We start from the raw sequence: 922,746 nt of genomic DNA on the forward strand, positions 1-922,746 counted from the left end.
TGCAGGCGTGGGTGCGGTTGCCGACGGTTTTGTCGTGACCTCGGGTCAGGGCCGCTGCCGCTTCTACGACTGCCGCCAGCCCGAACTGGTGGCTAAACCTCTGGATCTGCCGTCCGGGCTCTGGGATAACCACTTGCATCTGGTGTGATGTGTACGCCCATCACTAATCCGGTCATACAGCCATAAATAAAGAAATGTCCTACACCCTGCCGGTTTGCAATATCCGGCGCTGGAGCTAGCCTGCTTCTCAGGTTAAATATCTCCAAAGGAAGTGCAGTATGGTGCGTCGGCGCATGCTGATCATGCTGGGCTTTGTTCTGCTTGTAGTGCTTTTGCTCGCGGGCTACAAGGCCCTCTCCATTTATCGGCAGATTCAGCAATTCAGCGCCCCAAAACCACCGGTCAGCGTGGCTGTGGCCACTGCCAGCGAACAACCGTGGCAAAACCTTCTACCCGCCATCGGCACCCTCAAGGCCTTGCAGGGCGTCGACCTGAGCCTGGAAATCGCCGGCACGGTAAAGGCCGTGCAATTCGAGTCAGGACAAAAGGTCAGGGTGGGTCAGCCCTTGCTGCAACTGGACAGCGATGTCGAAAAGGGCCTGCTGGGCACTGCCGAAGCAGACTTGGGGCTGGCGCAGGTTGAACACGGTCGCGGCAGCAGGCTGGTGGGTGATCAGGCGATTTCCAGAGGGGACTTCGACAAGCTCGCCGCCCAACTGAAAAAAGCCGGCGCGACCGTCGCCCAGCTCAAGGCCTCTCTGGCCAAGAAGCAGATCCTCGCGCCGTTCAGCGGCACCATCGGCATTCGTCAGGTGGATGTGGGCGACTATCTGGCCAGCGGAACGGTCATCGCCACCCTGCAGGACCTGAGCAGTCTTTATGTCGACTTCTACGTGCCGGAGCAGGCGCTACCTAAGATCGCCATCGACCAGATTGTCCGGCTCAGTGTCGCGGCCTATCCGGACCAGTCATTTGAAGCTCGGGTCAGCGCCATCAACCCCAAGGTCGATGACACCACCCGCAACGTGCTGATTCGCGCCACCCTGCCCAACCCTGAAAGCAGACTGCTGCCCGGGATGTTCGCCAATCTGCAGGTTGTGCTGCCCAGCGCCCCAAGCCAGATCGTGGTGCCGGAAAGTGCGATTACCTACACCCTTTATGGCAACTCGGTATTTGTCGTCGTGCCGAAGAAAGACGACAAGGGCGAGCCGGAAAAAGACGCCAAAGGCCAGCAACAACTGGCGGTGGAACGGCATTTCGTCGAAACCGGTGAGCGCCGTGCCGGGAAGGTCATCATCACCAAGGGGCTCAAGGCGGGCGAGCAGGTTGTCAGTGGCGGACAGCTCAAGCTCGATAACGGAACCCATGTGGCCATCAGCGCCGACAAGACCTTGTCGGCCGATCCGAACAGCCAGCCACGCGCTGACTGATCAAGGAATTTCTCATGGCATTTACAGATCCGTTCATTCGTCGCCCGGTACTGGCGACTGTGGTCAGCCTGCTGATCGTGCTGCTGGGTTTCCAGGCGTTCAGCAAGCTGACCATCCGCCAGTATCCGCAGATGGAAAACGCCATGATCACCGTGACCACGGCGTATCCCGGCGCCAATGCCGAAACCATTCAGGGCTACATTACCCAGCCGCTGCAACAGAGCCTGGCCAGCGCCGAAGGCATCGATTACATGACCTCGGTCAGCCGCCAGAATTTTTCGGTGATCACGATCTATGCCCGTATCGGCGCCGACAGCGATCGCCTGTTCACCGAGTTGCTGGCCAAGGCCAATGAGGTCAAGAACAAGCTGCCCCAGGATGCAGAAGACCCGGTATTGAGCAAGGAAGCCGCCAACGCCTCGGCGCTGATGTACATCAGCTTCTACAGCTCGGAACTGAGCAACCCGCAGATCACCGATTACCTGTCACGGGTCATTCAGCCCAAGCTGGCCACCTTGCCCGGCATGGCCGAAGCGGAAATCCTCGGCAATCAGGTCTTCGCCATGCGCCTGTGGCTTGACCCGGTAAAACTGGCCGGATTCGGCCTGACCGCAGCCGATGTCACCAATGCTGTGCGCCGCTATAACTTCCTGTCGGCAGCCGGTGAGGTCAAGGGCGAATACGTGGTCACCAGCATCAACGCCACCACCGACCTCAAGTCCGCCGAAGCCTTTGCCGCAATTCCACTGAAGACCGATGGCGACAGCCGGGTGCTGCTAGGGGATGTGGCGCGGGTGGAAATGGGTGCAGAGAGCTACAACGCCGTCAGTTCGTTCGATGGCATACCTTCGGTCTATATCGGCATCAAAGGCACACCAAGCTCCAACCCGCTGGATGTGATCAAGGAAGTGCGGCGCATCATGCCGGAGCTGGAAAGCCAGTTACCGCCCAGCCTGAAGGTGTCCATCGCCTATGACGCGACGCTGTTCATCCAGGCCTCGATTCACGAAGTCGTGAAAACCCTGATCGAAGCTGTCCTGATCGTCGTGGTGATTGTGTTCCTGTTCCTGGGCGCACTGCGTTCGGTACTGATTCCGGTTATCACCATTCCGCTGTCGATGATCGGCGTGCTGTTCTTCATGCAACTGATGGGCTACTCGATCAACCTGCTGACCTTGCTGGCAATGGTGCTGGCCATCGGGCTGGTGGTGGACGATGCGATTGTGGTGGTGGAAAACATTCATCGCCATATCGAAGAAGGCAAGACGCCGTTCGACGCATCCATCGAAGGCGCCCGGGAAATCGCCATGCCGGTGGTATCGATGACCATCACTCTGGCGGCGGTCTATGCACCCATCGGCTTTCTGGAAGGGCTGACCGGTGCGTTGTTCAAGGAGTTTGCCCTGACCCTGGCCGGCGCGGTCGTGATTTCGGGCATTGTGGCCCTGACCCTGTCGCCCATGATGTGTGCCTTGCTGCTGCGCCACGATGAAAACGCCAGCGGTCTGGCCCACAGGCTCGACCAGCTTTTCGAGCGTCTGAAAGTACGCTACCGGCGTCTGTTGCACGGCACCCTCGACACTCGCCCGGTGGTGCTGGTATTCGCCTTGATTGTACTGTGCCTGATTCCGGTGCTGCTCAAGTTCACCCAGTCGAACCTGGCACCGGACGAAGATCAGGGCATCATTTTCATGATGGCGACCTCACCCCAGCCCACCAACCTGGATTACATCAACGCCTATACCGATGAGTTCGTGGAGATATTCCGGGAGTTTCCCGAGTACTACTCCTCGTTCCAGATCAACGGCTTCAATGGCGTGCAGACCGGCGTAGGCGGATTCCTGCTCAAGCCATGGGACGAGCGCAGCCGTACCCAGATGGAAATCCTGCCGGATGTTCAGGCACGACTTGCGCAGATTCCGGGCCTGCAGATTTTCGGTTTCAACCTGCCATCGCTGCCGGGGACCGGTGAAGGTCTGCCGTTCCAGTTCGTCATCAACACCCCGAACGATTATGCCGCGCTGCTGGAAGTCGCCGAGCGGGTAAAGAAACGCGCCGTGGAGTCCGGAAAGTTCGCATTCATGGATATCGATCTGGCGTTCGACAAGCCTGAAGTTGTCGTCGATATCGACCGGGCCAAGGCTGCCCAGATGGGCGTGTCCATGCAGGATCTGGGCGGCACACTGGCGACCTTGCTGGCCGAGGCGGAAATCAACCGTTTCACCATCGAAGGCCGCAGTTACAAGGTCATAGCCCAGGTCGAACGTGCGTATCGGGATAATCCGGGCTGGCTGAACAACTATTACGTGAAGAACAGCGAAGGCAAGCTGCTGGCACTGTCCACGCTGATCACGGTCAGCGACCGGGCCAGACCTCGTCAGCTCAACCAGTTCCAGCAGCTCAACTCTGCAATCATCCAGGGTTTTCCCATTGTCAGCATGGGTGAGGCCATCGAGACGGTTCGCCAGATCGCCAACGAGGAAGCGCCTGTCGGGTTCGCTTATGACTATGCAGGCGCTTCACGCCAATACGTTCAGGAAGGCAGCGCCCTGTGGGTAACCTTTGCCCTGGCACTGGCGATCATCTTCCTGGTGCTGGCAGCCCAGTTCGAGAGCTTCCGTGACCCGCTGGTGATTCTGGTCACGGTGCCGCTGTCGATCTGCGGGGCGCTGATCCCGCTGTTTCTCGGGCTGTCGAGCATGAATATCTACACTCAGGTCGGGCTGGTGACGCTGATCGGCCTGATCAGCAAGCACGGCATCCTGATCGTCGAGTTCGCCAATCAGCTACGCCACGATAAAGGACTGTCGGCACGGGAAGCGGTGGAGGAAGCTGCTGCGATTCGTCTGCGCCCGGTACTGATGACCACGGCAGCCATGGTATTCGGCATGGTGCCCTTGATACTCGCGACAGGCGCAGGAGCCGTCAGCCGTTTCGATATAGGCGTCGTGATTGCCACGGGCATGTCGGTGGGAACCCTGTTTACCCTGTTCGTGCTGCCCTGCGTGTATACGGTGCTGGCGGCCAAGGACAAACCGGTTGGTGCTGCACGCTCACTGCCTGCAAATTAAAGGCTGAAACGCGGAAAGCCCCGTAAAGGGGCTCTGGGGAGTTGAAATTCATTTCAACCTTTTGGACCGGCCCCCTGGGCCAGGCTGTACATCAATAGCAATAAATCATGATCCGGCTTTACGGCTGCCACGCTTTTCAATGCGCGCGGCAACGGGCAGTGCCCTTCACCGCTCTGGACACTGAGAATCTTGGTCGAAGGCTGCTCCCAGGCTGCCACGGCGACAGTTGCCGTTGCCAGCGCACCTACGACAAACAAACCTCTAGCCATTTCAAGTTTCATCACTCCAAACCCTTGATAGTGCTGCCAAACACCGAATGGTAAAAATAGACGAGCTTTTGCCAGTCTGCTGTCTCGAATGACGAATGGCGTCGAAACTGTTTCATATCATGCTGGGCAGCACCATGGGCGGTGAAACGACGGCGGGCTTTTTCCAGGTCCAGCAGCGCAACTTCCACTTCGGCCTGCTGGCCATCGCCGCTCACACGCACGAATACATGCTTGCTGTAGAGGCAACTGTGTTGCCAGCGCGCCCTGTGCATCCGGGCCAGGGTCGTGCCTATTTCCTTGAGCAGTCGCTCATGCAGCAACTCGCCGCAACGCTCGCGACCACCATTGGCATACCACTGGTCGAGATCCTCGAAACCGTCCAGCGCGGCCGTGACCAGCAAGGCACGCCACTCATTGTTCTGATCACGCTCTGCGCCGCAGAACACTATTTCAGGTACACCAACGTTGACCTGCCGCAGGCCTTCGATTGCATCACGCTCACGCAGGACTGTCGGACGACCCAACGGATACAGCAAACTGCGGTAGGTATGGCCTGTCTGGCGTTTGCTGTAAAGCATCGGGCCTTCGCCAGCATAAATCCGCTGAACACCGCTTTCACCACCACGACGAACATTGGGCTCTTCCACCCATTCACCGCGCAGGTTCCAGAAGTGGCCGAAGCGGCTCTCTTTTTTGGAGACTCGCATCGCTTTACCTAAAGTCTGAACATTCATCCCGGACTACCTTTTACGCAGTAAATAGACTCGCCACATGGCGTAAAACGGTAAGAAATCCATGCGTTCCTGAATCCGGAAACCCGCCGTCTCAAACTCGGCTTCGACAGTTTCAACCGGTAACACGAAACGATTCTGGTAACTTTCAGCCCCACTTTTGCGCTGTCGATGCAGCTCAAGGCGCTTGCGTTTCCAGGCTTTAAAATTGCCATCAACCCACAAGGAAACAATCACACTGTCACGAGTGACACGCTGAAACTCCCGCAATAGAGACATTCTATGCTCGGCCTGCCCAACATGGTGCAGCAGCCGCATGCAGAAGATGCTGTCCACGGCGTTTTCGGGCAGATCGATTGCAAAGGCAGAGGTCTGCAAAGGTTGTACCCTTTTCACGACATTCTCAGGCTGAGACTCCAGAGCGGTATTGAGCATGTCGGCAGAATTGTCGGCCCCGATGATCGAGCGGTTGGTCTTTTCGGCCAGCAAAGGCCAGAAACGACCGGCGCCACAAGGCAGGTCAAGCACAAGCCCAGGGTCTCCCGCCAGATGCAGGGCCTTTCTGGCCAGTTGCTCATCGCGATAATGAGACAGCCTGCGTGACAGTCCGTGCTGATGTTTTTCCAGATACTCCCGTGCATGATCCTTGTTGTACTTGCGCGAGAACTTGAGCTCGATGCGCTTGTTCATGGGGAGGCATCTCATGATTCTTGTTGGGGCCAGCCTAATGAGTAGCCTGTCATCATCAAGTCATGCCGATGTGAAAAAAATGTTCTCTGGGGCCAGAGAACATTTCAAGATATTACAACCAGCATTTATCAATCAGGATTTGGTCACCAGGCTCACCTTGAACCGGCAGCCATTGGGCTCCATGGGCGTAAGCCCCACACTCCAACCCTGATTCGCACAGATCCGCTGCACCAGAGAAAGCCCCAGGCCAAGACCTTCGCCGCGCTGTTCATTGCCCCGCACAAAAGGCTCGAACATGGCTTCGCGTTTTTCTTCGGGGATACCGACACCGCTGTCCTCCACGATGAAACCGTCTGCCAACAGAGTCAGGGTAATAAAGCCATGATCGGTGTAATGCAGCGCATTGCGCAGCAGATTGCCCATCACCGCATGCAGGAAGGTGGCGTTGTAGCGCACATCGGTGGTCTGGTCGGTTTCTGGCGGGTTGTAGATCAGTTGCAGGCCTTTGCCTTCGATCGGTCCACGCCACAAGGCGACCAGTTGCTCGGCAACAGCACCAAGAGTGGCACGTGGCGTCATGGCCGGGTCTTCGCGCTGGGTGCGAGCCAGCATCAGGAAGGTCTGCACCAGGTCGCGCATTTCTTCACAGGCTCTGGCAATACGCTCCACCTGTCTTCTGGCCCGCTGGTCGAGGGCCGGGTTTTCCAGCAGCAGTTCACAGGAGCTGGCAAGCACCATCAAGGGCGTGCGCAGTTCATGGCTGACATCGCTGGTAAACATCCGCTCCCGTATCAGCGCCTGCCTGAGACGACCGAGGGTCGCATCGAAAGCCACGGCCAGCTCACCGACTTCGTCGGCGGCATAGTCGGGAGCCAATGGCGGTGCCAGACCCAATAGCTGGTCACGATGGCGAACCTGACGGGCCAGACGCACCACAGGGGCCATGACGCGACGGGCCAGCACCCAGCCCAGAAATACGGCCAGCGCCAGAGCCATGACGAACCCCACCAGCACGACGGCAAACAGGATACGCTCGCGCTCTTCAAAGTCGCTCTGGTCCTGCAGCAAGGCGTAATGCCTGCCATCTACCACTTCGATCATGGCGTGGTAGGACAAGGGACCGCGAAACACCTCATGAAAACCAGGCTCGAGATGGCGCAGGTCCTTGGGCAGGTCGAAATCCCCAGGGCCATTGCTGAAGTAGAACAGTTGGTCCGGCTTGGGGCGATGGCTCCAGTCGCTGACGCTGTCCATCAGCATCAGACGATTGAGATCCCCTCCAAGACCTGCGGAAATCAGTTTTTCCTCAACCAGGTGAACCGTGGAAATGATCCCCACGGCGAAGGATCCAGCGACCAGGGCACTCATCAGGGCAAATGCGATGATGATCCGCTGGGCAAGGCTTTGTTTAAACTCCATCCTTGCCCTCGGCCAGACGATAGCCGACACCATGTACGGTTTGCAGCAGCGGTTTGGGGAAAGGTTTGTCGATCACCTGACGCAACTGATGCACATGGCTGCGCAAGCTGTCGCTGTCCGGGCAGTCGTCGCCCCACAGGGCTTCTTCAAGTACCTCGCGGCGCAGCACATGAGGGCTCTTCTGCATCAGGACCGCCAGAAGTTTCAGGCCTACCGGGTTGAGCTTGAGCATGCGGCCATCACGGGTCACTTCCAGCGTATCGAGGTCATAGACCAGATCCGCGACCTGCAGGGTGCGCCGCCCTCCTCCCTGGGCACGGCGCAGCACCGCTTCGATACGCGCCGCCAGTTCGGAAAGCGCGAAAGGTTTGAGCAGGTAGTCGTCGGCACCTGAGCGGAAGCCCTGCAAGCGGTCATCCAGCTGATCCCGCGCAGTGAGCATGATCACAGGGGTGTCACGCCGCGCATCTTCGCGCAGGCGTTTGCACAGGGTATAGCCATCGATGCCGGGCAGCATGATGTCGAGCACGATCAGGTCATAGTGCTCGGTCGCGGCCAGATGCAATCCAGAGAGGCCATCCTGCGCGCAGTCGACGGTATAGCCTTTCATACCCAGATAATCGGCAAGGTTCGCCAGGATGTCGCGGTTATCTTCGACCAGAAGAATTCGCATGGTAGGCACTCTCATATGCAATTTGGGCTGGCGCAGCTTAAGGCGAAGTCAGCCTCAGGGCCAGTACCACATGGCTTTACGTTTTTTTCACTTTATGTGGCAGAAACTGCCGCGTCCCCCGTTACAGCCGTCGGGGCCTTTGCAATTGAACTGGATTCGCCATGTCGACACCCGCAACCCTTCCACACTCTCGCCCGCTCAATCTCTGGATCTATCTGGGCATTCCCTTTGCAACTGCCCTGGTTCTCATGCTGCTGGAACTGACCACCCTGGACATGAGCCTCGCTCGTCTGGTTTATGACCCACAGGCGGGCGACTTCATCGGCAGGCACAGCCATTTTCTCGAAGACATTCTGCACGACCGCGCCAAGCAGGTCGTCATTGGCCTGGCGGTCGTCTCAATGCTTATTTTCGCGGCCTCGTTCAAGGTCGGACGCTTGATGCCATGGCGCCGAGAGCTGGGTTGTCTGGTGCTTTCCATGGCGCTTTCGACCGGCTTCGTGACACCGGTAAAGGTCATCACTTCAGTGCAATGCCCCTGGAGCCTCACGGAATTTGGCGGCAAGGAAACCTACAGCGAACTGCTCGCTTCACGCCCTGAAACGGACAAGCCGGGCCGCTGCTGGCCGGGCGGTCATGCAGCGACAGGATTTACGCTGTTCGCTCTGTTCTTCATATTCCGTGATCGCAAGCCACGCCTGGCGAAAGCCGGACTGGTCCTGGCTTTGAGCCTGGGATCGATCTTTTCCATCGGCCGCATGCTGCAAGGCGCGCACTTCTTCTCGCACAACGTCTGGACGGCGGTGTTCTGCTGGCTGATCTGCCTGGGCGCGTATTACTTCATTCTGTACAGACCGGATAAAAGCGGGCAGACAGAGCACAGCCTGCTCGCGAAACCCTAAACCATGAACTCGTGGTAGTAATCCAGCGTGGCCACATTCTTGTGCTTGGACTCGAACATGACGTCGAAGCGGTCAAGAAAAAGGGTCACGTATTCGTTGGTCCAGCGATTCCACATCATGTCGCTGTGGCCATAGAGGTCACGTTTGGAGAGGACTTGCATCAGCGAGTCCATTTCCAGCTTCTGCTCAGCGCTGAATCCCAGCTCCTGCAGACGCTCCTGAGGCTGAGAGTAATGCATGGTCGGGCGCACGCCACGCCAGCTTTCGATGATGCGCTCGACGCGAGGCGACTGCGCAGATATGTAGTCATCCTCATGGATCCAGCAATGGTGAACATCCAGAACCACTGGCGCCAGATCGGCTAACCCGATGCAGTCGTCCACGCCGTAAGTCTTTTCGTCGTTCTCGAACGTGATGCAGTTATGCGCTTCTTTCGACAGACGCGACCAGATCGAGCGAATCCCCTCGGCACCCAGTCGACCTGCAATGTGGATGTTGCATTTGAAATCCTGGAACTGCCGCCCGTATCCCATCATGCGGATCATGTCGGCGTGATACTCGAATTCGGCCAGGCTGTTCTCGACCACTTCAGGCTTGTCGGACCCCAGCACACAATATTGGCCCGGGTGCATGGACAACCGGATTCCGGCAGCACGCGCCGCAGCGCCAATGGCAGCAAAGCCTTTAATCAGGATCGACTGAATGTCCGGCTGGCGGTAGAACGCGCAGACTTTCGGATGGCTGTAGAACGGCAGCAGATCACTGCTCAGCCGCAACATTTTCAGGGCGTCAGGCAAGGTCGCCACATAAGCCAGCAAGCGCAACTGGGCTTCGAGGTTGTGGTCGATGATTTCTATCAGCTTGGCGTGAGCAACCTCGGTGGAAACGCTCTCCATCCAGCGCAACGTGGTAGTGCGCGGGTTCAAGGCCGACTCAATGGTTTTCAGCTCACCAGCCGACAGATTGCGTTGAGGGTGGCGATACTGGCATGCAAAACCGATCCGGGCAGTGGACATGGCAATCCTGAAATCCGAATGAATGGTGCTCAGACTATCAGGCAGGTAAAAGCGTTCGCTATCCATACTGGCTTTTTAGATGTATCGAGTCGCGTGACAGAAACCCGAAAACAAAGAACCCTGCACTAGGCAGGGTTCTTCGTGGTGTCGCTTGGGGTGAGGCTCGCTTACATCATGCCGCCCATGCCACCCATGCCGCCCATGTCTGGCATGCCGCCAGCCGCTGGCTTGTCTTCAGCCACGTCAGCGATCATCGCTTCGGTGGTGATCATCAAGCTGGCGATGGAGGACGCTGCCTGCAGAGCAGAGCGAGTCACTTTGGCCGGGTCCAGGATGCCCAGGTCGATCATGTCGCCGTATTCGCCGGTAGCAGCGTTGTAACCGAAGTTACCCGAACCCTGCTTGACCTTGTCGACAACAACGCTTGGCTCGTCACCGGAGTTGGCAACGATCTGGCGCAGTGGAGCTTCTACAGCGCGACGCAGCAGAGCGATACCGACGTTCTGATCGGCGTTGTCGCCTTTCAGGTCAGCGATTGCCTGCAGGGAACGAACCAGAGCAACGCCACCGCCAGGTACCACGCCTTCTTCAACGGCTGCACGGGTAGCGTGCAGGGCGTCTTCAACGCGGGCTTTCTTCTCTTTCATTTCAACTTCGGAACCGGCGCCGACCTTGATCACTGCAACGCCGCCAGACAGCTTGGCCAGACGCTCTTGCAGTTTTTCCTTGTCGTAGTCGGAGCTGGTGTCACCGATTTGCTGGCGGATCTGAGCGATGCGCGAGTCGATATCGGTCTTGACGCCGGAGCCGTCGATGATGGTGGTGTTTTCTTTGTTCAGAACAACGCGCTTGGCATTACCCAGGTGTTCCAGGGTAGTGCTTTCCAGGCTCAGGCCGATCTCTTCGGAGATGACGGTACCGCCAGTCAGGACAGCGATGTCCTGCAGCATTGCCTTGCGACGGTCGCCGAAACCTGGAGCCTTGACGGCTGCAACTTTCACGATACCGCGCATGTTGTTCACAACCAGAGTCGCCAGGGCTTCGCCTTCAACGTCTTCGGCAACGATCAGCAGAGGACGGCCAGCTTTTGCGACTGCTTCCAGAACCGGCAGCATTTCGCGAATGTTGGAGATCTTCTTGTCGACCAGCAGGATCAGCGGGCTGTCCAGCTCGGCAACCATGGTGTCCGGCTTGTTGATGAAGTACGGGGACAGGTAGCCACGGTCGAACTGCATGCCTTCTACGACCGACAGTTCGTTTTCCAGACCCGAACCTTCTTCAACGGTGATAACGCCGTCTTTGGTCACTTTTTCCATGGCTTCGGCAATGATGTCGCCGATGGAGTTATCGGAGTTGGCGGAGATGGTGCCAACCTGAGCGATAGCCTTGGTGTCGGTGCATGGCTTGGACAGCTTCTTCAGCTCGGCAACGATGGCGATGGTCGCCTTGTCGATACCGCGCTTGAGGTCCATCGGGTTCATGCCGGCAGCGACGGCTTTCAGGCCTTCGTTGACGATAGCCTGAGCCAGAACGGTAGCGGTGGTAGTACCGTCACCAGCGTCGTCGTTGGCACGGGAAGCAACGTCTTTGACCAGTTGCGCGCCCATGTTTTCAAAACGGTCTTTCAGTTCGATTTCCTTGGCAACCGAAACACCGTCTTTAGTGATCAGAGGAGCACCGAAGCTCTTCTCGATGATGACGTTACGGCCTTTCGGGCCCAGGGTCGCTTTTACTGCGTCAGCCAGGACGTTTACACCAGCGAGCATTTTCTTACGGCCAGCGTCGCCGAATTTAACTTCTTTAGCAGCCATGATCTTTATTCCTTCGATACTTTGTAGTGACGGAAATCAGCGGTTTTCTCAGCCTTCGATGACAGCGAGGATTTCGTTCTCGCTCATCACCAGCAGGTCTTCGCCGTCTACTTTCACAGTGTTGCTACCGGAGTAAGGGCCAAACACTACTTTGTCACCCACTTTCACGGCCAGCGCACGTACTTCACCGTTATCCAGCACACGGCCGGTACCTACAGCGACGATCTCGCCACGGTTAGGCTTTTCAGCAGCCGAACCTGGCAGCACGATACCGCCGGCAGTTTTCGTTTCTTCTTCGCTGCGACGGATTACGACGCGGTCATGCAGAGGACGAAGCTTCATTGTCGATCTCCTGATTATGGTTTTAGAGCGCCCGGTGAACACACCGGCGGGGGTTAAAAATCCGGTCTTGCCGGTTACGGTTCGGCGAGCGAACCGCAGAATACGGTCTGGCAAATGGGCCAGAAACCTTGCGGTGACCCATACATAAGGGCGAGCAAGGTGATTACAAGTCTTGGCCAGGATTTTTTTTCGCACAGACAGGCACTTGAAACGAACACGGCACCCGAAGGTGCCGTGCAGACGAGTCATGCCGATTACTTGTCGCGATGCTCGAATTCACCTTCGATGACATCGGGTTCGCGGGTAGGCTGATGAATCGCGCCAGGACGGCTGCTTGCCGGCCCCTGACTGGCCTGGTGAAGATCCTCGGAGAACGCACGCTGCCGCGTGGCCTGAGCTTCGGCACGCTGGCGAAGCTTGCCGGCCAGCAGGCGGCGAGTGAACGGCAGAAGGCAGATCACACCCAGGATGTCGCTGATGAAACCGGGCAGCAGAAGCAGCCCGCCACCGACCGCAATCGTCAACCCTTCCAGCATCTGCTGCGCGGGAAGCTCGCCACGCGACAGGCTTTCACGGGCACGCAACGCGGTGGCCAGACCGGCCACACGCATCACGAACAGGCCGAGCACCGAAGTACTCAGCACAAGAAGGAAGGTCCACAGGAAGCCGATGGACATACCGACCCGAACCAGAACGAACAGCTCCAGCACCGGAAAAAGCAAAAAGAGCAGCAGAAAAACGCGCATCAAATCAGTTCCTCTAAGGAAGAATGCCTTCCAAGTAGACCGTATGTGATGTCAGAAGATCGTTAATTCAAGCTTTTTGCTCTTCAGATGAAGGCCATTTTTGCACGCGAGCCAAATGAACCAAGGCTTCGCGCACTTGTGTCGGCGTATTGCAAGGCTCACCGAATGCCAGCCAGTGGATGCCACGGCCGATCCTCAGGTGCATGCCTTCACTGTCGAGACCGACCATCTGCGCAGGCTCGGTCTGCGGCAGGCCGGACAGTGCCACGTAATGCGCAATGGCATTGGCGTGGTCGTCATTCATGTGCTCGACCATGCGGGTTTCGACTTCCCCGGCGAACGGGTTGGCCAGAGCAACGTCATCGAGCCAGTGAATGGCGCCAAAACCGCCAATGTAGCGATAGCGCACCGGAGTCAGCACCCAGAAATCGAAATCATGGGCGCTGTGATAACTCTGCGACTCTGGGAAATAGCGGTAATAACGCTGGGCGGCCGCTTCGATGGCTTGCGGGTCGCTCAACTTCACGGCCTCAGCCAGCACCGTGATACGCCCGACGGCCTGCACGTCATCGGCTTCGCGCTCGCCCACCAGCAAGGAACACTTGGGGTCCAGGGTCAGGTTGTGGGTGTGCTGGGTAATCCGGCTTATCAGAATCAACGGCCTGCCCTGCTCATCGAGGCAGTAAGGCACCGCCGAACCGAACGGAAAGCCGGGCATGGACCTGGAATGCGTGGATAGCACAGAGCGATACTCTTTGAGCAATAACTCCCGGGCATTTTTAGAGGCTTTCGCGCTCATCGTGTGGCTCCTTATAACGTTTTCGCCGAGTTAAAGACGAACGCTCTGAAACAGCTTATAACTTGTTGCGAATGGCATCAGCGATCACCGGTGCCACGGCATTGGCTTACAGATTGGGCACGCACATGGAATTGAAAAACAAGTTAATTATTATTACGGGTGGCGGCCAGGGGCTGGGTCGTGCAATGGCCGAGTATCTGGCGACCAAGGGCGTCAATCTGGCGCTGGTGGACCTGAACCAGGAAAAGCTCGACCAGACCGTCGCAGCCTGCAAGGCACTGGGCGTAGAAGCACATGCCTATCTGGCCAACGTTGCCAGTGAAGAACAGGTCACGGACACGATTGCAAAAATAGCCGAAGACTTCGGCGCTATTCACGGCCTGATCAATAATGCCGGCATCCTGCGCGATGGTTTGTTGCTCAAGGTCAAGGATGGTGAAATCACCAAACTGAGCCTCGCGCAATGGCAGGCCGTCATTGACGTCAACCTGACCGGCGTCTTTCTCTGCACCCGCGAAGTGGCCGCCAAGATGGTCGAGCAGAAGAGCCAGGGCGTAATCATCAATATTTCTTCGATATCCCGCGCTGGCAATATCGGGCAAACCAACTATTCAGCCGCAAAAGCTGGCGTGGCTGCAGCAACCGTGACCTGGGCCAAGGAACTGGCGCGTTACGGCATCAGGGTCGCAGGCATTGCACCGGGCTTTATCGAGACCGAAATGACCGCCAGCATGAAACCCGAAGCGCTGGAGAAAATGACTTCGGCCATCCCGCTCAAACGCATGGGCACGCCCGCCGAAATTGCGCATTCGGTGGCTTACATTCTGGAGAACGATTACTACAGCGGCAGGATTCTGGAGCTTGACGGGGCAATGCGGATCTAGTCTGGACTCCCCACGGCATCGCTGGACGATTGCCGTGGGGAAGCCTTTCGGTTTTTACCAGCTCACACCAAAGCCTGCGGTGTAGCGAGTCTTGTCGACATCGCCATTATCTGAACCGCTGATGATGTTTTTCTCGGCCTTGAGGTTCAACGATGCCCAGTCAGTGACCTTGTAGCGCAGCCCTGCTTCGACATCCATCGAGTAGTCGGCCACGCCGCTCAGAGGCTTGCCCACTTCACCGTTTGTGAAGAACTCGAATTTCTTGCCGACCAGATAACGGTTGTAGTCCCAGGTACCGGCAACCGCGTAGAAGTTCTCCTTGTCACCGTTGGAGAACTCGAAGTCGGTGCGGTTGAGCAGAGCCCCGACCTTGAATGCACCCAGTTCGTCATCCCAGAACTGATAACCAGGACCGGTACCGACCGTGCGCTGACGGGACAGGTCTTCGATCTTGTCGCGCTTGTAGGTGATGCGCGCATCCCAGAACAGCTTGTCGGTCAGGAAGCGGTCCAGGGAGTATTCGGCACTCCAGTTATCGGTGCCGACGGCATCGTCCGTCGTCTCGCGGTTGTAGTCGCCCTTGGCGTTATGACGCCACTGACCATGGCGCGCCGAGGTCTTGAACGCCACGTTGTAGTCGTTGGTATCGTTCTCGGCCTGCTGGAAATCCAGGGCTGCATCGATATTGCCCTTCCAGACCATGTCGGTGATGACCGGTTTGGGCTTGATGAGCTGCTGAATGCTGGCCAGTTCCACTGTCTTCGGAGTCTCGCCATTGACCAGCACGACCTTGCCGTCATCGGCAGCCTTCAAGGATTTGGCAACCTCGCCGGTGAACTGATCCTGCTTGACCAGCAATGGCTGGTCACTTTCAAGGGTCTTGACCTGCTTCCAGTCCAGAGGCACAGAACCACCATATGGCGTCTCAATGAGCAATTTACCGCCATCGAACAGCTTGATCGTGCCGCTCAACCGGTCACCGTTCTTCAACCAGACGGTATCGGCAAGCAGTGGAGTGGAGGCAGTGGTTATTGCAAGGCACAACAGGGTTCTGGACAACATAAGCGACTACTAGGCTCTGTTAAGCGGAAAATCGGGCATTATCCTGCCAGCCTGCTGGATAACGTCAGGTATCAATGACAGTAGGATCTTTCCGTAGTTCCGGTAACAAAACACATACATGCCTTTAAACAGGAATAAAACCGTGACCCACCCCGCGTCAGAACATGACGATCCTGGCGGGCTTTCCCCCGCAGAGGCCCGACGCACAGCGCTCTACCTCACACTTGAGCAGATACCGGAAGGCAAAGTTGTCAGCTATGGGCAATTGGCCGATCTGGCAGGGCTTGGAAGAGCCGCGCGCTGGGTCGGGCGAACCTTGAGCCAGTTGCCCGAAGGCACTTCGCTGCCCTGGCATCGGGTATTGGGGGCCGGCGGCAGGCTCAGTCTGCCGGCAGGAAGCATTTCAGGTGACGAACAGCGTGCCCGCTTGCGTGCAGAAGGCCTTACCATCCGTAACAATCGGGTCGATATGCAGCGCCATGGCTGGCGTCCCATGTAGCACAGCGGTTAGAGTGCGCCCTTTGTTTTCGCAACCTGAGGCAGTTTCCAGCCCATGCCCCGTAAAACCTGGCGCGCCGCGCTCGCCGCTTATGCCAGCCCCTCGACATTAGTACTGTTGCTGCTTGGATTCGCCGCGGGCATGCCTTACATGCTGGTCTTCTCAACGCTGTCGGTCTGGTTGCGTGAAGCCGGTGTCGCTCGCGAGACCATTGGTTATGCCAGCCTCATTGGCCTGGCCTACGCCTTCAAATGGGTCTGGTCGCCCCTGCTCGACCAATGGCGTCTGCCACTGCTCGGAAAACTGGGGCGTAGACGCTCCTGGCTGGTCCTCTCACAGGCACTGGTGATGCTCGGCCTGATCGGCATGGGCTTTTGCGACCCGCAGCAGCATCTATCGTGGTTGATCGCCATTGCGGTAGTGGTGGCCTTTTCCTCTGCGACGCAGGATATCGCCATCGATGCCTACCGCCTGGAAATTGCCCAGGACACCCAGCAGGCGGCCCTTGCTGCCAGCTACATGTCCGGTTATCGGGTCGCGGCGCTGCTGTCCACAGCCGGGGCGTTGTATTTCGCCGAAGGTTTTGGCTCGACGGGCTTCTCTTACAAGCACTCGGCATGGACCGGCACGTATGTGCTGTTCGGGCTGTTGATGCTGCCAGCGCTGGTTACCACGTTCATCATGCGTGAACCGCCAGTACCGTTACGCACCCAGTTGTCAGCGGCTCGCTATGGTTTTGTGCACCAACTGGCCTCCGTATTCGTACTCATTGTGCTGCTGGTTTCAGTGCCAGCGATGTTCACCCAGCTCTACAACACAGACTTCGCGAGTGTTCTGTTCGAGGGCAGCAGCTGGATGAGCCTGCTGCTGGAAGACCGGGCCTTCCTGCGCTCCATTCTGTATATCGTGCTCACCATAGCCTGCCTGTCCTCCATGGGGCGACGCGGCCTCGCTCCCGTGCTGACGCCCGTCAACGACTTCATCATGCGCTACCGCTGGCAGGCCTTTATCCTGCTGGGCCTGATCGCGACCTATCGCATGTCAGACACGGTGATGGGCGTGATGGCCAACGTGTTCTACATCGATCAGGGCTTTACCAAGGACCAGATTGCCAGTGTCAGCAAGATCTTTGGCCTGATCATGACGCTGCTGGGCGCGGGCGTTGGCGGTCTGTTGATCGTACGCTTCGGCATCATGCCGATCCTGTTCATCGGCGGCATGAGCTCGGCAGCGACCAATATCCTGTTCCTGCTGCTGGCCGACATGGGGCCGAACCTGAAGATGCTGGTGCTGACCATTTCCCTGGATAACCTGAGTTCCGGGCTGGCCACATCCGCCTTCGTCGCCTATCTGTCGAGCCTGACCAACCTCAAGTTCTCTGCCACCCAATACGCCCTGCTCAGCTCGATCATGCTGCTGTTGCCACGCTTGATCGGCGGTTATTCAGGGGTCATGGTGGAGAAATTCGGCTACCACAACTTCTTCCTCATTACCGCGCTGCTGGGCGTGCCGACCTTGCTGATGATCATTTTGCAGTGGAGCAAGGAAATTCGTACCGCAGACAAACAGGATGAGCCCGACAAGACCGTGGCTGACAAAGCGCATTAATCAAAATGCCCGGTGCATCAAGCACCGGGCTTTTTACCACTCCCAGTCTTTCTCCATGAACTCGGCCGTGGGTGGCAGGACCGAGTGCAGGAGTTGCAGGTACTGCTCGAACAGGTCCTTGTTGGGGAAGCGGGCGACAAACCCTGTAGTGATGTCGGTGCAATGAATAACGATGATGGAGCGCTTTCGATCAATCGTGACGAAGTTGTGGGTATCCCATGGACGAGTTTCCCGATGATGGATCGGGTTCTTCCAATTCAGCAAAGAGCGTGCTGCCCCGAGTGAAATGGCGGCTGGGCCAAGCAGAAATAGCAGAGAGCCTGTGACAAGGGCGACACCGAGAAATAGCAGGATGGTAAAGATGGCGATGCCCTTGAAGAAGGGACCTGCAAAATTTGGATAGTAGTCGTAGTACTCGACAGAGCCTGCCTGGATATCTATATGGTAATTGAATATGGTCTTTTTTCTGGCGACAAGCATAATCATATAAGTCGCGGACACCACTGCCGCACAACCGAACCCTATAAGTAACTCCACATCCTCAGGGAGCGTATCCCACATCATCCATAGGCAATAAAGAAAAAGCGCAAGGCTTGAGCCTATAATGATAAGCTGAAATTTAATTAATTCCTTTGGAGGGCAATCAATTGTTTTTATACTCCACGCCATTACAGTCGAATCGCTGCTGAAAATTTTGTTCTGCGCTGTACTGCAGGCTGCTATGTTATTCATAATAATCTCTTATTCCAGAAGAGCGCTTCATGACCTGTAAACAGCGCGAAGTGAACGAGCGCGCCCTGTAAGGCTGATGCCGAACAGTTAAGGTCATAACTCAATGTGTGGGAGGCAGCCTGGCGACTTCAGCGTACAGACACAGAATATCTGTCAGTTTTCAGGCCTTTTTCGCCAGCAAGCTGCCTCCTGCAAGTAGCTCATTGCATCAAGCACCGGGCTTTTACCACTCCCAGTCTTTCTCCATGAACTCGGCCGTGGGTGGCAGGACCGAGTGCAGGAACTGCAGGAATTGCTCGAATAACTCTTTGTTGGGAAAGCGAAATTCAAACCCCACCGTGATATCAGTTCGGTGAGTGATGATCATGGAGCGTTTGCGATCCACCGTGACAAAGTTGTACTCGTTCCAGGGCAAGCTTTGTTCATTATTGATTTTATTCTCCCAGTTCAGTAAAGAGCGTGCTGCCCCAAGTGAAATGGCGGCTGGGCCAAGCAGAAATAGCAGAGAGCCTGTGACAAGGGCAACACCGAGAAATAGCAGGATGGTAAAGATGGCGATGCCCTTGAAGAAGGGACCTGCAAAATTTGGATAGTAGTCGTAGTACTCGACAGAGCCTGCCTGGATATCTATATGGTAATTGAATATGGTCTTTTTTCTGGCGACAAGCATAATCATATAAGTCGCGGACACCACTGCCGCACAACCGAACCCTATAAGTAACTCCACATCCTCAGGGAGCGTATCCCACATCATCCATAGGCAATAAAGAAAAAGCGCAAGGCTTGAGCCTATAATGATAAGCTGAAATTTAATTAATTCCTTTGGAGGGCAATCAATTGTTTTTATACTCCACGCCATTACAGTCGAATCGCTGCTGAAAATTTTGTTCTGCGCTGTACTGCAGGCTGCTATGTTATTCATAATAATCTCTTATTCCAGAAGAGTGCTTCATGACCTGTAAACAGCACGAAGTGAACGAGCGCGCCCTGTAAGGCTGATGCCGAACAGTTAAGGTCATAACTCAATGTGTGGGAGGCAGCCTGGCAACTTCAGCGTAGAGACACAGAATATCTGTCGGTTTTCAGGCCTTTTTCGCCAGCAAGCTGCCTCCTGCAAGTAGCTCGTTGCATCAAGCACCGGGTTTTTCACCACTCCCAGTCTTTCTCCATGAACTCGGCCGTGGGTGGCAGGACCGAGTGCAGGAACTGCAGGTATTGCTCGAACAGGTCTTTGTTGGGGAAGCGGGCGACAAACCCTGTAGTGATGTCGGTGCAATGAATAACGATGATGGAGCGCTTTCGATCAATCGTGACGAAGTTGTGGGTATCCCATGGACGAGTTTCCCGATGATGGATTTTATTCTCCCAATTCAGCAAAGAGCGTGCGGCCCCGATTGAAATGGCGGCGGGGCCGACCAGAAAGAGCAGGGAGCCTGTGACGAGGGCGACGCCGAGAAATAGCAGGATGGTGAAAATGGCGATGCCTTTGAAGAAGGGGCCTGCAAAATTTGGATAGTAGTCGTAGTACTCGACAGAGCCTCCATGGAGTGTGATGTGGTAGTTGAACATAGCCTTCTGCCTGACTGCGAACACAATCAAATAAGTCCCGAATACTACAGGTGCGCAGCCGAACGCTATAAGCATGCCCAGAGCTTCCGGCAAATCATCCCACAACAACCATAGACAATAAAGAAAAGGGAGAAGACAGGCCGTTACTACAGCAAGATAAGCTTTTTTTAGCTCCTTTGGAGAACACTCGATTGTTTTTATGCTCCATATCATTACAGCTGTATCGTTGCTGAAAGTTTCGTTCTGCTTTGTGCTGCTGGCTGCTATATGAGTCATAGAATTTTATTCCGGAAGCACAAGGATCAGTGCGTTGGCGCGGCTTTTCTTATTGACTTCTAGCAGTGTGAGGCTTGAGCCATCTACTGCCATATCGCCCTCCTGACTTAGCTCTATCTGATAAAGGTAGCTTTGAGCTTTCTGCCCTGAAGCACTCACCGAGTTCGGATACCAGATTTGCAACTCAATGTAGGTAGCACCTTCCTTGAGCGGAACCCAGGTTTGCCAGACGACATCCTCGCCCGCAGGAAAAATCGGGAAATACAGATCCGATGGTGAATAGGGAGGCCGTTCATTACCGATCTTTCCAAACTCCTTGAGAGGAGTGAACTTGCCACGCTCTTCAAACTTGTCTGCAATGGGCGTATCCGTTTGCTCCGTTGGCAGAAAACCGAAAGGTCGCGTACTGCTGATAACATTAAGCTGAACCAGTTGCCCGCGTAATGCCTCAGGCAAACGCATTTGTATCCAGGCACCGTTTTGTACTGGCACATCTACATACCCAGCTACACCCATGTATTTTTGCCTATACTCAACCGTGCTTTTAATAAGGATTTGCGGACTCAGCTGGATTTCCAGCAAAGAACGCTTTTCTTCAACTTCTCCTTCCGGGGTATCCGTATGTCGATGTTCAGACGAACGCGACCAGCAGCACCTCCTCAACCACCAACCGACACTGTCCTGCTTGAAATAGTTCAGGACCATAGTGGCAATTAAATAAACGACACCTGCTATTAGAAGACCGATGGTAAACCACGTACCCATTACAAAAATCGCGATTCTGCTGGATAGTGTTAATCCCGTAACCAATTGAGCCAGACCACCAACACCCATCACAAAAACAGCGATACCTTTTACAAGTAATGCGGCTCTTTCCTCCTCGGTTTTGGCATTCTGATAATCGCCTCGAATATCCCAAAGCTCCAACACCGCCGCCGCCACCGCAAACGCTCCCAAAGCCACCACCGTGCTCCTGAACCCGCGAATCGCATCCCCCCAAGCGTTGTTTCCCTGCGCTTTCCAGTAGGCGGAAGAGCGATCCAGGATGCCTATGCTTTTGCCGTCGATCAGCACCGGCGTCGCATTCTTGATCACCGCCCACGGCGCTTCGACAAACACCGCCATCAACAAATTGAAGCTGTAACCCAGGCTGTAACCGACCTTGACGATATCCTTGCCGCTGAAGTCGCCATCGCGGGTCAGGTCCCCATAGAGGAATGCAGTGTTGATGAAGTTGAGCAGGATGACGCCCCAGGTGATCCCGGCACCCAGGCCACCCAAGCGTTCGCTCCAGGCCTTGGCGCGGGTGTGCCAGTCCTTGGCGACGTCCAGGCCGGATTTGAAGAAGGCGCGTATTTCCTCTTGCAGCAACTGGGCGTACTGGTTGTTCTGGAAGTCCAGCAACCCCGGGATTTTCAGTTCGTGCAGGCGCAGGGCATCCAGTTGTGATTGCAGCTGGCGCGCCAGGTGTCGGCGTTCCCGAGGATCGAGGGGATAGAGCCAGTTAAAGCGGGTGTCGTCGATCTGTTTGGTGAGCAGCCACCATTCGCGCTTCCACTGTTTCAGCCGGGAGGCGAGTTGTTCGTTGATGCGGATCATTTCCGGCGTATTGGCCAGAATCTGGCCGATCATGAAGTTGCGGATCAAGGCGACGAGGTTCTGGCTTTTGCCTAGCGCCAGACGGCTGTCCACCGGCACCCAGGCCAGCAGCATGTTTTCGGCAATCGTTTTGCCTGCTCCACTCGCCAGTTCGCGCAGGGCCTTGAAGGTGTTCTGCACCGGCTGTTTCAGCGTTTTCATCCAGGCCGCGTCGGCGAAACCCTGATGGTTGAGCACGGCGTTGAGTTCGCCCGCGCGGGTGGCGAGGTTGGTAAAGTCGCCAATGCCGCCAAGCAGGGCGTTGGCTTCCTGATCCAGGGCGTCCTTGAGGCCGGGAGAAAAGCCATAGCGCAGGGTCCCGAACAGGCTCCCGCCCCTGGCTTCCTGATCCGCCAGCCAGGCACTGGCCTGTTGGTCCTGGCCATAGACCATCAGTAAATCGGTCATGACGGTTTGCAGGTACAGCAGGGTTTTCGGGTTGGCGGTGTCGATGAACAGCTTGAGCGGGTCGTTGCCCAGGTACTCGGCCCATGTCTGGAAATCGGCCTGGGTGTCGCGGACCTGTTGCAGCAGGGCTTCGCTGAGGGGCAAATGATGGTGCAGATGGGCACGCGCGCCCTTGAGGTCGACTTCGCGACGCCATTTCTCGCGATCCTTCCAGGCCTGCCGGTCGTCCTCGGACGGGTAGCGCCCATAACGTGAACGCAGCGCATCGCGCATGTCCGCGCTCTTGTACATGTCCATCGTGCCCAGAGAGCCGCCCGGCGAGTTGCCGTGCATGGTCAGCATCTCCTCCAGGTCCATCTGATCGAAATACTCCTCCATCTCGTTCAGGTAGTGCTGGGTCCTGGCGCTGTCGCCACGTACCGAAGCGGGCAGTTTTTGCACATCGCCATTGGCCCCGCAAAGTGCAGTGACGGTCTGGGCAATCTGCAACGTGTGTTCGTGTTCGTGCTGCCAGGTTTGAAACGCGGCCTGATCACCCGCCAGTTGCATGCCCAGGTCATTGAACACACCCAGCGGGTCGTCCAGTGCAACCAGCAGCGAGTTGCATCTGTCCGGGACGTTGCCCAGCCAGTACACATCGGCCCCGAGCGGGTTAAAGACTGATTGCTCCGCTTGATCGGGCTGCGACTCGGGCCCGGCAGTCGGAATGGACGAGTCAGCGAAGCGCTTGTCTTCAACCACGTAATTCTTGTCGATGTCGGCGACGGCCGTGGCAAGCGCCATCAGCGGCAGCGCGCCCGGCTCGTTCCGGGTGGCGCAGAAGTTGGACAGGTCCAGAGGCTTCATCCACAGGGCACGGCTGTCGGCGTGTGAGCGCATGTGTTCACAGATACGCCAGGTCCATTGCACCGGGGAAAAAGCCAGGTGCAGACGGTTCTTGCGGGGGTAAAGCAGGTAAGGGTGGCCCTCTCCATCGCCGCGGCGAACGTCCTGCCCCAGATGGGCCTGCGTCCAGACGATGCGCGTCAGGCAGGCATCGGACGCCGAAATGCTGTACTCATGAAAAGTCCCCGCCGTTTCGTCGACCACATAGACATACCCGTCGTAGAGCTGGCGCAGGGTGTAGCTGCGGGTCTTGAGGCGTGGCAGTGGGCTCCACTGGCCCCGGGCGGGCAAGGGCTTGAGTTGTGTGGGTTCGACATCGTAGCGCGAACGGTCCAGGGCATAGCGCACCGGGACAATGGCGATGTCCGCCGTCTTGTACAGACAGGCACAGGTGGCAGAAGACGGAGACTTGTCGAAGCGTGCTGCACGCCGCTCTTGCAGGGTGCCGTACTTTTTAGTCATGGGACGCGCCGTTGGGTGCGTCTTCAGCGGGTACTTGGAGGTGAAGCGTGATGAGGCGGTTGACCTGATAAACGAGCATGAACATCCCTTGTTCCCTGAGGGTTGCCGAGCGGCATCGCCCGGACGTGGGAACGGTCAGTATCAAGAGTCATGCCTGTTAATTTTTCTACATATAAATCAACAGCTTGAATTTAAATCTCATAAAAACAGGTTGTTTTTCATACCAAAACCCCGAAAAAGTGCGCAAGCCTGTGCGCACCTGCGCAACATCGTGCGCAGACGGTCGAGAAGCCCTGTTCATAAGGGTTGTCGAGGGTTTCAGGGGTGTTTTATCAAGGATGGGGTGCGCAGGTATTTGCGCATCAAGGCCTAATGCCTTCGCTCATCAAAAAGCCCGGTGCCTGGAGCACCGGGCTTTTTGATCGAGCTGACGCTTACTCCTGAACCACACGCACCATACGTTGTGGCGAAGGGATATCGATACCAGCAGCTTTCAGGCGATCACGGGCCTCGATATTGAAGAGCGAACTCACATCGCCCATATCGCCGGTCTTGGTCCATACCCTCAACGACAGGGTAATCGCGTTTTCGCCCAGCGCCGCGACGACAGCCTGCGGTGCCGGATCCTGAAGGACACGCGGGTCCTGAGCCATCTCCAGCAGAACCTCGAGCGCTTTACGCAGGTCGGCATCGGGGCTCACACCGATATCGAACACAATCTTGCGGGTCGGCTGACGGTTGGTATTGGTGATGATGCCGTTGGACAGATTGCCGTTGGGCATGATCACCGTGCGGTTGTCGCCAGTGCGCAGCACGGTATGGAAAATCTGGATACTGTCGACAGTACCCGCCACACCCTGAGCTTCGATCCAGTCACCGATACGGAACGGGCGAAACAGCAGAATCAACACGCCACCCGCGAAATTCGCCAGACTGCCCTGCAAGGCCAGACCAATGGCCAGACCCGCTGCACCGATGGCTGCGACGAACGATGTGGTTTCCACACCTATCATCGACGCAACGCTCACCACCAGCAGAATCTTGAGGATGATGTTCGCCAGGCTGCTGACAAAACCCTGCAATGCCAGGTCGGCATTACGCAGTGCCAGCAATGCACCCAGCTTGCCGGTCAATCGGTTGATCAACCACCAGCCAATACACAGTGTTACCAGCGCAAGCAGCACACGGCTGCCGTATTGCATGATCATCGGAATCCAGCTTTGTGAAACCTTCCACAGCTGATCGACTTCTGCGCTCAAATCCATCTTGTTTCTCCTGCCTGTCACTAACCAATCTTGAAAGGACTGCCGGAAACAATCATTTCAGCGTCTACTACAGGGGTGTTCGGACATGTCCGGGAATAAAGGGTTCCCGGACAACCAGAATCACCTAGTCACGGAAGTTGTTGAATTGCAGCGGCATCCCCGAGTCGTAGGTACGCAGTAAAGCAATGGCTTCTTGCAGGTCATCGCGCTTTTTACCCGTGACGCGCACTTGTTCACCCTGAATGGCGGCCTGCACTTTCAGTTTAGCGTCCTTGATATGGGCGACAATTTTCTTGGCCAGCTCCTTGTCGATACCTTCCCTGAGTACCGCTTCCTGCTTCATCACCTTGCCCGAAGCATACGCCTCCTTGACCTCAAGGCATTTCACGTCGATCTTGCGCTTGACCAGGGCAAGCTTGAGGATTTCGATCATCGCTTCAAGCTGGAACTCTGCCTCGGCGGTGAGCGTGACGGTCAGCTCCTTGAACTCGAAAGTGCCTTTGCCTTTGAGGTCATAGCGACGGTCCAGCTCTTTGATGGCGTTATCGACGGCATTAGTGACTTCGTGTTTATCCAATTCGGACACTACGTCGAACGATGGCATGTAATTTCTCCAGATAAACGGCGCGCCCGAAAAAAGCGAACGCGCGTGACTTGACGGTATGAAAGAACGCTCATTATAACGAGACTTTCCAGGCGTTCACTGCGAGCCTTTCATGTCGACTTTCGATTTCATCGCTGCAAGGCCGTTCAATCTTGCGGACATGCACCTCTGATGGCCGCCCTCTGGCACATACTCGGCGCAGGCAGCCTTGGCAGTCTGTGGGCAGCACGGCTGGCCCGTGCAGGCGTGCCGGTGCGCCTGGTCCTGCGCAATAAAGCGCGGCTGCAAGCCTATCAGGCCAATGGCGGCTGTCTGACGCTGGTGGAAAACGGCGTTGCCAAGCCGGTCTTCATTCAGGCCCAGAACCTCGACAGCAACGAGCCCATCGAACGTCTGCTGGTAGCCTGCAAGGCCTATGATGCCGAACAGGCCGTGGCGCAGGTAGCTGCGCGCCTGCATCCAGACGCAGACGTCGTCCTGCTGCAGAACGGCCTGGGCAGCCAGGATGCGGTGGCGGCACGCATTCCACATGCCCGGTGCATTTTTGCATCGAGCACCGAAGGCGCCTTTCGCGAATCGGACTGGCGCGTGGTATTCGCGGGCCACGGTTACACATGGCTGGGCGATGCCCGTGAACCGACGCCGCCTGCCCTTCTGCAAGACTTGCATGACAGCGGTATTGCCCACGAATGGACACCCGATATCCTGACGCGCCTGTGGCGCAAGCTGGCCTTGAATTGCGCGATCAATCCTCTGACCGTTCTCCATGATTGTCGCAATGGCGGCCTGCTGGAGCATCACTGCGAAGTGGCGACGCTGTGCGTCGAACTCACGGACCTGCTGGAGCGTTGTGGCCAGCCCGTGGCGGCCCAGGACCTGCACACTGAAGTGCAACGGGTGATCAAGGCCACGGCGGCCAATTACTCGTCGATGTATCAGGACGTGGCCAATGGCCGACGTACAGAAATCAGCTACCTGCTCGGCTACGCTTGCGCAACGGCCCTTCGTCATCAATGTGCCGTGCCTCACCTGCAGCAACTACAGACGCGACTGACCACTCATCTCGCAAGCAAGGGTTTGCGTACCGACTAGCGCACGCTACCCTGCTGGTTCATCCTTCGCGTGTGATTCGCCCCATGCCATTGCGCCAGCGCCTAGAAAACCTGCCTGTGGGCCAGAAACTGCTGGCAGCCCTGCTGGTCCTGCTGACCACAGTGCTGCTGGTCGCCAACCTGACCTTTATCAGCGCCGCTTACTACATCTCTCAGGAAGCCATGGCACCGCAGGCCCTGCAGACCATCGGACGCCTGATCAGCAGCCCCAATCTCAACGAACAGGCCTTGAACTCACCGATCAATGCCAACGCCTTGCTCAAGGAACTCAAGAGCTACGGGCCATTGCGTGCCGCAGCGCTCTACGACAACGACGGCAATCGTCTGGCGCAGATGCAACAGGGCGAAGGGCTTCACCTTCCCGCCCATTACGGCGATATCGAAGGCTGGCGTCTGACCGAGTTTCGCAATACGCAAATCATCACAGTGCCCAAAGGTGATCAGGCTCCGGGGCATTTGCTGCTGGTCGCCAGCAGCGAACTGCCGACGGCGTTCTATACCGGCACGCTGACTGCAAGCCTGGGTATTCTGATATTCAGCGTTCTGCTGTGGCTGGTCGTGGCCAGACAGATCCGGCGCCTGATTACCGAGCCCATCTATCAGCTCGAAGAGCTGTCGCGCCAGGTCACCCGCGAAGAAAACTATGCCCTGCGCGCTGGCCCCGGCAACGAAGACGAAATCGGTAATCTGGCCGAAGCCTTCAACACCATGTTGTCGCGCATCGAGGCACGTGAGCAGCAACTCAAACGGGCACGTGACGACTCGCAGGAAGCCTACGCCCAGGCTCAGGGCCTTGCCGAAGAAACCCGTCACACCAACCGCAAGCTGGAACTGGAAGTGAAAGTTCGCAGCAAGATCGAGAAAAAACTCACCGGCTTTCAGAACTACCTCAACAGCATTATCGACTCGATGCCTTCGGCGATGATCGCTCTGGACGAGCAGCTGTATGTCACCCAATGGAATCAGGAAGCGACCGCCCTTTCCGGCACGACACTGGACGAAGCCCTCAACCAGCCGATTTTCATTGCCTTCGAGCCCATGAGAGCGTTTCTGCCCGAGATCAAGCAGACGGTTGAGCAACACAGCGTCACCAAGATCGAACGTGTGACGTGGATCAAGAACGACGAACCTCGCAGCTATGCGCTGACCTTCTACCCGCTGACAGGCGATGCAGGCCGTGGCGTGGTGATACGTATCGATGACATCACCCAGCGCATTTCCCTGGAAGAAATGATGGTGCAGTCGGAAAAGATGCTCTCCGTTGGCGGACTGGCAGCCGGCATGGCCCACGAGATCAATAACCCGCTGGGCGCGATCCTGCATAACGTGCAGAACATCCGCCGTCGCCTCTCGCCGGAACTGCCGAAGAACATTGAGCAGGCCGAGTCGGACGGCATCGATCTCAATACCGTCAATCACTACCTGACCAGCCGCGGCGTCCCGCAACTGCTGGACGGCATTCAGCAGGCAGGCGCACGGGCAGCAAAGATCGTCAGCCACATGCTCAACTTCAGCCGCCTGAGCAACCGTCAGCTGACACCTTGCGAACTGCCTGCGCTGATCGATCAAGCGCTGGAAATCGCTGGCAACGACTTTGATCTGGCCATCGGTTTCGACTTCAAGGGCCAGCACATCATCCGGCAGTTCGACCCGGAACTGGGGCCTGTGCCTTGTATCCCCAACGAGCTGGAACAGGTGCTGCTCAACCTGCTGAAAAACGCCGCGCAGGCCATTCACCAGCGAGCGGAAAACGAAGCAGAACCGGGGCGCATCACCTTGCGCACCCGGCTCAATCCGCCATGGGCCGAGATTCAGGTCGAAGACAACGGCATCGGCATGGCGGAGAGCGTGCGCAAGCGTACCTTCGAGCCTTTTTTCACCACCAAGGAAATCGGCCAGGGCACTGGCTTGGGTCTGTCGGTGTCGTACTTCATCATCACCAGCAACCACAAAGGCCAGATGGAAGTGCAATCGGCCATCGGCATGGGAACCTGCTTTACCCTGCGCCTGCCGCTGGTGGGCAATCAGGTGAATGTGCAGCAACAGGTCATTTCAAAGTTGTAATCAGGAGCCATACAGATGGGCTTTCGTTTGTCGAAGATTTACACACGCACCGGCGATGCCGGGGAAACCGGGCTGGGCGACGGTCGTCGAGTGTCCAAGGATCATCCGCGTGTCGAGGCCATCGGTGAAGTCGATACCCTCAACAGTCAGTTGGGGCTGCTACTGGCTGGGCTGAACGAGCAAGCGCAGCACACTGCTGCGCTCAGAGAAGTGATCGAGGTGCTGGGCCCTTGCCAGCATCGTCTGTTCGATCTGGGCGGTGAACTGGCCATGCCGGCCTATCAGGCGCTGAACGCGGCTGAGGTCGAGCGACTGGAAGCCGCAATCGATGTGTGGAACGAGGAAGTCGGCCCGCTGGAAAACTTCATACTGCCTGGTGGCTCGGCACTGATCGCCCAGGCCCACGTCTGCCGCAGCCTCGCTCGCAGCGCCGAGCGACGCTGCCAGCACCTCAATGCACAGGAACCGTTGGCGGGTGTCGGGTTGGCGTATATCAATCGGCTGTCGGACTTACTGTTCGTTGCCGCCCGCATCATTGCCAAACGGCAAGGGATCTCGGAAATCCTCTGGCAACCTGCGCCCAAGCCCAATACCCCGTAGGAGCAATCGGCCGGCGTTCCGCTTATTCGCGGCCCCCCATCCAACGGGGGAGTCCGTTACGCGCCTGGCCAGAAGGCGCGGATTCCGGCTACGCCTTGTGCGCCGCTTTCCCAGGCGCGCTGGCGCTCGTCCGGACCAACACCGCCCAGCAGGAATACCGGTTTGGTGAAGCCAGCGATGAGGCGGGAGGCTTCTTCCCAGCCAAGCGGCTGAGCGTCTGGATGCGTCTGGGTCTGCTGGACCGGTGACAGGGTGACGAAATCCACGCCCATCTGCTCGGCCAGTGCCAGCTCTTCCGCGTTATGGCAGGAAGCTGCCAGCCAGCGATCTTCGGGGAATGGACGACCACGGCTGGCGTACTTGCGCAGCTGTTCTGCCGTCAGGTGCCATCCGGCGGACGGGAAGTCACCCAGCCATTCCAGAGGTCCCTTGAGCATCAGTTGAGCCTTGCCGGCGCACAGGCCCACGGCATCCACGGCCAGGTCGCGATATTGCGGGTCATAGCCACTCGGCGCACGCAACTGGACCAGCTTGATGCCGCCCGCGATGGCTTTCTGCATACCGCGCAGCAGCTCGGGGGTTTCCAGGCCGTCGGGGGTAATCAGGTAATCACTGGGCAAACGAGCCGCCGCGACAATCGGTTTGTTGGCTGCCGGAAATTCGTAACCGGCCAGTTCGCGCTGGCTGGCCCAGACCAGTGGCTGGCCTTCGGCACCATGGGGCTCGCCGGTAAAGGCCGAGACTTCCCAGACATCCAGCAAGACCTGTTTGTCCGGGTAATCGTGCTGGATCTTGATCAGCGGACGCGCCGCTGTAACACCAATGCCCAACTCTTCTTGCAGCTCACGGCTCAATGCGGCCTGGACAGCCTCCCCCGCTTCAACCTTGCCGCCGGGAAACTCCCACAAACCGCCCTGATGCTGGTTATCTGCACGCTTGGCGATAAGAATCCTGCCGTCAGCGCCACGAATGACAGCGGCGGCCACATGAACACGTTTCACTCATCGGTCTCCTGCAAGGCAGCCTGTTGCCAGCTCTGGAAGGCAGGCCACTGGTAAAGGGTTTCAATATAGGCCAGCGCTTCGGCAGGCAAGGCTACGCGGTAGCCACGCAGGCGGATGGCCACTGGCGCAAAGAAGGCATCGGCAATGCTCGGCTGGCCGAACAGGAACGGACCGCTCTCGGCCGACGCTGCACGGCACTCGCTCCACAGGGCAACGATGCGGTCGATGTCCTGCTGCGTATCGACCGGAATGACTTCCAGCGCCTGATCGCGATGCAGGTCCATCGGCATGTTGGAGCGCAGGCTCAAAAAGGCGCTGTGCATTTGCGCACAGGCCGAACGGGCCTGGGCACGGGCGGCGGTATCACGTGGCCAGAGGTTGGCTTCGGGAAAACGTTCGTGCAGGTATTCGCAGATGGCCAGGGAATCGATGATGGTCCCGTGCTCGCATTGCAACGCAGGAACCTTGCCGGTTGGCGAGTACTGGAGAATCTGCTCGCGGGTGTCCGGCTTGTTCAGGCGAATCACCTGATCGGTGTAAGGCGCGCCGGTCATTGCCAGCACCAGCCAGGGGCGCAGCGACCAGGAGGAATAACGTTTGTCGCCGATGATGAGGTGCAGAGACATGTCCTTGGCTCCAGAGTCAGACAATGTAATGCCGATCAGTTAAGGCACAAACAAAACGTGTGGGAGGCAGCTTGCTGGCGAAAAGGCCTGAAAACCGGCAGATATTCTGCGTCTGTACGCTACAGTCGCCAGCAAGCGGCCTCCCACAAAGTGATTGATGACCTGAACTGATTGGGGATCAGGTGCGGTATTCAGCGTTGATCTTCACGTACTCGTGGGACAGGTCGGTGGTCCAGATCGTTTCGCTGCAATCGCCGCGGCCCAGCTCGATACGGATGGTGATTTCTTCCTGAGCCATGACTGCCGAACCCTGTTCCTCAGTGTAGGTCGTGGCGCGGCAGCCTTTACTGGCGATGCACACGTTGCCCAGGAACACATCGATCTTGCTCACGTCCAGATCCGGTACGCCTGCACGACCCACTGCCGCCAGGATACGGCCCCAGTTAGGGTCGGAAGCGAACAGCGCGGTCTTGATCAGAGGCGAGTGAGCCACGGCATAGCCGACATCCAGGCATTCCTGGTGGTTACCGCCGCCATTGACTTCAACAGTCACGAACTTGGTCGCGCCTTCGCCGTCACGCACGATGGCCTGGGCCACTTCCATGCAGACGTCAAAGACCGCCTTCTTCAAGGCTTCAAACAGCGGGCCCTTGGCTTCAGTCACTGCCGGTACGTCAGCCTGACCGGTGGCGATCAGCATGCAGCAGTCGTTGGTCGAAGTATCGCCATCGATGGTGATGCGGTTGAACGACTTGTTCGCGCCGTCGCGGATCAGGTCCTGCAATACGCTCTGGGACACCTTGGCGTCGGTCGCAATGTAACCGAGCATGGTCGCCATGTTCGGACGGATCATGCCCGCGCCCTTGCTGATGCCGGTCACGGTGACGGTGACGCCCTCGTACTGGAACTGACGGCTCGCGCCTTTTGGCAAGGTGTCGGTGGTCATGATGCCAGTCGCGGCAGCAGCCCAGTTATCCACAGACAAATCATCAAGAGCGGCCTGCAAGGCGCCTTCGATCTTTTCAACAGGCAACGGCTCGCCGATGACGCCGGTGGAATAAGGCAGCACAGCGCTGGCATCGACGCCTGTCAGTTCTGCAAGACGGGCACAGGTGCGGGTCGCAGCCGCCAGGCCTGGCTCACCGGTACCGGCGTTGGCGTTTCCGGTGTTGGTCAGCAGGTAACGCACAGGGCCTTGTACACGCTGTTTGGCCAGGATGACTGGCGCGGCGCAGAACGCGTTCAGGGTGAACACGCCGGCAACACTGGAACCTTCGGCACATCGCATGACTACAACGTCCTTGCGACCCGGGCGTTTGATGCCGGCAGATGCAATACCCAGTTCAAAACCGGGAACCGGGTGCAATGTAGGCAAAGGACCAAGACCAACAGCCATGAGTGCGCTCCTTGAGCAGTATCTGCGCCGTCCGCATCGGTACGGCAATCTAATGAAAAAACGCCGCGACGGGTAAGCCGGTCGCGGCGCGGGTATTACAGCGTCAGAGCCTTAACCGATCTGGCCGTGACAGTGCTTGAACTTCTTGCCTGAACCACACCAGCACAGCTCGTTGCGACCCAGTTTCATGTCGTTGCGAACCGGCGCGGTAGCAGCGGCAACAGCTACATCACCACCCTCTTCAGCCAGTGCAGGCTGATCGAGACCTGGCGCTTCGGCATGCTCGAACTGCATGCGCTTGGCGAGTTCTTCGGATTCGCGACGCAGACGCGCCTCTTCTTCCTCTGGGTCTTCACGACGCACCTGGACATGGGACAGCACGCGAATGGTGTCGCGCTTGATGGAATCCAGCAGCTCCTGGAACAGGGTGAAGGACTCGCGCTTGTATTCCTGTTTCGGGTTCTTCTGGGCGTATCCGCGCAGGTGAATACCGTGACGCAGGTGGTCCATGGTCGACAGGTGGTCTTTCCACAGGTCGTCCAGCACGCGCAGCAGAATCTGTTTCTCGAAAGTGCGCAGGGCATCGGCACTGGCCTGATCTTCTTTCTCGGTGTAGGCCACCATCAGCTCTGCCAGAATCTTCTCGCGCAGGGTTTCTTCGTGCAGGTTATCGTCTTCGTCGAGCCACTGCTGGATCGGCAGTTTCACGGCGAAATCGCTGTTCAGCGAAGCTTCCAGACCGGCCACATCCCACTGCTCTGGCAGCGATTGTGGCGGAATGTGCTGGCTGATCAGACCACTGAGCACCTCTTCACGGAAGTCGCTGATGGTGTCACCGATATTGGTGGCCGCCAGCAGGCTGTTACGCATGTGGTAGATCACTTTACGCTGCTCGTTGGCAACGTCGTCGAACTCGAGCAATTGCTTGCGGATATCGAAGTTGCGACCTTCTACCTTGCGCTGGGCCTTTTCGATAGCGTTGGTCACCATGCGGTGCTCGATCGCTTCGCCGGACTGCATGCCCAGGGCTTTCATGAAGTTCTTCACCCGGTCAGAGGCAAAGATGCGCATCAGGCTGTCTTCAAGCGACAGATAGAAACGGCTGGAACCGGTATCGCCCTGACGACCGGCACGACCGCGCAACTGGTTGTCGATACGACGCGACTCATGGCGCTCGGAGGCGATGACGTGCAAGCCACCCGCCTCGATCACCTGCTGATGGCGTTTCTGCCAGTCGGCCTTGATCTGGGCGATCTGCTCGGGGGTCGGGTTCTCAAGGTTGGCAACTTCGACTTCCCAGTTACCGCCCAACAGGATGTCGGTACCGCGACCGGCCATGTTGGTGGCGATGGTCAGCGCGCCCGGACGACCGGCCTGGGCGATGATTTCCGCTTCCTTCTCGTGGAACTTGGCGTTCAGGACCTTGTGGTCAATACCTTCCTTCTTGAGCAGGTTGGACATGTGCTCGGAGGTTTCGATGGTCGCTGTACCCACCAGTACCGGACGGTTCTCGGCCAGACAGGCCTTGATGTCGGTGACGATTGCCGCGTACTTCTCTTCCGCCGTCAGGTAGACGAGGTCGTTGAAGTCCTTGCGCGCCAGGGCCTTGTTCGGCGGGATGACCGTCACCGACAGGTTGTAGATCTGATGGAACTCGAACGCTTCGGTGTCGGCTGTACCGGTCATGCCGGACAGTTTGTTGTACAGACGGAAGTAGTTCTGGAACGTGGTCGACGCCAGGGTCTGGCTTTCGGCCTGAATGTTCAGGTTTTCCTTGGCTTCGATGGCCTGATGCAGGCCTTCGGACAGACGACGACCCGGCATGGTACGACCGGTGTGCTCGTCGACCAGCAGGATCTGACCGTCCTGAACGATGTATTCGACGTTGCGGTTGAACAGCGTGTGAGCGCGCAGGCCGGCATAGACGTGGGTCAGCAGGCCCAGGTTATGAGCCGAGTACAGGCTCTCGCCTTCAGCCAGCAGACCGACTTCGGTCAACAACTCTTCGATGAACTGGTGACCGGCTTCGTTCAGCTCGACCTGACGGCTCTTCTCGTCAATGGTGTAGTGGCCCGGCTTGGTAACCTCGCCTTCCACTTCTTCGATGTGACGCTCAAGACGCGGAATCAGGCGGTTGATTTCGGTGTACAGACGGGAGCTGTCTTCAGCCTGACCGGAAATGATCAGCGGCGTACGGGCTTCGTCGATGAGAATCGAGTCGACTTCGTCGATCACACAGAAGTTGAGTTCGCGCTGGAACTTGTCTTCCATGCTGAACGCCATGTTGTCGCGCAGGTAATCGAAACCGAATTCGTTGTTGGTGCCGTAAGTGATGTCGGCAGCGTAGGCGGCGCGCTTCTCTTCCGGTGGCTGGAAGGGCGTGACGATCCCGACGCTCAGGCCGAGGAATTCGTACAACGGACGCATCCAGTTGGCGTCACGACGAGCCAGGTAGTCGTTCACGGTAACAACGTGTACGCCCTTGCCGGCCAATGCGTTCAGGTAAACCGCCAGCGTACCTACCAGGGTTTTACCTTCACCGGTACGCATTTCAGCGATCTGACCTTCGTGCAGGGTCATGCCGCCGATCAACTGGACGTCGAAGTGGCGCATGCCCATGACACGCTTGCCCGCTTCACGCGCAACCGCGAAAGCTTCTGGAAGGAGCTTATCGAGGGTCTCGCCTTTGGCTATGCGGGCCTTGAACTCTTCGGTCTTGGCACGCAGTTGCTCGTCCGAAAGGGCCACCATTTGCTCTTCGAAGGCATTGACGACTTGTACCGTCTTGAGCATGCGCTTGACTTCACGCTCGTTCTTGCTTCCAAAAAGTTTTTTTAACAAAGGCGCAAACATATCGACAGGATCTTCCACACATAGGAATGGAGGGCGGCCCCGTGAGTCGCCCGTGCAGCCTAATGGCCGCATGCGAACGAGCATTCTACCCGGAAACGGTGGTGAGGAAAGTGGCGTTATTCCACGATGCTGGCACAGCGCTGTTACGGGGCAGTCTTACAATGGGGCCATTATTCAGCACTTCAACCCGTCAAGGGCCGAAGTTACTCGTTGATTTGCATATAAAAGCACGGAAAGCCCTCTGAACGAAGCTGCAAGAACGCTTTCTGTTAACATGAAGACTTTGTCATACCCGGCAACGCACCCATGGCCTTTCGTCCCCTCACTGCCAGAGCCCCCGCCGTCCTGCTGCGCGACGCCAAGCCGCTCAAGGCAATTTTTCGCCATGCCGAGCGTCTGAGCCACCTTCAGCGCCTGCTCGAAAGCCAGTTGCAGCCTGCCGCACGGGAACACTGCCATGTAGCTTCGTGGCGCGAAGGTACCCTGTTGCTGATCGTGACTGACGGTCACTGGGCCACGCGCCTGCGCTATCAGCAAAAGCGTCTGCAGCGGCAATTGGTCGCTTTCGACGAGTTCGCCAGCCTGATGCGGATTATCTTCAAGGTACAGCCTCCCACCGTGGCCAGGGGTGCCGTCGGTCACACCATCGACCTGTCGCCTGCCGCAGCGGAAAGTATCCAGGCCACCGCCGAAGGCATCAGCGACCCGAAATTGCGCGCCGCGCTGGAGCGTCTGGCCAGTCACGCCAAGGACAAGAAGTAAACGTCAGCGCTTGCCCAAAACCGTTTCAAATTGCGACGAGCCCGCCTTGAGCATCCCGGCCTGAATCAGCAGCGGTGTCACCATCGCCGTCGGTTCGACCTGACCGCTCACCCTCATCCGACGGGTTACAGGTTCCAGACCGATCTCGAAACGATGCTCCCCCTCGCGCCGGATATCGGCCAACAGTTTCAATCCATCCCGACACTCAAGCCTGAGATGAGCGTTGCCCAGCACCACCATCCAGGGCGACAGCACGGCAAGATTCTGCCCCTCAAGACTCCCTTCACCAGACGTACATTTCGCGCCACGGCCCTGCATCAGCAAACGCCCTTGCCAGCGACCATCCACGACGTAGGCCATGGCCGGGGTAACAAGACTGCCAGCGGGCGCAAGCTCGGCAGTCCACGCCCAAGGCCAGCCTTGCAACTTGAGTTCCCAGACTTGCTGCTGAAATCCGGCGCTCACCAGGCCTTGTCCCATCCAGGGCCGAAGGTTCCAGCTCACAGGCCCGACGCTCCCCAGTCGCTCGGCTCGTCCGTACCACAGGGTCCCGGCAACGCCCTGCGGCTGCCAGCCAGGCGTCCACTGGACGAAACGGACCAGAAAGGCGGCGGGCATATTCAGCACAAGCGTCAGGACAAACACCAGAGCGCCGAGCATCCATAACGTACGGCTCATGGAAGCCTCCCCGCACGCCCGACATCCAGGCTGAACACCAGACTCTGATGACCTTGTTCGAGGCTCCAGCGCAGCGGTCGCCCGCCTTGCTCCTGAATGCTGCGCATCAGTTGCGCCAGAGGTTCGGCGCGGCTCAACTCACCTTGCAACTGCCAGATATCGCCTCGCTGCTCGACCCGTGTCAGTACCAGCCCTCGGGCACCGGCCAGCGCCTGCCAGTATTCGGCGGTAAACGCCGGGCCGGGGCTCAGCGCCTGGGCCTGCTGCGCCAGAAGCGGCCACTGACGCAGGTCCTTGCCCCAGGCCAGCAAGGGACGACCGATCAGCACCAGCAATAACGTCAGCACAACGACCCAACCCGCCAACAGAGCGTAACGCCGGGCAGGCGGCAAGGCGGCGAAAGCGTTTGAAGCACTCAGAATCAATGCATTCATGGCTGCCCATCCAGATTGAAATTGAGCGTCAGCAGGGAAGTTTTTTCATTTGCTTCAACGCTGACCTTCGCACCCGCCGCCTTGGCCATGGCCTGCCAATGAGTCGTGTCTGGAGGTGAAGCATTGCCGCTCAGCACCAGTCGCAGGGTTCGCCCATCGAAGTAAGTGCCGGACACGCCCCAGTCCTTTTGGCTGTCGAGCCACAGCGTCATGGCCTGTTCCAGCTCGACGATCTGCTGCTGGCGGCTTTGCCAGTCGGTCTGCTCGGACTGCAGACGAGACAACACCCGCGCTGCCTGTTGAGCGCTGCCGACCGGCCCGGTCAAGGCTTCGACCTGAGACTTCCAGACCGGCACCTGCTGCCAGAACTGCCCAAGAGTCAGCACGCCCCAACAGAGCGCCAGCACGCCACAGACACCCGCCAGACGAGGCAGACTTCTGCCAAATGGCGACGCCCGACGCCGAGCTTTTGGACGACGAGTGCCTGAGCGCACCAACAGATTGGGCAAACGACTCAACGCGGCCCAACGGGAAGGCCATGGCCCGGTCATTTCCTCGCTCGGCTGTCGCCAGTTCTCGGGCGGCTCACCCAGCACATCCGGCCACACCAGCCAGTGCTGCAAATCGTTGTCAGCGCCGCGGATCAGGCAACGGCCTTCGGGACGCGACCAGTTCAGAGTCTGACCAGCAGCCTGCGTCGGCAGCAATTGCAACTCGGCCCACAGATAATCGGGTGATACGCCCAGTGCTTCGCACTCGCTCAACCAGCGCTGAAGCTGTGTGCGCTCGACTACCAGCAATTCCAGATGCCCGGCGAGCCGCGACAGGCAACTGACCTGCACCGCTTCGGCAGGCTGTTGCAACAGGTCCTCCAGCAACATCGGCCATTCATGAGGCTTGAGCCCCGGTGGCGCGGGCACCTGAAAATGGCTGCACTGCGCGGCGGGCATGATCAACGCGAGGGTGTCCTGCAGAAAGTGCGCAGGCGGCGGCCAGTCGCCCTGCTCGTCTCCCGGCAGGCGACGCCATTGCCATGCACCCGTGGCGGCAGGACGCAGCAGCAACCAATGACGCTGCGCACGGCGTTTGAGACTCCAGCGTTCAAAGATCATGGGCGGCTATCGGGCAAGCTGAAGGTGCAGACATAAGGCGCTCCATGACGCTCGAATTCGAGTCGCACACCCCGGTCGGGCTGAATTGCGACAGTGGAAGGGAACGCCAGCCAGCGGGTCCCCTGATAAAAACTGAAACTGACCTTGTCGACCTCATCCAGATGTTCACGACGATCCCAACGAGGCGCGCCGACCGCATAGAGATCAGCCGAAGTCCACAGGCTCAAACGCCGCTCCCGCGAGTTGAACTCCAGCCGTTGTCGCTGCGATCTCGACTGGCCTTCAGCTTCGGGAAAGGCGGTCAAGGCGACCCAACCCAGTTGATTCGTGGCCGGGTCCCAGTCGAGCCAGTTCACCGGCAACGGCAGGCGCTTTTCATACAAACGGCGCAGCACCAGAGAATCCAGACGACGCTCCAGCGCCAGACAGAACTCCAGCACCACCGGCTCATTGCCCGGCTCGGACAGGCGCTCGCGAACCTTGATCCAGCCATTCACCAGCGCAGCCAGCACCACACCGACCACCGCCGTCAGCGCCAGCGCCACCAGCAATTCGATCAGGGTCAGCCCGCGCTGGCCACGACTCACGGCCGCACCAGAAAGACGGTGTAATTGCCCAGCGGCTCGCGCTCGTCACGGGCGGCGAACAGCGCCAGTTCACCACGGCGCAAATGCTGAACACCGGTCATGCCCAGGCTCATGCGCCAGTAACAAATCCTGTCGCCCTGCTGCAACTCGCCACTGACCTTGTTGATCTGCGGCCAGTAGCGCTCGACACCGAAACGCGCCTCCAGCTCACGGGCACACAGGGCACCGAGTCGATGCTGCTGAACGGCCTGATGCACGGTGATGCGCTGGCGCAGCATCTGGCTGACCATCATGGTCATGACCGCCGCGATACCCAGCGCCACCATCACTTCCAACAGGGTGAAACCGCGCTGGCGCTTCATGGCAGCTTTACCTGCGTCAGGCTGTTATCGGTGCGCCACTCCCAGCGTTGCTGCCCTCCGGGCCATCGCCAGTTAAGGTTCACCGCCGCACTTACACCCGATGGCGTGAATATCACGCGAGGCTCGTCAGACACCGGCCAGTCCGCCTGCAACCCTTCAGGCCAGGACTTCATGGGCGACGTATCCACGACCCAGCGGGTCTGGTCCTTGCGGACGAACTCCGGCTGACGACCATTCCAGCGCATTCCCGACACCTGCCCGCTGTGCCTGGCCTGGGCCGCTTGAGTGCGGGCCTCGGCTGCCAGTTTTTCCAGGGCCTGCTGCATCGGTGCATGACCTGAATCCAGCCAGGCCACGCTCAGGGCACTGAACAACCCGATGATCAGCAACACCACCAGAATCTCCAGCAGTGAAAAGCCCCGTGAAACCTTCACGCCTAGAGGTTCCAGTTCCCGATATCGCCATCGGTGCCTTCCCCGCCCAGTGCTCCATCGGCCCCTAGCGAGTAGATATCGATGCGTCCATGTTCGCCGGGCGCACGATAGTGATACGGGTTGCCCCACGGGTCCGCCGGCAGGCGACGGATATAGCCGTCGGCTCGCCATGAGCGAGCCAGTGGCTCCACCGAGGGCGCGCTGGTCAAGGCCGCAAGACCTTGCTCGGTGCTGGGATAGCGCAGATTGTCGAGGCGATACATGTCCAGCGCCTGCTCAAGCGTGGACAGGTCGGCCAGGACTTTCTGCCGCATGGCCTTGTCCTGGTTGCCCAGGACGCTGGGGGCAACCACGGCGATCAACAGGCCGATGATGAAAATCACCACCATGATCTCCATCAGCGTGAAGCCACGCTGACGACGTGAGGCAGGCTTGGACATAAGACGGTTCTCCATGAGTCAGAAAGTGAGTCCCTGGTTGAGCTGCATGATCGGCAACAGCACGGCCAGGACGATGAACAGCACCACACCGCCCATCACCAGAATCATCAGGGGCTCGAACAAGGCCATGAGCATGTCAACATGACGGGTGAAGCTGCGCTCCTGGTTGTCCGCCACCCGTTCGAGCATGTCCGGCAAGGTCCCGCTGGCCTCGCCGCTGGCGACCATGTTGAGCAGCAGCGGCGGAAAATGACCTGCAGCGTTGAGAGCACGATGCAGGCTGACGCCGCCCTCGACCTGTTCACGAACGGTTTCCAGCGCCCGATGCACTTCGCGGTTGCTCACGGTGGCAGTGGCCACGTGCAGGGCTTCGAGCAGCGGCACGCCGCTGCCCACCAGAATCGCCAGACTGCGAGCCAGCCGTGCGCTTTCCAGCACGGTCAGCAACGGACCGACCTTGGGCAAACGCAGCAAACTGCGGTCCAGGCGCAATCGCCAATGGGCCTTGCGCAGCAGGAAACCCGCACCAATGGAGGCCAGCAGCCCCAGTACCAGCAACCACGGGCCGACATGCACCAGCCCTTCGCTGATGCCGATCAGCAATTGAGTAATCAGCGGCAGGCTCTGCCCGGTATGGCTGAATTGCTCGGTGAGCTTGGGGACCACGAAAGTCATCAGGCCAACGACCACGGCCAGAGAAACCAGCATCAGCACCGCCGGATAGATCATGGCGGTACGGGCCTTGTGGCGCTGACGCTGGACCTGCTCAAGGTGCTCGGCCAGACGCTCCAGCACCGGTGCCAGCTTGCCGGAACGCTCGCCCGCCTCCACCAGCGCGCAATACAGCCCCGTGAACAGGCCACCTTGTCGGCGCAGGCTTTGCGCCAGGCTGTGCCCTTCCCCGAGCGCACCGCGTACGGCCACCAACAGGTTGCGAATCGCAGGTTCGGCAAGTTGCCGTTCGAGTGTCGCCAGGGCATCCACCAACGCAATTCCGGCACTGAGCAGCGTCGCCAACTGGCGTGTCAGTTCACATAACTGGGTGTGATTGAGGCGCTGGCCGCGAGGGCTGCGCGAGGCTGAATCCTGAATCTGCAAGTCCCGGGCGAACAGTCCTTGTTCACGCAAAAGCTGCCGGGCGTGACGCTCGCTTTCTGCCTGAAGGCTGGCTTTGCGCGTACGGCCTGCCGGGTCGAGGGCCTGATAGCGATAAGTCGGCATCGGTCAGCCCCGCACGGCGCGCAAGACCTGCGCAAGACTGGTTTCGCCACGCCGCAGGCATTCGGTGGCCATGGCCACAAGACTCTGTCGCTTGTCGGCCAGATAATCATGCATCGCGACTTCGCTGGCCCCGTCGTACAGCAAGGCAATCAGGCCGGCGTCCAGCTCGATGAATTCATACAAGCCCATACGTCCGTCATAGCCGCTGCCCTGGCAAGAGTCGCAGCCTTGAGGGTGAAAGCTTTCGGTGAGCCCGGCCAGTTCCGGCCACAGCATCCGCTCGGCGTCCTGCAAGGGTTGCGCAACGGCGCAATGACACAAGCGGCGTACCAGTCGCTGGGCCAGCACGCCCTTGAGGGTCGAAGCGATGAGGAAGGGTTCGATGCCCATGTCACGCAGGCGGGTCACCGCGCCCACCGCGCTGTTGGTGTGCAGGGTAGAAAGCACCAGATGCCCGGTCAGACTGGCCTGCACAGCGATCTGCGCCGTTTCGCGGTCACGGATTTCGCCGAGCATGATGACGTCCGGGTCCTGACGCAGAATGGCCCGCAAGCCATTGGCAAAGGTCATGCCGGCCTTGGGATTGATCGCGGTCTGGCCGATGCCGGTAATGGCGTATTCGACCGGGTCTTCGACGGTAAGAATGTTGCAGGAACCATCGTTGAGGCTATTCAGGCTGGCGTAGAGCGTGGTGGTCTTGCCCGAGCCGGTCGGGCCGGTGCTGAGCACAATGCCGTTGGGACGTTGCAGACAGGCTCGCAGCCCCTGCTCCACTTCAAACGGCATGCCGAGGTTACCCAGGTCCAGCAGGCTCGCCTGCTTGTCCAGCACCCGCATCACCACGCGCTCACCGTGAATGCCTGGCAAGGTCGAGACGCGAATATCCACTTCACGCCCGGCAGAACGCAAGGTAATCCGGCCATCCTGAGGCTGGCGTTTTTCGGCGATATCCAGCCGGGCCATGACCTTGATCCGCGACACCAGCATCGTCGACAACGCACGCGGCGGACGCAGCACTTCACGCATGTGCCCGTCGATGCGCAGGCGAATCACCAGACTCGCTTCGAAGGTTTCCACATGAATGTCCGAGGCCCGCAAACGCAACGCTTCGCCGAACAGGCCGTTGATCAGGCGAATCACCGGCGCGTCGTTATCGTTCTCCAGCAGGTCTTCGATCTTGGGCAGTTCGCTCATCAGGCTGTCGAGGTCGACCTGCTCGCCAATCCCGTCGATCAGCGCAGCGGTGGCCGACTCGCCGGCCTGGTACAGTTCCCCGAGCCGGGCTTCATAATCCTGGGTCGAAAGGTGCTCCACCACGTTTGGCAAACCATGCACCCGCATCACTTCCTGCAAGGTGTCGGTGTCACTGCCGACGCGCAGCCATAGCAGCCAGCCCGCATCGGTCGGCACCCTGGCGACGCCGCTCTGGCGTGCTATGCGATAAGGCAGCAACGCGTTCACCATGCGCCCTGATCCAGACGTTCGCGGCTCGCCGGGAACAATTGCAGCAGCGGATCGCCCTCGCTTGCACCCGGCAGCGCCAACGAAGTGCTTGCCTTGAGGTTGCGGTATTTCTCGCTGCTGAGCTGAGCCAGCGTCTCACCGTCGCGCACGATGCGCGGGCGAATGAAGACCATCAGGTTCTGTTTGACCCGCTGGGTCGCATCGGAACGAAACAGTCGGCCCAGCACCGGAATGTCACCCAGCAACGGCACCCGTTGATCGCTGGTGGTGGACTCGTCACCGATCAGGCCGCCCAGCACCACAAGGCCGTTATCTTCGACCATGACCTTGGTCTTGATCTCGCGCTTGTTGGTGATGACATCGCTGGCGCTGGTGCTGTCGGCAATCGACGAAACTTCCTGCACGATATCAAGGCGCACAGTGTTGTCGATGTTGATCTGCGGCTTGATGCGCAGCTTCACACCCACTTCCTTGCGCTCGATGGTCTGGTAGGGGTTGGTGTTGTCCTGGGTCACCGAGCCGGTCACGAAAGGCACTTCCTGTCCCACCAGAATCGACGCTTCGGCGTTATCCAGCGTAAGCAAGGTCGGCGTCGACAAAAGGTTGAAACCGCTCTGGCTTTTCAGGGCATTGAGCAAGGCCAGAAAATTCAGCCCGCCACCGCTCAGGTTGCCGACCCCGGCTGTCACACCCTGAACCCCGGCCAGCAATTGCCCCAGGCCGGCCGTGTCCCCGGACTGTGCCAACGCGCCCACGCTGGTGACGCTCGGCGCATTATTGCCACTGAAATTGATTGCGCCGCCCCCGAAATTGTTGCCCTGAAACAGCCATTGCACGCCCAGTTCCTGAGCGCGGGTGTCCGAGACTTCGGCGATGATGGCCTCGACCACCACCTGAGCACGGCGGATATCCAGTTGCTCGACAATGCTGCGATAGGCCGTCAGTTCGCTGTCCGGCCCGACCATCACCACGGCATTGGTGCCTTCCTCGTATTCCATACGAATGCCCGAAGTGCTTACCGGCACGGATTTCTCGCTGCCCTGAGCGGAGGATGTCGGCGCTGCGATGTCCTGACTGAGGCCGCGCAGGACCTTGACCACTTCTGCCGCATTGGCATGGCGCAGGTAGATCACCACGGTGTTGGCGTTATGCAGCGGGTCGTAAGGCTTATCCAGTTGCTTGAGCAAGGCCCGCACACGGGCGCGGCTGTCGGTGCTCCCGCGCACCAGCAGGGCATTGCTGCGCGGGTCGGCCACCACTTGCGCGCTGTCGGCGCCCTGCTCGCGAGCCAGCAGGCGCGTGACCAGTTGCGCGGTGTCGTTGGCATTGGCATTTTTCAGCGGCAGCACTTCCAGGGGTTCCTGGCTGACCTGATCGAGCTGCACCAGGAGGCTGTCGATACGATCCAGGTTGCTGCGCCAGTCGGTAATCACCAACAGGTTGGCCGAAGGGTACGGCGTGATAACCCCCACTCGCGGGTCGATCAGCGGCTTGAGGATATTGAGCATCTGTTCGCTGGCAGCGTTGCGCACATTGAACACGCGGGTCGCCATGCCATCGTTGGCCTGCGCTGCATTGCGCCCCGACTCCACCGGCACGGGCTCCAGGCGAGCGGCCTGATCCGGGACAATCTTCACACTGCCGTTTGGCAGGTCAACCGCCGCGAAACCCTGGGCGCGCAATTGAGCCAGGAAAATATCGTAGATCTCTTCACTGCCCAGCATCTCGCTGCTGCGCACCGTGACCTTGCCCTTGACCCGTGGATCAATGATGAACGTGGTGTGGGTGATGCGCGAAACGCTGTCGATGAACTCGCTGAGTTCGGTATCGACAAAGTTGACCTCATACAGCGGCTCTTCTTCGGCACTCACACCGGTCAGGGTCAGAGCGCACAGCAGAAGGGCAAGACGCAGCGGTTGCTTGAGACGAATGAAGGTCATTGCTTATCCCTGTTGCTTGAAGCCGAAGAAGGGCCGTTGCGCAGGCCATGGCAAACGTTCGAGCTTGCCGTTGTTGTCGAACACCATGCCCAGCTCATCGATGTCCTGCAGAGAAACGCCGGGGGCCAGTTTCTGGCCGCGAGCAAGGGTGCGTTGGCGTTGCTCGAAACGCAGCACCACCACCGTGGCGCTCAGGGGAATGGCCTTGAAGCTGCCCAGGTATTCGATACCCAGCGTGGTCAGGGGCAATTCATTGCTGAGGACGGGACCGGCTCGCCAGTGACTGCTCAACAGACCGGCCACTGGAGCCGGGGCCACGCTACCGGTGACGGGTCGCGCCAGACCATGCCAGGCCTGTAACACACACTGTGCCGCCAGCCAGCCGACCAGCATCACCAGAAGCACATGGCTCGTCCAGACCAGACGAGTCATGCGGCAGACTCTCGTGGATGCCAGCCGGGATGACCTTGGACGTAACGCATTCCGGGCAATTGCAAAGGTGCGATGCGCCAGTCGGCAGGACGCTCACGCAGCCAGGCTTCAAGGTGCTGCCAAAGCGGCTGACCGGCCTGGGCGTCGAAACCCAGGCCAAAGGTGCGGCACTGCCCGGCGGGTTCGCCCACGCCATTGATCCGCTTGCCACCCGCGCTGTAAGTGACCTCCCATGACTGGCTCATCCAGCGCGGCAGGTCCTGGCTGTTGTCCAGCAGCAACATATCGCCAAACATTTGCTCGGCGACGTTTTCCAGCACTCTGGGGACCTGCTTCGCGGGCACATTCACCACCGGAGCCGGATAGCTGCCGGTCAGGCTGATCAGGTGTTCGCGGGTAATCATCTGCCCTTGCGCCAGCGGACTGTCGTAACGCAGGCCAGGCAGCAGCACGGAACTGTCAGGACGCTCGGCCAACGCCTCATGCAGCAAGCGGTCCCAACTGCCGCCGCGCACATCCCGACGCCATAGATTTTCCGGCGCACGGGCCAACGGTTCGTCAAGCCAGCCAGCGTGGGCGGCGCGCTGCTGTTGGGTGAGCTGTCGAATGCGCTGGGCCTGGACCTGATCAGCCGCAGTCAGGGTGCTTTCCAGCGCCGGTTGAAAGCGCGCCGTGAACTGCCATTGCCCAGCGGCCTGCTGACAACGAATACGAAAGGCTCCGCTGGCACGGGTCCCGCCCAATATCACAGGCACCCGCTTGCCTGAGGCTTGCATAATTTCTAGCGGCTGCGGCCAGAGATCCTGACCACGAGCGCACAACACCATGTCGATATGAGACAGACGTTCAGCAAGCCAGATCCCCGGCCCGGTGCCGACATCCGCCAGAGCGATCACCAGATCGGCATCGGCACGGGCACGCTCAAGTGCCGGTTGCAGGCTGTCGTGCCATTGTTTGAGGGACAGTTTCTGATCCCGTGCGTAGGGGTCGGTAATGCCGACGACCGCAATGCGAACTCCGCCGCGACGAAAGAACGCCACGGCTTCGGTGCCCAGGCGCTGGCCGGCATCCGCAGCCAGGTCTGCGCCCAGAACCGGATGTCCGAACTGGCGATACAGACCGGCACATTGTTGCGGCCAGAGCAGACGCTCATCGCTGCTGACCCGCACTTCAGTGCCCAGCAATGCGCTGCCTTGAACCCCGGACTTGCCCTGAGTCAGATAAGCCAGGCCACTGCCATTCCAGCATTGGCCGTTCTCCAGCGTAAGGCTGTTGCCATCACCCGCTTCGCTGCGAAAACGCTGCAGCAACGCGCCCAGCACCGGGTAACCACCGGTTTCGACGTGCTGGCTCAGGCTGGCGTCGAGCAGGCTGTTGATCTGGAGTTGATCGGGGACATGGACACGGGCATTGGCCCCCGTGATCCAGGGTGCCTGGCCGATACGGGTCGCAGGCCCCAGATGCGTGGCGGGAACCACCGGCTTGCCAGGCTGGCGAGCATCCAGGGTGTCGGCCACATACAGCAGATCGACGTAGCTGCCGCTGGCCACAGAACCTCTGTACTGAAGGCTTGAGCAGGCCGACAGCAACGGCGCCATGGCACCTGCCGTCATCCATCCCAACACATCGCGCCGTGCCATTGAAGCCATCGTTCTTATGTCCTGAGGCGAACCCTTCACAGGGGCGGCATATTGGCGATGGAAAATGACAGTTTGATGGCATTTTTTTAACCCGGACCTTCACGGCCCTCTCTGTAACAAAATGAAATAACTACGACGGCTTTCAGACGCTTTCTTAATAAAACTGCCAATGAATCATCACACTCGGCTTCTACAGTCCCGGTTCCTTTTCCAAACCTATTTCATAAAAAGGACCTGATGAATGAGTCGTAATACCGGCGATAACCAGAACCGCAACCTGAGTACCAACGAACCGCTGTCATCCGTGCTGGACACCTATCTGAGCCGTCGCAGCGTGGTACGTGGCGGGCTGGGTGCTGCCATTGCCATGATTGCGGGCGCCGGGCTGACCGGTTGCTTCGACAGTGGCAGCGATTCAAATGACGACCCGGCACCGACACCCGCGACACCTGCGGGCCTGAAACTGGGTTTCACCTCGATCCCCGGCTCGCGCACCGACGCCGTTACCGTGGCCGCCGGTTATACCGCTCATGTTCTCGCCCCATGGGGCACGCCGCTCAGCAATCTGGCCAACCCCTGGAAAAGCGACGGCAGCAACACCTCTACCGATCAGGCCAACGCCATGGGCATGCACCATGACGGCATGCATTACTTCCCTATCAACGGCAGCTCCACTGATGGCCTGCTGGCGATCAACTTTGAATACATCGACCAGAACGCCCTGCACCCGTCCGGCCCAACCCTGGTGGGCGGCGTTCGCCCGGCTGAAGAAGTGCGCAAGGAAATCAACGCCCATGGCGCTGGCGTCGTGCGCATCAGCAAGGTCGGCAGCCGCTGGCAGGTAGTGGAAAACGACCCGTTGAACCGCCGCTTCACCACGGCCTCGGTGATGAACCTGTCCGGCCCGCTCAAAGGCACCGATCACGTCAAGACCGTGTTCTCCACCGACGGCAGCCAGACTCGCGGCACCAACAACAACTGCGGTAACGGCTACACGCCATGGGGCACTTACCTGACCTGTGAAGAGAACTGGCCGGGGATTTTCGTCAACCGAGGCACCCGCCCAGCCGACCAGGTGCGTATCGGCATCGCCACCTCGAACGGCAACTATCGCTGGGAAACTGCCGCTGGCGATGCTTCCGAGGTCAACGGCGAATTCACCCGTTTCAACATCACCCCATCCGGTGCCACGGCCACGGACGATTACCGCAACGAAGCCAGCACCTATGGCTATATCGTTGAAATCGATCCGTACAGCGCAAGCACCCTGCCAGTGAAACGCACCGCACTCGGCCGCTTCCGTCACGAAGGCTGCTGGCCGGGCCTGACCACTCCCGGCAAGCCGGTGGTGTTCTACATGGGCGACGACTCGCAGAACGAATACCTCTACAAGTTCGTCTCCACCGCCTTGTGGGATGCGGCGGATGCCAACCCGAGCGATCGCCTGGCCACCGGCGCCAAGTACATGGACAGTGGCAAACTGTATGTCGCCCGCTTCAACGCTGACGGCAGTGGCAACTGGCTGTTGCTCGACGTAGCCACAGCGACGACCGATAGCAGCACCCTGGGTGCCAAGTTCACCGACCTGCCAGGCATCATCCTCAACACCCGTGGTGCTGCGGATGCCGTGGGCGCAACCCCGATGGACCGCCCGGAATGGACGGCCGTCAACCCGCTCAATGGCGACGTCTATCTGACCCTGACCAACAACACCAGCCGCACCACGGCGAACGCCGCCAACCCGCGGGTCAATAACAGACACGGGCACATCATCCGCTGGCATGATGCTGACGATCTGGTGTCGTTCACCTGGGACATCTTCGTCTTTGGAGCCAACGCTTCCGGCACAGCAGACATCAACCGCTCCGGCCTGACCGAACTTAACCAGTTCGCTAGCCCGGACGGCATGAGCTTCGATAGCCGTGGCGTGTTGTGGGTCCAGACCGACAACGGCGAATCCACCATTACCAGCTACACCAACGACCAGATGCTGGCGGTGATCCCGACCAATATGCTCGATGCACAAGGCAAGCAGATTCCGGTCAATGCCCAGAACCAGGGTGACCTGCGTCGTTTCTTCGTTGGCCCCAATGGCAGCGAAGTCACCGGCCTGGCCTTTACGCCGGACAACAAGACCATGTTCGTCAACATCCAGCATCCCGATAACTGGCCATCGACCGATGTGGCAACCGACGTGACCGTCGGCACCGTGCGACCACGCGCTTCAACGGTAGTGATCCAGCGGGCTGATGGTGGGGATCTGGCGGTGTAGTTGGGAAACGAGCGGCAGCGTCAAGTTAGAAGCTGCAAGTGCAAGTCTGGCTTGCAGCTTGCGGCTTGTAGCTAACGACCTACTTTTCGTTCACGAATCACCATGTCCTGGGCTGGCACACGGCTGTGCCATTTCACGATGCCCAGGGCTTCGGCGCGGTATTGGCTGTGAAACTTCTGGCCATCCAGTTCCACTTCGATCTGCACCAGGAAGTGATCGCCGTTGAGCTGCAAGCCTTCGCTCAATCGGGCGAAGGCTTCATCGTCCATGGCGCCCATGGCCTGGCGCAAGGCGCTAGCATCCAGATAACCTCCAGCCGGTCTGCCGCTGATCAGGCGGGTCAGTTGCGAGCGTTCGACTTTCCCCTCGTACAAAGCTTCCAGCAAAGGCAATTCATTGAGGTTGAGGGCATTGGCATTCAACCGCCAGCCCGTGGTTTCCGGTAAGGCGCACAGTTGTGGATAACGTTGTTCGCGCTGGCTGTCGGCGGGTAGCAGCAGGTTCAATTCGCTGATATCGACCATCGACTGATTGGCCGCCAGATGCGGTGGCGACGAGCGCAGGTATTCGTTGTTTTCGGCACCGTGCAGGCTGCTTTGATGATCGGCGTCGATCCAGTCGGTCAGGCTTTGGGCCAGACGTTCAGCCTGCATATCCGCACCCAACAGATAGACCAGTTGCTTTTGCGCACGCTCGGCCTCAGGCCCGATCAGGCTGTTGACGTTGAAGCAGCGATGCAAATCGAAAATCCGGATACTCGCCTTGCCACCCTTGAAGTCATAACTCAAAGGCTGTCCGCGCAAGGCCTGCCAGAACAAAGGGCTGGCGCGCCACACCGGGTCCTTGAGCGCCTGCCCGGCAAACGCCAGCGCCGCCTTTTCAATGGATCGCGCCTGCACTCGCTGCTGAAGCAAGCGCACGCTGTCCACCTCCTGCCGCCCCTGCTCAACCATCCAGGCCAGCCCGGCGGCCAGCATGGCGAGGGCAACCAGCACCATCAGCAGTGCCGCGCCTTGTTGTCGGTTTTTGGTCATCGTCCAACCTTGGGTTTCGTGGGCAGCCCTCTAGTCAACAGCGGCAATGTTTCAGGCCGGTGGCAGATTTATGAAAAGGTCTTGATCGCGATTTCCTACAAGCGCCTGTGAATTCCCCGCTCCCTGTTTAAGTACAAATGGCGCAGTCGCTTTATTCTGTCTGCCACCGCGTTATGGCAAGTGGCAAAAGCAATTGATGGCCAGCGAGTCAGGCAGCCACGTATTATTCCTCACCCGACCAATACCAGAACGTATCGCCCCATTTCGAGTCGCTGAAGCTCGGCATTATTTCGCCTTGCTGGAAGTGGCGTCTTGAGTTGGCTTGAGCCGGGGTGAACCAGTAGCCTGTTTTGCTGCAATGTTGTCCGGCATCAAGGCGGGCGACTTGAGGTCCATTGGCGGATTGAGAGCTTCTTGCGTACTCGACCAAATGCTTTGGATAAACCATGTGATTTATTTTGCTGTCGTCGATACCATATAAAAAAGCAATGGCTCCGGCCTCGAAAGCCCAATATCCGACGTAACTTCCTTCATCTCCATCCAAATGCGAATCGTGCCAAGGCGCTTGCTTGAATGCGGGATACCACTGCTTGCAATACGTATCAAGCAGGTGCGATGCCTCCTCTTTTTCATCGGCATATATAGCGTGAATCAAAGGCGTATAAACATCATGATACCACTCATCTATATCTTCACGCCCCGGCAAGAGCTTGCGGAGTAAATCTTCATAAAGAGTGTCTTCCCCATTATAGCCTGCATCATCCAATAGCTTGACAAATCTTTTTAGAAGATCCGTTCTGTGAAGCAATATGCAGAGACTGAAAACCTGAACGCACTCTTCAAATTGATGAGGCCAATCATCAATGGCAAGTGGAGAAATATTGTTAACTCCTTCAAGCGTTGAAAGCTTACTTTGACGTTCTTCATACTTTGACACAAGCTCTTCAAGCAAAGGTATTAGCGTAGAGATATCTACCCCTGCTGTGTAAGATATCAACAGCTTCTTTAGCGCCAGATCTTGAAAGTGGCTAGCCCTCAGTGACTCTTCTTGTTCGGGAGAATCAGACTCAAATTTGTTATGCTCAAAAAAGACCTTAGTCTCTTCTACATACTCAAAGAATTCTGCATACATATTATCACTAAGAAATTTCTGTCTCTTATTCATGTCTATTGCTCAATAGTCAGCGAAGTCGATTCTTTATATTTCAATGCAAGACGTCTTTTTCGCTTATTGACAAACTGCTTGACTTCATCGTCAGGATAGTGAAAGGCAGAATGATTAGCATGAGTTGCCTCATCACCATTATTTAGTCGAGCGTCTGCATGCTCTTTCGGGCTTTTTTTAGGATGATACAACGGAGCGTAAAACAAATGCCGACTGTACGATCCTAAAATCTGATAGACCATTTTCTTAGGGACTGCACTTTCAATATTAGCCCTAATCCACTCCTTGCTCATTTGAACAAGAATATCCTTTGGCTGCTTTGCCGGTTTGTCTTTTTTATCAGCCGCAGTTGGAGAGCTTTTTGAGCGAGAGAGTTTGCCTTTTTTCTTCCCGGCAGGCGCACCTTGGTCAAGGTCTAACGGCTCAAGTAACTCGCTTGGATCCGTAAGTCCCGAAACGCCCAGTGTTGACGCGACACTGGGCTTGCGGGTGTTATTGGGTTTTCGCATAAACTTCGGTCCGTCTTCATCGCGACTCGCTTTAGCCTCAACAATCGCGAATTTTTTTCCGTTGTTTGTAGCTGGATCGGCGCGCCAAACAGAATCGATACCGGTTCCATTCGCTCCATCTGTCAGCCTATATAGAACATGACGAGACTTAGGACTACCACCTTTTGAGAGCTTCCCCAACTTACTCGCACTCGGCACCCCCTCCAGCCACTTCCCATCAGCGCCCTTGTCATGCCCGTCCCAATCCTTGCCCCAACCGAACTCCACCGCGCAGATGTAGTCAGCAATATGTTCTCCACTGACTCCCAATCCTTCATTGCTAATGTCATAGAGTGAGCTGCGACCTAACGTTGTTTGATCACTTTTCTGCGACGCAGTACCGCTTGCCCCGTCTTTGCCTTGAATGGCCACGGTAGAATCTTTTGCCGCAGGCTTTTTACCCTGCGCGGGTTGACGGGTGCCTGATGCCATCCCAGAACTATTGCGCTGCCCCCCCTTCCACTTCACCAGCCGCTTTTCAACAATCCCCACCATCGCTGGCATGTTGTCGCGAGATGCCGCCAGGACGGTCACGACTGCGGTTTTTGCCCAGTTGGGCAGGCTCTGGAATGCCGAGGAGCCTTTTACGCCGGTGATGATGTCGTCGAGTTCGGTGCGCAGTTTGCCTGCATCGAAAACCTGTTTGAGCAGTTCTTCTGGGCTGGTTTTGATGCCGCACTCTTGCAGCACGAAGCGCAGCAGGTCGAACAGCACGGGGGCGTAGCGTTGTGGGTCTTTGTTGACGATTCGCAGGCTTTTCTTCAGGCCGTCGCCCGGCCCTGGAATCCAGCCGATGACCGCCATCAACAGATCGAATTGCGCGTCTTCCTTGCCGTCGGTTGTCTCTGCGTTGTAGAGGACGATGGAAGATTCGATGGTGTCGTAGGCATCGATGGCCTGTCCCAGAAACGGCACTGCGCCGAGTGCGATGCCTTTGGCCAGTTCAACGGCGGCTTCCTGATACGCGGCGCTACGGTCTTCGCCACCTTTGTTTGCGCCTGCGGCGACTTTCTGACTCATGCCAGCCTCCCTGCGGCTTTTTCCACCAATGCCTGTAAATCAACCTGATCCGGGTCCAGGCCGAGTTTGCGTAAATCTTCGTTCACCTTTTCATCCGTGCTCTGAACGACCGCTACGCTTTCGCGACTGAACGGTCGGGGATCTTCACCGTAATACACCTTGGCAGGGCCTTTGGGGACATCCTCCAGCCGGGCAAAACCATCGTCGTCCAGTACGCCTTCGCGGGTCGAGCCATCGGCAAACTCAACGCGATAGGAGGCGCCGGGCACGGGCTCAAGGTTGTCGTAATGCAGGTTCAGTTCCAGCCAGGTCGGGTTGGCCTTGGCAGTCCTCATCAAGTGACCGGCCCTGCCGGCAGCCGCAAGGCCTGGAACCAGCGGCGCAAGAATCCCGATCCCCGTCCCGGCCCCCGGCGCACCACCCGAGTTGGTCCTCACCTGCGCCCCGCTGATGGTCACGCCGCCAGCATCGATCTTGATAAAACTCCCGCCAGCCTTGGCGGTGAACTCCATGCCGCCTTCCAGCACCACCTTGTCGCCCGCGTAGTAGTGAATCTCCCTCCCGGCCTCAACAAACTGCGCCGTTCCGACTTTTACATGCTGGGTCGCGCCAACGGTCAGGTGGTCGTCGGCACGGGCTTCGGTCCTGCGGTCCAGATGGGTGATGCGGTGTTCTTCGGCCTTGAACTCGCTGAAAGTATTGGCTTCAACGGTGTCGTGCCGCTCGTTGCCCACGCGGATCTTCTGGTCGTGTTCGATGTTTTCATCCCAGTCGCGCTGGGCATGCAGGTAGATCTGTTCTGCACCTTTCTTGTCTTCGATGCGAAACTCGTTATAGCCCTGGCCGCCCGGCGAGCTGAGGGTCTTGAAGGTGCTGCGGGTCTTGTGGGCTGGCAGGTCGTAAGGAACGACATTTTCCTTGTGGAACAGGCAGCCGGTGATCAGCGGTTGGTCAGGGTCGTTTTCGAGAAAGGTGACCAGCACTTCCATGCCGACTCGCGGGATGGCAATGCCGCCATAAGCGCTGCCCGCCCAACCGGTGGCGACGCGCAGCCAGCAGGTGGTTTTATCATTACCCCGGCCCTCGCGGTCCCAGAAAAACTGCACCTTGACCCGACCGTATTCATCACAGTGAATCTCTTCGCCTTTTGGCCCGGTGACGATAGCGGTCTGGCTACCGATGGTCAGGGGTTTGAGGTGGGCCAATGGCGGGCGGTAATGGGCATCCCACGGGGTTGCGAGGAAGCGATTGCGGTAGCCCTGATGGAAGTCGTCCTTGTTGTCGGTGACGTCGCTGGTGATGTTTTCGCCCAGCACTTGCGGCTGTTTGCCTTCGTGGATGACCTCCAGCAACAGCCACAGGTCGTTCCATTCGGCTCGCGGGTGTTCGCTCAGGGTCATGAAATGGCCGGTGACCAGGGTTGGCTCGTCGCCTTGGCCTTCGGCAAGTTGGTAATCGCTGCGATGGCGTTCAAGGGCGCGGGTCGTCAGTTGCTTGCCCCGTCTGCGGTCGGTGAAACGGCCGGGGTAATCGTAGTCTTCAAGGTCAGGCAAGAAAGGGCTCTTGGCGGTGCTTTCAGGCAGGAGGCCCGGCTTTTCAAAGTCGTAATCGCGGCGGCTGACGCGAGTAGTGCGGGTTTCCAGTCGCAGGTTGAAACGCTTGATCACCGGTTTCTCGGCCGCCATGCCGGAATCCTGCTGATAGCTCACGGGGACGAGTTTGCGGAACACCGTCTGGTCGTCGCCAAACACCAGTTTGTGGCCACTGGCAGAGTGCTGAAAGTGGAAGTGAATACCTTCTTCTTCGCACAGACGCTGGATGAAATGCAGGTCCGATTCGTCGTACTGCACGCAGTAAACGCGCTCGGGGTAGGTCGCACCGAGTTGAAAACTGTAGGCATCGGCCAGAATGCCCCGTGCTTCCAGGACCTGAGCAATGATCTCTGGCACCGTCAGTTGCTGGAAAATCTGCTGGTCATGGTTGTGCCGCAAGTAGGCAAGTTGCGGCACCAGCGTGATGCTGTAGCGGGTCAGTGTCTTGCCTGAATCGCCCTGCTCGATGCCGTAGACCAGGCCATGGATGATGCCTTTGCCCGTGGCACCGAAGGTCAGGTGGGCGCGCGTGTGCAGTAGCTCCTTGAGATTCAGATTGGGACGGCTGCTGACCAGCTCGACGTCGAAACGGTAGGGCTGGTTAAGGGCTTCGCGACCGATGAAGCTGAGGACTTGCAGGTCTGTGGAAACGCCTTCGAGCGTGAGGGAGATATGGGTAGCATTTGCGTCCAGCATGCTTTGAATTTCATCCAATGAAATGACCGAGGGTCGAGATGTTGCTCGAATAAATGCGCTATCTCAGTGCAGAAATTACCATCACAAAAATTCAAGAATCCTTAGAACGCTTTCAGGCTCGAAAATTCCCCTTCCAGCTACCCAAATGCCACTAATTAGCTACCATTACCCCGCCATCACGGCACACCGACTCTTGTTGTCCCTTTGGGATCATGTGTAATCAGGGAGATTTATATGGCCAGACTGGAAGAGTCTTGTATCAAAGGCACGGCCCCGGCAATGAAACGCTACCATCTGCACGCCGCAGTTGCCGCATTGATAGCGGGATGTACGGCATTGCCCGCAATGGCCGAAGAGTCATCACGGCAGTTCATCAATCCGCCCGATCTGCAACAGCAGGCTCCGAGCCAGGCGGTTAGTGGCCAGACTACTTTGCTGATGCGTTCGGGCGTCGAAAAAGCTGCGACCAAGCCGCTTCCCGCGCCGACACCTCGCGCAGGCAAGGAACGGCAATTGGTGCTGAATATCGGCTATACCGTCAGTAGCATCTATAACCCGACAACCAAGAACGACGATGTGGTCAGACTGCGCAGCTACAAAGGCACGGACGTCGATCCGCGCAGGCCTTTTGTTGCCCCTACGATCAATGCCACGCCGGGCGATACCATTCGGGTCACGCTGAACAACAACCTGCCGAAAGACCCAAGCTGCACCGATCCCCATGCGACAACAGACAAACCTCACTGCTTCAATGGCACCAACCTGCACTCCCACGGCCTGTGGGTCAGCCCGACGGGTAACAGCGACAACGTCTTGCTGTCGATCAACCCCGGCGTCAGCTTCCAGTACGAATACAACATCCCCGAAGACCATCCGGCCGGGACTTTCTGGTATCACCCTCATCGTCACGGCTCTACCGCCCTGCAAGTGGGTAGCGGCATGGCGGGCGCTCTGGTGATCCATGGCGATCGCAAACCGACGCATGAAAGCAATGGCGATATCGATACCTTGCTCAAAGGCTCTGATGGCAAGCCATTCACCGAACGCTTGCTGGTCCTGCAACAGATTCCCTATGCCTGCACGGACGATGGCGGCAAGACCTACAACTGGAATTGCGCGAAAGGTCAGATAGGGGTCGTGGAAAGTTATGAGGACCAGTTTGGTCCCAGCGACTGGCAGAACTCGGGGCGTTACACCACGATCAACGGCCAGGTCCAACCGATCTTTTTCGCAAACAGCGGCACTATCGAACGCTGGAGGCTGGTACATGCGGGCATTCGCGACACCATCGTGCCGCAATTTCGCAAAATGGCCGAAACAGGACGCCAGCGTAGCCAGGACGGGATCAGCGCCGCCGACTCTGAAAGCTTCATCGCCAACCAGTGCTTCGGGGAGCCGGTGCCGTTCCAGGTCATCGCTTCAGACGGCCTGACCATGGACAAGGCTCAGCAACTCAGCCAGGTCACCTTGCAGCCAGGTTATCGCAATGACCTGCTGGTGATGTTTCCGGAACCTGGTCGCTATTGCGTAGTAGACAAGCCTGAAACCGAATCAGGAAGCGTCAACCAGACCACTGGCAGCACGCAACTGCTCGGTTTCGTTGAAGTCGGCGCTGGCCCTAAAATCAAAGACATCAAGGCCGCAGTCACCACCGAACTGGTCGCGGCTGCCAAGCGCAACATGCCAGCGGAGGTTCAGAGGCTGGTGGTCAGCGACCTTCAGAAGGACCTCAAACTGACCAAGTTCATTCCACATGCAAGCATCTCCGATGAGGAACTGAAGAAGAGCGGCAATCTTGAGCAGAACCTGGTGTTCATGCTCAACGCTACCGATCCGAACAACGTCAAGTTTGCTGTCGGCACCACCGCAGCGAACGCAGAGCCCTACAAGCCCGATGTCATCAATCGTCAGCTGACACTGGGGACAGCGGAAACCTGGACCCTGCAATCGGCTTACGTCAGCCATCCGTTCCATATCCACGTCAACCCGTTCCAGATCGAGAAGATCATCGGCCCGGATGGCACTGACCTCAGTGAGCCGGGAGCTGTGGATAAAACCGACAACAACGATGCTCAGTATGCAGGCCTCAAAGGCGTCTGGAAGGACACGCTGTTTGTCAAAGGCCCTACCGGAAAGACACCGGGCTTTGATCCGGTGACGAACACCAAAGGCCTCTACAAGATCTACGTCCGCACTCGCTACCAACGCTACATCGGTGAGTTCGTGTTGCACTGCCACATCCTCGATCATGAAGATCAGGGCATGATGCAGAACGTCAACATCAGCATTCCGGATGGCAATGGCGGCAATCTGGGCAGCAGCAGTCATCATTGATGGTTTTCAGCTGAAAAGAGCGGCTCACACTGAGCCGCTTTTTTATCTCTCGAAAAGCCATAAAAAAAGGCCGCCCGAAGGCAGCCTTTAAAGAACAAAAGGAAAGAGAGTAAAGCTTGCTTACACGGCCGCGACAGGACGCATGTAAGAAATAGGTGCCGTACTGGCATCCTCGAAGGTCACGACTTCCCAGGCGTCCGGCTGCTCGATCAACGTGCGCAGCAGACGATTGTTCAGTGCATGCCCCGACTTGAAGCCTCGGAACTCACCAATCAGGCTATTGCCCAGCAGGTAGAGGTCGCCGATGGCATCCAGGATTTTATGTTTGACGAATTCGTCCTCGTAACGCAGGCCGTCTTCGTTCAAGACGCCTTCCTTGTCGACCACGATGGCGTTTTCCACGCTGCCGCCGAGTGCGAGGTTGTGCTTGCGCAGGTACTCGATATCACTCATGAACCCGAAGGTCCGTGCACGGCTGACTTCCTTCACGAAGGAAGTACTGGAAAAGTCCACGCTTGCACTCTGGGTGCGGTCACGGAAGACAGGGTGATCGAAATCGATCTCGAAACTGACCTTGAACCCTTCGAAAGGCACGAAAGTAGCGCGTTTACCGCCCTCTTCCACTGTCACCTCACGCAGGATACGGATGAACTGCTTCGGCTCGTCCTGTTCCTCTAGACCAGCCGATTGAATCAGGAATACGAAAGGGCCTGCGCTGCCGTCCATGATTGGAACTTCGGAGGCAGAGAGCTCGACGTAGGCGTTATCGATGCCAAGGCCAGCCATGGCCGAAAGCAAATGTTCTACCGTGTCTACCTTGACGTCACCGCTGACCAGAGTGGTCGACAGTGTGGTGTCTCCGACATTTTCCGCTCGTGCAGGAATATGCACGACAGGATCCAGGTCGGCTCGGCAAAACACGATGCCGGTATTCACAGGCGCAGGCTTGAGGGTCAGGTAAACCTTTTCCCCGGAATGCAAGCCAACACCTGTGGCACGGATAATATTTTTCAGGGTGCGTTGTTTAATCATGGCATGGCCGCTTCAGCGCAAGTTGCGAACTGGTATCAACAAAGGCTGGCGATGATAGCAGACCATGCCTTTGCTGAACACCAATCACCCTAATACCCCTGATACATTTCATCAATCGGCCTGACGACGCAGGAAAGCCGGGATGTCCAGGTAGTCAAGGTCATCGTTAGGGTTCATCTTGGCCGCTGCAGTGGCGCTTGCATGAGCCTGGTTACGCATTACGGTCGGACGGTCCAGATCACGGTAGTTAACCGATGGAGCTTCCTGACGAGCTGCTGCCGGTTGAGCAGCGGCCTGCTGGACGGTTTGCAGGGTGTTGTCGATAACCTTCACAGGCTTCTCGATTTTCGCACCCAGACCAGTGGCAACCACAGTCACGTGCAACTCGTCACGCATGTCCGGATCGATAACAGTACCGACCTTGACCATTGCGTGCTCGGAAGCGAACGCTTCGATGATGCTACCCACGTCGGAGTACTCACCCAGAGACAGGTCAGGACCGGCGGTGATGTTGACCAGGATGCCACGCGCACCTTGCAGGTTGACGTCTTCGAGCAACGGGTTGCGAATGGCCGCTTCGGTCGCTTCACGCGCACGATTCGGACCGCTGGCGCAGCCGGTACCCATCATTGCCATACCCATTTCGCTCATCACGGTACGGACGTCGGCGAAGTCGACGTTGATCATGCCCGGACGTTTGATGATGTCGGAGATACCGCGAACGGCACCGGCCAGAACATCGTCAGCCTTGGCGAAAGCCGACAGCAGGCTGGCGTCTTTACCCAGGATGGTCAGCAGCTTCTCGTTGGGGATAGTAATCAACGAGTCGACGCTTTCAGACAGCATACGGATGCCTTCATCGGCGATCTGCATGCGCTTGCGGCCTTCAAACGGGAACGGACGAGTCACGACCGCAACAGTGAGAATGCCCAGTTCCTTTGCCACTTCGGCAATGATCGGAGCTGCACCGGTACCGGTACCGCCGCCCATGCCAGTGGTGATGAAGACCATGTTGGTGCCTTGCAGGACTTCTGCAATGCGCTCACGGTCTTCCAGTGCCGCCTGACGACCGACTTCAGGGTTGGCGCCAGCGCCAAGACCTTTGGTTACGCCAGTACCCAATTGCAGGATGGTGCGTGCACCGATGTTTTTCAGTGCCTGAGCATCAGTGTTGGCGCAGATGAATTCCACGCCTTCGATGTTGCTCTTGACCATGTGATTGACAGCGTTGCCACCACCACCACCCACACCGATAACCTTGATTACCGGGCTCTGCGGGACGTTGTCTACGAGTTCGAACATTTTCCCTCTCCTTCAGTTCTCTAGTTTTGTTTCTGCCTACTACCTGCCGCTACCACTTTTGAAGCCTTGAAACTCAGAAATTGCCCTGGAACCAGCGCTTGACGCGCTCAAGCACTGGGGCCTTGGGTTCGTCGCCGTAACTGCTGCTGTTGCCCAGACCGGACAGCGAGATGCCATCCGACTGTTTTTGCAGCCCGTACAACAACAGGCCTACGCCTGTGGAGTAGATCGGGTTGCGCACAACATCAGCGAGCCCTTTGACGCTATGCGGCACGCCGAGGCGTACCGGCATGTGGAAGATTTCTTCGGCCAGTTCGACCGCACCTTCCATTTTCGAGGTACCACCGGTCAGCACGATGCCTGCCGGGATAAGATCTTCATAACCGCTGCGGCGCAGTTCGGCCTGGATCAGGGTGAACAGCTCGTCGTAACGAGGTTCGACCACTTCAGCCAGGGCCTGACGCGACAGCTCGCGAGGTGGACGGTCGCCCACGCTCGGGACCTTGATGGTTTCACCGGCACCGGCCAGTTTGGCCAGGGCGCAGGCGTAGCGAATCTTGATTTCTTCGGCATACTGGGTCGGTGTACGCAGCGCCATGGCGATGTCGTTGGTGACCTGATCGCCGGCAATCGGGATCACGGCGGTGTGACGAATGGCGCCTTCGGTAAAGATCGCGATATCCGTGGTGCCACCACCGATGTCCACCAGGCACACGCCCAGCTCTTTCTCGTCATCGGTCAATACCGAATAGGCCGAAGCCAGTTGCTCGAGAATGATGTCGTCGACTTCCAGGCCACAGCGGCGCACGCACTTCTCGATGTTCTGGGCGGCGTTCACTGCGCAGGTCACCACATGCACCTTGGCTTCCAGGCGCACGCCGGACATGCCCAGCGGCTCGCGCACGCCTTCCTGGTTATCGATCACGTAATCCTGAGGCAAGGTGTGCAGAACGCGCTGGTCGGCAGGAATGGCAACAGCCTGTGCGGCATCGAGCACACGCTCCAGATCCGCAGAACTGACTTCGCGATCACGAATAGCCACGATGCCGTGGGAGTTCAGACTGCGAATATGGTTGCCCGCCACGCCGACGAACGCCGAGTGGATACGGCAGCCCGCCATCAGTTGCGCTTCTTCGACGGCGCGCTGAATCGATTGCACGGTCGATTCGATATTCACCACCACGCCCTTTTTCAGGCCACGGGATGGATGGGTACCGATACCCACGATTTCCAGCGAGCCATCGGCCGCGACTTCGCCTACCAGTGCCACCACCTTGGAGGTACCGATATCCAGCCCGACGATCATTTTGCCGCTTTGCACATTTGCCATGGTCCAGCCTCTTATCAATTCTTCGCGACAGCGGGCTTGTCCGCTGTGGGCGCTACCTGTTCACGCCAACCAACCGCAAGGCCGTTGGAGTAACGCAGGTCGATGCGCGCAATATTCGTGATTTGTTCTTTAAGCGTTTTTTCGTAAATCGCGATGAAGCGGCGCATTTTTTCCACAAGATGATCGCGTCCCAGCAACAACTCGATACCCGGACCGGCATTGCCGGCACCGGTGGTCAGGAACCAACTGCCACGCTCACGTAACTCCAGGCGTGCGATGGAGAACCCCATGGGGCGCAACATCTGACTCAACACCTGGTACTGCTGCATCACCTGTTGCTGAGCCCGCTGCGGGCCGAACAACTGGGGAAGGTGTTCATAGTTGGACAGTTCACGCGGCGTGAAAGCCTGTCCCTGGTTGTTCAACAGCGCTTCGTCTCCCCAACGGGCGACGGGCAGTTGCTCTTCCAGTCGAACCACGACCTGATCCGGCCATACGCGCCGTACTTCGGCATGGGCGATCCAGGGCATCTGCTCCAGTTCGGTACGCATACCGGCCAGATCGATGGTGAAGAAGCTCGCCGCCACATAAGGCGCGATTCGTTGCTGCACCGCCTGCTGACTGATGTAGCTCAGGTCACCCTGCACGTTGATGCGGGTGATCGGACGGTCTACATACGGCAACAGACGCTGCGCACCTTCGTACGTACCGAAACCCAGAACCACCAGCAGCACCGGCCAGAACAGTCCTTTCAGGAAACCGAAGCCCGGCTTGGGCAGTCGCGCCGACAATGGCTCCTTGGCCACCATCCGACTGGCGCCACGCGGCACTGGCTTGCGGCCAGGAGCAGGTGGCTGATGACGTGCCGACGCGCCGTACATGCTTAACCTCTCACCTGAACGCTGTCGGCCAGAATCGCCAACACCAGTTGCTGGAAGTCCAGCCCGGCAGCACGAGCCGCCATGGGGACCAGACTGTGATCGGTCATGCCTGGCACGGTGTTGACTTCCAGCAGCCAGAACTTGCCTTGCGCATCCTGCATGACATCCGTGCGCGCCCAGCCTGCAATGCCGATGGCTTCGCAAGCACGTGCTGTCAGTTGTTTGAGTTCCTGTTCCTTGTCATCACTGAGCCCGCACGGAATCCGGTACTGGGTATCGGAAGCCAGGTACTTGGCGTCGTAATCGTAGAAACTGTGAGGAGTGCCCAGGCCGATGGGCGGCAATATTTCGCCACGCAGGCAGGCGATCGTGAACTCAGGACCCTGAATCCATTGTTCGACCAAAACTTGTGAATCGTAGGTACTGGCGGCTTTCCATGCGGCGATCAATTCGTCGACGCCGGTCACCTTCGCCATACCGATACTTGAACCTTCATGGGCCGGTTTGACGATCAAAGGGAAGCCCAGTTCCGTCGCGGCAGAAATACAGTCGGCCTCACTGCCCAGAACCGCATGCAGCGGAGTGGCCAGCCCAAGACTTTGCCAGACCTGCTTGGTGCGCAACTTGTCCATGGCCAGTGCAGAAGCCAGTACACCGCTACCGGTATAAGGGATTTGCAGGCACTCCAGCAGGCCCTGCATCGTGCCGTCTTCACCGCCACGACCATGCAGGACGATAAAGGCACGGTCGATCCTTTCGCTGACCAGCCGTTGCAGGAAGTCATCGCCCACGTCGATGCCGAACGCATCCACGCCAGCGCTGAGCAATGCATCCAGCACCGCTCGCCCCGACTTCAACGAAACCTCCCGCTCAGCACTCTTGCCACCGAAGAGCACGGCAACGCGGCCGAAGCTTTTCGGTTCAAGGGTCGAGCGCAGGGAAGATTGCGAAGTCACTGTCATTTGAGCTTCCCTTCGGTTGAAGCAATGACGGCACCGGCGAACAGCGGGCTCTTGAGCAATTGCGGAGCCAGGCCACCGATATCACCGGCCCCCTGGCACAGCAGGATGTCACCGGCGCGCAGCAGCGGCTTGACCAGCGGCGCCAGTTCGACACCACGTTCGATGTAGATCGGGTCCAGTTGCCCGCGCTGCCGGATGCTGTGGCACAGGTTGCGGCTGTCGGCACCGGGGATCGGCTCTTCGCCTGCCGGATAGACTTCCATCAGCAACAGCACATTGGCATCGGCCAGCACCTGCACGAAATCGTCGTACAGGTCACGGGTACGGCTGAAACGGTGCGGCTGATAGACCATGACCAGACGACGATCCGGCCAGCCGCCACGCACGGCATTGATGACCGCAGCCACTTCACGCGGGTGGTGACCGTAGTCGTCCACCAGCATCACGTTGCCGCCTTCGACGGGCAGTTCGCCATAGACCTGGAAGCGGCGACCAACGCCCTGGAAGCCCGACAGGCCCTGGACGATGGCTTCGTCGCTGACGCCTTCGTCAGTGGCGATGGCGATGGTTGCCAGGGAGTTGAGCACGTTATGGTTGCCCGGCATGTTCACCGATACGTCCAGCGGCTCACGGTCGCGACGCAGCACGGTGAAGAACGTCAGCATGCCGTCCTGGCGCACGTTGATAGCACGCACATCGGCTTTTTCGCTGAAGCCGTAGGTCAGGGTCGGACGCTTGACCAGCGGCAGGATTTCACGCACCACCGGATCATCGATGCACATCACCGCCAGACCGTAGAACGGCAGGTTGTGCAGGAACTCGACAAAGGTCTTCTTCAGTTTGTTGAAGTCGCCTTCGTAAGTGGCCATGTGATCGGCGTCGATATTGGTAACGACTGCGACCAGCGGCTGCAGATGCAGGAAGCTGGCGTCGCTTTCATCGGCCTCGGCGATCAGGTAACGGCTGGTGCCCAACTGTGCGTTGGTACCGGCAGCGTTGAGACGGCCACCGATCACGAAAGTCGGGTCCAGGCCACCGGCAGCAAACACCGAAGCGATCAGGCTGGTGGTGGTGGTCTTGCCATGAGTACCGGCAACCGCGATGCCATGGCGATAGCGCATCAGCTCGGCCAGCATCTCGGCACGGGGCACCACAGGAATACGACGCTCAAGGGCTGTCGCGACTTCCGGGTTGGAGGTGTTCACGGCGCTGGAAACCACCAGCACGTCGGCACCGACAGCGTTCTCGGCAAGGTGACCGATGAAAATGTGTGCACCGAAGGATTTCAGACGTTCGGTAACGGCCGAGTTCTTCAGGTCAGAGCCCGATACTTCATAGCCGAGGTTCAGCAGTACTTCGGCGATACCGCACATACCCACACCGCCGATACCGACGAAGTGGATGCGGCGAATACGGCGCATTTCCGGCTGAGGCATGGCGCGTTGACTCTCAACCATTGACCACCTCCACACAGACGTCGACAACGGTGTTGGTTGCGTCTGGCCGGGCCAGCCTGCGGGCGGTACGGGCCATGTTGTTCAATTGTTCGGGTTGCATCAAAACCTCTTTCAGGCGCGCAGCCATCTCGGCGGCGCCAGTTGTCGCTTGCGGCATGACAAAGGCTGCGCCTTCGCGAGCCAGATAGTCAGCGTTACGAGACTGGTGGTCGTCGATCGCGTAAGGCAGCGGTATCAGGAACGAAGGCAAGCCTGCGGCTGCCAGTTCACTGATGGTCAACGCACCTGCGCGACAGACGACCAGATCGGCCCAGGCATAGGCCTGTGCCATGTTCTGGATAAACGGCGCGACCTGCGCCTCGACGCCAGCGCTGCGATAGCGCTCGGCGGTGACTTCATCGTGTTTCTTGCCGGCCTGATGGAAGACCTCGGGCCTTATGTCTTCAGACACCAGAGCCAGGGCTTCGGGCAGTAACTTGTTCAGGGGCTCCGCGCCCAGGCTGCCGCCCAGGACCAGCAGACGCGCCTTGCGGCCGGCCAGTGCCTGGCGTGGTGTTTCAAGAAACAGCTCGACCCGTACAGGATTGCCGGTCGTGCGGCGCTTGGCCGTTGCACTGAAGGTGTCCGGGAACGCCTCGCAGATTCGGCTGGCGAAGGACGACAGGCTGCGGTTGGCGGTACCGGCCACAGCGTTCTGCTCATGAATGATCAACGGCACGCCCGCCAGCTTCGCAGCCAGGCCACCAGGACCGGTGACATAACCACCGAAACCCACGACACAGACCGGCTTCAACTCGCGCACGACCTTGCGTGCCTGACCCAATGCCTTGAGCAGCATGAAAGGTGCCTTGAGCAGCGACAGCTTGCCCTTGCCACGCAACCCGGTGGCATCGATCAGATGCAGGGGCAGCCCGGCCTGTGGCACCAGCTCGTTTTCGATACCACGCGGCGTACCCAGCCAGTGGACCTTGTAGCCACGCGACTGGAATTCGCGGGCACAGGCCAGCGCCGGGAATACATGCCCGCCGGTGCCACCGGCCATGATCAGCACGTTAGCGTCCATGGGGCGGCTCCTCGGCGAAGTCGCTCTCTTTGAATTCGGTTTCTTCGCTGCCCATGTTGTTGCGCGACTCCCACTCGATGCGCAGCAGCAGACCGAGGCTCGCACAGCAGATCACAAGCGAACTGCCGCCGTAGCTGAGGAATGGCAAGGTCAGGCCTTTGGTCGGCAGCAGGCCGACGTTTACCCCGATGTTGATCAGGAACTGACCGATCCACAGGAAAGAAAGACCATAAGCAACGTAAGCACCGAAGAACTGTTTGGCCCTTTCTGCCCACATACCTATGTACATGCCACGAATACTGACGAACAGGAACAAGGCGACTGTGAGCAAAGACCCTATGACACCCAGCTCTTCGGCAAGCACCGAGAACACGAAGTCGGTATGAGCTTCCGGCAGATAGAACTGTTTCTGGACACTGTTGCCCAGACCGACGCCGAACCATTCGCCGCGACCGAATGCGATCAGCGCCTGGGTCAACTGGTAGCCGGAACCGAACTGGTCCGCCCACGGGTCGGTGAAGTTGGTCAGACGCGCCATCCGGTAAGGTTGGGCCTGTACCAGCACCACCACGGAAACCACAGCCAGCACCACCATCAGGGAGAAACGGAACAGCCCGACACCACCGAGAAACAGCATGGCGGCAGCCGAGCCCATCATCACGACCGTGGCCCCGAAGTCAGGCTCCATCAGCAACAGGCCCGCCATCGGCAGCAACACGATGAACGGCTTGAAGAAGCCCATCCAGCTTTCACGGACTTCCTGCTGACGACGAATCAGGTAACCGGCCAGGAAGATCACCACAAAGACCTTGGCGATTTCGGAAGGCTGCACGTTGAACGCGCCGAAGCCAATCCAGCGCATCGAGCCGTTTACCTCGCGGCCGATACCCGGCACCAGCACCAGCAACAGCAGACCGAAGGCACCGATCAGCATCAGCCAGCCCATGCGCTGCCACGTGGCGACAGGCACCATCATGGTTGCGCAGCAGGCCCCCAGGCCGATCAACAGATAGATCAGATGGCGGGTCATCATGTACAGCGTATTGCCCGACTGCACGGCGGCCACTTCCGACGACGCGGAAGTGATCATCACCAGACCAAGACCCAGCAATGCCAGGCAGCCAGCCAGCATCGGGAAGTCGAGGTCTATGCCACGGCCACTGATCAGCGGCGACGGATAAGGCTTGATCACGCCAAAGATCATGACAAGCCCTCCACTGCCTGGGCGAACAGGCGTCCGCGCTCTTCGTAATTCTTGAACATGTCGAGGCTCGCGCAGGCAGGCGACAGCAATACCGCATCGCCCTCTTGAGCCAGTTCGGCACTGCGTTGCACGGACTCTTCCAGCGTGGTGACACGCACCAGCGGTACAGCATCGCCCAGCGCCTGAGCGATCAGTTCGGCATCGCGGCCCAGCAGGACGACTGCACGGCAATGAGCTGCAACGGCAGCATGCAGGGCGCTGAAGTCAGCACCCTTGCCATCGCCACCAGCGATCAGCACCAGCTTGCCAGTGATGTCAGCACCCAGGCCTTCGATAGCAGCCAGTGCGGCGCCAACGTTGGTGGCCTTGGAGTCGTTGTAATAGTGAACGCCCTTCAGCTCGCGCACCCACTGGCAGCGATGCTCAAGACCGGTGAAGGTCCGCAGGCTGCTCAGCATGGCATCGAACGGCAGGCCCACGGCATGCCCCAGCGCCAGTGCGGCCAGGGCATTGGCCTGATTGTGCGCGCCACGGACTTTCAGTTCGCGAACCGGCATCAGGTTGTCGAACTGGAAAGCCAGGTATTTTTCGCCGTTCTCTTCACGCAGGCCGAAACCGTTGAAATCCGGCTTGGTCAGGCCGAAGGTCCAGCAAGGCAGGCCTTCACCGATCAGTGGCCGGGACAGTGCGTCCTGGCGATTGACGACCACTTGCCGTGCGCCACGGAAAATCCGGTGCTTGGCCAGGTGATAGGCCGGCAGGCCGCTGTAGCGGTCCATGTGGTCTTCGCTGACGTTCAGCACGGTCGCGACTTCGGCATTGAGTTCATGGGTGGTTTCGAGCTGAAAGCTGGACAGCTCCAGCACGTACAGCTCGACATCGTCACTGAGCAGATCCAGTGCCGGCATGCCGAGGTTGCCGCCGACTGCAACGCGCTTGCCTGCAGCCTGGGCCATCTCGCCCACCAGAGTGGTCACGGTGCTTTTCGCATTGGATCCGGTGATTGCAATGACCGGCGCTTTCGCGTAACGCGCGAACAGGTCGATGTCACCGGACATCTTGACGCCACGGGCATGAGCCTCTTGCAAGGCTGGAGTCGCAAGGGCCAGACCGGGGCTGACATACAGCTCGTCGGCACGGCAGAGAAACTCTACGTCCAGCTCGCCACAACGCACTTCCACCTGCGGGTAATCGCGACGCAAGGTCGCAAGCTCCGGAGGATTCTCCCGAGTATCAGCCACGGCAAAGGCGACGCCCCGGTTCGCCAGGAAGCGAACCAGGGACATGCCACTCTTGCCTAGACCGACAACGATACGGAAGCGGTCGGAAACGATCAAAGACACTCGTTCTACCTCAGTTTCAGCGTTGCAAGGCCAACCAGCACGAGAATCACGGTGATGATCCAGAAACGGACGATCACACGCGGCTCAGGCCAGCCCTTGAGTTCAAAGTGGTGGTGGATGGGCGCCATGCGGAATACGCGGCGACCGGTCAGTTTGAATGACGCAACCTGAATGACCACTGAAAGGGTTTCCATCACGAACACGCCGCCCATGATGAACAGGACGAACTCCTGACGGACGATCACCGCCATGGTGCCCAGTGCAGCGCCCAGCGCCAGAGCACCGACGTCGCCCATGAACACCTGGGCCGGATAAGTGTTGAACCAGAGGAATCCGAGCCCCGCGCCAATCAGCGCGCCGGAGAACACAATCAACTCACCCGCGCCCGGTACATAGGGAATCAGCAGGTATTCGGCGAACTTCACGTTACCCGACAGGTAGCAGAAGATACCCAGCGCACCACCGACCATCACGGTCGGCATGATTGCCAGGCCGTCCAGGCCGTCAGTCAGGTTCACTGCGTTGCTGGAGCCGACGATGACGAAGTAGGTCAATACGATGAAACCGACCATGCCCAACTGGATGCGTACATCCTTGAGCATCGGCACGATCAGGGTTGTCTCGGTTGCCGACGGCGCAGTCGTGTAAAGGAAGATCGCTGCGCACAGGCCGAATACCGACTGCCAGAAATACTTCCAGCGGCTTGGCAAGCCGCGAGAGTTCTTCTCGATCACCTTGCGATAGTCATCGACCCAGCCGATGCCACCGAACAGCAGCGTGACGAGCAGGACCACCCATACATAACGGTTGCTCAAGTCAGCCCACAGCAAAGTGCTGATAGCGATGGACGACAGGATCAAGGCACCGCCCATGGTCGGGGTGCCGGACTTGGAAAGATGCGATTGCGGACCATCGTTACGCACGGCCTGGCCGATCTGGCGCATTTGCAGGGTACGAATCATCCACGGCCCCAGCCACAGCGACAGAGTCAAGGCTGTGAGCACGCCGAGAATCCCACGCAAGGTCAGGTATTGGAAGACCGCAAAGCCTTTATGGAACTGTTGTAAAAACTCGGCCAACAGCAGCAGCATCAATGTTTCTCCAGGCTAGAACCGCATAAGGCAGCCACGATGTTTTCCATCGCGGCACTACGCGAACCCTTGATCAGTAAAGTGGTATTGGGGTCTTGCTCGGCGCCCAGCGCCGCAATCAGGTCGGCCTGACTGGCAAAATGTCGCCCATGCTCGCCAAAGGCGTTCACGGCATGAGCCATCAACGGACCCACGGCATAAAGTGCCGAGACCTTGCCGGCGGCATAGGCCCCCACATCGCGGTGACCCTGCTCTGCCCAGTCACCCAGCTCACCGATATCGCCCAGTACCAGGACAGTTCGGCCAGGGAAGTCGCAAAGCAGATCGACGGCGGCGTTTATAGAAGAAGGATTGGCGTTGTAAGAGTCATCGATCACCCGCACGCCATTGCTGGCGATTTGTGCAACGGTGCGACCCTTGACCGGTTGAACGTTGTTCAGGCCAGTGACGATGCCGTCCAGGGTAACGCCCAGCGCAAAGGCGCCAGCCGCTGCCGCCAGGGCATTGGCCACGTTATGTTTGCCCAGCAGGTTCAATTGCACCTGCGCAGTCCCAAGCGGGCTGTGCAGCAGAAAGCTCGGGCAGCCACGTGCATCGCGCCCCAGATCGCTGGCGTACAGATCGGCCTGGCTGTTGCTCAGGGCAAAGCTGACGATCTTTCGTTCGCCGACGCGCAGACGCCAGGTCGGGAAAGCCTTGTCATCCAGGTTCAGGACCGCAATGCCGCTGGCATCGAGCCCTTCGAGGATTTCGCCTTTGGCTTCCACGATACGGTCCGGCCCACCGAACTCACCGACATGGGCAGTCCCGGCATTGGTAATCAAAGCGACATGAGGTTTTGTCAGGCTGACGGTGAAAGCAATTTCGCCGACACGCGAGGCACCCAGCTCGATGACCGCCGAAGAATATTCCGGGGCCAGTTCAAGCAGAGTCAGAGGCACGCCCAGTTCGTTATTCAAGTTGCCACGGGTCGCCAGGACCGGACCGCGAGTGCGCATGATACTGGCCAGCATTTCCTTGACCGTGGTCTTGCCACTGGAACCGGTAATGGCCGCCACAGGCCTGTCCACAAAGGCATTGCGATTGATCGCGCCCAGTTGCGCCAGTGCCTTGCGGGTATCGAGCACGACCAGTTGCGGCAAGGTGGAGCCTTCCACTTCCCGCTCGACCAGAGCACCTACGGCGCCCTTGGCGGCAACCTGATCCAGATACTCGTGGCCATCGAAGCGCGGGCCGGTCAGAGCCACGAACAATTGGCCCGGCTGAATGGCGCGACTGTCGGTGCTGACACCGGTAAAACTGCAGTCGCCAACACGACGAGCGTCGAGTGGCGCGACCAGTTCGCTGAAGGTCAATGCTTTAAGCATGCGCAAGCTCCCATGCGGCCAGAGCCTTGGCGGCCTCTTCCAGGTCAGAGAACGCGTGGCGTTGACCGCCTATTTCCTGATAGTCCTCATGCCCCTTGCCGGCCAGAACCACAACATCTGCCGCATCGGCACTGGCAATCAGCTCGGCAATCGCCTGGCCACGGCCTTCAACGAAATGCACCGCAGCGGCGTTCACGAAACCCGGGCGGATATCGTCGAAGATCCGGCCTGGCGCTTCTGTGCGCGGATTGTCATCGGTCACCCAGACGCCATCGGCAAGACGCTCGACCACTTCAGCCATCAGCGGACGCTTGCCGCTGTCACGATCGCCACCGCAACCGAACAGGCACAACAGGCGACCCTTGGCATGCGGACGCAAGGCGTTTAGCACCTGCTCCAGAGCATCGGGGGTGTGGGCGTAATCGACCACGACCAAAGGCTTGTTGCCACCGCCAAGACGCTGCATGCGTCCGACCGGGCCTTCGAGCTTTGGCAGGACCTTGAGAATTTCGTCCAGCGCATATTCCAGCCCCAGCAAGGCGCCGATAGCCGCCAGCACATTGCTCAGGTTGAAACGGCCCAGCAGACGGCTGCGCAGAAAGTGCTCGCCGTGCGCAGTGACGAGTGTGGCGCGTACGCCATCGTCATCGAACTTCGCATCGCGGCAATAAAGGGATGCGCTCTTGTCCTGGAGGCTGTAGGTGATGAGTCGGGACTCATGCTCCACCTCGGCCAGTTCACGCCCGAACCCGTCATCCAGATTGATCACCCGGCAACGCAGATCCGTCCATGCAAACAGCTTGGCCTTGGCAGCACCATAGGCCTCCATCGTGCCGTGATAATCCAGATGATCACGGGACAGATTGGTCAGCACGGCAACGTCGAAATCCAGGGCCGTTGCACGTCCCTGATCGAGGCCGTGGGACGACACTTCCATCGCAACGGCGCGAGCGCCGGCCTTTTTCAGGTCAGCGATGGTGGCCTGCACGGAAATCGGATCGGGGGTCGTGTGGCGACCGCTTTGCAGCGCGCCATAGAAACCGGTCCCCAGTGTGCCAACGATGCCGCAGTGCTGGCCGAGCAGATCAAGGGCCTGGGCAACCAGTTGCGTAACGCTGGTCTTGCCATTGGTGCCGGTCACGCCCACCAGATTCAGTCCGCGACTCGGCTCGCCATAGAAGCGACCGGCAATGGCCGACAACTGCGCAGCCAGGCCCTTGACCGGAATCAACGGCACATCGGTGATAGGCAATACGGTCGAACCTTCGACCTCATAAGCCACCGCCGCCGCACCGCGCTGCAAGGCATCGGCAATGTGGGCGCGGCCATCAAGCTTGATGCCGGGAACTGCCAGGAACAGATCTCCAGGCCGGACATTACGGCTGTCGAGGGTCAACTCACGAATCAGGGGATCGCGGTCGGTTTGAGCGAAAATCTTGCTCAGATTGAAAGCCATCAGCCACGCCCTCCTTTCACTACAGGGGCAACATTGACCTGCTCTTGGGGTGCGGCGAGGTTGTCGGGGGTCACGTTCATCAGACGCAACGTGCCAGACATGACCTTGCTGAATACCGGGGCAGAAACCAGACCACCGAAATAGCCACCCTTGCTCGGCTCATCGATCACAACGACGATCGCGTAGCGCGGGTTGCTCATCGGGCCAAAACCGGCGAACAGGGAACGGTAGGAGTTTTCCGCGTAACCCTTGGTGCCGATGGACGTCTTGCGCGCCGTACCGCTCTTGCCGCCCACGTGATAGGACGGCACACGGGCGCGATAGACGCCACGCGGATCTTCGATCACTTGCTGCAACATGCCCTGCAAGGTCTTGGCGGTGTTTTCGGGGATGGCCTGCACGGCCGTCGGCGGCGTATCGCTTTTCAGAATGGTCAGCGGCACGATCCGGCCATTGTTGGCCAGTGCGCCATAGGCATGCACCAGTTGCAAGGCGGTGACCGACAGACCGTAGCCGTAGGACAGGGTCGCGGTTTCAGCCTTGCGCCACTCGCGGTAGTTCGGCAGGTTGCCCACGCGCTCTCCCGGGAAGCCGAGGCCGGTGTACTGGCCGAAACCGACGCGCTGCATGGTGCGGAAAATGGCTTCACCGCCCACGTCGAAGGCGATCTTGCTCATGCCCACGTTACTGGAGTTGATGAGGATGCCGGTCAGGTCGAGGATCGGGCCTTCGGTCTTGGTCACGTCACGAATGGTGTACTTGCCGATCTGCAAGGTACCCGGATAAACCTCGACCTTGTCGGTCGGCTTCCAGCGCCCGCTGTCCAGGGCGGTGGTCATGGAGATCGGCTTCATGGTCGAGCCCGGCTCGAACACGTCGATGATTGCCCGGTTGCGCATTGCAGCAGGCACCATGGTGCGGCGATTGTTCGGGTTGTAGGTCGGCTGGTTGACCATGGCCAGGACTTCGCCGGTCTTGACGTCCATGATTACCAGGCTACCGGCCTTGGCTTCGTTCTCTACTATGGCGTTACGCAGTTCGCGGGTGGCCAGATATTGCAGGCGCAGATCAATAGACAAAGCCAAGGTCTTGCCGGCCTTGGCGTTCTTGGTTACCTGGACGTCCTTGATAAGTCGTCCCCTGCGGTCCTTGATGACCTGTCGCTTGCCAGGCACCCCGGCGAGCCAGTCGTCATAGGCCAGTTCGACCCCCTCTCGACCATGATCGTCGAGGTCGGTGAAGCCGACCATGTGTGCGGTCACGTCACCGGCCGGATAGAAACGCCGGAATTCCTCGATGCCATAGACACCGGGGATTTTGAGGTCCAGCACAGACTGCCCTTGCTCAGGCGTCAGGCCGCGAACCAGATAGATGAACTCCTTGGTGGCCTGAGAATCCAGGCGCTCGGTCATGGCCTTGAGGTCCTGCCCCAGAGCAGTCGCCAGAACCGGCCATTTGGATTTGTCCTGCTGCATTTCACGCGGGTTTGCCCAGAGCGTGGTCACAGGCGTACTGACAGCCAGAGGCTCGCCGTTACGGTCGGTGATCAGACCACGGTGAGCGGGGATTGGAATATGACGGACGCTGCGAGCATCACCTTGCTCCTTGAGGAAGGTGTGATCGATGACCTGCAGATCGATAATGCGCCAACAGATGGCGAGCACCAGGATGACGAGCAGCCCCACCACCACACGGAACCGCCACGGATACAGGGCACCCTCAAGTTTCATCATGGCGCCACCATCCGTACTTCGGCAGCGTTGGGGATGCGCATCTTCAACTGATCGGTGGCCAGGTTCTCGATACGGCTATGGGCCGTCCAGGTGCTCTGCTCGAGAATCAGGCGTCCCCACTCGGCCTGCGCCTTGTCGCGCACGCTCATTTCCGAGTACAGGGAGTTAAGCAACTGCCGGTTCCAGTGGGCGCTGTAGGACACGCCGATTGCCGAAACGAGGACGGCAAGAAACAGCAGCAGCATGATGAAGCTGCCGCCGGGCAATGGCTTGAGGAACAGACGGCTCACCTGAGCTTCTCCGCCACACGCATGACAGCGCTGCGCGAGCGTGGATTGGCTCTGGTTTCTTCGTCCGAAGCGAACTGCGCCTTGCCGATGAGTTTGATCTTCGGCTCGAAGGCCTTGAACTGGATCGGCAGGTTGCGAGGCATGTTGTCAGCTTCACCCTTGACGAGCTTGCGCATGAACAGCTTGACGATGCGGTCTTCAAGAGAGTGGAAGCTGATGACCACCAGACGACCGCCGACCTCAAGGGCGTCCAGCGCCGCTTCAAGACCGGCTTCCAGATCGCCCAGCTCGTTGTTGACGTGAATACGCAGGCCCTGAAAGGCACGCGTGGCCGGATTCTTGCCCTTTTCCCAGGCAGGGTTGGCAACCTTGAGGACTTCTGCCAGATCGGCAGTGCGCTCGAAAGGCTGGATTTCGCGACGCTGAACCACGGCATTGGCCATGCGCTTGGCGAAACGCTCTTCACCGTATTCCTTGAAGACCCGGGCGATCTCTTCTGCAGGTGCAGTGGCGATGAACTCGGCAGCGCTGATGCCACGAGTCGGGTCCATGCGCATGTCCAACGGGCCGTCGTTCATGAAACTGAAGCCGCGCTCAGGATCGTCCAGTTGCGGTGAGGAGACGCCAAGGTCCAGCAGAATGCCGCTGACCTTGCCTGCCAACCCGCGTTCCTGAGCCTCGGAGCCCAGTTCGGCAAAGCTTCTCTGCACAATGACAAAGCGGCCGTCTTCGGCCGCCAGCGCTTGCCCTGTGGCAATCGCTTGAGGATCCTTGTCGAACCCCAGCAGCCGGCCATCAGGCCCAAGATGCTGAAGTATCAGGCGACTATGTCCGCCACGACCGAATGTGCCGTCCAGATAGCAGCCATCGGCGCGCACAGCGAGAGCCTCGACGGCTTCTTCGAGCAGTACGGTGATGTGGGTAAAACTGCTGTTCATAGTCACAGGATCAGGTCACGTAATTCATCAGGCATCGCGCCAGGTTTTTGAATGGCTGCAAGGTCTGCATCGGCAACAGCATTCCAGGCATCCTCGCCCCACAGTTGAAACTTATTAAGCTGTCCAACCAACATCACACGCTTATCCAACCTGGCGTATTCACGAAGACGCGGCGGGACCAGAAAACGCCCACTGCCGTCGAGCTCCAGATCCACTGCGTTACCAATCAAAAGCCTCTGCAACCGGCGGTTTTCTTCGCGAAAGGTAGCCAGCTCACGAAGTTTCGCCTCAATCAGTTCCCACTCGGACAGCGGATAAAGACACAAGCAGGGGTCAACGGCATCAATGGTCACGATAAGTTGCCCGGAGCTACGCGAATCCAACTCGTCACGGTACCGGCTCGGCATGGCGAGACGACCCTTGGCATCGAGATTGATTGCGTTGGCACCACGAAACACAGGCGCACTCTCCGATTTTTAACTTTTCGCGCTAAAAAAACCCACTTCGTGCCACTTTCTGCCACTTGCGCACACTATAGGAATGCGCCCACCACACCGTCAAGGCACGGTCTTAAGGAAACCCCTTACATTTCGGAGATTTAGGAGCGGTATTGGAGGGGGAGAGGTAAATTTTCGCGGGTTTTGACAGGCAAATACGAAGCCGCCCAAATGATTGCGGCTCAAAGTTAAAGTAATTTATTAAGTGTAAGAATTTTTTGGCATTACGGATAAGAAAAACCGCTGCTTTAACAGCAGTCGAGAGAAGAAGGTGGAGAGTCGATCTGTAAGCCGGGTTCTGTCGAGGACAGTCATTCCTCTACGACGGCCATCACTGGACGTCTTTAGCAACCTACCCGGTTCCAGCGCGGGCCACGCCTTGGAACCCTATTTGGTCTTGCTCCGAGTGGGGTTTACCTTGCCACGAACTGTTGCCAGACGTGCGGTGCGCTCTTACCGCACCTTTTCACCCTTACCGGCACCGAAGTGCTTAGGCGGTTATTTTCTGTGGCACTTTCCGTAGGCTCGCGCCTCCCAGGCGTTACCTGGCACTCCGCCCTATGGAGCCCGGACTTTCCTCCCCCCCTTGACTGCAAAGCAGCAAGAGGCAGCGACTGTCCAATCGACTCTCCGCCGCCAAGGGTATCGGGACGAGGCGTCAAGAACAAGCATTAAAAGCCAGAATGACGCGCATTTGTCGCACGAGACGGAACTTATTGATCCTTCTGTTTGTCCAGTGCGACCTGGTAAAGCAGATTCTTGCGTACCCCGGTGATTTCCGCTGCCAGTGCGGCCGCGCGCTTGAGCGGCATCTCTTCGAGCAACAGATCCAGAACCCGGCGCGCCTCGGCACCTACCACATCTTCATCCTCGGGCGGCGTCCAGCCCGCCACCAGCACCACGCATTCACCACGCTGCTGATTGCTGTCGCCCTCGACAAAGGCACGCAGTTGCGCCAGCGGCAGCCCCTTGAGGGTTTCAAACGTCTTGGTCAGCTCCCGCGCCAGCAATGCGGGACGGTCAGGGCCGAACACCTGCTCCATGTCCTGAAGACATTCGAGAATCCGGTGCGGGGCCTCATAGAAGATCAAGGTGCGAGGCTCTTCGCGAAGCACTTCAAGCCGGCTCTTGCGACCCACGGCCTTGGCTGGCAGAAAACCTTCAAAGATAAAACGGTCCGAAGGCAGGCCGGCTGCCGACAAGGCCGCAATCAGGGCGCAGGCACCCGGCACCGGAACCACCTGAACACCCGCCGCCCGCGCCTGCCGGACAAGGTGATAACCAGGATCGGAAATCAGCGGCGTCCCGGCATCGGAGATCAATGCAACATCGTCACCGGCCAGCAGACGGGTAATGAAACGACTACCCTCGTCACGCTCGTTATGTTCATGACAGGCAGCCAGAGGCGTGGATATTCCAAAATGCTGCATCAGCCTTGAGGAGTGGCGAGTATCCTCTGCTGCTATCAATGCCACTTCACGCAGCACTTTCAAGGCCCGCACGCTCATGTCGTCCAGATTGCCGATAGGGGTCGCCACTACATAAAGCGAACCCAGGGTGGAATTTGAAACAACCGGAGCAGTCAAAGCGCAGACCTCATTTTTGGTGGTTGAAAAAACCACATTGTACAGGCTACGACCCTGACCCATGGTGCAACACATTCAGGGATGGGCATAAAAAAGGAAGGAAAACCATGATTCTGCCCCGTCGCAAGATGCTGAAACACTCTCGAATCAAGTGTATTGGCCGATAGAGCACTACGACACGACCAATATCACCGCTTTCGACACCTTCGAAGTCGCACCCCGGCCAGTGCTTGGGTACAATTCCCCGCTAACTTGCTTGAGTATCAGGAACACATCAATGATCGCCTGCCTGCGGCTGTTCTCTGCCCTCTGCCTCGCTGCCCTTCTTGCAGCCTGCGCCAGCTCGCCCTCATCCAGTCTTGGTGAGTTGCCTCGCACCCCCGACGCCAGCATCGAGCAATTGCTTGAACAGGCTGCGGCTGCCAAGACGCCGGATCAGGCCGCCCCGTTGCGCTTGAGCGCCGCAGATCTGGCGAATCGCCAGAACAATCCTGGCCGCGCCGCCCAGATTCTGGCCCAGGTCCCTCTGGATCAGTTGAAGCCCGGCCTGCAGGTATTCGCCAGCACCCTGACTGCAGAACTGGCCATGGGTCGCAACCAGCCAAAGGCTGCACTGACCGCACTGGATCACCCTAGCCTGCAACGTCTGGGCGAACTGTCGGTTGAACAGCAAATCCGCACTCACGCTGTCCGGGCTCGCGCACTCGAAGCCGATGGCCAGACCCTGGCCGCAGCTCGCGAGCGTGTGTTCGCAGGCCCGCTGCTGCAAGGCAACGACGCCAGCGCCAACAACGATGCCATCTGGGCACTGGTTGCAGCACTGCCTGCCGACCAACTGCAAAGCACTGCCACCGACGACATGGGCGGCTGGCTGAGCCTGGCCCGCTCGGTCAAGGGCGCCGGCACGCTGGAGCAGCAACAGGCCGCCATCGACAGCTGGAAAGCACAGAACCCGCAACATCCGGCCGCCTTGAAACTGCCGACCACCCTCGCCCAGCTCCGCGCCCTGACCAGCGAGCCGCTGACCAAGATCGCTCTGCTGCTGCCACAGGATGGTCAACTGGCCTCTGTTGCCAAGGCGCTGCGTGAAGGCTTCATGGCTGCGCACTATCAGGCCCAGCAAGCTGGTCAGAACCCGCCAGCCATTCAGGTCTTCGACAGCTCGCGCGTCACATCGATGGATGACTTCTATCGTCAGGCCAAGGCTGCCGGCGCGCAACTGGTCGTCGGCCCGCTGGAAAAGAATCTGGTCAAACAACTGAACAGCCGCCAGCAACTGCCTATCACCACATTGGCCCTGAACTACAGCGACTCCAACACCGAAGGCCCGGCACAACTGTTCCAGTTCGGCCTTGCCGCCGAAGACGAAGCACGGGAAGTGGCACGCCGCGCCTGGGCAGACGGCAAACGCAGCGCCGTCGCCATGGTGCCTAAAGGCGAATGGGGCGATCGCGTACTGGATGCCTTCCGCAAAAGCTGGCAAGCCAAGGGCGGCACTCTGATCGCAGCCGAACACGTCGACCAGCCTGTCGCGCTTGCCCAGCAAGTCGCAGACCTGTTCCAGTTGCGCAACAGCGAAGGCCGCGCCCAGCGCCTGCAAAGCACCGTAGGCACTCAGGTTGCCGCCCAGCCTACACGCCGCCAGGACATCGACTTCATGTTCCTGGCTGCAACTCCACAGCAGGCTCAGCAGATCAAGCCGACCATGGTGTTCCAGTACGCTGGCGACGTTCCGGTCTATGCCACCTCTCACCTGTTCACCAACAGCAACGATCAGGCTCAGTATCTGGACCTGAACGGCGTACGCTTCTGCGAAACCCCATGGTTGCTCAATGCCAACGACCCTCTGCGCCAGCAAGTGACCGCTCAATGGCCACAAGCATCGGGCAGCCTGGGCCGCCTCTACGCCATGGGCATCGACGCCTATCGCCTGGCTCCGCGTCTTGGCCAGCTCAAGACACTGCCTGAAAGCCGCATCGACGGCCTGTCGGGCAGCTTGAGCCTGAGCCCGAGCCGCCGCGTCGAGCGTCAACTGCCTTGGGCAGAGTTTGTCGATGGCAAGGTCCAGCGCCTGCCGGACACCGCTCCTTGATGCCAGGCAACACCCGGCAACAGGCAGGGCGCGAGGCAGAAGCCTGCGCCCTGCTGTATCTACAACAACAAGGCCTGCGCCCGATTACCCAAAACTGGTCATGCAAACGCGGCGAGCTTGATCTAGTCATGCTCGACGGCGATACAGTAGTATTCGTCGAAGTTCGCTACCGACGCCACTCAGGCTGGGGTGGAGCCATGGAAAGCGTCGATTTTCGCAAACAGGAAAAACTGATTACCGCTGCACAACTGTTCCTGCAACAAGAGTCACAGTGGGCCGATTATCCATGCCGTTTCGACGTGATCGCTATCGATGGAGATCCAGGCAAGGCCGCTCCCCTGACGTGGCTCAAGAGTGCATTCGACAGTTGATGTAACAAGCGGACAATCGCAAACCTGACGCGCAGCAACACCCTTTACCACCCATTTTGCTATTTGATTTGCGGGCTGCACATTCAGTGTGTGGTGAGCCGCCGGGGATCCCCGCAGCGCACCCGACCAGCCGCCGTACGCTCTCATTAAGGTCACATTGATGGACATGCAATCCCGAATTCGCCGGCTGTTCCAGGCCAGCATTGACACCAAGCAACAGGCGATGGACGTCCTTGCACCCTTTATCGAGCAAGCCAGCCAGGTAATGGTCAACGCCCTGCTCAACGAAGGCAAAATGCTTGCCTGCGGTAACGGCGGCTCTGCCGGCGATGCCCAGCACTTTTCCTCCGAACTGCTCAACCGTTTCGAGCGTGAAAGGCCTAGCCTGCCTGCGATAGCGCTGACCACGGACAGCTCGACGATCACCTCGATCGCCAACGATTACAGCTACAACGAAATCTTTTCCAAACAGATTCGCGCCCTGGGTCAACCGGGCGATGTGCTGCTGGCCATTTCCACCAGCGGCAACTCGGCGAACATTATTCAAGCCATCCAGGCCGCACATGATCGCGAAATGATTGTCGTAGCATTGACGGGACGCGACGGTGGCGGCATGGCATCGCTATTATTGCCGGAAGACGTAGAAATCCGCGTCCCCGCCAATGTCACGGCACGCATACAAGAAGTCCATCTGCTGGCGATCCATTGCCTTTGCGATCTGATCGACAGCCAACTGTTCGGGAGTGAAGAATGACCCCTAATCGCCTCAGCCTACTGGTCCTGACCCTGTGCCTCGGCATCAGCGGATGCAGCTCGGTTCTGACAGCAGCACGCGACAAACCGATCGAGGACGACCGGGGAACCAGGACTTTCGGCAGCAAGATCGATGACTCCCTCATCGAAACCAAAGCCGCAGTGAACATCTCCAAGGCCAGCCCTGATCTGGCCGAAGGCTCGCACATTGTCGTCACCAGCTTCAACGGCATCGTCCTGCTGGCTGGCCAGACGCCTCGCGCAGACCTCAAGGCCCTGGCCGAACAGGCTGCCAGCTCTGTGCAGCGAGTCAAGAAGGTCAACAACGAACTTCAAGTCATGGCGCCATCGTCCCTGCTGGCACGCAATAACGATGCGTGGCTGACGACCAAGATCAAGACCCAGATGCTGGCGGACAACTCGATCCCCGGCTCTCGGATCAAGGTCGTGACCGAAAACGGGATCGTTTTCATGCTCGGCCTGCTCACTCAGGATGAAGCCAATCGCGCCACCAATCTGGTGCAGGGCGTATCCGGTGTGCAGAAAATCGTCAGGCTGTTCGAGTACATCGACTGATAACCTGGCGGCATTAAAAAAGGCGATCCGGATGGATCGCCTTTTTTTATTTCACAACTTTCAGACTCGGCCTGCCGCTAGGACGCGGAGGCTCGCTGTCCGGTGGTGGTGGCGCATCCTCTTCCAGCTCGATCTCGTCTTCTTCCTCCATCGGAGGCTCCAGATCGAAGACCATGCCTTGGCCGTTTTCCCGGGCATAAATACCCAGAATGGCGCCAATGGGAACATACAAGGCATGCGGCACACCGCCGAAGCGGCCTTCAAAACTGACCGCTTCGTTGTCCATGTGCAAATGACGCACAGCACTGGGTGAAACGTTCAGGACAATCTGCCCATCGTTGGCAAAACCCTGAGGGATCTGCACCGACGGGTACTCCGCATTGACCAATATATGTGGTGTGCAATCGTTATCGACGATCCACTCATAGAGAGCACGAATCAGATAAGGGCGACTGGAGTTCATCAACGGCTCCTTAAGCCTTAGCGCATCTCACGTTCGGCTACAGACAGGCTTGCCTGAAATGCCTCGCGCGCAAATTGGCGCTCCATGTAATCAAGCAACGGCTTGGCAGGCCGTGGCAATTCGATACCCAAGACTGGCAAACGCCAGAGTATGGGCAGTAGACAGCAATCGACAAGGCTTTGCTCGTCACTGAGGAAAAAAGGTTTTTCCGCAAACAACGGCGAAACACCGGTCAGACTTTCGCGCAATTCCTTGCGCGCTTGTACGCGGGCAGACTCTTTGCTGCGCGAATCCAGAATAAGATCCACCAGTCCACACCAGTCGCGCTGAATCCGATGAATCAGCAGGCGACTATTTGCACGCGCCACAGGGTAAACCGGCAGCAAGGGCGGATGCGGGTAACGCTCATCAAGATATTCCATCACCACCGTAGACTCGTACAACGCCAGGTCACGATCAACCAGGGTTGGCACGCTGCCATACGGATTCACTTCGATGAGCTGGGGCGGATGACGACCCGCAACCACATCAATGATCTCGGCGCTGACACCCTTCTCAGCGAGCACGATGCGCACGCGATGGGAATAGTGGTCGGCGGGGTCGGAGTAACAGGCCAACCGATTGGTCACGCCCATGGCGATCCTCCTCGCTTGTTAAATTTATAAGGCAGACAAACGAACGCGCCCCAGTGGGCCCCCGATTATGACCGCGCAAAGACAGGTCGTCGTCGCGGGCGACAAGATAGCTCATTTACGCGAAGTAAATTCTGCAATCTTGCGCCGCTACTATACCCGCCTCGCAATCACTATCCGAATGGAGACTCCACTGGAGCGCTTGTGTCAGTGCGAAGCTACAACTGCTCGATCAGTGAACATCTTTCCAGTATTCGCGCTTGAGCAGATACGCGAAAACAAAGAAGAAGGCCAGATAAAGCAGCACATAAGTGCCTATACGCTGATGCTGCAGTTTAACCGGATTGGCTGAATAGGCCAGAAAGGTCACCAGATTCTTGATCTTCTCGTCGAACTGCTCTGCAGTCAGGCTACCGGTTTTCGGCACGATGGTCAGTTGATCGCAAGCCTCGTGAGTCAGCGGCGCACCGGTAAGGGGGTCATATTGCTTCTTGCCCTCTTCAACCACCTGGACCTGCTTGCAACCCACCACCTGCCGACCTTGAAGGCTCGCCAGCACGTTAGGCATGCCGACGTTGGGGAACACTCGGTTATTCACACCCAATGGTCGAGCCGGGTCCTCGTAGAACGAGCGCAGATAGCCATAGAGCCAGTCCGTGCCACGCACACGCGCCACCAGCGTCAGGTCAGGCGGCGCAGCACCGAACCAGGTCTTGGCATCGTTCGACTGCATGCCGGTGTTCATGTGGTCGCCGATCTTGGCACCGGTGAACACCAGCTTTTCCAGCATCAGCTCATGGGGAATCCCCAGATCATCGGCCACACGCTCGTAGCGCTGGTATTTGGCGCTGTGACAGCCCATGCAGTAGTTGACGAACGTCCGTGCACCGTCCTGCATCGCAGCCTTGTCGGAGACATCGATATCGACCTTTTCCAGTTCCGGACCGCCATGTTCAGCGGCGAATGAAAAGACAGGCAGAATCGCGAGAATCAATACAGCCAATAGCTTTTTCATCAGCCAGTCACCCTTTCTGGAACCGGTTTGGTCTTCTCTAGCCGGGTATAGAACGGCATCAGAATGAAGTAGGCGAAGTACAGAAAGGTGCAGATCTGCGACAGCAGCGTGCGCTCGGGAGTCGGCGACAGAACGCCCAGCACGCCGAGGATCACGAAAGAGACACAGAACAACAGCAGCCAGAGCTTGCTCATCCACCCCTTGTATCGCATGGACTTGACCGGGCTTCGGTCCAGCCAAGGCAGCACGAACAGCACCGCAATGGCCGCTCCCATGGCGATAACCCCCATCAGCTTGTCCGGAATCGCCCGCAAGATCGCGTAGAACGGCGTGAAGTACCAGACAGGCGCAATGTGTTCCGGCGTTTTGAAAGGATTGGCCGCTTCGAAGTTGGGTTTTTCGAGGAAGTAGCCACCCATTTCAGGGAAGAAGAACACGATGGAGCAAAAGACGAAGAGGAATACCACTACGCCGACAATGTCTTTCACGGTGTAGTAAGGATGGAAAGGAATGCCATCCAGAGGGATACCGTTCTCGTCCTTGAGCTTTTTGATATCCACACCATCCGGGTTGTTGGAGCCCACTTCATGCAACGCCAGAATGTGTAACACCACGAGGCCCAGCACCACGATCGGCAGAGCGACCACGTGTAAAGCAAAGAAACGGTTCAAGGTGATACCGGAAATCAGGTAATCGCCACGAATCCATTGGGTCAGGTCGTCACCGATGACCGGAATGGCGCCGAACAGCGAAATGATCACCTGGGCACCCCAGTACGACATTTGTCCCCAGGGCAGCAGGTAGCCCATGAAAGCCTCAGCCATCAGCGCCAGGTAAATCAGCATGCCGAACACCCAGACCAGTTCACGCGGCTTTTGATACGAGCCGTAGAGCAAGCCACGGAACATATGCAGGTAGACCACGATGAAGAAGGCGGAGGCCCCCGTGGAGTGCAGCAGACGCAGAATCGCGCCGTACTCGACGTCACGCATGATGTATTCGACGGAAGCGAACGCCTCTTCAGCCGAAGGCGTATAGCTCATAGTCAGCCAGACTCCGGTGAGGATCTGATTGACCAAAACCAGAAGCGCCAGAGAGCCGAAGAAGTAGAAGAAGTTGAAATTCTTTGGAGCGTAATACTTGCTGAGATGGTCTTCCCACATCTTTGTCGCCGGGAAGCGAGCATCGACCCAATCCATGAACTTGCTCATCACGCACCCTCCTTATCGACGCCAATGACAATCACACTGTCCGACTCATAGGAATGCGGAGGCACTGGCAGATTCAGTGGCGCGGGTTGAGACTTGTAGACCCGACCGGCCAGATCGTAATGAGAGCCGTGACAAGGACAGAAATAGCCTCCCACCCAGTCCTTGCCAAGATCGACAGGCGCGACTTCAGGACGGAAGGTCGGCGAACAACCCAGGTGCGTACAAAGGCCGACCAGAAGCAGGATTTCCGGCTTGATCGAACGAACCACGGGGTCAACATACGAAGGCTGAACAGAAGCCTTGGACTCGGGATCGGATAACTGACCGGTGATCTTGCCGAGGTTATCCAGGATCTCTTTGGTGCGACGAACAATGAATACCGGTTGACCGCGCCACTCAGCAATCATCTGCTGCCCTGCTTCAATCTTGCTGATATTCACCTTGACCGGTGCCCCCGCGGCTTTCGCCTTGGCACTGGGGAACCATGACCCCACGAACGGGACCGCAGCCCCCACCGCTCCTGCTGCACCAACCACGGATGTGGCTGCCACGAGGAAGCGACGCCGGCCTGCATTCACGCCGTCATTGCTCATTCCGTCCTCTCCCATCAGCTATGTGGCCTGTTTGAGCAGGCGTCTACTTAAACTCAATCTAGCTGCTTATAGATTTGGCCGGATGGTAAATAAAAACCCTTCATTTAACAAGGTAATAAGACCGTACAAAAAGTAGGAAATCTTGTAAATCAAGGGTTACAGCCATGTGGCACGTTGTCACACATATTTGACAGGCATAAAAAAACGCCCAGCTCCGAAGAGGCTGGGCGTTCTTTTTGAACGAAGTGCGAATTAACGCTTCGAGTACTGCGGACGCTTACGCGCTTTACGCAGACCAACTTTCTTACGTTCAACTTCACGAGCGTCACGAGTAACGTAACCGGCTTTACGCAGGGCGCTACGCAGAGTTTCGTCGTATTGCATCAGAGCGCGAGTGATACCGTGGCGGATTGCGCCAGCTTGACCACTTACACCGCCACCGATAACGGTGACGTAGATGTCGAACTTCTCAACAGTTTCGGTCAGTTCCAGCGGCTGACGAACTACCATGCGGGCAGTTTCGCGGCCGAAGAACACGTCCAGAGAACGGTTGTTGATCGAGATGTTACCAGTGCCCGGACGCAGGAAAACGCGTGCGGTTGCGGTCTTGCGACGGCCAGTGCCGTAATTTTGAGTCGCCGACATAATGAACTATTCCGTTAAAACTTCAGTTCTTGGGGCTGCTGAGCAGTATGAGGGTGTACAGCGCCCGCATAGACTTTCAGCTTACGATACATGTCGCGACCCAGCGGGTTCTTAGGCAGCATGCCTTTGACCGCGGTCTCGATCACGCGCTCAGGAGCTTTATCGATCAGCTTTTCAAAGTTGATCGATTTGATCCCGCCCGGAAAACCGGAGTGAGAGTAGTAAATCTTGTCGGAAGCTTTAGCACCGGTAACGCGGATTTGCTCAGCGTTGATAACGACGATGTAATCACCGGTATCGACGTGCGGAGTGTATTCCGGTTTGTGCTTGCCACGCAGACGGCTCGCGATTTCGGTGGCCAGACGACCCAGGGTCTGACCAGCAGCGTCGACGACGAACCAGTCGCGCTTAACTGTTTCCGGTTTAGCAGTAAAAGTTTTCATTCTTTATAGCCTCAGGGGCCGCCTGAAAATGAGACGGCGGATCTTACTGAATAGTGCGTACTTTGACAAGTCAAAGGCAGCCGGAAACAGACGCTATCGGGGGCTCGGGTCAGCGCGTCCGTTATACGGCAAGATTCTTCGGCAGACGGCGCATCACTTCCACTGCAAAGAGCTGGCGGATTATACAGGCTGAAAAAATAACCTCAACCTGATTTTCAACCCACGACCTGTTTAGTGCTCTGACAGGCAAGCCATGAGGCTGGCCGGCCTGGAAGTCACGGTTATTGAGGCTAGACACACTCGCGAAAAAATAAGACGATTCAGCCGTTGTTTGACCACTATTCCATATAAGAACAAAAGATCATGCCGATTCAACACACCGCCCCGCTGCGGCGCGTAAGCATTCTTGCCACTGACAAAGTGTTCGCTTCCACCCTGATGCAGGCCAAGGACTTCTTCCATCTGGCCAGCCTGCGGTACAGCAAGCAACTGGGACACGGCCTCAAGCCCGCCTTTGAAATTCGCCTGGTGAGCCCGGACGGCATGCCCGTCGGCAGCTTCAGCGACGTCACCCTGCCTGTAGACGGCCCACTGTGCGAAAGCGACATCATCGTCATCCCGGCATTCTGGGACGATTTCGACAGCCAGTTGCAGCAATACCCGCAGATTCTGCCATGGCTGCGCGAACAGCACGCCAGCGGCGCCGTGCTGTGCGGTGAGGCCACCGGGGTTTTCTGGCTGGCCGAAGCCGGCCTGCTGGACGGCAAGGAAGCCACGACTTACTGGCGCTTCTTCAATACGTTCAGCGAGAGGTTTCCCAAAGTCCTGCTCAATCAGGAAAAGCACCTGACAGACGCCGACAACCTGTATTGCGCAGGCGGCACCACGTCAGCATGTGATCTGTATATCTATCTGATCGAGCGCTTCTGCGGCTCGAACGTCGCCCAGGCCGTGGCCCGCGACATTCTCTACGAGGTGCGGCGCAGTTATTCACCGGGAAGGATAGGTTTTGGCGGCCAGAAGCTGCATCAGGACGTCATCATCCTGCAGATCCAGCACTGGCTTGAAGAGCACTTTGCAGACAAGTTCCGCTTTGAAGACGTGGCCCGCAACCACGGCATGAGCATCCGCAACTTCATGCGCCGCTTCCAGGCCGCTACCGGCGACAAGCCACTGCATTACCTGCAACGCCTGCGCATCGAAACAGCCAAGGGCCTGTTATCGGGCACGCGCAAAAGCATCAAGACCATCAGCTACGAAATTGGCTACGACGATGCGAGCTTCTTCGCGCGCCTGTTCCGCCAACACACCGAACTGTCGCCGAATCAGTACAGGCAGCAGTTTCAGCAGGCCGCCTGAGGGCGGCATGCTGAAAAGCTGCAAGCCGCAAGTTACAAGCAGCAAGAAAAAGCAGAAGCAAAGCAGTACGCAACCTGCCTTTACTTGCAGCTTCCAACTTGAAGCTTGCAACTGCCCCTAAGGCTTATGCGCCCGCGACAGAAACTCGTGGGACTGCATTTCCAGCAAGCGGCTCAGGGTACGTGCGAATTCAAACGTCAGACGACCGCCTGTGTACAGGTCCTTCAACTCAACCTCGGCCGAGATGATCAGCTTGACGTTGCGGTCGTAGAATTCGTCGACCATGTTGATGAAGCGGCGGGCAATGTCGTCGGTGGTGACGCTCATCTGCTCGACACCGCTCAGCAGCACAGCGTGGAAGATCTTGCCCAACTCGATGTAGTCGTTCTGGCTGCGAGGCCCGTCGCACAGTTCACGGAAATCGAACCACGCTACGTCATCACAAGTGCGCAAGGCGCGAATCTCGCGATTCTCGATGATCAGCACATCGTTTTCGATGGTCTGCGCGCAGTCGGGCGTCAGCGCCTTGAAGCTTTTGCGCAGGCTTTCCTCGGCGACGTCATTGAGCGGGAAGTGGAACAGTTCGGCCTGCTCCAGATGGCGCAGGCGATAGTCGACGCCGCTGTCGACGTTGACGATATCGGTGTTCTGCTTGATCAAGGCAATGGCTGGCAGGAAGCGGGCACGCTGCAGGCCGTCCTTATACAGGCCATCGGGCACGATGTTGGACGTCGCGACCAGGGTCACGCCATTCTTGAACAGCTCTTCCATCAAGGTGCCAAGGATCATGGCATCGGTAATGTCGGAGACGAAGAATTCGTCGAAGCAAATCACCCGCGCCTCATCGGAAAAGCGCTTGGCGATGAGGACAAGCGGGTTTTTCTCGCCCTTGAGGGTTCTCATCTCTTCGTGCACACGCTTCATGAAGCGGTGGAAGTGAGTCCGCACCTTCTGCTCGAACGGCAGGGCGTCGAAGAACGTATCAACCAGATAGGTCTTGCCCCGGCCCACGCCGCCCCAGAAGTACAACCCCTTGACCAGGGTCGGTTCTTTCTTGCCGAACAGCTTGCCGAACATGCCCGGTTTGCTGTTATTCGCAGCAACCAGATCCTCGTACAGACGCTGCAAGTGACGCACAGCGTTTTCCTGCGCGGCATCGTGGAAGAAGTCAGGGCGTTTCAGATCTGCTTGATATCGTTCTAGAGGCGTCATATTCGCTAACAAGGCAACAAAAAAGCGGGCCGACACTGTAGCGACGGCCCGGGGGAATGGCAATCAATCCTGCAAGGCTTTGAGCTCAGCCAGCAAGCGCTCTATACCGGCCTGTACCGCTTGGGCACTTTCAAACTGAGGGCTTTCAGCCTTGGCATTGCCAAAAGCCACCTCAAAGTGGAGATCGCCGGCAATGATGATTGGCTCGGTTGGCCCAAGCAGACTTTTACTGGCAGCACCTGCCGTCTTGCCATCAGCGAACTTGTCCGACAGCAGCAACTGCTCACCATCGGCAGCCAGCAGGCGGAAACGGAAACTGCCGTCTTCCTCACGGAAACTCACAACCCGTGCGCCCTTGGCGGCTTTTTTCTTGCCGGTTTCGACATTCTGCGCAACCGTGCGGAAAGAGCGCAGGCCCACCGCTTCACGCAGCTCTTCGAGGAACGGCGTCGCGGCACGACGGGCTTTCCGGGCACCGGCGAGCAGGATGTCTTCCAGGTCGGCAGGCCGCTCGATCAGGCTCAGATACTTCTCGCGGGCTTCGCTCAGCTCGCCATCCAGCAGTTTGAACAGACGACTCTTGGCCTCGCCCCAACCCAGCCCCTGCAGCAACTCGGAACGGAACTCGGCCGATTGCTCAGCACTGGAGAACGCCTGATAGAGCGTGAACAGATGGGAGTTGTCCGGATCCTTCGCTTCGCCCGGGGCACGGGAGTCGGTGACGATGCGCGAGATAGCGTCCTTCATGTCCTTGGCGCTGCTGAACAACGGAATGGTGTTGTCGTAGCTCTTCGACATCTTGCGCCCATCCAGACCTGGCAGCGTCGCAACGCTTTCCTCGATCAGGGCTTCAGGCATGACGAAGAACTCCTTGCCCTTGCCAAACAGGTGGTTGAAGCGCTGGCCGATATCACGGGCCATTTCAACGTGCTGAATCTGGTCACGACCGACCGGCACTTTATGGGCGTTGAACATCAGAATGTCGGCAGCCATCAGCACCGGATAGCTGAACAGGCCCATGGAGATGCCGGCATCCGGGTCTTCACCGGCCTCGACGTTCTTGTCCACGGAAGCCTTATAGGCATGAGCCCGGTTGAGCAGGCCCTTGCCAGCCACACAGGTCAGCAACCAGGTCAGTTCCGGGATCTCGGGGATATCGGACTGGCGGTAGAAGGTCACACGATCGACATCCAGACCGGCAGCCAGCCAGGTCGCGGCGATTTCCAGACGCGAGCGCTGAATGCGCTGCGGGTCGTCGCACTTGATCAAGGCGTGGTAATCCGCCAGGAAGTAAAAAGAATCGGCATCCTTCTGGCGACTGGCGACGATGGCCGGGCGAATCGCGCCCGCATAATTGCCCAGATGGGGAGTGCCGGTGGTGGTGATACCGGTCAGGATACGAGTAGTCATGGCAGGTCGCTTATTCTATGGCTGCAATCAATTCGAGAGACGCGGCAGGACCAGATCTTTCAGGTCGGTCAGCTTGCCGTGGAAAAAGTGTCCGCATTCTGCCACTTTCAGCAGCTCATGGGGACGTTGCAGAAGCGCAGACCATGCATAGACCATTTCAGGGTCCACGACTTCGTCGGTTTCCGGCTGAATGACGGTCAGCGGGCAGTTCTGCGGCAGCACGCTCTGATCTTTCAGACGCGATGCGGCAGCGGCCACCAGAAACAGATGCTTCAGTTGCTCTCCCTGCGCTTCAAGACGCCCGCCGAGTGTCGCCGCCACGTAACCGCCAAAGGAAAACCCCAGCAGCGTGATGGGCAGATCCGGCTGTTGTTCACGCAGCCACTGCGCGACGGCAACCGCATCCTCCACCTCTTCCGGCCCGGCAACCGAAGTGCCTGCACTGGCACCGACGCCACGATAATTGAAACGTAACGTAACCAGACCGGCATCGCGTGCAGTACGCTGCAGCGTCGAAACCACTTTATTGAGCATCGTCCCGCCCTGGATCGGGTTAGGATGACAAATCAGCGCCAGGCCCACAGCATCGGGCAGATCCTGATAAAGCGCCTCAAGCTGACCTTCGGGGCCATCAATGAATACGGGGGTTTCACGCATGGACAAAATAAACTCCGTGACCTCGAAATGGATCGACTCGTCTAGCTGATTGTCTGTGGCTGACATATAAGCGACGCGTCGCGGGTATACAGCGCAGGTTAGAGCCGTTAACGTAAAGCAAAGCCGTTTATAGAGGAAGGACTCGTGGAACACTCGCTCTTAGTTTGGTTGTTGCCGACTCTTGCCCTGGTTGCCGGTGTCGTCATTGGTTTCCTGGTCGCACGTCTGCTGCCCAATACCGTTCCGAATAACACCCAGCGCCAGCTGGACAGCATTCAGGAGCGCTTCGATACCTATCAGAACGAGGTGGTCACTCACTTCAACAGCACGGCTACCCTGGTACAGAAACTTTCGCAAAGCTATCAGGAAGTACAGGAACATCTCGCCGAGGGCGCCAACCGTCTGGCCCTTGACGAACTGACCCGCCAACGCCTGCTGGCGGCCTTGCACCCCGAGGCCAATCAAACGCCTCGCGACCGTCTTACACCGCCACGTGACAGCGAAGCACCAAAGGACTACGCGCCCAAGGCACCCAACACGCCGGGCATGCTGGATGAGCATTACGGTCTGAAAAAGCCGTAAGCGACCGATAAACAAAAAGCCCGCCATTCAGATCGAATGGCGGGCTTTTTTGTTGGGGCCCTTTTCGCGAATAAATTCGCGAAGAACTTAGATCGCGCCGCGGGTGCGCAACAAGTCCAGTACCAGCTTGACGCTCTCTTCCACGCTCAACGACTGGGTATCGATCACCAGATCGGCATCCAGCGGTACGTCGTACGGGAAGGACTCACCTGGAATGTTGTCGCCTTCGGCGGCATACAGGCCTTGCGGATCACGTTCACGACAGACGGTTGGCGAAGCCTGGACGTAGACCGTCAGCAGACGCTCCTTGCCAACCAGCGCCTTGGCGCGCTCGCGGCCTTCGGCATCCGGCGCAACGAAGGCTGCCAGGGTCAGCAGACCGGCTTCATTGAACTGACGAGCCACGTGAGCAGCACGACTCCAGTTCTCGGTACGACCGGCACGGTCCTGTGGCAGGCCTTTGTTCAGGTCGTGACGCAGGTTCTGGCCATCGAGGACATAAACCGCACGCCCCATGTCGAACAGCTTGCGCTCGACCGCATAGGCCAGCGTGCTTTTTCCTGCGCCCGACAGGCCGCTGAACAGCACGGTAGCCGGTTGCTGGCCGAAACGCTGAGCACGCTCCTGAGTCGATACGTGAGCCAGTTCGCCATGGTGATTTGCGCCGCCAGCACTGACTGGTTTGGCGATAATCATGCCTGCCGCAACGGTGCCGTTGGTCAAGCGATCAATAACGATGAATGCACCGGTGGTGCGGTTGCTTTCGTAACCGTCCAGCGCGATAGGCGCATCGAGGCTGATCTTGACCCGACCAATCTCGTTCAGTTGCAAGGCACTGGCAGGATCTTCGACCAGCGTGTTCACATCAACGCGGTGCGTGATGCTGGCAATAGAGCCCGGCACATAGCTGGTAGCGCGCTTGATGTCATATTTCTTGCCCGGCAGCATCGGCTCTTCAGCCATCCACACCAGCATGGCATCGAACGCATCGCTGACTTGCGGAACGTTGTCGGCATGCACCAGCAGGTCGCCACGGGAGATATCGATTTCGTCTTCCATGGTCAGGGTGATGGCCTGACCCGGACCGGCCTGTTCAAGCTCACCTTCGAAGGTGACGATGGACTTGACGCGACTGCTCTTGCCCGATGGCAACACGACGATCTCATCGCCCTTGTGCACGATGCCACTGGCCAGGGTACCGGCGAAACCTCGGAAGTTCAGGTTCGGGCGGTTGACGTACTGCACCGGGAAACGCAGGTCCGAGTAGTTGCGGTCGTTGGAAATTTCGACGGTTTCGAGAATTTCCATCAGTGACTGGCCGGTGTACCAGGGCGAACGCTCGCTCTTGTTCACCACGTTATCGCCCTTGAGGGCCGACATCGGCACGAACGCCATGGTGGTCGGCTTGAAGGCCAGACCTTCGGCAAACTTCAGGTAATCGGCCTTGATCGACTCGAAGACGCCCTCATCGAAGCCCTTGAGGTCCATCTTGTTGATGGCCACGACAATGTGCTTGATGCCCAGCAACGAGGCGATGTAGCTGTGACGACGGGTCTGGGTCTGCACGCCATAACGAGCGTCGACCAGAATGATCGCCAGATCGCAGGTCGATGCACCGGTCGCCATGTTGCGGGTGTACTGCTCGTGGCCCGGCGTATCGGCAATGATGAACTTGCGCTTGGCGGTCGAGAAATAGCGATAAGCGACATCGATGGTGATGCCCTGCTCACGCTCGGCCTGCAGGCCATCCACCAGCAGCGCCAGATCCACGTCATCGCCAGTGGTACCAGACTTCTTCGAGTCGCGGGTAATGGCTTCCAGGTGATCTTCATAGATCATCTTGGAATCATGCAGCAGACGCCCGATCAGCGTGCTCTTGCCGTCATCGACGTTGCCACAGGTAAGAAAGCGCAGCATTTCCTTGCGTTCGTGCTGGCCCAGATAGGCGAGGATGTCCTCGCTGATCAATTCGGATTGATGGCTCATAGGGTTCAAGCTCCAAGCTGTAAGCTTCAAGCGGCAAGCTTGTCGGCGTACAACTAGTCAGAAATTTTGTTATAGGCGCACAAATGCGCCACACAAAGGGCGGCAACCTGAAAGCCTCTGAAGCGACGTAATGTGCTTCCAACTTGCAGCTTGCCGCTTGTAACTTGAAGCTTAGAAATAACCCTGACGTTTCTTTTCTTCCATCGAACCTGCGCCGTCGTGGTCGATGACCCGGCCCTGGCGTTCGGAAGTTCGTGTCAGGAGCATTTCCTGGATGATGTCGGTCAGGCTGGTGGCTTCGGATTCGACGGCGCCGGTCAGCGGGTAGCAGCCGAGGGTGCGGAAGCGCACTTTCTTTTTGACGATCCGGGCCTTTTCCTCGTCGGTAAGGTGCTCGAGGATGCGATCGTCGTCGATCATGATCAGGGTGCCGTTCTTCTCGATGACGTCGCGCTCGGCGGCAAAGTACAGCGGCACAATCGGGATGCCTTCGAGGTAGATGTACTGCCAGATGTCCAGTTCGGTCCAGTTCGACAGCGGGAAGACGCGGATCGACTCACCCTTGTTGACGTTGCCGTTATAGACGTTCCACAGCTCGGGACGCTGGTTCTTCGGGTCCCAGCGGTGCTTGCTGTCGCGGAACGAGTAGACACGTTCCTTGGCACGGGATTTTTCCTCGTCACGCCGCGCGCCGCCGAAAGCTGCGTCGAAACCATGCTTGTCCAGTGCCTGCTTCAGGCCCTCGGTCTTCATGATATCGGTGTGCTTGGCACTGCCGTGGGTGAACGGGTTGATACCCTGCGCAACACCATCCGGGTTGACGTGGGTGATCAGGTCCAGGCCCATTTCCTCGACCATCTTGTCGCGGAAGCGATACATTTCCTGGAATTTCCAGCGGGTATCGACGTGCATGACCGGGAACGGCAGCTTGCCTGGGAAGAAGGCCTTGCGCGCCAGATGCAGCATCACGGCAGAGTCTTTGCCGATCGAGTACAACATGACCGGGTTGTCGAACTCGGCGGCGACCTCGCGGATGATGTGGATGCTTTCCGCCTCCAGCTGTTTCAGATGCGTCAGTTTGTCAACCATGGTTACTCACGGAGTGCAATCGTTGTGGGCCGGGAAAAATCCCCCCGGGCGGCCAGCGGGCCGTATTCGAGCCGCGCACTTTATCATGAGGCATACCGCAGGATCAGCGCGCTTGATAGATCGAAACGATCTATACATATAGCCCCATGTTTGGATCTCTCAGATCGGGTTAGGGCAATCGATGAATATATGTTCAAGGGCAAAACGTCGCGCCAGATAGTCACCCAGGGCCTGAACCCCATAGCGCTCGGTGGCGTGGTGCCCGGCAGCGATAAAGCTGATGTCGTTCTCACGGGCGCTGTGAAAGGTTTGTTCCGAGGCTTCGCCACTGAGAAACAGATCCACACCTTCTAGCACCGCCTGATCGATGTAGCCTTGGCCACCACCGCTGCACCAGCCGACACGCCGGATCATCTGGCTGCCTTCGATCAACAGGGGTTCACGCCCCAGAGCGTCCTGCACGCGACGGGCAAAATCACGAGGCGTCATCGGCTCGGAAAGAGAGCCGACCAGACCGACCACCTTGGGATTCTCCGGGTCCAGCGGCCCTTCGACCGTGATATCCAGTTGGCGAGCCAGTTGCACGTTATTGCCTACATCCGGATGCACATCCAGCGGCAAGTGATAGGCCAGCAGGCTGATGTCGTGCTTGAGCAAGGTCTTCAGGCGGCGCTGCTTCATGCCCACGACACAAGGGTTTTCGCCCTTCCAGAAATAGCCATGGTGAACCAGGATCAGGTCGGCCTGGGCTTCGACAGCGGCGTCCAGCAAAGCCTGGCTGGCCGTCACGCCGCTGACGATGCGCATGATTTGCGGCCGGCCTTCGACCTGCAGACCGTTGGGGCAATAATCCTGAATGCGGGCACTGTTGAGATAGCGGTCGGCCTCTTCGACCAGGGTACTCAGGGCAACAGCCATAAAAGACTCCTAAATATGCAGTTCAGAGCTGCTTTGTGCTCGTATAATGCCCGCCATTATGGCGCACTCGTGGAAAATTCTTTGCGCCTGTCACTATCAGGACTTGCTCAATGTTAAAGGCACTGCGCTTTTTCGGCTGGCCATTGCTGGCTGGCGTGCTCATCGCCATGTTGATTATCCAGCGTTACCCGCAATGGGTCGGGCTGCCCAGCCGTGATGTAAACCTGCAACAGGCTCCCAAGACCACCGTGGTGATGCAGGGGCCGTCGTCGTATGCCGATGCAGTGAGTGCCGCTGCGCCAGCAGTGGTCAATCTCTACACCACCAAGATGGTGAACAAGGGCAACAACCCCACCATGTTCGAGGACCCTCAGTTCAGAAGGTTCTTCGGCGATAACGCTCCCAAGCAGAAGCGCATGGAATCGAGCCTCGGTTCAGGCGTGATCATGAGCCCCGAAGGCTACCTGCTGACCAACAACCACGTCACCACTGGTGCCGACCAGATCGTGGTCGCCCTCAAGGACGGCCGCGAAACCATCGCCCGGGTCATCGGCAACGACCCTGAAACCGATCTGGCGGTGCTGAAGATCGACCTGAAAAACCTGCCATCCATCACCATTGCACGCTCCGACGGCATCCGGATCGGCGATGTGGCGCTAGCCATCGGCAACCCGTTCGGTGTCGGCCAGACCGTCACCATGGGCATCATCAGTGCGACCGGCCGCAACCAGCTGGGCCTCAACACCTACGAAGACTTCATCCAGACCGACGCGGCCATCAACCCCGGCAACTCGGGTGGCGCGCTGGTGGATGCCTCCGGCAACCTGACCGGCATCAATACAGCGATCTTCTCCAAGTCAGGGGGCTCCCAGGGCATCGGCTTTGCGATCCCGACCAAACTGGCGATGGATGTCATGAAATCGATCATCGAACACGGTCAGGTCATTCGTGGCTGGCTGGGCATCGAAGTTCAACCCCTGACACAGGAGCTGGCTGACTCCTTCGGCCTGAAGGATCGCCCAGGGATTGTAGTTGCCGGAATCTTTCGCGATGGCCCGGCACAGAAAGCCGGCCTGCAACTGGGGGATGTGATCCTGAGCATCAATGGCGAACCAGCAGGTGATGGTCGGCGTTCGATGAATCAGGTGGCGCGCACCAAGCCCAAGGACAAGATTGCGATTGATGTCATGCGCAATGGCAAGGAGTTGCGCCTGAGCGCCGAAGTTGGCCTGCGGCCGCCACCGGCACCAACGCCGGCAGTGAAGGAACAGTAAAACCAGTCTTCGCGAATGAATTCGCTCCCACACAGTAGGAGCGAATTTATTCGCGAAAGACCTAAATCCCGCTCAACCCGTCCAGCAACGCCTGATTCTGCTCAGCCGTACCGATGCTGATCCGCAGGAACTGGGCAATCCGCTCCTGCTTGAAGTGACGCACGATAACGCCCTGCTCGCGCAGCTTGGCTGCCAGGCCTGCAGCATCATGTTTCGGGTGACGGGCAAAGATGAAGTTGGCCGCAGAAGGCAACACTTCAAAACCAAGACCTTCCAGCTTCTCGACCAATGCCTCACGGCTGGCGATTACCGCATTGCGAGTGGTATCGAAGTGCTCACGGTCTTCAAAGGCTGCCGTCGCACCGACAATCGCCAGGCGATCCAGCGGGTAAGAGTTGAAACTGTTCTTGACCCGCTCCAGCGCTTCGATCAGATCCGGATGCCCTACCGCGAACCCGACCCGCAAACCGGCCAGTGAACGGGACTTGGACAACGTCTGTGTCACCAGCAGGTTAGGATAACGGTCAACCAGCGCTATCGCCGTCTCGCCACCAAAATCGACATACGCCTCATCGACCACTACCACCGAATCCGGACTGGCCTTGACGATCTGCTCGACCGCTTCCAGCGGCAGCAGGCAGCCGGTGGGTGCGTTCGGGTTCGGGAAGATGATCCCCGCATTCGGCTTGGCATAATCAGACACGCGAATCTGGAACTGTTCGTCCAGCGCGACAGCGTCATAGTCAATGCCGTACAGACCACAGTAGACCGGATAGAAGCTGTAGCTGATATCCGGGAACAACAGAGGCTTGTCGTGCTGGAACAGCGCATGAAAGATGTGCGCCAGCACTTCGTCTGAGCCATTGCCCAGGAACACCTGACTGGCCTGCACACCGTAATAACCGGCCACGGCCTGCTTGAGCAGGTCACTGTTGGGGTCCGGATACAGACGCAGATCATCGGTCAATGCAGCCCGCATCGCCTCAAGCGCCTTGGGCGAAGGGCCGTAAGGGTTTTCATTGGTATTGAGCTTGACCAGCTTGGTCAGCTTCGGCTGCTCACCCGGCACATAAGGCACCAGACTGCTGACGAAAGGACTCCAGAATTTACTCATTACTTGCCTTCCTCTGTGCTGCCCGCACTCCAGTGGGTATCCGTGATCCGGTACTCGGCACTGCGAGCGTGGCCGGTCAACGATTCGCCACGAGCCAGAACCGAAGCGGTCTTGCCCAGTTCGGAGGCACCTTGCGGCGAGCAGTAGATGATCGATGAGCGCTTCTGGAAGTCATAGACGCCCAGCGGCGAAGAGAAACGTGCAGTGCCGGAAGTCGGCAGCACATGGTTCGGACCGGCGCAGTAGTCACCCAATGCCTCGGACGTGTGACGCCCCATGAAAATCGCACCGGCGTGGCGAATCTGCGGCAACCAGGCTTCAGGGTCGGCGACCGACAGCTCAAGGTGCTCCGGCGCGATGCGGTTGGCGACATCGATGGCTTGCTGCATATCGGCTACTTTGATCAGGGCACCACGGCCATTGATCGAGGTTTCGACGATGGCCGCACGCTCCATGGTCGGCAGCAGCTTCGTAATACTGGCGGCCACCTTGTCGAGAAACTCTGCATCGGGGCTGACCAGAATCGCCTGGGCATCTTCGTCATGCTCGGCCTGGGAGAACAGGTCCATGGCAATCCAGTCCGGATCGGTCTGGCCATCGCACACTACGAGAATTTCCGAAGGCCCGGCGATCATGTCGATGCCGACCTGACCGAACACATGACGCTTGGCAGTGGCGACATAAATGTTGCCAGGGCCGACGACTTTATCCACCTGAGGCACGCTTTCAGTGCCGTATGCCAGCGCGGCAACGGCCTGTGCGCCACCAATGGTGAAAACGCGATCGACACCCGCGATGCAGGCAGCAGCCAGCACCAGTTCGTTGATCTCGCCACGCGGCGTCGGCACGACCATGACCACTTCAGTCACACCGGCCACTTTCGCCGGAATGGCATTCATCAGGACCGACGAAGGATAAGAAGCCTTGCCACCCGGCACGTACAGACCGGCACGGTCCAGCGGCGTGACTTTCTGGCCAAGCACCGTGCCGTCGGCTTCGGTGTAGCTCCAGGAGTCCTGCTTCTGTTTTTCGTGGTAGCTGCGCACGCGGGCAGCAGCCGTTTCCAGCGCCTGACGCTGTGCAGGTGAAATGCGTGTCAGCGCCAGTTCCAGGCGCTCGCGAGGCAGGATCAGGTCAGCCATCGACGCCACTTGCAGGCCATCGAAACGCTGGGTGAACTCGACCAGGGCCGCGTCACCACGCTCACGCACCGCCTTGATGATGTCGAGCACACGCTGGTTGACCGAATCGTCAGACACACTTTCCCAGCTCAGCAGATGATCCAGATGTCGTGCGAAATCCGGGTCGGCAGCATCGAGTCGGCGTATTGCAGTGGGAGTGGTCATAGCGATATCTCAATAAGTGGCGGATGCTCAGGTGCCATAAGCTACCAAGCTATCCGCGCAGGCACCTGAGAAATTTGGCTATGACACGGATAGCTGGACGCGACTCGAAGGCCGCGCAATCGATCAGCCGCGGTGTCGCGACTCTACTGCCTTGCGCAGAGTGTCGATGAGCGCCTGGATGCGCGCATGCTGCATTTTCATGGAAGCCTTGTTCACCACCAGACGCGAACTGATGGTAGCGATCAGTTCCTGAGGCTCAAGACCGTTGGCACGCAAGGTGTTGCCGGTGTCGACCACGTCGATGATCTTGTCGGCCAGACCAATCAGCGGTGCCAGCTCCATCGAGCCATACAGCTTGATGATATCGACCTGACGACCCTGCTCGGCGTAATAACGCTTGGCAACATTCACGAACTTGGTCGCCACACGCAGGCGGCCTTTGGGCTCGGCAGCACCAATGGCTCCAGCGGTCATGAGCTTGCACTGGGCAATCTGCAGATCCAGCGGCTCATACAGCCCCTGGCCGCTGTACTCCATCAACACATCCTTGCCCGCAACACCCAGGTCGGCAGCGCCATGCTCGACATAGGTCGGCACATCGGTAGCGCGCACGATCAACAGGCGTACGTCGTCTTGAGTCGTGGGGATGATCAGCTTGCGGCTCTTGTCCGGATTCTCGGTCGGCACAATGCCCGCTTCGGCAAGAAGCGGCAGTGTATCGTCGAGGATACGGCCCTTGGACAGTGCGATGGTCAACATGGAAAACGTAAGTCCTTATCAGGAAACTTTTGCTCCGGGCAGACGGCCCGAAACAACACTTGAGCCCGACATGACGGGCTCAAGGTGAAACGAATCAGAAAATCACACTGCAGATTCCACTGCCCGAAAGGCAGTGGAACCCCATGCTGCTAGCCCGGAACGCGACGGATCTTGGCACCCAGCATTTGCAGCTTCTCTTCGATGCACTCATAACCACGGTCGATGTGGTAGATGCGATCGATCAGGGTATCGCCCTGGGCAACCAGCGCCGAAATCACCAGACTGGCCGATGCACGCAGGTCGGTCGCCATCACTGGCGCGCCCTTGAGCACTTCGGTACCGGTCACGATTGCCGTATTACCTTCCACCTGAATGTGTGCGCCCATGCGATGCATTTCATAGACATGCATGAAGCGGTTTTCAAAGATGGTTTCGATCACTGCGCCAGTGCCTTCCGCGATTGCGTTGAGCGAGATGAACTGCGCCTGCATGTCGGTCGGGAACGCCGGGTAAGGCGCGGTACGCACGTTGACCGCCTTGGGACGCTTGCCGTGCATGTTCAGCTCGATCCAGTCTTCGCCGCTGGTGATTTCTGCACCGGCTTCCTGGAGCTTGAGCAATACCGCTTCGAGGATGGTCGGATCGGTGTCCTTGACCTTGACGCGGCCACCGGTAGCAGCAGCGGCAACCAGGTAAGTACCGGTTTCGATACGGTCCGGCATGACTTTATAAGTCGCGGACCCCAGGCGCTTCACGCCATCGATGGTGATGGTGTCGGTACCGGCGCCCTGGATTTTCGCACCCATGGCAATCAGGAAGTTCGCCAGATCGACGACTTCAGGCTCACGGGCGGCATTCTGCAGAACGCTGCGGCCGTTTGCCAGGCTGGCAGCCATCATGATGTTCTCGGTACCGGTCACGCTCACGGTATCAAAGAAGAAGTTGGCACCACGCAGGCCGCCTTCAGGGGCCTTGGCCTTGATGTAGCCGCCTTCGACATCGATGATTGCGCCCATGGCTTCAAGGCCACGGATGTGCAGGTCGACCGGACGCGAACCGATGGCGCAACCGCCAGGCAATGCGACTTCGGCCTCACCGAAACGGGCAACCATCGGGCCCAGAACCAGAATCGACGCACGCATGGTTTTAACCAGTTCGTACGGCGCGACCAGGGTCTTGATGGTGCGCGGGTCGATCTCGACGCTGAGTTTCTCGTCGATTACAGGCTCGATGCCCATACGACCGAACAGCTCGATCATGGTGGTGATGTCGTGCAGGTGCGGCAGGTTCTGAACGACTACCGGGCCATCGGCCAGCAGCGTAGCCGAGAGAATCGGCAGGGCAGAGTTCTTTGCCCCGGAAATGCGAATTTCGCCATCAAGACGAACGCCGCCGGTAATAATCAATTTATCCATTAGAATCTCGACACCAATTGGCTCAGGTGCGCTCGGCCCAGGCAGCGCGGCTGAAAAATTTCATAGTGACCGCGTGGATGCTGCCATCGGCAATCCAAGGGTTCAAATGGGCATAGATGTTTTGCTGACGCTTGACGGGGCTCAGGCTGGCCATCTCGTCACTGATGATATTCAGCTGGAAATTGCAGCCTTGGCCTTCAACTTCCACCTGGATTTCGGGCAGCTTTCCTTCAAGGAAGCTCTTAACTTCTACAGCCTGCATGCTTAACCTCGATCGGCGCCCTACGCGCGCGGGTCGGCCATCATACAAAAAAGCCCATGCTATGCGAACCCCAACGAAGGGGTGCCAGACAAAGGGCTTTCCCGATAACCGCTATTAATGAATATCCAAAAGCTCGCTCAAGCCGGATACACGGGCAATTTCCCGCATATCCTCGGGCAATGACTGCACGCTGACCGACTTCCCCGCATCACTGGCGTCACGCATGAACGCCAGCAACAGGGCCAGCCCTACGCTGCTGGACTTCACCACGCCGGAGCAGTCCAGAATCAGGTTCGGTGCATCGCTGGACTTGATGAGGGCCGCGCCCTGCTTGCGCAGTTGCGGCCCGCTACGGTAATCCAGCACGCCCGTCAGCTGCAATTGCCCCGGCGAACCAAAGCGTACGGCAGACTCACTCATTGCGCAGACTTCTGCGCAGCTTCGGTCGTCACTTCCTTGGCCTTGGCGACTTCACCCGCCCAGCCATCGATGGTCTTGTCCAGGTCGTTGCCATTACGCTGCATGGCATCGGCGAACTGGTCACGGAACAGCTTGCCGATGTTGATGCCATTGATGATCACGTTACGTACTTTCCACTCACCGTTGATTTTCTCAAGGGTGTAGGAAACCGGATAAACCGCGCCGTTGTTGCCTTTGACCTGCATATCGACGCTGGTGCGATCAGCACCCTCATCCTTGGCAGGAGAAACGATGATGCCCTGGTTGTTGTATTCCAGCAGCGCATTGCCATAGAACTGCATCAGGCTGCGCTTGAAGTTTTCCTGGAAACGCTGCATCTGCTCAGGTGTAGCCTTGCGCGAGTACTTGACGGTCATGATGCTTCTGGAAATGCCGTCAGCATCCACTACCGGGCCAACGATACGGTTCAAGGCATCGTAGAACGCGCTCGGATTGGATTTGTACTGCTCTTTGTTGCTGGCCAGATCGCTCAGCAACTCCTTGGTGGTGCGATCTACCAGGTCATGAGCGGACGGAGTTGCCGCCGCATTTGCCATCATCGGCAGCACGGCCAGCAACACCAGCAGACCACGGCGCAGGATAGAGATCATTTAAAGCTCCTCATTTGGCTTCTTTACTCACGGTATTGAGCAGGAATTTCCCGATCAGGTCTTCCAGCACAAGCGATGACTGCGTGTCATGGATCGTGCTGCCGTCCTTGAGCAGGGACTGGTCACCGCCCACGCTGATACCAATGTATTTTTCACCGAGCAAGCCGGAAGTCAGGATCGAAGCGGTGGAGTCAGAAGGCAGGTTATCCACCTTTTTCTGGATCTCCAGCGTTACACGACCGGTAAAGGTGTCACGATCCAGATCGATTGCCGTTACCCGGCCGATCGGCACACCCGCCATGCTCACCTTGGCTCTGACAGTCAAACCGGCGATATTGTCGAAGTATGCGTAAAGTTTATAACTGTCATTGGTCGCACTGGCGCTCAAGCCGCTGACACGCAGGGCGAGCAATAGCAAAGCCAGTATCCCGGCCAGCAGGAACAGGCCGACACCGGTTTCGATTGCACGGTTTTGCATCAGAAATCTCCAAACATCAAGGCGGTCAGAATAAAGTCGAGGCCCAACACTGCCAGTGAGGCATATACAACCGTTTTGGTCGTGGCGCGGCTGATCCCTTCGGAAGTAGGTTCACAGTCATAGCCCTGGAAAACAGCGATCCAGGTCACCACGAAGGCAAAGACGACACTTTTGATAACACCATTGAGCACATCACTGGTGAAGGAAACGCTACTCTGCATGTTCGACCAGAAGGAGCCTTCATAGACACCCAGCCAGTCGATTGCGACCCACGAGCCGCCCCAGATTCCGACCACACTGAAAATGATCGCCAGCAGCGGCAGGGAAATGAACCCGGCCCACAGGCGTGGTGCAATGATGTACTTGAGAGGGTCGACACCGATCATTTCAAGGCTGGACAACTGCTCGGTGGACTTCATGTTGCCGATTTCCGCCGTCAGTGCGGAACCGGCACGCCCGGCAAACAGCAGCGCTGTCACCACGGGGCCCAACTCGCGCAGCAGGGTCAATGCGACCATCTGGCCCACGGCCTGCTCCGAACCGTATCTGGCCAGGATACTGAAACCCTGAAGGGCCAGTACCATGCCGATGAAAATGCCCGACACGACGATGATGACCAGAGACATCACGCCCACCGAGTACAACTGCTTGATCAACAGCGAAAAACCGCCGCCGATCCCGCCACGCCCCAGCAAGGCATGGCCCAGAAAGATGCCGGATCGCCCCAGCACTGCAACGGTATCAATGGCCGAACGCCCGAACAGGCGAATACGGTCCAGCAATGACTTATTGCGCATCAGCGCTTCCCCAAAAGATCTTCACGAAAATCCGGTGCCGGATAGTGAAACGGAACGGGGCCATCCGGCTCGCCGGTCATGAACTGACGAATGCGCGGATTATCCGAGGACATCAGTTCCTGCGGCGTACCCTGCCCCAACACCTGTCCGTCTCCGACGACGTAAAGGTAGTCCGCGATACTTGCTGTCTCGGAAAGATCATGAGACACCACGATACTGGTGATCCCTAGCGCATCGTTGAGCAAGCGGATCAGACGCACCAGAACCCCCATGGCTATCGGGTCCTGCCCGACAAAGGGTTCGTCGTACATGAGAATCTGCGGATCGAGAGCGATAGCACGGGCAAGCGCCACACGACGCTTCATGCCACCGGACAACTCGTCGGGCATCAGCTCGAGCGCGCCGCGCAAGCCCACTGCCTGCAACTTGAGCAGGACAATGTCGCGGATCATCTCTTCCGGCAACTGGGTGTGAACGCGCAAGGGAAAGGCGACGTTCTCGAAAACATCGAGATCGGTGAACAAGGCGCCGCTCTGGAACAGGACCCCCATGTTCTTGCGCGCATCGAACAGGTCGCTGCGTGACAGCTCGGGCAGGTTCTGGCCATTGACCCAGACCTCGCCCGAACTTGGCCGCAATTGCGCTCCCATGAGCCGAAGCAAGGTCGTCTTGCCACAGCCGGACGGCCCCATGATCCCGGTGACCTTCCCCTTGGGAATACGAATATCGACATCAGTGAATATGCTGCGCGTGCCGCGTTTGAAGGACACTCCTTTCAAATCGACCGCGTAGGCGTCATCGGCGCTCATCTAAACTCCTTGCGATACAGCTTCTCCCTTCTCCTGCCTGGCTCTCGCGAGACACAGACAGCACGGGCCAGCCGAACAAGCCGCGCACTATATCACCGCAGCAGCACGCCACCCAAGAAGAGAACCTGTTTGTTAGATACCCCACAGCACCTTGCAGACACCCTGTGCATGCTGAAATAAACCTGAGAACAGCCCTTGCAATAACCCCGAAAGGCTGAACAAGCCACTCCAGATACAACTCCATGACGATCAGACGTGAGGGAATCGTACATTACCGCTATAATCGCCGCCTTTCAGCAAGCCGACTAATTCAAGATATGACCCGATCCAGCGACCTGACTCAATCCGCGCAACGAACCATCCGCCTCGAAATGGAAGCCATACAAGGCTTGCTCGGCCATCTCGATGCCGATTTCGTGCGCGCGTGCGAAATGATTCTGGCCAGCAAGGGACGCGTCGTAGTGGTCGGCATGGGCAAGTCCGGACACATCGGCAGAAAGATCGCCGCGACCCTGGCCAGCACCGGCACGACCTCTTATTTCGTGCATCCCGCCGAAGCCAGCCATGGCGACATGGGCATGATTACCCGCGACGACATCATTCTGGCCCTGTCCAACTCCGGCACGACCAATGAAATCGTTACCCTGCTGCCACTGATCAAGCGTCTGGGCATCAAGATGATCAGCCTGACGGGCAACCCGGCCTCAGTCATGGCCAAGGCGGCCGACGTCAACCTCAACGTCCAGGTGGAACACGAAGCCTGCCCGCTGAACCTGGCACCCACGTCTTCGACTACCGCCGCCCTGGTCATGGGCGACGCCCTGGCTGTTGCCTTGCTCGAGGCGCGCGGCTTTACCGCAGAAGATTTCGCGTTCTCGCACCCCGGCGGCGCACTGGGCCGACGCCTGCTGCTCAAAGTCGAGAACATCATGCACACTGGCGACGCCCTGCCCAAGGTTCAGCGCGGCACCCCGCTACGCGATGCACTGCTGGAAATGACCCGCAAGGGCCTGGGCATGACCGCAATCGTCGACGCCGACGGCAAGCTGGCCGGGATCTTCACCGATGGCGACCTGCGCCGCACCCTGGATCGCCCGATCGACATTCGCGAAACCACTATAGATGAAGTCATGACCCTTCATGGCAAGACGGCCCGCGCAGAGATGCTCGCCGCCGAAGCCCTGAAAATCATGGAAGATCACAAGATCGGCGCGCTGATCGTCGTCGACGCCGATGACCGCCCGACCGGCGCCTTCAACCTGCAGGACCTGCTGCGAGCGGGTGTCATGTAATGGCGACTCTTCTGCTCTTTATGAATCAGGAACAAATCACCTGCCGGGGCAACGATCTGCCAGACTTGTCGCCTGCGCGCCAGGCAACATTGAAGCAGCCCGCCATGCGCCCTTATGGAAGCCTTTTCTATGTTCAGTAAGAAAATACGCACGATTCTGACTTTCGGGGTGCTGGCACTGCTGCTTGCTGCAGTCGGCTACTGGAACATCAGCCCGGAAAGCTTCATGGATCAGCCTGTCGCCGCCACCGACGACACCGCCATCGACTATTACGCCATCAATGCCCATAGCGTGCAGTACCTGCCCGACGGCAAGATGCAATACGACATGACTGCCGACAAGGTCGAACACGTCAAGGCAACGGACATCACCCTGCTGACCAAACCCGACCTGCACATGTACCGCGGCACCCTGTTCCCGTGGCACGTACAGAGCGAGCGTGGCGAAGTTTCGCCGGGCGGCACCGAAGTTGAACTGATCGACTCCGTACGTGTTGCACGTACCGATGAAAAGCAGCGTACGACTATCATTACCAGCAGTCGTATGACCGTATTCCCACAGAAGCAATATGCGCAGACCGAGCAAGTGGTTAGAATCGACGCCGCTGGCGGTGTAACGACAGCCAAGGGAATGAAAGCGTATTTGAACGACGGCAGGATGGACCTGCTGTCCAACGTAAGAGGACAGTATGAGTCTCGTTAAAACTCTTCCTTTTTTGCTCGGCCTGGGCGCAGCACTGGGAAGCGCGAGCGCCTGGTCCCTGCCAACCGACCGCGATCAGCCGATTCACATCCAGTCTGACGATGCGCAGCTCGATGACAAGAAAGGCGTTGCCACCTACAAGGGCAACGTGATCATCACTCAGGGTTCGATGAAGATCACCGGTAATACCGTGACCATCACTCGTAACGCACAGGGCGAAGTCGACGTATTCACCTCCGTCGGCAACCTGGCCTATTACGAGCAGAAACCCTCGGTAGACAAGCCGATCGTGCAGGCCTATGGCGTCACCATCCAGTATTACGCGGCACAGGATCGCATCGTACTGATCGACAAGGCCAAGGTCATCAACGATGGCAACACCTCCGAAGGCGAGAAGATCGTCTATGACACCGTGAAGCAGGTCGTCACCGCAGGCCGAGCCAATGGCGGCGCCAAAGTGACTGCACCGCGCCCACGGATCGACATGGTCATCCAGCCTAAAAAGAAAACCGAACAGCAGAAGGCCCAGTAAATGGCGACGCTTAAAGCCCAGCACCTGGCTAAAAGCTACAAGAGTCGTCAGGTCGTACGCGACGTAAGCCTGTCCATCGACAGCGGTCAGATCGTAGGCTTGCTCGGCCCCAACGGCGCCGGCAAGACGACCTGCTTCTACATGATCGTCGGTCTGGTACAGGCCGATCAGGGCCGCGTCCTGATTGATGACCTCGATGTCAGCCACCAGCCGATGCACGGCCGCGCCCGCGCAGGTATTGGCTATCTGCCTCAGGAAGCCTCGATCTTCCGCAAGCTGTCCGTAGCCGACAACATCATGGCCATCCTCGAAACCCGCAAGGAACTCGACTCAGCCGCTCGTCGCAAGGAGCTGGAAAGCCTGCTTCAGGAATTCCACATTACCCACATCCGCGACAACCTGGGCATGAGCCTTTCGGGTGGTGAGCGCCGCCGCGTGGAAATTGCCCGGGCACTGGCCACCGCACCCAAGTTCATCCTGCTCGACGAGCCTTTCGCAGGCGTAGACCCCATCTCGGTGGGCGATATCAAACAAATCATTCATCACCTCAAAGCCAAGGGCATCGGCGTGCTGATCACCGATCACAACGTGCGCGAAACCCTGGATATCTGCGAAACCGCCTACATCGTGAACGACGGGCAATTGATTGCCGAAGGCGACTCGGAAACCATTCTGGCCAACCAACTGGTGAAAGAGGTCTACCTCGGCCACGAGTTCCGCCTGTAGTCGATCCTGTGTGAGCTCTCTTGATGCGAGCTTTGCCTAAGCATCCTGTTGACAATGCATTTTTTGTCATGATGCTCTAGGCAAACACTTCAGATTCAGGCATATAACTTGCTTAAGCTGGCGCTTCGGCGCCCTGTAGTGGATGGCGCATGTGCGCCGGCGAATAAGGTGTTTAGCCCCTGCCATGAAACCATCGCTAGTCTTGAGAATGGGCCAGCAGCTGACGATGACACCGCAGCTGCAACAGGCTATCCGCTTGCTCCAGTTATCGACCCTGGACCTCCAGCAAGAGATTCAGGAAGCACTGGAATCCAATCCTATGCTGGAACGCCAGGAGGAAGGCGAGGACTTCGACAACTCCGACCCTCTGGCCGACAACATTGAGCAAAAGCCCAATACCGAGATCCAGGAGCCCAGCTATCAGGAATCCGCACCCACTGTGGACAACCTGGAAGAGGGCGAATGGAACGAGCGCATTCCAAACGAATTGCCCGTCGATACCGCCTGGGAAGATGTCTACCAGACCAGCGCCAGCAGCCTGCCCAGCAACGATGACGACGAATGGGACTTCACCACCCGCACGTCCGCGGGCGAAAGCCTGCAGAGCCATCTGCTGTGGCAATTGAACGTGGCGCCGATGTCCGACAAGGACCGGCTGATTGCCGTCACCCTGATCGACTGCATCAATAACCAGGGCTATCTCGACGAAACCCTCGAAGAAATCGTCGAAGCCTTCGATCCCGAACTGGATATCGAACTCGACGAGATCGAAGCCGTTCTGCACCGTATCCAGCAATTCGAGCCTGCCGGTATCGGCGCCCGCAACCTGAGCGAATGCCTGCTGCTGCAATTGCGCCAGCTACCGGCCAAGACCCGCTGGCTGAGCGAAGCCCAGCGCCTGGTCACCGACTATATCGACCTGCTGGGCAGTCGCGACTACACCCAGCTCATGCGGCGCATGAAGCTCAAGGAAGACGAACTGCGCCAGGTCATCGAACTGGTCCAGAGCCTCAACCCGCGCCCCGGCTCGCAGATCGAATCCACCGAAGCCGAATATGTCGTGCCCGATGTGATCGTGCGCAAGGACAACGAACGCTGGCTGGTGGAGCTGAATCAGGAATCCGTGCCACGCCTGCGGGTCAACCCGCAATATGCCGGTTTTGTGCGCCGGGCCGACACCAGCGCTGACAACACCTTCATGCGCAATCAGTTGCAGGAGGCCCGCTGGTTCATCAAGAGCCTGCAGAGCCGCAACGAAACCCTGATGAAGGTTGCCACCCAGATCGTCGAACATCAGCGCGGTTTTCTCGAGTATGGCGACGAAGCCATGAAGCCGCTCGTCCTGCACGACATCGCCGAAGCGGTGGGCATGCACGAGTCTACGATTTCCCGCGTGACCACCCAGAAGTTCATGCATACCCCAAGGGGTATTTACGAGCTGAAATACTTCTTTTCCAGCCACGTCAGCACCTCCGAAGGTGGGGAATGCTCTTCGACGGCCATCCGCGCAATCATCAAGAAACTGGTTGCAGCGGAAAATCAGAAAAAGCCGTTGAGTGATAGCAAGATCGCTGGTTTACTGGAGGCACAAGGCATTCAAGTAGCCCGTCGCACAGTAGCCAAGTACCGCGAGTCGCTCGGAATTGCACCTTCGAGTGAACGCAAGCGACTGATGTGATGCAGGCAGAGCCACAGCGTTCCAGCGGCAGGAATGAACTCCTGCTTCTTTATGCACTGGCAAAGGAGAAAGCTGTATGCAAGTCAATATCAGTGGACACCAACTGGAAGTGACCAAGCCCCTTCGCGAATACGTTGAGCTCAAGCTCAAGAAGCTCGAAGGGCATTTTGACAAGATTACTAACGTGCAGGTCACCCTGGCGGTCGAGAAGCTCAAGCAGAAGATCGAAGCCACACTGCACATCCATGGTGGAGAGGTCGTAGCCAACGCCGAACATGACGACATGTACGCGGCCATCGACCTTCTCACTGATAAGCTCGACAGACAATTGCTCAAGCATAAGGAGAAGCAGCAGAACATCCTTAAAGGTGCGACAGCTCGCTGACACTCATCCCAATGATCCGACTTGAAAACATCCTGACCCCCGGCCGTTCATGCGTGAACGTGTCGGGCGGCAGTAAAAAACGTGTACTCGAACAAATTGCCAACCTGATCGGTCGAGAAGTACCGAGCATGGACCAGCAAAGTGTGTTTGAAAGCCTTGTTGCCCGCGAAAAACTGGGATCTACCGGTTTTGGCAACGGCATTGCCATCCCCCATTGCCGCCTTGCAGGCTGTGAAACACCTGTGAGCGCAGTCATGCGCCTGGAATCGCCTATCGATTTCGACGCCATCGATGGTGCCCCGGTCGACCTGCTATTTGTCCTGCTCGTCCCGGAAGCGGCCACCGATGAACACCTGGAGCTGCTGCGCCAGATAGCCAGCATGCTTGACCGCACTGAAGTGCGTGACCGCCTACGCAGTGCCGAAAGCGGTGAAACGCTTTATCAAGTGGTACTGGACGTACAGAACGGACATTGAGCATGCGCCTGATCGTCGTGAGTGGTCGTTCGGGTTCTGGCAAGAGCACAGCGCTGAATGTGCTGGAAGACAACGGTTTCTATTGCGTAGACAACGTTCCTGCCGGCCTCCTTCCGGAACTGGCAGAGCGTGCGCTGATGAACAGCGAGCTGGCAGAGCCTCTGCTGGCAGTGTCCATCGATGCACGCAATCTCCCGAGCCACCTGACGCGTTTCCCGCAGATCCTCGCCGAACTTCGTGCACTCAATATCCAGTGCGACGTGCTCTACCTGGACGCCGACGAAGCGACGCTGCTCAAACGCTTCTCCGAAACCCGTCGTCGTCATCCGCTGAGCACGGCGAATCGTTCGCTGGCAGAAGCCATACACGACGAAACGACTCTGCTGGGGCCAATCATCGATCTGGCAGATCTCAAGATCAACACCACGCACCTGAACCTCTATCAACTACGCGACACCCTCAAGCTTCGCCTGCTGAACAGGCCTGAAGCCGGTACCGCCTTCCTGATCGAGTCGTTCGGTTTCAAGCGCGGCATGCCTGTGGACGCCGACGTCGTATTCGATGTGCGCTGCCTGCCCAATCCGTACTGGAAGCCTGAACTGCGCGATCATTCGGGCCTCGATGCTCCCGTTGTCGAATACCTGGCAGCCCAGCCTGATGTCGAAGAGATGTTCCAGGACATTTTTTCCTACCTCAACAAATGGCTGCCTCGCTTTGCTGCCAGCAACCGCTCGTACGTCACCATTGCCATTGGCTGCACAGGCGGGCATCACCGCTCCGTCTACCTGACAGAGCGCCTGGGTCAGGTCCTGCAACAATCACTCAAGAACGTTCAGGTCCGCCACCGCGACCTCAGCTGAAGGATTTTCACTGCGATGCCCGCTCGTCAAATCACCATTATCAACAAACTGGGCCTGCACGCCCGCGCAGCCGCCAAGTTCGTTGGCGTCGCAGGCAAGTTTCCTTGCCAGATCAGGGTTGGCCGCTCACCGGAGAGCATGGTCGACGGCAAAAGCATCATGGCCGTAATGATGCTGGCTGCCGGCAAAGGCACGGATATTCACCTGCTGACCGAAGGCGAAGGCGAGCAGGATGCCCTGGACGGACTGGTCGAACTGATCAATAACAAGTTCGATGAAGGCGAGTAAGGCGATTGGCTAATGCCTGGCAGTTAAGAGGCAGGGGCAAAATTCGTGGTGGGGCCTTGGCCGCGACAGTCATTTTCAGATGCTAAAAATGTGTTGCCTGTATACAGGCCGTCGCGGCCAAGGCCCCTCCACCTCGATAACATGTACGCACTGACTGAGGAGTCACCCCTCAAACCAGCGCCGTATCCATCACCATCATCAAACAAAAACCTGCAATCAATCCCAAACTGGCAATCTTGTTATGCCCGTTCAGGCGGGACTCAGGGATGATTTCATGGGTCACCACCAGCAGCATTGCGCCAGCCGCCAAGGCCAGGCCGAATGGTAGCAGTTGCTCGGCAATGCCCACCAGCCAGGCACCGAGCAGGGCAAAGAGCGGTTCGACGAGGCCAGAAGCCGCGCCAATCAGGAACGCCTTGCCGCGCGACATTCCAGCACCTGCCAGCACCATGGCGATCACCAGCCCTTCAGGCACGTCCTGCAAGGCAATGCCGATGGCCAGGCTATCAGCCTCCGACAGGCCACCACCCGCCGAAACGCCAATCGCCATGCCTTCCGGGATGTTGTGAGCCACGATGGCAATCACGAACAGCCAGATTCGCGGAGCAATCGCCGGATGTCCGGGCGTACCACCCAGCGGCGAACCTCTGGAGACGCTGTAATCCACCATGAACAGGCACAAGGCTCCCAGCACGATGCCTGCGCTGATCAGGCCACCCGCGCCCCAGGCAGAAAAACCAAGACCTTCGGCAGCTTCAAGCCCCGGCACAATCAGGGAAAACGCCGTCGCTGCCAGCATGACACCAGCACCGAAGCCGAGCAGCCCATCGGACACCATGATCGGCATGTTACGGATCACCAGTACCGGAACCGCCCCTAATGCCGTGCCCAGAGCACAGATCGCGCCGCCTTCCAGCGCCCGCATCAGGCGCGGCTCAAGGTCGAGCCAGGCCAGCCCTTGTGCGCCCAGCAATGCCATGCCGGCCAACAGCAGAACTGTCCCGATCGCCAGACGAAACAACCGCACGCTGCTGACTGTAAGTATTTCCGAACGCATAAACTGCCTTAGGTCTTTATTGGAGAATCAGGCCAAAGCGGCCTGGTAGCGCCGGGATACCTCATCCCAGTTGACCACGTTGTAGAACGCGTTGATGTATTCGGGGCGACGGTTCTGGTAGAGCAGGTAGTAAGCGTGTTCCCAGACGTCCAGGCCAAGGATCGGTGTGTTGCCGTTCATCAACGGGCTGTCCTGGTTACCACTGCTTTCCACCACGAGTTTTTTCTCGGGCGTCACGCTCAGCCAGGCCCAGCCACTGCCGAAACGGGTCAGGGCCGCTTTGGTGAAAGCGTCCTTGAAGCTGTCGAAACCGCCCAGTTGCTCATCGATAGCCTTGGCAACCTCGCCTTGAGGAAGACCACCGCCGCCAGGAACCATGACGGTCCAGAACAGGGAGTGGTTGGCATGGCCGCCACCTTGATTGATCACCGCCGGGCGCAGTTTTTCAGGCAATTGCTGGACGCTGGCCACCAGTTTCTCGATTGGCCACTCAGCGAACTCGGTGCCCTCGACAGCGGCGTTGAGGTTGTTGATGTAGGTCTGATGGTGTTTGGTGTAATGGATTTCCATGGTTTGCGCATCGATGTGCGGTTCCAGGGCATCGTAGGCGTAAGGCAGTGCAGGCAAGGTGTAAGGCATTTCAATGTGCTCCGTAGAAAAGGCCAGGAGTGGCGGCGGAATCTCGCTGCAACGATGAGCGCGTATGCTCGTTGTTGCTGTTCAGCAACCGATGCGTTCTTGGGTATTCGCCGTGCTCGCCGATGAAGCCCAACAGTTCGGCATAGGTCTTGTTGCTGTGGCGCAACGCGGCTTCGCGCAGGGCCTTGGGCAGACGCGGTTCCTGCATGGTTTGCAGCAGGTGTTGATGGATCGCGCACAAGTACTCGGCGCTCTCCTCAGGCTGACCCAGGCTCAGGTGCAGATCGGCCAGGTTGTGATGGGAAATGACACAGGCCGCCACCGCTTCATCGGCATCCGGCCAGCGTTCAAACAGCACTTGAGCCAGTGCCAGCGCCTGAAGGTAAAGCTCGCGGGCCTCGACCCACTCACCCTGATTGAAACAGCGATTGGCCAGTTCGATGGTGCGTTTCCAATGCTGCATGACATACCTCCAGGCGGGCTTGAATCAGATGCCGCCAGCAGTGAGTTTTTCGGGATTGAGCAGCACTTCCAACTGATTACGCTGCAAATCGGTGTGCTCAAGGGCTACATCGATGATCGGACGTCCTTGCTGGTACGCCTTCTTGGCGATTTCGGCGGCCTTCTGGTAGCCGATGATCGGATTGAGCGCCGTCACCAGGATCGGATTACGCGACAACGCTTCCTGGAGCTTAGCTTCGTTGACCTTGAAGCTGGCTATCGCCTTATCAGCCAACAGACGACTGGAGTTGGCCAGTAATTCGATACTACTGAGCAGGTTCTGGGCGATGATCGGCAGCATCACATTCAACTCGAAGTTGCCGGACTGCCCCGCCACGGTAATGGCCGCATCATTGCCGATAACCTGCGCAGCAACCATTGCGGTCGCTTCCGGGATCACCGGATTGACCTTGCCCGGCATGATCGACGAGCCAGGCTGCAAGGCTTGCAGCTCGATCTCACCCAGGCCGGCCAGCGGGCCGGAGTTCATCCAGCGCAAGTCGTTGGCGATTTTCATCAGGGAAACCGCTGTTGCCTTGAGCTGCCCGGACACCGCCACGGCGGTGTCCTGGGAACCGATCAGGGCAAAAAGATCCTTGCCGGGCTCGAACTGCACGCCACTCAAAGCGCTCAGGTGCGTGCTGAAACGCTTTGCAAACTCAGGATGCGCGTTGATGCCGGTGCCGACCGCTGTGCCACCTTGAGCCAGCGCCTGCAAGCTTGGCTGCAACCCTTGCAGGTGTTCGACATTGGCGCGAATCTGCTGCGCCCAGCCGTTCAGGACCTGGCTCAAGCGAACCGGCATGGCATCCATCAAGTGGGTACGGCCGGTCTTGACGAAAGCGTGCACCTGCACAGCCTTGTGCTCGGTGACCTGAACCAGATGATTCAGGGCCGGCAACAGTTGTTCGTGCAAGGCCAGGGCAGCGCTGACGTGGATAGTCGTCGGAATGATGTCGTTGCTGCTCTGGCCACAGTTGACGTGATCGTTCGCGTTAACCGTCTCACCCAGCACGCGGGTCGCCAGGGTGGCAATCACCTCGTTGGCGTTCATGTTGGTGCTGGTGCCGGAACCCGTCTGGTAGATATCCACCGGGAAGTGAGTCATGAAATCACCGGCCAGCAGCTCCTTTACAGCGCTGACGATGGCTTTGCTCTGCCCTTCGCTGATCTGCTCCAGCTCAAGGTTGGCTTGAGCCGCTGCCGCCTTGGCCAGCAACAGCGCACGAATGAACTGCCTGGGCATGCGCTGCTGGCTGATCGGAAAGTTATCCACCGCACGCTGAGTCTGTGCGCCATACAAGGCCTCGGCCGGGACTTGCAGCTCGCCCATGCTGTCGCGTTCGATACGGGTATTACTCATCGGAATGTCCTTGCACCAGTTCAGTGAGAGAAATCGAAGGCTGCAAAACGCAGGACGCCAGTTGATGCGCACAGGCTGCCCAGCGTTGCTGTCGTGCGGGTGTGGAGGCCAGCGCCTTTACGTCGCGCAACGGCCGCCAGGCCTGATCCAGACACAGGCAGCGCCAATGCCACGGCAAGACCGTGTCGCGTGCGGTGTCCATCAACAGGCGGAATGTGGTTTCGGCGATAAGCGTCTGGGGTGTAGCCGTGAAACGCGCCAGATAGCGCCCTTCAGCCAGGTAATGATCGATGAGGCGCGGTTCATCAGGCTCAAGGGCACAACGAATCCGCAGACTCAGACCGCGCCAGTTTTCCAGGTAAGGCAGCTCGTGTAACACAGACCCCATGACCGCATCTCATTTCGGAAATGATATTCATTATTGAATGAGATTAAGAATCAAAACAAGTGTGGAGTTTTTGCGAACCGAAAGAGGAGGATATGAAAGGGGAATTGAGGGATGGTTTTTCGCGAATGAATTCGCTCCCACTGCAGGAGCGAATTCATTCGCGAAGAGGAGATTTAGCTACCCGCGACAGTCATGCGCTCAATCAGCACCGAGCCTGTGCGAATGTTGCTGCGCAATTCAAGATCGCTGCCAATCGCGACAATCTGTTTGAACATGTCGCGCATATTGCCGGCAATGGTCACTTCCTGAACCGGGAACTGGATCTCGCCATTCTCGACCCAGAAACCCGCCGCGCCACGGGAGTAATCACCGGTCACGATGTTCAGGCCACTGCCCATCAATTCGGTGACCAACAGGCCGCGCCCCATGCGGCGGATCAGTGCAGCCTGATCTTCGCTGCCATGAGTGACGAACAGGTTATGCACGCCACCGGCGTTCGCCGTGCTGGGCAAGCCCAGTTTTCGGCCCGAATAAGTGCTCAGGACATAAGAAACCAGCGTACCGTTTTCCACGAACGGCTTGGCATAAGTCGCCAGACCATCACCATCAAAAGCAGAGCTGCCCATGGCGCGCATCAGGTGCGGACGCTCATCGATGGTCAGCCACTCAGGGAACAGCCGCTCCCCCAGAGTACCTTCAAGGAAGGAAGACTTGCGGTACAGGTTGCCACCGGCAATGGCTGACAACAGGCTGCCGAACAGTCCGCCCGCCATCTCGGCCGAGAACAGCACCGGAACCTCGCAGGTCGGAACAGGACGCGCGCCCAGACGACTGGCAGCACGTTGTGCAGCCTTGCGACCAATGCTCTGGGGATCAGCAAGCAGAGTGCCGATACGGTTGACGTCGTACCAGTAATCACGCTGCATCTGGCCTTCACCTTCGGCGATCATCACGCAACTGAGGCTGTGACGTGTCGAAGCGTAACCACCGATGAAACCATTGCTGTTGCCATAGACCCGGCAACCTTGATGGGCGTTGAGCGTGGTGCCATCGGCGTTCTTGATCCGGCTGTCAGCGTCAAACGCTGCGGCTTCACAGATCAAGGCCTGCTCGATGGCTTGCTCCGGGGTGATGTCCCAGGCATGGAACAGATCGAAATCCTTGTTCTCCCTGGCCATCAACGCAGCATCGGCAAGGCCGGAGCTTTCGTCCTCGGAAGTATGTTTGGCGATGGCCAAGGCTGCTGCCACGGTTTCGCGAATGGCGTCTGCGCCACTGGCCGAGGTGCTGGCCGAGCCTTTGCGCTGACCCAGGTACAAGGTGATACCAAACCCTTGGTCGCGGTTGAACTCTACGGTTTCCACTTCGCGCTGACGAACGGATGTCGACAGCCCCTGCTCCAGCGACACGGCAACTTCACAGGCACTGGCGCCCTGGCGCCTGGCTTCGGCAATGATCTGCTCGACCTGTTCCTGCAGTTCGGGCAAGGCCTGAGGGCCGACGCTTTGGGTTGCACTCATGATTTTCTCCATCAAATTCTGCTTTCGGCACACGCCGAATACCGACCGGACCGGACAAGCGGCCCTCGACTGGTTATCATGGCGGCGTTTATTTGCGGACGGCCCCCATGGTTGATTCTTACGACGACTCCCTCGACGGGGAGAAAAGCAAAAGCCAGGTAAAACGCGAGCTGCATGCTCTGGTTGATCTTGGCGAGCGACTGACGACATTCAAACCCGATGTACTGGCCAAGCTGCCTCTGACCGACGCCTTGCGCAAGGCTCTGGCGGATGCGCCGAAGCACACCGCGCACATTGCCCGCAAGCGCCACATCCAGTTCATCGGCAAGCTGATGCGCGATCAGGACCAGGAAGCCATTCTGGAATTGCTGGACCAACTCGATGCCTCCACTCGCCAGTACAACGAACGCTTCCACGCTCTGGAGCGCTGGCGTGATCGCCTGATCTCGGGCAACGACGACGACCTGGAAAAGTTCGTCATCGACTACCCGGACGCTGACCGCCAGCAACTGCGTTCATTGATCCGTCAGGCTCAACACGAAGTTGCACGCAACAAACCGCCGGCCACCAGCCGCAAAATCTTCAAATACATCCGTGATCTGGACGAGATTCAACGCGGTCTGCGTTGATCACGACCCTGGGGCTGATCGCAAGGATCAGCCCCGTCACACCCTCACCCGCCAGTGCCTCCGACCGTGATCGCATCAATCTTCAGGGTCGGCTGGCCAACACCCACCGGTACTGACTGGCCATCCTTGCCACACACGCCCACGCCGCTGTCGAGGGACATGTCGTTGCCGACCATCGACACTCGGCTCATGGCTTCCGGCCCGTTGCCGATCAGGGTCGCGCCCTTGACCGGAGCGGTGATCTTGCCGTCCTCGATCAGGTAGGCTTCGCTGGTGGAAAACACGAACTTGCCGCTGGTGATGTCGACCTGACCACCGCCCAGGTTGGCGCAATAAATACCTTTCTTCACCGAAGCGATGATTTCCTGTGGATCACTCTCGCCGCCCAGCATGTAGGTGTTGGTCATGCGTGGCATCGGCAGGTGTGCATAGGATTCGCGACGACCGTTGCCTGTGCGGGCGACGCCCATCAGGCGCGCATTGAGCTTGTCCTGCATGTAGCCCTTGAGAATGCCATTCTCGATCAGGGTTGTGCATTCGGTCGGCGTGCCTTCGTCGTCCACGCTCAGCGAGCCACGACGCCCGGCCAGCGTTCCGTCATCGACGATGGTGCAAAGGCTGGAAGCAACCTTTTCGCCAATCCTGCCGCTATAGGCCGAACTGCCCTTGCGGTTGAAGTCGCCCTCAAGGCCATGCCCGACCGCTTCGTGCAGCAGTACACCGGACCAGCCGGAACCCAGCACCACAGGCAAGGTGCCCGCCGGTGCCGGAATCGCTTCAAGGTTGACCAGTGCCTGACGCAGCGCCTCGCGGGCGTAGCCCATGGCTCGGTCTTCAGCGAGAAAATAACGGTAGTCGGTACGTCCGCCGCCGCCATGACCGCCGCGCTCGCGACGACCGTTCTGCTCGACGATGACGCTGACATTGAAACGCACCAGCGGCCGCACATCGGAGGCGAGCGTGCCATCGGCGGCAGCCACCAGAACCTGCTCCCAGACGCCGGACATGCTCACCGACACCTTCTGGATACGCGGGTCCAGAGCGCGGGTGGCAACATCGACGCTCTTGAGCAGTTCGACCTTCTCGGCACGGGTCAGCACTTCCAGCGGGTTATCCGGTGCATACAACCGGGCCACATCCTGAGAAGTGAATGCCTGGACCCGGCCATTCTGGCCTGCACGGGAAATCGAGCGAGCGGCACGGGCCGCCGTGTTCAAGGCTTCCAGAGTGATCGCGTTGCTGTAGGCGAAACCGGTTTTCTCACCCGACTGCGCACGCACGCCGACACCCTGGTCAAGGTTGAAGCTGCCTTCCTTGACGATGCCGTCCTCAAGAGACCAGGACTCCGAGATCATCCCCTGAAAGTAGAGGTCAGCCGCATCGATTCCCGGGCCGGCCAGCTCGCCCAGAACCGATTGCAGGCTATCCAGAGTCAAGCCACCGGGCGCCAGAAGATGTTCGCTGACAGAGGACAAGCCACTCATATTCACTCCGAAGCAGGCCGCACGGCGTCCTGCGAAAAAAAGCGCCGGTGACTGGACACCGGCATCCGCGCCCGTATGGACGCCTGTTCTTCATTGTCCCGTTCAGCCAGCAGCACAGCTTCACCCTGTTCCTGCCGACTCAGCACGCGACCCCATGGATCGACAATTGCCGCGTGCCCGTAGGTTTCCCGAGGCCCCGGATGAGTCCCACCCTGGGCGGCCGCCAGCAGATAACACTGGGTTTCGATGGCGCGTGCCCTGATCAGGACTTCCCAATGCGCCGCGCCGGTCACTGCCGTGAAGGCCGACGGCGCGGTAATCAATTCAGCCCCGGCTTCGCGCAGGGCGGTGTAAAGCTCCGGGAAGCGCAGGTCGTAACAGACACTCAGGCCCAAACGGCCCACAGGGGTGTCGGCAACCACCACGTTGTTCCCATGAGCATAGTCATCGGACTCACGATAGCGACCGCGATTGTCCGCGACGTCGGCATCGAACAGGTGCAGCTTGTCGTAGCGGGCCACCTGCTCGCCCTGCTCGTCCACCAGCAATGAGCAGGCCGTGACCTTGCCCTCCGGCTGGTCATCGGGCGGCAGTGGCAATGTTCCGGCGACAATCCATAACTTGAGGTCACGGGCAGCCAGTTTCAACCATGGCAGGATCGGGCCTTGTCCACGGGCCTCGGCGCGGCCGATATCGGCAACGTCACGACGCCCCATGGCGGCAAAGTTCTCGGGCAACACCGCAAGGCGCGCACCGCTTTCGGCTGCTTGCTCCAACAGCCTGCGGGCCTGGGCAAGATTGCCCTGCACGTCGCTCTGGCTGACCATCTGAATCACGGCAAAAGACATGACGCTTCCCTTAAATGGCCTGCCGCCACTGTACTCCATGACGCGCTATTGAGGTTTTTCAAAAGGCTTGTCGAACGTGATTTTCGGTTCTTTCCATGGCCCTTCGACCTTGTACTGCACGCTGGCAAAACGCGCAACGCGATCGCCCAGCAACTTGTCCACCAGAAACAGCGCACCACCGATGGCCGGAGCACCGACAATCAGCGCGGCAATCGGCAGGTTGTTGGTCACCGGCAAGGTCACCAGCAGCTTGGCATCGACCCGGTCACGCACCATGTCCAGCGTGCCGTTGAGTTCAAGATTGCTCGACGGCCCTGTCAGGGTAATGGGCTTGCGCGTGACGTAAACGCCGTCACTGGCCACCAGCAAACCTTTGACCCGATCGTAACTCAGGCCTTTGCCCAGCAGGTCGGAGAAGTCCAGGCGCAGACGACGGCCAATGGAGTTGAAGTTCAGCAAGCCGAACACCCGCAAAGCCTGAGCGCCGCCTTCCACTTCAACGAACTGGCCCTGACGCAATGTGGCGTCCAGGCTACCGGAGAAACGCTTGAGCCCAACCCAGGCAGGCGAACCCGGCCAGCGTCCATCGGCGTCCATCTCGAAGCTTTCGCTGGTGACCGTGGGCGCAAAGCCCCAGGCCTTGAGGACGTCAGCCAGATTGTTGCCGCTGATCTGCCCCTTGAACCAACTGCTGCTCGTGCCGGGCGCGCCTTCCCAACTGCCTTCGCCCTTGAGCAGCATGCCCTTGAGTTCAAGGTTCATATCGGACAGGCGAATACCGGTCGCCGAAGGCCTGATCTTCAAGGCCCAGCTCCCCAGCAATTGATCACCCTGGAACAACTGGGCAACCCTGATATCCGTCGCGGGAATCTTGCCCGGATCAACATCGGCCAGTGGGTCAGGCGGATTTTCGACCACGGCAGCGTTTGGATCGGGAGCTGGCAAGCGCACATAAAGCAGATCGATGCCAATGGGTACGGATTTGCTGTCGGGCAACGTGGCCGAGCCCTTGACCAGCGCGCTGTCCAGAGACAACGCCCAGGCAGCGGCATTGCGCTGCAACTGCACCCGGACCTGATCCAGAGTCGTGCCCATTGCCGTCAGCTTGCCGACCTGCAGGTCCACACCACTGAGCAACTGCTTGGCACTGCCGCCAGGATCGTTACCCGAATAGCGCTGTGCAATGGCCTGCCAGGGCGCTACGTCCAGCTCCGACAGGTTGCCGCGTATGCGCAAGCCCTTGGCATCGGGAACCACAGCGCTACCCTGGCCCAGAAACAGCTCTCCGCGCCCTTCGGCCAGCTTGCCAGCCGGCGTGGCAAAAGCCAGATTCGCCAACCCGCCATAAGCTGCATCAAAGCGCCGCTCGGCGCCCTGCAGCGTCATGTGAAACTCACTGTCACGCTCTTCTTCGGCGGCCTTGCCGAACGGTGCTGGCAGATCGACCGTCACGCCTTTGAGCCCGGAATTGATGAGCAACGAGCTGTCGCCCTCGTTGAGGGTCAGTTGCAGTTGATAAGGCAAGTCGCCTGAAACCGGCAACGGCTGAGTAATGCCCAGCCATTCGGTGAGCTTTTTCAGTGCTACCTGCCCGCTGCCAGCAACACGAGTCACGTTGGCGCCAGGCTTGCCTTCGGCAAAGACCTCGGCCGTCACCGGGCGATCAAACACTTGGGCACGAATCCCCTTGCCGCTTACACCCTTGGCACTGTCGAAGCGGAAATCGCCTTTGAGCTGAGTCAGCTCCAGCACCGGATCGGCGATCTTCAAACGTGCGCCTTCAGTACTGAAATCCACCGCGACCTTGGGTTCAACTCCCTTGGCCAGCGGGATATCCAGCTTCAGCTTGCCCTTGAGCGGCCCTTCGCCCTGCCAGCCCGCAAAGGTGCTGCCAGTGCCGATGGGCGCTTCCTGGAGAATCTTCATGCCGTCGGCCACAGTGCCGGCAAACTCGCCATCCACCAGCAGATGACTCGGCTGCCCGGCCGGAGCGTGGGGAATGTTCACCACGACTTTACTGACCTGGGTATTGAGCAATTGCCCTTTACTGGCCTTGACCCTCACGCCGCTGTTTTCCACATAGACCTGACCATCGACGCCCTTGAGCGATGGCCAGCCCGGCTGGAAGTCCAGAGTGGCGTCATGCACATCGAAAAACAGGCTGATGACGCGGGCCGTATCCGGCGAACCATGGTTAAGCGAACCCTGATACTGGAAATAGCCCTGGTTGACCGCACCGCCCACTACCGCCGTGCGTAACCACTTGTCCAGTTCCGGGCTCAGCACGGCTGGCAGGTACTTGCCGGTATAGCGGCCATCGCCATCGACCATGCCGACCCGCAGGTCCATGTAGTCTTCCTGATCGTGGTTGAAATGCAGACGGATCAGGAAGTCGGCGGCAATCTTGCCCTCCTCCCCCAGCACCTTGATGTACGGTGCGATGAGGGTGAAGCCCTGATCATCCAGCTTCCAGGTCAGGCGTGCGTTGGCTTTCAGGTAATGCCAGGGATTCTTGAAGATCGGGTCCAGATGCAGCATGAAGTCATCGGTGGCCAGACGCAGTTCGCCCTGCCCCAGATCGCCGCTGATGGCGCCACTGACGTTTCCGGCTGCCGGAGCGCCGTGATAGGCATTGAAACCCACCTTGTCCAGATTGGCAGCAAAGCTCAGACGCTTGTCGCCCACCGCCTGAGGCCGGTAATCGAGCAGCACATTGCGCAGCCCACCGGTAGCCTTGAGATTGTTGAGCGCCGTGCGAAAACCTTCCGGCAGCGGCGCGACGGAATCGAGCAGCGGCGTGACCGGTGTCAGATCCAGCCTGTCGGCCTGCACATGCCAGAGTTCTTCCTGACCATCGGTGGCAACCGTCTGGGTCAGCTTCAAACGGCTTTCCCAGCGATCCTTGCCCAGACTCATGGCCAGCGAATCCAGAGTCAGGTCAAAACCTGTATCGCTGCGCTGGAACCAGGCATTGAGGGCCAGATTGTCGATGACTGCGGGCTTTCGCTCGGCATAACCCGTCTTGATCTGTGGTGCATTGAGACGCGTGACACCACGTTGAACAGTCCCCTTGCCCCAGCTCAGCCAGAACTCGCCACCGGCCTTGAGCGTGGAAACCTTCCATTCACGGGTCAGGGCCTTGGGCAGCCACTTGGCCCAGTCGCTCTGAGGCAGGCTCAGATACAGATCGGCTTCGCCGTCCTTCCACTGGCTGGCCTGGATTCGCGAGCGCAGATTCAGGCTCAGCGGCTGGCCGTCCGGAAGGGTCATGCGCGCATCGAGGCGCTGATGATAGCTGCCAGTGAGCAGAGTGAAGTTGACATAGGTAAGGGTCAGCGGCGATTCGTCGAAAGGCTGCAGTGTCACCTGGCTGTCGAGCAGCGACAGGCGCGACACAACCTGCATCTGGTTGAGCAGCTTCTCGGGGTCGAGGGAGGCGTTGTCCTGAACAGGCAGCCCCTGGACTGCCCAGGCCCCGTCCTTGTCCTGCGTGAGAATGACCTGCAGGCCGCCGACCTCAAGATGAGCGATACGCACATCCCGGGCTTTCAGGCTGCCCAGAATATCGGGCAACACCGTGACCTGATCAAGACGCAAGGCACTGGAGCCCTCGCCCACCATCACATCATGGGCAACCAGCACCGGAGAAAACCCGCTCCAGCGTCCTTCCAGACTGCCAATGCTCAACGGCATGCCAAGGGCTGCACTGGCACGAGTCTCCACATCGACCCGGTACTCGGCGACCATGGGCATCAACTGACGCCCGAGGCTTACATACAAGGCAGCCAGAATCAGCGCCAGCGCGCAAAGACCCAGCCCCCAGCGAGTCAGGGCAGAAAAGAAACGGGACAGACGCTCCATTCAGAGAGCCCTCCGCAATAAAGCCCGGCAGTCAGCGTTGCTGAAATGAACCCGGTTTAGTACTGCAGGTGCGGCCCGGTACAGGTTTTGCTCATTTACCACGCATCATTCTCGTTATAAGGGCGTACGGCTCGTCGTCGTGGGCATCACGCTTTCACGATACGAGCAACTTCAGAGCAGCACCACGTCATATTGTTCCTGTGAATACATGGTTTCTACCTGAAAACGAATGGTGCGTCCGATAAAGCTCTCCAGCTCCGCCACATTGCCCGACTCTTCATCAAGCAGTCGGTCAACCACGCGCTGGTTGGCCAGTACCCGATAACCCACCGCCTGATAGGCCCGGGCCTCGCGCAGGATTTCGCGGAAAATCTCGTAACAGATGGTTTCCGGCGTCTTGAGCTTGCCGCGTCCCTGACAGCAGTGGCAAGGCTCACAAAGCACTTGCTCCAGACTTTCACGGGTGCGCTTACGGGTCATCTGCACCAGGCCAAGCTCGGTGATGCCAATGATGTTGGTCTTGGCGTGATCACGCTCCAGCTGTTTTTCCAGGGTGCGCAGGACCTGACGCTGGTGCTCGCCATCTTCCATATCGATAAAGTCGATGATGATGATGCCACCCAGATTGCGCAGACGCAGTTGCCGCGCAATGGCCGTCGCGGCCTCCAGGTTGGTCTTGAAAATGGTTTCTTCCAGATTGCGATGGCCGACGAACGCGCCGGTGTTGACGTCAATGGTGCTCATGGCCTCGGCAGGGTCGACCACCAGATAGCCACCCGACTTGAGCGGCACCTTGCGCTCCAGCGCCTTCTGGATTTCGTCTTCCACGCCGTACAGATCAAAGATCGGACGCTCACCGGGGTAATGTTCCAGACGGTCGGCGATTTCCGGCATCAGCTCGGCCACGAACTGCGTGGTTTTCTGGAAGGTTTCCCGGGAGTCGATACGGATCTTCTCGATACGCGGGCTGACCAGATCGCGCAGTGTGCGCAGCGCCAGGCCAAGATCCTCGTAGATCACGTTGGGCGGACTGATGGTCTTGATCTGCTCGCCGATCTGGTCCCACAGCCTGCGCAGATAACGGATGTCCATAAGGATTTCGTCGGCGCCCGCACCTTCGGCGGCGGTACGCAGGATAAAGCCGCCTGCTTCCTTGATGCCTTCCAGTGCCACGCAATCGCTGACGACTTTCTTGAGTCGCTCGCGCTCACCTTCATCCTCGATCTTCAGGGAAATACCCACGTGAGCCGTGCGCGGCATGTACACCAGATAGCGCGACGGAATCGACAATTGCGTGGTCAGGCGTGCGCCCTTGCTGCCAATCGGGTCCTTGGTGACCTGCACGACCAGACTCTGGCCTTCATGGACCAGGGAGCTGATGGTTTCCACTGCCGGGCCTTCACGCATGGAGATTTCCGACGCATGAATGAAGGCTGCACGATCCAGACCGATATCGATGAACGCGGCCTGCATGCCGGGCAGCACCCGCACCACCTTGCCTTTGTAGATATTGCCGACGATGCCGCGACGCTGGGTCCGCTCGACATGGACCTCCTGCAGGACACCGTTTTCCACCACTGCCACCCGCGACTCCATCGGGGTGATATTGATCAGAATCTCTTCACTCATGGCTTTTCACCTTCCAGGCATTGCCAACAGGGTATGCCGAAACTGCCCAGCAGTTCTGCGGTTTCGCACAGAGGTAGCCCAACGACTCCAGAATAGCTGCCATGCAGCTCTTCGACGAAAATCGCTGCAAGGCCTTGGACAGCATAACTGCCCGCCTTGTCCTGAGGCTCGCCGCTGGCCCAGTAGGTCCGGGCTTCATGGGGTTCGACAGGGCGAAAGCGCACGCGACTGGTCACGATGCGAGCCTCGCTGCGCTGGCGATCGACCAGCGCAATGGCGGTCAGTACCTGATGTTCACGCCCGGAAAGAGCAGCCAGCATTGCCAGCGCATCGGACTGATCCACCGGTTTGCCCAGAATGCGACCATCAAGCACCACAGCGGTATCGGCACCCAGCACGCAAGCGTCTTCATCGCCCAGCAAGGCCAGACCGGCCGCGGCCTTGCCACGCGCCAGACGCTCGACATAGGCCGTCGGGGCTTCATCGTTCAGAGGGGTTTCGTCGATTTGCGCACTGAGCGCAGTGAAAGGCACACCGATCTGAGTGAGCAGTTCACGCCGGCGCGGTGAGCCAGAGGCCAGATAGAGCAAGGGCATAAGGACATCTCCGTGTCTGTGACGATAAGCGCAGCACGACGCAGTCCTGCGCTCACGCTGCGCTTAGTTGATTTTCAAACGCTTGCTCAACCCACGCAGACCATAACTCACCCATGGCCACAACAAGGCGCTGACCAGTGCGGGCAGCACGAGCGCCAGGGTTGGCTGTCGATTGCCGTTCAAGGCGCTGATCCACAGCTGCACGAGCTGCGCCAGACCAAAGACCACCAGCAGCACCAGGCATTGCTGCCACATGGGGAACATGCGCAGACGTTGCTGCAAAGACATGACCAGAAACGCGATCAACGTCAGGATCAAGGCGTTCTGACCCAGATAATTGCCGTATAGCACGTCTTCCATCAAGCCCAGCAGCCAGGCAGTGGTCATGCCGACCTTTTGCGGCAGAGCAAGGACCCAGAAACTCAAAAGCAACGCCAGCCACAGCGGACGAAAAATTTCCATGAACTGCGGCAGTGGCGAAATACTCAGCAACAGGCCGATGGCGAAGGTGAACCAGACCACCCAGCCATTGCGCCCGGAAACATGACTAACCATCGATTCGCTCCCGAGAGTTGGAAGGTGCAGACGCAGGAGGCTGTGACGTGGCAGGTCTTGCAGCAGGCCGCGCCGGGGCTTGCTGGGTTGCCGGAGCCGGGGTTGCAGCCGGAGCCGAAGCACCCTGGGCAGCCGGCCTGGCGTGAGTGGTGCTGGTCGGGAACGATGGAACCGTTGGCATCGGCACCATCGGGAAAGCCGGTGACAGCGGTGGAATCGTTGGCGCGACGGTCGGCTCAAGGCCTTTATCGATGGACTCCTGGGCCTGCGCCGCATCAGCCGCGCGCTCTTCCGGAGAGCGGCCATCGGAGAACACCAGCAGCAGATAGCGACTGCGGTTCAAGGCAGCAGTGGGAACGGCGCGCACAATGGCAAACGGCTGCCCGGAGTCATGAATGACTTCCTTGACGGTTGCTACCGGATAACCCGCCGGGAAGCGCTGACCGAGGCCGGAACTGACCAGCAGATCGCCTTCCTTGATGTCAGCGGTATCCGCCACATGCCGCAACTCCAGGCGTTCCGGGTTACCGGTGCCGCTGGCAATGGCGCGCAGGCCATTGCGGTTGACCTGCACGGGAATGCTGTGGGTGGTGTCCGTCAGCAACAGGACACGCGAGGTGTAGGGCATCAGTTCGACCACCTGCCCCATCAGGCCACGGGCATCGAGCACCGGCTGGCCCAGGACAACGCCATCGCGCTCGCCCTTGTTGATGATGATGCGGTGGGTGAAGGGGTTCGGGTCCATGCCGATCAACTCGGCGACTTCGACCTTCTCGTTGACCAGCGCCGAAGAGTTGAGCAACTCGCGCAGGCGAACGTTCTGCTCGGTCAGTGCCGCCAGCTTTTGCAGGCGACCTTGCAGGAGCAGGGTTTCGGTCTTGAGTTTCTCATTTTCGGCGATCAGCTCGGTACGGCTGCCGAACTGGCTGGCAACGCCCTGAAACATGCGCTGCGGCAGATCGACGATCCAGTAGGTCTGCATCAATACCAGCGACATCTGGCTGCGCACGGGCTTGAGGATCGTGAAGCGTGCGTCCACCACCATCAACGCGACCGACAGCACGACCAGTACCAGAAGACGTACGCCCAGCGAAGGGCCTTTTGCGAAAAGCGGTTTAATAGGCCGCTCCTCCCGGGCATGCGATCAAAGGATCGAGCTTCAATTGGCTGTTATTCATGGGGTATGAACCGGCCTGGACAGATGAAAAAAATAGGCACCTTGTTTCGGCGTCAGCCTGACGCATACAGGTAGCACAAGCGCTACCTGCATACAAAAGACCCTATGAACAGCACCCCGGCGAATTACTCGCTGGAGAGCAGATCCATGGTGTGCTTATCCATCATTTCCAGCGCACGGCCACCACCACGCGCCACACAGGTCAGCGGGTCTTCGGCAACGATGACCGGCAGACCGGTTTCCTGGGCCAGCAGCTTGTCCAGATCGCGCAGCAATGCGCCACCACCGGTCAGCACCAGACCACGCTCGGCGATATCGGAAGCCAGTTCTGGCGGAGATTGCTCCAGGGCGCTCTTGACGGCCTGAACGATAGTCGCCAGAGACTCCTGAAGGGCTTCGAGCACTTCATTGGAGTTGAGGGTGAAGGCACGTGGAACGCCTTCGGCCAGGTTACGGCCGCGCACGTCGACTTCACGAACTTCGCCACCTGGATAGGCTGTGCCGATTTCCTGCTTGATGCGCTCTGCGGTGGATTCACCGATCAGGCTGCCGTAGTTGCGACGCACATAAGTGATGATCGCTTCGTCGAAGCGGTCGCCGCCGACACGTACGGATTCGGCATAGACCACGCCGTTGAGCGAGATCAGAGCGATTTCAGTGGTACCACCACCGATATCGACGACCATCGAACCACGGGCTTCTTCAACCGGCAGACCGGCACCGATGGCAGCGGCCATTGGCTCTTCGATCAGGAATACTTCACGGGCACCGGCGCCCAGAGCCGATTCGCGAATGGCGCGACGCTCGACCTGAGTGGATTTGCACGGCACGCAGATCAGCACGCGAGGGCTGGGCTGCAGAAAGCTGTTTTCGTGAACTTTGTTGATGAAATACTGCAGCATCTTTTCGCACACGCTGAAGTCGGCGATGACGCCGTCTTTCATTGGACGAATGGCTGCGATGTTGCCTGGAGTACGGCCCAGCATACGCTTGGCTTCTGTACCGACAGCCACGACACTCTTCTGGTTGCCATGAGTACGAATTGCAACTACAGAAGGTTCATTCAGAACGATACCGCGCTCACGCACGTAAATAAGGGTGTTGGCAGTGCCCAGGTCGATGGAAAGATCACTGGAAAACATGCCACGCAGTTTCTTGAACATGGGATATGGGACCCTAGGGAACGCGTGGGTAAAAAAGTGCGGCAAACTCTAACAACGACAGGGATTTTGGGCAAGGAGCCAATATGTTAAATTGGCGGTTTTCTGAACACACCCCGCGACATTAGCGGCTTTAAGACCGCATAAATGCGGTGGTGTTCCGCAATTTGCTGGCAGACCGATTCGCCGGCATTCCACTGGAGATACCCCATGGCGCTTGAACGCTCCGACGTGGAAAAGATCGCCCATCTGGCCCGACTGGGCCTGGATGACGCCGATATCCCGCGTACTACCGAAGCACTTAACAGCATTCTTGGGCTGGTCGATCAGATGCAAGCGGTCGATACCACAGGCATCGAACCTCTGGCTCACCCGCTGGAAGCTTCCCAGCGCCTGCGCGAAGACGCCGTTACAGAGCACAATCGTCGCGACACTTACCAAGCCATCGCACCAGCGGTCCAGGACGGGCTTTATCTGGTTCCGAAAGTCATCGAGTAAGGGAAAGAGCCTGCATGCATCAAATGACTCTGGCCGAGATCGCCCGCGGACTCGCCGATAAAAAGTTTTCCTCCGAAGAACTGACCCGTGTCCTGCTGGCGCGCATCGCGCAGCTCGACCCTCAGCTCAACAGCTTCATTACTCTCACCGAAGACCTGGCGATCACTCAGGCCCAGGCTGCCGACGCACGTCGCGCTGGCGGTGAGAACGGCGCCCTGCTGGGCGCGCCTCTGGCGCACAAGGACCTGTTCTGCACCCAGGGCATCCGCACCAGTTGCGCCTCGCGCATGCTCGACAACTTCAAGGCACCGTACGACGCCACCGTAGTTGCCCGACTGGCGGCCGCGGGCACCGTGACACTTGGCAAGACCAACATGGACGAATTCGCCATGGGTTCGGCCAACGAGTCCAGCTACTACGGCGCGGTGAAAAACCCCTGGGCTCTGGAGCACGTTCCCGGCGGTTCGTCCGGCGGTTCGGCGGCTGCCGTTGCGGCACGCCTGCTGCCTGCGGCCACCGGCACCGACACCGGCGGCTCGATTCGCCAGCCAGCCGCACTGACCAACCTGACCGGCCTGAAACCGACCTACGGTCGCGTTTCCCGCTGGGGCATGATCGCCTACGCGTCCAGCCTCGATCAGGCTGGCCCCATGGCCCGCACTGCCGAAGACTGTGCCCTGCTGCTGCAAGGCATGGCCGGCTTCGATCCGCAGGACTCCACCAGCATCGATGAGCCTGTGCCGGATTACTCCGCCAGCCTCAATACCTCGCTCAAGGGCCTGCGCGTCGGCCTTCCGAAAGAGTACTTCAGCGCAGGTCTGGACCCTCGCATCGCACAGCGGGTACACGAAACCGTCAAGGAGCTGGAAAAGCTCGGCGCGATCGTCAAGGAAATCAGCCTGCCGAACAACCAGCACGCGATTCCTGCGTACTACGTCATCGCTCCGGCAGAAGCCTCGTCCAACCTGTCGCGCTTCGACGGCGTACGCTTCGGCTATCGCTGCGAAGAGCCAAAAGACCTGACCGACCTGTACAAGCGCTCCCGCGCCGAAGGCTTCGGCCCTGAAGTACAGCGTCGCATCATGGTCGGTGCCTACGCCCTGTCGGCTGGCTACTACGACGCCTATTACCTGCAAGCGCAGAAGATTCGCCGCCTGATCAAGAACGACTTCATGAACGCCTTCGCCGAAGTCGACGTGATTCTCGGCCCGACCACGCCAAACCCGGCCTGGAAAATCGGCGCCAAGAACAACGATCCGGTTTCTGCGTATCTGGAAGACTTCTACACCATCACCGCCAACCTCGCGGGTCTGCCGGGCCTGTCCATGCCTGCCGGCTTCGTCGACGGCCTGCCGGTGGGTGTGCAACTGCTTGCGCCGTATTTCCAGGAAGGCCGTCTGTTGAATGTGGCCCATCAGTATCAGCAAGTCACTGACTGGCACACACGCACACCTGAAGGCTTCTGAGGAGCAACTTACTATGCAATGGGAAGTCGTCATCGGGCTGGAGATTCACACCCAGCTTTCGACCCAATCGAAGATTTTCTCCGGCAGCGCCACCACGTTCGGCTCCGAGCCCAACACTCAGGCCAGCCTTGTGGATCTGGGCATGCCGGGCGTGTTGCCGGTGCTCAACAAGGAAGCGGTACGCATGGCCGTCAAGTTCGGCCTGGCGGTCAATGCCGAAATCGGTCAGCACAACGTGTTCGCCCGCAAGAACTACTTCTACCCGGACCTGCCCAAGGGTTACCAGATCAGCCAGATGGAATTGCCGATCGTCGGCAAGGGCTATATGGACATCACCCTTGAAGACGGCACGGTCAAGCGCATCGGCATCACCCGCGCTCACCTGGAAGAAGATGCGGGCAAGAGCCTGCACGAAGACTACAGCGGCATGACCGGCATCGACCTGAACCGCGCCGGTACGCCGCTGCTGGAAATCGTTTCGGAACCGGACATGCGCAGCGCCAAGGAAGCCGTGGCTTACGTCAAGGCCATCCACGCGCTGGTTCGTTATCTGGGCATCTGCGACGGCAACATGGCCGAAGGTTCGCTGCGCTGCGACTGCAACGTATCGATTCGCCCAAAAGGCCAGGTCGAGTTCGGTACCCGCTGCGAGATCAAGAACGTCAACTCGTTCCGCTTCATCGAGAAAGCGATCAACAGCGAGATCCAGCGCCAGATCGACCTGATCGAAGACGGTGGCAAGGTCATCCAGCAGACTCGCCTGTACGACCCGAACACCAACGAAACCCGCGCCATGCGCAGCAAGGAGGAAGCCAACGACTACCGTTACTTCCCCGATCCGGACCTGTTGCCGGTCATCATCGAAGACTCGTTCCTCGACGAAACCCGCGCCACCCTGCCGGAATTGCCGCCACAGAAACGCGAGCGCTTCCAGAGCCAGTTCGGCCTGTCGGCCTACGACGCCAGCGTGCTGGCTTCCAGCCGCGAGCAAGCCGATTACTTCGAGCAGGTCGTGAGCATTGGCGGCGACGCCAAGCTGGCGGCCAACTGGGTCATGGTCGAGCTGGGCAGCCTGCTGAACAAGCAAGGCCTGGAAATCGACGAATCGCCAGTCAGTGCCGAGCAACTGGGCGGCATGCTCAAGCGCATTCTGGACAACACCATTTCCGGCAAGATCGCCAAGATGGTGTTTGAAGCCATGGCCAATGGTGAAGGCAGCGCCGACGAAGTCATCGAGAAGCGTGGCCTGAAGCAGGTCACCGACAGCGGTGCCATCGAATCGATGCTCGACGAAATGCTCGCCGCCAATGCCGAACAGGTCGAACAGTACCGCGCCGCAGACGAAGCCAAGCGCGGCAAGATGTTCGGTTTCTTCGTCGGTCAGGCAATGAAAGCCTCCAAAGGCAAGGCCAATCCGCAGCAAGTGAACGAACTGCTGAAGGCCAAGCTCGAAGGCTGACCCAAGCCGTAGGAGCGCATTTATTCGCGAAAGTCTTATTCCGGGCTTTTCGCGGATGAATCCGCTCCCACATAAACAGGCATCACAGGATTAGACCCATGCGCCGACTTGCCACTGCCTGTTCCCTGTTCACCCTTCTGGCCGGTTGCGCCAGTCATGACATCGATCCCCACGGCTACGACGAAACCGGTCGCGCTTCGTATTACGGTGCCCGACATCACGGCAAGCGTACCGCCAGTGGCGAACCCTTCAATCAGAATGCATTGACCGCTGCCCATCGCGAGCTGCCTTTCGGTACCCGCGTCAAGGTCACCAACCTCGACAACGACAAGACTGTTGTCGTGCGCATCAACGATCGCGGTCCTCATGTACGAGGCAGACTGATCGACGTATCCCGCGAAGCCGCCGAACAACTGGGCATGCTGCGCAGCGGAACCGCGCCAGTGCGCGTCCAGAGCCTCGACTGAGGACACCCGGAATTATCCAGCTATCGAACCTTCCCGCCCCCGCGCTCATCCAGTTGGTGAGTGGTCTTCTGCTGTTGCTGATCGGCGCCGAGCTGTCAGTACGCGCCGCCGTACGCATGGCCTCCATCCTCAATATTCGTCCGCTGATCATCGGCCTGACGGTCGTCGCACTGGGCAGCAGCGCGCCGCAGATGGCGGTCAGCCTGCAAGCCGCGTTTTCCGACAGCACCGACATTGGCGTAGGCAGTGTCATAGGCAGCAATATCTTCAATGTGCTGGTGACGTTGGGACTGTGCGCCCTGATCATTCCGCTGCGGGTCGCCCGCCAGGTCTTGCGCATCGATATCCCGCTGATGATCGGGGCCAGCCTTTTGGTCATCGGTCTGTCCTGGAATGGTGAATTCAGCAAGCTCGACGGGGTGCTGCTACTGGGCACGATGCTGGGCTGCCTGTTCATCGTCCTGCGCCAGGCCAGTCATGGCGCACGTCACGGGCACACCCACAGCACTGAAAAACCACGCTCACTGACCTGCATCGCCCTGCTGACCAGCGGCCTGCTGTTGCTGGCGTTCGGTGGTCATCTGCTGGTGGATGCGGCGGTGGTGGTCGCAATCAATCTGGGGCTTTCAGAGAGGATAATCGGCCTGACGCTGATGGCCATCGTCACATCCCTGCCCGCTCTGATGACGTCCCTGATCGCAGCCCTGCGCGGCGAGCGGGATATCGCGGTGGGCAACGTGATCGGCAGCAACCTGTTCAATCTGCTGGGCGTGCTGGGCGCGACCGCGCTGATCTCGCCCGTGCCGTTGTCGATATCTCCCAACGCGCTGGTGTTCGACCTGCCGATCATGCTCGGCGTCGCCGTGCTCTGCCTGCCGCTGTTTTACGCCGGTTATCGCATCACCCGCTTCGAAGGGCTGTTGCTGTTGGCGTTATATCTGACTTACGGGCTGCATATCGTGTCGTTCAGTACTGGCATGCTGTTGGCCGAAAAGCTTGAGCACCTGATGCTCCAGTTCATCTTGCCGCTGCTGGGGATCGCAGTAGCCTTTGGCATCGTGAAGGCCTGGCGGCGTCAACATTGACGGACGACTAGATCCAGCCGCCCCACTGCAACAGGAAGATCCCGATATTGGTTGTCACAGCCGCCGCCAGCGTGGTGATGACGATGATCGCGGCGGCCAGCTCGTAATTGCCGTTGGCCGTGCGAGCCATGATGTAACTGGCTGCCGCCGTCGGGCTGCCGAAGTACAGGAACAGAATCCCAAGCTCCGCACCGCGAAAGCCCACCAGCCACGCAGCAAAGGTGCAGATCAGTGGCAGCCAGACCATTTTCACCATGCTCGCACTGATCGCCAACGCGCCACTTTTGCGCAAGGACGCCAGCGACAGCGTGCCGCCGATACAGATCAGCGCCAGCGGCAGGGTCATCTGCGCCAGATAGCTGCCGGAGGTTTCCAGCCATTTGGGCAGGCCGATGCCGAAATAGGCGAAAGGCGAGGCAACGATGACACTGATGATCAGCGGATTGGCCAGCACACTCTTGAAGATGCTCCACGGATCGGACTTGATCACTGGGCTGTAGACCGCCAGCACAATGGTCGAAAGCGCGTTGTAGAACACAATCACCAATGCCGCGAGAATCGCCCCCAGGGAAATACCGTACGCGCCATACATACTGGCAGCCAGCGCCAGGCCCACTACGCCATTGTTGCCACGAAACGCGCCCTGGACGTACACACCCCGATCTTCAGGTGGGCAACGCCAGATCGCCCAGCCCCAGGTGGCCGCGAAACTCAGCAGGGTCGCAACGCTGAAGAAAATCAGCAGCTTGGGTTGCAACGCTTCATTCAGGTTGGCGTGAATGATCCCCAGAAACAGAAGAGCCGGCATGGTGACGTTGAACACCAGACCCGAAGCCACGACGATAAAGCCATCATTGATCGCATGGATGCGCTTGAGGATCACACCCAGGAACAGCATGGCAAATACAGGCGCGGTGATGTTCAGGGTTTCAAGAAAAATAGCCAGCATGCCGCAGACCTGGTCCTGTCGTTAGGTCCCTCATCATAAGCCAGCAGGGAGTGAAGGTGTTGCAAGGAATTTCAGTTCGTCACACCGCTGTCGCCAGCAAGCTGCCTCCCACAGGGGTATGAAGCGCCCACAAGAAGCTGGGCATTGATCCCAATCTGTGGGAGGCAGCTTGCTGGCGACGGGCTGCTAAGTCACTGGCTGCAACTTACGCTCAAACACTGACACTCCATCCAGATCCCGCAGGGTTACGGTCATTTCTGCAGTCTGGCCATCGATGTTCACTTCCCCGAAGAACTGGAAGCCTGCAAAGGGCGAGGTGTTTTGGGCGGGCGGGGCTTTCTGGAAGACCAGTTCAGGGCCGAAGGTCTTGTCCAGTGCGTTGGGACCGAAGCTGCCCGCGTTGAGCGGCCCGGCCACGAACTCCCAGAACGGGTCGAAATCCTGGAATACCGCACGATCCGGTTGATAGTGATGAGCAGCGCAATAGTGCACATCAGCCGTCAGCCAGACGCAATCGCGGATCTTTTGCGCACGAAGAAAACCGAGCAGCTCGGCCACTTCCAGTTCGCGCCCCAGGGCCGGGCCATCGTTGCCGTTGGCTATGGCTTCCCAGCGCGCCACACCAGGACTGACTTCGCCGTCCGGGACACCAAGACCAATGGGCATGTCTGCCGCGATGACTTTCCATTGCGCCTTTGAGGCCTTGAGCTCGCCCTTGAGCCAGTCCAGTTGCTCACGGCCCAGAAAGGCCGTGGTCGGCCCCGGCTTGTCTGCCAGGTTGGCGTCATTGCCATCGCGATAACTGCGCATGTCCAGCACGAACACATCGAGCATCGGGCCATAAGGGATTTTGCGGTAGATGCGCCCGCCGTTATCCGCCTGCTGCAAACGCATGGGTGCGTATTCCAGAAAGGCTTGCCGCCCGCGAGCCGACAGCAACTGGATGTCCTTGACCTTGTAGCGATCATCCAGCTGCTTGCTGGGCGACCAGTTGTTGGTGACCTCGTGGTCGTCCCACTGCCAGATCTGCGGCACCTCGGCATTGAAGCGGCGCAGGTTTTCATCCATCAGGTTGTAGCGGTAGTTGCCGCGATACTCGTCCAGGGTCTCGGCAACCTTGCTTTTCGCTTCGCTGGTGATGTTGCGCCAGATACGACCACCTTCAGTGGTGATCTGCGCCGGGACCGGACCGTCGGCGTAAATGGTGTCGCCGCTGTGGATAAAGAAGTCAGGCAAACGCAGGCGCATGGCTTCGTAGATGCGCATGCCGCCAATGTCCGGGTTGATGCCGAAGCCCTGGCCGACGGTGTCGCCACTCCACACAAAACGGATGTCACGGCGCTGTTGCGGCATGCTGCGCAAATGGCCGAACCAGGGCTCGCTGGCGACACCCGACTGGGCATCCTCGAAATGAACGCGGTAGAAAATCGCCTGATCCACAGGCAGGCCGCTCAGTTCGACCCGGGCCGTGAAGTCGGTGCGCTGATCGGCCAGCGCCGACACCAGCCGACGCGGATTGGGGAACATGCTGCGGGTGTCCCATTCGACCACCATGCGCGATGGCCGGTCGCTGCGACTCCAGACCATTGCCCGATCACCCAGCAGATCACCGGACTGCACACCGTCGGTCATCTTCGGGCGATCCTGCACCGAAGCAATGACTGCCGGTGCCAGGCCCGGCAGCAGAAAACCGGCTCCGACAGCCTGAATCACACGACGACGCTTGAGATCGAACTGGCTCATGGTTAACCCCTTTCAAGATACGAAAGGGGAAACCTAGCAGGCCAATGTTGGAGGGATATGACAGCCAGCGCCCACGTATCAGGCGGTGGCTTTGGCCAGCTCCATCTCTACCGCTTCAGGCCGTTTGAGCACTGCGTAGATCACGCCGGTCGCCACGCTGCCCACGACAATGGCCAGCAGATACAGCAAGGCATGGTTGATGGCGTTGGGGATCAGCATCACGAACAGACCGCCATGGGGCGCCATCAGTTTGCAGCCGAAGTACATCGACAGTGCGCCAGTCAGCGCCCCGCCGATCACGCTGGCAGGAATCACCCGCAGCGGGTCCTTGGCGGCAAAAGGAATCGCGCCTTCGGAAATGAAACACAGCCCCAGCACGAACGCGGCCTTGCCAGCCTCACGCTCGCTCTGCGCGAACTTGCGGCGCGCCAGGATCGTAGCGATGCCCATGCCGATCGGCGGCACCATACCGGCTGCCATCGCAGCCGCCATGGGCGCATAACTCTGGGATGCAAGCAGGCCTACGGAAAACGCATAGGAAGCCTTGTTGATCGGTCCGCCCAGGTCCACGCACATCATCGCGCCCAGCAGCACACCCAACAGAATCGCGTTGGTGGTGCCCATGCTGTCCAGGAAGGTGGTCAGGCTGGCGAGCATGCCCGCAACCGGCTGACCCACCACATAGATCATGACCAGGCCGGTGAACAGGCTCGACAGCAACGGAATGATGAGAATCGGCTTGAGTGCTTCAACGCTGGCTGGCAAGCGTGCGTAACGATTGATCAACCACGCGCTATAGCCCGCCAGGAAACCGGCCACAATACCGCCGATGAAGCCCGCGCCCAACGTACTGGCCAGCAAGCCGCCGATCATGCCTGGCGCCAGGCCTGGACGGTCGGCGATGGAGTATGCGATGTAACCTGCGAGCAGCGGCACCATCAGTTTGAATGCCGACTCACCGCCGATCTTCATCAAGGCTGCCGCCAGAGTTCCCTCTTGCTCATAAGCCTTGATGCCGAACACGAACGACAGCGCAATCAGCAGACCACCCGCCACCACCATCGGCAGCATGAACGACACGCCGGTCAGCAAGTGCTTGTAGACGCCGGTCCCTTCTTTTCTGGACGGTGACTGGGTCACTTCATCCGCCGACTCGACCTGCCCCTCAGCCAAGGCTTTTTTCAGGGTTGCATCGGATTGCTTGAGGGCAATGCCGGTGCCGCAGCGATATATTTTCTTGCCCGCAAAACGATCGGTATTGACCTCGATGTCCGTTGCCAGCAACACCACGTCCGCATCGGCAATGGCTTGCGGGCTGAGCGGGTTTCGCGCCCCGACCGAACCCTGGGTTTCCACGTGCAGGTCGTAGTTCAGACGCTTGGCAGCCTGCTGAATCGCCTCGGCTGCCATGAAGGTGTGCGCAACGCCGGTCGGGCAAGCAGTAATGGCGACAATGCGCGGCTGACTGCCGGAGCTGCCGATAGCGATAGCCTCATCGGCCGCGGGCGCAGCATAGACGTGGGCCTCATCGGCGGCACGCTTCAGGAAACCGTCCACATCCTGCAAGGCATGAGCGGGCGTGTCCTGGAACAGGCGCTTGCCGACAAAACGGCTCAGGTCCAGCGGGCCGGTGTTGACCACCAGCACCAGATCGGCCGCTTCGATATCCAGCGCCGAAAGGTGTTGTTCGGGCTTGTTCGGGTCCACGACTTCGACGCTGGTTTCCCAACCCTGACGCTGGGCTGCCGCATCGAGCAAGCGTGCGCTGAGGACGCTGCTGACCTTGCCGTTCGGGCAGGCCGTTACAATGGCTAACTTCATCACGATCCTCTCTTATTGTTCTGTCAGGCTGCGTACAGTGACGCCGCTTTCAAGTCGTTTGAGTTGGGCGGCATCGGTAATGCCGAAACCGATCTGGGTCACTGCCATGGCGGCAATCGCGGTCGCCGTGCGCAAGGTTTTCTGTGGTTCATGGCCGCCGAGCAAACCGTGAACCATGCCTGCCAACAGAGAATCCCCGGCGCCTACGGTGCTGGCGACGGTGACTTTCGGGGGCAGCGAATGCAGCGCGGTGCTGGAACTGAACCAGTGAACACCTTCGGAACCCTGGGAAATCACCACATGCTCGATGCCCTGGGCACGCAGGCGAGTCGCCGCTTCGGCCTGGGCAGCAATGGAGATGATCGGTGCATCGAGCGCATCGGCCAGTTCTTCAGTATTGGGTTTGATCAGCCAAGGGCCTGCCGCAAGACCGGCACGCAGAGCCAGGCCGCTGCTGTCCAGCGCTACTTTGAGGCCGAGACTCTTGAGCATGAGCAAGAGCTTTTGCAGCCACTCGGGCGTTACGCCACGAGGCAGGCTGCCAGCGACCACCACGGCATCGAAACCGGTGGCAATCTGCTCGACCCTGGTGAACAGGGCTTGCTGGGCCGCTTCGCTGACCTGCGGGCCAGGACCGTTCAAATCCGTGATGCGACCACTGCCTTCGGCCAGTTTGATGTTGCTGCGGGTTTCGCCCGGCACGCGCACGAACTCGTCGACAAAACCACGCCGGGTGAACAGGGACTCGAACGGCTGTTGATTATCGATGCCGAGAAACCCGGCCACGGTCAGCTCATGCCCCAGATCGGCCAACACTTGAGCCACGTTCAGGCCCTTGCCGGCCGCATGGCTGAGCATGGCGTCGCTGCGATTGACCTGCCCGAGCTCCAACTGGCCCAACTGCACGGTCAAGTCCAGCGCCGGGTTCATGGTCAGGGTAAGAATCTTCGCCATTACAAAGCCTCCACCAGCGCACGCACTTCGGCTGCGCTGCCTGCGGTCAGCGCCTGTTGCGCCAGTTTTTGAGCGGTGCTCAGTTCCAGTTCACGTACGCACGCCTTGACCTCGCCAATGCTGCGCGCCGAAACACTCAACTCATCCACACCCAACCCGACCAGTACCGGCACCGCCAGCGGGTCCGCCGCCAGTTCGCCGCACACGCCCACCCACTTGCCATTGGCATGGGCGGCGCGCACGGTCATGTCGATCAGTTGCAGCACGCTTGGGTGCAAACCGTCCGCCTGAGCGGAAAGGGTCGGATGGCCACGGTCGATGGCCATGGTGTATTGGGTCAGGTCATTGGTGCCGACGCTGAAGAAGTCCACTTCCCTGGCCAGTACCGGTGCCAGCAACGCCGCTGACGGAACCTCGATCATGATCCCCAGTTGCAGATCGCTGACCGGGATTTCTTCACGCAGGCGCTGAGTCATGTCACGGGCCTGACGCCACTCTTCAACGGTGCCGATCATGGGAAACATGATGCGCAGCGGGCCACTGTCGGCTGAGCGCAGCAAGGCGCGCAACTGGCTTTCCATCACGTCCGGGCGTTGCAGGGTCAGGCGAATGCCGCGCACACCGAGGAACGGATTTTCTTCCTTGTCGATGGGCCAGTACGGCAACGGTTTGTCACCGCCGACGTCAAGAGTACGGACCACCAGAGGTCGACCGCCCAGATCGGTGAGCACGCGACGGTATTCGGCTTCCTGAGTCGCCTCGTCCGGTGCCTGGGAATGAGCCATGAACAGCAATTCGGTACGCAGCAGGCCGATGCCTTCGGCGCCCTGCTCTACCGCTGCCGGAGTGCCGGTGCTGTCGCCGATGTTGGCGAAGACTTCGACGGCATGACCATCGCGAGTCACTGCAGGCTCCATGCGCGAGGCGGCTGCAGCCTTGAGACGCTGTTCACGGGCATCGCGGTCCTGTACGGCACGCTGCAGGACCGACTCATCCGGCGCGACAGTCAGACGACCCCGCTGGCAATCGAGCAGCAGAACGGTGCCCGGCTTGAGTTGCAATACGTCATCACCAGCGCCCACCAGCGCCGGAATACCCAGGGCACGGGCCACGATAGCGCTGTGCGCCGTTGCGCCACCCCGAGCGGTGAGGATGCCCGCGACATGCGCCGGGTCCAGTCGCGCCACGTCAGACGGGCCGACTTCATCCATCACCAGAATGTAAGGTTCGTCGGGAGCGGCAACGGTTTCGACGCCACATATTTGCGCCAGCACACGGCGCCCGACATCCCGCAGATCCGCAGCACGCTCGGCCAGCAGCACATCATTCAACTGCTCTTGCTGGGAAGCGGCGGCATCGATCACTCCGGCCCAGGCGGCAGCGGCGCTTTCGCCCTTGTTCAGGCGCAGTTCGGTCTCGCTGCCCAGCTCCGGGTCATCGAGCATTTCCTGGTGGGTGATGAAAATTTCGCGAATGGCCTTGGCCTTGCTGCGCTGGATCAGGTTTTCGATATCCCGGCGCACTTCGGCAAGGGCCTGTTGCAGGCGCTCACGCTCGGCAGCTACAGACTCGCCCTGCTCTGGATAATCGAAGGCTTGCAGCACCTGAACATGAGCAGGCCCGATGGCAATGCCCGGCGAGGCCGAGACGGCTTGCAGCACGGCACCATCGAGGGGTGCCGCAACGGCCTTGGCCAGGGCAGCTTTTTGGGGAGCAGGTTGCGGCTCGGTCGCGACCGGCAATGGCTCGACGTCCTCACCAAGGCCTTGCTCAACAGCCGCCAGCAAGGCAGGCAAAGCGTCTTGCGCAATGCTCGGCTCAGCAATGAATTCCAGCGTCTGCCCGCGACGGGCACCGAGGCTGAGCAGCTTGCTCAGGCTCTTGGCCGACACTGCGGTTTCGCCGGTTTCCACCACGCGCACACGAATCTCGCCTTCAAACTCCTTGGCCAGTTGCGCCAGCACCTTGGCTGGACGGGCATGCAGGCCGTGGGCGTTGGCCAGGCCAATCTGCAGGGTCGGCCACTCGGCGGGCAACTCACCGCCCAGGGCTTGCAGGATGACGCGGCTGTTGGTGGCATGGCCCAGTTCGTGACCACGCCCTTCGATCAACAGCGAGCACAGGCGCTCAAGCAGTGTCTGGTGAGCTTCCCCGAGGCTGGCCAGGCAGAACAGCCCTGTCAGGGGTTGGCCCAGATAGCGCAGAGGTTTGTCCGGTGTCACGAAGGCCAGACCAGGACGCTTGACCGTCTGCTCGCTGTGCAGCCACCACAGGCCATCACCCAACGACAAGGCTTCTACTTGCTGGAGAATCGCGGCAAAGCCATTGTTGACGCAATCGGCACGGCGCAACAGACGCGCACCGCGCCAGACCAGCTCTTCAAAATCGTCGGCCGATACGCCGAGGCTTATCATCTGTGCGTCGAGGGCCAGTTCCTGAGGTGCGCCCTGCAAGAGCCGCAGCAGATCTTCCGGGGTTTTCGCCTCGCGCAGGGCCTGGCCCAGATCCGCTTCGCCCAATGCACGGGTCAGCAGTTGCAGCAGCCGCAAGTGCTCGTCTGACTTGGCAGCAATACCGATGGCCAGGTAAACGATTTGCCCGTCGCCCCAATCCACGCCTTCAGGGAATTGCATCAGGCGCACGCCGGTACTGAACACCAGGTCGCGGGTTTCAGGGGTGCCATGGGGGATTGCGATGCCTTGGCCAAGAAAGGTAGAGCCTTGCTGCTCGCGATTCATCAGCCCGTTGAGGTAACCCTCGGCAACCAGACCGTCAGCGACCAGATGATCGGCGATCAGTTGCAACGCGCCCGACTTATCCACAGCCGTGCGGCCCATGGATATTTGCTCCAGAGAAAGTTCGAGCATGTCCTGACTCCTGTGCAGCGCCAGAGCGCTACCTGATTCTTGTTTTAATGACGACCATTGAGTGATCGACAGCTTGGGAGATGAAAGTACTGCCTGTCGGATTGCAATTTCATCCTGATTTGCAGCAAATATCAGCTTGCTGAATCGTTTAACCTACAATTGCACGGCACGTTACTCGATTATGGCCTCTCGTTGAAGCCCAGTCGGTCCGATAGCTGTAGGAGACGTCTCAAAATACACCGAGCACTTGGGCATCCCCTATGGTCTGGTGTAAAGATGCTCCGCGATCAGCGAAACTCCTCGTTGATAAGAGACAACCACGAAAAGGAACTTTTCGCGTGAAACTCAGCGATATTGCGCGTCTGGCAGGTGTTTCCGTCACCACCGCCAGTTACGTGATCAATGGCAAGGCCGAACAGCAACGCATCAGCCCCGCGACCGTCGAGCGTGTGAAGGCGGTTGTCGAACAACATGACTTCCGCCCCAACCCTCAAGCCGCCGGCTTGCGTACTCGTCACAGCCGTACCCTGGGCTTCATACTGCCGGACCTGGAAAACCCCAGTTACGCCCGTATCGCCAAGCTGCTGGAGCAAGGCGCCCGCGCCCGCGGCTATCAGTTGCTGATCGCAAGCTCCGACGACGATCCCGCCAGCGAACTGCAACTGCTGCAGGTCTTTCGTGCCCGACGCTGCGATGCGTTGCTGGTCGCCAGTTGCCTGCCCGCCAGTAACGACAGTTACCGCGAACTGCAGAACAAAGGCCTGCCGATCATCGCCATTGACCGGGAAATGAACGCCGAGTTCTTCTGCTCGGTGGTCAGCGATGACCACGACGCCAGCCTGCAACTCACCCGCAGCCTGTTACAGACGAATCCCGAACACATCGCCTTGCTGGGTGCGCGCCCTGAACTAAGCGTCAGCCAGTCGCGTGCCGACGGTTTCCGGCATGCGCTCGGTGGCTTTACCGGCACGACCACGATCGAACATGGCGAAGCGTTCAGCCGCGAGTGCGGCCAGCGTCTGATGAGTGACATGCTGCAACGCCTGGGGCACTTGCCCGATGCGCTGATCACAACGTCCTACGTGCTGCTGCAAGGTGTTTTCGATGTGCTGCAAAGCCAGTCACTCAACCCGGCGCAATTACACCTGGGCACTTTCGGTGACACCCAGTTGCTGGACTTCCTGCCGCTGCCGGTCAATGCAATGGCCCAGCAACATCAGTTGATTGCCGAAAAGGCCCTGCAACTGGCACTGGCCGCCATCGAAAACGATCAGTACGAACCCGGCGTGCATGCCATCGTGCGGACCTTCAAGCAGCGGATTCACGAGGGCTGACCGGCAATGCTGATCGACACCCACACTCACCTGGATTTCCCGGACTTCGACGATGATCGTCAACAGGTGCTCGACAAGTGCCGCACCCTGGGCGTGGAGCGCATGGTGGTGCTAGGGGTTTATCAGCGGAACTGGAAGCGGCTATGGGACCTGACACTGGAGCATCCGGCGCTGTATGCGGCGTTCGGCCTGCATCCGGTCTACATCGACGAGCATCGCACCGAGCATCTGACTGAACTCGGCGACTGGTTGAGCCGCCTCAAAGGCCACCCTCAACTGTGCGCTGTGGGGGAGATCGGGCTGGATTACTACGTCGAAAACCCGGACCGCCAGAACCAGCAGCAGGTCTTCGAGGCGCAACTGCAACTGGCGGCTGACTTCAATCTACCGGCGCTGTTGCATGTACGGCGCAGCCACGCGGATGTGATCGCGACGCTCAAGCGTCACAAGCTCAAACGCAGCGGGATCATCCATGCGTTTGCCGGCAGTCGAGAAGAGGCTCGGGAATATATCAGGCTGGGGTTCAAGCTCGGCCTTGGCGGTGCCGCGACCTGGCCGCAGGCGCTACGCATGCACCGGGTCATCGCCGAGCTGCCACTGGAAAGCATTGTGCTGGAAACCGACTCGCCGGACATGGCTCCGGCGATGTATCCGAATCAGCGCAATAGTCCAGAGCATTTGCCGGAAATATCCCGGGCGCTGGCCGGGCTGTTGAACGTCAGCCCGGAGCAGTTAGCGCAAGTGAGTACGCGCAATGCCTGTGAGTTGTTCGGGTGGCCTGTTCGCGAATGAATTCGCGCCTACAGATCAGATCAACAATGTCCACAGCGCAAAACCCGCATACCAGACGACTGCGGCGCGCACCAGCAACTCCCAGAGCATATCGAGGCTGGTCACGCCATCGGCGCCCATGACAGGTGCCGGGACTTCGCTGGCAACACGGCCGATGCGGGCAATCAGTTGCGCGGCGCTGATATTCCAGTTGAGCAACTCATGCAGCATCACCCGGCTGACCGCCACGAAGTTGCCCACCAGTGCGAAGCTGGCCGCCAGCAACCTGACCGGCACCCAGTCGAAGGCATGACGCAATTGCGTCGCCCGCTCCACCAGCGCCGGAGTCTTGCCGTGTTCGGCCGCCAGGGCCAGCAAGCGATAAGCCAGCGCCGCGACAGGCCCCAGCAGGAAGTACCAGAAGATCACCACGAAGAAGCTCTGATAAGCCTGCCAGAGCATGTAGCCCTGAACGCCCTCAAGCAGTTGCTCGCCGTTGTCTGCCTGCACGCCCATGTCTCTTTCGGCCACATGCACGGCAGCCTGTTCATCACCACGTCGGCAGGCATCGCGAAACGGGCCGAGCGCGGCCAGCAGATCACCACGGCCAAGGCTGTAGATCAGCACCAGAAGATGGACAGGCAGAGCCAGCCAGCCGTAAGCCACCGAACCGACGATGGTCAGCGCCAGGTGCAGTATCAGAAGCGGCAGCAGGACCAACAGAGCCAGCATTATCCGGGGGCGAGAAGCGGTTCGCGGACTTGACTCGAGCCTGGCCAGTTCCTTCAGCCATGGCCCGTCACGTTGTACACGCTGGCGCAGCGCCGAAAACTTTTCGACCCACACTGCCAGCAGCAACACCAGAAAACTCATCGCTTGATCCTCACTTCAGTCCTGCAAGGCGGCTTGAAAACGAGCCCAGTCGAAACACGGCCCCGGATCGGTCTTGCGTCCGGGTGCGATATCGCTGTGCCCACAAATGCGATCGGGCGTGATCGCCACAAATGCCTGGCGCAACTGGCGCGTCAGAGCGATCAAGGCGGCATATTGCGCATCGGTAAAGGGCTGGTCATCCGTGCCTTCCAGCTCGATACCGATGGAGAAGTCATTACAGGCTTCGCGCTCCTGGAAACAGGAAACGCCAGCATGCCAGGCCCGGTCAAGACATGAGACGAATTGAGTCACCTCGCCATCACGTTCGATCAGAAAATGCGCCGAAACACGCAGATCGGCAATACCCTCGAAATAGGGATGCTCGGTGATATCCAAACGGTTCTGGAAAAACTCCTGGACCTTGCCTGTCTTGAACTGAGCAGGCGGCAGGCTGATGTTGTGGATCACCAGCAGCGAGATTTCACCTTCGGGTCGCGCATTGAAATTGGGTGACGGGCAATGCTGCACGCCGTCACACCAACCGCTTGCGGGGTCCAACTGCATGAAAGCTCCTTGAAGATGGGTTTCGATAGGCGCAAGTATGCCCAAACAGCACCTGCGGTAGGAGCGAATTCATTCGCGAAGGTATTTCAGGCGATGGATCTTCGTGGGCCGCTTGCAGGGCGGCCCTCTCCCCGATCAGGTGTTATGCGCCCTTGAGCTTGCGCAGGCTGCTGATCACCGACTCAAGCGCACGGTCGAACAGCAAGGCATCGTCAAGGATGCGGATGGTGCCGCGACGCAATTCGATGGCCAGCCCCATGCGGGACTTCTCCAGAACCTTCATGCCGGTACGATTGACGAACACGTAACGCCCGGAAGGCTCGACGATAGCCGTGAGCTTGCAGCGCAGCTTGTTCTCCTCGTCTTCCTGGATCTCGACCCAATTGCCAACGCGCAGCTTGTCGACCATCTGCAGGCCTGCATCGTCATTGGGCAATTGCAGGACACTTTCATTGCTCAAAGGCTCGTCAGGCGCAGTCAGAACGATCTCCTCCATCACGACCATCATTGCCGGGCCTTCAGCAGGCTCGGCTTCAGCCAGTGCTACAGAGCTTTGAAGCTCCTCACCCTGAACATCCTGAAGGCGTGAGAAATGCTGGAAAGCCTGGACATGCAGAACTTCCAGCTGACTGAAGAATTCACTGGTGGCGAACGGGTCAAAAGCGGCGCTGGTCAGACCCTCGCGCAGTGACTTGAGCAGCCCCGGCACCAGTTCGAGCAGCTTCTGCCGTGATTCCGGGTCTTCGTGCAGTTCGACACTCCAGACCAGATCGTCCATGGCCTGCAAACCGGCCAGCCACTCGCTCGAACCTTCGCCATGCTTGAGGCAGGTCAGCAGCAGCACCTTGCTCCAGGCCTGCTCCAGCAGACGCACCACAGCTTCGGGCAGAGTTTTACCCAGCAAGCGCTGGTTCAATTCATGCTGAACCAACTGACGCGCCAGCTCGGCACGGGTGCGGCCCTCTTCGGCATCCCGAGTACGCTGCTCAAGCAGTTCGCTACGACGGCGCTCGTCGCTGGTGAAAGCCAGGAAGTCAGCCAGCAGTTCGGAGAAAATCGCCGGGTCATCGACAAAATCGTTGAGCAGACGCTGCACGATCTGGTCGACACGCATGTACAGCGAGTCGCGCTGATAATCATCGCGCCCGCCCCAGCCCAGTGCAGCAGTGGCAATTTCGTTGAGCAGACGACGGGCAGGATGGCTGCCACGACTGAAGAAACTCTTGTCGATCACTGCAACCTTGAGCATCGGAATCTGCAAGCGCCCGATCAACGCCCGCAGCGAGTGCGGCAGGTTGCGGTCATCGAGGATGAACTCGAACAGCATGGCAATCAGGTTGATAACGTCCTCATCACCTGCGCCGACGCTGCGAGACTTGCCGCTCTTGACGCTGACACGTGTCAGCAGTTGCTCAAGCTGGTTGCGCAAGTCGAAATCTTCAGGGGCATCCGAAGTCGGCACGTATTGCTGCAAGTGCGAAAGCAGACGCAGCAGGTCCTTGCTGGAGATGGGGCGAACCTCAGAGCTCGGGCCATGACGCGGCGTCAGGTTGCCGCGCACTTGCAGCAAGAGTTCCTGCAGCGCCGAAAACACTTCGAGCACGCCCTTGTCGAGCTTGTCCGCCGCCTGCGCCAGTGCCGGACTGGACAGTTCGCTGACCCGAGCCCTGGGAACAGGCCTGTCGGAAGAACGACGGGCAGGCAAGGCTTTCATTTCAGGCAGGATGCCGGTAGCGATCAGCAACTGATTGGCTTCGCCATACAGGTGATCGATGTTGGTCAGGATGTATTTCTCGAACAGCTTGAGAACGATCAGCTTGACCTTGATCTCGACCCCCAGGCTGCGCTTGGCCTGAAGAAAGAAATTGCACAGCATTGCCGGCCCCATGGGGTTGGCATCGACTGTAATGGATTGGGGAAGCAGCTCGTTCAAGCGCGCGGTCAACTGGCTCAAGGCAACGCCATCGCGGCTCATGACCTTGGCGACCATCGAATCGACGGCCACGGTTTTTTCCAGCTCGTCGTTGGGCACCAGTGACAGCTTGTCGAAAGCGACCGCTGCAGGAAGCACAGGCTCGGTAATCTGGTATTGGCCCAGCGCCAGGAAAGACTCGTAGAACTTGTCGAGAAACGCCCGCTCGATGCTTTTGCGCTTGAGGCGCAAATCGCGCATGGCCTCGAAAAACAGGTTCTGCTCAGTGTTGCTGACAGCGCGGTCGGCCATCTCGAAGAGGGTGTCGTCAGCGTTGTCGAACAACGCCTGCAAAGCATCCTTGAGCTGCTGTGCGGCTTTATCGCGCACCTGCAACAACACGACGGGCAGCCGGGCCAGAGGCGTACTTGTACCCTGGGCAGGAATTCCCTTGCTCAACGGCACAACGTTTTCGTCGTTTTGCATCAAACCCCCTGACAGGAAACGGCTTTAATCCCATCACAAACGCGGCTTGCAACCTTCGCCTGTGAAGCGATCCCCATGGTCTTTGCGCTACGTCAAAGCTATGACGTCAAATACAAGTCGGATTATCTTTCAAAACTTGTATCGAACGCCAGCGAAGTATTGCGCCTTGTAACAAGCGCATTACAGATCAGGGGACGTGCAGCGATAGACAACGCTAATAGACATATATCGCAAAGGAATTTACAAAACCGACCAACAGCACGCTTTGCGAGCGTGACCAGCCTTACAGGTGGGTTACAAAGGTGCCGTGCCTTATACTCCTGCGACTTTGTTAGTGGAGCCCGATATGCCGAATTTACGACTCGCCGACCTGACAGCCGAAATAGAAGCCAATGTGCGGCGCGCATTGCTCGAAGACGTCGGCAGTGGCGACATCACCGCTCAACTGATCCCCGAAGAGCGGCTGGCCAAGGCCACCATCATTTCTCGCGACGAAGCCGTGATCGCAGGTGTGGCATGGGTCGACACGGTTTTTCGTCAGCTCGACCCTCGGGTTGCCGTGCACTGGCAAGTGACCGATGGCGACCGGGTCAGCCCCAATCAGGCGCTGTTCCATCTGGAAGGTCCGGCCCGCTCGCTGCTGACCGGCGAGCGCAGTGCGCTCAACTTTCTGCAACTGCTGTCTGGCGTTGCCACCCGTGCGCAGCACTATGCCGACATGGTGAGCGACACTCAGGTCAAGCTGCTCGATACCCGCAAGACCCTGCCCGGCCTGCGCCTGGCGCAGAAATATGCCGTGACCTGTGGCGGTTGCCACAACCATCGCATCGGCCTGCATGATGCCTTCCTGATCAAGGAAAACCACATTGCTGCCTGTGGCGGCATTGCCCAGGCCGTTGCCGCCGCGCACAAGATCGCCCCCGGCAAACCTGTGGAAGTCGAAGTGGAAAGCCTGAGCGAACTCAAGCAGGCGCTCGAAGCCGGTGCCGACATCATCATGCTCGACGAATTGAGCCTGGATGACATGCGTGAGGCCGTGCGCCTGACCGCTGGACGCGCCAAGCTCGAAGCCAGCGGCGGTATCAATGACGACACCTTGCGGGTGATTGCCGAAACCGGCGTGGACTATATCTCCATTGGCGCGATGACCAAGGATGTGAAAGCGGTGGACCTGTCCATGCGCTTGAGCATCTGACCTGTCCACAGCTCAAAAGAGAGGAGCCGTCATCTTGGAACAATGGTTTGTAGTGAATGCGGGCAAGCAGCTCGGCCCCATGGACGCAGCGGCGGCTCGCCTCATTGCGCGTGAAGCGCCGGGCGCATGGTGCTGGAAGCAAGGCATGCCGGACTGGCAGCCGATCTACCAGGTGCAGGAAGTGCGGGCCATGAAGAAGGATGGCATCACGCCGTTTCCAGACCCGTCGCCCGACATGATCCAGCCACGGCCATCGGCCCTGCCCGCGCACGCAGCTCCAGCTCCAGCTCCAGCTCCAGCTCCAGCTCCAGCTCCAGCTCCAGCTATTAGACGACCTTCGTTTACGCCCGATCCAAACAGCTCAAGCGGTTTTGGCTCCGGGCAAGCCACCGATGGCGTGGACTTCAAGCTGTACGGCACCGAAACGCAGTTCGTCGAGCTTGAGCTGGACCGTGGCGAAAGCGCCGTGGCCGAGGCCGGCTCGATGATGTACAAGACCTGCGACGTGCAGATGGAAACCATCTTTGGGGACGGCAGCAACCAGTCTTCAGGGCTGCTGGGTTCGCTCTTCGGCGCGGGCAAACGCATGCTCACAGGCGAAAGCCTGTTCACGACCGTGTTCTCGCAACAAGGCTCCGGCAAGGGTCGCGTCGCATTTGCAGCACCTTACCCTGGCACCATCCTGCCACTGCGCCTGCGCGACTTCGGCGGCAAACTGATCTGCCAGAAGGACAGCTTTCTGGCAGGTGCCAAAGGTGTGTCCATCGGCATTCAATTCCAGAAGAAAATCCTCACCGGCCTGTTTGGCGGCGAAGGCTTTGTGCTGCAAAAGCTCGAAGGCGACGGCTGGGTGTTCGTTCACATGGGCGGCACCGTTCGCAAGATCGAACTGGCGGCGGGTGAATCCCTGGATGTAGACACCGGCTGCCTCGCAGCCATGACTCAGGGCGTCGATTACGACATCCGCATGGTGGGCGGCATCAAATCCATGCTGTTCGGCGGCGAAGGTGTGTTCTTCGCCAGACTGACCGGCCCTGGCACGGTATGGCTGCAAAGCCTGCCCTTCTCGCGCCTGGCCGGGCGCATGCTGGCGGCCAGCCCGGCGGGAGTGGCACGAAGCGAGCGCTGAACAATCCCGGGGCCGCCACTGGCCCCGAATGCACAAGGAAGAGACATGCTAATCACTCAAGGCCAGCGAATCCCGCTTTCCAGCCTGATTCAAGGCTCGGACCTCACCCTGTCCATCGACATCAAGTCCGCCCATGTGATCGATTACGTCTGCTTCGGCGTTGATGCTCAGGGCAAGCTGTCGGATGACCGCTACATGATTTTCTTCAACCAGCCCGCCAGCCCTTGCAACAGCGTCAGGCAAGTCAACGGCGGCGACTTTCAGATTGCCCTCGCCGGACTGCCTGCTTCCATAGACCGGCTGGTGTTCACGGCGTCCATCGATGGCGCCGGGGCAATGAGCGACATCCAGGCCAGCCACTTCAGCATCAAGGATGCCGGGCGCGAAGTCGCTCGCGGCGAGTTCTCTGGCGCAACCTTCGCTGCCGAAAAAGCCATCATGGTCGCCGACCTCTATCGCAAGAACGGTGAATGGCGCATTGCATCCAACCTGCAGGGTTACAACGCTGGCCTGGATGCTCTGGTGGTGCACTTCGGTGGCGAAGTCGCCGAAGCTCCCGCACCAGCGCCAGCCAGAGTGTCGCTGGAGAAGAAAATCGCCGAAGCAGCGCCTCAGCTGGTCAGCCTGGCGAAAAAGGCTCAGGTCAGTCTGGAGAAAGCCAGACTGACCGACACCAAGGCTCGTGTCGGTCTGGTCTTGGATGCTTCCGGCTCCATGAACGCGCAATACAGCCGCGGCCATGTGCAGGAAGTGGTCAACCGCCTCATTCCTCTGGCGGTGCATTTCGATGATGACGGCGCACTGGACTGCTGGGCTTTCGGCGCCCGGCCTTGCCAGTTATCGTCGGTGTCGCTGAGCAACTTCAAGGACTTCATCCAGACCGACAACGGCGGCTGGAAGAACTGGGAGCTGGGCGCAAGGGTCAATGATGAGCCCAAGGCCATGCGCATGGTCATTGATTACTACAAGCAATCAGGCGACCGGACACCGATCTACATCCTGTTCATCAGCGATGGCGGTGTTCATCAGGACAGGGAAATCACCCGGCTGATGACCGAAGCGGCGAAACTGCCGATCTTCTGGCAATTCGTCGGCCTGGGCGGACGCGGCTATGGAATCCTGGAAAAGCTCGACGACATGACCGGACGGGTTGTGGATAACTGCAATTTCTTTGCTCTGGACCGACTGGATGAGGTTCCGGAAGAGAAGCTGTACGACTTGTTGATGGAAGAGTTCCCGGACTGGCTCAAGGCAGCCAAGGGTGCCGGGATTCTATAAACTTTCAGACAGCTCGTTGGAGCGAATTCATTCGCGAAGATGGCCTTTTCGCGAATGAATTCCCACACCAATAAAAAAACCCTGCCATCGCTGGCAGGGTTTTTCATGACGCTGACCGGGTTTAGCCGATCGATACGCCGTGTGCTTCTGCCAGAGGCTTCAAGCCGCCTGCGAAGCCTTGGCCGATGGCCTTGAACTTGAACTCGTCGCCATGACGATACAGCTCGCCGAAGATCATCGCGGTTTCAGTCGATGCGTCTTCCGACAGGTCGTAACGAGCGATTTCCTTGCCATCCGCCTTGTTCAGAACGCGGATGTAGGCGTTGGCCACTTGACCGAAGCTTTGCTTGCGCTCATCAGCCGAGTGGATGGTGACGCCGAAAACCAGCTTCTTCACAGCAGCGTTCAGGGTTGGCAGCTTGACCAGAACAGACTCGTCGTCGCCGTCGCCAGCGCCGGAGCGGTTGTCGCCCAGGTGCTCGACCGAACCGTCAGCCGACTTCTTGTTGTTGTAGAAAATGAAGCCGCTGTCATCCAGCACCTTGCCATTCTCGCCCACAACGAAAACGGAAGCGTCCAGATCGAATTCGGTGCCGTCGGTCACACGTGGGTCCCAGCCCAGGCCTACGGTGATTTCGGTCAGGCCTGGAGCCTCTTTGGACAGGGAAACGTTACCGCCTTTACTCAGACTTACAGCCATGTGCGTAATCCTTTTCTAAAGAAGTAATAAGGGTATGAATCAGAAATTCATACCGTGAGCGTTGGCTACAGCCTTCAGGCCACCGGCATAACCCTGGCCTACGGCGCGGAATTTCCACTCACCGTTATTGCGATACAGCTCAGCGAAGATCATCGCGGTTTCGGTCGAAGCATCTTCGGCCAGATCGTAGCGAACGACTTCAGCGCCAGACTTCTCGTTCAGTACGCGGATGAAAGAACCGCCCACCTGACCGAAGTTCTGCTTGCGGCTGTCAGCGTCGTGAATGGTCACGACGAATACGATCTTATCAACATCGGCAGGCACGCGAGTCAGGTCGACCTTCACGACTTCATCATCACCATCGCCAGCGCCGGTACGGTTGTCACCGGCATGCTCCACGGAGCCATCGGCGCTCTTGAGCTGGTTGTAGAAAATGAAGTCGGCTTCGCTGCGGACTTTACCGTTGGCACCGAGCAGGAATGCGCTGGCGTCCAGGTCAAATTCCTGGCCGTCAGTGGCGCGCGGGTCCCAGCCCAGGCCGATCAATACATTGGTCAAGGTCGGGTCGGTTTTGGACAGCGAAAGGTTGCCACCTTTTTGCAGAGTCAAAGCCATGATTCGTTTATCTCCTTTTTCCAGTGTTTACGCTTTTTCTTCAGCCGACTCGTCTTTTCCCGGGAAGAGCAGGCTAGCGACAATACCGATTACCAACACCACCATCACAACCAGCAGACTGGTGTTGGCGCTGATGCTGTATCCATGATGGAACAAGTGGTCAGTTGCGTTCAGGCCCAGCTTGATTGCGATGAAGAACAGCAGTGCGATAACCGCTTTCTCCAGGTGAACCAGGTAGCGCTTCAGGGCTTCAAGTACGAAGTACAGGGTACGCAGGCCCAGGATCGCGAACAGCATGGCCGAGAATACGATCAGCGGCTCACGGCTCACGGCGATGATGGCCGGCACGGAGTCGAAGGCGAACAGTACGTCGGAGATTTCAGCCACGACCAGACACAGGAACAGTGGGGTCGCAAAGATCGCGCCTTTGGCAGCCAGGGTGATGCCGCTGTTCTCAGGCTTCTTGATTTCTTCTTCCAGGACAGCGCGGCGTACGAAGAAGTTGTTGCCGTGCAGTTTTGGCCACACCGGGAACAGTTTCTTGGCGAAGCGATAGGCCATGTGCTGGGAGTAGTCGATTTCTTCGTCGTCGTTATCGCCAGCTCTGAGCATCATGATGGCAGTCCAGGCAACGATTACCGCAAACACCACTTCGACCCACGGGCCCAGAGCCAGAAGGCCTGTACCGATGGCGACGAAAATGCCGCGGAATACGATTGCGCCGATGATGCCCCAGTACAGAACGCGATGGCGCAGGCCATCAGGGATCTTGAACCAGGCGAACAAGGCCATGAACACGAAGAGGTTATCGACGCTCAGGACTTTTTCCAGTGCATAACCGGTTACGAACAGCGTGGCGACTTCAGAGCCGTGCTGAACGTACAGGAAACCGGCGAATGCCAGAGAGATTGCCACCCAGAAGATCGACCAGGCCGATGCCTGGGTCAATGTGATCGGCTTGTTTCCCCGGTGGGAAAACATGTCGACGGCCAGGGCCGAGATGGCCAGGCCAACGAAAACGGCCATGGTGAGTGGAGGGAAGCCAAGAGCGGTGCTTTCCATTTAACTGCGTTCCTCAAAAGGGTCAAAAATTACAGGTCAAAGTCGGAAGGATTCAGGCCGAGTTCATTACAGATGGAGCGGCAGACAGCACGTTCCTTCTCGTCGAAGCTGCCATCTGCGCCACCGATGGCACAGCAGACGCGCACCAGAAGGCGGGCAGCATCTTCTTTTTTCTTGATCTTGCCGATGGTTTTCAGCGCTTCGGCGCGACCGATTTCGACATCGAAGTCGAATTTGGCGCATGCATCCTGAAAAGCCTGGATGACGTCTTTCATGTCAAAAACTTTCAGTTCCTGAGAGTTCTGAATGAAGCCGGCCATTTTCTGTTTTTCACTGGAGCTGATTTCGCCATCGGCTGCAGATACCAGGGCACAACCTGAAACCACTGCATCCATGAACTCACGGTTCTTGAACTTCGAGACTTCGGAAGCAAGCTTGTCGCGAGCTGCTGTTGCGTTTGTTTTCAACCAGTCCAGCATTTCAATCCCCTACGAGGCAGCCAGGCCACCTCAGAAAAATCAATCGTGTTGTTTACTTGGAACCTGCGGCCCAGCGCATGCCCCAGCCATAGGCCTTGTCCATGTTGCTATGACCGTTGTGGAAATCCACACGACGGGTCACCTTGACGGCCCCGTTGTCGTTTTCCAGCAGAGCGATCGCACACATGCCCTGACGACCGCCTTCCTCGTTGAGGCGAACCTCGATAGGTGGCTGGCCCGGGGCGTGGATGGTGACAACACCGTCGGTTTCTTTCCAGTTCGGTGCGCCTTCATAAATGAATGCGTAAACCAGAATGCGGCGGATCTTGCCCCAGTGCGCGCCGTTGATATGCAACCACTCGCCGTCGCTGATGGAGCCGGTACGGTCATCGCCCATCAATTTGATGAAAGGCTCGGTGTTGAGCGATCCAAACGAATTGCCCAATGCCTGGACCGCGCCTTTGTAACCGTCCTGTAACTCGAACAGGCAGCCTACATCAAGGTCGATCGCATTGCTCTTCTTCATCGAGAAGAAGCCGCTGCTTTTGCTCTCACTGCGGCGGTTCCAGTTCAGGTTGACCCTGATTTCACCGAAACCGGCACTGGTTTTCTCCAGGCTGACGGAAGCTCGTGTCTTGTCCAGCGTGATCTTGCTGAGACTGACAGTGGGCTTGGGCGCGGCGACTGGTGCAGGTGCAGGTGCAGGTGCAGGTGCAGGAGGCTGGGCCTCTGGCGCTGCGACTTCAACACCGAAGTTCTTCGCCAGAGGCTCAAGGCCACCGGCAAAGCCCTGGGCGACACAACGGAATTTCCAGGCGCCCTGACGCAGGTAGAACTCGCCCAGAATCAGCGCGGTTTCCTTCATGCCACTGGTAGGAATGGCCGCTTCGATTCCGCCGGTGACGGTCAGGGCAAGGTGCGACACGCTGTCGAAGCTGGCCTTGTTTTCATAGATGGTTGCCGTGAGCGCGACCTTCTCGATAGCGGCATCCAGACGACCCGGATCAAGACTGAAGACAGCGCGGCCCGCTGACGCTTCCGTCAACTGCACCGCACCGCCACTCACACTCTTCTGACCGAAGAAACACATGTCGTGATCGCCACGGACCTTGCCTGCACTGGTCAGCAGAAACGCGGAGACATCGATGTCCGCGCCCGCTATAGGGGAATAGCTGACGTCGACCGTCAATGGGCCAGCAGCTACTGGCGCATTGGCGCCTGGGACAAGTTGAGTCATGCGCGTACTGCTCCGATGGCCAGGTCGACCAGATCGTCAGCGGTACGGCCATTGGTGGCCTGACCTACAGCGGTGAAATCCCAGCCGCTGGAGGTGCGCGACAGATAGGACATGACTACGCCTGTGTGCTGACCTTTTTCGGACAGATCGAAGCGACCCAGTTCGTTACGGGTGCCCAGATCGACGATACGGCAGTAGGCATTGGCGACTTTTTCGAAGTTCTGGCCGGTGAACGAGTTGACCGTGAACACCAGATATTTCACGGTTGCCGGCAGTTTTTCCAGATCGACGCTGATGTTTTCGTCATCGCCTGCGCCTTCACCGGTACGGTTGTCGCCGGAGTGATGAATGGCACCGTCACGCGATTGCAACTGGCGGAACCAGACCAGGTCGAGAGGCTTCTTGTCGGCATCGAGCATGATGCAGGAGGCGTCCAGGTCGATATCCCCGCCACCGCCGCCCAGCAGCTTGCCGAAGAAACCGCTCGGCTTTTCAGGGTCCCATCCCAGCCCCATGCTGACTTTCTTAAGGCCTGTACCAGCGGTTTTCTCAAGCGAGATTGTCTGGTTTTTTGCCAAAGTGAGTGCCATTTTTCGCTCCATGTGAACTACGGAATTCGGATAAAAGTGTTACAGCCTTACCGCGATGGGCCATCAATGCCATCCCGATTATGTAACTTGGCGTTAACGGGGCCTTTATAGCGGCCTCGACGCCACGCCGGATGGAACAAACGCCAGTGCGCATCCTGTGCTGCCGCGAGCAATTCATGGTCGCCACGCGTGTCCCCCCAGGCGCGTACCCGGAACTGCGAAAGTGGCCCGTAAACACCCTCAAGGCGCATCACCTTGGAGTCGCAGCGGCAGTTGCTGCCCTCGATCAGGCCGGTGAGCTTGCCGTCGATCACTTCCAGATTGGTGCCGATCAGTTCAACTTTCAGGCGATCTGCGAAAGGTTGCAGGACCATAGCAGGCGATGCTGAACATAGCGTGACAATGGCGCCCTTTTCGATTTCCGCCGCCACGGACTCCAGCGCCGCCGGACGCATCAGGCGCGCCCAGTACAGCTGGCAGAAGGCTTCGGCCTTCTGTTGCAGCCAGTCCACCTCAACGCCGGTCAGAAAGGCCTTGATCAGACGGCCCTTGAGCTCATCGCGGGTCACGCGCTTGGCAAGGTAGCCCAGGCTCGGCAGTACCAGCCGGGCCATACGAACGGAAAAAGCACGCTGCCCAAAAGCGAATTTTAGAAATGGGACAAAGCTGTCATGGCGGGTCAATGTCCCGTCAAAATCGAACACCGCCAGCAGGCGCTGCTCCACTTCCACTTCAAGATCAGGCTCTATCATTTAACTAACTGCCTCAGCGAGTCGAATGCTGGCATCCACGATCGAAGCGGGGGTCGGCAGGACTCCATGCCATTTGGCGCGCTCCATGATGTGGGTTGCCCATTTGTAATGAGTGGCCGGTTCACACATCGCATCGTTGTACTTGAACACCGCCGGAGCGACAGAGTTCAAAATCATCCGTGCGCAATTCAGGTCTTCCAGGCTCACACGAAACGCATTCTGAATGATATTGACCTGCGAGGGGTGGATTGCTGTCTTGCCCACCATACCGTTGGAGATATCCAGCGCCAGTTCCTGCTCCATGATGTCGGGAGTCGCCAATTGCTCAAAAACCGGTGCGGTCAGGGCAAACCCCTGGGAACCCATCACACCGGACAGCATCGGAATCACATAGCCCATGGGCGTGCCATACAGCGTCATGGCCGGATTGCGGCGCAGCCCCAGGCAGCCCATCAGATCGTTACCGCCAATGCGCAAGGCAATGATCCGCTCGCCCAGATTCACCTTGAGTGCCTGCCCCAGTTCGACCATGGCCGTCGGGTTGAACACCTCAGGCGTCTCCAGTGTAGGCATCAGGGCCAGCTCTGGATTGGTAACGGCATCCTCCCAGCTTGCAAGGCTTTGCAGCGAAAGCTTGGGGACAACGAACCCATCGACGTGGGCCATCAGCGGCCAGTCATTGAGAATTTTCGCCATTGCCGCATCGCGAGGACGAACAAACAACAACGGGCCATTGACCGGCCGTCCGCCACGGTCCTGAATGCGTGTCAGCACATTGCGCAGGTTGACCAGCGCCGTCTCGACATCGATCAGCGCCACGGCGTCTTCCAGGCACACGACCAGAGAGCGCAGTTCGGGGATCTTTTCTGCGAATACCACATCGAGAATGTCGTCGCGGGTGGCAGGCATATAGAGCGTTGCACCCAAAGCATAAGGCGAAGGTATGGCCATTAGCTGAGACTCCGAATGATGGTTACCGCCCTATAAGGCCCCAGGGCATTTGCAGATTCTTCGACAGGGATGCCCGCTTTTTCAGTCAGGTGCATGAGCAGTTGCACATCGCTGTCAGTGGTATTGCGTACCAGCACATGATCGGGCACACGGCGCATGACGGCACGGGTAGCCTCGGCAATCCCCGGCTTCACCCGGTTGAGATTGTTGATCCCGAACCGCCCGGCCAGAGTGTCGATCACTTCCCGGGCTGAACGTTTGAGCTCGATGCGCTGCTGCGGCGTCCAGGGTTGGGCTGCAACAACGCCCTGCAGATTGCGGCGCTGACTTTCGATTCGCTCGATGAACGAGCGAGTCACGTCGTGCCCTTGCAGGTGATCGTAAACGACACACCCGTGTAATCCGCCATCAGCAGGCCATATGGAACGCGACACCAGACCTGACACCGTGGCCCCCAGAATACCGGACGGGATGACCCAGTCCTCGGAGGACGCCGCCAGCCACGCACTGCCGCACGGGTCGGCCAGCACCACCAGACGCGGCTCTTCGGGAAACCGCGCATCGCCCGCCAGACTGCGTTTGATCTCCCCGGAAATCGCGCCCTTGCCGGTCCAGCCATCCACGAAAACAATGTTCTGCGCACCATGGGCCTGAATGATGGCCTCAAGCGCTACAGAGTCGATGCCACGGTCACGAATAATGCTGATGCCATAGTGATGCGCTTCGCGGCCCAGTCCGATCAAGGACCGACGCAACAAGACACCCAATGGCAAACCGGCACGCACGAATGACACCAGAACGATCTCGCGCCCCTGGCACGCCTGATCGAGGGCCAGCGCCAAAGCCTGCACGTCGGTCGCCATGCGCAGACCATTCTGCATCAGCGCACGTTCGAACAAAGCGCCATGCGCATCGCCCGGAGCTGACTCCAGGCTGATCATTTCTGAATAATGCTTTTGCTTCGTCTGGATCAGACGCTCTTTTTCCTCGACATCGGTGGTGTCCATCTCGACGCCGCGCAGCAGAAAATGCACGTCATCCGCGAGATAGCTACCGCTGCCCACTGTATCGAGCCCGTGAACGGGATTACTCATGCGCAGCACCGGCGAACATCTTCGCTAACTGGCTGCGGGCAGGCGTTGCCCACCAATGGCACTCGTCCATGAAGCCCAGATCAGTGATGCTGTCACCAAAGCCCAGCACCGGACGCTCGCCGTTGACGGCTCGGTCACGGCGCAGCCATTCCTGCACGGCATAGCGCTTGGCCAACCCGTTGGGCAGGAACGCCAGATTATTGCCGTTGCCATGCACGTGCATGTCGTCGAGCAGGCCACGTGCCTGCACTTCGGCCAGAACGCGAGTCAGGATGCTGTCATCGCTTTCGTTGTGCTTGGTGACCACATAATGGAAAAGTTTCGCCTCCTCCACTACCCAGCCACGCAACGAAACGCCCATTTCCTGACCAATGGCCAAAGTTGCGGCGCTCAGCTCATGCAAACGTCCCTGATAAGCGGCCAGGGTCTGTTTCATCTGTGCATTCCAGTCGCTGTCCAGGCGACCGGCAGCATCGAGCATCACGCCACCATGGGAGCAGATTGCGCCCGAGCTGAACGGCAACTTCACCCGGCTGTAAGCCTCGACGCTACGCGCCGTGACCGGCACCACATCGGAATGGGCCAGCAGCCAGTTCACGAAGGATTTCTGCACATTGGTCATGTAGCCATTGGCATTGCCGGTGAGGTCGACGGTTGCCACATGCTTTTCGATACCGGGAGCCGTCTTGCGGGCGGTCTGGAACAGGGTGTCGTCCAGATCCACGAATATCAGCGGGCGTTCGTTACTCATCACAGATGACCTCGGCATTCAGCGCTTCGACCAGCTCGGCGGGCACAGCCTGCTGAGGGGTTTCGGTGCAGATCAGTACGCGATCGAACTGACCGGGCCGTACGTTGTAAAGAAAATTGGGAATCCCCAGGCCGTAGTTGTCGGAGAACGACAAGGCATGATCGATGGCATGCCCCAGGGCAATCGGTGAACGGCTGGTGGAACTGAAATGCACGTCGGCACCGGCCTTTTCCAGACGCTCGGCCAACAGGAACGGGCGCCAGACGAATTCGCTGGTGCCCACCACCAGAACACGCTCGCCCTTGGCGACCTGAATGTCGGGGGCCAGGGTGTCGAGTACCGAGCGAACACCCAGACGTCCCCAGTCATTAGCGGTGACCAAAGGCCAGTCACCCATGGCGACGGTGCCGACTTCCGGCATGTCCGGCAGTGGCGCGGCCAGATCCTCGGCAAAGGAATAGGAACCCTGCAGCAAGGAAACCTGCTCGGCCACATCGCCCATGGTGGTGCTGACCGCACCGGCCGACCAGTCGGTCAGGACGCAGGTCACGACACGCTCGACCTTGCTCAGCCCGGCCTCGACCAGCGCCCGATAGAGGTTGATAAATGTCTTGCCGGTTGAGGCTTCGTCATCCACCAGCACCAGCGAACGAGCGCCCAGCATCATCTCGCGCAGCGCAGGGTCGGTGGGCAAGTGAATCAGGTGAGCACTGGCGTGGCTGTGTTCTTCCTCGAAACGGGCGAACAGCTCGGTGCCCGTCGGGTGGCGAGTACTGACCAGATACAGCGAATCCGGACGCGACTCGCTGTAGGCGCGATGCACACCGGCACCCAGCCCTACAGCCGTCTCGGCCATGCCGATGACCAGCACCGGGCCAGGAAGATCGGCCGGGATCTTGTAGGCAAGGTCCCGGAAGCTCTTGAGCATCACGCCCGGACGCACCGGGATATGTCGCCCCAACACGCGGGAAACGAAGAGAAACGCCCGCTTGGGATTGCGTCGCTCGGCAAAGCCGAACAGGGAGTCCGGCGCGATGGTGGACGAGTCGACCATCACATCGAGACGACCACGAAGCAGATCAGCGCGAAGCCTTGTAGGGGTTGAAAGAGCTGAACTGCTGTCCATCGATAGATTCCTGGTTAACGGGGCCAATGCCCCTTGCGCCTGCCCGTTTCCCGGAGGAAAGCGGTCGTTACGTGCGCGAGGCCTCAAGGAGCCAGAGCGCCGACTGGGCAGAGCGTGTAATTTCAGTTGTGGTGTACGTCCTCTCAGGACGGGCATGGGATGCCGTTACGCGGCAGGCTTCCAGAAAAGACAGAAGCAATGCCGACTTCACCGCGAAATTCATGTTCTGTGCATCCGGCACACTTGAGGTCACCATCCCGATAACCGCGCCACCGTTGTCGAACAGTGGACTGCCACTGGAGCCCGGCTGAATGGGCGCCGTGAACTGAAACAGGCTGGCATCGCTGTGCAAGCCGAACAGGCCGGATATCCCGCCCTGAGTCACTTGCAGGCTGCCGCCAGAAATAGAAGCCAGTGGATAACCCAGCGCTACCACCGTATCGCCAGGCTCCGCGCCCGTGCCTTCACGGAACGTGACCGGTTTGAGCGGCGAAGCGCCTTGTACCCGCAGCAACGCGATGTCGTTTCGACGATCGACCACCACTGGCTCGACCTTGAAGCGCCCTTCCAGCGAACTGATATACAGCACGCTCATGTCTTCAATGACATGGGCACACGTCATCACATGGGAAGGCCCGACCACAAACGCAGTGCCTGTCGCCGACTGATGATGACCGCCCGGAGAGTTGATGGAACTGCGCCGAGGGTGATGATCATTGACCTCAAGGCCGATCTTGCGTCCAAACGCTGCCAGTCCGTAGGCAGAACCTTCATGCAGCGCTCGAAACTTCCATTGATCGTTGCGCTGGTAAAACTCACCGATGATGATCGAAGCCTCACCGTTGTCCCGCAGATCTGCCTGGACTTCGATTTCCTTGTCGATCACCAGTCGCAAGCTGGAAATATCGCGAATTGGCCCGGTGGCGGCATAGACGTAAACCATCACCAGAACACGATCACTGCCAGCGGGCAGGCGATCCAGCTTGAGGGAACAACCGACACGCTCCGGCCCGTCGCTCCACTCCATCCAGTCCTGCTCGCGATGCAGCAAGGCAGGATTGCCCTTGGGCTGACGTTTTTCGTCGACCGGCAGCAACGCTACCGCCACGTATTCGCCAAATACCGACGCCTTGCCGCTTTCCAGCAGCCACGTGCAATGTGCATTCGCAATAGCTGTATTTGCGCCCGGTGCCAGCAATTTCATGCCCAATCCTCCCTGATAAGAGCAAGGCAATAGCAAAAAACTATTATCCCGATCAAACCGTAGCCAGTACAGCCACGGTGATGGCCTTGACCCGAATATTATCCCGCCAATGTGTTTCCGGTTCTTTCAGCCCAAGCCGCCGGGTCGCGAAAATGCCCGGCAGATTGATACCTGTTTCCCGCGTGTAACCAATACCGCCCGAGTAGCGCGGGTTGATTTCCAGCAAGTGCGGCTTGCCATCGGCGTCGTCACGGGTCTGCACGTTGATCAGGCCGTCACAGCCAAAGTGCTCGGCGGCCTCCACGGCCAGCCGGACAGCCTCGCTGTCGCGCTCGAACGTCTGGTTCATGCCCTGCTTGCGGCGCCCGACGAAGGCCACCGCCTTGCCATGTTCACAGACCATATCCACCGAACACTCGCTGCCCGGCATATACGGCATGAGTAACATGGGCGGCCTGTCATCGGACTGGCGATAAGCGTTCAGGTACGCCTCGAAGCTGGTTTCCCGGGCATCGGGGTTGGCGAAGCAACGGAAGTCATCGACGCCTGCCTTGAAGCGCCAGAATCCATGCCCGAAAATCCCCACCGTCGGCTTGATACACACCTCTCCCGTGCGGGACAGGGTTTCGTAGGCGGCCTGCAACTCTTCGGTATTACTTGCGCTGATCCCCGGTATGCACGCCAGACCAGCCTGTTCGGCAGCGGCAGTGAAAAGGCTTTTGTCGTCTACATTGATAAAGGTCTGCATGCTGGTGCCGCCGGTGACCAGATCAAAACCCTCCGCCACGAAACGCTCACGATGCGCTTCATAAAAACTGCCGACACGCCCGGCAATAATGACTTTGACGCCCAGCTCGCGGGCCGTTTCGAGGACCCAGTCAATGCGCTCTGCGTTATTGCGCGGCTCCTGCAAGGCAACGTCGGCCTGCCCGGTAATTTCCGAGCGATCCTGACGATGGGACGCGATAATCCGCACCGAGGCCGGCAACGCCTCACGCGCGCCCATGATGACTTCGCGCTGGCTGGACTGGCCTTCAAGGAACCAAATCATGTGACTCTCCAGAAAACAAAGCAGCGTTCTAAGCAGCTTTGACGAATTTTGTAATAACTGTTTTGCTTCAAAATGTTCGGATTAAGGCAAAGTCACGCCATTTTTCACTAGGGGACAATGACATGAAGTGGCTCAAGCGGTCGATTTGGCTTTTGGTTTTCGTTGCATTCGGGCTCGGCGCACTCAGCCTCTACTACGTATTGCCGCGCCATGATGTCGTGATGGTCACGGGCGTGGAAGTAAAAAGAATGGACGCAGACGGCGTAATCAACGCCGACAACGTGGCCGACGGCCCGACCCGCGATGTCTACTTCATCAACACCGAAGACCCGGACACCAAGAAAGTCGTGGTCTACCGCAACGAAGACACCGGCTGGAGCTTCCCGTGGTACTTCAAGTTCGACTCGGCAGACATCCAGGCAAAAGCCCAGGGTTATTCTCGTGATTCACAACAACTGGCACTGATCCGCTACTACGGCTGGCGCATCCAGATCCTGTCGATGTTCCCCAACATCACTCAGGTCGAACTCACCAACAGTCGCGAGCAACCCTTTCCGATCTTCAACGCGATCTTCTTCGGCGTGCTGATTCTGTTGGTGCTGGTCGTGGTGATTGTGGTCAAGCGCCGGTTTCGCAAGCAGCCGCGGGTGGATGGGGTGGTGAGGGGGTAGGCGGATTTATTCGGGGGGATGCGCAATGCTCCCCCGCAGCCAGAAACGAGGCAGAGAAGGACCTCCAAAACCCTGCCCAGACTGCTGCTGAAGATTCTCCAGGTCGGGAAAGTCGCGAATGATCGTATAGAAAATCAGGCCTGCTCCCAGAACAAGACAGGCCATCCATAAGCGATCAAGAATCAGGTTGCGCGAAACCGGTGTGACCTGCCACTCATGCAAGGCCAATAACCAACCAATAACTATTGCCAGCCATAACTGCGAATACGGCATGACAATAACGCCATCGACCATAGCCTGTGTCAGCGCACCAACCAGACTTGCGAAAAGGCAAAGCCGTAGCAGATCGACAGGTTCTAGAGAGTAAGCTCTCTTGCGTAACAAGAGGCCGGTCACCACAAGTCCATAAAGAGCCAGTCCGGCCACGCACAATGTGGAGGGTATTCCCCACTCGCTTGCCCACTGCAGAATCGCCTGATGCGGATGCGCGCCATACGGGTTCCAGATATCGGCAAAATGCATCGGCCCAAAACCCAGCAGCGGACGCTCCTTGATCATGGTCCATGCCTGCTGCCACAACAGCTCACGGGCAGACAGCGAAGTATTCAGCCGCTCACCGGCAAAGTTGACGACGTCAATGCCCAGCCAGGCGGGTAAAAGACTGAAAAGAAGAAGAAACAGCAATACCCCCACTGAGGCTGCCGCCAGTTGCCAGCCTACCCAGTGGCGTCCGGCACGTCCGAAACAGGAAGCCACGACCACAGCAGCGCCCATCCCCAGCCATGTACCTCGCGTACCACCTGTCACGGCGATCATCCACCAGAGACTCAACAGGATAAAGATCGATACCTTGATAGAACGCCGCGCAGAAACCAGCAGCAGCGGCAAGGCGAGTAACGGCAACGTAAACGTCTGAAACTGGCCATAGAAACGCTTGTTGGAAAAACCTTCCAACAGCAGATCTGTATCCAGAGCAGGAGGAAAACTCAGGAAGGCTGCGGCAGTTGCAGAAAGAAACTGAAGTATTTTGATAGAGCAGATGAAGACAACGAAGCCAATGAAAAGCCGGTCAAGCTGAGCGCCGTGATTTTGTCGCTGTTGGGCAAATGCACTGGCGATGGCACAACACAGCAACAAGACCGATAACTCGATCAATGCCCAAAGAGGCTGATGGGCTGTCAGGCTGGAAATGATTCCGCCCAGCAATACACATGAAAAAACAGCCTTGATGCCCGGTTGAAACACACTGACATTCAGGCCCTTGATCGAATATAGACAGAGGGTCAATACGGATAAGGAGCCAATAAGAAACTGTGCCAGTCTCTGGAAGTTGTGGCCGGAAAACTCAAAGGTGCCAGCGCAGATAAAAAGCGTGATGCAACAGAAGAAGAAAAAAATATGGTTTTTTGCTGTAGATAACACTTGGAGACTCCAGACCTCCGATATCAAAAAAGGCGCCGAAGCGCCTTTCTTTCAAGCTATTACGAGCCAGCGCACCCGTTAGGAGCGGCGTTTGCTGGTGTGACAGTACATGTCCAAGAAACAACACCACCTACAGCTGTAGTTGCCGGAAACCCTGCTTGAAGGCGGACTGTAACCGTAGGGTTTGAACGAGTAGCCGTCAACAAACCTCCGGCACTACATCCGCTAATCGCACTTGCACCAGTACCGCAAACATCAGCAGCTGCAATTCCATTAGACCAGTTCTCCGCCACCGCCAATTTAGCGGAGTCAAGGCTTGCGAGCGCAGCGGAGGCCTGCGCTCGCAAGGTATAATTTTGATAGGACGGAATGGCTACCGCAGCCAGAATACCGATGATCGCAACCACGATCATCAGTTCGATCAACGTAAAACCTTTTTGTGTTTGCATGGATACATCTCCAAGGCGTCAATGAGGTGGTGCCTTGCAGAAGTAAAAGCACAGCCCATGCCAAATTCGATACCGCGCAGTTGATTGACCAAAATCAACCATAAGTGCTCTTCGCGCCAACTGAAATCATCAGAAACTGACAATTTTCGTCACATCCCACACTGCCATTTGGCAGCAAAGCCCGACTGCGCTATAAACCTCACACTGTCTGTGTCTGGTGGTTTTATGTCTGATGTCGTCCTCACCGGTCTGGCCAAGCAATTGGTCGAAGCCGAGCTTCTCACTGAAAAAACTGCGCAGCAGGCTTACCAACAGGCACGGCGCGACAAGATTTCGCTGGTCAGTTATCTGGTACAGAACAAACTGGTCAAAAGTCTGGTACTGGCAGAGCTGGCATCCGATCAGTTCGGCGTGCCCTTCCTTGACCTCAATTGCCTTGATAAAGAAAGCCAGCCCAAAGGGCTGGTCAGTGAAAAGCTGGTACGCCAGCATCATGCCCTGCCTTTATGGCGGCGCGGCAACAAGTTGTTCGTAGGAGTATCGGACCCCACCAACCATCAAGCCGTCACCGATATCCAGTTCAGTACAGGCCTCAATACCGAAGCGATTCTGGTTGAGGACGACAAGCTCACCGATGCCATCGAAAAGCTGTTCGATACGGGCATGGGCCTCGGAGACATGGCAGATGTCGATCTGGGCCTGGATATCGAGCAGGCCGATAACGCCAAAGAAACTTCGATATCCGGAAAAGACGATGCCGACGACGCCCCCGTAGTGCGCTTCGTCAACAAGATGCTGATGGATGCCATTCGTATGGGCTCCTCGGACTTGCACTTCGAGCCTTATGAAAAGGTCTTTCGCGTGCGCTTTCGTACCGATGGCATCTTGCATGAAGCCGCCAAGCCCCCTATCCATCTGGCCAGCCGGATTGCCGCACGCCTGAAAGTCATGGCCAGTCTGGATATCTCGGAGCGGCGCAAGCCTCAGGATGGCCGAGTCAAACTACGGGTATCCAAAAGCAAGGCCATCGATTTTCGTATGAACACCCTGCCAACGCTATGGGGTGAAAAGATTGTGATGCGGATCCTGGACCCCACCAGCGCCCAGATGGGTATCGATGCGCTGGGGTATGAGCCGGATCAGAAAGCACTTTATCTTGAAGCACTCAAACAGCCACAAGGGATGATCCTGGTCACCGGCCCAACCGGGTCGGGTAAAACCGTTTCGCTCTATACCGGGCTGAATATCCTCAATACCGTGGACATCAATATTTCTACCGCCGAAGACCCGGTGGAGATCAACCTGGAAGGCATCAACCAGGTCAACGTCAACCCGCGCCAGGGCATGGACTTCTCCCAGGCGTTGCGAGCCTTTCTGCGTCAGGACCCGGACGTAATCATGGTGGGCGAGATCCGCGACCTGGAAACCGCAGAAATCGCGATCAAGGCCTCCCAGACCGGCCATATGGTGCTTTCCACCCTGCACACCAATAGCGCGGCAGAAACCCTGACACGCCTGCATCATATGGGCGTCGCGGCTTTTAACATTGCCACAGCCATCAACCTGATCATTGCCCAGCGTCTGGCTCGCAAACTCTGCCCTCACTGCAAGAAAGAAATCGAGGTGCCACGGGAAACCCTGCTCAAGGAAGGTTTCCCGGAGTCGGAAATAGGCAAGTTCAAAATCTACGGTCCTGTCGGTTGCGACCACTGCAATGGCGGCTACAGGGGCCGGGTCGGTATTTACGAAGTGGTCAAGAAAACCCCGGAGCTGGAACGCATCATCATGGAAGAAGGCAACTCACTGGAAATTTCAAAACAGATGCGCAAGGACGGCTTCAATGACTTGCGCACTTCAGGCTTGCATAAAGCCATGCAGGGCATCACCAGTCTTGAAGAAGTCAACCGCGTGACCAAGGATTAAACATGGCTAGCAAAGCAGTCAAAGTCACTGTTTACACCTGGGAAGGCCTGGACAAGAAAGGCTCGAAGATGACAGGTGAGTTGAGCGGCCATAACCCGGCACTCATCAAGGCACAGTTGCGCAAGCAGGGCATCAATCCCACAAAAGTGCGTAAAAAGTCCGTCTCCATATTCGGCAACGGCAAGAAGATCAAGCCGCTGGATATCGCCTTTTTCTCAAGACAAATGGCGACGATGATGAAAGCAGGCGTTCCACTGCTGCAATCTTTCGACATCATCAGCGAGGGTGCCGAAAACCCGAACATGCGGGCGCTGGTGGACTTCCTGAAGCAGGAGGTATCGGCGGGCAACAGCCTGGCAACGGCCCTGCGACAAAAGCCTGAGTACTTTGACGACCTGTATTGCAACCTGGTGGATGCCGGCGAGCAGGCGGGTGCCCTTGAAAGCCTGCTGGATCGGGTTGCCACCTATAAGGAAAAGACCGAGGCACTCAAGTCCAAGATCAAGAAGGCCATGACCTACCCGATTGCTGTCATGGTTGTAGCGGTGATTGTTTCGGGTATTTTGCTGATCAAGGTCGTGCCGCAATTTCAGTCGGTATTTGCAGGTTTTAATGCTCAATTACCCGCCTTTACCTTGATGGTCATCGGCCTATCAGAAATCGTGCAGAATTGGTGGCTGGCCATCGTCGGTCTTTTTATTGTCGGCTTTTTCATGTTCAAACGAGCCTACAAGCAATCCCAGAACTTTCGTGACCGTATCGACAGACTCCTGTTGAAAGTCCCGATCATTGGGCCGTTGATTTTCAAATCATCTGTAGCTCGTTATGCACGAACCCTTGCAACAACCTTCGCAGCAGGCGTTCCGCTGGTGGAGGCACTTGACTCGGTAGCAGGTGCAACCGGGAATGTGGTGTTCAAGAATGCGGTCAACAAGATCAAGCAAGACGTTTCAACCGGTATGCAACTGAACTTCTCAATGCGTTCAGTGAATGTATTCCCGAGCCTGGCCATTCAAATGACTGCGATTGGTGAAGAGTCCGGTGCACTGGACTCCATGCTCGACAAGGTTGCGACTTACTACGAGGACGAAGTCGATAATATGGTCGACAGCCTTACCAGCCTGATGGAGCCCATGATCATGGCGGTACTCGGCGTTATCGTGGGAGGCCTGGTGCTGGCCATGTACTTGCCTATCTTCAAACTCGGAAACGTCGTCTGATATGCCCCTTCTCGATTTCCTGGCCAGCTCCATGCTGGCCTTCGTCATTTTCACCTCTGTTCTAGGCCTGCTGGTTGGCAGCTTTCTCAATGTGGTGGTTTATCGCCTGCCCAAAATGATGGATCGCGACTGGAAGATTCAGGCACGGGAAATACTGGGACTGCCCGCCGAGCCCAAGCCGGATACTTTCAACCTGATCCTTCCGCATTCCAGTTGCCCGCAATGCAACCACCGGATTCGCGCCTGGGAAAACATTCCGGTCATCAGTTATCTGGCCCTCGGCGGTAAATGCTCGAACTGCAAGACAGCGATCAGCAAACGCTACCCGCTGGTCGAACTGACCTGCGGGATAGTGTCAGGCTACATTGCCTGGCATTTCGGTTTTGGCTGGCAGGCTGCGGCGATGCTGGTGCTGAGCTGGGGCTTGTTGGCCATGAGCCTGATCGATGCCGATCACCAACTACTGCCGGACTCCCTGGTCCTTCCCCTGTTATGGCTGGGGCTTATCGTCAATGCCTTTGGCCTGTTCACATCCCTCAATGATGCCATCTGGGGAGCCGTGGCCGGCTATCTGGCGCTGTGGTCGGTGTTCTGGCTATTCAAGTTGCTAACCGGCAAGGAAGGCATGGGTTACGGTGACTTCAAGTTGCTCGGCATGCTCGGGGCCTGGGGCGGCTGGCAGATCCTGCCGTTGACGATCTTTTTATCGTCGCTGGTGGGCGCTGTGCTGGGCGTGATCCTGATGCGCATTCGCCAGGTCGAGGCGGGAACGCCGATTCCCTTCGGTCCTTATCTGGCCATCGCGGGGTGGATCGCTTTGCTCTGGGGTGGTCAAATAACCGACTCCTATTTGCAGTTTGCCGGTTTCAAATGACCAACCCTGCTTTCAAACCCTGGATTCTTGGCCTGACCGGCGGCATCGGTAGCGGTAAAAGTGCGGCAGCACAGTGCTTTATCGACCTGGGCATCCATACCGTAGACGCTGACCATGTCGCCCGCTGGGTGGTCGAGCCCGGACGTCCGGCACTGGCACAGATTGCCGAACACTTCGGCAGCGATGTGCTTCAAGCCAGCGGCGAACTGGATCGCGGCGCTCTGCGCTCACGGATTTTCCAGCACCCTGAAGAACGACGCTGGCTGGAAGCCCTGCTGCACCCGCTGATCAATCAGGAAATCGTCAGCTATCTGGCCCAGGCGCAATCGCCTTACGCGATTCTGGTTTCGCCGCTGCTGATCGAGTCCGGGCAATACAAGATGGTGCAACGGGTTCTGGTGATCGATGCTCCCGAAAACCTGCAAATAGAACGCACCATGCAGCGCGACGGCTCCAGCCAGGAGCAGGTCCAGGCCATTCTCAAGGCTCAGGCGCAACGTGAAGAGCGACTGCGTCACGCCGACAATGTGCTGACCAACGATCGCGACCCGGCGTGGCTGAAAAGCGAAGTCGAGCGCCTGCATCACTTTTTTCTTACTTTGCGTGGAGGCCAATCGTGAGCCAACCAACAATCGTCCAATGCCCGACCTGTGGCGCCCCGGTGGAATGGAGCGCCGCCAGCCCTGCTCGTCCGTTCTGCTCCGACCGCTGCAAGCTGATCGACCTGGGCGCCTGGGCGTCCGAAGAACATGCGATTCCGGTCAGCCCGGATGCCGAGGACGAACTGTTCTCCGGTGATCTTGAACGTCCGCTACGCGATCACTGACCTTGCCGTTCAAGCGCGGCCAGTAACTGCTCGGCACTGCTGAACTGTTGCTGGCTCACCAGTTGCCCGTCGCGCAACTGCAACCACAGCACCTTGTCTTCATCCCCCGCATACTGCGGCACGATGCGCGCATCGCGGTCGAGGATCACGCGATAGGAGTAATCGCGCATCTTGGGGATCGCGAACAGACTGGCAATCACGCTGGGCATCTTCTGGATATCGGCCACAAACACCGTTTGCCGCGACTCCAGAAAACCCTTGGGCTTGTCCTTGAGCGCGACATTGACCAGCTTGGCCGCGTCCATGCTGCGGGCGACCAGAAGTGTCTGAGTCTGGCTGTTCAGGGTGTAGGGCTGATCGTACTGGTCCAGCAGGGTCCAGGGCGTGAGCCGATCACCGACCTGCAAAGCCTGGGCGGTCAGCGGCAGTAAAGCCAGAAGCAGAATGGGCAAGAGTTTCAATGTGCGAGTCCTTGAGCATGAATGACAATGGGCATGAATGCTTTCACAGACATGCCCACCCAAGTCAACGGTCCAGCGTGTTTAAGGTGATCCCAGCCACCCGAACAAGCTTAAAACTCAGACATTGAAACGTCTCAGCAAACGATCCTGCTGATCCACCTGCTCCACCATCAAAGCACACTGACGCACCTGAACTTCAGCACTGGCCGCAACTTCATGACTGATATCACGGATATTAGTGGTGTTGAGGTTGATCTCTTCAGTGGTCGCGCTCTGCTGTTCAGCCGCCGTCGCAATCTGCATGTTCATGTCATTGATACGGATGATTGCCCGACGGATATCCGTCAGCATCTCATTGGCCGCGCCCGCCTCTTCAGCCGTCTTGCTGGCACTGTCGCGGTTCAGCTGCATACGCGACTCGGCTTGCTTAACACCGGTCTGCAACTGATCGATCATCTGACGAATTTCCTGAGTCGATTTCTGGGTACGCGAGGCCAGGGAACGAACCTCATCGGCCACCACCGCAAAACCACGCCCGGACTCACCCGCCCGCGCCGCTTCGATAGCCGCGTTCAAGGCCAACAGGTTGGTCTGCTCGGCAATGCTGTTGATCACCGACAGAATCGATTCGATATTCTGGCTGAGCCTGGCCAGTTCTGTAATCGCCTGACTGGCCTCATCCATCTCCACAGCCAGCGTCTTGATCGCCTCGGTCGAACGCGACACCACACGCACACCGCTGTCGACCTCGTCATTGGCCGAGAGCGCCGCCTGAGCTGCGGCCTGAGCGTTGCGCGCCACCTCTTCGGCCGTGGAAGCCATTTCCTGCATGGCCGTGGCCAGTTGATCAAGCTCCTGCAATTGTCGTTGCAGACGGCCATCGGCCTGGTTGGCTTCGCCGGAAGTGCGGTTGGTGCTTTCATGAACCTGCTTCGAGCTGCCCATGACCTGAACGATCAAGGTCTGCAGGCTTTCCATGAACCGATTGAATTCACGGGACAACAGGGCAATTTCATCGGTGCCGGAATCGGGCAAACGTCGGGTCAGGTCGCCTTCACCGCTGTTGATTTCCCGCAAGGAGGTATGGAGCAGATCAAGGGGTTTGAGCAGCCGCTTCATCAGCGCGCCCAGCACCAGCAAGCTGATAAGCACACCCAGCAGCGTGGCAATAGCCGCTCGCCAGCTCAGGCTATTGGCCTCGGCCATGACGATACTGTTATCCAGTACGACGCCGATGTACCAGTTCATGCCCTTGAGGTTGGACAGCGGAGTAAAAGACACCAGCAGGTCCTTGCCAGAGGCACTGACTGGCTGCAGCCTGTTCTCCAGGGCCGGGTTCTTGCCCTCGAACAACTCACTGTAGCTCTTGCCGTTCAAAGCACTGTTCGGGTGAGAGATGATGTTGCCACTGCTGCTCATCAGAAAAGCATAACCGGCACCATTGAAGTCCATGGTGTTGATCGTGTCGGACACGCTTTTCAAGCGGACATCACCGCCCATCACGCCGAGAAACGCGCCGGCGCCACGCAACGGCGTCACGGCAGAAATCAGCGTTTCTCCGGTTGTGGAGTCGACATAGGGTTCAGTGAGCACAGCCTGGCTGGCCGCCTTGCCGACTGCATACCAGGGACGTGTACGTCCATCCCAGTCAGGTTTCGGCTTCCAGGACTCCAGATTCTTGATGGGCTTGCCATCGCTCTGCAAGGCACCAAAAACCAGAATGAATTCATCCTTGAGCAGAGGACTGCCAATCAGGTGCTGAAGGTTCTCGGTGCTGTAGTTGCTGTCGATATTCTGGCTCAACAGATCCATGAGCTTGAGCTTGGAGTTCAGCCAGTTCTCAATCTGTCTGGCCAGCGTATTGCTCGATTCGGCAATGCTTGCCGAAACCTGACTATGAAGAGTGTCACGAACCTTTGCGACCTGCGTCACCGACAATAAACTGGTGGTACAGAACAGTACGAAAGCTGCGGCAAGGCCAGCCTTGTGGACAATCTTCATCAAGTCGCTCCATGCGTTTTAAAAGAAGATTTATCGTAAACAGGATAATGGCTATGTGCAATCAAGCGTTTGATTGAATAGAGCTTTTGTACTACGCCTATTTGTGACCATCCGTTTCGTGAGAGCGATAAAGAATGCTCATGAACGACAAAACATATTCATTCGCGACATATTTCAGCTATCAGGCATGACTTTCACGCTGATAATCTTTTTTGCATCACGCCCGGCACCGTCCCGGAATTCCCCCGCTTACAAAGGCGAAATGGTGCCCAGCAGACCAATGCCGATGGTCAGGATCAGAAAACCAATCAGGAAAAATGCAAGCTTAGCCATCTCAAGCCTCCTACAGGGACAGAGTTGCGATACAGCGCGTGGCAGATGACTCGGGGAGCGCTGCGGTGTGTGTATTGTGGGATGAGTGTGGGTTGCGGTACAGATTCAGGTGATGGAGAAAAATGCGGATCAGATGGACAAATGATCGTAGCTTTGTTGTAAAGCATGCAGGTCTTTCAGAAAAGGCCCATTTATTCCAATAGTGCTTTTCTCACGAGAAAATTGCGGGCAAGCTGCGCCTTGCCTTATGGCCCCCACAGCCATCGACACGAGAAATGTTGAAATTTCCAAGATCACAGGGAGGCAAATTGATAAAATACACAGCAACACTGATCGCCTTAATATTATTATCAAACAGCGCACTTGCCTCACTGGAGGAAGGTGTCGACGCACTAAAAATACAAGACTATGCATCAGCCATAAAATACTTAAAACCAGAATCAGAAAATGGTTCTATAGCGGCCACTCGCTACATGGCAATACTCTACGAAAGTGGAAAGGGTATACCACAAAACCTCACTGAGGCTATAAAACTCTACGAAATAGCTGCCAACAAAGGGGACGCTGTTTCACAAACCAGCCTTGCTGCACTTTATCAACATGGCAAAGGTGTCAATAAAAACTATAAAAAAGCTTTTGATCTCTATCAAAAAGCAGCTGACCAAGGCTTCACTGATGCAATGGTGGCCTTGGCAGACCTGTACAGTGATGGATTAGGCACAGAGAAACATCCCGAAAGAGCAGCAAGCCTCCTGCAAACGGCATCACAAAATGGAAGTCCAGCGGCACAAAACAACTTAGCGGCTATGTACATGAATGGAGTAGGTGTAGAAAAAAACCTGCCCAAAGCTTTTGAGCTTTTTCAATCAGCCGCCAAGCAAGGGTATGTTGTGGCACAACGTAATCTGGGAACTGTATATGATCGAGGCCTGGGAGTAACCAAAAACTCTGTCGAGGCTCTCAAGTGGTATCGCGCAAGCTCTGCGCAAGGAGATGCCATCGCGCAGTTTGCACTTGCACAGATGTATCAATATGGGTCAGGTACAGACGTAGATTACTCATCTGCACTAAAATTCTACAAATTGGCCGCAGACCAAGGCGTAGGAGCAGCTGAATATCAGATTGGGTATATTTACTGGAAAGGAGTCGGAGTAAGCAAAAATCCTTCCGAGGCAGTAAAGTGGTTCCAGCAAGCTGCAGCGAGAAATTTCCCGCAAGCACAAACCAACCTGGGTGAGATGTACGAAAGCGGAAGGGGGGTTACAAAAAATGAAGCCAAAGCGGTTCAACTTTACATGCAAGCTGCCAAATCCAACTATCCTCAAGCAGAGTATAAGCTTGCAAAAATGCTGAAAGACGGGCGAGGTTTACCAAAAAACTACTCCACAGCATTCATGTATTTCAATAAACTGGCTGAAAAGGGAATGAGCGAAGCTCAAAGCGAGCTTGGAGTTATGTATGAAAATGGCTTGGGCGTTGATAAGAACTATGAAAAATCCGCCACCCTTTTCCGACAAGCGTCTACTGACAAATCGGCATCCGGCCTCAAGAACTTGGGACGGTCATATGCAAAGGGCCATGGCGTACCTAAAAACCTTGTCATCAGTTACGCATTAATAAACTGCGCGCATAACATAGAAGTCAATGACATTGATATACATAACGAGCTAGATTCAACTCAAAAGGCAATCAATGAGCATGAGTTGCAAAAGGCGCTCACACTTTCACTGGCTATTGACAGGGAAGGCCTAACTGCAATCGAAAGCTTTCTTGCAACTCAATAAGAAAACAAAAAAACCCAATCATTACGAGCAAGTTCAAATATACGGAGCGCCATATTAATATGACGCTTCGTATACTCTGACATTCAGAAGTGCACCGCTACCGGCACACCTCTTCCTCAAACTTACTGCCAGTTAGCAGCCAGCACTGCCTCCAGTTGCGTTTGTTGCGCAGCTGTCAGGTTTCTCTCTGCACCGGCATCCACCCCGAATGACGCCATGCTGTCGACCAGGTTTTGTACCTGGCTGTCGAGCAAGGTTTTGCCATCGGCCGTTTTGAACTGATCCACCTGGTAGTCGTTGGCTGCATACCAATTGTTTACCAACACCTTGTCGTTGGTGTCGATGACACTGACTTCCAGATCGTTGCCACTGCGGCGGAACCACAGGTCCTCCAGGCTGACATCGGCACCGAACTGCAACACATCCGTACTGCTTCCGGTGTCGTAGTTGCTGATGGTGTCTCTGCCCGAACCGATGCCGAACTCGTAGGTGTCACTGCCATCACCACCGTTAAGGTAGTCATTGCCAGTGCCGCCATTGAGCACGTCATTGCCCGTCCCACCATAGAGCGTGTCGTTGCCGGCATCACCGAACAGGCTATCGTTGCCTGTGTCGCCATACAGCGTATCGGTGCCCGCACCGCCGAACAGGTTGTCATTCCCGGCATCACCAAAGAGACTGTCATCGCCGTCGCCAGCGCTGATGACATCGTCACTGGTGTAGCCACGCAGGGTCTGATCGGATGCATTGCCGAGCAATACGTGCGACTTGATGAGCGACTGGTTCCAGATCGTGCCATCGGCAAATTGCAGTTGGTCGATCTGATAGCCGCCCGCGGCGTCCTCGGAGAAGTGACTCATCACTCGCAGACTGTCAGTCGTACCGTTCACACGAATGATCAGATCATTGCTCTCACGAACGATGCTGACATCGTTCGCATTGAGATCAGCAAGCTTCACGGTATCGAGTTTGCCGGTACGGCCTTCGTGGGCGTAGTAGATGGTGTCCTGGCCTGCGCCTTTACCGAACAGGTAGGTATCGTCGCCGTTACCGCCGTTCAGTTGGTCATTGCCTGCACCGCCGTCCAGGACGTCGTTGCCGTCTCCGCCATAGAGCGTGTCATTTCCGACACCACCTTGCAGCCAGTCGTCGCCCGCATCGCCATTAAGCGCGTCAGCGCCAGCACCGCCGTACAAGGTGTCATTGCCACTGCCACCATTGACCGTGTCGTCGCCAGCACCTGCGTCGATCACGTCATTGCTGGACGTTCCCGAGAGGGTTTCATCGATGCCCGAGCCTTGCAGTACCTGGAACTTGATCTGGTTCTGATCCCAGAAACTGCCATCGGCAAACTGGATACGGTCGATTTGATAACCGCCAGCGGCGTCGCCCTGGAAGTGGTAGACCACTCGCAGACTGTCGGTGCTGCCCAGCACCCGGATGATCAGGTCGTTACCATCACGGCGCACGCTGACATCAGAGGCATTGAGGTCGGTGAGCTTGATGGTGTCGAGCTTGCCCTCACGACTTTCATAGGCATAGTAAATCGTGTCTTGACCCGCCCCCTTGCCGAACAGATACGTATCGTTGCCCTCGCCACCGTCGAGTTGATCGTTGCCCAAGCCGCCATCAAGGATGTCATCGCCGGTGCCGCCATTGAGCGTGTCGTTGCCTGAACCGCCCTGCAGCAGGTCATTGCCTTCGTTGCCGTTCAGGGTATCGGCACCCGCATTGCCGGCCAGAGTATCGTTACCGGCTGCGCCATTGATGATGTCATCACCCGCTCCCGCATCGATGACATCGTCACCACTGGTACCCGACAGGGTTTCTTCAGCTTCGCTGCCCTGCAGGACCTGGTTCTTGATAGCTGCCTGATCCCAGAAGCTTCCATCGGCGAACTGGATACGGTCGATTTGATAACCACCCGTGGCGTCACTCTGGAAGTGATAAACCACACGCAGGCTATCAGTACTGCCCAGCACACGAATGAGCAGGTCGCTACCATCACGCCGCACGCTGACATCCGCTGCATTCAGGTCAACCAACTTGACGGTATCGAGCTTGCCCGCACGACTTTCATAGGCGTAGTAAATGGTGTCCTGACCGGCCCCTTTGGCAAAGAGATAGGTATCGTCGCCATCTCCGCCATCGAGACGATCGTTACCCGCACCGCCATCAAGGATATCGTTACCAAGACCGCCATTAAGGGTGTCGTTACCCAGACCGCCCAGCAACAGATCATCTCCGGCTTCACCATTGAGCGTATCTGCGCCCTTGCTGCCTGACAGCGTATCGTTGCCACTGCCACCGTTGACGGTGTCGTCCCCGGCACCCGCATCGATGCTGTCGTCACTGGCGGTACCTGCCAGCGTCTCGTCGGCATCGGTGCCTTGCAGAACGGCGGACTTGATCGCTGCCTGATCCCAGAAGCTTCCATCGGCAAACTGGATACGGTCGATTTGATAGCCATAGGTTGCATCACTGGTGAAGTGGCCGACCACGCGCAGACTATCCGTGCTGCCCAACACACGAATGAGCAAGTCGTTGCCTTCACGGCGCACGCTGACATCCGCCGTGTTCAGGTCGGTCAACTTCACGGTATCGAGCTTGTCGGTACGGCTTTCATAGGCGTAGTAGATGCTGTCCTGACCCGAGCCCTTGCCGAACAGGTAAGTGTCGTCGCCATTACCACCGTCCAGCAGATCATTGCCTGCACCGCCATCCAGTGCATCGTTACCGTTGCCGCCGTAGAGAGTGTCCTTGCCGTCGCCCCCATTCAGCACATCGTTGCCATCCTCGCCATTCAAGGTGTCGGCACCGCTACCGCCCGAAAGGGTATCGTTGCCGCTGCCACCGTTGACGACATCATCACCCGCTGAGGCGTTGATGGTGTCATCGCTGCCAGTACCAGCCAGGGTTTCATCCGCTTCAGTGCCTTGCAGCACTTGCGCCTTGATCGCGGTTTGATCCCAGAAACTGCCATCAGCGAACGCAATCCGATCAATCTGATAACCGGCTGTGGCATCGCTCATGAAGTGATACACGACACGCAGGGTATCGGTCGTGCCGTTGATGCGAATCAGCAGGTCATAACCATCACGCGCTACGCTGACATCGGCAGCATTGAGATCAACCAGTTTGACCTGATCGAGCTTGTCTACGCGGCTTTCATTGGCGTAGTAGATGGTGTCCTGGCCCGAGCCTTTACCGAACAGGTAGGTATCGTCACCGGCACCGCCATCCAGACGGTCATTGCCAGCACCGCCATCGAGAATGTCATTGCCGCTGCCGCCGTAGAGGATGTCGTTACCCGATCCGCCTTGCAGCAGATCGTTACCCTCGTCACCGTTCAGGGTATCGGCACCATCACCACCCGCGAGGTTGTCGTTGCCAGCACCGCTACTGAGTGTGTCGTCGCCTGCACCGCCATCGATCAGGTCATCGCTGGCAAAGCCGGTGAGGGTCTGATCGGCTGGAGTGCTGGTCAGCACTTGAGCCTTGATTGCGCTCTGATCCCAGAAGCTGCCGTCGGCAAATTCGATGCGATCGATCTGATAACCAGCCGTGGCGTCGCTCATGAAGTGATAGACAACGCGCAAGCTGTCGGTTGTGTTGTTGATACGAACAACCAGGTCATAACCATCGCGTGCAACGCTGACATCGGCTGCATTCAGGTCAACCAGTTTGATGGTATCGACCTTGCCTGCACGGCTTTCATTGGCGTAGTAGATGGTGTCCTGGCCCGAGCCTTTGCCGAACAGGTAAGTGTCGTCACCGGCACCACCGTCAAGACGGTCATTGCCAGCGCCGCCATCCAGGATGTCATTGCCGTTGCCGCCGTAGAGGATGTCGTTGCCCGCTCCACCTTGCAGCAGATCGTTACCTTCATCGCCGTTCAGGGTGTCGGCACCTGAGCCACCGGACAGGCTGTCGTTGCCTGCTCCGCCACTGAGGGTGTCGTCACCGGCACCAGCCTCGATCAGGTCATCGGTGGCGTACCCCGTCAGAGACTGATCAGCCTCGTTGCCTTGCAATACCTGGGTCTTGATCGCGTCCTGATCCCAAGCGCTGCCATCGGCAAACTGGATGCGGTCGATCTGATAACCGGAGGTCGCATCACCCATGAAGTGATAAACCACGCGCAAGGTATCGGTCGTGCCGTTGATACGAATCACCAGGTCATAACCATCACGCGACACGCTGACATCGGCGGCATTGAGATCAACCAGTTTGACCTGATCGAGCTTGCCTGCACGGCTTTCATTGGCGTAGTAGATCGTGTCCTGACCCGCTCCTTTACCGAACAGGTAGGTATCGTCACCGGCACCGCCATCCAGACGGTCATTGCCTGCACCGCCATCAAGCACATCGTTGCCAGCACCGCCATTGAGGGTGTCGCTGCCCGATCCGCCTTGCAGCAGGTCGTTGCCCTCATCGCCGTTCAGGGTATCGGCACCGGAGCCACCGGACAGGCTGTCGTTGCCGGCGCCGCCATTGAGGCTGTCATCACCGGCACCGCCCTCGATCAGATCATCGGTGGCGTAGCCCCACAGAGACTGGTCGGCGTCACGCCCTTCCAGTACCTGAGTCTTGATGGTCTGCTGATCCCAGATGCTGCCATCGGCAAACTGGATCTGGTTGATCTGATAGCCGTAGGTCGCATCGTTGATGAAGTGATTGCTAACCCGGATGCTGTCAGTGGTACCGATCACCCTGATCACAAGGTCACTGCTTTCACGGGAGACGGTCACATCGCTGCTGTTCAGCCCGACCAGTTGGACGGTATCGACCTTGTTCTGCGCTGAATCATAAGCCGAGACAATATCCTGGCCCGAGCCCTTGCCGAACAGGTAGGTATCGTCACCGGCACCGCCATCCAGACGATCATTGCCCGCACCACCATCAAGTACATCGTTACCGGCGCCACCGTTGAGGGTGTCATTACCGGCACCGCCTTGCAGCAGATCGTTACCCTCTTCACCATTCAGGGTATCGGCACCGGCACCACCTTCGATCAGATCATCGCTGGCGTAGCCCCACATAGACTGATCGGCATCACGCCCCTTCAGCACCTGGGTCTTGATGGCCTGCTGATCCCAGACAGTGCCATCTGCGAACTGGATCTGGCTGATCTGATAACCATAGGTCGCATCGCTCACGAAGTGGCTGCTGACTCGAATGCTGTCCGTGGTACCGATCACCCTGATCACCAGGTCATTGCTTTCCCGGGAAACAATCACATCGCTGCTGTTCAGCCCGACCAGCCTGACGGTATCGACCTTGTTCTGCGTTGAATCATAAGCCGAGACAATGTCCTGGCCCGAGCCCTTGCCGAACAGGTAGGTGTCATCACCGGCACCGCCATCCAGACGGTCATTGCCCGCACCGCCATCAAGCACATCGTTGCCGACACCACCGTTGAGGGTGTCATTACCGGCACCACCTTGCAGCAGATCATTACCCTCTTCACCGTTCAGGGTATCGGCACCGGAACCACCGACCAGACTGTCGTTGCCAGCACCACCGCTGAGGGTATCGTCACCAGCACCACCATCGATCTGGTCATCACTGGCGTAGCCCCACAGAGACTGGTCGACATCACTGCCCTGTAGCACCTGGGTCTTGATGGCCTGCTGATCCCAGATGCTGCCATCTGCAAACTGGATCTGGCTGATCTGATAACCATAAGTCGCATCGCTGACAAAGTGGCTGCTGACTCGGAGGATGTCCGTGGTACCGATTACCTTGATCACCAGGTCATTACTTTCGCGAGTCACAGTGACATCGCTGCTGTTGAGCCCGACCAGCCTGACGGTATCGACCTTGTTCTGCGCTGGATCATAAGCCGAGACAGTATCCTGGCCTGAACCTGCGCCAAACAGATAGGTGTCATTGCCAGAACCACCGTCCAGACGGTCATTACCGGCACCACCGTCTAGCACATCGTCGCCACCATAACCGTAGAGCGTATCGTTACCGGCACCACCGGTGAGGGTTTCGCTTCCTTCCGTGCCGGAGACAGTCAATGCACTGACCACTGCAGGTGTGAACAGATTGGCGCTGATGTCTTCCTTGTTCCAGATCACCCCATCGGCAAATTGCACCTGATCAATGTTATAGCCGTAGAGAACGCTGGTGCTGAAGTGCGAGCTGACCCGCAAGGTTTCACCGCTGTCCTTGATCTGGATAATCAGATCATCGGACTCACGGCGCAGTACCACATCGTCGGCATTCAGGCCTTCCAGGCGAATCACGTCCAGTTTGTTGGCCGTGGTGTCGTTGTAGGCGTAGTTGTTGATGGTGTCCTGGCCCGAGCCCTTGCGGAATACGTAGGTATCGGAGCCGTAGTCACCACTCAACGAGTCATTGCCACTGCCTCCATCCAGAGTGTCGTTGCCATCTCCACCATTGAGGGTGTCACGGCCATCGCCACCGTTGAGGATGTCATCACCGGCACGGCCATTCAGGGTGTCGTTGCCCGACAGGCCAAACAGACTGTCTGCCGACTCGTACCCTGTCAGGGTCTCATCGACTTCCGTACCGGTCAGCAGCGCTGTACGAATCTGCTCATTGCTCAGCACCGTACCATCGGCAAACTGCACCTGATCAATGTTATAGCCGTAGAGAGCGCTGGTGCTGAAATGCGAGCTGACCCGCAGGGTTTCACCGCTGTCCTTGATCTGGATGATCAGGTCATCGGACTCACGGCGCAGCACCACATCGGCAGCGTTCAGGCCCTCCAGACGGATCACGTCCAGTTTGTTGGCGGTGGTGTCGTTGTAGGCGTAGTTGCTGATGGTGTCCTGGCCCGAGCCCTTGCGGAATACGTAGGTGTCGGAGCCGTAGTCACCACTCAACAAGTCATTGCCACTGCCTCCATCCAGAGTGTCGTTGCCATCTCCACCATTGAGGGTGTCATTGCCATCGCCGCCGTCGAGGATATCGTCACCGGCACGACCATTCAGGGTGTCGTTGCCCGACAGGCCGAACAGATTGTCTGCCGACTCGTAACCTGTAACGGTCTCATCAACTTCGGTACCGGTCAGCAGAGCCGTACGAATCTGTTCGTTGCTCAGCGTCGTGCCATCGGAAAACTGAATCTGGTCAATGTTATAGCCGTAGAGAACGCTGGTGCTGAAGTGCGAGCTGACCCGCAGGGTTTCACCGCCGTCCTTGATCTGGATGATCAGGTCATCGGACTCACGGCGCATCACCACATCGGCAGCATTCAGGCCTTCCAGACGAATCACGTCCAGTTTGTTGGCCGTGGTGTCGTTGTAGGCGTAGTTGCTGATGGTGTCCTGGCCCGAGCCCTTGCGGAACACGTAAGTGTCGGAGCCGTAGCCACCGTCCAGCGAGTCGTTACCGATACCGCCGTCCAAGGTGTCGTTGCCATAACCGCCAGTCAGCGTGTCATTGCCTGCACCACCCAGTAACGTGTCGTTACCGTCTTCACCGTTAAGGGTGTCGCGGCCGTCACCACCGTCGAGAATGTCATCACCGGCACGACCATTCAGGGTGTCGTTGCCCGACAGGCCGAACAGACTGTCGGCAGACTCGTAACCTGTAAGGGTTTCATCGACTTCGGTACCGGTCAGCAACGCCGTACGAATCTGCTCATTCGTCAGTACCGTGCCATCGGCAAACTGCACCTGATCGATGCCATAGCCATAGATCGCACTGCTGTAGAAGTGCGAGCTGACCCGCAAGGTTTCACCGCTGTCCTTGATCTGGATGATCAGGTCATCGGACTCACGACGCATCACTACATCACCAGCGTTCAGACCTTCCAGACGGATCACGTCCTGCTTGTTGGCCGTGGTGTCGTTGTAGGAATAGTTATTGATGGTGTCCTGGCCCGCCCCCTTGCGGAACACATAAGTGTCGGAGCCATAGCCGCCATCCAGTGAGTCATTACCACTGCCGCCGTCCAGGGTGTCGTTGCCATAACCACCGTTCAGCGTGTCATTGCCTGCGCCACCCAGCAGCGTGTCGTTGCCATCCTCACCGTTGAGGGTGTCACGGCCATCGCCACCGTCGAGGATATCGTCACCGGCACGACCATTCAGGGTGTCGTTGCCCGACAGGCCGAAGAGGCTGTCGGCAGACTCGTAACCTGTAAGGGTCTCATCGACTTCCGAACCGGCCAGCAACGCCGTACGAATCTGCTCATTGCTCAGCACCGTACCATCGGCAAACTGCACCTGGTCAATGTTATAGCCATAGAGAACGCTGGTGCTGAAATGCGAGCTGACCCGCAGGGTTTCACCGCTGTCCTTGATCTGAATGATCAGGTCATCGGACTCACGGCGCATCACCACATCGGCAGCGTTCAGGCCCTCCAGACGGATCACGTCCAGTTTGTTGACCGTGGTGTCGTTGTAGGCATAGTTGCTGATGGTGTCCTGGCCCGAGCCCTTGCGGAACACATAGGTGTCGGAGCCATAGCCGCCATCCAGCGAGTCATTACCAGCGCCGCCGTCCAGGGTGTCATTGCCATAGCCACCGGTGAGGGTGTCATTGCCTGCCTCGCCCAGCAGCGTATCGTTGCCATCTTCACCGTAGAGCGTGTCCTTGCCGTCACCACCTTCCAGGGTGTCGTTACCGGCACGGCCGTAGAGAATGTCGTTGCCCTGGGCGCCGGACAAACGGTCATCGCTCGCGTAACCGGTAATGCTGTCGTCGGTTTCTGTGCCAATCAGCAAGGCTGCTGTGATCTGAGCCTGATCCCAGACGACACCGTCAGCGAACTGCAACTGGTTGATCGCATAGCCATAGCTTGGATCGCTGTAGAAATGCGAGCTGACCCGCAGGGTTTCGCCCGTCTGACGAATCTGGATCACCAGGTCATCAGACTCGCGGCGGATGCTGACATCTTCCGTGGTCAGCCCCTCCAGACGCACAATATCCAGCTTGTCCGGCGTGGTGTCGTTGTAGGCATAATTGTTGATAGTGTCGCGGCCATACCCCTTGCCGAATACATAGGTGTCAGAGCCTTTACCGCCGTCCAGGGTGTCGTTACCGGCACCACCGTCAAGCAGGTCGTTACCCGTTCCACCGCTCAGAGCATCGTTACCTGCGCCACCCAGCAGCGTATCGTTACCTTCCTCGCCGGAGAGTGTGTCCTTACCGTCCCCACCGTCGAGCAGGTCATCGCCAGCACGGCCACTCAGGGTGTCATTGCCCGACTGACCGATGAGGTTATCGTCGCTGGCATAGCCAGTAACACTGTCATCGCCCTCGGTACCCACCAGCAAGGCTGCCGTGATCTGCGCCTCGTCCCAGACAGTGCCATCGGCAAACTGCAACTGGTTGATCGCATAGCCATAGCTTTGATCAGTGTTGAAGTGATAGCTGACCCGCAGAGTTTCGCCCGTCTGGCGAATCTGGATCAGCAGGTCGTCGGAGTCTCGGCGGATACTGACATCGCCGGTATTCAAGCCCTCCAGACGAACGACATCCAGCTTGTTGGCCGTGGTGTCGTTGTAGACATAGTTGCTGATGGTGTCCTGCCCGGCCCCCTTGCGGAAAATATAAGTATCCGAGCCTTTTCCGCCCTCAAGCGAATCGTTGCCCGCACCGCCGTCCAGAATATCGTTGCCGTTGCCACCGCTCAGGCTGTCGTTGCCGATACCGCCCAGAAGAGTGTCATTGCCCTCTTCGCCGTAGAGGGTATCGCGACCATCACCACCGCTCAGCAGATCGTCACCAGCACGACCATAGAGTACGTCGTCGCCTTCCAGACCGACCAGTTCATCAGCCGTCGCATAACCGGTAATGTTGTCGTTGCCCTCCGTGCCAATCAAAAGCGCTGAAGTGATTTTGGCCTGGTCCCAGACCGTGCCATCAGCGAACTGCAACTGATCGATCGCATAGCCGTAGCTTTGATCGCTGTAGAAATGCGATCCGACCCGCAGGGTTTCGCCGGTCTGACGGATCTGGATCAGCAGATCGTCGGACTCGCGGCGGATACTCACATCATCGGCGTTCAAGCCTTCCAGACGCACAACATCGAGCTTGTTCGGCGTCGTGTCGTTGTAGGCATAGTTGCTGATGGTGTCCTGGCCCGAGCCTTTGCGGAACACATAGGTATCGGAGCCAAAGCCACCGTCCAGCGAGTCATTGCCGCTGCCGCCGTCCAGAATGTCGTTGCCGGAACCACCGGTCAGCGTGTCATTGCCTGCACCACCCAGCAGAGTGTCATCGCCTGCTTCGCCGTAGAGGATGTCTCTGCCATCACCGCCATCGAGCACATCATTGCCATTGCGGCCATAGAGGGTGTCATTGCCTGCCAGCCCGGACAGCGTATCGGCCGTGTCATAACCCGTGAGGGTATCGTTGCTTTCAGTGCCATCGAGAAGGGCTGCGGTGATCTGCGCACGATCCCAGACGGTGCCATCGGCGAACTGCAGTTGGTCGATGGCATAACTCCAGTTGCTGGATTCAGCACTGAAATGCGAACGGATGCGCAGGGTCTCACCGGTCTGGCGAATCTGCACAATCAGATCATCGGACTCGCGACGCAGACTGACGTCTTCGCCATTCAAGCCATCGAGACGCACTACATCGAGTTTGTTGACGGTCGTATCGTTGTAAGTCGAGTTATCGATTGCATCGGAGCCAGCCCCTTTGGCGAAGATATAGGTGTCCGATCCCTTGCCGCCTTCAAGCGTGTCATTACCCGCACCGCCATCCAGAACATCGTTACCGTTTCCGCCACTCAGACTGTCGTTGTCGGCACCGCCGAGCAGCGTGTCATCACCGTCGTCGCCATATAACGTATCGCGCCCGGCACCTCCCAGCAGAGTGTCGTTGCCAAGGGCACCATACAGCGTGTCATTACCTGCCAGACCTTGAAGGGTATCGTCTGTTTCGTAACCGGTAAGCGTGTCGTTGAACTCGCCGCCCGTCAGCAGCGACGCCTTGATTTGCTCCACGCCCCAGACCGTACCGTCAGCGAATTGCAGTTGATCGATGGCGTAGTTGTAGTAAGTGCTGGCAGGAGAGAAGTGTGAGGAAACACGGAGGGTATCGCCGGTTTCCTTGATCTGGATAACAAGATCACTGGACTCGCGACGCAAGCTGATGTCGCCCAGGTTAAGCCCTTCCAGACGGATCACATCCTGCTTGCCCACCGCAGTTTCGTTGTAGACACCGTTGGAAATGCTGTCCTGGCCAGAGCCCTTGCGGAAGATATAGGTATCGGAGCCATAGCCGCCATCCAGCGAGTCGTTACCGCTACCGCCATCCAGCACGTCATTGCCATAGCCGCCGCTGAGCGAGTCATTACCTGCACCACCCAGCAAGGTGTCGTTACCTTCGTCACCATTCAAGGTGTCCGCACCGTTGCCACCGTCAAGCACGTCATCGCCTGCACGGCCACTGAGCGTGTCATTTCCGTCCAGCCCGGAGAGGTTGTCTGCTGTGGCATAACCTGTGAAGGTATCAGCACCTTCCGAAGCCTGAACAACAACAGACTTGATCTGCGCGCCATCCCATACGGAACCATCGGCAAACTTCAGTTGATCGATGGCATTGGTCGAGGTGCCTTCCTGGCTGAAATGCGAGCGTACGGTCAGGGTATCGCCTGTCGCCTTGATCTGAATGACAAGGTCGTCGCTCGAACGAGAGAACCGCAGATCGGCCGGATTGAGGCCGTCGAACTGGATGGCATCGATCTTGTCTGCCGCCGTTTCGCCGTAGGTTCCGTTATTGATAACGTCCTGACCATAGCCCTTGGCAAACCGGTAAGTGTCGGAGCCACGACCACCGTCAAGGGTATCGTTGCCGGTGCCGCCATCAAGGATGTCGTTACCGTCTTCGCCATTCAGGTAATCCGAGCCGGCACCACCATTCAAGGTGTCCTGGCCAATGCCACCGTTTAAGGTGTCGTTACCGCCATCGCCATTCAGAACATCGTCACCGGCAAGGCCATTGAGGGTGTCGCCTCCCAGGCCACCACTGACACGGTCATCAGAGGCGTACCCCGTAAGAACATCACTACCGTCGGTACTGGTAAAGGCAGCCATGATCTTGACTTGCTTGACGTTCCACTGCGTACCGTCAGCGAAGCGGATCTGCTCTATAGCGTATGGAGTATCGCCGTCATTCTGGAAGTAGCTGGAAACAGTAACTTTGTCAGTGGCATTTTTCAGCGAAAGAACCAGATCATTGCCTGACCGGGTGATGATGATATCGCTCGGCAGAATATCGGCTGCGAACTCGATAGCATCGGTCTTGCCCGTACTCGAATCGTAGTTGTTGATCGAGTCCTGGCCCCAGCCACGGCTGAAGCGGTAGGTATCGGAGCCATCCCCCCCTATCAGATAATCGTTGCCGATACCGCCATCCAGTTGATCGTTACCCGAATCGCCATACAGCGTGTCGTTGCCTTCATCGCCTGCCAGAGTGTCATTACCATCGCCGCCAGTCAGGTAGTCCGAGCCCTCGCCACCAGACAACTGGTCGGTACCAGTTCCACCGTACAGATAGTCATTTCCGGCTTCACCGAGCAGAGTATCGTCACCGGCTTCGCCCGAGAGACTGTCCGTACCGGCACCACCTTGAAGGGTGTCATTGCCTGCCTGACCATACAGGCTGTCATCACCCAGACCGCCGCTCAGGGTGTCATCAGTAGCGTAGCCCCAGAGATTGTCATTGCCGTCTGTAGCACTGACAGCAAAAGCCTTGATCTGATCAATACTCCAGGTGGTGCTGTCAGCAAAACGGATCTGTTCCAGTACATAGGGGGTAACACCATCATTCTGGAAGTAGCTGGAAATCGTGATCCTGTCAGTGGCGTTTTTCAGCGACAGCACCAGATCATTGCCTGAACGGGTGATGATGATATCTGTCGGGAGAATATCTGCTGCAAACTCGATAGCATCGACCTTGCCGGTGCTTGAGTCGTAGTTGTTGATCGAGTCCTGGCCCCAGCCACGGCTGAAGCGGTAGGTATCGGAGCCATCCCCCCCTATCAGATAATCGTTGCCGATACCGCCATCCAGTTGATCGTTACCCGAATCGCCATACAGCGTGTCGTTGCCTGCATCGCCTGCCAGGGTGTCATTGCCATCGCCGCCAGTCAGGTAGTCCGAGCCCTCGCCACCAGACAACTGGTCGGTACCAGTTCCACCGTACAGATAGTCATTTCCGGCTTCACCGAGCAGAGTATCGTCACCGGCTTCGCCCGAGAGACTGTCCGTACCGGCACCACCTTGAAGGGTGTCATTGCCTGCCTGACCATACAGGCTGTCATCACCCAGACCGCCGCTCAGGGTGTCATCAGTGGCGTAGCCCCAGAGATTGTCATTGCCGTCTGTAGCAATGACAGCAAAAGCCTTGATCTGATCAATACTCCAGGTGGTGCCGTCAGCAAAACGGATCTGTTCCAGTACATAGGGGGTAACACCATCATTCTGGAAGTAGCTGGAAACCGTGATCCTGTCCGTAGAGTTTTTCAGCGATAGGAGCAGATCATTGCCTGAGCGGGTGATGATGATATCTGTCGGGAGAATATCGGCTGCAAACTCGATAGCATCGACCTTGCCGGTGCTTGAGTCGTAGTTGTTGATCGAGTCCTGGCCCCAGCCACGGCTGAAAAGGTAAGTGTCGGAGCTTTCTCCTCCATAGAGGTAATCGTTACCCAGGCCACCATCCAGTTGGTCATTGCCCAGGTCGCCATAAAGGTAGTCCGAACCCTCACCACCCGATAACCGGTCGTTACCAGTACCACCGTACAGATAGTCATTTCCGGCTTCGCCGTGCAGGGTATCGTCACCGGCTTCGCCCGAGAGACTGTCCGTACCGGCACCCCCTTGAAGGGTATCGTTGCCTGACTGACCATACAGATTGTCATCACCCAGACCGCCGCTCAGGGTGTCATCAGTGGCGTAGCCCCAGAGACTGTCATTGCCGTCTGTAGCAATGACGGCAAAAGCCTTGATCTGATCAAGACTCCAGGTCGTGCCATCAGCAAAACGGATCTGTTCCAGTACATAGGGGGAAACACCATCATTCTGGAAGTAGCTGGAAACCGTGATCCTGTCCGTGGCGTTTTTCAGCGACAGCACCAGATCACTGCCTGAGCGGGTGACAACGATATCTGTCGGAAGAATATCGGCTGCGAACTCGATAGCATCGACCTTGCCGGTGCTTGAGTCGTAGTCGTTGATCGAGTCCTGGCCCCAGCCGCGGCTGAAGCGGTAAGTGTCGGAACCTTCTCCGCCAGACAGGTAATCGTTACCCAGGCCACCATCCAGTTGGTCATTGCCCAGGTCGCCATAAAGGTAGTCCGAGCCCTCACCACCCGATAACTGGTCGTTACCAGTACCTCCGTACAGATAGTCATTTCCGGTTTCACCGAGCAGAGTATCGTCACCGGCTTCGCCCAAGAGACTATCAGTACCGGCCCCCCCTTGAAGGGTGTCGTTACCTGACTGACCATACAGGGTGTCATCACCCAGACCGCCACTTAAAACGTCGTTCGAGGAGTAACCCCATATCACGTCATTTCCAGACGTAGGTACCGAAACGAAAGCTTTTATTTGCTCCAATTCCCACATGACACCATTGGCGAAATGAATGGCTTCAAGCTGGTAACTGCTAACCCCATCATTTGAAAAATAGCCATAAACCGTAATCTTGTCGGCACTCCCCCTAAGCGAGAGAACCAGATCTAAGTAGCTACGTGAAACCTCAATATCGGCAGGCGAAATATCAGCAGAAAATTCGATTACGTCACGTTTGCCAGTACTGAGATCATAATTCCTGACGGCATCTTGCCCCCACCCGCGGCTAAAATAATACTTATCTGAACCCGCACCACCGGACAGGTCATCATTACCTGCCCCACCATTTAGCAGGTCATTGCCTTCATCACCCGAAAGTCTATCGGCACCCACACCGCCAACAAGAATATCGTCTCCTACACCACCGTAAATTGCGTCATTACCTTCACCCCCCACCAAAACATCATTACCCTCATTACCGACAAGATTGTCTTCCCCCGCCCCACCGTGAAGATAATCCTCGACAACAGATCCTAGTTGCGAGTCATTGCTTGAATCCCCTATGAAAACTTTATTTACACCTGAATACAATTCTCTCAGCTGCAACTTCTGGGCATCTGTCAGTTCAGCCAACCAGATACTCAGTTGCTCACCCCACTCTCCATTCTCCATACCAATAGAAAGCTCTGACGCATCAACAATGCCCTGAACGGGGTCAGCGGCATGAGTCTCAATGAGTTTCTGGGTTATACGAGATGTATCAACACCTAATCCCTCGGCGCTGAGAGTAAAGCGCAGCTGCGACACATAATCACTTAACCGTGTCTGAAGCACCAGACTTGAATAAACCGAAGACGTCAGAGTATCGTAAGCCTTGTTGATCTGAGTGATCTGCTGTGCCTGAAATGTAAACATCTCCTCCGTGACATAGACAGTTCCAATTGGATAAGAAACAGAGCGAACCCCACCCGTTCTACGATCACCTGTGGAAGATGAAACAAATACCTGTTTCTTTTCCTCTTCACCTGACTCCTCTTTGGCGAACCTGAAATACTCAATACCCGTAAAGGCCTCAAGAATTTTGATCTTTTCGATCACAGCCTTAATTTCTAGCTGGCTGGCAGTCGGTTCACGAGATGGGATGGGCTGACCACCTGCACCGCCATTGTTACTGGCGATAAATTCATTATTGGGCTTTTCCCAAGAATAGGAGAAGCGAACCTGATAACCCATGGTAGAGAGGTCTTCTACCCGTTCGTCAAAACTCTTGAGCGTACTGGTGTCGGCCCAGGCAGCCACCAGGCTATCTATTAATGCAATCTGTCCCTGACGGCTGGTTGTCGACTTGTAAACGGCCAGCACATCCTGAAGATCGCTATTAATCATCGCTGCCTGCCGCAGATCGCGCACAGCACCGGAGCCAGTCATTTCAGGCAACGCGGCTACTTCAGAGCTGATCTCAATCGTGTCAGAAAACTCTCGATAAAAGGTATTCTTTACAAAATTAATGCTACCTACCGCACTATTCACAGACTCCCCGCTCTGAACGTCGGTATGCGTGTAGGAGCCTGTCGCGGTAATAATATTACCGTTATTTCCATAGCCGCTTTCAACGCTCTGTAACCCGATACCGGTAATTCCCAGCTCGTCTAGCGTCTTGAGCTCTGACGTCTGAGAAATACCGTCTTGGTTAGCATCACGCCAAACCTTGACCACGTTAAAGTTCTCATCCGCTACGTCAAAGATGCCGTCGGCGTTACTGTCCAGATCAGCCAGAGCTTCAAAACCGTTAGTGGCCTTGACACCATTGGACATCACCCGGTCCACACCAAACAACTCAGTACCATTATTGATAATGTTGTCGCCATTGAGGTCCATGACCAGCAAACCGTCATCAGAGCCAACCCACCCAGTACCGGTCTTATGACCGTCGCCATCATGATCGAAAACAATTCCGATATTGCTGGATACCGTTTCGATTCCGTCACCGTCAAGATCAAGAATCAAAGGGTCGACAAACTGAAGCGCAGCACTTAACTGGGAATACGTACCAAAACCGACTCCAGGATGTCCAAGTTTCTGTTTTAGCCACTCAGCGTGAGACAAGTCTGACTGCGATTCAATCCATTCGCCACGCGTTTTCATGAGTTGGCCGGTCCACGACCCCTCTACCAAGTTATAGAAAGTCTCCGCAATATCAGTGAGACTCTGACCTACAATTTTTGCACCTTGTTCAGTTTCCAGGGTCCAGCCGCCCTCAGGGGTATAGGTCGCTTTCGGTTGCCCTGTCAGTTCTATCGCACCATAGGGACTTTTTATGCCGATTTCGGGGCCGGATATCTCTGCCTTGGTCAGAGTGGCACCGCCACCGTTCACCTGCCCAGACAGCTCTACCGAAGCGCCGCCAGGCAGGCCAACAGAGATACCAACCTCCCCGTTCCCATTACCTTTTACCGTTGTATTACCTGCCCCCCAAGTATAGGAAAGTTCTCCACCAGAATATCCGACTTCATTACCATTTTTGTCTGAAACCTTGATAGCTCCGCCGGTACCAATATTCAGAGTATTTCCCGCTGAATCTTTGACCGTAATGCCGTCAGCCCCAATCGACACGCTCATAACCAAACCCCTTTCAATATAGAGAGTAAATCTGTTAACCAGCACCGGCATCACGATCCCAAGATCGCAGAAGCACACCAAACACAACTAAACGCTTAGTTAAAAAACAACCACTAGAAGCGAAACATTAAACTACCGCTCCCTCAAACTCTCCGACGCATGCTGCTGCAACGGACTCAGGAAATACTCAATAACCCGCCGCTTGTTAGTCTTAACTTCCGCCGTCACCGCCATACCCGGCGACAACTTGATATCCACGCCATTGATATTCAGCGTGTCGCTGTTAAGGCGGATCTTGCTGCTGTAGATCAAGCCGCGTTTTTCGTCTTCGATGGCGTCACTGGAGACGCTGATGACTTCGCCTTCGATGGTGCCGTACTTGGTGAAGGTGAAGGTTTCGACTTTGACGGTAACGGGCTGGCCGGCGCGGACGAAGCCGACGTCCTTGTTTTCCAGCATGGCTTCCACTTCCACGGGCTGGCCATCGGGGACGAGGACCATCAGGGGTTGTGCGGGGGTGACGACGCCGCCGACGGTGTGGACGTTCAGTTGCTGAACAGTGCCATCCACCGGCGCTTCGAGGGTGGTGAGGTCTTCCTGGTAACGGGCCTTGGTCAGGTCCTGGCTGAAGGTGGCGATTTTCTGGTCGGCCTGCTGCAGCAGGTCGAGCATGGCGCGACGGGTTTGGGCGACCACGCCTTCGCGACGGCGTTCGGCTTCCTGGCGGGCGGCGGTGGATTGCAGGACGCTGGCCTGTTGCACACTGAGTTGTCGCTCAAGATCGAGACGAGCCTGTTCCTTTTCCAGGTAGGCGTGGCGAGCGATGTATTGTTTTTTCAGCAGGTTTTCGTAGTCGTTGGCCAGTTTGGTGGCGATCGGCAGGGTTTTCTGCAGGCTCGCGACCTGGATGCGTGCCGCCTGGATATCGGCCTGGCGTTGCTGGATTTCGGCTTCGGCCAGGTCGAGGCTGCTGCGGTACTCCTGATACTGGCCTTGCAGCCAGCGCTCGGCAGCAAGGACATGTTCGGGATCGGCATCGCGAATGATACCGGTCAGGTCCCGCGGTGGTTTGCGCTGGTTGATGGCATCGAGCATGGCGGCGGCACGGGCGTTGTCGATACGTGCTGCCAGCAGGTCGCTGCGTACCCTCCCGACATCGGCATCGGCGGCTGTGGAGTCCAGTTCCAGCAGCAACTGGCCAGCCTTGACCGACTGTCCGTCACGCACATGAATCGCCTTGACCACCGCCGTCTCGCTGGACTGGATGGTTTTGGTCTTGCCGCTGGGGATGACCTTGCCGCTGGCGGTGGCCACTACATCTATCCTGCCCAGGCAGGCCCAGAGCAAGGCCAGCGCAGCAAAAACCATGATCGCCCACATGAAGATTCTTGGTGCGGGGTGGCTGGGTTTGTCCTGCAACTCCAGGGCTGCGGGCAGGAATTGCACTTCATGGGCCAGACGCTTGGGCGCATCCATTTCATGGCGGCGACGCCAGGACTGACGCCATACCCGGCGATAACGTTGCAGCAGTCCGTTTGATTCGGCGTTAGACATGACCGCCTCCTTGCTGCAGGCGATGCAGACGTGAGTAATGGCCAGCCTGATGCGTCAGCAGTTCGGCGTGGGTACCTTGTTCGACGATCTGCCCGCGATCGACGACCACGATACGGTTGGCATCGCGCACCGCCGACAACCGGTGAGCAATGATGATGACGGTGCGGCCCTTGCAGATGGCCTGCATGTTCTGCTGGACGATGCGTTCGGATTCATAGTCCAGCGCACTGGTGGCTTCGTCGAAGATCAGGATGCGCGGGTTGCCCATCAGGGCACGGGCAATAGCGATACGTTGGCGCTGACCACCCGAGAGCGAGGCACCATGCTCACCGACCATGGTGTCGTAACCTTCCGGCAACTCCAGAATGAAGTCGTGAGCACCGGCCAGCTTGGCCATTTGCATCACGGTTTCCAGCGGCGCGCCGGCATCGCTCAGGGCAATGTTTTCGCGGATGCTGCGGTTGAACAGCATGTTGTCTTGCAGCACCACACCGATTTGTCGACGCAGCGAGGACACGTCAGCCAGAGCGAGGTCCATGCCATCCACCAGCACGCGACCACGTTCGGGGACATAAAGCCGCTGCAACAGGCGTGTCAGGGTGCTTTTGCCCGACCCCGAGCGCCCCACGACACCAATCACCTGGCCCGGCATGATGGTGAGGTTGATGCCGCGCAGGATCTCAGAACCGTCCGGGCGATAGCGGAAATGCACCTGATCGAACTCGATACGCCCCTTGATGGGCGGCAAGGCGCTGCGGGTGGCCTGGGAAAGTTCGTTACGGGTATTGAGGATGTCGCCCAGACGCTGAACAGAGACACCGGTCTGCTGGAAGTTGGTCCACAGTTGCGCCAGGCGCATGATCGGCTGGGCCACACGCCCGGCCAGCATATTGAAGGCAATCAACTGGCCCACCGAAAGCTGGCCGTCGATCACCAATCGGGCGCCGAACCACAAGGTCGCGACGGTGACCAGCTTGCCGATCAAGGAGACGCTTTCGTTGGCAATGGTCGACAGGTTCTGGGTCTTGAAACCGGCAGCGACATACCCCGCGAGCTGGTTGTCCCACTTGCGGATGGCCTGGGGTTCCACGGCCATGGACTTGAGGGTGTCGATGCCGTTGACGGTTTCCACCAGGAAGGCCTGGTTCTCGGCACCACGGGCAAAGCTGTCGTTGAGGCGTTTGCGCAGCACCGGGGTAATCAGCACCGACACCAGCACGTAAAGCGGCAGCGATAGCAAAACGATCAAAGTCAGCCAGCCGCTGTAGTAGAACATCACTGCAATGAAGACCACGGAGAACAGCACATCCAGCAGCAGGGTGATGGCGTTGCCAGTCAGGAAGTTGCGGATGTTTTCCAGCTCCCGAACCCGCGCCACCGAATCCCCCACGCGACGCGCCTGAAAGTACGACAGCGGCAAGGTAATCAGGTGACGGAACAATTTCGAGCCGAGTTCGACATCGATGCGGCTGGCGGTGTGGGCAAATACATAGGTGCGCAAGCCCGACAGCGCCGACTCGAACAGCATGACGCCAGCCAGGCCGATGGCGATCACGTCCAGCGTCGTCAGGCCGTGGTGGACCAACACCTTGTCCATGACCACCTGAAAGAACAGCGGCGTGATCAGGGAGAATATCTGCAGCACAAAGGACACCAGCATCACTTCGCCCAGCAGCTTGCGGTATTTGACGATGGCCGGGATGAACCAGGTGAAATCGAAACGGGAGGACTCACCCGGCGTACCGGCTTCAGAGCGGATCAGCACCAACTGGCCGGTCCAACGCTCTTGCAAGGCCTCGAAGGTAATGACTTCCGGACGCTGGGCGAGAGGGTCATGGATCAACGCCTTGCCTTGGTCCAGACGCGCAATGATAAAGAAGCCGCCGTTGTTATCCGCCGCGATGGCAGGCAATGGCGTACGGTCCAGACGTTCTGTGCTGGTTTTGGCTACCTTGGCCTTGAGACCGAGCTTGCGGGCGGCCAGCAGCAGGCTTTCCAGGGACAGGTTCTGGTCAGGGCTGCCGAACTCATGGGCGAGTTGGTCGGGGGACGCCGCCACCTGATGAAAGCGGGCAAGCATGACCAGCGAGGCCAGGCCAGTGTCGAGGCGCGGGGCGCTTTCGGGCACCGCAGTGCCCATTCCTGAATCGTTCATAGCGCTTCCCTGCCGACATGCCACCTGGATGGGCAAATCTGATCAAGTTGTTAAATAGTAGCAATAAGCCACTGTGACGAATATCACATTTTTGGAAACTAATGTATCGACATCGTTACTTTTGAGCTACACAACCTCAAAAACCTCGCTCAAAGCCCTGGCGGCAGAAAATCCCGGGCCGGGTCATAGTCCTGTTTCAGGTATAACGCGAGCGCCTTGAGGTCATCGGGGCCGAGGGTGCCAGCCGCCTGTTTAAGCCTGAGATTGTCGAGAATGTAGTCATAACGGGCATCGTTGTAGTCGCGAACGGCCGCGTACAACTGGCGTTGGGCATTGAGCACGTCAGCAATATTGCGCGAACCGACATCCACCCCCACCTGGTTGGCTTCCACGGACTTCTGACCAGACACAATGCTTTGCCGGCGAGCCGTAATCTGCTCTATCCCGGCGTTGATACCGCGAAAGGCATTGCGCGTGTTCAACACCACTTCCCGACGACGGTCTTCCTGTTCGTCCTGGCTCTGATAAAGGCGCTCGGTGGACTCCTTGATCTGGGAGTTGGTCATCCCGCCCGAATAAAGAGGAATGCTCAGCTCGATACCGATGCTGCTTTGCGCAACCTTTTCGCGATAGCCGTTACTGCCGAAGTCGGTAGGGTTGCTGTAGCCAAAACTGTCGTTGTCGCCCTTGCGGTAGGAGGCTACGGCGTCGATGGTCGGCGCATGCCCGGCCTTGCGCTGGTTGAGCGTCTGTTCGGCGGCACTGACCGCATGCTCGCTGGCCTGCAACTCCAGATTCTGCCGCACGGCGGTATCCACCCAGGCGCGGGCATCATTAGGAACAGGTGCTTCGACCGGCAGTTGATGGCCCATGCCGGCAATCGAGGTGTACGTGTGTTTGGTCAGACGCTCCAGCGCCTCATAGGCATCGTCCACCCTTCGCTGTACCTGCTGACGGTTGGCGCGGGCATTGTCATAGGCAGCCTGCGCGTCATACACGTCGGTGATACTCGAAGCGCCATCTTCCAGACGCCCCTGGGCCTGGTCGCGCTGGCGCAGCAGTGCGGTTTCTTCAGCCTGGGCAGCAGCAAAACCGTCCAGTTGGCGCAGGGTTTCAAAGTAGGCCTGGGCGGCCGTGAGCACCAGGGTCTGCTCCCTGGCGGAAAGCTCCAGCTCGGCCTGGCTCACGCTGGATTGGGCAGCCTTCAATTGAAACCAGCGATCGATACGGAACAATGGCTGGTTGAGGTTGGCACGAAAGGTTGTGCCGCTGCGCTCGCGGCTCAACGCAGGTTCGTCACGCTCAAGACGAGTCACTTCGGAAGTCGCACCGGCAGTCAGATTAGGCAAAAGACCGGCCCGCGCCTGCGGCACCGCTTCGCGCTGGGCCTGATAGGCGTGACGTGCAGCCGACAATTGCGCATCGTTGAGCGCAGCCGACTGATAAACGCCTAACAGATCGGCATGTTGCCCAGGCAAATCACGGGATAAAGCCGACCCGCTGTATGCGCTGGCGCAACACAGGATGACCAGACCAAGGGAGAAATAGGGATTCATCTACGTTCCATGCGAGAAAGGAATTCCTGAGCGTCATTTAATTGGCTCGCCATGGGTTCGGCGCAAAGAACAAAAGCTTTAGGCAACAAAACCGGTATTTTTTGCAACAGGCCTGCGCCGCCTGAAATCGGTACAAAAAACTCTCGAAACAGCCAAGTCTTTGTTTTTCACGTTCACATTTGGACGCTAAGCTTGGGCCATGGATGACTCAGACTATTTACGCCTGCTCACGAGCCAGGCCGAACAAGCCAACGCCTTCCTTTCCAATGCGCGAAAGTGGGAGCGCGAGCGCTGGGTTTGTGAACGCCTGCTGCAAGGCTTGAACATCCCTCATCGCCATGAAGACTTTCTGCCTGCGGGTCAGGAGCCTCCCGATGTGCTGTTTCGCGACGCCTGTTTCGAGGTGTTCTTTGTGCTGGATGAAGGCCGGCGCCTAAATGATGAGTGGCGCGAGGAACTGGAGCGACGACGTAGCGCGTTCTCGCTGAGCCAGTTGGTGCGACGGGAGGCCAAACCCAAACGCATCCCGGCGTCCGAGCTGCTGCGCAGGCTGGCTCCCACGCTAAGCAAGAAGGCCAGCAATTACCGTGAGCGCGGCCTGAACCTGGGCGAGCTGGATATCATTGCGTTTGCCAGCCTCAAGCGTGAAGTGCTGGATCTCAACAGTCACTTTCCACCACCGACTGAATACCTGCGCCAGGGCTGGCGCTCGTTGTCGCTGGTCGGCCCGACCTTTGCGCGGGTATTGTTTGCTCATCCGGACGCTCCGGATTTTCTGCGGACCAACTTGGGACGCAGTGTCGTCTTTGATGTTGGAATCAGTTTATGAGCCCCTTGCAAGAACTGCTGGCCGATGTGCCTCAACAAGGCCTGGTGCGCTGGATCGGCGTGCGCCCGCAATCACGTCTCGACATGATCGAGCTGGATGCCGTGGAGGCGCGGCGCGAAGCTGGACTGACCGGCGACCACTCACGCCCCGGCCCGCGCAATGCCCGGCAGGTGACGCTGATTCAGTGGGAGCATCTGGCGGTGGTCAGTTCGCTATTGGGCAGGCCTATGGATAACCCTATCGTGCCCCAGGACCTGCGCCGCAATCTGGTCATCAGCGGCATCAACCTGTTCAGCCTCAAAGGCCGACGATTCAAGGTCGGTCAGGCAATCCTGGAAACCACCGGCTGGTGCCAGCCCTGCGCGCGGCTCGAACAACGCCTGGGCCACGGGACCTTCCAGGCCGTACGCGGCCATGGCGGAATCACCGCCCGAGTGATACAAAGTGGAATCATTCGACTGGATGACATGCTGCGAGTCGAACCATTGGAGCCACCAGCGATATAACGCACTGACAGCAGGCAACGTCTGCAAGAGGCAAAAATGAGCAGCCGTCTGAACCCGGACGACCAAAGCCGTGTCCAACACTACCTCAACGCCCCCCAGCATCAGGTTGAGCGCAGGCCTTTTCGGCCATGGCTGCTCCTTGTTCTGGTAATTGCCGTGGTCATCGGCCTGGGCTTGCTGAGCCGTTTACTGAGCTATCTGACGCTATGAGCTGCCTTGCGCTCGCGAAGATCGAGCTCCTGCCCCCGAATTCCTTAAACCTTCCGAGTAATCCTTATGACTCATCGTATTGTCATCGTTGGCGGAGGCGCTGGCGGTCTGGAGCTGGCAACCCGTCTGGGTAAAACCCTGGGCAAGAAAGGCACCGCCAGCGTGACGCTGGTGGACGCCAATCTGACGCACATCTGGAAACCCCTGCTGCATGAAGTGGCCGCCGGTTCACTCAACTCGTATGAAGACGAACTGAACTACGTGGCCCAGTCCAAGTGGAACAACTTCCAGTTTCAACTCGGGCGCATGACCGGTCTGGACCGTGAAAGCCGCCAGATTCACCTGGCCGCCACACTGGACGAAAACGGCGCAGAACTGGTGCCGGCACGCAGCCTGGGTTACGACTCGCTGGTGCTGGCCGTGGGCAGTACCACCAATGATTTCGGCACCAAGGGCGCAGCTGAGCACTGCCTGTTCCTGGACAGTCGCAAACAGGCAGAACGCTTCCACCAGCAACTGCTCAACCACTACTTGCGCGCTCACGCCGGACAAGCCGACAGCGCTCAGGAAATCACCGTGGCCATCGTCGGCGCTGGCGCAACCGGCGTGGAACTGGCCGCCGAACTGCACAACGCCGCCCATGAACTGGCGTCTTACGGACTGGGCCAGATCAAACCGGAAAACCTGCGCATCACCGTGATCGAAGCCGGGCCACGGGTGCTGCCTGCCTTGCCTGAACGCATTGGCGCACCGGTGCATAAAACCCTGGAGAAACTGGGCGTGACCGTGCTGACCAACTCGTCAGTCAGCGAAGTGACGGCCGAAGGCCTGGTCACGGCCAGCGGCCAGGTCATACCGGCGGTCCTGAAAGTCTGGGCGGCAGGCATTCGGGCCCCGGCCTTCCTGCATGAACTCGACGGGCTGGAAAGCAACCGCATCAACCAGTTGCAAGTGCTGCCGACTCTGCAGACCACCCGGGATGAAAACATCTTCGCCTTTGGCGACTGCGCCGCCTGCCCACAGAAAGGCACCGACCGCAACGTTCCGCCTCGCGCCCAGGCCGCTCACCAGCAGGCTTCGTTGCTGGTCAAATCACTGCGCCTGCGGATCGAAGGCAAGGAACTGCCGGAATACACCTACAAGGATTACGGCTCCCTGATTTCCCTGTCGAGTTTCTCGGCGGTGGGTAACCTGATGGGGAATCTGATGGGCAGCGTAATGCTTGAAGGCTGGCTGGCGCGGATGTTCTATATCTCGCTGTACCGTATGCACCAGATGGCGCTATATGGCACTTTCCGTACCTTGATGTTGATGCTCGGGAGCAAGATTGGTAAAGGGACCGAGCCACGGATGAAGTTGCATTAAGCTGTAAGCGTCAAGTTTCAATAAGCGCCTGGGGTCAGGCGCTTATTTGGTATTTTTTCATTTTTGAATACAGTGTCGGGCGACTTATTCCCAGCGCCAGAGCGGCTTTGGAGACATTGAAGTTCATGGCTTTCAGTGCAAGAAAGATGGCTTGTTTTTCGGCATCGTGCATCAAAGGCTGATCGAAATCAGGGCTTATGGCTTGATGGGAAACAGCGGACTGCCTGATAAGATCATTGATCTCATTGGTGTATTCATCCTCGGACTTGAAGCGTCGGGGAGCATTGGCCAACTGCCGAACGACCCGTTTCAATTGTGAAATATTTTCCTTCCAGTCCTGCTTTTTCAGAAGTTTGCAAAGGCGGACGGGAATGGCTGATCTTTTACCCTGCGCATGTTCTTCACGCCAGAAAAAGCTCGTATAAAGCTCCACATCTTTTGGCCTTTTTCGCAAAGGTGGAAGCTCAAGGTTATGACGACTCAATACTCCGAGCAGTTTGGGATGCAGTCTCTGCTCATGGAGTACGACGCCCATTGCATCGGTTGTTGCCATAAGAATCTTGAGCCCTGATGTGTGTTGATGCTCTTTCAAGGCCTGAAAAAGATACACCTGTATGGAGATGGGCAAAACATCAACACCGTCTATAAACAAAGTCCGGTTCTGGAAAATATCAGGATGAAACTCCCACCTGCCGACTTGATCGTCCGTCATGACGTAACACAGGATTTTTTCCTTGAAATCTGCGACAGACAATCGGGAACAGTCGATGACCCGCATTTCTTTATGAGTGCTTTCATCTACACCATGAAGCGCTTGTGCAAAAGTGCTCTTTCCGGTGCCGGGTTCTCCAGAGATCAACAGAGCCTCGTTCAAACCGACATACTGCTTTGCAGTCTCTATGGCATTCTGAAAGAGAGTGGACACTCCCAATAATTTATCGAACCCGATGCCTGACTCTTCCCTCAGACCTTGATCGGGAAGCGTGGACGCTGTAGAAAACCTTCTGAATATATTTACAACAGAAACGATTCTACCGTCGTCATCAGCAATGGGAATGGCCGTATCCACCAAGGGAATTTCGTCTTCACCTCGTAGAATGACAACCTTCTTGTTTACGTAGCCACGCTTTTGCGTAAAGACATCTCCGATGATCGGCTCAAACCCAAGCAAATCGCGAAACTGGCGTTTCGCATCGTCTATCTTGAGCATTTTCTTTCCGGCTTCATTTATATACTTCAGGAAACCTGACTGGTCGAGAACGAGCAAACCATCTTCAATCAGCCCACTGACGGCATCTCTTTCCCGGATGGATTGCCGGAGGAATATTGAGAATTTGTTGAGCAGGATATTCTGCCCAACCACGTGGACACCGATACGACCGACCGCTGACAGAATGTGTTTATCAACCTCGGCATGACCGTCTTTCTTTATTGAGACGACAAAAAACATATCGACCTGATCGGGAAGGATCTTCCAATAAAACAAATGCGTATGACTTTCGGATGAGGACAACACCCCTGAGTTTTCTTTCAGGTTTTCTGGCAGCACACCGGGAATGTAAACCAGACCGCGAGACACAACCATATTACTGTTGTGATCATAAAGGGCGAGCGAGAAATTATACTCGCCCCAAACAAGGCTAAGTACGTCCCCTATCAGGTTCAGCTCATCATCAAAATCACAAGACTCGCCGTGGTGTGATGCCTTCATTCCATTGATGCCCACTTCATAGCCTGCCATGTAGATTATCGCTCTCTTTCTACCATAAAATAATACCTACCTGCTGACTCGCTCAAAAGCGGCTAATATTTCACCGCTCCCGCCCAGCGAAGATATGACTGCACCTGCACAAATGTAAAGTTTTTTTACAACAATTCAAAAACACCCTTATTCCATTCTCTAAGAATAGATTTTTTTGTTCTTTGCCAAGTACTTGAGCGACTGATAGTTTACCGAACCAATTGTGAAGTCTCCATACGCTGAACGTACCCAGCAGTATCAAGGGATATCTCGCTTCCCACCATGGAGTCACTCAATGCTTGAAGCCAAAGAATTATATAAATTTTTTGGAGACAGAGCCGTATTGGACGGTGTATCCCTTTCTCTTGAAAAAGGAAAGGTACTGGCACTTTGCGGTCCCAGTGGTTGTGGAAAAAGCACTTTGCTACGGATCCTGAGCGGGCTTGAACCGTCCACTCGGGGCTCGGTGTTTCTTGGGGATATTCCCATCAATCGTGAAGCCTTGCGCAAGCCTGAAGTGCGGGGACGTATTGGCTTTGTTTTCCAGCGCCCGGCGCTCTACCCCACTATGCGAGTGATGGAAAACATCACGCTGGCCTTGCGCAAAGTCAGGCAGCTTTCTCATCAGGATGCAGAAGAAAAAGCCTATGAAGCGCTGGGTAAGGTTCGCCTTACCGACAAAAGTACAGCCTGGCCCGCTACGCTGTCCGGTGGCCAGGCCCAGCGCGCGTCAATCGCCCGCGCACTCGCACTTGAGCCTGACGTGTTGCTACTGGATGAACCCACTTCTGCCCTGGACCCGGAACTTGTCCACGAAGTGCTCGACGTCATGCGCGGCCTGGCTCGCGGCGGCACAACGATGGCCGTGGCCACTCATGAACTCGCCTTTGCCAGGGAAGTGGCGCATGAAGTTGCCTTTTTCGACCACGGGAAAAACCTGGAGACACAACCTGCCGAGGACTTTTTCAAACGTCCGCAAACGGATCGGGCCGCTCGCTTTATCGAAAGCATCTTACATCGCTAGCTGGGCTTCACAGTCCGTGACATGCATGCCTTAGCTGATCGGCATTAATCCGCTGGAATGACTTTATTCCGAGACAACTTACTAGATATTTATATGGAGCAAGCCTATGAAAAGAAAATTGTTGTGGGCAGGAATTCTCGCGATCTCTTCTTTTCTTTCTTTGCCCGCCATCGCAGCCGAAACGGTATCGGTGCTGGATCAAGTCAAGCAGCGCGGCAAACTGGTCATTGGCGTAGATCCCAGCGCACCGCCCATGGCGCAGATCGGCGCGGACGGTAAAAGTGTCGGTTTCGCTCCGGACCTTGCCAGGGCCGTGGCCAAAGAGCTGAATGTGAGTGTCGAGTTCAAGCCCATTTCCGGAGCCGTTCAGATTCCCTCCATCAAGAACGGCGACATCGATGCGATGTTCGGATCAACCACACCCACCGTAAAACGTGAGCAGGTCCTGGATTTCACCATCGTTTATAACTGGGACTATGTGGTGCCGCTGGTCCGGGCCGGTGAAAGTGGCGATATCAAGACCTACACACCACCCAGACGTGTTTCAACCTCAAAGAACAATTACGCCGCCCAACTCTTCAAAGACCTTGTGCCCACCGGCCAGGTAACGTTTTTTGATAACTACAGCGATGCCGTTGAAGCCCTGCGCTCCAACCAGACAGATGCCGTGCTGCTCAACAGTTTTTCAGCCAAGGCCTACGCCAAACGTTATGGCGACAGCCTCAAGATTGGCGAAGCGTTCTTTACTGACCCACAGGCAATCATCGTGCGGCAGAACGACTCGCTCTGGCGTAATTACCTGAACCACACCATTCAGAAAATCTGGGCCCGTGGTGAGTTTGCCGAACTGTACGAAAAGCACTTTGGCTACACGCCTGAATTCACTATCTGGTCCCAATACAGACTGCAGCCAGGTATCGAGAATTGACACCGTTCTGGGATGAGGCGAGCACTCTATTCGCCTCGGCGTTTACCACAACTCTGCTTTTGGCCGTCACGAGCCTGGTTATAACTGCACTCCTCAGCGCCCCTGTCGCCCTGGCGCTACACGCCAGGTCTGCATGGGCTCGGGGGTATGTAGACCTGGCGATGAAAATCCCTCTGATCGTCAAACTTTTCGTGTGCTTTTATCTTCTGCAACTCAACCCGCTGGCATGCGGGGTGATCGCGCTTGTATTGCATCAAGTGGGGTATTGCGCCGAAATCCTGTCGGGAGGGCTTAGAGCGGTTCCCGCCGAGTATGAAGACGCCGCCCTGAGTTCCGGCTTGTCATGGTCGCGAACCGCTTTTTCAATCCGCTTACCCGAAGCCTTGCGCCTGGTCGCACCTTCGCTGGTGCTACAAACCGCGGAAATCATTAAAAACACCTCGATCGTCTCACTCATTGGCGTTGTTGAACTCACCGGCGCATCGGAAACATTGCAGTCGCAAACCTTTGAATACTTGCGCGGCTTCCTCGCCGCAGCAGCCTCATATGCCGTGTTGACGCTACCGATAATGGCCGCTGGCTATTTCATGGAAAAAAGATTACGGAGCAGGATATGAAAATCATCCTGTCCATTATTGGCCGATACCGGCTGCTGATCATTCTTGGCCTTTTTGGTGTATGGGCACTGATCGACCCGGTCTGGAAAGAACTGGCTTCGTCCTGGCCGTTTTTCCTGGAGGGGCTTTATACGACAGCTATTTATTCCATGACGGGTGTCGTGCTGGGTCTGGTCTTTGGCGGGTTATTGGCGAGTCTGCGGCTCGCCGGTGGCCCGCTGGGTTTTATCGGGGGCTTCATTGTTGTGGCCACGCAAGCAGTGCCGCCGCTTTTCATTATCAGCGCCGCCTATCTGGTATCACCCGAGGTATTACCCTTCAGGGTGACACCGGCAACGGCCGCAGTCGTGGCGCTGACTCTGATCGGGGGAAGCTATTATTGCGAAGCCCTGCGCAGTGCAATTGCGGGAGTCGAACGGCTACAGATCGAAGCCGCAGAAATCACCGGCCTTTCACGCAGAACAATATTGCTGCGCATCATATTGCCTCAGGCACTGATCTCCTGCGTCCCGGCACTGGGCGCGATATCCATTGTGGTTTTCAAACTGTCCACACTGCTTTATCCACTCGGCATTACCGACTTCTTCAGAACAACCGTACTGGTGAATAACCGGGTGGTTGCCCCGTGGCAGTGCTACGCCCTTATCGCTGGTTTTTACTATGTCATGAGCGATGTTCTGCAGTGGGTCATCAACCGGATATCCGCACGTATTGCCGGCAATTCACCCCTGGAGCACGAGAACCAGAGCGCCAAAGTTGCCGTTAGTTGAAACCCCATACAAGGAGTAAACCATGACCACTCAACGCCAACTGCACCTGGCTGCATTCGGCGCTCTTGGGGGTAACCATATTGCCTCCTGGCGTCATCCGAAAGCCGACACTGCTCAGGTGCTCAGCGCCGCCTACTACAAAGACTTCGCCCGACTGGCCGAGCGAGGTCTTTTCGACCTGATCTTCTTTCCGGACATTCTGGCGGTGGCACAGGACCGGGATAAAGACGGCTTTAAAAACATAGCCAAGGGTATTCCCTTTCGAGCAGAGCCCATCAGCACGCTCGCATTGATTGCCGGGGTAACTGAGCATATTGGTCTGGTAGGCACAGTATCGACAGCCCATACACAACCGTTCAATGTTGCCCGCACGTTTGCCTGGCTGGATCATCTCAGCGGCGGGCGCGTTGGCTGGAATATCGTGACGACAGCCAGCGAGGCGGAATCGCGCAACTTTGGCTCAGGCCTGCCACCTCATGATGAGCGATACGCCCGCGCTGAAGAGTTTGTCGCCGTAGTACGCAAGCTTTGGGATAGCTGGAAGGACAACGCCATTCTCGGTGACAAGGAAAACGCCCGGTTCGCCGATCCTGCACGGGTGACACCTATCAACCATGAAAGCCGGTTCTACAAGGTTGAAGGTCCGCTCAATGTCCCTCGCTCACCTCAAGGCCATCCGGTGCTGTTCCAGGCTGGCGCTTCGGATGTCGGCAGAAGCTTCGCTGCCCAGACTGCCGATGCCGTGTTCTTTGCGGCGCAGACCCGTGAGGACGCGCAACGAATCGTCTCGGATATCCGTCGACTGGCACAGCTCCACGGGCGCTCGGCCGAAGGGGTACGCCTGTTGCTGGGTGTTCTGGTTATTGTCGGTGAGACCGAAGAACAGGCCCGCGAGAAACAGGCCGAGCTGGGGCGTTTGCTGGAACCCGAGGTGGGTAGAGCCCTGTTATTTGAACTCATTGGTGTCGACCTGTCTGACTGGCCGCTGGACGGCCCGTTTCCAGAACTCGATCCCGCGGCCGTTCCCGGTATTAAAAGCCGATATGAATTACTTCGGGACATGGCGAAACGTGAGCAGATGACACTCAGACAAGTCATCGAGCGCGTAGCCAGCGCGGCAGGACATCGAGTCGTGGTGGGCAACCCGCAGCAAGTGGCCGACCAATTACTGGACTGGTTCGATGCAGGGCTCGTGGATGGCTATGCAGTCATGTGGCCACATCTGCTAGGCGGCATGCAGGACTTCGTCGACCTGGTCATACCTGAACTGCAACGACGCAATGCTTACCGCACCGCTTACACGGGCAATACACTGCGCTCGCACCTGGAATTACCGAACCTCGACCTGCCGGCGTAAAGCCGACACGCTAGCCCCATCTCACGGCAGGTGGGGCTCATGCTGCATTGAATCAGGCAAGGGTGATGCGGTTGGCAGATTTAATTATGTAATGGGGAAGAGCACCACCTTCAAGCAGAGTACTTACGCAATGAACTCCGGATAATTAATCGACAGCGGAATCTCTTTGTGCGGGTTGAAAGAGTCGTACGGGTTGGAAATATGCCCTTTCTTGGTCGGGTGCCGTGTAAAGAAAATCAGCATGTCTCGCGTGGCTCGTGAATCACTCACGGCCGCATGAACAGGTGAAAGACTGTGCTTTCTCTTGTGATCGACGATCAGCAATGTATCCAGAAATTTTTTGTGCTGCGCCTGCCCCAGGCGATATTCGGGGTTGGCCTCATTCCATCGGGTTCCATTCTTTTCTCTGTTGTCATGGATAAACGTGATGGCGCTATTATCCGTAATATTCTCTTTGCCCAACAGCGTCGTCATCGTATGGTCGACCCCATCGGCATGTACACCTTCCAGAGCCGGCTCCCCGAGCAATTGCGGTGTCGTGATGGTTCTCAAATTGAACACCGTGGACACCAGGCTGGTGGAATCATAATCAAGGCTTGGCCGCGGGCTTATAGAAGTGTACTTGATCATGTAGGCCTTGAAAAGCAGCAGCGCTTGAAACGCACGGTTCAATTGCAGGTCATCACCAATCCCCCTGAACTCTCTGACCTTCCCCGAGTCATGGCGAACAAAGTCTTCCTGGGCAGAAAGAACAAAAGGTTGAAACTCGATCCTGTTGATCTTTGAGTTGGCGAAGTCCAGCTCAAAACGCCCGTTCCTTGATTCGCGAAAAGGCAGGGTTGGATCAGGAGGCAGGTTATCGCTGACACTCTTGAGCGCTTCAAGATCCTCGTCCGTGGCCCCCAAGCCTTTTACGATTCTCGTTACATCATCCCCGTCCAAAGAAATGAAGCTTTCCCTGACATACGCGGATTTTACTTCAGACAAAAAACTGACCAGATTAAAACTACCCATTTTAAACCTCATTTAAATGATTGCTGCCATGCACTGATGAGTTCGATATTAATGAGACGTTTGGCCACGTGGATACGTGGACCACTTACTTAATAGGCTTCATCCCTCCTACGCCATTGACAATCCCGAAAAGCAAACTCAAAATCCTTTATCACTTTATGTCTTCAGGGAAGAACATGTTAAAAGCCAGGTTTCACAACAATGCTGTCCTGCTTATTTCCTGCCTGTTCGTTGTACTGTGGTCCACCGGCTTTATCGTTGGAAGAATGATCGTTGGCTCCGCGTCTCCCAACATCTTTCTTGCCAGTCGTTTTTTTCTTTCCTTTTTACTGTTCACTTTCACAGCGGCCTTGCTGAAAAAAATATGGCCTCCCCTTAATGAGTGGCACAAGCACATATTCGCGGGCCTGCTCATTAACGGTCTTTATCTGGGCGGAAGCTACTGGGCCATTTCAAAAGGATTGCCCGCCGCCCTGATGGCTCTGCTGGGTGCCCTGCAACCGCTGCTGACGGTCGTGATTTCGATAGCCTTTATGAAGGGAAGAATCGCGCCCCTTCAAGCGCTGGGCATCTTCATTGGACTGTCCGGCGTAACCCTTGTCCTTTCCCCGTCATTTCAAACAGGCAGCCACATTGATTACTCGCTTTCAGTCTTGCTGATTGCCATACTTTCCGTTTTCTCGATAACGTTTGGCACCATCCTGCAAAAGACTTCACTCGGAAAATCTGAACTTTTGCCCTCCATGGCCATACAGAACCTGTTTTCATCGGTTGCCGCACTGATATTTATCGTGCTCCTTGACGAGTCACACCTGATCGTCAATGCAAACTTTATATTTTCTCTTGCCTGGGCCGTATTGGTCTTATCAGGATTGGGAACGCTGTCCCTGGTCTGGCTGATCCGAAACGGGGACATGACCAAGACAACATCCCTGTTACTACTCGCCCCGCCGTTGGCGGCATTAGAGGCTTGGGCCTTTTTTGGAGATAAGCTCGTGCCGATACAGATTGCCGGGTTTATCCTTTCATTACTGGGCGTCTGGTTTTGCAGGGTAAAAGTTGCTCCCCCTATTACCCAATAGCTCTGTGAATCACTTCTGTTTGCCGATAATTCCTCAGCGAAACCGCTGAGGAATTATCGCAACCCTCACCCGGACTTGTGGCCCCGTGAGAAACTCCAGATCTTGTGGACCTCCATTATTGAAAATGGTGAGTTTTAACTCCATCTGATTGTGTCGTCAGGCGTGTTTTATTTCTTGTGAAAATGTAGAGCAGATAATAAGCACGGGCTAATATTTGGCAACTATCATTTTTCAACATGATTATTCCAGCCTGGAATATACTTCGACTTACACGTGGTTCTGTAAAGAAACATTACACTGGCGTGTAATTTTTCAGAGTTTATTTTCCACGCAAATAACCTTATAACTTCTTTTTATAAGAATACTTCGGGTAGTTTTTATCTGGGGGCCGGACTCTTCGCGAATGAATTCGCTCCTACGCCGTTTTCAACGCATAACTGCACGTCCGTGTAGGAGCGAAACTGCTTATTGTGCGGCGAGCACAGCAGGAGGCGTGTTCTTTTTCATCGCCAATATCAGGCCAGCCATGATGCACAGCGCACCGATTGTCCCTGCAAGCCCCAACGATTCCCCAAAGAAAGAGAATGCAAACAGGGTGGCAAAAAGAGGATCACTGGTTTCAATGATCTGCACCTTGCTCGCCTCGCCCTGATCTACAGCCTTGGTCGTGAAGTAAAAACCGCCAATAGTGGGCAGCAGTACCAGTGCAGCGATAGCCAGCAGAGCAATGCCACCTGGAAATACAAAGCCCTCTCTGAGCAAAGGCACCAGCAGATAAAGGCTGCCAAAACCAAAGAGCCAGACCAGTTGTGGCAATCCACTCCCCACGTTCATCAATTTGGAAGTGAAGATGAACAAGGCATAACCCAGGCCACCCAGCAGCGCGAGGGTGATGCCAAGGTAGCTGCCGCTGATCTCGCCTTCGTAGCTCAGAATCAGGTAGACCCCCGCAAGGATGGATGTAAAAGCGATGACTTTGTACAGCCCGATTCGCTCACCCAGGAAAATGGCAGACAGAACGATGGTCATTGCGCCCGCGGCGTAAAGCAGAAACGCTACCAGCGGTATGGAAGCCTCTTCAAAGGCCCATGTCTCAAAAAAGTAGAGGCAGAATATTCCCAGAAAGGCGAGCACGGCGAATTGAGGCCACTTGTTGGCCAGCGCGAGGGTTTCTCGCCTGCGTACCTGGCTGGTAGCGCAATAGAGGGCAATGACCAGAAAGGCTACGAAGCATTTCCAGAATGCGATCTGATTGGAGGTTGCCCCGTGAGCAAAGCCCACGCGGGTGAAGGCACCGATAGTACCGTTCAGAATCGCGGCAATCAGTGCATAAAACTCGGGGCGTTTGAATAAGCTGGTACTCATGGATATTCCTTACCTGGAAATGAAGTAGCCGCCTCTTGCATGAGCTGCGGCGATGCTTCCTTGCACAGTGCGCTGATTTTTATAGCGCACAAAAGAAAAATGCCCAGCTTCAGCAACTACGCTAAGGCCAGGCACTTTTCAATTCGCATCAGAAGTAAAAACTCTACTTCTGCGCTGATGTATGGTCGGGGTAAGGGGATTCGAACTCCTGACATCCTGCTCCCAAAGCAGGCGCGCTACCGGACTGCGCTATACCCCGTTGAAATCAAGACACCTCAACAAGCTGCCTGCGATCTGATGCGAATGGCATCAGATCTTTAAGATTCGGCTTCAAAGATCACTTTGAAGCCAAAAATGGTGGGTCGTGTGGGATTCGAACCTACGACCAATTGGTTAAAAGCCAACTGCTCTACCAACTGAGCTAACGACCCAAATTATGGTCGGGGTAAGGGGATTCGAACTCCTGACATCCTGCTCCCAAAGCAGGCGCGCTACCGGACTGCGCTATACCCCGACTGAAACTGCATTGAACCTTGTGAAATCTGGCTCCACGACCTGGACTCGAACCAGGGACCCAGTGATTAACAGTCACTTGCTCTACCAACTGAGCTATCGCGGAACTTCGGACTTCAGATTCAACTTACTGCCTTGAATCAACTCGCTGTTAACTCGTTAATTCAACCTCTTTGACTTTGCCCGCTTCGTTTGCAACGTTGCGTTCACGTCTCTGAGGCGCGCTATTCTACATTTTCAAAAACACCTGTCAACCCTCTAAATTGCTTTTAAGACAATGATTTGCGATTTTTTTTCAGATCGCCTGTGCACTCCCTGCAAACCCGATTCCTGCACCGCCAGTCGCCACGATGAAAAAGGGCCCTCGCCAGGAGAGCCCTTCCGTTCAGCTATATATAGAAGCGATCAGCCAAACACGATCTCGTCATCCACCACCTTGCCGGTGATGCTGGAGCCAGGCACGAGGCTGCCCGACAGAATCAACTGAGCCAGCGGGTTTTCGATCCAGCGCTGGATCGCACGCTTGAGAGGCCGTGCGCCATACACCGGGTCGTAACCAATGGCGATCAGCTTGTCGAGGGCTTCCGGACTCAAGGTCAGGGAAAGCTCGCGCTCGGCAAGACGGCTGCGCAGACGTCCCAGCTGGATTTCCGTGATGCCCGCGATCTGATCCCGGGCCAGCGGCTCGAAAATCACCACTTCATCGATCCGGTTGATGAACTCCGGACGGAAATGCGTGCTGACCGCATCCATCACCGCAGCGCGCTGGGCTTCACGATCACCCACCAGTTCCTGGATCTGCGCCGAGCCCAGGTTGGAGGTCATGACGATCACGGTATTACGGAAATCCACCGTACGACCATGGCTGTCTGTCAGGCGACCATCTTCCAGCACTTGCAGCAGGATGTTGAAGACATCGGTGTGGGCCTTTTCGACCTCATCGAGCAGGATCACCGAATACGGCTTGCGACGCACCGCCTCGGTCAGATAACCGCCCTCTTCATAGCCGACATAACCCGGTGGCGCACCGATCAGGCGAGCGACGGAGTGTTTCTCCATGAACTCGGACATGTCGATCCGCACCATGGCCTCTTCGGTATCGAACAGGAATTCCGCCAGCGCCTTGCACAGCTCGGTCTTGCCGACACCGGTCGGGCCCAGGAACATGAACGAACCGCTCGGACGATTGGGATCGGACAGCCCGGCACGAGAACGACGCACGGCACTGGCCACCGCCACAACGGCTTCGCTCTGGCCGATGACGCGCTTGTGCAGCAGGCTTTCCATCTTAAGCAGCTTCTCACGCTCGCCTTCGAGCATTTTCGAGACAGGAATGCCGGTCCACTTGGAAACGACTTCGGCAATTTCCTCCTCGGTCACACGGCTGCGCAGCAACTGGTTTTCCGGCTTGCCGTGCTGATCGACCATTTGCAGGCTGCGTTCCAGATCAGGAATGATGCCGTACTGCAATTCAGCCATGCGATTCAGGTCACCGCGACGGCGTGCCGCCTCCAGCTCCTGGCGCGACTGCTCGATTTTCTGCTGGATCTGAGCCGAGCCCGTCACTTCGGCCTTCTCCGAAGCCCAGACTTCTTCGAGGTCAGCGTATTCACGCTCCATGCGCTCGATATCGAGCTGCAATTTCTCCAGACGCTTGATCGCGGCTTCGTCCTTTTCCTTCTTGAGGGCCTGGGATTCGACCTTCAACTGGATCAGGCGACGCTCAAGACGATCCAGCACCTCAGGCTTGGAGTCGATTTCCATGCGAATACGGCTGGCGGCTTCGTCGATCAGGTCGATGGCCTTGTCCGGCAACTGGCGGTCGGTGATATACCGATGGCTCAGCTTGGCAGCGGCGATGATCGCACCGTCGGTAATCCCGACTTTATGGTGAACCTCATAACGCTCTTTCAAGCCACGCAGAATGGCGATGGTGTCTTCTTCGCTGGGCTCTTCCACCAGCACTTTCTGGAAGCGACGCTCAAGGGCAGCGTCCTTCTCTATATATTGGCGATACTCGTTGAGCGTGGTCGCACCGACGCAATGCAGCTCGCCACGGGCCAGAGCGGGCTTGAGCATATTGCCCGCATCCATCGAACCCTCGCCTTTACCGGCGCCGACCATGGTGTGCAGTTCGTCGATAAACAGGATGATCTGGCCTTCCTGTTTGCTCAGTTCATTGAGCAGCGACTTCAGGCGCTCCTCGAACTCCCCACGGTATTTGGCACCGGCAATCAATGCGCCCATGTCCAGGGACAGCAGACGCTTGCCTTTGAGGCCGTCCGGCACTTCGCCGTTGATGATGCGCTGCGCCAGACCTTCGGCGATGGCGGTCTTGCCCACGCCGGGTTCGCCGATCAGCACCGGGTTGTTCTTGGTACGCCGTTGCAGGACCTGAATGGTCCGGCGAATCTCGTCGTCTCGCCCGATCACCGGGTCAAGCTTGCCTTCTTCGGCGCGCTTGGTCAGGTCAACGGTGTACTTGTCCAGAGCCTGACGCGACTCCTCGACGTTGGGGTCATTGATCGCGCCGTCACCGCGCAGGTTATTGATGGCGTTCTCGAGAGCCTTCTTGCTCACGCCCTGACCGAGCAACAACTTGCCCAGCTTGCTGTTCTCGTCCATGGCTGCGAGCAGCACCAGCTCACTGGAAATGAACTGGTCGCCCTTCTGTTGCGCCAGACGATCAGCCTGATTGAGCAGGCGCGCCAGGTCCTGGGACATGTTGACGTCGCCGGTAGGGTTCTGGATCTTCGGCAGATGGTCGAGCTCTTTACTCAACTCCTTGCGCAGGCTGTTGATGTCAAAACCTACCTGCAGCAACAGAGGCTTGATGGAGCCGCCTTGCTGTTCGAGCAGGGCATGCATCAAGTGCGCGGGCTCAATGGCAGGATGATCCATGCCAACGGCCAGCGATTGGGAATCTGATAAGGCCAGTTGCAATTTGCTGGTCAATCTATCGATACGCATTAGTCACCTTCCTTCAGAGCAGGCCGGAGCAATGAACACACCTATAACAAAAACCTGCTGGATAGTCAGTTAGATGCGGACGATTCTGCGGGTTTCAAGTTTGACTTGATTGATGCATGTCAGCCTGACGCTCAAGCGGACTGCAATCAGGCTTGATCGATCCAGATCAGCGAGGCGAAACGGCCAGTGGTGGCGCTGCGGCGGTAGGAAAAGAAACGCGCGTCAGTGAAGGTATCCAGCCCGCCACCATGGACTGATAAAACACCATAGGCGGCAAGGCGCAAACGCGCAAGGGCGTAGATATCGGCCATGAAACGCCCGGCGTTGAAGCTTGGGATAAAGGCATCGGCCGTTTGCGGATGGGTCACCATGAAGGTTTCCCGGACTTCCGGGCCGACCTCGAAAGAAGGCTGCCCGATGGCCGGGCCGAGCCAGACCATGATGTCTTCGGGGGCAACACGCAAACTGTCGGCCGTTGCCTCGAGTACACCTGCTGCAAGCCCCCGCCAGCCGGCATGAGCCGCGGCGACACGAGTGCCCTCGCGATTGCAGAACAACGCGGGAAGGCAATCGGCGGTCATGATGGTGCAGGCAACACCCGGCGTGTCAGTCCAGCTTGCGTCGGCTTCGGCCACCGAAGAAGGATCGGCATGCGCCACAGCGACACCGTGCACCTGACGCAACCAGGCAGGCTGCACCTTCAGTTGCGACGACAGGTATTGGCGGTTGCTGGCGACCGCTTGCGGGTTGTCACCCACGTGATCGCCCAGGTTGAAGCTGTCGAACGGCGCCTGGCTGGCCCCGCCCGAACGGGTGGTGATGCAGGATCTGACGTGCGCAGGCGCAGGCCAGTCTGGAATCAGCCAGTCACTCACCCGACAAACGCCTCACGGTCCTGCTTGAGCAGCGACAGCAGCCAGACGAAATCGTCAGGCAGCGGCGACTCCCAGCTCATGCGCTGACCTGTGACCGGGTGATCCAGCTCGAGGAAACGGGCATGCAGCGCCTGACGCGGGAACGTCTTCAGCGACTCGACCATGGTCTGGCTGGCCGCTGGCGGGATACGGAAGCGACCGCCATAGGCAGGATCGCCCACCAACGGGTAGTTGATGTGCGCCATGTGTACGCGGATCTGGTGAGTACGACCGGTTTCCAGCTTGACCCGCACGTGAGTGTGGGAGCGGAAGCGCTCAAGTACACGGTAGTGACTGACCGCCTGCTTGCCGCCTTCCATCACTGCCATTCGCTGACGCTGCTGGCCGTGACGCCCGATCGGCGCATCGATCTTGCCGCCAGCGGTGACGACACCGATGACAATGCATTCATAGATGCGGCTGACACTGCGGCTTTGCAGCTGCGTCACCAGTTGGGTCTGGGCCTGGAGCGTCTTGGCGACCACCATCAGGCCTGTGGTGTCCTTGTCCAGACGATGCACGATGCCAGCACGCGGCACGTTGATAATGTCGGGAACATGATGCAGCAAGGCATTGAGCAAGGTGCCGTCGGCATGACCCGCGGCAGGATGCACCACGAGGCCGGCAGGTTTGTTGATCACCAGGATCTGGTCGTCTTCGTAGACGATATCCAGCTCGATATCCTGGGCAACCCACTCGCCCTGAGCTTCCTGCTCGGCGATCAGTTGCAGGACAGAGCCACCGTGAACGATGTCACGCGGGCGCAGGACAGCGCCGTCCACAGTCAGACGGCCGTCCTTGATCCAGGCGGAAAGGCGCGAGCGCGAGTGCTCTGCGAATAATTGTGCGGCGACTTGATCGAGGCGTTGACCGCCCAATTCGGACGGCACCTCTGCGCGAAGTTCTATATTTTCGGACATGGCCAGACTAGAAGGCGGCTAGCCTTTGGTTTCGGCAGCGCGCTTGTGGTTAAATACGGCGTCTTTTGCCCCGCGGGTCTTGCGGGGCGCTCATCATAACAGGACGGCCCCGCCCAAGACAGCAGGCCGTTATAGGGACGCAAGCCGCCATGCAAGTGAAACACCTGCTGCTGATCGCCATCCTCGCACTGACTGCGGCCTGTTCGTCGAAGGAAGTCATCGACGAGAACCTCAGTGAAGTGGAGCTGTACCAGCAGGCGCAGGCCGACCTGGACAACAACAGCTACAACAGCGCCACCGAAAAACTCAAGGCGCTGGAGTCACGCTATCCGTTCGGTCGCTATGCCGATCAGGCACAACTCGAACTGATCTACTCGAACTACAAGAACAGTGAGCCCGAAGCAGCCAAATCCGCTGCCGAGCGCTTCATTCGCCTGCACCCGCAGCACCCCAACGTCGATTACGCGTACTACATGAAGGGCCTGACCTCCTTCGACCAGGACGTCGGCCTGCTGGCGCGCTTCCTGCCGCTGGACCAGACCAAGCGTGACCCGGGCGCTGCACGTGACTCGTTCAACGAGTTCGCCCAACTGACCAGCCGCTACCCGAACAGCCGCTATTCGCCTGACGCCAAGCAGCGCATGATCTACCTGCGCAACCTGCTGGCGGCCTACGAAATTCACGTAGCCGACTACTACCTGACCCGTCAGGCTTATGTCGCCGCCGCCAACCGTGGCCGTTACGTGGTGGAAAACTTCCAGGAGACGCCTTCGGTCGGCGATGGTCTGGCAGTGATGGTCGAGTCCTATCAGCGCCTGCACCTCGACGAGCTGGCAGCCACCAGCCTCGAAGTCCTGAAGACCAACTACCCGAACCACCCGCAACTGGCTGACGGCCAGTTCACGCCTCGTCAGGCCGAAGCCGACAACCGTTCGTGGCTGTCGAAAGCGACGCTGGGCCTGATCAACGGCAGCGCCCCGCTGCCACCGGGCGAAACCCGCGCCAACCAGGACATCCAGAAGCAGTATCAGGATGCCAAGGACGCCATCCCGAAAGAACTGTTGCCGGAAAACCAGGCAGAACTGGATGAGCAGGCCAGAGAAGCTGAAGAAGCGAAAGGCACCAAAAGCCGCTCCTGGTTCAGCTACATGACATTCGGCATGTTCGACTGAAACCGGTGATGACAACGAAGAGGCCTGCGGGCCTCTTTTTTATTTCTTGCGACCGAATTGCCTTGTCTGTCGGAGGCGGCTTGCCGGCGCCCTTCATTTGCCAGAGCCAATTAATTCGCGAAAGACCATTACACTCTGTCCGCCCGCCTGCTCCTTGGCTACACTGCGAACTCTTCAATCATTAAGCCTGGTAGTCATGATTCGCATAATTATGTGGGTCGCGTTGATCGCGGCAGCGGTGTGGTTCGTCAAGCGCCTGCTCAACCCACCTGCTCCGAAAAAACGTGCCGAGCCGCCAGAAGCGGTGGCATCGCCCATGGTGCGTTGCGCCCATTGCGGCGTTCATCTTCCTCGTGATCGTGCATTGAGCCAGGAACAACAATGGTTTTGCAGCGAAGCGCACAGGCTAGAAGGCCCAGCGACTCGTGACCGCTGAGACGCTTTCACTCGGCAGCCCCCAAGCGCAACGGATCCTGCGGCTGTATCACCTTTATCGACTGACCATTGGCATCGTGCTGGTGCTGTTGATCTCCAGCGACCTGGACACCGAACTGTTGCAACTGGCCAACCTGAATCTGTTTCGGGCTGGCTGCTGGCTGTATCTGGTATTCAACATTCTGGTTGTGGTGCTGCTTGAGCGCCCCAGCCATAAAGTACAGCTCTTCAGCCTGGCAGTGACCGATACGGTGATGCTGTCAGGGCTGTTCTATGCAGCGGGCGGCACTTCAAGTGGTATCGGCAATCTGCTGATTGCCTCGGTCGCCATCAGTAATGTCCTGTTGCGCGGCCGCCTTGGTCTGTTGATTGCTGCTGTTTCCGCCATCGGCATCATTTACCTGACTTTCTTCATCAGCTTCATCAGCCCGCTGGCCTCAAATGATTATGTGCAGGCCAGTACGCTGGGCGCCTTGTGCTTTGCCGCCGCCATGCTGGTACAGGCACTGACCGCCCGCATGCAGGTGAGCGAAGTACTGGCCGAACAGCGTGCCGCCGATGTCGACCAGCTCGAAGAACTCAATGGCCTGATCCTGCAACGCATGCGCACCGGCATTCTGGTGCTCGACTCGCGCCGCCAGGTGCTGCTGGCCAATCAGGGCGCCTTGAGCCTGCTGGGCCATGAGCAACTGGTCGGCCAGGTCATCGATCAATACTCGCCACAACTGGTGGATCGCCTCCGGCAATGGCTGATCAACCCCATCATGGCACCGCGCAGCATATCGACCTCAGCCATCGGCCCGATCCTGCAACCGAGCTTTGCCGCACTCAACCGTGGCGACCAGCGCCAGACGCTGATCTTTCTGGAAGACCTCTCGCAGGTTGCCCATCAGGCCCAGCAACTGAAGCTTGCAGCATTGGGTCGTCTGACAGCCGGTATCGCCCATGAGATCCGCAACCCGCTGGGCGCTGTCAGCCACGCGGCGCAACTGCTCAATGAATCGGAAGAGCTGTCAGCACCGGACCGACGACTCGGGCAGATCATTCATGATCAGTCGCGACGCATCAATGTGGTGATCGAGAACGTCCTGCAACTGTCCAGGCGCCGCGAAACCGAACCCGAACTGCTTGACCTGCGAACCTGGCTGGAGAGTTTCGTCGCGGACTTTCGCAGTTCCGCACCAGCCAACCAAAATGTGCATACCGAGATCGGCCAGGGCATGCTCACCACGCGCATGGACCCGGAGCAATTGAATCAGGTGCTGACCAACCTGCTGCACAACGGCTTACGGTACAGCGGCAAGAACCATGACATAGCGCAGGTCTGGCTGAAACTGTTCCACAATCCGGAAAACGACCTACCGACCCTGGAAGTTCTCGATGACGGCCCTGGCGTATCCGAGCAGCATCTGGCCAAACTCTTCGAGCCCTTTTTCACCACAGAAAGCAAAGGTACCGGCCTTGGCCTCTACCTTTCCCGGGAACTGTGCGAAAGCAATCAGGCGCATCTGGATTACTCCCTTCGCCACGAAGGCGGTAGCTGCATGCGTATCACTTTCGCTCACCCGTTCAAGTTGAGCTGAGCATGACCCAACGGCAAAAGATCCTGATAGTCGATGATGAGCCGGACATTCGTGAACTCCTGGAGATCACCCTCGGCCGCATGAAACTCGATACCCACAGCGCCCGCAATGTGACCGAGGCCCGCGAGTGGCTGGCCCGCGAGCCATTCGACATGTGCCTGACCGACATGCGCCTGCCTGACGGCAATGGCCTGGAGCTGGTGCAGCATATTCAGCAGGTTTACCCACAGACACCCGTGGCAATGATCACCGCCCATGGCAGCCTGGATATGGCCATCCATGCACTGAAGGCCGGGGCATTCGACTTCCTGACCAAACCGGTGGACCTGACCCGGCTTCGTGAACTGGTCAGCAGCGCCTTGCGTCTGAAGCCCGGCGCCCCGGCAGAACGCAGCATCGACAGTCGTCTGCTGGGCAACTCCCCACCGATGCGTGCCTTGCGCAAGCAAATCGACAAACTGGCTCGCAGCCAGGCGCCGATCTATATCAGTGGCGAATCGGGGAGCGGCAAGGAACTGGTCGCGCGGCTGATTCATGAGCAAGGGCCACGCATCGACAAGCCTTTCGTGCCAGTCAACTGCGGGGCGATACCGTCGGAATTGATGGAAAGCGAGTTCTTCGGCCATCGCAAAGGCAGCTTTACCGGCGCCCATGAAGACAAGCCGGGGCTGTTTCAGGCGGCCAATAACGGCACGCTGTTTCTGGATGAAGTCGCTGACTTGCCGCTGGCCATGCAGGTAAAGCTACTGCGGGCCATACAGGAAAAATCCATCCGCAGCGTCGGTGGTCAGCAAGAGCAAGTGGTGGATGTGCGCATTCTCTGCGCCACCCACAAGGACTTGAACGCCGAGGTCGCTGCCGGGCGCTTCCGGCAGGATTTGTATTACCGCCTGAACGTCATCGAACTGCGAGTGCCGCCCTTGCGTGAGCGGCGTGAAGATATCGACCAACTGGTCGGCAGTGTCCTGCTGCGTCTGGCGGCCAACTGCGGCCAGGCCTCGGCACGCCTGCACCCTCAGGCGCTGGAAACCCTGAAAAGCTACCGCTTCCCCGGCAATGTCCGCGAGCTGGAAAACATGCTGGAGCGTGCTTACACCCTTTGCGAAAACGATGAAATCCACGCCTCGGACCTTCGCCTGGCCGAGTCCGGTACGCCTCAGGAGCACGACGGCCACAATCTGGCCGATATCGATAACCTGGAAGATTACCTGGAAAGCATCGAACGCAAACTGATCCTGCAAGCCCTGGAGGAAACCCGCTGGAACCGGACTGCGGCAGCGCAGCGCCTGAGCCTGTCATTCAGATCGATGCGTTACCGGTTGAAGAAGCTGGGGCTGGATTGAACCCGGTTCGCGAATGAATTGGCTCTTATAGTGGCGAATTCATTCGCGAAAAAACCGGTATATAAGGAGCCGGATCGATAATCGGCTCATGCCCCAGCAGCAGATCCGTCAACAACTGGCAAGATGCAGGCGCCAGCACCAGACCGTTGCGGTAGTGCCCACAGTTCAGCCACAGCCCCTCGAAATCCTCCAGCGGGCCGATAAAGGGAATGCCTTCGGGCGAACCGGGACGCAGCCCTGCCCACTGGGCAACGGGCTCGGCATTGGCCAGTTCGGGAATCAATTCGATGGCCGAAGCCTTGAGGCTTTCCAGCGCAGCCGTGGTCGGCGTCTTGTCGAAGCCTTCGTGCTCCAGCGTGCTACCGATCAAGATATGACCATCACGACGCGGGATGGCGTAACGTCCCTTGGCCAGCACCATGCTCGACAGGAAGTCGGACGCGCACTTGTAGAGAATCATCTGGCCCTTGACCGGCTCGACGGGTAATTCCAGGCCCAGGGTCTTGAGCAACTCACCGCTCCACGCTCCCGCCGCCAGCACGACACGGTCGCCCAGAATATCGCCCGTTGGCGTGCAGACACCCCGAACAATATTGCCCTCGCGAACAAACCCGCTGACTTCGCACTGCTCGCGAATCTCGACATTGGGCAAAGCCAGCAACGCCGCCTTGAGGGATTTCACCAGACGAGGATTACGCACATTGGCCACATCGGCCATGTAAATGGCCCTTGAGTAACCCTGCCCCAACGCCGGCACCGCATCGTGAACAGCCGACACATCGACACTGCTCAGCGGTCGTTGCTCGCGGGCCGCCCAATTCAGGGCTTGCTGCTCATCGTCCAGGTCCAGCCAGTACAGACCTGTCTTGTGAACTTCAGGATCAACGCCCGTACGAGCAAACAGGCGTTCGGCCAGATGCGGGTAGAAGTCCTGGGACCAGTGAGCCAGGGCGGTAACTGCCGGGCTGTAGCGCCATGGATAGAGTGGCGACACGATCCCGCCACCCGCCCATGAAGACTCCTGACCGACGCCGGAGCGATCAAGCAACACGACACTGGCCACTTCGGCGGCAAGGTTGAAGGCAGTCAACAACCCGATAACACCACCACCGACGATCACTACATGTTGCTTGTGCATTTTGGTCTCTAGGCAAAGAAAAAAGGAGTTAACGCCCCCAGCAGTCCTTGGTTGTCACGCCGCTGGTGGCGCCTGTATTGCTGATTGCCCCGGTGTTCGTGATGACAAAACTGCCGCATTTGTCACCACTCATGAGCGAGCCGGTTGGGGTAGCGGTCAAGGTGAAGCCTGTGGCGGTGAGGACCGGGCCAATGTTGTAATAACTATTGCCGCCACTCAAACCTTGCGCTCCGACGTAGGTGCCATTTCTTGAAAAGAAACGCTCAAGGGCCTGGGTCTGCTCCGAAAGCAGGCTGGCAATGGCCGAACGCTGAGTACGCTTCGTGTATTCGACATAACTGGGGTAAGCAACGGCCGCCAGAATACCGACAATCGCCACGACGATCATGAGTTCGATCAAGGTAAAGCCTCTGGATACTGCTCGCATGAATCACCTTCCCTACTGGATTTGTCGCCACATGATGCGCTGGAAGACGTTGGCACTCCCGCCCTTTTCCAGCAGCTTGACTGGCGTTCCGCCACTGGAGTCGATCAGGTATTTGTTGTCGTTGTTGCCGTTGGTGCCTGCCACGATGGAAGCGACCACCGGAATCCCCGTACCGATCCCAAGGCCGGCAACGAGGGTGTCGGCAGCGGTAATGTCATTGTCGCCGTTGGTATCGAGCACCTGATAATTGAGCATGCTGCCGGTGGCGGCATCCAGCTCGAACAGACGCCCGGTACCGGTACTTTCACACGGGTCGGTGGAGTTCACCGAGGCCGTGGTGAAAATGATACGGCCACGAGAGGTCTGTGCAGGATAGATAATCCTTTCGCCCAAGTAAGGCGCAGCGGTTGCCAGTGGCATGTACCAGCCCTTCTTGGTGGCCCAGTCCACATCGTTGGTAGTGGAAGTGAAGTAAGTATTGCCATTGCCGGTCACCGAACCATTGACCGCCTGGGCCTGCAGGTTGGCTTCAACAATATTGCCTGACCCGGCGTCACCATCCCAGATGGCGTAAAAGTCCTGCAAGGCGCTGGTCTGCTTGTCAGTGGTTTCACTGAATTTACCGGTACCGAAATACACAAGCTTGCCGTTGAGCGGGTGATCGATTAACAGCGGCTGTACAGTAATCGGCTGGTTGGCTCCCCTTGGCGCAGTGAACAACGGCGAACCATTGAAAGCGACCCTCCAGCTGGAAGCCGCCGCACCACTCATGTCGAACTTCCACATACGCCCCTTGAGGTCCCCGGCATAAGCAGCCTGAACGACGTTCTGCGAATTGACCCGCAGCTTGACCGAGGACAGGCCGTTATCAGTCTCACCACTGACGACAAGCGGTGTCTGGATTTCCGCAATGAATGCGCCTGTATTGGCATTCAGCACGAACAGCGACGCCCGGCCTGTAAAACTGCCATAGCCATTGCCCACCACCATGATGCCGGTCCCGTCGGCCATACGCGCTACATCAGGCTTGGAGTAGGTATAACCCAGGTTATTGAACCTGTTATTGGTGTCGGAGGTGTCCGGTGCCTTGACCTCCCACATTGCCTCGGGGGTATTGCTGGTCCCTTCAAACAGTTTGATCGCAAAGAACGCCTTGCCCCCCGCCCCCAGACCGGAGAAAGCGACTGTACGCCATGCCGAGCCAGCGGATAATTGAGTATCGAAAACCGCAATCTGCCCATCAACCGTGAACTTGTGCACCCCGGAACCGTAGTTGGTTGAAGAGATGGTCGCCAGAGACGCCAGCGACGTGGAAGGCATATAGGCGTATCGCCGCACCCCGTTACTAGCATTGATGACATTGAAGAAGCCATCGTTAGCATTGGCCAGAAGGCTGTAGGTCATGTTGCTGTTCTTGTTGGCCAGGTAGGTGGTGTAACTGGTATCGCCAACCAGATCGGCAGCTGTCTTTTCAGTGGGCAACCCCGCGCCCAGCGTAGAGTTGATGATATCGCCGAGCAGCCTGGTGCGCGTGCGCAACTTGGCGTTCGCAGTGCCCTTGGCCCAGGCAATCACCTCTGGCCCCGTCACGCCTGTAGGCAGTGTGGTCGTGAATGCAAGCTGCTGTGCCGGACTGAAATTGAGGAAGTCCAGTGTAATTCTCGCGGATGCAGTCCCTGTAGTCCCCGTGTTCCATGACTCGAAAACAGGTGCAGTAGAACTGCTGACAATCGTGCTGTCCGTCGTCCAGACCGGAGCACTCAAGGCTCCGGTCGTGGCATTCAGATTGAAGGCCCTGACGGTACCGTGCCAGTCGGTCGGGTCGTAGAGCGTCTGGTAAAACTGTGTTCCGGCCTGGAGGGTCGATGAACTTGATACGCCACCACCGCCGGAGCCTGCCTTGGCGTAGATGTCAGTAAGCGCAAGGTTCAATGCGGTATTCAGACCGGCACTGTCGTTGGCCTGGAAGTATTTGGCACGTCCATGATTATCGTCTGCGGCATCGATAAGCATCTGGTTATCGAGCGTGAAGCCGATCGTGTATGTGCTCAGGTTCTGCCTCGGGAAACCGGCATTGTCCCAACTTCTACCCGTCAGATCGCCGCCCGGGGAAGTGGAGTCTTTGCGCATGTCAATGTCATAGGCGAACTTGGCAATATCGTCCAGATAGAGCGTATCCCCTTCATTGGCCTCATTGGTATTCGGGCCATCATTGTTGACACGATCCCAATTGGGCAAGTAACGATTGGGATCATCTACATCATTGGTGGGAAAGTTCTTGTCGTACGTAGGTAGACCATCCGTCAATACAACACCGTAGTTCTTCTGGCAACGATATTGAATGGGGCTTGTAAAGGTTGTCGGGGAATTGGTGTATGCCGGAAAAGGAGTAAGCCCGCGAAAATAACGAGTCACCTGATAATAGGTTTCAGCAAGGGGCGTGTTGGCCTCTGCAGTCAACGCCGAAATCGCAGCTCGCAGATTCCTGTAGTTTGTATCGGCAGTCGCCTGAGTAACGCCTGCCTGATAAGTCGTGGCCGGAACAGGCGATAAGTCACTCACCGCCTGCTTGATATTACCACCCGGTCCTCTGTCGTTATTGTTGGGGGGATTATAAGTCGCCAACCCGATACGCAATGACCGGTTGGCATCGACCAGTCCCAATGCAACAGAAATGGCAGAGGTCAAACGGCTTTCGGTCGGTATATTCGCCACACTGCGGCCAGCATTGACTTCGGAAACCAGATAAGACAGATAAGCACCGGGATAACGTGTATTACCGGACCTTGCAGGGTCAGGCAATGAGATACAGGTCACCGAAGAAGCATTCCTGTAAAAACCATAACCACTGTTACACCCATCAGTACTCAGGCTACCCACAGTTACATAATCGGAATCCCCCGTATTGATTTGTGCCCCCCTTGAATAAGAACCACAAATAAATAAAAAACAATTGGATTGAGACTCATAAATAACAGGCCACGACGCCGACGCATTGAACCCCGAGGCAAAAATGATCGTATCCATACTGCCGGAGTTATCCACCTGCAACATGACATTGGGCGTAACGGCAGAAGCACTCAGCAACGGTACTTGTGAAGGTGTGAACGCATAAACCGGCGCAGACAGATAAAGCGCTGCCAAGGCACCATACGCATACTTCAACCCGCGCCGAAGTGTCTTAGCAATTGGCATAAATACTCTCCAGCACCGTTCTCGATGTGCCCAGGATGGCGACTGACGTGACACGGTAAAGCGTAACGGTGCCTGCACAGGTAGGCGGGCGTTTTATGGGTGTTGCCGTGGTGCCAAGATTCTGGATGCCATAAAAACCACCTCCCGCTGCTGCAACCCAGCTCACCCCGGATGTGCCATTTGTACCGGCAGCAGTAAGCGTGGTGGATTCGGCAGGCGGGGCGCAGGTTGTGTTATTGGTGCATTTGGCCATGGTGAAACCCACAACCCGGATGGACGACTCGCCCAGTCGCAATGCAGCTTCGGCTCTCTGAAAGGACTGATTGCGCAAGCCCACACTGCCCGCCATCTTCTCCTGCAAGGTGGCATTCTGCATGGAGGAAATCCCCAACAATGTCAGCAGCAACAGAAATACCAGGCTGACCAGCAATACCATTCCGGATTGTCGGGCCGGGAATGCCGGCATGATGCAAAACCGCTTTGTATTCATTGCATACGGCCCTTTCAAAAGCGATTACGCAGGTAGGCAACCACATTGTATTGCTGGTTTCTGACACGACCATCCGGATCTTGCAGGGTCAGACTGATACGAACGCTGCGTATATCGGGCGCATTGGCAGCCGAGATCGTCGAGGTATAGGTCATGGGGTTACCCGCTATACCAAAGGAAACATCGAAGGCACTGACGTTTTGCAGCAACGGCTGCGCAGTCCCGCCTGTGCCGTATTTGATGGTCAGGTTCTGGCCGGTAAGGGTGTAGACCAACTGACGCATCGGGAACGCGGTTTGCCCTGCCGCAGGCGCTCTTGCCCCGGCATAAAGCTGGGTAGAGGTCTGGCAGTCGGAGACTATCGTCCAGGTCGGTGAGCTGCCGGTGGTGCCGATATCGGAGGTCACCAGAGTCAGGGTTTTATTGGCGTTATCCCACAGGATGGGGTTATCCAGCGCAGCAGGCCATGCAATGGCAGGTGCAGTCGGCACATAGTTGCTGAACCCCAGACAGCCATACATCCCGGTCATTCGGATTTCCTGCATCAGTTTGCTCAGCACGAAACGCGCATCTTCCTGCATGCGGGCCGAGGCATTCTGGGTCAGGAAGGTGCCTCGGGAGGCGCTGAATATCTGGATGATGCCCATGCTGACCACCAGCCCCAACACCAGCGCCACCATGATTTCGATCAGGCCAAAGCCTCTGGATGACTTCTTCATAGGTTCACCCCGATACGCGAGGTCAGGGTAAAGGTCTGCAGGGTGCTATCGGCCGCAGTACCACCGGATGCAACGGTGCTGGCCCCCGCCGCCCGCGTATCGTCCCAGGTAATGGTGATGGTGACGGCCGGCGCGCCGCTGACATCGATGCTGGCTGTGGCCGTGGAGCCGGCAAAAGTGGCGATGTTGGTCTTGAAATCGTAAAGGTCCTGATCCCGGGCCCGGGTCGGATTCCCTGTCGGCGGAGCCGAGGCCAGATTGGCCAGGGCATACGTCGCCAGTACGTTGGTGGTGCCGTTGGCGACCGCATTGCCATCCACATTCGCACGAATACGATCCATCATGTCGTAGGCAATGAAGCTTGCCTGGCTGGTCATGGTGGAACTGTCGGTGTACTTGAGAGCGTTGAGCTGAATCGCGGCGGCACCCAGCAGGCCGATGGCAAGTATCAGGACCGAAACCAGCACCTCGATCAGCGTCATGCCCGTCTGGCGACGTCGCACTTCATTTAGCATCAGCAACTTCCACCCAGAATGATCCGGCCCGTCAGACAAATATTCATGGTCCTGGCAATCGAGCCTCGCGTGTAGTTCATCACCACCGCAGTGGTGGGCGTAGACAAGGCGCCCAGATTATTGAATTCGATCCCGGTGACGTCAGTCGCCGTCAGGGTTGCTCCGCTGCTCAGGCGCGCAACCTTGCGCAACGCAGTCGGGGTGGCCGATGTATCGGAAGCCAGAAAAACCTGTAGCTCGGTCTTCCAGTCCGCCCCGCTGGTTGGTGCGATACGTACCGTCACCCCCCGGTTTATCGCCTCAAGACGTGCATAGTTGAGCGCCCGCTGCAAATCATTGAGCTCGGCATCCGCCTTGTTGTTCTGGATCGTGCTGGTAAAGCTCGGAACGGCAAGCGCAGCCACGATCGCCACCACAGACACAGTGACTAACAATTCAATGAGGCTGAAGCCCTTGGACATATAACGCATTGGGTGTCTCCTAGACGTTACGACTATAAGGCAGCAGCGATGCCTGAAAATCTCTAGCAGGATATACGGTTGTTTTGCGATGACGAATGCCCGGATGGCATTTGGAACACGGTTTTCCAGGGAGGAAAAGCAATGAAGCATGCAGGATTCACATTAATCGAGCTACTGATCGTGGTTGCCCTCGTGGCCATTCTTGCCAATGTTGCCAGCACACCGTTTACAGACTTTATCGATGCCAATCGCAGGCAGGTAGCGGCACAGGAACTGGCCGGCGGCATACGCTCGGCACGGGTTGCAGCCATTACCCGCAATCAGGTGGTGACCCTGTATGCCATTGAGGGAGACTGGAGCAACGGTTGGCGAATCATTACCGACACCAAAGGCAACGGACCGGATGATGACGATACCGTGCTGGTCGAACGGGCCATCGACGGAAAAACGCGCATTATCGGCAACAGCAAGATTGCGCAGTACATCAGCTTCAACGGCCTGGGAGGCCTCAGGAAAGCTGCCAACGGCACCTTTCACGTCTGCGTCCGTGATGAGGCCGTGAGCCACTATCGCGTGATAGTGGCCATTACCGGCAGAGTCAGAGTCGAGAACGACAAGATACCGACAGATCTCTGCGCCTGACCTTACGGCAGAGACTTGACCCGCAGTTCCTTGGGAACGGAGAACGTGATGTTCTCTTCGCGGCCAGACAGTTCATCGGCACCGGTCGCACCCCAGGCCTGCAATTGCTGGATCACGCCGCGCACCAGCACTTCCGGCGCAGAAGCACCCGCAGTGATACCGATACGCTCGATACCGTCGAACCAGCTGCGCTGCATATCTTCGGCACCGTCGATCAGGTATGCCGGCGTCGACATGCGCTCGGCCAGTTCACGCAGACGATTGGAGTTGGAGCTGTTGGGACTGCCCACCACCAGTACCACATCGCACTCATCGGCCAGTTGCTTGACCGCATCCTGACGGTTTTGCGTGGCATAGCAGATATCGTCCTTGCGCGGCCCGCCAATGGCAGGGAAGCGCGAACGCAGCGCATCGATGACACGACTGGTATCGTCCATGGACAAGGTTGTCTGGGTCACGAAAGCCAGGGCATCGGGGTTGCGCACCTGGAGGTTGGCAACGTCTTCCTCGTCTTCCACCAGGTAAATCGCACCGCCATTGCTGGCGTCGTACTGGCCCATGGTGCCTTCGACTTCCGGATGACCTTCATGGCCAATCAGGATGCACTCACGGCCATCACGGCTGTAACGGGCCACTTCGATATGCACCTTGGTCACCAGCGGACAGGTCGCATCGAAGACCTTCAGGCCACGGCCTGCTGCCTCGGCGCGTACCGCCTGGGAAACACCGTGGGCGCTGAAGATGACGATGACATCGTCCGGCACCTGTTCAAGCTCTTCAACGAAGATCGCGCCACGAGCGCGCAGGTCTTCGACGACGAATTTGTTGTGAACGACTTCATGACGCACATAAATCGGCGGGCCAAACACTTCCAGAGCGCGATTGACGATTTCGATCGCACGGTCCACACCAGCGCAGAAGCCGCGGGGGTTGGCGAGTTTGATTTGCATGCTGTGCCTCGTATTTACGTGCGGAGCAGCCCGGCCGAAGCCGGGCTTGATATCCGGCTCAGGAAGCCAGAATCGCCTTGACCTCGAAGATTTGCACTTCAAAGTTTAGTGTCTTGCCAGCCAGGGGATGGTTGAAATCGACGGTGACCAGCTCATCGTCGAATTTCTTCACCACACCCGGCAGCTCAGTATTGGCCGCATCGTTGAAGATCACCAGCAATCCTTCAGACAGCTCCATGCCCTGGAACTGCGAACGCGGGATGATCTGCACGTTTTGCGGGTTGGGCTGACCAAAGGCATTCTCTGGCGGCACCTGGACGGTTCTTCTGTCGCCGGCCTTGAAGCCGAAGATGGCTGCTTCAAAACCAGGCAACAGATTACCATCACCCACTTTGAACGTAGCCGGTGCCTTGTCGAAAGTGCTGTCTACCGTGTCGCCGTTTTCAAGATGCAGGGCGAAGTGCAAGGTGACTTGCGTGTTCTGGCCGATGCGCAGCTCGCCTTGAGTCGATGACTGTTCAGCCATGAGCAGGCTCCTCTTCTTTCTTGCTCTTGAACATATCCACAGCCAGCATGACGGCGCCGACGCTGATTGCGCTGTCGGCTACGTTGAAGGCCGGGAAGTACCAACGGTTTTGCCAGTGCACCAGAATGAAGTCGATGACATGGCCAAGCACGACACGGTCATAGAGATTGCCGATAGCGCCCCCCAGGACCAATGCCAGGGCAATTGCCAGCCAGGTGTCATCACGGCCAAGACGCTTGAGCCACACGACCAGCACTGCACTCACGACAATCGCAATCAGGGCAAACAACCAGCGCTGCCAACCGGCACCATCGGCCAGAAAACTGAAGGCAGCCCCGGTGTTATAGGCCAGGGTCCAACTGAAGTAATCGGGGATGATAACGATCTGGTCGTACATCTCCAGCCGGTTCTCGAAGTAATACTTGCTGGCCTGATCGACGATCAGGACCAGCAGGCTCAACCATAACCAGCTCAAACGGCCAAAACGGCCTGCAGCGCCTGGATTAGGCATAGTGACGCACCTCGCCAGCGCCGCTGATGTTATCCACACAGCGACCGCAGATTTCAGGATGCTCAGGGTTCACGCCAACGTCTTCACGGTGGTGCCAGCAACGGGCGCACTTCGCGTGACCGGACTTGACCACTTTCAGCTTCAGGCCAGCAACCTCGGTCACCACCGCATCGGCCGGTGCCGACAGCAAAGGCGCGACAGTCGCGGTGGATGTGATCAGGACGAAACGCAGTTCGTTGCTGAGCTTCGACAGGTCGGCAACCAGCGAATCTTCAGCGTACAGGGTCACTTCAGCCTGCAGGTTGCCGCCGATGGCCTTGGCAGCGCGCAGGTTTTCCATTTCCTTGTTGACCGAAGCCTTCACCGCCATGATCCGCTCCCAGTAGGCGCGGTCCAGCTCGAAACCTTCAGGCATTTCGCTCAGGCCTTCGTACCAGGTGTTGAGCATCACGGATTCGTTACGCTCGCCCGGCAGGAACTGCCACAGCTCGTCGGCAGTGAACGCCAGGATCGGTGCGATCCAGCGTACCAGTGCTTCGGAGATATGGAACAACGCGGTCTGGCAAGAGCGACGCGCCTTGCTGTCAGGGGCCGTGGTGTACTGACGGTCCTTGATGATGTCCAGATAGAAGCCACCCAGCTCCTGCACGCAGAAGTTGTGGACCTTCGAGTAGACGTTCCAGAAGCGGTATTCGCTGTAGTTCTCTTGCAGCTCGCGTTGCAGCAGCAGAGTACGGTCCACGGCCCAGCGGTCCAGCGCCAGCATTTCTTCAGTTGGCAGCAGGTCGGTGGCCGGATTGAAACCGGACAGGTTCGAGAGCAGGAAGCGTGCAGTGTTGCGGATCCGCCGGTAGGCGTCTGCGCTGCGCTGCAGGATCTGATCGGAAACCGCCATTTCACCGGAATAGTCAGTGGCCGAAACCCACAGACGCATGATGTCTGCACCCAACGTATCGTTGACCTTCTGCGGCGCGATGACATTGCCCAGCGACTTGGACATCTTGCGGCCGTTTTCGTCAACGGTGAAACCGTGGGTCAACAGCTCACGGTACGGAGCGTGATCGTCGATGGCACAGCCAGTCAGCAGCGAGGAATGGAACCAGCCACGATGCTGGTCGGAACCTTCCAGATACAGGTCCGCACGCGGGCCTGTTTCGTGGCCCATGGAGTGCGAGCCGCGCAATACGTGCCAGTGAGTGGTGCCGGAATCGAACCAGACGTCCAGTGTGTCGGAGATCTTGTCGTATTTGGGCGCTTCATCACCCAGCAACTCGGCAGCGTCCAGCTTGAACCAGGCTTCGATGCCCTCTTTCTCGACGCGCTGAGCGACTTCTTCCATCAGCTCGACGGTGCGCGGATGCAGCTCGCCGCTTTCCTTGTGCAGGAAGAACGGGATCGGCACGCCCCAGTTGCGCTGACGGGAGATGCACCAGTCAGGACGGTTGGCGATCATGGAGTGCAGACGCGCCTGCCCCCAGGCCGGAACGAATTGGGTGTCTTCGATGGCTTTGACCGCACGCTTGCGCAGGGTCTCGCCCGTCTCAGGCTGCTTGTCCATGCCTACGAACCACTGGGCGGTGGCGCGGTAGATCAGCGGCGACTTGTGACGCCAGCAGTGCATGTAACTGTGGCTGATGGTTTCGGTGTGCAACAAGCTACCGACCTCAGCCAGCTTGTCGATGATGTTCTGGTTGGCCTTGAAGATGAACTGGCCACCGAAGAACTCCAGGGACTCGACATACACGCCGTTGCTCTGCACCGGGCTGATGATGTCATCGTTGGTCACGCCGTAGCTTTTGCTGATGACAAAGTCGTCGACGCCGTAAGCAGGCGAGCAATGCACAACACCGGTGCCAGCGCTCAGCTCGACATACTCGGCCAGATAGACGGGCGACAAGCGGTCATAGAACGGGTGACGGAAGTTGATCAGCTCAAGCGCGGTGCCCGTCGTAGTAGCAATAACGGTGCCTTGCAGGTTGTAGCGGGTCAGGCAGCTTTCAACCAGCTCCGAGGCCAGAACCAGCAGTCTGTCACCGACATCAACCAGCGCATACTCGAACTCTGGATGAACGTTCAGCGCCTGGTTGGCAGGAATGGTCCACGATGTCGTGGTCCAGATCACGATGGCAGCAGGTTTGCTCAGCGAATCGAGGCCAAATGCCGCAGCCAGTTTCGCGTCATCGGCAACAGGGAATGCCACGTCGAGGGTAGTGGATTTCTTGTCCTGATATTCGACTTCCGCCTCAGCCAGGGCCGAACCGCAATCGAAGCACCAGTTCACGGGCTTGAGGCCCTTGAACACGAAACCGCCCTTGACCATTTCGGCCAGCGCACGGATTTCACCGGCTTCGTTAGCGAAGTTCATGGTGAGGTACGGATTGTCCCAGTCGCCCAGCACGCCCAGGCGAATGAACTCGGCCTTCTGGCCTTCGACCTGCTCGGCAGCATAGGCGCGGCACAGCTCACGGGTCTTGTCGGCGGACAGGTTCTTGCCGTGGGTGACTTCGACTTTGTGCTCGATCGGCAAGCCATGGCAGTCCCAGCCCGGCACATAAGGCGCATCGAAGCCCGACAGGGTCTTGGAGCGCACGATCATGTCCTTGAGGATCTTGTTGACGGCGTGACCGATGTGAATATTGCCGTTGGCGTAGGGAGGACCGTCGTGCAGGACGAACTTTGGACGATCCTTGCCAATCTCGCGCAGCTTCTGGTACAGGCCAATGCTGTCCCAGCGCTGCAGAGTTTGCGGCTCGCGCTGGGGCAGGCCGGCCTTCATCGGGAAGGCGGTGTCCGGAAGGTTTAGCGTGGCTTTATAATCGGTCATTTCAGGCTCTTGGTTAGCGGTTGGCCATGCCAATGGGCACGGGCGGCGGCGACGTCCGCATTGATCGCCGTCTTGAGCGCCTCCAGTGAGGCGAAACGCTGCTCATCGCGCAGCTTGTGGTGGAAAGCCACCGTCAAACGCCGGCCATAGATATCACCGGCAAAATCCAGAAGATGAACCTCAAGGTGGGCACTGCCATCACCTGCCACGGTCGGACGCACGCCGATATTGGCGACTCCCGGCCAGGCCTTGCCATCGATGTTCGTGCTGACCAGGTAAACCCCGCTCAACGGCACACGACGACGCTTGAGTTGCACATTGGCCGTGGGCGTACCCAACTGGCGTGCTAGCTTCTGGCCATGCAGAACCCGTCCGGTAATCTGGAACGGGCGACCGAGCAAATGCTCGGCCAGGGCAAAATCCGCGACAGCCAGGGCATTACGCACCTTGGTACTGCTGACCCGGACACCATCGATCTCAACGGTCTGCGCCGCCTCTACGGTAAAACCATGAGTATTACCTGCTTGTTGCAGGAAGTCGAAGTCGCCGATGCGGTCGCAACCGAATCGGAAATCGTCGCCTACCTCAAGATGCTGCACGCCCAGCCCGTCGACCAGAATGGTCTCGACGAAGCTGGCGGCACTGAGTTTGCTCAGACGCTGGTTGAAAGACAGGCACAAGACCCGGTCAACACCCTCGGCGCTCAGCAGTTCAAGCTTGTCACGCAGCCGGGCCAGACGTGCTGGCGCGGTGTCAGGAGCGAAGAATTCCCGTGGCTGCGGCTCGAAAATGACCACGCAAGTGGGCACGCCCAACTCGACAGCGCGCTCGCGCAGACGCATCAGGATCGCCTGATGACCGCGGTGGACACCGTCAAAGTTGCCAATCGTGGCGACGCAGCCCCGATGCGAGGGGTGCAGGTTGTGGAGGCCTCTAACCAGCTGCATAACGCACTTCTTGCTCATAAAGTGGCCGATTATAACCACACACGGCCCCGGGCGACAGGCAACACGCCCAGACCAGACAACAGCGGTCGGACCGCAACGCAAAAATCCGACAGCCACCCCGTCAAACTACGTTTACATGATTGCCTTGCGAGCGAAATGCCGCAGGCGAAAACCCAACAGCAGCAGCATACCGAAATAAACCACCACACCCGCCGCGACCAGCGCCCCCAGGCGTACGAACCGCTCAAGCATCTGCCCTTCGCTCCAGGCCGGCATCACATGCATCAGCCCCAGCAGCACTGCCGACATGACCGAAACAGCCAGAATCAGCTTGAACAGAAACTTCGCCCAGCCAGGCTGCGGCTGAAACAGACCCTGCTTGCGCAACTGCCAGAACAGCAGACCGGCATTGATACACGCCCCCACACTGATGGCCAGGGCCAGACCCGCATGCTGCAACGGCACGATAAACGCCAGATTGAGCAACTGGGTAACGATAAGGGTAAAGATCGCGATTTTAACCGGCGTACGGATATTCTGCTGGGCATAAAAGCCGGGAGCCAGCACCTTGATCAGGATGATTCCCAGCAACCCCACCGAATAAGCTATCAGCGCACGCTGGGTCATGACTGCATCCACCGCATCGAACTTGCCGTACTGGAACAGGGAAACAGTCAACGGCTCAGCCAGCAGGCCCAGCGCCAGCGTGCAAGGCAGAACCAGCAAAAAGCAAAGGCGCAAGCCCCAGTCGAGAATCCGCGAATACTCCTGACGATCCTTGTTGGCATAGGTCTTGGACAGGATCGGCAACAGAATCGTCCCCAACGCTACACCCAGCACCCCGGAAGGCAGCTCCATCAGGCGGTCGGCATAGTACATCCACGAGACGGAACCTGCGACGAGGAACGAGGCAAATATCGTGTTGATAATCAGAGATATCTGACTGACGGAAACGCCAAGGATGGCAGGCAACATCTGCTTCATCACACGCCATACACCCGTGTCCCGCAGATTCAGACGCGGCAGGACCAGCATGCCGATTTTTTTCAGGTGCGGCAGTTGATAGAGCAACTGCAGCAAACCACCCGCCAGCACCGCCCACCCGAGCGCCATGACCGGCGGATCGAAATAAGGCGTCAGGAACAGGGCGAAGAAAATCATGCTGACGTTGAGCAGCGTCGGCACGAAGGCTGGCACGGAAAAACGGTTCCAGGTATTGAGGATCGCACCGGCCATGGATGACAGGGAAATCAGCAATATATAAGGAAAGGTCACCCGCAGCAGGTCCGCGGTCAGGGCGAACTTTTCAGGCGAGTCGACAAAACCCGGCGCCGTGGCCCAGATTACCCAGGGCGCGAAGATGACGCCCAGCAAGGTGACCAGCGCCAGCGCCAGCGTGAGCAGCCCCGTGACATACGCCACGAAGGTGCGGGTCGCCTCCTCGCCCTGCTGGCTTTTATATTCGGCAAGGATCGGCACGAAGGCCTGGGAAAAGGCCCCTTCGGCAAAGATCCTGCGCAGCAGGTTCGGCAGCTTGAAGGCAATGAAGAAGGCATCCGTCGCCATCCCGGCCCCGAACGTACGGGCAATGATGGTATCGCGAATGAAGCCCAGCACCCGGGAAAGCATGGTGATAGAGCTGACGGCAGCTAATGACTTGAGTAGATTCATTGAAAGAGTGTTATGCCCTGGCTAAAGGATAGGCGCTCAGGCCTTCATTTATGCGATACTTCGCGCCGCAAAAAGCCCGGAGCGAAAGTCCGCGAGTTTACAGGTCGTACGCCGGAAATAAATATCCGGGTTCAGATAGCGACCACTCAGCGGAACACCTCAACTGCCCTTGACAAGTGACAAACTCATCGGCATGATTCGCGGCCTATTTTGTTAGCTATTTCATAAAAGTCTTTCGAGGAGCTCGACGGTGGCCAACACACCTTCCGCCAAAAAACGTGCAAAACAGGCTGAGAAGCGTCGCAGCCACAACGCCAGCCTGCGTTCCATGGTTCGTACCTACATCAAGAATGTGGTCAAAGCCATCGACGCAAAAGACGCAGAAAAAGCGCAAGCCGCTTACGTTCTGGCTGTTCCTGTTATCGACCGTATGGCCGATAAAGGCATCATCCACAAGAACAAAGCTGCTCGCCATAAAGGCCGCCTGAACGGTCACATCAAGGCTCTGAACCTTGCTGCTGCCGCCTAAGCGATCTGCTTGTTGAAAAACCGACCCAAGGGTCGGTTTTTTATTGCCTGCAATATTGCACAGGACATGGGAGCGAATCGGACAACCCCCATTCACCCCCACAGAATCATCAAATCATGGCGTAGCTGCATGCGGCCACGGCAGGATTGGAATCGCGGTCACCGCATTCTGCGGGCTACCCTCGATAATCCGGTCGCTGTAGACCAGATAAACCAGGGTATTACGCTTCTCATCCAGGAAGCGCACCACCTGCATGGTCTTGAAAACCAGCGAAGTACGCTCCTTGAATACTTCCTCACCGTCCTTGAGCGGCGGCTGGAAACGAATCGGCCCGACCTGGCGACAAGCAATCGAAGCCTCGGCACGATCCTCGGCCAAGCCAAGACCACCCTTCACCCCGCCCGTCTTGGCGCGGGACAGATAGCAGGTCACACCCTCTACCTTGGGATCATCAAAAGCCTCGACCACGATCCGGTCATTGGGGCCGACAAACTTGAATACCGTCGACACCTGACCAATCTCTTCAGCCGCCGCCAAGGCAGGCACGACCAGCAATGCCGCAAAAACCGCTTTCATGACTCGCATCGAACCTTCCTTTGTGATGGCCCGCATCAAACGAGAATCAGGTTATCCCGATGAATCAGCTCAGGCTCGGCCATGTAACCCAGCTCGCGCACGATGGCATCGGATGACTGACCGATAATCTTCTGCGCTTCGACAGCACTGTAGTTACTCAGGCCGCGAGCGATTTCCCGACCATCAGGCGCAACGCACACAACCATCTCACCACGACGGAAGCTGCCCTGCACCACCTTCACACCCACAGGCAACAGACTCTTGTGATCCTTGACCAGAGCAGCCACCGCACCACCATCCAGCACCAGCGTGCCACGAGTCTGCAGATGACCGGCCAGCCACTGCTTGCGGGCCGCGAGCATTTCACGCTCAGGCGACAGCAATGTACCCAACTGCTCACCCGCCTTGAGGCGCGCCAGCACGCGATCGATACGACCACCCACAATCACCGTATGCGCCCCGGAACGAGCCGCCAGACGCGCCGCACGCAGCTTGGTCTGCATGCCACCACGCCCAAGCGCACCTCCCGTGCCGCCAGCCACCGCATCCAGCGCCGGATCGTCGGCACGCGCCTCATAAATAAGCTGAGCCTCGGGATTGTTGCGCGGATCGGCATCGAACATGCCATCGCGATCCGTCAGGATCACCAGCAGATCAGCCTCGACCAGGTTGGCCACCAGAGCGGCCAGCGTGTCGTTGTCACCAAAACGGATTTCGTCAGTCACAACCGTGTCGTTTTCGTTGATGACCGGCACAACACCCAGCTCGACCAGCGTGCGCAGGGTGCTGCGAGCGTTCAGATAGCGCTTGCGATCGGACAGATCGTCGTGAGTCAGAAGAATCTGCGCGGTATGCCGGTCATGCTCGGCAAAGCTCGACTCCCAGGCCTGCACCAACCCCATCTGACCGATGGCAGCAGCCGCCTGAAGCTCATGCATGGCACTGGGTCGCACAGACCAGCCCAGGCGACTCATGCCGGCAGCAACAGCCCCGGAAGAAACCAGCACCAGCTCGACGCCCGCTTCATGCAGCGCCACCATCTGCTCAACCCACACCCCCATGGCCGAACGATCCAGGCCTTTGCCATCCGCCGTCAGCAGGGCACTGCCGATCTTCACGACCCAGCGCTGGGCACCCGTCACTTTGCTGCGCATCATCTTCCAACCTTAGCCAGAGAATTTTCTTAATACGGATTCGAGATACAAAAACGCCGCTATCAGTCAGTAGCGGCGTTCAAGTTTACTGCAAGCGATCAGTCTCGGACGTAAATGATTTCCGGACCATCTTCATCGTCCACATCTTCTTCATCCCAGTCATCTTCGCCAATGTCATGCACGCTCTTCACGCCGCTACGACGCAAGGCACGCTGATCATCCAGCGCCTGCAACTGAGCACGCGCCTCGTCTTCGATACGCTGATCCAGCTCGGCCAGCTCTTCAGCATAACCAGGCTCCTCGACCAGACGCAGGCTACGCTCTTCAAGATAGCGCATGATGTCACGAGACAACTGCTCAGTGCCTTCCTTCGCAATCGCGGAGATCACATAGACCGGCCCCGTCCACTCCAGACGCTCGACAATTTCCTGCTTACGAGCCTCCTGCTCTTCCTCAAGCAATTGGTCGCACTTGTTCAGCACCAGCCAGCGATCACGCTCAGCCAGGGAAGGGCTGAACTTGACCAGCTCATTGACGATGACCTCGGCAGCATCGGCAGCACTGGTTTCATCCAGTGGTGCCATATCGACGAGATGCAGCAGCAGGCGCGTACGCGCCAGGTGCTTGAGGAAGCGAATCCCCAGGCCCGCTCCATCGGAGGCACCTTCGATCAAGCCAGGAATATCGGCAATGACGAAGCTCTTCCAGCGATCGACACTGACCACACCCAGGTTTGGCACCAGAGTCGTGAACGGGTAATCCGCGACTTTGGGCTTGGCTGCAGACACAGAGCGAATGAAGGTGCTTTTGCCCGCATTCGGCAAGCCCAACAGGCCGACGTCAGCCAGCACTTTCAATTCCAGCTTGAGATCACGCTGATCGCCCGGCTTGCCCGGCGTCGTCTGACGCGGAGCGCGGTTGGTACTGGATTTGAAACGGGTGTTACCCAGACCGTGCCAGCCACCCTGGGCAACGAGCAGGCGCTGGCCGTCCTTGGTCAGGTCGCCGATGATTTCCTGGGTTGTCGCATCGATCACGGTCGTGCCGACCGGCACGCGCAACACCAGCTCTTCACCCTTGCGCCCCGTGCAATCGGCGCTGCCGCCATTCGAGCCGCGCTCGGCGTCGAAATGACGGGTATAGCGATAGTCGACCAGCGTATTGAGGTTGACGTCGGCGATCATATAGACCGAACCGCCATCACCACCGTCACCGCCGTTAGGACCACCGTTTTCGATAAATTTTTCACGACGGAAGCTCATGCAACCGTTGCCGCCGTCACCAGCCTTTACTCGAATTGAAACTTCATCTACAAACTTCATAACGCACGCCTCCCGCCACAGGGACGAGCAGAACCACATAAATACATAAGACTCTTGCAAAAATGAGCGTTGCGATACCGATCAGAAACCAGCGACCCGTAAGGTCCACATCACAACAGCCCGCACAAACAGCTTTGCAAGAGACTCACCAACCTCAACTACAAACAAAAAAGCCCCGTCGCGAGACAGGGCTTTTCAAGCTACTGCGCAATTACGCTGCGGAGACTTCAGTCTTCGGAACGATGCTCACGTAGCGACGACCGAAGGCGCCCTTGACTTGAAACTTGATCACGCCTTCCACTTTCGCGAACAGGGTGTGATCTTTACCCATACCAACGCCATAGCCAGCGTGGAATTGGGTGCCGCGCTGACGCACGATGATGTTGCCTGGAACGATAGCCTGGCCGCCATACATCTTCACGCCAAGGCGTTTGGCTTCTGAGTCGCGACCGTTACGGGTACTACCACCAGCTTTTTTGTGTGCCATGAGTCAATTCTCCAAATGAGGATTAGGCTGAATTAAGCCTGAATACCTGTGATTTTGATCTCGGTGTACCACTGGCGGTGGCCCATACGCTTCATGTGGTGCTTACGACGACGGAACTTGATGATGCGAACCTTGTCGTGACGACCTTGCGAAACCACTTCAGCCACGACGGTAGCGCCAGCAACAACCGGAGCACCGATATTGACGTCGTCGCCATTGCCAACCAGCAGGACGCGGTCAAAAGTGACGGATTCGCCAGTAGCGATTTCCAGTTTTTCAATTTTCAGGTATTCACCTGGGGCGACTTTGTACTGCTTGCCACCGGTAACAATTACTGCGTACATGGTATTTCTCCGAAAATCCTGCTCACCCAGCTCTTTATAAGAAGAGTATCGGCTGGCATGGCTGCATCAGGCTGGAACGGCCTGGTTGCAATTGCGTAAGGCAGGTGCTGCCCAGGAAAGTTAGGGTGCGCGATTGTACGCAAGGCAAGGATGGGTTGCAAGGCCCCGGACGGCATACCTTGACAGGCCCTACCCTGCAACCTAGCATGCGGCGCAACCTATCTGGAGCACTTGTCGCAGATGCAACCCCAAGCCTTCTATCGCGCGGTGGCGGACGACTTTAGTGCCGTTGACCTTATCATCAAGAAGCAACTGACGTCTCGTGTGCCGCTGGTCTCGAAAATCGGCGATTACATCACGTCAGCCGGCGGAAAGCGCCTGCGCCCGCTGCTGGTGCTTCTGTGTGGCAAAGCCCTGGGACGCGAAGGCGACGACCTGCGCCTGCTGGCCGCCACTATCGAGTTCCTGCACACCGCCACCCTGCTACATGACGACGTCGTCGACATGTCGGGCATGCGTCGCGGCCGGTCCACGGCCAACGCACTGTGGGGCAACGCGCCCAGCGTCCTGGTCGGTGACTTCCTTTATTCCCGCTCGTTCGAAATGATGGTCGAGCTGGGCTCGATGCCGGTCATGCAGATCCTGTCCAAGGCCACGCGGATCATCGCCGAAGGCGAAGTCCTGCAGTTGTCCAAGATTCGCGATGCCAGCACCACCGAAGAAACCTACATGGAAGTGATTCGCGGCAAGACAGCCATGCTGTTCGAAGCCTCGACCCACAGCGCCGCCGCCCTGTGCAATGCCAACACCGAACAGAGCGAAGCCCTGCGTACTTTCGGCGACCATCTGGGCGTGGCATTCCAACTGGTCGACGATCTGCTGGACTACCGTGGCGATGCCGAGACACTGGGCAAGAACGTCGGTGACGATCTGGCCGAAGGCAAGCCTACCCTGCCGCTGATCTACACCATGCGCGAAGGTTCGCCGGAACAGGCTGCCCTGGTCCGCAAGGCCATTCAGAAAGGCGGCCTGGAAGATCTGGAAAGCATTCGTGACGCCGTCGAAAAGGCCGGCGCCCTGGATTACACCGCGCAACTGGCCCGCGACTATGCTGCCCGCTCCATTGCCTGCCTGGACGCCCTGCCGCCAAGCGAATACCGCGACGCACTGGTAGAGCTGAGTGAATTCGCGGTAGCCCGCACTCACTGACAGTCATCGGCTGCACAAGAGCCCGTCCACAGTGACGGGCTTTTTCATGGACACAGATCAACCATCCGGCAGAAAATGCGAACCAATCTCAAATAGAAGCTTGCTATTATCGTAATAGGAATTATTCTCATCAAATCAAAAGCAGGAGATGGAATATGACTTATTTGATCGATGCATGGCTGGACCGGCCACAGCCCTACCTGAGAATCCTTCACCGCGAGACAGGCGAAGTCTGTGCCGTGCTTGAAGAGGAAGCGCTGGAAGAGTTACGCGATCAGGGCGATCTGGATGTCCACAGCCTCAGCTCCAGCGAGCCCGTGGTGCTGAAAGAACTGGTGCGAAATCTGTTTCTGTTCTGTTATGCGCGGGCCTTGCGCCCAGCAGGAGAGCTGCACTGAACATGATCCATTCACGTACTGCTGCTGAACGAATCAACGCGATTCGTTCAGCAGCCATCTGCATCAGCCAATAACCGATTACAGAACAGCCAGCAGCTCTACGTCGAATACCAGGACGCTGTGCGGCGCGATGCTGCCAACGCCTTGAGCGCCGTAAGCCAGCTCGCTCGGCACGTACAGGCGCCATTTGCTGCCGGTATTCATCAGTTGCAGAGCTTCGGTCCAGCCCGCGATAACGCCGCTGACCGGGAATTCTGCAGGCTCGCCACGATCGTAGGAGCTGTCGAAGACAGTGCCGTCGATCAGGGTGCCGTGGTAGTGAGTGCGAACCTGATCTTCACGGGTAGGCTTTGGGCCATCGCCAGCGGTCAGCACTTCGAATTGCAGACCCGAAGCCAGAGTGGTCACGCCTTCACGCTTGCCGTTTTCAGCCAGGTAAGCCAGACCAGCACCAGCAGCCTTTTCAGCCTTGGCAGCCGCTTCGGCCTGCATGATTTCACGGATGACCTTGAAGCTGGCGGACATTTCTTCCTGACCAACACGGCTTGGCTGACCGGCGAATGCATCGCTCAAGCCGGCCAGGATGGCTTCCAGGTTGACGCCCGGTGGCGGGTTGTCACGCAGTTGGTCGCCCAGCTGACGGCCAATGCCGTAGCTGACGCGGGTTTCGTCGGTGGACAGATTGACTTCGGACATGACGCTGCTCCGTTGAGGGACACCCAGACAGCAAACGGCGAGAGAATCGCCCTTTACCCTGATGTGACCCGAACCAAAAGGGCAAGCAGCCTAGCACAATTGGCTGTGGTGCCCTATCGCAGTCAGGACCAGGATGAATGAAAGGAGATCGGCAGGCGCATCACCGAGCGGTCATTGACCGGCATGCCGCACAGTTCGTCATGAACCACTGAATGGACCAGGTAGAACGGCACCACCGGCAAGGTCTTGAGCAAGTCCCGTGCATGCTCGACCGAGCGCAGATGCAGGGTCTTGCCTTCGGCGCTCTTCAACATGCGCGAGCCACCTTCCATGCACACCTCAAGCAGGTAGATACCGCCTTCGATGGAAATCAGATTCAGCTCATCGACCTTTCCGGCCTGGGCATGATCGGTAAATTCCTGAACATTCATGATCGAACCTCGCAGTGGATTAGAGGAATCAGAACAGGTTTTCTACCTTATCTCGCCAAAACACACCAGAAACGAAACCGCCCGCCCCTTGTTCATCGCTGAACACAGAAGGCGGGCGGCAGGAATGGAGCAGACCTCAGTTCTTGGTCAGCTTGTCCAGATAGCCCATGGCAAATGCCGATATCACAAACGTCATGTGGATGATCACGTACCACATCAGGTATTGCGTCTCGATGTTCTTGGCATCCATGAAAACGCGCAGCAGGTGGATGGACGAAATCGCCACGATGGAGGCCGCAACCTTCATTTTCAGGGACGAGGAGTCCATGGTGCCCAGCCAGTTGAGCTTTTCCTTGTCCTCATCGATATCCAGTTGAGAGACGAAGTTCTCATAGCCGGAAATCATCACCATGACCAGAAGGCCGCCTACCAGCGCCATGTCGATCAGCGACAGCAGGACCAGAATCAGGTCGGATTCGGCCAGGGAAAAAATGTTGGGGAGAACATGAAAGATTTCCTGGAAAAACTTCAGGCCAAGCGCCAGCAGCCCGAGGGACAACCCGAAATAAATGGGTGCCAGCAGCCAACGCGATGCGTACATCGCATTCTCGAAAAAACGTTCCATTGAGACTCGCCAGTGATTTGGAATGACGGGCGAGTATATTCAGGGAGAGCCCATAGCTCTAGAGGCGTGACAAAATGACACAGAAAAAGCTTCGCCACTTGTCTCCATCAACCTCTAGAAGGGAAACGAGCGCTGACAGCGGGCAATGTCACTGTCGATGCGGCGCAGCTCGCTCTGCATGTGCAGCCTCCAGATCGGCACATCTGCCACACTTTCATAACCATGCAGAAGAAGGCTTTCAGTGATGGCGAGCAATACCGACTCAGCGGCCATCAAACCGTTGAACGGCCCTTGAGACTTGATGGCTGAAGGCTGTTCGCCGGACATCCCGGCGGCGAAGAGCAACATCCACATGCCCCCATCACCAGGAAGAGGCCGGATGACACATTCAATGCGGGTCATCAGCCCCAGGCATTGACGGGTAAGACAGAGGCTACGCGACATGGCGAGTTCCTCGTGAGCGACAGTATTCGCCTCTCCCGTTCAAGGGAGTGACGCGCCAGTCCATTTGGCCACTGTGGTAATCACACAGGATAGAAGAAAAGCCGCAGAACAAAAGCAGGCCGGATGAACGGGCATCCGGCCTGCTTACATCCACAAGACATGCATTGTCTCCAATGCCGCCTCGCGAATAAGCTCACTCCCCCTTGAGTGTTTTCAGGCTTTCAGCTCGGGCTCCTTCTCCAGTTCTTCCTTGAGCTCCTCATCGCTGAGCATTTCTGCGATATCGCGCAGGCGCTCCACCACTCGGGCATTGACGCTGCCTTCGGGGAATTCGCCATTCTCGTCAGGCGTACCGGCAGGCTCGCCCACCAGCAGGCTCAAAGCTTCGTCAGCCTGACGCACCGCATACACATGGAACTGCCCGGCGCGCACAGCTTGCAGCACGCGCTCATCGAGCATCAGGGTTGCGACGTTGGCCTGCGGGATGATCGCGCCCTGCTCGCCCGTCAGGCCACGGGCCTCACAGAGACGGAAGAAACCTTCGATCTTTTCGTTGACCCCGCCCACTGCCTGCACTTCACCAAACTGGTTGATCGAGCCGGTAATCGCGAAACATTGCTTGAGCGGCGTGCGGGAAAGCGCCGAAATCAGCGTGCAGGCCTCACCCAGCGAAGCGCTGTCGCCATCCACATAACCGTAGGATTGCTCCAGAGCGATACTGGCCGAAATCGCCAGAGGGAATTCCTGGGCATAACGACTGCCCAGATACCCGGTGAGAATCATCACGCCCTTGGAGTGGATCGGCTGGCCAAGGTTGACCTCACGCTCGATGTCGACAATGCCGCTGCCGCCGGGATAGACCGTCGCCGAGATGCGCGCCGGTACACCGAACGCCGAATCGCCGACCTCCAGCACCGTCAGCCCGTTACACTTGCCGACCGCAGCGCCATCGGTGTCGATCAGGATGATCCCAGCCAGCATGTCGTCGAGAATCCGTGCCGAGACGCGCCCGGTGCGGGTGGCCTTGGCCTTGAGCGCTCGCTCGATGTGCCCGGCGTCGGTCTGTTCTTCGTTGGCCAGTTGGCGAATGAAATCCGCCTCGCTGACCAACTGGAACAGATCACCGATCCGCGCCGACAAACGCCCCTGATGCTCGGCCAGACGCGCGCTGTAGGTCGCCAGACGCGCCACGGCATCGGCGGTCAGAGGCGCCATGCCTTCTTCCGAAGTACGGGTTTTCAGCAGTTGGGCGAACTGTTCCAGGGTTTCGTCGACCAGCGGGATTTCCTCGTCGAAATCCACCAGCACCCGGAACATCTCCTGGAAGTCCGGATCGAGGTCCTGCAGGGTGTAATACAGCGAACGCGCACCAATGATGATGATCTTGACGTTCCACGGGATCACTTGCGGCGTCAGGGTGACAGTCGCCAGACGTCCCATTTCCCCCAGCGGCGACTCCATTTTCAGCTTGCGAGATTGCAGGGTGCGCTTGAGTGCATCCCAGACATACGGCTCGCTGAGCATCTTTTCCGCTTCCAGGATCAGGAAGCCGCCATTGGCGCGATGCAGCGCACCGGGCCGCAACTGGCGATACGTGGTGTAGAGCGCACCCTGGTCGGTGCTGTATTCGATACGACCGAACAGGTTGTCGTAAGTAGGATGCGGCTCGAAGACCACGGGTGCACCACCGCTGTGGGTGTGGCCGACAACCAGGCTCGGGCAGTATTGCTCTTCCAGCAGCTTGCGCGCCTGGGCGTCGGTCTTGCTGTCATCCACCAGTTGCTCGACAACGGTCTTGAGCAGATAGACCTGCATCGCCTGCAGGTAAGCGCAGACGGCGGCATTCTCGGCATACTTTTCGGACAGCGGAGCCAGCAGCGGCTGCAAGGTCAGGGTGATGGTTTCTTCGTTCAACTGGCGCAGTTGATTACTGGATTCACGCTTCCATTGCGGCAGGCTGGCCAGCTCTTCGTTCAGGCGCTCTTCGAGACCGGAGATATCTTCGTGGAAGCGCTCCCGCTCGGCTTCCGGCAACTGGGAGAACTCGGCCTCGTCCAGCGCCTTGCCGTCGGCCATGGGTGTAAAGGCGATATTGGTACTGTCGCGGTACAGCGCAATGTCCTTCTCCAGCGCCAGACGCTCGATCACGTCCAGGGCGCGGTCATAACGCTGGTTGAAGGCGCGGTCGATGGCGCTCTTCTTCTGCTGATACGACGGATGCTCGAAGACCGCCGGAAAGGTCGCCAGCAGGTTATCGATCAAGACACCGATATCGGCCATGAACGCCTGAGCACTGCCTGGCGCAAGTTCCAGGGCCTTGGGTTCACGGGGCTCATCGAAATTGTTGACGTAGACCCAGTCCGAGGGCGTCTGCATGCGCTTGCCCTCGGCCTTGAGGTAGCGCTTTACAAACGAAAACCGACCTGTGCCGGGCTCACCCATGACAAACACGTTGTAGCCGGGACGCGGCATCGCGACCCCGAACTGCAAGGCTTCTACGGCTCGTTCCTGGCCGAGTACTCCCCGAAAGGGCTCCAGATCATTGGTCGTCGAAAAGCTGAACTGTTCAGCGGAAAACGGGCGTGTCAGCGCTTGTGGCGCTAGACGAAGGCTGGCTGCGACAGAATCGGGCATCAGTGTTCCTTACATCAGGCGGGGCAGATGTCAGCATTCTGGCGCTCGCCGGACAAGACTTGCAAGACGGGAAAGCCCGGAATGTCCGTTCCCCCAACGAACAGGGCTGCGCAAGCACAAAATTAACCCTGTAACGCGAATAAATCTGCAATTGGCCACGGAACCCTTGGAACCAACCTAAACTCCAAATTGCGCATATGGTTACAAATAGCCATTTGCCTTGATGTATCGGTGGGTGCGAGAAGTCAGCGGACGCAGGATTTTTCGCGCCGAACCGGTTCAAGAACCCCGACACTGGTTGAACATAAAGAGAAAAAAGCTATGAAACGGATTCTTCTTGGAACGCTCTTCACCGCAGTCTCTATCAACGCAATGGCACAAGCGCCGGGCGGCCCTGATTGTGGCTGGGGCAACATGTTGTTTGAAGGCCAGCGTGGCACTCCTGCGCACTTCCTGGCATCAACCACTAACGGCACTTCCGGCAACGCCACCTTTGGCATGACTTCCGGCACCAACGGCTGCTCTACCAATGGCGCACTGACCTACGGCGGCAAATCCTGGCTGGCCATGAATGGCATGATGGATGAGCTCTCCAAGGACATGGCCATGGGCCAAGGTGAAGCACTGACAACCTACGCGGTCGTACTGGGCGTTGCACCAGAAGATCGTGCGCATTTCGCCGCAGTCACCCACGAACATTTCTCGCAGATCTTCAGCAAGGCCGACACCACCGCTGAAGACGTACACAGCAACACAATCAATGTCCTGAAAAACGATCCGACCCTGGCCAAATACGCAACCCAGGCCTAAAGTCGTTTGCCCGCCCCTCGGTTCCGATGGGCGGGTCCCCATCTCCTGACAAGTTGCTTTCTATGCTCAAACGTCTTGCGTATCTGGCGCTGTTTATCTGTGTCCCGTTATCTGCCGCCCCCCATCTGAGCGCAGACCGTTTGCAGCAATTGGCCAATGAGCCCTTCTGGCTTTCTCTGGGTCATTACGAAGCCGGCAAGCTGGGCGGCTGGCGCAGTTACGTCGACGACCCGAAATTCTTTCTCGCTGCCGACGGGGCCCATTATCCGAAGGCAGAGCTGAGCGCAACACTTGCAGCCCTTTACGCACCTGTCGGCAATGAACAGGCACATGCCCAATGCGTCTATCCGTCCCGCACCCGCTGGCTGCGCGACCAGTTGCAACTCACCGATCTGCCTGCCGTGGACTGCAAGGATTTCAAGGCGTGGTTCAAGGATGTGGCACCGGACAGCACAGTGCTGATTTTCCCGGCGGCCTACCTCAACAGCCCGTCCTCCATGTTCGGCCACACATTACTGCGCATCGACCCGGCCAGCGCCAAGACCAGCGGCACAACGCTGCTCAGCTATGCCATCAACTTCGGTGCCTATATCGAAGGCATGGACAACAGCATTCTCTACGCCTGGAAAGGCCTGATGGGAGGTTATCCCGGCCTGTTTGCACTGGTGCCCTATCAGGAAAAACTCTCGGAATACCGCAGCCTGGAAAACCGCGACCTGTGGGAATACCGGCTGAACCTGACCAGCGAAGAAACGCAGCGCATGGTCGAGCATGTCTGGGAACTGAAGCAGATCCGTTTCAGCTACTTCTTCTTCGATGAAAACTGCTCTTACCGCTTGCTGGAGTTGTTGGAAGTGGCCCGACCGGGCCTGAAGCTGACCCCTCAATTCGGGCTGACAGCCATTCCCACCGATACCGTCAAGGCCATCAAGGCTGCGGGCCTGGTAGAGAAAATCGAATACCGCCCTTCCCGCGAGCGTGAATTACTGAGCCGGGCCGAGCCACTGAGCCCGGATGAACAACAGTGGGTATTGCAAGTCAGCGCCGACCAGACGCAGCTCAAAGACAGCCAGTACCTGGCTCTGCCCAAGGAACGTCGAGCCCTGATCCAGGACGCGGCCTATCGGCTTGAACGCTATCGTGCAAACGGCCTGGAACGGGATGCCACCCGCTCGCAACGCAGCTTTGAGCTTTTGCAGGCCATCAACCAGAACCCGCCTGCGCAACTGGATATCCAGCGCCCCGGCCTGCCGGAAGAAGGACATGAGTCGCGAACCTGGCAACTGGGCGTGGGCAGCCGCAACGACCGGGCTTTCGCCGAATACGGCCTGCGCATGGCCTATCACGACCTGAACGACAACGCCTATGGCTTCCCGCTGGGCGCGCAGATCGAAATTCTTCAGCTCAAGCTGCGCCAGTACGAGGGCAATGACTGGCAGGTTCAACAACTGGATCTGGCGACTATCCGCTCCCTGACACCTCGCAATACCCTGCTCAAGCCATGGTCATGGCAAGTGACAGGCGGACTGGAGCGCGTGCCGGGCAAACATGGCGATGAAAACCTCGTCAGCCATGTGAATGGCGGTGCCGGCGGTACCTGGAAACTGGGCGAAGAAGTGCTGGGCTTTGCCTTGAGCACCGTGCGGGTCGAGCACAACAATGACTTCTCGGAGTTCATCTCGCCGGCAGCCGGCTTCAATACCGGCCTGCTCTGGCGCAACCCACTGGGTAACCTGAGCCTGGAGGCCAAGGGCGATTACTTCACCAATGGTGAAGTACGGCGCAGCATCAGCCTCAACCAGCAATGGGAACTGTCCCGCAACCTGGGCCTGCGCCTGAGCGCCCAGCGCGAGTTCAGCCAGTTGGCCACACCACAGAATGAAGTGATGCTTGAGGTGAAGTGGTATCACTATTGAGCACGCACTCATCCAAAAAACACACATGGCGGTAGGCGCGAATAAATTCGCTCCTACACAGCCGGCAGGGCACTCCATAGAGTTTATCGACACATCTTTGACAAATAACTCACAAGTGGACAACTACACTGAAGTCACTTGTAGAGGAAAACAGAAATGAACCTGCGCTGGGTGCTGTTGTGGCTGGTTGTCGTGCTGACAGGCTGTCAGTCCGCCCACGAGTATTTGCTGGCCGAAGGTTATCCACCGGCATTCGCCGATGGCTTCCAGGATGGCTGCGGCAGTGGCAAGGAAGCGGCCGGGGCGTTTACCGGGCAGTTCAAGAAGAACGTCCCCCGCTATCTCAAAGACCCACTCTACGCTGAAGGCTGGAACGACGGATTCCGTCAATGCCAGACCATGGCAGACCGACGGGACCGGCTCGACCCCGGACAAGTCTGGAATGACCGCGACCGTGACTGGGAGCGGGAGAAAACCAGAAGCGCCGCCAAGGCCTATCGTCCAAATTAAAGACGCTTCGGGAAATCAGACGAAACCAATCCGCTGCAACCATGGACCAACTCTCAAAGAGGAGGACAAACCATGAGTCGCGCTTTCGTCAATGAAGACAACGCCGCCGCAGAGGCCAGTCAACCGGTTGAACGTCTGATCAGCACACACCCCAATTACGTTACCGCACACGGGCTCCTGCTGCTGCAACAGCAAGTCAATGAACTGCAGACACAGCACAGCGCCCAGACGGCTTTGGGAGATAGCGCCGACAAACAGCGCCTGGCCGATCTTGAGCGGGATCTTCGCTATTTCACCCAGCGCCTGCAGAGTGCGCAGGTGGTTACGCCGGCCATCTCAACCGAGCAGGTACAGATCGGCAGTCGGGTGACGTTCGCGGATGAAAGGGACAACCGTCAGCGGGTGCAACTGGTCGGTGAGGATCAGGCCGATGCCGCCAGGGGGCTGATCAACTGGAGTTCGCCACTGGGGCGTGCATTGCTGGGGACGCAACTGGGAGACGAGGTGCTATGGAAGCGCCCGGCCGGGGATCAGATCATCGAGATCGTATTGATCGAACCTGATGATGGAGCGGCCGGGGCGTAGCCATTCATCGCAATGCCGCACAAGGCGGCATTGCGACGAGAGGCCTTATCAGGCCAGCTTCTTGTGGCGAACACGATGCGGCTGTGCCGCTGCATCACCCAGACGCTTTTTACGATCGGCTTCGTATTCGGTGTAGTTGCCTTCAAAGAAGACCGCTTGCGAATCGTCTTCGTACGCCAGGATGTGGGTTGCCACACGGTCCAGGAACCACCGATCGTGAGAGATCACAATGGCGGCGCCCGGGAAGTCCAGCAGGGCTTCTTCCAGGGAACGCAGGGTTTCAACGTCCAGGTCGTTGGACGGTTCATCGAGCAGCAACACGTTGCCGCCTTCCTTCAAGGTCAGTGCCAGGTGCAAGCGACCGCGCTCACCACCGGAAAGGTCCTTGACGAACTTCTGCTGGTCGCCGCCCTTGAAGTTGAAGCGCCCCACGTAGGTGCGCGACGGGATTTCGTAGTTGCCGATGCGGATCTGATCCGAACCGTCGGAAATCTGCTGGAACACGGTCTTGCTGCCGTCCAGGTCGTCACGGCTCTGATCGACACAGGCCAGTTGCACGGTTTCACCGATTTCGATACTGCCCGAGTCCGGTGTTTCCTTGCCCATCAGCATGCGGAACAGAGTCGACTTACCGGCACCGTTACCACCGATCACGCCGACAATGGCGCCTTTAGGCATGGCAAACGACAGGTTGTCGATCAGCACGCGGTCGCCATAGCCTTTGGAGACGTTCTTGAACTCGATAACCTTGTCACCCAGACGCGGACCGGCGGGAATGTAGATCTCGTTGGTTTCGCTGCGCTTCTGGAATTCCTGCGATTGCATTTCTTCAAAGCGTTGCAGGCGGGCCTTGGACTTGGACTGACGCGCCTTGGCACCTTTGCGAACCCACTCCAGCTCGTCTTTCATGGCTTTTTCATGAGCCGACTGCTGCTTGGATTCCTGGGCCAGACGATCGGACTTGGCTTCCAGCCAGCCCGAATAGTTACCTTCATATGGAATGCCCGCACCGCGGTCGAGCTCCAGAATCCAGCCGGCGACGTTATCCAGGAAGTAACGGTCGTGCGTGATCGCGACCACAGTGCCCGGGAAGTCGTGCAGGAAGTGCTCAAGCCAGGCGACGGAATCGGCATCCAGGTGGTTGGTCGGTTCGTCGAGCAACAGCATGTCCGGTGCGGACAGCAGCAGGCGGCACAAGGCAACACGGCGCTTTTCACCACCGGACAACACGGAAACCTTGGCATCCCAGGCGGGCAGACGCAGCGCATCGGCGGCGACTTCCAGTTGGCGCTCCAGGTTATGGCCATCGCCAGCCTGCAGGATCGCTTCCAGCTTGGCCTGTTCGGCAGCCAGTTTGTCGAAGTCGGCATCCGGCTCGGCGTATTCGGCGTAGACCTGATCCAGGCGGGCCTGAGCGTCTTTGATGACGCTGACCGCTTCCTCGACCACTTCACGAACGGTCTTGTTCGGGTCAAGTTGTGGCTCTTGCGGCAGATAACCCACGTTCAGCTCGGGCATCGGACGTGCTTCGCCGTCGAACTCGGTATCGACGCCAGCCATGATTTTCAACAGCGTGGATTTACCCGAACCGTTGAGACCCAGCACGCCGATCTTGGCGCCCGGGAAGAAGGAAAGGGAGATGTTCTTCAGGATTTCCCGCTTCGGCGGCACAACTTTGCTCAGCCGATGCATGGTAAAGACGTATTGAGCCATGGAATGAAAACCTAGCGTCTGTGAGGGTGACTGATTAAAGCGCGAGCTTTTATTTGTCTCTGCTACTTGCCGCAGTGCCATTCAAAGCCTTGAATGAAACAGACAGAGAACGGACTTCTGCATCCGGGCAAATATAAAGCTGGATCGATGTTTGCAAGCAGTGGATTCACTCTTGCAGGAGTCGGGTTACAACGCGCATCGGGCAAAGCTACCCGAATGCGGCCTGTAGGGCAAACGATCCGGCCCCACAGGGCTGGCACTTCGCTACAACTCAGGGCATGCTAGCCGCCCTTTGGGCGTCGGGCTTTAATTGCATAACGCACTCGCTGCTTCAGTCCAGTAGTCAGGAACAACGATTTGCCTACACCAACGCCCTCCACGCCATCAGAAACAGCCAAAAGCACAACCGTTGTGCCTTTGCGTAGTTCCTTGAAAGGGCTACTGGCAGCGCTGGTTCTACTGATGCTTGCACTGCTGTTGTGGCAACTGCTCGAGCAGTTTCACCAGACACAGGAGCGCCAGCGTCAGCGCAGTCTCGACTACAGTACGCAACTCGCAGACCGCTTGAGCCTCAACATGGCCCTGAGCGCGCAGATCACCATGAACCTGCTGGATGAAGGAACGCCATCCAGAAGCGAAATCGCTCCTCAGAAACATCCCCTGCAAAGGCTGCGAGAAACCGTACCGTCCTTGCGCAGCGTGGCATGGCTCAGTCCTCAGGGTGATGTGATCCGCGACAGCGCCGAAACCACACTGGACGGTGCATTTCTCAAGAGCGCGCTCCAGCAGGCAGTGGGTCGGCCTTATTACTACACCAGTTCCGAAGATGGCCTGCAGATCTACATGTTCGTGCATCAGGCCGACGGCCTCGGCGGCGCCTACTGGGCCGTACGCATGGCGCCGGATGCCCTCAAGGCACTGATACAGCAACCCAGCCAGGACTTTCAGCATCTGTGGCGGCTCGAAAGCCGCCTGACCCAGCGGGTCATCCTGCGCGACGCATCGATGCAGACCGATTCCGGGCAGGCAGAAAGCGTGCTGCTGCAACCCTTGAGCAACAGCGACTGGCAACTGCACGGCCTGTTCGATGCCCACAAGGCACGTCAGGAACTGATTGCGCCCCTGATCGTGAAATGCGTGGTCGGCCTGCTGTTTTCACTCCTGCCCCTGGCCGCCATTCTCAGCATGCGTCGCCGCCAGCGCCAACTGCTGAAAAGTCGCCGCCGTTATCAGGACATTTTCGAAGGCGCAGGCGTTGCCATCTGCGTACTGGACATGTCCGACCTGCCTGAGCAGCTCGAAACCTTCCAGATCCGAACCACAGAAGACTTCGATCACTTTATCGAGACACAACCGGTGCTGCTGAAGCGACTGCTGCAGCAGATACGCATCACAGAGGTCAATCAGGTTGCCCTGAGCCTGTTGAATATCAAGTGCGGCGATGAAGCCTGGCAGCAACTGATAGAAGGCGAATCGCGCAAGCGGCCCGGCATCGGCACCCAGGTGATTCAGGCGGTTCTGAACCGACAGCAACGACTCGAACTGGAAATCCGCCTCACCCGTGAGTCCGGCCAGGACCAGCATCTATGGCTGGTATTGCGCTTGCCTGAAACCCGGTCCGACCATGACGCTGTCATCCTGAGCATCGGCGACATCACCAGCCGCAAGCAGATCGAACTGTCATTGCAGGAGCGCGAGCGCTTCTGGTCGGATGTGGTCCGCACCGTGCCCGATCACCTGTATGTCCAGGACGTGCTCAGCCAGCGCATGATCTACAGCAACCACCATCTGGGGCAGACGCTGGGCTACAGCAAGAGCGAACTGCACGCCATGGGCGAGTTTTTCTGGGAAATCCTGCTGCACCCCGAGGATGCCCAGAGCTATCAGGACATGCGCCTGCGCCAACGCCATCACGGGCACAACGAACTGCTGCAATGTGCCCTGCGCTTTCGTCACAAGGACACTACCTGGCGTTGCTTCGATATCCGCGAACAAGCCCTGACCCGGGACAAGGAAGATCTGGTCACCCGCATCATCGGCGTCGCCAAGGACATCACACGCCAGGTCGAGGCCAGTCAGTCCTTGCGCGACAGCGAGCAGCGCTACCGGATGCTCGCCGAAAGCATCAGTGATGTGATCTTCTCTACCGACAGGCTGCTGGAAGTCAACTATGTCAGCCCCTCGGTGCAAAGCGTTCTGGGCTACGAAGCCGACTGGGTTATCCAGAACGGCTGGGGCTCCACCGTTGCCAACCCGCAGCAGCTATCAGGCTTCTACAACCTGATAGCGCGCATCAAGCGGGTGCTCGACAACCCTCAGGAACTGGCGAAGCTGCGCAGCGCTGTTCCCACCCAGCTGTACCTGTTCGATTGCCTGCGTGCCGATGGCCGCAAGATCCCGGTAGAGCTGCGACTGGTTCTGGTCTGGGATGAGCACGGAACATTCGAAGGCATACTGGGCGTGGGCCGCGATATCAGCACCCAGCGTCGCGCCGAAAAAGACCTGCGAATGGCAGCTACGGTTTTCGAGCACTCGACGTCCGCGATCCTGATTACCGACCCGGCGGGTTATATCGTCCAGGCCAACGACGCCTTCACTCGGGTCAGCGGCTATGACGTGTCACAAGTGCTCGATCAATTACCGAACATGCTTACCGTGGATCGAGAGCAGGAAGCCCACCTGCGCTACATCCTCAAACAACTGAACCAGCGCGGCACCTGGGAAGGCGAAGTCTGGCTCAAGCGTCGCAATGGCGAGCATTACCCGGCCTGGGTCGGCATCACGGCCGTGGTGGATGATGAAGGCGACCTGGCCAGCTATGTGTGCTTCTTCAGCGATATCAGCGAGCGCAAGGCCAGCGAACAGCGCATTTACCGCCTGGCCTATTACGACGCCCTGACCCACCTGCCCAACCGCACACTGTTCCAGGACCGCCTGCATTCGGCCCTGCAACATGCAGAAAGACAGCAGGCCTGGGTGGTTCTCATGTTCCTGGACCTGGATCGCTTCAAGCCGATCAACGACTCCCTGGGCCACGCCGCCGGCGACCGCATGCTCAAGGAAATGGCCACCCGGCTGCTGGCCTGTGTCGCCGACGATGACACGGTCGCGCGCATGGGCGGCGATGAGTTCACCCTGCTGCTGCAACCGGGAGCCACCCGCGAGATCGCGCTCAATCGTGCGATCCACGTGGCCGAGCAGATCCTCAACAGCCTGATCACGCCTTTCGTGCTGGAAGGCCGTGAGTTCTTCGTGACCGCCAGTATCGGCATCGCCCTGAGCCCGCAGGACGGCAACGAACTGAGCCAGTTGATGAAGAACGCCGACACCGCGATGTACCACGCCAAGGAGCGCGGCAAGAACAACTTCCAGTTCTACCAGACCGACATGAACGCCACCGCCCTGGAACGTCTGGAGCTGGAAAGCGACCTGCGCCATGCCCTGGAGCAGCAAGAGTTCACGATCTACTACCAGCCTCAGTTCAGCGGCGACGGCAAACGCCTGACCGGCGCCGAAGCCCTGCTGCGCTGGCGGCATCCACGCCGCGGCCTGGTGCCGCCCAGCGAGTTCATCCCGGTTCTGGAAGAACTCGGTCTGGTGGTGGAAGTCGGGGACTGGGTACTGGCCGAAGCCTGTCGTCAGCTCAAGAGCTGGCATCAGGCAAAAGTGCGGGTCCCCAAGGTATCGGTGAATATTTCCGCAAGACAGTTTTCGGACGGCCAGCTCGGCAAGCGTATCGCCCGGATGCTGGGCGAAACCGGTCTGCCACCGGCTTGCCTGGAGCTGGAACTGACCGAAAGTATCCTGATGCGCGAAGTCAGCGAAGCCATGCAAATGCTCGACGGCCTGAAGAATCTTGGCCTGAGCATCGCGGTCGATGACTTCGGCACCGGCTATTCATCGTTGAACTACCTCAAGCAGTTCCCGATTGACGTACTGAAAATCGACCGCACCTTCGTCGATGGCCTGCCATCGGGCGAACAGGACGCACAGATTGCCCGCGCCATCATCGCCATGGCTCACAGCCTGAACCTTGCGGTCATCGCCGAAGGCGTCGAAACCCACGAACAGCTGGAGTTCCTACGCGAACACGGCTGCGACGAAGTCCAGGGCTACCTCTTCGGCCGCCCGATGCCGGCTTCGCAGTTCGAGGCGCAGTTCAGCAATGATGCGTTGTTCATGTTCGACTAGGTCGAACAGAAACAAAGCGGCAAGCTGCAAGTTGGGAGTTTCAAGCAAAAGCAGATTTTTTCCGAACGCTACGACCCCGCTCTTGCTTGTAGCTTGCCGCTTGTAACTTGCAGCTTCCCCTCCTACTTGCCTTCTGCTCATCCACCAAATGAGCCCCTTTCATATGCCAGATAAAACGCGATGGGGTAGAATGCTCCCCTTTTCCGCTCCAACCCCTCGAGGACTGCCATGTTCAGCCGTGATTTGACTCTCGCGAAGTACGACTCCGATCTTTTTGCCGCCATGGAGCAAGAAGCCCTGCGCCAGGAAGAGCACATCGAACTGATTGCCTCGGAAAACTACACCAGCCCGGCTGTCATGGAGGCTCAGGGCTCGGTCCTGACCAACAAGTACGCCGAAGGCTATCCGGGCAAGCGCTACTACGGTGGCTGCGAGTACGTCGACGTCGTTGAACAACTGGCCATCGACCGCGCCAAGGAACTGTTCGGCGCTGATTACGCCAACGTACAGCCACACGCCGGTTCCCAGGCAAACTCCGCTGTTTACCTGGCTCTGCTGCAAGGCGGCGACACCATTCTGGGCATGAGCCTGGCTCATGGCGGTCACCTGACCCACGGCGCCAGCGTCAGCTCCTCGGGCAAACTGTACAACGCTGTTCAATACGGCATCGACGCCAATGGCATGATCGACTACGACGAAGTCGAGCGTCTGACCGTCGAGCACAAGCCAAAAATGATCGTGGCCGGTTTCTCTGCCTACTCGCAGGTTCTGGACTTCGCCCGTTTCCGCGAAATCGCTGACAAGGTCGGTGCTTACCTGTTCGTCGACATGGCCCACGTAGCCGGTCTGGTTGCCGCGGGTGTCTACCCGAACCCGGTTCCATTCGCTGACGTGGTCACCACCACGACCCACAAGACCCTGCGCGGTCCACGTGGCGGCCTGATCCTGGCTCGCGCCAATGCCGACATCGAGAAGAAGCTGAACTCGGCAGTATTCCCTGGCGCACAGGGCGGCCCGCTGGAGCACGTCATCGCGGCCAAGGCTGTCTGCTTCAAGGAAGCACTGCAACCGGAGTTCAAGGCCTACCAGCAACAAGTGGTCAAGAACGCCAAGGCCATGGCTGGCGTGTTCATCGAGCGCGGTTTCGACGTGGTTTCCGGCGGTACTGAAAACCACCTGTTCCTGCTGTCCCTGATCAAACAGGACATCTCCGGTAAAGACGCAGACGCTGCCCTGGGCCGCGCCTTCATCACCGTGAACAAGAACTCCGTCCCGAACGACCCACGCTCCCCGTTCGTCACCTCCGGCCTGCGCTTCGGCACCCCGGCAGTGACAACTCGCGGCTTCAAGGAAGCAGAGTGCAAGGAACTGGCTGGCTGGATCTGCGACATCCTGGCTGACCTGAACAACGAAGCGGTGATCGACGCCGTTCGCGAGAAGGTCAAAGCCATCTGCGCCAAGCTGCCGGTTTACGGCGCTTGATAGCGTAGTTGCTGACTGTATGAAAGAGCCCGGCTTTTGAGCCGGGCTTTTTATTTATGAGGAGACCTTCACGCGACCCTGCGTGTAAATACCCCATGCCAGAATTGCAAGCACGATACAGACAAGCGTGAATGGCCCTGGCTGGCCCGAGGGTAAAACACTGGCTATCAACCCACAGCAGGCAGCCATCGCCTGATGGATAAAACCGGTCAATGCCATGGCATAGGGACCGCTGACGGATGCGCTCTGATTGGCAAGGGATTGGCACAGCGGATAAACGATGCCCTGACCGACAAGCAGCAAACAGTAAGGTAGCCATAAAGAAGAAGCAGCCGCCGGAAACAAGAACTGCCCCGCCCCCATAAGCAAAGCCCCCGATGCCAGAAGCTTCAACCCAAACATCAGGCTCTGATCCTCGCTGCGCTTTGAAAGCAGCCAACTGACCGACAAAGCGCCAAGCATATAGGCACCGCTGACTGGCCACCCAATCCAGCCATACTCCATGGAAGTCCAGTTGAAGTGAAGCTGAAAGAGCGCTGGGGCACTGGCTCCAAAAAGAATAATCACGCCATAGCCCAAGCCACCCGCCAATACTGGCCGCATGAATTGAACATCTCGAATGAGGGTGCCGTATATTTTTCGACCTGGGCTTGAGGCCCGACGATCAGGCATTCCACTCGGGGCGTATCGCATAACAGGAAAAATCAATAAAAAGCCCAAAGCTGCACTTGTGAAAAAAACGGCCCGCCAGCCCCAGGCTGTATGTATCAACGCACCTGCAACTTGCGCCAAACCCAGCGATATCACAAAGCAGATCGACAGCCAGCTCAGAGCCTTTGCCAAATGCTGCGCACTGAAATTATCGCGTAACAACACACGAGCCATGACCGAAATACCTCCGGCAGCCGCTCCTTGAACAGTGCGACAGATAATGAACATGGCAGTGTCGGCCGATAGCGCAACCCCCAGGCTGCTGATAGAAAACAGCAAAAGCGCCCAGATCATCGTTGCCCTGCCCCCCAGCAAGGCCGCCACTCTGCCCCACAGCAACATCGGCAACCCCATCCCCGCCAGAAATGCCGAAAGTGTCAGCGCCGAAAAACCGGGGCTGGCATGAAAACTTTCGGCAATTGAGGGCAAGGACGGAAGATAGAGCGTTATACCTGACTGTGCCGTCAACACGGCCATACATGAGATAACGATATGGCTGTCGATTTTCATGGTTTAAGGTAGTTGATACTGGGCTGTGTGGGAGGCGAGTTCTGTTGTGCCAAGAAAACGTTTCACCCGTGCGCAAAACTCATCAATAAGGCCAGCGGACATATCTGCTCTGAACGTGATTCTTATCGCAGGCTTATTTTGTGCTACTACTGGAAAAAACACAGCAGAAGTAAAAAATCCATTATTGGAGAGTTCGGCAGCAATATGATTTGCAACATTGGCACCAGGGCAACGTATCAGCCTGATCGGCGAATAGCTTCCTATTTGATCTGTAACAATCAGTGAATCAAAGCGTTGGATATTGCGCTGCAGCTTTTTTTGCAACTCATCAATCTCACCTGTGCGATGCAAGGCTATCGAAGCTCTTCCTGCACCGATAGCGGCAGCATTAAGACTCTGAGACCAGTTGCTGGGGCCGCCGTACCGGTAGATCAGTTTTTTCTGCTGCTCACTACCCAGCATGGCCATTCCACCTCCAGCGCCAAAAGCCTTTCCGAGAGACGCCACGACAATAGTGCTGTCATCCTGGCAGGGTAGCCATGATCTCACATGGCCCATTCCATTTGCTCCCAAAGCCGTGATGGCATGAGAGTCGTCGAGATACAGAAACATCCCATATTTCTCTTTCAGATAGATGAGGCTTTCCATATCCGCAACACCTCCCATGCTGTAGACACCATCAGCAACATAAGCAATCTTTTTGTGAGATTTACATAATGTCTCGAGTTGATCCATGTCGTTGTGATTCAGTGTCATGACATCCGTTTCGTCTGCGCATGCTGCCTTTATATGGTTCATTGAGTAATGCGCATGCTTGTCGAAAATCATGGTGGGAGCCATCCCATTCGTAAAAACTCCAGAGGCTAACAAAGGCAATATTCCAGCGCTGGCGGCACTGCACGACAGGGTGACATGACAATACGCACTAAAGCCATAGAGTTTTTGGTGATGGGTAGCACCAAAAGAAACGAAAGCCTGAAATCGTACTTTCGGTGATTGAACGGTCATTTTTGCAACGCTGCTTATTAATGTATGTAGGAGACTTCTGAGCAAAAGCAGTGTCGCAGTGTTTTTCCTGTAAGAAAGCTCTTTATTGAATTCGCAGGGGATCAGCTACGCACCAAACGAATTGGCCTCCACTACCTGGCTTTTTAAGCCTAATCCTTATCCTTTCAAAAAAACCTACAGGAGATATAACTCTCAGCCATTTCTCATAACCTTCACAGAAACGCCCTGCATAAACACCAAGGTCATATGCGCAAGGATGCATGCCTCGCATTCTTGAGGCTGACCATGACTCCCGTTTCTATCACAGGCCAACAGTGCCCCTGCAACGTCAACATGGAGTCGACTTTAAACACCCGAGAAACCACTCAACTTATGGCACTACCTAGCGCATGAAAAAACACCTCCTGACACTCATACGGCTCTTAACCGCTTGGGTATCGAAACCCGGCTTGAGGCGGAAGAGAAATTCAATTCCTGTTGGAATGAGTGATATCTACTCTCACAAAACGAAACGCAATATCATGATTTAAATAAAATTCCCGCAGGAGCAATCAGAGGGTGCTCCGCTTATTCGCGAGAAGTCCGTACATCCGAAGAAAATGTATCCCCTTCAATGACTTCTCGCGGATAAATCCGCTCCTACGAAATCAGGTCGCTGGCTCACACATTAGTGTTACCCCCCACCATCTCGCCAAACGCCGCCCGAATCTTCTCTTCCGGCAATTCATCGGCAATGAACACGATCACGCTTTCGCGTTTTTCGTCTTCTGCCCATTCGGTATCCCAGTCAAAGCCATAGAGCTTCAGCACGCCCTGGAACACCATGCGCCGTGGCTCGCCTGCGATATTGAGTACGCCTTTGTAGCGCAGCAGTTGTTTGCCGTGGTCTTCGAGCAGTTCGTTCATGAACTCGCTGAGCTTGTCGATATCCAGCGGTTTTTCACTGCGCAGCACCAGGCTTGAGATGCGGTCGGCGGATGCGCCAGCCGGGGCAAGCGGGCGCAGGGTGACGCCGCCACCGAGGTCGGCGTTGAGGTTGAAGCCTCTGACATCCAGCAATTCGGCCAAATCGATCTTGCCGTGCTCAACGATACGAATCGGCGCGCGCCGGTTGATACGGGTCAGGCGGGACGAGAGAGCCTGGAAGGCTTCTTCGTCCACCAGATCGCGCTTGCTCACCAGCAAACGGTCGGCAAAGCCGATTTGTGCCTGGGCGATGGTCTGGGCCAGGTGGGTGTCGGCATGGGCAGCATCCACCAGCGTGATGATGCCGTCGAGGATGTAGCGCTCGCGCAGCTCTTCATCGATGAAGAAGGTTTGCGCAACGGGAGCCGGATCGGCAAGGCCGGTGCATTCGATCACCAGTCGGTCAAAGGCGATTTCACCGCTGTCCAGTCGCTCCAGCAGCAGGTACAGGGCTTTGGTCAGGTCGGTGTGGATGGTGCAGCAGACGCAGCCGTTGGACAGCGTCATGATTTGCACGGGGTCTGTGCCAAGCAACTGGCTATCAATGCCGGCATCACTGAATTCGTTTTCGATGACCGCGATTTTCAGGCCGTGTTCGGCCTTGAGCAAATGACGCAGCAGAGTGGTCTTGCCTGCTCCCAGAAAGCCGGTCAATACGGTGACGGGGATGGGTTGCGCAACAGTCATGTGTACTCCAGCAGTTCAATATGTACAGATGCTCTATAAAAACGACAACGCCACAGGTGTTGGCCTGTGGCGCGTCGATTCAAACGATAACGCAGATCAGAGGATCAGCAACACTTGGGACCACCCTTGCCGCCGTAACGAGCTTCCTGGCGTTCGCGAAAGAACTCCTCGTAGCTCATCAACGGCTTGTCCGGGTGCTTGGTCTGCATGTGCTCGACATAGGTGTCGTAGTCCGGCATGCCCACCATCAGGCGTGCGGCCTGACCGAGGTATTTCCCGAGGCGACTCAGGTCATTGAACATGGGCTGATCCTCTCTTCATGACCGTTATCACACCTGCGATCCCGGAGGCATGGCCTGGTAGGGCATTTCCTTGTCGCTGCGCTCTTTCTTGATCCACGCCGCACGGCCGACTTTCAGCGCGTAGAACAGGATGCTGGACACGACGAACAGGAACAGGATGGTCAGACCGGCGTTGGTGTAAGCGTTGAAGATCACGTGCTGCATCTGGTCCATGTTCTTGGCCGGAGCCAGGATCTGGCCAGCATCCGCTGCGGTGCTGTACTTCTTGGCCAGGGCCAGGAAACCAACGGCAGGGTTGGAGTCGAACAGCTTGATCAGGCTCGCGGTCACGGTGCAGATCAGCAGCCAGGACGCAGGCAGCAAGGTCACCCAGACGTAGCGCTGACGCTTCATCTTGATCAGCACCACACTGGCAAGCATCAGGGCGATACCGGCGAGCATCTGGTTGGAGATACCGAACAGCGGCCACAAGGTATTGATGCCACCCAGTGGGTCGATCACGCCTTGATACAGCAGGTATCCCCAAAGCGCGACGCAACCACCGGTACCGATGGCGTTTGCAACCCAGGACTCGGTGCGCTTAAGAGCAGGTACGAAGCTGCCCAGCAGGTCTTGAAGCATGAAGCGACCGGCACGGGTACCGGCGTCGACAGCGGTCAGGATGAACAGGGCTTCAAACAGAATCGCGAAGTGGTACCAGAACGCCATGGTGTTTTCACCCGGCAGGACCTGGTGCAGGATCTGCGCGATACCGACTGCCAGGGTTGGAGCACCACCGGCACGGGCCAGGATGGTGTGCTCGCCGATGTCATTGGCCACGGCAGTCAGTTGCTCGGGCGTAATGGTAAAGCCCCAGTTGCTGACGGTTTGCGCCACAGTCACCACATCACTGCCCACAATCGCAGGCGGGCTGTTCATGGCGAAGTACACACCCGGCTCGATCACCGAAGCGGCGACCATGGCCATGATGGCGACGAAGGACTCCATGAGCATGCCACCGTAACCGATGTAGCGGGCGTTCTTTTCGTTATCCAGCAGTTTGGGCGTGGTACCCGAGGAAATCAGTGCATGGAAGCCCGACACCGCACCACACGCAATGGTGATGAACAGGAACGGGAACAGCGCGCCTTTCCAGACCGGACCCGTACCGTCGGTGAACTGGGTCAGGGCCGGCATTTTCAGTTCGGGAGCCAGAATCAGAATGCCGATGGCCAGCGCAACGATGGTGCCGATTTTCAGGAAGGTAGAGAGATAGTCACGCGGTGCGAGCAGCAGCCATACCGGCAGCATTGCCGCAACGAAGCCATAGCCCACCAGCATCCAGGTGATCTGCACACCAGTGAAGGTAAACATCGGGCCCCAGACCGGATCCGCAGCCACCGCGCCGCCTACCCAGATGGAAAGCAGCAGCAGAACCACACCGATGATGGAGATTTCACCGATGCGACCCGGGCGGATGTAGCGCATGTAAACGCCCATGAACATCGCGATCGGGATGGTCGCCATGACGGTGAACATACCCCACGGGCTTTCAGCCAGGGCCTTGACCACGATCAGCGCCAGCACCGCAAGGATGATGATCATGATCAGGAAGCAGCCGAACAAGGCAATGGTGCCGGGGATACGGCCCATTTCTTCGCGGACGATGTCGCCCAGGGAGCGACCGTTACGGCGCGTGGACAGGAACAGGATCATGAAATCCTGTACCGCGCCCGCCAGAACCACACCGGCGATCAGCCAGAGCGTACCGGGCAGATAACCCATCTGCGCGGCCAGTACCGGGCCGACCAGCGGGCCTGCACCTGCGATGGCTGCGAAGTGGTGACCGAACAGAATGTGCTTGTTGGTCGGCACATAGTCCAGACCATCGTTGTTGACCACCGCCGGGGTTGCCCGCAGCGGGTCGAGCTGCATGACATGGTTGGCGATGAAAAGACTGTAGTAACGATAAGCAACCAGATAAATAGCTACAGCAGCGACCACGATCCACAAGGCATTGATTGCCTCGCCACGACGCAGTGCTACCACCCCCAGGGCACAAGCCCCAATAATTGCGAGAAGCAGCCAAGGCACGTGGCGCATTAGGCTATTGTTATTTTTCATTTTCTTATTCCAGCAGAGTTGACTAGAAGGCAAGCACTCCGAGTTTAGCCCTGTCGGAGCGAAAGGCCACCCCCAACGATGGTCTAGAGCGCTTTAATAGCCTGTCAAAACGTAAATAACGCCTCCCCTTCCTGCAAACGAATCTACAGAAGCAATAAAAGTTATCCACAGAACTGTTCGGCAACTCCGTTCAGGTCTATCGTGCCTAAACAAGGGTGCCATTATCCATGGCATGTCCGCTGACCCAGCGTCAGTCGATACCACGAGAGCTCACCTGATGACCGACTCCCCCTCAGATCGCCGTCGTTTCAAGCGCATCGCTTTCGATGCCAGGACCGACCTCAGCCAGGGCAACCACAACTGGAAAGTGCAGTTGCTCGATCTCTCTCTGAAAGGACTGCTCATCGAACGGCCGGAACCCTGGACGGGTAATCCGGACGAGCACTTTCTGGTGGACATTCATCTCAGCGACGATGCCTACGTGAAGATGGATGTGAAGCTGACACATGACGACAACCAGCATCTCGGGTTTGTCTGCCTGCACATCGGGCTGGAATCGATCAGTCATTTGAAGCGGCTGGTGGAGCTGAACCTGGGAGATCCGGCTGAGCTGGACAGGGAACTGGCGGCGCTGATCGAGATTTGAGCCTTCGCGCATGCATTCGCGAAGAGGCACGCAACTCTATTCAAACAACGCATCCAGCGCCTGCTCCAGCCGAGTAACCGCAATGATCTGCAAACCGGCCGGCGCTTCCTTGGGGGCATTGCCCTTGGGCACGATGGCTCGCTTGAAGCCATGCTTGGCAGCCTCTTTCAGACGTTCCTGACCGCTGGGCACCGGCCTGACCTCGCCGGAAAGCCCCACTTCCCCGAACACCAGCAGATCATGAGGCAATGGCCGGTTGCGCAGGCTCGACATGACCGCCGCCATCAACGCCAGGTCAGACGCGGTTTCCAGCACTTTCACACCACCCACCACATTGAGGAACACGTCCTGATCGTGGGTCGGGATTCCGCCATGGCGATGCAAGACCGCCAGCAGCATCGCCAGACGATTCTGATCCAGCCCCAGCGTTACCCGACGCGGATTGGACATGTGGCTGTCATCCACCAGCGCCTGAACTTCCACCAGCATCGGGCGCGTGCCTTCCCAGGTCGCCATGACCACGCTGCCGGGCACTTCTTCCTGAGCACGGGTCAGAAAAATCGCTGACGGGTTGGAAACCTCCTTGAGCCCCTTGTCCGTCATGCCGAACACGCCCAGTTCGTTGACGGCGCCGAAACGGTTTTTCACCGCCCGCAGCAGACGCAGCCGTCCATCCGACTCGCCCTCGAAATAGAGAACGGTATCGACCATATGCTCCAGGACCCGAGGCCCGGCCAGCGCACCTTCCTTGGTCACATGGCCAACCAGGAAAATCGCCGTGCCGCTCTGCTTGGCGTAACGCACCAGCAAGGCGGCGCTTTCCCGCACTTGCGCCACGCCGCCGGGAGCGGATTGCAGTTGTTCGGTGAAGATCGTCTGGATGGAGTCGATCACCATGACCTTGGGGTGCTCGACACGCGCCGTGGCGATGATGGTCTCGATGCAGGTTTCGGTCATCACCCGCAATTTATCCTGAGGCAGGCCAAGGCGACGGGCGCGCATGGCCACCTGTTGCTGGGATTCTTCGCCCGTCACATACAGGGCTGGCATGCGCTCGGCGATATTGCACAGGGTTTGCAGCAGAATCGTGGATTTACCGATCCCCGGATCACCACCGATCAAGACGACAGAGCCATCCACAAGGCCGCCGCCCAGGACCCGATCCAGTTCGTTGGAGTTGGTTGAGAAGCGCGGAATCTCTTCGACACTGACTTCGGCCAGGGTCTTGATCTGGGCCTGCGAGCCCGTCCAGCCGGTGCGTCCGCTGGGAGGGGCGGCTGCGCCGCTTTCCAGCATGGTTTCAACCAGCGTGTTCCAGGCGCCGCAATCACTGCACTGGCCAGCCCATTTGGGAAAAGTCGCACCGCACTCCGTGCAGCCGTACAAGCGTTTGGCCTTGGCCATGACAACCCCAGTCGTAAAAATCAGCATGATAACGCAGCAAATGCCGCGCCGCCGGAACTCGGTTTTTGCCGATCCGGATAAAACTTACCGCACCCACCCTGGTCGATTGCACATGTACACAGCAGGATACACATTGCTCCATTACACTGAATCCGGTCATCTCCCTCTGTAACAAGGAATCACCCATGAGCGTACTAAGCGAATTCAAGGCCTTCGCCGTCAAAGGTAACGTGGTCGATATGGCCGTGGGTATCATCATTGGTGCAGCATTCGGCAAGATCGTTTCATCATTCGTCGGTGACGTGATCATGCCCCCGCTGGGCCTGTTGATCGGCGGTGTGGACTTCAGTGACCTGGCCATTACCCTGCGAGCGGCCGAAGGCACAACGCCTGCCGTGCTGCTGGCCTACGGCAAGTTCATCCAGACCGTACTCGACTTCGTCATCGTGGCGTTCGCCATCTTCATGGGCGTCAAGGCCATCAACCGCCTCAAGCGCGAAGAAGCCAAGGCCCCGACCCTGCCACCGACACCGTCCAAGGAAGAAGTCCTGCTGGGCGAGATTCGTGATTTGCTCAAAGAGCAGAACAAGCCAGCGGCACCGATTACGGTGGACCCTGGTCGTCCGGTTTGAAGCAAGACTGTGGCAGGCAGCTTGCTGGCGACAGCTTCAGAAGTCGCCAGCAAGTCCTCCCACAGATTCGCGAAAACGCCTACCAGTAATTCTCAACCACAACCTGCCCTGGCCGACGGGTCAGGTTGAGTTGCATGTTGCGCTGTTTGAGCACGGCCCGCGTATCGTCGATCATTTGCGGATTGCCGCAGATCATCACCCGCGAATGCTCGGGCGTCAGCTCGACACCTGCGGCACGTTCCAGCGCGCCATTTTCGATCAGGCTTGTGATACGCCCATGCAAGGCGCCGGGATGCTGTTCGCGGGTTACGGTGGGCAGGAACAGGAACTTGTCGGCGTACTCGGCCAGATAATCGCGCTGCATCAACTCGGCAATCAACTGCTGATAAGCCAGCTCCTTGGCCTCACGGGCGCTGTAGACCAGGATGATCCGCTCGAATTTATCCCATATCTCAAAGTCCTGAAGGATCGAGAGAAAAGGCGCGACGCCCGTGCCTGTGGATAACAGCCACAAGTCTCGCCCGTCGACAAAACGGTCCGGCGTCAGATAACCGGTCGCCAGCTTCTCCACCAGCAAGGTGTCGCCTTCGCGCAGACGGCTCAGTTCACTGGTGAACTCCCCGCCCGGCACCACGATGGAGAAGAACTCCAGAAACTCGTCATGGGGCGCAGAAACCATCGAGTAGGGGCGCCATACCGTACTGCCATCGGCTCTGGTCACGCCAAGGCGAGCGAACTGCCCGGCACGAAAACGAAAACCGGGGTCGCGCGTGGTGCGCAGAGTAAACAGATTGTCGGTCAATGGCGTCACACGCTGCAGTGTCTGGCGGGTGAACTTGTCTTCGCTGGCGGTCATGGGAGGCTTCTGGCTCCAGAGCTGGAAAAGGTTTCCAGTGTCCTCCAAAGCGCGCTCGATAAACACCGGCTGTTTGTAGTGATTTGAGCGACATCAAGCAGCGGCAATTTAGAGTATTTGGTTCTTGAGGCCATCTTTCGTTAGTTGAAAGCCTGTATGCCCTGAAAAGCCACAACCCAGCACGCGCCAGTGTTTCAGCCCAAAAACATCTTTTTGAATACACAAAAGCCATCACGCCACTCGTCTAGATAGGCTCACACACAAACTGAACACGGTGGTTCTTTTCTAGACTACTTAGACAATACAGAAACAACTCGCCATCAAAGGCATGGAGGCGATCATGGGATCCATGGAATTCAACTCACCATCCCCATCTCACGCAAAAAACCTTACCCATCGAGAAATCGAGATCCTCAAATGGTCCGCGGAAGGCAAGACAGCGGGCGACATCGCAATCATTCTGAGCCTGAAAGAGCGCACCATTCATTTTCATATCGCCAGCGCGATACAGAAAATGGGGGTTTGCAACAAAACGGCTGCGGCCGTACAGGCAGCCTTGAGCGGAATGTTCTGAGGGCAACAGCAACCGGCTACCAACATGGAGGGTGCCAAACAGCAAAAAGCACGTAAACTTGCCGATCTCAGCGAGCCCATCAGATGCCGGGCTCGCATGACATACGTCGATTCCCAGAGTTTTCCTGCCCATGCCCGTGCTGACCAGTCCTTTCGCTCAACTTGATCTCATTCGCCAACCCGAACAACAAGATGAGCCGTTGCAGGCATTTGATGCGGCGGATGAATACCTGCTGAACCATGTGGCAGAAACCGGCCTGACCCTGCAGAGCAAGGTACTGGTACTCAACGACAGCTTTGGCGCATTGGCCGCAAGCCTCGCACAGCATGCAACGGTGGTCAGCAGCACCGACTCGTATCTGGCGGCACAAGGCCTGGAAAAGAACCTTGCCCGCAACGGCATGCCCTATGACGCCGTCCCCGTGATCCCGGCCAGCGAGCCGTTGAACGGCCCTTTCGACTGGGTACTGATCCGGGTTCCCAAGACCATGGCGCTGCTGGAAGAACAGCTCATTCGCCTGCAAGGCCAGTTGGCGCCGGGCGCCCAAGTGATCGCGGCAGCTATGGTCAAGCACCTGCCACGCTCGGCCGGTGACCTGCTGGAAGAATATGTAGGGCCGGTACAGGCATCGCTGGCCGTGAAAAAGGCACGCCTGCTGTTCTGCACACCAGAATCAAGGCCGGTCCTGAGCTCGCCCTACCCGACCCGTTACAAACTCGATCAACCCGCCATCGAACTGGTCAACCACGCCAACGTATTCTGTCGCGACGGCCTGGATATTGGCACCCGGGCCTTCCTGCCTTATCTACCCGGGAACCTCGGCTCGGCCAGGGTCGCCGATCTGGGCTGCGGCAATGGTGTGCTGGCCATTGCCAGTGCTCTGGACAACCCGGAGGCTCATTACACGCTGGTGGATGAGTCTTTCATGGCCGTGCAATCGGCCACCGAGAACTGGCAGGCAACGCTGGGAGCGCGCGAGGTAGTGATTCGTGCCGGCGATGGCCTGGCCGGCCAGGAGCCGGATTCTCTGGATGTGGTGCTCTGCAACCCGCCCTTCCACCAGCAGCAGGTGGTCGGTGATTTCCTGGCCTGGCGCATGTTCCTTCAGGCGCGGGCTTCACTGGTGGTCGGTGGCGCGCTGTATATCGTCGGCAATCGCCATCTGGGCTATCACAGCAAACTGGCACGACTGTTTCGCGGCGTGGAACAGGTCGCCGCAACGCCCAAGTTCGTGATTCTCAAAGCCCGTAAATAAACCTCAAAAAAAACCCTCCGCAAGGAGGGTCATGAAGCCGTGTCCACAAAACACGGGATGGGAATCAAACGCTGGGTGATCAGTGGGTGGTCAAGCCCGCTGCATTCATGAACATGCGCATCAGGCTGGCCACGATGAACAGCGCAAAGACGCTGCCTGCCCAGATGCCGACCAGCCAGGCCAGCCGCTGCCAGAGCGGCTTGCTCAGCGCCGGGTCCTTGTCGTGCATGGAGTTCTTGCCAGACATCGCCAATCTCCTCTAGTGATAACCGTCTTCAGCAGTCACCTTCCCGCGAAACACGTAATAGCTCCAGAAGGTGTACCCCAGAATGAACGGGATGATGAACAGCGTGCCCACCAGCATGAAGCCCTGACTCTGAGGCGGAGCAGCAGCCTGCCAGATGGAAACCGACGGCGGAATGATATTGGGCCACAAGCTGATCCCAAGGCCGCTGTAGCCCAGAAAGATCAGCAGCAGCGTCAGCAGGAACGGCGTGTAATGGGCATTGCGGGCCACTGCCTTGAACAGACCGTACAGGGTGACCAGCACCAGAATCGGCACGGGCATGAACCAGAACAGGTTTGGCAGGCTGAACCAGCGCTGAGCGATGTCCGGGTGAGCCAGCGGCGTCCAGAGACTGACAATACCGATGACCGCCAGCGTCGCCAGCGCCAGGGGACGTGCCAGATCGTGCATCGCCGTCTGCAACGGCCCTTCGGTCTTCATGATCAGCCAGGTGCAGCCCAGCAACGCATAAGCGACGATCAGGGCCAGGCCACAGAACATCGGGAACGGCGCCAGCCAGTCCAGCGAACCACCGGCGAACTCGCGGTTGACCACCGGAATGCCTTCGATGAAAGCCCCCAGCGCCACGCCCTGGAAGAAGGTCGCAACCAGTGAGCCGCCAATGAACGCCTTGTCCCACAGGTGACGCTTCTCTTCCGTGGCCTTGAAGCGGAACTCGAAAGCCACGCCGCGAAAGATCAGCCCCATCAGCATGAAGATCAGCGGCAGATAGAGTGCCGACAGCACCACCGCATAGGCCATGGGGAAAGCACCGAACAACGCTGCACCGCCCAGAACCAGCCAGGTTTCATTGCCGTCCCAGACTGGAGCGACGGTGTTCATCATCACGTCGCGGTCGGAGCTGTCTTTCATGAACGGGAAGAGAATCCCGATGCCCAGGTCAAAACCGTCCATCACCACATACATCATGATGCCGAAGATGATGATGACCGCCCAGATCAGTGGAAGATCGATGCCCATGACTCAGTTCCCCTTGCTCAGGCTGTCGAGGTTGTCGCCGTCTTCGGAGCCTTCTTCGGCAGCGGAGAGCGGACGGGCTGGTGTGCGTTTCTGGCCGGGACCGCCGGTCGGTGTATGTTCGACGTGTTTCTTCGGTCCTTTGCGCACCAGACGCAACATGTAACTGAGGCCGGCGCCAAACAGCAGGAAGTAGACGACCACGAACAGCACCAGGGTGATGCTCATTTGTGTGACGCTGTGGCCGGACGAAGCATCCGCCGTGCGCATCAGGCCGTAGACGACCCAGGGCTGACGACCGATTTCCGTGGTGAACCAGCCCGCCAGGATCGCGATCAGACCCGAGGGCCCCATCCACAACGCCAGATAGAGGAAAGCACGGTTGCTATAAAGCGCATCACGCTTGCGCAGCCAGAGGCTCCACAACCCGGTAAAGATCATCAGGAAACCCAGGCCGACCATGATCCGGAACGACCAGAACACAATGGTCGAATTAGGCCGGTCTTCAGGCTTGAACTCCTTGAGCGCCGGGACTTGCTTGTCCAGGCTGTGGGTCAGGATCAGACTGCCCAGATAGGGGATTTCCACAGCATATTTAGTCCGTTCTTCCTTCATGTCGGGCCAGCCGAACAGGATCAGAGGCGTCGGCTCGTCACCGATGTTTTCCCAGTGACCTTCAATGGCGGCGATTTTTGCCGGCTGATGCTTGAGCGTGTTCAAACCATGGAAGTCACCGACAACGGCCTGCAGTGGCGCGACCAGCAACGCCATCCACATGGCCATCGACAGCATCGTGCGGATCTGCGGTGTATCGCGGCCACGCAACAAGTGCCAGGCCGCCGAAGAACCGACGAAGAAAGCGGTCGCCACAAAGGCGGCAATCGACATGTGCGCCAGGCGATACGGGAAGGACGGGTTGAAGACCACTGCGAACCAGTCGGTGGGGATCACGCGACCGTCGATGATTTCAAAACCTTGCGGCGTCTGCATCCAGCTATTGGACGACAGGATCCAGAAGGTGGAGATCAGGGTGCCGATGGCGACCATGACCGTCGAGAAGAAGTGCAGCTTGCGGCCAACACGGTTCCAGCCGAACAGCATTACACCCAGGAAGCCTGCTTCAAGGAAGAATGCCGTCAGGACCTCATAGGTCAGCAACGGCCCGGTAACCGCGCCGGCAAAGTCGGAAAAGCGGCTCCAGTTGGTGCCGAACTGATAGGCCATGACCAGCCCGGAAACCACGCCCATGCCGAAGTTGACGGCAAATATCTTCGACCAGAAATGGTAGAGGTCGCGGTATACGTCGTTGCTGGTTTTCAGCCACAAGCCTTCGAGCACAGCCAGGTAACTCGCCAGACCGATGGTGATGGCAGGAAACAGGATATGGAACGAAATCGTGAATGCGAACTGGATGCGGGCAAGATCTAGTGCCTCCAAACCGAACATGATTCTTCCTCTCTATCAGGTGATACCAGCCTTTGGCAGAAAGCCATCAGCGATTGCCCCACGGTCAGGGAGTCGGTGCATCGGAAGTCTTCTGATGAGTATCTCGATGCTGGTTTCATGCTTTCGGTTCACACCGAATGCGTGAGTGCAATGATGCAGATCAACCGACCATGAAAGAGTAGTCCCATTCAGCCCTTGAGGTTGTGTGGTCTATTGCCGCGTGGCGAGTTGCCTCATGCTGCAGAACGGTCTTTGTGTTCAGCCGATAAGGAGCACTTCACAAAGCAGCCACAGCCTCAACCTGCTGGTATGATGCGCGGCTTTTTCCGACTCGCAGAAACGGCGGGCTGCTGCGTCAGCCTGTGCTTTGCTTCTGGAGTCAAACATTTACGACGCAGGCCGCGTTACGGAGAGCCAGACATGCTGGAAAGGCTGTTTCAACTCAAGGCACACAACACCAACGTGAGGACCGAGATACTGGCGGGCGTCACGACCTTCCTGGCCATGGCATACATCCTGTTCGTCAACCCGAGCATCCTGGGCGAAACCGGCATGGACAAGGGCGCGCTATTCGTCGCGACCTGCCTGGCCGCCGCCATCGGCTCGGCCGTAATGGGCCTGATCGCCAACTACCCGATAGCCCTCGCACCGGGCATGGGCCTGAACGCCTTCTTCACCTACACCGTGGTCCTGCACATGGGCCATACCTGGCAGGTGGCGCTGGGTGCGGTCTTCATTTCGGCGGTGATGTTTTTCCTGCTGTCACTGTTCAAGATCCGCGAGTGGATCATCAACAGCATTCCCCTGCCCCTGCGCTCGGCCATTGCAGCAGGCATCGGCCTGTTCCTGGCGCTGATCGCCCTGCATAACGCCGGCATCGTGGTCAGTAACCCGGCGACCATGATCGGCATGGGCGACCTGAAACAACCGGCGCCGATACTGGCGACCCTGGGCTTCTTCCTGATCGTGGCGCTGGACCAGCTCAAGGTCCGCGGCGCAGTCCTGATCGGCATTCTGGTTACCACCCTTGCCTCCATCCTGCTGGGCTTCACGCCGTTCGGCGGCGTGGTGTCGATGCCACCTTCCCTGGCTCCGACCTTCCTGCAACTGGACATCATGGGCGCGCTGGACGTTGGACTGGTCAGCATCATCTTCGCCTTCCTGTTCGTGGATATCTTCGATAACTCCGGCACCCTCATCGGCGTCGCCAAGCGTGCGGGCCTGATGGGCAAGGACGGCCACATGCCGAAAATGGGCCGTGCGCTGATCGCCGACAGTACTGCGGCCATGGCTGGCTCGCTGCTGGGCACCTCGACCACCACCAGCTACATCGAATCCGCAGCCGGCGTCAGTGCCGGTGGCCGCACCGGCCTGACCGCCATCGTGGTCAGCGTGCTGTTCCTGATGGCACTGTTCTTCGCACCCTTGGCCAGCAGCGTGCCCGCTTTCGCCACGGCACCGGCATTGCTGTTCGTTGCCGTGCTGATGGCTTCCGGCATGGCTGAAATCGACTGGGAAGACCTCACAGTCGCGGCACCGGTGGTGATTACCGCCCTGGCCATGCCTTTCACTTACTCCATCGCCAACGGCATCGCCTTTGGTTTCATTTCCTGGACAGCAATCAAGCTGCTTTCGGGACGCGGGCGCGAGCTGAATTCGGCGCTGGTGATCCTGTCGATTCTGTTCGTGATCAAGCTGGGCTGGTTCAACGCATGAGTGTTCCTTTCGATCCCGCGAGCTACGATCGTCAGCTCGAAGAAAAAGCCGTCCGGTTGCGTGAGCTGCTGGCCCCTTTCGACGCACCCGAACCGCAGGTATTCGACTCGCCACGCGAGCATTACCGCCTGCGTGCGGAATTTCGCCTGTGGCGCGAAGACCAGAAGCGTTACTACGCCATGTTCGCGCCGGGCGACAACAAGACGCCGATCCTGCTCGAAGGCCTGCCGATTGCCAGCGAGCGTATCAATGCGCTGATGCCTGTGCTACGAGAGCGCTGGGAAGCCAGCCCGACGCTGAACCACAAGCTGTTCCAGGTGGACTTCCTGACCACCCTCGCGGGCGATGCCATGATCACCATGTGCTATCACCGCCCGCTGGACGAAGAATGGCAAGCCGAAGCGCAGTCATTGGCGAGCGAGCTGAATGTCAGCCTGATCGGCCGCTCCAAAGGCCAGCGCCTGGTGATCGGCCTGGATTACGTGACAGAAAAGCTGGAAGTCGCCGGTCGCACGTTCAGCTATCGCCAGCCTGAAGGCGCGTTCACCCAGCCAAACGGCACCGTGAACCAGAAAATGCTCAACTGGGCCTATGACGCGCTGGGCGAGCGTACTGACGATTTGCTGGAGCTGTATTGCGGCAACGGCAACTTCACCCTGCCGCTGGCCACCCGCGTGCGCAAAGTGCTGGCGACAGAAATCAGCAAGACATCGGTGAATGCTGCGCTGAGCAACCTGGATGACAACGCAGTGGATAACGTCACGCTGGTGCGTCTGTCTGCCGAAGAGCTGACCCAGGCGCTGAGCGATGTACGTCCTTTCCGCCGCCTGCAAGGCGTGGACTTGAAGAGCTATGAGTTCGCCAGTGTGTTCGTCGACCCGCCACGGGCCGGCATGGACCCGGACACCTGCGAGCTGACCCGCCGCTTCGATCGCATCCTGTACATTTCCTGCAACCCGGAAACCCTGGCCGCCAACATCGCCCAACTGCACGATACCCACCGGATCGAGCGCTGCGCACTGTTTGACCAGTTTCCCTATACACACCACATGGAATCAGGGGTTCTGCTGGTCAGGCGTTGATAGCCTTCGCGAATGAATTCGCTCCTAAGCAGACCCTGCAACCTTTCGCGAATGAATTCCTACACCTAATCCGTAGGAGGCGAATTCATTCGCGAACAACACCACACAAAACAATTTAGTTACTTCATGTGTAGCGCTCCATGGGCTAAGGTATAACGCCACCCGCGTATTCCCCCGCTTCGATGGATAACTGTCTTGAGTTCTGAATCCCCCGCCTCATCAGTCAAACTGTCCCGCGCACCAGGTTTCGTCAATTTCATCTTCGCACGGCTGCTGGCGGTCTTCGCCATGCAGATCCAGGCCATAGTCGTGGCCTGGCAGGTGTATGACATGACCCGCGAGCCGATGGCGCTGGCCTATGTGGGTCTTGCCCAGTTCATCCCCATGTTGCTGCTGCTCATGCCGGCCGGGGATCTGATCGATCGCTACAACCGCAAGCTGATCCTGAGCATCAGTTGGGCAGTGCAAGCACTGTGCGGGCTGATCCTGTTGCTGTTTTCCGCTCTCAAGCTGCAAGACCTGCGTCTGATCTACGGGGCTCTCGTGCTCTATGGCTGCGCCCGTGCATTCACAGGGCCTGCGCTGCAAAGCCTGCTGCCGCAGATTGTGCCCCGGGAACAACTCGCATCGGCCATCGCCACCAACAGCGTCATCATGCGCTGCTCCACCGTGGCCGGGCCGTTGATCGGGGGCGGTCTGTATGCGCTGGGTGGCGCAGAGCTGACGTATTCGACCTGTGTGCTTTCATTCCTGGTGGGCATTCTGTGTCTGAGCCAGGTCGCAACGCCTTTTGCAGGCAAGCCTGTGGACCTGGGTGACGGGGCCTGGCAGCGCTTTACCGCTGGCATCGCCTTCATTCGCTCCCGGCCAATCATTCTGGGCACCATTTCTCTGGACCTGTTCGCCGTATTGCTCGGTGGCGTGGTGGCCCTGTTGCCGATCTATGCCCATGAGGTCCTGCATCTTGGGCCACAAGGGTTGGGAGCACTGCGCGCCGCCATGAGCCTGGGCGAACTGGCGACCGGGGTTTACCTGAGCATGCGGCCTCTGGATCGCAATGTCGGCATGACCATGTTTCTGGCCGTCGGTGTGTTCGGCGTGGCGAATCTGGTGTTTGCCCTGTCCACCCTCTTCTGGCTGTCCTGCTTTGCCTTGTTGATCGCAGGCGCAGCGGACATGGTCAGCGTCTATATTCGCTCGGCCCTTGTGCAGTTCTCGACACCGGATGCCATGCGTGGCCGGGTCAATGCGGTCAACATGCTGTTTATCGGTTCATCCAACGAACTCGGCGAGTTCCGTGCCGGCACCAGCGCATCCCTGACCGGCCCGGTTCCTGCGGCAATCATGGGCGGTCTGTGCACCCTGGGCGTCGTGGGCGCCTGGATGATCGGGTTCAAGAGCCTGCGCCGGGTCAATCACTTTGCCGATGCAGCGCCCCCCGTAGAGAACGAGCACCGGGCAAAACCGGTCTGATGCTGGCCAGATAGACCGCCGGACTGGCGCAATGACGTATCACCGGCAACACTCCCTAGAGTTCAGCGGAGGGCTTCAGAATGTTGTGGAAAAAAGGCCGACGCAGCGACAACGTAGTCGATGCTCGCGATGGCAGTAGCGGCGGTGGCGGCATGCGCATCGGTGGCAAGGGACTGAGCCTGGGCGGCATAGTGATTATCGTCGCCTTCGGCCTGCTGACCGGCCAGGATCCGATGCAGATTCTCGGGCAGCTCACCGGTGAAATGACCCAGCAAACCTCTCAAGTCCCCCCCCAGACACGCCAGGCTCCGCCCGCCAACGATCAGCAGGCCGAGTTCGTGCGCAGCGTGCTGGGCGATACCGAAGATACCTGGCGGGCCGTGTTTGCCCAGAGTGGCCGACAGTACAAGGACCCGGTTCTGGTGCTGTTTCGCGGTCAAGTGAACTCCGCGTGCGGTTTCGCGACTTCGGCCACAGGCCCCTTCTATTGCCCGGCCGACCAGCAGATTTATCTGGACCTGGATTTCTTCCGGGAAATGTCCCAACGCTTTTCGGCTGCCGGGGATTTCGCCCAGGCTTACGTCATCGCCCATGAAGTGGGCCATCACGTGCAGACCCTGCTGGGTATTTCAGCCAAGGTCCAGACGGCTCGCCAACAAGGCCAGCGCATGGAAGGCAATAACGGTCTGCTGGTCCGCCAGGAATTGCAGGCCGACTGTCTTGCGGGTGTTTGGGCCTACAACGCACAAAAGCGTTTGAACTGGCTTGAGCCGGGTGATATTGAAGAGGCACTGAATGCGGCAAACGCCATTGGCGATGATCGCTTGCAGCAGCAAGGCCGTGGCCGGGTCGTACCGGACTCCTTCACCCATGGAACGTCAGCCCAGCGCGTGCGCTGGTTCAAGACCGGCTTTGCACAAGGTCAAATCAACCAATGCGATACGTTCGCCGCCAAGAGTCTCTGAGCACATGATTAAACCGCTTATGGTCCTGTTGTTAAGCACTGCCTTCGCGAGCCTCGGCGCTCATGCCGAGGATCAAGCGGTAAAATCGATCAGCCCGGATCGCCTTATCATCAATGGCAGCCAGGCAACGCTGGGCCTGAGCCAGGAATGGGTGCATCCAAAACCACGAATCGAGCGCGTCGTGATCGTGCTGCACGGGCGCCTGCGCAATGCGCAAACCTATCTACGCAGCATCGAGCGGGCGGCCAACCAGTCCAAGGAGCGCAGCAAGACCCTGCTGATTGCCCCACAGTTTCTGGACGAAAAAGATATCGTTGCCCACCACTTGTCCGACTCGATCCTGCGCTGGCGCCAGAACAGCTGGATGGAAGGCGCCACGGCTGTGGACCCCAAGCCGATCAGCTCGTTTATCGTCATTGACCATATCCTCAAGCGCCTGAGCGACAGCAAGCTGTTCCCCAACCTCAAGGAAATTGTCATCGCTGGCCATTCCGGCGGCGCCCAGGTAGTACAGCGTTACGCAATGATTGGCGGCAAGGAAGATGCGTTGCTCAACCGTGAAGGCGTGAAACTGCGCTACGTGATCGCCAACCCGTCCTCCTATGCCTACTTCGACGCAGAGCGCCCTGAAACCGTATCGTCGCAAAGCTGCCCCAACTTCGACGACTGGAAGTACGGCCTGAAGAAAATGCCGTTCTACTCAGGCAAGGAAAAGCCTGCGGATATCGAAAAAGCCTATGTGAAGCGCGATATCACTTACCTGCTGGGCGAACTGGACACCGACATCAACCACCCTGCACTGGACAAGACCTGCGCCGCCGAGGCACAGGGCCCGAACAGGCTGACTCGCGGGCAGAACTACTTCAAGTACCTGCAAAAACGTCACCCGGAAGGGCTGAGCCAGCATCTGGTCATCGTGCCGAAAGTCGGGCACAGCGGTGACGGGATCTTTACGTCGCCTGAAGGGCAGGCAGTCTTGTTCAAGCCGTTTTGATTGCGCACAGTTCGCGAATGAATTCGCTCCCGCAGGAGCGAATTCATTCGCGAAAATCACAGATCCAGCATCCCCCGCAATGCCACACAATCGGCGACATGCCAGTCGGTCAGCTCTGGCCAGGGATTCTCGGGCAGGTTGACCAGCACGGTTTTTGCCCCCGCTGCACGGCCACAATCCAGGTCATGGCGGTAGTCGCCAATCATGACCATCTGCCCGGGCGACACATCCCACGCACCCGCCAGCTTCAGCAGGCCAGCCGGATCCGGCTTGGGTGTCGCTTCGTCACGGCCCAACACATCCTCGATCGCAAAACAGTCCGCAACACCAATCGCCTCAAGGGTGATATGAGCCAGCTCGCGGGCATTGCGGGTCAGGATACCCAGGCGATAACCGCGCCCGGCCAGCTCGCGCACCAGTTCGACAGCACCTTCGGCCGGTCGCGAGGCCAGCGCCAGTTCGCGCTCGTGCTCCAGCAACCAGGCATGCTTGGCCGCAGAGACATCAGCAGGCAAAGCCGCCAGGTGTCCGAGAATATCGTCCTCCAGCGCAATACCCAGTGCCCGCTTGATGGCCGGGAAATCATGCACGGCGATGGTCAGGGTGCCGTCCATGTCGAATACCCAGTTCGGGATATCCCTGAGGCTCATGACCAGTCCTTGCGATGGCGGATCAGGCCTTCCTGACTGACCGAGGCGACCAGTTGCCCGGCGCGGTTGAAAATGCTGCCGCGTGAGAAACCGCGAGAGTTGCCGGCCCATGGACTGTCCATGGCGTACAAAAGCCAGTCATCAGCGCGCAGATCGCTGTGGAACCATAGCGAATGGTCCAGACTGGCGACCTGCATGTCGCGTTGCCAGACGGTCTTGCCGTGGGGCAGCAAAGAGGTGGTCAGCAGGTTGAAGTCCGAGGCGTAGGCCAGCAAGTATTTATGCAGCGCCGGAACGTCCTTCAAGGTGCCATCGGCACGGAACCAGACATACTTCACCGGTTCCCCCGGCTTCGGGTTGTAAGGGTCTTCAGCGGTGACCGGGCGAAACTGAATGGGCTTGGGGCACAGAAACTTGTCGCGCATCGCTTCGGGGATCAGGTGCGCCCGCTGGGTCAGCAGTTCCAGCTCCGAAGGCAGGTTTTCCGGGCCTGCGATCTGTGGCATGGTGGTCTGATGCTCGAAACCCTCTTCGTCATACTGGAACGATGCGCTGCAGGTGAAGATCGGCTTGCCCTTCTGGATCGCCGTTACCCGGCGCGTGCTGAAGCTACCGCCATCACGCACACGGTCGACCTGATAGACCACAGGCAAGGCGGCATCGCCAGGGCGTAGAAAGTAGCCGTGCAGGGAATGAACATGGCGATCTTCTTCTACAGTCTGGCTGGCGGCCGACAGCGACTGCCCCAATACCTGTCCGCCAAACAGCTGGCGAAAGCCAAGGTCCTGGCTGCGACCGCGAAAAAGATTTTCCTCGATCGGTTCCAGCGTCAGCAGCTCGACCAGATCATCCAACACTTGGCTCATTCATCACTCCTCGCACAAAACATACCCGCGCGCGCAAGGCCTGCGCGGCAGGGTTGAAATGATACAGAATTTAATGCGGCTGGCTGAATCAGGGTTTGAGCGTGTTGAGCCACTGTTCACGGTTTATTCGATACAAGACATGGGGTTTGAGCGGATGCCCATCCTCGATGCCGGGATGATCGAAGTCATCGGCCACATCGTGCTGCATGCCAATGGCTTGCATCACCTTCTGCGATGGCTCGTTGCTGACCGCCGTGAACGACACGATTTCTTCCAGCCCCAGACGCTCGAAGCCACAGCCCAGAACAGTCCAGGCCGCCTCGCTGGCAAAACCCAGGCCCCAATGCTCACGCGCCAGGCGCCAGCCGATTTCCACCGCAGGCGTGAAATGCTCATCGAAACCCACGACCCCAAGACCGGTAAAGCCGATAAAAGCCCCATTGTCCTTACGCTCAAGAGCCCACAAGCCAAAGCCCAGCTCAGCGAAATGCCCCCGTACACGCCCGATCATGGCAGCACTTTCCAGGCGGCTCATGGGCTCGGGAAAGTAGCGCATGACCTGAGGATCCGCACACATGGCGGCAAACGTGGGCAGGTCATCGTCCCGCCATTGCCGCATCAACAGCCGAGCGCTGTCGAGTTTGAGTATCGGCTCCATCGATTCCTCCCGGGTACCACGCAAATGATTGCGCCAGTGTAGCCTGTCGACGCCCAAGGTTGCTGTGCGACGGCCTGCATTACTGGCACTATCCGGCTTCGACCCCAGACCGGACGAAAAATGTCCCTGCCGCTTATCTATCATGATGATTACAGCCCGCACTTCCCGGCTGGCCATCGTTTCCCCATGGACAAGTTCCGCCTGCTGCGCGATCACCTGGTCGACAGCGGCCTGGTTCGGGACACCCAGCTTCTGCGCCCGGAACTGTGCCCGGCCGATATTCTGGCATTGGCCCATGACCCTTCTTATATTCAGCGCTACCTGAGCGGCGACCTGTCACGCGAGGACCAACGCCGACTGGGCCTGCCCTGGAGCGAAGACCTGGCGCGACGCACCATTCGAGCAGTGGGCGGTTCATTGCTGACCGCCGAACAGGCGCTCAAGCATGGTCTGGCCTGCCATCTGGCTGGCGGCACTCATCATGCGCACTACGACTACCCGGCCGGGTTCTGCATCTTCAACGATCTGGCCGTCATCAGCCATTACCTGCTGGCCAGCGGCCGCGTGGGCAAGGTGCTGATCTTCGACTGCGACGTGCATCAGGGCGACGGCACGGCACGCATCCTCGCCGACACCGACGACGCCATTACCGTGTCGCTGCACTGCGAAAAGAACTTCCCGGCCCGCAAGGCCCAAAGCGACTGGGACATACCGCTGCCCATGGGTATGGGCGATGTGGACTACCTGAAAGTCGTCGACGACCTGCTCAACTACCTCCTGCCGATCTACCAGCCGGATCTGGTGCTCTATGACGCGGGAGTGGATGTGCACAAGGACGACGCCCTCGGTTACCTGCAACTGACCGATGAAGGCCTGGCATCACGGGACGAAACCGTCATACGCCATTGCCTGGGCCGTGATATCCCCGTGATGGGCGTTATCGGCGGCGGCTACAGCAAAGACCGCGAAGCCCTGGCCAGGCGACACGGCATACTGCATCACAGCGCGCAGCGGGTCTGGGTGGAGATGGGGTTGGGTTAGATCCGCAGCAATATGGATGCCTCAAGGCCAGGACTTGAATCTCGGGTAGAATGCCCAGCCTCTTATCACTGACTCCCCGCTCACCATGACCAACTCAAAATCCCCAACGCCTTCATCCGTTGCCATCATTGGAGGCGGGCCTGCGGGGTTGATGGCGGCTGAGGTGTTGAGCCAGGCCGGGATCAAGGTCGATCTGTATGACGCCATGCCATCGGTGGGACGCAAGTTTCTGCTGGCGGGTGTGGGCGGGATGAATATCACGCATTCGGAGCCGTACCCGGCGTTTCTGTCGCGCTATGCCGAGCGTGCGCCGATGATCGCGCCCTTGTTGCGCCGTTTTGATGCCGATGCACTGTGCAAGTGGATTCATGGGTTGGGGATTCAAACGTTCGTGGGCAGTTCGGGCCGTGTGTTCCCGACCGACATGAAAGCCGCCCCGCTGCTGCGGGCCTGGCTCAAGCGCTTGCGCGAAGCGGGCGTGGTGATTCATAACCGCCATCGCTGGTTGGGCTGGAATGCCGACGGCAGCCTGCGTATTGCCTCTGTGGACGGCGAACTGGCACTCAAACCCGATGCAACCTTGCTCGCTCTGGGCGGCGCCAGTTGGGCGCGCCTGGGTTCCGATGGCGCCTGGCTGCCCTGGCTGCAAGAGCGCGGCATTGAGGTTGCGCCGCTGCAGGCCGCCAACTGCGGCTTTGAGGTTGCAGTCTGGAGCGAGTTGCTGCGCAGCAAGTTCGCGGGCGCGCCGCTGAAGAATATCGCCATCGGCCTGCCAGACGACACGCCCAGGCTTGGCGAATGCGTGCTGACTGAAACAGGTGTGGAAGGCAGCCTGATTTATGCACTTTCGGCGAGGATTCGCGAGCAGATCAACCTTGCAGGCTCGGCGACGGTGCAGATCGATCTGTTGCCCGGCAAGACGCTCAGCGATGTGCAAAAAGCCCTGAGCAAACCTCGCGGCTCGCGCTCGATGTCCAAACACCTGCAAAGCCAGTTGGGACTGGAAGGTGCCAAGGCCGCACTACTGCGTGAGCTGGCGACCAAGGAAGCCTTTGCCGATCCCGCCTTGCTGAGCCAGGCCATCAAGGCACTGCCTCTGACCCTGATCAAACCGCGTCCGCTCGATGAGGCGATCAGCACCGCTGGCGGTGTGACCTTCGAGGGGCTGGACGAGGCGTTGATGCTCAAGCAACTGCCGGGCGTGTTCTGCGCTGGCGAGATGCTTGACTGGGAAGCCCCGACCGGCGGCTACCTGCTGACCGCCTGCTTTGCCAGCGGTCGGGCTGCGGGGCTTGGAATCATTGAGTGGTGCAGCAGCTCCCACAACCTTCGCGGGAGGGAGCTTGCTCGCGACGAGGCCAGTGAAAGCTGAAGAAGTGCACCGTCTTCATGCTGCCTTCGCGACTGAAGTCGCTCCTTCATTGGGCGCGAAAGATCAGGGCTTTTTCTTGCGCGGTCCGGTGTTGAACACTGGCACCTTGCGCACGGCCTTGACCACTGGCGCGGGCTCGCTATCGCCGCTGTCGACCCACTTGCCCAGATTGCGCTTGCTGCCTGAAACCTTGGGCTTTTTCGGTTTCTTGGGTTTCTTGAGTATCTGCCCGCTGGCGTCGGTGGTCGGCACACGATGCTCGGGCTCGAAATCCTGCTCTTCCTTGCGCACCAGCGTCTGGCGGGTCAGCACTTCAATCGCCGACAGCAGTTCGACTTCATCGGCGCAGACCAGCGAAATCGCTTCCCCGGTAAGACCGGCACGCCCGGTACGCCCGATGCGGTGAACGTAATCCTCGGCCACGATAGGCAAGTCCAGGTTGACCACGGTCGGCAGGTCATCGATATCCAGACCACGGGCTGCCACGTCGGTAGCCACCAGAATCTGTACTTCGCTGGCCTTGAAGCGATCCAGAGCACGCTGGCGAGTCGCCTGGGGCTTGTCGCCATGGATGCCGTCAGCATTGATGCCCAGCCCTTGCAGACGCTCGACCAGTTGATCGACGCCGACACGGGTCTTGGCGAACACCAGCACCTGGCTCCAGCGCTGCTTTTTCAGCAGATGGATGAACAGCTCGCTCTTGCGCTTCTTGTCTACCGGTACTACCCACTGCTTGACCGAAGACGCCGCCACATTGCGCGGGCTGACTTCAATGCTCAGAGGATCGTCGAGCATCTGCGAGGCCAGCAGGCGGATTTCGTCCGAGAAGGTGGCGGAGAACAGCAAAGTCTGACGACGCTTGGGCAGCGCGGCATAAATCCCGCGCAGTTCTTCGGCAAAGCCCAGATCCAGCATGCGATCGGCTTCATCGAGGATCAGGGTTTGCAGTTGCGAAAACTTGACCGCGTTCTGACGGTGCAGGTCCAGCAGACGGCCTGGCGTGGCGACCAGAACATCCACGCCCTTGCGCAGCTTCATCATTTGCGGGTTGATGCTGACGCCGCCATACACCGCATAAGTGCTCAACGGCAGATGTTCGGCGTATTGGCGAATGCTTTCATGCACCTGCTCGGCCAGCTCACGGGTCGGGGCCAATACCAGAGCGCGCACCGAATTGGGGGCAACTTTCGGGCCTTCCATGGTCAGGCGCTGCAACAGCGGCAAGGCAAAACCGGCAGTCTTGCCAGTGCCGGTCTGGGCGGCGGCCATCAGGTCACGGCCAGCCAGCACCGGAGGAATCGCCTGTGCCTGAACAGGCGTCGGGGTCTGGTAGCCAAGTGCATCGAGGGCACGCAGCAAGGGTTCGATCAGGCCGAGAGAGGCGAATGTCATGGGGGTACCGTAGGGAAATTCACTGCAAGGCGCGCAGTTTACCCTGTCCGGCCCTCGCAGGTTAGCTCGCGCGTGCCGATAACGATCGACAGATAAGAAGCAGCAACGGAAATCTAAAACCCACGCTGACGCTTGAGCGCTTCACTGATTTTTGCAGCGGGGACTTTCTGCAGCGAGCACAGCAACTGATGGGAAACCCCGGCGATACCGTGGGTCTGGCGCAGTTCGTTGGTCAGGTAAGCCGTCAGGTTGGCGGCCATCTCGGCATCGGCCATAGCCCGGTGAGCCTTGCCGGTGTTGGGCAGGCGGGCATAGCTCGTGAGGGTGCCGAGCTTGTGGTTGGGTGCTCCCGGCATCAGGCGGCGCGCCAGCAACATCGAACAGGCAAAGCTTTGCTCGCGGGTGCGCTGGATGCGCGAGAGTTCATAATCCCAGAACTTCTGGTCGAATGAAGCGTTGTGCGCCACCAGCGGCGTTGCACCAACAAAATCACAGACATCATTCATTACCCGATCGGCCGAGGGTGCCGTGCGGATCATGTTGTTGCTGATTCCGGTCAGGCCTTCGATAAAGGCTGGAATACGCACCCCGGCGTTCATCAGGCTCTGATAGCGATCGACGATACGCCCCTGCTCCATGATCACCACGGCAATCTCGGTAGCCCGGCAGTTATGGCCGGGAGAGATACCGGTGGTTTCAAAGTCAATGACAGCGATACGTTCCAACACGGGGTGCAATCCTTAAAAAATGACCATCATTTGAGCAACAACGCGCCTTCGATGGGAATGTAGCGGCTGGCGGCACGAATCAGTGAGTTGGCCGTCAACCCCGGAACCCCGTAGGCCACAGCCTCGACGCCGTGCTTGGCGATGATGCGTTCGAGCAGCAGATCGAAATCGCCGTCACCGGACGCCAGCACCACCTCATCCACCTGCGGCGCGACGTCCATGATATCGATGGTGATCCCCACATCCCAGTCGCCTTTGGCCGAACCATCACTGCGCTGGATATATGGTTTGAGTTTGACGGTGAATCCCAGGTTGCGAAGGATCTGCTGGAATTGTTGCTGTTTGCTGTCACCGCGATCGATGGCGTAGGCAAACGCCTCGACTATCTGCCCGCGCGAGCTGATGTCCGCCCACAACGCGGCGTAATTGAAGTGACAACCATGCGCCTGGCGCACGGTGTAATAGAGGTTCTGTACATCAGCAAACACCGCGATCTTCTTCACCGCAATTCCTCATGACGCGGACAAAATTCGTCAGCCGGTGCAGCAGTATGCCATGAGATGAAAAAGACCGCGGCTCAAGCAGCGACGGGCAAACCACCTCTACACGTCATGGAAGCAGGTTGCCCGCGACACCATTGCGACTCAGACGAAGGAATCATCGTCCGAAAACATGCCACCGCCATCGTCATAGTTGTCATCAGCCATGTATTGCTGATCCTGCTGCCCCCAATTGCCCGAATCATTACTTTGCATGGGCTGATCGTGAATGACTTCAACTATTTCCTCAGGCTGGCTGTGGTGCCCAAACAGGCTACTGATACCTTGCGCCAGCATCACCCCGCCCGCCACACCGGCTGCGGTCTGCAGAGCACCGCCCAGAAAACCTGTGCCTCTGGGCGCAGCAGGGGGTGGTGCATAGCCACTTTGCTGCGCAGGTGGCGGGTTGAAACCGGCACCATCACGCCAGCCACCGCCGCTGGAAGCCGGGGCAGGCTGGGACTGCGGAGCACGTGACGAGCTGCCACCGAAAATGCTCGACAGAAAACCACCACTGGCCGGGGCAGACGAAGCCTGACCCCTGGCCTGCTGGAGTTCGGCCTGAAGCTGCTGGATCTGCTCGTCGCGTTGCCTGAGCTGCTGATTCAACTGGTTGACTGCCGCTTCCTGAACCAGAATCGCCTGCGCCATGTAATAAGGAGCGCCGGGCTGGTGGGCAAGGTGCTCCTTGATCCGCGCTTCGGCCCCTGGGTCACGGGGAGTCGAGGCTGTTTCGGCACTTTTCAGCTTGGAGAAAAGTTCGTCGATCAGGGTTTGCTCTTCGCTGTTCATGGCGACCTCGCTGGATTGCCGTTGGAAATCTTCGTCCAGTCGAATGAGTGGACTTCACTCAGGTAATGGGGCTGGACAAGCGCGCTTCAACCGGATGAACAAAAAGTTAAGAAAGCCACCATCCCTGTCATTGCCACTCTTGGTTCGACAAAAGGCATGGGCTACAGTGTCGCCTGCTTTTTTGCCTGCGACTTATCCACATGAACCCGCTGAACGTTATCCAGGACTCGCTGTACTTCTTCCGGCAAAACCTGGGAAGCATCCTGATGCTGTGCCTGCCGCTGGTGGTACTCGAAGCCCTGGCCAAGCAGGCCCTTGGCAATGAGGCCCCCTTCGCTTACGAGCTGTTGATCGGCCTGCTGTTCTATCCGCTCTACACGGGCGCCCTGATCCTGTTTCTCGATGCCCGCACGCGAGGCGAGGCTCCTGCGACCCGAGACCTGCTGGCAATGACCCTACGCCTGTGGCCGACCTTCGCCGTGCTGTCGGCCATCAGCACTCTGCTGATTCTGTTCGGGCTGTCGCTGTTCGTCATTCCCGGCCTGTGGGTGATGGTCAAGCTGGCTTTCAGCGAGTACCTGCTGGTGATGCGCAAGCTGACGCCCTTCATGGCGATGCGCGAAAGCATGCTGATGACCACCGGCCATTTCATGCGCATTCTGGCCTGTGTGCTGGGAGTCTACATTCCCCTGTCATTGCTCGAAGGCCTGGGGCTTTACCTGTTCCCAGAGCCCCAGAGCCCTGCGGCATCCCTGGTACTCGACAGCATCGGCAGCTTCCTGCAACTGTTCATTACTGTCGTGATATTCCGTCTGTTCATGCTGATCAGCGAACCTTCGAACAAGGCTTGAGCCACGAAACGGCTGCCAGGGACTGGCAGCTCGGCTATGCTCGTTCGCGAACCCGACACCGAGCGCCATGCGCTCCAAGCCGAGCCGATGCCCCGTTTACTCTTACGCCTGACACTCATTGCCCTGACCCTGACCGGCCTTGTGCTGGCAATGATCCATAGCCTGACCTGGCGTCCGGAAGACCGGGAGCCGGTCACGGCCATCTGCACCTCCCAGGCACCACCGCTGATGCCGGGCCAGGCACTCAAAATCATGACCTGGAACATCCAGTATCTGGCGGGCAAGCGTTACGTCTTCTGGTACGACATGGCCGATGGCAGCGGCGAGGACGAACGCCCGACCCACGAAGATATCGCCTACGACCTTGATGAAGTGGCACGCGTCATCCGGGACGAACAGCCCGATGTCGTATTGCTGCAGGAAGTCAGCGACGGTGCCAAGAATGCCGATTATCAGAACCAGCTGGCCCTGCTTCAGGAGCGAGTCACGGACCTGTATCCGTGCAGCACCGAGGCGTTCTACTGGAAGGCCGACTTCATCCCGGACCTGCACATCCGCGGCAGCGTCGGCATGAAACTGGCGACCCTAAGCCGCTATCGCATCGATCATGCCGAGCGGCTGCAACTGCCGCTGCCTGAAACCAATATCATCAGCCGACAGTTCAAGCCGCGCCCCGCCTTGCTGGTGAGCTACCTGCCCTTGCGCGATGGTGAACGGCTTGCAGTCATCAACACCCATCTGAGCAGGCCAACCCGTGACGACGACACGCTGCAACGCCAGATCCAGGTCACCGGCAAATTGCTGGACACCCTTGAAAGCAGCGGCACGCCCTGGCTGATCGGCGGTGACTTCAACCTGCTGCCGCTGGGCCAGTACCGGCGCCTGCCCGCCGAGCAACAGGCCCCCTATAACCCCGACAGCGAATTGCATGCGCTCTGGGACAAATACCCGATGATCCCCAGCAACAGCGAAGCCAGCGGTATCGACCGTGGCCAGTGGCTGACCTTCTTTCCCAACGACACGCGAGTCAACGGGCCGGACAGAACCGTCGACTACCTGTTCCACAGCCCGAAACTGAAGCGTATCGGGGCCAGGGTCCGCCGGGATGACACGCTGCTGATTTCGGATCACCTGCCGGTCATCGGGCGGTTCCTGTTGCCCGTGCTGGAAGAGAAGCCCAACGCCTCTGATCTTGTGCCCGAGCGCTAGCCCGAACGATCAGGGTCGGGATCAGAACTCCGTTACAACGGTTACGCCTGTCGTCTCGAACCGGTCCATGTTCACCAGTGCATCGATGGACTGCTCCAGGCTGATGGTTTTGCCGACGAGTTTCTCCGGAGCCAGTTTGCCGGAGCTGATCATCTCGATCATCGCGTCATAACGATGCGCCTGCATGCCGTGGCTACCGCAGATTTCCAGCTCATAGGCGATGACCTTGCTCATCGGAATCGCCGGTTTCGCATGGTCTGCGAGCATCAAACCAACCTGGACGTGCCTGCCACGACGACGCAGATTATTGATGGAGTTGAAGCAGGTGGTCGGATGGCCCAGAGCATCCAGCGAAACATGAGCGCCACCCTTGGTGATTTCCAGAACGGCCTCGGTGACATCCGCAACGCGGCTGGCATTGACCGTCGCAACAGCACCGAGCGAGCGGGCCAGTTCAAGCTTGTCATCCGAGATATCGATGGCAATGACGTTAGCCCCGATGGCTTGAGCAATCATGACTGCCGACAGCCCCACACCTCCACAGCCATGAACAGCAACCCACTGACCCGCCGTAACCCTTCCCTGATCAACGACCGCCCGGAACGAAGTAACGAAGCGGCAACCCAGGCTGGCCGCCGTCGCGAAATCCATGCGCTCGGGAAGCGCGACCAGGTTCAGGTCAGCCTTGTGGATACCGACGTATTCGGCAAATGAACCCCAGTGAGTGAAACCCGGCTGAAACTGAGTGTGGCAGACCTGCTGATTGCCGCTGCTGCACTCAGGACAAGCACCGCAACCACCCACGAACGGCACAGTCACACGATCACCGACCTTCCATTTAGTGACGTCCCTGCCCACCTCGGCCACAACCCCTGCGAGTTCGTGTCCCGGAACATGCGGCAGTTGAATGTCCGGATCATGCCCCTTCCAGCCGTGCCAATCGCTGCGACAAACACCCGTCCCCTGCACCTTAATGACAACGCCATGGCGCTTTGGAGTCGGGTCTTCGACGGTCATGAGACGCGGCGGCAGGGAAAAGGCTTCGTAGACTACAGCTTTCATGAAAAACACCTCTGCTGGGACAGGCACGACAACGAAAAAACACCGACTGAATAGCGCCTCCAGTATGAATGAACCCGGTGAAATTACCTTTCAAGCTGCAATTGACGCCGCACAACAACTGAAATTAAATTTCATTTAAATATTCAAAATGAAAGATTCCGCCATGATTGAACAGCTGGATAAGGTAGATATTGCAATCTCGGATCGACTGCAGCGCAACGGCAGGCTGTCGAATGTCAAACTGGCGGAGCAACTTTCCCTCAGCGAAGCCTCTTGCTGGCGAAAGCAGAAACGCCTTGAAGAAGACGGAGTGATCGAGGGCTATCAAGCAATCCTGAACCGCAAGAAACTGGGGCTTGGGGTGATGGCATTCGTGCAGATTTCCTGCACGGACCATAGCGAGGAAGCTACAGCCAGGTTTGAAAAGATCATTGAATCGGCACCGCAAGTGCTCAGTTGCCACAACACAACCGGCGAGGCGGACTTCCTGCTTCAGGTGGTTGCCAAAGACCTGGACAGCTACAGCCGGTTCGTTGAAAAAGTCCTGAGAAAACTGCCGGGCGTGTCGAGCATTCGCTCGAATCTTTCATTGCGCGAGTTGAAGACGACCAATCGGTTGCCGGTGACGGAGTTGTTGAGTATTTAGAGGCCTGACCCAACTGGGGTGGATACCGCCAATCGGTGTGATAACCGCCGCTGTTCCACAAGCGCCTGCCTCCTTGTAATCGCCCAGGTTATCGATGTAGACATCCTCTTCCACAGCATTCAGCCCCAAGCGGCTCTGGGCCAGCTTGATCAACGATGCGCGAGTGATGCCAGGCAGTACCAAAACAGCAGCCCTTTCAAGGCATTCAACGAGGCAACTCCTCAAGCACCCGGCGCGCATAGTGCGAAGTCGGGAAATTGAAGCGTGTCTGTGAACTCTGCGGAGCGCCCAAATGCTTGTGGACATAATCTCTGGCGCCGGCCAGATAGGCTTCGTCGTCCAGACGCTCCAAGACTTCGATATCGGCAAGCACCGTCGATATATGTTCGCCAAGACGCTCGGCATCGAACTGGAGACGACCGGATTCATCCTCGACCAACGCCTTGGTATTCATCAATATCTCTAACAGTAGAATCCCTGTCCCGACATCGAACGTCATGTGCTGCTCCGAGCCTTTCGGGTAACGAAATATACACTCCAGCAGAATGAACTCGGAGATCTCCTGTCAGAAACGAGCGCTGGCCGGGACAGGCTCTGTACGAAATGTTTTCGAGCGAAGGTGAGCCTGTTTAACGCAGAACACCGAGAGCAGATACATCTTGTACAAAGCCTGGAAGCCGACCCGAAAGCCGGCACCGGGCTGCTATCGCACCATGTTCAGCATCGCTTCAATGATCAGAAGAAATACCTGACCGACGCGCCTAAGGTCGTGGAGGGTTGAGGAACAATCACTAGCCCGGTGCTTGTGCCATAGGCGACTTCAGTGCCGTAACGATGGGGCTGAAAGGTGCCGTAAACACTGAATTGGTACTGATCATAGTCGTAGGACGCACGAAGGTCATACCGGGTATAGAGCGGCATTTCCTTTTTCTCGGTGCCAACGTAGTAAGGGATGCCGGCAAGATGGTATGCATCGGCGTTGAGCGTCAGTTGTCCAGCCATGAAGGTGTCGCGGTGCTGAACGCCCGCCTTGTAGGTGTGCTCAGGCACTGCCAACTGCTCGCCGGTGCCAGGTGAAGGATTGTTGATCGATGCATCGATGATTCGGCCATAGCTGGCGTAAGTGCTGATTGTAGAGGTGACCTGGTAGTTGAAACTGGTCTCCACGCCCTTGCGCGTGGTGTCGCTGACCTGTTCAAAGACACCGGGCGAGGTTTGCAGCGTTTCGCTGTCGTTCTGGATGTAATAGAACTCGGTGGTACTGGAGAGGCGCTCGGTAGGACGCACAGTGAAGCCGATGTCATAGGACGTGACTTTGCTTGGTCGAACGCTGCTGTTGATCCGGCCTCCAGTCTCGCTCAGTGGCAATGCGCTGCTGCTTCCTGAACTGATGTACTCCGCCGCTGGTGACCGGAAGCCTTGAGCCGCGTTGGTGAACAGCTCGAACTGCTCGGTCGGCGTCCACACCAGGCCAAGCTTCGGCGTAGTGACTGAACTGTTGTAACCGGTATCAGCATCGCGGAACTTCAGATTCTTGATGTCGTAATCAAAGCGGTCGTAGCGAATGCCAGCCAGCAATTTCAACGAATCGACCGGCTTGTACTGCCCTTGGGCGAACACGCCGTAAGTGATCAGATCCTGATCGAAGTCAAAGTAGTAGTTCTGCGTCGGTTCGAAGTTACGGTACTGCTGGCGGAAAGCGTCTCCCTTGTCGCGGCGCACATCGGCACCGACCATCAGCGCCGCCGAGTCTTTGTAAACGAAGTTGTAGGCGACGCGGCCGCCGTAGATATCGCGGTCATCCTTGCCATAGTTGTGGGTGTTGGTGCCATTGGAGATGCCGCGCACGCGCTTGAAATCTTCAAAGTACGCAGTGTAAGACAGGCCTTCCTCTCCTTCTGCGGGGGTCCGGTTAAAGACGTAGGTGTTTCGGTTGGCGTTGCCGAAGCCATACAAATTATCAGTGTCGCGACGGCTGATCGTGCCCGCCTTGAGAGCAGGGAGGTTCAAATAGCCGTCGTTCTTGAAGTCCGACTCATAGTGGCTGAAGCGGGCCGAGTACTTGGCATCACCGATGACCTTGGAGAGCTTCCAGAAGTAGTTGTCGCGGTTGGTCTCGGCGGCCTTTCGATAGCCGTTGGTCTTGTAGGCGTCTGCGATGAACAGCGATTCAAGGCCGTCATGCTCTCCACCCAGCACCAGGTTCGCACGGCGGCCATCAAAGCTGGCGATGTCCATGCCGATGCTTGAAGCCACATCACCGCCATCGAGCGTCTCGATGTTCACCGAGCCTGCGCGGTTCTGATCTCCAGACAGCGCTGATACAGGCCCCTTGATAACGTCGACACGCTTGATCATCTGCGGCGTCAGCCATTCCAGGAAAACCGGGCCGTGACCGGCCCCACCCTGGCTCGATGGAATGTTCTGCGGTACGCCGTCGACAGTGACCGCCACGTCAGCACCGTGAGTGCCATTGGTGGTGAAGCCGCGCATACGAAAACCATTACCAGTGTCACCCTGGTCAATATTGTTGGCCACCACGCCCGGCACACGACGATAGATGTTGGAGATATCACGGTCGACGTTGAGCGTGCGAATGTCTTCCTGGGTAATCGTGGACACTGCCGTCGGCAGGCTTTCCGGTGCGTTGCTCACCTTACTGCGTGTAAGCGGCTTGATAGGCCCGGAACTGCTTCCTTCACCTACGACTTCAATCGCATCCAGCTCAGTGCGACTCTCCGCCCCTGATTCCGCTGCCGCAACCGATACACACGAGAACATGCCGGTCAGCGCTGCACTTGTAAAAACCCCAACCCTGGCGCGATGTGCAGATCTGTACATGAAGCTATCTTCCTTAAAGATGTTATGTAGTAACATGCTACCACCAACATGTTACATTATAACAAATAGCAATTTAGACACGTTTTCAAACCAAGGCGTGGGCACAGGTCTGAGCAGGCATGTTTTTGCTTCCCTGGCGTTTGAAAAGCTTCACTCATGACATCAGGAAGACCTATGAGATTTGCACTTTCACTGGCTGTAGCAATGGGCGCTCTAAGCACTGGATCAGCCTTTGCCCATGGCATCTGGACGGAAACACGCTATGGCCATCTTGAGGTCGTTTATGGGCATGGCGCAGAGGATGAAGCCTACGCACCGGAGAAGATCAAAGGCGTATGGGCCTACGATCAGAACGGTAAGGGGGTGCCCGTCACCGTTGAGCGACTGGGCGATCACGCTCGCCTGGTGCCTATAGCAAGCCCGGCAGTCGTGACCGTCGCACTCGACAACGGCATATGGAGCAAGGGCAAGGATGGGAAGTCCGTCAATGCTCCGATGGCGGAAGTACCGGGCGCGGTCAGTGCCAGCCACAGCTACAAATACAGCCTGGCAATTCTGGAACCGCACGCCCGTATACCCGATAACTTGAAGCTAGCGATGGTCATTCGCCCATTGAAAGACCCAATGGAGGTCGGTGTTGGTAACCCACTACCTGTTGAAGTGACTATTGATGGCAAGCCAGCCGCCAACATTGCCCTTCTCGATGACTATCGTGGAATGTCGGATGCCAGTAGCACGAAGACCGATGCGCAGGGGCGTGCCAATATCGTCATTCGTAACAACGGGCTGAACATTATTGCCGCCCAAGCCAGAGTGCCGGCAGTTGACGAAAAAGATATCTCGGAACGCAGCCTGTTTACATCCCTGACTTTTGTTGGTGAAAGCCACCGGCACTAATAAAGGCGAGGGAATTACAAACGTCGGGACGACGTCATGAGGGGCTGGCTCCTGAAAGAGTTCGGGAGACCAGCATCGGGGTTCAGTGCAGGGTTTTGAAGGTGGGGTTCGTGAGGCGGTGACATAGGACAGATCTGGGACAACTTTCGCTATCAGCGGTGAACAGGGGATTGGGGATATCGCCGCTGCATTTAAGCGAAGGGTTGTGGACGGAACGCTACGACCTGGGGAGCCGTAACGTTTCGTCCAGCGCGGGTCAAATGACCCGCGCTACAAGGCTTTACGGCTTTAGAAAAAGCCGAATGAGATGCTGGCCTTAAGTTGAGAGACATCTGCAATAACAGTCGTCGACAAATATCCTTCTTGTGACTCATCGGACGCAGCAACCGGTAAGTCAAAATGAATCTCGGAAAACTCTGGTTGGATCTGACTTTGTATCTGGAAAAGATGATTGATTCCCCCAAGATGCGTGAGTAACGCAGGGAGCATCTCGCATAACTCGTAGTCATTTAAGAAGTCCAACGAGAAAATTGCGTAAGATCGAGTTAATCGTGTTTTGACACCAGGTTTTACTGGCTCACCACGATTTCCGAGTCTTGATGCAGCCACACCTACAAGAGCAACAACTTCCTCAGCAGTGAGATCAAAGCCTCTGAATGTCAACGAAACTGATTTCGTTCTAACGGACAATGAACTCATAACTGTTCTTTCCCTGAGTCATTCTTACCATCCCATATCCACTTTTGCCCCGTTGTCTTATCGTTATAGATATTCACTCGACCATCACCTCGCCCCTTATTTGCATCGTGAGCATCGTTATATCCGGCGTCCTGAGCCGCAGCATCTGCGGCTTTGTTTCCTTTGATCTTGTCTAAGTTATTCTCGTCCGGCTCTGCTGGATTGTTTGCCGCATCCGAAGCCTAAGCTATAAGCTCAAGGCTGAAACTCTTGGCTAAAATTATTATCGTCGCCCCATAAACTGGCTCAATTTCCAAAAGACTCAATTTACCGTCACGAACATAAGATAATTTTTCTGTAGAACGCCCCATTCAAGTTCAGATAAACTTGAAGCCTTACCTCTCATCAGAAAAAATAGACGCTTTGATGTATCTGAATTGCTCCTATCAAGATCGTCGCCATCAAATCTATTTACTCGATCAATAATATTAGAAATTCGCATTTCATTCGCAACGAAATCATCGACGCCAGTTGCGATAATCTATTGTCTACCTTTGCCATCGCATGCACATGCAACATTAGTTCTTATTTCTTTGTTCAATGCATTGACGTGTACGCTATCAATAGTTGACTCGACCAAAACTCCCCAACTGTTCATATCAGCTCCTTCTTATTGCACGGTGAGTAGTTACGACGGAGATGCTCTCCACCCCCGTTTTCCCACTCATGAACGTGCGGCGTTTCATGACCTTTGTGTGGCTGGTCATAATCCCTTTTGGGCTTACCCTCATTATGGATATGCAGATAAAAACTTACCTTACCCACATCACCAAGCGAAAAGAGCTTCCGTGTAGCTCCCCCCTCTAACGTCTAACAATATCCTTTTAAAGAGATTGCTTTTTTAAATGAATATTAAAACAACTTGTGTTGAAAAAATCAAAAAACGAGAAAACATATACTATCATTTATCCAACTCCACTGGGCGAGTACTCCAATTGGGACCGGGAATACCTCCCATGAGACCGCCCCAACCGCATACTGTTCCGTCCGGATTTAACTGAGCTCCTGCCAAGACTCCTGCGCGCCCTGGGACCCCTGATACAACTCCACCACTTGGAATATTCTGCCTCCAGTCCTCTTCACAGCTAGTATCTAGAGGCGGTGGCAAAAGACATATAGCGAAGGAAACACCGGCAAAAAGCCGGTGCCAGAGAAATCCCTCTCTGTAAAATTTATAAAAACTATAACTTACTTATAAATCCAGCTTCCACTTTTATGTAATCTCCCGATTGCATTTCAACAATTAGAGCATGCTCCCCCCCCTCATTAACAAGGTAAATTGCCTCGTTAATTGAAACACTTTCACCCCAAGGATTCCTTCTTGGTATGGTTACACTCTTTAGCTCGTTGATCTCGATAAATCTAACCATGGACATCGAGTCCTTAAGTTCGATTTTTGCCACTCCACGAGCCCAATCAACGTGAATCGACTGTAGGGTCCAATCATGCATTTTCTTCACCAAACAAAAAGCTTTTCTTTCAGCCTACACCTCGGAGAGGAATAGAAATCTTTCGTCAGGAATATCAACATTGATAAGAAAATCAAAAATATAATCAGCCTCATCCCGAACAAACAAGAAGAGGTATTGATTACTTGGCGATATTGCCGCTTGTTTCCCCAAAAGTTTGTTCAGAAATATTCGCGGCTTCCACAGTACTATTTCACCATCGGGGTGTAGACGATAGACAACCCCTTTCCGCCCACCTTCTTTAATAGCCGGTTTAACAGGCACAACATCCCAATCAACTCTATTATCTCCGGCAGACACAACCAAATGCCATCCATTATTAAAACTTAAAACTAAAGAATCACCACCTAACTCATAAGCGACTACAAAACCACCCCCAATCAAATCACATTTTTCTTTACGCTCCTTCGTCACCCTAGAAAGAGCAACTGCGTTAGGCAGCGAGTCATATGCATGGGGAGTAATACCTCGGACAACACTTACAACATGCTCCACACAAACCTCCGCACCTTAAACCGAACGCTTAACTACCAGTACCTTTTACCCTAGGTGATTCATGACCACCAGCACACTTTCCAGCTTGAATTCAGCGACAAGCCCGATGCTGCACCCGACACAAAAACACCAACCCTATACAAACTTTTTATTCGACTACCACTCCAGAATATTCAGCCGTTTAACAACCCCACTTATTCAAAATAAGACACTTGGATTTGGGGCTGCGACTATGCCCAAATTATAGGCATGCAGGTAAAAACTTACTTTACCCACATCACCAAGCGAAAAGAGCTTCCGTGTAGTTTTCTCTCCCCTAACGCCTAACAACATCCTTTCAAAGAGATTGCTTTTTTAAATGGATATTAAAACAACTCGTGTTGAAAAAATCAAAAAAACAGGAAGATAGATTATCATCATCTACAGAGATCACACCAAACCCTGTGTCGTCGTGTGGATACACAATTACGGATGCAGCCTTTGAAAATATAAATAAATGACCGCACACACCGCCCAACGCCATAATTATGTAGCAAGCACTAGCAAGACCAGACTGTCTAAAGTCATTGCTTTTCAATGGCAAGACTCTAAAACTGCATGACTCATCATATTCATCACTAATGAAGCCAGATGCAGACTCTATAAAACTCTCAAAATCAGCACCTTCATATCCATAGATTTTTTTTAGCTCACTCCCACTCCCCTTGAAAGCCATTGTAGTAAATAAGACAACCTCGCCCCCAACCGAGCTAAGAAAACTTTCAAAAATATCGAGCGCATAATCCGCTCCCGACCTGGCATCATCCCCGGCATGATCAATATACCCTAGAAACCCCTTAGAAGATGAGTAACTATGCAAATCTATACATTTAGAAATATCCATCACTCACTTATCAATATTAATAATTGCTCCGCCATCAGATACAGTAATTTTACTTCCTTTCTTAGTAGAAACACTAGGCTTCGGCCCGCTCCATGCTGCAGCTACCGAAAGATAGGTGGGGCATGGGGCCGATACGTTTCATCAGTAATCAGGTGAACAGGAAAAACCAATCTGATTGACGAATGAAGGTCTTGAGCGAAGGCGACAGATAACCGACCAATTGGTTAGGTAGAAATTCAAGTGGGGCATCGATCTGATTCAGAAATTTGATTTCCTATCGTGGGTACAAGACAACATATCACTTACATATAAGCTTCATAAAGATGAGAGCCTACTTACTAAAAACACTGAAACCTAGCACTAAAAATACACCATCCGCCTAAAATAGTATCACCTCAAACAACTTCCATCTGGATTTACAGCATCCTCATCCACTCTATTCGGATAGTAAACTTTCTTTTCATCCAACTCATAAAAAACAATTCCATGAATCCCCTGCGAATGTAATTTTCGCACAGGGCGACTCCATATACTATTGAACACCCTATCAAGTTCCGACTCGCTTTCTCTCGAATAAACCTCATCAATAAAAGCGATATTTGTTCCCTGAGGAAATATTTTATCAAACTCTTCCTCTGTGGCTGAAAAGATATCGTAAACACAATTTTTTGCGCCATCTATTATCTGGATATTTTTCATATTATTGCCTTGCAATTGACGAGATCGAACATTTCTATTTCCATCTCCGAGTGCTTTCACATCCTCCATGCACTCTTTACAGGCAACAGATTTAGGGAAAAATCGATCTGATGGGATAATTTTCGCCATTCCTACCTGTGAAGAGGTACTTCAGAGCCACAAAGCGCGCTCAAACGCAGGAGTGTGTGAATGCTACGGCCTGGATGGAGGTCATAGCATTCTTTTCCGCTCGGGCCAAATAACTCACACTACAAGGATAAAAGCTGATCTGCGAACTTCTCCGTATGGGGCCTATCTCCACTCAGTCCCATTGCAATAGTCTCTACTGACCATAGATATTCGATGACTACTTCTCTATCAGCCTTATTTTCTATAAGCTTACATAGTTCAGGAATGTATCCATCGTACTCACCCATTTCATCCGAATAGACTGAAACACCGATAGGATCCCATTGCTTATGAATGGCCACCCGTACCTGATCATATAGTGCAGACTGTATACTAGTATTCATTTCACCTAACTCCAGGTATTACTGTAATTACGGTTCCGTTCTGAGAGTTTACAACCACATTGACCTTATTCGAATTATCAGTATAAACCGTGGTGTTTGGCTTATTCCCCGGAGCGCTAGTACCATTTTTTATGGTGCTCTCTATTACCGATGGCGTGTAGCCACGCTCCTGCATTCTATCAAATGCATGACCACTGTAATTTCTGCCATCGATAGTACCTGGAGGGTTTCGCGAACCAGGAGCATTAAGGTTAACGAAATTAGAGCTTTGTCCAGATCGGCCTACTGGTGTACGAGCGGATAACCCGGAAGGAAGAGGGCAATACGCCGTTTCACCTTTTGGGGTTAGACCGCCCTTGAGTCCCCCAATTGGCCCAACACCGCCAACTGGACTACAGGTCAAACCCTCAAAGCCAGGCGTACACACATTTCCACCTAGCCCATCATCCACTACCAGTCCAGACGGATCTGAATAGCTCAGCGGGTTACCCAGCACATACCCGTAAGTATTCAATCCCCCCTCAAGCCCAATCGGATCACTCTGCACATACCGCCCGGTATCCGGATTGTAATCACGATAGTAGTTATAGTTCAGTTGTGTCTGCGCATCGTAAATCTGCCCTGGAAACCGTAGCGCTACGATCGTCGCCTTGCCATCACCGTCCACATCTTCTTCAGGCGCTCCTACGCCATACGCATCGCTGTTCCAGCGCCATAGCAACGCTTGTGTGCTATCAGTTGCCAATCTTGGTGTATTCAGATGGTCAGAATGCAGGTAGACCAGCTTGCTGTTGCTAATCTCTCCTAGCGACGAAAAATTGACCGTCAGTTGGGCAAGGGGCATGTCATCCAGCCAGAACCAATATTGGCCGCTGGTTTTCAGGCCGTTAGCATCGTAAAACGTCTGGCCAATGAGCTTGCCGCTCAGGTCATACAAATACGCTGTAGTGCCTATAAGCGCCTGGCTACCCATTTCGTAAGTACGCTTGGTAATGCGTTGCCCCAAGGCGTTGTATTTGTACTCGGCGACTTGGTAAATGCTGGCTTGATGAACCTGGCTCAGCCGCCCCTGGCTGTCATAGGTATAGCGTCGCCCGTTGAGTTGAGTGTGATTACCGATCAGATCCGTTGCTAATGTCGAACCATTGAGGCTGACCAGTCGATTGCTGTCGTCGGCGTAAGCCAGGGACTGGGTTTCACTGCTATCGCTGCTGTTCAGGTTGCTGGTAATGCGCTGAGTCCGGTTACCGGTGGCGTCGAAGCTATAACCTTTCCTGGTGGTGTTGGTCTGCTCCTGAGTCAAACGTCCCAACGCATCATATTCGTACTGCACCGCCCCCCAGAGGCTATTGGTCGTAGCACTGATATTGCTGTCAGCGTCATAGCGATAAGTCGTTTGCCAGTTACCGACTTGTTGCTGTGTCAGTAGATAGTCCTGATCGTATGTTTTCGACAGCAGGATGCCGTTGCCCCAGGTCAGGGACTTCAGCGGGCCAAAAGGCAGATACGCGATACTACTGGCCAGAGTGACTGTTCTACCACCGAGTGTTAGTTTGATACCGGTCACTTGGGCTGCGCTGTTGCGGGTGTACGTTAAAGCTATATTCGACGGGTATCCGATCTGAACAAGATTATTGGCTGCATCATAGCCATAACTTATATTTTCGTAATAATCCCCAGCATTGACACCTACCGAACGGTGTTGGTTGGTCAGATTGCCTTTGGCATCATATGTGTACGTCAATACACCTGCACTGTCCTGAATGCCGGTACGGCGGCCGATACCGTAATTTCCATTAGAGGTCTGGTCATAGAGAAATTTGATATTAAACGCAGGAGTAGCTGGATAGTTTTTGCTGACCAAACGGTTCAGCGCGTCATACTTATAGTCGGTCACAACACCACGGGCATCGGTACTGCGAATAAGATTATTGGCTTCATCATAAGCGAAAGTACTGGTGCCGGAATCTGCACTTATACTGCTGGTCTGATTGCCTTGGCTGTCATAGGTGTATCGTGTCGTTACGCCACGCGGATCGACAACTTGTGTGACCTTATCATCAGGGTTGTAACTCAAGGCAGTAACGCCCTGCAGGGGATCAACAATCTTACTGAGACGATTCAGGGCATCGAAAGCCTGCTGCGTTTTGTGATCACGCGCAGTGGTAGAGCCAGCCTGATTGTCATTCAGGTCGTAATCATAACGCCGGGTCTGGTTATCAGCACCCACCGCCTTGATCAAACGTCCCAACTCGTCGAACACTCGCCGCTGGAGGTGAACAATGGCTCCATTGCTGTCTTTTATAGTGTCCGAAGTGCGGTTACCCATCGAGTCAAGCGTGTAGTCAATGCTTTCACCGAGCAGGTTCGTCACCCCAATAAGGCGTCGCGCGTCGTCATAGCGGTACTTTATCCAATTACCATCAGCCATGGTGATTTGCAGAATATCGCCGACTTCATTATAGCTATACTGCGTGGTCGATGAGTCAACTGTTCGGCTGGCAAGCCATCCTTGCGGGGTATAACCAAGTGTTGTGGCTACTCCATTAGGATCGGTGACAATCTGTGGATTGCCATAACTGTCGAAATTACCAAGGGTATAAACATGGCCAAGCGCATTGGTGACAGTCGTAAGATTGCCTTGAGCATCATATGCATACAAAGTAATGTCACTTACATCCGTTCGGGCACCGTCGACACTTGCGACCTGACCCAAAGATGTATAAGTGTGATTGATAGTGCTGGCATGAGCAGAACATGCAAGCCATGCGCAGGCGAGGCCTGCGATCAGCTGACGCGAAGAAAAAGCAAACATACTCAGGTCCTTCAGACAATAATTACTCATCGGGAAGTGACCTGCCGAGTGAGTTCCCGTCCTTGATTGTCGTAGCTATATGCAGTAATACGATTGGGTTCAATAACTTTAACTGGTAATGATCGTTCAGGATCCCACTCAGTTGACGTAGTTCGAGCCACAGCAGTCCCAGCTGCTTCAGTACGACTAGCCTCCAGGCCACGAGCATTGTAGGAGTAGGTTGTAATCAGTCCCTTGGCGTCAGTTTTGGTCAATATCTGGCCTTGGGAATTATAGGTGTAGGTCGAGTTACTGGCTGGGCAATTTGGAGTTGGCTCACCTTCGATTGCAATGATTCTCTTAACACCATCAATCTGCTTATAACGGTACACCGTAGTTTTGCCTAGCTCATTGGTTACCGAGCTGGAACCATCTGCATTGTAAGCAATCTGGGTCAGCCCTGCTCCACCGCTGTGCTGGCTACTAATGGCTCTGCCTCTTTCATCATAGGACCATGTAGCAAAGCGAACACCGCGCTCATCGGTAATCCCCGTCAGCAATCCAGCGTTGCGCGTATCTTCATAATGATAGCTTCGGGTTGAAACCACCCCATTTACATTTTTTGAAAGACTGGTTAAGCGCTGAGCTTGATATAGATACTGTATCTTCGTCCCGCCAGATTCAAGCGTTTTTATCTGACCGAGAATATCTTCAGAAAATTTTACTGACTGGCCTGCTTCATTAGTGACGGTGACATTATATTTATCACGCGAAACGTTGTGCACTAAACCTTGCTGATTGACGATCTTGGTCAGCTGCCCACCTTCAGAAAAGCTCATGATCGAGCCATCCAGGGATTTGAAAGTCCACCCTGCATCAGTAACAACCAGTGAACCCAGATCAGTAGAAGAGGAGTACTTACCATCAGCCAATTTAAACAAAGACTCTCGCCCATCCGAACGGACTAGAACCACAAAATCCGTACCAACATTCAGAGTACTTGAATAGCTATGCCTCCAAAGCCCATCCATACTATTATAATAGCGCCCGACAACTACAGGACTAGCAGCTCCAACCCTAAAATCCTCTTCATACTGAAACTTGTTACCGGTCGCGGCATTAATTGGATTACCGACTTGCATAGAGGGGCTTTTGCAGGACAACTCATCGTCCTCTGCACCTTTTTGCCCATTAAAACTGCACTGCGCTGTTGTATAATTTAAAGTAGCACCTCCTTCACAAGAAATTGTTTTTTTAAAAATAGTCCCCCAATGATTACCCCACCCTCCAACAGTCAAATAAAAGCACTCATACCCCCACGGAGTATCCCTATTAAGATGCGGCGCATATGAATTACTCCCAGCGGGCGCATACTCATAAAATAGATACTCACATCCTTGCCACGGCTTTGAAAATACAGTAATACTCCCATTCGGCCCCGAATCCCAGTAAGTAAACTCTTCCGCCTTCAAGCCCGAGCAGCTAATAGCAAAAAATAAAAACAACGCCATCCCAAAACACTTCATATACCTGTTCCATCCAGTGAACACACTATAAAAGCCTATCAAACTTTCAAAAACCACTTTAATTCACGAAGCCCTCCCCATGCTAAAGCCAATACATTCCGCTACACACTGAGCAAGAAAAACCCCAAACAACTTATTAAAAACCACAGCACCACTGCCCCTGCCAAGCTCTGCCAAAATAGTATTTATGATACGCACGCGGCAGTCAACAACCGCCGAGACAACATTAACTCTAAGTGTAAGTGAGTCATCCTCTTTAAATAATGCAGCCACTCTCCAGCTGTAAAAACTCACCGTACATTCAAAGAAATTTACCGCCTTCAATCACGTCTCGCGGATAAATCCGCTCCTACTCAGCACGGTAGTTGATATTTCCGCTAACTCTTCCTCGGCTTAACCCGCGCAGTAGCCTCCGCCACCAACGGATCATCCGGCCAGTAATGCTTCGGATACCGCCCTTTCAAATCCTTCTTCACTTCCGCATAAGTACTGCGCCAGAAGTTGGCGAGGTCTTGCGTCACTTGCACAGGGCGGCGGGCCGGGGACAGGAGGTGTAGTTTGACGATTTGCCGTCCATTGGCGATTCGCGGGGTGTCGGACAGGCCGAACAGTTCTTGCAGGCGGACGGCGAGGATCGGGGGGTATTCGCTGTAATCCAGGCGCACCGATGAACCGGAGGGCACGCTCAGGTGATGAGGGGCCTGTTCGTCCAGGCGCTGGGGCAGCGGCCATGGCAGGAGGTTGTGCAAGATCGACGAGAGATCCAGATTGCCGAAGTGGCTGAGTCGGGTGACTTTGCCCAGATATGGCAGCAGCCAGGACTCCAGGGTTTCGAGCAAGACGGCATCGCGAACGTCCGGCCACTCGCTGGCGTCCTGCTTCTCCAGATCCAGTTGGCGCAGCAAAGTCACGCGGGCTTGCCATTGGCGAAGCTCCGGCGTCCACGGCAACAGTTCCAGCCCTTTGCGTCGAACCAATCCCAGCAAGGCCTGGCCTCGGGCGGACTCATCAAGGCCGGTCAGTGGCTCGCGGCTGAGGATCAGTTCGCCGACCTTGCGCTGACGCTCGGCGCGCAATACGCCTTCGCGCTCATCCCAATCCAGTTGATCGAACTCGGCCACTTGTTCAGAGAGCACGGAATCGAACAGCGCGGGATCGAATTCCGCCGCCAGATAGATCCGCTCTTCGCGCTGGCCCTGACGACTGCCAAGGTCGGCGATCACCAGCCAGGGTTGTTTCATCAGCGCATCGACTTCGGCAAACAAGGCTGCGCGACCGTTGGCTAATCGATATTCGGCACCACCCGCACGGCGTTGCTGCGCAACCCGATCCGGGTAAGCCAGCGCCAGCAGGCAACCCAGCCAGCGTGAATGATCGGGATCGCTGACTGGCGTTGTGGCAGCGCCCCTCAAATAACCACGATATTGACGCGCCAGTTGTCTGGCCCGCTGCACACCGCCTTGAGCACCACGGGCGGCACGTTCGCTTCCGGCCAGCAAGGTCAGGCGGCTGTGCAAGTCGGCTCCGGCACCGCGCAGGATATCCCGCTCGCCCAGCAATGCCGCGACATCACAGGCCAGTTCACCCAACCCAAGTGCATGGCCGCGCAACAGCAGATGAGCGATTCGAGGATGCGCAGGGACTTGCGCCATCGCCTGACCATGAGTCGTCAACTTGCGCTCCTGGCCCTGCGGGTCGCTCAAGGCACCCAGCCTGACCAGCAGATCCTGGGCCTGTGCATAAGCCGCCGCTGGAGGTGCATCGAGCCAGACCAGTTGAGCGGGCATCACGCCCCAGCGCGCCAGTTGCAGTGCGAGCCCGGCCAGATCCGCCTGGAGGATTTCCGCCGAGCCATAGGCGGCGAGCTGGTCATGCTGGGCTTCGGACCAGAGTCGATAACAGACGCCAGGCTCCAGACGCCCTGCCCGACCGGCTCGCTGGGTCGCGCTGGCGCGAGAGATGCGCTGTGTGTCCAGGCGTGTCATGCCGCTGCCCGGATCGAAACGCGGCACCCGCGCCAGACCGGCATCGATCACGACCCGAACGCCATCGATGGTCAGGCTGGTTTCCGCGATATTGGTCGCCAGCACAACCTTGCGCGAGCCCTTGGGCGCAGGTTCGATGGCTGCACGCTGAGCGGCAAGGTCCAACTCCCCATGCAGCGGGCAGAGCAGGATATCGGCACGCTCGCCCAGGGCCTCGGCCAGTTGCTGATTGACGCGCCGGATCTCGGCCTGCCCCGGCAGAAACACCAGCAGACTGCCGGGCTCATTACCCAGAGCATCGAGAACGGCCTGCACCACACGAGGCTCAATGAATTCGCCAGGCTGAAAGGGTCGCCCCCACTGCATCGCTACCGGAAACATGCGTCCTTCGCTGCGCACCACTGGCGCATCGTCCAGGAGCGCGGACAGGCGCTCGCCTTCCAGAGTGGCCGACATCAACAGAATCTTCAGCGGCTGCTCGTCGCGAAACAGGTCGCGACCGTTGAGGCTCAGGGCAAGCGCCAGATCGGCATCCAGACTACGCTCGTGAAACTCATCGAAAATCAGCAGCCCCACGCCTTCCAGCGCCGGATCATCCTGCAGACGCCGGGTCAGAATCCCTTCGGTGACCACTTCGATGCGAGTCTTCGGGCCGACCTTGCTGTCCAGCCGGATCCGGTAGCCAACAGTTTCCCCCACCTTCTCCCCCAGCTCACTGGCCAGCCGCTCGGCCGCAGCTCTGGCGGCCAGACGACGAGGCTCCAGCATGAGGATCGTCTGCCCGGCCAGCCACGGCTCATCGAGCATCGCCAGCGGCACTCGTGTGGTCTTGCCCGCGCCGGGCGGTGCTTCGAGGATGGCTTCGTGGCGGGAGGTCAGCGCCTGGCGCAGGGCCGGCAGGACAGCATCGATGGGCAAGGAAATCATGGCGGCTCCAGAACAGGCGACCGATTATAAGCTGCACAGGCGTTTGCAGAAGGTCAGCAACAGCGGATTTACCCGGGGAAGCGTTATTTCTGGCGGCCTCTTCGCGGATGAATCCGCTCCCACACAGCAATCGCCCCATTTCCGCGGCGAAAGCTAACGTGATGAATATATGTTTACTCGAAGAACCAGCAGAACACGCAATAGTCTTAGCGACGTAGCCTTTGCCTTGTATAGTTGCCACCTCACTTCAGGAGTTCTCCATGCGCATTCCATCCCGTTTTATCGGCGGCGTTCTGGTCGCCACGCTTTTGACTCAGATTTCTGCGTGCGGCAGCATTTTCTATCCTGATCGTCGCGGACAGATCGAAGGCAAGATCGACCCAGCCATTCTTGCTCTGGATGCCGTCGGCCTGTTGTTCTATGTGATTCCGGGCGTTATTGCTCTGGCTGTGGACTTCACCACGGGCGCGATCTACTACACGCCGACCGGGCATGCGCAGGTCGATCCGCAGAAGCTGCAACCGGCGATCAATGCTGACGGCAGTGTCGACAACAGCAAGCTGCAAGCCATTCTGGAAAGCGAGCTGGGCCAATCCCTGCCGCTCAACGACCCTCGCCTGATCCAGTACAAGGGCAGCGTCGAGCAACTGGCCACACTGGGCCTGAAACCTGCGGCTTGAGGCCCTTCGACAAGGACGCGTCATGAACACCAGCACCGAACACGCCCGCCTGCTGCGCCTTGCAACGCGGGCATCGCTGCTGGTGGCCAGCACGCTCATCATCGCCAAGGGCGTGGCCTGGTGGTTCAGCGGGTCGGTGAGCCTCCTGGCCGGCCTGACCGATTCGCTGCTGGATGGCGCGGCCTCGTTCCTCAATCTGCTGGCGGTGCATTACGCGCTGCGCCCGGCAGATGAGGATCATCGTTATGGTCACGGCAAGGCTGAAGCGCTGTCGGGCATGGCTCAGGCGCTGTTCATTGCCGTGAGTGCCGGGCTGATCGCCTTTCAGGCCATCGAGCGTATCCAGCATCCCGAGCCCTTGGGCGCGGCAGGACTCGGGATCGCGGTCATGGTGCTGTCACTGATTCTGACCATGGCCTTGCTCTGGCTGCAACACAGGGTCATCAAGGAAACCGGCTCGGCGGCCATCCGCGCCGACTCGCTGCACTACCGCTCCGATCTGCTGCTCAATTTCAGCATTCTGCTGGCTCTGACGCTGACGTTATTCGGCTGGCAACAGCTGGATGCCTACTTCGGACTGGGAATTGCCGTCTACATTCTTTGGAGTGCGTTTCAAATTGCTCGCGAGACGGTATCGGTGCTGATGGACGAAGAGCTGCCGGCCGATGTCAGCCAGCACATGCTGGAACTGGCGTGCGGCGTGCCGGGGGTTCTGGGCGCACATGACCTGCGTACGAGGATTTCCGGCAATCGCTGGTTCGTGCAGTTGCATCTGGAGTTACCGGGGAGTCTGACGCTCAGCGTCGCCCATGGGCTGTGCGATCAGGTGGAAAACGCCATACACCAGCAGTATCCAAAAGCGGAAGTGCTGGTGCATGCCGATCCACAAGAAGTGGTGAAGCAGGCTTCGGCCCGATCAACCTAGTTGACGCTGTAGCCTCGCCCCGCAAGGCAGGCGCCCATCGAGCGACGATAAAGATCCACCACCTCGGCCTGTGGCTGGGAGGTAATGTTCGCCGGATCGAAGCCGCTTTGTTCTACGGCCCAGCGGTAGCATTGGTAACGATCCAGCTCGACCTGCTCAGGGCTTTGGCCATTGAGCGGGTAGGAAACCGGGTCATAACCGTTCTGCGCAGGTGCCTGACTGTAGGTCGGCTGATTCTGCGGCGGGTTGACCACCACATAATCCTGACTGTCGGACTGGTAGGCGTAGTAAGTGCCAGCCGCCAGGAACAGCAGCGAGCTGCCAATCCAGATTTCCTGCGAGTAGGACGGCAGGCTGCGCACGCGCAGGCCATAAGGCGGCGTTACCACCACATAACGCGGGCCTTGCGGGCGATACCAGTAGCCTTGTGAATAGAAATAATCCTGCCCGCGATACGGGATGCGCGAGTAACCGCCGGGAACCCGGTCTATCGTATAACCGGGTCGATACTGCGGGCCTGGGCCCCAGCCATTGCCGCGCCCGTCGGGCCGACCTTCCCAGCGATCATTGGGACGGCCATTACCGGCCGACCAGTTGCGATTGCCACGCGGGTTGTCCTGGTAATAACCCTGACGTGGTTGCTGGGTTTGCCAGGATTCCCGAGGTGCGGTCTGAATCGGCAGATTGTTCTGGTGCTGTTGAAACTGCTGGCGTTCGATCTGCCGTTGCTGGTTTTGCTGGTCCTGGATCTGGCGCTGCTGATTCTGTTGTTGCTGGTAGATTTGCTGTTGCTGCTGGCGCTCGACGTTACGCTGCTGTTGCAACTGATCCTGGATCTGGCGTTGTTGATTCTGTTGCTGCTGGTAGATCTGCTGCTGTTGCTGGCGCTCGACCTGACGCTGCTGATTCTGTTGTTGCTGAATCTGCTGCTGTTGCTGCCGCTCGACCTGAAACTGCTGGTTCTGCTGCTGTTGCTGGATTCTGCGCTGTTGCCCATTGTCCCCGGAACTGCCGCGATACTGGTCCTTGAAGGAGTCATCATCGGCCACAGCATGGGCACTGATGCTCAGACACAGCAGACTTAACCCCGTCAGCTTCCAGATGCCAGATTTCATGCTTTCCTCACTAGGACGCGGGTAGACGTAAATAAGACTGTAAGAGTGGCGCGCCGTTCTGCGTACTTTATCAGGACGCAAAGAAAAGGGGGCCTGATTGGCCCCCTTGAGATACTTCGTCCTGGCGCGACACTTTTGACGTCGGCTCACCTCATACGTCTTCTGGACTGTATGTAGCCCGGGGGCCTGGCCGACCCTGTCGGGTGGGAGGCCGCGACTGCCTGATTGGGCGAGTCGCGCTGGACGCTGTGTCCGGGCAGTGATTCTGTTGAAAAGAATAGACCTGCCGGACCAGCAAAAGATTGCGAAGATTGCTCATAAAAACATTACTTGCGCAATTTTTTACTTCATACCAATAATTCAGCGCAATTCAACTCACAAAGGGGAACATCGTGAGCAAGCTCGACAGATATGACCTGAGCATTTTGGCCGAACTGCAACGCGACGCACGCATTTCCAACCAGGAACTGGCAGAGCGTATCGGGCTGTCGCCATCGCCCTGCTCACGCCGCGTGAAACAACTCGAAGACGACGGCTATATCGTGCGTCAGGTTGCCTTGCTGGATCGCAAGAAGCTCAGCCTGAACCTGACGGCCTATGTGCTGATCGGCATGGATCGCCATACGCCGGAACGATTCGAGCATTTCGAACAACAGATCCGCAACCTGCCTCAGGTGCAGGAATGCAGCCTGGTAACCGGAATGGACGCCGATTATCAATTGAAAGTGGTGGTTCCTGACATGGATCATTACCAGAAACTGCTGCTGGGCCATCTTACCCGTATCGAAGGCGTCACCAGCGTCAAGTCGAGCTTCGTGCTCAATCAGGTGCTGGCCAGCACTGAGTTGCCCTTGACTCATCTGCGCAGTTAGACGGAGTAAACGATGGACCCCGTGCTTTTTGAAGAATGGATGATGACCATTCTGGTCACCATCCTGATTGGTTTCATGGGTTTTATCGTCTGGGATCTGGCGAAAAAGTCCAAGGCTGGCAAATTCGGCACCTTGATTCTGTTCTTCGTGCTGGGCCTGGGCATCATGGCATTCGTGATCAAAAGCCTGGTGATTGCCTATATCGAGAATGGCTCCTGAGAACCTCGATCAATCAAGGCACACACAAACTTGCAGGAGGCAGCTTACTGGCGAAAAAGGCCTGAAAACCGGCAGATATTCTGCGTCTTCTGCGCTGAAGTCGCCAGCAAGCTGCCTCCCACAAAGTGATTTATGACCTTATCAGTCAGGGCTTTATTTCCCGGTACTGCCCCTGATCCAGTCCCTCCAGGGTCCAGTCGCCAATCCTGACCCGCACCAGCCGCAGGGTTGGCAGGCCCACCGCTGCAGTCATGCGCCGCACCTGTCGGTTACGGCCTTCCTTGATGATCAGCTCGAGCCAACGGGTCGGTACGCTCTTGCGAAAGCGTACCGGTGGGTTGCGCGGCCAGAGTTGCGGTTCGTCCAGTTGACGAGCCTCGGCAGGCAAGGTCGGGCCATCGTTGAGTTCGACGCCGTTGCGCAGTTGTTGCAGTTGCTCCTCGGTCGGCTCGCCTTCAACCTGCACCCAATACGTCTTGGGCAGTTTGTGTTTGGGGTCGGCAATCCGCGCCTGAAGCTGGCCGTCATTGGTCAGCAGCAGCAAGCCTTCACTGTCGAGGTCCAGACGCCCGGCCGGGTAAACGCCGGGAATGTCGATAAAGTCCTTGAGCGTTGCCCGGCCTTCGCCATCGCTGAATTGCGTCAGCACATCGAAAGGCTTGTTGAACAGGATGAGTTTGGGTTCGGCTGGCGGCGCCTTGGCGACGCGACGGGCAGCGCCGGGACTTTTGGGAGCTGGACGGCGAGACACTGGACGTTGGGTGCGGGACATGTGGGCTTCAGTGACTTGGACAAACAGAAAGGGCCACTTTAGTGGCCCTTTGCATAAATACCAACACTTAACGGAACGGCGGCTCGTCGAAACTGCGCAGTTTGCGTGAGTGCAACGAGTGCAGCTCGGTGCGCAGCAGGTCCAGGGCCGCGATGCCGATCTTCAAATGCTGGCTGACGGCACGCTCGTAGAAAGCGTTGGCCGAACCCGGCAATTTGATTTCACTGTGCAAAGGCTTGTCCGATACGCAAAGCAATGTGCCGTAAGGTACGCGTAGACGGTAGCCTTGAGCTGCGATGGTGCCACTTTCCATATCCACGGCCACAGCACGGGACAGGTTGATGAGCGGACGTTCCTGAGCCCAGCGCAGTTCCCAGTTACGGTCATCGTAGGTCAGGACCGTGCCTGTGCGCAGACGCTTCTTGAGATCATCGCCACGTTCGCCGGTGATCTGCGCCGCCGATTCCTGCAACGCCAGTTGCACTTCGGCCAGGGCCGGGATCGGAATGTGCGGAGGCAGTACGCGATCCAGAATGCCATCGCGACGCATGTAGGCGTGGGCAAGCACATAGTCACCAATGGTCTGGGACTGACGCAGGCCGCCGCAGTGGCCGATCATCAGCCAGCAATGCGGACGCAGCACCGCCAGGTGATCGGTGATGTTCTTGGCATTGGACGGGCCGACGCCGATATTGACCAGCGTGACACCATGACCATCTTCCGCGATCAGGTGATAGGCCGGCATCTGGTAACGGTGCCAGACCACACTGGCAACAATGGCCTGGGCCTCTTCGACGCCCATGCTCTTGTCGACCACCACATTGCCGGGCAACACCATGCGCACGAAACGCGGGTCGTCGCGCAGTTTTTCCAGGCCATGCAGGATGAACTGGTCAACGTAGCGATGGTAGTTGGTCAGCAGAATCCAGGGCTGCACATGACGCCAGTCACTGCCGGTGTAATGCACCAGACGCCGCAGCGAGAAGTCCACCCGCGCCGCGTCGAACAGTGCCAGCGGCAGCGGATCGGTATTGGCCCAGTCATAAAGGCCATCAGCGATGCCGTCGGTCGCGGCGGACAAGTCGGTGCTGGGGAAAACACGGGCCAGCGCAGCGGCGGTCACGCCGGAGCCTGCCAGTTCATCGCCCTGCTCGACCACGTACGGGTAAGGAATGTTCTGCTCGCTCACGCCCACTTCGATAGTGACGGTGAAATCACTCATCAACGGCCGCAGTTGCTCAAGCAGGTATTTGCGGAATGCCTTGGGGTGGGTCACGGTGACGCTATAGGTGCCGGGCAACTGCACCTTTGCGTAGGCGCGGGTGGTCAGCGGCACATCGCCCTGATAGGCGTAGGTCAGGCGCAATTCCGGGTAGCGGAACAGCGCTCGTTGCTCGGCGTCGGGTTCGACGCGGTCTTTCAGGTAGCGCTTGAGCGCCTGGCTCAATGCACTGGTTGCACGTTCATGCAGTTCTGCGAGCCGCTCCACAGCTTGCTCGGCGCTTTCTACAACAACAAAGGCTTGCGTCACGGTTTAGGTCCTGTCTGATCTTGCAGACCCTCATCCTAACGGGTTCGCGTGCTTATGCCACCTGCGGCGAAGAGCGAGCCAGTAAAGTTTCTGCATCGACACCTACCGGCAAAGCGCCATAAACCCGTCCGGATGACAGCAGTCGACCGGCAATGAAACCATCACTGACAGACGCATTGCCCGCTTCAAGCAGCAGTCTGGCCTGCAAGCCCACCGCGATATCTTCGGTCAGCTGTCGGGCGCGGTACTGGATATCGCGGGTGTCCGTGAATGCGGCTTTCAGTTTTTCGATATGCGCCTTCAGGTGCCGGTCACCATGCCCGTCGCCCAGTTCAGCGAACAGCGCATCCAGCACGCCTGACTCCTTCGACAGCGCCCGCAACACGTCCAGACACTGCACATTGCCGGATCCTTCCCAGATCGAGTTGACCGGCGCTTCGCGATACAGGCGCGGCAGAATGCTGTCTTCGACATAACCGGCGCCGCCCATGCATTCGGCGGCTTCGTTGATCATGGCCGGCGCACGCTTGCAGATCCAGTACTTGCCCACCGCCGTGACCAGCCGCACAAAGCGCGCCTCATGATCGTCATCCAGATGGTCCAGCGCGCGCCCCATGCGCAGGGTCAGCGCCAGCGCGGCTTCGCTTTCCAGTGCCAGGTCGGCCAGCACGTTCTGCATCAACGGCTGCTCGCTGAGCAGTCGCCCACCGACCTTGCGATGGGCGCAGTGGTGCGTGGCCTGGGTCACGGCCTGACGCATCAGGGCGCTGGAACCGATCATGCAGTCGAAACGGGTCATGGCGACCATTTCAATGATGGTCGGCACACCCCGGCCCTCTTCACCAACCATCCAGGCCAGTGCGCCGCGCAGTTCGATTTCGCTGGAGGCGTTGGACCAGTTGCCCAGTTTGTCTTTCAGACGCTGGATATAGAACTCGTTGCGGGTGTCATCCGGCCGATGACGTGGCAGCAGGAAACAGCTCAGGCCCTTGTCGGTCTGCGCCAGGGTCAGGAACGCATCGCACATGGGGGCGGAGCAGAACCACTTGTGGCCCACCAGTTCATAAGCCTGTCCCGGCCCGCCTGCCCCGACCGGATAAGCCCGCGTGGTGTTGGCGCGCACATCGGTGCCGCCCTGTTTCTCGGTCATGGCCATGCCGATGGTTGCACCGGTTTTATGGGCGATACCGACATTACGCGGGTCGTATCGGGTGGACAGGATTTTCGGCAACCATATCTGCGCCAGTTCAGGCTGCAGCCTGAGGGCCGGGACGCTGGCAAAGGTCATGGTCAGTGGGCATCCGCTGCCGGGGTCGGCCTGGGTGTGCAGATAACTCATCGCAGCCCGCGCTACATGGGCACCGGGTTGCGGATCGGTCCATGGCAAAGAGGGAATGCCATGGTCGATGGCAGTGCTCATCAACTGGTGATAAGCCGGGTGAAACTCGACCAGATCGATGCGATTGCCATATCTGTCATGACTGGCGAAGGTCGGCTTGTTCTGATTGGCGAGGAAACCGGCCTCCATGAGAGGTCCGCCCGCCAGGGCACCATAAGCATCGATACGGGGCTCGGCCCAAGCCGCGCCAAAACGTTTTACCCAGGTTTGCAGTGGCAGGTCGATGCGGTAGAGGTTGACGCCGTTCAGTGACGGCGGCTGGTTGGTCACCTGATGGGTTTCGGCGAATTGATGCAGGTTCATGAGTGGCCTCCTGTCTGCGTTTGCAGCAGTGAACCACGCAACAAGAGCTTTAAACAGTGCCGTTCATGACCAATGATCGGGCTTTTTTCCGCCCCTCAGATTCCCCATTGAGCCTTGGCGGCTGGAGCCCTGCGCACGGCGCCCGGTATGCCCATCAACAAAGGCAGGCTCAAGGTGAAGCAACTGCCCTTCCCCGGCTCGGAGCGATGGCTGAGGCTTCCGCCCTGCAATTCGACCAGTTGCCGGCAGATCGCCAGGCCGATTCCCAGTCCGCCATACTCGCGGGTCATGGAGCCATCGACCTGGAAGAAGCGCTGATACAACGTCGCTTCATCCAGTTGGCTGAAGCCTATACCGGTGTCCATCACCTCGACCCGCAGCAGCAGGACATCGTTGTCATGCTGCTGAGACATGGCGCGTACCTTGACCGCGCCTCGCTTGGTGAACTTGATCGCATTGTCCAGCAGGCACTCAAGGCACTGGTACAGCTTGTGAACATCGCCGCGTACGCTTTCCGGCATCTGCTCGTCCAGTTCAAAGCTCAACTCCAGCCCCTTGGCCTGGGCTGCGCCGCGAAAACGGTCACGCAACTGTTCAAACAGGCCGCACGTATCGAAGGCATCGCTTTCGGCATACAGCACACCGGCCTGAAGCTCGGTCAGGGTCAGGATGCCGTTGATCATGCTCATCATGTCCTGAGCGGAGGCAGAGGCCGTTTGCTGATACATCTCCAGCTCGCCGTCCATCGGTACTGTCTGCATCAGCTCCAGTGAACCGATGACCCCATTCATCGGGGTTCGAAGCTCATGGGTCAACGTGGCCAGAAACTCGTCCTTGAGCCGGTTGCTGGTGGCCAGCTGGCGGTTCAGGCGTTCCATGTCCTTGCCGGCTTCCAGCAGGGTCTGCGCCTGTTGCTCGCGGATATGGTTGACTCGGTCAGCCAGCGCCAGCGACAGCAGCGCCATTTCCAGCACTGAACTGATCTGGCTGGCGTACAGGCTAAGAAAGGTATTGGGGATATAACCGAACAGCATCACGGCGTTGACCAGTCCGCCCATCAGAAACACAACCCAGGCCGCCAGGAAGTAGCGAGCGATTCGTACGCCTTTGAGCACCGCTGTGATCCCGGCTGTCAGCATCGCCAGGAAACACGCCAGCACCAGCATCGTCACGCTGCGCAATGCCAGGCCGTAATTGGCAAACAGGGCCAGCAGCACTGCCACCACGGCACCGCCCATCACTGCAATCAACAGAAAATCCAGCCAGCGCGCCAGGGCTCTGGTCTGCAGAAAGCTGCGTGAAAACTGGCTGACGAAAAACACCGAGATCGCCATCAGCAAAGGCGTAGCGGTGTTGGCCCACACCGGGCTGTTCGGCCAGAGATACTCAATAGCGACGCCATTGATAGAGAGCTGATACAGGCCGAACGAGGCGATATAGAGGATGTAATACAGATAACCGGGGTCGCGCACGCTGATATAGATGAACAGGTTGTAGACCAGCATGCCCGTCAACACGCCATAGATCAGCCCCAGGATATAGACCTTGGCGGGCTGTTCTTCCATGTAGGCGTGGCTGGCCCACAGATTGAGCGGTGCCTGGATCGGCCCCTTGCTGGCGATGCGCATATAAACCGTAGTCTGCTTGCCCGGCTGCAGGTCTACCCCGAACACGAAGTTGCCCTGCTTAACGTCGCGGCTTGAAAACGGCAGCATGTCGCCGGTCTTCCAGGCCAGTTGATAGCGCCCGTTGCCGTCCGGTAGATAGACATCCACATGGTCCATCGGTGGATAGGCCAGTTCCAGCAGCCAGTCGGAATGCGGTGCACGGGGATTGGGTTTGTAGAACAGATCGACCTTCAGCCAGAACGCCGAGCGCGAATAGCCCGCGTTGAGTGTTTCACTGTCGAGCACACGAAAGGCTCCCGCCTCGGAGAGGACCCTGTCGATATTCGCCTTGCCACTCACGTCTTCAAAAACCTGAATCTCGCGCCCCAACGGCAAGCTGCGAATGTTTTCATCAAACTCGACGGCATGAGCCAGCAAGGGAAACCAGGCAACCAGCATGATCAGCAAATAGCGCATAAAGCCCCAAGGTAGAACGTCGCTGTCATTTCATCCGTTGATGACGACGCCCCGCAAATTTCTTTCCTTGAAACAGGCAATAGTTCAAAACAGACACGTCAGTATGTGGACCTTGCTTACGCTGATCACCCGACTCTGGCGATAGAAATCACCAGAGACAAAAAGGCTTCAGGAATAACCAAGCATAGCGGTTAATGGCCTATAGTCACTACCGCTTTAAAATAAAAGCAACGGCTCTATCTCGGCACTTGCAGAGCAAACTCAAATATTTCTGTCTTGAGGGCATCATCAGGTTTTCACCTTTGCCCAGAAAAAACCGGAACGACCGACAGCCCGGGAAAGGTTTAGTGATAAGCTCGCGCACCATGAATATCTATAGCTCCCGTCCCGTAGTCCTCTGCCTCAGCGGCCACGATCCCAGCGGTGGTGCTGGCTTGCAGGCCGATATCGAAGCCCTGCTCGCCCAAGGCTGCCATGCTGCTGCGGCCGTGACTGCCCTGACTGTTCAGGACACCGTCAATGTCAGCGACTTTCGCGTTCTCGACCGCGAATGGGTCCTGGCCCAGGCCAATGCGGTCTTCAATGATTCGAGCGTAGCAGCAGTCAAGCTGGGTATGCTGGGTTCGCTGGAAATGGTCGACACCGTTGCCCAATTGCTGATCGAGCACCCCGACTTGCCTGTGGTCTGTGACCCGGTTCTGCGCGCGGGCGGCGGTGGCCAACTGGGCAAGGATGAGGTCGGCTACGCAATGCGTGAGCGCCTGCTTCCACTGTCGACGATTGCCACTCCCAACCTGCCTGAAGCCCGCATCCTGGCCGAACTGCCTGACGGCACGGCCGACGAATGCGCGCAAAAACTGCTGCCATTCTGCGAGAACCTTCTGATCACCGGCGGGCATGGCGATGAGCAGGAAGTGCACAACCGACTGTACACCCGCTGTGGTCAGAGCCACACCTTTATCTGTCAGCGCCTGCCCGGCAGCTATCACGGTTCGGGCTGCACGCTGGCCAGCGCCCTGGCTGGGCGACTGGCTCAGGGAGAAGGCCTGATCAGCGCGGTGCAAACGGCACTGGATTACACCTGGCGAACGTTGCGAGACGCTGAGCAGTTGGGCAAAGGGCAATTCGTGCCTCGCCGCCTGCCGCTGGATTTTGGTTCGTAACGCCCAGCCATGAGGCTCATTCGATGAAACTACGTGGCCTGTATGCCATTACCGACAGCACATTGCTGGCCGGTAAATTCCTGACCTACGTCCAGGCCGCCCTCGACGGTGGCGTGACCCTGCTGCAGTATCGGGACAAGACCAGCGACGAATCACGTCGCCTGCGCGAAGCCAGCGAACTGCTCAAGTTGTGCGAGCAGTACAAGACCCGATTGATCATCAACGACGACGCCGAACTGGCAGCCCGCCTGGGCGTCGGGGTTCATCTTGGGCAAACCGATGGCTCGCTCCCGGATGCCAGGGCACTGCTGGGTCATAAGGCGATTGTCGGGGCCACTTGCCACGGCAAGCTTGAGCTGGCTGAAAAGGCCAAGGCAGACGGTGCCACCTATGTGGCATTCGGGCGTTTTTTCAACTCCCAGACCAAACCCGATGCGCCCGCCGTGCCTTTTGACCTGCTGGATCAGGTGCGCGCCAAAGTGCATCTGCCGATTGCCGTGATTGGCGGCATTACCGTGGAGAACGCCCCGCAACTGGTGGCCCACGGGGCGGATCTGCTGGCGGTGGTTAACGGGCTGTTCGGCGCAGAGAGTCCGCAGGAAGTGACGCAGCGAGCGAAGGCGTTCAATGATCTGTTTCGTGAGTGATTGGCTCGCAAGCTCCCTCCCACGAAGAGCACATTCACTTCAGGCCCGTTCTCTAAACGACCCCGATAACCTTCAGCTCAAAATCAGGCATGCCATTGGCGTTCTCGAGCGCCAGTAACGCCCGTTTGCGATCAACGCCACCGGCGTAACCCGTCAGATCCCCGCCCGCACCAATGACCCGATGGCAAGGCACAATGATCGAAATCGGGTTCTTGCCGTTGGCTGTACCCACCGCACGTGAATGCCCGGGGCTCAAGCCCATTTTTCGGGCCATGGCGCCGTAGGACAGCACTTCGCCATAGGGAATCCGCGCCAATTCGCACCAGACCTGCTCCTGAAAGGACGTCCCCCGAAAACGCAGCGGCACCTCGAAGACCCGACGCTGACCACTGAAAAACTCGGTCAGTTGCTCCTGGGCCTGGCGGATTACTCTTGGGACGGCATGATCGTTGGGCAGCATGACCAGTTGCGGAAAGTATTTCTGGCCGACGAAGTACACGCCGGTCAGCGCATCGTCCTCGGCTCGTAAAGCAACATCGCCCAGCGGGCTAGAAAGCAGATAACCATGAATCATTTTTTGGCCTCCTCACGTTGACGCCAGACATGCACCGTAGCGTAAGCACGCCAGGGAGCCCACTGGCTGGCGTATTCATTGAGCTGGGCGACCGTTGCACAGCCTAGATGTTTCTTGAGTACCGCATCGCCTTCGGGAAAGGCATTGGGCCAGCCCAAGGCGCGCATGGCGATATATTGCACGGTCCATTCACCGATGCCGCGAATATGCCGCAAGGCTGACAGGGTTTCATCCAGAGGCACCAGCGGTTCGAGAATGATGCGCCCTGCCGCCACTTCCTGAGCCACGGAAATAATGGCCTCGGCACGAATCCGGATGATACCTGTGGCAATCAGATCCTCCGCAGCCAGGCAGGCAATCGCTTCAGCCGTCGGGAACGCATGCTGCAGCCCGAAAGGTGCCTCATCCACCGCCGTACCGAAACGCTCGGCGATACGCCCCAGAATCAACCGGGCCTGAGTCACCGATATCTGCTGGCCAACCACCGCCCGAACCGCGATCTCGAAACCCTCGAAAGCGCCCGGTACACGCATGCCCGGCAACCCGGCAACCAGCGGGCCTAAATGGGCATCCACCAGATCAGGCCGACAGCCCGTATCGAACACCCGCCGCACGCGCCCCAATACCTGAGCGATCCCCGACTGAAGAGAGGCCGACACCGTCACCACCAGAGCATGGCGCAATGGCGCATGGCTCACTGTCAGCCAGCCGGCCAGACGGCGACCCGCCTGTTCGACCGTGATCACCCGGGTATAGGACTCGTCATCCACATGCTCGACCCCGGCAATACAACGATGCGCCAGAAACTCCAGCACGCCAGCCCATGAAAAAGGCGGCCGATACGACAACTCGAAACGCATGCTGGCCTCGCCGCCTCGGTTCGTCGTCTTCCTCAAGCGCAACGGGTTGAGGCCATAACGCGCCTGAAAGACATCATTGAAACGCCTGACGCTGCCAAACCCGGAAGCCAGCGCCACTTCAGCCATGGACATGCCTGTATCGGTCAACAGACGCTTGGCGATCAGCAGCCGCTGGGTCTGGGAATAATCGATCATCGACACACCAAACTCGGCCTCGAAGATCCGCCGCAGATGCCGCGAGGTCACGCCAACCCGATCAGACAGGGCATCGAGGCTTCTGCCGCTTAAAAAGCCTTCGTCTATCAAGCGTGCGGCAGCCTGGGCCAAGCGACTGGAGACATCCAGCAAGCCGTGGCCGGGTGCCAGTTCCGGGCGGCAGCGCAGGCACGGACGAAAGCCCGCCTGCTCGGCAGCCGCTGCCGTTGCATAGAAACTGCAATTTCTGGCCAGTGGCTTACGCACCGGGCACATGGGCCGACAATAGATCCCGGTCGTCGATACGCCCATGAAAAACCAACCGTCAAAACGGCGGTCCCGGGCGATAAAGGCCGCATAGCACACATCTGGATCAAGAGTTTTCATGAGGCTGACCCTACTCCTGCGCCGGGAAAAAGTCTGGCTGAATTCGGACATGTGCATCCGGCAGCCATGTGGCATTTGCTATAGTGCGGCTCCCTACGCCTTCAGGCCTCGTGACGTCACCGAAGCAGCCATGCACAGAGCTGCACATTCAGCGTAGAAACGACTTCCAGGTTAAAAAGCAGAGACCCGATCATGTCCCGTTCCGAAACACTCTTCGCCAACGCCCAGAAACACATCCCAGGCGGTGTCAACTCGCCGGTCCGCGCATTCAAGAGCGTTGGCGGCACGCCCCTGTTCTTCAAACATGCTGCCGGCGCTTACGTGACTGACGAAGACGACAAGCGTTATGTCGATTACGTCGGCTCCTGGGGACCGATGATTCTGGGCCACAGCCATCCGCAAGTGCTCGACGCCGTGCGCAGCCAACTGGAACACGGCCTGTCCTATGGTGCACCGACCGCCATGGAAACCGAAATGGCCGACCTGGTCTGCTCACTCGTGCCTTCCATGGAAATGGTACGCATGGTCAGCTCCGGCACCGAAGCGACCATGAGCGCGATTCGCCTGGCCCGTGGCTACACCGGCCGCGACAGCATCATCAAGTTTGAAGGCTGCTACCACGGCCACTCCGACAGCCTGCTGGTAAAAGCTGGCTCCGGCGCACTGACCCTGGGCGTGCCCAGCTCGCCCGGCGTTCCGGCAGCGTTCGCCAAACACACCCTGACCGTACCGTTCAATGACCTGGAAGCCGTCCGCCAGTTGCTGGCCGATGTCGGTCAGGAAGTGGCGTGCATCATCGTCGAGCCGGTCGCGGGCAACATGAACTGTGTTCCGCCTGCACCGGGCTACCTGCAAGGCCTGCGCGCCCTGTGCGACGAACATGGCGTGGTGCTGATCTTCGACGAAGTGATGACCGGTTTCCGCGTGGCACTCGGCGGCGCCCAGGCTTACTACGGCGTGACACCGGACCTGAGCACCTTCGGCAAAATCATTGGCGGCGGCATGCCTGTAGGCTGCTTTGGCGGCAAACGCGAAATCATGTCGCATATCGCACCGCTGGGTCCGGTCTATCAGGCCGGTACGCTGTCGGGCAACCCGCTGGCCATGGCCGCAGGCCTGACAACGTTGCGCCTGATCAGCCGCGAAGGCTTCCACGATGAGCTGAGCGACTACACGCGCCGCCTGCTCGAAGGCTTGCAGCAACGTGCCGACGCGGCGGGTATCCCGTTCGTGACCACTCAGGCGGGCGGCATGTTTGGCCTGTATTTCAGTGACGCCAAGGAAATCGTGACCTTCCAGGACGTCATGACCAGCGATGCCGACCGCTTCAAACGCTTCTTCCACCTGATGCTGGAAGGCGGCGTATACCTTGCGCCAAGCGCATTTGAAGCCGGCTTCACCTCCATCGCTCATGGCGAAGCGGAGCTGAAACTGACCCTGGATGCTGCCGAAAAAGCGTTCGCTGCGCTGAAATAAGCTAATGTAGGAACGAATTCATTCGTGAATAATTTTTTTCGCGAATGAATTCGCTCCTACGGGGTGTTAAATCAGCCCGTGCAGCAGAAAATCCGTAAAGACTTTGTAAGGTTGGCCCTGCTTATTTCATAATGGCCAGCCAGCACGTTTCGCTGGACGGGCAAGCCCGCACCTTTTTCAGAGGTAAGTCGACTCCCATGAACCGCACCGGCCGCACCCTTGCATTGGGCTGCCTGTTGCTTGTCTATCCCCTGCTGACCAATGCAGGGAGCAACTCGTTGTTAATCCCAGCGGTGGGTCGTTGTACCCTCAATACTCAGCCCGAGAATCTTCCGGCTGCGCTTTCGGCATGCCAGCAAGCTGCACAATCGGGGGATGCACAAGCGCAATACGAGCTGGGCGAGTTCTATTACGAAGGCCAGAACACCCCTCGTGACCTGCCACAGGCGCTGAACTATTTCGAGCAGGCGTCGTTGCTGGGCCATGCGCAGGCGCAGTATCAGTTGGGCTTGATGTTCGCCCGCGGCGAAGGCGTGCAGGCCAATAACATTCAGGCGTATATCGTGCTGAAGATGGCGGCGGTCAATGGCTCGGAAGAAGCGCTGGATGCGGCGGACGAAGTATCGGCCAAGATGAAGCGCGACGAACTGGAAGTCGCGACCCAGGTGCTGGGCCAGATCTTCCGCAAATACCTGATGGAACTGCAAACCGCTGAAGGGCGCAGCCCGTTCTCGCCACTGCCCTGATCGAATCGCTTCAGGGCAGGCTTTCCTTACTGTTCTACTGCTTTCTACTTTTCAGGCATTGGCATCGGAAACGGCATTACATTGCCACCTCCACGCGCCTCGCTGATCTTTGGCGTACCCATGCGCTCGACCTCGTCGATACGCACAATCGAATGCATCGGCACGAAACTGCGCACCACGCCCTCGAACTGTGCCTTGAGCTTTTCTTCGCTGGGATCAACCACGACAGTCGTGCGCTCGCCGAAGACGAACTCTTCCACTTCCAGAAATCCCCACAGATCGCTCTGATAGATCTGCTTGGCGTACATCTCGAACACCTGGCCCTGGTTGAGGAAAATAACCTTGTAGATTGGAGCTTCGCGTTTGGTCATAAAAGCCGGATAACGATCGGGGATTGAAAAAAGGGCACGAACTATAGCATGCCCATCGGACAGCCAACGCTAGGAACCCGTGAGCATCGTCCCTATAATGCGCGGTTCTTTGAATCCGCTGATGATCACGCATGGCCAAGAAGCTTTATATCGAAACCCACGGTTGCCAGATGAACGAGTACGACAGCTCGCGCATGGTCGATCTGCTGGGCGAACATCAAGCCCTGGAAGTCACCGCTCGCGCGGAAGATGCCGACGTGATCCTGCTCAATACCTGCTCGATTCGCGAGCGAGCCCAGGATCGGGTCTACTCCCAACTGGGTCGCTGGCGTGAACTGAAGCTGGCCAACCCAGAGATGGTCATCGCTGTCGGTGGTTGCGTCGCCAGTCAGGAAGGCGCGGCCATTCGTGATCGCGCTCCTTACGTGGACGTGGTCTTCGGCCCGCAAACCCTGCACCGCCTGCCGGAAATGATCGACACCGCACGCATCACCCGCCTGCCTCAGGTGGATGTGTCGTTCCCGGAAATCGAGAAATTCGACCACCTGCCCGAGCCGCGCATCGACGGGCCAAGTGCCTATGTGTCGGTGATGGAAGGTTGCAGCAAGTACTGCACGTTCTGCGTCGTGCCTTATACCCGTGGTGAAGAAGTCAGCCGTCCGTTCGATGACGTACTGGCAGAAGTCATTCACCTGGCCGAAAACGGCGTGCGTGAAATCACGCTGCTGGGCCAGAACGTCAACGGCTATCGCGGCACGACCCATGACGGCCGCGTCGCCGATCTGGCCGACCTGATCCGCGTGGTTGCGGCAGTCGATGGTATCGACCGCATCCGCTACACCACTTCACACCCTCTGGAGTTTTCCGACAGCCTGATCCAGGCCCACGCCGAAGTGCCGGAACTGGTCAAACACCTGCACCTGCCGGTGCAATCAGGCTCCGACCGTGTCCTGGCGGCCATGAAGCGCAATCACACCACGCTGGAATACAAATCCAAGCTGCGCAAACTCAAGGCTGCCGTGCCGGGTATCAGCATCAGTTCGGACTTCATCGTCGGCTTTCCGGGCGAAACCGAGAAAGACTTCGAGAACACCATGAAGCTGATCCAGGACGTGGGTTTCGATTTTTCGTTCTCGTTCATCTACAGCCCGCGCCCTGGTACGCCAGCCGCCGATCTGAAAGACGACACCCCGGAAGCCCTCAAAAAGGAACGCCTGGCGGCCCTGCAACATCGTCTCAACCAGCAGGGTTTCGAGATCAGCCGACAAATGGTCGGCAGCACCCAGCGCATCCTGGTGACCGATTACTCGAAAAAGGACCCCGGCGAGTTGCAAGGGCGCACCGAAAACAACCGGATCGTCAACTTTCGCTGCGACAACCCCAAGCTGATCGGGCAATTCGCCGATGTGCACATTGACGATGCACAGCCGCATTCGCTGCGTGGTTCGCTGTTGCAGTAGGGTTTTCTTCGCGAATGAATTCGCTCCTACGGATGGCCCGCTGGGGGCGAATTCATTTGCGAACGACGTCAGACCTTTCGCCCAAAGTTCTCTAGGGGTATTCTTCAATTCAACTCAACTGCCGTCGGGCGGCTAAAAACGACCTTGAACGCTCCCACAGAACCTCATCGCTTCATCCTCGAACCTTTCGAGGCCCATCGTTTCGCCAACTTGTGCGGGCAACTCGACGAGCATCTGCGCTTGATCGAACAACGCCTGGACATCGAGATCCGCAATCGCGGCAATCAATTCGAGCTCATTGGCGAGTCCCGGCAAACCACCTCGGCTGAAAACCTTCTGCGCCGCCTGTACCGTGAAACCAAAGGTACGGACCTGACGCCAGACATGGTTCACCTGTTCCTGCAGGAATCCGGTGTCGACGGGCTGGACAACCATCCGGCCGCCGAAGTGGGCGTGGCCCTGCGCACCAAGAAAGGCATGATTCGCCCACGCGGCTTGAATCAGCAGCGTTACGTCAAGGAAATACTCGGGAACGACATCAACTTCGGCATCGGCCCTGCGGGGACCGGCAAGACCTATCTGGCCGTCGCCTGTGCGGTGGATGCCCTGGAGCGCGAGCAGATCCGCCGCATCCTGCTGGTGCGTCCGGCCGTGGAAGCGGGTGAAAAGCTCGGCTTCCTGCCCGGCGACCTGGCCCAGAAGATCGACCCCTATCTGCGCCCGCTCTACGACGCCCTCTACGAAATGCTGGGCTTCGAATACGTCGCCAAGCTGATCGAGAAGCAGGTCATTGAAGTTGCACCGCTGGCCTACATGCGCGGACGCACCCTTAATAACAGCTTCATCATTCTCGACGAAAGTCAGAACACCACCGTCGAGCAGATGAAAATGTTCCTGACCCGTATTGGCTTTGGCTCTACCGCCGTCATCACGGGTGACATTACCCAGGTCGACCTGCCCAAGGGCACGAAGTCGGGCCTGACTCATGTCATCGATGTTCTCAAGGACGTACCGGGCATCAGCTTCACCCATTTCAAACCCAAGGACGTGGTTCGCCATCCGCTGGTGCAGCGCATCGTCGAAGCCTATGAGCGCTTCGATGACCGTTTCAGCGACACGCAGAGCAGCAGCGTCAATTCCTCACGGGACAGCCGCCGCGATGCTTGAGCTGGATCTGCAACTGGCAAGCGAAACCAAAGCCCCCAGCGAAGCCCAGTTCCGCCTCTGGTGCGAAATGGGCCTGCGCCAGCGCAGCGCCGATTCGGAGCTGACCATCCGTCTGGTCGACGAACCCGAAGGGCGCGAACTTAATCACACATGGCGGCACAAAGATTACGCCACCAACGTGCTTTCCTTTCCTGCGGACGTGCCCGACGACATGCTGGACATCCCGCTGCTGGGCGATCTGGTCATCTGCGTGCCGGTGGTCAATCGCGAAGCACAGGAACAAGGCAAGGCCGTTGATGCGCATTGGGCGCACATGGTCATTCACGGCTGCCTTCATCTGCTTGGTTACGACCATATCGACGATGAAGAGGCCGAAGAAATGGAAGCACTGGAACGAACGTTGCTTGAGGAACTGGGCTATCCGGATCCTTATGCAGACGACGAAAGCGCCGAACATCAACCTTCAGAAACGACAAGCAAGGATCACGAGTAAGGGCTATGAGCGAAGACCGATCGAGCAACGGACAAAAGTCATGGCTGGGTAAACTGACCCAGGCTTTTGTCCACGAGCCGAAAAACCGCCAGGAGCTGCTTGAGCTGCTACGCGAAGCCCAACAGAACAAACTGCTGGACAGCGAAGCGCTGGCCATTGTCGAAGGGGCCATTCAGGTGGCTGACCTGCAAGTACGCGACATCATGGTGCCGCGCTCGCAGATGATCAGCATCAAGGCGACCCAGACACCCCGCGAATTCCTGCCAGCTGTCATCGATGCCGCACATTCGCGCTATCCGGTGATCGGCGAAAGCCACGACGACGTGCTCGGCGTGCTGCTGGCCAAGGATCTGCTGCCGCTGATCCTCAAGGCCGACGGCGACAGCGACGACATCAAGAGCCTGCTGCGCCCGGCGACATTCGTCCCCGAGTCCAAGCGCCTCAACGTGCTGCTGCGCGAGTTCCGCGCCAACCACAACCACATGGCCATCGTCATTGACGAATACGGCGGTGTGGCCGGTCTGGTGACCATCGAAGACGTGCTGGAACAGATCGTCGGCGACATCGAGGACGAGCATGACGTCGAAGAGGACAGCTACATCAAACCGCTGCCCAGCGGCGACTTTCTGGTCAAGGCCCTGACTCCCATCGAGAGCTTCAACGAGTTCTTCGACAGCGAATTCTCCGATGACGAATTCGATACGGTCGGCGGGCTGGTCATGAATGCATTCGGTCATTTGCCCAAGCGCAACGAAATCACCGAAATCGGTGCCTATCGTTTCCGTGTCCTGAGCGCTGACAGCCGTCGCATTCACTTACTACGCCTGAGCCCTATCTCTCGCCCGTAACGCTTCAAGGAATAGACATGCGCTGGATAACCCGTCCCGGCTGGCCCGGTAATCTGCTGGCCGTGGCGGCTGGCGGACTCACGACCCTGGCCCTGGCGCCCTTCGACATCTGGCCTCTGGCCCTGGTGGCGGTGGCGATTTTCTACCTGGGCCTGCGCGAGCCGAGTCCGCGCCAGGCATTCGTCAGGGGCTGGTGCTACGGCTTCGGCCTGTTCGGCGCAGGCACCAGCTGGATCTACGTCAGCATCAACACCTACGGTGGTGCCTCGCCACTACTGGCCGGCTTGTTGATGCTGTTGTTCATCAGCCTGATCGCCCTGTTCTTTGCCCTGCCCGCCTGGGTCTGGGCACGCTGGATTCGCCGCAATGAAGCGCCGCTGGCCGACGCCCTGGCCTTCGCGGCCTTGTGGACCGCTCAGGAAGCCTTCCGCGGCTGGTTCCTGACCGGCTTCCCGTGGCTGTATTCGGGTTACAGCCAGCTCCATGGTCCGCTGGCCGGCCTGGCACCGGTCGGTGGTATCTGGCTTATCTCCTTCGTACTGGCGCTGACCGTTGCACTGCTGAGCAATCTGCACCGCTTGCGGGCACGCAAGTCCTTCCTGGTAGCAGGCGTCGTGCTGTTGCTGGCACCCTGGATTATCGGTATCGCCCTCAAAAACCACGCCTGGACTTCACCGGCAGGCGCACCGCTGAAAGTCGCGGCGATACAGGGCAACATCGAACAAAGCATGAAGTGGGACCCCAAGCAGTTGAATGCGCAACTGGCGCTTTATCGCGACATGACATTCAACTCGCAGCAGGCCGACCTGATCGTCTGGCCGGAAACAGCTGTGCCGGTGCTCAAGGAGTCGGCGGAAGGTTATCTGACGATGATGGGCAAGTTTGCCGCCCAACGAGGCTCGGCGCTCATTACCGGCGTACCGGTGCGCGAAGTGACCGAGCGCGGCGAGTCCCGTTACTACAACGGCATCACGGTCACTGGGGAAGGTGATGGCACCTATCTGAAGCAGAAGCTTGTTCCGTTTGGCGAATACGTGCCGCTGCAGGACATTCTTCGCGGGCTGATCGCCTTCTTCGATCTGCCAATGTCAGACTTCGCCCGCGGCCCGAGCGACCAGAGCATGCTGCAGGCCAAGGGTTATCAGGTTGCGCCGTTCATTTGCTATGAAGTGGTCTACCCGGAATTCGCGGCCAGCCTTGCGGCACAAAGCGACGTGCTGCTGACCATCAGCAACGACACCTGGTTCGGCACCTCCATTGGCCCGCTGCAACACCTGCAGATGGCACAGATGCGCGCCCTGGAGGCCGGTCGCTGGATGATCCGTGCCACCAACAACGGCGTCACCGGCCTGATCGACCCGTTCGGCAAGATCACCGTGCAGATACCGCAATTTGAACGCGGCGTGCTGTATGGCGAAGTGGTCCCGATGCAGGAACTGACACCCTACCTGCACTGGCGCTCATGGCCGCTGATCATCGTCTGCGGGCTGTTGTTTGGCTGGGCATTGCTGGCGGAGCGAATTGCAAAGACGGTATAGGGAAGGGAGCTACAAGCTTTTGACGTGAAGCTTAAAGCTTGCGGCTTGCAGCTCAATACACAACCCTATAAAACAACTGCCCCAACGCTTCATTGATCAACCACATGTTCTGCATGAAAGCTTTGGCTTCAGGTACCCAGCCACCCAATGGCTGGTCGTTGGCGCTTCCCAGGAATCCGACGGGGGCGGCGACTACGGTGAAACCTGCTTCCTCGAAGCTCCAGCGTGAGCGAGGCATGTGCCATGCCTGAGTGACCACCACAACCCGCTTGATTCCCAAGGGCTGCAAGACCTCGGCTGTCATGGTCGCATTCTCCCAGGTGGTGCGGCTGAGCCCTTCCTGCCAGCGCACCGTGACACCGAAGTCATCTTGCAGCGATTGAGCCATGATCGCTGCCTCGCTTGGCGGCTCGCCAAAATGCAGGCCACCGGTTGTCAGGATCGGCAGCCCTGAAGCCTTCGACAGTTGTGCAGCAAAGCGCAACCGCTCAAGTCCGGGCCCCGTCGGGGTATCCGTGCCCCAGGCCGGGTCATTGCGCTCGCGCCCTGCCCCAAGCACCACAATGGCATCGGCCTGCTGCGCAAGCGTCGACCACTGCTGGCGCGACAAGGGCTGCTCGCTTTCAAGCCCCCGCGCAGCCCACTCCACCACCACAGGCAGGGTCATCAGCCAGAAGCCGCCCAGGCCCAGCGTGAAACACACAGCCGCGATACGCGGACGGGTGCGACGCAGCCACCAGGCGCTGATCAGCAATACAAAGAAAATGCCCGGAGGCAGAAGAAGGGCTTTAAGCAGATAACGTATAGGCATCGAGCATCTCCAGAGATGCCCGAAGCCTAAGTTTTTTGACACTAAGCAGCAATGCTTATAAGGCGGACACGCAGCCCGCTACGGTTAGAGCTTGAACGTGGTATTTGACGTGTAACGGCTCAACCCACCCGATACCCTGGCCCGCCTCCTGTCCTTGAGCCAGATGATTCTGGCGGACTCTTTGGGCGGCATTATCGAATGTGTCTGCTCCGGCGAAACAATGAAACTGCCCTCAGACTTACCCTTAACAGCCCCGCTCACACCCATCGTATCTTTCTCAAGATAAGCCTCGATAAATTCGAGTTCGGCACTGCTCAAACCTGCAAGTTCAAGCTCGACGGGCGACTCGTTACGGAGTCGAACCGCAGTATCTGCCGTTTCCAGAGCAAGCCCCAGACGATGGATCAAACGTTCATACAGCTCAGGAGTGCTTACTGTGTGCTGCAACTCTGTCATCCGCTCACCTCTTTGAAGAGTAAAAACATACTCTCGTCATTGAGCTTAGCGCTGCTGTAAAAACAGGCGAGATACTGCGACCAACGGCCAGATAGAGCCGTCTGAACGGTCTTTGGAGGGGCGGTGTAACAATCAGCGTTTCCCTCGGTAGACAGCGCTCATGTATGCTACGGCGCTTCCTGTAATTCCACTTCCGCTCTCCAAGAGCCTGTACGCACCGCAAAGACAGTCACGATTGTCCGGCAAAGGGTGCCAAGCTGACTCGGCGAAGCAATGAAGAGGTCAAGGGTCACCAATCTTTAGTAAAAAGTAGCCATGCACGAACTCTATCAGCCCCGCGAAATCGAAGCCGCCACCCAAGCCTTTTGGGAAGAGCAAAAGTCTTTTGAAGTCAGTGAGCAGCCAGGTAAGGAAACATTCTACTGCCTGTCGATGTTCCCTTATCCGAGCGGCAAGCTGCACATGGGTCATGTGCGCAACTACACCATTGGCGACGTGATCTCTCGCTACCAGCGCATGCAGGGCAAGAACGTCCTGCAGCCCCTGGGCTGGGATGCTTTCGGCATGCCTGCGGAAAACGCCGCAATCGACAACAATGTCGCGCCGGCCAAGTGGACTTACGAAAACATCGCTTACATGAAGGACCAGCTCAAGAGCCTGGGCCTGGCCATCGACTGGTCCCGTGAAGTGACCACCTGCAAGCCAGACTACTACCGCTGGGAACAATGGCTGTTCACTCGCCTGTTCGAGAAAGGTGTCATCTACCGCAAGAACGGCACCGTCAACTGGGACCCGATCGACCAGACCGTACTGGCCAACGAGCAGGTCATCGACGGCCGTGGCTGGCGTTCGGGCGCGCTGATCGAGAAGCGCGAAATCCCGATGTACTACTTCAAGATCACGGCCTACGCCGATGAGCTGCTGCAAAGCCTCGACGAGTTGCCGGGCTGGCCTGAACAGGTCAAGACCATGCAACGCAACTGGATCGGCAAGTCCCGTGGCATGGAAGTCCAGTTCCCTTACCACGAAGCCTCCATTGGCGAAGCCGGCGCGCTGAAAGTCTTCACCACACGCCCCGACACCTTGATGGGCGCCACCTACGTGGCCGTGGCCGCCGAGCATCCGCTGGCGACCCAGGCAGCCCAAGGCAATGCCGAGCTGCAAGCGTTCATCGATGAGTGCAAGGGCGGCAGCGTTGCCGAAGCCGACGTCGCCACCCAGGAAAAGAAAGGCCTGCCGACCTCGCTGTTCGTCGAGCATCCACTGACCGGTGAAAAGCTGCCGGTGTGGGTCGCCAACTACGTGCTGATGCACTACGGCGACGGCGCGGTCATGGCCGTACCGGCTCACGACGAGCGCGATTACGAGTTCGCCACCAAGTACAACCTGCCGATCAAGGCCGTTGTGCGTACCAGCGCGGGCGACGAAACCCCGGCACCATGGCAGGAAGCCTACGGCGAGCATGGCGTGCTGATCAATTCCGGCGAATTCGACGGCCTGGATTTCCAGGGCGCGTTCGACGCCATCGAAGCCGCCCTTCTCAAGAAAAACCTGGGCCAGTCCCGCACTCAGTTCCGCCTGCGCGACTGGGGCATCAGCCGCCAGCGCTACTGGGGCTGCCCGATCCCGATCGTCCACTGCGCCACGTGCGGCGACGTACCGGTTCCGGAAGATCAACTGCCGGTCGTACTGCCGGAAGACGTCGTACCCGACGGTGCAGGCTCGCCACTGGCGCGCATGCCTGAGTTCTACGAGTGCAGTTGCCCGAAATGTGGCGCACCGGCCAAGCGTGAAACCGACACCATGGACACCTTCGTGGAATCGTCCTGGTACTACGCACGTTACGCTTCCCCGCACTACGAAGGTGGCCTGGTCGAGCCGAACGCTGCCAAACACTGGCTGCCGGTGGATCAATACATCGGCGGTATCGAACACGCAATCCTGCACCTGCTCTATGCGCGCTTCTTCCACAAACTGATGCGCGATGAAGGTCTGGTAACGTCCAACGAGCCGTTCAAGAACCTGCTGACTCAAGGCATGGTCAACGCCGAAACCTACTTCCGCATGGAAACCAGCGGCAAGAAGACCTGGATCAACCCTGCCGATGTAACCCTGGAGCGTGACGCCAAGGCCAAGGTCATCAGTGCAGTCCTGACCAGCGACGGCCTGCCAGTGGAAATCGGTGGCACCGAAAAGATGTCGAAGTCGAAGAAAAACGGCATCGACCCGCAAACCATGATCGATCAGTACGGCGCCGACACCTGCCGTCTGTTCATGATGTTCGCCTCGCCGCCTGACATGAGCCTGGAGTGGTCCGACTCCGGCGTCGAAGGTTCGCACCGCTTCCTTCGCCGCGTATGGCGTCTGGCTCAGGCCCACGTCGGCCAGGGCCTGCCGGGCAGCCTTGATCTGGCAACCCTGAGCGATGACCAGAAGGCCATCCGCCGCTCCATTCATCAGGCGATCAAGCAGGCGAGCCAGGATATTGGTCAGAACCAGAAATTCAACACGGCCGTCGCCCAGGTGATGACCTTGATGAACGTGCTGGAAAAGGTCCCTCAGGCTACTGCCGAGGATCGCGCACTGCTTCAGGAAGGTCTGGAAACCGTCGCCCTGCTGCTGGCACCGATCACGCCGCACATCAGCCACGAGCTGTGGAAACAGTTGGGGCATGACAACGCGGTTATCGATGCCGGCTGGCCGGTTCTGGACGAAAGCGCACTGGTACAGGACAGCCTGCAACTGGTGATTCAGGTCAACGGCAAGCTGCGTGGCCAGATCGAAATGCCGGCCAGCGCCAGCCGCGAAGAAGTCGAAGCCGCTGCACGGGTCAACGAAAACGTGCTGCGCTTCATTGATGGCCTGACGATCCGCAAAGTAATCGTCGTGCCGGGCAAGCTGGTCAATATCGTCGCAAGCTGATTGGATCGGGCGCCAGGCAAAGGCCGGGCGCCAGACATATTTCCAGGGCTGCAAGGTCGGCCCAAACGGATTCAAGGGGAGCATCAAGATGATCAAACGCAATTTGCTGGTGATGGGCCTGGCGGTGTTGTTGAGTGCCTGTGGCTTCCAGCTGCGTGGCACCGGCACCAACGAGCTGGCGATCAAGGAACTGGATCTGAGTGCACGCAATCAGTACGGCGAAACAGTCACCCAGCTCAATCGCACACTGACCAACTCGGGCGTCAAGATCTACACCGGCGCGCCCTACAAGCTGATCCTGACCAACGAATCCGAAACACAGCGCACTGCCAGCTATTCGGGCTCCGGTCGCTCGGCCGAGTACCAGTTAACCGTTACGCTCAACTACGAAATGCGTGGCGAGAAAGACCTCGTCCTGCTTGGCGATAAAGTCAGCGTAGAGAAAATCTACAACCATGACGGCAACAACCTGACCGCTTCGGATAACGAAGCCCAGCAAGTGCGCAATGAAATGCGTAGCGAGCTGGTCCAGAAGATGATGGCTCGCTTGCAACAATTGACCCCGGAGCGTCTGGAGCAACTGCAGAAGAAAGCCAACGATGTTGCCAAGGCTGAAGCGGACGCCCTGGAAGCGGCCCAGCGGGTACGCGACGAGACGCCTCAGCAGTCGCCTCTCGAAATACCAGCCAGGTAAGTGTCCGGGGCCAGCTTGCTGGCCCCGGTATCATCAGAACCATGAAACTCGCCCCCGCCCAACTCAGCAAGCATCTGCAAGGCGCGCTCGCGCCTGTGTATGTCATCAGCGGCGACGATCCGCTGCTCTGCCAGGAGGCTGCCGACGCCATCCGCACGGCCGCCCGCCAGCAAGGTTTCGACGAACGCCAGGTATTCAGCGCCGATGCCAGCTTTGACTGGGGCACGCTGCTGCAGGCAGGCGCCAGCATGTCGCTGTTCGCTGAACGCCGCCTGCTGGAGCTGCGCCTGCCGTCGGGGAAACCCGGCGACAAAGGCGCTGCCGCGCTGATGGAGTACTGCGCCAACCCAGCCGAAGACACGCTGCTGCTGATCAGCCTGCCCAAGCTGGACGGCAGCGCCCAGAAGACCAAATGGGGCAAGGCGCTGATCGAAGGCCCGCAGACCCAGTTCCTGCAGATCTGGCCGGTGGATATCGGCCAGCTACCGCAATGGATTCGCCAGCGTCTTTCCCAGGCAGGACTGTCTGCCACTCAGGATGCCGTCGAGCTGATTGCCGCCCGTGTCGAAGGCAACCTGCTGGCTGCCGCCCAGGAAGTCGAAAAGCTCAAGCTGATGGCCGAGGAAGGCCAGATCACCGTCGACACCGTGCAGGCGGCCGTGGCTGACAGTGCACGCTTCGATGTTTTCGGCCTGACCGACGCGGTACTCAATGGCGAAGCCGCCCATGCCCTGCGCATTCTGGAAGGACTGCGCGGTGAAGGCGTCGAGACGCCGGTGATTCTCTGGGCGCTGACCCGGGAGCTTCGGGTACTGGCCAACATGTCATTGCAGTATAGCCAGGGCATCCCGCTGGATAAAGTCTTCAGCTCGGCAAGGCCGCCGATCTGGGACAAGCGCAAACCCCTGATGAGCAAAGCCCTGCAACGCTACTCCGCCAAGCGCTGGGCTCAACTGCTGATGGACGCCCAACGCATCGACGCCCAGATCAAAGGCCAGGCCGCCGGTTCACCCTGGAGCAGCCTGAGTCGGTTGGCCCTGTTGATGGCCGGTCAGAAACTGCCGTTGCCTGCTGAGTGAGTGTGTTTCGCAAATTCATTCGCGAACAAGTTCGCCATAGCACACAACTATTAGACACAAGCCCCGCCCTGCCTGATCATGCACACCGTTCAACACCCAGCCGAGAGCACCCCGCCATGAGCAAATCGAAGCGGCCGAACAAGGCCAAGTCCATCATTGCCCAGCCATTGTTCCGCAGTCGTCAGGAACGACCCGCCAAGGGCAAAGGCAGCTACCGCCGAGAAGCCTTCCAGTCTAAAAGCTGGGAGGCTTCTTGCTTTCTGGCTGCGTGATAAAGAGCAACAAGCCTCCAGGCGATTTCAACCGCCAAGCCGTGTTAAGGTCTGCATCTATCGGTAATCCCTTTGGACCCAAGCATGCCTTCTTGTTTTACCCATCCCTGGCAGTTGCGCCAACTCATCGCCGCCTCCAGCCTTATTGCTCTGGTAGCTTGTGCAGAAAAACCCACTGCTGCCGATGCCACCCCTCTTCAAGCCAGCAAGACCCTGCCTGTTGCGCCCGTAGCGGTGCCGACACCGGCTCTGGTCGTGGATGAAAACCTCACCATCCAGCCCGCCATCAGCTTTGCGGAATGGCAGGCTGGCTTTCGCAATCAGGCACTGAAGGCCGGTATTCGCGCAGACGTCTTCGACCGTGCATTCAGCGGCGTGACGCCGGACATGAGCGTGGTGAAGGCCGACCGCAGCCAACCAGAGTTCAGCCGCCCGGTGTGGGAATACCTGGACGGCGCGATTTCTGCCGCACGGGTACGCAAGGGCCAGGCCCTGCTTTCCCAGTACAGCACCGACCTGCAGAACATCGAGCAACGCTATGGCGTCGACCGTCAGGCACTGGTCGCGGTGTGGGGCATGGAGAGTAACTTCGGACAGTTCCAGGGTTCGCAGTCGGTAATCCGCTCCCTGGCCACACTGGCCTATGAAGGCCGTCGCCCGGACTTCGCCCAGAGCCAGTTGCTGGCGGCGCTGGAAATCCTCCAGCAAGGCGATATAACGCCTGAGAAAATGCTTGGCTCATGGGCTGGCGCCATGGGGCAGACCCAGTTCATACCGACCACCTACAACACCCATGCAGTGGACTTCAACGGAGATGGTCGTCGGGATATCTGGAACACACCGGCCGACGCCCTGGCATCCACCGCTCATTACTTGCAAAGCTCGGGATGGCAGCGTGGCCAGCCGTGGGGCTTCGAAGTGGTATTGAGTTCGGATTTCGACTACGCCCTGGCTGACGCTTCGACCCGCAAGAGCCTGACTGAATGGCAAAAGCTTGGCCTGAAGCTTCCCGACGGCTCGGCACTGCCTCTGGCCTCCAGCCAGCAGCAAGCGGCCCTGCTTCTGCCTGCGGGCTATCGCGGCCCGGCCTTCCTGGTGCTGGACAACTTCCGCGCCATTCTGCGCTACAACAACTCGTCGTCCTATGCCCTGGCCATCAGCCTGCTTTCCGACCGCTTCAAAGGGGCCGGTTACATCGTAGGCAACTGGCCTCGTACAGACCTGCCTCTGAGCCGCTCAGAGCGGATCGAGCTGCAGACCCTGCTGTCGGCCCGCAAGTACGATGCAGGCGCACCAGACGGCATTATCGGTGCCAATACCCGCAAGGCGATTCGCAGTGCCCAGCAGTCCTTTGGCTGGCCAGCCGATGGCTATCCGACTCATGAGCTGCTGAACAACCTGCGCAAGCCCTGACAGACCGCCATAAAAAAACGGGCCGGATATCACTATCCGGCCCGTTTTTCATTACCCGTCAAATGCTCCTCAGAGCAGATTCTTGGCAATCTTGGCCTGTTCGTCGGCATGGTACGACGAACGCACCAGCGGCCCGGAAGCCACGTTCTTGAAGCCCATCTTGTAACCTTCCTCGGCGAACCAGGCGAAGGTGTCCGGGTGCACGAAGCGCTGGACCGGCAAGTGGCTGCGCGAAGGTTGCAGGTACTGACCAAGGGTCAGCATGTCGATGTCGTGTTCGCGCATGCGCTGCATGACTTCGATGACTTCGTCGTCGGTTTCGCCCAGGCCCAGCATCAGGCCGGATTTGGTCGGAACGTGCGGCACCATCTGCTTGAAGCGTTGCAAGAGGGTCAGCGACCACTGATAGTCCGAACCCGGACGCGCAGCCTTGTACAGGCGCGGTACGGTTTCCAGGTTGTGGTTGAACACATCAGGCGGCTCGGCTGCGGTGATTTCCAGCGCAACGTCCATGCGGCCGCGGTAGTCCGGGACCAGAGTTTCGAGCTGGACATTCGGCGACAAGGCACGGATTTCACGGATGCAGTCAGCAAAGTGCTGGGCACCGCCGTCGCGCAGGTCGTCACGGTCGACCGAGGTGATGACCACGTACTTGAGGCGCAGGTCGGCAATCGCCACTGCCAGGTTATGCGGTTCTTCGGTATCCAGAGGCTTCGGACGGCCATGGCCGACGTCGCAGAACGGGCAGCGACGGGTGCAGATGTCACCCATGATCATGAAGGTCGCGGTGCCGCCGGAGAAACATTCGCCCAGGTTCGGGCAGGATGCCTCTTCGCAGACGCTGTGCAGCTTGTGCTTGCGCAGCAGTTGCTTGATACGGTCGACTTCCGGGGAAACCGGGATTCGCACGCGAATCCAGTCCGGCTTCTTGGGCAGCTCGACCGTCGGGATGATCTTGACCGGGATGCGTGCGACTTTTTCGGCACCGCGCAGCTTTACGCCCGCTTCGACTTTCGGACGGGGAGCGCGCTCGGAAACATCCAGCGTCGGGATCAGGGTTTGCACGGTGTCAGTCATATCGTTCTATTCCGCCCGTAAGGGTCGCCTGCTCAGCATAGTCGAGGTGTTTGACGAGCTGCACGCGCAGCCGGGCACTTACCTCGGAAAATTCCGTCTTCCCTGCGTGATCGCGCAACTGGGTCATTGCCAGTCCGGCATATCCACAGGGGTTGATGCGGCGGAACGGCTCCAGGTCCATGTCGACGTTCAACGCCAGTCCATGAAATGAGCAACCGTTACGAATGCGCAGGCCGAGAGACGCGATTTTCGCGCCGTCGACATATACGCCAGGGGCATCGGCCTTGGCCGCCGCCGTCACCCCATAACTGTCCAGCAAGGCAATAAGGGTGTTTTCGATCCGGGTAACCAGATCGCGAACCCCAAATCCAAGGCGCCTGACATCGAGCAACAGATAGGCAACCAATTGGCCGGGGCCATGATAGGTCACTTGGCCGCCACGATCGACCTGTACGACAGGAATATTACCCGGCAACAGCAAATGTTCTGCCTTGCCGGACTGTCCCTGGGTAAAGACCGGGGGATGCTGCACCAGCCAGATCTCGTCTGCGGTGTCACGGTCACGCCCGTCGGTGAAGCGCTGCATGGCATGCCAGGCGCTTTCGTAATCGATCAAGCCAAGATCACGAAAGCCCAGGATGTCGCCCATCAGAGCACCATATGCACGACACCCGTAGCGCGAAGGGCACTATTGATATCACGCAACTGGTCTTCGCCGGTGGCGACGATATGCAGTTGTACGGTGGTGTACTTGCCGTTGCTGCTCTGACGCTCGGCGAGCGTGGAGACGTCGATCTTGGCGTGTTTGCCGAGAATCTCGATCACTGCAGCAGTAAACCCCACGCTGGTGTCGCCGATCACTTTGATCGGGTAGTCATCGCAGGGGAATTCGATTTTGTGCGACTTGACGTCGGTATCGGTCATGGCAGTAAAGGTCTCACAAGCCGTGACGACGGACACGCGGCCTGCTCATGAAGCAGGCCGCGAGAAGGTCGGCATTGATTACTAGAAGGTCAGTTGAACAAGCCGTAGAAGAACAGGCGAATGCTATCCCACACGCGGCGGAAAATACCACCTTCCTCGACAGCTTCCAGTGCGATGAGGTTGGCAGTGTGCACAACCTTGTCTTCCTTCTTCACTTCAACCTTGCCGATCACGTCACCCTTGGCAATTGGCGCAACCAGTTGCGGGTTCATGGTCATGCTGGCGCTGAGCTTCTTCATGTCGCCTTTGGGCATGGTCATGCTCAGGTCTTCTGCCAGACCAGCCTTGACCTGACGGGTGGTGCCTTTCCAGACGGACGCCTGGGCCAGCTCGGTGCCCTTCTGGTAGAAGTTCTGGGTTTCGAAGAAACGGAAACCGTAGGTCAGCAGCTTCTGGGTTTCGGCTGCACGGGCCTGCTCACTGTTGGTGCCAAACACCACGGCGATCAGACGCATACCATCACGCACTGCCGAGGACACCATGCAGTAGCCGGCTTCTTCGGTGTGGCCGGTTTTCAGACCGTCAACGGTCTTGTCGCGCCACAGCAGCAGGTTGCGGTTAGGCTGCTTGATACCGTTCCAGAAGAACTCTTTCTGCGAGTAGATCGCGTAGTGAGCCGGGTCTTCGTGGATGATGGCACGTGCCAGAATGGCCATGTCATGAGCCGACGAGTAGTGCTCAGGGTTCGGCAGGCCGGTCGGGTTCATGAAGTGACTGTTGGTCATGCCCAGGTCGCCGGCCGTCTTGTTCATCATGTCGGCGAAAGCGTCTTCGCTGCCGGCAATGTGCTCGGCAACTGCAACGCTGGCGTCGTTACCCGACTGGATGATGATGCCGTGCAGCAGGTCGCTGACCGTCACCTGGCTACCCACCTTGATGAACATCCGCGAACCGCCGGTACGCCAGGCATTTTCGCTGACGGTGACCGGATCGTTCTCGCCGATCTGGCCGCGACGGATTTCCAGTGTCGCGATGTAGGCCGTCATCAGTTTGGTCAGGCTCGCAGGAGCCAGACGCTGGTCACCGTTGTTTTCAACCAGAACGTTGCCGCTGGAGGCATCCATCAGCACGTAGGACTTGGCGGCCAGTTGCGGCGCAGCAGGCGTCATCTGTTCGGCAGCCCAGGCAGCCGGGGCGATGACCAGTGGCACAAGCAGGCACAAACGTTTTGCAAAGGTGGTGATGTTCATCCGTCTCTCGAAATTGCTAATGGGCAAACATGCCCTCACGGGCAAAGCGGAACAAGCCGGCGAAGCGCATGCACTTCACCGCGGCTCGTGGCGCCAGGCTAAAACCCTGGCTGACAAGATCGCCTGTTCAACACACGATCCTGCGGGCAGTGCCTGCAACACTTGCTCTGACGGCAAGTCCGCATTGCGGGCCACTGCATATCGTTCTTCATACCGCCAAGAACGACTGTTGATTCAATCCAGTGTTACAAGGCTCGGCTGACCAAGGTTGGCCGATCTGACACTATCCTGCAATTGCTGGGCTTCACCCTGAGTGCCTATCGGCCCCATACGAACCCGATAGAGCGTCTGTTGGTTGCGGGCTATCGAACTCACGAAAACCGGTGCCCGGACCATCGCGCTCAACTTCGATCTCAGGAGCTCTGCAGCGTCCGGATTCGCGAAGGCTCCCACCTGGAGAAATAGCCCAGAGGCTTGTCCTGAAGCGTTTTTTTTTGCGTCAACCTGCAAGGGTACAGGCGGAGCGGCATGCTGCTGAGGGGGTGGCGTGTATTGCTCGACCGTCCCGGTGGAGGTCGTGAACGCCGGCGTGGCCGCCTGGGCCACCACTTGTGGCTGGTCCAGGGCCAATGGCGCCGGGCGACCCCGTTGTGCCCACCATTCCTGCGGATCGATACCTTCGACCTTGACCCGCGCCGTGCCGCTTTCGGCATAACCGAGTTTCTTGGCAGCCGCATAGGACAGGTCGATGATCCGGTCGGAGTAAAACGGACCACGGTCGTTGACGCGCAGAATCACGGTACGGTTGTTGTCGAGGTTCGTCACACGCACATAGCTGGGCAATGGCAGGGTCTTGTGGGCTGCGCTCATGCCGTACAGGTCATAGACCTCGCCATTGGCGGTGTTCTGACCATGAAACTTGGTGCCGTACCAGGAAGCCGTACCCGTGGCGACATAGCGCTTGGATTCGCTCATCGGGAAGTAGCTCTTGCCCAGCACCGTATAAGGGTTGGCCTTGTAGGGACCTGTGTGGACAGTCGGCGTGGCATCTGGAATGCGCGAGATATCCACATCCCACCAGGGAGCCCCGTCCTTGTGCGCACGGTTGATATCGAGCCCCGGAGCAGAGCGCACGGCGGTGCCGCTCTGCTGTTGTGGCGAACGCGAGGTGGACGAGCAGCTTGCCATCAACAATGCCAGCCCCGCACAAGCCAGCACTTTCAAAGGTGTACGAATCGGCAATGGCCGCATTACTTAACGCCTCGTGCTTGAACCAACGATTCAGACAGCTGATACACGGCCATGGCGTACATCACACTGCGGTTATATCGGGTGATTGCATAAAAGTTATTCAATCCCAGCCAGTATTCCGGACCTTGATCGCCCTCAAGGCGAAATGCCGTGACGGGCAGGTCGTCGCGCAGCGCATCATGACTCGCCCAGCCCAGGCCTCGCAACTCCCCGACCGACATGACCGGGTCCAGACCAGGGCTCAAACCCTCATCGACCCGACTGCCGCGTGCCGAGGCACGACTGACGACACGCTGCCCGGCCACCCAGCCATGGCGCTTGAAGTAGCTGGCGACACTGCCGATGGCATCGTCCGGATCGGTCCAGATATTGATGTGCCCGTCACCGTCGAAATCCACGGCATAGGCGCGAAAGCTGCTCGGCATGAACTGCGGCAGTCCCATCGCACCGGCGTATGAACCCTTGAGGGTCATAGGATCGACCTGCTGTTCACGGGCCAGCAGCAGGAACTCGCGCAGCTCCTTGCGGAAGAACGGGGCGCGAGGCGGATAGTCGAAGCCCAGCGTGGACAACGCATCGATCACCCGGTAGTTCCCGGTATTGCGACCGAAGAAGGTTTCGACGCCGATGATCGACACGATGATCTGCGCAGGCACGCCATATTCCTGCTCGGCACGAGCCAGGGCCGCTTCATGCTGACGCCAGAAATCGACGCCGCGAGCGATACGGGCATCGGTAATGAACATCGGGCGATATTCTTTCCACTGCTTGACCCGTTCGGCCGGGCGGGAAATAGCATCGAGGATCGCCTGCTTGCGCTCGACTTCGCGAAACACGTCCATCAATTGCTCGCCGGCAAAACCGTACTCACGGGTCATCTCACCGACAAATTCGGCCACTTGAGGAGAACCTTCGTAGTCGCCGGCGATAGTCTCTTGTACAGATCCAAGGATGCTGACCAGACCGACCACCGGAGCATATCGAGCCCAGTTTCGCACTACCTGCATTGAATTCTTCACCTTAATCAAACCTGAGCGATCCATTTACGATGCGTATGGATCGACATCAAAACCCCAAACGCTGACAGCAGCGTCACGAGCGAAGTTCCGCCATAGCTAATGAAAGGCAGTGGTACGCCTACAACCGGCAAAAGGCCACTGACCATACCGATATTGACGAATACATAAACAAAAAATGTCATTGTCAGCGCCCCGGCCAGCAACTTGCCGAACAGGGTCTGGGCTTGCGCGGTGATGACAAGGCCACGACCGATCAGTAGCAGGTAAATGACCAGCAGCGCACAGATTCCCACCAGCCCGAATTCCTCACCCAATACCGCAATGATGAAGTCCGTGTGGCTTTCAGGCAGGAAGTCCAGGTGCGACTGGGTGCCCAGCAGCCAGCCCTTGCCGAAGACGCCACCCGAACCGATGGCCGCCTTGGACTGGATGATGTTCCAGCCGGTGCCCAGCGGGTCGCTTTCCGGATCGAGAAAGGTCAGCACCCTTTGTTTCTGGTAGTCGTGCATGAAGAAGAACCACATGGCGACAGCCGCTGGTACCGCAGCAGCCAGCACGCTGATGATCCAGCGCCAGCGCAGCCCGGCCATGAACAGAACGAAGGCTCCGGAAGCCAGGATCAGCAGGGATGTGCCCAGGTCAGGCTGGCGCACGATCAGCACGAAGGGCACGCCGATCAACGCAAGGCTGACCGCCACATGCTTGAGCTGCGGCGGCAAGGTGCGCTTGGACAGATACCAGGCGATGGTCGCCGGCATGATGATTTTCAGGAACTCCGAAGGCTGGAAACGGATGACCCCCGGAATGTTGATCCAGCGTGTGGCCCCCATGGCGTTGTGGCCCATCACATCCACCACCACCAGTAACAGCACGCCCATGACGTACATGACCGGCACCCAGCGCGCCATGAATCGCGGCTCGAACTGGGCAATGACCAGCATTGCCGTCAGGCCGATGCCGAAAGAGCTGGCCTGTTTGAGCAGCAGGTCCCAGTTCTTGCCACTGGCCGAATACAGGACGAACAGGCTACCCGCCGCCAGAGTCAGCAACAGGATAAGCAACGGGCCATCGATGTGGATGCGCTGCAGGAACGTCGCACGACGACGCATCACGTCTTCGCTGGAAAGGATGCGGTCGAAATTACTCTTCACGGGCCGCAGCCTCCGGATTCAGGGAGCCGGCGTACTCAGGTTTGAGTGCACCATTCTGGTCGAGCAGCCAGGCATCCATCACCTGACGGACCACGGGAGCCGCAACACCAGAGCCGGACTCACCGTTCTCCACCATCACAGCCACGACGATCTTGGGGTTGTCGGCTGGCGCAAAGCCCACGAACAGGGCGTGGTCACGATGGCGCTCCTGAACCTTGGTGCGGTCGTACTTCTCGCCCTGCTTGATGGCAACAACCTGGGCGGTACCGCTTTTACCGGCGATCCGGTATTGCGCACCGATGGAAGCCTTGCGCGCCGTACCACGGGCGCCGTGCATCACTTCCTGCATGCCGTGGTTCACCCTGGCCCAGTTGGACGGGTCGCGCAGGATGATGTCCGGCATCGGATTCTCGTCAACCGGCGCCTTGCCTTCGATGCTCTTGGCCAGGTGCGGCCGGTTCCACTTGCCCTTGTTGGCGACCAAGGCCGTGGCCTGCGCCAGTTGCAGCGGCGTGGCCTGCATATAACCTTGGCCGATCCCGAGAATCAGGGTTTCGCCGGGGAACCACGCCTGACGCCGGGTGGCCCGCTTCCAGTCCCGGGACGGCATCAAGCCGGGAGATTCCTCGAACATGTCCAGAGACACCTTCTGCCCAAGGCCGAACTTGTTCATGTATGTGGACAGCCGGTCGATGCCGAGCTTGTGCGCAAGATCGTAGAAGTAGGTATCGTTTGAACGCATGATCGCCACATCAAGGTCCACCCAGCCATCGCCGGTGCGGTTCCAGTTGCGGTATTTATGGTCATAGTTCGGCAACTGGTAGTAACCGGGGTCGAACACCCGGGAAGACGGCGTCACGACGCCAGCATCCAGCCCGGCAACGGCGACCGCAGGCTTGATGGTGGAGCCCGGCGGATAAAGGCCGCGCAGAATACGGTTGAACAGTGGCCGGTCGATGGAATCGCGCAGCTCGGCGTAAGCCTTGAAGCTGATCCCCGTCACGAACAGATTCGGGTCGAAACTCGGTGCGCTGACCATCGCCAGCACTTCGCCTGTATTCGGGTCCAGCGCCACGACAGCACCGCGACGACCGCCCAGTGCAGCTTCGGCGGCTTCCTGAAGATTGATGTCCAGGCTCAGGACAATATCCTTGCCGGGAATCGGATCGGTGCGCTTGAGCACACGCAATACGCGGCCCCGTGCATTGGTTTCGACTTCTTCGTAGCCGACCTGACCATGCAGCTCATCTTCGTAGAAACGCTCGATACCGGTCTTGCCGATGTGGTGCGTGCCGCTGTAATTGACGGGATCGAGGCCTTTGAGCTCTTTCTCGTTGATGCGGCCCATGTAACCGACCGAGTGGGCAAAGTGCGGCCCCTGTGGATAGTGACGGACCAGTTGCGCAACCACTTCGACGCCGGGCAGGCGGAACTGGTTAACAGCGATCAGGGCAATCTGCTCTTCGGTCAGCTCGAACAGGATCGGCACCGGCTCGAATGGCCGACGCCCCTGTTTCATGCGTTTCTCGAAGATGATGCGGTCATCGGGCGTAAGCTGCAGCACTTCGACAATCGTATCGAGCACCTGGGACCAGTTGCCGGAGCGCTCGCGGGTCACGCTGAGGCTGAAGCTTGGCCGGTTGTCGGCCACCACAACGCCGTTGCGGTCGAAAATCAGGCCACGACTTGGCGGAATCGGCTGGACGTGAACCCGGTTGTTTTCCGACAGGGTCGAGTGGTAGTCGTATTGAATGACTTGCAGGAAATACAGGCGCGCAATCAGGACGCACACCAGCAACATGACGGCCACTGCCCCGAACACGACCCTGCTGCGCACAAGGCGTGCGTCTTTTTCATGGTCTTTTAGGCGGATCGGCTGAGGCATCTAGGGCGCGTTCACAGTAAAGACAAGGCTACTTGTGATAAGGGTGCCCGGACAGAACTGTCCAGGCGCGATAGATCTGCTCACCGATCAGGATCCGCACCAGCGGGTGCGGCAAGGTCAGTGGTGACAGCGACCAGCGCTGCTCGCTGCGCGCGCAAACCTCGGGTGCAAGGCCTTCCGGCCCTCCGACCATGAGGTTTACCGTGCGCGAGTCCAGACGCCAGCGATCAAGCTCGCTCGCCAGTTGTTCGGTGCTCCAGGGCTTGCCCTGCACTTCAAGCGTGACGATCCGCTCACCCGGTTGCACCTTGGCCAGCATGGCTTCGCCTTCCTGACGGATCAGGCGTGCCACGTCGGCATTCTTGCCGCGGGTATTGAGCGGAATTTCCACGAGTTCAAGCGCAAGTTCGGAAGGAAGACGCTTGGCGTACTCATGCCACCCCTCTTCCACCCACTTGGGCATACGCGAACCAACGGCGATCAGACGCAGACGCACAACGATGCCTTATTCGTGGCCCGGAGTGTGGTGCGCAGCGCTGGCAGCGCGGCTCTGCTCTGCGCCTTGCCACAGACGCTCCAGGTCGTAGAACTGGCGTGCAGCAGCGGTCATTACATGAACCACGACATCGCCCAGGTCCAGCAGAACCCAGTCGCTGTCGCCCTTGCCTTCTTCGCTCAGCGGCATCAGGCCGGCAGCCTTGACCTTCTCGCGAACGTTATCGACCAGCGCGTTGAGCTGGCGGTTGGAGGTACCGGTGCAGATCAGCATGTAATCGGCGATGCTGGTCTTGTCACGCACGTCGAGCGCCAGGATGTCCGACCCTTTGACGTCTTCCAGTGCAGCCGTTGCCAATGCCACGACTTCTTCACTACTCATTTTCTGCTTTGTCATAAAAAACTCATTCAACTCATATGTGTGGAAACGCCCAAACGCTTATCTATAAAAGCAGCTTCAGGGCGATCCATCAGTTTTCGGCGCACAGTACAGTCCGTGCACATCGATATAGGCCAGTACCGCGTCTGGCACCAGAAAACGTACCGACTTACCGCTGGCCAGCAGTTGACGGATCTGGGTGGCAGACACCGATAACGGCGTCTGCCAGACGAATGTAATGTGTCCGCCCGGCCCTTTCAGGGCCTTGGGGTCGCTGACCGAGCGTGCCGCCAGCAGGTTGCGCATGGCATCCGGCGACTCGCTGTCCGCGTCCGGGCGTTGCAGCACCACGATATGGCAGTGCTCCAGCAGTTCTTCCCACCGATACCAGGTGGGCAGCCCGCAAAAGGCATCCCAGCCCAATAACAGAAACAACTGGTCCTCTGCGGCCAGTTCGGCCCGCATCGATTCCAGGGTGTCGATGGTGTACGACGGTTTATCCCGTTTCAGCTCACGGTCATCCACCGTCAAGGGTGACACACCAGCCACCGCACACTGAACCATCGCCAGACGGTCCTGCGCAGTCACGCTGGGCATGTCGCGATGGGGAGGCCTGGCGCTGGGCGTCAGGCGCAACTCATCGAGTTCAAGCAGCTCGGCCACTTCCAGTGCGCCGCGCAAATGACCTATATGTACCGGGTCGAACGTTCCCCCCAGCATGCCGATACGTCTGGGCAAGGCTGCTACGGGCTCGCTCAAGTCAGGCTGGCTCCTGGCCGCGCAATTGACCGTCACCGACCACGATGTACTTCTCGCAGGTCAGGCCTTCCAGGCCGACAGGGCCACGGGCGTGCAGCTTATCAGTAGAAATGCCGATCTCGGCACCCAGACCGTACTCGAAGCCATCGGCAAAGCAGGTCGGGGCATTGATCATCACCGAGCTGGAGTCGACTTCCGCCATGAAGCGGCGAATCTGGCCCTGCTGCTCGGAAACGATGGCGTCGCTGTGATGCGAGCCATAGTGATTGATGTGCTCGATGGCTTCATCCAGCCCGGTCACTACACGAATCGACAGGATCGCCGCCAGGTACTCGGTGTGCCAGTCTTCTTCGGTCGCAGGAATCGCGTCGATCAGCTCGCGGGTACGCTCGCAGCCACGCAACTCGACGCCCTTTTCATGAAAGCGGGCGGCCATTGCAGGCAGGAACTCGGCCGCCACGGCCTGATCCACCAGCAGGGTTTCCATCGAACCACAGATACCGTAACGGTAGGTCTTGGCATTGAAGGCGATGTTCTGGGCCTTGGGCAAATCGGCGTAAGCGCTGACATACACGTGGCAGATGCCGTCCAGATGCTTGATGACCGGCACCCGGGCATCACGGCTGACCCGCTCCACCAGCCCCTTGCCGCCACGCGGAACGATGACGTCCACGTATTCAGGCATGGTGATCAGCGCGCCCACGGCATCGCGATCGGTGGTTTCGACAACCTGTACCACACCGGAAGGCAACCCGGACTCGGCCAGACCGCGCTGGATGCAGGCAGCCACCGCACGGTTGGAATGAATGGCTTCGGAGCCGCCACGCAGGATAGTGGCGTTCCCGGACTTGAGGCACAGGCTTGCGGCATCGATGGTCACGTTCGGGCGCGACTCATAGATGATCCCGACCACGCCCAGCGGCACGCGCATCTTGCCGACCTGAATACCTGAAGGCCGGTAGCTCATGTCGCGGATTGCACCTACCGGGTCGGGCAGACTGGCAACCTGACGCAACCCGACGATCATGCTGTCGATACGTGCGGGGGTCAGGGCCAGGCGTTCGAGCATGGCGGGGGCCAGGCCATTGGTGCGACCTGCGTTCAGGTCAAGCTCATTGGCGGTGGACAGCTCGGTACGGGCTTCGTCCAGAGCGGCGGCAATGGCCTGCAGGGCGCGGTTTTTCTGCGCGGTGCTGGCACGACCGATCACTCGCGAAGCTTCGCGGGCGGCGCGACCCAGGCGGGTCATGTAGTCAAGAACGGACTCAGTCATGGTCTCAGAGGTCTTGGCAGAGAAGAAAGCGGCCGATTATAGCTGTCGCGCCGCCCGAACGACAGCGCAGACAGGCGGATGGTCGATAACAGTGCAAAAAATGACCATGCAGCGCCCATTTCGCCAGCACAGTGCCTCTCAGGATGAAAGATTGCGAGTGAGCCTGTATTTTTGTCATGTCCAGAAACAACAAAGTTGGCAGCCAAATGACATTAAGGTGCTTTTAAGACAGCGCTTGCTATGATTTGCGCCCTCTCACTTCCTGTGTCCGCCTATGCCCGTTGCTCTTGCCGACAGCTTTTTCAACCGAGATGCCCAGGTCCTGGCCCGCGACCTGCTGGGCAAGGTCATCCGGCACAAGGTCGGTGAGCTATGGCTGGCAGCGCGGATCATTGAGACTGAAGCCTATTACTGCGCCGACAAGGGCAGCCACGCTTCGCTGGGCTACACCGAAAAACGCAAGGCGCTGTTTCTGGACGGTGGGCACATCTACATGTATTACGCCCGTGGCGGGGACTCGCTGAATTTCAGCGCCCACGGACCGGGCAATGCGGTGCTGATCAAGTCCGGTTTTGCCTGGGTCGATGAACTCAGCGATGCCAATGCCCTGGCACAGATGCAACTCAACAACCCGGATGCCAGCGGGACCATTCGCCCGCAGGAGCGTCTGTGTGCGGGCCAGACCTTGCTGTGCAAAGCGCTGGGCCTGAAAGTACCTGTGTGGGACGCCAAGCGCTTCGATCCGCAAAAGCTGCTGGTCGAAGACGTTGGCCCGACACCGAAACTCATCGTTCAAACAACACGTCTGGGGATTCCCCATGGCCGCGACGAGCACTTGATGTACCGCTTCGTCGATGCCGAATACGCCCGCTTCTGCACGCGGAACCCACTACGTCGCGGTCAGGTCGAAGGCCGCGACTATTTTCTAATCCCTCAAGGAAACTGATCCATGGGCGAACTGCTCGATGGCATTACCGGCTGGTTGACTGCTAACCCGTCCTGGGTGGCGATAGCGATATTCGTGGTGGCATTCATCGAATGTGTCGCCATTGCCGGGATCGTCGTGCCAGGCACCGTTCTAATGTTCGCCATCGCGGCCCTGGCAGGCAGCGGCATTCTGTCGTTGAGCGAAGTCCTGCTGCTGGGCTTTCTGGGCGGCCTGCTGGGGGATGCGGTGTCGTACTTCATCGGCAAGCACTTCCATCAGAATATCCGCCAGTTGCCGGGCCTGCGTCAGCACCCGGAATGGCTGACGGGTGCAGAAACCTATTTCCATCGCTATGGCATCGCGAGCCTGCTGGTGGGCCGCTTCATCGGCCCGCTGCGCCCGATGCTGCCGATGATTGCCGGCATGTTCGACATGCCCTTCCCGCGCTTTGCCATTGTCAGCATCATCGCCGCCGCCGGCTGGTCGATCGTTTACCTGATGCCGGGCTGGGCTGCGGGCGCCGCCATTCGCCTGCCTTTGCCTGAAGGGTTCTGGAGCGAAGCGGCCTTCGTCGGTGCAGGCCTGGCCATCCTGTTCGGGCTGAGCATCCAGGCCAGCATGCGCAAACAGCGTCATGCGACCAAGGTGATTGCAGGTCTGAGCGTGGTGATGCTGGCGGCCTTGCTGATCGGCTGGCCGTACCTGAACCATTTCGACCAGGGCCTGATGACGCTGGTCCAGGAACATCGCAGCGCGACCGCACAGAATATCGTCCTGCTGGTCACCAGCATTGGCGACTTCAAGGCACAACTGCTGGCTGCGGCGCTGCTGATCATTGTCCTGCTGATCGCCCGGCAATGGCGCCATGCAGCCTTCGCACTCGCCACCACACTGGGCACAGCCGTGGCGAACGGCACGCTCAAGGCATTCTTTGGCCGCGCCCGGCCTGAGGTTTTGCTCGACCCGCTGACCACCTACAGCATGCCCAGCGGACACAGTTCGGCGGCATTTGCACTGTTCATGACTCTGGCGGTGCTGGCCGGACGCGGGCAGCCCGTCAGACTGCGCCTGACCTGGCTGCTGCTGGGCGGCGTTCCGGCGCTGGCGATTGCCTTGTCACGGGTTTATCTGGGTGTCCACTGGCCAACGGATATCCTGGCCGGGATGATGCTGGCGTTCTGTATCTGCGCCGCAAGCCTGACCCTGATCCAGCATCAGACGCCGTTGCCAGCGATGTCGGCAAAAGTATGGTGGCTGATCGTACCGGCCATCACCGGTCTGCTGGGCCTGTTTGCAGTCAATGCATTGGCCCATGCAACATTGCGGTATCAGTATTGAGGGAGTGGCTTTCGCGAATGAATTCGCTCCCACAACATCAGGCCTGTAAATCGCCTTGCATCTCGTCGAGCAGTTCCTGGATCGCATCCAGGCGCTCTTCGGGGTCGTCGATTTCCAGGAGTTCGATCTTGTCCTGCTCGGTGAAGGGCAGCAGGTAGGCCAGTTGGTTGGCCAGTGATTGCTGACCGCTGGCCTCAAGCCCCATGTTCAGGGACGCGACCATCGGGTGCTCGCCCAAGGCTTCGAGCAAGGCGACCAGATCGGCGTCCTCTTCCTGCAACGGCCGCTCCTGTTGCTCGTCCAGCCACTGGATTTCGGCCAGCAACGACTGGTCACGCTGCACAGTGGCGTCGGTCACCCGGAAACGCCGCCCACCGACGACACGAATCCCCAGCAGGCCGTTTTCCTGCTGCTGGAAATCGGTGACCAGCGCTTCACAACCGATCAGCGAATAACCTTCAGGGGCCAGGCCGACTTCGCTGCCATGGGTGATGCACACCACGCCGAAGCCCTCTCCCTGTTTCATGCAGCGGCTAACCATGTCCAGATAGCGCGCCTCGAACAACTGCAGGTCGAGCACGCAACCGGGGAACAGCACAGCATTGAGTGGAAACAGCGGCAACGTCATAAATAAGTACCCTTAAACAGCCAAAGACACGGCCAACGGCAGAAACAATGCAGTTGCAACACCCATCAGGCTCATTGCCAGAGCAGCAAAAGCGCCCGCCTCTTCTCCTTCCTGCAAGGCCAGCGAGGTTCCCACCGCATGAGCGGTAAGACCCAGCGCCATGCCGCGGGCCGCATGATTGTGCACCCGCGCCAGTGACAGCAGGCCCGGTCCGAAAATGGCACCGAACACACCGGTAATCAAGACGAACACCGCCGCCAGCGCCGCAACGCCACCGATCTGCTCGGCCACCAGCATCGCAATCGGAGACGTAACCGACTTGGGCGCCATGGTCATCAGGATCATGTGATCGGCGCCCAGCAACCAACCCAGGGACAGGCACAGGCCGGTGGCAAAAACACCACCAATCACCAGCGTAGTTAAGGTTGGCCACAACAACTGACGAATCCGCCGTAGATTCAGATAAAGCGGCACTGCCAGCGCCACCGTGGCAGGCCCCAGGAGAATGCCCAGGATCTCGGTGCTTTTGCGGTATTCGGTGTAATCCAGGCCGCAACTGAACAGGATGCCGATCACAACCACCATCGAAACCAGCACCGGCTGCAGAAACAGCCAGCGGGTTTTCTCATAAGCAGCCATCGCCAGCTGATAAGCGCCCAACGTGATAGCGATGCCGAACAGAGGGTGATGAATCACCGACATCCAGGCCCCGTGCCAATCCAGGTTCATGGCTGCTCCTGACGGCGCGACTGACGCTCGATGAGTTTCTGCATCAGCCAGCCGACAAAGGTCAGCGAGATGATCAGCGACAAAAAGAGGGTGCCGAAGATGGCCCAGAAGTCTTCGGCAATGGCCGAGGCATAAACCATCACGCCCACCGCAGGCGGCACCAGCAGCAGCGGCAGGTAACGCAACAGGCTGCTGGCTGCGACGCTGATGGGCTCGCTCACTTCACCGCGCCAGATCAGGTACACGATCATGAAGACCAGCCCGATGATCGGCCCCGGCAGTATCGACAAGAACAGATGATTGAGCGCCGTCCCCAGCAGTTGGAACAGCACCAGCCATGTCAGACCCCGTAACAGCATGGGAACTCCAATAGATAAATGAACCCAGTGAATTCACGGCGCCATTATAAACACGCTGCGTTCAACGCTATGGACAGGTATTCGCCTGCAAGGAGTCACTTGACCAACCGGCAACCCTCTGCTGATCTTGTCACTCGCCCGACAGGCAATATCCCTCACGGGTATGGGCACCAAGGTATAAAACCGAAAGATCAAGGAGAATGACATGCCTTTTGTACCTGCTACAGAGCTCAAGAACTACATCGGCAAGGAACTGGGACGTTCCGAATGGCTGACCATCGACCAGGAACGCATCAATCTGTTCGCTGAAGCCACCGGCGACTTCCAGTTCATTCATGTCGATCCGGTCAAGGCAGCGCAAACTCCTTTTGGCGGCACCATCGCCCACGGCCTGCTATCGCTATCGCTGATCCCCAAACTGATGGGCGACCTGCTGGTGGTGCCCGAAGGCCTGAAGATGGTGGTCAACTATGGCCTGGACAGCGTGCGTTTCGTTCAGCCGGTGAAGGTCGACTCACGGGTGCGCCTGAAAGTGGAACTCACTGACGCCACGGAGAAAAAACCGGGGCAATGGCTGCTCAAGGCCACGGCCACCATGGAGATCGATGGGCAGGAAAAGCCGGCCTTTGTTGCAGAGCCTTTGACCCTGTGCTTTGTGTAATCCCGCTGAAACATGAAACAGTCGTAACAGACTGTTTCACCCCTATTACTCGCTGCGGCATACTCCCACCAGTGTGACACGAACATCTGCTCAAGCAGAGTCACGGACCAACTCTCTTGGGATCTTAAATGCGCGCGCTTGCTCCTCTGGCTCTGACCCTCCTGATCGCTGGCTGCGGCGACAGCGAATCCCTGTTGCCTCCCGATGGCCTGCTGCCCGATGGCGGACGCTACCGTGGCGATCTGGTCAATGGCCGCTTACAGGGCGAAGGCCGTATCGACTATCCCAATGGCAGTTGGTACGCCGGCCAGTTCGAGAATGGTCTGCGCCACGGCCGTGGCGAATGGCATGCCAGCAACGGCGACATTTACACAGGTCAGTTCGAGCACGGCCTGTTTCAGGGTCAGGGCAAGCTGACCAGCGCTGGCGGGACTTACGTCGGCAGCTTCAAGCTCGGCCGTCGGGATGGCGAAGGCACCTGGCAGGAAAAGGGCACGCTCTACCGAGGTCATTTCAAGGCCGGTCAATACGATGGACCTGGACGTCTGGAGCTGGAAGACGGCAGCCAGTTCCAGGGCCAGTTCGCCCAGGGCAAACCCAACGGCGAAGGCGTGCGCACCGATGCCAGCGGCAATCAGTTCAGCGGCCCGTTCGTCAACGGTCAGCTCCAGGGTAACGGCAGCTTCGCAAGTGCCGATGGCGATCACTACATCGGCGGCTTTCGCAACAACCTGCTCGACGGCGATGGCCGCTACGAGAACAGCGACGGCGATGTCTGGAACGGCCAGTTCAAGGAAGGAGCGCTGACCGGCCAGGGCGAACTGATCGGATCGGACGGCAGCCGCTACAAAGGCCACTTCAACAATTGGCAGTTTTCCGGCGAAGGCCATCTGCAACTGGCTGATGGCAGCCACTACGTCGGCCAGTTCGCCAATGACACCTACCAAGGCCCCGGCGTGCTGACGTCCGCCGACGGTACCGAACTGCGCGGAGTCTGGGCCAACGGTCAGCGGATTCGTGACGCCCAGGGCAAGTTGCTGCCCGATCCACTGGAAGCTGGTCTGCTCGCCCAGGGCCCGTTGCTGGATAAAGCACTGGCCGCCGTACCCGCCTCGACACCCGGCCTGGAACTGTACAGCCTGGTGGTGGCCGGTGACGGCAAGCAGAGCGTGTTCATGCGCGAGGCCGATTACGTCAACAACCTGTTGGCGTCGCGGTTTGGCGCTTCAGGGCAAATCAGCCTGGTCAATCATCGCGACCACATGATCGACCGTCCACTGGCGACCCGCGAATCCATCAGCCGCGCTGCCCAGACCCTGGCGCAACGCAGCGGTCCGGAAGACCTGGTGTTCATTTACCTGACCAGCCATGGGACTCAGGATCATGAACTGGTGCTCGATCAGCCGCGTCTGTCACTGGCGGATTTGCCTGCCGATGCACTGGCCGCCGCACTGGCACCGCTGAAAGACCGCGACAAGGTCATCGTGATTTCTTCCTGCTATTCAGGTGGGTTCATCCCGGACCTCAAGGACGAACGAACCCTGGTCATGACAGCTTCGCGAGCGGACCGTGTATCGTTCGGCTGTTCGGAGGAAGCTGACTTCACCTATTTCGGTGATGCACTATTTGCCAGGGCACTGGTCGAAACCGATGACCTGCAACAAGCTTTCAACGATGCAAAAGCGTATGTCGCACAACGTGAAATCGAAGATGATTTCGAGGCTTCAGAACCGCAGATATGGGCCCCCAAGGGCGTCATTGCCCGCTGGCAACTCTTACGCAAGAATCAGGCAGAACGAGCGCTGAATACGACGTTGAATCGCAAGGAAGCGAAGACCTCCACTAGCCGCTAGGCTATTCAGTATCAAGGGAGAAACACTATGTACTTGACGCCGCAACACATCCTGCTTGCAGGGGCAACCGGACTCACAGGCGAACACTTGCTGGATCGTCTGCTCAACGAACCTACCGTCAGCCGCGTGCTGGCACCTACCCGTCGCCCATTGGCCGCCCACTCCCGCCTGGAAAACCCGGTGGGCGAACTGCACAGTCTTTTACCCACCCTCGGCGGCAAAGTGGATATCGCGTTCTGCTGCCTGGGCACCACCATCAAACAGGCAGGCTCGCAAGAGGCCTTCCGCGCCATCGACCTGAATATGGTACTGGCCGTGGGTGAACGTGCCCGCGCACTGGGTGCGCGGCATTTTCTGGTGATCAGCGCCATTGGCGCCGATGCCCGGTCCAGCGTGTTCTACAACCGCACCAAGGGTGAAATGGAAGAAGCCCTGCGAGCGCAGGACTGGCCGCAACTGACCATCGCCCGTCCGGCCCTGCTGGTAGGCAACCGCACGGAAACCCGCTGGGCCGAACAGCTCGCCGCACCGATTGCCAAACTGCTGCCCGGCAAATACGGCGCTATCGAAGCCTGCAGCCTGGCTCGCGCCATGTGGCGGCTGGCTCTGGAAGAGCAGGATGGTGTGCGGATTGTTGAGTCGGATGAGTTGCGCAAGTTGGGGAAGTGACGAAGTTGTTCGCGAATGAATTCGCTCCCACAGGGGTCATTCGCGAAAAATCAGAGCCCTCCCTGGGCCTGATAGCCAACCCCCAGCGCAGTCAGCAGAGACAACGGCAACAACAGGGTATCGAGCAATGCGCTGGCGGGTAAATCCAGGGCCGGGTACTCGGGCGCTTCGGCGCCGAAGCGGTCCTTCTCGCAGCAACCGCCTTGCATCGCATACAGATCAAGTCGTGTACCGGCATACACGACAGGCGCGCCCGGCTGGGCCGCATCCAGCGTCCTGACCGTGGCGCAGCCCGTCATGAGCAGCGCGACGGCGATCAGCAGGAGCTTATTCATCACTCCCCATATGATGCTCACCCCAACGCGGCAGCATGTCCTGAGGGATGTTCAACAGGTTGAGGATCCGTGCAACCACGAAATCCACCAGATCGTCGATGGTCTGCGGTTGATGATAGAAGCCCGGAGAGGCAGGCAGGATCACCGCCCCCATGTTCGACAGTTTGAGCATGTTCTCCAGATGAATGCTGGAGAAGGGTGCTTCACGCGGCACCAGAATCAACTGGCGGCGCTCCTTCAAAGTGACATCCGCTGCACGCTCGATCAGGTTGTTGCAAGCACCGCTGGCAATGGCCGACAAAGACCCCGTTGAACACGGCACCACCACCATGGCACTGGGCGAGCCCGAGCCCGAGGCCACCGGCGACATCCAGTCATCGCGACCATAGACGCGAATCTGTCCGGCCGTCGCGCCGGTGTACTCAGTCAGAAACGCCTGCATCATTGCGGGCTTGGGCGGCAGTCTCACGTCGGTTTCAGTCGCCATCACCAGTTGCGCGGCCTTGGAGATCAGGAAGTGGACTTCCCGGTCTTCACGCACCAGGCAATCCAGCAGGCGCAAGCCGTACTGGGCGCCCGAGGCACCGGTCATGGCCAGCGTAATACGCTCGGGGCCGCTCATTTCAGCGCCTCGGCCAGTTTGCCGTGCAGGCCGCCAAAGCCGCCGTTGCTCATGATCACCACATGGGTCCCTGGCTGAGCCTGGCTTTTGACTCGCTCGATGATCCCCTCAAGGGAATCGCTGACGATCGAAGGCACCGAACATTGCGCAGCGGTCGCGACCAGATCCCAGCCCAGATTGGCCGGTGCATACCAGACCACCTGATCGGCCTGCTGCACGCTTTCCGGCAGACCATCGCGGTGCGCGCCAAGCTTCATGGAGTTGGAGCGCGGTTCGATAATGGCGATCACCGGCGCATCGGCGACTTTCTTGCGCAGGCCATCGAGGGTGGTGGCGATGGCCGTCGGGTGGTGAGCGAAGTCGTCATAGATAGTGATGCCGCGAACCTCTGCGACTTTCTCCATGCGGCGTTTCACGCTCTTGAAAGCACTCAGCGCCTCGACGCCCTGCGCAGGCACCACACCGACGTGTCGCGCTGCCGCCAGGGTCGCCAGGGCATTGGCCACGTTGTGCTGCCCGGTCATGTCCCACTCGACCACACCTTGCAACTGCCCCTCGAACAGCACTTCAAAACGCGAGCCGTCTTCACTCAACAGACGCGCCTGCCACTGGCCGTTCTGGCCTGTGGTTTGTACTGGCGTCCAGCACCCCATTTCAACGACGCGCTGCAAGGCAGGCTCGGTGGTCGGGTGAATGACCAGCCCTTCGCTCGGGATGGTGCGCACCAGATGGTGGAACTGTCGCTCGATGGCTGGCAGATCAGGGAAGATATCCGCGTGATCGAACTCAAGGTTATTGAGGATCGCGGTACGCGGGCGGTAATGGACGAACTTGGAGCGTTTGTCGAAAAAGGCGCTGTCGTATTCGTCAGCTTCGACCACGAAAAACGGCGTGCCGCCCAGACGCGCCGACACCGCGAAGTTCTGTGGAATGCCGCCGATCAGGAAGCCAGGACTCATGCCCGCATGCTCAAGCACCCAGGCCAGCATGCTGCTGGTGGTGGTCTTGCCGTGAGTACCGGCAACGGCCAGCACCCAGCGGCCCTGCAATACATGGTCGGCCAGCCACTGCGGGCCGGAAACATAAGGCAAACCTTTATTCAGCACATATTCGACTGCAGGGTTGCCACGCGACAGCGCATTGCCGACCACCACCAGATCCGGTGCCGGGTCGAGTTGGGCAGGATCATAGCCCTGAGTCAACTCGATGCCCTGAGCCTCCAGCTGGGTGCTCATCGGCGGGTAGACGTTGGCGTCGGAGCCCGTGACGCGATGCCCCAGCTCTTTGGCGAGTACCGCCAGCGAGCCCATGAACGTGCCGCAGATACCAAGGATATGAATATGCATGATGACCTCTTATAACATCCGCGCAGGGTAGCTCAGGACCGCTGAAATGGCACCCGGTCTTTGTCCGGTAGTGCGAAAGCCCGTGCCTGAATTTCATTCCCGAACCGGGTATAAATGGCCTACTCTTGGCTACTCTCTGCCACAGGTTTGACCACGCTGAATTCCCCACAACAAGAATCAGGAGACTTCACCATGCGTTACGCACATCCCGGTACCGAAGGCGCTCTCATCAACTTCAGGGAACGCTACGGTAACTACATCGGCGGCGAGTTCGTCGCTCCGGTCAAAGGCCAATACTTCACCAACACCTCACCTATCACCGGCAAACCCATCGCAGAATTCCCCCGCTCCACCGCCGAGGATATCGACAAGGCGCTGGATGCCGCCCACGCCGCCGCGCCAGGCTGGGGCACGACCTCAGTGCAAGAGCGTTCGCTGACGCTGCTGAAAATTGCAGATCGTATCGAAGCCAACCTCGAAAAACTGGCCATCACCGAAACCTGGGACAACGGCAAGGCGGTTCGTGAAACCCTGAACGCCGACATCCCTCTGGCCGTCGACCACTTCCGTTACTTCGCGGGCGTCCTGCGAGCCCAGGAAGGCAGCGCGGCAGAAATCGACGGCAATACCGTGGCGTATCACATCCACGAGCCGCTGGGTGTGGTCGGCCAGATCATCCCGTGGAACTTCCCGATCCTGATGGCCGCCTGGAAACTCGCGCCAGCCCTGGCCGCCGGCAACTGCGTCGTCCTCAAACCCGCCGAGCAAACGCCACTGGGCATCAGCGTGCTGGTCGAAATGATCGGCGACCTGCTGCCACCCGGCGTGCTGAACATCGTCCAGGGTTATGGCCGCGAAGCCGGTGAAGCGCTGGCCAGCAGCAAGCGCATCGCCAAGATCGCCTTTACCGGCTCGACACCTGTGGGTTCGCACATCATGAAACTGGCGGCGGACAACATCATTCCGTCCACCGTGGAGCTGGGCGGCAAGTCGCCGAACATCTTCTTTGAAGACATCATGAGCGCCGAGCCGGAGTTCATCGAAAAGGCCGCCGAAGGCGTGGTCCTGGCGTTCTTCAACCAGGGCGAAGTCTGCACCTGCCCTTCCCGTGCGCTGGTTCAGGAATCCATTTATCCACAGTTCATGGAAGCGGTACTGAAGAAGGTCCTGAAGATCAAACGCGGCGACCCGCTGGACACCGACACCATGGTCGGCGCGCAGGCCTCGCAGCAGCAGTTCGACAAGATCCTCTCGTACCTTGAAATTGCCCAGTCCGAAGGCGCCGAGCTGCTGACCGGCGGCAAGGTGGAAAAACTGGAAGGCGATCTGGCGACCGGCTACTACATCCAGCCGACGCTGCTCAAAGGCAACAACAAGATGCGCGTCTTCCAGGAAGAGATCTTCGGCCCGGTGGTAAGCGTCACGACCTTCAAGGACGAAGCAGAAGCCCTGGCCATCGCCAACGACACCGAGTTCGGCCTGGGTGCCGGGGTATGGACCCGCGACATCAACCGCGCTTACCGCGTCGGTCGTGCCATCAAGGCCGGTCGCGTCTGGACCAACTGCTACCACCTGTATCCGGCGCATGCGGCGTTCGGTGGTTACAAGAAATCCGGCGTAGGTCGCGAAACCCATAAAGTGGCGCTGGAGCATTACCAACAGACCAAGAACCTGCTGGTGAGCTACGACACCCATCCGCTGGGGTTCTTCTAACGAGCCTTTTGTTCGCGAATGAATTCGCTCCCACCGATCCGTGTGGGGCGGATTCATCCGCGAACAAGCCAACGCACCAATCCCGGGCAACCCACGCCCCGCGTTAAGGCAACGCCCGCTCAATCACACCCCGGCACCCCACAAATTCGCACTTCCATTCACTATGGAGTATTAATTGCTTACATCGCTTCCCACAGTCGCTTGAACCGGAACGTCACCGGTTTGACCGAAAGACCACGTCCGACGCCAACGGCGGGACGTCATGGAGAATCTGTATGGCAAGCTTTTCCCAGGCTATCGGTGCGCTGACGTACCGTTTCGACAGCCTCAAGGACGTGATGGCAAAAGCCAGTCCAGCCCGCTCCGGCGATTTTCTGGCCGGGGTTGCAGCGCAAAACGATGGTGAGCGAGTCGCCGCACAAATGGCGCTGGCCAATATTCCCCTCAAGCACTTCCTTGAAGAAGCGCTGATCCCTTACGAACAAGACGAAGTCACCCGCCTGATTATCGATACCCACGACAAGCTGGCCTTTGCCACCGTCAGCCACCTGACCGTGGGCGGTTTTCGTGACTGGCTGCTCAGCGACAAGGCCGACGAAACCAGCCTTCGCGCCCTGGCTCCCGGCCTGACGCCGGAGATGGCCGCCGCCGTCTCGAAAATCATGCGCGTGCAGGACCTGGTGCTGGTGGCGCAGAAGATTCGCGTCGTAACACGCTTTCGCAACACCGTAGGCCTGCGCGGACGCCTGTCGACGCGGCTGCAACCCAATCACCCGACCGACGAGCCATCGGGCATTGCGGCCAGCGTGCTGGACGGCCTGCTGTACGGCAACGGCGATGCCATGATCGGCATCAACCCGGCTACCGACAGCACCTCGTCCATCGTCGCACTGCTGGAAATGCTGGATGCGATCATTCAGCGTTATGAGATCCCGACTCAATCCTGTGTGCTGACTCACGTCACCACTTCCATTGAAGTGATCAATCGCGGCGTACCGGTCGATCTGGTTTTTCAATCCATCACCGGCACCGAGGCTGCCAACGCCAGCTTCGGGATCAACCTGAAGCTGCTGCAGGAAGGCTACGAAGCAGGCCTGAGCCTCAATCGCGGAACGCTCGGGCAGAACCTGATGTATTTCGAGACCGGTCAAGGCAGCGCGCTGTCGGCCAACGCTCACCATGGCGTGGACCAACAGACCTGCGAAACCCGCGCCTACGCCGTGGCCCGGCATTTCAATCCGTTTCTGGTCAATACCGTAGTGGGCTTCATTGGCCCGGAATACCTCTACAACGGCAAACAGATCATCCGCGCCGGGCTCGAAGACCACTTCTGCGGCAAGCTGCTGGGCGTGCCCATGGGCTGCGACATCTGCTACACCAACCACGCCGAAGCCGACCAGGACGACATGGACACCTTGCTGACGCTGCTGGGCGTGGCGGGGATCAACTTCATCATGGGCATCCCCGGCTCGGACGACATCATGCTCAATTACCAGACCACCTCTTTCCATGACGCGCTCTATGCGCGGCAGAGCCTGGGCTTACGCCCTGCCCCCGAATACGAGGCCTGGCTGGAAAAAATGGGCATCTTCACCCAGGCCGATGGCCATGTGCGCTTTGGCGACAGCCTGCCACCGGCCTTTCGCCAGGCTCTGGCGCACCTGGCATGAGTGAACTTTCCATGACCGACGACACACTTCCCAACCCATGGCTGGAATTGCGCCGCCTGACCCCGGCGCGCATTGCCCTGGGCCGTACCGGCACCAGCCTGCCGACCAACGCACAACTGGACTTCCAGTTCGCCCACGCCCAGGCCCGGGACGCGGTGCACTTACCCTTCGATCATGCAGGGCTGAGCGCCCAACTGGCAGAAAAAGGCCGTGAAACGCTGCTGGTGCACAGCGCCGCCGCAGATCGCCACAGCTACCTGCAACGCCCGGACCTGGGACGACGCCTGGACGAAGACTCGGCCAAACAGTTGAAGGATTACGCTGCCGCCCATCCCGGCGGCGTCGATCTGGCCATCGTGGTTGCCGATGGTCTGTCATCACTGGCCGTTCATCGCCATACCGTCCCGTTCCTGGCGCGCATGGAAGAACAGGCCACCGCCGAAGGCTGGACGCTGTCCCCCGTGATTCTGGTGGAGCAGGGCCGCGTCGCCATCGCCGATGAAATCGGTGAACTACTGGGCGCAAAGATGGTGGTGATCCTGATCGGCGAGCGCCCGGGCCTGAGTTCCCCGGACAGTCTGGGTCTATATTTTACCTATGCGCCCAAGGTTGGCCTGAACGACGCCCATCGAAACTGCATCTCCAATGTGAGACTGGAGGGCCTGAGTTACGCAATGGCGGCTCATCGCTTGCTTTATCTGATGCGTGAAGCCTGCCGGCGACAGGTTTCGGGGGTGAACCTCAAGGATGAAGCCGAATTGAAGACTGTGGAATCGGATAACGCAGCCGATAACAAGGGTAACTTCCTGCTCGCAGGCCCGGTTGAGCCGCTTTAGATTGCGCTTTCTAAAGCCAGTCGGCAGCATCGAACCGTCGCCCGAGCACACTGCATTCGCCCATAGTGAAGTTGAGGCCCAATCATGCGGATCATAAAAGCAACTCTTGAACACCTGGACCTGCTCTGCCCGCTGTTCATCAAATATCGCGAATTTTATGGCGAGTTGCCCTTCCCGGATTCGTCACGCGACTTTCTGGAAAAGCGTCTGCGCCGCGATGAGTCCGTGATCTATCTGGCACTGGCCAAGGATGACGACACTAAAGTGCTGGGCTTCTGCCAGCTCTACCCAAGCTTCTCGTCGCTGTCGCTCAAGCGCGTGTGGATTCTCAACGACATCTACGTCGCCGAAGACTCCCGCCGCCAACTGGTCGCAGACCACCTGATGAAGCATGCCAAACAGATGGCCAAGGAAACCCATGCCGTGCGCATGCGTGTGTCCACCAGCAGCGACAACGAAGTGGCACACAAGGTCTATGAGTCCATTGGTTTCAAGGAAGATACCCAGTTCAAGAACTACGTATTGCCGATCAACTGATCTCTGCGTCTTTTCTTCGCGACTGAAGTCACTCCTCACTCAGGTAGGACTTCAGTCGCGAAAAACACTCCCACCTGTTTATCCCTCTATAATGCCGCGCGTACCGCACAGTAGTTTCTTCCGCACGTGCCCTGTTCCAAGGGTCTGGCCTCAGGTATACCAATGGAATTCAACCCCCTAGACTTCATCCTGCACCTCGATGTGTATCTCGACATGCTGGTAGACAACTACGGCACCTGGATCTACGCCATCCTGTTCTTGGTGATTTTCTGTGAGACAGGGTTGGTCATCATGCCCTTCCTGCCTGGCGACTCGCTGCTGTTCATCGCGGGTGCAGTAGCAGCCGGTGGCGGCATGGACCCGGTTCTGCTGGGCGGGCTTCTGATGCTGGCAGCCATATTGGGCGACAGCACCAACTACATCATCGGGCGAACCGCCGGAGAGAAGCTGTTCAACAACCCGGACTCGAAAGTCTTCCGCCGCGACTACCTGATTCGCACTCAGGTGTTCTACGCACGCCATGGCGGCAAGACCGTGACACTGGCGCGCTTCCTGCCGATCATTCGTACCTTCGCGCCCTTCGTCGCGGGCGTTGGCCGGATGAACTACCTGCGCTTCCTGGGCTTCAGCGTGCTGGGCTCGATCCTGTGGGTCGGCAGTCTGGTCACGCTGGGGGTCTATTTCGGCAATGTGCCTTTTATCAAGCAAAACCTGACACTGCTGGTGCTGGTGATCATTCTGATTTCCCTGCTGCCCATGATCATCGGCCTGATCCGCAGTCGCACAGGCCGCTCGGCGGACGCACGCTGAGCCATGTGGTCTTTCAGTAACTGGCGCAGGCAGCGCACGCTGGCCAAAAACCCCGTCGCCCCCGAAATGTGGGCACGGGTGCGCCAGCGGCTGCCGATTCTGGACGGTTTGAGCGACGCGCAGGATCAAGCCCTGCGCAACGCCTGCGTACTGTTCCTGCAAGCCAAACACCTGACGGCCCTGCCCGGCGTAGAACTGGATGATGAACAGCGGCTGTTTCTTGCGGCCCAGGCCCAGTTGCCGCTGCTCAACCTCGAGGACCTGAACTGGTATCAGGGTTTTCATGAAATCGTCCTGTACCCCGGCGACTTCATCAGCCCACAACGCCATCGCGATGCCAGCGGCATCGAACATGAATGGGATGGCGAACACAGCGGCGAGGCCTGGCAACAAGGCCCGGTGATTCTGGCATGGCCGGGCGTGCTGTCCAGTGGCGACTGGGATGCCTATAACCTGGTCATCCACGAACTGGCGCACAAACTCGACATGCTCAATGGCGATGCCAACGGCCTGCCGCCGCTGCACGCAGACATGCGCATCAGCGAGTGGGCCAGCGTCATGCAAAACGCCTACGACGATCTCAACCGGCAACTGGACAACGATCCAGACATCGAAACGGTCATCGACCCTTACGCCGCCGAAGACCCTGCCGAATTCTTCGCCGTGACCAGCGAGTACTTTTTCAGCGCGCCCGACCTGCTGCACGACACCTACCCCGAGGTCTATGAGCAACTGAAGGCCTTTTACCGCCAGGACACCCTGGCACGCCTGGAGGCCCTGCAAAAGGGCGACACCGCGTCTCAAAGCCAGCACTGATCCAACGCGATGCGTGTCAACGCCAACAGAATATGCCTATAATCCGGCCCACTTTTTGGCGTTAATGCCAATATCTGTCTGGTCAACTACGGGGGCAAAACCCAATGAGCTACAGCAAGATTCCGGCTGGTAAAGACCTGCCGAACGACATCTACGTCGCTATCGAAATCCCGGCCAACCACGCGCCGATCAAATACGAAATCGACAAAGAATCCGATTGCCTGTTCGTTGACCGTTTCATGGCCACCCCGATGTTCTACCCGGCCAACTACGGTTTCATCCCTAACACCCTGGCTGACGACGGTGACCCCCTCGACGTGCTGGTCGTAACCCCGTACCCGGTTGCTCCAGGTTCGGTCATCCGCGCTCGCCCGGTTGGCATCCTGAACATGACCGACGACGGCGGCGGCGATGCCAAGGTTATCGCTGTACCACACGACAAGCTGTCCCAGCTGTACGTCGACGTGAAAGAGTACACCGACCTGCCAGCCCTGCTGCTGGAACAGATCAAGCACTTCTTCGAGAACTACAAGGATCTCGAAAAAGGCAAATGGGTGAAGATCGAAGGCTGGGGCAATGCTGACGCAGCACGCGCCGAGATCCTGAAATCGGTTGAAGCCTACAAAGGCTGATCACCCGCTTCCCCGCTTCGGAACACCTGACCGGGTGTTCCGAACACCCTCTGCAAAACCCTCGCCTCCCCACTGCTCCTGCCTCGCACCCCCTCCAGAACATCATCAATAAACAAACGTATAAAAATACATCCCTCATTGTAAAACGCGATAAACAAACCGTGAGCGCCGCACAATCGGTTTAAAGCAGAACGTAGCGTTTATTTAAAATAAACGGATTGCGGAACATGCCTACGCAACAACTGTTGTACCTGTAGGTCGCTAACCGTAAGCAATAAGGGAACAGCAGTATTTGAACACCCCGTTCATTTAAACGGATTCGCGACCGCCGTAAACTCGGCCTCATGAATACATCAGGTGATCGACTACGCATCCTCCTGCGGGAGTGCCATCTTTCTGCGACGGACTTTGCAGCCAACCGCAAAGTCACGCCCCAGCACGTGAACAACTGGTTCAAACGCGGCGTACCCATGGCGCGGCTGGAAGAAGTGGCTGAACTACTGACCGTCAACGCCCGCTGGCTACGCACCGGCGAAGGCCCCAAACACCCGACAGACTCCGCCAACGAGAACAATGGCGGAGACACCCCGATTACGCTCCACCAAGGCAGAAGCCTGCTGCGCGGCGATGTGGAAATTCAGATCTACAAGGAAATCGAATCCACCAACAGCATTGGCAAGACAGTACTGGCCGAAGCGCCCGGTCAGAAAATACGTTTGCCCATGCACGTGCTGCAAACCATGAACATCGACCCCAAGAACACCATGTGCGTCGCCATGATCGGCAACAGCATGGCCGACAAGATCCAGGACGGCTCACTGCTAGGCGTCAACCGCGACCTGACCCAGGTCATCGACGGCGAAATGTACGCCCTCGAACACGGCGGCATCCTGCGCGTGAGATACCTCTACCGCCTGCCCAACGGCGGCCTGCGCCTGCGCAGCCACAACAACAGCGAATACCCCGACGAACTCTTCAGCGCCGAAGAAATCGAGCGGGAAAACATCCGCATCCTGGGCTGGATATTCTGGTGGTCCACCCTAAACAGCCGCCGCAACGCCATGCTGCTGCGCTGAGTATCCGTATTTACACAGTGAGAATGTGTTTCAAGACTGGGCATTGGCGCAAAACACCAGTATCCTGTGGCCACCATTCGGCATAGGCCGCCCAGCGCGGCCCTTGCCACAGCAAGGCGAACGACACGTTCGGCTTGTTACCTTTTTAGCGTCCCTTGCGGATGCACCTGTTGAAGGCGATTGCGGTTTACCAAAAATAAACCAAGACCGTCCCCGAGAAGCCGGCCACAAGCCGGCTTTTTATTTGCTTGTGAAAAGTCAGACGCCTGCGCCGGGCAGCCAAAGTCCAGAGATATGCACGTCTTGAAAGCGGAACAGAGAAATCGCTTTGGGCTAATCCCGAATCGGGTTATTCAGATTTCCGGACCATCAAACGGCGCACCCAAGTGAAAACCATCCACAACACCCGCTACCAAGCCCTGCTCCAGCTTTTGCTGGAGGCACGCGAACGGGGGTTGGAGGGTACCAGGTTTCACGGCACACGCAGCTGACTTAGCTAAATCGGTGGACAGGGGGATTGTGTTGGTGGATGACACACGACTGGTGCATCTGATGATGGATCATGAAGTAGGTGTTACATCGCGGCTGTTACGGTTGCTGGCGCTGGATCGTGATTATTTTGACGACGTGAGAGATCGGTTTTGGGCAAACCTGCCACCGCCTCTGCAACACTTTCGGCTCAAAATAATGGCACACTAGAATCACGAAGTACGCCCGACTTGGAAGGTCGCTGTTAACGCGCAGAAGAGATAGGGCTAAAGCGGGTTTAGATAGTTGTGCAGGTCAAGGAGGCCACAATGCCAGACATCAGAAATATCAAGGAACAAAAGCTTCTATACCATCTCACTTCGGTTGAAAACCTTGATGGCATTTTCCAGGCAGGCTTAAAGCCTCGTGCTGAACTCACCGATTTCAAAGATGTAGCTGACAGTGAGATTCTGAAGAAGCGTAAAACCCTTGAGCTTGACAGCTATGTGCCCTTTCACTGGTTCGCTGCAAATCCATTTGACGGAAGTGTGCAACGCAATAACCCTGATGTGAAATTCGTCCTGATCTCCGTATACAGGTCCACGGCGCAAAAAAACGGTTGGAAAGTCATTCCTCGCCACCCTCTGGCAAACGATTCAATCCAGTTACTCGATTACGACGAGGGTTTCGAAGCCATCGACTGGGAAGTCATGAACAGTCGCGAGTATCACGACGCGCACTGCAAAAGCATCTGCATGGCGGAATGTTTGGCGCCTGGCGTTGTGAAACCAAACGCTTTCTTCAAAATATTCACGCCTAGCGAGGAGATCGAAGCGCTCTGCGTGGCTAAAATGCGCGAGGCAGGTGTTAATGTACTCACCGGCGCGAATCAGAGAATGTTTTATCAATGAACTACACCAGTCTGAATCCAGAGAAGGCTCTGATTTGGCGTATCGTCCACCGCGATAACCTGCCTTGGATTCTGGACAACGGCCTGCATTGCGCCAGTTCGGATGTGCAAGCACCGCAATATGTAAATATTGGTAACGCTGACTTGATCGATAAACGCCGATCTCGCGATGTACCAATTGCTCCAATGGGTGTGTTGGCTGACTACGTGCCCTTCTACTTCACCCCCTTCTCTGTGATGATGAAAAATATTCATTCCGGGTGGAGCGTTCAGCAGCGCAGCAATGACGAGATTGTGATTCTGGTATCCAGCCTGCACCGCGTCGAACAGCTTGGCCTACCGTTCGTCTTCACAAACGCACATGCCTACCCGGATTGGACAAACTATTACAGCGATCTGGCGCATCTCAGCGAGATCGACTGGCCTATCCTTCAGCGGCGCGACTTCAAACGCGATCCTGATGACCCTCGAAAGATGGAGCGCTATCAGGCCGAAGCGCTGATTCACCACCACCTACCGATTACAGGACTCCTTGGCATCATGTGCTACACCGATGCAATGAAAGAACGCATAGAGCAAGACGTGGTCGCTAGAGGCCTGACGTTGTCTGTTCATGCGCGTCCGGGATGGTATTTCCAATGATCAGATTCACTCAAGGCAACCTTCTGGAAGCCAAAACCGAAGCCCTCGTCAATACAGTGAATACCGTAGGCGTAATGGGCAAAGGTATCGCCCTGATGTTCAAAGAGCGCTTTGCGGAGAATTACCGCCTCTATTCGGCTGCCTGCAAGGCTGGCGAGGTAGAAACAGGCAAAGTTCACGTGACCGCAGTCAATGAGCTGGAAGGCCCTCGCTGGATCGTAAACTTCCCAACCAAACGTCACTGGCGATCCCCTTCGCAGATGCAGTGGATAACCGAAGGCTTACACGATCTACGTCGCTTTTTGATTGAAAACCATGTTAAGTCCGTGGCGGTTCCTCCGCTAGGTGCAGGGAACGGTGGCTTGAAATGGCCAGAAGTTCGTGAGCAGATCGTTGATGCTTTGAGTGATCTGGACGTCGATGTGCTGGTATTCGAGCCATCCAGTCAGTATCTGAATGTCGCCAAACGTAGCGGAGTGGAAAAGCTCACGCCTGCTCGCGCACTCATTGCCGAACTGGTTCGACGTTACTGGGTTTTAGGTATGGAATGCAGCCTGCTTGAGATTCAGAAGCTGGCTTGGTTCTTAGAGCGAGCCATTAAAAATCTGCCGGGCACCAAAAACCCGCTGGATCTCAAGTTCGTCGCCCATAAATACGGGCCGTATGCCAACCGATTGGAACACCTGCTCGACAATCTGGACGGCAGCTATCTGCATTGCGACAAACGCATCAGTGATGCAGATATCAGTGATGTGATCTGGTTTGACCAAGACCGTAAAGCTTTTCTGCAAACCTATCTCAAAACAGAAGCTAGGGAGTATTCCCAAGCTCTGGAACTGACCGCCGAACTGATCGATGGCTTTGAGTCACCGTTCGGCATGGAGCTGTTGGCAACGGTTGATTGGTTGCTCAGTCAGGAAGAAGTTTCCCCAACCGTTCCTACCGTGCGCGAAGCGTTGCGGCATTGGGATGGCGGAACTGGTGCTGCTGCTCGTAAAAGCAAGCTGTTCGATGATCAGGCGATTGATATTGCGCTCAAACGGCTTACCTCCAGTAGCTTCAGCTCGGCAGTAGTTAACTGCTAATCGATGCCCAGTGTTTATACAGGCTGGAAACAGCCTGTCATAAAGCTTTAATGTGATCGAGGATATCGGAAGGGGAGTGGGGTGGATCCTTATAGTACTTGTTGCAAATAGGCTGGCCATTTGACCAGCTCACACTGCCGGTCTAATTTCCTATTCTTCCCACATACTGACTCCGCTTCACCCTCACCGGACAAAGCTCAAGACCAAACGGCTTGAACACCGCATTCATCGACTTGATCGTCTGATTACCTTCTTCATGCTCAATGTGCGCCAAGGTACGAATCGAAATTTTGCACATTTTCGCAAAGAGGCGCTGATCCATTATGGCCACCATTGTTCGGAGCATCACTACAGCCTGGCCCATGGTAATTTCGCCATGCCCCAGCTTGCTCTCAATGAAGCGAATGAGCTCTTCCCGTGTCATTGCGCTGAAATCATGGCCTCTCATAGCGACATTTGAACTCATAGAACACCCAAGGCTTGCATCCGGTCTTTGAGCTTGGCCAGCGAGATACTGGGGTGGCTCCAGATTGCCGTCGGAAAATCTGACTTAAGGATTTCATGAAGGTGAAGAAACAGCTTGGCGTCCTCCCTGCTCATGCACATAGAACACGCTCAAAGGAAACCTTCCGTCGAATCGCGAACGGTGAGATGAAAAGAGTCACGCCAGTAGCCCTCATCGAGGTTTGGGGTTGTGAGCTGCAAAGCGCTCATCTGCACTAGATTGCAGATTCGGCGACAATGATCGCCACAAACCAGCTTTTATTTATCGACGGAAACCTCATCCACCCCAAGCCGCCTCCGCCGCGCAACCAACGCCCGCCGAAACGAAATCTCCGCACACTCCACAAACAACCGCGCCATATGATTAAGCCCCTCTTCCTCGCCTTCACTGCCCACGACAAAATCAAAACCCAGCGCACGCTTGTTCTGGTCAGGCAGTTCTTCCCAACTGTTCATCAGGTAGGCGTACAGGGCGCTGACGATTTTTTGCTCGCTCAGTGGCTCATGGGATAGGCGAGGTGGGCTGGCAAGCATGTGACGCCTTCGGAGAAAGCCGCACTTCTTGCAGATGGCTTGCGAGGATGAAAAGCGATGTTTCGGGTAACGGACAGGTGAGGTTTTGATATTCATGAAAGGTTCCGGCCTTGATGGGTCATACGAGATACCCGTCATTTTTGGACGCAAACCTGTCAATGAACACACGCTATGGCGTGCGTTCAGCGATTTTTACTTCGATTGGATCAAGAGCAACCGCGCCCAAAGGCGCGGCTGCTTCCACCCTTACTGCCAGTTGGCAGCAATCACTGCGTTCAACGAGGCCTGGTAGTTTTCCGACAGTTTCACTTCTCCTGGTGCAGGAGGTGCGAAAGCCGCCATGGCTTGTACCATTTGGTCAACCTGACTGGCCATCAGGACCTTGCCATCCGCCGTGCGGAATTGCTCGATCTGCTGGGCATCCTCCCAAGTGCCCTCGCCCCAGAACGACCATTTGGATACCGTCACTTTGTCGCTCGTACCGATGACGCCGACTTCCAGATCCCAGCCATTTTTGCTGAACCACAGTTGGTCGGCAGCAATACCGCTCCCAAACTGCAGCACGTCAGTGTTGGCATCCGGATCAAAGTCGTCGATGACGTCCTGGCCGCCACCGCGCTCGAACTGGTAGAGGTCATTACCACGGTCGCCATACAGCCGGTCATTGCCCGTACCGCCGATGAGAGTGTCAGCGCCTGCGCCTCCGTTCAGCTCATCATCCCCGGCACCGCCCGACAGTATGTCGTTGCCGCCAAGACCATAGAGTTTGTCGTTGCCTGCAAGGCCACTGAGCGAATCGGCCACAGCATCATCGCCATAAAGCGCGTCATTGCCCTGGGTGGACGTGCCGTTGCTCATCGTCTTGATGGTGCTGGCATTCCAGGTGGTCCCGTCGGCGAACTGGATCTGTTCGATCAGGTTCGCGGTATTGGAGAACCATCCGGAAACCGTCAGCCTGTCGCTTGTGCCGGCAATGCCGACATACAGATCGTTCAGGCTACGAGTGAGCTGGATATCGGCAGGTTTGAGGCCTTCCGCAAGCTTGATCACGTCCAGGTTGCCGGCCGTATTGTCGTAGTCGCTTATCCAGTCCTGCCCGGCACCGCGATAGAACAGGTAGGTGTCGTTGCCTGCATCGCCATACAAGCTGTCGTCACCGGCACCGCCATCGAGGATGTCCGCTCCGGCTCCGCCATAGAGCTTGTCTTTGCCAGCGCCACCGTTGAGGGTGTCGTTGCCTGACAAGCCGTAAAGGCTGTCGTCACCGCCCAGCCCGTTGAGAACATCGGCAACGGACTCTTCACCTTGCAGGGTATCGTTGCCTTCGCTCGCCACGCCTTTGACCATGGCTTTGAGGGCCGTTGCATCCCAGACCGTGCCATCCACGAACTGGACTTGCTCGATCTGCGAGTCGGTGGAGTAGAACCAGTCACGAACGGTGATTTTGTCCGAAGTGCCGATGATCGCCAGTTCGAGATTGTCGCCCACGCGCGAAGCCTTGATATCGCCCGGGCTGATGCCTTGTGCCAGCTTGATCACGTCGATATTGCCGGAGGTCCAGTCACGGTCCGAGATCTGATCCTGGCCACCGCCACGCTGGAACAGGTAGATGTCGTTGCTCGAGCCGCCATACAGCGAGTCGTTGCCTGCTCCGCCATCCAGCGTATCGACGCCCGCTCCGCCATCGAGCATGTCATCGCCAGCACCGCCAATGAGCACATCGTTACCGGCCTGTCCGTACAGCTGATCATTGCCGCCAAGCCCGTCGATCTGCTCGCCCGTCTCGTCACCATAAATCGTATCGGCCGCTTCGCTGGCCACGACCACCGACAAGCGCTTGAGGTCCGCGACAGACCAGACGGTCCCGTCCGCGAACTCGACGCGCTCCACTTGATAATTGGAGCTGGTGTAGTCGTAGATTTTCATCCAGTCGTTCGTGCCCTTGATGGAGAGCACGATATCCGTCCTGTCACGCTTGACGATGACATCGCCAGGAGTGATGCCGGACGCGACTTTGATGGTGTCGACATTGCCCGTGGTGGAGTCGAACTCGTTGATCGTGTCCTGGCCCATGCCGCGATAGAAAAGGTAAGTGTCATTGCCGCGAGATCCGCTCAGGGAGTCGTTGCCGGCACCGCCATCGAGAGTGTCATTACCGTCGCCGCCATCGAGGTAGTCGTTGTCGGCTCCACCATTGAGGGTGTCGTTGCCGCTTTCGCCGTACAGCGTGTCTCTACCGGCACCACCATTGAGTTGGTCGTTGCCAGCATCACCGTAGAGCCTGTCATCGCCATTGAGCCCATCCAGTACATCGGCTCCAACGTCGCCATACAAGGTATCGGCCGAATCACTGGCCACTCCCCGGGTCATGGCTTTGAGGGCATCGATATCCCAGACCGTGCCATCGGCAAATTCGACACGCTCCACCTGATAGTTGGTGCTGTTGAAGAAGGTGATCGACATTTTATCTGTCGTTCCCTTGATCGAGAGATGCAGGTAGTTGCCGTCACGATTCAGAATCACATCGGCTGGAGCGATATCGGCAGCGACCTTGATGGTGTCGACATTACCCACAGTCCCATCGAAGTCAGTGATGGTGTCCTGCCCCATGCCGCGGTAGAAGCGGTAGGTATCATTGCCTGCATCACCCGACAGTCTGTCATTGCCCGCACCACCATCCAGCGTGTCGTTGCCATCACCGCCATAAAGCCAGTCGACGCCATCACCACCGTTCAGTACGTCGTTGCCAGCCCTGCCGTACAGGGTGTCGTCGCCGCTCAGCCCGTTGATGGTGTTGGCCAGCGCATCGCCATTGAGGTAGTCACCGCTCTGGGTGCCGGTGATCAAGCCGGTCTGCTCGCCGACAACGATGTCGAACACATCACTGACCACCGCACCTGCACGGTCCACGGCCGAAACCTTGACCGAGACGGTTCCCTGGCTTCCAGGCGTGCCGCTGAAGGTGCGAGTGGCCGCATCGAACGTCAGCCAGGCTGGCAACGCCTGACCGTCGGCAGACTGCGCGGTAATGTTCAATATGTCACCGGCATCCACATCAGTGAATGTCGCTGCCGGTAGGGCAAAGTTCAGGAGTGTGCCTGCGGTTGCAGCCTGATCGACAATGGCCTTGGCCAGGACCGGTGCATCGTTGGTATTGCTGATCCGCACGTCAAAGCTGTCGCTGACGGACAGGCCGGCCTTGTCGGTCGCGGTGACGCGAATCGACAGGTTACCCACAGCGCTGTTGTCCGGCGTGCCACGGAAGGTACGGGTGGCAGCATCGAAACTCAGCCAGGCTGGCAGAGGGTTGCCATCAGCCAGGGTAGCGTTCAGTTTCAGGGCATCACCGCTGTCCGCATCGACAAAGGCGTTGGGAGCCAGGGTCAGGACAAAGGCGCTGTCTTCGGCCACGTTCTGGTCGGCAATCGCCTGCGCCAGGGTTGGAGCACGGTTGGCCTGGGTCGCCAGGGTTGCAGTGTTCCAGACCGTACCGTTGGCGAACTCGATGCGCTCGATGCTGTGACCACGGGCTGCGGTCCAGCCGGAAATGATCTGCTGACCATCGTTCAGGCGCAGCACCATGCCTTGCGCGGAGTGATCGACAGCGACGTCGCTTGCATTGATGCCCGCTTCAAACACGATGGTGTCAACGCCACCGCTGGCATCCAGGTCTTCGTTGATCGTGTCCTGGCCATGACCGACGCCGAACACGTAGCGGTCATTGCCTTTGCCACCCTGCAGGAAGTCGTCGCCAGCACCGCCGTACAGGCGGTTGTCGTGTTCGTTGCCGAACAGTTCGTTGGCCTGGGCGTTACCCGTGGCATTCAAGGCGGAACCGGACAAGGTCAGGCTCTCGACATTCGCCGCCAGGCTGTAGTCGACCGTGGAAATGACCTTGTCATTACCCGCGTCGGCATCCTCCATGACCACATCGCCGATGTGATCGACGAAGTAGGTGTCATTGCCCAGGCCACCGATCATCAGGTCTGCACCTTGGGCACCATCAAGACGGTTATCGCCGAGATTGCCGCGCAGGATGTTGTCGGCGCTGTTGCCCGTAGCGTTGATGTTGGCGCTGCCGGTCAGGTTCAGGTTTTCCAGGTTGCTGGCCAGCGTGAAGGAAACCGAGGCATTGACCGTGTCCGTGCCCTGGCCTTGGGACTCGACGACCCGGTCGGAACCGTCGTCGACCACATAGGTGTCGTCACCCAGGCCGCCGATCAGCACATCGGAACCTCCGGCACCGTCCAGCACGTTGTTGGCGCTGTTGCCCACAATGCGGTTGGCCAGTTCATTGCCGGTGCCATTGATAGCCGCATTGCCCAACAGTTGCAGGGATTCGACTTCACTGGCCAAGGTATGACTGACACTGGACTTGACCAGGTCATAGCCACCGCCCACCACTTCCTTGATCACGTCACCGACGTTGTCGACGATATAGGTGTCGTCGCCTGTCCGTCCTTCGAGAACGTCCGCACCGGCACCGCCATCGAGGGTATTGCCGCCGGCGTCGCCGATCAGCAGATCGTTGGCATCAGTACCGCTAAGCAGCACTTTGGGCTGTGCAACGGCCTGACCGAAAATGAAGTTGGCGGCGGACAGTTGATTGGCGGTGACACCTTTGAGGGTCAGGTATTGAGTGCCACTGGCCATCGCTCCCAACCAGACTCTCAGGTATTGCTCGCCATCCACCGTCACTGAACTGAAGTTCAGTTCGGCAAAGCTGTGTACTGCACGGATCTGTGACAGGTCGATTTTTTCGGCAGGATTGGCCACCTCGAAATCGTCGATCAGGTTGGCCATGATGCCTTGGGAAGCACTCGCCCTGAGGTCTTCGACCACAACAAAACGATCATTCCCGGCACCGCCAGCCACCGAGGCTCCGGTGTGCGAGGCTATACCGCCGAGGTTGATGTTCGGAGCCAGCAGCGTGGTGGTCGCGTAGTCGGCGACGCTCTGGTCGCCTTCAAGGTAGAGAACGTCGTTACCGGCATCGCCACCGAGATAATCCTGTCCGGCACCGCCGTACAGCACGTCATCGCCAGCGCCACCGCGCACCACATCATTGCCTTCGCCACCGTTCAGGGTGTCGTTGCCGCCGACACTCGATGATGTGGAGCTTTCACCGACCAGCACATCATCACCCAGACCACCGTTGATCACATCGGCTCCCGTGCCACCGAAGACGCGCTCGCCGCCATCGTTGGCCCAGTACAGAACACCATTGGTGGTGTCCGGCAGAATCCGCTCAGTCACGGTGCCATCAAGCCCGAAACCAAAGCCGGAGTAACGCTCCAGACGGCTCAGGCTTACACCTTCGGGTACATGCACGAAGCTGCTCAGCGTCAGGCCCTGGGACTGCACATTTTTAAGCACCAGGACTTGCCCGTCATCCAGCGTCAACCGCGTGTCCGCACCTTGCTGGCTGATGCCCATCGTCGAATACACGTCCGGGCCGAAACCTGACAGAACGATTCGATCGGTGCCGATGACGAAGTCGGTCAGGGTATCGACGTCACCCGCGTTCTTGTCGATCACAAAGTAGTCGGTATCGGCACCGCCAGTCAGGGTGTCATTGCCCTGTCCTGCGATCAGCGTATCGATGCCTGCGCCGCCCGACAGCAGGTCGTCGCCACGCCCACCCGAGAGGTGGTTATCCGCAGCGTTGCCGGTCAGCGAGTCGCCAAACTCGCCGCCGATCAGGTTTTCGATCTGGCCTGGATTGGTAATCGTCAACCGGGCACCGGCCAGGGTCGCCTGACCGTTGGAAAGGTCGATGACGCTGGCGCTGGCAATCGCCGCGGCATTGATCGTGTCTACGCCACCATCGGTATCGTTGAGCACATTGCGTCCGCCTGCCGCGGCCAGCTGTGCATATTCATTGGTATACACATATTGGTCATCGGACGTACCGCCCTTGCCATAGACGTTCATGCTCCAGCTGTTGAGTGTGCCGGTGTCGCCGGTGACCGTATCGATGACTTGCAGCGTCCAGTTGCCCTGCGCCGTTTCACCCCGCAGAAGCGCCGTATCGAAAACGTAATTCAAGGTGGAGCTGCCGGCGAAGTCGGCGTCACCACGCTCACTCGCCGCGCTGCCAGGTGCCTTGCCCGGACGGTTCATCAGAATGGATTCAGTACCGGACGGCGAGATCAGCTTGAGGATCAGGTCACCGGGTCGGGAATGCGTCAGGCTGACTTTGACTTCAACATGCTCGACAGAAATACCGGCGTTACCCATGGTCAGGGAATGGCTGATTCCTGCGCCCAGTCCATCAGTGATTGCACGGTTGAGGGTGCCGGAGTCCAGAGGCTGGTTCAGGCTGAACTCATTAGCGAAGGTCTGCTGGGTATTCCAGGTTTCGGCCAGACGAACCGCCGCGCGGGCATCGACTTCGCCATAACCATAGTCGTGGCTGACGTGCATGCCGCCGCCGTTCCAGTTCTGGCTTCCGTTTTCCTGCCAGGAGGTATCAGGGTCGGCTACCTTGCGAGCCGAAAGCGCCAGGATCTGCTGGACGTCGCGATACCCCAGCTCAGGGTTGGCTTCGAGCACCAGTGCAACGATGCCGGAGACGATCGGCGCGGCAAAACTGGTGCCTTGCGAAACGCTGGTGTCGGCACCGAACGTGGAGCCATTGTCGTTCTGCACCAGACGCGAAGTGGAGGTCACGTTCGAGCCCGGCGCACTGACCAGAATGCTTGCGCCCGGACTGGAGAACGGCTGCCCACCGAACTGCAATGCACCCAGGTCAGTGGTGGCATTGATTGCGCCAACCACGATACTGCTGCGGCTGTTGGAGACGTTCGAGTAGTTGGTGTTCCCGCCTATCTGCCGGTCGTTGCCGCCCGCCGTGACAATCACGGTCCCCAGACCATCGCGCCCCTCTTGCAAGGCCTGACGATGGGGTGTCGGCAGCAGTCCCAGTTCGGCCGGAGAAAACTTCAGATCGAAGGGAATGGCACTCCCCCAACTGTTGTTCACCACGTCATATTCGTGCATGTGGGACATGGTGCTGAAGTCGTCTTTGTTGACCCAGTAACCGGCAATCGTGGCGTCATAAGCCACCCCCACACTGCCTTCGCCATTGCGGGAGGCGACCATTACACCGGCCACCAGCGTGGCGTGATCGCTGAAGACGCCGCCACTGCCCTCGCCCGCCATCTGTCCCGGCGTGGCATTGGCCAGCCAGTTCTTGTCGATGTTGTCTTTCAGGTCGGCGTGACGGTAATCGAGCACTTCCTTGGTCGTGCCGAAAGGACTGGTGGTTTCGATCTGGGCAATCCTGACGCCCTTGCCGGTGTAATCCTTCCAGACCGGAAGAATATTGGCCTGGGACAGATACCACTGATCGGTCGCCAGCGGATCGTCAGGCAGGTCCGCAGTCTTGAGGTACACCGCAGCGCGCATTGTCGCGCTTTCACCGGTTCCCATGCTGATAACCGTACCGGCCTCATTGCCCTTGGCGTCGGCAACGGTGTACTTGAAGCCCATGATGCCGGTAAAGGTTGCATCAGGCGTAAACAGCACATCGCCAGCCTGGGTCACGCTGGCCGTACCACCCACGACATCGAACAGTCCGGTGATGTGCAGCGCATCATGCTGCCAGTCGATGTCGTTCTGCAGCAGTTGCTCCTTGCCGATCAGATGTGCACTGGTACGCTCGAAAGCCGCACCGGCCTTGTCGTTGCTCAGGACATCCTTGACCAGCAGAGGGTTCTCGATCCCTTCGCTGGTAGCGCTCGGAATCTCGACCAGCTTGAGGTTCTTGAAGTTGATCTTTTCGATGTTCTGCAGGAAATCGGTACCGTCGCGCCCTGCAACGGTGTCGCTGATCCAGACACCTTCTGCCGTTCGTGTCAGACGATAGTCGGCAAAGTCGCCGGACAGCTCGACGACGTCCAGGCCGTCACCACCGTCGATCACGTCATCGCCCGCACCACCGATCAGCACATCGTCGCCGGCACCGCCGTTAAGGTTGTCGTCATCCTGACCGCCGTCGATGAGGTCGTTGCCCAGGCCGCCTTGAATACGGTCATTGCCACGGTGCCCGCGCAATACATCGTTGCCGGCTCCGCCCAGAATGACGTCGTTACCATCCTCACCCGACAACGCATCATTGGCGTACCCACCGATGAGTACATCATCGCCGTCGCCGCCGCGCATATAAACCGTGCTGGACCCGCCGCCGATGAAGGTGTCATTGCCACGACTACCCTGAGCAATTTCCACACCGGCATCTGCCAGGTTGAGATAAACACCTTTATCGCCCAGAACCTGAACGATATCGGTGCCATCTCCTCCATGGATATTCTCGGACAGGTCTTCGCCATCAATCAGTAGAACATCATCTCCGGCACCACCATAGAACGTATCGCTACCCTGGCCACCGGCCAGCCAGTTGGTCTGGGCATCGCCTTGCAGCACATCATTGCCCGAGCCGCCAGTCGCATTGTTTACGCCCTTCGATGCCACATCGATGTGCTCACCCGTTGTGGAAGAAGAGGAATAACCACTCACAGGAGAGACGTTACCTCCACCCTGTGTAGAGATAACAGTGCCTGTGCCGTTTGCGGTAAAGACATGACCATTAGGGTTGGCCAGAAAGTTGGCGGCAATGGCTTCCTTGCTCACGCCGTTCTGAACAAAGGTTCCTCGTGCGAGAACTTCGTTACCGTCACGCACTTCGCCGCTTTGAGCCACACTGTTCAAGTTGATCCGGGTAATACCCAACTCTGCAAATGACTTCAGTTCGCTCTTTTCATTGGCGTCCACTGAACCATTACCATTGGCATCATCCCAGCTCTTTCCATCGTGGTTGGCGTCGACCCAGACTTTGACACTCGACCAGGCATCATCACGGTTATCGAAAACACCGTCAGCGTTACTGTCCAGGCTCGCCAAGGCAGTAAATCCGTTCGAGAAACGTTTTTCTCCGGCATTGCCGTCTTTGCCCGCTACCCCACCGAAATACTCGGAAAGTGTTTCGCTGATGTTGTCGATCTTGCCATTGGCGTTGGAATCCACAACAACGATGCCGTCTTCAGGACTTACCCAACCCGTTTCTTCCAGGCTGCCGCCATCGTTGTCGGCATCGAACAGTACCGGTGCACCGAGGTAATCCGTCAACCTTACGCCATCACCATTCAGGTCCAACACCAGCGGATCCGTCGGTAACGTCACGCGGGCACTTGCATCGCCCGAGTTCAAAAGTGCAGCCAGTGTGCTGCCATACGTCATGCCCTGAGTCGAGTTACGCAGGCTGAAATCAAACACATCCTTGACGGTGTTGACGTTACCCGGACGATAACCATCAGCCAGAATCTGCGTGGCCGCATTGGTAAAGGTATTGTTGATCCAGTTGCCCTGATATTGATTCAGGTTGAGCTTGTTGGCGTCGTAACTCAGGTTCCAGCCGCCACCACTGTTGATCAGGCCCTGAGCAACTTCAGCGGCTGCGGCATCGTGATCAACGGATTCCTTGTATTTGATCCCAGATGCAAGATCGGTATTCAATGAGAAATCATTGTTTGCCATACCGCCGCTTAGGTCACTGGAATTCAGCCACAAGCTGCTCTGACTGCCGTCATATACAACTCCGCCTCGCGCCATGTCTCCACGGATTATTTCTGCGCCAAAACCATTTAAAAGCGCGTCGATATTGTCCAGATTGTTACCTGGAAAAAGGTCACCCTGTTCATCGTTCGGGTTGTAGCCAAGGACTTTCAACGAGGCGTATACGAAATCAACACAGCTGTTAGTCAACAGATTGTATGTCGCTGAATCGAAACCACCTGCTGGCGGATTACTGGAAAAATTCATCAGGGCCGTGTACTGCGACTCTGTCAGCTTGACGGTAACCTCATAGAGAGTTTCCTGGTACGCGCTGTCATCATCCATGACGACTTGACCAGGCCCGAACATTTCATCAAGCCTTGAGGCGAACCCGAAGCTCTTGCTGGCTACGCCATCGCTTACGCTGTACCACATGTGCCCACCGGGCGAATCATGAAGATCGCCCGCTTTATGGTCGCTTTTATCCTGTTGGTAAACATAGTCGGCACCAACACCAGCAACCTTGTAAGTAACGCTGTAGCTCTTTTCCACCGTCTTAGAGTCCTTTCGCTATTTTTAAAAATCTAAATCTTGGGGCTGTAGTAAGAAAACTCTACGTACCCTTCCGTACCACTGAATGCGTCAACTTTATCCACCGTCGAAACTTCGACCGTGTAATCCCCAGGGAGAAGAGCAAAATGCTTTATATCTCTGACCTGCGTAGACTTGTATTTACCCTCGTATTCAAATGCCTGCCCCGAGTCAATGCCCGTGGTGACTAAAACCTCATCAAAAAACAACTGACCATCTTTCAGAACACGCAAATGGACAGGAATGGGAACACCGCCCTCGTTATAAAGCCCGCCCCCCCATACTGCTTTCTGGTGATCGATATCGGAGGCTTTTTCACTCCACACAAATAACAGAGCAACTCTATAGCCACCACGCTCAGCCACGCGAAACTGCGCAGAGACTTTCTGATTGGCCAAAGAAAGATTGACAGGCTTGACTATCAACACCGGACTTGAGCAACCCACGAGGAAACCCGACAAAAAGAGAGCGAAAAAACGTTTAATGAAAGACACACTTGATTCCTTCTTCCCATTGGTAAGCAAACCCGGTCCACAACAACGATAAATTGCTCATGAAAAATCGCGCTCAAAAACAAAAATCACCATCAAAAACAAACCATGCGAAACAACCGACACTCTGGATATCCACAGCCCGATTTTTTTCAAATAACGTGCGCTGACCAGCCACCCGAAAAAAGCCAAAGCGCCTCCAAGCCACCCGACCTGTGAAAACGCAAAGATTTCTATAAGGAACGTCACGAAGTTCCAGTTACCACCGATGCCATAAACCCAGACCAGATAGCAAAAAGCAGAAAGCGGAACACTGCAGCCCCAGATAAACAGAGAAACCGCATGTTCGGGCTTGTATTTGATGGCGATAAAATTCGAAAGCAACAATCCTGAATAAACGTATATATCCAGGCCGGCGAGAACTCTCTTCAGCTCATCCATTAGCATCCCGCTCCATGCGTTAACCACTTGCCTTTAGTCGGCACTCCCATAGAGCGGCTGACGCCTGCCTTGATCATCGCAGGAAAACATCGTCACCTTGCTTACGAGCGTCCAAAAAGCACATTGCCATCAAATGTATCTATCGCGATACATTCCTGCAAGTTAAGTTTTTTGTTCTGAAAACAAGCAAGTAGAGCATTTTTCAGGCATAAACCTTACCAGCCGCCAGAAGCTCGACAGGCTCGTGATGCGGCTGTCATGGATTGCCCTGACACAGCTCGATGATGTTGAATCGCACGACACCGACCAGGAAGCCCCCTCAATGAAACTCCACCACCTGCTCCTCGCCATCCTGGTTACTGCACTCTGGGGCCTTAACTTCTCGGTCATCAAGCTTGGCCTGACCTCAGTCGATCCGTTCATCCTCGCAGGTCTGCGCTTCACGCTCTGTGCGCTGCCTGCGATCTTTTTCATTCCCAAACCTGATGTCGCGTGGCGTTACATCATCGGTTACGGGCTGATATTCGGCATAGGCCTGTGGGGTGTCGTCAATCTGGGGATCAAGACCGGGCTGTCGGCGGGGATTGCTTCGCTGGTTTTGCAGTTCAGCGCGTTTTTTACGATGCTACTGGGGGCCTGGGTGTTCAAGGAGACCATCACGCGCTACCAGTTGGCCGGGATTGGCGTTGCGCTGTGCGGGCTGTTGAGCATCATCTTTATTGCGGATGGCTCGGTCACTGCGACCGGCTTGATACTGGTGCTGTTTGGCGCGGCGGCCTGGAGTGTCGCGAACATCATCAATAAAAAGGCCAATACCCCTCAGGTATTTGCCTTTGTGGTCTGGTCCAGCGCGTTTTCGCCGATCCCGCTTTTCCTGCTCGACTATATCGTCAACGGCACCAGCGGCTACTCTGCACTGATCAACCAGATCGACCACCGTGCTGTTCTGTCGATCCTGTTTCAGGTTTACCCCAACACCTTGTTCGGCTATTGGGTCTGGAACTCGCTGCTCAAGCAATACCCGGTGTCCACCGTTGCGCCATTGTCATTACTGGTACCTATATTCGGGATGCTGGGCTCGGTGGTGATTTTCGATGAAAGCCTGTCGCCGATGAAAATCGTTGCCGTGGGCCTTATCGTATCGGGTCTGGCCGTCGGTCTTTACGGGCAACGCATTCGCAATGCCTTGTTCGCTGGCCGCAGTCGCCCTCTGGCCTGATCGATGAATCATGAACAACGGGCAGCATCACCGGTCGAAAAGATCGTCCTCAAACATTCCAAGGTTCCCGCATGAGCACTACTCCTTACACGCCTCCAAAGGTCTGGCAGCCTGCCTCGTCCGGCGGCACCTTCGCCAATATCAACCGCCCGGTTGCCGGTCCCACCCATGAAAAGGAACTGCCGGTCGGCAAACATCCGCTGCAGCTCTACTCCCTGGCCACACCCAACGGAGTGAAGGTCACGATTCTGCTGGAAGAGTTGCTGGCACTTGGGCACAGCGGTGCCGAATATGACGCCTGGCTGATCAAGATTTCGGAAGGCGATCAGTTCTCCAGCGGTTTTGTCGGAGTCAATCCCAACTCCAAGATCCCTGCGTTGCTGGATCGCAGCCAGGAGACGCCAGTGCGGGTATTCGAGTCCGGCTCGATCCTGCTTTATCTGGCGGAGAAGTTTTCCAGCTTTCTGCCCACCGATCACGCTGGCCGGACAGAAACCCTGAACTGGCTGTTCTGGCAAATGGGCGCTGCGCCTTATCTGGGCGGCGGTTTCGGGCATTTCTATGCCTATGCACCGGAAAAGATCGAGTACGCCATCAACCGTTTCGCGATGGAAGCCAAGCGTCAGCTGGATGTGCTGGATCGTCGTCTGGGCGAAAGCCGTTATCTGGCCGGCGATACTTACACCATCGCCGACATCGCCGTGTGGCCATGGTATGGCGCACTGGTGCAGAACAGTGTGTATTCCGCAGCGGAGTTTCTGTCAGTGCATGAATACCCGAACCTGCTTCGCTGGACCGAAGAGATCGCCGCACGCCCTGCCGTCATCCGCGGCAAGAAGGTCAATCGCACATGGGGTGATGAGGCGGATCAGGTTGCCGAGCGGCATCACGCGTCTGATTTGTAGGAGAGAATTTATTCGCGAGAGGCCCGTGAGAGCGATAGATTTTCTTTGGATCTACAGGCGTATCGCGGATAAATGCGCTCCTACATCACCTCTTCTATCGCTCAAAAATACAAGAGGCAGCGCATGATAATCATCCGTGACGCCAGGCTGTATGCAGGATGCTTCTGAATCTCGTGTCTCCTGCGTAGCAAGCTGAAATTCTTTTACCCAGTAGTTCGGAGCCTGCAATGCCCCAAGACAAAGACCCACTCGCCCAGACTGCGTTGTCCCAACATGGCCGTAGCGCCAGCAGCGGGCCGGGCATTGCGGTGAATCCGCCGGTGGTGCGCATGAGCACGGTGTTGTTCGACAGCCTGCAAAGCCTGCGTGAAGCGGAAGCTCGCACTTCGGGGCCGGATCGCTCGCTGACGTATGCGGCCAACGGCAACCCGACGGCCTTTGCATTGCAGGATCTGGTTTCCGAGCTGGAAGGTGCCCACGGCACTTGTCTGTACTCCACAGGGCTGGCCGCAGCGGCGCAGATGTTTCAGGCGTTTGTGCGCCCTGGTCAGCATGTGCTGATCACCGAGGCGGTATACGGCCCGGTTCGTCGGCTGGTCAGGACCTGGATGACAGCCTTCGATATCGAGTTCGATTATTACGCCGCCGACGGCAGTAACGTGGAGTCATTGATCAAGCCCAATACGCGCATGATTTACGCTGAAGTCCCCGGCTCGCTGACGTTCGACATGTGTGATCTGCGAGCCCTGTCGCGGCTGTGCAAAGAGCGCAATCTATTGCTGGCGGTGGATAACTCCTGGGGTTCGGGGGTGCTGTTCAAGCCCCTTGAGTTGGGCGCGGACATTTCGTTGATGGCCCTGACCAAATACATCGCCGGGCATTCGGACGTGATGATGGGCAGCATCAGCACCACCGAAGAGCACTGGAAAACTCTCAAGACCATGAACACCGCCGTGGGCAATACCGTGAGCCCCGACGATGCCTACCTTGTGCTGCGCGGTGCACGAAGCCTTGCGGCACGCATGAAGATGCACGAGCACAATGCCCTGCAAGTCGCACAATGGCTGCATGGCCACGAGCAGGTCGGTCGTGTCCTGCATCTGGCACTGCCGAGCGATCCGGGACATGCCCTCTGGAAGCGGGATTTCCATGGTTGCAACGGTTTGCTGAGCTTCGAGTTCAAGACCGCCGACCGTCAGGTGCTGGACCGTTTTACCGGAGCCTTGAAGCTGTTTGGTGTCGGTTATTCATGGGGTGGCTTTGAAAGCCTGGTGTCGGAGGTGGATCACTATGGCGCCCGGGAACAGGGTCTGCCGATGCTGCGCCTGCAAATCGGCCTGGAAAACCCGGATGATCTGATCGAAGACCTGAAGGCCGGATTTGCAGCCACCCAGAACTGAAGGCCAGCCACTCTGCCCCTTCAAGCGTTTGCCCCGCGGCCCCGGCTCTGCTAGTGTCGCGGCGGTTTAATCTTCACCGGGAATGCCGCCATGGCCCGCAAGAAAGCTGCACTGGATTTCGAACAATCCCTTACCGATCTGCAAACGCTGGTTGAGCGTCTGGAGAATGGTGAGCTGTCGTTGGAAGACTCATTGACCGCTTTCGAGCAAGGCGTGCGCCTCACACGTGACTGTCAGAATGCCCTGGCCCAGGCCGAGCAGAAGGTGCAGGTATTGCTGGAGCGCGACGGCGAACTGGCCGAAGAGCCCTTTGAAGCGGATCAACCCGAATGATCGCGAGCTATCAGGCCCAAAGCCAGGCTCGCGTCAACGCGGCACTTGATGGTCTGTTTGAAGCGCCAAGCCCGGAGCTGACCCGGCTTTATGCCGCGATGCGCTATAGCGTGATGAACGGTGGTAAGCGGGTACGTCCGTTACTGGCTTATGCAGCCTGTGAAGCGCTGGGCGGTGTTGCCGAGGATGCCAATGGCGCCGCCTGCGCAGTCGAGCTGATCCATGCCTATTCACTGGTGCATGATGATCTGCCGGCCATGGACGATGACGACCTGCGTCGCGGCCAGCCCACCACCCATAAAGCCTTTGATGAAGCCTGTGCGATCCTCGCGGGCGACGGCCTGCAAAGCCTGGCGTTTACCGCTCTGCTCGATCCGCGCCTGAGCTCACGTGATGCCGAAACCCGCTTGCAGATGGTCAGCGCCCTGGCGCAGGCCGCTGGCCCGGCAGGCATGGTGGGCGGGCAAGCCATTGACTTGGGGTCGGTAGGCTTGAAGCTCGATCAAGCCGCACTGGCGTTCATGCACCGGCACAAGACCGGTGCACTGATCGAAGCCAGTGTCAGGCTCGGCGCGCTGGCCAGCGGTCATGCCGATCAAGCCCGACTCGACGCACTGCAGGTCTATGCTCGCGCTATTGGTCTAGCCTTTCAGGTACAGGACGACATTCTCGACGTTGAAAGCGATACCGCTACTCTGGGCAAGCGCCAGGGTGCCGATATTGCCCGTGACAAACCGACTTATCCCGCGTTGCTTGGCCTGGAACCGGCCAAGGCCTATGCGCTGGAACTTCGCGATCAGGCGCTGAACGCGCTGCGGCCATTTGACTCAGCCGCAGAGCCGTTGCGGGAGCTGGCGCGTTACATCGTCGAACGCCGCAACTGACATAGCAACCGAACGTCAGACCTGATGAATCAACGACGCTCGATCAGGTCTGATTCATGACTCCTGCGTATCTGCAGATGCACTTCATGGGCAGCTTGCGATGCATAAGGTAAACTGCCGCCTCTTTTACTTATAACGATTCGCCTGATGCCCACGACGTTCAAAGAGATTCCCCGCGAGCGCCCGGTTACGCCGCTGCTCGACCGTGCAGATACACCGGACGGCCTGCGCCGCCTGGGTGAAGCCGAGCTGGAAACCCTGGCCGATGAACTGCGCCTGGAGTTGCTCTATTCCGTTGGCCAGACCGGCGGGCACTTCGGTGCAGGCCTTGGCGTCATCGAGCTGACCATCGCCCTGCATTACGTGTTCGATACCCCGGATGACCGTCTGGTCTGGGATGTCGGTCATCAGGCCTATCCGCACAAAATCCTCACCGGCCGCCGCCAGCGCATGACCACTCTGCGCCAGAAGGACGGCATTGCCGCGTTCCCGCGTCGCAGCGAGAGCGAGTACGACACCTTTGGCGTCGGGCACTCCAGCACCTCCATCAGTGCTGCGCTGGGCATGGCGATTGCCGCCCGTCTGCAAGGCAGTGACCGCAAGTCCATCGCGGTCATCGGCGACGGCGCACTGACCGCTGGCATGGCTTTCGAGGCGCTGAACCACGCGCCGGAAGTTGCCGCTGACATGCTGGTGATCCTCAACGACAACGATATGTCGATCTCACGCAACGTCGGCGGACTGTCGAACTATCTGGCCAAGATTCTTTCCAGTCGCACTTACACCAGCATGCGTGAAGGCAGCAAGAAAGTGCTTTCCCGCCTGCCCGGTGCCTGGGAAATCGCCCGCCGCACTGAAGAGTACGCCAAGGGCATGCTGGTACCCGGCACCCTGTTTGAAGAACTGGGCTGGAACTACATCGGCCCTATCGATGGTCACGACCTGCCAACCCTGATCGCCACCCTGCGTAACATGCGTGACCTCAAGGGCCCGCAGTTCCTGCATGTCGTGACCAAGAAAGGCAAAGGCTTCGCGCCAGCCGAAGTCGACCCTATCGGCTATCACGCCATCACCAAGCTCGACCCGCTGAATGCCCCCGCCGCGCCGAAAAAAGCCAGCGGGCCCAAGTATTCGGGCGTGTTCGGTCAGTGGATCTGTGACATGGCCAAGGCTGATTCACGGCTGGTGGGGATTACCCCAGCCATGAAAGAAGGCTCAGATCTGGTGGAGTTCAGCGAGCGTTTCCCGAGTCGCTACTTCGACGTGGCGATTGCCGAGCAGCACGCGGTGACACTTGCCGCCGGCATGGCCTGTGAAGGCAGCAAACCGGTGGTCGCGATCTACTCCACCTTCCTGCAGCGCGGTTATGACCAACTGGTGCATGACGTGGCGGTGCAAAACCTCGACGTGCTGTTCGCCATCGACCGCGCCGGTCTGGTGGGTGAAGACGGCCCGACTCACGCGGGCAGCTTCGATCTGTCTTATCTGCGCTGCATTCCCGGCATGCTGGTGATGACACCGAGCGACGAAAACGAGCTGCGTCAGATGCTCAACACCGGTTACCTGTATGTTGGCCCGGCAGCGGTGCGCTACCCGCGTGGCACCGGCCCGAATGCAGTGATCGACAACGGCCTGCAACCTATCGAAATCGGTAAGGGCGTGGTGCGTCGTCAAGGCAAGCGCGTTGCCATGCTGGTGTTTGGCGTGCAACTGGCCGATGCGCTGGAAGTCGCGGAAAAAAGCGATGCCACGGTGATCGACATGCGCTTCGTCAAGCCACTGGACGAAGCCCTGATCCGGGAAACGGCAGCCAGCCATGATCTGCTGGTCACCCTCGAAGAAAACGCCATCATGGGTGGCGCGGGCGCGGCGGTCAGCGAGTTCCTGGCGCGGGAGAATATCCTCAAGTCGGTGCTGCATCTCGGCTTGCCAGACATCTATGTCGAACACGCCAAACCGGCGCAGATGCTGGCCGAGTGTGGTCTGGATGCAGACGGTATCGAAGCGGCGATCAAGGCACGATTGGCGTTGATTGACTGAAGCTGAACCGGCAAAAGCAAAAAGGCGCTCAGTGAGCGCCTTTTTTGTACCTGAGATTTATCCCAGTTGCGGCGGGATGCGATACAGGTAGAACAGCGCCACGGTGGAGAGCGCGAGCAGAAATACCGGCACCGGTTCAAGCCCGATGAACAGGGCACCTGCGGCGATCCAGGCCGGAATCCCGGCAAACAGGAAGGCAATGCGGCGAGTGGCGGCCAGTTTGAGCCAGGCGGCGGTTTCTTCAGGTGTATCGAGTGCCGCCTGAGTGGCGATCAAGGCACGCTTGAAAGCGCCGAAAGGCTTGAGGCTAAGGAACATCGAAGCAACACCGGCGATGAACAACGGCATTGCCAGTAAATGAATCAGGACTTCGCCCGCATCCAGAAAGATGCAAACCACCAACAATGGCGCAAGACTCAGGCCCAGTTGCTGCCACCAGGCCAGCACCATCCGTCTGCGCACATTGTTGCGATTCACGCCGGATCGACCTCACTTTGGTGCTCATTGCCCATCATGTGGCCCAGCTTGCCGGCCTTTGTCGCCAGGTACAGTTTGTTGTGCGGGTTGTGGCCGGTGTGCAGCGGCACGCGCTCGGCCACCTTGATGCCCATGTCGGTCAAGGCTTTGACCTTGCGCGGGTTGTTGGTCATCAGGCGCAGGGAACCGACCTTCAGGTGTTGCAGCATCGGCAGGCAGATCGCGTAATCACGCTGGTCGGCCGCAAAGCCCAGACGCTCGTTGGCTTCGACGGTATCGGCGCCGCCGTCCTGCAATTCGTAGGCGCGGATCTTGTTCATCAGGCCAATGCCGCGACCTTCCTGACGCAGATACAGCAGAACACCACGACCTTCGATGGCAATGGCGCGCAGTGCGGCTTCAAGTTGCGAGCCGCAGTCGCAACGCTGGCTGAACAAGGCATCGCCGGTCAGGCATTCGGAATGCACCCGCCCAAGAACAGGAGCGCCATCGGCAATATCACCCAGGCTCAGAACAACGTGCTCGCGCCCGGTTTCCTGCTCGAAAAAGCCGTTCATGGTGAATTCTGCAAAAGGGGTAGGCAGCTTGGAGGCAGCAACAAATACGACGGGCACCGTGTGCTCCTGGTAGTAGAAGACTGAGAATTCGCAAGATCCGATTGTAACAGCACGTTCCTGGGGACGCTTAGGCTGAATTCTTACCGATTAATATCAAAAAGCTAGATCAATCCCCAGGCCCAGACCAGTCCCTGCATGGAAAACCAGGCAAATACACCGGCCAGCACATCATCGATCATGATGCCGAAGCCACCGTGAACATGCCTGTCCAGCCAGCGAATGGGCCATGGCTTGAGGATGTCGAAAAAGCGGAACACCAGAAAACCCACCAGCAACCATGCCCAGCCTTCAGGTACCAGCCAGAGGGTAATCCACATCCCGACCATTTCGTCCCAGACGATGCCTTCATGGTCGTGCACGCCCAGATCATCCGCCACCTTGCCGCACAGCCAGAAGCCAAACAACATGGTGACACCCAGCATGAGCCAGTAACCCCAGTCCGGCAGCATCTGCCACAAAGGGATAAATGGCACTGCAACGATAGAACCCCAGGTTCCGGGCGCCTTGGGCAACGTGCCCGAACCAAAACCGAAGGCGAGAAAATGCCAGGGGTTGGTCCAGACCGAAGGTGGTACAAACTCGGCTGAAACCTGTTCGGGGTTGTCTTTCACACTTCACTCCGAAAATGCTGATAGCCCAGCGCGGCAGGCGTGATGTCTTGCCCGTCGGCATCCAGCAACGCAACGCCCTGCCCTTCAACCACTCGCCCGATCACATGCACCGGCCAGCCAGCATCGAGCAGGCCGGTCAGTTGCTCGGGCGGCAGCGTGAAGGCCAGCAGATAATCATCGCCACCACTGAGCGCCGCCTGCTGTGCAGCAGGCAGATCAAACAACTGTAGCAAGGGCGCAGACATTGGCAGCTTGTCCCGCTCGACCAGCAGGCGCACAGCCGACGACCGGGCAATGTGCCCACAGTCCGCGAGCAAACCATCGGAAATATCCAGCGCAGCCGTAGCCTTGCCACGCAACGCTTGCCCCAGCGCCAGTTGCGGCTGTGGCGACCAGTAACGAGCAAGCAAGGGTTCGGCAATAGAAGGCTCGGCGCTGCGCTGATTCAGTACCAGCGGCAAAGCTGCCGCCGCATCGCCCAAGGCTCCGCCGACGCACAGCAAATCGCCTTCGCGGGCACCGCTGCGAGTCAAAGCCTGACCGGCAGGTACGGCACCGAATACTGTCAGCGTCAGGCTCAATGGCCCACGCGTGGTATCGCCGCCCACCAGACGCAACGAACACACCTGCGCCATCAGGTTCAAGCCTTCGGCAAAGGCCTGCAACCAGGCGGCTTCAACCTGAGGCAAGGTAAGGGCAAGTGTGAAGGCCACAGGGCGGGCCCCCATGGCAGCCAGATCGCTGGCGGAAACCGCCAGGGCGCGCTGGCCAAGCAGAAAGGGGTCGCAGGCGTGGGGGAAGTGCACCCCGGCAACCAGCGTATCGGTGGAAATCGCCAACTGCTCGCCGGGCGTTAACGCCAGCAGCGCGCAGTCGTCGCCGATGCCAAGTGCAACGCCTTCGCCGTCCTGCGCACAGGGCGCGGCAGCGAAGTAATTGCGGATCAGCTCGAATTCACCCATGTGAAGTCCAGGCGCCAATCAGCGCTTGTGGGCCTTCACTTCAGCTTCGCGCAGACGCGGCGCCAGCTTGTCCAGCACGCCATTGACGAACTTGTGGCCGTCAGTGGAACCGTAGACTTTTGCCAGCTCGATGCCTTCGTTGATCACAACGCGATAAGGCACGTCGATGCGCTTGAGCAGTTCGAACGTGGACAGGCGCAATACCGCCAGCTCGACCGGGTCCAGCTCTTCGACGGTCAGGTCAAGGCAAGGCTTGAGTGCGACATCGATTTCGGTCTTGTTGGTGGCAACGCCATGCAGCAACTCGCGGAAGTAAGCGCTGTCGACGTTACTGAAATCGTTGTCGACGCGAAACTGCGCTTCGATTTCGTTCAACGAATGACCTGCCATGTGCCACTGGTACAGCGCCTGGGTCGCGAGCTGACGCGCTTCGCGACGTTTGGCGCTCTTGCCTTTGGCTGCCTCGGGAGACTGGGCGTCACGCGGGTTGAACTGATCGCTATCGTCGGAAATCACTTGGCCTCCAACTGCGACAGCAGACTGACCATTTCAATGGCAGACAGTGCAGCTTCAGCGCCTTTATTACCGGCCTTGGTGCCGGAGCGCTCGATGGCTTGCTCGATGGAGTCGACAGTCAGTACGCCGAAAGCGACTGGAATGCCTGCGTCCATGGAAACCTGAGCCAGGCCTTTGACGCATTCGCCAGCCACGTATTCAAAGTGCGGAGTACCGCCACGGATCACTGCGCCCAGGGCGACGATGGCCGAGAACTCTTTGCGTTGGGCAACTTTCTGCACAACCAGAGGAATCTCGAAAGCACCCGGCGCGCGGATGATGGTGATGTCGCTTTCGCTCACGCCATGGCGAACCAGCGCATCGACAGCGCCGCTCACCAGACTTTCCACGACGAAGCTGTTGAAACGGCCAACTACCAAGGCATAGCGGCCTTGTGGGGCGATGAAGGTACCTTCGATGGTCTTCAAGGTCATTGGGGTGAGTCTCGTATTAAAGAGCAAGCCCGCATTGGGGCGGACTTTCAGGGATTGTAGGCCACGAATCGGAACTGCCGGGCCGGAACATGCAAAACACAAGCGTCAGCACGCAACGACCTGCCGGTATTTATTCGGAGGGCACGTATTCTACAACTTCCAGATCGAAACCGGATATCGCATTGAACTTCATTGGTGAACTCATCAGGCGCATTTTGCGCACGCCGAGGTCACGAAGGATCTGGGAACCGGCGCCAACCGTGCTGTATGTGGTCGGTGTCTTGATGACCTGTTGCCCGGCTTTTTCCCGGATATGGGCCAGCAGAACATCGCCATCGAGCGGGTGACCAAGCAACAGAACCACACCGCTGCCTGCCTCGGAAACCGCAGACATCGCGGCCCGCAGGCTCCAGCGACCCGGCTGTCTGACCATCAGCAGGTCGCGCAGCGGATCCATGTTGTGCACACGAACCAGGGTCGGTTCTTCTGCACATATATTGCCCAGGGTCAGCGCCAGGTGGACGTCGCCTTCAACGGAATCGCGGTAGGTCACCAGGTTGAAATGACCCAGCTCGCTGTCCATTGGCTGCTCGGCAATCCGCTGAACGGTACGTTCGTGGATCATCCGATAGTGAATCAGGTCGGCAATGGTGCCGATCTTGATGTCGTGTTCCAGGGCAAAGGCTTCGAGCTCGGCGCGACGAGACATGGTGCCGTCGTCGTTCATCACTTCGCAGATCACGCCGCTCGGCTCGAAACCGGCCATGCGCGCCAGATCGCATGCTGCTTCCGTGTGACCGGCACGGGACAGGGTTCCGCCTGCCTGTGCCATCAACGGGAAGATATGACCAGGGCTGACGATATCTTCAGCCTTGGCATCCTTTGCAGCCGCCGCCTGCACGGTGCGGGCACGGTCAGCGGCGGAGATGCCGGTGGTCACGCCTTCGGCAGCTTCGATGGACACCGTGAACTTGGTGCCGAAACCCGAACCGTTACGCGGCGCCATCAGCGGCAGTTTGAGGGTTTCACAACGCTCGCGGGTCATGGGCATGCAAATCAGGCCACGGGCGTACTTGGCCATGAAGTTGATGTGTTCGGCTTTGACGCATTCGGCGGCCATGATCAGGTCGCCTTCGTTCTCGCGGTCTTCATCATCCATCAGGATGACCATCTTGCCCTGGCGGATGTCTTCAACCAGTTCTTCGATCGTGTTGAGCGCCACTCGGCACCCCCTTCAATTCAGGATTTGAGGTAGCCGTTCTCGGCCAGAAAGCTTTCGGTGATCCCGCCATGGCCGGGCTCGGCAGCCTTGTCACCCAACAGCAGGCGCTCCAGATAGCGCGCCAGCAGATCCACCTCGAGATTGACCTTACGGCCCGGGCGGTAGTCGGCCATGATGGTCTCGACGAGGGTGTGCGGCACGATGGTCAGCTCGAATTCGGCGCCATTGACCGAGTTGACGGTCAGACTGGTGCCGTCGACGGTGATCGAACCTTTATGAGCGATGTACTTGGCCAGTTCGCGGGGAGCGCGCACGCGAAACTGGATCGCACGGGCGTTATCTTCACGGGATACGATTTCGCCCACGCCATCGACATGGCCGCTGACCAGATGGCCGCCCAGACGCGAAGTCGGGGTCAGGGCCTTTTCCAGGTTGACCCGGCTGCCGGCCTTCAGGTCGACAAACGCGGTAACGGTCAGGGTTTCACGACTGACGTCAGCCCAGAAACCGTCGCCAGGCAGTTCAACGGCTGTCAGGCAGACGCCATTGACCGCGATGCTGTCGCCCAGTTTGACGTCACTCAGATCGAGCTTGCCGGTTTCCACGTAAACGCGGACATCGCCGCCTTTGGGAGTCAGGGCGCGGATGCTGCCGATGGATTCGATAATGCCGGTAAACATGGGTCCTCCGGGAGAACAAGGGCTGCGCGCTAAGCGAAAGCCGGGAATTATACGCCCTGAGCCGGAACAGGGAGAGCGATGACTCGCCAGTCATTGCCGACTGCGCGCATTTCTACAATCTTCAGCTCCAGGGCTTCGCTCATTTGTGCCAGCGGCAGGTCGAGCAGCGGGCGGGCCGTGGAGCCCATGAACTTGCCCGCGATGAAAATCTGATATTCGTCGACCAACCCCAGGCGGGTGAAAGCTCCGGCCAGACGCGGCCCCGCTTCGACCAGCACGTCATTGACGCCACGTGCCGCAAGCTCGACCAGCAACTTGCGCAGGTCAACATGGCCATCGTTGTTGGCCAGGGCCAGCATTTCATGGCCTTCCTCGTGATAACGGCTACGTGCCGACGCTGCGGCGCGGGTCGCAACGAGAGCGCTGCCGGCCTTGAAGAACGGTGCATCCAGCGGCACTCGCAGACGACTGTCGATCAAGACCCGCAAGGGCGGGCGCGTGGCAGCCAAGGCACTCAGCTCTGCATTCAGGCCCAGCTCGTCAGGGCGCACAGTCAGCCGCGCCTTGTCGGCCAATACCGTATCGGCGCCCGTCAGCACCACACTCGACTGCGCTCGCAGCCGTTGCACGGCGGAGCGGGCCTCAGGACCCGTGATCCACTGGCTTTCACCGCTGGCCATGGCCGTGCGACCATCCAGGCTCATGGCCAGTTTGACCCGCACATAAGGCAGGCCTTTTTCCATTCGCTTGAGGAAGCCCTTGTTCAGCGCACGGGCTTCAGCCTCCAGCACACCGCACTGAACCGCGATGCCAGCGCTCATCAAGCGCAGCAGACCGCGACCGGCCACTTCCGGATTGGGGTCCTGCATGGCAGCCACAACCCGGGCGACCCCGACATTGATCAGCGCATCGGCACAAGGCGGCGTACGACCATGGTGGCTGCAGGGTTCGAGGGTGACGTAAGCGGTTGCACCACGGGCCTTGTCGCCCGCCTGACGCAAGGCATGCACTTCGGCATGGGGCTCGCCCGCCCGCGCATGCCAGCCCTCGCCCACGATCTGGCCGTCATGCACGATCACGCAGCCGACACGGGGATTGGGATGAGCGGAATAGATGCCTTTGCGCGCCAGTTCCAGCGCACGGGCCATGTAATGGACGTCCAGAGCGCCTTGCTCAGTCAACGCTGTACTCATTCTTTACCCGGCTCACGAGCAAGACGCTCGATTTCCTCACGAAACTCGTTGAGATCCTGGAAGCGTCGATAGACCGAAGCAAAACGGATATAGGCCACTTCATCGAGCTTTTGCAGCTCGGTCATGACCAGCTCACCCACCACCAGGGATTTGACTTCACGCTCGCCAGTTGCGCGCAGCTTGTGCTTGATGTGCACAAGGGCAGCCTCAAGGCGCTCGACGCTCACAGGGCGTTTTTCAAGAGCCCGCTGCATGCCGGCCCGCAACTTTTCTTCGTCGAAGGGCTGTCGGCTACCGTCCTGCTTGATCAGGCGGGGCAGGACCAGCTCGGCGGTTTCAAAGGTCGTGAAACGCTCGCCGCAAGCCAGGCACTCGCGACGGCGACGTACCTGTTCGCCTTCGGCAACAAGGCGTGAGTCGATGACTTTGGTGTCATTGGCACCGCAGAAGGGACAGTGCATGGTGGCAGGCAACAAAAAATGGGGAGCGCCATGGTAGCGCATCCCGCTGGCAAGACAAGACTCCGGCAGCATACGAACACGGCTGCACACCGTTAATGCGTTATAAAAGTGCATCAAGGCGATGTGAAACTGCCTGCATTCGGTAATACTGCACCACGGCCTTTTTATCAGCCCTTTGTATTTTGTTTTTGTTGGAGCCGTTCATGACGTTACGCCCCATCGCCTTGCTCGGGCTCATCGGCCTGCTGAGCGCCTGCAGCAGCACTGAAGCCCCACAACCGGCTCCGGCCAAACCCGCAGTGGCAGCGCCCAAGGTTCCTGCAGGCCCTGGCCCGTTGTTGCCTCATCAACGGGAACTGAGCGGGCAGCTCTTGGGTGTACCTGCCAATGCAGAAGTCGAACTGGCGGTGCTGGTGATCGACGAGCGTGGCCGCCCGCAAAAACTGCTGACCAGCACCAAGCTGCAAGGCAACGGCCAGTCGCTGCCCTTTCAGTTGCGCTTCAACCCGGAAGCCTTCCCGGTTGGCCAGCGGGTCGAGTTGCGCGGACGCGCCAGCAAATCAGGCCAGTTGATCCTGCATCTGCCGTCGTTGCGTATCGAGCAACCCACCACTCAGGCATTGGGACAGTTACAGTTCGTCAGCGCGCCATGACTGCACCGCCAGCCCTTCAGCAGTCGCTGAGCCAGTTGCTTGGCGACGCCCGACTGGTCGCCACTGCGCTACCGGGCACCGAGCTGAAACTGTGGCTGATAGACGCCGACAACATGGACCGCGCCTTCAGCCCTGACGAGACACGCCGCATTCTGGAAGAGCCGCCTTACTGGAGTTTCTGCTGGGCCAGCGGCCTGGCGTTGGCACACTTTCTGGCCGAGCACCCGCATTGGGTCGCAGGCAAGCGTGTACTGGATTTCGGGGCGGGCTCCGGTGTTGCAGGCATTGCCGCTGTCAGGGCCGGTGCCGCCGAAGTGGTCGCATGCGATCTGGACCCGCTGGCGCTGGCGGCCTGCCGGGCCAATGCCGAACTCAATGATGTACAACTCGGTTACTCGGCAGACTTCTTTGCCGAAGCCGATCGTTTCGACCTGATTCTGGTTGCGGATGTCTTGTATGACCGCGCCAACCTGCCGTTGCTGGATCAATTTCTCAGCCGTGGCCGTGAGGCACTGGTTGCGGACTCACGGGTCCGCGACTTCAGGCATGTCGCTTATCAACGCCTGGCGATGCTGCATGCCCATACCCTTCCGGATCTGGCAGAGCCCCACGAGTTTCGCGACGTCAGTCTGTATCACGCCCGACGCTGAAGCGTCACCGTAGGTCTTGCCTTGATACTCGCCGCTTTCAGCAATGCCTTGAGGCCTTTATAGTTGGCGGCATTCAGATTTTGCGAGACACGCAATGAGCCAGGACACTTCTTACATCTTCGAGACAACCGCAGCGAACTTCGACCAGTTGGTGATCGACAAGTCATTCGATCAGCCCGTGCTGGTGGACTTCTGGGCCGAGTGGTGTGCGCCTTGCAAAGTGCTGATGCCGTTGCTGGAACAGATCACGGCGAGCTATCAGGGTGAATTGCTGCTGGCCAAGGTCAACTGCGATATCGAACAGGAAATCGTCGCTCGCTTCGGTATCCGCAGCCTGCCGACCGTGGTGCTGTTCAAGGATGGCCAGCCGGTGGATGGTTTTGCCGGCGCGCAGCCCGAGTCGGAAATCCGCAAGATTCTCGAACAGCATGTGGTCATGCCGCCTCCGCCAGCAGCCGATCCGCTGCAACAGGCTCAGGCGCTGTTCGCCGAAAGCCGTTTCTCCGATGCCGAAGCAGTGCTCAAGGTGCTGCTGGGCGAAGACAATACCAATGCCTCGGCACTGATTCTGTATGCGCGCTGCCTGGCTGAGCGTGGCGAGTTGGGCGAAGCACGCACCGTGCTGGATGCGGTCAAGAGCGACGCCCATAAGGCCGAACTTGCGGGCGCGAAGGCGCAACTGACGTTCCTGGCCGAAGCAGCCACTCTGCCGGATGCTGCAGAGCTGAAAACCCGTCTGGCGCAGAATCCGCTGGATGATGAAGCATCACATCAACTGGCCGTCCAGCAATTGTCTCGCCAGCAATATGAGGCGGCGCTGGAAGGCCTGCTCAAACTGTTCATCCGCAACCGCAATTACGCCGAAGGCCTGCCGCACAAGACACTGCTGCAAGTATTCGACCTGCTGGGCAATGACCATCCGCTGGTGACGACCTACCGTCGCAAGTTGTTTGCAGCGTTGTATTGAGCAGACCTTCCTGGCGATTTACCAGGGCTCTTCGCGAATGAATTCGCTCCTGCGGTGTAATGCCGATCAGTCAGGGGACACACAAAGTGATCTATGACCTTAACTGATCGGCATTATTCCTACGGTGAGCTGATTTCGACCCAGCTATACAGCGGTGCATCCGCGCCGCTTTCGACTTTCACATTGGCGCTATGACGCAGACGCACCAGCAGGCGTTTGCCAGCGGCGGTGCTGCCGGTCAGCCCTTCCAGTTTCCCCAGCAGATCCGGCCCACTGAGTTGTCCGGCCTTTTGCAGCAGGTCCCTGGCGGCCTGCCAGGTCCTGTCGTCCTGATTGACCGGCCTGTTTTCCACGACGCTGCTCACCTCGGGGGCGGCAGCCTTGAGCTGGGCACCCAGTTGCGCCCAGTCCCCGTCGTCCAGTTCCAGCGTCAAATCCACAGGCCATTGGCCGATGGTTCCACGAATACGTAACATGTTCTGTCCTCGCTTGACTGGCGCACATGCTCCCACAGCATCAGACACAGAGCCAGCGAGCGGCCCGAACATCATCCCCCATCAGAAAGCCGCCAAAGGCCCCTGCGTCATAGGCGTTTTCCCAGTGTTCGACGACCTTTCCGTCACGAAAGCGCCACAGCCCGCAGAACGGCATGCAGATGCTCTTGTCGGCGGACGTTGCGCGCAGGTTGCCGAGAACCGTACCGAAATACTCATTGGCGATGATTTCCTGCACATCCATATGAAGCGAAGAGTGCGTCATAGCGATGAGTTCGACTTCATGACTGCGCACCGCCTCCTTGCCAGTGGCGGTGGGTGGGCAGGCGTTCTGATCGGCCTTGTGCAACACGATGTCATCATCCGCAAACTCGGCAATGCGGGTCAGATCCTTATAGATAGCGCGCAGGGTTTCGATATTCCGCTGGCAGGTGCTCATGGCATGCCCTCCTCAGCGCTCGGGACGCCAGGTCGGCAGCGAAAGGCTATCGACTTCCCGAACAATGGCTGAGCGTTGATCCTCATCCAGTTGCACGCTCACAGCCTTGGCGTTTTCCTCCAGGTGGGCGATGGACGTGGTTCCGGGAATCAGCACTATGTTCGGAGCATGATTGAGCAACCACGCCAGAGCCAGTTGTGAAGGTGTCAGGCCATAGTGGCTGGCTAGAGGCTGCAACGCGCTGTCAGGCCCGACAAGGGCGCCATGACCAAGCGGGAACCATGGAATGAACGCGATATTCAATGCCTGGGCCCGCTGCAATACCGGCTCATCGGTGCGATCGGCAATGTTGTAGAGGTTCTCGATGGCGGCAATGTTCGCCACACGATGGGCCTGCTCCAGTTGCTCCAGAGTCACGCCTGGCTGGTTGGATAATCCGATGTGGAGGATCTTGCCCTGCTCGCGCAAACGGACAAGCTCGCCCAGGGATTCGGCAAGCGGCACTTGCGGGTCAATGCTGTGCAATTGATACAAGTCGATACGCTCGACCTGAAGACGGCGCAAGCTCATTTCAACCTGCTGACGCAGATACTCGGGCCGCCCCAAGGGCACGATATACGGAGCGCCCGGCGCGCCATGTATCCAGTCATTGGGGCCGGACCTCAGCATTCCGCCCTTGGTGGAAATGATCAGATTCTCAGGATAGGGGTAAAGCGCATCGCGAATGATGTCTTCGTTATTGCCCGGCCCGTAGGAGTCTGCCGTGTCGAGAAAGGTGACACCCAGGTCATGCACGGCATGGCGCAATAACGCCTTGGCCTGCTCAGTATTCTCCGCTGGCCCCCACATGCCATAACCGGTCAGGTGCATGGCACCATAGCCCATGCGCTTGATGGGCGTGTCGCCTCCCAGTAAAAAAGCATCTGGCGCTAAAGCTGCTGTGGCAGTCATGGTAAAACCTCCCTGTTGTTCCATGTACCCAAGGTTATTTCCGCAGTGATACCGGGACCGAACCCGGCAATGATTCCGCGTGCGCCCTGATGAGCGCCGCCAGTCTCGAAAAGTCGGCGCAATGCATCCAGCACAACGGCCGATGCAATGTTGCCGTACTCGGTCAATGTGGCCCGGCTGTGCACGAACAGAGCTCCGTCCACGCCCAGGTAATGCGACAGGTCATCGAGAATCCGCGGACCACCGGCATGAATGATGTAGAAATCCAGGTCGTCGGCCTGCCAGCCATGAACTGCGGCTACCGAACGAAGCTCCGGCGCCAGTTGCTCCATGGTTCCGGGCACACGTCGATCAAGGCAGAAATGAAAGCCGGTGGCTTTGACGGCATAACTGATCCAGTCTTCGGTGCCCAGCACCAGACGCGAGCCATTACCCACCAACTGGATGCCTTCACCGCCCTGACCTCGCACCACCGCAGCCGCCAGCGCATCGCCAAACAGGCCATTGGACAGCAGATTGCCGACCGTCATGTCCGTGGGCTGATAACACAACGAACAGAACTCGCAGGCCACAATCAACACGTTGGCATCCCGATAAGCCAGGCAGAAATCATGGGCACGATTGATGGCCGAGCCGCCAGCCGCACACCCCAGTTGGGCGATGGGTATCTGCCGTGTATCGGTGCGAAACTCCAGCTCATTGATCATCCAGGCCGTCAGCGAAGGCATCATGAAACCGGTGCAGGACACATAAATGATCGCGTCGATCTGCCGGGGAAGCAGTTGGGCATTGGCCAGCGCCCGACTCACGACATCGGGAATGCGGGCCTTGGCTTCACGTTCATAGATGCGGTTACGCACCTCGAAGCCCGGATGCTCCAGGGTCTGCGCTATCGGTTGCACCAAATGGCGTTTGTTGACCTTGGTATTACGGATCAGACGCCGAACAAGCGCCAATTGAGGATGATGCGGGTGCAGGCTGGAAACGCTTGCCAGAGTCTCTTCAAGGCTGATCGTGAATTCCGGCACGGCAATGGCCGGACAACAAAGCGTTGGCATGACTCTCTCCCTGAGACTCGGTCCTGAACCGACAAATGCCTTCTTCATTTGACGGTAGGAGGAATTTCAGGCGCTATGAGATTGCTTCGTCATAACGTGAGTACCGCGTATGCCAAATTGAAGACACGGAGAAAAAACAGGTCACTCGCGCCATCAACTGTTATAAGATCACATAACAGATTTTTTCAAATCATGTCCGGAGTCCTTCATGCGCCGTCTGCTTCTCGCCCTACCCTTCGCCTTGCTGCCACTGGCCGTTGCCAATGCTGCCGAACCACACGATCACGAACACGAGCATGGCAGCCTGGGTGCGCATGAGCACGGCGTGGGTCGTCTGGATGTGGTCCTGTCGGGCAAGACACTGGAACTGGAATTCGAGAGCCCGGCGATGAACATCGTGGGCTTTGAACATGAAGCGACTTCCGCCGAAGACAAGGCCAAGCTGGCCAAGGCTCGCGAGCAACTGCTCAAGCCCAATGCCCTGTTCAGCATCTCGGATGCCGCCAACTGCTCGGCCACTTCGGTGAAGCTTGAAAGCGCGCTGTTCGGCGACAAGGATGACGATCATGATGACCACGGCAAGGACGGCGACGAGCATCACGAACACAGCGAAATCAAAGGCCATTACAAGTTCGTCTGCGACGCTCCGGCCATTCTGAAAAAACTGGACCTGAGCCAGATTTTCCTGACCTTCCCCGATACCAAGAAACTGCAGGTACAGCTGATCTCGCCAAGCGGCCAGTCTGGCGCAGAAGTGATTGCGGCAAACCCGTCGATCAAGTTCTGATTACCGCGTGCAGTCGAACGACCGGGCCTGGCCCGGTCTTTTACTTTTCATGTACACCTCAACACACCGTGAGTCAGGCTATGACCCAAGCACTTATCGAGCTGTCGGACCTGAGCTTCAACTGGCCGGGACATCCGCAACTGCTGGATATCCCGGCCTTTCGCCTGGAGCCTGGAGAAACACTGTTCCTCAAAGGCCCGAGCGGCAGTGGCAAGACCACCTTGCTGGGCCTGCTGGGTGGCGTACAGAAACCGGGGAGCGGCAGCATCCGTCTGTTGGGCCAGGACCTGTCGCAATTGTCGGCGGGTGCCCGAGACCGCTTTCGGGTCGATCACACCGGTTATATCTTCCAGCAGTTCAACCTGCTGCCGTTTCTTTCGGTGCGGGAGAACGTCGAGTTGCCCTGCCACTTTTCCAGAGTCCGCGCTGAACGGGCGAAACAGCGGCATGGCAGCGTCGGGCAAGCCACCAGCACGCTGCTCGCGCACCTGGGCCTGAAAGATCCAGCCCTGCTTAGCCGTCGCGCCGGTTCCCTCTCCATCGGGCAGCAACAGCGGGTGGCAGCAGCTCGCGCCTTGATCGGCCAGCCGGAACTGGTGATCGCCGACGAACCCACCTCGGCTCTGGATGCCGATACCCGGGAATCCTTCATTCGCCTGTTGTTCGCCGAATGCCGAGAAGCCGGTTCCAGCCTGTTGTTCGTGAGCCATGACCAGAGCCTGGCGCCGCTGTTCGACCGCAACCTGTCGCTGTCCGAACTCAATCGCGCTGCCGTCGACGTGGAGATTTGAGATGTATCTGTTTCGTCTGGCAATGGCCAGCCTGGCCAACCGCCGCTTCACCGCATTCCTCACTGTTTTCGCCATTGCCCTGTCGGTCTGTCTGTTGCTGGCCGTCGAGCGGGTGCGCACCGAAGCCCGCGCCAGCTTCGCCAGCACCATCAGCGGCACGGACCTGATCGTCGGCGCCCGCTCCGGCTCGATCAACCTGCTGCTCTACTCGGTGTTCCGCATCGGCAATGCCACCAACAACATTCGTTGGGACAGCTTCGAGCATCTGGCCAATCACAAGCAGGTCAAATGGGCGATTCCGATTTCCCTGGGCGACTCCCATCGCGGCTATCGGGTGATGGGCACCAACGAATCCTATTTCGAGAATTATCAGTACGGCCGCCAGCAACACCTGACACTGGCCGATGGTCGTGCCTTCCAGACCGACCCGTTTGAAGTGGTCCTGGGCTCGGAAGTCGCCAAGGCCCTGCATTACAAACTGGGCGACAAACTGGTCCTGGCACACGGCGTGGCTGCGATCAGTCTGGTCAAGCACGATGACAAACCGTTCACGGTGGTGGGCATTCTGAAACCCACCGGCACACCGGTCGACCGCACGCTGCATATCAGCCTGGGCGGCATGGAGGCCATTCACATTGACTGGCACAACGGCGCGCCTGCACGGGGCAATGAACGCATCTCCGCCGATCAGGCACGCAACATGGACCTGACGCCAACGGCGATCACGGCCGTCATGCTGGGCCTGAACAGCAAGATCGCAACGTTCAGCCTGCAACGCGAGATCAATGAATTCCGAGGCGAGCCATTGCTGGCAATATTGCCGGGTGTTGCGTTGCAGGAGTTGTGGAGTCTGATGGGCACCGCCGAAAAAGCCCTGTTCGTGATATCACTGTTCGTGGTGCTCACCGGCCTGATCGGTATGCTGACGGCTATTTTGACCAGCCTGAACGAACGTCGTCGTGAAATGGCGATCCTCCGATCAGTTGGCGCAAGGCCCTGGCACATCGCAAGCCTGTTGATTTTTGAAGCCTTTGCCCTGGCACTCGCGGGCGTCATCAGCGGCCTTGCACTGCTCTATCTCGGCATCGCACTGGCCCAGGATCTTGTACAAAACAGTTACGGTTTATACCTGTCGACTATGCCACCTGGCCAATATGAATGGAAATTGCTCGGTGGCATCCTTGCTGCCGCGCTGTTGATGGGGACTATCCCGGCATGGCGAGCCTACAGGCAATCGCTGGCCGATGGCCTGTCGATTCGCTTATGAGGAGCTTCACCATGCGGCGCCTGCTGATAACCCTGCTGTTCTCGGCCAGCACTTCGGTGTGGGCCGTCGAGCCGCGCGAGCTGACCTGGAACGACATGATTCCACCCGATGCACCTGTCGTGGCGCCGATTACAGCGCCGATGCACGACATGTCGAAGCTGTCCGATGCACTGGCCATGGAGTCAGCACCGGCAGCCAGACAACTGGCTCCCCATGCACCTGTCGTCAAGGCACTGGATGGCAAGCTGGTACGCCTGCCGGGTTACATCGTGCCGCTCGAGGTCAGCGAGGAAGGTCGAGTGACGGAGTTCTTGCTGGTGCCGTATTTCGGTGCCTGCATCCATGTTCCGCCACCGCCCGCAAACCAGATCGTACATGTCACCAGTGAACTGGGCGTGAAGGTCGATGAGCTGTATCAGCCTTACTGGATTGAAGGGCCGATGCAGGCAAAATCATCGACCAGCGAGCTGGCCGAGGCGGGTTATCAAATGCAGGCAGACAAGATTTTTGTCTATGAATTGCCGGATTCGTGAGGTTCCAGAGGGCTCTCAACCGTTTCATTGAGCTGTATCAAAGTCGCCTCAAAACAGCGCTTTAACATTAGCCCATAAAACTTATTGACCCCTTGGAGCCACTCATGAAAACGTCCTTGCTTCGCGCTTCTCTGATAGCCCTGGCCATCGCTGCTCCCACTGCCGCACAGGCCTATGAAGCGGGTGACTTCATCGTCCGTGCCGGTGCCGCACATGTTGATCCTCAAGAAGAGAGTGGTGAGCTGAAGTTCGATGGCAACAAAGTCTCCGGCACCAAGGCAAGCCTCAATGGCGATACCCAGCTCGGCCTGACCTTTGCCTACATGCTGACTAACCATATCGGTATCGAGCTGCTGGCAGCGACCCCTTTCAACCACACCGTTTCGGTCAGCGGCCTGGGCGCAGGACTCGACGGCAAGCTGGCCGATGTAAAGCATTTGCCACCGACCCTGTCCCTGCAGTACTACCCGATGGCGCCTTCGTCGAAGTTCCAGCCTTATGCGGGCATCGGCATCAACTACACCACATTCTTTGACAACGACCTGACCAGCAACCGCAAGGATCAGGGCTTCAGCAACCTCAAGCTCAAGGACTCGGTTGGCCTGGCCGGACAGTTGGGCATGGACTACCTGATCACTGACAACGTTCTGCTCAACGCCTCGGTCTGGTACGTCGACATCGACACCGAAGCCACCGTAGACGGCCCGGCCGGGCTGGGCTTCAACAAGACCAAGGTCAGCGTGGACATCGACCCATGGGTCTACATGGTCGGTGTGGGCTACAAGTTCTGATCGCTGCACCAGAACACACAAAGGCACCCTGATGGGTGCCTTTGTCGTTTTGGGCTAATCGCGGGTTATCTGAAACCGGGAGCCCTGCACATGCGCGATAGAAATGCCAGGCTCTTCAGGTAATTGCAACTCGTAGAACACCAGCAGAAACCGCTCAGGCGTGAGTGGAGTACCGCTGTGAGTGCAATCGAAGAACTTGCTGATAACAAATAAAAGAGCGCCTATCGAAACGATAGCACCGGGATATATTTGAATGAGCTGCAAAAAAGTTGGCCCGGTCTGACTGCTGTAGCTGAGGGTTTCAGGACCAAACATGATCGTGAAAACACCAACCAGAATCATCAACCAGGAAGTAACGCGAAGCAACATATAGCATGTAGAACGGGACGTTCTCTCAACACCTCTTTCTTGTTCAAGATACTGTGAATACTCATTCACGAAGCCTGCTACGACCAACTCACACGGTACTTTTTCGACCCTGACGAAACGAACGTCGTTTTCACCCTGCATATCTCATACGCTCCGTTTAAAAAGGCGCTGGATGCGATAAGGCTATTCAAACGGTTTTGCGTTCCAAAAAAAAGCCAACTACATCTAATGCAGAAAGGTCCTACGAGATAAAAGGAAAAAGCTCTAGCCTGTAATAATCGCTGGCTACGATTACTGCCTGAAGGCCTGCTCCCACAAGACCATTGCGGGAACAGACACTCAATATTCAACGTCCCAGCAAACGCGCCAGCCCGACACTCAGCGGTGTCGTTTCTTCCAGCGTGAAACGCTCCAGCAGACGCCGGTTATCTGCCCGCGAATGACGAATGTCGCCAGAACGCGGGGCCTGATAACTGACTGGCGGCAGGCTCCCGACTACGCCCTTCAGAGCGCCCAACAGCTCATTGAGCGAAGTGGCTTTGTTCAGACCGACGTTGATCGCACCTTCAGCAGGGCTGGTCTGCTCCAGAGCCTGGGTCAGCAGCCTGGCCAGATCGCCGATGTAGAAAAAGTCCCGGGTCTGCTCGCCATCACCAAACACCGTGATCGGCAGCCCTTTCTCGGCACGCTCGGCAAAGATACTGATCACACCGGAATACGGTGACGATGGATCCTGACGCGGGCCGAAGATATTGAAGAAGCGGAAGATGACCGGCTCGAAACCGTGCTGGCGGCGATAGAAGTCCAGGTATTGCTCGCTGGCCAGCTTGTCCGAAGCGTAAGGCGTCAACGGCGACTTGGGCGTGTCTTCAGTGATTGACTCACCTTCGCCGTTGTTGCCGTACACCGCAGCACTGGAAGCGAACAGCACGCGTTTGATGCCCGCCTCGCGCATGGCTTCGCAGACATTCAAGGTGCCGATGAAGTTGCTCTGGTGGGTTTTGACCGGGTCTTCTACCGAGGCCTGGACCGAAGCAACTGCCGCCAGATGCACGACGGCCTGACACCCCCGGGCTGCACGAGTGACCAGGGCACTGTCGGCGACATCGCCTTCGATCAGCTCGATACGAGCATTATCCAGCGGCAGATTGCTGCGCTTGCCGGTCGAGAGGTCGTCAAGGATGCGTACCGCATACCCTTGGGCCAACAAGGCATCAGCCAGGTGGGAGCCAATGAAGCCAGCACCGCCGGTAATCAGGATTGGAGCGTCAGACATGTCGATAGTACCGATCCAGCAGGCTTGGCAACCCCGCACGCCAGGCGCGGGGCTTGATGCCGAAGGTATGGAGAATTTTCTTGCAGGCCAGAACGCCATGCTGCGGCTCTTGCGCGGCATCGGGCCGTGCGGCGTGGGCCTGGGCAGTGGGCGATTCGATAGCCAGAGGATGCAGCAGGCGCGCCTCGGTGAGAACAGCCTGCCCCAACGCCAATGGCGTCGTGGCCTCGTGACCGGCGTAGTGGTAGGTCCCCCACAACGGCGCCTCGCAGTCGAGCTGCTTGAGAACCGAAATGATGACCCGGGCAGCATCGTCGACCGGCGTCGGATTGCCGCGCCGATCATCGGCCAGCAACAGTTCTTCCGGCCGTTCGGCGCGGGTCAGGAAGCGGCCCAGCACGCCATCGGCGCTGTCATCCAGCAACCAGCCAAAGCGTACCAGCACATGTTGCGGGCAGGCCGCACGCACGCTCTGTTCGATACGCCACAAGGCCTGGCCACGCAGCCCCAAAGGCACGGGATCGTCCTTTTCGCTGTAGGCAGTCGCCCGCGAGCCATCGAACACTCGGTAGCTGGAAGGCTGAACAAGAATGATGTTGTGGTGCTGACACAATTCGGCCAGGCGCTCCACGGAGCGTTCCTGGTGGGTCAGACGCGCTTCACTCACTGTCTCCGCCTGAAACCAGTCGAAGTAGTAAGCAAGGTTGATCAAGGCATCGGGACGGGTGTCATCGAGCAGTTGCGTCAGGCTCGCTGCGTCCCAACCGTCTTGCGGTGGACGCGGCGCGAGGAAACCAATGTCTTCCTCGGCACCCAGACGAATCAGCGCTTGCCCGAGGGCATTCCCGCCGCCCAATAGCATAAGGCGCATTCGCATAGAGTCAGCAGGCTCGGTAAATCATCAAGTAATCAGGTGAAAAACGCCTGCAAACATATCACGTTGACCGCTAACCCCCAACACTTGCAGCCAAGGAGCGAATTCATTGGCCGATGAATTCGCTACTCGGGTGCAGGTGCAGGTGCAGGCACCGGAGCCTGCGCCTGACCCGGACTCATTACCATCTGTGGATAAGTCTGGGCAAAGCGCACATCAGGATGTTTATCCACAAGTCGCTTGAGCCGTTCGTTGAAGGCCCGGCCTACGCTGTACTGCCCGCCCGACGAGGTGCGGAACTGGGCGGTCAGGACCACGCCATTGAGATCCATGCGGTCCACACCGAACACTTCCAGCGGCCCTTGCAGGTTGTTTTTGAGCAGAATGTCCTCGGTGATCGACTGCCCTGTTTCACGAATCAGCGCCAAGGCTTCGTCGATATCGGAGTCATAGGTGAACTGCACCGAGAAGAACGCATAGGCAAACTGCCGGGACTGGTTGGTGACGGCCTTGATCTGCCCGAACGGCACCGAATGCACGAAGCCTTTGCCGTCACGCAGGCGCACGGTACGAATCGTCAGGCTTTCCACCGAGCCGGAATGGCCAGTGCTGAGCACCACCCAGTCGCCGACGGAAAAGGTGTCCTCGATGATGATGAACAGGCCGGTGATGACATCCTGGACCAATTGTTGCGAACCGAAACCGATGGCCAGGCCCACCACACCGGCACCTGCCAGCAATGGCGCGACGTTGATCCCCAGGTTGGCCATGGTGGTAATCGCGCAGATCACCACCAGAATGATTTTCACCGCATTGCGCAACAACGGCAGGATGGTCTTGATTCGCGTACTGGGCTGACGCCCGTTGCGGTGATTGACCGGTGGCTTGAGAGCTTCCTGAATGGCCGTGTCGAGCACCACCCACAGCAGCCAGGTCACCAGAAAGATCAGACCGATGCTGCTCAGCGAATCGCTGATCACACGTCCGAGGGTATTGCGCTGGGCGAACTCGAACATCGAGAAGCCCCAGATCCGTCCCAGTATCTCGATGAACGCCACCGCCAGCGTAATCCGCAACATCGCATACACCAGCCGCAGCAGGCGCGCCTTGTACACATGTCCGCCGCGCCCTCCTTCTTCGGCAGGCTTGAACAGGTGCTCGAATACCGTGCTCAGGAACACCGTCGCGATCAGCAACAGCGTGGTGAACAGCGCACAACGCAGGGTTTGCTGACTGTCCTCGCCAGCACCGATGAGGTTGATGGCCGAAACCAGGATCATCAGCAGAATCGGCAAGTGCCAGAGGTTGGAGAATATTTTCAGGGATCGCTGCAATGCAGGCCTTTGCATGCGGCTGCTCAGGGAGCGGTTGCGAATCAGGTGAGCGATCGGGCGACGCACCTTGATCACCAACATGCAGAACACGACCGAAGCGAACAACCCGGTGAACACCGACACACTGGTGGTGAAGTTACTGCCTAACTGGCGGGCGATCTGCGGGCTGGTCAGCGCATCGCTCAGCGCCGCCAGAAAGCCGATGATGAACAACGGGCGCGGACTGTAGCGACGGATCATGCGTACCGCTGCACGCTTGTGTCCCGAGTTGAACATAACGATGACACACAGCAGCACCGACGTGGAGACGATGCCGCTGCTGGTCGCGTAAGCAAAACAGAGCGACAGCGCACGCCCCACGGAGGACGGCATAAAGTGACTGACGTACAGCGTCAACGGCAGGCAGATTATTGCGGGCAGCGTGAAAGGCAGCACGTATTTCAAAAGCGCCTGGCTGCGCTCACGGACCTGAAGAAACGGGCGTCGACTCAGACGGACCGCCAGAAAACGTCCCAATGTCGTCAGCACCGCAAACGCACCGATCCACACCACCGACAGAATCAGGAAATCGCCCACCACGCTCCACGGAGAACGTGCCGTGCGCTTGTTGACCAGATCACCAATCTCATCAGCGGCACGGTCAGCCCGCAAGCGCCAGGCATCCCACAGGCTTTCGTCCAGATTGAGCGTTTTTTGAATGTCATCGATGCTGGTGCTGATCGCCCCGAGCAGACCACCCTGCACCAGAATCTCGGCAGCCGGTGGTTCGGTCTCTGCAGCTTTTTCCTCGGGCTTCTCAGCGGCCTTCTCGTCAGGTTTGTCAGCCTTTTTCTCAGCAGACTTGTCATCGACAGGAGCCGCTGCCGCCATAGGGAGAGCCGGCACGTCGGCGGCCTGAACGTGAAAGCTGCCTGCGCAAAACAGGAGCCCCAACAGGATCAAGGTTCTTAACTGAGACACCGGGCAGCTTCTCCTTCGTTGAATGGCAGACAGAGCAAAAACTCCATGCAACTGATCCCGGTTCGGGCCGCAAGTTCGATCACAACTGCAAATGCATGGCATTTCAGAATCAAACTGAAGGGGCTTGACTGAGGTAGAACGCTCGTTCTACTCTTTTACCCATGACGACTAAAACACCCTCCCCCGTGCAAGACAAGATTCTGCAAACCGCCGAAGCACTGATCTATCGCGTCGGCATTCACGCCATGGGTATGGACTTGCTGGTGCGTACCTCTGGCGTGGCCCGCAAGAGCATCTATCGCTACTTCGCGACCAAGGACGAGATTGCCGCACAGGCATTGAGCGCACGCGATATCCGCTGGATGCAGTGGTTCAGAACTGAAACCGACAAGGCCGAAACACCCGAGGAACGCATCCTCGGCATGTTTACAGTGCTCACCGGCTGGTTCGAGTCCGAAGGCTTTCGGGGCTGCGCCTTTATCAATACCGCAGGCGAAATCGGCGATCCTGAAGACCCCGTGCGCCTGATTGCCAAGGATCACAAGCAGAAGCTGCTCGATTACGTGATCCAACTGTGTGAACAACTTTCCGTGTCGGCGCCTGAAGCGCTGGCCAGGCAACTGCTGATCCTGATTGATGGAGCCATTACCCAGGCTCTGGTGATGGGCGATCACGCGGCTGCCGACAATGCCCGTGAGGTGGCCCGCCTTCTGCTCAAGACCGCCAGCCTCTCAACTCCCTGACACCCAAAGCCCCGAGGTTCCACCATGTCCGCCACCGCTCAGCCACGCCCGCCGTTACCGCCCTTCAGCCGCGAAACCGCCCTTCAAAAAGTCCGCCTGGCTGAAGATGGCTGGAACAGCCGGGACCCGGAAAAAGTCTCCCTGGCCTACACCGAAGATACCCAATGGCGAAACCGCGCCGAATTTGTCACCAATCGTGAACAGGCCCGGGATTTCCTCGCCCGCAAATGGGCAAAGGAGCTGGACTATCGCTTGATCAAAGAGCTCTGGGCCTTCACCGACAACCGCATCGCCGTGCGCTATGCCTACGAATGGCATGACGATTCGGGCAACTGGTTCCGTTCCTATGGCAACGAAAACTGGGAGTTTGAAGAGAACGGGCTAATGGCCAGACGTTTTGCCTGCATCAACGACCTGCCGATCAAAGAGTCGGAACGCAAGTTCCACTGGCCGCTGGGTCGCAGACCGGATGACCATCCGGGGCTTTCGGAACTGGGGTTGTAATAACGTTTATTGCGAATGAGTTCGCGACAGGGCGGCGGCAGAATTCAAAAAGGATCCTACGCTGAAGGGGCTGTTCTTTGGCTCAATTGTCAGGTTCCCCGGAGAGGTTCAATGCCCAGACTTATCGCCGCCCTGCTTGCACTTGTCCTGACGCCAACTGTTTGCCTTGGCAGTGAAGGCGACGATCAAGCCAACTCGTTCGCCAAAATCTACGCATCGCTTTGCATGAAGAACCTTTTAGATCTTGAAGCTCTCAGAACACAGCTGAAGCCTATGCCAAAGCTTCCCCCTGACAAGGCAGCACTATTCCTGGCAGGCCACCCCGGAGACGCTTGGCCTGTTCCAGACAAATCGGGACTCTTTGTACTGAGCCTTCCTGCCGGGAAGAGTTTTTGCTCGGTACATGTCCGCAGGGCAAATACTGCGACTGTAATAAAGCTGTTCACTCAACTGGTCGCAAACCCACCCTCCCCGCTCACCGCCAAACTATTGAAGAATGAGCAAAAACAAACCGCCTTGAATGGACCGACACAAACCATTTCCTATGAATGGTCAGTTCCAAATGCGAAGCGGACAATGATGTTCACGCTTACGACAGCCTCATCCAATTCGGCACAACTGCAGGTGCTGGGGTCGGCGGCGATGATCAGCCGGTGAAATGTGCACAAACAAACTTGCAGCAAGCTGCCTCCCACGAAGTGATCATGCCTTAGCTGATCGGCATTACTCTGGGCCTCGCCATCCAGGCACCGATAGCCTTAGCCCGAAGAGCCAGAAAAAACCATCATGACTTTCTGATAGGCCAGAAACGCAAAAACCCCCGCAATGCGGGGGTCTCAAGCCTGAACTTCATGAAAGTCCAAGTAGCTTTTTAGAATGGAATATCATCATCAAAGCTGTCGAAATCAGCCGCCGGCTGTGGCGCTTGCTGTTGCGGAGCCGGGCGGGATTCGCGTTGTGGCTGTTGCGAATACGACTGCTGTGGCGGAGTCGATTGCGGGCGCGACTGCTGTGGACGCGGTGCGGAGTTGCCGTAGTTGCCACCGCCCTGACCTTGTTGGGAGTCGCCTTGTGGACGGCCGCCCAGCAGTTGCATGGTGCCTTGCATGTCGACGACGATTTCGGTGGTGTAGCGCTTGATGCCGTCTTTTTCCCACTCACGGGTTTGCAGCTTGCCTTCGATGTAGACCTGGGAACCCTTGCGCAGGTATTCGCCAGCGATCTCGGCAACCTTGCCGAACATCGAAACACGGTGCCATTCGGTCTTTTCGACTTTCTGACCGGTCTGCTTGTCAGTCCATTGTTCGCTGGTTGCCAGACTCAGGTTGGTCACGGCGTTACCGTTAGGCAAGTAGCGAACTTCGGGATCCTGGCCGCATGTACCGACCAATATGACTTTGTTAACCCCACGGGCCATAACGTTCTCCTAGGCTTCGCACGCTTCCGGTGCTGGATTGACCAGCTTTTCCAGAGTCGCACGATCCAATAATTTTGTATCGAGTTTGATATAGATGGCGGACTCTTCTGCCACCACCACTGCATCCGTCACGCCTGCTACGGACATTAAACGCTCTGCCAGGCCTGCTTCACGCTGTGCCTCGGCTGACAACGGCAGGCGCAGGCTCGTCACGTAAGGCGGTTCACGCATGGTTACCGCAAAGGCAAGCCAGATGGCGGCCATGCCGGCGCCTCCCAGGAAAACCACGTCGAGCCCACCATGCTGGAACAACCAGCCGCCGAGTATCCCACCTGCAGCCGAACCAAGGAACTGGCTGGTTGAATAAACTCCCATCGCCGTGCCTTTTCCGCCCGCCGGCGATACTTTGCTGATCAGTGACGGCAAGGACGCTTCCAGCAGGTTGAACGCGGTAAAGAATACCACTGTCCCTATCACCAGCGCCCGCAGCGTGTCGCCGAATGCCCAGAAGGATAGCTCAGAGAGCATCAGAACTGTGACGGCGCCGAGCAACACACGCTTCATCTGACGCTTTTTTTCTCCGTAAATGATGAACGGGATCATCGCGAAGAAAGAGATCAGCAACGCCGTGAGGTAGACCCACCAGTGCTGCTCCTTGGGCAGACCGGCTTTTTCCACCAGCGCCAGCGGTAATGCGACGAAACTGGACATCAGCATCGCGTGCAACACGAAGATACCCAAATCCAGACGCAGCAGGTCCGGGTGACGCAGGGTCGCGCCCAGGGCCTGTTTGGCAACGCCCGACTCACGGTGCAATAACGGACCATTGGCTTTCGGAACGACGAACGCCACGATCAGGATCCCCAACAGCGCCATGCCGCCCGTCGCGAGGAACAGCCCCGACAGGCCGAACGCGCCGGTCAGCAAAGGTCCTACCACCATGGCGATAGCGAACGACAGGCCGATGGTCATACCGATCATGGCCATGGCCTTGGTGCGATGCTGCTCGCGCGTCAGGTCTGACAGCAAGGCCATGACCGCCGCGGATATAGCGCCAGCACCTTGCAGGACCCGTCCGATGATGACGCCCCAGATCGTGTCGGCATTGGCGGCCACCAGGCTGCCAAGTGCAAAGACTATCAGCCCCAGATAAATCACTGGACGTCGCCCGATCCGGTCGGAGATGACGCCGAACGGAATCTGCAACACAGCCTGGGTCAGCCCATAGGCACCGATGGCCAGACCAATAAGGGCCGGGCTCGCGCCCGCCAGGTCCATGCCGTAGGTCGCCAGGACCGGCAGAACCATGAACATGCCAAGCATTCGGAAAGCGAACACCAGGGCCAGACCGCCTGCTGCGCGCGTCTCACCGCTACTCATCCGTTCGCTATAGGGATCGTGCATGGAAAAACCTCGTGTGAACCGGCGGCGATTCTACCAGTCCCATCGTGGTACAGCACATACACGAGATATACGCGACGCTTTGCCGCGTAATGGCATGCAGCCGTATACTCCGATGTTTATGCCCGCCAAGCGAGGCCGCAGTGGACAAGATCCTGATACGTGGGGCACGAACCCACAACCTGAAAAACATAGACCTGACCCTTCCGCGCGACAAACTGATCGTTATTACCGGCCTGTCCGGCTCCGGCAAGTCATCGCTGGCATTCGATACGCTGTACGCCGAAGGCCAGCGTCGTTATGTCGAATCTCTTTCAGCCTACGCCCGCCAGTTTCTATCGATGATGGAAAAACCGGACGTGGACACGATCGAAGGCCTGTCGCCTGCGATTTCCATCGAGCAGAAATCCACTTCTCACAACCCGCGGTCGACCGTCGGCACCATTACCGAGATCTACGACTACCTGCGCCTGCTGTATGCGCGAGTCGGTCAACCTCGCTGCCCGGATCACGATATCCCGCTGGAGGCCCAGACGGTCAGCCAGATGGTCGATCTGGTGCTGACGCAACCGGAAGGCAGCAAATTGATGCTGCTGGCTCCGGTCATCCGTGAGCGCAAGGGTGAGCATCTTTCGGTGTTCGAGGAACTGCGCGCTCAGGGCTTCGTCCGCGCCCGGGTCAACGGCAAGCTGTTCGAGCTCGACGAACTGCCCAAGCTGGATAAACAGAAGAAGCACTCCATTGATGTGGTCGTGGATCGCTTCAAGGTGCGTCCGGACTTGCAGCAGCGTCTGGCCGAGTCGTTCGAGACGGCACTGAAACTGGCCGACGGCATCGCGCTGGTTGCACCGATGGACGATGAGCCTGGCGAAGAGATCATTTTTTCTGCGCGCTTTGCCTGCCCGATCTGCGGTCATGCCATCAGCGAGCTGGAACCCAAGCTGTTCTCCTTCAACAACCCGGCCGGCGCATGCCCGACGTGTGACGGGCTGGGCGTGAAGCAGTTCTTCGATGTGAAGCGACTGGTCAACGCCGAACTGACGCTGGCAGAAGGCGCGATACGCGGCTGGGACAGGCGCAACGTCTATTACTTCCAGATGCTGGGCTCGCTGTCCAAGCATTACGATTTCAGCCTGGAAGTACCGTTCAAGGAGCTGGCTCCCGAAACGCAGAAAATCCTGCTTAACGGCAGCGGCACACAGAATGTCGACTTCCGCTATCTGAATGATCGTGGCGATATCGTCAAACGTGCGCATCCTTTTGAAGGCATCGTGCCGAACCTTGAGCGCCGTTACCGGGAAACCGAATCGGCAACCGTCCGTGAAGAGCTGGCCAAGTTCCTCGGCACTCAGCCTTGCCCGGATTGCCGTGGCACTCGTTTGCGTCGCGAAGCGCGTCACGTGTGGGTCGGCGAGAAAACCCTGCCTGCGGTCACCAACCTGCCGATTGGCGATGCCACTGACTATTTCAGTGGCCTGAAGCTGACCGGGCGCCGTGGCGAAATCGCCGACAAGATTCTCAAGGAGATCCGCGAGCGCTTGCAGTTCCTGGTCAACGTCGGCCTGGATTACCTGACGCTGGATCGCAGTGCCGATACCCTGTCGGGCGGTGAAGCGCAGCGTATCCGTCTGGCGAGCCAGATCGGTGCCGGCCTGGTGGGTGTGATGTACATCCTCGACGAGCCGTCGATTGGTCTGCATCAACGCGATAACGACCGTTTGCTGGGCACGCTCAAGCATCTGCGGGATATCGGCAATACGGTGATCGTGGTCGAACACGATGAAGACGCTATCCGCCTTGCGGACTATGTCGTGGACATCGGACCGGGCGCTGGCGTGCATGGCGGTAATATCGTCGCTGAGGGTACGCCTGACGAGGTGATGAGCCATCCTGACTCGTTGACAGGCAAGTACCTGTCAGGCCGGGTCAAGATTGAAGTACCGGCCAAGCGCACGCCGCGTAACAAGAAGCTGTCGCTTACGCTCAAGGGCGCGCGCGGCAACAACCTGCGCAATGTGAACCTGGATATCCCGATTGGCTTGCTGACCTGCGTGACCGGCGTTTCCGGCTCGGGCAAATCGACGCTGATCAACAACACCCTGTTCCCGCTCAGTGCCACGGCGCTCAACGGCGCAACGACTCTGGAAGCCGCGACCCACGACAGCATCAATGGCTTGCAGCATCTGGACAAGGTTGTGGATATCGACCAGAGCCCGATCGGCCGTACACCTCGCTCGAACCCGGCGACCTACACGGGTTTGTTCACGCCTATTCGTGAGCTGTTTGCCGGTGTGCCGGAGTCGCGCTCTCGCGGTTATGGTCCTGGGCGCTTCTCGTTCAACGTCAAGGGCGGACGCTGTGAAGCGTGCCAGGGTGATGGCCTGATCAAGGTCGAGATGCACTTCCTGCCGGACATTTACGTGCCGTGCGACGTGTGCAAGAGCAAGCGCTACAACCGCGAAACCCTTGAAATCAAATACAAGGGCAAGAACATCCACGAAGTGCTGGAAATGACCATCGAGGAAGCTCGTGAATTCTTCGATGCCGTTCCGGCTCTGGCGCGCAAGCTCCAGACACTGATGGATGTCGGGCTTTCCTACATCAAGCTAGGGCAGTCGGCGACAACCTTGTCGGGCGGTGAGGCACAACGGGTCAAGCTGTCTCGCGAACTCTCCAAGCGCGATACCGGCAAGACGCTGTATATCCTCGACGAACCCACAACCGGTCTGCACTTTGCCGATATCCAGCAATTGCTCGATGTCTTGCATCGTCTGCGCGATCACGGCAACACAGTGGTCGTGATCGAGCACAACCTGGACGTCATCAAGACAGCCGACTGGCTGGTGGATCTCGGTCCGGAAGGTGGTTCAAGGGGTGGGCAGATTATCGCCACCGGTACGCCAGAAGAAGTCGCGGAGATGGAGCAGTCCTATACCGGCCACTATCTCAAGCCCCTGCTGATCAGGGACCGTGCTTGAGTCGGCGGATTGCGTAAACACGCAAAATGAAAAAGCCCCTGCCACATGAGTGTGCAGGGGCTTTTTACTATGCGGGCTGTGGAATCAGAACTGCGACTGCAGATAGTTTTCCAGACCGATAGCCTTGATCAGGCCCATCTGCTGCTCCAGCCAGTAGGTGTGATCTTCCTCGGTGTCAGCCAGCTGCAGACGCAGGATGTCGCGGCTGATGTAATCCTTGTGCAGTTCGCACAGCTCGATGCCTTTACACAGCGCAGCACGAACCTTGTATTCAAGACGCAGGTCGCTGGCGAGCATTTCAGGCACAGTAGTACCGATTTCAAGATCGTCCGGACGCATGCGAGGCGTGCCTTCGAGCATCAGGATACGACGAATCAGCGCATCGGCGTGTTGCGCCTCTTCTTCCATTTCATGATTGATGCGTTCGTAGAGCTTGGCGAAACCCCAATCTTCGTACATACGCGAATGGATGAAATATTGGTCACGAGCAGCCAATTCGCCAGTGAGCAACGTGTTCAGATAATCGATTACTTCTGGATGGCCTTGCATCGCACCAGATCTCCCTGCTGAAAGGCCATAGTTTGAACCAAGCTGACTGTCAGGTCACTTCCAAAAACGCAATAATCCGATAAAAAGCGGCGAAAAACGGCCTATAAGAAGCGAAAAACCGCCCAAATGAGGGCGGTTCTGTTTCTCACTTCGAGTTAGCCCAGTTTGACGCCCAGGGCTTTGGCAATACCTTCGCCATAAGCCGGGTCAGCCTGGAAGAAGTACTGCAACTGACGCTGTACCACATCACTGGAAACGCCCTGCATCGCACCGGCAATATTGCCGATCAGCAACGCCTTTTGGTCGGCGTCCATGAGGTTGAACAACTTGCCAGCCTGGCTGTAGTAATCGGTATCTTCACGATGATCGTGACGATCGGCAGTTCCACTCAGGGCCAGAGCCGGTTCGGCATAACGAGGCGCCTGCTTTGGCGCATCGCCGTAGCTGTTTGGCTCGTAGTTCGGAGCCGCACCGCCGTTAATGCCGAGCGCCATGGCACCGTCACGCTGATAGCTGTTTACTGGGCTTTTCGCAGCATTGATCGGCAAGTGCTGGTGGTTGGTGCCTACACGGTAGCGATGAGCATCGGCGTAAGCGAACACACGCCCCTGGAGCATGCGATCAGGCGACAGCCCTACGCCTGGCACCATGTTGCTCGGGCCGAAAGCAGCCTGCTCGACTTCAGCGAAGTAGTTGAGCGAGTTACGGTTGAGCTCCAGCTCACCGACTTCGATCAACGGAAACTCTTTCTGCGACCAGGTCTTGGTCACATCGAAGGGGTTTTCATGATGGTTGGCAGCCTGAGCTTCACTCATCAACTGGATGCACACCTGCCATTTCGGGAAATCACCACGCTCGATGGCGGTGAACAGGTCGCGCTGTGCGTAATCCGGGTCGGTACCAGCCAGGCGAGCAGCATCAGCCGGCGTCAGGTTCTTGATGCCTTGCCTGGACTTGTAGTGCCACTTGACCCAATGACGCTCACCCGCAGCGCTGATGAGGCTGTAAGTGTGGCTACCAAAGCCATGCATGTGGCGGTAGCCATCAGGGATGCCGCGATCAGAGAACAGAATAGTGATCTGGTGCAAAGCCTCTGGAGAGTACGACCAGAAGTCCCACATCGCTTGTGCACTTTTCAGGTTGCTCTGTGGCAGACGCTTTTGGGTGTGGATGAAGTCCGGGAATTTCAGTGGATCACGGATAAAGAACACAGGCGTGTTGTTACCCACGATGTCCCAGTTACCTTCTTCGGTGTAAAACTTCACAGCGAAACCACGTGGGTCACGCTCGGTGTCAGCCGAGCCACGCTCACCACCGACAGTGGAGAAGCGCAGGAATATAGGCGTCTGCTTGCCGATCGACTCGAAGAGCTTGGCGCTGGAGTATTGGGTAATGTCGCGGGTGACTGTGAAAGTACCGTGAGCCCCCGAACCCTTGGCGTGTACACGACGCTCCGGAATGTTCTCGCGGTTGAAGTGGGCAAGCTTCTCGATCAGGTGAAAGTCGTCCAGCAGCAACGGGCCACGAGGACCGGCGGAGCGAGAGTTCTGGTTATCCGCGACAGGCGCGCCACTGGCAGTGGTAAGCGTTTTGGTCTGGCTCATTGGATTCTTCCTCAGTCTTATAGGCTGGCTAAAATGGTCTGGGGAGGATTATTGGTCAGAACTGAAACACTCTCAAATTTATTAAATTATGCGAGCTGATAGTTTTTACGAATTTCAAAAACAAAAAACCGGGCACAAGGCCCGGTTCTTTGTTCAGACTGACGTCTTATTCAGCAGCTTCTACAACACCACCGACAGGACGATCAACCAGCTCGACGTACGCCATTGGCGCGTTGTCGCCAGCGCGGAAACCGCACTTGAGGATACGCAGGTAGCCGCCCTGACGGGTTGCATAGCGCTTGCCCAGATCGTTGAACAGCTTACCAACGATTTCTTTCGAACGAGTACGGTCGAAAGCCAAACGACGGTTAGCAACGCTGTCTACCTTGGCCAGAGTGATCAGCGGCTCGGCAACGCGGCGCAGTTCCTTGGCTTTCGGCAGGGTAGTTTTGATCAGCTCGTGCTCGAACAGCGACACCGCCATGTTCTGGAACATAGCCTTGCGGTGAGAGCTGGTACGGCTCAGGTGACGTCCACTTTTACGATGACGCATGGTTCATTCCTTACCAAACACAACGTTCGGTGATTACGACGATCAGGCAGTCGCCTTGTCGTCCTTCTTAAGACTTGCAGGCGGCCAGTTGTCGAGGCGCATGCCGAGGGAAAGACCACGAGAAGCCAGGACATCCTTGATCTCGGTCAAGGATTTCTTGCCCAGGTTCGGAGTCTTCAACAGTTCTACTTCGGTACGCTGAATCAGGTCGCCGATGTAGTAAATGTTCTCCGCCTTAAGGCAGTTGGCCGAACGCACGGTCAGTTCCAAATCGTCAACCGGACGGAGGAGGATCGGATCGATCTCATCTTCCTGTTCGATTACCACTGGTTCGCTGTCACCTTTGAGGTCGACGAACGCAGCCAACTGCTGTTGCAGAATGGTTGCAGCACGACGGATAGCCTCTTCAGGATCCAGAGTACCGTTGGTTTCCATATCAATAACCAGCTTGTCCAGGTTGGTACGCTGCTCGACACGGGCGTTTTGCACCTCGTAGGCGATGCGACGTACTGGGCTGAACGAAGAGTCAAGCTGCAGACGACCAATGCTGCGGCTTTCGTCTTCATCGCTCTGACGCGAGTCTGCCGGTTCATAACCACGACCACGAGCTACTACGAGCTTCATGTTCAAGGCGCCGTTAGACGCCAGGTTAGCGATTACGTGATCGGGATTAACGATCTCGACATCATGATCCAGCTGAATATCGGCAGCGGTAACCACCCCCGAACCCTTCTTCGACAAGGTCAGCGTAACTTCGTCTCGACCGTGCAGCTTGATAGCCAGACCTTTAAGGTTCAACAGGATTTCAATTACGTCTTCCTGTACACCTTCGATGGCGCTGTACTCATGGAGTACACCGTCAATCTCGGCCTCGACTACTGCACAGCCGGGCATGGAGGACAACAGAATGCGGCGAAGCGCGTTGCCCAGGGTATGGCCAAAACCACGCTCGAGAGGCTCGAGAGTAATCTTGGCGCGGGTTGGACTGACAACCTGCACATCAATGTGGCGGGGTGTCAGGAACTCATTTACCGAAATCTGCATGGATGCACCTATTTTCTAGCCCTTACTTGGAGTAGAGCTCGACAATCAGGCTTTCGTTGATGTCGGCGGATAGATCACTGCGAGCTGGAACGTTCTTGAAAACGCCCGATTTCTTCTCAGTGTCTACTTCTACCCATTCTACGCGGCCACGTTGGGCACACAGATCGAGAGCCTGGACAATACGCAGTTGGTTCTTGGCCTTCTCGCGAATAGCGACTACGTCACCAGCACGAACCTGGTAAGAAGGAACGTTAACGGTTTTGCCGTTGACGCTGATCGACTTGTGCGAAACCAGTTGACGGGATTCGGCACGAGTCGAGCCGAAGCCCATACGATATACAACGTTGTCCAGACGGCATTCGAGCAATTGCAGCAGGTTTTCGCCTGTTGCGCCTTTCTTGCCGGCAGCTTCTTTGTAGTAGCCGCTGAACTGACGCTCGAGAACGCCGTAGATACGACGGACTTTTTGCTTTTCACGCAGCTGAGTACCGTAATCGGACTGGCGACCGCGGCGTTGACCGTGGATGCCTGGAGCTGCTTCGATGTTGCACTTGGATTCGATAGCGCGAACGCCGCTCTTCAGAAAGAGATCGGTGCCTTCACGACGAGCAAGTTTGCATTTTGGACCAATGTAACGAGCCATTTCTTACAGTCTCCTGGATTACACGCGGCGCTTCTTCGGCGGACGGCACCCGTTGTGCGGGATTGGCGTCACGTCGGTGATGCTGGCGATCTTATAGCCACAGCCGTTCAATGCACGGACAGCGGATTCACGACCTGGGCCTGGACCCTTGACATTGACGTCGAGGTTTTTCAGACCGTACTCCAGCGCGGCTTGACCAGCACGCTCGGCAGCTACTTGAGCAGCGAACGGGGTGGACTTGCGTGAACCACGGAAACCCGAACCGCCGGAGGTAGCCCAGGAAAGAGCGTTACCTTGACGATCGGTAATGGTGACGATTGTGTTGTTAAACGACGCGTGGATGTGGGCGATGCCATCAACCACTGTCTTTTTAACTTTTTTACGAGGACGAGCAGCAGGTTTTGCCATGACTAAATTCCTGTCGAAACGCTGGAGCGATTACTTGCGGATCGGCTTACGCGGACCTTTGCGAGTACGCGCATTGGTCTTGGTACGCTGACCGCGTACTGGCAGACCACGACGATGACGCAGACCGCGGTAGCAGCCCAAATCCATCAAGCGCTTGATTTTCATGTTGATTTCGCGACGCAGGTCACCTTCAGTGGTGAACTTCGCCACTTCGCCACGCAGCTGTTCAATCTGCTCGTCGCTCAGATCTTTGATCTTTGCCGCTGGGTTAACCCCAGTGGTTGCACAAATTTTCTGTGCAGTTGTGCGACCAACACCATAGATGTAGGTCAGCGAGATAACAGTATGCTTGTTATCTGGAATGTTAACGCCTGCAATACGGGCCATTCAGTGGGACTCCAATTGACAGCTACCTACGCCCCGGAAGCCAAGAAATAGGGCGCGAGATAATATCGCTGTAGGAACAAATAATCAACCCAGCAGCGCACTAGCTGCTGGGCTTAAGCACAAATCACAATCAGCCTTGGCGCTGCTTATGACGTGGTTCCGCGCTGCAAATTACTCGAACCACACCTTCGCGGCGAATAATCTTGCAGTTACGGCACAGCTTTTTCACCGATGCACGAACTTTCATCACCAACTCCTCGAACCTTATGGGTACCTCAGCGCAGCATTCCGCCGCCGCTGCCGTAACCCTTCAGGTTGGCTTTCTTCATCAGGGATTCATACTGGTGCGAAACGAGGTGAGATTGTACTTGCGACATAAAGTCCATCACAACCACGACCACGATCAGCAACGAGGTCCCGCCAAGGTAGAACGGTACGTTTGCTGCAACCACCAGAAACTGGGGAAGCAGGCACACGGCCGTCATATAAAGAGCACCGAACATGGTCAAGCGGGTCAGGACGCCATCAATATAGCGTGCCGACTGCTCACCTGGACGGATACCCGGAATAAAGGCACCGGACTTCTTCAGGTTTTCCGCTACGTCTTTCGGATTGAACATCAACGCCGTATAGAAGAAGCAGAAGAAAATAATCCCTGCACTAAACAGCAGAATATTCAACGGCTGACCAGGAGCGATCGACTGCGAGATGTCCTGCAACCAGCCCATACCTTCAGACTGACCGAACCAGGAACCCAGCGAAGCCGGGAACAGCAAGATGCTGCTCGCAAAAATGGCAGGAATAACACCAGCCATATTCACTTTCAGCGGCAGGTGGCTGGTCTGCGCAGCGAAGACCTTACGGCCCTGCTGACGCTTGGCGTAGTGAACAGCAATACGACGCTGACCACGCTCAATGAACACCACGAAACCGATGATCGCTACTGCCAGCAAACCGATCGCAACCAGGGCGAAGATATTGATATCACCCGTGCGTGCAGACTCGAAAGACTGCCCGATCGCTCTCGGAAGACCGGCGACGATACCTGCGAAAATCAACATCGAGATACCGTTACCAACACCGCGCTCGGTAATCTGCTCGCCCAGCCACATCATGAACATTGCACCAGCCACGAAGGTGGTGACAGCCACGAAGTGGAAGCCGATATCTGCAGAGAAAGCAACGCCCTGACTGGCCAGGCCAACGGACATGCCGATAGCTTGAACCAATGCCAGGACGACGGTGCCGTAGCGGGTGTACTGGCTGATCTTGCGACGGCCAGCTTCACCTTCCTTCTTCAACTGCTCCAGCTGCGGGCTGACGGCGGTCATCAGCTGCATGATGATCGATGCCGAAATGTACGGCATGATCCCCAGTGCAAAGATACTCATCCGCTCCAGCGCGCCGCCGGAAAACATGTTGAACAAGCTAAGAATGGTCCCCTCATTCTGTCGAAACAGGTCTGCCAGTCGATCCGGGTTGATACCTGGAACCGGGATGTGTGCGCCTATTCGGTAGACGATAATCGCCAGGAACAGAAAACGCAGACGAGCCCAGAGTTCAGACATACCGCCTTTGCCGAGCGCAGAGAGAGCACCTTGCTTAGCCATTTATTCCTCGAACTTGCCGCCAGCTGCTTCGATAGCCGCACGCGCACCTTTGGTGGCTGCGATACCTTTGATGGTGACAGCGCGAGTAACTTCGCCGGACAGCATGATTTTCACACGCTGTACGTTTTGGTTAATCACGTTGGCATCCTTCAGGGACTGCACAGTTACGATGTCGCCTTCCACTTTGGCCAGCTCGGACAGACGCACTTCTGCGCGATCCATGGCTTTCAGGGAAACGAAACCGAATTTTGGCAGACGACGATGCAACGGCTGTTGGCCGCCTTCAAAGCCCGGAGCAATGGTGCCACCGGAGCGGGAGGTCTGACCTTTGTGACCACGGCCACCAGTCTTACCCAAACCACTACCGATACCACGGCCCGGACGATGCTTTTCGCGACGGGAACCCGGCGCTGGACTCAGATCATTGAGTTTCATCGATTAACCCTCGACTCGCAGCATGTAGTAAGCCTTGTTGATCATCCCGCGATTCTCGGGAGTATCCAGGACTTCTACAGTGTGACCGATGCGACGCAGACCCAGACCCTTAACGCACAGTTTGTGGTTAGGGAGACGGCCGGCGGTGCTTTTGATCAGCGTTACTTTAACGGTAGCCATGATCAGATGATCTCCTCAACACGCTTGCCACGTTTGGCAGCGATGGACTCAGGAGACTGCATGCCCTTCAGACCTTTGAAAGTGGCGTGAACCACGTTTACCGGGTTAGTAGAGCCGTAGCACTTGGCCAATACGTTCTGGACACCAGCAACTTCCAGCACTGCGCGCATAGCGCCGCCAGCGATGATACCGGTACCTTCAGAAGCAGGCTGCATGTACACCTTCGAAGCGCCATGGGCAGACTTCATTGCGTACTGCAGGGTAGTGCCGTTCAGATCGACTTGGATCATGTTGCGGCGAGCAGCTTCCATCGCTTTCTGGATTGCAGCAGGCACTTCACGTGACTTGCCACGGCCGAAGCCAACGCGCCCTTTACCATCACCCACTACGGTCAACGCAGTGAAAGTGAAGATACGGCCGCCTTTTACGGTTTTGGCCACGCGGTTAACTTGAACCAGCTTCTCGATGTAGCCTTCGTCGCGTTTTTGGTCGTTATTTGCCATAACTTAGAACTCCAGCCCGCCTTCACGAGCAGCATCAGCCAGCGCTTTGACACGGCCGTGGTACTTGAAGCCAGAACGGTCGAAAGCCACTTGCGATACGCCAGCGGCTTTTGCACGCTCGGCGACCAGCTTGCCAACCTTAGTGGCCGCGTCGATGTTGCCAGTGGCGCCATCACGCAGTTCTTTGTCCAAAGTCGAGGCGCTTGCCAGGACTTTGCTGCCGTCGGCCGAAATGACCTGGGCATAAATGTGCTGCGAAGAGCGGTGCACGCAGAGACGCACGACTTCTAGCTCGTGCATTTTCAGGCGTGCTTTGCGAGCGCGACGCAGTCGGGTAACTTTTTTGACGGTCATTTGCTATGCCCTACTTCTTCTTGGCTTCTTTACGGCGGACGACTTCGTCTGCGTAACGCACACCTTTGCCTTTGTACGGCTCAGGACGGCGGAAGTCGCGGATCTCAGCGGCCACTTGACCAACCAACTGCTTGTCGATACCACGAATGAAGATATCGGTTTGGTTGGGGGTCTCAGCGGTAATGCCATTCGGCAATTCGTAATCCACCGGGTGCGAGAAGCCAAGTGCCAGGTTCAGGACCGAGCCTTTTGCTTGCGCTTTGTAACCAACACCGACCAGCTGGAGCTTGCGCTCGAAGCCTTGGCTTACGCCTTGGACCATGTTGTTAACCAGTGCACGAGTTGTGCCTGCCATTGCGCGAGTCTGTTGATCGCCATTGCGAGCAGCGAAACGCAGCTCACCAGCTTCTTCAACAATTTCAACGGACGAATGGATGTTCAGTTCCAGAGTACCCTTGGCACCCTTCACCGAAAGCTGCTGGCCAACGAATTTGACTTCGACACCGGCTGGCAACTTAACGGGGTTCTTAGCTACGCGTGACATGCTTATCCCCCCTTAGAACACAGTGCAAAGCACTTCGCCACCGACACCGGCAGCGCGCGCAGCACGATCCGTCATCACACCTTTGTTGGTGGAGACGATAGACACACCAAGACCGCCACGAACTTTCGGCAGATCATCGGAGGACTTGTACTGACGCAAGCCTGGGCGGCTGACGCGCTTCACTTCTTCGATGACTGGACGGCCTTCGAAGTACTTCAGCTCGATGGACAGCAGTGGCTTGATTTCGCTGCTGATCTGATAACCCGCAATGTAACCTTCGTCTTTCAGGACTTTGGCTACAGCAACCTTCAACGTGGAAGATGGCATGCTTACGACGGGCTTTTCAGCCATCTGGGCATTACGGATACGAGTTAGCATGTCCGCTAACGGGTCCTGCATACTCATGGGCTAGACGCTCCTAATACAAAATAATTAGCCTTGCGGCTACAGCTTGTCGCCGAGATATTCCGGGCAAGTAAAAACACGGGCTCAGGCGAGCCGGCAATTCTAGACCTACCGCAGAAACGAATCAAGCCCCAAAAGGGGCTTGATTTGATTTCCCGACTCACCTGGCATCGATTTCTTGCGAAACCGACGACAGGTAGCGAGAGGTACGTCTTACCAGCTGGCTTTAACCAGACCCGGTACGTCGCCACGCATTGCTGCTTCACGCAGCTTGTTACGGCCCAGGCCGAACTTGCGATAGACGCCGTGTGGACGACCGGTGATGCGGCAACGGTTACGCATGCGCGAAGCGCTTGCGTCACGTGGTTGCTTCTGCAGAGCTACGGTAGCTTCCCAGCGCGCTTCTGGACTTGCGTTCAGATCAACGATGATTGCTTTGAGCGCTGCACGCTTCACGGCGAACTTGGCAACGGTGAGCTGACGCTTCAGCTCACGGTTTTTCATGCTCTTCTTGGCCATTTTCCTACTCCAATCAGTTGCGGAACGGGAATTTGAAAGCACGCAGCAGTGCGCGACCTTCATCATCGTTCTTGGCAGTGGTGGTCAGGGTAATGTCCAGACCGCGGAGAGCATCGATCTTGTCGTAGTCGATTTCCGGGAAGATGATCTGCTCTTTTACGCCCATGCTGTAGTTGCCACGACCATCAAAGGACTTGGCATTCAGGCCGCGGAAGTCGCGAACCCGAGGCAGGGAGATCGACAGCAGACGATCCAGGAACTCGTACATACGATCGCGGCGCAGAGTTACTTTGACGCCGATCGGCCAACCTTCACGGACTTTAAAGCCAGCGATGGATTTCCGAGCGTAAGTCACAACAACTTTTTGACCGGTGATCTTTTCCAGGTCAGCAACAGCGTGCTCGATGACTTTTTTGTCGCCGATCGCTTCGCCCAGACCCATGTTCAGGGTGATTTTGGTAACGCGCGGAACTTCCATCACGTTCGCCAGCTTAAGTTCTTCCTTAAGCTTCGGAGCGATTTCCTTCCGGTAAATCTCTTTTAGTCGTGCCATGGTCTTCTACCTAGCAGTGTTCAAGCATCAACCGCTTTTTGGGTCGACTTGAAGACACGAATTTTCTTGCCGTCTTCAACTTTGAAACCAACGCGGTCAGCCTTGTTGGTTGCGCCGTTGAAAATGGCGACGTTGGAAGCGTGCAGTGGCGCTTCTTTCTCGACGATACCGCCCTGTACGCCCGACATCGGGTTTGGCTTGGTATGACGCTTCACCAGGTTGATCCCACCAACGACCAGACGGTCGTCAGCGAGAACCTTGAGCACCTTACCGCGCTTACCTTTGTCTTTGCCGGCGATCACGATGATCTCGTCGTCACGACGAATCTTTTGCATGTCGGATCTCCTTACAGCACTTCTGGGGCGAGCGAGACGATCTTCATGAACTTCTCAGTACGAAGTTCACGGGTCACTGGCCCAAAGATACGGGTACCGATCGGCTCTTGCTTGTTGTTCAGAAGAACAGCAGCGTTGCCATCGAAGCGGATGATGGAGCCGTCTGCACGACGAACACCGTGGCGAGTGCGGACTACAACAGCAGTCATCACTTGGCCTTTTTTCACCTTACCGCGCGGAATTGCTTCCTTGACGGTCACTTTGATGATGTCACCGATACCAGCGTAACGACGATGGGAGCCACCCAGCACCTTGATGCACATAACGCGGCGAGCGCCGCTGTTATCGGCCACATCGAGCATGGATTGAGTCTGAATCATATAATTTCTCCGACCCCTAGTCCTTAGACTTCCACAGCGCGTTCGAGGATATCAACCAACGCCCAAGACTTGGTCTTGGCTACCGGACGAGTTTCACGAATAGTGACTTTGTCGCCGATATGGCACTGATTGGTTTCGTCGTGCGCGTGCAGCTTAGTCGAACGCTTAACGTATTTACCGTAGATCGGGTGCTTTACGCGACGCTCAATCAGAACGGTGATGGTCTTGTCCATCTTGTCGCTGACAACACGGCCAGTCAGCGTACGGACGGTTTTTTCGGCTTCAGCCATGATTACTTACCTGCCTGCTGGTTGAGCACAGTCTTCACGCGAGCGATGTCACGCTTAACTTGCGAGAGCAGGTGAGACTGCCCCAACTGGCCAGTTGCTTTCTGCATACGCAGATTGAACTGGTCGCGCAGCAGGCCGAGCAGTTGCTCGTTCAGCTGCTGTGCTGATTTTTCACGAAGTTCATTCGCTTTCATCACATCACCGTCCGCTTAACAAAGGAGGTGGCGAGCGGCAGCTTTGCAGCAGCCAGGGCGAAAGCCTCACGCGCCAGCTCTTCAGTAACACCCTCGATTTCATACAGGACTTTGCCTGGCTGAATCTGGGCAACCCAGTACTCGACGTTACCCTTACCTTTACCCATACGAACTTCTAGGGGCTTTTTGGAAATAGGCTTGTCCGGGAATACACGGATCCAGATCTTGCCGCCACGTTTAACGTGACGGGTCAGAGCACGACGCGCTGACTCGATCTGACGAGCGGTGAGACGACCACGAGCTACAGACTTCAGCGCGAACTCGCCGAAGCTGACTTTGCTACCGCGCAATGCCAGACCACGGTTGTGGCCAGTCATTTGCTTGCGGAACTTCGTACGCTTTGGTTGCAACATTTGGCGTACCCCTTACTTAGCAGCTTTTTTACGAGGCGCTGGTGCTTGTGGTTTCAGTTCTTCTTGGCGACCACCAATTACTTCGCCTTTGAAGATCCAAACCTTTACACCGATCACACCGTAGGTGGTGTGAGCTTCGTAGTTGGCATAGTCGATGTCGGCACGCAGGGTGTGCAGTGGCACACGACCTTCGCGATACCATTCAGTACGTGCGATTTCAGCACCGCCGAGACGACCGCTCACTTGGATTTTGATGCCTTTGGCACCAATGCGCATGGCGTTCTGTACAGCGCGCTTCATGGCGCGACGGAACATTACACGACGCTCCAGCTGCTGAGCTACGCTCTGCGCAACCAGCATACCGTCGAGCTCCGGCTTGCGGATCTCTTCGATATTGATGTGCACAGGCACACCCATTTGCTTGGTCAGGTCCTGACGCAGTTTCTCAACATCTTCACCTTTCTTCCCGATAACGATACCTGGACGAGCAGTGTGGATGGTGATACGTGCTGTCTGAGCCGGACGATGGATATCGATACGGCTTACGGACGCGCTTTTTAGTTTGTCTTGGAGGTACTCACGCACCTGCAGATCTGCCAGCAGGTAGTCTGCGTAAGTGCGACCGTCTGCGTACCAGACGGAGGTGTGCTCCTTGACGATTCCCAGGCGAATGCCAATGGGATGTACTTTCTGACCCATCTCTTCGACTCCGTTACTTGTCAGCGACCTTGACAGTGATATGGCAAGACCGCTTGACGATGCGATCAGCACGGCCTTTGGCACGTGGCATGATGCGCTTCAGCGAACGCCCTTCGTTGACGAAAACGGTTGAGACCTTCAGGTCATCAACGTCTGCGCCTTCGTTATGCTCGGCGTTGGCTACAGCCGACTCCAGCACTTTCTTCAGGATCTCGGCGGCTTTCTTACTGCTGAAAGCCAACAGGTTGAGCGCTTCGCCCACCTTCTTCCCGCGGATCTGGTCGGCGACCAAGCGGGCTTTCTGGGCGGAGATTCGAGCGCCCGACAACTTAGCGGCTACTTCCATCGTTCCTTACCCCTTAACGCTTGGCTTTCTTGTCTGCCACGTGCCCACGATAAGTGCGGGTACCGGCAAACTCGCCCAGTTTATGGCCGACCATGTCTTCGCTCACGAGAACTGGGACATGTTGACGACCGTTATGCACAGCAATGGTCAAACCGACCATTTGTGGCAGGATCATCGAACGACGCGACCAGGTTTTCACTGGTTTGCGATCGTTCTTTTCCGCCGCCACTTCGATCTTCTTCAGTAGGTGAAGATCAATAAAAGGACCTTTTTTCAGAGAACGTGGCACTGTCGTATCCCTCTATTTACTTGCGACGACGGACGATCATTTTGTCGGTACGCTTATTACCACGAGTCTTCGCGCCCTTAGTCGGGAAGCCCCACGGCGATACCGGATGACGACCACCAGAGGTACGACCTTCACCACCACCATGTGGGTGGTCAACCGGGTTCATGGCAACACCACGAACGGTTGGGCGAACGCCACGCCAGCGTTTGGCACCAGCTTTACCCAGGGAACGCAGGCTGTGCTCGGAGTTCGAGACTTCACCAAGCGTTGCACGGCATTCCGCCAGTACTTTACGCATCTCACCGGAGCGAAGACGCAGAGTAACGTACACACCTTCACGAGCGATCAGCTGTGCAGAAGCACCAGCGGAACGAGCGATCTGTGCGCCTTTACCTGGCTTCAGTTCGATGCCGTGTACGGTGCTACCAACTGGAATGTTGCGCAGTTGAAGAGCGTTGCCCGGCTTGATTGGAGCCAGAGCACCAGCGATCAGCTGGTCGCCAGCACTCACGCCTTTAGGGGCGATGATGTAGCGACGCTCGCCGTCTGCGTACAGCAGCAAAGCGATGTGAGCAGTACGGTTTGGATCGTATTCGATACGCTCGACAGTGGCAGCGATGCCATCTTTGTCGTTGCGACGGAAGTCAACCAAACGGTAATGCTGCTTATGACCACCACCCACGTGACGTGTAGTGATACGGCCATTGTTGTTACGACCACCAGACTTCGATTTTTTCTCGAGCAGCGGTGCGTGAGGAGCGCCTTTATGCAGCTCCTGATTGACCACCTTGACCACAAAACGGCGGCCAGGGGAAGTCGGTTTGCATTTAACGATTGCCATGATGCACCCCTTCCTTACTCAGCACTGCTGCTGAAATCGAGATCTTGGCCTGGCTGAAGGGAGATAACTGCCTTCTTCCAGTCATTACGCTTGCCCAGACCGCGAGCAGTGCGTTTGCTCTTACCCAGAACATTCAGGGTAGTAACACGCTCTACTTTCACGCTGAACAGGCTTTCGACGGCCTTCTTGATTTCCAGCTTGGTTGCGTCAGTAGCAACCTTGAAAACGAACTGGCCTTTCTTGTCAGCCAGAACCGTGGCCTTCTCGGAAACGTGCGGGCCAAGTAGAACTTTAAATACGCGTTCCTGGTTCATCCCAGCAGCTCCTCGAATTTCTTCACGGCCGACACAGTGATCAACACTTTGTCGTATGCGATCAGACTAACTGGATCGGAACCTTGAACATCACGCACGTCGACGTGAGGCAGGTTACGAGCAGCCAGGTACAGATTCTGGTCAACAGCGTCAGACACGATCAGAACATCGGTCAGACCCATGCCATTCAGCTTGCCCAGCAGGTCTTTGGTTTTCGGTGCTTCGACAGCGAAGTCCTGAACCACGACCAGACGATCAGTACGGACCAGCTCACCAAGGATGGAACGCAGAGCAGCGCGATACATCTTCTTGTTGAGTTTCTGGGTGTGATCCTGAGGACGAGCTGCGAAAGTGGTACCGCCGCCACGCCAGATTGGGCTACGGATAGTACCGGCACGAGCGCGGCCAGTACCCTTCTGACGCCATGGGCGCTTACCGCCACCGGAAACGTCGGAACGGGTCTTTTGCTGCTTGCTGCCCTGACGACCGCCAGCCATGTAGGCTACGACTGCCTGGTGCACCAGTGTCTCGTTGAATTCGCCGCCAAATGTCAGTTCGGAAACTTCGATTGCTTGAGCGTCATTTACATTTAATTGCATGTCAGCTTCCCCTTAACCGCGAGCCTTGGCTGCTGGACGTACAACCAGATTGCCGCCAGTAGCGCCAGGAACAGCGCCCTTGACCAACAACAGATTGCGTTCAGCGTCCACGCGCACTACTTCGAGGGACTGCACGGTCACGCGCTCAGCGCCCATATGACCGGACATTTTTTTGCCCTTGAATACACGACCAGGAGTCTGGCACTGGCCGATAGAGCCTGGGACGCGGTGGGATACGGAGTTACCGTGGGTGTTATCCTGACCACGGAAATTCCAGCGCTTGATCGTACCCTGGAAGCCTTTACCTTTGGACTGACCGGTTACATCAACCAGTTGACCAGCAGCGAAGATTTCAGCGTTGATCAGATCGCCAGCCTTGTATTCGCCTTCTTCAAGACGGAATTCAAGAACAGTGCGACCAGCAGCTACGTTCGCCTTGGCGAAGTGGCCAGCTTGGGCAGCTGTAACACGCGAAGCACGACGCTCGCCGACAGTGACTTGCACTGCACGATAGCCATCGGTTTCTTCGGTTTTGAACTGAGTGACGCGATTCGGCTCGATCTCAATGACCGTGACCGGAATGGAGACACCTTCTTCGGTGAAAATACGGGTCATACCGCATTTACGACCGACTACACCAATAGTCATGTTGTAAACCTCATGAGTGTACGGGGCTTTCACCCGCTATGGCCGCCCATTTCAGAGCGTTACACGACTAAGACCCAAGTCTTAGCCGAGGCTGATCTGCACTTCCACACCGGCCGCAAGATCAAGCTTCATAAGAGCGTCAACGGTTTTATCCGTTGGCTGGACGATGTCCAGAACGCGCTTATGAGTGCGGATCTCGTACTGGTCGCGCGCGTCTTTGTTGACGTGCGGAGAAACCAGAACGGTGAACCGCTCTTTACGGGTCGGCAGTGGAATTGGACCACGCACCTGAGCACCAGTACGTTTCGCGGTTTCCACGATTTCCTGGGTTGATTGGTCGATCAGGCGATGGTCAAAAGCCTTCAACCTGATACGGATTTGCTGATTTTGCATTGGATTTCAGACTCCAGATTGCTGTTCCCACCGAGCGCAATACGCCCGTTAAAAGGAGGCGCAATTCTATAGACGAGCTAACAGAGTGTCAACCCAATAAAAAAGCCCCCGCAAGCGGGGGCTTTTTCTTGAATCAACGCTTAAGCGATGATTTTGGCTACGACGCCAGCGCCGACGGTACGACCGCCTTCACGGATAGCGAAACGCAGACCGTCTTCCATTGCGATTGGCTTGATCAGGGTAACGGAAACTTTCACGTTATCACCTGGCATTACCATCTCAACGCCTTCCGGCAGTTCGCAGCTACCAGTTACGTCGGTAGTACGGAAGTAGAACTGTGGACGGTAGCCTTTGAAGAACGGAGTGTGACGACCGCCTTCTTCTTTGCTCAGAACGTAGATTTCAGCTTCGAACTGAGTGTGCGGCTTGACGGTGCCTGGCTTGACCAGAACCTGGCCACGCTCAACGTCGTCACGCTTGGTGCCACGCAGCAGAACGCCGCAGTTCTCACCAGCACGGCCTTCGTCCAGCAGCTTGCGGAACATCTCAACGCCAGTGCAAGTAGTTTTGGTAGTGTCACGCAGACCTACGATCTCTACTTCTTCCTGGATCTTGATGATGCCACGCTCAACACGACCAGTTACAACAGTACCGCGACCGGAGATCGAGAACACGTCTTCGATTGGCATCAGGAACGGCTTGTCGATAGCGCGCTCTGGCTCTGGGATGTAGCTGTCCAGAGTTTCAACCAGCTTCTTGACAGCCGAAGTACCCATCTCGTTGTCGTCCTGGCCGTTCAGAGCCATCAGAGCCGAACCGATGATGATCGGGGTGTCGTCGCCTGGGAAGTCGTAAGTGCTCAGCAGATCGCGCACTTCCATCTCAACCAGTTCCAGCAGCTCAGCGTCGTCAACCATGTCAGCCTTGTTCAGGAAGACAACGATGTACGGAACGCCAACCTGACGGGACAGCAGGATGTGCTCACGAGTTTGTGGCATCGGACCATCAGCGGCCGAGCAAACCAGGATCGCACCGTCCATCTGGGCAGCACCGGTGATCATGTTTTTTACGTAGTCGGCGTGACCTGGGCAGTCAACGTGTGCGTAGTGACGCACGGACGAATCGTATTCAACGTGAGCGGTGTTGATGGTGATACCGCGAGCTTTCTCTTCCGGGGCGCTGTCGATCTTGTCGAAGTCAACCTTTGCGGAACCGAAAACTTCGGAGCAAACGCGAGTCAGAGCAGCGGTCAGAGTGGTTTTACCGTGGTCAACGTGACCGATGGTGCCAACGTTGACGTGCGGTTTGTTACGTTCAAATTTTTCTTTAGCCACGACAGTGAACTCCTAGCCTAAAGGGGCTGAATCAGCCTTGTTTTTTAACGATAGCTTCGACGACATTCGACGGAGCTTCGGAGTATTTGGAGAATTCCATAGAGTAGCTCGCGCGACCCTGAGACATGGAGCGGACGTCGGTCGCATAACCGAACATCTCACCCAACGGAACCTCGGCGCGGATAACCTTGCCGGAAACCGTATCTTCCATACCCTGGATCAGACCACGACGACGGTTCAGGTCACCCATCACGTCACCCATGTAGTCCTCAGGTGTTACAACTTCAACCTTCATGATCGGCTCAAGAACAACACCGCCACCCTTGGTAGCCAGTTGCTTGGTCGCCATGGAGGCCGCCACCTTGAACGCCATCTCGTTGGAGTCGACGTCGTGGTAAGAACCATCGAAAACGGTAGCCTTCAGGCCGATCAGCGGATAGCCGGCAACAACACCGTTCTTCATCTGCTCTTCGATACCCTTCTGGATAGCCGGGATGTATTCCTTAGGAACAACACCACCCACTACTTCGTTCACGAATTGCAGACCTTCCTGACCTTCGTCAGCAGGGGCAAAACGGATCCAGCAATGGCCAAACTGACCACGACCGCCGGACTGACGAACGAACTTGCCTTCGATCTCACAAGCCTTCGTGATCTTCTCACGATAGGAAACCTGTGGTTTACCGATGTTGGCTTCGACGTTGAACTCACGGCGCATCCGGTCAACCAGGATGTCCAGGTGCAATTCGCCCATGCCAGAGATGATCGTTTGACCAGTCTCTTCATCAGTCTTGACGCGGAAAGACGGGTCTTCCTGAGCAAGCTTGCCCAGTGCGATACCCATTTTTTCCTGGTCATCCTTGGTTTTTGGCTCAACGGCAACCGAAATAACCGGCTCCGGGAAGTCCATACGAACCAGGATGATTGGCTTTTCAGCGGAGCAGAGGGTATCACCAGTGGTGACGTCCTTCATGCCGATCAGGGCCGCGATGTCGCCAGCGCGAACTTCCTTGATCTCTTCACGGGTGTTTGCGTGCATTTGCACCATACGACCCACGCGCTCTTTCTTGCCTTTTACCGAGTTGATCACGCCGTCGCCGGAGCTCAACACGCCCGAGTAAACGCGGGCAAAGGTCAAGGTACCCACGAATGGGTCGGTAGCGATCTTGAACGCCAGAGCCGAGAACGGCTCGTTGTCGTCTGCATGACGCTCCATTTCAACAGTCTCGTCATCCGGATCGGAACCCTTGATGGCAGGAATGTCGACTGGTGCAGGCAGGTAGTCGATAACGGCGTCGAGAACCAGGGGAACACCCTTGTTCTTGAAGGAAGAACCACAAACAGCAAGAACGATTTCGCCAGCGATTGTGCGCTGACGCAGTGCGCCCTTGATTTCCTCGATGGAAAGCTCTTCACCTTCGAGGTACTTGTTCATCAGCTCTTCGTTGGCTTCAGCAGCTGCTTCAACCATGTTGCTGCGCCACTCTTCAGCCAATTCCTGCAGTTCAGCAGGGATCGCCTCGCGACGAGCAGCCATACCCTTGTCAGCATCATCCCAGTAAACAGCTTCCATGGTCATCAGATCGATCTGACCCTGGAAATTGTCTTCTGCACCGATAGCCAACTGGATTGGCACTGGAGTATGACCCAGACGCTGTTTGATCTGACCGATCACGCGCAGGAAGTTCGCACCAGCACGGTCCATCTTGTTTACATAAACAAGACGCGGAACGCCGTATTTGTTGGCTTGACGCCATACGGTTTCCGACTGAGGCTCAACGCCCGAAGTACCGCAGAAAACCACGACAGCACCGTCGAGAACACGCAGCGAACGCTCTACTTCAATAGTGAAGTCAACGTGGCCGGGGGTATCGATGATGTTGAAGCGATACTTGTCGAATTGCTTGGCAGAACCAGCCCAGAAGGCTGTGGTTGCAGCGGAAGTAATGGTAATACCCCGCTCCTGCTCTTGAACCATCCAGTCCATGGTTGCGGCGCCATCATGCACCTCGCCCATTTTGTGGTTTACGCCAGTGTAAAAAAGGACGCGCTCGGTGGTCGTGGTTTTACCAGCGTCCACGTGAGCAACGATACCGATGTTACGGTAGCGGTTAATCGGAGTAGTACGAGCCATAAAGCCCTCGCAAAATTAGTGACGCCGGAATTAGAAGCGGTAGTGCGAGAAAGCTTTGTTAGCTTCAGCCATACGGTGCACGTCTTCACGCTTCTTAACTGCAGCACCTTTACCTTCGGCGGCGTCCAACAGTTCGCCAGCCAAACGCAGAGCCATAGACTTTTCGCCACGCTTGCGCGCGAAGTCTACCAGCCAGCGCATTGCCAATGCATTACGACGGGACGGACGAACTTCAACCGGAACCTGGTAAGTAGCACCGCCTACACGGCGCGACTTCACTTCGACCAGCGGAGCGATGGCGTCGAGAGCTTTCTCGAAGATTTCCAGGGGGTCGCTGTTCTTGCGTTCTTTAACCTTGTCCAGCGCGCCATAAACGATACGCTCGGCAACGGCTTTCTTGCCGCTTTCCATCACGTGGTTCATGAACTTGGCCAGGATTTGGCTTCCGTATTTTGGATCGTCAAGCACTTCGCGCTTGGCTGCTACGCGTCTTCTTGGCATGGATAAGCCCTCAAACGGTCTTCAGGTTAGCTCGGAACCACCATCCCCTTAGGAATGCGTCCGACCTTACTCTTATCGACTCAGAAAAATAGAAATCTGCAAACTCAATCAGAAGCCGAATACTACTTAGGCTTCTTGGTACCGTATTTCGAGCGACCCTGGTTACGACCTTTAACGCCGGAAGTATCCAAAGAACCACGAACGGTGTGATAACGAACACCTGGCAAGTCTTTTACACGACCGCCACGGATCAGTACCACGCTGTGCTCTTGCAGGTTGTGACCTTCACCACCGATGTACGAGGAAACCTCGAAACCGTTGGTCAGGCGCACACGGCAGACTTTACGCAATGCCGAGTTAGGTTTTTTCGGCGTGGTGGTATACACACGAGTGCACACACCGCGACGTTGCGGGCAGTTCTGCAGCGCAGGCACGTCGGATTTCTCGACGATACGCTTACGCGGCTGACGTACCAGCTGGTTGATAGTTGCCATCTACTAGCTCCACTGTTGTCTTGCGACGCTATTGTCTTACAAGAAAGCAAATGACAGGGCGTAAGCCCCGCCAAATTTAGGGGTACAAGAGTCTAAAGAGGATCCTGCCCCCAGTCAAGACAAAGCCCCGACCTCTTCACCCGGCGAACACAGCAAAAAACTGTGGTCGCCGGAAGAAAAATGCCGAGGCTTTACTCTTAATTACCGCTGGAGTTCAACGCTTCAGTCAGAGCGGCTTCTACTTCGCTCGCGCTGACACGCAACGGTTTGTCGATATCACGGCGACGCTTGCGCTCGCTGTGGTATGCCAGACCGGTACCAGCCGGGATCAGACGACCCACGACTACGTTTTCCTTCAGGCCGCGCAGGTAGTCACGCTTGCCGGTTACTGCCGCTTCGGTCAGTACGCGGGTTGTCTCCTGGAAGGAGGCCGCGGAGATGAACGACTCGGTGGACAGGGAAGCTTTGGTGATACCCAGCAATACACGAGTGAACTTGGAGACAAACTTGTCTTCCGTGCTCAGACGCTCGTTCTCTACGAGAACGTGAGTCAGCTCCATCTGGTCGCCCTTGATGAAACTGGAATCGCCGGATTCGGCAATCTCAACTTTACGCAGCATCTGACGCAGGATGGTCTCGATGTGCTTGTCGTTGATCTTCACGCCCTGCAGACGATAAACGTCCTGGATCTCGTTGACGATGTACTTGGCGAGAGCACTTACACCCAGCAGACGCAGGATGTCGTGCGGATCGCTAGGACCGTCGGAAATAACTTCACCACGGTTGACCTGCTCACCTTCAAACACGTTCAGGTGACGCCATTTCGGGATCAGCTCTTCGTACGGATCGCTACCGTCGTTCGGAGTGATGACCAGACGGCGCTTGCCTTTGGTCTCTTTACCGAACGCGATGGTGCCGCTGACTTCAGCAAGAATCGACGCCTCTTTCGGACGACGAGCTTCGAACAGGTCGGCAACACGCGGCAGACCACCGGTGATGTCACGGGTTTTCGAAGTTTCTTGCGGGATACGAGCGATAACATCACCGATCGCGATCTGCGCACCGTCCGCCACGCCAACCAGGGCGTTTGCTGGCAGGAAGTACTGAGCCGGTACGTCAGTACCTGGCAGCAGCAGATCCTTGCCATCCAGGCCCACCATCTTGACGGCAGGACGAATGTCTTTACCGGCAGCTGGACGGTCCTTGGCATCAAGAACTTCAATGTTGGTCATACCGGTCAATTCGTCTGTCTGACGCTTGATCGTGATGCCTTCTTCCATGCCCACGTAGGTCACGGTACCTTTCATTTCGGTGACGATCGGGTGGGTGTGCGGATCCCACTTGGCCACGATCGAACCAGCGTCGACCTTGTCGCCTTCCTTCACCGAAATCACTGCACCGTAAGGCAGCTTGTAACGCTCACGCTCACGACCGAAGTCATCAGCGATGGCCAGCTCACCGGAACGGGACACAGCTACCAGGTGGCCATCCACTCGCTCAACGTGTTTCAGGTTGTGCAGACGAACAGTACCGCCGTTCTTGACCTGGACGCTGTCGGCAGCCGAAGTACGGCTTGCAGCACCACCGATGTGGAACGTACGCATTGTCAGCTGGGTACCAGGCTCACCGATCGACTGGGCGGCGATAACGCCGACAGCTTCACCGATGTTGACCTGATGACCACGAGCCAGGTCGCGACCGTAGCACTTGGCGCAGATGCCGTAGCGGGTTTCACAGCTGATTGGCGAGCGAACGATCACTTCGTCGATGCTGTTCAGCTCGATGAATTCGACCCACTTCTCGTCTACCAGCGTGCCAGCAGGCACGATGACGTCTTCGGTACCTGGCTTGAATACGTCACGGGCGATGACTCGACCCAGAACGCGCTCACCCAGAGGCTCTACAACGTCACCGCCTTCAATGTGCGGAGTCATCAGCAGGCCATGCTCGGTACCGCAATCAACTTCGGTAACGACCAGATCCTGGGCAACGTCCACCAGACGACGGGTCAGGTAACCGGAGTTCGCGGTTTTCAACGCGGTATCCGCAAGACCTTTACGAGCACCGTGAGTCGAGATGAAGTACTGAAGTACGCTCAGGCCCTCACGGAAGTTCGCAGTGATCGGCGTCTCGATGATCGAGCCATCCGGCTTGGCCATCAGACCACGCATACCGGCCAGCTGACGAATCTGTGCAGCGGAACCCCGGGCACCGGAGTCAGCCATCATGTACATCGAGTTGAAGGATTCCTGGTCAACAGTCTCACCGTGACGGTCGACAACCTTCTCTTTCGAGAGGTTCGACATCATCGCCTTGGAGACTTCATCGTTGGCCTTGGACCAAAGGTCGATCACCTTGTTGTACTTCTCGCCCTGAGTTACCAGGCCCGAGGCGTACTGACTTTCGATTTCTTTAACTTCTTCGGTAGCAGCATCGATGATGCGAGCTTTTTCATCCGGGATAACGAAATCGTTAACACCGATCGAAACACCCGAAATGGTCGAATAGGCAAAACCGGTATACATCAGCTGGTCAGCGAAAATGACGGTCTCTTTCAGACCAACCACGCGATAGCACTGGTTGATCAGCTTGGAGATCGCCTTTTTCTTCATCGGCTGGTTGACGACGTCATAGGACAGGCCGGCCGGAACCACCTGGAACAGCAGCGCACGGCCGACAGTGGTGTCGACGATACGGGTGTTCTTGACGCTGCCGCCATCACGATCATTGATCGTTTCATGGATACGGACTTTGACCTTGGCGTGCAGAGCTGCTTCGCCGGCGCGGAATACGCGGTCGACTTCCTGCAGATCCGCAAACACACGACCTTCGCCCTTGGCGTTGATCGCTTCACGAGTCATGTAGTACAGACCCAGTACAACGTCCTGCGAAGGAACGATGATTGGCTCACCATTCGCTGGCGAAAGGATGTTGTTGGTCGACATCATCAGCGCACGCGCTTCGAGCTGGGCTTCCAGCGTCAGCGGTACGTGAACGGCCATCTGGTCACCGTCGAAGTCGGCGTTGTATGCCGCACAGACCAGAGGGTGAAGCTGGATTGCCTTGCCTTCGATCAGAACCGGCTCGAACGCCTGGATACCCAGACGGTGAAGCGTCGGTGCACGGTTGAGCAGGACCGGGTGTTCGCGAATCACTTCAGCAAGAACGTCCCAGACCTCTGGCAGCTCGCGCTCGACCATTTTCTTGGCAGCTTTGATGGTCGTGGCCAGGCCACGCATTTCCAGCTTGCCGAAAATGAACGGCTTGAACAGCTCGAGAGCCATTTTCTTCGGCAGACCGCACTGGTGCAGACGCAGGGTCGGACCAACGGTAATTACCGAACGACCAGAGTAGTCAACACGCTTACCGAGCAAGTTCTGACGGAAACGACCTTGCTTACCCTTGATCATGTCAGCCAGGGATTTCAGAGGACGCTTGTTGGAACCGGTGATAGCGCGGCCACGACGACCGTTGTCGAGCAGAGCATCGACAGCTTCCTGCAACATACGCTTTTCGTTGCGCACGATGATGTCCGGAGCGGACAGATCCAGCAGGCGCTTCAAACGGTTGTTACGGTTGATCACTCGACGATACAGATCGTTGAGGTCGGAAGTCGCGAAACGACCACCATCCAGCGGAACCAGAGGACGCAGATCTGGCGGCAGAACCGGCAGAACGGTCAGGACCATCCACTCAGGCAGGTTGCCCGAGCCCTGGAAGGCTTCCATCAGTTTCAGACGCTTGGACAGCTTCTTGATCTTGGTTTCGGAGTTGGTTTGCGGAATCTCTTCACGCAGACGGCCAATCTCGTGCTCCAGATCGATAGCGTGCAGCAGTTCACGGACAGCTTCGGCACCCATGCGGGCATCGAAATCATCACCGAACTCTTCCAGCGCTTCGAAGTACTGCTCGTCGTTCAGCAGCTGACCTTTTTCAAGAGTGGTCATACCCGGATCGATAACGACATAGCTCTCGAAATAGAGAACGCGTTCGATATCACGCAGGGTCATGTCCATCAGCAGGCCGATACGGGACGGCAGGGACTTCAGGAACCAGATGTGGGCAACCGGCGAAGCCAGTTCGATGTGGGCCATGCGCTCACGACGAACTTTTGCCAGTGCAACTTCAACGCCGCACTTCTCGCAGATGACACCACGGTGCTTCAGGCGCTTGTACTTACCGCACAAGCACTCGTAATCCTTGACCGGGCCAAAGATCTTGGCGCAGAACAGACCGTCACGCTCAGGCTTGAACGTACGGTAGTTGATGGTTTCCGGCTTTTTAACTTCACCGAACGACCACGAGCGGATCATCTCAGGCGACGCCAACCCGATACGGATCGCGTCAAACTCTTCGACTTGACCCTGGTTTTTCAGCAAATTCAGTAGGTCTTTCAAGGCTTTCCCTCCTGGCGGAGCAGGGAGCGGGCCATACGGCACCGCTCCCGATTCGCGTCACGTGTTATTCGGTTTCCAGATCGATATCGATACCGAGCGAACGGATTTCTTTGATCAACACGTTGAAGGACTCGGGCATGCCCGGCTCCATACGGTGATCGCCGTCCACGATGTTTTTGTACATCTTGGTACGACCGTTCACATCGTCCGACTTCACTGTGAGCATTTCTTGCAGAGTGTACGCCGCGCCGTATGCTTCCAGCGCCCACACTTCCATCTCCCCGAAACGCTGACCACCGAACTGCGCCTTACCACCCAGCGGCTGCTGGGTAACCAGGCTGTAAGAACCAGTGGAACGCGCGTGCATCTTGTCGTCCACCAAGTGGTTCAGCTTCAGCATGTACATGTAGCCAACAGTTACAGCGCGCTCAAACTTGTTGCCGGTACGACCGTCAAACAGTTGCATCTGGCCGCTTTCCGGCATGTCTGCCAGCTTGAGCATTGCCTTGATTTCACGCTCTTTGGCACCGTCGAAAACCGGAGTAGCCATAGGTACGCCATTGCGAAGGTTCTTCGCGAGATCCTGGATTTCCTTGTCGGAGAGGTCATCCAGACTTTCCTGGCGACCGCCGATTTCGTTGTAGATCTCGTTGAGGAACTTACGCAACTCAGCAACTTTACGCTGTTCTTCGAGCATGCGATTGATCTTCTCGCCCAGACCTTTGGCCGCGAGGCCCAGGTGGGTTTCGAGAATCTGACCAACGTTCATACGCGAAGGTACGCCCAGCGGGTTGAGGACGATATCCACAGGCGTGCCGTTGGCATCGTGCGGCATATCTTCAACCGGCATGATCACGGAGACCACACCCTTGTTACCGTGGCGACCGGCCATCTTGTCGCCCGGCTGGATGCGACGACGGATTGCCAGGTAGACCTTGACGATTTTCAGAACGCCTGGAGCAAGGTCATCACCCTGCTGCAGCTTGCGCTTCTTGTCTTCAAACTTGTCATCGAGCAGGCGACGACGATCAACGATGTAAGCCTGTGCTTTTTCAAGCTGCTCGTTCAGAGCATCTTCAGCCATGCGCAGTTTGAACCACTGACCATGCTCAAGACCGTCCAGGACCTCATCGGTGATTTCCTGACCTTTCTTAAGGCCAGCACCGCCTTCAACCACGCGACCAACCAGAGCAGCACGCAGACGCTCGAAAGTAGCGCCTTCGACGATACGGAACTCTTCGTTCAGATCCTTGCGGATCTCGTCGAGTTGCGACTTCTCGATGGACAGTGCGCGAGCATCACGCTCTACACCATCACGGGTGAAGACCTGAACGTCGATGACAGTGCCCTTGGTACCGGTAGGTACACGCAGGGAAGTGTCTTTAACGTCGCTGGCTTTTTCACCGAAGATGGCGCGCAGCAGTTTTTCTTCCGGAGTCAGCTGGGTTTCACCTTTAGGGGTGACCTTGCCAACCAGGATGTCGCCGGCGCCCACTTCAGCACCGACATAAACGATACCGGCTTCGTCCAGCTTGTTCAGAGCCGCTTCACCCACGTTCGGGATGTCAGCCGTGATTTCCTCTGGGCCAAGCTTGGTGTCACGAGCAACGCAAGTCAGTTCCTGGATATGGATCGTGGTGAAACGATCCTCCTGAACCACACGCTCGGACAGACAGATGGAGTCTTCAAAGTTGAAACCGTTCCAGGCCATGAACGCGATGCGCATGTTCTGACCCAGAGCCAGTTCACCCATGTCGGTGGACGGACCGTCTGCCATGATGTCGCTGCGCTGAACGCGATCACCCTTGCTCACCAGCGGACGCTGGTTGATGCAGGTGTTCTGGTTCGAACGGGTGTACTTGGTCAGGTTGTAGATATCTACACCCGCCTCGCCCGTTTCAACTTCGTCATCGGCAACACGCACAACGATACGGCTTGCATCGACCGAGTCGATCACCCCGCCACGACGAGCCACGACGCAGACGCCGGAGTCACGGGCAACGTTGCGCTCCATGCCGGTACCTACCAGCGGCTTGTCGGCACGCAGGGTTGGTACAGCCTGACGCTGCATGTTCGAACCCATCAACGCACGGTTGGCGTCGTCGTGCTCGAGGAACGGAATCAGGGAAGCTGCGACCGAAACTACCTGCTTGGGCGAAACGTCCATCAGGGTTACGTCGGCAGGAGCCTTGACGGTAAATTCGTTCAGGTGACGAACGGCTACCAGCTCGTCGATCAGTTCCTGCTTGTCGTTCATTGCGGCCGAAGCCTGTGCAATGACGTGGTCCGCCTCTTCGATTGCCGAAAGGAAAACGATTTCGTCGGTTACCAGGCCTTCCTTGACAACGCGGTACGGGCTCTCGAGGAAACCATACTGGTTGGTACGGGCATAGGCCGCCAAGGAGTTGATCAGACCGATGTTCGGACCTTCCGGCGTTTCAATCGGGCATACACGACCGTAGTGAGTCGGGTGTACGTCACGGACTTCAAAGCCGGCGCGCTCACGAGTCAGACCACCAGGGCCGAGTGCAGAAACACGACGCTTGTGGGTAATCTCGGACAGCGGGTTGTTCTGGTCCATGAACTGGGAAAGCTGGCTGGAACCGAAGAACTCCTTGACTGCCGCTGCGACAGGCTTGGCGTTGATCAGGTCCTGAGGCATCAGGCCTTCGCTTTCTGCCATGGACAGACGTTCTTTTACAGCACGCTCTACGCGGACCAGACCAACACGGAACTGGTTCTCGGCCATTTCGCCAACGCAACGAACACGACGGTTACCCAGGTGATCGATGTCATCGACAATGCCTTTACCGTTACGGATATCGACGAGAGTCTTCAGAACAGCAACGATGTCTTCCTTGCACAGGACGCCCGAACCTTCGATCTCGGTGCGACCGATACGACGGTTGAACTTCATGCGGCCTACAGCAGACAGGTCATAGCGCTCTGGGCTGAAGAACAGGTTGTTGAACAGTGTTTCTGCGGCATCTTTGGTCGGCGGCTCACCAGGGCGCATCATGCGATAGATTTCGACCAGGGCTTCCAGTTGGTTGCCGGTGGAGTCGATCTTCAAGGTGTCGGAGATGAACGGACCGCAATCGATGTCGTTGGTGTACAGAGTCTCGATCCGAACGACCTGGGCCTTGGCGATTTTTGCCAGGATTTCAGTGTTCAGTTCGGTGTTGCATTCAGCGATGATTTCACCAGTCGCAGGATGCACGATGACCTTGGCGGTAGTGCGGCCCAGGACGTAGTCCAGCGGCACTTCCAGCTCTTTGATACCGGCCTTTTCCAGCTGATTGATGTGACGAGCGGTAATACGGCGACCTTGCTCGACAATAACCTTGCCGCTGCCATCCAGGATATCGAGGACAGCAATTTCACCACGCAGGCGCTGAGGCACCAGCTCCAGGCTCAGGTTTTCACCGCGAACATGGAAAACGTTGGTGGTATAGAACGCATCAAGCACTTGCTCGGTCGTGTAACCCAGAGCGCGCAGCAGTACGGAAGCAGGCAGCTTGCGACGACGGTCGATACGGACGAATACGCAGTCTTTCGGATCGAACTCGAAGTCCAGCCACGAACCACGGTAAGGAATGATGCGAGCGGAGTACAGCAGCTTGCCGGAGCTATGCGTCTTGCCACGATCGTGGTCGAAGAATACGCCTGGCGAACGGTGAAGCTGGGACACGATTACACGCTCGGTACCGTTGATAACGAAGGTACCGTTTTCAGTCATCAGGGGGATTTCACCCATGTAGACTTCTTGCTCTTTGATGTCCTTGATCGCTTTGTTCGACGACTCTTTGTCGAAGATGATCAGACGGACCTTGACTCGCAGAGGTACAGCGTAAGTCACACCGCGCAGCACGCACTCTTTGACATCAAATGCCGGTTCGCCCAAGCGATAACCTACATACTCCAGCGCAGCATTGCCGGAGTAGCTGATGATCGGGAAAACGGATTTGAAGGCTGCATGCAGACCGACGTCGCGGAACTGATCTTTGGTCGCTCCCGCCTGCAGGAATTCGCGATACGAATCCAGCTGGATGGCCAGTAGATACGGCACATCCATTACGTCCGGCAACTTGCTAAAGTCCTTGCGGATACGTTTTTTCTCAGTATATGAGTAAGCCATCAGCGTTCCCCAGCTTGGTCACCTGCTTGTTTGGCTCCCTCCGACGGAAGCAGCCAGAAAATCGTGCAAACCCCTTGGTCTGCGCCACCATCTTGGTGGTTCTTGCACGTTATGGACGCTGGCAAAGCCAATCGTCTGTAACGGAAAAAGGCCGGTGGCAAAAGCCACCAGCCATCAGCCTTTCGCTTAACGCGTGGGCTGGACGTTCAAAATCGATGCTTATTTCAGCTCGACTTTGGCGCCTGCTTCTTCCAGAGCAGCTTTGGCTTTTTCAGCAGCGTCTTTAGCTACTGCTTCCAGAACCATTGCTGGAGCGCCGTCAACGACTGCCTTGGCTTCTTTCAGGCCCAGACCGGTCAGTTCACGAACGGCTTTAATGACGTTAACTTTCTTCTCGCCAGCTTCGGTCAGCATGACGTTGAATTCGGTTTGCTCTTCAACAACAGCAGCAGCAACAGCTGGACCAGCCGAAGCAGCGGCAGCAGTTACGCCGAATTTCTCTTCGAAAGCCTTGATCAGTTCAACAACCTGCAGAACGGACATCTCGGCTACTGCGTTGAGGATATCGTCTTGAGAGATAGACATGAATCTAATTCCTGAATTGGGGGACGGCCTACGCGACCATCGAAATAAACAAAAATACGCGAGAGAAAATGCTCAGCCTTAGGCTGCGGCAGCTTCTTTCTGGTCGCGAACAGCCGCCAGAGTACGAGCCAATTTGCTGGTAGCGCCTTGAATCACGCTCATCAGCTGGGAAATTGCTTCGTCACGGGTCGGCAAGGTAGCCAGTACGTCGATCTGATTAGCTGCGAGGAACTTGCCCTCGAACGCAGCTGCCTTGATCTCGAACTTGTCCTGACCTTTCGCAAACTCTTTGAACAAACGCGCAGCAGCGCCTGGATGCTCATTGGAGAAGGCGATCAAGGTCGGGCCTGTGAACGCATCGTTGAGGACACTGTATTCAGTACCTTCAACAGCGCGCTTGAGCAGGGTGTTACGTACAACACGTACGTATACGCCAGCTTCACGAGCCTCTTTACGGAGTCCGGTCATTGCGCCTACTGTAACGCCACGGGCATCAGCCACGACAGCGGACAGAGCGACTTTGGCAGCCTCGTTGACTTCAGCGACGATGGCCTTCTTGTCTTCGAGTTTAATTGCCACGGGTTTAACTCCTGCTTGTTACCGTTTCATCGGGCCTGAGCCTGATGTCGTTTTGGTGTCTGATTCGGTAAGGAACCGGGAGCACCATCTGCGTAGGCTTGTGGTTTAAGACTTGCGTCGCCTACGGTCTTGGATAGCCCCCGCCAGGCAGGGACCCCAATCTTTTAGTAACACAAAACTGTGTTACTTCTGCCTTACGCGTCCAGGGAACCTTGGTCGATGACCAGGCCCGGGCCCATGGTGGTGCTCAGGGTAACGCGCTTGACGTAGATACCTTTCGAGGAAGCAGGCTTGATGCGCTTGAGATCAGCGATCAGGGCTTCAACGTTTTCCTTCAGCTTGACTGCGTCGAAACCGACCTTGCCAACGGAAGTGTGGATGATGCCGTTTTTGTCGGTGCGATAACGAACCTGACCAGCCTTCGCGTTCTTGACGGCGTTAGCGACGTCAGGAGTAACGGTACCGACTTTAGGGTTAGGCATCAGGCCACGTGGACCCAGAACCTGACCCAACTGACCAACAACACGCATTGCATCAGGAGAAGCAATGACTACGTCGTAGTTCAGGTCGCCAGCTTTCATTTCGGCAGCCAGATCGTCCATGCCAACGCGATCAGCACCGGCAGCCAGAGCAGCTTCAGCAGCCGGGCCTTGGGTGAAGACAGCAACACGTACGGTTTTACCGGTACCGTGCGGCAGAACGGTTGCGCTACGAACAACCTGGTCGGATTTACGAGGATCGACGCCCAGGTTAACAGCAACGTCTACGGACTCGCTGAACTTGACGGTAGACAGCTCGGTCAGCAGAGCAGCAGCGTCTACGAAGTTGTAGGCCTTGCCAGCTTCAAGCTTGCTAGCGATTGCCTTTTGACGTTTGGTCAACTTAGCCATTACACACCCTCCACGTTAAGGCCCATGCTACGAGCGGAACCGGCGATAGTACGCACGGCCGCTTCCAGGTCTGCAGCTGTCAGATCAGCGCTTTTTGCTTTAGCGATGTCTTCCAGCTGAGCACGAGTCACGGTGCCAACTTTAACGGTGTTCGGGCGAGCCGAGCCGCTGGTCAAGCCTGCAGCTTTCTTCAGCAGAACAGAGGCAGGAGTACTTTTTGTTTCAAAAGTGAAGCTACGGTCGCTGTATACAGTGATGATCACTGGAGTCGGCAAGCCTGGCTCAAGACCCTGAGTACGGGCGTTGAATGCTTTACAGAATTCCATGATGTTCACACCGTGCTGACCCAGAGCAGGACCAACTGGCGGGCTAGGGTTAGCCTGAGCGGCTTTCACTTGCAGCTTGATGTATGCGGTTATCTTCTTGGCCATGAGGCACTCCAATTACGGGTTCAAACGCCTTTTAAGGCTCCCCGGCTACTTACACGTATATCCCAGTGACGAAAAAACCCCACAGCCTTAGGCTGCGGGGTATGGGATTCCAGCTCAGTTATGCCTTTTCGACCTGACTGAACTCCAGCTCTACCGGAGTAGAACGTCCGAAAATGAGCACAGCCACTTGGATACGGCTCTTTTCGTAGTTAACTTCTTCAACCGTGCCATTAAAATCAGCGAACGGACCATCGGTGACGCGAACAACTTCACCTGGCTCGAACAGTGTTTTTGGCTTCGGCTTATCGCTGCCATCAGCAACACGACGCAGAATGGCTTCTGCTTCTTTGTCGGTGATTGGAGCTGGCTTATCAGCAGTACCACCGATAAAGCCCATGACGCGAGGAGTATCCTTGACCAAGTGCCAAGTACCCTCATTCATTTCCATCTGTACAAGCACATAACCTGGAAAGAACTTACGCTCGCTTTTGCGCTTCTGGCCATTACGCATTTCAACCACTTCTTCAGTGGGAACCAGAATTTCGCCGAAGCCATCTTCCATGCCTGCCAGCTTCACACGCTCGATCAACGAGCGCATTACATGCTTCTCGTAACCCGAGTAAGCATGCACTACGTACCAACGCTTAGCCACGGGACACCCTTAGCCAACTATCAAGGAAACAAGCCAGCCGAGCAGGGAATCTAGCCCCCACAACAGCAACGCCATGACCAGAACGACAGCCACCACAATCAAAGTGGTCTGCGTGGTCTCTTGGCGAGTAGGCCATACGACTTTACGGATCTCTGCGCGTGCTTCTTTTGCCAGGACAAAGAAAGCCTTGCCTTTACCGGTTTGAAGAGCAACAAACGCAGCAACGGCAGCAATCACAAGAAGCACGAGAACACGATACAGAATCGGAGCGGACGAGTAATACTGATTACCGACGACACCAACCACAACCAAAGCGACTACCAAGAGCCATTTCAGCGAGTCAAAGCGCGAGTCTGATGCTTCAGCCTTGGGATTCATCTACGGAGATCCTGTGAAAAGAAAGCCAGATTACATCTAGGGAATCTGGCAGGTCAGGAGGGAATCGAACCCCCAACCTACGGTTTTGGAGACCGTCGCTCTGCCAATTGAGCTACTGACCTAAAAGCAAAATCAGGCCGACCATTATGCGGACCCGACAAGAGTTTTTCAACACTTCATTCAGAAACCATCAGCAGGCGCTGCTGACAGAGACTGAAAGCTTTAAGCGAGACACTTCAAGAGTGAAACCACTTAAAACAAAGGCAGATATTTGCATATCTGCCTTTGAACAATGGAGCTCTTGAGCGGATTTGAACCGCTGACCTCACCCTTACCAAGGGTGTGCTCTACCAACTGAGCTACAAGAGCGAAACACTTTGCAAGAACCACAAGCATGGAGCGGGTAGCGGGAATCGAACCCGCATCATCAGCTTGGAAGGCTGAGGTTCTACCACTAAACTATACCCGCACAACTTGCAGCTCACGCTAAATATGGTGGAGGGGGAAGGATTCGAACCTTCGAAGTCGTAGACGTCAGATTTACAGTCTGATCCCTTTGGCCGCTCGGGAACCCCTCCTAAGCGAGGCAGCATTCTCAATGCTTACTGCCCTTCTGTCAACCTTTTTCTCATTAAAAACCTGAGGTTACATGCGTTGACTACTGCTGCTTCACTTGCGAAGTTTACACCTCACTGCGAAGCGGGCGCCATTCTATGCAAACTAATCGGCAGTTGCAATGCCCTCACAAGACATTATTTTGTTTTTTAATTGCGGGAAATCCTGAAGCAACTGATTGAGCATGCCATCACCGACCAGACGACGACTTTCAGGGGAGATCCTGAGCCAGTAGCTTGTCACACCACCCGACGGCAAGACCTGAAACTGCGACTGCACATCCAGGCTATTGAGACGCTGCTCGACAGCACGCGCCTCCTCCTGGCGTGGAAACCCCCCAAGATACAGACAGCTACTTTCAGCCTCACGGGAGGCGTGCCCCACGTCGGACTCACTAAGCAGCCGGATATCCTGCTGAGGAGCACGGTACAACGACAAAGGCAGCACCTCCTTGGCACGCAAAGGAGCTTCTTGCTGATGCCAGATGTAATAAAAGGCATTGAGCATCAACAACAAAAGGAATAGCCAACGCATAAAAACCTCAGCGCAACGGACAGGCTAGAGCAAGACCGACGAAAACCAGGTCAGGCACCACTCGAACATCAGTCAGGACATCCTCGACCAGCCCCGCATCGCCGCCGGTTACGAAGACACAAAAATCATCACCCCAGTAAGCGCGCGCCAGTTCCAGCTGCGTCAGGGCAAAGCCTCGCAGCATCAGGGAACAACCGCGCTCAACCGCCTCCGAGGTTGCACGCCCCGGAACGAAGCTGACCAGCGCACGCTCGGCCGCAGCATCATCGTATCGAATACGCCGCGTATGGGTGCGCAACTGGTTACGCATCAACGGCATCCCCGGACATATGAAGCCTCCCAGGTGCCGACCATCTACATCAACGAAATCAGAGGTCACAGCCGTACCGAGATCAATGACCAGGCACGCCCTTCGGGCTATGTGATAAGCACCGACAAAGGCAAGCCAGCGGTCGAGCCCCAGACGCTCGTAGTCGTCGTATCCATTCTCAACCCCCGCCAACTCTCTTGCGGGCGCCGCACAAACAGGATGAATCGCGAAAGCTTGAACAAGGGCCGCCACAAGCTTCTCGGTTTCCTCGGTGCTACGGACACTGACCAGGCGGCAGGCACTCAACTTCAACCCTGGAAGGTGCAGCAAATGCTCCAGCAGCGCACTATCGGAATCAACGACGCCACCTGCAAATCGGGCTATGCCTCCTACATCAATTACACGCCACTTGATGAAGCTATTCCCACAGTCGAGTTCAAGTATCATCACGCAACCTCAGGCTGAGCTCACCACCACTAAAGCTTTTCTCCACGCCACCTACATCGAGGCGCAACGCACCCAGCACATCAACCCCCAAGACTACGCCCTCGACGACCTCGACACCCGAAAGCAGGGTGACAGCGCAGCCCTGCCACAAGTGTCCTTGCTCCCACTCAGCCTGAAACGCTGAAAAACCTTTCTCACGATGCAAGGCGAGCAAGGCATCAAGCTTTTGACTCAAACGGGCAGCCAGACTATTGCGATCAGAAAGGGCGCCCGCTTCAAGACGCAGAGACGTCCAGGACTGATCCACGTCGACAGAGGTCTGCATATTGACGTTGACGCCTATGCCTATCACGACATGACACACATCTGCAGGATCACCGATCAACTCAAGAAGGATGCCGGCAATCTTGCGCCGCCCTACAAGAACATCATTAGGCCACTTGAGGCCGGCCCCCTTGACTCCCGACTCACGCAGGACCTGCATGACAGCAAGCCCGACCAGCAGGCTGAGCCCTTCGAGCTGACGCATTCCGCCATCCACGCGCAACGCCAGACTGTAATACAGGTTCTCACCAAAGGGGCTCACCCACTTGCGACCACGACGCCCTCTCCCAGCCGTCTGGCTTTCCGCCAGGACCAGCATAGGCATGGCAGCGCCCTGGCCAATCTGACGTACCGCTTCGGCATTTGTAGAGTCGACCGAATCTGCAACATGGACAGACCAGCCCGCAGGAAACCCCATTTGCGATATGGACGACGCAGACAGAAGAGAAACCGGACTGGCAAGCCGATAGCCACGGCCACGCACCTTATGAACCTCAACGCCCAACTCAGCCTCAAGCTGTTGAAGCCGCTTCCATACGGCGCTTCGACTGACGCCGAGCACATCACCCAAAACCTGCCCGGAGTGAAACTCGCCATCGGCCAGAAGCCTTAACAAGGTCATCATGTAAATATCGCCTAGCAATGAGGCACGCATGATAGCCACGCAAGCCTGGGATGCATAGAAACGAAAAAGTGTTTTTCGAGCCTGAAAAGACAAAACCCCCACCTGCGTTCGCAGATGGGGGTTCTGAATTTGAATCTTGACGATGACCTACTCTCACATGGGGAAACCCCACACTACCATCGGCGATGCATCGTTTCACTGCTGAGTTCGGGATGGGATCAGGTGGTTCCAATGCTCTATGGTCGTCAAGAAATTCGGTAGCCGGTGCGTACTTGGGTACGTACCCGCGAATGGGTGTGTAATAGAGGTGTTTCGGTAATCTGTGTGTGGCGCAAACTTTCGGTTCGTCATCTTCACTACACCGCAATCCGCTCTTCGCAGATTGCTTGGGTGTTATATGGTCAAGCCTCACGGGCAATTAGTATGGGTTAGCTCAATGCCTCACAGCACTTACACACCCCACCTATCAACGTCGTAGTCTTCGACGGCCCTTCAGGGAACTCAAGGTTCCAGTGAGATCTCATCTTGAGGCAAGTTTCCCGCTTAGATGCTTTCAGCGGTTATCTTTTCCGAACATAGCTACCCGGCAATGCCACTGGCGTGACAACCGGAACACCAGAGGTTCGTCCACTCCGGTCCTCTCGTACTAGGAGCAGCCCCTCTCAAATCTCAAACGTCCACGGCAGATAGGGACCGAACTGTCTCACGACGTTCTAAACCCAGCTCGCGTACCACTTTAAATGGCGAACAGCCATACCCTTGGGACCGGCTTCAGCCCCAGGATGTGATGAGCCGACATCGAGGTGCCAAACACCGCCGTCGATATGAACTCTTGGGCGGTATCAGCCTGTTATCCCCGGAGTACCTTTTATCCGTTGAGCGATGGCCCTTCCATACAGAACCACCGGATCACTAAGACCTACTTTCGTACCTGCTCGACGTGTCTGTCTCGCAGTCAAGCGCGCTTTTGCCTTTATACTCTACGACCGATTTCCGACCGGTCTGAGCGCACCTTCGTACTCCTCCGTTACTCTTTAGGAGGAGACCGCCCCAGTCAAACTACCCACCATACACTGTCCTCGATCCGGATAACGGACCTGAGTTAGAACCTCAAAGTTGCCAGGGTGGTATTTCAAGGATGGCTCCACGCAGACTGGCGTCCACGCTTCAAAGCCTCCCACCTATCCTACACAAGCAAATTCAAAGTCCAGTGCAAAGCTATAGTAAAGGTTCACGGGGTCTTTCCGTCTAGCCGCGGATACACTGCATCTTCACAGCGATTTCAATTTCACTGAGTCTCGGGTGGAGACAGCGCCGCCATCGTTACGCCATTCGTGCAGGTCGGAACTTACCCGACAAGGAATTTCGCTACCTTAGGACCGTTATAGTTACGGCCGCCGTTTACCGGGGCTTCGATCAAGAGCTTCGCTTGCGCTAACCCCATCAATTAACCTTCCGGCACCGGGCAGGCGTCACACCCTATACGTCCACTTTCGTGTTTGCAGAGTGCTGTGTTTTTAATAAACAGTCGCAGCGGCCTGGTATCTTCGACCGGCATGAGCTTACGGAGCAAGTCCTTCACCCTCACCGGCGCACCTTCTCCCGAAGTTACGGTGCCATTTTGCCTAGTTCCTTCACCCGAGTTCTCTCAAGCGCCTTGGTATTCTCTACCCAACCACCTGTGTCGGTTTGGGGTACGGTTCCTGGTTACCTGAAGCTTAGAAGCTTTTCTTGGAAGCATGGCATCAACCACTTCGTGTTCTAGGAACACTCGTCATCAGCTCTCGGCCTTAAGATCCCGGATTTACCTAAGATCTCAGCCTACCACCTTAAACTTGGACAACCAACGCCAAGCTGGCCTAGCCTTCTCCGTCCCTCCATCGCAATAACCAGAAGTACAGGAATATTAACCTGTTTTCCATCGACTACGCTTTTCAGCCTCGCCTTAGGGACCGACTAACCCTGCGTCGATTAACGTTGCGCAGGAAACCTTGGTCTTTCGGCGTGGGTGTTTTTCACACCCATTGTCGTTACTCATGTCAGCATTCGCACTTCTGATACCTCCAGCAAGCTTCTCAACTCACCTTCACAGGCTTACAGAACGCTCCTCTACCGCATCACCAGAAGGTGATACCCGTAGCTTCGGTGCATGGTTTGAGCCCCGTTACATCTTCCGCGCAGGCCGACTCGACTAGTGAGCTATTACGCTTTCTTTAAAGGGTGGCTGCTTCTAAGCCAACCTCCTAGCTGTCTAAGCCTTCCCACATCGTTTCCCACTTAACCATGACTTTGGGACCTTAGCTGACGGTCTGGGTTGTTTCCCTTTTCACGACGGACGTTAGCACCCGCCGTGTGTCTCCCATGCTCGGCACTTGTAGGTATTCGGAGTTTGCATCGGTTTGGTAAGTCGGGATGACCCCCTAGCCGAAACAGTGCTCTACCCCCTACAGTGATACATGAGGCGCTACCTAAATAGCTTTCGAGGAGAACCAGCTATCTCCGAGCTTGATTAGCCTTTCACTCCGATCCACAGGTCATCCGCTAACTTTTCAACGGTAGTCGGTTCGGTCCTCCAGTCAGTGTTACCTAACCTTCAACCTGCCCATGGATAGATCGCCCGGTTTCGGGTCTATACCCAGCGACTAAACGCCCTATTAAGACTCGCTTTCGCTACGCCTCCCCTATTCGGTTAAGCTTGCCACTGAATATAAGTCGCTGACCCATTATACAAAAGGTACGCAGTCACCCAACAATGTGGGCTCCCACTGCTTGTACGCATACGGTTTCAGGATCTATTTCACTCCCCTCTCCGGGGTTCTTTTCGCCTTTCCCTCACGGTACTGGTTCACTATCGGTCAGTCAGTAGTATTTAGCCTTGGAGGATGGTCCCCCCATGTTCAGACAAGGTTTCTCGTGCCCCGTCCTACTCGATTTCATGACCAAGAGATTTTCGCGTACAGGGCTATCACCCACTATGGCCGCACTTTCCAGAGCGTTCCGCTAATCTCAAAGCCACTTAAGGGCTGGTCCCCGTTCGCTCGCCACTACTAAGGGAATCTCGGTTGATTTCTTTTCCTCAGGGTACTTAGATGTTTCAGTTCCCCTGGTTCGCCTCTTGCACCTATGTATTCAGTACAAGATAACTGTCTTATGACAGCTGGGTTCCCCCATTCAGACATCTCCGGATCACAGTCTGTTTGCCGACTCCCCGAAGCTTTTCGCAGGCTACCACGTCTTTCATCGCCTCTGACTGCCAAGGCATCCACCGTATGCGCTTCTTCACTTGACCATATAACCCCAAGCAATCTGGTTATACTGTGAAGACGACATTCGCCGAAAATTTGCAATTCACTCACAAATTTTACCTTAGCCTGAACACGCACCAGTGAAAGTGCGGTCCAGTCTAACTTTCTATTACATACCCAAATTTTTAAAGAACGATTCTGATAAAGATCAGAAATCAACATTCACGCACCGTTTCGGTGGAATGCTCATTTCTAAGCTTTGACATGAGGTGGTGGAGCCAAGCGGGATCGAACCGCTGACCTCCTGCGTGCAAGGCAGGCGCTCTCCCAGCTGAGCTATGGCCCCAAACAATTGGTGGGTCTGGGCAGATTCGAACTGCCGACCTCACCCTTATCAGGGGTGCGCTCTAACCAACTGAGCTACAGACCCAATCGTCTTCTTCAATGAATCAAGCAATTCGTGTGGGAGCTTATGGTAAAGCTGAGTCGTCGATTAAGGAGGTGATCCAGCCGCAGGTTCCCCTACGGCTACCTTGTTACGACTTCACCCCAGTCATGAATCACACCGTGGTAACCGTCCCCCCGAAGGTTAGACTAGCTACTTCTGGTGCAACCCACTCCCATGGTGTGACGGGCGGTGTGTACAAGGCCCGGGAACGTATTCACCGCGACATTCTGATTCGCGATTACTAGCGATTCCGACTTCACGCAGTCGAGTTGCAGACTGCGATCCGGACTACGATCGGTTTTGTGAGATTAGCTCCACCTCGCGGCTTGGCAACCCTCTGTACCGACCATTGTAGCACGTGTGTAGCCCAGGCCGTAAGGGCCATGATGACTTGACGTCATCCCCACCTTCCTCCGGTTTGTCACCGGCAGTCTCCTTAGAGTGCCCACCATCACGTGCTGGTAACTAAGGACAAGGGTTGCGCTCGTTACGGGACTTAACCCAACATCTCACGACACGAGCTGACGACAGCCATGCAGCACCTGTCTCAGTGTTCCCGAAGGCACCAAACCATCTCTGGTAAGTTCACTGGATGTCAAGGCCTGGTAAGGTTCTTCGCGTTGCTTCGAATTAAACCACATGCTCCACCGCTTGTGCGGGCCCCCGTCAATTCATTTGAGTTTTAACCTTGCGGCCGTACTCCCCAGGCGGTCAACTTAATGCGTTAGCTGCGCCACTAAAATCTCAAGGATTCCAACGGCTAGTTGACATCGTTTACGGCGTGGACTACCAGGGTATCTAATCCTGTTTGCTCCCCACGCTTTCGCACCTCAGTGTCAGTATGAGCCCAGGTGGTCGCCTTCGCCACTGGTGTTCCTTCCTATATCTACGCATTTCACCGCTACACAGGAAATTCCACCACCCTCTGCCCTACTCTAGCTCGCCAGTTTTGGATGCAGTTCCCAGGTTGAGCCCGGGGATTTCACATCCAACTTAACGAACCACCTACGCGCGCTTTACGCCCAGTAATTCCGATTAACGCTTGCACCCTCTGTATTACCGCGGCTGCTGGCACAGAGTTAGCCGGTGCTTATTCTGTCGGTAACGTCAAAATCGTCACGTATTAGGTAACGACCCTTCCTCCCAACTTAAAGTGCTTTACAATCCGAAGACCTTCTTCACACACGCGGCATGGCTGGATCAGGCTTTCGCCCATTGTCCAATATTCCCCACTGCTGCCTCCCGTAGGAGTCTGGACCGTGTCTCAGTTCCAGTGTGACTGATCATCCTCTCAGACCAGTTACGGATCGTCGCCTTGGTGAGCCTTTACCTCACCAACTAGCTAATCCGACCTAGGCTCATCTGATAGCGCAAGGCCCGAAGGTCCCCTGCTTTCTCCCGTAGGACGTATGCGGTATTAGCGTCCGTTTCCGAGCGTTATCCCCCACTACCAGGCAGATTCCTAGGCATTACTCACCCGTCCGCCGCTCGCCACCCGGTACAAGTACCTGTGCTGCCGCCCGACTTGCATGTGTTAGGCCTGCCGCCAGCGTTCAATCTGAGCCATGATCAAACTCTTCAGTTCAAACATCGTTGGGTTTTGAGAAAACCCTAAACTTGGCTCAGCAATCGTTGGTTACATCTTTGATTTCTCGCGGAGTAACTTGCGTTGCTGATAATCTGTTGACTTCAGTCTTACACCACAAGCACCCACACGAATTGCTTGATTCAGTTGTTAAAGAGCGGTGGGTTGAGCCTTTCGTCTCAACCGAGGCGCGCATTCTACAGCGCCCTCTGTATCTGTCAAGCGGTTATTTCAACAAGTTTCAAAGTTTCCTTTGCAACTTCAACCACTTTCGCTTCGATCAACCTCAGGTTGCTCGTCAGCGGGAGGCGGATTCTACAGGACCCGAAGGCTGTGTCAAACGCTTTCTCACACCGCTGTCGATCCAACCTCGATCGAAGCACTTCCAACTCGACTCCAGAACCGCTAAACACTTGCAAACTATTGATTTACAAGGCTTTTTCAGTTCCGTCTACGCCGGAAGTGGGGCGAATTATAGAGACATTAAATCGCCCGTCAACCGTTAATTTAACTTTTATTCCAAAACCAGGGTAATACGCCCAAAAGCCTTCTTGCCAGCCTGGCAAACATGGGTAGCCCCAACCTTGAAGACAAAGCTGCGATCAACAACCTCACCATCTATACGCACACCACCGGAAGCCAGCAGATCACGAGCGACAGCAGAGTTCTTCACCAGGCCTGCCTTATTAAGGACGGCGGCCACCGGCATATCTTCAGTAGCGCCGACAGAGATTTCCGGCAAGTCGTCTGGCAGCTCGCCATCCTTCATGCGGTTGCCGGCAGAGCGATGCGCAGTAGCGGCCGCCTCTTCACCATGGAAACGAGCCACGATCTCTTCAGCGAGCTTGATCTTGATGTCGCGAGGATTGGCACCCGCTTCGCACGCCGCCTTGAGTTCATTGATCTCTTCCATGGAGCGGAAGCTCAACAACTCGAAGTAGCGCCACATCAAGGCATCAGGAATGGAAACCAGCTTGCTATAGATGACACCCGGCGCTTCCTGAATACCTACATAGTTACCCAGCGACTTGGACATCTTCTTGACGCCGTCCAGCCCTTCCAGCAAAGGCATGGTCAGAATGCATTGCGCTTCCTGACCATAGGCACGCTGGAGTTCACGCCCCATCAGGAGGTTGAATTTCTGGTCGGTACCGCCAAGCTCGACATCCGCACGCAACGCGACCGAGTCATAGCCTTGCACCAGCGGGTACAGGAATTCATGGATCGCGATTGGCTGGCTGCCTTTATAGCGCTTGTCGAAGTCATCACGCTCCAGCATCCGCGCAACGGTGTACTGAGAAGACAGGCGAATGAAGTCCGCCGGACTCAGCTTGTCCATCCAGGTGGAGTTGAAGGCGACTTCGGTCTTGGCCGGATCGAGGATCTTGAAAACCTGAGCCTTGTAAGTCTCGGCGTAATCCAGAACCTGCTCGCGAGTCAGCGGAGGACGAGTAGCGCTCTTGCCGCTCGGGTCGCCGATCATCCCGGTGAAGTCACCGATCAGGAAAATGACCTGATGCCCCAGATCCTGAAACTGACGAAGCTTATTAATAAGGACAGTGTGACCCAGATGCAGGTCAGGTGCCGTTGGATCGAACCCTGCCTTGATACGCAGCGGCTGACCGCGCTTGAGTTTGGCGACCAGTTCGGCCTCGACCAGGAGTTCATCCGCGCCACGCTTTATAAGCGCAAGCTGCTCTTCAACCGACTTCATATCAGCCCCCAATTTAAAGGGAACCAACCATACAAGATCAGAGCCCAATTACAAGTTTTTGCCCAGCACACAGCCACGAATCGGATACCGATACGTCAGCAGGGTTGCTTCGTGCTGGATTTGGTTATATTTTATACAGTTATTTCATCTTCATCATGTCATTCATCTTTTCCATTTCACCTTTTTCAAAGTCAAATTACCTATGATCGACACACCACCGCCTAAAGCGCCCCCGCTTTATCCGAAGAGTCACCTGCTCGCTGCCAGCGGCATCGCCGCCCTGCTGAGCCTGGCACTTCTGGTATTCCCTTCCAGCGAAGTTGAAGCAAAACGAACCAATCTGGTTCTGGATCTGGAAGCCCCCACAGATCAGAACGCACAAGACCAAGACGCTCAGCAAGCCACTCAAGCCACACCTGATAGCACTGTTTCACCCTTTGCCCAGGTTGATAACGGCGAAGATCAGTCTCAGGAAAGCGCTTCTGCTCAGCCAACCCCGACTACAGACATGAAGAGCCCGAACCACAAGGAAGTTGTGGTTTCCAAGGGCGATACCCTTTCCACGCTGTTTGAAAAGGTCGGCCTGCCGGCCACGACCGTGCATGAAGTCATGGCCAGCGACAAACAGGCCAAACAGTTCAGCAAACTGCAGAACGGTCAGGTTCTACAGTTCGAGCTCTCCCCCGACGGTCAGCTCAAGCAACTGCACAGCAAGCTCAGCGAACTGGAAACCATCAGCCTCTCGAAAACGGATGCCGGATTCACGTTCAGCCGCGAAGTCAGCCAACCCACCGTGCGTGAGACTTATGCACACGCGGTCATAAACAGCTCGCTGTCCTTGTCGGCGCAGCGTGCCGGCCTGTCACACAGCATGACCATGGACATGGCCAATATCTTTGGCTACGACATCGACTTCGCCCAGGACATCCGCAAAGGCGACGAATTCGATGTGGTTTATGAGCAGAAAGTAATCAATGGCAAGACCGTAGGCACCGGCAACATCCTGTCCGCGCGCTTCACCAACCGCGGCAAGACCTACACCGCCATTCGCTATACCAACAAGCAAGGCAATACCAATTACTACACCGCTGACGGCAACAGCATGCGCAAGGCCTTTATCCGCACGCCGGTAGACTTCGCACGTATCAGCTCGATGTTTTCCATGGGCCGCAAGCACCCGATCCTGAACAAGATCCGCGCTCACAAGGGCGTCGACTATGCAGCGCCACGCGGTACGCCCATCAAGGCAACCGGCGACGGCAAAGTGCTTCTGGCCGGACGTCGCGGCGGATACGGCAACACCGTCATCATTCAGCACGGCGAGACTTACCGCACGCTGTACGGGCACATGCAAGGCTTCGCCAAAGGCGTACAAACCGGTGGCAGCGTCAAGCAGGGTCAGGTGATCGGCTATATTGGAACAACCGGCTTGTCGACAGGCCCGCACTTGCACTATGAATTCCAGGTCAATGGCGTGCACGTCGATCCGCTGGGCCAGAAACTTCCAATGGCGGACCCGATCGCCAAATCCGAAAAACAGCGGTTCATGCAGCAAAGCCAACCGTTGATGGCGCGCATGGACCATGACAAGGCCACTACGCTGGCCTCTAATAAAAGGTAATCCATGGCCTTCTTCTATATAGGTGTGATGTCCGGCAGCAGCCTCGATGGGATAGATATCGCCCTATTGGAGCAGGATGACCGTCCAAGGCTTCTGGCAACTCATTACATTCCGATGCCGGAAGATCTGTATACCGAGTTGCTCGGCCTTTGCTCCAGCGGCGCAGATGAATTGGCACGCGCCGCCATTGCCGAGCAGAAGTGGGTGAAACTGGTAGCACAAGGCATAGCCACCCTGCTGCAAGAGCAGAACATGGTTGCTGGCCAGATACGTGCCATCGGCAGCCACGGCCAGACCATCCGTCATGAGCCGGGACGCGGCTTCAGCATCCAGATCGGCAACCCTGCCCTGCTTGCCGAACTGACCGAAATTACCGTCGTCAGCGACTTCCGCCGTCGCGATATCGCTGCAGGCGGCCAGGGCGCGCCATTGGTGCCTGCGTTCCATGAAGCGCTGTTCGATGACAACAAGGACCGCCGTGCAGTATTGAACATCGGTGGCTTCAGCAACCTGAGCATCATCGAGTCGGACCGTCCGGTTTCCGGCTTCGATTGCGGACCGGGCAACGTGCTGCTGGATGCATGGATTCAGTCGCAGCGTCATCAGAGCTTCGACAAGGATGGCGCATGGGCTGCCAGTGGCCAGGTCGATCCAGGGCTGCTCAAGGGATTGCTGAGCGATCAGTTCTTCCTGACCAAAGGCCCGAAGAGCACAGGCCGTGAAGTCTTCAACCTCGGCTGGCTGCATCATCACCTGTTCCAGTTGCCGACCGTCGCGCCGGAGAACGTACAGGCGACACTGCTTGAGCTGACGGCTTTGACGATTACAGAGTCTCTGCAAGCGGCGCAATCAAGCACTTCAGAGCTTCTGGTGTGCGGCGGCGGTGCCCATAACGTGGCGCTGATGGACAGGCTGGCAGCGCTGTTGCCGGAGACGAAAGTCAGCAGCACCGCAAAATTCGGTGTGGATCCGGACTGGGTCGAAGCCATGGCGTTTGCCTGGCTGGCGCATTGCTGCCTGGAAAGCGTACCGGCCAACCGGCCAACCGTGACCGGAGCCAGAGGGTTGCGGGTTCTGGGCGCTATTTATCCCGCCTGACCGAAGCCACAATGAAAAACGCCGCGCATATGCGCGGCGTTTTCATATGGAGCGCGATCAGATCGAGAACGACGAACCGCAACCACAGGTGGTCGAAGCGTTCGGGTTCTTGATCACGAAACGCGAACCTTCCAGACCTTCCTGGTAATCCACTTCAGCACCCGCCAGATACTGGAAGCTCATCGGATCGACAACCAGGCTGACGCCTTCGCGCTCGACGACGGTATCGTCATCGGCCACATCTTCATCGAAAGTGAAGCCGTACTGGAAGCCGGAGCAACCGCCGCCGGTTACGAAAACCCGCAGTTTCAGGCGATCATTGCCCTCTTCATCGACCAGGGTTTTCACCTTGTGCGCGGCTCCTGGGGTGAACTCCAGAGCTGTAGGAGTAAAGGATTCGACGCTCATGTCAGATATCTCCCGGCGTTAAGCCGTCATAATGCGTAATGACGGGCATTATCCGCTTCTCCTAGAAAACTGGTCAACTATTGAAGTGAAGAGCAGTAGCAAGCGGGCAAGCTACAAGCGGCAAGTGGGGTGCCGCTTGTAGCCTCCAGACTTAAGGCATCATGCCAGCGTGTGACAGGCCGGCACGTTCGTCCAGGCCGAACATGATGTTCAGGTTCTGTACGGCCTGACCCGAAGCGCCCTTGACCAGATTGTCGATAACCGACAGCACGACGACAAGGTCGCCGCCCTGCGGACGATGCACGGCAATACGGCAGACGTTTGCGCCGCGCACACTGCGGGTTTCGGGATGGCTGCCGGCAGGCATGACATCGACAAACGGCTCATCGGCGTAACGCTTCTCGAACAGAGCCTGCAAATCCACCGACTTGTCGGCAACGGTTGCATACAGCGTGGAGTGAATGCCGCGAATCATCGGCGTCAGGTGCGGCACGAATGTCAGGCCGACATCGCCGCCCGCTGCACGACGCAGCCCCTGGCTGATTTCCGGCAGGTGACGATGCCCTTTGACTGCATAAGCCTTGAAGCTTTCGTTGGCCTCAGAGTACAGCGAACCCAGGCTCAGACCACGACCGGCACCACTGACACCTGATTTGCAGTCGGCAATCAGGCGGGAGTTATCCGCAAGGCCCGCTTCCAGCAAAGGCAGGAAGCCCAGCTGGGTTGCGGTTGGGTAGCAACCCGGCACGGCGATCAAGCGTGCATTCTTGATCTGCTCGCGATTGACCTCAGGCAAACCGTATACGGCATCCTTCAACAACTCAGGCGCGCCGTGTGGCTGGCCGTACCACTTGGCCCACTCAACCGGATCCTGGAGACGGAAGTCCGCGGAGAGGTCAATAACCCGGGTGCCGGCTGCCAGCAGTTCGCCAGCCAGCGCATGGGCAACACCGTGAGGCGTAGCGAAGAACACGACATCGCATGCGGCCAGGGTCTTGACGTCCGGCACGCTGAAAGCCAGACCATCGTAATGGCCTCGCAGGTTGGGGTACATGTCGGCTACTGCAAGACCGGCCTCCGAGCGAGAGGTAATAACGACCACTTCTGCTTGCGGATGCTGTGCCAACAGACGCAGCAGCTCGACCCCGGTGTAACCCGTGCCGCCGACGATACCGACCTTGACCATAACCTGCCCTCAACGAAACAACTGGAAAGCCGTCGATGATATGAGCCTATGGCCTCTGCGACAACCGACAACGTGACGTATGGCCGCACAACCCACTACTATTTGTCCACCGTGAACCTGGGGATAACTGAAAATGCTCTTTTTATGGGTCAAAGCGCTTCACATCGTTTCGATGGTCTGCTGGTTTGCAGGCCTGTTCTATCTGCCAAGGCTGTTCGTCTACCACTCACTGAGCGAAGACACTGTCAGCAAGGAACGCTTCAGCGTGATGGAGCGCAAGCTGTACCGGGGCATCATGGGGCCTGCCATGATTGCCACGCTGATTTTCGGTGGCTGGCTGATCAGCTTCAGTCCGTCAGGCTATTTCAGCCAGGGCTGGATGCATGCGAAGTTGACGCTGGTTTTCCTGCTGATCGGTTACCACCACATGTGCGGCGCACAGGTAAAGCGCTTCGCCCGTGGCGAGAAAGGCCGCAGCCATGTGTTTTATCGCTGGTTCAATGAAGTCCCTGTAGTGATACTGCTGGCTATTGTGATTCTGGTAGTCGTCAAACCGTTCTGATCCCTATCGGGCAGCCACGCCATGCTTCTGGTGGCTGCCCGCGCTGCACCCTTATACCGAGACAAGGAAGCCCTTGATGGCCGATACCCACTTCAAGATCATGTTTGAAGGGCAATTGCGTAATGGCGTTGAGCTGGAAACTGCAAAGCTCAACCTGGCCCGGTTGTTCAAGAGTGAAACCTCGGCAGTCGAGAGACTGTTCAACGGCAATCCTGTATCCCTCAAGCGCGGTTTGTCTCAGGCGGATGCCCAGAGATATATCCAGGCACTCAACGACGCTGGCGTCGAAGCACGTATAGAACCCGACCCTGCAATCAGCCTGAGCCTGGACGAAATCGATGAACCGAAACCCTATCGCGCTCCTGTAGAACCCGCACAAGCGCCCTCGCCCTACGCGCCACCCAAGTCATCAACCGTCGCGCCCGACCTGCCTGCACACTCGTCGCTCAAGGTGTTCAGCGTGGAAGGCCGTATCGGTCGCTTGCGTTATCTGGCCTGGAGCCTGGTATTGGTACTCGCAGGCCTCGCAACAATGGGTGTCTGTATTACGGTCATGAGCGTTTCGCTGGTGGGCGGCGGCCTGTTGAGCACGGTGGCCGTTGCTGCATTCTTTATTCTGAGCGTGCAGATGGGCGTCCAACGCCTGCACGATGCAGGTTGGAGCGGCTGGCTTCTGCTGCTTAACCTGGCGCCCTTCGTAGGCGGTATCTTTCCATTCCTGATGATGGTCATACCAGGCACCAAAGGCCCCAACAAATATGGTCCACCTGCGCCACCCAACTCGAAGGCCGTGAAAATCCTGGCCTGTCTATGGATTGTCTTTCTCAGTCTCGTCTTCACGATCGTGCTGAGCACGGGCCTTGATGCCGTGAAGAACGAACTAGAAACCACGGCCAGCGAATACGAACAGTCCCTGCCCTATGATGACGACTCAGACAGCGATCAGGCTCAACCCGCCCAATCGGTGTCCGGACAAAGGCTTTAAGCAAATACGTTGCTGATGAGCCGGCACCCGAAATGCCGGTTGCAATACGTTCAATGGAGAACTGCATGACCCGTTACGCCCTGATCACAGGCGCTTCCAGCGGTATCGGCCTGGCCATGGCCGAAGCCCTGGCTCGTCGCGGGCACAATCTGCTGCTGGTTGCCCGCCATCGCGACCGCCTGGAAAGCATCGCCATCGAGCTGACCCAACGCTTTGGCGTGGAAGTGCTGTTTCGTGCGTGCGATCTGGGTGAGCCGCTGCGTCTTTCGGGCTTCCTGCTGGAACTGGAAGATGGTGCCCATCAGATTGATCTGCTGGTCAACTGCGCAGGCATCGGAACATGCGGCCCGTTTCTGGCCCAGGAATGGGCTGCCGAGCAGGACCTGATCGATCTGAATATCCTCGCCCTCACTCGCCTGTGCCATACCGTTGGCAACCTGATGGCGCTGCAGGGCGGCGGGCAGATTCTCAACGTGGCCTCGGTGGCAGCTTTCCAGCCCGGGCCATGGATGAGCACTTATTACGCAAGCAAGGCTTACGTGCTGCACTTTTCCGAAGGCTTGCGCGAAGAGGTCAAGAAAAACGGAGTAAACGTGTCGGTCCTTTGCCCTGGCCCGACCCGCACGCCTTTCTTTCGTACGGCTCAGCTCAACGTGAACGACGAGAAGATGATGACCCCTGAAGAGGTGGCACTGTATACCGTACGCGCGCTGGCAAAAAACAAGGCTGTTATCATTCCCAGGCTGCGCAACCGGTTATGGGCCTTCAGCCCGCGACTGGGGTCGCGCTGGCTGGTTCGTCAAATCAGCGGCTATATCAACAAGGCCTGCTGCCCGCGCTGAGTGACAAATAATTATCGCTCGGTAAACTCGAACTCATTGGTATCGGCCTGTCGACCGGCATGCCCATCCACCCAAAAGGAGCAAACGGCTGTGGATACTTTGTTTACCAGAATCATCAACCGGGAAATCCCGGCCAATATCATCTACGAAGACGATCAGGTACTGGCCTTCCACGACATCGCCCCTCAGGCGCCCGTACATTTTCTGGTCATCCCGAAAAAGCCCATTCGCACCCTCAATGACCTGACCGAAGAAGATAAGGGTCTGGCTGGCCACATCCTTTTCACGGCCCAACGCCTGGCAAGGGAACAGGGCTGCGAAGAGGGTTTCCGCGTCGTCATGAACTGTAATGAGCTGGGTGGACAGACCGTTTATCACATTCACATGCATGTTCTGGGCAAACGCCAGATGAACTGGCCGCCGGGCTGAGTCTGTTTTTTCAATGGTTTGCATCCTGTCGAGGCCGCCGAGTGCTCTATTCAAGGGTTCGACAGGATGATCCAGCTCAAGCCTGGCCGCTCCGATTGGGGTAAACTGGCCAGCATGGACCTACCCGGAGGTGCCCATGGCTACCGAACGTCACTACTCTCCCCTTGATCGTCTTCTGCTACAGGCCGACAGTGCAATGCGCACGTTGCTGCCTTCCAGCGGGCATTCTCATCGGCCTTCGCCTGCCATCCTGCGCCCCGAACACAAGATGAACGATGCGGACACCCGCCATGTAGCGGGCCTGATGCGCATCAATCACACCGGCGAAGTCTGCGCACAGGCGCTGTATCAGGGTCAGGCCCTGACCGCCAGGCTGCCCAAGGTGCGCAAGGCTATGGAGCATGCCGCCGAAGAGGAAATCGACCATCTGGTCTGGTGCGAACAGCGCATTCATCAGCTGGGCAGCCACACCAGCGTACTCAATCCGCTGTTCTATGGCTTGTCCTTCGGCATTGGCGCTGCGGCTGGTCTGATCAGCGACAAGGTCAGCCTGGGCTTCGTGGCCGCAACTGAAGATCAGGTCTGCAAACACCTGAACGAACACCTGCATCAGATACCCGCCGAGGATGAAAAGTCCCGGGCAATTCTGGAGCAGATGCGCGTGGACGAAGAACAGCACGCCGAAACCGCGCTGGACGCCGGCGGCTTCCGCTTCCCTGCTCCGGTCAAGTTCGGCATGAGTATCCTGGCCAAGGTCATGACCAAGAGCACTTACCGGATCTGACTTTCAGCCACACACAAAAAAGGCGCCTTGATCGGCGCCTTTCTTGTTTGCACTGAAATCAGACAGCCACGTTGCGGCCGTAGAAGATTTCCAGCATTTCGTGCTTCACCTTGGCGGTGACCTGTGCACGCTGTTCAGCGGACAGGTTGCTGGTCGCGTCGCCGAACAGGTAGTTGTCCAGTTCAAACTCCTTGAGCAGCATTTTGGTGTGGAACAGGTTTTCCTGATACACGTTGACGTCGGTCATCTGGTAACCGTTGCGAGTGTCTTCGGAAAGGTAGTTCTGGATCGAGTTGATCTCGTGATCGATGAAGTGCTTCTTGCCTTCTACATCGCGGGTGAAACCACGCACGCGATAGTCAACCGTCACGATATCGGACTCGAACTTGTGAATCAGGTAGTTCAGCGCTTTGAGCGGTGAAATCACGCCACAGGTCGACACATCGATGTCCACGCGGAAAGTCGCGATCCCGTCGACCGGGTGAATTTCCGGATAGGTGTGAACCGTGATGTGGCTCTTGTCCAGGTGGGCCAGAATGGTTTCCGGCAATGGGCCTGGCGACTCTTCGATCTGGCTTTCGGTAGGCGTTACCGGTTGCTCGGAGATCAGAATGGTCACACTGGCACCCTGGGGATCGTAATCCTGACGGGCAATGTTCAGGATATTGGCACCAATGATATCGACAACATCGGTCAGAATCCGCGTCAGGCGTTCAGCGTCGTACACACTGTTGATGTACTCGACGTAGGCCTGCTGGTCTTGCGGGGTTTCCGCATAGCAGATGTCATAGATATTGAAGCTCAAGGTCTTTGTCAGGTTATTGAACCCGTGGAGCTTGAGTTTGCTTTTCACCGTTAAAAACTCTCTATATGTGTGCGGCGCCAGCCGCGTGATCAAGCATGCCCGTCAGATGAGCGGCGCTCAGCTGCGTAGGACGGTTAACACCTCTTCGCGTTGGCGATTTTGGTTGTCTGTTCTGGCGCAGCAGCAGAAAACCAATGCATGCTGCGCCTGAAAAAGTCGCGCATTATGCAGACGTCGGAAGCCGTCTGCCAGAGTGTGCGCCGTTTTTATGATCGTTGGATGTCTGGATCAGCCCAGTTCGACAATTTCATAGTCGTGGGTGATCTCTACACCGGCATTACCCAGCATGATCGACGCTGAACAATACTTCTCGGCCGAAAGCTCGATGGCACGCTTGACCTGTGCTTCTTTGAGGCCGCGGCCCTTGACGACAAAGTGCAGGTGGATCTTGGTGAAAACCTTGGGATCTTCGCTTGCACGCTCGGCTTCAAGAAAGGCTTCGCAGCTTTCGACTGGCTGACGGGACTTCTTGAGAATGCTGACAACGTCGAAGTTGCTGCAACCGCCCAGACCGATCAGCACCATCTCCATCGGGCGTACGCCCAGATTGCGACCGCCGCTTTCAGGCGGGCCGTCCATTACCACTACATGACCGCTACCGGACTCGCCGAGGAACATGGCTTCGCCAGCCCATTGGATGCGTGCCTTCATCGCCAGACTCCACTGCTAAAAAAAGGGGGGCCAGCTTAGCACAGGCCCGGGAATCCACTGGAGCAGCCTCTGAAAATGCTTTTTGCGGCCAATATGTAGGAAAGCTCCCAAATGGTTTCAAACCCTCGTCGAAAAGCTGGCGAGAATGCCAGTGCAGCCGATACCTATGAGAGTGCCATTTGGCGAAGAATCTTTTTTCGGAATACACGCATGGTCGCAATCTCAGTGGTACCCAAAATAAAGAGTCTCGAAAAGCTTCTCCCCCATGCCCAACGTCGTCGCTGCGCCGCCAAGAGCAATATCATCTGCGCTGGCGAGAAGTCCGAGTCGTTGTTCATCATTCTCAAGGGCTCGGTAACGATCCTGATCGAGGACGACGAAGGTCGGGAGATGATCGTCGCGTATCTCAACAGCGGGGATTTCTTCGGTGAACTGGGCTTGTTCGAGCAGACCGGCCATGAAACCGTGCGCAGTGCGTGGGTTCGCGCCAAGACTGAATGCGAAGTGGCCGAGATCTCTTATTGCAAGTTCCGCGAGCTGACGCACCAGGAACCGGAAATTCTCTATGCTCTGGGCGCCCAGATGGCTGATCGCCTGCGCAATACGACGCGCAAGGTCGGTGATCTGGCTTTCCTCGACGTGACCGGACGAGTGGCCCGCACGCTGCTGGACCTGTGTCGGCAACCGGATGCCATGACTCATCCCGACGGCATGCAGATCAAGGTGACCCGCCAGGAGATCGGACGTATCGTGGGTTGCTCGAGGGAAATGGTCGGGCGCGTGCTCAAGGCCCTGGAAGAACAGCAACTGGTCGACGTCAAAGGCAAGACCATGGTGGTGTTCGGAACCCGTTGAGGCCTGTATCGCTCAGAGCCCGGCCAGCATCTGCCGATAAGACTGGATGAGGCGTTCGAGCACACTGAAGCGGCTCTCGGGAAAGGCTTCATACAGTGCAATATGGCTTTGGGCTCGCACGCGCGCTTCCAGCTCGCACAATTCGTTGAAGCGATTGACTGCAGCCACCATCTGCTGGCGCTCGTTATCCAGCAACAAGGCGCCATGAGCCAGTACCACAGGACGTGTTCCACCCTGGCTTTGACGCCAGCGCTGGGCGGTACCGACCATCTTGCGGCCATCGAGGTTGACGTTGAAACGGCCGTCGCAGAATGCACCGTCCACTTCCCCCAACGAAGCCTGGCCACCCAATTCAGTCAACAGATCCAGAATCGGCTGACACAAGCGTCGGTAGGCGATTTCTATTCTGTCCCGATCGGCGTCCGTACCGGGTTGCGCATAAACCAGAGCAATGTTCACGGTGGCAGAAGACTGCGGCACCGGTTCACCACCCGTTTCACGCAGCAGGACAGGCCAGCCGCTGTCTGCAAGGGTTTCACTGGCTTCGGTAAAGCCCGGCAGGCGACTCATCCGGCGTGGCATGACCAGCGCCTGATCGTTGGGACGCCAGAACAGCAGCCCATGATCCGCATCACCGGCACACACCGAAGCCAGCAGGTCCTGTTCGGCCTGCAGGCCTTTCTCGATGCAGATGTCGACTACCGGCATGATCTAAGGCTCAATCGAGAGCCGACCCACTGACCGGCACGCCACGCTCCGGGAAAAACAGCCGCTGCAACTCCGCTCCCGGCTGCTCGGCGCGCATGAAGGCCTCGCCTACCAGGAATGAATACACGTCGCTGATTTCCATCAGTTCGACATCGGCACGGTTAAGGATGCCGCTTTCAGTAATGACCAATCGATCACGAGGAATGCGCGGCAGCAGATCCAGCGTGGTTTCCAGGCTCACCTCGAAGGTATGCAGGTTGCGGTTGTTGACACCGACCAGCGGGGTATCGAGGGTTTTCAGGGCGCGCTCCAGCTCATCGCCATCATGAACTTCAACCAGAACGTCCAGACCCACACCTTTGGCAACCGCGGCCAATTCGGCCATTTTCACGTCATCCAGCGCCGCCACGATCAAGAGGATGCAATCGGCACCCAGAGCACGGGCTTCGATGACCTGATACGGATCGATCATGAAGTCCTTGCGGATCACCGGCAGCTTGCAGGCCGCACGGGCTTCCTGCAGATAGGCGTCGGCGCCCTGGAAGAAATCGATATCGGTCAGGACCGACAGGCAGGTCGCACCGCCGGCCTGATAGCTTCTGGCGATCTCGGCAGGCTGAAAGTCTTCCCGGATCACGCCCTTGCTCGGCGAGGCCTTCTTGATCTCGGCAATTACTGCCGGATGCTTGCTTCTGGCCTGCTCGATCAAGGCATTGGCAAAGCCGCGAGGCGCGTCGGCCACCGCAGCCTGTCGCTCCAACTCTGCCAGGGTCACAATGGCACGACGAGCAGCCACTTCCTCAGCTTTACGGGCGAGAATTTTTTCCAGTACGGTTGGCACACTCATCCTTCATTCTCCTGCTTGAATACCGCCGTGAAAGCACCCAATTCGTCCAGCTTCTCCCGGGCCAGGCCGGTATGCAGAGAATCGTGTGCCAGTTCTACGCCTTCTTTGAGGCTGGTGGCATGATCAGCAGCGTAGAGCGCCGCACCGGCATTGAGCACGATCATTTCCGCGGCCTTCTGGCCATTTTCAGTCTTGCGACGCCCAAGGGCGTCCCGAATCAGCTCAAGAGAGGCTGCCGGGCTTTCGACCGCCAGACCATACAGGCTCTGGCTTTTCATGCCCAGGTCTTCGGGTTGTACCGAGTATTCGGTGATTTCGCCGTTCTTCAGCTCAGCGACAAAAGTCGGTGCCGCAAGGCTGAACTCGTCCAGGCCATCCTGGGAATGCACCACCAGCACATGCTTGCTGCCCAGGCGAGACAGGACTTCCGCCAGCGGGCGACACAGCGCCTGATTGAACACTCCCACCACTTGATGACGAACGCCAGCCGGATTCGTAAGCGGGCCGAGCATATTGAACAGGGTGCGCAGCCCCAGGTCACGCCGAGGGCCGGCGGCATGTTTCATAGCACTGTGATGAGACTGGGCGAACATGAAGCCGATACCCACGCTGTCGATGCAACGTGCAACCTGGACCGGATCGAGGTTCAGGTACACACCCGCAGCTTCCAGCAGGTCGGCACTGCCGCTCTTGCCTGAAACGGCACGGTTACCGTGTTTGGCCACCGTACACCCCGCCGCCGAAACCACGAACGCCGAAGCCGTGGAGACGTTGAAGATGTTGGCGCCATCACCACCGGTGCCGACGATATCTACAACCTTGTCCAGAGACTGCAGTTCGACCTTGTTTGCCAGCTCGCGCATGACCGAGACAGCACCGACGATTTCATCGATGCTCTCGCTTTTCATGCGCATGCCCATCAGAAAGGCGCCGATCTGCGCTTCGCTGCATTGGCCTGTCATGATTTCACGCATGACATCGCGCATCTCGTCTGTGCTCAGATCCAGATGATTGACGACGCGGTTGAGCGCCGTCTTGATATTCATGGGTGAACTCACGATAGGTTCTCCTGACGAGTGCCGCCGGTCTGCTTGAGGAAGTTGGCGAACAGCTCGTGTCCCTGCTCTGTCAGGATCGATTCGGGGTGAAATTGCACCCCTTCAATATTCAGTGTCTTGTGGCGAAGCCCCATGATCTCGTCCACCGAACCATCTTCCAGCGCGGTCCAGGCGGTGACCTCAAGGCAATCAGGCAAGGTGTCGAGCTTGACCACCAGCGAATGGTAACGAGTCACGACCAGCGGGTGGTTCAGGCCATTGAACACGCCCTTGTCCTCATGGACGACAGGGCTGGTCTTGCCGTGCATGACCTGACGGGCGCGCACCACGTCACCGCCAAACGCCTGACCAATGGACTGATGCCCCAGGCAAACGCCCAGAATCGGCAGTTTGCCCGCGAAGTGAGTGATCACCTCAAGCGAGACGCCGGCTTCGTTGGGCGTACAAGGGCCGGGGGAAACGACAATGCGCTCCGGGTTCAAGGCTTCGATCTGAGCAATGGTCAACTCATCGTTACGAATCACTTTAACGTCGGCACCCAGTTCACCGAGGTATTGCACGACGTTATAGGTAAAGGAGTCGTAGTTATCGATCATCAGCAGCATGTTGCTATCAACCTTTTGAATTTACTGACTTTATTCAGCCTTCCGAATTCTGGCCCGCTTGCGTATGCACCAAAGGTCCGGCACGTGACCTGGCGCAATACATCAGGGGGATCGAAGGCATACAGGTAAAGGTCCGGGCAGGCCGGAAAAGAAATAGTCAGGCGCGCCAACGCCAACGGGCGTGGGCCTTGATAACGCGCATCAAGAGTTTGCTGACAATCGTCACGGGAGGCGTCTCATCTATACGTTTCGGGACATTAACTTACCGAATCACACGGCGCAATATGATTGTGCCGGGGAAATCAGGCCATGTATCCGATCAGATGACTTTTGGAGGGGCAGATCAGTGTCTGCGGGTACGGAAGGGGAATGTGGAGTGGGAGGCGGCTTGCCGGCTCCCACAGTTACTGAACGCTCACATCGGGAAATCAACGGGCTATCTCGCGCACATAGGCCTGACAGGCCTTGAGCGCAATCAGTCCCTGGTCGCCGTCGTCGGTGATGGCGACAATTCGTTGAGCAGCCGCTGGGTCAAGTTCGGCTCGCGTGCTTCCATGAACCAGGCTGCCGGTGGTGGCAGTGGCTGGCTCTCCACCACCACTGGCGGGAGCGGCGAGGAGGACTGACAACCGCAAATCAGAGGTAGCCAGACGACTACGCAAGCGAGCCTGAAGTTTCTGTGCATCGCTCAATTCCTTGTAGTGAGTAGCATCGTTGGTGTGCAGGCGGGCTTCCATGTCCCGCCGCAGTTTCTGTTGAGCTTCCTGCCAGGCGATGACCGCCTTGGAAGCAAGCTCACGTTCACGCAGATGAATCCCGGCCTGTTCGGCCAATTGCTGTCCGTAACTGTGCGCCTGCCATTGCCACGCAGCCCAAAAGCCAAGCCCCAGACCACACAACATCGCCAGGACCACAGAGCGCAGATCCAGAGTCGTCATGACAACACCTTCAAAGCGCGCTGATATATGGCTTCACGATCCGCAAGACCATGGGTGCCGCCATTGATACGTCGGGTGATCAACAGGAAATCCCCCCTGTCAGCCAAAGCATTCAGCCTTGCCCGATCCCAGAACCAGGCCGCGGACATGGCGGCATGCTCCGGTTGCTCAAGCAACTCGGGGCGATTGAGCAGATCCAGCCCCAGCGCCTCGCCACAGGCGACATAGTTCGCCCGGCCTGTCACCTGAATAAGCCCCCGTCCACGATAGAACTGACCATCGTCATCGTCTTCAGGCGTGTTACCCAGGCGCAACGCCAGTTGCCCCGTGTCGTACCGCTTCAGGTAATCGTCACTTCCCAGCTCACGGACATACCGCAACTGACCGGATTCGTGACCGATCTGTGCGATAAAAGCCGCCACCTGTAACCGGGTGATAATGCTGTATCGGGTCATGGCGGCATTGAGAGCGGAAATGAAAACGCCGGCTTTAGAGCCGGCGTTAGGGAGGATTTGCTGGAGCTGTTGTTGAGTTATGGGCATGTTGCCTCCATACAAAAAAGCCCCTGTCCGGGGCTATTCGTTTGTCCTGACGGTCATTCAGGCCTGTCACTGCACCGCCTTCAAAGGTTCACCCCCACTTCCAGCAGTCAGCTCCCTGATCAGATCAATCACGGTGGCGACAACCGCCTTCGCCTGCTCGTGCTCGCCAGCGGCCACCAGGGCACGCACGCTCTCCTTGGCCGCAAGACGCGCTTCGCGGATCTGGTAAAGCATGTCGGCGGTATCCGCCGATGCCTGAAGAATCGCCTCCGCCGCCTCCTGAGGCGTTCGACCATTGATGGCATAGGCCGCCACTGCACGAGGAACGGCGTCGACCGGGTAGCCGGCGGCCTTGAAGGCTTGCGCCTCGGAGACGGCCAGGCTGTACTCAAGAACGCGCAAGGCCTCGAGCGTGCCTACCAGTCGCACCGCGTCGATCTGCTCGCACAACTCGTCGGCAGTCGCAACGATCTGAACGGGGTCGATCAGAATCGGCAAACCCGACTCATCGTGCGAACGCACTTTGCCCGCTGGCGGGTTGGCGATCACGGATGTGTAGATTTCCTCGGAGATCTCCACGGCATCCACAGGGATCTGGCTGCCATGGATTGATGGCAGATATGTGCAGCCTGTGCTTGAACTGTAAAAACGTTGCATGATGACTCCTTATACTTAATAGCCGATAGCGAACCAGTAGAACCCTATAGGTGCAGAGGCTCCGCCCATATAGTTCTGGATGAAGCAGGAGAAGCTCGTAGCCGAAACACTGGACACTTGAGGTCCAGAGTCAATGCCTTCATTTGAAGCGGGGTTAAAGGCTTGCGGGATTGCGCACAAACATGCGCTAGGAAATTGCAATGGAAAACTTGTAGTCCTCGGCGTATCAAAAGCGGTGACAGAAGTAAGCCCCCACTGCAGAATCAGACCTCCAAGCCAGCTGGGTAAAGCGACGTACCCATTCTCACCGAGGCTGATGGCAAAGCCTTTACGAAGCTTCTTGGGGGTGACGAATGTAGCGTCATCCGTTCCGGCATTTACCTCCGCCTGGGTGGCAACCCTGGCCAGTCCCCAATTGATTTCCGTGGCCTGTACCGCAAGCGCTTTTAGTGCAGCGATATCGATATTCCCCTGGTTAGTCGGCGCACTCCAGGCCTTGATGCACCACATGACCGCAACGTTTCGACCGCGTGTTTCGGAGCCCACTCTAGGCTCTCCATTCACACCGTCAGTCACGAAAGCACCTGTCAGGTTGCGCGGGCGGGAACCCTGTGTTGCTGTCCCCATTGCAAAGCCAAGGCCAATGGTACCGCTCCCTCCATCATCGTTCCCCAGATTCCCACCCAAGTGTCTCATTGACTCCTGACGGAAACCCTGAAGACTGTCGGCCTGAAAACTACCCAGCCCCCGTCCACTATCAACACCGCGTCCATGGTCCCAACCTCGCAGAAACTCACCACGCGATTCAGGAAGACGGAAGTAACCCGCAGGATCACCCGCCTTGTTGTACCCAGTCCCGAGATAAGCAGCCAACTCAGGATAAGCGGCAATACTCTGCAAACTGCCATCAACTTCAAGATACCCAGGCGGAACATCTGCCTTTGGAAACGGCACCATCATGCCAATCGGCACCACATTGTTTTTTTTCAACAATGCATCGATTTCTTCCTTGTTATAAACGCGGCCCTTGGTATAAGCATCGTTCTGAACGATGTACCGAATGGCTTCAAGCAACTGGTCCAGATCGTCTTCTTTCGGGTCGATCTGAGCGGCTCGAATAACGGCCAGCAACTCATCCGTTACCGCATTCCCCCAACTGGCGGAAATCAGAGATCCCGGCGCGCCGGAGACAGTATTTTCATCAACAAACTTTCCATTCACCAGCCCGACGCTGGGGACACTTTTGGGATAGTCCACGGTATTACTCCTCAGTTGAAATTAATGAATTCGGTGGTATGGGCAGGTGCAGCACGACGGATCAAACACTCGATAGCCGTCCCCGGGTTCACGCCGAAGCGTTCACCCCAATAACTCGCGCCGAACCGGCGCCCAAGCCGTCTACGACCACCCGTGTTCAGCATCCACATGAACTGCGCATTCCAGGTCCCGAAATGCGCCTTGCCGAAACGAGAACGCCCCATACGGGGCGCTCGATATTCAGTGACGGTGGCGTTGGGATAGCCCTGGCTGATGGCAATGTCGACATAGAACGCGGGGGTCTGCCCTCCTACGGCTACCAGCCGTTGTCGCACCGACAGGCGCCGGTCCTCGAACAAGGGGCTCAGGCCCAGACATGGATCGGGCAGGTTCATGACACGCTCCCAATCCGGAACCAGTTCACTGATACCCGCGGGGTCCATCTCGTTGAGCAGGTCAAAGGCCCGGCCATCGATACGGGCAAACTCCCGGGATAACCCCGTGATCACCTGTTGCAACTCGGGAACCCGCTCCGGGTCCCAGGCTGGCCCCGATGGCAGCAGAGCCTGAAGTTGCTCGGCATACTGGCTGGCAGTTCTCAGGACGACCATACAATCCCCCCGAATACCAGTAACTGATTGGGATTGGCCTGCACGTTGGCGACAGGCGTGATCAACACATGATCGGTTTCGCCCGCCGCGCCGCTGATGGACTCGGCGATATGCGTCAGCAACAGCGTCTCGCCAAGCCCTGCTTCACGGTTGTGCAAGTCCATCAATTGCGCCTCGACGGCGGCACGCACGGCAGAGGTATCCGGCATCAGCTTGATCGTATAGACAACACGCCGCTGTATCGGAGCCAGCACGTACACCTCGGCCGTCACCGGCCTTAGCGGCTCGATATAGGCGGCCACTTGGGCAAGCTCCTCGGCATTGGGCACAGACGTCGTGTCATTGTCACGCATGACGAAAACCGCCACGGTGCCCGGCCCCATGTAACGGCGCACGCACCATGCGCGGGTCACCCCCGGCACTTCCATCGCCCAGGTCACGTAGTCATCCTGATTGCCACCATGAGGAATGAGCCGGTAGGAACGGATGACTCGAGCACGCAACGATTCGATGCTTTCCTGGGCGGTACCACCGCTCAGACCGTCAGCCAGCACAGTAAAGCTGCTGTCGATCCCTTCGATGGGCTGCACGGCCGTCATGACCAGACCGGCATCGGCGTTACCCAGAATGCCCGCTTCCACCGCCTCGACGGTGGTCACGTTATTGCCTGCCACCGTGGTCAGGCCCTGGGTAACGCGATAGGCACGACCATCGCTGAATTGCAGTACGGTGTCGGCATCCAGCACCGCACCCGCAGCCGCCGTGAAGCGCACCGAGCCGCTGGCCGGTTGCGCAGCATTGCGCGGTTGCCGGAGCCTGAGGATGGCCTGCCGCTCCAGGGTTTCGTCATCGGCCGTGTCGGGCAGGATCTGGTCGGCGATCCAGCGCTGATAGCCATAAAGCCCATAGGCTGCACCGCTGTGGGCACGCGATAACACACGTGCATCGGATTGCCGCAGCGCTTCATCAGCCATGTCGACCTGTATACGGCTGACCAGCGCAGGCAATGTAGGAGTTTCAAACGGCATAGATCACCTGCCACTGTTCGGATGGGTTGAAGCGCACGATCTGCCCGTTGGAAACGACCAGCACGACGCCGAGATTCAAGCGGTGGTTATCAACCCGCTCGGTGAGGATTTCGATGTCCTGCACATGGCCGTCTTCGATCAGCCAGAGCAGCGCTTCGCGAGCGTAGAACTCGGCATCCCGTTGCGTCTGAGCGGTGAGTTTCACTCGCCGCAACAGCCACAGACGGGAGCCGATACGATCATCCGTCACCGCCGGATAGGTATCGCCCCACCAGCCATAACGTTCGTCATCGTCGATCTGGTCATCCGGCCCGGCGCGACGCCAGGTGAAGAGGCTGATGATGACCGAGCGCAACAATGAAGCTTCCAGAGAGCCTGCGATAATCATCAGGCACCTCCCACGGGTGGCCCGCTCTGGCCGTTGCCGCCTTGTACGCCACCGTGCGTATGGCTGATCTGGCTGATGCCGCCCGCAACCTGATCGCCCTGGGAAACGATCTTGCCGGTCTGGGTGATCTGCGGCGTATCAAAGTTCACCGCCACGGCGGCCTTGACGTTCAGGGTGTTGGTTTCGATGTCGATGACCTTGCCGCGCTTGAGGTGAATCTTGTCTCCCTCATCGGTGTAGATCGCCACCTCCCCCGACTCCAGGGCCTTGAGTCGGTAGCGACGATCGGCGACAACCAGCAGCAGCCCGTGGGACCGGTCACCGCCGATAAACGCTGCAATGCCTTCGGCGCCAGGCAAAGGGTTGCAGGTGAAACCGTAGGGCTCGAAGTGCTCCATATCGTCCTTGATTTCACCTGCGGTCAGGTGCATTTGCAGCGCCTGCATCTTGCTGGTCGCCCTGGCGAGCACAACCGTGCCCCGCGCCAGCATGCGATTGAGTATGCTCATTAGGGTTTTTCCTTTTCGGGGGAGGACAACGTAGCGTTGCCGCTCTCTACTTTTTGCCAGTCTTGTGCGGGTCGTCGGGTTCGGCGTCGAACATTTCAGGAGGGCCGACCACAAGGGTCGTCAGCGTTCCTTTCTCGTCGAGGCTGTACGTGATTTGCGAGATCAACATGTCCTGATCGAACCCGATCACCCGATCCACGACTCGCACCAGCGTGTTGTGACGCCAGAGATCGCCATTGGTCTGCCGCCATCCTTGCACCTTGTAGGTCGTGACCTGCGCCTTGCCCATGCGATTGCTGCGCTCCCAGTTCGCGCGGCTCTGGGCAAGCTCGGGAGTCACAGGTGACGACTCATGGATGACCAGGACGCGCTTGCGATTGGCCCTGTCATCGAGAGCCTGCGCCGACACTTCGCTGGCTTGCTTGCCATACGTCTTGTCATTGCCTGCCCGTTGTCCGATCACCCGGTACTCGGAAAAAGTGCCGGAGAAATCGAGAGGCGCCGACGCAGAAAGGATGTTCTGCCCCAGCTCCAGCCGATCCACTGCCCGTCCCTTACTGCCAGGCCTGGCCAGCACCAGACGCCCCTGCTCATCGTCGGTAGAGAAAATGCGAAACTTCGTCAGGATCCGGTCAATGGACTTGAACACCGTTTCAGCAGGTTCAATGGTGTGGTCGGAAATCTTGCCGGTTTCAGCGATTTCACTCACCACGCCCACCTCGTAAGGAGCAACAAGCGCCTGAATGATGCTGAGCGCCCCTTGGCCCTTCCACTGACCGGGTTTGTTGATCACCGTGCAATCGACAAGATCGGCCGTCAGAGAGCGCCCGGAAATACTCAGGGTGATCGTCTTGTCGTCATAGCTGATGGGTGTCGCAAAAACCCAGCCCGTCAGGATCAGATCCCCCCCGATACGAACCTCGCATTTGTCGCCTTGCCCGATAGGCCGGGTGATGTTCTGTCCAGGCCACTGCCAGGTAATGCCCATCGTGAAACTGCGGGCCTGACGCTCGATGCCGGCAGAGATCGAAATGGTTTTCCAGCCACCGTAATCCATACCACCCACCGACAAGGTGACCGTATTTTCCTTCTCCATGGGGTTACTCCTGCGCGACTTTCAGAGTGCCTGGCGGCAGGAAGCCTGGATGCTGGACACGGTTACGCTGCACAACCTCGGTCAGGCGGGTAGCATCGCCGAAGCGGCGATAAGCCAGCACCAGCGCAGGCAGCGGCTCGGCCACCTTGATGTCGACCAGTCGTACCCCGGAAGCAGCCACCGCGTTCAGATGACGGATCAAGGCCTGGCGCAATGTGTTGAGCGCCAGGTAATGCTCAGGGTCCGCTTTCAGCGAGGCTTCCCAGATGGCCGAACTGAGGGTGTCCCGCAACTCGATCACATCATCGGCAACAGGCACCTGCGCACGATCGACCGGCATTACCACTTGATGCTCCAGTGACGGCGTGGCAATGATCGGTACCGCAGCAGTGGCAACCGGCATGCTCGCCACAACCCTGGCAACCTTGACCAGCAAAGCATCCTGAACCAGATTGGCAGTTGCCTGGGCCGTGGAGCCGGTATCAAGACCGCCGCCCTGATTGACCAGATTGATACTGGCAATGGACTCGGCCTGCTGCGTGGCATCGGAAATCGTCGCCCTGTAATTGACGGACGAACCGTTGCTGCTCGCGCTCCCGCTGGTAGCTGTTCCGGCATTTGTGCCAGTGCCTGAACCTGACCCTGTGCTCGCATTGAAGCTTGCACTTGAGCCGGCACGGCTACTGTTGCCGCTACTGCTGTCCCCATCAAAGCTGGCAAAGAAACTGGAGAACATTGTGCTCAACGTCAGGGGCGCATTGACCAGCGAATGAACCAGGCTGGTCACATCCGAGTAGATCGTCATGAAGGGGGTAAACTGCCGCTGAATCACGGCAAAGATTCCCGACAACGTACTGCGCAGCGCCTGGATATTGATGCGCACTGCGTCCACCACAGACATGACCGCCTTGTAACGCTTGAGCGCCGAAGCCAGCAACCCGTCTGATGCCTGCACGAGCTGTCGCCGGGTATTGACCGTTGAAGTCGGAAAGCGCAGCGGCTGATCCGGATAAAACTTCAACGACAGTCTGACGACGCCGCCTTCAGTCCGGTTGTGCTTCAGGATGCAACCGCCAACCTGCACCTGCATGCGTCCAAGCCACGGGTGGACAAGCTCACCCGCCCCATTGACTTCAAGAGCTTCCAGCAATCTGTCACGACGCTCGAAACAGTCATCGCCAACCAGGAAGGCCTCCATCGTATAGATTTGGGATTCCTTGCCCAGCGACTCGAAATAAGGCTCGTCGCGTTGTGGAAACTCGTGAAGCTGACCTTTACGACCGACCGGAACAGAATCCGTATCGACAAAGAAACCAATACCCCGGAAAGAAGCGGGCATCAGCCTGTCACGCCATGTAGTCATATCCTGCGCCTCCGATTGTTCGGTAGCCAACGCTTGGCGAGATCGTCAAGCCTGGCTGATTGGTCCTCACCTCTTCCGGGCGCATGCCCGCCGGTGCATTGTCAAAACGGATGTTGAGCTCACCTTCAAGACGCCGATTAGCAGCTGCTCCTTGCAGAAGCAGGCTGCCGGGTTCAGGCAGCCCTGGAGGAGCCAGCAGTTGGCTGGTCGATGGCACGCCCGTCGCAGCGTTGAGACGTTGTTGATTCAGCTGACTGGTGTCGACGGCATCTGCCATCAGCAACGCGCCAGTACCGCCACCAGGCCCGGCATTGCGAAGCCTTTGTGCTTCGGCAAACTCATTGAGTTTTTTGCTAGTGCCTTTGAGAATCCCTTCCTCCCCAAAGCCGAAAAAGCTCAATACCGAGTCGATGCCCGACCGCACATCCGTCCACAGATCCGTGAACCAGCTTCTGATCGGCTCCCAATGCTTGATGATGATCCCCAGGGGTGACCACTCGAACATGGTTTTCAGCACATCGCCGATGACAAGCGCTGCGGCCTTGATCCCATCCCACAGGCCGCCGTAAAACTCGCTGACCGGTTGCCAGTTCACTGCAATCAACCTCAACGGCGACCAGTCGAACAGGGTTTTCAGAAAATCCAGAACCGGCGTGGATAACGCCACAATCACGCCCCAGAGCGCTGAAAAAACATCGGCCAATGGCTGCCAGTTGGCCACGATCATGCCCAGTGGCGTCCAGTCGAACGCAGCCTTGAGCCAGTCCCAGGCCACACTGGCCGCTCCTTTGATCGACTCCCAGACGGCCGCAAAAAACGGTGCGACGGAAGACCAGTTGGCAATAAGCGCGCCCGCAGCCAGAGCAATAGCGCGCACAGCGATTCCCACCGGCGACAAGCCGATCACCATGCTGAACAGTCGAGCTGCATTGGTCGCGGCCAGCACGGCCACTTGCAACACGCCAAAGCCAATCGCAGCGCCTACAACGCCTTTGATGACCTCAGGGTGTTCGGCCGCCAATGCAGCGACCATGGAAATCATGGGACCGATGACGGCGATTGCATCGTTTATCGCAGGCAGGAAAATGCCGCCGATATTGGTGCCAAGCCGGTCCATACGGTTTTGCATCTGCTGAATGGCAACCGCCGTGGTGCGCGAGTTGTCGGCGAATTCCTGCTCGATCGAGCCCGCGGATTTAGCGCCCTCTGCAACCTTGCCAAAGTTGGCCTTCAGATCATCGAGGTTCTTCAACAACGGCGTTATGGCGCCCAGTGATTCGGCACCGAACAACTGCGAAACCACATCGTTCTGCTTGGCTGGATCCACCTGGGACAAGGTGCTCAAAACCTTCTCGATAGTCCCGGAAGGGTCCGTCTGCATGCCCTTGCTCAGTTGATCGAGATCAAGCTGCAAGTCCTTGAAAGCACCGGCTTTCGCTGGCCCGCCTTCGGTCAGGGTTTTCATGAGGCTCTTGACGCCCTTGGTCGCCACATCAGCCGGCACATCCATGCCCGCCAACGTGGCACCCATGGCCGCGACTTCACCACTGGCCTTCCCTGCCACAGCACCCAACGGCGCCATCGCAGTGACCATGGTTGCAATCTCTTTCTCCAGATCATTACCGCCCAGGGTATTGATCTGCTCGGCAAGCTTTTGGACTTCAGGCTGCGAGAGGCTAAGCGAAGATCGCCACTTGCCCATCATCTCGCCCGACTCAGCACCCGTCTGGCCAAAGGCAACGCCCATCTTCACGGCGTCTTCGGCAAAGCCTTTCAACTCGGCACGCGGCACGCTGGCCTTGGCGCCTGTTGCCACGATTGCCGCAATTCCATTGGCGGTTTCCGGGAGCCGTTCGCTCATGTCCAGAATATCGGTGCCCATTTGCTGGAATTGCTGCGGTGTCTCGAAAGCCACGACCTTTTTCACATTGGCCATGGATGTTTCAAAACCGATTGCTGCCTTTACTCCGGCAATCAAGGGGCCCGTCAGGGCATTCCCCTCGATCACGCCTGCAATGTTGATGTTCCCCAAACCGGACCCTTCGAGCCCGGTTTTGAAAGCGTCAACATTCTTGCGCATGTTAGCCAGAGTAGGAGACAGCTCATCGACGCCTTTAAAAAGCGCTTCAAGCCTGGATGGATTTGCCATCACTCCCCCTGCAGGATCTGATTGATACGCTGCGACTGCAAAATCGACTCGGTGATGATGTCCAGTTCCCTGGACATCATCAGTTCGGGATCAACTTTCCAGAAGTACGCGAGGTCGTAGACGACGGCTATCAGGCCTTGGAGGTCCCTGATGCCGCTGCCATGAAAAAACTCGCGACCTTCCAGCTCAGCTTGTTGATATCGGAAAGGTCCAGTTGATCGACCGAGGACGGAGGAATGCCTGCGCAGACCGCGATGTACTTCGCAGCAACGTCAAGGTCGAGCGACACGTCTTCGTGCTTGTCGATCTTGTAAGGCAGCGCCTTGATCGCTCGTGCTTCCTGCGCCGTAGGACGACGGAAAGTCAGTTGCGAAAGGGATTCCCCGTGAGCCTCGACCGGGCTCGCCAGTACGATGACTTCACTCATTGCCAGCTCCCCTGGTTACCGTCGAACTTCAGCTCGATGGTGCCTTCCTCGCCCTTGCTGCCCGGCTCATCGACCAGGTACGCACCCGACAGGACGTAGACCTTGCCGTTCTTGAATTCACAGGTGATGGTCATGTCCACACCGGTGGTGAGCGCTTTCAAGGGAAAGTCCGGGGTGTGCAGCGCAGTGAGTTTCAACCACGGCGCCTTGTCGGTTTCCTTGAAATAACCCGGCAAGACGGTCTCGCGCTTGATGTTCATCAGCGGGGCTTCAACACCGCCGCTGATGGTCAATTGAGTGCCGTCGACCTTGATGTAGCAAGTACCAGCTACTTTCTGACCCATGTTTTATATCTCCAGAATGAAAAAACCCGCACAAGGCGGGTTTGAATGTTGAGGTTGAATTTAAGCCGCAGCGTCGTACTGCAGGCGGAACTGATTGAGCAGGGCGAACACACGCAGACCGTTGATGTAGTCCGGTGGGAACATCACGTTGATACGGCTCGGGTCCTGGCTGTCGCGTTCGACGATCAGATACTCTGCGAACAGTTCTGCGTTTTCCACATGGCCTTCTTCTTCAAGCCTGGCGTACTGAGCGATCAGCTCACCACGAATGGTGACTGGCGTGACGATCGGCTGGCCGGCACCGAAACGGGTACCGTCGTTGGCCAGTTTGTGGCGGCCATACTTGCTGGTGATCACGCTTTGCAGACGGCGAATGATGAACGCCGACTGGTGCAGGGTTTCGCTGTCCAGGTACGAGTTGTCCGCCTGACCGTAGGCGTTCTTCTGGTACGTGGTGATCGAACGCTGAATGCGCACGTAACCGCCTTCGTAGTAAGCGGTAGCGATACCGTAACGCAGCAGCGACTCGCGCTCAGTGAGCGTGAAGCGGGCACTGGCAGGCGCCGGGTCCAGGCCAGGCAGGGTGCCGGTCTGGGTCGGACGACTGGCGTCGGCCGAGATGAACACGGCAGTACGCGCAGCCAGCGCTGCAGCCTGCACCCACACCGGCTGTGGCACACCGATTTCGACACCCTGGATCGTGACATGCTGATCGTTACGCAGCTGACCTGCGGCGACCAGCGTACCGACCGTACCGCGCTTGGCGCTGTAGACGTGGCCATAGAGTTGCTTGGCCCAGCTCCAGCGACCGGTGCTGTCATCCATTGCTGCCTTCCAGGCATCCAGCGTGTTGGTATCGGTCCATGGCACGCACAGGAACTCGAAAGGCTCATCGCCCAGCGCGGCCAGTGCAGCCACCTGATCGGGAGTGCCGACACCGCCGGTCAGGGCAGTGGCAACAACGGCCAGACCGGCTGGAGTCACCTCGCCATTGGTTTTACCCAGGCGATTGAATTCCAGCTGGATGTCGTTACCGCTCTCACCTGTCCATTTGACGGACAGGGTCACAACACCCGCCTCGACCTCGGCCTTGATCGGCAGGTCCGGCGTAGCATTGATCTTTACCGACAACGCCGTGGCCGCCTGGGCAGCGGTCGCGCCATTGACGACGCTAGCCTGCACCCGTACGCCACCGACGTACAGGTTCAGCAGACCGGACTCGGTGACAGTGCCTGTAAACGTGAGGGTGGCGCTGGCCTTGGAGCCGACCGTGTTGAGCAGCGGCAGGCACCAGACTTCACCGGTCGGATCGGCCTTGCGCCAGGTTTCGTACATCGAGGCCAGCATGGAACCCTGGCCGCCGATGTTCTTGGCCAGCGATACACTGGGCACCAGTACCAGCGAACCGATTTCAGGACCGGTTGCATCGTCGTTGACCTGGGCAACGATCAGACGGCGCATGCTGGCCGATGCGCTGTTGGCGGCAGAATTGTCCATTTCCGCATAGAACAGCGGAACACGAACATCGGATGGAATGTTATTGAAACTGATAGCCATTGTTTGGCTTCCTCTTGATTACGCCGTGACGGCTTTGGTGGTTGGTTGCTCGGTTGCAGTGGTGACATCGCCGTCGTTGTAACGACGCTGCCACCATGCGTTGAATCGGACTTCACGACCTTCGGCAGGCAGCAGGTCGCCAGCCTCCGGATCGGGTACAACACGGCCTGGGGCCGGAATCACAGTGATGCGTTGAGTCATGGTGTTACGTCTCCTGAGAACTTCACTTCGATACGCCCATCGGGTCCGGGAGATTTCAGGTTCGGATCTGCCGGATCGATACAGTCCATGTCGAAAGTCGCGCCGGTGAAACCCGGCAGACCATCCAGAAAAGCCTCGTGCCAGGTTTCGGCAGGCTGATCGGATGTATTGCGGCCCAGTTGAAACTGCGCCGAGAAACCAAAGCGCCACGCCACTTGCGAGGCATTGACCTGCAACAGCCCGCCGCCCGTGTACTCCAGCGGCTCGTAATCGCTGCCGGCGTTCCAGCCCACCAGCGCACGCCATATCTCGGCGCGAATGGCATGCAGTTGCTCGCTTGCGTCCTGGCCGCGTTCATCACTGCCAGAGAGCACGACCACCACATCAATCCGGTCGGTGATGTTCTGGCGGATCGCGTTATTCAGGTCGTTGGCCGTCGCCGCATCGCCCGTGGCAATCACGTAGGCCGAGGGGGAAGCGAGCGCAGTGCTGTTCATGACAGCGTTCCAGTAAATGCCGGCGCTGATTCGTCCGGCAAAGCTCGGGCATGTCGCCTGCAGATGAGCAACAATCGGGGTTATCTTCATGAGTGAATCCAGAGGTGTCGGAGATCGATAGGGTTACTGTCTGGCCTTGCTCAGGGCAGCATCGGCCTTGTCAGCCGCACGGCTTGCTGTGTTCGCCGCCTCGGTCGCCGCCGAGGCGGCGCTTTCGGCCTTGTCTACCGCCTGAGTTGCGCTCTCTGCCAGCCTGACAAGACTGATATCGCGCTTACCCATGGCAGCGTCGTATGCCTGGCGTATCTCGGCCAGTTGCTTGGTGTGCTCGAAACTGGCCGACCATTGCCCGGCCTGAAAGCCCAGTGTCAGGCTTCCGGCCGCCAGCAGAGCAGCGATCACCCAGATCTCCACCCGACGCCACCAGTGGCGGGCGATAAAGTTAATTGCGCATCTGTCCATCCGTGGAGCCTCCTAATTGAGAACGCAGCCGGGCAATTTCGGCGCTTTGCGTTGTCACCTTGTCAGTGAGCTGGGCAATCTGGCTGGTAAGGACTTCAACCTTGCCCTCCATCCGGCCCACCGCAGCGGCCAGCTCGTTACGCTCCCTGGCAAACTGGTCAGCTCGGGCTTCAGCTTCCTTGCGAGCCTCACGCTCGGAATCGAGCAATTCATTCAGACGCCGGACGGTGCCGATATCGGCGTTATCCATTGCCCTGTCTGCGGCGTCTCTGGAAAGAAACTTGCGCAGCCATAAAAAACCACCAAGCAGGATGGTGCCGGTCCCGCCCAGCCAGGTAGCTGTGCCTGGGCCTAGGTCAGTAGGGTCCATCGGTACTCCGGGAATAAAAAAGGCCGCACGAGGCGGCCAGAAGGAACAAGAAAAGAAGCTGGCGGTATGTTGATTTGAAGTGTGTCCCGAGTCGTTGTCCCCAGACGCAAATCGCATATCGTGGTGCCTTTGTACCCCCCTTCGGAAAGGCTGGAAAGGGCCTTTTCGGGGGTGGGTCGAGTTCGACCAGACTTCAACCGGAGTTCAACCACGCTTCGACAATTGGCCCGGATAAACGGTATTTCTTCGCGAAAAAATCCAGGCAGATGAATGGAGGCAATTTCAGGGAAGCGATGGCGAGGGGGGAATTGAAAGAAGCAAGGGAGCAGCGTCCCTCTATAAAAAACGGCCCAGGAAGGGCCGTGAAGAGTTTGTTCGTTCGCCAGTACACGAAACGGCTCTGGCGGACATGATCAAAGCAAAAACTCAACCCGCCTTGCGGCCTGCCCCCTCGGATGCCTGAGCTTTATCTCTTGAGCCACGATTTGCGCTACGGGTCGCCAGGATCAACAAAACCTGCCGGTGCAGTTTTTCCACCCAGTTTCGATAGGTCCTGTCAGCACCTTCATTGATACCAAGCAAACGCATCTGCTCACGGGCAGGCAGCAGATCGACGTAACGGTATTGCGCCAGTTTCGCCAACTCGGGACCTCTGCCTTTGGCCGAACCACGGGACAGTTCCGCCACAGCGGCCTCGACTTCACTGCCGATGTAATCCATGCCGCTGCCATTACCGATCAAGGCTCTGGAGCCCGGCGTACGCCTGGGGATATAAGCGCCCCACTCCATGATGCCGGCCATCGGGCTGCTCAACCCGCCGCCCAGGCCCAGACGCATCCGTTGCTCTCCCCAATTGGCCATCACGGCCTCGACTTCATCAATCATTCTCTTTCCTCGCTGAAAGCAACTCATTAAGCGAATTGTTTATTTTGCGAGTAAAATACATTTTGTATTTAAAATCCAGAAAAACCACTACACTGTGTCGATTGTCGAACCCCATACAGGCTGTAGTATTTCGCGCATGAATAAATGGTATGAAATCGCCAGAAAGGCCATGGAGAACCTGAACATCAGCCAGGAAGACATGGCTGAGCGAATGGGTGTGACTCCAGGTGCCGTAGGGCATTGGCTGAACGGAAAGCGTGAACCGAAGATAGATGTGATCAACCGGTTTTTGAGCGAGCTGGGGCTACCCATTCTTGCAACGTCGCTCCCTTCCCATGAGCAGGGGCAACAGAACGTTGCGCCTACCGTTCAACCCTCGCGCTTTTATCGGTACCCGGTGATCAGTTGGGTAGAGGCCGGCGGCTGGAACGAAGCTGTCGAGCCCTACCCGGCCGGCTATTCGGATACCTTTGAACTCACCGACTATAAGGCCAAAGGCCAGGCCTTCTGGCTGATGGTGCGCGGCGATTCCATGACCGCTACGGCAGGTCAGAGCATTCCGGAAGGCATGCTGATCCTGGTCGACACCGGGCTCGAGCCAACCCCCGGAAAGCTGGTGATTGCCAAGCTGCCCGAGAGTAACGAGGCCACATTCAAGAAGCTGGTCGAGGATGCCGGTCGCTATTTCCTCAAACCCCTCAACCCAGCCTATCCAACGATCCCCATCACGGAAGACTGCAAGTTGATCGGCGTCATCAGACAGATGACGATGCGGCTCTAGCTCAAGCCTTTCAGATCAAAGCCCCGAATTTTCGGGGCTTTTTTATTTCCGCCATTCGAGCCCTTCCTTCTTATTGCAAGCCGGACACATTTCACTGTTGCGTAGGAAAAAGACCTGAATTACTGTATGCACATACAGTAAAAAGGAATTAAAGCATGCCTGCCTGGACACCTGATATGTCGCAACACGATGCTTATCTGGCGTTGGTCCAACGTATTCAAGCACTCATCAGCAGCCCCCAGGCTCAGATCGAGCACCAGATTCGCCTGCACAGGGAACCCGGTGAGTCGCGCCTGCACTGGGAGCAGATCGCCGAGCAACTCATGGAAGCCGAAGGCGTCACCGTCACCCGCGACAGTGCAAACGACACCCTCCATCTCGCCTGGTATGTGGAATACGAAGACGATAGCCAATACAGATCGTAGATTAAAAATACAAAACGTATTGCTCAAACACAATACATATCGTATTGTTGCCTCACGTCTCTCATCGCAGATGACCGAGCCATCCAGGCAACACTTGAAGACCCGATGGCCCGTGGGAAAGAGACGAAACATGACTCAGACTTTTACCCACAGGGAGTAATCGACCATGACCAACACACTGGATCTGCTTCGCAAAGAATTTGCCACCCCATGCCCAACCTTGAGCGCAGTCAGGGAGCGGTATTTCTCGCACATCTCGAACGACCGCAATCTGCTGCGCAAGATCAACGCCGGGCGTATCGCCTTGAAAGTCAACCGCACCGGCGGCACACGTCAGGGCCATCCCTTCGTGTACCTGCACGAGCTGGCCGCCTATCTGGATGCAATCGCACACGAACAGGCAGCGTGATGCGAATGGAAATGCCAGCAAGCCGGGTTTGGTGATAAAGCCAAACCCGCTGCGATTTGGAGTGACGGTGCATCTGTATATACAGATATCAGGCAGCTCTATAGTCATGTCACACCTTCGCAATTCATGCTTTCAATATCCGCTTTCCCACACCAGAGTCGTGGAAGCGTGGGAGTACTGAACAGCACTTCCAAACCTCCAAGGTGTTGCAGGGTTATGGATAATTTCTCGGAAAAATCTGTACGTACGCCACCAGCCTTCCCTGTACATAAAGCATCACCGGGCCGCTCACAGACGCGGCCTCAAGCACATCATCTGCGTGAGCCGCAGCGATGTGATTTCTGTAAACCTTCGGAAACACCCCCTTCAAGATTTTCAATCCGTTCCAGCACCACTGGGCGGTAAGTCCTTTCAGTTCTGGAAGTGGCGAGGATGCTTGCTAGGGTCCCTACAGTGACAAAACAATAAAAAGGGCTTTTCCATGACCGGAATATCACTGCGCATGCCCCTGGCGGCATGTTTATTCACCCTGGCCTGCACTTCGACATTTGCAGCCCCTATGCCTTACTCCACAATGGTCGTGTTTGGCGACAGCCTGGCCGATGCCGGACAGTTTCCGGATGTGGATGGGCCACCCGGCGCAACGTTGCGTTTCACCAACCGGGTCGGGCCGACCTATCAGGATGGCAGCGGTGAGATCATCGGGCTGAACTCCTCGACGATACTGGGTACGCTGCTCAACATCCCTGGCCGTGACCTGAATGCCTCCACGTCTGCAGTAAATGCTGCACTGGGTATACCGGACGGCAATAACTGGGCGGTGGGCGGCGACCGGACGGACCAGATCTTCGACGCCATCACTTCCGAGTCCAGTGTGGTCGATCCCGATAGCGGCACCGTGCTGCGAACCCGGACCGGCTATCTGCCGGGCATCAATTTTCAAGCGGACCCGAATGCGCTGTATTACCTGACGGGTGGCGGCAATGACTTCCTGCAAGGCCGGGTGCTGAGCAGCAGTGATGCAGCGGATGCCGCCGACAATCTGGCCGACAGCGTCCAGGCCCTGCAACAGGCAGGAGCACGCTACATCATGGTCTGGCTGCTGCCCGACATCGGCCAGACGCCCGCCCTGAGTGGCACCATCCTGCAACCGATCACCTCGGCCCTCAGCGCCGACTTCAACGAACAACTGATCAGTCGCCTGCAGCAGATCGATGCCCAGATCATCCCGCTCAACGTACCGCTGTTTATCAGTGAAACTCTGGCCAACCCGGCACGCTTCGGCTTCGCAGCGGATCAGGATCTGGTGGGCACCTGCTTCAACGGCGCAGGCTGCGATGAAAACAGCACTTACGGGCTGGACAGCGCCACGCCTGACCCGGACCGGCTGTTCTTCAATGATCGCGTGCATCCCACCACCGCAGCCCAGCGCCTGCTGGCCGACTATGCCTACTCGCTGCTGGCCGCTCCATGGGAAATCACGCTGCTGCCGGAAATGGCCCTCGGCACCTTGCGCACCCAGCAGGATGAACTTCGTTCCCAGTGGCTCGGCGATCTGGGCAATTGGCAGGGCGTTGGCCAGTGGCGCAGCATCCTTGCCGCAGGCGGGCAGAAGATCGACTTCGATGCTCAAGACACATCAGCCCAGGCGGATGGCCGTGGCTATAACCTGACGGTCGGCGGCAGCTACCGGTTCGCTGAAAACTGGCGGGCCGGGGTGGTTGGCGGGGCGTATCGGCAAAGTCTGGAAGCTGGCGCGCAAGACTCGCAATACCGGCTCAACAGCTACATTGCTACAGCCTTTGTGCAGTATCAGGCCAACCACTGGTGGGGCGATCTGTCCGCATCCGGCGGGCATCTGGATTACGACAAGGCCGAGCGCAAGTTCGCGCTGGGCGCTGGTGAGGGGCAGGAAAAGGGTGATACCGATGGCAAGCTATGGGCCGCAAGCGCACGACTCGGTTTTGATATTGCGGGATCGGCGAGCCGCTGGCACCTGTCACCTTTTGTCAGCGCTGATTATGCGCACATCGACGTAGATGGCTACTCGGAGCAGAGCAGCCGTTCGACAGCACTGACCTTCAGCGATCAGACCCGCAAATCCCGGCGCGCGGGCGTGGGGTTGCAGACCGCGTTCGAGCTGACTTCCTCGACCCGGATATGGGGCGAGATCGCTCATGAACGGGAATTTGAAAAAGACCGGCAGAACGTGACCATGGCACTCAACAGCGTGCCCGGTCTTGATTTCACCCTTGAAGGCTACACGCCACAACGCAACCTGAACCGCGCCACCCTTGGCGTGAGCCAGCAACTGAGTCGCGACCTGAGCCTACGCGCAGGCTACAACTGGCGCAAGAATGATGACACGACTCAACAAGGCGTCAGCGTGGCACTGAGCCTCGACTTCTGAGACGTGCCCCATCGCGAGCAGAACGCTCGCGATGGGGCCTGTGTCAGCGCTCCAGTATCGCGGTAACGCCCTGCCCGCCTGCGGCGCAGATCGAGATCAGGCCACGGCCTTGCCCGGCAACCGCCAGCAACTTGGCCAGGTTGGCAACGATCCGGCCGCCCGTTGCCGCAAAGGGGTGACCGGCCGCCAGTGAACTGCCCTTGATATTGAGCTTGTTACGATCAATGGAACCCAGAGGTGCCTCAAGCCCCAGACGAGTCTTGCAGTATTCGGAGTCTTCCCAGGCCTTGAGCGTACACAGCACCTGGGCCGCGAAAGCTTCGTGGATCTCGTAATAGTCGAAATCCTGCAACGTCAAACCGTTGCGCGCCAGCAGGCGCGGCACGGCATAGGCCGGGGCCATCAGCAGACCTTCTTCGCCATTGACGAAGTTGACGGCGGCCGTCTCACCGTCACGCAAGTACGCCAGCACGGGCAAGCCGCTCTCCCTGGCCCATTCCTCACTGGCCAGCAGCACCAGCGAAGCGCCATCGGTCAGCGGCGTAGAGTTACCGGCTGTCAAAGTGCCCTTGGCACTGCGCTCGAATGCAGATTTGAGACTCGCCAGTTTTTCCAGAGTCAGATCAGGGCGAAGATTGTTGTCGCGGGTCAGGCCCAGATAAGGCGTCACCAGATCGTTCTGCCAGCCCTCTGCATAAGCGGCTGCCATTTTAAGATGACTCTCCAGCGCCAGTTGATCCTGAGCCTCGCGCTCGATCCCCCAGTGCTGCGCCATCAGTTCGCAATGCTGGCCCATGGACAAACCTGTGCGCGGTTCACCGTTACGAGGCAGCTCCGGCTTGAGATGTTGGGGCCTCAATTTCAGGAGGGCCTTGAGCTTGTCGGCGCCGGTCTTGCTGCGATTGATCTGCAACAGAATATTGCGTAATTCTTCATTGACGCCAATTGGCGCATCGGAGGTCGTATCTACACCGCCCGCAATGCCGCACTCGATCTGCCCCAGGGCAATCTTGTTGGCCACTAGCAGGGTCGCCTCAAGGCCGGTGCCGCAGGCCTGCTGCAAATCGTAAGCAGGTGTTTGCGCCGACAGGCGCGAGCCCAGCACGCATTCACGGGTCAGGTTGAAATCTCGGGAGTGCTTGAGCACTGCACCGGCAACCACTTCGCCCAGACGCAGGCCATGCAGGTTGAAGCGCTCGATCAAGCCCTCCAGCGCGGCCGTCAGCATGTCCTGGTTACTCGCAGTGGCATAAGCGCCACTGGAACGGGCAAATGGAATCCGGTTGCCACCGATGATGGCGACACGACGTAGCTGCGTCATGAAAAACTCCCTTTTCTTCAAGCGTTGTCTGGGCAGGTGATGAACAGCGTGCTGAAACAAGAACAAATCTCGCTTCAGTGTGGTCCATGTCTTTGAACCCCGATTCAAGGAGAGTGTTCCATGTCGTCAGATCGCTACATCAATTTCGCCAATTCCGACGTGGGTCGGCGCTTGGTGAAAGCCGTAGGTCTTCCGAACCCGACGCACCTGGAGCGCTGGCAAGCCGGACGCTTGCGGCCTGTAGAGGGAACGCTGCTGATCAGCGCCGGGCCACTGGCGGATCACATCAGACTGTTCGCACAACGCCTGACCGACTCGCTCTACAGCTTTGGCAGCGATATCCCCGGCGCAACAGCCTGGGCCGCCGAACAAGGCCCGAAACTCAAGGCCGTGGTATTTGACGCCAGCGTGCTCGTACACGCCGAACAGCTCAAACAGTTACGGGATTTCTTTCAGCCGCTGCTGCGCAATCTGGATCAATGCGCCCATGTGGTGATCCTCGGGCGTGCCCCCGCGACACGTGAAGACCCTCTGGCAGCCAGCACCCAGCAGGCCGTTGAAGGCTTCAGCCGTTCGCTGGCCAAGGAAATGCGCAACGGCAGCACCGTTCAACTGTTACAGGTCGACGAAGGGGCTGAAGACCAACTGGAAGGCGCGCTGCGCTTTTTCCTGTCCCCCAAGAGCGCATTCATCTCGGGACAGGTCATCCATCTGAGCCCGAACACCGCACAAGTTCAGGACTGGAGCCGCCCCTTGGCCGGGCGCAGGGCGGTAGTCACGGGTGCCGCACGCGGAATAGGCGCCGCGATTGCCGAAGCCCTTACCCGCGATGGCGCCGATGTCGTGCTGCTGGATGTGCCGCAAGCTCGGGCAGACCTGGAAGCCCTGGCTGCAAGGCTCGGCGGGCAAGCGCTGGCGCTGGATATCTGCAGCCCGGATGCCGCCGCCCAGTTGCAGGAACACCTGCAAGGTGGCCTCGACATTCTGGTGCATAACGCCGGTATCACCCGCGACAAGACCCTGGCCAACATGTCGGCGGATTTCTGGGACTCGGTAGTGGCGGTCAACCTCGAAGCCCCGCAGGTACTGACTCAGGCATTGCTGGATAACGGCACCCTGAACGACAACGCACGGGTGGTATTGATGTCCTCTACCAGCGGACTGGCCGGCAATCGCGGACAAACCAATTACAGCGCCAGCAAGGCTGGCCTGATCGGTTTTGCCCGGGCCATGGCTCCGTCGCTCAGGCAGCGCGGTATCAGCATCAATGCCGTAGCACCCGGTTTTATCGAAACACGTATGACCGCTGAAATGCCTTTCACCTTGCGTGAAGCAGGTCGACGCATGAGTTCTCTTGGCCAGGGCGGCTTGCCGCAGGACGTCGCCGAAGCCGTTGCCTGGCTGAGCCAGCCGGGTAGCGGCGCTGTGACCGGCCAGGTCTTGCGTGTCTGCGGCCAAAGTGTGATCGGGGCCTGAGCCCGCATTCGTTAAAAGGAGATGGATAATGACTGCTCACTGGCGCTACCTGGACTCCCTGCAAACTCTGCCCAACCTGTTCATGCAGGCAGCACTGAAACGCAAGGTAACCGGGACCCAACTGCCTGATCTTGGCCTGCGCAGCTGGATGTCGGTGGACGCCGACAAGCTGGCAGCCTATCGAAGTGTCTGCGGCTTCAAGGATGACAGCCTCCTGCCACCCACTTACCCGCATATCCTCGCCTTTCCGTTACAGATGCAGTTGATGACCTCCCGGGAGTTCCCGTTCCCGTTACTGGGCCTGATTCACATTGCCAACCGCATCCGGATTCATCGCCCTCTGGGCGGTATCAGCCAGCTATATATCAGCGTCCAGGCCAACAACCTGCAACCTCACGCCAAAGGCGCGACATTCAGCCTGCTCACTCAGGTCGAAGACGGCCTGGGACTGCTCTGGGAAGAAGAAAGCACCATGCTCTGCAAGGGCGTGAAACTGGAAGGCGAGATCAGCGGCGATTTCGAGCCTGCTCCCATGGCAATGAGCGAACTGGCACGCTGGCACGCTTCATCACTTATCGGCAGGCAATACGCCAAGGTGTCCGGCGATTACAACCCGATTCACCTGAGTGCGCCCAGCGCCAGGCTGTTCGGTTTCCCCAGAGCCATCGCCCATGGCATGTGGCTCAAAGCCCAGACACTGGCAACCCTGGACGACCATTTGCCCGCGTCGAACGTTGAGGTTAGCGTGCAGTTCCAGAAACCGGTCCGCCTGCCCAGCAATGTAGTACTGTCAGCCAGCGCAGCCGGTTCCCATGGTCAACTTCAGGTCGAGGGCGAACAAGGCATCGTACACATGATCGGAAGCTGGCAACCGCTGTAGGTGAATTCATTCGCGAATGACTTGCCTGAAGCCCGGTTCCCCCTGAAGCTATGCGCCTTCAGGAGAACACCATGAACATCGACGAGTTGACCCGGCGTCTGCACCGCATTCGCGATCAGAACGACTGGAAACAGTTTCACAGCCCCAAGAACCTGGCCATGGCCGCCAGCGTGGAGATGGCCGAGCTGGTGGAAATCTTCCAGTGGCTGCGCGAAGACCAGTCTCGCGAACTGCCACCGGAGCAACTGGCCCATGCTGGTCAGGAAGTCGGCGATATCGTGCTGTATCTGCTGCTTCTGTGCAGCGAGCTCGGGCTGGACATGGAAGAAGTCGTGCGCAGCAAGCTGGCCGACAGCGAGCGGAGATTCGCCAAGTGAGTGATCGTCATTTTGACCAGTTGGCCACCCGTTTTGCGGAAAAGATCTACGGTGGTGCCAAGGGCGCCATTCGCCTGGCCGTGCTGCAGGCGGACCTTGCAGAGGCGCTGCCTGAGCGTCCGTTGCGCGTGCTGGATATCGGCGCGGGGCTTGGGCACATGTCGCTATGGCTTGCAGAACGCGGTCATGAAGTCACCCTGGCCGAACCGGCAGAACCGATGCTCGAAGGCGCACGCCAACGCTTTGCCGAAGCCGGACAGAACGCAACCTTCATTCAGGCTCCCTGGCAGGAACTGCCCGGACAACTGACCGAACCTTATGACCTGGTTTTGTGCCATGCCGTGCTGGAATGGCTGGCCGAACCCCACGCCATCCTGCCGGTGCTGCATCGCTTGACCAAGGCCGATGGCTGGTTGTCGCTGGCGTTCTATAACCGGGACGCGCTGATTTATCGCAACTTGCTCAAGGGCCACTTCCGCAAGATGCGCAAAAATGACATGGCAGGCGAAAAACAGAGCCTGACGCCACAACAGCCCCTCGACCCTCGGGAACTGGCAACGCAACTTGAAGGCCTGTGGCAGGTCGAAACCCGCAGTGGCGTGCGAGTGTTCCACGATTACATGCCGGTCGAGTTCCAGGCGCGGGCCGAACTGCAGGACCTGCTGGAGATGGAGCTGGCCCATCGACGCCATCCGGGCTTTGCAGGTCTGGGTCGTTACCTGCACTGGATATGCCGTCCGGTCTGAAACCACGCGGAGATCATCATGAAACGCCGCCTCGCCCTGATCGCCATCTGCCTGAGCGTGAGTGCCTGCCAAAGCGACAACCCCTATGTCGCCAGCTCCACGCCTCTGCCGCCTGCCCCGCCGCAAGCGGCAAACACTGTGGACATGAGCGCCTACCCGGCAGCGCCGCGAGATTACGCCCGCTATCGAAACTGGGCCTGGCTGGACGGTCATCTGCCAGCGGGAACGGCGTGGATGGATTCGGCACAGATCGCGGATGCGGTCAGCAATGGCCTGGATCAGCGCGGGCTGCGCCCCAACCGCAATGGCCAGCCGGCAGACGTCTACGTCAGCGCCTCGATTCGCCAGGAAACCCGGTTGCGGCAGGTGCGTGAAGACTATTCCGACCCATACTATGGCGGCGGTATGGGTTATGGCCGCTACAACGGTTATCGTAATGGCTATGGCGGTTACGCCAGCGTCCCGGTGGTGCGCACCTATCAGGTAAAAGTGATGGTGGTGCAGATCAACATGCTCGATGCCCGCACCGGCCAGCCGGTATGGAGCGCCAGCGCAGACACCGGCAGCGGTAACGATGAAGCGTCGCGCAGCAAAGCCTTGCGTCAGGCGGTGCAACAAGCCTTGACGGCGTATCCCCCTTCGTAACCTTTTCGGAGAACTGCCATGTTTCGCCGCCTAGCCTTGCTGTCACTGGCCTTGTTGCTCACCGCCTGCCAGACCAGTCAGATCAACCGTGACTTCGATGCCCAGCGGGATTTCGGCGGCTATCGCAGCTGGAGCTGGAAAGAGCCCGGCGTTCAATATCAGCCCGAAGACCCGCGCATCAAGAGCGACCTGACCGAACAGCGCATTCGCCAGTCGATTGGCGATCAACTGGACCAGCGCGGCCTGCGCCTGGCACCCAATGGAACCCGGGGCGACCTGCTTGTGCAGACCTGGCTGATTGTCGAAAACCGCCAGCAACTGGTCAGCACCAACAACAATGCCGGCTGGGGACCCTGGGGCAGCTATGGCTATTGGGGCGGTCCGTTCCCGACTGAAACCCGCAGCGTGGATTACAAGGTCACGACCTTGCAGATCGACCTGTTCGACGGCAAGGACGGCAAACTGGTCTGGCGCGGCAGCACCGAACGCATCCTGAGCGACAACGCAGCAAATCCGGCGGCCAGGGACACTGCCGTGCGCAATACAGTGGCCAGAATTCTGGAGCAGTATCCGCCTCGCTGAGCCGTTTTCGCGGATGAATCCGCTCCCACGCATCGGGCAGCCTGACCAGGCCTTGTCTACACTCCTTTGCACACAGGCGAGTAAGCGACGGCTTGGCCGAAGGAGTGCTGATGTCTCCCCTGAATCGTTATGCCGGGTTACCGGCACGGCAACGTGGTGCCATCAGCTTGCTTGCAGGGCTGACTCTGGCTTTTGCCCTGCTGTGCACGTTGCTGGTCATCGACAGTGGCAGGCTGTATCTGGAAAAGCGCTCGCTGCAACGTATAGCGGACATGGCCGCACTGGAAGCGGCAGGCCGTAAAGGCACCTGCAGCCCAGGAAGCAGTGCCTCCACATTCGCCAACCAGAGCGCAACCCGGAACAGTTTCGTGGCTGGCAACGGCAACCGCACGCTGACAATCAACTGCGGCACCCTGGCGCTTGATCTCGACAGCAAACGCACCTTTACTGCCGACGCCACCAAATCCGAGGCCATCAGGGTCGTCGCCACTCATGCCGTCCCCAGAAGCATCGCGGCGGGCATTGCTGCGATTTTCGACAAGACGCCGACTCCGCCGAACATTCAGCTCAGTGCCATAGCGGTCGCGGCAGGTACACCGCCACTGGCAGCCTTGACCATCCGCAGCGCCGCGATGACCATCGACAGCACCAAGGCCGCACTTCTCAACCCCGTGATCGGCAGCCTGCTGGGCGGAACCCTGAACCTCAGTGTCGCCAACTGGCAAGGCATCGCGAATACCGACCTGAGCATGCTCAGCTACCTGAACCGGCTCAAGACCGACCTGAACATCAATGCCATCGGCTACACCGACGTACTGAACAGCAATGTCGCGGTCAGCCAGTTGATCCAGACCGCGATCAATGTGCTGGACCCTGCCGGGACATTGAGCGCCACCGCCACCATCGCCGGGCTGAAAGCCTTGAAGGTCGCCGCTGGTGCGACCACTGTGTTGCTGGGGGATCTGCTGTCGGTACAAGGCAGTTCGGATATCGCGGCGCTCAATACCAACCTGCGTCTGCTCGACCTGGTGCAAGGCATTGCACAACTGGCCAATGACAAGAACGGTATTTCGTCTGCCGCACAGATCAACCTGGCCGGGCTGGCGCAAGTCACCACCAAGGTTCAGGTCATCGAGCCACCGCAACTTTCTGCGGTGGGCGACCCCAGCAAGATCGACCCGCTCAACCCCAAGACCGGCGCCAACAGACTTTATGTACGCACCGCGCAAATGCGCGCGCTGGTGTCGATCAACTTGCCGGTGCTCGGGGCAATTACCCCATTGGTCAACACGGCAACCTCGCTGGTCAGCAGCCTCACGCCGGTGCTCAACAGCGCCCTGAGCCTGAACCTCGCCGGGTTGCTGGGCTCGACCACCTGCGCCCTCGGCCTGACCAGTTGCATGGTCTCGGACATCAAGCTGCTGACTTCGAGCTCATCCTCAAGCGCCGGCCCCAGAATCGACCTGAGCATTTCACTGGCAAGCGCTGACACTTACGTCACCGGCTACACCTGCACAAGCAACACCAACAAGGCCCTGAACATTCATACCGATACGGCACTGATCAGCACCAAAATAGGCCTGATCGACACCGCAAGCGCCTTTCCAGCAAGCACCGACCCTTCCGCCATTACCGCACTTCCCATACCGGTAATCGATATCGGTACCCAGACCTGCCAGAAAATCCTGGGCTTGCTGGGTAGCTGCACCACACGGGTGCCCTTTGGCGGTGGAGGCGTAGGGATCAGTTTTGATCCGGTCAATCAGTCGCCTCTGGGAGGAAGCTCGTCCTCCACCAACAGCACCTTCAGCTCACCCAACCTTCCAGAGGTCAGCAGCGCCCCCCACTTCCCCACGGACCCCGCCGCCGTGATTCTTCCCAGTACATTGCTCGATGGCGTCATTGCGGGCGCCAAAGTCAGTGTCTACAGGCCGTCGACCACCAGCCCCAATGGCCTGGGCAATGTGATCACCGGTGCTGCATCCCTGCTGGGAGCAATCACCACCAGCCTGGATGGAATTGTCGCCAGCACCCTCAGGCCATTGCTGACATCGGTGGTAGACCCGCTGATTGACGCGCTGGGCCTGACCCTGTCGCCCGCCGAGGTGGGCGGTAACCTCAGTTGTAATTTCGGTCAGGCCACGCTGGTCATTTAGGTGTGTTTGAAAATCGGCAATTCGATCTGGAACCTTGCCCCCTCATCGACATTGCTGACACTCAGTTGCCCGCCCATCTGATCGACAATGCCGTAGCTGACGGATAACCCCAGACCGGTGCCGACGCCCACCGGCTTGGTGGTGAAGAACGGCTCGAAAATACGCTCCAGCAAACGTGGATCGATACCGCCGCCGTTGTCCTGAACCGAGAGGCGAATGATGTTTTCGTCCTCTTCCACGCCAAGACCGATCCAGGGCTCGAAGTCGCGGTCCTTTTCCCGACGCGAGAGCAAGGCGTCCCGGGCGTTGACCATCAGGTTGATCAGCACTTGCTCCAGTTGGTCCACATGCCCGCGCACCTGCACGGTGGCGCACATTTCTCCGATGCGGATCTGCACGCCCTTGCCCTTCATGCCCTCAGAGAGCATCGAGATCGTGCCTTCCACGGCCTGAATCGGATTGAACAGTTGCTCTTCGATCTCGGAACGGCGTCCAAATACCCGCATATGATCCACCACACGGGCTGCGCGCTGAACCTGGGTGTCAATACGATTGAGCTTTTCGGTGAGGTAGTCGATATCGATATCGCCCTTGCCCAGACGCTTGAGCACGTTGACCACCGCCATGCGCATGACATTGAGCGGCTGGTTGATCTCGTGGGCCAGACCGGTCGCCATCTCGCCCAGTGTCGCCATTTTCGCGCTCTGGTTCAGTTGCATCCGCGAGCGGCGCACATCGGTGTTATCGCGCCCGACCGCCTGAATCTCGATCAGCTTGCCGTCCTCGTCGAACACGCCCCGGTCGGCCCATACCCACCAAGCATATTCACGGCCGGGCAGCTCGATGCAGATTTCCTCTGTGCTCATGGGCGCTTCAGGCGTCAGCAGGCCAATACGCTTCTTGAACGCCTCGCGCTGCTCGTCTGAAAGCCAGTCGCCCAGATTGATACCCGTCAATTGCTCCGGCGTGCACTCCATATAATTGGCCAGTGGACGGTTGCCGAAACTGAGCACCAGATCCGGTGTGTAACGGCAGATCATCGCGGGCGAGTCTTCCACCAGAATCCGGTAGCGCTCTTCGCTCTTGCGAACCTGTTCGGCCGCCAGAGTGGCGTCGGTCACGTCCAGCCACAGCCCGACGGCTTCCACCGGTATTCCGAGGTCATCACGCAGCAACCGCGCCTCATCCAGCAGCCAGTGATAATCGCCCTTCTTGTCCCGCAGCCGGTAACGACGGCTGACAAAGCCTTCGCGCAGCAACTGCCGGCTGCGATCGAACCAGATGTCCTGATCGTCGTGATGGATATACCCGGCCAGTTGCCCGTCGACGCAATCGGCCAGCGTCCAGCCCAGCAAAGGCGTGAGGCTGTCGCTGAAGAAACTCGGTTCCAGGTTGCCCTGATCATAGCGCTGGACGTAGATCACCGCTGGCGAACTGGCAATCAGGTTACCCAGCCGCGCATGGGCTGCAGCCGCTTCGGTTTCCTGGTTCTTGATATCGCTCACGTCGAGCATGAAACCCAGTACCCGCTGCACCTGACCGCTGATCAAGGCCTGGCCCTGAATGCGGAACCAGATATTTTCCTGTGCGGGATCCGCTTGCAGCAGGCGCACACACAGCAGCATAGGCGTGCCTTTGTCACGCAACAGGACAAGGCGCGTGGACAGCTCCTGCCGGTCGGCCGGGTGAATCATCGCCAGCCAGTCCTGGCGTGGCAAACGATCGACCCTGTCGCTCAGGCGCAGGCTGCGCGCCAGTTGCGGGGCCAGCAGGATCTCGTCGCTGTCGGGCAACAACTCCCACCAGCCGGTGCCCAGCAAATCCTGAAGCACCGCCAGCCGCTCGACATGATGGCGGTTATGCTGCTCCGACAAGCGGAACAGCACCGGGCCGGCCAGCGCCGAGCACAGGTTCAGCCACTCCCGCTCGCCCAGGTCCGGCGCCTGCTGCTGTGCATTGTAGAAACCGAACATCAGCCAGGCCTTGGCCACCCGATCACGGCTGTGAGGCATGACAAAACCGTCGGCATTGCCGAAGGCGCTTTGCAGTTGCGCAAACCCCGTACCGGGTCCAAACGCCAGTTGATGGCTGATGTTGGCATCCAGCCTGTCCAGCTCTACTCCCAGCCGCTGACCGACCTGCCACAACTCCGGCGCGGTATGGGCGTGGTACTGGGCATAGACTCGCCAGCCGACGCCATTGATCTCCGGCAGCGCCAAAGCCACGCAGGGGATGTGCCAGAGCTGAGCCAGTTCCTCCAGTTGCTCGGTCACCACCGCGGCCAGTCGCTCCAGGGTGCAGACCCGTATCTTTTCGGCGATCTGCCCGGCCAGGCGCAGGCATTGCTGACGAATGCGGGCGGCGCTGGCCTCCTCCATCAGGTCGCTGATATCCAGCAACTGCAATAACCAGCCCTTGCCATGAGCCTGAACCCAGCCACGGGCATGCAGGGTATGGGCATCGGCACTCTTGAAATCCAGATCCAGCATGTGCCCTACCCATTCGGACGGCACACCTTCGATCACCAGGGCGCTGTTGGGCAGCAGCAGATTCATCAAGCGCTGCATCACCACATGCTGGGCCGAGACTCCCAGACGCGAGAGCAGGTGCTGGCTGACGCTCTGCACACGCCCTTCGTCATCAAGCAGCAGATAGAGGTCGGCGCCAATCGGTTCGGGTTCGACTGTCGCTGGCACAGGTTGCGGGGCCGTCGGCGCATCGGAACGCCCCAACCAACGACTCAAACGGGTTTTATCAAGGGACAAGTTGCAGACTCGCTCGAGCAGAAAGGTTGGTCGGCAGGTTCGGTACTTCGCCGATTCCTGGCAGGGTCAACACCGGAAGAATTCTGGTCAGTTTGCTCTTGGGATAGTGAATACTCACCGTCAGGACGCCCGCTGTGTAACTCACCGTCATGTCGGAGGCAGTGAAGTTCAGCCCGGCAGGCATCCAGGCCAGTTGGCTGGTCAGGACGGTACGAGCCTGGGTAACCAGCAAGGTGTCGTAATTGGCAATGGTCGGGCTCAACGCCACACTGCGGCGCACCGCTTCACTGGCAGCAGCATTGAAAGACTGCACCATCAGCAAGGGCAGGCTATAGCTCACCACGCCATAGAACACAGCGAAGAACACAACGAACACCACCGCGAACTCGATTGCAGCGGCGCCCTTCTGTTTTCGCCGGGAGAATTTACGAAAGGCTGTTGGCATGTCGACGTCCATTCTGACCTTTACTACCTTTAGACAGCATAGGTTCTTTCAGAAAAACAGGATGTTTTTTATACAATGGAATTACTTTTCCTACTCATATGGTTCGCCATATGCGCAGAACAGGACGCCCGCCAACGGCAGATATCCAACTGGCTGACCCTGGGTGGCTTTGCCCTGGCGCTGGGTTATCTGCTGTATAGCGGCCATACATGGCTGGGATATGAATCAACAGACGCGGGCTGGGCATTTTTCTTGGCGGTGGCGCTGACGCTGCCCGGCTATGCCATGGACAGACTGGGCGCAGGCGATGTGAAGCTGCTGTCAGCGCTGGCTCTGGCAAGCGGCAGCCTGTATCTGCTGGGTACTTTCATCGGTGCAGGACTGGCCATGCTTACATGGATGGCTATACGTCAAAAAGTCTGGCCCCTTATGGGACAACGGTTTGCGCAGCGCTATCTCTATATGAATGCCGAAGCGACAAATAAACATCCCTTCTCGCCCTTCTTACTTGTCGGCTTCCTGTTGGCAGCACTCTGCATCCACTAGTCGAATGACAGACATAACGCTATGTACATAGTCGGAAAGTACGACTACGGTAAATTGTAAACCGTGTTTTGCTGATAGGGACCGGCCTCAGTGCAATAGTTGTGGCCCACCGGCATGGAGTAGCGCGTGAACAAGTATTCAGCCGTCAAAGTTCTGGTAGTCGATGACCAGCCTCTTATCGTTGAAGAACTGAGCGACTTCCTCGAAAACAACAGCTATCACTGCATCCCTTGCCACTCGGGGGCCGAAGCCGTCGAACAGTTTCGCAATGACGACAGCATCGGCATCGTGCTGTGCGATCTGGATATGCCGGACATGAACGGCATCGAGATGGTCGAAGCCATGAAGCGGGCCGGCGGCAAGCAGCACCTGTTCGAGGCCATCATGCTGACCGGGTTTGCGGAGAAAAAAGACGTCATCAAGGCGCTGCGCGCCGGTATCGCCGACTACTACCAGAAACCCGTCGACCTGAACGAACTGCTCCAGGGTATCCAGACCCAGGAGCTCGCGCTGCTGGAGCGGCAAAAAAACCTGCAACAGTTGGGGCTGCTCAATGAAAAGCTCCAGTACCTGGCGGCATCCATCGACGACCTGTACAAGAACCTGGATAAAAAACAGGACGCCCCGGAGCAGGACAGCATTGAGGTCGAGAGCAAGCTTTTCGCCCAACTGTCGCCCAGACAACTTGCCGTCGCCCGTCTGGTGAGCAAGGGCCAGACCAACTACCAGATCGCCTGCGAACTGGGTATCACGGAAAACACCGTCAAACTGTATGTTTCGCAGGTACTGCGCCTGACCCACATGCACAACCGCACCCAATTGGCGCTGGCCCTGTCACCCAATCGACAACGCATATCAGCCCTGTAGCAAAGTCAGCTCGATGGCTGTGGAAGGCAGCTTGCTGGCGAAAAGGCCGTGAAACCGATTATTTCCCGCCCGAGGAGACGCTCCCTCCTTCCTTCTGCTCGTAAAATTCCGGGATCTCATGCTTGTAGGTTTCGAGCCAGCGCTGCAGGCTCAGATCACGCTCGGCAGGCGTGACGGTCTGCGGAGTGGGCGAAGCCGCATTGCCGTGAACCTGCAATTGCAGCCAGGCCTCGGTCTGCTTCTGCGCCTTCGATGAAGGCCCTTCGTCGATGGCCCATGCATCGCCGCACAGACCAAAAACCAGAATGCCGCTGAAGATGATGCGCTTCATGGGTGTGCTCCCTCGGATAGACGACTGGACGCAACCTGGTCTTTCGGGATTGCCTGCCTGACGACAGGGGTTTTCAGTTTTTCGGCCCTGACCTGAGCGTCGCTGACCTGCTGTGCCGTCAGCCCGGCACGGGAAGCCAGTTCTGCGGCCTGGGTCCAGTTGTCCTGATAGATCAGCAGCGTGACCAGATTGGCCGCCGCCAAAGTGTCGGACTGCCGAAGCTCGATGGCGGTCAGGAACTCGAAGCGGGCCTGTTCAAGCTTCAGTTGATTGAGATAAACCACCCCCAGATCATTGCGAATCTTTTCATCGGTGGGCGCCAGCTTGCTGGCTCGCATCAAGTGCTGCTGGGCCTGGACATTGTCGCCACGGGACGCCGCCAGTTGCCCCAGGCCATGTTCGCCCTGAGCCGCCCGACAAGTGCCCAGCAGGCTGCGATACAGAGGCTCGGCTTCGCGACTGCCCAGCAGACGCAATACCCGCGCCTTGCGCAGTCTCACTTCCTCGATGGTGTCAGGCAGTGTTTCGAGATTGGCCAGGCTGGCGTGCAAACGCCCTTCATCGGCCATGTTCTGAGCCATATTCAGCGTGAACTCCTGATCCGATGTCGGCTTGGGACAACTCGCCGCCGATTGCATCCAGGGCGTGGCACCGTGACTGGCGCACCCACCCAGCATCAAGAGTCCCAAGAGGATCATCGCTGCTTTCATTGCACACTTTCCTTCATCCATGCACGTTTCACCGGCTGCTCAAGGCATGACCGATGGCGGTAAATCCTGGCCCGGCCAGCACGATCAATAGCGCGGGGAACAGAAACACCATCATCACCACCGACATTTTGGCCGACAGTTTGGAAATGTATTCCTGCAAGCGCGTCAGACGACGGTCGTCGAGCAATTGCTTGAGGGCCAGCAAGGAGCGCATGGCTCCGCCGCCCTGATGGATCAATTGATTGAGGATCACGCAGGTATCGCTGAACTCATCCACGGCCAGCAGGGCTGCGGTCTTTCTCAACTCTTCGCCCAGCTCCAGCCCGGAATCGACTCGCACCAGAATCACCCGGATTTCCTCGGACAGCACCGGCAGCAAGTCCTTGCCCTCGTTGCTCAGCACCCGCAGCGCCTGCTCCACAGCCATGCCGGACTCAAAGAGAATGCGCAGCAGCGGAATGAAGGTAGAGATCTCTATCACCACTTGCTTCTGACGATACTTGGCGTAGGCAGCCAGCGCCCTTTTAGGGATCAGATAACCCACACCGAATGCAAAGACCGGCGCCATAATCGGCTGCTCGATGGCATTGAAAAACACTATCTGAAGCAGGATCACCAGCGTGCAAAGCCCGAAGGGCACGCCGATCTGGCAAGCCGCATACAGCGAGCGCTTGCTGGCCCGGCGCCAACCGATACGGTTGAGCAGTATCTGGGTTTCGGTATCCAGGCTGATCGAGCGCTGTCCGAGACGCGTATCGCCCAGCAGTCGAAGCCAACTGCCAATTCGGCTTTCACGTACTATCTGCCCTTTGAGCCGCAAGGCGACCTGGCGCTCGTTGCGACGCTGGCGAGCCAGATTGGACAACAGCAACAAGGCTGCTGCTACAAACATCACTGCACTGATAGTCAGGCCCATCTCATACACTCCGCAGCATGCGCCACAACGTCAGGCAACCCATCACCTGGAAGGCAAACGCGACGATCAGCATTCTCTGCCCGCCGCTGTCTTGCCACATGTGCATCAGGTAATCGGGATTGGTCAGCATGAAATAACCGACCATCGCGATGGGCAACAGCGCCAGCACGAGGGCGGTCATCCGGGTTTCACCGGTCATGGCACGCAACTGCCGGCTTGCCTGCTCACGCTCGCGGATCAGCTTGATCAGGTTCTCCATGAGTTCGCTGGCGTTACCGCCATAGCGGTGATTGACCTTGAGCCCAAGAGCGAACAGGTGAAATTCATCTCGTTCATACAGCTCGGCAAAATCCCGAGCAGCATCCGGCAGGCTGACGCCCATTTGCACGTTGCGCTCGATCCGCAGCATGCCGTCGTGCAACGGCTGGTCTGCGGCCTCGATACCGTGCAACACCGCATCGGCCAGTGTCCGCCCGGATTTGAGGCTGCGCACCGTGTGATCGAGCATCTGCGGCAACTGCTCGATCATGCGCCGTACCCGCTTGCGATAGCGCCAGGAAATGAACATGCGCAGCATCAATGGAGCTGCGACCAGACCGACTCCGAAACCGAACCAGTCGCCCATGAGGTAGCCCAGTAGCATCGAGACGGCCCACAAGGTAATCGCCAGACCGATTCGCTCGGTGGGCCTGCCCAGCCCGGCGCGCAGGAAGGCACGTTCCAGCCACTCGATACCGGGCTTTTCTTTCACCGCGATCGTCTGCCCGACCTGCAGGCGCTTCATCACTCGCTCGCTGGCGCCACGATTCAGCGCCAGATAGAACATGTAGAACGCAGCGCCCAGCAGCAGTACAAAAATGATCGCCAGCACCAGTGATGCTTTCATGGGGCAGCCTCCCTGCTCGCGTCAGTAAGAAGGTCGCAATTTGTCACCCGCGGCGTGCACGGCCTCACGCAGGAAGCCGATGCCGGTGCGCCGGTCCAGACGGAACAGGGTGTTGGTGACATAAATGTCGTCGCGAATGCCCACCACCTCGACCACTTCGCTGACGCAACGACGCCCGTCGGGCAGGCGGGCCAGCTGGATGATGACGTCCAGTGCCGCGCAGATCATTTGCCGCAGGGTCCGCTCGGGAATCTGCCGGCCGGTCAGGCCGACCAGGGTTTCCAGACGCAACAAGGCATCCTGAGCGTTGTTGGCGTGCACAGTACTCATGGAACCATCGTGGCCAGTGTTCATGGCAGTCAGTACATCCAGCACTTCCACACCACGAATCTCCCCAAGGATGATGCGGTCCGGGCGCATCCGCAGGGAGTTGCGGATCAGGTCGCTGGCGCGCACCTCACCATGGCCTTCGGCGTTGGGTGGCCGGGTTTCCAGGCGCACCACATGGGGGTGAATCAGCTGCAGTTCGGCAACGTCTTCGATGGTCACCAGCCGCTGTTGCGTGTCGATCATCTGACTGAGCACGTTGAGCATGGTGGTCTTGCCGGTGCCGGTACCGCCGCTGACCAACACATTGCAACGCTTGCCCACCGCCTCGTGGAAGAAATCGAAGATCGATTGATCGATGGTCTGCATCGCCACCAGATCGGTGCTCTTGAGCATGTCCTTGCGGAATTTCCGGATCGACAGGCAAGGCCCGTCCAGAGCAATCGGCGGGATGATTGCGTTGACCCGGCTGCCGTCGGGCAGTCGCGCATCCACCATGGGCGAGGACTCATCCAGCCGACGGCCAAGGGGCGCCAGAATGCGCTGCATGACGCGCTCGACGTGGTGCGAGTCGATAAAACGCAAGTCGGTGTGGTGCAAGATACCGTCACGTTCCACAAAGACCTTGCCCGGCCCGTTGACCAGAATTTCCGTCACTGCGGTATCGCGCAGCAACACTTCCAGCGGGCCGAAGCCGGTCAGTTCGTCGACCAGTTCCTCGGCAAGACGCTCCATTTCATAACGCGAAATGGCCAGCCGCAACCGGGCGACATATTCAGCCACCTTGTCGAACACAAACTGCGCCAGGACCGGCCGCGAGCCTTCGAGCAGGTTCTTGCCGCTCTCCTCGATGCCATCGATGATGTAGCGATGCAACACCAGCTTGAGCCCTTGCCCGTCATCCGTGCTGCCCTGGGTACGCGAAGCAACGCCAAACAATTTCTCCGCCATTATTTATTCCCCCATAGTCGAGCGAAGAAACCTTCACTGGGTTTTTCATAAGCATCGGAATGACGGACCAGGTGATCCCCAAGTCGACGTAACCCCGCGCACAGCGCTTCCCTGGGCGCCAGATCGAACAGCGAAACACCCTGATTCTTCGCGTTGAGTCGCAATTCAGGGCTCAGCGGCAAGACCGAAATCACCGGCAGGCCGAAGGTTTTCCCCACGGTTTCCGAATTGGGCGCTACCGAACGCAGATAGCCGTCGATCAACAACCCGGCGTGCTGCATCCGCATGCCCTTTTCCCGCCACAGATTGAGCACCGCCAGATTGCGTCGGCACTCGATCACGCTCTGGTCGGCGTACCACAGCAACTGGTCACAGTGGCTTACAAAGGTGCGCAGGGCTTCGCTGTCCGGCTGGCCCACCAGATTCACGATGACATGCTGGAAATGCTGGCGCAGGGCACTGAGCAGCATGTAAAGCTCGGCCGCACTGGACTGCTCCAGATGATCGTCGGCCTCGGTGTAGGCAAGAATGCGCAAGCCGTTCTCGGCGGTGGTGAAAGCACTGTCGATAAGGGTCGCGTCCAGCCTGCGCAAATGGCGCAGTGCGTCGCCAAAACTGAACGTCGATTCAAGACCGAGCATCGACAGGCTGTCGCCACGGGGCAAGCCCAGATCCAGCAGCAAGGTGCGCTGTCCGGCCTTCTGTACCACCATCGCCAGGTGAGAGGCGATCAGAGCCCCGTCACCATCGCATTGAGCCCCATACAACACCGACAGACCGCTCATGTTGGGGTTCGGTGTCACCGCTGGCAGGCGTTTGCTCAAGCGCCGCACCAGACCGGCAACCTCACTGGAGCGCGAGCCATAGGCCACGAAATCCCTGGCTCCGGCGCGCATGGCATTGAGCACCAACTGGTTATCCATGCCATCGCCCAGCGCAACAATCGCCAGCATCGGCTTGGCTTCCAGTGCGCCCTCGATCAAAGCGCTCTGGTTCATCAGGTGCTCACGATCGAGCCCCACGAACACCACGCTGGCGAAGGTCACGTCCACCAGCGCCAGCAAATCGTCCAGGCTGCCGCTGCCAGCACTCACCACCTGACCCAGCGATCCCAGAGCGCCCTGCAACCATTCAAGATCAGTGGGGTTTCGGGTAATCGCCAGGAATGTCTGACTCAGGCTCTGACTCATTGAGATAACCCGCTACGGCGCTCGAAATCACCGTTCTCGAGGAAATACATACGGAAGAAATTCGGATCGTAATTGCGCAGGCCTTCGCCTGGCAGCGTAGGCAACTGGGCGTTGACCGCCAGAGGCTGCACCAGATGCGGCGTGACGATCATCAGCAGCTCACGCTCATCGCGCTGAATCTGCGAGTTACGGAAAAAAGCGCCCAGAATGGGGATATCGCCAAGTCCCGGAAACTTGTCCACCGAGGCGATATTGCTGGAGCTGATCAGGCCGCTGACCACAAAACTTTCCCCGTCGGCCAGGGAAATACTGGTGTCGGTACGTCGCACATTGAGTGCCGGCACAGTGGTTCCGGAAATGGTGATGCCTGCCGAGAAGTCCAGCTCGCTGACCTCGGGCGCGACCTTGAGCAGAATACGGTCACGTCCGACCACGGTAGGCGTCAACGTCAGGCGTACGCCGTACTCCTTGTACTCGATGGAAATGCCATTGCCGTCTCCGCTGGGCACCGGCACCGGAAACTCGCCGCCCGCCAGAAAGCTCGCACTCTGCCCGTTCAACGCCACAAGACTCGGGCGCGCCAGGGTGTAGGCAAAGCCGCTGCCTTCCATGGCGTTGATCATGCCCAGCACCTTGCTGCTGCCACCGCCCCAGACGATATTGAAGTTGTTGTTATTCAGGCCGATGGCTGGCCGCGTGGAGCCGACCGTGCCTGGCGAGACTGTGACATCGGTTACCGTGCCGGGAGCGCCGAACAGAAAGTTGTTCGAGCCGGTCCCGAAGATCGAGGTACTGGCCTCCTTGAGCTTGGTACGACTGACTTCAATGAAGCGAATGTCGGTCTGCACCTGACTTGGCAACTGGGGGTCGAGAGAAGGCACCGGCGCAGGATCGACCAGCGCGGCTGTGCCGCTGCCCCGAACAAACACCATGCTCTGGCGCGGCGAGGTGGAACAGGCCGTCCAGACCATCAGGCTGGTGGCCCCCGTAGAGACGCCCGTCAGCAGAAAGCCCTGGTTGCCATTGACCAGCACATCGGCCACCTTCGGATTACCCACGGCAATCCGGGTGATGGCCACCGGCGAACGAACATCCTGCTGCATGCCTTGCGTGACTTCCAGCACGGTCGGCATGGCCGCCAGACTTGCACAGCCATTGCCGGCATTACTGGCAGTGCTCGAAGCTGCCCAGCTTGAATCAACGCCCAGTCCAGCGAACAGCAAAAACAGCGCGTGACGTTTTAAGACCGGTACGAAACAACGGCTCATCAAATGCTTCCTTGCTCGATCAGGGAGTTTGTTGCGTTACCTGGTTGCCGCGTATCACCTCGACACCACGAGATCCACGAGACGCACCGCCATGCTGGTTGCCTCCACCACTGAGGGCCAACTGGCTGAACTGCACCAGGTCGCGTCTGGCCGTATCCAGGCGTACGGCAACATCGGGGCGGCCGGGGTCACCGGTCCAGTAATCCTGCAGATTGCCTTCATCGGCACTGCGCACGGCCAGACGCAACACGCCAGTCTGGGTGGCCAGCAGCAAGCGGCTCAGCAAGGCTTCGGGCACCGCCACCACTACGCTCCTGGCATTTATGCGTTGCTGCTCCAGTTGGAAGCGCTCGTCGGCACTGATGTTGTGGGCAGGCTTGCCGTCGCGAGTCAGCCCGAGCAGCCCACCTACACTCAGGATTCTCAAGGCGGGCACCACCACCTGACTGGAGCGAACAGGGTTGGCAGTGTCTTCGGGGAGATAAAGCAGAACGTCGACATAATCGCCGGGGCTGAGCAGCCCGCCAGCACCAATCACCTCATCGACGGACAAGGCCAGTGCCCGTTCGTCGGGACGAATCATCCGCGCCAGGGTGCCACCCGCCTCGAAACTGCTTTCACTCAGCCAGGTCCCTGCCGCCAGTGGACGCCAGGTGCGGCGTTCGAGCACGTCTTCGATCTTGCTGAAACTGCCGACAGGCGCGACCTTGAGACGCTCGATCAGCAGATCGTCTTCCTTGAGAGAAGTGTAGGGAGGCACATCGCGCGCCAGCACCACGACACTCTGGCGCAGCGCTTCTTCGACGGGCGGCGCAGGCGGCGCGACCTCCACGGGAGGCGGTGCCTGTACGACGGGGGCCTCCACAGGAGGGGGCGGCGGCGCTGGCTCTTTACTGACCACTATTCCCAGATACCCGGCAACCAGTGCACCGAGTAAAAAAACGATAGCGAGCACCATGGTGATACGACTGCTCATGGCAACGCTTCCTTTGTCATCGCATGACCACCTCAATCCAACGCATCAACTTCGCAATAGCAATGAAGAACAATCACATGCCGCTCTTTTGAAGGTAGCCCACACCACCCAAAACGCCATCAAGGTCGGTGAAATATCCCTCTCTGGATGGTCTGGAAAGGCGATTTATAACTTTGTGATTAATGCTTTATTACGGTTGTGGGTTCGCGAGTTGGAGGCAATGCTGTAAGTGCAAAGGTTGTACGAAATTGCGGGTATGAGCCGCGCCATGAAGGGTGCAAGGAGAATCGAGATGTTCCTTACCAATCTGTACATACGCGTCTATACGCACATTCAGGCCTTCCTGAAAAACCGGGAAGCCGCTTCGGCTATCGAGTACGTACTTCTGGCTGCCATGGTGGCCGTGGCCATTGTTGCCTTCGTGCCAGCCATCAGTGCTCAAGTGCGAGTCATCTTCAACCAGGTTCTGGTCGCATTGGGCGGTACGGCAGTCTGACGCTTGATTGAACGAGGATAAAGTGTTGTAAGATCCGAGGCCGTTACCAACGTTTTCAAGGGTATCTATATGGCCGTCCACCCCACACGCCAACAGCTGCTTCTGGTTGATGACGAAGAGGACGCCAATGAAGAGTTGGCAGAACTGCTCGAAGGCGAGGGGTTCTGCTGCTTCACTGCTTCCTCCGTCAAGATGGCTCTGCAGCAGTTGACACGCCATCCGGACATTGCGCTTGTCATCACCGACCTGCGCATGCCGGAAGAGAGCGGTATTCAGTTGATCAAACGCCTGCGTGAACACACTTCGCGCCAGCACCTGCCTGTGATCGTCACTTCGGGGCATGCCGATATGGAGGACGTCAGCGACTTGCTGCGCCTGCAGGTACTGGATCTGTTCCGCAAGCCGATTTACCACGTCCGCCTGCTGGAAACCCTCAACAACCTCTTTCCCGAGCCGAAAATCTTTCAGGTGCAATGACACGAACCTTCATGATCCACGGAACTAGCCATACTGCTCCATAGCCAAAGCGAGCAGACCTATAACGTGATCAGGATGCACAAATGAAGGTAGAAAGCTTTTTTGAATGGCTGGGCCAGGCAATCGGGTCCGTGATCCGCTTCGTGGTGGATACTCTTGCCTGGCTGTTCAACGGTTTCACCCATGCCGGCGGCAACTTCGTGGACGGTTTGTCCCGCACCCTGGGCATGGACGCTTCACTGATCAGCATCGTTGCACTGGTCATCGGCCTGATGCTTCTGTACTCCGCCATCCGTGCCTTCATGCGCGCCTCCATCATCATGGGCATCATCTGGCTGGCGCTGGGACTGTGGCTGCTGAGCTGGATCATTCACTGACCGTCACACACCCCGTGCGCTTCAACTGACCGGCATTACGGCTACAATGCCCGCCTTGCCGGGAGTCCTCATGTCCAAGTTGTCCAGCGATTGGCGCCATCGCCCCACTCATCATCGAGTCTGGGGCATGGCGCTACCGATGATTCTGTCGAATATCTCAGTACCGCTGGTGGCGCTGGTGGACACCGCCGTGATCGGCCACCTGCCCCACGCCCATCAACTGGGCGCAGTCGCGGTGGGGGCCACGCTCTATACCTTCCTGGCCTGGGCCATGGGTTTTCTGCGCATGGGCACCACCGGCTTCGCTGCCCAGGCTGCCGGGCGTAGCGACGGCGCGGCGTTGCGCCAGATTCTGCTGCAAGGCCTGCTGCTGGCGATGGGGCTGGCCTGCCTGCTGGGACTGATTGCCCTGCCCTTCAGTCATCTGGCCCTGTCGTTGATGCAGCCCTCGGCCGACCTGCAACAGATGACCCTGGATTTCTTCCACGCCCGGCTTTTCGGCCTGCCTGCGGCACTGGCCACGTATGCGCTGGTGGGCTGGTTTCTCGGCACCCAGAACGCCAGGGCGCCGCTGGCCATTCTGTTGATCACCAATGCGGTGAACATCCTTCTCAACCTGTGGTTCGTTCTGGGCCTGGACTGGGGAGTGGTCGGCTCGGCGCGGGCTTCGGTGCTGGCAGAGTGGACCGGTGCATTGATCGGTCTGTTCATGGCTCGCAACGCTCTGCGGGCCTGGCCGGGCAGGATCGTCTGGGCAGCCTTGAAACTCTGGAGCAACTGGCGCCCGCTGCTGGCGGTCAACCGCGACATCTTCATTCGTACCCTGGCGCTGCAGTCGATCATGTTCCTGATCACCGCCCAGGGCGCTCGACTGGGAGATGCCACCGTCGCCGCCAATGCATTGCTGCTCAACGGCCTGCTGCTGACGTCCCACGCACTGGACGGGCTGGCCCATGCCGTGGAAGCCTTGTGCGGGCATGCCATCGGAGCGAGTGACCGCACGGCATTACGTCGCTCTCTGGTGGTCGCCGGTGGCTGGTCCCTGATTGCCAGCCTGGCCTTTGCGCTGTTGTTCCTGACGGGCGGGCATCTCTTCGTGCAGATGCAGACCAACATCCCCGAAGTGCGTGAAACCGCCCTTGTCTATTTGCCCTATCTGGCTGCCATGCCCCTGCTCGCGGTCTGGAGTTATTTGCTGGACGGCCTGTTCATCGGCGCCACACGCGCCCGTGAAATGCGCAATGCGATGCTGATCAGCGTTGCCCTGATCGCTCCCGTCGCCTTTTTCGCCGTCGACCAGGGCAACCATGGACTCTGGCTGACGTTCATGACCTTCACCCTGGTGCGTGGCTTGAGCCTTGGGACCATCGCCTGGCGCCTGAACCGCAAGGACGGCTGGTTCGCCTATTGATCGCTCTCGGCCATCCTGCCGGCAAAGGTGATTCTCGGGCTGGTCAGGGTCAGACCGCTTGAATCAAGCCGCACCCGACTGGAACCGATGCTTAACGACAGCTCGCTGCCCTCTTCAAACGACACGGTCGGCCCGTTATCCAGACGAAAGCGGCGCTTCTCGCCCAAGATCATCTGCCAGTCCAGTTGCGCCTGCACGCTGTCGGCGGGCAAGGCTCTTTCGCACGGGCTGAAAGCTGGCTTACAGGCACGAGAATGCAGGCAGGCAGTAATCACAGGGCGATCCATATCGTCATCGAGCAAACTCACCAGCACTTCCATCCCGCCGGTAAACACCCATTCAAGCCCCTGCATCACCGGTAGCCAGCAATCGTTGTAACGCGCACCACATCCCTGCAACCCCCACTCGAACTGCACCTTCAGACGCCCCACCGAATCGCGCTCGACCTCCTGCCCCGGCGGACCGACGACCCAGGCCCGCTGCAACTGCGGCACCTTCGCACGTGGCTGCGGCTCAGGCACGCTGAAGCCCACTTCCCAGGGAACAGCCTGAAAACGATTGGTATAACCCTCACCGTCTTCAGCTTCCGACCCCGGTTCAACGCAGTGATGCTCGACCTGGTTGACCAGCCACATGTGGTTCCACTCGGTTTCCGGGTGACCGGTCAGCGGCAGCAGATACCCCGAGACCACAAATGGCAGGCTGCTTTCGCCTTCGGCCCGCTGCCGGGAGCGACTGCCTGGCAAGTCCTGGCCCTGGGTGGTGACAGCAAAACGGGTGACGCCCTGTCGGTGTGGCAATTGCTGCCAGGGCGCCGCAGGCGCAGGACGAAAACCGCGCAGGCTATCGCCAAAGACCAGTTCATGGCGCTGGCGAGAATGAATGAAGTGATAGTGAATGCCCTCTTCGGCACACAGACGCGCCAACAGTTGCAGGTCAGACTCCTGATATTGCGCGCAATACTCACGCTCGCGGCATTGGGTTTTCAGCTCGAAGCGATAGCTGCCCTTGCGCAGCCCATGCTCTTCCAGAACCCTGGCAATAATCTGCGGGGCGGTCATGTGTTGAAAGATGCGCTGGTTGTAACGCTGCCCGAGACAGGCCAGCCGAGGGCCGACCTTCAATCGATAACAAGCAGGCCCGGGCCGGAAATGACTGCGCACCGCACTGTGGATCTGGCCATGAAAGCCATGACTACCATCTTTGAAACTCAGGAATACCGGCTTGTACATCAGGCTTGCCAGATCCACATCGAGGCTTTCGTTGACGACTTCCAGCTCGAAGGCAAACGGCTGACTGATCGCTTCCGTACCCCGTAACCAGAGGACGGTAAAACAATGACGCAGACGGGCGATCTCCAGACGAAAAAGCGGCGCGCTGGCGGGATCGGGCATGAGGGTGTTCTCTACAGAGGAATCCGAGCGGCGATTCTGGCCGAGAAGCGGGATCGAGTAGAGGGCAAAAGGCAGAACAGGAAGCTGCCTACATGTGAAGAGGTTTTGGACTACACAATGATTGATCGCGAATGAATTCGCTCCCACAGGTGCAGGAGCGAATTCATTCGCGAAAAGTCAGGAAGACAAGTAAGAGGAACGAGTCAGGCCAAGGCGCAACGCATCCAGGTACTGAGTGCGCTCACGCGGGCTGATCCTGGCGCTGGCAACCTTGTCCCGGTAATGGGTCATCAGTTCTTCCGGCGACAAGTGCACGTAACGCAGCATGTCTTCGATGGTGTCGTGGGTTTCGATACCGGCGTGGTAAACGCTACCATCCTGGTTCTGGTAGATGTTCACCGAGTCGGTATCACCGAACAGGTTGTGCATGTCACCCAGAATCTCCTGATAGGCACCTACCAGGAAGATACCCAGCAGATAATCTTCACCTTCATTCAGGGGATGCACCGGCATGCTGGTTTCGATGCTCTGCTCGTCAACGTACTGGTTGATCTTGCCGTCGGAGTCGCAGGTCAGGTCCTGAAGCACCGCACGACGTACGGGCTCTTCGCCCAGACGATGCAGCGGAATGATCGGCAGCACCTGGCCGATGGCCCAGGTGTCGGGCAGGCTCTGGAAGACCGAGAAGTTACAGATGTACTTGTCGGCCAGCTTGTCGTTGAGTTCGTCCAGCACCTGGCGATGGGAACGCTGACGGGCTTTCAACGAGTTATGCAGGCGGCGGCAAACCGCGAAATAGCACTGCTCGCCCAGAGCTTTCTGCGCCAGGCTGATCTTGCCGTCGGCATACTGGGTCGCGATATCGCTCATGTAGTGCGTGGCACGCCAGTAGGTTTCGGTCACCATCTCGATATCGGTCGGGCCCAGCAGATCGATCAGCCACTGCACGGTTTCCGGCAGGCTTTCCTTGTCTTCGATCAGCGGTACTTCGTCGTTGTGCCTTTCGACGTCGGTCACCTGCACCACCAGCATGGCGTGGTGGGCGGTCAAAGAGCGGCCGCTTTCGGAAAAAATGTGCGGATGCGGCAGGCCCTGGGCGTCGCAGAACTCCTTGAGCATGCCGACCACGACACCAGCGTAGTCATCCATGTCGTAGTTGATGGAGCTGGCGTTACGCGAGTGCGTACCGTCGTAATCCACGCCCAGACCGCCGCCCACGTCGATGTGGTCTACCGGCAGCCCCAGATTGCGCAGCTCGCCGTAGTAACGAATCGCTTCCTTGAACCCGTGCTGGTAGTCCGCCAGATTGGCGATCTGCGAGCCCATGTGGAAATGCAGCAGGCGAATGCCCTGATCCAGGCCCGCCTTGCGGAAACGATCAACCACCGAGAGCAGTTGCGCGGCCGACAGGCCGAACTTGGATTTCTCGCCGCCGGTATCGGCCCACTTGCTCGACGCCAGCGAAGACAGGCGCACGCGCAGGCCCACTTGCGGAGCAACCTTGAGCTCTGCAGCCTCTTCGATGACCAGTTCGACTTCGGATTCTTTCTCGATCACGATGAAGACGTTGTGGCCCAGCTTCTGGCCCATCAGTGCCAGACGGATGAACTCACGGTCCTTGTAACCGTTGCAGACAATGGTCCCGCCCTTGGGCGCCAGCGCCAGCACCGCCATCAACTCAGGCTTGGAACCCGCCTCAAGGCCGATGGAGACGTTCTGGGTGGCAATGATGTTTTCCACCACTGCTTCCTGCTGGTTGACCTTGATCGGGTACAGCGCGGTGTACTGGCTCTGGTATTCCAGGCGCGCGATGTTGCTGTCGAAGGCACCGGTCAACTGGCGAACGCGGTCTTGAAGGATATCGGGGAAACGCACCAGCAATGGCAGGGACAAACCGCTCTTGCGCAGATTGTCGACCTGCTCATAAAGGTCGATGGGCGAACTGCCCGGCCCGTTGGGACGAACTTCAACGCGACCGGATTCATTGATCGCAAAATAACCGGCCCCCCAATGACGAATCCCGTAAACACTGCGGCTGTCCGCAACGGTCCATTGGCTGCCATCGTCTTTGCGTGTGCGTCTTACGGACATCGAAGTCCCCTATAGATAAGTCATGTAGCGCCGCCCCAATGACAGGCATGCGCAGTGTAGAGAGTGGAAATGACGGTTTGGTTCTCGCTCAGCCGCCGGACTTTTTGGCCTTGAAACCTTTCTTGACCAGTTCCGCCAGCAACAGCTCGACGTGATCGCCCTGAATCTCGATCACTCCGTCCTTGAGGGCTCCGCCCGTGCCGCAACGCTGCTTGAGCGCCTTGGCCAGTTCCTTGAGCCCATCCTCGGCCAGTGGCACGCCCGTGATGGTGGTCACGGTCTTGCCTCCACGGCCTTTGCTCTCGCGCCGCACGCGCGCAATACCGTCTCCCTCGGGGATGACGTTCTGCTTGCAGGTACAGGCATCGACAGGCTGACGACATTCGGGACAATGACGCCCTGCGTCGGTTGAAAACACCAAGCCACCCAGGGCGGCGAAGGATGCGGCTTTCTTAGCCACTGGAAATCCTCTTGTTGAGGACTGAAGACGGGCCGGGCTCGATCGTGAGCCTTCGACCGCGAAGCCCCACTCTGGCAGGGGCAGCGCTACTGGAACGGCATGGCCGGCCCAGTTTTAAAAGGTCGCGCAGTGTACCGGCAAAAAGCATGCTTGCTAAGAGCCTGAATGCGCCAATTTACTGAACATTTGCGACCTGCTCCAGATAGCGTTTCAACGCTGCCAGAGAGTCCGGGCAATAAGGCTTTTCGGCAGTTTCTGCCAAGACCTGGGCCACCGGGATGAAGCGCGCCTGCAAGACCTCTTCAGGTTGCAGGCTCAGAGGCCCGTCCCAGACGGCGGAAAATACCGCGCACCAGATCCGGTTGCCCGGCTGATCGAAGAGAAACTGCTCATGGGCCTGCAACGCAACACCGCCAACACCCAGCTCTTCCTCAAGCTCACGGGCAGCCGACTCGGCATAGCTTTCACCGGCCTGCACCATGCCTCCCGCCGCCACATCCCAGAAACCGGGATAAATGGCTTTGCTCAGGGTGCGCTGGTGAACGCAAAGCTCGCCTGCCGAATTGAACAGCAAGATATAAGTGCCTCGCCCGATCAGGCCACGCTCGCGCAGTTCGGCCCGAGGGAGCGAACCCTGGAGCCGGTCCTGCTCATCGACCCAGGCGATCTGCTCGGCGTCCGAGGCGGCGCGATGCGCGGCCTCTTGCGCAGAAACGTCCATCAACCCTGGGACAGCAACTGGCGAAGGTCGATCACCGCCGCGTTGGCCCGGGAGATGTAGTTGGCCATGACCAGCGAGTGGTTGGCCAGCACGCCAAACGCGCTGCCGTTCAGGACCATCGGGCTCCACAGCGGCTCCTGGGAAGCCTCCAGCTCACGAATGATCTGACGCACGCTGACGGTCGCGTTCTTCTTGGCCAGTACGTCCGCGAAGTCCACCTCGATGGCACGCAGCAGATGCGACAACGCCCAGGCCTGACCACGGGCTTCATAGAAGACGTTGTCGATCTGCAGCCACGGGGTTTCAACTATTTCTTCGTCGACCTGCGGCACTTCGCCCGGCTTGACCGAGGCCATGGCTTCGGTTTTCAGAGTGCTGTTGAGCTTGACCCGACCGACACTGGCCGACAGACGCTGGGACAGGGACCCCAGACGTGTGCCCACGTCGCCCAGCCAGTTATTCAGGTTGTCGGCACGGGCATAGAACAAGGCGCCCTTCTGATTGGGGTCGGAGAGGCGTGCCTGATAGCGGCTCAGGGCATTGATACCGTCGGTGTACTGCGACTCGCTCGACGGCAGCACCCAACTGCGGTTATCGAAGTTGAACAACGGCTCGGCACGGGCCAGATCACCGTCTTCAGCCGATTGCGACTGCGAACGGGCAAAGTCCTTGCGCAACGCACGGCTCAAGTCGCGGACCTGTACCAGCACGCCGTATTCCCAGCTTGGCATGTTGTCCAGCCACAGACCTGGCGGGAAGCGATCGTTGGACAGATAGCCGCCACGCTTGTCGAGCAGTGTCCGGGAGACTGTCTTGAGGGTTTCGACCGTGGTGTAACCGATCACCATCGGCTTGCCTTCACGCTCGGCAGCGGCCTGGGCATTCTGCTGTACGGGAAACAGCGCAGGCTCCTTGCTCCAGTACCAGCCCACCAGCAGGGTGACCAGCAAATAGATCAGAATCAGGGAACCCAGGGCTCTGCTATAGAAAAGGTTGCCCAGGTAACCACGTCTCTTGACCGACGCAGTATCAGCGGTACGCTCACCCGCGCTGCCTGCGCGGTTCTTCCAATCCAGCATGGTAAGGGTCCTTTCAGTCCGGGTTCAGGGCTTCGACCGCAACCTTACAGCAAGGTGCCTTTTGCTGACATGCGCGACGCAAGGTTTTGTTGTCGCCTCGAAACCTGCCGCCCTGGAACAAGGTGCGAATGGCAGAGAAATACAGCCATCGTGCAAACTTTAGGCGCAAAAATGACTCTGACAGAAACCGGACGCCCTTTTGTTGACGAATAAGTGACTTACGGCACTCTTCTATACAAGCGGAGGTGCTAGCATAGAGCCAGCATCGGTACTACTCAGCAACCCCACAGTACTCATAATATGACCGAGTCAGAAGACCCTAGCCGCGATCGTCTCAAGCACCACTTTGCCCAAAGGGTCACTCATCAAGCACGTCAGATTCTTGAGACTTGGCAGCGACTGCAGAAATCCGAATGGTCTATCGCCGACATGGCCGAACTGAAGGACTCGACCCTGCGCCTGCAGCGGTTCGCCGAACGGTTCGAGCAGGACGAACACCTGGAACTGGCCCGGGATATCGGGCAGGCACTGGAAACCGTCGAAGCCAACCGCGGCCGACTCAACAGCACCCTGATCACCGAACTCAACCGTTTGATGCAGCGCCTTTCCCGCACCGGCCTGCGTCACGGCGACAAACTGGAACAAACCGCACTCCCGCCACTGCGCAAGCCAGTCTATGTCGTGCTTCAAGATCGCGAACGGGCCGAACGCCTTGCCAAACAGCTGGAGTTCTTCGGCCTGTCAGCCCTGTCACTGGACAACGTTGCCCAGTTTCAGTCAGCAATGCTGGAGCGCCATCCGTCGGTCATCATCATGGATGTAGACTTCAGCGGACCGGGCGAAGGCCTGAAACTCGCCTCACAGGTTCAGGAAGGACTTGAGCAGAAACTGCCCCTCCTCTTCTTCAGCCATCATGAAACCGATACACCGACGAGGCTGGCGGCCGTTCGCGCCGGCGGTGAGGAATTCCTGACCGGAACCCTGGAAGCCTCAAGCCTGCTGGAGAAAATCGAAGTCCTGACCTGCGTGGCCCAGTACGAGCCTTACAAGGTGCTGGTCATCGATGACTCCCGCGCCCAGGCCACCCACACCGAACGAGTGCTCAATGCTGCCGGAATCGTGACCCGCACATTGCTGGACCCGATCCAGGCCATGTCCGAACTGGCGGAATTCCAGCCGGACCTGATCATCCTCGACATGTACATGCCCGGCTGCACAGGCACCGAACTGGCCAAAGTCATTCGCCACAACGACCGTTACGTCAGTGTGCCGATCATCTACCTGTCCGCCGAAGACGATCAGGACAAGCAGCTCGACGCCATGAGCGAAGGCGGCGATGACTTCCTGACCAAACCCATCAAGGCGCGCCACCTGATCACCACGGTCCGCAACCGTGCGGCCCGGGCGCGCAGCCTGAAGGCGCGCATGGTGCGTGACAGCCTGACCGGCCTGTACAACCACACCCACATTCTTCAGTTGCTGGAAGACTGCAGCTTTCGCGCCCGGCGCGAAAACAAGCCGCTGTGCTTTGCCATGCTCGATATCGACCATTTCAAGAAGGTCAACGACAGCCACGGCCACCCCATGGGCGACCGCGTCATCAAGAGCCTGGCACTGTTTCTCAAGCAGCGCCTGCGCAAGACCGACTTCATCGGGCGCTACGGTGGCGAAGAGTTCGCCATCGTGATGCCGGATACCGATATTCAGAGTGCTCATCAGGTACTCGAAGAGATCCGCTACCGTTTTGCGGAAATACATTACCCCGCCCAGCCGACGGACCTGTTCTGCACCTTCAGTGCCGGCGTGGTGGCGCTGGGCGTGTATGACGACAGCCTGACCCTTGCCTCCCAGGCCGACAACGCGCTGTATCGCGCCAAACATGCAGGTCGCAATCAGATTCACTCAGCCGTGGTTGAAGAGCCCTATCACGTGGTACTGCCCGAGCCGCAAATCCAGGAACAATAGCCGCCGAGGACAAGTACGAAATCCGTCCTTACAAACCTCACCCCTGCATGCCTTGAAACACTCCGCTATCATGCGCTGACTTTCGAGAATCGAGCCTGCCATGCGCCGTTTGTTATGCCTGATGCTGTTGATCCTGGCCCTGCCCGCTTTCGGGACCAGCCTGCTGGACAGTCGCCCTGCACCGACACTGGGTGGCACCTCACTGGATAACAGCAAGGAATTCCTGCCTGTACGCGAGGCATTCAAACTGAGCCTGATCGAAACGACTCCGCAATCGATCAAGCTGCGATTCGTCGCCACCGACGGTTATTACCTGTATCGCCATCGCTTCCAGTTCCGCACCGAACCCGCCGACATCGGCCTGGGCGAAGCGCAACTGCCTCCCGGCGAAAAGAAGCACGATGAGTACTTTGGCGACGTCGAGGTCTATCACGGCATTCTCGATATCGACCTGCCCCGCAAGCCCGGTGAAGAGCGCCCCTTTGTCCTGAGCGTGAGCTACCAGGGCTGCGCCGACAAAGGCCTGTGCTATCCCCCGGAAACCGAACGCCTGAATATTGGTGATGTGCCCGCCGATACCACTTCACAGGCCTGGAGCTGGAAAGAGCTGGCGCTGTTTTTCCTCGCCGGTATCGGCCTGACCTTCACTCCTTGCGTACTGCCGATGCTGCCGATTCTTTCCGGCGTGGTCCTGCGGGGTCAGGTCGGCGGGCTGCGCGGTCTGAATCTGTCACTGGCCTACATATTGCCGATGGCTCTGTGCTTCGCCTTGCTGGGCGCATTGATGGGCATGTTCGGCGCTGGCCTGAACCTGCAGGCACGCCTGCAATCGGCCTGGGTGCTGGTGCCGTTCTCGCTGTTCTTCGTGCTGTTTGCAGTGGCGATGTTTGGCGTCTTCGAACTGCGCCTTCCACAAGCCATCAGTAACCGGCTGGATCGTATTGCAGGCAAGACCGAAGGCGGCTCGCTCTGGGGTGCCGCCGTGCTGGGCGTGGTTTCCAGCCTGCTGGTATCGCCTTGCGTTTCGGCACCACTGGCCGGTGCATTGCTTTATATAAGCGCCAGCGGCGATGCACTGGGCGGAGGCCTGAAACTGTTCGCCCTGGGCCTGGGCATGGGAGCGCCGCTGTTGCTGGTCGCGACCGGCGGTGCGGCCTGGCTGCCAAAAAGCGGCCCATGGCTGGTAACCGTGAAAAACGCCATTGGCGTGCTGCTGCTGGGTCTGGCCATCGGCTTGCTGAGCCGTGTATTGCCGGGACAGGTCACGCTGCTGCTGATCGGCATTCTGTGTGCCGGCGTCGCGCTGTTCCTCGGAACGCTGGAACTCACTGCAAAATCTCCACGACAAAAGCTCGCACAACTGCTCGGCCTGCTTTTGTTGGTCTACGCTCTGGCATGCTGGTACGGCGCATTGAGCGGGCAAACCGACCCGACTCGTCCACTGGGACGCCCACAAGCGACCCTCAACAACGGCACGGTATTACCGACGTCATCCCAATGGCAGACCATCACCACGTCTGCCGAACTGGAGCGTGCCCTCAGCGAAGCCAGAAATGCAGGTAAGCCCTTGCTGCTCGACTGGTATGCCGACTGGTGCATCAGTTGCAAGGTGATCGAGCACGAAGTACTGCCCGATCCGGGCGTCGTCGAGAAACTGGCAGGCTACAGCCTGATCCGTTTCGACATGACTGACAGCAATGCAGAACAACGAGCGCTGCTTGACCGCTACAAGCTGTTCGGACCACCCGCGTTGTTATTTTTCAGTAAAAGCGGCGAAGAACTGGAAAATGTCCGGGTCATCGGTGAAATCGACGCCCCTGCCTTCATTGAGCGCATAAATAGAGCAAATGACCCAAAATAGCTGTCGGGTCACAAACTTTACGCAAACATCGCTCATTGTGCTGGCTACTGTAGTTAACTGGACAGTACATCCTCCTTGCGGCATAGTCGCCGGGCGTGAACGCCCGTAAACACAAAAAGGAATAAACGATGGCGACTTTCCTGGTACTGCACGGCCCCAACCTGAATCTGCTCGGTACTCGCGAGCCCGGGATATATGGCGCAGTGACCCTGGCTCAAATCAACCAGGATCTGGAACGGCGCGCTCGCGACGCCGGTCACCATCTGATGTACCTGCAAAGCAACGCCGAGTACGAATTGATCGACCGGATCCATGCTGCCCGTACGGAAGGCGTGGACTTCATTCTGATCAATCCGGCTGCTTTTACACATACAAGTGTGGCAATACGTGACGCGCTGCTGGGAGTGAGCATCCCATTCATCGAAGTGCATTTATCAAACGTGCACAAACGCGAACCTTTCCGCCATCACTCCTACTTTTCAGATGCTGCTGTAGGAGTGATCTGCGGCCTTGGCGCCAGCGGTTACCGACTGGCCCTGGAGGCCGCCCTGGAACAATTGGCCGTTAGCTCCAAGCCATGACCGGACCAGCAACGCTGGCCCATCCGGCTTGAACCGGCTGCCGAAATGCCCTGACAGACCCCTTGGGAGTTGATGATTAATGGATATTCGCAAAGTCAAGAAACTGATCGAACTGCTGGAAGAATCCGGTATCGACGAGTTGGAGATCCGTGAAGGCGAAGAATCCGTACGGATCAGCCGTCACAGCAAGACTCCGGCACAACCGTATTACGCGCCAGCTCCAGTGGCTGCACCTGTAGCTGCTCCGGCCGCACCGGTTGCCGCTGCTGCAGAAGCACCTTCGGCTCCAAAGCTGAACGGTCACGTGGTCAAGTCGCCAATGGTCGGTACTTTCTACCGCACCCCTGCGCCTACTTCGCCTGCATTCGTCGAAGTCGGCCAGACCGTCAAGAAAGGCGACACCATCTGCATCGTCGAAGCGATGAAAATGATGAACCACATCCAGGCAGAAGCCAGCGGCGTCATCGAATCCATCCTGGTAGAAAACGGTCAGCCGGTTGAATTTGACCAGCCGCTGTTCACTATCGTTTGAACCGGGGAGAGCCTGCGATGTTGGAAAAAGTTCTGATCGCCAACCGCGGCGAAATTGCCTTGCGCATCCTGCGTGCCTGTAAGGAACTGGGCATCAAGACCGTCGCTGTACATTCCACGGCAGATCGCGAGTTGATGCACCTGGGTCTGGCAGACGAAACCGTCTGTATCGGCCCGGCTCCAGCCAACCTGTCCTACCTGAATATCCCGGCAATCATCTCGGCAGCCGAACTGACCGGCGCCACGGCGATTCACCCGGGCTACGGCTTCCTCGCGGAAAACGCGGATTTCGCCGAGCAGGTAGAGAAGTCGGGCTTCGCCTTCATTGGTCCGAAAGCAGACACCATTCGCCTGATGGGCGACAAGGTTTCTGCCAAGGACGCCATGAAGCGTGCCAACGTGCCAACGGTTCCAGGTTCTGACGGCCCGCTGCCGGAAGACGAAGAAACCGCACTGCGCATCGGCCGTGAAGTCGGCTACCCGGTGATCATCAAGGCCGCCGGTGGCGGTGGTGGTCGCGGCATGCGCGTGGTTCACCGCGAGGAAGACCTGATCGAAGCTGCCAGCCAGACCCGCGCCGAAGCGGCTGCCTGGTTCAGCAACCCGATGGTCTACCTGGAAAAGTACCTGACCAACCCACGTCACGTGGAAGTCCAGGTCATTTCCGACGGCCAGGGCAATGCGATTCACCTGGGCGACCGTGACTGCTCACTGCAACGCCGTCACCAGAAAGTCCTGGAAGAAGCACCAGCACCGTTCATCGACGAAGACGCGCGCAAGGACGTACTGCAAAGCTGCGTTCAGGCCTGTATCGACATCGGCTACCGTGGAGCGGGCACTTTCGAGTTCCTGTACGAAAACGGCCGTTTCTACTTCATCGAAATGAACACTCGTGTTCAGGTAGAGCACCCGGTTTCGGAAATGGTCACCGGTATCGACATCGTCAAGGAGATGCTGAGCATCGCCGCCGGCAACAAACTGTCGTACACCCAGGATGACGTCGTCATCCATGGTCATGCGCTGGAATGCCGGATCAACGCTGAAGATCCGAAAACCTTCATTCCGAGCCCAGGCCTGGTCAAGCACTTCCACGCACCAGGCGGCAACGGTGTACGTGTCGACTCGCACCTGTACAGCGGATACAAGGTTCCTTCGAACTACGACTCATTGATCGGCAAGCTGATCACCTGGGGCGCGACCCGCGACGAAGCCATGGCACGCATGCGCAATGCCCTGGACGAAATCGTGGTCGACGGGATCAAGACCAATATCCCGCTGCATCGCGATCTGACCCGTGATGAAGGCTTCTGCGAAGGCGGAGTCAACATCCACTATCTGGAACACAAACTGGCCAATCAATAAGTCAGTGTGTTTCAGATCAACAAAGCCGCAGCGATGCGGCTTTGTTGTTTGCGTCGCATAGAAGTAAACTTGCCCGCTTCTTCGCGGCAGTACCGCGCACCCATTTTGACTCGAAGGTAATCCGCCATGCCTTGGCTGCAAGTCCGCCTCGCCATCAGCCCAGAACAAGCCGAAACCTACGAGGACGCGCTGCTTGAAGTCGGCGCCGTATCCGTGACCTTCATGGATGCCGAAGACCAGCCGATTTTCGAGCCAGAACTCAATACCACGCCACTGTGGGCACACACCCACCTGCTGGCCCTGTTCGAGGCAGACACCGACGCCGATCTGGCCCTGGCGCACCTGCGCCTGCTGACCGACGCCGAACTGCCCGAGCACACCGCCGAAGTCATCGAAGACCAGGACTGGGAACGCAGCTGGATGGACAACTTCCAGCCAATGCGCTTCGGCCAGCGCCTGTGGATCGTCCCGAGTTGGCACGCCGCGCCCGAGCCTGATGCCGTGAACCTGCTGCTCGATCCGGGCCTGGCATTCGGCACCGGCACCCACCCCACCACGGCCCTGTGCCTGGAATGGCTGGACGGTCAGGACCTCAAAGGCTGCAACGTGCTGGACTTCGGTTGCGGTTCGGGCATTCTGGCCATCGCTGCACTGTTGCTGGGCGCAGAGCAGGCAATCGGCACCGATATCGACGTCCAGGCGCTCGAAGCCTCTCGCGACAACGCCGGGCGCAACAACATTGCAGCCGAACGTTTCCCGCTTTACCTGCCTGAAGACATGCCTCAGCAGCAAGCTGACGTGCTGGTCGCCAACATCCTGGCCGGCCCACTGGTATCGCTGGCTCCGCAACTGGCAACCCTGGTCAAGACCGGCGGTCGCCTGGCGCTGTCCGGCATCCTTGCAGAACAAGGCCCGGAAGTGGCAGCCGCCTATGCTGCTACATTCGATCTGGACCCTATCGCCAACCGTGATGGCTGGGTACGCATCACGGGTCGTCGCCGTTAACAGCCGCCTGAACCGGACAGCAGCATGACCGACAGCTTCGTCACCCAGTGCCCCCACTGCCAAACCAGTTTCAGAGTCAGCCACGCCCAACTGAGCGTGGCCCGCGGCGTGGTGCGCTGCGGGGCCTGCCTGCAGGTCTTCAATGCCGCCCGGCAACTGCTGGAGCAGCGCTCGATCGACGAAGCCGACATCACGCCACCACCCGATCAGGAAATCGTCGCCCCCGAAGTCGTCGAGCAAGCGCCTGCGGTGCTGACTGCCGAGCCGCTTCCCGAGCCGACGCAGACCGTTCCAGAAGATGACGATCCCTGGAAAGTCAGCGAGTTCGATCTGGACAACCTGGACCTGGACGAAGAACTCGCCCGGCTCGAGCAGCGGGAAATCCAGTTGGCCGACAATTTCGGCAAGCCGGGCACACGTAACAGCGATGCAACGCTGACTGCCCAGCGCGACCATTCGGAAACCGAAGAAGGCACATGGGTCGGCAGCCTGCGCAACGACGATGTCAGCCAGCTACCGGAAATCCAGGCCGAGGTTATCAGCACCACGGAACAGGCTCCTGAGCCGGACCATGAAGACGAACCCGAGCAGCCGCCAGGCCGCGAGCGGACCGAGCCTTCATTGTCATCGACCCCTGTCGATCTGGACGATGATCAGCCAGCACTCAGCGCCCGCAAGCAGCCAGCCAGCGAAAGCACAGAGCGCTGGTCGGCGCGGGATGACGACGAAGACGATCACGACGATGACCACGAGCCGGCAATCGACTCTCGTGGCAAACGCGCCCGAAACGAACCAGCAGTCCGCGATCAGGCCCTTCTGGACCTGACCGATGACCCGTTGCAACTGGACTGGCAACGCCCCAAGCCACGCTGGGGCCGTCGCCTGCTCTGGAGCCTGCTGGTTCTGCTCGCCCTGGCCGGCCTGGCTGGCCAGTACATCTGGTATCACTTCGACCATCTGGCCAGACAGGACCAGTATCGTCCCTGGTTCCAGCAGATTTGCCCGAAGATCGACTGCAAGGTGCCTTCCAAGGTCGACATCAACCTGCTCAAGAGCAGCAATCTGGTGGTACGCAGTCATCCCGAATTCCAGGGCGCGCTGGTGGTAGACGCCATCATTTACAACCGTGCCTCTTTCTCCCAGCCCTTTCCGCTCCTTGAGCTAAGATTTGCCGATACCAGCGGTCAGCTCATTGCCAGTCGTCGGTTCAAGCCGGGGGAATACCTGAGCGGCGAAATGGCTGGCAAGGAAGAGATGCCACCCCAGACACCGATCCATATTGCGCTGGACATCCTCGATCCTGGCGCGAAAGCCGTGAATTACAGCCTGAACTTCCGATCACCGGAATAAGCCTCTGCCTGATCCTGCCTGCCGGTGCTCTTCGGGCCTGAAGGCATGTTTTCCCGTGGCAGACAGCCTGAATACCGACGTTTTCATGACAATTCGCTCAAGAAGCGAACCGTTGGCGATAAGAAAATAACTGTTCAGATTTTATCCAATTCAGCCTTTATCCAGTCATCGAGAGCGGGTATCATGCCAACCCTTTTTCAAACTCTCGGTTCGGTCTGAATGTTGCGAAAGCAACGGCAGACGGGGCTGTTGCAGACCGTGTAGAACGGTTTTTACACGGCCTGCGGATGATTCGGCCCCACGATAGGTAAAGCTATGTCGGCGGTACGCATCGGTCCATATACGTTACAGAACGGCTTGATCCTCGCCCCGATGGCGGGTGTCACCGACCAGCCTTTCCGGCAACTGTGCAGAGAACTCGGCGCAGGGCTTGTGGTGTCGGAGATGGTCACCAGTGACATGAGCCTGTGGAACAGTCGCAAATCGCGTCTGCGCATGATCCACGAAGGTGATCCCGAGCCCCGCTCGGTCCAGATCGCCGGTGGCGATCCACAGATGCTCGCTCAGGCAGCGCGGGCCAATGTCGAACTGGGTGCCCAGATCATCGACATCAACATGGGCTGCCCGGCCAAGAAGGTCTGTAACAAGGCCGCAGGTTCGGCGCTTCTGAAAGATGAAAAGCTGGTAAGCGAAATACTGCAGGCCGTGGTGGCCGCAGTCGATGTACCGGTGACCCTGAAGATCCGCACCGGCTGGGACCGCGATAACAAAAACGGCCTTACGGTCGCCAGAATCGCCGAGCAGGCCGGCATACAGGCGCTGGCGGTCCACGGGCGGACCCGTGCAGACCTTTACACCGGTGAAGCCGAGTACGACACCATCGCCGAAATCAAGCAGGCGATGTCGATTCCGGTGTTTGCCAATGGAGACATCGTTTCACCCGAGAAAGCCCGGTACGTGCTGCAGGCCACCGGAGCGGACGGGTTGTTGATTGGCCGGGCCGCCCAGGGGCGACCATGGATTTTTCGTGAAATAGATCACTACCTGCGTACCGGCGAGAAACTGCCGGCGCTGCCGGTGAGTGAAGTGGAACGTATTCTGCTTGAACATCTGACAGCCCTGCACGCCTTCTATGGAGACGTGATGGGCGTGCGCATTGCACGCAAGCATGTCGGTTGGTATCTCGCAACCTTGCCGGGCGCCAGGGAATTTCGCGCCCATTTCAATCGTTTGGAAGATACGGAAGCACAGTGCGCCAACGTCCGGGAGTTCTTGAGCCAAGGCTACAGGGGCCCGGATAACGAGAATAAAGAAGAGGTGGCTGCATGACGATGATGACCGAGACTTTAGTGAGTGGAACAACACCCGTGAGCGACAACGTCAATTTGAAACAGCACCTCAACACGCCGAGCGAAGAGGGCCAGACCCTGCGCGGCAGTGTAGAGAAGGCGCTGCACAATTATTTCGCCCACCTCGAAGGCGCTTCCGTCACTGACGTCTACAACCTGGTGTTGTCGGAAGTCGAGGCTCCGCTTCTCGAAAGCGTGATGAACTACGTCAAGGGCAACCAGACGAAGGCTTCCGAACTGCTGGGGCTCAATCGCGGCACGCTGCGCAAGAAACTCAAGCAGTACGACCTGCTTTAAGCATTATTCAATACAGAAAAGGCGACCCACCTTGCACAGCGGTCGCCTTTTTTTGCTGACTTCCTTTGCTTTTGATGGAAATTGAAATGACCGACCAGACTACCCGCCTGCCGATCCGCCGCGCTTTGATCAGCGTTTCCGACAAGACAGGAATTCTCGAATTCGCACGCGAGCTTGAAGCGCTGGGCGTAGAGATTCTTTCGACTGGCGGTACTTTCAAGCTGCTGCAGGACAACGGTGTTGCAGCCGTGGAAGTAGCCGACTACACCGGTTTTGCCGAGATGATGGATGGCCGGGTCAAGACCCTGCACCCCAAGATCCACGGCGGCATCCTGGGTCGTCGCGGCATCGACGATGCAATCATGAACGAGCACGGCATCAAGCCGATCGATCTGGTTGCGGTCAACCTCTATCCGTTTGAAGCCACGGTTTCCAAGCCGGGCTGCGACCTGCCGACCGCCATCGAGAACATCGATATCGGCGGCCCGACCATGGTTCGCTCCGCTGCGAAGAACCACAAGGACGTCGCTATCGTGGTCAATGCCAGTGACTACGCTCAGGTCCTGGAAAACCTCAAGGCTGGCGGCCTGACCTACGCTCAGCGTTTCGACCTGATGCTCAAGGCCTTTGAACACACTGCCGCCTACGACGGCATGATCGCCAACTACCTGGGCAGCGTCGACCAGACTGCAGAAACCCTCAGCACCGAAGGCCGCAGCCAGTTCCCGCGTACCTTCAACACCCAGTTCGTCAAGGCGCAGGAAATGCGTTACGGCGAGAACCCGCACCAGAGCGCGGCGTTCTACGTTGAAGCCAAGCCTGCCGAAGTCGGCATCGCGACCGCTACCCAGCTGCAAGGCAAGGAACTGTCGTTCAACAACGTGGCCGACACCGATGCTGCACTGGAATGTGTCAAGAGCTTCGTCAAGCCGGCCTGCGTGATCGTCAAGCACGCCAACCCGTGCGGCGTTGCCGTCAGCCCCGAAGGCGGCATTCGCCAGGCCTACGAACTGGCCTACGCCACCGATACCGAATCCGCTTTTGGCGGGATCATCGCCTTCAACCGCGAGCTGGATGCCGAAACCGCCAAGGCCATCGTTGATCGTCAATTCGTCGAAGTCATCATCGCGCCAAGCGTCAGCGTTGAAGCTGCGGCAATCGTCTCCGCCAAAGCCAACGTTCGCCTGCTGACCACCGGTCAATGGGCTGCCGAACGTGGCGCGGCCTGGGACTACAAACGCGTCAATGGCGGCCTGCTGGTACAAAGCCGCGACATCGGCATGATCACCTCTGCCGACCTCAAGATCGTCACCCAGCGCGCACCGACCGAACACGAAGTACACGACCTGATCTTCGCCTGGAAAGTCGCCAAGTACGTCAAGTCCAACGCCATCGTCTACGCCAAGAACCGCCAGACCATCGGTGTCGGCGCCGGCCAGATGAGCCGCGTTAACTCTGCACGTATCGCCGCCATCAAGGCCGAGCACGCAGGCCTGCAGGTTCAGGGCGCGGTCATGGCTTCCGACGCCTTCTTCCCGTTCCGCGACGGCATCGACAATGCCGCCAAGGCCGGCATCACTGCCGTCATCCAGCCAGGCGGCTCGATGCGCGACAACGAAGTGATTGCGGCAGCAGACGAAGCGGGCATTGCGATGGTTTTCACCGGAATGCGCCATTTCAGGCACTGATTGCAGTTTTGAGCCTAAAGCTGCAAGCGACAAGAAAGAGCGGATTGCACCGCTCTTTCTTGATGCGGCAGCTCCATTTTTCAAAGCCATAAGCTGTAGTTCGAGAGCTGCGCGATCAGCCTTTACTTGCAGCTTGTAGCTTTCTCCGAAGGAGACTTTCACTTATGAACGTATTGATTATCGGCAGCGGCGGTCGTGAACACGCTCTGGCCTGGAAAGTGGCTCAGGACCCGCGGGTCGAGAAGGTTTTCGTCGCGCCGGGCAACGCCGGTACGGCCATCGAAGCCAAGTGCGAGAACGTCGCCATCGACGTGCTGGCTCTTGAGCAACTGGCCGACTTCGCCGAGAAGAACGTGTCCCTGACCATCGTCGGTCCGGAAGTCCCGCTGGTCGCAGGCGTTGTGGATCTGTTCCGCAGCCGTGGCCTGGACTGCTTCGGCCCGACGGCTGGCGCCGCTCAGCTTGAAGGCTCCAAGGCGTTCACCAAGGACTTCCTGGCTCGCCACAAGATCCCGACCGCCGACTACCAGAACTTCACCGAGATCGAGCCTGCACTGGCTTACCTGCGTGAAAAAGGCGCTCCGATCGTCATCAAGGCTGACGGCCTGGCTGCCGGTAAAGGCGTGATCGTTGCCATGACGCTGGCCGAAGCCGAAGACGCCGTGCGCGACATGCTGGCTGGCAATGCCTTTGGCGAAGCCGGTTCGCGGGTCGTGATCGAAGAGTTTCTGGACGGCGAAGAAGCCAGCTTCATCGTGATGGTCGATGGCAAGAATGTCCTGCCAATGGCCACCAGCCAGGACCACAAGCGCGTCGGCGACGGCGACAGCGGTCCGAACACCGGCGGCATGGGTGCTTACTCCCCCGCGCCTGTGGTGACTGCCGAAGTTCACCAGCGCGTCATGGATCTGGTCATCTGGCCAACTGTTCGTGGCATGGCAGAAGAAGGCAACGTTTATACCGGTTTCCTCTATGCTGGTCTGATGATCGACAAGGCGGGCAACCCGAAAGTCATCGAGTTCAACTGCCGCTTCGGCGACCCGGAAACCCAGCCTGTCATGTTGCGCCTGCAATCTAGCCTGGTGCTGCTGGTCGAAGCTGCGCTGGCACAGGCACTGGACAAGGTCGAGGCACAATGGGACCCTCGTCCAAGTCTGGGCATCGTTCTGGCTGCCGGTGGTTACCCTGGCGATTACGCCAAAGGCGCCGCGATCGAAGGTCTGGATGCTGCGGCACAACTGCCGGGCAAGGTCTTCCATGCAGGCACAGCACTCAAGGACGAGCGTGTCGTCACCAGCGGCGGTCGCGTATTGTGCGCAACCGCTCTGGGCGAAACAGTCGGCAAGGCACAGGAAAATGCCTATGCCCTGGCTGCAAGGATTGATTGGGAAGGTTGCTTCTACCGCAAGGACATTGGCTACCGTGCCATTGCCCGTGAGCGTGGTGAGAGTCAGGAGTAAGTCTACCGGACCAGCCCCTGACAAGGGGGCTGGTCGGTTGCTCCGGCACTGCGCACTGTTATCAGGCATTCACTCAGGAAGGGATATCACCGTGCGCTGGCTCAGGATTGCCATAGTTTCAACAGCCGGACTACTGTCCTTGCTCTTCATGCTCACGGCCAAGGCCGAGCATGGCGCTGGGTGGTCCACGCTGCTCGACGAACAGGCAAGCCTGCAACTGAACGATATCCGCTCGGCCCGCTACCAGAACCAGTTCAGCCCCATCGACCTTGAACGGGTCACGGCAGCCGACCGCGACAGCGCGTTATGGCTGCACTACCGGGTACCTCCTACCCGACACGAACAACTGATACGCATCTTCGCGCCAGACCTGGCCAGCGGAGACCTGTACATCATCGAAGGCGAAAAGCTGGTCGACCACCTGCGCACCGGTAACGATGTGCCCAAGCAGGATCAGCGACTGCCCTCCAACGATTTCCTGCTCCCCGTCCCGCAAAGCGATGTCCCGCTGGACCTGTACCTGCGACTCGTCTCGACCCAGAAACTGCGCCCCAGCATCACGCTGCAACCGGCGATAGCCAGCGCGGCCGACGAGCGCGAACCTTTCCTGTTCGGCCTGCTGTTCGGCGCGCTGATCATGCTGATCATCCAGAACCTCACGCGCTACTGGCACACCAAGTCGCGCAGCAACCTGTGGCTGGCCGCCTGTGAAACCCTGCTGGCATTGAGCGCGTTCCTGCTGCTCAACCTGATCGACATGGCCAAGACCTGGCATATCGCGCAAACGCCGGGGGCCCACGTTGCGCTGTTGCTCGCCGCCGTGGCCGGCCTGTTCTACACCTACTGCTTCTTCGTGCATCGAGGTATCAAGGTACTCGACCGACTGATGCAGGTCGATGCCGTGCTCATGGGCACCGGCGTGCTGCTGGTACTGCTGTTCGATAGCGTTCCACTCAACGTCATGACCTTCCTGCTGGTTTCCCTGACCACGCTGAGCATCCTGACGGTATCGGTCTGGCACTGGCAGAAAGGCTACCGTCCGGCGCGGACGTTCGTGGCCTCGATGATCCTCTTCAACCTCGGTTATCTGGTGATCGTGCCGGGTCTGTTGTGGCTGAGCCTGATCCCGCCGCAATGGCTGATCCTCGCCCTGCTGGGGGTTTTCTGTATCTGCGGCCTGCTGATGAGCATCGCGCTCAACGAACGCTCGCGCAGCATTACCGAAGACAAGTTCAGCCTGAGCCGCGATCAGGCCGCCAGCACGGCGGAAGTCAACGCCAAGGCCGAGTTCCTGGCCAAGATCAGCCACGAAATCCGCACGCCCATGAACGGCGTGCTCGGCATGACCGAACTGCTGCTGGATACCCCGCTTTCGGTCAAGCAGCGCGACTATGTGGAAACCATCCACAGCGCAGGCAACGAACTGCTGACGCTGATCAACGAGATCCTTGATATCTCCAAGCTCGAGTCGGGCCAGATCGAACTCGATGACGTGCAATTCGATATCAGTGCCCTCATCGAGGACTGCCTCAACATATTCCGCGCCAAGGCCGAACAGCAGAACGTCGAACTGATCAGCCTGATCCATCCCCAGGTGCCGCGAGTCATCAGTGGCGACCCGACACGTCTGCGCCAGACGCTGCTGAGCCTGCTGGAAAACGCGCTGAAGAAAACCGAAGAAGGCGAAATCCTGCTGGCGGTCGCGCTTGACTCCAAGCCCGGCAAACATCGCGTACGCATCTCGGTACAGGACAGTGGCATGCCGTTGTCTGCGGAAGAGCGCGATGCCTTGATGCACACCGAACTGCACAGCAAGCACTTCCTGACCAGCAACAAGCTCGGTGGCCACCTGGGGCTGGTCATTGCGCGCCGGCTGACAGAGCTGATGGATGGCGAGTTCGGTATCCAGAACGGCCACACTCAAGGCACCACACTCTGGCTGAGCCTGCCACTGGACGCCAAGCTGCTGGAGCAGCCGACCACCGATCTGGACGGCCCGCTCAAGGATGCTCGCGTGCTGGTGGTTGATGACAACGATACCTGCCGCAAAGTGCTGGTGCAGCAGTGCAGCGCCTGGGGCCTGAACGTCAGTGCCGTGCCGTCCGGCAAGGAAGCGCTGGCGTTGCTGCGAACCAAGGCGAACTTGCGCGACTATTTCGATGTGGTACTGCTCGATCAGAACATGCCCGGCATGAGCGGCATGCAACTGGCGGCCAAGATCAAGGAAGACCCGAGCCTCAATCACGACATCCTGTTGATCATGCTCACCGGTATCAGCAACGCGCCCAGCAAGATCATCGCCCGCAATGCCGGCATCAAGCGCATTCTGGCCAAACCGGTGGCTGGCTATACGCTCAAGACCACGCTGGCAGACGAACTGACTCAACTGAACAAGGGTGTCGTTCCGCTTTCGTCGCAGCCTGCCTTGAACACGCCGGTCAGCGTGCCCGGCGACTTCCGTATTCTGGTAGCCGAAGACAACACCATCTCGACCAAGGTCATTCGCGGCATGCTCGGCAAACTCAACCTGCGCCCTGACACTGCCAGCAACGGCGAAGAGGCGCTGCGAGCCATGAAGGCACAGCGTTACGACCTGGTGCTCATGGACTGTGAAATGCCAATCCTCGATGGCTTCTCGGCCACCGAGCAACTGCGGGCCTGGGAAGTGGGCAACCAGCGGGTGCGTACTCCGGTAGTAGCCCTGACGGCGCACATTCTGACCGAACACAAGGATCGTGCCCGTCAGGCGGGTATGGACGGGCATATGGCAAAACCCATCGAGTTGTCGCAGTTGAGGGAGTTGATCGAATACTGGGTCGAACAGCGTGAGGCAACCCGCACCCTGACGTCTAATGGCAACCTCTACCAGCAGAACTGACGGGCCATGACAAAGCCTTTCCCCAAGTGAGCCAAGACCATGCTTCATGTGCTATTCAGCGTTTATCTGAAGATGCTGGTGCTCTATAGCCCTTTTTTCGTACTTTCCTGCTTCATCAGCCTGACCCGTGGCCACTCACGCAAGGAGCAGCGGCGTCTGGCGTGGAAAGTCGCGCTGGCGACGCTGATTTCCAGCGTGCTGCTCTATCTGTTCGGCCGGGTGATCTTCGATGTATTCGGCATCACCGTGGATGCATTCCGGATTGGCGCAGGCAGCGTGCTGTTCATTTCGGCGCTGGGCATGGCGCAAGGCAAATCGGCGGTACAGACCGATAACATCCAGCAGGATGTCACCATCGTCCCGCTGACCATCCCGATCACCGTAGGCCCGGGCACCATCGGTGCGCTGCTGGTCATGGGGGTCAGCCAGCCTCATTGGGATGACAAACTCACTGCCATCCTGAGTATTGCCCTGGCCAGCTTCAGCGTTGGTGTCGTTCTGTATCTGTCGGACCGAATCGAACGCATCCTCGGTGACCAGGGCCTGCAGATTGTCAGCCGTCTGATGGGGTTGTTCGTCTGTGCCCTGGCAGCGCAAATCATTTTCACCGGGGTCAAAGGGTATCTGGTGCCCTGATACTTCAGAGCGGAATGCGCTTGATACGCTCCGCTCCCCTGTCCTGTAACTCCTTTCGCACACGGTCGCGATTTAAAGCGTATTGGGTATTGTCGAAGACGAAGCCGCCACCCTTGAGCAACAACTTCATTTCATAGCTGAGCGGCCACATGGGAATCTTCGAAATCCATGAATACCAGGGCTTGGGTTTGGTAAGACTGAGCATTTGCAGCCCACAGATCACAATGTGGATCTGCCCGGACTCGCGCTTCTCGCAAGGTACCATCTGAAAGCTTTCGGAGCGCCCCACACTGAACCAGCTGCTGAAGAAAACCTTCGCATGCTCGCTATTGAACATGTCCTGCAGCGAGGATTTCGCCAGCTCAGCGAGCCGGGGAGAAGTAATACGCGCCACCAGCAGCGCGGCCTGGCTCTGAAAATCCTTGGGTTTCTTGAATACCGCAGATTTCTGATCAATGGCCGATGTGCGTGAAAGCCCACACACTACCAACTTCTGCTGGTAAGCATTGATCCAGCCATCCCAGTTTTTCTTGCGATCAAAAGCATCGAAAGCACACAGCTCGGCCAGTAACAGGCAATCCTGAATATCCGCCCGCTCCTGCGCATCAAAGCCAGGCAGGAAAGAAACCAGATTATTGGCCATCAACAGAGAGTTTGAACTCATGGCTCGTCCCCCTCCAGACCGACAATCAACTCGTCGCGTCTGACACCCAGCCTGGCGACCAGATCCTTTCTGAAATAACCGAAACCATGTTCATCCAGCTCGGCGGAGACATATGCGATCTCCAGGCTCTTCACGTTGCTCAATTCGGCAAACAACTGCGCAAGCGACTGCTCACCTGCGGGTGGCGTACTTTTGAACGAGAGAATAATCAGATTGACCACCGGCTCGACATCGACGAACGCCAGTTGCAGGATGACCGAGCAATCCTGCTGGCCTGGTGCGTCCGGCTCCGTGGCCGACTCAGGGAGCACCAGAACCGGCAGACACTGCGTCGTTTGCTCCGCCAACAAGGCCGTGACGGCCTTCTTTTCGGTGCCATCCGCAGAGCGTTTCAAGATGCACTCTGCACGCTCGATAAGTGGCAAAGGCACGCGCTTGGACAGCTTTTCCCTAACGTAGGCCCACAGTGAACCTGTGTACTCCAGAGGCGCATCCTGCACTTCGCGGTAAACGATATTGCAGCGAAACCGGGTCAGCGCATTGAGATAGGTCTGACGCCATTCGACAGGCTCGGCAAACTTTTCATGCTTGGCCGAAGCGGCCAACTGGCTATACAGGCTGCAGTCCAGCACATCCGCCTTAAATGAAGGGGAGACGCCGCTGGAAAAAAAGAACAGGCTGCCTGCATTGATATAACTCTGCTGCATTCCTTTGCACATAAGACTCCCTCACTACGCTCATCAAAAAAAGCCGCGGCGAACCGCGGCTCAACAACACATCAGATCTCGAATTCAGCCAGGGCAGATCGGGCATTTGCCGTCAGCTTCGCCTCAACCTCACCCTTTACCCGCGCATAATGCTGAGGGTTGAGGACCAGATTGTTCTCGGCACGCTTGATGCGAACAGAAGCATTGTTCCACTCCCAGAACAGCACGTTGGTGATGTCTTGAGACGTGACAAAGTTCACTGCACCCATGGCCATGACCACTTCACCATCACTGGACTCGGCGGCAGACGCGATAGCGAATTTGGCACTTTTGTGGGTTTTGCTTGAGTTCTCGAACAAGCGAAGTGGCTTGTCACTGGACTGCAGAGCCTTGACGGTGTCCTTGGCGACCTTGAGCAGTAATACAGAGGTCGGACCCGGTACTGTCATGGCAAAGATGGCCGATTCCAGAATCTTCAGTGCTTCCTGCTCCATGGTGAAACGCGTATTGCTGCTTCGATAGTCCGAAAGCTCTTTGGACTGAGAGAACCAGCCGCAGTAACCCAGCACCTTGGTGAAGGTTTCATACCACTGCACGGCATTTTCATTGTTGTCGCGGTACTTCTTGCTGGCGGCCAGCGAAGCGAGCAGAACACTGTCCTTGAGAATCTGTTTGTTCTCTTTCGACATGCCGGAAACGATAGAGACAACGGTATCGCCGGCAACCAGTGCACCAGGATTTTTCTCATCCACTTCCATAAGGCCCAAAGACTTCCGCTTGTTATCGACATGTTCCTGATGACCACAGTCACCCAAGTCACAGTTAGCGATTTCGATTTTGCTTTCTTCAACTTTATCAAACATTTTTAAATTCCTTTTCAAGTCAAGTTCATCCGTAAGGGACAATTCAAAGCTACCCCATGCCTTTGCGTTTCTCCATACCGTGCAAAAGCTGCCAACTGCAAAAAGTAGGACCCCGGCAAACAACTAAAAACAAAACAAATAAATACCGCACATACCACAAACACAAGATAGGCAAAGGGATAGATCGAGCGTTACGTTCAAAAAATCTTTTATGTCCGTCACCCTCGAGGCGCCTGGATGACACCTAGGCGTTCCAAAAACCCGATTCATAGATGGAAAGTTTCTTACAGCCTCTGCCGTAAGCAAATAATTCAGATGTTTATCTGCCGGAGATTGAAGTTGCCGACTTCCTTCAAGCGGGCGCGGATACGCTCCCTCTGGGGAGCAAAAGCGGCGCTTGTAAACCCGTAGACACCGCCGCCCAGACGCACCACCATCTCGCGCTTAATCCACGAGTTCCCACCACGGCTATCTGAGGTGGCAGTGGCGCTGGCATTCAGACCGCACAGCAGCAAGTGCACCTCCCCGGCAACCTCTTCACAGGGCACGATCTGAAAATTGCCAACCGACCCAGAACCCGAGCCGTACTGAAAGAAATGCTGCGCATACTGATTGAGCCGCGCCGCCTTGAATGAGCGCCGGGTGAGCTCCAGCAGGTTGCCGACACGCACTGAGCCTGTGATATCAAAGCTGATACTATCCAGCTCTTCGGCATCGGTAATGACCATCGGCTCCTTGACGATCTGGCTTTTAAGCTTGCACCCGGACCTGACGAGGGTGCTGCGGTAATAGTTGAGCCAACTGCTCCAGAACTCGTCAGGCCGATAACTCTGGGTGGCAAAGAACTCGGCATACAACAGCATATCTGCAATATCTTCCCGCGCCTGCCTTGAGACACTGGAAGAGAAGGAAACAATATTACTGCCCGCGATCAGGGCATTGAAAGTTTGACTTGCCATTATCTACATCCTTATAGAAACAAGGACATGAAACTAGCCAGACTGACACGGTTATACAACAAGAGAAATAGCGACCTGAGGGAAATTACAAAAACAATAAACAACCACCCGCAGGGTTTAAAGAGACTTCTTACGTTTTGCCTTCGCGAATGAACTCACCTCTACAAATAGCAGGAGCGAATTCATTCGCGAAAGATATCAGCTACCCGGCTTGACCGGATACCAGCGTGGCGTATACACCCATTGCTCGCCATTGGGACGGGCAAAGGTGCAGGTGGTCGAAGAACCGATCAGCACCATCGTGCGCATATCCACCTGTTCAGGCGTCAGTTCACCCAGAGTAATGACACGCAACGTCTGTCCTGGACGACCGATATCACGTCCCAGCGTCACGGGCGTTTCAGGTGTACGGTGCTGGCGCACGATCTCCAGGGCTCGGCCCAGTTGCCAGGGGCGTGAACGCGAAATCGGGTTGTAGAAAGCCAGTGCCAAATCAGCCTGAGAAGCCAGGTCCAGACGCTTTTCGATCACATCCCAGGGTTTGAGGTTGTCGGACAGCGACATGACGCAGAAGTCATGACCCAAGGGCGCACCCGCCTGAGCCGCCGTCGCCAGGGAAGCCGAGACGCCCGGCAGGATTTCCAGCTCAACGGCATGCCATCTAGGGTCACTGGATTCATGCAATGCCTCAAGCACGGCGGAGGCCATGGCGAATACACCCGGATCACCGGACGACACCACCACCACCGAGCGACCTTGTGCCGCCAGCTCGAACGCATGGCGGGCACGCAGCATTTCTTCGCGGTTGTCGGTGCAATGGAGCACCTGATCGGGACGGAAAGGCCCGGCCATGCGCACATAGGTTTCGTAACCCAGTACATCGTTGGCACGCGCCAGTTCGGCCTTGACCGCAGGCACCATGAATTCGGCAGCACCCGGCCCAAGGCCAATCACCGCCAATCGACCGCGCCCGCGACCGATCTGCTGAACGTCCAGTGGCTGACGGGCAACCGCAAGCGCCATGCCCTCGCCCACACTGATCGGTGGCAGCAGTTGCGGTACCGCATGCCGGGCCATTTCACTGGCGGTTTCAGTCTGGACAAAACGCACAGGTACACCCAGATCGGCAGCCGCCTGATGCAAGTCGGCATCAGCCATCTGTGCATCACCCGCCAGCAGGCAGGCCAGAGACTGCACAGCCACTCGGGCTTCGTGCAGTGCCGCACGCACACTGTCGGCCAGTTGCGAACCGGTTTCGCTGACCGCAACCAGCACACTGCGCGGATAAATCAGCAACTCATTGCTTGAAGGCTCACGCTCGGCACAGCCTACGTGAATGGCCAGTTCGGCGTGTGGGTCCTCCGGCAACTGCGCCTGCGCCAGCCAGGGCGCAGCGCCTTCGATACGCACGCGTTCGCCGGAAAGCAGATCGGAAACGAAGCGCTTGCCCAGTTCCAGATCGCCCAGGGCATAACCACTGGGAGGATTGAGCAGGCAAGTACCGAAACGCAGCTCGCCACTGGTGGTGATGGCTGGCGCAACGCCAAGGCCAGCGGCGATTTCACGGGCCATGACATTGACGCCACCCAGCCCGCCCAGCAGCGGAACGACGGCGCTGCCATCTTCGGCCACGGCCAGCACGGCGGGTTCGGCGCCCTTTTCGAGCAGCAGCGGCGCGAGAGTCCGGATCACGATACCCGAGGCACACAGGGCAATGATCGGGGTGTTCTGTTGATACAACTGGCGCAGGGTCGTACCAAACTCGGTGTAGGTGCTGTCCGCCCCTTGCACCCGCTCGGCCAGGCCATGAATCAGCGCATCCGGGTAAAGCTGCTGGATGCGTCGCGCAGTAGCCAGGCTGCCATTGCCCAGGATCACAATGGCTGGAATATTCTGGACCATCAGCCTTGCCACCTTTCACCGGGAACGATGATCAGCGAAAAGTAAGGCGACGACATGGGATTGACCTCATCCAGCGGCACGATCTTCTGATTGACCATGGTGGCGCGCTCGACGTACAGCGCACGCCCTGCCATGCCCAGCTCTGTCAGCACATCCCGTACCTTGGGGAAGTTGCGACCCAGCTTCATGATCACCGCCGCATCGGCGTCGGCCAGTTTGCGCTTGAGTTCGTCGGGAGGCAGTACGCCGGACAGGACCGACAGGCTCTGGTTGCGATACACCAGTGGCGCACCCAGCACGGACGCACCGCCCAGCATCGAGCACACACCCGGAATCACCTGGGCCTCATAACGCTCGGCCAGCCGGTCATGCAGGTACATATAAGAGCCATAGAAGAACGGGTCGCCCTCACAGATCACCGCCACGTCACGACCGGCATCCAGATGGGCCGCCACATCAAGGCTGGCCTCGTCATAGAAGTCACTGATGACCTGCTCGTAGGACAGCGGCGCAGGCAGCGCTTCGGTGGTCACCGGGTAGACCAGCGGCATCAGCGTCTGGGCTTCCTGCAGATGGCCTTCGATGATGCCGAACGCATTGCCTTTCTTGCCCTTGGCCACGAAATAAGCCACTACGGGGGATTCGCGCAGCAGGCGCAGCGCCTTGACGGTAATCAGTTCCGGGTCGCCGGGGCCGACGCCCAGGCCAATCAATCGACCACGAGCCTGCATCATTCGATCTCCGTCGCCAGTGCATTGACCGCGGCCACTGCCATGGCGCTACCGCCGCGACGACCTTGCATGATGACGAAGGGCACGCCACGGCTGTCGGCAGCCAGCATGGCCTTGGACTCGGCCGCGCCCACGAAGCCCACCGGGAAACCGAGGATCAACGCGGGTTTCGGCGCGCCTGCATCGAGCATTTCCAGCAGATAGAACAGCGCAGTCGGTGCATTGCCGATCACCACGACACTGCCTTCCAGGTGTGGACGCCACAGTTCCAGCGCCACGGCGGAGCGGGTATTGCCCAGTTCACGGGCCATTTGCGGAACACCCTCGTCATGCAGGGTGCAGATGATCTGGTTGTTGGCCGGCAGCCGCGAGCGGGTGATGCCTTCGGACACCATGCGCGCATCGCAAAGGATCGGCGCGCCCGCCGCCAGTGCGTTGCGCCCGGCCGTACCGGCACCCGGCGAGAAGCGCAGGTCTTCGATGACCTCGACCATGCCGCAGGCGTGGATCACGCGCACGGCGAGTTTTTCCAGGTCGGCAGGGATCGTGTCCAGACGCGCTTCGGCGCGAATGATCGAGAAGGAGTTGCGATAAATCTCCTGACCATCGCGGATGTAATCAATCATGCAGAACTGCTCCGTGAGTCGGCTGCCAGCTGCGCGCCGACTGCTTCAATAGTGAGGTCACGCGCACGCAGCACACCGAAACCGGAGTGTGCTGCGTCGCGAAAATAGAGGTCGTAATGGCCGGGCGAAACCGCCAGCAAGGTCACAGGTGCGACATGGGCCGCCGCACAGGAGCGACCGCAACCGGTCAGGTGCGCCGCTTCTCCGGGGGGCAACTGCTCGGCCAGCAACAGGGCATCGGCCTTGGTATCGGCAAGCCCTTTGCCGCAACCGGCAGAACCGGTGCAGGCAACGATGCGCGACAGCGGCTGCTCGCTGGAGCAGATCAGCCCCGCCACCTGCAAGGCCGCCATCACCTCTTGTGCCCGCTCGCCGGGAACATTGGGCAACAACAGGCTTTGCCAGGGCGTCAGCCGCAAGGTGCCATCGCCTTTTTCGCTGGCCAGCCGGGCGACGCTGGTGAGCATCGCGGCATCCAGACGCCCGAGGGGTACTGCGCCGCCGACGGACACGAGGCCGGTTTGCGCCTGTGGATAAATGCCGAGGTGACGATTGTCGCCTGGGTTCGGACGCTGCCATCCGGTTATTTTTTGATCAGTTCGAAGAGGCACGCTCAGTCGCGTCGTCAACTGGCGCAGGATTTCCACGACCGGCACCTCGGCCAGTAAATGCCGCATGCGGCTGTGCTCAGCACTGGCCAGATCGAGAAACAGCTCCAGCAACGCGACAACCAGTTCATGCCCGTTCGCCAGTGGTACCGCTGCCAGCGGGCGATCCTGAGCCGGGCAACCGGCCAGTCCAAACGCCAGCAATACTTCACCGTCCAGCAGCAGAGCAGAAAGCCACAGATCATGAGGGTGTTCCAGCATGACCAACGCCTCGCCACCATCCAGCGACAGGGCGAACTTGGCTGACAGTTCATGAAACCGTGCATGGGTTTCCAGAGACGCCAGGATCTGTGCCGCCAGTGGCCAGGTATCGAACAGCATCTGCGGGTCCAGGCCGGCAGTCGGGCTGAGCATGAGGTTGCGCACATCATCGCTGTCCGGATTGGCCGGACCAAGACCGGCCGCCATCAACGATTCGATCAGCCCGTCCTGATCGGCACCAATCCCGCGAATCTGCAGGTTGGACCGGTTTGTCGCCTCGATCACGCCCTGTGCATAAGTGCTCGCAGCCCTGGCCACCGCCAACGCCTGGGCGCTGGTGATCACGCCACCGGCCAGCTTGATACGGCAGATTCCGCCGTCCAGCGCCGGGACGATACGCAGCAACCCCGGACAGGCCGAGGGGCGAATGGCTATGGAGGACTTGCGAGCGTACTTCGGCTCGTTCAATGAATCACCCGATCTGGACTCTGGTTGCAGCTTCAATAGGCACATGTGCCTATCGGGCGCGGTATTATGCCTGCTTTGTCCGCCAGCATGAAAAGACGCTCTGTCGGAAGTTCGGATCGAGGTATGCACATGTCACCGTGGCTGACAGTCGTGGGAATCGGGGAAGACGGTTACAAAGGCCTGGGCAAGAACGCCCGGCATGCACTGCTGCACGCCGATCAGGTGTTCGGCAGCCCGCGCCAGCTCGCCCTGTTGCCGCCCTGTATTCGCGCAGAACGCCGCAACTGGCCCAGCCCGTTTTCCCTGACGCCGGTGCTGGAGCAGCGTGGCGCCGAAGTCTGTGTCCTGGCCAGCGGCGATCCGATGCTGTTTGGTGTCGGTGCCAGCCTTGCCCGCGTGGTCGACATCGAAGAGATGCGCGTCGTATCGGCCCCGTCCTCTTATTCCCTTGCCGCAGCACGTCTGGGCTGGCCGTTGCAGGAGGTCGTCACGCTTTCGGTGGTCGCCAGGCCTCTGGCCGCTCTGAACGCACATTTTCACCATGGCCTGCGCCTGCTGGTGCTGAGCAACGATGGCAGCAGCCCGGCAGCCATTGCCGGCTTGTTGCGCGAGCGCGGCTTCGGCCCCAGCCACATGACCGTGCTCGAACATCTGGGCGGCGAAGCCGAGCGGCGTATCGACGGACTGGCCAGTGAATGGGGCAACCCGGAAATAGCGGCGCTGAATCTGGTGGCCATCGACTGTCGCGCAGACGCCGACGCCCCGCGCCTGAGCACCCTGGCGGGCTTGCCGGACTCGGCGTTCGAGCATGACGGCCAGCTTACCAAGCGCGATGTGCGGGCAATCACCCTGGCGCGTCTGGCTCCGGTGCCCGGCGAACTGCTCTGGGACGTGGGGGCGGGTTGCGGCTCCATCGGCATCGAATGGATGCGCGCCCATCCCACCTGCCGCACCCTGGCCATCGAGGCGGATGAAGGTCGTCAGCATCTGATCGAGTTCAATCGTGATGCACTGGGCGTGCCCGGCCTGCAACTGGTGCGCGGCAGTGCGCCCGAAGCACTGAACGGCCTTGAAACACCCGATGCCATCTTCATCGGCGGCGGTGTTACTTGTCCCGGCGTGCTGGAAGCCTGCTGGAAACAGCTTCGCTCCGGTGGCCGACTGGTCGCCAATGCCGTGACCCTGCAAAGCGAAGTCACCCTGATGGCCTGGCGCGAACAGCATGGCGGCGAGCTGACCCGCATCCACGTCGCCCATGCCAGGCCGCTTGGGGAGTTCGACACCTGGCGTCAGGCGCTGCCCATCACCCTGCTGGATGTGGTCAAGCCCTGATGCGTGAAGAAACCGCTGAACAGCCCGCCCCGTTGCGCAGTGGCCTGACCACTGGCAGTTGCGCCACGGCTACCAGCCTGGCGGCAGCGCGTCTGTTGCTCGGCGGGCCAGCCAACGATGCGGTGCAGATCGTGTTGCCCAAGGGCAAACAGGTGCAGATGCGTCTGGAGTTCTGCCGCCTTTGGGAAGATGGCGCGGAAGCCGCGACCATCAAGGATGCCGGGGATGATCCCGATGTAACCCATGGCGCGCTGGTGTTTGCCCGCGTGCGGCTTGATGCCGAGCCGGGCGTACGTTTTATCGCAGGTTCAGGCGTCGGCACAGTGACACGCCCCGGTCTGGTCTTGAATGTCGGTGAGCCTGCCATCAACCCGGTGCCGCGTCGCATGATGACCGAGCATTTGCTGGGGCTGGCGCAGGAAATGGGCTATGCAGGCGGTTTCGAGGTGACGGTGGGCGTTGAAGGCGGTGAAGCGTTGGCGCTGAAAACCATGAACCCGCGCCTGGGCATTCTTGGCGGACTGTCGATTCTGGGCACCAGCGGCATTGTCCGGCCGTTTTCCTGTGCGGCTTACATCGCATCGATCCATCAGGGTATCGATGTCGCCAAAACCAATGGCTACCTGCATATCGCCGCCTGTACCGGCAATGCCAGCGAAGACACCATGCGCCGGGTCTACGGGATCCCGGATATCGCCCTGATCGAAATGGGCGACTTCGTAGGCGCAGTGCTCAAGCATCTGCGCAAGGTGCCTGTGGATAAACTGAGCCTCTGCGGCGGCTTCGGCAAGATCAGCAAACTGGCTGCCGGTCATATGGACCTGCACAGCCGTCATTCCAGCATCGACCTGCCGCAACTGGCGCAATGGGCAGCGGATGCAGGGGCCGATGAACGGTTGCAGCAGCAGATTCGCGACGCCAATACCAGCCAGCAAGCACTGGCCATGAGCGCGGCGGCGGGCGTCCCTCTGGGCGATACGGTCTGCCAGCACGCTCTGGACTTCGCCCGCAGCGTAGTCCCCGCGCAGGTTCAGGTAGAGGTTTTCGCCATTGATCGTCAGGGCGGTATTGTCGGAAAAGCCGGAGTGACTGCATGAAACGCATATTGCTGCTGGGTGGCGTGACCGAAGCACTGGCCATAGCCCGAACCCTGGGGCCGGAACACATCTACAGTCTGGCCGGTGTTGGCCGCGTGCCTACGGACCTGACCTGCCAGCTCAAGGTTGGCGGTTATGGCGGTGCTGAAGGCATGGCGCAGTTCATCCGTGAACAGGGTGTCGACCTGTTGCTGGATGCCACCCATCCCTATGCAGCACAGATCAGCCGCAATGCTGCCGTCGCAGCGGAGCAGGCCGGGATCGAGTGCTGGGCACTGCGTCGTCCGGCGTGGCAGCCAGGCCCAGGTGATGACTGGCGCGAAGTGGCGGACTGGGCCGAGTTGACAACGGCACTGCGGCCTTTCAAGCGCCCACTGTTCACCCTGGGCCGCGAGCCCTTGCAGCACCTGCACGAAATCCCTGAGCACCAGTTCTGGACCCTCCGCGCCCTGGACCCATACCCCGGCAACGAACGCTGCGAAGTGATCGGCGCACGCGGACCTTTCCACCTCGAAGACGAACGCGCCCTCTTCGAGCGCCGCCATATCGATGTCCTGATCAGCAAGAACAGCGGCAGCAGCTCCACCGAACCCAAACTGCAAGTCGCCCGGGAGCGTGGGTTGCCGGTACTGGTGTTGAAACGGCCGGAGTTGCCGGAGGTGGATCGGGTACTGGAAAGTGTCGAGGAAACCCTGCATGCCCTTCGCGAATGAATTCGCGAACAATCCGCCCCAGATTCCCCGCGACACCCGGCCACACGCCTCCCTTTTTACTTATCGCCACCATTCAGGCTAAATGGCGGGGTTGATGGGTCCCTTCGATAAAACGGAAACCGTAATGTCCCAACGCCGGACAACATCGGTCTGGATCGCCTGCTTTGCAGTGCTGTTCAGCCTGCTGGCCATGCCTCTGTCGCCTCGTACTCAGGGTGAACAGTTGCTGTGGGGCAGTTTCTGTAGCAGCAGTGGCACACGTCTGGTGGCGATTTCCCTGGGCGATGCGACAAACAGCATTCCCGGCAATGACGATCACTCGGGCATGCAGCATTGCGCATGCTGCTCAGGTTCGCTGATTGTCGTCATTCCCTCCGGCTTTACCCATGGCCCGCAGACACGGCCCGGACCGGAATACTTCCCGCCTGCCCTTTTTGTGATCCACACCTCGCCTCGCCAGCAATGGCCAAGCGCCAATCCCCGAGCCTCTCCGCTAACCTGACATTCACTTCGCACGTGTCTTGATGCACCTGAATGAATTGACCGGAGAATCACCCATGTTCAAGAAAGCCCTCATGCAGGCTGCATTATTGCTGCCTGCGTGTTTTGCCAATGCCCACGAATACAAAGGCGGCCAGTTGCTGATCGGCCACCCGTGGTCCATGGAGCTGCCACCGAATGCGCCGACCGTGGCGGCATATTTCATCATCGAGAACAAGGGCAGCAGCCCCGACCGCCTGCTCAGCGTCAAAACCCCTATCGCCGGTGAAGCACAATTGCATGAGCACGTGCAGGCAGATGGCCTGATGAAAATGCGCCAGGTCCCGTCAGTCGACGTTCCAGCCGGTGCCAAGGTCAGTTTTGCGCCCATGGCTTATCATGTGATGTTGCTGGGTATCAAAGACCGGTCCATGCTCGCATTGGGCCAGCGTTTTCCGATGACGCTGCACTTCGAGAAAGCTGGCGATATCGACGTACAGGTCGTGATCCAGAAGCAGGAACCTGAACACACGCATTGAGTGACTGCCTGACTTGAGCGCCATGCGCACTGATCGCGTTCGCTCATCCACGCCTCGCAAAGTCCGGGGCACGTGGCTGAGTCTGTTCGCCATGTTGATGATCTTTATCGGCCCACTGGTTTCCCAGTCGATGCCGATGGAGCATCACGCCGGTATGTCCATGTCCACGCCGACCTCGATGGATATGGAATCGCACCATGCCCACCATGGCAGCGAGCAGGCCAAGCCTGCCAATACAGGCATGGACGACCACGCCTTATGGGCCAAATGCGGCTACTGCACTTTGCTGTTCGGTTGCCCCGCTCTGCCTCAAGTGCTGACACTGGTTGCCGCCGCACCGCCCAAACCCTCCGACTTCTTTGCCGCGCTCACCCGGCAAGGTCATGCGCGTCAGAGCGCCTTCCTGCATGCCCGCAGCCGGGCACCGCCCGCCACGACAGCAGCCTGACCCCATAACGACCGCAGCCCGGAAGGTTGCGCGAACCTGACTGATTTGGCGCAAACCTGTGCGACTCAGTCCTGTACTTTTTACCGTGAGCACGCTTTTCATGTCACAGCGTAAAGTCTCCTTCTATAACCTGGCCTGGCGCTGGCATTTCTATGCCGGGCTATTCGTCGCGCCGTTCATGATTCTGCTGGCGCTGACCGGGATCATTTACCTGTTCAAGCCACAGCTGGACAACCTGATGTACAGCGACCTGCTGACCGTCAAACCCGCTCATCACCAGATCAGCGCCGACGAGTTGCAGCAGCGGGTGCTGACCCGTTATCCACAGGCGGCCGTCAGCAAATACTTCCCTCCCGTCAGCGCCGAAGGCAGCGCGCAGTTTGTGGTGCGCGAACAGGGCCGCGAGTTGAATGTCTTTATCGACCCTTACCGCGGCGAGATCCTGGGCACCCAGGATGCCAAAGACAACCTACAAGCCATCGCACGCGCTCTGCATGGCGAGCTGATGATCGGCACAGTCGGCGACCGGCTGATCGAACTGGCAGCTGGCTGGGGCATCATGCTGGTGATATCAGGCCTGTACCTGTGGTGGCCACGGGGAAGCAATGCCGCTGGAGTCTTGTGGCCACGCCTGAGCAGTCGCGGGCGGGTGTTGTGGCGCGACCTGCATGCGGTCACCGGCTTCTGGGGCTCGCTGATTCTGCTGTTCATGCTGCTCAGCGGCATGACCTGGACCGGTTTCTGGGGCAAGCAATACGCCGAACTGTGGAACACCTTCCCTGCCGCAATGTGGACCAATGTGCCCACATCCACGCAACTGGCCGGTGAACTCAATACCGCCAGCGTGCAGACCGTGCCCTGGGCGCTGGAAAACACGCCAATGCCACAGTCCACGGACGAACATGCCGAACACATGCATCATCACGGCATGTCCGCAGGCCCCGCGGCACCGAAAGTCACGTTACAGCAGGTCGTGGATATCGCCACCGAACGGGGCGTCGAGCCCGGCTACAGCATTACCGCGCCCAAGACCGCCGAAGGTGTATTCACAGTAGCAGTGTTCGCGGACGATCCGCGCAATGACGCCACCCTGCATATCGATCAGTACAGCGGCAAGGTGCTGGCTGACGTGGGCTGGAAGGATTACAGCCTGGTTTCCAGGGCCACCGAGATGAGCGTGATGCTCCATGAAGGCAAGTTCTTCGGCTGGGTCAACCAGCTACTGATCTTTGTGGCGTGCCTGATTATTCTGCTCGGCTCGGTCAGCGGGCTGGTGATCTGGTGGAAGCGTCGCCCCACAGGAGGCCTTGGTGTACCGCCCTTGCGCCATGATCTGCCACGCTGGAAAACGGCAATCGTGATCATGTCCGCACTGGCCGTAGCCTTCCCGCTGGTGGGCATTTCACTGCTGTTGGTGTGGGCGTTCGATCGGATTGTTTTTTCCCGCTTTGCTAAATCTTCGGCGGCAGCTTAAATTGCAGCTACGAAGCCTGAAACCGGCGGGCGGTTTTGTGATGAATTCCTCACCCGACCGGTTCGGGCCTCGTCAGATTCTCTGAAAAAGCCGACCCCGAGTCGGCTTTTTCATGGACGCAAACACTCCACGCACCAACAACGAACAAAAAACCCACGACGCACCACCCTCAGCGCCACTTCAGTGCGCTCGCTTCCCCGACGACTCATCTAGAACGGATATGTGCTCCATTTGCCCGGCTGGGCACAGCCTTTGCTTAGGAGCATTGAGGCATTTCTTCGCCCTCCCAAAAAAAGCCAACCGAACGGAGCCCGTCCAATGAAGCGTCGCAGCCTGATCAAAGCTTTCACCCTGACCGCATCAATCGCCGCAATGGGTATGACCTGGACAGTTCAGGCAGCCGAAACGATCAAGGTCGGTATTCTGCATTCGCTTTCCGGGACCATGGCCATTTCCGAGACTTCGCTCAAGGACATGGCGCTGATGACCATCGACGAAATCAATGCCAAGGGTGGCGTGAACGGCAAGATGCTGGAACCTGTCATCGTCGACCCGGCCTCCAACTGGCCGCTGTTCGCGGAAAAGGGCCGTCAGTTGCTGACTCAGGACAAGGTCGCTGTCGTGTTCGGTTGCTGGACGTCGGTATCGCGCAAGTCGGTATTGCCGGTATTTGAAGAACTCAATGGCCTGCTGTTCTACCCCGTGCAGTACGAAGGTGAAGAAATGTCGCCGAACGTGTTCTACACCGGTGCAGCGCCTAACCAGCAGGCAATTCCTGCGGTCGAGTACCTGATGGGTGAAGATGGCGGCGCAGCCAAGCGTTTCTTCCTGCTGGGCACCGACTATGTCTACCCGCGTACCACCAACAAGATTCTGCGCGCATTCCTGCACTCCAAAGGCGTGAAGGACAGCGACATCGAAGAGGTTTACACCCCGTTCGGCCACGCCGATTACCAGACCATCGTGGCGAACATCAAAAAATTCTCGGCAGGCGGCAAGACCGCTGTGATCTCAACCGTGAACGGCGACTCCAACGTGCCGTTCTACAAGGAACTGGCCAACCAGGGCCTGAAGGCCACCGACGTGCCGGTGGTTGCCTTCTCGGTCGGCGAAGAAGAACTGCGCGGCATCGACACCAAGCCACTGGTCGGTCACCTGGCCGCCTGGAACTACTTCCAGTCCGTGGAAAACCCGGTCAACAAGAAGTTCGTGGCTGACTGGAAAGCCTACGCCACCAAGAAAAACCTGCCGGGCGCCGACAAGACCGTGACCAACGACCCGATGGAAGCCACCTACGTGGGCATTCATATGTGGGCCCAGGCCGTCGAGAAAGCCAAGTCCACCGATGTGGACAAGGTTCGCGAAGCCATGGCCGGCCAGACCTTCGCCGCGCCGTCGGGCTTCACCCTGACCATGGACAAGACCAACCACCACCTGCACAAGCCGGTGATGATCGGTGAAGTCGAGGATAACGGTCAGTTCAACGTGGTCTGGCAGACCAAGGAGCCGATCCGTGCCCAGCCATGGAGCCCGTACATCCCTGGCAACGACAAGAAGCCGGATCATGCGGTGAAGAGTAATTAATACCTAGCCATGACCTTCGCGAATGAGTTCGCTCCTACGGGGCAACTCATTCGCGAAATGCCTCACCGCCGACTGCCAGGCTACCGATATGCCCAAGACCCTGTACCGCCTCATTCTCACGTTCGCGTTCCTGCTGCCATTGGCAGTACACGCCAGTGATGCCGGCGACTTCGTTTCTGCCAGCTCTTCGCAACAGGCCGACCTGCTTGAAAGCTGGGCAGCCAGACCTTTGCCCGAGCGGGTCGAGCTGCTCGAAGCCTTGCGCGATGGACGTGTTGCAGCAGACAGCAGCAAACGCGCCTACCTCGAAAACAACGAGCAATACATGGCCGTGGATGCCCAGGCACCTGCCGCCGCCGATGCACCAAACCCTGATGAACCGCGCAAACTGCGCCTGAACAATCGGCTGCGGGGTCTGGTCGAGACCGCGCTGGCCAGTCATCAATTGCTGGCGGCAGATGCAAAATTGCGTCTGGCAGCTGCCCGGCAATTGCAGAAAAGCGCCCGTCCCGCTCAGCTTGAACTGCTGACCCAACGGGTCGCCGCCGAAACCGACTCCGGCGTAAAGGACGCCTTGACACTGGCGCTGGCCAACCTGCAACTGGTCGACAGCAGCCCTTCGGTGCGCCTTGCCGCCGTGCGGCTGCTGGGTGAAACCGGCGACCCGCTGGCCCGTACCCGGCTTGAAACCCTGCTGGCACCCGGCGTGGAAACCGACGCAACCGTGCGCATTGCAGCCGAAACCAGTCTGGCGCAGGTCAAGCGCAAGCTGATGATTGGCGAAGTGCTGGGGCAGGCATTCAGTGGCATGTCCCTGGGTTCGATTCTGTTGCTGGCCGCTCTCGGGCTGGCGATCACCTTCGGCCTGCTGGGCGTGATCAATATGGCCCACGGCGAAATGCTGATGCTGGGTGCCTATTCAACCTACGTGGTGCAGTTGATGTTCCAGCGCTATGCGCCGGGCGCCATCGAGTACTACCCGCTGATCGCCTTGCCGGTGGCATTTTTCGTCACCGCGCTGATCGGCATGGCGCTGGAACGCACCGTGATTCGCCATTTGTATGGCCGCCCGCTGGAAACCCTGCTCGCCACCTGGGGTATCAGCCTGATATTGATTCAGGCCGTGCGTCTGGCTTTCGGTGCCCAGAACGTTGAGGTTGCCAACCCTGAATGGCTGTCGGGCGGGATTCAGGTGCTGCCCAATCTGGTGCTGCCTTACAACCGTATCGTGATCATCGCCTTCGCGCTGTTCGTGGTGGTACTGACCTGGCTGCTGCTGAACAAGACCCGCCTGGGCCTGAACGTGCGCGCCGTGACCCAGAACCGCAATATGGCCGCCTGCTGCGGCGTGCCCACCGGGCGCATCGACATGATGGCCTTCGGGCTGGGCTCGGGTATCGCCGGGCTGGGCGGCGTGGCTTTGAGTCAGATCGGCAACGTCGGCCCGGACTTGGGCCAGAGCTATATCATCGACTCGTTCCTGGTGGTGGTGCTTGGCGGTGTCGGCCAGCTGGCGGGCAGCGTGATGGCGGCCTTCGGGCTGGGCATCGCCAACAAGATTCTTGAACCGCAAATCGGTGCCGTATTGGGCAAGATCCTGATCCTGGCGCTGATCATTCTGTTTATCCAGAAACGTCCGCAAGGTCTCTTCGCACTGAAAGGACGGGTGATCGACTGATGAATCAGCCATTGATAGTGACCGCCGCACAGAAAGTCGGGCCAAAAGGCACGCTGACCGTGGGCATTCTGGTTCTGGCCATCCTGCTGGCCATGCCACTGTTGTCGTTGCTGCCTGCCGATAACGGTCTGCAGGTTTCGGCCTATACCCTGACGCTGGTGGGCAAGATCCTCTGCTACGCCATCGTCGCCCTGGCGCTGGATCTGGTCTGGGGTTATGCAGGCCTGTTGTCGCTGGGCCACGGCCTGTTCTTCGCCCTGGGCGGCTATGCCATGGGCATGTACCTGATGCGTGAAGCGGCAGGCGATGGCTTGCCAGCGTTCATGACCTTTCTGTCGTGGACCGAACTGCCCTGGTATTGGGCAGGCACCGACAATTTCCTCTGGGCCATGTGTCTGGTGGTGCTGGCGCCGGGTCTGCTGGCGCTGGTGTTCGGCTTTTTCGCCTTCCGCTCGCGGATCAAAGGCGTGTATTTCTCGATCATGACCCAGGCCCTGACCTTCGCTGGCATGCTGCTGTTCTTCCGCAACGAAACCGGTTTTGGCGGCAACAACGGCTTCACCAACTTCCGCAGCATCCTGGGTTTCAGCATCAGTTCCCAAGGCACCCGGGCCACGCTGTTTCTGCTGACCGTTCTGCTGCTGGTTGCCAGCCTGTATGTGGGCTGGCGCCTTGCCCAGAGCAAGTTCGGACGAGTGCTGACCGCGCTGCGCGACGCAGAAAACCGCCTGATGTTCTGTGGCTACGATCCTCGTGGCTTCAAGCTCTTCGTCTGGGTCCTGAGCGCCGTGCTCTGCGGTCTGGCCGGTGCCTTGTATGTGCCACAGGTCGGCATCATCAACCCCAGCGAAATGTCACCGACCAACTCCATCGAAGCTGCCGTCTGGGTAGCGCTGGGTGGTCGCGGCACCTTGATCGGCCCCTTGCTGGGCGCCGGTCTGGTCAACGGCATGAAGAGCTGGTTCACCGTCGCATTCCCTGAATACTGGCTGTTCTTTCTTGGCGCACTGTTCATCATCGTGACGCTGTATCTGCCCAAGGGCGTGATCGGCCTGCTGAAGAAAAGGAGCGAGTCATGAACAACACACCGACACCCGCTTTCATGCTCGAACCGATCCTCGATCCCAATTCCGACGCGGGCACCAGCCGAGACGCCATCGGTCTGGGCCAGGTTGCAGGCCAGGGGCTCAATACCCGGCACGGCACGATCCTGACCCTGGAAGACATCAGCGTCAGCTTCGACGGCTTCAAGGCCCTCAATGACTTGAACCTGTACATCGGCGTGGGCGAGTTGCGCTGCATCATCGGCCCCAACGGCGCAGGCAAGACCACGCTGATGGACGTAATCACCGGCAAGACACGCCCCAGCCATGGCAAGGCCTGGTTCGGTGAAACTCTGGACCTGACGCAGATGAGCGAAGTGCAGATCGCCCAGTCCGGGATCGGCCGCAAGTTTCAGAAACCCACGGTCTTTGAAGCCCTGAGCGTGTTCGAGAACCTGGAGCTGGCGCAAAAGACTGACAAATCGGTCTGGGCTTCACTGCGCGCAAAACTCAATGGCGAACAGCGCGACCGGATCAACGAAGTGCTGGAAACCATTCGCCTGACCGCATCCGCACAACGCCCGGCCGGTCTGCTGTCCCACGGCCAGAAGCAGTTTCTGGAAATCGGCATGCTGCTGGTCCAGGACCCGCAACTGCTGCTGCTCGACGAGCCGGTGGCCGGCATGACCGACGCCGAAACCGAATTCACGGCCGAGCTGTTCAAGAGCCTGGCAGGCAAGCATTCGCTGATGGTGGTGGAACACGACATGGGGTTCGTCGGCTCGATTGCCGACCACGTGACCGTCCTGCATCAGGGCAGCGTTCTGGCTGAAGGGTCGCTGGAAGAAGTGCAGGCCGATGAACGAGTGATCGAAGTGTATTTGGGGCGCTGAGGCGCCCAGATACACGCTGTAAGCTGCAAGCGACAAGAAAAAGCGGCCTGGCTTTTGATTTTTCTTGGGGCTTGTAGCTTTCCGCTTGAAGACTGCGTTTTCTGCTTTTGATTTTTCTTGCGGCTTTTAGCTTGCCGCTTGCAGCTCTGAGGAACAAACATGCTGAACGTTAGCAAACTCCATCAATACTACGGCGGCAGTCACATTCTTCGCGGTCTGTCGTTTGACGTGAAAGTCGGCGAAGTCACTTGTCTGCTGGGTCGTAACGGCGTCGGCAAGACTACGTTGCTCAAGGTATTGATGGGGCTGTTGCCGTCCAAAGAGGGTTCGGTAGAGTGGGAAGGCAAGCCCATCACTGGCTTCAAACCGCACCAGCGGGTGCATGCAGGGATTGCCTATGTGCCTCAGGGTCGGGAGATTTTCGGGCGGCTGACGGTGGAGGAAAACCTGCTGATGGGCCTGTCGCGTTTCCCGGGCTCCGAAGCCAAAGAGGTTCCGGCCTTCATCTACGAGCTGTTCCCGGTGCTGCTGCAAATGAAGCATCGCCGTGGCGGCGACCTGTCTGGTGGTCAGCAGCAACAGCTGGCAATCGGCCGGGCTCTGGCGAGTCGCCCTCGCCTGCTGATTCTCGATGAGCCCACCGAAGGCATTCAGCCCTCGGTCATCAAGGAAATCGGCGCCGTCATCAAGAAGCTGGCCGAGCGTGGTGACATGGCTATTCTGCTGGTGGAGCAGTTCTACGATTTCGCAGCCGAGCTGGCGGACCAGTATCTGGTGATGTCCCGTGGCGAGATCGTCCAGCAGGGTCGCGGCGAGAACATGGAAGCCGAGGGCGTTCGTGGTCTTGTCACCATTTGAGACGCCAATCCGTTAAGGTGCATGACTCGACAAAGCAATGAAGACACCATGAATCTGCCTGCCCACACCGCCCTGTTCACGCCCAGCTGGCACGCCGAGCTGGAGCTGGGCTATGGACGTTTCGATGACTGCACGCGACCGGTCCAGCGACGCCATAAAGGGCCGCTACGGGTGCAGAAGCATTTGTATGCCGAAGGTCCGCAAGTCTGCCAGCACATCATCGTCCATCCGCCCGGAGGCATTGCAGGCGGGGACCGGCTGGATATCTCGGCCACTGTCGGCAAAGAGGCCTGGGCGCAACTGACCAGTCCCGGTGCCGCCAAGTGGTATCGCGCCGCAAGCCCGGCCTATCAGCAACTGGAGCTGCGCGTCGAACCCGGCGCAACGCTGGAATGGCTGCCTCAGGAAACCATCGTGTTCAGCCAGGCCCGGGCCGAACTGACTACCCGTATCGACCTGCAAGGCGATGCCCGGCTGTGTTACTGGGATGTGGTGGCTCTGGGGCGTCCAGCCAGTAGCGAGCGTTTCGAGCAGGGTTATTTTCAGTCGCATCTGGATATCCGCCGCGACGGCCAGTTGCTATGGCATGAACGACAGCGCATTGTCGGTGGCGATGGTTTGCTGGATTCGCCCATCGGCCTGGACGGCAAGACGGTGTTCGCGACCCTGCTGATTACCGGAGAAATAAACAGCGAACTGCTCGAAGCCTGCCGCTCGCTCTCGCTGCCTAATCCGGTCAGCGGTGACCTGACCCAATTGCCGGGTCTGGTAGTTGCCCGCTGTCTGGCGGATGAAGCCCTGCATGCACGGGCCTGGCTGATCGAACTATGGAAACTGCTGCGCCCGGCATTGCTGGGCCGCGAGGCGGTAACGCCCAGAATCTGGAATACCTGATTGCGGTGATTTTTTCGCGAATGAGCGGAGCGCCGCCCGACTCGCACACACCAGAACTTCAAGAAACGGAATACACCATGGATCTGAGTCCACGCGAAAAAGACAAACTGCTGATTTTCACCGCAGGCCTGGTTGCCGAGCGCCGTCTGGCTCGCGGGGTGAAACTCAACTACCCGGAAGCCATGGCCTATATCTCGGCGGCACTGCTGGAAGGTGCCCGCGACGGGCAGACCGTGGCCGATCTGATGCATTACGGCACCACGCTGCTGAGTCGCGATCAAGTCATGGAAGGCATCCCGGAAATGATCCCCGAGATCCAGGTGGAAGCCACCTTCCCGGACGGCACCAAGCTGGTGACCGTGCATCAACCGATTGCCTGAACCAGGAGACTTATGAACGACCTGATTCGCGATGCACTGCCCGCCGATCTGCCAGGCATCCTCGCCATCTACAACGACGCGGTGCTCAACACCACGGCGATCTGGAACGAACAGCCCGTGGACCTGGTCAATCGTCAGGCCTGGTTCGAGGCGCGCAAGGTTCAGGCCTACCCGATCCTGATCGCCGTCGACGATTCGGGTGAAGTGCTGGGCTACTCGTCATTTGGCGACTGGCGCCCTTTCGAGGGTTTTCGGCATACGGTCGAGCATTCGGTCTACGTTCGCGCCGATCAGCGCGGCAAGGGACTGGGGCCAAAACTCATGACCGCGCTGATAGAACGCGCCCGCCTTTGCGACAAACACATCATGGTGGCGGCCATCGAGAGCGGCAACGCGGCCTCCATCGCCCTGCATGAACGCCTGGGCTTCAAGACCACCGGGCAGATGCCACAGGTCGGCACCAAGTTCGGACGCTGGCTGGATCTGACGTTCATGCAACTGGATCTCTCACCCGGCGCACCAGCACCGGCTTCTCAGGCCCCACAACCTCACTAGGGCATTGCTCATGAATCCTGCACAGTTGCGTCGTGTAAACGCTGACAGTTTTGCGCATTACCGCCACGGGCTGGCCGAGCTGCTGCTCGATGCCGTGCACAACGGAGCGTCGGTAGGATTCATGGCTGACCTGAATACGGAACAGGCCCTGGCCTGGTGCGACAGCCTGAAGAGCGATATTTCCAGTGGCAGCCTGCTGCTGTGGGTGGTGGTTCAGGACGAACAGGTACTGGCCAGCGCGCAATTGTCGCTGTGCCAGAAGCCCAACGGACTCAATCGCGCTGAAGTGCAAAAACTCATGGTACTGCAACAAGCCAGAGGTCGCGGCCTGGGCACACAGTTGATGGAGGCCGTCGAGCATGCCGCCGTCCAGCACAAACGCGGCCTGCTGCATCTGGACACGGAGGCAGGCTCGCCTGCGGAAGCCTTCTACCGCGCCCTCGCCTATACCCGTGTCGGTGAGCTGCCGGATTACTGCGCCACACCGGATGGCCGCTACATGCCAACCGCCATTTATTTCAAAACCTTGGGGCAACAGACATGATCCCTGGCCAATACCAGATTCAGCCCGGCGATATCGAACTCAATGCCGGACGCCGCACCATCAGCCTGATCGTCGCCAATAGCGGCGACCGTCCGATTCAGGTCGGTTCGCACTTTCACTTTTTTGAAACCAACGACGCCCTGACTTTCGACCGCGCCGCCAGCCGCGGCATGCGCCTGAACATCCCGGCCGGCACCGCCGTGCGTTTCGAGCCGGGCCAGTCGCGAGAAGTGGAACTGGTGGACCTGGCCGGATTGAGGCGGGTTTTCGGTTTTGCAGGACGGGTTATGGGAGACCTGTAGAACGTGTCCGCACCAGGTCCAGTTGCAAGCGCCAGGCTACAAGCTGCAAGAAACAGCAGCCGCCGCGCTTGTAATCCGCTTTTACTTGAAGCTCGCAGCTTGAAGCTTGCAGCTCAAAATTCGAGACCCGATAAATGAAAATAAGCCGACAAGCCTACGCCGACATGTTCGGCCCCACCGTTGGCGACAAGGTGCGCCTGGCCGATACCGAGCTGTGGATCGAGGTCGAAAAGGACTTCACCACCTACGGCGAGGAAGTGAAATTCGGCGGTGGCAAGGTCATCCGTGACGGTATGGGCCAGGGCCAGTTGCTGGCCGCCGAGGTCGTGGACACGCTGATCACCAATGCCCTGATCATCGATCACTGGGGGATCGTCAAGGCGGACGTCGGGATCAAGGACGGGCGTATCGCGGCCATCGGCAAGGCGGGCAACCCGGATATCCAGCCGGACGTGACCATCGCCGTGGGCGCGGCGACCGAGGTAATCGCCGGTGAAGGCATGATCCTGACCGCTGGCGGCGTCGATACGCACATTCACTTCATCTGCCCGCAGCAGATCGAAGAAGCGCTGATGAGTGGCGTGACCACCATGATTGGCGGCGGTACAGGCCCGGCCACCGGCACCAATGCCACCACCGTCACCCCAGGTCCGTGGCACATGGCACTCATGCTGAAAGCCGCCGACTCGTTCCCGATGAACATCGGCCTGACCGGCAAGGGTAACGTCAGCGTTCCCGGCCCGTTGATCGAACAAGTCAAGGCCGGGGCCATTGGCCTGAAGCTGCACGAAGACTGGGGCACCACGCCTGCGGCCATCGACAACTGCCTGAGCGTGGCAGACGAATACGATGTACAGGTCGCGATCCACACCGACACGCTCAACGAATCGGGCTTTGTCGAAACCACACTGGCAGCGTTCAAGAACCGCACCATCCACACCTATCACACCGAAGGTGCCGGTGGCGGCCATGCGCCGGACATCATCAAGGCCTGCGGCTCGCCCAATGTCCTGCCCAGCTCCACCAACCCGACCCGGCCATTCACCCGTAACACCATCGACGAGCACCTGGATATGTTGATGGTCTGCCATCACCTGGACCCCAGCATCGCCGAAGACGTGGCCTTCGCTGAAAGCCGCATCCGCCGGGAAACCATTGCCGCCGAAGACATCCTGCACGACCTGGGCGCGTTCTCGATGCTCAGCTCCGACAGCCAGGCCATGGGCCGTGTCGGCGAAGTGATCATGCGTACCTGGCAGACCGCCGACAAAATGAAGAAGCAGCGCGGCCCGCTGCCTGGGGACGGTCCAGGCAACGACAACTTCCGCGCCAAACGCTACATCGCCAAATACACCATCAACCCGGCGATCACCCACGGCATCAGCCATGAAGTGGGCTCCATCGAAGTGGGCAAGTGGGCGGATCTGGTGTTGTGGCGTCCAGCGTTCTTCGGCGTGAAACCCACCCTGATTCTCAAGGGCGGTGCCATTGCGGCCAGCCTGATGGGAGACGCCAACGCCTCGATCCCGACGCCACAACCGGTGCATTACCGCCCGATGTTCGCCAGCTATGGCAGCTCATTGCATGCCACCAGCCTGACCTTCATCAGCCAGGCAGCGTTCGACGCAGGCGTGCCGGAAACCCTGGGCTTGAAGAAACAGATCGGTGTGGTCAAGGGCTGCCGCAGCGTGCAGAAGAAAGACCTGATTCACAACGACTACCTGCCCGACATCGATGTCGATCCGCAGACCTATCAGGTCAAGGCCGATGGTGTGTTGCTATGGTGTGAACCGGCGGATGTACTGCCCATGGCGCAGCGATACTTCCTGTTCTGATCCTGCAAGGGCCTTCCTTCAGGAAGGCCCTTTTGGTTTTCAGTCTTCCAGGAGCCTCTCGATTTCCTGTTCGTAATCGTCCTGCTCGTGAACGCCGCTCATTCTCGACACCTCAGCACCGTTCCTGAAAAAAATGACCGTGGGCACGCTGTCTACGGCGAAGTTCTCGACAGTCGCTTCATTACTGCCTGTATCCACCCGAAGGATCAATACCTGATCATCGAACGCTGTCGCGAGGTCATCGATGATCCGGCTGGTCAGGGCGCTGTCACTACTGCCCGACGCACTGAATTCGGCCAATACGAGCCTGTCCGTGGTAAATATCTGATCCTGAAAGCTGTCATCATCAACATTCATAACGCTCATGATTCAATTTCTCCTATTTGATCTACAGGAGCGGGATGTACGCGATACCTCATTCACAAAACGTCTTCATCGCTAGCGAGTAACCTATAACTGCCCTCACACCTCGTCTACCTGTCAGAAATGACAGTATCCGCCTCTTCAAAGGCGTCAGACGGCTGTTTGTCGGACAAGGTAAAAACGGTAATATGCCCGGCACCCCCTCATTACCCCTGAAGCAAGGTAACCGACAATGCGACTATCTGAATTCATCGTCGCTCATGTAGATAGCATCGTCGATGAATGGGAAGACTTCGCCAAGACGCTGAAACCGGCGGCCGACACCATGAATCGTGTCGAACTGCGCGACCATGCCAAGTCGATTCTGCTGGCGGCCGCCAGAGACATGGAAGCGGTCCTGAGCAAGCGCGCCCAAGCCATCAAGGCTCCCAAGTCCGCGCTGAACCTCGATGAAGCAGCCGCCAGCCATGGTGAACTGCGGCACACCGTAGGCTTCGACCTGGTGCAGATGACCTCCGAGTTTCGCCACTTGCGCGCCAGTGTCATCCGGCTGTGGAGCGAAAGCCTGAGCGCACCGGAGCCGACCGCGTTCGAGGACATGATCCGTTTCAACGAAGTCATCGACGAAGCCCTGGCTGAATCCACGGCAGCCTACGTCGAACAGGTCACCCGTTCCCGGGACATGTTTCTGGCCATTCTCGGTCATGACCTGCGGGCACCGTTGCAGGCCGTCAGCATGTCCACGGAAATGCTGATGCGCAAAGAACAGCAGGATGAAAAGACGCTCGCCTATATTTCCCAGATCAAGAGCAGTACACGCCACATGGGCGTCATGGTCGGAGATTTGCTGGAGTTCGTACGCAGCCGCCTGGGTGCCAGTCTGCCGGTCGAGCGCAAACCCATGGATCTGGCAGCCGCCTGCCGTGAAGCCATCGAAGAAGCCTGTGCCGGGCAGCCGACCAGCACACCGCATCTGAAAATCGAGGGTAATACCCGAGGCGAATGGGACAGCTCAAGAATCGGTCAACTGCTGCAGAACCTGATCGGCAATGCACTGCAGCACGGAACCGCAAACCACGAAGTCACCGTCAAGGTCACTGGCTGGGAAAACAGCGTGGAACTGATCGTCCACAACGACGGCGAGCCCATTGCCGAAGAGGCCATCGGCACGATTTTCGATCCGATGGTGCGCAGCGTGAATCATGACTCGGACACCCGGCAGCCCTCGACCAGCCTCGGTCTGGGACTGTTCATCGTCAAGGAAGTGGTGAACGCTCATGCGGGCAGCATCACCGTGACCTCGAACATCGGTGAGGGAACCACCTTTACCGTGGTCTTGCCACGCGGCGTCTGAACATTCAGGTGGCCGTTCATCGACCACCTGACAGACGACTCAATTACCCCACTGACTCCGCGGATCGAAGGCAGCCTTGTCGGCCAGTTTCTGCCAGAGCGCCTTGGTGGCCTCGTCGACCGTGCGGGGCATGACAATCTTGAGCTGAGCGTACAGATCGCCACGCTCGCCTTTCTTGTCCAGCAGGCCATTGCCCTTGATGCGCAGGCGCTGACCGTTCTGACTTTCCGGCCGGATGGTCAGGTTGATCTTGCCGGTCAGGGTCGGCACCGCGACCTTGGCACCCAGCGCCGCTTCCCATGGAGCCAGCGGCACGGTAATGATCAGGTCATGGTTCTCCACCTCGAACATCGGATGCGGTGCCAGACGGATGATCAGGTAAAGATCACCGTTCTCGCCACCTGCAACACCCGGCGCGCCCTGGCCCTTGAGGCGGATACGCTCGCCATCCACGACTCCGGCAGGAATCTTCACGTTCAGGGTCTTGGTGATATCCGCCATGCGCTGCCCGTTGGGGCTGTGCTGAGGAACCTTGAAGCTGACCTGCTTGGATTCGCCCGACAGGGTTTCTTCCAGGAAGATCGCAAGCTCCATCTCCACGTCCTGCCCCTTGCGCCCCTGGTTACGCGAACGGCCACCCTGCTGCTGGGCACGACCGCCGAAGATCGAACTGAAGAACTCGGAGAAGTCCGTGGTATCGCCACCAAAACCACCGCCGCCCGCGCCTGCACGGCTCTGCCAGCCGGGAGGCGGCTGGAAAGGCCGGCCCTGACGTCCGTACTTGCGCAACTCGTCATATTCGGCGCGCTTTTCCGGGCTGCTCAGGACTTCATAAGCCTCCGAAGCCTCCTTGAACTTGTCTTCCGCGCCAGCCTCTCTGCTGACATCCGGATGATACTTGCGCGCCAGCTTGCGATAGGCCGCCTTGAGCGCCTTGTCATCGACCGTCGGCTCGACGCCGAGAATCTTGTAATAATCTTTGAAATCCATCTAACGATCACCCATCCCAATATATCCAGACGCACCCGACGTCTCTGACTGTCCTGTCTTGGGGTGGCGTCTGGAAAACTCAAGCCGCAGAGTGTATCCGCAAACGGTCGCAATAGATGACAACGCAACAGTCTATTGATGCCTTTACTGACTAATACCGATCAGTCAAGGCACAAACAACACCTGTGGGAGGCAGCTTGCTGGCGAAAAGACCTGAAACCGGAAGATATTCTGCGTCTGTACGCTGAGGTCGCCAGCAAACTGCCTTTCACAAAGTGGTGTATGACTTTGACTGATCGGCTTTCCCCTTACTATCGATTTTCTACGGGGGTATATAACAATCCGTCTATGTCCAAAGTTCGATAACGTGGCTCAACAAGCCTGGCTTTGCCCGCACGAATCAGATCGGCCAGGTCTTTACCTTTGTGAAACGGGCCATGCATTCTTCCGACCTCTTTCCACTGTCCGTCTGTATCCCGCTTGAAGAAAGACATCCACACATCAGTGGAAACCAGTTGCACCACCTCGTTCTGCCCGTCACTGTCCAGATCGACAACCCACATAGTGCATTGCACCCGGTTGCAGTTGCGGCTCCCCAATCTGGAGTCGGTGAACTGTTCGTAACCATCAACACGCTCCCCGATCCATACCAGATTTTGCTCAGGTACGGAAAAGGCTCTGTAGCGTCCCTGAGAACGGGCCCATGCGTCATATACCCTTAACTTGAGCACTTCACGGGCATTGGCATCCATATTCTGCGGGAGATGATCAAGATCAGCCTTCAAGCGGTCGAATGCCCTGAGCCCCGGTTTACCCAGCCAGTTGAGCAGATGATCGGCATCAAACAAGGCAGGCGGTGTCGTCCCGTCCATAAGGCGCTGTATCTGATTGCGAGCGCTCAACTCTTCCGGGTTCCACCAAGGGGTATGAATCGTGACCGTCATCACGCAAGCCAGCAGAGCCAACCAGGGATTGGTGAACCGCAGATTGCCGAGCCAGACATCCCCTGACCTCAACACCGCTATAAACGCTGCCAGACTGTATAGAGCAGCAATCACCACAAGCAGCAGGCCGATGACCCGCGATGGAGAAAGTCCGTATTGCTCGATACGCAACCAAATCGAATAACACGCCAAAGCTGCCAGCACCGGCAATAGCAGCAGGCTGGCATTGATCAGCCACTTGAGCCCCTGTGGGTAATCGTGTGACTGACTACCATCCTGAAACACGCCGTTGACCAGAAATACATTCGCAGCCACCAGACAGAGCAATATCGTGGTGGCACGACCAGTATTCCAAATCGACTCCAGGCCGGTGAACGGCAAGGTCAGAGTGAACAAGACCACGATAAACGCTGTCAGCGGTGCCAGAAAACGGCACAGACTCAACAGAATGCCACGCAGCATGCCGATGACTTTGTCGTTCTGGCGGCCTATGCGTATGCCCAGTGAAAACACCATACACAGGCTGACAATGTTGAAATTCCGGGTTTTGATGACCTCTTTGAACACTTCGATGCCAATCATGTGAAACAGGCTGGCGCATAACTGCAACAACGACCAGAACAGCCCTGCCAGCAGCAGGGCAAGCAATACGATAAGACCATCGTTCCAGGCATGCTGGAACAATGACCGATAAAGCAGATGCAACCGGTTGCCCGATGGCCAGCTCTGGATGAAAGCAGAGCAGATGTAACCCACGATGACTGAGCAGAATATCCAGTTCTCATCCCAGGACCTCAGCGCCCTTTGCAAGGCCCATTCAGTCACCATGGCCAGTAACAGCGCCAACAGGCCGGCCAGGACCCATGCACCACGCTGCCTGAAGTTGCTACCCAGCAATTGCAGATTGACCCCGAAAACCAGGGCCGCCACAAAGACAGCCGTCTTATCGTGTTTCCAGGCAACTACCATGATGACGGCTTGTACCAGGCCGACAACGATATAGAACGGCAGGGATCCCTTGAGCACGGACATTCAACTTCCTTATTGAAAACGAGAGCATGGGCGCGCAGAGCGGCGGCGGATCATGTCACGGAAAATGCCGCAACTCCATTCGCCCAAGAACACTACGCATTCACGATGTACTCGCATACACTGCGCGGCCGTTTTTTGACTGGAACGTAAAAGACATGAATGACCAATCCCCGGCCCGTGCCTGCGGCATCGATTTCGGCACGTCCAATTCCACTGTCGGCTGGCAAAGACCTGGCGTGGAAGCGTTGATTGCGCTGGAGGACGACAAGATCACCCTGCCTTCGGTGGTGTTCTTCAATATGGAAGAACGTCGCCCGGTGTATGGCCGTCTGGCGCTGCACGAGTATCTGGAAGGCTACGAAGGCCGCCTGATGCGCTCGCTCAAGAGCCTGCTGGGTTCCAAGCTGATCAAGCATGACACCAGCGTGCTGGGCACGGCCATGCCATTCAAGGATTTGCTGGGGCTGTTCATCGGCGAGCTGAAAAAGCGTGCAGAACGCACCGCTGGTAGGGAGTTCGAGCAGGTTGTGCTGGGTCGTCCGGTGCATTTCGTCGATGACGACGCCCAAGCCGATCAGGAAGCCGAAGACACCCTGGCCGAAGTCGCCCGCAAGATCGGCTTCAAGGACGTGTCCTTCCAGTACGAGCCGATTGCTGCCGCCTTCGACTATGAATCCGGCATCAACAGCGAAGAACTGGTACTGATCGTCGATATCGGCGGTGGTACCTCAGACTTCTCTCTGGTGCGCCTGTCACCGGAACGCCGCACCCACAACGATCGCCACGAAGACATCCTGGCCACGGGCGGCGTGCATATCGGCGGTACCGACTTCGACAAGCAATTGAGCCTGCAAGGCGTGATGCCGCTGTTCGGTTATGGCAGCCGCATGAAAAGCGGTGCCTACATGCCTACCAGCCATCACATGAACCTGGCGACCTGGCACACCATCAACGCCGTGTACTCGCAGAAATCCCAGTTGGCGCTGGGCAGCATGCGCTACGACATCGAAGATACCGGCGGTATCGACCGCCTGTTCAAACTGATCGAACAGCGCGCCGGGCACTGGCTGGCAATGGAAGTCGAAGAAACCAAGATCCAGCTGACCCACGCCGAAACCCGCCATGTTCCCATGGACCGCATCGAAAGCGGCCTGAGCGTGGACTTGAGTCGTGCGATGTTTGAATCAGCCATCGACGCGCAGCTTGAACGTGTGCGTGACAGCGTGCGCAACCTGTTGAGCGATGCTGGCGTGGGTGTCGAGCAAGTGAACACGGTGTTCTTCACCGGGGGTTCAAGCGGCATTCCGGCCCTGCGCAACAGCGTGTCAGCCATGCTCCCGAATGCCCGCCATGTGGAAGGCAATATCTTTGGGAGTATTGGGAGTGGGTTGGCGATTGAGGCCAAGAAGAGGTATGGGTAAGGGAGCTGCAAGTTTTAAGCTTCAAGCGGCAAGAAAAAGCGGGCGGTGCGCTTGGCTTTTACTTGCAGCTTGAAACTTCCGCTCCTACACCAACCCTTCCTTCTGTAGCTCGCTCTTGAGATACGCATAATAAATCGGCCCTGCCACCACACCCGGCAGGCCGAAGGCTGCTTCAAACAGGAGCATGGCCAGCAGCAATTCCCAGGACTTGGCATTGATCTGCCCGCCGACGATCCGCGCATTGAGGAAGTATTCCACCTTGTGGATCACGATCAGGTAGGTCAGCGCCGCGAAGGCCACCCAGATCGACACCGACATGCCGACGATGAAGATCAGGGTGTTGGACATCAAGTTACCCACCACCGGCAGCAGGCCGAGCAGGAAGGTCATGATGATCAGGGTCTTGGTCAGCGGCAGGTGAATGCCCCACAACGGCAGGACAATCGCCAGGAACACTGAGGTAAAGGCGGTGTTGAGCAGCGAGATCTTGATCTGGGCAAAGACGATGTTGCGAAACGCACGGCTCAGCAGGCTAAGTCGGTCAAACAGCGCAGCGGCCAGCGGCTTGCGGGTGTGAACGTCCGAGATTCGCTGCAAGGCGATGATCGCACCCAGCACCATGCCGATCAGCATGGTCACGAACATGTGGGCCGCGCCCTTGCCGATCATCTGCAACTCACCAATATGCTTTTGCAGCCATTGACCCAGAGACACCTGAAACTCGGCTGCACTGGCCGGCAGGTAGGCATCAATGAAAGGCGGTAACTGCCCACGGGCGCGGTCCACCAGAACCATGAACTTGTCCAGTGACGCGCCGGGGTTCTCGGCTTCATGCAGCACAAAACTGATGGCGCCGGCGAAAATCAGCGTCAGCAGACTGACAATGATGGTCCCCAGCAAGGCCACGGCCAGCCAGCGGGCACGCTCGCCGGAAATAAGGCGTTGCAGCCTGGGGGTCAGCATGTTGACCAGTTCGTAGACCAGCAGACCGGCCAGCAGACTTGGCAGAAGCTTGAAAGGCAGGATCAGCAGCAAACCGCCAAAGACCAGAATCCAGCTGGCTAACAACACCTGACGCGCAGAAAACGTTGGCATAAAGTCTCAACGGGCGGCACAAAGAAGACGGCAGTCTGCCAGCGTTCAGAGCCGAGGACCAGTGATCCGAAGGCCTGAACAGCAATAGCGCGCCCCTTGGCTGAAGCGCTGCGGCGGGAATCAGGCCAGAGGGCTTTGTTTCCCGCACCTGAACCGGCATTCGGACGGATGCGTCCCTCGCCGGAAAATTATTTCTTCTTGAGACAATCGCTCATGAAGCTCTTGCGGGCATCGCCCTTGAGGGCCTGGGTGGTGGCTGTCGCGTTGCAGGTCTTCATTTTTTCCTGCTGGGTTTGCGCCGGAGCCGGTGCAGCTTTCAGGCAGGTACTCATGAATGCCTTGCGCTCATCGCCCTTGAGCGATTTGGCACTGGCGTCAGCATTGCAGGAAGTCATTTTGTTCTGCTGCTCCGTGGCGGCAAAACCTTGGGCGGATACCATCAGACCAACGAGCAACAAAGAAATACCGAGCGTCTTCATCAGGTCAACTCTCCATAACGACCGTGCCGATCAGCGCAGCCTCAAAAGAGTGTAGTCAAAGATGTTGCGATGTATGTCGAGCCAAGAGGCCCCATCGGGTGGATAATCCCCTCAGGTTTTTTATCGGTTATCCCATGCAATACGCCTTTCCTCTGCTGACCATCCTGATCTGGGCAGCCAACACCGTGATTACCAAGGCTTCATCGCTGGTGATCTTCCCTTCCGAAATCGGTTTCTATCGCTGGTTGCTGGCGGGCCTGCTGTTTACGCCCTTCATGCTGAGGCCCGTGTGGAAGAACCGGGCGCTCATCAAACCGGTGCTAGGCAAAATCATCATTCTGGGCGTGCTGGGCATGGCGGTGTACCAGAGCCTGGCGTATTTCGCCGCCGGCATGACCACGGCCACCAACATGGGGATCATTCAATCCCTGGTGCCGATGATGGCGCTGGGGCTTTCCATCGCCTGCCTGGGCAATCGCCTGACTTTCGGCGCCCTGCTCGGGGCCGTACTGTCTTTTGCAGGCGTAGTCGTGGTGGTCTCGGCTGGCAACCTGAGCGCACTCGTGGAACAGGGCATCAATCGCGGGGATGCGATGGTTCTGGTCGCGGCGGCTGCCTACGCCGTCTACAGCACCCTGCTGAAAAAATGGCAACTGTGCCTGCCGCCCTTGCAGTTGCTATACCTGCAGATTCTGGTGGCAATCATTGTGCTGTTTCCGCTGTTCATTCTCTCGCCCAGAACAGGCCTGAACATGAGCAATATTCCCATGGTTCTGTATGCGGCCATTCCGACCTCGATGCTCGCGCCCTGGTTGTGGATGACGTCCATCATGCGGCTGGGGCCCAGCCGCACGACGCTGTTCTTCAACCTCATGCCCATTGCTACCGCGCTGATCGCGGCCGCCTTTCTGGGCGAACGACTGGCGCTCTATCACCTGGCCGGCGGAGCCTTGACCCTGTGCGGAGTCATCCTGGCAGAACGCTGGAAGACCCCGCTGCGGCAGACGACCTAAAGGCCGGCGGCTTTCAGGCGTGCGGCGTGGTCAAGGAAGAGCTTTACAGGGTTCGCACCCTTGCCCACAAGGCCGAAAGTCTGGTTGACGATATCGAAGTGGTCGAGGGGAAAGTCATCACCGATCACGGTGCCCAGGTGTGAGCTGAAACGCCCGACCATACCGTCGCACTGGCCCTTTTCCTTGACGAAGGTGCGAGCGAAGATCCGGCAGGTGACGTTGGTCCCGTCGATCATGTTGCGCCCACGATTGGTAACGCCCGGCTGCAGGATCCCGGACCAGGAGTAGTAACGCACCCCATTGACCAGTTCCTCACCCTGCCCGCCCCAGGTATGCGGCAGCCCCTGAGGGTACTGCCGGTTGAACAGTGCCACCCCGGTCGTGGTCAGGGACTGGTGGGAAGCCGAGATATTCATCGGCAGCTTCGGCCCGCGATACCCGGTTTCAAACACCGTGATTGTCCAGGACAGCAAACCGATCACCGCATTCACCACACGCCCACCCGCACTGCCTACCGGGAAAGTACGCTCCAGATAATCCGCCAGTTCGGAACCATGATTGGGACCGGCCACGGAGGTCACCGAAGCCACCAGGTCCGGACGCTTGGCGGCGACATAACGAACAGTCAGCGCGCCCTGGCTATGGCCGATCAGGTTGACCTTGGACACACCGGTTTCGCGGAGGGTCTTCTCGACGACCTTGAGCAACTGCTCTCCCCGTATCTCGGTGGAGTTGACCCCGGAAACCATCACTGGAATCACCGTCGCGCCACCACGTTCCAGCGCCTTGATGATGCCGAACCAGTAGGGATAGACCAGTAAACGCACAAACCCCAACAACCCGGGCACGAGCAGCAACGGATATCGTGTAGCTTGTTCTTGCGCCATATATGCCTCTCCCACGTTAGCCAATAGCTAGAACCTTAGCGGTGTTTGGGAGCAAGACAGATATATATGACAAACACACGTACTGCCCTATAGCCATCAATTATCGAACTCTCGCGCACCTTCCCGGCTCCAACCTCCATCGGGCCAAGAACGGCTCTATCATGCGGAGAGACAACGATGTACAAGAAAATCCTGGCGGCTACCTGTGTATTGGGGACATTGGCGGGTTGTGGCACCACTACCGTGCAGAATCCGGTGGACTTCGTGACCTATCGCGACGAACCGCTGGTCAAGCAGGTCGAAAACGGCATGACCCGACAACAAGTCCTGACAATTGGCGGCGAGCCATCGTCCACCTTCGAGCGCAAGGTGAACCCGGGAACCTGCAATAACTACGTGTTGTTCAAGGAAGGCCACAAGCAGGTCTATCACGTGAGCTTCAACGGCGATGGCCGTGTGAACCACAAAGGCTTCATGACCTGCGAACAGCGCGAAGCTAACGAACGCGCCCTGTAAGGCTAGTGCCGATCAGTTAAGGTCATAGTTCACTTTGTGGGAGGCAGCCTAGCGACTTCAGCATACAGGCGCAGAATATCTGCCGATTTTCAGGCCTTTTTCGCCAGCAAGCTGCCTCCTACAAGTAGCTCGTTGCATCAAGCACCGGCTTTTCACCACTCCCAGTCTTTCTCCATGAACTCGGCTGAGGGTGGCAGAACAGAGTGCAGAAATTGCAGGAATTGCTCGAATAACTCTTTGTCGGGAAAGCGAAATTCAAACCCCACCGTGATGTCTGTTCGGTGCGTGATGATCATGGAGCGTTTGCGATCCACCGTGACAAAGTTGTACTCGTTCCAGGGCAAGCTCTGTTCGTTATTGATTTTATTCTCCCAATTCAGCAAAGAGCGTGCGGCCCCGATTGAAATGGCGGCTGGGCCGATCAGAAATAGCAGGGAGCCGGTGACGAGGGCCACGCCGAGAAATAGCAGAATGGTGAAAATGGCGATGCCTTTGAAGAGCGGGCCTGCGAAGCTTGGGTAGTAGTCGTAATATTCAAGCAGTGCTTTTTGTGAGGTGACACTGTAGTTGAATATGGTTTTTTGCCTGAAAACACGGATCAGAAAAAACACATAACCATATAAAACCGCATAACCAATTACAATCACCGACACATCAACTTCGACTCTCCCCCATGCCAGCCACGTAACAAATAAAATCCATACCGTACTTACCAGAAAAATAAGCACCTGGCCTTTCATTATATCTTTTGGAGTGCCATTCATAGTCTTTATGGACCAGTCAAATATTTTTTCGCAGCCTTCCAACCCATCAAAATGATAAGCAGCATTTTGTTGTTCGGTATCATTCAGAGACTCGTCACTGAGCGAAGCTTTTTTCTCGTTGTGCATATCGCCTACTTATTCCGGGGTTGCAAGTGTCAGGGATTGGGCGCGGTGCTCAGCACTCACCAAAAGACGGGGTGTGGTTAATCCATCTGCTGTGCCATTCCCCTTCTTGTCGAGCTCTATCTGATAAAGGTAACCTCGCTCCTCTTTTCCAGGACTGATCACATCACTGGGGTACCTTATCTGCAGTTCGATATAGTCAGCACTCTTGTCAAGCGGTACCCAGACCTGCCAGACAACATCCTCGTTCTCGGGCATGATCGGAAAATGCAGTTCTGGTGGGCCTAAGGGTGGAGGCTCGTTGCTGACTTTTGTGAATTTTCTAATATGCGTGTACTGTCCGCGCTCTTCAAAGAGGGTCTTTATAGAGGATTCGATCTTGGCGACAGGCAGAATACCCAGAGGGCGTTTGCTACTGATAACGTTGAGTTGAATGCACTTTCCGCGTACGGCATTGGGGAGTTGAATCTGGATCCATGCGCCATTGGGCACGGCCACTTCCATGTAGTCGCCTTTGCCCAGATAACGCTGTTCATAAATAACCGTGCTTTTGACAAACACTTGAGGGCTTAGCTGGATCTCCAATAGAGAGCGTTTTTCCTCGATACGCCCTTCTGGATTATCTGCGTGACGGAATTCTATGGAGCGTGACCAGCAGCACTTTTTCAACCACCAACCAATGCCGTCTTTCTTGAAATAGTTCAAGGCCAGGCACGCGAGTAAATAAATTGCACCCACGACAAAAAGCCCCACCACAAACCATGGGTTCATTACAAAAAACGCCAAGCTTTTGGATACATTCAAACCCACTAACAAGTGTAAAACGCCACCAACCCCCATACCGATCACAGCAAGTGCTTTAATCACTATTGCTGTCTTTTCTTCGGGTGTTTTAGCGCTGTCGTGATCGTCGAACAGATCCACAAACTCCAACACTGTCGCCACCACCGCAAATGCCCCCAACGCCACCATCGTGACCCTGAACCCGCGAATCGCATCTCCCCAAGCGTTGTTTCCCTGAGTTTTCCAGTAGGCGGAAGAGCGATCCAGAATGCCTATGCTCTTGCCGTCAATCAGCACCGGCTTCGCCTCCCGAATCACCGCCCACGGCGCTTCAACAAACACGGCCATCAACAGATTGAAGCTGTACCCCAGGCTGTAACCGACCTTGACGATATCCTTGCCGCTGAAGTCGCCATCGCGGGTCAGGTCTTCATAGAGGAATGCGGTGTTGATGAAGTTGAGCAGGATAACGCCCCAGGTGATCCCGGCACCCAGGCCACCCAAGCGTTCGCTCCAGGCCTTGGCGCGGGTGTGCCAGTCCTTGGCGACGTCCAGGCCGGACTTGAAGAAGGCGCGTATTTCCTCTTGCAGCAACTGGGCGTACTGGTTGTTCTGGAAGTCCAGCAACCCCGGGATTTTCAGTTCGTGCAGGCGCAGGGCATCCAGTTGTGATTGCAGCTGGCGCGCCAGGTGTCGGCGTTCCCGAGGATCGAGGGGATAGAGCCAGTTAAAGCGGGTATCGTCGATCTGTTTGATCAGGTGACGTTGCTCGCGCTTCCACTGTTTCAGCTGGGAGGCGAGTTGTTCGTTGATGCGGATCATTTCCGGCGTATTGGCCAGAATCTGGCCGATCATGAAGTTGCGGATCAAGGCGACGAGGTTCTGGCTTTTGCCTAGCGCCAGACGGCTGTCCACCGGCACCCAGGCCAGCAGCATGTTTTCGGCAATCGTTTTGCCTGCTCCACTCGCCAGTTCGCGCAGGGCCTTGAAGGTGTTCTGTACCGGCTGTTTCAGCGTTTTCATCCAGGCCGCGTCGGCGAAACCCTGATGGTTGAGCACGGCGTTGAGTTCGCCCGCGCGGGTGGCGAGGTTGGTAAAGTCGCCAATGCCGCCAAGCAGGGCGTTGGCTTCCTGATCCAGGGCGTCCTTGAGGCCGGGAGAAAAGCCATAGCGCAGGGTCCCGAACAGGCTCCCGCCCCTGGCTTCCTGATCCGCCAGCCAGGCACTGGCCTGTTGGTCCTGGCCATAGACCATCAGTAAATCGGTCATGACGGTTTGCAGGTACAGCAGGGTTTTCGGGTTGGCGGTGTCGATGAACAGCTTGAGCGGGTCGTTGCCCAGGTACTCGGCCCATGTCTGGAAATCGGCCTGGGTGTCGCGGACCTGTTGCAGCAGGGCTTCGCTGAGGGGCAAATGATGGTGCAGATGGGCACGCGCGCCCTTGAGGTCGACTTCGCGACGCCATTTCTCGCGATCCTTCCAGGCCTGCCGGTCGTCCTCGGACGGGTAGCGCCCATAACGTGAACGCAGCGCATCGCGCATGTCCGCGCTCTTGTACATGTCCATCGTGCCCAGAGAGCCGCCCGGCGAGTTGCCGTGCATGGTCAGCATCTCCTCCAGGTCCATCTGATCGAAATACTCCTCCATCTCGTTCAGGTAGTGCTGGGTCCTGGCGCTGTCGCCACGTACCGAAGCGGGCAGTTTTTGCACATCGCCATTGGCCCCGCAAAGTGCAGTGACGGTCTGGGCAATCTGCAACGTGTGTTCGTGTTCGTGCTGCCAGGTTTGAAACGCGGCCTGATCACCCGCCAGTTGCATGCCCAGGTCATTGAACACACCCAGCGGGTCGTCCAGTGCAACCAGCAGCGAGTTGCATCTGTCCGGGACGTTGCCCAGCCAGTACACATCGGCCCCGAGCGGGTTAAAGACTGATTGCTCCGCTTGATCGGGCTGCGATTCGGGCCCGGCAGTCGGAATGGACGAGTCAGCGAAGCGCTTGTCTTCAAACACGTAATTCTTGTCGATGTCGGCGACGGCCGTGGCAAGCGCCATCAGCGGCAGCGCGCCCGGCTCGTTCCGGGTGGCGCAGAAGTTGGACAGGTCCAGAGGCTTCATCCACAGGGCACGGCTGTCGGCGTGTGAGCGCATGTGTTCACAGATGCGCCAGGTCCATTGCACCGGGGAAAAAGCCAGGTGCAGACGGTTCTTGCGGGGGTAAAGCAGGTAAGGGTGGCCCTCTCCATCGCCGCGGCGAACGTCCTGCCCCAGATGGGCCTGCGTCCAGACGATGCGCGTCAGGCAGGCATCGGACGCCGAAATGCTGTACTCATGAAAAGTCCCCGCCGTTTCGTCGACCACATAGACATACCCGTCGTAGAGCTGGCGCAGGGTGTAGCTGCGGGTCTTGAGGCGTGGCAGTGGGCTCCACTGGCCCCGGGCGGGCAAGGGCTTGAGTTGTGTGGGTTCGACATCGTAGCGCGAACGGTCCAGGGCATAGCGCACCGGGACAATGGCGATGTCCGCCGTCTTGTACAGACAGGCACAGGTGGCAGAAGACGGAGACTTGTCGAAGCGTGCTGCACGCCGCTCTTGCAGGGTGCCGTACTTTTTAGTCATGGGACGCGCCGTTGGGTGCGTCTTCAGCGGGTACTTGGAGGTGAAGCGTGATGAGGCGGTTGACCTGATAAACGAGCATGAACATCCCTTGTTCCCTGAGGGTTGCCGAGCGGCATCGCCCGGACGTGGGAACGGTCAGTATCAAGAGTCATGCCTGTTAATTTTTCTACATATAAATCAACAGCTTGAATTTAAATCTCATAAAAACAGGTTGTTTTTCATACCAAAACCCCGAAAAAGTGCGCAAGCCTGTGCGCACCTGCGCAACATCGTGCGCAGACGGTCGAGAAGCCCTGTTCATAAGGGTTGTCGAGGGTTTCAGGGGTGTTTTATCAAGGATGGGGTGCGCAGGTATTTGCGCATCAAGGCCTAATGCCTTCGCTCATCAAAAAGCCCGGTGCCTGGAGCACCGGGCTTTTTGATCGAGCGTTAGAAAACCAGCTTGAACAGAGCAATGACCACGATCAAACCAATCAGGAAAATGATGCCGACGGTGCCACCCAAAAACTTGAGCATTTTGTCTCTCCATAAATGAATGCCTCAAGTTAAGGACCACTGTGTTCTGCAGTCGTTTCTTATATTTTTTACATCGACTGCAAAGGTCGGGTTATCCAAAATTCGATAAAACTTTCTCGTTGTTCATCACTCACACCTAGTGACGATCCCGCCGAGCCCTTCACCAAGAGCGGGACGAAAACCTGATGAGCCATGGAGATAAATCATGATTTCTGCACCCCAGCTATCCGATGTCAGCAGCCTGCGTGAACGTGCCCGTCACAACGTTGAGAACGGTGCCGTCACCGAAGGGTATAGCGCGGACCGGGAAACCATCCTGCGTCTGCTCAATGAGTCTCTGGCGACCGAGCTGGTCTGCGTATTGCGCTACAAACGTCACTACTTCATGGCCAACGGCCTGAAGGCAAGCGTGGCTGCTGCGGAGTTTCTGGAGCATGCACAGCAGGAAGCGGAGCACGCCGACAAGCTGGCCGAGCGCATCGTGCAACTGGGCGGCGAACCGGAGTTCAACCCCGACCTGCTGACCAAGCACTCGCATGCACAGTACGTTGCCGGTAATACGCTCAAGGAAATGGTGTACGAAGACCTGGTTGCCGAACGCATCGCCGTCGACAGCTACCGTGAAATCATTCAGTACATCGGCGAATCCGACCCGACCACCCGCCGCATCTTTGAAGACATCCTGGCCCAGGAAGAAGAGCATGCGGATGACATGGCCGATATCCTGAACGACCTGTAAATCTTCAAAACGCCGTCGCGAGCAAGCGCCCTTCCACGGTTTGTGGGAGGGCGCTTGCTCGCGACAGGTCAGGACAGTATCAGTTTCACTTCACGGTCTTGGGCGCCTTGCCCGCTCTCATCTGCTCCAGCAATGGCCCGCACTGATTCGGTGTGCTGTCGCCAGTGGCGACCAGTGCCAGCAGCCCCGCCGCCGGGCCGACCGTAGCGCCCAACAACACCATGCCCGCTCCGCGCAACAGCAATGGGCCTGATTGCACGCCCGCATTGGGGCTGGCGAACGGGCCGTTCACGTAGAGTGGCGAGCGCAGCGAGAACACCCTGAAACCCTTGGACTCTGGGTTGATCTTGAGGTCCAGTTGTTCGGTCTTGAAGTTCGCTGTGCCGTCAATGTAGATGATTGCGTTCTCGGTATCGAACACGAACAGGCGACTGGTGGCCAGACCGTCCTTGATGCCGAAATCCGACGCCGCGCAGTTGATCTTCACGTCCTTGTCGCCAAACAACCTGCCGACCACGTAGTTACCCACGTTGAGCCCCGCAATCTCCATCAGGCCCCGGCTGATGGCGCCGTCGTTGACCAGCATCTTCAGGTCACCATTGGCGGTGCCCAGCAAAGCCGCAATCGAGTTACCGCGACCGCTGATATCTGCATCGCCATTGAGTTCACCGAAGCTGGTCTTCATGGGCTCGAAAGTCGGAAACAGCTGCTTGAGCTTGAAGTTACGCGCCGACAGCCTGGCCCGTCCTTGCAATGGCTGGGTCCGGCCATCCAGGCGGATTTCGGCATCCAGCTTTCCGCCCGCCACGCCAAAGCGCAGCGGTTGAAGGCTCAACTGACCGTCATTGAGCAACAGGTGCGTATACAGATCGGTAAAGGGCAAGTCCGGGCTCTGGACGATCCGTTTACCGGTGAACTCCACATCGGCATCCATCGCCCGCCAGCGGTCCGTCTGAAACTCTTCCACAGGCAGGACCTTGCCCTTGGGCTGCTTGCTCTCGCCACCGCGCTTTTTCTGCGCGGCATTGGAGTCGGCACCAATCAGGGGCGCAAGGTCGCTGAACAGTAGCTGGTTGGAAACCAATACCCCGCTCAGCTTGGGACGTGGCTGACTGGCCACGAAACTCAGGTCGCCATGAATGTCGCTGTTGCCGATCTTGCCGTTGAAGCCTTCGTAGCGGAAATTCGCCCCGGCGGCATCATGCAACCTGGCAATCAGGCGGCCATCGGTGGAGTAGGCCGGCGAGTCAGGCAAGGCAACGCCGGTCAGTGGATAAAGATGGCTCAGACTGGTGCCGGACAGTTTCAGACGCAGATCCAGTGCACCCAGGTTCTGCGGATCGGTCAGGGTGCCGGCAATTGCAATCTGCGTATCGCCGATTTTCAGATCGGCCTGCACCGGGAAGGGTTGCGTGGCGTCTTTCAAGGCCAGCAAACCGCCGACCTTGCCCGTCCCGTTGACCTTCTGCTCGTGATACTGCCCTTTGACCGACAGACCAAAGGCGTAGTCCTGCGGGACAGTGCCCTTCTCCTGGGCCTTCTTCACCTCTTTGCTGCCGACGATGTCACCGAAGGGGATCGGCTTGCCCAGCATGTCGATCACCACATCCAGTTGCGTCTTCAAGGTCTGGTCATTGAAGCTGACCAGCCCTTTATCGAACTTGATCGCACCGATATCCACCACCCATCGCGAAGGCTCGGCCTCGGGGTCGGACTTGGGCAGGTCGAAGACCCAGTTGGCGCGACCATCGGCCAGACGCTCAAGCCTGGCTTCCGGGCCGGTGAGGTCGATACGCGGAATCACGACTTCCTGCACCAGCAAAGGCAACAGGGCAAGACGAAACTCGACTTGCTTGAGCGTGACCATTTGCGGAGTTTTCGACCACTCGGGGTTACCCAGGCTCAGATCCTGAGCCACGAAATGCGGCCATGGCACCCAGGCGCGCCAGCCACCGGATTCAGGCTCGCGCTGCCAGTGCACAGCAAGATCGCCGTTAATGGCGAACGGACGATGCAGCGCTTCGCTGACTTTTTCGTTGAGGGTGGGTTTGATGCGGTTCCAGTCGAAGGTGGCGATCACAATGACCAATACGGCAAGCACCAGTAACAACGTGGCGCCTGTCCAGGCGAAAATCTTGCGGCTGCGCGTCATCGCACGTCACTCCAAAAACCAACGCCCCGGCCATGGAGCGTTGAATACGACATGTTCCTTCGACTGACAAAAGCGCCGAGGGTTTGCTGTGATAGGTAAATAGCACAACAGGTTCCATCCAATGGAAAAGGTAGCCGCGTCAGGCCATCCCATAAAAAGCCTTTCGACGCATGCAAAGCTCATTTGCTAGAGTGCAACATAGTCCAATCGTAGAACTCTTTACCTCATGCTGCCCCGCGCCGAACAGAAACAACAGACCCGAAGAGCCTTGCTGGACGCTGCGCATCAGCTGATGGAAAGCGGGCGCGGGTTCGCCAGCCTGAGCCTGCGGGAAGTCGCACGCACGGCAGGGATTGTACCGACCGGCTTCTATCGTCATTTTGAAGACATGGACCAGTTGGGGCTGGCACTGGTCAGTGAAGTGGGCCAGACCTTTCGTGAAACCATTCGCCTTGTGCGCCATAACGAGCTGGTCATGGGCGGGCTGATTCATGCATCGGTGCAGATCTTTCTCGATCAGGTGGCAGCGAACCGTTCGCAGTTCCTGTTTCTGGCCCGTGAGCAATATGGCGGCTCTCTCAAGGTGCGTCAGGCGCTTGGAGCCTTGCGTGAAGGGATCAGCGCCGACCTGACCACCGACCTGGCGAAAATGCCCAAATGGAAACACCTCGATATCAAGGCGCTGTCGGTGATTGCCGACCTGGTGGTCAAGAGCGTCTTCGCCATGCTGCCCGAGCTGATCGACCCGCCTGCTGCCACCCTCGCGGCCCATCTCACTCCCCAGGCCAAGATCACCCAGCAACTGCGTTTTATCTTCATGGGCGCCAAGCACTGGAAAGGTCTTGGAAGTAATGACTGATATCCATGTCAGAAAAATCGCACCAGCTTGAAACATAAATAAACACTCGCACCAAAACAGAGCAATCAATTGACGCTTTTCTGTTCAGGCCTCCCGTCACGCCTGCCTTTTTATGATTCCTGCACTGTTGGCAAGCCCCTTGCTCTGATTTGAAGCATCGCAATTAGCTGGAAACATTCTGATGCTGGTGATTCATAAAAGAATCGACCCCCAAAACGAGTGGGCCGCCGAGCTGCATTTGAATTTCGAGGCCCGCAGCAAAAGTCGCCTGCGCTGCTTCAGTGCCGAGAACGAAGACGTAGGACTGTTCCTGCAACGCGGCCAGCCACCTCTTCATGACGGCGAATTCCTGCAAGCCGAAGATGGTCGCATCGTTCGGGTCTGCGCCCGTCCCGAACAACTGATGCACGTGACCTGCAGCAGCACGTTTGAGCTGACCCGTGCTGCCTATCACCTGGGCAACCGCCACGTTGCACTGCAAGTGGGCGACGGCTGGCTGCGCCTGCTGGACGACTACGTGCTCAAGGCCATGCTCGACCAGTTGGGAGCCACCACCGAAACCATCGAAGCGCCCTTCCAGCCGGAACACGGAGCCTATGGGGGCGGTCATCACCATTCACGGGCCGGTGAGGAAGACTTCAATTACGCGCCGCGTCTGCACCAGTTCGGCGTGCGCAAGTGAACCGTGCCTGGGCGCTTCTGCGTCTGGCCAGCCCCCAGCTTCCGATTGGCGGCTACAGCTATTCACAGGGCCTGGAAATGGCCGTTGAGCAATCCATCGTGGTCGATCCGCAAACCGCTGCGCGCTGGATCGGCGATCAATTGCTGCTCAACCTCGCCCGTTTCGAGGCGCCCATGATGCTCGCCCATTGCACAGCCGCCGCCGAGGAAGACTGGGGGCAGTTGCTGCAACTGAGCGAACAACACCGTGCCAGTCGGGAAACCCGTGAGCTGCATCTGGAAAGCCGGCAGATGGGTTATTCCCTGCAACAGTTGCTCAATGGCCTGCCGGAGCTGGATCACACTGCCCGCCGCTTTCTGGAACAGACAAGCGAGCCGCATCTGGCCCTGGGCTGGGCGCTGGCCGCACGGGCCTGGCAAATCAGCCCGCAGGACGCGCTGGCGGCCTGGCTGTGGAGCTGGCTGGAAAACCAGCTGGCGGTGCTGATGAAAACCCTGCCGCTGGGTCAGCAGGCTGCACAACGCCTCACCAGTGAACTGCTGCCCTTGTTGCAGCAGGCCCAACAGAACGCCACAGCTCAAGACAGCCAACAGATCGGCAGCGCCGCTTTCGGTCTGTCACTGGCGAGCATGGCCCATGAACGTCAATACAGCCGGTTGTTCCGGTCCTAGCATCCATGGAGAACTCAATGAACAGCCAACCTCTGCGCGTCGGTATCGGTGGCCCGGTCGGTTCCGGCAAGACCGCACTGACTCTGGCTCTGTGCCTTGCCTTGCGTGAGCGCTACAACCTGGCGGTCGTGACCAACGATATTTATACCCGTGAAGACGCCGACTTTCTGGTGCGCAACGAAGCACTGGCACCAGAACGCATCATTGGCGTGGAAACCGGCGGCTGCCCGCACACGGCGATTCGCGAAGACGCCTCCATCAACCTGGAAGCCGTTGACCAGCTCAACCGCCGCTTCGAAGGGCTGGACCTGATCCTCGTCGAGTCCGGTGGCGACAATCTTTCTGCGACCTTCAGCCCGGAGCTGTCGGACCTGACGATTTATGTGATCGACGTTTCGGCAGGCGACAAGCTGCCGCGCAAGGGCGGCCCCGGCATCTGCAAGTCCGACCTGCTGGTGATCAACAAGATCGACCTGGCGCCACTGGTGGGCGCGTCTCTGGAAATGATGGATCGCGATACCAGGAAGATGCGTGGCGAAAAGCCGTTCGTGTTCAGCAATCAGAAAACCGGCCAGGGTCTGGAAGAGATCATTGCCATTATCGAGCGCCAGGGCCTGCTGACGATCAACGCCTGAATTCAAACCTCCAAGGAAACCTGCTCATGAACTACAAAAAAGCCCTCGGCGCCCTCGCCCTGCTGCTCACCCCCGCATTGGCCATGGCGCATCCGGGCCATGGCGATAACGGCCTGATTGCAGGCCTAGGCCACCCGGTCGGTGGTCTGGATCACCTGCTGGCCATGCTTGCGGTCGGCTTGTGGGCCGCGCAACAGCAAGGCGCCGCCCGCTGGGCACTGCCTTGCACCTTCGTGGGCACCATGCTGATCGGTGGCCTGCTGGGCTTCGCCGGTCTGGAACTGCCTGCGCTGGAAAGCGGTATCTCGGCCTCGGTACTGGCGCTGGGCCTGGCCGTTGCGCTGGCTGTGCGTCCTCCGCTGGCACTGGCCGTAGTGGCCACGGCAGTGTTTGCGATGTTCCATGGCGTGGCCCACGGCCTTGAGCTGCCGGACATGTCCAGCCCATGGGCTTACGCGGCCGGTTTCGTCGCGGCAACGGCAGCCTTGCACGCCGCTGGCTACGCAGTCGTGCGCGTACTGCCTCAGGCCGCTGCGCCGCTGGTGCGGATTGCCGGTGCAGCTTCGGCGGCAACGGGTGTCTGGTTGCTCGCAGCCTGACAGGGGTTCTGTGGGAGCGAATATCCGTTAGCATGACGACTTGTTTTCCGTGGAAACGGTCATGCTTGATATCCAGCGACTTGTGCTGCCCAATGGCTTGAACGTGGTGCTGTGTCATGCGCCACGGCTCAAGCGCTGCGCGGCGTCGCTTCGGGTCGCGGCCGGTAGCCATGATGTTTCACAGGCCTGGCCGGGGCTGGCGCATTTTCTGGAGCATCTGTTTTTCCTGGGCACCGAGCGCTTCGCTGCCGACCAGAACCTCATGGCTTTCGTGCAACGCCATGGCGGACAGATCAATGCCAGCACCCGCGAACGCACCACAGACTTCTTCTTCGAGCTACCACCCTCGGCATTCGCCCCAGGGCTGGAACGGCTGTGCGACATGCTCGCTCACCCGCGCATGTCACTGCCCGATCAGTTACGCGAGCGCGAAGTGCTGCATGCCGAATTCATCGCCTGGACTCAGGATGCCAAGGCCCGCCAGCAGATCAGCCTGCTTGAACCCATCAACCCGCGGCATCCGCTGCGCGGCTTTCATGCGGGCAACCGTTACAGCCTGTCAGTGCCCAATCCGGCGTTTCAACAGGCGCTTCATGAATTTTATCAGCGCTTCTATCAAGCCGGGCAGATCACTCTGTGCCTGAGCGGCCCTCAATCGCTGGCTGAATTGAAGGACCTGGCCACAGAGCATGGCGCAAGCTTCAGCGCCGTCGGCAAGGTCATGCAGCACACACCGCCGCGCCTTATCGATAAACGACCTGATCACAAAACAACCAGTACGCATCTGCTCTTTGCCTGCGAAGGCTTGCCGGCGAACACCGAAGAAGCTGTCGCATTTTTCTGCCACTGGCTGATGGAGCCCCACACGGGCGGGCTGGTTGCAGCACTTATTAGCCAAGGGCTGATCGATTCGCTCAAGGCAACGCCGCTGTATCAGTTCGAGGGTCAGTTGCTGCTTGATATCGAGTGCGTGGGCGCAGCGCCTGATTCATCCGGCACCCTGGCCACGCTGTTTTTCGACTGGCTCGCCTTCTTCAAGACCCGCTGGCCCGAGCTGATCGATGAATACCGTCGCCTGCAACAACGGCGTCTGCAAACCTGTGGTGCCCTGGAGCTGGCGCATCATTTTTGCCGCACTGCGTCCGGTGACGACCTGCACGCACTGAGAGCAGTGCTCGACCAGTTGAAGCCCGAAACCCTTCTCACCGCGCAGCCTGTGGATAACCCGGCCTGTGGACAAGTCGAATGGTGCCTGCCGACCGCCAATCCTTTGCTGTTGGTCGCAAGCACTGACAGTGCCGAAGCAGCCCTCTTTCTGCGCTGGCAGTTACAGGCCCCACAACCCCGATTGTGGCGGATGCTCAATGGCAGCCTGCAGAACCTGATCGAACAGGCTCGGCAAGCCGGTGTGACAGTATCTTTCAGCGCCTACGGCACTTATTGGGAGCTCAGGCTGAGCGGCATTCACGAACCGATGCCAGCCATCATCGAACACGCCCGGCAATTGTTGTTGCACCCCGACCCGCGCCATGCTCAGGCGCACAGCGGGCCAGCGCTGATTCCGATCAGAGAATTGCTCAAGGCGCTTCCCGATCAGTTCCTGAACATGACTGCCGGGCAATGCAGTGATGATATTCAGACAGTCTGGGCCAGTTCCCGACGGATCAGCCTTGCCGTTGGCCTGCCCGCCCACAGCCTGGCGCTCGTCAATGCCGCATTACAGGACATGCCTGGCGCAGTGGATGACACGGCAACTGAAGCGCCTTCAGTGCTACCCGGCAAGCGCTGGCACACGCTGGAATCAGGCTCACCGGAAGATGCCGTGCTGGTGTTCTGCACCGCTCCCGGCCTGTCCATGGAAGATGAAGCAGCCTGGCGTCTGCTGGCGCACTTGATACAGGCTCCCTTCTATCAACGCCTGCGAGTCGAACTGCAACTGGGCTACGCCGTTTTCAGCGGTTTGAGGCAAATCGCCGGACGAACCGGGTTGTTGTTTGGTGTGCAATCGCCCACATGCAGCGCCGGGCAGATTGTCCGGCACATCGAGACGTTCATGGGTGAGCTGCCAGACCTGATCGACGACGCCGACCTTCCGGGACTGCGGCAGGCACTGGCCGGGCAGTTCGATACAGCGACGATGCCCCATGAACAGACGGCAGAGCTGCTGTGGCAAGCTCGCTTGGCCGGGCATGAAAAGAGCGGTCCCGAGCCGCTTAAAACAGCACTGTTACATCTGGAAAAACACTCGTTACTGGCTGCCGCCGGTCAGTTGAACGATGCCAGCGCAGGATGGCTCATTCTGTCCAACCGCCCTGTTCCTGCGGCCTGAACGGGCAACCGCTGGTTGTAACAGAAATCTTTCATGAAACTCGCGCCCTGCCAAATCGTTAAATTAAGTAAGATAGCTTCCTAAGCATCTGAACGTATGTACGCGCGTACACACTAAGATGTAGTCACCACCCTGATTGAAGCGCTGCAATCACCTAGAAGGAGTCTCCCATGTGGACCAAACCTGCTTACACTGATCTGCGTATCGGCTTTGAAGTCACCATGTACTTCGCAAGCCGTTGATGTATATGCGGTGCAAAGCCTCGGTTCGCCGGGGCTTTTTTTATGGGTCGAATCATTTTTATTTCAGCGTTTCAGGTCACGCGGTATGGAGCTGACATGTACATCCAGATTCTAGGTTCCGCTGCCGGCGGTGGTTTCCCCCAGTGGAACTGTAATTGCGTGAACTGCGCAGGCTTTCGTGATGGCAGCCTTAACGCCAAGGCGCGTACCCAATCCTCCATCGCGATCTCCGACGATGGCGTCAACTGGGTCCTGTGCAACGCCTCGCCGGACATTCGGGCACAACTGCAAGGTTTCGCGCCGATGCAGCCGGGCCGGGCACTGCGCGATACTGGCATCAGCGCCATCGTGCTGATGGACAGCCAGATCGATCACACCACAGGGCTGCTCAGCCTGCGCGAAGGTTGCCCGCATCAGGTCTGGTGTACCGACATGGTCCACGAAGACCTGAGCACAGGCTTTCCGCTGTTCGAGATGCTCAAGCACTGGAATGGCGGCCTGAACTGGAACCGTATCGAGCTGCAAGGCAGTTTCGTCATTCCCGCCTGCCCGAACCTGCGCTTCACACCGTTCCCGCTGCGCAGCGCCGCACCGCCCTACTCGCCACACCGCTTTGATCCGCACCCCGGCGACAACATCGGTCTGATCGTCGAAGACCTCAGAACCGGCGGCAAACTCTTCTACGCGCCTGGCCTTGGCAAGGTCGATGAGGCGCTGCTGGAAAAAATGCACGCCGCCGATTGCCTGCTGGTGGACGGAACACTGTGGGACGACGACGAAATGCAGCGCCGTGGCGTCGGCACGCGCACCGGCCGGGAAATGGGCCACCTTGCCCAGAACGGTGCGGGCGGCATGCTGGAAGTACTCGAAGGCTTTACGAAGCAGCGCAAGGTACTTATCCACATCAACAACACCAACCCCATCCTCGACGAAGATTCCCCGGAGCGCGCCGAGCTGGTTCGCCGCCATGTCGAAGTGGCTTATGACGGCATGAGTATCGAACTTTAGGAGCCAAGATGAGCGAAGCAGCGCTGTCCCGCGCCGAATTTGAACAGGCCCTGCGCGCCAAGGGTGCCTACTACCATATTCACCACCCGTTCCACGTGGCGATGTATGAAGGCCGGGCGACTCGCGAACAGATTCAGGGCTGGGTCGCTAACCGCTTCTACTACCAGGTGAATATCCCGCTCAAGGATGCGGCGATTCTGGCCAACTGCCCGGATCGCGAAATCCGCCGCGAGTGGATTCAGCGCTTGCTGGACCACGATGGCGCCCCCGGCGAAGACGGCGGTATCGAAGCCTGGCTGCGTCTGGGCCAGGCGGTCGGTCTGGACCCGGACCAACTGCGCTCGCAGGAGCTGGTGCTGCCGGGTGTTCGCTTTGCCGTGGATGCCTATGTGAATTTCGCACGCCGCGCCAATTGGCAGGAAGCGGCCAGCAGTTCATTGACCGAACTCTTCGCGCCGCAGATCCACCAGTCGCGCCTGGACACCTGGCCGCAGCATTATCCGTGGATCGATCCGGCAGGCTATGAGTACTTTCGCACTCGCCTCGGTCAGGCACGTCGCGATGTGGAACATGGATTGGCGATTACACTTGAGTACTACACCACCTATGAAGGCCAGCAGCGCATGCTGGAAATTCTGCAGTTCAAACTCGACATTTTGTGGAGCATGCTGGACGCCATGAGCATGGCGTACGAGTTGAACCGCCCGCCTTACCACAGCGTCACCCACAAGAACGTATGGCATAAGGGAATCAGCCTATGAAATTCGATAGACAGTTAGTCCCCACCTGGCGCCAGGGTTATCGCTTCCAGTACGAAGAGGCACAGAAGTGCTATGTACTGCTTTACCCCGAGGGCATGATCCAGTTGAACCAAAGTGCAGGCCTGATCGGCGATCTGGTGAACGGACAGCGCAATGTGGCGCAGATCATCGCATCGCTGCAGGAGCGCTTTCCGAACTTCCCGGAGGTGGGTACCGATGTGGAGGACTTCATGAACGTTGCCCAGGAAAAGAGTTGGATCAACCTTGGCTGAAACAGGACTCACCACCGGGAACGCACTCATTCCGCCAACGCCACCTGTCGGGCTGCCGCTGTGGCTGTTGGCGGAGTTGACCTATCGCTGTCCGTTGCAATGCCCGTATTGCTCCAACCCGCTGGACTTTGCCAAACAAGGCCAGGAGTTGAGCACCGAGCAGTGGTTCACGGTGATGCAACAGGCACGACAGATGGGCGCGGCCCAGATCGGCTTTTCCGGCGGCGAGCCGCTGGTGCGCCAGGATCTGGCCGTGCTTATCGCCGAAGCCCGACGATTGGGTTATTACACCAACCTGATTACCTCCGGGATCGGCCTCACCGAACAGAAGATCATCGATTTCAAGGAAGCGGGCCTGGACCATATCCAGATCAGCTTCCAGGCCAGCGACGAGCAAGTGAACAACATGCTCGCGGGCTCGAAAAAAGCCTTCGCACAAAAACTGGAAATGGCCCGTGCAGTGAAAAAGCACGGCTACCCGATGGTGCTGAACTTCGTCACCCATCGGCACAATATCGACCGGATCGACAGGATCATCGAGCTGTGCCTGGCGCTGGAAGCCGACTTCGTGGAGCTGGCAACCTGTCAGTTCTATGGCTGGGCGCACCTGAACCGCGTTGGCCTGCTGCCCACCAAGGATCAACTGGTGCGGGCAGAAGCCGTCACCAACCAGTACCGGGAAAAGCTGGCGGCTGAAAAGCATCCCTGCAAGCTGATCTTCGTCACGCCGGACTACTACGAAGAGCGTCCCAAGGCCTGCATGAACGGTTGGGGCAACCTGTTCCTGACCGTGACCCCGGACGGCACTGCGCTGCCCTGCCATGGCGCGCGGCAATTGCCGGTCCAGTTTCCCAACGTGCGCGACCACAGCATGCAGCACATCTGGTACGACTCGTTCGGCTTCAATCGCTTTCGCGGTTACGAGTGGATGCCCGAACCTTGTCGCTCCTGCGACGAGAAGGAAAAAGACTTCGGAGGCTGCCGTTGCCAGGCCTTCATGCTGACGGGCGATGCCGCCAATGCCGATCCCGTGTGCAGCAAATCCCCGCATCACGGGATGATCACCCAGGCCCGTGACGAAGCTGAAACAGCGACCCAAACCATCGAAGAACTGGCCTTTCGCAATGAACGAAACTCACGCCTCATCGCCAAGTCCTGAACTGTTCAGCGCCGCCCAGGCCGTAGCAGCCGGTGTCGACTATGCCGAACTGGCCGCAAGCCCGGTTGGCCTGTTCTGGAGCGAATTTCGCCCACAGGATGCGGCCAGCCGAATCTGGCACTGGTGCGAAGGTCACGCTCGCTGCCTGACGCCCGAGGATTTCAGCGTGCGCAGCCGGGTGTACGAATACGGCGGTGGAGCCTTCTGCATTGCCGACGATGCCGTGGTCTTCGTCAATGAACGCGACCAGCAGCTCTATCGACAGCCCCTGAACGCCGGCGCGCCCTTTCAGCTTACACATGGCGAGCGACGCTATGGCGCGGTGCATTTCGCTGCCGGGCAGATTCTGGCGGTGGAAGAAGATCACGACATTCATCGTCTGGTGGCGATCGATCTGGCTGACAGTCATCGTCATCTGCTGGCCGAAGGCGCTGATTTCTATTCGTCGCCCGTCCTCAGCCCGGACAGGCAGCGACTGGCCTGGATTGAATGGCAACGCCCGCACCAGCCCTGGACCCGAACCCGGTTGATGTGTGCCGAACGGCTGAGCGATGGCGGCTGGTCCAGGGGACGTTGCATGGCAGGCGACGGCCCCAAGGAAGAATCCCTGCAACAACCGCGCTTCGATGCCAAAGGGCGACTATGTTGCCTGACGGATCATGATGGCTTCTGGCAGCCCTGGGGTGAAACCCCTTCAGGTTTTGCGCCCTTCCCCGCCGCGGCTGCCGATCACTCGCCAGCTCCCTGGCAATTGGGCGGCTGCACCTGGTTGCCGGTAGACAGCGGCTACCTTGCCAGTTGGTCGCAAGACGGCTTTGGTGTATTGGGTCTGCGTCATGCCGATGGCTCGGTCGAAGCGTTCAGCGGCGATTACACCCGGTTTCGCAGTCTGGCCATTGATGAGCAGTTCATCTATTGCATCGCGGCGTCGGCAGTCAGTCCATCTGCCGTGCTGGCCATTTCCCGCAAGGATCACAGTACGCACGTACTGGCTGGCGGTGTCGCGCCCTTGCCGCCCGAACGCATCAGCCGCCCGCAATCGTTGCGATACGCCAGTGGTGATGCCGAGGCTTATGGTTACTTCTATCCGGCCATGGACGGCACCGAGAAACCGCCACTGGTCGTGTTCATCCATGGTGGTCCTACTTCGGCCTGTTACCCGGTGCTGGACCCGCGCATTCAGTTCTGGGCCCAACGGGGTTTCGCCGTCGCCGACCTCAACTATCGGGGCAGCACGGGCTATGGCCGTGCCTATCGGCAAAGCCTGCATCTGAACTGGGGTGTTGCGGATGTGGAAGACGCCTGTGCGGTCGTGGAGTATCTGGCACAACAAGGCCTGATCGACAAAGACCGGGCGTTCATTCGTGGAGGCAGTTCAGGCGGCTATACGACGCTTTGCGCCCTGGCCTTCCACAAAGTATTCCGCGCCGGGGCGAGCCTTTATGGCGTCAGCGACCCCATTGCCCTGGGCAAGGCCACTCACAAGTTTGAAGGTGACTATCTGGACTGGCTGATCGGCGACCCGGTGAAAGATGTCGAACGCTATCAGGCCAGAACGCCCGTGCTACACGCGCAAAACATCCGTGTTCCGGTGATTTTCTTTCAGGGCGAACTGGATGCCGTGGTCGTCCCGGAGCAGACACGCGCCATGCTCAAGGCGCTGCAGGGCAATGGCATTCCGGCCCAGGCGCATTTCTATCCAGACGAACGCCATGGTTTTCGCAAGGCGCAGAACCTGGCTGATGCACTGGAAGCTGAATGGCAGTTTTACCAGGATGCATTTCGCGAATGAATCCACTGCTGTGGGAGCGAATCCATTCGCGAAGGCTCGTACACCTGAAGAAAATCTATCGCCTTGGATGACGCCTCGCGAATGAGTTCGCTACGGAAACTCCATTTAACGAATGGAGATCACTTACGGCTGGCGATGATGTACACGGCATGCACGATGCCCGGGATGTAACCCAGAAGCGTCAGCAGGATATTCAGCCAGAAGGCTCCCGCGAAGCCGACTTGCAGGAAAACGCCCAGTGGTGGCAGCAGGATAGCGAAGATGATACGAATGATGTCCATGGGCAAGCTCCTAGTGGATGACCTTTTGCAGGCCTGGTAGCTAATCGACCCTGGGCATCAGCAAGGGTTCCACGCGATCTGGCACACAGCCATTATTAAATCGCAGGAACAAAGAAAGCCCCGCCTAAGCGGGGCTTTCCAGACTGTTTCCCTGATATCCCTTTCGTCCCGCCATCCTGGCAGGTATCCCTTCGTGTCCCTGTTATGTCTTATTGCGCATCCTGCGCTACGTCCATGGATTTAGAGTAACTTTGGATCCATTCTGAGGGAAGAGGCAAAAAGCCAACACGTTGTGTAAGCAAATGCTTACAGACTATTACCTTCAAAATTTTGAAGCATCCATCAGATACAACGACTCACTGCCCGCACGCACGCTGGCATCCAGGGAATGGATACGCGGTAGCAGGCGGGCGAAGTAGAAACGCGCAGTACCCAGCTTGCTGGCATAGAACTCTTCCTGCCCTTCCTTGCCCAGCGCTGCCTTGGCCATCCTCGCCCACATGTAGGCGTAAGCGGTGTAGCCGAACAGGTGCAGGTACTCGACCGAGGCCGCACCGATTTCGTTGGGGTTGGAGCGCGCGCGGTCCAGTACCCAGCGAGTGAGCTCATTGAGCATGTCCAGCGCAGCGCCCAGAGGCTTGGTGAACTCGGCCAGTGAGCTGTCGGATTCGCTGATGAAGGCCTGCACTTCGTCGGCGAACAACTGATAGAACGCACCGTTCGACCCGACAATCTTGCGGCCCACCAGATCCAGCGCCTGGATGCCATTGGTGCCTTCATAGATCTGGGTGATGCGCACATCACGTACCAGTTGTTCCTGGCCCCATTCGCGAATGTAGCCATGGCCACCGAAAACCTGCTGGCCGTGAACCGTGGTTTCCAGGCCGATATCGGTCAGGAACGCCTTGGCGACCGGTGTCAGCAGCGCGACCAGATCATCGGCGCGCTGACGAGCGGCATCGTCTTCGCTGAACTTGGCGATATCCAGTTGCAGGGCCACATAGCTGGAGAAGGCACGGCCACCTTCGTTGAAGGCTTTCATCGTCAGCAGCATGCGGCGCACGTCCGGGTGAACGATGATCGGGTCAGCCGCCTTGTCCTTGTTTTGCGCGCCGGTGGGCGCACGGCTTTGGAGGCGGTCGCGGGCATATTCCACGGCGTTCTGATAAGAGCGCACGCCGGAGGCAAGCCCCTGAATGCCGACACCCAGGCGCTCGTAGTTCATCATGGTGAACATGGCCGCCAGGCCTTTATTGGGCTCGCCGATCAGATAGCCGACGGCATCGTCGAAGTTCATCACACAGGTAGCAGAAGCCTGAATACCCATCTTGTGCTCGATGGAGCCGCAACTGACGGTATTGCGCTCGCCCAGGCTGCCATCCGCGTTGACCATGAACTTGGGCACCAGGAACAGGGAAATACCTTTAGGCCCAGCGGGCGCATCCGGCAGCTTGGCCAGTACCAGATGGATGATGTTCTCGGTCAGGTCGTGCTCGCCGCCGGTGATGAACACCTTGCTGCCGGTGATCTTGTAGGAGCTGTCTGCCTGAGGTATGGCCTTGGTGCGGATGATGCCAAGGTCAGTGCCGGCATGGGCTTCGGTCAGGCACATGGAGCCACACCAGACGCCCGAGTACATGTTCGGCAGGTAAATCGCCTTGAGTTCTTCGCTCGCGTGGGTGTTGATCGAGACACAGGCGCCGGTGGTCAGCATCGGGTACAGCCCGAACGCCAGGCTGCCGGAGTTGAGCATTTCCTCGACCTGAGCCGACACCACCTTGGGCATGCCCATGCCGCCGAAATCCGGGTTGCCGCCAACACCGACCCAGCCGCCTTCAGCGTAGGTCCGGTAGGCCTCGGGGAAACCTGCCGGAGTGGTGACGACGGTGTCGTTCCAGTGGCAACCCTCTTCGTCGCCGTTACGGCTGAGCGGAGCAATGGTTTTACTGCAGACCTTGCTTGCCTCTTCGAGGATCGCGTCGACCGTCTCGGCATCGACAGTTTCGGCAAGCGCGGGCAGTTGAGCCCAGAGTGTGGAAACTTCGAATACTTCATTGAGGACGAAACGCATATCGCGCAACGGGGCTTTGTAGTCAGCCATGGCAAACCTCACAAGCAGGGAGCAAGAAAAACCTGAAAAAGAAGATCCGGACATGCTACATGCCTGGAATCAGGTGGCAATGATCGCGAGTCTAACCGAACAACGATTCAGAGACATAGGGTCATGGTGTGACTATAAATCAATTTAAAGTCACATACACGACAGACAGACGAAACAACACGGCGCCGTCAGACAGACTGCGCCGCTCACGTGCAGTTCGTCTATATCAGCTCGCGGCGTCAGCGGTACGCACCGCTCCGCGCTTGTTCAACTGAGTGTGGGAAATGACGCAGTTACGGCCCGCGCCCTTGGCGGCGTACAGCGCCTGGTCGGCAGACTTGAGGACTTCTTCCGGCGTGCGGTGCTCGGGCTGACGCTCGGCAACTCCGATACTCACCGTTACCGAAACACTGTTGGACGCTGTCGCTCCCCGTTTTTGCCGACCTTGCTGGTCGTCCTTGGGGCGATTGTCCTGGTTGCGCAGCAGGATTTCGTAATTGGCGATGCTTTCGCGGATGGCTTCAAGGTGCGGCAGGCATTCCTCCAGGGTCTTGCCAGCGAAAACGATAGCGAACTCTTCACCGCCATAGCGGTAGGCCTTGCCGCCACCATTGGTGATTTTCGACAACTTGCTGGCCACGAGGCGCAACACCTGATCGCCCACATCATGGCCGTGGGTGTCGTTGAATTTCTTGAAGTGATCGACGTCGCTCATGGCCAGCACATAATTGCGCCCCAGACGCTGCATACGCTCATTGAGCGCACGACGCCCCGGCAAACCGGTGAGTTCGTCGCGAAATGCCATCTGATAGGCCTCATGGGCGACCGCCGCGGCAATCATCAGCATCACCTGGCTGCACAGGATATTCAGGGTGAACGGCAGGATGAAGGTCTTGGGCAATGCCCAGAAGAGTCCCAGCAATCCGACGATCTGCGCTGCATGCAAAGGCCGTGGCTTTTCCAGGTATTGCCAGATCAACAGACCGAACGAACCCAGAAACATCGCATACGACAACTGGATCAGACTCATCCACGAACCATGCAGCGCCGGCCAGCGGATATCCGCCAGCCAGGTCTGCACTGCGACGGGATAACTTTGCTCAAGCCCGAATGCAACACCGCCCACAGCCACCAGCACCGCAATACGCGCCACCAGATCCTGGAACAGGTGCGTACGCTCTTCCCAGGCCGCGTAAAGCCCGAACATCAACGGCAACAGCAGACACACAAGATGAAAGATCACCGCCGCGTCTTCGCGAACCTTGCCATTATCGCGGTAGTAATCAGTCTGAGTGTCGAGCAGAAAGTAGGCGACGTAGACAGTGATCATCAGAAACAGCTCACGCTGACGCCGGTACACACCGCAATACGCACCGCCCAGCAACAGCACCAATGTCGGCAGCACGTTGAACAGGGAGGTGAAGAAAACGTTCAGGTCCTTGACGTAGGCAGCCGCCAGCCCTGCAAACAACAACGCTGCAGAAGGGAGAAAATGACTCAATCGTGCAGCAGATGGACGCAACAAGGGGAATATCTCCTACTCGGCATCGGAGTGAATATCTGGAGCAGTGGCATTGTGCCTCTCTCCAGTGAACAATGCATACAGCAGGATTGATAGCTGGCTACTTTTCTGTAACGGCAGGAGATCGAAAAGGTTTATTGATTGCTTGAGCAAGAAAGCGCTTTCTCACGCTTTTTCATCAACCTACGAAAAAGCCGCCTGACCCGAAGGGCCAGACGGCTTTGAGCTACGACCGGACTTGTCAGTAAGCCAGGCCGAAGTCTTCCTCTTTCATGTCCATCAGGTTGCCAGCACCGGAAAGGATGGCGGCGACGTGAGTACGGGTACGCGGCAGGATGCGCTGAAAGTAGAAACGCGCAGTCTGCAGCTTGGCGTTGTAGAAGGCTTGCTCGGAAGTCCCGGCTGCCAGTTTCTCGGCCGCCAGACGCGCCATGTCGGCCCAGAAGTAAGCCAGGCAGGCATAGCCGGAATACATCAGGTAATCCACCGAAGCCGCACCGACTTCTTCACGATCCTTCATGGCGGCCATGCCCACTTTCATGGTCAGCTCGCCCCATTCCTTGTTCAGCGCTGCCAGTGGCGTCACGAATTCCTGAACGCTTTCGCTGCCTTCGTTGGCCTGGCAGAACTTGTGGACGATCTTGGTGAAGCCCTTGAGCGCTTCGCCCTGGGTCATCAGGACCTTGCGGCCCAGCAGGTCCAGCGCCTGGATGCCGGTGGTGCCTTCGTACAGCATCGAGATACGGCTGTCGCGAACGTTCTGCTCCATGCCCCACTCGGCGATGAAACCATGGCCACCGTAGATCTGCACGCCATGGTTGGCGGCCTCGAAGCCCACCTCGGTCATGAAGGCCTTGGCAATCGGCGTCATGAACGCCAGCAGTGCGTCGGCGGCTTTCTTCTGGTCTTCGTCTTCGCTGTACTTGACGATATCGACCTGCTTGGCCGTGAAGTACACCATGGCCCGCGTACCTTCGGCGAAAGCCTTCATGGTCAGCAGCATACGGCGCACGTCAGGATGAACGATGATCGGGTCAGCGGCCTTGTCGGGCGCTTTCGGGCCGGTCAGCGAGCGCATCTGCAGACGGTCGCGAGCGTATTTCAGGCCACCCTGGAACGCGACTTCGGCGTGGGCCAGACCTTGCAGTGCAGTCCCCAGACGAGCGGTGTTCATGAAGGTGAACATGCAGTTCAGGCCTTTGTTCGGCGGACCGATCAGGAAACCCTTGGCCGAATCGAAGTTCATCACGCAGGTGGCGTTGCCGTGGATACCCATCTTGTGTTCGATGGAACCGCAGGTCACGGCATTGCGCTCACCGATGCTGCCGTCGGCGGCAGGCAGGAACTTGGGCACGATGAACAGCGAAATACCCTTGGTGCCCGCCGGAGCATCCGGCAGACGCGCCAGTACGATATGGACGATGTTGTCGGCCATGTCGTGTTCGCCAGCGGAAATGAAAATCTTGGTGCCGGTGACGTTGTAGGAACCATCGGCCTGAGGCTCGGCCTTGGTGCGCAGCATGCCAAGGTCGGTGCCGCAGTGAGGTTCGGTCAGGCACATGGTGCCGGTCCATTCGCCGGACACCAGCTTGGTCATGTAAGCCTCTTGCTGCTCAGGCGTACCGTGCTCGGAAATGGTGTTCATCGCGCCGTGCGAAAGGCCCGGGTACATGCCCCATGACCAGTTGGCCTCGCCAACCATCTCGCTGACGGCCAGGCCCAGAGACTCGGGCAGCCCCTGACCGCCGTGATCGACGTCATGGGCCAGGCTCGGCCAGCCGCCCTCGACGAATTGCTTGTATGCCTGTTTGAAGCCGGTCGGCGTCTTAACGCCCGACTCGCTCCAGGTGCAACCTTCGGTGTCGCCGACACGGTTCAGGGGAGCCAGTACCTGTTCGCAGAACTTGGCACCTTCCTCAAGAATGGCATCGACCATATCTGGCGTTGCGTCCTGGCATGCCGGCAGACTCTGATAGTGCGCCTCATAACCGAGCAGCTCATCACGAACGAAACGAATATCACGCAAGGGGGCCTTGTATTCAGGCATAGCGATAAACCTCTGCTGATGAATCCTGGAACGAATGACCGGGCGGTCGCCGGGAGCAAACTCCCAGGCACCAGACAATCTCGTATGCCTTACGGTCAAACAGGTGTTTGAAACATACGTTTACGCCTAAACCTTGTCAATAGCGCTTCACACACCGTTTGTCATCAATACGCTACAGGCCGCGCACGCAAAGGCATACAGCGTCGAGAAAACGATACTGTGAGTCTAGATGAGGGAAAAGAGGTTGCGCAGGCGATACAGGCTGCTGGCAGGGGGAAATTCAGAAAATGCCGCCGTGCACGGAAGGCACGGCGCAGGGGATCAGGCGTAAGTGTCGATCAGTGTACCCAGCGCTTCATCGCTGGCTTTCTGAGCTGCCAGACCCGCCTGGATCTGTTCTTTGCCAGTGGCCAGCTCAACGATGTTGGCGGGCAGGTCGGAACGCTGGCTACGGTCGACCGAGCGCAGGTTTTCGAGCTGGAAATCCGAAGACTGGCTTCTGCCGGAAACTTCGATGTTGGTGCTGGCGATCTGGGTGGCCGCCTGATCGACACGCTCCTGCCCAACCTGAATCGCGCTCAGGCCTGGATAGAGAGTATTGTTCATGGTGATTTGCATAAGCCGTTCCTCAGTTCAAATAGCGAACAGGAGCTATTGAACCAGTAAATGCAGCGGAATACTCGACAAAAAGACTAATGGCACATAGCCGGATAATAGGTTATGCCTTGAACCGGGCAAAAGCGCCTTGTGTATCAGCGACATAGTGAATGTGTTTCAAAATCAGTCGAGCAGTTCCAGGTGCAGATGTTCCGCAACGGCATCGGCACTCGCTTTCTTGAGGCGCGGCACACGCCCGATACAGGGTGCTGGCAGGCGCTCGGACAGGGTCGCAAGGTTTTCTTCCAGCCGTGAGGTCTTGGGCTCGATGATATTGGCGACCCAGCCCGCCAGTTGCAGCCCGTCCTGGGCGATGGCTTCGGCAGTCAGCAGCGCATGGTTGATACAACCCAGGCGCACACCCACCACCAGAATGACCGGCAGCCTCAGCCCCATGGCCAGATCGGAAAGGTTGCTCTGATCCGCCAGCGGTACGCGCCAGCCGCCCGCGCCTTCGATCAGGGTGAAATCCGCGTTTCGTTCCAGCAGGCGGCGCATGGGTTGCAGCAAGGCATTGACCGTCAGCGACACACCGGCCTCCCGGGCGGCCAGATGCGGCGCGATGGCGGGCTCGAAGGTGTAGGGATTGACGTCGTCGTAGCCAAGCTCCAGCGAACATTCAGCCAGCAAGGCCAGGGCATCGGCATTGCGCAGCCCTTGGGGAGTGATGACACTACCGGAAGCGACAGGCTTGCCCGCCGCCGTGCTCAGCCCAGCCAGTCGGGCCGCATGCAGCAGGCCAGCGGCGACAGTGGTCTTCCCCGCGTCCGTATCGGTTCCAGTGATGAAATACGCAGCACTCATCTCGGCATCCTTCCCTTGTCTCGCAAGCCCATCAGTTTTTTTCCAGCACCCCATAGACCACTTGATAAGTCGCGGGCAGCCCAGGCTCCTGACGGAACCTTTCGTACGCCTCGACCAAGCCACGAATCCGCGCCCTTCCCGTCAGGCCACCGGGACGTCCGGGATTAAGATTATGCGCGCCCAGCGCTTTAAGCTCATGGGTCAGGCTGCGCACATCCGGGTAATACAACACGTGAGGCCGAACCTCAAGACTGCGCACCCGCAAGCCACTGGCCGCGCACAACTGACGATAGTCATCCCGCTCGCGAAAGCGATTGACGTGCACCAGCCCATCGACGCTCTGCCAGCTTTCCCGAAGCTCCTGCAAAGTGCCGACACACAGACTGGAAAACGCGAATACACCGCCCGGCTGCAAGACCCGGCTGGCTTCACCGAGCACGGCTGCAAAATCCGCACACCATTGCACCGCGAGGCTGGAGAACACCAGTTCGCAACGGTGCGCCTGCAACGGCAGGCGCTCGGCATCGCCAGCCACAAAGTGACGGGCGCCGCCCAAGGGACGGGCATGACGCAACATGCCTTGGGCGATATCCAGTGCAACACCTTCGCTTTGCGGGAAGGCCTGCCCCAGCACCCGGCTGAAATAACCCGTGCCGCACCCCAGATCCAGCCAGCGCGAAGGGCTCAGTGTTTCAGGCAAACGGGCGAACAGTTCATGACCGACTGCGCGCTGCAAATCGGCCACGCTGTCGTAACTGCCGGCAGCCCGGGAAAACGATTCGGCCACCTGACGCTTGTCAGGCAGGCCGCCCGGTAATTTCACGTGAGAAAGATCAGTCATCGCCCGACTCATGCAAGAAGGCCTGGATCGCCGCTGCCACGCCGTGGGGGTTTTCCAGAATGAAGGCATGGCTGGCCTGTTCAATCAGACCCACTTCTATATCAGGCAACAATGCCAGCAGGTCGCCCGCAGCTTCGGCAGGCACGAACGCATCGTGCCCCGCAAACAGATGCAGTTGCGGCCCGCGATAGGTCTGCAAGGCACTGCGGGTATCGAGTTGCCCGAGGACTTTCAGGCCATCGACCAGCGTATTCGTCGACGTCTGTGGCGCTCCGGCCTTGAGCAGCCGTGACAGGCCGCGCGGGTCTTCAGCGCCTTGGGTACACAACAGGCTGAAACGCTTCAAAGTCGCTTCGGAGTCAGCCGAGCAACCGGCCAGAAAAGCCGAGAACTCGCCTTCCGCCATCGCATTGGGCCACGCGCCACGGGTCACGAAACTGGCATTGCTGGCCAGGGTCAGCAGCCCGCAGCAGTCATCGCCGCGTCGTGCCGCCAGCTCCGCAGCCAGCATGCCACCCAGCGACCAGCCGCCCAGCCAGGCACCGGTCGGGATATTGGCGTCCAGTTCGTCGAGCCATTCCTGAACATCACAACTGTCGAGGTCCGGCAACGGCTCGATCTCGACCCGCAAATGCTCGTCAAGCCCGCGCAACGCGGCCGCCAGCGGCTCAAGTGGCGAGACACCAAGGCCCCAACCGGGTAGCAGGATCAAACGATCACGCATGCTCGGACTCCATCGATTCACTTGTGCCCAGCAGCGGGTAACACTGCTCCAGTGCATTCAACAATAGCTGCACTTGGTCGGCACTGTGCGCCGCAGACAACGTCACCCGCAAACGGGCACTGCCAGCAGGTACAGTAGGGGGACGAATCGCCGTGACCAGCAAGCCCCGCTCGCGCAGCATCTGCGACAGGCGCAAGGCGCGCCCCGCATCGCCGATCATGATCGGCTGGATCGGTGTGAAGCTGTCCATCAGTTGCAGACCGATCTGCTCGGCGCCACGTCGAAACTGCTGGATCAAACGCCCCAGATGCTCGCGACGCCAGTGTTCGGTGCGCAGCAGCTCCAGGCTCTTGAGGGTGGCGCAGGCCAGCGCAGGCGGCTGGCTGGTTGTATAAATGTAGGGCCGGGCGAACTGGATCAGGGTTTCGATCAGTTCCTCGCTGCCCGCCACAAAGGCGCCCGACGTACCGAACGACTTGCCCAGCGTGCCCACCAGCACCGGCACCTCTTCGATGCCCAGACCGAAGTGCTCGACAATACCGGCACCTTTGGCACCCAGCGGTCCGAAGCCATGGGCGTCGTCCACCATCAACCAGGCGCCTTTGGTTTTCGCGACTTGTGCCAGCGCGGGCAGGTCGGCGATATCGCCATCCATGCTGAACACGCCATCGGTCACCACCAGCGTATCGCCGACAGCTTTGTCCAGCCGGGCATCAAGGCTCGCCGCATCATTATGCAAGTAGCGGGAAAAGCGCGCACCGCTGAGCAGGCCAGCATCCAGCAATGATGCATGATTGAGCCGGTCTTCCAGCACCGTATCACCCTGCCCCACCAGCGCCGTGACGGCACCGAGGTTGGCCATGTAGCCATTGGAAAACAGTAACGCTCGCGGGCGGCCGGTGAGTTCGGCCAGGGCTTCTTCCAGTTCGTGATGCGGGCCGCTGTGGCCAATCACCAGATGCGATGCGCCGCCACCCACGCCCCAGCGCGATGCGCCCGCCTGCCAGGCAGCGATCACTTCAGGATGATTGGCCAGACCCAGGTAATCGTTGTTGCAGAACGCCAAAAGCGGCTGGCCATCAACCGTTACCTGCGGACCTTGCGGACTTTGCAGCAGCGGGCGCTGGCGATAGAGATGTTCGGCGCGACGGGCTTCAAGGCGCGTGCGGAGATCGAAAGACATGCAAGCCCCGGTCTTCGGAAAAGATGATTCAAACCGGGCCGCTCGCATGCGGCCCAGTCAAGAGGATCAGGCAGACGCCGCGTCGTAGAACATGGCGCTGCTCTTCTGCTCGACCAGCGCCTGCTCGATGGCCGCCTGATGCACTTCATCGGCGTGCTCTTCGCGGGCTTCGGGCTTGATCCCCAGGCGCGAGAACAACAGCATGTCCTTGTCGGCCTGCGGGTTGGCGGTAGTCAGCAATTTCTCGCCGTAGAAAATCGAGTTGGCTCCGGCGAAAAACGCCAGGGCCTGCATCTGTTCGTTCATCGCCTCGCGACCGGCCGACAGGCGGACATGGGACTGCGGCATCAGAATACGAGCCACGGCCAGCATGCGGATGAAGTCGAATGGATCGACTTCCTCAGCGTTCTCCAGCGGCGTACCGGCGACTTTCACCAGCATGTTGATCGGCACCGACTCCGGGTGCTCAGGCAGGTTCGCCAACTGGATCAGCAGCCCGGCCCGGTCATCCAGCGACTCGCCCATGCCCAGAATCCCGCCGGAACAGATCTTCATCCCGGCATCGCGCACATACGCCAGTGTCTGCAGACGCTCGCTGTAGGTGCGGGTGGTGATGATGCTGCCGTAGAACTCCGGCGAGGTGTCCAGGTTGTGGTTGTAGTAATCCAGGCCCGCCTGGGCCAGCGCCTCGGTCTGATCCTGATCCAGACGCCCCAGGGTCATGCAGGTTTCCAGGCCCATGGCTTTGACGCCTTTGACCATTTCCAGCACGTAAGGCATGTCCTTGGCCGATGGGTGCTTCCAGGCTGCGCCCATGCAAAAACGGGTCGAACCGATGGCTTTGGCGCGAGCGGCCTCTTCCAGCACCTTCTGCACTTCCAGCAGCTTTTCTTTCTCAAGACCGGTGTTGTAGTGACCGGATTGCGGGCAGTACTTGCAGTCTTCGGGGCAGGCGCCGGTCTTGATCGACAGCAGGGTGGAAACCTGAACGCGGTTGGCATCGAAGTGAGCGCGGTGCACGGTCTGCGCCTGAAACAGCAGGTCATTGAATGGCTGTACGAACAGCGCCTTGACCTCGGCTAAAGTCCAGTCGTGACGCAGAGTGGCGGTGGTGCTGGCGCTCATCGGGCGGCTCCTTGGTTTTATTCAGGCAGTGCGCCAAGGCGAGGAAAGCCCACAAGCGCTACACGGATGTTCGGCATATTTAAGGAAGAGCCATGCCCTGTCAACCCAATCACAATCAAGAGGTTTACATCTGGTTAAAAAGTAAACATATCTGCTTATTGTGCGATGAATTCAGCGATGCGCCTTTTCCCGTTTGCGTGGCCTGCGAAACCGAGTTGCCCTGGCTTGGGGATCAGTGCCTGCAATGCGCCCTGCCGCTTCCGGCCTCCGGCATGAATTGCGGGCAATGCCTCAAACGACCACCGGCATTCACAGAAGTCATCGCGCCCTGGCTGTACGACTTTCCGGTGGACAGCCTGATTACGCGCTTCAAACACCAGAGCCGGTGGCCCATGGGGCGCTTGCTGGCGGAGCTGGCCGGGCAGTTTCTGCAGCACCGCTTTGAGGAAGGCCTGGCCCGGCCCGATTGCCTGTTGCCCGTTCCACTGGCCACCCGGCGTCTGCGCCAGCGTGGCTACAACCAGGCGGGCATGCTGGCCGGCTGGCTGGGCAAAGCCCTGAATCTGCCTGTGGATGAACGCCAGTTGCTGAGAGTTCGCGAGACAACGGCTCAGCAGGACCTGGATGCAAAAAGCCGCAAACGCAATCTGAACGGAGCCTTCAAGGTGGTGGATGCGGCATCGGTGCAAGGCAAGCACCTGGCCTTGGTCGATGATGTACTGACCACAGGCTCCACAGCCGATGTGATTGCCCGCACCTTGCTCAGGAGCGGTGCCCGGCGGGTGGATGTCTATTGCCTGGCCAGAACGCCCAGGCCGGAGGGCTGATCAGCTTCTGGACGCCGACTTGTCTTACACTCGCCTTTCCCATCAGCCACCCAATCCGTCGCCATGCCCTTACCGACTCTGCTGACGCAACACATGGTCCGTCGCCCGCAGCGTATCGAGTTGCTGCAACACATCGCCGAGCAAGGCTCCATCACACGTGCCGCCAAAAGCGCAGGCCTGAGTTACAAGGCGACTTGGGATGCCATCGATGAGCTGAACAATCTGGCGCAAAAGCCTTTGGTGGAGCGCAGTGTCGGCGGGCGTGGTGGTGGCGGTGCGAAACTGTCTGCCGAAGGTGAGCGTGTGCTGCGTCTCTATCAGCGATTGCAGGCACTGCAAGCCCAGGTGCTGGAAGCCACCGAAGAAAGCACGGACCTGGACCTGCTCAGTCGCCTGACCCTGCGCACCAGCGCCCGCAACCAGTTACTGGGCCGCATCGTGAGCATCACTCGACATGGGCACAACGACCATATTCGTCTGCAAATGGCCGACGAGGTGTTCATCGAGGCGCAGATTACCCATGACAGCACCCTGCGTCTGGACCTGCAGATCGATACCGATGTCGTCGCTCTCATCAAGGCGGGCTGGCTTGAGCTGTTTCCACACGATCACGAGGAAACAAATGGAAACAATTGCCTGTTCGGGCTGATCGACAGCATTCTCGAAGCCGAAGACGGCCCCTGCGAAGTGCGCATCAATCTGCCTGGAGGCCAGACGCTGTGTGCCTTGACGCCATCTGAGCAGCTTCAGGCTCTGAGCCTGGAAACAGGCAGTCAGGTGCAAGTCCGTTTCGCCCCGTCACGGGTCTTGCTGGGCACACCTTTGTAAGCGGCTGTGTCGTCACTCCTGAGACACAATTTCGTCATATACGGCAATTATCGTGGCTGCCACCTCTGTGGGAGCCGTGATGATGAATCTATTAGAAGAAAATCAATCCACCGACCTCGAAAAGATGGTCGGCCTCACTCGCCGTGGGTTCATCAGCGCAGGCGCCCTGTGCGGTGCCGCGATGTTCCTGGGCGGCAACCTGCTGACCCGTAGCGCACTGGCCAACAGCGTCAGCGCCGCATCGGGCAATCTGCTGGGCTTTGACAGCATTCCGGCAGCCACCGCCGACACCATCAGCCTGCCGCCGGGCTACAAATCCTCGGTTCTCATCAGTTGGGGTCAGCCCTTGCAGGCAGGCGGCCCGGCCTTCGACCCGAGCGGCAAAGGCACCGCCAAGGCACAGGAAGTGCAGTTCGGCGACAACAACGACGGCATGAGCCTGTTCCCGATGCCCGGCCACAAAGACCGGGCGCTGATGGCGATCAACAACGAATACACCAACTATCGCTACCTCTTCGATCACGGCAAGGAGCCGCAATCGGCCGAAGACGTACAGAAGGCACTGGCCGCTGAAGGCGTGTCGGTCATCGAGGTCCAGCAGAAGAACGGCCAGTGGCAGTTCGTGCAGGACTCCAAGTACAACCGCCGCATTCATGGCAACACGCCCATCGACCTGAGCGGCCCCGCTGCCGGTCATGAATGGCTCAAGACCGACGCCGACAAGGCGGGCAAGCATGCCTTGGGCACGTTCCAGAACTGCGCCAACGGCAAGACGCCGTGGGGCACTTACCTGACCTGCGAAGAGAACTTCACCGACTGTTTCGGCAGCAGCAATCCGGAGCAGAAGTTCGATGCGGGCCTCAAGCGTTACGGCGTCGTGGCTGCCAGCAAGGACATCAACTGGCATCAACACGATCCGCGCTTCGATGTGGCCAAGAACCCCAACGAGGTCAACCGTCATGGCTGGGTGGTCGAGATCGACCCGTTCGACCCGAAATCCACGCCAATCAAACGCACCGCGCTGGGCCGCTTCAAGCATGAAAACGCCGCACTGACCGAAACCAAGGGCGGTCGCGTCGTGGTGTACATGGGCGACGACGAGCGTGGCGAGTTCATCTACAAATTCATCAGTCGCGACAAGATCGATCATCACGATCCCAAAGCCAATCGCAACCTGCTGGATCACGGCACCTTGTATGTGGCGCAGTTCGATGGCGGTGACAACAACCCGGATCGTCCGAAAGGCAAAGGCCAGTGGATCGAACTGACCCATGGCAAGAACGGCCTGGATGCCGCAGCCGGTTTCAACAATCAGGCTGAAGTGCTGATTCATGCACGTCTGGCCGCCAGCGTGGTGAAAGCCACACGCATGGACCGCCCGGAATGGATCGTGGTCAGCCCCAAGGATGGTCAGGTCTATTGCACCCTCACCAACAACGCCAAGCGCGGCGATGACGGCCAGCCGGTCGGCGGTCCGAACCCGAGGGCCAAGAACCAGTACGGGCAGATCCTGCGCTGGAAAGAAGCCGAAGATAATGCCTCGGCCATGGAATTCGAGTGGGACTTGTTCGTGGTCGCGGGCAACCCGGTCGTACATGCTGGCAAACCACAAGGCGGGTCGAGCAACGTCAATGCCCAGAACATGTTCAACAGCCCGGACGGCCTGAGCTTCGACGAAGCGGGACGCCTGTGGATACAGACCGACGGCGACTCCAGCAACAAGGGTGACTTCGCTGGCATGGGCAATAACCAGATGCTCTGCGCCGACCCGCACAGCGGTGAAATCCGTCGCTTCCTGGTCGGACCGATCGGTTGCGAAGTAACCGGCATCAGCTTCGCGCCGGACTACAAGACGATGTTCGTGGGTATCCAGCATCCTGGTGAAAACGGCGGCTCCACCTTCCCCGAGCACCAGCCCAACGGCAAGCCCCGCTCTTCGGTGATGGTGATTACCCGTGAAGATGGCGGCATTATCGGCGCCTGATTCCAGCCGAATTTATTCGCGAAAAGCCCCATTCGCGAATAAATTCGCTCCTACGGAAAAACTGCGAGCACTCTGCGTTACCATCTGCAGTCGAACGCGGCGACTTGCTGCGCGCAGGAGTCAGCATGGCCCACCCGTTTGCAACACTCACCCCCGATCTCGTTCTCGACGCCGTAGAAAGTATCGGCTTTCTCAGTGACGCCCGCGTCCTGGCCCTGAACAGTTATGAAAACCGGGTCTATCAAGTAGGTATCGAAGACGAACAGCCCTTGATCGCCAAGTTCTATCGCCCGCAACGGTGGAGCAACGAAGCGATTCTTGAAGAACACAGCTTCACCTTCGAGCTGGCAGAAGTCGAAGTGCCAGTCGTAGCCCCTCTGGTGCATGACGGTAAAACCCTGTTCGAGCACGGTGACTTCCGCTTCACGCTGTTCCCGCGCCGTGGCGGACGAGCCCCGGAGCCGGGCAACCTCGATCAGCTCTATCGCCTGGGCCAGTTGCTGGGACGCATTCATGCAGTGGGCGCAACCCGGCCGTTCGAGCATCGCGAAGCCCTGGCCGTGAAAAACTTCGGCCATGATTCCCTCGACTACCTGCTGAGCAACGATTGCATTCCGCGCAGCCTGCTCCCGGCCTACGAGTCCGTCGCCCGGGACCTGCTCAAGCGTGTCGAGGATGTCTACGCCGCAACACCCCACAACAATATCCGCATCCATGGCGACTGCCACCCGGGCAACATGATGTGCCGTGACGAAATGTTCCACATTGTCGATCTGGACGACTGCCGCATGGGACCCGCCGTACAGGACATCTGGATGATGCTGGCAGGTGATCGTCAGGAATGTCTGGGGCAATTGTCGGAGTTGATGGACGGCTACAACGAATTCCACGACTTCGATCCCGCCGAACTCGCGCTCATCGAGCCGCTGCGCGCCCTGCGCCTGATGCATTACAGCGCCTGGCTGGCGCGACGCTGGGACGATCCGGCCTTCCCCCGCAGCTTTCCCTGGTTCGGCACAGAGCGTTATTGGGGCGACCATATCCTGGCACTGCGCGAGCAGTTGTCGGCCCTGAACGAAGCCCCCCTGAAACTGTTCTGAAAACCTGTTGTTGAGTACAAGGACGCTACATGCAAGCTGCCAACCCACGCCGTGGATACATTCTTGGCTTGAGTGCTTACATCATCTGGGGCCTGTTCCCGATGTACTTCAAACTACTCGCCACCGTTCCCGCCCTTGAGATCATCATTCACAGGGCGATCTGGTCGGCGCTGTTCGGCTCCCTGCTGCTCCTGTTCTGGAAACATCCCGGTTGGTGGCGCGAACTGCGGGAAAACCCGCAACGGCTGGCGGTACTGGCGCTCAGCGGCAGCCTGATAGCCTGCAACTGGATGGTTTATGTCTGGGCGGTGAACAACGGGCGCATGGTCGAGGCCAGCCTGGGTTATTACATCAACCCGCTGGTCAACGTGCTGCTCGGGATGTTGCTGCTGGGCGAACGTCTGCGACGCCTGCAATGGCTGGCGGTGCTGCTGGCCGCCGCCGGAGTTGCCCAGCAAGTCTGGCAGGTCGGCAATCTGCCGTGGGTGTCACTGTTATTGCCACTGACATTCGGCTTCTACGGCCTGATCCGCAAGAAAGCCCCCGTGGCTGCCCTGCCCGGCCTTGTCGTGGAAACCTGGATGCTGGTTCCGCTGGCACTGGCGTGGCTGCTGCTCAATCCCGTGGCACAAACCGCACAGCCTGAGTTCTGGACCACCAGCCAGGCGATATGGCTGGCAGCGGCCGGCCCGGTAACGCTGATCCCATTGGTATGCTTCAACGCCGCCGCCCGCCACTTGCCCTATACCGCACTGGGCTTTCTGCAATACGTCGCGCCGACCCTGGTCCTCGCCCTTGCGGTCCTGCTCTATGGCGAGCACCTGAACACCAGCACCATCATCACCTTCGTCTGCATCTGGGCAGGGCTGGCAATCTACAGCGTCGATGCCTGGCTAAGTCTGCGCCGCCGTCGCTGATCAAAAAACATACAACCCTTTGCAAGCCACGATTCATATGGCCTGCAAAGGGTTCTCCAACGGTTATCCACAGGCAGGTTCACCTTATTTGTGCACAAGCCATTGAAACTGCTGGTTTTTTGATCAAACCCCGCAAAGCCACGTCCACCGTGGCGCACAAGGCCATCTCCCCAGGTTATCCACAGGTGGGTGCACGGTTAACTTGGATAACCTGACCATTCGTACTCCCTCTCAACTCTCCGTCTTCAACACCAACTCCACCATCAGATCGTCCGCCAGGGTTTCGAGCCGGGCCTGCAGATCGTCCAGTGACAGGTTCAGGGGCACGCCCAGTACGGCGTCGGCATGGAACAGCAGTTCACTGCTCATGGGTGCCGGGGTGATGTCGGTGATCAGGCTTTCGACGTTGACGCCCTGCCCGGTCAGCAAGCGGGTGATGTCGCGCACGATGCCGGGTCGGTCATTGCCCACCAGTTGCATGCTGATGGTTTTCCAGGAGCCGAGGGCTTCGGCGGTGCTTTCGGCCAGTTGCACATGAATGCCATGGACCGTCAGCACCCGCAGTGCCTGGATCAACTCATCCTGATTTTCAGCCGGTACACCGACCCGCAGGATGCCGGCGAACTGCCCGGCCATGCGCGACATGCGGCTTTCCAGCCAGTTGCCGCCATGATCGGCGATGCAGTGGGCTATACGCTCGACCTGGCCCGGTTTGTCGGGTGCAACCACAGTGACTACGAGATGATTCACAGGTGACTTCCTCTGCTTTTAAAAAGGTGCCGTCAGACCCCGACGGATGTCGCGAAAGTATAGGCAAGGTTCACGCCGGCACTGCAAAGCGCAGAACGTGTACCGTTTTGATAATTTTCTGGAACAATCGCCGTCATTTTTGAGAACATCCGGGTCGGCAGCGTGACTGGTCGTGAAACTTCAGTCGTTTGGTGACATATTCATCCCCCATCGCTGCTGCTCATGTAGTATTTCGCGGCGCGCACTACATAACATTAAAACCAATAAACAGAGCGCTCCTTGAGTGAGCTCGACCTGCTGAGCAGAGTGAGGCAAGTGCAATGACTGAGTACGTTCAAGTCGGTGACCTGCAGGTCGCCAAAGTCCTGTTCGACTTCGTGCAGAACGAAGCCACCCCAGGAACCGGCATCGATACCACAGCGTTCTGGGCCGGGGCTGACACACTGATCCATGAGCTTGCGCCAAAGAACAGAGCCTTGCTCGCCAAACGTGATGACTTGCAGGCAAGAATCGATGCCTGGCACCAGTCCAATGCCGGACAGGCCCACGACGCCTCGGCTTACAAAGCTTTCCTTCAGGAAATCGGTTATCTGCTGCCAGAAGCGGCGGACTTCCAGATCACGACGCAAAACGTCGATGAAGAAATTGCCACCATGGCAGGCCCGCAACTGGTCGTGCCAGTGATGAACGCCCGCTTCGCCCTCAATGCCTCCAACGCCCGCTGGGGTTCGCTGTACGACGCGCTTTATGGCACCGATGCCATCAGCGAAGAAGGCGGTGCCGAGAAGGGCAAGGGCTACAACAAGGTTCGCGGCGACAAGGTCATTGCCTTCGCCCGCGCCTTCCTGGACGAAGCCGCACCACTGGCGGCCGGCTCCCACGTCGACTCGACGGCTTATAAGCTGATCGATGGCAAACTGGTCATCAGCCTCAAGGGCGGCAGCAATACCGGCCTCAAGGATGACGCACAACTGATCGGCTTCCAGGGCGATCCTTCTGCACCGCTGGCCATTCTGCTCAAGCACAACGGCCTGCATTTCGAGATCCAGATCGATGCGTCCAGCCCTGTCGGCCTCACCGACCCGGCAGGCGTGAAAGACATCCTGATGGAAGCCGCGCTGACCACCATCATGGACTGCGAAGACTCCATCGCCGCAGTCGATGCCGACGACAAGGTCGTGGTGTATCGCAACTGGCTGGGCCTGATGAAAGGTGACCTGTCCGAAGAAGTGGCCAAGGGTGGCGAAACCTTTACCCGTACCATGAACCCGGATCGCGTCTACACCACGCCCGAAGGCAACGACGTCACACTTCATGGCCGCTCGCTGCTGTTCATCCGCAACGTGGGTCACCTGATGACCATCGACGCCATTCTGGACAAACACGGCAACGAAGTGCCAGAAGGCATCCTGGACGGCCTGCTGACCAGTCTTGCCGCGATTCACAACCTCAAGGGCAATACGTCGCGCAGCAACAGCCGCAGCGGTTCCGTGTACATCGTCAAACCGAAAATGCATGGCCCGGAAGAAGCAGCATTCACCAACGAACTGTTCGGCCGTGTCGAGCAGGTCCTGGGCTTGCCGCGCAACACGCTGAAAGTCGGGATCATGGACGAAGAGCGCCGCACCACGGTCAACCTCAAGGCCTGTATCCAGGCGGCGAGCGAGCGTGTGGTGTTCATCAACACCGGTTTTCTGGACCGCACGGGCGACGAGATCCATACCTCCATGGAAGCAGGCCCGGTCGTTCGCAAGGCGCAGATGAAGGCCGAGAAGTGGATCGGAGCCTACGAGAACTCCAACGTCGATATCGGCCTCAAGTGTGGCCTGCAAGGCCGGGCTCAGATCGGCAAGGGCATGTGGGCCATGCCGGACCTGATGGCCGCGATGCTGGAACAGAAAATCGCCCATCCGCTGGCGGGTGCAAACACCGCCTGGGTGCCTTCGCCTACCGCAGCCGCCCTGCACGCCTTGCACTATCACAAGGTCGACGTGTTCGCCCGTCAGGCCGAACTGACGCAACGGGTGCCCGCCTCGGTGGACGACATCCTTACCATCCCGCTGGCCCCACAGGTCAAGTGGACGCCGGAAGAGATTCGCAACGAGCTGGACAACAATGCCCAGGGCATTCTTGGCTACGTCGTGCGCTGGATCGACCAGGGCGTGGGTTGCTCGAAAGTGCCGGACATCAATGACATCGGCCTGATGGAAGACCGCGCCACACTGCGCATCTCCAGCCAGCACATGGCCAACTGGCTGCGCCATGGCGTGGTCACCGAAGCGCAGGTACTGGAAAGCCTCAAGCGTATGGCACCGGTGGTGGATCGCCAGAATGCCAACGACCCGCTATACCGCCCGCTGGCCCCGGATTTCGATAGCAATATCGCGTTCCAGGCCGCCGTCGAACTGGTGATAGAAGGCACAAAGCAGCCTAACGGTTACACCGAGCCGGTGCTGCATCGCCGTCGTCGGGAGTTCAAGGCTCAAAACAGGTAGTGGTTTTCGCGACTGAAGTCGCTCCTGCACATGTGGGAGCGAATTCAGTCGCGAACCGGAACTCAGGTCATCCCCAGCTCACGCTTCACCAACCGTACAAGCTGCTTGGTATTGAGCGGCTTGAGCAGGAAGTCCACCACACTCAAATGCATGGCATCGATGGCATCGCGCACGTTGGCGTCGCCTGAAACGATGATGATCGGCAAAGCCGCGCGTTCGGAGTCGCGGACCTGGCGGATGAGGTCCAGCCCGTCACAAGGCGCCATGCGCAGATCGGTGATCAGTAGGCCTATGGACTGACGGGTTTCAAGCAGCTCCATGGCGCTGTTGCCGCCACCAGCCGTCAAGCAACTGATGTCATTGAGACTAAGAATTTCTGCCAGCAACTCCCGGGCGTCGCTGTCGTCATCGACGATCAGCACACGTTGCGGCAAGTCACGATTGGACTGGAGCATGACCTCTGTAAGGGCGTCGCGCTCTTCATCGCTCAAGATGTCGTGGTCACTCATTCCCGCCTCATCATTCCCTGGACTAATTCCTACAGCAGATCAGGTTAAACCTGCAGCGCACTTTACGGGCCTCCCAGCCGGGTATTCGAGCGCGATCCCATGCGTTCGTTAAAACAGCTCTACACAAACCTGTGCATCAGGGCACTACCTGTCAGCGTAAGACTTACGTCCAATGGGCACTGCGGCCCAAGCGGTCGACCATGACCGCCAATAACAAAAACGCGGTACAGGTCATGAGCAAAGCCGACGCTTTCAACCAGGCAGGCAAAACTGCGGTGTTGCAGAACATCCACGGCACCATGCAGTTCCTGCAAAAATTTCCACCGTTCAACCAGATGGAAAATGCCCATCTGGCGTACCTGGTTGAGCAGTGCCAACTACGTTTTTACGCCTGCGACGAAAGCATCATCAAGCCGGCAGATGGTGCAGTAGAGCACTTTTATATCGTTAAGCAAGGCCGAGTGGTAGGGGAACGACCACATTCGGCAAAAGGTGGCACCGAAACCACCTTTGAAATCACCACCGGAGAATGCTTCCCGCTGGCAGCCCTGCTGGGCGAACGGGCCACACGCACCGAACATCTGGCAGCCGAAGATACTTTTTGCCTGCAATTGAACAAACAGGCCTTCATCAAGCTGTTTGCACTGTCCACCACTTTCCGGGATTTCGCCTTGCGCGGCGTCAGCAGTCTGCTGGATCAGGTCAATCATCAAGTCCAGCAACGCGCCGTGGAAACCCTGGGCACTCAATACTCCCTGAATACCCGCCTTGGCGAACTGGCCATGCGCCATCCGGTGATGTGCGACCCTGAAACGCCGATGCGCGAAGCCGTCAGGATGATGCATGAGCAGCAAGTGGGCAGCATCGTGATTGTCGATGAGGAGCAGGCACCGCTCGGGATCTTCACCCTGCGGGACTTGCGCGAAGCGGTTGCCGACGTGAATGCCGACTTCAGCCAGCCCATCAGGCACACCATGAGCCAGGCACCGTTTCACCTGAGCCCCGACGCCAGCGCCTTCGATGCGGCCATCGCCATGACCGGTCGCCATATTGCCCATGTCTGCCTGGTCAAGAACGGGCGCCTGTGCGGCGTGGTATCGGAACGCGACCTGTTTTCCCTGCAACGTGTGGATCTGGTGCATCTGGCCCGAACCATTCGCAATGCACCACGGATCGAAGCACTGACCAATCTGCGCGGTGATATTGTGCAACTGGTCGACCGCATGCTGGCCCATGGCGCGTCGTCTACCCAGATCACCCAGATCATTACCCTGCTCAACGACCACACCGTATGCCGGGTCATCGAACTGACGCTGGAAGAGAAAGGCGATCCCGGCGTGCCTTTCAGTTGGCTGTGCTTCGGCAGCGAAGGACGGCGTGAACAGACGCTGCACACCGATCAAGACAACGGAATCCTGTTTGAAGCCAGTGATGCCGCGCAAGCAGCGGAAATACGAGCGCTGTTGCTGCCCATCGCCGAGCGCATCAACCAGAGCCTTGCCCAGTGCGGCTTCAGCCTGTGTAAAGGCAATATCATGGCCAGCAATCCAGAGCTGTGCCTGTCACGCAGCGAATGGTCCAGACGCTTCTCGGCCTTCATTCGCGAAGCCACGCCTGAAAACCTGCTGGCATCGAGCATCTACTTTGATCTGCGAGTGGTCTGGGGCGACGAAGCCGGGTGTGAACAATTACGCCGCGGCATTCTCGATCAGGTCGCAGACAATCGCCTGTTCCAGCGCATGATGGCCGATAACGCGCTGCGGCAGCGCCCTCCGGTCGGGCGTTTCAAGGATTTCGTGCTGGCGCGCAAAGGCAGCGACAAGGACACTCTGGACCTGAAAACAGAAGGCCTGACGCCGTTTGTCGATGGCGCACGGTTGCTTGCGCTGGCCAACGGTATCGGCGCCAATAACACTCTGGAACGGTTGCGGCAACTGGTGGAGCGCGAGGTCATCGACCCGCTGGACGGCGCCGCCTATGAAGAGGCTTATCACTTCATCCAACAGACCCGCATGCTGCAACATCAGTTGCAAAGCCGTCAGAACCTGCCGTACTCCAACCGCATCGATCCGGACACGCTCAACCACCTGGACCGGCGCATCCTGCGCGAATCATTCCGCCAGGCACAGCGCCTGCAAACCAGCCTGACCCTACGTTATCAACTATGAATCTGTTCGAGTGGCTACGACCACGACCGAAAAAGACGCCGCTGGAGCAGCAGCACCTGCAGCGTCTGGCAGAGCTGCCAGCCTTCGCGCCGCTGAACGAAGAGTCCTTGCGCAAACAGCGCTGGGTCGTGCTCGACCTGGAAACCAGCGGCCTGAACATGAACCGCGATCAGGTCCTGTCCATCGGTGCCGTGGTGATAGAAGACGGTGCCATCGATCTGGGCCAGCAGTTCGAGCGCACCATTCTTCGTGTCGATCACAAGGTCAGCCCGGCAGTGCTGATCCACGGTCTGGCGCCCAGCACCATCGCCGCGGGTAGCGAGCCGGTGGAGGCTTTTCTGGACTTCCTGGAGTTCGCAGGCTCAAGCCCGATGCTGGCGTTCCATGCACCTTTCGACCAGCACATGCTGTCCCGCGCCCTGAAGGACAGCCTGGATTATCGCTTGCAGCATCCGTTCTTCGATGTCGCAGATATCGCCCCGATGCTCTGCCCCGACGCCAGTTTGCGTCAGGCCGGCCTGGACGACTGGACGAACTTTTTCGGGCTGCACGCCGAAGAGCGCCATCATGCCAGCGCCGACGCGCTGGTCACGGCTGAACTGGCCTTGATCCTGTTCAGCCATGCACGCCGCCAGGGCATCGACAGCCCCGCCCGTCTGGAGGAATCCCTGGGTCAATGGCGCAGGCGCAAGCAGAACCATTCGTTTTAATTCCTCGCATCACCCCTTCCTTCAGCACCTGAAATTCTGTCGTCGCGTGCAAGCCCCCACCCACACCATCATTCCAATGCGGGAGGGAGCTTGCCCGCGATGCTTTTTCGATGTGAACTTTTGTTAAAAACAAAAAATACTTCACATTATCTACTCACTGATTCACTATCAGATTCACAGATCAGAACAATATCGCCCGTTTGCCAGCTCCACAGGCATCGGCACTGACTTGAGGATTGCATCATGACTACGAAGAATGTTGGCGTTATCGGCCTGGGCGCCATGGGTCTGGGCATTGCCCGTTCGCTGCTGCGCAGTGGCTTCAATGTGCATGCCTGCGATGTTCGCACCAGCGTGACCGAAGCGTTCGCCCAGGAAGGCGGTGTTGCCTGTGACTCGCCTGCCAGCATGGCCGCGGCCTGTGATGTGATCATTACCGTCGTCGTCAACGCCGAGCAGACTGAAACGGTCCTCTTTGGCGAGAACGGCGCCATCGGCGCACTGCGTCCCGGCAGCCTGGTCATCGGCTGCGCCACCGTCGCTCCAACCTTCGCAGTCGAACTGGGCCAGCGCCTGGTCGATCAAGGCCTGCTGTACCTCGATGCCCCGATATCCGGCGGCGCTGCCAAGGCAGCAGCCGGTCAGATGACCATGATGACTTCCGGCCCGGCCGAGTCCTACGCCAAGGCAGAAGCCGTGCTCAACGGCATGGCGGGCAAGGTCTATCGCCTGGGCGATGTCCATGGTCTGGGCTCGAAAGTCAAAATCATCAACCAGTTGCTGGCTGGCGTGCACATCGCGGCAAGCGCCGAAGCCATGGCCCTGGGCCTGCGCGAAGGTGTCGATGCCGACGCCCTGTACGAAGTGATCACCAACAGCGCCGGTAACTCGTGGATGTTCGAGAACCGTGTACCGCACATCCTCAACGCGGATTACACCCCACTGTCGGCGGTGGACATTTTCGTCAAGGATCTGGGCCTGGTACTGGATACCGCCCGCACCAGCAAATTCCCGCTGCCGCTGTCGGCCACCGCTCACCAGATGTTCATGCAGGCTTCCAGCGCCGGTTTCGGCCGGGAAGATGACTCCGCGGTGATCAAAATCTTCCCGGGCATCGAACTGCCGAAAGCCAAACCGAAACAAGCCTGAGGAGCGCCCCATGACTTCGACTTCCTCTCGCCCGTTGCTGGGCTGCATCGCCGATGACTTCACCGGTGCCACGGACCTGGCCAACATGCTGGTTCGCGGCGGCATGCGCACCGTGCAAAGCATCGGTATCCCGAGCGCTGAAATGGCCGCCGGTCTTGATGCCGACGCTATCGTGATCGCGCTCAAGTCACGCACCACACCCACCGCCGAAGCCATCGATGAATCGCTGGCTGCACTCGAATGGCTGCGCGAACGCGGCTGTGAGCAGATCTTCTTCAAATACTGCTCGACCTTCGACTCGACAGCCGCTGGTAACATCGGCCAGGTCAGCGAAGCCCTGCTGGAAAAACTCGGCAGTGACTTCACCTTGGCGTGCCCTGCGTTCCCGGAAAACGGTCGCACGATCTTCCGTGGCCATCTGTTCGTGCAGGATCAACTGCTCAACGAATCCGGCATGCAGAATCACCCGCTGACCCCAATGACTGACGCCAATCTGGTGCGTGTCCTGCAGGAACAGACCAGCAAGAAAGTCGGCCTGTTGCGCTATGACACCGTGGCCAAGGGCGCAGAAGCCGTGCGCAGCAAGATCGCCGAGCTGCGCGCCGATGGCGTGAGCATGGCCATTGCCGATGCCGTTTCCGATGCAGACCTTTATGTACTGGGCGAAGCCTGTGCTGACCTGCCGCTGCTGACCGGTGGTTCGGGTCTGGCGCTGGGCCTGCCGGGCAACTTCCGCAAGGCAGGCAAGCTGCGCGATATCGATGCTGCAAAACAGGCCGCAGTCAGCGGTGGCGAAGTGGTGCTGGCAGGCAGCGCTTCGGTGGCCACCAATGGTCAGGTCGCGGCCTGGCTGGAAGACAACCGCCCTGCCCTGCGCATCAATCCGCTGGACCTCGCGGCTGGCAAGCCCGTGGTCGAGCAGGCCCTGGCTTTCGCCCGCGATGCCGGGCAAACCGTTCTGATCTACGCCACCAGCACGCCGGATGAAGTCAAGGCCGTGCAAAAGGAGCTGGGTGTCGAACGCTCCGGCGCCATGGTCGAGGAAGCGCTGGGCCAGATCGCCAAAGGTTTGCTGGGCGCTGGCGTGCGTCGCTTTGTCGTCGCCGGTGGCGAAACGTCGGGCGCCGTGGTTCAGGCGCTCGGCGTGCAACTGCTGCAGATCGGCGCACAGATCGATCCGGGCGTTCCGGCGACTGTCAGCAGCGGCGCACAACCGCTGGCGCTGGCACTCAAGTCCGGCAACTTCGGTGCCCGTGACTTCTTCGCCAAAGCCCTCAAGCAACTGGCAGGAGAAGCTTGATGAGTAGCGAAAAAGCCCTGCGCGAAGAAATCTGCGATGTCGGCAGGCTGCTTTATGGCCGTGGTTACACGGTCGGCAGCGCCGGCAACATCAGCGCCCGCCTCGACGACGGCTGGCTGATCACCCCGACCGACGCTTGCCTGGGCCGTCTGGACCCGGCGGATATCGCCAAGGTCAATCTGGCGGGTGAATGGGTGTCCGGCAACAAGCCGTCCAAGACCCTGGCCCTGCATCGCGAAGTCTATGACCGGAACCCTGAAGTAGGCGGTGTGGTGCATACCCACTCCACGCATCTGGTCGCGCTGACCCTGGCTGGCGTCTGGAAAGAAGACGACATCCTGCCGCCACTGACGCCGTATCAGGTGATGAAAGTCGGGCATATCCCGCTGATTGGCTACGAACGTCCGGGCTCCCCGAAAGTCGCCGAGCGCGTCGCACAACTGGCCAACAGTGTTCGCGGCGTGATGCTGGAGCGACTGGGCCCCGTAGTCTGGGAAAGCTCGGTCGCCAAGGCCTGCTACGCCCTGGAAGAACTCGAAGAAACCGCTCGCCTGTGGCTGATGACCAACCCCAAGCCTGCGCCACTGGACCCGGCAGCCCTCGAAGAGCTGCGTCAGGTCTTCGGCGCGAAGTGGTAACTCGCACGCATTGATCGGGAGTTGCCTGGCGACTCCCGACCGACGACAGCATCACCACACACAATAACAACAGGACTCAAGAGCATGAATCATCCCTATCTCGCTTTTGTCAGCTATTGCTCAGCGTTTGTCTCGCTCACCCTTCGCCGGAGTGCACAGGCATGACTCCCTTCATGTTGATGGCCATCGCGGGCGCGGGTATCGCCCTGCTGCTGTTTCTGGTTCTCAAATACAAATTCCAGCCTTTCGTTGCCCTGATGCTGGTCAGCATCATCGTGGCACTGGTGGCCGGTGTTAAACCGGCCGATCTGGTCGCAACCATCGAAGGCGGCATGGGCAAGACCCTTGGCCATATCGCAATCATCATTGCCCTGGGCGCAATGATCGGGCGCATCATCGAACTGTCAGGAGGCGCCGAAGCCCTGGCCAGGACGCTGATCGACCGCTTCGGTAACAAGCGCACGCCACTGGCGCTGACCGTTGCAGGCTTCATGGTCGGCATTCCAGTATTTTTTGAAGTCGGCGTGATCATTCTCATGCCACTGGCCTACGGCGTGGCACGTGCTGCGCGCAAACCGCTGCTGATCTTTGCTTTGCCGATGTGCGCCGCGTTGCTGGCCGTGCATGCCTTCCTGCCGCCGCATCCGGGTGCCGTCGCCGCTGCCAGCCAGTTGGGCGCAGACCTTGGTCGTGTGCTGATGCTGGGTATTCCGATGGTCGCGGTGCTGTGCATCATCGGTTACTTCGTCGCCGGTCGCATGACCCGCAAGACCTACCCGATGACCGACGATATCCGCAGCGAAGTCTACGGCCCGCATGTCACCAACGAAGACCTGGAAGCCTGGGCGCGTAACGACTACTCCACGGTTCGCGAAGCGACTCAGACCAAGACACTGGGTGGCGAAGAAAGCGCCAGCAGCCTGGCAAGCAAGCTACCGCCAGCGCCTGCACCAGGTTTCGGTCTGATCATTGCCCTGATTCTGCTGCCTATCGTGCTGATCCTGCTCGGCACGCTGGCCACCACCATGTTGCCTGTGACGTCCACATTGCGCAGTGTTCTGACCGTACTGGGCGCGCCACTGGTTGCCCTGTTGATCGATACTCTGCTGTGCGCCTGGTTGCTGGGCACACGCCGCGGCTGGAGCCGTTCCCAGGTATCGGACGTCATCGGCTCGGCACTGCCGGGCGTGGCCATGGTGATCCTGATCGCCGGTGCCGGTGGTGTGTTCGGTAAAGTGCTGGTCGATACCGGCATCGGCGCGGTGGTTTCCGAAGCCTTGCGCAATACCGGCCTGCCGGTTCTGGCTCTGGGATTCCTGCTGACCATGCTGCTGCGTGCGGTCCAGGGTTCCACCACTGTGGCGCTGGTTACCACCGCCGGTATTCTCAGCCCGCTGATCGCTACGCTGGACCTGAGCGCCAACCATCTGGCCCTGCTCTGCCTGGCCATGGGCGGTGGTGGTCTGGCCATGTCGCACATCAACGATGCGGGCTACTGGATGTTTACCAAGCTGGCGGGCCTGAACGTCGCCGACGGCTTGCGCACCTGGACCGTACTGGTCACGCTGCTGGGTACATTGGGCTTCGTCCTGACCCTGCTGCTCTGGCCCTTCGTCTGACCTTTAGAGACTGGAGTTAACATGCCTCGTTTTGCCGCCAACCTCAGCATGCTGTACCCGCAGCATGATTTCCTTGAGCGCTTCGCCGCAGCCGCTGCCGATGGTTTCGGCGCGGTCGAGTATCTGTTTCCCTACGACTACAGCCCGCAAGAACTCAAGCAACGCCTGAGCGACAACGGTCTGGTGCAGGCGCTGTTCAACGCTCCACCGGGAGACTGGGCCGCCGGTGAACGAGGCATCGCCACCTTGCCGGCCCGCGAGGCTGAATTTCGCAGCGGCATTGAAAAGGCTCTGGAATATGCCCAGGTGCTGGGCAATGACCGGATTCACGTCATGGCAGGCCTGCTGCCCAGCGAAGACCTGCGTCAGCGCCATCAGGCGGTGTACCTGGAAAACCTGGCCTTCGCGGCCGAGCAGGCCAAGGCAGCCGGAGTCACCGTGCTGATCGAGCCGATCAACACCCGCGACATGCCAGGCTTCTTCCTGAACCGTCAGGATCAGGCGCAGGATATTTGCCGTCAGGTGGGTGCCGACAACCTCAAGGTCCAGTTCGACTGCTACCACTGCCAGATCGTCGAAGGTGATCTGACAGCCAAGCTGCGCCGTGATTTTTCAGGGATCGGCCATATCCAGATCGCTGGCGTGCCGGATCGTCACGAACCGGATCTGGGCGAGCTGAACTACGCGCACCTGTTCGAGGTGATCGACCAGTTGGGCTATGAAGGCTGGATCGGTTGCGAATATCGACCGAAAGGCGATACCAGTGAAGGCCTGGCGTGGCTGCGCCAATTGCAGGGCTGACCGCTTGCCGTCCTGCCTCAAGCGCTTTGAGGCAGGACGCTTCTCTTTATTCTTCCGGTATATCGAACTGATCCTTGATGTAGCGGATTTCAGTACGGCCATGAGGCGCAGGCAATCCGTCGTCGCCCAGGTTGACGAATACCATCTTCTCTACCGTCAGGATGCTCTTGCGAGTGATCTTGTTACGGACCTCACACATCAGAGTGATCGACGTACGCCCGAACTCGGTGGCGGTGATCCCCAACTCGATGATGTCGCCCTGGCGCGAAGCGCTGACGAAGTTGATTTCCGAGATGTACTTGGTCACCACACGCTGATTGCCCAACTGGACGATGGCGTAGATCGCCGCCTCTTCATCGATCCAGCGCAACAGACTGCCGCCGAACAGCGTGCCGTTGGGGTTGAGGTCTTCGGGCTTGACCCACTTGCGGGTGTGGAAATTCATATTCACTCCTGAGCGACTGTCAATCGATGCCTGTCTTCAATGGCAGCATACCTAAAAACCCGGTGTCCGGGATTTCACCGATAGAAAACCTTGGGAAGAATCGTCAGCGCAGCTATACTGCCATCCGTTTTAAAACGGTCATCTTCGCTTGATACCGTTCCCGCCACCTGTCCGAGGGGCGCTGCAGCAGGTTTTCCCTGTCAGGCTCGGATGGGGCGTTGTTTGACCGGTCCACTGGTCAAGCCTTAAACGCACAACGGCGCCCATTCGCATTTTTATGGAATGGAGACTCTCAATGAGTGCTGTAATCACGCCTGCAGAATTCAACGATTTCAAAGTGGCCGATATTTCCCTGGCTGCCTGGGGCCGTCGCGAAACCATCATCGCCGAATCCGAAATGCCTGCCCTGATGGGTCTGCGCCGCAAGTACGCCGGTGAGCAACCGCTCAAGGGCGCCAAGATCCTCGGCTGCATCCACATGACCATCCAGACTGCCGTGCTGATCGAGACCCTGGTCGCACTGGGCGCCGAAGTTCGCTGGTCGTCGTGCAACATTTTCTCCACCCAGGATCAGGCCGCTGCCGCAATCGCCGCTGCCGGCATTCCTGTCTTCGCCTGGAAAGGCGAGACCGAAGAAGAATACGAGTGGTGTATCGAGCAGACCATCCTGAAAGATGGCCAGCCATGGGACGCCAACATGATCCTCGACGACGGCGGCGACCTGACCGAGATCCTGCACAAGAAATACCCACAGATGCTTGATCGCATCCACGGCGTGACCGAAGAAACCACCACTGGCGTACACCGCCTGCTGGACATGCTGGCCAAGGGCGAGCTGAAAATCCCGGCCATCAACGTCAACGACTCGGTCACCAAGAGCAAGAACGACAACAAGTACGGTTGCCGTCACAGCCTGAACGACGCCATCAAGCGCGGTACCGACCACCTGCTGTCCGGCAAGCAGGCGCTGGTCATCGGTTACGGTGACGTGGGCAAGGGCTCGGCTCAGTCCCTGCGTCAGGAAGGCATGATCGTCAAGGTCACCGAAGTCGACCCGATCTGCGCCATGCAAGCCTGCATGGACGGTTTCGAAGTGGTTTCCCCGTTCATCGACGGTGAAAACGACGGCACCGAAGCCAGCATCGACAAGGCCCTGCTGGGCAAAATCGACCTGATCGTGACCACCACCGGCAACGTCAACGTCTGCGACGCGAACATGCTCAAGGCGCTGAAAAAACGCGCTGTGGTCTGCAACATCGGTCACTTCGACAACGAAATCGACACCGCTTTCATGCGCAAGAACTGGGCATGGGAAGAAGTGAAGCCACAGGTTCACAAGATCCACCGCACCGGCGCTGGCGCTTTCGACCCACAGAACGACGACTACCTGATCCTGCTGGCCGAAGGCCGTCTGGTTAACCTGGGCAACGCCACAGGCCACCCAAGCCGCATCATGGACGGCTCGTTCGCCAACCAGGTTCTGGCTCAGATCTTCCTGTTCGACCAGAAGTACGCCGACCTGTCGCCAGCCCAAAAAGCCGAGCGCCTGACCGTTGAAGTACTGCCGAAGAAACTCGACGAAGAAGTGGCCCTGGAAATGGTCCGCGGCTTCGGCGGCGTCGTGACCAAACTGACCAAGACCCAGGCCGACTACATCGGCGTGACCGTCGAAGGCCCGTTCAAGCCACACGCTTATCGTTACTGATTGATACGGACGGTCCGCTCCTCATGTAGGAGCGGACTTGTCCGCGATCGAGCGCGAAGCGGTCGCAGCCAGTTGTCATCGGAGCTGGCTGCGACCGCTATTCTTCAGTACTGAAGGCCGTTACGGCCTTATCGCGAACAAGTTCGCTCCTACAATGAGATCGGCCTCCATGAGCCAAGACCGCCGTTTCAGCTTCGAGTTCTTCCCGACCAAGACCGACGCTGGGCATGAAAAGCTGCTGACCGTTGCGCGTCAGCTGGCCAGTTACAACCCGGATTTCTTCTCCTGCACCTATGGTGCCGGTGGTTCTACCCGTGACCGCACGATCAACACCGTGCTGCAACTGGAAAACGAAGTCAAAATCCCTGCCGCACCGCACCTGTCGTGCGTGGGTGACAGCAAAGCCGAACTGCGCGAACTGCTGACCCAGTACAAGAATGCCGGCATCAAACGCATCGTCGCCCTGCGCGGCGACCTGCCGTCCGGCATGGGTATGGCCAGCGGTGAACTTCGCTACGCCAGCGACCTGGTTTCCTTCATCCGTGAAGAAACCGGCGATCACTTCCATATCGAAGTGGCGGCGTACCCGGAGATGCACCCTCAGGCTCACAACTTCGAAAACGACCTGAAAAACTTCGTGCACAAGGCCAACGCCGGTGCAGACAGTGCGATCACCCAGTACTTCTTCAACGCCGACAGCTACTTCCACTTCGTGGAACGCGTTCAGAAGCAAGGCGTGAGCCTGCCGATCGTGCCGGGCATCATGCCTATCACCAACTACAGCAAGCTGGCCCGTTTCTCGGATGCCTGCGGTGCGGAAATCCCGCGCTGGGTTCGCAAACAACTGGAAGCCTATGGCGACGACATCCAGAGCATCCAGGCGTTTGGCGAACAGGTCATCACCGAAATGTGCGAACGCCTGCTCGAAGGCGGCGCACCGGGCCTGCACTTCTACACGCTCAACCAGGCAGAACCGAGCCTGGCCATCTGGAACAACCTGAAGCTGCCACGCTGACAGGCCATTCTCCAGGCAGGGTCTTTCGGTGACTACCGTGCGAAAGATCCTGCAGCAGAAACCGTTGGGCAGCATGAAAGCAGCGCAGCGCGTTTGCTCTGTTATACTCCAGCCTTCCCGCCAGGCTTACGCCCGGACGCTCGGTCTTGCAGAAGCCATCTCGATCACGAAAACAGCGCATTTCCAACCCGCGCCGATGACACGAGATGAATCAAAGACCCCGCAGGACCGGACGGGATCGCGTCTTCTCAGTCTCTGTACACAAGGTCGGCAATCCAGCGATTGGCCGCTTCTACACGAGCTGAACGTCATTCGCGCCAGGCAGACTATCCCTTGAGCTCAAGCTCCAACAGAACAGGATTACTCATGTCCTTTGCTTCCCTCGGTCTCTCCGAGGCTTTAGTCCGCGCCATCGAGGCAGCGGGCTATACCCAGCCTACTCCGGTGCAACAGCGGGCCATTCCCGCCGTGTTGCAAGGTCGCGACCTGATGGTTGCGGCACAGACAGGTACTGGTAAAACCGGTGGCTTCGCCCTCCCGATTCTGGAGCGGTTGTTCCCCAACGGTCACCCGGACAAATCCCAGCGTCATGGCCCGCGCCAACCCCGCGTACTGGTCCTGACCCCAACCCGCGAACTGGCTGCGCAGGTGCATGACAACTTCAAGTTGTATGCCCGCGACCTGAAGTTCGTCAGCGCCTGCATCTTCGGCGGCGTCGGCATGAACCCGCAGGTCCAGGCCATGGCCCGTGGCGTGGACGTGCTGGTCGCCTGCCCGGGCCGCCTGCTCGACCTGGCCGGACAAGGCAGCGTCGATCTGTCCCACGTTGAAATCCTGGTGCTCGATGAAGCCGACCGGATGCTCGACATGGGCTTCGTCCATGACGTGAAAAAGGTCCTTGCCCGCCTGCCGGCCAAGCGCCAGAACCTGCTGTTCTCGGCAACGTTCTCCAACGACATCACCGCCCTGGCAGGCAAGCTGCTGCACAACCCCGAGCGCATCGAAGTCACGCCACCGAACACCACGGTCGAGCGTATCGAGCAACGGGTTTTCCGCCTGCCAGCCAACCACAAGCGTTCGCTGCTGGCCCACCTGATCACTCAGGGCGCATGGGAGCAGGTTCTGGTCTTCACCCGCACCAAGCACGGCGCCAACCGCCTGGCCGAGTACCTGGACAAGCACGGCCTCAGCGCTGTCGCGATCCACGGCAACAAGAGCCAGAACGCTCGTACCAAAGCCCTGGCCGACTTCAAGGCCGGTGACGTACGGATCATGGTCGCCACCGATATCGCCGCCCGCGGCCTGGATATCGACCAGTTGCCACACGTGGTCAACTTCGAGCTGCCAAACGTCGATGAAGACTACGTGCACCGCATCGGTCGTACCGGCCGTGCAGGCCGCACCGGCGAGGCCATCTCGCTGGTTGCGCCGGACGAAGAAAAACTGCTCAAAAGCATCGAGCGCATGACCCGTCAGAAAATCCCTGACGGCGACCTGATGGGTTTCGACATCAATGCAGTCGAGGCTGAAAAGCCTGAAGTTCGTGAGCGTCCGGACGTTCGCAATCCACGCTCAGCCCGTGCCCCACGTGCTGAAGGCGAAAAGAGCAGCAACAACGGCGGCCGTCGCGACAAGGGCAAGGACAAAGGCAAGGAAAAGCCGGCAGCAGCCGCAGCGTCCGGCGAACGTCCGGCACGCCAGCCGCGTGAAAGAAAACCTCGCGAAGGCACGCCACGCGAGCAGCGTCATTCGCAACCGCCACGTCCATCGCCTGATCGCGCACCTGACGAGTTTCGGGATGACGAAGTGGATAACTTCGGCAACCGCGCTGACTATGTAAGCCCTTATCAAGGCAAGAACCAGGGCCGTGGCCGTCGTCCCGGAGCCCCTGCCGCTCCAGGCGCAGCACCAGCTGGCGCCGGACGCCCACAAGGTTCGGGCCGCCCTGCCAACCCACGTAGCTCTGGTGCAGGTACTGGCACCGGCGCACCCGCCAAGCGTAATGGCTCGGGTTCCGGCCCGCGCACTGGGGGCGGTGCCCGTGATGGTCAGCCACGCAATCGCCGTCCGGCACGTGACGATCAGCCACGTCAGGAACCGGCCGTTCGCAGCTCCCGTGAAGGCCAGCAACCTCAGCCGAAAATCGTGCACAAGGAATCGAAAATCGACCGGTTCCCGTCTGCCGAGCAGCTCGATCAGTTGCCAAGCCGACCACGCGGTGAAAAACCGGCCTTGCTGACTCGCAACCGCGATAGCTGACAGCACGACTGGAACAGAAACGCCCCGACTGGTTCGGGGCGTTTTTGTATGTGCTGCAAAAACAGAAACGCCGACACAAGGCCGGCGTTCCGTCGATCAGGCAGCGCTTACTTCTTCTGGATACCTTCCAGAGTGATGTCCAGGTCCAGCGTCTGAGAAGTCGGACCTGGGCCTTTGATGCCGAAGTCGTTCAGGTTCAGAGTGCTGGTACCGTTGAAGCCGGCACGGTAGCCGCCCCATGGATCCTTGCCTTCGCCGTTGAAGGTAGCCTTGATCACGATTGGCTTGGTGACGCCGTGCAGGGTCAGGTCGCCAGTGACGTCAGCGGTTTTCGCGCCGGTGGATTTGACGCTGGTGGAAACGAACTTGGCTTCAGGGTATTTGCCAGCGTCCAGGAAGTCCTTGCTGAGGATGTGCTTGTCGCGCTCGGCATGGTTGGTGAACAGGCTGGCGGTTTTCAGTTCGACAGCAATCTTGCTGGCTTCAGGCTTGGCAGCATCGAAGCTGAAAGTACCGTCCCAGTCCTTGAAAGTGCCGTGGATGAAGCTGTAGCCCAGGTGGCTGATCTTGAAGTCGACGAAAGCGTGCTGGCCTTCCTTGTCGATCACATAATCGGCAGCCATCGCCTGACCGGCAGACAACAGAGCAGTACCAAGAGCCAGAGCGGCGAGAGACTTCTTCAACATGCTTTTATTCCCGTTTTGGTTGAACAATCAGTTACGACCCAGCATACGCTTGAGGGTCACATCGCGATCGATGAAGTGGTGTTTCAGTGCAGCCAGGCCATGGAACCCCGCAAAAACCACGATGGTCCATGCCAGATAAAAGTGAATCCAGCCCGCTGTCTCCGACTGTCCAGGCAAGCCGCTGATCAGCGCTGGAACCTCGAACAGGCCGAAGACCGGAATCCCGACACCATCGGCAGTGGAAATCAGGTAACCGGCGAACATCACGGCAAACAGAGCGGCATACAGAAAGAAGTGACCGAATGCAGCTCCGAGGCGCGTCAACCTACTGTAGCTGGCCAACGGCGCAGGTGGCGGGCTGATAAAGCGCCAGACCACGCGAAACAGCATCACGGCAAACAGCGTGAGGCCGATGCTCTTGTGCAGATCAGGCCCGGCCTTGCGCCAGGTATCGTAATAATCCAGCCCCATCATCCAAAGCCCAAGCGCAAACAACCCGAAGACTACAATGGCCACGCCCCAATGCAGCACCATGCCGACCAGACCGTAGCGAGAGGATGAATTACGTAACTGCATCGCAAATACCCTGTTAGAAGTGTTACCAGACTAGCTTTTTATCTATCGATTGAAAGCGCAAAATTTTGCTCTGAACCATCGAAAAACATGATGAAAATTTTTCCATCATCGATCTTTCGATTTCAACCAGCGCCCTTTTGAGGACCGCTGGCTGTTCTGCTGGCGCAGCATCTCGATAAATTCCGCTCAGTAACACTGTGCTATGACCGTCGGCATTTCGATGGCGATGAACGGCACTATTGTTGAGGTTCCACTGCACGGTTTTATAAAGAACGAATCGATCGCCCATAAAAAAAGGCGCGGTTTTATCCGCGCCTTTTCTGTCAGCCATGGCTTCAGTTCTTGACGTCGGCCGGTGCTGCTTCGGTTTTAACCGGTGTTTTCGGGGCAGCAGCCGGTTTGGCAGGTGCCTTTTCCTTTGCCGTTTCTTTCTTGGCGGCCTCTTTTTTCACAGGCTCTTTTTTCACGGTTTCCTTTGCCGGTGCCTTTTTGGCTGGCTCGGCCTTGGCCGCAGCTTTCTTGGCAGGCTCGGTTTTGGCAGGCGTCTTGGCCGGCTCAACCGCAGGTGCAACCACCGGGGCAACAGGCGCTGGCACAGGCGCCGGGGCTGGAGCTGGCTCGGGTGCTTTTTCGACCGGCTTCTCGGCAGGTTTTTCAGCAGGCTTGTCGGAAGAATCACCGAAACCGAACAGGTTGCTGAAGAAACCACCTTCCGACTTCTTCACCGCTGGCGCAGGCGCAGGTGCCACAGGTGGAACCACTTTGACCGGCTCGAACGACTTGCCAGCTGCCAGATCCTGTACCTGACTGGCGGCACGCTGACCGCTGCGCAGAGCACCTTCCAGTGTGCCCGGATACAGAACGTCAGTGTGTTCGCCCGCAAAAGCTACACGCTGCACGGGCTTTTCCCACAGGCGCCAGTATTTGCTGATCTGGCCGGGACCAAATGCCAGGTAAGAACCGCCGGTGGATGGATCGACGCTGTAGCGGCGGATTTCATAACCGGTGTAGGCACCACGCGCCTGTGGATAAAAGGTGTGCAGGCGGATCAGCACCTGATCCACCAGTTGCTTGTCGCCAAACGCCTGCATGATCCGGGCATTGTCGCCAGACAGGTTGATCACCACATTGGCGCCACCCTTGAGCGCGGGCTCGATCCACAGCATGCCCAGGCCGGTATTGCTGAACACTTCGCCCGACATGCGCGCCTTGCTGTCCCAGACCGGCGTCTTGAACTTGAGCATGATCTGGTCGCGCCAGCCATAGTTGGTGCCCTTCAGGGCGCCCAGGTGCCGGGCATCCAGCGCCGGCGTCATCTGAATGTTGCCCAGCGAGCGCAAAGGCACGGCCAGCACCACGTAATCGGCACTGTAGCCGACGCTGCCGACCTTGACCGTAACGCTGTCCTTGTCCTGCACGATGGCCGAGACCGCAGAGCTGGTCTTGATGGTCTTGAGTTGTTTGACGAAAGCCTGGGCCAGTACCGCACTGCCGCCCGGCAGGCGTGCAGCGCGCTGATCGCGCTCGTCCACGCCACGGTAGACCCGCGATTGCTGGGCGAAATACAGCAGCGACAGACGCGAAGGCTCGTCATAGCGGGTGCGGATCTGCTGGTTGATCAACTGGCGCGCCGTCGCAGGCAGGTTCAGACGATCCAGCCAGTTGGCCACGTTGATCTGATCCAGGGCGAACAGCGTGCTGTTGGCAGCCGGGTTTTCCGGGTCTTCGATGGAGCGAGCCAGGTTATCCAGAGTTTCCTCATAACGCTTGATAGCTTCGGCAGTAGCCGGTTGCTTGAGCGCCAGGTCGGCCTGGGTGAAATGCACGCCGTCGATCAGGTAGCTGGGGGTGCGCACGAACTCCGGAGCCGGCACGCTCTGGATCTTGAAGCTGTCCAGATAGCGGTTCAGGACGGGCTGCGCCTTGGCGTTGCCGATCCACTCACTGGTAGCGAGCCCCGAACGGCCGCCGATAACGGGCCGGGCTTCCAGCAGCGTGACCTGCCAACCTTTGTTCTGCAACTCATAAGCCGCCGTCAGGCCGGCCAGACCGCCTCCGACGACAATGGCTGTACGTTGTTTTTCATTGGCGAACGTCGAAACGCTGACCAGACCTATCACTATCAGCGCACACGCGCGCAGCCACCCAGAAAGCATTCCGCGAACTCCGAAAACGTGGGGAAAATTGCCAGAAACAAAGAAGAGGCGCGCAGCATACGCCAGCCATAAAATGCCCGCCAGCGATGTTCAAAACGACACAAATGGTTGTCCCACAGCCAGGCATTGCATAGGCTTGCGCGATTGTTCGCCCTCGCGTCATGCGAGTCGCTACCCGGAGATTGCCAATGGGCCTGAATGACCAGTGGATGCAACGTGACCTCAAGGTCCTGTGGCACCCCTGCACGCAGATGAAAGATCACGAAAACCTGCCACTGATCCCGATCAAGCGCGGTGAAGGCGTCTGGCTGGAAGACTTTGAAGGCAAGCGTTATCTGGATGCCGTCAGTTCCTGGTGGGTCAACGTGTTCGGCCATGCCAACCCCCGCATCAACCAGCGGATCAAGGATCAGGTCGACCAGCTTGAACATGTCATCCTGGCAGGCTTCAGCCACCAGCCGGTGATCGAGCTGTCCGAGCGACTGGTCAAACTTACACCCGAAGGGCTGACACGCTGCTTCTACGCCGACAATGGTTCTTCCTGCATCGAAGTCGCGCTGAAAATGAGCTTTCACTACTGGCTCAACCGCGGCAAGCCGGACAAGAAACGCTTCGTGACCCTGACCAACAGCTATCACGGCGAAACCATGGCCGCCATGTCGGTGGGTGACGTGCCGCTGTTCACCGAAACCTACAAGGCGTTGCTGCTGGACACCATCAAGGTGCCGAGCCCGGACTGCTATAACCGCCCGCAAGGCATGAGCTGGGAAGAGCACTCACGCAACATGTTCGCCGCCATGGAACAGACCCTGGCCGAACATCACGCCAGCGTGGCGGCAGTGATCGTCGAGCCGTTGATCCAGGGCGCAGGCGGCATGCGCATGTATCACCCGGTCTACCTCAAGTTGCTGCGCGAGGCCTGTGACCGTTACGGCGTGCATCTGATTCACGATGAAATCGCCGTGGGTTTCGGTCGTACCGGCAGCATGTTTGCCTGTGAACAGGCTGGCATCCGCCCGGACTTCCTGTGCCTGTCCAAAGCCCTGACCGGTGGTTATCTGCCACTGGCCGCCTGCCTGACCACAGACGAAGTGTACGACGCCTTCTACGACGACTACCCGACACTGCGCGCCTTCCTGCACTCCCACAGTTACACCGGCAATCCGCTGGCCTGTGCGGCGGCATTGGCGACTCTCGATATCTTCGAGCAGGACAATGTCATCGAAAACAACAAGGCGCTGGCACAACGCATGGCCACTGCCACGGCGCATCTGGTGGATCATCCCCATGTAGCCGAAGTACGCCAGACCGGCATGGCGCTGGCCATCGAGATGGTGCAGGACAAGGCAACCAAGACCGCCTACCCATGGCAGGAGCGCCGGGGCCTGCAGGTTTTCCAGCACGCGCTGGAGCGCGGCGCACTGTTGAGGCCACTGGGCAGCGTGGTGTACTTCCTGCCGCCCTACGTGATCACACCCGAGCAGATCGACTTCCTGGCCGAAGTCGCCAGCGAAGGCATCGACATCGCGACCCGCAGCAGCATCAGCGTGGCCGTGCGCGAGAATTTCCATCCGGATTTTCGTGATCCGGGCTAAACCCCGTTGAACCGTAGGAGGGGATTCATCCCCGAACCTCTTCTGCACAAAGAATAATCACCCAGAGACCCACCATGAGACTGTCCCGCTTCTTTACCGACGCCACCCTGAGCCTGGGCGAACACGAATTGCCCGAGGCTCAGGCGCACTACATCAGTCGCGTCCTGCGCATGGCCGAGGGCGATACGCTGCAACTGTTCGACGGCTCGGGCACGGAGTTTCGCGGCACGCTGGTGGAAGTCGGCAAGAAGCGCGTGCGCGTCCAGCTCACTGAAAGCCTGGCCGGGCAGATCGAATCGCCGCTGCGCATTCATCTGGGCCAGGGCCTGTCTCGTGGCGAGCGGATGGACTGGGCGATCCAGAAAGCCACAGAACTGGGCGTCACTGAAATCACTCCTGTCGTCAGTGAACGCTGCGAAGTCCGCCTGAAGGACGAACGCGCCGAAAAACGTCAGGCGCACTGGCAACAGATCGCAATCAGCGCCTGCGAGCAATGCGGCCGTTCGGTTGTGCCGGTGATTCATCCGCCGATGCCACTGGCCGACTGGCTCAAGCAGACCGAGGCCGACCTCAAGCTGGTCCTGCACCCGGTCGCCGAAGCCCTGACCAGTCATGAAAAACCGACGACCCTGGCCTTTCTGATCGGCCCTGAAGGCGGTTTGAACGATGCAGAAGTCGAGCAAGCCAAAGCATCAGGCTTCCACGCCGCCCGCCTGGGCCCGCGCGTGCTGCGCACCGAAACAGCGCCGGTGGTTGCGCTGAGTGTGGCTCAGCAACTGTGGGGGGATTTCTAAATCAGGTAGAAGCGAATCATTCGCGACCTTTCGCGAATGAATTTGCTTCTACAGCACGTAAAACCAGATCGCTACGAAATGCATCAGGCTTCCGGCAATCACGAACAGGTGCCAGATCCCGTGCCAGTGGCGAATGTGGTCGTAGGCAAAGAAAATAATGCCCACGGTGTACAACACGCCACCGCCTGCCAGCCAGATGAAACCCGCCAACCCAAGTGTCGCCAACAGCGGTTTGACGGCCACCAGCACGATCCAGCCCATGACCGCGTAGATCACGATGGACATGATCCGGGCTTCGGAGCGTGGCTTGATCTCTTGCAGGATGCCGATCAGCGCCAGTCCCCAGACCACACCAAACAGGCTCCAGCCCCACGGGCCGCGCAACGTAACCAGACAGAAGGGCGTGTAACTGCCTGCAATCATCAGGTAGATCGAAAAGTGATCGACCTTCTGCATGATGACTTTCGCCCGTCCGCGGACGCTGTGATACACCGTCGAAACGCTATACAGGCTCACCAGGCACAGGCCGTAGATGGCCACGCCGACAATCTTCCAGATATCGCCCTGCAGGCTCGCCATCACCAATAACCAGATCGCACCGACAGCCGCCAATACAGCGCCCACCAGATGCGACCAGGCGTTGAATTTTTCTCCGTAGTACATCCGCACATGACCTCTGACTGCAAGAAACACCTTTTTAGAGGCTCGCGGTTACAGATGTAAAGCGCAATGCAGATATTTGCAGCAGTCATCGTCTTCGGGGTCAGGCACAATCGTGCCCACACCAACAACAAGCGCCACGACATGCAGATCGATGACGAGCTGACCCTGAAAAAACTTGAAATTTTCCTGGCCTTCATGCGCACCGGCAATCTGGCGCGGGCGGCTGCGGAATTGCAGACCAGCAATGTCAGCGTGCATCGCGCCATTCATTCGCTGGAGAGTGCCTTGCGTTGCCCGCTGTTCAAGCATGAGGGCCGCAACCTGACGCCGATGGAAAGCGCCTATGTGCTGGAAGAGCGCGCCCAGAAGCTGATCCAGGACGTGCTGAGCACCGTTGAAGCAACCCGCCAGGCTGCCGGCTTTTCGGCTGCACGTTTCAAGCTCGGGGCGTTGTATTCATTGACGGTCAAGACGGTGCCGCAGCTCATCATGGGCCTGAAGATCCGCCGCAGCGAACTGAATATCGACCTGATCCTGGGCTCGAACATCGACCTGTTCTACAAGCTCAAGAACATGGAAGTCGATGCGATGCTGGTCTCGCTGGATGAAAGTCTCAATGACACGGACTGCGAGCACCTGCCGCTGTTTTCCGACGATATCTTCCTCGCCGTACCGGCCGACTCGCCCTTTTCCCATCATCAGGAAGTGGACCTGAGCGACCTGTGCGAATCGACCTTCATTACCCTGACCCAAGGCTTCGCCACACACCGCGACGGCATACGGGTATTTCAACAGGCGGGCTTCGAGCCCAAGGTCGCGATGCAGGTGAACGACATCTTCACCCTGCTGAGCATGGTCAGCTCAGGCGTGGGTTACGCCCTGCTGCCGGGGCGCATCGCAGCGGTCTATGAAAACCGCGTGCGACTGATCCCGCTGCAGGAACGCTATCGCATGCAACAACACATCGGCCTGGTGTTTCTCAAATCCAGAGAACGGGACCCGAACCTGCTGGCACTGATTGCCGAGTGCCGGATGTATACCAACCGCCTGACCAATATCGCGTAGGAGCGAATTTATTCGCGAAGGCGGCTACAAGCTACAAGCTTTTGACTTGAGACTTAAAGCTTGCAGCTTGTCGCTCCAACGCCCTACCCCACAATGGCTCGCACAATAAAGTAGAGCAGCGACGGCCCGAGCAGGCAGCCCAGCCCGGTGTGGAAGGTGGCGGTCAGTGCGCCGTAAGGCACCAGGCGCCGGTCGGTCGCGGCAAGGCCAGCCGTCACGCCGCTGACGGTGCCGGCCAGGCCGCCGAAGACCATCGCGGAGCGTGGGTTGTCCAGGCCCATCCAGCGGGCCGCCATGGGTGTGCCGACCATCACGACAATCGCCTTGATCAAACCTGTGGCAATGGACAAGGCCATCACATCCGAGGTTGCGCCCAGGGCAGCGCCCGTCACCGGCCCCACGATGTAGGTGACGGCGCCCGCGCCGATGGTGGTCATGCTGATGGCGTCGCGATAACCGAACACCCAGGCAACGCTCGCACCCACGATGAACGGCAGGATAGTGCCCAGGAACAAGGCAACCGCGCCGATCATCCCGGCCTTGCGTGCTTCGGTGGCTTGCACCTCGAAGGCCGTGGCGACGATGGCGAAGTCGCGCAGCATCGCACCGCCCATCAGACCGATTCCGGAGAACAGCGCCATGTCGGCCAGGCCTTTTTGCCCACCGGTCAGCGTGCCGCCGACCCAGGCCAGTATCAGGCCGATGACAATCGCGATGGCCGAGCCATGCACCCGCCCGAAGGTGAGTCGCTTGGACAGAATGACCGAAATCCACATGATGACGCCGACAAAGGCGAAGGCGGTGATCAGACCGTTGTGTTCCAGACCTTTCTCGATGAGATCCCACATATCAGCGACCTCCCACAGGGGTTGCAGTCGGGATCACGTCCGGCTCTTCCTTGGGCAGCGGCTCGCCCCGGTTGGTACGGCTGATCAACGCAATGGTGCAGGCACACAACACCACCGAACCGATGGCAGCCAGCACGGCAACAGGTCCGCCCTTGAGCGCAGTCACCACATTCTGTTGGGCGGCCATGGCCACCACCACCGGAATGTACATGGCACCCCAGAAGCCGACGCCCATCTCGCATTCCTTGCTCATGCCGCCGTTTTTCTCCATCCACAGGCGGGCGCAGATCAACAGGATCATGGCGATACCGACACCGCCCACGTTGGATTTGACCCCCAGCAGAACGCCGAGCATGTCACCTAGAATCACCCCTGCAAGGGTGCAAATAGCCAGCAAAGCCACACCGTAGATAATCATTGTTGTTATTCCTCAATTGCGTTGCCGAAGTTGTTGTTTTTGTCCTTCGCAGCAGCATTGCACTCACACTTTATGGATTGCGGGTTCCCTCCTCTCGCGACAACGCGACCAGACTGTCCAGGCGAGCGCCTTGAAAGGCGACAGCCGTTCCTTGTTCAAACACCTTGCGCGCCAGCCCCGTCAGCACGGTGCCGGGCGGTAACTCGATCTGCAGCCGCACGCCACGCTCGTAGGCGGTCTGCACGGTGCTGCGCCAGTCAATGACCCGGCACATGTTGAAGGTCAGGTCATCGCGCAGCTTTTCGACATTCACGATGGGGCGTGCCGTACTGCCGCTCAGATAACGCACCTTGGGTGTCTCAAGCCGAACCTCAGCGAATGCACGGGCCAGCACCTGCGCCGGTTCATCCAGCAGAGCGCAATGGGACGGCACGCTCACGGCCAGGCGTTTGACGGCAGCGGCGCCGGCCTCTTTGGCCAGACGCCCGACCTGCTCCATCGCCTGGCTGCTGCCAGCAATGACGCATTGGTTATCGGCGTTGATATTGGCCAGGAAAACCGGCGTCTCCTGGCTATGAATCCGGTCAATCGACGCCTCGATACAGGCTTGATCCAGACCGATAATGGCGGTCATGCCATAGCCTTCGGGGTAAGCGTTCTGCATCAACTCGCCGCGCAGGGCCACCAGTCGCAGTGCATCCTCGAAAGCCAGTGCATGGGCAATGACAGCGGCCGGATAAGCCCCAATCGACAGGCCGGCGACGTAATCCGGCTGACAACCGTGGTGCTGCAAGACACGGGCGCAAGCCACCCCGGCGATCAGCAGGCAAAGCTGAACGGAACGGGTCGACTGCAACGCTTCGGCACAGTCAAGCGCCAACACATCCTCACCCAACGCCTCGGCAGCCTCGCGCAGGCAATCGTGGACCAGAGGCAAATCCGGCAACTGATGCAACATGCCCACCTGCTGCGCGCCCTGGCCGGGAAACACCCAGAAGCTGCTCATGCGCTCACCCCAGGCTGCTGCCATGGATCGCTGACCAGTCGGGTATCTGTCGAACTTTTGAGCAGAACCTCACGGGAAGACCCGGCCCACTCCTTCAAAGCCACCGCCCCTTCGGCCAGTTGCAACTGAACATCGACCCGGCAGATGGCTGTTTCCAGCGCCTCCACCAGCTCGGCAGCCCAACCGCGACTCACAGGCTCCGGTGTGCGCAAAATCAGATCCAGATCGCTACCCTGATGCAGCGCGGCAAAACCACTGGCCAGCTCGAAGCCTGCGCTGCCACTGACGCCCCAGCTCAAGTTCAATACGTCCATTACCGGACGGACCTGACTCAATGCATCCAGCGCAGGCCAGTGCCGGGGATTTCTGTCAGCCAGATGAGTCAGTTGTTCAGGACGTACATGACGCTCGATGGCCGAGCACGCCATGGTCGTGGCATAGCGCTGCTCGCGACGCGGCCCGCGGATACCCACCGCCACCTGCCCTGCCGCAGCAGCACCACGGCGCACCACCACTGGCTGGCCCTGGCTGATCACTTCAAACACCCAGTCAGGCGCATCCCCAGGCAAGCCGGACAGGCTCATGCCCCACAACAAATCATGGGGCAGCACCGCCAGCGGGGTATTCATTACCACTGAGCCCGCAGCAGTTGGCGCACGTTCGACGAAGCTGCGCGATTGCTGGCACCCAGTCGACTGCTCAAGTCAGCACCTGTGGCCTGAACATCCTTGATGGCGCTGCCCAGCACATGCTGAACCTGAGCGACATCAGCGGCCGCCGGTTGCTCGATCTGGCTGACCGACAAGGTTTCCCACAGCAAACCCAGGCTCGCGTAATTGTCGATGTCATAAGCCATGGGCGGGATGCTGGCGGCGAGTTTTTCCAGTTCCTCGACGCTGCGCAGCGTCACGCGGGCGGCGGACGCCTTGCCCATGGCATGCACCATCACTCCCGGATCGCGCAGGGCAATCAGCCGGTTGGCCTGATAACCATGGGCCAGAAAGGCGCCGGACATGGCTTTGCCCACCAGCAGGCCAATCACCGGATGCCCGGCCAGCCGCGCACGAGCGTAACTGTCCACAGCGCCCGCCAGTGCCTGATGAATCCCCAAGGCTTCTTCGCGACGGCCATAGGCCTGGCTTGGCACATCGATAATCGCAATCAGCGCACGCTTGTGTTCGGCATCGCGGTCCAGCTCGATTGCATCGTCCACGGCCTTGGCCAGCCCCCAGCCTTCCAGCAGCCCGACTTCCCCCTGACGAGCACGAGGAAAACGGTTATCCGCATCCGCGACCACCGCCAGAAAACGTACCGCCTGTTCGCCAAGCATGCCGTCCGCCGCCTTGACCGAAGCCGGCAGGCCCACCACTTCCCGGGCCTCTGCACTCAAGGCGTTGAACCAGTTCAAACCGCGTGGGGAATCACTCATGACTTGGCTCCTTGATAGAGGTTGCGCACGGCCTGCGGGTCGATCTGCGCCGTGGTGTCCAGGCGCGAGAGACGCTGCAGGAACAGGTCGTACTGGCTGCTGCGGTGCTGGGCAGGCACGCCGTCACCGAGCCAGCCACTGACGATGTGCCGGATATCCGCCACATCGTCAGCAGCAAAGCCGTCCACCAGTTCGCTGGCGAAACGTTGTTCGCCGCCGGTCAGGCTCCAGATAAAAGGCCGGTCACGTGAGTCGTATTCTTCGATACCCGCTTCCTGCTCGATCACCTGCGGACCATTCAGACCCAAGCGAGCTTCCTGAGTGACCAGCAGATAACTGCACAGGCCAGCGGCGATGGACATGCCGCCGAAACACCCGACACTGCCCGCCACGACACCGATCACCGGCTGGTACTGACGCAGGTCGACAATCGCGGCATGAATCTCGGCAATTGCGGCCAGACCCAGATTGGCTTCCTGCAAACGCACGCCACCGGTTTCCAGCAGCAGAATCGCAGCGGTGGGAATGCCCTTGCGGTTGTCCTCGGCAGCCAGCTCCAGCGCGCCGGCCATTTTCGCGCCGCCCACTTCACCCATGCTGCCGCCCTGGAAACTGCCTTCGATAGCCGCGATGACCACCGGGCGTCCATCGACCGTGCCTTTGGCGACCACAACCCCATCATCGGCCTGGGGCACGACACCCTGACGTGCCAGCCAGGGCGACATGACACGGGCAAACGGATCAATCAGCTCGCGAAAGCTGCCCTCATCCAGCAAGGCTCGGGCACGCTGACGGGCACCGAGTTCGATAAAGCTGTGCTGGCTCAGCAAACGGGCGGTATCAGTCATGGCCGATCTCCTCGAAACCCTGTTCCAGACGCAGACGCACCACGCCCGGCGTCGCCCCGAAATCATGAATATCGATACTCAGCGCGGGCGGCGTCTGGCCCTCGAACATGCGCTCGAACAGATGCTGCCAGCGTGCCGAGGCACCGTTGACCGAGGTCACCACCTGAATCGACAGCTTGCCCGGCAAGCCCGGCTCCAGCAGTACTTCAAGGTCGCCCGAACCGACACAGCCCACCAACGCACGGCCTGTGGGCGGCTGTCCGGCAGGAAATTCAAAAGACAGGGTTTCCATGATCAAAGACTCCTCGATAAATGGCCGAGCGCAGGCTCAAGGCTATCGATAAACAGGCAGGCGGCGAGCAGGTCGGCAGCGCCGCCAGGAGAGGCATTCAGGCTCAACAGTTGCTGATCCAGGGCTTGCAGATGACGGCGACCCGCCAGGCTGGCGCTGCCTCCGGCATCCAGCACCCGTTGCGCGCCCCGCTGCATGGCTTCCAGCCCGGTCATGCCGGAACGGTGCAACACGCAGGTGTCCGCCAGCGTGGTCATGATCGCCAGCAGCGCATCCAGCCGTGCATTCTGCTCACCGCTGCCACTGGCCCGGCTGTGTTGCAGTTGCGGCAGACCGAAACGGATGACTGCCGGAAAGCCCTGTTGCGCCTGTTCCCTTGCGCCCATGACGCCATAGCGGCGTGCGACTTCGCGGCCATGGCTGGGCTGAGCGATGACATGCCGGTCTTCGATCTGCGCCAGTTGCGCCGCCCGCAGGCACAGCGCCGCAGGCGTGCAGTTATCCGGCTCCAGCGCGGCAGCCGTCACCAACAGGCCCAAGGCCCAGATCGCACCGCGATGGGTATTCACGCCGCCGGTGGTGCGCAGCATCTCTGCTTCACCTTCACGACCAAGACGGCCCAGGATTTCACGTAATGGCTGGCCAACTTCACCAAGCGCCAGCGCGGCATCGGCCATTTGCTTGAAGGTCGGCCATAACGACAGGGCCGAGGCGTGCATCAGGCCAAGGTGCAAGTCGGTATGAGCGCCGCTGCCACGCCGGTCGACCAGCGCCGGTTTGGGTGACAGGTCCGCTTCGTCGATCAGTGCTTCCATAGCCAGATCGGCCAGGTGCTCGCTGAGGGTGACAGGCGGCGAATCCAGTTTGAGTGCGCGCATCACCAACTCCTGAATTTCGCAGGCGGGTTGTACAGGCCGCCCGACCACTGAACCAGTTCCGCAATGCTCTTGGCGGCAAGCAGTTCGCGGCTGGCGTCGGTGCGACGAATCCCCAGATCCTCCGGCAGAGCGATCAGGCCTTCGCGACGCATGCGGGCGGTGTCCTTGGGATTGTGGCGCATGCCGATCACGGTCACGCCTGCCACGGCGGCAATCATCGCCTGACGCTCTTCCAGGCTGCGGGCCTTGTACAGATAGGCGATGCCCTCTTCGGTCAGCAAGTGGGTAACGTCGTCGCCATAAATCATGATCGGCGCCAGCGGCATGCCGCTTTTCTTCGCCACGTCCACCGCATCGAGGGTTTCGACGAAGGTGGGTTTGCCGCCTTCCTGGAAGGTCTCAACCATCTGCACCACCAGCTTCTTGCCGCGCTCCAGATAAGCCTCGGGCGCATCGCCACTCTGCTGGCGCATATCGAGCCAGGCAGGGGTGGCATGACGGCGACCACGAGGATCATGGCCCATGTTGGGCGCGCCACCGAAGCCTGCCAGCCTGCCGCGAGTCACGGTCGAGGAATGGCCATCGCCATCGACCTGCAAGGTCGCGCCGATAAACAGATCCACCGCGTACTGCCCGGCCAGCTGGCACAACTGGCGGTTGGAGCGCAGCGAACCGTCGCGTCCGGTAAAGAACACATCGGGCCGGGCCGCGATGTAGTTTTCCATTCCCAGCTCGGTGCCGAAGCAATGCACACTTTCGACCCAACCGCTTTCAATGGCGGGGATCAGCGTCGGATGCGGGTTGAGTGTCCAGTTGCGGCAAATCTTGCCCTTGAGGCCCAGCGACTCGCCATAGGTCGGCAGGATCAGCTCGATGGCTGCCGTGTTGAAACCGATGCCGTGGTTCAGCGACTGAACATTGTGTTTCTCGTAGATGCCGCGAATAGCCATCATCGCCATCAGCACATGCACAGGCTTGATATGGCGCGGGTCGCGGGTGAACAGCGGTTCGATGTAGAACGGCTTGTCGGCCACCACCACGAAATCGACCCAGGAAGCCGGGATATCGACACGGGGCAACTCGCTGACATCGTCCACCAACTGGTTGACCTGAACGATGACAATGCCATCGCTGAAAGCAGCAGGTTCGATCAGTGCCGGGGTGTCTTCGGTGCTCGGACCGGTGTAGATATTGCCTGCCCGGTCGGCCATGAAACCGGCAGCCAGTACGACGTTGGGGATCAGGTCCACCACCAGTCGGGAATACAGTTCGATGTACGTGTGGATGGCGCCAATTTCCAGCAGCCCGTCTTCCAGCAACTGGCTGATGCGCAGGCTTTGCGTACCGGCAAAGGAGAAGTCCAGCTTGCGGGCGATGCCCTGCTCGAAAAGGTCCAGATGCTCGGCCCGACCCACGCTGGGCATGATCATGTGCAGGTCGTGCACCTTGCCGGGATCGACCTTGGCCAGCGCACGGGACAGAAAGTCCGCCTGCTTCTGGTTATTGCCTTCCAGCACCACACGGTCCCCGGAAACCAGCAAGGCCTCCAGCGCCGCGACAATCTTGTCGGTCGGCAGAACCACACCATCGGCGAGGGTTCGCACCTGCTCGAGCCGCCGCTGTTTCTCACTGCGACGACGCGACCAGCGCGCGTCGGGGTTCGTTGTTGTTGTCATGATCACTCCACGAATTCGCTGTCGTGGGTCACCTTAGGAGCGAAGGGTGTGGAGCATCAATCAAGCTGGGAGCGGGATCGTTACGGTTGGAGTAATGAATGAGGATTTGGGCTGCTTTTCGCGAATGAATTCGCTCCTGCAGGCCCATAGTATTACCAAACGATATACCTGCACGCGCCCATTCAATGATGGACAAACTAAACTACATCCAATAAAGGGAGCACTATAAAAAGGAGCCAGACAATGAGCATGCCTTATGATCGAACCATACTATATAAAGCCACGCGCTTATACCTTCAATCCATTATCATCCTGTTGACATTCGTCACGGGCATCGCAGCCCATGCCGAAAACGACGCTATCTACGATGACAAAGAAGTATTAGTGCCTTCGGAATACCTCGATAGAAAGATCGACACTTCTCAACCCTCTACACAAGGTCTACTGAGCGAAGTCTTGCTGTGGCAATTACGGGCACAGGCAATATATGAAGGCGGAGAAGACACGTACAACATTCCCGTTCTCGAAGAACAAGAGAATGAAATGAGGCGCGTGGGAGGATGGCAGCATAGAAATATCTATATACCCACTCGTGTTTATCTGGCGGTCGGCGATGAGATAATTCTGGACGTCAAAGACTATCCCAGCCTGCTTACACACTGTTCCGCTCACACATTCGCTAACTTCGACAAGCCATACGGATCCTCGGCCACGAACAGCATGACCTTGAGAAAAAACTCGACTCAGGTTTACAAAGCAACCATTCCCGGCATGCTGATGCTTGCCTGTGTGGACGTCGGCAAGAACATGAACAATTGGAGCAGTTGGGGCCAATTTGTCAACATCAGCACCTCCCAGCCCCATGCAAACACATCGCTCTATCTCTTCGGAGTAACACCACCGAGCGACTGGCCTGCGATCGCAAAAAAACCTGACCCCTCAGGCCAGGTCTACCTGTTCAACGGCAGAACCGTGATGAACTTCCCAGCATCCGTAGCCTTGCAGCATGCCGATAAAGATATAGATGCCATGATGAAGGAGCACCTGATCATTACAACCCGCTATGATCAATTCAATGGTTTTACATGGCAGACCGATACGCCACTCGATGCTGTAGCCTTATCAATGTATCAGGCAAGCTTCAACCTATGCTGTATGTCTCATTATTACAACGGACTGGTCGGAATAAATTTTGGTGGAAACCGGGTAACCAGTCAGTGGGGCGACTGGCATGAATATGGTCATCAGAACCAACTGGCCTGGAAATGGAACCACCTTACAGAAATCAGCAACAACTTGTTCTCGCTGGAAGCTTGCCGAATGTTAACAGGCAATAAAGTAGCCAATTTTGATCGGTGTCACTCACGTTTCGGCGCCTATATAACCTCGGACCCAGAAGCGGTGGGACGATTTCTGGCCATGGACGGTTTACCTGAAGTCCCCGATAACCCTGCTGATAAAACGTTACTGATGCTCGCGCAACTTTATATCTCCTTCCCGGACTGGCATGCACAGTTCGCCAAGGATTTCCGGATGGCTTATGCACGTGGCGACAATGCCGATGACTTCTCGACAGAGCAGAAAAAGATCGACTGGTTTGTGATTAATAGCAGCAGGATAGTGGGCAAGGATTTGCGTGACTTCTTTGATAAATGGGGACTGACTTACAGCCCAGCGGCACGACAAGCCATCGCAGATTTCAACCTTCCAGCGCCTATCAAACCGTCCGTGCAGCACTCATTAGAATGGGCAATCCCTGCAAAAACAATGATTCAAGGAACGATATCCGTACCCGATCTGAAAAGCTTCGTTGGTCTTGTTGCTTATGGCAAAGAGGAAGGCCCCACATCGCTGCAACCGGTTGAGGGTGACTATACGAAACTGACAACGTGGGTTGTGGGCACACGGCGACAGCCTTACCCCCTTATCTTGCGCGGTACCCTCAGGCACGGAGAATGCCCAGAAGAATATCCTATGCATGCGTTAAGAGCCTGTCCTGGCAATGACCATAACGTCTATTGGAAACTGAGCTATGTGCCTTTAGACAATTTACTTACGCTGCCCGACGACCATTACGAAGGTGTACTCAGGCTGGGTATAAGGGCGGGTTCCGATTATAACTGGGGAGGAACCTTGACTGTTCCGATCAAGTTCAACGTCTCGAAGAGTCAATAACCTGAGTTTCGCGAATGAATTCGCTACGTGGTAATGCCGATCCATTAAGGTCATCAATCACTTTGTGGGAGGCAGTTGCTGGCGACTTCATTCGGCCCATGGCTTTTGAAAGGCATTGCACCTTCCATGTACTTCTCACACATCGAACCGACCCGCCATCAGGCGGGTCGGCTTTGAGGTCGATGTGCTTACTGCCAGTTGGCTGCAATCACCGAGGACAACTGCTCCTTGTAATTATCCGGCAACGTCAATTGGCCAGCCGCAGGCGGCGAGAATGCAGCCATGGCGTCCACCAGGCCCTGCACCTTACTGTCGAGCAGTGTCTTGCCATTACTGGTCTTGAACTGCTCCACATGAGTCGCCGCCCCCGAGTACCAATCCCTGATGACCAGCGCATCGGAGGTTCCGATGATGCTGACTTCCAGGTTGTTGGACACCTTGCGGAACCAGAGCTGATCGGTCGCGATACCGTCCATGAATCTGGCAACGTCGGTGTTGCCGCTGGTCGAATCGTTCTCGACCAGCGTATCGACGCCATAGCCACGCCCCAGGATATAGGTATCGTTGCCCGCCCCACCGGTCAGGGTGTCGGCGCCGCCGCGTCCGTCCAGCGTGTCGTTGCCGGCACCACCGCTGAGGCTGTTTGCCGCCGCGTTACCGGTCAGCACGTTGGCCAGGGCGTTGCCCGTGCCGTTGAGGGCCGAACTGCCGGTCAGCGTCAGGTTCTCCAGGTTGTTGCCCAGCGTCCAGGTCACGCTGGCTTCGACCGTGTCGGTTCCTTCGTTGGCGTTCTCGGTAATGACATCGCTGGTATTGTCGACCACGTAGGTATCGTTTCCGGCACCGCCGATGAGCCTGTCGGCACCACCCAGACCATCGAGGCGGTCGTTGCCCGCGCCACCGGTCAGGGTGTTGACGGCACTGTTGCCGATGAGGATGTTGTCCAGCGCGTTGCCCGTACCGTTGAGCGCCGAGGTACCGGTCAGGGTCAGGTTTTCGAGATTGGCGCCCAAGGTCCAGGTCAGGCTGGACTCGACCGTGTCGGTGCCCTCTCCCGCATTTTCGGTCAGCACATCGGAGGTTGAATCCACCACATAGGTATCGTCGCCCGTGCCGCCGCGCATCGTGTCGTTGCCGGCACCGCCGTTGAGCCGGTCATTGCCCGCATTGCCGATCAGGGTGTCGTTGCCGGCGCCACCGTTGAGGGTGTCGTTGCCCGAGCGCCCGGTCAGGGTGTCCGCTCCTGAAGTACCGGTCAGCGTCAGGTTCTGCACCGTAACGACGATGTCCAGAACGTCGGACGCGGTCAGGCCGCTCCGGTCTCTGGCCATCACTCTGACGCTGGTGGTGCCGACAGCCGTGCCCGGTGCCGTCCCGGTGAACTGGCGGGTGGAGGCATTGAAGGTCAGCCAGGAAGGCAAGGCGCTGCCATCTGCCAGCGTGGCGCTGTAGGTCAGGCTGTCGCCGCTGTCCGGATCGCTGAAGGCTCCGGCAGGCACGGTATAGGCCAAGGCAGTGCCTTCGGCCACGCTCTGGTCCGCAAGGGCGCTGACCACCGTGGGGGCCCGGTTGGGTTGCGACACGGTCAGGGTTGCGTAGGTACCGGCGGCATAACCGTAGTTGTCCGTGCCCCACAGGATGAACTGCAGGCTTCCCACATCAGAGGCCGAAGGCGTGCCGGACAGTGTCCGGGTCCTGGCATCGAATTTCAGCCAGGCAGGCACGTCGGAGCCGTCGCGCATTTTCACACTGTAGGTGATCGAGTCCCAGACATCGGGATCGGTGATGGTGTTTTCCGCGATGGTGTAGCTGAAGGCGGTGCCCTGGCTCGCCGTCAAGGTCGGCACGTTGGCGTTGACCACCGGCGACTTGTTGTTGGCAGCGCGGCTCACGACCTCCTGCAATCGGGCCTGATCCCAGACCACACCGTTGGCAAACTCCACCCGCTCGATCTTCCGGTCATAGGTCACACCGTTACTGACCGTATTGGCCGCGTAGTAACCCGACAGGGCGATCTGGTCGCTGCTGCCCTTGATCCTCATGAACAGATGCTCGCCCTGCTGGAAGGCCAGCACGTCGTTATCGCTGATGCCCGCACCGAAACGCAGCGTATCGACCGCCGTGATGGCATCGATATTGTCGAGGGTGTCTTGTCCGTCACCCAGGTTGAACACATAGACATCGTTACCGGCACCGCCAGAAAGGAAGTCATTGCCCAGCAAGCCCGCCAGAACGTTATCCCCGGCATTGCCCCACAACCCGTTGGCCAGTTCGTTACCGGTCAGGACCAGATTGGCCGCCCCATCGGAGGCCATGCGTTCGATATTGGCACCGAGCGTATAGCTGACCGTGGTGCGAATGAAATCATCCCCTTCATTCGCCAGTTCGATCACCTGATCGTTGGCGTTATCGACCGCGTAATAGTCGTCGCCCGCACCGCCGAGCATGACATCCGCGCCCTGCCCACCGATCAGCGAATCGTTGCCGGTGCCGCCTTCCAGACGGTCGCTGCCGATACTGCCGTCGAGGTAGTCCGCACCGTCGCCGCCCACCAGCAGGTCATTGCCCGCCTGGCCCCAGATCTGGTCATCGCCGGCACCGCCATAGATGCGGTCATCCTGATTGCGGTAACCCATCAGCGTGTCGTTACCGATGGTTCCCACGGTAATGGCACGTGCCTCGACATCGTTGCCGCTGAGCACGGAGCCATCGGCGAACTCCAGGCGTTCCAGCTTGAAGTGTTCGCTCGGCTCCTGATACCAGTTCTGTACGGTAATGGCGTCAGTGCCGTTGCTGTGGCTGATGAGCAGGTCGTTGCCGGTCCGGGTGAAACTCAGGTTCTGGACGCTGATGCCTTCACCGAAACGCAAGGTGTCAAAGGACGGAGCGATGTTGCTGTAGGCCTGCCCGGCACGCCGCTCGACCAGCAAGTCGCGGCCATCGCCGAGATTGAAGAGGTAGGTATCGTCGCCGAAGGCGCCATAAAGACTGTCGTCCCCGGTGCCGCCGGAAAGAATGTTCGCGTTGCGAATCCACGGATTGCTGTAGGCCTCAAGAACGTCATTGCCCGCACCACCGGACAAGGTGTCGCTGCCCTGACCACGGAGGATGTCCTGGCCATCGCCACCCAGCAATTCGCCACTGCCTTCAAGCAGGTCGTCCCCGCTGCCGCCATCGAGCAGACCGTACCCCTGAAGGGTATCGTTGCCAGCACCGCCCGACAGAGTGTCCAGGCCGCTACCGCCGATCAGCAGATCGTCGCCATTGTCACCATTCAGGGTGTCGTTGCCTGAACTGCCATAGAGCGTGTCATTGCCGTCGCCGCCGTTCACCACGTCATTGCCGTCTCCGGCGTCGACGTAATCGTTGCCTGCGCCCGCCGCGATCACGTCATCGTCAGCATGGCCTAGAATGGCATCGTCTTTTTCGCTGCCTTCGATTGCCTTGAGGCGGATGGCCTCGACATCCCAGGTCGTAGCGTTGTCGAAGACGAACTGTGCGACCGCGGTCGCTCCAGGCTGGCCGGCCTGATAAGAGAACTGACCCTGGATGCGAAGCCGGTCGCCAGTGAGCGGGTTGACGACCAGAAGGTCCATGCCTTCGCGGCGTAGCAGCAGATCGGTCGGGGCTACACCGCTGAAATGCACGCTATCGCCGCCGACGCTGTTGAAAATGGTGTCGTCGCCCCAGCCAGCGGCGAATAAATACTGGTCATTGCCGTCGCCACCGTCCAGGTTGTCATTACCGCTGCCACCTGTGAGCACGTCGTCACCCAGGCCACCCAGCAGAATGTCGTTGCCGCTGCCACCCAGCAACGTGTCGTCGCCATCACCGCCATCGAGGTAATCGTTCCCCTCACCGCCATCGACGCGGTCGTTGCCGGCAAAGGCATACACCTCATCGTTGCCGCCGCGCGCTTCGATCTGATCGTCGCCGGAGTAGGCATAGATCAGGTCGGCGACTTCCGTGCCCTCCAGCGTCAGTTGATGCAGTTGTGTCGGGCTGATGACGGCCACCAACCCATCGCCATAGTGCAGGTGAATACCGCCGGACGGTATTTCGTTGCTGAAGAAGTCAGCGAGAGACAGCAAATCCTGTGGGCTGTCCGGGAAGGAGACATCCAGACTCGTGCCTTTGCGACGGAACACCAGGGTTTCCAGAGGCAAGTCGGACAGGTAAATGGTGACCACATTTTCGTAGGCATCCATGATGATGTCCTGACCACCACCGCGGGCAAACAGGTAGCTGTTGGTGCCGCTGCCGCCGTCGAGACGGTCGTTGCCCTCACCGCCCGCCAGGAAGTCGTCTCCGGCACCTCCGTACAGATTATCGTTGCCGGCTCCGCCCTGAAGCGTGTCGCGGCCAGCCCCGCCATCGAGAATGTCGTCTCCAGCCCCGCCGATCAGGGTGTCGTCACCGACGTCCCCATTTATCCAGTCGTTGCCGTCGCCACCATCCAGCAGGTCGTTACCTTCACCGCCGTACAGGTTGTCGTTGCCAGCCTCGCCGGACAGACTGTCGTTCCCGACACCGCCATCGAGATAGTCCTGCCCGTCACCACCGAACAGGGTGTCGTTGCCGCCGTACCCGGCGATAAAGTCGTCACCGCCCAGACCATTCAGTACATCATTCGTGGCGTAGCCCACCAGTTCATCGTTACCGGCGCTGGCCTCCAGTACCTTGCGCTTGATGTCGGCAATGCCCCAGAGCGTACCGTCCTGGAAGACGATTTCATCGACTGCCGTGCCATTGCCCGCTTCGGCGACGAAATAGCCGTTCAGACGAATGCTGTCATTGGCTGAGGTGGACAGCAGGAGGTCATCACCTGCCCGCCTGGCGATAACCGATGCAGGCGCGATACTGGCTCCAAACATCAGTCGGTCACGCTTGACCTCGGTCGCATCGGCAACGTTGTCGATGACATCATGGCCATAGCCTGCCTCGAATATGTAAGTGTCACTGCCGCGGCCTCCGATCAAGGTATCGTCGCCAATGCCGCCGGTCAGCACATCATCGCCGTCGTCCCCCATCAGCACATCACTGCCAGCCCCACCGGACAGTTGATCGTTACCACCCAGACCATGGATGTTGTCATTGCCGGCCAGCGCGTCGATGGTGTCGCTGGCAGCCGTGCCGAACACCAGATCATCCCCTTGAGTGAGGGCGTTGGCGGTCAACAGCGCCAGTATCTGTTGCTGATTCAGACTGGTTCCGTCAGCCAGGCGGATAAACTCGATGGCACCGAAATCCAGCGAACCATCAAAATTGAAGAAGTTATCGATCTGCAATGAACCTGCATCACTGCCATCGGCATTCCTGACATGAATCCAGACCGTCGTGACATTGCGCGAGAACACCAGATCGCTCTGGGCAATACCGTCGGCAAAGACGATCTGATCCAGGCCTCCCCGATCCAGAATGACGTCGTTGCCATGCCCACGGGCGAAGTGATAGCTGTCATCGCCCCCATTGCCATAAAGCCGATCATCTCCTCCAAGGCCGTAGAAGAGAGTGCCATAGCTCATGCCGTAGAGCGTATTGTTACCGGCTGTGCCTATGAAGCTGGAAAAATCAAAGAAGGCTGCCAAATCGGGGTTGAATGCCGCAATGGTTTCAAAAGCAGCATCGCGCTGGGTCCGGTAAGCAGGGGAATAGGTCCCAAGATCAGTAAGAACTTTAATGACGCCACGGATGCGATCATCCTGCCCGTTGGCAAGCAACACATTCAGCTTGTCCTTTAACGTATTCCAGTCGACAGAAATACTGTGGGCGTCAGAGCCGAAGGCCGTGCGGATAATGTCCAGCTCACTGGCATACTCGGTCTGTGCCAGAATCTGCGCCGCCGTGAAACGCTTGAACTCAAGATACTCGGCCACAAGGATGGGGGCGGCCTGGCCATGCGGATTAGGATCGCGCTCTCCCCAGCACCATAGTCCCATGTAGGCATGACCCACCAACTTCTCCAGAGTGACAAGCTGACGCGCATCCATCACATGCGAATAGATTTTCTGGGGGTCGCGGCTGTAAGGGTCGACATCTTCTGTCCCCGCCCAACGATAGATCAGGTTATCCAGTAACTGGTCGCGACTGTCCGCGTCGGTAGCGGATACGTACTGAGCGAGCAGCGTCTTCAGTTCAGGGTCGAGCACCATGGCCTGATGCAAATCTTGCACCTTGCCAAACCCCTTGGCGTTGGCCAGGAAATAGACATCGTCAGTGAGCGCGATGTCCCCGCTGTTGACGCGTTTGGAGGCGTCAACCTTGAACCAGACATCCGCCGCGGTCGACGCCATACCGTTGGCCAACACAATGGTGCTGACCTGACGATGCTCATGTCCGTGGGCATCGACATGGCTTGAGTCGGTGTAGCCTGTACTGATCGACACCACGCCAGCATCGGTCAGGCTTTGTAGCTCTCCGGCATCACTGGTGCCGTTGCCGTTGAGATCGCGCCAGACCTGCAGCGTGGCATAGGAGGCGTCCTGGGCATTGACCATGCCGTCGCCATTGCTGTCGTACTCGGCCAGCGCCTGATAACCATTCTGGGCCGTCTGGCCATTGTTCAGCAGGCTGTGGTTGCCGAACAACTCACTACCGTTGCTGATACGGCCGTCGCCATTGCGATCATGCACCAGCAGACCGTCGTCGGGGCTGACCCAGCCAGCCATCTCGCTCAGGCCGTCGCTATCGAGATCGAAATAGCTGGCACCGACCGCGAGCGTTTCAATGCCGTCGCCGTCAAGGTCGAGAACAATGGGGGAAGTACGACTTTCGGCATCGTCAGTCTCGGGAGCTTCTTCCTCTTCCTCCTCTTCGTCCTCCAGTTCCAGAGCAATGCCGAGGTCATAGTTCTGGAATGCATTGACGATCAGGCTGCCATTGATGGTCAGGGTGCCGTTCTTGAGCACATAGGTATTGCCGCCACCGTAATAGGTGTCTTCAGGATCGTCCTCTTTGCGTTTGCCGCCGGTGAGTCGCCGATTCTCCAGATAGACTGAGCCCTTGCCGTCCGAGTCGAAGATCACATCGTGAGACTGCGCCTTGTAGATATCAAAACCCGTGCCGCCGTTCAGCGTATCGGAGTCGGAACTGCCTCTGTCGCCGCTTTCACTGCCTTGCAGGATATCGTTGCCTTCTCCGCCTTCCAGCAGGTCGCTGCCATATCCGCCAATGAGTGTGTCGTTCCCGGCGCCGCCATCAATCGTATCGTCGCCTGCATTACCGGAAATGTAATCGTTACCGCCTTCGCCTCGCAGAACGTTACTTCCCGAGTTTCCCAGGATCCGGTTGTCGAGGTCATTGCCTGTTCCATCGACGCTGGCAGTCCCGGTCAGCTCCAGATTTTCAAACTCATCGGCCAGCTTGAACGCGATACTGGACTTGACGGTATCAGTGCCCTCACCCGCCTTCTCGACAACCGTGTCACCTTCGTCATCGACGACATAGGTATCGTTTCCCGATCCGCCGACCATACGATCGGCACCCTTGCGAGCATCGAGTTGATCGTTGCCGTCGCCACCATAAAGTTCATCGTTGGAGTAATTCGTACCATAAAGGGTGTCGTTGCCGTTCCCGGCAATGACCGCAGCACCTTTGTTGATAATCAACTCGGTGACGTTCTTCAGCGCATAAGGATCAATGACACCATTGTTGTTGGTGTCCCGACCGTCATAGACGACATAGCGCCCGTCACTGTCTTCATAGGTAATGATATCGTCAGCCACCAGCCGCCCAAGAAGAGCGGTGAACTGGGCGACAAACCAGGGAGCACCGGTACCCAGCAACAATTTATTTTCGAGGACAATCCGTTCTTTCTCACGACTGGCGGCCTCCAGCGAAGCCCAGTCGGCACTGGTCAGATTCAGTCTGTTGACGACGGTGCCGGTGAACTCTATCGGTACTGTCCGGCCAATACCGGAAGGGTCGATATCCTCTCGGGTCAAGTAGTTGGTCACTTGGGCAAGCGGCCCGCCGCCTACATAATCGAAGTTGTCGTTTGCAGGCTCGACATAAATATTGGAAATGGAACGTGAACCGTCCTCGCCGACATAAAACACGGCATCGGCATTGATTTGATAACCCCCGGTACCGAATACATAAGCACGTTCTGCATAATCGCTTTCATCGACTCCACGGGTATAGCCACTGACCGCCAGGATGCGTTCACCCTGCGCAATGCCATACAAGTCCAGAAGTTCAGCAGTGGTATAGACACCCGGCGGCAGTTTTTTATCGCCATAATCGTCACTGGCGAGGAACCTGCGAACAATCCTGAACTCTTCGATGCCCACGAAACGTCCCGCTCCGGTGGTCATGTACTCGTTCATATCGACGTAGACGGGATCGCCTTCGGCATCTTTGGGACGAATCAGCTTTTCGTCCTTGAGATTGCCAGGCGGCGTATCCTGATTGAAAAGGTATCTCGATACAATTTGTTGACTGGTCGGCATGCTCATCATTTATCCCCTGAGTTGATTCTTTTTATGTGGCGTGTTCCTGTTCCACTGTCGCTTTCTTCCGTCAGCACAGCTCCGCACCCCGATGAAACAGCCAGGGAAGTGTGAGTGGCAAACCCTCTGGAAATAGACGCCAAGGTACTGTTCCAGGCCAACTCTTTAATATGCTGGTAACGCTCTTCGGTTTGACTGTATTTGTCAGTCCCGCAGCATTCGATCGTGACGAAGGTAGAGGTCACCTTGTAGAAGTGACTTCTGAAGCCTCTTACCCTGTCGTACACACTCAACTGATCACGTAGCAGAGGTGAATCCTTGACCCGCACAACATCCCGGGAAAAGGTAAACGTCGACGAGCCACCCCGATGGTCGAAATAGCTCACCAACACAAACGGCGGGCGAGGATAATCCACTGCAACCTCTTCCCTGAGCGGCGCGATGGTTTTTATTTCAAAGTTTTCTACAAAAGACTTTCCATTGTTTTTTGCAGCCTGAATGATCCGGACAAGATCATACTTGCCATTGTCTTCAACAAGCCCTGTCTTTAAAAAATCATTACCGTCGTGTTTTTTGTAACTATAACTATTATCCACTTCCAGTCTGACCAGACTCTCCAGAAACCGCTGCCGATGCTCTTCATCACTGAGCATCCTTCCCTCTGCCAGGCAAAGAACAGCATCGCTCCAGACCCACTGATAAACAGAGAAACCGCCCGGTACTGCAACGAGCAGGCATACGACGGCCACGACGATGAATCTTAAGTCTTTCCACAGTGTTCTTTTGCGCGCAGCCATACCTGTATTTCCCGTTGAAAATCCACAGCCATGCCGGGGAAGAAGGATCCCTGGTCAATTCCGAATAGGTGTAGCGTTAGCTGGCTTATGCTGGCCTGCAGGAGCGGCGCTCACTCCTTGAGACTTCAAGTGCGTCGTAGGACGCTCTTGTACGGTATTCAACCCGCTCCCTGAGCCGTTCGGTTGCTTCGCGTTGCTTGTCCTGGCTGTCGGCGACAAACGCCTGAGCGGGCTGTTTGGCGTGTCGGCCTGCGGCTGAAAGCGCCTTGTTGCGTTGGGGCGTATCAAGGCCGAAGAAGTCTGCCAGATAGCCGTCCATCACGCCGGGTAATTCACGGTAATTCAGTGGCAGGCCATTGAGGGCACGGCAGTGTTCCAGGCCAAGCTCGAGCGTTCTGCCCAGTCGCTGGGCGATATAGTCTTCACGGGAATCATCCTGACTTTCACCATCCAGTGAGCTGCGGCCAATGAGATCGGGCACCATGTGCATGCCTGCACGGCGGATGTGGGAGACGGCAATTTCCAGCGGTTCCCGGTACACGAACATCCACGGCACTTGAGGAAAGCACTCGCGCAGCAGCGGCAGTTCGCCGATGTTCCACGCGTCCAGTTTGATCACCAGTTTCTGCTCGGTGCCGCGACGAGTCTGGCCATAAGCGGCGAGCAGCCCACGCAAGGCTGCCTTACGCACGGCGGGATCAAGCGCGCCTCGTAGCAGCGCATCGAGTGGCGGTGGTTCGGAAATCACTATCGCTTCATCGAGTTGGGCCAGCATCTGGCCGATCAGGGTCGAGCCGCAACGCGAGGCGTGATAAACGAACGCAGTGGGTTCAATGGCAGGCAGTTTCCATTCACACAGCACGGCAAGGGATGTTTCACGACGGAACGCCTGGTTGAAAGGCAGGCGCAGCGCTTCGTCCACGGCATCGCGAAAGAAAGGTTGATCGAGCTTGCGGTCACCAAACCAGCACCAGTCCACCCGCCATGCTTCAGCTTCCTGCCAGATGCGGATGGGCAGCCAGTCTTTCAGGCTGTCCATTGTCGGTTCCATTGATTGCGCCCCTGACGCATCGCGGCGCGTATGTCTTCACGACCGAAATGCAGGCCGCGCTCGGCACCCAGCGCCAGGGTACGGGTGATGAAAGCCTCGCTGTCCGGTTCGTCCTGCAAGATGCGACACAACCGGGAATCGCACTCCAGCAAGGCCCTGAACTGTGCAAAGGCTTCAACTGCACGGCCTTGGCCAGCAGGTGGGGTTGTGGATAAACCGGCTTCGATCTTCTGTTCAAGCCAGGCATTGGGGCGGCAGTCGAGCACCAGATGAACACGCTCTTGCTGCCCCCAGTTATCGACGCTGTGGGGGCGGGCCAGATCGAGAAACCAGCACTCGCCCGCATTCATCGGGATACGCTGGCGGTCCAGCATGAAGTCCACGTCCGGCGAGCTGAGCAAGGGGATGTGCAGACGACGATCAGCCTTTGGACCACCGAGGTCGTAGTCGCGGTGTTCGTGGATTCGGCTACCCGGCCCGAGACGCAGTAAGCGGGCGCTGCGAATATCCAGCGGCAGGTCGCGCAGGGCAGTAGCCCAACGGTCGTCGGTTCGCCATGGATCTCGGGAGATGGGTTCGCCTGCACCTGAGGACAATTCGGTCAGGGCATCAACAGCGGAAATCAGCGCGACACCGGACCACTGCCCTTCGTAGTAACCGGCATTGAAATGCGCGGCCCAGGCCGTATCGGCAATACGCGAGAGCGCCTGTAACAGCAGAGGCAAATCCACTGTTACAGGCAGGCGGGAAAAGGCCGGAAGCACGGATACGCTTACTTGGCCTGAACTTCAGCCGCTTTCACAGGCTCTGCGATATTACCCGCCGACCATTGGTTTTCACGGGAAGCCAGGGCACCTGCGATCACTTGAACATCGGTCGAAGGCAATTGCTCCGGCAGTGGATCAAGCCCGGCGCTGGCGAAGATCTGGCCATAGGCATTACGCAGGTCGGCGTAGGCCAGGTCACGGCGCAGGTCGGCTTGCAGGGTGTTGAGTTCGCCCTGGATCAGGTCCAGTTCACCAATGCCTGCGGCCTTGTAGCGGTTGCGCAGTTGACCGACGATTTCACCGTCGATGTTCGACAGTTGCTGGCTGGTCTTGAACTGACGCATGGCTTCGCGATAGTTGGCGTTGGCCACGTAAAGCTGGGCCAGCACGGCAATCGACATCGCCTGACGACGCGCGGCTGCGACTTCTTCACCGGCCTTGGCCACGTTGATGGCCGCAGGTGCGGAAATCACGTTGAACAGGTTCCAGGTGACCTTGACGCCCATGTCGGCCCATTTGTCATTGACCAGGAAGGAGTTGCTGTCGTAATGACCGCCGGCAGAGAACTCCAGGCCCGGCAGCAGGCGCAGCATGGCCTTGCGGGTTTCGGCAGAGCTGATGCGGGTCTGGTAATCCTGCTCGCGCAGTTCCGGACGGCTGGCCAGTGCTTCGTGTTCCAGCACGCTCATGTCGACTTTGAGTTCGGGGATCGAGTAATCGTCCGGGGTCGCCAGGGTCAGCTCACTGCCCAGAGGCAGGTTGATCAGGGTTGCCAGTTCGGTCTTGGCCAGGGACAACGCCTTGCGCTGTTCTTCAAGCTGACGGGTCGCCTGGATCAGCGAGCGCTGGTAGCTCAGTGCCTGAACCGGATCGCCGACGCGCTGCGCGCTCATTTTCTGGCTGTTGTCCTGAGCCTTTTCGACGCGAACCATCAGGCTGTCGATCTGCTTGAGCAAACGTTCGGCAGCCACTGCACGCCAGTAGGCCGAGCGCACGTCCTGAACGATGGTGTTGACAACTTTGCGACGACGCTCCTGAACGATCAGGCGCTGGTCGCCCTGCTGCTTGGCACTGATGTAGCTGACGCCGAAGTCGAGGACGTTCCAGACCATGGTGAGGTCGGCGACACGACGGCTGCGATCCTGGGAAGTCGAAGGTTCCAGAGACTGGGTGCCGGTCTCGACGCTTTCGCTGCTGGAGGCGCTGACGTTGCTGCGTCCGGCATAACCTGCGGACAGCGCCATGCGTGGCAACATGTCGAAGCTGGCAAGGTCCAACTGACGCTTGGCCAAGGCTTCTTCCATGATTTTCAGACGCGCTTCCAGGTTGTACTTGACTGCACGAGCCATGGCTTGATGCAGGGTCAGAGGGCCGTTCAGTGGCTCCTGATCCTTGTACATCAGTTGCAGATCGCTTTGTGCGCGTTGCTCACTGACGCTACGGTCGATTGGCTTGCTGGTGACAGCACAACCACTGACGACCAGCGCCAGCAGGCTGACACTGAATAACTTCTTACTTCTTTTCATCCGTTCGACCGCCCCTGACTACCCATTCTTTTTTATAAGCGCCGGGATTTGCCGGCGCCTGACTCATACCTTGTCTCAGGCCTGCACTTCACTGATACCGGCTTTCCCCAAAGCCCATGCTAGTTCATGCAGCTGTTTCTGCTCGCCATCCTTGAGCAATTGCAACTGTTGCTCCAGTGTCAACGCGCCAAAGCTGCCGCGAATGCCTTGTGAGGAATCGCTCAGGCCACGGCTGCTACCGCTGTCAAAAGTACTTTGCGCCGAGGTGTCCGTGGAGGACTCGCGACTGAACAGCGTCGACAATGTGCTGCTGCCGAACACGCCACCTTCCCCGCTGCTAAAACCAAGGAAACCGCCAGTGGCCCCCGTACTGCCGCCCAACTCACTCGAGCTGAAAACCTGTGCAATGAAGCTTGGAGCCAACGCGCCATTGCTGATGAAAATGTTACCCAGAGGCGGAAGACCGTCGCCTGTGGTGCGCACTTCAAACAACGGCGCGAAACTCAGCGGCGAACCGAGATTGCCGGTCGGCGGGCCAAAGAGCGTCGGCTGCAATGGCAGGTTTGGCTGGCTGATCAGAGGGACCGAATCGCTAATGCGGAACTGCGGATCGCCACCTTGAGAAAGCGTGGTGACTGCGTAGCTGCTGGAGTTGGTGATACCGATACCGGTATTGCCTGCCAGGTCCGTCACATTACTGCTGTCGAGCGTGATGAAGTTGCTCGGAGCCTGCGTGTTGGCTGTCGGGGTCAGAGTCGCTGTCCAGGTCAGGCCACCATCATTGCTGGCCAGATTGGACAGGGTGCCGTTGGCGACGCTGAGGTCCGAAAGATCGAAGTTACTGACACGCTCACTGAACGTGAATGTCACCTGAGTGGTCTGCCCGGTGGTCAGGTTCGGGTTGGCAACCACAATGCTCGAAATGGTTGGAACCTGACCGTCAATGGCGTAATTGGCGGAGTTCTGGACGCCAGAACCCGCGTTACCCGACAGGTCCGTGACATTACTGCTGTCCATGACGATGAAGTTGGTCGCATCCGTGATATTCGCCGTTGGCGTCAGGATTGCGGTCCAGGTAATGCCGCCATCGCTGCTGACCAGGTTCGACAGAGTGCCGTTGGCGACGCTGAGGTCCGACAGATCGAAGTTAGTGACCGCCTCACTGAAAGTGATGGTCACTGGCGAGGTTTGACCGATCCCCAGTGTGCTGTTGGCTACCACAATGGTCGCGGTCGGGCGCGCCGTATCAATCGTGTAGTTGTTGGAGCTGGTAACGCCGCTGCCGATGTTGCCGGAAGCATTGGCAAAGCCCGTGTTATCCAGCGTGATCAGGTTGGTGGTGTCGGTCACGTTCGCGGCTGGCGTCAGGGTTGCCGTCCAGGTGATACCGCCATCGCTGCTGCTGACCGCGCTCAAGGTGCCATTGGCAACTGTCAGGTCGGCATTGGTGAAACCACTTACAGCTTCGCTGAAGGTGATAGTCACCAGGGAGCTTTCACCGATAACCAGTGCGCTGTCTGCTACCACGATGGTTGCGGTCGGCTGCCGGGTGTCGATGGTGAAGTTGCCCGAATTGACGATACCTGTCCCGGCGTTGCCAGCCAGGTCCGTCACACCCGCGCTGTTCAGGCTGATCACGTTACTGGTGTCAGAGCTATTGGCAGTCGGTGTAAAGGTCGCCGTCCAGGTGATACCGCCATCGCTGCTGCTCACCGCGCTCAAGGTGCCATTGGGAACCGTCAGATCGGCGTTGGTGAAACCGGTGACCGCTTCGCTGAAGGTGATGGTCACCAGCGAGGTTTCGCCTGCTGCAAGAGAGCTGTCTGCCACAACGATACTCGCTGTGGGACGCTCGGAGTCGACAGCATAATTGCCCGAAGTCGTGAGGCCGGTACCCGCGTTGCCTGCCTGATCGGTCACACCCGTGTTATCCAGAGTGATGACATTGCTGGCACTGGTGATGTTGGCGGTAGGCGTCAGGGTTGCAGTCCAGGTCACACCGCCGTCGCTGCTGCTGACCGCGCTCAAGGTGCCATTGGACACGGTCAGGTCGGCGTTGGTGAAACCGGTCACAGCCTCGCTGAAGGTGATGGTCACCAACGAGGTTTCACCAATGGCCAGGGCGTTGTCGGCAACCACGATGGTTGAGGTCGGACGCACGGTGTCGATGGCGTAGTTGTTGGAGTCGGTCGTGCCGCTGCCGATGTTGCCGGAAGCATTGGCGACGCCCGTGTTATCCAGGGTGATCAGGTTGGTGGTGTCGGTCACGCTGGCGGTCGGCGTCAGGGTTGCCGTCCAGGTGATACCGCCATCGCTGCTGCTGACGGCGCTCAAGGTGCCGTTGGCTATGGTCAGGTCAGCATTGGTGAAACCGCTCACCGCTTCGCTGAAGGTAATGGTCACCAACGAAGTTTCACCGACTCGCAGCGCGTTGTCCGCTACCACGATGGTTGCAGTCGGGCGCGCAGTGTCGATGGCGTAGTTGTTGGAGTTGGTCGTGCCGGTCCCGGTGTTGCCAGCCAGATCAGTCACGCCGGTGTTATCCAGGGTGATCAGGTTGGTGCTATCGACAATGTTGTTGGTCGGCGTGAAAGTCGCTGTCCAGGTGATACCGCCATCGCTACTGCTGACGGTACTCAAGGTACCGTTGGCCACGCTCAGGTCGCCATTGGTGAAACCACTCACCGCTTCGCTGAAGGTGATGGTCACCAGCGAAGTTTCGCCAGCGATCAGCGTGCTGTCAGCCACAACGATACTCGCGGTCGGACGCGCAGAGTCGATGGCATAGTTGCTCGATGTCGTGATGCCGGTGCCCGTATTGCCTGCCTGATCGGTCACACCCGTGTTATCCAGAGTGATGACATTGCTGGCACTGGTGATGTTGGCGGTAGGCGTCAGGGTTGCAGTCCAGGTCACACCGCCGTCGCTGCTGCTGACCGCGCTCAAGGTGCCATTGGACACGGTCAGGTCGGCGTTGGTGAAACCGGTCACAGCCTCGCTGAAGGTGATGGTCACCAACGAGTTTTCACCAATGGCCAGGGCGTTGTCGGCAACCACGATGGCTGAGGTCGGACGCACGGTGTCGATGGCGTAGTTGTTCGAGATTGTGGTACCGGAACCCGAGTTACCGGATACGTTGGTGAACCCAGTGTTATCCAGCGTGATGAGGTTGGTGGCATCGCTCAGCCCCTGGTTCGGCGTAAAGGTCGCCGTCCAGGTGATACCGCCATCACTGCTGCTGACCGGGCTCAAGGTGCCATTGCTCACCGTCAGATCAGCGTTGGTAAAACCGTTCACCGCTTCGCTGAAGGTGATGGTGACCAGTGAAGTTTCGCCCACTCTCAACGCACTGTCCGCGACCACGATGGTTGCCGTGGGCTGCATGGTATCGATGGTGAAGTTGGGCGAGTTGGTTATACCGCTCCCGACGTTGCCGGCCAGGTCTGTCACGCCTGAGTTATCCAGGATGATCAGGTTGGTGGTGTCAGCGATATTGATATTCGGTGTGAAGGTCGCGGTCCAGGTAATGCCGCCATCGCTGCTGGTGAGGGTGCTCAAGGTGCCGTTAGGTACGATCAGGTCGCCATTGGTGAAGCCGGTCACCGCTTCGCTGAAAGTAATAGTGACCAACGAGGTTTCGCCGACCGAGAGGTTGCTGTCGGCCATTGTAATGGCCGAAGTCGGGCGCACAGTGTCGATCGCGTAGTTGCTCGAATTGGTGGTACCAACGCCCACGTTGCCAGCGATGTCGAACACCCCGGTATTGGTCAGAGTGATGACGTTGCTGGCATTGGTGACGCCTGCTACCGGAGTCAGTATCCCGGTCCAGGTGATACCGCCATCGCTGCTGCTGACCGCACTCAGCGAACCGTTGCTCACGGTCAGGTCGGCGTTGGTGAAGCCGCTCACCGCTTCACTGAAAGTAATGGTGACCAACGAGGTTTCGCCGATGGACAGGTTGTTATTGGCAACCACAATGGTCGCGGTCGGGCGCAAGGTATCGATGGCGTAATTGTTCGAGGTGAGGGTACCGAGGCCCGCGTTGCCAGAAGAGTTCGCGACACCGGACATATCCAGCGTGATCACGTTGGTGAGATCGGTCACGTTCGCGGCTGGCGTGAAGGTCGCGGTCCAGGTGATACCGCCATCACTGCTACTGACCGGGCTCAATGTGCCATTAGCCACAATCAGGTCAGCATTGCTGAAGCCGCTCACCGCTTCGCTGAAGGTGATGGTCACCGTTGGGGTTTCGCCGATCGACAAAGAACTGTCGGAGATAATGATCGTCCCGGTCGGACGCACAGTGTTGATGGTGAAATTGCCCGAGTTGGTGCTACCGACCCCGGCGTTGCCGGCCATATCTGTCACGCCAGTGTTATCCAGGGTGATCAGGTTGGTGGTGTCGGATACGTTGTTGGTCGGCGTGAAGGTCGCGGTCCAGGTAATACCGCCATCGCTGCTGCTGACGTTAGTCAAGGTACCGTTGGGCACGGTCAGGTCGGCATTGGTAAAACCGCTCACCGCTTCGCTGAAGGTGATGGTCACCAGCGAGGTTTCACCGGCGGTAATGTTGGCGTCGGCAACCTGAATGCTGGAGGTCGGGCGAATAGTATCGACGAGGTAGTTATTGGAAATGGTCGTGGCAAGCCCGGTATTACCTGCGGCATCCGTGACACCGGTATTGTCCAGGGTAATCAGGTTGCTGGTATCAGTGATGTTGTTGGTCGGCGTGAGGGTGGCGGTCCAGACAATGTTGTTGCTGGTGCTTACTGCACTCAGGGTACCGTTGGCGACAGTCAGGTCAGCGTTGCTAAAACCGCTGACCGCTTCACTGAAGGTAATCGTCACCGTCGACGTTTCACCGATAGTCAGTGAAGGGTCCGCAACGACGATAGTGGCGGTCGGGCGCGACGTATCGATTGCATAGTTGTTCGATGAAACCGTTCCAGTGCCTGAGTTGGCTGACAAGTCCTGCACACTGGACATGTTCAGACTGATCAGGTTGGTAGCACTGGTCAGGTTGTTGAACGGCGTCAGGGTTGCGGTCCAGGTAACGCCACCGTCACTGCTGCTTACTGCGGTCAGGGTACCGTTGGCAACCGACAAATCCGCATTGTTGAAACCCGTTACCGCTTCGCTGAAGGTGATGGTGACCAGCGAAGTTTCGCCCGCGATCAACGTGGTGTCCGACACAACGACGGTTGCGGTCGGAGCGACGGAGTCACTGACCACATAGTTGTTGGACGTCGCGGTCCCGGTCCCGATATTGCCCGCCGAGTCCTGCACGGCCGAACCGGCCAGGGTAATGGCGTTGCTCGAGTCCGAGACATTGCTGGATGCCGTCAGCGTGGCAGTCCATGTGATGTTGTTGGTGGTCGTGAGGTTGGTCAGGGTGCCGTTGGGAACGACAATCTCGGAAATATCCAGACCGAACACCGGCTCACTGAAGGTGAACGTCACGGCAGACGAACCACCTGACCCCAAAGACGGGTTGGCAATCACGATGCTGGAGATTGTGGGTGCCGAAATGTCAGCACTGTAGGTGATATTCAACCCTCCACCATCGTTGAAGATGTTATTGACCCCCGTTGGCGAGGTACCGTTTGTACCACCGCTGGTTGCCTGACCACCCGACCCGCTGATACCTACGTTGCCACTCAGGGACGAGTTGTTGCCTGCCGTGATATTGAGCGTGCCCCTGTTCCAGATGGCACCGATACCCCGGCCGCCGTTCCCGCCGATCGTACCGCCACCACCACCGCCGCCGCCTGCACCGATGTTGCTGCTGATGGTTGAGGTGCCGATGATCGCCAAGGTGCCAGTAGAGGCGTTATAGATACCGCCTACCGCCGAGCCGCCTCGGCCGCCAGTGGCATCAAAGCCCGAACCGCCACCGCCACCGCCGATAGTCCGCCCACCGGAAGTCGCCGTGCCGCCCGCGCCGCCATTGGTATAACCAGAGACACCAATACCACCAGCACCACCACCGCTCGCATTACCACCACGCCCCCCCATGTAAATCGTGTTGAAACCCGCACCGTTACCGCCGGTGTTGGCTGAGGGAGATGTAGGGAAATAGCTCCCGGCAGCGCCACCGGTAGCACCATTCTGACCACCAATACCACCACCGCCACCGCCACCACCACCGACGGTCGGGGTCAACACGCCACCGCCACCACCACCGCCTGCGGCAGAGTTGGCTGTCACGGTGACATTGCGCAACGTGAGGTTACCGGCGTTATTGATACCGCCGCCCACAGCGTCAGCCGCCGAAACCGTTGCACCACTATTGGCACCCGAAGTGCTGGCAACGCCGCGCGTAATGATCAGACCGTCAAAGGTGGCCGTCGTACCGGAGGTCACCCGGATCACACTGGTCCTGTTCTGGCCATCCAGCGTGACATCCGCCACGCCGTTGTTATCCAGGTCGCCATCGATGGTGATGTTTCTGTTGACCACCAACTGGGCGTCAAGCGCGACTGTCATGCTGCTGGAGAAGGTCACGATATCGCCGTTCTGGGCACTGGCCAGCGCTGCACGCAAGGTTCCTGCGCCGGTACTGCTGCTGGAGGTTACGGTGATGGTCGCAAGCCCCCACTGGTAAGAGTCCATCGCCTGCTGGGACAGAGCACCGATGCTTTCGATGCTGCCGGTCGCGATTTCCAGCGTCCAGTCGCCGCCCACGCCGGTGCGGTTGGTCGATGCAGCAATGTCGCGACCAGTGAGCTGTGCGAGCGAATCGACGAAGCTCAGACCCAGCTCGCCTTCGGCGGTATTACAGGCGTAAATCAGGATATCGCCGCCCGCGACCATGTCATTGCCGATCTCGGCCAGCAAGGCACTGCGTTGAGCAATGTTGTCGGCCGACAGATAGCTGTTGCCCAGCCACAGATCACCCGAGTTGCCGTGGGCGATGATCTGCACCGAACTCACGCCCTGATGGGACTCCAGATAGTCGGCGATCTGTTGCAGGCCGTCTTTGGTAGCGTCAAGCATGACCACCTGCGCGCCAGGCGCAACGCCTGTGAGCAGGCTGTCGGCGTCCTTGACCCGCGAGTCGACGAAGACCACGGTGCTGCCTGTTACGGTCGTTGAGGTGGTCGTGATATCAGCCGTCGCAGCCGATTGCGCATGGCTATCGCTGCTGCTGTCTTTGGCACTGGCCTGATCGGTAGTCTTGGCAGCCTCGGCAGTCGCCTGGCTGTCCGACTGCGCAGCATCGGCAACGGTGGCAGCCACTGCGCCATCGAACAGCATTCGCGGCTCAAGGAACATAATCATGGGGGAAGCGGGGGATTTAGCATCCACGGAGGTCCGCTGTACAGTCGGCGACTTTTTCTTATTCCACCACATGTTGCTCACCAGAGATCGAACGTTGTAACACTGATATGGAAAACCGCGATCAATGGGTCGCGGCGTCGGATTTCATGCGGATGACGTTGGCAGCGCTTGCCGAACCGTCATTCCAGAACGACAGCTTTGAATACTGCTCAAACAGATCAGGCGGCAGGATCGTGTGCCTGCTTTCAAAGGCGACCCTGGGTTTTACCTTGTGCAGACCGGAGACGCCCAAGGCGTCGTCGAACTGCGGCGCGTCATAGGAAAGGTTGTTGAAGTCGTGCTCGAACCACGGCTCGCCGATGAATTCATACACCAGACGCATGACCCGCTCTGGAGCCTGGGAAAGCAGGTCGTAGTCGATCAGCAGCAGGGAATCGGCATTTTCGCCGTAATAGGCTTCCTTGAGCGAAGCCCAGGCAAACCCCACCAGACGGTTGCGTTGCGCAAGGGTCTCGACCCGGCTGTAGACGGTGTTGCGCTCGGTATCATCGACAAACAGCTTGGTGTTCTCGAAGGGATTGTTGCGATACACGCGCTCGATGCTGTCCATGATCCAGGCCACATTGCGCACGCAGGCAATGACCTTGGACTTGGGGAACAGATCCATCAAGGCCGGGAGGCGCGAAGACCAGCCCCGGTTTGTATCGAAAACGATGGATTTGTCGGTCTTGTCGGCGTAATAGGACTCGAAAATACCGCGCAGCAGGCGTCGACGGGCGTTGATATCGATCATCGAAGCGAATTCGCTGCCCGCGCTGCATTGACCAAGAACGTTGGAAAACAACGAAGCAACCGGGCTGCTCATACCGGCATGAAAGCGGGGGTTTTGCAGAAGAATGGCTGACAGCAGGGTGGACCCCGAACGTGGCAGACCCGATATGAAGTGGAAATCGTGCATCCCGTGCCTACCTGTTCCTGTCCGTCTGGAAGCCAATGTCAGCCTAACGTAACAAAATGTACGCGAATAGTATTACTTCGACATTAGTTCCCCAAACTTGAGCCAACACAGTCACAAAATTCGAACCTTTTTGGGTAAGCCGTTGTACTCAAAAGCGTTCCACGCTCGATAGATGACAACTATCAGATGAACGGTCGGAAATCGGCCTGAATACCTGCCAGCTTTTTCCCAAAATCAGGAAGGAACGATTGCATAAACGTCATCTGCCAGCCCGATTGTTTCAATCGCGACATTGCGATGTAAAAGCGGAGCAATTCGCCAAACAGTGTCTACGCTTTCACATTGCCACTACCGAAGGCTGGTGCCTGAGTGGATCACGTGTGTCACCCCATAACATATGAAGGATGAGGGTTTATGGAAGTTTTTATGGGCTCGATCATGACGTTCGGCTTCCCCTTTGCACCCAATGGCTGGGCGCAATGTAACGGCCAGACGCTGAACATTAGCCAGTACAACGCCTTGTACGCGCTGCTGGGCGTCATCTATGGAGGCAATGCATCACAGAACTTCATGCTGCCCAACCTTCAAGGCAGGGTGCCAGTCAACCAGGGAACCGGTCTCAACCTGACCAACCGAGTGATCGGCACTGCATCGGGCGTTGAAAAGGTCACGGTCACCATCGCCAACATGCCGTCTCACGTACACCAGATGAGCGCCCTGACAGCGACAACCACCATCAATCTGGGCGCCAAGCCGAGCACCACTGGATCCATCGTGCCAACGGCCACCAACTGCTATGTCGGAGGCACAACAGCCGGCCCGACTTCCGCCAACATGTTTGCACCGGACCTGGGAACCGACGCGCCTATCGTGCAGAAAGGCGTCTCGACCGCCATCAGCGGCACCATGCAGCCAGTCGGAGGCAGCCAGCCTCTCGACAGCATGAACCCTTTCCTGGTCGTGAACTTCAGCATTGCACTGCAGGGCCTTTTCCCTAGCCGCAACTGATGCATCCGAGCCCAGGGAAGGGCTCTTCCCCACTTACTGGAGTCGTTCCATGCTGCAAGACATTACTGTCGAACATTTTCGTACGCTGCTGGGCAGCACCTGCTCGCTGCAACTGGACGATGGCAGTCAATTGCCGATTGCCATCTCTTCCATCGATGAAAAACCTCTGGCACGCCTGTCCGACAATCAGCGCCTGCCCTTCAGCATCAGCCTCAACTCACTGGAACCCAGCGCCTTCGTCGATGGCCTGTGCGCTCTCGAACTGCCGGAACTGGGCAGACTGGAAGAGATCTTTGTTTCCCGAGTGCCGCCCATGGGACGCGATGCAAACCTGGCTTATTACTGCATCAGCTTCAACTGATCAGCCTGTCTTGGCCTGGCCCGGATACCAGACCAGACGCTCCGCCGCCACATCCCGCTCTTCGACCTGAAACCCCAGCGCCAGATAATGCTGGCGCGCATGGGGGTTATTGGCCCAGACCACCGTCGCAACCGGGCAACAGATCTTCTCGGCAGCTTGTTGCACACCTTGCAATACCGTACGCCCGTACCCCTTGCCCCGGGCTGCCGGAATGAACGCCAGATACAGCACACGGATTTCATTGGGACCAAAGTCCACCACCAGCGCACCGATCAGGGTGCCAAGCTTTTCAATCACGTAATGCATCGCATTGGGAAACTCACCGCCCAGGCCGGCTTCCTGCACACGAAATTGCTGGGCAATGACGTCCTCAACCAGATCACGCTCGCCATCGATCAGTTGCAAATCGGGCCTGGCCGAATGGTAGAGCGACTGAATGAACGGGCTGTCCGTATCACGTGAAGGCCTGACTTCAAGCCCGTCTGCATTGTTCAACATCAGTGTCGTCCTCTTTCCCTGGAAACCACTTTTTCAGAAACCGCTTTCACGAACCCCCAGGGCCGCCAACCTGCGCCAGGTTGCCCCCAAGAGCGATTCACTTCGGCCTTGCAACACCGCAACCCCGCGCAACGGCTGAGTGGGTGCTTCGATATCATCCAGCACTTTCAGACGCACACCGTATTGCGCCTGCACAGGCTCCGCACGCTGGTTCTCGTCACGACGCACGGCAATCGGCCCGTGGTGATCGGACGCCAGGGCTTCCTGATCCAGATAGGACACACCATTGGCATCCACATCCAGCAACTCGACCTGCAGCGACGGGCGCATCGGGTCGTCAGCGATGAAACGGCCCTTGTCGCCCGGAGCGATACGCCACAAGGCATCTTCAGCCAGATAACCCCGAATGCGCGTGCCGCCCTCGACGATACGGGCCAGTGGCGTCTGGGTCGAAACCCAACGGCCCGGAGCCAGTTGCGGCATGAGATCGCGAACCTGACCGGCCTTTGGAGCACGCACCAGCAAGCGCTCACGCTGGGCTGCCAGACCGCGATACTCCGCCACGGCGCTGGCCAGACGCTGCTCGATGATGCCCACATCCGCCACCGTCTCGCTGCGCCCGGCCTGACGACGTATCTGCAATTGCAGGATTTCGATTTCCCGACGCACGATGGCCTGGCGCGAATCGACGTCCGGCGACTCCAGTTCCACCAACACTGCGCCCTGCTCCACTGTCTGGCCGTCCTGCACGTTCACCTGCCTGACCCGTGCGGCGACCGGGGCATGCAGTGCCGTAACCCTCCCCGCTTCCAGCATGACCGGCAGCTCGACACTGCTATGCCAAGGCACCACCAGCAGCAATATCAGCGCCAGAAGCCCTGCGCCACTGAGCAACACACGCGGCGTATGGGCCTGCTCGCGATTCGCCCACCAGTGACGCGCTTCCTTGAAGATCGGCAGAAAGATGAACCAGCCCAGTTCCACCAACATCAGGAAGATCCCCAGCAACTTGAAAAACAGGTGATAGACCGCCAACGCGATCCCGAAAAACAGCACCGCACGCCACAGCCAGGACAGATACCCCCACCACAGCAGACGCCGCTGCATGGTTGGCGTCCAGGGTTCGGGCGCTGGCAGGCCGTAACCGAACAGGGCTTCGCGCAAGCGCCAGCGGCACAGAGCAAAGGCCCGGCCCTGAAGGTTATCCACTTCCCACAGGTCACTGATCAAAAAGTAACCATCGAAGCGCATGAACGGATTGAGATTGACCACCACCGTCGTCAGCCAGGTCGCACTGGCCAGCATGAACGCAGCCGTGCGTGCCGGCCCGTCAGGCAGCAGCGACCAGGCCAGCAAAGCGATACAGGCCAAGAGCATTTCGGCAAGGACACCACCTGCGCCGATCAGCAAACGGGCGCGCCGGTCATTCACTCGCCAGGCATCGCTGACGTCGGTGTAGAACAGCGGCAGCAGCACCATGAATGCAACGCCCATGCTCTGCACACGACACCCGGCACGCTTGGCCATGAAGGCATGGCCGAACTCATGACAGAGTTTGGCGAAAAACAGCGCCGCACCAAACGCCAACGCGCCGCCGAGGCTGAACAGATGCGGGAAGGTTCCAATGAATCGCTGCCAGTCACGTGCGACCAGAAACACCCCGAGCCCCAACGTGACCGGCAGGCCATAGCGCAGAAGTGAGGGGCCAAAACGCTTCAGCCAGGGCCAGGCCCTATTGAGAAAAGCATCCGGGCGCCACAGGGGAATGCGGAAGAACAGGTATTGATGCAACAACATCTGCCACAAGCCGTGACGCGAAGCAGCCGCCTTGTAGGCATAGCTGGCGCGCTGGTCCGGGTCGGTCGAAGCGATCAGGTCATGGCTGCGAAGAAAGATCAGCAGCTCTTGCACTTCGTCATCGCCCAGCGGCAGACCGGGCTCGAGGTTGGCGGCCTGGAGCACCCGCGCAGGATCACCCAGCGACCAATGCCGCAACAGGCGAATAGCCTGGGCACCCAGCTTGAAATAACGGCCACGTATGGGATCGGCCAGCGTCCAGCGCGGCGACCCGTCGAGTGCCGGGGCCACTGAAGTGAGTTGCAGATCCGCCCGCAGGCTGGGCAGCGCCATTTACAGACCTACGCTCTGACGCAGACCTGCCAGAGGCCGGCGCAACAGATACAACGCCAGGGGCGCTCGCTCGCCAAAAACCTTGGCGGTGCCACGCAGACCGATACGCGGCGGCGCGTCAAGGAAACTGGCATCCAGGCGATAGGCCAGTTGCCCACCTGGAGTCGGCTGAGCCTCATATGCCGCACGCTCCAGGCGGGCGGAGTGACGATGCAAGGGATCGCTGTCCAGAAACAGAGCGATTTCCGCATCCGGTTCAAGCGCAATGGCATCACCCACTGCCAGTTCGATACGCAGCTCGGCCTGGGACGGATCAGCGATTTCCAGCAGGCGTTCGCCGGTCTGGACCGGTTTGCCTGTCCAGCGCTGAGCATCGGCAAAGACCGCGATACCGTCACGCTCGGCACGAACCTCGCTGCGCTTGAGCAATTCACGTGCGTAATCGCGCTCTGCGCGCTTCTGCTCGACGCGAGCGGCCAGCAAATCGACCTTCGAGTTTGACTCGGCATCGGCAAACGCCCGCTGCGAGTTGGCTTTCAGCTCGGCCTCGGCAACACCCAGGGTGCGCTCGGCCACGTCAGCCTGAGCCTTGAGCGTGGTGTTTTCAAAACGCACCAGCAGGTCGCCGGTCTTCACGGGCTGGTTGGGTTTGATCAGAAATTCGGCAATCACGCCGTCCAGCGGCGCAGCCACCACACGACCGGCCAATGGCACGACTTCAGCGGGCGCCAGAACCGACTGGCGAACCGGGATCAGCAGGCTCAGCAGCGCAAGAGCCACCAGCAGCACCTGACGCTTGCGACTCCAGCGCAGACGCCAGGGCTTGCGCGGCTCCAACGCCAGCCACGCATGGCTGTAGGTATCACCCAGTTGCGAGAGCAGAACCTGCTCGGGCGCAGCCCAGGGTTTGTCGCGGGCCAGCCAAAGGCCGCCGAACACTTCGCCCTTGTGGTCCAGCAACGGCAGCCAGAACACATGGATGGCCGACAGGCTTTGCCAGTCTTCGCGTACCGAAGCGCTGAGCGACTCCATCGCCACAACACTGGCCGGCTTGGCCTTCTCCAGCTTGAACAACTGCGCGACCGCATGCTCGACGAACGCGACAAAGGGCGCATTGGGATCAATCACGCTGACGCCCGTCACCGCCCGCACCTTGCCGGCAATCACCAGCGCGGCATGGCGAAAGCCAAACAATGGCTGACCGTCATTCACAAGGCTGTAAGCCAGTTGATCGGTCGTGCGGGCTGCGCGGGTCAGGCGTTCAAGATCGAGGAACTGGGCAAAGACCCGCTCCACCACCCCAGGTACAGAAGCGTTCACTTAAGCTCCGGGAAACGTGCGGTTCCGCTCATGCCCGCCAACAGGCCCTCGGACTTTGGCAGACCGGCCACCAGCAGCAAGGTCTGGCTGCCTTCATCGATTCGCGCACCGAAGCGCTTGATAGTGGCGGTCAGTGGCTTGCCGGTTTCGTCAGGCACGAAACTGAACGTCTGCCCGGCCTTGAGCTTGCCCATCCAGCGGGATGGGACCAGAAGGTGAATTTCCAGCGTGCGGTTATCGACGATCTCCAGCAGCGGCGTGCCGGGGGAAACGCTTTCATAGCGCTGGACCTTGCGCTCCACGACCTGCCCGTCATACGGCGCAATCACGCTGCAACGTTTGACCTGAACCTGAAAGACACTGGATTGCGCCTGGGTTTCGGCGACACGGGCTTCTGCACGTGCGACCTCGAAACGCCCTACCGAATTGAGCGAAGCCAGTTGCCGATTGTGAGCCAGCTCTTCACTGGCGCCGCGACTGGCGGCCTGGGAGGCATTGAGCTGGGCCTGATAAGCCGAGCAGTCGAAGCGCGCCAGCATATCGCCCTTATTGAAAGTTTCACCTTCGCGCAGCGGCAGATCAACAATACGCCCGGCCAGCTCACTGGCAAGCACCGCCTGATCCTGCGCCCGCAACACCCCTCGCGCCTCAGTGGCAGAAGCAGGCTGGGCACCTGCAGATGCAGCGTTATCCAACAACGGATCAACCTCGGCCGGCGTTTGCGCCTGAGCGACACACACCACACCCATCAACCCGAAAAACAAACCTTGCAAATACCGCATACCGGAGACTCCTTGTCGGATGAAGTCAGTCTACGGCAGCAGTGATAAGCGTCAAGCCAATAGCCAGTATCTTTGCTGGGTGCCGGCTTCGACGTCTGGAATATTTTTGCTCACCCAGGCAGGAGCGAATTTATTCGCGAGAGGCCCGCATATCCGAAGAGAATCTATCGTCTTCAATGACGTCTCGCGGATAAATCCGCTCCTACTAAATCGGCTCAAGCCACCCAGCATCCACCACTCGCTGTTCAAGCGCCACTAGGTCGGGGATACGGGCCACGCTGTCTCCGGTCTGGACGGCGGCCAGTTCCAGTTCGGCGAGGGGCACGTCCACGTAGCTCAACTGGCTGTCGACCTTGAATGAGCGAGGAATACCCTGGGTCAGCAAGGCGATGAAGCGGACTTCATTGCGCCCACCCAAGGCGTTGAGGACGACGATGCGCGCACGGCCTCCAACGCGAGGTCGGCCGCCGCAGGCGGCTTCGAAGCTGATCAGGGGCAGTTTCAGGTCACGCCAGCTGATCGGCCCCAGATACCACTCGGGTGCGCCAGGTTCGGCGGTGCAGTCCTGGTAGTCGATCAGTTCCGCGACCGCGACATTGGGCAGCAGCAGGGAGCGGTCGCTCAAGGGCAGGAGCAGCCCGGTCAGGGTGGTGAGGCGGCTGCTCTGGAAGGTTCTTTCAGACATTGACCTGGCTCCAGTGGGCAATGCTCTGCAGCAGTACCGACTCTTGATACGGCTTGCTCAGGTAATCGTTGACGCCGATGGCCATGGCGCGGTCGCGGTGTTTCTGGCCAGAGCGGGAAGTGATCATGATGATGGGCAGGTCCTTGAGCTGTTCGTCGTGGCGAATCTGACTGGCAACCTCGAAGCCGTCCATGCGCGGCATTTCGATATCCAGCAACATCACATCCGGCGTGTGTTCCTGCAGCAGGCTCATGGCGTCGATACCGTCCTTGGCGGTCAGCACATGCATGCCGTGGCGCTCCAGCAAACGGCTGGTGACTTTGCGCACCGTCACCGAATCATCCACCACCATGATCAACAGAGGCCGGGTATGCTCGATTTCGCTGAAGGTTGGCGCGACCAGTCCTTGTGCCTGCTGCATCTGCGAGCGGCTTTGCAAGACACGGATCTGTGCCAGCAGATCAAGAATGAAAATCACCCGGCCATCGCCCAGGATGGTCGCGCCGGAAACCCCCTGAACCCTTGAAAATTGCAGCCCCAGGTTCTTGACCACGATTTCCCGGGAGCCTGCCAGCGCATCGACCTGCACCGCCAGCCATTGCTCTTGCAGATGCACCAGCAACACCGGCACAGACTGCAACTGACCGGCAAACCTGGGCTTGCCGCTATTAAGCAGTTCGCCCAGATAGCGCAGTTCATAACTGCGCCCGCCGTAGTGATAGCGCGGCGGGCTGCTCAGGTAACAGGCTTCCAGATCGCTGGACATGACCTGCACGATCCCGTCGACGGTATTGAGCGGCACCGCATACTGCTCTTCGGCGCACTGCACCATCAGGGCACGGTTCACCGACACCGAGAAAGGCAGGCGAATCCGGAAGCGGGTGCCCTGCCCTGGCACCGAGTCGATGACAATCGAGCCACCCAGTTGCTTGACCTCGGCATGCACCACATCCATCCCGACACCACGCCCGGAAATCTGGGTGATGATTTCGGTCGTGGAAAACCCGGCCTGAAGAATGAAAGGCAAGACTTCATCATCGGAGAGCTGCGCATCCTCCTGAATCATGCCGCGCTTGATTGCCTTGCGGCGCACGGCAGCGATATCGACACCGGAACCGTCATCGCTCAATTCAATGACGATATCGCCGCCTTCATGCATCAGGTTCAGCTGGATATGGCCCTGCTCCGGCTTGCCGGCAGCCAGGCGTCTTTCGGTACTTTCCAGACCATGATCCACCGCATTGCGCAGCATGTGTTCCAGCGGCGCAACCATGCGTTCGAGGATCGTGCGATCCATTTCGCCGTCGGCATTGCCCACGTCGAAACTGACTTTCTTGTGCAGTTGCGCAGCAACCTGACGCACCACCCGACGCAAGCGTGGCACAAGCCGCTCGAAAGGCACCATGCGGGTCCGCATCAGACCTTCCTGCAACTCCGTGTTGACCTTGGCCTGCTGCTGCAAGAGGGTTTTCGCATCACGTGCGCGACTGCCCAGAGTTTCCTTGAGGTCCATCAGGTCGGAGGCCGACTCGAACAAGGCTCGCGACAATTGCTGAAGCTGCGAATGCCGATCCATTTCCAGCGGATCGAACTCTTCATAACCCAGGCGCTCGGCCTGAACCTGATCGCGGCTGAGAATACGGCCCTGGGTTTCCATATCCAGACGGCGCAACTGGTCGCGCATACGCTCGATGGTGGTTTCCATCTCCACCAGCGTGATTTGCGTATCGATGATCTGCTGTTCGATACGCCCACGGAAAATCGAAGTTTCACCTGCCAGATTGACCAGTGTCTCCAGTTGTTCGGCGCCGACCTTGACCATTTCAGGGCCACTGCGCTCGGCTTCCGGCTCGGTATTGCCCGGCGTCGTAATCACAGACGCGGGCTCGGGCACCTCGACAATCGGCGTTTGAACCACAGGTTCAAGGCTGGCCAGTTTCCGAACGTTCTCAATCAACAAGGCAGCACTGGGCAAAGGCTTGTCCGCACGTACCGCATCGAGCATGTCGACCAGCAGGTCATGGCCGCTTTGCAGCAGGCTGATCATCAGCGGGCCCGGCTGCATATCGCCACGTGAAAGCCCTTCGTAAAGGGATTCAAGTTCGTGGGCCAGATCGCCAATAGGGGCAATTTCGACCATGCGCGCCCCACCCTTGAGGGTGTGCAGGTCACGCAGCAGGTTTTCCACTTCCAGCAGGTTCTGCGGATCGGCTTGCCAGCGCGCCAGGGCAGCGCCCGAGCTTTCGCTGAGGTCGTAGCCTTCTTCGAGGAAGATTTCCAGCAGTTCCGGGTCGCGCTCCGGGGCATCCTCAGTCTGGGGTTCAGCCGGTTCGCACACCTGATCGGCCTCGCTGTCTGCGGGAACGAAGGTGCCCTGGCGAAAACTGCCGATGGCTTCGATCAGTGGCGCAGGGTCAGTGAGCCGGTGATGGTCCTGCAGTTGCTCCAGCATGCGCGCCAGATGGTTGTGGCTGGCACGCAACAGACCGGCCAGTTCCGGTGAATAGCTGTAGCGCCGGTCGATCAGGCCTTCGTAAAGAACTTCCAGCTCATGACCCAACGCCGCCACCGGCACGATATCGGCCATCCGCGCACCGCCCTTGAGGGTGTGCAGATCGCGCTGCAAGGAGGGCAACGGCAATGGGCTTTCGGGATCTTCCAGCCAGCGCTGCAGTGAATGCCCGGCGCTGTCGAGGATATCGACGGCTTCTTCGAGAAAGATTTCGACGATCTCGTCGTCAAAATCCGCCACCTCGACACCTGACGCTTCACCGGCCAGTTGTGCGGTGGCTGCATCGAATTCCGTAATGCTCGGCGCTTGCACACCGTCACTCTTGATCAGCCCCATAGCGGACGGGTCCAGCGCTTCGTCGAGCAGTTCGTGCAAGGCGCGAATGCATTCGGGACGCGGGTCGACATTCTGACCGGCCGCAACCTGATCGAGCATGTTGATCAAGGCTTCATGGGCATTTTCGGCTTCGCTGAAAAAGCGCTCACTGACTGCAAGACTGCTTTCTTCCACGGCGCCATAAAGGTCCAGCAAGGCCTCGCACAGCTCATCGACCTGAGGCAGATCAGCCAGATGGGCGCCATGGCCAAGCGTGGTCAACTCATCGAGGAGCGCACTCAGTTCCTGCCGTTCTCCGGGGTGCTCACGCCAGCGCTGCAACAGGCTCTCGGCATCCAGAACAATGTCCATGCCTTCGGCCAGGAAGGTGGCGATCAGCTTGGGGTTGTGATTGATGCGCAAGCCGCTGTCCGACTCACGCAGCGCACTGGTCAGCCGCTCGTTGAGCAACGTATGAGCCGCCTCGATCAATCTGGCAGCCCCCGGAATCTCGGCCAGCGGCTTGCTCTCCAGTTGCTCAAGGCCCTTGCGCAACAGGGGCTCGGCATTGCGCAGCAACTTGAGTTCGGGCGCGCCGATGGCGATCAGGTTGGCCTTGTACTCACGCACCAGTTGATCCAGCGGGCTCGCCAGTTCGGCAATCGGCAAGACGCCGGCCATGTGTGCACTGCCCTTGAGGGTATGCAGCGAGCGCAGCAAGGCATCGGTGATGGAGGGCGAAGCGCTTTGCGCGGCCTGATCGAGAAAGCGATTGAGCGCCCCAAGATGCCCATAGGCTTCCTGACGGAAAATCTCCAGCAACTGCGGGTCGAGCGTTTCTGCGCCCTGGCGGGGCGTCGTGATGTACTGAGGGGGCTCAAGACCGTTGGCCAGCGCATGGGCGCGGGCGGCCAGAGTATCCACATCGTTGCGTTGGCGCTGCGCATCACTGGCAAAGTCGTCGATCACCGAAGGCAGCAAGGCAAGCACTTCAGTCAGCAATTGCTGCACTTCCAGGCCCGCAAGGACGTCGCCTTCAAGGACCCGGTTAAGCAGGTTCTCAACCGACCAGGCCAGTTCACTCAAGACCAGGGCGCGAACCATGCGCCCGCTGCCCTTGAGGGTATGGAACGCCCGGCGCACTTCGGTCAATGCGCTGCTATCGCCATTGCCGGGCGTGCCAAGCGATGCAAACCAGCGCGGCAGGTATTCACGCAGCGCATCCAGCACTTCCTCGGTTTCTTCAAGGAAGACTTCGCGCAACTCTTCATCCACGGCCTCCTCGCCCTCGGGCGGAGGCAGCAGGCTGGCGGGGATATGGCGAGCTGGCGGGTTGACGGCAGACACCGGGCTGGCCAGGACCTGAGCGATGGTTTGCGTCGGGCTGACCAGCACCTGCCGATCATCCAGTTCCAGCAATTCGTCCTGAGTGATGACTTCGTCCAGCAGCGGCACATCCAGCGTGTCCGGTGCTGGCGAGTAACCCAGCCGGGCGAGGCTTTGCTGGGCCAGGTCCAGAATCTGGTTACCCGGCGCCTCGTGATCCTCGCCCATGCGCTCCAGGTAATACTCGACTCCGGTCAGGGTATCGGCCAGGCAATCGAGCTGGGTCCACGAAGGACGGTTTTCGTCTACCAGCAATTGTTCGACGATGTATTCGTTGCAGGCGGCCAGCAGGCTCGCCGCCCTGGCCAGAGGGATCATCGCCAGCGCGCCACGCACCTGGATCAGCAAGGCACACAGCGGCTCAAGCCGCTGGCGATCCCACTCGCCATCGATGTAATCGAGCACCACATCCTTGGCCTGCTGCAGGACAATCCGCGCTTCGCGGATCACCAGTTGGTGAATCTGCATCAGGTCAGTGGTGGGCAGGCGGCTGTCTTCCTGGTTGGTCTGCTCGGTAGGGCCGATCATCCCGGCCAGTGTCGACTCGACGTACAGCAAGGCACCCGCCACATCCATCAGCGCGGCATCATTGGGTTCACGCTGCCCCTGAGCGAGCCCCTGAACCACCGCCAGTTGATCGATGATGACCTTGCGCGGCTGACCAAACCCCAACACCGCCAGGGTATCGGCAATCTGGCGCAACGGCGGCAGCAGCGGATTGAGCTCGCTGACGTGCTGGCGGTCACCGCGCACGAACACATCAAGCCGCTCCTTGACCCGCACCAGCCCTTCGCACAGCGCAACGATCACCGAACGCATGGCATCGCGATCCGGCCCGGCCATGCGGGCGCGCTCTTCATTGACCACGTCATTGCCGGGCAAGGCTTCCGCCAGGGCGTACTGATCCTTGAGGTCCTGCATCTTCGGCGCCTGGCTGTCGGACTTGGCGATGTAGAACAGCAGGCTTTTCAGCAACTCTTCAGGCGCTGGCTGGTTGATGCCGTCGATACCCTGCTCCAGCAGGCGCTTGAGTTCCTTGTCTGCGTCTTTGAGCAGACTGCGCAACGCCGGGCTGTTGGTGAAGTTGCCGTTGAGCATGGTTTCGACCAGCGCCGAAGCGATTCGCCACAGCGGCCCAAGCGGCGCGTCTTCACACAAAAGCTCCAGGCGAGCGAACACTTTGGCCATAAAACCCAATTGAGCCTTTACATCCTGCTCACGCATCAAGCCCACCAGAGCCGCTTGCAGGGTATGGCGCAACTTGCGCAGCAACTCGGGCAATTCCGCTGTATTGCGCTGGGCCAGTGTCTCGGCATCGAGCGGCGGGACGACGACCAGTTGCGGGGCAAACAGACTGGTTTCAGAGAGCAGGCTTTCACCACGGGCGCTGCGCAGGTCGTTGAGCAGCGGCAAGACCACCAGCGGCAGGTCACGCCGGGCGGAATGAACCCGCTCCAGATAGACCGGCAACTGGGCCATGGCCTGATCCAGCAACTGCATGGACTCGGCCTGCTGACTGACCCGATGCTGTTGCAAGGCCAGAACCAGTTGTTCGATCTCCTCGGCGAGCAGGGCCGCGCCATAGAATTCGATCATTTGCAGGCTGCCGTGAACCTGATGCACAAGGTTCAGGCATTCATCCAGGGCAGCCGTGTTCGCTGGCTCGCTGGCGAATGCGTCCAGCGCCTGACGGGCCTGCCTGAGTGTTTCGGCTATCTCGCCCTTGAGCCATTCCAGAGCGACATAATCGCGGCGGTCAGCCATGAGTCCTGCCTCTTACCCGATCGAGACTGTTCATTTGCAGGGCATCATCCGATTTCTCTGGATGGCGGCAAGGTAAACCCTGACACCGAGCGGCGCATTTCACTGGCCATTTTCGCCAGGTTGCCGATGCTCTCTGCCGTCGCGGCAGTACCCGAAGTCGTTTGTGTCGAGGTTTGCTGGATCACGGTCATGGTCTGCGAAATCTGCCCGGCAGACGAGGCCTGCTGGCGAGCCGCGTCGGTGATACTTTCGATCAGTTCGGCCAACACCCTGGAAACACCTTCGATCTCTTCCAGCGCTACACCGGCATCCTGCGCCAGCCGTGCGCCGCGCACCACCTCGCTGGTGGTCTGTTCCATGGAAATGACCGCTTCATTGGTGTCGTTCTGGATGGCCCGCACCAGCATTTCGATCTGTTTGGTAGCGGACGACGAACGCTCGGCCAGACGCTGAACCTCGTCGGCAACCACCGCAAAGCCGCGCCCTGCATCACCCGCCATGGACGCCTGAATGGCAGCATTGAGGGCCAGGATATTGGTCTGGTCGGCAATGTCATCAATCAGGCTGACGATATCGCCAATTTCCTGCGAGGACTCGCCCAGGCGCTTGATGCGCTTGGAGGTGTCCTGAATCTGCTCGCGAATGTTGTCCATGCCATGGATGGTGTTGTGCACCACCTCGTTGCCCTTGTTGGCGATGGTGACCGAACGCTCTGCCACCGCCGAGGACTCCGACGCGTTGGCGGAAACCTGATCGATGGAAACCGCGATGTCGGTGATTGCCGCCGATGCGGCGCTGATCTGCAGCGCCTGATGCTCGGACGCTGCCGCCAGTTGCGTGGCGGTGGTCTGGGTATCCTGCACCGCTGCCGCGACCTGCTCGGCGGTGAGGTTGATGGTCACCACCAGTTCGCGCAATTGATCGATGGAATAGTTGATGGAGTCGGCAATCGCCCCGGTGAAGTCCTCGGTCACTGACGCAGTCACGGTCAGGTCGCCATCGGCCAGGTTCTCGATTTCATCCAGCAGCCGCATGATCGCGTTCTGGTTGCGCTCGTTCTTCTGGGCGGTTTCGCGCAACTGGCGATTGGTTTCGCGCACCATCACCAGACCGATCAGGATGATGGACATCAACGCCAGCAGGCCGAGCACGTACTCGCCGATGGAGTTGGCCGAACGGGTGGTCGCCAGGTTTTCCAGGCCACTGGCCAACACCGACGCTTTCTCCAGCAGGGTCTGCGAAGTGTTGAAAATATTGCCGGACGCTTCACGGACCTGAAACAGCTCGGAAGACGTTTCGAGGATTTCGTCGACCGAACCGGACACGAACTCGAACAATTCGGAGATTTCCGCCAGACGCGCACGGGCATCACGGTCCTCGACCTGAGCGATGCGCATGCTCGAATTACCTTCGAGCATGCCGTTGAGCACCCGTCCGAACTGGCTGGCATCACGGCCAAAGGCATCGGCGGCCTGCACGGCGGTTTCGTCACCGGACAGCACGATATTCACTGCACCGAGGATTCTTTCCGCCAAGAGGGCCTGACGTTGCGCCAGGACGACCTGACTGGCCGGAGCATGGCTCTTGAGCAGGATTTCAACGACCTTTTCGTACTCGACCTGCAATTGCGGGATGGTTTCGGACAAGGTCGCGGCCACCTGATGCAAGGACAGCACCGTCTGTTCGCTGGCCAGAATCACATCGGCACTCTTGCGCAGGTTCTCCCAGTCGTTCTGCACCGCGCGCAACTCATCCCGCACGGCCGAAGGCGCAGCCGGCAGACCGGTGGACGGATCGCCTTTCTTGAGATAGCCCCAGCGCAGGTCGAAATCGTTGCGGGCATCGGTCAGTAACTTGAACGCCTGGGCCTTGCCGGCCGCAGCTTCGGTGGCGTTCTTGGCAATACGCTGGGACAACACCCGCAGCTCACCGGCATGGCCGATGTACTGTTTGTCGTAGTTCGACTGGGTATTGAGATATGTGAAGTTGGCGAACAACAAAATGATGAAAACGATGAGCGCGACGAACAACAGAATAATCTGCGCCCGGCTCTGTGCGCCTTCCAGTGACCTGCCTGTCTTACTCATTAATCAGGCCCCCGCCTGGACCAACCGCGATTCGTGAAACAAACACGCCCGACCAGATCGGGCGGACCGACCTGCCACTTACAATGCCACGTCCATGAAATCAGGAGATTGCGTCAGCGCCCAGGGGCTGAATACCAGCCAGGCCTGTTCACGCAGAAATTGCCCGCGCAGGAACGGCACCACGGCCATGTCCGGCGCAACAAGGGTTTCGGGCATCAGGCTCAACTGACTGAAATGTTGCATACCAAAGACTTCATCCACCACCAGCCCCGCAAACACATCCTGATGCTCAACGACCAGCACCCGCCGTTGCTTGCGAACCGTGGACAGTTCGTGGCCGAAGAAACCGCACAGGTCCATGAGCGGCAACAGCCGCCCGCGCAGATTGGCCATGCCGACCACCCATGGCTTTACGCCGGGCATCACGGCATAACGTGGCTCATGCAGGATTTCGGCGATTTCGCCCATGGGCGCCACGAAGCGTTGCTCGCCCATGCGAAAGCCGATGCCGCTCCAGTCCTGCTGGTGGGTTTCCTGCAACGGCAGACCTGCCGCCAGGGAGCGACACCGCTGATCGATATCGAGCAGCAGTTCAAAGGCAGTACGTGGCTCGACCATGGAAAGCCCGGCTATCAGCCGGCCAGCACCGCGTTCAGGGTTTTCATCAGGGTTTCTTCATCCACCGGCTTGGTCAGGTAATCCCTGGCGCCCTGGCGCTTGCCCCAGACCTTGTCGGTTTCCTGATCCTTGGTGGTGATCATGATCACCGGGATCATGTTGGTGTCGGCATCCTTGGTCAGCTGGCGCGTGGCCTGAAAACCGTTGAGCCCGGGCATGACGATATCCATCAGCACGGCATCGGGTTTTTCCTGACGGGCCAGCGCAACGCCATCGGCGCCATTTTCAGCCTTCAGCACCTCATGGCCGTGCTTTTCCAGCATGCCGGTGAGTTTGTACATTTCGGTCGGCGAATCATCGACGATCAATATTCGAGCCATGGTGTTCCCCATCAGGTGCGAAGCCGCGATCAGGCGCGGGCATCACGAAATTTGTTGTTCTACCGCAACGAAACCGGGCACGTGGGCCTTGATGGCGTTCAGTAGCTCTTCCTTGCTGAAAGGCTTGGTCAGAAACTGGTCGGAACCGACGATCCTGCCCTTGGCCTTGTCGAACAATCCATCCTTGGAAGAAAGCATGATGACTGGAGTCGACTTGAAAGCCCTGTTGTTCTTGATCAGTGCACAGGTCTGATAACCGTCCAGACGTGGCATCATGATATCGACGAATATGATTCGCGGATGATTATCGGCGATCTTTGCCAACGCATCGAAACCGTCTATTGCCGTGATGACTTCACAGCCGACGTTCTTTAGCAGCGTTTCGGCGGTACGGCGAACGGTCTTCGAGTCATCGATGACCATGACCTTCAATGCTGTGGCGTACTGTTCCATATCTGTTCTTCCGTCGCCGCAGCGATTTTCTGCGTGTTCTGCGTGGCACTGGCGCCGGATCGTGGCGTTTGGCAGACCCATGGCGCAGAAGAGCGGATGTCGAGCCTTTTTAGCACACTCTCCAGACTCAATCCATAAAGCGCTGCCCCTTGACCCGAAGCAATCGGAGCGCCACCCTGACGCCTATTTCAAGGTCATCATGACCGTTATCGATCAGAGGATATTACCCATGAGCGTTCGCTTAGGGATTGTCATGGACCCCATTGAGCGCATCTCCTATAAAAAGGACAGCTCGCTGGCCATGCTGCTTGCCGCGCAGGAACGTGGCTGGTCGCTGTTCTACATGGAGCAGAAGGACCTGTACCAGAACGCTGGCCAGGCTCGCGCCCGGATGAAACCGCTGAAGGTCTTCGCCGATCCGGCCCACTGGTTTGAACTGCAGGACGAAATCGACACCGGCCTTGACGATCTGGACGTGATCCTGATGCGCAAGGACCCGCCGTTCGACATGGAATTCGTCTACACCACGTACCTGCTGGAACAGGCAGAGCGTGCAGGCGTGCTGATCGTCAACAAACCCCAGAGTCTGCGTGACTGCAACGAAAAGCTGTTCGCCACGCTGTTCCCGCAATGCACCCCGCCAACGCTCGTCAGCCGTCGCCCGGACATTCTTCGTGAATTCGCCGCGCAGCACGGCGATGTGATCCTCAAGCCGCTGGACGGCATGGGCGGCGCGTCGATCTTCCGTCATCGCGCAGGCGACCCGAACCTGTCGGTGATCCTGGAAACCCTGACGGCCCACGGCACCCAGCAGATCATGGCCCAGGGTTATCTGCCAGCAATCAAGGACGGCGACAAACGCATCCTGATGGTCGACGGCGAACCCGTGCCTTACTGCCTGGCGCGTATCCCGGCAGCGGGCGAAACCCGTGGCAACCTGGCCGCTGGAGGTCGCGGCGAAGCTCGTCCGCTGACTGAAAAGGATCGCTGGATCGCTGAGCAGATCGGCCCGACCTTGCGCGAAAAAGGCCTTATTTTTGTCGGTCTGGATGTGATTGGTGAGCATCTCACCGAAATCAACGTCACCAGCCCGACCTGCATCCGCGAAATCGACAATGCCTTCGGCACCCACATCGGCGGCTTGCTGATGGACGTGATCGAGAAGAAACTTCAGGCTCGGTAAGCGGGGTTTTCGCGAATGAATTCGCGCCTACCGTAGGAGCGAATTCATTCGCGAAGCAATAATGATGAAACGGATTTTGAACGAGACACTGAGCCGCCAATGACATCCATGGCCAGAAACGACCTGCCCCTCGAACTTTCGACAGTTGGGGTGCGTCCAGCAGATCGCCTGGGCTTCACCATGATGATCGCCGCACTTATTCATGCCGCGGTGATTCTTGGCGTCGGCTTCACCTATGTAAAACCCGAACAGATCTCCCAGACGCTGGAAATCACTCTCGCCACGTTCAAAAGCGAGGAAAAGCCCAAGCAGGCGGACTTTCTGGCTCAGGACGATCAACAGGGCAGCGGCACCCTGGACAAGGCAGAAACCCTCAAGACCACGGAAATCGCGCCCTATCAGGACACCAAGGTCAACAAGGTGACGCCACCACCGGCCAACAAGCCTGTGGAAAAACAGGAAGCACCGAAAACCGCGGTAGCCACTGTCGCCCCTTCCCCGCAGCACACGGCCACCAAGCGCGAGGAAGTCAAACCCGAACCAGCCGCCAAGGAAGCGCCCTCCTTCGACAGCTCGCAGTTGAGCAATGAAATCGCCAGCCTGGAAGCCGAACTGTCGGCCGAACAGCAGCTTTATGCCAAGCGGCCGAAGATCCATCGCCTCAATGCGGCCTCGACCATGCGCGACAAGGGCGCCTGGTACAAGGATGACTGGCGCAAGAAAGTCGAGCGGGTCGGCAACCTGAACTACCCGGAAGAAGCGCGCCGCCAGCAGATCTACGGCAACCTGCGGCTATTGGTCTCGATCAATCACGATGGCTCGCTCTATGAAGTGCTGGTGCTGGAGTCCTCGGGCCACCCACTGCTGGATCAGGCCGCACAGCGAATTGTACGTCTGGCAGCGCCATTTTCGCCGTTCACCGGCGATCTGGCCGACATCGATCGGCTGGAAATCATCCGCACCTGGAAGTTTGCACGGGGTGACAAGCTGTCCAGTAACTGACCGTTTCTTCACAAATCGCAAGGCTGCCATAACTGACAGTTGTCAGGTCTGCCCGGCAGCGCCACACTAAGGCTCATGAAAAAACTATCCCCGAGCTATCTCAAGCATCAGTTCCTGATCGCCATGCCCCACATGCACGATCAGAACTTCGCGCAAACCTTGACGTATATCGTCGAGCACAACGCCAATGGTGCAATGGGTCTGGTGATAAACCGCCCGCAAAGCCTGAGTCTTGCCGATGTGCTTGAACAGTTACGCCCGGAGCTGCCCGCTCCCGTGCGCTGCCAGCACATCCCCATTCATTCCGGTGGCCCGGTACAGACCGACCGCGGGTTCGTGCTGCACCCAAGTGGCCAGATATTTCAGGCAACGGTCGAGCTGGGTGGCGTCTCGCTGTCCACCTCGCAGGACGTACTGTTTTCCATCGCGGACGGCTACGGCCCTGATCAAAATGTGATCGCCCTGGGCTACGCCGGCTGGGACGCGGGCCAACTGGATGCCGAAATGGCTGCCAATGCCTGGCTGACCTGCCCTTTCGACCCGGCCATCCTGTTCGAGACCGACAGCGAACTGCGGCTCGACGCTGCGGCAGCGCGCCTGGGGATCAATCTGAATCTGCTCTCGACCCAGGCAGGTCACGCCTGATGGCTGCATTGCGCCTGCTCCTGGGTTTCGATTACGGCACCAAACAGATCGGCATTGCGGTCGGCCAGGCCATTACCGGCCAGGCCCGAGAGCTGTGCACGCTCAAGGCACAGAACGGCGTCCCGGACTGGGACAAGGTTCAGGCGCTGATTACCGAGTGGAAACCCGATGCCATCGTGGTCGGCCTGCCGCTGAACATGGACGGTACGCCCAGTGAGATGAGCGCCCGGGCCGAAAAGTTCTCGCGCAAGCTCAATGGCCGCTTCAACATTCCGGTCTATACCCACGATGAACGCCTGACCACCTTTGAAGCCAAGGGCGAACGCATGGCCCGTGGCGGTCAGCGGGGCAGCAGCTATCGTGACAACCCCGTGGATGCCATCGCCGCCGCGCTCTTGCTGCAAGGCTGGCTGGATGCCCATCCCGAGTTGTTGAATGCGTGACTTTTCGGGCCAGAACAGCTTCGAGATACCCGGATTTCAAGTTTCCGCCTGAGCAGCCAGCCCCATGGGCGGTGCCCGGCCCTTTGATCAAGGAGCAATCATGAGCTTGCCCAACCCCAGCGATCTGATTCGTCAGATGGCTACCGACCTGAGCGCTCACCTGAGCAAGCGCGGCATCAACGACCCTCGTTTCATCGGCATCCGCACCGGCGGTGTATGGGTGGCGCAGGCGCTGCTAAAGGCTATGGAAAACGACGCGCCCCTCGGCACACTGGATGTGTCCTTCTATCGCGACGACTTCAGCCAGAACGGCCTTCATCCTCAGGTTCGTCCCTCGGAGCTGCCGTTCGAGATCGAAGGCCAGCACCTGGTCCTGATCGATGACGTGCTCATGAGCGGGCGCACCATTCGTGCAGCCCTCAACGAACTGTTCGATTACGGACGACCAGCCAGTGTCACGCTGGTCTGCCTGCTGGACCTGGACGCCGGTGAACTGCCGATTCGCCCCAACGTGGTGGGCGCATCGCTGCCCCTGGCACCCGACGAGCGCGTCAAGCTGACCGGCCCCGAGCCGCTGGCGCTCGAGCTTCAAGACCTTTCCACCGCTTCAGCCCTTTAAGAGTCCCTTGCGATGACGCCTCTCGACGCCAAGCGCCCGCTGCAACTCAACCATCAGGGTCAGCTGCGCCATTTTCTGTCTCTGGACGGCTTGCCCCGCGAACTGCTTACCGAAATCCTCGACACGGCTGACTCCTTCCTTGAAGTCGGCGCCCGTGCGGTGAAGAAAGTCCCGCTGTTGCGTGGCAAGACCGTCTGCAACGTGTTCTTCGAGAACTCGACCCGCACGCGGACCACCTTTGAACTCGCCGCCCAGCGGCTGTCGGCGGACGTCATCACCCTCAACGTTTCGACGTCCTCCACCAGCAAGGGCGAGACGCTGTTCGACACCCTGCGCAACCTGGAAGCCATGGCTGCCGACATGTTTGTCGTCCGCCACGCCGACTCCGGCGCAGCCCACTTCATTGCCGAGCACGTATGCCCGGAAGTGGCGATCATCAACGGCGGCGACGGCCGTCACGCGCACCCGACCCAAGGCATGCTCGACATGCTGACGATCCGTCGTCACAAGGGCAGCTTCGAGAACCTGTCGGTGGCCATCGTCGGCGACATCCTGCACTCGCGCGTGGCGCGCTCCAACATGCTGGCCCTCAAGGCACTGGGTTGCCCGGACATTCGCGTCATCGGACCGAAAACCTTGCTGCCCATCGGCATTGAGCAATACGGGGTCAAGGTTTACACCGACATGACCGAAGGCCTGAAGGATGTGGACGTGGTCATCATGCTGCGCCTGCAACGCGAACGCATGACCGGCGGCCTGCTGCCCAGCGAAGGCGAGTTCTACCGTCTGTTCGGCCTGACCACTGCACGTCTGGCGGGCGCCAAGCCTGATGCCATCGTCATGCACCCAGGCCCCATCAACCGGGGCGTGGAAATCGAATCGGCCGTGGCCGACGGCGCGCACTCGGTCATTCTCAATCAAGTGACCTACGGGATCGCCGTGCGCATGGCCGTACTGTCCATGGCCATGAGCGGACAAACCGCACAACGACAATTCGAGCAGGAGAACGCCCTGTGAAGCTCAGCATTCTCGGCGCTCGCGTCATCGATCCGGTCAGTGGGCTGGATAAAGTCACGGACCTGCACCTTGAAGCGGGCAAGATCCTCGCCATCGGCGCTGCACCCGCAGGCTTCGAGCCCAGCCAGACCATCGACGCCAACGGCCTTGTCGCCGCACCCGGCCTCGTTGACCTCAATGTTTCCCTGCGCGAACCGGGTTACAGCCGCAAAGGCACCATCGCCAGCGAAACACGCGCCGCAACGGCAGGTGGCGTCACCAGCCTGTGCTGCCCGCCACGCACCAAGCCGGTACTCGACACCTCGGCGGTCGCCGAACTGATCCTGGACCGCGCCCGCGAGGCCGGATACAGCAAGGTCTTCCCTATCGGCGCCTTGAGCAAAGGGCTGGAAGGCGAGCAACTGGCAGAACTGATTGCCCTGCGCGACGCCGGTTGCGTGGCGTTCGGCAATGGCTTGAGCAGCTTCAGCAATACCCGCACCCTCTGCCGGGCGCTGGAATATGCGGCGACTTTCGACCTGACGGTGATTTTCAACTCTCAGGATCGTGACCTGGCTGAAGGCGGCCTGGCCCATGAAGGCCCGACTGCCAGCTTCCTTGGCTTGGCCGGCATCCCGGAAACAGCGGAAACCGTGGCACTGGCCCGGGACCTGCTGCTGGTGGAACAAAGCGGCGTGCGTGCGCACTTCAGCCAGTTGACCAGCGCCCGTGGCGCAGCCCTGATCGCCCAGGCGCAAGCCCGCGGCCTGCCGGTGACCGCCGATGTGGCCTTGTATCAGTTGATCCTGACCGACGAAGCCCTGATCGACTTCTCCAGCCTGTATCACGTCCAGCCGCCACTGCGCACCCGCGCCGACCGCGACGGCCTGCGTGAAGCCGTGAAATCCGGTGTGATCCAGGCCATCTCCAGCCATCACCAGCCACATGAACGTGATGCCAAGCTGGCACCGTTTGGCGCGACCGAGCCGGGCATCAGCAGTGTCGAGCTGTTGCTGCCACTGGCGATGACGCTGGTTGAAGATGGCTTGCTCGACCTGCCGACCCTGATCGCCCGCCTGAGCTCAGGCCCTGCAGCCGCCTTGCGCCTGCCAGCCGGGCAATTGAGCGCAGGCTCGGCGGCTGATCTGGTGCTGTTCGACCCGGCAGCCTCGACGGTTGCCGGCGAGAAGTGGCTGTCCAAAGGCGATAACTGCCCGTTCCTGGGGCATTGCCTGCCGGGTGCCGTGCGTTACACGCTGGTGGACGGGCGGATCAGTTATAGCGCCTGACCCAATGGAAGGGGAGCCGGTTTTGGAGATAACCGGTTTCCTCTCGCATTTTTGCCTACGCCGCATAATTCCGAAAAATTTTACAATCTTTTCCTCGCAGCCTCCGCAATCATCTCGTCCTCATCTGAAGCAAGCGCGATTAAAATATCCTTGGGCACTTTGGGGTTACAGGCAATTCTATGTCTGACAATGACCTCTTTATCGCTCGCTAATCGCTCAAAAATAGATCTATTTATACGTCGCTTCATTGCCACATCCCAACGAACATCAACATCATCACTAACCGAAAGTCTCTCCAACACATTCAATGAAATTGAAGCGTTTGCAGTGACGACACGAGAGAGCTCAGGATATTTTGAAAGCACGTCAAACCAAACCTCATCGGAGGCCGACTCATTAATCTTTTCATTTTCAATCTCATCCTCGCTTTCCGCGTAACGCTTGAACTCCTCAGCACTAGTAATCATCAATTTCCTCCTCGAGCGTCTCGGCACTTCATGCGTTTCATCGACATAATTTTTCCAGTGTCACCCTTGTGCTTACCTGTGATGAAATCACCATAGATATCAGCATCGTGCTGATGCACTAGATCGGTACGCTCCTGTGCCATCACCTTCCATGCAGAGCTACCATGCCCCTCTGTATCGGCAGACCACCACAACTCCGTTTTAGGATCGCGATAGTATTTAACGTATGTACCATTCAAATTGCCTTCGCATACTCGATCGAATCGATTAACCTCCCACTTTTTCCTGCATGGGCAATTCGAGTTTTGGTTAGGCTTACTTGAGGCTTGCTTTCTTCCCGCAGTACCAGATGCTTTAGCAAGACCCAACGGGTCAATCCACTCAACAGGGTTTGGAGCGTACGCAAAGAAGTTGATACCTCCGGCGAGTTCAATCGGATCCTTACTAACAAACCGCCCTACCCTCGGATCATAGTACCGGTATCGGTTGTAATGCAGCCCCGTCTCATGATCGTGGTACTGGCCCTGGAAGCGGATCGGGTTGGTCAGGCCGAGCTGTTGGGCTGAGGCCGAGCGTTGTTCCTTGATTTCACCCCATGCCTTGTACTGTGCGCTCCAGGCGATGTTGCCGTTCTGGTCGGTCAGCTCCTGTGGCGTGCCCAGGTGGTCGCACTGGTACCAGGCCAGGGCGTCGAAGGGTTGGGCTTTTGGCCTGTGGTGCCACAGTGGGTCTTCGTCGAAGTTGTAGGGGCCGCTGTAGTCGGGCTGGTCGAGCAGGTTGATCGGGCTTTGGCGCAGGGCCTGGGCCACGGGCACGAAGCTGCCGGGTTCGTACAGGTAGTGCACGGTGCGGCCGGTGCCGCTTTCGTGCTGTGCCGGGCTGCTTTCCCAGGCGAGGGTGTCGCCGTCCCAGCCGTAGAGGGTGAAACCGCAGCCCAGTTCGCGTTGCTTGCGGGCGTGTTCGTTGCAGTTCCATTGCGAGCCCGCTTCGGGGCGGTGTTGGGTGTGCGCAGTCGAGTGCTTGTACAGACGGCGACCCAGGGCGTCGTAGGCGTAGTCCACTGCCAGGCGCGCATCGTCGAAATGCACCAGCCGGTCGAACAGGTCCCAGGTCAGGCGGCTGTAGGCACCGTTGTGCCAGCGCAGTACCTGATTGCCGCGCTCGTCGTAGTCGTAATGAGTGCCGGCGTATTCGCGCAGCAGGTTATCCAGCAACTGGCTGCGCTTGGGGTCCTGGTCCAGCGGGCGGCGGATTTCGTTGACGGTGTCGTCCAGCAGGTTGCCTGCCGGGTCGAAGGCAAAGGTTTCCACGCCCAACCGGCTGGTGGCGCTGAGCAGACGGCCTACCGGGTCGTAACGATAGGCCAGCGGGCCACGGCGGCTGTCGTTGATATCGGTCAACTGGCCGGCGGCGTCGTATTGATACTCGCGCTTGAGCAGGGTGGATTTGTCGTCGGAGCGGCCCAGCAGTTGTTCCTGCAAGCGTCCGGCCGGGTCCCAGCTCTGGGTTTGCAGCAGGCGGTTGCCTTGGTGACGGGCAATCTCGCGGTGCAGGTCGTCGCGTTCGTAGCCGATCAGGTCGTGATCGTCCAGACGCATCCCCAGCAAATGGCCGCTGCCATAGGTCAGCCAGCTGACCCGGTGCCCGTCCGGGCGGGTGGTGGCGATGCGCTGGTTGAGCACATCGTATTCATGCTGCCAGACCGCGACCTGCGGTTTATCCAGGCCCAGATAGTGCTGATGCTCGCGCAGCAGGTTGCCCGCCGGGTCGTGGAACCATTGCAGGCGGCTGTCGGGGTTATCGGCAAGGATCAGGTTGCCGTTGCCGTCGTAGGCAAAGGTTTCGGTCTGGGTCTTTTCGCCCAGGCGCGCCGTGCGTTCGATCAGGCGACCCATGGGGTCGAAGCTCAGGTCGATGGCCCGTTCGCCATTGACGGTGCGAGCCAGACGGCCGGTGTCCGGGTCGTACTGATAGCGGGTGACCCGGCCATCGAAACCGGACTCGTCCAGCAAACGGCCTACAGGGTCGTAGTGGAAGTGGGCGCGGCGCTCGTTTTCGTTTTCCAGGGTGGTCAGGCGACCCAGCAGGTCCCAGCGGTAGCGCAGGGTCTGTTCGGCAGCATCGATGCGTTCGGCAATCAGGCCCGCTGCGCTGTAACTCCAGGTGGTGCAGCGTTCCAGGGCATCGGTGTGGGCCAGCAGTCGACCTTCGGCATCGCGCTCGAAACGTTCTTCGGTCTTGTCCGGGTGAATGATCAGCGCCAGGTGCCCGGCCTTGTACTGGTACTCGGTGGTGTTACCCGCGGCATCGGTGAAGCTGACCATCTGCCCCAGGTCGTTGTATTTCCAGGCGCTGCTCTTGCCGGAGCAGTCGGTGTATTCGACGAGTTGCCCGGCGTCGTTGTAGGCCAGAACCTTTTCATTGCCGTGGGCGTCCTTGATGGCCGTGGGCAGACCTGCGTCGTTGTAGGCATATTCGGTCTTGTTGCCCAGCGGGTCGATGGCTTCGACCAGATTGCCGTGATCATCGTAACCGCGCTGCCACTGCCCGCCTTCGGCGTCGCTGATCTTGATCAACTGGTCCTGATCGTCGTAGGCGTAGTGCACCACGGTGTCGTCGGCGCGGATATGTTGCAGCAGGTTGCTGCGCTCGTCGTAGCGATAGCGGTCGGTGCTGCCGTCAGCGTGCACATGGCGCACGACGTTCTTGGCCTCGTCACGGAACAGCCATTCCGAGCGCCCGTCGGCGTGGCGGATGCGGTAGGTGTAGCCCTTGATGTCGTAGTAGTGCCAGGTTTCATGGCCCAAGGCATCGGTGACGTAGGTCAGGCGGATGTTTTCGTCCCACTCCAGGCGGGTGTCGAAACTGCCGTCGTCGGCCCATTCGCGCACGGCTCGGGCGTCGGCACCGCTGCCGTCCCATTGCAGGTTCATGCCGCGGCCGGTGCGGTCGGTGTAGCGGATGATCAGGTGCGATTGGTAGTGATACTGCCAGGCGGCACCGTTTTCATCCTGCGCCTGAACCAGATCGCCATCAGCGTCGTACTGGTAGCGACACAGCTGGCGCAGCGGCGTGCCGTCCTTGATTTCCCACAACCCGATCAGGCGGCCATGCTCGTCGAGCATTGTGCCGACGTGCAAGTGCACCTTGCTGATGTCACCACCCTGATAGGTCAGGATGTCGGACAGCACGCTGGAGTCGCCATGGCGATGCTCGTAATGCAGCATCACCCCGGCACCGTTGCGCAGTTCGACGCGGGTGAGGCGGTACTGGCTGCCGTGGCGCAGGTAGGTTTCCTTGCGTTCCAAGCCGCGACACAGCACCAGTTGCTCTTCACTAGCCCGTACCAGGGTGACGTTTTCGATGGCGTCGTAATGGAACAAGCCCACCGCAGGCAGCGGGCAGGCATGGCTGCGGCCATCGGCGTCGTGGAACATCAGCCCGTCATCGATCCGGTCAAAGCGGGTGGTGAGTTCGCTGATCCAGCGTGCGCCCATGATGCCCTGATCGTAGGCCGACAAACGCGAGTTATAGAGGCGCGCCCAGTGAATCGGAAAGGGACCGGGCAGGCTGAAGTCGGTGTGGCTGAAGGTTTCGGAGCCGAGGGCGAAGCTGATGCTGTTGCAGGTGGTAGAGCAAACCTCGTTTTTCTCTGGATTGGGAGCGCTGCCAGCTTGCGCCTGCCTGTTGACCACCCCCGCCTGCCCCTCAGGTAACTGTTGACGTGACTCGCTGACGCTTGTGCTTTTGACATTAGCGCTTTGCCCATGGGCCTTGCGCTTGCGAAAGGCCTGTACCGCAATCGACAGGTTATTCAGCAGCCAACCAATTGAATGCTGTGTGCTCACATCGCCCAGCTTGCTCAACTGGGTACGAATCTCCGGGGCCATGGCACGCAGGGAGGATGTGTGCGTAAGGACCCGTTTTTTAGCGTCCTCGGGCAACAGATTGTTCGCGGCACTGTTGGCCATGCCCTTGGCAACGGATTTATAGGCACTTGCCATAGCACCGAAAACATTGCTGAAAGCGGCCTTGGGGTCGTTGAGCACCTGACTGGCCGCCGCGCTGGCTTGCTGACGAGCAGCAAGGCGATCACCTTTGGTATCCAGCTTGCCGTTGACCAGTGCCTCAAGGCCGTCGGCAATTTCGCCTACAACCTTGGCTCCTAACTCACCCGCATCACTCAAGATGCCCGCCAACTTGGACTGTGCCTGCGTCACAAAGTCATCAAGGGTGCCGACAATCGTGGCATTCAAATGCCCGATGATCACTTCGATAAGCGAGTCACCCAGTAGGGTCTTGGCACTGTTACGCAGTTCCTGACGTACCAGAAACAGGGTCGGGCGCAGACTCATGCGCGCCGCAGCCATGTTCGGAGGTGCGGGCAGTACGCCGATCAGATTGATACCCAGACTGGCCCACATGAAAAAATCGCGCTGCTTGCTCTGGCTCAGGGTGACGATATCGCCCAGCGCGTCCACCAGCGCCATGATATTCCCCACCACTGGCAATGAACCTGCCACGGTTTTGAGCCCTTCGAGGGTAACGGTTCCGCCGCTGATGGACTGCAACCAGGCGTCGAAAACTGCAGCCCCTGTCCCGACATCCTTGACATCAATGGTATTAAGCGGTGCCACCGCCACCTGCGCTTCACGCTTTTGAGCAGCCTCAGTCATGGCAGCATCTTCCCCGCCAGGAGATCAAAAGAAGGCCGTTTGAGAGGGACAAGAAACTCAAGACCGTTCAGACCTGAACGAGGGGCGTGGATGCGCTTTGCCATAAGGACTCTCCTTGATCAAATGGCGGGACCAGGCAGTAAAAAGACCGGTCGAACTGCAAAGAATTAACAAAAAACGCGTAAAAAACAAATTAGCGATACATATCAAATAATTAAAAAACAAACACCATCCTGTTAGAAAACAGCCATTACTTCAGAGAAAGTGCGCAAAAAGTTGCGCACCTACCCTAGCGGGCAATGGCTCTAAAAATCGCACATCATGCACGAGCCTGCTGCGCGTTCTTGATGGATATCTGGTTATTCATTGTCCAGAAGTCATAAAGCACGCCCAGCAGAAACAGCCCGCCTGTCAGCAGATAGATAAACCCGGTAATCCACTTGCCCTGATACATGCGGTGTACGCCGAAAATCCCCAGGAAGGTCAGCAGCAGCCACGCCACGTTGTAATCGGTCGAACCCTGGGTGAAGCGCAGGTCGGCTTCGCGATCCATGGACGGGATCAGAAACAGATCGATCAACCAGCCAACCCCCAACAAGCCGAAAGTGAAGAACCAGATAGTCCCGGTCACCGGCTTGCCATAGTAAAAACGATGCGCCCCCAGAAAGCCGACAATCCACAGCAGATACCCCAAAAGCTTGCTATGCGTATCCGGACGATAGCTGTTCATTTCTTACCTCTTTGAGCTGATAGAAAAAAATATGTGTGAGTTTTGTGACTTCCACGAGGTGTTCCGACGTATGGCAGTACGTCGCTAGTGGATGAGCCAACCCCTTGTCAGCAAAGGGATTGAGCCGAGAACCGAAAGAGTGTGTCGCACAAAACGTAACGATGCGAGTGTGATCGGGTCGACAAATGGGGTCGGATTTGATCGAAAAGCTGTTATAAAGTTGCGCGCTGACCACTATGAGCCTTGCAAAATGCGTCCCTTTTTCAAGACATGGCTAACCATTTGCCTTTTTATGCCTCTGGCCGCCCACGCCACCAACCGTGAGCAACAGCTTCCTGCGAGCTTCACCGGCTATACCGCCAAGAGCCACTTTTCTCCAGTCATCACGCCTCGCACTATCCCACTGGAAGCCTCTATCCCCCTAAAGTTTCAAAGTGCCACCGACACTCAGATACCGGCACCAAGAAAGAATTCAGCCAAGTCCGTCAAAGCTACCAAGGCCGTATCGACCACAAATGCCAAACAAGGCAATGCTGTCGTGAAGCGTGCCTTGCAAGCGGTCGGCACCCCTTATCGCTGGGGCGGCAACACGCCGGGCAAAGGTCTGGATTGCAGCGGGCTGGTGAAATACGCCTTCAATGATGTGCAGGAAGTCGATCTGCCCCGTACCTCCAATGCCATGGCTGAAGGCCATGGCCAGAAGGTCGATCGCAAGGATCTGAAGCCGGGCGACCTGCTGTTCTTCAACATCAAGAGCCGCAAGATCAACCATGTGGCCATCTACCTGGGCAATGATCGCTTCGTTCATGCACCCCGTCGTGGCAAGGCAGTGACTGTCGATACGCTTAAAAAGCCGTACTGGAACAGCCATTACAAGATCGCCAAGCGCGTTCTGCCCAAGCAGGCAGCGCCCATTCACCTCGCCCAGCGCTAACGCATGAAGGCCTGTCTCATCGACAGGCCCCTCAATCAGAAGTTATCAGGCACCTTGGCCCGCTCCCGCGCACTCTCGCGGGTAATCAGCCCTTTCTTCACCAGATCTGCCAGACACATATCCAGCGTCTGCATGCCCACCGATCCCCCCGTCTGGATGGCCGAGTACATCTGCGGCACCTTGTCTTCACGAATCAGGTTACGAATCGCGGGCGTGCCCATCATGATTTCGTGAGCTGCCACACGCCCACCCCCCACTTTCTTGAGCAGTGACTGCGAAACCACGGCATGCAGTGACTCGGAAAGCATGGAGCGGATCATGGATTTCTCCTCCGCCGGGAACACGTCGACCACGCGGTCGATGGTCTTGGCCGCCGAGGTGGTGTGCAAGGTGCCAAAGACCAGGTGGCCGGTTTCAGCGGCAGTCAGCGCCAGGCGAATGGTTTCCAGGTCGCGCAGCTCACCCACCAGAATCACGTCAGGGTCTTCACGCAGGGCCGAGCGCAAGGCCTCGGAAAAGCCCAGCGTATCGCGATGCACTTCACGCTGGTTGACCAGGCATTTCTTGGATTCGTGAACGAATTCGATAGGGTCTTCGATGGTCAGGATATGGTGATGCTTGTTGCAGTTCAGGTAATCGATCATCGCCGCCAGCGTGGTCGACTTGCCCGAACCGGTCGGCCCGGTCACCAGAATCAGGCCGCGAGGCACGTCGGTAATCTTGCGAAACACTTCCCCCATGCCCAGGTCTTCCATGCTCAGGATCTTGGAGGGAATGGTCCGGAATACCGCGCCTGCGCCACGGTTCTGATTGAAAGCGTTGACCCGAAAACGGGCGACACCCGGCACTTCAAAGGAAAAGTCGGTTTCCAGAGACTCCTCGAAAGCCTGACGCTGCTTGTCGTTCATGATGTCGTAGATCAGCGCCTTGACCTCCTTGGCATCCAGCGGCGGCAGGTTGATCCGCCGCACATCGCCGTCCACACGGATCATCGGCGGCAGCCCCGCAGAGAGGTGCAAGTCCGACGCGCCCTGTTTGGCACTGAAAGCCAGCAGCTCGGTAATATCCATACAGCTCCTCAATCACATAGAATGCCGCAGACTTTAGCCCTGCTGGCGCAAATCAATGTCCACGATAGCAGCGAACATTTCAACGCTCGAAGAACGAATTCGCGCAGCGGCACACGCAGCGCAACGCAACCCGTCCGCAATCGGCCTGCTGGCCGTCAGCAAGACCAAGCCGTCAGGCGACCTGCGTGAAGCCTTTGCCGCCGGCCTGCGCGATTTTGGCGAAAACTATTTGCAGGAAGCCCTGGGCAAACAGCAGGAATTGACCGACCTGCCCTTGTGTTGGCATTTCATCGGCCCCATTCAGTCGAACAAGACGCGCGCTATCGCCGAGAACTTCGCCTGGGTACATTCCGTGGATCGCCTGAAAATCGCCCAACGCCTGTCAGAGCAACGCCCCGAGCACCTTGAGCCGCTCAATATCTGCATTCAGGTCAATGTCAGCGGCGAGGCGAGCAAGTCAGGCTGTACGCCGCAGGACCTGCCAGCCCTGGCGGCAGCCATCAACGAACTGCCCCGACTAAAGTTGCGCGGGCTGATGGCGATTCCCGAACCCACAGATGACAGCGCCGAACAGAACGCTGCCTTTGCTGCTGTCCGTACACTGCAAGAACAACTGAACCTGCCACTGGACACACTTTCCATGGGTATGAGCCACGACCTGGAAGCCGCCATTGCCCAAGGCGCGACCTGGGTGCGGATCGGCACTGCCCTTTTTGGCGCCCGTGACTACGGCCAGCCATAACCCACAGACAAGGATCTCTTTCATGAGCAAGACTCGTATCGCCTTTGTCGGCGCCGGAAACATGGCAGCCAGCCTGATCGGCGGCTTGCGCGCCCAGGGCGTGGAAGCCGCACTGATCCGCGCCAGTGATCCGGGCGCCGAAACCCGGGAGCGCATCGCAACCGAGCACGGCATCACCGTGGTCGCCGACAACGCAGAAGCCATCGAAGGCGCGGATGTCGTGCTGCTGGCAGTAAAGCCGCAAATGATGAAAACCGTCTGCGAAGCCCTGCGCCCAAGCCTCAAGCCTCAACAACTGATAGTCTCCATTGCCGCAGGCATCACCTGCGCCAGCATGACCCAGTGGCTGGGCGAGTCGCCTATCGTGCGCTGCATGCCCAACACGCCAGCGTTGCTGCGCCAAGGCGTCAGCGGCCTGTATGCCACCGACAAGGTCAGCGCCGCACAACGCGAGCAGGCCGAACAATTGCTGTCGGCGGTGGGCATCGCGGTCTGGCTGGACGAAGAGAAACAACTGGATGCCGTGACCGCTGTCTCCGGTAGCGGCCCGGCGTATTTCTTTCTGATGATCGAGGCAATGACGGCGGCGGGCGTAAAACTGGGGCTGCCCGAAGACGTTGCCAAGAAGCTCACCCTGCAAACCGCTCTGGGTGCCGCGTTGATGGCAACCGGCAGTGATGTGGATGCCGCCGAATTGCGTCGCCGCGTGACCTCACCTGCCGGCACCACGGAAGCCGCCATCAAGGCGTTCCAGGCAGGCGGTTTTGAAGCACTGGTAGAAACGGCCCTCAGCGCCGCTGATAATCGTTCGGCAGAATTGGCCGAATTACTGGGTAAATAATTTTCCAGGCTTTCCGGAGCAGATCGATGATTGGATTGAACACCGCTGCAATTTACGTCCTGCAAACCATTGGCAGTCTTTATCTGCTGATCATCCTCTTGCGCTTCGTGCTGCAACTGGTACGGGCGAACTTCTACAACCCGCTGAGCCAGTTCACCGTAAAAGCCACGCAGCCATTGCTCAAACCTCTGCGCCGGGTCATTCCGAGCGTGTTCGGCCTGGACATGTCGTCGCTGGTACTGGCGATCATCGTGCAACTGATCCTCATGGCCCTGACCCTGCTGCTGAGCTACGGTACCACCGGTGACCCGCTGCACCTGCTGATCTGGGCGATCATTGGCGTGACGGCGCTGTTCCTGAAGATATTCTTCTTTGCCCTGATCATCAGCGTGATCCTGTCCTGGGTCGCACCGGGCAGCCACAACCCGGGCGCCGAACTGGTCAACCAGATCTGCGAGCCTGCACTGGCACCGTTCCGCAAGTTCCTGCCCAATCTGGGCGGCCTGGACCTGTCGCCGATCTTCGCCTTCCTGGCCCTCAAGCTGCTGGACATGCTGGTCATCAATAACCTGGCAGCCATGAGCATGATGCCGCAGGTTCTGCGCATGCTGATCTGACGTTTCTTTCGCGAATGAATTCGCCCCCACAGGATGTGCATGGGGGCGGATTCATCCGCGAAAAGATTTCCTCTGTTGCCGCTACCCCCCGCGATCTTTAGACTTACGCCTCATTCAAGCGAGAGCAGGGTCGATGCCCACGGTCTTTCCCCACGATTCTGTCGGTCTGGTCACACCACAACTGGCGCACTTCAGCGAACCCCTGGCACTGGCCTGCGGTCGTTCGTTGCCAGCCTACGACCTCATCTATGAAACCTACGGCCAGCTCAACGCTGCGCGCAGCAACGCCGTACTGATCTGTCACGCGCTGTCCGGGCACCATCACGCTGCGGGTTTCCACAGCACTGAAGACCGCAAGCCGGGCTGGTGGGACAGCTGCATCGGTCCCGGCAAGCCTATCGATACCAACAAGTTCTTCGTGGTCAGCCTGAACAACCTCGGCGGCTGCAACGGCTCGACAGGCCCCAGCAGCATCGACCCGGAAACCGGCAAGCCTTTCGGCGCCAATTTCCCTGTCGTGACCGTGGAAGACTGGGTCAACAGTCAGGCGCGTCTGGCGGACCTGCTGGGTATCGAGCAGTGGGCAGCCATTGTCGGCGGCAGCCTGGGCGGCATGCAGGCGCTGCAATGGACCATCAGCTACCCGGATCGCGTGCGTCATTGCCTGGCAATCGCGTCAGCACCCAAGCTGTCGGCACAGAACATCGCGTTCAACGAGGTGGCGCGTCAGGCGATTCTCACCGACCCTGAATTCCATGGTGGTTCCTTCCAGGAAATCGGCGTGATCCCCAAACGCGGCCTGATGCTGGCGCGCATGGTCGGGCACATCACTTACCTGTCGGATGACTCCATGGGCGAGAAGTTCGGCCGTGGCCTCAAGAGTGAAAAACTCAACTACGACTTCCATAGCGTGGAATTCCAGGTCGAAAGCTACCTGCGCTATCAGGGCGAAGAGTTTTCCGGTCGTTTCGATGCCAACACTTATCTGTTGATGACCAAGGCTCTGGACTACTTCGACCCGGCCGCGAACTTCAATGACAATCTGGCGCAGACCTTCGCCAGTGCCAAGGCGAAGTTCTGCGTGATGTCCTTCACCACCGACTGGCGTTTCTCTCCTGCCCGCTCGCGCGAACTGGTGGACGCCTTGATGGCGGCCCGCAAGGACGTCTGCTACCTGGAAATCGACGCGCCTCAAGGGCACGACGCCTTCCTGATCCCGATCCCGCGCTACCTGCAGGCTTTCGGTAACTACATGAACCGAATTTCGTTGTGAGGACGCCATGAGAGCCGATCTTGAGATCATCCAGGAATGGATTCCCGCTGGCAGCCGCGTGCTCGACCTGGGTTGCGGCGATGGCGAACTGCTGACCTGGTTGCGTGACAACAAGCAGGTCACCGGCTACGGCCTGGAAAACGACCCGGACAACATTGCCGAGTGCGTGGCCAAGGGCATCAACGTGATCGAGCAGGACCTGGACAAGGGCCTGGGCAACTTTGCCAGCAACAGCTTCGATATCGTGGTCATGACCCAGGCGCTGCAAGCCGTGCACTACCCGGACCGCATCCTCGACGAGATGCTGCGCGTCGGTCGTCAGTGCATCATCACCTTCCCGAACTTCGGCCACTGGCGCTGCCGCTGGTACCTGGCGAGCAAGGGCCGCATGCCAGTATCCGAGTTCCTGCCGTACACCTGGTACAACACGCCGAACATTCACTTCTGCACCTTTGAAGACTTTGAAGAGCTGTGCCGCGAGCGCGAGGCACAGGTGATCGACAGGCTTGCCGTCGATCAACAGCACCGCCATGGGTGGGCCAGCAAGCTATGGCCTAATCTGTTGGGTGAAATCGGCATTTACCGGGTCAGCAGCCCCGGCCTGCCGGAACATCAGGTCGCTGTCTGATTCACCGCTTCTGGAGGAGAACGAACATGAGTCGCCTGGCCATTTTCCTGCTGACTGCCTGTCTGGGCCTGCCTGCGCTGGCAGCCGATGCCATCAAGGGCGAGCGACAGGAAAGGTTCGGTGACACAACCGTTCACTACTCCACCTTCAACTCGACCTTCCTGCAGCCGGAAATCGCCAAAGGCGTCGAGCTGATCCGCAGCAAGAACCAGGGCGTGATCAATATTTCCGTGATCAAGGATGGCAAGCCACAGGCGGCACAGGTCAGCGGTACGGTCAAAGACCTGACCAGCGCCTCGATCCCCTTGAGATTCAAGCAGGTCACCGAACCCGGCGCGGTCTACTACATCGCGCAATACCCTGTACCGCTGCAGGAAAACCGGACCTTCGACATTCACGTCAAGACTGGCAGCGATACCCATCGCTTCAGTTTCAATCAAGAGCTTTTCCCAGGCCAATGATGAACCTCACGCAACTTGTATTGGCCAGCCACAACGGCGGCAAACTCAAAGAACTCCAGGCCATGCTGGGCGACAGCGTGCAACTGCGCTCCGTGGGCGAGTTCAGCCACGTCGAGCCGGAAGAAACCGGCCTGTCCTTCGTCGAGAACGCGATTCTCAAGGCCCGCAATGCCTCGCGCCTTTCCGGTCTGCCAGCACTGGCCGACGACTCGGGACTGGCGGTGGACTTTCTCGGTGGCGCACCGGGCATCTACTCGGCACGCTACGCCGACGGCAAGGGTGACGCGGCCAATAACGCCAAGCTGCTGGACGTTCTGAAAGACGTGCCAGACGAGCAACGCGGTGCGCAATTCGTCTGTGTGCTGGCACTGGTTCGCCATGCCGACGATCCCTTGCCGATCCTCTGCGAAGGCCTGTGGCACGGGCGCATCCTGCATGCGGCCAGCGGCGAACATGGCTTCGGTTACGATCCTCTGTTCTGGGTGCCCGAGCGCAACTGCTCCAGCGCCGAGCTGAGCCCGACGGAGAAAAACCAGCTCAGCCATCGCGCCCGCGCCATGGCCATACTGCGTCAGCGCCTGGGTCTGCAATGATCCACGATCCACCTGCGCAGCCCCTGTTTCTGGGTGAGGCTGGCTTTTCGTCCGAAAGCCCAAGGGCTGCCCTGCCGCAACTGCCACCGTTGTCGCTGTACATCCATATCCCGTGGTGCGTGCGCAAATGCCCGTACTGCGACTTCAACTCCCACACCGCAAGCCCGGTGCTGCCGGAGCAGGAATATGTCGATGCGCTGCTGGCAGACCTGGATCAGGACCTGCCTCACGTCCATGGCCGTGAACTGCGCTCGATCTTCTTTGGCGGCGGTACGCCGAGCCTGTTCAGCGCCGAAGCCTTGGGCCGGCTGCTGGCCGGTGTCGAGCAGCGCATCCCGTTTGCCAGCGACATCGAAATCACTCTGGAAGCCAACCCCGGCACTTTCGAGCAGGTCAAATTCAGCGCCTATCGCGGACTGGGCATCAACCGGCTGTCCATCGGCATCCAGAGTTTTCAGGAAGCCAAGCTCAAGGCGCTGGGGCGGATTCACAACAGTGACGAGGCCATTCGCGCCGCTGACATGGCGCGCATGGCCGGCTTCGACAACTTCAACCTGGACCTGATGCACGGCCTGCCAGATCAGTCTCAGGACGAAGCCTTGAACGACCTGCGCCAGGCTATCGCACTGGCACCGACGCATCTGTCCTGGTACCAGTTGACGCTGGAGCCCAACACCGTTTTCTGGAACCAGCCGCCAGTCCTGCCCGAAGACGACATCCTCTGGGATATTCAGGAAACGGGTCAGCAACTGCTGGCTGACAGCGGCTATGCGCAGTACGAAGTCTCGGCCTATGCCCAGCCCGGCAAGGCAGCACGGCATAACCTCAATTACTGGAGTTTCGGGGACTTCATCGGTATCGGTGCAGGTGCCCATGGCAAACTCAGCCATCCAGACGGCCGCATTGTGCGCACCTGGAAGACCCGGCTGCCCAAGGATTACCTCAATCCGAAAAAGCCGTTCCGGGCCGGCTCCAAGCTGTTGAGCGTCGAGGAATTGCCTTTTGAGTTCCTGATGAATGCGCTGCGCCTCACAAATGGTGTGGACGCTGCATTATTTCGCGAAAGAACAGGTCTAAGCGTCGATTCACTGGCCAGCGCCCGCCAGCAAGCCGAACGACGCGGCCTGCTGCAGGCCGACCCGACACGTCTGGTTGCGACCCCGCAAGGCCAGCTTTTTCTCAATGACTTGCTGCAATACTTTCTGACCTAAGGACCCTGCATGGATCTCATACTCGATCTGCTCGCCACCGTCTCGCGATGGAGTCGCAACAACCTGTCAGAAATTGCACTGGCACTTGTGGGCTGCCTGCTGGTGCTGTTCGGTTCGGACTTCAAGGTGTGGATCGAACAGCGCATCAGCAGCATGACAGGTGCATTGCGCATCCCGCTTCTGGCCCTGCTGTGCACTATCGGCAGTGGTCTGGCGCTGATCTATGCCACGCCATGGGTGGTGCGCGGCCTGAGCCAGTTCAACAACTACAGCCTGGCGCCGGTCTTGTTGGTGGTACTGGTGTTGATCGGTGTGATTGCGGATCGTAAATAGTTTTTCTTCGCGAATGAATTCGCCCCCACATCAGTCTGTGGAAGCGAATTCATTCGCGAACCGGTTTTAAGCCAGCTTCTCGAACTTCAGATCCCACACACCATGCCCCAAGCGCTCACCACGGCGCTCGAACTTGGTGATCGGACGCTCGGCCGGGCGCGGAACATACTGGTTGTCTGCTGCCTGATTGCGATAACCAGGCGCAGCACTCATCACTTCCAGCATGTATTCAGCGTACGGGCCCCAGTCGGTAGCCATGTGGAACACGCCACCGACCTTCAACTTGCTGCGCACCAGTGCCGCAAACTCGGGCTGCACAATGCGGCGCTTGTGGTGACGGCTCTTGTGCCATGGGTCCGGGAAGAACAGCATCAGACGATCAAGGCTGTTATCGGCGATGCAGCGGTTCAGCACTTCGATGGCATCGCAATCGTAGACCCGAATGTTGGTCAGGCCTTGAGTCAGCGCGCCATTGAGCAACGCGCCCACACCCGGCGAATGCACTTCGACACCGATAAAGTCGTGCTCGGGCGCAGCCGCCGCCATTTCCAGCAGCGAGTGGCCCATGCCGAAACCGATTTCCAGAGTGCGCGGCGCTGAACGGCCAAACACCTGATCGAAATCCACCGGGGCGTCAGTCAACTGCAACCCGAACTTCGGCAGACCTTGATCCAGACCGCGCTGCTGGCCTTCGGTCATGCGACCGGCGCGCATCACGAAGCTCTTGATGCGGCGGTGATGGCGCTCTTCGCCTTCTTCGGTAGCAGGCGACTCTGGGTGTGGAACGTGCGAATCAGTCATCAACGGGCTCTTACTTGATCAGGCCATCCAGCGGCGAAGATGCGCTGGCATAGAGTTTTCTTGGCATACGCCCGGCGAGGTACGCCAGACGACCGGCAATTACAGCGTGCTTCATGGCCTCGGCCATCATGACCGGCTGCTGAGCGTGGGCGATGGCCGAGTTCATCAGCACGGCTTCGCAACCCAGCTCCATGGCGATGGTTGCGTCGGAGGCAGTACCGACACCGGCATCCACCAGCACGGGCACCTTGGTTTCTTCCAGGATGATCTGCAGGTTGTACGGGTTGCAGATTCCCAGACCGCTACCGATCAGGCCGGCCAGCGGCATGATGGCGATGCAGCCGATTTCCGCCAGTTGACGGGCGATGATCGGGTCGTCGCTGGTGTAGACCATCACGTCGAAACCGTCCTTGACCAGCACTTCGGCAGCCTTGAGGGTTTCGATCACGTTGGGGAACAGGGTTTTCTGGTCTGCCAGCACTTCCAGCTTCACCAGATTGCGCCCGTCGAGCAGTTCGCGGGCCAGACGGCAGGTACGCACCGCTTCGACAGCATCGAAGCAGCCCGCCGTGTTGGGCAGAATGGTGTAGCGGTCCGGCGGCAGGACGTCCAGCAGGTTCGGCTCGCCCGGGTTCTGGCCCAGGTTCGTACGCCGCACGGCTACCGTGACGATTTCAGCCCCCGAGGCTTCGATGGCCAGGCGGGTCTGTTCCATATCCGCGTACTTGCCGGTGCCTACCAGCAGACGCGACTCAAAGGTCCGACCGGCCAGGATGAATGGCTTGTCGCTGCGAACATTGCTCATCGGAAATCCTCTTTAACTCGCACAAGGGGGTCATTGCTGTGCCGGGGCTAGCCGCCGCCGATGGCATGGACCACTTCGACCTGATCGCCTTCGCGCAGGACTGTGGATTCATGCTGGCTGCGGGGCACGATATCCAGGTTCAGCTCGACGGCTACCCGGCGTCCGGCAAGATCCAGACGAGCCAACAACGCCGCGACGGTTTCACCGTCGGGCACTTCAAAGGATTCACCGTTCAACTGAATGTGCATGCGCGATAGCAGCCATCATTTTAGGGGCCAGCATTCTAGCCCGATCAGCCGGTATGACCAAGGCAAAGCCGAGCCATTCGTCTCAAGCGCGACTGGTGTTCACTGGGATACGCCACCCAGACGCCAGGCCGCAATGCCCAGGGTCAGCCAACCGATCAGGAAAGCCAGACCGCCGAACGGCGTCACGATCCCCAGTTTGCCGATGCCGCTGAGGGTCAGCGCATACAGGCTGCCGGAAAACAGCACGATGCCGATGGCAAAGGAAAAGCCGGCCCAGGTGACCAATCGACCGGGAATCTGGGCCGCGAGTACAGCCACGCCCAGCAAGGCCAGCGCATGCACCAGTTGGTAAAGCACACCGGTGTGAAAAATCGCCAGATACTCGGGGCTCAGGCGACCTTTGAGGCCGTGGGCAGCGAATGCGCCGAGGGCTACGCCGGTAAAACCGAAAAAGGCAGCAAGCATCAAGAAGCTACGAAGCATCAAGGATCTCCAGTCAAAAATCGTCCAATGGCGCACGGTCTGTATAATGGCCCGCTCAACGGGTTCGGCCAAGCCATCTCTATGCTGCGTTTTCTCTTGCATCGTGTCGCCAAAATCCTGCTGTGGTTCGCAGCGGGCAGTTTCGTTCTCGTTCTTGTCCTGCGCTGGGTGCCACCACCGGGTACGGCGCTGATGATCGAGCGCAAGATTGAATCATGGGTCGATGGCGAGCCCATTGACCTGCAGCGCTCCTGGCAGCCGTGGAACAAGATTTCCGACAATCTGAAAATCGCGGTCATTGCCGGTGAAGACCAGAAGTTCGCCGAGCACTGGGGTTTTGATATCAGCGCCATTCAGGCGGCGATCCTGCACAACGAGCGCGGCGGTTCGATACGCGGGGCCAGCACCCTGAGCCAGCAGGTTTCAAAGAACCTGTTTCTGTGGTCGGGCCGCAGCTATCTGCGCAAGGCGCTGGAAGCCTGGTTCACGGCCCTGATCGAGCTGCTTTGGTCAAAGGAACGCATTCTTGAGGTGTACCTCAACAGCGTCGAGTGGGATGAAGGCGTATTCGGCGCACAGGCTGCCGCGCAGCATCACTTCGGCATCAACGCCAGCGCCCTGTCGACGCAACAGGCCAGCTACCTGGCCGCCGTACTGCCCAACCCGCGCCAATGGAGCGCCAGCCACCCCAGTAGCTATGTCTCACGTCGCGCAGGCTGGATTCGTCAGCAGATGCGTCAGTTGGGTGGGGATGGGTATCTGGCGGGGTTGAACAGTAGTCGCAAACTGTGACTGACTGTCTTCGCGAATGAATTTGCTCCTACGGCAGGAACAAATTCATTCGCGAAATAGATACAAAAACGCCCTGAGGTTATCAGGGCGTTTTGCGTATTACGCGGCTATCGAGGTCTTGAGCTTGTTCATCGCGCTCTTCTCGAGCTGGCGAATACGCTCGGCGGAGACGTTGTACTTCTGCGCCAGATCGTGCAGCGTGGCTTTTTCTTCTGCCAGCCAGCGCTGGTAGAGGATGTCGCGACTACGCTCGTCCAGTACATCCAGGGCCTGATGCAGATTGGCCGTGGAGTTGTCGCTCCAGTCGGAATCTTCCAACTGACGCGCAGGATCGTAACGATGGTCTTCCAGGTAGTTGGCCGGCGACTGGAATGCGCTGTCGTCATCGGCTTCCGACGCCGGATCGAACGCCATGTCCTGGCCGGTCAGGCGGCTTTCCATCTCGCGGACTTCACGAGGCTCAACACCAAGGCTTTCGGCCACGCGATGCACTTCATCGTTGTTCAGCCATGCCAGACGCTTTTTCTGGCTGCGCAGGTTGAAGAACAGTTTGCGCTGCGCCTTGGTCGTGGCGACCTTGACGATACGCCAGTTGCGCAGGATGAACTCGTGGATTTCCGCCTTGATCCAGTGCACGGCAAACGACACCAGACGCACACCCATTTCCGGGTTGAAGCGCTTTACAGCCTTCATCAGGCCAACGTTGCCTTCCTGGATCAGGTCGGACTGTGCCAGACCGTAACCCGAATAGCTGCGTGCGATGTGTACAACGAAACGCAGGTGGGCGAGGACCATCTGACGAGCCGCATCCAGATCCTGTTCATAGTAGAGACTCTCAGCCAGTTCACGCTCCTGCTCAGGCGTCAGCAAGGGAATGCTGTTCACCGTGTGCACGTAAGCCTCCAGGTTCGCACCCGGGACTAAGGCATATGCAGGTTGCAAAGAAGTGGTCATACGGGAAAAACCTCCAACTCATGACTCGTGCAGTTCAGCACTGCGAAAATTGACCGGGAACCGCTAGACAAGTTCCCTCCGCTGAAAAGTCAATGGGTTAAACAAAATTCACTTTAACGTGGCGCCAGCTCTCGCAAATGGCGGGCGACCGCAATCCAAGCACCGATATACCCTAACAAGACCGCTCCAAGCAAGAGCGACAGACCATCGGCCAACGGAACACCCGCCAGCGCGAAGTCGCTCCCGTACAGGCCAGCCAGCCCGACGACCGAGTCATTCAGCCAGTTCAGGCCGAACGCCAGCACGCCCCAGGACAGGAAACCCGCCCCAAAACCATACAGCGCGCCCATATAAAGGAAAGGCCTGCGCACATAGCTGTCTGTACCGCCGACCAGTTTGATGACTTCGATCTCGGTACGACGGTTTTCAATATGCAGACGGATGGTGTTACCGATCACCAGCAGCAAAGCGGAAACCAGCAAGACCGTCAAGCCGAAGACAAAACGGTCACCCAGCTTGAGAATCGCCGCCAGACGCTCCACCCAGACCAGATCGAGCTGAGCCTGCTCCACTTTAGGCAGTTCGGCCAGTCGGGCACGCAGGGCTTCAAGTGCCGGCTTGTCGACTTCCGTCGGCGTTACAAGCACCACACCCGGCAACGGGTTCTGTGGCAATTCCTTGAGCGCCTCACCCAGCCCGGACTGCTGCTGGAACTCGCCCAGAGCCTGCTCGCTGCTGATGTACTCGGCTTCGGCAACGCCGGGCATGGCCTTGATTTCGTCACGCAAACGGGCACCATCCGCCGCATTGGCGTTCAGGTGCATGTAGATCGAGATCTGCGCCGCACGCTGCCAGGAACCGCCCAGGCGCTCGACATTGTTCAGCAGCAATGACAGCCCCATGGGCAGGCTCAGGGCAATCGCCATCACCAGACAGGTGAAGAAACTGCCGATTGGCTGCTTGCCAAGACGGCGCAGGCTGTCGAGCAGGCTGGAGCGATGGCTTTCCAGCCAAGCCGCCAGCAGGGTGTTGAAGTCCGGACCGTCATCATCGTGATCCTGGCGCTTCTTCTGTTTCTGGGGTTCTGGATCTGCGGCCTTTGGCGCGACGCGATCCGAAACCTTGGGGCTGCGAGTGGCACTCATGCTCCGGCCTCCCCGTCACCGATCAGACGACCGCGTTGCAAAGTCAGCATGCGATGACGCATACGTGCGATCAGTGCCAGATCGTGACTGGCGATCAATACACTGGTGCCCAGCCGGTTGATATCTTCAAACACGCCCATGATTTCAGCAGCCAATCGTGGGTCGAGGTTACCGGTGGGTTCATCGGCCAGTAGCAAGGCCGGGCGATGCACGATGGCACGGGCAATACCGACGCGCTGTTGCTGACCGGTGGACAGGTCGCCGGGATACAGCTCGCCCTTGTCGGACAAGGCTACGCGCTCCAGCGCCGAATCCACACGCTTGGCGATATCGACCTTGGACAGCCCCAGGATCTGCAAGGGGAGTGCGATGTTGTTGAAAACGGTGCGGTCGAACAACAACTGGTGGTTCTGGAACACCACACCAATCTGACGCCGCAGGAACGGGATCTGGGCGTTGCTGATCTGCCCGAGATCCTGACCGGCCAACATCAATTTGCCAGTTGTCGGGCGCTCCATGGCCAGCAACAGGCGCAGCAAGGTGCTTTTACCGGCGCCGGAATGGCCGGTAACGAACAGGAACTCACCGCGACGTACTCGAAAGCTCAGTTCATGCAATCCGACATGTCCATTCGGATAACGCTTACCGACCTGCTCGAAACGAATCATGTACGCTCCCGCTCCGCAAACAGAGCCTGGACAAAGGGTTCGGCTTCGAAGGTACGCAAATCGTCGATACCCTCGCCCACGCCGATATAACGGATTGGCAGGCCGAACTGTTTGGCCAAGGCGAAGATCACACCGCCTTTTGCCGTGCCATCGAGTTTAGTGAGCGCCAAGCCGGTCAGGGAGACCGTCTGGTTGAATTGCTTGGCCTGATTGATTGCGTTCTGACCGGTGCCGGCGTCCAGTACGAGCAGAACTTCGTGAGGCGCTTCGGTATCCAGCTTGCCGATCACCCGGCGAACCTTTTTCAGTTCTTCCATCAGGTTGTCTTTGGTGTGCAGACGACCTGCGGTGTCAGCGATCAGCACATCGACGCCACGGGCCTTGGCGGCCTGCACGGCATCGAAGATAACCGAGGCCGAGTCGGCACCGGTGTGCTGGGCGATGACCGGTATCTGGTTGCGCTCGCCCCAGACCTGCAATTGCTCGACCGCTGCGGCACGGAAGGTATCCCCCGCCGCCAGCATGACTTTCTTGCCTTCGAGCTGCAGCTTCTTGGCCAGCTTGCCGATGGTCGTGGTCTTGCCCGCGCCATTGACGCCCACCACCAGAATCACGAATGGCTTGTGCTCGGCCTTGATGACCAGAGGCTGCTCGACAGGCTTGAGCATCGCCGCCAGTTCGCCTTGCAGCGAGGTGTACAGTGCCTGAGCGTCGGTCAACTGCTTGCGCGCAACCTTCTGGGTCAGGCTCTGGATAATCACAGAGGTGGCTTCGACACCCACGTCTGCGGTCAGCAGGCGGGTTTCGATTTCCTCCAGCAGATCATCGTCGATGGCCTTTTTGCCCAGGAACAGGCTTGCCATGCCTTCGCCAATGCTGGCGCTGGTTTTCGACAGCCCCTGCTTGAGGCGGGCGAAGAAGCCCGCCTTGGGGGCCTCGGCCACTACAGGGTCGACTGGAACTGGCGCGGCTTCGGCAACAGGCTCGGCGACCGGTGCGGCAACAGGAGCAACCGGCTGCTCCACCACAGGAGCGGCAACCGGCGTTACCACTGCAACGGGCTCAGGCTCAGGCACAACGACTGGCGCAGCTTCAGGCAGCGAAGCAGGCTCGATCACAGGCTCGGGAGCCACATGCACCTGCTGCGCAATCGGCGGCGTGACATGGACATCACGCTCATCGGTGAAGGCCACGGGCTCTTCAGCCACCGGCAAGGTCAGCCAGGGCTGCGGAGCCGGCTCTCCCGGCTGCACATGCCCATGAGGCTCTGGCGCGGCGGCTTCGTGTGAAGGTTCAGGGGCGCGTGGCGGCTCGACAGGCGGCGTCGCGTCGGTAACCGGCTCGGTCTGGGCTGTGGATAACTCTGGCGCAGGTTCTACGGCTTCCTGCGGCTTTTTACGCAGCCATCCGAACAGGCCTTTCTTTTCTCCAGCCGCGGCTGGGGTCTTCTTGTCGTCGTTGGAACCAAACATGGAGGACGGCTATCTCAAGGTAGCGAAACGCCATGAAGCGCTTCGGAAAATTCTGACATGTTACCAAGACTGCTTTTAGGGCTGCTTGTTCATTAGGCCGTCTTGATTGGCCTGATGTTTAACCGCGATTTGAACAGGTTTCACTCGCACTTGGCTAATGAAGGCTGTTTCTGTCGCAAACGGATCAGTATCCTAACACCCCCGCGCCCGCCGACGCTAAGTTCAAGCGGGCAGTCCTACAGGTTCAAATTACGAATGAATGCTCTAGCCCGCCGCGCCGCTGGCCTGCTGCTCAGCACGATTTGTCTGCCCCTGACAGCATTGGCCGCCGATCCACAGCCTACTCATGAGTTCACCCTGGGCAATGGCCTGAAAGTCATCGTCCGCGAAGACCATCGCGCACCGGTGGTCGTTTCCCAGATCTGGTACAAGGTCGGCTCCAGCTACGAGACGCCGGGCCAGACCGGTCTGTCCCACGCGCTTGAGCACATGATGTTCAAAGGCAGCAGCAAGACAGGTCCTGGCGAATCCTCATTGATCCTGCGGGATCTGGGCGCCGAAGAGAACGCCTTCACCAGCGACGACTACACCGCCTACTATCAGGTGCTGGCCCGCGACCGCCTGAGCGTGGCCCTGGAGCTGGAGGCCGATCGCATGGCCACCCTGAAGCTGCCGGCAGACGAATTCAGCCGCGAAATCGAAGTCATCAAGGAAGAGCGCCGCCTGCGCACCGATGACAAGCCCATGAGCAAGGTGTTCGAGCGCTTCAAGGCCATGGCCTACCCGGCCAGCGGCTATCACACGCCGACCATCGGCTGGATGAAAGACCTGGACCGCATGCAGATCGAGGATCTGCGTCACTGGTACCAATCCTGGTACACCCCGAACAACGCCACGCTGGTGGTGGTCGGCGATGTACAGCCTGACGAAGTCAAAGCCCTGGCCGAGCGCTTTTTCGGCTCGATCCCGCGCCGCGATGTGCCGCCAGCGAAAAAACCGCTGGAACTGGCAGAGCCAGGCGAACGCCGCATCAGCATGCACGTCAAGACTCAGCAGCCAAGCCTGCTTTTCGGCTTCAACGTGCCGAGCCTGAGCACTGCTGAGGACCAGCGCTCTATCAATGCCCTGCGCCTGATCTCCGCTCTGCTCGACGGCGGCTACAGCGCACGCATCCCGACCCGTCTGGAGCGTGGCGAAGAGTTGGTATCCAACGCATCGTCCATGTACAACGCCTTCGTGCGCGGCGACAGCCTGTTCATGATCAGCGCGACCCCCAATGTGCAGAAGAAAAAAACCCTGGCCGATGTCGAGGCTGGCATCTGGCGCCTGCTCAATGACCTGAAAACCAAGGCACCGTCGGCCGAAGAGCTGGAGCGCGTGCGGGCCCAGGTGATTGCCGGCGTGGTCTACGAGCGCGATTCGATCACCAGCCAGGCCACCACCATCGGCCAGCTGGAAACCGTCGGCCTTTCCTGGAAGCTGATCGACGAAGAGCTGGCTGCCCTGCAAAGCGTGACCCCTGAAGACATTCAGAAAGCCGCCAACACCTATTTCACCCGTGAACGCCTCAGCGTTGCACACGCTCTGCCTGAGGAGAAAGCCAAATGATCAAGCGCAATACTCCCCGTCACGCCTTGCTGGGCCTGGCCCTGAGCGTTTCGCTCGGCGCATTCGTTGCCCAGCCGGCTCTGGCAGACAACGCAGCCGGCAGCGATACCACGCCAGCCCCTGCGCAACTGGGCAGCCAGTTGCAGACTCTCAAGGAGCTGGACGGCAAGACCCCAGCCCGTCGCACGCTGAACATCCAGACCTGGAACACCGCCGAAGGCGCCAAGGTGCTGTTCGTCGAGTCCCGCGAACTGCCGATGTTCGACCTGCGCCTGATCTTCGCCGCAGGCAGCAGCCAGGACAAAGCCTCGCCCGGCATCGCACTGCTGACCAACGCCATGCTCAATGAAGGCGTCAAGGGCAAGGATGTCAGCGCCATCGCCCAGGGTTTTGAAGGCCTGGGTGCCGATTTCGGCAACGGTTCCTACCGCGACATGGCCGTGGCTTCGCTGCGCAGCCTCAGCGCCACTGACAAACGCGAGCCGGCTTTGAAGCTGTTCGGCGAGGTCGTGGGCAAACCCACTTTCCCTGCCGACTCGCTGGCCCGCATCAAGAACCAGTTGCTCTCCAGTTTCGAGCAGAAAAAGCAGAACCCGGGCGCCATTGCCGGTCAGGAACTGTTCAAGAAACTGTACGGTGACCATCCTTACGCACACCCAAGTGACGGCGATGCCAAAAGCATCAACGCTATCACCCTCGCCCAGCTCAAGGCCTTTCATGCCAAGGGCTATGCGGCTGGCAATGCGGTCATCGCACTAGTCGGCGACCTGTCACGGGACGAAGCGCAAGCCATCGCCGCACAGGTCTCGGCGTCGCTGCCAAAAGGCCCGGCACTGCCGAAGATCGCCAAGGCTGTCGAACCCAAGCCTGCAAGCACGCATATCGAGTTCCCCTCCAACCAGACTCACCTGATGCTGGCGCAGATCGGTATCGATCGTAACGACCCGGACTACGCGGCACTGAGCATCGGCAACTCGATCCTGGGCGGTGGCGGTTTCGGCAGTCGCTTGATGACTGAAGTCCGCGAAAAGCGCGGCCTGACCTACGGCGTGTCGTCCGGGTTCTCCCCGATGCAGGCGCTGGGGCCTTTCACGATCGGCCTGCAAACCCGCGCAGACATGAGCGAGAACACCCTGAAACTGGTCCAGGACATCGTGCGTGACTTCCTCGCCAATGGCCCGACCCAGAAAGAACTCGACGACGTCAAACGCGAGCTGACCGGCAGCTTCCCGCTGACCGCCGCCAACAACTCCGCGATTGTCGGCCAGTTGGGCTCCATCGGTTTCTATGACCTGCCGCTGACCTTTCTTGAGGACTACATGACTCAGGCCCAGAGCGTGACGGTCGATCAGGTCAAGACCGCCATGAACAAACACCTGAGCGCCGACAAGATGGTGATCGTCACGGTTGGCCCGACAGTGCCACAAAAGCCGCTGCCGCCGCCCACCGACAAACCCGTTCAACGACCTACAGGGGTTCCGGAGCACTAATGGCCAATCCACGTCCGAAGACCCATAACGGCCTGGGCCAACTTCGCATCATCGGGGGAGAATGGGGCAGCCGTCGCCTGACCTTCCCCGACGCACCCGGCTTGCGCCCGACACCCGATCGCGTGCGCGAAACCCTGTTCAACTGGCTGTCGCCCTATATCGCGGGCGCCAAGGTGCTGGATGTCTTCACCGGCAGCGGTGCGTTGTACTTCGAAGCCCTGTCGCGTGGTGCCAGCATGGGCCTGGCGCTGGACAGCAACGCTGCCGCCATCGCCAGCCTGCGCCAGAACCTGAACCTGCTGAACTGCACGACAGGCCAGATTGCCCAGACCGACGCCCTGCGCCATCTGGAAACAGCCGTGGCAACGCCGTTCGACGTCGTTTTCCTCGACCCGCCTTTCCACCAGGGCCTGCTGGCCTCGGCCTGCGCCCTGCTTGAATCCCGCGGCTGGCTGGCAGAAAACGCCTGGATCTACACCGAAAGCGAAAACGCGCCCTCCACCACCGGCCTGCCGGGCAACTGGAGACTGCACCGCGAGAAAAAGGCTGGACAGGTTCATTATGCGTTGTGGGAGAGGGAGGGGGGTTAAGCCCCCTCCTCAGCGGCAAGCTATAAGCTGCAAGAGAGGCTTGAGGCTTTTAACTTGCCGCTTCCACAAAAAAACCGGCCAAAAGGCCGGTTTTTTGTGGAACTGCAATCAACCCTTGAAAACATCATCCACGCTGGTCAGCGGGTAGTGCTTCGGATACGGCTGGGTAGCAACGCCGCTCTCGATGGCAGCCTTGGCCACTGCATCGGAGATCAGGCCCAGCAGGCGAGCGTCCATTGGTTTCGGAATGATGTACTCACGACCGAATTCCAGCTTGATGCCGCCGTAGGCGTCGCTGACTTCCTGAGGAACAGGCAGCTTGGCCAGTTCGCGCAGGGCGTTGGCAGCAGCGATTTTCATTTCTTCGTTGATACGCTTGGCGCGAACGTCCAGAGCACCACGGAAGATGAACGGGAAGCCCAGCACGTTGTTGACCTGGTTCGGGTAGTCGGAACGACCGGTCGCCATGATCACATCGTCACGGGTAGCGTGAGCCAGCTCTGGGGAGATTTCCGGATCAGGGTTCGAGCAAGCGAACACGATCGGGTCCTTGGCCATCAGCTTCAGGTTTTCAGCGCTCAGCAGGTTAGGACCGGACAAGCCAACGAACACGTCAGCGCCATCCAGAGCTTCGCTCAGGGTGCGCTTTTCGGTCGCGTGGGCGAACACAGCCTTGTACTGGTTCAGGTCGGTACGGCCGGAGTGAACCACGCCAGTACGGTCAACCATGAAGATGTTCTCGATCTTCGCGCCCATGCTCACCAGCAGCTTCATGCAGGAGATGGCAGCAGCGCCAGCGCCCAGGCAGACGATCTTGGCGGTATCCAGGCTTTTGCCCACGATTTCCAGAGCGTTGATCATGCCGGCTGCGGTCACGATGGCGGTGCCGTGCTGGTCATCATGGAAAACCGGGATGTCGCACTGTTCGATCAGGGCCTTTTCGATTTCAAAGCACTCGGGTGCCTTGATGTCTTCCAGGTTGATGCCACCGAAAGTGATGGAGATGCGTTTTACAGTGTCGATGAAAGCTTGCGGGCTTTCGGAATCGACTTCGATATCGAAAACGTCGATACCGGCGAAACGCTTGAACAGAACCCCTTTACCTTCCATGACCGGTTTGGAAGCCAATGGGCCCAGATCGCCGAGGCCCAGGATCGCGGTGCCATCGGAAATAACTGCTACCAGGTTGCCTTTGCCGGTGTACTTGTAGGCAAGTTCAGGATCACGGGCAATTTCACGCACAGGTTCAGCAACGCCAGGGCTGTAGGCCAGGGACAGGTCACGAGCAGTTGCGGTCGGCTTGGTGAGTTCGACGCTCAATTTACCAGGACGTGGATTGGCATGGTATTCGAGCGCGGCAGTTTTCAAATCTGACATTTAGGGATTCCGCTTTTTTTACTGTGGGACAGACGGACCGCCGAGGATACGCAAGATGCATAGTCCTAACAAGACTGACCAGTCACTGCTGTCAATAGGCGCAGGTATAGACTTTACGCTTAGAGGCCCGGAACAGAAAACTGCGGACCACTGATCAGTAAAAAGCCGGATTCGGGCAATGAATGCTAGCGACTCGACAAGCTCAGCATGACCGGATGGGTAATCGGCATCATCCAGCGCGCCTGTCCTGACTCTAGACCACCGCGCCGGGAACGGTCCACCACCCAGCCGCGCGCCTCGATCTGCTTGCCTTTGAGGCGATCAAGCAGGCTGGAATCGAACAGAGGAATCTGCTTGGGAGCGATGCGCAATACCACAGAGTCCGACAGCTCGATCCAGATACCGCCGCGATTGCGCTGCACCCCCTGAACCTGTCCGGAAACCAGGGCAAAGCCGCCTTTGTCGATCTGCCCTGCTGGCTGGACCTGTGCATTACGCCAGACGCCCAATCCGGCCTGACGCGCCTTGAGTTCGGCGCTTTTCTGGCAATCGACCAGCGCCACGTTGGGCGCAACCGCCACCAGATAACCCAGGCCTTCGCCCAGCATCTGTGCTTCGAGATTGGCGCCGTTGCGGCCATAGACATTGGCCAGCGTACGACCGTAATGGTCCTGTGCCTGCTCACCGACCCGCAGACTGACCTGACCACCGCTTTCATCCACCAGCGCCTGCAGGCGGCGCTGGGCGGCCACGGCAAAAGGCTCGGCGGACTGGCCGTTCTTGCCGGTTTCGGGGGTATTGAGGCCGATCATCCGCACATTGCGTCCGTCGGCAAGCCGCAAGGTGTCGCCATCCACCACCCGTTGCACCTGGGCGACCGGGAGCCCTTGAGGTGCAGGGCAGAAAGCCTGGGCACCGGATGACCATATCGCGGCCATAAAAAAGGCACCCACGAGGGGTGCCTTTTCAAGCTGCCTGGAGTAGCGCAAAAGCCAGCCCAGAGCGGCCAACATTACTTGGCTTTGGTTGCGCCGAACGCACCGAAACGCGACTTGAACTTGTCGACACGGCCGCCAACGTCCAGAGTCTTCTGCTTACCAGTGTAGAACGGGTGGCACTCGTTGCAAACGTCCAGGCTCAGAGGCTGGGCGAGAGTCGAACGGGTTTTGATGACATTGCCGCAGCTGCAAGTAGCGTCAATGGCTTCGTAAACTGGATGGATATCAGCTTTCATGGATACTTCCTCGGTCTAGCGAGCCGCCACCCAACACTATTGTTGAATACCGCACGCAATTAGGCGGCGTATATTACCAGACAATCCGTCTGACGCAAGCGAACCTTTAAACCGGTCGTCTGCTAAGATCGCCCCTCTTTCCTCATCCACCACAGGAAGCATCGCTTGCCAAACGCCATCCTGCGCCTGGCCCTGCCCTCGCCGCTTCGCCGCCTGTTCGACTACCGCGCACCCGCCGGAGTCTCGCGCAGCGCCTTGCAGCCCGGCATGCGTCTGCGGGTGCCGTTCGGCCGACGGGAAATGATCGGCATTCTGGTGGAAGTGGTCGATCACAGCGAAGTCCCCGACGAAAAACTCAAGCCAGCCATCGCACTGCTCGACAGTCAGACACCCATGCCTGCGTCACTGTTCAAGCTGTGCCTGTGGACGTCCCAGTATTATCAGCACAGCCTGGGCGACACCCTGAGCTGGGCGCTGCCGGTTCTGTTGCGCCAGGGCGAACTGGCCGAAACACGCCAGGAACGCTTCTGGCACGTTACACCCGGCGCAAGTGTCGACGACCCGCGCATCGCCCGCGCACCCAAGCAGCGCGAAGCCCTGACCACACTGGCGCAGCACCCCCATGGCGTGGCGCATCAGTTGCTCAGCAAACTGATGCTTAACAAGGAAAGCCTCAATCTGCTGCTGGCCAAAGGGCTGGTAGAAGTCGAAGTGCGCAGCCATGCCCCTGCTGCGCGCCATGAACACTGGCTGGCGCAGCCGGAACTGCCGCTCAACAGCGAACAGCGCGCTGCCAGCGAAGCGATTCGTGCCGGTTTCGGCAGTTTTCATGCCTTCCTGCTGGCGGGCGTTACCGGCAGCGGCAAGACCGAAGTCTATCTGCAGTTGATCCGCGAAACCCTGGAGGCCGGCAAACAGGCGCTGGTGCTGATCCCGGAAATCAATCTCGGGCCACAGACTCTGGCGCGCTTCGAGCAACGCTTCAATGCCCGGATCGCCCTGTTGCACTCGGCCGTCAATGACCGCGAACGACTGGACGCCTGGCTGGCGGCCCGGGATGGCGAGGCCGACATCATCATCGGCACCCGTTCGGCGCTGTTCACCCCGATGAAAAATCCGGGGCTGATCATCATCGACGAAGAACACGACGGCTCCTATAAACAGCAGGAAGGCCTGCGCTATCACGCCCGGGATCTGGCGCTGGTCCGTGCGCGACAGGAAAACATCCCGATTGTACTGGGCTCGGCCACGCCTTCACTGGAAAGCCTGCACAACGCCTATACCGGTCGTTATGGCCTGCTGCGCCTGAACCAGCGGGCTGGCGGCGCGCAACAGCCACGCTTTCTGCGTCTGGACGTGAAAAGCCGCCCGCTGGACAGCGGCATTTCCGGGCCGATGCAGCAAGCCATCGGCCAGACCCTCGCGGCGGGCCAGCAAGTGCTGGTTTTCCTCAACCGTCGCGGCTTTGCGCCAACCTTGCTGTGCCACGATTGCGGCTGGCTGTCGGGCTGCCAGCGCTGCGATGCACGCATGACTGTCCATCAGCGTTCCGGCGAGCTGCGCTGCCACCATTGCGGGCATGTGGAGCGTGTACCGCGCCAGTGCCCTTCGTGCGGCAAGGTGGATCTGCGGCCCGTGGGCGCAGGCACCGAACGGGCCGAGGAGCGGCTGGCAATTCTGTTCCCAGACTTCCCGGTATTGCGCGTCGACCGCGACAGCACGTCGCGCAAGGACGCGATGAATCAGTTATTCGCCACCATTCAGCGCGGGCAGCCCTGCATTCTGGTGGGCACGCAAATGCTCGCCAAAGGCCATCACTTCCCTAGAGTGACGCTGGTTTCGATTCTGGACGCCGATGGCGGGCTGTTTTCCGGCGATTTCCGCGCCAGTGAGCGCATGGCGCAGTTGATCGTGCAGGTAGCCGGACGTGCCGGGCGCGCCGAAGAGCCGGGCAAAGTGATTATCCAGACCCATCTGGCCGATCATCCACTGCTGATCCAGTTGACCGAGCAAGGCTACTTCGCCTTTGCCGAACAGGCCCTGAGCGAGCGACGCGCTGCCGGCTTGCCGCCCTTCTCGCATCTGGCCCTGCTGCGCGCTGAAGCCCACAAGCCGGGGCAGGCAGAGGAATTCCTCGATCAGGCCTGCGCCGAAGCCGAGCAGTTGCTGGCCCAAATGAATCTGAGCGGCGTTGAACTACTGGGGCCAGTCCCTGCTCCCATGGAGCGACGCGCCGGACGCTACCGGGCGCAACTGCTGGTCCAGGCAAACGCCCGCGCGCCGCTGCATCGCATGCTCAGCACCTGGCTGTTGATGCTGGAACAAATGCCCAGCGGCAGGCAGGTGCGCTGGTCGCTGGATGTGGACCCGGTGGATCTTTATTGAGAGGCGTACTTTTTCGCGAATGAGTTCGTTCCTACGGCTGTGGGTGCATTTCGCAAGCCGGCAGGAACGAATTCATTCGCGAAGCCCACCCCGCGCACATCAGGCCTAAAAGGTTGGCAAGGTGGCTCCAGCAACGGATAATGCCCAGTTTTTCCACCCGCGCATCCCGGCGCCACCGCGCTTGCGGTTGAAGAGAGCATCATGAAAGACACCATTCGCCAGCTGATTCAACAAGCCCTGACCCGTCTCGTCACCGAGGGCGTCTTGCCAGAAGGGCTGACGCCGGCGATTCAGGTGGAAAACGCCCGCGACAAGACCCACGGCGACTTCGCCAGCAATATCGCGATGATGCTCGCCAAGCCGGCTGGCATGAAACCCCGTGATCTGGCTGAAAAACTGATCGCCGCACTGCCTGCCGACGAGCAGGTCAGCAAGGTCGAAATCGCAGGCCCGGGCTTTCTGAACTTCTTCCAGAACACTCAGGCACTGGCTGCGCGCCTGGATGCCGCACTGGCCGATCCGCAGTTGTCGGTCCGCAAGGCTGGCGCAGCCCAGCGCGTGGTCGTCGACCTGTCGGCGCCGAACCTGGCCAAGGAAATGCACGTTGGCCACTTGCGTTCGACCATCATCGGCGACGGCGTGGCCAATGTCCTGGAGTTCCTGGGCGATACCGTGATTCGCCAGAACCACGTGGGCGACTGGGGCACTCAGTTCGGCATGCTGCTGGCCTACCTCCAGGAAAAACCGGCCACCAGCGACGAGCTGTCGGACCTGGAAAACTTCTACCGTGCCGCCAAGCAACGCTTCGACGAATCCGAAGAGTTCGCCGAGCGCGCTCGCGGTCTGGTGGTCAAGTTGCAGGCGGGCGACACCGAATGTCTGGCCCTGTGGACGCGATTCAATGAAATCTCGCTGTCCCACTGCCAGAAGACCTACGAACGCCTCAACGTCAAACTGACACCCGCTGACGTCAAGGGCGAAAGCGCCTACAACGACGATCTGGCCAATGTCGTCAGTGACCTGAAAGCTTCCGGCCTGCTGGTGGAAAGCAACGGCGCCCAGTGCGTCTTCCTCGAAGAGTTCCGCACCGCCGAAGACACCCCGCTGCCGGTTATCGTACAAAAGGCCGGTGGCGGCTACCTGTATGCGACCACCGACCTGGCTGCCATCCGCTATCGCAGCAAGACCCTCAAAGCCGACCGCGTTCTGTATTTCGTGGACCAGCGTCAGGCCCTGCACTTCCAGCAGGTGTTTGAAGTCGCCCGTCGCGCCGGTTTCGTTCATGAAGGCATGCAGCTGGAGCACATGGGCTTCGGCACCATGAACGGCGCCGATGGCCGCCCGTTCAAGACCCGCGATGGCGGCACCGTCAAACTGATCGACCTGCTCGACGAAGCCGAAGAGCGCGCCTATGCGCTGGTGAAAGAGAAAAACCCGGAGGTCGCCGAAAGCGAGCTACGCACTATCGCCAAGGCCGTGGGCATCAGCGCGGTGAAATACGCCGACCTGTCCAAGCATCGCACCAGCGATTACAGCTTCAACTTCGATCAGATGCTGAGTTTCGAGGGCAACACCGCGCCGTATCTGCTCTATGCCTACACCCGCGTATCCGGTGTGTTCCGCAAGCTGGGCACGCCGTTCGATGCCACTCAAGGCCAGATCGTTCTGCAGGCGCCTCAGGAACAGGAGCTGGCTGCACGCCTGGCTCAGTTCGCCGAAACCCTGAACAATGTTGCAGAAAAAGGCACGCCTCACGTTCTTTGTGCTTACCTGTATGACCTTGCGGGTCTGTTTTCCAGCTTCTATGAAAACTGCCCGATCCTTGGTGCGGAAAATCCCGATCAGCAACAGAGCCGTCTGCGTCTTGCAGCGTTGACCGGTCGCACTCTCAAGCAAGGCCTGGATCTATTGGGTCTGGAAACTCTGGAGCGTATGTAAGTTGGCAGTTGCGAAGAAGAAACCGGCTCCCAAGCGGGGCGCCAGCCGTTATCAGGCACCCGCGAAGAAGCCGATTCCAGGATGGTTATGGCTGGCGATTGGCTTGACCGTGGGTGCATTCATCGTCTTTCTGATGAAGCTCGAACCCGGCGGTGAAGACGTAAAACGCGCCAAGGCCGAGGCCAAGGCAGCAAAAATCGCCGAAGCGAACAAGACGCCACCGAGCCCGACGGCACCGGTCAAGCCGAAGTACGACTTCTACACGCTGCTGCCGGAATCGGAAGTGATCGTGCCGAACGAAGCGGTACCGGAAAAGACACCACCGCCCGTGACCCCGATTGCCCCCGTGTCGCCTGAGCAGGCGGCGAAGATCGACACCGCACGCGCCCAGGCGGCCCTCAGCGGCCTGACACCGCCACCGGCACCGCCTGTAGCGACCGCGAAACCGGCGCCAGTGACTCAGTTCTTCCTGCAGGCGGGCTCGTTCCGCAAAAAAGAAGATGCCGACAAGGTTCGCGCGCAGATCATCCTGCTCGGCCAGACCTCGACAGTGGAGTCCGGTACGGTCAAGGAAGAAACCTGGTACCGAGTGCTGGTCGGCCCGTTCAGCAACCGCGAACAACTCACCACCGCCCAGAAGCAATTGGCGAGCGGTGGATTTAGTAACCTGTTGTTGCAGCAGCGCAGCAAGCAATAAGGCGTAGGAGCGAATTCATTCGCGAAGATCGGTATTTCGGACCTTTCGCGAATGAATTCGCTCCCACACAGTCAGCACACGTGGATTATCCCCTCGCGGTTGAAATACCCAACCCCACCCCCATATGAGTCTGCATCAGGGCATTTTCGCCCCGCTGCGTGGAGACTCTCCCCTTGACCACCATCGTTTCAGTGCGCCGCCACGGCAAAGTCGTCATGGCTGGCGACGGCCAGGTTTCCCTGGGCAACACCGTCATGAAAGGCAACGCGAAGAAAGTACGCCGCCTGTATCACGGTGAAGTGATCGCCGGTTTCGCCGGAGCCACGGCTGACGCCTTCACGCTCTTCGAGCGTTTCGAGGGTCAGCTGGAAAAGCATCAGGGCCATCTGGTACGCGCCGCTGTCGAACTGGCCAAGGACTGGCGTACCGATCGCTCCCTCAGCCGCCTGGAAGCCATGCTGGCCGTCGCCAACAAGGACGCTTCGCTGATCATCACCGGTAACGGCGATGTCGTGGAGCCTGAAGACGGCCTGATCGCCATGGGTTCGGGTGGCGCGTTCGCCCAGGCTGCTGCCCGTGCGCTGCTGCTCAAGACCGATCTGTCGGCCCGCGAAATCACCGAGACTGCATTGCACATCGCTGGCGATATTTGCGTGTTCACCAACCACAACATCACCATTGAGGAGCAGGACCTCGCTGAATAAGCCGCTGCCTAGCCGACTTCTTTCTGCCTGAGGACCATCAATTACCATGTCCATGACTCCCCGCGAAATCGTCCACGAACTCAACCGCCATATCATCGGCCAGGACGATGCCAAGCGCGCCGTCGCCATTGCCTTGCGCAATCGCTGGCGCCGGATGCAGTTGCCTGAAGAGCTGCGCGTCGAAGTAACCCCGAAGAACATTCTGATGATCGGCCCGACCGGTGTCGGCAAGACCGAAATCGCCCGTCGCCTGGCCAAGCTGGCCAACGCGCCGTTCCTGAAGGTTGAAGCCACCAAGTTCACCGAAGTGGGCTATGTGGGCCGTGACGTGGAGTCGATCATTCGTGATCTGGCCGACGCCGCCATGAAGCTGCTGCGCGAGCAGGAGATCGTCAAGGTCCGTCATCGTGCAGAAGATGCAGCCGAAGACCGCATCCTCGATGCACTGCTGCCGCCAGCACGCAGCGGTTTCAGCGAAGAACCGGTTTCGACCAGCGATTCCAATACCCGTCAGTTGTTCCGCAAGCGCCTGCGCGAAGGTCAGCTGGACGATAAGGAAATCGAGATCGAGGTCAACGAAACCGTGGGTGTGGATATTTCCGCGCCGCCGGGCATGGAAGAGATGACCAACCAGTTGCAAAGCCTGTTCGCCAACATGGGCAAGGGCAAGAAGAAGAGCCGCAAGCTCAAGGTCAAGGAAGCGCTCAAGCTGGTGCGCGACGAAGAGGCCAGCCGCCTGGTCAACGACGAAGAGCTGAAGGTCAAGGCGCTGGAAGCTGTAGAGCAGCACGGCATCGTGTTCATCGACGAAATCGACAAGGTCGCCAAGCGCGGCAACTCCGGCGGTGTCGATGTCTCTCGTGAAGGCGTACAGCGCGACCTGCTGCCGCTCATCGAAGGCTGCACCGTGAATACCAAGCTGGGCATGGTCAAGACCGACCACATCCTGTTCATCGCTTCAGGTGCATTCCACCTGAGCAAGCCAAGCGACCTGGTACCTGAGCTGCAAGGCCGTCTGCCGATCCGCGTCGAACTCAAGGCCCTGACGCCTCAGGACTTCGAGCGCATCCTCAGCGAGCCGCATGCCTCGCTGACCGAGCAATATCGCGAACTGCTCAAGACCGAAGGCCTGGGTATCGAGTTCCAGCCTGATGGTATCAAGCGTCTGGCCGAGATTGCCTGGCAGGTCAACGAGAAGACCGAAAACATAGGCGCCCGCCGCCTGCACACCCTGCTTGAGCGTCTGCTTGAAGAAGTGTCGTTCAGCGCCGGTGATCTGGCTGGCAGCCCCGACGCCTCGCCTATCCTGATCGACGCCGACTACGTCAACAGCCACCTGGGCGAACTGGCCGAAAACGAAGACCTGTCGCGGTATATTTTGTAAGAGTTGCACGTTGGGAGCTGCAAGCTGCAAGCTGACCGATGCTTGTAGCTTGTAGCTGCTTTCACTTGAGGCTTGTCACTCCCCCACTTGTAGCTTGCCGCTTAAAGCTTGAGGCTATCTTCATGCCCCCCATCCCCACCGCCATCCAGCTCCACAAAGCCTCGAAAACCCTGACGCTGAAGTACGGGGCGGATGAGGTCTATCATTTGCCTGCGGAGTTTCTTCGGGTGCATTCGCCTTCTGCCGAGGTTCAGGGCCATGGCAAGCCGATCCTGCAATTCGGCAAGCTGGGTGTAGGCCTGAGCAAGATAGAGCCTGCGGGCCAGTACGCGCTAAAGCTGACGTTCGATGATGGCCACGACAGCGGTCTGTTCACCTGGGAGTATCTCTATGAACTGTCCAGGCGCCAGGAATCCCTGTGGGAGGATTATCTGCTGGAGCTGCAAAAGGCCGGCAAGTCCCGCGACCCTTCCGAGCAAGTCATCAGGCTCATGCTCTAACCCTCAGAAAAACGACGGCATACGCCCGTCAGTTTTTCCCGCTGTCCCCAATAGCGCCAATCTTTTCCGGAAAGCTCTAGCCTGCCGTTTGACGTATTAGGAAGCGCTTTCTAATCTGTTTTGTTTCAATGTCCCGCGCAGCGGTCAATGACTGACGCTGCTTGCGATTTTTTGAAATCTCGCGTAACCAATGACTTTGGTAAATTCCCTGCATCCCTCCGATGCGCGAATAAGCAGTATGCAAAGCAGTGGTCACACGAAGCGCAGCTGTTCAGGCGCCTTCGCGGTAGCTTGCATAACAAAACCCGGGAATTGGCAGCCAAGCCATCATCGGTCACACGAGCAGTAGTACTGGCGACTCGCCTGTGTCACTGGTTCACAGGGAAAGTCAGTACTCGTCTCAGGACAATGGAGCGTCGTAGATGAGTAGCAAGAACAACGATGACCTGCAGCAGCATGCCTCTGAACACACCTTGGGTCTGAACCCGGTGGTTGGCTTGCGCCGCAAGGATTTACTGACCACCGCTCGCATGGTTCTGCGCCAGGCAATCAAGCAACCGTTCCACAGTCTCAAGCATGTCGCCCACCTGGGTGTTGAAATCAAGAACGTGATGTTCGGCAAGTCGGCCCTGCAACCCGCCGCGGACGACAGACGCTTTGCGGATCCGGCCTGGAGCCAGAACCCGCTGTATCGCCGTTATCTGCAGGGTTACCTGGCCTGGCGCAAGGAACTGCATGACTGGATCGACGGCAGCAACCTGACACCTCAAGACATCAGCCGTGGTCATTTTGTGATCAACCTGATGACCGAAGCCATGTCTCCGACCAACACGGCCGCCAACCCGGCGGCGGTAAAGCGGTTTTTCGAGACGGGCGGCAAAAGCATTTTCGATGGCCTGGCGCATCTGGCCAAGGATCTGGTGCACAACGGCGGCATGCCGAGCCAGGTCAACATGGATGCCTTTGAAGTCGGCAAGAACCTGGGGACCACCGAGGGTTCGGTGGTGTTTCGCAACGAAGTGCTGGAGCTGATCCAGTACAAGCCCATCACCGAGCAGGTCCATGAACGGCCATTGCTGGTCGTACCGCCGCAGATCAACAAGTTCTATGTCTTCGACCTGAGCCCGGAAAAGAGCCTGGCGCGCTTCTGCCTGCGCAGTAACGTGCAGACCTTCATCATCAGTTGGCGCAACCCGACCAAGGCACAGCGTGAGTGGGGCCTGTCCACCTACATCGAGGCCCTCAAGGAAGCGGTGGATGTGGTGACTGCCATCACCGGCAGCAAAGACATCAACATGCTCGGCGCCTGTTCGGGCGGCATCACCTGCACCGCATTGCTGGGGCATTACGCCGCGCTGGGCGAGCAGAAGGTTCATGCCCTGACGTTGCTGGTCAGCGTGCTGGACACCACGCTGGATACCGAAGTCGCCCTGTTCGTCGATGAGCAGACCCTGGAAACGGCCAAGCGCCACTCCTATCAGGCTGGCGTACTGGAAGGTCGCGACATGGCCAAGGTATTCGCCTGGATGCGCCCCAACGACCTGATCTGGAACTACTGGGTCAACAATTACCTGCTGGGTAATGAACCACCCGTGTTCGACATTTTGTTCTGGAACAACGACACCACTCGCCTGCCCGCCGCCTTCCATGGCGACCTGATCGAGATGTTCAAGAACAACCCGCTGACCCGCCCCAATGCCCTTGAAGTCTGCGGCACGCCGATCGATCTGAAGCAGGTCACCAGCGACGTGTTCTGCCTGGCGGGCACCAACGACCACATCACGCCCTGGGCTTCCTGCTACAAGTCAGCCCGCCTGTTTGGTGGCAAGACCGAGTTCGTGCTGTCCAGCAGCGGCCATATCCAGAGCATCCTGAATCCTCCGGGCAACCCCAAGGCGCGCTACATGACCAATCCGGAAATGCCGGCCGAACCTTCGGTCTGGCAGGAAAACGGGACCAAGCACACCGATTCGTGGTGGCTGCACTGGCAGGCCTGGAAGACCGAGCGCTCAGGCAAGCTGAAGAAGGCACCTGCGGCACTGGGTAACAAGGCATTCCCGCCAAGTGAAGCCTCGCCGGGTACATACGTTCACGAACGCTAAGCTGATAGAGAAGAGCGAATGCTTGCTGCCGGGTCCAGGACGGAAGTACCGGCAACAGGCAGGCGCAAACATGACCGTCGCACCTCGGTCGATCTGGTAAAAGCGCAGGACGGCTTTCCCAGCGGTTTAACCAACAGGGCTTAGCGTATGCCTCAACCGTTTGTTTTCCGTTCCATCGATCTGGACGGTCATACCATCCGCACCGCAGTGCGACCCGGCAAGAGCCATCTGACGCCCTTGCTGATCTTCAATGGCATCGGCGCCAACCTTGAGTTGGTGTTTCCGTTTGTCGACGCGCTGGACCCTGATCTGGAAGTCATCGCTTTCGATGTACCGGGAGTTGGTGGTTCTTCGACGCCCAGCCGCCCTTATCGTTTTCCGGGGCTGGCGAAGCTGGCGGCGCGCATGCTCGATTACCTGGATTACGGCCAGGTCAATGCGATTGGTGTGTCATGGGGCGGAGCGCTGGCTCAGCAGTTCGCTCACGACTACCCCGAGCGCTGCCGCAAACTGGTGCTGGCGGCGACGGCGGCCGGCATGATCATGGTGCCGGGCAAACCTCGTGTGTTGTGGTTGATGGCCAGCCCACGGCGTTATATCCAGCCGTCCCATGTCATCCGCATTGCGCCGGAAATCTATGGCGGTGCCTTCCGGCGCGATCCGCATCTGGCAGCCAATCATGCGGCCAAGGTACGTTCGTCCGGCAAGCTGGGTTACTACTGGCAACTGTTCGCCGGCATGGGCTGGACCAGCGTCCACTGGTTGCACAAGATCCATCAGCCGACGCTGGTCCTGGCCGGCGACGACGATCCATTGATACCACTGGTAAATATGCGCCTGCTGGCCTGGCGTATACCCAATGCCCAGCTACACATAATCGATGACGGTCATTTGTTTCTGATCACACGAGCCGAAGCCGTGGCTCCCATCATCATGAGTTTCCTGCAGCAGGAGCGCCAACGCGCTGTCATGCATCCACAGCCCACGCCACCCAAAGGGCACTGATCCGACACGTCGTACTCAACGAAGCAGGAACGCTTCGAGACAATCGCTTTACCGACTGCGCCACGACAGGAGTGTCACACGGAGCAGAACGACGCATGCTGCCATGACAGGCGCTGCGTCAGTCCACTGGTTGATGGCTTGACGAAGGAGTGTTGCCCTCATGCGAGAAAAATCAACGAAGGTCGCCGCCACGACTCCGGCGACTTACATAAATGCACAAAGCGCTATTACCGGCCTGCGCGGTCGAGACCTGTTTCATACCCTGCGCAGCGTCGCCTCCCAAGGCTGGAAACATCCACTGCGCAGTGCCCGACATGCCCTAGCGCTGGGCAGCCAGCTGGGCAAAGTGATGCTTCTGGGAGACATGCCCCATACCCCCAACCCGCGCGACAGCCGCTTCGCGGACCCGACCTGGAGCCTGAACCCGCTGTACCGTCGTGGCTTGCAGGCTTACCTGAGCTGGCAGCACCAGACTCGACTCTGGATCGATGAAAGCGACCTGTCCAAGGACGACCGGGCACGGGCGCACTTTCTGTTCTCGCTGATCAACGATGCGCTGTCACCGTCCAATACACTGCTCAACCCGCTGGCCATCAAGGAGCTTTTCAACTCCGGCGGCAGCAGCGTGCTCAAAGGCTTGGGCCATATGGCCGACGACCTGCTGCACAACAATGGCCTGCCTCGTCAGACCACCAAGGATGCCTTCGAGATTGGCCGTACGCTCGCCACCACTCCAGGCTCCGTGGTGTTTCGCAATGAAATGTTCGAGCTGATCCAGTACAAGCCGATGAGCGAAAAACAGTACTCCCGGCCTTTGCTGATCGTCCCGCCACAGATCAACAAGTTCTACATCTTCGACCTGAGCTCCACCAACAGCTTTGTGCAGTACGCCCTGAAGAATGGCCTGCAAACCTTCGCTATCAGCTGGCGTAACCCCGATGTACGGCATCGCGAATGGGGACTCTCCAGTTACGTCGAAGCGACCGAGGAAGCCATGAACATCTGCCGGGCGATTACCGGCGCACGGGAAGTCAATCTGCTGGGCGCCTGTGCAGGAGGCCTGACTATCGCAGCCCTGCAAGGCCATTTGCAGGCCAAGCGGCAGATCCGCCGGGTCGCCAGTGCGACTTACATGGTCAGCCTGCTGGACAGCCAGATCGAAAGCCCGGCTACGCTGTTCATCGACGAAGAAGCCCTGGAAGCCGCCAAGCGTCGCTCGTATCAGCGCGGCGTGCTGGAGGGCAGCGACATGGGCCGGATCTTTGCCTGGATGCGCCCCAACGACCTGATCTGGAGTTACTGGATCAACAACTACCTGCTGGGCAAGACTCCGCCCGCGTTCGACATCCTGTACTGGAACAACGACACCACGCGCCTGACGGCAGCGCTGCATGGCGACCTGCTGGACTTCTTCAAACACAATCCGCTCAGCCATCCGGGCGGCCTGGAAGTCTGCGGCACGCCCATCGACCTGCAGAAAGTGACGGTGGACAGCTTCAGCATTGCCGGCATCAACGACCACATCACGCCCTGGGATTCAGTCTATCGCTCAACGCTGCTGCTAGGCGGTGAGCGACGTTTCCTGCTGGCCAACAGCGGCCATGTGCAAAGCATCCTCAACCCGCCGGGCAACCGCAAAGCCAACTTTGTCGAGAACGACAAGCTGAGCAGCGACCCGCGGGCCTGGTATTACGATGCCAAACACAACGAGGGCAGTTGGTGGCCAACCTGGCTGAAATGGATTCAGGAACGCTCCGGCACCCAGCACGAAACCCGGATCGAACTGGGCAACGCCAATTACCCTGCGATGGAGGCTGCGCCTGGAACCTATGTGCATGTGCGTTGAAGGTATAAGCAGGAGTGAACTCATTCGCGAGACGTCATTGAAGGCGACAGGTTTTCTTCGGATGCATGGGCCTGTCGCGAATAAATTCGCTCCTACAACCGGTTTGCGCTCCCGAACCCCAACCAAGAAGACTGGATGAAAACCCGCGACCGCATACTTGAATGCGCCCTGATACTGTTCAATCAGCAGGGCGAGCCTAATGTATCCACTCTGGAAATCGCCAACGAACTGGGTATCAGCCCCGGCAATCTCTATTACCATTTCCATGGCAAGGAGCCGTTGGTGATGGGATTGTTCGAGCGTTTCCAGGCCGAACTGGCACCGTTGCTCGATCCACCTGCCGATGCGCGACTCAATGCCGAAGATTACTGGCTGTTCCTGCACCTGATCGTCGAGCGTCTGGCGCACTACCGTTTTCTGTTTCAGGACTTGTCCAACCTGGCCGGTCGCCTGCCAAAACTGGCACGCGGCATTCGCAACCTGCTCAACTCCCTCAAGCGCACCCTGGCTTCGCTACTGGCCAGACTCAAGGCTCAAGGGCAATTGATCAGCGAAACCCAGGCACTGGGGCAACTGGTGGAGCAGATCACCATGAACCTGCTGTTCTCGCTGGACTATCAGCGCATTCTGGGACGCGAAGGGGAAGTACGGGTGGTGGTCTATCAGATCATGATGCTCGTGACACCGCATCTGATACCGACATCAAGGCAGGCGGCCGAAGAGCTGGCCATGCAGTATTTGAGCAGGTAAACCCGACCTGTCGAACAGGTCGGGCTGGATGCAGCAACCTGTTATCAGGCCTGACCGGTTGTTGGCGTCGACGCAGGGGGGGTCGACGGCGCAGCAGCCGGAGAAGCAGCAGGTGTCGCCGAGGCCGACGCTGCTGGTTTGGCAGCAGGTTTTGCAGCCGGCTTCCTGGCAGCAGGTTTTTTCGGAGCAGGTTTGGCTACCGATTTGGCCTTGTCTGCAGTCGAAGATGCAGCCTTGCTCACAGCATCGACCGGCTTGGCGGCAGCTTTCTTGACTGCCGGTTTGGCCGCTGCGGTTTTGGTTGCAACCTTGTCTGCGGTTTTCGCCACAGTCTTGGCAGCAGCCTTGACCAGCGGTTTCGCCGTGCTTTTGGCAGGTGCTGTCGAACGGGACGCAACCGGCTTGGCCTTGGCGCCTGTCAACAGCTCGATCTGGCGGGTCAGTTCATCGACCTTGCCGTGCAACGCCTGCACTTCATTACGGCTCGGCACACCGAGGCGCGAAATGGCACTGTTCAGACGCTTGTCGAACGCGCCTTCGAGTTCATTCCATTTGCCCAGCGCGAGATCCTTCACGTCACCCACACGGGACTTGGCAGCCTTGGCAGTATCCTTGGCATTGTCGAGTTGCTTCTCGGCTTCTACCTTGGTCTGCTTCTCGGCCTTTTCGCCGTCTTTTACCAGTGTTTCAAATAACTTACTGCCGTCATTGCTGATCTTGGAGTAAGCGCCCAAACCAGCCAGCCAGATCTGGCGAGAGTATTTTTCAACCTCGCCAATCCAGGAGCTGCCTTCTTTTTCAACTTTTTTCTTGCCAGCCATCCTGCTCTCCTTAATGTTCAGGCTCGATACGTTCGAGCTTTTTGGGCTCATTACGCTCGAGCTTTTTAGGCCCGACACGTTCAAGCAATGCCGTCAGCTCATCGAGCTTAGCAGAGAGTGTCTCAACATCATGTTTAGATGGAATGCCGATCCGGTTCAAGCCCTTGGCGACACGGCGATCAAAGGCGCTTTCGATCTTGTCGAACTGAGCCTCGACACGGCCCTTGACGCCTGAAACCTCGCCTTTTATCGAATCGATTTCGCTGTTGGCCGCTTCAAGCTTTTCATCGACAGCCTTCTTGGCGTCTTTCTCCACTTTTTCGCCAGTCTTGATCAGTTCTCTGACGTACTCGGTGCCTTCCTGATTAGCCTTGGCATAAGCGCCCAGGCCAGCCAGCCAGATTTTGCGGGCATACAGTTTCACTTCGGAAAACGCTGTTGCCTGCTCGTCTTCAATTTTTTTCTTCAGGGTAGCCTTGGCCATGGTGCACCTCACTCTCGAAAGTTCAAGGAACCGCCCTTGTGGGGGCATGACTCAAAGGTACGGAGAAAAATTAGAATGCACACCCTAGTGTGGAAAACACAGTCTCCTTCGCGAAAGGCCAGGGCATCTGAAAAGAATCTATCGCTTTCAATGACGTCTCGCGGATAAATCCGCTCCTACTCAGCCGATGGCCGCGCAGGTTAGGTGGCTACTGAAGTAGGAACGAATTCATTAGCGAAGGGCGTTTGAACTCTCACCCGGCACTCAAGCCACCAGCGCCTTATCCAGCACACGTTCCACTTCGGACTTGATCGAGCCGCTCATGGCCGACAGGATGAAGTTCAGTTCGATGCTGACGCGGATAAGTGCCTCTTCAACTTCAACCTTGCCTTTGGCGCCCTTGCCTTCGAGTTTCACGGTGTCGCCGACCCACTCATGGGCCAGCCCGTATTTCTCAGACAGTTTCTCGACCAACTGCTCAGCCCTCTCCCGCGCCTTGTCACGGCCCAGAGTGTGCGGGCGCTCAACCGTTATTTTCGCCATTGGAGAGTTCCTTTTTCGTCGAATGAATCGCGGCGCAACTATAACAGTCGCTCGTCCCGAAGAAAGCCCTGACGATGAGCCTTGTCAAGACAAAGCCAGCCCTGGCGATTAGAATGATCGGCATTCTATTCCGGCGGCAGCGATATGAACGATCAGCGCAAAGGTAGCGATACCGAACCCACCACTCATTTCGGCTACAAAAACGTACCGGAAAGCCAGAAGGCCGAGAAAGTCGCTGAGGTTTTCCACTCCGTAGCGGCCAAGTACGACTTGATGAACGACCTTCTGTCCGGCGGCATGCACCGGCTCTGGAAGCGCTTCGCCATTGAGCTTTCCGGTGTTCGCACGGGCAACCGGGTACTGGATATCGCGGGCGGCACGGGCGACCTGACCCGCAAGTTCTCGAATCTGGTCGGCCCGACCGGTCATGTGGTCCTGGCAGACATCAACGCTTCGATGCTCAAGGTCGGGCGTGATCGCCTGCTGGACCTGGGCGTTTCGGGTAATGTCGAGTTCGTACAGGCCGACGCCGAGAAGCTGCCGTTCCCAGACAACCATTTCGATTGCGTGACCATCGCTTTCGGCCTGCGCAACGTGACGCACAAGGAAGATGCCCTGCGCTCCATGCTGCGCGTGCTCAAGCCCGGCGGTCGCCTGTTGGTGCTGGAGTTCTCCAAGCCGACCAACAAGCTGATGTCCAAAGCCTATGACGCCTACTCGTTCGCGTTCATGCCGTTCATGGGCAAGCTGGTCACCAACGACTCGGAAAGCTATCGCTATCTGGCAGAGTCGATCCGCATGCACCCGGATCAGGAAACCCTGAAGTCGATGATGGTAGACGCCGGTTTTGACCGGGTGACCTACCACAACATGACATCCGGCATCGTCGCCCTGCACCGCGGTATCAAGCCCTGATGCTGCTCCGGGGTCTGCTCGCCAGCGTCGAGCACGGCATCAATCGCGTGCTGCGCCTGGACAGCACGGCTGCGCCGCGTCTTGCCGCACTGACAGGCAAGATCATCGCCATCGATTGCCGTGACCCGGCCTTGCAACTGTTCATCCTGCCCAGTGACGAAGGCCTGCTGCTGGCGGCTGACTGGGCAGCCGATGCCGATTGCATCCTGCGCGCCCCGGCAGCCAGCCTGCTGCGTCTGGCGTTGAGTCAGGACAAGACCGCCGTGCTGCATGGCCCCGAAGTCGAGCTGGACGGTGACAGCGCCGTCTTGCTGGAGCTGGTCGGCATCCTGCAAGACCTGGAGCTGGACTGGGAGCATGAGCTTTCCCGCTGGCTTGGCCCGGTAGCCAGCCCGTTGCTCAGTGGCCACCTGCGCAGCCGCGCACGCTGGACCCGCGATAACTTCGCCAGCCTCAGCCAGAATGTGGCCGACTACCTGAGTGAAGAATCGCGTACTCTGGTCGGCAAACACGAGGCCGAAGCCCGCTTTGCCGAACTCGATCAGATCAAAATGGATCTGGAACGTCTTGAGGCGCGCTTTGCACGCCTCGCCCAATCCCTCAATTCCAGCGATAACGCATGAAGCTGCTTGCCGTCCGCCGTCTGTTTCGTATCAACCGCGTCGTGATCCGCTATCGCCTCGATGACCTGCTCTTCGCTCTTCCGCTGCCGTGGTGGATGCTGGCCGTACGCTTTGTGCTGCCGTGGCGCTGGTTGCCGCGCAAGGCCTCGGACCTGAACCGTGGCGCACGCCTGCGCCTGGCGCTTCAGGATCTTGGGCCGATCTTCATCAAGTTCGGCCAGTTGCTTTCGACCCGACGCGACTTGCTGCCCGAGGACATTGCCGACGAGCTGATGCTGTTGCAGGACCGCGTCCCGCCGTTCGACCAGCAACTGGCCGTGCAACTGATCGAAGAGCAATTGGGTGCAAGAATCAGCGAGGTCTTCAGCCGCTTCGACGTGACGCCACTGGCTTCTGCTTCCGTGGCCCAGGTACATGCCGCACGCCTCAAGAGCGGCGAAGAAGTGGTGGTCAAGGTCGTGCGCCCGGGCCTCAAGCCCATCATCGGCCAGGATCTGGCCTGGCTGTTCATCCTGGCCCGTACCGCCGAGCGGCTGTCTGCCGATGCACGGCTGCTGCATCCGGTGCAGGTGGTCAGCGACTATGAAAAAACCATCTACGACGAACTGGACCTGCTGCGCGAAGCCGCCAACTCCAGCCAGTTGCGCCGCAACTTCGAAGGCTCAGACCTGCTGTATGTGCCCCAGGTCTACTGGGACTGGTGCCGCCCGAAAGTGCTGGTCATGGAGCGTATCTACGGCGTTCAGGTCACCGATCTGGCGACTCTGGCCGATCAGCGTACCGACATGAAGCTGCTGGCCGAACGCGGTGTGGAGATCTTTTTCACCCAAGTGTTCCGTGACAGCTTCTTTCATGCCGACATGCACCCCGGCAATATTTTCGTCAGCACGGTCAATCCGTGGCGCCCGCAGTACATCGCCATCGACTGCGGAATCGTCGGCAGCCTGACGCCACAGGATCAGGATTATCTGGCCCGCAACCTGTTTGCCTTCTTCAAGCGCGATTATCGCCGGGTGGCGCAATTGCACATCGATTCAGGCTGGGTGCCCGCCGAAACCAAGCTCAACGAGTTCGAGGCCGCGATTCGTACCGTTTGCGAACCGATCTTCGAGAAGCCGCTCAAGGATATTTCCTTCGGCCAGGTGCTGATGCGCCTGTTCCAGACTGCACGCCGCTTCAATATGGAAGTCCAGCCGCAACTTGTATTGCTGCAAAAGACCCTGCTCAATATCGAAGGCCTGGGCCGTCAGCTCTATCCGGACCTGGATCTGTGGACCACCGCGCAACCCTTCCTGGAGCGCTGGATGCGTGAGCGGGTCAGCCCCAAGACCCTGGTTCAGAACCTGCAGACCCAGGTCGAACAGTTACCGCATATTGCAGGCATGACCCGTGACCTGCTGGAGCGCCTGTCACGGCCCCACGCTAACGACCCACCGCCGCCACGATTCGGCTCCAGCGATGGCTGGGCCTTGCGCCTGCTGGGCGCGGCACTGCTGAGTGGCGGCGCAGTGCAGGTCTGGGCGTTGAGCGCAGCCGGCCTGCCACTGTTGACGCTGACTGCATGGCCGGTTGGAATCATGCTGGTGGCCGGGCTGTATCTGATCGTTCGCCGATAGCCAGCGACGCATGTGACTGGCACACTGTTCAACCCGCCGGGATTATTGAAGCCCGGCTGCCGGAGTAGTTATGAAAGACTGGCTGGACGAAATCAAGTGGAACAGCGACGGTCTGGTGCCTGCAATCGCTCAGGATCACAAGACCGGTCGTGTATTGATGATGGCCTGGATGAACCGCGAATCCCTGAGCCTGACTGCAAAAGAGAACCGTGCAATATATTGGTCGCGTTCGCGTGGCAAACTCTGGCGCAAGGGAGAGGAATCCGGCCACGTTCAGCAGTTGCATGAACTGCGCCTGGATTGCGACGCCGACGTCATCATCCTGATGGTCGAGCAGATCGGCGGCATTGCCTGCCATACCGGACGCGAAAGCTGCTTCTACCGGGTTTATGAAAACTCGGGCTGGAAGACGGTCGACGCGGTGCTCAAAGACCCGGATGCCATTTATCACGCAGGACACTGAACATGACTGATACCTTGTCCCGTCTGGCCCAGGTGCTGGAATCGCGCAAGGATGCCGCTGCCGACAGCTCGTATGTCGCCAGTCTGTACCACAAGGGTTTGAACAAGATTCTGGAAAAAATCGGTGAAGAATCGGTCGAAACCATCATTGCTGCCAAGGATGCCGCCATCAGCGGTGACTGCAGCGATGTCATCTACGAAACCGCTGACCTCTGGTTTCACAGCATGGTGATGCTGGCGGCACTCGGTCAGCATCCACAGGCTGTGCTCGATGAGCTGGACCGCCGTTTCGGGCTGTCCGGACACGCAGAAAAAGCTGCACGCACGGCGGATTAACTACCTGTCTTTCAGGTTCGAATTTTCTACGAGGAATGCTTCATGGGTATTTTTGACTGGAAACACTGGGTCGTCATCCTGATCGTGGTCGTGCTGGTTTTCGGCACCAAGAAACTCAAGGGCCTGGGTAGCGATATCGGCGAATCGATCAAGGGCTTTCGCAAGGCCATGAACGATGACGAGAAACCTGCCGAGCAGCCACAGCAGGCTCAGGCCGCACCTCAGTCCTCGCCGCTGAACCAGCCGCACACCATCGACGGGCAGGCGCATAAAGTCGAAGAGCCGACCCGCAAAGACCAGGTGTAAGCCATGTTCGGTATCAGCTTCTCTGAACTGCTGCTCGTGGGTCTGGTGGCCTTGCTGGTGCTGGGCCCCGAACGCCTGCCGGGCGCAGCGCGCACCGCCGGCCTGTGGATAGGCCGGTTGAAGCGCAGCTTCAATGCGATCAAACAGGAAGTTGAACGTGAAATCGGTGCCGACGAAATCCGTCGGCAACTGCACAATGAGCACATTCTGTCTCTGGAAGAAGAGGCGAGAAAAATCTTCTCGCCCCACTCCGAGCCAGAACCTGCCGCAGAGCCGCAGAACGAACCGCAAGCAGCACCCACCCAGGAAATCGGTCCGGCAGAACCGGCACCCAAGAGCCAGCTGTCTCTGGAAAAACGTCCCAAACAGACGGCATCCCCGGTACCGGTCACGCCACCTTCCGCCCACGATTCGTCACTGCCCCCACGAGCCCCATGAGCGATATCCCGGAAAACGATCAGCAAATGCCGCTGGTCTCGCACCTCACAGAATTGCGTACACGCCTGCTGCGTTGTGTTGCGGCGGTGTTCCTGATTTTTGCCGGTCTGTTCTACTTCACTCAGAAGATCTACACGCTGGTTTCGGCTCCGCTACGGGTCTACCTGCCTGAAGGCGCGACAATGATCGCCACAGACGTGGCCTCGCCGTTCATCACGCCGTTCAAGCTGACCATGATGGTAGCGCTGTTCCTGTCCATGCCGGTCATCCTGCACCAGATATGGGGCTTTATCGCGCCAGGCCTGTACAAGCACGAGAAGCGTGTTGCCGTTCCTTTGCTGGTATCGAGCATCATCCTGTTTTATGCAGGCATGGCGTTCGCTTACTTTCTGGTCTTCCCGCTGATATTCCACTTCTTCGCCAGCGTGACGCCTGAAGGCGTGTCAATGATGACTGACATCGCCAGTTATCTGGACTTCGTCATGACGCTGTTCTTCGCCTTCGGTGTCGCCTTCGAGATTCCGGTAGCCGTGGTGCTGCTGGTCTGGATCGGCATCGTCGACGTGAAGTACCTGAAAAAGATTCGTCCCTACGTGATCATCGGCTGCTTCGTGGTCGGCATGATACTCACGCCGCCGGACATCTTTTCCCAGACCCTGCTCGCCGTGCCCATGTGGCTGCTGTTTGAACTGGGCATCCTGTGCAGTTCGATGATCAAGAAGCGTGGCGAACACCCGGACGACCAGCCCGACGACGCTGACAAGCAAGACCAGCCGCCCGCGACACTGTCGTGAACCTGCTGCTTCTTGAAGAGGCCGACTTCATTGCGGTCGACCGGGTCATTCTGCGCGACAGGCGCCTCAAGCACATGCAAGAGGTGCATCGCGCAGAAATCGGCGACAGCCTGCGCGTAGGCCGCCTCAACGGCTTGCTGGGCACCGCCGAACTGATTCGTCTCGAAAGCCATGAAGCCGAATTGCGCATCAGCCTGGACACTGCACCTCCCGCCAAACTGCCCCTGACCCTGCTGCTGGCCCTGCCTCGGCCCAAGATGCTGCGCCGGGTGTTCCAGACGGTTGCGACCATGGGTGTCCCGAAAGTCATCCTGCTCAACAGCTACAGAGTTGAGAAAAGCTTCTGGCAGACGCCATTTCTGGAGCCCGACGCCATTCGTGAGCAACTGATTCTGGGGCTGGAACAGGCTCGCGACAGCGTGCTGCCAGAGATCGTGATCGAGAAGCGCTTCAAACCGTTCGTCGAAGATCGTCTGCCACAACTGGCACAAGGCACGCTCGGGCTGGTGGGTCATCCCGGTGAGTTTGCGGCCTGCCCGCGAGCAGTTGAGCAACAGGTCACACTGGCAATCGGTCCCGAAGGTGGCTGGATTCCCTATGAAATCGACCTGCTGCGCAAATCCGGCCTGCAACCGGTGCAACTGGGTGACCGCATACTGAGAGTCGAAACCGCCGTGACAGCCCTGCTGGCCCGTCTATTCTGAGCCTTTCTTTTATCGGTTCCCTGACTACAGTTTTGTAATTGAGAGCCGATGTAGAAGCGAATCTATAAAAATAGATATTGAGGAGTTGTCATGTATCGCTGGTTCGCTCGAAGTCTCGCAAACGCGGGTGTAAGTTTGAAATTGGCGATCGGCTTCGGTCTGGTCCTGGCATTGACGCTGATGATTACGGCTACGGCCTGGCTCAGCACACAAGGCCTTATCTCTCGCGGAGACAGGGTTGCGTCGATCACCGATGTCAACGTGCTGACGCTTGAGCTGCGCATCAATCGCATGCGTTACGAAACACTGTACAACGCCGAAACAGCCAGCGCTGTCGTGGCAAATCTGGACAAGCTCGACGCCGCACTCAAGTCAGCCAGAGCCTTGCTCCGATCCCCTGAGAATATCAAGCGGCTGGACGCCCAGATCCAGAGCGCCAATGAGTATCGCCAAGCCTTCGGCGAAATGACCAAGGCTATCGAAACCCGTGAAGGCACTCGCAGCCTGATGGGCGACAATGCCGACAAGGCCGTTGCCGAAGTCGGCAAGATCGAAGCCGAACTCTTGAAAGCCGACAACATCCTGGCCTTCAACAATATTGTCGGTGCCAGCAAACAGATCCAGCAGGCTCGCTTTCAAGTGCGCGGCTACACCTACAGTGGCCGCGCTGAATTCGAGAAAAACGCCAATGCGGCCATCGATGAAGCGATGACCGGTATCAATACGCTGGCAGGTGATATTTCCTCGTCTTACCTGCCCATGCTGCAACAAGCCATTGCCGGCCTGAAAGGTTATCGCGCTGCTGTTGGTCAATACCGCGATGCGCAGGCAGCCAGTAAGGTAGCGCTGGAAAAAATGACGGCACTTGGCATAAAAATGCTGGCCGTCAACGATGAAATGATCGATGCACAGACCGTCAGCCGCGATGCCGAAAGCGCAAAGTCGGTCATGATGATTGCCGTCGCAACAGCCCTGGCACTGGTCTTTGGCATTCTGGCGGCCTGGGTCATCACTCGCCAGATCACCGTACCGCTGCAAAAGACACTCGACGTGGTAGAACGTGTTGCCTCCGGTGACCTGAGCCAGAATCTGGTCATTGATCGCAATGACGAACTGGGCAGGCTGCAAGGCAGTATCCAGCGCATGACCGTTTCCCTTCGCGAGCTGATTGGCGGTATCCGCGACGGCGTGACCCAGATCGCCAGCGCTGCCGAAGAATTGTCCGCTGTGACCGAACAGACCAGCGCCGGGGTCAACAGCCAGAAGGTCGAAACCGATCAGGTCGCCACAGCCATGCACGAAATGACGGCAACGGTGCAGGAAGTTGCGCGCAATGCCGAAGAAGCGTCGGAAGCGGCCGTTGCCGCCGACCAGCAGGCCCGCGAGGGTGAGCGCGTGGTGAAAGAAGCGATTTCCCAGATCGAGCGCCTGGCCTCCGCGGTCGGCAACTCCACCGAAGCCATGGGCGCGCTCAAGCTGGAAAGCGACAAGATTGGCAGCGTTCTGGACGTAATCAAGTCGGTGGCCGAGCAGACCAACCTGCTGGCCCTGAACGCGGCCATCGAAGCGGCACGGGCCGGTGAAGCCGGTCGCGGGTTTGCGGTAGTAGCGGACGAAGTACGCAGCCTCGCGCAGCGTACCCAGAAGTCCACCGAAGAAATCGAAGCACTGATCGCCAGCCTGCAGAACGGCACTCAGCAAGCCTCGAGCATCATGGACAGCAGCCGCGATCTGACCGCCAGCAGCGTGGACCTGACCCGCCGCGCCGGCACGTCGCTGGAAAACATTACCCAGACCGTGTCTGCAATCCAGTCGATGAACCAGCAGATTGCCGCAGCGGCAGAGCAGCAAAGCGCCACCGCCGAAGAGATCAACCGCAGCGTGCTCAACGTTCGCGACGTCTCCGAGCAGACCTCCGCAGCCAGCGAAGAAACCGCCGCTTCCAGCGTCGAACTGGCGCGCCTGGGCAATCACCTTCAGGTGCTGGTGGGCCGCTTCAAAATCTGACGCGAGCAGGAAGCGGTGCATGTCACCGCTTCCTTGTTCGACAGGTTACGCCCCTCAACGTGACCGGTTTCACCCGAAAGTCCTCCTCGGAAATCTCCTACGACCTCTTCAGGTCCAGCGATACCTCTCTCCTGCCGATGCGCTCATGACGCATGCCCTGCAACCTTCAGGGACTGCTTTTGCTCGCTGATCGCAGGAGAATCCCGATGTTTAGATGGATCAATCACTCGCTCGACAACATGAGCGTCAAACTCAAACTGTCCCTGGGCTTCGGCCTGGTTCTATTGCTGACTCTGGCTATCACGCTGACCGGCTGGCATGGCCTGGACACCATGATCGAGCGCTCCGAGTCGCTGTCCTCGATCGGCCAGCTCAGCAACCTGACCAAGGACCTGCGCGCCGAGCGCATTATTTTCCGCGAGGAAAATACTCAGGAAAACGCCAACCGGGTGGTAGAACGGCTCAATGAGCTTGAGGCTCAACTGGCGACGCTGCGCCGGGAAACCGATGATGCCAAAAGCATCGCGCTGCTTACCGAGCAGAGCCAGATCGTCAGCCGCATGGAAAAGGCCTTTGCCGACCTGGGGCTTGATCGCAAGGCACGCGACCAGTCGCGTATCGAGCTGGACCAGCAATCGGAACAGGCAGTGAAAGCCGTCGCACAGGTCGAAAGTGAAGTGCTCAAGGCCGTGAGCCAGGAGCAGGACAACAGCGAACGGCTGGATGAATTCACCAATATTTCCCAGCTCAAACAGCAGATCCAGATTGCCCGCTATCAGGTCCAGGCCTACACCTTTACCAACAAGGAAGCCGACGAATCGGCCGCTATCGCCGCCATCGACGAAGCACTCAAGGAAGTGCAGCAGATTGCCCAGGAGCAGGCCGACGAGAATATCCAGGGCCTCATACCCGCCAGCGAGACGTTACAGCGTTATCGCGAGCAACTGACCCGCTTCAAGGACATTCAGGTCAAGGTCGAGGTCCTTCAGGAAAACATGGAAGACCTGGGCGACAAGATGCTGGACCTAGTTGCCCGGCTGATCAGCCTGCAAAGCACCCAGCGCGATGTCGAGGCTGCTGGCTCGCGAACCCTGTTGACCAGTGTGGCCGGGCTGGCATTGCTCATCGGGCTATTGGCAGCCTGGGTCATGACGCAACAGATCACGCTTCCTTTGCAGCAGACGCTGGTCGCAGCCGGGCGCATTGCCAAAGGCAATCTGAGTAAGGATCTGGATATTCAGCGTCAGGATGAAATGGGCCAGCTTCAAGACAGCATGCAGACCATGACCTCAAGCCTGCGGCATCTGGTAAGCGGCATTGGCGATGGGGTCACCCAGATAGCCAGCGCTGCCGAACAGCTCTCGGCAGTAACGGAGCAGACCTGTGTCGGGGTCAACAGCCAGAAAGACGAAACCGATCAAGTCGCCACCGCCATGAATCAGATGACGGCAACGGTGCAGGAAATCGCCCGCAATGCACAAGAAGCCTCTCAGGCGGCGGTCACTGCCGATCAGCAGGCCCGTGACGGCGACAAGGTGGTCAGTCAGGCCATCAGCCAGATTGAGCAACTGGCCAGCGAAGTCGCCAACTCCACCCAGGCCATGAATCGGCTCAAGCTGGAAAGCGGCAAGATTGTCGGAGTGCTCGATGTGATCAAGTCCGTCTCCCAGCAGACCAACCTGCTGGCCCTCAATGCGGCCATCGAAGCGGCACGGGCCGGTGAAGCCGGGCGCGGGTTTGCTGTGGTTGCTGACGAGGTACGAGGCCTGGCGCAACGCACCCAGGAATCCACAGAGGAAATCGAGGAACTGATCGCAGCCTTGCAGAGCGGCACCCAGCAAGTCGCCACGACTCTGGACAACAGTCGCAGCCTGACCGACAGCAGCGTGGAACTGAGTCGTCGTGCGGGGTGTGCGCTGGAGCAGATAACCCGGACGGTGGCCACCATTCAGGACATGAACCAGCAGATCGCGACCGCCAGCGAGGAACAGAGCAACGTGGCCGAGCAGATAAACAGCAATGTGCTGAGGGTGCGGGATATTTCGGAACAGACCGCTGCTGCGAGCGATGAGACAGCCGCATCAAGTGTCGAACTGGCCCGGCTGGGCACTCACTTGAGGGAACTGGTGGGGAAGTTTCGGGTGAATTAAGAGCTTCACGAATAAATTCGCTCCTAGGGGGATTTTCAACACCCTAGGAGCGAATTCATTCGCGAAAAGACAGTGCAGCTTAAGCCAACACCGGCTCCGCATCCTGCTTGACCGGCTGAAGCGGCAGCAGAGGTGCATGTGGATCGGCTTCGATGGAAGCACGCCACGCAGCCAGCCACTCGGGGTGGCCTGCATTCCAGACCTGATCGTGCAGACGCCCCAGAGCGACAGGGTCGCTCAGCAGCATCAGACGCTCATGGTTGCTGAGCTTCTCGGGACCGACCTTGAGTGCATGCTCGACGCGCTCATGACGAACCGTCTCGACAGGCTGAGCCAGACGGTGACGGGAAGTCGCCAGCGCACACGCCAGGGCGTTCTGCTGAGGATCGACCACCGCACGGATGAAGCCTTCCTTCAGTGCATGCCAGCGGTTCTCGTGGGTGTACTGATCGGTGGAGATCAGTTCCTGAGGCGTGTCGTACTCTTCCGGGATCAGGAAGAAACTTTCGTCACGCGCCTTGAGACCCAGCTTGGTACGGCTGGAAATCACCGAGACCGGAATCGACAGCATCAGGGAAACCACGATCGGCGCAAGCCACCACAGGAAGCTCGGGTTCAGCCAGGCCACCAGCAAGGCCCAGCAGGCACCCAGCAAGGTTTGCGGACCATGGCGTTTGACCGCCTCGATCCATGGCGTGGAGTCGTCGTCGCGCTGCGGAGAGTTCCAGGTCGCGGCCCAGCCCAGGAAAGCAGCCAGTACGAAACGGGTGTGGAACAGCATGCGAACCGGAGCCAGCAGCACCGAGAACAGCATTTCCAGCAGCATCGAAACCGTAACCTTGAACTTGCCGCCAAATGCCTTGGCGCCCTTGGCCCAGATCAGAATGACGCTGAGCAGCTTGGGCAGGAACAACAGGACAATGGTGGTCGAGAACAGTGCGACGGCTTTTTCCGGGTGCCATTGTGGCCACAGCGGATACAGCTGACGCGGTTCAAGGAAGTAGGTCGGCTCCATCAGCGTGTTCACGGCCAGCAAGGCGGTGGACAACACCAGGAAGAAGAACCATAACGGCGCCGACAGATAGGACATCACGCCTGTCAGGAACACCGCACGGTGAACCGGGTGCATGCCCTTGACCAGGAACAGCCTGAAGTTCATCAGGTTGCCGTGGCACCAGCGGCGGTCACGCTTGAGTTCGTCCAGCAGGTTGGGCGGCAACTCTTCGTAACTGCCCGGCAGGTCGTAGGCAATCCACACGCCCCAGCCGGCACGGCGCATCAGCGCAGCTTCGACGAAGTCGTGGGAAAGAATCGCACCGGCAAACGCACCCTTGCCCGGCAACGGCGCCAGGGCGCAGTGCTCGATGAAGGGTTTCATGCGGATGATCGCGTTGTGGCCCCAGTAGTGGGATTCACCCAACTGCCAGAAGTGCAGACCGGCCGTGAACAGCGGGCCATAGACCCGGGTCGCGAACTGCTGCATGCGTGCATAAAGCGTGTCCATGCCCGAGGCACGTGGCGCAGTCTGGATGATACCGGCGTCCGGAGTAGCCTCCATCAGACGTACCAGACTGGTCAGGCATTCGCCGCTCATCACGCTGTCGGCGTCGAGCACGACCATGTAGCGGTAATCGCCACCCCAGCGACGGCAGAAGTCATCGAGGTTGCCGCTCTTGCGTTTGACGCGACGGCGACGACGACGATAGAAGATCTTGCCGAAACCACCGGTTTCGCGGCACACGTCCAGCCAGGCTTGCTGCTCGGCTACGGCGATGTCGGTGTCGTTGGTATCGCTGAGTACGAAGAAATCGAAGCGATCCAGATCGCCCGTTGCGGCAACCGACTCGAAGGTCGCACGCAGACCGGCAAATACCCGTGGCACGTCTTCGTTGCAGATCGGCATGACCAATGCGGTACGCGCACCGGCTTCGATCGGCTCGTTACCGGCGCTGGCACCGGAGATGCGGTATTTGTCACGACCGGTGAGCAGTTCGAGAAAGCCCATCAGTGCAGTCCAGAAACCGGCCGAAACCCAGCAGAACAAGATTCCGAACAGCAACAGGATACTGGTCTGCAAGGCATAAGGCAGAACCTGCCATGCGGTCTGCACGAAGGTCTGGCGAGTGATTTCGTCCAGCGAAACCAGCGACCAGCCCTGATACGGCAGAATGCCTTTCATGTACCAGCCAGCCACGATGGTCTGGCCAAGCATCAGCAACAGCAGAATGTAGCGACGAATCGAACCGACCGTACGCCAGCGCGCCTTGGGCAGATCACGGGGCAGATCGCTGTGATCGGGCTTGGGCGGGTTGGTCTTGCCGGTCAGACGACGCCAGCCACGCACCAGAATGTTGGTGCGCCATGGCTCCGGAACCACCTTGGTACGACGGATCGGTGGCGTGGCCTTCAGGCGGATACGGCCGCTGGCATCGACGTCGAGCAGTTCGGCATCCTGCAGTTCGTCAGCCGTGGACAGCGTCAGGCGACGGCCGACGGACGCCTGGGCGACCTCGGCCTTGTCGCTTACCGGCTGGGCGGAAAGACGTTCGTGCAATTCAGCGAACGACTTGCAGCTGGCAAGTTCTGCCCGCTGCTCGTCACTCATCGGCAGGTGCGCCAGGTACTCGTTCAGAGACTCTGGCACGGATAGAGAATTACTCATCGCTTGGCAACTGGTAGCTCCAGGTCTCGGTCATGACTTGCAGCGTCTTGGCCGGTTCCGGATGGGTGGGTGCGGCCTCGGCTTCAGGCTGCTTGATCTCTTTACCTTCAGCATCCTTGGCCACGTCGGCTTTCGCTACGTCAGGCTTGTCAGCTTTGGCTGCATCGGCCTTCGGTGCTTCAGCTTTCTTGGCGGGATCGGCCTTGGCTACGTCGGCCTTCGCGGCTTCAGGCTTGGCATCGCCAGCCTTGGTCGCATCGGCTTTGGCTACAGCAGCATCAGCCTTGGCAACTTCCTTGGCGGTTGCAGTTTTTGCAGCCTCTCTGGATGCTGACTTCTTGTCATCTTTGTCAGCGACAAGCACCGCAGGTTCCTTGCCAGGCTCGGCAGGAATTTCACGCAGCAGGTAGGCGCGCATCTCGGTCGGCTTGTTGCGGTCCTTGACCTTGACTCGCAGGGTCAGGCGATAGCCCTTGGTGACCGGGTTGTAGCGCAGGTTGTTCTCGACCAACTCGACGTTGTCATCAGTGGTGACCTGGCTGCGGATGGTCTTGTCTTCAGGCAAGGCGGCCAGAACCGGACCGACGAAGTCGACCAGGAATGCCAGGCTGCCGTCCGGCTGACGAACCAGGTTGGACTGCCTTACGTCACCGATGGAGCGCTGGGTCTGCTTGACCCAACCCAGATCAGGCGAATGGATGGCGTTTTCCTGCATGGTCCAGTGCAGACGGTAGTTGAACTCCATCGGCTCGCCTGGAGCAGCCAGGGTGTCGGGCTTCCAGAATGCAACGATGTTGTCGTTGGTTTCGTCGGCAGTCGGGATCTCGACCAGATCGACAGTACCTTTGCCCCAGTCGCCTTTAGGCTCGATCCAGGCGCTTGGGCGCTTGTCGTAGCGGTCGTCGAGGTCTTCGTACTGGCTGAAGTCACGACCACGCTGCAACAGACCGAAGCCACGCGGGTTCTCGACCGAGAAGCTGCTGACGGCCAGGTGTTTCGGGTTGTTCAGAGGACGCCATACCCACTCGCCATTGGCTGCCTGGATCGACAGACCGCTGGAGTCGTGCAGCTCACGACGATAGTTGGGTACACGCGAAGGCTGGTTGGCACCGAACAGGAACATACTGGTCAGTGGAGCCACGCCCAGTTTGGTGACGTTTTCACGCAGGTACATGCGCGACTTCACGTCCACCAGGGTGTTGGTACCAGGACGCAGGGTCAACTGGTAGGCACCGGTAGCACGCGGCGAATCGAGCAGTGCGAAGATCACCAGATGGTTGTCATCCGGGCCCGGCTTCTCGATCCAGAACTCTTTGAAACGAGGAAACTCTTCGCCAGACGGCAAGGCGGTGTCGATCGCCATGCCACGAGCGGACAGGCCGTAGACCTGACCCTTGCCAATCACGCGGAAGTAGCTGGCGCCCAGCATGGTCATGATCTCGTCCTGCTTGTCATCCTTATTGATCGGATACAGGACGCGGAAACCCGCATAGCCAAGCTTTTCAGTGGCTTTAGGGTCGATCTTGATGTCGCCGAAATCGAAACGCTCCGCGTCGTACTTGATCTCTTCGACGGTGGTGGCCGTGACTTCGTTGATCTTGACTGGCGTGTCGAAGTGCATGCCCTGGTGATAGAACGACAGCTTGAACGGCGTCTTGTCGGTCGCCCACTCAGCCTTGTCTTCACGGAAGCGGATCTTCTGGTAGTCCGCGAACTTCATTTCGCGCAACTCGGTAGGCAGATTGCTTTTTGGAGCCTCGAACTTCTGCCCGGCCATTTCTTTGGCCTTTGCCGCTACATCATCAAGGTTGAATGCCCACAGTTGGCCTGAACCCAGCAGGCAGACAAGAGCCGAGCTTGCCAAAAGCGCACTACGCAACCGTTTGACAGGTGTCTTTGGAGCATCACAGGGACTAACAATCACGAGCAACCCTCGCCGAAAACAGATGAAGAAACCAACGGCCAGCTATCAGATGCCGGGTTGGCGAGCATTGTTCCGACTCCGAATGGGCTTAATGATTCCCCAATCAATGTCAGAACCCGCTTCTGAATACGCAATGGACCAACTATCGTCGGTCCCCGTAGCGCGCGATTATCCAGTAGCACGCGTAACAACGCATCATGTATGACAAAGATTTTCTTGCACGCAGGGCTAATAAATCCGCGGCGGGCAGAGATTTCATCTTGTCAGGTATCAAACAAAAATGTCACAGGGCCATCATTCACGAGATGAACCTGCATGTCCGCACCAAATTGGCCCGCTGCAACGACCGGGTGCGCGATCCTGGCCTGTGACAATAAATAGTCGAACAACTGCGCACCCAAGGCCGGAGGCGCTGCTTTTGAAAAGCCCGCGCGCATGCCGCTCTTGGTATCCGCCGCCAGCGTGAACTGCGAAACCAGCAGCAGACCACCCCCGACATCACGCAATGACAGATTCATTTTGCCGTCGTCATCGCTGAACACCCGATAGTTGAGCAGCTTATGCAGCAACTTATCGGCACTGGCCTGTGTGTCTTGAGGCTCTACCCCCACAAGAACCAGAAGCCCCTGATCCACAGCACCGACAACTTCTCCAGCCACTTCCACACGCGCACTTCGCACGCGCTGTAACAAGCCTTTCATAAATAGGAAATCCCATCGCGCTGACTGTGTGGGAGCCAATTCATTCGCGAAAACAGCTTCGCGGATGAATCCGCTCCCACAAGGGGGTTACGCTTCTTCAGGTGGCAGATCAAGCAGGCGACGGGCGACCTGCGACGCCGCACGGACCAGCGCATCAGTGATACCGGGTTCGGAAGCGGCATGCCCGGCTTCGCGAATAACCTGCAACTCACTGTTTGGCCATGCCTGATGCAGTTCCCAGGCATTATCCAGCGGGCAGATTACATCGTAGCGGCCATGCACGATGATGCCAGGCAGATGCGCGATCCTGGGCATGTCGCGAATCAGCTGGTTCTCTTCCAGGAAGGCATTATTGATGAAGTAATGAGATTCGATGCGTGCAATGGACAAGGCGCGCTGAGGCTCGGCAAAACGGTCGACAACCTGCGGGTTCGGACGCAGGGTCGCGGTACGGCCTTCCCAGGTGGACCATGCCTTGGCGGCATGCATCTGGGCGATCTGGTCGGCACCGGTCAGGCGCTTGTGAAAGGCTGCCAGCAGGTTGTCGCGCTCATCCAGCGGGATCGGCGCCACGTAGTCCTGCCAGTAATCGGGGAACAGGCGGCTCGCGCCAGACTGATAGAACCATTCGATTTCCTGGGCACGGCACAGAAAAATACCGCGCAGGATCAGGGCATGCACGCGATCGGGATGGGTCTGGGCGTAAGCCAGCGACAGGGTCGAGCCCCAGGAGCCGCCAAACAGCACCCACTTTTCGATCCCCAGATGTTCGCGAATACGCTCCAGGTCTTCTACCAGATGCCAGGTGGTGTTGTTTTCAAGACTCGCGTGAGGGGTCGAACGGCCGCAGCCGCGCTGATCGAACGTGACGATGCGGTAGAGATTGGGATCGAAATAACGGCGACTTTGCGCATCGCATCCCGCACCCGGCCCGCCATGGATGAACACCACAGGCAACCCTTCGGGCGACCCGCTTTCATCGACATAGAGCACATGCGGCTGTTCCACAGCCAGATCGTGCCGGGCGTAGGGTTTGATCTGCGGGTACAAAGTCTGCATACATGCTCCATAAGTCCAGTTCAGAGGCGTCTATTATTCTGCCGTTGGGCATCATAAACCCGAAACGAGGAATGAGCATGCTGCACATTGCACATCCAGGTGGAACGATCAATGCAAGCGTTTTGCCAATTGCTCGGGTTCGCGAACCAGAGCATTGCAAGCGAGTCGAAACGCTAGCGACTTGCTCGGTTATTTAAATTTTTTCAGGAAATAACTGACGACACGCCTACAGTCAAAGAACCCACTTTCCACTCGTCTGACTACTTGAGGTCGTACCGATGTCTCAGGAACCACTTGTTCGTGACGCAGATGTGGCCGCTTTCCGCGCCGCTGTTCTTGCCAAACTCACCTATGCAGTGGGCAAGGACCCTGACCATGCGTTTGAGCATGACTGGTTTGAAGCTGTAGCTCTGGCTGCCCGTGACCACATGGTCGAGCACTGGATGGACCACACGCGACAGATTTATCGCAAGGTCCAGAAACGCGTCTATTACCTGTCCCTCGAATTTCTGATCGGGCGGCTTCTGTACGACAGCCTGAGCAACCTCGGCCTGCTGGAAATCGCCCGCGAAGCGATGACCGAGCTAGGCGTGGACATCGAGCGTATCCGCTTGCTGGAGCCGGACGCGGCACTGGGCAATGGTGGCCTGGGCCGTCTGGCGGCCTGCTTCATGGAAAGCATGTCGACGCTGGGCATTGCCGGTCACGGTTATGGCATTCGTTACGAGCACGGCCTGTTTCGTCAGGCGATAGTCGACGGCTGGCAACAGGAGCAGACAGAGCACTGGCTGGACTTCGGCAACCCGTGGGAGTTCGAGCGTCCCGAGGTAGTCTATTCAATCGGTTTCAGCGGCAGCGTCGATACGATGCTCAATGAAGCGGGCGAGCCGCGTCAGGTCTGGCGTCCAGCGGAAACCGTGCGCGCCATTGCCTATGACACGCCCGTGGTCGGCTGGCGCGGCAAAAGCGTCAACACCCTGCGCCTGTGGCGTGCCCGCGCACTGGATGATCTGCATCTGGAGCGTTTCAACGCCGGCGACCACTTCGGTGCGGTTGCCGAAGTCGTGCGGGCCGAAAGTATTTCCCGCGTCCTCTACCCCAATGATGCAACGGAGGCTGGCCAGGAACTGCGCCTGCGCCAGGAATACTTCTTTGTCTCGGCGTCCTTGCAGGACCTGCTGCGTCGCCACCTGAACATGCACGCGACCCTGATGGATCTGCCCGAGCACGCGGCCATCCAGATGAACGACACCCATCCTTCGATTGCCGTGGCCGAGCTGATGCGACAGCTGATCGACACCCACGGAATCGCCTGGGATGCGGCCTGGAAAATTACCGTGGGCACGCTGAGCTACACCAACCACACCTTGCTGCCCGAAGCGCTGGAAACCTGGTCGGTAGGCCTGATGGAACGCATGCTGCCTCGCCACATGCAGATCATCTACCTGATCAACGCCCAGCACATCGACACCCTGCGCGCCAAAGGTGTGCACGACTTCGACATCCTGCGAGCCGTCTCGCTGATCGAGGAAGACAATGGCCGCCGGGTACGTATGGGCAACCTGGCATTCCTGGGATCGCACAGCATCAACGGCGTTTCCGCGCTGCACACCCAGTTGATGCGCAAGACCGTGTTCGCCGAGCTGCACAAGATTTATCCAGAGCGGATCAATAACAAGACCAACGGCATCACCTTCCGCCGCTGGCTGTACCAGGCCAACCCGAAGCTGACCGAAATGCTGGTGGAAGCCCTGGGCGAAGACGTCCTGGACAGTGCCGAGACACGCCTGATCGAACTGGAACCGTTCGCGGAAAAAAGCTCCTTCCGCAAACAGATGGCCGACCAGCGCCTGCACAGTAAACGCGCACTGGCTGCCATCATTCATGAAAGACTCGGGATCGTGGTCAATCCTGCCGCGATGTTCGATGTGCAGGTCAAGCGTATCCACGAGTACAAGCGCCAGTTGCTGAACCTGTTCCACACCGTCGCGCTGTATCAGGCAATCCGCGCTGAACCCGGTACCGATTGGGTGCCAAGGGTGAAAATCTTCGCGGGCAAGGCCGCGGCCAGCTATCACTCGGCCAAGCTGATCATCAAGCTCGCCAACGACATCGCCCGCACCGTCAACAACGATCCGACCGTGCGCGGCCTGCTCAAAGTGGTGTTCATGCCCAACTACAACGTCAGCCTGGCCGAAAGCATCATTCCGGCAGCCGACCTTTCCGAGCAGATTTCCACTGCCGGCCTGGAGGCTTCCGGGACCAGCAACATGAAATTCGGCCTCAACGGCGCACTGACCATCGGCACGCTGGACGGCGCCAACGTGGAAATGAGCGAGCAGATCGGCCTTGAACATATGTTCATCTTCGGCATGACGTCGCAGGAGGTAGATGCCCGCAAGCAAGCTGGAGATTTCAGCGCTTACGCCGATGTGGCCGCATCCGGCCGCCTCAATGATGTGCTGCAGGCGATTCGCGGCGGCGTGTTCTCACCGGACGATCCGAACCGCTATGCGGGCCTGATCGATCAGTTGCTGGCCTATGACCGCTTCCTGGTCTGCGCCGACTTCGACTCGTACTGGGCCGCCCAGGCCAAGGTCGAGGAACGCTGGCACGACTCCAAGCAATGGTGGCGCTCGGCAGTTCTCAACACGGCGCGCATGGGCTGGTTCTCGTCAGACCGAACCATCCGCGAGTACGCCGGAGAAATCTGGAAAGCCCTGGAGTAACTCCGTAACCCCCGGTGGAGCCAATTATTCGCGAATGAATTGGCTCCACCGGGTTTTACACTTCTTCTTTCCTACCTCTGACTCACATCCTTTTGCTCCATAGGTGTTGGCATATTGCTACTGGTGGTGGGATATTTCACACATCACTGCCAAATTCTTTCGCCATACATCGGTGCGCAAGCAGACATCGGCTGCCTGCCCAACCCTGAGGAAAACGTTCGTGAGTCGTCCGCTCGTCATCAAAATCGCTGTGCTCGGCGCAGCCCTGTGCGCAGCGATGACTGTCAACGCCCTGGAAAAACCGGCGGACTTCACCAGCCAGACGCCTTTGACCCTCATCGGCCAAGGCCCGCTTTATCGCATCGAACTGCCTCTGGCACTGCAACTGAACGCCCGGCAGGCCAATCTGAATGATCTTCGTGTATTCAATGCCGATGGCCAGGCTCAAGCCCTTGCGCTTGTACGCAAACAGGAATCCCACGAAGAAAACCCTGCACCAAAAGCCGTGAAGTGGTTCCCGCTGTACACCACAGCCGAAGCGGGTGATGCCGTGCCGGTTATCCGCAGCAAACGCTCCAGCGACGGAGCCCTCATTGATGTACAGCCGCAGAGCGACATAGAAGCGGGTGAAGAGATACTGCGCGGCTGGCTACTGGACACCAGCACGATCAAGGCTCCCCTTGAACAACTGCTGATCGACTGGAGTGCCGAACGCGAAGGCTTCCAACACTTCAGCATCGAGGCCAGCGATGATCTCCAGCACTGGCAGGCCTGGGGCGAAGGACAAGTGGCGCGCCTGACGTTTTCCGATGAGATGGTCGAGCAGCGAGAGGTCGGTCTGCCCGGTCAGAACGCCCGCTACCTGCGCCTGCTGTGGCGCTCACCGCAAAACGCGCCCACCCTGATTTCAGCTCACGTAATGAGCGCCAGCCCCGACAGCCCGCCGACCACTCTGAGCTGGTCGCCAACGATCGTCGGTGTCGTAGGGCAACCCAATGAATATGTCTGGCAGTTGCCGGTCGACCTGCCGGTGGAGCGGGTGAAAATCGACATCAGCCAGGACAACAGCCTGGCACCCGGCACGCTCTATGGCCGACTTGATGGCAGTCAGGAATGGCAGATCATCAGCAGCGGCCTGCTGTATCGCCTGACCCAGAACAATGGCGAGATTGTGCAGGATCAGTTGCAGCTCTCAGGGCAGAGCGTGCGGCAATTGAAACTGGTCGTCGATGATCGCGGCGGCGGTCTGGGCGCACAGGCTCCAGGGCTGAGCGTTGCCGTGCCTGCGACTCAGGTAGTGTTCCGAGCCAGCGGCAACGGGCCGTTTACCCTCGCCATCGGACATGCTGCAGCACCGGCAGTCGAACTGCCGCTGACGGCACTGATACCCGACTTCGATCCGCAGAAACTGACGGCGCTGGGCAAGGCCAGGCCGGCCAAGGCGCCTGCTGCCAGCGCAGCGGTTGCTGCACCGCCAGCGGCTGAAAGCATGGACTACAAGCGCATGGGCCTGTGGGCCGTGCTGATACTGGGCACGCTATGCCTGAGCTGGATCGGTCTGAGTGCCCTGCGAGCCTCAAAACATTGACCCGTCACGGCTTCGACTTGTGGTTTTGCAGCTACGCTGAGCAAGCGTATGAACTCAATTCGCCATAAGCCAGTCTGATAGCAGTATTACGCAGCCACTCGCGCTAAACTGCGCGGGTTTTTTATCCCCCATTTTCGGAGCTATCCATGTCCCGCGTTACACTGAGTCGCTTTTTGATTGAGCAGACCCGCAGCAACAATACTCCTGCCGATCTGCGTTTCCTGATCGAAGTAGTGGCGCGAGCATGCAAGGAAATCAGCCATGCCGTTTCCAAGGGCGCACTGGGCGGCGTCCTCGGCAGCATGGGTACCGAGAACGTACAGGGCGAAGTGCAGAAAAAGCTCGACGTGATCTCCAACGAAATCCTGCTTGAAGCCAACGAATGGGGCGGCCACCTGGCTGGCATGGCGTCCGAAGAAATGGACAACGCCTACCAGATCCCGGGCAAATACCCGAAAGGCGCTTACCTGCTGGTATTCGATCCGCTGGACGGCTCCTCGAACATCGACATCAACGCCCCGGTCGGTACGATCTTCTCGGTTCTGCGCTGCCCTAGCGAATACCTGAGCCAGAACGAAGCCTTGAACGAAAAGGCCTTCCTGCAACCGGGCACCGAGCAGGTCGCAGCCGGTTATGCCATCTACGGCCCGCAGACCATGCTGGTCCTGACCCTGGGCGACGGCGTGAAAGGCTTCACCCTGGACCGTGAAATGGGCAGCTTCGTGCTGACCCACGAAGACCTCAAGATCCCGACGTCCACTCAGGAATTCGCGGTCAACATGTCCAACCAGCGTCACTGGGAAGCTCCGGTACAGCGCTACGTCGAAGAGTTGCTGGCTGGCGAAGAAGGCCCGCTGAAAAAGAACTACAACATGCGCTGGGTTGCCGCGATGGTTGCCGACGTGCATCGCATCCTGACCCGTGGCGGTCTGTTCATGTATCCACGCGACAGCCGCGAGCCTTCCAAGCCGGGCAAACTGCGCCTGATGTACGAAGCCAACCCGATGTCCTTCCTGGTCGAACAGGCAGGCGGCGCATCCACCGATGGCCATCAGCGCATCCTCGACATCCAGCCTGAAGGCCTGCACCAGCGTGTAGCCGTCTTCCTGGGTTCCAAAGAGGAAGTCGAGCGCGCCACGGCGTACCACAAGGAATAAGACCATGTCCGCTCCCTGGCTACCTCTGCTGCAATGGTGGTTCGGCTCTGCCGAATCCGCCAGCGAAGTGGTGAAGGCCAGGGAGAAATTGTGGTTCGGCAAGAGCCGGGCCACTGACACCGAAGCTCGTGAGCGCTTCGGTGAGCTGGTCGAACAGGCGCTGACTGGCGGCCTCAAGGAGTGGGCAGAAAACCCCAAGGGCTGGCTGGCACTGGTCCTGCTGCTCGATCAGTTGCCCCGCATGATCCATCGCGACACACCCAAGGCATTTGCCGGCGATGAACGCGCTCAGGCACTGGTGCAACACGGCCTGAAACTGGGTCGAGATCAGCATCTGGAACCCCTTGAACGCACCTTCATCTATCTGGTGCTGGAGCACAGCGAAAACCTGGACGTGCAGAACCAGGCCATCACCTGCTTTGGCAAACTGCTTCCCCTGCTGCCTGCCACCGACCGCGATTACTTCAATCAGAGCCTTGATTACGCTGAGCGTCATCAGAAAATCATTGCCCGCTTCGGTCGCTTCCCCCATCGCAACGACATTCTCGGCCGTGCCTCGACCGATGAAGAGATCGAGTTTCTGAAGACGCCCGGCTCAAGCTTTTAGGGGCTTCGCCAATCGATGCGCTCTGGCTCGCCGGAAATCATCCATCGTCCGCGCATCACCTGCCATCAGGGATTTACGGGTCAAGGGAACCAGATCCCGGTTTTATCTTCTAAGCTTTCGGCATTGCGCCAGCCAGGTTCATAGACCTGTTGCTGCGACGCAGCCTCCTTCCGTTCAGGAGCTTCATCCATGTCTTTGCGCTCTCTCGCGTTACTGTCGTTTTGCGTGCTGCTGACTGCCTGCAGCAAGATCACTCAAGAGAATTACTCCAAGCTTTCCGCTGGCATGCCCAAGGCGCAGGTCGAAAGCCTGCTGGGCAGCCCGACTGAATGTTCCGGCGCACTGGGGATGTCCAGTTGCACCTGGGGCGACCAGAAAACCTTTATCAGCGTGCAATATGCGGGCGACAAAGTGCTTATTTTCTCGGGCCAAGGTCTGAAATAACTCATGATCAAGCTACTTCTACGCTTCGGTATTCTCGTCATGGCCAGCTTCCTGGCCATCGGTTTCGCGCATTCTGCAGACAACCTCGAACCCAAGACCGTCGACAGTGTCGACCTGAACCGCTATCAGGGCACCTGGTATGAACTGGCGCGGCTGCCCATGTTTTTCCAGCGCAACTGCGCGCAGTCCGAAGCGCATTACACGCTCAAGCCTGACGGTAATATCGGCGTAACCAACCGCTGCCGGACAATCGAAGGCAAATGGCAGGAAGCAACCGGCACCGCCTCGCCACAAGTACCGGGCAAGACCGACAAGCTGTGGGTGGTTTTCGACAACTGGTTCTCACGACTGCTGCCGGGTCTGGCAAAAGGCGACTACTGGGTTCTGGCCATCGGTGACGACTACAAGACTGCCGTGGTCGGCAATCCTGATCGCAAATACCTGTGGCTGCTGTCCCGCACGCCAACCGTGTCGGAGCAGGTCAAGCAGGACATGATGAGCAAGGCACGCCAGCAGGGTTACGACACCAGCCGGCTGATCTGGCGTGAGGATAATTCAAAGATCGGGAAGTGATCTGTATTCATGGAGGGGCTGTGAGGCCCCTTTCGTGAATACATTCACTCCTAGCCCAGCAACTCCCGAAGCACCTGCGCAAACGCCCGGCTGCTTTCCTCTTCTGCCGCATGGTGCCCTTCGCGCACTACCCAGCGGCCCTTGACCAGCACATCGCGAACCTGCCGATCACCGCCCGCAAACAGCCAGCGGTTGAGGATTGCATCGCCGGAGGCGGTTTCCAGATACGGGTCCGAGCCATCCAGCACTATCCAGTCTGCGCGCTGCCCGACCTCAAGCTTGCCGATGCCCTGCCCCAACGCCTGCGCGCCGCCGCTCAATGCCGCATCGAACAGGGTTCGACCGACCATGGGCTGATCGCTGCGATACAACCGGTTGCGGCGCTGATCCCGAAGACGCTGGCCGTATTCCAGCCAGCGAAGTTCTTCGACCACACTCACCGACACATGGCTGTCCGAGCCAATCCCCCAACGACCGCCCTGAGCGATGTAGTCCACGGCCGGGAAAATACCGTCGCCGAGGTTGGCTTCCGTGGTCAGGCACAAACCGGCAACGCTGCCGCTTTGCGCCATGAGGGCGACTTCATCCGGCTCGGCATGGGTGGCATGCACCAGGCACCAGCGCTGATCCACGGCCACGTTTTCATACAGCCACTGCAACGGACGTCTCCCGCTCCAGCTCAGGCAATCATCGACTTCCTTCTGTTGCTCGGCGATGTGGATGTGTATCGGGCACTGCCGGTCACTGGCGGCCAGCACTTCGCTGATCTGCTGCGGAGTAACGGCGCGCAACGAGTGGAAACACAGACCCAGGTTCTGCGCCGCCTGACTGGCGATGACCGGTTTGAGGCGGGCCTGCAAATCCAGATAGCTGTCGGTGCTGTGGATAAACCGGCGCTGCCCTTCGTTTGGCGCTTGCCCGCCAAAGCCCGAATGGCTGTAGAGCACCGGCAGCAATGTCAGGCCAATGCCCGCCGATATGGCGGCCTGGCTGATCTGCAAGGCCAGCTCGGCAGGATCGGCATAAGGTTTGCCGTTGGTGTCCTGATGGACGTAGTGAAACTCCGCGACCGAGGTGAAACCGCCCTTGAGCATCTCGATATAGAGCTGACGGGCGATGACGCCCACCTGCGGCGCGCTGATCTTTCCGACCAGTCGATACATGAGGTCGCGCCAGGTCCAGAAGCTGTCGCTGGGGTTGCCTGCCACTTCCGCCAAACCCGCCATCGCACGCTGGAACGCATGGGAGTGCAGATTCGGCATGCCGGGCAGCAACGGGCCGCAGACAGACTCGGCGCCCTGCCGGTCAGCATTGGCCTGCACCGAACTCAATAAACCCTCGGCACTGACCTCCAGACGGACATTATCGGCCCAACCACCAGGTAGTAATGCGCGCTCGGCAAAGAAGGCTGGCATTGACTTCAAACCTCATCACTGTAATTTGTATATACATATACAGACGTTCTGGGGCCCGGTAAACCTTCGCACGCTTGCCGTACCGCAGGTTAATGGTTAGCTTGGGCGCTATTTCGTAGCTGAACCACCCAGACAAGGACCCGCACGTGCCGATTCCGCCCGCCTCTTCTCCCTTGGCAGCCCAGATGGGCGAAAGTCCGGCACCGCTCTATGCCCGCGTCAAACAGATGATTGCCCTGCAAATCCAGAACGGCACCTGGCCGCCGCATCATCGCGTGCCCTCGGAAAGCGAACTGGTGACCCAACTGGGTTTCAGCCGCATGACCATCAACCGGGCCTTGCGCGAGCTGACCGCCGAAGGCCTGCTGGTGCGCATGCAGGGCGTCGGTACTTTCGTCGCCGAACCCAAAAGCCAGTCGGCGCTGTTTGAAGTCCACAACATTGCTGACGAGATCGCCACGCGAGGCCACAGGCACACCTGCAAGGTCATCATTCTCAAGGAAGAATCCGCTGGCTCCGAGCGGGCGCTGGCACTGGACATGCGCGAAGGCCAGAAGGTGTTTCACTCGTTGATCGTGCACTTTGAAAACGATATCCCGGTGCAGATCGAGGACCGTTTCGTCAATGCGCTGGTGGCTCCTGACTACCTCAAGCAGGACTTCACCCAACAGACGCCTTACGCCTATCTGTCGCAAGTCGCTCCGCTCACCGAAGGCGAGCATGTGGTCGAAGCGATACTGGCCGATGCCGACGAGTGCCAGTTGCTGCAAATCGATGCAGGCGAGCCGTGCCTGCTGATTCGTCGCCGGACATGGTCAGGACGCCAACCGGTTACCGCCGCGCGCCTGATTCACCCCGGCTCCCGCCATCGCCTGGAAGGACGCTTCACCAAATGACCCAGACCAGAACCCTGCGCGCCATCGATTACCCTCGCATGCCCTGGAAAAACGGCGGCGGCAGCACCGAAGAAATTGCTCGCGATGGGGGGCAGGACCTGGACGGCTTCGGCTGGCGCCTGTCGATTGCAGACATCGAGACGTCTGGCGACTTTTCAGTGTTTGCCGGTTATCAGCGGATCATCTCCGTAATCCAGGGGGCTGGCATGACCCTGGATATCGACGGTGTAACCAGCCGCCCCTTGCTACCAACCGACCCGCTGGCCTTCAGTGGCGACAGCCAGGTCAGTTGCGCTCTGCTCGACGGCCCTATTCGTGATTTCAACCTGATCTATGCTCCACAGCGTTACAGTGCCCGCCTGCACTGGATCGATGTGCGTCAGCCACAGAGGGTGTTCAGCTCCGCCAGCACTTTTTTGCTGTTCAGCGTTGCCGAGCAGATCGGCGTCAGCGTGAATGACGGGCTCTGGGAAATCCTTGGCAGAAACGACTGCCTGCAAGTGGACAACCCAGGCGGCCTGCTGGAAATCGAGTTACAAGCACCCAGCGCCAGCCGCTGCTGCCTCATCGAGTTGAGCGCCTTGCGCGTTTGAACCGCCAAATCAAGATCCTGTTTCAAGGACGAGCATGACCCAATTCCCTCCAAAGGAAACACCTAGAGCCGTTGCCATTCTGGCCAGCTTCCTGTCATCGGAATCGGCAGGCGGCATTGTCCTGATGGGCGCGGCGCTGGCTGCACTGATCGTTGCCAACTCACCTCTGGCTCCCGGCTACTTCGCCATTCTGCATAGCGTCTGGCTCGGGCTTTCCGTCGAGCTATGGATCAACGACGGACTCATGGCGATCTTCTTTCTGATGGTCGGCCTGGAAATCAAACGCGAAGTGCTCGCGGGCGGGCTCGCCACGTGGGAACAACGCGCCCTGCCCGGTTTTGCAGCGGCAGGCGGCATGCTGGTCCCGGCGTTGATCTATATAGCGATCAACTGGGGCAACCCGCAGACCATCAGCGGCTGGGCGATCCCCGCGGCAACCGACATTGCTTTCGCACTCGGGGTTTTGTCATTACTGGGCAACCGGGTGCCTGTGTCCCTGAAAGTGTTCCTGGCGGCGCTGGCGATTCTCGACGATCTGGGGGCCGTGACCATCATCGCCTTCTTCTACAGCTCGGGCCTGAACCTGCCGATGCTGCTGGCGTCCTTCGTGACCCTGGCAGTGCTGGTTGCGATGAACCGCCTGAAGGTGCGGCGCTTGTTGCCGTACCTGATACTGGGCGCGCTGCTGTGGTTCTTCGTGCTGCAATCAGGCGTGCATGCCACGCTGGCGGGTGTGGCGCTGGCGCTGTGCATTCCCTTGGGCAAGCCAGAGGAAGAAGCGCGCTCGCCGCTGCTGTTTCTGGAAGAAAAACTGCATTACTGGGTCGCGTTCGCCATTGTGCCGGTGTTCGGATTCGCCAATGCGGGGGTTTCGCTTTCAGGTATTTCCGCCGAAAACCTGCTGGACCCTGTGCCGCTCGGGGTTGCGCTGGGGCTGTTCGTCGGCAAGCAGATCGGCGTTTTCCTGGCGGCAGCGCTGGCGATCCGGGCCGGGCTTGCGGTCTTGCCACAAGGCAGCAACTGGGTGCAGCTCTATGGCGTGGCGCTGCTGTGCGGCATCGGTTTCACCATGAGCCTGTTCATCGGCAACCTCGCTTTCCCCGGCGCAGTGCATCTGGTGGACGAGGTAAAAATCGGCGTTCTCATGGGGTCGGGGCTGGCAGCGATTGCAGGTGTGCTGCTGTTGCGCAGCCGTTTCAGTCGGCCCTGAAAAAATATTTTCAAATCACTGCATCCAGATTGTCTTCTCGCGGGTAGTACATACAGCAGCCACTTCGAGTTGCTGAGCGCGGTTAAACAATCTGGAGATTTTCTGCATGAACGCAAAACGTTTGCTCTGCCTTGCAGGTAGTACCCTGGCTCTCACTTGCCTGACTTCTGTTGCCATGGCTCAGACCTCCCTGCCCGAAAGCGTACGGGTCCCGGACGGTCACAAGATCACTCTGGAAACCACCGGCGTGGGCGAGATCACGTACGAGTGCCGCGCCAAAGCCAACTCCGCCAGCGAAACCGAATGGGTATTCGTCGGCCCCAAAGCTGTTCTCAATGATCGCAGCGGCAAACAGGTCGGCACCTACTACGGCCCACCGGCTACCTGGGAATCCAAAGACGGCTCCAAACTGACCGGCACTCAAGTGGCCGTTGCACCTTCCAGCGCGGGCAACCTGCCTTACCAACTGGTCAAGGCCAATCCGGCTGAAGGCAAAGGCGCCCTGACCGGTACGGCCTACATCCAGCGCGTGGCACTGAAAGGCGGCGTTGCACCGGCCACTGCCTGCTCGGCCAGCAACAAGGGCGCGAAGGAAGTGGTCAAGTACCAGGCCGACTACATCTTCTGGGCCAGCAAGTGATCGAAGCCATTCAATGGGGTGTCGCGCAGTCAGTAGGCTATGCTGCTGCGCGGGAGCCTTGTGATGTCAACGAGGCAGCAATCATCCATTGATGGCGGATCGACGTGTCTTCACACGAATCTCTTTTTGACTACGAAGCCACGCTGCAGGCCTGCGCTCGCGGTGAGCGCCAGGCATTGCAGCGTCTCTATCAACAGGAAAGCGCCCGGCTGCTCGGCGTCGTCGTGCGGCTCGTACGTGACAGCGCACTGGCGGAAGACATCGTGCATGATGCATTCCTCAAGATATGGACCCATGCGGCAAGCTTCGATCAGACACGAGGTTCGGCACGCGGCTGGATTTTCAGCGTGACCCGGCATCTGGCGCTCAATCGCCTGCGCAACAATGCCCGGGAAGAGCACCTGGAAGACAATGGCAGCGAAGACCACCACGAACCGGCCACGCTTGAAGGTTGGCAGGAAACCGGTGATGCCTTCGACTGGCGCGTCAATCCCGGACGAATCCAGTTCTGCCTGGAACAACTTGAACCGGTGCGGCGCAACTGTATTTTCCACGCTTATGTGGACGGCTACTCGCATCAGGAAATCGCGCAGAAAATCGGCGCCCCATTGGGTACGGTCAAAGCCTGGATCAAGCGCAGCCTGACGGCTTTGCGGGAGTGTATGGGATGACTCGGCCCACAGACGAAAACATCCATGAACTGGCTGGGGAATACGTGCTCGGCACCTTGTCTGCCCGGCAGAGAATCGATATCCAGCGCCGCCTGCCACACGAGCCCGCCTTGCAGGCCGCAGTCGACGCCTGGGAGCAACGCCTGCTGCCGCTGACGGCAATGGCCGAACCTGTGACGCCTGCGCCGGGACTCTGGAGCCGTATCGAACGCAGCATCACCGAGCTTTCCGCCAACAGAACCGAACCGCAACGTGCACGCTGGTGGGACAGCCTGTCGATCTGGCGCGGGCTGGCCGGTGCCGGGCTGGCCGCATCGCTGGTGCTGGGCACGATGCTTTTCATACAGCCATCGCAGGCACCGTCCTATCTGGTCGTACTCGTCGCCCCACAGGACAAGGCGCCTGGCTGGGTCGTCCAGGCCAGCAACTCGCAGGAAATCCAGCTCATTCCACTGGGCGAAACCCAAGTCCCTGCGGACAAGGCACTGGAGTTCTGGACCAAGGCCGACGACTGGCAAGGACCGGTGTCCCTCGGCCTGGTAAAACCGGGTCAGACCCTGCATATACCGCTCGATAAATTGCCACCGCTGCAACATAACCAGCTGTTTGAGCTGACACTGGAGAAGTCCACGGGCTCGCCTGTTGGTAAACCGACCGGGCCAATACAGTTTATCGGGCGGGCGGTGAAGGTGATTTAGCCCGCAATACCGACTTCACCCCTCAACCAATGCGCTCACGGTACTGACGCGGATTGAATCGCAACACAATGCCGACCATCACCACAATCACAGCCGTCAATGCCCACCATGCCGCCTCGAAACTTCCTGACTGGTCACGGATGACGCCAGCCAGCAGAGGAGACAGGCCAGCAATCAGGTAGCCGATGCCTTGCACAAAGGCGGTCAGGCTTCCGGCACGGGCCGGATTATCGATATGGTCCATGGAGATGATCAAACTCATCGGGAACAGACCGCCGATCCCCAGTCCCAGCAGACAAGGCCACAGCAGGGTCAAGTGTTCAAAGGAGAGGATGAGGCCGCTGAAACCGGCAATGATCAGCAGCAACAAGGCAACCAGCGCCCAACGTTTGTCCCGGGTCTGATTGACCATCGCGGGCACCGCCAGACCGGCCAGCACTTCCATCGCTGTCAAAAAGCCCAGCACCAGCCCGGCGTCCTGCTCGCTCCAGCCCCTTTCCACGTAATAAGGTGCCAGCCAGGCCAGCACACAGGTGTAGGAAGCCGTGCCAAGGCCGAAGAACACGGCCAACAACCAGGCGCGTGGCTTTGCGGAAAACGAGTCGGCCTTGCCTTTGGGCGCGGCTTCGACGACCGGAATCGCCGAGCGTTGAAACGTCCACAGGACCAGCGCCAGCAACGCGAGCACACCCCATATCGCCAACGAAACCTTCCAGCTACCGCTCTGCTTGAGCACGAAGGGCGAGAACGACGCCGCCAGTGCAGCACCGCCCATGATCGAGGTGACATACAGGCCCATGAACAGGGACACGTTGTCCTTGAAACGGGTCTTGATCAAGGCCGGCATCAACGCCTGAATCATTGCGATGCCCAGCCCGGAAAGGACCGCGCTCACGATCAGTTCCACCGCGCCATCAATGAACAGTCGGGACGCACTGGCGATACCGATCACCAGCAGCGACAACCCGATGGCCCGATGCTCGCCCAGGGATCGGGCCAGCCGCATCCCGAAAAACATCCCGAGTCCCATCGCCATCACCGGCAACATGGTCAACAGCGAAGCCAGGCTGAAACTGAGGGGAATATCACCCCGAATGGCCGACAGAAGCGGCCCGATGGCCGCCATGCCGGGCCGAAGATTCAACGCCACCAGCACGACACTGGCCATCAACCAGAAAGCGTGAGTGGTTGAAGTACGAATGTTTTCCATCACACGACCTTGCCATCCCTAAAGACACGATTAGGCCGCGCAGCCTGTGCATGGGACAAATTAAAATCTGGGGGGATGTATTGAGAAATTAGGTTGGTGGGTTGCAGGAATGTTAAGGAATGAGCTCTGCAGAACCATGAATAGCCCTGTAGAGCTCAAAAAACCAAATCGCAACACTAGTTATGACGAAACTTACAAAGCAGGCACCAAGAAGGATACCGGCCTTAATACACACACTATGCAATTAAAAATCGCCTGCAAAAATCTTTAAACAAACCATATAATCACCCAAGAAACCTTGAATACCTTACATAAACACCATGCTGATCAACAGGATTTTGATATTTACGAATCCCTGGATCGCTACTATATAGAAACACTGGGCTAGGTGGGTCGTTAGGGACATGGCGAACTAACCAAGGAGCACGACTTTCATCATTCCTAGACGATAAATATGCAGTCTCACGCCGCAACCCTAGGGCTTCCCTAACACACTCCTTTTGTGCACTCCTCACATTCTTGCAACTAACAGCCAAACAAATATCTTCATGTGACGGATAGAGAGCTATTCCAGCTTTAAAAACCCCCACATCAAGCTCATGATATGCAGCTGGCGGCACAGAGGAATGAGCCTGAGGTAAACAACGTAAACCTGACTGGCTTATAAACCAACTAAGGGTATAAGCCTCAACCGAAATCCACGCCTCCAAATCATCACTACCTGCACAACTCATTAAAAAATGAGAAAACTTCTTCCGATTGGCAGAAGCAGGACTAAGAGCAATCACAACCTCATGACTGAGCCCTTTACCATTTAACGGAGCAACATGTTTAATTGAGGTACCGGCCTGCCTAGAGTACGCCCTCAAAACCCTCCACAAGACCTGTAATTCAAACAACTTATCAATAGAAACCTTTGACCGCAATGAAATAGGTAAAGCGCTAGTTTTTGAAGCGATATTGAATAGCTTTTCTATTTTATCTATCAACCCCGAAGGAGTAGGAGGCTTTTTACTCTTCACTATTAAACTCTTCTTCTGACGGAATAAGCCCTTTAAAATATCCATATAACTCTTGCTGACGCACAGGAACTTTTTTCTTTAACTGGGCCTTTAATCGAAATGGCTTATCAAAGCCGACAATCACTGCATCCGAAATAGGTTGCTCAAGCAAAGATGATAACCCATCAAATATCTCTTGTGCAGTCGCTTTTGTAGCGGGGAATGCAAGAGAAAAAAGCATTGCCAATGCCTCCTCAAATATCCACTTAATATCCGAATCTTCAGACTTAGGTGACAATCGCTCGGCATCACCGTCAGGATCAACGTTATTATCTTCAGTACTGAGATCTGTTCTCCGCGCCAACTCATGAAACTCTGCTTCTTTAGGCCCACGATACGCCACTGCAAGCTCATGAATACGCTGGATAGCTTTTACCATTTCCTCCTTGGTCACCATCACCCTACTGCCCTCATCGAAATATTTTTAACATTGGAGTAATGCTCCAATGGATACCAGCCTGCTTGCATAGCAAGTCGACGCCAATAATAGCACTATGCCAACACCAAAACACCTAGCCATAAAGCAAACAGCCACAACGTCTTCAAATACTTTGACAGAAGCAAAAGCAATTAATATAGCCACTAAAAAATCATGCATGCACCTGATCAACCTACTGCGCATTTTCAGAACAAAGCTTTTACCCACAATTATTCCTTGACGAAGGATCATTGAGTATAACTACATATTTGCAAATTCCGTTTCGAGAAAACCTACAAGATACCAATCACCACCAAGATCCTCGCCTTTAACGTCTAAAAATTTTGCGCACAAACCTAAATAACACCCAATGGTAGTCACAGTTACTTATTATTTATCTTTATTTAATAACCTCAAAGAGATGACATTCTAGACAAGTGACATCCAACTCTACCCAAAGACTAACGGACAAGATCAATAAATTATAAACCGCGCAAAAAAACCGAAGCTCCCACTAGCCACCTCTATAGTCCTCCGGAGGGGGTAGCCCCAACCAAAAACTCAATTATCCTCTATCTGTATAGTTATCCCTTATCGAAGCCGACGGATGTTGTCGTTGATCTGATACTGGATGGTACTCAGGGTTTCTGAAGTGATTTGCTGGGGGAACCTGTTTTTGGCCATGGCCGTAAAGTCGCTGGCAACGTCACAGACTTTCTCAATGACGGAGCCTGTCTCACGAGATGAAAGCCCAACCTCTTGTCTTCCAAGAAGAACAAGGCTCTTTCGGCTAATATCCAGAGCTTCGCCCATCACGTCCATTTGGTGATAACCACCCGGTCCGTCGCAGAAGGTCACGTCATAGGCAGGAGCCAGCGTCCATTCGCCGGTTGACGACATGATGTACGCGAAGTTCTTGGGATGATCGTCTCGGTTGTTGAATACGACATTGAAAACAATCCTCTCATAAGCGATCACTTGCTCTCGTACATCGTTGGTACACATCAAGGTCGCACGCAGAAAATTGGCATAATCCAGAGATCCTGGGGTCTGGAAGTCGGCTCCGGTAAAGGCAGCCAGACTCTGCATGGGGATTCGCATACCGGCTTGTCGATCAAACCGTTTTGTAGCGAAGGCCGTCTGGCCATTGGGGAGTTTGAAGTACTGCGTTTGCGGTGTATCAATACCGCACTTGTGCAAACATTCGGAGTAAACCGCTTCGATTGCACAAACTTCGGGATGCTCCTGCCTGGCCGGGAACTTGATCAACCAAGCCTCCAGGTCAGGTGCAGCAGTAATGGTGAATATATCACTTGCGGGAGCACGATAGAGTAAGGCTTTTGGCCTAGCCCCTTGGGGAGAACCCCCCATTTGCAACAGCCTCTGCAAGAACTCTCCACCTTCACCATTGAGCACGTCCTGGACCTCGACAGCCAGTCGGGCAAGGGGAATATCTTCTTGCGATATAGATGCCTCTGGCACCATCGGCTCAAATGACATCGCGCCCATGGCATTGGCACCGATGTAAGTCAGGCGTTCCAGAGGACCAATACGTACAGGATTGAGACCACGGCGCTTGAACAGGCGATCCATCAACAGCATGCCCCAGCCGTCAGGCAGGGAATCATAGATAGGGCCGGGCAGCCCCAACTGGTGAGCGGGAAAGTCTGTACGCAGTTTGGGTCCACTTAAGGGAAGCTTGTAGGCCGACAGTTCAAGCCCTCTGTTCTTCGCCTCATCACTGAACTCAAATGCAATCAGCGGGCGTCCGTTAATAGCGGTCGATGAAACAAGTGTGCCCCAACGCCAATGTTCTCCCCAGCCATCGTAGTAGACGTCGACCTGCTTATGCATTGTTGGGTTTCCTCTTGGCACGGTGGCGACTGGCGCTGTTTTCATAGCGGAGAATGTCGTCAAGGCTTTCCAGCTTAGGCTGGAACAGCCCTTCCAGCTCGTTGATACGTCCAAGCACCATTGCTACACGGACCAGACTCTCGAATGCAACGTTTCGGCCTGCTTCCAGATTGGACACAGTGTTGACGCCAATGCCTGCGCGCGCAGCTACATCTGCTTGTGTCATCTGCTGCGCCAGTCGCTCTTTGCGCAACCGCTCGCAGAGCAATTTGACAAGCTCGTCGGGTCTTTTGAATTCTAAATCCATAATATTGTGTCTTAGATCGTATTTTTTGACTTAACCCACAATACTACAGATTTATAAAAACACCTTCGCGACTATCACCGCCAAGCCCCAGCACATGGCAAACCCACCACAGCGCTGTTACCCATCGCCCCAAAACCGTGCAAGGCACTCCGTCAGTAACAAGCCTTCCTTCCTGATAGCCAGCACACCTGCAACACCTGAAACCCAATGTTTACAGGTGCTTCCAACCTTCCATCGATCCACGCACCAGCCTCCATGCAAAGTTGGCCTATCAATTGCATATGCTTGTATGTACAAGTAGAGACAGGTTATAAATACCCCACGCTCTACCCGACAGAATTCGCCTGAGTGCCAGGCACCACTCGCCCGTCATCGGGCTGGTTTGGATTGATCGCTGAGGATTTTTTTGTGACCGACAATAATCAAGACCGCAAGCAAGACTGGACCCGCCATCGTGACGTCGAAGTGCGGGCTGCCCGTGGCACTCAACTGACAGCAAAGAGCTGGCTGACCGAAGCCCCGCTGCGCATGCTGATGAACAACCTTGATCCTGAAGTGGCCGAAAACCCGAAAGAGCTGGTGGTCTACGGCGGGATTGGGCGGGCGGCACGCAACTGGGAGTGCTACGACAAGATCGTCGAGAGCCTGACCCGGCTCAACGACGATGAAACCCTGCTGGTGCAATCCGGTAAACCGGTTGGCGTGTTCAAGACCCACAGCAATGCGCCGCGTGTACTGATCGCCAACTCGAACCTGGTGCCGCACTGGTCAAGCTGGGAGCATTTCAACGAGCTGGATGCCAAGGGTCTGGCAATGTATGGCCAGATGACGGCAGGCAGCTGGATCTACATCGGCAGCCAGGGCATCGTTCAGGGCACTTACGAAACCTTCGTCGAAGCCGGTCGCCAGCATTACGACGGCAGCCTCAAGGGCCGCTGGGTGCTGACCGCAGGCCTGGGTGGCATGGGTGGCGCACAGCCGCTGGCCGCAACACTGGCCGGAGCCTGTTCGCTGAACATCGAATGCCAGCAGAGCCGCATCGACTTCCGTCTCAAGACCCGTTACGTCGATGAGCAAGCCACCGACCTGGACGACGCTCTGGCGCGTCTCGCCCGCTACACCGCCGAAGGCAAGGCCATCTCCATAGCCCTGTGCGGCAATGCGGCTGAAATCCTGCCGGAAATGGTCCGCCGCGGCGTGCGCCCGGACATGGTCACCGACCAGACCAGCGCCCACGACCCTCTCAATGGCTACCTGCCCAAAGGCTGGAGCTGGGAAGACTACCGCGCCCGTGCGCTGACCGAGCCGGCTGCCGTCGTCAAAGCGGCCAAACAGTCCATGGCCGAACACGTCGAAGCCATGCTGGCCTTCCAGAAAGCCGGGATTCCAACCTTCGACTACGGCAACAACATCCGTCAGATGGCCAAGGAAGAAGGCGTCGCCAATGCCTTCGACTTCCCGGGATTCGTACCCGCCTACATCCGGCCATTGTTCTGCCGTGGCATCGGTCCTTTCCGCTGGGCGGCCCTGTCGGGCGATCCGCAGGACATCTACAAGACCGACGCCAAGGTCAAGGAACTGATCCCGGACGATGCACACCTGCATAACTGGCTGGACATGGCCCGCGAACGCATCAGCTTCCAGGGCTTGCCGGCACGTATCTGCTGGGTCGGCCTGGGTCAGCGCGCAAGGCTGGGTCTGGCCTTCAACGAAATGGTCCGCAGCGGCGAGTTGTCTGCGCCCGTGGTGATCGGTCGCGATCACCTGGACTCCGGCTCGGTCTCCAGCCCCAACCGCGAAACCGAGTCCATGCGTGATGGCTCCGACGCAGTCTCCGACTGGCCGCTGCTCAACGCCCTGCTCAATACCGCCAGCGGTGCGACCTGGGTTTCCCTGCACCATGGCGGCGGTGTCGGCATGGGCTTCTCGCAGCATTCGGGCATGGTGATTGTCTGCGACGGCACCGATGAAGCGGCCGAGCGCATTGCCCGCGTACTGCACAATGACCCGGCGACAGGCGTCATGCGTCACGCCGATGCCGGTTACGACATTGCCATCGAATGCGCCAAAGAGCAGGGCTTGAACCTGCCGATGATTGGGCGTTAAAGGCATTTGCCATGGGTGTGGCGGTTCAGCGCCGTCACATTGAAAAAAGTCAGGATAGACACTGATAACGCCCACAGGCCGGATGCCTACTTGAAGCTGCCGTCATCCTTTTCAGGTTTTGGAGCATCGACAATGAAAATGAAAAAAGCGCTGTTAACCACTCTGGTATCGGCTGGCCTGCTGGTCAGCGCCGGTGCAAGTCAAGCGGCCGGGTGGTGCGAGTCAGGCAAGCCGGTCAAGTTTGCCGGTCTGAACTGGGAAAGCGCGATGTTGCTGACCGACATTCTTCAAGTCGTCCTGAGCAAGGGCTACGGTTGCAGCGTGGATGCGTTGCCGGGCAATTCCATCGCCATGGAAAACGCCCTGAGCACCAATGACATTCAGGTCTTCGCCGAAGAGTGGGTAGGCCGTAGCGAAGTCTGGAACAAGGCCGCTGCGGCAGGAAAAGTCGTAGGCGTCGGCGCACCTGTGGTCGGAGCGGTCGAAGGCTGGTACGTGCCGCGCTACGTGATTGAAGGCGATGCCAAGCGCAAGCTGGAAGCCAAGGCTCCGAACCTGAAGTCCATCACAGATCTGGCTCAATACTCAGCCGTGTTCAAGGATCAGGAAGAGCCCGGTAAAGGCCGTTTCTACAACTGCCCGGCCGGCTGGACCTGCGAGCTTGAAAACAGCGAAATGCTCAAGACCTACGGCCTGGAAAGCAAGTACACCAACTTCCGCCCAGGCACCGGCCCGGCACTGGACGCGGCTATTCTGTCCAGCTACAAGCGCGGTGAGCCGATCCTGACGTATTACTGGTCACCCACGCCGTTGATGGGGCAAGTCGATCTGGTTCGTCTGGAAGAACCAGGCGTCAACAAGACCATCGACATCAAGGTCGGTGTCTCCAAGGCGTTCCACGAACAGGCACCTGAACTGATCGCCGTACTGGAGAAGGTCAATCTGCCCATCGACCTGCTGAACCAGAACCTGGGACGCATGGCCAAGGAGCGGATCGAATCACCGAAACTGGCGAAGATTTTCCTCAAGGAACACCCGGAAGTCTGGCACACGTGGGTCAGCGAAGACGCTGCGAAAAAGGTTGAGGCCTCTCTGTAAACCCCGGAGCAGATTATCTGCGCAGGCACAGGCGACATGGCTGTGCCTGACAACCTGATCGAGAGCACCTTATGTTTCCCGAAAGTTTTACCTTCTCCATTGCCAACTGGGTCAACGACGGGGTTGATTCGCTGGTCACCGAGTACGGCGATGTGTTCCGGCACATCTCCGATACCTTGCTGTGGGCCATCGTCAATCTGGAAAGCCTGCTGCGCATGGCACCCTGGTGGCTGGTGCTGATGATCGTCGGCGGCATTGCCTGGCATGCGACGCGAAAAATCGTCACCACCGCATTGATTGTCGGCCTGCTGTTCCTCGTCGGCGCTGTCGGGCTGTGGGACAAGCTGATGCAGACGTTGGCGCTGATGCTGGTCGCCACCTTCATCGCAGTGTTGATCGGCATTCCTCTGGGCATTCTTTCAGCGCGCAGCAACCGCCTGCGCTCCGTGCTGATGCCGCTGCTGGACATCATGCAAACCATGCCCAGTTTCGTTTACCTGATCCCGGTGCTGATGCTGTTCGGCCTGGGCAAGGTCCCGGCCATCTTCGCCACCGTGATTTACGCCGCGCCGCCGCTGATTCGCCTGACCGACCTGGGCATCCGTCAGGTCGATAGTGAAGTGATGGAAGCGATCAACGCCTTTGGTGCCAATCGCTGGCAGCAACTGTTCGGCGTGCAACTGCCACTGGCGATGCCGAGCATCATGGCCGGGATCAACCAGACCACCATGATGGCGCTGTCGATGGTCGTGATTGCTTCGATGATCGGCGCCCGTGGCCTGGGCGAAGACGTTCTGGTGGGCATCCAGACCCTCAATGTCGGGCGCGGCCTGGAAGCCGGTCTGGCCATTGTCATTCTGGCGGTTGTCATCGACCGCATCACCCAGGCCTATGGCCGCCCACGGCATGAGGCGAGCAAATAATGAGCCTGGAACCGAACAAAATCGTCGTCAAAAACGTGTTCAAGATCTTCGGCAGCCGCTCGAAAGAAGCCTTGGCGATGGTAAAGCAGAGCAAGAGCAAGGATCAGGTGCTGGCCCAGACCGGCTGCGTGGTGGGCGTCAACGACCTCTCGCTATCGATCGGCAGCGGCGAGATTTTCGTCATCATGGGCTTGTCGGGTTCGGGCAAATCGACGCTGGTGCGCCATTTCAATCGCCTGATCGACCCTACCAGCGGCGAGATTCTGGTGGATGGCGAAGATATCCTGCAGTACGACACGGAGGCCCTGCGCCAATTCCGTCGCCACAAGATCAGCATGGTGTTCCAGAGCTTCGGCCTGCTGCCCCACAAGAGTGTGCTGGACAACGTGGCGTACGGCCTGAAGGTGCGCGGCGAGAGCAAAGCCCTCTGCCAGGAGCGTGCGCAGCACTGGATTAGCACCGTGGGCCTCAAAGGCTACGAAAAGAAATACCCGCACCAGCTCTCTGGCGGCATGCGTCAGCGCGTTGGTCTGGCACGGGCACTGGCGGCCGACACCGACATCATCCTGATGGATGAAGCGTTCAGCGCCCTTGATCCGCTGATCCGCGCCGAGATGCAGGACCAGTTGCTGGAGCTGCAAGCGACGCTGAAGAAAACCATCGTGTTCATTACCCACGACCTGGACGAAGCCGTGCGCATCGGCAACCGGATCGCGATTCTCAAGGATGGCCGTCTGATTCAGGTCGGAACGCCAAAGGAAATCCTTCACTCGCCCGCCGACGATTACGTTGATCGCTTCGTGCAGCGGCGCGCAGTCACTGTTTAAGGATGGTGTCGATGCAACGAGCAGAACAGATCGTTTTCGGTGAGGCCACGACAGGTTGGCAGGACGTGGTGGCCGTGGCCCGTGATGGTGCGCACCTGATGCTGTCGGAACGGGCCTGGGCGCGTATCGACAATGCCCAGGCCATCGTTCAGCGCATCGTTGCCCGTGGCGAGCGGGCTTACGGTGTGAACACCGGACTCGGCGCACTGTGCAACGTCTCGCTGGAAGACGAACAACTCAGTCGCCTGTCGCGCAACACATTGCTCAGCCATGCCTGTGGCGTAGGCACACCGCTGCCCGACGAACAGACACGCGCAATCATCTGTGCCGCGATTCTCAACTACAGCCAGGGCAAGTCCGGCATCCATCGTCAGGTTGTGCAAGCGCTGCTGGCCTTGCTCAATCAAGGCATCACGCCGCAAGTGCCGTCGCAGGGGTCGGTGGGTTATCTGACCCACATGGCGCATGTCGGCATCGCGCTGCTGGGCGTGGGTCAGGTCAGTTATCGCGGGCACATCGTTCCAGCGCAGCAGGCATTGAGCGAAGCAGGTCTGCACCCCGTTGAACTGGGCGCCAAGGATGGGCTGTGCCTGGTCAACGGCACACCCTGCATGACCGGCCTGAGCTGTCTGGCCATTGCCGACGCCACGCGCCTGACGCAATGGGCCGACGTGATCGGTGCCATGACCTTTGAAGCGCTGCGCGGCCAGCTCGATGCCTTCGACGAAACCATCATCGCCCTCAAGCCCCATCCGGGTATGCAACAGGTCGGCAGAAACCTGCGCAGCCTGCTGGCGGGCAGCGAAGTGCTTGCCAGCAGCCAGGGCATTCGCACCCAGGACGCCCTGAGCATACGCTCTATCCCGCAGGTACACGGCGCAACACGGGACCAGTTGGCCCATGCGATAAGGCAGGTCGAAACCGAGCTGAATGCGGTCACCGATAACCCGTTGCTGCTGGGCACTCCTGACGATTACCGCGTGGTGTCGCAAGCCAACCCGCACGGTCAGTCAGTCGCCATGGCGGCGGATCTGTTGTGTGTGGCGGTGGCGGAGCTGGGTTCGATTGCCGAGCGGCGTCTGGATCGACTGATCAACCCGGCCGTCAGCGGTCTGCCGGCTTTTCTGGTCAGCCAGCCGGGTGTCAACTCGGGGATGATGATCGTCCAGTACGTGGCCGCCTCGCTGTGCGCAGAAAACCGCCAGATGGCACAACCGGCGGTGGTCGATAACTATGTCACCTCGGGCTTGCAGGAAGATCATCTGAGCCTGGGCACCAGCGCTGCCTTGAAGCTGCATAAGGTACTGGGCAACGCAACGCAGATTCTGGCCATCGAATACCTGCTGGCGGCCCAGGCGTTTGAGTTCCTCAAGGAACAGCATTTTGGGGCAGGCACCGACATTGCCTGGCGCGCACTGCGTGAGCAGATCCCCGCGTATGACCAAGACCGCTGGCTGGCCCCGGATATTGCCAGCAGCGTAGCCGTACTCAAGAACGAAGAAGTGCTGGAGAGGATTTTCCGGCACGGTCGTGAACAGACGACAACCCCATAACAACAGGGCTGCAAGGCGGCATGCTTCAAAAGAGCAACCGCCTGACATCAATCAAGGAGTAGCTGCATCGTGACCAAACCCTCTGCCAAGTCATTGAATCTGACCCCCGGCCAACTGACCCTGGCGCAACTGCGAGCGATCTATCAGCAACCGGTAACGCTGAAGCTCGATAGCAGCGCCGATCAGCAGATCGAAGACAGCGTTGCCTGTGTGGAACGCATCCTGGCCGAAAACCGCACGGCCTATGGCATCAACACCGGTTTCGGCCTGCTGGCTTCGACGCGCATCGCCAGCGAGGACCTGGAAAACCTGCAGCGTTCTCTGGTGCTGTCCCATGCCGCCGGTGTCGGGCAGCCGATCAGCGACGAATTGGTGCGTCTGGTCATGGTGCTCAAGGTCAACAGCCTGAGCCGTGGTTTCTCCGGCATCCGGCGCGTGGTGATCGATGCCCTGATCGCCCTGATCAATGCCGAGGTCTATCCACATATCCCGCTCAAGGGTTCGGTGGGTGCTTCCGGTGACCTCGCGCCGCTGGCCCATATGTCTCTGGTGCTGCTGGGCGAAGGCAAGGCTCGCTACAAAGGCGAATGGCTCGATGCCGTCGATGCGCTTGAAGTGGCAGGCCTGAAACCGCTGACTCTGGCTGCCAAGGAAGGTCTGGCATTGCTCAACGGAACGCAGGTTTCCACCGCGTTCGCACTGCGCGGCCTGTTCGAGGGTGAAGACTTGTTCGCCGCAGCCATGGCCTGCGGCGCGCTGACCGTAGAAGCGGTGCTGGGCTCGCGCTCGCCTTTCGACGCCCGCATCCATGCCGCTCGCGGCCAGCGTGGCCAGATCGATGCCGCTGCCTGCTATCGCGACCTGCTGGGTGAAAGCAGCGAAGTGTCCGAATCCCATCGCAACTGCGACAAGGTTCAGGATCCTTACTCCCTGCGCTGCCAGCCACAGGTCATGGGTGCCTGCCTGACCCAGTTGCGTCAGGCCGCCGAAGTGCTGGAGATCGAAGCCAACGCCGTCTCCGACAACCCGCTGGTGTTCGCAGCCGAAAACGATGTGATCTCCGGCGGCAACTTCCACGCGGAACCGGTTGCCATGGCCGCCGATAATCTGGCGCTGGCCATCGCGGAAATCGGTTCCCTGAGCGAACGCCGCATTTCGCTGATGATGGACAAGCACATGTCGCAGTTGCCGCCCTTCCTGGTGGCCAACGGTGGGGTCAACTCCGGCTTCATGATCGCCCAGGTCACGGCTGCTGCCCTGGCCAGTGAAAACAAGGCGTTGGCCCATCCGCACAGCGTCGATAGCCTGCCGACTTCAGCCAATCAGGAGGACCATGTTTCCATGGCTCCGGCAGCCGGCAAGCGGTTATGGGAAATGGCAGAAAACGTTCGCGGGATTCTTGCCGTAGAATGGCTGGCTGCATGCCAGGGACTGGACTTGCGCAACGGCCTCAAAACCTCTCCAAAACTGGAGCAGGCCCGCGCCGTACTGCGCAGCAAAGTACCGCCCTATGAGAAGGATCGTTTTTTTGCACCGGACATAGAAGCTGCCAGCCAGCTGTTGTCCTCAACTTGCCTGAACCCGTTGGTTCCTGCACGTCTGCTACCCAGTCTGTGATGTACCGCGAGCCTGGCAGGGCTCGCAATGGTAGTTCGCTGCGGGAAGCCGGAAGCAGGTGTTCTCGCAGCTATTTGCCATACCCAGTAATGAGATGGACGGAAATGACGTCAAAAGTTGGTTTGAAACGCGGGTTATCCGCCCGCCACATTCGCTTCATGGCTCTGGGCTCTGCCATCGGCACAGGGTTGTTCTATGGCTCTGCCGCCGCAATCCAGCAAGCGGGGCCTGCGGTTCTGCTGGCTTATCTGATCGGTGGTGCAGCGGTCTTCATGGTGATGCGCGCCCTTGGTGAGATGGCCGTGCACAACCCGACCTCCGGCTCGTTCAGCCATTACGCCAGCCGTTATCTCGGCCCTCTGGCGGGTTTCGTGCTGGGCTGGACCTACGCCTTCGAGATGATCATCGTCTGTCTGGCCGATGTCACCGCGTTCGGGATCTACATGGGCTTCTGGTTCCCGGAAGTGCCGCGCTGGATCTGGGTGCTGGGCATCGTGTTCCTGATCGGCGCGCTCAACCTGTGCAACGTCAAGGTGTTCGGTGAAACCGAGTTCTGGCTGTCGCTGCTCAAGGTCGGCGCCATCGTAGCGATGATCGTGGCCGGTTTCGGCATCATGCTGTTCGGCATCGGTTCATCCACTGGCGACAACGCCATCGGGATCAGCAACCTCTGGGCCCACGGCGGTTTCATGCCCAATGGCATCGGCGGCCTGATCGCCTCGCTGGCCGTGGTGATGTTCGCCTTTGGCGGCATCGAAATCATCGGTATCACGGCGGGCGAAGCCAAGAACCCGCAACGCACGCTGCCACAGGCCATCAATGCCGTGCCGCTGCGCATTCTGCTGTTCTACGTCCTGACCCTGTTCGTGCTGATGTCCATTTACCCATGGCCACAGATCGGCACTCAAGGCAGCCCGTTCGTGCAGATTTTCGACAATCTGGGCATCGCTTCAGCGGCGACCATTCTCAATATCGTGGTGATCTCGGCTGCCGTATCCGCCATCAACAGCGACATCTTCGGCGCAGGCCGCATGATGTATGGCATGGCGCTCGAAGGTCAGGCCCCGGCCGGTTTTGCCAGACTGTCGCGCCAGGGCGTGCCATGGATGACAGTCGTGGTCATGGGCGTGACGCTGCTGGCTGGCGTGCTGCTCAACTACCTGATCCCGAAGAACGTCTTCCTGCTGATCGCCTCCCTGGCCACCTTCGCCACGGTCTGGGTATGGCTGATGATCCTGCTGACCCAGGTTGCCATGCGCCGCTCCATGAGCCGCGAAGAAGTTGCACAACTGAAGTTCCCGGTCCCGTTCTGGCCTTATGGGCCGGCTGCCGCCATCGTCTTCATGCTGTTCATCTTCGGCGTGCTGGGCTACTTCCCGGATAACCGGGCTGCGCTGATCGTCGGCGCGATCTGGATTGTGCTGCTGGTCATCGCCTACTACCTCTGGATAAAACCCAGACACACCCAAAACACCCAATGACCCAAGGAGGCCCGGGATGACAACACTCTGGAAGAACTGTCACATCGCAACCATGGCGCAAGGCAACTACTCGATCATCGAGGATGCCGCCATCGTGACCTCTGGAGCATTCATCCACTGGATCGGGCCTCACAATCAGCTCTCGGAAACTGATTTTGGCAGCACCGTAGACCTGGGCGGCGCCTGGGTCACGCCGGGCCTTATCGATTGCCACACTCATACGGTATTCGGTGGCAATCGCAGCGGTGAATTCGAGCAGCGCCTGCAAGGCGTGAGCTATGCCGAGATCGCTGCTGCAGGCGGCGGCATAGCCAGCACGGTACGGGCGACACGCGCAGCCAGCGAGGACGAACTGTTCGCCAGTGCCGAGCGACGCTTGAAGCATCTGCTGCGCGACGGAGTGACCACTGTCGAGATGAAGTCCGGCTACGGCCTGGATCTGCCAAGCGAACGCAAGATTCTCAAGGTGATCCGTCGCCTGGGCAGCAGCCTGCCCGTCACCGTGCGCAGCACCTGTCTGGCCGCCCACGCCCTGCCGCCGGAATACACCAACCGCGCCGACGATTACATCCGGCATATCTGCGACGACATGCTTCCGGCACTGGCCGAGGAAGGTCTGGTGGATGCCGTGGATGCGTTCTGCGAGTACCTGGCGTTTTCGCCAGCGCAGGTCGAGCAGGTATTTATCACCGCAAAGCAACTGGGTTTGCCGGTAAAACTGCATGCCGAACAGCTTTCGTCACTGGGCGGTTCAAGCCTTGCGGCGCGTTATCAGGCCTTGTCGGCGGACCATCTGGAGTTCATGACCGAAGACGACGCCATTGCCATGGCCGCTGCCGGAACCGTCGCCGTGCTGCTGCCGGGCGCGTATTACTTCCTGCGCGAAACCCAACTGCCGCCGATGGATGCCCTGCGCAAGCATGGCGTGCCGATTGCCATCTCCACCGACATGAACCCCGGCACCTCGCCCGGCCTGTCACTGCGCCTGATGCTGAACATGGCCTGCACACTGTTCCGCATGACGCCTGAAGAAGCCCTGGCAGGCGTCACCCTCAATGCCGCGAAGGCACTGGGCCTGGATAAAACCCATGGCTCGCTGGAAATCGGCAAGGTAGCGGACTTCGTCGCCTGGAACATCGAACGCCCTGCCGATCTGGCCTACTGGCTGGGCGGCGACCTGGATAAACGCATCGTGCGCCACGGCGTCGAATCATCGATCTGAAGGAGAGCCCTGTGGATAACGTTCTGACATTCAAGCGTGGTCGCGTCCCGCTGCTGATCAGCATGCCTCATGCGGGCCTGAAGCTGACACCGGCAGTCAAAGCCGGCTTGGTGGACGAAGCCTTGAGCCTGCCCGACACCGACTGGCACATCCCACGCCTTTACGACTTTGCGGCCGAGCTTGGGGCCAGTACCCTGGCTGCCGAGTATTCGCGCTTCGTCATCGACCTCAATCGCCCGTCCGACGACAAACCGCTGTATGCCGGTGCGACGACCGGACTGTTTCCTTCGATCCTGTTCGACGGCGTGCCGCTGTTCAAGGAGGGCCAGGAGCCCGACGCGGCCGAGCGCGCCAGCTACCTGCAACAGATCTGGGTGCCTTACCACCAGACGCTGGAGCAAGAGCTGCAACGCCTGCGCGATGAGTTCGGTTATGCGCTGCTGTTCGATGCCCACTCCATTCGCGGCCACGTCCCGCATCTGTTCGACGGGCGCCTGCCGGACTTCAACCTCGGCACCTTCAACGGTGCCAGTTGTGATCCGCAACTGGCAGGCAGGCTGGAAAATGTGTGCGCAGCCGCCAAGGACTACAGCCATGTGCTCAACGGTCGCTTCAAGGGCGGCCATATCACCCGCCATTACGGCGACCCTGCCAATAACATCCACGCCGTACAACTGGAACTGGCGCAGAGCACCTACATGGAAGAGTTCGCCCCTTTCCATTACCGCCCTGACCTTGCGGCACCGACCCGAGAGGTATTGAAAGGATTGCTGGAGACGTTTATTGCCTGGGGGCAGGAGAGGTTTGGTTGATCCCGCTGAATGAATTCGCTCCCATAGCGGAGCGAATTCATTCGCGAAAAGCTCAAAAGCAGCTCACTTCTTGAGCAACCTCAACCCGTTGAACACCACCAGCAAGCTCACACCCATATCGGCAAACACCGCCATCCACATGGTCGCCAACCCGGCAAAGGTAATGCCCAGAAAGAACACCTTGGTGATAATCGCCAACGCGATGTTCTGCTTGAGTATCGCCGAGGTGTCGCGTGACAACCGGATAAAGGCCGGGATCTTGCGAAGGTCGTCGTCCATCAGGGCGACATCGGCAGTCTCAATGGCAGTGTCAGTGCCCGCCGCAGCCATGGCGAAACCGATCTCCGAACGGGCCAGCGCAGGGGCATCGTTGATACCGTCGCCCACCATGCCGACGCGATGATTGCGTGCATACAAGTCTTCGATGGCCTGCAACTTATCCACAGGCAGCAGATTGCCCTGAGCCTGATCGATCCCCACCTGCTCAGCGATGGCCTTGGCGGTGTGCGGGTTGTCACCGGTCAGCATCAGGGTCTTGATGCCAAGCTCGTGCAACTGGGCGATAGCCTCGCGGCTGCTGTCCTTGACCGTATCGGCCACCGCGAACAGCGCCAGCGGGCCTGAGGTATCCAGCAGCAGAACCACGGTCTTGCCCTGTATTTCCAGTGCATCGAGCCTGGCTTCAAGCTCCGGCGAGCACAGCCCCAGTTCTTCGACCAGACGGTGGTTGCCCAAGTGGTAGAGCTGGCCATTGATCTCGCCTTTCACGCCCCGCCCCGGCAATGCCTCGAAAGCGCTGACCTCATGCAAACCCTGCCCTTGCCCCGACGCCTTCGCGATGGCCTGGGAAACCGGGTGATCGGAGCGACCAGCCAGGCTGGCAGCAATGGCTGGCGCACTGTCGGAGACAGTCACATCCAGCGGTAGATAGTCAGTCTGCACCGGCTTGCCATGGGTGATGGTGCCGGTCTTGTCCAGAGCCAGGTAATCGAGCTTGCGGCCCATTTCCAGATAGACGCCACCCTTGATCAGAATCCCCTTGCGCGCCGCAGCGGCCAGACCGCTGACGATGGTCACCGGCGTGGAAATCACCAGGGCACACGGGCAGGCCACGACCAGCAATACCAGCGCCCGATAGATCCAGTCGAACCAGGCACCGCCGAAGAACAGCGGCGCAATCAGGGCTACGGCCAGTGCCGTCAGGAACACCACCGGGGTATAGATTCGCGAAAAACTATCGACAAAACTCTGGGTCGGTGCCCGCGCGCCCTGAGCCGCTTCCACCGCATGAATGATCCGCGCCAGCGTGGAATGGCTCGCGGCAGCCGTCACCCGGTATTCAAGCGAGCCGGACTGATTGATGGTGCCGGCAAAGACCTTGTCGCCCACGGTTTTTTCCACAGGCAGGCTTTCGCCGGTAATCGGTGCCTGATCGATGGTCGAGTTACCCGAAACCACCTCGCCATCCAGACCGATCCGCTCACCCGGTCGAACCCGCACGATAGCACCCATTTCGACGCTCTTGACCTCGGTTTCAACCCAGTTTCCATCACTCTGCCTGACGGTCGCCACATCGGGCGTCAACTGCATCAGGCTGCTGATCGCGTTACGGGCACGGTCCAGCGACTTGGCTTCGATCAGTTCGGCCACGGTGAACAGAAACATCACCATTGCCGCTTCAGGCCATTGGCCGATCAGGACCGCGCCAGTCACCGCGATGCTCATCAAGGCGTTGATATTGAGGTTGAAGTTCTTCAGCGCGATCCAGCCCTTTTTATAGGTGGTCAGGCCGCAACTGAGGATCGAAACAATGGCCAGCAACGCCACGACCCAGGTCGGGCCAAGCTCAGCGAAATGGACGATTTCCGCACCCAGCGCCATCACACCGGACAGCGCCAGAGGCCACCAGTGCTTTTTCGGCGCAGGTGTCGCCGGGGCATCCTGGCTAGTGCCTTCCTCGATGGGCTCGGCCTGCATGCCCAGCGAACCGATGGCTTCACGAATCGGCTCGGTCGTCGGCAGGTCATGCCACACACCAAGGATGCGATTGATCAGGTTGAACTCCAGCTTCTGCACACCCGGCAACTTGCCCAGTTTGTTCTGGATCAGCGTCTGCTCGGTCGGACAATCCATCTGCTCGATGCGAAAACTGCTCAGACGCCCACCGGCTGCCGGTGCCTCGTCAAAAGTGACAGTGGCAGGCGCAGCTGCGCTGGAACAGCACGAATGGGCGTGCTTGTGATCATCCTTGTTGTCGTCATGCGGTGGAGAAATCTTTGTAATCTGGCCCATGGTCGGCTCCCGGGATCTACTTGTTGCCAAGTGAACACCCTGTAGCCACTATAGGGTCAAGCGCTCAAACGAGATGAATCCTATGAAAATCGGCGAACTGGCAAAGTTGACGGATGCTCAGGTCGAAACCATTCGTTATTACGAGCGTGAAGGCCTGCTGCCTGCTCCGGCCCGCAGCGACGGCAATTACCGCTTGTACACCCAGGCGCATGTGGAACGGCTGTCGTTCATCCGCAACTGCCGAAGCCTGGACATGACCCTGGAAGAAATCCGCAGCCTGCTCAACCTGCGCGACAGCCCGCAGGACCAGTGCGAAAGCGTCAATGCGTTGATCGACGAACACATCGAACACGTCAACGCCCGCATCGCCAGCCTGCAAGTCCTTCAGGAACAGCTATTGGACCTGCGTCGCCGTTGTGGCGACGGGGAGTCGGACCATTGCGGGATTCTGGAACGGCTGGAAGTGACAGGCGCGGTCGCGCCGGTAGAAGGCGAACCTTCCCATGTGGGCAAGAGTCATGGGCACTGAAGCTGCAAGCTATAAGCCTCAAGCAGCCTGTAGCTTAAGGCTTGCCGCTTTCCCCTATACCGCCATCGGCGCTGTCATCGCCGGATGGTGCTCATAACCTTCCAGGGAGAAGTCGGAAGGTTCGATCAGTTCCAGCCATTCCGGCTGGTAGATACCAGTCTTGGCGAACTCGGGCACACGGTCCGAGATTACCAGCTTCGGCATCGGGAACGGCTCACGGGTGAGCTGCTCGTTGAGCATGTCCAGATGATTTTCGTAGACGTGGGCATCACCGATGAAATAGGTGAACCAGCGCGGCGTGTAGCCGGTCAGGCGACCGATCAGGCTCAGGAGTGCAGCGCCTTCGGTGAGGTTGAACGGCGTCCCGAGGCCCAGATCGTTTGAGCGAATGTACAGCGTCAGGGAGATTTCCCGGGTCTGCTGGTTCGGGTGCAACTGGTAAAGCAGGTGACAAGGTGGCAAGGCCATCTCATCAAGCTGCGCGCAGTTCCAGCCGTGGAACAGGATACGACGGCTGCCCGGGTCCTTGATGATGGTGTCGACGCACTGGCGAATCTGGTCGATGGCCTTGTACAGCACCACAAAGCTTTCGCCGTCTTCTTCGGACTCGGCAATCTGCTTGTAGCCCTGGCTGACCGCCAGCTCGATCGCTGCGGCATTGCCGGTTGCGATGCGCTTGTAGGCAGGCCATTTGCGCCACTGCACGCCGTAGATCTCGCCCAGGTCATCCTCGCCCTTGCGGAACGGGTTGTTCAGCCACTGAGCGTTCTCGTTGGCGTTCTGATCCCAGACCTTGCAGCCCAGTTCACGGAACTCGGCCGCGCTGTTGGCGCCCCGCAGGAAACCGACCATTTCACCGATAGCCGACTTGAAAGCCATGCGCCGGGTCGTGATGGCCGGGAAACCTTCCTGAAGGTCATAACGCAGCATCGCGCCGGGGAAACTGATGGTATTCACCCCGGTGCGGTTGGACTGCAAGGTCCCGTGCTTGATCACATGGGCGACGAGTTCAAGATATTGCTTCATAAATTACCTGCATCCTTGAATCCGCCGGGCAAACTCGCCCGGCGCTTCAGTGTTATACCGTTGCTTTGACAGCAGGTTCGCGCTTGTAGGCCAGCCAGATCATGGCCAGACCCGCAATGATCATCGGCAGGCTCAGGATCTGACCCATGGTGACCCAGCCCCACGCCAGATAGCCCAGTTGCGCGTCGGGTACGCGGACGAACTCGACGATGAAGCGGAAGATCCCGTAAAACAGGGCGAACATGCCGGAAACGGCCATGGTCGGGCGCGGTTTGCGTGCATAAAGGTTGAGAATGATGAACAGCGCCACGCCTTCCAGGGCGAACTGATACAGCTGCGACGGATGACGCGCCAGTTGCGCAGGGTCGCTGAAAGGCGGGAAGACCATGGCCCATGGCACATCGCTTGGCTTGCCCCACAGCTCGGCATTGATGAAGTTACCGATACGCCCGGCGCCCAGACCAATCGGCACCAGCGGAGCAACGAAGTCCATCAACTGGAAGAAGGTCTTGCCATTGCGTCTGCCGAACCACCAGGCCGCCAGCATTACGCCGACAAACCCACCGTGGAAGGCCATGCCGCCTTTCCATACCTCGAAGATCAGCAGCGGGTTGGCGAGGTAGGCCGACAGGTCGTAGAACAGCACATAACCCAGACGCCCGCCGACAATGACACCCATGGCCAGCCAGAAAATCAGGTCCGAGAGTTTTTCCTTGGTCCAGGTCGGGTCGAAAGCGTTCAGGCGACGCGACGCAAGCAGCCATGCGCCACCTATGCCGACCAGATACATCAGTCCGTACCAGTGAATCTGCAGCGGGCCGAGTGATACGGCTACCGGGTCAATCTGCGGGTAAGGCAGCATTGCAACTCCTCAATGGGAACGCTCTTGCGAGCGACCAAATACAAAAGCGGTTAAATCAGGGAACAGACGCCCATGCACGAAGCCAGACTATGCGGCGATAACAGGGCCTCGGCCAGCCCGCGATCATGAAAACTTATTGCACCTGTCGGCGCCGGCGGTCTTGGGCTACCCCGTAGAAATCAGTCGGGCATGTTACCGGAGCCCGGCAGGATGCTCTAGGCATGGGCGATGGATGAATCATGAATTCGCAGGAGCGGATTTATCCGCGAGACGTCATTGAAGGTTATACATTTACGGGCCTATCGCGAATAAATTCGCTCCCACGGGTAGTGCGGCCTCAATGTCCCTTGACCGACCCCGGATTGATCATCCGGGACAGGCCCAGATTGCGCAGTGCCAGTTGCAGGGAGCTGCTGATCACTTGCGGGTTGTCGTTGGTCATCAACTGGGCCAGCAGTTCCTTGGCCTTGCTCAGGTTGATCTGGCGCAGCATCCATTTCACTTTCGGCAAGTTGGTGGCGTTCATCGACAGGCTGTCAAAGCCCATCGCCATCAACAGCACAGCCGCTGCAGGATCGCCCGCCATCTCTCCGCAGATACTCACCGGCTTGCCTTCGGCATGGGCATCGCGCACGACGCTTTGCAGCGCTTGCAGCACAGCCGGGTGCAGGTAGTCGTAGAGGTCGGCGACACGCGGGTTGTTGCGGTCAACCGCCAGCAGGTATTGGGTCAGGTCGTTGGAGCCCACGGACAGGAAGTCCACCTGACGAGCCAGGTCGCGGGTCTGATAGACCGCAGCCGGAATTTCGATCATGACGCCCACAGGCGGCATCGGCACATCGGTGCCTTCGTCGCGGACTTCGCCCCATGCCCGGTGAATAAGGTGCAAGGCCTCTTCCACTTCATGGGTGCTGGAAATCATCGGCAACAGAATGCGCAGGTTGTTCAGGCCTTCGCTGGCCTTGAGCATGGCGCGGGTCTGGACCAGGAAAATTTCCGGGTGGTCGAGGGTGACACGAATGCCACGCCAGCCCAGGAACGGGTTTTCTTCCTTGATCGGGAAGTAGGACAGCGCCTTGTCGCCGCCGATGTCCAGGCTGCGCATGGTAACCGGCAGCGGATGGAAGGCCGCCAGTTGTTCACGGTAGATGGCCAGCTGTTCCTTTTCGCTCGGGAAACGCTGGTTGATCATGAACGGCACTTCGGTGCGATACAGACCGACACCTTCGGCGCCACGCTGCTGGGCACGGGCGACGTCGGCCAGCAGGCCGGTGTTGACCCACAGCGGCATGCGATGGCCATCCAGCGTCACACAAGGCAGCTCGCGCAGGGCATCGAGCCCCTGGGACAGTTGGCGCTCCTCCTCCACCACCTTGGTGAACTGCTGGCGCATGATGTCGCTGGGGTTGGTGAAGACTTCACCGTGGTAGCCATCGACGATCAGGTCGATGCCATCCACCTTGGAATAAGGGAAGTCCACAAGGCCCATGACCGTGGGAATGCCCATGGCCCGCGCCAGAATCGCCACGTGGGAGTTACCCGAACCCTGTACCGACACCAGACCGACCAGCTTGCCTTCCGGCACTTCGCCGAGCATGGCCGGGGACAGCTCTTCACTGACCAGAATGGTGTTATCGGGGTAGACCAGCGCCTGTTGCCGGGCTTCCTGCAGGTAACCCAGCAAACGGCGGCCCAGGTCCTTGACGTCCGATGCACGCTCGCGCAGATAGGCGTCGTCCATCAGCTCGAAACGGTTGACGTGCTCGTTCACCACCGAACGCAAGGCACCCTGCGCCCATTGGCCGGTCTTGATGATGTTGGTCACTTCGCTACCCAGCGAAGCGTCATCGAGCATCATCAGGTAAACATCGAACAGCGCCAGCTCTTCAGGACGCAACTGAGTCGCCAGCTTGGCCGACAGGGTCCGCATGTCATTGCGCACGCCTTCCAGCGCATTCTGGAACAGGGCCAGTTCGGCATCGATATCGGTGACGACTTTATCCGGGACCACTTCCAGGTCGGCGGGAGGCAGCATGACCACCGCCACACCCACTGCCGCACCGGGCGAGCCAGCCACGCCGACAAACTTGGCCTCCTGAATACCCTTGCCTTGGCGACCCAGACCGCGGATCGAGCCAGTGGCTTCGGCATGGGCGATTACGCCTGCCAGTTGAGCACTCATGGTGACGAGGAAGGCTTCTTCCCCTTCGTCGAACTGACGCCGCTCCTTTTGCTGGATCACCAACACGCCCACCACACGACGGTGGTGGATGATCGGCGTGCCAAGGAAAGAGGCATAACGCTCTTCACCGGTTTCGGCAAAGTAGCGGTAACGGGGGTGGTCGGCGGCGTTTTCGAGGTTCAGCGGCTCTTCGCGAGTACCGACAAGCCCCACAAGGCCCTCGTTCGGCGCCATGCTCACCTTGCCGATGGAGCGCTTGTTCAGACCCTCGGAAGCCATCAGCACGAAACGGTTGGTTTCGGGGTCAAGCAGATAGACCGAGCAGACCTGGCTGCCCATGGCCTCCTTGACGCGTAACACAATAATGCCCAACGCCGCCTTGAGATCCTTGGCGGAGTTTACTTCCTGGACGATCTTGCGCAGCGTATTGAGCATGGCTCGGGGTCGAACTCCGTGTCAGTCGCGCGATAAAAGGCGCGGGGCAAGCTCTTTGAGTGCGCGTCGATACACCTCGCGCTTGAATGTCACCACTTGGCCTAACGGGTACCAATAGCTGACCCAACGCCAGCCATCGAACTCCGGTTTACCGGTCAAATCCATCCGCACCCGCTGCTCGTTGGAGATCAGGCGCAGGAGAAACCACTTCTGTTTCTGGCCGATACATAGCGGTTGGCTATGAGTACGGACCAGTCGCTGCGGCAGACGATAACGCAACCAACCGCGGGTACAGGCCAGAATCTGCACATCCTGTCGTTCCAGCCCGACTTCTTCATTCAATTCGCGATACAGCGCGTCTTCCGGCGTCTCCTGAGGGTTTATTCCACCCTGTGGAAACTGCCAGGCATCTTGGTTAATACGCCGAGCCCATAGGACCTGACCAGCATCGTTTGTCAGAATAATCCCGACATTAGGACGGAAACCATCGGGGTCGATCACGGCAACAACCTCGCAAACGCATGTCGCCGCATTGTTCCACAAAGGCGCTCAAAGCAGCAACGAGCCTAAGCACCTTATGTGAAGTCTTGTGAAAACCTCGTATTCTTGTGCTCTTTTTTCAGTTATTTCAGCGAGTAACCACATGCGCCTGGCTTTATTCGACCTCGACAACACACTTCTGGGCGGTGACAGCGATCACGCTTGGGGCGATTACCTGTGCGAACGCGGCATCCTCGATGCCGCTACGTACAAGACGCGCAACGACGCATTCTATGAAGACTACCTGGCCGGCACGCTCAACCTGACCGACTACCTGAATTTCACCCTCGAAATCCTGGGCCGGACCGAAATGGCTCAGCTCGATGAATGGCACCGGGATTTCATGCGCGACTGCATCGAACCCATCGTACTGCCCAAAGCGCTGGAACTGATCGCCAAACACCGTGACGCAGGCGACAAACTGGTGGTCATAACCGCCACCAACCGCTTCGTGACCGCTCCGATCGTCGCCCGCCTGGGGATCGACACCCTGCTGGCGACCGAATGCGAGCTGGTCGACGGGCGCTATACCGGGCGCACGACAGGTATACCCTGCTTCCGTGAAGGCAAGGTGACCCGCCTCAATCATTGGCTTGAAGAGCATGCATTCAGTCTGGAAGGCAGCTATTTCTACAGCGATTCCATGAACGACCTGCCACTGCTGGAGCAAGTCGCCCATCCAGTGGCCGTGGACCCGGACCCGAAACTGCGTGCAGAAGCAGAAAAACGCGGCTGGCAGGTGATTTCACTGCGCTGATGGCTACAGCGGTCAGGCCGGTTTGAAGAACATCAGACCGGCCATCGCCATGAAACAAGCGGTAGACATGATTGCCAGAGCCAGTGTGAACCGCAGATTGCCAGCTTTCCCGGCCAGCCGACTCACCAGCCAGACCCAACCGAAAAGCCCCACGACATAAAGCACACTACTGGCCAACACCCACGTCTGGCCCAATGACCAGCCCAGCAGATGAACCAGCCACCATCCGCTGAAAGGCAGGATTGCCAGGCAGACGGCCATCAGCAGCCAGACAAACAAGGCCGGGCGCTGCATAAGGCGGCCATGAGCCTCTTTCTTGATAACCCAGAAAGCCAGACCCAAGGCGCTGAGCAGCCATAGCGTGATGGCGGCTATATGCAGGGTTTTCAGCGCTGTGATGTATTCCATTGCGGACATCCCTTGCAGGCGAAGCTGTATGGAGCGTAGCAAATCAAGGTAGGAACGAATCGGGCGGCGCCGCGAATGAATTCGCCCCTACCGTTCGTTTACCCCAGAAACAGCTTGTACGCCGGATTCTGGCTCTCGTCCCAATACGGATAGCCAATCTCGTCCAGCGCTGCGCCCACCAGATGCCGCTCTTCTTCCGGCACCACCAGCCCGGCCACCACCCGGCCATCGGCGGCGCCGTGGTTGCGGTAGTGGAACATCGAGATGGTCCAGCGCCCGCCCAGCTTGTTAAGGAAGTTGAACAGCGCACCCGGCCGTTCCGGAAACTCGAAACGCAGCACCACTTCATCGCTGACCCGCTCGGCATGCCCGCCGACCATATGGCGGATATGCAGCTTGGCCAGTTCGTTGTCGGTCAGGTCCAGCACCGGGAACCCTTGCTCCGTCAGGCTTGAAATCAAGGCGCTGCGCGGGTCGTTGTCCGGGTGGGTCTGCACGCCGACGAAGATATGAGCCTCGCGGTCGGTGTGGTAGCGGTAGTTGAATTCGGTGATCTGGCGCTTGCCGATGGCCTGGCAGAACGCCTTGAAGCTGCCGGGCTGCTCGGGGATGGTCACGGCAATGATGGCTTCGCGACCTTCACCCAGCTCGGCACGCTCAGCCACATGGCGCAGGCGGTCAAAGTTGACGTTGGCGCCGGAGTCGATGGCCACCAGGGTCTGGCCGCTGATGCCACGTTGCTCTACATACTTCTTGATCCCCGCCACGCCCAGCGCACCGGCCGGTTCGGTGATAGAGCGGGTGTCGTCGTAGATGTCCTTGATGGCTGCGCAGATTTCGTCGGTGCTGACGGTGATGACTTCATCGACGTAGTGACGGCAGACTTCAAAGGTGTGATGGCCGATCTGCGCCACTGCCACGCCATCGGCAAACAGCCCGACCTGATTCAACACTACCCGCTCACCCGCCGCCATGGCGGCTTGCAGGCAGTTGGAGTCGTCGGGTTCGACACCGATGACCTTGATGTCCGGACGCAGGTATTTGACGTAGGCCGCGATACCCGCAATCAGGCCGCCACCGCCCACCGGGACGAAAATGGCATCCAGTTGGCCCGGTTGCTGGCGCAGGATTTCCATGGCCACCGTGCCTTGTCCGGCAATGGTGTCAGGGTCATCGTAAGGATGGATGTAAACAAAACCTTGCTCGTCCACCAGCTTGAGGGAGTAAGCCAGGGCTTCTGGAAAGGAGTCGCCATGCAGCACCACCTGAGCGCCACGGGAGCGCACACCCTCGACCTTGATCTCGGGCGTGGTCTTGGGCATGACGATGGTCGCCTTGATGCCCAAGACTTTCGCCGCCAACGCCAGGCCTTGCGCATGGTTGCCTGCCGAAGCCGTCACCACGCCACGCGCCAGTTCTTCAGGGCTCAGTTGCGCCAGCTTGTTGTAGGCCCCGCGAATCTTGAAGGAGAACACCGGTTGCAGGTCTTCGCGCTTGAGCAATATCTGGTTTGCCAGACGCTCGGAAAGCTGGCGGGCGCCCTGCAGCGGGGTTTCGACAGCGACGTCATAGACGCGGGAAGTGAGGATTTTCTTGACGTACTGTTCGAGCATCGGGGCGATATCACTGGCGAAGGGAGCAAGGCCGAGAAGTCTACTCTGCACTCCGATGAACGACCATACGAATGACGGGGCTTTGCGGCGCAGTCATCGCTATAATGCGGCCCCTTTTTGCACCTTTGGCACCGTGGAGCCCGCATGACTCAGGATCAACTCAAACAGGCCGTGGCTCAAGCCGCTGTCGATTTCATTCTTCCCAAGATCGACGACAAGAGCATCATCGGTGTGGGCACCGGCTCCACGGCCAACTGCTTCATCGATGCGCTGGCCAGGCACAAGGCCTCCTTCGATGGCGCGGTAGCCAGCTCCGAAGCCACGGCAGCCCGCCTCAAGAGCCATGGTATTCCGGTCTATGAACTCAATACGGTCAGCGATCTGGAGTTCTACATCGACGGCGCCGATGAAAGCGACGAGCACCTGAACCTGATCAAGGGCGGCGGCGCTGCGCTGACTCGCGAGAAGATCGTGGCCGCCGTGGCCAAGACCTTCATCTGCATCGCCGATGGCAGCAAGCTGGTGCCGGTGCTGGGCGCATTCCCGCTGCCGGTCGAAGTCATCCCGATGGCGCGCAGCCATGTTGCACGCCAACTGGTCAAGCTGGGCGGCGACCCGGTCTATCGTGAAGGCGTATTGACCGACAACGGCAATATCATTCTCGACGTACACAACATGAGCATCACCAACCCGGTGGAGCTGGAAACGCAGATCAACGCCATCGTGGGCGTGGTCACCAACGGCCTGTTCGCGGCTCGCGGTGCAGACCTGCTGTTGCTGGGTACCACCGAAGGCGTGAAAACCCTGACCCGCTAAGCCGCGGTCAGTGTGGCCAGAGCTCCCGTCGCGGGACTCTGGCCTGAACCAGTCTTATGGCTTGCGAAACTTGTAGAACAGGTTCGGCTCGCTCACCACGTAGAGCGTCCCCTCTTCATCCAGGGTAAAACCCTCGGCCTGCGGCACATCCTTGCTCAAACCCAGCTTGCCCTTTTTCAAGGAAGCGCTGGCAATCGGGCGACCTTCGTCATTGAGTTCCAGAATCTTTTTCGACTCATCGGACATGAGCAGCAAGTGGCCCGTCGGGGCATCGAAGTACAGGCTGGACATGTCGCGCACAAACAGGCCTGCATCGCGTTTTCTGTCGAAAATGACGCCAAGGCTGTTACTGCTCTGGGGGAAACCGCGTATTTCGACGATCTGCACCGGCTCGCTTTCCTTGGCGATAAACAGCCGCTGGCCCTTGATATCGTAGGCCAGGCCTTCAAAGCCCTTGTTGCGCCCCACGTCGATGCTCAATGTCAGTTGCACGGCATCGGCGGCATCGAGGGTCTGGGTGTTGTCGTCGACATGAACCTTGAGCAAACGCTGCTGACGCTCGTCGCTGATCACGTAAACGCCAGGGCTGATGTACTCGATGGCTTCCGAATCGCCGAAACCGTTCAAGGGAATACGTCGCAGGATACGACCATCGAGGCTCAGCTCGACCATTTCGTTCTTCTGGTTGGTCACCGTGAACAGGCTTTTGCGATCCGGGTCGTAACTCAGGGCCGAGACATCATCCTCAAGCCCTTCGATCACCTGCCCTTCGATCTCGACCTTATAGCGATCAAGGCCGACAGTCTGTTGCGAATCCGATTGCCAGAGCATCTGCCAGGCAAACGAAGCGCGCTTCACGAAGCGATACTCCCGATCCGCAAAAAACAGCAATGCAGCCAGCGCAATCATCAACGAAAACAACAGGGCAGATCGGATAGGGAGACGCATCAAGGCAACTCAAATATTAATCGGGCAGCATGAATATCACGGGAATCTGAATTCATGCTTAATAGCGCAATGCCATTTCACGCTTCACTATTTGCGAAACGAATAAAACAGGTTCGGCTCGCTGACCATATACAACGTCCCCTCCTCGTCCAGCGCCACACCTTCTGCCCTCGGAATAGTGTCTTTCAAGCCGTTCATGCCACCCAGCAGGGTCATGAAGCTGACTTGCTGTCCGTTTTCGTCAATTTCCAGCAACAGGTGTGAGTCGGCAGAAAGCACCAGCGTATGCCCGGTGCGAGGGTCGATACTCAATGAAGAAAGGTTGCGCACGTCCAGCGAGATACTGGTGACTTTTTGCTTCTCGCCCTTCAAGACGTCACTGCCATCACTCTTCCATGTAAACAAGGCAGGTGGACGCTCTTCACCCAGCAATATCTGCTGACGGACCGGGTCCCAGGCCACGCCTTCAAAACCCTTGTTCTGGTTCTTTGAAGGACCCAGGTCGTATTTCGGGAAATCGGCCATGTTCAGCGTCGTGGTCTCGGCGGTCACCTTGACGATGCTCAGTACATGCTGGCGTTCGTCGGTAATTCCGATCAGGCCGTCATTCAGGACGGCAATACCCTCGGGGTTGCTCCAGCCCACCAGAGGGATCTTGCGCACTACATCGCCCTTGAGGGTCAGCTCTACCAGGAACGGATGCTTGCCCATGACCGAGAACAATGTCTTGGTCACCGGGTTGTAAGACAGATCGGAGGCTTCGTCCTTCTCCATGCCAGGCAATGGCTTGGCATCGATCTCTACCTTGTAGTCCGGGAGCCAGATGCTGGCGCTGCGGGACGCCTTGCTCTGGAAGCCTTCTTTGACCCATAGCAATGCACGATCATCCCAGTGCATCACAAACGCCAGGGCATATCCCATGACCAGAACCAGTAGCAACCATGCATACCAACGCATGCCCAACAGACGGAAACGGCTATTTTGAGACGCGGGAAGCCTGGCCATTCATGAATTCCTGAGCTGATATAACGCAACCATAACCTAAAGCCCTCGGATGAGAGGCAGCCGGATTATCCAGATCAAGTGTGAAAAAAACGCCAATTGATGCTGCCAAGTCGGTTCAGTGTCTGTGGGGGGTAGCTTGCTGGCGACAGGGCCACAAGACAGAGCCAAAAAAAAAGCCCGAGAGGTCATCTCAGGCGCTTTTCAAAAGCAGCAACCGGGCGTTTAACGAACGACGCTCTCAAAGCGGTTCTGGCCGGTCAACTCAAGCACGATTTCGTCACCGGCCTCGAACGGCCCGACGCCTGCCGGGGTGCCAGTCATGATGATGTCACCGGCCTGCAACGAGAAGTTGGCGGCCATGTGCTGGATCATCGGCACGATCGGGTTAAGCATCAGGCTGCTGTTGCCGTCCTGCACGACCTTGCCGTTGATGGTCAGGCGAATGCCGATATCGGTCAGGTCCGGATAGGTTTCAGCGGGCACGAAAGGTGCGATGACCGCAGCGCCGTCGAAGCACTTGGCCAGCTCCCATGGCAGACCTTTCTCGCGCAGACGCGACTGCACGTCACGCAAGGTCAGGTCCAGGCCCGGAGCGAAGCCGCTGATGGCGTCGAGCACTTCTTCACGGGAGGGGTTCTTGCTCAGCGGCTTGCCGATCAGTACGACGATTTCGGCTTCGTAATGCACAGAACCACGGTCTGCCGGAATGCTGAAGCCGCCTTCCAGAGCGACCACGGAACTGCCGGGTTTCATGAACAGCAACGGCTCGGTCGGGACCGGGTTGCCCAGTTCCTTGGCGTGCTCTGCATAGTTACGACCGATACAGACCACCTTGCCCAGCGGGAAGTGGATGTTCGTTCCATCGACATATTTGTGCTGGTAGCTCATGACGTCTCCTGGGTCTGATAATTCTGGCTTCGTTGAATAAGGTATGTCGGCTGATCAAACAGCAAATATCTTGCCCGGGTTCATGATGCCGTTAGGGTCGAAGACCGCTTTCAGCGCTTTCATGTATTCGATTTCGGCAGGTGAGCGACTGTACGTCAGATAGTCGCGTTTGGTCATCCCCACACCGTGCTCGGCAGAAATCGAGCCGTTGTATTTCTCCACCGTCTCGAACACCCATTTGTTGACCTTGGCGCAGGTCCGGAAGAACGCTTCCTTGTCCAGATTCTCGGGCTTGAGGATGTTCAGGTGCAGGTTGCCATCGCCGATATGGCCGTACCAGAGCACTTCGAAGTCAGGATAGTGCTCGGCAACGATGGCATCGATCTCGCCCAGAAAGGCCGGAACCTTTGAAACCGTGACCGAAATATCGTTCTTGTAGGGCGTGAAGTGGGAGATGGTTTCGGAAATGTATTCGCGCAGCTTCCACAGGTTCTGCAACTGCTGCTCGCTCTGGCTCATCACGCCATCGAGCACCCAGCCCTGCTCGACACAATGCTCGAAGAGCGCCAGGGCATCATTGGCCACCTCTTCGGTGGTCGCCTCGAATTCCAGCAGTACATAAAACGGGCACGGCGTGTCGAATGGCGAAGGCACGTCGCCACGGGCCATGACCCGGGCAAACGACTTGTCGGAGAAGAACTCGAATGCCGTCAGGTCCAGCTTGCCGTGAAAAGCGTGCAGCACAGGCATGATCGAATTGAAGTCGGTGGTGCCCAGCACCATGGCGGTAAGGTTGCGGGGCGCACGATCAAGGCGCATGGTGGCCTCGACTACAAAGCCCAGCGTGCCTTCAGCGCCGATGAACAGCTGGCGCATGTCGTAGCCGGTGGCGTTCTTGATCAGGTCCTTGTTCAGTTCCAGCAGGTCGCCTTTACCGGTGACGACCTTGAGGCCCGCGACCCAGTTGCGGGTCATTCCATAGCGAATGACCTTGATTCCGCCGGCATTGGTGCCGATATTGCCGCCAATCTGGCTTGAACCCGAGGAAGCGAAGTCCACTGGATAATAGAGGCCGCTCTCTTGCGCCGCGGCCTGCAACTGCCGGGTAATCACACCGGGCTGACAGACGGCTGTGCGCTCGGTGAGGTTGAGTTCCAGAATCCGGTTCATGTAGTCGAACGAAACCACCACTTCGCCATTGGCAGCCACAGCGGCGGCAGAAAGCCCTGTCCGCCCGCCCGAAGGCACCAGCGCCACCAGACGCTCGTTGGCCCAGCGCACGATGGCCTGGACCTGCTCGATGGTCTTGGGAAACACGACAGCCGTGGGGGCGGGGGTGAATTGCTTGGTCCAGTCCTTGCCGTAAGCCTCAAGCGAACCGGCGTCGGTCAGTACCTTGCCTGGTTCGACCAGGGTCTTGAGCTCATCAATCAAAGCGGGATTGGTCATGGACGCAACTCTCGAACAATTCATGGGCATCCTGAGAACGGTTCACGTTCGGGAATGGGGTTTCGCGGGGTGCTTATGCTAGCATACGCCCCCCGCGAATCGTGCCCATGGCCGATCCGGCCCCCTCCTGCCATTTTTCTCCGGGACACAGGTTTACGCAGATGAGCAAGACTTCCCTCGACAAGAGCAAGATCAAGTTCCTTCTTCTCGAAGGCGTCCACCAATCCGCCGTTGACGTCCTGAAGGCCGCCGGCTACACCAGCATCGAGTACCACACCAAGTCTCTGCCGGAAGCCGAGCTGAAGGAAAAGATTGCCGACGCCCATTTCATCGGTATCCGCTCACGCACCCAACTGACTGAAGAGCTGTTCGATTGCGCCAAGAAACTGGTTGCGGTCGGCTGCTTCTGCATCGGCACCAACCAGGTCGACCTGGACGCAGCACGTGAGCGCGGCATTGCAGTGTTCAACGCCCCGTACTCCAACACCCGCTCCGTCGCCGAGCTGGTTCTGGCCGAGGCCATCCTGCTGCTGCGCGGCATCCCGGAGAAGAACGCTTCCTGCCACCGTGGCGGCTGGATCAAGAGCGCGGCCAACTCCTTCGAGATCCGCGGCAAGAAACTGGGCATCATCGGCTACGGCTCGATCGGTACTCAGCTGTCGGTTCTGGCTGAAGGCCTGGGCATGCAGGTCTACTTCTACGACACCCTGACCAAGCTGCCGCTGGGCAACGCCACTCAGGTTGCCAGCCTGACCGAGCTGCTGGGCATGTCCGACATCGTGACCCTGCACGTTCCGGAAACCGCTGAAACCCAGTGGATGATCGGCGAGAAAGAAATCCGTGCCATGAAAAAGGGCAGCATCCTGATCAACGCCGCTCGCGGTACTGTGGTCGAGCTGGATGCCCTGGCAGACGCGATCAAGGACAAGCACCTGATCGGCGCGGCCATCGACGTGTTCCCGGTGGAGCCTCGCTCCAACGACGACATCTTTGAAAGCCCGCTGCGCGGCCTGGACAACGTGATCCTGACCCCGCACATCGGTGGTTCCACTGCCGAAGCCCAGGCCAACATCGGTCTGGAAGTTGCGGAAAAGCTGGTCAAGTACAGCGACAACGGTACGTCGGTTTCCTCCGTCAACTTCCCGGAAGTGGCCTTGCCTGCTCACCCTGGCAAGCACCGCCTGTTGCACATCCACGAAAACATTCCGGGCGTGCTGAGCGAAATCAACAAGGTGTTCGCGGAAAACGGCATCAACATTTCCGGCCAGTTCCTGCAGACCAACGAGAAAGTCGGCTACGTGGTAATCGACGTAGACGCCGATTACTCGGACCTGGCGCAAGAGAAGCTGCAACAGGTCAAAGGCACCATCCGTAGCCGCGTTCTGTTCTGATAGCAGCCTGACCCGGTAGGGGCGAATTCATTCGCGAAGCCATTTCGCGGATAAATCCGCTCCTACTTCACATTGATCGTGATCTTCTTCGACTCGACCGTCGGGTTCAGCGGGATATGCGATTTGTCGCCCACCAGCAACTGGAGGGTGTGGCTGCCCGGTGGCAGGCTCAGCACGGTTTCGGTCTGCCCCTTGCCGAAATGGCGAATATTGTCAGTGGTCGGTAGCGGAACATTCGCTGCGGGCTCATCCTTCACATCGATCAGCAAATGATGATGGCCGGTTTCAGGGATATCGACCCCTGCCGGTGCAACACCCATTCCCTTGAGACCAAACTGCACCTTGAACGGCGACGTCACGGTTTCTCCGTCCTTGGGCGAGATGATGTACGCCTCTGCGCCCTCGGGCGAAGCGGTACGCGGGATATCGGCCGCATGAATCAGGGTCGACGTTGCCAGCAACAGACCAGCGAGGGCAGTTCTGGAAAATAGGGATGTCATGATCGCTCCGCACGTTTGTGAGACTACCTATCGGACCTGAACCCATGGCCTTCGGTTCAGCACAGTCCTTTACGATAGACCTCTACCCCGGAGAACGGGGTTCATGACACAGATTTCATGAAGCGGGCAGGCTCACAGGAACGGTTCGTTGCCCCGACGCCGGAACCAGCCGGTCAGGGAAAGCCGGTCGCGGGTGGCAGGCAGCACTTCATGGGGTATATCGCCGGACAGGAACACCACCAGACAACCGCCTGTAGGCTGGACGTCGTAGGTCACGTCCCCTTTCAGGTACATGCGCAACTGCCCGCCATGCTCGGGCAGCCAGGCCTGATTCAGATAAAGCACCGCCGACACCATGCGTTTGTCGTCATCGCGAAAGCGGTCCACATGCTTGAGGTAAAACGCCCCTGGCGGGTAAAGGGCGAAGTGGCTTTCATAATCTTCCAGCCCCAGGAACAGGCCGCGATTGAGGGCCAGGCGCAAGCTGTCCATCAACACCAGATAACGGTCGCTGCACTCGGCCTGCCCGGCTTCAAGCCACTGGATATGATCGCCGCGAATACCTTCGCGTACTTCCTGCGCAAGCCCGCGCCCCACACCGGCAGGCTCGAGTTCACCCTCGGCGGCACGTCGATGGCACTCTTGTGCCAGTTCGCGGGTCAGACCTTCGGGCAGGAATATATTCTGCTGCGACCAACCATTGGCGGCCAGGTCGTCGACGATTCGAAGCAGGAGGGGGTGATCGGGAGATATGCGCATGGCGTGCATAGTATCCATAAGCCCCCGAATTCGACAGAGGTGTGTATACAGCACGGTCATGTGCGGGTGTTTTCATGCAGCAAGGGCAGTCATAACTCGACAAATCCCCGTCAACACCCCGAGAATAGCGACCTGCCGACAGGAGTCCCGAATGCGTCGTTTGTTTGTTTTGCTGTTGATGTTCTGCGCCTTGCCTGTCTGGGCAGACGGTTACGATCAGTTATACAAGGCCGCCGGCTGGACAGAGCAGCGTGCGCATTTCAACGATGCACTCAAGGCTGCCCAGCAACGCTACCGCGACAACCTGCCGCCAGCGGTCTTTCAGGCATTGGTCAATAACAGCAACCAGCGTTTTGCACCGCAGGCCATGGACCAGCGCGCAGAAAAGCGCCTGCGTGAAAGCCTCAAGGATCCGGCGCCTGCGCTGAAATTCTTCCAGTCCCCGCTGGGCCGCAAGATCGTCAAGGCAGAACTGACGGCAACCCGCTCCGACCAGTTGGCCAAGCACGCCCAGGGACTGCCGCAGATGGAAGCCGACGCCACCCGCCAGTTGCTGATCGGCCATCTGGCGCAGGCACTGCCCGCCAAGCAGGCCGGAGCAGAAGTCAGCCTCGCCATTGCCGGTGTTGCAGCCGACAGCCTGAGCCAGATGATTCCCGGCCTTCTGGGCGGCGGTCAGGCTCAAGGCATGCTCGAAGGACAGCGCGAACGCCTGATGGCGCAGATCAGCGCGGACCTGAACAACACGCTGCTGTACGTCTACCGCGACCTGTCAGACCCTGAGCTGGAAGAGTTCTCAAGCTTCGCCGAGTCACCGGAAGGCAAGGCTTACTATCAGGCAGCACTTGCCGCGATCCGTGCCGGACTTGCCGTCGGCCAAAGCACCTCCAGCCTGTCCCAGGGCCTGTAACAAAACGCCTCACTCGAGGCGGATCAGTTCATGTGCCCTTTCAGAAACTCGAAATACTGCGTCCGGAACTCCGGCACCTCGTTGGCCAAGTGATGCCGCGCCTTGCCAAGCATGAGGATTTGCGGCTCGCTGAACTTGCTCCTGAGTACGGTCAGGTTGTGGTCCCAGTCAACGGTCATGTCCGCATCGCCCTGAATGATCAGCGGGCTGCGGGTACTGCGCGGCGCACGTTCAATCTGCACGATCCAGCGCGATAAAGCGCCTACCCAGGCGGTCGGCAAGCGGCGCGGCTGCAAGGGATCGGCCAGCAGAAACGGCAGGAAAGCCGGGGCGTTGGTGTTTTCGGAAAACCGCCGGGCAATGCCGTCCACAAACGGCTTGAGCATGTAATAACTGAGTTTGGACCAGCCCCAGGCTCGTGGCCGAACCAGTGGTGACAAGAGAATGGCCTTGCCCTGCACCGGGCTGTCGTTGCCCTGATGAAGCAGATGATCGATCACGATTGCGCCACCGGTGCTTTGCCCGCACAGATGCCAGGGATGCGGCAGGTTCAGGGCCTCGGCTTCCAGCAACAGACGTTGCAGCACGACCTGATACTCGGAAAAGTCATTGATGCTCGCCCGGCTGCCGCTGGACAGCCCATGCCCGGGCAGGTCGCAGGAAATCACTGCAAACCCTTGGGCCAGCGCCCACTCGATCACGTAGCGATACAGACCCATGTGGTCATAGAACCCGTGGAACAGAAACAGGGTTCCCACAGGATGCTCCGGCAGCCAGACCTGCCCGACAATCTCGTAGCCCCCCACATCCAGACGCCCGAGCCAGCTGCGGATGACATGCTCGCCACCAAGCCCGCCCAGGCCATAGAAACGCTGATAGATCTGTCCATCCAGAGAGAGCGATTCGATCTCGCGCAGCGGTGACAGCGTGGCGCGTAATTGATCAGGGTCAAACGTTGCAGACATAAGGCTTCCAGATTCCGACAGGACCTTGAAAAGACAGTGTAGCGATATTCATCTGTCTGTTCGGGCGTGGCAAGCTACGCCACCTTAAATAGAAACGTCTGTCATGAAATCCCCACACCGTCGCAACCTGTTTGCCTGCCTGTTCGTCCTGACATGTGCGGCGGGATTGTGGATGGCACATGACTGGTTTCAACATCGCTACCTGCGCCCTTTCAGTGATCAGACTGCCCTGTTCACGGGCGATAACCTGAGCCTTCCCCCCGAACTGGCTGGCAAGGGACGTATTCGTCTGGTGCATTTCATGGACCCGTCCTGCCCGTGCAATGTCGGCAACCAGCAGCATCTGTCTGAGTTGATCGAGCACTTCGGTGGCGACAAAGGCGTGGACTTCTATGTCGTGCCGAAACCCGGTACGCCCGAACCGTCGTCACAAACAGCCGATACGCTCAAAACACTGAGCACGCTTGCGGGTGCCGACAAAATCACCGCCAGCCCGGCCGTCGCCATCTGGGATCGCGACGGCAAGCTTGCGTACTTCGGGCCTTACAGCGAAGGCCTGACCTGCAACGCCGGCAACAGTTTTATCGAACCGGTCCTGCATGCTCTGCTCGACGGGCGCAGCGTGAACACCACAAATACCATGGCGGTGGGTTGTTACTGCGCCTGGCAATAAATATTCAGGGCGCTCATCCGTTCCTGTAGAGACCGTTTTGCCCTGTTGCGGCTTGTTCGCGAATGAATTCGCTCCCTCAAATGGCTCTGTAGGAGCGAATTCATTCGCGAACAGACCGCACTCCTGTAGCCTTGCATCCCCCCTGCCCGAGCCTTTCATAGGAAGTTCAATGAAACGCATCCTTGCCATTCTCGCCATACTCATCGCCCTGCTTGCCGCAGGCGCTGGCTGGTATATCCATAGCAAACAGCCGGTGCGAGACGGCGAGATCGCCATGACGCACCTGAAGGCACCGGTCAGCGTGCGCTACGACGAGCGTGGCGTGCCTCATATCCGGGCAGAAAACGAAGCGGACCTGTACCGCGCACTCGGTTACGTACATGCCCAGGACCGCCTGTTCCAGATGGAAATGCTGCGCCGTCTGGCACGCGGTGAACTGGCCGAAATCCTCGGGCCTAACCTGATCGGGACCGACAAACTGTTCCGCAGCCTGCGCATCCGCGAACACGCCGATGCCTATGTCGCTCGCCAGAACCCGGACACCCCGACCTGGAAGGCGCTGCAAGCCTACCTGGATGGCATCAATCAGTATCAGGACACCCACGCAAAGCCGATGGAGTTCGATGCGCTGGGTATACCCAAGCGCCCTTTCACGGCTGAGGACACCCTGAGCATTGGCGGCTATCTGGCCTACAGCTTTGCCGCAGCCTTTCGCACCGAACCGTTGCTGACCTATGTGCGCGACCAGCTTGGCCCGCAGTACCTGAAAGTGTTCGATCTGGACTGGCACCCTCAAGGCATGCTCGACCAGAAACCCGCCCTGGCCAGCGCAGACTGGAAAGACCTCAATACCCTGGCGCAACTGAGCCACGAAGCCGTTGCGGCAGCAGGTCTGCCGCAGTTTGAAGGCAGTAATGCATGGGCCGTGTCCGGCAGCCGTACTCAAAGTGGCAAGCCTTTGCTGGCAGGCGACCCGCACATCAGCTTTTCCGTGCCATCCGTATGGTACGAAGCACAGCTCTCAGCGCCGGGCTTCGAGCTGTACGGCCATTATCAGGCCCTCAACCCGTTTGCTTTCCTGGGTCACAACATGGATTTCGGCTGGAGCCTGACCATGTTCCAGAACGACGATGTGGACCTGATCGCCGAGAAGACCAACCCCGAGAACCCGAACCAGGTCTGGTATCAGGGCAAATGGGTGGACATGACCAGTACCGAACAACAGATCAAGGTCAAGGGCCAGCCTGATGTGACCCTGACACTACGCCAGTCGCCACACGGTCCGATCGTCAACGATGTGGTGGGCAAGAACGGGGGCAAGGCTCCGATTGCCATGTGGTGGTCGTTCCTGGTGTCGGAAAACCCAGTGCTCGATGGTTTCTACGAAGCCAACCGCGCCAACACCCTGGAAAAGATGCGCAATGCCGCCGAGAAGATCCAGTCGCCGGGCCTGAATATCGTCTGGGCCAACCATCAGGGCGATATCGGCTGGTGGGCTGCCGCGCAATTGCCGATCCGGCCTGAGGGGGTCAACCCCGCTTACATTCTGGATGGCAGCACGGCGCAGGCAGACAAGCTGGGTTTCTATCCGTTCAGCGCCAACCCGCAGGAAGAAAACCCGGCTCGCGGCTATATCATCTCGGCCAACTTCCAGCCGCTGTCCCCGACCGGCATGCAGATTCCGGGCTACTACAACCCGGCAGACCGCGGACAGTACCTGAACAGGCAACTAAGCGACCCGGCAATCAAGTGGGATCTGGAGAACAGCAAGACGCTGCAACTGGGCACCCGCACCGACTACGCCCAAAGCATCCTGACGCCGCTGATTCCGGTATTGCGCAGCGTGATCACCGACCCGGATGAACTAGCGCTGGTGGAGCGTCTGGCGCAGTGGAAAGGTGACTATCCGCTGGATTCGGTAGGCGCGACTCTGTTCAGTCAGTTCCTGTTCGACCTGACGGAAGAAACCTTCCATGACGAACTGGGTGACGGTTTCTTTGAAACCCTGACCACCTCCCGCGTACTGGACGCTGCCCTGCCCCGTCTGGCGGCCGATGCGGATTCACCCTGGTGGAACAACCGCAACTCGCCCCATACCGAAAGCCGCGCCAACACCGTCAAGGTCGCCTGGCGTGCCAGTGTTTCCCATCTGAAATCCATGTACGGCAACAACCCGGATGGCTGGACGTGGGGCAAGGTGCACACCCTGACTCATGGCCACCCGCTGGGTTCGCAGAAGCCGTTGAACCACATCTTCAATGTCGGCCCTTTCGCCGCACCGGGCAGTCATGAGGTGCCCAACAACCTGTCCTCACGCCTGCGCACGGCGCCGTGGCCGGTCAGCTATGGCCCATCGACCCGTCGCCTGATCGACTTCGCCAACCCGGCACACAGCCTGGGCATCAACCCGGTCGGGCAAAGCGGCGTGCCGTTCGACCGGCATTATTCGGATCAGGCCAAGGCGTTCATCAATGGCGAGTATGTGCCGCAACGCTTCAGCGAGAAGGATGTGGACGAGCATACGGAAGGATTGCTGAAGCTGGTGCCAGGGAAATAACCGCCCTGTTACCCGTTCAAGCCCCCTCTCACAATTCACAGTGGATTGTGGGAAGGGCTTGAACGCGACTCATCAGGCAGTACGCGGCTTGTAGGTATCGGCTGCGCTTTCTTCGATGGCTTGCTGGATGGCGCGCTTGCGGCGCTCTTCGGCACGGCGGGTGAAGTACCAGACCAGGAAGGTCACCAGCGAAACCGCCAGCAGGATCAGGCTGGCCACTGCGTTGATTTCCGGCTTCACGCCCAGACGAACAGCAGAAAACACTTCCATCGGCAAGGTCGTGGAGCCCGGCCCGGACACGAAGCTGGCCAGTACCAGATCGTCCAGCGACAGGGCAAAGGACATCATGCCGCCCGCTGCCAGCGATGGCGCGATCATCGGGATGGTGATGAGGAAAAACACCTTCCACGGCCGGGCGCCCAGGTCCATGGCCGCTTCTTCGATCGACAAGTCCAGCTCACGCAGACGTGACGACACGACCACCGCGACATAGGCCGCGCAGAAAGTGGTGTGTGCGATCCAGATGGTGACGATGCCACGCTCCTGAGGCCAGCCGATCAACTGCGCCATGGCCACGAAGAGCAGCAACAGCGACAGACCGGTGATCACTTCCGGCATCACCAGCGGCGCCGTGACCAGCCCGCCGAAAAAGGTACGGCCCTTGAAACGCGAGATGCGGGTCAGGACGAAAGCCGCCATGGTGCCCAGGGCAACCGCAGCAATCGCCGTGTAGAAAGCGATCTCCAGCGAGCGCCATACCGACCCCATCAGTTGGGTGTTATCCAGCAGGCCTACATACCACTTGACCGACCAGCCACCCCAGACGGTTACCAGCTTGGAGTCGTTGAACGAGTAAATGACCAGAATGACCATCGGCGCATAAATGAACAGCAGGCCCAGGACCAATATCAGGTTCGAGAAACGGAAGCGGTTCATACCTTGCCCTCCAGTTCTTTGGCCTGGCTGCGGTTGAACAGAATGATAGGCACGATCAATACCAGCAGCATGATGACCGCCAATGCCGAGGCAACCGGCCAGTCACGGTTGTTGAAGAATTCTTGCCACAGGACCCGACCGATCATCAGGGTTTCCGGGCCCCCCAGCAGCTCGGGGATCACGAACTCGCCCACCACCGGGATAAACACCAGCATGCAGCCGGCAATCACACCGTTCTTGGAGAGCGGCACGGTGATTTTCCAGAAGCTGTTGAAGGTGCTCGAACCAAGGTCCGATGCGGCTTCCAGCAGGCTCTGGTCGTGTTTCACCAGGTTGGCGTACAGCGGCAGGATCATGAACGGCAGATAGGAATAGACCACGCCGATGTAGACCGCCAGGTTGGTATTGAGGATCTGCAGCGGCTCGTCGATGAGGCCCAGCCACATCAGGAACGCATTGAGCAGCCCGTTGTTGCTGAGAATGCCCATCCAGGCGTAGACGCGGATCAGGATCGCCGTCCAGGTCGGCATCATGATCAGCAGCAACAGCACGGTCTGCATGTCCTTGCGGGCGTTGGCGATGGCATAGGCCATTGGATAGCCGATCAGCAGACACAGCAAGGTGCTGAAGAATGCCATCTTCAGCGAGCCCAGATAGGCCGAGATGTACAGATCGTCACCGGTCAGCAGCGTGTAGTTGGCCAGATTCAGGACCAGTTGCAGCTTGTCTTCGGCGTAGGTGAAGATTTCGGTATAAGGCGGGATCGCCACATCCGCCTCGGCGAAGCTGATCTTGAGAACGATCAGGAACGGCAAGGCGAAAAACATGAACAGCCAGAGAAACGGCGCGCCAATGACCAGTTGCCGGCCATTGGGCGTGATTCGCTGGAGTGCGCGTTTGATCTTGCGGATTTTCATGAGCGCAGTACCACGCCGCTGTCGTCTTCCCACCACACGTAGACTTCATCGTCCCAGGTCGGTCGTGCGCCCTGGCGCTCGGCGTTGGCGACGAAGGACTGCACCAGCTTGCCGCCGGGCAACTGGACGTAAAACACCGAGTGGCCGCCCAGATAGGCAATGTCATGCACCTTGCCACGGGACCAGTTGTGCTCGAAGGTCGGCTGCTCGGTGGTGATCAGGAGCTTTTCCGGGCGCAGCGCATACGTGATGCGCTTGTCTTCCACCGACGTGCTCACGCCGTGACCGACATAGATATGGCGCTCAAGGTCAGGGCTCTGGATCAGCGCATAGCCTTCCATGTCCTCGATCACCTCGCCCTCGAACAGGTTGACGCTGCCGATGAACTCGCAGACCAGTCGGCTGGTAGGCGTTTCATAGATATCGATAGGGCTGCCGATCTGGGCGATCCAACCCAGGTGCATGATCGCGATGCGGGCGGCCATGGTCATGGCCTCTTCCTGATCGTGGGTCACCATCACGCAGGTCACACCCACGCGCTCGATGATTTCCACCAGCTCCAGTTGCATCTGCGAGCGCAGTTTCTTGTCCAGCGCGCCCATGGGCTCGTCGAGCAGCAGAAGCTTGGGTTTCTTGGCCAGGGAGCGGGCCAGGGCAACGCGCTGACGCTGACCACCGGACAACTGATGCGGCTTGCGCTTGGCATACTGGGTCATGTGCACCAGCTTGAGCATCTCGGCCACACGGGCGTCGATTTCGTCCTTGGGCAGCTTGTCCTGCTTGAGACCGAAGGCGATGTTATCGGCCACGGTCATGTGCGGAAACAGCGCATAGGACTGGAACATCATGTTGATCGGGCGTTCGTAGGGCGGCATGTCGGTGATGTCAACGCCGTCCAGAAAGATGCGACCCTCGGTCGGGCGCTCGAAGCCGGCAAGCATGCGCAGCAATGTGGACTTGCCGGACCCGGAACCGCCGAGCAGGGCGAAGATTTCGCCCTTGTTGATCTGCAGGGACACATCGTCCACGGCAACCGTCTCGTCGAATTTTTTCGTGACCCGATCGATCCTGACCAGAACCTCTTTGGGTTGCTGACCGCCTTCGATGGCTTTTTTGTAGGCGCCGGAGGCAACTGGCATGGGTGAAACTCCCCAACAATAGGCAGCCCGACCCATTCGGCCGGGCGCTGGATTTTTTATTTCCCCGACTTGACCTTGGTCCAGCTGCGGGTCATCAGACGTTGCACCTTGGGCGGCAACTCACTATTCACGAACAATCTGTCCAGTACTTCCTGAGGCGGGTAGACCGCTTCATCGGTGCGAATGTCCTGATCCATGAGATCACCGGACGCCGGGGTGGGATTGGCATAACCGACTTCATCACTGACTTTGGCGATCACCGCAGGATCAAGCAGATAGTTGATGAAGGCGCTGGCTTGCTTGACGTTTTTGGAGTCAGCCGGGATAGCCAGCATGTCGAACCAGAGGTTGCCGCCTTCCTTGGGAATGGAATAGGCAATCTTCACGCCCTTGCCCGCTTCTTCTGCGCGGTCGCGGGCCTGGAACACATCGCCCGAAAAGCCGGCTGCAACGCAGATGTCGCCGTTGGCCAGATCGGTAATGTATTTGGATGAATGGAAGTAGGTGACATAAGGACGTACCGCCAACAGCCTGGCTTCAGCCTTCTTGTAGTCGGCTTCCTTGGTGCTGTTGGGGTCCAGGCCCAGATAATTGAGCATGGCCGGAATCATTTCATCCGCCGAATCGAGGAACGCCACGCCACAACTGGAGAGCTTCTTGATGTTCTCGGGCTCGAACAGCACGGACCAGGAGTCGATCCGGTCGACACCCAGAACCGCCTTTACCTTCTCGACGTTATAACCGATGCCGTTGGTGCCCCACAGGTAAGGCACGGCGTACTGGTTGCCCGGATCGTTTTTCTCCAGACGCTTGAGCAGCGCCGGGTCTAGGTTCTTGTAGTTGGGCAGCAGCGACTTGTCGAGCTTCTGGAACGCTCCGGCCTTGATCTGCTTACCCAGGAAATGGTTGGACGGCACGACCACGTCGTAACCGGTACGCCCGGCCAGCAGCTTGGCTTCCAGGGTCTCGTTGGAATCGAATACGTCGTACATCGGCTTGATGCCGGTGGTGGTTTCAAAATCCGCCAGGGTGGTCTTGCCGATGTAATCGGACCAGTTGTAGATGTGTACGGTGGACTCGGCCTGAACACTGGCAACAGTGGTCAGCGCTGCAACGGCGAGCATCGATCTGGCCAATAAAGAAATAGACACTTGAACAATCCTTTCAGTATGGGGGTCTGGTGCCCGTGTCGGTGAGCTGAAAAACGGGTCGGCAACTTACCGTTGATGGCTGCGAATCGCAAAGAACTTTATATGACACACCCTTGCAGGAGCGGATTCATCCGCGAAAGCTCTTGTTCAGACGCCGCAATTGCATTGAATGAAAAGAGCTTCGCGAATGAATTCGCTCCTACCGGAAGGCGGTTATTTGCCCGATTTGATCTTGGTCCAGCTGCGGGTCATGATCCGCTGGGTCGCAGCAGGCAAGTCAGCGATGGCATACAGCTTGGCCTGTACATCGGCTGGCGGATAAACGCCCGGGTCGCTGGTGATTTCCTTGTTGACCAAAGGAGTCGCCGCCGCGTTACCGTTCGGGAAGCGCACTTCGTCGGTGATCTCGGCCATGATTTCCGGCTTCATCAGGAAGGTCATGAACTTGTAGGCACCGTCGACGTTCTCGGCATCCTTGGGAATGGCGACCATGTCAAAGAAGCTGCCAGCACCTTCTTTCGGAATGTTGTAGCTGACCTTGACCTTGCCACCCGCCTCTTCGGCGCGCGCCTTGGCCTGGTAGATATCACCCGAGTAGCCCACGGCTACGCAGATGTTGCCGTTGGCCAGGTCGGAGATGTACTTGGACGAGTGGAAGTAGGCAATCGAAGGACGAATCTTCAGGAACAGTGCCTCGGCTTCGGCGAGTTGCTTCTTGTCCTGGGAGTCGGTCGGGTAGCCCAGGTAATGCAGAGCGATCGGCAACATTTCGGTTGGCGAATCGAGGAAGCTGATACCGCAGGACTTCAGCTTGGCTGCGTTTTCAGGCTTGAACAGCAGATCCCAGGAATTGACCGGCGCATCGGCACCCAGAGCGGCCTTGACCTTCTCGGGGTTGAAGCCGATACCGATCGAGCCCCACATGTACGGGAAAGCGTGCTTGTTGCCCGGGTCGCTGACCGAAACGGCCTTGAGCAGGTCCTTGTTCAGGTTGCCATAATTGGGCAGCTTGGACTTGTCCAGTTCCTGATAGACGCCAGCCTTGATCTGCTTGGCCAGGAAATTGTTGGACGGCACAACGATGTCATAACCGGACTTGCCCGCCAGCAGCTTGGCTTCCAGTGTTTCGTTGCTGTCGAAAACGTCGTAGACAACCTTGATGCCAGACTCTTTCTCGAACTTGGCAACGGTATCCGGTGCGATGTAATCGGACCAGTTATAGACGTGCAGCACTTTGTCATCGGCCTGTGCAGTTGCGGCCACCACGCCCATGAGGGACAAGGCGAGAAGGGTCTTGCCAAATTTTTTCATGCGTACAGCTCCAATGTTTTATCACTGACCGTTAGATTAGCGGCTTCTAGCCATTAGTCTGGCAAGTTCCGGTTCGAGCTTTCAAGCCGACTTTCACCACATACGCATCCATGCTGCAGGAGATTCCTGTCAAACAAGCCCCACTACGAATTGACCGTGGGAGCGAATTCATTCGCGAAAGGCCGGTACATCCGAAAAACATGCGTCGCCGTCAACGACGTCTCGCGGATAAATCCGCCTCTACAGTGCGGCCAGCGTCAGATCCAGGCACTTTCGCGCCTTCTCGATCAACTCATCGATTTGCGCAAGACTGATGACCAGCGGTGGCGCAATGATCATGGTATCGCCCACGGCCCGCATGATCAGGCCATTGTCGAAACAAAAGGTTCTGCAAATCATGCCAACGCCCTTGTCGGCATAACGCTCACGAGTGGTCTTGTCTTTCACCAGCTCGATTGCACCCAGCAGACCAACACCCCGAACCTCTCCTACCAGGGGATGATCGTTCAACTCGCGCAGTCGCTTTTGCAAGTATGGTGCCGTTTCCGCTTTAACCCTTTCGACGATTTTCTCTTCGCGCAGGATACGGATGTTTTCCAGCGCAACAGCCGCCGCCACAGGATGCCCGGAATAGGTAAAACCATGGTTGAAGTCGCCGCCTTCATTAAGCACTGCGACGATTTCATCGCGTACGACGAGGCCGCCCATCGGCACATACCCCGAGGTCAGGCCCTTGGCGATGGTCATCATGTCCGGCTTGAGGCCGTAGAAATCGCTACCGAACCACTCACCTGTACGACCGAAGCCACAAATCACCTCATCGGCCACGAACAGGATGTCGTACCTGGCCAGGATTTCCTTGATCTTCGGCCAGTAGCTATCCGGCGCGACGATCACACCGCCCGCGCCCTGAATCGGCTCGGCAATGAACGCCCCGACATTTTCCACGCCCAGCTCGAGAATCTTCTTCTCCAGTTGCTCGGCAGCCCAGATACCGAACTCGTCAGGCGTCATGTCGCCGCCTTCACCAAACCAGTACGGCTGGGGAATATGCACCACACCCGGGATCGGCAGATCGCCCTGCTCGTGCATGTAGGTCATGCCGCCCAGGCTGGCACCGGCAACGGTCGAGCCGTGATAGCCATTGACCCGGCTGATGATGGTTTTTTTATTGGGCTGGCCTTTGATTGCCCAGTAATGGCGGACCATGCGCAGCATAGTGTCGTTGCCTTCGGAGCCTGAGCCGGTAAAGAACACATGACTCATGCCCGCAGGCGTGATTTCGGAAAGGGCCCTGGCCAGCTCCAGCGCCGGAGGATGGGCCGTCTGGAAGAACAGGTTGTAATAAGGCAGCTCGCGCATCTGTTTGCTGGCAGCTTCCACCAGCTCTTCACGTCCATAGCCGATGGCGACACACCACAGGCCGGACATGCCGTCCAGAATCCTGTTGCCTTCGCTGTCCCACAGATAAACGCCTTCGGCGCGCGTGATGATGCGCGGGCCTTTATCTTTCAACTGTCTGTAGTCGCTGAATGGTGCCAGATGGTGCTCGCTGCTCAAGGCTTGCCATTCCAGGGTTTGAGGGTTCTTGGCACTCATGCAGCGTTCCTATGTCCGGGTTCGATGACAAGACGCCACAGCAGGTTCTGCGGCGTCTGCAGGGCTTAAACAGCGAAGAGCAGAAACTCCCGCTCCCACGAACTGATCACGCGCTTGAAGTTCTCGTGCTCGGCACGCTTGACCGCCACGTAGCCGACGATGAACTTCTTGCCCAGGTACTTTTCGATGATCTTGCTGTTTTCCATCCGCTCCAGCGCATCCTCGATGGTCAGCGGCAGACGAAGGTTGCGTCGCTCGTAACCGCGCCCGACCACCGGCGCACTCGGGTTCAGCCCTTCAACCATGCCGATGAAGCCGCACAACAGGCTCGCAGCAATCGCCAGATAAGGGTTGGCATCGGCGCCCGGCAGACGGTTTTCCACGCGACGGTTCTGCGGCACGGCATCCGGCACACGCAAGCCCACCGTGCGGTTCTCTTCACCCCATTCGACGTTTACGGGGGCCGAGGTGTCCGGCAGGAAGCGGCGGAACGAGTTGACGTTGGGTGCAAACAGCGGCAACAGCTCGGGGATAAGCTTCTGCAAACCACCGACGTGGTTCAGGAACAACTGGCTCATGGTCCCGTCGTCGTTGGAGAAGATGTTCTTGCCGGTCTTGATGTCGATGATGCTCTGGTGCAAGTGCATCGCACTGCCTGGCTCGCCGGTCATGGGCTTGGCCATGAAGGTGGCGGCCACGTCATGCTTGAGCGCGGCTTCGCGCATGGTGCGCTTGAACACCAGGATCTGGTCGGCCAGGGACAAGGCATCGCCATGACGGAAGTTGATTTCCATCTGCGCCGTACCGTCTTCGTGGATCAGGGTGTCCAGATCCAGGTTCTGCAGCTCGCACCAGTCGTAGACATCTTCAAACAGGGGATCGAATTCGTTGGCGGCTTCGATGGAGAACGACTGACGCCCGGTTTCAGGACGCCCGGAGCGACCGACAGGCGGCTGCAATGGATAATCCGGGTCATCGCTGCGCTTGGTCAGGTAGAACTCCATCTCCGGCGCAACAATCGGTTGCCAGCCCTGATCGGCATAGAGCTTGAGGACTTTTTTCAGGACATTGCGCGGCGACAGCTCGATAGGGTTGCCCTGCTTGTCGTAGGTGTCATGAATGACCTGCGCAGTGGGCTCGATGGCCCAGGGCACCAGATACACCGCGTTCTGGTCGGGGCGGCAGATCATGTCGATGTCTGCCGGGTCCAGCAGTTCGTAGTAGATGTCGTCTTCTACATAGTCGCCGGTCACCGTCTGCAGCAGCACGCTTTCAGGCAGACGCATGCCTTTTTCGGCAATGAACTTGTTGGTCGGCGAGATCTTGCCGCGGGTGATCCCGGTGAGGTCGGACATCATGCATTCGACTTCGGTGATCTTGTGTTCTTTCAACCAATCGGTGAGCTGGTCGAGGTTGGTACTCATAAATACCTCAGGGGTTGTCGTGTCCTGATCGCGATCAGGCGTTTTTCCGACGCATCGGCGTCACGTTGTACAACTCGTTTCGGCAGGCAAGAATAAGCGGTAAGGTGGCATCTGCCTGTTTGCAGGCATGAGCAGCATCTGTAACGCCGGTCATGCCGCTATAGTGATACTGTTCAATATGAAAAGTTGCTGTAGCGCAGAGCCGATGTCCAGTATGGCTGGAACTCATGGCACTGCTGTCGGGTCGCACACAGAGTCTTGCAGGATTCGACGGCAGGCTGTTGAAGACATTGATAGAGCGGGCATGATGACCGCTCTGTCCTGCACCGGGAATGGAGTCGATCAAGGGAAGGCAAGGCATTGAAACCCCGGTTTTATTGCTCTGTGGGCTGCAATCGAGCTTAGCCTTGTTCATTTTTTTATACAACGCCCCGATAAAAATAGAATACGAGTCCTCCCGATCCAGGCTCAGCGCTGCTCGAAACAAGGAATACGCGCCCCAAATAGCGGCAAAAAAGGCTGTATGGCGCAGTTTTAGGGCAACAAATGGCTCTATTGACTTCATCATGGCTTTCGGATTGACTGAAACCCGTAATGCTCGATGATTGATATTTTTAACAACAAAGGTGTTGCATCATGTCGGTACCCCCGCGTGCCGTTCAGCTCAACGAAGCGAACGCGTTCCTTAAGGAACATCCTGAGGTTCTGTACGTTGACCTTCTGATTGCAGATATGAATGGTGTGGTGCGTGGCAAACGCATAGAACGCACCAGCCTCCACAAGGTTTACGAGAAGGGCATCAACCTGCCTGCCTCTCTATTTGCCCTGGATATCAATGGCTCCACGGTGGAAAGCACCGGCCTGGGTCTGGATATCGGCGATGCCGACCGGATCTGTTATCCAATCCCCGATACCCTGTGCAACGAGCCCTGGCAGAAGCGCCCTACGGCACAACTGCTGATGACCATGCACGAACTCGAAGGCGAGCCCTTCTTCGCCGACCCGCGTGAAGTGCTGCGTCAGGTAGTGAGCAAGTTCGATGACATGGGCCTGACCATCTGCGCGGCATTCGAGCTGGAGTTCTACCTGATCGACCAGGAGAACGTGAACGGTCGCCCACAACCGCCACGCTCGCCGATCTCGGGCAAGCGCCCGCACTCGACACAGGTCTACCTGATCGACGATCTCGACGAATATGTCGACTGCCTCCAGGACATTCTGGAAGGTGCGAAAGAGCAAGGCATCCCGGCCGACGCCATCGTCAAGGAAAGCGCCCCGGCCCAGTTCGAGGTGAACCTGCACCACGTGGCCGATCCGATCAGGGCCTGCGATTACGCAGTTCTGCTCAAGCGTCTGATCAAGAACATCGCCTACGACCACGAAATGGACACGACCTTCATGGCCAAGCCCTATCCGGGTCAGGCAGGTAATGGTCTGCATGTCCACATCTCGATCCTGGATCGCGATGGCAAGAACATCTTCACCAGCGAGGATCCCGAGCAGAACGCCGCATTACGTCATGCGATCGGCGGTGTGCTCGAGACCCTGCCGGCCCAGATGGCGTTCCTTTGCCCGAACGTCAACTCGTACCGCCGGTTCGGTGCCCAGTTCTACGTGCCCAACTCTCCGACCTGGGGCCTGGACAACCGCACCGTTGCGTTGCGCGTGCCAACCGGTTCGGCCGATGCCGTGCGTATCGAACACCGTGTTGCCGGTGCCGATGCCAACCCGTATCTGGTGATGGCTTCGGTGCTGGCAGGCGTGCATCACGGCCTGACCAACAAGGTCGAGCCGGGCGCTCCGGTGGAAGGCAACTCCTACGAGCAGCACGAGCAAAGCCTGCCGAACAACCTGCGAGACGCACTGCGCGAGCTGGACGACAGCGAAGTCATGGCCAAGTACATCGATCCGAAATACATCGATATATTCGTGGCCTGCAAAGAGAGCGAGCTGGAGGAGTTCGAGCACTCCATCTCCGATCTTGAGTACAACTGGTACCTGCATACGGTCTGATCCAGACCGCTGCACAAAGCGCCGCAAGCCTTAGGGTCATGCGGCGTTTTTGTTTTTCTTCGCGAATAAATTCGCTCCAACAGGGGTTTTCACTGTTGGAGCGAATTTATTCGCGAAGACCTTAAAAGAGACGCCACTGTACAATGCCGCAGCCCCGCCGCCCCCGAGAGCACCCCATGACCCGCACCGTCGCCCTTCGCAAACCCCGAGCACGCAGCCAGGCACGAATCGATTCGATTCTCGATGCTGCACGCACCTTGCTCGCTACCGAAGGAGTGGCCAGCCTGTCGATCTACAGCGTGGCCGAGCGCGCGGAGATACCGCCCTCTTCTGTCTACCACTTCTTTGCCAGCGTCCCGGCATTGCTTGAGGCCCTGACCGCCGATATCCATGCAGCCTTCCGGGCATCGTTGCAGGCGCCTATCGATCATGACCAGCTCAAGGACTGGCGCGATCTGTCACGCCAGGTGGAATTGCGCATGCTCAACATCTATAACGCCGATGCCGCCGCACGCCAGTTGATCCTTGCCCAGCATGGCCTGACCGAAATCAATCAGGCCGACCGCCAGCACGACATCGAACTGGGTCACCTGATGCTTGAAGTGTTCAACCGCCATTTCCCGATACCGGCACTGCCGGACGATGTGGATGTATTCGCCCTGGCGATGGAACTGGGCGACCGTGTCTACGCCCGCTCGATACAACTGCACGACCAGATCACGCCACGCATGGCCGAAGAAGGCATGCGGGTGTTCGACACCTATCTGGGGCTGTACCTGCCGCCATTCCTGCCAAAAAGGCCTCAGCCTCTTTGATCAGGACGTAAAAACCCCGGAGGGTCTGCACCGTCCGGGGTTGGGTGTCACTGAAGATCACAGCTTGGCGATCGACACCTCGGTGGACTTCACGAATGCAATCACTTCGCTGCCCACGGCCAGTTCCAGCTCTTTTACCGAGCGGGTGGTGATGACCGACGTCACGATACCGGAAGCGGTCTGCACGTCGATTTCGGACAGCACGTCACCCTGGACAATTTCCTTGATGGTGCCTTTGAACTGGTTGCGCACGTTAATCGCTTTGATAGTCATGGTATGCCTTCCTTTTGTGGGATCGGGGTTAATTGGCCCAACGCAATTGCGTGGGCAATGGTGAAGAGGGTTCGGGTTCAGGCGGCGCCCCGGGCAGGGACAGCACGCGGTTGAGCACTTCGGTTTCCAGCGCAGCCAGACGATGGGAGCCACGCGCCCGAGGACGCGGCAGGTCGACCACAAGGTCGAGCCCGATGCTGCCTTCTTCGATCAGGATCACCCGATCGGCAATGGCCACGGCCTCACTGACATCGTGGGTCACCAGCAGGACCGTGAAACCATGCTTGCGCCACAGGTTTTCGATCAGTTGCTGCATTTCAATACGGGTCAAGGCATCCAGCGCGCCCAGCGGCTCATCGAGCAATAGCAGGCGCGGTTTGTGGATCAGCGCCCGCGCCAGGGCAACACGCTGCTTCTGGCCGCCAGACAAAGCCGCCGGCCATTCATTGGCACGCTCGGCCAGACCGACCGCTTCCAGCGCCTCAAGCGCCTGGGGACGCCAGTCACCGCTCAGGCCAAGGCCCACGTTGTCGATGATCTTCTTCCAGGGCAGCAGACGCGCTTCCTGGAACATCAGGCGAGTGTCTTCCCGAGCGTCGGCCAGGGAGGCGGAACCAGCCAGCAACTGACCCTCGGTAGGCTTGTCCAGACCGGCCAGCAGGCGCAACAGAGTGCTCTTGCCGCAACCACTGCGACCTACCACGGCCACGAACTGACCGGCCGGAATGTGCAGATCGATGTCCTTGAGTACGACACGGGAACCGAAGGCTTTCTTCAGGTCCTGAATCGCCAGCGGAATACCACGCAGCAAATGCGGAGGTTGTTGTTTCAGACTCGTCATGCTGCACCGCCTTTGCTGACCTGATAGGCCGGATGCCAGCGCAGGCATACACGCTCCAGAGCTCGCGCCGCCAGATCGGCCAGCTTGCCAAGCACGGCATACAGCACGATGGCCAGAACCACGACGTCGGTTTGCAGGAATTCACGGGCGTTCATGGCCAGATAGCCGATGCCGGAGCTGGCCGAGATGGTTTCGGCCACGATCAGGGTCAACCACATGAAGCCAAGGGCAAAGCGCACACCCACAAGGATCGAAGGCATGGCGCCCGGCAGAATCACATGACGGAACAGGCTGAAGCCTGACAGACCGTAGCTGCGGGACATTTCCACCAGCGCAGGGTCGATGTTACGAATACCGTGATAGGTGTTCAGGTAGATCGGGAACAAGGTGCCCAGCGCGACCAGGAATACCTTCGCGGTCTCATCGATGCCGAACCACAGGATGACCAATGGAATCAGCGCCAGGTGCGGCACGTTACGAATCATCTGCACCGAACTGTCCAGCAAGCGCTCACCCCATTTGGTGAGGCCGGTGATGAAACCCAGAATCAGCCCGATACCGCCGCCAATGGCGAAACCGATACCGGCACGCCAGCCGCTGATTGCCAGGTGGGTCCAGATTTCACCGCTGGCAATCAGATTGACGCCAGCCTCTATCACCGCGCTTGGCGCAGGCAGAATGCGGGTGGACAGCCAGCCGGCGCTGACTGACAGTTGCCAGGCCGCCAGCAGCAAGACTGGAAGTGCCCAGGGCGCCAGTCTGTGAAGGGTTCGTTGCGAAGCACTAAGGCTCATGGAGTTGTCTCCTCGAAAGGCCTGCCAATCACTGTGCTTTCGCTACAGCAGCGGGAGGTGTCCAGATCACGTCGGCAATGCGCAGTGGCTTGGGAATCAGTTTGAGCTGATAGAAGGTGTCAGCGATTTTCTGCTGCGCATCGACCACCTGAGGCGTGATGAACAGCGCCCCGTAGCCCTGGCGTTTCACCGAAGTCAGAGTGATGTCAGCCGGCAGGCCCAACAACGGCGCAACCTGTTTGGTCACTTCCTCAGGGTGAGCCTGAGACCACTCGCCCACAGCTCGAACTTCTTCGACAAGGGCCTGGATCACTTTCGGGTTCTTTTGCGCGTAAGGCTTGGTGGCCAGATAGAACTGATGGTTATCAGCGATACCGGTACCGTTCCTCAGCGTACGTGCCTGCAATTGCTGTTCGGCTGCGGCCTGGTAAGGGTCCCAGATGACCCAGGCATCGACACTGCCACGCTCGAAAGCGGCACGCGCATCGGCAGGCGGCAGGAATACGGTCTGGATATCGGTGTATTTCAGGCCAGCGTCTTCCAGCGCACGCACCAGCAGGTAGTGAACGTTGGAACCCTTGTTAAGGGCGACTTTCTTGCCTTTGAGGTCTTTGACCGAAGTGATCGGTGAATCCTTGGGCACCAGAATCGCCTCGCTGGTAGGCGCTGGCGGCTCATAGGCAACGTAAAGCAGGTCCGCGCCGGCAGCCTGCGCGAAAACCGGAGGCGTCTCGCCGGTGACGCCGAAATCGATGGAGCCTACGTTCAGACCTTCCAGTAACTGCGGGCCGCCCGGAAATTCGGTCCACTGCACTTTCACGCCTTGCTCGGCCAGACGCTTCTCAAGGGAGCCTTTGGCCTTGAGCACCACCAGGGTGCCGTATTTCTGATAACCGATACGAAGGTCTTCAGCCTGGGCCTGGGTAATGGCCCCCAAAGCGACTGCTGCGGCAAACAGAGCGGCCAGGCCTCGACGCAAGATGAGAGTGCGCATGGGGCGCTCCTTTGCTGGGTATTGAATGTTCATGAGGCGAAAACCGCCGTAATGGAGTGACATTAACAGTAGTTTTTTATATCCATAAATCTCATTTATTCATTTGGTTATTCCCAAAACGAATATGAGGTACTTCACTCGCCAATTTCTTTACCACTCCCAATCTTTTTCCATGAACTCGGCAGTGGGCGGCAGGACGGAATGCAGGAATTGCAGGTATTGCTCGAACAGGTCCTTGTTGGGGAGATGGGCGACAAATCCTGTAGTGATGTCGGTGCAATGAATAACGATGATGGAGCGCTTTCGATCAATCGTGACGAAGTTGTGGGTATCCCATGGACGAGTTTCCCGATGATGGATTTTATTCTCCCAATTCAGCAAAGAGCGTGCGGCCCCGATTGAAATGGCGGCGGGGCCGATGAGAAAGAGCAGAGAACCCGTGACAAGGGCTACGCCGAGAAATAGCAGGATGGTGAAAATGGCGATGCCTTTGAAGAGCGGGCCTGCGAAGCTTGGGTAGTAGTCGTAATATTCAAGCAATGCTTTTTGTGAGGTGACACTGTAGTTGAATATGGTTTTTTGTCTGAAGATGAGTATATAAAAAAACACATTACAGTATAGAAATATAGCGCCGGCCATTAGTTCGGGCACATGAATCTGACTTTTCCACCACGTCAAAAAAGTAAGTAAAAGTCCCCATGCCGTACCAGCGCAAAAAATAAGCACCTGGCCTTCCATTATGTCTTTTGGAGTGCCGTTTATAGTCTTTATGGACCAGTCAAATATTTTTTCGCAGTCTTTCAACTCATCAAAATGATAAGCAGCATTTTGTTTTTCGGTATCATTCAGAGACTCGTCACTGAGCGAAGCTTTTTTCTTGTTGCACATATCGCCTACTTATTCCGGGGTTGCAAGTGCCAGGGATTGGGTGCGGTGCTCAGCACTTATCAAAAGATGGGTTGTGGTTAATCCATCGGCTGTGCCATTACTCTGCTTGTCGAGTTCTATCTGATAAATGTTGGGGGTGCCGATATTGCGGATAATCACCTTGCGGTGTGGCAAGGAAATCTGCCCCACCATGACACCAACAATATCGTGACTGACAAAACACACTATTCAAAAGCTTGTTGCATCAGGCACCGCGTTTTTCACCACTCCCAGTCTTTCTCCATGAACTTGGCCGTGGGTGACAGGACCGAGTGCAGGAATTGCAGGTATTGCTCGAACAGGTCTTTGTTGGGGAAGCGGGCTTCAAACCCCACCGTGATGTCCGTTCGATGGGTGATTATCATGGAGCGTTTGCGATCCACCGTGACAAAGTTATGCTCGTTCCAGGGCAGACTTTCTTCATGGTGGATTTTATTCTCCCAATTCAGCAAAGAGCGTGCGGCCCCCAGTGAAATGGCGGCTGGACCAATCAGAAATAGCAGGGAGCCTGTGACGAGGGCCACGCCGAGAAATAGCAGAATGGTGAAGATGGCGATGCCTTTGAAGAGAGGGCCTGCGAAGCTTGGGTAGTGACGAAAGTGCTCGACAGACCCAACCCGGTATGTAATGCGGTAATTAAATATGGTCTTCTGTCTTATTACAAGCACAATCAAGTAGACAAAATACGCTACTGTTGCGCAAGCAAACCCTATAAACAACCCTACACTCTCAGTCAGAGCATCCCACATCAACCATATAAAATAAAGAAAAAGCGAAAGAACCCCAGCTATAACAGAAACCTGAAACCTCATAAACTCCTTCGGAGGGCAATCAATTGTTTTTATACTCCACGCCATTACAGCCGTATCGCTGCTGAAAAGTGTGTTCTGCGCTGTGCGGCAGGCGGCTATGTTATTCATAATATTCTTATTCCGGAAGAGCAAGGGCCAGTGCATTGGCACGGCTTTTTTTACTGACTTCGAGCTGTGTGAGGGTTGAGCCATCTACAACCATACTGCCCTCTTGGCTTAGTTCTATCTGGTAAAGATAGCTTTGAGCTTTTTGCTCTGAAGCACTCACCTCATTCGGATACCAGATTTTCAGCTCGATGTAGGTGGCTTCTTCCCTGAGCGGAACCCAGGTCTGCCAGATGACGTCCTCGCCTGCAGGAAAAATCGGGAAATACAGATCCGGTGATTTATAAGGAGGTCGTTCACTTCCTAGCCTGCCAAACTCCTTGAGAGGAGCAAATTTTCCGCGTTTTTCAAATGCGTCTGCGATGGGAGTATCTGCTTCCACTGTGGGCAGAACGCCGAAGGGCCGTGTACTGCTGATCACGTTCAGCTGAACACATTGCCCGCGTAATACCTCAGGCAGACGTATTTGTATCCAGGCACCATTCTGTATAGGTATATCTACATACCCGACTTTACCTATGTACTTCTGTCGGTACTCAACCGTGCTTTTAATTAAAATTTGCGGGCTCAGCTGGATTTCCAATAGAGCGCGCTTTTCTTCGAGCTTTCCTTCCTGGGTATCCGTATGCCGATGTTCAGGCGAGCGCGACCAGCAGCTTTTTCGCAACCACCAACCGACACTGTCCTGTTTGAAATAGTTCAAGACCATGCTGGCGATTAAATAAACGAATCCAGCTATTAAAATACCAATAGTTACCCATGTACTCATTACAAAAAATACGGCAGCTCTAGATAAGGTTAGCCCTGCTATCAACTGAGTTACACCCCCAGCACCCATTGCAAGAACAGCAAAACCCTTTACAACTAGAGCCGTTTTTTCCTCTGAGGTTCTAGCATTTTTGTGATCGTCCCAAATATCCCAAATCTCCAACATCGCCGCCGCCACCGCAAACGCCCCCAAAGCCACCACCGTGCTCCTGAACCCGCGAATCGCATCCCCCCAAGCGTTGTTTCCCTGCGCTTTCCAGTAGGCGGAAGAGCGATCCAGAATGCCGATGCTTTTGCCGTCGATCAGCACCGGCGTCGCATTCTTGATCACCGCCCACGGCGCTTCGACAAAAACAGCCATCAACAAATTGAAGCTGTAACCCAGGCTGTAACCGACCTTGACGATATCCTTGCCGCTGAAGTCGCCATCGCGGGTCAGGTCTTCATAGAGGAATGCGGTGTTGATGAAGTTGAGCAGGATGACGCCCCAGGTGATCCCGGCTCCGAAACCACCTAAACGCTCGCTCCAGGCTTTGGCGCGGGTGTGCCAGTCCTTGGCGACGTCCAGGCCGGACTTGAAGAAGGCACGGATTTCGTCCTGCAGCAGTTGGGCGTACTGGTTGTTCTGAAAGTCCAGCAGGCTCGGGATTTTCAGTTCGTGCAGGCGCAACGCTTCCAGTTGTGATTGCAGCAGGCGCGCCAGGTTTCGGCGTTCGCGGGGATGGTGCGGGTAGAGCCAGTTAAAGCGGGTGTCGTCGATCTGTTTGGTGAGCAGCCACCATTCCCGTTTCCACTGCTTGAGTCGGGAGGCGATTTGTTCGTTGATGCGGATCATTTCCGGCGTATTGGCCAGAATCTGGCCGATCATGAAGTTGCGGATCAAGGCTCCGAGGTTCTGGCCCTTGCCCAGCGCCAGACGGCTGTCGACCGGCACCCAGGCCAGCAGCATGTTTTCGGCAATCGTTTTACCTGCCCCGCTCGCCAGTTCGCGCAGGGCCTTGAAGGTGTCCTGCACCGGCTGTTTCAGCTTTTTCATCCAGGCCGCGTCGGCGAAACCCTGATGGTTGAGCGCGGCGTTGAGTTCGCCAGCGCGGGTGGCCAGGTTGGTGAAGTCACCAATGCCGTTGAGCAGGGCGTTGGCTTCCTGATCCAGAGCTTCCTTGAGGCCTGGAGAAAAGCCGTAACGCATCGTCCCGAACAGCGTACTGCCCCGGGCTTCCTGCTTGGCCAACCAGACGCTGGCCTGTTGATCCTGGCCATAGACCATCAGCAAGTCGGTCATGACGGTTTGCAGGTACAGCAGGGTTTTCGGGTTGGCTGTGTCGATGAACAGCCTGAGCGGGTCGCTGCCAAGGTGCTCGGCCCATGTCTGGAAATCCGCCTGGGTGTCGCGGACCTGTTGCAGCAGGGCTTCGCTGATGGGCAGGTTGTCTTGCAGATAGGTACGTGCGCCCTTGAGGTCGACTTCACGGCGCCATTTCTCGCGATCCTTCCAGGCCTGCCGGTCGTCTTCGGACGGGTATCGGCCATAACGGGTATGCAGCATCTGGCGCATTTCTGCGCTCTTGAACATGTCCATCGTGCCCAGCGAGCCACCCGGAGGATTGCCGTGCATGGTCAGCATCTCCTCCAGGTCCATCTGGTCGAAATACTCCTCCATCTCATGCAGGTAGCGCTGGGTGCTGGCGCTGTCCTCGCGTACCCACGAGGGCAGGTGTTTGAGCTCGCCATTGGCCCCGCAAAGCGCGGTTACGGTCTGAGCCATTTGCAGCTTATGTTCGTGTTCCTGTTGCCAGTTCTGATACGCGGCCTGATCACCCGCCAGTTGCATGCCCAGGTCGTTGAACACGCCCAGCGGATCGTCGAGGGCGACCAGCAGCGAGCTGCATCTGTCCGGGACATTGCCCAGCCAGTACACATCGGCCCCAAGCGGGGTAAAGAGCGATTTCGCCGCCTGATCAGGCTGTGGCTCGGGCTCGGCAGTCGGAATGGACGAGTCAGCGAAGCGTTTGTCCTCGACCACGTAATTCTTGTCGATATCGGCGACGGCCGTGGCGAGCGTCATCAGTGGCAACGTACCCGGCTCGTTCAGGGTGGCGCAGAAGTTGGCCAGGTCCAGAGGCTTCATCCACAGGGCGCGGCTGTCGGCGTGTGAGCGCATGTGTTCGCAGATTCGCCAGGTCCATTGCACCGGGGAAAAAGCCAGATGCAGGCGGTTCCTGCGGGGGTAAAGCAGGTAAGGGTTGCCCTCTCCATCGCCGCTGCGAACGTCACGCCCCAGATGGGCCTCCGTCCAGACGATGCGCGTCAGGCAGGCATCGGACGCCGAAACGCTGTACTCATGAAACGTCCCTGCCGTTTCGTCGAACACATAGACGTACCCGTCGTAGAGCTGGCGCAAGGTGTAGCTGCGGGTCTTGAGTCGTGGCAGTGGGCTCCACTGGCCACGGGCGGGCAAGGGCTTGAGCTGTGCGGGTTCGACATCGTAGCGCGAACGGTCCAGGGCATAGCGCACCGGGACAATGGCGATATCCGCCGTCTTGAGCGAACAGGCACAGGTGGCAGAAGACGGAAACTTGTCGAAGCGTGCCCCACGCCGTTCTTGCAGGGTGCCGTGTTTCTTAGTCATGGGGCGCACCGTTGCGTGCGTCTTCAGCGGATACCTGAAAGTGAAGAGTGATGAAGCGGCTGGCCTGGTAAACGAGCATGAACATCCCTTGTTCCCTGATGGTTGCCGAGCGACTTCGCTCGGACGTGGGAACGGTCTGTATCAAGAGTCATGCCTGTTAATTTTTCTATATAACAATCAATAGCTTAAATTTAAACCTCCTAAAAACTGGTTATTTTTCATACAAAAATCCCGAAAAAGTGCGCAAGCCCATGCGCACCTGCGCAATATCTTGCGCAGGTGGTCGAAAAGCCCTGTTCATAAGGCTTGGAGGGGATTTCAGGGGTGTTTTATCAAGGATGGGGGGCGCAAAAATTTGCGCACATAAAAAAGGGCCGATAAATCGGCCCGAATAACCCCACTCGATGAAGCTGTAAATCAACGGTTCGGCTGTGGCGTCAGACGCAGATAAGGCGTGACAGCCTTGTAGCCTTTAGGGAAACGCTCCTTGATCTCGGCTTCGTCCTTGATGGATGGCACGATCACGACATCATCGCCATCCACCCAGTTGGCTGGCGTGGCGACCTTGTAGTTGTCGGTCAACTGCAGAGAGTCGATGACCCGCAGGATCTCGTTGAAATTGCGCCCGGTGCTGGCGGGATAGGTGATGGTCAGTCGCACTTTCTTGTTCGGGTCGATCACGAACAGAGAACGCACGGTCAGCGTGTCGCTGGCATTGGGGTGGATCAGGTCGTACAGATCGGAAACCTTGCGATCGGCATCGGCCAGGATCGGAAAATTGACCAGCGTGTTTTGCGTGGTGTTGATGTCGTCGATCCATTTGATATGGGAATCGACCGGGTCCACCGACAAGGCAATCGCCTTGACACCGCGCTTGGCAAACTCGTCTTTCAATTTGGCAGTGAAACCCAACTCGGTGGTGCAGACCGGCGTGAAATCGGCCGGGTGAGAGAACAACACGCCCCAGCTATTGCCCAGCCATTCATGGAAACGGATACGGCCTTCACTGGAATCCTGTTCAAAGTCAGGGGCGATATCGCCAAGTCGCAGTGTCATGGTGTTGCTCCTTGTTCGGTCGGGTGTTCATTGAGTTATGGCCCTACTGTGCACCGCCTGCTAAAAAATTAAAAAGAATGGATATCGATTTGGTTAGACCTGAAAGGAATATTAAATTTCGGGCAAAAAGAACCCCGCCGAAGCGGGGTTCCTTTTCAACAGACCAAGCTTATTTGAAAGCGTAGGTGTAGTTGAAGATCAGACGAGTCTGGTCGGCATCACTTGCACCGTTCAGGCCTTCATCCGCACGGTAGGTACCGTGGCGCACGGTAGTACCGAAGCCTTTCAACGGACCGCTCTGGATCACGTAGTCGATACGCATGTCGCGTTCCCACTCCGAGTACTCATGGCCAAAGGAAGAGGTATTGCGAGCACCTTTGACGTCCTCACCACGAAGGTAGGCAACAGCAGCTTTCAGACCAGGAATACCCACTTTGGCGAAGTCATACGAGTATTGACCGAAAGTGGTGTTCTCACCGGCACGGTTGAACTGGTTAATCATCGAGTCAGTGAACAGGTAGAAGCTGGAGCCACCGTTACCTTCTGGACGACCACGACCATCCACAACGTTGCCTTGGTTCAGGTTGACAAAACCACCGTCGTCACCGACTTGTTGGTGACCGACCAGGAACGCATGACCACCCAAGGTGTAGGTGAACATTGCAGACCAGGTCTTGTTGTCGACTTCGCCAACGTTCTTGGCATAACCGTTGTTGTTGTTGAAGGCATAACCCGCTACGTTCTTGCTGTTATTGCCATCAGCGCTGCTGTTGAAATAACGCAGGTCAGTCTTGAAGGACTGGTCAGGAGCGATTTGGTAAACATGTACCAGACCCAGGAAATGCTGCTTGTAGAAGTTTTCCAGGTTAGCGAAGTAGTACTGCAGGGTCAGGTCTTTGGTGGCTTTCCAGTCGCCACCGGCGAAACGGAACTCGTTGCTGTCACGAGTAGCGCCAAATACTGACAAACCGGTGGAGTTGCTGGAAGCACGACCAGCGGAACCGGTCAGTTGACCGCCAGTCAAGGTGAAGTTGTCCAGATCCTTGGAAGTAACGATACCGCCTTCAAAGGTCTGAGGCAGCAAACGACCGTCGTTGGAAACCAGGATTGGCAGGTTTGGTGCCAGAGCATTACCGACTTTCAGTTCGGTTTTCGAGAAGCGGACCTTGGCGTTGGCACCACCGCGACTCCAGGAACTGACCGAATCACCGTCAGTATCCATGGGGAAGAAGCTGTTCTGGGTAGTAGCGGTCTTGTTCTGGATACCGCCACCCAGATGCACACCCACCAGAGCCTGAACGTCCAGACCGAAACCAACGGTGCCTTCGGTGTAACCCGAGATGAAATCGAACTTCAGACCGGTAGCGGTTTCACGCTGGTCAGTAACGTTACGGCCTTCACGCAGGTCGTTGTTGAAGTACATGGTACGAGAACTAACGGACGCCTTGCTGTCTTCAATGAAACCTGCTGCGCCGGCCTGCTGAGCCAATACACCAAAGGTTACGGCCAGGGCCAGTGTGGACTTCTTCATTGCTACGCTCCTCGTGAATCTAATTTTTTTAATCCATGGTGCCGAGCAAGGCTCTGACCCATGTATTCGCGTTAAGCGACAGGCCCGACCAGAGGTCAATGGTGACTGTGCGCCTCGAGACTCAAATGACTAGACCGCGTTGTCACTGGTGCAAGGTAGTGAAAATCCGATAAATCCAAAAGCAATTATTCGTAACGCTTTTAGACTGATTTGATATATGTCACAACGCATTTCAACCAGGACGCACAGGAGTGTATCCATCAAATAAGCTAATTCCCAAAAAATATTTTTCGACCATTCGTCAGATCGTTTAGTTTTCAGCTACCGGACAACCGGATCTCGACTCTCCAGTCACGAAATCCCAACCGGAAAACCCGCACAATGAAGATAAAATCCCTTACAAAACGGTTACTTGCGAATCAACTAGCAGTAATTATGACAATTGCCACCACCTTGACACTTTCTGTGCCAGCACACGCAAAAGAAACTTTGCGAATCGGCTTTCAGAAGTCCTCAACGCTCATTTCGGTGCTCAAAAGCCAGGGTACGCTGGAGCGTGAACTGAACAAAAAGGGCATTTCGGTGTCATGGCATGAGTTTCCCAGTGGCTTGCCTTTGCTCGAATCACTGAACGTGGGGAATGTCGACTTGAGCGCCGATGTCGCCGATACGGTCCCGGTCTTTGCTCAGGCGGCGGGAGCGCGGCTGACGTATTTCGCTCAGGAAGCCTCTTCTCCATCAGCCCAGGCGATTGTCGTGCGCAGCGATTCGACGTTCAAAACCCTGGCCGATCTCAAGGGCAAGAAAATCGCGGTCACCAAAGCCGCTGGCAGCCATTACCTGTTGATTGCCGCCTTGAACAAGGCCGGCCTGAAGTTCACCGATATTGATCCCGCCTACCTCACACCAGCCGATGGCCGCGCCGCCTTCGAGAACGGCAAGGTGGACGCCTGGGTCACCTGGGAACCCTTCCTCAGCAGCGTACAGCGCCAGTTGCCTACCCGCACCCTGGCCGACGGCACTGACCTGGCCAGCTACAAACGCTATTACCTGACCACCACGCCCTATGCCAATAGCAACCCGGAAGTCCTGAAGGTGGTGTTCGCCGAACTCAAGAAAACCGGCGAATGGGTCAAAGCCCACCCGAACGAAGCCGCAAGGATTCTGAGCCCGCTGTGGGGCAGCCTGGATATCGCGACCGTAGAAGCAGCCAATAAGCGGCGCAGCTATGAGGTGCAAGCGGTACAAGCCGACCAACTCGATGAGCAACAGAGCATTGCCGATGCATTCCTGGCAGCGGGGCTGCTGCCCAAGGCCGTGGACGCCAAGGATGTGCAGGTGTGGAAGCCTTGAAGCCGTAATGCGCAATCTGTGTAAAAGATCGCCGCCTGCGTAGGAGCGAATTTATTCGCGATGCATTTCGCGAATGAATTCGCTCCTACGACTCGGGAACAGTCTCGTTTTCGGCTCATAAGCTAATTCAAAAAAGTTATTTATTTCTAAATTCTTAGATCATTTACGCTCCGCAATCAGCCAGTACCCGGCCCGCCTGATTCGGAGCTTCACCATGAAACTGCACTTCTCCCTGCGCCTTTTGGCGGCCTTGTCTCTGACAGGCGCGTCTTTCCTCACCCAGGCTGCCGACTTCACTGTGGCTTACCAGACCACCGTCGATCCCGCCAAGGTCGCTCAGGCAGATAACGCCTATGAGAAAGCCACCAACTCGAAGATCGAATGGCGCAAGTTCGAGAACGGTGCAGACGTCATCACCGCCATCGCGTCGGGCGATGTACAGATCGGCTATCTCGGTTCAAGCCCCCTGACCGCCGCAGCCACTCGCAAACTGCCGGTTGAAACCTTCCTGATCGCCACCCAGATCGGCGCGGCGGAAGCGCTGGTGGCCCGCAATGGCTCGGGCATCAATACGCCACAAGACCTGATCGGCAAGAAAGTCGCCGTGCCGTTCGTTTCCACAGGCCACTACAGCCTGCTGGCAGCGCTCAAGCACTGGAACATCGACCCGGCCAAGGTCACCATCCTGAACCTGGCGCCACCCGCCATTGCCGCTGCCTGGAAACGTGGGGATATCGACGCGACTTACGTCTGGGACCCGGCACTGGGCGTTGCCAAGGAAACCGGCAAGGTACTGATCACCTCCGGCGAACTGGCCAAGGTCGGTGCGCCGACCTTTGACGCCTGGATCGTGCGCAAGGACTTCGCGGCCAAGAACCCGCAACTGGTCAGCGCCTTCGCCAAGGTGACCCTCGATGCCTACGCCAGCTACCGTCAGGACCCGAATGCCTGGATCGCCAATACCGGCAATATCGAAAAACTGAGCAAGCTGTCCGGTGCGAAGACGGCCGATATTCCGGCGCTACTGGAAGGTAACGTCTATCCATTGGCCGCCGACCAGAAAGCCCTGTTGAGCGCACCAACCATCGAGGCCATCACCAAGACCGCTGCCTTCCTGAAGGAACAGGGCAAGGTCGATGCGGTACTGCCTGATTACTCGGCCTACACCAGCGCCAAGTTCATTCCCCAATAACCCACCTGATCGAGAATGAGGCAACAGCCATGGCTCTATTGCAACTGAAGCGTATAAGCGCACAGTACCCCGGCGCGGCAGAGCCTGTGCTGGCGGATATCAACCTGAGACTGGGGCCGCAGCAACTGCTGGTCGCCCTTGGCCCTTCCGGCAGTGGCAAAACCTCATTGCTCAATCTGATTGCGGGCTTCGTCCAGCCAAGCGCCGGGCGTATCACCCTCGACGGCATTGCTGTTGAAGGCCCGAGTGCAGAGCGTGGCGTGGTGTTTCAGGACGATGCGCTGCTGCCTTGGCAGGATGTGCTGGCCAATGTGGCCTTCGGCCTGGAACTGGCAGGCGTTTCTCGGGCAGAACGCGAAGCGAAAGCCCGGGAAATGCTGGCGCTGGTAGACCTGGCCGGTTTCGAGCAGCGCCGAATCTGGCAACTGTCGGGCGGACAGAAACAGCGTGTCGGCCTGGCCCGAGCGCTGGCGGCCAACCCTCGGGTGCTGCTGATGGACGAACCCTTCGGCGCCCTCGATGCCTTCACCCGCGAACAGATGCAGGAACTGTTGCTGCAAGTCTGGAGACGCACCGCCAAACCGGTGTTCCTGATTACCCACGACATCGAAGAAGCCGTCTTCCTGGCAACCGACCTGATCCTGCTGGCCCCCAATCCCGGCCATATTGCCGAACGCCTGCAACTGGACTTCGGGCAACGCTACAGCGCCGGTGAGTCGGCACGGGCGATCAAGTCCGATCCACGCTTTATCGAAACCCGCGAACACGTACTGGCCAGCGTCTTTTCCCAGCGCAACCTCACACGGGAGCAGCGCGCATGAGCAGCTATGAATTACAGACCCAGGCCAAGACAGCCAAAGGGAAAACTGCCCGTGCTCCGCTGCAATTGAAGCTGAGCACCCGCACCATCAGTGTCCTGACGCTGTCGGTCCTGTTGGGCCTGTGGTGGGTGGTGACCGCTGCGCAGTGGATCGAACCGCTGTTTCTGCCACCGCCCTCAGACGTTCTGCAGAAAGGCTGGCTGCTGCTGACCACCGGCTATATGGACTCAAACCTCTGGCAGCACCTGGGCGCCAGCCTGCAACGTATCGGCCTGGCATTGGGGGCCGCGATCCTCAGCGCCATTCCGGTGGGTATCGCCATTGGCCATAACCGTATCGCCCGAGGCATTTTCGACCCGCTGATCGAGTTCTATCGGCCCATTCCGCCGCTGGCTTATCTGCCCTTGATCGTGATCTGGTGCGGCATCGGCGAATTCTCCAAGGTGCTGTTGATCTATCTGGCGATTTTCGCGCCCATCGCCATTGCCACGGCAACCGGCGTACGCACCGTGGACCCGACCAGGCTGCGGGCCGCGCAATCCCTGGGCGCCACCCGCTGGCAACTGATCCGCCATGTGATCCTGCCCAGCGCCTTGCCGGACATTCTGACCGGCATACGAATCGGGCTCGGTGTGGGATGGTCGACACTGGTGGCGGCCGAACTTATTGCAGCCACCAGCGGGCTTGGCTTCATGGTGCAGTCGGCCGCGCAGTTTCTGGTGACGGATATTGTGATCCTGGGGATTCTGGTGATTGCCGTGATCGCGTTTGCGATGGAACTGGGCCTGCGGGCGCTGCAACGCAAGCTGGTGCCCTGGCATGGCCAGAATCACTGAAGAACGCCGCAATTAGCGCACAAACCTCATACAAGGCACCATTTTGGTGCCTTATTGAAACCGGAATATTGCCGAGAAAAAACCCTCGCCTGAATCGAAAAGCGTTCTGCACGTCCTCAAAAGCCCTTTCGCACAAGGGTTTGAGGCAGAAAACAAGGACAGTACAAAAGAATTCTCAAAACTGGCACGCGCCCTGCATTAGGTTATACATCACCAGTTTTGGGGACCTTGGTACAGGCAGGCCGGGGATTCCCCTCTTTTATTCCTCCCGGAGACTGACCTCAAGTCTCCAGCGCCCGTCCACTTCTGCAGCGCGCCAGTCGCCATGCAGAGGACGGGCCGCCAGCAGCGTCAGTACCAACTCCTTCCCGTTTCGCTCCAGCTTCCAGCGCGCAACCTTGTTGTCGATGCGCAACTGACCATTCCATGGCCGTCCCCAGGACTCGAAACGCAGGACAACCGTCCCGTCGACATGATCGCCCTGAACCTGCGGCTGTTCGTTGAACCAGAGCGCCAGACCTGTGGGCAACTCCTCGATCTGCTCCAGTTCCAGAGGCGCGGGTTGCTGCAGACGACCGATGATCATCCCGATGGTAAAGCCGACAATTGCCATCGAACCAAGAACTCTTGGCCAGAGCTTCGGCCTGGGGTCCTCTTCGGGGGTAGAATGCATCCCGTCCTTTCGTTCGGAGCCGTGCATGTTTCACGTCATCCTTTTTCAACCAGAAATTCCGCCGAATACCGGCAATGTGATCAGGCTATGCGCCAACAGTGGCTGCACCCTGCATTTGATCGAGCCCCTGGGCTTTGAGCTGGACGACAAGCGCCTGCGCAGGGCCGGGCTCGATTATCACGAGTATGCCACGCTGCAAACCCATGCCGACCTGCCCACGTGCCTGGAACAGATCGGCAACCCGCGGCTGTTCGCCTTTACGACCAAAGGCTCTCGCCCGTTCCACGACGTCAGCTTCGAGAAGGGTGATGCCTTTCTGTTCGGCCCGGAAAGCCGAGGCCTGCCAGCCGATATTCTCGACTCGCTGAGCACCGAGCAAAGATTGCGCCTCCCCATGCGCGAAGGCTGCCGCAGCCTGAACCTGTCCAACACCGTTGCCGTCGCCGTTTATGAGGCCTGGCGCCAGCACGGATTTGCCTGAGAACTCTTACCGGCAGGTAGCGAATTCACTCGCGAGACGTCATTGAGGCCGATACATTTTCTTCGGATGTACAGGCCTCTCGCGAATGAATTCGCTCCTGCAGCAGCACTCCATCTCAGGTCAGACAGCATCCCTTGGCAGCATCAAGCCCAGCGGCAAGCGCACTCTTGCTTCCAGCCCGCCACCTGAACGGTTTCTCAACTCGACATTGCCGCCATGCATGGCGGCAATCCGCTTGACGATGGCCAGCCCGAGGCCCGTGCCTTTGCCGCTACGGGCGCGGTCGCCACGGATGAACGGGTTGAAAATGATGTCCAGCTCGGAAGGGTCGATACCGGCTCCACGGTCCAGCACACTCAGCACGACATAAGGAGCGTTGGTATCGCCGGATACATAGGCCGCGACCTCGATACCGTTTCCAGCGTGGTGCATGGCATTGCCGATAAGGTTGGTCAGCAGGCGTTTCATGGATACCCGGCGCAGCGGGAAAGGCGGAATCGGCTCAAGACACAGACGGATATGTTCATCCGGATGATTGAACGGCGCGACCACTTCAAGCACCAGATCACTGAGGTCGACCTCTTCGATTTCTTCGTCGCGACCATCGCGGATAAAGGCCAGGAACTGGTCGAGAATGGCGTCCATGTCCTCGATGTCCCGCACCATGCCTTCGGTGAACTCGTTCTCGTCGCTCATCAGTTCCAGTGACAGACGCAACCGGGTCAACGGGGTGCGCAGGTCATGGGAAACCCCCGCCAGCATAAGCTCACGCTCCTGTCCGGCCTGTTCGACGTCTTCGGCCATCTGGTTGAAGGCGCGATAAACCTCGGTCATTTCACTGGGCGTATCGCTGACCGGCAACCGCACACTGCGGCCCTGCCCCAACTGGCGGGCGGCGAAAACCAGACGCTTGAGCGGCTGGTTGAGCTGCCGCACGAAAATCCAGGCTGATGCGGTGGACAACAGGCCAATGGCCAGGAACCAGCCCAGCACGTTCCAGATCTTCTGGCCACGAAGCGGATGCGGATAAAGCGGCACTTTCAGCCAGCCATCCCCGAGGCTCGGCGCCCGAACCCAGAGAGCAGGAGGTGCATGAACCCGCAAACGCACTTCGGTATCGGCCCCAAGCTCTGCCTGCATCTGGCGCTGATAGATTTCGCTATAAGGCCAATGCTGCTCGCCTTCAGGTACGCCGCCACCAACCACACGAATCAGGCCGGCAGCTTCGGCAATCGCTTCACGGTCGTTTTCATTCGCGGCCCAATAGGCGCGCAAGGTCAAGGCGACGCCATGGCTGTACTGCCTGTCGACCAGTACGTCTTCGTTCATGAGCAGATAGACGAGCGTCAGCGCCTTGGAAAACAGCACGACAATGAGCACCAGCCAGAGGGTGCGGGAGAAAAAGCTTTGCGGAAACCAGAGCGGAGTCTTCATAACTGCAGCTATACACTTTGCAGGGCGAGCCAGGCTCGCAAATTTGCCGATCGTGTTCCAGTCCATGGTACGAACGCGAAAACCAAAACGTCGATAACCCGTTCAGGCTATCGACGCAAGTGGCAAGGACTTCGGTGCTCTGCGCTGGTCAGTGACCTGTCAGCGGTTCCCGGCTCCATCCGGAACGAACACATAACCCACGCCCCAGACTGTCTGGATATAACGCGGCTTGGACGGATCGGGCTCGATCAGGCGACGCAGACGGGAAATCTGCACGTCGATGGAGCGCTCCAGAGCATCCCACTCGCGGCCACGGGCCAGGTTCATCAGCTTGTCGCGGGTCAGCGGCTCGCGAGCATGCATGACCAGCGCCTTGAGAACCGCAAACTCACCGGTAGTGAGCATGTGTACTTCATCGCCACGCTTGAGTTCGCGGGTCGCCAGGGACAATACGTAGTCACCGAAGCTGACCGACTCGTCTTCGCTGCCGGGCGCACCGGGCACCGGCGCGGCCTGACGACGCAGGACGGCCTTGACGCGGGCCATCAGTTCGTCCGGGTTGAAAGGCTTGGCCAGATAATCGTCTGCGCCCAGCTCCAGCCCCTTGATACGGCTCTGCTCATCGCCCTTGGCAGTGAGCATGATGATCGGCACCTGATTGTTGGCTGCACGCAAACGGCGGCAAGCAGACAGGCCGTCTTCTCCGGGCAACATCAAGTCCAGAACCACAAGGTTGAAAACCTCGCGGGACAGTAAACGGTCCATTTGTTCGACGTTCGCCACCGCACGGGCACGATAGCCCTTACTGGTGAAAAAGCGCTCTAACAGGCTGCTCAACCCCGGATCGTCATCGACGATCAGGATTTTTTCGCCTTCAGCATTTTGTGCAGTGCTGCTCATCGGATGCTCCTTTGATCTCGGGGCGCATTATGGCGTAGCTGCGGTGATGCGCACCGTGTGCATTGTTAGCAGATTTTACTGGAGCCTACATAAATGAGTGCTTCTACATGAGCAAAACCGCTCGCATTATCCGGCCAATCCCATAATTGGACCTGGGCGGGTATACTGCGCGGCCCTCAAAGTCGGGCAGTGCCCGACTATGGCGGTTCGCCGGTATTGTGACAAGACTGGCGAGCGACGGGCAGGCAAGACAGTTTTTTGTACAGAATCCAGTTTTTTGCTCACAACTCCAGGTGGTCTTATGGACAGCATCAACAGCCGCATCGCCGAAGAACTGGGCGTGCGCCCTCAACAGGTCGCAGCGGCCGTAGCACTATTGGATGAAGGCTCGACCGTGCCTTTCATTTCACGCTACCGCAAGGAAGTGACCGGTAGCCTTGATGACACGCAACTGCGCCATCTGGAAGAGCGCCTGCGTTACCTGCGCGAGCTCAACGAGCGTCGCGTCAGCATCCTGGCCAGCATCGAAGAGCAAGGCAAGCTGACCCCGGAACTGGCCCGCGACATCAACCTTGCCGACACCAAGACCCGCCTCGAAGACTTGTACCTGCCCTATAAGCAGAAGCGCCGCACCAAAGGCCAGATCGCACTTGAAGCGGGCCTGGGCGAGCTGGCGGACGGTCTGTTCAACGATCCGTCCCTGACTCCGGAAACCGAAGCCGCACGCTTTGTCGACGCCGAAAAAGGCGTGGCCGACGTGAAGGCTGCGCTGGAAGGCGCCAAGTACATCCTCATGGAGCGCTTCGCCGAAGACGCCACCCTGCTGGACAAACTGCGCAGCTTCCTGATGCAGGAAGCCGTGATCAGCGCCCGCGTAGTGCCTGGCAAGGAAGAGGAAGGCGCCAAGTTCCGCGACTACTTCGAGCACGACGAACCGCTCAAGAGCATGCCGTCGCACCGCGCCCTGGCGATTTTCCGTGGCCGTAACGAAGGCTTCCTCAGCTCGGCGCTGAAAGTCGGCGAAGAACTGCCGGGCACCCTGCACCCGTGCGAGCTGATGATCGGCGAGCGCTTCGGCCTGCAGAACCAGAACCGCCCGGCCGACAAGTGGCTGGCCGAAGTCGTGCGCTGGACCTGGAAGGTCAAGCTCTACAGCCATCTGGAAACCGACCTGCTGGGCGAACTGCGCGACAAGGCGGAAACCGAAGCGATCAACGTATTCGCCCACAACCTGCACGATCTGCTGCTGGCTGCTCCGGCCGGCCCGCGTGCCACGCTGGGCCTTGACCCGGGCCTGCGCACCGGCTGCAAGGTTGCGGTGGTCGATGCCACGGGCAAGCTGCTCGACTACGCCACCGTTTACCCTCACGTGCCTAAAAACCAGTGGGATCAGACCATCGCCGTACTGGCCGCACTCTGCGCCAAGCACTCGGTAGACCTGATCGCCATCGGCAACGGCACCGCCAGCCGCGAAACCGACAAGCTGGCCGCTGAACTGATCAAAAAATATCCAGCACTGAAAATGACCAAGGTCATGGTGTCCGAGGCCGGCGCTTCGGTGTACTCGGCTTCCGAGCTGGCCGCCAAGGAGTTCCCGGACCTGGACGTGTCGATCCGTGGTGCCGTCTCCATTGCCCGTCGCCTGCAGGACCCGCTGGCCGAACTGGTGAAGATCGATCCGAAGTCCATCGGCGTCGGCCAGTACCAGCACGACGTCTCGCAACTGAAACTGGCCCGTGGCCTGGATGCAGTGGTCGAAGACTGCGTGAACGCCGTCGGCGTCGACGTGAACACGGCTTCGGTGGCCTTGCTGGCGCGTATTTCCGGCCTGAACACCACGCTGGCGCAGAACATCGTTGCCCACCGCGATGCGAACGGTGCTTTCAAGACCCGTGCCGCGCTGAAAAAAGTCAGCCGTCTGGGTGAAAAGACCTACGAACAGGCTGCCGGCTTCCTGCGCGTCATGAATGGCGAAAACCCGCTGGATTCGTCTGCCGTTCACCCGGAAGCCTACCCGCTGGTACAACGCATTGCGGCTGAAACCGACCGTGACATTCGTTCGCTGATCGGCGATGCCAGCTTCCTCAAGCGTCTGGACCCGAAGAAGTTCACCGACGAAACCTTCGGTCTGCCAACGGTCACCGACATTCTGCAAGAGCTGGAAAAGCCGGGCCGCGACCCGCGTCCGGAGTTCAAGACCGCCGAGTTCCAGGATGGCGTCGAGGACCTCAAGGACCTGCAACTGGGCATGATCCTCGAAGGCGTGGTCACCAACGTCACCAACTTCGGTGCCTTCGTCGATATCGGCGTGCATCAGGACGGTCTGGTGCATATCTCGGCGCTGTCCGAGAAGTTCATCAAGGACCCGCGTGAAGCGGTGAAGGCTGGCGACGTGGTGAAGGTCAAGGTCATGGAAGTCGACATCCCGCGCAAGCGCGTAGGCCTGTCGATGCGCATGAGCGACACTCCTGGCGAGAAGATCGACGGTGCCCGTGGCCCGCGTCCGGGTTCCGCCCCGCGCCAGCAAGGCAGCGCACCACGCAAGGAAACCACCACCGCGGCTCCGGCCAATAACGCCATGGCTTCGCTGTTCGCCAATGCCAAACAGTTGAAGAAGCGTTGATGGATATTCCAGAAGACCTGACCCACAGCGCCTACTTCAAGATGCTCGGCTGCGAGCTGCGGCGTCTTGATGAAGGCGTTGCCGAAGTCGCGCTGCCTCTGGAGGCGCATCTGCGCAACCGTGGCAACGTGATGCACGGCGGGGCGATCTTCAGTCTGGTGGATATCAGCATGGGGCTGGCCTGTTCCAGTTCCCATGGCTTCGACCAGCGCAGCGTCACCATCGAATGCAAGATCAACTATGTACGCGGCGTGTCCGAAGGCGAGGTTTTATGCACCGCCAAGGTACTTCACGCCGGACGCCGCACACTGGTCGTCGAAGCCGAAGTGGTCCAGGACGATAAACTGGTCGCCAAGGCGCAAGGCACCTTCGCTGTCATCTAAAATTTACGAAAGTGTGATGGAAGCAATCACTTGCTAGCTCTATAGAACCGATTTGGGGTAATTTCGGCACCATTAGCGTGGTGTCGGACCCATTTTGGTCCTACGACAAAGAGCCGTGATCGTGAGCAGGCGTTAAAGACCCGACCAGGCGACAACGCCAGTTCCTTTCTTCACCCTTGTAGACCGTTCTGTCCACCCCCATATTGGGGCGACCGATGCGTGAAGGAATCCACCTTGAGCGAATTTCTCAACCGCCGCCTGGCTCTTCTTGGCGAGCGTAACAACCTCTCTCTGCTGGAGCAGTGCCTGCACGGTATCGAGCGAGAATGCCTGCGCGTTACCGACCAGGCACGTCTGGCACAGACGCCTCACCCGCAATCCCTGGGTGCAGCACTGACCAATGGACTGATCACCACCGATTATTCCGAATCGCTGCTGGAGTTCATCACGCCGGCCCTGACGGACCCCGCACAGACCCTCGACAGCCTCGACCGGATTCATCGCTTCGCCTACAGCAAGCTGAACGACGAATACCTCTGGAGCCCTTCGATGCCGTGCCCGCTGCCGGCCGAAGAAGATATTCCGATTGCCTATTACGGCACCTCGAACATCGGCAAGCTCAAGTACGTGTACCGCAAGGGTCTGGCGCTGCGTTATGGCAAGACCATGCAGTGCATTGCCGGGATTCATTACAACTTCTCGCTGCCGGAAGACGTCTGGTCGCTGCTCAAGCAGACCGAAGACTTCGACGGCGACGCCCGGGATTACCAGTCGCATTCCTACATTGCGCTGATCCGGAACTTCCGTCGCTACAGCTGGCTGCTAATGTACCTGTTCGGCGCTTCGCCGGCACTGGACGCCGGTTTCCTGCGGGGCCGCGCTCACCAGCTGGAGCATTTCGACGCCGATACGCTGTATCTGCCTTATGCCACCAGCCTGCGCATGAGCGACCTGGGTTATCAGAGCAAGGCACAAGCCGACCTGACGCCGTGTTACAACGATCTGGTGAGCTACACCGACAGCCTGCGCAAAGCGGTGGCAACGCCTTACGCGCCGTATGTGGAAACCGGCACCCACGACAGCAATGGCGAGTGGATACAGCTCAACACCAACGTGTTGCAGATCGAAAACGAGTACTACTCCAACATTCGTCCAAAGCGCGTGACCTATTCGGGCGAACGCCCCATCCAGGCGCTGGTGGCTCGTGGTGTGCAGTACGTTGAAGTGCGTTGCCTGGACATCAACCCGTTCCTGCCAACCGGCATCAATCTGGAACAGGCTCGCTTCATCGACGCCTTCATCCTGTTCTGCGCCCTTGAAGAAAGCCCACAGTTGGCAAGCCACGAATGCTCCGACGCAGGCTCCAACTTCCTGTCGGTGGTCAAGGAAGGCCGCCGTCCAGGCCTGACATTGCAGCGCAATCATTCGACTATCGAACTGAAAGCCTGGGCCACCGAACTTCTGGAGAAGATCACGCCCTTGGCACAGTTGCTGGACAAGGCCCAGAGCAGCGACGAGCACATCAAATCGATTGCAGCCCAACAGGCCAAGGTCGATGACTCGTCACTGACGCCGTCGGCACAAGTGCTGGCCAGCATGCGGGCAAATGAAGAAGGCTTCACCGCCTTCTCGTTCCGCCAGAGCCAGAAACATGCCGAATACTTCCGCAGCCACCCGCTGGGCGCAGAAGATCAGGCACAGTTCGAAGCCCTGGCCAAAACCTCCATTGCGGAACAGGCAGAACTGGAAGAAACCGAAGAAGTCGTGGATTTCGACATCTTCGTGGGTGCGTATCAGGCGAGCATTCTGTCGATCAGCAACTGATCAGTAGGAATCGGGCGGCGCTCCGCTCATTCGCGAAAACGGTATTTCAAACGATGTTTATCTGTCGGTTGTGATAATGCTTTCGCGGATGAATCCGCTCCCACTTTGCGTGTGTGCCTGTTTTCAATCATGCCAATGCCAGGCAGGTGCATCCAAAGGCCTCTGGCCTTGTACTTCTGTCTGGCCAAGGGTCTTTTGCAGGACGATTTTCTGGCAGTCTTCATGGCGGCTCAGCTCCCTGATCAGGATGCTTGAGTGGGACACCACCCAGACCTGACAGCGCTGTGAAACCCGGATGATCAGCCGCGCCAGTGCCGGCAACAGGTCGACATGCAGGCTGGTTTCCGGTTCGTTCAAGACCATCATCGACGGTGGTCGCGGCGTCAGCAGTGCGGCCATGAGCAGCAGATAACGCAGTGTTCCGTCCGAAAGCTCGGCCGCCGTCAGGGGGCGAAGCAGCCCGTGCTGATGAAAGAGCAGGCTGAACAACCCTCCGGGCGTTGCATCGATTTCCAGCCGGGTGCCGGGAAACGCATCCTCAAGCGCCTGATGCAGATCCTCCACTTCGCCCACTTCAATGATGGTCTGCAAAGCCGCCGCCAGGTTGCGCCCGTCGTGGTTCAGCACCGGCGTGCGAGTGCCCAGTTGCGGCTGGCGAACCGGCGCGTCCCGGTCGATGCGGAAATGGTCGTAGAAACGCCAGCCCGTTATGAGCCCACGTATTTCGGCGATTTCGGCAAAGTTTCTCGGGCTGCCCAGTTGCGCGAACAGGCTGTCGAAGGGTTGCCCATGTTGCTGCAGGATTTCCCAGTCACGGCCCTGACGCGCCCGGATCATCGGCCCCTTGCGATCTACCAGCAAGGAAGCCGGTCGGTATAAAGGCCCGGCCCAGATGCATTCCCGCTTGATCTCCGGGTCCAGCATGAACGCGGTCGGGTAAGGAAGTGGCTCAGGCAATCCCAGGGAAATGGCGAAACCGAAGTCCTCGGTGGCAAACCCCAGGCGCAGCCGTTTCGACTCTCGTCGCACGGACGCCTCCAGCGGCACTTCACCCCGTTTCATGCGCGAGCTTATGACTTCAGGACCGGCCCACCAGGTCGAATCGAGTCCGCCCTCATGGGCCAGGGCTTCCACCACGCCGCCCTGGGCCGTCTCCGCCAAGAGCCGCAAAGCCTTGTAGAGATTGGACTTGCCGCTCCCATTATCGCCCGTCACAAGATTGAGCCGCCCCAAAGGCACAACCAGGCTATTGATCGAGCGGTAATTGGCAACGGCCAGAATTTTCAACATGGGAGTAACGGCGCTCCTGAATCCATGGAGCCGCACTATCGCCCACCGATCAGAAGCACTGCAACCGATGTTCTGAGCTATAGGGGTACTTTGTGAGAGGCGGCTTGCTGGCGATCAGGCCTACAGCCCACCCACATGAAACGCCTTCACTTCCAGATACTCGTCCAGCCCGTAGCTCGAACCTTCGCGGCCCAGGCCTGACTGTTTGATCCCGCCGAAGGGTGCGACTTCCATGGAGATGATCCCGGTATTGAGCCCCACCATACCGAACTCCAGCGCTTCACCGAAACGCCATGAGCGGCGCAGGTCCTGGGTGAAGTAATAAGCGCCCAGCCCGTAAGGCGTTGCGTTGGCCAGGGCCAGAGCTTCGGCTTCGTCACTGAAGCGCATCAGCGGGGCAACCGGGCCGAAGGTTTCTTCGTTGGCAAGCAGCATCCCGGCATGGGTATCACCCAGCACGGTCGGTTGCACGAACGGGTTATCGCCATCCGGAAGACCGCCGTACAGCAGCTTCGCGCCCTGGCTCAAGGCGTCGTCGATGTGTCGGGCGACCTTGTTCACTGCCGCCGTATTGATCAGCGGACCAATGGTGACGCCCTCCTCCAGACCGTTGCCGACCTTGAGTCTGGCGACCTCTTCTACAAGCCGCTGAGCAAAACGATCATAGATGCCGTTTTGCACCAGAATGCGGTTGGCACAGACACAGGTCTGCCCGGCGTTGCGGAATTTGCTGAGCATGATGCCGGCCACGGCCTGTTCCAGGTCGGCATCGTCGAACACGATAAACGGTGCATTACCGCCCAGTTCCAGGCTCAGGCGCTTGATGTGCTCGGCGCTCTGGCGCATCAGCAGACGGCCAACAGCCGTCGAACCGGTAAAGGAAATCTTGCGCACCACCGGGTTGCCGGTCAGCTCTTCACCAATATCGGTAGGCAGGCCGGTAATGACGTTGAACACGCCCGCCGGAATACCTGCGCGCTCGGCCAGCACCGCCAGCGCCAAGGCCGACAGTGGTGTCAGGTCAGACGGTTTGACGATAATCGGGCAACCCGCCGCCAACGCCGGGGCGCATTTGCGGGTGATCATCGCGTTGGGGAAATTCCAGGGTGTGATCGCAGCGCAGACGCCAACGGGTTGCTTGAGGGTCATCAAACGGCGGTCGGCACTGGGCGTCGGGATGGTTTCACCATAAGAGCGGCGCGCCTCTTCGGCGAACCATTTGACGAAGCTGGCCCCGTAACGGATTTCACCACGGGACTCATTGAGCGGCTTGCCCTGCTCAAGGGTCATGATCAGCGCCAGATCTTCAAGATTGTCGAGCATGGCCTGACACCAGCGCTCCAGTAGCAACGCACGCTCGGCGGCGGGACGTGCGCGCCAGGCGGGCCAGGCACGCTCGGCAGCTTCGATGGCACGGCGAGTCTCAGCGCCCGACAGGGCCGGAACCTGCGCCAGACTTTCCCCCGTCGCCGGGTCAGTCACCGTCAGGGTTGCGCCGTCATCGGCGATAATCCACTGCCCATCGACGTAAGCGCGTTCTACCAGCAGGCTGGGGTCTTTCAACTGATTCTTGAGCATGATCGAGTCCTGTTCCGGGATGACTGCCAGTCTAAGCAGCCGCCACAGTCCAGGATGCTGAAAGCGGCGAACCAGCAGCGTCGGATGCTGAAATTCGCCGCCCCACGGCAGCCTCTACTGCCGCAACGAACCCAGCAGGCTCTGCAGGAAGCGCTCGCCTGCGGTCATCTGGCTGACCTCGATAAACTCGTCGGGCTTGTGCGCCTGCTCGATGGAGCCCGGCCCACACACCACCACTGGCACATTGAGACGCCCGGCGAACAGGCCGCCTTCGGTGCCATAGGAAACCTTGATGTGCTGCGTCCCAGGCTCGGCGAAGGCATGCAACAGGCGAACGGCCTCGACGCTGGGGTGTGTTTCCAGCGCAGGGTACTCGTTCATGATTTCAATTTCGATGTCCGCCACGCCAGACAGTTGCCGGGCCTCGCGCACGAGCACTTCGGCACGTTCACGCAATTGCGCAAGCAGCAGATCGGGATCATCCCCCGGCAGATTGCGGTACTCGAACTCCAGGGTGCAGAGGTTCGGCACGATATTCAGCGCCTTGCCACCGTCGATACGACCGATATGCACGGTGCTGTAAGGAATGTCGTAGCCTTCGTCCCGCGCGCCCTGCTGCTCGACCAGTGCCTGGCTCTTGCGCAGCTCGGCAATGAAATCGCTGGCCAGATGAATCGCGTTGACCGCACGAGGCGCCAGGGAGGAATGCGCTTCCTGGCCACGGCAGTAGGTGCGGTAGGAGCTTTTGCCCTTATGGCCGATGGCGAACTGCATCAGGGTCGGCTCACCGACCACGCACAGAAAGGGTCGTAACGGTGCCAGATGCAGCACGTCCAGCAAACGCCGCACGCCGACGCAGCCAATCTCTTCATCGTGGGACAACGCCAGTTGCAGCGGCCGACTGAGGGTCATGTCCGCCGCATCGAGCATGGCGTCGATGGCCAGGGCAATGAAGCCCTTCATGTCGCAGGTGCCACGGCCATAAATGCGCCCGTCGCGTAGCGTCGCTTCAAACGGCGGAACGGTCCAGGCCTGACCGGCAGCGGGCACCACGTCGGTATGACCGGACAGCAAAACACCCGGTTGTTGCCGTGGACCGGTGCTGGCAAACAGGTTGGCCTTCTTGCCGGTTTCGTCCTTGACGATCAGCGACTCGATGCCCTTGGTCGCCAGCAGGTCGCGAACGTATTCGATCAGCGCCATGTTCGACTCTGACGACACCGTATCGAAGGCAATCAGGCGCTTGAGAATTTCCAGTGCACGGGGCGTCATGAGGCTTTACTCGCTTGCTCGTTGGCCATGGCGAAACGACGGATGTCGAAAGGGCTGATGGACGTGGTGGTGCTACCGGTGCTGATCAGCTCGGCCATCACATCCCCAACGCCCGGGCCAAGCTGGAAGCCGTGCCCGCAGAAGCCGAAGGCATAAAACAGGCCGTCCACCGCGCCGCTACGCCCCATGACCGGCAACGAATCCGGCGTATAGCCTTCGATGCCGCTCCACACCCGGATGATGTTCAGGTTACCCACACCGGGCAGCAACCGGCGCATCTGCTGCACCTGATTGATGATGCTGCGCGGCTCGACATAGGCGCGCCGGTTGATCATGTCCGGTTTGCTGCGAAAGCCACCGCCAATGATGATGTTGCCCCGCGGGATCTGCCGGAAATAGATCACTTCGTGGGCAATCTTGGTATAGACGCCGATCACTGTCGGCAGCGCGTAAGGCACAGGTTCGGTCACCGCCATTTGCGGCCCGTGGGTATCCAGCGGAACCGGCTCGCCGAACTGCTCGGACAGTTTCTGGCCCCAGGCGCCTGCAGTGATCAGCAGGTTATCGGCAGTGAAGATCCGGCCATCGGTGGTGGTGACTTCAAATTCGCCACCGACCTTTTGCACGTGGGCGACCTCGGTGCGCTCCTCGATCCGCGCGCCGGCCCGAATAGCGGCACGGGCAAAGGCCGGTGCGGCCAGACGCGGGTTGGCATGCCCATCGTGAGGCGCGTAGGAGCCGCCTTTCACGTCAGGCCCCAGAAACGGGAAACGCTCATGCAGCGCCTTGCCGCTGTAGACCTGCAGATCCAGTTGCCGGGCTTCGGGCGCGGCGGCATAGGCTTCCAGTTCCGGGATTTCATCTTCGCGGTAGCAGACCCGCATGTGCCCTGAAGGAATGAACTCCAGATCGTCGTCAATCAGTTCCGGCAAGCGCTTCCACAAACCCCACGAGCGGTTAGCCAGCTCCAGTTGACCGAGAAAACGGCCCTGACGACGGACGTTGCCAAAGTTAACGCCGCTGGCGTACTGGCCGATCATGTCGCGCTCCAGCAAGGTCACCGACTGGCCACGCTGGCGCAGGAAGAAGGCCGAAGACGACCCCATGATCCCGCCACCAATGATCAGCACATCGACTTTCGGCTGCTTCATGACACCACCTCATCTGTGAGCATGGACAAGGGTTTGACCGGCGCCTGCCCGCGCTGCCGCCCGACCTGTTCGACTGGCACGCCCGCAGCGGCGGCAATCACTTCAGCGCCCGCCTGTGAGCAATAACGTCCCTGACAGCGCCCCATGCCGACCCGGCTGAAAGCCTTGGCGCGGTTGACCTCGCAGGCGCCTTTCTGACGCATGACGCCCCGCAGTTCGCCCGCGCTGATCATTTCGCAGCGGCAGACAATCGCATCGTCAGGCAAGGCCGCGGCCTGGGCAGCGGGCCATGGAAAGGCTTCGGTCAACCCGACACGGAAACGATCCATGACCTCAAGGTCCTTGCGCACCTGGGCCTGACGCCCCGGATCCACCGGTATATCCAGATCCTGCAACACGGCCAGGGCCGCCAGACGTCCAGCCTGCTCGGCAGCGTCGGCACCGCGAATCTTCGCCCCATCGCCAGCGGCGTAGACGCCTTTGACCGAGGTCCGGCCTTCTTCATCGACAGCCAGCAGCCATTGGCCGGAATCCTTATCGAAACGCAACTGGCAACCTGCAAGGTCGGCCAGTTGGGTTTCGGGACGCAGGTGATACCCAAGGGCCAGGGCATCGCAGTCGACCGTCAGGGACGAACCATTGGCCAGACGAACCCGCACGCCGCTGACGCCTTGCTGTTCATCACCCAGAATCTGTTCAGGCTGAACGCCCATGTGTACCGGCACCTTGGCGCTATAAAGCTGAGCCAGCAGTTTCATGCCGTTGAGCAGCAACCCCGGACGCGCCAGCAGTTTGGGCAGTGCGCCGATTCGCTTGCTGAAGGGCGATGTATCGAGCACTGCCGCCACGTCGGCACCTGCCTTCACGTACTGGCTGGCAACCAGATACAGCAACGGGCCGCTGCCCATGAACACGACCTGGCTGCCAATGGATACCGACTGCGCCTTGAGGGCAATCTGCGCGCCGCCCAGGCTGTAAGTCCCCGCCAGTTGCCAGCCCTTGATGGGCATCAACCGGTCAGTGGCGCCGGTACACAGAATCAGCGCATCGAAATCCTGCACGGTATGCAGCCCCTGGCTGACACAGCACAACTGGCCTGGGGTCAGGTTCCAGGCCAAAGTGTCGGGCCGATAGTCGATCTGCGCGCGCAGGCGGTCGAAGCTTTCATGCAGCGCACGAGCCTTGGGCGCTTCAGTGCCATACAGCGCCGAATAGTCACGCTTGAAACCTTCGGGCTGACGTCGGTAGATCTGTCCGCCGTCACGGCGGTTTTCATCGATCAGAATCGGCTTGAGGCCCGCCGCCAGCAGCGTCTCGGCACAACGGGTGCCCGCAGGCCCGGCACCGATGATGACGACCCTGGCAGCCTTGGGGTCTGCAACGCCTAACCGTGAAGTGGCCATGTCGCCTCCGGCTGTGTAGTGACGATATCAAGCCCCTCGCGGACTTCATTGGAGCAGGCGCGCAGACGCTCGCCGCTGCGGGTCCATACCCAGCAATCCTGGCAAGCGCCCATCAGGCAGAAACCGGCACGACGCCCCGGATCGAATTCGGACTGACGCAAGGCTGCGCCCTGGGTCAGCAAGGCGACCATCAGGGTGTCGCCTTGCAAGGCTTCGACGGAAAGACCGTCGACTTTGAGGCTGACAGAGGGCCGATCACGCTCGCCCAACCTTACGAAACGCCCTTTCATGCATAGGCTCCCACGGTCACGTTATTCAGGTTCTCTTGTGCGCCCTGCAGTTCGGCGCTTTCACGATGACAAAGAATTTCGCTGCCCCCACCAATCTGGCGGCGACCCGGCGTGGTCTTGTTGCACAAGCCCTCGATACGGACCGGGCAGCGATTGAGAAAGGTACACAGCTCGGTATCACGGGCAGGGGCGCTGGTCGGCGGCAGCTTGCCGCAATTGGAAGAACAACCTTCCAGCCAGCCCTGACGCAGCTCCGGTACCGAACTCACCAGCAAGTCCGTGTAAGGATGGAAAGGCGCCTTGCTGAAGGATTCGCAACTGCCCTCCTCGACCTTGTGGCCGCTGTACATCACCACAATGTCGTCGCACAGGGCGCGCACGGTGGAGATGTCATGGCTGATGAACAAGTAGGAAACCCCCAACTCGCGCCGCAAGTCGCCCAAGAGTTCAAGAATCGCTGCGCCGACCACGGTATCCAGCGCCGAGGTCACTTCATCGCAGAGGATCAGGTCCGGCTTGGCCGCCAGAGCGCGGGCCAGGTTGATACGCTGTTTCTGGCCACCGGACAGTTCGTTGGGACGGCGCTCGGCCAGCTCACGGGGCAGACGCACCAGATCCATCAGCTCATCGATACGCTGGCGCAAGGCCTGACCCTTGAGGCCGAAGTACATTTTCAAAGGCCGGGCCAGGATGGTGCTGACGCTGTGCATCGGGTTGAGTGCCGTATCGGCATTCTGGAACACCATCTGGATACGGCGGAACTGGTCTGGCGTACGCCCGGCAAGGGTGCCGGACAATTCGGCGCCATCGAACACCAGGCTGCCCCGTGCCGGGTCCAGCAAACCGGCGACCACACGCGCCAGGGTCGACTTGCCCGAACCGGACTCACCGATCACGCCGATGGCCTGGCCACGGCGAATGGTCAGGTCGATGTCTTCGAGCACGCGAATCATCGGCATGCCTTGCAGGTTCTTCTTGCCGTAGCCGGCGGTCATGCCCTTGATGGTCAGCAGCACGCTGTCCTTGGCCACCTCACTGGCCGGGCTCAGGGTTGCGTCGGGGCGGGCTGCCGCCAGCAAACTGCGGGTATACGCTTCTTCCGGGCCTTTGAGCAGCGCAGTGGTGCTGCTTTTCTCGATGATCTGCCCGCCGTTGAGCACCACGATCTGATCAGCCATCTGCGCCACGACCGCCAGGTCATGGGAGACATACACCGCCGTCGCGCCCCGCTCGCGCACCACGCGCTTGAACGCGCGAAGCACGTCGATCTGAGTGGTCACATCCAGCGCCGTAGTGGGCTCGTCGAGGATCACCAGCAAAGGGTCGCTGATCAGCGCCATGGCCGCCATGACCCGCTGCAACTGACCACCCGACACCTGATGCGGATAACGCTGGCCGATCTGCTCAGGGTTGGGCAGTGCCAGATCGCGGAACAACTCGACGGCCTTGGCTTCCAGCACCGCCCGGTTGCCCAGCCCATGAATCAGCGCACCTTCGATCACCTGATCGATCAGCCGCTTGGCCGGATTGAAAGCGGCAGCAGCACTTTGCGCGATGTAGGACACCCGATTCCCACGCAAACCCTGCAATTGGCTTTCCGGCAGGCTGAGCATGTCGTGTTCGCCAATCTGCACCACACCGCTGGCCAAGCGGCAGCCGCGTCGCGCATAGCCCAACAGCGCCAGGGCGATGGTGGTCTTGCCGGAACCGGACTCACCGATCAGCGCCAGCACTTCACCTTTTTCCAGCGCGAAACTCACGCCTTTGACGATCTCGGTTTCGCCACGGTCGCCGCTGGCAACCACTCGCAGGTCTTGCACCCTTATCAATTCACTCATCTCATCGACCTCCCGAGCGGCGACTGCGGCTTGATGACAGCCGGTCGATGAAGAGATTGACCCCGATGGTCAGCGTGCCGATGGCCAGTGCCGGAATCACGATGGCAGGAGCGCCCTGATTGAGCCCGCCGATGTTCTCGCGCACCAGCGACCCCAGGTCCGCATCCGGCGGCTGTACGCCCAGCCCCAGAAAGCTCATGCCACTGAGCAGCAGCACGATGAAACCGAAGCGCAGGCCCAGGTCGGTCATCACCGGGTTGAGCATGTTGGGCAGGATTTCGTGGCAGGCGATGTAGAGGCGGCTTTCTCCACGGGTGCGAGCCACTTGCACGTACTCCAGCGCCTCGATATTCACTGCCAGACTGCGCGCAATGCGAAAGGCGCCGGGCATGAAACTCAGTACCGCTGTGCAGATCAGCAGGGTGATGGACGAACCGAAGGCCGACACCATGATCAGCGCAAGCATCTTGCTGGGGATCGAGATAAAGGCGTCCATGAGACGGCTGATGACTTCGTCCAGCCATTTGGGCGCGACCACTGAAATCAGCGCAAAGAAGGTGCCGATACCGCTGGCAAGTATCGCGGCAACCAAAGCCAGACCGATGGTGAAACGCGCGCCGACCAGCACCCGGCTGAGCATGTCACGGCCCAGATAATCGGTGCCGAACAGGTGCGTGGCGCTGATGGCATCGAACACGTTGTCGGAAACCACTTCGCCCACCGAATACGGCGCCAGCCATGGGCCGAACAACGCGACCAGCAGCCACAGGAAACACATCGCCGCGCCGATCAGGCCCAGCCAGGAAGGCCCGTGGGATATCTTGCCCAGCGCCAGGTCCGGCGCGGCTGGCGTCGACTTCACAATGACATCTCTCATTGGGTTCTCAGCCTCGGATTGGAAAGGATTGCACACAGGTCGGCCAGCAACACCAACCCCAGATAAGCCGAGCAGAACAGCATGGTGCAGGCTTGCACCAGCGCCATGTCCCGGTTGGTCACGGCATCGACCATGAGGCTGGCGATGCCGGGATAGTTAAAGATGGTTTCGACAATCACCACGCCACCCAGCAGGTAGGACAGGCTCAATGCAACGGCATTGGCAATCGGCCCGATGGCGTTGGGCAAGGCATGTTGCAGCACGATCCGCGTCGGGCTCACACCCTTGAGCCGGGCCATCTCGACGTACGGGCTGTCGAGCTGGTCAATGACGGCAGCGCGGGTCATGCGCGCCATCTGGGCGACGATGACGCAGCACAGGGTCATCACCGGCAAGGCATACGTGCGGATGAACTGCAGCGGCGAGCTGACATCGCTGGCATAGGACAACGCCGACAACCAGCCCAGGTTCACGGCAAAGATCAGTACCGCCAGAGTCGCCACCAGAAACTCGGGCACCGCCACCAGCGCCAGGGTGATGAAACTCAGGGCGCTGTCCAGGCGACCGCCACGGCCCATGGCCGAGCCGATGCCCAGCGCCAGGGCAACCGGCACCGACACCAGCGCGGTGGTAGCCGCCAGCATCAGGGTGTTGGGGAAACGCCCGGCGATCAGGTCGGTCACCGGCATGGCGTTGGACACCGACTCACCCATGTTGCCGCCCAGCAGGTTCATCAGCCATTGCAGGTAACGCACCACACCCGGCTGATCCAGACCCAGCTTGATGCGCAGGGCCGCAACCTGTTCAGGGGTCGCGAACTGCCCGAGGGCGGCTTGCGCCGCATCGCCGGGCAACACTGCCGTGATGGCGAACACCACCACGGAAACAATCAACAAGGTCACGATCGCAGCGCCCAGGCGCTGGACGATCAGCCAGAATGTGTTGCTATTCATCTGCCTGCTCCCGCATCAGTCCACAGCCGTTGTTACGCGTCCAGCCACACCTGCTCGCTGAACATGTAACCCATGAAGCCACCCAGCGGGTTGCTGGAGTAACCCTGGATACGCTTGTCCACGCCGTCGATATTGCTGATGAACACCGGGATGCCGATGCCACAGTGCTGGCTGACCAGCGCCTGCATGTCGCCATACATCTTGCCGCGCTTCTCGTCGTCGGTTTCGCCACGGGCCAGCATCAGCAACTGATCGAACTGGTCGTTCTTCCAGGCCGACTCGTTCCACGGCGCGGATGACTGGAAAAACTGCGAGAAGATCACGTCGGCATTCGGGCGCGGGTTGATGTTGCCGAAGCTCAGCGGGTGTTTCATCCAGTGGTTGGACCAGTAGCCATCGCTGGGCAGACGGTTGACGTTGAGAGTCAGCCCGGCCTGTCTGGCCGACTGTTGCAGCAGTACGGCGATATCCACCGAACCGGTTGCAGCCGGCGATGCCGCCACTGGCATGGTGATCTTTTCCAGCCCGGCTTTCTTGAGCAGGAATTTGGCTTTTTCCGGGTCGTACTGACGCTGCGGCAGGTCGGCATTGAAGTAACGCGAACCGGGCGCAATCGGATGATCGTTACCCACCCGTGCGTAACCACGGAAGACCGCCGACTTGACCTGTTCGCGGTCCAGCAGGTACTTCATGGCCTCGGTGAATTCGGGGCTCTTGCCGGGCATCTGGTCCTGGCGAATGATCAGATCGGTGTAGTTGCCCGACGGCGCATCCACGACACGGTGACCGGCACTGGCGGCAATGCGGGTGGTGGAGCGCGGGTTGACCTCGTTGATCATGTGTACGTCGCCGGACAGCAGGGCGTTGACCCGCGATGGCTCGTCGCCGATGGCAATGAACTCGATCTCGTCCAGATACGGCAGGCCGGGTTTCCAGTAGTTCGGGTTGCGGGCGCTGACGGAACGCACGCCCGGCGTGAACTCCTTGACCGTGAACGGGCCGGTGCCGATGCCCTTGCTGAAATCGGTAGTGCCTTCGGGCACGATCAACAGATGCGACACCGCCAGGATCGACGGCAGCTCGGCGTTGGGTGAACTCAGGGTGATCTGGACTTCCAGCGGGCCGGTCGCCTTGATCTCGGAAAACTGCGCCATCAGCGGCATGACTTTCGAGCCAGTCACAGGGTCCTTGTGGCGCGACAGGGAGAACACCACATCGGCGGCGCTCAGCGGCTTGCCGTTGTGGAAGGTGACGTCCTTGCGCAAGGTGATGGTCCACACCGTTGCGTTGCTGTTTTCGATCTTTTCAGCCAGCTCCGGATGCGGTACCAGATGGCTGTCGAAACGGGTCAGGCCGTTGTAGAACATGAAGTGGCGAACATAGTCGGTGGACAGCGCACCCTTGGCCGGGTCGAGGGTATCGGCCGTGGAGCTGGACATGCCTGCCACACGAATGCGTCCGCCCGGCTTGCCTTTCACGGGTGCCGCGTCGTCATCGGCAAACACTTTCCCCGCCGCACCGAACAGGCTGCTGGAACCTGCCGCCATGACACCGGCGACGCCCAGCATGCGCAATGCATCGCGGCGCGACAGACCGCGATTGAGCCCCTCGAAAACCCGCAGGCTGTCCTGGCCGGAAATCAACGGGGAATCATTTTTCTTGTCAGCCATATCAGTTCTACCTGTCGAAAAAGGGAATGTCCGAGTTGCTCACGGTTGACCGGAGCGTCCTTTAAGCACACGCGACGACGGTGAAACAAAAACTCAGTAGCGACTGTCCTGATAGCGGTAATACGCTCCCACCAGCGGCAGGAACCACGGTTTGCCAAAGTGGCCGGGAATCGCTGGCCAGCTCAGGTCGCGCCAGGGGTTGGCCTGTGCCTTGCCTTCCATGACTTGGGCCATGACCTGGCCCATGTGCACCGACATCTGCACGCCATGGCCGCTGTAGCCCATCGAGTAGAAAACCCCGTCATGCTCGCCTGCACGGGGCAGACGGTCGGAGGTCATGTCCACCAGCCCGCCCCAGCAGTAATCGATCTTCACGTGGGCCAGTTGCGGGAACATCTGCACCATGGCCGCCTGCAGCACCTTGCCGCTCTTGGCATCAGAGCTGCTGTTGGACATGGCAAAGCGCGCACGACCGCCAAACAGCAAACGGTTATCAGGCGTAAGACGGAAATAGTTGCCGATCAAACGGCTGGTGACATAGGCACGCTGGTTGGGGAACAGACGATTGATCAGTTCCTGAGGCAGCACTTCGGTGGCGATCACGAAACTGCCCACCGGAACGATCCGGCGCCGATACCAGCCCAGCCCGCCGTGCTGGCAAGCGCCGGTGGCCAGCAACACTTGCCCGGCCTGGATCGAACCCTTGGAGGTGTTGACCACAAAGCCGTTGCCGCTGGCTTTCCAGTCCTTGACCAGAGCGTCCTGATAGACGCGAGCGCCATGGCGCACCGCCGCATCGGCCAGGCCCAGACCAAAACGCCCCACATGAATCTGCACGCCGTTGCGCTGCAACAGGCCGCCGTGAAACTCGTCAGAATCGATCTCGGCGCGCACATCCTGAGCCGAGAGCAACTCGACATCGGCATCCACTTCACGCCGGATCAGCTCGCAGGTGCGGGCAAGCCCTTCGTAATGACCGGGCTTGGCGGCCAGCTTGAGCTTGCCGTTGCGCTTGATGTCACAGGCGATGCTCTCCTGCTCGATCACATCGACAACGCTCTGCACCGCGCTTTCATACGCCTTGTAATACTCGCGGGCCTGCCCGGCACCCAGGCTCTGACTCAACGAGGCATAGTCCTGGGCAACGCCGGTATTGCATTGCCCGCCATTGCGGCCGGACGCTTCGCCGATCACCCGGCCCGCCTCCAGAACCACAACACTGGCGCCTTTCAAGGCCAAGGCACGAGCTGCCGCAAGTCCGGTAAAACCGCCCCCGACAATCACCACATCTGCCTGCCCTTCCACAGTACCTTCGCAGGCACCGGTAAAGGCCGGAGCAGTATCGAGCCAGTAGGACTCACTGTGCATCTCGTTCTCCTTGTCGCTTGATGGAAAGCACCTTGAACATGCCGCTTTTACAGACCGACCAGCCCGGCCAGACCGCCGATGTCGGGGATCTGGTGATACTCATAGAAACTGTTGGCTGGCTGTTCGTGTCCTCGGGCCACAAATGCCTTGTTCCTGATCTTCATGTCATGGGCTGAAAACAGGTCGTAACGGAAACTCGAAGACACATGCAAAATGTCTTCCGGGCCACAGCCGAGGTTGTCGAGCATGAACTCGAACGCTGCCAGACGCGGCTTGTAGACCTGAGCCTGTTCGGCAGTGAACACCTTGTAGAAAGGCGCGCCGAGCTTGTCGACGTTGGACATGATCTGGCTGTCGCTGGCGTTGGAGAAAATCACCAGCGGGATCTTGTCGGCAATTTTCGACAGGCCGGCCGGCACATCGGCATGCGGGCCCCAGGTGGGAACGGCGTCGTAATAAAGCTGGCCTTCGCCACGGTATTCAACGTTCCAGCGCTTGCAGGTACGTGCCAGAGCAACCTTCAGGATTTCGTCATACGGCATCCACTCACCCATGACCTGATCCAGGCGATAGGCCGAAAAGTCTTTCACGAACTGATCCATCTGCTCGACAGGTACACGGTCGGCGAACAGCTCGCGGGTCATGGTGCCCATGTGGAAGTTGGTCAAGGTGCCGTAGCAGTCGAACGTAATGAATTTTGGTCGAAGAAAGCTCATTTTGTGCGGTCCTGAAGTTCGTTGAGGTCATGGCAAGACGCGCAATCAACCCGGTCGAAACGATCGTTGATGCACGCTGAAGCACACCCTCATTACAACACCGTGAAATCAGCATATGGCGTTAAAAGTGCTGGCTGCTTGATAGAAAGCACCGTTTTAAGGTGCGCGCTCAGCAGACTTTGCGGGGCGCTCCAGCCTTGGGCAAACCCCGGTTTCAGGCGCTTTTATGACCCTTTTCGGGGCGCTGTCGCTCAAACACGGGGGTTTGCGCCGCAGAAACTGCGTTTGGGGTTCTTCGCGAATGAATTCGCTCCCACTGGGCCCGCGTCTGCCCTTGTGGGAGCGAATTCATTCGCGAAAAAAAACGGGCGCTTCCTACTAGAGGAAGCGCCCGCCTGACAGACCTTGAAAAGATCAGCCGATATCGATCAGCACACTCTTGAAACGCAGGTTGGCCTCGAACGCCTCCTTGCCCAGATCCTTGCCGATCCCGGAACGCTTGTAGCCTCCGGTGGGCAGAATGTAATCGTTGCTGCGGCCATAACGGTTCACCCACACCGTCCCGGCTTCCAGGCGCCGGATCAGGCGCAGGGCACGGTTCAGGTCCGCCGTATGCAGCCCGGCTGCCAGCCCATAGGTGTCGTGCTCGGCCAGACTCAAGGCCTGCTCTTCGTCATCGAAAGCCTGAATGGTCAGCACCGGCCCGAAGACTTCTTCACAAACGGCCGGGTTCCGGTTGTCCAGCCCTGTCAGCAGAGTGGGCTGGTAATAGGCGCCGCCCAGGCCTTCGAACAATCCGCCACCGGTCAACACCTCGGCACCCGCCTCGCGGGAGCGTTGCACGATGTTGTCGATGCGCATGGCCTGCTGGCGAGAAATGATCGGTGTCAGCGTGCTGTCTGGCGACCAGGTCGGGCCGGGGCGCAGCTCCTTGAAGTACGCCTGCAGATGCTCGACGAAAGGCGCCATGATCGAGCGCTCGATAATAAGTCGCGAACCCGACACACAGACCTGCCCGGCGTTGCCGGTAATGGCCAGTGCAACGGTGCGGGCTGTCTTGGCGATATCCGGAATATCGGCAAACACCAGTTGCGGGCTTTTGCCGCCCAGCTCCAGCGTTACCGGCTTGGGGCCGACCAGCGCGCAGGTGGACATGATGCTCGACCCGGTCGCCGTCGATCCGGTGAAGGTCACTTTCGAGACAAGCGGATGCCGGCACAGGCCATCGCCGGTGGTGCGGCCATCACCCTGCACCACGTTGAAGATGCCCGCAGGAATCCCGGCCTTCACCGCCAGCTCGGCATAACGCAAAGCCGAAAACGGTGTCAGTTCCGAAGGCTTGAGCACCACGGCATTACCTGCCGCCAGCGCGGGCGCGACCTTCCATGAAGCCATGCTCAACGGGAAATTCCACGGCGCGATGGCTGCGATCACACCGTAAGGCTCGGCGATCTGCATGCCCAGTCGATCCGTCTGGGTGGCTGCAACTTCCCCGCCGTGCTTGTCCGCCAGCTCGGCGAAGAAACGAATGCCTTCGGCCACATAAGGAATGTCCCAGGCCAACACATCCTTGTGCGGACGTGTAGAACCCACCGCTTCCAGAGGCCCCAACACCGCGCCATCGGCTTCGATCAGGTCGGCCCAGCGACGCATGACCCGGGCACGTTCGCGAGGCGGACGACTGGCCCAGTCGCTGCGCTTGAACGCCTGCCAGGCATTGCTCACGGCTTCGTCCACCAGCGCGGCATCGGCAATCGGCAGCTCTGCATAGACCTGACCATCGGAGGGACGGGACACCGCCATACCCGATTGCGCATCGCGGTATTGGCCGGCAATGAAATGAGCGCTGCGCACAGCAATAACACGAGGATCGAAGCTATCCATGAAGGACTCCAGCCAATGACAAGCGAGGTGTCCATGCTAGAAAAAAACCGCAAGCATTTGCTGCCGACCTTTTACCCCGTTTAAGAAGTAACTGCGGTCTGGAGCGCTCGCGATTATTGAATCTGCCGAATGCTTGCAACCCTCTTGTCACCCTTGCCCACAGGTGGGATACAGCAAGCCTGCCGCAGACTTTTATAGCTTTTCACGGAGATACCTCATGCTCGCTCAACAACGCATCGACTATGAATATCGCCCCATGACCGCCGACGATGTCGGTCATGCCCACACCCTGTCCCTTGACCTGAAGTGGCCGCACCGGCTGGAAGACTGGGCCATGCTGCAACGTGTCGCCCAGGGCTTTGTGGCGATCCATAACGGCAGGCTGATCGGCAGCGCCTTTGCCTGCCATCAGGGCGACTTTTCAACCATCGGGCTGGTGATTGTCAGCGACGACTATCAAGGCAAAGGCATCGGCCGCAAGCTGATGGAAATGGCCGTGGGCAGCGTCGCGCCACGTACCGCCGTCCTTAATGCCACGCTGGCAGGCGCGCCGCTGTACGCCAAGATGGGCTTCGTCGCTTTTGGCGAGATCGAGCAGCGTCAGGGCCAGGCGCAAGTGCCGTCCGCTACAGCATTGAAAGCAGGCGAACACTGCCGCCCATTGACCGATACAGACCACCCGCGCGTGCTGGAACTGGCCAATGCCGGCAGCGGGCTGGATCGCACCGTCACCCTGGGCGATGTGCTCAACAATGTCGAACATGCCGTGGGTATCGAGCGTGACGGCCAGCTCAAGGCTTTCGCCATCATGCGACCTTTTGGTCGTGGCCTGTGCATCGGCCCGCTGGTTGCCGAAGACGTCGAGCAGGCCAAACACATGATCGAGCAACTGCTTGCCAAGGTGCCTTATGCCTTTGTACGCATCGATATCCCGGTGGACAGCGGCCTGCCGCAATGGCTGGAAGAAGCCGGCCTCAAGCGCGTGGACAGCGTGACCTGCATGAGCATGGGTCCCGTACCGCAGCCGTCCCGAGGCGTTCGTCAATTTGCCCTTATCACTCAGGCCATCGGCTAGATTTCTGGAGATTCAGCGCACATGTCACACCCAACCGCCTTGTTGCTGGCCCATGCCGATAACACCCCTGTCGACACCGAATTCACCTCCGGCCCGTTGAGCCCAAACGACCCGTTCGCCATCCAGCGCCGCATCGCCTTCATCGATGACCAGGGCATTGCTGCCGGCCTGGTAAACCTCGGCGAATCGTTAAGCGTGGAGCATTACCCCTACACCGAAATGCTGGTGGTACACCGTGGCGCAATCACTTTGCGCTCGGGGCAAACCAGCATCACCGTCAGCCCTGGAGAAAGCGCCGTGATCGGGCGCGGTACCGACCTGCACATTGAGGCACAACCACACAGCATCTGGGCCTTTTGCGCCGCAACCCAGGCGAGCGGCCCGGACAAGCCCGGCATCACCCTGATCGAGCGGTACGCCCCGCTCACGCCGTCATCGCCACCGGAAGCCGGCATCCTGATCGGCACAGCCCCGCAATGTCGCAGCAACAACATCTTTGAAGATACCGCCAGTACCTTGCGCATCGGCGTCTGGGACTCGACCCCTTACGAACGCTTCGCACGCCCGCACAAGATCCACGAACTGATGCACCTGATCGAAGGCAGCGTGGACCTGCAACTGGACAACGGCCCGACCCTGAGCGTAAAGCCGGGCGATACCGTATTCGTCGCCCAGGGCGCGCCGTGCAAATGGACGAGTACTGTGTATGTACGCAAGTTTTATGCAGTGACCTGACATTGAAAACAGGCGCTCTTCACTTTCTTGAAGGGCGCTGCAACACTTCTGAAACAAAAAGACTTATTACTTTATTTCTTCAGAAAATTATTTTATCGGCTACCGCTTTTGTATTGTCCATGATACAAACCCTGCCGTGGATAGAGTGATGCTGAGTATTCATATCAGTATCGGCACAGGGAAATGTGCATGTTTTATTGCCCGCTGGTTACCCCGCACTCTTCTCGCCTCTGCATCCATACTTGTAACACCATGAAAACCCGGCATGACGGCGGGCCATCGCTTTATTTTCATACGCACCTACAACAAGAAGTTGACACTTTTACTCAAGGAGCTTTACTGCTATGAAACTTTCAAAACTGCTGTTGTCCTCTCTTGCACTGGCCACAATGGCTGTCGCTGCAACCGCACAGGCGGGTCCACCGGTTACTGTGACATTCAAGAACCTGGGAACCGAGCCTGCTGAATACAAGATCGTCACCACCAATGAAAGATCGACTCAGTTGAATGCAAAAGACTCGATCCGCCCAGTGGTCCAGGCTGGCGACTCCAATACCTATGTTGTGCAAACCGCTTTGCCCGACTCAGGCTATGCCAGCGTTCGCTACACCATGGGAACAAAGGTCTGTGTATTTTCAACGACCTTCATCAACGCCATTTCAACGGGCGGCGTGAAAGTCCCACGATGGACCCGCACAGCAACGCCTAGCGGCGGTGCCGTCTGCACAGCCACCTCAGGTGTCACCAACCTGTCCACCTACGCCTGGTCTGCCGAATTCACCATGAAATAAGGCTGTACACGTGTGCATCAGTGCCTGATGCACACGCGCCGGCGATAAAAACTAAAGCTTGCGCCTCCCAGGCCGACACAATGACGATAGAACCACGGATAGGGCCCACGCTGCGAGGAAGCACATATGATCGATACCAACTCCATCTCGGCTTTTCTTGCCAGCAACACGATCAAGACCGTCGCCAAAACGGCTTCCGTGTCCCCTGTCACTGTCAACCCGAAAGAGCTGTCTTCAACCACGGCAAACACGGATACAGCAACACTCTCAACACTGGCCAAACAGCTGAATGACAGTGCCGCTCGCGCAGAGTCTCGCGACTCGACACTGAGCAGCAAAGAGCTGGGAAAACTGGCCACCAGCATCATTTATAAAATTGCGGGCACCGAATACTACGAGAATCGGGAAATTCACGATGCCGAAGTTCCGGACACCGATGATCCCGAACTCCTGGAAAGAGCCAAACAGGCGACACAATTCAAAAACGGTACAGGCGCAAACCCTTTTGCCAGTTTGTCCCAGGATCAGTTGCGGTTAATCATCTACGATGAAAGCGGTGATTACACCATCAACGAACGAAATGCAGCCTTCTCCGAAAACTATGACCGCGAGGAACTATGGAGCCAGGCCATTGCAAAAAAATACGTAGATGAATACAACGAAACCGGCAAGAGCACCCACACGCTGATCGAAATGCTCGCGCATTACAACGACCTGCCGCCGATAGAAAAAGCACAATATCCAAGTAACTATGCGGCCAATCTGACATCGGGCGACAGTTCGGCTCTGGCTATTTTCAATAGCGGGAAGAACAGTGCAGCCAGCGCATCGGACACTAAAGCAGTCTAAGCAGGCAATCATGCATACAGGCACATTGCCTGTACCGGTTTCATGTAATGAACGTTAGCTAACACTGGCAAACGGCATCCATCCCGTTTACGCTCTCGACTCAGCGCACGGGACGCGCAACTCAGTGAATGGATGCCATGCAAGACAAACGCAACTCATACGAGCACTTCAGTGCCGATGAGGAAGACGCGACGCATTACGTGCGACGCCACCCATCGAACTTTTCGACGTTCTACCGCAACCTGTTGGCCTTGCTCATATTCATGGCCCTGAGCAGCTATGGCGTACTGTATTACAGCGGTGTCTTGCGGCTGATCGCGAACAATTCCGCCTCGCCCCCGATTCACAAGGTCACGCAGACTACTGCCTCTACCGCGCCCGCTCAAACCTCACAACGCCCTCAACCGCTGGCCGATTGCATAGGCCCGGACAATGTCATCGACGAAGCCGTTGCAACCTGCCGCTTTGGCCAATTCCCCCGGGCGACCCAAAACCATGAGGCCCAGGGCATGGTGTCCGACAGGTTCATGGCGCAATACATGGCCGACCAGCAAGCGCCACAAGCCGGACGCGCCAGCGTGGAAAGCGTCGAATGGGCGACTGTGAACCAATGGGATAAAAAGCGCACCTACCGGGCGGTCTGGAGCATCACCGACAACCGCATTGAAGGCAGCAGCGTCTGCACCAACTGGCCCAGAGGCTCGATCGAATACCGCGAATGCCGAAAAGGCGCGAAGGTGTATTTCAGAGAGCAATGCAAAAGCTGGAGCCGGCAATGGGACCGAAGCCATGCCGGCTCAAGCAAGGCTGCGCAGCAACGTTATTGCAGCGCAGGTGAAGGGTTCAATCCGTTGGGGTGAGCCCTGTTATTGCGGCGTGTCAGGCTTTCAGCTTTCGTGAAAGGAAATCGCGAATGTACCCGGCAACCTCCGGAGCGTGGGTTTCCAGAGCGAAGTGTCCTGCGTCCAGAAGATGAACTTCGGCAGTCGGAATATCCTTACGATACGCCTCGGCTCCTGGCGGGATAAAGGCCGGATCATGCTTGCCCCAGACAGCCAGCAATGGCGGCTGGTGTTTGCGCAAATACTGCTGAAATGCCGGATAGGCTGCCACGTTGCTACGATAGTCGAGTATCAGATCGAGCTGAATCTCTTCCGCGCCCGGCCGCGCCATGTAAAGGATGTCCAGGTTATAGCCGTCCGGTGACAGTTTTCTCGGATCGGAGCCCGTTCCATATTGCCAGTCACGGATCGTTTCCGGCGATAACGAAGCACGGCATGCCTCACGATTGGCCGCCGTCGGTTCGCGCCAATAGGATTGCCAAGCCCCCCATTGATCGCTGAAGCCTTCCATGTAGGCATTTCCGTTCTGACTGATGATGGCCGTGACTTTTTCAGGATTGGCGACGGCAAGACGCAGGCCTGTGGGCGCGCCGTAATCGAAAATGTAGAGGCTGTATTTCTTCAGATCCAGAGCCTGGGTAAAGCCTTCGATTACCTTGTAGAGGTTTTCAAAGGTGTAATCAAACTGACCGCGCGGTGGTGCTTTGGTGTTACCGAAACCTGGCAGGTCTGGCGCGATCACGCGGTACTGACTTGCCAGCAACGGCATCAGGTTACGGAACATGTGGCTGGATGTCGGGAAGCCGTGCAACAGCAACAACACCGGCGCATCCTTGGGGCCGGCTTCGCGATAGAACACCTCGACCTCGCCAACCTTTTGTGTTTTGAACGTAATACGGAAGGCATCATCAACGGGCAAAGCGCTTTTTCTGGAAGCAGAACCTTGAGCGGTAGCTCCGGCAGCACCTGCCGCCGAAACGACAAGCGCCGAAGCAGCCCCCACTGCCGATGCCATGAGGATTTTGCGCCGGCTGACATCCAGCGTGTCACTGCCCGTCCGGGAGTTGGAATGGTTCATGGTTAAACCTCAACAGAATGGAATTGAGGTCCATACTAGGCATTGCGTAATTCGCAGAGAATGACCACGTACGTCAATTCACTGTTGCAGAGACTGCAATACCGACAGGAAAACTATGGACCGAATTCAGGAAATGACCCTTTTCTCCGCTGTGGCGGAGCAATCCAGCTTCGCCAGCGTGGCTCGCCATTTCGGTCTTTCTACCGCCACGGTGACTCGTGCAATCGCTCAACTGGAAAGCCGCCTGGGAGTTCTGCTGGTCGTGCGCACAACCCGCAGCCTGCGCCTTACGGAAGCAGGACAACGCTTTGCCACAGACTGCCGTCGGTTGCTTGCAGACCTCGATGAAGCGCAAAGCGCAGCGGCAGGTGTCCACACGACTCCCAGCGGTCTGCTGACGGTCACGGCACCGCAGATGTTTGGCGCGTTGCACGTCACGCCGGTGCTGACTCGCTTCCTTGACCAGCACCCCACCGTAGACATCCGCGCCATCCTGGTGGATCGAGTCGTCCACATGCTGGATGAAGGCGTCGACGTGGCCATACGAATCGGTGCCCTGCCCGATTCGTCACTGACCGCTATCCCCGTAGGCAGCGTGCGGCGCATGGTCTGTGCATCCACAGCCTATCTGTCGGCACATGGCACACCGCAACACCCGGACGATCTGCGGCGACATTCGACCATTTCAACATCCGCTTCCGAACGCCCACCCAAATGGGCTTTCCGGGTCGATGGGCGCGACCACTCAGTAGACGTCGGCTCAAGGCTGCACCTGACGTCCTTCAACGCAGCCATCAGCGCAATGATGCAGAACTGGGGGCTGACTCAGGTGCCGTCGTACCAGATACGCGAGTGTCTGCAGGATGGGAGCATCGAATGCGTGCTGGAAGCGTTTGAAATCGCCCCGGAACCCGTACACGTGGTCTATCTGGAAGGCCGTCGCGGCTCATCCAAAGTACGCGCCTTCGTAGACTTCTGCGTCGAGGCTCTGAGGCAGGATCTGGGGTTTGAGCGCTGAAGGGGTTCGCGACTGAAGTCGCTCCTACGAATTTTCGGCGGTTCGGTAGGAGCGAATTCATTCGCGAACGCATCAGACCCCAACCTCAATCTTTTCCAGAGATCGCTCGACCAGCGCATTGGCCATCTCCACCAGATAGATCACCGAAAACGCCAGATCACGCTTCTGGCCGCTGAGCTGGTCACCGGTTTCATAGGCGGCGGCTGAGGCACTGCGCAAGAGGTCGGAAACCCGCAGGAGGGTTTCTTCGAGTTTGATGGGTGGATCGGGGGTTACTTTTAACATGGACTTCTCCCTGCGATGAACGGGAGCCAGCTTTTGTCGTTCTCACACGACAAAGGGTGGCAGCTGTGTACAGGGTGAGAAACCGGTGCAGGGTAACCCGGCCAGACCGAAGTCTGCCCGTACACAGCCGCCATAGAGCACGCCGAAAGACGACGAACAATTGACTGCTCATTACCCAAACAAACGGGTTCTCACACCCGGTCGCTGATTTTGCAGCGACGGGACGCAGCCTAGTTCCCGGATCTGGCAGGCACAAGCGGGTTGGATTGTCAGGGAAGTTTCACGCAGAAGATACGGATGGGTCTTTCGGAATCGTCACATTTTTTGAGCCAACCCACCGTGGGAGGGAGCGTGCTCGCGACGAGGCCGGTGAATTCAGCACACATTTCAGCACCCGAAAGATGGCTTCGCGGCTGAAGCCACGCCTACCGGTTTACGGTGATTCTGTGAATACTTTCATTGCCCAGTCGCGAGCACGCTCCCTCCCACGGACACTCGCTTCACCCAAATAAAAAACCGCCCCGAAGGGCGGTTCTCTGTGCAGCTAAACCGAATTACAACTTCGGACCGGCAGCCTTGATGGCGTCGCTCACGTCGAACTTCTTGAAGTTCTCGATGAACAGACCAGCCAGGCCTTTGGCGGCTTCGTCGTAAGCCGCTTTGTCAGCCCAGGTGTTGCGTGGGTTCAGCAGGCCGGTTTCAACGCCCGGTACCGACTTCGGTACGTCGAGGTTGATGGTGTCCAGGTGTTCGGTTTCTGCGCCGATCAGCGCGCCGCTCTGGATGGCTGCAATCACACCACGGGTGGTCGGGATGTTGAAGCGTTTGCCGACGCCGTAGCCGCCGCCGGTCCAGCCGGTGTTGACCAGGTAGACCTTGGAGCCGAAGCCGCGGATGCGCTTGATCAGCAGCTCGGCGTATTCGCCAGCCGGACGCGGGAAGAACGGTGCGCCGAAGCAGGTGGAGAAGGTGGACTTGATGCCAGCGCCCGAACCCATTTCGGTGGAGCCAACCAGTGCGGTGTAACCCGACAGGAAGTGGTAGGCAGCCTGTTCTTCGCTGAGGATCGACACAGGCGGCAGTACGCCGGTCAGGTCGCAGGTCAGGAAGATCACAGCGTTTGGCTCGCCGCCCAGGTTCAGCGGTGCGCGTTTTTCGATCAGTTCACGCGGGTAGGCCGCGCGGCTGTTCTGGGTCAGGCTGTCGTCGGCGTAGTCGGCTTTCTTGGTGACCGGGTCCAGAACGACGTTTTCCAGTACGGCGCCGTGCTGGATGGCTTTCCAGATCACAGGCTCGTTCTTCTCGGACAGGTCGATGCACTTGGCATAGCAACCGCCTTCGATGTTGAACACAACGCCCACGCCCCAGCCGTGTTCGTCGTCGCCGATCAGGTAGCGGCTTTCGTCAGCGGACAGGGTGGTCTTGCCAGTGCCGGACAGGCCGAAGAACAGGGTCACGTCGCCCTCTTCGCCCATGTTGGCCGCACAGTGCATCGGCAGAACGTCGACTGCTGGCAGCAGGAAGTTCTGTACCGAGAACAGGGCTTTCTTCATTTCGCCGGCGTAGCGCATGCCAGCGATCAGCACTTTCTTGGCGGCGAAGTTGATGATGACGGTGCCATCGGAGTTGGTGCCGTCGCGCTCTGGTTCGCAGACGAACCATGGAGCGTTCTGGATCTGCCACTCGTCCTTCTCGGCCGGGTTGTACTGCTCAGGGTTAATGAACAGGCAACGGCCAAACAGGTTGTGCCATGCAGTCTCGGTGGTCATCTTGACTGGCAGGTAGTGCGCAGGATCGGAACCTACATGAACGTGGGAAACGAAACGCTCGCGCTCGCTCAGGTAGGCCGCAACGCGGTCCCACAGAGCATCGAATTTGTCAGCCGGGAACTTGCGGTTGATCGTGCCCCAGGCGATTGCGTCCTGAGTGCTCGGCTCTTCAACGATGAAACGATCGGCTGGCGAGCGGCCAGTGCGATGGCCTGTTTGCACAACCAGTGCGCCGGTGTCGGAAAGCTCGCCTTCACCACGGGCAAGGGCTTCCTTGACCAGTTCGTCGATGCTCAGATCGGTGTACACAGCGTTGTTTGCTTGCGTCATCAGGGTCCCCGTCGGCCAGTGGCCGAGTGCTTCAAACGGTTTTGTAGTAAAAAAACAACCACTACTACAGCGGAAAAGTGGGCGGGATTATGCCAGAAAAGCCCAAAAATGGTAGGACCCTCCTGTCAGAACCGCATTACAACCGCCCACACGATGTTCTGAGACAGTTTCTCTCGCGATTAGTGGCGCGTGTCAGATGGAGAATCGACACCACCGCCAGCAAACAGCTGGGCGACGTCAGCGGCATCGAACAAATAGCGCTCATTACAGAACTGGCAGTCGATCTCGATCGCGCCTGCATGCTCCTGAACCAGTTGCTGCGCATCCTCCAGACCCAGGCTGACCAGCGCATTGGCGGAACGCTCGCGCGAGCAACTGCACCGGAAGCAGATCGGCTGGATATCGAACAGGCGAACCGGGTCTTCGTGGTACAGGCGATGCAGGATGGTCTGGTTGTCCAGGCCCAGCAATTCCTCGGCCGACAGGGTGCTGGCCAGGGTGATGACATGTTCCCAACTGGCGTCGCGCTCTTCGGGGTCGGTGATCTGTGCCACGGGAAGCTGTTGCAACAATAGACCACGGGCGCGATGTCCGTCGGCCTTGAGCCAGAAGCGGGTGCCAAGCTGCTCGGACATCACGAAGTAGCTGGAGAGGCTTTCCGACAGGTCGACGCCGTCCAGAGCCACGATGCCCTGATAACGCTTGCCCTTCTTCGGGTCCACGGTCAGGGTCAGCGAACCTTCAGGCATCAGGTCTTGCAGGCCGGCGCCCGGAACGATCAGGGATTCGTCATAACGGGCAATGCCGCGCAATTCCCGCTCGCTGGAGCACTCGACCATCAGCAGCGGCACAGCGCCGCTGGAGCGCGCCTGCAGAATCAGCAGGCCGTCGAATTTCAGTGTACCTACCAGCAAGGCAGCAGCGGCCATCAGCTCGCCGAGCAGTTGCGCGACCGGCTCCGGGTAGGGGTGCTTGGCAAGCACTTCGGCGTAACTGCGCTCCAGCGCGACCAGCTCTCCACGAACGTCGCTTTCGTCAAAGATGAAGCGCTGGGTGAAGTCGATGTCCGGTAAATCATGCATAAGAAGAAGGTATCTGAAGGAATGACAATTGATGGCAGTGTCAGGCATCCATGGATGCACTCTGCCATACCGTTGCAGGACATTTTATGGGCTACGGAGCGCTCTTCCAAGCCGGATGGCGATTCGTGCTGATTACTGGCGCACAGTTTCAGTCGCCGTGATTGCTGCCGTGAAACTCGAAAAGCTGGCGACGCTGCTTCTTGGTCGGTCGCCCGTCGGTGGTCACGCTCAGGTTGCCCGCCTTGCGTTGTGCGGCTGCGTGTTCACGTTTTGCGATGCTGTCGGGTGTTTCGCGATACAGGGTTTGTGCCTCGGGCGCGCCACGTCGCACGATGGACAACGCTTCAACCACGACCGTGCGCTCATCGAAACCGGTGCGCACCAGAATCTCGTCACCGATATGAGGCTCCTTGCCTGGCTTGCAACGCTCGCCACGACAATGCACCTTGCCGCTTTCTATAGCCGCCTTGGCCAATGCACGGGTCTTGAAGAAACGCGCCGCCCATAGCCATTTGTCCAGACGAACCTTGTCATCGTCTTCTTCAGTCTTTTTCGCCATGTGAATTCCTCACTCGTGAAACAGTCAGAACTATCGGATTCATTATAGAAAGTGACTGCATGCAGTCGCCGGTCTACGTACACTCCCTGCGCCCTGTCGAACATGAAGCAATCAATCCTTGCGTGTCAAAGCCGGTCAGTGCGAATTTGTTCCCAACCTCAGCATGGAAGAGCGACATGACAGAGTTCCCGACCTCATTGACCGCCCCCAGAAAGGGCTGTGAAGGCTGCACCGGCAGCCCGGAACTGGACTTCTCGTTCGAGTTTGCCTACCAGCCGATCGTGGACCTGCGCGACCAGTCGATATTTGCGCATGAAGCACTGGTCAGAGGCCCCAATGGCGAGGGTGCCTATTCGGTTCTCGACAAGGTCACGGACACCAACCGCTACCGCTTCGACCAGGGCTGTCGCACCAAGGCCATCGCAGGCGCGGCACAACTGGGAATGACCGAGCGTTTATCGATCAACTTCCTGCCCAATGCCGTGTACCGTCCCGAGCTGTGCATCCGCACCACCCTGGAAGCCGCTCGCCAGCACAACTTCCCGCTTGAGAACCTCATATTCGAAACGCTGGAAACCGAGCATGTAAATAACGATGGCCATTTGAGTAATATTTTGCGCGAATATCGCGAATTCGGTTTCATGACCGCCATCGACGATTTCGGCGCCGGCCATGCCGGGCTGACGCTTCTGGCGAACTTCCAGCCCGATCTGATAAAACTCGACATGGATTTGATTCGCAACATCCACCGTGATCGGGCACGTCAGGCTATCGTTCGTGGTGTTGTCACAATGTGTGCGGAGTTGGGCGTTACAGTGATCGCCGAAGGCATCGAACACGCCGAAGAACGGGACTTTCTCGCTGACTGCGGAATTTTCCTGATGCAAGGCTACTGGTTCGCCAGGCCTGCGTTCAAAGCACTGGCCCAGGTTGATCCTGGTGTCTGGAAGACGTCTTGAATCATATGGAATCGCGTTGAAGACATTCGATCATCTGACAGTTGTCGGCCTGCGTGAGTGGGTGGCGCTACCCGATCTGGGGGTAGCGGGCCTGCGGGCAAAAATCGATACCGGCGCAAGCACTTCAAGCCTGCACGCCACCGAGATCGAACCGTTTGAACGCGACGGCCAGAAATGGGTTCGTTTCAATGCCCATCTGGGCACCGTGGTGCAGTTGCGTCATCGCCGATGCGAGGCCCAACTGGTCGCCATGAAAACGATCAAAAGCTCCAATGGCCAGGCGCAGGTTCGCTATGTGATCCGCACCACGCTGGCCCTGGGTGATCGCGTCTGGCCGGTGGAATTCACCCTGGCCTGCCGCAAGTCGATGCGCTATCGGCTGCTATTGGGTTCAAACGCCTTGATCGACGGCCAGCTGGTGGTCAATCCGGGCATTACTTACGTTCAAGAAAAGCCGGTGTTCCCGGCCTCTACTTCCTCAGGTGCTGCATGAAGATCGCTGTGCTTTCGCGTAATCCGCGTCTGTATTCCACCCGTCGTCTGGTCGAAGCTGGTATCGAGCGTGGCCACGAGATGGTGGTGATCGACACCCTGCGCGCCTATATGAACATCGCCAGCCACAAGCCGCAGATCCACTATCGCGGCAAGCCGCTGGAAGGCTTCGATGCGGTCATCCCGCGCATCGGCGCTTCGGTAACGTTCTATGGCTGTGCGGTGTTGCGCCAGTTCGAAATGATGGGCGTGTTCCCGCTCAATGAGTCGGTGGCCATTGCCCGTTCCCGGGACAAGCTGCGCTCGCTGCAATTGCTGTCGCGCCGTGGCATCGGCCTGCCGGTCACCGGTTTTGCCCACTCACCGGATGATATTCCCGACCTGATCCAGATGGTCAACGGCGCACCACTGGTCATCAAGGTGCTCGAAGGCACTCAAGGCATAGGCGTCGTGCTGTGTGAAACAGCGACCGCCGCCGAGTCGGTGATCGAGGCATTCATGGGCCTCAAGCAGGACATCATGGTTCAGGAGTACATAAAGGAAGCGGGCGGCGCGGATATCCGCTGCTTCGTGGTCGGCGACAAGGTCATAGCGTCGATGAAGCGTCAAGCCAAGCCGGGCGAGTTCCGCTCCAACCTGCACCGTGGCGGCAGCGCCAGCCTGATCAAGATCACCCCGCAGGAACGCATGACCGCCCTTCGCGCCGCCAAGGTCATGGGCCTGAGTGTCGCGGGCGTGGATATCCTGCGCTCCAACCATGGTCCGCTGGTCATGGAAGTGAACTCGTCGCCGGGGCTGGAAGGTATCGAAGTGACGACCAGCAAGGACGTGGCCGGCATGATCATCGAGTATCTGGAGAAGAACAGCGGGCCACATATGACGCGGACCAAAGGCAAAGGCTGAGCTTGCTCGCGACAAGACCACATACAAAAAAGCGCCTCGGAAGGCGCTTTTTTTATTTACTGCACGGTTGGCGTTTCGCCGGCTTCCTGCATGCGTTGCAGCTCTTGAGCGTACAGCGCGTCGAAGTTGACCGGGGACAGCATCAGCGCAGGGAACGAGCCACGAACAACCAGGTTGTCGATCGCTTCACGAGCGTAAGGGAACAGCAGGTTCGGGCAGAACGCGCCCAGGGTGTGGCTCAGGGAAGCGTCGTCCAGGCCCTTGATCAGGAAGATACCGGCTTGCTGGACTTCAACGATGAAGGCAACTTCATCACCGTTATTCACCGTCACAGACAGGGTCAGCACCACTTCGTAGAAGTCGCCTTCCAGCGGCTTCTGACGGGTGTTGAGGTCCAGGCTGACGCTTGGAGTCCACTCCTGACGGAAGATTGCCGGGCTTTTCGGTGCTTCGAACGACAGGTCGCGAACATAAATACGCTGCAAGGAAAACTGAGGGGAGTTTTCTTCGTTGGTAACGCCGTTGGTCGATTGCTCGGTCATGTCGAATCCTTATGAAAAATAGGGTGTGAAGTTGAACTCAGTTTTCAAGCCACTGATCGAGCTTACCTGCGCGCTCAAGGGCAAAGAGGTCGTCGCAGCCGCCGACATGCCTGGAACCGATCCAGATCTGCGGTACAGAGGTGCGACCAGCCTTCGCAACCATTTCGGCGCGAACCTGCGGTTTGCCATCGACTCTTATCTCGTTGAAGGCAACTCGCTTGCTTTGCAGCAACTGCTTGGCGCGTGTGCAATAGGGGCAATAGTCGCTGGAGTAGACGATGACTTCAGGCATTTCATTTCACCAAAGGCAAGTTATCGGCGCGCCAGCTGGAAATACCGCCAGACAATTTGGCTGCCTTGAAACCCGACTTCAGAAGCTCGCGGGCTGTGCTGCCTGCATGCTGCCCGAATGCATCGACTATGATCAACGTCTTGTCCTTGTGTTTTTGCAGTTCAGACGTGCGGGTGAGCACTTTGTCCTGCGGAAAATTCAGGGAGCCGACGATATGGCCAGTCGCGAAATCCTTGGTGGAGCGCACGTCGATAACCACGCCCTGGTCGCTGTTGACCAGAGCTGTCAGCTCGCGTGTGCTCAGGCTGCGACCGCCCTTGCTCAATTCATAGGCAATCAGCAGGGCCAGCAGAATGAAGAAAGCACCGGTGATCAGGTAGTGGTTAGTGGCGAATTCAAGCAGATGAGCAACCATCAGTAGGTTCCAGGGCGTTAAAATGTCGGCCAGTATACACAGCACCCAAGGTGCGCCAAAGTCCGTGCGGCAGTGACGTGGTTTGAACTTGCCCCTAAAATGCGGATCTTTTTTGTACTTTCTTTAACCAGCCTCGAGTGGGTTCTATGACTGCCACCCCAAAACCTCTGGTCCTTATCATCCTGGATGGCTTCGGACACAGCGAAAACCCTGAAGGCAACGCCATTCTGGCCGCCAAGATGCCAGTCATGGATCGTCTCTACAAAACCATGCCCCACGGCCTGATTTCAGGTTCGGGCATGGATGTGGGCCTGCCGGACGGGCAGATGGGCAACTCCGAAGTCGGCCATATGAACCTGGGTGCCGGGCGTGTGGTTTATCAGGACTTCACTCGGGTGACCAAGGCCATTCGCGACGGCGAGTTCTTCGAGAACCCGACCATCTGCAAGGCCGTGGACAAGGCCGTTGAAGCCGGCAAGGCCGTTCATATCCTGGGCCTGCTGTCCGATGGCGGCGTTCACAGCCACCAGGATCATCTGGTCGCCATGGCCGAACTGGCAGTAAAACGTGGCGCCGACAAGATCTACCTGCATGCTTTCCTCGATGGCCGCGATACGCCGCCGCGCAGCGCCAAAGGCTCCCTCGAGCTTATGGACGAAGCCTTCGCACGCCTGGGCAAGGGCCGTACGGCGACCATCATTGGTCGTTACTTCGCCATGGACCGCGACAATCGCTGGGACCGCGTATCCACCGCCTACAACCTGATTGTCGACAGCACGGCAGAATTCCAGGCTGAAACCGGCGTTGCCGGGCTGGAAGCGGCCTACGCCCGTGACGAGAACGACGAATTCGTCAAAGCCACCCGCATCGGCGAGCCGGTCAAGGTCGAAGACGGCGATGCCGTGGTCTTCATGAACTTCCGCGCCGACCGTGCCCGTGAGCTGACCCGGGTTTTCGTCGAAGACGATTTCAAGGACTTCGAGCGCGCCCGTCAGCCGAAGGTCAACTACGTGATGCTGACCCAATACGCTGCCAGCATCCCTGCACCATCGGCATTTGCTGCCGGTAGCCTGAAGAACGTGCTGGGCCAGTATCTGGCCGACAACGGCAAGACCCAGCTGCGCATCGCCGAGACCGAAAAATACGCCCACGTGACGTTCTTCTTCTCCGGTGGCCGCGAAGAACCGTTCCCGGGCGAAGAGCGCATTCTGATCCCGTCGCCAAAGGTCGCCACCTACGACCTGCAGCCGGAAATGAGCGCTCCGGAAGTGACCGACAAGATTGTCGACGCCATTGAAAACCAGCGTTATGACGTGATCGTCGTCAACTATGCCAACGGCGACATGGTGGGTCATAGCGGCGTGATGGAAGCGGCGATCAAGGCCGTGGAATGCCTGGACCTGTGCGTCGGCCGCATCACCGAGGCCCTGGAAAAGGTAGGCGGCGAAGCGCTGATTACCGCCGACCACGGCAACGTCGAACAGATGACCGATGACTCCACAGGCCAGGCGCACACCGCGCACACCTCGGAGCCGGTGCCTTTCATCTATTTCGGCAAGCGTCCGTTGAAAGTCCGCGAAGACGGGGTTCTGGCCGATGTCGCGCCGACCCTGCTGCAACTGATGGATCTGGAAAAGCCGCAAGAGATGACCGGCCATTCGATTCTGGTTGCGGAGTAAGCGGCTCTGAACCGGCATTTCGACATCAGGAAATGCCGGTTTTTTGTGTATCAGGCCCCAAAGCAGTGGCTGCGGGGCGTTTTTTTTGTGCCGTATGGCGGGCATACTAGGCCTGTCATTTTTTCTCACAATTCCTCGGTATCGCCCACCCTCATGCTCCGCGCCTTGATTGCCCTTGTCCTGCTTTGCCTGCTCAATCCGGCGTTCGCCGATGACGAGCGTGCGCAAACCCAAAAACAGATCGACGCTGCGCGCCAGGATGTTGCCGAGCTGCAGAAAGTCCTGAACAAACTCCAGGAAGAGAAAGCGGGCGTCCAGAAGGACCTTCGCGCCACTGAAACCGAAATGGGTAAGCTGGAAAAGCAGGTCGAGGTCCTGCAAAAGGAACTAAAAAAGACCGAAACCGAGCTCCAGCGGCTCGACAGTGAGAAAAAAAAACTCAACACCGCTCGCGCTGAGCAGCAACGCCTGATTGCCATCCAGGCCCGTGCCGCCTATCAGAGTGGCCGTCAGGAATACCTGAAACTGCTGCTCAACCAGCAGAACCCCGAAAAATTCGCCCGTACCCTCACCTATTACGACTACATCAGCCAGGCCCGGCTGACCCAGTTGAATAATTTCAATGAAACCCTGCGCCAGCTGGCCAGTGTCGAGAAAGACATCGATCTGCAGCAGGCGCAATTGCTGGTCCAGAAAAGCAACCTGGACAGCCAGAGCGAAGAACTGGCCAAAGTCCGCCAGGAACGCCAGCAGGCACTCTCCAAGATCAATCAGGATTACAAGGCCCGGGACCAGAAGCTCCAGGCGCGCCAGCAGGATCAGGCCGATCTGGCCAAGGTGCTGAAGACCATCGAGGAAACCCTCGCCCGTCAGGCTCGCGAAGCCGAGGAAGCGCGTCAGAAAGCACTGGTTGCCGCCCGCGAAGCCGAAGAGCAGCGCCAGCGTGCCGCCAGCAGCAGCCGAAATAATGATGAACCCGCGCCAAAGCGACCAGTCAAAGCCCCCGGCGCCATGGTTTCCAGTGCCGGCGCGTCGTATGGCGGCGCTTTTGCCGAAGCCAGGGGTAAACTTCCCTGGCCTGTCGATGGTCGATTGCTTGCCCGCTTTGGTGAAGCCCGTGGAGATGACGAGCGGACCAAGTGGGATGGTGTGATGATCAGCGCTGCTGCCGGAAGCCAGGTCCATGCCGTGCATGGCGGGCGTGTGGTTTTCGCTGACTGGTTGCGCGGCGCCGGTCTTCTGGTCATTCTCGACCATGGCAACGGATATCTGAGCCTGTATGGTCATAACCAGAGCCTGCTCAAGTCGGCAGGCGACATCGTGAAGGCCGGTGAGGCAATATCCACCGTAGGCAATAGCGGCGGTCAAGACACATCAGCGTTGTATTTTGCTATTCGTCAGCAGGGTCGCCCCAGCGATCCAGCCCAATGGTGCCGCACTCAAGGATAAGTCGGCCCCAATATCTGTAGGAGTTCGTTAGACATGCTGCATTTGTCCCGCCTCACCTCGCTGACCCTGGCTATTGCCATTGTGATTGGCTCGCCTCTGGCACTGGCTGCCGAAAAAGCCACGCCAGCACCAGCGCCAGCAGCTGTCGCGCCCGCCAACGCCAAGGCACCGCTGCCGCTCGATGAGCTGCGCACCTTTGCCGAAGTCATGGATCGGGTCAAGGCCGCTTATGTCGAGCCGGTGGACGACAAGACCCTGCTGGAAAACGCCATCAAGGGCATGCTCAGCAACCTTGATCCGCACTCGGCCTATCTGGGCCCGGAAGACTTCCAGGAGTTGCAGGAAAGCACCAGCGGCGAGTTTGGCGGCCTGGGCATCGAGGTCGGCATCGAAGACGGTTTCGTCAAGGTGGTTTCCCCGATCGACGACACCCCGGCGTCCAAGGCCGGCATCGAGGCTGGCGACCTGATCGTCAAGATCAACGGCGCACCGACTCAAGGTCAGACCATGCAGGAAGCGGTCGACAAGATGCGGGGCAAGATCGGTGAAAAGATCACCCTCACGCTGGTTCGCGATGGCGGCACGCCATTTGACGTGACGCTGGCTCGCGCCACCATTCAGGTCAAGAGCGTCAAGGCGCAGATGCTGGAGAACGGCTACGGCTATATCCGCATCACCCAGTTCCAGGTCAAGACGGGCGACGAAGTCGGCAAGGCACTGGCCAAGCTGCGCAAGGACAACGGCAAGAAAATGAGCGGTCTGATTCTGGACCTGCGCAACAACCCGGGCGGCGTACTGCAGTCGGCGGTAGCCGTGGCGGATCACTTCCTGACCAAGGGCCTGATCGTCTACACCAAGGGCCGCATCGCCAACTCCGAGTTGCGCTTCTCCGCCGACCCGGCAGATGCCAGCGAAGGCGCGCCTCTGGTGGTGCTGATCAACGGCGGCAGCGCCTCCGCCTCGGAAATCGTCGCCGGTGCCCTGCAAGACCAGAAGCGCGGCATCCTGATGGGCACGGACAGTTTCGGCAAAGGCTCGGTGCAAACCGTATTGCCGCTGAACAACGACCGCGCCCTGAAGATCACCACGGCGCTGTACTACACGCCTAACGGTCGCTCCATTCAGGCTCAGGGCATCAACCCGGACATCGTTGTGCGACGCGCCAAGGTCACCAACGAAGCGGACGGCGAGAACTACAAGGAAGCCGACCTTTCCGGCCACCTGGGCAATGGTAACGGCGGTGCCGACAAGCCGACCGTCAAGGGCGGCGCAGCGGCCAAGGCGCGTCCGCAGGATGAAGACTACCAGCTCAATCAGGCGCTGAGCCTGCTCAAAGGCTTGAGTATCACCCGCGGCAACTAAGGCATGCGTTTTCTCTCATGCCTGCTGCTGGCCTTCTCGCTGACCGGTGCTGCCCATGCGGCACCCGACGGCGAGAAGGCTGACAAGCCGCCCGCCATCTATCTGAGCCTGATCATCGACGATCTGGGCCAGAACCCCGCTCGTGACAGCCGCACTCTCGCCCTTCCCGGCCCCGTGACGCTGGCGATCATGCCCGACACGCCTCATGCCACCGATTTCGCCCGGCAAGCCCACGCTGCCGGCAAGACGGTCATGCTGCACATGCCGATGGACCCGGCGACCGGCCCGTATGCCTGGCATCCCGGCCTGCCCTTGCCCGAGCTTGAAAGCCGTCTGAACGCCGCGCTGCTCAAGGTGCCTTATGCCGCAGGCATCAATAATCACATGGGCAGCCGCATGACCAGCGAGCCAGTGGCCATGGCCTGGCTCATGGAGGAATTGCAGCGCCGGCATATGTTCTTCGTCGACAGCCGCACCAGCGCCAAGACCGTGGCAGCCGCCGCAGCCCAGCGTATCGGGCTGGCAAGCGTGTCTCGCGATGTGTTTCTGGACGATGAGCGCACCGCCGAGGCCATCACCCGGCAATTGCAGATCGCGATCAAACTCGCCCATAAACAAGGATCGGTGGTCATCATCGGTCACCCTTACCCCGTGACCCTCGATGTGCTGGAACGCGAGCTGCCCAAGCTCAAGGCACAGGGCGTTGAATGGATCGAGCTGCGCCACATGATCAGCGAGAGAGGCAACAAGGCCATGGCCGGGCATGGGAAGGAAGGGATCTACCGCTGATTACCGACCTGAACGGCTTGAATCTTCCACACGCGCTGTAGGCTCCGCCTGCTTTAAATGTCCCCTGCCATTGCTGCCTTGATAACAGCATCAGCCCCCGCTTAAAGGGACTGATCGTCATAGCTGTTATCAAGGAAGAATCATGAATCTTCGCGTTTTTGCTGGCGCCTGCTGCATCGCCAGCCTTATGCAATTGCCCACCGCCATGGCCCAGGATCTGGGCGAAGGCCTGATTTCTCTTGCCCCGTCAAAAGTGCTGCTCGAAGCAGATGGCCAGAGCACTCACTGGAACGGAATCGGCCGCATAAAGAGCACAAAAGGCTCGCATTGCACCGCCACCCTGATCGATACACGCAGCCCCGGCAGCCCGGACGACGCGCCTGCCTACCTGCTTACCAACGGCCACTGCATCTCTCGACGCAACGGGCTGATCATCACCGACAGTGAAATCGAGGGGACCGTCCAGTTCAACTTTTTCACTGACAGCCTCGCCTACAGCTATCCATTGAAACGCGTTAACTGGAGCAGCATGCAAGGCGTGGACCTGGCGATTGTCGAGTTGCAACCGACGCTGGCATCGCTGATCGCTGACGGCATCCAGCCACTGCGACTCACCAACCAGATGCCGGAAAACGGCCGCGATATCCTGTCCATTGGTGCCCCGCTTTATATCGGCACAGGTCATCTGCGCATGGCGGCCTGCGTTCATCAGTCTTCAGGAGAAATCCTGCAGCAACCCTGGGTCTGGCGTCACACGGTCAGCAACCAGTGCAAGGACATCGCCAAGGGCTCATCCGGCAGCCCATTGCTGACCCGTGATACCGGTGAGGTGTTCGCAGTCTTGAATCTCACCAACCAGCCATCACCCGAAAGCTCTGCGGTAAAGGGTGAAGTGACGTTACCACCCGGTTTCCCGCCCCAGGCTGCCAACAGCAACTTTGGCAGCCCGGTCACCAGCCTGAACGAATGCTTCATTGATGGCGTGCTCACTACCGATCCCCAGCAGTGCAGGCTCTTTCCTGTGCATTCGATCCTGTTTGAGAAACCACCCAGACAATTTGCCAAGGTCAGGCTGGATGCTCTGGGCAATGAGGTTTATCCCTCGTGGGATCTGCAGTTCAGGGTGGATAAACCTTTCTATCGCTACAAGAAGGTCGGCTCGCCCCTGGAATGTGAGAATCCAGTGGGTTACAGCGCCACAATAACGTCCCGGGATGCCCGTATCGATGACCCGATAGACGCACGGCTCGGCATCAACTGGCTATGCATCATCGGCGTCTCGTCAGCCGATGAGCGGCCCAGCCACGGGATGATGCGCAACGCCCTGACACTGGCTGTGGAGTTGCTTGCAGCAGGCCCCACAAGCGACCCGCAAGTGCATATCAAAAAAAATCGCTTCGGCTCTTATGAGGTCAACTGGTTAAGTGACCCCGGACGGATTGATTACTACACCGCGAAGATCGGCCCGGCGGCGACAACGGACTGCACAGACCCGCAAGGCTTCAGAAGGCGACTGGGCAGCAATCTGGTGCTGCGCAAGAAATCACTGCCCATGAAAATCTGCACCTGCGCCCACGATGCCAACGGCCAGCGCTCCAGTGTGCGCGAGGACATTGTGTCCGTGAGCGAGTGAGGCGTTATTGATAACGCGCCTGAACCTTGTCCACCCAGCCTTCGGCGCGCATGTCATCCAGCTGCTTTTGCAGGCGGGCGACAACGTCGTCGGGTGTTTCCTTGTTCAGCGCCAGGAACAGCTCGGCCGTATGGAAGCGCAAGACTGTTTTAAAACCCGTGATGCCTTCCTGCTTGGCCAGATAACGGCCAACAGGATCGGCAGTGGCCCACAGGTCGATCTGGCCAGTGGCGAGTTTTCTGGCGTTGTCCTGATCCCGCAACATCAACACCGGGTTGAAGCTCTTGAGAATCAGGCTCTGGGCAACCGCATCACCTTTATAGGCGCCGACTTGATAAGCCTTGGCTTGCTCCAGGTCAGTCAGGGTGATGGTGCTGTCCTCACGGGCCAGCATGACCCAGTCAACCGGGCCGATGGGGCCGACCCATTTGAAGAGTTTTTCCCGCTCGGGCGTACGCACGGTGGAGAACACACCATAGCCGCGTTTTTCCAGCGCCAGTTTGTAGATGCGCTCCCAGGGAAAACGCAAGGTCAGGTTGTAGCTGATACCGGCCCGCTTGAACATCTCGCGCACGATCTCGACAGCGATGCCATCAAGGTTGTTTTCCTGAGCGAAGTTCTTGCCGTCCACCGCCATGTTGTAAGGCGGATAGTTTTCGGTCAGCAACACGATCGAAGGCGTCGACGCATCACTGCCCCGAGCGCTGAAACTGAGAAGAGCGCTGGCGCCCAGTAGTGCAAGAAAAAGACGTTTGAACATATTTCGGCACTCGAGCATGACAACCCCGTGCAGAGTGCCGCTATACCATGACAGTGTCTAGCAGTGTCGCTGCAACCAGAAAACTCATGACAGGGCGAGCAAGGGCTGCCCGCCTGCCAATCAACGAACGACGATACCGCGCTGAGCCATGTAGGCCTTGGCTTCGGGCACGGTGTATTCGCCAAAGTGGAAGATGCTTGCCGCCAGAACAGCGCTCGCATGCCCCTCAATGACACCCGCTGCCAGATGCTCCAGGTTGCCGACGCCACCGGAGGCAATCACCGGAATCCCCAGCGCATCGCTGATGGCCCGAGTAACGCCCAGGTCGAAACCGTTTTTCATGCCGTCCTGATCCATGCTGGTCAGGAGGATTTCACCGGCACCCAGGTCTTCCATCTTTTTCGCCCACTGCACGGCGTCCAGACCGGTCGGCTTGCGACCGCCGTGGGTGAAGATTTCCCAGCGCGGGGTTTCGCCTGGCAGGGAAACCTTCTTGGCATCGATAGCGACCACGATGCACTGCGAGCCGAAACGGGAGGCCGCTTCGCCAACGAATTCAGGGTTGAACACCGCCGCCGTGTTGATCGATACCTTGTCGGCACCGGCGTTCAACAGGTTGCGGATGTCCTGGACGGTACGCACACCGCCACCGACGGTCAGCGGAATGAACACCTGACTGGCCATACGCTCGACGGTATGGAGCGTGGTATCACGGCCATCAACGCTGGCGGTGATGTCCAGAAAGGTGATTTCGTCCGCGCCCTGCTCGTTGTAGCGACGAGCAATTTCCACCGGATCGCCCGCATCGCGGATGTTCTCGAACTTGACGCCCTTGACCACTCGACCGTTGTCGACGTCCAGGCAAGGGATGATGCGTTTGGCCAGGGCCATGGGGTTATCTCCGATAACAGCAGTTGCAAGCGGCAAGTTTCAAGCCGCAAGACAAAGCAGATCTGCTTCAGCTTGCGGCTTGCAGCTTATGGCTTGAGGCTCTCCAGATCACAGAGCGCCTGCGCCTCAGCCACGTCCAGCGTCCCTTCGTAGATTGCACGACCGGTGATTGCGCCGATGATGCCCGGTGCCTTGGCGTCCAGCAGGGCCTTGATGTCACCCAGGTTATGGATGCCACCGGAAGCGATGACCGGAATACGGGTCGCAGCAGCCAGCGCGGCGGTGAACGGGATGTTGCAGCCCTGCATCATGCCGTCTTTGGCGATGTCGGTATAAACGATTGCAGACACGCCATCAGCTTCAAAACGCTTGGCCAGGTCGATGACCTGCACGGTGCTGACTTCAGCCCAGCCGTCGGTGGCGACGAAACCATCCTTGGCGTCCAGGCCGACAATCACTTTGCCAGGGAATGCGCGGCAGGCTTCAGCCACGAACTCTGGCTCCTTGACGGCCTTGGTGCCGATGATGACGTAGCTCACGCCCGCCTTGACGTAGTGCTCGATGGTTTCCAGCGAGCGAATGCCGCCGCCGATCTGGATGGGCAGTTGTGGATAACGCTTGGCAATGGCCGTGACGACGTCGCCATTGACCGGCTGGCCTTCAAACGCACCGTTCAGGTCGACCAGATGCAGACGACGGCAGCCACCATCGACCCACTTGGCAGCCATGCTCACCGGATCATCGGAAAACACCGTGGAATCTTCCATACGGCCCTGGCGCAGACGTACACAGGCACCGTCTTTAAGGTCGATCGCGGGAATAATCAGCATACTTTTTCCTTCGTCAAAAGAGCGGCAAGCTTCAAGCGTGCGTGTCTATCAAATTCAGTTCTTGCAGCTTGAAGCCTGAAGCTTTCAGCTGCTCTTTTCGAGCGACCACAGATCGCTTTCGATGCTCTCGAAGCGCTCCTTGAGGAGCTGCTGAGCATCGAAAACCGCTCGGTTGTAATAGTGCGGGGCAATCTCGCTGGTAAAGAACTCAAGCACCTCGGCCACTTCAAACGACCCCAGGTCCATTTCAAAGCGCTGCGCGAACAACCGCTTGAGCTTGTCGATGGCTTGCTGCTCCTGTTCAGGAGTGAGGGTGAGAATCGGGGCCTTGGTTCTGGCTTTACTCATGGCGATTACCAGCGACCGTCCCAGGCCACGAAGTTCTGCAGCAATTGCAGGCCATGGGTATGGCTCTTCTCGGGGTGGAACTGCACGGCAAAGCGCGAGCCGTCAGCCAGGGCAGCGGCGAAATCAACGCCGTAATGCCCGCTGCCCACCACCTGACGCTGGTTGGCCGCCTGGATATAGAAGCTGTGGACAAAGTAGAAGCGCGCCCGGTCCGGAATGTCGTGCCACAGCGGGTGATCCACCGACTGTGTCACTTCGTTCCAGCCCATGTGCGGCACTTTCAAGTGCTCGCCCTGCTCTTGCAAGTCCTTGCCGAAGAACTTCACCTGGCCCGGAAACAGGCCGATGCAGTCCACGCCGCCGTTTTCTTCGCTGCGATCGAGCAAAGCCTGCATGCCGACGCAGATCCCCAGGAAAGGACGATCCTTGCTCACTTCACGAACCAGTGCATCGAACTCCAGGCGGCGAATTTCAGCCATGCAGTCGCGAATCGCGCCCACACCCGGAAACACGATGCGGTCGGCTTCGCGAATCACTTTGGCATCGCTGGTGATCAGCACACGGCCGGCGCCCACATGCTCGAGCGCCTTGGCGACCGAGTGCAGGTTGCCCATGCCGTAATCGATGACAGCAACCGTCTGCATCAGAGCACACCCTTGGTCGAAGGCATTTGCCCGGCCATGCGCTCATCCAGCTCGACCGCCATGCGCAGGGCGCGACCGAATGCCTTGAAGACGGTTTCGATCTGGTGGTGAGTGTTGGTGCCGCGCAGGTTGTCGATGTGCAGGGTCACGTTGGCGTGGTTGACGAAGCCCTGGAAGAATTCCTGGAACAGGTCAACGTCGAAGCCACCGACCACGGCACGGGTATAAGGCACATGCATCTGCAGGCCCGGACGACCGGAAAAGTCGATGACCACGCGGGACAAGGCTTCATCGAGCGGCACATAGGAATGGCCATAACGACGGATACCTTTTTTATCCCCGATAGCCTGGCTGAATGCCTGGCCCAGGGTGATACCGACGTCTTCCACGGTATGGTGGTCGTCGATTTCCAGGTCGCCTTTGCACTCGATATCAAGGTCGATCAACCCGTGCCGGGCGATCTGGTCGAGCATGTGCTCAAGGAAAGGGACTCCGATATCGAATCGGGCCTTTCCGGTGCCATCCAGGTTGATCGAGGCTTTGATCTGGGTTTCCAGGGTATTGCGCTCGACGGATGCCTTACGTTCGGCCATCACCAGCTCCGCAAAATCATTGGGCGAAAAAGATGATCATTATAGGCCCAGATGCGGTCGGCATGAAGTAAACAGACGAGGGGAAGGCAAGATGATGGCGGTTTGTCGGAGTTGAGGGGGCAAAATCGACGATTTCACGCCCCTCAAGCCTGCCGACACACGCTTGCGGAAGGTTTTACGCAGGTTTTCCGGCAAACAGGCTGCCCAGCGCATCGCAGAATTTGCCGATATTGGCCTCGTTCAGCCCGGCCATGCACACCCGGCCACTGCGAATCAGGTACACACCATATTTTTCACGCAGCTCATCGACCTGCTCAGGGCTCAGGCCGGTGTAACTGAACATGCCGCTCTGGCGAAGGATGAAGCTGAAATCACGACTCGGGACTTTCTGCTCCAGTGCGGTCACCAGCTTCTGACGCATGTCGATGATGCGCAGGCGCATGTCTTCGACTTCACTCAGCCACTCGTCGCGCAGTTGCGGGGTGTTGAGCACACGAGCAACCACCTGCGCGCCATGGGCAGGCGGGCTGGAGTAGTTGCGACGCACAGTAGCCTTGAGTTGCCCCAGCACGTTGGTGGCTGAAGCCACGTCATCGCAGACGATGGACAGGCCGCCGACCCGCTCGCCATACAGCGAGAAGATTTTCGAGAACGAGTTGCTGATTACTGTGGTGATGCCAGCGCTGGCCATCGCCCTGATCGCATAGGCATCTTCATTCATGCCCTTGCCGAAACCCTGATAGGCGGTATCGAGGAACGGAATGAGCTGACAGCTCTTGATAAGCTCGATCAGACGGTCCCACTGCTCCACCGACAGATCGGCGCCTGTGGGGTTATGGCAGCAAGGGTGCAGCAACACGATGCTGCGCGCCGGCAAGGTCTGCAGCTTGTCCAGCATGGCTTCAAAATCAACGCCACCGGTGCTCGAATCGAAGTACGGGTACGTGTGGACCTTGAAACCCGCACCGCCGAACAGCGCGTGGTGGTTTTCCCACGTCGGGTCGCTGACCCAGACCTGAGACTCGGGGAACGCATATTTCAGGAAGTCCGCACCGACTTTCAACGCCCCGGAGCCGCCGACGGTCTGGATGGTCGCCACACGGCCTTCAAGCAACGCAGGATGATCGGCACCGAACAGCAGATTCTGCACAGCCTCGCGATAAGGAGCCAGGCCTTCCATCGGCAGGTAGAGAGAAGCGGCCTGCTGCTCGCTTTCGGCCACTTGCTGCAGAGCACGGACTGCCGCAGCCAGAGGCGGGATGCGCCCTTCGGCGTCATAGTACAGACCGATACTGAGGTTGACCTTGTCCGCACGCGGGTCCTTCTGGAAGGTTTCCATCAGCGACAGGATCGGATCTCCGGCGTAGGACTCTACGTGGGCTAGCATGCGCAACAACTCCTCTTGTTTAGTGAATCAGGCCGAATAGCGATCGGATCGGTGGTTTTGCGCAATGATGAAATTCAGCAGCACGGCACCGACTATGGAAGCTACCAGAGTCGGCAGGCTGATGAACGTCAGGGAAGCGACAAGCACGCAAATATCCACACCCATCTGCAGCCAGCCTGCCTTGAAACCATATTTATCCTGAAGATACAGCGCAAGAATATTCACGCCACCCAGGCTGGCCCGGTGCCTGAACAGGATCAGAAAACCCACCCCCAGAATCAGGTTACCCAGCACCGAGGCATAAAAGGGCTGCAACTGATCGATATGGATGAACAGGGCATGCTGATCGGAAAAGAAGGATACCAGCCCCACGGCACAAAAGGTCTTGAGCGTGAACAGCCAGCCCATCCGGCGAAAGGACAGGTAATAGAACGGCAGGTTGAGGGTGAAGAACGCAACGCCGAAAGGCACGGCAAAGGTGTAGTGGAAAAACAGGGCAATACCCGCCGTACCGCCCGTCATGACGCCCGCCTGGCGCAGCATCAGCACGCTGAAGGAAATCAGGACAGTGGCGATGACCAGGGCAAATACGTCTTCCTGGGCCGAGTGGCGGGTATCAAGACTGTTGGGCACGGCGGTATGGGTTGTCATCAGGGCGCTCAGGCAGGATCGATGCAGGTGAATGACAGCGCTCTTGACCCAGCAACGCCATTGCAACTCACGATATGAGCACAAATCCTACACAATACGACCGATGTTAGCCAACAAATACAACTTTGCGCACACTAACGACTATAAAAACAACATACATGCATCATTTACGCACACCAATAACACTTGTGTGCCATAACAGTGCAGCGTTTTATACTGTCACCACACTGTTTTCCTTCAGGCGCTCCAGAACAACTGCCGTCTTTATATGCGCAACGCTGTCGCTTGCAGTAATACACTCCATCAACTTGTTGAGACTATCGAGGTCGGCAACAGCAACCTTGAGCGTATAATCCGCGTCCCCTGTCGTCTTGTAAGCGTCGATGATCGAACTGAGGTCGGCAACCAGTGCCTGGAATATCTCCCGATATTGCGTGTTGTGACTGACCAGACGGACTTCGATCATTGCCAGAACCTCGCGGCTCAGGGCTTGCGGAGCGATGCGGGCGTGGTAGCCCAGGATCAGATGGTCCTGCTCCAGACTGATTCTGCGACGCGAGCATTGCGATGCCGAAAGCCCGACCAGATCGCTCAGCTCCTGATTGGTCAGGCGGCCATTGGCCTGAAGCAGGGTCAGGATCTTCAAGTCGAAGTCGTCGATTTCATTCATTTTCATTGAGGGCAATCGCTCGTACCAGAGAGTTCAGGCCGGGAAGCCTATCAGTTTCAAAGCATCAACAGCGACCGCCCGAAGTGCATCACCGGACCACAAGAGAGATGGCACCTGTCTTGCAATCGAGGCCAATAGTAAAGCCAATGATGGCCATACCAGCCGATCCGTTATTAATACTTGCAGGGATTTTCAATGACCCAATCAACGCCGCCCGATCAACTGCATCGGGGTTTGAAGAATCGGCATATCCAACTGATCGCGCTGGGTGGCGCCATCGGTACGGGGTTGTTTCTAGGAATTGCCCACACCGTCAGCATGGCTGGCCCTTCGGTGATTCTGGGTTATGCGATTGCAGGCCTGATCGCGTTTTTCATCATGCGCCAGTTGGGCGAGATGGTGGTCGAGGAGCCGGTGGCCGGAACCTTCAGCCACTTCGCCAATAAATACTGGGGCAACTTTGCAGGCTTCATGTCCGGCTGGAACTACTGGGTCCTGTATGTGCTGGTAGGCATGGCCGAGCTCACGGCGGTCGGGTTGTACGTTCAATACTGGTGGCCGGACGTCCCTACCTGGGTTTCGGCAGCCGCGTTCTTCGTGATCATCAACCTGATCAACCTCAGCAGCGTAAAGCTCTACGGTGAAATGGAGTTCTGGTTCTCCATCATCAAAGTGCTGGCCATCGTCGGCATGATTGTTTTCGGCGCCTATCTGCTGGCCAGCGGCAATGGCGGCCCGGACGCTGCCGTAGCCAACCTGTGGCAATACGGCGGCTTCTTCCCCAACGGCGTCAGCGGGCTGGTAATGGCCATGGCCTTCATCATGTTCTCGTTCGGCGGTCTGGAGCTGATCGGCATCACCGCAGCCGAAGCACAGGACCCTCAGCGCAGTATCCCGCGCGCGACCAATCAGGTGATCTACCGCATCCTGCTGTTCTACGTGGGCGCACTGGTGGTTCTGCTGTGTCTGTATCCCTGGCAGAAAGTGGTGACCGGCGGCAGTCCTTTCGTGATGATCTTCCATGAGATGGACAGCGATGTGGTCGCGACCGTGCTGAACGTCGTGGTCCTGACAGCTGCGCTGTCGGTCTATAACAGTTGCGTCTACAGCAACAGCCGGATGATGTTCGGCCTGGCCAAACAGGGTAATGCACCCAAGGCAATGCTCAAGATCAACGCCCGTGGCGTACCGGTCAATGCCCTGGCGATTTCGGCGCTGTCCACAGGCACCTGCGTACTGATCAACTACCTGATACCGGAGCAGGCCTTCAAATTGCTGATGGCACTGGTGGTGGCAGCTCTGGTACTCAACTGGGTCATCATTACCATTACCCACCTGAAATTCCGCAACGCCAAACGCCAGGCCAACGAAACAACGCTGTTCAAGAGCTGGGGCTATCCGGCCACCAACTACATCTGCCTGGCTTTCCTGTTCGGTATTCTGGCAATCATGCTGTTCACACCGGGTATCAGTATCTCGGTGTACATGCTGCCAATCTGGCTGATCGCACTGGGCGCGGCCTACGCCATCAAGACCCGCAGTAAACCTGTCGCCTTCACGAATAAATCGACCACCCCATGACATGAGGTAGAAGCGAATTAATTCGCGAGAAGCCAGCACATCCAACACAGATAAGTCGTTTGAAATGCCGCCTCGCGAATGAATTCGCTCCTGCCGCAGGGGCAACGGGCCATAAAAAAAGCGCTTGCACGTCCTGTGCAAGCGCTTTCTTTTTACCCGACTGTTTTAGTTGAACAGTACGGCCGTCTTTTGCAGGGTGACCCACACGCCCCACGCCAGAGGAACACCAACAGCCAGCCAGGCCAGAACAACCAGCGGCTTGCTGCCTTCAGACGCTTTCCACTCCAGAGAAGTGGTGGCAACAGCGTTCTTGTCGAGGCCGATGGCTTGTTCAGCAGCCAGTTCGGCGTCAGTCATGAAGTACTTGTCGGCAACCGGACGAATCAGCAGGTTGCAGATGAAACCCAGTACCAGCATGCCGGCCAGGATGTACAACGTGATGTCGTAGGCTGCAGCACGAGCAACGCCGTGGCTGAGCTGATATTCACGCAGGTAGTTGACCAGAACCGGACCCAGTACACCGGCAGCAGCCCAGGCGGTCAGCAGACGACCGTGGATTGCACCGACCATTTGCGTACCGAACAGGTCAGCAAGATAGGCAGGAACGGTCGCGAAACCACCGCCGTACATCGACAGCACGATACAGAAGGCACCCACGAACAGCGCGATGCTGCCCAGATGGCTCAGGGTCGGAACCGATGCATACAGCACGAAGCCCAGGGCAAAGAACACGAAGTAGGTTGCCTTGCGGCCGATGTAGTCGGAGCACGAAGCCCAGAAGAAACGACCACCGATGTTGAACAGGCTCAACAGACCGGTGAAGCCTGCCGCGATGGCAGCGATGGCTTTCAACTGATCGGCATTCAACTGGCTGAAGGTCAGGTCATTGCCCAGCAGTTTACCGGCGAACACTTCCTGCAGCAGTGGCGAGGCCATGCCCAGGATACCGATACCGGCCGAAACGTTCAGACACAGCACCAGCCATACCAGGCGGAATTGCGGCGTTTTCCAGGCCACGCTCACGTGTACGTGACGACTGGTGATCATCGCGTTGCTGGCCTTCTTGGCAGGAGCAGTCCAGCCTTCAGGTTTCCAGCCGGTCGGTGGAACGCGGTAGCCCAGGGCACCGCCGATCATGAAGACGAAGTAAATCACCGCCATCACCGCGAAGCTCTGCCATACGCCAACGCTTTCAGCAGAAGCGAAGTAGCCCATCAGCGCAGTGGCCAGAGGAGCACCTACCATCGCACCGCCGCCGAAACCCATGATCGCCATGCCGGTCGCCATGCCGCGCTTGTCCGGGAACCACTTGATCAGGGTTGAAACGGGGGAAATATAACCCAGACCCAGACCGATACCACCGATCACACCGGAACCGAGCCACATCAGCCAGATCTGGTGAGTGTAGATGCCGAGTGCGGAAATCAGCAGACCGCCACACCAGCACAGAGCCGAAACCACACCGGCCTTGCGTGGGCCTGCGTGTTCGAGCCAGCCACCCCAGATGGCAGCCGAGCAGCCCAGGAAGATGAAGAACAGTGTGTAGATCCAGCCCAACATGGAGATCTGCCAGTCACAGGTCGACGAGAAGATCTGTGCAATGAAGCCCATGTCAGGTGTGCAGGCAACAGGTGTCGAAATACCGATAGCCTTGGAAAGCGGCAACCAGAATACCGAGAAGCCGTAAGCCATACCGATACAAAGGTGAATTGCCAAAGCAGCGGGCGGAACCAGCCAACGGTTGAAACCGGGCTTGGCGATGATGCGTTCCTTGGACAAGAACGCAGGTTGAGCGGTGGCGCCGCCCAAAGCTGTGCTTGTGCTCATTGTGATTACCCCCAGATGTGTAATGCTCGCAGGATTAATGCGCTGGTCCGCTCACAGTCTCCATGCCTGACGGCCATGACTGTTTTTTTATCGGGCGGTATCCAGAGGCGTGGCAAAAGGCCGCACCTTACCAGCGATGGCGAGAGACTAACACTTACCAAGGGCCGTAAGTATCTTGTTACATCAATTAATTACTTACCCAATCCACGCCATCTATGAAGTAATAGACACAATCAATTGCAGACAGAGGAAATACAATGCCGGTCTTAGTTGGGATTATTAATTCCCCCACTTATCAGGATCAGGAAGATCTGCAAAAGATATATCGCGACGCACCGCAATGGCTGTTTGCCCCCTTCAGCGATGCGGCGCAATTGATTGAAATGAGCCTGAGTGACGGAACACTTCTGGCGGGACGCTTCAATGACCGGCTGCTGGGCGCTGCACGCCTGGAGCAGACCGGTGATATCTGGCGGCTGTCACATCTTTGCGTGCGCGCTCTCACCCGTCGGCGCGGTGTTGCCGAGCGGCTGGTGACCCAGGCACAGAAATCGGCCCGCGATGCAGGTTGCGAACTACGCTTGCAGACAACCGCCGAGCTTCCTGAAGTCCTGGCCCTTGCGGCCAAGCTTGACGTGCCGCTGGAAATCGCAAGCATTTGACCCCGCGCAGCAGCCCAAGGCATCCAAAGCCCCCGACACTCGTTAGAGCGGTATACTCGTGGGCTATTTTTTGAACGATCGATAACAAGGACTCGCCCATGAAAGCGTTCGGCAAAATCCTGGGACTGTTTATTCTCGGGTTGTTGCTGATCATCGTGGCTCTCGGCTTCGCCTTGACCCATCTGTTTGATCCCAACGACTACAAAGACGAGATTCGCCAACTGGCACGCGAAAAGGCAAACGTCGAGCTTACGCTCAACGGCGACATCGGCTGGAGCCTGTTTCCCTGGCTGGGCCTTGAGTTGCATGACGCCAGCGTCGCCAACCTGAGCGCGCCCACGGCGCCATTTGCCGACCTGCAGATGCTCGGGTTATCGGTTCGTGTACTGCCGCTGTTGCGTCGTGAAGTCCAGATGAGCGATGTGCGGGTAGAAGGCCTGAACCTGCGCCTCAACCGCGATGAAAACGGCCATGGCAACTGGGAAGACATCGGCAAGCCCGCCACCGCTGCCGCGCCGACACCCGAGCAGCCTTCGGGCACAACGCCTGTACCGCCTGCGGACAAACCCTCGCGCCCCGTCAAGCTGGATATCGACAGCCTGACGGTCAATAACGCCCGGGTCGAATACAGCGATGCCCGCAAAGGCCGGACCCTCACTGCCGAAAGCATTCAATTGAGCACCGGCGCCATCCGGGAAGCCTCGGACATCCCGGTCAAACTTACTGCGTTCCTCAGCACCAACCAGCCGGTTGTGCGCATCAGGACCGAACTGGTAGGCGACGTGCGTCTGGATCGCGCCCTCAAACGCTATCAATTTGAAGATATGCGCCTGTCGGGCGAAGCGGCTGGCGAACCCTTGCAGGGCAAGACCGTGACCTTCGCCGCTCAGGGCCAGTTGCTGGTCGACCTCGCCGCCAACATCGCGGAATGGAACAGCCTCAAGATTTCCGCCAACCAGTTGCGCGCCCTTGGCGAGCTGCGTGCCCGCGACCTGGACAAGACTCCGCAGATCAGCGGCGGCCTTTCCATCGCCCAGCTCGATGTGCGCACTTTCTTCGACAATATCGGCCACCCGCTGCCAGCCATGGCCGACGGCGCGCTGAGCAAAGTCGAAATGGTCACCCGCCTGAACGGCACGCCGAACAGCCTGGCGCTCGAAGAACTGAACCTCAAGGTTGATGAAAGCACTTTCACGGGCCGCGTCGCCATTGACGACTTCGCCAAGCAGGCACTGCGTCTGCAACTCAAGGCCGACACCTTCAATGCCGATCGCTATCTCCCAGCAGAGAGCGAAGAAAGCAAAGGCGCCAAGGCGGCGCGTCAGTCAGAAGTACAAAGCGGTGAAGCCGCTGCACTCGCGGGCAACACGCCGCTGCCGGACCAGCCTACCAAGGCGGCCTGGAGCACAGCCAAGCTGCTGCCTCTCGAGCGGCTGCGCACCCTCGACGTCCAGGCCGACCTGAACTTCGGCAAACTGACCCTCGACAAACTGCCCATCGACAATGCCGTGCTCACCACCCAGGCACAGAACGGCGTCATCAGCGTCGAAAGCCTGCGCGGCGACCTCTACAACGGCAACTTCGACATCAAGGGCAACCTCGACGCCCGCCAGGACATTCCTCTGGCCAGCGTGCAGGCCAAGGTCAACCGGGTTCCGGTCGAGCGTCTCCTGCAAAGCCAGGGGCAGACACCACCGGTCAAAGGCCTGCTGAACCTCAACAGCGACCTGACCGCCAAGGGCAACAGCGAAAAAGCCCTCGTCGACAGCCTCAACGGCACGGCCAGTTTTGTGCTCAACAATGGCCTGCTGGTCAACGCCAACCTTGAACAGCAACTGTGCCAGGGCATCTCGACCCTCAACCGTAAGACGCTCAGTGGCGAGCCTCGCGGCAAGGACACGCCCTTCCAGCAGCTCAACGGCAACCTGACCATCCGCAATGGCGTGGCCAGCAACCCTGACCTCAAGGCTCGCATCCCGGGCCTGACCGTCAACGGTAACGGCGATGTCGACCTGCGCGTGCTGGGCATGAACTATCGCCTGGGCATCATCATCGAAGGCGACAAGAGCGACATGCCGGACCCGGCCTGCGAGGTCAACCCGCGTTATGTGGGCATCGAGTGGCCAGTCCAGTGCCGAGGCCCGCTTGAACTGGGTGCCAAGGCGTGCCGTATGGACAAGGAAGGCATCGGCCAGATCGCGGCGAAGCTCGCTGGCGACCGGATCAGCGAGAAGCTCGAAGAAAAGCTGGATGAGAAGCTCGGTGACAAGGTCAATCCGGAACTCAAGGACGCCCTCAAGAACCTGTTCAAACGATGAGAGCCGATTCTGCAATGCAACCCGAGCAATTCTCCCAAGCAGTACTGAACTGGTACGACCGTCATGGCAGACACGATCTGCCATGGCAACAAGGCATTACCCCGTACCGGGTGTGGGTGTCGGAAATCATGCTGCAACAGACCCAGGTCAGCACGGTACTGAACTACTTCGACCGCTTCATGGAGGCGTTGCCCACCGTGCAGGCCCTGGCTGAAGCGCCGGAAGACGAAGTGCTGCATCTGTGGACCGGGCTGGGTTACTACACCCGCGCCCGCAACCTGCAGAAGACGGCAAAGATAGTGGTTGCCGATCACGGCGGTGAGTTTCCTCGTGACGTGGAACAACTCACCCTGCTGCCCGGCATCGGTCTGTCGACGGCGGGCGCCATTGCCAGCCTGAGCATGGGCATTCGAGCGCCAATTCTCGACGGCAACGTCAAGCGCGTCCTTGCCCGCTACACCGCGCAGGAAGGCTACCCGGGCGAGCCCAAGGTCGCCAGGCAGCTTTGGGCCACCGCCGAGCGCTTCACGCCCCACAGCCGTGTGAACAACTACACCCAGGCGATGATGGATCTGGGCGCCACGCTCTGCACCCGCAGCAAACCCAGTTGCCTGCTGTGCCCGCTGGAGCGTGGCTGCGAAGCGCACCTGCTGGGCCTGGAAACCCGCTACCCGATTCCAAAGCCCCGCAAGACCGTCCCGCAGAAGCGCACCCTCATGCCGATGCTCGCCAACCGCGACGGCGCGATCCTGCTTTATCGTCGCCCTTCCAGCGGTCTGTGGGGCGGTCTGTGGAGCCTGCCGGAGCTGGATGACTTCAACGACCTCAAAGACCTGGCGCTGCAACACTCACTGGAGCTGGGCCAGCATCACGAACTGCCGGGACTGGTCCACACCTTCAGCCATTTCCAGCTGAGCATCGAACCCTGGCTGGTTCAGGTCCAGGAGTCAGCCCATCACGTGGCCGAAGCCGACTGGCTCTGGTATAACCTCGCCACCCCGCCGCGCCTGGGCCTCGCCGCCCCGGTGAAAAAGCTGCTCAAACGCGCGGCCGACGTATTGAATGCAGGAGAGTCGTCATGACCCGCACCGTAATGTGCCGCAAATACAAAGAAGAACTGCCTGGCCTGGAACGCGCTCCGTATCCGGGTGCCAAGGGCGAAGACATTTTCAACAACGTCTCGCAGAAAGCCTGGGCAGACTGGCAGAAACACCAGACCCTGCTCATCAACGAACGTCGCCTGAACATGATGAACGCCGAAGACCGGAAATTCCTCCAGACCGAGATGGACAAGTTCCTTTCCGGCGAGGAATACGCCAAGGCCGAAGGCTACGTTCCCCCCGAGAAATAAAGCGTTTCCAGCAATGAAGGTCGTAAGCGTCGGTAATAATTCAAATTTTTTTCAACATGACGCTTGACGACCTCCTGAAAAACACGTCTAATGCGCCCCGTTGCCCAGATAGCTCAGTCGGTAGAGCAGGGGATTGAAAATCCCCGTGTCGGCGGTTCGATTCCGTCTCTGGGCACCAAAACATCTAAACCCCTGAAGCTTCAAGGCTTCAGGGGTTTTTTGTTTGCGCCAGATATACCAAGCCTGCCTAACTGGTACACAAAGGCGGTACACATGGCATCTCACAGCCGTATCATAATCGGATCAACAGCCCCCGGTTTCGTGCGCTCATGGCTCAACGCTTCAAGCATTATCAAATGGTATCTTCTACCTCCATCGTCGTGTACCTGAAGACCTACGCCCCGCCTTGGGACGAGAATACAAACGTTCATTGCAAACCCGAGACGCCAACGAGGCGAAGGGAAGCATGCGGCTGAGTGGATTAAATCCGAGGAAGCGTTTGCCCTAGCACGTGCTCAACTCTCTGGTGCTGAGATACTCAGCGCGAAGGATGTGCAGCAGTTGGCTGCTCTATGGTTTCACCGTGAACTTGACGAGCTGGAACAGTCCGGCAAATTCCGAAAGGTACTAGTACCCGGTGACGCTGTAGAGCTGGAGACACCGCTCAGCCTTAAGCAACATCAGGAATGATTGAGCATCCGTGAAGCGCTGGAGGAGGGCTACAAGACTGACTGGCGAGCCGTGATCCAGCCTCACATGCTTCGCGCCTTAAAAGCAGAGAACATCCCGGCACCTGCCAAGGATTCACCTGCCTTAGACTCGCTCACTGGCGCATTCAAAAAGCACTTACTCAAGCTGTCGGACATCGCCAAGAGACGAGGGAGACTGGAGCGCTACGGCAGACGTGCTCAGCAAGTGGAGTACATTTTCGCAGCCTGCGTAGCTTGGCAAATCGGCGCATTTTTGTCTAAGGACTCCTCAAGTCGCATTTCAGCTACAAGATCCCGAGCAACTTCCTCATCGATTGATGCTGCCATTAGCTTGCCGTACTCCTCACCCTTCCGCTCGTGCTGCTCAGAGAGGCGAGCAGCCTTCTCCTTTCGATTATAAAAGCAAAGAGCTGCTAGGCAGCAGGGGTGATACTCAGCAGGTTCTTGACGATCTACTTGCGCTGACTTTCAAAGCAATGGCAATCTGCCTACCGTATTGGTTTCCAAGCACGCGAACCAAGGGACCGCCGATGACAGCTCCATACCGCACTCCATATCGGTAGCGGCGCTGTCAACTTTGACCGGTTTTATCAATGGAGTTTTAAATGACCGCCAAAATCCGCGTAAATTTGAAGGACGGACTTCTAGAAGCCGAAGGTTCAGAAGCTTTTATTGAGAAATTATACTCCGACTTCAAAGAACTAATAAGCTTCCATCAGCAGCCCATAGCTGCGAACAGAATGGAATTGCTGACTTCCGAAACCTCAACAACCGCAGTATCTGCAGTCGCCGCCGATGTAGCAGCACTCAAGGCACCAACAAAAACTGAAACTCAAAAGCCGAAGGCCAAGGCTAAAAAAAGCAACTCGACTGAGCCAACACTTCTAAAAGACTTAAATCTGGCGGGCAACGAAAGCTACCAAGGCCTGCGAGAGTTCTACTCCAAATACTCAACAAAAACAAATATGGAAAGAAACTTAGTCTTCACATACTACTTAACTAAAATCATGTCAATTGGCGGAGTCAGCGCTAGTCACATATTCAGCTGCTATCGGCACATCGCAGGAATCAAGATCCCTGGGAACTTAAAACAAAGCCTGTATGATACTAGCGCAAAAGGCTGGCTATCAATCGCATCCATAGAAGACGATATTAGTGTTTCTATTCTAGGCATAAATCATATTGAACATGACCTTCCGAAATCTGGGGATAGCCTGGCATGAAGGAAAGCCTCGACTCTTTTCTACTGTTAGTTCCGCAGCATGAGTCGTGCTCTCCTGCGGACATGATTGATTACTTTGTATATTTTTTAACCGTAATAACTGGACAGGAAACTGTCAAACCTTCTGAGGTAGACGCCTGCTTCACATCATCCAGACTACAAAAATATTCGAATATATCAGCATACCTCAGTAGAAACTCAAAAAAATCAAAGGGCAAAAAATCGAAATTCATTAAACTCAAGGAGGGCTACCAACTTGAGCGAAGTCGACAAGTCGAACTTCAACACGACCTCCATAGCGGGCCTGCAAAGCTTGAAACCAGTTTTCTGCTACGATCATTACTTGAAAGAATGACTAGCAAAAGCCAGCAACTATTTCTACAAGAGGCCATTGAGTGCTATGAAATAGGCGCAAGGAGGGCGGCCGTAGTATTGGTTTGGATTCTGGTTATTCACCACCTTTATGATCATATCACCAAAAACAGCCTAACTGAATTCAACACTGCGCTATCCAAAAACACAGATAAAAGAATAAAAATCACATCAATTGAAAAGCATGATGACTTCAGTGAAATTCCCGAGGGGAAATTCATAGAGCTCGCTCGCTCCGCAGGCATTATTTCAAATGACGTTCGCAAAATCCTAGATAACAAATTAGGCACGAGAAATACTTATGCACATCCTTCAGGCGTTTCCATTTCGGAAGTAAAGGTAAATGACTTTATCATTGATCTTGTAGAAAATGTAATACTCAAATACTCCAGTTGAGTATCGATCACAAACTGGCGGGCACTTGGAATACTCCGCTCTGCTCCTGCCTGCTTTCAACATAACGGCTCCGGCGACCCCGTTCAAACGGACCAAAAATGCTAAAGCGGCAGTCAGTTGAGGTAGGTACACGGACCAGGTACACAAGCTACCTTCAAAGCACGCTAACAGACCTGTATTTACAGGGCTTGGCCATTGATGCAACAAGTCGGCGGTTCGATTCCGTCTCTGGCACCATTAATTAGATTCAGGCGGTGTCAAAGTCATCTGAAAAACAGAAACCCGCCTAGTGCGTTTCTTTGCTTTCTACAATTCCCAACTGTTGCCTTGCAAACGCCCCTTGAATGACCAACACCAGCCGTTTCAAGGTCAGGCTTTAGCGAAACAGCGACATGCGGTCTAGGCAAGCATCGATTACTTTACGCACAAGCTGCATTGAGTTGAAATGCAATCTGCCCGCTCCCCCTATATGCTGTTCATAGCGCCGAAAATGAATGTTGGCGCACTCAATATATTAAAAGGAGCGTGCTTCATGCATATGGGCTTTCGATTTTTCGCTGTGTTTGCCTACGTGGTAATTGCTGGTTGTACAGGAGGAAAAGCAGTCCCGAGAGACACGGCTGTCGTCACGGTATCCGCCTATGGCCCTGATCTATTCGGTAAGCACTCCCACGGTGTAGGGGGGCGTTTGGATGTCCTAGAGTCTTCGGAAGGGGTAACGGAACTCAGCTATCCCCCTATGGATTTGCGCTCCTGTAACGAATCCAATACTGCCTGCTCCTTGGGTATCGGGGTGGTTAACGGGAGCGCCCAAATCATTTCGTCGAATGCAACCGGAGCGACACTGGCAATCAACCTGAACTATCAGGTGGGGCGGAGTTACTCGCTCAACGTAAATGGCCACACATTCAAGCAAGAGATACCACCTGATGTGCAAACATTGCATGCCAACCAGACGATCTCGAAGAGAATCGAGGTGGCCTATGGGGAAGTCGTGCATCTGCCTCTTCCACACGGAGTAGATGTCGCGGTGTGTGCCCAGAAGCATTATGCGGGAGAAATCATGCCAGATCGAAGCGTATGCCAAGGGTATTGATAACATAGCGAAGGGTTCAGGGAGACATCACCCATCGGTGTCAGTCGCTCCGCATGGGTGAAAACCATAACAGTACAAAGTCAAATACGCACGGCGGGAATGCATTCTGATGCGTACAACAGCAAGTTCGCGCCAAGGTTCGCAACCTCCAAGGCGCTAATCAGACCGTCCGCCTGCTATCGAAGCCATAGTGCCAGACGCTAGTTTCCAGGGTTTTGCATCACATCGGGTACTATCCAAGCCTGCAGTCACTGCAATCACTCGACAGTCATGTCAAATCAGTCAATGGGGATAGAATGAGTACTGAGAAATGTGCATTGGTTCACTTAACGCTCTTCAAACACAGTACGGAATCATTTTTAGCCGCTCTTGATGAGGCGGATATTCCTCATGGCCCCATCCGTATGTTCTCAAGCGCTCCTCAAAACTCAGGGCTTGTCGAAGCAATTTCAGCTTTATCTGAAGCGATGCCTTGGAATGCAATCGCGAAGGTAATAATTGCATGGATTGAGGCAAGAAAAAGCCGAGAAGTCATCATCTATACGGAGGCTGGTGAGTCTTTCCACGCAAAGGGTTACTCGGCATCAGATGTTCAAAAGTTACTCCAGATTTCCACGAACGTTGCCATTATTGATACCAAGCCTGTTGATGAGTAATGACGACTTGCCTTGCCTGTACCTTTAGGCGTCCTCTATGGAATGTGAGACAGGTGGTGTCAAAGCCATCTGAAAACAGAAACCCGCCTAGTGCGGGTTTTTTGTTGTCCGGAACTTTTCATTGCCCGAAATCATGCCTGACAGACGCGCCGGAATGAAAAGCGTAGGACACCGCCCTTTCGTAGCGCCCCCAAATCCCCTTCTTGGCTCAGAGCTGTCTTTATTCGCCAGCAAGGCAATCAAGCCAGTTTCCTTGCACACCTACAGACCTATAGTCACGCCCTTCGAGAAAAAGCTTTCCAATCGTGTGATTGGAGTTTCAATTGACTCAAAGGGGTTGCGCTCTAGCCAAGCACAACCTATAAATATTATAGGTCGCCATGAAAACCGAGCCTCTATGGGCTAAGCAACAACTGGAGGACCTGGTGCATGCCTTGGCACAGGAATCTTCCAGAGTGGTATTTACCAACCATTGCCTTGAACGCATGGTAGAGAGAGGCATTTCCACCATAGAGGTCATACGCTGCCTCAGACGCGGGGTCATAGTGCGGGGACCGACTTACAGTCACGCCCACATGAATATCGAGTTCAGGATGAGCGAACCTCCTCCACGGGATGTTGTATGCGTCGTAGTCGCCATCAAACCTGAGCCAGAGCCAAGCCAGCTTTTCACCATCACGGTCTGGGAGATATGAAAATGTACGAATACACAGGTAGCGGCCTGAATGGCATCTTCCTGAAAAATGGATACCGAATCGTGGAAACGGCCCATGGAAAAGGCGTATCGATAGAGAATATCGAAGGGCTGCACAGGGCAATTGCTGCTGATATTGTTCAGCAAGACTCGCCAATGACAGGCCATCAGTTCCGCTTCCTGCGCAAGGAACAGGATCTGGTGCAAGCGGAATTGGCAGAGATTTTACGAGTAGATATCCAGACCATAGCCAATTGGGAAAAACGCGGTCCCGAAGGGGTTCCCGGCCCGGCAGACATTGCCATGCGCGGTTTGTACTCAGCCTACTGCCATATTCAATATGGCCCTTATCAAGCCCTGCGCTCAAACATACCAACCGAAACCGCCACCTTCACTCTTGATGGAGAAAACTGGGTAGAAGCGATTGCCGCATGATCATCGACGTGAAAATGGGTATAGCTGATCTAATCCCCCATGAAGTGGTCCGTCGCATTGTCGATGGTGCCTCCGCTATCCGCGCCTGGCGTGAGCACCTGAACCTGACTCAAGAAGAAGTCGCCAAGCGCATGAATATCAGCCAACCAGCCTACGCCCAGCAGGAAGCCGTCGCCAAACCACGCAAGGCTACACGCGAGAAAATTGCAGCCGCGTTTGGAATCAGAGCCGATCAGTTGGAGCTGTAGGCTATCGGACAAGCCGGGCCTTGTGCTTGAGCACGCCAACCGAAACCGCCACCTTCACCCACTCTGAGCTCTCAGCACCGTCCCCCCTCAATAATTTCCTGCCCCCACGAATAAGCCTTTGCTATATTCGAGCAGCATCAAAGAGCCACCTCGCAATCTCGCCAAGAGGCTCCGTTGCTTGCCCGAGCGTTCTGGAACGTCGGGGAGCCACAGGGATTTATCAACAGAAGGATCTGTCATGAAGTTCACTACCCTCCTCCTCGCGGCCATTCTTGCCGCCACCTCCTTTTCTGCAATCGCTCACGGCGGCCGGACTGACAAGCAAGGCTGTCACAACGACAAGAAGGCCGGCACCCGGCATTGTCATTGACTGCGGGCCTCGCGCCCTCTCGGAGACAAACATGGCCTTGAACAAACCCAACCAGGACTTGCGTCGCGACTTGCAAGGAGTGGCCTCTGACCTTAAGTGGTCGGCAGTCGAGCTGATGCGCATCGCGGAACGGCTGAGTACTTCCGGGAATGAGCCGGATGCTCAGGCGGTGCTTCGCATATGCACCGTGATGCAGGCCGGGGAAGAAAAGCTGCAGGGCGTAACGAATGAAGTGTCACTGGGCAGGCTCGTACGGGCCCGCTCCTGACTGCATACGGATGAGGATTAGGCACGGAGCAATTCGCAATGAGCCTGGACGCCATCACCGCAATACTTGAAGTCATCGGCGACGTGATAGAGTTCGGATCACTCAAGAAAGATAGAAACTGGCCACTATGGCGCCGATGCCTGTGGTACTTGCTGCGGATAACCAGAAATCTTCTTCTGGCACTCCTGATCTGCCTTCTGGTGACCTTGATTCTCGACTGGCTCACGCAATAAGAGCCGCATCCGAAAATTAATTTCATATTGATGGAACCGGATTCGCTCAGTAGCCACTCACCTCTAAATCCTGTCGCTTACGGACCTGGCCATGAGTAGCCTGTTCTACAAGACGTTACTCATCGATCTTTCAAAAACACCTTGAAATGCGCCCCTTGGCGTTTGACGCCCAAGGGATTTGCAACCTGATCATCGATGAAACCTTTGCACTGAAACTGGCCTGCAACGACATCCATGAACGGTTGTTGGTGATCGGCTTGCTTGAACTGCCAAAAGAACCACCACTGCAACGCCTGCTGAGTGGCGCTCTCAACCCGATGCTAACTGCGGGCCCAGGACTGGGCTGGGATGAGCGCAGCGGCCTGTATTTCGGCTATCAAAGTATCCCGCGAGAGAAAGTCAGCGTACCCGCTCTGATGCGTGAAATCGCGGCACTGGTTGAGTGGATCAAGGTCTGGCGCGATATGCGCCCATGAATATCTCGTCAACGCCCTATCGCTCGCGCCAACAATCATCTGCTCGATACGGAGCACACCTGTGACCAACATCCAAACACGCTTTTCGAGTGTCGAAGCCCTGAAAAGCTCGGACGTCGATATCCACGCACTCAAGTCTCAGGGCCGAATCGAAGTCAACGGCAAGCATTACGACATTCGAGCAGCGGCGGACGGAAAAATCTCCGTATCAAGGCATGACAAGCAGGCTGTTTTCGACAAGTTCTTCAACGGCACGGCTCACCTGCTGGGCGGCCAGAGCCCGCGCTCGCAGATCACACAGGCGCTGAACGAAAAAGCAGCATCCGCATCCTCATCTGCGCCCGCGACACCTCGCCTGGAGAGAATGCTGGGTAAGCGTTTCGATGCTCAGCAGGCACGGGTTGAACAGGGCCAGAGCAGTTCAGCGACGAATGCCGTAAGACCAGAGAACGGTACGCCTCAAGGCAAGGAAACTTTTGCCAGCCTTTATGAGTGGGCAAAGAAGGCGAAAAAAATTAAAGAACCCACAAAAGAGAAAATCTATGACGTGTTCAAGGATAATCGCCCCAAAGTCACACCCATGGCTCGAACAGAGCAGGATGCCTATCTGCGGAGGCTGAGCAGGATCGACGCGCATGCGGGCATCAATGTTTGGCCCCAGAGCATGGACGCCGCCAGTCCTGAACATCGGCGTCTCGATATTTACATGAAGCACCACCCCAACATACGCAAAGAGTTCTACAGAATATCCCCAGACCCCGTGCGTGAAAAATCGGAAAATATGGGCCGCCTGACCATTGGCGTCCACCCCCAGTATGCCGAACAACTCATAAAGACCATGGCTGCAATGGTCCAAAAGGAAGACTCGATTCACAGTGGAAAAGTTGATGGCCCGCAAAGCTACGGAAGCAGAACCGACTCAGCCATCCTCTATGTGAAAGGCGATTATCAGAAGGCTCAGGAACTGGGGCAGAAGCTGAAAATCATGAGCGGGCTCCCAGCAGAAGCCTTCATCAGCCACACACCGCCAAGCATGCACACGATAGATCAGGGGCTTTCTTACGCAGAAACGGTCAAGGGACAATCCTCAAGCCATGGCGACTCACGAGCGGCAATCATTCTGGATGCCTTGAAACGTAAAGGTGGCTCGCTGGAAACAAAGCTGAAAGCAGCACTGGCCGACAATGGCTACAACCCTGAAAATCCGGCATTCAGACGCACTCAATGAGCGCAATCCTGTCCGTGTTGAAAGTATCCGGAAAGAGTAATCACTGCCGCTGAAACACCCAAAAAAAGGCCGCTTTTTTTGACGTCAAAAAGCACTCTACCCACTGATCGGAATCCTCCTCTGCCAGGTTAATGCCCCTCGCCTTCAGGTCGATATCGTCGTGAGAGTCAGTAGGTCAAACAGCACTGGGGCAGGTTATGTTCGGGACAAAAATCAAAGCTGAACTGGCAGCCATGAAGGCCGAAGTTGATGGACTCAAAGGATTGATGGGCGCGCTTGAGCGTTCGATGGACGTGGCAGAGTTCGATCTGGATGGAAAGCTCATCCGGGCCAACGATAACTTCCTGACCGCCATGGGATATCGAGCCGAAGAGCTGGCCGGCAAGAACCACCGCGAGTTCTGCTCACCCGCACTCTGACGCAGCAGCCAGTACAGCGAACTATGGGCTTCGCTGCGCGCCGGCCGCTTCGTCTCGGGCACATTCCAGCGCGTGGACAAGAACGGGCATAACGTCTGGCTCGAAGCCAGTTACAACCCGGTGCTCGACACACAAGGCAAGCCCTTCAAAGTGGTGAAGTACGCACTGGACGTCACCCGCAAGGTCATGCAGGAAAGCGAGTCTCGCGGCAAGCTTGCCGCTGTCGACAGAGCCATGGCCGTGTGCGAGTTCGACCTCAACGGCAATGTGCTGGCTGCCAACGAGAACTTCCTGCATGTCATGGGTTATGGCCTGAATGAAATCAAAGGCAAGCACCACCGCGGCTTTTGCGAGCCAAGCCTGATCAACAGCTCGGAGTACGGGGACTTCTGGCGCAGGCTGAACCAGGGTGAGTTCTTCAGCGGGCAGTTCAAGCGCATCGGCAAGCACGGCAGGGTGGTCTGGCTGGAGGCAACTTACAACCCGGTCTACGACGCAGAAGGCAAGCTCTTCAAGATCGTGAAGTTCGCCAGCGATATCACCGAGCATGTGGAAAAACAGCAGGCCGACTCGCTCGGTGCTTCGCGGGCTTACCACATCTCGACTGAAACCGAAAAAGTAGCCGAGCAAGGCACGCTGGTCATTCAGGAAACCGCCAGAGAGATGCGCCAGATCGCGGACAGCATTGGCGCTTCTGCAAAACTGGTGGGGCAACTGGGATCTCGCTCCGAGCAGATCACCGCCATCGTCAACACCATTCGCGGCATCGCGGACCAGACCAACCTGCTGGCCCTCAACGCGGCAATCGAAGCCGCTCGCGCAGGCGATCAGGGTCGGGGTTTTGCGGTGGTCGCGGATGAGGTGCGCCAGCTGGCGGGGCGCACCAGTGGCTCAACGACGGAAATCGCGGACATGATCGGCAAGATCCTGAGTGAAACCCGCGAAGCGGTCGCCAGCATGAGCACCACTCAGGAAGGTGCGATTCGGGGTGTGACGCTGGCCGATCAGGCGGGTCAGGTCATCATCCAGATTCGTGATGGCGCGAGCGAGGCCGTAGAGGCGGTCAGCATGTTTGCCACGCGATTCGACGAAGCCAATAAAGCATAAGCTGCGCTCAGCGCCCCGACTGCACCTTGAAACCCGCCTCGTGCGGGTTTTCATTGCCCGGCAAGCCGCCACACCTCTTGGTTATTGAGGCCGTCTGGGTTTCAATGATCGCCATTGCCCTTATCGCCTGCCAAAGGACCCGTTCATGGCTTCGCCAGACAAACAGCAAAAACGTGCCAAGCGCGCGAAGATCAAAGCCAAGCAGAACCGCTCGGGCAAGCCGGCACAAAATGTCGTTCATCCTGTATTCGCTTCCGCTCTTGTGAATCAACCGTTCGATGATGTGCAGCTCGACCTGAGCACCTTTGATTTCCAGGACATCGTCGAAAACGGTTTCGATCCGGCCGATTACGAAGACCTGTTTGAAGCCATGAAGGCCGCCGAAGCCATCAGCCAGCTGGCGCTGTGCGTGGTCTTCCTGCAATACCCGGTTCTGGCATTGGTCATCAGCGAAGAAGACGAAGAGCAAGCCACCGACTTCATGATGGGACTGCTCATCACCTACCGCGCCCTGTTCCACGATGAAGACGAAGACACTGCTGTCGAATGGATCGGTAGCCCGGCATTCCAGGCCGATTACAACAAGGCATCCGAGTTGCTGGTCAAGCGGGATTCAAAAGGACAGCGTTGACGTACACAAAAACGTCATGTCCACCTCAATAACGACAAGAGTGCTCTAAACCGCAGGTTTCATCTAAAGCAGACTTCAGCTTCTACCCGAAAATCCGATATAGCTGCGTACGCGCCTGCTCAAGGCGCCCCCTCAGCACAGCACATCGGATGAACTCGGAGCGGGTATGTATTTGAGAAACATGAAGATAGCCAAACGCACCCTGACCTGCTTCACGTTCATGGTTGCCATGGTGATAGGGCTCGGCATTTTCAACATCCAGCAAATGGGCAATATTCGCTCGGAAGGCCTGGAAATCGAAAATGACTCAATGCCTGGCATTGCATTGGGCGATGACATCACCCTCGCATTCGCCAACACCCGCATCGCCATCCTCAGAATGATCTCAAGAAGCCCTGCCGAGATAGAACAGGCGTATACCGAGTTGCTGAAGGAAGAGGAGAAGTTCTACAACGCGGTCAAAGCCTACAAACCGCTGATCAACACGGATACCGAGCAAACGCTGATCACCAGTATCGAGACCACCTACAAGGCCTATGCCGATGGTGCAGAGCGGGCGTACAAACTGATCAGGGACAACCAGCAAGATGCGGCTCGTCAGGTCATCAGGGTGGAAATGCCAAAAAGTGCAGAAGGCATGGCTGCTGCGCTCTCCAGGCTGGAAAAAGTAAACGACGAAGCCGAAGCCGAATCCAGCGCAAGTGCGACAGCGGCGTACGAAAAAGCCAAGACCATTTCTGTTGCAGTCATGGTGCTGGCAGTACTGGCAACACTCGCTCTGGCATGGCGCCTGACTCAAAGCCTTGCCAACCCCATCAATCAGGCCCTCAAAGCCTCGGAAGTTTTTGCGTCGGGAGATCTGCGTCCGCTCGATGTGGACAGTCGCGGCGTAGACGAAGTCGCCTTGCTGCTGCAATCAATGGAGCGCATGCGCAAAAACCTGCAAGCCACCCTGAATCAGGTCGACGATGCAGCACAGCAGCTATCGTCCGCCACCAGCCAGATGAACAGTCTGATGGCCAGCAGCAACGCCGATCTGGTCACCCAGAACAGTGAAATCGAAATGGCAGCCACTGCCGTGACCGAAATGAGTCAGGCGGTTGACGAGGTTGCGCGCAGCGCAGTGTCGACATCGGAAGAATCGAAGTCATCGTCACGCTCGGCACTGCAAGGACAGGAAGAGCTCAAGCAGACCGTCAACTCCATCACTGAACTGACCCGCAATGTCAGCAGCGCATCGGAACAGGCGCAGCAACTGGCAAGTCGCACACTGGAAATCAGCAAGGTTCTGGAAGTGATTCGCTCGGTATCCGAACAGACCAACCTGCTGGCCCTCAACGCCGCAATCGAAGCGGCTCGCGCCGGCGATGCCGGCCGTGGTTTTGCGGTGGTCGCCGACGAGGTTCGGGCACTCGCGCATCGGACCAATGAGTCGACTCAGGAAATTGAATCCATGATCGGCCATATCCAGCAAGGCACCAAAAATACGGTGTCGGCGCTGGAAATCAGTACCGAACAGGCCCAACGCACCAAAGGCCAGGCTGAATCCGCCAACGCGGCACTGGAGATCATTGCCCATTCGGTAGGAGTGATCGACGATCGCAACACCGTAATCGCCAGCGCCTCCGAAGAGCAGGCCCAAGTCGCACGCGAAGTGGACCGCAACCTGGTACGCATCCGCGACCTTTCCACACAATCAGCCGTAAGAGCGGATCAAACCAGCAGCGCAAGCCATGTCCTGGCGACACTGGCTACAGAGCTGAATACGACCCTGCGCCAGTTCAAGTTGTGATGTCTCGCGGATGAATTCGCTCCTGCGCGGCCGTGCAGGAGCGAATTCATTCGCGATCAGCGGCTCAACTCAAAGCCGCAGCTCCAACCCGTGAAGCCTTGCGGCGGCGGGAAACCAGCAGACCGGCAGCGATAACGCTCAGGCTGAGCACACCGGTAGCGATGATTTCTACACGATGGTCTTCCTGGAACAGCATCACCGTCAGTACGGCAACGATGAAGAAAATCGCAGCCCAGGTCAGCCACGGGAACAGCCACATCTTGAAGTCGATGGCCTCACCTTTGGCGATACGTTTCTGACGCATGCGCAACTGGGAAACGGCGATCACCAGATACACCAGCAAGGCGATTGCGCCGGAGCTGGCGAGCAGGAATTCAAACACGGCGGCCGGAGCGACGTAGTTGGCAAACACGGTCAGGAAAGCTGCGGCGGTCGACATCATCACCGCCCAGTGAGGCGTGCCGCTCTTGCTGATGCGTGTGGAAACTGCAGGTGCATCGCCACGCTTGCCCAGGGAAAAGAGCATGCGCGAAGCGGTGTAGAGCGCGGAATTCAGGCAACTGGTCACTGCGACCAGCACCACCAGATCCACGATCAGTTTGGCGTTGGGAATCCCCATCACATCCAGCACCGTCTGATAGGAGCCCACTTCAGCCAGACGACTGTCGTTCCATGGCACCAGCGACACGACGATAAAGATCGAAACCAGATAGAACAGGAAGATCCGCCAGATCACCGAGTTGGTGGCCTTGGTGATCTGCTTGCCCGGGTTCTTCGATTCGGCAGCCGCGATGGTCACGATCTCGGTCCCCATGAAGGAAAACATGGTGGTCAGCATTGCCGCCAGGACCGCGCCCAGACCGTTAGGCATGAAGCCCTGGGTATCGAACAAGTGGCTGACGCCGCTGACATTGCTGGTCGGCAGCAACCCGAAGATCGCCACGACACCCAGCACCACGAACGCAATGATCGCAACGACCTTGATCAGCGCGAACCAGAATTCGAACTCGCCGTAGTTCTTGACGCTGAACAGGTTGGTGGCCGTCAGCAGCAGCGTAATCACCAGCGTGAACACCCAGATGGCCACGTCGGGAAACCAGGCATGCAGAATGGTCGCAGCGGCGTTGGCTTCCAGCGGGATCACCAGCACCCAGAACCACCAGTACAACCAGCCGATGGTGAAACCGGCCCAGTGCCCGATGGCTCGGTCGGCATATGTGGAAAACGAACCGGTATCAGGCGAGGCCACAGCCATTTCGGCCAGCATGCGCATCACCAGTACAACCAGCGTACCGGCTGCGGCATACGAAAGCAGCACGGCTGGGCCGGCTGCCGCAATCGCATGACCTGAACCTACGAACAAGCCTGCACCGATCACACCGGCAATCGACAGCATCGTGATGTGCCGAGGTTTCAGCCCCTGTTCAAGCTCGGAAGAGTTAGCGGTACTGCTCATGAAAACCACCTTTTGCAAGACGAGCGATACACACCGAAACCCCTCGTAAAAAGAAAGCAACGGTGCCGTTCTTTATTATTTACGCAAAAAGTGCGCCAAAATATTTCAAAAACGACGTCGCACTTGGAACACAAGGCTTACAGCCCCGCAAGCACGGAAGTGAAAGAAAGAATTCTTTCTGTGGCCTGCAGGTTTTGTTACCGAACACCTCACGACTTACACACATTAATGCACCGAAAACACACACCCTGAATCGGTTAAGCTCGCATATGGTGCAAGGCAGCGCAAAAGCCCCTTCCAACACCCGGCCAAAGCTGGCAACATCGCGCCTTTTTCGCGCATTCCGGCTGGCAAACAGGCATCAAACAGACGCATCGCTTGCCTTGCGGCGACAGTCTGCTGCGATGATGCGACACCTATCGCATAACCCTGCCCGCCAGACCTGACGCTGTTGGTTGTCCTTCAAACCCTGTGCTAGCTTGGCGCTCGCCCCGGTCGAAGGGCGCACAAAATATATGAGGTCCCCACATGGCCGAGGCCACGCCCGCCCTGGAAATCCGCAATCTGCACAAGCGCTACGGAAAGCTGGACGTGCTCAAAGGCATCTCGCTGACCGCTCGTGACGGTGATGTGATCTCGATCCTGGGTTCATCCGGTTCAGGCAAGTCCACGCTGCTTCGCTGCATCAACCTGCTGGAGAACCCTCATCAGGGTCAGATCCTGATGGCGGGTGAAGAACTGAAGCTCAAGGCCGCCAAGAATGGCGAGCTGGTCGCCGCCGATAACAGACAGATCAATCGCATGCGCAGCGAGATCGGTTTTGTGTTCCAGAACTTCAATCTGTGGCCGCACATGAGCGTGCTCGACAACATCATCGAAGCTCCGCGCCGGGTGCTGGGCCAGAGCAAGGCCGAAGCCATCGAAGTCGCTGAAGCGCTGCTGGCCAAAGTTGGCATCGCTGACAAACGCCACGCCTACCCTGCACAGCTTTCCGGTGGCCAGCAGCAACGCGCCGCCATCGCACGCACGCTGGCCATGCAGCCTAAAGTGATTCTGTTCGATGAGCCGACCTCCGCGCTGGACCCGGAAATGGTCCAGGAAGTGCTCAACGTCATCCGCGCACTGGCCGAAGAAGGCCGGACTATGCTGCTGGTGACCCACGAAATGAGTTTTGCGCGACAAGTTTCCAGTGAAGTCGTCTTTTTGCATCAGGGACAGGTCGAAGAACAGGGCACACCACAGCAAGTATTCGAGAACCCGCTGTCGGTAAGGTGTAAACAATTCATGTCGAGCAATCTCTAACGGAGCAACCCCCCATGCAGATGTACAAGAAGTTCCTGCTGGCAGCCGCTGCCACTGTGGCACTCAGCAGCAGTGCTTTTGCTGAAACCCTGAAAATGGGCATCGAAGCCGCTTACCCGCCGTTCAACAACAAGGACGCCAGCGGGCAGGTCGTCGGTTTCGACTACGAAATCGGCCAGGCCCTGTGCGCCAAGATGAAAGTCGAGTGCTCGGTCGTCACTTCCGACTGGGACGGCATCATTCCGGCACTCAACTCCAGAAAGTTCGACTTCCTGATCTCGTCATTGTCGATTACAGACGAGCGCAAGCAGGCTGTGGATTTCACCAATCCGTATTATTCCAACAAGCTGCAGTTCATCGCGCCGAAAGATTCGCAGATCAACACCGAAACCGTCGAAGCCGCCAAGGCGTCGCTCAGCGGCAAGATCATCGGCGCCCAGCGCGCCACACTGTCCGGCACCTGGCTTGAAGACAAGCTGGGCGACAGCGTGACCATCAAGCTCTACGACACTCAGGAAAACGCCTACCTCGACCTGGCTTCCGGTCGTGTCGACGCCATGCTGGCCGACAAATACGTCAGCTACGAGTGGCTGAAAAGCGACGCTGGCAAGAACTTCGAGTTCAAAGGTGATCCCGTCGAGCAGAACGACAAGATCGGCATTGCAGTGCGCAAGGGCGACCCGCTGCGCGAAAGACTCAATGACGCTCTGAAAGAAATCATCGCTGACGGCACCTACAAGAAGATCAACGACAAGTACTTCCCGTTCAGCATTCTCTGATCTGCCTGACGTGGCCGTTGCGTCTTTCCTGAAGGCGTGACGGCCCGTCCCTAGCAAAGCCTGCCCATGAATATTGACCTCCAAGGATTCGGCCCGGCCCTTGCGGCTGGTGCGCTGATGACTGTTCAGCTTGCCCTCTCGGCCCTGTGTCTGGGGCTGATACTGGGGCTGCTCGGCGCCCTGGCCAAAACCTCGCCTTACAAGCCGCTGCAATGGCTGGGCGGTACTTACTCGACGCTGGTGCGCGGTATTCCTGAATTGCTCTGGGTGTTGCTGATTTACTTCGGCACCGTCAACGGCATGCGCGCCCTGGGCGAAATGCTCGGCATTCCAGACCTTGAGCTCAACGCCTTTGCTGCGGGTGTCATTGCCCTGGGCCTGTGCTTTGGCGCCTATGCGACCGAAGTCTTTCGCGGCGCTATCCTGGCCATTCCCAAAGGCCACCGCGAAGCCGGCCTGGCGCTGGGCATGTCGCGTTCGCGCATCCTCTTCAAACTCATCCTGCCGCAGATGTGGCGCATCGCGCTGCCGGGCCTGGGCAACCTGTTCATGATTCTGATGAAAGACACCGCACTGGTTTCAGTGATCGGCCTGGAAGAAATCATGCGGCACTCGCAGATTGCCGTCAGCGTCACCAAGGACGCTTTCGTGTTCTATCTGGTCGCCGCCTTCATGTACCTGGCCCTGACCATTCTGGCCATGATCGGCATGCACTTTCTGGAAAAACGTGCCGCTCGCGGCTTCGTGAGGAGCGCGTCATGAACTGGGAAGTCATCATCAAGTGGCTGCCGAAACTGGCGCAGGGCGCAACCCTGACCCTGGAACTGGTGGCGATTGCGGTTACCGCCGGTCTGATCATCGCCATCCCGCTGGGTATCGCCCGCTCGTCGAAACATCTGTACGTGCGTGCGCTGCCTTATGCCTACATCTTCTTCTTTCGCGGCACACCGTTGCTGGTGCAACTGTTTCTGGTCTATTACGGGCTGGCGCAATTCGAGGCCGTGCGCAAAGGGCCACTGTGGCCGTACCTGCGCGACCCGTTCTGGTGTGCCGTCATCACCATGACCCTGCATACCGCTGCCTACATTGCCGAGATTCTGCGCGGCGCCATCCAGGCCGTTCCGGTAGGAGAGGTAGAGGCTGCACGGGCGCTGGGCATGTCCAAGTGGAAAGCGCTGTTCTACATCATCCTGCCTCGCGCAGCCCGCATCGGCCTGCCCGCCTACAGCAACGAAGTGATTCTGATGCTCAAGGCCAGTGCCCTGGCGAGCACCGTCACTCTGCTGGAACTGACCGGCATGGCACGAACCATCATTGCCCGTACTTACCTGCCGGTGGAGATTTTCTTCGCGGCGGGCATGTTCTATCTGATCATGGCCTATGTGCTGGTCCAGGGGTTCAGATTGCTGGAACGGATATTGCGCGTAGACGCCAGCCAAGGGCGCTGATATGAAGGGGGCTGGCTTTTACAGAGTCAGCCCTCACACCCGGTCACCATCATGCCTTCTGACACTTGCTTGCAGGATGAACACATTCGCAGCCGCTTTCGGGCGCTGGACAGTTTTCTGTTCGCGCATCAGGCGCTGTGGCGACCCAAGCCTTTCACGCACCTGCACATGCCGTGGGAGCAACGTTATCCGACACTGGCCCAGTGGCTGCGACTGCGCACGCTGGATGAGGCCGAAGCCGCACACAACCACCCCGAACGCCTCGACGCGCCCTACCCCTTTGCGCAACTGGCGGATGAAGCCTATGAGCTGGGGCATCTCGGCGAGCTGCCTGCCTATCCGCTCGAACCTGTGGAACCACGCCAGAGCGTCGATGTACCGGGCCGTAAATGGCAACAGATCGAGGCCTTTGCCAGCCACCTGCAAGCCCGACAAAGCAAGACGCACTGGCTCGACTGGTGTTCGGGCAAAGGACATCTGGGCCGTCGCCTGACACACAGTGGACAGAAACTGACCTGCCTTGAACGGGACCCGGCCCTGATCGAAGCCGGTCGCAAACTCAGCGCCCGGCAACACATCGATGCCGAGCATCTACAGCAGGATGTCATGGCCGATGACACCTGGCGCCACCTCAAGCCCGAACACACGCCCGTCGCCCTGCACGCCTGCGGCGATCTGCATGTGCAATTGATGCAGGTCGCCAGCCAGACAGGCTGCATACAAATGGCCATTGCCCCGTGCTGTTACAACCGCACACGGTTCGACGAGTATCAGGCGCTCTCCAGCGAAGGCCGCAGCTCCGCTTTGAAGCTGTCTCGGGACGAACTGGGCCTGCCACTGAGCGAAACCGTCACCGCGGGCGCTCGGGTCCGCCGTCAACGCGACACCTCAATGGCTCGCCGCCTTGGGTTTGACCTGCTGCAACGCCAGTTGCGGGGCGTCGATGAATATTTGCCCACTCCCTCGCTGCCCGTGAGCTGGCTGGATAAACCCTACAGCGACTACTGCCGCGAGCTGGCAGAGATGAAAAACCTACCAGCACCCGGCAAGCAGAACTGGGCCGAACTGGAGGCCGCTGGCTGGCAAAGACTGGCTGAAGTTCGAAACCTGGAACTGGTGCGCAACCTGTTCCGTCGACCTCTGGAGTTATGGCTGGTGCTGGATCGAGCCATGTATGTGCAGGAACATGGCTACAACGTCAGCGTCGGCACCTTCTGCGACAGCCAGCTCACCCCTCGCAACCTGCTGGTACTGGCACAAAAACAATGACCCCAATCAACGGAACACCCTGTGGATAACTCTGTTGATGAAAATTCAGACAGATGTTTTAAAACCTTAGTGCGCCAGTTACTGAAGCGCCTTGTTTTTTCCTGACACCCCGGTCAGAAGCCGCGAAAAACGGCACTTCGCGGCAAAACGCGAACATCCGCACGGATCGGCGGAAAAATCGTTTTCATTCTGAACGGGTTGTGCATAAAGGCTCTGGGACAAGGTGTTTTTGAAGACAGTGTGGGAAGCCACTGTACGCAGGTTAGTCGACCGGTGAGCCAAGAACCGGCGCACCCGAAGGTGCCCTGCGCACAGCCGCCATTAAGGAATGGGCTGCGAGAATTTATCTGCGTGCCAGTTCATGTTTGACGCATTGTTCATAGTAGGTTTGCTTGATGGCGGCGGGTTTGAGACGAGACGAACTTTTATAGGTCTGTTCCGTGATGCCCATGGCGGTCATGCGCATCCAGGGTTGAGGGAACTTGCGAGCCTGCAGTTTGTTGCGCGCGCCATAGAGAGAAATCCCGGCAAGCTTCGACTCCTGAGCCCCCGCCGCAATGCCCGAACCCCATGTGCATATCGAGCGAGTGCTCTTGGTCAACTCCTTGGCCTGAACCCCGACCGAAACGCCGGCCAGGACAAACACCGCAACGGTCAATGCAAAACTCCGCATAGCGCCAGCACCCAAGCTTCTGAAAGGAAGGCGAGTTTGCCAACGAAACAGAAATCAAAGGGCCAGCTATGTGCTTCTTTTCAGGGGTGTTTTTTGAATGTGGCGCTGGTTCGCGAACGAATTCACTTACGGTGTGTGAGAGCGAATTCATTCGCGAAGGCTTCAAAACCTCGGCTTGACGGTCTTCCAGTCCGGCTTGTAACGCTGCATCTGTTTCACATCATCGCGCTGACGGATGCCGCAGCTCAGGTATTGGTCGTGTAGTTTGCCCAACTGGTCGTAATCCAGCTCCAGCCCAAGGCCTGGAGCGCGGGTGATTTTTACGCAGCCGTCGACGATGGGTAACTTGCCGCCTTTTATCACTTCTTCATCCGGCTCCTGCCAGGGGTAATGGGTGTCGCAGGCGTAATCCAGATTGGGGACCGAAGCAGCGACATGGGCCATGGCCATCAGGCTGATGCCCAAGTGCGAGTTGGAATGCATGGACACGCCAAGACCAAAGGTCTGGCACATTTTCGACAGGGCCTGGGTATCGCGTAGTCCGCCCCAGTAATGATGATCGGCAAGAACGATCTGCACGCTGTTCAGCGCAACGCTACGGCGGAACTCATCGAAATCGGTCACGACCATGTTGGTGGCCAGCGGTAAGCCAGTGCGCTTGTGCAATTCGGACATGCCTTCGAGCGTCGGCGTCGGGTCTTCGTAATATTGCAGGTCATCACCCAGCAATTCAGCCATGCGGATGGAAGTTTCCAGCGACCAGTTGGCATTGGGGTCAATACGCAGCGGGTAACCGGGGAATGCCCTCTTCAGGGCCTTGATACAGGCGACTTCATGCTCAGGCTGCAACGCACCGGCCTTGAGCTTGATGCTCTTGAAGCCATAAGCCTCGATCATGCGTCGGGCCTGAGCCACGATCTGCTCTTCGTTCAGGGCTTCGCCCCAATTGTCCGGCTTGTAAGGCGAGTCGATATGCTGCGCGTACTTGAAGAACAGATAGGCGCTGAACGGCACCTCATCACGAATCGCGCCGCCCAGAAGATCCACCAGCGGCACGTTCAGGTAATGGGCCTGAAGGTCCAGAAACGCGACTTCAAAAGCCGAGTAAGCGTTGCTGACTGCCTTGCTGGCATGAGAGCCGGGCGCCAGTTCCGCACCAGCCAGGCTGTCGGTCTTGTTGGTTGCCACAGTAGCTTGCACGATAGCCCGCAACTGGTTGAGGTTGAACGGATCAAGGCCGATCAACTGGTCTTTCACACGCTCCTGAATCGCCAGCGCCGGAGCGTCACCGTAGCTCTCGCCCAAACCTATATAGCCGTTGTCGCTCTCGATCTCGATGATCGAGCGCAGCGCGAAGGGTTCGTGAATGCCACTGGCATTGAGCAGCGGCGGATCGCGAAAGGCGATGGGGGTCACGGTCACTCTTTTGATTTTCAAGGTAATGCTCCCGATCAGATATCAATGTGTTGCAGCGCGACCAGGCACCGCCGCTTCGGCAGACTTGCCCTGTCGGTTGGCGGGCGTTGTACGGGCAAAGAAGATCACCACGGCGGCCAGCAGCGAGGTTGCCGCCAGCCCATACAGGCCGCCTTCGATGGAGCCTGTGGTCTGCTCCAGAATCCCGAAGGTCGTAGGCGCGACGAAGCCGCCCAGGTTGCCGATGGAGTTGATCAGCGCGATCACCGCCGCAGCGATGCGGGCGTCCAGATAGCTTTGCGGGATCGGCCAGAACAGCGCCGATGCAGCCTTGAAGCCGATGGCGGCAAAACAGATGGCCACGAAGGCAAAAACAGGCCCGCCGGTTGTCGACATGAACATGCCGAACGAAGCGATAACCAGCGTCAGCGCAACCCAGGCCTGCTGGAATTTCCACTTGCTGGCCATGGCGGCAAAGCCATACATCGCCACGATGGAAATGATCCAGGGCACCGAGTTGAACAGGCCAACCTGAAAATCGCCCAGATTGCCCATTTTCTTGATCATGCTGGGCAACCAGAAGGTCGCGCCGTAGATGGTCAGGGCGATGGAGAAGTAGATGAAGCAGAACAGCGCGATCTGCCGGTCGGCCAGCAGCTTGAACATCGAAGGCCTGGCGACCTGCACAGCCTCACGATCACGCTGCTCCTGGGCAATGGCCGCAATCAGTACACTTTTTTCTTCCTCACTCAGCCATTTCGCTTCGCTCGGATGGGACTGCAACCAGAACCAGACGAACCCGCAGAGCAGCACGGAGGCAAAGCCTTCGATCAGAAACATCCACTGCCAGCCATGCAGGCCGAGCCCCGAGATATGCAATAGCGCACCGGAAACCGGCCCGGAGATCACCGAAGCGATGGCTGAACCGCTGAGGAAAACCGCCATGGTCTTGCCGCGTTCGGAAGACGGCAGCCATTGGGTGAAGTAGTAAATGATGCCGGGGAAAAAGCCGGCTTCGGCCGCGCCAAGGATGAAGCGCAACACATAGAAACTGGTTTCCCCGCGCACGAACGCCATGGCCATGGCTGCGGCGCCCCATGTGAACATGATGCGCGTCAGCCAGACGCGGGCGCCGTAGCGCTGCAGCAACATATTGGACGGGACCTCGAACAGCGCGTAGCCGACGAAAAACAACCCGGCACCCAACCCGTAGGCTGCGGCACCAATGCCCAGATCGGTTTCCAGGTGGCTGCGCACGAAGCCGATGTTCACGCGGTCGATGTAGTTGACGATGAACATCACCACAAACAGCGGCAGCACATGGCGCTTCACTTTGGCCGCTGCCCGGGCAAGCACGGCAGGGTCGGAGGGGCTCTGGAGGTTCTTCAAGATGCGACTCCCGTTCTTTGTTTTTGTAGGGACGAGTCGATCATGGACGCGGGGATTGTTACCGTCTAATCTAACTTGGCATTCGATTGATACCCGGATTAGATCAATGTTCGAGCTTAGCCAACTACGCTGCTTCACCACCGTCGCGACCGAACTCAACTTCCGTCGCGCCGCAGAACGGCTGAACATGACGCAACCGCCACTCAGCCGTCAGATCCAGTTGCTGGAGCATCATCTGGGTGTCGATCTGTTTACCCGCAACACTCGCAACGTGGCCCTGACCGCAGCGGGCCGTGCCTTCTTTGTCGAAGCCCAGAACCTGCTGGAGCGTGCCCAGCAGGCCGCCGTCACGGCCAGACGCTTCGCCGAGGGTGATATCGGCTCGGTCAATATCAGCTTCGTCGGCAGTGCGGTGTATGAGTTTCTGCCCAAGGTCATCGCTGAAGCACGGCTCAAGCAGCCACATGTCAGGATCAACCTCTCGGAAATGAACACCTACCAGCAGCACGAAGCTCTTCGCGGGCGCCGCATCGACCTGGGCATCGTGCGCACCCCGCTGCTGGAGCCCGGTTACGCCACTGAATGCCTGGTGCGCGAGCCCTTCGTGCTGGCTGTACCCAGCAGCCATCGTCTGGCAAGCAGCGAAACTGTGTCGGTCCAGGACCTCGATGCGCAACCGTTCCTGATGTACTCCCACTCGGCCTACCCGCCATTCAACGAGCTGCTGACCGGCATGCTCCGCTCGGCCCGGGTTGCCCCGGAGTATGTGCAATGGCTGGGTTCGTCGCTGACCATTCTGGCGCTGGTCAATGCAGGCATGGGGCTGGCTCTGGTCCCGCGTTGCGCAACCAGCGTGGTCTTCAAGAACGTGGTGTTCAGAGAGATCGATCTGGGGGAAGGCGTGCAGAGCGAACTGCACCTGATCTGGACCGAAAACAACGACAATCCGGCGTTTGCAATGCTGCTGGAGGGAATCCGAAATGCCGTGCGCGAAGGATGGGGTGCCAGCAACCATTAGGGTTTACGTATCGGGCGGAGGATTATAGGATAACCCCCGCTACTTTTCCTGCTAGTTGCCTAAGGATATTACCCTCGTTACATGGCTATTGATTCTAGATAGCTATGATCTGTCTGCGTGGGCGCCCTACAGGAAACATAAAGAAACAATTAAATGCGAGACCGCTTTTTGCGCCTGCGTCCAAGCGAATAATGAGTACATGACGATGAGCAATTCTGATTCTGTATCTGATAAAACACCTACCTTCAGCATTGCCATAGTCAATTACAAGACCCTCGAAATTACCAAGATTTGTCTGGATCTATTGCAACAGCATCTGGGCAATACCCCGCACCAGGTCTGGGTGGTGGACAACGATTCCGCCGATGACAGCACCGAATACCTGCGTACCCTGGACTGGATCAACCTGATCGAGCGCAAGAGCCCTGGACCGGAGTGCGGCCATATCGCCCACGGCAAGGCCCTCGACATGATCCTGGAGCGGGCCGAAACCGATTACCTGTTCCTGCTGCACACCGACACATTCATCTTCGACAAGAATGTGTTTTCCATGATGCTGAAAAAGTGCATCAAGAACCCGAAAGTTGCAGCCGTCGGCTGCGTAGAGCAACTAAACCGCGGCACCGCCAGAACCGTCTGGCGCTTCAGCTCCCGACTGTTCAAACACCATTTCCGTCGACTGAAACTCGCCCTGGGCCTGCGCTCCAAACAGCCGAAGGCCTACCGCGAAACGCACCTGAAAAGCTTCTGCACCCTGTGGAACACCAAGCTGATGAAGCAGCACGAGCTGCACTTCCAGATGGATGATCGGGTGCCGGGTTATACCCTGCAGGACACCATGGTCGAGCTTGGCTATGACATCGAGTTTCTGTCACCACGCAAGATATTCAGCTACCTGGACCACATCCAGGCGGGTACTGTTTCGGCAGCCGGTGGTTATGACACGACGCATCGCCGGGTCAAGATGTACAACGAGATCCTGCAGCGCATCAACAAGAACAACGCTCGCAGGCAAGATGCGCCGACAATGAACACCTGATGAATTTCCGACTATTGGAGCGGCAATGACTGCGACTCACCACACACTGCCCATTACCCTGGCTCCAGAGCTTGATTTCGACCTGGCAGCCGCTGGCGAGCTGGGTCAGTCGCTGACCGATAGCTACACCCAGGCCGCACCGTTCGCGCATATCGTAATCGACGACTTTTTACCGCCGGACCTGATCGCCAGCATCTGCGAACACTTCCCCGCCGAGCCGACCGACAACGAAATGCTCTACGAGCGCGGCTACAAAGGGCAGCACAAAAGACAGATCAGCCCCAATGAATGCGACCCTCACCTGAAGAAGATCTTCAGCGCCTTCAACTCGGCCCCCATGCTGCACTTTCTTGAAAAGCTCACCGGCATCGAAGGCCTGATACCTGACCCGTACTTCTCCGGCGGCGGCCTGCATGAAACCAAAAAGGGCGGCTTCCTGGGCGTGCACTCGGACTTCCGGCTGAACAAGAAACTCAATATCGACCGCCGCATCAACGCCATCATTTACCTCAACCCGGACTGGAAAGAGGAATACGGCGGCAACCTGGAACTCTGGGATGTGGACATGCGCACATGCCTGAAAAAAGTCCTGCCCATCTACAACCGCTGCGTGATCTTCAACACCGACGCCGACAGTAACCACGGCCACCCGGAACCGCTGACGACGCCTGAGCACATCACTCGCCGCTCGGTTGCGCTTTACTACTACACCGCATCAAAGGGGCCAGTCGACCCCAACCAAAGAAACAAGACCCACTACAAGCCAAGGCCCAAAGACCTCATAAACCCCAGGTACTACCTGAACAAGCTCATCAGAAAGAAAAACTGAGAAAGCGTCAAAACTGATCGTTTTTCAGGTTGGAGAACTGCGAGTTGCGGTTCTGTAGCTTGCGCAATGTCAGCTTGTAGACACTGGATTTGACCTGACTGCCCATGGGCGTTTCTTCGAGCAGAATCCGGTTGGAGGCGAACGCACAGCCGGTATTGAGCATCTTGTACTTGAGCAGGTACAGGCCGGCATCCATCTTGGAAAAAGCGAACACCGCTCCGGCCGGAATGAACGCATGCCGAAAGGCATTGCGGCCAACTGCATCGGTGACCTTGGCGTAAACCGCTGACTCACCGCCCGTATTGTCGATGATGATCTGCGACCAGCCGTTGTCCTTGCGCAGCGGCATGTCCTTCAAATAGCCCGCCTTCTGCGGCCATGGAGCGCCCATGGGGTCGAGATCCGGAATCACGCACTCGGGCTGGGCCGGGTCCACCAGCTTGATCGGATTCCCTATTGGCGCCTCTGCGGGTGCATGTACGGGCGCAGGCTTGACCCAGGTATGAGCAACCGGCAAGGACTCGGTCGGCACATAGGCCTTGCCTGCATTCGGGTCATAACCCATCCAGACACCGGCCCCGCAAAAGATCATGAACACCAGCGCCCAGCGCAACACACTGCGCCGACGCTTGCGACGCGACGCTCTTGAGGATGGCCCGGGAGACTGCGGAGCAGCATTCGCCTGCGCCGCACGAGGTTGCGCAGGCCGCGTGGCAGGCGCAGCCGCCGCATAAGCACTGGCGGCGCGCGCACCGGCCGTTTGCAACTGCCGGCTGCGCAGATAGGCCTCTTGGGCTCTTTGCTCCTCATACGCGAGCTGCGCATCGTAGGCCGCACGCTTCTGAGCATCTGCGAGCACATCATGAGAGGCATTGAGAATGCCCATCCGGTCTGAAGCGTCTGGCGCCGGATTCCTGTCCGGGTGCAACTGCTGCGCCAGCCTGCGATAGGCTTGCTTGATCTGCTCAGGCGTGGCATCGCGAGCGACCTTGAGCTGCTCGTAATGAGTAAGAGTTCTCTGCATATGTCTTGCAATCCATGGCGACATGCCATTTAACAAGCTCTATATCGGCAAGATTTGCTCTTACATCAGTCCACATGACCCGCAGACAAACTGAAATGCCCGGATCCTTGGACCCGGGCATTTTTTGAAGCATGCGTTCAGATTAAAAATGACAACTTTTCAGACAACCCCCGACCAGCGGTTTACTGCACACCGTGGCAAGGTCTCGATCCCTCGAATACTCATGACAATCCTTGTCCTGTCAGCTGAAAAGCCAACAACCCTTTCCGTGTTGCCAGTGGTCCGGGCCGTTGAAACCAAGCTTATGCAAGCACCTGCAGCCTCGCAAATGGGGGCAAATAGCCAATAGCTGCCCCAAGAGAAAAACCATTGCGGATTGCCATCACCACTCAAGTCCCTGATTCAAAAGGCCCACTCAAAACGTCCGAATCCCCGGCAAGCATCAGCCCCCACTCCAGGTACCCAAAACAACGCCCAACCGCCCTGCTTTCAACACCACCCTCCAGCCCCATCGCCCAGCAACCAGAGAAATCCCCTACGCATCGACGTGCAGCAATCCTGCATTCAGACCACAGGCCGCACCACTCCTCGGTTTTTTTCAACCGAATCAGACAGCTAGGCTTTACAAGCGCAACAGACTCTATATACTCGCAGCCCATTACGCCGGTATAGCTCAGTTGGTAGAGCAACTGACTTGTAATCAGTAGGTCCCGGGTTCGACTCCTGGTGCCGGCACCATACAAGGTTCCAGAGAAGGCTTTCAAAATCTCTGGAACCCCCGAAAAACCCGCCTTCTGGCGGGTTTTTTCGTTTTTGGGTTCCATCGGTTTCCGTCAGAAACTGGTGGATTCCAACCGTTTTAAGGGTAGAGTTTGGGATACAGGTCACTTCGATAAAAGGGAGTACCCTTATGTCGCGCACCACAGCTCCGCTCTCAGACGCAGCTTGCCGTTTAGCCAAGCCAACAGACCGCGCCTACAAGCTTTTCGACGGCGATGGCCTCTATCTTCTAGTCCAACCCAATGGCCGCAAAGGCTGGCGGCTCCGTTACGTCAAACCTGACGGACGGGAAGGACTGACCTCGTTCGGTAACTACCCCGTCATTGGCCTCGCCGATGCGCGCCGCAAGCGCTTGGAAGTCAAGCGAATGCTGGCAGATGGCGTTGATCCTATAGAGACCAAGCACCAAGCTAAGGCGGAAGCCGTAATCAAAGGCAGAACCTTTGAAAGCGTTGCGCTCGACTGGCATACGGAAAGGTCGGCCAAGTGGGCACCAGGCCATTCCAAGACTGTGATGAGCCGCCTCAAAACCCACGTGTTCCCGCTGATCGGCGCCCGCGCCATTGTTGATCTCGACACCCATGACCTTATGCAGCCCTTGGAAGCGATCAAGAAGCGCGGAACGATCGACGTTGCTTTAAGGGTACAAAACTACCTGCAGAGCATCATGCGCGAGGCAAAACGCCTCCGGCTTATCACCGCCAACCCTGCTTACGACCTCGAAGGCTCGATCAAAGCCCCGCGGGTGGTACATCGCCCCGCTCTACCCTTATCGCGACTGCCGGAACTACAGGAGCGGATCGACACCTATAAAGGCCGCGCACTTACCCGTCTGACAGTGATGCTATCGCTGCATGTGTTTGTACGATCCAGCGAACTGCGTTTCGCCCGCTGGAGCGAGTTCGACCTCAAGCGCGGCACCTGGGAGATACCGGACACTCGACCCGCGTTGGAGGGAGTACCCTTTTCCACAAGGGGTACGAAGATGGCAGGGGATATCCATTTAGTACCCTTATCGCCGCAAGCAGTGGCGCTACTCGAAAAAATCCATGCACTCACAGGCAAATTCGCATTGGTCTTCGCAGGGGATGCCAATCCCTGGAAGCCCATGTCCGAAAATACCGTGAACAACGCGCTTCGGACGATGGGATACGACACCAAAATCGATATCTGCGGGCATGGATTTCGTTCGATGGCCTGCAGCGCACTGATCGAGTCAGGATTGTGGTCGGAGACAGCCATTGAACGGCAGATGAGCCACAAGGAGCGCAACAACGTCCGCGCCGCTTACATCCACAAGGCCGAGTTCATTGAGGAGCGCAGGCTAATCATGAATTGGTGGAGCCGGTATCTGGAGACCAACCGGCAGGAGCATCTCACTCCACACGAATTCGCGAACCAGACCGGAGCGAACGTCACTCGCCTAAAAGCAAAACGTGGCGCAACTGAGTAAGTGCTCGGTCTACATATATCAGTGGTCCGCTTGTCCACGCGGGTCCATCCAAACAGGGCTGCAAAGCCGCCCTGCTTGGATGGACCTCACTTAAAAAATCTAAAGCCCACGTAACTGTCTGTGGAAAACCACTGATTTCCACCGGTGGATAATTTCATCCACAGCCGCAAAACTCCCGAAAATTCGAGCCTTGACCCGAATTATCCACAGGCGTAGAAAAGATCGGGCAAAGCGCTGTCGTTGACAGCAACCCAGGTAGCCAGAACCTTTAAGGCTACGCCACACGGTGGTGGTTCTCCCAAAGTGCGATTAGCGTCCGGCGGCTCGCACGGTCACAGCGATGTGATGGATGCCTACTTTTACCAGTGTGCCCACTGCGGCAACTCACCCCCTTTCATAGCTGCCCTGCAGCAACCTATCCGCTTGGCCATTCATTGCGCCAACCTGCGCCCGTCTCTTTCTTCCGGAAAGAGACGGGCGCTCCTACCGCTGCTGCAGCCCAACTCGTACAAGGCATTGCGGCATTTCCCCTCGTGACAATCGGCGTGACAAACACCGAAGTCACCAGCAACAGCGACGCAGATGATGGTGCCGCAGCCCAGGGAATGGACTGCACCTGACTGACAGTCAGGCATGCCCCTGTCATCGCATCACTGCCTTCACCCGACTCAGGATCTCGCGGCGTTGGTCTCGTCAGCCAGTGCAGCCTCTACCCGCCCACTTCCTCGGAAGTGCTCAGGAGGCCAGATCATGAGATGCCCAAGCTCTTGGTCGTAAGGAGCCGCGAGTCCAGCGTTAGTGGACAACCCTCACAGGTCGCAGGGGCCTCGATCCCTGATAACACTCAACATCCATGGCGGGATGACGTGGGGATGGTTTTAAAGGTTTCGCTTCGAGAGGAGTTTGATCATGGCATTGGTCGGTAGACGGGGCTAAATCTCAACGCGACCACACACCTTCTCAGCATCGCGCAATACTATCGTGCCATTACTCGAAATTTCGGTAAGATGCGGGTGGATAAGGATTTCTGGAGAGGTTGAAAAATGGACTTCACCCCTATCATCGCCCAGATCTGGGGCATGCCGAACTGGATTTTTCCGGACGCATTTTTTCTCGCTCGGCTCAAGCGGCCGCTAAGCCAAGGCTATCACGGTGAACTTTCGGTGCGACTGCTCGCCCGGAAGCCGGGCAAGCACATCTATCTCCAGCTGCACAATCTCACTCTAAATACGTTAGGCAGCACCACGCAGATCCACCGATTTGTTGGAGAGGCCTGGCCATGGCAGCGTCCCCCCTATTACCAAGCGAAAAAACCTGGGCTATAAAAATGCTTCCAGTTGAAATAAAGCTAATATCTTCCACACACGAACTACATGTCATCAATATAGAATCGTTGGATACCAAAATAACTAAATATCTTGATGATTTTTTGGTATCGATATGTGAGGGCAGCTCTGACAGCGAGCTAGACCTAGTTAAAATAAGGCTGAGAAAATTTCTGGAAGATAAAGATACCAATACTCGAATGGGAGCAGCCGCGGAGCTTTTTGCTCATTTATACTTAAAAATGATTGGTTACAAACAGGAATTCCTATTCTTTAATCTAGAAGAAGGATCAATAAAAAAAGGGTTTGATGGTTTTTTCTCTAAAGACTCTGAAACCTATCTACTTGAAAGTAAATCCGGTTCTATATCCAGTAAAAGAATCAGTCACAAAGATAAGCTTAAACATGCCTACTCCGATTTAGAAAAGTACGTTTCTGGGAAAAGTGAGAAAGGTAAAAACAACCCATGGAAGAATGCCTACAACCATGCCTCCCATATAGATGTAGGAACGGAAAAATCAATCAGAAAGAAAATTAAAAATCTTCAGGATATGTTTGACCAAGGAACCTTTAACAAGATAACCGAATTCAATATCATCACATGTTCAACGATATTCCTAAATGGCGCGTGGGACTCAACAGCGAGCGCTGAAATCTTAAATGATAACAGCTTCGTATTAAGCTTTGACGGAAAAACGATTAAAGCTATGTGCTTGACAAAATCTAGCCTAAATAGCTTTGTTGAATACCTGGAGAAGTAAAATGGCAATTAGCCTGACTTGGCTCAAGAGCAACAAATTATTTTCAGAAGTTATGAGGAAGACATCTCTAAACATCCAGCTTGACAATAGAGAGCTGGAGTTCATCCTAAGCTGTGCAATTGTATTTTTTAACGAATACAGTGGCGACAAGAGAAGATCCCCCTACTTTGAGATTGCATACTATATAACCTTGAAATGCGCGATTAATAACAATTATTATCAACCACTACTAGATGCAAGCTCAAATTTTGGGATCTACCCGGTAGCGCAGTACATATCAAAAAATAAATTAACCGAGAATTCAACAAGCACAAACTTCACTTTAGAGTACCAGTTGGAAAAATTTCTAAACAAACACATAACTGAAACCTACGAGCAAAAAAAATATCGAGAGCAAATAATTAACAGCAGTAGCAAGGAGAACTGTTACATCGCGCCGACCTCTTTTGGAAAAAGCACATTAATTATAGATATAATAAAAGCAAGGAATCCCAAGAGAACAGCGATCATCGTACCAACCAAATCACTCCTTATACAAACTTACAAGTTAATCAAAGCTAATTTCCCGCTCCGCCACATTATATTTCATGATGAAATGTATGATGGGGCAGGAAATTTTATTTCCATATTCACTCAAGAGCGTGCTCTCAGGCTCTTAAAAAACAAAGATATATCTTTTGAACTGCTGATAATTGATGAAGCCCACAACTTATTTGAAATGGATGGAAGAAGTATTCTGCTAACAAGGCTAATACGTAGGAATAGGCTTAGAAATCCGGAGTCGACAAACTATTATTTATCACCCTTGGTATCTGAAACAGAAAATCTTAAAACTGATGAAAATCAGGAATTTTTTGAACGGCGCATAGCAAGCAATATTAAAGAACCAGAAATCTATGAATATAAATCAAATGGAGAACAGCACGCCTACAATAGATTCATGAATGAGTTTTATCGCTTAGGGAATGAGTCGAGCTTCGTAGACTACATAATAAAAAACAAGAAAGAGAAGAACTTCCTGTACCTCAGAGCACCGAAGAAAGTTGAAGAGCTTTCCATGCTTATAAGCAAGGAGCTACCATATATTGGCTCAAGTGTGCTCGGCGATTTATCTCAGACCATTTCAAACAACGTTCATAGTGACTTCTATTGCGTAGAGCATATAAAAAAGGGGATGATTTATTTGCATGGAAAGCTCCCGGATTTAGTAAAAGAATATTTGGAGCACAAGTTTTCACAAACCAAAGAGCTAAAATACCTGATTGCGAATTCAGTAATTCTAGAGGGGGTTAACCTGCCAATCGACAACCTATTTATTCTAAACACTTACGATCTGGATGGAAAATCATTAACCAACTTGATTGGCAGGGTAAATAGACTTAACGATGTGTTCGATGACAGCAGAAAATCTCTAGACAAACTTCTTCCACCTATACATTTCGTAAACTCAGACCAGTTTAATCGGAAGGGTGGAAAGATGGAAAATAAAATAAGACTTCTAAAAAATGGAATATTTAAAGACAACATAGAAAACCCTCTACTGCTGAATTTCGACTTGACCCAAGTCATTAAAGACTTAGACATAGCGCGCGAAAATATAGATCAAGATGGTATAGAGACTCTAGAGAGGAAAGTTAATCAATTTGAATATATCCAGAGCAAAGAGGACTTCTTGATACACAGTGATGGGGACGAGTCTAGCAAAGTAAAGCACACGCTTATGGAGTCAGGCATTTCTTCTGTGTACTATAATCCTGAGAGAGTCTTTGGCTTACTTGAAAGACGCCTAGGTACAATTTCCTCAAGTGAGGAATGGATAACATCCGACGTAATTGACAAAGTGTATTTATATTTTATCAAGGCTCTTGAAAATCAGATTTCAGATGCCGCGTTTCTTCGCCTTCAGCACCCAAAAGCTAGAGATTTCTACAAACTATTCACAAGAAATCTCCATCGCCTAAATCTTAAAGATCACTTATCAGACACAGTGAAGTATTTCCACAGTATTAAACTTATCGATAGTGGAAAAGAGTTTTTCATTGGAAGTTCCTATGGCGAGATAGCCAAAAGCAGGTCCGACGGCGTACATGGCAGCAATGTATACATAGATCTATCAAAAAAAACAGACAAAGAATTGGTGAACTTGGCGCTAGTGAAAATTAAGATAGAAAGTGACTTTGTCTCTTACAGACTCAATGAATACGTGAAAGCCCTTCATGACTTGAGACTGATTACTGAGAATGAGTACAATCTACATATTTACGGAACCAACAAAAAAACAAATGCCGAATTCGTCAAGATGGGCATTAGTGGGTCTTTGGTGAATAAATTGGAGCGTGACAAGCAGACAGGCAATATTTCAATAAGTGAGCTTGGAGAGGTTAAATTCAATAGCGAATTCGCTGACTATGTAAACTCGCAAGATGACCTTGTTCAGTTTGAAATAAGAAAATACATAGACATCCAATAGGGGTTTATTTTTACGTGAATGTAATAATTCTCTCAAGTCGTCCCTGCTAATTTTTAATTGGAGGCCCAATTGCCACGGGCGACTATGATTATTCCAGGGTTTCGTACAGAGCCTCTTTATAACTCAGCTCGCCTTTTTCGACCTGATCGACGACCGACAATTTAAAGGTCTGCGTGTAGTCGCGCTGACTCCGCCTTTTAGCTGATTCAATTACGTCCTCCTGAAAAACAGATCAGAAGGTGTAAACCTTATTCAGGACGGGACAGAGAGAAAAAATAAATCAGTCCCCTTTTCGCCCGTGTACGCCTTGAGACCGGTATTTGTAGGCGCAGCAGAGCTATTAGGGTTTGAACATTTTGACGAGGAATTACATCCTTGCCTCGATCGGTTTGAGGCTCTTCCGCAACATTTCCTTTAGGGAAAGCTCAAAATGTCAACGGCAAGCGAGAAATGTGCCAACGTATGATCCATCGAGCTAAAAATCTTGAAAATCGCAATCGGCCATAAGCAGGCAGTAGACTATATGGTGGCGTTGAGCTATCGTCTGGCTGATCCGTACCTAGGAGAAGGTGCCCACGCTTCTCACAAAAATAAGCTATACATAACCCTACCAGAATAAGCACGAAGAAAATAATGTACTCTTTAATAACGTATGGATTTCCGTTAATCCTTGTAGCTTTCGAATGGGGTTTGAAATACATAATGAAGGTAGAAAACACTTCATTTGCTGGTCCCGCTCTAGCTGCTGCAGCACTATCTTTTCTTATGCCACTCACTAAACCAAAAGTCCTACAGATGAATATCCCAGGTCACCCTAATAGCTTTTTAACGACCACCAGAGATAGTCAGGTCGTAGGGTTGACATGGATTTTGGTTTTTGTTTTTTTGTTTCTATGGGCTGGAAGTTGCTTTCTAACAACCGAACAACCTATAAGAAAACTTTGGGTGTTAGATATGCCCTTAGCAATTGGTGGGGCCGTATACGTGGTTAGTTTAATCATGACGTGGGCAAAGGAGAAACTATAATGGATGAGCTTATTATTTCAACAGCGGTTGCGCTGCTCATCCCGCTTATTACTATTTTGGCAAAAAAAGCCTTGAAAAAAACCTTCGATGGCAAGATGACACAGTTAATAGTTAAAGATACAAATGGAAAAGAGCAAAAAATATCATATAGCGGAAAAGTCGAGCTCGAAGCAATACAAAAAATTGTCGAGAAAGAATACGCCTTCGAAAGCAAGGTGGAACAAATATTAAAAACTTATATGAAAAAAAATAAGGGGTTTAGTTATACAAAAAATCATAGCGTTGATTTTTTGCTAAAGTTTTCCGGCCACGTAATAGGCCTTGAAGTAAAAAGAAATTACAGCCTGCCATCAAAAAAATATTTTAATACAGTGAAAGAAACTCATCCAGACCTAGAGCAGCTTCTGTTTTTGTTTGACTCGGAAGTCCCCGAAAAATATCTACACGCATATGAAAATGATGATTTTGTAAAATTCATCTCATCCCCGAGAGAAAAGAAATTGTCGGAAAAAATAATATCCATCTTGGATCAGAAAAGAGTAAACGGGGTTTAACTACTATTGGTGAGAGTTTTTGCATAACCAAAACGTTTTAGTGTCGACCTCTCGCTATAATATTTCGATGAAGATTGCCTTACAGGGTCATTTGACCCAATTACTGTACTGTGAATATGGGGCAGACCACGCTTTCAATTAAATATCGAAAATCGTGGTCTGACCTCGTTTTTCCGCGCCCATTAACCAAAGGTTACGCCGCACAAGGAAGCGCAAAAAAATGAACCTAGAAAAAAAGTTTGAGAGCATAACCCCTCGAAATTTATTCAAATGGATAACTTGGATATTGGGGATCGCAACAGGCCTCTTCGGCTTTGTACTCTCCTTATATCTCATGGAGTTCAACAACGGGTTCAGCAATGAAAATTCAGATTGGGGAACATTTGGAGATTTCCTCGGCGGCACATTAAATCCCATATTTGGTTTTTTAAGCCTGATTGCACTTTTACTAACAATCGTATTACAAAGCAAAGAGCTTGAATCAACCAGAATAGAGCTTGAGCGATCCGCCTCTGCGCAAGAAAAAACCGAAGCAGCGCTAAACAAACAATCTGACACACAAGCAAAACAGCAGTTTGAAAACACCTTTTTCTCGTTGCTCGACCAACACAACAAAGCTCTCGAAAAAATATCCACGCCAACTGGAAAGTACACAAACGATCAATCAGACTTAGACATTGTTAGGCTTTCTGTATTTTCGGAGAATCACTCCGATCTACAAGACGCGAAAAATGCGTTAGAAAAATATAATGGTATTTGCGGCCACTATTTTAGAGTCCTGTACCAAGTACTGAAATTTATAGCCACAAACGTACCTGACGCAAGTATTGGCTCAGAATTCAGCCAAGAAACATTAGCCAATAGCAAACTTGCACCAAGTGAAAAAATGTACAGCAACATCGTAAGATCGTTTCTAAGCTATGACGCAACCCAGCTACTAGCCATTAACTGCTATTGCGCAGACAACTCCGACACCTACTGGAATTTCAAGTTACTTATAGAGCGCTACTCATTTCTTGAGCACATGCCATTCAAAATCAAAGAAAGCGATCATGTACTACTAGTTTCAACAAAGGATTTTTATGAAAAAAATGCATTCGGGCGCACACAGTTCAGGACTAGCTCGCAAAAAGTATAACCAGTTGCTAACTGGCCCCGCAGAAGCTACGCTTTTGTTTGCCTGTTAGCTTATTTTTTGGGACCCCGGAGGTATCACAGTTGGGCAATGAGCGCTTCGTAAGGTGGCAAGGGCAAACTATTAGCCAGCTCTCTACCGCCCTCGCTTTGTTTTCTGGACTGTCAGTGGGAGGTTTAGGCTTTCTCCTTTCTCTTCTGCGTGATGCTTCATTCAAACCCACAGGGATATTGGCTGTACTATTTCTACTCGCCTTCCTATCGCTGCTTGTTGCATCTATTTCTAGCTGCGCAGCCGTGGTAACACGTCTGCTTGACTTCCGTCTTACCGCTCAAAAATTGCGCAACATGAATACTGAATCGCTAACACTCTTTGGTACAGACTCCTCAGGATATGGCAAAGCCACATGGATACTATTCTGGGTCCTCTTAATGTCCTTCTCTATTGGCATATTACTAAGCAGCGTAGTGGTAGGAACCTTTTATTTAGCCGGTATGTTCTGCGCCACTGGCTCCTAACAACGCGCCCACCCCCCGCTGATTTAGCCGATCGAATAGATAGAAGCTACGCTTTTGCCTCTCGCTAGCTTAATTATTATTATGCATAAAGGTGATCCTGTGCCACTCAGCCAAGAAGCGCATCAATTTATGATAAATGAGATGTGCATAGACACCCAAGATTTGACAGAGAAGATCAACAGTTTGGGTTGCGACAGTCACTCAGGCGATATTTACAGAATGACTGAGAGTTTCTTCACCTCTTTAAATAAAGAGAATGCCGAAGAAGAGATTCAGAGAATTTTCTTAAATTACGAGCACCTGTTTGAAGATGAACATGCTTACGCTATCATCGATCCAATTCGGCATGCATTTGCTGGCTTTGCGTACGGTGGGCTTCACCAACTCTTTACTAGACAAGAAAACGAAGCATGGTACCCAAGAGTACTTTTAACCAAAGAGCTAAAGCCTAACGACATCGCAAACCTTGCGGAAACTGTTGAAATTTACCGAGGCTGCGGCATGAACGAACACATAATCCAAAAATATGGCCAGTCTTGGTCTACCTCTAAAAATGTAGCTGAGCAATTTGCTTATGCGCACTACCAAAACCAACCATGGTTTAACATCCAAAACCGCGCAGTCCTGCAGTCCACAATTTCCAAGTCAGCTATTTTTTACTCAAAGCAAGAATGTGAGTTTGAAGTTGTGATAAACGTGAATTTACTAGGCAAAGTTCAAGTATGCCCATAATGATTGGGCCAACTATCGCTTGCTTCATTAGCTGCATATCAAAGAGCTATGCTTTTGCCTGCCCGATGGCAGCCTTTAAGCAACGGTAGCCGGGTCGTTTGCTGTTGCTTAGCATAGCTGGAAAGGCGCTCGCTTATTACTCAAGCACAACATCCTGCCATGCCTCTAGGGAAATAGATCGTAACTTGGCTTTGCCTGCGACTATGTAAAACCTAATGAATGCTAAAGGATAGTTTTAGAGATATAGAATCTCACCTAAAAAATTAAATCATTATAAAACAAGTGCTTATGTACACCTTCGACTCCTGGTGCCATAAAGTACCCAAGAGGCTCACCGAAAGGTGGACCTTTTTTGTTTAGATACAATTTCTGTGGAAGGACGCTTGCTCACGACATCGCCAGTTGCCGGTATCAACTCCATCTACCGCCTACCCCAGCGGCGCGCACGCATTGCCGCAACCTGATCATCGGTGGCGAATTTACCTTGGTCGGCTTCCTCTACCGCCAACTCAATCTGTGCAGTAAGAGTCCGCTCGTGCTCGATGTAGTCACGAAGAACATCCATCGCCAGATAGCTGACGGTTTGGCCATTCGTTTTGGCCAGCTCGCAGAGCGAATTGGAAAGGTCTTCCGGCAGGTCCAGAGAAATCCCGGTCATGGCGGCCTCGATGGTAAGCGTTTGTTGGGTATCTTACACCCGACCACATTGCCTGGGTTTAGCAACTCGTCGCTAGTATGGTGTATCACAAGTAGAACACTACCCTACGGCAAACAAACAGAAACAACCTTCCCCCATAAACCCCATCAAGCTGTAGGACCCTTCTGAACTTTAGGGATATCCTCTTGGCCGTCTTGCGCCTCACGTAAATCAAGGCCTAACCTCCCTGCGTCGCGGAACAACGCGACCGGTTTGACAGGCCGTAAAATCGAGGCGCAACACCCGCAATCAGCCAGCAGACCTTGTGTTCGCTGGTGCGTTATGGCGGCTGTTCGTGGGGCACATTCGTGTGCGCCGGGTTCCTTGATTCCTGGTCTGTCAACCCGCGTACAGTCGCCACCATTCTGATTGACAGCAGAGGGTGTCGGCTCAATCAATCAGGGAGATTCGACATGATCAGATCCACACCACATCCGCCTCAGGCTCAATCAACGACCCGCGATTTCAATATCGGCCTTTTCAATGTAAAGCCCGGTATCAAGATCGAGGATGCTTTAGTGCTCGCTTCCGAATATCTGCTCTGCGCAGCGGCGACTGCTTACGAGACGGTAGATAACAGTACAAAGGAATTCCGGCCATTGGCGCAGGCGGTAGTGCATCAGATAGAGGCAGCGCGAGCGCTGGTTGAAGCTTCGGTGGCGGGCTTGGAGTGTAAGCAGGACAATCAATAAACCCTGAGCTGTCTGCACCTGTCTTTCACGCTGAGAGAACAGGTGCTTTTGTGAGCATTGCCCAGCTATCGCATAGCACCATACGAAGTGCCAAGTCGCATCACAGCCTTTACCTCATAATCTAAGCTCTTCACCTGAGTCATTCGCCGCCAGCCATGTCGTGGAAATCCTAATGGTGCGGGGCGACGACAAACTGAGTCTCTGAAAAGCCAGGGTATAGAGCGCTATACCGTCGGTGATCAATCGATGAGCCAGTCGTTCCTGTTCCTGATCATGAAAGGCCACGCATCGGGCACCGTCCAGACAGAGCCTGGCGGCAACACGAAAATGAGCCGCAGCTTCATCAGGCTTGAGAGACGCCAATCTGATCAGGTCGTGGGGTGGAAGGCGGGACAGTAGTGAGCGATCAATCATGGAGGGAGCCTCCGTGATCGAAATGCAATAAGGTCTGATGTAGCGGGCGGTGCGCGGGTGTAAAAGGGGGGTAAGCCATCATCCTTTCCTCAGACGGATTAAGGAACTGCCATCCACCGTTGCGACACGGATAAAGGGTGGCAGACCGTACGAGGGTCGCAAACCGGCGTCTGAGGAAACCGGCCAGACCGAAGCCTGCCCCGCACGGTCCGCCATAGAAATACGCTAACTGGACACTGGAAGCGCCAGCTAGAGAGCTATGGCACGAAACCGCGCCTCAGACACACATCAGGTTGCGACACCCGGCCACAGGATTGACTGTGGCGAGACTAGGCTAGCGGCAGGGCTGCAATCTAATAGTCGGACCACGCCCACGCAATCAGCGTATGTGTCTTGTTGTTTCGTAGGCTTTTTCTGGCAGGGCTTTTCTAGCCCATACCTGCCAACCCAGACGACAATTGACGGCAGAGGGTGGCAGCCCAACCAATCAAGAAACAACAACCCTCTCAGCCTTGGCCTCGTCAATTGCATCAACCGCAACAGCGCTCGTACCTGGCGACCTCCTCTTGCGCGCATCACGAAGCTGCATCCAGAGCAGGCTGGCAGCCAGTGATGCAGCAACGGTCAGGGTCAGCCACAGTGCGATCAGCAGGCTGAAAGAAACGCTATTGTTCAGTTCGCGAAAGATGCCGAGTGCAAACGCGGTGTACCAGGAGATCGCGGAAAGAGCGCCTGAAGCCAGGAATATGGCGATGCGGCTACGCGAAACGCCATCCAGAATCGGTTGGCTCATGTCGCGCAACACGACGGGCAATACGAATACGTGGATAAGCATGCCGTTGAGGGTCAGGGCCGAGACTATGCATACCTTTGCCCAGAGCTTGGGGTTGCTGAGTTTTTCCGGAGACTCCAGGCCGTAAAGGGCGAGGA

Annotated in this window: 844 protein-coding genes, 12 tRNA genes, 3 rRNA genes, 1 other RNA gene, 13 pseudogenes and 1 riboswitch (2 of these 874 only partly in view); of the genes and pseudogenes, 375 read left to right on the forward strand and 498 right to left on the reverse strand. The window is 58.0% G+C overall.

All coding sequences use genetic code 11. The features are described 5' to 3' along the window. The 3 genes from KGD89_RS20730 to KGD89_RS20740 all read left to right on the forward strand — a co-directional run. On the forward strand, window positions 1-148 hold the 3' portion of the coding sequence (locus KGD89_RS20730; protein WP_025261678.1) for a DUF1513 domain-containing protein. The gene continues 950 nt to the left of window position 1, outside the view; the window shows 148 of its 1,098 coding nt (coding positions 951-1,098); its start codon lies off the left edge, out of view; it ends in the stop codon at window positions 146-148. A 130-nt stretch (window positions 149-278) separates the two neighbouring features. Continuing rightward, window positions 279-1,430 (forward strand): efflux RND transporter periplasmic adaptor subunit, encoded by a 1,152-nt coding sequence (locus tag KGD89_RS20735; protein WP_025261679.1) that lies wholly within the window; start codon window positions 279-281, stop codon window positions 1,428-1,430. A 14-nt stretch (window positions 1,431-1,444) separates the two neighbouring features. Next, complete coding sequence (locus tag KGD89_RS20740; RefSeq protein ID WP_025261680.1) at window positions 1,445-4,501, forward strand: multidrug efflux RND transporter permease subunit; 3,057 nt, start codon at window positions 1,445-1,447, stop codon at window positions 4,499-4,501. Between the two features lie 53 nt (window positions 4,502-4,554). Here the strand turns inward: KGD89_RS20740 and KGD89_RS20745 are convergent, their stop codons facing one another. The 5 genes from KGD89_RS20745 to colR all read right to left on the reverse strand — a co-directional run bounded on the left by KGD89_RS20745 (window position 4,555) and on the right by colR (window position 8,283). Continuing rightward, window positions 4,555-4,782 (reverse strand): hypothetical protein, encoded by a 228-nt coding sequence (locus tag KGD89_RS20745; protein WP_025261681.1) that lies wholly within the window; start codon window positions 4,780-4,782, stop codon window positions 4,555-4,557. Beyond that, window positions 4,782-5,504 carry a lipopolysaccharide kinase InaA family protein gene (locus tag KGD89_RS20750; RefSeq protein WP_025261682.1) on the reverse strand — a complete coding sequence of 241 codons (723 nt, stop codon included), beginning with the start codon at window positions 5,502-5,504 and terminating at the stop codon, window positions 4,782-4,784. Before KGD89_RS20750 ends, KGD89_RS20745 begins: the two co-directional genes overlap by 1 nt. A gap of 6 nt (window positions 5,505-5,510) precedes the next feature. Continuing rightward, entirely contained in the window at window positions 5,511-6,191 is a 681-nt protein-coding gene (locus KGD89_RS20755) for a class I SAM-dependent methyltransferase (protein ID WP_025261683.1), read from the reverse strand. A gap of 132 nt (window positions 6,192-6,323) precedes the next feature. Next, complete coding sequence (locus KGD89_RS20760) at window positions 6,324-7,610, reverse strand: sensor histidine kinase (RefSeq protein WP_025261684.1); 1,287 nt, start codon at window positions 7,608-7,610, stop codon at window positions 6,324-6,326. Next, the gene (gene colR, locus KGD89_RS20765) at window positions 7,600-8,283 is read right to left on the reverse strand and encodes a two-component system response regulator ColR (protein WP_025261685.1); all 684 of its coding nucleotides are present in this window, start codon (window positions 8,281-8,283) and stop codon (window positions 7,600-7,602) included. Before colR ends, KGD89_RS20760 begins: the two co-directional genes overlap by 11 nt. A 161-nt stretch (window positions 8,284-8,444) precedes the next feature. Between colR and KGD89_RS20770 the strand changes: the two genes are divergently transcribed. Further along, window positions 8,445-9,185, forward strand: a complete 741-nt coding sequence (locus tag KGD89_RS20770) for a phosphatase PAP2 family protein (protein WP_025261686.1) — start codon at window positions 8,445-8,447, stop codon at window positions 9,183-9,185. Here KGD89_RS20770 and uvsE read toward each other — a convergent pair. The 5 genes from uvsE to KGD89_RS20795 all read right to left on the reverse strand — a co-directional run bounded on the left by uvsE (window position 9,182) and on the right by KGD89_RS20795 (window position 13,899). Beyond that, entirely contained in the window at window positions 9,182-10,201 is a 1,020-nt protein-coding gene (gene uvsE / locus KGD89_RS20775) for a UV DNA damage repair endonuclease UvsE (RefSeq protein WP_025261687.1), read from the reverse strand. The genes KGD89_RS20770 and uvsE overlap by 4 nt on opposite strands. Before the next feature lie 167 nt (window positions 10,202-10,368). After that, window positions 10,369-12,012, reverse strand: coding sequence for a chaperonin GroEL (gene groL / locus KGD89_RS20780; RefSeq protein ID WP_025261688.1), 1,644 nt, complete (start codon window positions 12,010-12,012; stop codon window positions 10,369-10,371). A gap of 48 nt (window positions 12,013-12,060) precedes the next feature. Continuing rightward, window positions 12,061-12,354: a co-chaperone GroES gene (locus KGD89_RS20785; RefSeq protein ID WP_004881479.1), complete on the reverse strand. Its 294-nt coding sequence runs from the start codon at window positions 12,352-12,354 to the stop codon at window positions 12,061-12,063. Between the two features lie 254 nt (window positions 12,355-12,608). Beyond that, window positions 12,609-13,100, reverse strand: a complete 492-nt coding sequence (locus KGD89_RS20790; RefSeq protein WP_025261689.1) for an FxsA family protein — start codon at window positions 13,098-13,100, stop codon at window positions 12,609-12,611. Window positions 13,101-13,167: 67 nt separating this feature from the next. After that, window positions 13,168-13,899, reverse strand: a complete 732-nt coding sequence (locus KGD89_RS20795) for a HugZ family pyridoxamine 5'-phosphate oxidase (RefSeq protein WP_025261690.1) — start codon at window positions 13,897-13,899, stop codon at window positions 13,168-13,170. 125 nt (window positions 13,900-14,024) lie between these two features. On the opposite strand from KGD89_RS20795, the gene KGD89_RS20800 reads away from it, so the two are divergent. Then, window positions 14,025-14,783, forward strand: coding sequence for an SDR family oxidoreductase (locus KGD89_RS20800; RefSeq protein WP_025261691.1), 759 nt, complete (start codon window positions 14,025-14,027; stop codon window positions 14,781-14,783). Window positions 14,784-14,837: 54 nt separating this feature from the next. On the opposite strand, the gene KGD89_RS20805 is transcribed toward KGD89_RS20800, so the two are convergent. Beyond that, window positions 14,838-15,845 (reverse strand): DUF481 domain-containing protein, encoded by a 1,008-nt coding sequence (locus tag KGD89_RS20805; RefSeq protein ID WP_025261692.1) that lies wholly within the window; start codon window positions 15,843-15,845, stop codon window positions 14,838-14,840. Between the two features lie 118 nt (window positions 15,846-15,963). Here KGD89_RS20805 and KGD89_RS20810 point away from each other — a divergent pair, with 118 nt between their 5' ends. Beyond that, window positions 15,964-16,344 carry an MGMT family protein gene (locus KGD89_RS20810; protein ID WP_051427746.1) on the forward strand — a complete coding sequence of 127 codons (381 nt, stop codon included), beginning with the start codon at window positions 15,964-15,966 and terminating at the stop codon, window positions 16,342-16,344. 54 nt (window positions 16,345-16,398) lie between these two features. After that, a complete protein-coding gene (locus KGD89_RS20815; RefSeq protein ID WP_025261694.1) occupies window positions 16,399-17,952 on the forward strand; it encodes an AmpG family muropeptide MFS transporter in 1,554 nt (517 codons plus the stop codon). A gap of 33 nt (window positions 17,953-17,985) precedes the next feature. Here KGD89_RS20815 and KGD89_RS20820 read toward each other — a convergent pair whose 3' ends face one another. From KGD89_RS20820 to KGD89_RS20845, 6 genes are all read right to left on the reverse strand, one after another. Further along, window positions 17,986-18,684, reverse strand: a complete 699-nt coding sequence (locus tag KGD89_RS20820; RefSeq protein ID WP_051427747.1) for a hypothetical protein — start codon at window positions 18,682-18,684, stop codon at window positions 17,986-17,988. Between the two features lie 223 nt (window positions 18,685-18,907). Next, a complete protein-coding gene (locus tag KGD89_RS20825; protein ID WP_051427748.1) occupies window positions 18,908-19,606 on the reverse strand; it encodes a hypothetical protein in 699 nt (232 codons plus the stop codon). Between the two features lie 224 nt (window positions 19,607-19,830). Then, complete coding sequence (locus KGD89_RS20830; RefSeq protein ID WP_025261697.1) at window positions 19,831-20,529, reverse strand: hypothetical protein; 699 nt, start codon at window positions 20,527-20,529, stop codon at window positions 19,831-19,833. Window positions 20,530-20,535: 6 nt separating this feature from the next. Beyond that, a complete protein-coding gene (locus KGD89_RS20835) occupies window positions 20,536-23,922 on the reverse strand; it encodes a T6SS effector BTH_I2691 family protein (protein ID WP_025261698.1) in 3,387 nt (1,128 codons plus the stop codon). 434 nt (window positions 23,923-24,356) lie between these two features. Beyond that, a complete protein-coding gene (locus KGD89_RS20840) occupies window positions 24,357-25,187 on the reverse strand; it encodes a mechanosensitive ion channel family protein (RefSeq protein WP_025261699.1) in 831 nt (276 codons plus the stop codon). Between the two features lie 124 nt (window positions 25,188-25,311). Beyond that, window positions 25,312-25,791 carry a YajQ family cyclic di-GMP-binding protein gene (locus tag KGD89_RS20845; RefSeq protein WP_025261700.1) on the reverse strand — a complete coding sequence of 160 codons (480 nt, stop codon included), beginning with the start codon at window positions 25,789-25,791 and terminating at the stop codon, window positions 25,312-25,314. Window positions 25,792-25,962: 171 nt separating this feature from the next. Between KGD89_RS20845 and KGD89_RS20850 the strand changes: the two genes are divergently transcribed. From KGD89_RS20850 to KGD89_RS20860, 3 genes are read left to right on the forward strand one after another with little or no spacing between them, the layout of a single operon-like run. Then, window positions 25,963-26,883: a putative 2-dehydropantoate 2-reductase gene (locus KGD89_RS20850; protein ID WP_025261701.1), complete on the forward strand. Its 921-nt coding sequence runs from the start codon at window positions 25,963-25,965 to the stop codon at window positions 26,881-26,883. 44 nt (window positions 26,884-26,927) lie between these two features. Next, window positions 26,928-28,967: a sensor histidine kinase gene (locus tag KGD89_RS20855; protein ID WP_025261702.1), complete on the forward strand. Its 2,040-nt coding sequence runs from the start codon at window positions 26,928-26,930 to the stop codon at window positions 28,965-28,967. Window positions 28,968-28,982: 15 nt separating this feature from the next. Then, window positions 28,983-29,567, forward strand: a complete 585-nt coding sequence (locus KGD89_RS20860) for a cob(I)yrinic acid a,c-diamide adenosyltransferase (RefSeq protein WP_025261703.1) — start codon at window positions 28,983-28,985, stop codon at window positions 29,565-29,567. A gap of 56 nt (window positions 29,568-29,623) precedes the next feature. Here KGD89_RS20860 and KGD89_RS20865 read toward each other — a convergent pair whose 3' ends face one another. From KGD89_RS20865 to secA, 4 genes are all read right to left on the reverse strand, one after another. Then, the gene (locus tag KGD89_RS20865; protein ID WP_025261704.1) at window positions 29,624-30,568 is read right to left on the reverse strand and encodes a Nudix family hydrolase; all 945 of its coding nucleotides are present in this window, start codon (window positions 30,566-30,568) and stop codon (window positions 29,624-29,626) included. Beyond that, the gene (locus KGD89_RS20870; RefSeq protein ID WP_025261705.1) at window positions 30,565-31,197 is read right to left on the reverse strand and encodes a glutathione S-transferase family protein; all 633 of its coding nucleotides are present in this window, start codon (window positions 31,195-31,197) and stop codon (window positions 30,565-30,567) included. Before KGD89_RS20870 ends, KGD89_RS20865 begins: the two co-directional genes overlap by 4 nt. Before the next feature lie 178 nt (window positions 31,198-31,375). Further along, window positions 31,376-32,593, reverse strand: a complete 1,218-nt coding sequence (gene argJ, locus KGD89_RS20875; RefSeq protein ID WP_025261706.1) for a bifunctional glutamate N-acetyltransferase/amino-acid acetyltransferase ArgJ — start codon at window positions 32,591-32,593, stop codon at window positions 31,376-31,378. Between the two features lie 111 nt (window positions 32,594-32,704). Next, complete coding sequence (gene secA / locus KGD89_RS20880) at window positions 32,705-35,446, reverse strand: preprotein translocase subunit SecA (RefSeq protein WP_025261707.1); 2,742 nt, start codon at window positions 35,444-35,446, stop codon at window positions 32,705-32,707. Window positions 35,447-35,752: 306 nt separating this feature from the next. On the opposite strand from secA, the gene KGD89_RS20885 reads away from it, so the two are divergent. Next, window positions 35,753-36,208: a DUF721 domain-containing protein gene (locus KGD89_RS20885; protein ID WP_025261708.1), complete on the forward strand. Its 456-nt coding sequence runs from the start codon at window positions 35,753-35,755 to the stop codon at window positions 36,206-36,208. A gap of 3 nt (window positions 36,209-36,211) precedes the next feature. Here KGD89_RS20885 and KGD89_RS20890 read toward each other — a convergent pair whose 3' ends face one another. The 12 genes from KGD89_RS20890 to KGD89_RS20945 are packed head-to-tail and all read right to left on the reverse strand — an operon-like array spanning window position 36,212 to window position 46,961. Then, window positions 36,212-36,886 (reverse strand): type II secretion system protein N, encoded by a 675-nt coding sequence (locus KGD89_RS20890; RefSeq protein ID WP_143008682.1) that lies wholly within the window; start codon window positions 36,884-36,886, stop codon window positions 36,212-36,214. Beyond that, complete coding sequence (gspM, locus tag KGD89_RS20895; protein ID WP_025261710.1) at window positions 36,883-37,320, reverse strand: type II secretion system protein GspM; 438 nt, start codon at window positions 37,318-37,320, stop codon at window positions 36,883-36,885. The genes KGD89_RS20890 and gspM overlap by 4 nt, the downstream gene beginning before the upstream one ends. Beyond that, window positions 37,317-38,432 carry a type II secretion system protein GspL gene (locus KGD89_RS20900; RefSeq protein WP_025261711.1) on the reverse strand — a complete coding sequence of 372 codons (1,116 nt, stop codon included), beginning with the start codon at window positions 38,430-38,432 and terminating at the stop codon, window positions 37,317-37,319. Before KGD89_RS20900 ends, gspM begins: the two co-directional genes overlap by 4 nt. Continuing rightward, a complete protein-coding gene (locus KGD89_RS20905) occupies window positions 38,429-39,019 on the reverse strand; it encodes a prepilin-type N-terminal cleavage/methylation domain-containing protein (RefSeq protein WP_025261712.1) in 591 nt (196 codons plus the stop codon). The genes KGD89_RS20900 and KGD89_RS20905 overlap by 4 nt, the downstream gene beginning before the upstream one ends. Next, entirely contained in the window at window positions 39,016-39,381 is a 366-nt protein-coding gene (locus KGD89_RS20910) for a type II secretion system protein (protein ID WP_025261713.1), read from the reverse strand. The genes KGD89_RS20905 and KGD89_RS20910 overlap by 4 nt, the downstream gene beginning before the upstream one ends. Next, window positions 39,378-39,815, reverse strand: a complete 438-nt coding sequence (locus KGD89_RS20915) for a prepilin-type N-terminal cleavage/methylation domain-containing protein (protein WP_025261714.1) — start codon at window positions 39,813-39,815, stop codon at window positions 39,378-39,380. Before KGD89_RS20915 ends, KGD89_RS20910 begins: the two co-directional genes overlap by 4 nt. 2 nt (window positions 39,816-39,817) lie before the next feature. Beyond that, a complete protein-coding gene (gspG, locus tag KGD89_RS20920) occupies window positions 39,818-40,255 on the reverse strand; it encodes a type II secretion system major pseudopilin GspG (RefSeq protein WP_025261715.1) in 438 nt (145 codons plus the stop codon). Between the two features lie 18 nt (window positions 40,256-40,273). Next, window positions 40,274-41,476 carry a type II secretion system inner membrane protein GspF gene (gspF, locus tag KGD89_RS20925; RefSeq protein WP_025261716.1) on the reverse strand — a complete coding sequence of 401 codons (1,203 nt, stop codon included), beginning with the start codon at window positions 41,474-41,476 and terminating at the stop codon, window positions 40,274-40,276. 3 nt (window positions 41,477-41,479) lie between these two features. Continuing rightward, entirely contained in the window at window positions 41,480-42,928 is a 1,449-nt protein-coding gene (locus tag KGD89_RS20930) for a GspE/PulE family protein (protein ID WP_025261717.1), read from the reverse strand. 5 nt (window positions 42,929-42,933) lie between these two features. Beyond that, window positions 42,934-44,880 (reverse strand): type II secretion system secretin GspD, encoded by a 1,947-nt coding sequence (gene gspD, locus KGD89_RS20935; protein ID WP_025261718.1) that lies wholly within the window; start codon window positions 44,878-44,880, stop codon window positions 42,934-42,936. A 3-nt stretch (window positions 44,881-44,883) separates the two neighbouring features. Beyond that, window positions 44,884-45,312: a hypothetical protein gene (locus tag KGD89_RS20940; RefSeq protein WP_025261719.1), complete on the reverse strand. Its 429-nt coding sequence runs from the start codon at window positions 45,310-45,312 to the stop codon at window positions 44,884-44,886. Next, complete coding sequence (locus tag KGD89_RS20945; protein ID WP_025261720.1) at window positions 45,309-46,961, reverse strand: bifunctional UDP-sugar hydrolase/5'-nucleotidase; 1,653 nt, start codon at window positions 46,959-46,961, stop codon at window positions 45,309-45,311. Before KGD89_RS20945 ends, KGD89_RS20940 begins: the two co-directional genes overlap by 4 nt. A 232-nt stretch (window positions 46,962-47,193) precedes the next feature. On the opposite strand from KGD89_RS20945, the gene KGD89_RS20950 reads away from it, so the two are divergent. After that, entirely contained in the window at window positions 47,194-49,224 is a 2,031-nt protein-coding gene (locus KGD89_RS20950; protein WP_025261721.1) for a PhoX family protein, read from the forward strand. Between the two features lie 71 nt (window positions 49,225-49,295). Here the strand turns inward: KGD89_RS20950 and gspK are convergent, their stop codons facing one another. From gspK to tssI, 4 genes are all read right to left on the reverse strand, one after another. Beyond that, the gene (gene gspK, locus KGD89_RS20955) at window positions 49,296-50,258 is read right to left on the reverse strand and encodes a type II secretion system minor pseudopilin GspK (protein WP_025261722.1); all 963 of its coding nucleotides are present in this window, start codon (window positions 50,256-50,258) and stop codon (window positions 49,296-49,298) included. Window positions 50,259-50,481: 223 nt separating this feature from the next. Then, entirely contained in the window at window positions 50,482-51,423 is a 942-nt protein-coding gene (locus KGD89_RS20960; RefSeq protein WP_025261723.1) for a PoNe immunity protein domain-containing protein, read from the reverse strand. A gap of 2 nt (window positions 51,424-51,425) precedes the next feature. After that, window positions 51,426-52,991 carry a hypothetical protein gene (locus KGD89_RS20965; RefSeq protein WP_025261724.1) on the reverse strand — a complete coding sequence of 522 codons (1,566 nt, stop codon included), beginning with the start codon at window positions 52,989-52,991 and terminating at the stop codon, window positions 51,426-51,428. Next, entirely contained in the window at window positions 52,988-55,279 is a 2,292-nt protein-coding gene (tssI, locus tag KGD89_RS20970; RefSeq protein ID WP_025261725.1) for a type VI secretion system Vgr family protein, read from the reverse strand. The genes KGD89_RS20965 and tssI overlap by 4 nt, the downstream gene beginning before the upstream one ends. Before the next feature lie 234 nt (window positions 55,280-55,513). Here tssI and KGD89_RS20975 point away from each other — a divergent pair, with 234 nt between their 5' ends. Further along, window positions 55,514-57,613 (forward strand): multicopper oxidase family protein, encoded by a 2,100-nt coding sequence (locus KGD89_RS20975; RefSeq protein WP_236249452.1) that lies wholly within the window; start codon window positions 55,514-55,516, stop codon window positions 57,611-57,613. A gap of 120 nt (window positions 57,614-57,733) precedes the next feature. On the opposite strand, the gene lpxC is transcribed toward KGD89_RS20975, so the two are convergent. The 18 genes from lpxC to rsmI all read right to left on the reverse strand — a co-directional run bounded on the left by lpxC (window position 57,734) and on the right by rsmI (window position 77,067). Next, window positions 57,734-58,645, reverse strand: a complete 912-nt coding sequence (gene lpxC / locus KGD89_RS20980; RefSeq protein ID WP_025261727.1) for a UDP-3-O-acyl-N-acetylglucosamine deacetylase — start codon at window positions 58,643-58,645, stop codon at window positions 57,734-57,736. 111 nt (window positions 58,646-58,756) lie between these two features. Further along, entirely contained in the window at window positions 58,757-59,947 is a 1,191-nt protein-coding gene (gene ftsZ / locus KGD89_RS20985) for a cell division protein FtsZ (protein WP_025261728.1), read from the reverse strand. A gap of 73 nt (window positions 59,948-60,020) precedes the next feature. Further along, window positions 60,021-61,277 (reverse strand): cell division protein FtsA, encoded by a 1,257-nt coding sequence (gene ftsA, locus KGD89_RS20990; RefSeq protein WP_025261729.1) that lies wholly within the window; start codon window positions 61,275-61,277, stop codon window positions 60,021-60,023. Between the two features lie 14 nt (window positions 61,278-61,291). Further along, entirely contained in the window at window positions 61,292-62,158 is an 867-nt protein-coding gene (locus KGD89_RS20995) for a cell division protein FtsQ/DivIB (RefSeq protein WP_025261730.1), read from the reverse strand. Between the two features lie 2 nt (window positions 62,159-62,160). Next, complete coding sequence (locus KGD89_RS21000) at window positions 62,161-63,120, reverse strand: D-alanine--D-alanine ligase (RefSeq protein WP_025261731.1); 960 nt, start codon at window positions 63,118-63,120, stop codon at window positions 62,161-62,163. Further along, window positions 63,117-64,577 (reverse strand): UDP-N-acetylmuramate--L-alanine ligase, encoded by a 1,461-nt coding sequence (gene murC, locus KGD89_RS21005; RefSeq protein ID WP_025261732.1) that lies wholly within the window; start codon window positions 64,575-64,577, stop codon window positions 63,117-63,119. Before murC ends, KGD89_RS21000 begins: the two co-directional genes overlap by 4 nt. Then, a complete protein-coding gene (gene murG, locus KGD89_RS21010) occupies window positions 64,570-65,640 on the reverse strand; it encodes an undecaprenyldiphospho-muramoylpentapeptide beta-N-acetylglucosaminyltransferase (RefSeq protein WP_025261733.1) in 1,071 nt (356 codons plus the stop codon). The genes murC and murG overlap by 8 nt, the downstream gene beginning before the upstream one ends. After that, window positions 65,630-66,844, reverse strand: coding sequence for a putative lipid II flippase FtsW (gene ftsW / locus KGD89_RS21015; RefSeq protein WP_025261734.1), 1,215 nt, complete (start codon window positions 66,842-66,844; stop codon window positions 65,630-65,632). The genes murG and ftsW overlap by 11 nt, the downstream gene beginning before the upstream one ends. Further along, entirely contained in the window at window positions 66,841-68,187 is a 1,347-nt protein-coding gene (gene murD / locus KGD89_RS21020; protein WP_025261735.1) for a UDP-N-acetylmuramoyl-L-alanine--D-glutamate ligase, read from the reverse strand. The genes ftsW and murD overlap by 4 nt, the downstream gene beginning before the upstream one ends. Before the next feature lie 5 nt (window positions 68,188-68,192). Next, entirely contained in the window at window positions 68,193-69,278 is a 1,086-nt protein-coding gene (mraY, locus tag KGD89_RS21025; protein ID WP_025261736.1) for a phospho-N-acetylmuramoyl-pentapeptide-transferase, read from the reverse strand. Continuing rightward, window positions 69,278-70,645: a UDP-N-acetylmuramoyl-tripeptide--D-alanyl-D-alanine ligase gene (locus tag KGD89_RS21030; RefSeq protein WP_025261737.1), complete on the reverse strand. Its 1,368-nt coding sequence runs from the start codon at window positions 70,643-70,645 to the stop codon at window positions 69,278-69,280. The genes mraY and KGD89_RS21030 overlap by 1 nt, the downstream gene beginning before the upstream one ends. Continuing rightward, window positions 70,638-72,101: a UDP-N-acetylmuramoyl-L-alanyl-D-glutamate--2,6-diaminopimelate ligase gene (locus KGD89_RS21035; RefSeq protein WP_025261738.1), complete on the reverse strand. Its 1,464-nt coding sequence runs from the start codon at window positions 72,099-72,101 to the stop codon at window positions 70,638-70,640. The genes KGD89_RS21030 and KGD89_RS21035 overlap by 8 nt, the downstream gene beginning before the upstream one ends. After that, window positions 72,101-73,831: a peptidoglycan D,D-transpeptidase FtsI family protein gene (locus KGD89_RS21040; protein WP_162883734.1), complete on the reverse strand. Its 1,731-nt coding sequence runs from the start codon at window positions 73,829-73,831 to the stop codon at window positions 72,101-72,103. Before KGD89_RS21040 ends, KGD89_RS21035 begins: the two co-directional genes overlap by 1 nt. After that, a complete protein-coding gene (ftsL, locus tag KGD89_RS21045) occupies window positions 73,831-74,124 on the reverse strand; it encodes a cell division protein FtsL (RefSeq protein WP_025261740.1) in 294 nt (97 codons plus the stop codon). The genes KGD89_RS21040 and ftsL overlap by 1 nt, the downstream gene beginning before the upstream one ends. Beyond that, window positions 74,121-75,062: a 16S rRNA (cytosine(1402)-N(4))-methyltransferase RsmH gene (rsmH, locus tag KGD89_RS21050; RefSeq protein WP_074568851.1), complete on the reverse strand. Its 942-nt coding sequence runs from the start codon at window positions 75,060-75,062 to the stop codon at window positions 74,121-74,123. The genes ftsL and rsmH overlap by 4 nt, the downstream gene beginning before the upstream one ends. A gap of 2 nt (window positions 75,063-75,064) precedes the next feature. Next, window positions 75,065-75,520 (reverse strand): division/cell wall cluster transcriptional repressor MraZ, encoded by a 456-nt coding sequence (gene mraZ / locus KGD89_RS21055; protein WP_025261742.1) that lies wholly within the window; start codon window positions 75,518-75,520, stop codon window positions 75,065-75,067. 310 nt (window positions 75,521-75,830) lie between these two features. Beyond that, an RNA gene (rnpB, locus tag KGD89_RS21060) (RNase P RNA component class A) lies at window positions 75,831-76,189 on the reverse strand. An 83-nt stretch (window positions 76,190-76,272) separates the two neighbouring features. Continuing rightward, on the reverse strand, window positions 76,273-77,067 hold the full coding sequence (gene rsmI / locus KGD89_RS21065; RefSeq protein ID WP_236249453.1) for a 16S rRNA (cytidine(1402)-2'-O)-methyltransferase: 795 nt from the start codon (window positions 77,065-77,067) through the stop codon (window positions 76,273-76,275). A 355-nt stretch (window positions 77,068-77,422) separates the two neighbouring features. On the opposite strand from rsmI, the gene KGD89_RS21070 reads away from it, so the two are divergent. The 4 genes from KGD89_RS21070 (at window position 77,423) to KGD89_RS21085 (ending at window position 80,937) form a co-directional block, all read left to right on the forward strand. After that, entirely contained in the window at window positions 77,423-79,237 is a 1,815-nt protein-coding gene (locus KGD89_RS21070) for a penicillin-binding protein activator (protein ID WP_025261744.1), read from the forward strand. Continuing rightward, window positions 79,237-79,608, forward strand: a complete 372-nt coding sequence (locus KGD89_RS21075; protein WP_038400025.1) for a YraN family protein — start codon at window positions 79,237-79,239, stop codon at window positions 79,606-79,608. Before KGD89_RS21070 ends, KGD89_RS21075 begins: the two co-directional genes overlap by 1 nt. Window positions 79,609-79,768: 160 nt before the next feature. Continuing rightward, window positions 79,769-80,362, forward strand: coding sequence for a phosphoheptose isomerase (locus KGD89_RS21080; protein WP_025261746.1), 594 nt, complete (start codon window positions 79,769-79,771; stop codon window positions 80,360-80,362). Continuing rightward, window positions 80,359-80,937: a BON domain-containing protein gene (locus tag KGD89_RS21085; protein ID WP_025261747.1), complete on the forward strand. Its 579-nt coding sequence runs from the start codon at window positions 80,359-80,361 to the stop codon at window positions 80,935-80,937. The genes KGD89_RS21080 and KGD89_RS21085 overlap by 4 nt, the downstream gene beginning before the upstream one ends. A gap of 46 nt (window positions 80,938-80,983) precedes the next feature. On the opposite strand, the gene KGD89_RS21090 is transcribed toward KGD89_RS21085, so the two are convergent. The 7 genes from KGD89_RS21090 to rplM form a co-directional block, all read right to left on the reverse strand. After that, entirely contained in the window at window positions 80,984-81,400 is a 417-nt protein-coding gene (locus tag KGD89_RS21090; RefSeq protein WP_025261748.1) for a ClpXP protease specificity-enhancing factor, read from the reverse strand. A 17-nt stretch (window positions 81,401-81,417) separates the two neighbouring features. After that, a complete protein-coding gene (locus KGD89_RS21095) occupies window positions 81,418-82,035 on the reverse strand; it encodes a glutathione S-transferase N-terminal domain-containing protein (RefSeq protein ID WP_025261749.1) in 618 nt (205 codons plus the stop codon). Window positions 82,036-82,264: 229 nt separating this feature from the next. Then, window positions 82,265-83,047, reverse strand: a complete 783-nt coding sequence (locus tag KGD89_RS21100; RefSeq protein WP_025261750.1) for a cytochrome c1 — start codon at window positions 83,045-83,047, stop codon at window positions 82,265-82,267. Beyond that, complete coding sequence (locus tag KGD89_RS21105) at window positions 83,047-84,258, reverse strand: cytochrome b (protein WP_025261751.1); 1,212 nt, start codon at window positions 84,256-84,258, stop codon at window positions 83,047-83,049. Before KGD89_RS21105 ends, KGD89_RS21100 begins: the two co-directional genes overlap by 1 nt. Then, entirely contained in the window at window positions 84,258-84,851 is a 594-nt protein-coding gene (gene petA, locus KGD89_RS21110) for a ubiquinol-cytochrome c reductase iron-sulfur subunit (protein ID WP_025261752.1), read from the reverse strand. Before petA ends, KGD89_RS21105 begins: the two co-directional genes overlap by 1 nt. A 252-nt stretch (window positions 84,852-85,103) precedes the next feature. Continuing rightward, window positions 85,104-85,496, reverse strand: coding sequence for a 30S ribosomal protein S9 (gene rpsI / locus KGD89_RS21115; protein ID WP_025261753.1), 393 nt, complete (start codon window positions 85,494-85,496; stop codon window positions 85,104-85,106). A gap of 14 nt (window positions 85,497-85,510) precedes the next feature. Then, complete coding sequence (gene rplM, locus KGD89_RS21120) at window positions 85,511-85,939, reverse strand: 50S ribosomal protein L13 (RefSeq protein ID WP_025261754.1); 429 nt, start codon at window positions 85,937-85,939, stop codon at window positions 85,511-85,513. Between the two features lie 462 nt (window positions 85,940-86,401). Here rplM and KGD89_RS21125 point away from each other — a divergent pair, with 462 nt between their 5' ends. Beyond that, entirely contained in the window at window positions 86,402-87,298 is an 897-nt protein-coding gene (locus KGD89_RS21125) for a GlxA family transcriptional regulator (protein WP_162883735.1), read from the forward strand. A 117-nt stretch (window positions 87,299-87,415) separates the two neighbouring features. Here KGD89_RS21125 and zapE read toward each other — a convergent pair whose 3' ends face one another. The 3 genes from zapE to KGD89_RS21140 all read right to left on the reverse strand — a co-directional run bounded on the left by zapE (window position 87,416) and on the right by KGD89_RS21140 (window position 90,577). Next, window positions 87,416-88,510, reverse strand: coding sequence for a cell division protein ZapE (zapE, locus tag KGD89_RS21130; protein WP_025261756.1), 1,095 nt, complete (start codon window positions 88,508-88,510; stop codon window positions 87,416-87,418). 63 nt (window positions 88,511-88,573) lie between these two features. Next, the gene (locus tag KGD89_RS21135; protein WP_025261757.1) at window positions 88,574-89,920 is read right to left on the reverse strand and encodes a tryptophan--tRNA ligase; all 1,347 of its coding nucleotides are present in this window, start codon (window positions 89,918-89,920) and stop codon (window positions 88,574-88,576) included. A gap of 27 nt (window positions 89,921-89,947) precedes the next feature. Next, a complete protein-coding gene (locus KGD89_RS21140) occupies window positions 89,948-90,577 on the reverse strand; it encodes an alpha/beta hydrolase (RefSeq protein WP_025261758.1) in 630 nt (209 codons plus the stop codon). Between the two features lie 144 nt (window positions 90,578-90,721). Here KGD89_RS21140 and KGD89_RS21145 point away from each other — a divergent pair, with 144 nt between their 5' ends. Beyond that, window positions 90,722-91,159 carry a YhcB family protein gene (locus KGD89_RS21145; RefSeq protein ID WP_025261759.1) on the forward strand — a complete coding sequence of 146 codons (438 nt, stop codon included), beginning with the start codon at window positions 90,722-90,724 and terminating at the stop codon, window positions 91,157-91,159. Between the two features lie 87 nt (window positions 91,160-91,246). Here the strand turns inward: KGD89_RS21145 and cysN are convergent, their stop codons facing one another. The 3 genes from cysN to KGD89_RS21160 form a co-directional block, all read right to left on the reverse strand. Next, window positions 91,247-93,145: a sulfate adenylyltransferase subunit CysN gene (cysN, locus tag KGD89_RS21150; RefSeq protein ID WP_025261760.1), complete on the reverse strand. Its 1,899-nt coding sequence runs from the start codon at window positions 93,143-93,145 to the stop codon at window positions 91,247-91,249. Between the two features lie 171 nt (window positions 93,146-93,316). Beyond that, window positions 93,317-94,234 carry a sulfate adenylyltransferase subunit CysD gene (gene cysD, locus KGD89_RS21155; RefSeq protein ID WP_025261761.1) on the reverse strand — a complete coding sequence of 306 codons (918 nt, stop codon included), beginning with the start codon at window positions 94,232-94,234 and terminating at the stop codon, window positions 93,317-93,319. Window positions 94,235-94,393: 159 nt separating this feature from the next. Then, window positions 94,394-95,152: a Nif3-like dinuclear metal center hexameric protein gene (locus tag KGD89_RS21160; protein ID WP_025261762.1), complete on the reverse strand. Its 759-nt coding sequence runs from the start codon at window positions 95,150-95,152 to the stop codon at window positions 94,394-94,396. 110 nt (window positions 95,153-95,262) lie between these two features. On the opposite strand from KGD89_RS21160, the gene algW reads away from it, so the two are divergent. Further along, entirely contained in the window at window positions 95,263-96,426 is a 1,164-nt protein-coding gene (gene algW / locus KGD89_RS21165; protein WP_025261763.1) for a Do family serine endopeptidase AlgW, read from the forward strand. A 61-nt stretch (window positions 96,427-96,487) separates the two neighbouring features. On the opposite strand, the gene hisC is transcribed toward algW, so the two are convergent. The 10 genes from hisC to KGD89_RS21215 form a co-directional block, all read right to left on the reverse strand. Further along, window positions 96,488-97,540 carry a histidinol-phosphate transaminase gene (hisC, locus tag KGD89_RS21170; RefSeq protein ID WP_025261764.1) on the reverse strand — a complete coding sequence of 351 codons (1,053 nt, stop codon included), beginning with the start codon at window positions 97,538-97,540 and terminating at the stop codon, window positions 96,488-96,490. After that, complete coding sequence (gene hisD, locus KGD89_RS21175; protein ID WP_025261765.1) at window positions 97,540-98,886, reverse strand: histidinol dehydrogenase; 1,347 nt, start codon at window positions 98,884-98,886, stop codon at window positions 97,540-97,542. The genes hisC and hisD overlap by 1 nt, the downstream gene beginning before the upstream one ends. Before the next feature lie 123 nt (window positions 98,887-99,009). Continuing rightward, window positions 99,010-99,645 carry an ATP phosphoribosyltransferase gene (gene hisG / locus KGD89_RS21180; RefSeq protein ID WP_025261766.1) on the reverse strand — a complete coding sequence of 212 codons (636 nt, stop codon included), beginning with the start codon at window positions 99,643-99,645 and terminating at the stop codon, window positions 99,010-99,012. A 149-nt stretch (window positions 99,646-99,794) separates the two neighbouring features. After that, window positions 99,795-101,060: a UDP-N-acetylglucosamine 1-carboxyvinyltransferase gene (murA, locus tag KGD89_RS21185; RefSeq protein ID WP_025261767.1), complete on the reverse strand. Its 1,266-nt coding sequence runs from the start codon at window positions 101,058-101,060 to the stop codon at window positions 99,795-99,797. Between the two features lie 22 nt (window positions 101,061-101,082). Further along, a complete protein-coding gene (locus KGD89_RS21190; RefSeq protein WP_025261768.1) occupies window positions 101,083-101,322 on the reverse strand; it encodes a BolA family protein in 240 nt (79 codons plus the stop codon). Window positions 101,323-101,436: 114 nt separating this feature from the next. Then, complete coding sequence (locus tag KGD89_RS21195) at window positions 101,437-101,742, reverse strand: STAS domain-containing protein (protein WP_025261769.1); 306 nt, start codon at window positions 101,740-101,742, stop codon at window positions 101,437-101,439. Further along, window positions 101,739-102,392, reverse strand: a complete 654-nt coding sequence (locus KGD89_RS21200; protein ID WP_025261770.1) for an MlaC/ttg2D family ABC transporter substrate-binding protein — start codon at window positions 102,390-102,392, stop codon at window positions 101,739-101,741. The genes KGD89_RS21195 and KGD89_RS21200 overlap by 4 nt, the downstream gene beginning before the upstream one ends. Before the next feature lie 10 nt (window positions 102,393-102,402). After that, on the reverse strand, window positions 102,403-102,870 hold the full coding sequence (gene mlaD, locus KGD89_RS21205; protein WP_025261771.1) for an outer membrane lipid asymmetry maintenance protein MlaD: 468 nt from the start codon (window positions 102,868-102,870) through the stop codon (window positions 102,403-102,405). Then, entirely contained in the window at window positions 102,870-103,667 is a 798-nt protein-coding gene (gene mlaE, locus KGD89_RS21210; RefSeq protein ID WP_025261772.1) for a lipid asymmetry maintenance ABC transporter permease subunit MlaE, read from the reverse strand. The genes mlaD and mlaE overlap by 1 nt, the downstream gene beginning before the upstream one ends. After that, the gene (locus KGD89_RS21215; protein WP_025261773.1) at window positions 103,667-104,476 is read right to left on the reverse strand and encodes an ATP-binding cassette domain-containing protein; all 810 of its coding nucleotides are present in this window, start codon (window positions 104,474-104,476) and stop codon (window positions 103,667-103,669) included. The genes mlaE and KGD89_RS21215 overlap by 1 nt, the downstream gene beginning before the upstream one ends. A gap of 317 nt (window positions 104,477-104,793) precedes the next feature. Here KGD89_RS21215 and KGD89_RS21220 point away from each other — a divergent pair, with 317 nt between their 5' ends. The 9 genes from KGD89_RS21220 to KGD89_RS21260 all read left to right on the forward strand — a co-directional run bounded on the left by KGD89_RS21220 (window position 104,794) and on the right by KGD89_RS21260 (window position 111,415). After that, complete coding sequence (locus KGD89_RS21220; protein WP_025261774.1) at window positions 104,794-105,768, forward strand: KpsF/GutQ family sugar-phosphate isomerase; 975 nt, start codon at window positions 104,794-104,796, stop codon at window positions 105,766-105,768. Between the two features lie 129 nt (window positions 105,769-105,897). Continuing rightward, complete coding sequence (lptC, locus tag KGD89_RS21225) at window positions 105,898-106,470, forward strand: LPS export ABC transporter periplasmic protein LptC (protein ID WP_025261775.1); 573 nt, start codon at window positions 105,898-105,900, stop codon at window positions 106,468-106,470. After that, a complete protein-coding gene (lptA, locus tag KGD89_RS21230) occupies window positions 106,457-107,002 on the forward strand; it encodes a lipopolysaccharide transport periplasmic protein LptA (protein ID WP_025261776.1) in 546 nt (181 codons plus the stop codon). Before lptC ends, lptA begins: the two co-directional genes overlap by 14 nt. Continuing rightward, the gene (gene lptB / locus KGD89_RS21235; RefSeq protein ID WP_025261777.1) at window positions 107,003-107,728 is read left to right on the forward strand and encodes an LPS export ABC transporter ATP-binding protein; all 726 of its coding nucleotides are present in this window, start codon (window positions 107,003-107,005) and stop codon (window positions 107,726-107,728) included. A gap of 184 nt (window positions 107,729-107,912) precedes the next feature. Beyond that, entirely contained in the window at window positions 107,913-109,406 is a 1,494-nt protein-coding gene (locus KGD89_RS21240; protein ID WP_025261778.1) for an RNA polymerase factor sigma-54, read from the forward strand. A 76-nt stretch (window positions 109,407-109,482) separates the two neighbouring features. Continuing rightward, complete coding sequence (gene hpf, locus KGD89_RS21245; protein WP_025261779.1) at window positions 109,483-109,791, forward strand: ribosome hibernation-promoting factor, HPF/YfiA family; 309 nt, start codon at window positions 109,483-109,485, stop codon at window positions 109,789-109,791. 11 nt (window positions 109,792-109,802) lie between these two features. Further along, a complete protein-coding gene (ptsN, locus tag KGD89_RS21250; protein WP_025261780.1) occupies window positions 109,803-110,267 on the forward strand; it encodes a PTS IIA-like nitrogen regulatory protein PtsN in 465 nt (154 codons plus the stop codon). Window positions 110,268-110,269: 2 nt separating this feature from the next. Continuing rightward, a complete protein-coding gene (rapZ, locus tag KGD89_RS21255) occupies window positions 110,270-111,127 on the forward strand; it encodes an RNase adapter RapZ (protein ID WP_025261781.1) in 858 nt (285 codons plus the stop codon). A 15-nt stretch (window positions 111,128-111,142) separates the two neighbouring features. Beyond that, window positions 111,143-111,415, forward strand: a complete 273-nt coding sequence (locus tag KGD89_RS21260; RefSeq protein WP_025261782.1) for an HPr family phosphocarrier protein — start codon at window positions 111,143-111,145, stop codon at window positions 111,413-111,415. Between the two features lie 169 nt (window positions 111,416-111,584). Here KGD89_RS21260 and KGD89_RS21265 read toward each other — a convergent pair whose 3' ends face one another. From KGD89_RS21265 to pmbA, 6 genes are all read right to left on the reverse strand, one after another. Further along, on the reverse strand, window positions 111,585-112,472 hold the full coding sequence (locus KGD89_RS21265; protein WP_025261783.1) for a ZIP family metal transporter: 888 nt from the start codon (window positions 112,470-112,472) through the stop codon (window positions 111,585-111,587). A 27-nt stretch (window positions 112,473-112,499) separates the two neighbouring features. Beyond that, on the reverse strand, window positions 112,500-113,111 hold the full coding sequence (locus KGD89_RS21270) for a superoxide dismutase (RefSeq protein WP_025261784.1): 612 nt from the start codon (window positions 113,109-113,111) through the stop codon (window positions 112,500-112,502). 1 nt (window position 113,112) lies between these two features. Continuing rightward, window positions 113,113-113,574, reverse strand: a complete 462-nt coding sequence (locus tag KGD89_RS21275; RefSeq protein WP_025261785.1) for a tetratricopeptide repeat protein — start codon at window positions 113,572-113,574, stop codon at window positions 113,113-113,115. Window positions 113,575-113,598: 24 nt separating this feature from the next. Beyond that, the gene (locus KGD89_RS21280) at window positions 113,599-114,975 is read right to left on the reverse strand and encodes a class II fumarate hydratase (protein WP_025261786.1); all 1,377 of its coding nucleotides are present in this window, start codon (window positions 114,973-114,975) and stop codon (window positions 113,599-113,601) included. Beyond that, window positions 114,968-115,363 carry a hypothetical protein gene (locus KGD89_RS21285; RefSeq protein ID WP_025261787.1) on the reverse strand — a complete coding sequence of 132 codons (396 nt, stop codon included), beginning with the start codon at window positions 115,361-115,363 and terminating at the stop codon, window positions 114,968-114,970. Before KGD89_RS21285 ends, KGD89_RS21280 begins: the two co-directional genes overlap by 8 nt. 173 nt (window positions 115,364-115,536) lie before the next feature. Then, window positions 115,537-116,883, reverse strand: coding sequence for a metalloprotease PmbA (pmbA, locus tag KGD89_RS21290; RefSeq protein ID WP_025261788.1), 1,347 nt, complete (start codon window positions 116,881-116,883; stop codon window positions 115,537-115,539). A 107-nt stretch (window positions 116,884-116,990) separates the two neighbouring features. On the opposite strand from pmbA, the gene yjgA reads away from it, so the two are divergent. After that, the gene (gene yjgA, locus KGD89_RS21295) at window positions 116,991-117,512 is read left to right on the forward strand and encodes a ribosome biogenesis factor YjgA (RefSeq protein ID WP_025261789.1); all 522 of its coding nucleotides are present in this window, start codon (window positions 116,991-116,993) and stop codon (window positions 117,510-117,512) included. Between the two features lie 44 nt (window positions 117,513-117,556). Here the strand turns inward: yjgA and tldD are convergent, their stop codons facing one another. The 8 genes from tldD to mreB form a co-directional block, all read right to left on the reverse strand. Further along, a complete protein-coding gene (gene tldD, locus KGD89_RS21300; RefSeq protein WP_025261790.1) occupies window positions 117,557-118,996 on the reverse strand; it encodes a metalloprotease TldD in 1,440 nt (479 codons plus the stop codon). 2 nt (window positions 118,997-118,998) lie between these two features. Continuing rightward, window positions 118,999-119,844: a carbon-nitrogen hydrolase family protein gene (locus KGD89_RS21305; protein WP_025261791.1), complete on the reverse strand. Its 846-nt coding sequence runs from the start codon at window positions 119,842-119,844 to the stop codon at window positions 118,999-119,001. A gap of 45 nt (window positions 119,845-119,889) precedes the next feature. Further along, complete coding sequence (locus KGD89_RS21310; RefSeq protein ID WP_025261792.1) at window positions 119,890-123,705, reverse strand: YhdP family protein; 3,816 nt, start codon at window positions 123,703-123,705, stop codon at window positions 119,890-119,892. 171 nt (window positions 123,706-123,876) lie between these two features. Further along, window positions 123,877-125,334 (reverse strand): ribonuclease G, encoded by a 1,458-nt coding sequence (gene rng, locus KGD89_RS21315; protein ID WP_025261793.1) that lies wholly within the window; start codon window positions 125,332-125,334, stop codon window positions 123,877-123,879. Then, window positions 125,331-125,930: a Maf family protein gene (locus KGD89_RS21320; RefSeq protein WP_025261794.1), complete on the reverse strand. Its 600-nt coding sequence runs from the start codon at window positions 125,928-125,930 to the stop codon at window positions 125,331-125,333. The genes rng and KGD89_RS21320 overlap by 4 nt, the downstream gene beginning before the upstream one ends. A 63-nt stretch (window positions 125,931-125,993) precedes the next feature. Then, window positions 125,994-126,485: a rod shape-determining protein MreD gene (mreD, locus tag KGD89_RS21325; RefSeq protein WP_025261795.1), complete on the reverse strand. Its 492-nt coding sequence runs from the start codon at window positions 126,483-126,485 to the stop codon at window positions 125,994-125,996. Next, window positions 126,478-127,560 (reverse strand): rod shape-determining protein MreC, encoded by a 1,083-nt coding sequence (mreC, locus tag KGD89_RS21330; RefSeq protein WP_371856570.1) that lies wholly within the window; start codon window positions 127,558-127,560, stop codon window positions 126,478-126,480. Before mreC ends, mreD begins: the two co-directional genes overlap by 8 nt. A 227-nt stretch (window positions 127,561-127,787) precedes the next feature. Beyond that, window positions 127,788-128,825, reverse strand: a complete 1,038-nt coding sequence (mreB, locus tag KGD89_RS21335; protein ID WP_002555108.1) for a rod shape-determining protein MreB — start codon at window positions 128,823-128,825, stop codon at window positions 127,788-127,790. Window positions 128,826-129,032: 207 nt separating this feature from the next. Here mreB and gatC point away from each other — a divergent pair, with 207 nt between their 5' ends. The 5 genes from gatC to KGD89_RS21360 all read left to right on the forward strand — a co-directional run bounded on the left by gatC (window position 129,033) and on the right by KGD89_RS21360 (window position 133,797). Next, window positions 129,033-129,320, forward strand: coding sequence for an Asp-tRNA(Asn)/Glu-tRNA(Gln) amidotransferase subunit GatC (gene gatC, locus KGD89_RS21340; RefSeq protein WP_025261797.1), 288 nt, complete (start codon window positions 129,033-129,035; stop codon window positions 129,318-129,320). A 14-nt stretch (window positions 129,321-129,334) separates the two neighbouring features. Continuing rightward, window positions 129,335-130,786: an Asp-tRNA(Asn)/Glu-tRNA(Gln) amidotransferase subunit GatA gene (gene gatA, locus KGD89_RS21345; protein WP_025261798.1), complete on the forward strand. Its 1,452-nt coding sequence runs from the start codon at window positions 129,335-129,337 to the stop codon at window positions 130,784-130,786. Window positions 130,787-130,799: 13 nt separating this feature from the next. Further along, window positions 130,800-132,245: an Asp-tRNA(Asn)/Glu-tRNA(Gln) amidotransferase subunit GatB gene (gene gatB, locus KGD89_RS21350; protein WP_025261799.1), complete on the forward strand. Its 1,446-nt coding sequence runs from the start codon at window positions 130,800-130,802 to the stop codon at window positions 132,243-132,245. Between the two features lie 98 nt (window positions 132,246-132,343). Next, on the forward strand, window positions 132,344-132,712 hold the full coding sequence (locus KGD89_RS21355; protein WP_025261800.1) for a septal ring lytic transglycosylase RlpA family protein: 369 nt from the start codon (window positions 132,344-132,346) through the stop codon (window positions 132,710-132,712). A 53-nt stretch (window positions 132,713-132,765) separates the two neighbouring features. Beyond that, the gene (locus KGD89_RS21360; RefSeq protein WP_025261801.1) at window positions 132,766-133,797 is read left to right on the forward strand and encodes a calcium/sodium antiporter; all 1,032 of its coding nucleotides are present in this window, start codon (window positions 132,766-132,768) and stop codon (window positions 133,795-133,797) included. 7 nt (window positions 133,798-133,804) lie between these two features. Here KGD89_RS21360 and KGD89_RS21365 read toward each other — a convergent pair whose 3' ends face one another. The 5 genes from KGD89_RS21365 to ptsP (KGD89_RS21385) all read right to left on the reverse strand — a co-directional run bounded on the left by KGD89_RS21365 (window position 133,805) and on the right by ptsP (KGD89_RS21385) (window position 142,131). Next, window positions 133,805-134,746, reverse strand: coding sequence for an AEC family transporter (locus tag KGD89_RS21365; RefSeq protein WP_025261802.1), 942 nt, complete (start codon window positions 134,744-134,746; stop codon window positions 133,805-133,807). A gap of 186 nt (window positions 134,747-134,932) precedes the next feature. Next, window positions 134,933-136,489, reverse strand: coding sequence for an alkaline phosphatase D family protein (locus KGD89_RS21370; RefSeq protein WP_025261803.1), 1,557 nt, complete (start codon window positions 136,487-136,489; stop codon window positions 134,933-134,935). A 78-nt stretch (window positions 136,490-136,567) separates the two neighbouring features. Beyond that, the gene (locus KGD89_RS21375; RefSeq protein WP_025261804.1) at window positions 136,568-138,310 is read right to left on the reverse strand and encodes a PTS fructose-like transporter subunit IIB; all 1,743 of its coding nucleotides are present in this window, start codon (window positions 138,308-138,310) and stop codon (window positions 136,568-136,570) included. Window positions 138,311-138,322: 12 nt separating this feature from the next. Next, the gene (gene pfkB / locus KGD89_RS21380) at window positions 138,323-139,264 is read right to left on the reverse strand and encodes a 1-phosphofructokinase (RefSeq protein ID WP_025261805.1); all 942 of its coding nucleotides are present in this window, start codon (window positions 139,262-139,264) and stop codon (window positions 138,323-138,325) included. Then, a complete protein-coding gene (gene ptsP, locus KGD89_RS21385) occupies window positions 139,264-142,131 on the reverse strand; it encodes a phosphoenolpyruvate--protein phosphotransferase (RefSeq protein WP_025261806.1) in 2,868 nt (955 codons plus the stop codon). The genes pfkB and ptsP (KGD89_RS21385) overlap by 1 nt, the downstream gene beginning before the upstream one ends. Window positions 142,132-142,469: 338 nt before the next feature. Here ptsP (KGD89_RS21385) and cra point away from each other — a divergent pair, with 338 nt between their 5' ends. Beyond that, window positions 142,470-143,465 (forward strand): catabolite repressor/activator, encoded by a 996-nt coding sequence (gene cra, locus KGD89_RS21390; RefSeq protein ID WP_025261807.1) that lies wholly within the window; start codon window positions 142,470-142,472, stop codon window positions 143,463-143,465. 6 nt (window positions 143,466-143,471) lie between these two features. After that, on the forward strand, window positions 143,472-144,257 hold the full coding sequence (locus tag KGD89_RS21395; protein WP_038400029.1) for a TatD family hydrolase: 786 nt from the start codon (window positions 143,472-143,474) through the stop codon (window positions 144,255-144,257). 15 nt (window positions 144,258-144,272) lie between these two features. Here KGD89_RS21395 and ampE read toward each other — a convergent pair whose 3' ends face one another. The 3 genes from ampE to KGD89_RS21410 form a co-directional block, all read right to left on the reverse strand. Continuing rightward, complete coding sequence (gene ampE, locus KGD89_RS21400; RefSeq protein ID WP_025261809.1) at window positions 144,273-145,109, reverse strand: regulatory signaling modulator protein AmpE; 837 nt, start codon at window positions 145,107-145,109, stop codon at window positions 144,273-144,275. Window positions 145,110-145,124: 15 nt separating this feature from the next. Beyond that, entirely contained in the window at window positions 145,125-145,673 is a 549-nt protein-coding gene (gene ampD / locus KGD89_RS21405; protein ID WP_025261810.1) for a 1,6-anhydro-N-acetylmuramyl-L-alanine amidase AmpD, read from the reverse strand. A gap of 142 nt (window positions 145,674-145,815) precedes the next feature. Then, the gene (locus KGD89_RS21410) at window positions 145,816-148,071 is read right to left on the reverse strand and encodes a DUF1631 domain-containing protein (RefSeq protein WP_025261811.1); all 2,256 of its coding nucleotides are present in this window, start codon (window positions 148,069-148,071) and stop codon (window positions 145,816-145,818) included. 346 nt (window positions 148,072-148,417) lie between these two features. Here KGD89_RS21410 and nadC point away from each other — a divergent pair, with 346 nt between their 5' ends. The 3 genes from nadC to KGD89_RS21425 are packed head-to-tail and all read left to right on the forward strand — an operon-like array spanning window position 148,418 to window position 151,673. Continuing rightward, window positions 148,418-149,266 carry a carboxylating nicotinate-nucleotide diphosphorylase gene (gene nadC, locus KGD89_RS21415; protein WP_025261812.1) on the forward strand — a complete coding sequence of 283 codons (849 nt, stop codon included), beginning with the start codon at window positions 148,418-148,420 and terminating at the stop codon, window positions 149,264-149,266. Between the two features lie 34 nt (window positions 149,267-149,300). After that, the gene (locus KGD89_RS21420) at window positions 149,301-150,395 is read left to right on the forward strand and encodes a TIGR00266 family protein (protein ID WP_025261813.1); all 1,095 of its coding nucleotides are present in this window, start codon (window positions 149,301-149,303) and stop codon (window positions 150,393-150,395) included. Between the two features lie 45 nt (window positions 150,396-150,440). Beyond that, entirely contained in the window at window positions 150,441-151,673 is a 1,233-nt protein-coding gene (locus KGD89_RS21425; RefSeq protein WP_025261814.1) for a VWA domain-containing protein, read from the forward strand. Between the two features lie 121 nt (window positions 151,674-151,794). Here KGD89_RS21425 and KGD89_RS21430 read toward each other — a convergent pair whose 3' ends face one another. The 13 genes from KGD89_RS21430 to KGD89_RS21490 all read right to left on the reverse strand — a co-directional run bounded on the left by KGD89_RS21430 (window position 151,795) and on the right by KGD89_RS21490 (window position 163,285). Next, a complete protein-coding gene (locus KGD89_RS21430) occupies window positions 151,795-152,373 on the reverse strand; it encodes a TerD family protein (protein WP_025261815.1) in 579 nt (192 codons plus the stop codon). Between the two features lie 39 nt (window positions 152,374-152,412). Beyond that, complete coding sequence (locus KGD89_RS21435; RefSeq protein WP_025261816.1) at window positions 152,413-152,988, reverse strand: TerD family protein; 576 nt, start codon at window positions 152,986-152,988, stop codon at window positions 152,413-152,415. Between the two features lie 27 nt (window positions 152,989-153,015). Then, window positions 153,016-154,050, reverse strand: coding sequence for a TerC/Alx family metal homeostasis membrane protein (locus KGD89_RS21440; protein WP_025261817.1), 1,035 nt, complete (start codon window positions 154,048-154,050; stop codon window positions 153,016-153,018). Window positions 154,051-154,079: 29 nt separating this feature from the next. Continuing rightward, window positions 154,080-154,529, reverse strand: a complete 450-nt coding sequence (locus KGD89_RS21445) for a tellurite resistance TerB family protein (RefSeq protein ID WP_025261818.1) — start codon at window positions 154,527-154,529, stop codon at window positions 154,080-154,082. Window positions 154,530-154,581: 52 nt separating this feature from the next. Further along, a complete protein-coding gene (locus KGD89_RS21450) occupies window positions 154,582-155,766 on the reverse strand; it encodes a TerD family protein (RefSeq protein ID WP_025261819.1) in 1,185 nt (394 codons plus the stop codon). Continuing rightward, the gene (locus KGD89_RS21455; protein ID WP_025261820.1) at window positions 155,763-156,356 is read right to left on the reverse strand and encodes a TerD family protein; all 594 of its coding nucleotides are present in this window, start codon (window positions 156,354-156,356) and stop codon (window positions 155,763-155,765) included. The genes KGD89_RS21450 and KGD89_RS21455 overlap by 4 nt, the downstream gene beginning before the upstream one ends. 47 nt (window positions 156,357-156,403) lie before the next feature. Beyond that, on the reverse strand, window positions 156,404-157,108 hold the full coding sequence (locus tag KGD89_RS21460) for an HAD-IB family hydrolase (RefSeq protein ID WP_025261821.1): 705 nt from the start codon (window positions 157,106-157,108) through the stop codon (window positions 156,404-156,406). Then, window positions 157,109-158,059, reverse strand: coding sequence for an HpcH/HpaI aldolase/citrate lyase family protein (locus KGD89_RS21465; protein WP_025261822.1), 951 nt, complete (start codon window positions 158,057-158,059; stop codon window positions 157,109-157,111). It abuts the gene before it with no gap. Next, window positions 158,059-159,153 carry a cysteine protease StiP domain-containing protein gene (locus tag KGD89_RS21470; protein WP_025261823.1) on the reverse strand — a complete coding sequence of 365 codons (1,095 nt, stop codon included), beginning with the start codon at window positions 159,151-159,153 and terminating at the stop codon, window positions 158,059-158,061. Before KGD89_RS21470 ends, KGD89_RS21465 begins: the two co-directional genes overlap by 1 nt. Then, the gene (locus tag KGD89_RS21475) at window positions 159,146-159,904 is read right to left on the reverse strand and encodes an HAD family hydrolase (RefSeq protein ID WP_025261824.1); all 759 of its coding nucleotides are present in this window, start codon (window positions 159,902-159,904) and stop codon (window positions 159,146-159,148) included. Before KGD89_RS21475 ends, KGD89_RS21470 begins: the two co-directional genes overlap by 8 nt. Beyond that, a complete protein-coding gene (locus KGD89_RS21480) occupies window positions 159,897-161,030 on the reverse strand; it encodes a phosphoribosyltransferase domain-containing protein (RefSeq protein ID WP_025261825.1) in 1,134 nt (377 codons plus the stop codon). Before KGD89_RS21480 ends, KGD89_RS21475 begins: the two co-directional genes overlap by 8 nt. Before the next feature lie 67 nt (window positions 161,031-161,097). Next, window positions 161,098-162,234 (reverse strand): trypsin-like peptidase domain-containing protein, encoded by a 1,137-nt coding sequence (locus tag KGD89_RS21485; RefSeq protein ID WP_025261826.1) that lies wholly within the window; start codon window positions 162,232-162,234, stop codon window positions 161,098-161,100. A gap of 52 nt (window positions 162,235-162,286) precedes the next feature. Further along, window positions 162,287-163,285 carry an ATP-grasp domain-containing protein gene (locus tag KGD89_RS21490; protein ID WP_025261827.1) on the reverse strand — a complete coding sequence of 333 codons (999 nt, stop codon included), beginning with the start codon at window positions 163,283-163,285 and terminating at the stop codon, window positions 162,287-162,289. 122 nt (window positions 163,286-163,407) lie between these two features. Between KGD89_RS21490 and KGD89_RS21495 the strand changes: the two genes are divergently transcribed. Continuing rightward, entirely contained in the window at window positions 163,408-163,956 is a 549-nt protein-coding gene (locus KGD89_RS21495) for a DUF1523 family protein (protein WP_025261828.1), read from the forward strand. Between the two features lie 6 nt (window positions 163,957-163,962). Here the strand turns inward: KGD89_RS21495 and KGD89_RS21500 are convergent, their stop codons facing one another. Next, complete coding sequence (locus tag KGD89_RS21500) at window positions 163,963-165,213, reverse strand: O-antigen ligase family protein (RefSeq protein ID WP_371874961.1); 1,251 nt, start codon at window positions 165,211-165,213, stop codon at window positions 163,963-163,965. 224 nt (window positions 165,214-165,437) lie between these two features. Continuing rightward, on the reverse strand, window positions 165,438-165,827 hold the full coding sequence (locus tag KGD89_RS21505; protein WP_038400031.1) for a pilin: 390 nt from the start codon (window positions 165,825-165,827) through the stop codon (window positions 165,438-165,440). Between the two features lie 225 nt (window positions 165,828-166,052). On the opposite strand from KGD89_RS21505, the gene pilB reads away from it, so the two are divergent. The 5 genes from pilB to yacG are packed head-to-tail and all read left to right on the forward strand — an operon-like array spanning window position 166,053 to window position 170,670. Then, the gene (gene pilB, locus KGD89_RS21510; RefSeq protein WP_025261830.1) at window positions 166,053-167,750 is read left to right on the forward strand and encodes a type IV-A pilus assembly ATPase PilB; all 1,698 of its coding nucleotides are present in this window, start codon (window positions 166,053-166,055) and stop codon (window positions 167,748-167,750) included. 2 nt (window positions 167,751-167,752) lie between these two features. After that, window positions 167,753-168,970: a type II secretion system F family protein gene (locus KGD89_RS21515; protein WP_025261831.1), complete on the forward strand. Its 1,218-nt coding sequence runs from the start codon at window positions 167,753-167,755 to the stop codon at window positions 168,968-168,970. Between the two features lies 1 nt (window position 168,971). After that, window positions 168,972-169,844, forward strand: coding sequence for a prepilin peptidase (locus KGD89_RS21520; protein ID WP_025261832.1), 873 nt, complete (start codon window positions 168,972-168,974; stop codon window positions 169,842-169,844). Beyond that, window positions 169,841-170,464 carry a dephospho-CoA kinase gene (coaE, locus tag KGD89_RS21525; RefSeq protein ID WP_025261833.1) on the forward strand — a complete coding sequence of 208 codons (624 nt, stop codon included), beginning with the start codon at window positions 169,841-169,843 and terminating at the stop codon, window positions 170,462-170,464. Before KGD89_RS21520 ends, coaE begins: the two co-directional genes overlap by 4 nt. Next, window positions 170,461-170,670, forward strand: a complete 210-nt coding sequence (gene yacG, locus KGD89_RS21530) for a DNA gyrase inhibitor YacG (protein ID WP_025261834.1) — start codon at window positions 170,461-170,463, stop codon at window positions 170,668-170,670. Before coaE ends, yacG begins: the two co-directional genes overlap by 4 nt. On the opposite strand, the gene KGD89_RS21535 is transcribed toward yacG, so the two are convergent. The 3 genes and pseudogenes from KGD89_RS21535 to KGD89_RS26495 all read right to left on the reverse strand — a co-directional run. Next, complete coding sequence (locus KGD89_RS21535) at window positions 170,664-171,131, reverse strand: hypothetical protein (RefSeq protein ID WP_025261835.1); 468 nt, start codon at window positions 171,129-171,131, stop codon at window positions 170,664-170,666. The genes yacG and KGD89_RS21535 overlap by 7 nt on opposite strands. Before the next feature lie 117 nt (window positions 171,132-171,248). Next, window positions 171,249-172,109 carry a methyl-accepting chemotaxis protein gene (locus KGD89_RS26490; RefSeq protein ID WP_404940696.1) on the reverse strand — a complete coding sequence of 287 codons (861 nt, stop codon included), beginning with the start codon at window positions 172,107-172,109 and terminating at the stop codon, window positions 171,249-171,251. A 45-nt stretch (window positions 172,110-172,154) separates the two neighbouring features. Then, window positions 172,155-173,132: pseudogene (locus tag KGD89_RS26495) on the reverse strand (cache domain-containing protein); the annotation flags it as partial. A gap of 608 nt (window positions 173,133-173,740) precedes the next feature. Between KGD89_RS26495 and KGD89_RS21545 the strand changes: the two are divergent. Next, window positions 173,741-175,249 (forward strand): SEL1-like repeat protein, encoded by a 1,509-nt coding sequence (locus tag KGD89_RS21545; RefSeq protein WP_081741953.1) that lies wholly within the window; start codon window positions 173,741-173,743, stop codon window positions 175,247-175,249. Window positions 175,250-175,371: 122 nt separating this feature from the next. Here KGD89_RS21545 and KGD89_RS21550 read toward each other — a convergent pair. After that, window positions 175,372-190,203 (reverse strand): annotated as a pseudogene (locus KGD89_RS21550) (calcium-binding protein); the annotation flags it as partial. A 9-nt stretch (window positions 190,204-190,212) separates the two neighbouring features. Then, window positions 190,213-191,187 (reverse strand): annotated as a pseudogene (locus KGD89_RS26575) (hypothetical protein); the annotation flags it as partial. 258 nt (window positions 191,188-191,445) lie between these two features. Between KGD89_RS26575 and KGD89_RS21555 the strand changes: the two are divergent. Next, complete coding sequence (locus KGD89_RS21555; protein WP_025261839.1) at window positions 191,446-191,796, forward strand: hypothetical protein; 351 nt, start codon at window positions 191,446-191,448, stop codon at window positions 191,794-191,796. Window positions 191,797-192,510: 714 nt separating this feature from the next. Here KGD89_RS21555 and KGD89_RS21560 read toward each other — a convergent pair. The 3 genes from KGD89_RS21560 to KGD89_RS21570 all read right to left on the reverse strand — a co-directional run bounded on the left by KGD89_RS21560 (window position 192,511) and on the right by KGD89_RS21570 (window position 197,643). Next, the gene (locus KGD89_RS21560; protein ID WP_025261840.1) at window positions 192,511-193,932 is read right to left on the reverse strand and encodes an HlyD family type I secretion periplasmic adaptor subunit; all 1,422 of its coding nucleotides are present in this window, start codon (window positions 193,930-193,932) and stop codon (window positions 192,511-192,513) included. Beyond that, a complete protein-coding gene (locus tag KGD89_RS21565; RefSeq protein WP_025261841.1) occupies window positions 193,925-196,087 on the reverse strand; it encodes a type I secretion system permease/ATPase in 2,163 nt (720 codons plus the stop codon). Before KGD89_RS21565 ends, KGD89_RS21560 begins: the two co-directional genes overlap by 8 nt. Before the next feature lie 149 nt (window positions 196,088-196,236). Continuing rightward, a complete protein-coding gene (locus tag KGD89_RS21570; protein ID WP_025261842.1) occupies window positions 196,237-197,643 on the reverse strand; it encodes a TolC family outer membrane protein in 1,407 nt (468 codons plus the stop codon). A gap of 199 nt (window positions 197,644-197,842) precedes the next feature. On the opposite strand from KGD89_RS21570, the gene KGD89_RS21575 reads away from it, so the two are divergent. The 4 genes from KGD89_RS21575 to KGD89_RS21590 all read left to right on the forward strand — a co-directional run bounded on the left by KGD89_RS21575 (window position 197,843) and on the right by KGD89_RS21590 (window position 200,553). Continuing rightward, a complete protein-coding gene (locus KGD89_RS21575; protein WP_025261843.1) occupies window positions 197,843-198,472 on the forward strand; it encodes a DUF1780 domain-containing protein in 630 nt (209 codons plus the stop codon). Continuing rightward, on the forward strand, window positions 198,469-198,978 hold the full coding sequence (locus KGD89_RS21580) for an MOSC domain-containing protein (protein WP_025261844.1): 510 nt from the start codon (window positions 198,469-198,471) through the stop codon (window positions 198,976-198,978). Before KGD89_RS21575 ends, KGD89_RS21580 begins: the two co-directional genes overlap by 4 nt. Before the next feature lie 36 nt (window positions 198,979-199,014). Then, a complete protein-coding gene (locus KGD89_RS21585; RefSeq protein ID WP_038400033.1) occupies window positions 199,015-199,188 on the forward strand; it encodes a DUF3094 family protein in 174 nt (57 codons plus the stop codon). A gap of 66 nt (window positions 199,189-199,254) precedes the next feature. Beyond that, window positions 199,255-200,553: an NAD(P)/FAD-dependent oxidoreductase gene (locus tag KGD89_RS21590; protein WP_025261845.1), complete on the forward strand. Its 1,299-nt coding sequence runs from the start codon at window positions 199,255-199,257 to the stop codon at window positions 200,551-200,553. Between the two features lie 34 nt (window positions 200,554-200,587). On the opposite strand, the gene KGD89_RS21595 is transcribed toward KGD89_RS21590, so the two are convergent. Continuing rightward, complete coding sequence (locus tag KGD89_RS21595; protein ID WP_025261846.1) at window positions 200,588-202,294, reverse strand: sigma-54-dependent Fis family transcriptional regulator; 1,707 nt, start codon at window positions 202,292-202,294, stop codon at window positions 200,588-200,590. 295 nt (window positions 202,295-202,589) lie between these two features. Here KGD89_RS21595 and KGD89_RS21600 point away from each other — a divergent pair, with 295 nt between their 5' ends. The 5 genes from KGD89_RS21600 (at window position 202,590) to KGD89_RS21620 (ending at window position 206,990) form a co-directional block, all read left to right on the forward strand. Beyond that, complete coding sequence (locus KGD89_RS21600; protein ID WP_025261847.1) at window positions 202,590-203,318, forward strand: amino acid ABC transporter ATP-binding protein; 729 nt, start codon at window positions 202,590-202,592, stop codon at window positions 203,316-203,318. A gap of 106 nt (window positions 203,319-203,424) precedes the next feature. Then, window positions 203,425-204,246, forward strand: a complete 822-nt coding sequence (locus KGD89_RS21605) for a substrate-binding periplasmic protein (RefSeq protein ID WP_081741954.1) — start codon at window positions 203,425-203,427, stop codon at window positions 204,244-204,246. A gap of 161 nt (window positions 204,247-204,407) precedes the next feature. Further along, window positions 204,408-204,863: an ABC transporter permease subunit gene (locus KGD89_RS21610; RefSeq protein ID WP_143008683.1), complete on the forward strand. Its 456-nt coding sequence runs from the start codon at window positions 204,408-204,410 to the stop codon at window positions 204,861-204,863. After that, on the forward strand, window positions 204,860-205,633 hold the full coding sequence (locus KGD89_RS21615) for an ABC transporter permease subunit (protein WP_025261850.1): 774 nt from the start codon (window positions 204,860-204,862) through the stop codon (window positions 205,631-205,633). Before KGD89_RS21610 ends, KGD89_RS21615 begins: the two co-directional genes overlap by 4 nt. Window positions 205,634-205,655: 22 nt before the next feature. Beyond that, window positions 205,656-206,990, forward strand: a complete 1,335-nt coding sequence (locus tag KGD89_RS21620; protein WP_025261851.1) for an LLM class flavin-dependent oxidoreductase — start codon at window positions 205,656-205,658, stop codon at window positions 206,988-206,990. A gap of 123 nt (window positions 206,991-207,113) precedes the next feature. Here KGD89_RS21620 and KGD89_RS21625 read toward each other — a convergent pair whose 3' ends face one another. After that, on the reverse strand, window positions 207,114-208,004 hold the full coding sequence (locus KGD89_RS21625; protein WP_117148152.1) for a 2OG-Fe dioxygenase family protein: 891 nt from the start codon (window positions 208,002-208,004) through the stop codon (window positions 207,114-207,116). Window positions 208,005-208,072: 68 nt separating this feature from the next. On the opposite strand from KGD89_RS21625, the gene KGD89_RS21630 reads away from it, so the two are divergent. Further along, window positions 208,073-209,086: a DMT family transporter gene (locus KGD89_RS21630; protein WP_025261853.1), complete on the forward strand. Its 1,014-nt coding sequence runs from the start codon at window positions 208,073-208,075 to the stop codon at window positions 209,084-209,086. A gap of 465 nt (window positions 209,087-209,551) precedes the next feature. Here KGD89_RS21630 and KGD89_RS21635 read toward each other — a convergent pair whose 3' ends face one another. The 8 genes from KGD89_RS21635 to rluD all read right to left on the reverse strand — a co-directional run bounded on the left by KGD89_RS21635 (window position 209,552) and on the right by rluD (window position 215,768). After that, the gene (locus tag KGD89_RS21635) at window positions 209,552-210,451 is read right to left on the reverse strand and encodes a DMT family transporter (protein WP_025261854.1); all 900 of its coding nucleotides are present in this window, start codon (window positions 210,449-210,451) and stop codon (window positions 209,552-209,554) included. A gap of 182 nt (window positions 210,452-210,633) precedes the next feature. Continuing rightward, a tRNA-Pro gene (locus KGD89_RS21640) sits at window positions 210,634-210,710 on the reverse strand. Window positions 210,711-210,806: 96 nt separating this feature from the next. Then, window positions 210,807-210,882 (reverse strand) — tRNA-Lys (locus tag KGD89_RS21645). A gap of 6 nt (window positions 210,883-210,888) precedes the next feature. Beyond that, window positions 210,889-210,965 (reverse strand) — tRNA-Pro (locus tag KGD89_RS21650). A gap of 29 nt (window positions 210,966-210,994) precedes the next feature. Beyond that, window positions 210,995-211,070: transfer RNA gene (locus KGD89_RS21655), tRNA-Asn, on the reverse strand. A gap of 299 nt (window positions 211,071-211,369) precedes the next feature. Then, window positions 211,370-213,934, reverse strand: a complete 2,565-nt coding sequence (gene clpB / locus KGD89_RS21660; protein WP_025261855.1) for an ATP-dependent chaperone ClpB — start codon at window positions 213,932-213,934, stop codon at window positions 211,370-211,372. A gap of 146 nt (window positions 213,935-214,080) precedes the next feature. Next, complete coding sequence (pgeF, locus tag KGD89_RS21665; protein ID WP_025261856.1) at window positions 214,081-214,809, reverse strand: peptidoglycan editing factor PgeF; 729 nt, start codon at window positions 214,807-214,809, stop codon at window positions 214,081-214,083. Continuing rightward, window positions 214,806-215,768, reverse strand: coding sequence for a 23S rRNA pseudouridine(1911/1915/1917) synthase RluD (gene rluD, locus KGD89_RS21670; protein ID WP_025261857.1), 963 nt, complete (start codon window positions 215,766-215,768; stop codon window positions 214,806-214,808). The genes pgeF and rluD overlap by 4 nt, the downstream gene beginning before the upstream one ends. A gap of 149 nt (window positions 215,769-215,917) precedes the next feature. Here rluD and KGD89_RS21675 point away from each other — a divergent pair, with 149 nt between their 5' ends. The 4 genes from KGD89_RS21675 (at window position 215,918) to KGD89_RS21690 (ending at window position 220,301) form a co-directional block, all read left to right on the forward strand. After that, window positions 215,918-216,940 (forward strand): outer membrane protein assembly factor BamD, encoded by a 1,023-nt coding sequence (locus tag KGD89_RS21675; protein WP_025261858.1) that lies wholly within the window; start codon window positions 215,918-215,920, stop codon window positions 216,938-216,940. A gap of 196 nt (window positions 216,941-217,136) precedes the next feature. After that, entirely contained in the window at window positions 217,137-217,376 is a 240-nt protein-coding gene (locus KGD89_RS21680) for a PP0621 family protein (RefSeq protein ID WP_038400034.1), read from the forward strand. After that, window positions 217,366-218,958 carry a sensor histidine kinase gene (locus tag KGD89_RS21685; RefSeq protein ID WP_025261860.1) on the forward strand — a complete coding sequence of 531 codons (1,593 nt, stop codon included), beginning with the start codon at window positions 217,366-217,368 and terminating at the stop codon, window positions 218,956-218,958. The genes KGD89_RS21680 and KGD89_RS21685 overlap by 11 nt, the downstream gene beginning before the upstream one ends. A gap of 2 nt (window positions 218,959-218,960) precedes the next feature. Beyond that, a complete protein-coding gene (locus KGD89_RS21690) occupies window positions 218,961-220,301 on the forward strand; it encodes a sigma-54-dependent transcriptional regulator (protein WP_025261861.1) in 1,341 nt (446 codons plus the stop codon). 25 nt (window positions 220,302-220,326) lie between these two features. Here the strand turns inward: KGD89_RS21690 and thiO are convergent, their stop codons facing one another. Genes thiO through KGD89_RS21725 form a run of 7 tightly spaced genes read right to left on the reverse strand, consistent with a single transcriptional unit; the run spans window position 220,327 to window position 227,255 of the window. Further along, on the reverse strand, window positions 220,327-221,439 hold the full coding sequence (thiO, locus tag KGD89_RS21695) for a glycine oxidase ThiO (protein WP_025261862.1): 1,113 nt from the start codon (window positions 221,437-221,439) through the stop codon (window positions 220,327-220,329). Window positions 221,440-221,467: 28 nt separating this feature from the next. Then, window positions 221,468-221,866 carry a type IV pilin protein gene (locus KGD89_RS21700; RefSeq protein ID WP_038400035.1) on the reverse strand — a complete coding sequence of 133 codons (399 nt, stop codon included), beginning with the start codon at window positions 221,864-221,866 and terminating at the stop codon, window positions 221,468-221,470. 12 nt (window positions 221,867-221,878) lie between these two features. After that, a complete protein-coding gene (locus KGD89_RS21705) occupies window positions 221,879-225,061 on the reverse strand; it encodes a pilus assembly protein (protein ID WP_025261864.1) in 3,183 nt (1,060 codons plus the stop codon). After that, entirely contained in the window at window positions 225,048-225,551 is a 504-nt protein-coding gene (locus tag KGD89_RS21710; protein ID WP_025261865.1) for a pilus assembly PilX family protein, read from the reverse strand. Before KGD89_RS21710 ends, KGD89_RS21705 begins: the two co-directional genes overlap by 14 nt. 14 nt (window positions 225,552-225,565) lie before the next feature. Further along, window positions 225,566-226,270 (reverse strand): prepilin-type N-terminal cleavage/methylation domain-containing protein, encoded by a 705-nt coding sequence (locus tag KGD89_RS21715; protein ID WP_025261866.1) that lies wholly within the window; start codon window positions 226,268-226,270, stop codon window positions 225,566-225,568. After that, a complete protein-coding gene (gene pilV / locus KGD89_RS21720) occupies window positions 226,267-226,785 on the reverse strand; it encodes a type IV pilus modification protein PilV (RefSeq protein WP_025261867.1) in 519 nt (172 codons plus the stop codon). Before pilV ends, KGD89_RS21715 begins: the two co-directional genes overlap by 4 nt. Then, window positions 226,785-227,255 carry a GspH/FimT family pseudopilin gene (locus tag KGD89_RS21725; protein WP_025261868.1) on the reverse strand — a complete coding sequence of 157 codons (471 nt, stop codon included), beginning with the start codon at window positions 227,253-227,255 and terminating at the stop codon, window positions 226,785-226,787. The genes pilV and KGD89_RS21725 overlap by 1 nt, the downstream gene beginning before the upstream one ends. Before the next feature lie 132 nt (window positions 227,256-227,387). Here KGD89_RS21725 and KGD89_RS21730 point away from each other — a divergent pair, with 132 nt between their 5' ends. Next, window positions 227,388-227,888 carry a GspH/FimT family pseudopilin gene (locus tag KGD89_RS21730; RefSeq protein ID WP_025261869.1) on the forward strand — a complete coding sequence of 167 codons (501 nt, stop codon included), beginning with the start codon at window positions 227,388-227,390 and terminating at the stop codon, window positions 227,886-227,888. Window positions 227,889-227,890: 2 nt separating this feature from the next. On the opposite strand, the gene ispH is transcribed toward KGD89_RS21730, so the two are convergent. The 6 genes from ispH to murJ form a co-directional block, all read right to left on the reverse strand. After that, a complete protein-coding gene (gene ispH / locus KGD89_RS21735; protein WP_025261870.1) occupies window positions 227,891-228,838 on the reverse strand; it encodes a 4-hydroxy-3-methylbut-2-enyl diphosphate reductase in 948 nt (315 codons plus the stop codon). 58 nt (window positions 228,839-228,896) lie between these two features. Then, window positions 228,897-229,364 carry an FKBP-type peptidyl-prolyl cis-trans isomerase gene (locus tag KGD89_RS21740; protein WP_025261871.1) on the reverse strand — a complete coding sequence of 156 codons (468 nt, stop codon included), beginning with the start codon at window positions 229,362-229,364 and terminating at the stop codon, window positions 228,897-228,899. Then, a complete protein-coding gene (gene lspA / locus KGD89_RS21745) occupies window positions 229,357-229,875 on the reverse strand; it encodes a signal peptidase II (protein ID WP_025261872.1) in 519 nt (172 codons plus the stop codon). Before lspA ends, KGD89_RS21740 begins: the two co-directional genes overlap by 8 nt. Next, window positions 229,868-232,699, reverse strand: a complete 2,832-nt coding sequence (gene ileS, locus KGD89_RS21750) for an isoleucine--tRNA ligase (RefSeq protein WP_025261873.1) — start codon at window positions 232,697-232,699, stop codon at window positions 229,868-229,870. Before ileS ends, lspA begins: the two co-directional genes overlap by 8 nt. Continuing rightward, entirely contained in the window at window positions 232,696-233,646 is a 951-nt protein-coding gene (gene ribF, locus KGD89_RS21755; protein WP_025261874.1) for a bifunctional riboflavin kinase/FAD synthetase, read from the reverse strand. The genes ileS and ribF overlap by 4 nt, the downstream gene beginning before the upstream one ends. Before the next feature lie 132 nt (window positions 233,647-233,778). Then, a complete protein-coding gene (gene murJ / locus KGD89_RS21760) occupies window positions 233,779-235,317 on the reverse strand; it encodes a murein biosynthesis integral membrane protein MurJ (protein ID WP_025261875.1) in 1,539 nt (512 codons plus the stop codon). A 250-nt stretch (window positions 235,318-235,567) separates the two neighbouring features. Between murJ and rpsT the strand changes: the two genes are divergently transcribed. Further along, a complete protein-coding gene (gene rpsT, locus KGD89_RS21765; protein ID WP_003215870.1) occupies window positions 235,568-235,846 on the forward strand; it encodes a 30S ribosomal protein S20 in 279 nt (92 codons plus the stop codon). A gap of 114 nt (window positions 235,847-235,960) precedes the next feature. Here rpsT and KGD89_RS21770 read toward each other — a convergent pair whose 3' ends face one another. The 5 genes from KGD89_RS21770 to rplU form a co-directional block, all read right to left on the reverse strand. Further along, window positions 235,961-236,431 (reverse strand): CreA family protein, encoded by a 471-nt coding sequence (locus KGD89_RS21770; protein ID WP_025261876.1) that lies wholly within the window; start codon window positions 236,429-236,431, stop codon window positions 235,961-235,963. Window positions 236,432-236,457: 26 nt separating this feature from the next. After that, a complete protein-coding gene (gene proB, locus KGD89_RS21775) occupies window positions 236,458-237,576 on the reverse strand; it encodes a glutamate 5-kinase (protein ID WP_025261877.1) in 1,119 nt (372 codons plus the stop codon). Between the two features lie 98 nt (window positions 237,577-237,674). After that, window positions 237,675-238,898, reverse strand: a complete 1,224-nt coding sequence (gene cgtA / locus KGD89_RS21780) for an Obg family GTPase CgtA (RefSeq protein ID WP_025261878.1) — start codon at window positions 238,896-238,898, stop codon at window positions 237,675-237,677. A gap of 211 nt (window positions 238,899-239,109) precedes the next feature. Next, window positions 239,110-239,385 carry a 50S ribosomal protein L27 gene (rpmA, locus tag KGD89_RS21785; protein WP_025261879.1) on the reverse strand — a complete coding sequence of 92 codons (276 nt, stop codon included), beginning with the start codon at window positions 239,383-239,385 and terminating at the stop codon, window positions 239,110-239,112. 32 nt (window positions 239,386-239,417) lie between these two features. Continuing rightward, window positions 239,418-239,729, reverse strand: coding sequence for a 50S ribosomal protein L21 (rplU, locus tag KGD89_RS21790; protein ID WP_002551971.1), 312 nt, complete (start codon window positions 239,727-239,729; stop codon window positions 239,418-239,420). 240 nt (window positions 239,730-239,969) lie between these two features. On the opposite strand from rplU, the gene KGD89_RS21795 reads away from it, so the two are divergent. Further along, window positions 239,970-240,938: a polyprenyl synthetase family protein gene (locus KGD89_RS21795; RefSeq protein WP_025261880.1), complete on the forward strand. Its 969-nt coding sequence runs from the start codon at window positions 239,970-239,972 to the stop codon at window positions 240,936-240,938. 155 nt (window positions 240,939-241,093) lie between these two features. Beyond that, window positions 241,094-241,336 carry a PA4570 family protein gene (locus KGD89_RS21800; RefSeq protein WP_025261881.1) on the forward strand — a complete coding sequence of 81 codons (243 nt, stop codon included), beginning with the start codon at window positions 241,094-241,096 and terminating at the stop codon, window positions 241,334-241,336. A 78-nt stretch (window positions 241,337-241,414) separates the two neighbouring features. On the opposite strand, the gene KGD89_RS21805 is transcribed toward KGD89_RS21800, so the two are convergent. From KGD89_RS21805 to KGD89_RS21825, 5 genes are all read right to left on the reverse strand, one after another. Further along, window positions 241,415-242,032: an FKBP-type peptidyl-prolyl cis-trans isomerase gene (locus tag KGD89_RS21805; RefSeq protein WP_025261882.1), complete on the reverse strand. Its 618-nt coding sequence runs from the start codon at window positions 242,030-242,032 to the stop codon at window positions 241,415-241,417. Window positions 242,033-242,154: 122 nt separating this feature from the next. Then, window positions 242,155-242,463 (reverse strand): DUF6482 family protein, encoded by a 309-nt coding sequence (locus KGD89_RS21810; protein ID WP_025261883.1) that lies wholly within the window; start codon window positions 242,461-242,463, stop codon window positions 242,155-242,157. A 136-nt stretch (window positions 242,464-242,599) separates the two neighbouring features. Then, window positions 242,600-243,088, reverse strand: a complete 489-nt coding sequence (locus KGD89_RS21815; protein ID WP_025261884.1) for a TIGR00645 family protein — start codon at window positions 243,086-243,088, stop codon at window positions 242,600-242,602. A 114-nt stretch (window positions 243,089-243,202) separates the two neighbouring features. After that, window positions 243,203-243,532: a PA4575 family protein gene (locus tag KGD89_RS21820; RefSeq protein WP_038400040.1), complete on the reverse strand. Its 330-nt coding sequence runs from the start codon at window positions 243,530-243,532 to the stop codon at window positions 243,203-243,205. A gap of 213 nt (window positions 243,533-243,745) precedes the next feature. After that, the gene (locus KGD89_RS21825) at window positions 243,746-246,166 is read right to left on the reverse strand and encodes a Lon protease family protein (protein WP_025261886.1); all 2,421 of its coding nucleotides are present in this window, start codon (window positions 246,164-246,166) and stop codon (window positions 243,746-243,748) included. A 321-nt stretch (window positions 246,167-246,487) separates the two neighbouring features. On the opposite strand from KGD89_RS21825, the gene KGD89_RS21830 reads away from it, so the two are divergent. The 4 genes from KGD89_RS21830 (at window position 246,488) to KGD89_RS21845 (ending at window position 249,987) form a co-directional block, all read left to right on the forward strand. Next, a complete protein-coding gene (locus KGD89_RS21830; protein WP_025261887.1) occupies window positions 246,488-246,976 on the forward strand; it encodes a DUF3015 domain-containing protein in 489 nt (162 codons plus the stop codon). Window positions 246,977-247,038: 62 nt separating this feature from the next. Beyond that, entirely contained in the window at window positions 247,039-248,892 is a 1,854-nt protein-coding gene (locus tag KGD89_RS21835) for an Lnb N-terminal periplasmic domain-containing protein (protein WP_025261888.1), read from the forward strand. A gap of 156 nt (window positions 248,893-249,048) precedes the next feature. Beyond that, window positions 249,049-249,402: a hypothetical protein gene (locus KGD89_RS21840; RefSeq protein WP_025261889.1), complete on the forward strand. Its 354-nt coding sequence runs from the start codon at window positions 249,049-249,051 to the stop codon at window positions 249,400-249,402. Window positions 249,403-249,474: 72 nt separating this feature from the next. Then, window positions 249,475-249,987 carry a GreA/GreB family elongation factor gene (locus tag KGD89_RS21845; protein WP_025261890.1) on the forward strand — a complete coding sequence of 171 codons (513 nt, stop codon included), beginning with the start codon at window positions 249,475-249,477 and terminating at the stop codon, window positions 249,985-249,987. A gap of 48 nt (window positions 249,988-250,035) precedes the next feature. On the opposite strand, the gene ettA is transcribed toward KGD89_RS21845, so the two are convergent. Then, entirely contained in the window at window positions 250,036-251,700 is a 1,665-nt protein-coding gene (gene ettA, locus KGD89_RS21850; protein WP_025261891.1) for an energy-dependent translational throttle protein EttA, read from the reverse strand. 462 nt (window positions 251,701-252,162) lie between these two features. Between ettA and KGD89_RS21855 the strand changes: the two genes are divergently transcribed. Together KGD89_RS21855 and glyA are read left to right on the forward strand one after the other, a co-directional pair. Further along, on the forward strand, window positions 252,163-255,891 hold the full coding sequence (locus KGD89_RS21855) for a sensor domain-containing protein (protein ID WP_213149630.1): 3,729 nt from the start codon (window positions 252,163-252,165) through the stop codon (window positions 255,889-255,891). A gap of 228 nt (window positions 255,892-256,119) precedes the next feature. Further along, a complete protein-coding gene (gene glyA / locus KGD89_RS21860) occupies window positions 256,120-257,373 on the forward strand; it encodes a serine hydroxymethyltransferase (protein ID WP_025261893.1) in 1,254 nt (417 codons plus the stop codon). Between the two features lie 54 nt (window positions 257,374-257,427). Here glyA and KGD89_RS21865 read toward each other — a convergent pair whose 3' ends face one another. From KGD89_RS21865 to KGD89_RS21885, 5 genes are all read right to left on the reverse strand, one after another. After that, a complete protein-coding gene (locus KGD89_RS21865) occupies window positions 257,428-258,594 on the reverse strand; it encodes an MFS transporter (protein ID WP_025261894.1) in 1,167 nt (388 codons plus the stop codon). 3 nt (window positions 258,595-258,597) lie between these two features. Continuing rightward, window positions 258,598-259,602 carry an aminotransferase class I/II-fold pyridoxal phosphate-dependent enzyme gene (locus KGD89_RS21870; RefSeq protein ID WP_074568857.1) on the reverse strand — a complete coding sequence of 335 codons (1,005 nt, stop codon included), beginning with the start codon at window positions 259,600-259,602 and terminating at the stop codon, window positions 258,598-258,600. A 660-nt stretch (window positions 259,603-260,262) separates the two neighbouring features. Further along, on the reverse strand, window positions 260,263-261,255 hold the full coding sequence (yjiA, locus tag KGD89_RS21875) for a GTPase (protein ID WP_025261896.1): 993 nt from the start codon (window positions 261,253-261,255) through the stop codon (window positions 260,263-260,265). A 104-nt stretch (window positions 261,256-261,359) separates the two neighbouring features. Then, complete coding sequence (locus KGD89_RS21880) at window positions 261,360-261,557, reverse strand: YbdD/YjiX family protein (protein WP_025261897.1); 198 nt, start codon at window positions 261,555-261,557, stop codon at window positions 261,360-261,362. A 27-nt stretch (window positions 261,558-261,584) separates the two neighbouring features. Then, window positions 261,585-263,660, reverse strand: a complete 2,076-nt coding sequence (locus KGD89_RS21885) for a carbon starvation CstA family protein (protein ID WP_025261898.1) — start codon at window positions 263,658-263,660, stop codon at window positions 261,585-261,587. Between the two features lie 277 nt (window positions 263,661-263,937). Between KGD89_RS21885 and KGD89_RS21890 the strand changes: the two genes are divergently transcribed. After that, window positions 263,938-264,306, forward strand: a complete 369-nt coding sequence (locus KGD89_RS21890; RefSeq protein ID WP_025261899.1) for a PilZ domain-containing protein — start codon at window positions 263,938-263,940, stop codon at window positions 264,304-264,306. Between the two features lie 36 nt (window positions 264,307-264,342). Here KGD89_RS21890 and radA read toward each other — a convergent pair whose 3' ends face one another. After that, on the reverse strand, window positions 264,343-265,710 hold the full coding sequence (radA, locus tag KGD89_RS21895; protein WP_025261900.1) for a DNA repair protein RadA: 1,368 nt from the start codon (window positions 265,708-265,710) through the stop codon (window positions 264,343-264,345). A 185-nt stretch (window positions 265,711-265,895) separates the two neighbouring features. Here radA and mscL point away from each other — a divergent pair, with 185 nt between their 5' ends. Then, on the forward strand, window positions 265,896-266,342 hold the full coding sequence (gene mscL, locus KGD89_RS21900; protein ID WP_025261901.1) for a large-conductance mechanosensitive channel protein MscL: 447 nt from the start codon (window positions 265,896-265,898) through the stop codon (window positions 266,340-266,342). Window positions 266,343-266,421: 79 nt separating this feature from the next. On the opposite strand, the gene KGD89_RS21905 is transcribed toward mscL, so the two are convergent. After that, window positions 266,422-267,198, reverse strand: a complete 777-nt coding sequence (locus tag KGD89_RS21905; protein WP_025261902.1) for a ferredoxin--NADP reductase — start codon at window positions 267,196-267,198, stop codon at window positions 266,422-266,424. A gap of 340 nt (window positions 267,199-267,538) precedes the next feature. Here KGD89_RS21905 and KGD89_RS21910 point away from each other — a divergent pair, with 340 nt between their 5' ends. Both KGD89_RS21910 and KGD89_RS21915 read left to right on the forward strand, forming a co-directional pair. Further along, window positions 267,539-267,772: a helix-turn-helix domain-containing protein gene (locus tag KGD89_RS21910; RefSeq protein WP_025261903.1), complete on the forward strand. Its 234-nt coding sequence runs from the start codon at window positions 267,539-267,541 to the stop codon at window positions 267,770-267,772. Between the two features lie 130 nt (window positions 267,773-267,902). Then, window positions 267,903-269,027 (forward strand): methyltransferase, encoded by a 1,125-nt coding sequence (locus tag KGD89_RS21915; protein WP_025261904.1) that lies wholly within the window; start codon window positions 267,903-267,905, stop codon window positions 269,025-269,027. Window positions 269,028-269,106: 79 nt separating this feature from the next. Here KGD89_RS21915 and KGD89_RS21920 read toward each other — a convergent pair whose 3' ends face one another. The 3 genes from KGD89_RS21920 to KGD89_RS21930 are packed head-to-tail and all read right to left on the reverse strand — an operon-like array spanning window position 269,107 to window position 271,737. Then, the gene (locus tag KGD89_RS21920) at window positions 269,107-269,274 is read right to left on the reverse strand and encodes a DUF2474 domain-containing protein (RefSeq protein WP_038400044.1); all 168 of its coding nucleotides are present in this window, start codon (window positions 269,272-269,274) and stop codon (window positions 269,107-269,109) included. Between the two features lie 12 nt (window positions 269,275-269,286). Continuing rightward, a complete protein-coding gene (gene cydB / locus KGD89_RS21925; protein ID WP_025261905.1) occupies window positions 269,287-270,294 on the reverse strand; it encodes a cytochrome d ubiquinol oxidase subunit II in 1,008 nt (335 codons plus the stop codon). Window positions 270,295-270,297: 3 nt separating this feature from the next. Next, window positions 270,298-271,737: a cytochrome ubiquinol oxidase subunit I gene (locus KGD89_RS21930; protein WP_025261906.1), complete on the reverse strand. Its 1,440-nt coding sequence runs from the start codon at window positions 271,735-271,737 to the stop codon at window positions 270,298-270,300. A gap of 420 nt (window positions 271,738-272,157) precedes the next feature. On the opposite strand from KGD89_RS21930, the gene KGD89_RS21935 reads away from it, so the two are divergent. The 5 genes from KGD89_RS21935 (at window position 272,158) to KGD89_RS21955 (ending at window position 277,967) form a co-directional block, all read left to right on the forward strand. Continuing rightward, window positions 272,158-273,453: an NCS2 family permease gene (locus KGD89_RS21935; RefSeq protein ID WP_025261907.1), complete on the forward strand. Its 1,296-nt coding sequence runs from the start codon at window positions 272,158-272,160 to the stop codon at window positions 273,451-273,453. Further along, entirely contained in the window at window positions 273,450-274,535 is a 1,086-nt protein-coding gene (trmA, locus tag KGD89_RS21940; RefSeq protein WP_025261908.1) for a tRNA (uridine(54)-C5)-methyltransferase TrmA, read from the forward strand. The genes KGD89_RS21935 and trmA overlap by 4 nt, the downstream gene beginning before the upstream one ends. A gap of 195 nt (window positions 274,536-274,730) precedes the next feature. After that, a complete protein-coding gene (locus tag KGD89_RS21945; RefSeq protein WP_025261909.1) occupies window positions 274,731-276,008 on the forward strand; it encodes an MFS transporter in 1,278 nt (425 codons plus the stop codon). Between the two features lie 80 nt (window positions 276,009-276,088). After that, entirely contained in the window at window positions 276,089-276,973 is an 885-nt protein-coding gene (gene ypfJ / locus KGD89_RS21950; protein WP_025261910.1) for a KPN_02809 family neutral zinc metallopeptidase, read from the forward strand. Between the two features lie 4 nt (window positions 276,974-276,977). Next, complete coding sequence (locus tag KGD89_RS21955; RefSeq protein WP_025261911.1) at window positions 276,978-277,967, forward strand: hypothetical protein; 990 nt, start codon at window positions 276,978-276,980, stop codon at window positions 277,965-277,967. Window positions 277,968-278,023: 56 nt separating this feature from the next. Here KGD89_RS21955 and KGD89_RS21960 read toward each other — a convergent pair whose 3' ends face one another. The 3 genes from KGD89_RS21960 to KGD89_RS21970 all read right to left on the reverse strand — a co-directional run bounded on the left by KGD89_RS21960 (window position 278,024) and on the right by KGD89_RS21970 (window position 280,141). Continuing rightward, window positions 278,024-278,617 carry an HAD family hydrolase gene (locus KGD89_RS21960; RefSeq protein ID WP_025261912.1) on the reverse strand — a complete coding sequence of 198 codons (594 nt, stop codon included), beginning with the start codon at window positions 278,615-278,617 and terminating at the stop codon, window positions 278,024-278,026. After that, window positions 278,614-279,483, reverse strand: a complete 870-nt coding sequence (gene tesB, locus KGD89_RS21965) for an acyl-CoA thioesterase II (RefSeq protein ID WP_025261913.1) — start codon at window positions 279,481-279,483, stop codon at window positions 278,614-278,616. The genes KGD89_RS21960 and tesB overlap by 4 nt, the downstream gene beginning before the upstream one ends. A gap of 88 nt (window positions 279,484-279,571) precedes the next feature. Beyond that, complete coding sequence (locus KGD89_RS21970; RefSeq protein WP_025261914.1) at window positions 279,572-280,141, reverse strand: GNAT family N-acetyltransferase; 570 nt, start codon at window positions 280,139-280,141, stop codon at window positions 279,572-279,574. Window positions 280,142-280,261: 120 nt separating this feature from the next. Between KGD89_RS21970 and KGD89_RS21975 the strand changes: the two genes are divergently transcribed. Together KGD89_RS21975 and KGD89_RS21980 are read left to right on the forward strand one after the other, a co-directional pair. Beyond that, window positions 280,262-281,182, forward strand: a complete 921-nt coding sequence (locus KGD89_RS21975; protein WP_025261915.1) for a histone deacetylase family protein — start codon at window positions 280,262-280,264, stop codon at window positions 281,180-281,182. A gap of 85 nt (window positions 281,183-281,267) precedes the next feature. Beyond that, a complete protein-coding gene (locus KGD89_RS21980) occupies window positions 281,268-282,554 on the forward strand; it encodes a TIGR03862 family flavoprotein (RefSeq protein ID WP_025261916.1) in 1,287 nt (428 codons plus the stop codon). A 63-nt stretch (window positions 282,555-282,617) separates the two neighbouring features. On the opposite strand, the gene KGD89_RS21985 is transcribed toward KGD89_RS21980, so the two are convergent. The 4 genes from KGD89_RS21985 to KGD89_RS22000 form a co-directional block, all read right to left on the reverse strand. Beyond that, window positions 282,618-283,946: a DEAD/DEAH box helicase gene (locus KGD89_RS21985; RefSeq protein ID WP_025261917.1), complete on the reverse strand. Its 1,329-nt coding sequence runs from the start codon at window positions 283,944-283,946 to the stop codon at window positions 282,618-282,620. A 113-nt stretch (window positions 283,947-284,059) separates the two neighbouring features. Next, entirely contained in the window at window positions 284,060-284,671 is a 612-nt protein-coding gene (locus KGD89_RS21990) for a 3'-5' exonuclease (protein WP_025261918.1), read from the reverse strand. A 29-nt stretch (window positions 284,672-284,700) separates the two neighbouring features. After that, complete coding sequence (locus KGD89_RS21995; protein ID WP_025261919.1) at window positions 284,701-285,177, reverse strand: NYN domain-containing protein; 477 nt, start codon at window positions 285,175-285,177, stop codon at window positions 284,701-284,703. A 141-nt stretch (window positions 285,178-285,318) separates the two neighbouring features. Next, window positions 285,319-286,005 carry a DUF2076 domain-containing protein gene (locus tag KGD89_RS22000; RefSeq protein ID WP_025261920.1) on the reverse strand — a complete coding sequence of 229 codons (687 nt, stop codon included), beginning with the start codon at window positions 286,003-286,005 and terminating at the stop codon, window positions 285,319-285,321. Window positions 286,006-286,205: 200 nt separating this feature from the next. Here KGD89_RS22000 and KGD89_RS22005 point away from each other — a divergent pair, with 200 nt between their 5' ends. Together KGD89_RS22005 and KGD89_RS22010 are read left to right on the forward strand one after the other, a co-directional pair. Continuing rightward, a complete protein-coding gene (locus KGD89_RS22005) occupies window positions 286,206-286,856 on the forward strand; it encodes a YciC family protein (RefSeq protein WP_025261921.1) in 651 nt (216 codons plus the stop codon). A gap of 36 nt (window positions 286,857-286,892) precedes the next feature. Further along, the gene (locus tag KGD89_RS22010; protein WP_025261922.1) at window positions 286,893-288,065 is read left to right on the forward strand and encodes an endonuclease/exonuclease/phosphatase family protein; all 1,173 of its coding nucleotides are present in this window, start codon (window positions 286,893-286,895) and stop codon (window positions 288,063-288,065) included. 21 nt (window positions 288,066-288,086) lie between these two features. Here KGD89_RS22010 and KGD89_RS22015 read toward each other — a convergent pair whose 3' ends face one another. Further along, window positions 288,087-289,127, reverse strand: coding sequence for a zinc-dependent alcohol dehydrogenase family protein (locus tag KGD89_RS22015; protein ID WP_025261923.1), 1,041 nt, complete (start codon window positions 289,125-289,127; stop codon window positions 288,087-288,089). A gap of 163 nt (window positions 289,128-289,290) precedes the next feature. On the opposite strand from KGD89_RS22015, the gene KGD89_RS22020 reads away from it, so the two are divergent. After that, entirely contained in the window at window positions 289,291-289,773 is a 483-nt protein-coding gene (locus tag KGD89_RS22020) for an Lrp/AsnC family transcriptional regulator (protein ID WP_025261924.1), read from the forward strand. Between the two features lie 21 nt (window positions 289,774-289,794). Here the strand turns inward: KGD89_RS22020 and KGD89_RS22025 are convergent. From KGD89_RS22025 to KGD89_RS22035, 3 genes and pseudogenes are all read right to left on the reverse strand, one after another. Next, a pseudogene (locus KGD89_RS22025) lies at window positions 289,795-289,953 on the reverse strand (aminotransferase class IV); the annotation flags it as partial. 25 nt (window positions 289,954-289,978) lie between these two features. Beyond that, window positions 289,979-290,272 (reverse strand): hypothetical protein, encoded by a 294-nt coding sequence (locus KGD89_RS22030; RefSeq protein WP_236249424.1) that lies wholly within the window; start codon window positions 290,270-290,272, stop codon window positions 289,979-289,981. A 236-nt stretch (window positions 290,273-290,508) separates the two neighbouring features. After that, the gene (locus KGD89_RS22035; RefSeq protein ID WP_025261926.1) at window positions 290,509-292,614 is read right to left on the reverse strand and encodes a TonB-dependent receptor; all 2,106 of its coding nucleotides are present in this window, start codon (window positions 292,612-292,614) and stop codon (window positions 290,509-290,511) included. Window positions 292,615-292,770: 156 nt separating this feature from the next. On the opposite strand from KGD89_RS22035, the gene KGD89_RS22040 reads away from it, so the two are divergent. Continuing rightward, entirely contained in the window at window positions 292,771-293,511 is a 741-nt protein-coding gene (locus tag KGD89_RS22040) for a DUF4198 domain-containing protein (protein ID WP_025261927.1), read from the forward strand. 288 nt (window positions 293,512-293,799) lie between these two features. On the opposite strand, the gene KGD89_RS22045 is transcribed toward KGD89_RS22040, so the two are convergent. The 7 genes from KGD89_RS22045 to hrpB all read right to left on the reverse strand — a co-directional run bounded on the left by KGD89_RS22045 (window position 293,800) and on the right by hrpB (window position 305,539). Continuing rightward, window positions 293,800-294,210 carry a hypothetical protein gene (locus KGD89_RS22045; RefSeq protein ID WP_025261928.1) on the reverse strand — a complete coding sequence of 137 codons (411 nt, stop codon included), beginning with the start codon at window positions 294,208-294,210 and terminating at the stop codon, window positions 293,800-293,802. 1,523 nt (window positions 294,211-295,733) lie between these two features. Continuing rightward, window positions 295,734-296,213: a hypothetical protein gene (locus KGD89_RS22050; RefSeq protein WP_143008684.1), complete on the reverse strand. Its 480-nt coding sequence runs from the start codon at window positions 296,211-296,213 to the stop codon at window positions 295,734-295,736. A gap of 337 nt (window positions 296,214-296,550) precedes the next feature. Continuing rightward, window positions 296,551-297,096, reverse strand: a complete 546-nt coding sequence (locus tag KGD89_RS22055; protein ID WP_025261930.1) for a hypothetical protein — start codon at window positions 297,094-297,096, stop codon at window positions 296,551-296,553. Window positions 297,097-297,486: 390 nt separating this feature from the next. Further along, window positions 297,487-297,924, reverse strand: a complete 438-nt coding sequence (locus KGD89_RS22060) for a hypothetical protein (protein ID WP_236249423.1) — start codon at window positions 297,922-297,924, stop codon at window positions 297,487-297,489. A 384-nt stretch (window positions 297,925-298,308) separates the two neighbouring features. Beyond that, entirely contained in the window at window positions 298,309-301,152 is a 2,844-nt protein-coding gene (locus tag KGD89_RS22065) for an RHS repeat-associated core domain-containing protein (protein ID WP_025261933.1), read from the reverse strand. Continuing rightward, complete coding sequence (locus KGD89_RS22070) at window positions 301,149-302,612, reverse strand: DUF6531 domain-containing protein (RefSeq protein WP_081741992.1); 1,464 nt, start codon at window positions 302,610-302,612, stop codon at window positions 301,149-301,151. The genes KGD89_RS22065 and KGD89_RS22070 overlap by 4 nt, the downstream gene beginning before the upstream one ends. A gap of 392 nt (window positions 302,613-303,004) precedes the next feature. After that, window positions 303,005-305,539: an ATP-dependent helicase HrpB gene (hrpB, locus tag KGD89_RS22075; RefSeq protein ID WP_025261935.1), complete on the reverse strand. Its 2,535-nt coding sequence runs from the start codon at window positions 305,537-305,539 to the stop codon at window positions 303,005-303,007. On the opposite strand from hrpB, the gene KGD89_RS22080 reads away from it, so the two are divergent. From KGD89_RS22080 to KGD89_RS22090, 3 genes are all read left to right on the forward strand, one after another. Beyond that, the gene (locus KGD89_RS22080; protein ID WP_155951539.1) at window positions 305,523-305,696 is read left to right on the forward strand and encodes a hypothetical protein; all 174 of its coding nucleotides are present in this window, start codon (window positions 305,523-305,525) and stop codon (window positions 305,694-305,696) included. The genes hrpB and KGD89_RS22080 overlap by 17 nt on opposite strands. Window positions 305,697-305,799: 103 nt before the next feature. Further along, on the forward strand, window positions 305,800-306,219 hold the full coding sequence (locus KGD89_RS22085) for a hypothetical protein (protein ID WP_025261936.1): 420 nt from the start codon (window positions 305,800-305,802) through the stop codon (window positions 306,217-306,219). Between the two features lie 22 nt (window positions 306,220-306,241). Next, window positions 306,242-307,144, forward strand: a complete 903-nt coding sequence (locus tag KGD89_RS22090) for a cation diffusion facilitator family transporter (protein ID WP_025261937.1) — start codon at window positions 306,242-306,244, stop codon at window positions 307,142-307,144. On the opposite strand, the gene KGD89_RS26245 is transcribed toward KGD89_RS22090, so the two are convergent. Beyond that, window positions 307,141-307,863 (reverse strand): DUF6515 family protein, encoded by a 723-nt coding sequence (locus KGD89_RS26245; RefSeq protein ID WP_038400613.1) that lies wholly within the window; start codon window positions 307,861-307,863, stop codon window positions 307,141-307,143. The two genes, KGD89_RS22090 and KGD89_RS26245, sit on opposite strands and share 4 nt — an antisense overlap. Between KGD89_RS26245 and KGD89_RS26500 the strand changes: the two are divergent. The 3 genes and pseudogenes from KGD89_RS26500 to KGD89_RS22105 all read left to right on the forward strand — a co-directional run. Then, window positions 307,852-308,301: pseudogene (locus tag KGD89_RS26500) on the forward strand (hypothetical protein); the annotation flags it as partial. The gene KGD89_RS26245 and the pseudogene KGD89_RS26500 sit on opposite strands and share 12 nt — an antisense overlap. A gap of 350 nt (window positions 308,302-308,651) precedes the next feature. Further along, window positions 308,652-309,131, forward strand: coding sequence for an Lrp/AsnC family transcriptional regulator (locus tag KGD89_RS22100; protein ID WP_025261939.1), 480 nt, complete (start codon window positions 308,652-308,654; stop codon window positions 309,129-309,131). 12 nt (window positions 309,132-309,143) lie between these two features. Continuing rightward, window positions 309,144-309,350, forward strand: a complete 207-nt coding sequence (locus KGD89_RS22105) for a DUF2788 domain-containing protein (protein ID WP_025261940.1) — start codon at window positions 309,144-309,146, stop codon at window positions 309,348-309,350. Between the two features lie 145 nt (window positions 309,351-309,495). Here the strand turns inward: KGD89_RS22105 and KGD89_RS22110 are convergent, their stop codons facing one another. The 4 genes from KGD89_RS22110 to KGD89_RS22125 all read right to left on the reverse strand — a co-directional run bounded on the left by KGD89_RS22110 (window position 309,496) and on the right by KGD89_RS22125 (window position 315,439). After that, a complete protein-coding gene (locus KGD89_RS22110) occupies window positions 309,496-310,122 on the reverse strand; it encodes an rRNA large subunit pseudouridine synthase E (RefSeq protein ID WP_025261941.1) in 627 nt (208 codons plus the stop codon). A 67-nt stretch (window positions 310,123-310,189) separates the two neighbouring features. Beyond that, window positions 310,190-311,653, reverse strand: a complete 1,464-nt coding sequence (amn, locus tag KGD89_RS22115; RefSeq protein WP_025261942.1) for an AMP nucleosidase — start codon at window positions 311,651-311,653, stop codon at window positions 310,190-310,192. Between the two features lie 52 nt (window positions 311,654-311,705). Then, entirely contained in the window at window positions 311,706-313,355 is a 1,650-nt protein-coding gene (locus KGD89_RS22120) for an acyl-CoA dehydrogenase family protein (RefSeq protein WP_025261943.1), read from the reverse strand. Window positions 313,356-313,450: 95 nt separating this feature from the next. Continuing rightward, complete coding sequence (locus tag KGD89_RS22125; RefSeq protein ID WP_025261944.1) at window positions 313,451-315,439, reverse strand: 7TMR-DISM family protein; 1,989 nt, start codon at window positions 315,437-315,439, stop codon at window positions 313,451-313,453. Window positions 315,440-315,804: 365 nt separating this feature from the next. Here KGD89_RS22125 and KGD89_RS22130 point away from each other — a divergent pair, with 365 nt between their 5' ends. Together KGD89_RS22130 and thiE are read left to right on the forward strand one after the other, a co-directional pair. After that, window positions 315,805-316,602 carry a hydroxymethylpyrimidine/phosphomethylpyrimidine kinase gene (locus KGD89_RS22130; protein WP_025261945.1) on the forward strand — a complete coding sequence of 266 codons (798 nt, stop codon included), beginning with the start codon at window positions 315,805-315,807 and terminating at the stop codon, window positions 316,600-316,602. A gap of 23 nt (window positions 316,603-316,625) precedes the next feature. Continuing rightward, window positions 316,626-317,249, forward strand: a complete 624-nt coding sequence (thiE, locus tag KGD89_RS22135; RefSeq protein WP_025261946.1) for a thiamine phosphate synthase — start codon at window positions 316,626-316,628, stop codon at window positions 317,247-317,249. A 52-nt stretch (window positions 317,250-317,301) separates the two neighbouring features. Here thiE and KGD89_RS22140 read toward each other — a convergent pair whose 3' ends face one another. Together KGD89_RS22140 and KGD89_RS22145 are read right to left on the reverse strand one after the other, a co-directional pair. Continuing rightward, window positions 317,302-317,823: a methylated-DNA--[protein]-cysteine S-methyltransferase gene (locus KGD89_RS22140; RefSeq protein WP_025261947.1), complete on the reverse strand. Its 522-nt coding sequence runs from the start codon at window positions 317,821-317,823 to the stop codon at window positions 317,302-317,304. Then, on the reverse strand, window positions 317,820-319,265 hold the full coding sequence (locus KGD89_RS22145) for an AlkA N-terminal domain-containing protein (RefSeq protein ID WP_025261948.1): 1,446 nt from the start codon (window positions 319,263-319,265) through the stop codon (window positions 317,820-317,822). The genes KGD89_RS22140 and KGD89_RS22145 overlap by 4 nt, the downstream gene beginning before the upstream one ends. 192 nt (window positions 319,266-319,457) lie before the next feature. Between KGD89_RS22145 and hemL the strand changes: the two genes are divergently transcribed. Further along, a complete protein-coding gene (hemL, locus tag KGD89_RS22150; RefSeq protein WP_025261949.1) occupies window positions 319,458-320,741 on the forward strand; it encodes a glutamate-1-semialdehyde 2,1-aminomutase in 1,284 nt (427 codons plus the stop codon). Between the two features lie 197 nt (window positions 320,742-320,938). Then, window positions 320,939-321,487, forward strand: coding sequence for a tetratricopeptide repeat protein (locus tag KGD89_RS22155; protein ID WP_025261950.1), 549 nt, complete (start codon window positions 320,939-320,941; stop codon window positions 321,485-321,487). 44 nt (window positions 321,488-321,531) lie between these two features. On the opposite strand, the gene KGD89_RS22160 is transcribed toward KGD89_RS22155, so the two are convergent. Continuing rightward, window positions 321,532-321,858, reverse strand: a complete 327-nt coding sequence (locus KGD89_RS22160; RefSeq protein WP_025261951.1) for a DUF1820 family protein — start codon at window positions 321,856-321,858, stop codon at window positions 321,532-321,534. 131 nt (window positions 321,859-321,989) lie between these two features. On the opposite strand from KGD89_RS22160, the gene miaB reads away from it, so the two are divergent. The 5 genes from miaB (at window position 321,990) to lnt (ending at window position 327,364) form a co-directional block, all read left to right on the forward strand. Further along, a complete protein-coding gene (gene miaB / locus KGD89_RS22165; protein WP_025261952.1) occupies window positions 321,990-323,318 on the forward strand; it encodes a tRNA (N6-isopentenyl adenosine(37)-C2)-methylthiotransferase MiaB in 1,329 nt (442 codons plus the stop codon). 144 nt (window positions 323,319-323,462) lie between these two features. Further along, window positions 323,463-324,485, forward strand: a complete 1,023-nt coding sequence (locus tag KGD89_RS22170) for a PhoH family protein (RefSeq protein ID WP_025261953.1) — start codon at window positions 323,463-323,465, stop codon at window positions 324,483-324,485. After that, window positions 324,478-324,978: an rRNA maturation RNase YbeY gene (gene ybeY, locus KGD89_RS22175; protein WP_025261954.1), complete on the forward strand. Its 501-nt coding sequence runs from the start codon at window positions 324,478-324,480 to the stop codon at window positions 324,976-324,978. Before KGD89_RS22170 ends, ybeY begins: the two co-directional genes overlap by 8 nt. Window positions 324,979-324,983: 5 nt before the next feature. Continuing rightward, a complete protein-coding gene (locus tag KGD89_RS22180; protein ID WP_025261955.1) occupies window positions 324,984-325,826 on the forward strand; it encodes an HlyC/CorC family transporter in 843 nt (280 codons plus the stop codon). A 17-nt stretch (window positions 325,827-325,843) separates the two neighbouring features. Next, on the forward strand, window positions 325,844-327,364 hold the full coding sequence (gene lnt / locus KGD89_RS22185; RefSeq protein ID WP_025261956.1) for an apolipoprotein N-acyltransferase: 1,521 nt from the start codon (window positions 325,844-325,846) through the stop codon (window positions 327,362-327,364). A gap of 52 nt (window positions 327,365-327,416) precedes the next feature. On the opposite strand, the gene KGD89_RS22190 is transcribed toward lnt, so the two are convergent. Together KGD89_RS22190 and KGD89_RS22195 are read right to left on the reverse strand one after the other, a co-directional pair. After that, window positions 327,417-328,175, reverse strand: a complete 759-nt coding sequence (locus KGD89_RS22190) for a YdcF family protein (RefSeq protein ID WP_025261957.1) — start codon at window positions 328,173-328,175, stop codon at window positions 327,417-327,419. Window positions 328,176-328,259: 84 nt separating this feature from the next. Then, window positions 328,260-328,631, reverse strand: a complete 372-nt coding sequence (locus tag KGD89_RS22195; protein WP_025261958.1) for a hypothetical protein — start codon at window positions 328,629-328,631, stop codon at window positions 328,260-328,262. A gap of 315 nt (window positions 328,632-328,946) precedes the next feature. Between KGD89_RS22195 and leuS the strand changes: the two genes are divergently transcribed. The 5 genes from leuS to KGD89_RS22220 all read left to right on the forward strand — a co-directional run bounded on the left by leuS (window position 328,947) and on the right by KGD89_RS22220 (window position 335,011). Continuing rightward, complete coding sequence (gene leuS / locus KGD89_RS22200) at window positions 328,947-331,553, forward strand: leucine--tRNA ligase (RefSeq protein ID WP_025261959.1); 2,607 nt, start codon at window positions 328,947-328,949, stop codon at window positions 331,551-331,553. A gap of 88 nt (window positions 331,554-331,641) precedes the next feature. After that, window positions 331,642-332,247: an LPS-assembly lipoprotein LptE gene (locus tag KGD89_RS22205; RefSeq protein ID WP_025261960.1), complete on the forward strand. Its 606-nt coding sequence runs from the start codon at window positions 331,642-331,644 to the stop codon at window positions 332,245-332,247. Window positions 332,248-332,288: 41 nt separating this feature from the next. Then, window positions 332,289-333,326, forward strand: a complete 1,038-nt coding sequence (holA, locus tag KGD89_RS22210; protein WP_025261961.1) for a DNA polymerase III subunit delta — start codon at window positions 332,289-332,291, stop codon at window positions 333,324-333,326. Between the two features lie 116 nt (window positions 333,327-333,442). Next, entirely contained in the window at window positions 333,443-333,598 is a 156-nt protein-coding gene (arfA, locus tag KGD89_RS22215) for an alternative ribosome rescue factor ArfA (protein WP_025261962.1), read from the forward strand. An 84-nt stretch (window positions 333,599-333,682) separates the two neighbouring features. Then, window positions 333,683-335,011, forward strand: coding sequence for a lytic murein transglycosylase (locus KGD89_RS22220; protein ID WP_025261963.1), 1,329 nt, complete (start codon window positions 333,683-333,685; stop codon window positions 335,009-335,011). Between the two features lie 69 nt (window positions 335,012-335,080). Here the strand turns inward: KGD89_RS22220 and lipA are convergent, their stop codons facing one another. From lipA to KGD89_RS22280, 12 genes are all read right to left on the reverse strand, one after another. Then, window positions 335,081-336,088: a lipoyl synthase gene (gene lipA / locus KGD89_RS22225; RefSeq protein ID WP_025261964.1), complete on the reverse strand. Its 1,008-nt coding sequence runs from the start codon at window positions 336,086-336,088 to the stop codon at window positions 335,081-335,083. Further along, complete coding sequence (lipB, locus tag KGD89_RS22230; RefSeq protein ID WP_025261965.1) at window positions 336,081-336,737, reverse strand: lipoyl(octanoyl) transferase LipB; 657 nt, start codon at window positions 336,735-336,737, stop codon at window positions 336,081-336,083. Before lipB ends, lipA begins: the two co-directional genes overlap by 8 nt. Beyond that, on the reverse strand, window positions 336,737-337,012 hold the full coding sequence (locus KGD89_RS22235) for a DUF493 domain-containing protein (protein ID WP_025261966.1): 276 nt from the start codon (window positions 337,010-337,012) through the stop codon (window positions 336,737-336,739). The genes lipB and KGD89_RS22235 overlap by 1 nt, the downstream gene beginning before the upstream one ends. An 89-nt stretch (window positions 337,013-337,101) precedes the next feature. Continuing rightward, window positions 337,102-338,262: a D-alanyl-D-alanine carboxypeptidase family protein gene (locus KGD89_RS22240; RefSeq protein WP_025261967.1), complete on the reverse strand. Its 1,161-nt coding sequence runs from the start codon at window positions 338,260-338,262 to the stop codon at window positions 337,102-337,104. A gap of 234 nt (window positions 338,263-338,496) precedes the next feature. Beyond that, window positions 338,497-339,513, reverse strand: a complete 1,017-nt coding sequence (locus tag KGD89_RS22245; RefSeq protein WP_025261968.1) for a septal ring lytic transglycosylase RlpA family protein — start codon at window positions 339,511-339,513, stop codon at window positions 338,497-338,499. Next, complete coding sequence (mltB, locus tag KGD89_RS22250) at window positions 339,513-340,520, reverse strand: lytic murein transglycosylase B (protein ID WP_025261969.1); 1,008 nt, start codon at window positions 340,518-340,520, stop codon at window positions 339,513-339,515. The genes KGD89_RS22245 and mltB overlap by 1 nt, the downstream gene beginning before the upstream one ends. A 17-nt stretch (window positions 340,521-340,537) precedes the next feature. Beyond that, window positions 340,538-341,641, reverse strand: coding sequence for a rod shape-determining protein RodA (rodA, locus tag KGD89_RS22255; RefSeq protein WP_051427793.1), 1,104 nt, complete (start codon window positions 341,639-341,641; stop codon window positions 340,538-340,540). 31 nt (window positions 341,642-341,672) lie between these two features. Further along, on the reverse strand, window positions 341,673-343,568 hold the full coding sequence (gene mrdA / locus KGD89_RS22260) for a penicillin-binding protein 2 (RefSeq protein ID WP_025261971.1): 1,896 nt from the start codon (window positions 343,566-343,568) through the stop codon (window positions 341,673-341,675). A 28-nt stretch (window positions 343,569-343,596) separates the two neighbouring features. Continuing rightward, entirely contained in the window at window positions 343,597-344,064 is a 468-nt protein-coding gene (rlmH, locus tag KGD89_RS22265) for a 23S rRNA (pseudouridine(1915)-N(3))-methyltransferase RlmH (RefSeq protein WP_025261972.1), read from the reverse strand. A gap of 9 nt (window positions 344,065-344,073) precedes the next feature. Then, on the reverse strand, window positions 344,074-344,460 hold the full coding sequence (rsfS, locus tag KGD89_RS22270) for a ribosome silencing factor (protein ID WP_025261973.1): 387 nt from the start codon (window positions 344,458-344,460) through the stop codon (window positions 344,074-344,076). Window positions 344,461-344,520: 60 nt separating this feature from the next. Then, window positions 344,521-345,180, reverse strand: coding sequence for a nicotinate-nucleotide adenylyltransferase (gene nadD, locus KGD89_RS22275; protein ID WP_162883684.1), 660 nt, complete (start codon window positions 345,178-345,180; stop codon window positions 344,521-344,523). A gap of 22 nt (window positions 345,181-345,202) precedes the next feature. Beyond that, complete coding sequence (locus KGD89_RS22280) at window positions 345,203-346,474, reverse strand: glutamate-5-semialdehyde dehydrogenase (protein WP_025261975.1); 1,272 nt, start codon at window positions 346,472-346,474, stop codon at window positions 345,203-345,205. 274 nt (window positions 346,475-346,748) lie between these two features. Here KGD89_RS22280 and KGD89_RS22285 point away from each other — a divergent pair, with 274 nt between their 5' ends. Beyond that, window positions 346,749-347,420, forward strand: a complete 672-nt coding sequence (locus KGD89_RS22285) for a DNA-3-methyladenine glycosylase (protein ID WP_025261977.1) — start codon at window positions 346,749-346,751, stop codon at window positions 347,418-347,420. Window positions 347,421-347,423: 3 nt separating this feature from the next. After that, window positions 347,424-348,740 (forward strand): bifunctional DedA family/phosphatase PAP2 family protein, encoded by a 1,317-nt coding sequence (locus KGD89_RS22290; protein WP_025261978.1) that lies wholly within the window; start codon window positions 347,424-347,426, stop codon window positions 348,738-348,740. 37 nt (window positions 348,741-348,777) lie between these two features. On the opposite strand, the gene KGD89_RS22295 is transcribed toward KGD89_RS22290, so the two are convergent. From KGD89_RS22295 to KGD89_RS22305, 3 genes are read right to left on the reverse strand one after another with little or no spacing between them, the layout of a single operon-like run. Beyond that, complete coding sequence (locus KGD89_RS22295) at window positions 348,778-349,368, reverse strand: LON peptidase substrate-binding domain-containing protein (RefSeq protein WP_025261979.1); 591 nt, start codon at window positions 349,366-349,368, stop codon at window positions 348,778-348,780. A gap of 12 nt (window positions 349,369-349,380) precedes the next feature. After that, window positions 349,381-350,097: an LrgB family protein gene (locus KGD89_RS22300; protein WP_025261980.1), complete on the reverse strand. Its 717-nt coding sequence runs from the start codon at window positions 350,095-350,097 to the stop codon at window positions 349,381-349,383. Beyond that, a complete protein-coding gene (locus KGD89_RS22305; RefSeq protein ID WP_025261981.1) occupies window positions 350,094-350,456 on the reverse strand; it encodes a CidA/LrgA family protein in 363 nt (120 codons plus the stop codon). The genes KGD89_RS22300 and KGD89_RS22305 overlap by 4 nt, the downstream gene beginning before the upstream one ends. 205 nt (window positions 350,457-350,661) lie before the next feature. On the opposite strand from KGD89_RS22305, the gene KGD89_RS22310 reads away from it, so the two are divergent. The 3 genes from KGD89_RS22310 (at window position 350,662) to KGD89_RS22320 (ending at window position 353,639) form a co-directional block, all read left to right on the forward strand. After that, entirely contained in the window at window positions 350,662-351,117 is a 456-nt protein-coding gene (locus KGD89_RS22310) for a MaoC family dehydratase (RefSeq protein ID WP_025261982.1), read from the forward strand. A gap of 128 nt (window positions 351,118-351,245) precedes the next feature. Further along, complete coding sequence (locus KGD89_RS22315) at window positions 351,246-352,970, forward strand: C13 family peptidase (protein ID WP_025261983.1); 1,725 nt, start codon at window positions 351,246-351,248, stop codon at window positions 352,968-352,970. A 27-nt stretch (window positions 352,971-352,997) separates the two neighbouring features. Beyond that, the gene (locus tag KGD89_RS22320; RefSeq protein WP_025261984.1) at window positions 352,998-353,639 is read left to right on the forward strand and encodes an oxidoreductase; all 642 of its coding nucleotides are present in this window, start codon (window positions 352,998-353,000) and stop codon (window positions 353,637-353,639) included. A 50-nt stretch (window positions 353,640-353,689) separates the two neighbouring features. Here KGD89_RS22320 and KGD89_RS22325 read toward each other — a convergent pair whose 3' ends face one another. From KGD89_RS22325 to mpl, 3 genes are read right to left on the reverse strand one after another with little or no spacing between them, the layout of a single operon-like run. Then, a complete protein-coding gene (locus tag KGD89_RS22325; RefSeq protein ID WP_025261985.1) occupies window positions 353,690-353,974 on the reverse strand; it encodes a YceK/YidQ family lipoprotein in 285 nt (94 codons plus the stop codon). Next, complete coding sequence (ubiX, locus tag KGD89_RS22330) at window positions 353,967-354,596, reverse strand: flavin prenyltransferase UbiX (RefSeq protein WP_025261986.1); 630 nt, start codon at window positions 354,594-354,596, stop codon at window positions 353,967-353,969. The genes KGD89_RS22325 and ubiX overlap by 8 nt, the downstream gene beginning before the upstream one ends. After that, the gene (mpl, locus tag KGD89_RS22335) at window positions 354,593-355,942 is read right to left on the reverse strand and encodes a UDP-N-acetylmuramate:L-alanyl-gamma-D-glutamyl-meso-diaminopimelate ligase (protein ID WP_025261987.1); all 1,350 of its coding nucleotides are present in this window, start codon (window positions 355,940-355,942) and stop codon (window positions 354,593-354,595) included. The genes ubiX and mpl overlap by 4 nt, the downstream gene beginning before the upstream one ends. A gap of 192 nt (window positions 355,943-356,134) precedes the next feature. On the opposite strand from mpl, the gene exaC reads away from it, so the two are divergent. The 11 genes from exaC to darG all read left to right on the forward strand — a co-directional run bounded on the left by exaC (window position 356,135) and on the right by darG (window position 367,137). After that, a complete protein-coding gene (gene exaC, locus KGD89_RS22340; RefSeq protein WP_025261988.1) occupies window positions 356,135-357,655 on the forward strand; it encodes an acetaldehyde dehydrogenase ExaC in 1,521 nt (506 codons plus the stop codon). Window positions 357,656-357,930: 275 nt separating this feature from the next. After that, a complete protein-coding gene (locus KGD89_RS22345) occupies window positions 357,931-359,325 on the forward strand; it encodes an ethanolamine ammonia-lyase subunit EutB (protein WP_025261989.1) in 1,395 nt (464 codons plus the stop codon). Continuing rightward, window positions 359,322-360,161 (forward strand): ethanolamine ammonia-lyase subunit EutC, encoded by an 840-nt coding sequence (gene eutC, locus KGD89_RS22350; RefSeq protein ID WP_025261990.1) that lies wholly within the window; start codon window positions 359,322-359,324, stop codon window positions 360,159-360,161. The genes KGD89_RS22345 and eutC overlap by 4 nt, the downstream gene beginning before the upstream one ends. A gap of 84 nt (window positions 360,162-360,245) precedes the next feature. After that, a complete protein-coding gene (locus tag KGD89_RS22355) occupies window positions 360,246-360,698 on the forward strand; it encodes a GNAT family N-acetyltransferase (RefSeq protein ID WP_025261991.1) in 453 nt (150 codons plus the stop codon). A gap of 162 nt (window positions 360,699-360,860) precedes the next feature. Further along, on the forward strand, window positions 360,861-361,508 hold the full coding sequence (locus tag KGD89_RS22360; RefSeq protein WP_025261992.1) for a DedA family protein: 648 nt from the start codon (window positions 360,861-360,863) through the stop codon (window positions 361,506-361,508). Between the two features lie 3 nt (window positions 361,509-361,511). Further along, complete coding sequence (locus KGD89_RS22365) at window positions 361,512-362,324, forward strand: M90 family metallopeptidase (RefSeq protein WP_025261993.1); 813 nt, start codon at window positions 361,512-361,514, stop codon at window positions 362,322-362,324. A 104-nt stretch (window positions 362,325-362,428) separates the two neighbouring features. Next, window positions 362,429-362,956 carry an inorganic diphosphatase gene (gene ppa, locus KGD89_RS22370; protein ID WP_025261994.1) on the forward strand — a complete coding sequence of 176 codons (528 nt, stop codon included), beginning with the start codon at window positions 362,429-362,431 and terminating at the stop codon, window positions 362,954-362,956. A gap of 344 nt (window positions 362,957-363,300) precedes the next feature. Further along, the gene (locus KGD89_RS22375; protein ID WP_025261995.1) at window positions 363,301-364,032 is read left to right on the forward strand and encodes a LexA family transcriptional regulator; all 732 of its coding nucleotides are present in this window, start codon (window positions 363,301-363,303) and stop codon (window positions 364,030-364,032) included. Between the two features lie 797 nt (window positions 364,033-364,829). Beyond that, on the forward strand, window positions 364,830-365,411 hold the full coding sequence (locus KGD89_RS22380) for a DarT ssDNA thymidine ADP-ribosyltransferase family protein (RefSeq protein ID WP_025261996.1): 582 nt from the start codon (window positions 364,830-364,832) through the stop codon (window positions 365,409-365,411). Continuing rightward, on the forward strand, window positions 365,408-366,052 hold the full coding sequence (gene darT / locus KGD89_RS22385; RefSeq protein WP_025261997.1) for a type II toxin-antitoxin system toxin DNA ADP-ribosyl transferase DarT: 645 nt from the start codon (window positions 365,408-365,410) through the stop codon (window positions 366,050-366,052). The genes KGD89_RS22380 and darT overlap by 4 nt, the downstream gene beginning before the upstream one ends. Then, entirely contained in the window at window positions 366,049-367,137 is a 1,089-nt protein-coding gene (gene darG / locus KGD89_RS22390) for a type II toxin-antitoxin system antitoxin DNA ADP-ribosyl glycohydrolase DarG (RefSeq protein WP_025261998.1), read from the forward strand. Before darT ends, darG begins: the two co-directional genes overlap by 4 nt. Before the next feature lie 142 nt (window positions 367,138-367,279). Here darG and KGD89_RS22395 read toward each other — a convergent pair whose 3' ends face one another. From KGD89_RS22395 to KGD89_RS22495, 5 genes are all read right to left on the reverse strand, one after another. Next, window positions 367,280-367,603, reverse strand: a complete 324-nt coding sequence (locus KGD89_RS22395) for a transcriptional regulator (RefSeq protein WP_236250086.1) — start codon at window positions 367,601-367,603, stop codon at window positions 367,280-367,282. Between the two features lie 296 nt (window positions 367,604-367,899). Next, entirely contained in the window at window positions 367,900-368,271 is a 372-nt protein-coding gene (locus tag KGD89_RS26080; protein WP_025262000.1) for a hypothetical protein, read from the reverse strand. 150 nt (window positions 368,272-368,421) lie between these two features. Then, the gene (locus KGD89_RS26085) at window positions 368,422-377,691 is read right to left on the reverse strand and encodes a calcium-binding protein (protein WP_236250085.1); all 9,270 of its coding nucleotides are present in this window, start codon (window positions 377,689-377,691) and stop codon (window positions 368,422-368,424) included. A gap of 623 nt (window positions 377,692-378,314) precedes the next feature. After that, window positions 378,315-378,815: a DUF5625 family protein gene (locus KGD89_RS22490; protein ID WP_025262001.1), complete on the reverse strand. Its 501-nt coding sequence runs from the start codon at window positions 378,813-378,815 to the stop codon at window positions 378,315-378,317. A 57-nt stretch (window positions 378,816-378,872) separates the two neighbouring features. Next, window positions 378,873-379,253 (reverse strand): hypothetical protein, encoded by a 381-nt coding sequence (locus KGD89_RS22495; RefSeq protein WP_038400619.1) that lies wholly within the window; start codon window positions 379,251-379,253, stop codon window positions 378,873-378,875. A gap of 322 nt (window positions 379,254-379,575) precedes the next feature. Between KGD89_RS22495 and KGD89_RS22500 the strand changes: the two genes are divergently transcribed. The 6 genes from KGD89_RS22500 to dxs all read left to right on the forward strand — a co-directional run bounded on the left by KGD89_RS22500 (window position 379,576) and on the right by dxs (window position 386,034). Continuing rightward, on the forward strand, window positions 379,576-380,472 hold the full coding sequence (locus KGD89_RS22500) for an EamA family transporter (RefSeq protein WP_025262003.1): 897 nt from the start codon (window positions 379,576-379,578) through the stop codon (window positions 380,470-380,472). 71 nt (window positions 380,473-380,543) lie between these two features. Continuing rightward, window positions 380,544-381,377, forward strand: a complete 834-nt coding sequence (gene yghU, locus KGD89_RS22505) for a glutathione-dependent disulfide-bond oxidoreductase (RefSeq protein WP_025262004.1) — start codon at window positions 380,544-380,546, stop codon at window positions 381,375-381,377. Window positions 381,378-381,604: 227 nt separating this feature from the next. Beyond that, the gene (gene metC / locus KGD89_RS22510; RefSeq protein WP_025262005.1) at window positions 381,605-382,777 is read left to right on the forward strand and encodes a cystathionine beta-lyase; all 1,173 of its coding nucleotides are present in this window, start codon (window positions 381,605-381,607) and stop codon (window positions 382,775-382,777) included. 90 nt (window positions 382,778-382,867) lie between these two features. Beyond that, entirely contained in the window at window positions 382,868-383,110 is a 243-nt protein-coding gene (locus KGD89_RS22515) for an exodeoxyribonuclease VII small subunit (RefSeq protein WP_025262006.1), read from the forward strand. Further along, window positions 383,107-383,994, forward strand: a complete 888-nt coding sequence (locus KGD89_RS22520) for a polyprenyl synthetase family protein (protein ID WP_025262007.1) — start codon at window positions 383,107-383,109, stop codon at window positions 383,992-383,994. The genes KGD89_RS22515 and KGD89_RS22520 overlap by 4 nt, the downstream gene beginning before the upstream one ends. 147 nt (window positions 383,995-384,141) lie before the next feature. Continuing rightward, the gene (gene dxs, locus KGD89_RS22525; protein ID WP_025262008.1) at window positions 384,142-386,034 is read left to right on the forward strand and encodes a 1-deoxy-D-xylulose-5-phosphate synthase; all 1,893 of its coding nucleotides are present in this window, start codon (window positions 384,142-384,144) and stop codon (window positions 386,032-386,034) included. A 57-nt stretch (window positions 386,035-386,091) separates the two neighbouring features. Here dxs and KGD89_RS22530 read toward each other — a convergent pair whose 3' ends face one another. From KGD89_RS22530 to nrdR, 10 genes are all read right to left on the reverse strand, one after another. Continuing rightward, entirely contained in the window at window positions 386,092-386,511 is a 420-nt protein-coding gene (locus KGD89_RS22530; RefSeq protein ID WP_025262009.1) for a hypothetical protein, read from the reverse strand. Next, complete coding sequence (ribA, locus tag KGD89_RS22535; RefSeq protein ID WP_025262010.1) at window positions 386,508-387,125, reverse strand: GTP cyclohydrolase II; 618 nt, start codon at window positions 387,123-387,125, stop codon at window positions 386,508-386,510. The genes KGD89_RS22530 and ribA overlap by 4 nt, the downstream gene beginning before the upstream one ends. 104 nt (window positions 387,126-387,229) lie before the next feature. Then, the gene (locus tag KGD89_RS22540; protein ID WP_025262011.1) at window positions 387,230-387,739 is read right to left on the reverse strand and encodes a phosphatidylglycerophosphatase A family protein; all 510 of its coding nucleotides are present in this window, start codon (window positions 387,737-387,739) and stop codon (window positions 387,230-387,232) included. Continuing rightward, window positions 387,736-388,701: a thiamine-phosphate kinase gene (thiL, locus tag KGD89_RS22545; protein ID WP_025262012.1), complete on the reverse strand. Its 966-nt coding sequence runs from the start codon at window positions 388,699-388,701 to the stop codon at window positions 387,736-387,738. Before thiL ends, KGD89_RS22540 begins: the two co-directional genes overlap by 4 nt. Before the next feature lie 18 nt (window positions 388,702-388,719). Next, window positions 388,720-389,217: a transcription antitermination factor NusB gene (nusB, locus tag KGD89_RS22550; protein ID WP_025262013.1), complete on the reverse strand. Its 498-nt coding sequence runs from the start codon at window positions 389,215-389,217 to the stop codon at window positions 388,720-388,722. Further along, entirely contained in the window at window positions 389,214-389,690 is a 477-nt protein-coding gene (ribH, locus tag KGD89_RS22555; RefSeq protein ID WP_025262014.1) for a 6,7-dimethyl-8-ribityllumazine synthase, read from the reverse strand. The genes nusB and ribH overlap by 4 nt, the downstream gene beginning before the upstream one ends. A 130-nt stretch (window positions 389,691-389,820) precedes the next feature. Beyond that, window positions 389,821-390,912, reverse strand: a complete 1,092-nt coding sequence (gene ribBA / locus KGD89_RS22560; protein WP_025262015.1) for a bifunctional 3,4-dihydroxy-2-butanone-4-phosphate synthase/GTP cyclohydrolase II — start codon at window positions 390,910-390,912, stop codon at window positions 389,821-389,823. A 17-nt stretch (window positions 390,913-390,929) separates the two neighbouring features. Then, window positions 390,930-391,592, reverse strand: coding sequence for a riboflavin synthase (locus KGD89_RS22565; protein ID WP_025262016.1), 663 nt, complete (start codon window positions 391,590-391,592; stop codon window positions 390,930-390,932). A 47-nt stretch (window positions 391,593-391,639) separates the two neighbouring features. Continuing rightward, a complete protein-coding gene (gene ribD / locus KGD89_RS22570; RefSeq protein WP_038400048.1) occupies window positions 391,640-392,785 on the reverse strand; it encodes a bifunctional diaminohydroxyphosphoribosylaminopyrimidine deaminase/5-amino-6-(5-phosphoribosylamino)uracil reductase RibD in 1,146 nt (381 codons plus the stop codon). Beyond that, complete coding sequence (gene nrdR / locus KGD89_RS22575; protein ID WP_025262018.1) at window positions 392,782-393,246, reverse strand: transcriptional regulator NrdR; 465 nt, start codon at window positions 393,244-393,246, stop codon at window positions 392,782-392,784. Before nrdR ends, ribD begins: the two co-directional genes overlap by 4 nt. Window positions 393,247-393,449: 203 nt before the next feature. Here nrdR and KGD89_RS22580 point away from each other — a divergent pair, with 203 nt between their 5' ends. The 3 genes from KGD89_RS22580 (at window position 393,450) to trxA (ending at window position 395,516) form a co-directional block, all read left to right on the forward strand. Then, on the forward strand, window positions 393,450-393,899 hold the full coding sequence (locus KGD89_RS22580; RefSeq protein ID WP_025262019.1) for a YbaY family lipoprotein: 450 nt from the start codon (window positions 393,450-393,452) through the stop codon (window positions 393,897-393,899). Beyond that, window positions 393,896-394,549 (forward strand): class I SAM-dependent methyltransferase, encoded by a 654-nt coding sequence (locus KGD89_RS22585; protein WP_025262020.1) that lies wholly within the window; start codon window positions 393,896-393,898, stop codon window positions 394,547-394,549. Before KGD89_RS22580 ends, KGD89_RS22585 begins: the two co-directional genes overlap by 4 nt. A gap of 94 nt (window positions 394,550-394,643) precedes the next feature. After that, the gene (gene trxA, locus KGD89_RS22590; RefSeq protein ID WP_025262021.1) at window positions 394,644-395,516 is read left to right on the forward strand and encodes a thioredoxin; all 873 of its coding nucleotides are present in this window, start codon (window positions 394,644-394,646) and stop codon (window positions 395,514-395,516) included. 119 nt (window positions 395,517-395,635) lie between these two features. On the opposite strand, the gene KGD89_RS22595 is transcribed toward trxA, so the two are convergent. Genes KGD89_RS22595 through KGD89_RS22610 form a run of 4 tightly spaced genes read right to left on the reverse strand, consistent with a single transcriptional unit; the run spans window position 395,636 to window position 398,458 of the window. Next, window positions 395,636-395,992 (reverse strand): hypothetical protein, encoded by a 357-nt coding sequence (locus tag KGD89_RS22595; RefSeq protein ID WP_025262022.1) that lies wholly within the window; start codon window positions 395,990-395,992, stop codon window positions 395,636-395,638. Between the two features lie 40 nt (window positions 395,993-396,032). Beyond that, on the reverse strand, window positions 396,033-396,449 hold the full coding sequence (locus tag KGD89_RS22600; RefSeq protein ID WP_025262023.1) for a nuclear transport factor 2 family protein: 417 nt from the start codon (window positions 396,447-396,449) through the stop codon (window positions 396,033-396,035). 12 nt (window positions 396,450-396,461) lie between these two features. After that, a complete protein-coding gene (locus tag KGD89_RS22605; RefSeq protein ID WP_025262024.1) occupies window positions 396,462-397,400 on the reverse strand; it encodes an aldo/keto reductase in 939 nt (312 codons plus the stop codon). Then, window positions 397,397-398,458 carry a type III polyketide synthase gene (locus KGD89_RS22610; protein ID WP_025262025.1) on the reverse strand — a complete coding sequence of 354 codons (1,062 nt, stop codon included), beginning with the start codon at window positions 398,456-398,458 and terminating at the stop codon, window positions 397,397-397,399. The genes KGD89_RS22605 and KGD89_RS22610 overlap by 4 nt, the downstream gene beginning before the upstream one ends. A 208-nt stretch (window positions 398,459-398,666) precedes the next feature. Between KGD89_RS22610 and KGD89_RS22615 the strand changes: the two genes are divergently transcribed. From KGD89_RS22615 to KGD89_RS22635, 5 genes are all read left to right on the forward strand, one after another. Next, window positions 398,667-399,245, forward strand: coding sequence for a DUF2796 domain-containing protein (locus tag KGD89_RS22615; protein ID WP_025262026.1), 579 nt, complete (start codon window positions 398,667-398,669; stop codon window positions 399,243-399,245). Between the two features lie 80 nt (window positions 399,246-399,325). Further along, window positions 399,326-400,036 carry an ABC transporter ATP-binding protein gene (locus tag KGD89_RS22620; protein WP_025262027.1) on the forward strand — a complete coding sequence of 237 codons (711 nt, stop codon included), beginning with the start codon at window positions 399,326-399,328 and terminating at the stop codon, window positions 400,034-400,036. A gap of 1 nt (window position 400,037) precedes the next feature. After that, window positions 400,038-401,303: an ABC transporter permease gene (locus KGD89_RS22625; RefSeq protein ID WP_025262028.1), complete on the forward strand. Its 1,266-nt coding sequence runs from the start codon at window positions 400,038-400,040 to the stop codon at window positions 401,301-401,303. Window positions 401,304-401,314: 11 nt separating this feature from the next. Continuing rightward, entirely contained in the window at window positions 401,315-401,836 is a 522-nt protein-coding gene (locus KGD89_RS22630) for a DUF3299 domain-containing protein (RefSeq protein ID WP_025262029.1), read from the forward strand. A 104-nt stretch (window positions 401,837-401,940) separates the two neighbouring features. Continuing rightward, window positions 401,941-402,627 carry an OmpW/AlkL family protein gene (locus KGD89_RS22635; protein ID WP_025262030.1) on the forward strand — a complete coding sequence of 229 codons (687 nt, stop codon included), beginning with the start codon at window positions 401,941-401,943 and terminating at the stop codon, window positions 402,625-402,627. A 54-nt stretch (window positions 402,628-402,681) separates the two neighbouring features. Here the strand turns inward: KGD89_RS22635 and KGD89_RS22640 are convergent, their stop codons facing one another. The 4 genes from KGD89_RS22640 to KGD89_RS22655 all read right to left on the reverse strand — a co-directional run bounded on the left by KGD89_RS22640 (window position 402,682) and on the right by KGD89_RS22655 (window position 407,440). Next, entirely contained in the window at window positions 402,682-403,137 is a 456-nt protein-coding gene (locus KGD89_RS22640; protein WP_025262031.1) for a hypothetical protein, read from the reverse strand. A 205-nt stretch (window positions 403,138-403,342) separates the two neighbouring features. Continuing rightward, complete coding sequence (locus tag KGD89_RS22645; protein WP_025262032.1) at window positions 403,343-404,272, reverse strand: NAD-dependent epimerase/dehydratase family protein; 930 nt, start codon at window positions 404,270-404,272, stop codon at window positions 403,343-403,345. Continuing rightward, window positions 404,265-405,149, reverse strand: a complete 885-nt coding sequence (locus tag KGD89_RS22650; RefSeq protein WP_038400050.1) for a sugar nucleotide-binding protein — start codon at window positions 405,147-405,149, stop codon at window positions 404,265-404,267. Before KGD89_RS22650 ends, KGD89_RS22645 begins: the two co-directional genes overlap by 8 nt. 122 nt (window positions 405,150-405,271) lie before the next feature. After that, window positions 405,272-407,440 (reverse strand): mechanosensitive ion channel family protein, encoded by a 2,169-nt coding sequence (locus KGD89_RS22655; protein WP_051427754.1) that lies wholly within the window; start codon window positions 407,438-407,440, stop codon window positions 405,272-405,274. A 161-nt stretch (window positions 407,441-407,601) separates the two neighbouring features. Between KGD89_RS22655 and KGD89_RS22660 the strand changes: the two genes are divergently transcribed. The 3 genes from KGD89_RS22660 to KGD89_RS22670 all read left to right on the forward strand — a co-directional run bounded on the left by KGD89_RS22660 (window position 407,602) and on the right by KGD89_RS22670 (window position 409,344). After that, window positions 407,602-408,183 (forward strand): TetR/AcrR family transcriptional regulator, encoded by a 582-nt coding sequence (locus tag KGD89_RS22660; RefSeq protein ID WP_025262035.1) that lies wholly within the window; start codon window positions 407,602-407,604, stop codon window positions 408,181-408,183. 24 nt (window positions 408,184-408,207) lie between these two features. Continuing rightward, window positions 408,208-408,687, forward strand: a complete 480-nt coding sequence (locus tag KGD89_RS22665) for a nuclear transport factor 2 family protein (protein WP_025262036.1) — start codon at window positions 408,208-408,210, stop codon at window positions 408,685-408,687. 111 nt (window positions 408,688-408,798) lie between these two features. After that, entirely contained in the window at window positions 408,799-409,344 is a 546-nt protein-coding gene (locus KGD89_RS22670; protein WP_025262037.1) for an NMCC_0638 family (lipo)protein, read from the forward strand. A 214-nt stretch (window positions 409,345-409,558) separates the two neighbouring features. Here KGD89_RS22670 and KGD89_RS22675 read toward each other — a convergent pair whose 3' ends face one another. Both KGD89_RS22675 and KGD89_RS22680 read right to left on the reverse strand, forming a co-directional pair. Further along, complete coding sequence (locus KGD89_RS22675; protein ID WP_025262038.1) at window positions 409,559-410,104, reverse strand: single-stranded DNA-binding protein; 546 nt, start codon at window positions 410,102-410,104, stop codon at window positions 409,559-409,561. A gap of 9 nt (window positions 410,105-410,113) precedes the next feature. After that, the gene (locus KGD89_RS22680; RefSeq protein ID WP_025262039.1) at window positions 410,114-411,508 is read right to left on the reverse strand and encodes an MFS transporter; all 1,395 of its coding nucleotides are present in this window, start codon (window positions 411,506-411,508) and stop codon (window positions 410,114-410,116) included. Between the two features lie 140 nt (window positions 411,509-411,648). On the opposite strand from KGD89_RS22680, the gene uvrA reads away from it, so the two are divergent. Next, window positions 411,649-414,483, forward strand: coding sequence for an excinuclease ABC subunit UvrA (gene uvrA / locus KGD89_RS22685; RefSeq protein WP_025262040.1), 2,835 nt, complete (start codon window positions 411,649-411,651; stop codon window positions 414,481-414,483). An 84-nt stretch (window positions 414,484-414,567) separates the two neighbouring features. On the opposite strand, the gene bfr is transcribed toward uvrA, so the two are convergent. The 55 genes from bfr to tyrS all read right to left on the reverse strand — a co-directional run bounded on the left by bfr (window position 414,568) and on the right by tyrS (window position 456,875). Then, window positions 414,568-415,032 carry a bacterioferritin gene (bfr, locus tag KGD89_RS22690; RefSeq protein ID WP_025262041.1) on the reverse strand — a complete coding sequence of 155 codons (465 nt, stop codon included), beginning with the start codon at window positions 415,030-415,032 and terminating at the stop codon, window positions 414,568-414,570. Window positions 415,033-415,187: 155 nt separating this feature from the next. After that, window positions 415,188-416,636, reverse strand: a complete 1,449-nt coding sequence (locus tag KGD89_RS22695) for a catalase (RefSeq protein ID WP_025262042.1) — start codon at window positions 416,634-416,636, stop codon at window positions 415,188-415,190. A gap of 166 nt (window positions 416,637-416,802) precedes the next feature. Beyond that, window positions 416,803-417,189: a 50S ribosomal protein L17 gene (gene rplQ, locus KGD89_RS22700; RefSeq protein WP_025262043.1), complete on the reverse strand. Its 387-nt coding sequence runs from the start codon at window positions 417,187-417,189 to the stop codon at window positions 416,803-416,805. A gap of 42 nt (window positions 417,190-417,231) precedes the next feature. Further along, a complete protein-coding gene (locus tag KGD89_RS22705) occupies window positions 417,232-418,233 on the reverse strand; it encodes a DNA-directed RNA polymerase subunit alpha (RefSeq protein ID WP_025262044.1) in 1,002 nt (333 codons plus the stop codon). Window positions 418,234-418,255: 22 nt separating this feature from the next. Further along, window positions 418,256-418,876 carry a 30S ribosomal protein S4 gene (rpsD, locus tag KGD89_RS22710; protein ID WP_025262045.1) on the reverse strand — a complete coding sequence of 207 codons (621 nt, stop codon included), beginning with the start codon at window positions 418,874-418,876 and terminating at the stop codon, window positions 418,256-418,258. Window positions 418,877-418,894: 18 nt separating this feature from the next. Further along, window positions 418,895-419,284: a 30S ribosomal protein S11 gene (gene rpsK, locus KGD89_RS22715; RefSeq protein WP_002555466.1), complete on the reverse strand. Its 390-nt coding sequence runs from the start codon at window positions 419,282-419,284 to the stop codon at window positions 418,895-418,897. 30 nt (window positions 419,285-419,314) lie between these two features. Continuing rightward, window positions 419,315-419,671, reverse strand: a complete 357-nt coding sequence (gene rpsM / locus KGD89_RS22720; RefSeq protein ID WP_004883692.1) for a 30S ribosomal protein S13 — start codon at window positions 419,669-419,671, stop codon at window positions 419,315-419,317. Window positions 419,672-419,801: 130 nt separating this feature from the next. Beyond that, window positions 419,802-419,918, reverse strand: coding sequence for a 50S ribosomal protein L36 (gene rpmJ, locus KGD89_RS22725; RefSeq protein WP_002555468.1), 117 nt, complete (start codon window positions 419,916-419,918; stop codon window positions 419,802-419,804). 28 nt (window positions 419,919-419,946) lie between these two features. Continuing rightward, window positions 419,947-421,281, reverse strand: a complete 1,335-nt coding sequence (secY, locus tag KGD89_RS22730; RefSeq protein ID WP_025262046.1) for a preprotein translocase subunit SecY — start codon at window positions 421,279-421,281, stop codon at window positions 419,947-419,949. Then, window positions 421,282-421,716, reverse strand: coding sequence for a 50S ribosomal protein L15 (gene rplO, locus KGD89_RS22735; RefSeq protein WP_007924183.1), 435 nt, complete (start codon window positions 421,714-421,716; stop codon window positions 421,282-421,284). 3 nt (window positions 421,717-421,719) lie between these two features. Then, entirely contained in the window at window positions 421,720-421,896 is a 177-nt protein-coding gene (gene rpmD, locus KGD89_RS22740; RefSeq protein WP_010220317.1) for a 50S ribosomal protein L30, read from the reverse strand. Between the two features lie 2 nt (window positions 421,897-421,898). Next, the gene (gene rpsE, locus KGD89_RS22745; RefSeq protein WP_024687031.1) at window positions 421,899-422,399 is read right to left on the reverse strand and encodes a 30S ribosomal protein S5; all 501 of its coding nucleotides are present in this window, start codon (window positions 422,397-422,399) and stop codon (window positions 421,899-421,901) included. A 3-nt stretch (window positions 422,400-422,402) separates the two neighbouring features. Further along, window positions 422,403-422,753 (reverse strand): 50S ribosomal protein L18, encoded by a 351-nt coding sequence (gene rplR / locus KGD89_RS22750; RefSeq protein ID WP_002555473.1) that lies wholly within the window; start codon window positions 422,751-422,753, stop codon window positions 422,403-422,405. A gap of 10 nt (window positions 422,754-422,763) precedes the next feature. Then, window positions 422,764-423,297 carry a 50S ribosomal protein L6 gene (gene rplF / locus KGD89_RS22755; protein ID WP_025262047.1) on the reverse strand — a complete coding sequence of 178 codons (534 nt, stop codon included), beginning with the start codon at window positions 423,295-423,297 and terminating at the stop codon, window positions 422,764-422,766. Between the two features lie 12 nt (window positions 423,298-423,309). Continuing rightward, complete coding sequence (gene rpsH / locus KGD89_RS22760) at window positions 423,310-423,702, reverse strand: 30S ribosomal protein S8 (protein ID WP_025262048.1); 393 nt, start codon at window positions 423,700-423,702, stop codon at window positions 423,310-423,312. 213 nt (window positions 423,703-423,915) lie between these two features. Next, window positions 423,916-424,221 (reverse strand): 30S ribosomal protein S14, encoded by a 306-nt coding sequence (gene rpsN / locus KGD89_RS22765; RefSeq protein WP_025262049.1) that lies wholly within the window; start codon window positions 424,219-424,221, stop codon window positions 423,916-423,918. Window positions 424,222-424,234: 13 nt separating this feature from the next. Continuing rightward, window positions 424,235-424,774 (reverse strand): 50S ribosomal protein L5, encoded by a 540-nt coding sequence (rplE, locus tag KGD89_RS22770; protein WP_004883677.1) that lies wholly within the window; start codon window positions 424,772-424,774, stop codon window positions 424,235-424,237. A 20-nt stretch (window positions 424,775-424,794) separates the two neighbouring features. Beyond that, on the reverse strand, window positions 424,795-425,109 hold the full coding sequence (rplX, locus tag KGD89_RS22775) for a 50S ribosomal protein L24 (RefSeq protein ID WP_002555478.1): 315 nt from the start codon (window positions 425,107-425,109) through the stop codon (window positions 424,795-424,797). Window positions 425,110-425,120: 11 nt separating this feature from the next. Further along, complete coding sequence (gene rplN, locus KGD89_RS22780) at window positions 425,121-425,489, reverse strand: 50S ribosomal protein L14 (protein ID WP_002555479.1); 369 nt, start codon at window positions 425,487-425,489, stop codon at window positions 425,121-425,123. Between the two features lie 23 nt (window positions 425,490-425,512). After that, window positions 425,513-425,779, reverse strand: a complete 267-nt coding sequence (gene rpsQ / locus KGD89_RS22785) for a 30S ribosomal protein S17 (protein ID WP_002555480.1) — start codon at window positions 425,777-425,779, stop codon at window positions 425,513-425,515. A gap of 2 nt (window positions 425,780-425,781) precedes the next feature. Further along, entirely contained in the window at window positions 425,782-425,973 is a 192-nt protein-coding gene (gene rpmC, locus KGD89_RS22790; protein WP_002555481.1) for a 50S ribosomal protein L29, read from the reverse strand. Then, a complete protein-coding gene (rplP, locus tag KGD89_RS22795; protein ID WP_025262050.1) occupies window positions 425,973-426,386 on the reverse strand; it encodes a 50S ribosomal protein L16 in 414 nt (137 codons plus the stop codon). The genes rpmC and rplP overlap by 1 nt, the downstream gene beginning before the upstream one ends. 12 nt (window positions 426,387-426,398) lie before the next feature. Continuing rightward, window positions 426,399-427,085 (reverse strand): 30S ribosomal protein S3, encoded by a 687-nt coding sequence (rpsC, locus tag KGD89_RS22800; RefSeq protein WP_025262051.1) that lies wholly within the window; start codon window positions 427,083-427,085, stop codon window positions 426,399-426,401. 13 nt (window positions 427,086-427,098) lie between these two features. Then, entirely contained in the window at window positions 427,099-427,431 is a 333-nt protein-coding gene (rplV, locus tag KGD89_RS22805; protein WP_002555485.1) for a 50S ribosomal protein L22, read from the reverse strand. Between the two features lie 13 nt (window positions 427,432-427,444). Beyond that, a complete protein-coding gene (gene rpsS / locus KGD89_RS22810; protein ID WP_004883670.1) occupies window positions 427,445-427,720 on the reverse strand; it encodes a 30S ribosomal protein S19 in 276 nt (91 codons plus the stop codon). A 16-nt stretch (window positions 427,721-427,736) separates the two neighbouring features. Continuing rightward, window positions 427,737-428,561, reverse strand: coding sequence for a 50S ribosomal protein L2 (rplB, locus tag KGD89_RS22815; protein WP_007924198.1), 825 nt, complete (start codon window positions 428,559-428,561; stop codon window positions 427,737-427,739). 14 nt (window positions 428,562-428,575) lie between these two features. Further along, on the reverse strand, window positions 428,576-428,875 hold the full coding sequence (rplW, locus tag KGD89_RS22820) for a 50S ribosomal protein L23 (protein WP_002555488.1): 300 nt from the start codon (window positions 428,873-428,875) through the stop codon (window positions 428,576-428,578). Beyond that, window positions 428,872-429,474: a 50S ribosomal protein L4 gene (rplD, locus tag KGD89_RS22825; protein ID WP_025262052.1), complete on the reverse strand. Its 603-nt coding sequence runs from the start codon at window positions 429,472-429,474 to the stop codon at window positions 428,872-428,874. The genes rplW and rplD overlap by 4 nt, the downstream gene beginning before the upstream one ends. 12 nt (window positions 429,475-429,486) lie before the next feature. Continuing rightward, window positions 429,487-430,122 (reverse strand): 50S ribosomal protein L3, encoded by a 636-nt coding sequence (gene rplC, locus KGD89_RS22830; RefSeq protein WP_025262053.1) that lies wholly within the window; start codon window positions 430,120-430,122, stop codon window positions 429,487-429,489. An 81-nt stretch (window positions 430,123-430,203) separates the two neighbouring features. Then, on the reverse strand, window positions 430,204-430,515 hold the full coding sequence (rpsJ, locus tag KGD89_RS22835; RefSeq protein ID WP_003186070.1) for a 30S ribosomal protein S10: 312 nt from the start codon (window positions 430,513-430,515) through the stop codon (window positions 430,204-430,206). A 140-nt stretch (window positions 430,516-430,655) separates the two neighbouring features. Then, window positions 430,656-431,849: an elongation factor Tu gene (gene tuf / locus KGD89_RS22840; protein ID WP_025262054.1), complete on the reverse strand. Its 1,194-nt coding sequence runs from the start codon at window positions 431,847-431,849 to the stop codon at window positions 430,656-430,658. A gap of 31 nt (window positions 431,850-431,880) precedes the next feature. Further along, window positions 431,881-433,983 (reverse strand): elongation factor G, encoded by a 2,103-nt coding sequence (gene fusA / locus KGD89_RS22845; RefSeq protein WP_025262055.1) that lies wholly within the window; start codon window positions 433,981-433,983, stop codon window positions 431,881-431,883. Window positions 433,984-434,013: 30 nt separating this feature from the next. Further along, window positions 434,014-434,484 (reverse strand): 30S ribosomal protein S7, encoded by a 471-nt coding sequence (gene rpsG, locus KGD89_RS22850; RefSeq protein ID WP_010490886.1) that lies wholly within the window; start codon window positions 434,482-434,484, stop codon window positions 434,014-434,016. Between the two features lie 122 nt (window positions 434,485-434,606). Continuing rightward, a complete protein-coding gene (rpsL, locus tag KGD89_RS22855) occupies window positions 434,607-434,978 on the reverse strand; it encodes a 30S ribosomal protein S12 (protein ID WP_002555494.1) in 372 nt (123 codons plus the stop codon). A gap of 197 nt (window positions 434,979-435,175) precedes the next feature. Then, window positions 435,176-439,375: a DNA-directed RNA polymerase subunit beta' gene (gene rpoC, locus KGD89_RS22860; RefSeq protein WP_025262056.1), complete on the reverse strand. Its 4,200-nt coding sequence runs from the start codon at window positions 439,373-439,375 to the stop codon at window positions 435,176-435,178. A gap of 64 nt (window positions 439,376-439,439) precedes the next feature. Beyond that, a complete protein-coding gene (rpoB, locus tag KGD89_RS22865) occupies window positions 439,440-443,513 on the reverse strand; it encodes a DNA-directed RNA polymerase subunit beta (protein ID WP_025262057.1) in 4,074 nt (1,357 codons plus the stop codon). 219 nt (window positions 443,514-443,732) lie between these two features. Then, entirely contained in the window at window positions 443,733-444,098 is a 366-nt protein-coding gene (gene rplL, locus KGD89_RS22870) for a 50S ribosomal protein L7/L12 (protein ID WP_025262058.1), read from the reverse strand. A 78-nt stretch (window positions 444,099-444,176) separates the two neighbouring features. Then, window positions 444,177-444,677, reverse strand: a complete 501-nt coding sequence (rplJ, locus tag KGD89_RS22875; RefSeq protein WP_025262059.1) for a 50S ribosomal protein L10 — start codon at window positions 444,675-444,677, stop codon at window positions 444,177-444,179. A 194-nt stretch (window positions 444,678-444,871) separates the two neighbouring features. Continuing rightward, a complete protein-coding gene (gene rplA, locus KGD89_RS22880) occupies window positions 444,872-445,567 on the reverse strand; it encodes a 50S ribosomal protein L1 (protein ID WP_025262060.1) in 696 nt (231 codons plus the stop codon). After that, on the reverse strand, window positions 445,567-445,998 hold the full coding sequence (gene rplK, locus KGD89_RS22885) for a 50S ribosomal protein L11 (protein WP_025262061.1): 432 nt from the start codon (window positions 445,996-445,998) through the stop codon (window positions 445,567-445,569). Before rplK ends, rplA begins: the two co-directional genes overlap by 1 nt. A 118-nt stretch (window positions 445,999-446,116) precedes the next feature. Then, window positions 446,117-446,650 carry a transcription termination/antitermination protein NusG gene (nusG, locus tag KGD89_RS22890; RefSeq protein WP_025262062.1) on the reverse strand — a complete coding sequence of 178 codons (534 nt, stop codon included), beginning with the start codon at window positions 446,648-446,650 and terminating at the stop codon, window positions 446,117-446,119. A 9-nt stretch (window positions 446,651-446,659) separates the two neighbouring features. Next, complete coding sequence (secE, locus tag KGD89_RS22895) at window positions 446,660-447,028, reverse strand: preprotein translocase subunit SecE (protein WP_025262063.1); 369 nt, start codon at window positions 447,026-447,028, stop codon at window positions 446,660-446,662. Between the two features lie 46 nt (window positions 447,029-447,074). Then, window positions 447,075-447,150: transfer RNA gene (locus KGD89_RS22900), tRNA-Trp, on the reverse strand. 171 nt (window positions 447,151-447,321) lie between these two features. Then, window positions 447,322-447,397 (reverse strand) — tRNA-Thr (locus KGD89_RS22905). A 26-nt stretch (window positions 447,398-447,423) separates the two neighbouring features. Then, window positions 447,424-447,497 (reverse strand) — tRNA-Gly (locus tag KGD89_RS22910). Between the two features lie 24 nt (window positions 447,498-447,521). Then, window positions 447,522-447,606: transfer RNA gene (locus KGD89_RS22915), tRNA-Tyr, on the reverse strand. A gap of 142 nt (window positions 447,607-447,748) precedes the next feature. Next, window positions 447,749-448,177 carry a hypothetical protein gene (locus tag KGD89_RS22920; RefSeq protein WP_025262064.1) on the reverse strand — a complete coding sequence of 143 codons (429 nt, stop codon included), beginning with the start codon at window positions 448,175-448,177 and terminating at the stop codon, window positions 447,749-447,751. Window positions 448,178-448,184: 7 nt separating this feature from the next. Then, window positions 448,185-448,934 carry a pantothenate kinase gene (locus tag KGD89_RS22925; protein WP_025262065.1) on the reverse strand — a complete coding sequence of 250 codons (750 nt, stop codon included), beginning with the start codon at window positions 448,932-448,934 and terminating at the stop codon, window positions 448,185-448,187. Continuing rightward, window positions 448,924-449,883, reverse strand: coding sequence for a bifunctional biotin--[acetyl-CoA-carboxylase] ligase/biotin operon repressor BirA (gene birA, locus KGD89_RS22930; RefSeq protein WP_025262066.1), 960 nt, complete (start codon window positions 449,881-449,883; stop codon window positions 448,924-448,926). Before birA ends, KGD89_RS22925 begins: the two co-directional genes overlap by 11 nt. A 134-nt stretch (window positions 449,884-450,017) precedes the next feature. After that, window positions 450,018-450,133: ribosomal RNA gene (rrf, locus tag KGD89_RS22935) — 5S ribosomal RNA — on the reverse strand. Between the two features lie 147 nt (window positions 450,134-450,280). Then, a 23S ribosomal RNA gene (locus KGD89_RS22940) occupies window positions 450,281-453,172 on the reverse strand. A gap of 226 nt (window positions 453,173-453,398) precedes the next feature. Beyond that, window positions 453,399-453,474 (reverse strand) — tRNA-Ala (locus KGD89_RS22945). A gap of 7 nt (window positions 453,475-453,481) precedes the next feature. Continuing rightward, window positions 453,482-453,558, reverse strand: a tRNA-Ile gene (locus tag KGD89_RS22950). A 64-nt stretch (window positions 453,559-453,622) separates the two neighbouring features. After that, window positions 453,623-455,161, reverse strand: a 16S ribosomal RNA gene (locus tag KGD89_RS22955). The 16S, 23S and 5S rRNA genes sit together here with 2 tRNA genes alongside, the layout of an rRNA operon. 514 nt (window positions 455,162-455,675) lie before the next feature. Continuing rightward, the gene (gene tyrS / locus KGD89_RS22960; protein ID WP_025262067.1) at window positions 455,676-456,875 is read right to left on the reverse strand and encodes a tyrosine--tRNA ligase; all 1,200 of its coding nucleotides are present in this window, start codon (window positions 456,873-456,875) and stop codon (window positions 455,676-455,678) included. A gap of 202 nt (window positions 456,876-457,077) precedes the next feature. Between tyrS and KGD89_RS22965 the strand changes: the two genes are divergently transcribed. Further along, a complete protein-coding gene (locus KGD89_RS22965; RefSeq protein ID WP_025262068.1) occupies window positions 457,078-458,496 on the forward strand; it encodes a peptidoglycan DD-metalloendopeptidase family protein in 1,419 nt (472 codons plus the stop codon). 3 nt (window positions 458,497-458,499) lie between these two features. After that, on the forward strand, window positions 458,500-459,594 hold the full coding sequence (locus KGD89_RS22970) for an anhydro-N-acetylmuramic acid kinase (protein WP_025262069.1): 1,095 nt from the start codon (window positions 458,500-458,502) through the stop codon (window positions 459,592-459,594). Window positions 459,595-459,651: 57 nt separating this feature from the next. On the opposite strand, the gene erpA is transcribed toward KGD89_RS22970, so the two are convergent. Both erpA and argC read right to left on the reverse strand, forming a co-directional pair. After that, entirely contained in the window at window positions 459,652-460,002 is a 351-nt protein-coding gene (erpA, locus tag KGD89_RS22975) for an iron-sulfur cluster insertion protein ErpA (protein WP_025262070.1), read from the reverse strand. Window positions 460,003-460,153: 151 nt separating this feature from the next. Continuing rightward, on the reverse strand, window positions 460,154-461,188 hold the full coding sequence (argC, locus tag KGD89_RS22980; RefSeq protein ID WP_025262071.1) for an N-acetyl-gamma-glutamyl-phosphate reductase: 1,035 nt from the start codon (window positions 461,186-461,188) through the stop codon (window positions 460,154-460,156). 133 nt (window positions 461,189-461,321) lie between these two features. Here argC and hemJ point away from each other — a divergent pair, with 133 nt between their 5' ends. From hemJ to coq7, 5 genes are all read left to right on the forward strand, one after another. Then, a complete protein-coding gene (gene hemJ / locus KGD89_RS22985) occupies window positions 461,322-461,750 on the forward strand; it encodes a protoporphyrinogen oxidase HemJ (RefSeq protein WP_025262072.1) in 429 nt (142 codons plus the stop codon). Window positions 461,751-461,826: 76 nt separating this feature from the next. Continuing rightward, on the forward strand, window positions 461,827-462,735 hold the full coding sequence (locus KGD89_RS22990; protein ID WP_025262073.1) for a DUF805 domain-containing protein: 909 nt from the start codon (window positions 461,827-461,829) through the stop codon (window positions 462,733-462,735). Window positions 462,736-462,800: 65 nt separating this feature from the next. Then, entirely contained in the window at window positions 462,801-463,577 is a 777-nt protein-coding gene (locus KGD89_RS22995) for an SDR family NAD(P)-dependent oxidoreductase (RefSeq protein WP_025262074.1), read from the forward strand. A 90-nt stretch (window positions 463,578-463,667) separates the two neighbouring features. After that, window positions 463,668-464,006 carry a histidine triad nucleotide-binding protein gene (locus KGD89_RS23000; protein ID WP_025262075.1) on the forward strand — a complete coding sequence of 113 codons (339 nt, stop codon included), beginning with the start codon at window positions 463,668-463,670 and terminating at the stop codon, window positions 464,004-464,006. Window positions 464,007-464,142: 136 nt separating this feature from the next. After that, window positions 464,143-464,790, forward strand: coding sequence for a 2-polyprenyl-3-methyl-6-methoxy-1,4-benzoquinone monooxygenase (coq7, locus tag KGD89_RS23005; protein WP_025262076.1), 648 nt, complete (start codon window positions 464,143-464,145; stop codon window positions 464,788-464,790). Window positions 464,791-464,848: 58 nt separating this feature from the next. On the opposite strand, the gene speD is transcribed toward coq7, so the two are convergent. Continuing rightward, entirely contained in the window at window positions 464,849-465,643 is a 795-nt protein-coding gene (gene speD / locus KGD89_RS23010; RefSeq protein WP_025262077.1) for an adenosylmethionine decarboxylase, read from the reverse strand. A 240-nt stretch (window positions 465,644-465,883) separates the two neighbouring features. Beyond that, entirely contained in the window at window positions 465,884-466,306 is a 423-nt protein-coding gene (locus KGD89_RS23015; RefSeq protein WP_025262078.1) for an OsmC family protein, read from the reverse strand. Between the two features lie 210 nt (window positions 466,307-466,516). Between KGD89_RS23015 and crp the strand changes: the two genes are divergently transcribed. Then, complete coding sequence (crp, locus tag KGD89_RS23020) at window positions 466,517-467,161, forward strand: cAMP-activated global transcriptional regulator CRP (protein ID WP_025262079.1); 645 nt, start codon at window positions 466,517-466,519, stop codon at window positions 467,159-467,161. 12 nt (window positions 467,162-467,173) lie between these two features. Here crp and KGD89_RS23025 read toward each other — a convergent pair whose 3' ends face one another. From KGD89_RS23025 to KGD89_RS23135, 23 genes are all read right to left on the reverse strand, one after another. Next, entirely contained in the window at window positions 467,174-467,869 is a 696-nt protein-coding gene (locus KGD89_RS23025) for a lipoate--protein ligase family protein (protein WP_025262080.1), read from the reverse strand. A gap of 10 nt (window positions 467,870-467,879) precedes the next feature. Further along, complete coding sequence (gene trpC, locus KGD89_RS23030) at window positions 467,880-468,716, reverse strand: indole-3-glycerol phosphate synthase TrpC (RefSeq protein ID WP_025262081.1); 837 nt, start codon at window positions 468,714-468,716, stop codon at window positions 467,880-467,882. Further along, complete coding sequence (gene trpD, locus KGD89_RS23035; protein ID WP_025262082.1) at window positions 468,713-469,762, reverse strand: anthranilate phosphoribosyltransferase; 1,050 nt, start codon at window positions 469,760-469,762, stop codon at window positions 468,713-468,715. The genes trpC and trpD overlap by 4 nt, the downstream gene beginning before the upstream one ends. A gap of 8 nt (window positions 469,763-469,770) precedes the next feature. After that, complete coding sequence (locus tag KGD89_RS23040; RefSeq protein ID WP_025262083.1) at window positions 469,771-470,379, reverse strand: aminodeoxychorismate/anthranilate synthase component II; 609 nt, start codon at window positions 470,377-470,379, stop codon at window positions 469,771-469,773. A 428-nt stretch (window positions 470,380-470,807) separates the two neighbouring features. Beyond that, window positions 470,808-471,317 (reverse strand): lysis system i-spanin subunit Rz, encoded by a 510-nt coding sequence (locus tag KGD89_RS23045; RefSeq protein WP_038400061.1) that lies wholly within the window; start codon window positions 471,315-471,317, stop codon window positions 470,808-470,810. After that, window positions 471,314-471,859: a glycoside hydrolase family 19 protein gene (locus KGD89_RS23050; RefSeq protein ID WP_025262086.1), complete on the reverse strand. Its 546-nt coding sequence runs from the start codon at window positions 471,857-471,859 to the stop codon at window positions 471,314-471,316. The genes KGD89_RS23045 and KGD89_RS23050 overlap by 4 nt, the downstream gene beginning before the upstream one ends. A gap of 66 nt (window positions 471,860-471,925) precedes the next feature. Further along, the gene (locus KGD89_RS23055; protein ID WP_051427755.1) at window positions 471,926-472,516 is read right to left on the reverse strand and encodes a hypothetical protein; all 591 of its coding nucleotides are present in this window, start codon (window positions 472,514-472,516) and stop codon (window positions 471,926-471,928) included. Window positions 472,517-472,531: 15 nt separating this feature from the next. After that, window positions 472,532-473,773, reverse strand: coding sequence for a phage tail protein (locus tag KGD89_RS23060; RefSeq protein WP_025262087.1), 1,242 nt, complete (start codon window positions 473,771-473,773; stop codon window positions 472,532-472,534). Window positions 473,774-473,784: 11 nt separating this feature from the next. Next, on the reverse strand, window positions 473,785-474,384 hold the full coding sequence (locus KGD89_RS23065; RefSeq protein WP_025262088.1) for a YmfQ family protein: 600 nt from the start codon (window positions 474,382-474,384) through the stop codon (window positions 473,785-473,787). Next, a complete protein-coding gene (locus tag KGD89_RS23070; RefSeq protein WP_025262089.1) occupies window positions 474,372-475,412 on the reverse strand; it encodes a baseplate J/gp47 family protein in 1,041 nt (346 codons plus the stop codon). Before KGD89_RS23070 ends, KGD89_RS23065 begins: the two co-directional genes overlap by 13 nt. Continuing rightward, entirely contained in the window at window positions 475,402-475,800 is a 399-nt protein-coding gene (locus KGD89_RS23075; protein WP_025262090.1) for a phage GP46 family protein, read from the reverse strand. Before KGD89_RS23075 ends, KGD89_RS23070 begins: the two co-directional genes overlap by 11 nt. Continuing rightward, window positions 475,800-476,309, reverse strand: a complete 510-nt coding sequence (locus tag KGD89_RS23080) for a phage baseplate assembly protein V (RefSeq protein ID WP_025262091.1) — start codon at window positions 476,307-476,309, stop codon at window positions 475,800-475,802. Before KGD89_RS23080 ends, KGD89_RS23075 begins: the two co-directional genes overlap by 1 nt. Window positions 476,310-476,355: 46 nt before the next feature. Beyond that, window positions 476,356-477,405 carry a phage baseplate assembly protein gene (locus tag KGD89_RS23085; RefSeq protein WP_025262092.1) on the reverse strand — a complete coding sequence of 350 codons (1,050 nt, stop codon included), beginning with the start codon at window positions 477,403-477,405 and terminating at the stop codon, window positions 476,356-476,358. A 4-nt stretch (window positions 477,406-477,409) separates the two neighbouring features. Continuing rightward, window positions 477,410-478,768, reverse strand: coding sequence for a DNA circularization protein (locus KGD89_RS23090; RefSeq protein WP_025262093.1), 1,359 nt, complete (start codon window positions 478,766-478,768; stop codon window positions 477,410-477,412). Next, window positions 478,752-480,917: a phage tail tape measure protein gene (locus tag KGD89_RS23095; protein ID WP_025262094.1), complete on the reverse strand. Its 2,166-nt coding sequence runs from the start codon at window positions 480,915-480,917 to the stop codon at window positions 478,752-478,754. The genes KGD89_RS23090 and KGD89_RS23095 overlap by 17 nt, the downstream gene beginning before the upstream one ends. Before the next feature lie 130 nt (window positions 480,918-481,047). Beyond that, window positions 481,048-481,344: a phage tail assembly protein gene (locus KGD89_RS23100; protein WP_025262095.1), complete on the reverse strand. Its 297-nt coding sequence runs from the start codon at window positions 481,342-481,344 to the stop codon at window positions 481,048-481,050. Further along, entirely contained in the window at window positions 481,341-481,688 is a 348-nt protein-coding gene (locus KGD89_RS23105) for a phage tail tube protein (RefSeq protein ID WP_025262096.1), read from the reverse strand. Before KGD89_RS23105 ends, KGD89_RS23100 begins: the two co-directional genes overlap by 4 nt. 60 nt (window positions 481,689-481,748) lie before the next feature. Further along, a complete protein-coding gene (locus KGD89_RS23110) occupies window positions 481,749-483,245 on the reverse strand; it encodes a phage tail sheath subtilisin-like domain-containing protein (protein ID WP_025262097.1) in 1,497 nt (498 codons plus the stop codon). Window positions 483,246-483,263: 18 nt separating this feature from the next. Then, on the reverse strand, window positions 483,264-483,446 hold the full coding sequence (locus KGD89_RS23115; protein ID WP_025262098.1) for a DUF2635 domain-containing protein: 183 nt from the start codon (window positions 483,444-483,446) through the stop codon (window positions 483,264-483,266). Continuing rightward, window positions 483,443-484,033, reverse strand: coding sequence for a phage tail terminator protein (locus KGD89_RS23120; protein ID WP_025262099.1), 591 nt, complete (start codon window positions 484,031-484,033; stop codon window positions 483,443-483,445). The genes KGD89_RS23115 and KGD89_RS23120 overlap by 4 nt, the downstream gene beginning before the upstream one ends. A 33-nt stretch (window positions 484,034-484,066) precedes the next feature. Next, on the reverse strand, window positions 484,067-484,405 hold the full coding sequence (locus KGD89_RS23125; protein WP_025262100.1) for a hypothetical protein: 339 nt from the start codon (window positions 484,403-484,405) through the stop codon (window positions 484,067-484,069). Beyond that, entirely contained in the window at window positions 484,386-484,775 is a 390-nt protein-coding gene (locus KGD89_RS23130) for a DUF3450 domain-containing protein (protein ID WP_025262101.1), read from the reverse strand. The genes KGD89_RS23125 and KGD89_RS23130 overlap by 20 nt, the downstream gene beginning before the upstream one ends. Before the next feature lie 426 nt (window positions 484,776-485,201). Further along, on the reverse strand, window positions 485,202-485,660 hold the full coding sequence (locus KGD89_RS23135) for a hypothetical protein (RefSeq protein ID WP_025262102.1): 459 nt from the start codon (window positions 485,658-485,660) through the stop codon (window positions 485,202-485,204). Window positions 485,661-485,829: 169 nt separating this feature from the next. On the opposite strand from KGD89_RS23135, the gene KGD89_RS23140 reads away from it, so the two are divergent. The 4 genes from KGD89_RS23140 to estP all read left to right on the forward strand — a co-directional run bounded on the left by KGD89_RS23140 (window position 485,830) and on the right by estP (window position 489,685). Beyond that, the gene (locus KGD89_RS23140; RefSeq protein ID WP_025262103.1) at window positions 485,830-486,441 is read left to right on the forward strand and encodes a LexA family protein; all 612 of its coding nucleotides are present in this window, start codon (window positions 485,830-485,832) and stop codon (window positions 486,439-486,441) included. Between the two features lie 155 nt (window positions 486,442-486,596). Then, window positions 486,597-486,866 carry a DUF1654 domain-containing protein gene (locus KGD89_RS23145; protein ID WP_025262104.1) on the forward strand — a complete coding sequence of 90 codons (270 nt, stop codon included), beginning with the start codon at window positions 486,597-486,599 and terminating at the stop codon, window positions 486,864-486,866. Window positions 486,867-487,032: 166 nt separating this feature from the next. Then, a complete protein-coding gene (locus KGD89_RS23150; RefSeq protein WP_025262105.1) occupies window positions 487,033-487,275 on the forward strand; it encodes a pyocin activator PrtN family protein in 243 nt (80 codons plus the stop codon). Between the two features lie 481 nt (window positions 487,276-487,756). After that, a complete protein-coding gene (gene estP, locus KGD89_RS23155; protein ID WP_025262106.1) occupies window positions 487,757-489,685 on the forward strand; it encodes an esterase EstP in 1,929 nt (642 codons plus the stop codon). 43 nt (window positions 489,686-489,728) lie between these two features. On the opposite strand, the gene KGD89_RS23160 is transcribed toward estP, so the two are convergent. Continuing rightward, window positions 489,729-491,006: an acetyl-CoA C-acetyltransferase gene (locus tag KGD89_RS23160; RefSeq protein ID WP_025262107.1), complete on the reverse strand. Its 1,278-nt coding sequence runs from the start codon at window positions 491,004-491,006 to the stop codon at window positions 489,729-489,731. 120 nt (window positions 491,007-491,126) lie between these two features. On the opposite strand from KGD89_RS23160, the gene KGD89_RS23165 reads away from it, so the two are divergent. From KGD89_RS23165 to KGD89_RS23195, 7 genes are all read left to right on the forward strand, one after another. After that, window positions 491,127-492,482, forward strand: a complete 1,356-nt coding sequence (locus tag KGD89_RS23165; RefSeq protein ID WP_025262108.1) for a 3-oxoacyl-ACP reductase — start codon at window positions 491,127-491,129, stop codon at window positions 492,480-492,482. Between the two features lie 28 nt (window positions 492,483-492,510). After that, window positions 492,511-493,362, forward strand: a complete 852-nt coding sequence (locus KGD89_RS23170) for a MaoC family dehydratase (RefSeq protein ID WP_025262109.1) — start codon at window positions 492,511-492,513, stop codon at window positions 493,360-493,362. A gap of 71 nt (window positions 493,363-493,433) precedes the next feature. Continuing rightward, window positions 493,434-493,739, forward strand: a complete 306-nt coding sequence (locus tag KGD89_RS23175; RefSeq protein ID WP_025262110.1) for a MazG-like family protein — start codon at window positions 493,434-493,436, stop codon at window positions 493,737-493,739. After that, entirely contained in the window at window positions 493,736-494,485 is a 750-nt protein-coding gene (locus KGD89_RS23180) for a methyltransferase domain-containing protein (RefSeq protein WP_025262111.1), read from the forward strand. Before KGD89_RS23175 ends, KGD89_RS23180 begins: the two co-directional genes overlap by 4 nt. Window positions 494,486-494,503: 18 nt before the next feature. Next, window positions 494,504-495,130 carry a DUF4136 domain-containing protein gene (locus KGD89_RS23185; protein WP_025262112.1) on the forward strand — a complete coding sequence of 209 codons (627 nt, stop codon included), beginning with the start codon at window positions 494,504-494,506 and terminating at the stop codon, window positions 495,128-495,130. A gap of 18 nt (window positions 495,131-495,148) precedes the next feature. Beyond that, a complete protein-coding gene (locus tag KGD89_RS23190; RefSeq protein ID WP_025262113.1) occupies window positions 495,149-495,712 on the forward strand; it encodes a DUF4136 domain-containing protein in 564 nt (187 codons plus the stop codon). Between the two features lie 110 nt (window positions 495,713-495,822). Next, entirely contained in the window at window positions 495,823-497,868 is a 2,046-nt protein-coding gene (locus KGD89_RS23195) for a TadG family pilus assembly protein (RefSeq protein ID WP_025262114.1), read from the forward strand. Here KGD89_RS23195 and KGD89_RS23200 read toward each other — a convergent pair. Together KGD89_RS23200 and KGD89_RS23205 are read right to left on the reverse strand one after the other, a co-directional pair. Next, window positions 497,865-500,633: a PAS domain-containing sensor histidine kinase gene (locus tag KGD89_RS23200; RefSeq protein ID WP_025262115.1), complete on the reverse strand. Its 2,769-nt coding sequence runs from the start codon at window positions 500,631-500,633 to the stop codon at window positions 497,865-497,867. The genes KGD89_RS23195 and KGD89_RS23200 overlap by 4 nt on opposite strands. Next, window positions 500,623-501,078, reverse strand: a complete 456-nt coding sequence (locus tag KGD89_RS23205) for a TadE/TadG family type IV pilus assembly protein (protein WP_025262116.1) — start codon at window positions 501,076-501,078, stop codon at window positions 500,623-500,625. The genes KGD89_RS23200 and KGD89_RS23205 overlap by 11 nt, the downstream gene beginning before the upstream one ends. Window positions 501,079-501,153: 75 nt before the next feature. On the opposite strand from KGD89_RS23205, the gene KGD89_RS23210 reads away from it, so the two are divergent. Next, entirely contained in the window at window positions 501,154-501,624 is a 471-nt protein-coding gene (locus KGD89_RS23210) for a prepilin peptidase (protein ID WP_025262117.1), read from the forward strand. A 126-nt stretch (window positions 501,625-501,750) separates the two neighbouring features. Next, window positions 501,751-502,491, forward strand: a complete 741-nt coding sequence (locus tag KGD89_RS23215; RefSeq protein WP_025262118.1) for a response regulator transcription factor — start codon at window positions 501,751-501,753, stop codon at window positions 502,489-502,491. A 58-nt stretch (window positions 502,492-502,549) separates the two neighbouring features. Here the strand turns inward: KGD89_RS23215 and KGD89_RS23220 are convergent, their stop codons facing one another. The 8 genes from KGD89_RS23220 to cpaB are packed head-to-tail and all read right to left on the reverse strand — an operon-like array spanning window position 502,550 to window position 510,046. Beyond that, window positions 502,550-502,822 (reverse strand): DUF3613 domain-containing protein, encoded by a 273-nt coding sequence (locus KGD89_RS23220; RefSeq protein ID WP_025262119.1) that lies wholly within the window; start codon window positions 502,820-502,822, stop codon window positions 502,550-502,552. Further along, window positions 502,819-503,532 (reverse strand): tetratricopeptide repeat protein, encoded by a 714-nt coding sequence (locus tag KGD89_RS23225; RefSeq protein WP_025262120.1) that lies wholly within the window; start codon window positions 503,530-503,532, stop codon window positions 502,819-502,821. Before KGD89_RS23225 ends, KGD89_RS23220 begins: the two co-directional genes overlap by 4 nt. Window positions 503,533-503,560: 28 nt before the next feature. Then, window positions 503,561-504,448: a type II secretion system F family protein gene (locus KGD89_RS23230; protein WP_025262121.1), complete on the reverse strand. Its 888-nt coding sequence runs from the start codon at window positions 504,446-504,448 to the stop codon at window positions 503,561-503,563. Window position 504,449: 1 nt separating this feature from the next. Then, window positions 504,450-505,334: a type II secretion system F family protein gene (locus KGD89_RS23235; RefSeq protein WP_025262122.1), complete on the reverse strand. Its 885-nt coding sequence runs from the start codon at window positions 505,332-505,334 to the stop codon at window positions 504,450-504,452. Between the two features lie 21 nt (window positions 505,335-505,355). Next, entirely contained in the window at window positions 505,356-506,612 is a 1,257-nt protein-coding gene (locus KGD89_RS23240) for a CpaF family protein (RefSeq protein ID WP_025262123.1), read from the reverse strand. Further along, the gene (locus KGD89_RS23245; RefSeq protein ID WP_025262124.1) at window positions 506,612-507,802 is read right to left on the reverse strand and encodes a pilus assembly protein; all 1,191 of its coding nucleotides are present in this window, start codon (window positions 507,800-507,802) and stop codon (window positions 506,612-506,614) included. The genes KGD89_RS23240 and KGD89_RS23245 overlap by 1 nt, the downstream gene beginning before the upstream one ends. After that, window positions 507,799-509,070, reverse strand: a complete 1,272-nt coding sequence (locus KGD89_RS23250; protein WP_025262125.1) for a type II and III secretion system protein family protein — start codon at window positions 509,068-509,070, stop codon at window positions 507,799-507,801. The genes KGD89_RS23245 and KGD89_RS23250 overlap by 4 nt, the downstream gene beginning before the upstream one ends. A gap of 19 nt (window positions 509,071-509,089) precedes the next feature. Next, window positions 509,090-510,046 (reverse strand): Flp pilus assembly protein CpaB, encoded by a 957-nt coding sequence (cpaB, locus tag KGD89_RS23255; protein ID WP_025262126.1) that lies wholly within the window; start codon window positions 510,044-510,046, stop codon window positions 509,090-509,092. Here cpaB and KGD89_RS23260 point away from each other — a divergent pair. The 5 genes from KGD89_RS23260 (at window position 510,045) to KGD89_RS23280 (ending at window position 512,807) form a co-directional block, all read left to right on the forward strand. Further along, window positions 510,045-510,275, forward strand: coding sequence for a hypothetical protein (locus KGD89_RS23260; RefSeq protein WP_143008733.1), 231 nt, complete (start codon window positions 510,045-510,047; stop codon window positions 510,273-510,275). The two genes, cpaB and KGD89_RS23260, sit on opposite strands and share 2 nt — an antisense overlap. Window positions 510,276-510,338: 63 nt before the next feature. Beyond that, entirely contained in the window at window positions 510,339-510,542 is a 204-nt protein-coding gene (locus KGD89_RS23265) for a Flp family type IVb pilin (protein WP_025262127.1), read from the forward strand. Between the two features lie 69 nt (window positions 510,543-510,611). Further along, window positions 510,612-511,019, forward strand: coding sequence for a response regulator (locus tag KGD89_RS23270; protein ID WP_025262128.1), 408 nt, complete (start codon window positions 510,612-510,614; stop codon window positions 511,017-511,019). A gap of 83 nt (window positions 511,020-511,102) precedes the next feature. Beyond that, window positions 511,103-511,396, forward strand: a complete 294-nt coding sequence (locus KGD89_RS23275; RefSeq protein WP_025262129.1) for a hypothetical protein — start codon at window positions 511,103-511,105, stop codon at window positions 511,394-511,396. Window positions 511,397-511,466: 70 nt separating this feature from the next. Then, on the forward strand, window positions 511,467-512,807 hold the full coding sequence (locus tag KGD89_RS23280; protein WP_025262130.1) for an MATE family efflux transporter: 1,341 nt from the start codon (window positions 511,467-511,469) through the stop codon (window positions 512,805-512,807). Here KGD89_RS23280 and KGD89_RS23285 read toward each other — a convergent pair. The 5 genes from KGD89_RS23285 to KGD89_RS23305 form a co-directional block, all read right to left on the reverse strand. Then, complete coding sequence (locus tag KGD89_RS23285; protein ID WP_025262131.1) at window positions 512,801-514,201, reverse strand: contractile injection system protein, VgrG/Pvc8 family; 1,401 nt, start codon at window positions 514,199-514,201, stop codon at window positions 512,801-512,803. The two genes, KGD89_RS23280 and KGD89_RS23285, sit on opposite strands and share 7 nt — an antisense overlap. Before the next feature lie 177 nt (window positions 514,202-514,378). Then, complete coding sequence (speA, locus tag KGD89_RS23290) at window positions 514,379-516,292, reverse strand: arginine decarboxylase (protein ID WP_025262132.1); 1,914 nt, start codon at window positions 516,290-516,292, stop codon at window positions 514,379-514,381. A gap of 88 nt (window positions 516,293-516,380) precedes the next feature. Continuing rightward, window positions 516,381-516,752 carry a translation initiation factor Sui1 gene (locus tag KGD89_RS23295; RefSeq protein WP_025262133.1) on the reverse strand — a complete coding sequence of 124 codons (372 nt, stop codon included), beginning with the start codon at window positions 516,750-516,752 and terminating at the stop codon, window positions 516,381-516,383. A 175-nt stretch (window positions 516,753-516,927) separates the two neighbouring features. Then, complete coding sequence (locus KGD89_RS23300; RefSeq protein ID WP_025262134.1) at window positions 516,928-517,473, reverse strand: NUDIX hydrolase; 546 nt, start codon at window positions 517,471-517,473, stop codon at window positions 516,928-516,930. Beyond that, window positions 517,473-518,552, reverse strand: a complete 1,080-nt coding sequence (locus KGD89_RS23305) for a DUF2333 family protein (protein ID WP_025262135.1) — start codon at window positions 518,550-518,552, stop codon at window positions 517,473-517,475. The genes KGD89_RS23300 and KGD89_RS23305 overlap by 1 nt, the downstream gene beginning before the upstream one ends. A gap of 300 nt (window positions 518,553-518,852) precedes the next feature. Here KGD89_RS23305 and KGD89_RS23310 point away from each other — a divergent pair, with 300 nt between their 5' ends. The 13 genes from KGD89_RS23310 to KGD89_RS23370 all read left to right on the forward strand — a co-directional run bounded on the left by KGD89_RS23310 (window position 518,853) and on the right by KGD89_RS23370 (window position 535,515). Further along, on the forward strand, window positions 518,853-520,517 hold the full coding sequence (locus tag KGD89_RS23310; protein WP_025262136.1) for a response regulator: 1,665 nt from the start codon (window positions 518,853-518,855) through the stop codon (window positions 520,515-520,517). Between the two features lie 100 nt (window positions 520,518-520,617). Further along, on the forward strand, window positions 520,618-522,378 hold the full coding sequence (locus KGD89_RS23315) for a protein-disulfide reductase DsbD (RefSeq protein ID WP_025262137.1): 1,761 nt from the start codon (window positions 520,618-520,620) through the stop codon (window positions 522,376-522,378). Window positions 522,379-522,506: 128 nt separating this feature from the next. Then, the gene (gene aroQ / locus KGD89_RS23320; RefSeq protein WP_025262138.1) at window positions 522,507-522,959 is read left to right on the forward strand and encodes a type II 3-dehydroquinate dehydratase; all 453 of its coding nucleotides are present in this window, start codon (window positions 522,507-522,509) and stop codon (window positions 522,957-522,959) included. Between the two features lie 79 nt (window positions 522,960-523,038). Further along, the gene (accB, locus tag KGD89_RS23325; RefSeq protein ID WP_025262139.1) at window positions 523,039-523,491 is read left to right on the forward strand and encodes an acetyl-CoA carboxylase biotin carboxyl carrier protein; all 453 of its coding nucleotides are present in this window, start codon (window positions 523,039-523,041) and stop codon (window positions 523,489-523,491) included. A 17-nt stretch (window positions 523,492-523,508) separates the two neighbouring features. Beyond that, window positions 523,509-524,852, forward strand: coding sequence for an acetyl-CoA carboxylase biotin carboxylase subunit (gene accC, locus KGD89_RS23330; RefSeq protein WP_025262140.1), 1,344 nt, complete (start codon window positions 523,509-523,511; stop codon window positions 524,850-524,852). A gap of 126 nt (window positions 524,853-524,978) precedes the next feature. Further along, window positions 524,979-525,857, forward strand: a complete 879-nt coding sequence (gene prmA, locus KGD89_RS23335) for a 50S ribosomal protein L11 methyltransferase (protein ID WP_025262141.1) — start codon at window positions 524,979-524,981, stop codon at window positions 525,855-525,857. Between the two features lie 24 nt (window positions 525,858-525,881). After that, window positions 525,882-527,207, forward strand: coding sequence for a DUF3426 domain-containing protein (locus KGD89_RS23340; protein WP_025262142.1), 1,326 nt, complete (start codon window positions 525,882-525,884; stop codon window positions 527,205-527,207). A gap of 315 nt (window positions 527,208-527,522) precedes the next feature. Then, window positions 527,523-528,536 (forward strand): tRNA dihydrouridine synthase DusB, encoded by a 1,014-nt coding sequence (gene dusB / locus KGD89_RS23345; RefSeq protein ID WP_025262143.1) that lies wholly within the window; start codon window positions 527,523-527,525, stop codon window positions 528,534-528,536. Beyond that, window positions 528,533-528,853, forward strand: coding sequence for a DNA-binding transcriptional regulator Fis (fis, locus tag KGD89_RS23350; protein WP_002555375.1), 321 nt, complete (start codon window positions 528,533-528,535; stop codon window positions 528,851-528,853). Before dusB ends, fis begins: the two co-directional genes overlap by 4 nt. A gap of 86 nt (window positions 528,854-528,939) precedes the next feature. After that, window positions 528,940-530,541: a bifunctional phosphoribosylaminoimidazolecarboxamide formyltransferase/IMP cyclohydrolase gene (purH, locus tag KGD89_RS23355; protein ID WP_025262144.1), complete on the forward strand. Its 1,602-nt coding sequence runs from the start codon at window positions 528,940-528,942 to the stop codon at window positions 530,539-530,541. 164 nt (window positions 530,542-530,705) lie between these two features. Continuing rightward, a complete protein-coding gene (gene purD, locus KGD89_RS23360; protein WP_025262145.1) occupies window positions 530,706-532,001 on the forward strand; it encodes a phosphoribosylamine--glycine ligase in 1,296 nt (431 codons plus the stop codon). 91 nt (window positions 532,002-532,092) lie between these two features. Next, window positions 532,093-534,879, forward strand: coding sequence for a hybrid sensor histidine kinase/response regulator (locus KGD89_RS23365; RefSeq protein ID WP_025262146.1), 2,787 nt, complete (start codon window positions 532,093-532,095; stop codon window positions 534,877-534,879). Window positions 534,880-534,918: 39 nt separating this feature from the next. Beyond that, window positions 534,919-535,515: a MarC family protein gene (locus KGD89_RS23370; RefSeq protein WP_025262147.1), complete on the forward strand. Its 597-nt coding sequence runs from the start codon at window positions 534,919-534,921 to the stop codon at window positions 535,513-535,515. A 4-nt stretch (window positions 535,516-535,519) separates the two neighbouring features. Here KGD89_RS23370 and KGD89_RS23375 read toward each other — a convergent pair whose 3' ends face one another. The 8 genes from KGD89_RS23375 to cobG all read right to left on the reverse strand — a co-directional run bounded on the left by KGD89_RS23375 (window position 535,520) and on the right by cobG (window position 543,304). Next, on the reverse strand, window positions 535,520-536,158 hold the full coding sequence (locus KGD89_RS23375; RefSeq protein WP_143008734.1) for a hypothetical protein: 639 nt from the start codon (window positions 536,156-536,158) through the stop codon (window positions 535,520-535,522). Between the two features lie 17 nt (window positions 536,159-536,175). After that, the gene (locus KGD89_RS23380) at window positions 536,176-536,886 is read right to left on the reverse strand and encodes a hypothetical protein (RefSeq protein WP_025262149.1); all 711 of its coding nucleotides are present in this window, start codon (window positions 536,884-536,886) and stop codon (window positions 536,176-536,178) included. 71 nt (window positions 536,887-536,957) lie between these two features. Continuing rightward, window positions 536,958-537,749: a hypothetical protein gene (locus tag KGD89_RS23385; RefSeq protein WP_025262150.1), complete on the reverse strand. Its 792-nt coding sequence runs from the start codon at window positions 537,747-537,749 to the stop codon at window positions 536,958-536,960. Window positions 537,750-538,060: 311 nt separating this feature from the next. Beyond that, window positions 538,061-538,708: a hypothetical protein gene (locus KGD89_RS23390; protein WP_025262151.1), complete on the reverse strand. Its 648-nt coding sequence runs from the start codon at window positions 538,706-538,708 to the stop codon at window positions 538,061-538,063. 198 nt (window positions 538,709-538,906) lie between these two features. Further along, the gene (gene cobJ, locus KGD89_RS23395) at window positions 538,907-540,610 is read right to left on the reverse strand and encodes a precorrin-3B C(17)-methyltransferase (RefSeq protein WP_025262152.1); all 1,704 of its coding nucleotides are present in this window, start codon (window positions 540,608-540,610) and stop codon (window positions 538,907-538,909) included. Beyond that, complete coding sequence (locus tag KGD89_RS23400; RefSeq protein ID WP_025262153.1) at window positions 540,610-541,341, reverse strand: precorrin-2 C(20)-methyltransferase; 732 nt, start codon at window positions 541,339-541,341, stop codon at window positions 540,610-540,612. Before KGD89_RS23400 ends, cobJ begins: the two co-directional genes overlap by 1 nt. Continuing rightward, entirely contained in the window at window positions 541,341-541,967 is a 627-nt protein-coding gene (locus KGD89_RS23405; RefSeq protein WP_025262154.1) for a precorrin-8X methylmutase, read from the reverse strand. The genes KGD89_RS23400 and KGD89_RS23405 overlap by 1 nt, the downstream gene beginning before the upstream one ends. Continuing rightward, window positions 541,964-543,304 (reverse strand): precorrin-3B synthase, encoded by a 1,341-nt coding sequence (cobG, locus tag KGD89_RS23410; RefSeq protein ID WP_074569165.1) that lies wholly within the window; start codon window positions 543,302-543,304, stop codon window positions 541,964-541,966. Before cobG ends, KGD89_RS23405 begins: the two co-directional genes overlap by 4 nt. Before the next feature lie 129 nt (window positions 543,305-543,433). Between cobG and KGD89_RS23415 the strand changes: the two genes are divergently transcribed. The 18 genes from KGD89_RS23415 to ureC all read left to right on the forward strand — a co-directional run bounded on the left by KGD89_RS23415 (window position 543,434) and on the right by ureC (window position 559,953). Continuing rightward, window positions 543,434-544,636, forward strand: a complete 1,203-nt coding sequence (locus tag KGD89_RS23415) for a bifunctional cobalt-precorrin-7 (C(5))-methyltransferase/cobalt-precorrin-6B (C(15))-methyltransferase (protein ID WP_025262156.1) — start codon at window positions 543,434-543,436, stop codon at window positions 544,634-544,636. Continuing rightward, window positions 544,636-545,733, forward strand: coding sequence for a cobalt-precorrin-5B (C(1))-methyltransferase (locus KGD89_RS23420; RefSeq protein ID WP_025262157.1), 1,098 nt, complete (start codon window positions 544,636-544,638; stop codon window positions 545,731-545,733). The genes KGD89_RS23415 and KGD89_RS23420 overlap by 1 nt, the downstream gene beginning before the upstream one ends. Beyond that, complete coding sequence (locus KGD89_RS23425; protein WP_025262158.1) at window positions 545,730-546,446, forward strand: cobalt-precorrin-6A reductase; 717 nt, start codon at window positions 545,730-545,732, stop codon at window positions 546,444-546,446. Before KGD89_RS23420 ends, KGD89_RS23425 begins: the two co-directional genes overlap by 4 nt. Window positions 546,447-546,570: 124 nt before the next feature. Next, window positions 546,571-546,948 (forward strand): DUF2946 domain-containing protein, encoded by a 378-nt coding sequence (locus tag KGD89_RS23430; RefSeq protein ID WP_025262159.1) that lies wholly within the window; start codon window positions 546,571-546,573, stop codon window positions 546,946-546,948. Between the two features lie 55 nt (window positions 546,949-547,003). Then, a complete protein-coding gene (locus KGD89_RS23435; protein ID WP_025262160.1) occupies window positions 547,004-547,465 on the forward strand; it encodes a copper chaperone PCu(A)C in 462 nt (153 codons plus the stop codon). A gap of 13 nt (window positions 547,466-547,478) precedes the next feature. After that, window positions 547,479-547,913, forward strand: coding sequence for a DUF2946 domain-containing protein (locus tag KGD89_RS23440; RefSeq protein WP_025262161.1), 435 nt, complete (start codon window positions 547,479-547,481; stop codon window positions 547,911-547,913). Window positions 547,914-548,013: 100 nt separating this feature from the next. Then, entirely contained in the window at window positions 548,014-549,387 is a 1,374-nt protein-coding gene (locus tag KGD89_RS23445; RefSeq protein ID WP_025262162.1) for a PepSY-associated TM helix domain-containing protein, read from the forward strand. A gap of 318 nt (window positions 549,388-549,705) precedes the next feature. Further along, window positions 549,706-550,971 (forward strand): urea ABC transporter substrate-binding protein, encoded by a 1,266-nt coding sequence (gene urtA, locus KGD89_RS23450; RefSeq protein ID WP_025262163.1) that lies wholly within the window; start codon window positions 549,706-549,708, stop codon window positions 550,969-550,971. A gap of 88 nt (window positions 550,972-551,059) precedes the next feature. Continuing rightward, window positions 551,060-552,649: an urea ABC transporter permease subunit UrtB gene (urtB, locus tag KGD89_RS23455; RefSeq protein WP_025262164.1), complete on the forward strand. Its 1,590-nt coding sequence runs from the start codon at window positions 551,060-551,062 to the stop codon at window positions 552,647-552,649. Next, entirely contained in the window at window positions 552,649-553,728 is a 1,080-nt protein-coding gene (urtC, locus tag KGD89_RS23460) for an urea ABC transporter permease subunit UrtC (protein ID WP_025262165.1), read from the forward strand. The genes urtB and urtC overlap by 1 nt, the downstream gene beginning before the upstream one ends. After that, entirely contained in the window at window positions 553,725-554,585 is an 861-nt protein-coding gene (gene urtD, locus KGD89_RS23465; protein ID WP_025262166.1) for an urea ABC transporter ATP-binding protein UrtD, read from the forward strand. Before urtC ends, urtD begins: the two co-directional genes overlap by 4 nt. A 159-nt stretch (window positions 554,586-554,744) precedes the next feature. Then, the gene (gene urtE, locus KGD89_RS23470; protein WP_025262167.1) at window positions 554,745-555,443 is read left to right on the forward strand and encodes an urea ABC transporter ATP-binding subunit UrtE; all 699 of its coding nucleotides are present in this window, start codon (window positions 554,745-554,747) and stop codon (window positions 555,441-555,443) included. Window positions 555,444-555,491: 48 nt separating this feature from the next. Further along, window positions 555,492-556,337: an urease accessory protein UreD gene (locus KGD89_RS23475; RefSeq protein WP_025262168.1), complete on the forward strand. Its 846-nt coding sequence runs from the start codon at window positions 555,492-555,494 to the stop codon at window positions 556,335-556,337. Between the two features lie 77 nt (window positions 556,338-556,414). Beyond that, window positions 556,415-556,717, forward strand: coding sequence for an urease subunit gamma (gene ureA / locus KGD89_RS23480; protein WP_025262169.1), 303 nt, complete (start codon window positions 556,415-556,417; stop codon window positions 556,715-556,717). A gap of 12 nt (window positions 556,718-556,729) precedes the next feature. Continuing rightward, window positions 556,730-557,272 (forward strand): GNAT family N-acetyltransferase, encoded by a 543-nt coding sequence (locus KGD89_RS23485; protein WP_025262170.1) that lies wholly within the window; start codon window positions 556,730-556,732, stop codon window positions 557,270-557,272. A 10-nt stretch (window positions 557,273-557,282) separates the two neighbouring features. Beyond that, window positions 557,283-557,816 carry a GNAT family N-acetyltransferase gene (locus KGD89_RS23490; RefSeq protein ID WP_025262171.1) on the forward strand — a complete coding sequence of 178 codons (534 nt, stop codon included), beginning with the start codon at window positions 557,283-557,285 and terminating at the stop codon, window positions 557,814-557,816. Next, window positions 557,813-558,118 carry an urease subunit beta gene (locus KGD89_RS23495; protein WP_025262172.1) on the forward strand — a complete coding sequence of 102 codons (306 nt, stop codon included), beginning with the start codon at window positions 557,813-557,815 and terminating at the stop codon, window positions 558,116-558,118. The genes KGD89_RS23490 and KGD89_RS23495 overlap by 4 nt, the downstream gene beginning before the upstream one ends. 134 nt (window positions 558,119-558,252) lie before the next feature. Beyond that, window positions 558,253-559,953: an urease subunit alpha gene (gene ureC / locus KGD89_RS23500; protein ID WP_025262173.1), complete on the forward strand. Its 1,701-nt coding sequence runs from the start codon at window positions 558,253-558,255 to the stop codon at window positions 559,951-559,953. A gap of 39 nt (window positions 559,954-559,992) precedes the next feature. On the opposite strand, the gene KGD89_RS23505 is transcribed toward ureC, so the two are convergent. Next, window positions 559,993-560,319 carry a thioredoxin family protein gene (locus tag KGD89_RS23505; RefSeq protein ID WP_074569166.1) on the reverse strand — a complete coding sequence of 109 codons (327 nt, stop codon included), beginning with the start codon at window positions 560,317-560,319 and terminating at the stop codon, window positions 559,993-559,995. Window positions 560,320-560,548: 229 nt separating this feature from the next. Between KGD89_RS23505 and KGD89_RS23510 the strand changes: the two genes are divergently transcribed. Further along, complete coding sequence (locus tag KGD89_RS23510) at window positions 560,549-561,670, forward strand: sensor histidine kinase (protein WP_025262175.1); 1,122 nt, start codon at window positions 560,549-560,551, stop codon at window positions 561,668-561,670. A 39-nt stretch (window positions 561,671-561,709) separates the two neighbouring features. Here KGD89_RS23510 and cbpA read toward each other — a convergent pair whose 3' ends face one another. Next, complete coding sequence (cbpA, locus tag KGD89_RS23515) at window positions 561,710-562,660, reverse strand: curved DNA-binding protein (protein WP_025262176.1); 951 nt, start codon at window positions 562,658-562,660, stop codon at window positions 561,710-561,712. Between the two features lie 311 nt (window positions 562,661-562,971). After that, the gene (locus tag KGD89_RS23520) at window positions 562,972-564,636 is read right to left on the reverse strand and encodes a DUF4153 domain-containing protein (RefSeq protein ID WP_025262177.1); all 1,665 of its coding nucleotides are present in this window, start codon (window positions 564,634-564,636) and stop codon (window positions 562,972-562,974) included. Window positions 564,637-564,791: 155 nt separating this feature from the next. On the opposite strand from KGD89_RS23520, the gene KGD89_RS23525 reads away from it, so the two are divergent. After that, window positions 564,792-566,057 (forward strand): Hsp70 family protein, encoded by a 1,266-nt coding sequence (locus KGD89_RS23525; protein WP_025262178.1) that lies wholly within the window; start codon window positions 564,792-564,794, stop codon window positions 566,055-566,057. A gap of 84 nt (window positions 566,058-566,141) precedes the next feature. On the opposite strand, the gene KGD89_RS23530 is transcribed toward KGD89_RS23525, so the two are convergent. Both KGD89_RS23530 and KGD89_RS23535 read right to left on the reverse strand, forming a co-directional pair. Beyond that, window positions 566,142-567,152, reverse strand: a complete 1,011-nt coding sequence (locus KGD89_RS23530) for an AI-2E family transporter (RefSeq protein ID WP_025262179.1) — start codon at window positions 567,150-567,152, stop codon at window positions 566,142-566,144. Window positions 567,153-567,340: 188 nt separating this feature from the next. Then, complete coding sequence (locus KGD89_RS23535; RefSeq protein WP_025262180.1) at window positions 567,341-567,631, reverse strand: PsiF family protein; 291 nt, start codon at window positions 567,629-567,631, stop codon at window positions 567,341-567,343. A gap of 134 nt (window positions 567,632-567,765) precedes the next feature. Here KGD89_RS23535 and KGD89_RS23540 point away from each other — a divergent pair, with 134 nt between their 5' ends. Beyond that, on the forward strand, window positions 567,766-568,644 hold the full coding sequence (locus KGD89_RS23540; RefSeq protein WP_025262181.1) for a DMT family transporter: 879 nt from the start codon (window positions 567,766-567,768) through the stop codon (window positions 568,642-568,644). On the opposite strand, the gene KGD89_RS23545 is transcribed toward KGD89_RS23540, so the two are convergent. After that, entirely contained in the window at window positions 568,641-569,531 is an 891-nt protein-coding gene (locus KGD89_RS23545; RefSeq protein ID WP_025262182.1) for an esterase/lipase family protein, read from the reverse strand. The two genes, KGD89_RS23540 and KGD89_RS23545, sit on opposite strands and share 4 nt — an antisense overlap. Before the next feature lie 177 nt (window positions 569,532-569,708). On the opposite strand from KGD89_RS23545, the gene osmE reads away from it, so the two are divergent. Further along, the gene (gene osmE, locus KGD89_RS23550; RefSeq protein ID WP_025262183.1) at window positions 569,709-570,047 is read left to right on the forward strand and encodes an osmotically-inducible lipoprotein OsmE; all 339 of its coding nucleotides are present in this window, start codon (window positions 569,709-569,711) and stop codon (window positions 570,045-570,047) included. A gap of 152 nt (window positions 570,048-570,199) precedes the next feature. Here osmE and KGD89_RS23555 read toward each other — a convergent pair whose 3' ends face one another. The 3 genes from KGD89_RS23555 to KGD89_RS26580 all read right to left on the reverse strand — a co-directional run bounded on the left by KGD89_RS23555 (window position 570,200) and on the right by KGD89_RS26580 (window position 574,849). Further along, entirely contained in the window at window positions 570,200-570,937 is a 738-nt protein-coding gene (locus KGD89_RS23555; RefSeq protein ID WP_025262184.1) for a hypothetical protein, read from the reverse strand. Between the two features lie 9 nt (window positions 570,938-570,946). Then, window positions 570,947-574,333, reverse strand: coding sequence for a T6SS effector BTH_I2691 family protein (locus KGD89_RS23560; RefSeq protein WP_025262185.1), 3,387 nt, complete (start codon window positions 574,331-574,333; stop codon window positions 570,947-570,949). Between the two features lie 429 nt (window positions 574,334-574,762). Beyond that, window positions 574,763-574,849: a small membrane protein YohP gene (locus tag KGD89_RS26580; RefSeq protein ID WP_442963079.1), complete on the reverse strand. Its 87-nt coding sequence runs from the start codon at window positions 574,847-574,849 to the stop codon at window positions 574,763-574,765. A gap of 205 nt (window positions 574,850-575,054) precedes the next feature. Here KGD89_RS26580 and KGD89_RS23570 point away from each other — a divergent pair, with 205 nt between their 5' ends. Next, entirely contained in the window at window positions 575,055-575,588 is a 534-nt protein-coding gene (locus KGD89_RS23570) for a ferritin-like domain-containing protein (RefSeq protein ID WP_025262186.1), read from the forward strand. 85 nt (window positions 575,589-575,673) lie between these two features. Here the strand turns inward: KGD89_RS23570 and KGD89_RS23575 are convergent, their stop codons facing one another. After that, the gene (locus KGD89_RS23575; protein WP_025262187.1) at window positions 575,674-577,740 is read right to left on the reverse strand and encodes an AsmA family protein; all 2,067 of its coding nucleotides are present in this window, start codon (window positions 577,738-577,740) and stop codon (window positions 575,674-575,676) included. A gap of 226 nt (window positions 577,741-577,966) precedes the next feature. Here KGD89_RS23575 and KGD89_RS23580 point away from each other — a divergent pair, with 226 nt between their 5' ends. The 12 genes from KGD89_RS23580 to KGD89_RS23635 all read left to right on the forward strand — a co-directional run bounded on the left by KGD89_RS23580 (window position 577,967) and on the right by KGD89_RS23635 (window position 588,749). Then, window positions 577,967-578,599, forward strand: coding sequence for a TetR family transcriptional regulator (locus KGD89_RS23580; protein WP_025262188.1), 633 nt, complete (start codon window positions 577,967-577,969; stop codon window positions 578,597-578,599). 181 nt (window positions 578,600-578,780) lie between these two features. After that, window positions 578,781-579,281 (forward strand): urease accessory protein UreE, encoded by a 501-nt coding sequence (gene ureE / locus KGD89_RS23585; RefSeq protein WP_025262189.1) that lies wholly within the window; start codon window positions 578,781-578,783, stop codon window positions 579,279-579,281. Then, window positions 579,278-579,952 (forward strand): urease accessory protein UreF, encoded by a 675-nt coding sequence (locus KGD89_RS23590; RefSeq protein WP_025262190.1) that lies wholly within the window; start codon window positions 579,278-579,280, stop codon window positions 579,950-579,952. Before ureE ends, KGD89_RS23590 begins: the two co-directional genes overlap by 4 nt. Before the next feature lie 17 nt (window positions 579,953-579,969). Further along, window positions 579,970-580,587, forward strand: a complete 618-nt coding sequence (ureG, locus tag KGD89_RS23595; protein ID WP_025262191.1) for an urease accessory protein UreG — start codon at window positions 579,970-579,972, stop codon at window positions 580,585-580,587. Between the two features lie 26 nt (window positions 580,588-580,613). After that, window positions 580,614-581,186 (forward strand): HupE/UreJ family protein, encoded by a 573-nt coding sequence (locus tag KGD89_RS23600; protein ID WP_025262192.1) that lies wholly within the window; start codon window positions 580,614-580,616, stop codon window positions 581,184-581,186. A 61-nt stretch (window positions 581,187-581,247) separates the two neighbouring features. Next, window positions 581,248-583,515, forward strand: coding sequence for a pyrroloquinoline quinone biosynthesis protein PqqF (gene pqqF / locus KGD89_RS23605; RefSeq protein ID WP_038400068.1), 2,268 nt, complete (start codon window positions 581,248-581,250; stop codon window positions 583,513-583,515). Window positions 583,516-583,685: 170 nt separating this feature from the next. Then, entirely contained in the window at window positions 583,686-583,757 is a 72-nt protein-coding gene (gene pqqA, locus KGD89_RS23610) for a pyrroloquinoline quinone precursor peptide PqqA (protein ID WP_008365141.1), read from the forward strand. Window positions 583,758-583,853: 96 nt separating this feature from the next. Next, window positions 583,854-584,765, forward strand: coding sequence for a pyrroloquinoline quinone biosynthesis protein PqqB (gene pqqB, locus KGD89_RS23615; protein WP_025262193.1), 912 nt, complete (start codon window positions 583,854-583,856; stop codon window positions 584,763-584,765). 8 nt (window positions 584,766-584,773) lie between these two features. Further along, window positions 584,774-585,526, forward strand: a complete 753-nt coding sequence (gene pqqC, locus KGD89_RS23620; RefSeq protein ID WP_025262194.1) for a pyrroloquinoline-quinone synthase PqqC — start codon at window positions 584,774-584,776, stop codon at window positions 585,524-585,526. Further along, window positions 585,523-585,798 carry a pyrroloquinoline quinone biosynthesis peptide chaperone PqqD gene (gene pqqD, locus KGD89_RS23625; RefSeq protein ID WP_025262195.1) on the forward strand — a complete coding sequence of 92 codons (276 nt, stop codon included), beginning with the start codon at window positions 585,523-585,525 and terminating at the stop codon, window positions 585,796-585,798. The genes pqqC and pqqD overlap by 4 nt, the downstream gene beginning before the upstream one ends. Beyond that, entirely contained in the window at window positions 585,791-586,957 is a 1,167-nt protein-coding gene (pqqE, locus tag KGD89_RS23630; RefSeq protein WP_025262196.1) for a pyrroloquinoline quinone biosynthesis protein PqqE, read from the forward strand. The genes pqqD and pqqE overlap by 8 nt, the downstream gene beginning before the upstream one ends. Beyond that, entirely contained in the window at window positions 586,923-588,749 is a 1,827-nt protein-coding gene (locus KGD89_RS23635; protein ID WP_025262197.1) for a S9 family peptidase, read from the forward strand. The genes pqqE and KGD89_RS23635 overlap by 35 nt, the downstream gene beginning before the upstream one ends. 119 nt (window positions 588,750-588,868) lie before the next feature. Here the strand turns inward: KGD89_RS23635 and KGD89_RS23640 are convergent, their stop codons facing one another. The 10 genes from KGD89_RS23640 to bioB all read right to left on the reverse strand — a co-directional run bounded on the left by KGD89_RS23640 (window position 588,869) and on the right by bioB (window position 600,034). Continuing rightward, window positions 588,869-589,030 carry a YqaE/Pmp3 family membrane protein gene (locus tag KGD89_RS23640; RefSeq protein ID WP_038400070.1) on the reverse strand — a complete coding sequence of 54 codons (162 nt, stop codon included), beginning with the start codon at window positions 589,028-589,030 and terminating at the stop codon, window positions 588,869-588,871. Between the two features lie 322 nt (window positions 589,031-589,352). Further along, entirely contained in the window at window positions 589,353-591,131 is a 1,779-nt protein-coding gene (locus KGD89_RS23645) for an acyl-CoA dehydrogenase C-terminal domain-containing protein (protein ID WP_025262198.1), read from the reverse strand. 226 nt (window positions 591,132-591,357) lie between these two features. Next, window positions 591,358-592,656: a GGDEF domain-containing protein gene (locus tag KGD89_RS23650; protein WP_025262199.1), complete on the reverse strand. Its 1,299-nt coding sequence runs from the start codon at window positions 592,654-592,656 to the stop codon at window positions 591,358-591,360. A 238-nt stretch (window positions 592,657-592,894) separates the two neighbouring features. After that, window positions 592,895-594,700, reverse strand: a complete 1,806-nt coding sequence (locus KGD89_RS23655; protein ID WP_025262200.1) for a phenylacyl-CoA dehydrogenase — start codon at window positions 594,698-594,700, stop codon at window positions 592,895-592,897. A 321-nt stretch (window positions 594,701-595,021) separates the two neighbouring features. Beyond that, complete coding sequence (locus KGD89_RS23660; RefSeq protein WP_025262201.1) at window positions 595,022-595,318, reverse strand: hypothetical protein; 297 nt, start codon at window positions 595,316-595,318, stop codon at window positions 595,022-595,024. Window positions 595,319-595,480: 162 nt separating this feature from the next. Beyond that, the gene (gene bioD / locus KGD89_RS23665) at window positions 595,481-596,161 is read right to left on the reverse strand and encodes a dethiobiotin synthase (protein ID WP_025262202.1); all 681 of its coding nucleotides are present in this window, start codon (window positions 596,159-596,161) and stop codon (window positions 595,481-595,483) included. A gap of 31 nt (window positions 596,162-596,192) precedes the next feature. Beyond that, window positions 596,193-597,002 carry a malonyl-ACP O-methyltransferase BioC gene (gene bioC, locus KGD89_RS23670; RefSeq protein WP_025262203.1) on the reverse strand — a complete coding sequence of 270 codons (810 nt, stop codon included), beginning with the start codon at window positions 597,000-597,002 and terminating at the stop codon, window positions 596,193-596,195. Further along, entirely contained in the window at window positions 596,995-597,726 is a 732-nt protein-coding gene (locus tag KGD89_RS23675) for an alpha/beta fold hydrolase (protein ID WP_025262204.1), read from the reverse strand. Before KGD89_RS23675 ends, bioC begins: the two co-directional genes overlap by 8 nt. Next, complete coding sequence (gene bioF, locus KGD89_RS23680; protein ID WP_025262205.1) at window positions 597,719-598,909, reverse strand: 8-amino-7-oxononanoate synthase; 1,191 nt, start codon at window positions 598,907-598,909, stop codon at window positions 597,719-597,721. Before bioF ends, KGD89_RS23675 begins: the two co-directional genes overlap by 8 nt. A gap of 66 nt (window positions 598,910-598,975) precedes the next feature. Then, on the reverse strand, window positions 598,976-600,034 hold the full coding sequence (gene bioB, locus KGD89_RS23685; RefSeq protein ID WP_025262206.1) for a biotin synthase BioB: 1,059 nt from the start codon (window positions 600,032-600,034) through the stop codon (window positions 598,976-598,978). Window positions 600,035-600,126: 92 nt separating this feature from the next. On the opposite strand from bioB, the gene KGD89_RS23690 reads away from it, so the two are divergent. The 5 genes from KGD89_RS23690 (at window position 600,127) to rarD (ending at window position 605,690) form a co-directional block, all read left to right on the forward strand. Further along, window positions 600,127-600,861, forward strand: a complete 735-nt coding sequence (locus KGD89_RS23690; protein ID WP_025262207.1) for a ComF family protein — start codon at window positions 600,127-600,129, stop codon at window positions 600,859-600,861. Window positions 600,862-600,924: 63 nt separating this feature from the next. Beyond that, window positions 600,925-601,689, forward strand: coding sequence for a TOBE domain-containing protein (locus KGD89_RS23695; RefSeq protein WP_025262208.1), 765 nt, complete (start codon window positions 600,925-600,927; stop codon window positions 601,687-601,689). An 82-nt stretch (window positions 601,690-601,771) separates the two neighbouring features. Continuing rightward, window positions 601,772-603,673: a PhoX family protein gene (locus KGD89_RS23700; protein WP_025262209.1), complete on the forward strand. Its 1,902-nt coding sequence runs from the start codon at window positions 601,772-601,774 to the stop codon at window positions 603,671-603,673. A gap of 125 nt (window positions 603,674-603,798) precedes the next feature. After that, window positions 603,799-604,773: a serine/threonine protein kinase gene (locus KGD89_RS23705; protein WP_025262210.1), complete on the forward strand. Its 975-nt coding sequence runs from the start codon at window positions 603,799-603,801 to the stop codon at window positions 604,771-604,773. Window positions 604,774-604,802: 29 nt separating this feature from the next. Then, the gene (gene rarD / locus KGD89_RS23710; protein ID WP_025262211.1) at window positions 604,803-605,690 is read left to right on the forward strand and encodes an EamA family transporter RarD; all 888 of its coding nucleotides are present in this window, start codon (window positions 604,803-604,805) and stop codon (window positions 605,688-605,690) included. 231 nt (window positions 605,691-605,921) lie between these two features. Here rarD and KGD89_RS23715 read toward each other — a convergent pair whose 3' ends face one another. After that, the gene (locus KGD89_RS23715; RefSeq protein WP_025262212.1) at window positions 605,922-606,440 is read right to left on the reverse strand and encodes a glycine cleavage system protein R; all 519 of its coding nucleotides are present in this window, start codon (window positions 606,438-606,440) and stop codon (window positions 605,922-605,924) included. 320 nt (window positions 606,441-606,760) lie between these two features. Here KGD89_RS23715 and KGD89_RS23720 point away from each other — a divergent pair, with 320 nt between their 5' ends. Further along, window positions 606,761-608,935, forward strand: coding sequence for a malate synthase G (locus tag KGD89_RS23720; RefSeq protein WP_025262213.1), 2,175 nt, complete (start codon window positions 606,761-606,763; stop codon window positions 608,933-608,935). Window positions 608,936-608,997: 62 nt separating this feature from the next. Here KGD89_RS23720 and KGD89_RS23725 read toward each other — a convergent pair whose 3' ends face one another. Beyond that, window positions 608,998-609,444 carry a response regulator gene (locus KGD89_RS23725; RefSeq protein ID WP_025262214.1) on the reverse strand — a complete coding sequence of 149 codons (447 nt, stop codon included), beginning with the start codon at window positions 609,442-609,444 and terminating at the stop codon, window positions 608,998-609,000. Window positions 609,445-609,677: 233 nt separating this feature from the next. Between KGD89_RS23725 and KGD89_RS23730 the strand changes: the two genes are divergently transcribed. The 7 genes from KGD89_RS23730 (at window position 609,678) to otnI (ending at window position 617,829) form a co-directional block, all read left to right on the forward strand. Further along, complete coding sequence (locus tag KGD89_RS23730; protein ID WP_025262215.1) at window positions 609,678-611,612, forward strand: DUF294 nucleotidyltransferase-like domain-containing protein; 1,935 nt, start codon at window positions 609,678-609,680, stop codon at window positions 611,610-611,612. Beyond that, window positions 611,609-612,322: a 3'-5' exonuclease gene (locus KGD89_RS23735; protein ID WP_025262216.1), complete on the forward strand. Its 714-nt coding sequence runs from the start codon at window positions 611,609-611,611 to the stop codon at window positions 612,320-612,322. The genes KGD89_RS23730 and KGD89_RS23735 overlap by 4 nt, the downstream gene beginning before the upstream one ends. A 243-nt stretch (window positions 612,323-612,565) precedes the next feature. After that, a complete protein-coding gene (gene ltnD / locus KGD89_RS23740; RefSeq protein ID WP_025262217.1) occupies window positions 612,566-613,471 on the forward strand; it encodes an L-threonate dehydrogenase in 906 nt (301 codons plus the stop codon). A 10-nt stretch (window positions 613,472-613,481) separates the two neighbouring features. Then, a complete protein-coding gene (otnK, locus tag KGD89_RS23745; RefSeq protein WP_025262218.1) occupies window positions 613,482-614,771 on the forward strand; it encodes a 3-oxo-tetronate kinase in 1,290 nt (429 codons plus the stop codon). Then, on the forward strand, window positions 614,771-615,409 hold the full coding sequence (gene otnC / locus KGD89_RS23750; RefSeq protein WP_025262219.1) for a 3-oxo-tetronate 4-phosphate decarboxylase: 639 nt from the start codon (window positions 614,771-614,773) through the stop codon (window positions 615,407-615,409). The genes otnK and otnC overlap by 1 nt, the downstream gene beginning before the upstream one ends. 161 nt (window positions 615,410-615,570) lie before the next feature. Then, entirely contained in the window at window positions 615,571-617,028 is a 1,458-nt protein-coding gene (locus tag KGD89_RS23755; RefSeq protein WP_025262220.1) for a GntT/GntP/DsdX family permease, read from the forward strand. Between the two features lie 21 nt (window positions 617,029-617,049). Beyond that, entirely contained in the window at window positions 617,050-617,829 is a 780-nt protein-coding gene (gene otnI, locus KGD89_RS23760; RefSeq protein WP_025262221.1) for a 2-oxo-tetronate isomerase, read from the forward strand. A 46-nt stretch (window positions 617,830-617,875) separates the two neighbouring features. Here the strand turns inward: otnI and KGD89_RS23765 are convergent, their stop codons facing one another. After that, entirely contained in the window at window positions 617,876-618,274 is a 399-nt protein-coding gene (locus KGD89_RS23765) for an acyl-CoA thioesterase (RefSeq protein WP_025262222.1), read from the reverse strand. A 167-nt stretch (window positions 618,275-618,441) separates the two neighbouring features. Next, window positions 618,442-618,546: riboswitch (S-adenosyl-L-homocysteine riboswitch) on the forward strand. Between the two features lie 23 nt (window positions 618,547-618,569). Between KGD89_RS23765 and ahcY the strand changes: the two genes are divergently transcribed. From ahcY to KGD89_RS23780, 3 genes are all read left to right on the forward strand, one after another. Then, window positions 618,570-619,979, forward strand: coding sequence for an adenosylhomocysteinase (ahcY, locus tag KGD89_RS23770; protein ID WP_025262223.1), 1,410 nt, complete (start codon window positions 618,570-618,572; stop codon window positions 619,977-619,979). A 169-nt stretch (window positions 619,980-620,148) separates the two neighbouring features. Then, complete coding sequence (gene metF / locus KGD89_RS23775) at window positions 620,149-620,994, forward strand: methylenetetrahydrofolate reductase [NAD(P)H] (protein ID WP_025262224.1); 846 nt, start codon at window positions 620,149-620,151, stop codon at window positions 620,992-620,994. Window positions 620,995-621,360: 366 nt separating this feature from the next. Beyond that, on the forward strand, window positions 621,361-623,253 hold the full coding sequence (locus KGD89_RS23780; RefSeq protein WP_025262225.1) for a DEAD/DEAH box helicase: 1,893 nt from the start codon (window positions 621,361-621,363) through the stop codon (window positions 623,251-623,253). 107 nt (window positions 623,254-623,360) lie between these two features. Here the strand turns inward: KGD89_RS23780 and KGD89_RS23785 are convergent, their stop codons facing one another. From KGD89_RS23785 to KGD89_RS23800, 4 genes are read right to left on the reverse strand one after another with little or no spacing between them, the layout of a single operon-like run. Next, window positions 623,361-623,939, reverse strand: a complete 579-nt coding sequence (locus KGD89_RS23785; protein ID WP_025262226.1) for a YceI family protein — start codon at window positions 623,937-623,939, stop codon at window positions 623,361-623,363. A gap of 27 nt (window positions 623,940-623,966) precedes the next feature. Next, complete coding sequence (locus KGD89_RS23790; protein ID WP_025262227.1) at window positions 623,967-624,515, reverse strand: cytochrome b; 549 nt, start codon at window positions 624,513-624,515, stop codon at window positions 623,967-623,969. A gap of 22 nt (window positions 624,516-624,537) precedes the next feature. Continuing rightward, window positions 624,538-624,846 carry a hypothetical protein gene (locus KGD89_RS23795; RefSeq protein WP_025262228.1) on the reverse strand — a complete coding sequence of 103 codons (309 nt, stop codon included), beginning with the start codon at window positions 624,844-624,846 and terminating at the stop codon, window positions 624,538-624,540. 4 nt (window positions 624,847-624,850) lie between these two features. Continuing rightward, window positions 624,851-626,671 carry a flavin monoamine oxidase family protein gene (locus KGD89_RS23800; RefSeq protein ID WP_025262229.1) on the reverse strand — a complete coding sequence of 607 codons (1,821 nt, stop codon included), beginning with the start codon at window positions 626,669-626,671 and terminating at the stop codon, window positions 624,851-624,853. Window positions 626,672-626,859: 188 nt separating this feature from the next. Between KGD89_RS23800 and KGD89_RS23805 the strand changes: the two genes are divergently transcribed. Both KGD89_RS23805 and KGD89_RS23810 read left to right on the forward strand, forming a co-directional pair. Continuing rightward, entirely contained in the window at window positions 626,860-628,266 is a 1,407-nt protein-coding gene (locus KGD89_RS23805) for an adenosylmethionine--8-amino-7-oxononanoate transaminase (protein WP_025262230.1), read from the forward strand. Window positions 628,267-628,340: 74 nt separating this feature from the next. Continuing rightward, a complete protein-coding gene (locus KGD89_RS23810; RefSeq protein WP_025262231.1) occupies window positions 628,341-629,060 on the forward strand; it encodes a 16S rRNA (uracil(1498)-N(3))-methyltransferase in 720 nt (239 codons plus the stop codon). A gap of 48 nt (window positions 629,061-629,108) precedes the next feature. On the opposite strand, the gene trhA is transcribed toward KGD89_RS23810, so the two are convergent. Beyond that, on the reverse strand, window positions 629,109-629,723 hold the full coding sequence (gene trhA, locus KGD89_RS23815; protein ID WP_025262232.1) for a PAQR family membrane homeostasis protein TrhA: 615 nt from the start codon (window positions 629,721-629,723) through the stop codon (window positions 629,109-629,111). A gap of 141 nt (window positions 629,724-629,864) precedes the next feature. On the opposite strand from trhA, the gene KGD89_RS23820 reads away from it, so the two are divergent. After that, window positions 629,865-630,788: a LysR family transcriptional regulator gene (locus tag KGD89_RS23820; RefSeq protein WP_025262233.1), complete on the forward strand. Its 924-nt coding sequence runs from the start codon at window positions 629,865-629,867 to the stop codon at window positions 630,786-630,788. Window positions 630,789-630,871: 83 nt separating this feature from the next. Here the strand turns inward: KGD89_RS23820 and madM are convergent, their stop codons facing one another. The 9 genes from madM to mdcA form a co-directional block, all read right to left on the reverse strand. After that, window positions 630,872-631,636 carry a malonate transporter subunit MadM gene (gene madM / locus KGD89_RS23825; RefSeq protein WP_025262234.1) on the reverse strand — a complete coding sequence of 255 codons (765 nt, stop codon included), beginning with the start codon at window positions 631,634-631,636 and terminating at the stop codon, window positions 630,872-630,874. Between the two features lies 1 nt (window position 631,637). Beyond that, window positions 631,638-632,054 carry a malonate transporter subunit MadL gene (gene madL, locus KGD89_RS23830; RefSeq protein WP_025262235.1) on the reverse strand — a complete coding sequence of 139 codons (417 nt, stop codon included), beginning with the start codon at window positions 632,052-632,054 and terminating at the stop codon, window positions 631,638-631,640. Between the two features lie 70 nt (window positions 632,055-632,124). After that, on the reverse strand, window positions 632,125-633,060 hold the full coding sequence (gene mdcH / locus KGD89_RS23835; RefSeq protein ID WP_025262236.1) for a malonate decarboxylase subunit epsilon: 936 nt from the start codon (window positions 633,058-633,060) through the stop codon (window positions 632,125-632,127). Next, window positions 633,057-633,695, reverse strand: a complete 639-nt coding sequence (locus tag KGD89_RS23840) for a malonate decarboxylase holo-ACP synthase (protein WP_025262237.1) — start codon at window positions 633,693-633,695, stop codon at window positions 633,057-633,059. The genes mdcH and KGD89_RS23840 overlap by 4 nt, the downstream gene beginning before the upstream one ends. Further along, window positions 633,689-634,489 carry a biotin-independent malonate decarboxylase subunit gamma gene (gene mdcE, locus KGD89_RS23845; RefSeq protein WP_025262238.1) on the reverse strand — a complete coding sequence of 267 codons (801 nt, stop codon included), beginning with the start codon at window positions 634,487-634,489 and terminating at the stop codon, window positions 633,689-633,691. The genes KGD89_RS23840 and mdcE overlap by 7 nt, the downstream gene beginning before the upstream one ends. Then, the gene (locus KGD89_RS23850) at window positions 634,486-635,337 is read right to left on the reverse strand and encodes a biotin-independent malonate decarboxylase subunit beta (RefSeq protein WP_025262239.1); all 852 of its coding nucleotides are present in this window, start codon (window positions 635,335-635,337) and stop codon (window positions 634,486-634,488) included. Before KGD89_RS23850 ends, mdcE begins: the two co-directional genes overlap by 4 nt. Next, window positions 635,330-635,629 carry a malonate decarboxylase subunit delta gene (locus KGD89_RS23855; RefSeq protein ID WP_025262240.1) on the reverse strand — a complete coding sequence of 100 codons (300 nt, stop codon included), beginning with the start codon at window positions 635,627-635,629 and terminating at the stop codon, window positions 635,330-635,332. The genes KGD89_RS23850 and KGD89_RS23855 overlap by 8 nt, the downstream gene beginning before the upstream one ends. Before the next feature lie 2 nt (window positions 635,630-635,631). Then, the gene (locus KGD89_RS23860) at window positions 635,632-636,507 is read right to left on the reverse strand and encodes a triphosphoribosyl-dephospho-CoA synthase (protein ID WP_025262241.1); all 876 of its coding nucleotides are present in this window, start codon (window positions 636,505-636,507) and stop codon (window positions 635,632-635,634) included. Further along, on the reverse strand, window positions 636,507-638,183 hold the full coding sequence (gene mdcA / locus KGD89_RS23865; RefSeq protein WP_025262242.1) for a malonate decarboxylase subunit alpha: 1,677 nt from the start codon (window positions 638,181-638,183) through the stop codon (window positions 636,507-636,509). The genes KGD89_RS23860 and mdcA overlap by 1 nt, the downstream gene beginning before the upstream one ends. Window positions 638,184-638,426: 243 nt before the next feature. Between mdcA and KGD89_RS23870 the strand changes: the two genes are divergently transcribed. Then, on the forward strand, window positions 638,427-640,358 hold the full coding sequence (locus KGD89_RS23870) for a M60 family metallopeptidase (protein ID WP_025262243.1): 1,932 nt from the start codon (window positions 638,427-638,429) through the stop codon (window positions 640,356-640,358). A gap of 188 nt (window positions 640,359-640,546) precedes the next feature. On the opposite strand, the gene KGD89_RS23875 is transcribed toward KGD89_RS23870, so the two are convergent. From KGD89_RS23875 to KGD89_RS23905, 7 genes are all read right to left on the reverse strand, one after another. After that, window positions 640,547-648,301 carry a calcium-binding protein gene (locus KGD89_RS23875; protein ID WP_074569172.1) on the reverse strand — a complete coding sequence of 2,585 codons (7,755 nt, stop codon included), beginning with the start codon at window positions 648,299-648,301 and terminating at the stop codon, window positions 640,547-640,549. A 512-nt stretch (window positions 648,302-648,813) separates the two neighbouring features. After that, entirely contained in the window at window positions 648,814-649,605 is a 792-nt protein-coding gene (locus tag KGD89_RS23880) for a hypothetical protein (RefSeq protein ID WP_025262245.1), read from the reverse strand. A gap of 85 nt (window positions 649,606-649,690) precedes the next feature. Beyond that, complete coding sequence (locus KGD89_RS23885; RefSeq protein WP_025262246.1) at window positions 649,691-650,644, reverse strand: aspartyl beta-hydroxylase; 954 nt, start codon at window positions 650,642-650,644, stop codon at window positions 649,691-649,693. After that, window positions 650,632-651,387 carry an aspartyl/asparaginyl beta-hydroxylase domain-containing protein gene (locus KGD89_RS23890; protein WP_025262247.1) on the reverse strand — a complete coding sequence of 252 codons (756 nt, stop codon included), beginning with the start codon at window positions 651,385-651,387 and terminating at the stop codon, window positions 650,632-650,634. The genes KGD89_RS23885 and KGD89_RS23890 overlap by 13 nt, the downstream gene beginning before the upstream one ends. Before the next feature lie 41 nt (window positions 651,388-651,428). Then, window positions 651,429-652,949, reverse strand: coding sequence for a TolC family protein (locus KGD89_RS23895; protein ID WP_025262248.1), 1,521 nt, complete (start codon window positions 652,947-652,949; stop codon window positions 651,429-651,431). Window positions 652,950-653,024: 75 nt separating this feature from the next. Further along, entirely contained in the window at window positions 653,025-660,206 is a 7,182-nt protein-coding gene (locus tag KGD89_RS23900) for an Ig-like domain-containing protein (protein WP_025262249.1), read from the reverse strand. 145 nt (window positions 660,207-660,351) lie between these two features. Then, the gene (locus KGD89_RS23905; protein ID WP_025262250.1) at window positions 660,352-661,188 is read right to left on the reverse strand and encodes a sulfotransferase family protein; all 837 of its coding nucleotides are present in this window, start codon (window positions 661,186-661,188) and stop codon (window positions 660,352-660,354) included. Window positions 661,189-661,602: 414 nt separating this feature from the next. Here KGD89_RS23905 and KGD89_RS23910 point away from each other — a divergent pair, with 414 nt between their 5' ends. Both KGD89_RS23910 and KGD89_RS23915 read left to right on the forward strand, forming a co-directional pair. After that, a complete protein-coding gene (locus KGD89_RS23910; RefSeq protein ID WP_025262251.1) occupies window positions 661,603-662,196 on the forward strand; it encodes a phage tail protein in 594 nt (197 codons plus the stop codon). Window positions 662,197-662,245: 49 nt separating this feature from the next. After that, a complete protein-coding gene (locus KGD89_RS23915) occupies window positions 662,246-662,557 on the forward strand; it encodes a DUF6916 family protein (protein WP_025262252.1) in 312 nt (103 codons plus the stop codon). On the opposite strand, the gene KGD89_RS23920 is transcribed toward KGD89_RS23915, so the two are convergent. The 10 genes from KGD89_RS23920 to pilG all read right to left on the reverse strand — a co-directional run bounded on the left by KGD89_RS23920 (window position 662,558) and on the right by pilG (window position 677,487). Beyond that, window positions 662,558-663,055, reverse strand: a complete 498-nt coding sequence (locus tag KGD89_RS23920) for a GNAT family N-acetyltransferase (RefSeq protein ID WP_025262253.1) — start codon at window positions 663,053-663,055, stop codon at window positions 662,558-662,560. A 33-nt stretch (window positions 663,056-663,088) separates the two neighbouring features. Continuing rightward, window positions 663,089-665,185 carry an HlyD family efflux transporter periplasmic adaptor subunit gene (locus KGD89_RS23925; protein ID WP_025262254.1) on the reverse strand — a complete coding sequence of 699 codons (2,097 nt, stop codon included), beginning with the start codon at window positions 665,183-665,185 and terminating at the stop codon, window positions 663,089-663,091. Continuing rightward, complete coding sequence (locus KGD89_RS23930) at window positions 665,186-666,505, reverse strand: efflux RND transporter periplasmic adaptor subunit (protein ID WP_025262255.1); 1,320 nt, start codon at window positions 666,503-666,505, stop codon at window positions 665,186-665,188. After that, window positions 666,502-667,287 carry an efflux RND transporter periplasmic adaptor subunit gene (locus KGD89_RS23935; RefSeq protein WP_025262256.1) on the reverse strand — a complete coding sequence of 262 codons (786 nt, stop codon included), beginning with the start codon at window positions 667,285-667,287 and terminating at the stop codon, window positions 666,502-666,504. Before KGD89_RS23935 ends, KGD89_RS23930 begins: the two co-directional genes overlap by 4 nt. 205 nt (window positions 667,288-667,492) lie before the next feature. Then, on the reverse strand, window positions 667,493-667,972 hold the full coding sequence (locus tag KGD89_RS23940; RefSeq protein WP_025262257.1) for a chemotaxis protein CheW: 480 nt from the start codon (window positions 667,970-667,972) through the stop codon (window positions 667,493-667,495). Continuing rightward, on the reverse strand, window positions 667,965-673,949 hold the full coding sequence (locus KGD89_RS23945) for an Hpt domain-containing protein (protein WP_025262258.1): 5,985 nt from the start codon (window positions 673,947-673,949) through the stop codon (window positions 667,965-667,967). Before KGD89_RS23945 ends, KGD89_RS23940 begins: the two co-directional genes overlap by 8 nt. Window positions 673,950-673,993: 44 nt before the next feature. Further along, the gene (locus KGD89_RS23950) at window positions 673,994-676,036 is read right to left on the reverse strand and encodes a methyl-accepting chemotaxis protein (protein ID WP_025262259.1); all 2,043 of its coding nucleotides are present in this window, start codon (window positions 676,034-676,036) and stop codon (window positions 673,994-673,996) included. A gap of 78 nt (window positions 676,037-676,114) precedes the next feature. Next, on the reverse strand, window positions 676,115-676,654 hold the full coding sequence (locus KGD89_RS23955) for a chemotaxis protein CheW (protein WP_025262260.1): 540 nt from the start codon (window positions 676,652-676,654) through the stop codon (window positions 676,115-676,117). Between the two features lie 14 nt (window positions 676,655-676,668). Then, window positions 676,669-677,034, reverse strand: a complete 366-nt coding sequence (pilH, locus tag KGD89_RS23960) for a twitching motility response regulator PilH (protein ID WP_002551739.1) — start codon at window positions 677,032-677,034, stop codon at window positions 676,669-676,671. Between the two features lie 42 nt (window positions 677,035-677,076). Beyond that, window positions 677,077-677,487 carry a twitching motility response regulator PilG gene (pilG, locus tag KGD89_RS23965; protein ID WP_025262261.1) on the reverse strand — a complete coding sequence of 137 codons (411 nt, stop codon included), beginning with the start codon at window positions 677,485-677,487 and terminating at the stop codon, window positions 677,077-677,079. A gap of 229 nt (window positions 677,488-677,716) precedes the next feature. On the opposite strand from pilG, the gene gshB reads away from it, so the two are divergent. From gshB to KGD89_RS24000, 7 genes are all read left to right on the forward strand, one after another. Continuing rightward, entirely contained in the window at window positions 677,717-678,670 is a 954-nt protein-coding gene (gene gshB, locus KGD89_RS23970) for a glutathione synthase (RefSeq protein WP_025262262.1), read from the forward strand. Between the two features lie 99 nt (window positions 678,671-678,769). After that, window positions 678,770-679,672 (forward strand): energy transducer TonB, encoded by a 903-nt coding sequence (locus KGD89_RS23975; protein WP_038400078.1) that lies wholly within the window; start codon window positions 678,770-678,772, stop codon window positions 679,670-679,672. A 75-nt stretch (window positions 679,673-679,747) separates the two neighbouring features. Then, entirely contained in the window at window positions 679,748-680,317 is a 570-nt protein-coding gene (locus KGD89_RS23980) for a YqgE/AlgH family protein (protein ID WP_025262264.1), read from the forward strand. After that, the gene (ruvX, locus tag KGD89_RS23985) at window positions 680,317-680,760 is read left to right on the forward strand and encodes a Holliday junction resolvase RuvX (protein WP_025262265.1); all 444 of its coding nucleotides are present in this window, start codon (window positions 680,317-680,319) and stop codon (window positions 680,758-680,760) included. The genes KGD89_RS23980 and ruvX overlap by 1 nt, the downstream gene beginning before the upstream one ends. A 100-nt stretch (window positions 680,761-680,860) precedes the next feature. Beyond that, window positions 680,861-681,379, forward strand: coding sequence for a bifunctional pyr operon transcriptional regulator/uracil phosphoribosyltransferase PyrR (pyrR, locus tag KGD89_RS23990; RefSeq protein WP_025262266.1), 519 nt, complete (start codon window positions 680,861-680,863; stop codon window positions 681,377-681,379). Window positions 681,380-681,391: 12 nt separating this feature from the next. Then, the gene (locus KGD89_RS23995; protein ID WP_025262267.1) at window positions 681,392-682,396 is read left to right on the forward strand and encodes an aspartate carbamoyltransferase catalytic subunit; all 1,005 of its coding nucleotides are present in this window, start codon (window positions 681,392-681,394) and stop codon (window positions 682,394-682,396) included. Next, a complete protein-coding gene (locus KGD89_RS24000; RefSeq protein WP_025262268.1) occupies window positions 682,393-683,664 on the forward strand; it encodes a dihydroorotase in 1,272 nt (423 codons plus the stop codon). The genes KGD89_RS23995 and KGD89_RS24000 overlap by 4 nt, the downstream gene beginning before the upstream one ends. Before the next feature lie 80 nt (window positions 683,665-683,744). Here the strand turns inward: KGD89_RS24000 and KGD89_RS24005 are convergent, their stop codons facing one another. From KGD89_RS24005 to KGD89_RS24015, 3 genes are all read right to left on the reverse strand, one after another. After that, window positions 683,745-684,131 (reverse strand): hypothetical protein, encoded by a 387-nt coding sequence (locus KGD89_RS24005; RefSeq protein WP_038400081.1) that lies wholly within the window; start codon window positions 684,129-684,131, stop codon window positions 683,745-683,747. Then, window positions 684,131-688,807, reverse strand: coding sequence for an RHS repeat-associated core domain-containing protein (locus tag KGD89_RS24010; RefSeq protein ID WP_025262269.1), 4,677 nt, complete (start codon window positions 688,805-688,807; stop codon window positions 684,131-684,133). Before KGD89_RS24010 ends, KGD89_RS24005 begins: the two co-directional genes overlap by 1 nt. Before the next feature lie 319 nt (window positions 688,808-689,126). Beyond that, window positions 689,127-689,537, reverse strand: coding sequence for an NINE protein (locus KGD89_RS24015; protein WP_025262270.1), 411 nt, complete (start codon window positions 689,535-689,537; stop codon window positions 689,127-689,129). A 250-nt stretch (window positions 689,538-689,787) separates the two neighbouring features. Between KGD89_RS24015 and KGD89_RS24020 the strand changes: the two genes are divergently transcribed. Continuing rightward, a complete protein-coding gene (locus tag KGD89_RS24020) occupies window positions 689,788-690,471 on the forward strand; it encodes a C40 family peptidase (protein ID WP_025262271.1) in 684 nt (227 codons plus the stop codon). 35 nt (window positions 690,472-690,506) lie between these two features. On the opposite strand, the gene KGD89_RS24025 is transcribed toward KGD89_RS24020, so the two are convergent. After that, window positions 690,507-691,541: a type IV pilus twitching motility protein PilT gene (locus tag KGD89_RS24025; protein WP_025262272.1), complete on the reverse strand. Its 1,035-nt coding sequence runs from the start codon at window positions 691,539-691,541 to the stop codon at window positions 690,507-690,509. 55 nt (window positions 691,542-691,596) lie between these two features. Between KGD89_RS24025 and KGD89_RS24030 the strand changes: the two genes are divergently transcribed. The 9 genes from KGD89_RS24030 (at window position 691,597) to KGD89_RS24070 (ending at window position 698,240) form a co-directional block, all read left to right on the forward strand. Continuing rightward, window positions 691,597-692,283 (forward strand): YggS family pyridoxal phosphate-dependent enzyme, encoded by a 687-nt coding sequence (locus KGD89_RS24030; protein ID WP_025262273.1) that lies wholly within the window; start codon window positions 691,597-691,599, stop codon window positions 692,281-692,283. Between the two features lie 22 nt (window positions 692,284-692,305). Next, on the forward strand, window positions 692,306-693,124 hold the full coding sequence (gene proC / locus KGD89_RS24035) for a pyrroline-5-carboxylate reductase (protein ID WP_025262274.1): 819 nt from the start codon (window positions 692,306-692,308) through the stop codon (window positions 693,122-693,124). 26 nt (window positions 693,125-693,150) lie between these two features. Next, a complete protein-coding gene (locus KGD89_RS24040; protein WP_025262275.1) occupies window positions 693,151-693,741 on the forward strand; it encodes a YggT family protein in 591 nt (196 codons plus the stop codon). A gap of 133 nt (window positions 693,742-693,874) precedes the next feature. Continuing rightward, window positions 693,875-695,014 (forward strand): homoserine O-succinyltransferase MetX, encoded by a 1,140-nt coding sequence (metX, locus tag KGD89_RS24045; protein ID WP_025262276.1) that lies wholly within the window; start codon window positions 693,875-693,877, stop codon window positions 695,012-695,014. A 7-nt stretch (window positions 695,015-695,021) separates the two neighbouring features. Continuing rightward, entirely contained in the window at window positions 695,022-695,642 is a 621-nt protein-coding gene (metW, locus tag KGD89_RS24050) for a methionine biosynthesis protein MetW (protein WP_025262277.1), read from the forward strand. A gap of 26 nt (window positions 695,643-695,668) precedes the next feature. Then, entirely contained in the window at window positions 695,669-696,103 is a 435-nt protein-coding gene (locus KGD89_RS24055; RefSeq protein ID WP_025262278.1) for a DUF4426 domain-containing protein, read from the forward strand. Then, window positions 696,100-696,696 (forward strand): RdgB/HAM1 family non-canonical purine NTP pyrophosphatase, encoded by a 597-nt coding sequence (gene rdgB / locus KGD89_RS24060; RefSeq protein ID WP_038400085.1) that lies wholly within the window; start codon window positions 696,100-696,102, stop codon window positions 696,694-696,696. The genes KGD89_RS24055 and rdgB overlap by 4 nt, the downstream gene beginning before the upstream one ends. Further along, the gene (hemW, locus tag KGD89_RS24065; RefSeq protein WP_025262280.1) at window positions 696,693-697,907 is read left to right on the forward strand and encodes a radical SAM family heme chaperone HemW; all 1,215 of its coding nucleotides are present in this window, start codon (window positions 696,693-696,695) and stop codon (window positions 697,905-697,907) included. Before rdgB ends, hemW begins: the two co-directional genes overlap by 4 nt. A gap of 9 nt (window positions 697,908-697,916) precedes the next feature. Then, window positions 697,917-698,240, forward strand: coding sequence for a DUF3392 domain-containing protein (locus KGD89_RS24070; RefSeq protein ID WP_025262281.1), 324 nt, complete (start codon window positions 697,917-697,919; stop codon window positions 698,238-698,240). A gap of 66 nt (window positions 698,241-698,306) precedes the next feature. Here KGD89_RS24070 and trmB read toward each other — a convergent pair whose 3' ends face one another. The 4 genes from trmB to KGD89_RS24090 form a co-directional block, all read right to left on the reverse strand. Next, complete coding sequence (trmB, locus tag KGD89_RS24075; RefSeq protein WP_213149637.1) at window positions 698,307-698,954, reverse strand: tRNA (guanosine(46)-N7)-methyltransferase TrmB; 648 nt, start codon at window positions 698,952-698,954, stop codon at window positions 698,307-698,309. A gap of 97 nt (window positions 698,955-699,051) precedes the next feature. Further along, the gene (locus KGD89_RS24080) at window positions 699,052-699,846 is read right to left on the reverse strand and encodes a thiazole synthase (RefSeq protein WP_025262283.1); all 795 of its coding nucleotides are present in this window, start codon (window positions 699,844-699,846) and stop codon (window positions 699,052-699,054) included. A gap of 47 nt (window positions 699,847-699,893) precedes the next feature. Beyond that, the gene (thiS, locus tag KGD89_RS24085; protein ID WP_025262284.1) at window positions 699,894-700,094 is read right to left on the reverse strand and encodes a sulfur carrier protein ThiS; all 201 of its coding nucleotides are present in this window, start codon (window positions 700,092-700,094) and stop codon (window positions 699,894-699,896) included. Window positions 700,095-700,193: 99 nt separating this feature from the next. Next, window positions 700,194-700,577: a DUF423 domain-containing protein gene (locus tag KGD89_RS24090; protein WP_025262285.1), complete on the reverse strand. Its 384-nt coding sequence runs from the start codon at window positions 700,575-700,577 to the stop codon at window positions 700,194-700,196. A gap of 81 nt (window positions 700,578-700,658) precedes the next feature. Here KGD89_RS24090 and mtgA point away from each other — a divergent pair, with 81 nt between their 5' ends. Then, a complete protein-coding gene (gene mtgA / locus KGD89_RS24095) occupies window positions 700,659-701,369 on the forward strand; it encodes a monofunctional biosynthetic peptidoglycan transglycosylase (RefSeq protein WP_025262286.1) in 711 nt (236 codons plus the stop codon). 99 nt (window positions 701,370-701,468) lie between these two features. Here the strand turns inward: mtgA and rpoH are convergent, their stop codons facing one another. The 4 genes from rpoH to ftsY form a co-directional block, all read right to left on the reverse strand. Continuing rightward, window positions 701,469-702,323: an RNA polymerase sigma factor RpoH gene (gene rpoH, locus KGD89_RS24100; protein WP_025262287.1), complete on the reverse strand. Its 855-nt coding sequence runs from the start codon at window positions 702,321-702,323 to the stop codon at window positions 701,469-701,471. A 113-nt stretch (window positions 702,324-702,436) separates the two neighbouring features. Continuing rightward, on the reverse strand, window positions 702,437-703,468 hold the full coding sequence (gene ftsX, locus KGD89_RS24105) for a permease-like cell division protein FtsX (RefSeq protein ID WP_025262288.1): 1,032 nt from the start codon (window positions 703,466-703,468) through the stop codon (window positions 702,437-702,439). Beyond that, entirely contained in the window at window positions 703,465-704,136 is a 672-nt protein-coding gene (gene ftsE, locus KGD89_RS24110) for a cell division ATP-binding protein FtsE (protein WP_025262289.1), read from the reverse strand. Before ftsE ends, ftsX begins: the two co-directional genes overlap by 4 nt. Continuing rightward, on the reverse strand, window positions 704,133-705,608 hold the full coding sequence (gene ftsY, locus KGD89_RS24115) for a signal recognition particle-docking protein FtsY (protein ID WP_025262290.1): 1,476 nt from the start codon (window positions 705,606-705,608) through the stop codon (window positions 704,133-704,135). The genes ftsE and ftsY overlap by 4 nt, the downstream gene beginning before the upstream one ends. 255 nt (window positions 705,609-705,863) lie before the next feature. Here ftsY and KGD89_RS24120 point away from each other — a divergent pair, with 255 nt between their 5' ends. The 3 genes from KGD89_RS24120 to rsmD are packed head-to-tail and all read left to right on the forward strand — an operon-like array spanning window position 705,864 to window position 709,296. Further along, window positions 705,864-707,216 carry a M16 family metallopeptidase gene (locus KGD89_RS24120; RefSeq protein WP_025262291.1) on the forward strand — a complete coding sequence of 451 codons (1,353 nt, stop codon included), beginning with the start codon at window positions 705,864-705,866 and terminating at the stop codon, window positions 707,214-707,216. Then, complete coding sequence (locus KGD89_RS24125) at window positions 707,213-708,706, forward strand: M16 family metallopeptidase (protein ID WP_025262292.1); 1,494 nt, start codon at window positions 707,213-707,215, stop codon at window positions 708,704-708,706. Before KGD89_RS24120 ends, KGD89_RS24125 begins: the two co-directional genes overlap by 4 nt. Further along, a complete protein-coding gene (gene rsmD, locus KGD89_RS24130; protein WP_025262293.1) occupies window positions 708,706-709,296 on the forward strand; it encodes a 16S rRNA (guanine(966)-N(2))-methyltransferase RsmD in 591 nt (196 codons plus the stop codon). The genes KGD89_RS24125 and rsmD overlap by 1 nt, the downstream gene beginning before the upstream one ends. 108 nt (window positions 709,297-709,404) lie before the next feature. Here the strand turns inward: rsmD and KGD89_RS24135 are convergent, their stop codons facing one another. From KGD89_RS24135 to rpmE, 3 genes are all read right to left on the reverse strand, one after another. After that, a complete protein-coding gene (locus tag KGD89_RS24135) occupies window positions 709,405-710,673 on the reverse strand; it encodes a malic enzyme-like NAD(P)-binding protein (protein ID WP_025262294.1) in 1,269 nt (422 codons plus the stop codon). A 185-nt stretch (window positions 710,674-710,858) separates the two neighbouring features. Next, window positions 710,859-711,662 carry a thermonuclease family protein gene (locus tag KGD89_RS24140; protein ID WP_162883710.1) on the reverse strand — a complete coding sequence of 268 codons (804 nt, stop codon included), beginning with the start codon at window positions 711,660-711,662 and terminating at the stop codon, window positions 710,859-710,861. A gap of 23 nt (window positions 711,663-711,685) precedes the next feature. Next, complete coding sequence (gene rpmE, locus KGD89_RS24145; RefSeq protein WP_025262296.1) at window positions 711,686-711,907, reverse strand: 50S ribosomal protein L31; 222 nt, start codon at window positions 711,905-711,907, stop codon at window positions 711,686-711,688. Window positions 711,908-712,072: 165 nt separating this feature from the next. Between rpmE and KGD89_RS24150 the strand changes: the two genes are divergently transcribed. The 10 genes from KGD89_RS24150 to KGD89_RS24195 all read left to right on the forward strand — a co-directional run bounded on the left by KGD89_RS24150 (window position 712,073) and on the right by KGD89_RS24195 (window position 725,218). Then, a complete protein-coding gene (locus tag KGD89_RS24150) occupies window positions 712,073-714,292 on the forward strand; it encodes a primosomal protein N' (protein ID WP_025262297.1) in 2,220 nt (739 codons plus the stop codon). A gap of 201 nt (window positions 714,293-714,493) precedes the next feature. After that, entirely contained in the window at window positions 714,494-716,230 is a 1,737-nt protein-coding gene (gene argS, locus KGD89_RS24155) for an arginine--tRNA ligase (RefSeq protein ID WP_025262298.1), read from the forward strand. Between the two features lies 1 nt (window position 716,231). After that, window positions 716,232-716,927 carry an SPOR domain-containing protein gene (locus KGD89_RS24160; protein ID WP_025262299.1) on the forward strand — a complete coding sequence of 232 codons (696 nt, stop codon included), beginning with the start codon at window positions 716,232-716,234 and terminating at the stop codon, window positions 716,925-716,927. Between the two features lie 173 nt (window positions 716,928-717,100). Then, window positions 717,101-717,631 (forward strand): ATP-dependent protease subunit HslV, encoded by a 531-nt coding sequence (hslV, locus tag KGD89_RS24165; protein ID WP_025262300.1) that lies wholly within the window; start codon window positions 717,101-717,103, stop codon window positions 717,629-717,631. A 46-nt stretch (window positions 717,632-717,677) separates the two neighbouring features. Next, window positions 717,678-719,015 (forward strand): ATP-dependent protease ATPase subunit HslU, encoded by a 1,338-nt coding sequence (gene hslU / locus KGD89_RS24170; RefSeq protein WP_025262301.1) that lies wholly within the window; start codon window positions 717,678-717,680, stop codon window positions 719,013-719,015. A gap of 122 nt (window positions 719,016-719,137) precedes the next feature. Then, window positions 719,138-719,515 (forward strand): gamma-butyrobetaine hydroxylase-like domain-containing protein, encoded by a 378-nt coding sequence (locus KGD89_RS24175; protein WP_038400088.1) that lies wholly within the window; start codon window positions 719,138-719,140, stop codon window positions 719,513-719,515. 422 nt (window positions 719,516-719,937) lie between these two features. Beyond that, window positions 719,938-721,617: a class II poly(R)-hydroxyalkanoic acid synthase gene (gene phaC, locus KGD89_RS24180; protein WP_025262303.1), complete on the forward strand. Its 1,680-nt coding sequence runs from the start codon at window positions 719,938-719,940 to the stop codon at window positions 721,615-721,617. Between the two features lie 147 nt (window positions 721,618-721,764). After that, window positions 721,765-722,622, forward strand: a complete 858-nt coding sequence (gene phaZ, locus KGD89_RS24185; RefSeq protein WP_025262304.1) for a poly(3-hydroxyalkanoate) depolymerase — start codon at window positions 721,765-721,767, stop codon at window positions 722,620-722,622. Between the two features lie 160 nt (window positions 722,623-722,782). Then, window positions 722,783-724,468 (forward strand): class II poly(R)-hydroxyalkanoic acid synthase, encoded by a 1,686-nt coding sequence (gene phaC, locus KGD89_RS24190; RefSeq protein ID WP_025262305.1) that lies wholly within the window; start codon window positions 722,783-722,785, stop codon window positions 724,466-724,468. A gap of 135 nt (window positions 724,469-724,603) precedes the next feature. Further along, window positions 724,604-725,218, forward strand: coding sequence for a TetR/AcrR family transcriptional regulator (locus KGD89_RS24195; RefSeq protein WP_025262306.1), 615 nt, complete (start codon window positions 724,604-724,606; stop codon window positions 725,216-725,218). Between the two features lie 44 nt (window positions 725,219-725,262). On the opposite strand, the gene KGD89_RS24200 is transcribed toward KGD89_RS24195, so the two are convergent. The 3 genes from KGD89_RS24200 to KGD89_RS24210 all read right to left on the reverse strand — a co-directional run bounded on the left by KGD89_RS24200 (window position 725,263) and on the right by KGD89_RS24210 (window position 727,066). Beyond that, window positions 725,263-726,039, reverse strand: a complete 777-nt coding sequence (locus KGD89_RS24200) for a phasin family protein (RefSeq protein WP_025262307.1) — start codon at window positions 726,037-726,039, stop codon at window positions 725,263-725,265. Between the two features lie 10 nt (window positions 726,040-726,049). After that, window positions 726,050-726,523 (reverse strand): phasin family protein, encoded by a 474-nt coding sequence (locus tag KGD89_RS24205; protein ID WP_025262308.1) that lies wholly within the window; start codon window positions 726,521-726,523, stop codon window positions 726,050-726,052. Between the two features lie 264 nt (window positions 726,524-726,787). Next, window positions 726,788-727,066, reverse strand: a complete 279-nt coding sequence (locus KGD89_RS24210; protein WP_025262309.1) for a polyhydroxyalkanoic acid system family protein — start codon at window positions 727,064-727,066, stop codon at window positions 726,788-726,790. Window positions 727,067-727,210: 144 nt separating this feature from the next. On the opposite strand from KGD89_RS24210, the gene ubiE reads away from it, so the two are divergent. From ubiE to KGD89_RS26510, 13 genes and pseudogenes are all read left to right on the forward strand, one after another. Further along, window positions 727,211-727,981: a bifunctional demethylmenaquinone methyltransferase/2-methoxy-6-polyprenyl-1,4-benzoquinol methylase UbiE gene (ubiE, locus tag KGD89_RS24215; RefSeq protein WP_025262310.1), complete on the forward strand. Its 771-nt coding sequence runs from the start codon at window positions 727,211-727,213 to the stop codon at window positions 727,979-727,981. Continuing rightward, window positions 727,981-728,604 (forward strand): ubiquinone biosynthesis accessory factor UbiJ, encoded by a 624-nt coding sequence (locus KGD89_RS24220; protein ID WP_025262311.1) that lies wholly within the window; start codon window positions 727,981-727,983, stop codon window positions 728,602-728,604. Before ubiE ends, KGD89_RS24220 begins: the two co-directional genes overlap by 1 nt. After that, complete coding sequence (gene ubiB, locus KGD89_RS24225; RefSeq protein ID WP_025262312.1) at window positions 728,601-730,220, forward strand: ubiquinone biosynthesis regulatory protein kinase UbiB; 1,620 nt, start codon at window positions 728,601-728,603, stop codon at window positions 730,218-730,220. Before KGD89_RS24220 ends, ubiB begins: the two co-directional genes overlap by 4 nt. Before the next feature lie 70 nt (window positions 730,221-730,290). After that, a complete protein-coding gene (hisI, locus tag KGD89_RS24230; RefSeq protein ID WP_025262313.1) occupies window positions 730,291-730,683 on the forward strand; it encodes a phosphoribosyl-AMP cyclohydrolase in 393 nt (130 codons plus the stop codon). A gap of 2 nt (window positions 730,684-730,685) precedes the next feature. Next, window positions 730,686-731,018, forward strand: a complete 333-nt coding sequence (locus KGD89_RS24235) for a phosphoribosyl-ATP diphosphatase (RefSeq protein ID WP_025262314.1) — start codon at window positions 730,686-730,688, stop codon at window positions 731,016-731,018. Between the two features lie 42 nt (window positions 731,019-731,060). Then, window positions 731,061-731,324 (forward strand): twin-arginine translocase TatA/TatE family subunit, encoded by a 264-nt coding sequence (locus tag KGD89_RS24240; RefSeq protein ID WP_025262315.1) that lies wholly within the window; start codon window positions 731,061-731,063, stop codon window positions 731,322-731,324. Between the two features lie 3 nt (window positions 731,325-731,327). After that, the gene (tatB, locus tag KGD89_RS24245; RefSeq protein WP_025262316.1) at window positions 731,328-731,762 is read left to right on the forward strand and encodes a Sec-independent protein translocase protein TatB; all 435 of its coding nucleotides are present in this window, start codon (window positions 731,328-731,330) and stop codon (window positions 731,760-731,762) included. Then, a complete protein-coding gene (gene tatC / locus KGD89_RS24250) occupies window positions 731,759-732,556 on the forward strand; it encodes a twin-arginine translocase subunit TatC (RefSeq protein ID WP_025262317.1) in 798 nt (265 codons plus the stop codon). Before tatB ends, tatC begins: the two co-directional genes overlap by 4 nt. Next, on the forward strand, window positions 732,553-733,260 hold the full coding sequence (locus KGD89_RS24255) for a 16S rRNA (uracil(1498)-N(3))-methyltransferase (protein ID WP_025262318.1): 708 nt from the start codon (window positions 732,553-732,555) through the stop codon (window positions 733,258-733,260). Before tatC ends, KGD89_RS24255 begins: the two co-directional genes overlap by 4 nt. A gap of 180 nt (window positions 733,261-733,440) precedes the next feature. Then, window positions 733,441-734,364, forward strand: a pseudogene (locus KGD89_RS26585) (methyl-accepting chemotaxis protein); the annotation flags it as partial. A 198-nt stretch (window positions 734,365-734,562) separates the two neighbouring features. After that, entirely contained in the window at window positions 734,563-735,267 is a 705-nt protein-coding gene (locus KGD89_RS26590; protein WP_450091418.1) for a methyl-accepting chemotaxis protein, read from the forward strand. Between the two features lie 332 nt (window positions 735,268-735,599). After that, window positions 735,600-736,508 (forward strand): annotated as a pseudogene (locus tag KGD89_RS26505) (methyl-accepting chemotaxis protein); the annotation flags it as partial. Between the two features lie 201 nt (window positions 736,509-736,709). After that, entirely contained in the window at window positions 736,710-737,417 is a 708-nt protein-coding gene (locus KGD89_RS26510) for a methyl-accepting chemotaxis protein (RefSeq protein WP_404940697.1), read from the forward strand. Between the two features lie 79 nt (window positions 737,418-737,496). Here the strand turns inward: KGD89_RS26510 and mdoH are convergent, their stop codons facing one another. The 4 genes from mdoH to pip form a co-directional block, all read right to left on the reverse strand. Then, on the reverse strand, window positions 737,497-740,079 hold the full coding sequence (mdoH, locus tag KGD89_RS24270) for a glucans biosynthesis glucosyltransferase MdoH (protein ID WP_025262321.1): 2,583 nt from the start codon (window positions 740,077-740,079) through the stop codon (window positions 737,497-737,499). Continuing rightward, on the reverse strand, window positions 740,072-742,003 hold the full coding sequence (locus KGD89_RS24275; RefSeq protein WP_025262322.1) for a glucan biosynthesis protein G: 1,932 nt from the start codon (window positions 742,001-742,003) through the stop codon (window positions 740,072-740,074). Before KGD89_RS24275 ends, mdoH begins: the two co-directional genes overlap by 8 nt. Before the next feature lie 263 nt (window positions 742,004-742,266). Next, a complete protein-coding gene (gene dtd / locus KGD89_RS24280; RefSeq protein WP_025262323.1) occupies window positions 742,267-742,704 on the reverse strand; it encodes a D-aminoacyl-tRNA deacylase in 438 nt (145 codons plus the stop codon). A gap of 87 nt (window positions 742,705-742,791) precedes the next feature. Then, window positions 742,792-743,763: a prolyl aminopeptidase gene (gene pip, locus KGD89_RS24285; protein WP_025262324.1), complete on the reverse strand. Its 972-nt coding sequence runs from the start codon at window positions 743,761-743,763 to the stop codon at window positions 742,792-742,794. A 278-nt stretch (window positions 743,764-744,041) separates the two neighbouring features. Here pip and KGD89_RS24290 point away from each other — a divergent pair, with 278 nt between their 5' ends. The 6 genes from KGD89_RS24290 to KGD89_RS24315 all read left to right on the forward strand — a co-directional run bounded on the left by KGD89_RS24290 (window position 744,042) and on the right by KGD89_RS24315 (window position 750,861). Beyond that, window positions 744,042-746,492: a glycogen/starch/alpha-glucan phosphorylase gene (locus KGD89_RS24290; RefSeq protein WP_025262325.1), complete on the forward strand. Its 2,451-nt coding sequence runs from the start codon at window positions 744,042-744,044 to the stop codon at window positions 746,490-746,492. A gap of 238 nt (window positions 746,493-746,730) precedes the next feature. Further along, window positions 746,731-748,080, forward strand: a complete 1,350-nt coding sequence (locus KGD89_RS24295) for a DUF3999 domain-containing protein (RefSeq protein WP_025262326.1) — start codon at window positions 746,731-746,733, stop codon at window positions 748,078-748,080. A gap of 146 nt (window positions 748,081-748,226) precedes the next feature. Beyond that, a complete protein-coding gene (locus KGD89_RS24300; RefSeq protein WP_025262327.1) occupies window positions 748,227-749,237 on the forward strand; it encodes a class 1 fructose-bisphosphatase in 1,011 nt (336 codons plus the stop codon). Window positions 749,238-749,241: 4 nt separating this feature from the next. After that, window positions 749,242-749,844 (forward strand): DUF924 family protein, encoded by a 603-nt coding sequence (locus tag KGD89_RS24305; protein WP_025262328.1) that lies wholly within the window; start codon window positions 749,242-749,244, stop codon window positions 749,842-749,844. A 189-nt stretch (window positions 749,845-750,033) separates the two neighbouring features. Continuing rightward, window positions 750,034-750,288: an outer membrane protein assembly factor BamE domain-containing protein gene (gene bamE / locus KGD89_RS24310; RefSeq protein ID WP_025262329.1), complete on the forward strand. Its 255-nt coding sequence runs from the start codon at window positions 750,034-750,036 to the stop codon at window positions 750,286-750,288. 3 nt (window positions 750,289-750,291) lie between these two features. After that, window positions 750,292-750,861 (forward strand): lipocalin family protein, encoded by a 570-nt coding sequence (locus KGD89_RS24315; protein WP_025262330.1) that lies wholly within the window; start codon window positions 750,292-750,294, stop codon window positions 750,859-750,861. 50 nt (window positions 750,862-750,911) lie between these two features. Here the strand turns inward: KGD89_RS24315 and KGD89_RS24320 are convergent, their stop codons facing one another. Further along, on the reverse strand, window positions 750,912-752,276 hold the full coding sequence (locus KGD89_RS24320) for a formimidoylglutamate deiminase (RefSeq protein WP_025262331.1): 1,365 nt from the start codon (window positions 752,274-752,276) through the stop codon (window positions 750,912-750,914). Window positions 752,277-752,461: 185 nt separating this feature from the next. Here KGD89_RS24320 and hutC point away from each other — a divergent pair, with 185 nt between their 5' ends. The 6 genes from hutC (at window position 752,462) to KGD89_RS24350 (ending at window position 756,984) form a co-directional block, all read left to right on the forward strand. Then, window positions 752,462-753,172, forward strand: coding sequence for a histidine utilization repressor (hutC, locus tag KGD89_RS24325; RefSeq protein WP_176767556.1), 711 nt, complete (start codon window positions 752,462-752,464; stop codon window positions 753,170-753,172). After that, window positions 753,169-753,765 (forward strand): HutD/Ves family protein, encoded by a 597-nt coding sequence (locus KGD89_RS24330; protein ID WP_025262333.1) that lies wholly within the window; start codon window positions 753,169-753,171, stop codon window positions 753,763-753,765. Before hutC ends, KGD89_RS24330 begins: the two co-directional genes overlap by 4 nt. Window positions 753,766-753,799: 34 nt before the next feature. Continuing rightward, on the forward strand, window positions 753,800-754,975 hold the full coding sequence (gene nhaA, locus KGD89_RS24335; RefSeq protein WP_025262334.1) for a Na+/H+ antiporter NhaA: 1,176 nt from the start codon (window positions 753,800-753,802) through the stop codon (window positions 754,973-754,975). Window positions 754,976-755,081: 106 nt separating this feature from the next. Further along, a complete protein-coding gene (locus tag KGD89_RS24340) occupies window positions 755,082-755,615 on the forward strand; it encodes a DUF3455 domain-containing protein (protein ID WP_025262335.1) in 534 nt (177 codons plus the stop codon). Between the two features lie 104 nt (window positions 755,616-755,719). Next, on the forward strand, window positions 755,720-756,286 hold the full coding sequence (locus KGD89_RS24345) for a sigma-70 family RNA polymerase sigma factor (protein ID WP_025262336.1): 567 nt from the start codon (window positions 755,720-755,722) through the stop codon (window positions 756,284-756,286). Continuing rightward, window positions 756,283-756,984 (forward strand): anti-sigma factor, encoded by a 702-nt coding sequence (locus tag KGD89_RS24350; RefSeq protein ID WP_025262337.1) that lies wholly within the window; start codon window positions 756,283-756,285, stop codon window positions 756,982-756,984. The genes KGD89_RS24345 and KGD89_RS24350 overlap by 4 nt, the downstream gene beginning before the upstream one ends. Window positions 756,985-757,006: 22 nt before the next feature. On the opposite strand, the gene KGD89_RS24355 is transcribed toward KGD89_RS24350, so the two are convergent. The 5 genes from KGD89_RS24355 to KGD89_RS24375 form a co-directional block, all read right to left on the reverse strand. After that, on the reverse strand, window positions 757,007-758,194 hold the full coding sequence (locus KGD89_RS24355) for a cyanate transporter (protein WP_025262338.1): 1,188 nt from the start codon (window positions 758,192-758,194) through the stop codon (window positions 757,007-757,009). 284 nt (window positions 758,195-758,478) lie between these two features. Continuing rightward, the gene (locus tag KGD89_RS24360) at window positions 758,479-759,261 is read right to left on the reverse strand and encodes a hypothetical protein (RefSeq protein ID WP_162883709.1); all 783 of its coding nucleotides are present in this window, start codon (window positions 759,259-759,261) and stop codon (window positions 758,479-758,481) included. Further along, on the reverse strand, window positions 759,206-759,655 hold the full coding sequence (locus KGD89_RS24365) for a hypothetical protein (protein ID WP_143008740.1): 450 nt from the start codon (window positions 759,653-759,655) through the stop codon (window positions 759,206-759,208). Before KGD89_RS24365 ends, KGD89_RS24360 begins: the two co-directional genes overlap by 56 nt. Window positions 759,656-760,264: 609 nt before the next feature. Next, window positions 760,265-761,527: a type II toxin-antitoxin system HipA family toxin gene (locus KGD89_RS24370; protein WP_025262340.1), complete on the reverse strand. Its 1,263-nt coding sequence runs from the start codon at window positions 761,525-761,527 to the stop codon at window positions 760,265-760,267. Beyond that, the gene (locus KGD89_RS24375; RefSeq protein ID WP_025262341.1) at window positions 761,520-761,834 is read right to left on the reverse strand and encodes a helix-turn-helix domain-containing protein; all 315 of its coding nucleotides are present in this window, start codon (window positions 761,832-761,834) and stop codon (window positions 761,520-761,522) included. Before KGD89_RS24375 ends, KGD89_RS24370 begins: the two co-directional genes overlap by 8 nt. Window positions 761,835-762,242: 408 nt before the next feature. On the opposite strand from KGD89_RS24375, the gene hutU reads away from it, so the two are divergent. From hutU to hutG, 9 genes are all read left to right on the forward strand, one after another. After that, the gene (hutU, locus tag KGD89_RS24380; protein WP_025262342.1) at window positions 762,243-763,940 is read left to right on the forward strand and encodes a urocanate hydratase; all 1,698 of its coding nucleotides are present in this window, start codon (window positions 762,243-762,245) and stop codon (window positions 763,938-763,940) included. 132 nt (window positions 763,941-764,072) lie between these two features. After that, complete coding sequence (locus KGD89_RS24385; protein ID WP_025262343.1) at window positions 764,073-765,038, forward strand: ABC transporter substrate-binding protein; 966 nt, start codon at window positions 764,073-764,075, stop codon at window positions 765,036-765,038. Window positions 765,039-765,109: 71 nt separating this feature from the next. Further along, window positions 765,110-765,961 carry an ABC transporter permease gene (locus KGD89_RS24390; RefSeq protein ID WP_025262344.1) on the forward strand — a complete coding sequence of 284 codons (852 nt, stop codon included), beginning with the start codon at window positions 765,110-765,112 and terminating at the stop codon, window positions 765,959-765,961. Next, window positions 765,961-766,788 (forward strand): quaternary amine ABC transporter ATP-binding protein, encoded by an 828-nt coding sequence (locus KGD89_RS24395; RefSeq protein ID WP_025262345.1) that lies wholly within the window; start codon window positions 765,961-765,963, stop codon window positions 766,786-766,788. Before KGD89_RS24390 ends, KGD89_RS24395 begins: the two co-directional genes overlap by 1 nt. A gap of 11 nt (window positions 766,789-766,799) precedes the next feature. Continuing rightward, the gene (locus KGD89_RS24400; RefSeq protein ID WP_025262346.1) at window positions 766,800-768,341 is read left to right on the forward strand and encodes an HAL/PAL/TAL family ammonia-lyase; all 1,542 of its coding nucleotides are present in this window, start codon (window positions 766,800-766,802) and stop codon (window positions 768,339-768,341) included. A gap of 69 nt (window positions 768,342-768,410) precedes the next feature. Further along, window positions 768,411-769,958, forward strand: coding sequence for a histidine ammonia-lyase (gene hutH / locus KGD89_RS24405; protein ID WP_025262347.1), 1,548 nt, complete (start codon window positions 768,411-768,413; stop codon window positions 769,956-769,958). Between the two features lie 104 nt (window positions 769,959-770,062). Further along, window positions 770,063-771,439 (forward strand): amino acid permease, encoded by a 1,377-nt coding sequence (locus KGD89_RS24410; protein ID WP_025262348.1) that lies wholly within the window; start codon window positions 770,063-770,065, stop codon window positions 771,437-771,439. Between the two features lie 16 nt (window positions 771,440-771,455). Further along, entirely contained in the window at window positions 771,456-772,661 is a 1,206-nt protein-coding gene (gene hutI, locus KGD89_RS24415; RefSeq protein WP_025262349.1) for an imidazolonepropionase, read from the forward strand. Window positions 772,662-772,672: 11 nt separating this feature from the next. Next, on the forward strand, window positions 772,673-773,473 hold the full coding sequence (gene hutG / locus KGD89_RS24420) for an N-formylglutamate deformylase (protein ID WP_025262350.1): 801 nt from the start codon (window positions 772,673-772,675) through the stop codon (window positions 773,471-773,473). 63 nt (window positions 773,474-773,536) lie between these two features. On the opposite strand, the gene KGD89_RS24425 is transcribed toward hutG, so the two are convergent. Further along, a complete protein-coding gene (locus KGD89_RS24425; protein ID WP_025262351.1) occupies window positions 773,537-775,765 on the reverse strand; it encodes a heavy metal translocating P-type ATPase in 2,229 nt (742 codons plus the stop codon). 82 nt (window positions 775,766-775,847) lie between these two features. Here KGD89_RS24425 and cadR point away from each other — a divergent pair, with 82 nt between their 5' ends. Continuing rightward, complete coding sequence (cadR, locus tag KGD89_RS24430) at window positions 775,848-776,294, forward strand: Cd(II)/Pb(II)-responsive transcriptional regulator (protein ID WP_025262352.1); 447 nt, start codon at window positions 775,848-775,850, stop codon at window positions 776,292-776,294. Between the two features lie 54 nt (window positions 776,295-776,348). Here the strand turns inward: cadR and KGD89_RS24435 are convergent, their stop codons facing one another. The 4 genes from KGD89_RS24435 to KGD89_RS24450 form a co-directional block, all read right to left on the reverse strand. Then, entirely contained in the window at window positions 776,349-777,320 is a 972-nt protein-coding gene (locus KGD89_RS24435) for a thymidylate synthase (RefSeq protein WP_025262353.1), read from the reverse strand. A 52-nt stretch (window positions 777,321-777,372) separates the two neighbouring features. Further along, complete coding sequence (gene lgt, locus KGD89_RS24440; RefSeq protein ID WP_025262354.1) at window positions 777,373-778,182, reverse strand: prolipoprotein diacylglyceryl transferase; 810 nt, start codon at window positions 778,180-778,182, stop codon at window positions 777,373-777,375. A gap of 337 nt (window positions 778,183-778,519) precedes the next feature. Continuing rightward, the gene (gene ptsP, locus KGD89_RS24445; protein WP_025262355.1) at window positions 778,520-780,799 is read right to left on the reverse strand and encodes a phosphoenolpyruvate--protein phosphotransferase; all 2,280 of its coding nucleotides are present in this window, start codon (window positions 780,797-780,799) and stop codon (window positions 778,520-778,522) included. Window positions 780,800-780,820: 21 nt separating this feature from the next. Further along, window positions 780,821-781,300, reverse strand: a complete 480-nt coding sequence (locus KGD89_RS24450; RefSeq protein ID WP_025262356.1) for an RNA pyrophosphohydrolase — start codon at window positions 781,298-781,300, stop codon at window positions 780,821-780,823. Window positions 781,301-781,442: 142 nt separating this feature from the next. Here KGD89_RS24450 and KGD89_RS24455 point away from each other — a divergent pair, with 142 nt between their 5' ends. After that, window positions 781,443-782,096 (forward strand): histidinol-phosphatase, encoded by a 654-nt coding sequence (locus KGD89_RS24455; protein ID WP_025262357.1) that lies wholly within the window; start codon window positions 781,443-781,445, stop codon window positions 782,094-782,096. 12 nt (window positions 782,097-782,108) lie between these two features. Here KGD89_RS24455 and KGD89_RS24460 read toward each other — a convergent pair whose 3' ends face one another. Next, complete coding sequence (locus KGD89_RS24460; RefSeq protein WP_025262358.1) at window positions 782,109-782,504, reverse strand: DUF2269 family protein; 396 nt, start codon at window positions 782,502-782,504, stop codon at window positions 782,109-782,111. 98 nt (window positions 782,505-782,602) lie between these two features. Then, the gene (ilvA, locus tag KGD89_RS24465) at window positions 782,603-784,117 is read right to left on the reverse strand and encodes a threonine ammonia-lyase, biosynthetic (RefSeq protein WP_025262359.1); all 1,515 of its coding nucleotides are present in this window, start codon (window positions 784,115-784,117) and stop codon (window positions 782,603-782,605) included. Window positions 784,118-784,261: 144 nt separating this feature from the next. Here ilvA and rpiA point away from each other — a divergent pair, with 144 nt between their 5' ends. Beyond that, on the forward strand, window positions 784,262-784,933 hold the full coding sequence (gene rpiA, locus KGD89_RS24470; protein ID WP_025262360.1) for a ribose-5-phosphate isomerase RpiA: 672 nt from the start codon (window positions 784,262-784,264) through the stop codon (window positions 784,931-784,933). Window positions 784,934-784,987: 54 nt separating this feature from the next. Here rpiA and KGD89_RS24475 read toward each other — a convergent pair whose 3' ends face one another. The 4 genes from KGD89_RS24475 to KGD89_RS24490 form a co-directional block, all read right to left on the reverse strand. Continuing rightward, window positions 784,988-785,881 (reverse strand): SdiA-regulated domain-containing protein, encoded by an 894-nt coding sequence (locus KGD89_RS24475; protein WP_025262361.1) that lies wholly within the window; start codon window positions 785,879-785,881, stop codon window positions 784,988-784,990. An 87-nt stretch (window positions 785,882-785,968) separates the two neighbouring features. Continuing rightward, the gene (locus KGD89_RS24480; protein ID WP_025262362.1) at window positions 785,969-786,886 is read right to left on the reverse strand and encodes an SdiA-regulated domain-containing protein; all 918 of its coding nucleotides are present in this window, start codon (window positions 786,884-786,886) and stop codon (window positions 785,969-785,971) included. A gap of 222 nt (window positions 786,887-787,108) precedes the next feature. After that, window positions 787,109-787,774 carry a fumarylacetoacetate hydrolase family protein gene (locus KGD89_RS24485; RefSeq protein ID WP_025262363.1) on the reverse strand — a complete coding sequence of 222 codons (666 nt, stop codon included), beginning with the start codon at window positions 787,772-787,774 and terminating at the stop codon, window positions 787,109-787,111. A gap of 54 nt (window positions 787,775-787,828) precedes the next feature. Then, window positions 787,829-789,223: an FAD-binding oxidoreductase gene (locus KGD89_RS24490; protein ID WP_025262364.1), complete on the reverse strand. Its 1,395-nt coding sequence runs from the start codon at window positions 789,221-789,223 to the stop codon at window positions 787,829-787,831. Between the two features lie 161 nt (window positions 789,224-789,384). Between KGD89_RS24490 and serA the strand changes: the two genes are divergently transcribed. Beyond that, the gene (serA, locus tag KGD89_RS24495) at window positions 789,385-790,614 is read left to right on the forward strand and encodes a phosphoglycerate dehydrogenase (protein WP_025262365.1); all 1,230 of its coding nucleotides are present in this window, start codon (window positions 789,385-789,387) and stop codon (window positions 790,612-790,614) included. A 62-nt stretch (window positions 790,615-790,676) separates the two neighbouring features. Here the strand turns inward: serA and KGD89_RS24500 are convergent, their stop codons facing one another. Both KGD89_RS24500 and KGD89_RS24505 read right to left on the reverse strand, forming a co-directional pair. After that, complete coding sequence (locus KGD89_RS24500) at window positions 790,677-791,114, reverse strand: DUF4399 domain-containing protein (protein ID WP_025262366.1); 438 nt, start codon at window positions 791,112-791,114, stop codon at window positions 790,677-790,679. A gap of 132 nt (window positions 791,115-791,246) precedes the next feature. Further along, window positions 791,247-791,882 (reverse strand): 2OG-Fe(II) oxygenase, encoded by a 636-nt coding sequence (locus KGD89_RS24505; RefSeq protein ID WP_025262367.1) that lies wholly within the window; start codon window positions 791,880-791,882, stop codon window positions 791,247-791,249. Between the two features lie 142 nt (window positions 791,883-792,024). Here KGD89_RS24505 and KGD89_RS24510 point away from each other — a divergent pair, with 142 nt between their 5' ends. Continuing rightward, window positions 792,025-792,783, forward strand: coding sequence for a DUF2059 domain-containing protein (locus tag KGD89_RS24510; protein ID WP_025262368.1), 759 nt, complete (start codon window positions 792,025-792,027; stop codon window positions 792,781-792,783). Between the two features lie 23 nt (window positions 792,784-792,806). Here KGD89_RS24510 and KGD89_RS24515 read toward each other — a convergent pair whose 3' ends face one another. Next, window positions 792,807-793,748 carry an alpha/beta hydrolase gene (locus tag KGD89_RS24515; RefSeq protein WP_025262369.1) on the reverse strand — a complete coding sequence of 314 codons (942 nt, stop codon included), beginning with the start codon at window positions 793,746-793,748 and terminating at the stop codon, window positions 792,807-792,809. Between the two features lie 103 nt (window positions 793,749-793,851). Between KGD89_RS24515 and KGD89_RS24520 the strand changes: the two genes are divergently transcribed. Beyond that, window positions 793,852-794,421 carry a DUF6436 domain-containing protein gene (locus KGD89_RS24520; RefSeq protein ID WP_025262370.1) on the forward strand — a complete coding sequence of 190 codons (570 nt, stop codon included), beginning with the start codon at window positions 793,852-793,854 and terminating at the stop codon, window positions 794,419-794,421. A 169-nt stretch (window positions 794,422-794,590) separates the two neighbouring features. Next, entirely contained in the window at window positions 794,591-796,978 is a 2,388-nt protein-coding gene (locus KGD89_RS24525; protein WP_025262371.1) for a penicillin acylase family protein, read from the forward strand. A 72-nt stretch (window positions 796,979-797,050) separates the two neighbouring features. Here KGD89_RS24525 and KGD89_RS24530 read toward each other — a convergent pair whose 3' ends face one another. The 8 genes from KGD89_RS24530 to KGD89_RS24565 all read right to left on the reverse strand — a co-directional run bounded on the left by KGD89_RS24530 (window position 797,051) and on the right by KGD89_RS24565 (window position 806,023). Continuing rightward, complete coding sequence (locus KGD89_RS24530; RefSeq protein ID WP_025262372.1) at window positions 797,051-797,914, reverse strand: ABC transporter permease subunit; 864 nt, start codon at window positions 797,912-797,914, stop codon at window positions 797,051-797,053. Further along, window positions 797,911-798,831 (reverse strand): ABC transporter permease subunit, encoded by a 921-nt coding sequence (locus tag KGD89_RS24535; protein ID WP_025262373.1) that lies wholly within the window; start codon window positions 798,829-798,831, stop codon window positions 797,911-797,913. The genes KGD89_RS24530 and KGD89_RS24535 overlap by 4 nt, the downstream gene beginning before the upstream one ends. Then, window positions 798,828-799,970 (reverse strand): polyamine ABC transporter ATP-binding protein, encoded by a 1,143-nt coding sequence (gene potA / locus KGD89_RS24540; RefSeq protein ID WP_025262374.1) that lies wholly within the window; start codon window positions 799,968-799,970, stop codon window positions 798,828-798,830. The genes KGD89_RS24535 and potA overlap by 4 nt, the downstream gene beginning before the upstream one ends. A gap of 56 nt (window positions 799,971-800,026) precedes the next feature. Further along, a complete protein-coding gene (locus tag KGD89_RS24545; RefSeq protein ID WP_260407480.1) occupies window positions 800,027-801,094 on the reverse strand; it encodes a polyamine ABC transporter substrate-binding protein in 1,068 nt (355 codons plus the stop codon). Between the two features lie 240 nt (window positions 801,095-801,334). Beyond that, window positions 801,335-802,432, reverse strand: a complete 1,098-nt coding sequence (locus tag KGD89_RS24550; RefSeq protein WP_025262376.1) for a polyamine ABC transporter substrate-binding protein — start codon at window positions 802,430-802,432, stop codon at window positions 801,335-801,337. A 240-nt stretch (window positions 802,433-802,672) separates the two neighbouring features. Beyond that, window positions 802,673-804,031, reverse strand: coding sequence for an aspartate aminotransferase family protein (locus KGD89_RS24555; RefSeq protein WP_025262377.1), 1,359 nt, complete (start codon window positions 804,029-804,031; stop codon window positions 802,673-802,675). Window positions 804,032-804,096: 65 nt separating this feature from the next. Further along, a complete protein-coding gene (locus KGD89_RS24560) occupies window positions 804,097-805,455 on the reverse strand; it encodes a glutamine synthetase family protein (protein WP_025262378.1) in 1,359 nt (452 codons plus the stop codon). Window positions 805,456-805,489: 34 nt separating this feature from the next. Next, on the reverse strand, window positions 805,490-806,023 hold the full coding sequence (locus KGD89_RS24565) for a hypothetical protein (protein ID WP_143008724.1): 534 nt from the start codon (window positions 806,021-806,023) through the stop codon (window positions 805,490-805,492). 68 nt (window positions 806,024-806,091) lie between these two features. Here KGD89_RS24565 and KGD89_RS24570 point away from each other — a divergent pair, with 68 nt between their 5' ends. Together KGD89_RS24570 and KGD89_RS24575 are read left to right on the forward strand one after the other, a co-directional pair. After that, entirely contained in the window at window positions 806,092-807,468 is a 1,377-nt protein-coding gene (locus KGD89_RS24570) for a glutamine synthetase family protein (RefSeq protein ID WP_025262380.1), read from the forward strand. A gap of 176 nt (window positions 807,469-807,644) precedes the next feature. Next, entirely contained in the window at window positions 807,645-808,283 is a 639-nt protein-coding gene (locus KGD89_RS24575; RefSeq protein WP_025262381.1) for a TetR/AcrR family transcriptional regulator, read from the forward strand. A 57-nt stretch (window positions 808,284-808,340) separates the two neighbouring features. On the opposite strand, the gene KGD89_RS24580 is transcribed toward KGD89_RS24575, so the two are convergent. The 9 genes from KGD89_RS24580 to KGD89_RS24620 form a co-directional block, all read right to left on the reverse strand. Continuing rightward, the gene (locus KGD89_RS24580; protein WP_025262382.1) at window positions 808,341-808,556 is read right to left on the reverse strand and encodes a TOBE domain-containing protein; all 216 of its coding nucleotides are present in this window, start codon (window positions 808,554-808,556) and stop codon (window positions 808,341-808,343) included. A 28-nt stretch (window positions 808,557-808,584) separates the two neighbouring features. After that, a complete protein-coding gene (ssuB, locus tag KGD89_RS24585) occupies window positions 808,585-809,397 on the reverse strand; it encodes an aliphatic sulfonates ABC transporter ATP-binding protein (protein ID WP_025262383.1) in 813 nt (270 codons plus the stop codon). Further along, the gene (gene ssuC / locus KGD89_RS24590) at window positions 809,394-810,191 is read right to left on the reverse strand and encodes an aliphatic sulfonate ABC transporter permease SsuC (RefSeq protein WP_025262384.1); all 798 of its coding nucleotides are present in this window, start codon (window positions 810,189-810,191) and stop codon (window positions 809,394-809,396) included. The genes ssuB and ssuC overlap by 4 nt, the downstream gene beginning before the upstream one ends. A 28-nt stretch (window positions 810,192-810,219) precedes the next feature. Next, window positions 810,220-811,185 (reverse strand): sulfonate ABC transporter substrate-binding protein, encoded by a 966-nt coding sequence (locus KGD89_RS24595; protein ID WP_025262385.1) that lies wholly within the window; start codon window positions 811,183-811,185, stop codon window positions 810,220-810,222. A 150-nt stretch (window positions 811,186-811,335) separates the two neighbouring features. Beyond that, window positions 811,336-812,073, reverse strand: a complete 738-nt coding sequence (locus KGD89_RS24600) for a hypothetical protein (RefSeq protein WP_025262386.1) — start codon at window positions 812,071-812,073, stop codon at window positions 811,336-811,338. Window positions 812,074-812,333: 260 nt separating this feature from the next. Continuing rightward, window positions 812,334-813,032, reverse strand: a complete 699-nt coding sequence (locus KGD89_RS24605) for a hypothetical protein (RefSeq protein ID WP_025262387.1) — start codon at window positions 813,030-813,032, stop codon at window positions 812,334-812,336. Window positions 813,033-813,039: 7 nt separating this feature from the next. Continuing rightward, a complete protein-coding gene (locus KGD89_RS24610; protein WP_025262388.1) occupies window positions 813,040-816,426 on the reverse strand; it encodes a T6SS effector BTH_I2691 family protein in 3,387 nt (1,128 codons plus the stop codon). A gap of 417 nt (window positions 816,427-816,843) precedes the next feature. Further along, window positions 816,844-817,482 carry a peroxiredoxin gene (locus KGD89_RS24615; protein WP_025262389.1) on the reverse strand — a complete coding sequence of 213 codons (639 nt, stop codon included), beginning with the start codon at window positions 817,480-817,482 and terminating at the stop codon, window positions 816,844-816,846. A 169-nt stretch (window positions 817,483-817,651) separates the two neighbouring features. Further along, complete coding sequence (locus KGD89_RS24620) at window positions 817,652-819,013, reverse strand: OprD family porin (RefSeq protein ID WP_025262390.1); 1,362 nt, start codon at window positions 819,011-819,013, stop codon at window positions 817,652-817,654. Between the two features lie 435 nt (window positions 819,014-819,448). Here KGD89_RS24620 and KGD89_RS24625 point away from each other — a divergent pair, with 435 nt between their 5' ends. The 4 genes from KGD89_RS24625 to tauC all read left to right on the forward strand — a co-directional run bounded on the left by KGD89_RS24625 (window position 819,449) and on the right by tauC (window position 823,215). Continuing rightward, window positions 819,449-820,366 carry an aliphatic sulfonate ABC transporter substrate-binding protein gene (locus KGD89_RS24625; RefSeq protein WP_074569103.1) on the forward strand — a complete coding sequence of 306 codons (918 nt, stop codon included), beginning with the start codon at window positions 819,449-819,451 and terminating at the stop codon, window positions 820,364-820,366. Between the two features lie 214 nt (window positions 820,367-820,580). Then, on the forward strand, window positions 820,581-821,558 hold the full coding sequence (gene tauA, locus KGD89_RS24630) for a taurine ABC transporter substrate-binding protein (protein ID WP_025262392.1): 978 nt from the start codon (window positions 820,581-820,583) through the stop codon (window positions 821,556-821,558). Window positions 821,559-821,587: 29 nt separating this feature from the next. Continuing rightward, the gene (gene tauB / locus KGD89_RS24635; protein WP_025262393.1) at window positions 821,588-822,379 is read left to right on the forward strand and encodes a taurine ABC transporter ATP-binding subunit; all 792 of its coding nucleotides are present in this window, start codon (window positions 821,588-821,590) and stop codon (window positions 822,377-822,379) included. Beyond that, the gene (gene tauC / locus KGD89_RS24640) at window positions 822,376-823,215 is read left to right on the forward strand and encodes a taurine ABC transporter permease TauC (protein ID WP_025262394.1); all 840 of its coding nucleotides are present in this window, start codon (window positions 822,376-822,378) and stop codon (window positions 823,213-823,215) included. Before tauB ends, tauC begins: the two co-directional genes overlap by 4 nt. Window positions 823,216-823,474: 259 nt before the next feature. Here the strand turns inward: tauC and KGD89_RS24645 are convergent, their stop codons facing one another. Next, complete coding sequence (locus KGD89_RS24645) at window positions 823,475-823,915, reverse strand: hypothetical protein (RefSeq protein WP_025262395.1); 441 nt, start codon at window positions 823,913-823,915, stop codon at window positions 823,475-823,477. On the opposite strand from KGD89_RS24645, the gene trmL reads away from it, so the two are divergent. Continuing rightward, window positions 823,914-824,369, forward strand: a complete 456-nt coding sequence (trmL, locus tag KGD89_RS24650) for a tRNA (uridine(34)/cytosine(34)/5-carboxymethylaminomethyluridine(34)-2'-O)-methyltransferase TrmL (RefSeq protein WP_025262396.1) — start codon at window positions 823,914-823,916, stop codon at window positions 824,367-824,369. The genes KGD89_RS24645 and trmL overlap by 2 nt on opposite strands. Before the next feature lie 120 nt (window positions 824,370-824,489). On the opposite strand, the gene KGD89_RS24655 is transcribed toward trmL, so the two are convergent. Both KGD89_RS24655 and ompR read right to left on the reverse strand, forming a co-directional pair. Beyond that, window positions 824,490-825,803: an ATP-binding protein gene (locus KGD89_RS24655; protein ID WP_025262397.1), complete on the reverse strand. Its 1,314-nt coding sequence runs from the start codon at window positions 825,801-825,803 to the stop codon at window positions 824,490-824,492. A gap of 159 nt (window positions 825,804-825,962) precedes the next feature. Beyond that, entirely contained in the window at window positions 825,963-826,703 is a 741-nt protein-coding gene (gene ompR / locus KGD89_RS24660; protein ID WP_025262398.1) for an osmolarity response regulator transcription factor OmpR, read from the reverse strand. A gap of 301 nt (window positions 826,704-827,004) precedes the next feature. On the opposite strand from ompR, the gene KGD89_RS24665 reads away from it, so the two are divergent. The 3 genes from KGD89_RS24665 (at window position 827,005) to gshA (ending at window position 831,533) form a co-directional block, all read left to right on the forward strand. Further along, window positions 827,005-829,326: a Tex family protein gene (locus KGD89_RS24665; protein ID WP_025262399.1), complete on the forward strand. Its 2,322-nt coding sequence runs from the start codon at window positions 827,005-827,007 to the stop codon at window positions 829,324-829,326. Further along, window positions 829,326-829,709 carry a PaaI family thioesterase gene (locus tag KGD89_RS24670; RefSeq protein ID WP_025262400.1) on the forward strand — a complete coding sequence of 128 codons (384 nt, stop codon included), beginning with the start codon at window positions 829,326-829,328 and terminating at the stop codon, window positions 829,707-829,709. The genes KGD89_RS24665 and KGD89_RS24670 overlap by 1 nt, the downstream gene beginning before the upstream one ends. A 234-nt stretch (window positions 829,710-829,943) precedes the next feature. Then, window positions 829,944-831,533 (forward strand): glutamate--cysteine ligase, encoded by a 1,590-nt coding sequence (gene gshA / locus KGD89_RS24675; RefSeq protein WP_025262401.1) that lies wholly within the window; start codon window positions 829,944-829,946, stop codon window positions 831,531-831,533. A 123-nt stretch (window positions 831,534-831,656) separates the two neighbouring features. Here the strand turns inward: gshA and KGD89_RS24680 are convergent, their stop codons facing one another. The 13 genes from KGD89_RS24680 to KGD89_RS24740 form a co-directional block, all read right to left on the reverse strand. After that, window positions 831,657-832,823, reverse strand: coding sequence for an AAA family ATPase (locus KGD89_RS24680; protein WP_025262402.1), 1,167 nt, complete (start codon window positions 832,821-832,823; stop codon window positions 831,657-831,659). A gap of 120 nt (window positions 832,824-832,943) precedes the next feature. Then, window positions 832,944-834,401 carry an NAD-dependent succinate-semialdehyde dehydrogenase gene (locus tag KGD89_RS24685; RefSeq protein WP_025262403.1) on the reverse strand — a complete coding sequence of 486 codons (1,458 nt, stop codon included), beginning with the start codon at window positions 834,399-834,401 and terminating at the stop codon, window positions 832,944-832,946. A gap of 114 nt (window positions 834,402-834,515) precedes the next feature. Beyond that, window positions 834,516-835,673 (reverse strand): acetylornithine deacetylase, encoded by a 1,158-nt coding sequence (argE, locus tag KGD89_RS24690; protein ID WP_025262404.1) that lies wholly within the window; start codon window positions 835,671-835,673, stop codon window positions 834,516-834,518. Beyond that, window positions 835,670-836,824, reverse strand: a complete 1,155-nt coding sequence (locus tag KGD89_RS24695) for an NAD(P)/FAD-dependent oxidoreductase (RefSeq protein ID WP_025262405.1) — start codon at window positions 836,822-836,824, stop codon at window positions 835,670-835,672. Before KGD89_RS24695 ends, argE begins: the two co-directional genes overlap by 4 nt. Then, the gene (locus KGD89_RS24700) at window positions 836,821-838,227 is read right to left on the reverse strand and encodes an FAD/NAD(P)-dependent oxidoreductase (protein WP_025262406.1); all 1,407 of its coding nucleotides are present in this window, start codon (window positions 838,225-838,227) and stop codon (window positions 836,821-836,823) included. The genes KGD89_RS24695 and KGD89_RS24700 overlap by 4 nt, the downstream gene beginning before the upstream one ends. Next, window positions 838,209-838,517 (reverse strand): (2Fe-2S)-binding protein, encoded by a 309-nt coding sequence (locus KGD89_RS24705; RefSeq protein ID WP_025262407.1) that lies wholly within the window; start codon window positions 838,515-838,517, stop codon window positions 838,209-838,211. Before KGD89_RS24705 ends, KGD89_RS24700 begins: the two co-directional genes overlap by 19 nt. After that, window positions 838,514-840,355: an ABC transporter ATP-binding protein gene (locus KGD89_RS24710; protein ID WP_025262408.1), complete on the reverse strand. Its 1,842-nt coding sequence runs from the start codon at window positions 840,353-840,355 to the stop codon at window positions 838,514-838,516. The genes KGD89_RS24705 and KGD89_RS24710 overlap by 4 nt, the downstream gene beginning before the upstream one ends. Window position 840,356: 1 nt before the next feature. After that, entirely contained in the window at window positions 840,357-841,232 is an 876-nt protein-coding gene (locus KGD89_RS24715; protein WP_025262409.1) for an ABC transporter permease, read from the reverse strand. Beyond that, window positions 841,229-842,185 carry an ABC transporter permease gene (locus KGD89_RS24720; RefSeq protein ID WP_025262410.1) on the reverse strand — a complete coding sequence of 319 codons (957 nt, stop codon included), beginning with the start codon at window positions 842,183-842,185 and terminating at the stop codon, window positions 841,229-841,231. Before KGD89_RS24720 ends, KGD89_RS24715 begins: the two co-directional genes overlap by 4 nt. Before the next feature lie 32 nt (window positions 842,186-842,217). Then, the gene (locus KGD89_RS24725) at window positions 842,218-843,855 is read right to left on the reverse strand and encodes an ABC transporter substrate-binding protein (RefSeq protein ID WP_025262411.1); all 1,638 of its coding nucleotides are present in this window, start codon (window positions 843,853-843,855) and stop codon (window positions 842,218-842,220) included. Window positions 843,856-843,948: 93 nt separating this feature from the next. After that, entirely contained in the window at window positions 843,949-845,223 is a 1,275-nt protein-coding gene (locus KGD89_RS24730; protein ID WP_025262412.1) for an NAD(P)/FAD-dependent oxidoreductase, read from the reverse strand. A gap of 47 nt (window positions 845,224-845,270) precedes the next feature. Continuing rightward, window positions 845,271-845,939, reverse strand: a complete 669-nt coding sequence (locus KGD89_RS24735; RefSeq protein ID WP_025262413.1) for a haloacid dehalogenase type II — start codon at window positions 845,937-845,939, stop codon at window positions 845,271-845,273. A 414-nt stretch (window positions 845,940-846,353) separates the two neighbouring features. Then, entirely contained in the window at window positions 846,354-847,823 is a 1,470-nt protein-coding gene (locus tag KGD89_RS24740; protein WP_025262414.1) for an aldehyde dehydrogenase family protein, read from the reverse strand. 217 nt (window positions 847,824-848,040) lie between these two features. Between KGD89_RS24740 and KGD89_RS24745 the strand changes: the two genes are divergently transcribed. From KGD89_RS24745 to KGD89_RS24765, 5 genes are all read left to right on the forward strand, one after another. Next, window positions 848,041-848,898, forward strand: a complete 858-nt coding sequence (locus KGD89_RS24745) for a GNAT family N-acetyltransferase (RefSeq protein WP_025262415.1) — start codon at window positions 848,041-848,043, stop codon at window positions 848,896-848,898. A gap of 21 nt (window positions 848,899-848,919) precedes the next feature. Further along, complete coding sequence (locus tag KGD89_RS24750; protein ID WP_025262416.1) at window positions 848,920-849,633, forward strand: cupin domain-containing protein; 714 nt, start codon at window positions 848,920-848,922, stop codon at window positions 849,631-849,633. Window positions 849,634-849,977: 344 nt separating this feature from the next. Then, the gene (locus KGD89_RS24755) at window positions 849,978-850,424 is read left to right on the forward strand and encodes a hypothetical protein (RefSeq protein WP_025262417.1); all 447 of its coding nucleotides are present in this window, start codon (window positions 849,978-849,980) and stop codon (window positions 850,422-850,424) included. Between the two features lie 126 nt (window positions 850,425-850,550). Then, on the forward strand, window positions 850,551-851,273 hold the full coding sequence (locus KGD89_RS24760; protein ID WP_025262418.1) for a hypothetical protein: 723 nt from the start codon (window positions 850,551-850,553) through the stop codon (window positions 851,271-851,273). 263 nt (window positions 851,274-851,536) lie between these two features. Continuing rightward, window positions 851,537-852,133, forward strand: a complete 597-nt coding sequence (locus KGD89_RS24765) for a hypothetical protein (RefSeq protein WP_051427795.1) — start codon at window positions 851,537-851,539, stop codon at window positions 852,131-852,133. A gap of 19 nt (window positions 852,134-852,152) precedes the next feature. Here the strand turns inward: KGD89_RS24765 and KGD89_RS24770 are convergent, their stop codons facing one another. Then, window positions 852,153-853,034 carry an alpha/beta fold hydrolase gene (locus KGD89_RS24770; protein WP_025262420.1) on the reverse strand — a complete coding sequence of 294 codons (882 nt, stop codon included), beginning with the start codon at window positions 853,032-853,034 and terminating at the stop codon, window positions 852,153-852,155. A gap of 274 nt (window positions 853,035-853,308) precedes the next feature. Here KGD89_RS24770 and KGD89_RS24775 point away from each other — a divergent pair, with 274 nt between their 5' ends. After that, a complete protein-coding gene (locus tag KGD89_RS24775; RefSeq protein ID WP_025262421.1) occupies window positions 853,309-854,211 on the forward strand; it encodes a LysR substrate-binding domain-containing protein in 903 nt (300 codons plus the stop codon). A gap of 72 nt (window positions 854,212-854,283) precedes the next feature. Here the strand turns inward: KGD89_RS24775 and KGD89_RS24780 are convergent, their stop codons facing one another. The 4 genes from KGD89_RS24780 to KGD89_RS24795 all read right to left on the reverse strand — a co-directional run bounded on the left by KGD89_RS24780 (window position 854,284) and on the right by KGD89_RS24795 (window position 858,236). Next, window positions 854,284-854,496, reverse strand: a complete 213-nt coding sequence (locus KGD89_RS24780; protein WP_025262422.1) for a DUF6124 family protein — start codon at window positions 854,494-854,496, stop codon at window positions 854,284-854,286. A 554-nt stretch (window positions 854,497-855,050) separates the two neighbouring features. Continuing rightward, window positions 855,051-856,595: a phosphoenolpyruvate carboxykinase gene (locus KGD89_RS24785; RefSeq protein ID WP_025262423.1), complete on the reverse strand. Its 1,545-nt coding sequence runs from the start codon at window positions 856,593-856,595 to the stop codon at window positions 855,051-855,053. 179 nt (window positions 856,596-856,774) lie between these two features. Continuing rightward, window positions 856,775-857,677, reverse strand: a complete 903-nt coding sequence (gene hslO, locus KGD89_RS24790) for an Hsp33 family molecular chaperone HslO (protein WP_025262424.1) — start codon at window positions 857,675-857,677, stop codon at window positions 856,775-856,777. Window positions 857,678-857,825: 148 nt separating this feature from the next. Beyond that, window positions 857,826-858,236, reverse strand: coding sequence for an RNA-binding S4 domain-containing protein (locus KGD89_RS24795; RefSeq protein WP_025262425.1), 411 nt, complete (start codon window positions 858,234-858,236; stop codon window positions 857,826-857,828). Between the two features lie 176 nt (window positions 858,237-858,412). Here KGD89_RS24795 and rimA point away from each other — a divergent pair, with 176 nt between their 5' ends. The 3 genes from rimA to rimK are packed head-to-tail and all read left to right on the forward strand — an operon-like array spanning window position 858,413 to window position 860,590. Further along, window positions 858,413-859,195 carry a S6 modification regulatory phosphodiesterase RimA gene (gene rimA, locus KGD89_RS24800; protein WP_025262426.1) on the forward strand — a complete coding sequence of 261 codons (783 nt, stop codon included), beginning with the start codon at window positions 858,413-858,415 and terminating at the stop codon, window positions 859,193-859,195. Between the two features lie 16 nt (window positions 859,196-859,211). Beyond that, window positions 859,212-859,688 (forward strand): retropepsin-like aspartic endopeptidase RimB, encoded by a 477-nt coding sequence (rimB, locus tag KGD89_RS24805; RefSeq protein ID WP_025262427.1) that lies wholly within the window; start codon window positions 859,212-859,214, stop codon window positions 859,686-859,688. Further along, window positions 859,685-860,590: a 30S ribosomal protein S6--L-glutamate ligase gene (rimK, locus tag KGD89_RS24810; protein WP_025262428.1), complete on the forward strand. Its 906-nt coding sequence runs from the start codon at window positions 859,685-859,687 to the stop codon at window positions 860,588-860,590. The genes rimB and rimK overlap by 4 nt, the downstream gene beginning before the upstream one ends. Window positions 860,591-860,646: 56 nt before the next feature. Here rimK and secB read toward each other — a convergent pair whose 3' ends face one another. The 3 genes from secB to KGD89_RS24825 are packed head-to-tail and all read right to left on the reverse strand — an operon-like array spanning window position 860,647 to window position 861,839. Beyond that, window positions 860,647-861,132 carry a protein-export chaperone SecB gene (gene secB / locus KGD89_RS24815; protein ID WP_025262429.1) on the reverse strand — a complete coding sequence of 162 codons (486 nt, stop codon included), beginning with the start codon at window positions 861,130-861,132 and terminating at the stop codon, window positions 860,647-860,649. 37 nt (window positions 861,133-861,169) lie between these two features. Continuing rightward, window positions 861,170-861,424 carry a glutaredoxin 3 gene (gene grxC, locus KGD89_RS24820; RefSeq protein WP_025262430.1) on the reverse strand — a complete coding sequence of 85 codons (255 nt, stop codon included), beginning with the start codon at window positions 861,422-861,424 and terminating at the stop codon, window positions 861,170-861,172. A gap of 1 nt (window position 861,425) precedes the next feature. After that, complete coding sequence (locus KGD89_RS24825) at window positions 861,426-861,839, reverse strand: rhodanese-like domain-containing protein (protein WP_025262431.1); 414 nt, start codon at window positions 861,837-861,839, stop codon at window positions 861,426-861,428. Window positions 861,840-861,985: 146 nt separating this feature from the next. Here KGD89_RS24825 and gpmI point away from each other — a divergent pair, with 146 nt between their 5' ends. From gpmI to KGD89_RS24850, 5 genes are all read left to right on the forward strand, one after another. Continuing rightward, complete coding sequence (gene gpmI, locus KGD89_RS24830; protein ID WP_025262432.1) at window positions 861,986-863,518, forward strand: 2,3-bisphosphoglycerate-independent phosphoglycerate mutase; 1,533 nt, start codon at window positions 861,986-861,988, stop codon at window positions 863,516-863,518. Between the two features lie 153 nt (window positions 863,519-863,671). Beyond that, on the forward strand, window positions 863,672-864,967 hold the full coding sequence (locus KGD89_RS24835) for a murein hydrolase activator EnvC family protein (RefSeq protein WP_025262433.1): 1,296 nt from the start codon (window positions 863,672-863,674) through the stop codon (window positions 864,965-864,967). Window positions 864,968-865,000: 33 nt separating this feature from the next. Next, window positions 865,001-866,329 (forward strand): S41 family peptidase, encoded by a 1,329-nt coding sequence (locus KGD89_RS24840; RefSeq protein ID WP_025262434.1) that lies wholly within the window; start codon window positions 865,001-865,003, stop codon window positions 866,327-866,329. Between the two features lie 3 nt (window positions 866,330-866,332). Further along, on the forward strand, window positions 866,333-867,118 hold the full coding sequence (locus KGD89_RS24845) for a divergent polysaccharide deacetylase family protein (protein WP_025262435.1): 786 nt from the start codon (window positions 866,333-866,335) through the stop codon (window positions 867,116-867,118). A gap of 142 nt (window positions 867,119-867,260) precedes the next feature. After that, window positions 867,261-868,751 (forward strand): trypsin-like serine peptidase, encoded by a 1,491-nt coding sequence (locus KGD89_RS24850; RefSeq protein ID WP_025262436.1) that lies wholly within the window; start codon window positions 867,261-867,263, stop codon window positions 868,749-868,751. A gap of 4 nt (window positions 868,752-868,755) precedes the next feature. Here the strand turns inward: KGD89_RS24850 and KGD89_RS24855 are convergent, their stop codons facing one another. The 9 genes from KGD89_RS24855 to KGD89_RS24895 all read right to left on the reverse strand — a co-directional run bounded on the left by KGD89_RS24855 (window position 868,756) and on the right by KGD89_RS24895 (window position 875,531). Continuing rightward, the gene (locus KGD89_RS24855) at window positions 868,756-869,511 is read right to left on the reverse strand and encodes a substrate-binding periplasmic protein (protein ID WP_025262437.1); all 756 of its coding nucleotides are present in this window, start codon (window positions 869,509-869,511) and stop codon (window positions 868,756-868,758) included. A 120-nt stretch (window positions 869,512-869,631) separates the two neighbouring features. Then, entirely contained in the window at window positions 869,632-870,402 is a 771-nt protein-coding gene (gene hisF, locus KGD89_RS24860) for an imidazole glycerol phosphate synthase subunit HisF (RefSeq protein ID WP_025262438.1), read from the reverse strand. Window positions 870,403-870,488: 86 nt separating this feature from the next. Next, window positions 870,489-871,232 carry a 1-(5-phosphoribosyl)-5-[(5-phosphoribosylamino)methylideneamino]imidazole-4-carboxamide isomerase gene (gene hisA, locus KGD89_RS24865; protein WP_025262439.1) on the reverse strand — a complete coding sequence of 248 codons (744 nt, stop codon included), beginning with the start codon at window positions 871,230-871,232 and terminating at the stop codon, window positions 870,489-870,491. Window positions 871,233-871,316: 84 nt separating this feature from the next. Beyond that, entirely contained in the window at window positions 871,317-871,580 is a 264-nt protein-coding gene (locus KGD89_RS24870) for a DUF2164 domain-containing protein (RefSeq protein ID WP_025262440.1), read from the reverse strand. A gap of 5 nt (window positions 871,581-871,585) precedes the next feature. Then, a complete protein-coding gene (gene hisH, locus KGD89_RS24875; protein WP_025262441.1) occupies window positions 871,586-872,224 on the reverse strand; it encodes an imidazole glycerol phosphate synthase subunit HisH in 639 nt (212 codons plus the stop codon). After that, window positions 872,224-872,817 carry an imidazoleglycerol-phosphate dehydratase HisB gene (gene hisB / locus KGD89_RS24880; RefSeq protein WP_025262442.1) on the reverse strand — a complete coding sequence of 198 codons (594 nt, stop codon included), beginning with the start codon at window positions 872,815-872,817 and terminating at the stop codon, window positions 872,224-872,226. The genes hisH and hisB overlap by 1 nt, the downstream gene beginning before the upstream one ends. A 175-nt stretch (window positions 872,818-872,992) precedes the next feature. Continuing rightward, complete coding sequence (locus tag KGD89_RS24885; protein ID WP_025262443.1) at window positions 872,993-874,204, reverse strand: amino acid aminotransferase; 1,212 nt, start codon at window positions 874,202-874,204, stop codon at window positions 872,993-872,995. A 27-nt stretch (window positions 874,205-874,231) separates the two neighbouring features. Further along, on the reverse strand, window positions 874,232-874,855 hold the full coding sequence (locus KGD89_RS24890; RefSeq protein ID WP_051427756.1) for a YitT family protein: 624 nt from the start codon (window positions 874,853-874,855) through the stop codon (window positions 874,232-874,234). Between the two features lie 211 nt (window positions 874,856-875,066). Next, complete coding sequence (locus tag KGD89_RS24895; RefSeq protein ID WP_232924609.1) at window positions 875,067-875,531, reverse strand: Lrp/AsnC family transcriptional regulator; 465 nt, start codon at window positions 875,529-875,531, stop codon at window positions 875,067-875,069. Window positions 875,532-875,720: 189 nt separating this feature from the next. Here KGD89_RS24895 and KGD89_RS24900 point away from each other — a divergent pair, with 189 nt between their 5' ends. Next, window positions 875,721-877,106: an amino acid permease gene (locus tag KGD89_RS24900; RefSeq protein ID WP_025262446.1), complete on the forward strand. Its 1,386-nt coding sequence runs from the start codon at window positions 875,721-875,723 to the stop codon at window positions 877,104-877,106. A gap of 165 nt (window positions 877,107-877,271) precedes the next feature. Here KGD89_RS24900 and KGD89_RS24905 read toward each other — a convergent pair whose 3' ends face one another. Further along, on the reverse strand, window positions 877,272-878,933 hold the full coding sequence (locus KGD89_RS24905) for an OFA family MFS transporter (RefSeq protein ID WP_025262447.1): 1,662 nt from the start codon (window positions 878,931-878,933) through the stop codon (window positions 877,272-877,274). Window positions 878,934-879,190: 257 nt separating this feature from the next. Here KGD89_RS24905 and KGD89_RS24910 point away from each other — a divergent pair, with 257 nt between their 5' ends. The 24 genes and pseudogenes from KGD89_RS24910 to KGD89_RS26540 form a co-directional block, all read left to right on the forward strand. Next, window positions 879,191-879,595, forward strand: a complete 405-nt coding sequence (locus KGD89_RS24910; RefSeq protein WP_025262448.1) for an acetyl-CoA sensor PanZ family protein — start codon at window positions 879,191-879,193, stop codon at window positions 879,593-879,595. Between the two features lie 98 nt (window positions 879,596-879,693). After that, a complete protein-coding gene (locus KGD89_RS24915) occupies window positions 879,694-881,913 on the forward strand; it encodes an AsmA family protein (protein WP_025262449.1) in 2,220 nt (739 codons plus the stop codon). Window positions 881,914-881,927: 14 nt separating this feature from the next. Beyond that, window positions 881,928-882,995 (forward strand): A/G-specific adenine glycosylase, encoded by a 1,068-nt coding sequence (gene mutY / locus KGD89_RS24920; protein WP_025262450.1) that lies wholly within the window; start codon window positions 881,928-881,930, stop codon window positions 882,993-882,995. After that, window positions 882,992-883,264 (forward strand): oxidative damage protection protein, encoded by a 273-nt coding sequence (locus tag KGD89_RS24925; RefSeq protein ID WP_025262451.1) that lies wholly within the window; start codon window positions 882,992-882,994, stop codon window positions 883,262-883,264. Before mutY ends, KGD89_RS24925 begins: the two co-directional genes overlap by 4 nt. A 102-nt stretch (window positions 883,265-883,366) precedes the next feature. Next, window positions 883,367-883,442 (forward strand) — tRNA-Phe (locus KGD89_RS24930). 183 nt (window positions 883,443-883,625) lie between these two features. Further along, entirely contained in the window at window positions 883,626-883,772 is a 147-nt protein-coding gene (locus KGD89_RS26515; RefSeq protein ID WP_369596691.1) for a DUF6538 domain-containing protein, read from the forward strand. 807 nt (window positions 883,773-884,579) lie between these two features. Continuing rightward, window positions 884,580-885,197, forward strand: a complete 618-nt coding sequence (locus KGD89_RS24935; protein ID WP_025262452.1) for a hypothetical protein — start codon at window positions 884,580-884,582, stop codon at window positions 885,195-885,197. Beyond that, window positions 885,194-885,964 carry a hypothetical protein gene (locus KGD89_RS24940; RefSeq protein WP_025262453.1) on the forward strand — a complete coding sequence of 257 codons (771 nt, stop codon included), beginning with the start codon at window positions 885,194-885,196 and terminating at the stop codon, window positions 885,962-885,964. The genes KGD89_RS24935 and KGD89_RS24940 overlap by 4 nt, the downstream gene beginning before the upstream one ends. A gap of 445 nt (window positions 885,965-886,409) precedes the next feature. Beyond that, entirely contained in the window at window positions 886,410-887,060 is a 651-nt protein-coding gene (locus KGD89_RS24945; RefSeq protein WP_025262454.1) for a hypothetical protein, read from the forward strand. 296 nt (window positions 887,061-887,356) lie between these two features. Continuing rightward, window positions 887,357-887,716 carry a hypothetical protein gene (locus tag KGD89_RS24950; RefSeq protein ID WP_025262455.1) on the forward strand — a complete coding sequence of 120 codons (360 nt, stop codon included), beginning with the start codon at window positions 887,357-887,359 and terminating at the stop codon, window positions 887,714-887,716. A gap of 485 nt (window positions 887,717-888,201) precedes the next feature. Next, window positions 888,202-888,411: a DUF4258 domain-containing protein gene (locus tag KGD89_RS24955; RefSeq protein WP_236249463.1), complete on the forward strand. Its 210-nt coding sequence runs from the start codon at window positions 888,202-888,204 to the stop codon at window positions 888,409-888,411. Then, a complete protein-coding gene (locus KGD89_RS24960; RefSeq protein ID WP_025262457.1) occupies window positions 888,408-888,845 on the forward strand; it encodes a helix-turn-helix domain-containing protein in 438 nt (145 codons plus the stop codon). The genes KGD89_RS24955 and KGD89_RS24960 overlap by 4 nt, the downstream gene beginning before the upstream one ends. Window positions 888,846-888,871: 26 nt before the next feature. Next, window positions 888,872-889,093: pseudogene (locus KGD89_RS24965) on the forward strand (helix-turn-helix domain-containing protein); the annotation flags it as partial. Between the two features lie 238 nt (window positions 889,094-889,331). Next, window positions 889,332-889,463 carry a YHYH domain-containing protein gene (locus tag KGD89_RS24970; protein ID WP_117148191.1) on the forward strand — a complete coding sequence of 44 codons (132 nt, stop codon included), beginning with the start codon at window positions 889,332-889,334 and terminating at the stop codon, window positions 889,461-889,463. A gap of 31 nt (window positions 889,464-889,494) precedes the next feature. Next, window positions 889,495-889,731 carry a hypothetical protein gene (locus KGD89_RS24975; protein ID WP_025262459.1) on the forward strand — a complete coding sequence of 79 codons (237 nt, stop codon included), beginning with the start codon at window positions 889,495-889,497 and terminating at the stop codon, window positions 889,729-889,731. A 38-nt stretch (window positions 889,732-889,769) separates the two neighbouring features. Beyond that, window positions 889,770-889,964, forward strand: a complete 195-nt coding sequence (locus tag KGD89_RS24980) for a hypothetical protein (RefSeq protein WP_025262460.1) — start codon at window positions 889,770-889,772, stop codon at window positions 889,962-889,964. 91 nt (window positions 889,965-890,055) lie between these two features. Beyond that, window positions 890,056-890,440, forward strand: a pseudogene (locus KGD89_RS24985) (CesT family type III secretion system chaperone). Between the two features lie 61 nt (window positions 890,441-890,501). After that, the gene (locus KGD89_RS24990; RefSeq protein WP_038400098.1) at window positions 890,502-891,668 is read left to right on the forward strand and encodes a T3SS effector HopA1 family protein; all 1,167 of its coding nucleotides are present in this window, start codon (window positions 890,502-890,504) and stop codon (window positions 891,666-891,668) included. A gap of 197 nt (window positions 891,669-891,865) precedes the next feature. Next, complete coding sequence (locus tag KGD89_RS26520; protein WP_236249460.1) at window positions 891,866-892,087, forward strand: PAS domain S-box protein; 222 nt, start codon at window positions 891,866-891,868, stop codon at window positions 892,085-892,087. Window positions 892,088-892,120: 33 nt separating this feature from the next. Next, window positions 892,121-892,594, forward strand: a pseudogene (locus KGD89_RS26525) (PAS domain-containing protein); the annotation flags it as partial. A 150-nt stretch (window positions 892,595-892,744) separates the two neighbouring features. After that, a pseudogene (locus tag KGD89_RS26530) lies at window positions 892,745-893,194 on the forward strand (methyl-accepting chemotaxis protein); the annotation flags it as partial. Between the two features lie 145 nt (window positions 893,195-893,339). Further along, window positions 893,340-893,825, forward strand: coding sequence for a hypothetical protein (locus KGD89_RS25000; RefSeq protein ID WP_025262463.1), 486 nt, complete (start codon window positions 893,340-893,342; stop codon window positions 893,823-893,825). Window positions 893,826-894,054: 229 nt separating this feature from the next. Beyond that, a pseudogene (locus KGD89_RS26535) lies at window positions 894,055-894,714 on the forward strand (MCP four helix bundle domain-containing protein); the annotation flags it as partial. Window positions 894,715-895,020: 306 nt separating this feature from the next. Beyond that, window positions 895,021-895,617 (forward strand): annotated as a pseudogene (locus KGD89_RS26540) (methyl-accepting chemotaxis protein); the annotation flags it as partial. 64 nt (window positions 895,618-895,681) lie between these two features. Here KGD89_RS26540 and gabP read toward each other — a convergent pair. Then, a complete protein-coding gene (gene gabP, locus KGD89_RS25010) occupies window positions 895,682-897,073 on the reverse strand; it encodes a GABA permease (RefSeq protein WP_025262465.1) in 1,392 nt (463 codons plus the stop codon). 528 nt (window positions 897,074-897,601) lie between these two features. Between gabP and KGD89_RS25015 the strand changes: the two genes are divergently transcribed. The 5 genes from KGD89_RS25015 (at window position 897,602) to KGD89_RS25035 (ending at window position 901,871) form a co-directional block, all read left to right on the forward strand. Next, window positions 897,602-898,375 (forward strand): ABC transporter ATP-binding protein, encoded by a 774-nt coding sequence (locus KGD89_RS25015; protein ID WP_025262466.1) that lies wholly within the window; start codon window positions 897,602-897,604, stop codon window positions 898,373-898,375. A gap of 14 nt (window positions 898,376-898,389) precedes the next feature. Beyond that, on the forward strand, window positions 898,390-899,154 hold the full coding sequence (locus KGD89_RS25020) for an ABC transporter substrate-binding protein (RefSeq protein WP_025262467.1): 765 nt from the start codon (window positions 898,390-898,392) through the stop codon (window positions 899,152-899,154). A 66-nt stretch (window positions 899,155-899,220) separates the two neighbouring features. Then, window positions 899,221-899,916, forward strand: a complete 696-nt coding sequence (locus KGD89_RS25025) for an ABC transporter permease (RefSeq protein WP_025262468.1) — start codon at window positions 899,221-899,223, stop codon at window positions 899,914-899,916. Beyond that, window positions 899,913-900,602, forward strand: a complete 690-nt coding sequence (locus KGD89_RS25030) for an ABC transporter permease (protein WP_025262469.1) — start codon at window positions 899,913-899,915, stop codon at window positions 900,600-900,602. Before KGD89_RS25025 ends, KGD89_RS25030 begins: the two co-directional genes overlap by 4 nt. Window positions 900,603-900,653: 51 nt before the next feature. Then, window positions 900,654-901,871 (forward strand): methyltransferase, encoded by a 1,218-nt coding sequence (locus KGD89_RS25035; protein WP_025262470.1) that lies wholly within the window; start codon window positions 900,654-900,656, stop codon window positions 901,869-901,871. Window positions 901,872-902,214: 343 nt separating this feature from the next. Here the strand turns inward: KGD89_RS25035 and KGD89_RS25040 are convergent, their stop codons facing one another. The 3 genes from KGD89_RS25040 to KGD89_RS25050 all read right to left on the reverse strand — a co-directional run bounded on the left by KGD89_RS25040 (window position 902,215) and on the right by KGD89_RS25050 (window position 905,349). Next, entirely contained in the window at window positions 902,215-902,544 is a 330-nt protein-coding gene (locus tag KGD89_RS25040; protein WP_025262471.1) for a hypothetical protein, read from the reverse strand. A gap of 162 nt (window positions 902,545-902,706) precedes the next feature. Continuing rightward, on the reverse strand, window positions 902,707-903,981 hold the full coding sequence (locus tag KGD89_RS25045; protein WP_025262472.1) for a glucarate dehydratase family protein: 1,275 nt from the start codon (window positions 903,979-903,981) through the stop codon (window positions 902,707-902,709). Window positions 903,982-904,002: 21 nt separating this feature from the next. Further along, entirely contained in the window at window positions 904,003-905,349 is a 1,347-nt protein-coding gene (locus tag KGD89_RS25050; RefSeq protein WP_025262473.1) for an MFS transporter, read from the reverse strand. 106 nt (window positions 905,350-905,455) lie between these two features. On the opposite strand from KGD89_RS25050, the gene KGD89_RS25055 reads away from it, so the two are divergent. The 3 genes from KGD89_RS25055 to KGD89_RS25065 all read left to right on the forward strand — a co-directional run bounded on the left by KGD89_RS25055 (window position 905,456) and on the right by KGD89_RS25065 (window position 908,235). Next, window positions 905,456-906,367 (forward strand): LysR substrate-binding domain-containing protein, encoded by a 912-nt coding sequence (locus tag KGD89_RS25055; protein WP_025262474.1) that lies wholly within the window; start codon window positions 905,456-905,458, stop codon window positions 906,365-906,367. Between the two features lie 205 nt (window positions 906,368-906,572). Beyond that, window positions 906,573-907,406: a glycosyltransferase gene (locus KGD89_RS25060; RefSeq protein ID WP_025262475.1), complete on the forward strand. Its 834-nt coding sequence runs from the start codon at window positions 906,573-906,575 to the stop codon at window positions 907,404-907,406. 25 nt (window positions 907,407-907,431) lie between these two features. Then, window positions 907,432-908,235 carry a 2OG-Fe(II) oxygenase gene (locus tag KGD89_RS25065; protein ID WP_025262476.1) on the forward strand — a complete coding sequence of 268 codons (804 nt, stop codon included), beginning with the start codon at window positions 907,432-907,434 and terminating at the stop codon, window positions 908,233-908,235. Window positions 908,236-908,242: 7 nt separating this feature from the next. On the opposite strand, the gene KGD89_RS25070 is transcribed toward KGD89_RS25065, so the two are convergent. Further along, window positions 908,243-909,259: a J domain-containing protein gene (locus tag KGD89_RS25070; protein ID WP_025262477.1), complete on the reverse strand. Its 1,017-nt coding sequence runs from the start codon at window positions 909,257-909,259 to the stop codon at window positions 908,243-908,245. Between the two features lie 662 nt (window positions 909,260-909,921). Between KGD89_RS25070 and KGD89_RS25075 the strand changes: the two genes are divergently transcribed. The 8 genes from KGD89_RS25075 to KGD89_RS25110 all read left to right on the forward strand — a co-directional run bounded on the left by KGD89_RS25075 (window position 909,922) and on the right by KGD89_RS25110 (window position 920,013). Next, window positions 909,922-909,997: transfer RNA gene (locus KGD89_RS25075), tRNA-Thr, on the forward strand. Between the two features lie 172 nt (window positions 909,998-910,169). Continuing rightward, entirely contained in the window at window positions 910,170-911,492 is a 1,323-nt protein-coding gene (locus KGD89_RS25080; protein ID WP_025262478.1) for a tyrosine-type recombinase/integrase, read from the forward strand. Between the two features lie 1,043 nt (window positions 911,493-912,535). Beyond that, on the forward strand, window positions 912,536-912,817 hold the full coding sequence (locus KGD89_RS25085) for a hypothetical protein (protein ID WP_025262479.1): 282 nt from the start codon (window positions 912,536-912,538) through the stop codon (window positions 912,815-912,817). After that, a complete protein-coding gene (locus KGD89_RS25090; protein ID WP_236250099.1) occupies window positions 912,772-913,578 on the forward strand; it encodes a hypothetical protein in 807 nt (268 codons plus the stop codon). Before KGD89_RS25085 ends, KGD89_RS25090 begins: the two co-directional genes overlap by 46 nt. A gap of 1 nt (window position 913,579) precedes the next feature. Next, the gene (locus KGD89_RS25095; RefSeq protein WP_025262481.1) at window positions 913,580-916,048 is read left to right on the forward strand and encodes a DEAD/DEAH box helicase; all 2,469 of its coding nucleotides are present in this window, start codon (window positions 913,580-913,582) and stop codon (window positions 916,046-916,048) included. Window positions 916,049-917,073: 1,025 nt separating this feature from the next. Beyond that, a complete protein-coding gene (locus tag KGD89_RS25100; protein WP_025262482.1) occupies window positions 917,074-917,628 on the forward strand; it encodes a hypothetical protein in 555 nt (184 codons plus the stop codon). Between the two features lie 220 nt (window positions 917,629-917,848). Further along, window positions 917,849-918,766, forward strand: coding sequence for a putative phage abortive infection protein (locus KGD89_RS25105; RefSeq protein ID WP_025262483.1), 918 nt, complete (start codon window positions 917,849-917,851; stop codon window positions 918,764-918,766). 614 nt (window positions 918,767-919,380) lie between these two features. After that, the gene (locus KGD89_RS25110; protein ID WP_143008726.1) at window positions 919,381-920,013 is read left to right on the forward strand and encodes a hypothetical protein; all 633 of its coding nucleotides are present in this window, start codon (window positions 919,381-919,383) and stop codon (window positions 920,011-920,013) included. A 421-nt stretch (window positions 920,014-920,434) separates the two neighbouring features. Here KGD89_RS25110 and KGD89_RS25115 read toward each other — a convergent pair whose 3' ends face one another. Further along, the gene (locus tag KGD89_RS25115) at window positions 920,435-920,671 is read right to left on the reverse strand and encodes a CopG family ribbon-helix-helix protein (RefSeq protein ID WP_025262485.1); all 237 of its coding nucleotides are present in this window, start codon (window positions 920,669-920,671) and stop codon (window positions 920,435-920,437) included. Window positions 920,672-921,123: 452 nt separating this feature from the next. Between KGD89_RS25115 and KGD89_RS25120 the strand changes: the two genes are divergently transcribed. Beyond that, window positions 921,124-921,402: a DUF6124 family protein gene (locus KGD89_RS25120; protein ID WP_025262486.1), complete on the forward strand. Its 279-nt coding sequence runs from the start codon at window positions 921,124-921,126 to the stop codon at window positions 921,400-921,402. 901 nt (window positions 921,403-922,303) lie between these two features. Here the strand turns inward: KGD89_RS25120 and KGD89_RS25125 are convergent. Continuing rightward, window positions 922,304-922,746 carry the 3' portion of a hypothetical protein gene (locus KGD89_RS25125; RefSeq protein ID WP_051427758.1) on the reverse strand. The gene runs 334 nt beyond the window's last position, so the window shows 443 of its 777 coding nt (coding positions 335-777); the start codon falls outside the window, past its right edge; it ends in the stop codon at window positions 922,304-922,306.

The sequence above is a fragment of the Pseudomonas cichorii genome, assembly GCF_018343775.1.
In the GTDB taxonomy this organism is placed as follows: Bacteria; Pseudomonadota; Gammaproteobacteria; order Pseudomonadales; family Pseudomonadaceae; genus Aquipseudomonas; species Aquipseudomonas cichorii.

What these genes read in the sequence shown, in the direction of transcription:
- KGD89_RS20735 (WP_025261679.1), top strand. Translation starts at nt 279, where the DNA reads ATGGTGCGTCGGCGCATGCTGATCATGCTGGGCTTTGTTCTGCTTGTA.
- KGD89_RS20740 (WP_025261680.1), top strand. Translation starts at nt 1,445, where the DNA reads ATGGCATTTACAGATCCGTTCATTCGTCGCCCGGTACTGGCGACTGTG.
- KGD89_RS20745 (WP_025261681.1), bottom strand. Translation starts at nt 4,782, where the DNA reads ATGAAACTTGAAATGGCTAGAGGTTTGTTTGTCGTAGGTGCGCTGGCA.
- KGD89_RS20750 (WP_025261682.1), bottom strand. Translation starts at nt 5,504, where the DNA reads ATGAATGTTCAGACTTTAGGTAAAGCGATGCGAGTCTCCAAAAAAGAG.
- KGD89_RS20755 (WP_025261683.1), bottom strand. Translation starts at nt 6,191, where the DNA reads ATGAACAAGCGCATCGAGCTCAAGTTCTCGCGCAAGTACAACAAGGAT.
- KGD89_RS20760 (WP_025261684.1), bottom strand. Translation starts at nt 7,610, where the DNA reads ATGGAGTTTAAACAAAGCCTTGCCCAGCGGATCATCATCGCATTTGCC.
- colR (WP_025261685.1), bottom strand. Translation starts at nt 8,283, where the DNA reads ATGCGAATTCTTCTGGTCGAAGATAACCGCGACATCCTGGCGAACCTT.
- KGD89_RS20770 (WP_025261686.1), top strand. Translation starts at nt 8,445, where the DNA reads ATGTCGACACCCGCAACCCTTCCACACTCTCGCCCGCTCAATCTCTGG.
- uvsE (WP_025261687.1), bottom strand. Translation starts at nt 10,201, where the DNA reads ATGTCCACTGCCCGGATCGGTTTTGCATGCCAGTATCGCCACCCTCAA.
- groL (WP_025261688.1), bottom strand. Translation starts at nt 12,012, where the DNA reads ATGGCTGCTAAAGAAGTTAAATTCGGCGACGCTGGCCGTAAGAAAATG.
- KGD89_RS20785 (WP_004881479.1), bottom strand. Translation starts at nt 12,354, where the DNA reads ATGAAGCTTCGTCCTCTGCATGACCGCGTCGTAATCCGTCGCAGCGAA.
- KGD89_RS20790 (WP_025261689.1), bottom strand. Translation starts at nt 13,100, where the DNA reads ATGCGCGTTTTTCTGCTGCTCTTTTTGCTTTTTCCGGTGCTGGAGCTG.
- KGD89_RS20795 (WP_025261690.1), bottom strand. Translation starts at nt 13,899, where the DNA reads ATGAGCGCGAAAGCCTCTAAAAATGCCCGGGAGTTATTGCTCAAAGAG.
- KGD89_RS20800 (WP_025261691.1), top strand. Translation starts at nt 14,025, where the DNA reads ATGGAATTGAAAAACAAGTTAATTATTATTACGGGTGGCGGCCAGGGG.
- KGD89_RS20805 (WP_025261692.1), bottom strand. Translation starts at nt 15,845, where the DNA reads ATGTTGTCCAGAACCCTGTTGTGCCTTGCAATAACCACTGCCTCCACT.
- KGD89_RS20810 (WP_051427746.1), top strand. Translation starts at nt 15,964, where the DNA reads ATGCCTTTAAACAGGAATAAAACCGTGACCCACCCCGCGTCAGAACAT.
- KGD89_RS20815 (WP_025261694.1), top strand. Translation starts at nt 16,399, where the DNA reads ATGCCCCGTAAAACCTGGCGCGCCGCGCTCGCCGCTTATGCCAGCCCC.
- KGD89_RS20820 (WP_051427747.1), bottom strand. Translation starts at nt 18,684, where the DNA reads ATGAATAACATAGCAGCCTGCAGTACAGCGCAGAACAAAATTTTCAGC.
- KGD89_RS20825 (WP_051427748.1), bottom strand. Translation starts at nt 19,606, where the DNA reads ATGAATAACATAGCAGCCTGCAGTACAGCGCAGAACAAAATTTTCAGC.
- KGD89_RS20830 (WP_025261697.1), bottom strand. Translation starts at nt 20,529, where the DNA reads ATGACTCATATAGCAGCCAGCAGCACAAAGCAGAACGAAACTTTCAGC.
- KGD89_RS20835 (WP_025261698.1), bottom strand. Translation starts at nt 23,922, where the DNA reads ATGACTAAAAAGTACGGCACCCTGCAAGAGCGGCGTGCAGCACGCTTC.
- KGD89_RS20840 (WP_025261699.1), bottom strand. Translation starts at nt 25,187, where the DNA reads ATGGATTTGAGCGCAGAAGTCGATCAGCTGTGGAAGGTTTCACAAAGC.
- KGD89_RS20845 (WP_025261700.1), bottom strand. Translation starts at nt 25,791, where the DNA reads ATGCCATCGTTCGACGTAGTGTCCGAATTGGATAAACACGAAGTCACT.
- KGD89_RS20850 (WP_025261701.1), top strand. Translation starts at nt 25,963, where the DNA reads ATGGCCGCCCTCTGGCACATACTCGGCGCAGGCAGCCTTGGCAGTCTG.
- KGD89_RS20855 (WP_025261702.1), top strand. Translation starts at nt 26,928, where the DNA reads ATGCCATTGCGCCAGCGCCTAGAAAACCTGCCTGTGGGCCAGAAACTG.
- KGD89_RS20860 (WP_025261703.1), top strand. Translation starts at nt 28,983, where the DNA reads ATGGGCTTTCGTTTGTCGAAGATTTACACACGCACCGGCGATGCCGGG.
- KGD89_RS20870 (WP_025261705.1), bottom strand. Translation starts at nt 31,197, where the DNA reads ATGTCTCTGCACCTCATCATCGGCGACAAACGTTATTCCTCCTGGTCG.
- argJ (WP_025261706.1), bottom strand. Translation starts at nt 32,593, where the DNA reads ATGGCTGTTGGTCTTGGTCCTTTGCCTACATTGCACCCGGTTCCCGGT.
- secA (WP_025261707.1), bottom strand. Translation starts at nt 35,446, where the DNA reads ATGTTTGCGCCTTTGTTAAAAAAACTTTTTGGAAGCAAGAACGAGCGT.
- KGD89_RS20885 (WP_025261708.1), top strand. Translation starts at nt 35,753, where the DNA reads ATGGCCTTTCGTCCCCTCACTGCCAGAGCCCCCGCCGTCCTGCTGCGC.
- KGD89_RS20890 (WP_143008682.1), bottom strand. Translation starts at nt 36,886, where the DNA reads ATGAGCCGTACGTTATGGATGCTCGGCGCTCTGGTGTTTGTCCTGACG.
- gspM (WP_025261710.1), bottom strand. Translation starts at nt 37,320, where the DNA reads ATGAATGCATTGATTCTGAGTGCTTCAAACGCTTTCGCCGCCTTGCCG.
- KGD89_RS20900 (WP_025261711.1), bottom strand. Translation starts at nt 38,432, where the DNA reads ATGATCTTTGAACGCTGGAGTCTCAAACGCCGTGCGCAGCGTCATTGG.
- KGD89_RS20910 (WP_025261713.1), bottom strand. Translation starts at nt 39,381, where the DNA reads ATGAAGCGCCAGCGCGGTTTCACCCTGTTGGAAGTGATGGTGGCGCTG.
- gspG (WP_025261715.1), bottom strand. Translation starts at nt 40,255, where the DNA reads ATGTCCAAGCCTGCCTCACGTCGTCAGCGTGGCTTCACGCTGATGGAG.
- gspF (WP_025261716.1), bottom strand. Translation starts at nt 41,476, where the DNA reads ATGCCGACTTATCGCTATCAGGCCCTCGACCCGGCAGGCCGTACGCGC.
- gspD (WP_025261718.1), bottom strand. Translation starts at nt 44,880, where the DNA reads ATGACCTTCATTCGTCTCAAGCAACCGCTGCGTCTTGCCCTTCTGCTG.
- KGD89_RS20940 (WP_025261719.1), bottom strand. Translation starts at nt 45,312, where the DNA reads ATGACTCGTCTGGTCTGGACGAGCCATGTGCTTCTGGTGATGCTGGTC.
- KGD89_RS20945 (WP_025261720.1), bottom strand. Translation starts at nt 46,961, where the DNA reads ATGGCTTCAATGGCACGGCGCGATGTGTTGGGATGGATGACGGCAGGT.
- KGD89_RS20950 (WP_025261721.1), top strand. Translation starts at nt 47,194, where the DNA reads ATGAGTCGTAATACCGGCGATAACCAGAACCGCAACCTGAGTACCAAC.
- gspK (WP_025261722.1), bottom strand. Translation starts at nt 50,258, where the DNA reads ATGACCAAAAACCGACAACAAGGCGCGGCACTGCTGATGGTGCTGGTT.
- KGD89_RS20960 (WP_025261723.1), bottom strand. Translation starts at nt 51,423, where the DNA reads ATGAATAAGAGACAGAAATTTCTTAGTGATAATATGTATGCAGAATTC.
- KGD89_RS20965 (WP_025261724.1), bottom strand. Translation starts at nt 52,991, where the DNA reads ATGAGTCAGAAAGTCGCCGCAGGCGCAAACAAAGGTGGCGAAGACCGT.
- tssI (WP_025261725.1), bottom strand. Translation starts at nt 55,279, where the DNA reads ATGCTGGACGCAAATGCTACCCATATCTCCCTCACGCTCGAAGGCGTT.
- KGD89_RS20975 (WP_236249452.1), top strand. Translation starts at nt 55,514, where the DNA reads ATGGCCAGACTGGAAGAGTCTTGTATCAAAGGCACGGCCCCGGCAATG.
- lpxC (WP_025261727.1), bottom strand. Translation starts at nt 58,645, where the DNA reads ATGATTAAACAACGCACCCTGAAAAATATTATCCGTGCCACAGGTGTT.
- ftsZ (WP_025261728.1), bottom strand. Translation starts at nt 59,947, where the DNA reads ATGTTCGAACTCGTAGACAACGTCCCGCAGAGCCCGGTAATCAAGGTT.
- ftsA (WP_025261729.1), bottom strand. Translation starts at nt 61,277, where the DNA reads ATGGCAAATGTGCAAAGCGGCAAAATGATCGTCGGGCTGGATATCGGT.
- KGD89_RS20995 (WP_025261730.1), bottom strand. Translation starts at nt 62,158, where the DNA reads ATGTACGGCGCGTCGGCACGTCATCAGCCACCTGCTCCTGGCCGCAAG.
- KGD89_RS21000 (WP_025261731.1), bottom strand. Translation starts at nt 63,120, where the DNA reads ATGACAGTGACTTCGCAATCTTCCCTGCGCTCGACCCTTGAACCGAAA.
- murC (WP_025261732.1), bottom strand. Translation starts at nt 64,577, where the DNA reads ATGGTTGAGAGTCAACGCGCCATGCCTCAGCCGGAAATGCGCCGTATT.
- murG (WP_025261733.1), bottom strand. Translation starts at nt 65,640, where the DNA reads ATGGACGCTAACGTGCTGATCATGGCCGGTGGCACCGGCGGGCATGTA.
- ftsW (WP_025261734.1), bottom strand. Translation starts at nt 66,844, where the DNA reads ATGATCTTTGGCGTGATCAAGCCTTATCCGTCGCCGCTGATCAGTGGC.
- mraY (WP_025261736.1), bottom strand. Translation starts at nt 69,278, where the DNA reads ATGCTGCTGCTGTTGGCCGAGTTTTTACAACAGTTCCATAAAGGCTTT.
- KGD89_RS21030 (WP_025261737.1), bottom strand. Translation starts at nt 70,645, where the DNA reads ATGCTTAAAGCATTGACCTTCAGCGAACTGGTCGCGCCACTCGACGCT.
- KGD89_RS21035 (WP_025261738.1), bottom strand. Translation starts at nt 72,101, where the DNA reads ATGGCTTTCAATCTGAGCAAGATTTTCGCTCAAACCGACCGCGATCCC.
- KGD89_RS21040 (WP_162883734.1), bottom strand. Translation starts at nt 73,831, where the DNA reads ATGAAACTTGAGGGTGCCCTGTATCCGTGGCGGTTCCGTGTGGTGGTG.
- rsmH (WP_074568851.1), bottom strand. Translation starts at nt 75,062, where the DNA reads ATGAACAGCAGTTTTACCCACATCACCGTACTGCTCGAAGAAGCCGTC.
- rsmI (WP_236249453.1), bottom strand. Translation starts at nt 77,067, where the DNA reads ATGAGCGTGCGGGCCTTGAAAGTGCTGCGTGAAGTGGCATTGATAGCA.
- KGD89_RS21070 (WP_025261744.1), top strand. Translation starts at nt 77,423, where the DNA reads ATGATCGCCTGCCTGCGGCTGTTCTCTGCCCTCTGCCTCGCTGCCCTT.
- KGD89_RS21075 (WP_038400025.1), top strand. Translation starts at nt 79,237, where the DNA reads ATGCCAGGCAACACCCGGCAACAGGCAGGGCGCGAGGCAGAAGCCTGC.
- KGD89_RS21080 (WP_025261746.1), top strand. Translation starts at nt 79,769, where the DNA reads ATGGACATGCAATCCCGAATTCGCCGGCTGTTCCAGGCCAGCATTGAC.
- KGD89_RS21085 (WP_025261747.1), top strand. Translation starts at nt 80,359, where the DNA reads ATGACCCCTAATCGCCTCAGCCTACTGGTCCTGACCCTGTGCCTCGGC.
- KGD89_RS21090 (WP_025261748.1), bottom strand. Translation starts at nt 81,400, where the DNA reads ATGAACTCCAGTCGCCCTTATCTGATTCGTGCTCTCTATGAGTGGATC.
- KGD89_RS21095 (WP_025261749.1), bottom strand. Translation starts at nt 82,035, where the DNA reads ATGGGCGTGACCAATCGGTTGGCCTGTTACTCCGACCCCGCCGACCAC.
- KGD89_RS21100 (WP_025261750.1), bottom strand. Translation starts at nt 83,047, where the DNA reads ATGAAAAAGCTATTGGCTGTATTGATTCTCGCGATTCTGCCTGTCTTT.
- KGD89_RS21105 (WP_025261751.1), bottom strand. Translation starts at nt 84,258, where the DNA reads ATGAGCAAGTTCATGGATTGGGTCGATGCTCGCTTCCCGGCGACAAAG.
- petA (WP_025261752.1), bottom strand. Translation starts at nt 84,851, where the DNA reads ATGAGCAATGACGGCGTGAATGCAGGCCGGCGTCGCTTCCTCGTGGCA.
- rpsI (WP_025261753.1), bottom strand. Translation starts at nt 85,496, where the DNA reads ATGTCGGCGACTCAAAATTACGGCACTGGCCGTCGCAAGACCGCAACC.
- rplM (WP_025261754.1), bottom strand. Translation starts at nt 85,939, where the DNA reads ATGAAAACTTTTACTGCTAAACCGGAAACAGTTAAGCGCGACTGGTTC.
- zapE (WP_025261756.1), bottom strand. Translation starts at nt 88,510, where the DNA reads ATGACGCCTCTAGAACGATATCAAGCAGATCTGAAACGCCCTGACTTC.
- KGD89_RS21135 (WP_025261757.1), bottom strand. Translation starts at nt 89,920, where the DNA reads ATGACTACTCGTATCCTGACCGGTATCACCACCACCGGCACTCCCCAT.
- KGD89_RS21140 (WP_025261758.1), bottom strand. Translation starts at nt 90,577, where the DNA reads ATGCGTGAAACCCCCGTATTCATTGATGGCCCCGAAGGTCAGCTTGAG.
- cysN (WP_025261760.1), bottom strand. Translation starts at nt 93,145, where the DNA reads ATGAGCCATCAATCCGAATTGATCAGCGAGGACATCCTCGCCTATCTG.
- cysD (WP_025261761.1), bottom strand. Translation starts at nt 94,234, where the DNA reads ATGGTTGACAAACTGACGCATCTGAAACAGCTGGAGGCGGAAAGCATC.
- KGD89_RS21160 (WP_025261762.1), bottom strand. Translation starts at nt 95,152, where the DNA reads ATGGCTGTTGCCCTGAGTACCCTGGTCGAAGAGGCCGACCGCTATCTC.
- algW (WP_025261763.1), top strand. Translation starts at nt 95,263, where the DNA reads ATGTTAAAGGCACTGCGCTTTTTCGGCTGGCCATTGCTGGCTGGCGTG.
- hisC (WP_025261764.1), bottom strand. Translation starts at nt 97,540, where the DNA reads ATGAGTAAATTCTGGAGTCCTTTCGTCAGCAGTCTGGTGCCTTATGTG.
- hisD (WP_025261765.1), bottom strand. Translation starts at nt 98,886, where the DNA reads ATGACCACTCCCACTGCAATACGCCGACTCGATGCTGCCGACCCGGAT.
- hisG (WP_025261766.1), bottom strand. Translation starts at nt 99,645, where the DNA reads ATGTTGACCATCGCACTGTCCAAGGGCCGTATCCTCGACGATACACTG.
- murA (WP_025261767.1), bottom strand. Translation starts at nt 101,060, where the DNA reads ATGGATAAATTGATTATTACCGGCGGCGTTCGTCTTGATGGCGAAATT.
- KGD89_RS21190 (WP_025261768.1), bottom strand. Translation starts at nt 101,322, where the DNA reads ATGCAGGCTGTAGAAGTTAAGAGCTTCCTTGAAGGAAAGCTGCCCGAA.
- KGD89_RS21195 (WP_025261769.1), bottom strand. Translation starts at nt 101,742, where the DNA reads ATGAGTGAGTCTGCCGTACGCTTTGGTTCGCCGGGGCAATTGCAGCTG.
- KGD89_RS21200 (WP_025261770.1), bottom strand. Translation starts at nt 102,392, where the DNA reads ATGATCTCTATCCTGCGCCGTGGTCTGCTGGTGTTGCTGGCCGTGCTG.
- mlaD (WP_025261771.1), bottom strand. Translation starts at nt 102,870, where the DNA reads ATGCAAAACCGTGCAATCGAAACCGGTGTCGGCCTGTTCCTGCTGGCC.
- mlaE (WP_025261772.1), bottom strand. Translation starts at nt 103,667, where the DNA reads ATGCGCAATAAGTCATTGCTGGACCGTATTCGCCTGTTCGGGCGTTCG.
- KGD89_RS21215 (WP_025261773.1), bottom strand. Translation starts at nt 104,476, where the DNA reads ATGAGCGCCGATGACGCCTACGCGGTCGATTTGAAAGGAGTGTCCTTC.
- KGD89_RS21220 (WP_025261774.1), top strand. Translation starts at nt 104,794, where the DNA reads ATGACCCGATCCAGCGACCTGACTCAATCCGCGCAACGAACCATCCGC.
- lptC (WP_025261775.1), top strand. Translation starts at nt 105,898, where the DNA reads ATGTTCAGTAAGAAAATACGCACGATTCTGACTTTCGGGGTGCTGGCA.
- lptA (WP_025261776.1), top strand. Translation starts at nt 106,457, where the DNA reads ATGAGTCTCGTTAAAACTCTTCCTTTTTTGCTCGGCCTGGGCGCAGCA.
- lptB (WP_025261777.1), top strand. Translation starts at nt 107,003, where the DNA reads ATGGCGACGCTTAAAGCCCAGCACCTGGCTAAAAGCTACAAGAGTCGT.
- KGD89_RS21240 (WP_025261778.1), top strand. Translation starts at nt 107,913, where the DNA reads ATGAAACCATCGCTAGTCTTGAGAATGGGCCAGCAGCTGACGATGACA.
- hpf (WP_025261779.1), top strand. Translation starts at nt 109,483, where the DNA reads ATGCAAGTCAATATCAGTGGACACCAACTGGAAGTGACCAAGCCCCTT.
- ptsN (WP_025261780.1), top strand. Translation starts at nt 109,803, where the DNA reads ATGATCCGACTTGAAAACATCCTGACCCCCGGCCGTTCATGCGTGAAC.
- rapZ (WP_025261781.1), top strand. Translation starts at nt 110,270, where the DNA reads ATGCGCCTGATCGTCGTGAGTGGTCGTTCGGGTTCTGGCAAGAGCACA.
- KGD89_RS21260 (WP_025261782.1), top strand. Translation starts at nt 111,143, where the DNA reads ATGCCCGCTCGTCAAATCACCATTATCAACAAACTGGGCCTGCACGCC.
- KGD89_RS21265 (WP_025261783.1), bottom strand. Translation starts at nt 112,472, where the DNA reads ATGCGTTCGGAAATACTTACAGTCAGCAGCGTGCGGTTGTTTCGTCTG.
- KGD89_RS21270 (WP_025261784.1), bottom strand. Translation starts at nt 113,111, where the DNA reads ATGCCTTACACCTTGCCTGCACTGCCTTACGCCTACGATGCCCTGGAA.
- KGD89_RS21275 (WP_025261785.1), bottom strand. Translation starts at nt 113,574, where the DNA reads ATGCAGCATTGGAAACGCACCATCGAACTGGCCAATCGCTGTTTCAAT.
- KGD89_RS21280 (WP_025261786.1), bottom strand. Translation starts at nt 114,975, where the DNA reads ATGAGTAATACCCGTATCGAACGCGACAGCATGGGCGAGCTGCAAGTC.
- KGD89_RS21285 (WP_025261787.1), bottom strand. Translation starts at nt 115,363, where the DNA reads ATGGGGTCTGTGTTACACGAGCTGCCTTACCTGGAAAACTGGCGCGGT.
- pmbA (WP_025261788.1), bottom strand. Translation starts at nt 116,883, where the DNA reads ATGAGTGCAACCCAAAGCGTCGGCCCTCAGGCCTTGCCCGAACTGCAG.
- yjgA (WP_025261789.1), top strand. Translation starts at nt 116,991, where the DNA reads ATGGTTGATTCTTACGACGACTCCCTCGACGGGGAGAAAAGCAAAAGC.
- tldD (WP_025261790.1), bottom strand. Translation starts at nt 118,996, where the DNA reads ATGAGTGGCTTGTCCTCTGTCAGCGAACATCTTCTGGCGCCCGGTGGC.
- KGD89_RS21305 (WP_025261791.1), bottom strand. Translation starts at nt 119,844, where the DNA reads ATGTCTTTTGCCGTGATTCAGATGGTCAGCCAGAGCGACGTGCAGGGC.
- KGD89_RS21310 (WP_025261792.1), bottom strand. Translation starts at nt 123,705, where the DNA reads ATGGAGCGTCTGTCCCGTTTCTTTTCTGCCCTGACTCGCTGGGGGCTG.
- rng (WP_025261793.1), bottom strand. Translation starts at nt 125,334, where the DNA reads ATGAGTGAAGAGATTCTGATCAATATCACCCCGATGGAGTCGCGGGTG.
- KGD89_RS21320 (WP_025261794.1), bottom strand. Translation starts at nt 125,930, where the DNA reads ATGCCCTTGCTCTATCTGGCCTCTGGCTCACCGCGCCGGCGTGAACTG.
- mreD (WP_025261795.1), bottom strand. Translation starts at nt 126,485, where the DNA reads ATGGTTAGTCATGTTTCCGGGCGCAATGGCTGGGTGGTCTGGTTCACC.
- mreB (WP_002555108.1), bottom strand. Translation starts at nt 128,825, where the DNA reads ATGTTCAAGAAACTGCGTGGCATGTTTTCCAGTGATCTTTCCATCGAC.
- gatC (WP_025261797.1), top strand. Translation starts at nt 129,033, where the DNA reads ATGGCGCTTGAACGCTCCGACGTGGAAAAGATCGCCCATCTGGCCCGA.
- gatA (WP_025261798.1), top strand. Translation starts at nt 129,335, where the DNA reads ATGCATCAAATGACTCTGGCCGAGATCGCCCGCGGACTCGCCGATAAA.
- gatB (WP_025261799.1), top strand. Translation starts at nt 130,800, where the DNA reads ATGCAATGGGAAGTCGTCATCGGGCTGGAGATTCACACCCAGCTTTCG.
- KGD89_RS21355 (WP_025261800.1), top strand. Translation starts at nt 132,344, where the DNA reads ATGCGCCGACTTGCCACTGCCTGTTCCCTGTTCACCCTTCTGGCCGGT.
- KGD89_RS21365 (WP_025261802.1), bottom strand. Translation starts at nt 134,746, where the DNA reads ATGCTGGCTATTTTTCTTGAAACCCTGAACATCACCGCGCCTGTATTT.
- KGD89_RS21370 (WP_025261803.1), bottom strand. Translation starts at nt 136,489, where the DNA reads ATGAGCCAGTTCGATCTCAAGCGTCGTCGTGTGATTCAGGCTGTCGGA.
- KGD89_RS21375 (WP_025261804.1), bottom strand. Translation starts at nt 138,310, where the DNA reads ATGAAGTTAGCCATTGTAACGGCCTGCCCGAACGGCAAGGTCAGCAGC.
- pfkB (WP_025261805.1), bottom strand. Translation starts at nt 139,264, where the DNA reads ATGGCGAAGATTCTTACCCTGACCATGAACCCGGCGCTGGACTTGACC.
- ptsP (WP_025261806.1), bottom strand. Translation starts at nt 142,131, where the DNA reads ATGCTCGAACTTTCTCTGGAGCAAATATCCATGGGCCGCACGGCTGTG.
- KGD89_RS21395 (WP_038400029.1), top strand. Translation starts at nt 143,472, where the DNA reads ATGCTGATCGACACCCACACTCACCTGGATTTCCCGGACTTCGACGAT.
- ampE (WP_025261809.1), bottom strand. Translation starts at nt 145,109, where the DNA reads ATGAGTTTTCTGGTGTTGCTGCTGGCAGTGTGGGTCGAAAAGTTTTCG.
- ampD (WP_025261810.1), bottom strand. Translation starts at nt 145,673, where the DNA reads ATGCAGTTGGACCCCGCAAGCGGTTGGTGTGACGGCGTGCAGCATTGC.
- KGD89_RS21410 (WP_025261811.1), bottom strand. Translation starts at nt 148,071, where the DNA reads ATGCAAAACGACGAAAACGTTGTGCCGTTGAGCAAGGGAATTCCTGCC.
- nadC (WP_025261812.1), top strand. Translation starts at nt 148,418, where the DNA reads ATGCCGAATTTACGACTCGCCGACCTGACAGCCGAAATAGAAGCCAAT.
- KGD89_RS21425 (WP_025261814.1), top strand. Translation starts at nt 150,441, where the DNA reads ATGCTAATCACTCAAGGCCAGCGAATCCCGCTTTCCAGCCTGATTCAA.
- KGD89_RS21430 (WP_025261815.1), bottom strand. Translation starts at nt 152,373, where the DNA reads ATGGCTGTAAGTCTGAGTAAAGGCGGTAACGTTTCCCTGTCCAAAGAG.
- KGD89_RS21435 (WP_025261816.1), bottom strand. Translation starts at nt 152,988, where the DNA reads ATGGCTTTGACTCTGCAAAAAGGTGGCAACCTTTCGCTGTCCAAAACC.
- KGD89_RS21440 (WP_025261817.1), bottom strand. Translation starts at nt 154,050, where the DNA reads ATGGAAAGCACCGCTCTTGGCTTCCCTCCACTCACCATGGCCGTTTTC.
- KGD89_RS21445 (WP_025261818.1), bottom strand. Translation starts at nt 154,529, where the DNA reads ATGCTGGACTGGTTGAAAACAAACGCAACAGCAGCTCGCGACAAGCTT.
- KGD89_RS21450 (WP_025261819.1), bottom strand. Translation starts at nt 155,766, where the DNA reads ATGACTCAACTTGTCCCAGGCGCCAATGCGCCAGTAGCTGCTGGCCCA.
- KGD89_RS21455 (WP_025261820.1), bottom strand. Translation starts at nt 156,356, where the DNA reads ATGGCACTCACTTTGGCAAAAAACCAGACAATCTCGCTTGAGAAAACC.
- KGD89_RS21460 (WP_025261821.1), bottom strand. Translation starts at nt 157,108, where the DNA reads ATGATAGAGCCTGATCTTGAAGTGGAAGTGGAGCAGCGCCTGCTGGCG.
- KGD89_RS21465 (WP_025261822.1), bottom strand. Translation starts at nt 158,059, where the DNA reads ATGGCCATACCTTCGCCTTATGCTTTGGGTGCAACGCTCTATATGCCT.
- KGD89_RS21470 (WP_025261823.1), bottom strand. Translation starts at nt 159,153, where the DNA reads ATGAGTAATCCCGTTCACGGGCTCGATACAGTGGGCAGCGGTAGCTAT.
- KGD89_RS21475 (WP_025261824.1), bottom strand. Translation starts at nt 159,904, where the DNA reads ATGAGTAACGAACGCCCGCTGATATTCGTGGATCTGGACGACACCCTG.
- KGD89_RS21480 (WP_025261825.1), bottom strand. Translation starts at nt 161,030, where the DNA reads ATGGACAGCAGTTCAGCTCTTTCAACCCCTACAAGGCTTCGCGCTGAT.
- KGD89_RS21485 (WP_025261826.1), bottom strand. Translation starts at nt 162,234, where the DNA reads ATGAAATTGCTGGCACCGGGCGCAAATACAGCTATTGCGAATGCACAT.
- KGD89_RS21490 (WP_025261827.1), bottom strand. Translation starts at nt 163,285, where the DNA reads ATGATTTGGTTCCTTGAAGGCCAGTCCAGCCAGCGCGAAGTCATCATG.
- KGD89_RS21495 (WP_025261828.1), top strand. Translation starts at nt 163,408, where the DNA reads ATGAAGTGGCTCAAGCGGTCGATTTGGCTTTTGGTTTTCGTTGCATTC.
- KGD89_RS21505 (WP_038400031.1), bottom strand. Translation starts at nt 165,827, where the DNA reads ATGCAAACACAAAAAGGTTTTACGTTGATCGAACTGATGATCGTGGTT.
- pilB (WP_025261830.1), top strand. Translation starts at nt 166,053, where the DNA reads ATGTCTGATGTCGTCCTCACCGGTCTGGCCAAGCAATTGGTCGAAGCC.
- KGD89_RS21515 (WP_025261831.1), top strand. Translation starts at nt 167,753, where the DNA reads ATGGCTAGCAAAGCAGTCAAAGTCACTGTTTACACCTGGGAAGGCCTG.
- KGD89_RS21520 (WP_025261832.1), top strand. Translation starts at nt 168,972, where the DNA reads ATGCCCCTTCTCGATTTCCTGGCCAGCTCCATGCTGGCCTTCGTCATT.
- coaE (WP_025261833.1), top strand. Translation starts at nt 169,841, where the DNA reads ATGACCAACCCTGCTTTCAAACCCTGGATTCTTGGCCTGACCGGCGGC.
- KGD89_RS26490 (WP_404940696.1), bottom strand. Translation starts at nt 172,109, where the DNA reads ATGGAAAGCCTGCAGACCTTGATCGTTCAGGTCATGGGCAGCTCGAAG.
- KGD89_RS21545 (WP_081741953.1), top strand. Translation starts at nt 173,741, where the DNA reads ATGTTGAAATTTCCAAGATCACAGGGAGGCAAATTGATAAAATACACA.
- KGD89_RS21560 (WP_025261840.1), bottom strand. Translation starts at nt 193,932, where the DNA reads ATGTCTAACGCCGAATCAAACGGACTGCTGCAACGTTATCGCCGGGTA.
- KGD89_RS21565 (WP_025261841.1), bottom strand. Translation starts at nt 196,087, where the DNA reads ATGAACGATTCAGGAATGGGCACTGCGGTGCCCGAAAGCGCCCCGCGC.
- KGD89_RS21570 (WP_025261842.1), bottom strand. Translation starts at nt 197,643, where the DNA reads ATGAATCCCTATTTCTCCCTTGGTCTGGTCATCCTGTGTTGCGCCAGC.
- KGD89_RS21575 (WP_025261843.1), top strand. Translation starts at nt 197,843, where the DNA reads ATGGATGACTCAGACTATTTACGCCTGCTCACGAGCCAGGCCGAACAA.
- KGD89_RS21580 (WP_025261844.1), top strand. Translation starts at nt 198,469, where the DNA reads ATGAGCCCCTTGCAAGAACTGCTGGCCGATGTGCCTCAACAAGGCCTG.
- KGD89_RS21585 (WP_038400033.1), top strand. Translation starts at nt 199,015, where the DNA reads ATGAGCAGCCGTCTGAACCCGGACGACCAAAGCCGTGTCCAACACTAC.
- KGD89_RS21590 (WP_025261845.1), top strand. Translation starts at nt 199,255, where the DNA reads ATGACTCATCGTATTGTCATCGTTGGCGGAGGCGCTGGCGGTCTGGAG.
- KGD89_RS21595 (WP_025261846.1), bottom strand. Translation starts at nt 202,294, where the DNA reads ATGGCAGGCTATGAAGTGGGCATCAATGGAATGAAGGCATCACACCAC.
- KGD89_RS21600 (WP_025261847.1), top strand. Translation starts at nt 202,590, where the DNA reads ATGCTTGAAGCCAAAGAATTATATAAATTTTTTGGAGACAGAGCCGTA.
- KGD89_RS21605 (WP_081741954.1), top strand. Translation starts at nt 203,425, where the DNA reads ATGAAAAGAAAATTGTTGTGGGCAGGAATTCTCGCGATCTCTTCTTTT.
- KGD89_RS21610 (WP_143008683.1), top strand. Translation starts at nt 204,408, where the DNA reads ATGAAAATCCCTCTGATCGTCAAACTTTTCGTGTGCTTTTATCTTCTG.
- KGD89_RS21615 (WP_025261850.1), top strand. Translation starts at nt 204,860, where the DNA reads ATGAAAATCATCCTGTCCATTATTGGCCGATACCGGCTGCTGATCATT.
- KGD89_RS21620 (WP_025261851.1), top strand. Translation starts at nt 205,656, where the DNA reads ATGACCACTCAACGCCAACTGCACCTGGCTGCATTCGGCGCTCTTGGG.
- KGD89_RS21625 (WP_117148152.1), bottom strand. Translation starts at nt 208,004, where the DNA reads ATGGGTAGTTTTAATCTGGTCAGTTTTTTGTCTGAAGTAAAATCCGCG.
- KGD89_RS21635 (WP_025261854.1), bottom strand. Translation starts at nt 210,451, where the DNA reads ATGAGTACCAGCTTATTCAAACGCCCCGAGTTTTATGCACTGATTGCC.
- clpB (WP_025261855.1), bottom strand. Translation starts at nt 213,934, where the DNA reads ATGCGTATCGATAGATTGACCAGCAAATTGCAACTGGCCTTATCAGAT.
- rluD (WP_025261857.1), bottom strand. Translation starts at nt 215,768, where the DNA reads ATGTCCGAAAATATAGAACTTCGCGCAGAGGTGCCGTCCGAATTGGGC.
- KGD89_RS21675 (WP_025261858.1), top strand. Translation starts at nt 215,918, where the DNA reads ATGCAAGTGAAACACCTGCTGCTGATCGCCATCCTCGCACTGACTGCG.
- KGD89_RS21680 (WP_038400034.1), top strand. Translation starts at nt 217,137, where the DNA reads ATGATTCGCATAATTATGTGGGTCGCGTTGATCGCGGCAGCGGTGTGG.
- KGD89_RS21690 (WP_025261861.1), top strand. Translation starts at nt 218,961, where the DNA reads ATGACCCAACGGCAAAAGATCCTGATAGTCGATGATGAGCCGGACATT.
- thiO (WP_025261862.1), bottom strand. Translation starts at nt 221,439, where the DNA reads ATGCACAAGCAACATGTAGTGATCGTCGGTGGTGGTGTTATCGGGTTG.
- KGD89_RS21700 (WP_038400035.1), bottom strand. Translation starts at nt 221,866, where the DNA reads ATGCGAGCAGTATCCAGAGGCTTTACCTTGATCGAACTCATGATCGTC.
- KGD89_RS21705 (WP_025261864.1), bottom strand. Translation starts at nt 225,061, where the DNA reads ATGCCAATTGCTAAGACACTTCGGCGCGGGTTGAAGTATGCGTATGGT.
- KGD89_RS21710 (WP_025261865.1), bottom strand. Translation starts at nt 225,551, where the DNA reads ATGAATACAAAGCGGTTTTGCATCATGCCGGCATTCCCGGCCCGACAA.
- KGD89_RS21715 (WP_025261866.1), bottom strand. Translation starts at nt 226,270, where the DNA reads ATGAAGAAGTCATCCAGAGGCTTTGGCCTGATCGAAATCATGGTGGCG.
- pilV (WP_025261867.1), bottom strand. Translation starts at nt 226,785, where the DNA reads ATGCTAAATGAAGTGCGACGTCGCCAGACGGGCATGACGCTGATCGAG.
- KGD89_RS21725 (WP_025261868.1), bottom strand. Translation starts at nt 227,255, where the DNA reads ATGCGTTATATGTCCAAGGGCTTCAGCCTCATTGAATTGTTAGTCACT.
- KGD89_RS21730 (WP_025261869.1), top strand. Translation starts at nt 227,388, where the DNA reads ATGAAGCATGCAGGATTCACATTAATCGAGCTACTGATCGTGGTTGCC.
- ispH (WP_025261870.1), bottom strand. Translation starts at nt 228,838, where the DNA reads ATGCAAATCAAACTCGCCAACCCCCGCGGCTTCTGCGCTGGTGTGGAC.
- KGD89_RS21740 (WP_025261871.1), bottom strand. Translation starts at nt 229,364, where the DNA reads ATGGCTGAACAGTCATCGACTCAAGGCGAGCTGCGCATCGGCCAGAAC.
- lspA (WP_025261872.1), bottom strand. Translation starts at nt 229,875, where the DNA reads ATGCCTAATCCAGGCGCTGCAGGCCGTTTTGGCCGTTTGAGCTGGTTA.
- ileS (WP_025261873.1), bottom strand. Translation starts at nt 232,699, where the DNA reads ATGACCGATTATAAAGCCACGCTAAACCTTCCGGACACCGCCTTCCCG.
- ribF (WP_025261874.1), bottom strand. Translation starts at nt 233,646, where the DNA reads ATGCAGCTGGTTAGAGGCCTCCACAACCTGCACCCCTCGCATCGGGGC.
- murJ (WP_025261875.1), bottom strand. Translation starts at nt 235,317, where the DNA reads ATGAATCTACTCAAGTCATTAGCTGCCGTCAGCTCTATCACCATGCTT.
- KGD89_RS21770 (WP_025261876.1), bottom strand. Translation starts at nt 236,431, where the DNA reads ATGCGAGTCATGAAAGCGGTTTTTGCGGCATTGCTGGTCGTGCCTGCC.
- proB (WP_025261877.1), bottom strand. Translation starts at nt 237,576, where the DNA reads ATGCGCAGCAAAGTGACGGGTGCCCAGCGCTGGGTCGTGAAGATCGGC.
- cgtA (WP_025261878.1), bottom strand. Translation starts at nt 238,898, where the DNA reads ATGAAGTTTGTAGATGAAGTTTCAATTCGAGTAAAGGCTGGTGACGGC.
- rpmA (WP_025261879.1), bottom strand. Translation starts at nt 239,385, where the DNA reads ATGGCACACAAAAAAGCTGGTGGTAGTACCCGTAACGGTCGCGACTCA.
- rplU (WP_002551971.1), bottom strand. Translation starts at nt 239,729, where the DNA reads ATGTACGCAGTAATTGTTACCGGTGGCAAGCAGTACAAAGTCGCCCCA.
- KGD89_RS21795 (WP_025261880.1), top strand. Translation starts at nt 239,970, where the DNA reads ATGCAACCCCAAGCCTTCTATCGCGCGGTGGCGGACGACTTTAGTGCC.
- KGD89_RS21800 (WP_025261881.1), top strand. Translation starts at nt 241,094, where the DNA reads ATGACTTATTTGATCGATGCATGGCTGGACCGGCCACAGCCCTACCTG.
- KGD89_RS21805 (WP_025261882.1), bottom strand. Translation starts at nt 242,032, where the DNA reads ATGTCCGAAGTCAATCTGTCCACCGACGAAACCCGCGTCAGCTACGGC.
- KGD89_RS21810 (WP_025261883.1), bottom strand. Translation starts at nt 242,463, where the DNA reads ATGAATGTTCAGGAATTTACCGATCATGCCCAGGCCGGAAAGGTCGAT.
- KGD89_RS21815 (WP_025261884.1), bottom strand. Translation starts at nt 243,088, where the DNA reads ATGGAACGTTTTTTCGAGAATGCGATGTACGCATCGCGTTGGCTGCTG.
- KGD89_RS21820 (WP_038400040.1), bottom strand. Translation starts at nt 243,532, where the DNA reads ATGTCGCGTAGCCTCTGTCTTACCCGTCAATGCCTGGGGCTGATGACC.
- KGD89_RS21825 (WP_025261886.1), bottom strand. Translation starts at nt 246,166, where the DNA reads ATGCCCGATTCTGTCGCAGCCAGCCTTCGTCTAGCGCCACAAGCGCTG.
- KGD89_RS21830 (WP_025261887.1), top strand. Translation starts at nt 246,488, where the DNA reads ATGAAACGGATTCTTCTTGGAACGCTCTTCACCGCAGTCTCTATCAAC.
- KGD89_RS21835 (WP_025261888.1), top strand. Translation starts at nt 247,039, where the DNA reads ATGCTCAAACGTCTTGCGTATCTGGCGCTGTTTATCTGTGTCCCGTTA.
- KGD89_RS21840 (WP_025261889.1), top strand. Translation starts at nt 249,049, where the DNA reads ATGAACCTGCGCTGGGTGCTGTTGTGGCTGGTTGTCGTGCTGACAGGC.
- KGD89_RS21845 (WP_025261890.1), top strand. Translation starts at nt 249,475, where the DNA reads ATGAGTCGCGCTTTCGTCAATGAAGACAACGCCGCCGCAGAGGCCAGT.
- ettA (WP_025261891.1), bottom strand. Translation starts at nt 251,700, where the DNA reads ATGGCTCAATACGTCTTTACCATGCATCGGCTGAGCAAAGTTGTGCCG.
- KGD89_RS21855 (WP_213149630.1), top strand. Translation starts at nt 252,163, where the DNA reads ATGCTTGCACTGCTGTTGTGGCAACTGCTCGAGCAGTTTCACCAGACA.
- glyA (WP_025261893.1), top strand. Translation starts at nt 256,120, where the DNA reads ATGTTCAGCCGTGATTTGACTCTCGCGAAGTACGACTCCGATCTTTTT.
- KGD89_RS21865 (WP_025261894.1), bottom strand. Translation starts at nt 258,594, where the DNA reads ATGAAAATCGACAGCCATATCGTTATCTCATGTATGGCCGTGTTGACG.
- KGD89_RS21870 (WP_074568857.1), bottom strand. Translation starts at nt 259,602, where the DNA reads ATGACCGTTCAATCACCGAAAGTACGATTTCAGGCTTTCGTTTCTTTT.
- yjiA (WP_025261896.1), bottom strand. Translation starts at nt 261,255, where the DNA reads ATGACTGTTGCGCAACCCATCCCCGTCACCGTATTGACCGGCTTTCTG.
- KGD89_RS21880 (WP_025261897.1), bottom strand. Translation starts at nt 261,557, where the DNA reads ATGTTCAATGACCTGAGTCGCCTCGGGAAATACCTCGGTCAGGCCGCA.
- KGD89_RS21885 (WP_025261898.1), bottom strand. Translation starts at nt 263,660, where the DNA reads ATGAAAAATAACAATAGCCTAATGCGCCACGTGCCTTGGCTGCTTCTC.
- KGD89_RS21890 (WP_025261899.1), top strand. Translation starts at nt 263,938, where the DNA reads ATGACCGACTCCCCCTCAGATCGCCGTCGTTTCAAGCGCATCGCTTTC.
- radA (WP_025261900.1), bottom strand. Translation starts at nt 265,710, where the DNA reads ATGGCCAAGGCCAAACGCTTGTACGGCTGCACGGAGTGCGGTGCGACT.
- mscL (WP_025261901.1), top strand. Translation starts at nt 265,896, where the DNA reads ATGAGCGTACTAAGCGAATTCAAGGCCTTCGCCGTCAAAGGTAACGTG.
- KGD89_RS21905 (WP_025261902.1), bottom strand. Translation starts at nt 267,198, where the DNA reads ATGACCGCCAGCGAAGACAAGTTCACCCGCCAGACACTGCAGCGTGTG.
- KGD89_RS21910 (WP_025261903.1), top strand. Translation starts at nt 267,539, where the DNA reads ATGGGATCCATGGAATTCAACTCACCATCCCCATCTCACGCAAAAAAC.
- KGD89_RS21915 (WP_025261904.1), top strand. Translation starts at nt 267,903, where the DNA reads ATGCCCGTGCTGACCAGTCCTTTCGCTCAACTTGATCTCATTCGCCAA.
- KGD89_RS21920 (WP_038400044.1), bottom strand. Translation starts at nt 269,274, where the DNA reads ATGTCTGGCAAGAACTCCATGCACGACAAGGACCCGGCGCTGAGCAAG.
- cydB (WP_025261905.1), bottom strand. Translation starts at nt 270,294, where the DNA reads ATGGGCATCGATCTTCCACTGATCTGGGCGGTCATCATCATCTTCGGC.
- KGD89_RS21930 (WP_025261906.1), bottom strand. Translation starts at nt 271,737, where the DNA reads ATGTTCGGTTTGGAGGCACTAGATCTTGCCCGCATCCAGTTCGCATTC.
- KGD89_RS21935 (WP_025261907.1), top strand. Translation starts at nt 272,158, where the DNA reads ATGCTGGAAAGGCTGTTTCAACTCAAGGCACACAACACCAACGTGAGG.
- trmA (WP_025261908.1), top strand. Translation starts at nt 273,450, where the DNA reads ATGAGTGTTCCTTTCGATCCCGCGAGCTACGATCGTCAGCTCGAAGAA.
- ypfJ (WP_025261910.1), top strand. Translation starts at nt 276,089, where the DNA reads ATGTTGTGGAAAAAAGGCCGACGCAGCGACAACGTAGTCGATGCTCGC.
- KGD89_RS21955 (WP_025261911.1), top strand. Translation starts at nt 276,978, where the DNA reads ATGATTAAACCGCTTATGGTCCTGTTGTTAAGCACTGCCTTCGCGAGC.
- KGD89_RS21960 (WP_025261912.1), bottom strand. Translation starts at nt 278,617, where the DNA reads ATGAGCCTCAGGGATATCCCGAACTGGGTATTCGACATGGACGGCACC.
- tesB (WP_025261913.1), bottom strand. Translation starts at nt 279,483, where the DNA reads ATGAGCCAAGTGTTGGATGATCTGGTCGAGCTGCTGACGCTGGAACCG.
- KGD89_RS21970 (WP_025261914.1), bottom strand. Translation starts at nt 280,141, where the DNA reads ATGGAGCCGATACTCAAACTCGACAGCGCTCGGCTGTTGATGCGGCAA.
- KGD89_RS21975 (WP_025261915.1), top strand. Translation starts at nt 280,262, where the DNA reads ATGTCCCTGCCGCTTATCTATCATGATGATTACAGCCCGCACTTCCCG.
- KGD89_RS21980 (WP_025261916.1), top strand. Translation starts at nt 281,268, where the DNA reads ATGACCAACTCAAAATCCCCAACGCCTTCATCCGTTGCCATCATTGGA.
- KGD89_RS21985 (WP_025261917.1), bottom strand. Translation starts at nt 283,946, where the DNA reads ATGACATTCGCCTCTCTCGGCCTGATCGAACCCTTGCTGCGTGCCCTC.
- KGD89_RS22000 (WP_025261920.1), bottom strand. Translation starts at nt 286,005, where the DNA reads ATGAACAGCGAAGAGCAAACCCTGATCGACGAACTTTTCTCCAAGCTG.
- KGD89_RS22005 (WP_025261921.1), top strand. Translation starts at nt 286,206, where the DNA reads ATGAACCCGCTGAACGTTATCCAGGACTCGCTGTACTTCTTCCGGCAA.
- KGD89_RS22010 (WP_025261922.1), top strand. Translation starts at nt 286,893, where the DNA reads ATGCTCGTTCGCGAACCCGACACCGAGCGCCATGCGCTCCAAGCCGAG.
- KGD89_RS22015 (WP_025261923.1), bottom strand. Translation starts at nt 289,127, where the DNA reads ATGAAAGCTGTAGTCTACGAAGCCTTTTCCCTGCCGCCGCGTCTCATG.
- KGD89_RS22020 (WP_025261924.1), top strand. Translation starts at nt 289,291, where the DNA reads ATGATTGAACAGCTGGATAAGGTAGATATTGCAATCTCGGATCGACTG.
- KGD89_RS22030 (WP_236249424.1), bottom strand. Translation starts at nt 290,272, where the DNA reads ATGACGTTCGATGTCGGGACAGGGATTCTACTGTTAGAGATATTGATG.
- KGD89_RS22035 (WP_025261926.1), bottom strand. Translation starts at nt 292,614, where the DNA reads ATGTACAGATCTGCACATCGCGCCAGGGTTGGGGTTTTTACAAGTGCA.
- KGD89_RS22040 (WP_025261927.1), top strand. Translation starts at nt 292,771, where the DNA reads ATGACATCAGGAAGACCTATGAGATTTGCACTTTCACTGGCTGTAGCA.
- KGD89_RS22045 (WP_025261928.1), bottom strand. Translation starts at nt 294,210, where the DNA reads ATGAGTTCATTGTCCGTTAGAACGAAATCAGTTTCGTTGACATTCAGA.
- KGD89_RS22055 (WP_025261930.1), bottom strand. Translation starts at nt 297,096, where the DNA reads ATGGATATTTCTAAATGTATAGATTTGCATAGTTACTCATCTTCTAAG.
- KGD89_RS22060 (WP_236249423.1), bottom strand. Translation starts at nt 297,924, where the DNA reads ATGGCGAAAATTATCCCATCAGATCGATTTTTCCCTAAATCTGTTGCC.
- KGD89_RS22065 (WP_025261933.1), bottom strand. Translation starts at nt 301,152, where the DNA reads ATGAGTAATTATTGTCTGAAGGACCTGAGTATGTTTGCTTTTTCTTCG.
- KGD89_RS22070 (WP_081741992.1), bottom strand. Translation starts at nt 302,612, where the DNA reads ATGGCGTTGTTTTTATTTTTTGCTATTAGCTGCTCGGGCTTGAAGGCG.
- KGD89_RS22080 (WP_155951539.1), top strand. Translation starts at nt 305,523, where the DNA reads ATGGGCAAGGAAATCATGGCGGCTCCAGAACAGGCGACCGATTATAAG.
- hrpB (WP_025261935.1), bottom strand. Translation starts at nt 305,539, where the DNA reads ATGATTTCCTTGCCCATCGATGCTGTCCTGCCGGCCCTGCGCCAGGCG.
- KGD89_RS22085 (WP_025261936.1), top strand. Translation starts at nt 305,800, where the DNA reads ATGCGCATTCCATCCCGTTTTATCGGCGGCGTTCTGGTCGCCACGCTT.
- KGD89_RS22090 (WP_025261937.1), top strand. Translation starts at nt 306,242, where the DNA reads ATGAACACCAGCACCGAACACGCCCGCCTGCTGCGCCTTGCAACGCGG.
- KGD89_RS22105 (WP_025261940.1), top strand. Translation starts at nt 309,144, where the DNA reads ATGGACCCCGTGCTTTTTGAAGAATGGATGATGACCATTCTGGTCACC.
- KGD89_RS22110 (WP_025261941.1), bottom strand. Translation starts at nt 310,122, where the DNA reads ATGTCCCGCACCCAACGTCCAGTGTCTCGCCGTCCAGCTCCCAAAAGT.
- KGD89_RS22120 (WP_025261943.1), bottom strand. Translation starts at nt 313,355, where the DNA reads ATGAACCTGCATCAATTCGCCGAAACCCATCAGGTGACCAACCAGCCG.
- KGD89_RS22125 (WP_025261944.1), bottom strand. Translation starts at nt 315,439, where the DNA reads ATGCGCTATTTGCTGATCATGCTGGTTGCCTGGTTTCCCTTGCTGGCT.
- KGD89_RS22130 (WP_025261945.1), top strand. Translation starts at nt 315,805, where the DNA reads ATGAATATCTATAGCTCCCGTCCCGTAGTCCTCTGCCTCAGCGGCCAC.
- thiE (WP_025261946.1), top strand. Translation starts at nt 316,626, where the DNA reads ATGAAACTACGTGGCCTGTATGCCATTACCGACAGCACATTGCTGGCC.
- KGD89_RS22140 (WP_025261947.1), bottom strand. Translation starts at nt 317,823, where the DNA reads ATGATTCATGGTTATCTGCTTTCTAGCCCGCTGGGCGATGTTGCTTTA.
- KGD89_RS22145 (WP_025261948.1), bottom strand. Translation starts at nt 319,265, where the DNA reads ATGAAAACTCTTGATCCAGATGTGTGCTATGCGGCCTTTATCGCCCGG.
- hemL (WP_025261949.1), top strand. Translation starts at nt 319,458, where the DNA reads ATGTCCCGTTCCGAAACACTCTTCGCCAACGCCCAGAAACACATCCCA.
- KGD89_RS22155 (WP_025261950.1), top strand. Translation starts at nt 320,939, where the DNA reads ATGAACCGCACCGGCCGCACCCTTGCATTGGGCTGCCTGTTGCTTGTC.
- KGD89_RS22160 (WP_025261951.1), bottom strand. Translation starts at nt 321,858, where the DNA reads ATGACCAAACGCGAAGCTCCAATCTACAAGGTTATTTTCCTCAACCAG.
- miaB (WP_025261952.1), top strand. Translation starts at nt 321,990, where the DNA reads ATGGCCAAGAAGCTTTATATCGAAACCCACGGTTGCCAGATGAACGAG.
- ybeY (WP_025261954.1), top strand. Translation starts at nt 324,478, where the DNA reads ATGCTTGAGCTGGATCTGCAACTGGCAAGCGAAACCAAAGCCCCCAGC.
- KGD89_RS22180 (WP_025261955.1), top strand. Translation starts at nt 324,984, where the DNA reads ATGAGCGAAGACCGATCGAGCAACGGACAAAAGTCATGGCTGGGTAAA.
- lnt (WP_025261956.1), top strand. Translation starts at nt 325,844, where the DNA reads ATGCGCTGGATAACCCGTCCCGGCTGGCCCGGTAATCTGCTGGCCGTG.
- KGD89_RS22190 (WP_025261957.1), bottom strand. Translation starts at nt 328,175, where the DNA reads ATGCCTATACGTTATCTGCTTAAAGCCCTTCTTCTGCCTCCGGGCATT.
- KGD89_RS22195 (WP_025261958.1), bottom strand. Translation starts at nt 328,631, where the DNA reads ATGACAGAGTTGCAGCACACAGTAAGCACTCCTGAGCTGTATGAACGT.
- leuS (WP_025261959.1), top strand. Translation starts at nt 328,947, where the DNA reads ATGCACGAACTCTATCAGCCCCGCGAAATCGAAGCCGCCACCCAAGCC.
- KGD89_RS22205 (WP_025261960.1), top strand. Translation starts at nt 331,642, where the DNA reads ATGATCAAACGCAATTTGCTGGTGATGGGCCTGGCGGTGTTGTTGAGT.
- holA (WP_025261961.1), top strand. Translation starts at nt 332,289, where the DNA reads ATGAAACTCGCCCCCGCCCAACTCAGCAAGCATCTGCAAGGCGCGCTC.
- arfA (WP_025261962.1), top strand. Translation starts at nt 333,443, where the DNA reads ATGAGCAAATCGAAGCGGCCGAACAAGGCCAAGTCCATCATTGCCCAG.
- KGD89_RS22220 (WP_025261963.1), top strand. Translation starts at nt 333,683, where the DNA reads ATGCCTTCTTGTTTTACCCATCCCTGGCAGTTGCGCCAACTCATCGCC.
- lipA (WP_025261964.1), bottom strand. Translation starts at nt 336,088, where the DNA reads ATGACTGACACCGTGCAAACCCTGATCCCGACGCTGGATGTTTCCGAG.
- lipB (WP_025261965.1), bottom strand. Translation starts at nt 336,737, where the DNA reads ATGGGCGACATCCTGGGCTTTCGTGATCTTGGCTTGATCGATTACGAA.
- KGD89_RS22235 (WP_025261966.1), bottom strand. Translation starts at nt 337,012, where the DNA reads ATGACCGATACCGACGTCAAGTCGCACAAAATCGAATTCCCCTGCGAT.
- KGD89_RS22240 (WP_025261967.1), bottom strand. Translation starts at nt 338,262, where the DNA reads ATGAACATCACCACCTTTGCAAAACGTTTGTGCCTGCTTGTGCCACTG.
- KGD89_RS22245 (WP_025261968.1), bottom strand. Translation starts at nt 339,513, where the DNA reads ATGCGGCCATTGCCGATTCGTACACCTTTGAAAGTGCTGGCTTGTGCG.
- mltB (WP_025261969.1), bottom strand. Translation starts at nt 340,520, where the DNA reads ATGCAGGTAGTGCGAAACTGGGCTCGATATGCTCCGGTGGTCGGTCTG.
- rodA (WP_051427793.1), bottom strand. Translation starts at nt 341,641, where the DNA reads ATGCGTCGTCGTGCGACGTTCCTGCAGCGCATCCACATCGATGGCCCG.
- mrdA (WP_025261971.1), bottom strand. Translation starts at nt 343,568, where the DNA reads ATGCCTCAGCCGATCCGCCTAAAAGACCATGAAAAAGACGCACGCCTT.
- rsfS (WP_025261973.1), bottom strand. Translation starts at nt 344,460, where the DNA reads ATGACAAAGCAGAAAATGAGTAGTGAAGAAGTCGTGGCATTGGCAACG.
- KGD89_RS22280 (WP_025261975.1), bottom strand. Translation starts at nt 346,474, where the DNA reads ATGACTGAGTCCGTTCTTGACTACATGACCCGCCTGGGTCGCGCCGCC.
- KGD89_RS22285 (WP_025261977.1), top strand. Translation starts at nt 346,749, where the DNA reads ATGCCCGTTGCTCTTGCCGACAGCTTTTTCAACCGAGATGCCCAGGTC.
- KGD89_RS22290 (WP_025261978.1), top strand. Translation starts at nt 347,424, where the DNA reads ATGGGCGAACTGCTCGATGGCATTACCGGCTGGTTGACTGCTAACCCG.
- KGD89_RS22295 (WP_025261979.1), bottom strand. Translation starts at nt 349,368, where the DNA reads ATGACGTTGCCGCTGTTTCCACTCAATGCTGTGCTGTTCCCCGGTTGC.
- KGD89_RS22300 (WP_025261980.1), bottom strand. Translation starts at nt 350,097, where the DNA reads ATGAACCTGGATTGGCACGGGGCCTGGATGTCGGTGATTCATCACCCT.
- KGD89_RS22305 (WP_025261981.1), bottom strand. Translation starts at nt 350,456, where the DNA reads ATGCTGTTACGGGGTCTGACATGGCTGGTGCTGTTCCAACTGCTGGGG.
- KGD89_RS22310 (WP_025261982.1), top strand. Translation starts at nt 350,662, where the DNA reads ATGCCTTTTGTACCTGCTACAGAGCTCAAGAACTACATCGGCAAGGAA.
- KGD89_RS22315 (WP_025261983.1), top strand. Translation starts at nt 351,246, where the DNA reads ATGCGCGCGCTTGCTCCTCTGGCTCTGACCCTCCTGATCGCTGGCTGC.
- KGD89_RS22320 (WP_025261984.1), top strand. Translation starts at nt 352,998, where the DNA reads ATGTACTTGACGCCGCAACACATCCTGCTTGCAGGGGCAACCGGACTC.
- KGD89_RS22325 (WP_025261985.1), bottom strand. Translation starts at nt 353,974, where the DNA reads ATGAATAAGCTCCTGCTGATCGCCGTCGCGCTGCTCATGACGGGCTGC.
- ubiX (WP_025261986.1), bottom strand. Translation starts at nt 354,596, where the DNA reads ATGAGCGGCCCCGAGCGTATTACGCTGGCCATGACCGGTGCCTCGGGC.
- mpl (WP_025261987.1), bottom strand. Translation starts at nt 355,942, where the DNA reads ATGCATATTCATATCCTTGGTATCTGCGGCACGTTCATGGGCTCGCTG.
- exaC (WP_025261988.1), top strand. Translation starts at nt 356,135, where the DNA reads ATGCGTTACGCACATCCCGGTACCGAAGGCGCTCTCATCAACTTCAGG.
- KGD89_RS22345 (WP_025261989.1), top strand. Translation starts at nt 357,931, where the DNA reads ATGGCAAGCTTTTCCCAGGCTATCGGTGCGCTGACGTACCGTTTCGAC.
- eutC (WP_025261990.1), top strand. Translation starts at nt 359,322, where the DNA reads ATGAGTGAACTTTCCATGACCGACGACACACTTCCCAACCCATGGCTG.
- KGD89_RS22355 (WP_025261991.1), top strand. Translation starts at nt 360,246, where the DNA reads ATGCGGATCATAAAAGCAACTCTTGAACACCTGGACCTGCTCTGCCCG.
- KGD89_RS22360 (WP_025261992.1), top strand. Translation starts at nt 360,861, where the DNA reads ATGGAATTCAACCCCCTAGACTTCATCCTGCACCTCGATGTGTATCTC.
- KGD89_RS22365 (WP_025261993.1), top strand. Translation starts at nt 361,512, where the DNA reads ATGTGGTCTTTCAGTAACTGGCGCAGGCAGCGCACGCTGGCCAAAAAC.
- ppa (WP_025261994.1), top strand. Translation starts at nt 362,429, where the DNA reads ATGAGCTACAGCAAGATTCCGGCTGGTAAAGACCTGCCGAACGACATC.
- KGD89_RS22375 (WP_025261995.1), top strand. Translation starts at nt 363,301, where the DNA reads ATGAATACATCAGGTGATCGACTACGCATCCTCCTGCGGGAGTGCCAT.
- KGD89_RS22380 (WP_025261996.1), top strand. Translation starts at nt 364,830, where the DNA reads ATGCCAGACATCAGAAATATCAAGGAACAAAAGCTTCTATACCATCTC.
- darT (WP_025261997.1), top strand. Translation starts at nt 365,408, where the DNA reads ATGAACTACACCAGTCTGAATCCAGAGAAGGCTCTGATTTGGCGTATC.
- darG (WP_025261998.1), top strand. Translation starts at nt 366,049, where the DNA reads ATGATCAGATTCACTCAAGGCAACCTTCTGGAAGCCAAAACCGAAGCC.
- KGD89_RS22395 (WP_236250086.1), bottom strand. Translation starts at nt 367,603, where the DNA reads ATGAGTTCAAATGTCGCTATGAGAGGCCATGATTTCAGCGCAATGACA.
- KGD89_RS26080 (WP_025262000.1), bottom strand. Translation starts at nt 368,271, where the DNA reads ATGAATATCAAAACCTCACCTGTCCGTTACCCGAAACATCGCTTTTCA.
- KGD89_RS22495 (WP_038400619.1), bottom strand. Translation starts at nt 379,253, where the DNA reads ATGGATGAGCTGAAGAGAGTTCTCGCCGGCCTGGATATATACGTTTAT.
- KGD89_RS22500 (WP_025262003.1), top strand. Translation starts at nt 379,576, where the DNA reads ATGAAACTCCACCACCTGCTCCTCGCCATCCTGGTTACTGCACTCTGG.
- yghU (WP_025262004.1), top strand. Translation starts at nt 380,544, where the DNA reads ATGAGCACTACTCCTTACACGCCTCCAAAGGTCTGGCAGCCTGCCTCG.
- metC (WP_025262005.1), top strand. Translation starts at nt 381,605, where the DNA reads ATGCCCCAAGACAAAGACCCACTCGCCCAGACTGCGTTGTCCCAACAT.
- KGD89_RS22515 (WP_025262006.1), top strand. Translation starts at nt 382,868, where the DNA reads ATGGCCCGCAAGAAAGCTGCACTGGATTTCGAACAATCCCTTACCGAT.
- KGD89_RS22520 (WP_025262007.1), top strand. Translation starts at nt 383,107, where the DNA reads ATGATCGCGAGCTATCAGGCCCAAAGCCAGGCTCGCGTCAACGCGGCA.
- dxs (WP_025262008.1), top strand. Translation starts at nt 384,142, where the DNA reads ATGCCCACGACGTTCAAAGAGATTCCCCGCGAGCGCCCGGTTACGCCG.
- thiL (WP_025262012.1), bottom strand. Translation starts at nt 388,701, where the DNA reads ATGGGTGAATTCGAGCTGATCCGCAATTACTTCGCTGCCGCGCCCTGT.
- ribH (WP_025262014.1), bottom strand. Translation starts at nt 389,690, where the DNA reads ATGACCTTGAAGACCATCGAAGGTACCTTCATCGCCCCACAAGGCCGC.
- KGD89_RS22565 (WP_025262016.1), bottom strand. Translation starts at nt 391,592, where the DNA reads ATGTTTACCGGCATTATCGAATCCATCGGCAGCATCCGCGCCCTGACT.
- ribD (WP_038400048.1), bottom strand. Translation starts at nt 392,785, where the DNA reads ATGAGTACAGCGTTGACTGAGCAAGGCGCTCTGGACGTCCATTACATG.
- nrdR (WP_025262018.1), bottom strand. Translation starts at nt 393,246, where the DNA reads ATGCACTGTCCCTTCTGCGGTGCCAATGACACCAAAGTCATCGACTCA.
- KGD89_RS22580 (WP_025262019.1), top strand. Translation starts at nt 393,450, where the DNA reads ATGACGTTACGCCCCATCGCCTTGCTCGGGCTCATCGGCCTGCTGAGC.
- KGD89_RS22585 (WP_025262020.1), top strand. Translation starts at nt 393,896, where the DNA reads ATGACTGCACCGCCAGCCCTTCAGCAGTCGCTGAGCCAGTTGCTTGGC.
- trxA (WP_025262021.1), top strand. Translation starts at nt 394,644, where the DNA reads ATGAGCCAGGACACTTCTTACATCTTCGAGACAACCGCAGCGAACTTC.
- KGD89_RS22595 (WP_025262022.1), bottom strand. Translation starts at nt 395,992, where the DNA reads ATGTTACGTATTCGTGGAACCATCGGCCAATGGCCTGTGGATTTGACG.
- KGD89_RS22600 (WP_025262023.1), bottom strand. Translation starts at nt 396,449, where the DNA reads ATGAGCACCTGCCAGCGGAATATCGAAACCCTGCGCGCTATCTATAAG.
- KGD89_RS22605 (WP_025262024.1), bottom strand. Translation starts at nt 397,400, where the DNA reads ATGACTGCCACAGCAGCTTTAGCGCCAGATGCTTTTTTACTGGGAGGC.
- KGD89_RS22610 (WP_025262025.1), bottom strand. Translation starts at nt 398,458, where the DNA reads ATGCCAACGCTTTGTTGTCCGGCCATTGCCGTGCCGGAATTCACGATC.
- KGD89_RS22615 (WP_025262026.1), top strand. Translation starts at nt 398,667, where the DNA reads ATGCGCCGTCTGCTTCTCGCCCTACCCTTCGCCTTGCTGCCACTGGCC.
- KGD89_RS22620 (WP_025262027.1), top strand. Translation starts at nt 399,326, where the DNA reads ATGACCCAAGCACTTATCGAGCTGTCGGACCTGAGCTTCAACTGGCCG.
- KGD89_RS22625 (WP_025262028.1), top strand. Translation starts at nt 400,038, where the DNA reads ATGTATCTGTTTCGTCTGGCAATGGCCAGCCTGGCCAACCGCCGCTTC.
- KGD89_RS22630 (WP_025262029.1), top strand. Translation starts at nt 401,315, where the DNA reads ATGCGGCGCCTGCTGATAACCCTGCTGTTCTCGGCCAGCACTTCGGTG.
- KGD89_RS22635 (WP_025262030.1), top strand. Translation starts at nt 401,941, where the DNA reads ATGAAAACGTCCTTGCTTCGCGCTTCTCTGATAGCCCTGGCCATCGCT.
- KGD89_RS22640 (WP_025262031.1), bottom strand. Translation starts at nt 403,137, where the DNA reads ATGCAGGGTGAAAACGACGTTCGTTTCGTCAGGGTCGAAAAAGTACCG.
- KGD89_RS22645 (WP_025262032.1), bottom strand. Translation starts at nt 404,272, where the DNA reads ATGTCTGACGCTCCAATCCTGATTACCGGCGGTGCTGGCTTCATTGGC.
- KGD89_RS22650 (WP_038400050.1), bottom strand. Translation starts at nt 405,149, where the DNA reads ATGCGAATGCGCCTTATGCTATTGGGCGGCGGGAATGCCCTCGGGCAA.
- KGD89_RS22660 (WP_025262035.1), top strand. Translation starts at nt 407,602, where the DNA reads ATGACGACTAAAACACCCTCCCCCGTGCAAGACAAGATTCTGCAAACC.
- KGD89_RS22665 (WP_025262036.1), top strand. Translation starts at nt 408,208, where the DNA reads ATGTCCGCCACCGCTCAGCCACGCCCGCCGTTACCGCCCTTCAGCCGC.
- KGD89_RS22670 (WP_025262037.1), top strand. Translation starts at nt 408,799, where the DNA reads ATGCCCAGACTTATCGCCGCCCTGCTTGCACTTGTCCTGACGCCAACT.
- KGD89_RS22675 (WP_025262038.1), bottom strand. Translation starts at nt 410,104, where the DNA reads ATGGCCCGTGGGGTTAACAAAGTCATATTGGTCGGTACATGCGGCCAG.
- KGD89_RS22680 (WP_025262039.1), bottom strand. Translation starts at nt 411,508, where the DNA reads ATGCACGATCCCTATAGCGAACGGATGAGTAGCGGTGAGACGCGCGCA.
- bfr (WP_025262041.1), bottom strand. Translation starts at nt 415,032, where the DNA reads ATGCAAGGCCATCCAGAAGTAATCGATTATCTGAACACGTTGCTCACT.
- KGD89_RS22695 (WP_025262042.1), bottom strand. Translation starts at nt 416,636, where the DNA reads ATGAGCCAGACCAAAACGCTTACCACTGCCAGTGGCGCGCCTGTCGCG.
- rplQ (WP_025262043.1), bottom strand. Translation starts at nt 417,189, where the DNA reads ATGCGTCATCGTAAAAGTGGACGTCACCTGAGCCGTACCAGCTCTCAC.
- KGD89_RS22705 (WP_025262044.1), bottom strand. Translation starts at nt 418,233, where the DNA reads ATGCAGATTTCGGTAAATGAGTTCCTGACACCCCGCCACATTGATGTG.
- rpsD (WP_025262045.1), bottom strand. Translation starts at nt 418,876, where the DNA reads ATGGCTCGTTACATTGGTCCAAAATGCAAACTTGCTCGTCGTGAAGGC.
- rpsK (WP_002555466.1), bottom strand. Translation starts at nt 419,284, where the DNA reads ATGGCAAAACCTGCTGCTCGTCCTCGTAAAAAAGTTAAAAAGACAGTG.
- rpsM (WP_004883692.1), bottom strand. Translation starts at nt 419,671, where the DNA reads ATGGCCCGTATTGCAGGCGTTAACATTCCAGATAACAAGCATACTGTT.
- rpmJ (WP_002555468.1), bottom strand. Translation starts at nt 419,918, where the DNA reads ATGAAAGTTCGTGCATCGGTGAAAAAGCTGTGCCGTAACTGCAAGATT.
- secY (WP_025262046.1), bottom strand. Translation starts at nt 421,281, where the DNA reads ATGGCTAAGCAAGGTGCTCTCTCTGCGCTCGGCAAAGGCGGTATGTCT.
- rplO (WP_007924183.1), bottom strand. Translation starts at nt 421,716, where the DNA reads ATGAAACTCAATGATCTGAGTCCAGCGCCGGGTTCCCGTCGCGAAAAG.
- rpmD (WP_010220317.1), bottom strand. Translation starts at nt 421,896, where the DNA reads ATGGCTACCGTTAAAGTAACGCTGATCAAAAGCACCGCCGGCCGTCTC.
- rpsE (WP_024687031.1), bottom strand. Translation starts at nt 422,399, where the DNA reads ATGGCAAATAACGACCAAAAACGCGACGAAGGCTACATCGAGAAGCTG.
- rplR (WP_002555473.1), bottom strand. Translation starts at nt 422,753, where the DNA reads ATGACCGTCAAAAAAGTTACCCGACTGCGTCGCGCTCGCAAAGCACGC.
- rplF (WP_025262047.1), bottom strand. Translation starts at nt 423,297, where the DNA reads ATGTCACGCGTAGCTAAGAACCCCGTTAAGTTGCCAGCCGGTGTCGAA.
- rpsH (WP_025262048.1), bottom strand. Translation starts at nt 423,702, where the DNA reads ATGAGTATGCAGGACCCGTTAGCGGACATGCTAACTCGTATCCGTAAT.
- rpsN (WP_025262049.1), bottom strand. Translation starts at nt 424,221, where the DNA reads ATGGCCAAGAAGAGCATGAAAAACCGTGAGCTGAAGCGTCAGCTCACC.
- rplE (WP_004883677.1), bottom strand. Translation starts at nt 424,774, where the DNA reads ATGGCACGACTAAAAGAGATTTACCGGAAGGAAATCGCTCCGAAGCTT.
- rplX (WP_002555478.1), bottom strand. Translation starts at nt 425,109, where the DNA reads ATGCAAAAGATTCGTCGTGACGACGAGATCATCGTGATCGCCGGCAAA.
- rplN (WP_002555479.1), bottom strand. Translation starts at nt 425,489, where the DNA reads ATGATTCAGACTCAATCCATGCTCGATGTGGCCGATAACAGCGGCGCT.
- rpsQ (WP_002555480.1), bottom strand. Translation starts at nt 425,779, where the DNA reads ATGGCTGAAGCCGAAAAAACCGTCCGTACGCTGACTGGCCGTGTTGTC.
- rpmC (WP_002555481.1), bottom strand. Translation starts at nt 425,973, where the DNA reads ATGAAAGCGAATGAACTTCGTGAAAAATCAGCACAGCAGCTGAACGAG.
- rplP (WP_025262050.1), bottom strand. Translation starts at nt 426,386, where the DNA reads ATGTTGCAACCAAAGCGTACGAAGTTCCGCAAGCAAATGACTGGCCAC.
- rpsC (WP_025262051.1), bottom strand. Translation starts at nt 427,085, where the DNA reads ATGGGTCAGAAAGTACATCCCATTGGCATTCGCCTGGGAATCGTCAAG.
- rplV (WP_002555485.1), bottom strand. Translation starts at nt 427,431, where the DNA reads ATGGAAGTAGCCGCTAAGTTGTCGGGCGCTCGAATCTCCGCCCAGAAA.
- rplB (WP_007924198.1), bottom strand. Translation starts at nt 428,561, where the DNA reads ATGGCAATCGTTAAATGCAAACCGACTTCCCCTGGCCGCCGTTTTGTG.
- rplW (WP_002555488.1), bottom strand. Translation starts at nt 428,875, where the DNA reads ATGAACCAGGAACGCGTATTTAAAGTTCTACTTGGCCCGCACGTTTCC.
- rplD (WP_025262052.1), bottom strand. Translation starts at nt 429,474, where the DNA reads ATGCAATTAAATGTAAATGACGCTCAAGCAATCGAAGTTTCCGAACTG.
- rplC (WP_025262053.1), bottom strand. Translation starts at nt 430,122, where the DNA reads ATGACTATTGGTGTAGTCGGTCGTAAATGCGGTATGACCCGTATTTTC.
- rpsJ (WP_003186070.1), bottom strand. Translation starts at nt 430,515, where the DNA reads ATGCAAAATCAGCAAATCCGTATCAGGTTGAAGGCTTTTGACCATCGC.
- fusA (WP_025262055.1), bottom strand. Translation starts at nt 433,983, where the DNA reads ATGGCTCGTACTACTCCGATTAACCGCTACCGTAACATCGGTATCGTT.
- rpsG (WP_010490886.1), bottom strand. Translation starts at nt 434,484, where the DNA reads ATGCCAAGAAGACGCGTAGCAGCCAAGCGCGAAGTGCTTGACGATCCA.
- rpsL (WP_002555494.1), bottom strand. Translation starts at nt 434,978, where the DNA reads ATGGCAACTATCAACCAGCTGGTACGTCAGCCGCGTAAGCGTATCGTC.
- rpoB (WP_025262057.1), bottom strand. Translation starts at nt 443,513, where the DNA reads ATGGCTTACTCATATACTGAGAAAAAACGTATCCGCAAGGACTTTAGC.
- rplL (WP_025262058.1), bottom strand. Translation starts at nt 444,098, where the DNA reads ATGTCTATCTCTCAAGACGATATCCTCAACGCAGTAGCCGAGATGTCC.
- rplA (WP_025262060.1), bottom strand. Translation starts at nt 445,567, where the DNA reads ATGGCTAAGTTGACCAAACGTCAAAAGGCAATCGCTAGCAAGCTTGAA.
- rplK (WP_025262061.1), bottom strand. Translation starts at nt 445,998, where the DNA reads ATGGCCAAGAAGATAACCGCATACATCAAGCTGCAAGTGAAAGCCGCT.
- secE (WP_025262063.1), bottom strand. Translation starts at nt 447,028, where the DNA reads ATGAATCCCAAGGCTGAAGCATCAGACTCGCGCTTTGACTCGCTGAAA.
- KGD89_RS22920 (WP_025262064.1), bottom strand. Translation starts at nt 448,177, where the DNA reads ATGCGTTGGCTATTCCTTTTGTTGTTGATGCTCAATGCCTTTTATTAC.
- KGD89_RS22925 (WP_025262065.1), bottom strand. Translation starts at nt 448,934, where the DNA reads ATGATACTTGAACTCGACTGTGGGAATAGCTTCATCAAGTGGCGTGTA.
- birA (WP_025262066.1), bottom strand. Translation starts at nt 449,883, where the DNA reads ATGATGACCTTGTTAAGGCTTCTGGCCGATGGCGAGTTTCACTCCGGG.
- tyrS (WP_025262067.1), bottom strand. Translation starts at nt 456,875, where the DNA reads ATGAAGTCGGTTGAAGAGCAGCTTGCGCTTATAAAGCGTGGCGCGGAT.
- KGD89_RS22965 (WP_025262068.1), top strand. Translation starts at nt 457,078, where the DNA reads ATGATCGACACACCACCGCCTAAAGCGCCCCCGCTTTATCCGAAGAGT.
- KGD89_RS22970 (WP_025262069.1), top strand. Translation starts at nt 458,500, where the DNA reads ATGGCCTTCTTCTATATAGGTGTGATGTCCGGCAGCAGCCTCGATGGG.
- erpA (WP_025262070.1), bottom strand. Translation starts at nt 460,002, where the DNA reads ATGAGCGTCGAATCCTTTACTCCTACAGCTCTGGAGTTCACCCCAGGA.
- argC (WP_025262071.1), bottom strand. Translation starts at nt 461,188, where the DNA reads ATGGTCAAGGTCGGTATCGTCGGCGGCACGGGTTACACCGGGGTCGAG.
- hemJ (WP_025262072.1), top strand. Translation starts at nt 461,322, where the DNA reads ATGCTCTTTTTATGGGTCAAAGCGCTTCACATCGTTTCGATGGTCTGC.
- KGD89_RS22990 (WP_025262073.1), top strand. Translation starts at nt 461,827, where the DNA reads ATGGCCGATACCCACTTCAAGATCATGTTTGAAGGGCAATTGCGTAAT.
- KGD89_RS22995 (WP_025262074.1), top strand. Translation starts at nt 462,801, where the DNA reads ATGACCCGTTACGCCCTGATCACAGGCGCTTCCAGCGGTATCGGCCTG.
- coq7 (WP_025262076.1), top strand. Translation starts at nt 464,143, where the DNA reads ATGGCTACCGAACGTCACTACTCTCCCCTTGATCGTCTTCTGCTACAG.
- KGD89_RS23015 (WP_025262078.1), bottom strand. Translation starts at nt 466,306, where the DNA reads ATGAAGGCACGCATCCAATGGGCTGGCGAAGCCATGTTCCTCGGCGAG.
- crp (WP_025262079.1), top strand. Translation starts at nt 466,517, where the DNA reads ATGGTCGCAATCTCAGTGGTACCCAAAATAAAGAGTCTCGAAAAGCTT.
- KGD89_RS23025 (WP_025262080.1), bottom strand. Translation starts at nt 467,869, where the DNA reads ATGCCGGTAGTCGACATCTGCATCGAGAAAGGCCTGCAGGCCGAACAG.
- trpC (WP_025262081.1), bottom strand. Translation starts at nt 468,716, where the DNA reads ATGAGTGTGCCAACCGTACTGGAAAAAATTCTCGCCCGTAAAGCTGAG.
- trpD (WP_025262082.1), bottom strand. Translation starts at nt 469,762, where the DNA reads ATGAATATCAAGACGGCGCTCAACCGCGTCGTCAATCATCTGGATCTG.
- KGD89_RS23040 (WP_025262083.1), bottom strand. Translation starts at nt 470,379, where the DNA reads ATGCTGCTGATGATCGATAACTACGACTCCTTTACCTATAACGTCGTG.
- KGD89_RS23045 (WP_038400061.1), bottom strand. Translation starts at nt 471,317, where the DNA reads ATGACGACTCTGGATCTGCGCTCTGTGGTCCTGGCGATGTTGTGTGGT.
- KGD89_RS23050 (WP_025262086.1), bottom strand. Translation starts at nt 471,859, where the DNA reads ATGCCCATAACTCAACAACAGCTCCAGCAAATCCTCCCTAACGCCGGC.
- KGD89_RS23055 (WP_051427755.1), bottom strand. Translation starts at nt 472,516, where the DNA reads ATGCAACGTTTTTACAGTTCAAGCACAGGCTGCACATATCTGCCATCA.
- KGD89_RS23065 (WP_025262088.1), bottom strand. Translation starts at nt 474,384, where the DNA reads ATGGTCGTCCTGAGAACTGCCAGCCAGTATGCCGAGCAACTTCAGGCT.
- KGD89_RS23070 (WP_025262089.1), bottom strand. Translation starts at nt 475,412, where the DNA reads ATGCCGTTTGAAACTCCTACATTGCCTGCGCTGGTCAGCCGTATACAG.
- KGD89_RS23075 (WP_025262090.1), bottom strand. Translation starts at nt 475,800, where the DNA reads ATGATTATCGCAGGCTCTCTGGAAGCTTCATTGTTGCGCTCGGTCATC.
- KGD89_RS23080 (WP_025262091.1), bottom strand. Translation starts at nt 476,309, where the DNA reads ATGAGCATACTCAATCGCATGCTGGCGCGGGGCACGGTTGTGCTCGCC.
- KGD89_RS23085 (WP_025262092.1), bottom strand. Translation starts at nt 477,405, where the DNA reads ATGGAGAAGGAAAATACGGTCACCTTGTCGGTGGGTGGTATGGATTAC.
- KGD89_RS23090 (WP_025262093.1), bottom strand. Translation starts at nt 478,768, where the DNA reads ATGACTACATGGCGTGACAGGCTGATGCCCGCTTCTTTCCGGGGTATT.
- KGD89_RS23095 (WP_025262094.1), bottom strand. Translation starts at nt 480,917, where the DNA reads ATGGCAAATCCATCCAGGCTTGAAGCGCTTTTTAAAGGCGTCGATGAG.
- KGD89_RS23100 (WP_025262095.1), bottom strand. Translation starts at nt 481,344, where the DNA reads ATGAGTGAAGTCATCGTACTGGCGAGCCCGGTCGAGGCTCACGGGGAA.
- KGD89_RS23105 (WP_025262096.1), bottom strand. Translation starts at nt 481,688, where the DNA reads ATGGGTCAGAAAGTAGCTGGTACTTGCTACATCAAGGTCGACGGCACT.
- KGD89_RS23110 (WP_025262097.1), bottom strand. Translation starts at nt 483,245, where the DNA reads ATGGCTATCAGTTTCAATAACATTCCATCCGATGTTCGTGTTCCGCTG.
- KGD89_RS23115 (WP_025262098.1), bottom strand. Translation starts at nt 483,446, where the DNA reads ATGACTCAACGCATCACTGTGATTCCGGCCCCAGGCCGTGTTGTACCC.
- KGD89_RS23120 (WP_025262099.1), bottom strand. Translation starts at nt 484,033, where the DNA reads ATGAAGATAACCCCGATTGTTGCTCATCTGCAGGCGACATGCCCGAGC.
- KGD89_RS23125 (WP_025262100.1), bottom strand. Translation starts at nt 484,405, where the DNA reads ATGGACAGATGCGCAATTAACTTTATCGCCCGCCACTGGTGGCGTCGG.
- KGD89_RS23130 (WP_025262101.1), bottom strand. Translation starts at nt 484,775, where the DNA reads ATGGACCCTACTGACCTAGGCCCAGGCACAGCTACCTGGCTGGGCGGG.
- KGD89_RS23135 (WP_025262102.1), bottom strand. Translation starts at nt 485,660, where the DNA reads ATGATTGATGAAGTCGAGGCCGTGATGGCCAATTGGGGAGAGCAACGG.
- KGD89_RS23140 (WP_025262103.1), top strand. Translation starts at nt 485,830, where the DNA reads ATGGAGAACCTGAACATCAGCCAGGAAGACATGGCTGAGCGAATGGGT.
- KGD89_RS23145 (WP_025262104.1), top strand. Translation starts at nt 486,597, where the DNA reads ATGCCTGCCTGGACACCTGATATGTCGCAACACGATGCTTATCTGGCG.
- KGD89_RS23150 (WP_025262105.1), top strand. Translation starts at nt 487,033, where the DNA reads ATGACCAACACACTGGATCTGCTTCGCAAAGAATTTGCCACCCCATGC.
- estP (WP_025262106.1), top strand. Translation starts at nt 487,757, where the DNA reads ATGACCGGAATATCACTGCGCATGCCCCTGGCGGCATGTTTATTCACC.
- KGD89_RS23160 (WP_025262107.1), bottom strand. Translation starts at nt 491,006, where the DNA reads ATGACGCAGCTACGTCGTGTCGCCATCATCGGTGGCAACCGGATTCCA.
- KGD89_RS23165 (WP_025262108.1), top strand. Translation starts at nt 491,127, where the DNA reads ATGTCGTCAGATCGCTACATCAATTTCGCCAATTCCGACGTGGGTCGG.
- KGD89_RS23170 (WP_025262109.1), top strand. Translation starts at nt 492,511, where the DNA reads ATGACTGCTCACTGGCGCTACCTGGACTCCCTGCAAACTCTGCCCAAC.
- KGD89_RS23175 (WP_025262110.1), top strand. Translation starts at nt 493,434, where the DNA reads ATGAACATCGACGAGTTGACCCGGCGTCTGCACCGCATTCGCGATCAG.
- KGD89_RS23185 (WP_025262112.1), top strand. Translation starts at nt 494,504, where the DNA reads ATGAAACGCCGCCTCGCCCTGATCGCCATCTGCCTGAGCGTGAGTGCC.
- KGD89_RS23190 (WP_025262113.1), top strand. Translation starts at nt 495,149, where the DNA reads ATGTTTCGCCGCCTAGCCTTGCTGTCACTGGCCTTGTTGCTCACCGCC.
- KGD89_RS23195 (WP_025262114.1), top strand. Translation starts at nt 495,823, where the DNA reads ATGTCTCCCCTGAATCGTTATGCCGGGTTACCGGCACGGCAACGTGGT.
- KGD89_RS23205 (WP_025262116.1), bottom strand. Translation starts at nt 501,078, where the DNA reads ATGCCAACAGCCTTTCGTAAATTCTCCCGGCGAAAACAGAAGGGCGCC.
- KGD89_RS23210 (WP_025262117.1), top strand. Translation starts at nt 501,154, where the DNA reads ATGGAATTACTTTTCCTACTCATATGGTTCGCCATATGCGCAGAACAG.
- KGD89_RS23220 (WP_025262119.1), bottom strand. Translation starts at nt 502,822, where the DNA reads ATGAAGCGCATCATCTTCAGCGGCATTCTGGTTTTTGGTCTGTGCGGC.
- KGD89_RS23225 (WP_025262120.1), bottom strand. Translation starts at nt 503,532, where the DNA reads ATGAAAGCAGCGATGATCCTCTTGGGACTCTTGATGCTGGGTGGGTGC.
- KGD89_RS23230 (WP_025262121.1), bottom strand. Translation starts at nt 504,448, where the DNA reads ATGGGCCTGACTATCAGTGCAGTGATGTTTGTAGCAGCAGCCTTGTTG.
- KGD89_RS23235 (WP_025262122.1), bottom strand. Translation starts at nt 505,334, where the DNA reads ATGAAAGCATCACTGGTGCTGGCGATCATTTTTGTACTGCTGCTGGGC.
- KGD89_RS23240 (WP_025262123.1), bottom strand. Translation starts at nt 506,612, where the DNA reads ATGGCGGAGAAATTGTTTGGCGTTGCTTCGCGTACCCAGGGCAGCACG.
- KGD89_RS23245 (WP_025262124.1), bottom strand. Translation starts at nt 507,802, where the DNA reads ATGAGTCAGAGCCTGAGTCAGACATTCCTGGCGATTACCCGAAACCCC.
- KGD89_RS23250 (WP_025262125.1), bottom strand. Translation starts at nt 509,070, where the DNA reads ATGAGCCGTTGTTTCGTACCGGTCTTAAAACGTCACGCGCTGTTTTTG.
- KGD89_RS23260 (WP_143008733.1), top strand. Translation starts at nt 510,045, where the DNA reads ATGGCAACGCTTCCTTTGTCATCGCATGACCACCTCAATCCAACGCAT.
- cpaB (WP_025262126.1), bottom strand. Translation starts at nt 510,046, where the DNA reads ATGAGCAGTCGTATCACCATGGTGCTCGCTATCGTTTTTTTACTCGGT.
- KGD89_RS23265 (WP_025262127.1), top strand. Translation starts at nt 510,339, where the DNA reads ATGTTCCTTACCAATCTGTACATACGCGTCTATACGCACATTCAGGCC.
- KGD89_RS23270 (WP_025262128.1), top strand. Translation starts at nt 510,612, where the DNA reads ATGGCCGTCCACCCCACACGCCAACAGCTGCTTCTGGTTGATGACGAA.
- KGD89_RS23275 (WP_025262129.1), top strand. Translation starts at nt 511,103, where the DNA reads ATGAAGGTAGAAAGCTTTTTTGAATGGCTGGGCCAGGCAATCGGGTCC.
- KGD89_RS23280 (WP_025262130.1), top strand. Translation starts at nt 511,467, where the DNA reads ATGTCCAAGTTGTCCAGCGATTGGCGCCATCGCCCCACTCATCATCGA.
- KGD89_RS23285 (WP_025262131.1), bottom strand. Translation starts at nt 514,201, where the DNA reads ATGCCCGATCCCGCCAGCGCGCCGCTTTTTCGTCTGGAGATCGCCCGT.
- speA (WP_025262132.1), bottom strand. Translation starts at nt 516,292, where the DNA reads ATGTCCGTAAGACGCACACGCAAAGACGATGGCAGCCAATGGACCGTT.
- KGD89_RS23300 (WP_025262134.1), bottom strand. Translation starts at nt 517,473, where the DNA reads ATGGACGTTTCTGCGCAAGAGGCCGCGCATCGCGCCGCCTCGGACGCC.
- KGD89_RS23305 (WP_025262135.1), bottom strand. Translation starts at nt 518,552, where the DNA reads ATGCTGGATTGGAAGAACCGCGCAGGCAGCGCGGGTGAGCGTACCGCT.
- KGD89_RS23310 (WP_025262136.1), top strand. Translation starts at nt 518,853, where the DNA reads ATGACCGAGTCAGAAGACCCTAGCCGCGATCGTCTCAAGCACCACTTT.
- KGD89_RS23315 (WP_025262137.1), top strand. Translation starts at nt 520,618, where the DNA reads ATGCGCCGTTTGTTATGCCTGATGCTGTTGATCCTGGCCCTGCCCGCT.
- aroQ (WP_025262138.1), top strand. Translation starts at nt 522,507, where the DNA reads ATGGCGACTTTCCTGGTACTGCACGGCCCCAACCTGAATCTGCTCGGT.
- accB (WP_025262139.1), top strand. Translation starts at nt 523,039, where the DNA reads ATGGATATTCGCAAAGTCAAGAAACTGATCGAACTGCTGGAAGAATCC.
- accC (WP_025262140.1), top strand. Translation starts at nt 523,509, where the DNA reads ATGTTGGAAAAAGTTCTGATCGCCAACCGCGGCGAAATTGCCTTGCGC.
- prmA (WP_025262141.1), top strand. Translation starts at nt 524,979, where the DNA reads ATGCCTTGGCTGCAAGTCCGCCTCGCCATCAGCCCAGAACAAGCCGAA.
- KGD89_RS23340 (WP_025262142.1), top strand. Translation starts at nt 525,882, where the DNA reads ATGACCGACAGCTTCGTCACCCAGTGCCCCCACTGCCAAACCAGTTTC.
- dusB (WP_025262143.1), top strand. Translation starts at nt 527,523, where the DNA reads ATGTCGGCGGTACGCATCGGTCCATATACGTTACAGAACGGCTTGATC.
- fis (WP_002555375.1), top strand. Translation starts at nt 528,533, where the DNA reads ATGACGATGATGACCGAGACTTTAGTGAGTGGAACAACACCCGTGAGC.
- purH (WP_025262144.1), top strand. Translation starts at nt 528,940, where the DNA reads ATGACCGACCAGACTACCCGCCTGCCGATCCGCCGCGCTTTGATCAGC.
- purD (WP_025262145.1), top strand. Translation starts at nt 530,706, where the DNA reads ATGAACGTATTGATTATCGGCAGCGGCGGTCGTGAACACGCTCTGGCC.
- KGD89_RS23370 (WP_025262147.1), top strand. Translation starts at nt 534,919, where the DNA reads ATGCTTCATGTGCTATTCAGCGTTTATCTGAAGATGCTGGTGCTCTAT.
- KGD89_RS23375 (WP_143008734.1), bottom strand. Translation starts at nt 536,158, where the DNA reads ATGGCCAATAATCTGGTTTCTTTCCTGCCTGGCTTTGATGCGCAGGAG.
- KGD89_RS23380 (WP_025262149.1), bottom strand. Translation starts at nt 536,886, where the DNA reads ATGCAGCAGAGTTATATCAATGCAGGCAGCCTGTTCTTTTTTTCCAGC.
- KGD89_RS23385 (WP_025262150.1), bottom strand. Translation starts at nt 537,749, where the DNA reads ATGTTTGATAAAGTTGAAGAAAGCAAAATCGAAATCGCTAACTGTGAC.
- KGD89_RS23390 (WP_025262151.1), bottom strand. Translation starts at nt 538,708, where the DNA reads ATGGCAAGTCAAACTTTCAATGCCCTGATCGCGGGCAGTAATATTGTT.
- cobJ (WP_025262152.1), bottom strand. Translation starts at nt 540,610, where the DNA reads ATGGTCCAGAATATTCCAGCCATTGTGATCCTGGGCAATGGCAGCCTG.
- KGD89_RS23400 (WP_025262153.1), bottom strand. Translation starts at nt 541,341, where the DNA reads ATGCAGGCTCGTGGTCGATTGATTGGCCTGGGCGTCGGCCCCGGCGAC.
- KGD89_RS23405 (WP_025262154.1), bottom strand. Translation starts at nt 541,967, where the DNA reads ATGATTGATTACATCCGCGATGGTCAGGAGATTTATCGCAACTCCTTC.
- KGD89_RS23415 (WP_025262156.1), top strand. Translation starts at nt 543,434, where the DNA reads ATGTCACCGTGGCTGACAGTCGTGGGAATCGGGGAAGACGGTTACAAA.
- KGD89_RS23420 (WP_025262157.1), top strand. Translation starts at nt 544,636, where the DNA reads ATGCGTGAAGAAACCGCTGAACAGCCCGCCCCGTTGCGCAGTGGCCTG.
- KGD89_RS23425 (WP_025262158.1), top strand. Translation starts at nt 545,730, where the DNA reads ATGAAACGCATATTGCTGCTGGGTGGCGTGACCGAAGCACTGGCCATA.
- KGD89_RS23430 (WP_025262159.1), top strand. Translation starts at nt 546,571, where the DNA reads ATGTCCCAACGCCGGACAACATCGGTCTGGATCGCCTGCTTTGCAGTG.
- KGD89_RS23435 (WP_025262160.1), top strand. Translation starts at nt 547,004, where the DNA reads ATGTTCAAGAAAGCCCTCATGCAGGCTGCATTATTGCTGCCTGCGTGT.
- KGD89_RS23445 (WP_025262162.1), top strand. Translation starts at nt 548,014, where the DNA reads ATGTCACAGCGTAAAGTCTCCTTCTATAACCTGGCCTGGCGCTGGCAT.
- urtA (WP_025262163.1), top strand. Translation starts at nt 549,706, where the DNA reads ATGAAGCGTCGCAGCCTGATCAAAGCTTTCACCCTGACCGCATCAATC.
- urtB (WP_025262164.1), top strand. Translation starts at nt 551,060, where the DNA reads ATGCCCAAGACCCTGTACCGCCTCATTCTCACGTTCGCGTTCCTGCTG.
- urtC (WP_025262165.1), top strand. Translation starts at nt 552,649, where the DNA reads ATGAATCAGCCATTGATAGTGACCGCCGCACAGAAAGTCGGGCCAAAA.
- urtD (WP_025262166.1), top strand. Translation starts at nt 553,725, where the DNA reads ATGAACAACACACCGACACCCGCTTTCATGCTCGAACCGATCCTCGAT.
- urtE (WP_025262167.1), top strand. Translation starts at nt 554,745, where the DNA reads ATGCTGAACGTTAGCAAACTCCATCAATACTACGGCGGCAGTCACATT.
- KGD89_RS23475 (WP_025262168.1), top strand. Translation starts at nt 555,492, where the DNA reads ATGAATCTGCCTGCCCACACCGCCCTGTTCACGCCCAGCTGGCACGCC.
- ureA (WP_025262169.1), top strand. Translation starts at nt 556,415, where the DNA reads ATGGATCTGAGTCCACGCGAAAAAGACAAACTGCTGATTTTCACCGCA.
- KGD89_RS23485 (WP_025262170.1), top strand. Translation starts at nt 556,730, where the DNA reads ATGAACGACCTGATTCGCGATGCACTGCCCGCCGATCTGCCAGGCATC.
- KGD89_RS23490 (WP_025262171.1), top strand. Translation starts at nt 557,283, where the DNA reads ATGAATCCTGCACAGTTGCGTCGTGTAAACGCTGACAGTTTTGCGCAT.
- KGD89_RS23495 (WP_025262172.1), top strand. Translation starts at nt 557,813, where the DNA reads ATGATCCCTGGCCAATACCAGATTCAGCCCGGCGATATCGAACTCAAT.
- ureC (WP_025262173.1), top strand. Translation starts at nt 558,253, where the DNA reads ATGAAAATAAGCCGACAAGCCTACGCCGACATGTTCGGCCCCACCGTT.
- KGD89_RS23505 (WP_074569166.1), bottom strand. Translation starts at nt 560,319, where the DNA reads ATGAGCGTTATGAATGTTGATGATGACAGCTTTCAGGATCAGATATTT.
- KGD89_RS23510 (WP_025262175.1), top strand. Translation starts at nt 560,549, where the DNA reads ATGCGACTATCTGAATTCATCGTCGCTCATGTAGATAGCATCGTCGAT.
- cbpA (WP_025262176.1), bottom strand. Translation starts at nt 562,660, where the DNA reads ATGGATTTCAAAGATTATTACAAGATTCTCGGCGTCGAGCCGACGGTC.
- KGD89_RS23520 (WP_025262177.1), bottom strand. Translation starts at nt 564,636, where the DNA reads ATGTCCGTGCTCAAGGGATCCCTGCCGTTCTATATCGTTGTCGGCCTG.
- KGD89_RS23525 (WP_025262178.1), top strand. Translation starts at nt 564,792, where the DNA reads ATGAATGACCAATCCCCGGCCCGTGCCTGCGGCATCGATTTCGGCACG.
- KGD89_RS23530 (WP_025262179.1), bottom strand. Translation starts at nt 567,152, where the DNA reads ATGCCAACGTTTTCTGCGCGTCAGGTGTTGTTAGCCAGCTGGATTCTG.
- KGD89_RS23535 (WP_025262180.1), bottom strand. Translation starts at nt 567,631, where the DNA reads ATGAAGACGCTCGGTATTTCTTTGTTGCTCGTTGGTCTGATGGTATCC.
- KGD89_RS23540 (WP_025262181.1), top strand. Translation starts at nt 567,766, where the DNA reads ATGCAATACGCCTTTCCTCTGCTGACCATCCTGATCTGGGCAGCCAAC.
- KGD89_RS23545 (WP_025262182.1), bottom strand. Translation starts at nt 569,531, where the DNA reads ATGGCGCAAGAACAAGCTACACGATATCCGTTGCTGCTCGTGCCCGGG.
- osmE (WP_025262183.1), top strand. Translation starts at nt 569,709, where the DNA reads ATGTACAAGAAAATCCTGGCGGCTACCTGTGTATTGGGGACATTGGCG.
- KGD89_RS23555 (WP_025262184.1), bottom strand. Translation starts at nt 570,937, where the DNA reads ATGCACAACGAGAAAAAAGCTTCGCTCAGTGACGAGTCTCTGAATGAT.
- KGD89_RS23560 (WP_025262185.1), bottom strand. Translation starts at nt 574,333, where the DNA reads ATGACTAAAAAGTACGGCACCCTGCAAGAGCGGCGTGCAGCACGCTTC.
- KGD89_RS26580 (WP_442963079.1), bottom strand. Translation starts at nt 574,849, where the DNA reads ATGCTCAAGTTTTTGGGTGGCACCGTCGGCATCATTTTCCTGATTGGT.
- KGD89_RS23570 (WP_025262186.1), top strand. Translation starts at nt 575,055, where the DNA reads ATGATTTCTGCACCCCAGCTATCCGATGTCAGCAGCCTGCGTGAACGT.
- KGD89_RS23575 (WP_025262187.1), bottom strand. Translation starts at nt 577,740, where the DNA reads ATGACGCGCAGCCGCAAGATTTTCGCCTGGACAGGCGCCACGTTGTTA.
- KGD89_RS23580 (WP_025262188.1), top strand. Translation starts at nt 577,967, where the DNA reads ATGCTGCCCCGCGCCGAACAGAAACAACAGACCCGAAGAGCCTTGCTG.
- ureE (WP_025262189.1), top strand. Translation starts at nt 578,781, where the DNA reads ATGCTGGTGATTCATAAAAGAATCGACCCCCAAAACGAGTGGGCCGCC.
- ureG (WP_025262191.1), top strand. Translation starts at nt 579,970, where the DNA reads ATGAACAGCCAACCTCTGCGCGTCGGTATCGGTGGCCCGGTCGGTTCC.
- KGD89_RS23600 (WP_025262192.1), top strand. Translation starts at nt 580,614, where the DNA reads ATGAACTACAAAAAAGCCCTCGGCGCCCTCGCCCTGCTGCTCACCCCC.
- pqqF (WP_038400068.1), top strand. Translation starts at nt 581,248, where the DNA reads ATGCTTGATATCCAGCGACTTGTGCTGCCCAATGGCTTGAACGTGGTG.
- pqqB (WP_025262193.1), top strand. Translation starts at nt 583,854, where the DNA reads ATGTACATCCAGATTCTAGGTTCCGCTGCCGGCGGTGGTTTCCCCCAG.
- pqqC (WP_025262194.1), top strand. Translation starts at nt 584,774, where the DNA reads ATGAGCGAAGCAGCGCTGTCCCGCGCCGAATTTGAACAGGCCCTGCGC.
- pqqD (WP_025262195.1), top strand. Translation starts at nt 585,523, where the DNA reads ATGAAATTCGATAGACAGTTAGTCCCCACCTGGCGCCAGGGTTATCGC.
- KGD89_RS23635 (WP_025262197.1), top strand. Translation starts at nt 586,923, where the DNA reads ATGAACGAAACTCACGCCTCATCGCCAAGTCCTGAACTGTTCAGCGCC.
- KGD89_RS23640 (WP_038400070.1), bottom strand. Translation starts at nt 589,030, where the DNA reads ATGGACATCATTCGTATCATCTTCGCTATCCTGCTGCCACCACTGGGC.
- KGD89_RS23645 (WP_025262198.1), bottom strand. Translation starts at nt 591,131, where the DNA reads ATGGCTGACTACAAAGCCCCGTTGCGCGATATGCGTTTCGTCCTCAAT.
- KGD89_RS23655 (WP_025262200.1), bottom strand. Translation starts at nt 594,700, where the DNA reads ATGCCTGAATACAAGGCCCCCTTGCGTGATATTCGTTTCGTTCGTGAT.
- KGD89_RS23660 (WP_025262201.1), bottom strand. Translation starts at nt 595,318, where the DNA reads ATGCAAATCACCATGAACAATACTCTCTATCCAGGCCTGAGCGCGATT.
- bioD (WP_025262202.1), bottom strand. Translation starts at nt 596,161, where the DNA reads ATGAGTGCTGCGTATTTCATCACTGGAACCGATACGGACGCGGGGAAG.
- bioC (WP_025262203.1), bottom strand. Translation starts at nt 597,002, where the DNA reads ATGACTGATCTTTCTCACGTGAAATTACCGGGCGGCCTGCCTGACAAG.
- KGD89_RS23675 (WP_025262204.1), bottom strand. Translation starts at nt 597,726, where the DNA reads ATGCGTGATCGTTTGATCCTGCTACCCGGTTGGGGCCTTGGTGTCTCG.
- bioF (WP_025262205.1), bottom strand. Translation starts at nt 598,909, where the DNA reads ATGTCTTTCGATCTCCGCACGCGCCTTGAAGCCCGTCGCGCCGAACAT.
- bioB (WP_025262206.1), bottom strand. Translation starts at nt 600,034, where the DNA reads ATGAGCGCCAGCACCACCGCCACTCTGCGTCACGACTGGACTTTAGCC.
- KGD89_RS23690 (WP_025262207.1), top strand. Translation starts at nt 600,127, where the DNA reads ATGCCCTGTCAACCCAATCACAATCAAGAGGTTTACATCTGGTTAAAA.
- KGD89_RS23695 (WP_025262208.1), top strand. Translation starts at nt 600,925, where the DNA reads ATGCCCTTACCGACTCTGCTGACGCAACACATGGTCCGTCGCCCGCAG.
- KGD89_RS23700 (WP_025262209.1), top strand. Translation starts at nt 601,772, where the DNA reads ATGAATCTATTAGAAGAAAATCAATCCACCGACCTCGAAAAGATGGTC.
- KGD89_RS23705 (WP_025262210.1), top strand. Translation starts at nt 603,799, where the DNA reads ATGGCCCACCCGTTTGCAACACTCACCCCCGATCTCGTTCTCGACGCC.
- rarD (WP_025262211.1), top strand. Translation starts at nt 604,803, where the DNA reads ATGCAAGCTGCCAACCCACGCCGTGGATACATTCTTGGCTTGAGTGCT.
- KGD89_RS23720 (WP_025262213.1), top strand. Translation starts at nt 606,761, where the DNA reads ATGACTGAGTACGTTCAAGTCGGTGACCTGCAGGTCGCCAAAGTCCTG.
- KGD89_RS23725 (WP_025262214.1), bottom strand. Translation starts at nt 609,444, where the DNA reads ATGAGTGACCACGACATCTTGAGCGATGAAGAGCGCGACGCCCTTACA.
- KGD89_RS23730 (WP_025262215.1), top strand. Translation starts at nt 609,678, where the DNA reads ATGAGCAAAGCCGACGCTTTCAACCAGGCAGGCAAAACTGCGGTGTTG.
- KGD89_RS23735 (WP_025262216.1), top strand. Translation starts at nt 611,609, where the DNA reads ATGAATCTGTTCGAGTGGCTACGACCACGACCGAAAAAGACGCCGCTG.
- ltnD (WP_025262217.1), top strand. Translation starts at nt 612,566, where the DNA reads ATGACTACGAAGAATGTTGGCGTTATCGGCCTGGGCGCCATGGGTCTG.
- otnK (WP_025262218.1), top strand. Translation starts at nt 613,482, where the DNA reads ATGACTTCGACTTCCTCTCGCCCGTTGCTGGGCTGCATCGCCGATGAC.
- otnC (WP_025262219.1), top strand. Translation starts at nt 614,771, where the DNA reads ATGAGTAGCGAAAAAGCCCTGCGCGAAGAAATCTGCGATGTCGGCAGG.
- KGD89_RS23755 (WP_025262220.1), top strand. Translation starts at nt 615,571, where the DNA reads ATGACTCCCTTCATGTTGATGGCCATCGCGGGCGCGGGTATCGCCCTG.
- otnI (WP_025262221.1), top strand. Translation starts at nt 617,050, where the DNA reads ATGCCTCGTTTTGCCGCCAACCTCAGCATGCTGTACCCGCAGCATGAT.
- KGD89_RS23765 (WP_025262222.1), bottom strand. Translation starts at nt 618,274, where the DNA reads ATGAATTTCCACACCCGCAAGTGGGTCAAGCCCGAAGACCTCAACCCC.
- ahcY (WP_025262223.1), top strand. Translation starts at nt 618,570, where the DNA reads ATGAGTGCTGTAATCACGCCTGCAGAATTCAACGATTTCAAAGTGGCC.
- metF (WP_025262224.1), top strand. Translation starts at nt 620,149, where the DNA reads ATGAGCCAAGACCGCCGTTTCAGCTTCGAGTTCTTCCCGACCAAGACC.
- KGD89_RS23780 (WP_025262225.1), top strand. Translation starts at nt 621,361, where the DNA reads ATGTCCTTTGCTTCCCTCGGTCTCTCCGAGGCTTTAGTCCGCGCCATC.
- KGD89_RS23785 (WP_025262226.1), bottom strand. Translation starts at nt 623,939, where the DNA reads ATGTTGAAGAAGTCTCTCGCCGCTCTGGCTCTTGGTACTGCTCTGTTG.
- KGD89_RS23790 (WP_025262227.1), bottom strand. Translation starts at nt 624,515, where the DNA reads ATGCAGTTACGTAATTCATCCTCTCGCTACGGTCTGGTCGGCATGGTG.
- KGD89_RS23795 (WP_025262228.1), bottom strand. Translation starts at nt 624,846, where the DNA reads ATGGCTGACAGAAAAGGCGCGGATAAAACCGCGCCTTTTTTTATGGGC.
- KGD89_RS23800 (WP_025262229.1), bottom strand. Translation starts at nt 626,671, where the DNA reads ATGCTTTCTGGGTGGCTGCGCGCGTGTGCGCTGATAGTGATAGGTCTG.
- KGD89_RS23805 (WP_025262230.1), top strand. Translation starts at nt 626,860, where the DNA reads ATGGGCCTGAATGACCAGTGGATGCAACGTGACCTCAAGGTCCTGTGG.
- KGD89_RS23810 (WP_025262231.1), top strand. Translation starts at nt 628,341, where the DNA reads ATGAGACTGTCCCGCTTCTTTACCGACGCCACCCTGAGCCTGGGCGAA.
- trhA (WP_025262232.1), bottom strand. Translation starts at nt 629,723, where the DNA reads ATGTACTACGGAGAAAAATTCAACGCCTGGTCGCATCTGGTGGGCGCT.
- KGD89_RS23820 (WP_025262233.1), top strand. Translation starts at nt 629,865, where the DNA reads ATGCAGATCGATGACGAGCTGACCCTGAAAAAACTTGAAATTTTCCTG.
- madM (WP_025262234.1), bottom strand. Translation starts at nt 631,636, where the DNA reads ATGTGGGATCTCATCGAGAAAGGTCTGGAACACAACGGTCTGATCACC.
- madL (WP_025262235.1), bottom strand. Translation starts at nt 632,054, where the DNA reads ATGATTATCTACGGTGTGGCTTTGCTGGCTATTTGCACCCTTGCAGGG.
- mdcH (WP_025262236.1), bottom strand. Translation starts at nt 633,060, where the DNA reads ATGAGCAGCTTCTGGGTGTTTCCCGGCCAGGGCGCGCAGCAGGTGGGC.
- mdcE (WP_025262238.1), bottom strand. Translation starts at nt 634,489, where the DNA reads ATGAGTGATTCCCCACGCGGTTTGAACTGGTTCAACGCCTTGAGTGCA.
- KGD89_RS23850 (WP_025262239.1), bottom strand. Translation starts at nt 635,337, where the DNA reads ATGACTGATACCGCCCGTTTGCTGAGCCAGCACAGCTTTATCGAACTC.
- KGD89_RS23855 (WP_025262240.1), bottom strand. Translation starts at nt 635,629, where the DNA reads ATGGAAACCCTGTCTTTTGAATTTCCTGCCGGACAGCCGCCCACAGGC.
- KGD89_RS23860 (WP_025262241.1), bottom strand. Translation starts at nt 636,507, where the DNA reads ATGCGCGCACTCAAACTGGATTCGCCGCCTGTCACCCTCAGCGAGCAC.
- mdcA (WP_025262242.1), bottom strand. Translation starts at nt 638,183, where the DNA reads ATGACAACAACAACGAACCCCGACGCGCGCTGGTCGCGTCGTCGCAGT.
- KGD89_RS23870 (WP_025262243.1), top strand. Translation starts at nt 638,427, where the DNA reads ATGAGCATGCCTTATGATCGAACCATACTATATAAAGCCACGCGCTTA.
- KGD89_RS23880 (WP_025262245.1), bottom strand. Translation starts at nt 649,605, where the DNA reads ATGGCTGCGCGCAAAAGAACACTGTGGAAAGACTTAAGATTCATCGTC.
- KGD89_RS23885 (WP_025262246.1), bottom strand. Translation starts at nt 650,644, where the DNA reads ATGGACAGCCTGAAAGACTGGCTGCCCATCCGCATCTGGCAGGAAGCT.
- KGD89_RS23895 (WP_025262248.1), bottom strand. Translation starts at nt 652,949, where the DNA reads ATGAAAAGAAGTAAGAAGTTATTCAGTGTCAGCCTGCTGGCGCTGGTC.
- KGD89_RS23900 (WP_025262249.1), bottom strand. Translation starts at nt 660,206, where the DNA reads ATGCTGTTCGATGGCGCAGTGGCTGCCACCGTTGCCGATGCTGCGCAG.
- KGD89_RS23905 (WP_025262250.1), bottom strand. Translation starts at nt 661,188, where the DNA reads ATGCACGATTTCCACTTCATATCGGGTCTGCCACGTTCGGGGTCCACC.
- KGD89_RS23910 (WP_025262251.1), top strand. Translation starts at nt 661,603, where the DNA reads ATGGAAGTTTTTATGGGCTCGATCATGACGTTCGGCTTCCCCTTTGCA.
- KGD89_RS23915 (WP_025262252.1), top strand. Translation starts at nt 662,246, where the DNA reads ATGCTGCAAGACATTACTGTCGAACATTTTCGTACGCTGCTGGGCAGC.
- KGD89_RS23920 (WP_025262253.1), bottom strand. Translation starts at nt 663,055, where the DNA reads ATGTTGAACAATGCAGACGGGCTTGAAGTCAGGCCTTCACGTGATACG.
- KGD89_RS23925 (WP_025262254.1), bottom strand. Translation starts at nt 665,185, where the DNA reads ATGGCGCTGCCCAGCCTGCGGGCGGATCTGCAACTCACTTCAGTGGCC.
- KGD89_RS23935 (WP_025262256.1), bottom strand. Translation starts at nt 667,287, where the DNA reads ATGCGGTATTTGCAAGGTTTGTTTTTCGGGTTGATGGGTGTGGTGTGT.
- KGD89_RS23940 (WP_025262257.1), bottom strand. Translation starts at nt 667,972, where the DNA reads ATGTCTGAAAGAACCTTCCAGAGCAGCCGCCTCACCACCCTGACCGGG.
- KGD89_RS23945 (WP_025262258.1), bottom strand. Translation starts at nt 673,949, where the DNA reads ATGGCTGACCGCCGCGATTATGTCGCTCTGGAATGGCTCAAGGGCGAG.
- KGD89_RS23950 (WP_025262259.1), bottom strand. Translation starts at nt 676,036, where the DNA reads ATGAGTAAGACAGGCAGGTCACTGGAAGGCGCACAGAGCCGGGCGCAG.
- KGD89_RS23955 (WP_025262260.1), bottom strand. Translation starts at nt 676,654, where the DNA reads ATGGTCGAGCCACGTACTGCCTTTGAACTGCTGCTCGATATCGATCAG.
- pilH (WP_002551739.1), bottom strand. Translation starts at nt 677,034, where the DNA reads ATGGCTCGAATATTGATCGTCGATGATTCGCCGACCGAAATGTACAAA.
- pilG (WP_025262261.1), bottom strand. Translation starts at nt 677,487, where the DNA reads ATGGAACAGTACGCCACAGCATTGAAGGTCATGGTCATCGATGACTCG.
- gshB (WP_025262262.1), top strand. Translation starts at nt 677,717, where the DNA reads ATGAGCGTTCGCTTAGGGATTGTCATGGACCCCATTGAGCGCATCTCC.
- KGD89_RS23975 (WP_038400078.1), top strand. Translation starts at nt 678,770, where the DNA reads ATGACATCCATGGCCAGAAACGACCTGCCCCTCGAACTTTCGACAGTT.
- KGD89_RS23980 (WP_025262264.1), top strand. Translation starts at nt 679,748, where the DNA reads ATGAAAAAACTATCCCCGAGCTATCTCAAGCATCAGTTCCTGATCGCC.
- ruvX (WP_025262265.1), top strand. Translation starts at nt 680,317, where the DNA reads ATGGCTGCATTGCGCCTGCTCCTGGGTTTCGATTACGGCACCAAACAG.
- pyrR (WP_025262266.1), top strand. Translation starts at nt 680,861, where the DNA reads ATGAGCTTGCCCAACCCCAGCGATCTGATTCGTCAGATGGCTACCGAC.
- KGD89_RS23995 (WP_025262267.1), top strand. Translation starts at nt 681,392, where the DNA reads ATGACGCCTCTCGACGCCAAGCGCCCGCTGCAACTCAACCATCAGGGT.
- KGD89_RS24005 (WP_038400081.1), bottom strand. Translation starts at nt 684,131, where the DNA reads ATGATTACTAGTGCTGAGGAGTTCAAGCGTTACGCGGAAAGCGAGGAT.
- KGD89_RS24010 (WP_025262269.1), bottom strand. Translation starts at nt 688,807, where the DNA reads ATGACTGAGGCTGCTCAAAAGCGTGAAGCGCAGGTGGCGGTGGCACCG.
- KGD89_RS24015 (WP_025262270.1), bottom strand. Translation starts at nt 689,537, where the DNA reads ATGAACAGCTATCGTCCGGATACGCATAGCAAGCTTTTGGGGTATCTG.
- KGD89_RS24020 (WP_025262271.1), top strand. Translation starts at nt 689,788, where the DNA reads ATGCGTCCCTTTTTCAAGACATGGCTAACCATTTGCCTTTTTATGCCT.
- KGD89_RS24025 (WP_025262272.1), bottom strand. Translation starts at nt 691,541, where the DNA reads ATGGATATTACCGAGCTGCTGGCTTTCAGTGCCAAACAGGGCGCGTCG.
- KGD89_RS24030 (WP_025262273.1), top strand. Translation starts at nt 691,597, where the DNA reads ATGTCCACGATAGCAGCGAACATTTCAACGCTCGAAGAACGAATTCGC.
- proC (WP_025262274.1), top strand. Translation starts at nt 692,306, where the DNA reads ATGAGCAAGACTCGTATCGCCTTTGTCGGCGCCGGAAACATGGCAGCC.
- KGD89_RS24040 (WP_025262275.1), top strand. Translation starts at nt 693,151, where the DNA reads ATGATTGGATTGAACACCGCTGCAATTTACGTCCTGCAAACCATTGGC.
- metX (WP_025262276.1), top strand. Translation starts at nt 693,875, where the DNA reads ATGCCCACGGTCTTTCCCCACGATTCTGTCGGTCTGGTCACACCACAA.
- metW (WP_025262277.1), top strand. Translation starts at nt 695,022, where the DNA reads ATGAGAGCCGATCTTGAGATCATCCAGGAATGGATTCCCGCTGGCAGC.
- KGD89_RS24055 (WP_025262278.1), top strand. Translation starts at nt 695,669, where the DNA reads ATGAGTCGCCTGGCCATTTTCCTGCTGACTGCCTGTCTGGGCCTGCCT.
- rdgB (WP_038400085.1), top strand. Translation starts at nt 696,100, where the DNA reads ATGATGAACCTCACGCAACTTGTATTGGCCAGCCACAACGGCGGCAAA.
- hemW (WP_025262280.1), top strand. Translation starts at nt 696,693, where the DNA reads ATGATCCACGATCCACCTGCGCAGCCCCTGTTTCTGGGTGAGGCTGGC.
- KGD89_RS24070 (WP_025262281.1), top strand. Translation starts at nt 697,917, where the DNA reads ATGGATCTCATACTCGATCTGCTCGCCACCGTCTCGCGATGGAGTCGC.
- trmB (WP_213149637.1), bottom strand. Translation starts at nt 698,954, where the DNA reads ATGCGCGCCGGTCGCATGACCGAAGGCCAGCAGCGCGGTCTGGATCAA.
- KGD89_RS24080 (WP_025262283.1), bottom strand. Translation starts at nt 699,846, where the DNA reads ATGAGCAATGTTCGCAGCGACAAGCCATTCATCCTGGCCGGTCGGACC.
- thiS (WP_025262284.1), bottom strand. Translation starts at nt 700,094, where the DNA reads ATGCACATTCAGTTGAACGGTGAATCCTTTGAAGTGCCCGACGGTGAA.
- KGD89_RS24090 (WP_025262285.1), bottom strand. Translation starts at nt 700,577, where the DNA reads ATGCTTCGTAGCTTCTTGATGCTTGCTGCCTTTTTCGGTTTTACCGGC.
- mtgA (WP_025262286.1), top strand. Translation starts at nt 700,659, where the DNA reads ATGCTGCGTTTTCTCTTGCATCGTGTCGCCAAAATCCTGCTGTGGTTC.
- rpoH (WP_025262287.1), bottom strand. Translation starts at nt 702,323, where the DNA reads ATGACCACTTCTTTGCAACCTGCATATGCCTTAGTCCCGGGTGCGAAC.
- ftsX (WP_025262288.1), bottom strand. Translation starts at nt 703,468, where the DNA reads ATGAGTGCCACTCGCAGCCCCAAGGTTTCGGATCGCGTCGCGCCAAAG.
- ftsE (WP_025262289.1), bottom strand. Translation starts at nt 704,136, where the DNA reads ATGATTCGTTTCGAGCAGGTCGGTAAGCGTTATCCGAATGGACATGTC.
- ftsY (WP_025262290.1), bottom strand. Translation starts at nt 705,608, where the DNA reads ATGTTTGGTTCCAACGACGACAAGAAGACCCCAGCCGCGGCTGGAGAA.
- KGD89_RS24120 (WP_025262291.1), top strand. Translation starts at nt 705,864, where the DNA reads ATGAATGCTCTAGCCCGCCGCGCCGCTGGCCTGCTGCTCAGCACGATT.
- KGD89_RS24125 (WP_025262292.1), top strand. Translation starts at nt 707,213, where the DNA reads ATGATCAAGCGCAATACTCCCCGTCACGCCTTGCTGGGCCTGGCCCTG.
- rsmD (WP_025262293.1), top strand. Translation starts at nt 708,706, where the DNA reads ATGGCCAATCCACGTCCGAAGACCCATAACGGCCTGGGCCAACTTCGC.
- KGD89_RS24135 (WP_025262294.1), bottom strand. Translation starts at nt 710,673, where the DNA reads ATGTCAGATTTGAAAACTGCCGCGCTCGAATACCATGCCAATCCACGT.
- rpmE (WP_025262296.1), bottom strand. Translation starts at nt 711,907, where the DNA reads ATGAAAGCTGATATCCATCCAGTTTACGAAGCCATTGACGCTACTTGC.
- argS (WP_025262298.1), top strand. Translation starts at nt 714,494, where the DNA reads ATGAAAGACACCATTCGCCAGCTGATTCAACAAGCCCTGACCCGTCTC.
- hslU (WP_025262301.1), top strand. Translation starts at nt 717,678, where the DNA reads ATGTCCATGACTCCCCGCGAAATCGTCCACGAACTCAACCGCCATATC.
- KGD89_RS24175 (WP_038400088.1), top strand. Translation starts at nt 719,138, where the DNA reads ATGCCCCCCATCCCCACCGCCATCCAGCTCCACAAAGCCTCGAAAACC.
- phaC (WP_025262303.1), top strand. Translation starts at nt 719,938, where the DNA reads ATGAGTAGCAAGAACAACGATGACCTGCAGCAGCATGCCTCTGAACAC.
- phaZ (WP_025262304.1), top strand. Translation starts at nt 721,765, where the DNA reads ATGCCTCAACCGTTTGTTTTCCGTTCCATCGATCTGGACGGTCATACC.
- phaC (WP_025262305.1), top strand. Translation starts at nt 722,783, where the DNA reads ATGCGAGAAAAATCAACGAAGGTCGCCGCCACGACTCCGGCGACTTAC.
- KGD89_RS24195 (WP_025262306.1), top strand. Translation starts at nt 724,604, where the DNA reads ATGAAAACCCGCGACCGCATACTTGAATGCGCCCTGATACTGTTCAAT.
- KGD89_RS24200 (WP_025262307.1), bottom strand. Translation starts at nt 726,039, where the DNA reads ATGGCTGGCAAGAAAAAAGTTGAAAAAGAAGGCAGCTCCTGGATTGGC.
- KGD89_RS24205 (WP_025262308.1), bottom strand. Translation starts at nt 726,523, where the DNA reads ATGGCCAAGGCTACCCTGAAGAAAAAAATTGAAGACGAGCAGGCAACA.
- KGD89_RS24210 (WP_025262309.1), bottom strand. Translation starts at nt 727,066, where the DNA reads ATGGCGAAAATAACGGTTGAGCGCCCGCACACTCTGGGCCGTGACAAG.
- ubiE (WP_025262310.1), top strand. Translation starts at nt 727,211, where the DNA reads ATGAACGATCAGCGCAAAGGTAGCGATACCGAACCCACCACTCATTTC.
- KGD89_RS24220 (WP_025262311.1), top strand. Translation starts at nt 727,981, where the DNA reads ATGCTGCTCCGGGGTCTGCTCGCCAGCGTCGAGCACGGCATCAATCGC.
- ubiB (WP_025262312.1), top strand. Translation starts at nt 728,601, where the DNA reads ATGAAGCTGCTTGCCGTCCGCCGTCTGTTTCGTATCAACCGCGTCGTG.
- hisI (WP_025262313.1), top strand. Translation starts at nt 730,291, where the DNA reads ATGAAAGACTGGCTGGACGAAATCAAGTGGAACAGCGACGGTCTGGTG.
- KGD89_RS24235 (WP_025262314.1), top strand. Translation starts at nt 730,686, where the DNA reads ATGACTGATACCTTGTCCCGTCTGGCCCAGGTGCTGGAATCGCGCAAG.
- KGD89_RS24240 (WP_025262315.1), top strand. Translation starts at nt 731,061, where the DNA reads ATGGGTATTTTTGACTGGAAACACTGGGTCGTCATCCTGATCGTGGTC.
- tatB (WP_025262316.1), top strand. Translation starts at nt 731,328, where the DNA reads ATGTTCGGTATCAGCTTCTCTGAACTGCTGCTCGTGGGTCTGGTGGCC.
- tatC (WP_025262317.1), top strand. Translation starts at nt 731,759, where the DNA reads ATGAGCGATATCCCGGAAAACGATCAGCAAATGCCGCTGGTCTCGCAC.
- KGD89_RS26590 (WP_450091418.1), top strand. Translation starts at nt 734,563, where the DNA reads ATGACGGCAACGGTGCAGGAAGTTGCGCGCAATGCCGAAGAAGCGTCG.
- KGD89_RS26510 (WP_404940697.1), top strand. Translation starts at nt 736,710, where the DNA reads ATGACGGCAACGGTGCAGGAAATCGCCCGCAATGCACAAGAAGCCTCT.
- mdoH (WP_025262321.1), bottom strand. Translation starts at nt 740,079, where the DNA reads ATGAGTAATTCTCTATCCGTGCCAGAGTCTCTGAACGAGTACCTGGCG.
- dtd (WP_025262323.1), bottom strand. Translation starts at nt 742,704, where the DNA reads ATGAAAGGCTTGTTACAGCGCGTGCGAAGTGCGCGTGTGGAAGTGGCT.
- pip (WP_025262324.1), bottom strand. Translation starts at nt 743,763, where the DNA reads ATGCAGACTTTGTACCCGCAGATCAAACCCTACGCCCGGCACGATCTG.
- KGD89_RS24290 (WP_025262325.1), top strand. Translation starts at nt 744,042, where the DNA reads ATGTCTCAGGAACCACTTGTTCGTGACGCAGATGTGGCCGCTTTCCGC.
- KGD89_RS24300 (WP_025262327.1), top strand. Translation starts at nt 748,227, where the DNA reads ATGTCCCGCGTTACACTGAGTCGCTTTTTGATTGAGCAGACCCGCAGC.
- KGD89_RS24305 (WP_025262328.1), top strand. Translation starts at nt 749,242, where the DNA reads ATGTCCGCTCCCTGGCTACCTCTGCTGCAATGGTGGTTCGGCTCTGCC.
- bamE (WP_025262329.1), top strand. Translation starts at nt 750,034, where the DNA reads ATGTCTTTGCGCTCTCTCGCGTTACTGTCGTTTTGCGTGCTGCTGACT.
- KGD89_RS24315 (WP_025262330.1), top strand. Translation starts at nt 750,292, where the DNA reads ATGATCAAGCTACTTCTACGCTTCGGTATTCTCGTCATGGCCAGCTTC.
- KGD89_RS24320 (WP_025262331.1), bottom strand. Translation starts at nt 752,276, where the DNA reads ATGCCAGCCTTCTTTGCCGAGCGCGCATTACTACCTGGTGGTTGGGCC.
- hutC (WP_176767556.1), top strand. Translation starts at nt 752,462, where the DNA reads ATGGGCGAAAGTCCGGCACCGCTCTATGCCCGCGTCAAACAGATGATT.
- KGD89_RS24330 (WP_025262333.1), top strand. Translation starts at nt 753,169, where the DNA reads ATGACCCAGACCAGAACCCTGCGCGCCATCGATTACCCTCGCATGCCC.
- nhaA (WP_025262334.1), top strand. Translation starts at nt 753,800, where the DNA reads ATGACCCAATTCCCTCCAAAGGAAACACCTAGAGCCGTTGCCATTCTG.
- KGD89_RS24340 (WP_025262335.1), top strand. Translation starts at nt 755,082, where the DNA reads ATGAACGCAAAACGTTTGCTCTGCCTTGCAGGTAGTACCCTGGCTCTC.
- KGD89_RS24350 (WP_025262337.1), top strand. Translation starts at nt 756,283, where the DNA reads ATGACTCGGCCCACAGACGAAAACATCCATGAACTGGCTGGGGAATAC.
- KGD89_RS24355 (WP_025262338.1), bottom strand. Translation starts at nt 758,194, where the DNA reads ATGGAAAACATTCGTACTTCAACCACTCACGCTTTCTGGTTGATGGCC.
- KGD89_RS24360 (WP_162883709.1), bottom strand. Translation starts at nt 759,261, where the DNA reads ATGGATATTTTAAAGGGCTTATTCCGTCAGAAGAAGAGTTTAATAGTG.
- KGD89_RS24370 (WP_025262340.1), bottom strand. Translation starts at nt 761,527, where the DNA reads ATGCATAAGCAGGTCGACGTCTACTACGATGGCTGGGGAGAACATTGG.
- KGD89_RS24375 (WP_025262341.1), bottom strand. Translation starts at nt 761,834, where the DNA reads ATGGATTTAGAATTCAAAAGACCCGACGAGCTTGTCAAATTGCTCTGC.
- KGD89_RS24385 (WP_025262343.1), top strand. Translation starts at nt 764,073, where the DNA reads ATGAAAATGAAAAAAGCGCTGTTAACCACTCTGGTATCGGCTGGCCTG.
- KGD89_RS24390 (WP_025262344.1), top strand. Translation starts at nt 765,110, where the DNA reads ATGTTTCCCGAAAGTTTTACCTTCTCCATTGCCAACTGGGTCAACGAC.
- KGD89_RS24395 (WP_025262345.1), top strand. Translation starts at nt 765,961, where the DNA reads ATGAGCCTGGAACCGAACAAAATCGTCGTCAAAAACGTGTTCAAGATC.
- KGD89_RS24400 (WP_025262346.1), top strand. Translation starts at nt 766,800, where the DNA reads ATGCAACGAGCAGAACAGATCGTTTTCGGTGAGGCCACGACAGGTTGG.
- KGD89_RS24410 (WP_025262348.1), top strand. Translation starts at nt 770,063, where the DNA reads ATGACGTCAAAAGTTGGTTTGAAACGCGGGTTATCCGCCCGCCACATT.
- hutI (WP_025262349.1), top strand. Translation starts at nt 771,456, where the DNA reads ATGACAACACTCTGGAAGAACTGTCACATCGCAACCATGGCGCAAGGC.
- KGD89_RS24425 (WP_025262351.1), bottom strand. Translation starts at nt 775,765, where the DNA reads ATGGGCCAGATTACAAAGATTTCTCCACCGCATGACGACAACAAGGAT.
- cadR (WP_025262352.1), top strand. Translation starts at nt 775,848, where the DNA reads ATGAAAATCGGCGAACTGGCAAAGTTGACGGATGCTCAGGTCGAAACC.
- KGD89_RS24435 (WP_025262353.1), bottom strand. Translation starts at nt 777,320, where the DNA reads ATGAAGCAATATCTTGAACTCGTCGCCCATGTGATCAAGCACGGGACC.
- lgt (WP_025262354.1), bottom strand. Translation starts at nt 778,182, where the DNA reads ATGCTGCCTTACCCGCAGATTGACCCGGTAGCCGTATCACTCGGCCCG.
- ptsP (WP_025262355.1), bottom strand. Translation starts at nt 780,799, where the DNA reads ATGCTCAATACGCTGCGCAAGATCGTCCAGGAAGTAAACTCCGCCAAG.
- KGD89_RS24455 (WP_025262357.1), top strand. Translation starts at nt 781,443, where the DNA reads ATGCGCCTGGCTTTATTCGACCTCGACAACACACTTCTGGGCGGTGAC.
- KGD89_RS24460 (WP_025262358.1), bottom strand. Translation starts at nt 782,504, where the DNA reads ATGGAATACATCACAGCGCTGAAAACCCTGCATATAGCCGCCATCACG.
- ilvA (WP_025262359.1), bottom strand. Translation starts at nt 784,117, where the DNA reads ATGCTCGAACAGTACGTCAAGAAAATCCTCACTTCCCGCGTCTATGAC.
- rpiA (WP_025262360.1), top strand. Translation starts at nt 784,262, where the DNA reads ATGACTCAGGATCAACTCAAACAGGCCGTGGCTCAAGCCGCTGTCGAT.
- KGD89_RS24475 (WP_025262361.1), bottom strand. Translation starts at nt 785,881, where the DNA reads ATGCGTCTCCCTATCCGATCTGCCCTGTTGTTTTCGTTGATGATTGCG.
- KGD89_RS24480 (WP_025262362.1), bottom strand. Translation starts at nt 786,886, where the DNA reads ATGGCCAGGCTTCCCGCGTCTCAAAATAGCCGTTTCCGTCTGTTGGGC.
- KGD89_RS24485 (WP_025262363.1), bottom strand. Translation starts at nt 787,774, where the DNA reads ATGAGCTACCAGCACAAATATGTCGATGGAACGAACATCCACTTCCCG.
- KGD89_RS24490 (WP_025262364.1), bottom strand. Translation starts at nt 789,223, where the DNA reads ATGACCAATCCCGCTTTGATTGATGAGCTCAAGACCCTGGTCGAACCA.
- serA (WP_025262365.1), top strand. Translation starts at nt 789,385, where the DNA reads ATGAGCAAGACTTCCCTCGACAAGAGCAAGATCAAGTTCCTTCTTCTC.
- KGD89_RS24500 (WP_025262366.1), bottom strand. Translation starts at nt 791,114, where the DNA reads ATGACATCCCTATTTTCCAGAACTGCCCTCGCTGGTCTGTTGCTGGCA.
- KGD89_RS24505 (WP_025262367.1), bottom strand. Translation starts at nt 791,882, where the DNA reads ATGCACGCCATGCGCATATCTCCCGATCACCCCCTCCTGCTTCGAATC.
- KGD89_RS24510 (WP_025262368.1), top strand. Translation starts at nt 792,025, where the DNA reads ATGCGTCGTTTGTTTGTTTTGCTGTTGATGTTCTGCGCCTTGCCTGTC.
- KGD89_RS24515 (WP_025262369.1), bottom strand. Translation starts at nt 793,748, where the DNA reads ATGTCTGCAACGTTTGACCCTGATCAATTACGCGCCACGCTGTCACCG.
- KGD89_RS24520 (WP_025262370.1), top strand. Translation starts at nt 793,852, where the DNA reads ATGAAATCCCCACACCGTCGCAACCTGTTTGCCTGCCTGTTCGTCCTG.
- KGD89_RS24525 (WP_025262371.1), top strand. Translation starts at nt 794,591, where the DNA reads ATGAAACGCATCCTTGCCATTCTCGCCATACTCATCGCCCTGCTTGCC.
- KGD89_RS24530 (WP_025262372.1), bottom strand. Translation starts at nt 797,914, where the DNA reads ATGAACCGCTTCCGTTTCTCGAACCTGATATTGGTCCTGGGCCTGCTG.
- KGD89_RS24535 (WP_025262373.1), bottom strand. Translation starts at nt 798,831, where the DNA reads ATGAAAATCCGCAAGATCAAACGCGCACTCCAGCGAATCACGCCCAAT.
- potA (WP_025262374.1), bottom strand. Translation starts at nt 799,970, where the DNA reads ATGCCAGTTGCCTCCGGCGCCTACAAAAAAGCCATCGAAGGCGGTCAG.
- KGD89_RS24545 (WP_260407480.1), bottom strand. Translation starts at nt 801,094, where the DNA reads ATGCTCGCCGTTGCAGCGCTGACCACTGTTGCCAGTGTTCAGGCCGAG.
- KGD89_RS24550 (WP_025262376.1), bottom strand. Translation starts at nt 802,432, where the DNA reads ATGAAAAAATTTGGCAAGACCCTTCTCGCCTTGTCCCTCATGGGCGTG.
- KGD89_RS24555 (WP_025262377.1), bottom strand. Translation starts at nt 804,031, where the DNA reads ATGAGTGCCAAGAACCCTCAAACCCTGGAATGGCAAGCCTTGAGCAGC.
- KGD89_RS24560 (WP_025262378.1), bottom strand. Translation starts at nt 805,455, where the DNA reads ATGAGTACCAACCTCGACCAGCTCACCGATTGGTTGAAAGAACACAAG.
- KGD89_RS24565 (WP_143008724.1), bottom strand. Translation starts at nt 806,023, where the DNA reads ATGATGAAGTCAATAGAGCCATTTGTTGCCCTAAAACTGCGCCATACA.
- KGD89_RS24570 (WP_025262380.1), top strand. Translation starts at nt 806,092, where the DNA reads ATGTCGGTACCCCCGCGTGCCGTTCAGCTCAACGAAGCGAACGCGTTC.
- KGD89_RS24575 (WP_025262381.1), top strand. Translation starts at nt 807,645, where the DNA reads ATGACCCGCACCGTCGCCCTTCGCAAACCCCGAGCACGCAGCCAGGCA.
- KGD89_RS24580 (WP_025262382.1), bottom strand. Translation starts at nt 808,556, where the DNA reads ATGACTATCAAAGCGATTAACGTGCGCAACCAGTTCAAAGGCACCATC.
- ssuB (WP_025262383.1), bottom strand. Translation starts at nt 809,397, where the DNA reads ATGACGAGTCTGAAACAACAACCTCCGCATTTGCTGCGTGGTATTCCG.
- ssuC (WP_025262384.1), bottom strand. Translation starts at nt 810,191, where the DNA reads ATGAGCCTTAGTGCTTCGCAACGAACCCTTCACAGACTGGCGCCCTGG.
- KGD89_RS24595 (WP_025262385.1), bottom strand. Translation starts at nt 811,185, where the DNA reads ATGCGCACTCTCATCTTGCGTCGAGGCCTGGCCGCTCTGTTTGCCGCA.
- KGD89_RS24600 (WP_025262386.1), bottom strand. Translation starts at nt 812,073, where the DNA reads ATGTGCAACAAGAAAAAAGCTTCGCTCAGTGACGAGTCTCTGAATGAT.
- KGD89_RS24605 (WP_025262387.1), bottom strand. Translation starts at nt 813,032, where the DNA reads ATGAATAACATAGCCGCCTGCCGCACAGCGCAGAACACACTTTTCAGC.
- KGD89_RS24610 (WP_025262388.1), bottom strand. Translation starts at nt 816,426, where the DNA reads ATGACTAAGAAACACGGCACCCTGCAAGAACGGCGTGGGGCACGCTTC.
- KGD89_RS24615 (WP_025262389.1), bottom strand. Translation starts at nt 817,482, where the DNA reads ATGACACTGCGACTTGGCGATATCGCCCCTGACTTTGAACAGGATTCC.
- KGD89_RS24620 (WP_025262390.1), bottom strand. Translation starts at nt 819,013, where the DNA reads ATGAAGAAGTCCACACTGGCCCTGGCCGTAACCTTTGGTGTATTGGCT.
- KGD89_RS24625 (WP_074569103.1), top strand. Translation starts at nt 819,449, where the DNA reads ATGACAATTGCCACCACCTTGACACTTTCTGTGCCAGCACACGCAAAA.
- tauA (WP_025262392.1), top strand. Translation starts at nt 820,581, where the DNA reads ATGAAACTGCACTTCTCCCTGCGCCTTTTGGCGGCCTTGTCTCTGACA.
- tauB (WP_025262393.1), top strand. Translation starts at nt 821,588, where the DNA reads ATGGCTCTATTGCAACTGAAGCGTATAAGCGCACAGTACCCCGGCGCG.
- tauC (WP_025262394.1), top strand. Translation starts at nt 822,376, where the DNA reads ATGAGCAGCTATGAATTACAGACCCAGGCCAAGACAGCCAAAGGGAAA.
- trmL (WP_025262396.1), top strand. Translation starts at nt 823,914, where the DNA reads ATGTTTCACGTCATCCTTTTTCAACCAGAAATTCCGCCGAATACCGGC.
- KGD89_RS24645 (WP_025262395.1), bottom strand. Translation starts at nt 823,915, where the DNA reads ATGCACGGCTCCGAACGAAAGGACGGGATGCATTCTACCCCCGAAGAG.
- KGD89_RS24655 (WP_025262397.1), bottom strand. Translation starts at nt 825,803, where the DNA reads ATGAAGACTCCGCTCTGGTTTCCGCAAAGCTTTTTCTCCCGCACCCTC.
- ompR (WP_025262398.1), bottom strand. Translation starts at nt 826,703, where the DNA reads ATGAGCAGCACTGCACAAAATGCTGAAGGCGAAAAAATCCTGATCGTC.
- KGD89_RS24665 (WP_025262399.1), top strand. Translation starts at nt 827,005, where the DNA reads ATGGACAGCATCAACAGCCGCATCGCCGAAGAACTGGGCGTGCGCCCT.
- KGD89_RS24670 (WP_025262400.1), top strand. Translation starts at nt 829,326, where the DNA reads ATGGATATTCCAGAAGACCTGACCCACAGCGCCTACTTCAAGATGCTC.
- KGD89_RS24680 (WP_025262402.1), bottom strand. Translation starts at nt 832,823, where the DNA reads ATGTTGAAAATTCTGGCCGTTGCCAATTACCGCTCGATCAATAGCCTG.
- KGD89_RS24685 (WP_025262403.1), bottom strand. Translation starts at nt 834,401, where the DNA reads ATGCTCAAGAATCAGTTGAAAGACCCCAGCCTGCTGGTAGAACGCGCT.
- argE (WP_025262404.1), bottom strand. Translation starts at nt 835,673, where the DNA reads ATGACGCCCCGTGCACTGGAAATTCTCAAGCGCCTGATTGCCTTCGAT.
- KGD89_RS24695 (WP_025262405.1), bottom strand. Translation starts at nt 836,824, where the DNA reads ATGAAGCAGCCGAAAGTCGATGTGCTGATCATTGGTGGCGGGATCATG.
- KGD89_RS24700 (WP_025262406.1), bottom strand. Translation starts at nt 838,227, where the DNA reads ATGGCCACTTCACGGTTAGGCGTTGCAGACCCCAAGGCTGCCAGGGTC.
- KGD89_RS24705 (WP_025262407.1), bottom strand. Translation starts at nt 838,517, where the DNA reads ATGAAAGGGCGTTTCGTAAGGTTGGGCGAGCGTGATCGGCCCTCTGTC.
- KGD89_RS24710 (WP_025262408.1), bottom strand. Translation starts at nt 840,355, where the DNA reads ATGAGTGAATTGATAAGGGTGCAAGACCTGCGAGTGGTTGCCAGCGGC.
- KGD89_RS24715 (WP_025262409.1), bottom strand. Translation starts at nt 841,232, where the DNA reads ATGAGAGATGTCATTGTGAAGTCGACGCCAGCCGCGCCGGACCTGGCG.
- KGD89_RS24720 (WP_025262410.1), bottom strand. Translation starts at nt 842,185, where the DNA reads ATGAATAGCAACACATTCTGGCTGATCGTCCAGCGCCTGGGCGCTGCG.
- KGD89_RS24725 (WP_025262411.1), bottom strand. Translation starts at nt 843,855, where the DNA reads ATGGCTGACAAGAAAAATGATTCCCCGTTGATTTCCGGCCAGGACAGC.
- KGD89_RS24730 (WP_025262412.1), bottom strand. Translation starts at nt 845,223, where the DNA reads ATGCACAGTGAGTCCTACTGGCTCGATACTGCTCCGGCCTTTACCGGT.
- KGD89_RS24735 (WP_025262413.1), bottom strand. Translation starts at nt 845,939, where the DNA reads ATGAGCTTTCTTCGACCAAAATTCATTACGTTCGACTGCTACGGCACC.
- KGD89_RS24740 (WP_025262414.1), bottom strand. Translation starts at nt 847,823, where the DNA reads ATGGATAGCTTCGATCCTCGTGTTATTGCTGTGCGCAGCGCTCATTTC.
- KGD89_RS24745 (WP_025262415.1), top strand. Translation starts at nt 848,041, where the DNA reads ATGCTCGCTCAACAACGCATCGACTATGAATATCGCCCCATGACCGCC.
- KGD89_RS24750 (WP_025262416.1), top strand. Translation starts at nt 848,920, where the DNA reads ATGTCACACCCAACCGCCTTGTTGCTGGCCCATGCCGATAACACCCCT.
- KGD89_RS24755 (WP_025262417.1), top strand. Translation starts at nt 849,978, where the DNA reads ATGAAACTTTCAAAACTGCTGTTGTCCTCTCTTGCACTGGCCACAATG.
- KGD89_RS24760 (WP_025262418.1), top strand. Translation starts at nt 850,551, where the DNA reads ATGATCGATACCAACTCCATCTCGGCTTTTCTTGCCAGCAACACGATC.
- KGD89_RS24765 (WP_051427795.1), top strand. Translation starts at nt 851,537, where the DNA reads ATGGCCCTGAGCAGCTATGGCGTACTGTATTACAGCGGTGTCTTGCGG.
- KGD89_RS24775 (WP_025262421.1), top strand. Translation starts at nt 853,309, where the DNA reads ATGGACCGAATTCAGGAAATGACCCTTTTCTCCGCTGTGGCGGAGCAA.
- KGD89_RS24780 (WP_025262422.1), bottom strand. Translation starts at nt 854,496, where the DNA reads ATGTTAAAAGTAACCCCCGATCCACCCATCAAACTCGAAGAAACCCTC.
- KGD89_RS24785 (WP_025262423.1), bottom strand. Translation starts at nt 856,595, where the DNA reads ATGACGCAAGCAAACAACGCTGTGTACACCGATCTGAGCATCGACGAA.
- hslO (WP_025262424.1), bottom strand. Translation starts at nt 857,677, where the DNA reads ATGCATGATTTACCGGACATCGACTTCACCCAGCGCTTCATCTTTGAC.
- KGD89_RS24795 (WP_025262425.1), bottom strand. Translation starts at nt 858,236, where the DNA reads ATGGCGAAAAAGACTGAAGAAGACGATGACAAGGTTCGTCTGGACAAA.
- rimA (WP_025262426.1), top strand. Translation starts at nt 858,413, where the DNA reads ATGACAGAGTTCCCGACCTCATTGACCGCCCCCAGAAAGGGCTGTGAA.
- rimK (WP_025262428.1), top strand. Translation starts at nt 859,685, where the DNA reads ATGAAGATCGCTGTGCTTTCGCGTAATCCGCGTCTGTATTCCACCCGT.
- secB (WP_025262429.1), bottom strand. Translation starts at nt 861,132, where the DNA reads ATGACCGAGCAATCGACCAACGGCGTTACCAACGAAGAAAACTCCCCT.
- grxC (WP_025262430.1), bottom strand. Translation starts at nt 861,424, where the DNA reads ATGCCTGAAGTCATCGTCTACTCCAGCGACTATTGCCCCTATTGCACA.
- KGD89_RS24825 (WP_025262431.1), bottom strand. Translation starts at nt 861,839, where the DNA reads ATGGTTGCTCATCTGCTTGAATTCGCCACTAACCACTACCTGATCACC.
- gpmI (WP_025262432.1), top strand. Translation starts at nt 861,986, where the DNA reads ATGACTGCCACCCCAAAACCTCTGGTCCTTATCATCCTGGATGGCTTC.
- KGD89_RS24835 (WP_025262433.1), top strand. Translation starts at nt 863,672, where the DNA reads ATGCTCCGCGCCTTGATTGCCCTTGTCCTGCTTTGCCTGCTCAATCCG.
- KGD89_RS24840 (WP_025262434.1), top strand. Translation starts at nt 865,001, where the DNA reads ATGCTGCATTTGTCCCGCCTCACCTCGCTGACCCTGGCTATTGCCATT.
- KGD89_RS24845 (WP_025262435.1), top strand. Translation starts at nt 866,333, where the DNA reads ATGCGTTTTCTCTCATGCCTGCTGCTGGCCTTCTCGCTGACCGGTGCT.
- KGD89_RS24850 (WP_025262436.1), top strand. Translation starts at nt 867,261, where the DNA reads ATGAATCTTCGCGTTTTTGCTGGCGCCTGCTGCATCGCCAGCCTTATG.
- KGD89_RS24855 (WP_025262437.1), bottom strand. Translation starts at nt 869,511, where the DNA reads ATGTTCAAACGTCTTTTTCTTGCACTACTGGGCGCCAGCGCTCTTCTC.
- hisF (WP_025262438.1), bottom strand. Translation starts at nt 870,402, where the DNA reads ATGGCCCTGGCCAAACGCATCATCCCTTGCCTGGACGTCGACAACGGT.
- hisA (WP_025262439.1), bottom strand. Translation starts at nt 871,232, where the DNA reads ATGCTGATTATTCCCGCGATCGACCTTAAAGACGGTGCCTGTGTACGT.
- KGD89_RS24870 (WP_025262440.1), bottom strand. Translation starts at nt 871,580, where the DNA reads ATGAGTAAAGCCAGAACCAAGGCCCCGATTCTCACCCTCACTCCTGAA.
- hisH (WP_025262441.1), bottom strand. Translation starts at nt 872,224, where the DNA reads ATGCAGACGGTTGCTGTCATCGATTACGGCATGGGCAACCTGCACTCG.
- hisB (WP_025262442.1), bottom strand. Translation starts at nt 872,817, where the DNA reads ATGGCCGAACGTAAGGCATCCGTCGAGCGCAATACCCTGGAAACCCAG.
- KGD89_RS24885 (WP_025262443.1), bottom strand. Translation starts at nt 874,204, where the DNA reads ATGCTAGCCCACGTAGAGTCCTACGCCGGAGATCCGATCCTGTCGCTG.
- KGD89_RS24890 (WP_051427756.1), bottom strand. Translation starts at nt 874,855, where the DNA reads ATGACAACCCATACCGCCGTGCCCAACAGTCTTGATACCCGCCACTCG.
- KGD89_RS24895 (WP_232924609.1), bottom strand. Translation starts at nt 875,531, where the DNA reads ATGAAAATGAATGAAATCGACGACTTCGACTTGAAGATCCTGACCCTG.
- KGD89_RS24900 (WP_025262446.1), top strand. Translation starts at nt 875,721, where the DNA reads ATGACCCAATCAACGCCGCCCGATCAACTGCATCGGGGTTTGAAGAAT.
- KGD89_RS24905 (WP_025262447.1), bottom strand. Translation starts at nt 878,933, where the DNA reads ATGAGCACAAGCACAGCTTTGGGCGGCGCCACCGCTCAACCTGCGTTC.
- KGD89_RS24910 (WP_025262448.1), top strand. Translation starts at nt 879,191, where the DNA reads ATGCCGGTCTTAGTTGGGATTATTAATTCCCCCACTTATCAGGATCAG.
- KGD89_RS24915 (WP_025262449.1), top strand. Translation starts at nt 879,694, where the DNA reads ATGAAAGCGTTCGGCAAAATCCTGGGACTGTTTATTCTCGGGTTGTTG.
- mutY (WP_025262450.1), top strand. Translation starts at nt 881,928, where the DNA reads ATGCAACCCGAGCAATTCTCCCAAGCAGTACTGAACTGGTACGACCGT.
- KGD89_RS24925 (WP_025262451.1), top strand. Translation starts at nt 882,992, where the DNA reads ATGACCCGCACCGTAATGTGCCGCAAATACAAAGAAGAACTGCCTGGC.
- KGD89_RS24935 (WP_025262452.1), top strand. Translation starts at nt 884,580, where the DNA reads ATGACCGCCAAAATCCGCGTAAATTTGAAGGACGGACTTCTAGAAGCC.
- KGD89_RS24940 (WP_025262453.1), top strand. Translation starts at nt 885,194, where the DNA reads ATGAAGGAAAGCCTCGACTCTTTTCTACTGTTAGTTCCGCAGCATGAG.
- KGD89_RS24945 (WP_025262454.1), top strand. Translation starts at nt 886,410, where the DNA reads ATGCAATCTGCCCGCTCCCCCTATATGCTGTTCATAGCGCCGAAAATG.
- KGD89_RS24950 (WP_025262455.1), top strand. Translation starts at nt 887,357, where the DNA reads ATGAGTACTGAGAAATGTGCATTGGTTCACTTAACGCTCTTCAAACAC.
- KGD89_RS24955 (WP_236249463.1), top strand. Translation starts at nt 888,202, where the DNA reads ATGGTAGAGAGAGGCATTTCCACCATAGAGGTCATACGCTGCCTCAGA.
- KGD89_RS24960 (WP_025262457.1), top strand. Translation starts at nt 888,408, where the DNA reads ATGAAAATGTACGAATACACAGGTAGCGGCCTGAATGGCATCTTCCTG.
- KGD89_RS24970 (WP_117148191.1), top strand. Translation starts at nt 889,332, where the DNA reads ATGAAGTTCACTACCCTCCTCCTCGCGGCCATTCTTGCCGCCACCTCC.
- KGD89_RS24975 (WP_025262459.1), top strand. Translation starts at nt 889,495, where the DNA reads ATGGCCTTGAACAAACCCAACCAGGACTTGCGTCGCGACTTGCAAGGA.
- KGD89_RS24980 (WP_025262460.1), top strand. Translation starts at nt 889,770, where the DNA reads ATGAGCCTGGACGCCATCACCGCAATACTTGAAGTCATCGGCGACGTG.
- KGD89_RS26520 (WP_236249460.1), top strand. Translation starts at nt 891,866, where the DNA reads ATGTTCGGGACAAAAATCAAAGCTGAACTGGCAGCCATGAAGGCCGAA.
- KGD89_RS25000 (WP_025262463.1), top strand. Translation starts at nt 893,340, where the DNA reads ATGGCTTCGCCAGACAAACAGCAAAAACGTGCCAAGCGCGCGAAGATC.
- gabP (WP_025262465.1), bottom strand. Translation starts at nt 897,073, where the DNA reads ATGAGCAGTACCGCTAACTCTTCCGAGCTTGAACAGGGGCTGAAACCT.
- KGD89_RS25015 (WP_025262466.1), top strand. Translation starts at nt 897,602, where the DNA reads ATGGCCGAGGCCACGCCCGCCCTGGAAATCCGCAATCTGCACAAGCGC.
- KGD89_RS25020 (WP_025262467.1), top strand. Translation starts at nt 898,390, where the DNA reads ATGCAGATGTACAAGAAGTTCCTGCTGGCAGCCGCTGCCACTGTGGCA.
- KGD89_RS25025 (WP_025262468.1), top strand. Translation starts at nt 899,221, where the DNA reads ATGAATATTGACCTCCAAGGATTCGGCCCGGCCCTTGCGGCTGGTGCG.
- KGD89_RS25030 (WP_025262469.1), top strand. Translation starts at nt 899,913, where the DNA reads ATGAACTGGGAAGTCATCATCAAGTGGCTGCCGAAACTGGCGCAGGGC.
- KGD89_RS25035 (WP_025262470.1), top strand. Translation starts at nt 900,654, where the DNA reads ATGCCTTCTGACACTTGCTTGCAGGATGAACACATTCGCAGCCGCTTT.
- KGD89_RS25040 (WP_025262471.1), bottom strand. Translation starts at nt 902,544, where the DNA reads ATGCGGAGTTTTGCATTGACCGTTGCGGTGTTTGTCCTGGCCGGCGTT.
- KGD89_RS25055 (WP_025262474.1), top strand. Translation starts at nt 905,456, where the DNA reads ATGTTCGAGCTTAGCCAACTACGCTGCTTCACCACCGTCGCGACCGAA.
- KGD89_RS25060 (WP_025262475.1), top strand. Translation starts at nt 906,573, where the DNA reads ATGAGCAATTCTGATTCTGTATCTGATAAAACACCTACCTTCAGCATT.
- KGD89_RS25065 (WP_025262476.1), top strand. Translation starts at nt 907,432, where the DNA reads ATGACTGCGACTCACCACACACTGCCCATTACCCTGGCTCCAGAGCTT.
- KGD89_RS25070 (WP_025262477.1), bottom strand. Translation starts at nt 909,259, where the DNA reads ATGCAGAGAACTCTTACTCATTACGAGCAGCTCAAGGTCGCTCGCGAT.
- KGD89_RS25080 (WP_025262478.1), top strand. Translation starts at nt 910,170, where the DNA reads ATGTCGCGCACCACAGCTCCGCTCTCAGACGCAGCTTGCCGTTTAGCC.
- KGD89_RS25085 (WP_025262479.1), top strand. Translation starts at nt 912,536, where the DNA reads ATGGACTTCACCCCTATCATCGCCCAGATCTGGGGCATGCCGAACTGG.
- KGD89_RS25090 (WP_236250099.1), top strand. Translation starts at nt 912,772, where the DNA reads ATGGCAGCGTCCCCCCTATTACCAAGCGAAAAAACCTGGGCTATAAAA.
- KGD89_RS25095 (WP_025262481.1), top strand. Translation starts at nt 913,580, where the DNA reads ATGGCAATTAGCCTGACTTGGCTCAAGAGCAACAAATTATTTTCAGAA.
- KGD89_RS25100 (WP_025262482.1), top strand. Translation starts at nt 917,074, where the DNA reads ATGGATGAGCTTATTATTTCAACAGCGGTTGCGCTGCTCATCCCGCTT.
- KGD89_RS25105 (WP_025262483.1), top strand. Translation starts at nt 917,849, where the DNA reads ATGAACCTAGAAAAAAAGTTTGAGAGCATAACCCCTCGAAATTTATTC.
- KGD89_RS25115 (WP_025262485.1), bottom strand. Translation starts at nt 920,671, where the DNA reads ATGACCGGGATTTCTCTGGACCTGCCGGAAGACCTTTCCAATTCGCTC.
- KGD89_RS25120 (WP_025262486.1), top strand. Translation starts at nt 921,124, where the DNA reads ATGATCAGATCCACACCACATCCGCCTCAGGCTCAATCAACGACCCGC.